The organism is Paenibacillus nitricinens, from assembly GCF_052056485.1.
GTDB classification, from domain to species: domain Bacteria; phylum Bacillota; class Bacilli; order Paenibacillales; family Paenibacillaceae; genus Paenibacillus_AQ; species Paenibacillus_AQ nitricinens.
Window position 1 is genome coordinate 749,728 of the sequence record NZ_CP183948.1, and the last position, 922,746, is coordinate 1,672,473.

At 44.3% G+C, this 922,746-nt stretch carries 792 protein-coding genes, 21 tRNA genes, 3 rRNA genes, 8 pseudogenes, 5 riboswitches and 1 other annotated feature (2 of these 830 cut by a window edge); of the genes and pseudogenes, 596 read left to right on the plus strand and 228 right to left on the minus strand.

The window, feature by feature from the left end:
• From ACN6KS_RS03375 to purF, 13 genes are all read left to right on the plus strand, one after another.
• A protein-coding gene (locus tag ACN6KS_RS03375) for a DUF4179 domain-containing protein (RefSeq protein WP_440961343.1) crosses the window boundary here: on the plus strand, nucleotides 1–570 show its 3' end. It extends 621 nt beyond the left edge of the window; 570 of the gene's 1,191 nt are visible here — the last part of the coding sequence; its start codon lies beyond the left edge, outside the window; it ends in the stop codon at nucleotides 568–570.
• Nucleotides 571–766: 196 nt separating this feature from the next.
• Nucleotides 767–2,902, plus strand: coding sequence for a DNA topoisomerase III (locus ACN6KS_RS03380; RefSeq protein ID WP_440961344.1), 2,136 nt, complete (start codon nucleotides 767–769; stop codon nucleotides 2,900–2,902).
• Nucleotides 2,903–3,039: 137 nt separating this feature from the next.
• Nucleotides 3,040–4,242 (plus strand): MFS transporter, encoded by a 1,203-nt coding sequence (locus ACN6KS_RS03385; RefSeq protein WP_440961345.1) that lies wholly within the window; start codon nucleotides 3,040–3,042, stop codon nucleotides 4,240–4,242.
• 110 nt (nucleotides 4,243–4,352) lie between these two features.
• Entirely contained in the window at nucleotides 4,353–4,616 is a 264-nt protein-coding gene (locus ACN6KS_RS03390) for a DUF1294 domain-containing protein (RefSeq protein ID WP_094874602.1), read from the plus strand.
• Between the two features lie 40 nt (nucleotides 4,617–4,656).
• Entirely contained in the window at nucleotides 4,657–5,091 is a 435-nt protein-coding gene (locus tag ACN6KS_RS03395; RefSeq protein WP_094874601.1) for a universal stress protein, read from the plus strand.
• A 276-nt stretch (nucleotides 5,092–5,367) separates the two neighbouring features.
• Nucleotides 5,368–5,469: riboswitch (purine riboswitch) on the plus strand.
• Nucleotides 5,470–5,685: 216 nt separating this feature from the next.
• Nucleotides 5,686–6,171, plus strand: a complete 486-nt coding sequence (gene purE, locus ACN6KS_RS03400) for a 5-(carboxyamino)imidazole ribonucleotide mutase (protein WP_440961346.1) — start codon at nucleotides 5,686–5,688, stop codon at nucleotides 6,169–6,171.
• A 53-nt stretch (nucleotides 6,172–6,224) separates the two neighbouring features.
• Complete coding sequence (gene purK / locus ACN6KS_RS03405) at nucleotides 6,225–7,403, plus strand: 5-(carboxyamino)imidazole ribonucleotide synthase (RefSeq protein ID WP_440962364.1); 1,179 nt, start codon at nucleotides 6,225–6,227, stop codon at nucleotides 7,401–7,403.
• A 5-nt stretch (nucleotides 7,404–7,408) separates the two neighbouring features.
• The gene (gene purB, locus ACN6KS_RS03410; protein WP_094874600.1) at nucleotides 7,409–8,704 is read left to right on the plus strand and encodes an adenylosuccinate lyase; all 1,296 of its coding nucleotides are present in this window, start codon (nucleotides 7,409–7,411) and stop codon (nucleotides 8,702–8,704) included.
• A 319-nt stretch (nucleotides 8,705–9,023) separates the two neighbouring features.
• Nucleotides 9,024–9,914 carry a phosphoribosylaminoimidazolesuccinocarboxamide synthase gene (locus tag ACN6KS_RS03415; RefSeq protein ID WP_076286947.1) on the plus strand — a complete coding sequence of 297 codons (891 nt, stop codon included), beginning with the start codon at nucleotides 9,024–9,026 and terminating at the stop codon, nucleotides 9,912–9,914.
• 127 nt (nucleotides 9,915–10,041) lie between these two features.
• Complete coding sequence (gene purS / locus ACN6KS_RS03420) at nucleotides 10,042–10,287, plus strand: phosphoribosylformylglycinamidine synthase subunit PurS (protein ID WP_036680912.1); 246 nt, start codon at nucleotides 10,042–10,044, stop codon at nucleotides 10,285–10,287.
• Nucleotides 10,288–10,292: 5 nt separating this feature from the next.
• Nucleotides 10,293–10,982, plus strand: a complete 690-nt coding sequence (gene purQ, locus ACN6KS_RS03425; RefSeq protein ID WP_076121674.1) for a phosphoribosylformylglycinamidine synthase subunit PurQ — start codon at nucleotides 10,293–10,295, stop codon at nucleotides 10,980–10,982.
• Complete coding sequence (purL, locus tag ACN6KS_RS03430) at nucleotides 10,960–13,206, plus strand: phosphoribosylformylglycinamidine synthase subunit PurL (RefSeq protein ID WP_094874354.1); 2,247 nt, start codon at nucleotides 10,960–10,962, stop codon at nucleotides 13,204–13,206. The genes purQ and purL overlap by 23 nt, the downstream gene beginning before the upstream one ends.
• Entirely contained in the window at nucleotides 13,191–14,687 is a 1,497-nt protein-coding gene (gene purF, locus ACN6KS_RS03435) for an amidophosphoribosyltransferase (protein WP_440961347.1), read from the plus strand. The genes purL and purF overlap by 16 nt, the downstream gene beginning before the upstream one ends.
• A 166-nt stretch (nucleotides 14,688–14,853) precedes the next feature.
• Here purF and ACN6KS_RS03440 read toward each other — a convergent pair whose 3' ends face one another.
• Nucleotides 14,854–15,060 carry a hypothetical protein gene (locus ACN6KS_RS03440; RefSeq protein ID WP_440961348.1) on the minus strand — a complete coding sequence of 69 codons (207 nt, stop codon included), beginning with the start codon at nucleotides 15,058–15,060 and terminating at the stop codon, nucleotides 14,854–14,856.
• A 400-nt stretch (nucleotides 15,061–15,460) separates the two neighbouring features.
• Between ACN6KS_RS03440 and purM the strand changes: the two genes are divergently transcribed.
• The 6 genes from purM (at nucleotide 15,461) to ilvA (ending at nucleotide 23,166) form a co-directional block, all read left to right on the plus strand.
• Nucleotides 15,461–16,501: a phosphoribosylformylglycinamidine cyclo-ligase gene (purM, locus tag ACN6KS_RS03445; RefSeq protein WP_094878712.1), complete on the plus strand. Its 1,041-nt coding sequence runs from the start codon at nucleotides 15,461–15,463 to the stop codon at nucleotides 16,499–16,501.
• Nucleotides 16,501–17,118, plus strand: coding sequence for a phosphoribosylglycinamide formyltransferase (gene purN, locus ACN6KS_RS03450; RefSeq protein WP_094874358.1), 618 nt, complete (start codon nucleotides 16,501–16,503; stop codon nucleotides 17,116–17,118). Before purM ends, purN begins: the two co-directional genes overlap by 1 nt.
• A gap of 170 nt (nucleotides 17,119–17,288) precedes the next feature.
• Entirely contained in the window at nucleotides 17,289–18,836 is a 1,548-nt protein-coding gene (gene purH, locus ACN6KS_RS03455) for a bifunctional phosphoribosylaminoimidazolecarboxamide formyltransferase/IMP cyclohydrolase (RefSeq protein WP_094874359.1), read from the plus strand.
• Between the two features lie 23 nt (nucleotides 18,837–18,859).
• On the plus strand, nucleotides 18,860–20,125 hold the full coding sequence (gene purD, locus ACN6KS_RS03460) for a phosphoribosylamine--glycine ligase (RefSeq protein ID WP_440961349.1): 1,266 nt from the start codon (nucleotides 18,860–18,862) through the stop codon (nucleotides 20,123–20,125).
• A gap of 288 nt (nucleotides 20,126–20,413) precedes the next feature.
• On the plus strand, nucleotides 20,414–21,709 hold the full coding sequence (locus ACN6KS_RS03465; protein ID WP_094874361.1) for an SEC-C metal-binding domain-containing protein: 1,296 nt from the start codon (nucleotides 20,414–20,416) through the stop codon (nucleotides 21,707–21,709).
• 194 nt (nucleotides 21,710–21,903) lie between these two features.
• A complete protein-coding gene (ilvA, locus tag ACN6KS_RS03470; protein WP_094874362.1) occupies nucleotides 21,904–23,166 on the plus strand; it encodes a threonine ammonia-lyase IlvA in 1,263 nt (420 codons plus the stop codon).
• 86 nt (nucleotides 23,167–23,252) lie between these two features.
• Here the strand turns inward: ilvA and ACN6KS_RS03475 are convergent, their stop codons facing one another.
• Together ACN6KS_RS03475 and ACN6KS_RS03480 are read right to left on the minus strand one after the other, a co-directional pair.
• A complete protein-coding gene (locus tag ACN6KS_RS03475; RefSeq protein WP_094878709.1) occupies nucleotides 23,253–24,194 on the minus strand; it encodes a hypothetical protein in 942 nt (313 codons plus the stop codon).
• A 47-nt stretch (nucleotides 24,195–24,241) separates the two neighbouring features.
• Nucleotides 24,242–24,904, minus strand: coding sequence for a DUF1129 family protein (locus ACN6KS_RS03480; protein WP_440961350.1), 663 nt, complete (start codon nucleotides 24,902–24,904; stop codon nucleotides 24,242–24,244).
• A 183-nt stretch (nucleotides 24,905–25,087) separates the two neighbouring features.
• Between ACN6KS_RS03480 and ACN6KS_RS03485 the strand changes: the two genes are divergently transcribed.
• The 8 genes from ACN6KS_RS03485 (at nucleotide 25,088) to corA (ending at nucleotide 32,485) form a co-directional block, all read left to right on the plus strand.
• Complete coding sequence (locus tag ACN6KS_RS03485) at nucleotides 25,088–25,291, plus strand: hypothetical protein (protein WP_094874365.1); 204 nt, start codon at nucleotides 25,088–25,090, stop codon at nucleotides 25,289–25,291.
• Nucleotides 25,292–25,529: 238 nt separating this feature from the next.
• Nucleotides 25,530–26,360, plus strand: coding sequence for an alpha/beta hydrolase family protein (locus tag ACN6KS_RS03490; protein WP_042124053.1), 831 nt, complete (start codon nucleotides 25,530–25,532; stop codon nucleotides 26,358–26,360).
• Between the two features lie 85 nt (nucleotides 26,361–26,445).
• On the plus strand, nucleotides 26,446–27,222 hold the full coding sequence (locus ACN6KS_RS03495; protein WP_440961351.1) for a DODA-type extradiol aromatic ring-opening family dioxygenase: 777 nt from the start codon (nucleotides 26,446–26,448) through the stop codon (nucleotides 27,220–27,222).
• A 145-nt stretch (nucleotides 27,223–27,367) separates the two neighbouring features.
• A complete protein-coding gene (locus ACN6KS_RS03500) occupies nucleotides 27,368–28,465 on the plus strand; it encodes a DUF3048 domain-containing protein (RefSeq protein WP_440961352.1) in 1,098 nt (365 codons plus the stop codon).
• Between the two features lie 202 nt (nucleotides 28,466–28,667).
• Nucleotides 28,668–29,285, plus strand: coding sequence for a DUF47 domain-containing protein (locus tag ACN6KS_RS03505; protein ID WP_149647570.1), 618 nt, complete (start codon nucleotides 28,668–28,670; stop codon nucleotides 29,283–29,285).
• A gap of 13 nt (nucleotides 29,286–29,298) precedes the next feature.
• Entirely contained in the window at nucleotides 29,299–30,291 is a 993-nt protein-coding gene (locus tag ACN6KS_RS03510) for an anion permease (protein WP_440961353.1), read from the plus strand.
• Between the two features lie 116 nt (nucleotides 30,292–30,407).
• Nucleotides 30,408–30,557 (plus strand): hypothetical protein, encoded by a 150-nt coding sequence (locus ACN6KS_RS03515; RefSeq protein WP_440961354.1) that lies wholly within the window; start codon nucleotides 30,408–30,410, stop codon nucleotides 30,555–30,557.
• A 968-nt stretch (nucleotides 30,558–31,525) separates the two neighbouring features.
• Complete coding sequence (corA, locus tag ACN6KS_RS03520) at nucleotides 31,526–32,485, plus strand: magnesium/cobalt transporter CorA (RefSeq protein ID WP_094874077.1); 960 nt, start codon at nucleotides 31,526–31,528, stop codon at nucleotides 32,483–32,485.
• A gap of 17 nt (nucleotides 32,486–32,502) precedes the next feature.
• Here corA and ACN6KS_RS03525 read toward each other — a convergent pair whose 3' ends face one another.
• Entirely contained in the window at nucleotides 32,503–33,072 is a 570-nt protein-coding gene (locus ACN6KS_RS03525; RefSeq protein ID WP_440961355.1) for a tyrosine protein kinase, read from the minus strand.
• Between the two features lie 430 nt (nucleotides 33,073–33,502).
• Between ACN6KS_RS03525 and ACN6KS_RS03530 the strand changes: the two genes are divergently transcribed.
• The 5 genes from ACN6KS_RS03530 (at nucleotide 33,503) to ACN6KS_RS03550 (ending at nucleotide 39,243) form a co-directional block, all read left to right on the plus strand.
• On the plus strand, nucleotides 33,503–33,793 hold the full coding sequence (locus ACN6KS_RS03530; protein WP_019913624.1) for a YerC/YecD family TrpR-related protein: 291 nt from the start codon (nucleotides 33,503–33,505) through the stop codon (nucleotides 33,791–33,793).
• 3 nt (nucleotides 33,794–33,796) lie between these two features.
• A complete protein-coding gene (locus ACN6KS_RS03535) occupies nucleotides 33,797–34,567 on the plus strand; it encodes a sirohydrochlorin chelatase (RefSeq protein ID WP_280789117.1) in 771 nt (256 codons plus the stop codon).
• Between the two features lie 227 nt (nucleotides 34,568–34,794).
• Nucleotides 34,795–35,685: a diacylglycerol kinase gene (locus tag ACN6KS_RS03540; protein WP_094874080.1), complete on the plus strand. Its 891-nt coding sequence runs from the start codon at nucleotides 34,795–34,797 to the stop codon at nucleotides 35,683–35,685.
• Nucleotides 35,686–35,827: 142 nt separating this feature from the next.
• Nucleotides 35,828–37,366, plus strand: coding sequence for a 23S rRNA (uracil(1939)-C(5))-methyltransferase RlmD (gene rlmD, locus ACN6KS_RS03545; protein ID WP_440961356.1), 1,539 nt, complete (start codon nucleotides 35,828–35,830; stop codon nucleotides 37,364–37,366).
• Nucleotides 37,367–37,587: 221 nt separating this feature from the next.
• Nucleotides 37,588–39,243, plus strand: a complete 1,656-nt coding sequence (locus ACN6KS_RS03550) for a hypothetical protein (protein ID WP_440961357.1) — start codon at nucleotides 37,588–37,590, stop codon at nucleotides 39,241–39,243.
• A 281-nt stretch (nucleotides 39,244–39,524) separates the two neighbouring features.
• Here the strand turns inward: ACN6KS_RS03550 and ACN6KS_RS03555 are convergent, their stop codons facing one another.
• Nucleotides 39,525–39,605: a hypothetical protein gene (locus ACN6KS_RS03555; protein WP_440962365.1), complete on the minus strand. Its 81-nt coding sequence runs from the start codon at nucleotides 39,603–39,605 to the stop codon at nucleotides 39,525–39,527.
• Nucleotides 39,606–39,801: 196 nt separating this feature from the next.
• On the minus strand, nucleotides 39,802–41,592 hold the full coding sequence (locus ACN6KS_RS03560) for a flavocytochrome c (RefSeq protein ID WP_440961358.1): 1,791 nt from the start codon (nucleotides 41,590–41,592) through the stop codon (nucleotides 39,802–39,804).
• Nucleotides 41,593–41,864: 272 nt separating this feature from the next.
• Between ACN6KS_RS03560 and ACN6KS_RS03565 the strand changes: the two genes are divergently transcribed.
• The 5 genes from ACN6KS_RS03565 to sigJ all read left to right on the plus strand — a co-directional run bounded on the left by ACN6KS_RS03565 (nucleotide 41,865) and on the right by sigJ (nucleotide 50,102).
• Nucleotides 41,865–43,454, plus strand: a complete 1,590-nt coding sequence (locus ACN6KS_RS03565) for a sensor histidine kinase (RefSeq protein ID WP_440961359.1) — start codon at nucleotides 41,865–41,867, stop codon at nucleotides 43,452–43,454.
• The gene (locus ACN6KS_RS03570) at nucleotides 43,423–44,211 is read left to right on the plus strand and encodes a response regulator transcription factor (RefSeq protein ID WP_440961360.1); all 789 of its coding nucleotides are present in this window, start codon (nucleotides 43,423–43,425) and stop codon (nucleotides 44,209–44,211) included. The genes ACN6KS_RS03565 and ACN6KS_RS03570 overlap by 32 nt, the downstream gene beginning before the upstream one ends.
• Nucleotides 44,212–44,614: 403 nt before the next feature.
• Nucleotides 44,615–47,635, plus strand: coding sequence for a DUF4855 domain-containing protein (locus ACN6KS_RS03575; protein WP_440961361.1), 3,021 nt, complete (start codon nucleotides 44,615–44,617; stop codon nucleotides 47,633–47,635).
• Between the two features lie 383 nt (nucleotides 47,636–48,018).
• On the plus strand, nucleotides 48,019–49,203 hold the full coding sequence (locus tag ACN6KS_RS03580) for an NAD(P)/FAD-dependent oxidoreductase (protein WP_440961362.1): 1,185 nt from the start codon (nucleotides 48,019–48,021) through the stop codon (nucleotides 49,201–49,203).
• A gap of 35 nt (nucleotides 49,204–49,238) precedes the next feature.
• A complete protein-coding gene (gene sigJ / locus ACN6KS_RS03585) occupies nucleotides 49,239–50,102 on the plus strand; it encodes an RNA polymerase sigma factor SigJ (RefSeq protein ID WP_440961363.1) in 864 nt (287 codons plus the stop codon).
• A gap of 303 nt (nucleotides 50,103–50,405) precedes the next feature.
• Here the strand turns inward: sigJ and ACN6KS_RS03590 are convergent, their stop codons facing one another.
• Complete coding sequence (locus ACN6KS_RS03590) at nucleotides 50,406–50,606, minus strand: helix-turn-helix domain-containing protein (protein ID WP_440961364.1); 201 nt, start codon at nucleotides 50,604–50,606, stop codon at nucleotides 50,406–50,408.
• Between the two features lie 136 nt (nucleotides 50,607–50,742).
• On the opposite strand from ACN6KS_RS03590, the gene ACN6KS_RS03595 reads away from it, so the two are divergent.
• The 4 genes from ACN6KS_RS03595 to ACN6KS_RS03610 all read left to right on the plus strand — a co-directional run bounded on the left by ACN6KS_RS03595 (nucleotide 50,743) and on the right by ACN6KS_RS03610 (nucleotide 54,487).
• Nucleotides 50,743–51,312 carry an SF0329 family protein gene (locus ACN6KS_RS03595; RefSeq protein WP_440961365.1) on the plus strand — a complete coding sequence of 190 codons (570 nt, stop codon included), beginning with the start codon at nucleotides 50,743–50,745 and terminating at the stop codon, nucleotides 51,310–51,312.
• A gap of 481 nt (nucleotides 51,313–51,793) precedes the next feature.
• Nucleotides 51,794–51,943: a six-cysteine ranthipeptide SCIFF gene (scfA, locus tag ACN6KS_RS03600; RefSeq protein WP_076098734.1), complete on the plus strand. Its 150-nt coding sequence runs from the start codon at nucleotides 51,794–51,796 to the stop codon at nucleotides 51,941–51,943.
• A gap of 122 nt (nucleotides 51,944–52,065) precedes the next feature.
• Nucleotides 52,066–53,460, plus strand: coding sequence for a thioether cross-link-forming SCIFF peptide maturase (scfB, locus tag ACN6KS_RS03605; protein ID WP_440961366.1), 1,395 nt, complete (start codon nucleotides 52,066–52,068; stop codon nucleotides 53,458–53,460).
• A gap of 406 nt (nucleotides 53,461–53,866) precedes the next feature.
• Nucleotides 53,867–54,487 carry a hypothetical protein gene (locus ACN6KS_RS03610; protein WP_440961367.1) on the plus strand — a complete coding sequence of 207 codons (621 nt, stop codon included), beginning with the start codon at nucleotides 53,867–53,869 and terminating at the stop codon, nucleotides 54,485–54,487.
• 371 nt (nucleotides 54,488–54,858) lie between these two features.
• Here the strand turns inward: ACN6KS_RS03610 and ACN6KS_RS03615 are convergent, their stop codons facing one another.
• Together ACN6KS_RS03615 and ACN6KS_RS03620 are read right to left on the minus strand one after the other, a co-directional pair.
• Nucleotides 54,859–56,508, minus strand: a complete 1,650-nt coding sequence (locus ACN6KS_RS03615; RefSeq protein WP_440961368.1) for a DUF2075 domain-containing protein — start codon at nucleotides 56,506–56,508, stop codon at nucleotides 54,859–54,861.
• Nucleotides 56,509–56,682: 174 nt separating this feature from the next.
• Nucleotides 56,683–57,027: a helix-turn-helix domain-containing protein gene (locus ACN6KS_RS03620; protein WP_440961369.1), complete on the minus strand. Its 345-nt coding sequence runs from the start codon at nucleotides 57,025–57,027 to the stop codon at nucleotides 56,683–56,685.
• A gap of 177 nt (nucleotides 57,028–57,204) precedes the next feature.
• Between ACN6KS_RS03620 and ACN6KS_RS03625 the strand changes: the two genes are divergently transcribed.
• The 15 genes from ACN6KS_RS03625 to ACN6KS_RS03695 all read left to right on the plus strand — a co-directional run bounded on the left by ACN6KS_RS03625 (nucleotide 57,205) and on the right by ACN6KS_RS03695 (nucleotide 74,030).
• Nucleotides 57,205–57,843, plus strand: coding sequence for a DNA-binding protein (locus tag ACN6KS_RS03625; RefSeq protein WP_440961370.1), 639 nt, complete (start codon nucleotides 57,205–57,207; stop codon nucleotides 57,841–57,843).
• Between the two features lie 176 nt (nucleotides 57,844–58,019).
• Nucleotides 58,020–58,352: a nucleotide pyrophosphohydrolase gene (locus ACN6KS_RS03630; RefSeq protein WP_076128503.1), complete on the plus strand. Its 333-nt coding sequence runs from the start codon at nucleotides 58,020–58,022 to the stop codon at nucleotides 58,350–58,352.
• Nucleotides 58,353–58,362: 10 nt separating this feature from the next.
• Entirely contained in the window at nucleotides 58,363–58,542 is a 180-nt protein-coding gene (locus ACN6KS_RS03635) for a hypothetical protein (RefSeq protein WP_440961371.1), read from the plus strand.
• Nucleotides 58,543–58,571: 29 nt separating this feature from the next.
• The gene (locus ACN6KS_RS03640) at nucleotides 58,572–59,285 is read left to right on the plus strand and encodes a restriction endonuclease (protein WP_440961372.1); all 714 of its coding nucleotides are present in this window, start codon (nucleotides 58,572–58,574) and stop codon (nucleotides 59,283–59,285) included.
• A 136-nt stretch (nucleotides 59,286–59,421) separates the two neighbouring features.
• Complete coding sequence (locus tag ACN6KS_RS03645; RefSeq protein WP_440961373.1) at nucleotides 59,422–61,659, plus strand: MrcB family domain-containing protein; 2,238 nt, start codon at nucleotides 59,422–59,424, stop codon at nucleotides 61,657–61,659.
• On the plus strand, nucleotides 61,631–64,045 hold the full coding sequence (locus ACN6KS_RS03650) for a DUF2357 domain-containing protein (RefSeq protein ID WP_440961374.1): 2,415 nt from the start codon (nucleotides 61,631–61,633) through the stop codon (nucleotides 64,043–64,045). Before ACN6KS_RS03645 ends, ACN6KS_RS03650 begins: the two co-directional genes overlap by 29 nt.
• A 564-nt stretch (nucleotides 64,046–64,609) precedes the next feature.
• Nucleotides 64,610–65,188 (plus strand): sigma-70 family RNA polymerase sigma factor, encoded by a 579-nt coding sequence (locus ACN6KS_RS03655; RefSeq protein WP_094874090.1) that lies wholly within the window; start codon nucleotides 64,610–64,612, stop codon nucleotides 65,186–65,188.
• A complete protein-coding gene (locus ACN6KS_RS03660) occupies nucleotides 65,181–66,032 on the plus strand; it encodes a hypothetical protein (protein ID WP_440961375.1) in 852 nt (283 codons plus the stop codon). Before ACN6KS_RS03655 ends, ACN6KS_RS03660 begins: the two co-directional genes overlap by 8 nt.
• Before the next feature lie 221 nt (nucleotides 66,033–66,253).
• Nucleotides 66,254–67,366 (plus strand): helix-turn-helix domain-containing protein, encoded by a 1,113-nt coding sequence (locus ACN6KS_RS03665; protein ID WP_440961376.1) that lies wholly within the window; start codon nucleotides 66,254–66,256, stop codon nucleotides 67,364–67,366.
• 112 nt (nucleotides 67,367–67,478) lie between these two features.
• Nucleotides 67,479–68,495, plus strand: coding sequence for an ABC transporter substrate-binding protein (locus ACN6KS_RS03670; protein WP_440961377.1), 1,017 nt, complete (start codon nucleotides 67,479–67,481; stop codon nucleotides 68,493–68,495).
• The gene (locus ACN6KS_RS03675; protein WP_440961378.1) at nucleotides 68,492–69,313 is read left to right on the plus strand and encodes an alpha/beta hydrolase; all 822 of its coding nucleotides are present in this window, start codon (nucleotides 68,492–68,494) and stop codon (nucleotides 69,311–69,313) included. The genes ACN6KS_RS03670 and ACN6KS_RS03675 overlap by 4 nt, the downstream gene beginning before the upstream one ends.
• A gap of 77 nt (nucleotides 69,314–69,390) precedes the next feature.
• Nucleotides 69,391–70,428 (plus strand): FecCD family ABC transporter permease, encoded by a 1,038-nt coding sequence (locus ACN6KS_RS03680; RefSeq protein ID WP_440962366.1) that lies wholly within the window; start codon nucleotides 69,391–69,393, stop codon nucleotides 70,426–70,428.
• Nucleotides 70,428–71,414: a FecCD family ABC transporter permease gene (locus tag ACN6KS_RS03685; protein WP_440961379.1), complete on the plus strand. Its 987-nt coding sequence runs from the start codon at nucleotides 70,428–70,430 to the stop codon at nucleotides 71,412–71,414. The genes ACN6KS_RS03680 and ACN6KS_RS03685 overlap by 1 nt, the downstream gene beginning before the upstream one ends.
• A gap of 17 nt (nucleotides 71,415–71,431) precedes the next feature.
• A complete protein-coding gene (locus ACN6KS_RS03690; protein ID WP_440961380.1) occupies nucleotides 71,432–72,553 on the plus strand; it encodes an NAD(P)/FAD-dependent oxidoreductase in 1,122 nt (373 codons plus the stop codon).
• A gap of 310 nt (nucleotides 72,554–72,863) precedes the next feature.
• Nucleotides 72,864–74,030, plus strand: coding sequence for a DUF4317 domain-containing protein (locus tag ACN6KS_RS03695; RefSeq protein ID WP_094869972.1), 1,167 nt, complete (start codon nucleotides 72,864–72,866; stop codon nucleotides 74,028–74,030).
• Between the two features lie 68 nt (nucleotides 74,031–74,098).
• Here the strand turns inward: ACN6KS_RS03695 and ACN6KS_RS03700 are convergent, their stop codons facing one another.
• Nucleotides 74,099–74,653: an NAD(P)H-dependent oxidoreductase gene (locus ACN6KS_RS03700; protein ID WP_440961381.1), complete on the minus strand. Its 555-nt coding sequence runs from the start codon at nucleotides 74,651–74,653 to the stop codon at nucleotides 74,099–74,101.
• A 191-nt stretch (nucleotides 74,654–74,844) separates the two neighbouring features.
• On the opposite strand from ACN6KS_RS03700, the gene ACN6KS_RS03705 reads away from it, so the two are divergent.
• On the plus strand, nucleotides 74,845–75,204 hold the full coding sequence (locus tag ACN6KS_RS03705; RefSeq protein WP_094869974.1) for a winged helix-turn-helix transcriptional regulator: 360 nt from the start codon (nucleotides 74,845–74,847) through the stop codon (nucleotides 75,202–75,204).
• 314 nt (nucleotides 75,205–75,518) lie between these two features.
• Entirely contained in the window at nucleotides 75,519–77,438 is a 1,920-nt protein-coding gene (locus ACN6KS_RS03710) for a hypothetical protein (protein ID WP_440961382.1), read from the plus strand.
• Nucleotides 77,439–77,690: 252 nt separating this feature from the next.
• Here the strand turns inward: ACN6KS_RS03710 and ACN6KS_RS03715 are convergent, their stop codons facing one another.
• Nucleotides 77,691–78,632 carry a helix-turn-helix domain-containing protein gene (locus tag ACN6KS_RS03715; protein WP_440961383.1) on the minus strand — a complete coding sequence of 314 codons (942 nt, stop codon included), beginning with the start codon at nucleotides 78,630–78,632 and terminating at the stop codon, nucleotides 77,691–77,693.
• Nucleotides 78,633–79,053: 421 nt separating this feature from the next.
• Between ACN6KS_RS03715 and ACN6KS_RS03720 the strand changes: the two genes are divergently transcribed.
• From ACN6KS_RS03720 to yaaA, 13 genes are all read left to right on the plus strand, one after another.
• Nucleotides 79,054–80,073 (plus strand): glycoside hydrolase family 88/105 protein, encoded by a 1,020-nt coding sequence (locus tag ACN6KS_RS03720; protein WP_440961384.1) that lies wholly within the window; start codon nucleotides 79,054–79,056, stop codon nucleotides 80,071–80,073.
• A 12-nt stretch (nucleotides 80,074–80,085) separates the two neighbouring features.
• Nucleotides 80,086–82,248, plus strand: coding sequence for a 1,3-beta-galactosyl-N-acetylhexosamine phosphorylase (gene gnpA / locus ACN6KS_RS03725; protein ID WP_440961385.1), 2,163 nt, complete (start codon nucleotides 80,086–80,088; stop codon nucleotides 82,246–82,248).
• 244 nt (nucleotides 82,249–82,492) lie between these two features.
• Nucleotides 82,493–84,103, plus strand: a complete 1,611-nt coding sequence (locus ACN6KS_RS03730; protein ID WP_341133734.1) for a Na/Pi cotransporter family protein — start codon at nucleotides 82,493–82,495, stop codon at nucleotides 84,101–84,103.
• A gap of 191 nt (nucleotides 84,104–84,294) precedes the next feature.
• On the plus strand, nucleotides 84,295–85,023 hold the full coding sequence (locus tag ACN6KS_RS03735) for a LytR/AlgR family response regulator transcription factor (protein ID WP_341133735.1): 729 nt from the start codon (nucleotides 84,295–84,297) through the stop codon (nucleotides 85,021–85,023).
• Nucleotides 85,020–86,297 carry a GHKL domain-containing protein gene (locus tag ACN6KS_RS03740; protein ID WP_094869980.1) on the plus strand — a complete coding sequence of 426 codons (1,278 nt, stop codon included), beginning with the start codon at nucleotides 85,020–85,022 and terminating at the stop codon, nucleotides 86,295–86,297. The genes ACN6KS_RS03735 and ACN6KS_RS03740 overlap by 4 nt, the downstream gene beginning before the upstream one ends.
• Nucleotides 86,298–86,491: 194 nt before the next feature.
• Nucleotides 86,492–87,877 carry a radical SAM/SPASM domain-containing protein gene (locus ACN6KS_RS03745; RefSeq protein ID WP_341133736.1) on the plus strand — a complete coding sequence of 462 codons (1,386 nt, stop codon included), beginning with the start codon at nucleotides 86,492–86,494 and terminating at the stop codon, nucleotides 87,875–87,877.
• A gap of 5 nt (nucleotides 87,878–87,882) precedes the next feature.
• Nucleotides 87,883–89,127 (plus strand): hypothetical protein, encoded by a 1,245-nt coding sequence (locus tag ACN6KS_RS03750; RefSeq protein WP_440961386.1) that lies wholly within the window; start codon nucleotides 87,883–87,885, stop codon nucleotides 89,125–89,127.
• Entirely contained in the window at nucleotides 89,124–89,789 is a 666-nt protein-coding gene (locus ACN6KS_RS03755; protein WP_440961387.1) for an ABC transporter ATP-binding protein, read from the plus strand. The genes ACN6KS_RS03750 and ACN6KS_RS03755 overlap by 4 nt, the downstream gene beginning before the upstream one ends.
• Nucleotides 89,779–92,097 (plus strand): hypothetical protein, encoded by a 2,319-nt coding sequence (locus tag ACN6KS_RS03760; RefSeq protein WP_440961388.1) that lies wholly within the window; start codon nucleotides 89,779–89,781, stop codon nucleotides 92,095–92,097. Before ACN6KS_RS03755 ends, ACN6KS_RS03760 begins: the two co-directional genes overlap by 11 nt.
• Nucleotides 92,098–93,160: 1,063 nt before the next feature.
• A complete protein-coding gene (locus ACN6KS_RS03765) occupies nucleotides 93,161–94,033 on the plus strand; it encodes an aminoglycoside phosphotransferase family protein (protein ID WP_440961389.1) in 873 nt (290 codons plus the stop codon).
• Nucleotides 94,034–94,224: 191 nt separating this feature from the next.
• Nucleotides 94,225–95,781, plus strand: coding sequence for a glycosyltransferase family 39 protein (locus tag ACN6KS_RS03770; RefSeq protein ID WP_440961390.1), 1,557 nt, complete (start codon nucleotides 94,225–94,227; stop codon nucleotides 95,779–95,781).
• A 32-nt stretch (nucleotides 95,782–95,813) separates the two neighbouring features.
• Nucleotides 95,814–96,080, plus strand: coding sequence for a hypothetical protein (locus ACN6KS_RS03775; protein WP_440961391.1), 267 nt, complete (start codon nucleotides 95,814–95,816; stop codon nucleotides 96,078–96,080).
• 103 nt (nucleotides 96,081–96,183) lie between these two features.
• Nucleotides 96,184–96,936, plus strand: coding sequence for a peroxide stress protein YaaA (yaaA, locus tag ACN6KS_RS03780; RefSeq protein WP_440961392.1), 753 nt, complete (start codon nucleotides 96,184–96,186; stop codon nucleotides 96,934–96,936).
• A 48-nt stretch (nucleotides 96,937–96,984) separates the two neighbouring features.
• Here yaaA and ACN6KS_RS03785 read toward each other — a convergent pair.
• The 3 genes and pseudogenes from ACN6KS_RS03785 to ACN6KS_RS03795 form a co-directional block, all read right to left on the minus strand.
• Nucleotides 96,985–97,243: pseudogene (locus ACN6KS_RS03785) on the minus strand (transposase); the annotation flags it as partial.
• Between the two features lie 455 nt (nucleotides 97,244–97,698).
• Nucleotides 97,699–99,474 carry an ABC transporter ATP-binding protein gene (locus tag ACN6KS_RS03790; protein WP_440961393.1) on the minus strand — a complete coding sequence of 592 codons (1,776 nt, stop codon included), beginning with the start codon at nucleotides 99,472–99,474 and terminating at the stop codon, nucleotides 97,699–97,701.
• Complete coding sequence (locus ACN6KS_RS03795; RefSeq protein ID WP_094869990.1) at nucleotides 99,461–101,236, minus strand: ABC transporter ATP-binding protein; 1,776 nt, start codon at nucleotides 101,234–101,236, stop codon at nucleotides 99,461–99,463. The genes ACN6KS_RS03790 and ACN6KS_RS03795 overlap by 14 nt, the downstream gene beginning before the upstream one ends.
• 274 nt (nucleotides 101,237–101,510) lie before the next feature.
• Between ACN6KS_RS03795 and ACN6KS_RS03800 the strand changes: the two genes are divergently transcribed.
• Both ACN6KS_RS03800 and ACN6KS_RS03805 read left to right on the plus strand, forming a co-directional pair.
• Nucleotides 101,511–102,212 carry an ABC transporter ATP-binding protein gene (locus ACN6KS_RS03800; protein ID WP_042184895.1) on the plus strand — a complete coding sequence of 234 codons (702 nt, stop codon included), beginning with the start codon at nucleotides 101,511–101,513 and terminating at the stop codon, nucleotides 102,210–102,212.
• A gap of 13 nt (nucleotides 102,213–102,225) precedes the next feature.
• Nucleotides 102,226–104,871: an FtsX-like permease family protein gene (locus ACN6KS_RS03805; protein ID WP_440961394.1), complete on the plus strand. Its 2,646-nt coding sequence runs from the start codon at nucleotides 102,226–102,228 to the stop codon at nucleotides 104,869–104,871.
• A gap of 120 nt (nucleotides 104,872–104,991) precedes the next feature.
• On the opposite strand, the gene ACN6KS_RS03810 is transcribed toward ACN6KS_RS03805, so the two are convergent.
• From ACN6KS_RS03810 to ACN6KS_RS03820, 3 genes are all read right to left on the minus strand, one after another.
• On the minus strand, nucleotides 104,992–105,450 hold the full coding sequence (locus tag ACN6KS_RS03810; protein WP_440961395.1) for a GNAT family N-acetyltransferase: 459 nt from the start codon (nucleotides 105,448–105,450) through the stop codon (nucleotides 104,992–104,994).
• A gap of 20 nt (nucleotides 105,451–105,470) precedes the next feature.
• A complete protein-coding gene (locus ACN6KS_RS03815; protein WP_094876796.1) occupies nucleotides 105,471–106,463 on the minus strand; it encodes a DUF4003 family protein in 993 nt (330 codons plus the stop codon).
• Between the two features lie 85 nt (nucleotides 106,464–106,548).
• Entirely contained in the window at nucleotides 106,549–107,115 is a 567-nt protein-coding gene (locus ACN6KS_RS03820; protein WP_440961396.1) for a TetR/AcrR family transcriptional regulator, read from the minus strand.
• Between the two features lie 195 nt (nucleotides 107,116–107,310).
• On the opposite strand from ACN6KS_RS03820, the gene lpdA reads away from it, so the two are divergent.
• Genes lpdA through ACN6KS_RS03835 form a run of 3 tightly spaced genes read left to right on the plus strand, consistent with a single transcriptional unit; the run spans nucleotide 107,311 to nucleotide 110,478 of the window.
• The gene (gene lpdA / locus ACN6KS_RS03825; protein ID WP_280788949.1) at nucleotides 107,311–108,705 is read left to right on the plus strand and encodes a dihydrolipoyl dehydrogenase; all 1,395 of its coding nucleotides are present in this window, start codon (nucleotides 107,311–107,313) and stop codon (nucleotides 108,703–108,705) included.
• Nucleotides 108,702–109,334: an HlyD family efflux transporter periplasmic adaptor subunit gene (locus ACN6KS_RS03830; RefSeq protein WP_440961397.1), complete on the plus strand. Its 633-nt coding sequence runs from the start codon at nucleotides 108,702–108,704 to the stop codon at nucleotides 109,332–109,334. The genes lpdA and ACN6KS_RS03830 overlap by 4 nt, the downstream gene beginning before the upstream one ends.
• Nucleotides 109,318–110,478, plus strand: coding sequence for an ABC transporter permease (locus ACN6KS_RS03835; RefSeq protein ID WP_094876800.1), 1,161 nt, complete (start codon nucleotides 109,318–109,320; stop codon nucleotides 110,476–110,478). Before ACN6KS_RS03830 ends, ACN6KS_RS03835 begins: the two co-directional genes overlap by 17 nt.
• On the opposite strand, the gene ACN6KS_RS03840 is transcribed toward ACN6KS_RS03835, so the two are convergent.
• The gene (locus ACN6KS_RS03840) at nucleotides 110,475–111,098 is read right to left on the minus strand and encodes an NAD(P)H-dependent oxidoreductase (protein WP_440961398.1); all 624 of its coding nucleotides are present in this window, start codon (nucleotides 111,096–111,098) and stop codon (nucleotides 110,475–110,477) included. The two genes, ACN6KS_RS03835 and ACN6KS_RS03840, sit on opposite strands and share 4 nt — an antisense overlap.
• A gap of 168 nt (nucleotides 111,099–111,266) precedes the next feature.
• On the opposite strand from ACN6KS_RS03840, the gene ACN6KS_RS03845 reads away from it, so the two are divergent.
• Nucleotides 111,267–111,941, plus strand: a complete 675-nt coding sequence (locus ACN6KS_RS03845) for a MarR family transcriptional regulator (protein WP_440961399.1) — start codon at nucleotides 111,267–111,269, stop codon at nucleotides 111,939–111,941.
• Between the two features lie 2 nt (nucleotides 111,942–111,943).
• On the opposite strand, the gene ACN6KS_RS03850 is transcribed toward ACN6KS_RS03845, so the two are convergent.
• From ACN6KS_RS03850 to ACN6KS_RS03860, 3 genes are all read right to left on the minus strand, one after another.
• Entirely contained in the window at nucleotides 111,944–113,257 is a 1,314-nt protein-coding gene (locus tag ACN6KS_RS03850) for a purine/pyrimidine permease (protein WP_440961400.1), read from the minus strand.
• 100 nt (nucleotides 113,258–113,357) lie between these two features.
• Complete coding sequence (cynS, locus tag ACN6KS_RS03855) at nucleotides 113,358–113,801, minus strand: cyanase (RefSeq protein WP_440961401.1); 444 nt, start codon at nucleotides 113,799–113,801, stop codon at nucleotides 113,358–113,360.
• Between the two features lie 39 nt (nucleotides 113,802–113,840).
• Nucleotides 113,841–114,425, minus strand: a complete 585-nt coding sequence (locus tag ACN6KS_RS03860) for a beta-class carbonic anhydrase (RefSeq protein ID WP_094876804.1) — start codon at nucleotides 114,423–114,425, stop codon at nucleotides 113,841–113,843.
• A gap of 137 nt (nucleotides 114,426–114,562) precedes the next feature.
• Here ACN6KS_RS03860 and ACN6KS_RS03865 point away from each other — a divergent pair, with 137 nt between their 5' ends.
• Nucleotides 114,563–115,000, plus strand: coding sequence for an Lrp/AsnC family transcriptional regulator (locus ACN6KS_RS03865; protein WP_094870003.1), 438 nt, complete (start codon nucleotides 114,563–114,565; stop codon nucleotides 114,998–115,000).
• 92 nt (nucleotides 115,001–115,092) lie between these two features.
• Here the strand turns inward: ACN6KS_RS03865 and ACN6KS_RS03870 are convergent, their stop codons facing one another.
• On the minus strand, nucleotides 115,093–116,031 hold the full coding sequence (locus ACN6KS_RS03870) for a helix-turn-helix transcriptional regulator (RefSeq protein WP_440961402.1): 939 nt from the start codon (nucleotides 116,029–116,031) through the stop codon (nucleotides 115,093–115,095).
• Between the two features lie 96 nt (nucleotides 116,032–116,127).
• On the opposite strand from ACN6KS_RS03870, the gene ACN6KS_RS03875 reads away from it, so the two are divergent.
• From ACN6KS_RS03875 to ACN6KS_RS03960, 18 genes are all read left to right on the plus strand, one after another.
• Nucleotides 116,128–116,580 carry a VOC family protein gene (locus ACN6KS_RS03875; RefSeq protein WP_341133751.1) on the plus strand — a complete coding sequence of 151 codons (453 nt, stop codon included), beginning with the start codon at nucleotides 116,128–116,130 and terminating at the stop codon, nucleotides 116,578–116,580.
• 196 nt (nucleotides 116,581–116,776) lie between these two features.
• Entirely contained in the window at nucleotides 116,777–117,358 is a 582-nt protein-coding gene (locus tag ACN6KS_RS03880; RefSeq protein WP_094870006.1) for a TetR/AcrR family transcriptional regulator, read from the plus strand.
• 37 nt (nucleotides 117,359–117,395) lie between these two features.
• Nucleotides 117,396–118,706 carry a cytosine permease gene (locus ACN6KS_RS03885; RefSeq protein WP_094876807.1) on the plus strand — a complete coding sequence of 437 codons (1,311 nt, stop codon included), beginning with the start codon at nucleotides 117,396–117,398 and terminating at the stop codon, nucleotides 118,704–118,706.
• A 10-nt stretch (nucleotides 118,707–118,716) separates the two neighbouring features.
• Nucleotides 118,717–119,823, plus strand: coding sequence for a DUF917 domain-containing protein (locus tag ACN6KS_RS03890; RefSeq protein WP_094870043.1), 1,107 nt, complete (start codon nucleotides 118,717–118,719; stop codon nucleotides 119,821–119,823).
• Nucleotides 119,823–121,403 (plus strand): ROK family protein, encoded by a 1,581-nt coding sequence (locus tag ACN6KS_RS03895; protein WP_440961403.1) that lies wholly within the window; start codon nucleotides 119,823–119,825, stop codon nucleotides 121,401–121,403. The genes ACN6KS_RS03890 and ACN6KS_RS03895 overlap by 1 nt, the downstream gene beginning before the upstream one ends.
• 122 nt (nucleotides 121,404–121,525) lie before the next feature.
• Nucleotides 121,526–122,371, plus strand: coding sequence for a TolB family protein (locus ACN6KS_RS03900; protein WP_440961404.1), 846 nt, complete (start codon nucleotides 121,526–121,528; stop codon nucleotides 122,369–122,371).
• A gap of 135 nt (nucleotides 122,372–122,506) precedes the next feature.
• Complete coding sequence (locus ACN6KS_RS03905; protein WP_440961405.1) at nucleotides 122,507–124,204, plus strand: hypothetical protein; 1,698 nt, start codon at nucleotides 122,507–122,509, stop codon at nucleotides 124,202–124,204.
• A 300-nt stretch (nucleotides 124,205–124,504) separates the two neighbouring features.
• Nucleotides 124,505–126,211: an amylo-alpha-1,6-glucosidase gene (locus ACN6KS_RS03910; protein ID WP_440961406.1), complete on the plus strand. Its 1,707-nt coding sequence runs from the start codon at nucleotides 124,505–124,507 to the stop codon at nucleotides 126,209–126,211.
• 137 nt (nucleotides 126,212–126,348) lie between these two features.
• Entirely contained in the window at nucleotides 126,349–128,097 is a 1,749-nt protein-coding gene (locus ACN6KS_RS03915; protein ID WP_341133755.1) for a cache domain-containing sensor histidine kinase, read from the plus strand.
• Nucleotides 128,075–129,295, plus strand: a complete 1,221-nt coding sequence (locus ACN6KS_RS03920) for a response regulator transcription factor (RefSeq protein ID WP_440961407.1) — start codon at nucleotides 128,075–128,077, stop codon at nucleotides 129,293–129,295. The genes ACN6KS_RS03915 and ACN6KS_RS03920 overlap by 23 nt, the downstream gene beginning before the upstream one ends.
• Before the next feature lie 157 nt (nucleotides 129,296–129,452).
• Complete coding sequence (locus ACN6KS_RS03925) at nucleotides 129,453–130,676, plus strand: ABC transporter substrate-binding protein (protein ID WP_440962367.1); 1,224 nt, start codon at nucleotides 129,453–129,455, stop codon at nucleotides 130,674–130,676.
• A gap of 62 nt (nucleotides 130,677–130,738) precedes the next feature.
• Nucleotides 130,739–131,692, plus strand: coding sequence for a carbohydrate ABC transporter permease (locus ACN6KS_RS03930; RefSeq protein WP_341136046.1), 954 nt, complete (start codon nucleotides 130,739–130,741; stop codon nucleotides 131,690–131,692).
• Nucleotides 131,689–132,501, plus strand: coding sequence for a carbohydrate ABC transporter permease (locus ACN6KS_RS03935; protein ID WP_341133758.1), 813 nt, complete (start codon nucleotides 131,689–131,691; stop codon nucleotides 132,499–132,501). Before ACN6KS_RS03930 ends, ACN6KS_RS03935 begins: the two co-directional genes overlap by 4 nt.
• Nucleotides 132,502–132,532: 31 nt before the next feature.
• Nucleotides 132,533–135,628: a beta-galactosidase subunit alpha gene (ebgA, locus tag ACN6KS_RS03940; protein ID WP_440961408.1), complete on the plus strand. Its 3,096-nt coding sequence runs from the start codon at nucleotides 132,533–132,535 to the stop codon at nucleotides 135,626–135,628.
• A gap of 20 nt (nucleotides 135,629–135,648) precedes the next feature.
• Entirely contained in the window at nucleotides 135,649–136,431 is a 783-nt protein-coding gene (locus ACN6KS_RS03945) for an SDR family NAD(P)-dependent oxidoreductase (RefSeq protein WP_341133760.1), read from the plus strand.
• Nucleotides 136,432–136,489: 58 nt separating this feature from the next.
• The gene (gene gcvPA, locus ACN6KS_RS03950) at nucleotides 136,490–137,893 is read left to right on the plus strand and encodes an aminomethyl-transferring glycine dehydrogenase subunit GcvPA (protein ID WP_341133761.1); all 1,404 of its coding nucleotides are present in this window, start codon (nucleotides 136,490–136,492) and stop codon (nucleotides 137,891–137,893) included.
• A 23-nt stretch (nucleotides 137,894–137,916) separates the two neighbouring features.
• Nucleotides 137,917–139,476, plus strand: coding sequence for an aminomethyl-transferring glycine dehydrogenase subunit GcvPB (gene gcvPB / locus ACN6KS_RS03955; protein ID WP_341133762.1), 1,560 nt, complete (start codon nucleotides 137,917–137,919; stop codon nucleotides 139,474–139,476).
• A 102-nt stretch (nucleotides 139,477–139,578) separates the two neighbouring features.
• The gene (locus tag ACN6KS_RS03960; protein WP_440961409.1) at nucleotides 139,579–140,814 is read left to right on the plus strand and encodes an MFS transporter; all 1,236 of its coding nucleotides are present in this window, start codon (nucleotides 139,579–139,581) and stop codon (nucleotides 140,812–140,814) included.
• Nucleotides 140,815–140,895: 81 nt separating this feature from the next.
• Here ACN6KS_RS03960 and ACN6KS_RS03965 read toward each other — a convergent pair whose 3' ends face one another.
• Nucleotides 140,896–141,354 carry a hypothetical protein gene (locus tag ACN6KS_RS03965; protein ID WP_341133764.1) on the minus strand — a complete coding sequence of 153 codons (459 nt, stop codon included), beginning with the start codon at nucleotides 141,352–141,354 and terminating at the stop codon, nucleotides 140,896–140,898.
• Between the two features lie 280 nt (nucleotides 141,355–141,634).
• Here ACN6KS_RS03965 and ACN6KS_RS03970 point away from each other — a divergent pair, with 280 nt between their 5' ends.
• From ACN6KS_RS03970 to ACN6KS_RS04020, 11 genes are all read left to right on the plus strand, one after another.
• Entirely contained in the window at nucleotides 141,635–141,979 is a 345-nt protein-coding gene (locus ACN6KS_RS03970; RefSeq protein WP_440961410.1) for a YojF family protein, read from the plus strand.
• 23 nt (nucleotides 141,980–142,002) lie between these two features.
• The gene (bshB2, locus tag ACN6KS_RS03975) at nucleotides 142,003–142,656 is read left to right on the plus strand and encodes a bacillithiol biosynthesis deacetylase BshB2 (protein ID WP_440961411.1); all 654 of its coding nucleotides are present in this window, start codon (nucleotides 142,003–142,005) and stop codon (nucleotides 142,654–142,656) included.
• A gap of 170 nt (nucleotides 142,657–142,826) precedes the next feature.
• Nucleotides 142,827–143,423: a hypothetical protein gene (locus ACN6KS_RS03980; RefSeq protein WP_094876811.1), complete on the plus strand. Its 597-nt coding sequence runs from the start codon at nucleotides 142,827–142,829 to the stop codon at nucleotides 143,421–143,423.
• A gap of 118 nt (nucleotides 143,424–143,541) precedes the next feature.
• Entirely contained in the window at nucleotides 143,542–144,915 is a 1,374-nt protein-coding gene (locus tag ACN6KS_RS03985) for a hypothetical protein (RefSeq protein WP_280788943.1), read from the plus strand.
• 83 nt (nucleotides 144,916–144,998) lie between these two features.
• On the plus strand, nucleotides 144,999–145,991 hold the full coding sequence (locus ACN6KS_RS03990; protein WP_440961412.1) for a LacI family DNA-binding transcriptional regulator: 993 nt from the start codon (nucleotides 144,999–145,001) through the stop codon (nucleotides 145,989–145,991).
• A 319-nt stretch (nucleotides 145,992–146,310) separates the two neighbouring features.
• Nucleotides 146,311–147,606, plus strand: a complete 1,296-nt coding sequence (locus ACN6KS_RS03995; protein WP_094870014.1) for an ABC transporter substrate-binding protein — start codon at nucleotides 146,311–146,313, stop codon at nucleotides 147,604–147,606.
• 84 nt (nucleotides 147,607–147,690) lie between these two features.
• Entirely contained in the window at nucleotides 147,691–148,575 is an 885-nt protein-coding gene (locus ACN6KS_RS04000) for a carbohydrate ABC transporter permease (protein ID WP_094876815.1), read from the plus strand.
• Entirely contained in the window at nucleotides 148,575–149,411 is an 837-nt protein-coding gene (locus tag ACN6KS_RS04005) for a carbohydrate ABC transporter permease (protein ID WP_094876838.1), read from the plus strand. Before ACN6KS_RS04000 ends, ACN6KS_RS04005 begins: the two co-directional genes overlap by 1 nt.
• Before the next feature lie 45 nt (nucleotides 149,412–149,456).
• Complete coding sequence (locus ACN6KS_RS04010) at nucleotides 149,457–151,139, plus strand: alpha-glucosidase (protein ID WP_440961413.1); 1,683 nt, start codon at nucleotides 149,457–149,459, stop codon at nucleotides 151,137–151,139.
• A 15-nt stretch (nucleotides 151,140–151,154) separates the two neighbouring features.
• Nucleotides 151,155–152,600, plus strand: a complete 1,446-nt coding sequence (gene gtfA, locus ACN6KS_RS04015) for a sucrose phosphorylase (protein WP_094876817.1) — start codon at nucleotides 151,155–151,157, stop codon at nucleotides 152,598–152,600.
• 99 nt (nucleotides 152,601–152,699) lie between these two features.
• A complete protein-coding gene (locus tag ACN6KS_RS04020; protein ID WP_094876818.1) occupies nucleotides 152,700–153,353 on the plus strand; it encodes a M48 family metallopeptidase in 654 nt (217 codons plus the stop codon).
• 94 nt (nucleotides 153,354–153,447) lie between these two features.
• Here ACN6KS_RS04020 and ACN6KS_RS04025 read toward each other — a convergent pair whose 3' ends face one another.
• Nucleotides 153,448–154,458: a LacI family DNA-binding transcriptional regulator gene (locus ACN6KS_RS04025; protein ID WP_094870019.1), complete on the minus strand. Its 1,011-nt coding sequence runs from the start codon at nucleotides 154,456–154,458 to the stop codon at nucleotides 153,448–153,450.
• A 233-nt stretch (nucleotides 154,459–154,691) separates the two neighbouring features.
• Between ACN6KS_RS04025 and ACN6KS_RS04030 the strand changes: the two genes are divergently transcribed.
• From ACN6KS_RS04030 to ACN6KS_RS04055, 6 genes are all read left to right on the plus strand, one after another.
• Nucleotides 154,692–156,785, plus strand: coding sequence for an amylo-alpha-1,6-glucosidase (locus ACN6KS_RS04030; protein ID WP_440961414.1), 2,094 nt, complete (start codon nucleotides 154,692–154,694; stop codon nucleotides 156,783–156,785).
• Nucleotides 156,786–156,843: 58 nt separating this feature from the next.
• Nucleotides 156,844–158,160: an ABC transporter substrate-binding protein gene (locus ACN6KS_RS04035; RefSeq protein ID WP_094870021.1), complete on the plus strand. Its 1,317-nt coding sequence runs from the start codon at nucleotides 156,844–156,846 to the stop codon at nucleotides 158,158–158,160.
• A 72-nt stretch (nucleotides 158,161–158,232) separates the two neighbouring features.
• Nucleotides 158,233–159,132, plus strand: coding sequence for a carbohydrate ABC transporter permease (locus tag ACN6KS_RS04040; RefSeq protein ID WP_094870022.1), 900 nt, complete (start codon nucleotides 158,233–158,235; stop codon nucleotides 159,130–159,132).
• An 18-nt stretch (nucleotides 159,133–159,150) separates the two neighbouring features.
• On the plus strand, nucleotides 159,151–159,975 hold the full coding sequence (locus tag ACN6KS_RS04045) for a carbohydrate ABC transporter permease (RefSeq protein ID WP_042193304.1): 825 nt from the start codon (nucleotides 159,151–159,153) through the stop codon (nucleotides 159,973–159,975).
• A 174-nt stretch (nucleotides 159,976–160,149) separates the two neighbouring features.
• Nucleotides 160,150–160,704, plus strand: a complete 555-nt coding sequence (locus ACN6KS_RS04050) for a hypothetical protein (RefSeq protein ID WP_440961415.1) — start codon at nucleotides 160,150–160,152, stop codon at nucleotides 160,702–160,704.
• A 24-nt stretch (nucleotides 160,705–160,728) separates the two neighbouring features.
• Complete coding sequence (locus ACN6KS_RS04055) at nucleotides 160,729–161,022, plus strand: transposase (protein ID WP_280789061.1); 294 nt, start codon at nucleotides 160,729–160,731, stop codon at nucleotides 161,020–161,022.
• A 62-nt stretch (nucleotides 161,023–161,084) separates the two neighbouring features.
• Here ACN6KS_RS04055 and ACN6KS_RS04060 read toward each other — a convergent pair whose 3' ends face one another.
• Nucleotides 161,085–162,806: a cellulase family glycosylhydrolase gene (locus tag ACN6KS_RS04060; protein WP_094876822.1), complete on the minus strand. Its 1,722-nt coding sequence runs from the start codon at nucleotides 162,804–162,806 to the stop codon at nucleotides 161,085–161,087.
• Between the two features lie 219 nt (nucleotides 162,807–163,025).
• Between ACN6KS_RS04060 and ACN6KS_RS04065 the strand changes: the two genes are divergently transcribed.
• The 6 genes from ACN6KS_RS04065 (at nucleotide 163,026) to ACN6KS_RS04090 (ending at nucleotide 173,398) form a co-directional block, all read left to right on the plus strand.
• Nucleotides 163,026–163,604 carry a hypothetical protein gene (locus ACN6KS_RS04065; protein ID WP_094876823.1) on the plus strand — a complete coding sequence of 193 codons (579 nt, stop codon included), beginning with the start codon at nucleotides 163,026–163,028 and terminating at the stop codon, nucleotides 163,602–163,604.
• Nucleotides 163,605–163,694: 90 nt separating this feature from the next.
• Nucleotides 163,695–163,895: riboswitch (cobalamin riboswitch) on the plus strand.
• 265 nt (nucleotides 163,896–164,160) lie between these two features.
• Nucleotides 164,161–169,143, plus strand: a complete 4,983-nt coding sequence (locus ACN6KS_RS04070) for an S-layer homology domain-containing protein (RefSeq protein ID WP_440961416.1) — start codon at nucleotides 164,161–164,163, stop codon at nucleotides 169,141–169,143.
• A gap of 73 nt (nucleotides 169,144–169,216) precedes the next feature.
• Nucleotides 169,217–170,155 (plus strand): DUF4430 domain-containing protein, encoded by a 939-nt coding sequence (locus ACN6KS_RS04075; RefSeq protein WP_440961417.1) that lies wholly within the window; start codon nucleotides 169,217–169,219, stop codon nucleotides 170,153–170,155.
• On the plus strand, nucleotides 170,155–171,045 hold the full coding sequence (locus ACN6KS_RS04080; RefSeq protein ID WP_440961418.1) for an energy-coupling factor transporter transmembrane component T: 891 nt from the start codon (nucleotides 170,155–170,157) through the stop codon (nucleotides 171,043–171,045). Before ACN6KS_RS04075 ends, ACN6KS_RS04080 begins: the two co-directional genes overlap by 1 nt.
• Entirely contained in the window at nucleotides 171,018–172,688 is a 1,671-nt protein-coding gene (locus ACN6KS_RS04085) for an ABC transporter ATP-binding protein (protein ID WP_440961419.1), read from the plus strand. The genes ACN6KS_RS04080 and ACN6KS_RS04085 overlap by 28 nt, the downstream gene beginning before the upstream one ends.
• Entirely contained in the window at nucleotides 172,670–173,398 is a 729-nt protein-coding gene (locus tag ACN6KS_RS04090) for an ECF transporter S component (protein WP_094870031.1), read from the plus strand. The genes ACN6KS_RS04085 and ACN6KS_RS04090 overlap by 19 nt, the downstream gene beginning before the upstream one ends.
• 323 nt (nucleotides 173,399–173,721) lie before the next feature.
• Here ACN6KS_RS04090 and ACN6KS_RS04095 read toward each other — a convergent pair whose 3' ends face one another.
• From ACN6KS_RS04095 to ACN6KS_RS04115, 5 genes are all read right to left on the minus strand, one after another.
• Nucleotides 173,722–174,975, minus strand: a complete 1,254-nt coding sequence (locus ACN6KS_RS04095; protein WP_440961420.1) for a HAMP domain-containing sensor histidine kinase — start codon at nucleotides 174,973–174,975, stop codon at nucleotides 173,722–173,724.
• 125 nt (nucleotides 174,976–175,100) lie between these two features.
• A complete protein-coding gene (locus ACN6KS_RS04100) occupies nucleotides 175,101–175,778 on the minus strand; it encodes a response regulator transcription factor (RefSeq protein WP_094870033.1) in 678 nt (225 codons plus the stop codon).
• Nucleotides 175,779–175,837: 59 nt separating this feature from the next.
• A complete protein-coding gene (locus ACN6KS_RS04105) occupies nucleotides 175,838–177,811 on the minus strand; it encodes a serine hydrolase domain-containing protein (RefSeq protein WP_440961421.1) in 1,974 nt (657 codons plus the stop codon).
• A gap of 217 nt (nucleotides 177,812–178,028) precedes the next feature.
• The gene (locus ACN6KS_RS04110; protein ID WP_440961422.1) at nucleotides 178,029–179,303 is read right to left on the minus strand and encodes an MFS transporter; all 1,275 of its coding nucleotides are present in this window, start codon (nucleotides 179,301–179,303) and stop codon (nucleotides 178,029–178,031) included.
• A gap of 18 nt (nucleotides 179,304–179,321) precedes the next feature.
• Nucleotides 179,322–180,227, minus strand: a complete 906-nt coding sequence (locus ACN6KS_RS04115; protein ID WP_179283666.1) for an ArsR/SmtB family transcription factor — start codon at nucleotides 180,225–180,227, stop codon at nucleotides 179,322–179,324.
• Nucleotides 180,228–180,447: 220 nt separating this feature from the next.
• Between ACN6KS_RS04115 and ACN6KS_RS04120 the strand changes: the two genes are divergently transcribed.
• From ACN6KS_RS04120 to ACN6KS_RS04140, 5 genes are all read left to right on the plus strand, one after another.
• Nucleotides 180,448–181,791: an MATE family efflux transporter gene (locus ACN6KS_RS04120; RefSeq protein ID WP_440961423.1), complete on the plus strand. Its 1,344-nt coding sequence runs from the start codon at nucleotides 180,448–180,450 to the stop codon at nucleotides 181,789–181,791.
• A gap of 18 nt (nucleotides 181,792–181,809) precedes the next feature.
• On the plus strand, nucleotides 181,810–184,140 hold the full coding sequence (gene gshAB / locus ACN6KS_RS04125; protein WP_094870038.1) for a bifunctional glutamate--cysteine ligase GshA/glutathione synthetase GshB: 2,331 nt from the start codon (nucleotides 181,810–181,812) through the stop codon (nucleotides 184,138–184,140).
• 109 nt (nucleotides 184,141–184,249) lie between these two features.
• Nucleotides 184,250–185,548 carry a glycoside hydrolase family 5 protein gene (locus tag ACN6KS_RS04130; RefSeq protein WP_440961424.1) on the plus strand — a complete coding sequence of 433 codons (1,299 nt, stop codon included), beginning with the start codon at nucleotides 184,250–184,252 and terminating at the stop codon, nucleotides 185,546–185,548.
• 10 nt (nucleotides 185,549–185,558) lie between these two features.
• Nucleotides 185,559–186,206, plus strand: a complete 648-nt coding sequence (locus ACN6KS_RS04135; protein WP_440961425.1) for a response regulator transcription factor — start codon at nucleotides 185,559–185,561, stop codon at nucleotides 186,204–186,206.
• Nucleotides 186,190–187,590, plus strand: a complete 1,401-nt coding sequence (locus tag ACN6KS_RS04140) for an ATP-binding protein (RefSeq protein WP_440961426.1) — start codon at nucleotides 186,190–186,192, stop codon at nucleotides 187,588–187,590. The genes ACN6KS_RS04135 and ACN6KS_RS04140 overlap by 17 nt, the downstream gene beginning before the upstream one ends.
• 398 nt (nucleotides 187,591–187,988) lie before the next feature.
• Here ACN6KS_RS04140 and ACN6KS_RS04145 read toward each other — a convergent pair whose 3' ends face one another.
• From ACN6KS_RS04145 to ACN6KS_RS04155, 3 genes are read right to left on the minus strand one after another with little or no spacing between them, the layout of a single operon-like run.
• A complete protein-coding gene (locus ACN6KS_RS04145; protein WP_094874623.1) occupies nucleotides 187,989–189,128 on the minus strand; it encodes a DHHW family protein in 1,140 nt (379 codons plus the stop codon).
• 13 nt (nucleotides 189,129–189,141) lie between these two features.
• A complete protein-coding gene (locus ACN6KS_RS04150) occupies nucleotides 189,142–190,527 on the minus strand; it encodes an MBOAT family O-acyltransferase (RefSeq protein ID WP_440961427.1) in 1,386 nt (461 codons plus the stop codon).
• Between the two features lie 6 nt (nucleotides 190,528–190,533).
• Nucleotides 190,534–191,022 (minus strand): DUF4358 domain-containing protein, encoded by a 489-nt coding sequence (locus ACN6KS_RS04155; protein WP_094874621.1) that lies wholly within the window; start codon nucleotides 191,020–191,022, stop codon nucleotides 190,534–190,536.
• Nucleotides 191,023–191,249: 227 nt separating this feature from the next.
• On the opposite strand from ACN6KS_RS04155, the gene ACN6KS_RS04160 reads away from it, so the two are divergent.
• Complete coding sequence (locus ACN6KS_RS04160; RefSeq protein WP_042184977.1) at nucleotides 191,250–191,690, plus strand: HEAT repeat domain-containing protein; 441 nt, start codon at nucleotides 191,250–191,252, stop codon at nucleotides 191,688–191,690.
• Between the two features lie 11 nt (nucleotides 191,691–191,701).
• Nucleotides 191,702–192,280, plus strand: coding sequence for a hypothetical protein (locus ACN6KS_RS04165; protein ID WP_094874620.1), 579 nt, complete (start codon nucleotides 191,702–191,704; stop codon nucleotides 192,278–192,280).
• Nucleotides 192,281–192,360: 80 nt separating this feature from the next.
• Here ACN6KS_RS04165 and mbcS read toward each other — a convergent pair whose 3' ends face one another.
• Nucleotides 192,361–193,956: an acyl-CoA synthetase MbcS gene (gene mbcS, locus ACN6KS_RS04170; protein ID WP_094878792.1), complete on the minus strand. Its 1,596-nt coding sequence runs from the start codon at nucleotides 193,954–193,956 to the stop codon at nucleotides 192,361–192,363.
• A gap of 164 nt (nucleotides 193,957–194,120) precedes the next feature.
• On the opposite strand from mbcS, the gene ACN6KS_RS04175 reads away from it, so the two are divergent.
• Both ACN6KS_RS04175 and ACN6KS_RS04180 read left to right on the plus strand, forming a co-directional pair.
• Complete coding sequence (locus ACN6KS_RS04175) at nucleotides 194,121–194,642, plus strand: GNAT family N-acetyltransferase (protein ID WP_440961428.1); 522 nt, start codon at nucleotides 194,121–194,123, stop codon at nucleotides 194,640–194,642.
• Nucleotides 194,643–194,831: 189 nt separating this feature from the next.
• The gene (locus ACN6KS_RS04180; RefSeq protein WP_440961429.1) at nucleotides 194,832–195,530 is read left to right on the plus strand and encodes a hypothetical protein; all 699 of its coding nucleotides are present in this window, start codon (nucleotides 194,832–194,834) and stop codon (nucleotides 195,528–195,530) included.
• 111 nt (nucleotides 195,531–195,641) lie between these two features.
• On the opposite strand, the gene ACN6KS_RS04185 is transcribed toward ACN6KS_RS04180, so the two are convergent.
• The gene (locus ACN6KS_RS04185; RefSeq protein WP_052404154.1) at nucleotides 195,642–195,767 is read right to left on the minus strand and encodes a DUF4023 domain-containing protein; all 126 of its coding nucleotides are present in this window, start codon (nucleotides 195,765–195,767) and stop codon (nucleotides 195,642–195,644) included.
• 168 nt (nucleotides 195,768–195,935) lie between these two features.
• On the opposite strand from ACN6KS_RS04185, the gene ACN6KS_RS04190 reads away from it, so the two are divergent.
• The 20 genes from ACN6KS_RS04190 (at nucleotide 195,936) to ACN6KS_RS04285 (ending at nucleotide 207,633) form a co-directional block, all read left to right on the plus strand.
• On the plus strand, nucleotides 195,936–200,255 hold the full coding sequence (locus tag ACN6KS_RS04190) for an S-layer homology domain-containing protein (RefSeq protein ID WP_440961430.1): 4,320 nt from the start codon (nucleotides 195,936–195,938) through the stop codon (nucleotides 200,253–200,255).
• Between the two features lie 383 nt (nucleotides 200,256–200,638).
• A 16S ribosomal RNA gene (locus ACN6KS_RS04195) occupies nucleotides 200,639–202,196 on the plus strand.
• A 233-nt stretch (nucleotides 202,197–202,429) separates the two neighbouring features.
• Nucleotides 202,430–205,358, plus strand: a 23S ribosomal RNA gene (locus ACN6KS_RS04200).
• A 75-nt stretch (nucleotides 205,359–205,433) separates the two neighbouring features.
• A 5S ribosomal RNA gene (rrf, locus tag ACN6KS_RS04205) occupies nucleotides 205,434–205,550 on the plus strand.
• The 16S, 23S and 5S rRNA genes sit together here with 15 tRNA genes alongside, the layout of an rRNA operon.
• A gap of 57 nt (nucleotides 205,551–205,607) precedes the next feature.
• Nucleotides 205,608–205,684 (plus strand) — tRNA-Ile (locus ACN6KS_RS04210).
• A gap of 3 nt (nucleotides 205,685–205,687) precedes the next feature.
• Nucleotides 205,688–205,763, plus strand: a tRNA-Asn gene (locus tag ACN6KS_RS04215).
• 5 nt (nucleotides 205,764–205,768) lie between these two features.
• Nucleotides 205,769–205,861 (plus strand) — tRNA-Ser (locus ACN6KS_RS04220).
• A 16-nt stretch (nucleotides 205,862–205,877) separates the two neighbouring features.
• A tRNA-Glu gene (locus ACN6KS_RS04225) sits at nucleotides 205,878–205,949 on the plus strand.
• 6 nt (nucleotides 205,950–205,955) lie between these two features.
• Nucleotides 205,956–206,031: transfer RNA gene (locus ACN6KS_RS04230), tRNA-Val, on the plus strand.
• A 17-nt stretch (nucleotides 206,032–206,048) separates the two neighbouring features.
• Nucleotides 206,049–206,125: transfer RNA gene (locus tag ACN6KS_RS04235), tRNA-Met, on the plus strand.
• Nucleotides 206,126–206,197: 72 nt separating this feature from the next.
• Nucleotides 206,198–206,274, plus strand: a tRNA-Met gene (locus ACN6KS_RS04240).
• A gap of 25 nt (nucleotides 206,275–206,299) precedes the next feature.
• Nucleotides 206,300–206,377 (plus strand) — tRNA-Asp (locus ACN6KS_RS04245).
• Nucleotides 206,378–206,393: 16 nt separating this feature from the next.
• Nucleotides 206,394–206,468: transfer RNA gene (locus ACN6KS_RS04250), tRNA-Gln, on the plus strand.
• A gap of 68 nt (nucleotides 206,469–206,536) precedes the next feature.
• A tRNA-Lys gene (locus tag ACN6KS_RS04255) sits at nucleotides 206,537–206,612 on the plus strand.
• A gap of 15 nt (nucleotides 206,613–206,627) precedes the next feature.
• Nucleotides 206,628–206,711: transfer RNA gene (locus ACN6KS_RS04260), tRNA-Leu, on the plus strand.
• A gap of 6 nt (nucleotides 206,712–206,717) precedes the next feature.
• Nucleotides 206,718–206,792: transfer RNA gene (locus ACN6KS_RS04265), tRNA-Gly, on the plus strand.
• Nucleotides 206,793–206,800: 8 nt separating this feature from the next.
• Nucleotides 206,801–206,877 (plus strand) — tRNA-Arg (locus tag ACN6KS_RS04270).
• Between the two features lie 30 nt (nucleotides 206,878–206,907).
• Nucleotides 206,908–206,981, plus strand: a tRNA-Pro gene (locus ACN6KS_RS04275).
• 12 nt (nucleotides 206,982–206,993) lie between these two features.
• Nucleotides 206,994–207,064: transfer RNA gene (locus ACN6KS_RS04280), tRNA-Gly, on the plus strand.
• 104 nt (nucleotides 207,065–207,168) lie between these two features.
• On the plus strand, nucleotides 207,169–207,633 hold the full coding sequence (locus ACN6KS_RS04285; RefSeq protein WP_440961431.1) for a YdeI/OmpD-associated family protein: 465 nt from the start codon (nucleotides 207,169–207,171) through the stop codon (nucleotides 207,631–207,633).
• Between the two features lie 101 nt (nucleotides 207,634–207,734).
• On the opposite strand, the gene ACN6KS_RS04290 is transcribed toward ACN6KS_RS04285, so the two are convergent.
• Nucleotides 207,735–208,190 (minus strand): GreA/GreB family elongation factor, encoded by a 456-nt coding sequence (locus ACN6KS_RS04290; RefSeq protein WP_060625163.1) that lies wholly within the window; start codon nucleotides 208,188–208,190, stop codon nucleotides 207,735–207,737.
• A 394-nt stretch (nucleotides 208,191–208,584) separates the two neighbouring features.
• Here ACN6KS_RS04290 and ACN6KS_RS04295 point away from each other — a divergent pair, with 394 nt between their 5' ends.
• Nucleotides 208,585–208,779 carry a sporulation protein Cse60 gene (locus ACN6KS_RS04295; protein WP_440961432.1) on the plus strand — a complete coding sequence of 65 codons (195 nt, stop codon included), beginning with the start codon at nucleotides 208,585–208,587 and terminating at the stop codon, nucleotides 208,777–208,779.
• A gap of 155 nt (nucleotides 208,780–208,934) precedes the next feature.
• Here the strand turns inward: ACN6KS_RS04295 and katA are convergent, their stop codons facing one another.
• Both katA and glgP read right to left on the minus strand, forming a co-directional pair.
• Nucleotides 208,935–210,392: a catalase KatA gene (gene katA / locus ACN6KS_RS04300; RefSeq protein WP_440961433.1), complete on the minus strand. Its 1,458-nt coding sequence runs from the start codon at nucleotides 210,390–210,392 to the stop codon at nucleotides 208,935–208,937.
• 250 nt (nucleotides 210,393–210,642) lie between these two features.
• A complete protein-coding gene (gene glgP, locus ACN6KS_RS04305) occupies nucleotides 210,643–212,259 on the minus strand; it encodes an alpha-glucan family phosphorylase (RefSeq protein WP_440961434.1) in 1,617 nt (538 codons plus the stop codon).
• A 276-nt stretch (nucleotides 212,260–212,535) separates the two neighbouring features.
• Here glgP and rbsK point away from each other — a divergent pair, with 276 nt between their 5' ends.
• Both rbsK and aroD read left to right on the plus strand, forming a co-directional pair.
• Nucleotides 212,536–213,450 (plus strand): ribokinase, encoded by a 915-nt coding sequence (gene rbsK / locus ACN6KS_RS04310; protein ID WP_341136048.1) that lies wholly within the window; start codon nucleotides 212,536–212,538, stop codon nucleotides 213,448–213,450.
• A 44-nt stretch (nucleotides 213,451–213,494) separates the two neighbouring features.
• Nucleotides 213,495–214,259, plus strand: coding sequence for a type I 3-dehydroquinate dehydratase (aroD, locus tag ACN6KS_RS04315; RefSeq protein WP_094875501.1), 765 nt, complete (start codon nucleotides 213,495–213,497; stop codon nucleotides 214,257–214,259).
• 70 nt (nucleotides 214,260–214,329) lie between these two features.
• Here aroD and ACN6KS_RS04320 read toward each other — a convergent pair whose 3' ends face one another.
• The 4 genes from ACN6KS_RS04320 to bglX form a co-directional block, all read right to left on the minus strand.
• Nucleotides 214,330–215,106: a MerR family transcriptional regulator gene (locus ACN6KS_RS04320; RefSeq protein ID WP_440961435.1), complete on the minus strand. Its 777-nt coding sequence runs from the start codon at nucleotides 215,104–215,106 to the stop codon at nucleotides 214,330–214,332.
• A 127-nt stretch (nucleotides 215,107–215,233) separates the two neighbouring features.
• On the minus strand, nucleotides 215,234–215,986 hold the full coding sequence (locus ACN6KS_RS04325; protein WP_094870739.1) for a 3'-5' exonuclease: 753 nt from the start codon (nucleotides 215,984–215,986) through the stop codon (nucleotides 215,234–215,236).
• Nucleotides 215,987–216,180: 194 nt separating this feature from the next.
• Nucleotides 216,181–217,149, minus strand: a complete 969-nt coding sequence (locus tag ACN6KS_RS04330; RefSeq protein ID WP_440961436.1) for a metallophosphoesterase family protein — start codon at nucleotides 217,147–217,149, stop codon at nucleotides 216,181–216,183.
• Nucleotides 217,150–217,262: 113 nt separating this feature from the next.
• Nucleotides 217,263–219,422: a beta-glucosidase BglX gene (bglX, locus tag ACN6KS_RS04335; RefSeq protein WP_440961437.1), complete on the minus strand. Its 2,160-nt coding sequence runs from the start codon at nucleotides 219,420–219,422 to the stop codon at nucleotides 217,263–217,265.
• A 536-nt stretch (nucleotides 219,423–219,958) separates the two neighbouring features.
• Here bglX and ACN6KS_RS04340 point away from each other — a divergent pair.
• From ACN6KS_RS04340 to ACN6KS_RS04360, 5 genes are all read left to right on the plus strand, one after another.
• Nucleotides 219,959–220,894 (plus strand): ABC transporter permease, encoded by a 936-nt coding sequence (locus ACN6KS_RS04340; RefSeq protein WP_256989849.1) that lies wholly within the window; start codon nucleotides 219,959–219,961, stop codon nucleotides 220,892–220,894.
• 28 nt (nucleotides 220,895–220,922) lie between these two features.
• Nucleotides 220,923–221,819, plus strand: a complete 897-nt coding sequence (locus tag ACN6KS_RS04345; RefSeq protein ID WP_218832580.1) for a carbohydrate ABC transporter permease — start codon at nucleotides 220,923–220,925, stop codon at nucleotides 221,817–221,819.
• 75 nt (nucleotides 221,820–221,894) lie between these two features.
• Nucleotides 221,895–223,469, plus strand: a complete 1,575-nt coding sequence (locus tag ACN6KS_RS04350) for a DUF3502 domain-containing protein (RefSeq protein WP_440961438.1) — start codon at nucleotides 221,895–221,897, stop codon at nucleotides 223,467–223,469.
• 68 nt (nucleotides 223,470–223,537) lie between these two features.
• On the plus strand, nucleotides 223,538–224,566 hold the full coding sequence (locus ACN6KS_RS04355; RefSeq protein ID WP_341133787.1) for a LacI family DNA-binding transcriptional regulator: 1,029 nt from the start codon (nucleotides 223,538–223,540) through the stop codon (nucleotides 224,564–224,566).
• A gap of 38 nt (nucleotides 224,567–224,604) precedes the next feature.
• Nucleotides 224,605–225,492, plus strand: coding sequence for a sugar phosphate isomerase/epimerase family protein (locus ACN6KS_RS04360; protein ID WP_440961439.1), 888 nt, complete (start codon nucleotides 224,605–224,607; stop codon nucleotides 225,490–225,492).
• Between the two features lie 82 nt (nucleotides 225,493–225,574).
• Here ACN6KS_RS04360 and ACN6KS_RS04365 read toward each other — a convergent pair whose 3' ends face one another.
• The 6 genes from ACN6KS_RS04365 to ACN6KS_RS04390 form a co-directional block, all read right to left on the minus strand.
• The gene (locus tag ACN6KS_RS04365; RefSeq protein WP_440961440.1) at nucleotides 225,575–226,354 is read right to left on the minus strand and encodes a spermidine synthase; all 780 of its coding nucleotides are present in this window, start codon (nucleotides 226,352–226,354) and stop codon (nucleotides 225,575–225,577) included.
• Nucleotides 226,326–227,825 (minus strand): response regulator, encoded by a 1,500-nt coding sequence (locus ACN6KS_RS04370; protein WP_341133790.1) that lies wholly within the window; start codon nucleotides 227,823–227,825, stop codon nucleotides 226,326–226,328. Before ACN6KS_RS04370 ends, ACN6KS_RS04365 begins: the two co-directional genes overlap by 29 nt.
• On the minus strand, nucleotides 227,826–229,679 hold the full coding sequence (locus ACN6KS_RS04375; protein WP_440961441.1) for a sensor histidine kinase: 1,854 nt from the start codon (nucleotides 229,677–229,679) through the stop codon (nucleotides 227,826–227,828).
• 30 nt (nucleotides 229,680–229,709) lie between these two features.
• A complete protein-coding gene (locus ACN6KS_RS04380) occupies nucleotides 229,710–230,543 on the minus strand; it encodes a carbohydrate ABC transporter permease (RefSeq protein WP_094870749.1) in 834 nt (277 codons plus the stop codon).
• A gap of 2 nt (nucleotides 230,544–230,545) precedes the next feature.
• On the minus strand, nucleotides 230,546–231,439 hold the full coding sequence (locus ACN6KS_RS04385; protein ID WP_440961442.1) for a carbohydrate ABC transporter permease: 894 nt from the start codon (nucleotides 231,437–231,439) through the stop codon (nucleotides 230,546–230,548).
• A 107-nt stretch (nucleotides 231,440–231,546) separates the two neighbouring features.
• A complete protein-coding gene (locus tag ACN6KS_RS04390) occupies nucleotides 231,547–232,899 on the minus strand; it encodes an ABC transporter substrate-binding protein (protein WP_094870751.1) in 1,353 nt (450 codons plus the stop codon).
• Between the two features lie 248 nt (nucleotides 232,900–233,147).
• Here ACN6KS_RS04390 and ACN6KS_RS04395 point away from each other — a divergent pair, with 248 nt between their 5' ends.
• Together ACN6KS_RS04395 and ACN6KS_RS04400 are read left to right on the plus strand one after the other, a co-directional pair.
• Nucleotides 233,148–235,700 (plus strand): beta-mannosidase, encoded by a 2,553-nt coding sequence (locus ACN6KS_RS04395; protein WP_440961443.1) that lies wholly within the window; start codon nucleotides 233,148–233,150, stop codon nucleotides 235,698–235,700.
• A gap of 25 nt (nucleotides 235,701–235,725) precedes the next feature.
• Complete coding sequence (locus ACN6KS_RS04400; RefSeq protein ID WP_440961444.1) at nucleotides 235,726–237,879, plus strand: alpha-galactosidase; 2,154 nt, start codon at nucleotides 235,726–235,728, stop codon at nucleotides 237,877–237,879.
• A 152-nt stretch (nucleotides 237,880–238,031) separates the two neighbouring features.
• Here ACN6KS_RS04400 and ACN6KS_RS04405 read toward each other — a convergent pair whose 3' ends face one another.
• The gene (locus ACN6KS_RS04405) at nucleotides 238,032–238,865 is read right to left on the minus strand and encodes an AraC family transcriptional regulator (RefSeq protein WP_440961445.1); all 834 of its coding nucleotides are present in this window, start codon (nucleotides 238,863–238,865) and stop codon (nucleotides 238,032–238,034) included.
• Nucleotides 238,866–239,035: 170 nt separating this feature from the next.
• Here ACN6KS_RS04405 and ACN6KS_RS04410 point away from each other — a divergent pair, with 170 nt between their 5' ends.
• The 10 genes and pseudogenes from ACN6KS_RS04410 to ACN6KS_RS04455 all read left to right on the plus strand — a co-directional run bounded on the left by ACN6KS_RS04410 (nucleotide 239,036) and on the right by ACN6KS_RS04455 (nucleotide 250,314).
• Nucleotides 239,036–241,087 (plus strand): beta-galactosidase, encoded by a 2,052-nt coding sequence (locus ACN6KS_RS04410; protein WP_440962368.1) that lies wholly within the window; start codon nucleotides 239,036–239,038, stop codon nucleotides 241,085–241,087.
• 185 nt (nucleotides 241,088–241,272) lie between these two features.
• The gene (locus tag ACN6KS_RS04415; RefSeq protein ID WP_440961446.1) at nucleotides 241,273–241,509 is read left to right on the plus strand and encodes a hypothetical protein; all 237 of its coding nucleotides are present in this window, start codon (nucleotides 241,273–241,275) and stop codon (nucleotides 241,507–241,509) included.
• Nucleotides 241,470–242,246 carry a phosphotransferase enzyme family protein gene (locus ACN6KS_RS04420; protein WP_440961447.1) on the plus strand — a complete coding sequence of 259 codons (777 nt, stop codon included), beginning with the start codon at nucleotides 241,470–241,472 and terminating at the stop codon, nucleotides 242,244–242,246. The genes ACN6KS_RS04415 and ACN6KS_RS04420 overlap by 40 nt, the downstream gene beginning before the upstream one ends.
• Nucleotides 242,247–242,278: 32 nt before the next feature.
• Nucleotides 242,279–242,660, plus strand: a pseudogene (locus ACN6KS_RS04425) (GNAT family N-acetyltransferase).
• 104 nt (nucleotides 242,661–242,764) lie between these two features.
• Complete coding sequence (locus ACN6KS_RS04430; protein ID WP_440961448.1) at nucleotides 242,765–243,751, plus strand: phosphotransferase; 987 nt, start codon at nucleotides 242,765–242,767, stop codon at nucleotides 243,749–243,751.
• Nucleotides 243,752–243,981: 230 nt separating this feature from the next.
• Nucleotides 243,982–244,485: a CYTH domain-containing protein gene (locus ACN6KS_RS04435; RefSeq protein ID WP_341133797.1), complete on the plus strand. Its 504-nt coding sequence runs from the start codon at nucleotides 243,982–243,984 to the stop codon at nucleotides 244,483–244,485.
• Between the two features lie 101 nt (nucleotides 244,486–244,586).
• A complete protein-coding gene (gene thrC / locus ACN6KS_RS04440) occupies nucleotides 244,587–245,975 on the plus strand; it encodes a threonine synthase (protein WP_094870759.1) in 1,389 nt (462 codons plus the stop codon).
• A gap of 261 nt (nucleotides 245,976–246,236) precedes the next feature.
• Nucleotides 246,237–247,223 carry a Gfo/Idh/MocA family protein gene (locus ACN6KS_RS04445; protein WP_094870760.1) on the plus strand — a complete coding sequence of 329 codons (987 nt, stop codon included), beginning with the start codon at nucleotides 246,237–246,239 and terminating at the stop codon, nucleotides 247,221–247,223.
• Between the two features lie 19 nt (nucleotides 247,224–247,242).
• Nucleotides 247,243–248,118 (plus strand): radical SAM/SPASM domain-containing protein, encoded by an 876-nt coding sequence (locus tag ACN6KS_RS04450; protein ID WP_094870761.1) that lies wholly within the window; start codon nucleotides 247,243–247,245, stop codon nucleotides 248,116–248,118.
• Nucleotides 248,119–248,244: 126 nt separating this feature from the next.
• Nucleotides 248,245–250,314, plus strand: a complete 2,070-nt coding sequence (locus ACN6KS_RS04455; RefSeq protein WP_440961449.1) for a class I SAM-dependent methyltransferase — start codon at nucleotides 248,245–248,247, stop codon at nucleotides 250,312–250,314.
• Between the two features lie 101 nt (nucleotides 250,315–250,415).
• Here ACN6KS_RS04455 and ACN6KS_RS04460 read toward each other — a convergent pair whose 3' ends face one another.
• Nucleotides 250,416–251,174: a hypothetical protein gene (locus tag ACN6KS_RS04460; RefSeq protein ID WP_440961450.1), complete on the minus strand. Its 759-nt coding sequence runs from the start codon at nucleotides 251,172–251,174 to the stop codon at nucleotides 250,416–250,418.
• Nucleotides 251,175–251,278: 104 nt separating this feature from the next.
• Complete coding sequence (locus tag ACN6KS_RS04465) at nucleotides 251,279–252,169, minus strand: AraC family transcriptional regulator (protein WP_440961451.1); 891 nt, start codon at nucleotides 252,167–252,169, stop codon at nucleotides 251,279–251,281.
• 127 nt (nucleotides 252,170–252,296) lie between these two features.
• Between ACN6KS_RS04465 and yicI the strand changes: the two genes are divergently transcribed.
• Together yicI and ACN6KS_RS04475 are read left to right on the plus strand one after the other, a co-directional pair.
• A complete protein-coding gene (gene yicI / locus ACN6KS_RS04470; RefSeq protein ID WP_440961452.1) occupies nucleotides 252,297–254,618 on the plus strand; it encodes an alpha-xylosidase in 2,322 nt (773 codons plus the stop codon).
• A gap of 125 nt (nucleotides 254,619–254,743) precedes the next feature.
• A complete protein-coding gene (locus ACN6KS_RS04475) occupies nucleotides 254,744–255,910 on the plus strand; it encodes an SGNH/GDSL hydrolase family protein (protein WP_440961453.1) in 1,167 nt (388 codons plus the stop codon).
• Between the two features lie 97 nt (nucleotides 255,911–256,007).
• Here ACN6KS_RS04475 and ACN6KS_RS04480 read toward each other — a convergent pair whose 3' ends face one another.
• Together ACN6KS_RS04480 and ACN6KS_RS04485 are read right to left on the minus strand one after the other, a co-directional pair.
• Entirely contained in the window at nucleotides 256,008–257,669 is a 1,662-nt protein-coding gene (locus tag ACN6KS_RS04480) for a helix-turn-helix domain-containing protein (RefSeq protein WP_440961454.1), read from the minus strand.
• Nucleotides 257,666–259,486 carry a cache domain-containing sensor histidine kinase gene (locus tag ACN6KS_RS04485; protein ID WP_094870768.1) on the minus strand — a complete coding sequence of 607 codons (1,821 nt, stop codon included), beginning with the start codon at nucleotides 259,484–259,486 and terminating at the stop codon, nucleotides 257,666–257,668. The genes ACN6KS_RS04480 and ACN6KS_RS04485 overlap by 4 nt, the downstream gene beginning before the upstream one ends.
• A gap of 136 nt (nucleotides 259,487–259,622) precedes the next feature.
• On the opposite strand from ACN6KS_RS04485, the gene ACN6KS_RS04490 reads away from it, so the two are divergent.
• The 5 genes from ACN6KS_RS04490 (at nucleotide 259,623) to ACN6KS_RS04510 (ending at nucleotide 265,214) form a co-directional block, all read left to right on the plus strand.
• Entirely contained in the window at nucleotides 259,623–260,504 is an 882-nt protein-coding gene (locus tag ACN6KS_RS04490; RefSeq protein ID WP_094870769.1) for a carbohydrate ABC transporter permease, read from the plus strand.
• Nucleotides 260,504–261,337, plus strand: coding sequence for a carbohydrate ABC transporter permease (locus ACN6KS_RS04495; RefSeq protein ID WP_094870770.1), 834 nt, complete (start codon nucleotides 260,504–260,506; stop codon nucleotides 261,335–261,337). The genes ACN6KS_RS04490 and ACN6KS_RS04495 overlap by 1 nt, the downstream gene beginning before the upstream one ends.
• Before the next feature lie 61 nt (nucleotides 261,338–261,398).
• Nucleotides 261,399–262,700, plus strand: a complete 1,302-nt coding sequence (locus ACN6KS_RS04500; protein ID WP_440961455.1) for an ABC transporter substrate-binding protein — start codon at nucleotides 261,399–261,401, stop codon at nucleotides 262,698–262,700.
• Nucleotides 262,701–262,819: 119 nt separating this feature from the next.
• Complete coding sequence (locus tag ACN6KS_RS04505; RefSeq protein WP_440961456.1) at nucleotides 262,820–264,811, plus strand: beta-galactosidase; 1,992 nt, start codon at nucleotides 262,820–262,822, stop codon at nucleotides 264,809–264,811.
• Between the two features lie 124 nt (nucleotides 264,812–264,935).
• On the plus strand, nucleotides 264,936–265,214 hold the full coding sequence (locus ACN6KS_RS04510; RefSeq protein WP_440961457.1) for a hypothetical protein: 279 nt from the start codon (nucleotides 264,936–264,938) through the stop codon (nucleotides 265,212–265,214).
• Nucleotides 265,215–265,509: 295 nt separating this feature from the next.
• Here the strand turns inward: ACN6KS_RS04510 and ACN6KS_RS04515 are convergent, their stop codons facing one another.
• A complete protein-coding gene (locus tag ACN6KS_RS04515) occupies nucleotides 265,510–266,343 on the minus strand; it encodes an AraC family transcriptional regulator (protein WP_440961458.1) in 834 nt (277 codons plus the stop codon).
• Nucleotides 266,344–266,462: 119 nt separating this feature from the next.
• Between ACN6KS_RS04515 and ACN6KS_RS04520 the strand changes: the two genes are divergently transcribed.
• Nucleotides 266,463–268,493: a beta-galactosidase gene (locus tag ACN6KS_RS04520; protein ID WP_440961459.1), complete on the plus strand. Its 2,031-nt coding sequence runs from the start codon at nucleotides 266,463–266,465 to the stop codon at nucleotides 268,491–268,493.
• 72 nt (nucleotides 268,494–268,565) lie between these two features.
• Here the strand turns inward: ACN6KS_RS04520 and ACN6KS_RS04525 are convergent, their stop codons facing one another.
• On the minus strand, nucleotides 268,566–269,231 hold the full coding sequence (locus tag ACN6KS_RS04525; RefSeq protein WP_440961460.1) for a hypothetical protein: 666 nt from the start codon (nucleotides 269,229–269,231) through the stop codon (nucleotides 268,566–268,568).
• 361 nt (nucleotides 269,232–269,592) lie between these two features.
• Between ACN6KS_RS04525 and ACN6KS_RS04530 the strand changes: the two genes are divergently transcribed.
• The gene (locus ACN6KS_RS04530) at nucleotides 269,593–270,150 is read left to right on the plus strand and encodes a DUF1273 domain-containing protein (protein ID WP_042185074.1); all 558 of its coding nucleotides are present in this window, start codon (nucleotides 269,593–269,595) and stop codon (nucleotides 270,148–270,150) included.
• Between the two features lie 85 nt (nucleotides 270,151–270,235).
• On the opposite strand, the gene ACN6KS_RS04535 is transcribed toward ACN6KS_RS04530, so the two are convergent.
• The 4 genes from ACN6KS_RS04535 to ACN6KS_RS04550 all read right to left on the minus strand — a co-directional run bounded on the left by ACN6KS_RS04535 (nucleotide 270,236) and on the right by ACN6KS_RS04550 (nucleotide 274,544).
• Nucleotides 270,236–271,693, minus strand: a complete 1,458-nt coding sequence (locus tag ACN6KS_RS04535; protein ID WP_440961461.1) for an amidase family protein — start codon at nucleotides 271,691–271,693, stop codon at nucleotides 270,236–270,238.
• A gap of 206 nt (nucleotides 271,694–271,899) precedes the next feature.
• The gene (locus ACN6KS_RS04540) at nucleotides 271,900–272,391 is read right to left on the minus strand and encodes a hypothetical protein (RefSeq protein WP_440961462.1); all 492 of its coding nucleotides are present in this window, start codon (nucleotides 272,389–272,391) and stop codon (nucleotides 271,900–271,902) included.
• Nucleotides 272,392–272,460: 69 nt separating this feature from the next.
• Nucleotides 272,461–273,876: an ATP-binding protein gene (locus ACN6KS_RS04545; protein WP_440961463.1), complete on the minus strand. Its 1,416-nt coding sequence runs from the start codon at nucleotides 273,874–273,876 to the stop codon at nucleotides 272,461–272,463.
• On the minus strand, nucleotides 273,864–274,544 hold the full coding sequence (locus tag ACN6KS_RS04550) for a response regulator transcription factor (protein WP_440961464.1): 681 nt from the start codon (nucleotides 274,542–274,544) through the stop codon (nucleotides 273,864–273,866). Before ACN6KS_RS04550 ends, ACN6KS_RS04545 begins: the two co-directional genes overlap by 13 nt.
• Before the next feature lie 149 nt (nucleotides 274,545–274,693).
• On the opposite strand from ACN6KS_RS04550, the gene ACN6KS_RS04555 reads away from it, so the two are divergent.
• From ACN6KS_RS04555 to ACN6KS_RS04575, 5 genes are all read left to right on the plus strand, one after another.
• Nucleotides 274,694–275,407, plus strand: coding sequence for a YceI family protein (locus ACN6KS_RS04555; RefSeq protein ID WP_440961465.1), 714 nt, complete (start codon nucleotides 274,694–274,696; stop codon nucleotides 275,405–275,407).
• Nucleotides 275,408–275,561: 154 nt separating this feature from the next.
• Entirely contained in the window at nucleotides 275,562–275,957 is a 396-nt protein-coding gene (gene mutT, locus ACN6KS_RS04560) for an 8-oxo-dGTP diphosphatase MutT (RefSeq protein WP_094870789.1), read from the plus strand.
• Nucleotides 275,958–275,994: 37 nt separating this feature from the next.
• Nucleotides 275,995–276,321, plus strand: a complete 327-nt coding sequence (locus tag ACN6KS_RS04565) for a nucleoside triphosphate pyrophosphohydrolase (RefSeq protein WP_440961466.1) — start codon at nucleotides 275,995–275,997, stop codon at nucleotides 276,319–276,321.
• A 37-nt stretch (nucleotides 276,322–276,358) separates the two neighbouring features.
• A complete protein-coding gene (locus ACN6KS_RS04570; RefSeq protein WP_094870792.1) occupies nucleotides 276,359–276,709 on the plus strand; it encodes a DUF1648 domain-containing protein in 351 nt (116 codons plus the stop codon).
• Nucleotides 276,710–276,753: 44 nt separating this feature from the next.
• Entirely contained in the window at nucleotides 276,754–277,752 is a 999-nt protein-coding gene (locus ACN6KS_RS04575; RefSeq protein WP_373455807.1) for a Gfo/Idh/MocA family protein, read from the plus strand.
• Nucleotides 277,753–277,829: 77 nt separating this feature from the next.
• Here the strand turns inward: ACN6KS_RS04575 and wrbA are convergent, their stop codons facing one another.
• A complete protein-coding gene (gene wrbA, locus ACN6KS_RS04580) occupies nucleotides 277,830–278,471 on the minus strand; it encodes an NAD(P)H:quinone oxidoreductase type IV (RefSeq protein WP_094875457.1) in 642 nt (213 codons plus the stop codon).
• Between the two features lie 152 nt (nucleotides 278,472–278,623).
• On the opposite strand from wrbA, the gene ACN6KS_RS04585 reads away from it, so the two are divergent.
• On the plus strand, nucleotides 278,624–279,106 hold the full coding sequence (locus tag ACN6KS_RS04585; protein ID WP_341133808.1) for a GyrI-like domain-containing protein: 483 nt from the start codon (nucleotides 278,624–278,626) through the stop codon (nucleotides 279,104–279,106).
• 300 nt (nucleotides 279,107–279,406) lie between these two features.
• On the plus strand, nucleotides 279,407–279,961 hold the full coding sequence (locus ACN6KS_RS04590) for a pyridoxamine 5'-phosphate oxidase family protein (protein WP_094870798.1): 555 nt from the start codon (nucleotides 279,407–279,409) through the stop codon (nucleotides 279,959–279,961).
• Between the two features lie 96 nt (nucleotides 279,962–280,057).
• Here ACN6KS_RS04590 and ACN6KS_RS04595 read toward each other — a convergent pair whose 3' ends face one another.
• The 3 genes from ACN6KS_RS04595 to ACN6KS_RS04605 form a co-directional block, all read right to left on the minus strand.
• Nucleotides 280,058–281,836, minus strand: coding sequence for a hypothetical protein (locus ACN6KS_RS04595; RefSeq protein ID WP_440961467.1), 1,779 nt, complete (start codon nucleotides 281,834–281,836; stop codon nucleotides 280,058–280,060).
• A gap of 228 nt (nucleotides 281,837–282,064) precedes the next feature.
• Nucleotides 282,065–282,991 (minus strand): hypothetical protein, encoded by a 927-nt coding sequence (locus tag ACN6KS_RS04600; RefSeq protein ID WP_440961468.1) that lies wholly within the window; start codon nucleotides 282,989–282,991, stop codon nucleotides 282,065–282,067.
• Complete coding sequence (locus ACN6KS_RS04605) at nucleotides 282,984–283,154, minus strand: hypothetical protein (RefSeq protein WP_156113055.1); 171 nt, start codon at nucleotides 283,152–283,154, stop codon at nucleotides 282,984–282,986. Before ACN6KS_RS04605 ends, ACN6KS_RS04600 begins: the two co-directional genes overlap by 8 nt.
• 187 nt (nucleotides 283,155–283,341) lie before the next feature.
• Here ACN6KS_RS04605 and ACN6KS_RS04610 point away from each other — a divergent pair, with 187 nt between their 5' ends.
• From ACN6KS_RS04610 to ACN6KS_RS04650, 9 genes are all read left to right on the plus strand, one after another.
• Nucleotides 283,342–285,159, plus strand: a complete 1,818-nt coding sequence (locus ACN6KS_RS04610; protein ID WP_094871502.1) for a vWA domain-containing protein — start codon at nucleotides 283,342–283,344, stop codon at nucleotides 285,157–285,159.
• A 61-nt stretch (nucleotides 285,160–285,220) separates the two neighbouring features.
• Complete coding sequence (locus ACN6KS_RS04615) at nucleotides 285,221–288,610, plus strand: tubulin-like doman-containing protein (protein WP_094871503.1); 3,390 nt, start codon at nucleotides 285,221–285,223, stop codon at nucleotides 288,608–288,610.
• A gap of 4 nt (nucleotides 288,611–288,614) precedes the next feature.
• Complete coding sequence (locus tag ACN6KS_RS04620; RefSeq protein WP_440961469.1) at nucleotides 288,615–291,017, plus strand: transcription initiation factor TFIID; 2,403 nt, start codon at nucleotides 288,615–288,617, stop codon at nucleotides 291,015–291,017.
• A 332-nt stretch (nucleotides 291,018–291,349) separates the two neighbouring features.
• Nucleotides 291,350–292,621, plus strand: coding sequence for a vWA domain-containing protein (locus ACN6KS_RS04625; RefSeq protein ID WP_094871506.1), 1,272 nt, complete (start codon nucleotides 291,350–291,352; stop codon nucleotides 292,619–292,621).
• A gap of 22 nt (nucleotides 292,622–292,643) precedes the next feature.
• Nucleotides 292,644–293,285 carry a beta-mannanase gene (locus ACN6KS_RS04630; RefSeq protein ID WP_094871508.1) on the plus strand — a complete coding sequence of 214 codons (642 nt, stop codon included), beginning with the start codon at nucleotides 292,644–292,646 and terminating at the stop codon, nucleotides 293,283–293,285.
• Nucleotides 293,286–293,369: 84 nt separating this feature from the next.
• Complete coding sequence (locus ACN6KS_RS04635; RefSeq protein ID WP_094875451.1) at nucleotides 293,370–294,632, plus strand: hypothetical protein; 1,263 nt, start codon at nucleotides 293,370–293,372, stop codon at nucleotides 294,630–294,632.
• Nucleotides 294,629–297,589, plus strand: a complete 2,961-nt coding sequence (locus ACN6KS_RS04640) for a GAP1-N2 domain-containing protein (RefSeq protein ID WP_440961470.1) — start codon at nucleotides 294,629–294,631, stop codon at nucleotides 297,587–297,589. Before ACN6KS_RS04635 ends, ACN6KS_RS04640 begins: the two co-directional genes overlap by 4 nt.
• 208 nt (nucleotides 297,590–297,797) lie before the next feature.
• Nucleotides 297,798–300,377, plus strand: coding sequence for a DUF4430 domain-containing protein (locus ACN6KS_RS04645; protein ID WP_440961471.1), 2,580 nt, complete (start codon nucleotides 297,798–297,800; stop codon nucleotides 300,375–300,377).
• A 209-nt stretch (nucleotides 300,378–300,586) separates the two neighbouring features.
• The gene (locus ACN6KS_RS04650) at nucleotides 300,587–302,293 is read left to right on the plus strand and encodes a methyl-accepting chemotaxis protein (RefSeq protein ID WP_179281645.1); all 1,707 of its coding nucleotides are present in this window, start codon (nucleotides 300,587–300,589) and stop codon (nucleotides 302,291–302,293) included.
• Nucleotides 302,294–302,369: 76 nt separating this feature from the next.
• On the opposite strand, the gene qoxD is transcribed toward ACN6KS_RS04650, so the two are convergent.
• The 4 genes from qoxD to qoxA are packed head-to-tail and all read right to left on the minus strand — an operon-like array spanning nucleotide 302,370 to nucleotide 306,235.
• Nucleotides 302,370–302,663 (minus strand): cytochrome aa3 quinol oxidase subunit IV, encoded by a 294-nt coding sequence (gene qoxD, locus ACN6KS_RS04655; protein WP_179281646.1) that lies wholly within the window; start codon nucleotides 302,661–302,663, stop codon nucleotides 302,370–302,372.
• 1 nt (nucleotide 302,664) lies between these two features.
• Nucleotides 302,665–303,261: a cytochrome aa3 quinol oxidase subunit III gene (gene qoxC, locus ACN6KS_RS04660; RefSeq protein WP_094871514.1), complete on the minus strand. Its 597-nt coding sequence runs from the start codon at nucleotides 303,259–303,261 to the stop codon at nucleotides 302,665–302,667.
• Nucleotides 303,258–305,201 (minus strand): cytochrome aa3 quinol oxidase subunit I, encoded by a 1,944-nt coding sequence (gene qoxB / locus ACN6KS_RS04665; RefSeq protein ID WP_042185110.1) that lies wholly within the window; start codon nucleotides 305,199–305,201, stop codon nucleotides 303,258–303,260. Before qoxB ends, qoxC begins: the two co-directional genes overlap by 4 nt.
• Nucleotides 305,202–305,239: 38 nt before the next feature.
• Nucleotides 305,240–306,235, minus strand: coding sequence for a cytochrome aa3 quinol oxidase subunit II (gene qoxA / locus ACN6KS_RS04670; RefSeq protein WP_094871516.1), 996 nt, complete (start codon nucleotides 306,233–306,235; stop codon nucleotides 305,240–305,242).
• A 484-nt stretch (nucleotides 306,236–306,719) separates the two neighbouring features.
• Here qoxA and ACN6KS_RS04675 point away from each other — a divergent pair, with 484 nt between their 5' ends.
• From ACN6KS_RS04675 to ACN6KS_RS04715, 9 genes are all read left to right on the plus strand, one after another.
• The gene (locus ACN6KS_RS04675) at nucleotides 306,720–307,841 is read left to right on the plus strand and encodes a polysaccharide deacetylase (RefSeq protein WP_280787748.1); all 1,122 of its coding nucleotides are present in this window, start codon (nucleotides 306,720–306,722) and stop codon (nucleotides 307,839–307,841) included.
• 211 nt (nucleotides 307,842–308,052) lie between these two features.
• On the plus strand, nucleotides 308,053–308,823 hold the full coding sequence (locus tag ACN6KS_RS04680) for an amino acid ABC transporter substrate-binding protein (protein WP_094871518.1): 771 nt from the start codon (nucleotides 308,053–308,055) through the stop codon (nucleotides 308,821–308,823).
• Nucleotides 308,824–308,852: 29 nt separating this feature from the next.
• Complete coding sequence (locus tag ACN6KS_RS04685; RefSeq protein WP_440961472.1) at nucleotides 308,853–309,512, plus strand: amino acid ABC transporter permease; 660 nt, start codon at nucleotides 308,853–308,855, stop codon at nucleotides 309,510–309,512.
• Nucleotides 309,513–309,527: 15 nt separating this feature from the next.
• A complete protein-coding gene (locus ACN6KS_RS04690) occupies nucleotides 309,528–310,280 on the plus strand; it encodes an amino acid ABC transporter ATP-binding protein (protein WP_373455890.1) in 753 nt (250 codons plus the stop codon).
• 167 nt (nucleotides 310,281–310,447) lie between these two features.
• Nucleotides 310,448–310,837, plus strand: coding sequence for a GntR family transcriptional regulator (locus ACN6KS_RS04695; RefSeq protein WP_094871522.1), 390 nt, complete (start codon nucleotides 310,448–310,450; stop codon nucleotides 310,835–310,837).
• The gene (locus ACN6KS_RS04700) at nucleotides 310,830–311,732 is read left to right on the plus strand and encodes an ABC transporter ATP-binding protein (protein WP_094871524.1); all 903 of its coding nucleotides are present in this window, start codon (nucleotides 310,830–310,832) and stop codon (nucleotides 311,730–311,732) included. The genes ACN6KS_RS04695 and ACN6KS_RS04700 overlap by 8 nt, the downstream gene beginning before the upstream one ends.
• Nucleotides 311,686–313,728: a hypothetical protein gene (locus ACN6KS_RS04705; RefSeq protein ID WP_440961473.1), complete on the plus strand. Its 2,043-nt coding sequence runs from the start codon at nucleotides 311,686–311,688 to the stop codon at nucleotides 313,726–313,728. Before ACN6KS_RS04700 ends, ACN6KS_RS04705 begins: the two co-directional genes overlap by 47 nt.
• 207 nt (nucleotides 313,729–313,935) lie before the next feature.
• Nucleotides 313,936–314,187 (plus strand): hypothetical protein, encoded by a 252-nt coding sequence (locus ACN6KS_RS04710; protein ID WP_440961474.1) that lies wholly within the window; start codon nucleotides 313,936–313,938, stop codon nucleotides 314,185–314,187.
• A gap of 29 nt (nucleotides 314,188–314,216) precedes the next feature.
• Entirely contained in the window at nucleotides 314,217–314,738 is a 522-nt protein-coding gene (locus tag ACN6KS_RS04715) for a mismatch-specific DNA-glycosylase (RefSeq protein ID WP_094871527.1), read from the plus strand.
• Between the two features lie 333 nt (nucleotides 314,739–315,071).
• Here the strand turns inward: ACN6KS_RS04715 and ACN6KS_RS04720 are convergent, their stop codons facing one another.
• Nucleotides 315,072–316,007 carry an MraY family glycosyltransferase gene (locus ACN6KS_RS04720; protein WP_094871567.1) on the minus strand — a complete coding sequence of 312 codons (936 nt, stop codon included), beginning with the start codon at nucleotides 316,005–316,007 and terminating at the stop codon, nucleotides 315,072–315,074.
• Nucleotides 316,008–316,174: 167 nt separating this feature from the next.
• Here ACN6KS_RS04720 and ACN6KS_RS04725 point away from each other — a divergent pair, with 167 nt between their 5' ends.
• Nucleotides 316,175–316,876 carry a YjjG family noncanonical pyrimidine nucleotidase gene (locus tag ACN6KS_RS04725; RefSeq protein WP_094875441.1) on the plus strand — a complete coding sequence of 234 codons (702 nt, stop codon included), beginning with the start codon at nucleotides 316,175–316,177 and terminating at the stop codon, nucleotides 316,874–316,876.
• Between the two features lie 60 nt (nucleotides 316,877–316,936).
• Here ACN6KS_RS04725 and ACN6KS_RS04730 read toward each other — a convergent pair whose 3' ends face one another.
• Nucleotides 316,937–317,914 carry a ring-cleaving dioxygenase gene (locus ACN6KS_RS04730; protein WP_440961475.1) on the minus strand — a complete coding sequence of 326 codons (978 nt, stop codon included), beginning with the start codon at nucleotides 317,912–317,914 and terminating at the stop codon, nucleotides 316,937–316,939.
• A gap of 167 nt (nucleotides 317,915–318,081) precedes the next feature.
• Here ACN6KS_RS04730 and ACN6KS_RS04735 point away from each other — a divergent pair, with 167 nt between their 5' ends.
• The 3 genes from ACN6KS_RS04735 to ACN6KS_RS04745 all read left to right on the plus strand — a co-directional run bounded on the left by ACN6KS_RS04735 (nucleotide 318,082) and on the right by ACN6KS_RS04745 (nucleotide 321,220).
• Nucleotides 318,082–318,879 (plus strand): AAC(3) family N-acetyltransferase, encoded by a 798-nt coding sequence (locus tag ACN6KS_RS04735; RefSeq protein ID WP_094871532.1) that lies wholly within the window; start codon nucleotides 318,082–318,084, stop codon nucleotides 318,877–318,879.
• A 118-nt stretch (nucleotides 318,880–318,997) separates the two neighbouring features.
• The gene (locus ACN6KS_RS04740) at nucleotides 318,998–319,930 is read left to right on the plus strand and encodes a manganese-dependent inorganic pyrophosphatase (protein ID WP_094871533.1); all 933 of its coding nucleotides are present in this window, start codon (nucleotides 318,998–319,000) and stop codon (nucleotides 319,928–319,930) included.
• A 183-nt stretch (nucleotides 319,931–320,113) separates the two neighbouring features.
• Nucleotides 320,114–321,220: a Glu/Leu/Phe/Val family dehydrogenase gene (locus ACN6KS_RS04745; RefSeq protein ID WP_076283886.1), complete on the plus strand. Its 1,107-nt coding sequence runs from the start codon at nucleotides 320,114–320,116 to the stop codon at nucleotides 321,218–321,220.
• 236 nt (nucleotides 321,221–321,456) lie between these two features.
• Here the strand turns inward: ACN6KS_RS04745 and ACN6KS_RS04750 are convergent, their stop codons facing one another.
• Nucleotides 321,457–322,140, minus strand: a complete 684-nt coding sequence (locus ACN6KS_RS04750) for a peptidylprolyl isomerase (protein ID WP_094871568.1) — start codon at nucleotides 322,138–322,140, stop codon at nucleotides 321,457–321,459.
• A gap of 204 nt (nucleotides 322,141–322,344) precedes the next feature.
• Here ACN6KS_RS04750 and ACN6KS_RS04755 point away from each other — a divergent pair, with 204 nt between their 5' ends.
• Entirely contained in the window at nucleotides 322,345–323,550 is a 1,206-nt protein-coding gene (locus ACN6KS_RS04755) for an MFS transporter (RefSeq protein ID WP_076283887.1), read from the plus strand.
• A gap of 93 nt (nucleotides 323,551–323,643) precedes the next feature.
• On the opposite strand, the gene ACN6KS_RS04760 is transcribed toward ACN6KS_RS04755, so the two are convergent.
• Nucleotides 323,644–324,042 carry a hypothetical protein gene (locus ACN6KS_RS04760; RefSeq protein ID WP_440961476.1) on the minus strand — a complete coding sequence of 133 codons (399 nt, stop codon included), beginning with the start codon at nucleotides 324,040–324,042 and terminating at the stop codon, nucleotides 323,644–323,646.
• A 224-nt stretch (nucleotides 324,043–324,266) separates the two neighbouring features.
• Here ACN6KS_RS04760 and ACN6KS_RS04765 point away from each other — a divergent pair, with 224 nt between their 5' ends.
• A complete protein-coding gene (locus tag ACN6KS_RS04765; protein WP_440961477.1) occupies nucleotides 324,267–326,165 on the plus strand; it encodes an ATP-binding protein in 1,899 nt (632 codons plus the stop codon).
• Between the two features lie 114 nt (nucleotides 326,166–326,279).
• Nucleotides 326,280–328,190, plus strand: a complete 1,911-nt coding sequence (locus tag ACN6KS_RS04770) for a sensor histidine kinase (RefSeq protein ID WP_256989886.1) — start codon at nucleotides 326,280–326,282, stop codon at nucleotides 328,188–328,190.
• A 16-nt stretch (nucleotides 328,191–328,206) separates the two neighbouring features.
• Here the strand turns inward: ACN6KS_RS04770 and ACN6KS_RS04775 are convergent, their stop codons facing one another.
• On the minus strand, nucleotides 328,207–328,446 hold the full coding sequence (locus ACN6KS_RS04775) for an NHLP leader peptide family RiPP precursor (protein ID WP_170880314.1): 240 nt from the start codon (nucleotides 328,444–328,446) through the stop codon (nucleotides 328,207–328,209).
• 94 nt (nucleotides 328,447–328,540) lie between these two features.
• Nucleotides 328,541–329,476 (minus strand): hypothetical protein, encoded by a 936-nt coding sequence (locus ACN6KS_RS04780; protein WP_440961478.1) that lies wholly within the window; start codon nucleotides 329,474–329,476, stop codon nucleotides 328,541–328,543.
• Between the two features lie 103 nt (nucleotides 329,477–329,579).
• Here ACN6KS_RS04780 and ACN6KS_RS04785 point away from each other — a divergent pair, with 103 nt between their 5' ends.
• Nucleotides 329,580–329,873, plus strand: a complete 294-nt coding sequence (locus ACN6KS_RS04785; RefSeq protein ID WP_094871539.1) for a hypothetical protein — start codon at nucleotides 329,580–329,582, stop codon at nucleotides 329,871–329,873.
• A 41-nt stretch (nucleotides 329,874–329,914) separates the two neighbouring features.
• Here the strand turns inward: ACN6KS_RS04785 and ACN6KS_RS04790 are convergent, their stop codons facing one another.
• Nucleotides 329,915–331,825, minus strand: coding sequence for a family 20 glycosylhydrolase (locus tag ACN6KS_RS04790; protein WP_280787753.1), 1,911 nt, complete (start codon nucleotides 331,823–331,825; stop codon nucleotides 329,915–329,917).
• Nucleotides 331,826–331,909: 84 nt separating this feature from the next.
• Between ACN6KS_RS04790 and ACN6KS_RS04795 the strand changes: the two genes are divergently transcribed.
• The 21 genes from ACN6KS_RS04795 to ACN6KS_RS04895 all read left to right on the plus strand — a co-directional run bounded on the left by ACN6KS_RS04795 (nucleotide 331,910) and on the right by ACN6KS_RS04895 (nucleotide 358,552).
• Nucleotides 331,910–332,764, plus strand: coding sequence for a helix-turn-helix domain-containing protein (locus ACN6KS_RS04795; RefSeq protein WP_179281648.1), 855 nt, complete (start codon nucleotides 331,910–331,912; stop codon nucleotides 332,762–332,764).
• A 317-nt stretch (nucleotides 332,765–333,081) separates the two neighbouring features.
• Nucleotides 333,082–334,728, plus strand: a complete 1,647-nt coding sequence (locus tag ACN6KS_RS04800; protein WP_094871544.1) for a sensor histidine kinase — start codon at nucleotides 333,082–333,084, stop codon at nucleotides 334,726–334,728.
• Between the two features lie 24 nt (nucleotides 334,729–334,752).
• A complete protein-coding gene (locus ACN6KS_RS04805) occupies nucleotides 334,753–335,388 on the plus strand; it encodes a response regulator (protein ID WP_094871545.1) in 636 nt (211 codons plus the stop codon).
• 268 nt (nucleotides 335,389–335,656) lie between these two features.
• Entirely contained in the window at nucleotides 335,657–336,397 is a 741-nt protein-coding gene (locus ACN6KS_RS04810) for a YveK family protein (RefSeq protein ID WP_094871547.1), read from the plus strand.
• Nucleotides 336,381–337,022 carry a CpsD/CapB family tyrosine-protein kinase gene (locus ACN6KS_RS04815; protein WP_094871549.1) on the plus strand — a complete coding sequence of 214 codons (642 nt, stop codon included), beginning with the start codon at nucleotides 336,381–336,383 and terminating at the stop codon, nucleotides 337,020–337,022. The genes ACN6KS_RS04810 and ACN6KS_RS04815 overlap by 17 nt, the downstream gene beginning before the upstream one ends.
• Before the next feature lie 67 nt (nucleotides 337,023–337,089).
• On the plus strand, nucleotides 337,090–337,980 hold the full coding sequence (galU, locus tag ACN6KS_RS04820) for a UTP--glucose-1-phosphate uridylyltransferase GalU (RefSeq protein ID WP_036676615.1): 891 nt from the start codon (nucleotides 337,090–337,092) through the stop codon (nucleotides 337,978–337,980).
• A gap of 30 nt (nucleotides 337,981–338,010) precedes the next feature.
• Nucleotides 338,011–338,703, plus strand: coding sequence for a sugar transferase (locus ACN6KS_RS04825; protein ID WP_042124430.1), 693 nt, complete (start codon nucleotides 338,011–338,013; stop codon nucleotides 338,701–338,703).
• 25 nt (nucleotides 338,704–338,728) lie between these two features.
• Nucleotides 338,729–339,664, plus strand: a complete 936-nt coding sequence (locus ACN6KS_RS04830) for a glycosyltransferase (RefSeq protein WP_094871551.1) — start codon at nucleotides 338,729–338,731, stop codon at nucleotides 339,662–339,664.
• A 9-nt stretch (nucleotides 339,665–339,673) separates the two neighbouring features.
• Nucleotides 339,674–341,020 carry an O-antigen ligase family protein gene (locus ACN6KS_RS04835; protein ID WP_094871552.1) on the plus strand — a complete coding sequence of 449 codons (1,347 nt, stop codon included), beginning with the start codon at nucleotides 339,674–339,676 and terminating at the stop codon, nucleotides 341,018–341,020.
• The gene (locus tag ACN6KS_RS04840; protein ID WP_440961479.1) at nucleotides 341,017–341,790 is read left to right on the plus strand and encodes a WecB/TagA/CpsF family glycosyltransferase; all 774 of its coding nucleotides are present in this window, start codon (nucleotides 341,017–341,019) and stop codon (nucleotides 341,788–341,790) included. Before ACN6KS_RS04835 ends, ACN6KS_RS04840 begins: the two co-directional genes overlap by 4 nt.
• On the plus strand, nucleotides 341,787–343,265 hold the full coding sequence (locus tag ACN6KS_RS04845; protein WP_094875422.1) for an O-antigen ligase family protein: 1,479 nt from the start codon (nucleotides 341,787–341,789) through the stop codon (nucleotides 343,263–343,265). Before ACN6KS_RS04840 ends, ACN6KS_RS04845 begins: the two co-directional genes overlap by 4 nt.
• Nucleotides 343,231–344,616, plus strand: coding sequence for an oligosaccharide flippase family protein (locus ACN6KS_RS04850; protein WP_440961480.1), 1,386 nt, complete (start codon nucleotides 343,231–343,233; stop codon nucleotides 344,614–344,616). The genes ACN6KS_RS04845 and ACN6KS_RS04850 overlap by 35 nt, the downstream gene beginning before the upstream one ends.
• 26 nt (nucleotides 344,617–344,642) lie before the next feature.
• Nucleotides 344,643–345,500, plus strand: coding sequence for a glycosyltransferase family 2 protein (locus tag ACN6KS_RS04855; RefSeq protein ID WP_440961481.1), 858 nt, complete (start codon nucleotides 344,643–344,645; stop codon nucleotides 345,498–345,500).
• Entirely contained in the window at nucleotides 345,487–346,674 is a 1,188-nt protein-coding gene (locus tag ACN6KS_RS04860; protein WP_094871559.1) for a glycosyltransferase family 4 protein, read from the plus strand. The genes ACN6KS_RS04855 and ACN6KS_RS04860 overlap by 14 nt, the downstream gene beginning before the upstream one ends.
• Nucleotides 346,674–347,813 carry a glycosyltransferase family 4 protein gene (locus tag ACN6KS_RS04865; protein ID WP_280787758.1) on the plus strand — a complete coding sequence of 380 codons (1,140 nt, stop codon included), beginning with the start codon at nucleotides 346,674–346,676 and terminating at the stop codon, nucleotides 347,811–347,813. The genes ACN6KS_RS04860 and ACN6KS_RS04865 overlap by 1 nt, the downstream gene beginning before the upstream one ends.
• Before the next feature lie 61 nt (nucleotides 347,814–347,874).
• On the plus strand, nucleotides 347,875–348,975 hold the full coding sequence (locus ACN6KS_RS04870; RefSeq protein ID WP_036676592.1) for a glycosyltransferase: 1,101 nt from the start codon (nucleotides 347,875–347,877) through the stop codon (nucleotides 348,973–348,975).
• Nucleotides 348,976–348,979: 4 nt separating this feature from the next.
• Nucleotides 348,980–350,320 (plus strand): UDP-glucose dehydrogenase family protein, encoded by a 1,341-nt coding sequence (locus ACN6KS_RS04875; RefSeq protein ID WP_094871563.1) that lies wholly within the window; start codon nucleotides 348,980–348,982, stop codon nucleotides 350,318–350,320.
• Between the two features lie 648 nt (nucleotides 350,321–350,968).
• Nucleotides 350,969–352,342, plus strand: coding sequence for a sugar phosphate nucleotidyltransferase (locus ACN6KS_RS04880; protein ID WP_060625067.1), 1,374 nt, complete (start codon nucleotides 350,969–350,971; stop codon nucleotides 352,340–352,342).
• 136 nt (nucleotides 352,343–352,478) lie between these two features.
• Nucleotides 352,479–352,558, plus strand: a riboswitch (cyclic di-GMP riboswitch).
• Between the two features lie 12 nt (nucleotides 352,559–352,570).
• On the plus strand, nucleotides 352,571–354,121 hold the full coding sequence (locus ACN6KS_RS04885; RefSeq protein ID WP_440961482.1) for a glycosyl hydrolase: 1,551 nt from the start codon (nucleotides 352,571–352,573) through the stop codon (nucleotides 354,119–354,121).
• A 153-nt stretch (nucleotides 354,122–354,274) separates the two neighbouring features.
• Nucleotides 354,275–355,795: a glycosyl hydrolase gene (locus ACN6KS_RS04890; RefSeq protein ID WP_440961483.1), complete on the plus strand. Its 1,521-nt coding sequence runs from the start codon at nucleotides 354,275–354,277 to the stop codon at nucleotides 355,793–355,795.
• A gap of 51 nt (nucleotides 355,796–355,846) precedes the next feature.
• Nucleotides 355,847–358,552 (plus strand): discoidin domain-containing protein, encoded by a 2,706-nt coding sequence (locus ACN6KS_RS04895; RefSeq protein WP_440961484.1) that lies wholly within the window; start codon nucleotides 355,847–355,849, stop codon nucleotides 358,550–358,552.
• 518 nt (nucleotides 358,553–359,070) lie between these two features.
• On the opposite strand, the gene ACN6KS_RS04900 is transcribed toward ACN6KS_RS04895, so the two are convergent.
• Nucleotides 359,071–360,138, minus strand: coding sequence for a GNAT family N-acetyltransferase (locus ACN6KS_RS04900; RefSeq protein WP_440961485.1), 1,068 nt, complete (start codon nucleotides 360,136–360,138; stop codon nucleotides 359,071–359,073).
• A gap of 194 nt (nucleotides 360,139–360,332) precedes the next feature.
• On the opposite strand from ACN6KS_RS04900, the gene ACN6KS_RS04905 reads away from it, so the two are divergent.
• A complete protein-coding gene (locus ACN6KS_RS04905) occupies nucleotides 360,333–361,811 on the plus strand; it encodes a potassium/proton antiporter (protein WP_341133829.1) in 1,479 nt (492 codons plus the stop codon).
• A 184-nt stretch (nucleotides 361,812–361,995) separates the two neighbouring features.
• The gene (locus ACN6KS_RS04910) at nucleotides 361,996–362,451 is read left to right on the plus strand and encodes a Dps family protein (protein ID WP_042185198.1); all 456 of its coding nucleotides are present in this window, start codon (nucleotides 361,996–361,998) and stop codon (nucleotides 362,449–362,451) included.
• A 78-nt stretch (nucleotides 362,452–362,529) separates the two neighbouring features.
• Here ACN6KS_RS04910 and ACN6KS_RS04915 read toward each other — a convergent pair whose 3' ends face one another.
• Nucleotides 362,530–363,234: an AIM24 family protein gene (locus tag ACN6KS_RS04915; RefSeq protein WP_042185200.1), complete on the minus strand. Its 705-nt coding sequence runs from the start codon at nucleotides 363,232–363,234 to the stop codon at nucleotides 362,530–362,532.
• Nucleotides 363,235–363,283: 49 nt separating this feature from the next.
• Complete coding sequence (locus ACN6KS_RS04920) at nucleotides 363,284–363,751, minus strand: hypothetical protein (RefSeq protein WP_440961486.1); 468 nt, start codon at nucleotides 363,749–363,751, stop codon at nucleotides 363,284–363,286.
• Between the two features lie 226 nt (nucleotides 363,752–363,977).
• On the opposite strand from ACN6KS_RS04920, the gene ACN6KS_RS04925 reads away from it, so the two are divergent.
• The 5 genes from ACN6KS_RS04925 to modB all read left to right on the plus strand — a co-directional run bounded on the left by ACN6KS_RS04925 (nucleotide 363,978) and on the right by modB (nucleotide 368,436).
• Nucleotides 363,978–364,664 carry a M50 family metallopeptidase gene (locus ACN6KS_RS04925; RefSeq protein WP_440961487.1) on the plus strand — a complete coding sequence of 229 codons (687 nt, stop codon included), beginning with the start codon at nucleotides 363,978–363,980 and terminating at the stop codon, nucleotides 364,662–364,664.
• Nucleotides 364,665–364,855: 191 nt separating this feature from the next.
• The gene (locus ACN6KS_RS04930) at nucleotides 364,856–365,542 is read left to right on the plus strand and encodes a hypothetical protein (protein WP_094871419.1); all 687 of its coding nucleotides are present in this window, start codon (nucleotides 364,856–364,858) and stop codon (nucleotides 365,540–365,542) included.
• Between the two features lie 199 nt (nucleotides 365,543–365,741).
• Complete coding sequence (locus ACN6KS_RS04935; protein ID WP_094877684.1) at nucleotides 365,742–366,713, plus strand: helix-turn-helix transcriptional regulator; 972 nt, start codon at nucleotides 365,742–365,744, stop codon at nucleotides 366,711–366,713.
• 237 nt (nucleotides 366,714–366,950) lie between these two features.
• A complete protein-coding gene (gene modA, locus ACN6KS_RS04940; protein WP_094877685.1) occupies nucleotides 366,951–367,739 on the plus strand; it encodes a molybdate ABC transporter substrate-binding protein in 789 nt (262 codons plus the stop codon).
• A 34-nt stretch (nucleotides 367,740–367,773) separates the two neighbouring features.
• The gene (gene modB / locus ACN6KS_RS04945; protein ID WP_094871422.1) at nucleotides 367,774–368,436 is read left to right on the plus strand and encodes a molybdate ABC transporter permease subunit; all 663 of its coding nucleotides are present in this window, start codon (nucleotides 367,774–367,776) and stop codon (nucleotides 368,434–368,436) included.
• A gap of 416 nt (nucleotides 368,437–368,852) precedes the next feature.
• Here modB and ACN6KS_RS04950 read toward each other — a convergent pair whose 3' ends face one another.
• The 4 genes from ACN6KS_RS04950 to ACN6KS_RS04965 all read right to left on the minus strand — a co-directional run bounded on the left by ACN6KS_RS04950 (nucleotide 368,853) and on the right by ACN6KS_RS04965 (nucleotide 371,667).
• Entirely contained in the window at nucleotides 368,853–369,824 is a 972-nt protein-coding gene (locus ACN6KS_RS04950) for a substrate-binding domain-containing protein (protein WP_094871423.1), read from the minus strand.
• Between the two features lie 66 nt (nucleotides 369,825–369,890).
• Nucleotides 369,891–370,526, minus strand: coding sequence for a polysaccharide deacetylase family protein (locus ACN6KS_RS04955; RefSeq protein WP_256989877.1), 636 nt, complete (start codon nucleotides 370,524–370,526; stop codon nucleotides 369,891–369,893).
• A 166-nt stretch (nucleotides 370,527–370,692) separates the two neighbouring features.
• On the minus strand, nucleotides 370,693–371,316 hold the full coding sequence (locus tag ACN6KS_RS04960; protein WP_440961488.1) for a class F sortase: 624 nt from the start codon (nucleotides 371,314–371,316) through the stop codon (nucleotides 370,693–370,695).
• A 42-nt stretch (nucleotides 371,317–371,358) separates the two neighbouring features.
• Entirely contained in the window at nucleotides 371,359–371,667 is a 309-nt protein-coding gene (locus ACN6KS_RS04965) for a hypothetical protein (RefSeq protein ID WP_256989878.1), read from the minus strand.
• A gap of 190 nt (nucleotides 371,668–371,857) precedes the next feature.
• On the opposite strand from ACN6KS_RS04965, the gene ACN6KS_RS04970 reads away from it, so the two are divergent.
• Both ACN6KS_RS04970 and ACN6KS_RS04975 read left to right on the plus strand, forming a co-directional pair.
• Nucleotides 371,858–373,267 (plus strand): deoxyguanosinetriphosphate triphosphohydrolase family protein, encoded by a 1,410-nt coding sequence (locus ACN6KS_RS04970; RefSeq protein ID WP_094871426.1) that lies wholly within the window; start codon nucleotides 371,858–371,860, stop codon nucleotides 373,265–373,267.
• A gap of 315 nt (nucleotides 373,268–373,582) precedes the next feature.
• Nucleotides 373,583–378,379: a glycosyl hydrolase gene (locus ACN6KS_RS04975; RefSeq protein ID WP_440961489.1), complete on the plus strand. Its 4,797-nt coding sequence runs from the start codon at nucleotides 373,583–373,585 to the stop codon at nucleotides 378,377–378,379.
• A 131-nt stretch (nucleotides 378,380–378,510) separates the two neighbouring features.
• Here ACN6KS_RS04975 and ACN6KS_RS04980 read toward each other — a convergent pair whose 3' ends face one another.
• Nucleotides 378,511–378,744, minus strand: coding sequence for a GrpB family protein (locus tag ACN6KS_RS04980; RefSeq protein WP_440961490.1), 234 nt, complete (start codon nucleotides 378,742–378,744; stop codon nucleotides 378,511–378,513).
• A gap of 78 nt (nucleotides 378,745–378,822) precedes the next feature.
• Nucleotides 378,823–379,779 (minus strand): D-2-hydroxyacid dehydrogenase, encoded by a 957-nt coding sequence (locus ACN6KS_RS04985; RefSeq protein WP_440961491.1) that lies wholly within the window; start codon nucleotides 379,777–379,779, stop codon nucleotides 378,823–378,825.
• A gap of 88 nt (nucleotides 379,780–379,867) precedes the next feature.
• Here ACN6KS_RS04985 and thpR point away from each other — a divergent pair, with 88 nt between their 5' ends.
• From thpR to ACN6KS_RS05000, 3 genes are all read left to right on the plus strand, one after another.
• Nucleotides 379,868–380,470, plus strand: coding sequence for an RNA 2',3'-cyclic phosphodiesterase (gene thpR / locus ACN6KS_RS04990; protein ID WP_094871429.1), 603 nt, complete (start codon nucleotides 379,868–379,870; stop codon nucleotides 380,468–380,470).
• 77 nt (nucleotides 380,471–380,547) lie between these two features.
• Nucleotides 380,548–381,438 carry a cell wall hydrolase gene (locus ACN6KS_RS04995; protein WP_094871430.1) on the plus strand — a complete coding sequence of 297 codons (891 nt, stop codon included), beginning with the start codon at nucleotides 380,548–380,550 and terminating at the stop codon, nucleotides 381,436–381,438.
• Nucleotides 381,439–381,512: 74 nt separating this feature from the next.
• A complete protein-coding gene (locus ACN6KS_RS05000) occupies nucleotides 381,513–382,196 on the plus strand; it encodes a metal-dependent hydrolase (RefSeq protein ID WP_341133836.1) in 684 nt (227 codons plus the stop codon).
• Between the two features lie 139 nt (nucleotides 382,197–382,335).
• Here ACN6KS_RS05000 and ACN6KS_RS05005 read toward each other — a convergent pair whose 3' ends face one another.
• A complete protein-coding gene (locus ACN6KS_RS05005; protein ID WP_094871432.1) occupies nucleotides 382,336–383,523 on the minus strand; it encodes an MGDG synthase family glycosyltransferase in 1,188 nt (395 codons plus the stop codon).
• A gap of 268 nt (nucleotides 383,524–383,791) precedes the next feature.
• Here ACN6KS_RS05005 and ACN6KS_RS05010 point away from each other — a divergent pair, with 268 nt between their 5' ends.
• The 5 genes from ACN6KS_RS05010 (at nucleotide 383,792) to ACN6KS_RS05030 (ending at nucleotide 393,797) form a co-directional block, all read left to right on the plus strand.
• On the plus strand, nucleotides 383,792–384,367 hold the full coding sequence (locus tag ACN6KS_RS05010; protein WP_094871433.1) for a TetR/AcrR family transcriptional regulator: 576 nt from the start codon (nucleotides 383,792–383,794) through the stop codon (nucleotides 384,365–384,367).
• Between the two features lie 204 nt (nucleotides 384,368–384,571).
• On the plus strand, nucleotides 384,572–386,926 hold the full coding sequence (locus ACN6KS_RS05015) for a YhgE/Pip domain-containing protein (RefSeq protein WP_094871434.1): 2,355 nt from the start codon (nucleotides 384,572–384,574) through the stop codon (nucleotides 386,924–386,926).
• A gap of 365 nt (nucleotides 386,927–387,291) precedes the next feature.
• Nucleotides 387,292–391,887, plus strand: a complete 4,596-nt coding sequence (gene gltB / locus ACN6KS_RS05020) for a glutamate synthase large subunit (protein ID WP_440961492.1) — start codon at nucleotides 387,292–387,294, stop codon at nucleotides 391,885–391,887.
• Nucleotides 391,888–392,104: 217 nt separating this feature from the next.
• Nucleotides 392,105–393,016 (plus strand): ABC transporter ATP-binding protein, encoded by a 912-nt coding sequence (locus ACN6KS_RS05025; RefSeq protein ID WP_094871465.1) that lies wholly within the window; start codon nucleotides 392,105–392,107, stop codon nucleotides 393,014–393,016.
• Nucleotides 393,009–393,797, plus strand: coding sequence for an ABC transporter permease (locus ACN6KS_RS05030; protein WP_094871436.1), 789 nt, complete (start codon nucleotides 393,009–393,011; stop codon nucleotides 393,795–393,797). Before ACN6KS_RS05025 ends, ACN6KS_RS05030 begins: the two co-directional genes overlap by 8 nt.
• Before the next feature lie 9 nt (nucleotides 393,798–393,806).
• On the opposite strand, the gene ACN6KS_RS05035 is transcribed toward ACN6KS_RS05030, so the two are convergent.
• Both ACN6KS_RS05035 and ACN6KS_RS05040 read right to left on the minus strand, forming a co-directional pair.
• A complete protein-coding gene (locus tag ACN6KS_RS05035) occupies nucleotides 393,807–394,256 on the minus strand; it encodes a bactofilin family protein (RefSeq protein WP_094871437.1) in 450 nt (149 codons plus the stop codon).
• A 40-nt stretch (nucleotides 394,257–394,296) separates the two neighbouring features.
• The gene (locus tag ACN6KS_RS05040; RefSeq protein WP_440961493.1) at nucleotides 394,297–395,415 is read right to left on the minus strand and encodes a M23 family metallopeptidase; all 1,119 of its coding nucleotides are present in this window, start codon (nucleotides 395,413–395,415) and stop codon (nucleotides 394,297–394,299) included.
• Between the two features lie 207 nt (nucleotides 395,416–395,622).
• On the opposite strand from ACN6KS_RS05040, the gene cls reads away from it, so the two are divergent.
• Nucleotides 395,623–397,053, plus strand: coding sequence for a cardiolipin synthase (gene cls / locus ACN6KS_RS05045; protein ID WP_094871438.1), 1,431 nt, complete (start codon nucleotides 395,623–395,625; stop codon nucleotides 397,051–397,053).
• A gap of 240 nt (nucleotides 397,054–397,293) precedes the next feature.
• A complete protein-coding gene (locus tag ACN6KS_RS05050; RefSeq protein ID WP_231573468.1) occupies nucleotides 397,294–398,133 on the plus strand; it encodes a YitT family protein in 840 nt (279 codons plus the stop codon).
• A gap of 202 nt (nucleotides 398,134–398,335) precedes the next feature.
• Here the strand turns inward: ACN6KS_RS05050 and ACN6KS_RS05055 are convergent, their stop codons facing one another.
• Nucleotides 398,336–399,220, minus strand: a complete 885-nt coding sequence (locus tag ACN6KS_RS05055; protein ID WP_440961494.1) for a DNA polymerase domain-containing protein — start codon at nucleotides 399,218–399,220, stop codon at nucleotides 398,336–398,338.
• A 143-nt stretch (nucleotides 399,221–399,363) separates the two neighbouring features.
• Between ACN6KS_RS05055 and ACN6KS_RS05060 the strand changes: the two genes are divergently transcribed.
• The 4 genes from ACN6KS_RS05060 (at nucleotide 399,364) to ACN6KS_RS05075 (ending at nucleotide 403,150) form a co-directional block, all read left to right on the plus strand.
• Nucleotides 399,364–399,951 carry an RNA polymerase sigma factor gene (locus ACN6KS_RS05060; protein WP_373455887.1) on the plus strand — a complete coding sequence of 196 codons (588 nt, stop codon included), beginning with the start codon at nucleotides 399,364–399,366 and terminating at the stop codon, nucleotides 399,949–399,951.
• The gene (locus ACN6KS_RS05065) at nucleotides 399,909–401,102 is read left to right on the plus strand and encodes a hypothetical protein (RefSeq protein WP_440961495.1); all 1,194 of its coding nucleotides are present in this window, start codon (nucleotides 399,909–399,911) and stop codon (nucleotides 401,100–401,102) included. The genes ACN6KS_RS05060 and ACN6KS_RS05065 overlap by 43 nt, the downstream gene beginning before the upstream one ends.
• Nucleotides 401,103–401,501: 399 nt before the next feature.
• Entirely contained in the window at nucleotides 401,502–402,317 is an 816-nt protein-coding gene (locus ACN6KS_RS05070) for a hypothetical protein (RefSeq protein ID WP_440961496.1), read from the plus strand.
• Nucleotides 402,318–402,343: 26 nt separating this feature from the next.
• Nucleotides 402,344–403,150, plus strand: coding sequence for a hypothetical protein (locus ACN6KS_RS05075; protein WP_440961497.1), 807 nt, complete (start codon nucleotides 402,344–402,346; stop codon nucleotides 403,148–403,150).
• A 47-nt stretch (nucleotides 403,151–403,197) separates the two neighbouring features.
• On the opposite strand, the gene ACN6KS_RS05080 is transcribed toward ACN6KS_RS05075, so the two are convergent.
• Nucleotides 403,198–404,145, minus strand: coding sequence for an ATP-dependent DNA ligase (locus ACN6KS_RS05080; protein WP_440961498.1), 948 nt, complete (start codon nucleotides 404,143–404,145; stop codon nucleotides 403,198–403,200).
• Between the two features lie 12 nt (nucleotides 404,146–404,157).
• Nucleotides 404,158–405,126 carry a non-homologous end joining protein Ku gene (gene ku / locus ACN6KS_RS05085; RefSeq protein ID WP_280787776.1) on the minus strand — a complete coding sequence of 323 codons (969 nt, stop codon included), beginning with the start codon at nucleotides 405,124–405,126 and terminating at the stop codon, nucleotides 404,158–404,160.
• A 139-nt stretch (nucleotides 405,127–405,265) separates the two neighbouring features.
• Between ku and ACN6KS_RS05090 the strand changes: the two genes are divergently transcribed.
• The 7 genes from ACN6KS_RS05090 (at nucleotide 405,266) to ACN6KS_RS05120 (ending at nucleotide 411,203) form a co-directional block, all read left to right on the plus strand.
• The gene (locus ACN6KS_RS05090) at nucleotides 405,266–405,436 is read left to right on the plus strand and encodes a hypothetical protein (RefSeq protein ID WP_280787777.1); all 171 of its coding nucleotides are present in this window, start codon (nucleotides 405,266–405,268) and stop codon (nucleotides 405,434–405,436) included.
• Between the two features lie 31 nt (nucleotides 405,437–405,467).
• On the plus strand, nucleotides 405,468–405,653 hold the full coding sequence (locus tag ACN6KS_RS05095) for an H-type small acid-soluble spore protein (protein WP_042131867.1): 186 nt from the start codon (nucleotides 405,468–405,470) through the stop codon (nucleotides 405,651–405,653).
• Between the two features lie 212 nt (nucleotides 405,654–405,865).
• Nucleotides 405,866–406,348, plus strand: coding sequence for a tRNA (adenosine(37)-N6)-threonylcarbamoyltransferase complex ATPase subunit type 1 TsaE (gene tsaE, locus ACN6KS_RS05100; RefSeq protein WP_042185258.1), 483 nt, complete (start codon nucleotides 405,866–405,868; stop codon nucleotides 406,346–406,348).
• Between the two features lie 5 nt (nucleotides 406,349–406,353).
• Complete coding sequence (tsaB, locus tag ACN6KS_RS05105; RefSeq protein ID WP_341133844.1) at nucleotides 406,354–407,187, plus strand: tRNA (adenosine(37)-N6)-threonylcarbamoyltransferase complex dimerization subunit type 1 TsaB; 834 nt, start codon at nucleotides 406,354–406,356, stop codon at nucleotides 407,185–407,187.
• Nucleotides 407,184–407,708 (plus strand): ribosomal protein S18-alanine N-acetyltransferase, encoded by a 525-nt coding sequence (rimI, locus tag ACN6KS_RS05110; protein WP_440961499.1) that lies wholly within the window; start codon nucleotides 407,184–407,186, stop codon nucleotides 407,706–407,708. Before tsaB ends, rimI begins: the two co-directional genes overlap by 4 nt.
• Nucleotides 407,705–408,754, plus strand: a complete 1,050-nt coding sequence (gene tsaD, locus ACN6KS_RS05115) for a tRNA (adenosine(37)-N6)-threonylcarbamoyltransferase complex transferase subunit TsaD (RefSeq protein ID WP_094871449.1) — start codon at nucleotides 407,705–407,707, stop codon at nucleotides 408,752–408,754. Before rimI ends, tsaD begins: the two co-directional genes overlap by 4 nt.
• 391 nt (nucleotides 408,755–409,145) lie before the next feature.
• Nucleotides 409,146–409,428, plus strand: a binding site (T-box leader).
• 239 nt (nucleotides 409,429–409,667) lie between these two features.
• Entirely contained in the window at nucleotides 409,668–411,203 is a 1,536-nt protein-coding gene (locus ACN6KS_RS05120) for a 2-isopropylmalate synthase (protein WP_094871451.1), read from the plus strand.
• A 406-nt stretch (nucleotides 411,204–411,609) separates the two neighbouring features.
• On the opposite strand, the gene ACN6KS_RS05125 is transcribed toward ACN6KS_RS05120, so the two are convergent.
• Nucleotides 411,610–413,550: an ABC-F family ATP-binding cassette domain-containing protein gene (locus ACN6KS_RS05125; RefSeq protein WP_440961500.1), complete on the minus strand. Its 1,941-nt coding sequence runs from the start codon at nucleotides 413,548–413,550 to the stop codon at nucleotides 411,610–411,612.
• A gap of 243 nt (nucleotides 413,551–413,793) precedes the next feature.
• Here ACN6KS_RS05125 and ACN6KS_RS05130 point away from each other — a divergent pair, with 243 nt between their 5' ends.
• From ACN6KS_RS05130 to ACN6KS_RS05175, 10 genes are all read left to right on the plus strand, one after another.
• Nucleotides 413,794–414,429, plus strand: a complete 636-nt coding sequence (locus ACN6KS_RS05130) for a 5-formyltetrahydrofolate cyclo-ligase (RefSeq protein WP_440961501.1) — start codon at nucleotides 413,794–413,796, stop codon at nucleotides 414,427–414,429.
• Nucleotides 414,430–414,432: 3 nt separating this feature from the next.
• Nucleotides 414,433–414,906, plus strand: a complete 474-nt coding sequence (gene moaC, locus ACN6KS_RS05135; RefSeq protein WP_094871454.1) for a cyclic pyranopterin monophosphate synthase MoaC — start codon at nucleotides 414,433–414,435, stop codon at nucleotides 414,904–414,906.
• A gap of 79 nt (nucleotides 414,907–414,985) precedes the next feature.
• Nucleotides 414,986–415,471, plus strand: a complete 486-nt coding sequence (locus tag ACN6KS_RS05140; protein WP_020429419.1) for a MogA/MoaB family molybdenum cofactor biosynthesis protein — start codon at nucleotides 414,986–414,988, stop codon at nucleotides 415,469–415,471.
• A gap of 137 nt (nucleotides 415,472–415,608) precedes the next feature.
• On the plus strand, nucleotides 415,609–415,851 hold the full coding sequence (locus tag ACN6KS_RS05145) for a twin-arginine translocase TatA/TatE family subunit (protein WP_094871456.1): 243 nt from the start codon (nucleotides 415,609–415,611) through the stop codon (nucleotides 415,849–415,851).
• Nucleotides 415,852–416,001: 150 nt separating this feature from the next.
• Nucleotides 416,002–416,769: a twin-arginine translocase subunit TatC gene (tatC, locus tag ACN6KS_RS05150; protein WP_094871468.1), complete on the plus strand. Its 768-nt coding sequence runs from the start codon at nucleotides 416,002–416,004 to the stop codon at nucleotides 416,767–416,769.
• A gap of 440 nt (nucleotides 416,770–417,209) precedes the next feature.
• A complete protein-coding gene (groES, locus tag ACN6KS_RS05155; RefSeq protein ID WP_036676506.1) occupies nucleotides 417,210–417,491 on the plus strand; it encodes a co-chaperone GroES in 282 nt (93 codons plus the stop codon).
• A gap of 78 nt (nucleotides 417,492–417,569) precedes the next feature.
• Nucleotides 417,570–419,198: a chaperonin GroEL gene (gene groL, locus ACN6KS_RS05160; protein ID WP_094871457.1), complete on the plus strand. Its 1,629-nt coding sequence runs from the start codon at nucleotides 417,570–417,572 to the stop codon at nucleotides 419,196–419,198.
• Nucleotides 419,199–419,637: 439 nt separating this feature from the next.
• Nucleotides 419,638–420,237 carry a class I SAM-dependent methyltransferase gene (locus ACN6KS_RS05165; RefSeq protein WP_440961502.1) on the plus strand — a complete coding sequence of 200 codons (600 nt, stop codon included), beginning with the start codon at nucleotides 419,638–419,640 and terminating at the stop codon, nucleotides 420,235–420,237.
• Nucleotides 420,238–420,293: 56 nt separating this feature from the next.
• Entirely contained in the window at nucleotides 420,294–420,488 is a 195-nt protein-coding gene (locus ACN6KS_RS05170; RefSeq protein WP_440961503.1) for a hypothetical protein, read from the plus strand.
• A 280-nt stretch (nucleotides 420,489–420,768) separates the two neighbouring features.
• On the plus strand, nucleotides 420,769–422,430 hold the full coding sequence (locus ACN6KS_RS05175; RefSeq protein ID WP_440961504.1) for an alpha/beta hydrolase family protein: 1,662 nt from the start codon (nucleotides 420,769–420,771) through the stop codon (nucleotides 422,428–422,430).
• 182 nt (nucleotides 422,431–422,612) lie between these two features.
• Here the strand turns inward: ACN6KS_RS05175 and ACN6KS_RS05180 are convergent, their stop codons facing one another.
• From ACN6KS_RS05180 to ACN6KS_RS05190, 3 genes are all read right to left on the minus strand, one after another.
• Entirely contained in the window at nucleotides 422,613–422,798 is a 186-nt protein-coding gene (locus ACN6KS_RS05180; protein WP_440961505.1) for a GyrI-like domain-containing protein, read from the minus strand.
• Between the two features lie 555 nt (nucleotides 422,799–423,353).
• Nucleotides 423,354–423,989, minus strand: coding sequence for an SdpI family protein (locus ACN6KS_RS05185; RefSeq protein WP_440961506.1), 636 nt, complete (start codon nucleotides 423,987–423,989; stop codon nucleotides 423,354–423,356).
• Entirely contained in the window at nucleotides 423,970–424,257 is a 288-nt protein-coding gene (locus ACN6KS_RS05190) for an autorepressor SdpR family transcription factor (protein ID WP_440961507.1), read from the minus strand. The genes ACN6KS_RS05185 and ACN6KS_RS05190 overlap by 20 nt, the downstream gene beginning before the upstream one ends.
• A 645-nt stretch (nucleotides 424,258–424,902) precedes the next feature.
• On the opposite strand from ACN6KS_RS05190, the gene ACN6KS_RS05195 reads away from it, so the two are divergent.
• The gene (locus tag ACN6KS_RS05195; protein WP_440961508.1) at nucleotides 424,903–425,373 is read left to right on the plus strand and encodes a hypothetical protein; all 471 of its coding nucleotides are present in this window, start codon (nucleotides 424,903–424,905) and stop codon (nucleotides 425,371–425,373) included.
• Nucleotides 425,374–425,443: 70 nt separating this feature from the next.
• Here the strand turns inward: ACN6KS_RS05195 and ACN6KS_RS05200 are convergent, their stop codons facing one another.
• The 3 genes from ACN6KS_RS05200 to ACN6KS_RS05210 form a co-directional block, all read right to left on the minus strand.
• A complete protein-coding gene (locus tag ACN6KS_RS05200; RefSeq protein WP_341133849.1) occupies nucleotides 425,444–426,427 on the minus strand; it encodes a tRNA dihydrouridine synthase in 984 nt (327 codons plus the stop codon).
• 70 nt (nucleotides 426,428–426,497) lie between these two features.
• Entirely contained in the window at nucleotides 426,498–426,797 is a 300-nt protein-coding gene (locus ACN6KS_RS05205; RefSeq protein ID WP_440962369.1) for a helix-turn-helix transcriptional regulator, read from the minus strand.
• Nucleotides 426,798–426,908: 111 nt separating this feature from the next.
• Nucleotides 426,909–427,886 carry a tRNA dihydrouridine synthase gene (locus tag ACN6KS_RS05210; protein WP_440961509.1) on the minus strand — a complete coding sequence of 326 codons (978 nt, stop codon included), beginning with the start codon at nucleotides 427,884–427,886 and terminating at the stop codon, nucleotides 426,909–426,911.
• 298 nt (nucleotides 427,887–428,184) lie between these two features.
• On the opposite strand from ACN6KS_RS05210, the gene ACN6KS_RS05215 reads away from it, so the two are divergent.
• The 5 genes from ACN6KS_RS05215 (at nucleotide 428,185) to ACN6KS_RS05235 (ending at nucleotide 433,962) form a co-directional block, all read left to right on the plus strand.
• Nucleotides 428,185–430,410: an S-layer homology domain-containing protein gene (locus tag ACN6KS_RS05215; RefSeq protein WP_440961510.1), complete on the plus strand. Its 2,226-nt coding sequence runs from the start codon at nucleotides 428,185–428,187 to the stop codon at nucleotides 430,408–430,410.
• A 140-nt stretch (nucleotides 430,411–430,550) separates the two neighbouring features.
• On the plus strand, nucleotides 430,551–431,759 hold the full coding sequence (locus ACN6KS_RS05220; protein ID WP_440961511.1) for an MFS transporter: 1,209 nt from the start codon (nucleotides 430,551–430,553) through the stop codon (nucleotides 431,757–431,759).
• Nucleotides 431,760–432,066: 307 nt separating this feature from the next.
• On the plus strand, nucleotides 432,067–432,732 hold the full coding sequence (deoC, locus tag ACN6KS_RS05225) for a deoxyribose-phosphate aldolase (RefSeq protein WP_094872388.1): 666 nt from the start codon (nucleotides 432,067–432,069) through the stop codon (nucleotides 432,730–432,732).
• A 55-nt stretch (nucleotides 432,733–432,787) separates the two neighbouring features.
• A complete protein-coding gene (locus ACN6KS_RS05230) occupies nucleotides 432,788–433,564 on the plus strand; it encodes a DeoR/GlpR family DNA-binding transcription regulator (RefSeq protein WP_094872386.1) in 777 nt (258 codons plus the stop codon).
• A gap of 137 nt (nucleotides 433,565–433,701) precedes the next feature.
• Nucleotides 433,702–433,962, plus strand: coding sequence for a hypothetical protein (locus ACN6KS_RS05235; protein WP_440961512.1), 261 nt, complete (start codon nucleotides 433,702–433,704; stop codon nucleotides 433,960–433,962).
• A gap of 29 nt (nucleotides 433,963–433,991) precedes the next feature.
• Here the strand turns inward: ACN6KS_RS05235 and ACN6KS_RS05240 are convergent, their stop codons facing one another.
• Nucleotides 433,992–435,686, minus strand: coding sequence for a PucR family transcriptional regulator (locus tag ACN6KS_RS05240; protein ID WP_440961513.1), 1,695 nt, complete (start codon nucleotides 435,684–435,686; stop codon nucleotides 433,992–433,994).
• 264 nt (nucleotides 435,687–435,950) lie between these two features.
• Between ACN6KS_RS05240 and ACN6KS_RS05245 the strand changes: the two genes are divergently transcribed.
• From ACN6KS_RS05245 to ACN6KS_RS05275, 7 genes are all read left to right on the plus strand, one after another.
• Entirely contained in the window at nucleotides 435,951–436,817 is an 867-nt protein-coding gene (locus tag ACN6KS_RS05245) for a DUF2877 domain-containing protein (RefSeq protein WP_440961514.1), read from the plus strand.
• A 15-nt stretch (nucleotides 436,818–436,832) separates the two neighbouring features.
• On the plus strand, nucleotides 436,833–438,380 hold the full coding sequence (fdrA, locus tag ACN6KS_RS05250; RefSeq protein WP_094872382.1) for an acyl-CoA synthetase FdrA: 1,548 nt from the start codon (nucleotides 436,833–436,835) through the stop codon (nucleotides 438,378–438,380).
• A gap of 2 nt (nucleotides 438,381–438,382) precedes the next feature.
• Nucleotides 438,383–439,810: a DUF1116 domain-containing protein gene (locus ACN6KS_RS05255; RefSeq protein ID WP_094872380.1), complete on the plus strand. Its 1,428-nt coding sequence runs from the start codon at nucleotides 438,383–438,385 to the stop codon at nucleotides 439,808–439,810.
• 85 nt (nucleotides 439,811–439,895) lie between these two features.
• Nucleotides 439,896–441,056 carry an ankyrin repeat domain-containing protein gene (locus ACN6KS_RS05260; protein WP_179281676.1) on the plus strand — a complete coding sequence of 387 codons (1,161 nt, stop codon included), beginning with the start codon at nucleotides 439,896–439,898 and terminating at the stop codon, nucleotides 441,054–441,056.
• A 31-nt stretch (nucleotides 441,057–441,087) separates the two neighbouring features.
• Nucleotides 441,088–442,038 carry a carbamate kinase gene (gene arcC / locus ACN6KS_RS05265; protein ID WP_440961515.1) on the plus strand — a complete coding sequence of 317 codons (951 nt, stop codon included), beginning with the start codon at nucleotides 441,088–441,090 and terminating at the stop codon, nucleotides 442,036–442,038.
• A 23-nt stretch (nucleotides 442,039–442,061) separates the two neighbouring features.
• Complete coding sequence (locus ACN6KS_RS05270) at nucleotides 442,062–443,507, plus strand: cytosine permease (protein WP_440961516.1); 1,446 nt, start codon at nucleotides 442,062–442,064, stop codon at nucleotides 443,505–443,507.
• Nucleotides 443,508–443,531: 24 nt separating this feature from the next.
• Nucleotides 443,532–443,984, plus strand: a complete 453-nt coding sequence (locus ACN6KS_RS05275; RefSeq protein ID WP_042124600.1) for a nucleoside deaminase — start codon at nucleotides 443,532–443,534, stop codon at nucleotides 443,982–443,984.
• 65 nt (nucleotides 443,985–444,049) lie between these two features.
• Here the strand turns inward: ACN6KS_RS05275 and ACN6KS_RS05280 are convergent, their stop codons facing one another.
• On the minus strand, nucleotides 444,050–444,922 hold the full coding sequence (locus tag ACN6KS_RS05280; RefSeq protein WP_440961517.1) for an alpha/beta hydrolase: 873 nt from the start codon (nucleotides 444,920–444,922) through the stop codon (nucleotides 444,050–444,052).
• Between the two features lie 120 nt (nucleotides 444,923–445,042).
• On the opposite strand from ACN6KS_RS05280, the gene ACN6KS_RS05285 reads away from it, so the two are divergent.
• From ACN6KS_RS05285 to ACN6KS_RS05310, 6 genes are all read left to right on the plus strand, one after another.
• Complete coding sequence (locus ACN6KS_RS05285) at nucleotides 445,043–446,284, plus strand: M20 family metallo-hydrolase (protein WP_341133860.1); 1,242 nt, start codon at nucleotides 445,043–445,045, stop codon at nucleotides 446,282–446,284.
• Nucleotides 446,285–446,577: 293 nt separating this feature from the next.
• A complete protein-coding gene (locus ACN6KS_RS05290; RefSeq protein WP_094872371.1) occupies nucleotides 446,578–447,555 on the plus strand; it encodes a ring-cleaving dioxygenase in 978 nt (325 codons plus the stop codon).
• A gap of 17 nt (nucleotides 447,556–447,572) precedes the next feature.
• Nucleotides 447,573–448,181: a flavin reductase family protein gene (locus tag ACN6KS_RS05295; protein WP_440961518.1), complete on the plus strand. Its 609-nt coding sequence runs from the start codon at nucleotides 447,573–447,575 to the stop codon at nucleotides 448,179–448,181.
• A 164-nt stretch (nucleotides 448,182–448,345) separates the two neighbouring features.
• Nucleotides 448,346–448,921, plus strand: coding sequence for a TetR/AcrR family transcriptional regulator (locus tag ACN6KS_RS05300; protein ID WP_143812169.1), 576 nt, complete (start codon nucleotides 448,346–448,348; stop codon nucleotides 448,919–448,921).
• Nucleotides 448,922–449,035: 114 nt separating this feature from the next.
• A complete protein-coding gene (locus ACN6KS_RS05305; protein ID WP_094872368.1) occupies nucleotides 449,036–450,088 on the plus strand; it encodes an LLM class flavin-dependent oxidoreductase in 1,053 nt (350 codons plus the stop codon).
• Nucleotides 450,089–450,127: 39 nt separating this feature from the next.
• Nucleotides 450,128–451,096, plus strand: coding sequence for an alpha/beta hydrolase (locus ACN6KS_RS05310; RefSeq protein ID WP_440961519.1), 969 nt, complete (start codon nucleotides 450,128–450,130; stop codon nucleotides 451,094–451,096).
• A 197-nt stretch (nucleotides 451,097–451,293) separates the two neighbouring features.
• Here ACN6KS_RS05310 and ACN6KS_RS05315 read toward each other — a convergent pair whose 3' ends face one another.
• Nucleotides 451,294–451,833 carry an NADPH-dependent FMN reductase gene (locus ACN6KS_RS05315; protein ID WP_042124617.1) on the minus strand — a complete coding sequence of 180 codons (540 nt, stop codon included), beginning with the start codon at nucleotides 451,831–451,833 and terminating at the stop codon, nucleotides 451,294–451,296.
• A 281-nt stretch (nucleotides 451,834–452,114) separates the two neighbouring features.
• On the opposite strand from ACN6KS_RS05315, the gene ACN6KS_RS05320 reads away from it, so the two are divergent.
• From ACN6KS_RS05320 to ACN6KS_RS05330, 3 genes are all read left to right on the plus strand, one after another.
• Complete coding sequence (locus tag ACN6KS_RS05320; protein ID WP_094872365.1) at nucleotides 452,115–452,567, plus strand: MarR family winged helix-turn-helix transcriptional regulator; 453 nt, start codon at nucleotides 452,115–452,117, stop codon at nucleotides 452,565–452,567.
• A gap of 11 nt (nucleotides 452,568–452,578) precedes the next feature.
• Nucleotides 452,579–453,790, plus strand: a complete 1,212-nt coding sequence (locus ACN6KS_RS05325) for an MFS transporter (protein WP_280787806.1) — start codon at nucleotides 452,579–452,581, stop codon at nucleotides 453,788–453,790.
• Nucleotides 453,791–454,166: 376 nt separating this feature from the next.
• Nucleotides 454,167–455,936 carry a M3 family oligoendopeptidase gene (locus tag ACN6KS_RS05330; RefSeq protein ID WP_440961520.1) on the plus strand — a complete coding sequence of 590 codons (1,770 nt, stop codon included), beginning with the start codon at nucleotides 454,167–454,169 and terminating at the stop codon, nucleotides 455,934–455,936.
• Here ACN6KS_RS05330 and ACN6KS_RS05335 read toward each other — a convergent pair.
• A complete protein-coding gene (locus ACN6KS_RS05335) occupies nucleotides 455,933–457,513 on the minus strand; it encodes a bifunctional metallophosphatase/5'-nucleotidase (protein ID WP_440961521.1) in 1,581 nt (526 codons plus the stop codon). The two genes, ACN6KS_RS05330 and ACN6KS_RS05335, sit on opposite strands and share 4 nt — an antisense overlap.
• Before the next feature lie 172 nt (nucleotides 457,514–457,685).
• Between ACN6KS_RS05335 and ACN6KS_RS05340 the strand changes: the two genes are divergently transcribed.
• From ACN6KS_RS05340 to ACN6KS_RS05370, 7 genes are all read left to right on the plus strand, one after another.
• A complete protein-coding gene (locus ACN6KS_RS05340; protein ID WP_094872358.1) occupies nucleotides 457,686–458,663 on the plus strand; it encodes a phosphate/phosphite/phosphonate ABC transporter substrate-binding protein in 978 nt (325 codons plus the stop codon).
• A 129-nt stretch (nucleotides 458,664–458,792) separates the two neighbouring features.
• Nucleotides 458,793–459,575 carry a phosphonate ABC transporter ATP-binding protein gene (gene phnC, locus ACN6KS_RS05345; protein ID WP_094872356.1) on the plus strand — a complete coding sequence of 261 codons (783 nt, stop codon included), beginning with the start codon at nucleotides 458,793–458,795 and terminating at the stop codon, nucleotides 459,573–459,575.
• 1 nt (nucleotide 459,576) lies between these two features.
• Nucleotides 459,577–460,368, plus strand: coding sequence for a phosphonate ABC transporter, permease protein PhnE (gene phnE, locus ACN6KS_RS05350; protein WP_094872354.1), 792 nt, complete (start codon nucleotides 459,577–459,579; stop codon nucleotides 460,366–460,368).
• On the plus strand, nucleotides 460,365–461,168 hold the full coding sequence (gene phnE, locus ACN6KS_RS05355) for a phosphonate ABC transporter, permease protein PhnE (RefSeq protein WP_094877601.1): 804 nt from the start codon (nucleotides 460,365–460,367) through the stop codon (nucleotides 461,166–461,168). Before phnE (ACN6KS_RS05350) ends, phnE (ACN6KS_RS05355) begins: the two co-directional genes overlap by 4 nt.
• A gap of 170 nt (nucleotides 461,169–461,338) precedes the next feature.
• Complete coding sequence (locus ACN6KS_RS05360; protein WP_094872351.1) at nucleotides 461,339–462,070, plus strand: ZIP family metal transporter; 732 nt, start codon at nucleotides 461,339–461,341, stop codon at nucleotides 462,068–462,070.
• Nucleotides 462,071–462,116: 46 nt separating this feature from the next.
• Nucleotides 462,117–463,574 (plus strand): O-antigen ligase family protein, encoded by a 1,458-nt coding sequence (locus ACN6KS_RS05365; RefSeq protein ID WP_440961522.1) that lies wholly within the window; start codon nucleotides 462,117–462,119, stop codon nucleotides 463,572–463,574.
• A gap of 147 nt (nucleotides 463,575–463,721) precedes the next feature.
• On the plus strand, nucleotides 463,722–466,277 hold the full coding sequence (locus ACN6KS_RS05370) for an S-layer homology domain-containing protein (RefSeq protein WP_440961523.1): 2,556 nt from the start codon (nucleotides 463,722–463,724) through the stop codon (nucleotides 466,275–466,277).
• A 91-nt stretch (nucleotides 466,278–466,368) separates the two neighbouring features.
• Here the strand turns inward: ACN6KS_RS05370 and ACN6KS_RS05375 are convergent, their stop codons facing one another.
• Entirely contained in the window at nucleotides 466,369–467,358 is a 990-nt protein-coding gene (locus tag ACN6KS_RS05375; RefSeq protein ID WP_373455898.1) for an aldo/keto reductase, read from the minus strand.
• 94 nt (nucleotides 467,359–467,452) lie between these two features.
• The gene (locus ACN6KS_RS05380; protein ID WP_094877598.1) at nucleotides 467,453–468,301 is read right to left on the minus strand and encodes an AraC family ligand binding domain-containing protein; all 849 of its coding nucleotides are present in this window, start codon (nucleotides 468,299–468,301) and stop codon (nucleotides 467,453–467,455) included.
• A 203-nt stretch (nucleotides 468,302–468,504) separates the two neighbouring features.
• Between ACN6KS_RS05380 and ACN6KS_RS05385 the strand changes: the two genes are divergently transcribed.
• Nucleotides 468,505–469,173: a general stress protein gene (locus tag ACN6KS_RS05385; RefSeq protein ID WP_094872343.1), complete on the plus strand. Its 669-nt coding sequence runs from the start codon at nucleotides 468,505–468,507 to the stop codon at nucleotides 469,171–469,173.
• Nucleotides 469,174–469,268: 95 nt separating this feature from the next.
• Here ACN6KS_RS05385 and ACN6KS_RS05390 read toward each other — a convergent pair whose 3' ends face one another.
• Complete coding sequence (locus ACN6KS_RS05390) at nucleotides 469,269–470,201, minus strand: DMT family transporter (protein WP_280787808.1); 933 nt, start codon at nucleotides 470,199–470,201, stop codon at nucleotides 469,269–469,271.
• 161 nt (nucleotides 470,202–470,362) lie between these two features.
• Between ACN6KS_RS05390 and ACN6KS_RS05395 the strand changes: the two genes are divergently transcribed.
• Both ACN6KS_RS05395 and ACN6KS_RS05400 read left to right on the plus strand, forming a co-directional pair.
• Nucleotides 470,363–471,772 (plus strand): aminotransferase-like domain-containing protein, encoded by a 1,410-nt coding sequence (locus ACN6KS_RS05395; RefSeq protein WP_256990565.1) that lies wholly within the window; start codon nucleotides 470,363–470,365, stop codon nucleotides 471,770–471,772.
• Between the two features lie 136 nt (nucleotides 471,773–471,908).
• Nucleotides 471,909–472,589, plus strand: coding sequence for a hypothetical protein (locus ACN6KS_RS05400; protein ID WP_440961524.1), 681 nt, complete (start codon nucleotides 471,909–471,911; stop codon nucleotides 472,587–472,589).
• Nucleotides 472,590–472,971: 382 nt separating this feature from the next.
• On the opposite strand, the gene ACN6KS_RS05405 is transcribed toward ACN6KS_RS05400, so the two are convergent.
• From ACN6KS_RS05405 to ACN6KS_RS05450, 10 genes are all read right to left on the minus strand, one after another.
• A complete protein-coding gene (locus tag ACN6KS_RS05405; protein ID WP_440961525.1) occupies nucleotides 472,972–474,381 on the minus strand; it encodes a nucleoside recognition domain-containing protein in 1,410 nt (469 codons plus the stop codon).
• Nucleotides 474,359–475,090 (minus strand): FeoB small GTPase domain-containing protein, encoded by a 732-nt coding sequence (locus ACN6KS_RS05410; protein ID WP_094872336.1) that lies wholly within the window; start codon nucleotides 475,088–475,090, stop codon nucleotides 474,359–474,361. Before ACN6KS_RS05410 ends, ACN6KS_RS05405 begins: the two co-directional genes overlap by 23 nt.
• Nucleotides 475,087–475,341: a FeoA family protein gene (locus ACN6KS_RS05415; protein ID WP_060621666.1), complete on the minus strand. Its 255-nt coding sequence runs from the start codon at nucleotides 475,339–475,341 to the stop codon at nucleotides 475,087–475,089. Before ACN6KS_RS05415 ends, ACN6KS_RS05410 begins: the two co-directional genes overlap by 4 nt.
• A 276-nt stretch (nucleotides 475,342–475,617) precedes the next feature.
• Complete coding sequence (locus tag ACN6KS_RS05420; RefSeq protein WP_440961526.1) at nucleotides 475,618–476,076, minus strand: SRPBCC domain-containing protein; 459 nt, start codon at nucleotides 476,074–476,076, stop codon at nucleotides 475,618–475,620.
• Between the two features lie 103 nt (nucleotides 476,077–476,179).
• Entirely contained in the window at nucleotides 476,180–477,136 is a 957-nt protein-coding gene (locus tag ACN6KS_RS05425; protein WP_440961527.1) for a helix-turn-helix transcriptional regulator, read from the minus strand.
• 86 nt (nucleotides 477,137–477,222) lie between these two features.
• Nucleotides 477,223–479,169, minus strand: a complete 1,947-nt coding sequence (locus ACN6KS_RS05430; protein ID WP_440961528.1) for an FtsX-like permease family protein — start codon at nucleotides 479,167–479,169, stop codon at nucleotides 477,223–477,225.
• Entirely contained in the window at nucleotides 479,144–479,914 is a 771-nt protein-coding gene (locus tag ACN6KS_RS05435) for an ABC transporter ATP-binding protein (protein ID WP_094872330.1), read from the minus strand. The genes ACN6KS_RS05430 and ACN6KS_RS05435 overlap by 26 nt, the downstream gene beginning before the upstream one ends.
• Before the next feature lie 229 nt (nucleotides 479,915–480,143).
• A complete protein-coding gene (locus ACN6KS_RS05440; protein ID WP_440961529.1) occupies nucleotides 480,144–481,142 on the minus strand; it encodes a sensor histidine kinase in 999 nt (332 codons plus the stop codon).
• On the minus strand, nucleotides 481,139–481,837 hold the full coding sequence (locus ACN6KS_RS05445; protein ID WP_094872327.1) for a response regulator transcription factor: 699 nt from the start codon (nucleotides 481,835–481,837) through the stop codon (nucleotides 481,139–481,141). The genes ACN6KS_RS05440 and ACN6KS_RS05445 overlap by 4 nt, the downstream gene beginning before the upstream one ends.
• A gap of 1,343 nt (nucleotides 481,838–483,180) precedes the next feature.
• Entirely contained in the window at nucleotides 483,181–484,338 is a 1,158-nt protein-coding gene (locus tag ACN6KS_RS05450; protein ID WP_440961530.1) for a phosphodiester glycosidase family protein, read from the minus strand.
• Between the two features lie 176 nt (nucleotides 484,339–484,514).
• On the opposite strand from ACN6KS_RS05450, the gene ACN6KS_RS05455 reads away from it, so the two are divergent.
• Nucleotides 484,515–485,093: a histidine phosphatase family protein gene (locus tag ACN6KS_RS05455; RefSeq protein WP_440961531.1), complete on the plus strand. Its 579-nt coding sequence runs from the start codon at nucleotides 484,515–484,517 to the stop codon at nucleotides 485,091–485,093.
• Nucleotides 485,094–485,184: 91 nt separating this feature from the next.
• Nucleotides 485,185–485,988 carry a GGDEF domain-containing protein gene (locus ACN6KS_RS05460; protein WP_179281683.1) on the plus strand — a complete coding sequence of 268 codons (804 nt, stop codon included), beginning with the start codon at nucleotides 485,185–485,187 and terminating at the stop codon, nucleotides 485,986–485,988.
• A 67-nt stretch (nucleotides 485,989–486,055) separates the two neighbouring features.
• Here ACN6KS_RS05460 and ACN6KS_RS05465 read toward each other — a convergent pair whose 3' ends face one another.
• The 7 genes from ACN6KS_RS05465 to ACN6KS_RS05495 all read right to left on the minus strand — a co-directional run bounded on the left by ACN6KS_RS05465 (nucleotide 486,056) and on the right by ACN6KS_RS05495 (nucleotide 493,341).
• Nucleotides 486,056–487,273, minus strand: coding sequence for an SLC45 family MFS transporter (locus ACN6KS_RS05465; protein WP_094872477.1), 1,218 nt, complete (start codon nucleotides 487,271–487,273; stop codon nucleotides 486,056–486,058).
• A 17-nt stretch (nucleotides 487,274–487,290) separates the two neighbouring features.
• The gene (locus ACN6KS_RS05470; protein WP_440961532.1) at nucleotides 487,291–488,019 is read right to left on the minus strand and encodes a glycerophosphodiester phosphodiesterase; all 729 of its coding nucleotides are present in this window, start codon (nucleotides 488,017–488,019) and stop codon (nucleotides 487,291–487,293) included.
• Between the two features lie 165 nt (nucleotides 488,020–488,184).
• Complete coding sequence (locus ACN6KS_RS05475) at nucleotides 488,185–489,042, minus strand: STM4011 family radical SAM protein (protein ID WP_440961533.1); 858 nt, start codon at nucleotides 489,040–489,042, stop codon at nucleotides 488,185–488,187.
• The gene (locus ACN6KS_RS05480; RefSeq protein WP_440961534.1) at nucleotides 489,039–490,388 is read right to left on the minus strand and encodes an STM4012 family radical SAM protein; all 1,350 of its coding nucleotides are present in this window, start codon (nucleotides 490,386–490,388) and stop codon (nucleotides 489,039–489,041) included. Before ACN6KS_RS05480 ends, ACN6KS_RS05475 begins: the two co-directional genes overlap by 4 nt.
• Nucleotides 490,389–490,416: 28 nt before the next feature.
• On the minus strand, nucleotides 490,417–491,199 hold the full coding sequence (locus ACN6KS_RS05485) for an STM4013/SEN3800 family hydrolase (protein ID WP_440961535.1): 783 nt from the start codon (nucleotides 491,197–491,199) through the stop codon (nucleotides 490,417–490,419).
• On the minus strand, nucleotides 491,199–492,533 hold the full coding sequence (locus tag ACN6KS_RS05490) for an STM4014 family protein (RefSeq protein WP_440961536.1): 1,335 nt from the start codon (nucleotides 492,531–492,533) through the stop codon (nucleotides 491,199–491,201). Before ACN6KS_RS05490 ends, ACN6KS_RS05485 begins: the two co-directional genes overlap by 1 nt.
• Nucleotides 492,496–493,341 carry an STM4015 family protein gene (locus tag ACN6KS_RS05495; RefSeq protein ID WP_280788911.1) on the minus strand — a complete coding sequence of 282 codons (846 nt, stop codon included), beginning with the start codon at nucleotides 493,339–493,341 and terminating at the stop codon, nucleotides 492,496–492,498. The genes ACN6KS_RS05490 and ACN6KS_RS05495 overlap by 38 nt, the downstream gene beginning before the upstream one ends.
• Nucleotides 493,342–493,544: 203 nt before the next feature.
• On the opposite strand from ACN6KS_RS05495, the gene ACN6KS_RS05500 reads away from it, so the two are divergent.
• Genes ACN6KS_RS05500 through ACN6KS_RS05515 form a run of 4 tightly spaced genes read left to right on the plus strand, consistent with a single transcriptional unit; the run spans nucleotide 493,545 to nucleotide 496,513 of the window.
• Entirely contained in the window at nucleotides 493,545–495,020 is a 1,476-nt protein-coding gene (locus ACN6KS_RS05500) for an amidase family protein (protein ID WP_440961537.1), read from the plus strand.
• Nucleotides 495,021–495,056: 36 nt separating this feature from the next.
• Entirely contained in the window at nucleotides 495,057–495,590 is a 534-nt protein-coding gene (locus ACN6KS_RS05505; protein WP_440961538.1) for an NAD(+) diphosphatase, read from the plus strand.
• Nucleotide 495,591: 1 nt separating this feature from the next.
• Nucleotides 495,592–495,942: a cupin domain-containing protein gene (locus ACN6KS_RS05510; RefSeq protein WP_440961539.1), complete on the plus strand. Its 351-nt coding sequence runs from the start codon at nucleotides 495,592–495,594 to the stop codon at nucleotides 495,940–495,942.
• A gap of 25 nt (nucleotides 495,943–495,967) precedes the next feature.
• Nucleotides 495,968–496,513: a GNAT family N-acetyltransferase gene (locus ACN6KS_RS05515; protein WP_440961540.1), complete on the plus strand. Its 546-nt coding sequence runs from the start codon at nucleotides 495,968–495,970 to the stop codon at nucleotides 496,511–496,513.
• A gap of 121 nt (nucleotides 496,514–496,634) precedes the next feature.
• On the opposite strand, the gene ACN6KS_RS05520 is transcribed toward ACN6KS_RS05515, so the two are convergent.
• The 5 genes from ACN6KS_RS05520 to ACN6KS_RS05540 all read right to left on the minus strand — a co-directional run bounded on the left by ACN6KS_RS05520 (nucleotide 496,635) and on the right by ACN6KS_RS05540 (nucleotide 502,547).
• Entirely contained in the window at nucleotides 496,635–498,323 is a 1,689-nt protein-coding gene (locus ACN6KS_RS05520; RefSeq protein ID WP_440961541.1) for a glycoside hydrolase family 13 protein, read from the minus strand.
• A 37-nt stretch (nucleotides 498,324–498,360) separates the two neighbouring features.
• Nucleotides 498,361–499,182: a carbohydrate ABC transporter permease gene (locus ACN6KS_RS05525; protein ID WP_179281684.1), complete on the minus strand. Its 822-nt coding sequence runs from the start codon at nucleotides 499,180–499,182 to the stop codon at nucleotides 498,361–498,363.
• A complete protein-coding gene (locus ACN6KS_RS05530) occupies nucleotides 499,179–500,045 on the minus strand; it encodes a carbohydrate ABC transporter permease (protein WP_036680400.1) in 867 nt (288 codons plus the stop codon). Before ACN6KS_RS05530 ends, ACN6KS_RS05525 begins: the two co-directional genes overlap by 4 nt.
• An 82-nt stretch (nucleotides 500,046–500,127) precedes the next feature.
• Entirely contained in the window at nucleotides 500,128–501,387 is a 1,260-nt protein-coding gene (locus tag ACN6KS_RS05535; RefSeq protein ID WP_094872497.1) for an ABC transporter substrate-binding protein, read from the minus strand.
• Nucleotides 501,388–501,542: 155 nt separating this feature from the next.
• Nucleotides 501,543–502,547 (minus strand): LacI family DNA-binding transcriptional regulator, encoded by a 1,005-nt coding sequence (locus tag ACN6KS_RS05540; RefSeq protein WP_076284001.1) that lies wholly within the window; start codon nucleotides 502,545–502,547, stop codon nucleotides 501,543–501,545.
• 394 nt (nucleotides 502,548–502,941) lie between these two features.
• On the opposite strand from ACN6KS_RS05540, the gene ACN6KS_RS05545 reads away from it, so the two are divergent.
• The 12 genes from ACN6KS_RS05545 (at nucleotide 502,942) to ACN6KS_RS05600 (ending at nucleotide 513,686) form a co-directional block, all read left to right on the plus strand.
• Nucleotides 502,942–503,895 (plus strand): AraC family transcriptional regulator, encoded by a 954-nt coding sequence (locus tag ACN6KS_RS05545; RefSeq protein WP_094872500.1) that lies wholly within the window; start codon nucleotides 502,942–502,944, stop codon nucleotides 503,893–503,895.
• Nucleotides 503,896–503,902: 7 nt separating this feature from the next.
• Nucleotides 503,903–504,979: a Gfo/Idh/MocA family protein gene (locus ACN6KS_RS05550; protein WP_094872501.1), complete on the plus strand. Its 1,077-nt coding sequence runs from the start codon at nucleotides 503,903–503,905 to the stop codon at nucleotides 504,977–504,979.
• 50 nt (nucleotides 504,980–505,029) lie between these two features.
• Nucleotides 505,030–505,761, plus strand: a complete 732-nt coding sequence (locus ACN6KS_RS05555) for a ThuA domain-containing protein (protein WP_042124690.1) — start codon at nucleotides 505,030–505,032, stop codon at nucleotides 505,759–505,761.
• On the plus strand, nucleotides 505,762–506,730 hold the full coding sequence (locus ACN6KS_RS05560) for a sugar phosphate isomerase/epimerase family protein (protein WP_094872503.1): 969 nt from the start codon (nucleotides 505,762–505,764) through the stop codon (nucleotides 506,728–506,730). It begins immediately after the preceding gene.
• A gap of 152 nt (nucleotides 506,731–506,882) precedes the next feature.
• Nucleotides 506,883–507,581 (plus strand): copper homeostasis protein CutC, encoded by a 699-nt coding sequence (locus tag ACN6KS_RS05565; RefSeq protein ID WP_094876342.1) that lies wholly within the window; start codon nucleotides 506,883–506,885, stop codon nucleotides 507,579–507,581.
• 303 nt (nucleotides 507,582–507,884) lie between these two features.
• Nucleotides 507,885–508,799, plus strand: coding sequence for a L,D-transpeptidase family protein (locus tag ACN6KS_RS05570; RefSeq protein ID WP_256989944.1), 915 nt, complete (start codon nucleotides 507,885–507,887; stop codon nucleotides 508,797–508,799).
• A 382-nt stretch (nucleotides 508,800–509,181) separates the two neighbouring features.
• Complete coding sequence (gene abc-f, locus ACN6KS_RS05575; protein ID WP_440961542.1) at nucleotides 509,182–511,032, plus strand: ribosomal protection-like ABC-F family protein; 1,851 nt, start codon at nucleotides 509,182–509,184, stop codon at nucleotides 511,030–511,032.
• A 179-nt stretch (nucleotides 511,033–511,211) separates the two neighbouring features.
• Nucleotides 511,212–511,511, plus strand: coding sequence for a hypothetical protein (locus ACN6KS_RS05580; RefSeq protein ID WP_341133887.1), 300 nt, complete (start codon nucleotides 511,212–511,214; stop codon nucleotides 511,509–511,511).
• A gap of 32 nt (nucleotides 511,512–511,543) precedes the next feature.
• Nucleotides 511,544–511,702 carry a hypothetical protein gene (locus ACN6KS_RS05585; RefSeq protein ID WP_179281685.1) on the plus strand — a complete coding sequence of 53 codons (159 nt, stop codon included), beginning with the start codon at nucleotides 511,544–511,546 and terminating at the stop codon, nucleotides 511,700–511,702.
• A 23-nt stretch (nucleotides 511,703–511,725) separates the two neighbouring features.
• A complete protein-coding gene (locus tag ACN6KS_RS05590; RefSeq protein WP_094872509.1) occupies nucleotides 511,726–512,265 on the plus strand; it encodes an RDD family protein in 540 nt (179 codons plus the stop codon).
• Nucleotides 512,266–512,395: 130 nt separating this feature from the next.
• Nucleotides 512,396–512,830, plus strand: a complete 435-nt coding sequence (locus ACN6KS_RS05595) for a MarR family winged helix-turn-helix transcriptional regulator (protein WP_094872511.1) — start codon at nucleotides 512,396–512,398, stop codon at nucleotides 512,828–512,830.
• A gap of 46 nt (nucleotides 512,831–512,876) precedes the next feature.
• A complete protein-coding gene (locus ACN6KS_RS05600; protein WP_042185448.1) occupies nucleotides 512,877–513,686 on the plus strand; it encodes an SDR family NAD(P)-dependent oxidoreductase in 810 nt (269 codons plus the stop codon).
• Between the two features lie 77 nt (nucleotides 513,687–513,763).
• On the opposite strand, the gene ACN6KS_RS05605 is transcribed toward ACN6KS_RS05600, so the two are convergent.
• Genes ACN6KS_RS05605 through ACN6KS_RS05615 form a run of 3 tightly spaced genes read right to left on the minus strand, consistent with a single transcriptional unit; the run spans nucleotide 513,764 to nucleotide 516,892 of the window.
• On the minus strand, nucleotides 513,764–516,052 hold the full coding sequence (locus ACN6KS_RS05605) for a hypothetical protein (RefSeq protein WP_440961543.1): 2,289 nt from the start codon (nucleotides 516,050–516,052) through the stop codon (nucleotides 513,764–513,766).
• Entirely contained in the window at nucleotides 516,042–516,398 is a 357-nt protein-coding gene (locus ACN6KS_RS05610; RefSeq protein WP_280788923.1) for a hypothetical protein, read from the minus strand. Before ACN6KS_RS05610 ends, ACN6KS_RS05605 begins: the two co-directional genes overlap by 11 nt.
• On the minus strand, nucleotides 516,395–516,892 hold the full coding sequence (locus tag ACN6KS_RS05615; protein WP_256989945.1) for a sigma-70 family RNA polymerase sigma factor: 498 nt from the start codon (nucleotides 516,890–516,892) through the stop codon (nucleotides 516,395–516,397). The genes ACN6KS_RS05610 and ACN6KS_RS05615 overlap by 4 nt, the downstream gene beginning before the upstream one ends.
• A gap of 505 nt (nucleotides 516,893–517,397) precedes the next feature.
• Here ACN6KS_RS05615 and ACN6KS_RS05620 point away from each other — a divergent pair.
• The 4 genes from ACN6KS_RS05620 to ACN6KS_RS05635 all read left to right on the plus strand — a co-directional run bounded on the left by ACN6KS_RS05620 (nucleotide 517,398) and on the right by ACN6KS_RS05635 (nucleotide 521,693).
• Nucleotides 517,398–518,078 (plus strand): YjgB family protein, encoded by a 681-nt coding sequence (locus tag ACN6KS_RS05620; protein WP_341133890.1) that lies wholly within the window; start codon nucleotides 517,398–517,400, stop codon nucleotides 518,076–518,078.
• Between the two features lie 145 nt (nucleotides 518,079–518,223).
• A complete protein-coding gene (locus tag ACN6KS_RS05625) occupies nucleotides 518,224–519,375 on the plus strand; it encodes a winged helix-turn-helix domain-containing protein (protein WP_094872517.1) in 1,152 nt (383 codons plus the stop codon).
• 81 nt (nucleotides 519,376–519,456) lie between these two features.
• Nucleotides 519,457–520,755: an MFS transporter gene (locus ACN6KS_RS05630; RefSeq protein WP_094872519.1), complete on the plus strand. Its 1,299-nt coding sequence runs from the start codon at nucleotides 519,457–519,459 to the stop codon at nucleotides 520,753–520,755.
• 371 nt (nucleotides 520,756–521,126) lie between these two features.
• A complete protein-coding gene (locus ACN6KS_RS05635; protein ID WP_440961544.1) occupies nucleotides 521,127–521,693 on the plus strand; it encodes a histidine phosphatase family protein in 567 nt (188 codons plus the stop codon).
• A gap of 76 nt (nucleotides 521,694–521,769) precedes the next feature.
• Here ACN6KS_RS05635 and ACN6KS_RS05640 read toward each other — a convergent pair whose 3' ends face one another.
• From ACN6KS_RS05640 to ACN6KS_RS05655, 4 genes are all read right to left on the minus strand, one after another.
• The gene (locus ACN6KS_RS05640; protein ID WP_440961545.1) at nucleotides 521,770–522,552 is read right to left on the minus strand and encodes a TatD family hydrolase; all 783 of its coding nucleotides are present in this window, start codon (nucleotides 522,550–522,552) and stop codon (nucleotides 521,770–521,772) included.
• The gene (locus ACN6KS_RS05645; RefSeq protein ID WP_094872524.1) at nucleotides 522,549–523,682 is read right to left on the minus strand and encodes a copper amine oxidase N-terminal domain-containing protein; all 1,134 of its coding nucleotides are present in this window, start codon (nucleotides 523,680–523,682) and stop codon (nucleotides 522,549–522,551) included. The genes ACN6KS_RS05640 and ACN6KS_RS05645 overlap by 4 nt, the downstream gene beginning before the upstream one ends.
• Before the next feature lie 103 nt (nucleotides 523,683–523,785).
• The gene (locus ACN6KS_RS05650) at nucleotides 523,786–524,433 is read right to left on the minus strand and encodes a hypothetical protein (RefSeq protein ID WP_094872525.1); all 648 of its coding nucleotides are present in this window, start codon (nucleotides 524,431–524,433) and stop codon (nucleotides 523,786–523,788) included.
• A gap of 137 nt (nucleotides 524,434–524,570) precedes the next feature.
• The gene (locus ACN6KS_RS05655; RefSeq protein WP_094872527.1) at nucleotides 524,571–524,990 is read right to left on the minus strand and encodes a MarR family winged helix-turn-helix transcriptional regulator; all 420 of its coding nucleotides are present in this window, start codon (nucleotides 524,988–524,990) and stop codon (nucleotides 524,571–524,573) included.
• A 260-nt stretch (nucleotides 524,991–525,250) separates the two neighbouring features.
• Between ACN6KS_RS05655 and ACN6KS_RS05660 the strand changes: the two genes are divergently transcribed.
• From ACN6KS_RS05660 to ACN6KS_RS05710, 11 genes are all read left to right on the plus strand, one after another.
• Nucleotides 525,251–525,838, plus strand: a complete 588-nt coding sequence (locus ACN6KS_RS05660) for a sigma-70 family RNA polymerase sigma factor (protein ID WP_440961546.1) — start codon at nucleotides 525,251–525,253, stop codon at nucleotides 525,836–525,838.
• Nucleotides 525,825–526,583 (plus strand): DUF3600 domain-containing protein, encoded by a 759-nt coding sequence (locus tag ACN6KS_RS05665; protein WP_440961547.1) that lies wholly within the window; start codon nucleotides 525,825–525,827, stop codon nucleotides 526,581–526,583. Before ACN6KS_RS05660 ends, ACN6KS_RS05665 begins: the two co-directional genes overlap by 14 nt.
• A 255-nt stretch (nucleotides 526,584–526,838) precedes the next feature.
• Nucleotides 526,839–528,242 carry a helix-turn-helix transcriptional regulator gene (locus ACN6KS_RS05670; protein WP_341133894.1) on the plus strand — a complete coding sequence of 468 codons (1,404 nt, stop codon included), beginning with the start codon at nucleotides 526,839–526,841 and terminating at the stop codon, nucleotides 528,240–528,242.
• A gap of 122 nt (nucleotides 528,243–528,364) precedes the next feature.
• The gene (locus tag ACN6KS_RS05675) at nucleotides 528,365–528,538 is read left to right on the plus strand and encodes an aspartyl-phosphate phosphatase Spo0E family protein (RefSeq protein WP_076284026.1); all 174 of its coding nucleotides are present in this window, start codon (nucleotides 528,365–528,367) and stop codon (nucleotides 528,536–528,538) included.
• 234 nt (nucleotides 528,539–528,772) lie between these two features.
• Nucleotides 528,773–529,858: a LolA family protein gene (locus ACN6KS_RS05680; protein WP_094872533.1), complete on the plus strand. Its 1,086-nt coding sequence runs from the start codon at nucleotides 528,773–528,775 to the stop codon at nucleotides 529,856–529,858.
• A gap of 217 nt (nucleotides 529,859–530,075) precedes the next feature.
• Nucleotides 530,076–531,257 carry an alanine racemase gene (gene alr, locus ACN6KS_RS05685; protein WP_094872535.1) on the plus strand — a complete coding sequence of 394 codons (1,182 nt, stop codon included), beginning with the start codon at nucleotides 530,076–530,078 and terminating at the stop codon, nucleotides 531,255–531,257.
• Nucleotides 531,258–531,471: 214 nt separating this feature from the next.
• A complete protein-coding gene (locus tag ACN6KS_RS05690; RefSeq protein WP_025698676.1) occupies nucleotides 531,472–531,753 on the plus strand; it encodes a CopG family ribbon-helix-helix protein in 282 nt (93 codons plus the stop codon).
• 3 nt (nucleotides 531,754–531,756) lie between these two features.
• Nucleotides 531,757–532,107, plus strand: coding sequence for a type II toxin-antitoxin system PemK/MazF family toxin (locus ACN6KS_RS05695; protein ID WP_042124727.1), 351 nt, complete (start codon nucleotides 531,757–531,759; stop codon nucleotides 532,105–532,107).
• Nucleotides 532,108–532,264: 157 nt separating this feature from the next.
• Nucleotides 532,265–532,873: a TetR/AcrR family transcriptional regulator gene (locus ACN6KS_RS05700; RefSeq protein ID WP_440961548.1), complete on the plus strand. Its 609-nt coding sequence runs from the start codon at nucleotides 532,265–532,267 to the stop codon at nucleotides 532,871–532,873.
• A 173-nt stretch (nucleotides 532,874–533,046) separates the two neighbouring features.
• Nucleotides 533,047–534,246 (plus strand): MFS transporter, encoded by a 1,200-nt coding sequence (locus tag ACN6KS_RS05705; RefSeq protein WP_094872538.1) that lies wholly within the window; start codon nucleotides 533,047–533,049, stop codon nucleotides 534,244–534,246.
• A 118-nt stretch (nucleotides 534,247–534,364) separates the two neighbouring features.
• Nucleotides 534,365–536,581, plus strand: a complete 2,217-nt coding sequence (locus ACN6KS_RS05710) for a Tex family protein (RefSeq protein ID WP_440961549.1) — start codon at nucleotides 534,365–534,367, stop codon at nucleotides 536,579–536,581.
• 563 nt (nucleotides 536,582–537,144) lie between these two features.
• Here ACN6KS_RS05710 and ACN6KS_RS05715 read toward each other — a convergent pair.
• On the minus strand, nucleotides 537,145–538,602 hold the full coding sequence (locus tag ACN6KS_RS05715; RefSeq protein WP_440961550.1) for a methyl-accepting chemotaxis protein: 1,458 nt from the start codon (nucleotides 538,600–538,602) through the stop codon (nucleotides 537,145–537,147).
• Between the two features lie 446 nt (nucleotides 538,603–539,048).
• Entirely contained in the window at nucleotides 539,049–539,810 is a 762-nt protein-coding gene (locus tag ACN6KS_RS05720) for a DeoR/GlpR family DNA-binding transcription regulator (RefSeq protein ID WP_094874051.1), read from the minus strand.
• 209 nt (nucleotides 539,811–540,019) lie between these two features.
• Between ACN6KS_RS05720 and ACN6KS_RS05725 the strand changes: the two genes are divergently transcribed.
• The 6 genes from ACN6KS_RS05725 to pbfA are packed head-to-tail and all read left to right on the plus strand — an operon-like array spanning nucleotide 540,020 to nucleotide 546,713.
• A complete protein-coding gene (locus ACN6KS_RS05725; RefSeq protein WP_094874049.1) occupies nucleotides 540,020–540,772 on the plus strand; it encodes an ABC transporter ATP-binding protein in 753 nt (250 codons plus the stop codon).
• On the plus strand, nucleotides 540,765–542,384 hold the full coding sequence (locus ACN6KS_RS05730; protein WP_440961551.1) for an ABC transporter permease subunit: 1,620 nt from the start codon (nucleotides 540,765–540,767) through the stop codon (nucleotides 542,382–542,384). Before ACN6KS_RS05725 ends, ACN6KS_RS05730 begins: the two co-directional genes overlap by 8 nt.
• Before the next feature lie 47 nt (nucleotides 542,385–542,431).
• Entirely contained in the window at nucleotides 542,432–543,433 is a 1,002-nt protein-coding gene (locus tag ACN6KS_RS05735; protein WP_440961552.1) for an extracellular solute-binding protein, read from the plus strand.
• Between the two features lie 28 nt (nucleotides 543,434–543,461).
• A complete protein-coding gene (gene phnW / locus ACN6KS_RS05740; RefSeq protein WP_440961553.1) occupies nucleotides 543,462–544,556 on the plus strand; it encodes a 2-aminoethylphosphonate--pyruvate transaminase in 1,095 nt (364 codons plus the stop codon).
• Nucleotides 544,553–545,368, plus strand: a complete 816-nt coding sequence (phnX, locus tag ACN6KS_RS05745; RefSeq protein ID WP_094874047.1) for a phosphonoacetaldehyde hydrolase — start codon at nucleotides 544,553–544,555, stop codon at nucleotides 545,366–545,368. The genes phnW and phnX overlap by 4 nt, the downstream gene beginning before the upstream one ends.
• Nucleotides 545,358–546,713, plus strand: a complete 1,356-nt coding sequence (pbfA, locus tag ACN6KS_RS05750) for a (R)-1-hydroxy-2-aminoethylphosphonate ammonia-lyase (protein ID WP_440961554.1) — start codon at nucleotides 545,358–545,360, stop codon at nucleotides 546,711–546,713. The genes phnX and pbfA overlap by 11 nt, the downstream gene beginning before the upstream one ends.
• A 116-nt stretch (nucleotides 546,714–546,829) precedes the next feature.
• Here the strand turns inward: pbfA and ACN6KS_RS05755 are convergent, their stop codons facing one another.
• Nucleotides 546,830–547,888, minus strand: coding sequence for a UvrB/UvrC motif-containing protein (locus tag ACN6KS_RS05755; protein ID WP_256990016.1), 1,059 nt, complete (start codon nucleotides 547,886–547,888; stop codon nucleotides 546,830–546,832).
• A 165-nt stretch (nucleotides 547,889–548,053) separates the two neighbouring features.
• Between ACN6KS_RS05755 and ACN6KS_RS05760 the strand changes: the two genes are divergently transcribed.
• Nucleotides 548,054–548,800, plus strand: coding sequence for a hypothetical protein (locus tag ACN6KS_RS05760; protein ID WP_094874045.1), 747 nt, complete (start codon nucleotides 548,054–548,056; stop codon nucleotides 548,798–548,800).
• Nucleotides 548,801–549,185: 385 nt separating this feature from the next.
• Here the strand turns inward: ACN6KS_RS05760 and ACN6KS_RS05765 are convergent, their stop codons facing one another.
• The gene (locus tag ACN6KS_RS05765) at nucleotides 549,186–550,154 is read right to left on the minus strand and encodes an S-layer homology domain-containing protein (RefSeq protein ID WP_440961555.1); all 969 of its coding nucleotides are present in this window, start codon (nucleotides 550,152–550,154) and stop codon (nucleotides 549,186–549,188) included.
• 86 nt (nucleotides 550,155–550,240) lie between these two features.
• On the minus strand, nucleotides 550,241–551,032 hold the full coding sequence (locus ACN6KS_RS05770) for an SDR family oxidoreductase (protein ID WP_094874043.1): 792 nt from the start codon (nucleotides 551,030–551,032) through the stop codon (nucleotides 550,241–550,243).
• A 177-nt stretch (nucleotides 551,033–551,209) separates the two neighbouring features.
• Between ACN6KS_RS05770 and ACN6KS_RS05775 the strand changes: the two genes are divergently transcribed.
• Both ACN6KS_RS05775 and ACN6KS_RS05780 read left to right on the plus strand, forming a co-directional pair.
• A complete protein-coding gene (locus ACN6KS_RS05775; RefSeq protein WP_440961556.1) occupies nucleotides 551,210–553,189 on the plus strand; it encodes a GTP-binding protein in 1,980 nt (659 codons plus the stop codon).
• A 111-nt stretch (nucleotides 553,190–553,300) separates the two neighbouring features.
• Complete coding sequence (locus tag ACN6KS_RS05780; RefSeq protein WP_094874041.1) at nucleotides 553,301–553,819, plus strand: GNAT family N-acetyltransferase; 519 nt, start codon at nucleotides 553,301–553,303, stop codon at nucleotides 553,817–553,819.
• A gap of 465 nt (nucleotides 553,820–554,284) precedes the next feature.
• Here ACN6KS_RS05780 and ACN6KS_RS05785 read toward each other — a convergent pair whose 3' ends face one another.
• Complete coding sequence (locus ACN6KS_RS05785) at nucleotides 554,285–554,848, minus strand: CGNR zinc finger domain-containing protein (RefSeq protein WP_341133906.1); 564 nt, start codon at nucleotides 554,846–554,848, stop codon at nucleotides 554,285–554,287.
• 168 nt (nucleotides 554,849–555,016) lie between these two features.
• Between ACN6KS_RS05785 and ACN6KS_RS05790 the strand changes: the two genes are divergently transcribed.
• A complete protein-coding gene (locus ACN6KS_RS05790; RefSeq protein ID WP_179281735.1) occupies nucleotides 555,017–555,511 on the plus strand; it encodes a DinB family protein in 495 nt (164 codons plus the stop codon).
• A gap of 79 nt (nucleotides 555,512–555,590) precedes the next feature.
• On the opposite strand, the gene ACN6KS_RS05795 is transcribed toward ACN6KS_RS05790, so the two are convergent.
• Nucleotides 555,591–556,484, minus strand: coding sequence for an AraC family transcriptional regulator (locus tag ACN6KS_RS05795; RefSeq protein ID WP_341133907.1), 894 nt, complete (start codon nucleotides 556,482–556,484; stop codon nucleotides 555,591–555,593).
• Between the two features lie 174 nt (nucleotides 556,485–556,658).
• On the opposite strand from ACN6KS_RS05795, the gene ACN6KS_RS05800 reads away from it, so the two are divergent.
• Both ACN6KS_RS05800 and ACN6KS_RS05805 read left to right on the plus strand, forming a co-directional pair.
• Entirely contained in the window at nucleotides 556,659–560,021 is a 3,363-nt protein-coding gene (locus tag ACN6KS_RS05800; RefSeq protein ID WP_440961557.1) for a DUF5107 domain-containing protein, read from the plus strand.
• A gap of 122 nt (nucleotides 560,022–560,143) precedes the next feature.
• Entirely contained in the window at nucleotides 560,144–560,314 is a 171-nt protein-coding gene (locus ACN6KS_RS05805; protein WP_156113060.1) for a hypothetical protein, read from the plus strand.
• Nucleotides 560,315–560,389: 75 nt separating this feature from the next.
• On the opposite strand, the gene cmpA is transcribed toward ACN6KS_RS05805, so the two are convergent.
• Together cmpA and ACN6KS_RS05815 are read right to left on the minus strand one after the other, a co-directional pair.
• Nucleotides 560,390–560,527, minus strand: a complete 138-nt coding sequence (gene cmpA / locus ACN6KS_RS05810) for a cortex morphogenetic protein CmpA (RefSeq protein ID WP_094874036.1) — start codon at nucleotides 560,525–560,527, stop codon at nucleotides 560,390–560,392.
• 65 nt (nucleotides 560,528–560,592) lie between these two features.
• Nucleotides 560,593–560,955, minus strand: a complete 363-nt coding sequence (locus ACN6KS_RS05815; protein WP_440961558.1) for a hydrolase/acyltransferase — start codon at nucleotides 560,953–560,955, stop codon at nucleotides 560,593–560,595.
• 120 nt (nucleotides 560,956–561,075) lie between these two features.
• Here ACN6KS_RS05815 and ACN6KS_RS05820 point away from each other — a divergent pair, with 120 nt between their 5' ends.
• Entirely contained in the window at nucleotides 561,076–561,546 is a 471-nt protein-coding gene (locus tag ACN6KS_RS05820) for a SprT family protein (protein ID WP_081382729.1), read from the plus strand.
• 13 nt (nucleotides 561,547–561,559) lie between these two features.
• On the opposite strand, the gene ACN6KS_RS05825 is transcribed toward ACN6KS_RS05820, so the two are convergent.
• Nucleotides 561,560–562,198 (minus strand): pentapeptide repeat-containing protein, encoded by a 639-nt coding sequence (locus tag ACN6KS_RS05825; RefSeq protein WP_440961559.1) that lies wholly within the window; start codon nucleotides 562,196–562,198, stop codon nucleotides 561,560–561,562.
• A gap of 204 nt (nucleotides 562,199–562,402) precedes the next feature.
• Between ACN6KS_RS05825 and ACN6KS_RS05830 the strand changes: the two genes are divergently transcribed.
• Entirely contained in the window at nucleotides 562,403–569,224 is a 6,822-nt protein-coding gene (locus ACN6KS_RS05830; RefSeq protein ID WP_440961560.1) for an S-layer homology domain-containing protein, read from the plus strand.
• A 208-nt stretch (nucleotides 569,225–569,432) separates the two neighbouring features.
• On the opposite strand, the gene ACN6KS_RS05835 is transcribed toward ACN6KS_RS05830, so the two are convergent.
• Entirely contained in the window at nucleotides 569,433–569,864 is a 432-nt protein-coding gene (locus tag ACN6KS_RS05835; protein ID WP_440961561.1) for an Lrp/AsnC family transcriptional regulator, read from the minus strand.
• A gap of 126 nt (nucleotides 569,865–569,990) precedes the next feature.
• On the opposite strand from ACN6KS_RS05835, the gene ACN6KS_RS05840 reads away from it, so the two are divergent.
• The 22 genes and pseudogenes from ACN6KS_RS05840 (at nucleotide 569,991) to ACN6KS_RS05945 (ending at nucleotide 584,809) form a co-directional block, all read left to right on the plus strand.
• The gene (locus ACN6KS_RS05840) at nucleotides 569,991–570,743 is read left to right on the plus strand and encodes an MBL fold metallo-hydrolase (protein ID WP_440962370.1); all 753 of its coding nucleotides are present in this window, start codon (nucleotides 569,991–569,993) and stop codon (nucleotides 570,741–570,743) included.
• Nucleotides 570,744–570,894: 151 nt separating this feature from the next.
• Nucleotides 570,895–570,970 (plus strand) — tRNA-Asn (locus tag ACN6KS_RS05845).
• 7 nt (nucleotides 570,971–570,977) lie between these two features.
• Nucleotides 570,978–571,066, plus strand: a tRNA-Ser gene (locus ACN6KS_RS05850).
• 242 nt (nucleotides 571,067–571,308) lie between these two features.
• The gene (locus tag ACN6KS_RS05855) at nucleotides 571,309–571,710 is read left to right on the plus strand and encodes a CDI toxin immunity protein (protein ID WP_440961562.1); all 402 of its coding nucleotides are present in this window, start codon (nucleotides 571,309–571,311) and stop codon (nucleotides 571,708–571,710) included.
• A gap of 185 nt (nucleotides 571,711–571,895) precedes the next feature.
• A complete protein-coding gene (locus ACN6KS_RS05860; protein ID WP_440961563.1) occupies nucleotides 571,896–572,087 on the plus strand; it encodes a hypothetical protein in 192 nt (63 codons plus the stop codon).
• A gap of 39 nt (nucleotides 572,088–572,126) precedes the next feature.
• A pseudogene (locus ACN6KS_RS05865) lies at nucleotides 572,127–572,240 on the plus strand (GNAT family N-acetyltransferase); the annotation flags it as partial.
• Nucleotides 572,241–572,316: 76 nt separating this feature from the next.
• Nucleotides 572,317–572,922, plus strand: a complete 606-nt coding sequence (locus ACN6KS_RS05870) for a class I SAM-dependent methyltransferase (protein ID WP_094874589.1) — start codon at nucleotides 572,317–572,319, stop codon at nucleotides 572,920–572,922.
• Nucleotides 572,923–573,091: 169 nt separating this feature from the next.
• A complete protein-coding gene (locus ACN6KS_RS05875) occupies nucleotides 573,092–573,952 on the plus strand; it encodes a PHP domain-containing protein (RefSeq protein WP_440961564.1) in 861 nt (286 codons plus the stop codon).
• 5 nt (nucleotides 573,953–573,957) lie between these two features.
• Nucleotides 573,958–574,659: a GntR family transcriptional regulator gene (locus ACN6KS_RS05880; protein ID WP_094874587.1), complete on the plus strand. Its 702-nt coding sequence runs from the start codon at nucleotides 573,958–573,960 to the stop codon at nucleotides 574,657–574,659.
• A gap of 19 nt (nucleotides 574,660–574,678) precedes the next feature.
• The gene (gene phnG / locus ACN6KS_RS05885) at nucleotides 574,679–575,110 is read left to right on the plus strand and encodes a phosphonate C-P lyase system protein PhnG (RefSeq protein WP_440961565.1); all 432 of its coding nucleotides are present in this window, start codon (nucleotides 574,679–574,681) and stop codon (nucleotides 575,108–575,110) included.
• A gap of 20 nt (nucleotides 575,111–575,130) precedes the next feature.
• Entirely contained in the window at nucleotides 575,131–575,721 is a 591-nt protein-coding gene (phnH, locus tag ACN6KS_RS05890; protein WP_440961566.1) for a phosphonate C-P lyase system protein PhnH, read from the plus strand.
• Nucleotides 575,722–575,725: 4 nt separating this feature from the next.
• Nucleotides 575,726–576,835, plus strand: a complete 1,110-nt coding sequence (locus ACN6KS_RS05895) for a carbon-phosphorus lyase complex subunit PhnI (protein ID WP_440961567.1) — start codon at nucleotides 575,726–575,728, stop codon at nucleotides 576,833–576,835.
• Nucleotides 576,836–576,838: 3 nt separating this feature from the next.
• Nucleotides 576,839–577,708, plus strand: a complete 870-nt coding sequence (locus ACN6KS_RS05900) for an alpha-D-ribose 1-methylphosphonate 5-phosphate C-P-lyase PhnJ (RefSeq protein WP_440961568.1) — start codon at nucleotides 576,839–576,841, stop codon at nucleotides 577,706–577,708.
• Entirely contained in the window at nucleotides 577,705–578,559 is an 855-nt protein-coding gene (locus ACN6KS_RS05905; protein WP_440961569.1) for an ATP-binding cassette domain-containing protein, read from the plus strand. The genes ACN6KS_RS05900 and ACN6KS_RS05905 overlap by 4 nt, the downstream gene beginning before the upstream one ends.
• A gap of 25 nt (nucleotides 578,560–578,584) precedes the next feature.
• Nucleotides 578,585–579,766, plus strand: a complete 1,182-nt coding sequence (gene phnM, locus ACN6KS_RS05910; RefSeq protein ID WP_341133920.1) for a phosphonate metabolism protein PhnM — start codon at nucleotides 578,585–578,587, stop codon at nucleotides 579,764–579,766.
• Between the two features lie 17 nt (nucleotides 579,767–579,783).
• A complete protein-coding gene (locus ACN6KS_RS05915; RefSeq protein WP_094874580.1) occupies nucleotides 579,784–580,509 on the plus strand; it encodes a phosphonate C-P lyase system protein PhnL in 726 nt (241 codons plus the stop codon).
• 97 nt (nucleotides 580,510–580,606) lie between these two features.
• On the plus strand, nucleotides 580,607–581,668 hold the full coding sequence (locus ACN6KS_RS05920; protein WP_440961570.1) for a PhnD/SsuA/transferrin family substrate-binding protein: 1,062 nt from the start codon (nucleotides 580,607–580,609) through the stop codon (nucleotides 581,666–581,668).
• Between the two features lie 41 nt (nucleotides 581,669–581,709).
• Nucleotides 581,710–582,498 carry a phosphonate ABC transporter ATP-binding protein gene (phnC, locus tag ACN6KS_RS05925; protein ID WP_094874579.1) on the plus strand — a complete coding sequence of 263 codons (789 nt, stop codon included), beginning with the start codon at nucleotides 581,710–581,712 and terminating at the stop codon, nucleotides 582,496–582,498.
• Nucleotides 582,488–583,273 carry an ABC transporter permease subunit gene (locus ACN6KS_RS05930; RefSeq protein WP_094874578.1) on the plus strand — a complete coding sequence of 262 codons (786 nt, stop codon included), beginning with the start codon at nucleotides 582,488–582,490 and terminating at the stop codon, nucleotides 583,271–583,273. The genes phnC (ACN6KS_RS05925) and ACN6KS_RS05930 overlap by 11 nt, the downstream gene beginning before the upstream one ends.
• A 1-nt stretch (nucleotide 583,274) precedes the next feature.
• Complete coding sequence (locus ACN6KS_RS05935) at nucleotides 583,275–584,144, plus strand: PhnE/PtxC family ABC transporter permease (RefSeq protein WP_094874577.1); 870 nt, start codon at nucleotides 583,275–583,277, stop codon at nucleotides 584,142–584,144.
• 504 nt (nucleotides 584,145–584,648) lie between these two features.
• A tRNA-Glu gene (locus ACN6KS_RS05940) sits at nucleotides 584,649–584,720 on the plus strand.
• Between the two features lie 6 nt (nucleotides 584,721–584,726).
• Nucleotides 584,727–584,809: transfer RNA gene (locus ACN6KS_RS05945), tRNA-Leu, on the plus strand.
• Between the two features lie 81 nt (nucleotides 584,810–584,890).
• On the opposite strand, the gene ACN6KS_RS05950 is transcribed toward ACN6KS_RS05945, so the two are convergent.
• Nucleotides 584,891–585,514 carry a hypothetical protein gene (locus ACN6KS_RS05950; protein WP_440961571.1) on the minus strand — a complete coding sequence of 208 codons (624 nt, stop codon included), beginning with the start codon at nucleotides 585,512–585,514 and terminating at the stop codon, nucleotides 584,891–584,893.
• A 231-nt stretch (nucleotides 585,515–585,745) separates the two neighbouring features.
• On the opposite strand from ACN6KS_RS05950, the gene ACN6KS_RS05955 reads away from it, so the two are divergent.
• The gene (locus tag ACN6KS_RS05955) at nucleotides 585,746–586,111 is read left to right on the plus strand and encodes a helix-turn-helix domain-containing protein (RefSeq protein ID WP_094874825.1); all 366 of its coding nucleotides are present in this window, start codon (nucleotides 585,746–585,748) and stop codon (nucleotides 586,109–586,111) included.
• Nucleotides 586,112–586,194: 83 nt separating this feature from the next.
• Nucleotides 586,195–586,277: transfer RNA gene (locus ACN6KS_RS05960), tRNA-Leu, on the plus strand.
• 176 nt (nucleotides 586,278–586,453) lie between these two features.
• On the opposite strand, the gene ACN6KS_RS05965 is transcribed toward ACN6KS_RS05960, so the two are convergent.
• Nucleotides 586,454–586,933: a glutathione peroxidase gene (locus ACN6KS_RS05965; RefSeq protein ID WP_094870679.1), complete on the minus strand. Its 480-nt coding sequence runs from the start codon at nucleotides 586,931–586,933 to the stop codon at nucleotides 586,454–586,456.
• A 339-nt stretch (nucleotides 586,934–587,272) separates the two neighbouring features.
• Between ACN6KS_RS05965 and ACN6KS_RS05970 the strand changes: the two genes are divergently transcribed.
• The 14 genes from ACN6KS_RS05970 to ACN6KS_RS06035 all read left to right on the plus strand — a co-directional run bounded on the left by ACN6KS_RS05970 (nucleotide 587,273) and on the right by ACN6KS_RS06035 (nucleotide 600,224).
• Complete coding sequence (locus tag ACN6KS_RS05970; RefSeq protein ID WP_042124803.1) at nucleotides 587,273–587,551, plus strand: hypothetical protein; 279 nt, start codon at nucleotides 587,273–587,275, stop codon at nucleotides 587,549–587,551.
• Between the two features lie 93 nt (nucleotides 587,552–587,644).
• Complete coding sequence (locus tag ACN6KS_RS05975; protein WP_094870678.1) at nucleotides 587,645–588,064, plus strand: thiol-disulfide oxidoreductase DCC family protein; 420 nt, start codon at nucleotides 587,645–587,647, stop codon at nucleotides 588,062–588,064.
• Nucleotides 588,065–588,138: 74 nt separating this feature from the next.
• Nucleotides 588,139–589,047: a copper amine oxidase N-terminal domain-containing protein gene (locus ACN6KS_RS05980; RefSeq protein WP_440961572.1), complete on the plus strand. Its 909-nt coding sequence runs from the start codon at nucleotides 588,139–588,141 to the stop codon at nucleotides 589,045–589,047.
• A 36-nt stretch (nucleotides 589,048–589,083) separates the two neighbouring features.
• Nucleotides 589,084–589,518 (plus strand): DUF6526 family protein, encoded by a 435-nt coding sequence (locus tag ACN6KS_RS05985; RefSeq protein WP_440961573.1) that lies wholly within the window; start codon nucleotides 589,084–589,086, stop codon nucleotides 589,516–589,518.
• A 187-nt stretch (nucleotides 589,519–589,705) separates the two neighbouring features.
• Nucleotides 589,706–590,869, plus strand: a complete 1,164-nt coding sequence (locus tag ACN6KS_RS05990; protein ID WP_341133926.1) for a hypothetical protein — start codon at nucleotides 589,706–589,708, stop codon at nucleotides 590,867–590,869.
• On the plus strand, nucleotides 590,862–592,103 hold the full coding sequence (locus ACN6KS_RS05995) for a CpaF family protein (RefSeq protein ID WP_440961574.1): 1,242 nt from the start codon (nucleotides 590,862–590,864) through the stop codon (nucleotides 592,101–592,103). The genes ACN6KS_RS05990 and ACN6KS_RS05995 overlap by 8 nt, the downstream gene beginning before the upstream one ends.
• Before the next feature lie 31 nt (nucleotides 592,104–592,134).
• Complete coding sequence (locus tag ACN6KS_RS06000) at nucleotides 592,135–592,929, plus strand: type II secretion system F family protein (RefSeq protein ID WP_440962371.1); 795 nt, start codon at nucleotides 592,135–592,137, stop codon at nucleotides 592,927–592,929.
• A 10-nt stretch (nucleotides 592,930–592,939) separates the two neighbouring features.
• Complete coding sequence (locus ACN6KS_RS06005) at nucleotides 592,940–593,815, plus strand: type II secretion system F family protein (RefSeq protein ID WP_440962372.1); 876 nt, start codon at nucleotides 592,940–592,942, stop codon at nucleotides 593,813–593,815.
• A 12-nt stretch (nucleotides 593,816–593,827) separates the two neighbouring features.
• On the plus strand, nucleotides 593,828–594,016 hold the full coding sequence (locus tag ACN6KS_RS06010; protein ID WP_094870671.1) for a Flp1 family type IVb pilin: 189 nt from the start codon (nucleotides 593,828–593,830) through the stop codon (nucleotides 594,014–594,016).
• Nucleotides 594,013–594,687, plus strand: coding sequence for a TadE family protein (locus tag ACN6KS_RS06015; RefSeq protein WP_440961575.1), 675 nt, complete (start codon nucleotides 594,013–594,015; stop codon nucleotides 594,685–594,687). The genes ACN6KS_RS06010 and ACN6KS_RS06015 overlap by 4 nt, the downstream gene beginning before the upstream one ends.
• 60 nt (nucleotides 594,688–594,747) lie before the next feature.
• Nucleotides 594,748–597,006, plus strand: a complete 2,259-nt coding sequence (locus tag ACN6KS_RS06020; protein WP_440961576.1) for a hypothetical protein — start codon at nucleotides 594,748–594,750, stop codon at nucleotides 597,004–597,006.
• Between the two features lie 18 nt (nucleotides 597,007–597,024).
• Entirely contained in the window at nucleotides 597,025–598,017 is a 993-nt protein-coding gene (locus ACN6KS_RS06025; RefSeq protein ID WP_440961577.1) for a TadE/TadG family type IV pilus assembly protein, read from the plus strand.
• 23 nt (nucleotides 598,018–598,040) lie between these two features.
• Nucleotides 598,041–598,550, plus strand: a complete 510-nt coding sequence (locus tag ACN6KS_RS06030; protein ID WP_341133931.1) for an A24 family peptidase — start codon at nucleotides 598,041–598,043, stop codon at nucleotides 598,548–598,550.
• Nucleotides 598,551–598,568: 18 nt separating this feature from the next.
• A complete protein-coding gene (locus tag ACN6KS_RS06035; RefSeq protein WP_440961578.1) occupies nucleotides 598,569–600,224 on the plus strand; it encodes a DUF6382 domain-containing protein in 1,656 nt (551 codons plus the stop codon).
• Between the two features lie 28 nt (nucleotides 600,225–600,252).
• Here ACN6KS_RS06035 and ACN6KS_RS06040 read toward each other — a convergent pair whose 3' ends face one another.
• Nucleotides 600,253–601,158 (minus strand): TIGR01777 family oxidoreductase, encoded by a 906-nt coding sequence (locus ACN6KS_RS06040; protein WP_440961579.1) that lies wholly within the window; start codon nucleotides 601,156–601,158, stop codon nucleotides 600,253–600,255.
• A 40-nt stretch (nucleotides 601,159–601,198) separates the two neighbouring features.
• Entirely contained in the window at nucleotides 601,199–601,663 is a 465-nt protein-coding gene (locus ACN6KS_RS06045; RefSeq protein WP_440961580.1) for a DUF2621 domain-containing protein, read from the minus strand.
• Between the two features lie 172 nt (nucleotides 601,664–601,835).
• Between ACN6KS_RS06045 and ACN6KS_RS06050 the strand changes: the two genes are divergently transcribed.
• The 15 genes from ACN6KS_RS06050 (at nucleotide 601,836) to ACN6KS_RS06120 (ending at nucleotide 618,444) form a co-directional block, all read left to right on the plus strand.
• Nucleotides 601,836–602,945 carry a deoxyribonuclease IV gene (locus ACN6KS_RS06050; protein ID WP_076284067.1) on the plus strand — a complete coding sequence of 370 codons (1,110 nt, stop codon included), beginning with the start codon at nucleotides 601,836–601,838 and terminating at the stop codon, nucleotides 602,943–602,945.
• Nucleotides 602,946–603,010: 65 nt separating this feature from the next.
• On the plus strand, nucleotides 603,011–603,910 hold the full coding sequence (purU, locus tag ACN6KS_RS06055) for a formyltetrahydrofolate deformylase (RefSeq protein WP_094870663.1): 900 nt from the start codon (nucleotides 603,011–603,013) through the stop codon (nucleotides 603,908–603,910).
• A gap of 178 nt (nucleotides 603,911–604,088) precedes the next feature.
• Nucleotides 604,089–604,829, plus strand: coding sequence for an SAF domain-containing protein (locus tag ACN6KS_RS06060; protein WP_440961581.1), 741 nt, complete (start codon nucleotides 604,089–604,091; stop codon nucleotides 604,827–604,829).
• A 12-nt stretch (nucleotides 604,830–604,841) separates the two neighbouring features.
• Nucleotides 604,842–605,906 carry a hypothetical protein gene (locus tag ACN6KS_RS06065; RefSeq protein ID WP_094870661.1) on the plus strand — a complete coding sequence of 355 codons (1,065 nt, stop codon included), beginning with the start codon at nucleotides 604,842–604,844 and terminating at the stop codon, nucleotides 605,904–605,906.
• Nucleotides 605,903–607,348 carry a hypothetical protein gene (locus tag ACN6KS_RS06070; protein ID WP_440961582.1) on the plus strand — a complete coding sequence of 482 codons (1,446 nt, stop codon included), beginning with the start codon at nucleotides 605,903–605,905 and terminating at the stop codon, nucleotides 607,346–607,348. The genes ACN6KS_RS06065 and ACN6KS_RS06070 overlap by 4 nt, the downstream gene beginning before the upstream one ends.
• Nucleotides 607,349–607,360: 12 nt before the next feature.
• Nucleotides 607,361–608,410 (plus strand): hypothetical protein, encoded by a 1,050-nt coding sequence (locus ACN6KS_RS06075; protein WP_440961583.1) that lies wholly within the window; start codon nucleotides 607,361–607,363, stop codon nucleotides 608,408–608,410.
• Nucleotides 608,411–608,421: 11 nt separating this feature from the next.
• Nucleotides 608,422–609,291, plus strand: a complete 870-nt coding sequence (locus ACN6KS_RS06080) for a hypothetical protein (RefSeq protein ID WP_280788735.1) — start codon at nucleotides 608,422–608,424, stop codon at nucleotides 609,289–609,291.
• A gap of 56 nt (nucleotides 609,292–609,347) precedes the next feature.
• Nucleotides 609,348–609,539 carry a hypothetical protein gene (locus ACN6KS_RS06085; protein WP_094870657.1) on the plus strand — a complete coding sequence of 64 codons (192 nt, stop codon included), beginning with the start codon at nucleotides 609,348–609,350 and terminating at the stop codon, nucleotides 609,537–609,539.
• Nucleotides 609,540–609,546: 7 nt separating this feature from the next.
• Nucleotides 609,547–609,690 carry a hypothetical protein gene (locus ACN6KS_RS06090; protein ID WP_156113062.1) on the plus strand — a complete coding sequence of 48 codons (144 nt, stop codon included), beginning with the start codon at nucleotides 609,547–609,549 and terminating at the stop codon, nucleotides 609,688–609,690.
• Between the two features lie 15 nt (nucleotides 609,691–609,705).
• Complete coding sequence (locus tag ACN6KS_RS06095; protein ID WP_076284074.1) at nucleotides 609,706–610,086, plus strand: hypothetical protein; 381 nt, start codon at nucleotides 609,706–609,708, stop codon at nucleotides 610,084–610,086.
• A 20-nt stretch (nucleotides 610,087–610,106) separates the two neighbouring features.
• Nucleotides 610,107–610,604: a hypothetical protein gene (locus ACN6KS_RS06100; protein ID WP_094876971.1), complete on the plus strand. Its 498-nt coding sequence runs from the start codon at nucleotides 610,107–610,109 to the stop codon at nucleotides 610,602–610,604.
• A gap of 35 nt (nucleotides 610,605–610,639) precedes the next feature.
• On the plus strand, nucleotides 610,640–611,293 hold the full coding sequence (locus ACN6KS_RS06105) for a hypothetical protein (RefSeq protein WP_440961584.1): 654 nt from the start codon (nucleotides 610,640–610,642) through the stop codon (nucleotides 611,291–611,293).
• Nucleotides 611,294–611,305: 12 nt separating this feature from the next.
• Nucleotides 611,306–613,591 carry a hypothetical protein gene (locus tag ACN6KS_RS06110; RefSeq protein WP_440961585.1) on the plus strand — a complete coding sequence of 762 codons (2,286 nt, stop codon included), beginning with the start codon at nucleotides 611,306–611,308 and terminating at the stop codon, nucleotides 613,589–613,591.
• A gap of 22 nt (nucleotides 613,592–613,613) precedes the next feature.
• Nucleotides 613,614–617,564: a hypothetical protein gene (locus ACN6KS_RS06115; RefSeq protein WP_440961586.1), complete on the plus strand. Its 3,951-nt coding sequence runs from the start codon at nucleotides 613,614–613,616 to the stop codon at nucleotides 617,562–617,564.
• Nucleotides 617,565–617,664: 100 nt separating this feature from the next.
• Nucleotides 617,665–618,444: a GNAT family N-acetyltransferase gene (locus ACN6KS_RS06120; protein ID WP_440961587.1), complete on the plus strand. Its 780-nt coding sequence runs from the start codon at nucleotides 617,665–617,667 to the stop codon at nucleotides 618,442–618,444.
• 63 nt (nucleotides 618,445–618,507) lie between these two features.
• On the opposite strand, the gene ACN6KS_RS06125 is transcribed toward ACN6KS_RS06120, so the two are convergent.
• Nucleotides 618,508–619,140: a hypothetical protein gene (locus ACN6KS_RS06125; RefSeq protein ID WP_179281616.1), complete on the minus strand. Its 633-nt coding sequence runs from the start codon at nucleotides 619,138–619,140 to the stop codon at nucleotides 618,508–618,510.
• Between the two features lie 302 nt (nucleotides 619,141–619,442).
• On the opposite strand from ACN6KS_RS06125, the gene tkt reads away from it, so the two are divergent.
• A complete protein-coding gene (tkt, locus tag ACN6KS_RS06130) occupies nucleotides 619,443–621,485 on the plus strand; it encodes a transketolase (protein WP_440961588.1) in 2,043 nt (680 codons plus the stop codon).
• 33 nt (nucleotides 621,486–621,518) lie between these two features.
• Entirely contained in the window at nucleotides 621,519–621,836 is a 318-nt protein-coding gene (locus ACN6KS_RS06135) for a pyrimidine/purine nucleoside phosphorylase (protein ID WP_094870650.1), read from the plus strand.
• Between the two features lie 258 nt (nucleotides 621,837–622,094).
• On the opposite strand, the gene ACN6KS_RS06140 is transcribed toward ACN6KS_RS06135, so the two are convergent.
• On the minus strand, nucleotides 622,095–622,997 hold the full coding sequence (locus tag ACN6KS_RS06140) for an NAD(P)-dependent oxidoreductase (RefSeq protein ID WP_440961589.1): 903 nt from the start codon (nucleotides 622,995–622,997) through the stop codon (nucleotides 622,095–622,097).
• A 234-nt stretch (nucleotides 622,998–623,231) separates the two neighbouring features.
• Here ACN6KS_RS06140 and ACN6KS_RS06145 point away from each other — a divergent pair, with 234 nt between their 5' ends.
• The 3 genes from ACN6KS_RS06145 (at nucleotide 623,232) to ACN6KS_RS06155 (ending at nucleotide 625,938) form a co-directional block, all read left to right on the plus strand.
• The gene (locus ACN6KS_RS06145; protein WP_042124930.1) at nucleotides 623,232–624,587 is read left to right on the plus strand and encodes a glucose-6-phosphate isomerase; all 1,356 of its coding nucleotides are present in this window, start codon (nucleotides 623,232–623,234) and stop codon (nucleotides 624,585–624,587) included.
• Nucleotides 624,588–624,719: 132 nt separating this feature from the next.
• Nucleotides 624,720–625,352 (plus strand): YigZ family protein, encoded by a 633-nt coding sequence (locus ACN6KS_RS06150; RefSeq protein WP_440961590.1) that lies wholly within the window; start codon nucleotides 624,720–624,722, stop codon nucleotides 625,350–625,352.
• A 4-nt stretch (nucleotides 625,353–625,356) separates the two neighbouring features.
• Complete coding sequence (locus tag ACN6KS_RS06155; protein WP_094870647.1) at nucleotides 625,357–625,938, plus strand: TetR/AcrR family transcriptional regulator; 582 nt, start codon at nucleotides 625,357–625,359, stop codon at nucleotides 625,936–625,938.
• 140 nt (nucleotides 625,939–626,078) lie between these two features.
• Here ACN6KS_RS06155 and ACN6KS_RS06160 read toward each other — a convergent pair whose 3' ends face one another.
• Nucleotides 626,079–626,480, minus strand: coding sequence for a secondary thiamine-phosphate synthase enzyme YjbQ (locus tag ACN6KS_RS06160; protein WP_094870646.1), 402 nt, complete (start codon nucleotides 626,478–626,480; stop codon nucleotides 626,079–626,081).
• A gap of 206 nt (nucleotides 626,481–626,686) precedes the next feature.
• Here ACN6KS_RS06160 and cysT point away from each other — a divergent pair, with 206 nt between their 5' ends.
• The 5 genes from cysT to ACN6KS_RS06185 all read left to right on the plus strand — a co-directional run bounded on the left by cysT (nucleotide 626,687) and on the right by ACN6KS_RS06185 (nucleotide 631,753).
• Complete coding sequence (cysT, locus tag ACN6KS_RS06165) at nucleotides 626,687–627,502, plus strand: sulfate ABC transporter permease subunit CysT (RefSeq protein WP_042185592.1); 816 nt, start codon at nucleotides 626,687–626,689, stop codon at nucleotides 627,500–627,502.
• Nucleotides 627,499–628,296 (plus strand): sulfate ABC transporter permease subunit, encoded by a 798-nt coding sequence (locus ACN6KS_RS06170; RefSeq protein ID WP_440961591.1) that lies wholly within the window; start codon nucleotides 627,499–627,501, stop codon nucleotides 628,294–628,296. Before cysT ends, ACN6KS_RS06170 begins: the two co-directional genes overlap by 4 nt.
• Nucleotide 628,297: 1 nt before the next feature.
• The gene (locus tag ACN6KS_RS06175) at nucleotides 628,298–629,362 is read left to right on the plus strand and encodes a sulfate/molybdate ABC transporter ATP-binding protein (RefSeq protein ID WP_440961592.1); all 1,065 of its coding nucleotides are present in this window, start codon (nucleotides 628,298–628,300) and stop codon (nucleotides 629,360–629,362) included.
• A gap of 322 nt (nucleotides 629,363–629,684) precedes the next feature.
• Nucleotides 629,685–630,752, plus strand: coding sequence for a sulfate ABC transporter substrate-binding protein (locus ACN6KS_RS06180; RefSeq protein WP_440961593.1), 1,068 nt, complete (start codon nucleotides 629,685–629,687; stop codon nucleotides 630,750–630,752).
• A gap of 209 nt (nucleotides 630,753–630,961) precedes the next feature.
• Complete coding sequence (locus tag ACN6KS_RS06185; protein WP_440961594.1) at nucleotides 630,962–631,753, plus strand: MBL fold metallo-hydrolase; 792 nt, start codon at nucleotides 630,962–630,964, stop codon at nucleotides 631,751–631,753.
• A gap of 29 nt (nucleotides 631,754–631,782) precedes the next feature.
• Here the strand turns inward: ACN6KS_RS06185 and ACN6KS_RS06190 are convergent, their stop codons facing one another.
• Nucleotides 631,783–632,994, minus strand: a complete 1,212-nt coding sequence (locus ACN6KS_RS06190; RefSeq protein WP_280788744.1) for a sugar efflux transporter — start codon at nucleotides 632,992–632,994, stop codon at nucleotides 631,783–631,785.
• Nucleotides 632,995–633,480: 486 nt separating this feature from the next.
• Here ACN6KS_RS06190 and ACN6KS_RS06195 point away from each other — a divergent pair, with 486 nt between their 5' ends.
• Nucleotides 633,481–635,280 carry an ABC transporter ATP-binding protein gene (locus ACN6KS_RS06195; RefSeq protein ID WP_440961595.1) on the plus strand — a complete coding sequence of 600 codons (1,800 nt, stop codon included), beginning with the start codon at nucleotides 633,481–633,483 and terminating at the stop codon, nucleotides 635,278–635,280.
• Nucleotides 635,281–635,529: 249 nt separating this feature from the next.
• On the opposite strand, the gene ACN6KS_RS06200 is transcribed toward ACN6KS_RS06195, so the two are convergent.
• Both ACN6KS_RS06200 and ACN6KS_RS06205 read right to left on the minus strand, forming a co-directional pair.
• Nucleotides 635,530–636,333 carry a Cof-type HAD-IIB family hydrolase gene (locus ACN6KS_RS06200; RefSeq protein ID WP_060624902.1) on the minus strand — a complete coding sequence of 268 codons (804 nt, stop codon included), beginning with the start codon at nucleotides 636,331–636,333 and terminating at the stop codon, nucleotides 635,530–635,532.
• A gap of 12 nt (nucleotides 636,334–636,345) precedes the next feature.
• A complete protein-coding gene (locus tag ACN6KS_RS06205; protein ID WP_094870641.1) occupies nucleotides 636,346–637,293 on the minus strand; it encodes a DMT family transporter in 948 nt (315 codons plus the stop codon).
• A 229-nt stretch (nucleotides 637,294–637,522) separates the two neighbouring features.
• On the opposite strand from ACN6KS_RS06205, the gene ACN6KS_RS06210 reads away from it, so the two are divergent.
• Entirely contained in the window at nucleotides 637,523–638,236 is a 714-nt protein-coding gene (locus ACN6KS_RS06210) for a metal-dependent hydrolase (protein WP_094870640.1), read from the plus strand.
• A gap of 84 nt (nucleotides 638,237–638,320) precedes the next feature.
• Here the strand turns inward: ACN6KS_RS06210 and ACN6KS_RS06215 are convergent, their stop codons facing one another.
• Nucleotides 638,321–639,322, minus strand: coding sequence for a lipoate--protein ligase (locus ACN6KS_RS06215; RefSeq protein ID WP_094870639.1), 1,002 nt, complete (start codon nucleotides 639,320–639,322; stop codon nucleotides 638,321–638,323).
• Nucleotides 639,323–639,604: 282 nt separating this feature from the next.
• On the opposite strand from ACN6KS_RS06215, the gene ACN6KS_RS06220 reads away from it, so the two are divergent.
• The 6 genes from ACN6KS_RS06220 (at nucleotide 639,605) to ACN6KS_RS06245 (ending at nucleotide 645,387) form a co-directional block, all read left to right on the plus strand.
• Nucleotides 639,605–640,189, plus strand: coding sequence for a TetR/AcrR family transcriptional regulator (locus tag ACN6KS_RS06220; RefSeq protein WP_440961596.1), 585 nt, complete (start codon nucleotides 639,605–639,607; stop codon nucleotides 640,187–640,189).
• Between the two features lie 7 nt (nucleotides 640,190–640,196).
• Complete coding sequence (gene map / locus ACN6KS_RS06225) at nucleotides 640,197–640,943, plus strand: type I methionyl aminopeptidase (protein ID WP_094870637.1); 747 nt, start codon at nucleotides 640,197–640,199, stop codon at nucleotides 640,941–640,943.
• Between the two features lie 336 nt (nucleotides 640,944–641,279).
• Nucleotides 641,280–642,368, plus strand: coding sequence for a pyridoxal phosphate-dependent aminotransferase (locus tag ACN6KS_RS06230; protein WP_440961597.1), 1,089 nt, complete (start codon nucleotides 641,280–641,282; stop codon nucleotides 642,366–642,368).
• A gap of 583 nt (nucleotides 642,369–642,951) precedes the next feature.
• Complete coding sequence (locus tag ACN6KS_RS06235) at nucleotides 642,952–643,689, plus strand: adenosylcobinamide amidohydrolase (protein ID WP_440961598.1); 738 nt, start codon at nucleotides 642,952–642,954, stop codon at nucleotides 643,687–643,689.
• Between the two features lie 49 nt (nucleotides 643,690–643,738).
• Nucleotides 643,739–644,698 (plus strand): adenosylcobinamide-phosphate synthase CbiB, encoded by a 960-nt coding sequence (cbiB, locus tag ACN6KS_RS06240; RefSeq protein WP_440961599.1) that lies wholly within the window; start codon nucleotides 643,739–643,741, stop codon nucleotides 644,696–644,698.
• A gap of 8 nt (nucleotides 644,699–644,706) precedes the next feature.
• Nucleotides 644,707–645,387 carry a histidine phosphatase family protein gene (locus tag ACN6KS_RS06245; RefSeq protein ID WP_094870633.1) on the plus strand — a complete coding sequence of 227 codons (681 nt, stop codon included), beginning with the start codon at nucleotides 644,707–644,709 and terminating at the stop codon, nucleotides 645,385–645,387.
• A 69-nt stretch (nucleotides 645,388–645,456) separates the two neighbouring features.
• On the opposite strand, the gene catA is transcribed toward ACN6KS_RS06245, so the two are convergent.
• Entirely contained in the window at nucleotides 645,457–646,149 is a 693-nt protein-coding gene (catA, locus tag ACN6KS_RS06250) for a type A chloramphenicol O-acetyltransferase (RefSeq protein ID WP_094870632.1), read from the minus strand.
• Nucleotides 646,150–646,511: 362 nt separating this feature from the next.
• Here catA and pdxR point away from each other — a divergent pair, with 362 nt between their 5' ends.
• The 7 genes from pdxR to ACN6KS_RS06285 all read left to right on the plus strand — a co-directional run bounded on the left by pdxR (nucleotide 646,512) and on the right by ACN6KS_RS06285 (nucleotide 652,987).
• The gene (gene pdxR / locus ACN6KS_RS06255) at nucleotides 646,512–647,963 is read left to right on the plus strand and encodes a MocR-like pyridoxine biosynthesis transcription factor PdxR (protein ID WP_094870631.1); all 1,452 of its coding nucleotides are present in this window, start codon (nucleotides 646,512–646,514) and stop codon (nucleotides 647,961–647,963) included.
• A 19-nt stretch (nucleotides 647,964–647,982) separates the two neighbouring features.
• Nucleotides 647,983–648,915 carry a D-alanine--D-alanine ligase gene (locus tag ACN6KS_RS06260; RefSeq protein ID WP_440962373.1) on the plus strand — a complete coding sequence of 311 codons (933 nt, stop codon included), beginning with the start codon at nucleotides 647,983–647,985 and terminating at the stop codon, nucleotides 648,913–648,915.
• Nucleotides 648,908–650,071 (plus strand): aminotransferase class I/II-fold pyridoxal phosphate-dependent enzyme, encoded by a 1,164-nt coding sequence (locus ACN6KS_RS06265; protein WP_440961600.1) that lies wholly within the window; start codon nucleotides 648,908–648,910, stop codon nucleotides 650,069–650,071. The genes ACN6KS_RS06260 and ACN6KS_RS06265 overlap by 8 nt, the downstream gene beginning before the upstream one ends.
• A gap of 92 nt (nucleotides 650,072–650,163) precedes the next feature.
• Nucleotides 650,164–651,225: a nicotinate-nucleotide--dimethylbenzimidazole phosphoribosyltransferase gene (cobT, locus tag ACN6KS_RS06270; protein WP_440961601.1), complete on the plus strand. Its 1,062-nt coding sequence runs from the start codon at nucleotides 650,164–650,166 to the stop codon at nucleotides 651,223–651,225.
• The gene (gene cobU, locus ACN6KS_RS06275; protein WP_094876991.1) at nucleotides 651,222–651,770 is read left to right on the plus strand and encodes a bifunctional adenosylcobinamide kinase/adenosylcobinamide-phosphate guanylyltransferase; all 549 of its coding nucleotides are present in this window, start codon (nucleotides 651,222–651,224) and stop codon (nucleotides 651,768–651,770) included. Before cobT ends, cobU begins: the two co-directional genes overlap by 4 nt.
• Nucleotides 651,767–652,582, plus strand: a complete 816-nt coding sequence (gene cobS, locus ACN6KS_RS06280) for an adenosylcobinamide-GDP ribazoletransferase (RefSeq protein ID WP_440961602.1) — start codon at nucleotides 651,767–651,769, stop codon at nucleotides 652,580–652,582. Before cobU ends, cobS begins: the two co-directional genes overlap by 4 nt.
• Nucleotides 652,583–652,660: 78 nt before the next feature.
• Nucleotides 652,661–652,987, plus strand: a complete 327-nt coding sequence (locus ACN6KS_RS06285) for a YnfA family protein (RefSeq protein WP_042185628.1) — start codon at nucleotides 652,661–652,663, stop codon at nucleotides 652,985–652,987.
• Between the two features lie 56 nt (nucleotides 652,988–653,043).
• Here the strand turns inward: ACN6KS_RS06285 and ACN6KS_RS06290 are convergent, their stop codons facing one another.
• Nucleotides 653,044–654,732 (minus strand): methyl-accepting chemotaxis protein, encoded by a 1,689-nt coding sequence (locus tag ACN6KS_RS06290; RefSeq protein ID WP_440961603.1) that lies wholly within the window; start codon nucleotides 654,730–654,732, stop codon nucleotides 653,044–653,046.
• A gap of 343 nt (nucleotides 654,733–655,075) precedes the next feature.
• A riboswitch (PreQ1 riboswitch) is annotated at nucleotides 655,076–655,121 on the plus strand.
• Between the two features lie 10 nt (nucleotides 655,122–655,131).
• On the opposite strand from ACN6KS_RS06290, the gene ACN6KS_RS06295 reads away from it, so the two are divergent.
• From ACN6KS_RS06295 to ACN6KS_RS06340, 10 genes are all read left to right on the plus strand, one after another.
• Complete coding sequence (locus ACN6KS_RS06295; RefSeq protein ID WP_094870625.1) at nucleotides 655,132–655,845, plus strand: queuosine precursor transporter; 714 nt, start codon at nucleotides 655,132–655,134, stop codon at nucleotides 655,843–655,845.
• A gap of 209 nt (nucleotides 655,846–656,054) precedes the next feature.
• Nucleotides 656,055–657,536, plus strand: coding sequence for an AMP-binding protein (locus ACN6KS_RS06300; RefSeq protein WP_440961604.1), 1,482 nt, complete (start codon nucleotides 656,055–656,057; stop codon nucleotides 657,534–657,536).
• A complete protein-coding gene (locus ACN6KS_RS06305; RefSeq protein WP_440961605.1) occupies nucleotides 657,533–658,684 on the plus strand; it encodes a thiolase family protein in 1,152 nt (383 codons plus the stop codon). The genes ACN6KS_RS06300 and ACN6KS_RS06305 overlap by 4 nt, the downstream gene beginning before the upstream one ends.
• Complete coding sequence (locus ACN6KS_RS06310; RefSeq protein WP_094876750.1) at nucleotides 658,681–659,082, plus strand: FAS1-like dehydratase domain-containing protein; 402 nt, start codon at nucleotides 658,681–658,683, stop codon at nucleotides 659,080–659,082. Before ACN6KS_RS06305 ends, ACN6KS_RS06310 begins: the two co-directional genes overlap by 4 nt.
• Complete coding sequence (locus ACN6KS_RS06315) at nucleotides 659,057–659,398, plus strand: MaoC family dehydratase (RefSeq protein ID WP_094876751.1); 342 nt, start codon at nucleotides 659,057–659,059, stop codon at nucleotides 659,396–659,398. The genes ACN6KS_RS06310 and ACN6KS_RS06315 overlap by 26 nt, the downstream gene beginning before the upstream one ends.
• Before the next feature lie 2 nt (nucleotides 659,399–659,400).
• Nucleotides 659,401–660,222, plus strand: a complete 822-nt coding sequence (locus ACN6KS_RS06320; RefSeq protein WP_440961606.1) for an SDR family oxidoreductase — start codon at nucleotides 659,401–659,403, stop codon at nucleotides 660,220–660,222.
• Nucleotides 660,223–661,023: an energy-coupling factor transporter ATPase gene (locus tag ACN6KS_RS06325; RefSeq protein WP_440961607.1), complete on the plus strand. Its 801-nt coding sequence runs from the start codon at nucleotides 660,223–660,225 to the stop codon at nucleotides 661,021–661,023.
• Complete coding sequence (locus tag ACN6KS_RS06330; protein ID WP_440961608.1) at nucleotides 661,008–661,865, plus strand: ATP-binding cassette domain-containing protein; 858 nt, start codon at nucleotides 661,008–661,010, stop codon at nucleotides 661,863–661,865. The genes ACN6KS_RS06325 and ACN6KS_RS06330 overlap by 16 nt, the downstream gene beginning before the upstream one ends.
• Nucleotides 661,858–662,664 (plus strand): energy-coupling factor transporter transmembrane component T family protein, encoded by an 807-nt coding sequence (locus ACN6KS_RS06335; RefSeq protein WP_094876755.1) that lies wholly within the window; start codon nucleotides 661,858–661,860, stop codon nucleotides 662,662–662,664. Before ACN6KS_RS06330 ends, ACN6KS_RS06335 begins: the two co-directional genes overlap by 8 nt.
• A gap of 6 nt (nucleotides 662,665–662,670) precedes the next feature.
• Nucleotides 662,671–663,636, plus strand: coding sequence for an NAD(P)H-dependent flavin oxidoreductase (locus ACN6KS_RS06340; protein ID WP_094870680.1), 966 nt, complete (start codon nucleotides 662,671–662,673; stop codon nucleotides 663,634–663,636).
• Nucleotides 663,637–663,690: 54 nt separating this feature from the next.
• Here ACN6KS_RS06340 and ACN6KS_RS06345 read toward each other — a convergent pair whose 3' ends face one another.
• Nucleotides 663,691–664,470, minus strand: coding sequence for an alpha/beta fold hydrolase (locus tag ACN6KS_RS06345; RefSeq protein WP_280788763.1), 780 nt, complete (start codon nucleotides 664,468–664,470; stop codon nucleotides 663,691–663,693).
• 568 nt (nucleotides 664,471–665,038) lie between these two features.
• Between ACN6KS_RS06345 and ACN6KS_RS06350 the strand changes: the two genes are divergently transcribed.
• From ACN6KS_RS06350 to ACN6KS_RS06365, 4 genes are all read left to right on the plus strand, one after another.
• Entirely contained in the window at nucleotides 665,039–665,635 is a 597-nt protein-coding gene (locus ACN6KS_RS06350) for a TetR/AcrR family transcriptional regulator (RefSeq protein ID WP_341145463.1), read from the plus strand.
• Entirely contained in the window at nucleotides 665,632–666,216 is a 585-nt protein-coding gene (locus tag ACN6KS_RS06355; protein WP_341145462.1) for a hypothetical protein, read from the plus strand. The genes ACN6KS_RS06350 and ACN6KS_RS06355 overlap by 4 nt, the downstream gene beginning before the upstream one ends.
• Nucleotides 666,217–666,711: 495 nt before the next feature.
• Nucleotides 666,712–667,119: a helix-turn-helix transcriptional regulator gene (locus ACN6KS_RS06360; protein ID WP_440961609.1), complete on the plus strand. Its 408-nt coding sequence runs from the start codon at nucleotides 666,712–666,714 to the stop codon at nucleotides 667,117–667,119.
• On the plus strand, nucleotides 667,116–667,679 hold the full coding sequence (locus ACN6KS_RS06365) for a hypothetical protein (RefSeq protein WP_440961610.1): 564 nt from the start codon (nucleotides 667,116–667,118) through the stop codon (nucleotides 667,677–667,679). The genes ACN6KS_RS06360 and ACN6KS_RS06365 overlap by 4 nt, the downstream gene beginning before the upstream one ends.
• Before the next feature lie 478 nt (nucleotides 667,680–668,157).
• Here ACN6KS_RS06365 and ACN6KS_RS06370 read toward each other — a convergent pair whose 3' ends face one another.
• Nucleotides 668,158–669,042 (minus strand): helix-turn-helix transcriptional regulator, encoded by an 885-nt coding sequence (locus ACN6KS_RS06370; protein ID WP_440961611.1) that lies wholly within the window; start codon nucleotides 669,040–669,042, stop codon nucleotides 668,158–668,160.
• A gap of 207 nt (nucleotides 669,043–669,249) precedes the next feature.
• On the opposite strand from ACN6KS_RS06370, the gene ACN6KS_RS06375 reads away from it, so the two are divergent.
• The 5 genes from ACN6KS_RS06375 to ACN6KS_RS06395 all read left to right on the plus strand — a co-directional run bounded on the left by ACN6KS_RS06375 (nucleotide 669,250) and on the right by ACN6KS_RS06395 (nucleotide 674,003).
• Entirely contained in the window at nucleotides 669,250–670,686 is a 1,437-nt protein-coding gene (locus ACN6KS_RS06375) for an erythromycin esterase family protein (RefSeq protein WP_440961612.1), read from the plus strand.
• Between the two features lie 79 nt (nucleotides 670,687–670,765).
• Entirely contained in the window at nucleotides 670,766–670,993 is a 228-nt protein-coding gene (locus ACN6KS_RS06380) for a VOC family protein (protein ID WP_341145646.1), read from the plus strand.
• A 427-nt stretch (nucleotides 670,994–671,420) separates the two neighbouring features.
• Nucleotides 671,421–671,747, plus strand: a complete 327-nt coding sequence (locus ACN6KS_RS06385) for a hypothetical protein (protein ID WP_440961613.1) — start codon at nucleotides 671,421–671,423, stop codon at nucleotides 671,745–671,747.
• A gap of 145 nt (nucleotides 671,748–671,892) precedes the next feature.
• Entirely contained in the window at nucleotides 671,893–672,786 is an 894-nt protein-coding gene (locus ACN6KS_RS06390) for a PIN domain-containing protein (protein ID WP_440961614.1), read from the plus strand.
• Nucleotides 672,787–673,505: 719 nt separating this feature from the next.
• Entirely contained in the window at nucleotides 673,506–674,003 is a 498-nt protein-coding gene (locus tag ACN6KS_RS06395; protein ID WP_440961615.1) for a GNAT family N-acetyltransferase, read from the plus strand.
• A gap of 443 nt (nucleotides 674,004–674,446) precedes the next feature.
• Here the strand turns inward: ACN6KS_RS06395 and ACN6KS_RS06400 are convergent, their stop codons facing one another.
• Complete coding sequence (locus ACN6KS_RS06400; protein ID WP_440961616.1) at nucleotides 674,447–675,541, minus strand: M24 family metallopeptidase; 1,095 nt, start codon at nucleotides 675,539–675,541, stop codon at nucleotides 674,447–674,449.
• A 293-nt stretch (nucleotides 675,542–675,834) separates the two neighbouring features.
• On the opposite strand from ACN6KS_RS06400, the gene ACN6KS_RS06405 reads away from it, so the two are divergent.
• Nucleotides 675,835–676,719: an SDR family oxidoreductase gene (locus ACN6KS_RS06405; protein ID WP_440961617.1), complete on the plus strand. Its 885-nt coding sequence runs from the start codon at nucleotides 675,835–675,837 to the stop codon at nucleotides 676,717–676,719.
• Nucleotides 676,703–677,206 carry a GNAT family N-acetyltransferase gene (locus ACN6KS_RS06410; protein ID WP_094876761.1) on the plus strand — a complete coding sequence of 168 codons (504 nt, stop codon included), beginning with the start codon at nucleotides 676,703–676,705 and terminating at the stop codon, nucleotides 677,204–677,206. Before ACN6KS_RS06405 ends, ACN6KS_RS06410 begins: the two co-directional genes overlap by 17 nt.
• Nucleotides 677,207–677,224: 18 nt before the next feature.
• Here ACN6KS_RS06410 and ACN6KS_RS06415 read toward each other — a convergent pair whose 3' ends face one another.
• Complete coding sequence (locus ACN6KS_RS06415; RefSeq protein ID WP_280788798.1) at nucleotides 677,225–677,569, minus strand: winged helix-turn-helix transcriptional regulator; 345 nt, start codon at nucleotides 677,567–677,569, stop codon at nucleotides 677,225–677,227.
• Nucleotides 677,570–677,660: 91 nt separating this feature from the next.
• On the opposite strand from ACN6KS_RS06415, the gene ACN6KS_RS06420 reads away from it, so the two are divergent.
• From ACN6KS_RS06420 to ACN6KS_RS06465, 10 genes are all read left to right on the plus strand, one after another.
• Nucleotides 677,661–677,921 (plus strand): YqkE family protein, encoded by a 261-nt coding sequence (locus ACN6KS_RS06420; protein WP_373455824.1) that lies wholly within the window; start codon nucleotides 677,661–677,663, stop codon nucleotides 677,919–677,921.
• A 233-nt stretch (nucleotides 677,922–678,154) separates the two neighbouring features.
• On the plus strand, nucleotides 678,155–679,102 hold the full coding sequence (locus ACN6KS_RS06425) for an ABC transporter permease (protein WP_280788797.1): 948 nt from the start codon (nucleotides 678,155–678,157) through the stop codon (nucleotides 679,100–679,102).
• A gap of 2 nt (nucleotides 679,103–679,104) precedes the next feature.
• The gene (locus tag ACN6KS_RS06430) at nucleotides 679,105–680,049 is read left to right on the plus strand and encodes an iron chelate uptake ABC transporter family permease subunit (RefSeq protein ID WP_094869908.1); all 945 of its coding nucleotides are present in this window, start codon (nucleotides 679,105–679,107) and stop codon (nucleotides 680,047–680,049) included.
• Nucleotides 680,043–680,798 (plus strand): iron ABC transporter ATP-binding protein, encoded by a 756-nt coding sequence (locus ACN6KS_RS06435; protein WP_440961618.1) that lies wholly within the window; start codon nucleotides 680,043–680,045, stop codon nucleotides 680,796–680,798. Before ACN6KS_RS06430 ends, ACN6KS_RS06435 begins: the two co-directional genes overlap by 7 nt.
• 123 nt (nucleotides 680,799–680,921) lie before the next feature.
• Nucleotides 680,922–681,914: a siderophore ABC transporter substrate-binding protein gene (locus ACN6KS_RS06440; protein WP_280788796.1), complete on the plus strand. Its 993-nt coding sequence runs from the start codon at nucleotides 680,922–680,924 to the stop codon at nucleotides 681,912–681,914.
• 160 nt (nucleotides 681,915–682,074) lie between these two features.
• Nucleotides 682,075–682,578 carry a sigma-70 family RNA polymerase sigma factor gene (locus ACN6KS_RS06445; protein ID WP_440961619.1) on the plus strand — a complete coding sequence of 168 codons (504 nt, stop codon included), beginning with the start codon at nucleotides 682,075–682,077 and terminating at the stop codon, nucleotides 682,576–682,578.
• Nucleotides 682,571–683,764, plus strand: coding sequence for an anti-sigma factor (locus tag ACN6KS_RS06450; RefSeq protein WP_094869911.1), 1,194 nt, complete (start codon nucleotides 682,571–682,573; stop codon nucleotides 683,762–683,764). The genes ACN6KS_RS06445 and ACN6KS_RS06450 overlap by 8 nt, the downstream gene beginning before the upstream one ends.
• A 125-nt stretch (nucleotides 683,765–683,889) precedes the next feature.
• Complete coding sequence (locus ACN6KS_RS06455) at nucleotides 683,890–684,396, plus strand: metallophosphoesterase family protein (protein WP_094869912.1); 507 nt, start codon at nucleotides 683,890–683,892, stop codon at nucleotides 684,394–684,396.
• Nucleotides 684,397–684,496: 100 nt separating this feature from the next.
• Nucleotides 684,497–684,961: a GNAT family N-acetyltransferase gene (locus ACN6KS_RS06460; protein WP_440961620.1), complete on the plus strand. Its 465-nt coding sequence runs from the start codon at nucleotides 684,497–684,499 to the stop codon at nucleotides 684,959–684,961.
• A gap of 36 nt (nucleotides 684,962–684,997) precedes the next feature.
• Complete coding sequence (locus ACN6KS_RS06465) at nucleotides 684,998–685,708, plus strand: HAD family hydrolase (protein WP_076298250.1); 711 nt, start codon at nucleotides 684,998–685,000, stop codon at nucleotides 685,706–685,708.
• Between the two features lie 72 nt (nucleotides 685,709–685,780).
• On the opposite strand, the gene ACN6KS_RS06470 is transcribed toward ACN6KS_RS06465, so the two are convergent.
• The 3 genes from ACN6KS_RS06470 to ACN6KS_RS06480 form a co-directional block, all read right to left on the minus strand.
• On the minus strand, nucleotides 685,781–686,632 hold the full coding sequence (locus ACN6KS_RS06470) for an RCC1 domain-containing protein (protein WP_440961621.1): 852 nt from the start codon (nucleotides 686,630–686,632) through the stop codon (nucleotides 685,781–685,783).
• Between the two features lie 153 nt (nucleotides 686,633–686,785).
• Nucleotides 686,786–687,892 carry an FAD:protein FMN transferase gene (locus tag ACN6KS_RS06475; RefSeq protein ID WP_440961622.1) on the minus strand — a complete coding sequence of 369 codons (1,107 nt, stop codon included), beginning with the start codon at nucleotides 687,890–687,892 and terminating at the stop codon, nucleotides 686,786–686,788.
• A gap of 181 nt (nucleotides 687,893–688,073) precedes the next feature.
• The gene (locus ACN6KS_RS06480) at nucleotides 688,074–689,006 is read right to left on the minus strand and encodes a glycosyltransferase family 2 protein (RefSeq protein WP_440961623.1); all 933 of its coding nucleotides are present in this window, start codon (nucleotides 689,004–689,006) and stop codon (nucleotides 688,074–688,076) included.
• A 272-nt stretch (nucleotides 689,007–689,278) separates the two neighbouring features.
• On the opposite strand from ACN6KS_RS06480, the gene ACN6KS_RS06485 reads away from it, so the two are divergent.
• Nucleotides 689,279–690,001 (plus strand): DsbA family oxidoreductase, encoded by a 723-nt coding sequence (locus tag ACN6KS_RS06485; protein WP_094869918.1) that lies wholly within the window; start codon nucleotides 689,279–689,281, stop codon nucleotides 689,999–690,001.
• Nucleotides 690,002–690,142: 141 nt separating this feature from the next.
• On the opposite strand, the gene ACN6KS_RS06490 is transcribed toward ACN6KS_RS06485, so the two are convergent.
• The 10 genes from ACN6KS_RS06490 to ACN6KS_RS06535 form a co-directional block, all read right to left on the minus strand.
• A complete protein-coding gene (locus ACN6KS_RS06490; protein WP_094869919.1) occupies nucleotides 690,143–691,723 on the minus strand; it encodes an oleate hydratase in 1,581 nt (526 codons plus the stop codon).
• A gap of 156 nt (nucleotides 691,724–691,879) precedes the next feature.
• Nucleotides 691,880–692,449: a TetR-like C-terminal domain-containing protein gene (locus ACN6KS_RS06495; RefSeq protein ID WP_042125036.1), complete on the minus strand. Its 570-nt coding sequence runs from the start codon at nucleotides 692,447–692,449 to the stop codon at nucleotides 691,880–691,882.
• A gap of 20 nt (nucleotides 692,450–692,469) precedes the next feature.
• Entirely contained in the window at nucleotides 692,470–692,865 is a 396-nt protein-coding gene (locus tag ACN6KS_RS06500; RefSeq protein WP_440961624.1) for a hypothetical protein, read from the minus strand.
• 47 nt (nucleotides 692,866–692,912) lie between these two features.
• On the minus strand, nucleotides 692,913–693,434 hold the full coding sequence (locus tag ACN6KS_RS06505; RefSeq protein ID WP_341133971.1) for a hypothetical protein: 522 nt from the start codon (nucleotides 693,432–693,434) through the stop codon (nucleotides 692,913–692,915).
• 96 nt (nucleotides 693,435–693,530) lie between these two features.
• On the minus strand, nucleotides 693,531–693,950 hold the full coding sequence (locus ACN6KS_RS06510) for a GNAT family N-acetyltransferase (RefSeq protein ID WP_440961625.1): 420 nt from the start codon (nucleotides 693,948–693,950) through the stop codon (nucleotides 693,531–693,533).
• Nucleotides 693,951–694,053: 103 nt separating this feature from the next.
• Nucleotides 694,054–695,034, minus strand: a complete 981-nt coding sequence (locus tag ACN6KS_RS06515) for an RluA family pseudouridine synthase (RefSeq protein ID WP_094869923.1) — start codon at nucleotides 695,032–695,034, stop codon at nucleotides 694,054–694,056.
• A 93-nt stretch (nucleotides 695,035–695,127) separates the two neighbouring features.
• Complete coding sequence (locus ACN6KS_RS06520; protein ID WP_280788792.1) at nucleotides 695,128–695,316, minus strand: CLC_0170 family protein; 189 nt, start codon at nucleotides 695,314–695,316, stop codon at nucleotides 695,128–695,130.
• Between the two features lie 24 nt (nucleotides 695,317–695,340).
• Nucleotides 695,341–696,564 carry a Ger(x)C family spore germination protein gene (locus ACN6KS_RS06525; RefSeq protein ID WP_440961626.1) on the minus strand — a complete coding sequence of 408 codons (1,224 nt, stop codon included), beginning with the start codon at nucleotides 696,562–696,564 and terminating at the stop codon, nucleotides 695,341–695,343.
• Nucleotides 696,557–697,660 carry a GerAB/ArcD/ProY family transporter gene (locus ACN6KS_RS06530; protein ID WP_440961627.1) on the minus strand — a complete coding sequence of 368 codons (1,104 nt, stop codon included), beginning with the start codon at nucleotides 697,658–697,660 and terminating at the stop codon, nucleotides 696,557–696,559. The genes ACN6KS_RS06525 and ACN6KS_RS06530 overlap by 8 nt, the downstream gene beginning before the upstream one ends.
• The gene (locus tag ACN6KS_RS06535) at nucleotides 697,653–699,266 is read right to left on the minus strand and encodes a spore germination protein (RefSeq protein WP_280788791.1); all 1,614 of its coding nucleotides are present in this window, start codon (nucleotides 699,264–699,266) and stop codon (nucleotides 697,653–697,655) included. The genes ACN6KS_RS06530 and ACN6KS_RS06535 overlap by 8 nt, the downstream gene beginning before the upstream one ends.
• A 170-nt stretch (nucleotides 699,267–699,436) precedes the next feature.
• Between ACN6KS_RS06535 and recQ the strand changes: the two genes are divergently transcribed.
• Together recQ and ACN6KS_RS06545 are read left to right on the plus strand one after the other, a co-directional pair.
• Nucleotides 699,437–701,272, plus strand: a complete 1,836-nt coding sequence (gene recQ / locus ACN6KS_RS06540; RefSeq protein ID WP_094869927.1) for a DNA helicase RecQ — start codon at nucleotides 699,437–699,439, stop codon at nucleotides 701,270–701,272.
• A gap of 15 nt (nucleotides 701,273–701,287) precedes the next feature.
• A complete protein-coding gene (locus tag ACN6KS_RS06545) occupies nucleotides 701,288–703,195 on the plus strand; it encodes a B12-binding domain-containing radical SAM protein (protein WP_094869928.1) in 1,908 nt (635 codons plus the stop codon).
• A 292-nt stretch (nucleotides 703,196–703,487) separates the two neighbouring features.
• Here the strand turns inward: ACN6KS_RS06545 and ACN6KS_RS06550 are convergent, their stop codons facing one another.
• From ACN6KS_RS06550 to ACN6KS_RS06565, 4 genes are read right to left on the minus strand one after another with little or no spacing between them, the layout of a single operon-like run.
• The gene (locus tag ACN6KS_RS06550) at nucleotides 703,488–704,438 is read right to left on the minus strand and encodes an alpha/beta fold hydrolase (protein WP_094869929.1); all 951 of its coding nucleotides are present in this window, start codon (nucleotides 704,436–704,438) and stop codon (nucleotides 703,488–703,490) included.
• A 27-nt stretch (nucleotides 704,439–704,465) separates the two neighbouring features.
• Nucleotides 704,466–705,434 carry a type I phosphomannose isomerase catalytic subunit gene (locus ACN6KS_RS06555; RefSeq protein ID WP_440961628.1) on the minus strand — a complete coding sequence of 323 codons (969 nt, stop codon included), beginning with the start codon at nucleotides 705,432–705,434 and terminating at the stop codon, nucleotides 704,466–704,468.
• Nucleotides 705,435–705,473: 39 nt separating this feature from the next.
• Nucleotides 705,474–706,082, minus strand: a complete 609-nt coding sequence (locus tag ACN6KS_RS06560; protein WP_440961629.1) for a class I SAM-dependent methyltransferase — start codon at nucleotides 706,080–706,082, stop codon at nucleotides 705,474–705,476.
• On the minus strand, nucleotides 706,082–707,038 hold the full coding sequence (locus tag ACN6KS_RS06565) for a TIGR01212 family radical SAM protein (RefSeq protein WP_094869932.1): 957 nt from the start codon (nucleotides 707,036–707,038) through the stop codon (nucleotides 706,082–706,084). Before ACN6KS_RS06565 ends, ACN6KS_RS06560 begins: the two co-directional genes overlap by 1 nt.
• 322 nt (nucleotides 707,039–707,360) lie before the next feature.
• Between ACN6KS_RS06565 and ACN6KS_RS06570 the strand changes: the two genes are divergently transcribed.
• Both ACN6KS_RS06570 and trmB read left to right on the plus strand, forming a co-directional pair.
• Nucleotides 707,361–707,531 (plus strand): hypothetical protein, encoded by a 171-nt coding sequence (locus ACN6KS_RS06570; protein WP_179281578.1) that lies wholly within the window; start codon nucleotides 707,361–707,363, stop codon nucleotides 707,529–707,531.
• A 212-nt stretch (nucleotides 707,532–707,743) separates the two neighbouring features.
• Nucleotides 707,744–708,460 carry a tRNA (guanosine(46)-N7)-methyltransferase TrmB gene (trmB, locus tag ACN6KS_RS06575; protein WP_094869933.1) on the plus strand — a complete coding sequence of 239 codons (717 nt, stop codon included), beginning with the start codon at nucleotides 707,744–707,746 and terminating at the stop codon, nucleotides 708,458–708,460.
• 86 nt (nucleotides 708,461–708,546) lie between these two features.
• Here the strand turns inward: trmB and ACN6KS_RS06580 are convergent, their stop codons facing one another.
• Nucleotides 708,547–709,662 carry an MGDG synthase family glycosyltransferase gene (locus ACN6KS_RS06580; protein ID WP_094869934.1) on the minus strand — a complete coding sequence of 372 codons (1,116 nt, stop codon included), beginning with the start codon at nucleotides 709,660–709,662 and terminating at the stop codon, nucleotides 708,547–708,549.
• Nucleotides 709,663–709,711: 49 nt separating this feature from the next.
• A complete protein-coding gene (locus tag ACN6KS_RS06585; protein ID WP_094869935.1) occupies nucleotides 709,712–710,239 on the minus strand; it encodes a phosphatase PAP2 family protein in 528 nt (175 codons plus the stop codon).
• A gap of 403 nt (nucleotides 710,240–710,642) precedes the next feature.
• Between ACN6KS_RS06585 and ACN6KS_RS06590 the strand changes: the two genes are divergently transcribed.
• The 4 genes from ACN6KS_RS06590 to rplT all read left to right on the plus strand — a co-directional run bounded on the left by ACN6KS_RS06590 (nucleotide 710,643) and on the right by rplT (nucleotide 713,310).
• Nucleotides 710,643–711,881, plus strand: coding sequence for a glycosyltransferase family 2 protein (locus tag ACN6KS_RS06590; RefSeq protein ID WP_440961630.1), 1,239 nt, complete (start codon nucleotides 710,643–710,645; stop codon nucleotides 711,879–711,881).
• A 279-nt stretch (nucleotides 711,882–712,160) separates the two neighbouring features.
• Nucleotides 712,161–712,658, plus strand: coding sequence for a translation initiation factor IF-3 (gene infC, locus ACN6KS_RS06595; RefSeq protein ID WP_042125071.1), 498 nt, complete (start codon nucleotides 712,161–712,163; stop codon nucleotides 712,656–712,658).
• 60 nt (nucleotides 712,659–712,718) lie between these two features.
• Nucleotides 712,719–712,919: a 50S ribosomal protein L35 gene (gene rpmI / locus ACN6KS_RS06600; protein ID WP_036679507.1), complete on the plus strand. Its 201-nt coding sequence runs from the start codon at nucleotides 712,719–712,721 to the stop codon at nucleotides 712,917–712,919.
• A gap of 31 nt (nucleotides 712,920–712,950) precedes the next feature.
• The gene (gene rplT / locus ACN6KS_RS06605) at nucleotides 712,951–713,310 is read left to right on the plus strand and encodes a 50S ribosomal protein L20 (protein ID WP_042125073.1); all 360 of its coding nucleotides are present in this window, start codon (nucleotides 712,951–712,953) and stop codon (nucleotides 713,308–713,310) included.
• Between the two features lie 139 nt (nucleotides 713,311–713,449).
• Here rplT and ACN6KS_RS06610 read toward each other — a convergent pair whose 3' ends face one another.
• Complete coding sequence (locus tag ACN6KS_RS06610; protein ID WP_256989794.1) at nucleotides 713,450–713,992, minus strand: acyl-CoA thioesterase; 543 nt, start codon at nucleotides 713,990–713,992, stop codon at nucleotides 713,450–713,452.
• 307 nt (nucleotides 713,993–714,299) lie between these two features.
• Between ACN6KS_RS06610 and ACN6KS_RS06615 the strand changes: the two genes are divergently transcribed.
• The 5 genes from ACN6KS_RS06615 (at nucleotide 714,300) to ACN6KS_RS06635 (ending at nucleotide 719,646) form a co-directional block, all read left to right on the plus strand.
• A complete protein-coding gene (locus ACN6KS_RS06615; protein WP_094869938.1) occupies nucleotides 714,300–715,355 on the plus strand; it encodes a BMP family lipoprotein in 1,056 nt (351 codons plus the stop codon).
• A gap of 186 nt (nucleotides 715,356–715,541) precedes the next feature.
• A complete protein-coding gene (locus tag ACN6KS_RS06620; protein ID WP_440961631.1) occupies nucleotides 715,542–717,080 on the plus strand; it encodes an ABC transporter ATP-binding protein in 1,539 nt (512 codons plus the stop codon).
• Nucleotides 717,073–718,146 carry an ABC transporter permease gene (locus ACN6KS_RS06625; protein ID WP_042125082.1) on the plus strand — a complete coding sequence of 358 codons (1,074 nt, stop codon included), beginning with the start codon at nucleotides 717,073–717,075 and terminating at the stop codon, nucleotides 718,144–718,146. Before ACN6KS_RS06620 ends, ACN6KS_RS06625 begins: the two co-directional genes overlap by 8 nt.
• Nucleotides 718,147–719,103, plus strand: a complete 957-nt coding sequence (locus ACN6KS_RS06630) for an ABC transporter permease (RefSeq protein ID WP_094869940.1) — start codon at nucleotides 718,147–718,149, stop codon at nucleotides 719,101–719,103.
• 201 nt (nucleotides 719,104–719,304) lie between these two features.
• Nucleotides 719,305–719,646 carry a hypothetical protein gene (locus tag ACN6KS_RS06635; protein WP_094869941.1) on the plus strand — a complete coding sequence of 114 codons (342 nt, stop codon included), beginning with the start codon at nucleotides 719,305–719,307 and terminating at the stop codon, nucleotides 719,644–719,646.
• A 22-nt stretch (nucleotides 719,647–719,668) separates the two neighbouring features.
• Here the strand turns inward: ACN6KS_RS06635 and ACN6KS_RS06640 are convergent, their stop codons facing one another.
• A complete protein-coding gene (locus ACN6KS_RS06640; RefSeq protein ID WP_440961632.1) occupies nucleotides 719,669–720,115 on the minus strand; it encodes a GNAT family N-acetyltransferase in 447 nt (148 codons plus the stop codon).
• A gap of 590 nt (nucleotides 720,116–720,705) precedes the next feature.
• Between ACN6KS_RS06640 and ilvB the strand changes: the two genes are divergently transcribed.
• The 14 genes from ilvB (at nucleotide 720,706) to ACN6KS_RS06710 (ending at nucleotide 742,864) form a co-directional block, all read left to right on the plus strand.
• Nucleotides 720,706–722,448 (plus strand): biosynthetic-type acetolactate synthase large subunit, encoded by a 1,743-nt coding sequence (gene ilvB, locus ACN6KS_RS06645; RefSeq protein WP_042125091.1) that lies wholly within the window; start codon nucleotides 720,706–720,708, stop codon nucleotides 722,446–722,448.
• Nucleotides 722,445–722,933: an acetolactate synthase small subunit gene (ilvN, locus tag ACN6KS_RS06650; RefSeq protein ID WP_170880323.1), complete on the plus strand. Its 489-nt coding sequence runs from the start codon at nucleotides 722,445–722,447 to the stop codon at nucleotides 722,931–722,933. Before ilvB ends, ilvN begins: the two co-directional genes overlap by 4 nt.
• Nucleotides 722,934–723,110: 177 nt before the next feature.
• On the plus strand, nucleotides 723,111–724,103 hold the full coding sequence (gene ilvC / locus ACN6KS_RS06655; protein ID WP_036679485.1) for a ketol-acid reductoisomerase: 993 nt from the start codon (nucleotides 723,111–723,113) through the stop codon (nucleotides 724,101–724,103).
• A 100-nt stretch (nucleotides 724,104–724,203) separates the two neighbouring features.
• On the plus strand, nucleotides 724,204–725,745 hold the full coding sequence (locus ACN6KS_RS06660) for a 2-isopropylmalate synthase (protein WP_341133978.1): 1,542 nt from the start codon (nucleotides 724,204–724,206) through the stop codon (nucleotides 725,743–725,745).
• Between the two features lie 328 nt (nucleotides 725,746–726,073).
• Nucleotides 726,074–729,976, plus strand: a complete 3,903-nt coding sequence (locus ACN6KS_RS06665; RefSeq protein WP_440961633.1) for a collagen binding domain-containing protein — start codon at nucleotides 726,074–726,076, stop codon at nucleotides 729,974–729,976.
• A gap of 285 nt (nucleotides 729,977–730,261) precedes the next feature.
• Complete coding sequence (locus ACN6KS_RS06670) at nucleotides 730,262–731,104, plus strand: MBL fold metallo-hydrolase (RefSeq protein ID WP_440961634.1); 843 nt, start codon at nucleotides 730,262–730,264, stop codon at nucleotides 731,102–731,104.
• Nucleotides 731,105–731,265: 161 nt separating this feature from the next.
• Nucleotides 731,266–733,005 carry a sensor histidine kinase gene (locus tag ACN6KS_RS06675; RefSeq protein WP_094869945.1) on the plus strand — a complete coding sequence of 580 codons (1,740 nt, stop codon included), beginning with the start codon at nucleotides 731,266–731,268 and terminating at the stop codon, nucleotides 733,003–733,005.
• A 2-nt stretch (nucleotides 733,006–733,007) separates the two neighbouring features.
• The gene (locus ACN6KS_RS06680; RefSeq protein ID WP_280788782.1) at nucleotides 733,008–734,348 is read left to right on the plus strand and encodes a response regulator transcription factor; all 1,341 of its coding nucleotides are present in this window, start codon (nucleotides 733,008–733,010) and stop codon (nucleotides 734,346–734,348) included.
• Between the two features lie 126 nt (nucleotides 734,349–734,474).
• On the plus strand, nucleotides 734,475–736,208 hold the full coding sequence (locus tag ACN6KS_RS06685) for an extracellular solute-binding protein (protein WP_440961635.1): 1,734 nt from the start codon (nucleotides 734,475–734,477) through the stop codon (nucleotides 736,206–736,208).
• Between the two features lie 89 nt (nucleotides 736,209–736,297).
• The gene (locus tag ACN6KS_RS06690) at nucleotides 736,298–737,188 is read left to right on the plus strand and encodes an ABC transporter permease (RefSeq protein ID WP_094869948.1); all 891 of its coding nucleotides are present in this window, start codon (nucleotides 736,298–736,300) and stop codon (nucleotides 737,186–737,188) included.
• Between the two features lie 9 nt (nucleotides 737,189–737,197).
• A complete protein-coding gene (locus tag ACN6KS_RS06695; RefSeq protein WP_094869949.1) occupies nucleotides 737,198–738,091 on the plus strand; it encodes a carbohydrate ABC transporter permease in 894 nt (297 codons plus the stop codon).
• Nucleotides 738,092–738,143: 52 nt separating this feature from the next.
• Complete coding sequence (locus tag ACN6KS_RS06700; protein ID WP_440961636.1) at nucleotides 738,144–739,427, plus strand: Gfo/Idh/MocA family protein; 1,284 nt, start codon at nucleotides 738,144–738,146, stop codon at nucleotides 739,425–739,427.
• Nucleotides 739,424–741,085 (plus strand): DUF4091 domain-containing protein, encoded by a 1,662-nt coding sequence (locus tag ACN6KS_RS06705; RefSeq protein WP_094869951.1) that lies wholly within the window; start codon nucleotides 739,424–739,426, stop codon nucleotides 741,083–741,085. The genes ACN6KS_RS06700 and ACN6KS_RS06705 overlap by 4 nt, the downstream gene beginning before the upstream one ends.
• Nucleotides 741,086–741,115: 30 nt before the next feature.
• Entirely contained in the window at nucleotides 741,116–742,864 is a 1,749-nt protein-coding gene (locus ACN6KS_RS06710; RefSeq protein WP_341136053.1) for a glycoside hydrolase family 35 protein, read from the plus strand.
• A 115-nt stretch (nucleotides 742,865–742,979) separates the two neighbouring features.
• On the opposite strand, the gene ACN6KS_RS06715 is transcribed toward ACN6KS_RS06710, so the two are convergent.
• Nucleotides 742,980–744,134, minus strand: a complete 1,155-nt coding sequence (locus tag ACN6KS_RS06715) for a response regulator (protein ID WP_094869953.1) — start codon at nucleotides 744,132–744,134, stop codon at nucleotides 742,980–742,982.
• An 86-nt stretch (nucleotides 744,135–744,220) separates the two neighbouring features.
• Nucleotides 744,221–746,791, minus strand: a complete 2,571-nt coding sequence (locus tag ACN6KS_RS06720) for an ATP-binding protein (RefSeq protein WP_440961637.1) — start codon at nucleotides 746,789–746,791, stop codon at nucleotides 744,221–744,223.
• Nucleotides 746,792–747,437: 646 nt separating this feature from the next.
• On the opposite strand from ACN6KS_RS06720, the gene ACN6KS_RS06725 reads away from it, so the two are divergent.
• The 4 genes from ACN6KS_RS06725 to ACN6KS_RS06740 all read left to right on the plus strand — a co-directional run bounded on the left by ACN6KS_RS06725 (nucleotide 747,438) and on the right by ACN6KS_RS06740 (nucleotide 750,134).
• Nucleotides 747,438–747,998 (plus strand): RNA polymerase sigma factor, encoded by a 561-nt coding sequence (locus ACN6KS_RS06725; RefSeq protein ID WP_042125119.1) that lies wholly within the window; start codon nucleotides 747,438–747,440, stop codon nucleotides 747,996–747,998.
• Nucleotides 747,995–748,447 (plus strand): anti-sigma factor family protein, encoded by a 453-nt coding sequence (locus ACN6KS_RS06730; protein WP_094869955.1) that lies wholly within the window; start codon nucleotides 747,995–747,997, stop codon nucleotides 748,445–748,447. Before ACN6KS_RS06725 ends, ACN6KS_RS06730 begins: the two co-directional genes overlap by 4 nt.
• 80 nt (nucleotides 748,448–748,527) lie before the next feature.
• A complete protein-coding gene (locus ACN6KS_RS06735; protein ID WP_094869956.1) occupies nucleotides 748,528–749,025 on the plus strand; it encodes a hypothetical protein in 498 nt (165 codons plus the stop codon).
• A gap of 17 nt (nucleotides 749,026–749,042) precedes the next feature.
• Nucleotides 749,043–750,134 carry a DUF4097 family beta strand repeat-containing protein gene (locus ACN6KS_RS06740; protein WP_094869957.1) on the plus strand — a complete coding sequence of 364 codons (1,092 nt, stop codon included), beginning with the start codon at nucleotides 749,043–749,045 and terminating at the stop codon, nucleotides 750,132–750,134.
• A gap of 80 nt (nucleotides 750,135–750,214) precedes the next feature.
• On the opposite strand, the gene ACN6KS_RS06745 is transcribed toward ACN6KS_RS06740, so the two are convergent.
• Nucleotides 750,215–751,195: an aldo/keto reductase gene (locus tag ACN6KS_RS06745; protein ID WP_341133986.1), complete on the minus strand. Its 981-nt coding sequence runs from the start codon at nucleotides 751,193–751,195 to the stop codon at nucleotides 750,215–750,217.
• 176 nt (nucleotides 751,196–751,371) lie between these two features.
• On the opposite strand from ACN6KS_RS06745, the gene ACN6KS_RS06750 reads away from it, so the two are divergent.
• The 6 genes from ACN6KS_RS06750 (at nucleotide 751,372) to ACN6KS_RS06775 (ending at nucleotide 758,166) form a co-directional block, all read left to right on the plus strand.
• On the plus strand, nucleotides 751,372–752,439 hold the full coding sequence (locus ACN6KS_RS06750; RefSeq protein WP_440961638.1) for a hypothetical protein: 1,068 nt from the start codon (nucleotides 751,372–751,374) through the stop codon (nucleotides 752,437–752,439).
• 209 nt (nucleotides 752,440–752,648) lie between these two features.
• Nucleotides 752,649–753,731, plus strand: coding sequence for a 3-isopropylmalate dehydrogenase (gene leuB / locus ACN6KS_RS06755; RefSeq protein WP_094869960.1), 1,083 nt, complete (start codon nucleotides 752,649–752,651; stop codon nucleotides 753,729–753,731).
• Between the two features lie 161 nt (nucleotides 753,732–753,892).
• Nucleotides 753,893–754,432 carry a peroxiredoxin gene (locus ACN6KS_RS06760; RefSeq protein WP_440961639.1) on the plus strand — a complete coding sequence of 180 codons (540 nt, stop codon included), beginning with the start codon at nucleotides 753,893–753,895 and terminating at the stop codon, nucleotides 754,430–754,432.
• Between the two features lie 227 nt (nucleotides 754,433–754,659).
• Nucleotides 754,660–755,067 carry a hypothetical protein gene (locus ACN6KS_RS06765; protein ID WP_042125131.1) on the plus strand — a complete coding sequence of 136 codons (408 nt, stop codon included), beginning with the start codon at nucleotides 754,660–754,662 and terminating at the stop codon, nucleotides 755,065–755,067.
• Nucleotides 755,068–755,434: 367 nt separating this feature from the next.
• Entirely contained in the window at nucleotides 755,435–756,538 is a 1,104-nt protein-coding gene (locus ACN6KS_RS06770; protein WP_094869962.1) for an ATP-binding protein, read from the plus strand.
• A gap of 122 nt (nucleotides 756,539–756,660) precedes the next feature.
• The gene (locus ACN6KS_RS06775; protein WP_440961640.1) at nucleotides 756,661–758,166 is read left to right on the plus strand and encodes a leucyl aminopeptidase; all 1,506 of its coding nucleotides are present in this window, start codon (nucleotides 756,661–756,663) and stop codon (nucleotides 758,164–758,166) included.
• A 93-nt stretch (nucleotides 758,167–758,259) separates the two neighbouring features.
• On the opposite strand, the gene ACN6KS_RS06780 is transcribed toward ACN6KS_RS06775, so the two are convergent.
• The 4 genes from ACN6KS_RS06780 to ACN6KS_RS06795 all read right to left on the minus strand — a co-directional run bounded on the left by ACN6KS_RS06780 (nucleotide 758,260) and on the right by ACN6KS_RS06795 (nucleotide 760,913).
• A complete protein-coding gene (locus tag ACN6KS_RS06780; RefSeq protein ID WP_179281580.1) occupies nucleotides 758,260–758,406 on the minus strand; it encodes a hypothetical protein in 147 nt (48 codons plus the stop codon).
• Nucleotides 758,407–758,509: 103 nt separating this feature from the next.
• Complete coding sequence (locus ACN6KS_RS06785; RefSeq protein WP_094869964.1) at nucleotides 758,510–758,689, minus strand: FeoB-associated Cys-rich membrane protein; 180 nt, start codon at nucleotides 758,687–758,689, stop codon at nucleotides 758,510–758,512.
• Between the two features lie 44 nt (nucleotides 758,690–758,733).
• The gene (gene feoB / locus ACN6KS_RS06790) at nucleotides 758,734–760,746 is read right to left on the minus strand and encodes a ferrous iron transport protein B (RefSeq protein WP_094869965.1); all 2,013 of its coding nucleotides are present in this window, start codon (nucleotides 760,744–760,746) and stop codon (nucleotides 758,734–758,736) included.
• Nucleotides 760,743–760,913, minus strand: coding sequence for a FeoA family protein (locus tag ACN6KS_RS06795; RefSeq protein ID WP_231573393.1), 171 nt, complete (start codon nucleotides 760,911–760,913; stop codon nucleotides 760,743–760,745). The genes feoB and ACN6KS_RS06795 overlap by 4 nt, the downstream gene beginning before the upstream one ends.
• Before the next feature lie 335 nt (nucleotides 760,914–761,248).
• On the opposite strand from ACN6KS_RS06795, the gene ACN6KS_RS06800 reads away from it, so the two are divergent.
• The 3 genes from ACN6KS_RS06800 (at nucleotide 761,249) to ACN6KS_RS06810 (ending at nucleotide 764,902) form a co-directional block, all read left to right on the plus strand.
• Nucleotides 761,249–762,208: an aldolase catalytic domain-containing protein gene (locus ACN6KS_RS06800; RefSeq protein ID WP_170880320.1), complete on the plus strand. Its 960-nt coding sequence runs from the start codon at nucleotides 761,249–761,251 to the stop codon at nucleotides 762,206–762,208.
• A 330-nt stretch (nucleotides 762,209–762,538) separates the two neighbouring features.
• Entirely contained in the window at nucleotides 762,539–764,665 is a 2,127-nt protein-coding gene (locus ACN6KS_RS06805) for a putative bifunctional diguanylate cyclase/phosphodiesterase (protein WP_094878071.1), read from the plus strand.
• A 163-nt stretch (nucleotides 764,666–764,828) separates the two neighbouring features.
• Nucleotides 764,829–764,902 (plus strand) — tRNA-Gly (locus ACN6KS_RS06810).
• Between the two features lie 125 nt (nucleotides 764,903–765,027).
• On the opposite strand, the gene ACN6KS_RS06815 is transcribed toward ACN6KS_RS06810, so the two are convergent.
• Nucleotides 765,028–766,383, minus strand: coding sequence for a dipeptidase (locus tag ACN6KS_RS06815; protein WP_094871280.1), 1,356 nt, complete (start codon nucleotides 766,381–766,383; stop codon nucleotides 765,028–765,030).
• 289 nt (nucleotides 766,384–766,672) lie between these two features.
• On the opposite strand from ACN6KS_RS06815, the gene ACN6KS_RS06820 reads away from it, so the two are divergent.
• The 4 genes from ACN6KS_RS06820 to ACN6KS_RS06835 all read left to right on the plus strand — a co-directional run bounded on the left by ACN6KS_RS06820 (nucleotide 766,673) and on the right by ACN6KS_RS06835 (nucleotide 769,069).
• Complete coding sequence (locus ACN6KS_RS06820; RefSeq protein ID WP_256989872.1) at nucleotides 766,673–767,068, plus strand: winged helix-turn-helix transcriptional regulator; 396 nt, start codon at nucleotides 766,673–766,675, stop codon at nucleotides 767,066–767,068.
• A gap of 42 nt (nucleotides 767,069–767,110) precedes the next feature.
• Nucleotides 767,111–768,064 (plus strand): TRM11 family SAM-dependent methyltransferase, encoded by a 954-nt coding sequence (locus tag ACN6KS_RS06825; protein WP_440961641.1) that lies wholly within the window; start codon nucleotides 767,111–767,113, stop codon nucleotides 768,062–768,064.
• A 32-nt stretch (nucleotides 768,065–768,096) separates the two neighbouring features.
• Nucleotides 768,097–768,714 (plus strand): NUDIX hydrolase, encoded by a 618-nt coding sequence (locus tag ACN6KS_RS06830; protein WP_094877435.1) that lies wholly within the window; start codon nucleotides 768,097–768,099, stop codon nucleotides 768,712–768,714.
• A gap of 202 nt (nucleotides 768,715–768,916) precedes the next feature.
• Nucleotides 768,917–769,069 (plus strand): hypothetical protein, encoded by a 153-nt coding sequence (locus ACN6KS_RS06835; protein ID WP_179281637.1) that lies wholly within the window; start codon nucleotides 768,917–768,919, stop codon nucleotides 769,067–769,069.
• Nucleotides 769,070–769,170: 101 nt separating this feature from the next.
• Here the strand turns inward: ACN6KS_RS06835 and ACN6KS_RS06840 are convergent, their stop codons facing one another.
• The 3 genes from ACN6KS_RS06840 to ACN6KS_RS06850 all read right to left on the minus strand — a co-directional run bounded on the left by ACN6KS_RS06840 (nucleotide 769,171) and on the right by ACN6KS_RS06850 (nucleotide 771,927).
• Nucleotides 769,171–769,638 (minus strand): ASCH domain-containing protein, encoded by a 468-nt coding sequence (locus ACN6KS_RS06840; RefSeq protein WP_440961642.1) that lies wholly within the window; start codon nucleotides 769,636–769,638, stop codon nucleotides 769,171–769,173.
• Nucleotides 769,639–769,664: 26 nt separating this feature from the next.
• A complete protein-coding gene (locus tag ACN6KS_RS06845) occupies nucleotides 769,665–771,638 on the minus strand; it encodes an ABC-F family ATP-binding cassette domain-containing protein (RefSeq protein ID WP_440961643.1) in 1,974 nt (657 codons plus the stop codon).
• Nucleotides 771,639–771,759: 121 nt separating this feature from the next.
• Entirely contained in the window at nucleotides 771,760–771,927 is a 168-nt protein-coding gene (locus ACN6KS_RS06850) for a hypothetical protein (protein WP_156114741.1), read from the minus strand.
• Nucleotides 771,928–772,108: 181 nt separating this feature from the next.
• On the opposite strand from ACN6KS_RS06850, the gene ACN6KS_RS06855 reads away from it, so the two are divergent.
• Entirely contained in the window at nucleotides 772,109–772,486 is a 378-nt protein-coding gene (locus tag ACN6KS_RS06855) for a PH domain-containing protein (protein WP_076298221.1), read from the plus strand.
• A gap of 121 nt (nucleotides 772,487–772,607) precedes the next feature.
• On the opposite strand, the pseudogene ACN6KS_RS06860 reads toward ACN6KS_RS06855, so the two are convergent.
• Nucleotides 772,608–772,950, minus strand: a pseudogene (locus ACN6KS_RS06860) (chromate transporter); the annotation flags it as partial.
• 207 nt (nucleotides 772,951–773,157) lie between these two features.
• On the opposite strand from ACN6KS_RS06860, the gene ggt reads away from it, so the two are divergent.
• Together ggt and ACN6KS_RS06870 are read left to right on the plus strand one after the other, a co-directional pair.
• The gene (ggt, locus tag ACN6KS_RS06865; protein ID WP_440961644.1) at nucleotides 773,158–774,735 is read left to right on the plus strand and encodes a gamma-glutamyltransferase; all 1,578 of its coding nucleotides are present in this window, start codon (nucleotides 773,158–773,160) and stop codon (nucleotides 774,733–774,735) included.
• Nucleotides 774,736–774,929: 194 nt separating this feature from the next.
• Complete coding sequence (locus ACN6KS_RS06870; RefSeq protein ID WP_440962374.1) at nucleotides 774,930–776,123, plus strand: amidase; 1,194 nt, start codon at nucleotides 774,930–774,932, stop codon at nucleotides 776,121–776,123.
• A 488-nt stretch (nucleotides 776,124–776,611) separates the two neighbouring features.
• On the opposite strand, the gene ACN6KS_RS06875 is transcribed toward ACN6KS_RS06870, so the two are convergent.
• The gene (locus ACN6KS_RS06875; RefSeq protein WP_094871269.1) at nucleotides 776,612–776,995 is read right to left on the minus strand and encodes a RidA family protein; all 384 of its coding nucleotides are present in this window, start codon (nucleotides 776,993–776,995) and stop codon (nucleotides 776,612–776,614) included.
• 239 nt (nucleotides 776,996–777,234) lie between these two features.
• On the opposite strand from ACN6KS_RS06875, the gene ACN6KS_RS06880 reads away from it, so the two are divergent.
• The 18 genes from ACN6KS_RS06880 to ACN6KS_RS06965 all read left to right on the plus strand — a co-directional run bounded on the left by ACN6KS_RS06880 (nucleotide 777,235) and on the right by ACN6KS_RS06965 (nucleotide 798,069).
• On the plus strand, nucleotides 777,235–778,809 hold the full coding sequence (locus ACN6KS_RS06880; protein WP_440961645.1) for a PucR family transcriptional regulator: 1,575 nt from the start codon (nucleotides 777,235–777,237) through the stop codon (nucleotides 778,807–778,809).
• Between the two features lie 39 nt (nucleotides 778,810–778,848).
• Nucleotides 778,849–779,967, plus strand: coding sequence for an XdhC family protein (locus ACN6KS_RS06885; RefSeq protein WP_440961646.1), 1,119 nt, complete (start codon nucleotides 778,849–778,851; stop codon nucleotides 779,965–779,967).
• On the plus strand, nucleotides 779,909–780,481 hold the full coding sequence (locus ACN6KS_RS06890; RefSeq protein ID WP_179283703.1) for an NTP transferase domain-containing protein: 573 nt from the start codon (nucleotides 779,909–779,911) through the stop codon (nucleotides 780,479–780,481). The genes ACN6KS_RS06885 and ACN6KS_RS06890 overlap by 59 nt, the downstream gene beginning before the upstream one ends.
• Before the next feature lie 237 nt (nucleotides 780,482–780,718).
• Nucleotides 780,719–781,876, plus strand: a complete 1,158-nt coding sequence (locus tag ACN6KS_RS06895) for a BMP family ABC transporter substrate-binding protein (protein ID WP_440961647.1) — start codon at nucleotides 780,719–780,721, stop codon at nucleotides 781,874–781,876.
• A 109-nt stretch (nucleotides 781,877–781,985) separates the two neighbouring features.
• Nucleotides 781,986–783,518: an ABC transporter ATP-binding protein gene (locus ACN6KS_RS06900; RefSeq protein ID WP_440961648.1), complete on the plus strand. Its 1,533-nt coding sequence runs from the start codon at nucleotides 781,986–781,988 to the stop codon at nucleotides 783,516–783,518.
• Nucleotides 783,515–784,657, plus strand: a complete 1,143-nt coding sequence (locus tag ACN6KS_RS06905; protein ID WP_440961649.1) for an ABC transporter permease — start codon at nucleotides 783,515–783,517, stop codon at nucleotides 784,655–784,657. The genes ACN6KS_RS06900 and ACN6KS_RS06905 overlap by 4 nt, the downstream gene beginning before the upstream one ends.
• A 3-nt stretch (nucleotides 784,658–784,660) precedes the next feature.
• Entirely contained in the window at nucleotides 784,661–785,590 is a 930-nt protein-coding gene (locus tag ACN6KS_RS06910; RefSeq protein ID WP_280787521.1) for an ABC transporter permease, read from the plus strand.
• Nucleotides 785,591–785,646: 56 nt separating this feature from the next.
• A complete protein-coding gene (locus ACN6KS_RS06915; protein ID WP_440961650.1) occupies nucleotides 785,647–786,546 on the plus strand; it encodes an FAD binding domain-containing protein in 900 nt (299 codons plus the stop codon).
• A 33-nt stretch (nucleotides 786,547–786,579) separates the two neighbouring features.
• Nucleotides 786,580–788,874 (plus strand): xanthine dehydrogenase subunit D, encoded by a 2,295-nt coding sequence (gene pucD / locus ACN6KS_RS06920; protein WP_440961651.1) that lies wholly within the window; start codon nucleotides 786,580–786,582, stop codon nucleotides 788,872–788,874.
• The gene (locus ACN6KS_RS06925; protein ID WP_094871249.1) at nucleotides 788,861–789,415 is read left to right on the plus strand and encodes a (2Fe-2S)-binding protein; all 555 of its coding nucleotides are present in this window, start codon (nucleotides 788,861–788,863) and stop codon (nucleotides 789,413–789,415) included. The genes pucD and ACN6KS_RS06925 overlap by 14 nt, the downstream gene beginning before the upstream one ends.
• A complete protein-coding gene (gene uraD, locus ACN6KS_RS06930; protein ID WP_440961652.1) occupies nucleotides 789,402–789,923 on the plus strand; it encodes a 2-oxo-4-hydroxy-4-carboxy-5-ureidoimidazoline decarboxylase in 522 nt (173 codons plus the stop codon). The genes ACN6KS_RS06925 and uraD overlap by 14 nt, the downstream gene beginning before the upstream one ends.
• Nucleotides 789,924–789,941: 18 nt before the next feature.
• Nucleotides 789,942–790,892 (plus strand): factor-independent urate hydroxylase, encoded by a 951-nt coding sequence (gene pucL, locus ACN6KS_RS06935; protein ID WP_440961653.1) that lies wholly within the window; start codon nucleotides 789,942–789,944, stop codon nucleotides 790,890–790,892.
• On the plus strand, nucleotides 790,892–791,296 hold the full coding sequence (gene uraH / locus ACN6KS_RS06940; protein WP_094871244.1) for a hydroxyisourate hydrolase: 405 nt from the start codon (nucleotides 790,892–790,894) through the stop codon (nucleotides 791,294–791,296). The genes pucL and uraH overlap by 1 nt, the downstream gene beginning before the upstream one ends.
• Nucleotides 791,297–791,330: 34 nt before the next feature.
• Entirely contained in the window at nucleotides 791,331–792,725 is a 1,395-nt protein-coding gene (locus ACN6KS_RS06945) for an allantoinase (RefSeq protein ID WP_094877418.1), read from the plus strand.
• Nucleotides 792,722–793,963 (plus strand): Zn-dependent hydrolase, encoded by a 1,242-nt coding sequence (locus ACN6KS_RS06950; RefSeq protein WP_440961654.1) that lies wholly within the window; start codon nucleotides 792,722–792,724, stop codon nucleotides 793,961–793,963. The genes ACN6KS_RS06945 and ACN6KS_RS06950 overlap by 4 nt, the downstream gene beginning before the upstream one ends.
• A 44-nt stretch (nucleotides 793,964–794,007) precedes the next feature.
• Entirely contained in the window at nucleotides 794,008–795,240 is a 1,233-nt protein-coding gene (locus ACN6KS_RS06955; protein WP_094871238.1) for a pyridoxal-phosphate-dependent aminotransferase family protein, read from the plus strand.
• Nucleotides 795,241–795,477: 237 nt separating this feature from the next.
• Entirely contained in the window at nucleotides 795,478–797,292 is a 1,815-nt protein-coding gene (locus tag ACN6KS_RS06960; RefSeq protein ID WP_440961655.1) for an adenine deaminase, read from the plus strand.
• A gap of 324 nt (nucleotides 797,293–797,616) precedes the next feature.
• Entirely contained in the window at nucleotides 797,617–798,069 is a 453-nt protein-coding gene (locus ACN6KS_RS06965) for an IDEAL domain-containing protein (RefSeq protein ID WP_094877416.1), read from the plus strand.
• Between the two features lie 91 nt (nucleotides 798,070–798,160).
• Here ACN6KS_RS06965 and hemH read toward each other — a convergent pair whose 3' ends face one another.
• Complete coding sequence (gene hemH, locus ACN6KS_RS06970) at nucleotides 798,161–799,174, minus strand: ferrochelatase (protein WP_440961656.1); 1,014 nt, start codon at nucleotides 799,172–799,174, stop codon at nucleotides 798,161–798,163.
• Nucleotides 799,175–799,667: 493 nt separating this feature from the next.
• On the opposite strand from hemH, the gene ACN6KS_RS06975 reads away from it, so the two are divergent.
• Nucleotides 799,668–801,959, plus strand: a complete 2,292-nt coding sequence (locus ACN6KS_RS06975; protein ID WP_440961657.1) for an FMN-binding protein — start codon at nucleotides 799,668–799,670, stop codon at nucleotides 801,957–801,959.
• A 199-nt stretch (nucleotides 801,960–802,158) separates the two neighbouring features.
• On the plus strand, nucleotides 802,159–803,115 hold the full coding sequence (locus tag ACN6KS_RS06980) for a 3'-5' exoribonuclease YhaM family protein (protein WP_094871230.1): 957 nt from the start codon (nucleotides 802,159–802,161) through the stop codon (nucleotides 803,113–803,115).
• A 218-nt stretch (nucleotides 803,116–803,333) separates the two neighbouring features.
• Here the strand turns inward: ACN6KS_RS06980 and ACN6KS_RS06985 are convergent, their stop codons facing one another.
• Nucleotides 803,334–803,972, minus strand: a complete 639-nt coding sequence (locus ACN6KS_RS06985; protein ID WP_094871228.1) for a 3'-5' exonuclease — start codon at nucleotides 803,970–803,972, stop codon at nucleotides 803,334–803,336.
• A 221-nt stretch (nucleotides 803,973–804,193) separates the two neighbouring features.
• On the opposite strand from ACN6KS_RS06985, the gene ACN6KS_RS06990 reads away from it, so the two are divergent.
• The gene (locus ACN6KS_RS06990; protein ID WP_440961658.1) at nucleotides 804,194–804,811 is read left to right on the plus strand and encodes a DNA-3-methyladenine glycosylase family protein; all 618 of its coding nucleotides are present in this window, start codon (nucleotides 804,194–804,196) and stop codon (nucleotides 804,809–804,811) included.
• A 22-nt stretch (nucleotides 804,812–804,833) separates the two neighbouring features.
• Nucleotides 804,834–805,538 (plus strand): DNA alkylation repair protein, encoded by a 705-nt coding sequence (locus tag ACN6KS_RS06995; protein ID WP_440961659.1) that lies wholly within the window; start codon nucleotides 804,834–804,836, stop codon nucleotides 805,536–805,538.
• 36 nt (nucleotides 805,539–805,574) lie between these two features.
• On the opposite strand, the gene ACN6KS_RS07000 is transcribed toward ACN6KS_RS06995, so the two are convergent.
• Nucleotides 805,575–806,258 carry a PspA/IM30 family protein gene (locus ACN6KS_RS07000; protein ID WP_094877411.1) on the minus strand — a complete coding sequence of 228 codons (684 nt, stop codon included), beginning with the start codon at nucleotides 806,256–806,258 and terminating at the stop codon, nucleotides 805,575–805,577.
• Nucleotides 806,259–806,305: 47 nt separating this feature from the next.
• Nucleotides 806,306–806,524: a PspC domain-containing protein gene (locus ACN6KS_RS07005; protein ID WP_042185808.1), complete on the minus strand. Its 219-nt coding sequence runs from the start codon at nucleotides 806,522–806,524 to the stop codon at nucleotides 806,306–806,308.
• Nucleotides 806,525–806,811: 287 nt separating this feature from the next.
• Here ACN6KS_RS07005 and ACN6KS_RS07010 point away from each other — a divergent pair, with 287 nt between their 5' ends.
• Nucleotides 806,812–807,225 (plus strand): zinc ribbon domain-containing protein, encoded by a 414-nt coding sequence (locus ACN6KS_RS07010; RefSeq protein ID WP_094871221.1) that lies wholly within the window; start codon nucleotides 806,812–806,814, stop codon nucleotides 807,223–807,225.
• A 79-nt stretch (nucleotides 807,226–807,304) separates the two neighbouring features.
• Here the strand turns inward: ACN6KS_RS07010 and ACN6KS_RS07015 are convergent, their stop codons facing one another.
• Nucleotides 807,305–808,408: a GerAB/ArcD/ProY family transporter gene (locus tag ACN6KS_RS07015; RefSeq protein ID WP_440961660.1), complete on the minus strand. Its 1,104-nt coding sequence runs from the start codon at nucleotides 808,406–808,408 to the stop codon at nucleotides 807,305–807,307.
• 144 nt (nucleotides 808,409–808,552) lie between these two features.
• Between ACN6KS_RS07015 and ACN6KS_RS07020 the strand changes: the two genes are divergently transcribed.
• The 4 genes from ACN6KS_RS07020 to ACN6KS_RS07035 all read left to right on the plus strand — a co-directional run bounded on the left by ACN6KS_RS07020 (nucleotide 808,553) and on the right by ACN6KS_RS07035 (nucleotide 813,392).
• A complete protein-coding gene (locus ACN6KS_RS07020; RefSeq protein ID WP_094871215.1) occupies nucleotides 808,553–810,067 on the plus strand; it encodes a spore germination protein in 1,515 nt (504 codons plus the stop codon).
• A complete protein-coding gene (locus tag ACN6KS_RS07025; protein ID WP_440961661.1) occupies nucleotides 810,064–811,287 on the plus strand; it encodes a Ger(x)C family spore germination protein in 1,224 nt (407 codons plus the stop codon). Before ACN6KS_RS07020 ends, ACN6KS_RS07025 begins: the two co-directional genes overlap by 4 nt.
• A gap of 507 nt (nucleotides 811,288–811,794) precedes the next feature.
• Complete coding sequence (locus ACN6KS_RS07030) at nucleotides 811,795–812,568, plus strand: SDR family NAD(P)-dependent oxidoreductase (RefSeq protein WP_094871209.1); 774 nt, start codon at nucleotides 811,795–811,797, stop codon at nucleotides 812,566–812,568.
• Between the two features lie 464 nt (nucleotides 812,569–813,032).
• Nucleotides 813,033–813,392: a hypothetical protein gene (locus tag ACN6KS_RS07035; RefSeq protein WP_094871207.1), complete on the plus strand. Its 360-nt coding sequence runs from the start codon at nucleotides 813,033–813,035 to the stop codon at nucleotides 813,390–813,392.
• Nucleotides 813,393–813,457: 65 nt separating this feature from the next.
• Here the strand turns inward: ACN6KS_RS07035 and nrdF are convergent, their stop codons facing one another.
• The 3 genes from nrdF to nrdI are packed head-to-tail and all read right to left on the minus strand — an operon-like array spanning nucleotide 813,458 to nucleotide 816,887.
• A complete protein-coding gene (gene nrdF, locus ACN6KS_RS07040) occupies nucleotides 813,458–814,417 on the minus strand; it encodes a class 1b ribonucleoside-diphosphate reductase subunit beta (protein WP_440961662.1) in 960 nt (319 codons plus the stop codon).
• A gap of 39 nt (nucleotides 814,418–814,456) precedes the next feature.
• Nucleotides 814,457–816,541, minus strand: coding sequence for a class 1b ribonucleoside-diphosphate reductase subunit alpha (gene nrdE / locus ACN6KS_RS07045; RefSeq protein WP_094877406.1), 2,085 nt, complete (start codon nucleotides 816,539–816,541; stop codon nucleotides 814,457–814,459).
• Entirely contained in the window at nucleotides 816,528–816,887 is a 360-nt protein-coding gene (nrdI, locus tag ACN6KS_RS07050; protein ID WP_094871201.1) for a class Ib ribonucleoside-diphosphate reductase assembly flavoprotein NrdI, read from the minus strand. Before nrdI ends, nrdE begins: the two co-directional genes overlap by 14 nt.
• A gap of 512 nt (nucleotides 816,888–817,399) precedes the next feature.
• Between nrdI and sigK (ACN6KS_RS07055) the strand changes: the two genes are divergently transcribed.
• The 5 genes and pseudogenes from sigK (ACN6KS_RS07055) to ACN6KS_RS07075 all read left to right on the plus strand — a co-directional run.
• Nucleotides 817,400–818,101 (plus strand): RNA polymerase sporulation sigma factor SigK, encoded by a 702-nt coding sequence (gene sigK, locus ACN6KS_RS07055; protein WP_094871184.1) that lies wholly within the window; start codon nucleotides 817,400–817,402, stop codon nucleotides 818,099–818,101.
• A gap of 268 nt (nucleotides 818,102–818,369) precedes the next feature.
• A complete protein-coding gene (locus ACN6KS_RS07060; protein WP_440961663.1) occupies nucleotides 818,370–818,495 on the plus strand; it encodes a hypothetical protein in 126 nt (41 codons plus the stop codon).
• A 17-nt stretch (nucleotides 818,496–818,512) separates the two neighbouring features.
• Nucleotides 818,513–819,007, plus strand: a complete 495-nt coding sequence (locus ACN6KS_RS07065) for an IS110 family transposase (protein ID WP_440962375.1) — start codon at nucleotides 818,513–818,515, stop codon at nucleotides 819,005–819,007.
• A gap of 82 nt (nucleotides 819,008–819,089) precedes the next feature.
• Nucleotides 819,090–819,569: pseudogene (locus ACN6KS_RS07070) on the plus strand (transposase).
• 244 nt (nucleotides 819,570–819,813) lie between these two features.
• Nucleotides 819,814–819,954: pseudogene (locus tag ACN6KS_RS07075) on the plus strand (two-component system response regulator); the annotation flags it as partial.
• Between the two features lie 350 nt (nucleotides 819,955–820,304).
• Here ACN6KS_RS07075 and ACN6KS_RS07080 read toward each other — a convergent pair.
• Nucleotides 820,305–821,153, minus strand: coding sequence for a DUF2268 domain-containing putative Zn-dependent protease (locus tag ACN6KS_RS07080; protein ID WP_440961664.1), 849 nt, complete (start codon nucleotides 821,151–821,153; stop codon nucleotides 820,305–820,307).
• Nucleotides 821,154–821,557: 404 nt separating this feature from the next.
• Here ACN6KS_RS07080 and sigK (ACN6KS_RS07085) point away from each other — a divergent pair.
• Nucleotides 821,558–822,064: pseudogene (gene sigK, locus ACN6KS_RS07085) on the plus strand (RNA polymerase sporulation sigma factor SigK); the annotation flags it as partial.
• 539 nt (nucleotides 822,065–822,603) lie between these two features.
• Here the strand turns inward: sigK (ACN6KS_RS07085) and ACN6KS_RS07090 are convergent.
• Nucleotides 822,604–823,029, minus strand: a complete 426-nt coding sequence (locus ACN6KS_RS07090) for a hypothetical protein (RefSeq protein WP_440961665.1) — start codon at nucleotides 823,027–823,029, stop codon at nucleotides 822,604–822,606.
• A gap of 514 nt (nucleotides 823,030–823,543) precedes the next feature.
• Nucleotides 823,544–823,777 carry a hypothetical protein gene (locus ACN6KS_RS07095; protein WP_440961666.1) on the minus strand — a complete coding sequence of 78 codons (234 nt, stop codon included), beginning with the start codon at nucleotides 823,775–823,777 and terminating at the stop codon, nucleotides 823,544–823,546.
• A gap of 539 nt (nucleotides 823,778–824,316) precedes the next feature.
• Here ACN6KS_RS07095 and ACN6KS_RS07100 point away from each other — a divergent pair.
• From ACN6KS_RS07100 to ACN6KS_RS07120, 5 genes and pseudogenes are all read left to right on the plus strand, one after another.
• Nucleotides 824,317–825,300, plus strand: a complete 984-nt coding sequence (locus ACN6KS_RS07100; protein ID WP_256989923.1) for a Gfo/Idh/MocA family protein — start codon at nucleotides 824,317–824,319, stop codon at nucleotides 825,298–825,300.
• A gap of 9 nt (nucleotides 825,301–825,309) precedes the next feature.
• Nucleotides 825,310–825,429 (plus strand): annotated as a pseudogene (locus ACN6KS_RS07105) (sugar phosphate isomerase/epimerase); the annotation flags it as partial.
• Between the two features lie 200 nt (nucleotides 825,430–825,629).
• On the plus strand, nucleotides 825,630–826,262 hold the full coding sequence (locus tag ACN6KS_RS07110; RefSeq protein ID WP_440961667.1) for a carbohydrate-binding family 9-like protein: 633 nt from the start codon (nucleotides 825,630–825,632) through the stop codon (nucleotides 826,260–826,262).
• 92 nt (nucleotides 826,263–826,354) lie between these two features.
• Entirely contained in the window at nucleotides 826,355–826,579 is a 225-nt protein-coding gene (locus ACN6KS_RS07115) for a hypothetical protein (RefSeq protein WP_179281669.1), read from the plus strand.
• Nucleotides 826,580–826,972: 393 nt separating this feature from the next.
• Complete coding sequence (locus ACN6KS_RS07120) at nucleotides 826,973–827,611, plus strand: YczE/YyaS/YitT family protein (RefSeq protein WP_094872192.1); 639 nt, start codon at nucleotides 826,973–826,975, stop codon at nucleotides 827,609–827,611.
• Nucleotides 827,612–827,684: 73 nt separating this feature from the next.
• Here ACN6KS_RS07120 and ACN6KS_RS07125 read toward each other — a convergent pair whose 3' ends face one another.
• Nucleotides 827,685–828,104, minus strand: coding sequence for a MerR family transcriptional regulator (locus ACN6KS_RS07125; protein ID WP_280787531.1), 420 nt, complete (start codon nucleotides 828,102–828,104; stop codon nucleotides 827,685–827,687).
• Nucleotides 828,105–828,227: 123 nt separating this feature from the next.
• Between ACN6KS_RS07125 and ACN6KS_RS07130 the strand changes: the two genes are divergently transcribed.
• On the plus strand, nucleotides 828,228–829,277 hold the full coding sequence (locus tag ACN6KS_RS07130; protein WP_341134044.1) for an NAD(P)-dependent alcohol dehydrogenase: 1,050 nt from the start codon (nucleotides 828,228–828,230) through the stop codon (nucleotides 829,275–829,277).
• Between the two features lie 453 nt (nucleotides 829,278–829,730).
• Nucleotides 829,731–830,558, plus strand: coding sequence for an AAA family ATPase (locus tag ACN6KS_RS07135; protein ID WP_440961668.1), 828 nt, complete (start codon nucleotides 829,731–829,733; stop codon nucleotides 830,556–830,558).
• 60 nt (nucleotides 830,559–830,618) lie between these two features.
• On the opposite strand, the gene ACN6KS_RS07140 is transcribed toward ACN6KS_RS07135, so the two are convergent.
• The gene (locus ACN6KS_RS07140; protein WP_094872198.1) at nucleotides 830,619–831,656 is read right to left on the minus strand and encodes a LacI family DNA-binding transcriptional regulator; all 1,038 of its coding nucleotides are present in this window, start codon (nucleotides 831,654–831,656) and stop codon (nucleotides 830,619–830,621) included.
• A gap of 492 nt (nucleotides 831,657–832,148) precedes the next feature.
• On the opposite strand from ACN6KS_RS07140, the gene ACN6KS_RS07145 reads away from it, so the two are divergent.
• From ACN6KS_RS07145 to ACN6KS_RS07175, 7 genes are all read left to right on the plus strand, one after another.
• Nucleotides 832,149–833,042 (plus strand): ABC transporter permease, encoded by an 894-nt coding sequence (locus ACN6KS_RS07145; protein WP_094872200.1) that lies wholly within the window; start codon nucleotides 832,149–832,151, stop codon nucleotides 833,040–833,042.
• 17 nt (nucleotides 833,043–833,059) lie between these two features.
• Nucleotides 833,060–833,941, plus strand: a complete 882-nt coding sequence (locus tag ACN6KS_RS07150; RefSeq protein ID WP_094872201.1) for a carbohydrate ABC transporter permease — start codon at nucleotides 833,060–833,062, stop codon at nucleotides 833,939–833,941.
• Nucleotides 833,942–834,002: 61 nt separating this feature from the next.
• Nucleotides 834,003–835,613 (plus strand): ABC transporter substrate-binding protein, encoded by a 1,611-nt coding sequence (locus tag ACN6KS_RS07155; protein WP_440961669.1) that lies wholly within the window; start codon nucleotides 834,003–834,005, stop codon nucleotides 835,611–835,613.
• A 130-nt stretch (nucleotides 835,614–835,743) separates the two neighbouring features.
• Nucleotides 835,744–837,225, plus strand: a complete 1,482-nt coding sequence (locus ACN6KS_RS07160; RefSeq protein ID WP_440961670.1) for a glycoside hydrolase family 32 protein — start codon at nucleotides 835,744–835,746, stop codon at nucleotides 837,223–837,225.
• Between the two features lie 21 nt (nucleotides 837,226–837,246).
• Nucleotides 837,247–838,140, plus strand: coding sequence for an ROK family protein (locus tag ACN6KS_RS07165; RefSeq protein WP_440961671.1), 894 nt, complete (start codon nucleotides 837,247–837,249; stop codon nucleotides 838,138–838,140).
• Between the two features lie 72 nt (nucleotides 838,141–838,212).
• Nucleotides 838,213–841,974, plus strand: coding sequence for a GH32 C-terminal domain-containing protein (locus ACN6KS_RS07170; RefSeq protein ID WP_440961672.1), 3,762 nt, complete (start codon nucleotides 838,213–838,215; stop codon nucleotides 841,972–841,974).
• A 210-nt stretch (nucleotides 841,975–842,184) separates the two neighbouring features.
• Entirely contained in the window at nucleotides 842,185–843,366 is a 1,182-nt protein-coding gene (locus ACN6KS_RS07175; protein ID WP_440961673.1) for a sensor histidine kinase, read from the plus strand.
• Nucleotides 843,367–843,570: 204 nt separating this feature from the next.
• Here the strand turns inward: ACN6KS_RS07175 and ACN6KS_RS07180 are convergent, their stop codons facing one another.
• Nucleotides 843,571–845,502 carry an ATP-dependent DNA helicase gene (locus ACN6KS_RS07180; RefSeq protein WP_440961674.1) on the minus strand — a complete coding sequence of 644 codons (1,932 nt, stop codon included), beginning with the start codon at nucleotides 845,500–845,502 and terminating at the stop codon, nucleotides 843,571–843,573.
• Between the two features lie 319 nt (nucleotides 845,503–845,821).
• A complete protein-coding gene (locus tag ACN6KS_RS07185; RefSeq protein ID WP_094872227.1) occupies nucleotides 845,822–848,476 on the minus strand; it encodes a cation-translocating P-type ATPase in 2,655 nt (884 codons plus the stop codon).
• 518 nt (nucleotides 848,477–848,994) lie between these two features.
• On the opposite strand from ACN6KS_RS07185, the gene ACN6KS_RS07190 reads away from it, so the two are divergent.
• Complete coding sequence (locus ACN6KS_RS07190) at nucleotides 848,995–853,566, plus strand: endo-1,4-beta-xylanase (protein WP_440961675.1); 4,572 nt, start codon at nucleotides 848,995–848,997, stop codon at nucleotides 853,564–853,566.
• A gap of 370 nt (nucleotides 853,567–853,936) precedes the next feature.
• On the opposite strand, the gene ACN6KS_RS07195 is transcribed toward ACN6KS_RS07190, so the two are convergent.
• From ACN6KS_RS07195 to ACN6KS_RS07205, 3 genes are all read right to left on the minus strand, one after another.
• Nucleotides 853,937–856,303, minus strand: a complete 2,367-nt coding sequence (locus ACN6KS_RS07195) for an MMPL family transporter (RefSeq protein WP_440961676.1) — start codon at nucleotides 856,301–856,303, stop codon at nucleotides 853,937–853,939.
• Between the two features lie 29 nt (nucleotides 856,304–856,332).
• Nucleotides 856,333–856,950 (minus strand): TetR/AcrR family transcriptional regulator, encoded by a 618-nt coding sequence (locus ACN6KS_RS07200; protein ID WP_094872232.1) that lies wholly within the window; start codon nucleotides 856,948–856,950, stop codon nucleotides 856,333–856,335.
• A 257-nt stretch (nucleotides 856,951–857,207) separates the two neighbouring features.
• The gene (locus ACN6KS_RS07205; protein ID WP_256989924.1) at nucleotides 857,208–858,650 is read right to left on the minus strand and encodes a DHA2 family efflux MFS transporter permease subunit; all 1,443 of its coding nucleotides are present in this window, start codon (nucleotides 858,648–858,650) and stop codon (nucleotides 857,208–857,210) included.
• 294 nt (nucleotides 858,651–858,944) lie between these two features.
• Between ACN6KS_RS07205 and ACN6KS_RS07210 the strand changes: the two genes are divergently transcribed.
• Entirely contained in the window at nucleotides 858,945–859,526 is a 582-nt protein-coding gene (locus tag ACN6KS_RS07210) for a TetR/AcrR family transcriptional regulator (RefSeq protein WP_094872235.1), read from the plus strand.
• A 68-nt stretch (nucleotides 859,527–859,594) separates the two neighbouring features.
• On the opposite strand, the gene ACN6KS_RS07215 is transcribed toward ACN6KS_RS07210, so the two are convergent.
• The 4 genes from ACN6KS_RS07215 to ACN6KS_RS07230 form a co-directional block, all read right to left on the minus strand.
• Nucleotides 859,595–860,860, minus strand: coding sequence for an ABC transporter substrate-binding protein (locus ACN6KS_RS07215; protein WP_256990641.1), 1,266 nt, complete (start codon nucleotides 860,858–860,860; stop codon nucleotides 859,595–859,597).
• Nucleotides 860,861–860,898: 38 nt separating this feature from the next.
• Nucleotides 860,899–861,738: a carbohydrate ABC transporter permease gene (locus ACN6KS_RS07220; protein ID WP_076284347.1), complete on the minus strand. Its 840-nt coding sequence runs from the start codon at nucleotides 861,736–861,738 to the stop codon at nucleotides 860,899–860,901.
• Nucleotides 861,738–862,619 (minus strand): carbohydrate ABC transporter permease, encoded by an 882-nt coding sequence (locus tag ACN6KS_RS07225; RefSeq protein ID WP_440961677.1) that lies wholly within the window; start codon nucleotides 862,617–862,619, stop codon nucleotides 861,738–861,740. Before ACN6KS_RS07225 ends, ACN6KS_RS07220 begins: the two co-directional genes overlap by 1 nt.
• A 253-nt stretch (nucleotides 862,620–862,872) precedes the next feature.
• Nucleotides 862,873–864,102 carry an IS256 family transposase gene (locus tag ACN6KS_RS07230; protein WP_440961678.1) on the minus strand — a complete coding sequence of 410 codons (1,230 nt, stop codon included), beginning with the start codon at nucleotides 864,100–864,102 and terminating at the stop codon, nucleotides 862,873–862,875.
• Nucleotides 864,103–864,244: 142 nt separating this feature from the next.
• On the opposite strand from ACN6KS_RS07230, the gene ACN6KS_RS07235 reads away from it, so the two are divergent.
• Genes ACN6KS_RS07235 through ACN6KS_RS07245 form a run of 3 tightly spaced genes read left to right on the plus strand, consistent with a single transcriptional unit; the run spans nucleotide 864,245 to nucleotide 865,594 of the window.
• Nucleotides 864,245–864,367 carry a hypothetical protein gene (locus ACN6KS_RS07235; protein WP_341134058.1) on the plus strand — a complete coding sequence of 41 codons (123 nt, stop codon included), beginning with the start codon at nucleotides 864,245–864,247 and terminating at the stop codon, nucleotides 864,365–864,367.
• 58 nt (nucleotides 864,368–864,425) lie between these two features.
• Complete coding sequence (locus ACN6KS_RS07240; protein ID WP_094872241.1) at nucleotides 864,426–864,893, plus strand: VOC family protein; 468 nt, start codon at nucleotides 864,426–864,428, stop codon at nucleotides 864,891–864,893.
• Between the two features lie 2 nt (nucleotides 864,894–864,895).
• On the plus strand, nucleotides 864,896–865,594 hold the full coding sequence (locus tag ACN6KS_RS07245; protein WP_094872242.1) for an SDR family oxidoreductase: 699 nt from the start codon (nucleotides 864,896–864,898) through the stop codon (nucleotides 865,592–865,594).
• Between the two features lie 189 nt (nucleotides 865,595–865,783).
• Here ACN6KS_RS07245 and ACN6KS_RS07250 read toward each other — a convergent pair whose 3' ends face one another.
• From ACN6KS_RS07250 to ACN6KS_RS07265, 4 genes are all read right to left on the minus strand, one after another.
• Nucleotides 865,784–866,791, minus strand: a complete 1,008-nt coding sequence (locus tag ACN6KS_RS07250) for a FecCD family ABC transporter permease (RefSeq protein WP_094872244.1) — start codon at nucleotides 866,789–866,791, stop codon at nucleotides 865,784–865,786.
• A complete protein-coding gene (locus tag ACN6KS_RS07255; RefSeq protein ID WP_440961679.1) occupies nucleotides 866,788–867,795 on the minus strand; it encodes a FecCD family ABC transporter permease in 1,008 nt (335 codons plus the stop codon). Before ACN6KS_RS07255 ends, ACN6KS_RS07250 begins: the two co-directional genes overlap by 4 nt.
• Before the next feature lie 5 nt (nucleotides 867,796–867,800).
• Nucleotides 867,801–868,748 carry an iron-hydroxamate ABC transporter substrate-binding protein gene (locus ACN6KS_RS07260; RefSeq protein WP_042185910.1) on the minus strand — a complete coding sequence of 316 codons (948 nt, stop codon included), beginning with the start codon at nucleotides 868,746–868,748 and terminating at the stop codon, nucleotides 867,801–867,803.
• 176 nt (nucleotides 868,749–868,924) lie between these two features.
• Complete coding sequence (locus ACN6KS_RS07265) at nucleotides 868,925–870,577, minus strand: helix-turn-helix domain-containing protein (RefSeq protein WP_440961680.1); 1,653 nt, start codon at nucleotides 870,575–870,577, stop codon at nucleotides 868,925–868,927.
• Between the two features lie 228 nt (nucleotides 870,578–870,805).
• On the opposite strand from ACN6KS_RS07265, the gene ACN6KS_RS07270 reads away from it, so the two are divergent.
• Nucleotides 870,806–871,639 (plus strand): metallophosphoesterase family protein, encoded by an 834-nt coding sequence (locus ACN6KS_RS07270; RefSeq protein ID WP_280787478.1) that lies wholly within the window; start codon nucleotides 870,806–870,808, stop codon nucleotides 871,637–871,639.
• Nucleotides 871,640–871,827: 188 nt separating this feature from the next.
• Nucleotides 871,828–872,904 carry a serine hydrolase domain-containing protein gene (locus ACN6KS_RS07275; RefSeq protein ID WP_440961681.1) on the plus strand — a complete coding sequence of 359 codons (1,077 nt, stop codon included), beginning with the start codon at nucleotides 871,828–871,830 and terminating at the stop codon, nucleotides 872,902–872,904.
• 118 nt (nucleotides 872,905–873,022) lie between these two features.
• On the opposite strand, the gene ACN6KS_RS07280 is transcribed toward ACN6KS_RS07275, so the two are convergent.
• Nucleotides 873,023–874,300, minus strand: a complete 1,278-nt coding sequence (locus ACN6KS_RS07280; protein WP_440961682.1) for a helix-turn-helix domain-containing protein — start codon at nucleotides 874,298–874,300, stop codon at nucleotides 873,023–873,025.
• Nucleotides 874,301–874,410: 110 nt separating this feature from the next.
• Here ACN6KS_RS07280 and ACN6KS_RS07285 point away from each other — a divergent pair, with 110 nt between their 5' ends.
• From ACN6KS_RS07285 to ACN6KS_RS07300, 4 genes are all read left to right on the plus strand, one after another.
• Nucleotides 874,411–876,675, plus strand: a complete 2,265-nt coding sequence (locus ACN6KS_RS07285) for a beta-glucosidase family protein (protein ID WP_440961683.1) — start codon at nucleotides 874,411–874,413, stop codon at nucleotides 876,673–876,675.
• 534 nt (nucleotides 876,676–877,209) lie between these two features.
• Nucleotides 877,210–879,033 carry a glycosyltransferase gene (locus ACN6KS_RS07290; RefSeq protein ID WP_440961684.1) on the plus strand — a complete coding sequence of 608 codons (1,824 nt, stop codon included), beginning with the start codon at nucleotides 877,210–877,212 and terminating at the stop codon, nucleotides 879,031–879,033.
• Nucleotides 879,034–879,047: 14 nt separating this feature from the next.
• On the plus strand, nucleotides 879,048–881,279 hold the full coding sequence (locus ACN6KS_RS07295) for an exosporium glycoprotein BclB-related protein (RefSeq protein WP_440961685.1): 2,232 nt from the start codon (nucleotides 879,048–879,050) through the stop codon (nucleotides 881,277–881,279).
• Between the two features lie 53 nt (nucleotides 881,280–881,332).
• Nucleotides 881,333–883,162, plus strand: coding sequence for an RCC1 domain-containing protein (locus tag ACN6KS_RS07300; RefSeq protein WP_440961686.1), 1,830 nt, complete (start codon nucleotides 881,333–881,335; stop codon nucleotides 883,160–883,162).
• A gap of 495 nt (nucleotides 883,163–883,657) precedes the next feature.
• Here ACN6KS_RS07300 and ACN6KS_RS07305 read toward each other — a convergent pair whose 3' ends face one another.
• Nucleotides 883,658–886,243 carry an FAD-dependent oxidoreductase gene (locus tag ACN6KS_RS07305; RefSeq protein ID WP_440961687.1) on the minus strand — a complete coding sequence of 862 codons (2,586 nt, stop codon included), beginning with the start codon at nucleotides 886,241–886,243 and terminating at the stop codon, nucleotides 883,658–883,660.
• A gap of 6 nt (nucleotides 886,244–886,249) precedes the next feature.
• Nucleotides 886,250–886,534, minus strand: a complete 285-nt coding sequence (locus ACN6KS_RS07310) for an ArsR/SmtB family transcription factor (RefSeq protein WP_036675735.1) — start codon at nucleotides 886,532–886,534, stop codon at nucleotides 886,250–886,252.
• A gap of 102 nt (nucleotides 886,535–886,636) precedes the next feature.
• Here ACN6KS_RS07310 and ACN6KS_RS07315 point away from each other — a divergent pair, with 102 nt between their 5' ends.
• From ACN6KS_RS07315 to ACN6KS_RS07330, 4 genes are all read left to right on the plus strand, one after another.
• Entirely contained in the window at nucleotides 886,637–886,957 is a 321-nt protein-coding gene (locus ACN6KS_RS07315; protein WP_440961688.1) for a rhodanese-like domain-containing protein, read from the plus strand.
• Between the two features lie 4 nt (nucleotides 886,958–886,961).
• A complete protein-coding gene (locus ACN6KS_RS07320; RefSeq protein WP_440961689.1) occupies nucleotides 886,962–887,381 on the plus strand; it encodes a rhodanese-like domain-containing protein in 420 nt (139 codons plus the stop codon).
• Complete coding sequence (locus ACN6KS_RS07325; RefSeq protein WP_440961690.1) at nucleotides 887,381–887,749, plus strand: rhodanese-like domain-containing protein; 369 nt, start codon at nucleotides 887,381–887,383, stop codon at nucleotides 887,747–887,749. Before ACN6KS_RS07320 ends, ACN6KS_RS07325 begins: the two co-directional genes overlap by 1 nt.
• Nucleotides 887,750–888,142: 393 nt before the next feature.
• The gene (locus ACN6KS_RS07330) at nucleotides 888,143–888,820 is read left to right on the plus strand and encodes a hypothetical protein (protein ID WP_440961691.1); all 678 of its coding nucleotides are present in this window, start codon (nucleotides 888,143–888,145) and stop codon (nucleotides 888,818–888,820) included.
• Nucleotides 888,821–888,825: 5 nt separating this feature from the next.
• Here the strand turns inward: ACN6KS_RS07330 and ACN6KS_RS07335 are convergent, their stop codons facing one another.
• Nucleotides 888,826–889,122, minus strand: a complete 297-nt coding sequence (locus tag ACN6KS_RS07335; RefSeq protein ID WP_440961692.1) for a hypothetical protein — start codon at nucleotides 889,120–889,122, stop codon at nucleotides 888,826–888,828.
• Between the two features lie 296 nt (nucleotides 889,123–889,418).
• Between ACN6KS_RS07335 and ACN6KS_RS07340 the strand changes: the two genes are divergently transcribed.
• A complete protein-coding gene (locus ACN6KS_RS07340) occupies nucleotides 889,419–892,250 on the plus strand; it encodes a glycoside hydrolase family 3 C-terminal domain-containing protein (RefSeq protein ID WP_440961693.1) in 2,832 nt (943 codons plus the stop codon).
• A gap of 38 nt (nucleotides 892,251–892,288) precedes the next feature.
• Nucleotides 892,289–892,705, plus strand: coding sequence for an HIT family protein (locus ACN6KS_RS07345; RefSeq protein ID WP_094874777.1), 417 nt, complete (start codon nucleotides 892,289–892,291; stop codon nucleotides 892,703–892,705).
• A 65-nt stretch (nucleotides 892,706–892,770) separates the two neighbouring features.
• On the opposite strand, the gene ACN6KS_RS07350 is transcribed toward ACN6KS_RS07345, so the two are convergent.
• Complete coding sequence (locus ACN6KS_RS07350) at nucleotides 892,771–893,097, minus strand: hypothetical protein (RefSeq protein WP_440961694.1); 327 nt, start codon at nucleotides 893,095–893,097, stop codon at nucleotides 892,771–892,773.
• A gap of 354 nt (nucleotides 893,098–893,451) precedes the next feature.
• Here ACN6KS_RS07350 and ACN6KS_RS07355 point away from each other — a divergent pair, with 354 nt between their 5' ends.
• The 9 genes from ACN6KS_RS07355 to ACN6KS_RS07395 all read left to right on the plus strand — a co-directional run bounded on the left by ACN6KS_RS07355 (nucleotide 893,452) and on the right by ACN6KS_RS07395 (nucleotide 905,776).
• Nucleotides 893,452–897,768: an S-layer homology domain-containing protein gene (locus ACN6KS_RS07355; RefSeq protein WP_440961695.1), complete on the plus strand. Its 4,317-nt coding sequence runs from the start codon at nucleotides 893,452–893,454 to the stop codon at nucleotides 897,766–897,768.
• 233 nt (nucleotides 897,769–898,001) lie between these two features.
• A riboswitch (guanidine-I (ykkC/yxkD leader) is annotated at nucleotides 898,002–898,110 on the plus strand.
• An 86-nt stretch (nucleotides 898,111–898,196) separates the two neighbouring features.
• A complete protein-coding gene (locus ACN6KS_RS07360; protein WP_094878351.1) occupies nucleotides 898,197–898,544 on the plus strand; it encodes a DMT family transporter in 348 nt (115 codons plus the stop codon).
• The gene (locus ACN6KS_RS07365) at nucleotides 898,545–898,859 is read left to right on the plus strand and encodes a DMT family transporter (RefSeq protein WP_042125359.1); all 315 of its coding nucleotides are present in this window, start codon (nucleotides 898,545–898,547) and stop codon (nucleotides 898,857–898,859) included. It abuts the gene before it with no gap.
• Nucleotides 898,860–898,993: 134 nt separating this feature from the next.
• Nucleotides 898,994–899,893, plus strand: coding sequence for an aldo/keto reductase (locus ACN6KS_RS07370; RefSeq protein WP_440961696.1), 900 nt, complete (start codon nucleotides 898,994–898,996; stop codon nucleotides 899,891–899,893).
• A 101-nt stretch (nucleotides 899,894–899,994) separates the two neighbouring features.
• Nucleotides 899,995–900,252, plus strand: a complete 258-nt coding sequence (locus ACN6KS_RS07375) for a hypothetical protein (RefSeq protein WP_440961697.1) — start codon at nucleotides 899,995–899,997, stop codon at nucleotides 900,250–900,252.
• Between the two features lie 292 nt (nucleotides 900,253–900,544).
• Nucleotides 900,545–902,014, plus strand: coding sequence for a PTS mannitol transporter subunit IICB (locus ACN6KS_RS07380; protein ID WP_440961698.1), 1,470 nt, complete (start codon nucleotides 900,545–900,547; stop codon nucleotides 902,012–902,014).
• A gap of 96 nt (nucleotides 902,015–902,110) precedes the next feature.
• Nucleotides 902,111–904,177, plus strand: coding sequence for a BglG family transcription antiterminator (locus ACN6KS_RS07385; protein ID WP_440961699.1), 2,067 nt, complete (start codon nucleotides 902,111–902,113; stop codon nucleotides 904,175–904,177).
• 16 nt (nucleotides 904,178–904,193) lie between these two features.
• Nucleotides 904,194–904,628, plus strand: a complete 435-nt coding sequence (locus ACN6KS_RS07390; protein ID WP_094874293.1) for a PTS sugar transporter subunit IIA — start codon at nucleotides 904,194–904,196, stop codon at nucleotides 904,626–904,628.
• Nucleotides 904,628–905,776, plus strand: coding sequence for a mannitol-1-phosphate 5-dehydrogenase (locus tag ACN6KS_RS07395; RefSeq protein WP_094874292.1), 1,149 nt, complete (start codon nucleotides 904,628–904,630; stop codon nucleotides 905,774–905,776). Before ACN6KS_RS07390 ends, ACN6KS_RS07395 begins: the two co-directional genes overlap by 1 nt.
• 55 nt (nucleotides 905,777–905,831) lie before the next feature.
• Here the strand turns inward: ACN6KS_RS07395 and ACN6KS_RS07400 are convergent, their stop codons facing one another.
• Nucleotides 905,832–906,905 carry a M42 family metallopeptidase gene (locus ACN6KS_RS07400; protein WP_042185952.1) on the minus strand — a complete coding sequence of 358 codons (1,074 nt, stop codon included), beginning with the start codon at nucleotides 906,903–906,905 and terminating at the stop codon, nucleotides 905,832–905,834.
• Between the two features lie 547 nt (nucleotides 906,906–907,452).
• Here ACN6KS_RS07400 and spoVAC point away from each other — a divergent pair.
• From spoVAC to ACN6KS_RS07475, 15 genes are all read left to right on the plus strand, one after another.
• A complete protein-coding gene (spoVAC, locus tag ACN6KS_RS07405; RefSeq protein ID WP_042185955.1) occupies nucleotides 907,453–907,956 on the plus strand; it encodes a stage V sporulation protein AC in 504 nt (167 codons plus the stop codon).
• Complete coding sequence (gene spoVAD, locus ACN6KS_RS07410) at nucleotides 907,953–908,984, plus strand: stage V sporulation protein AD (protein ID WP_094874290.1); 1,032 nt, start codon at nucleotides 907,953–907,955, stop codon at nucleotides 908,982–908,984. Before spoVAC ends, spoVAD begins: the two co-directional genes overlap by 4 nt.
• Nucleotides 908,985–908,986: 2 nt before the next feature.
• Nucleotides 908,987–909,337 carry a stage V sporulation protein AE gene (gene spoVAE / locus ACN6KS_RS07415; protein ID WP_036675923.1) on the plus strand — a complete coding sequence of 117 codons (351 nt, stop codon included), beginning with the start codon at nucleotides 908,987–908,989 and terminating at the stop codon, nucleotides 909,335–909,337.
• Between the two features lie 191 nt (nucleotides 909,338–909,528).
• Complete coding sequence (locus ACN6KS_RS07420) at nucleotides 909,529–910,485, plus strand: AAA family ATPase (protein WP_076284318.1); 957 nt, start codon at nucleotides 909,529–909,531, stop codon at nucleotides 910,483–910,485.
• Nucleotide 910,486: 1 nt separating this feature from the next.
• Nucleotides 910,487–911,731 (plus strand): DUF58 domain-containing protein, encoded by a 1,245-nt coding sequence (locus ACN6KS_RS07425; RefSeq protein WP_440961700.1) that lies wholly within the window; start codon nucleotides 910,487–910,489, stop codon nucleotides 911,729–911,731.
• Between the two features lies 1 nt (nucleotide 911,732).
• On the plus strand, nucleotides 911,733–913,970 hold the full coding sequence (locus ACN6KS_RS07430) for a DUF4129 domain-containing transglutaminase family protein (protein WP_440961701.1): 2,238 nt from the start codon (nucleotides 911,733–911,735) through the stop codon (nucleotides 913,968–913,970).
• An 88-nt stretch (nucleotides 913,971–914,058) separates the two neighbouring features.
• Nucleotides 914,059–914,580, plus strand: a complete 522-nt coding sequence (locus ACN6KS_RS07435) for a YqeG family HAD IIIA-type phosphatase (protein WP_094874299.1) — start codon at nucleotides 914,059–914,061, stop codon at nucleotides 914,578–914,580.
• Between the two features lie 2 nt (nucleotides 914,581–914,582).
• Nucleotides 914,583–915,710 (plus strand): ribosome biogenesis GTPase YqeH, encoded by a 1,128-nt coding sequence (gene yqeH / locus ACN6KS_RS07440; protein WP_440961702.1) that lies wholly within the window; start codon nucleotides 914,583–914,585, stop codon nucleotides 915,708–915,710.
• 16 nt (nucleotides 915,711–915,726) lie between these two features.
• On the plus strand, nucleotides 915,727–916,602 hold the full coding sequence (gene aroE / locus ACN6KS_RS07445; RefSeq protein WP_440961703.1) for a shikimate dehydrogenase: 876 nt from the start codon (nucleotides 915,727–915,729) through the stop codon (nucleotides 916,600–916,602).
• 57 nt (nucleotides 916,603–916,659) lie between these two features.
• Nucleotides 916,660–916,953 (plus strand): ribosome assembly RNA-binding protein YhbY, encoded by a 294-nt coding sequence (gene yhbY, locus ACN6KS_RS07450; RefSeq protein WP_076284314.1) that lies wholly within the window; start codon nucleotides 916,660–916,662, stop codon nucleotides 916,951–916,953.
• Between the two features lie 34 nt (nucleotides 916,954–916,987).
• Nucleotides 916,988–917,590, plus strand: coding sequence for a nicotinate-nucleotide adenylyltransferase (locus tag ACN6KS_RS07455; protein ID WP_042185968.1), 603 nt, complete (start codon nucleotides 916,988–916,990; stop codon nucleotides 917,588–917,590).
• Nucleotides 917,562–918,140 carry a bis(5'-nucleosyl)-tetraphosphatase (symmetrical) YqeK gene (yqeK, locus tag ACN6KS_RS07460; protein ID WP_283910805.1) on the plus strand — a complete coding sequence of 193 codons (579 nt, stop codon included), beginning with the start codon at nucleotides 917,562–917,564 and terminating at the stop codon, nucleotides 918,138–918,140. The genes ACN6KS_RS07455 and yqeK overlap by 29 nt, the downstream gene beginning before the upstream one ends.
• Nucleotides 918,137–918,484, plus strand: a complete 348-nt coding sequence (gene rsfS, locus ACN6KS_RS07465; RefSeq protein WP_042185972.1) for a ribosome silencing factor — start codon at nucleotides 918,137–918,139, stop codon at nucleotides 918,482–918,484. Before yqeK ends, rsfS begins: the two co-directional genes overlap by 4 nt.
• Nucleotides 918,481–919,401 (plus strand): CvfB family protein, encoded by a 921-nt coding sequence (locus ACN6KS_RS07470; RefSeq protein WP_341049474.1) that lies wholly within the window; start codon nucleotides 918,481–918,483, stop codon nucleotides 919,399–919,401. The genes rsfS and ACN6KS_RS07470 overlap by 4 nt, the downstream gene beginning before the upstream one ends.
• A 154-nt stretch (nucleotides 919,402–919,555) precedes the next feature.
• Nucleotides 919,556–920,326, plus strand: a complete 771-nt coding sequence (locus ACN6KS_RS07475) for a class I SAM-dependent DNA methyltransferase (protein ID WP_440961704.1) — start codon at nucleotides 919,556–919,558, stop codon at nucleotides 920,324–920,326.
• Between the two features lie 132 nt (nucleotides 920,327–920,458).
• Here ACN6KS_RS07475 and ACN6KS_RS07480 read toward each other — a convergent pair whose 3' ends face one another.
• Both ACN6KS_RS07480 and ACN6KS_RS07485 read right to left on the minus strand, forming a co-directional pair.
• Nucleotides 920,459–920,617, minus strand: a complete 159-nt coding sequence (locus tag ACN6KS_RS07480; protein WP_036675694.1) for a hypothetical protein — start codon at nucleotides 920,615–920,617, stop codon at nucleotides 920,459–920,461.
• Between the two features lie 127 nt (nucleotides 920,618–920,744).
• Nucleotides 920,745–921,701, minus strand: coding sequence for an ArsR/SmtB family transcription factor (locus tag ACN6KS_RS07485; RefSeq protein WP_094871572.1), 957 nt, complete (start codon nucleotides 921,699–921,701; stop codon nucleotides 920,745–920,747).
• Between the two features lie 326 nt (nucleotides 921,702–922,027).
• Here ACN6KS_RS07485 and ACN6KS_RS07490 point away from each other — a divergent pair, with 326 nt between their 5' ends.
• Nucleotides 922,028–922,746, plus strand: the 5' portion of a protein-coding gene (locus tag ACN6KS_RS07490) for a glycoside hydrolase family 27 protein (protein WP_440961705.1). The gene runs 547 nt beyond the window's last position; only the first 719 of its 1,266 coding nucleotides appear in the window; the start codon lies at nucleotides 922,028–922,030; the stop codon falls past the right edge of the window.

Sequence of the window (922,746 nt, forward strand, 5' to 3'; positions counted from 1 at the left end):
GGTGATGTTGAGGGGAAAAAGAATGCTATTTTATACGATTATAGAAATCTAAATAATGTAGAGGCTTTGGGGAATGAATTTGAATTAAGCATCAGTGTGCCGGTTACACAAATCGCAGAGCCTTTTGTAATCAAGGTGCCGGTGAAAAAAGTAAAGGGAGGAATTATCAAGCTTGATCTGGATCAAACGAAAGAGACACAAGGATTTAGTTATACGATTACCAGACTGGAATTGACCCCAGGAACAAGCAGATTAATCCTGAATGAAAAAGGTAAAGTGCCAAGTATAAAAGAAAAGGATGGATACGGAACCTCTGAAATGTTCTATGAAATTGTTGATGAACTAGGCAATGCGTTCTCATCGGGTGGGTCATTCAACTTGCCAGCTATAGTCTATCCTATGGTAGACAAAGATTTCAGTCCGTTCCCGCAAACACCAACAACAATTACAGTTAAGCCATTTACTTATTCCATTGACGGGAATCATCAAGCATTAAGGGATGAAGAAGGAAAATATGTTAAACATTATTATCCGGAACTTGAACAAACCATTCAGGTGGAGCAAGAGTAGCTGTAAACCCAATAAACTAAACAAAGTCCGTGTCTGCATAGCAGATGCGGATTTTTCTAATGGAATGAAGGTTTCACTCACTGAGTTTTCGTTGTTTGATTATTTAGTGTGTAACGGAGTGACCCGATAAGCCTGACGATATTTGCTAACATTCATTTAATGCTATAATGAAATTTGATGTGGAAAGGGGAGCATTATGAAGACATTAGTATTGGCGGAGAAGCCGTCTGTTGCACGCGAGATCGCACGAGTCATGGGATGTAATAATAAACAGAAGAGCTATATTGAAGGTCCAAAATATGTGGTTACCTGGGCACTGGGGCATTTAGTCGGCCTGGCAGAGCCTGAGGATTATAATAAAAAGTTTGCAACTTGGGCCTTGGAGGATTTGCCGATTTTACCGGAGAAGGCAAAGCTGAAGGTGCTGCGTGAGACCAACCAGCAATACAAAGCTGTTCAGCATCTAATGAAGCGTCAGGACATTGAGGAGCTTATTGTTGCGACAGATGCTGCCCGTGAAGGGGAACTGCTGGCTCGCTGGATTATGAATATGGCAGGGTGGAAAAAGCCATTCCGGCGGCTATGGATATCCTCACAGACTGATAAGGCAATTAAAGAGGGATTCGCAAAGCTCCGCCCCGGTCGGGAATTTGATCGTCTGTATGAATCTGCACGTTGCCGCGCAGAGGCGGATTGGATGATTGGACTGAATGTCACGAGAGCACTGACATGTAAGTTCGGTTCGCCGCTCTCCGCAGGGCGGGTACAAACGCCGACATTAGGGATGATCATGGATCGTGAACAGGAGATTACGGGTTTCCGTTCCGTTGATTTTGAGACGCTGACTGCTGATTTTGGAGATTTCCAAGCGGCATGGCGGGCCAGTAACGGCGATGGTCGGATATTTGAAAAAGATAAGACGGCAAGTCTAAAGGACAAGCTTACTGGACGCAGCGGCCGTATTATTAAGGTACAGAAGAGTGAAAAGAGCGAGCCTCATCCTCTAGCTTATGATCTGACTGAATTGCAGCGTGATGCGAACCGGAAGTTCGGCTTCTCTGCGAAGCAGACTTCCAGTGTGCTTCAGCGTTTATATGAGCAGCATAAGCTAGTCACTTACCCACGTACGGACAGTCGTTACTTAACCTCAGATATGACAGGCACACTTAAGGAAAGATTGGACAGTGTGGCTGTCGGTCCATATGCGGCGTTGGCGCGTCCACTGCTGCGCAAACCGCTGCCGATTACGAAGCGAATTGTGGATGATAGTAAAGTAAGTGATCACCACGCTATTATTCCTACAGAGCAGACTGTGTTGCTAAATGGACTGAGCACTGAGGAGCGTAAGCTGTATGATCTGATCGTGCGGCGTTTTATCAGCTTGTTCTACCCACCTGCTCGTTATGATGCGGTAGCTGTTACTGTCAACGTGGAGGGCGAGAGCTTCCATGTCAAAGGAACAACAGTAAAAGATGCCGGCTGGCGTGAAGTGTACGGCGGAGATATGAGTAACGATGATGACGAGGAAGCATCGGACGAGCCAGCAGCTGGCAGTGTAAAGCTGCCTGAGCTGCGCGAAGGCGCAACTGTCACGATTGGCCGCTGTATGGTGCGTCCTGGACGGACACAACCACCGAAGCGTTATAATGAAGCTTCGCTTTTGACGCAAATGGAGAAGCATGGACTGGGAACCCCGGCGACGCGTGCGGATATTATCGAGAAGCTGGTGAGCTCTGATACGATTGAGCGTCAGGGGAATCTCCTGCATCCGACAGGAAAAGGTAAGCAGCTTATCGATCTGGTATCCACCCAGCTACGGACACCAGATCTAACTGCGCGCTGGGAAGCTGAACTCGAGAAAATTGCGCGTGGTCAAGGTAAACCGGAGCTCTTTTTACAAGGCATCCGCAGTATGGCACAGGAACTGGTTACAGGTGTCAAAACTAGTGGAGCAGAATACAAACCACATAATGTCTCCAACAGTAATTGTCCGGAATGCGGTACAAGACTACTCGAGAAAAAGAGCAAACGGGGTAAGCTGCTTGTGTGTCCTGCAGATAACTGTGGATATACCCGTGCTGGAGAAAAAAGACTATCGAATCGCCGCTGCCCTCAATGCCATAAGAAAATGGAACTTAAAGAAGGTAAAGCTGGCATGTTCGTACAATGTTTGGGTTGTGGCATCACAGAAACCTTGGATAAGGATCATAAGCATGTGAATAAACGCGAACAGCAAAAGCTGGTGCAGCAATATAGTAAGCAGGAAAGCATCGGCTCCAATCTTGGGGAACTGCTGAAAGCAGCGCTCGAAGGGCAAAAGAAGGATAAGTAGAAAGCTTCGAATATATTGTAATTATGAAGGCTGCTGAGCGTGCTCAGTAGCTTTTTTTCTGTTTACGTAAGTTTTTGTAGTCTACGGATAGGCTTTGAATTAGAATGTTAAGCAAATACATAGAGCAGGTGATGAGGGTGGAAGCTCAGCAGGTGAATCAATTGAAAGCAGCAGATCGTCCACAGGCACAGGGTGGGAGCAGGTTGTTCTTTCTCGTTATTGTATTTATGTTCTGGTTCTCTTCTTATATTTATGTTCCGGTGCTTTCACCTTATGTGGAGCATTTGGGAGCATCGTATTTTATGGTGGGGATGGTGCTAGGTGTATATGGGCTGATGCAGATTCTATTCCGACTGCCGATTGGCATCGGGTCGGATTATTTGAATCGGCGGCGTCCGTTTATCTACCTGGGACTGATTGCGAGCGGAGCCAGCTGCTTTCTTTTTATGTGGGGAGCACAGCCTGGTTGGGCATTGGCAGCACGTGCAGTATCCGGTATAGCAGCTTCCGCATGGGTGGTGTACACTGTGATGTTTGCGGGATATTTCCCGAAAGAAGAAGCTGGTAAAGCGATGGGCATGCTGCAATTCACTACGGTAATCGCCCAATTGTCCAGTATGATGATTAGTGGTTATATGGTGGAGCATTGGGGCTGGAACACCCCGTTTCTGATTGGCGGAATTGTAGCTATTGCGGCGCTGCTGCTTGCTCTACGATTGCCTGAACAAAAACAGGAGAAACGTCAAAATGCGATCCAGATCAAGGACCTGGCAGGTGTGATGAAGGAGCCACTTCTGGTAAGAGTCTCACTGTTGTCAGTATTGGCACACTGTGTGCTATTCATAACGATGTTCGGCTATACGCCAAACCAAGCCCTGAATATCGGAGCAAGCAAAGAAAGCTTGGGCTGGCTGACGCTCGCTTTTATGATTCCACATGCAATCGCGACGCTCTATGGTTCACGGACATTTGGAAGGCTGCTAGGAGACAGGGGAACGCTTCTCTTAGGCTTTGCGGGGAGTGCACTGTTTACACTTCTTATTCCTTCTATGCCGACTTTAGCGACGCTCTGTCTGACTCAGATAGGAAACGGATTTATGCAGGGACTTATTTTTCCATTGCTGCTAGGCAAGTCGGTATCCGAAGTAGATCCATATAAACGCGCAACCGCTATGGGTTTCTATCAGGCTGTCTATGCGGTAGGCATGTCGGCAGGTCCGTTCGTGGCAGGCTGGATGAGTGCTGTGTATGGTTTGACTGGAGGGTTCTGGCTAGGCGGGATTGCTGCGGCGCTTGCTGCGGTATTGTCATGGGTATGGATGAAGGATGCACAGAAGTGAGACAAAAAAGGCGGATAGCGAAGTTATCAGCACGTGTAAGGATGATTGGTTTTTTGAGAAAAAGAGGAATATAATAGAGATAGATAGGAAGCAAGGAGGAGCCCGGGAGAATGGTCAAGGTTATAATGTTGTGGTTTGTGGTAATTAATATAATCGGGTATGTCGTCATGTCCGAAGACAAGAACAAAGCCCGTAAACGGCGAGAACGTGTCCCTGAGAAGACGCTTTTTCTGCTGGCAGCTATGGGCGGGGCATTAGGCGTGCTGATTGCCATGTATCGTAAGCGCCACAAGACGCGACATATGTCCTTTAGGATCGGAATTCCCTTTCTTCTGTTGCTGAATATTTTTTTGTACAGCTATTTTTTAAGGTGATAGTCATTATGATTACAAACTAGAAAAAGAGGTGGCGTACATGTTATTCTCTAAAATTTTACTCGCCTATGATGGATCTAAGGCTTCTAATCAGGCTTTGGAGCGCGCAATTGAACTCGCAAAAGTAACGCCGGGCTCTACGATGCATGTCGTACACGCATTTGAATTCCCAAGATTTTTTATCGGAGAAGCTCTAGCACCACTGCCAGCTTCAGTGAATAAAGAATACTATGATTTAGCAGTGCAGACCACGGAAGAAGTAAAGGGACGTCTTGAGGCTGAAGGCTTGCATGCTGAGGTTGAGCTTTTACAAGGATCTCCTGCTGAAGTGATTTTGAAATATGCTAAGGAACATGCGATAGATGTAATTGTTATCGGCAGCCGCGGACTTGGCGGAATACGTGAATTTGTTCTGGGAAGTGTGAGCCACAATGTAGTGCAAAGTGCTCGCATTCCAGTGCTGGTAGTGAAATAATATAAAGTTAAAAGGGACGCTTATGGCGTTCCTTTTTTCATTGTTAAGAAACTATAAGACGGAATGTAAAGCCATAAAAGGATGATATGTATTCGAATGAGGCCTAATCTACACTTAATATAACATCTGTTGTTAGAGCGAAGAGTGTACGGAAAGAAGTCTTTATCAGCAGAATTAAAGGCTATTGAGAATTTAAATGAGCTAAAAAGCGAACATTTATTATTACGCATTTATCAATGTTCGTGTTTGAGTTGACATCCTGTGTAGGGGATTGTTAAACTGATGTCATGAGCAACTCGTATAAAACCGGGAATATGGCCCGGAAGTTTCTACCCGGGAACCGTAAATTACCGGACTACGAGGAAATAGGATAATAGAATGCAGCAATGCATACGGTCCGGGTAACGGAGTGATGCATGATGTCGTTTTCCGCCGCTTCATGGCAGTCTAGTGATAGGCACGCGGATTATTTTTTCCTAATTTCTTTACTAGTCCGATCCTCCCGCAGCAAAATGCGTCTGGTCATCGGGCTTTTTTTATTCGAATTTACAAGATAAAGATATCCATACTAGTGACTGGAAGGTAGGTCGAATCATGTCTGTACAGGTAGCTGTTATCATGGGCAGTAAATCGGATTGGGACACGATGGAGCACACTTGTGCGGTGCTTGAAGAGCTGGGATTATCTTATGAGAAGAAGGTAGTATCTGCGCACCGGACGCCGGACTTAATGTTCAGCTATGCGGAGGAAGCAGCGGGCCGGGGCATTCGCGTTATTATTGCAGGAGCGGGTGGTGCTGCGCATTTGCCGGGTATGGTGGCTGCAAAGACGATCCTGCCTGTGATTGGAGTGCCAGTGCAGTCGAAGGCGCTTAATGGGTTGGATTCGCTTCTCTCCATCGTACAGATGCCAGGAGGCATTCCAGTGGCAACGGTAGCCATTGGTAAGGCAGGAGCCATTAATGCAGGTCTCCTGGCCGCACAGATCATCGGAGCGTTCGATCCGGAAGTGCAGCAGCGCGCGCAGCTGCGCCGGGATGCGATCACGGGCGAAGTGCTTGAAAGCAGCGACAGCTTATGAGACCAGAGGAGCTGAAGCTGCAGGAGGCTGGCGGCGCTAATTCGCCAGCCGCCATGGATGCGTCCGGCACGGACACCGTCCGGACGCTACTGCCCGGCGCGACCGTCGGCGTGCTCGGCGGCGGGCAGCTAGGGCGCATGATGGCGCTGGCCGGCAGCGCCATGGGGTACCGCTTCGTGGCGCTGGACCCTGCGCCGGATGCGCCTAGCGGCCAAGTTACGCCGCAGATTACGGCGGCGTATAACGACCGGGACGCGGCGCGGGAGCTAGCCCGCCGCGCGGACGTCATCACGTACGAGTTCGAGAACGTCGACGGGGGCGTTGCCGCGCTGTTGACGGAGGAATCGTACGTGCCGCAGGGCAGCGCGCTGCTGTATACGACGCAGCATCGGCTGCGCGAAAAAGCCGCCATCGAGGCGGCAGGCGTACCCGTCGCCCCGTACCGGAAGGTGGACAGCCTTGCGGAGCTGAAAGTGGCGGCGGCTGAACTTGGACTTCCCTGTGTGCTGAAGACCGCCACAGGCGGATATGACGGCAAAGGCCAGGCTGTGATCCGTCAGGAAGAAGAGCTGGAAGAAGCCTTCCGCCAGATAGCACCCGGAGCCGTTGTGCCGGAGCTGGTGCTTGAGAAGTTCATAGCTTTTAAGTGTGAAATATCCGTTGTTGCCGCACGCAGTGCTTCTGGAGAGGTTAAGAGCTTCCCACCGTCGGAAAATATTCATGTGAATAATATTTTGCATCTGTCCATTGTGCCTGCAAGAGTGTCAGAAGAGATTCAGCGGAGAGCATGCGAGTTGACAGAGACATTAATCGCTGGACTAAATGCGGTTGGACTACTGGCAGTAGAAATGTTCGTCACAGAGGATGGACAGTTGTTCGTCAATGAGCTGGCACCAAGGCCGCATAATTCGGGGCATTACACTATGGACGCTTGCACGACTTCTCAGTTTGAGCAGCATGTCCGGGCAATTTGTAATCTGCCGCTGGGCGACACAACGCTTTTGACACCTGTAGTTATGGTAAATGTACTGGGTCAGCATTTGGATGGCGCCATTAAAGCGACCTGTACACAGGACGAAAAAGATAATAAGCTGGGTGTTGTACCTAAGCTTCATATATATGGCAAGACTGAGAGTAAGACCGGCCGCAAGATGGGCCATATCAATCTGCTCTGCAAGGATACCGGAGACGGCTTGTCCTGGGTGGAGCAATCTAAACTTTGGAGGAACTAAAGAATATGATCGAACGTTACAGCAGACCTGAGATGCGAGCTATTTGGACGGAGGAAAATAAATTCAAAGCGTGGCTTGAAGTTGAGATTTGTGCTTGTGAAGCATGGGCTGAGTTGGGCGTAATCCCGCACGAAGACGCAGCTAAACTGCGTAAGGACGCTAAATTCGACATCGCACGCATTGATGAAATAGAACAAGAGACTCGTCATGACGTTATCGCCTTTACACGTGCGGTTTCCGAGAGCCTTGGCGCAGAACGCAAATGGGTTCACTACGGTCTTACTTCTACTGACGTGGTAGATACAGCACTGGGTTACTTGCTGCGTCAAGCGAATGAGATTCTAGAGAAGGATATCATCAACTTTATTGAGATCCTTAAAGACAAAGCGGTTGCTTACAAAGATACACCGATGATGGGCCGTACGCATGGTGTTCATGCTGAACCAACTACTTTCGGTCTGAAAATGGCGCTGTGGTACGAAGAAATGAAACGTAATTTGGAGCGTTTCCGCCATGCAGCGAATGGTGTGCAGTTCGGTAAAATCTCCGGTGCCGTTGGTACTTACGCTAACATCGATCCTTTCGTAGAAGAATTCGTTTGCCGTAAGCTCGGTACAAGCCCAGCTCCAATCTCTACACAAACTCTGCAGCGTGACCGTCATGCTGAATACATGGCTGCTCTTGCTTTGGTAGCGACTTCGCTAGACAAATTCGCTACTGAAATCCGTGCCCTGCAAAAGAGTGAGATTCGCGAAGTCGAAGAAGCTTTTGCAAAAGGTCAAAAAGGTTCATCCGCTATGCCGCATAAACGTAATCCGATCGGCTGCGAGAACATTTCCGGTCTATCCCGCGTTATTCGCGGACATATGGTTACAGCTTACGAGAACGTACCGCTCTGGCATGAACGCGATATCTCGCACTCCTCTGTGGAACGTATTATCCTTCCGGATGCGACAATGCTGCTCAACTACATGCTGAACCGTTTCGGAAACATCGTGAAGAACCTGACTGTATTCCCAGAGAACATGAAGCGTAACATGAACCGTACGTTCGGCGTTCCTTTCTCCGGTCGTATTTTGACTAAATTGATCGACAAAGGTCTCAGCCGTGAGCAAGCGTACGATACCGTTCAACCGCGTGCTATGCAAGCATGGGAAGAGCAACAACAGTTCCGCGATATCGTGGAAGCTACACCTGAGATCACTAATGTTCTTACCCCAGAAGAAATTGAAGATGCATTTAACCCTTCTTGGCACCTTAAGCATGTGGACACCATCTTCCGCAAGCTAGAGCTTATCTAAAAAATAGGTGCGTTAATGGTTGGGACGATAAGGAACGAATTCCTCGGAATGAGACCTTAGAGATCCTAAAAAGATAAGTTAGTGGTGAACTGAGGAACGCTGCAATAAATGCAAAGCTGGATGGGGTAGCACTGTAGAGGAAGTTTGGAACTGTAGAAGCGTCAGCGTTCGCCTTTATCCTCGGATTTCTACCGCGAGAAGCGGTTCAAATCAAGAAATCTGAGGATAACAGCGATCGGAAGTCCAAACATTCCTCGGAAGTGCTTCCTCCTAGACCAGCCCAACTTAGGAAGATCATTAGTTCAAGGGAGGAAAGGTCATGACATCGTCGGCCGTATCCACAGCCGTGGAACTCATCAATGCGCCGCTGCTCTATAAAGGGAAAGTTCGTGAGCTATATGATTTAGGGGAGAATGTACTGATCGTCGTCACGGATCGGATATCTGCTTTTGACTATGTGCTGGACCCGGCGGTACCTGAAAAGGGCAATGTGCTTAACCGTCTGAGTGCGTTCTGGTTTGGAAAGACCAAAGAGCTGATGGAGAATCATGTCGTTCATATCGATGTGGATCTGCTCGGAGACATCGTTAAGGACAAGGAAGCTCTCAGAAACCGTGTTATGGTGGTACGCAAAGCAGAGCGCATCGATATCGAATGTGTTGTTCGTGGGTGTATCACTGGTGGGGGCTGGAGACAGTATCAAGAAACGGGCAAAGTGAATGGTATTGAGCTTCCTAAGAACTTGCGCAAAAATGCGCTGCTGGCACAGCCAATCTTTACCCCTGCGGCTAAAAACGATGTAGGTCATGATGAGGATATTCCTTTTGAAAAGATGCAGGAGCTAATCGGTGCTGATCTGGCACTCGAGCTGCAGGAGAAGAGCTTGCAATTGTTCTCTTTTGCCAGAGAGTATTGTGCGGAGCGGGGAATCATTCTAGCAGATTGCAAATTTGAATTCGGCTTGCTGGATGGCAAGGTGATTCTGATAGATGAGATTTTTACGCCGGATGCTTCACGTTTCTGGGCCAAGGACAAATACGCGCTTGATATCGAAATTGATAGTATGGATAAAGAACCTGTTCGTACGTATCTATCTGCATCCTCCTGGGATAAAAATAGCAAACCGGATCCACTTCCACTAGAAGTAGTTGAAGAAACTACGCGCCGTTATCTTGACATTTATCATCGTCTTACTGGCAAGTCTTTATAGCTCAACATTGTGTGTTTACTCATGGGAATAAATGAAGTGTATGTTTTTAAAGCTAGAGTTACTTTTAGTAGAGTTTCAGCTTTCAGAAAGTATATACACATAAAAATTTAGGAGGAACTACAAGCATATGTTAAAAGCGACGGTATATGTCACCATTAAGAAGAGCGTTCTCGATCCACAAGGTGTAGCAGTGCAAGGAGCACTTCATTCGGTAGGTTTTCAAGAAGTTGAAAGTTTGCGTATTGGGAAATATATGGAGCTGACTTTAGACACGGATAACCGTGCTGAAGCAGAAGTGCGCCTCAAGGAAATGTGCGAAAAGCTACTTGCCAACACGGTGATCGAGGATTACCGCTACGAATTGGAGGACTAAACGACATGAAATTTGCTGTACTTGTCTTCCCAGGCTCTAACTGTGATATTGATTGCTACAAGGCGGTAGAGGACAGTCTCGGCGAACCAGTCGATTATGTGTGGCATACAGCGACAGATTTGTCGGCGTATGATTGCATTTTGGTTCCAGGCGGATTCTCATATGGTGATTACCTGCGCTGCGGCGCGATTTCAAGATTTGCTCCTGTAATGGCTGAGGTTGCTAAAGCAGCAGAGCAAGGGAAATTCGTGCTAGGCATTTGCAACGGGTTCCAAATTCTTACTGAGGCTGGTTTATTGCCAGGCGCGCTGCGTCGTAACATGTCCATGAAGTTCCGTTGTCATGATACAGTGCTTAAGGTTGTTAATAACGAAACCCCATTTACTATTGATTATGCTAAGGATGAAGAAATCGTCATCCCGATCGCTCACGGCGAAGGAAACTACTACTGTGATGAAGAGACTTTAGCTGAGCTAAAAGCTAACAATCAGATTGTGTTCACATATAGCGATAATCCTAATGGCTCTGTAGCTGATATTGCGGGTGTTAGTAATGTGCAGGGGAATGTAGTCGGCATGATGCCTCACCCTGAGCGTGCAGCTAACAGCTTGCTCGGATCTGAAGATGGCAAACGAATGTTCACATCTATACTGAAGACTTGGAGGGATCGTCATGACGCAGCAAGTATCCGTTAAGGAACCGACCGCAGAACAGATCGCAGAGCAGAAAATTTACAGCCAATTCGGTGTGTCGGACAGCGAATATGAGCTCATCAAGTCTTTTATGGGACGTTTGCCGAACTATACTGAAATTGGCGTGTTCAGCGTAATGTGGTCCGAACACTGTGCATACAAGAACTCTAAGCCATTGTTGAAACGTTTCCCAGTTACTGGGCCACGTGTCCTGATGGGACCTGGCGAGGGCGCAGGGATTGTAGATATCGGAGATAACCAAGCGGTTGTATTCAAAATTGAAAGTCATAACCACCCCTCAGCGGTAGAACCTTTTCAAGGTGCGGCAACAGGCGTAGGTGGGATCATTCGTGATATTTTTTCCATGGGCTCAAGACCTATCGCACTGCTCAATTCCTTGCGTTTCGGCAAGCTGGAAAGCGATCGCGTGAAATATTTGTTCGAGCATGTGGTGTCTGGTATTGCTGGCTATGGTAACTGTATCGGGATTCCAACCGTGGGCGGCGAAATCATGTTCGATGATAGCTATGACGGTAACCCGCTTGTTAACGCAATGTGTGTCGGTCTAATTGATCATGATAAAATCCAACGTGGTGTCGCTAAAGGTGTAGGGAACCCCGTCTTCTACGTAGGTCCTCCTACTGGACGTGATGGGATTCATGGGGCTACTTTTGCATCCGTTGAACTAAGTGAAGAGTCAGAAGCTAAACGTACAGCTGTACAAGTAGGCGATCCGTTTATGGAGAAACTCGTAATGGAATCTTGCCTGGAATTGATCGACAGCGGCATCGTTATTGGGATTCAGGATATGGGTGCGGCTGGACTTACCTGCTCTAGTGCCGAGATGGCAAGTAAAGCGGGCAACGGTTTGGAGCTGTATCTTGATCAGGTGCCACAACGTGAAGATGGCATGACCCCTTATGAAATGATGCTTTCGGAATCGCAGGAACGGATGTTGTTCGTAGTAGAGCCGAAGGATGAGGCACAGGCGCAAGAGATTTTTGATCGCTGGGGCGTTATCTGCTGTAAAGTCGGTAAAGTTACGGATGATGGTCGCTTGAAGCTGTACCATCACGGTGAGGTTGTTGGTGACATGCCAGTAACAGCGCTTGTGGATGAGTGTCCAGTGTATAACAAACCATCTGAGGTTCCTGCTTATTATGTAGAAAATGAATCAGTAGATACGCTTCGTTACGCGGAAGTTACGGATCTAGGCGGCGCTCTGCGCACGGTGCTTGGATCACCAACCGTAGCAAGCAAAGCCTGGGTATACAACCAGTATGATTACATGGTACGGACTAGTACGGCTGTTCGACCTGGATCTGATGCGGCTGTAGTTACCATTCATGGCACACGTAAAGGACTTGCGATGACTACGGACTGTAACGGTCGTTACGTCTATCTTGATCCTGAAGTGGGTGGACGGATTGCAGTCAGCGAAGCGGCTCGTAACATCGTTTGTTCGGGTGCTGAACCGCTTGCTATTACCGATAACCTAAACTTCGGAAACCCTGAGAAACCTGATGTGTTCTGGCAAATGGAGCGTGCGGTTGATGGGATGGCTGAAGCTTGTCGTGTGCTGGATACTCCGGTTATCGGCGGGAATGTCAGTCTTTATAACGAAAATACTACGGGCTCCATCTACCCAACGCCGGTTGTCGGCATGGTTGGTTTAGTAACGGATACGGATCATATTACGACTCAAGGCTTCAAACAAGAAGGAGATTCCATCCTTCTGCTAGGCGTAACAAAAGCGGAGCTTGGCGGTAGTGAATTTCAATATGCCGTTCATGGTGTAACGGAAGGCCGTCCTCCAGCTTTGGATTTGGATACGGAGAAAAAACTGCTGAGCGCAGTGCTTAGCTCAATTCGCGGCGGTCTGGTGCGTTCGGCACATGACTTGTCCGAAGGCGGCCTTGCTGTAGCACTTGCAGAGAGCTGTATCAGCGGTGGCGTTGGTGCGAACGTTGAACTATCTGCTAATGGACTTAGATCCGATGTAGCATTGTTCAGCGAAAGCCAATCACGTATCGTGCTGACGGCAGCGCCTGAACGTGCGGAAGAGCTGAAAGCAGCGATTGCTGCCAGCGGCGTACCCGTAGAAATCATCGGAACTGTAGGTGGAGACAGACTGCGCGTAAATCTGGACGGTGCATCCGTATTAGATGAAGATGTAGCGAACCTAAAATTCGTTTGGGAGGATGCTATTCCATGTCTTATGAAATAAAGACCGGGAAAGAGCAGGAGACTCCTATCCTGTGGACTGGTGACTTTTACAATGAAGGAACGGGCTCGGGAGATATTTTTGACACATTAAAAGAAGAATGCGGCGTTTTCGGGGTCTTCGGACACCCGGAAGCGGCGTCCATGTCTTATTATGGCTTGCACGCCTTACAGCACCGTGGGGAAGAAAGTGCGGGCATCTGCGTAGCAGATGGTCGTGATTTCAACTATCACCGCGGGATGGGGTTAGTAAAAGAAGTATTCGACAAGGACAAAATTGCTTCCCTAGTTGGAGACATGTCCATCGGGCATGTGCGTTACTCGACTAGCGGAGACAGCCGCTTAACCAATGCACAGCCGCTCGTATTTAAATATCGTGACGGCGATTTAGCGATTGCTACGAACGGTAACATAGTAAATGAACCGTTGATTCGTAAACAGCTTGAGCAAAGCGGATCGATCTTCCAAACCACAAGTGATACAGAAGTGCTGGCACATCTGATTGCGCGTTCGCCAAAGGATTTTGTTGAAGCGGCTAAGGATGCGTTAAAACAACTGGTTGGCGGGTTTGCTTTTCTGCTTATGACGAATGACAAATTAATTGTCGCTTCGGATTCCCATGGTTTGCGTCCGCTTGTAATGGGACGGATCGGCGACGCCTATATTTTTGCTTCCGAATCTTGCGCCTTAGAAGTTATCGGAGCACAGTTAGTCCGTGATATCGAACCTGGCGAACTGCTCGTGCTTGATAAAAATGGCCTGTCAGAGGACCGTTTTACCGAGCCAAAACGTAAAGCGCTGTGCGCGATGGAGTATATTTACTTCTCTCGCCCAGACAGTGATATGAATGGCGCTAACCTGCACACCGCCCGTAAGCGGATGGGTAGCCGCATGGCATTAGAAGCTTTCGTAGATGCTGACCTCGTAACTGGTGTACCGGATTCAAGTATCTCGGCAGCCATTGGATTTGCGGAGCAGACGGGTATTCCTTATGAGCTTGGTCTCATCAAGAACAAGTATACAGGCCGGACCTTCATCCAGCCGAGCCAAGAGCTGCGTGAGCAAGGTGTGAAAATGAAGCTAAGCGCCGTGCGCAGTGTGGTTGATGGCAAACGTGTCGTCATGATCGATGATTCCATCGTGCGTGGAACAACTTCACGGCGGATCGTCAATCTGCTCCGTGAAGCGGGAGCTGTTGAAGTGCATGTGCGGATTACATCGCCGCCCTTCAAGAATCCTTGCTTCTACGGCATTGATACCCCAGACCGCCGCGATCTCATCGCATCCTACAAGACCATTGCGGAAATGTGCGAAGAGATCAATGCCGATTCCTTGGCATTCTTGTCACCGGAGGGCCTAATCACTTCCATTGGTGGTCACAACAAAGATGATTACAAAGGCGGCTTATGCCTTTCTTGCTTCGATAACGATTACCCGACGCAGGTTGATTTTGGCGGGGCGGAGAAGGACGGTTGCAGTTGCTAGCGTAGGTCCATCCCCCTAAGTCTCCCTTGCTAAGGGGGATTCCGAAGGGCTCTGCCCTCCGGCCACCCGAAAGCTCGGCGGTAGGAGTTTGGTTATAGCTTGCTAAGAGGGTGTGGATGCAGGTGCTCGCTTTGTCCCTGTGTGCTTCGCACGGTCGGGACACGCTTTACGGCGTTCCGCCCCCCGGCTGCTTATCGCCGCCGGGACTGGCTCGCCAAGCTGTCGCTAGTCTCGCTAAGGAAGGCGCTCGGCTGCGCCCTGAGCGCCAAGAGCAGCTCACCAAGCTCGTCCCTGTTTGCTGCGCAAATGCGGAACCCGCTAGTCTCGCTAAGGAAGGCGCTCGGCTGCGCCCGAAGCTCCAAGAGCAGCTCACCAAGCTCGTCCCTGTTTGCTGCGCAAATGCAGGACCCGCTTGTTTCGCTTAAGGAGGTGCATGGCGCAGCTCATGCACCGAGGTCTTGAGGTTCGTGTGCAAGGCGCGCACTGCGGCTTGCAGTAGGGTGAAAGCGGTGGTTGGAGGGAGTTATGGAGAGGAAGTTTGGAACTGTAGAAGCGTTAGCGTTCGCCCGAAAGCTTTCCGAAGGAAAGCTCGCTTCGTAAGCATACGCTTATGTTTGGATTTCTACCGCAGATAGCGGTTTAAATCAGGAAATCCAAACATAACAGCGATCGGAAGTCCAAACATTCCTTGTAATAGCTCCCGTATAACCACCAAACAAATCCCGAATGCCCCGCAAACGCGCTCTAAATTAAAATAAGATGAGGTGTCCCAAGTGTCGGAAGCTTATAAAAACGCCGGAGTGGATATTGCGGCTGGTAACGAAGCGGTAGAACGCATGAAAAAGCACGTGAAACGTACTTACCGTCCAGAAGTAATGACGGATCTTGGTGGGTTCGGAGCGTTGTTTGGCCTCAATAAAGATAAATATGAAGAGCCAGTGCTCGTATCGGGAACTGATGGTGTAGGCACGAAGCTCAAAATCGCGTTCGCGGCGGATCGCCATGACACGATTGGGATCGATGCTGTAGCTATGTGCGTGAACGACATTGTAGTGCAAGGCGCGGAGCCGTTATTTTTCCTCGACTATCTGGCTTGCGACAAAGTCGTGCCGGAGAAAATCGAAGCGATTGTAGCAGGAATCGCAGAGGGCTGTCACCAAGCAGGTTGTGCGCTGATTGGCGGCGAAACGGCTGAAATGCCAGGCATGTATTCAGCGGGCGAATATGATATCGCTGGATTCACAGTTGGCGTAGCTGACAAAGCGAAGCTGGTAACAGGCGCTAACATCGCTGCTGGAGATACAGTGATTGGTTTGGCTTCCAGTGGTGTGCACAGCAACGGCTTCTCGCTGGTGCGTAAGCTTTTGCTTGAGGAAGATGGCTATGGCCTGAATGATGTGCTTCCGGAGCTTGGAGCTCCGCTTGTCGATGTCCTTCTGGCACCAACTAAGATTTATGTGAAGCCTTTGCTGGCGCTCTTGGAGCAGCTTCCGGTGAAAGGGATGGCACATATTACGGGTGGCGGATTCATCGAGAACATCCCGCGCGTATTGCCTGACGGTGTAGATGTGGAGATTAATTACGGATCGTGGCCGATTCTGCCGATCTTCGGATTGATGCAGAACAAAGGAAACGTAAGCAACCGTGATATGTTTACTACTTTTAATATGGGAATTGGACTTGTTCTGGTTGTTAGTGCTGCTGATGGAGAACATGCCCTTGAACTGCTCAAAGCGAGCGGAGAAGAGGCTTATATCATTGGTAAAGTGACAGAAGGGGAACGCAAAGTAACCTTTACTGGAGCTGAAGTGTGATGCAATTAAGTCGAATCGCTGTTTTTGCTTCTGGGCAAGGCAGTAATTTTGCTGCACTGATCGATGCACAGAGAGCAGGCTTGCTTGGTGAGGGCAATATTGAGCTGCTTGTATCTGACAAGCCAGAGGCACCTGTAGCTAAGCGAGCGGAGGATGCGGGCATTCCCGCCCTCTTGCTGCGGCCAAAAGACTTCGCCAGCCGTGAACTCTACGAAGCAGAGATTGTAGCAGAGCTTCAGCGGCGGGAAATCGGGCTGGTTGTGCTGGCAGGATACATGCGTCTTATTACGCCAGTGCTTTTAACGCCGTATGCTGGACGAATTATTAACATTCATCCATCGCTGCTGCCTGCTTTTGCAGGAAAAGATGCAATCGGACAAGCACTGGATTATGGCGTGAAGCTGACGGGTGTTACTGTGCATTTTGTCGATGGAGGTATGGATACCGGGCCTGTTATTGCTCAGCGCAGCGTAGCCCTGCAGGATAACGACACGGCGGATGCATTGGCAGAACGTATTCATAAGGTTGAGTATGAGCTGTATCCCGAAGTGGTTGGCGCTATTGCCAGCGGGAAAGTGGAACTGAGTGGAAGAAAGGCGATTATCCGCGAAAAGTAAGCTGCACCACAGCCATTTGAAGTTTTGGATCGACATTTGGTGACAGACCGAGCTGTTTCAGGGTATTTCTCGGGAAATATTGCATAAGCGGCGTTCTATGTCGCGTTGTGGGTTTTCTTCAAAATATAAGAAAGTATAAGTTTGTACAACCTGAAGGGGGACTATTCAAAGTGAGTATCAAAAGAGCGCTAGTCAGCGTATCGGATAAACAAGGTATCGTGGATTTTTGCCGCGAGTTGTCTGCATTAGGCGTAGAAATTATCTCTACAGGTGGAACAAGCACGCTTTTGGCTAAAGAAGGTGTTCCAGTCATCGGGATTTCCGATGTGACAGGATTCCCGGAAATCATGGACGGACGTGTCAAAACCTTGCACCCTGCTGTACACAGCGGATTGCTTGCGGTTCGTGATAATGAGGAGCACACGCGTCAAATGAAAGAGCTGGGTCTGGATTACATCGATCTGGTTGTTGTGAATCTGTATCCGTTCGCGGAAACGATCGCAAAACCTGACGTATCCTACGAGGAAGCCATCGAGAATATCGATATCGGCGGACCTACAATGCTGCGTTCTGCGGCGAAGAACCATGCTTTTGTGAGTGTAGTGGTGGATGCTAATGACTACGCTACAGTGCTTGAAGAAGTTCGCGCAGGTGGAGATACAACGCTAGAAACACGCAAACGTCTTGCGGCAAAAGTGTTCCGTCATACGGCGGCTTACGATGCCTTAATTTCCGATTATTTGGCTAACGTTACTGGCGAGCCTCTACCAGAGCGCTACACCGTGACTTATGAGAAGATTCAGGATCTGCGTTATGGTGAGAACCCGCATCAAAAAGCGGCTTTCTATCGCAAGCCATTGGCGGCACTGGATACACTCACTGCGGCTGAGCAATTGCACGGCAAAGAGTTGTCTTACAACAATATCAATGATGCAAACGCAGCACTGCAAATTGTGAAAGAATTTGAAGAGCCTGCTGTCGTAGCGGTTAAACATATGAACCCTTGTGGTGTAGGTGCGGGTGAAAGTGTATACGAAGCTTATCAAAAAGCTTACAACGCGGATCCAACTTCTATCTTTGGCGGAATTGTAGCAGCAAACCGCATTATTGATGCAGACACAGCAAATCTGCTGAAAGATATTTTCCTCGAAATCGTGTTGGCACCAGGCTTTACGGAAGAAGCACTGGAAATCCTTACGAAGAAAAAGAATCTCCGTTTGCTTAAAATCGGTAATCTTAGTACGGCTAGTGCGCGTAAGAGCAGCTTCGTAGTTACCTCCATCGATGGAGGTATGGTTGTACAGGAGAGCGATGTGCACTCTGTGAACCCGGATGATCTACAAGTTGTTACGGACCGTAAACCAACCGAAGAAGAATTGAAGCAGTTGTTGTTCGGATGGAAAGTAGTTAAGCATGTGAAGTCTAATGCGATTGTACTGGCTGCTGATGATATGACTGTTGGCGTAGGTGCAGGACAAATGAACCGTGTCGGTGCAGCTAAAATTGCCATCGAACAAGCTGGTGAAAAATCTAAGGGAGCCGTACTCGCTTCCGACGCTTTCTTCCCCATGGGCGATACGCTTGAAATGGCAGCAAAAGCAGGAATCACTGCTGTGATTCAGCCTGGCGGCTCCATTAAAGACGAAGAATCGATTAAGGTCGCTAATGCGTATGGTATTGCTATGGTCTTCACAGGCGTCCGTCATTTCAAACACTAGAACGCTGGGAGGATCATATTCTAATGGATATTTTAGTGGTTGGCGGTGGTGGCCGGGAACATGCGATAATCTGGAGTCTTTCCCAAAGCCCCAAAGCAGGTGAAATCTATTGCGCACCCGGCAACGCCGGGATTGCGCAGTTAGCCGAATGTGTGCCGATCGGAGTCTTTGAGTTCGATCGTCTGACGGCTTTTGCGAAAGAGAAGGAAGTAGGTCTTGTTGTCATCGGGCCAGATGATCCGCTCGCTGCTGGGATTGTGGACGCTTTTGAAGCACAGGATATTCCTGTGTTTGGCCCACGCAAGAATGCGGCGGAGATCGAAGGCAGTAAAACCTTTATGAAGGATCTTCTGCATAAATATAATATTCCGACAGCAGCCTATGAGAAATTCGACGACTATGAAGCTGCGCTAGCTTATTTGCGGGAACAGCCGCTTCCGATCGTAATCAAGGCAGATGGGCTGGCAGCAGGCAAAGGCGTGACAGTAGCTTATTCTCGGGAAGAAGCTGAGCTAGCGCTCGCTGATATTATGGTCACTAAGGTATTCGGTGAAGCAGGCGCTCAGGTTGTTATTGAGGAATTTCTAGCTGGACAGGAAATGTCGATTTTGGCATTTGTCGATGGAGAAACGGTACGTCCTATGGCTGCTGCTCAGGATCATAAGCCGGTATTTGATGGAGATAAAGGTCCTAATACCGGTGGAATGGGTACCTATTCGCCTTTACCACATATTGATGAGGCCATTATCCAAGAAGCGATTGAGACTATCATTAAGCCGACAGCAAAAGCCATGGTGGACGAAGGTCGTCCTTTCAGCGGTGTACTGTTTGCGGGACTGATGATTTCTCCAGAGGGGAAACCGAAGACGATTGAATTTAATGCCCGTTTCGGTGATCCTGAGACACAAGTCGTGTTGCCTAGACTCAAGAGTGACTTGCTAGAAATCTTTCTGGCAGTCACAGAGGGCAGACTTACAGATATCGACATTGAATGGAGCGACGAAGCGGCTGTATGCGTAGTTCTCGCTTCGGGAGGATATCCAGGTCCTTATCCAAAGGGTGTATCCATTGAAGGTCTTGAAGACAGCCAAGGAGGGCTAATCTTCCATGCTGGTACGGCGCGTGGTGAAGACGGAAGCTGGGTGACGAATGGTGGTCGGGTACTAGGCGTGGTAGGCCTAGGTGCTACGATTGCTGAAGCTCGTGCTGTAGCATACGCTAGGGCAGAAGGAATCACTTTTTCCGGGAAACAAAATCGTACTGATATCGCTATGAAGGCATTGGTATAAGGATAAAGAACTGTATCTAGCATTTTTTTGCGCTTTAAGTCCTAAAAAAGGACTGACAAGTGATAGAAGAAGTGCTATAATACTACACGTACGGGGGAAAATGTGCGGATATATACAGATAAGGGCCTTTCCGATCATGGGAAGGCCCTTTTAAATCGGAGTCCTTCAGACTTTGTGCAGTAACCTTATAAAGGATGCCTCGTGCCTGGAAATGATGATACTTATAGTGCATACTAGCGATTACGCTTATGGCGAATGGCTACTCACAGATTTAAGGAGGAATTCGTTTTGAGTAAGATTGGAAGAAATGACTTGTGTCCTTGCGGAAGCGGGAAAAAATATAAGAAATGCTGTCTTGGTAAAGAAACTTCTGCCGTAGAGTCCATCATGCAGCTTGTAAACAAGGAAGAAGCAGCAGCTAGCGAGACTGTGGCTGAGAAACAGGAACCCGTTGCACAACCTGAAGTGAAGCTTACTCTTGCTACGCTTAGAAAAAAAGTGACACGTGATCTGAATTGGGAGCATCCGGCACATGAACAACTGGCGCTGCACCTTATTGAGAGCATGAGAGAAAGCTATGATAGAGAGCTTATTTGGGAAGCTTTAGTTCTGTGGAATGGTTATTCCCGTAAGACTAAGCCTGCTGTGAAGAAAATGGGCTCTTTCTGCGCGGCGATCGAATTTATTTTGTCTGAAGAATATGGCTTCTCCCTAACACAAGCGGATCTTGCTACCAAACATGAGGTTACTACGCCTACCATCTCTAGAAAAGTTAAAGAGATGCTCAATTACATTGAGGAATATGGCATGGGTGGTGCGGAAGAAGAATTACTTTTGCTGAACATCTCAGGCAGTCCGAAGGATCAGGAGCAAGCACTATTACAAAAGGCTATGCAAACCAATTCATCCAACCGCCGGATACAGTTAGCTGAAGCCGCATTAGAGGTTTATCCGGACAGTCCGGATGCTTATCTCATTTTGGCTGAGGAAGCAGAGAATGAAGCAGATGCTCGTGCTTTCCTGAAAGCAGGGATGGAAGCGGGTGCGCGTGAGCTGGGAGAAGCTTTTTTTGCAGAGAATAAAGGACATTTCTGGGGCCTCCACGAGACGCGTCCATACATTCGAATCTGTAAAAGCTACGCTGACTCCTGCTGGTTTAGCGGAAATGCTGAAGAAGCACAAAAAGTACTTGAGCACATTCTTGAGTTGAATCCTGAAGATAACACTGGTGCGCGTTACCTTCTAACGGCTGCGTATCTCTACACCAACAAGCTCAAGAAGACAGAAAATGTTCTGGAGAAGTTTGGTAATGATGCAGCGGCGACAGTAGCTTACGACCGTATGGTCTTAGAATATAAGAAGAATGGGATTACGTCCCAACTGAAAATGTTGTACCGCGTAGCGCGGAATGTGAACAAGCATGTGCCTGATTATTTGTTAGGGCTCAAAAGATTGCCGCATAATCTTCCGGATTTTGTGGGGATGGGCGACGCTAATGAAGCTATCGAATATGTGATTGTACACTCACGTTTGTGGACAAGCCTACCTGATCTATTGAAGTGGATGCTGAAGCAACAGGATTAGTAGAATTCAGATCTTGGACGTACATGAACTTAAGAGACTATAGGAGATTCCTGTAGTCTCTTTTTAATATAAAAAAGTATAAGATTTGAATTAATAATTGTATTGTGTACAGCGGACAATGCTTGAAAAAATGTCTTTGGGAGAGTATGTTTACAAGAAGTAGAATGAATAGATGATAGTGAGGCGAGAGGGTTATGAGAGAAGAGGAAGACCGAATCGTAGGAATGGAAGATATCGTACGGGCTCATCACGTACTGCGGGAGGTCATCATCCGGACTCCACTACAGCGTGACGCCGTACTATCGGCCAAGTATGATTGCGATGTGTATTTGAAGCGTGAGGATTTGCAAATTGTGCGCTCCTTCAAAATTCGCGGAGCTTATAATATGATTCGTAGTTTGTCAGCAGAAGATAGAGCCAAAGGCATTGTCTGTGCGAGTGCAGGAAATCATGCGCAAGGTGTAGCCTATTCCTGTAAGGCGCTTGGAATTAAGGGCAAGATCTATATGCCAACCACGACACCTAACCAGAAGATCAAACAAGTTCGGAAATTCGGCGGTGAGTTCGTTGAAGTCATCCTGAAGGGCGATACCTTCGATGATGCTTATGATGAAGCGCTGCAAGCTTGTATAGACCATAGTATGACGTTGATCCACCCGTTTGATGAGCCGAGAATTATTGCAGGCAATGGAACGATAGCTATGGAAGTAATGGAGAATCTGGACCATCCTGCAGATTTCATGTTCGTAACGATTGGTGGGGGCGGTCTGGCAGCAGGAATAGCCACTTATGTGAAGACGGTGAGTCCATCCACTAAGTTGATTGGTGTGGAACCGCTTGGTGCTGCTTCAATGACTGAAGCGATCAAACTTGGAGAAGTGGTAACGCTAAAAGAAATTAACAAGTTCGTGGACGGAGCGGCTGTAAAGCGCGTTGGCGGACTGACTTATGATATTTGTTCCCGGCATCTGGATGATATCGTGATGGTGCCTGAAGGCAAGGCTTGTACCACCATTCTGGAGCTGTATAACGAGAATGCTATAGTGGTTGAGCCGGCAGGTTCCTTACCTATTGCAGCACTAGATCAATACCGTGATCAAATCCGCGGGAAGACGGTCGTATGTATCATCAGTGGTGGTAACAACGATATTGACCGTATGCAGGAGATCAAAGAGCGGTCACTGATTTACGAAGGTTTAAAGCACTACTTCATGGTGAACTTTCCACAACGGGCAGGTGCCCTGCGTGAGTTCTTGGACGAAATCCTCGGTCCAGAGGATGATATTACCCGTTTCGAGTACATCAAGAAGCATGATAAAGAGAATGGCCCCGCGCTTGTAGGCATAGAGCTATTGTCCATTGAGGCTTATGAACCACTTATCGAACGGATGCAGCAGAAGGGTGTAGATTATGTAGAAATCAATAAGGATTCCAATCTCTTTAACATCCTTATTTAATTTCTTTCATCACTTTAATCATTTCGTTAATGAACATAGAAAGGCCCGTCCCGGAATGAATGGGGACGGGCCTTTTGTATATCATACTAGAGAGGTAATTCAGTCTTACGGTATTGTTCGACTTCATCTGTTAATTTATAATCTTTGTCTTTCATCAATTTCATGAAGCCATCTAGTTTCTGCAGGAATGGGCTGTTGTCTTTATTCTTGGTGAGAATGCTAGAGTAGGCTTTCTGCGCCTCCAAGTCCATTTCAAGATTGTCATAATGGAAAAGGGGCGTGTTATTCTGGCCGTAAAACGTATTGTTAACATAGATAGAATATAAGGATTTCACAGCTGAAATTCGGTTCGATTTCGGATGATTTTGAATAAATTGCTCTTGAGACAGTGCTCGTGCAGCTACATCGGTCCAACCAATGACCAGCCCGTTATCCTTGGAGGAGGGCAGATCAGATTCCGTAGCCATAATGGATAGATACGCGCTGATATCGTCAGTGACATAAAGCTTATATTTGCGGTAAGCCTCATAATCGATCACCGGAAAAAAAGTGCCTTCCGCGGTCTCCAGTTTATATCCATTTTCGCTGGCACTCTTTAGCAGTGTGCGCAGAGTGAGGTCTTCTGTGGCATCAGCAAGGGTCTTCATGCTAGCGCCAGCCTTATAGATGGCGGTGAGCTTCCGCTGGACATTGCTGGTACTGAATTTGCTCTCCCACGCCGGAAGCGCTGCCTTGTGCAAATTCTCAAGCTTCAGTGTCATTATCGTGGCACGATACGAACCTACCGCATACATATTGGCGTTCAAATATTTAATAGCTTCGGGTAACTTATTAGAGGAAGATAACAGCGGCAATGCAGCTTTATAGATAGCCTCCGCATGATTATTGCTTGCTGTCATAGGATTTGCTTTAGCGCCTCCCACAGGAGGGCTGGCAGCGCCTTCAGCTTGAATCGTTCCTATAGGTACAGCGCCTAATCCCAATGTTACTGCTAGAACAGAATAGAAAATATATTGCTTCTTATTCATGAAAGATCCCCCTGTCTATCGGATGAAGTACGGGTGGAGCATGACTACTATTTTTTGAAAAATATAAATTTTAGTCCAATGGCCCCGATCAGGGAAACAATTAAGCTTACCCACGGGGATAAGGTGATGACCGGAAATAACCGGTCGAGGTACAAGCCAATGAATACGGCAACTACGGCGATTCCGATATAGACGCCAAGGCCCTTGATATCAAAGGGTTGGGCTTTAGGTGCATCCCCCTCAGACAAGGAGGTTAACCATTTCATAATAAGTTCGATTAAGATAATGGAACCTGCCCCCACAGCGAAGAGTGTGAAGAGGCTAATCTGTCCGAACATCCCGGGTGAACCGTTAGTCCATTGCAAGAAAAGTCCACCTATAGCTAAGATCCCGAACAAACAGGTTAGAGCCGCGCAGGGAATCATCAAGTAATAGTTCCATTTGCTGCGCGCTGGGCGTGTGGGAACGCTGTCTATGATCTCTTTAAAATAATCATCCGGATTCTCGCCAAACACCTGTTTAGCGTTTTTACCTTTTTTTTGTTCTTTCAGAAGCAGCTTGGCTGCATCCAGTAAAAGTTCTTCAACGCGGAGAGCTTCTACCCTACTGGCCCGCATCGTTAGGATCATATCTTCAAAATAGGATCGATTGAAAGGCGTCATCTGCTCGCGCAGGGCGTTATTTTCCTTAATCATATCTTTCACTTTCATAATAGGGATGTAAACCTCCAGTAGTGTTAATCGGTATAGTCTTTAACCTAGAGTATACGTTTGCCTGATAGGTCTGCGCAAGGACAAGCATTTCTATTTTCCTATGCATAATCCTTTTATAAGAGTGAACACTGATAATGTTGTTGCTTGATCAATATAGCTTTGGGAAAGGTTGGGAGCTTTATGGAACATGAGAACAAGAAGGAACAGGGAACAGTCATGGGCAACGGTTCTGAGCCTACGCCCAATCATTCAATGGGGGATTGGGGCGGATCCGATGGATTCAGCATGTGGAATTCCACGGAAGAACCTGCAGCAGAGGGCCTGAGTAAGGATTGGGAAGGCAGTCAAGAAACCCATGAGATGTTTAACAACAGCTATGATTGATTGACGACCCTGGAAGCTCATCTTGTGATTGAAAAAAAACAGCCAGTCTCCATTATTGTGGAGACTGGCTGTTTGACGTTCCGCTTTATACGCCGAATTTGCTCTTGCAAATTACTAGGATCTGTCCCGTTCCTGTTGACAATATGAACGAATTCTTTATAATAAGAATATAATTCACACTAAGTTAATCGGAATTCTAATAAATTAAAATAATGATTAAATATAGGAGGTTACGGCAATGGAGCGGAATATTGTAATCCGGCATAACGGCGAAGAATTGACAGCGAGCATCCATTATCCGAGTAAAGAGAAGGGAACTTCCACACGTTGCAAGGACAGATTGCCATTAGCTGTAATCTGCCATGGATTTGTGGGTAACCGGATTGGAGTCGATCGGATCTTTGTCAAAGCAGCGCGTGAGCTGGCGCAAGACGGGTATATGGTCATTCGATTTGATTATGCGGGCTGCGGAGAGAGCAGCGGTAATTACGGCGGGGAGGATATGGAGTCGATGATTGCTCAGACTAGAGCGGTGCTCGATTACGGAATTAGCTCTGCCGATGTGGATCCACAGCGTGTGACGCTTATTGGCCACAGTTTGGGTGGGGCGGTTGCGCTTCTGACAAGTATTCGTGATCGCCGTGTGAAGAATCTCGTGCTGTGGGCCTCCGTAGGTTACCCCTTCAATGATATTGTGAAGATTGTAGGGCGGGAGGCGTATGATCGATCGGTGAAGAATGGATCAGCGGATTACGTGGGCTACTCATTCACACCGGTATATTTTAATTCTTTGGCGGCCTTCCAGCCTTTCCAAGAGGCTAGTAAATTCAGCGGTGATGTGCTCGTCATTCATGGTACGTCTGACGATGTCATCCCCGTGGATTATGCATTCCTTTATCAGAAATTATTCTGGACGCGTCCAGAGGGACGATGCGATAAAGAGATCATTTTCCAAGGTGATCATACCTTTTCGTCTGGTCCGGCACAGCAGCAACTGCTTAAGCGGACAAGAGAGTGGATGAACGAGCAGGAGCATGTGCAGACAGAATGGCAAAATTGGATGATATAGGTGATGGACTTTACTCGCAATAACTTGAAATTAGCGGTAAAATAAAGATGCACACCATATACTGGGTTATGGAGGTTGGCATCCTATGAAATTACCGTCATTTTTTATCGCGCACGGTTCTCCGCTCCTCGCACTGGAGGATAACGAGTATACCCGTTTTCTGGAGCGGCTTGGTCAAGAACTAGAAGCACCACGGGGTATAGTAGTATTCTCAGCGCACTGGGATAGCCCAGAACAGCTACTCACCATGGATGAGAAGCACGAGACTCAACATGACTTCTACGGATTCCCTGAAGAAATGTATACGCTGACCTATCCAGCCCCAGGTGATCCTGCTCTAACCAAGCGGATTTCCGAGCTCTTTAAGGGTAACAATCTTTCACATCAGCCCGTTCAGGGGCGAGGACTCGATCACGGAGTCTGGGTAATACTGAAAAAAATGTTTCCGAAAGCCGATATTCCGGTAGTCGCTTTATCCGTCGATTCACTGCGTTCTCCCAAGGAACAGTACAATATCGGCCGGATGTTAGCTCCTCTGCGTGATGAAGGCATACTGCTGATAGGAAGCGGTGGACTTGTTCACAATTTACGGATGCTTAATGAAAGTGATCAGCCTGAAGAGTGGGCGCTTGCATTCGATGCGTGGATTGCCAAGGGATTAGAATCTTGGGATTTACCTTCACTGTTTGCTTATGAGAAAAAAGCTCCGCATGTTCGAGATGCGGTCCCATCTTACGGTAGAGAGCATTTCGCACCTCTCTTTTATGCGATGGGAACAGCGGACGGTAGCAGGAAGGCAGAGCGTATATTTCAAGCGTATCAATATGGGACATTAAGCCTCAATTGCTGGAAGCTAGACTAAATGGATAAGATACACGCAGGGTGCAGCCGGAGATCGGCTGTGCCCTTTTTTAATGCAAGCGGATCAAGACAAATGGGACGGGCTGTGATTAAATGGAAGAAACCAATTAAGATACATAAAACGTTTTAGGAGGAACTACAAGCTTATGAAAGTAAATTGCTCTTCTTCCCGTCTGTTATCTGCCATTGTACTGAGTACCCTATTGCTCTCCGCTTGCGGAACAGAGAGTGCAAATAATGTAATTACACCGACTCAGCAGCCTACCTCTGATCCCGCCCCTATTGAAACGATTCAACCATCGCCAACTCCAGATCCATCTGCTGAACTGATTTCCGGTTTAACAGGTCTTCCGGTTTCTGAAGACAGTCTCCCACGTCCCTTGGCCGTTATGATTAATAATGCTCCAGCTGCCCGGCCACAGTCGGGGGTGAGTGAAGCGGATATTTTATATGAGGTCCTTGCTGAAGGTGGCATTACGCGGCTGATTGGTATTTTTCAAAGTCATACTGGAGTGGTCAAAATCGGACCGATCCGCAGTATCCGCCCTTATCTGCTAGATATAGGTGAGAGCTATGGTGGTGTGACCGTGCATGCAGGGGGGAGCCCCGCGGCGTATGCCATTTTGCAAAAAGAGAAAAAAGCAGACATGGACGAGATTGGTCGTGCCGGAGCCTATTTCTGGCGGGACAAAGCACGTAAAGCCCCTCATAATCTCTACAGCAATGCAGCGAAGCTGCGGGAAGGTGCCGAGAAGCTGGGTTATGAGAAAAGTGTGAAGGTGCCAGGGTATCTTTTTAACAATCCAGACTACATACCGCCAGGCGGAGAACAGGCCGCTGAGTTTAGTGTAAACTTCTTACTTAAAAGCTATAAAATTGACTATAAATACGATACTCAGCTCCAGACCTATCAGCGTTACGTGAATGGCAAACCGCATATGGATCTGAATAACAATAAGCCGGTAGAAGCTGCAAATGTGCTGGTGATGGGATCCGATCATAAGGTACTTGATGATGTTGGGAGACTTCAGGTGGACGTGGAGCTTGGCGGAGAAGCACTGCTTTTTCAGCGGGGGCAGGTCACGAAGGGCAGATGGTCGCGTGAGCCAGGTGATGTGATCCGGTTTGTGAAGGATGGTAAAGAAGAGCTGATGTATCCAGGAATCACCCATATTTTGGTCGTCCCTAATGCACCTTCATTTAGCAGTCATTTGGTATACGGAGGGGCAGATAGTGCAACCTAAGAAAGCCGGAATATCCAGTGTTATACAGATTTGTATTCGTAATTCTGGGTAAGTGTAAATAGAGTGTAAAAAAGTTCATTTCTATAGCTTCTATACCTTCTTTGGATATGTTAAGATAACAAGGGTTGTCATTCATTTTCATGCTTTTTACATATGGGTGGCTCTGTACTCACGGTAATATTATGTAAAGGGGTTTAAAACAATGAAGTTGAGAAAAAAGGACATATTCTTTGAGACGCTAGAAAATATGGCGGATACCATTGTCCAAGCTGCAGATTATTTTGCTCAGAATATCACTGATCTCCAGAATAATGTCGATAATTTCGCTGCAGAGATGAAGAAGTACGAATCCCAATGTGATACTTACACGCACACCGTAATTAAGGAATTGAACAAGACGTTCATTACGCCACTTGAGCGTGACGACATTATGGACTTGATTACAAGCATGGATGATGTCATTGATGGCTTGGAGGCATCTGCCTCACGTTTCTATATGTACAACCTGCTCGACCCGGATGAATACATTGTGCAATTCGCCGAAATTCTTCGCCAATGCGCCTATGAAATTCAAAAAGCAGTTCATTTGCTCTCCCAGAAGAAGCTGCTGGCCATTCGTGAATATACGATCCGTCTGAATGACCTTGAGAATCAAGGGGACGAAGTCCTTCGTATTTGTACCAAAGCTCTATTTGAAACCGTTAAGGACCCGATTGAGCTGATTAAGCGCAAGGAATTATATGAGCGACTCGAGACCACTACAGATAAATGTGAAGATGTAGCCAACATGTTGGAATCGATCATCATGCGCAACTCATAAGGGGTACTAGAATATGGAAACATCGATATGGATTCTTGGATTTGTTATATTTCTCGCGCTTGCGTTTGACTTTATTAATGGTTTCCATGATACGGCCAACGCAATTGCTACCTCTGTCTCTACACGTGCTTTAAAACCTCGTACAGCTATTATTATGGCAGCTACGATGAACTTTGTCGGAGCCTTGATGTTTACTGGTGTAGCCAAGAAAATTGGCGGAAGCATCACAGATCCCACGTTGCTGGAAAATGGTCTAGATATCATAATAGCCACGCTGATTGCTGCGATTATTTGGAATTTGATTACCTGGTGGCTCGGAATTCCGTCCTCCTCCTCTCATGCACTGATCGGCGCTTTAGCTGGTGCAGTATATGTGGGTGCAGGTTCGTCGCATATTAACTGGGGCGGTTTCGTTGAAATTGTCGAGGGGTTAATTTTCTCCCCACTGATTGCATTTGTTATCGGTTATATTATCATGACGATCCTGAAATGGATTTTTGCAAAGCGTAGTCCACATACGGTCAACAAGGGCTTCCGTTCCATGCAGGTTGTGACGGCAGCATTACAGTCGTTTACTCATGGTACGAATGATGCGCAGAAGGCGATGGGGATCATTACCTTTGCCCTAGTTACATCAGGACGCCAAGAGTCTATGGATGTAATCCCTCTATGGGTTAAGATTGCTGCGGCTACGGCTATGGCACTCGGTACCTCCATTGGTGGCTGGAAGATTATCAAGACCATGGGTACGAAGATTTTCAAAATCGAGCCGATCAACGGCTTCGCGGCTGATATTTCCGCGGCTTCCGTTATTTTCTCAGCAACACTGCTGCATTTGCCAGTCAGCTCGACACATGCGATCACTTCAGCGATCCTGGGTGTTGGCTCCGCAAAACGGTTCTCTGCTGTGAAATGGGGAGTAGCTGGACGTATTGTAGTCACTTGGTTTATTACGATTCCAATCAGTGCGGTATTAGCTGGTCTGATTTTCAAAATCATTTTTTAAATCCCTTTAATAAAAAGATGTCAGTTAGCCTTTGGCTGCGGACATCTTTTTTTGTTATATGGGTGAGGGAAGTTCGACCACGCATGATTCGATCCTCCCCCAGTGGGGGGGGACTGATGGGGGGATGGATGAAAGAATGGCTGGACAGACTGACACAGACAGACAGAGACAGAGACAGACAGACTCTCTTGCTCCAGCGCTCGGCTCTTCCTCAACGGGGAAAGAACGGTATAAATCCCGCAGAAATGGCGGAATTGGGCGTCTGAGGAGGAAATAGCGGTAGAAATCCCGTAGAATTAGCTGAATTATGCGGAAGAAGCAGTAAGAGGGGCATAAATGCCTCGGAATTCGTGAAATAGCGTCGAATGAGTAGAAAGCAGGGCATAAATGCTTCGGAATTAGCGAAATAGTGTCGAATGAGTAGAAAGCAGGGCATAAATGCCTCGGAATTCGTGAAATAGTGTCAATTGAGTAGAAAGCAGGGCATAAATGCCTCGGATTAGCAGAGTCTAGCTTATACAGATGAGAGTGTTTAAATAAAGATAGGGTAAGGTGTATTTGAGCGGATGTCTGTCGTAGCTTTTTGTGCATCTGTCGAATTTAAGCGGCGGGTTAGAATTTAAACTAACTAATCATTAAACAATCACTCGATACGATTTGACTAAGTTCGGTGACAACCCAACCCTATTTTTTTTATCCATCCTTTCCTCACCATCTGAGAAGCATCGTTATATACACTATGAGCCGACTGATCAAAGGCGAGAAGAAGAAGATGAATGACACTTATTAATAAATGATTAGATCTTTTACCTATAAACCATAAATAGGATCAAAGTGGAAACTGAGATACAAAAATAAGTGTGCGCGAGGCCATAATCAGATATCCGACAAAGTTAAGCCGGTGTAGTTAAGCCCGAATAATTAGTGTTAAACCTCAGTACTCCTTACAACCAAACGTTTCGTAAAATGGCGGTAATTCACGATAGCTTAGCTATTGTTGCGATTATGGCACTGGCATTGGTAGCTGGTAGAGGAGAGAAATGAGATCGCAGGAACAATTGGAAGGGTATTAGAAAAAAATGAACCTAGGAACAAAAGGAAGGAATGGGACACTAAAGAGTAATGGAACCTCAGAGCTACGATTCTCCGGCTGAGATTTTTTTGTTATTTTTGGAAGACTCCTCTTCTTACGGTACAATAGATGCGTGGAAGAAGATGAAGCGGAGGAACATTTATGATACATACACTTGCGGTGACGCATACTGGTGAGGTACTGACAGACATACCTTTGCAGGATATCCGGCGGGAGGATTATGCATGGATATGGGCAGACTTTGCTACACCTACGGCAGAGGAGACGCTGCTGTTGGATCACTACTTTCATTTTCACCCTTTGGCGATTGAGGATTGTATGCATGTACTACAGCGGCCGAAGCTGGATCATTATGAGGAAGTACAGTTTTTTGTGCTGCATGCGCTGAATGAAGAGACGCTGGATGCTGAAGAAATTGACCTTTTTTTGAGCGCAAATTACCTCGTGTCCTATCATCATCAGGAAAAAACAGAGATGAATGAAGCTTGGGAACAAGTGAAGCGTGAAATACATAGTCGTAAAGGCTGGTCAGGTGGTCCGATGGCGGCTGCATATACAGTAATGGACAAGCTGGTAGATAAGTATTTTCCGTGCCTATACAGTTTAGAAGACGAGCTTGCGGATCTGGAGAGCAATGGCAGCAGTGAGTCGGTGGAGGATTTGATGAGCCAAGTGTTTGGTTTGCGCGGAAGGCTGCTCAAGATGCGGCGGACGATTGTGCCAATGCGCGATTTGATGTACCGGATTTTGAATTCGCAGCATGTCCAGAGCAACGGCGAGGAACGGATTTATTTTGGCGATATCTATGACCATTTGTTAAAACTGTCCGATATGATTGAGGCGGATCGAGAAATGACTGCGGACCTACGTGATAGCTACATATCTCTTAACTCTAACCGGATGAATTCGATCATGAAAACACTAACAGTAATCACTACCGTATTCATGCCGCTGACGCTGATTGCCGGAATTTATGGGATGAATTTCGTGGTGATGCCTGAACTCGAATGGAAGTATGGATATTTTGGCGTTCTGCTATTTATGCTGGTGGTGGGTGTTAGTATGTTCAGATGGTTCCGGCGTAGTGGATGGTTTAAGTGAAAAATAAAACGTCACCGCTATTTGCGGCGACGTTTTCCGGTAGAGGGAGTAGAGCGCCGGCGTGTGGTTGTAGTGGATTTGCGGCGGGTTGAGGTGGAACGTCTTTTTTTGCGTCGGTTAGGGCTGTACAGCGCTGCATCCTCTTCGGCAGCTAGTGCACCTGAGGAGCCTTTGTTTTTGCCGAAGTTACCCATAAAAAGCTTAACCATCGGAGCCATCTGCTGGAAGCCGGACATCACCTTCTGCACCTTACCCATGGAGTTTACGATCCCGTCAATACCGCCCATTCGGTCGATGATACCTTTGATTTGCTCCATATTCCCACCGATTCCGCCACCGCCGCCTAAACCGCCCAAGCCGCTAAGCAATCCGGCAAGCCCGCCGCTTGCCTTAGTCGTAGCTTCAGCAGCAGGAAGCGCTAGCGCAGTTTCGGTGGCTGCTTCTGCTCCTAAAGCGGGAAGGATTCCGCTCTCTCCTGGGGGGGATGAAGGCGAATATGGACTGAGCCCGGGGTAAGCAGATGCATTATAAGTATCGGTCAATGAACGCTGGTTTCGGCGGGAATGATTATAGTAATGATCAGGCATAATATCACATTCCTTTGTTAGTGGTCTGCTATACTGTATGTCATGGGCGAACATACGGTATAGACGAATGCCCGGGTTACCCGTGATAGGAGCGGAAAAGGGCGAATGCCTATAATCGTCCTTAAGAAGTGAAAAAAGCGTGTACAAGCTTGATTTTCGGCGCTTATGTAGTACTATAGTGTAGGTGCTATTTCTTATGCAGGAAGAAACAAACGCGGTTGGGTACATATTGAGTGTGCGCCGTGGGTGGACGTTTGTCCATCGATTTCACTCTTTACAGCGTGAAATCGTTAATGCTTGAAAAATGCGCTCCAGTGCAATATAGTAAAGGCAGGATAGTCGCATGAGGTTTATGTTTCCGGAGCTAGTTTTGTACGGAGCTTAATTAGAGAAACTAATGCTGATAGAACTTTTAGGGGATGAAAAGCTGATGCAACTTAAGAAGTTGAATGATAAAAGTATCGACCAATTATTTGAAGCTATTTTAACGTTAAAAAATATGGAAGAATGTTACGTGTTCTTTGATGATCTGTGCACTGTGAACGAGATTCAATCGTTGTCGCAGCGACTGGAAGTAGCGCGTATGCTTGGCAAAGGCTCCACCTACAACCAGATCGAAGCAGAGACGGGTGCAAGCACAGCTACGATTTCCCGTGTAAAACGTTGCCTGAACTACGGTAATGACGGTTATAAATTAACGCTGGAACGTTTGGGACGTTAATTTATGGTACCGGGCGTACTTATTATCAGTCACGGCTCTCGCGACGAGGCTTGGGTATCGATTGTAGAGGAAGCCGTAAGCGGATTGTCGCTAGGTGAAAAGATTCCTGTTGTGGTCTCTTTTTTAGAGCTGGTAGAGGGCCGTCTGATTCAAGATGGAATAAATGAGCTGGAACACGCAGGGGTCACAGATATTATTGTGATCCCATTGTTCGTTTCCTCAGGAAGTACACATGTCGATGAGATAGAATATGCACTAGGCGCCAAACCTGAGCCTGAACGTGAGACGGATTTAGCGCTGTTCTCAGTGAAGGCTAAAGTTCACTATGGTTATCCTATCGACGATGATCCGGACATCGCTGTAATGATTTGGGACAAGCTACGTGAGCTGTCTACGGAACCGAAGCGAGAGACGATTTTGCTTGTGGGGCATGGCAGTGTATATGATGGTTTCCGGCAGCGCTGGGAGCAGGGCATATCTTCGCTGGCGGGACGTGTCCGTGAGGTGAGTGGCGTAGCGGCGGCCGACTATGCTCTGCTGAGTCCGGATAGTGTAAGAAGCAAGGTAGAGTATTGGCAGGAGCAGGGTCACGAGGTACTGGTGGCGCCGCTTTTTTTGAGTGAAGGCTATTTTACTAAGCATGTGGTTCCGAACAGACTAAAAGGGTTAACCTATAAGTATTCTGGTCAAACACTTCTGCCGCACCCCCTTCTTCCGCATTGGATGGAGAGACAGGTAGAGACACTCCTCGAACAGATTCGAATGAAACGATAAAGCACCTACCCCTGAGCACATTTAATCATAAAAAAGGGCCCAGATCCGTGGATAATACGGGATTTGCTGCATATACATATAAATATATTTTTTTGTTAAATAAAGTGTCATGAATTGCTGTATAATGGAATATTTGCATGAAAGGGCCTTTAACATTGATTGTAGTGGTCCGAATTAGGTATAATCAATTAGGTTATTCTATTATAAAAACAGGTGGCGTTCCGGTAATGAAAACTGCGAGATTGATTTATAATCCCACTTCTGGACGGGAAGAAATGAAGAAGCGGCTCGCCGATATTTTGGACCGGCTGGATATTGGTGGCATTGAAGCCACCTGCCATGCAACAACCGGAGAAGGCGATGCTATGATAGCTGCTGCAGATGCAGTAGAACGCGGTTATGACTTGATCATAGCAGCCGGTGGCGACGGCACTTTAAATGAAGTTATTAATGGTATGGCGGAGAAGCCTAATCTTCCCCCGCTCGGCGTCTTGCCGCTTGGTACTACTAATGATTTCGCACGTGCAATGGGGATCCCGAAGAACTGGGAAGATTCCTGTGATCTGATCATTCGCCAAGAGACACGTCCGATTGATATCGGCAAGGCAAATGACCGTTATTTTATTAATATAGCAGGCGGCGGTAGTCTAACCGAACTGACATATGAAGTTCCTAGTAAGCTGAAGACCATGATAGGGCAGCTTGCGTACTATCTAAAAGGTATTGAAAAAATGGTCAGCCTGTCACCTCAGGAATTAATCATTCGTGCCAATGGCCAAGAAGTTATTCATGATGAGTTCATGCTGTTCCTGATTGCAAATACGAATTCTGTTGGCGGCTTTGAAAAGCTCGCTCCCGGCGCTCGGATCGATGACGGTCTGTTAGATGTTATAGCGGTAAAAAAATGCAATCTGGCAGAGTTTGTCCGTTTGGTCAGATTGGCTCTTCGCGGTGAGCATTTGAATGATAAGAAGGTTGTTTATTTCCGCACGGATGCGATGGATGTAATCTCACCAGGGCATGTCCAATTGAACTTGGACGGTGAACTGGGTGGAGAGCTGCCAGGACGATTCCGGATTTTGCCGCAGCATTTGCGGATTTTTGCTGAGAATAACTGAGATTGATTGAAAGTAAGAGTGTGGGATTATACAGCGATGATCTTTGATCGAAGAGACTGTAAGATTTACAGTGATGGAAATGATTGAAGACATTTAATTGGGTTTATACAGCGATGATAATGAAAGAAGTGAACTATAAATAATGAGTAAACACCGCAGTGGACGCAGCACCAGCCGCCCAGTCGGCAAGGCGCCTGTCGCCGAACTGCCTGTGAATAAAAATGATGAGGTTATGCTCGATATTATCGGCATGACCCATGAAGGTGAAGGGGTAGGCCGCGTTGAAGGCTTTACCCTTTTTGTGCAGGGAGCTCTTCCCGGAGAGAAGGTCCGGGCAAAGGTGCTCAAGACCAAGAAGCAGTATGGCTACGCCAAGCTGCTGAATTTAGTAGAGGCGAGCAGCGCCCGCATCGCGGCGCCTTGTGAGATCTATGATAAGTGTGGCGGCTGCCAGCTGCAGCATATGGACTATGCCGCTCAGCTGATGTGGAAACGGCAGCTGGTGGTGGACAACCTGGAGCGGATTGGAAAGCTCCGGGTGAGTGGTGGTGGCGGAGACAGCGGAAAGAGCAAAGCGAATGAAGCTGTTGAGAGTCAGATGGACCGTGCTAACGATGGTGACATCGCGGATGGCGCTGGAGTGGCTAAGACAGAGGGCATTCTCGTCCGCCCTACACTAGGCATGGACGAGCCTTGGCGTTATCGCAACAAGGCTCAGGTGCCGATCGGCGTAACCGAAGGCGGCCTTGTGGGCGGCTTTTACGCGCGGGGAAGCCACCGGATCATCGATATGGAAACATGCTTAATTCAGCATGAAGATAACGATGACGTTGTGCGCAAGGTGAAAGGCATCGGCAGAGAACTCGGCATCTCTGCTTATAATGAAGAAACCAGCCGCGGCCTGCTGCGCCATGTCGTCGTGAAAAAGGCCTTCCGCACCGGTGAAATGATGCTCGTCCTCGTAACCAACGGTCGCGACATCCCGCACCTGGACGCCTGGCTCGGGAGCATCCGCGAACAGCTGCCAGACGTGGTCAGCATCTGCCAGAACGTCAACACTCAGCGCACGAATGTCATCTTCGGGGACGAAACCCGCGTCCTGTGGGGCAGAGACGTCATCTATGACTACATCGGCGATGTACAGTTCGCAATCTCAGCGCGTTCGTTCTATCAAGTGAACCCGGCACAGACTGAGGTGCTGTACGGAAAAACCGTAGAATACGCCGGACTGACTGGCAATGAAACGGTTATCGATGCCTATTGCGGCATCGGTACGATCTCTCTCTTTTTGGCGCAGCATGCGGCTAAGGTATACGGTGTGGAGATTGTACCGGAAGCGATTGAGGATGCCCGGGCGAATGCGAAGTTGAATGAGATGAAGAATGTAGTGTTCGAGGTTGGAGCCTCTGAAGATGTCATTCCGAATTGGAAAGAACAGGGGATAACGGCAGATGTTATCGTGGTCGATCCACCGCGTAAGGGCTGTGATCCACGGTTGTTGGAGACGATTCTAGCGATGAAGCCGGAGCGTGTGGTGTATGTGTCGTGTAATCCATCCACATTGGCAAGGGACTTGCGGGTGCTCGAAGATGGCGGGTACAGAACAGTGGAGGTAACTCCGGTGGATATGTTCCCGCATACGGTGCATGTGGAATCGGTGGCGTTGCTGGTAATGGAGTAGCTTTAAGCTACAGTTACCTGATAATTTATTAAAGGCTCAAGCTTTAAAATGCTTGAGTCTTTTTGTTTGTTTTGAGATTGTTTATTATTTTCTTGAATATCGTTAACAAACGAATTGACTGTTAATTGTTAGGGAATTATCCGATATAGTTTGTATGAAGGATAAGAAACCTTTATATATCAGTTAAAAAAATAGAAACTTTACGATAGTAGGAGAATCGCATGGAGTATAAAAGAAAGTTATTTGAAGAGTTTTTTGAACTTGAGAATTATGATATTGAAGATGAAATAATAGAAATTATTAATAGGTTTCGACAGTATAGACCAAATGAGGTTTTTTGGTTAATAAATAGTCTGATTATGGACAACACGAGATATGCTTTTGAAAATAGAGACAAACGGGTTTCTCCAAAATTGGTAAATAGATTATTTTATTTGTATAAAAAGAATTCAGTTATTAGTAGCAATATGAAAATTAAGAACAGACCCAACGAGTTAGAGTGGTTGAGGAAAAAGTTCATTAAAATAGTAAACTATTATTGTATGGAACAGTTTAATCAGAAAGAAGAGCAAGAAGATATTCATATGTCTTTACGAAATTTCCACTCCCAAAATTTTATAAATTACCATTTTGATTATCCAAATACCTCTTGGTTCCAATACCTGCGTGTTTTAGAAATCAACAGTAAAGTTATTGATGAAATTTTTATAAAAGATAATCTGACAACTCTAGAAATAGAAAAAGGTCTATTAATTTGCATTCTATATGATTTTATATATCAAGCTTGTCAACAAAATATACTTAATGACTTATTGTACGAAAAAGAGAAATATAAATTCGAAAACTTTTTGACTAGCTTTTCCATAAAACAATTTTCGCGAATTTTAAGAAGATTTGGAATTAGGGATAAAGAGTTTATTAGTAGATTTTTCCCTGTTTTAAGAAATGAAGAAGAGATAAAAGTGAGTTATCCGACTGATAAATATTATAAAGAAGAGTTCTCCATAGGGACTTGTGATAATGAAAGAATATTTTTCCCCCGCTCAAATTTTGTACTTGATGAGTTCTGGAATTATATATTAGAACGTGAAGAAATGATTGGTAGGAAAGATGAATTTGTTGAAGATTATACTATTATGTTGTTGGCAAACTTTTTTGGAGAAGAGAATATATATTATAATTTGTTCGATGAAAATGGCGCGGAACAAGATATTATTGTTCTTAGTGGAGAATATATATTGTGTTTTGAGTGCAAATCTGAAGTATTAAAAGAACCATTTAGAGATTCTAATAAGTCTGAAAAAAGAATGCAACAAAACTTTAACCGAGTTATTCAAAAAGCCTATAAGCAAGGGTGGAGGGTTAAAGATAACATTAGAAATAAAATGTGTAAGTATTACGACAATGATAAGAGAGATTCCCGAAAGATGGTATTGGATTTGAGTGAGTATGACCATACGAAAGTGATTATGGTATGTGTAACTATTAATAATTACTTAAATCTATCTAATCGTGTTAATATGTACCTTAAATTTGAAGATGATGAAAAAACCTATCCTTGGGTTATTGATATATTTAGTTTGGAGCATATCTTTAATAAAATAAGGTCTATTAATAGAGATAAGAGATACTTTATTAAGTATGTTAGGGATAGAATCAAATCTTATCTAGGTGTTCAAGCTATGGGAGCGGAAGAGTTGGAGTGCTTTGGGTATTATTTGCGTTATGGAAAATTTGATGACTCTCTAGATGGTTGGGTAATTACAAATTTAGGGAATGGGTATGCAACATTTGTTCTAGATTATATACCTAGACCGGAGATTGATTTAATGTATTTATATTTTTGGGAACTCACATCTATTACTCAACAAGATTAAGTTGAGCAAATCTCATTTTATATTAAAGCTGTACTTCCTGTCACCTCAACACATGTGGAGTCGGTGGCGTTGTTGGTGAGGGATGTAACAGTGATTCAACCCCCTTTACTTACTTGAGTTTTCCAGTGTGGTACAGAATGAAACCTTGGTGGCACAGATAGAGGAGATCAGACTTGATGTGAAATTGATGGGCAAATCTACCGGATTTGAGCCTGATGAAAAGAAGAAATCATGTAATTTGAAGTGATCCTGTCAAGTAGACATCAAATAAAAAGTAATATTTAAGCAGCCTGAGTTCGGTATCTATAGGGACTTAGGTTGTTTAGTTTTGCTTGGAAACGTGCACAGTTGTAAAAGCGAATGTATAGATAATAAAAGTACGAATAGCTTGTCCTATTTTACTCTTTGCCCCCGTCCCTAAGCATAAAGAATAAGCCTGCTGGATGGTAGTGTTTTTGCCGTCCAGGGGCTAGTTCTCCCGGCTACCATCATCTTAAAACACCTATAAAAAATAGGCCAACCAGAAGTTCCTGGCTGACCTAATAATACGAAATAAGTTTACTCTGCTACAACTTGTTTGCCTGCAATTCGGCCGAATGTGAAGATATCAGCGATGGCATTACCGCCAAGACGGTTTGCACCATGAATGACCCCTGTTACTTCACCTGCAGCGAACAACCCAGGGATGACTTCACCTTTTTCATTCAATACGCGAGTCTTCTCGTCGATCACCAATCCGCCCATTGTATGGTGAACGGATGGTACAGCTTTTTCGATGTAGTAAGGGCCTTTTTCAAGAGATTTCAATCCACCGCGATGTTTGAAATCAAGGTCTTTACCTGTTTTCGCATAATCATTTACTTTATTAATTGTTTCTTTCAAAGTGTTCACGTCAATTTTGAAGAAATCAGCCGCCTCTTCAATCGTATCGGCTTTAAAGAGCAAGCCTTGTTTAACGAGTTGATCGTATTCGTCTTGATGAACTTCGATCGTTTTACCGATATCCTCAATGCCTTGATTCCATAATTGATACGTATATCCGCCCGTCTGGGCAAGAATTGCTTTAGAAATAACGTCACGACGTTCTAATTCCTCAACGAAGCGCTTGCCTTCTTGGTTAATCAGGATCGCACCATCGAAGCGGGAGTCTGCAACCAGGGAAATAACACCTGTCTCAGGATTACAGATTGGATACGTTTGAATATTCTCCATGTTTGTCAGCTTGGCGCCAATCGTTTCTGCCATAACGATACCGTCACCTGTAGATCCTGGTGTATCGGTAGACATATATTTTTCATCCATTTTAGGGTTATACTTTTTACGCATCTCTACATTGGATCCAAAACCACCGGTAGCGATGATGATGCCTTTGTTCGCATGGAAGGTGATCTTGTCGCCAGTACCCGAAGTCGCAGTTACACCGGTTACTTTGCCGCTTTCGTCCTTCAGCAAGGTTTCGGCTTTCATATTCGTTTTGATCGTGATTTGGTCAGCGTCTGTTTTGGCTTTTAACTTGGTAATCAATTCAGAACCTGTATGACCTACAGGGATCAACGCACGTTTTCTGGAATGGCCTCCAAATTGGAACAGATGATCAGGTAAGAACTCTACCTTGATATCATCCCGCAGCCATTCGGCAGATGCTAGTGCATTGTCGGCAAGAATACGAACCATCTTAGGATCCCCGAGGTTGTCTCCGCCTTTCATCGTATCATCATAGAACAAGTCAGCCGTGTCATCAGTGATGCCAAGAGCACGTTCAACCCAGTTGTCCGGCGCATTCATCTCACCACCGGAGATCAATGTGTTGCCGCCAACAGCTGGCATTTTCTCGAGCAGAACTACATTAGCTCCAGCGCTGTTCGCTTCGATAGCCGCACTAAAGCCAGCACCTCCGGCACCGATGACGACAACATCATAGGTTTGCTCGGCTTCTTCTTTATCTTTGCTTCCACTGACTGCAGCGCCAGCGACAAGAGTAAGTCCAGACTTCGTAATTGCATCTTGAATGGCTTCTAGATATCCTTTGCTTGTAGCCGTAGATCCGCTGATGGCATCAACTTTTGCGCTGTTAGTTGCCATGACATCTTCCTTAAGCTGCGTATAAACAGGTTCTGCAAGTACTTCATTTTCCTTATGCTCTGTTACTTTAATGTCAGTGATCTTGTTATCTAATAAGGAAACTTGTACTTTAATATCTCCATGTTTACCTTGCCCAACTCCTTCAAAGACTTGAACTCCGTTTGCATCTGCAGCGGGTGCTGCATCTTTACCGCCGCAGGCAGCAAGTGTGAACATAAGACTGAGGACTAGCAGAATAGATAACAGCTTTTTCGTGTGAGTTCGCATAATATCTCCTTCATTCTGTTGTGAATTGGTTACATACACTAGGGAGAGGAAGATTTGCTAGGCAAATCCTTTATCTCTAGCCTAGACATGAATAGTATTTCATGTGAAAATATGCACAAGACCTATTATAGATTTAGTACAGCATTATGTATTTGCACAGATTAGCGTTTTTTTGTCTTTTTCGGGCATGTAAGAAACGGATATTGTGAAGGGCTATGATTACAATGAAAACAATTCACTTAAAAATTACGTTAATCGCAGGAGGCTGCTTCTTGCTGCTGTTCGTTGCATTGCTTGTAACAATATATTTGGAGATGAACCATACGGTTGTCCCTTTGAATAAGAACTTGACGCAGCAAGTGGTTACTGCACGCAGTGACCAGATCGATTATTGGTTTAATCAGCGCATCGGTGAGATAGACATGCTTGCTTCTCTAGCTTCGGACCATCATTGGACACGGGATGAATTGCTGCAAGAGATCAATAAGTTCGAGGCGAAAAAGCAAGTAGAGTACGAATCCATACGCGTGGTGGATATTCACGGAAATTCCTGGTCAGCAAGGGACAAGCCTTTTTCGATACTAAACCGACCCTACTATCGAAAACTACTGCTAAATTCAGATTCCAATTATGTGGTGAGCAATCCGATCGTATCCAAAGCGAATGCAGCTGAAATCGTCGTTATTCTCTATCGTGTGAATCCATCGGTGAATGATGAGGTAGCTTATATTGCCGCAGCCGTCTCCGTCAAGAAGATGAAGGAGATTGCTCAAGATGTAATGCTATATGACCAGTCAGGCCAGCTTATCATCGATTGCAGAGAGCTGGGTGAAGGAGATGGAGCGGAGGATGCAGCAGATAAGAAGAACATGAGTGTATTTGAGGCTCCAATTCAAAATGTGGAAGGCTGGAAGCTCGTACTCGAAGTGCCGAATTCAAGTCTATCGCTAGCGGTGATCAAAACCCAGCGGACTGCATTGCTGGTAGGCATTCTTATCGGTAGTGCGGTTATCGTCTTTCTGATGCTGCTTGCTTCTTCCATTATTCGTCCCATTCAGTCGCTTCGCCAGGTAATGGAAAATGTGCAGAATGGCAACCAAACCATACGGGCAGATGTTACGCGCTCGGATGAGATCGGCGATCTTGGGCGAAGCTTCAATGACATGCTTGTTCAATTATACGCTGTGGAGCAGGACCGAAAGGAGATGGAACTCAGACTGATTCATGAGCAGATCAAGCCGCATTTTTTATACAACACATTGGATACGATCCAGTGGATGGCAACGGAACATGGAGCAGACAATGTGGTGGAGATGGTGGAAGCGCTTAGCGCGTATTTCCGATTAGGGCTTGGCACAGGCAGTCCCTACATTCTGCTTGATCAGGAGTTGTACCATGTCGAGAGTTATCTTCATATTCAAGGCGTGCGATATGAGGAGATTCTCGACTACGAGCTTCGATATGATGAAAAGCTTGCTCAGTGCCAAGTCGTTCGCTTCATGCTGCAGCCGTTGGTGGAAAATGCGATTTATCACGGGATTAAGCCACTTGGGGATCAAAAGTGCAAAATTTCGATTTCAGCATATAAACAGGTCGATTATTTGGTCATTAAGGTTAAAAATAATGGGGTTATGATTCCTGAAGAGAGGCTTGAACAGATGAATCAAGCCCTTCTTGATGATAAATATGATCGTTCTGCCATAGGCTTTGGACTATACAGTGTAAACCATCGCATTCGACTAGCTTACGGGGTGCCATATGGTCTTGCAGTAAAGAGCGAAGATGGCATTACCGTTATGGTCATTCGAATACCTTTGGAAGGGGAGCGGAATGAAGATGTGGAAGATTGTCATCGTCGATGATGAAACGATCATTCGCAAAGGCTTGCGACAATACATTGAGGAGAGTTCGTATCTTTTTGAAGTTGCAGGAGAAGCGAAAAGTGCAAACGAAGCATTGAAAATGGTGGAGGAAGCCCCACCACATGTATGTCTTGTGGACATCAACATGCCGAATATGAATGGACTCGATCTGATAAATATATTGCGCGAACGCTGCCCGTCGGTTCTAATTGTCATCATCAGCGGCTACGATAACTTTGAATATGCGCGTCAAGCCGTGCAACTGCAAGCATTCGATTATATATTGAAACCTGTGCCGAAGAGTGATCTGAACAAGCTGCTTCATCGGATCGATGAACATCTTCAGGCAAAATATCCTTTGCATTCACATGAAAGCAGGGTGGATAAGGAGCTGGGGCTTTCCGGGTATACAGGGGATGGAACAGTGCTTATCCAAAAAGTGACCGAGTATATTGACAGTCATTATCAGGATCCGGAGCTGTCTATTACTCGAGTAGCATCGCTATTTCATATCAACCCAACCTATCTTAGCAAGCGTATGAAGCAAGAAATCGGTGCTTCATTCCTTGACTATGTCACCGAGCTTCGGATATCGAAGGCGAAGGAGATTCTGGATGACGTAATGCCGAATATCAAAATCGGGGATCTGGCCGTGAAGGTAGGGTATAAGAGCCAGTACTATTTTAGTCGTGTGTTCAAAAATAGAGTCGGCTCAAGCCCCTTAGAGTACAAAAAGCATCCGTTCGGTTATGGATAGAGCATCAATTTAGTAGAACCCCGCAGCAATTAGGTGTCACCATATATAAACACGACGCAACCTCGAGGGGGTTGTGTTTTTTTATTTGTTGGATTGCTTAGTGGACATTGACACAAAATGGGTAGGACCTAAGGAGGTAAGCGCTATCTTTATACCTATAAAAACACGACGTGGAGGCCTTCATGTCAACAAGTGTATACCCAATGTCATTAATTATCTATTTGAAAGAAAGGCCACTTTTCATAATGTTACTATAAGGACATTGACATATGTTATAAGCTTCTATGACGTGTCGGAATCTCGGAAGGGAGGAAAGAGCATCGAGGTAAGCTGAAATGAAAGCGCATACCATTTAGGAGATTGATGTTTCTTGACTCAAGAATCAGAAGGGAGTTCGTACGATATGAAGAGGAGTAGAAAATGGGTAGCTCTCGTCATGGTCGCGATCATGATCGTAACGATGATGCCGATTGCGCAAGCGGAAGAGGCGCTGCCGCCTACACAGACAGAGGAACAGACACCAGCGAACCCGCCGGGCGAAGCCGATCCGGTCGAGGTGACGAATCCATCAGACCTGCCGGGAGCGGGTACGGAGGGTGTTATTGCGTCAGTGTATGGGGCGGTTTATCACAATCTTGCAGCGGGCTTATCTTATGAGTGGTCGCAAGAGCCGGAAGCTTCCTATCCGGATGAAGGCAACACACTTACGGATGGTATATATGGGGCAAGCGATAGATCCGACGGAGCATGGGTTGGACATCATTTGAGTAAGACACGCGAAGTTGTGTTTGATTTGGGGGCGAAGAAATCCATCGCGGGTATTAAAGCCAATTTCCTCGAAGATTGGCCAACGAACAATGTACTCGTTCCACTCACGGTATCGATGTACGTCTCCGATGACAAGGTGAACTGGGGACTGCTCAAAGACAATGCCACGCAGAAGCTGTGGAATGACGGCAAATACACGGAGACCTATGTGTGGGATGGCAGCAAGGACGGCATTAAAGCGATCGGCCCAGATGCGAAGATCGCGTATGCTCGCTATGTGAAAGTGACATTCACAATGCATACGCGTGCAATGACCTTCGTGGATGAGATTGAAATCCTCGGTGAAGACGGCAAAGTTGCCGGAGCCGTAACTGTTCCAACGCAAACGCCGAAATTCTTGGCGGCAGGCGAAGCGACAGCGGGTATCGAGCATCTTGGACTTTTGTATAACGGGCAATATGCGAATGACCTAGGCATCTGGACGAAAGAACGGATCATTCCGAACATTAGTTATGTCGATAAGGACGGCAAAATTAAGGATCGACTCTTCGACGGCGTCCTGTATCTTGGCATTAACTCTCCAAATCCAGGTCGTGATTTCGGCGGGCGGGCTTATCTGGAAGATTGGAAATGGTATCTGGATAAAACCTTTGCGGCAGGCGGCGATATGGATGCGTTAAACGCAGCGGCTAAGCAAGTATCCGATGCGCTGAACGAGTCTGGCGTAAAGGAAAAGGTTGTCCTCATGATTCCGGATCCAGGTGAATCGATCACTAATTTCGGAGCTATTGAACAAGGTGGGGAATCGCTGAACTTCAATGATTCCGTTGGCAGAGAGAAAGCCCTTGCGAACCGTGAAAAAGCAATTCAATGGTGGCTGCAGCAAGTCAAATCGAGATGGGAAGCACAAGGTTACGATAACCTCGAGCTTGTAGGTATGTACTGGTTCGAAGAGCAAATCAGCACAAGCCAATCCGGACCAGATCTGATCCGTTCGGTTAGCAGCACCCTGCATGACATGCAAATTAGCGGCAAGGACCTGAAGTTCTTCTGGATTCCGCACTTCTTCGCTTATAAAGCATTCATGTGGAAGGATGTCGGCTTCGATGCGGTGACGATCCAGCCGAACTACTTCTTCGAGCCGACGGATATCGAGCGCTTGGAGGATTCTGCGAATCTGGCGAAGCAGTATGGCATGTCCAATGAACTCGAGTTCGATGATCGGATGCTGACGGACGGCGTGTTCCGCGAGCGGTATATCGATTACTTGAACAGTGGTGCGAAGACAGGGCTCATGAAGGATGGCTTCAAATCGTATTATCAAGGCAACAATGCAGTCTATAACACCGCGGTAAGTAAAGATCCAGCGACACGCGTTCTTTACGACTGGCTGTATCAATTTGTTAAAGGAACGTATCAGGTCAACGAGGCTCCGCCTTCCGAGGTAGACGTGCAGATGAACGGCAAGCCGTTCCAGAGCGGGATGAAGCTGCCCGATTCAGAATCCGTATCCTTTACATGGAAGCTTAGAACGGATGATGGTCTGACGAAAGTGACGGCGACGTATGACGGCAAGCCTTATACAGCGGGTACCGTTATTCCGCTTGCAGGCAAGCTTGGCAAACATGAGCTTAACATTACCGTTACCGCGGGGCGTATGGTGACAAAGTCATATGTTATCGAAGCAATGACGAATGCATCTGGTATGAAAGCGCTAGTCGACCGCTTCGAAACAGCGAAGCAATTTACGAATTCTGCAACGGTGCGTTCTTTGAACAACTATTTGGAAATGATGAAGCGCTATGAAGAGAAAGATGCAGCGCAAGTCACCAAGTATCTCCAAGGCTTTAATGCAAAGCTGGATGAATTCAAGAAGGCGGGTACGATAAAAGATGAGGCGTACAATACGCTGAAGGAAAGCGTCTATTACCTAATAGGCAATTTGGCGCAGAATAAAACGGTAGAAGCTTCGTCGATCGAAGGCAATAATTCGAATTATGCACCGGCTAAAGCCGTCGATGGATTCCCTGCTTCAAGATGGGCGAGCGAATACGTGGACAATACTTGGTTCCTGGTCGATCTCGATGAAGTGAAGGAAATGGATACGGTTCGAATCGATTGGGAATATGCTCGTGCCGATAAATACAAACTTCTTGTGTCGAACGATAAGCAGAACTGGATCAATGTCATGCCAAATGACGGAATGATTACCGCGCATGAAGGCAAAGAAACGATTCAGTTCAACCCGGTCAAGGCAAGATACATGAAGTTACAAGGCATAAAAAGAGCAACCGATTACGGATATTCCATCTACGAGTTTGGTGTCTATAACCTCTCGGGCGCTGTAGACGTGAAGGGCATTGAGGGCATACAAGTAAAGGTTGACGAGGAAACGAAAAAAGTAACGATTGATGGATTGCTGATGAATGGCGTCCTTACAAATGTGAAGTTGAAGGTGCTTGATTCGAAAGGCAAGGTTCATCTCGAAGATGAGACGAAGAGTACAGTCGCGGGAAGCTTCCAATTCACATTCAAACTTACGGGTAATTTAAAGGGAACCCATGAGGCGTATCTATCGACTGGCTATATGAGCGAGCCTGTAAAAGTGACCTTTGAATACTCCAAAGAAAACCCGGGTAAAGGTCACGATAAGTAATGGAGAAATAATCCATTCAAGCAGCGATACGACCCGCGCTGAAACTTCCTGTACCGGTTATCGAATGATCTGTCCGAGTAAGACTAATAACCGAAGTAAACACGGTTGAGGCGTAACATAACAAGCCGATTAGGTGCCAGGCCACGGGGTCTATACCTAATCGGCTTGTTTCTATGTACAGAGGGGATGACAAGACGGGATCTCTTCTTTCTTAAACGGGAGAATCATCTGCGGGAACGATCTTCAAGGTCAATAAAAAATATACTGTAATTGAAGCAGAAATTCTCAAGTACAAATAATCGGCAGTCGTCAACATATCGCTGTTGTCACAACACGACCCCTTATCTCGTTTTATAAGCAAAACAAAATAAGGAGTGGTTGAAATGAAAGAATTGATATGCATCATCGTTGGCGGAGGATATGCGGGCATTAATGCGGTTAATGTGATTCGAAAAACGTTTAAGGGTGAGGCAAGCCAGCGTCCGCTTCGACTTATTCTAATCGACAAGAATCCCTATCACTTTCGCAAAGTTTTGCTTTTTAAGCCTGCGGCTGGAGACGAAGATATAATTGTCCCACTGACAAGGTTGTTTCCCGTGGGGGTTGAATTCGTTCAGGCTACCGTAACCAAAATCGAATCAGAGAAGAGAAGGCTGCTTTATCAGGATGCCGAAGGAATTGAGAATTCGATGAAATATGACATTCTCGTTTTGACGGTAGGCAGCGTCGTACGGCAACCCGACCCTGATCAGGGGGGGGTGGCATTGGCGAGCTTGGATGCCGCATGGAAGATCAGAGAGGCGTGGCGCACGAATATGCAAAAAGCCGTTAAGGAAACAAATGCGAAAGAGCGGCAGAGATTAATGACCATTGCCGTTGCGGGAGCAGGCATAAGCGGCATCGAGACATCTGCCGAACTGGCTCATTTCGTTCGAGAAGATGCGCAGCAATTGGGACTTGATCCGGATGCTGTGAGGATAAAACTATTTAATACGAACAAGAGGCTATTCACGGATGGCCCAGCCAAGGTAGGGCTTAAACTGGAACGTTCACTTGAAGCTTGCGGAGTAACCGTATTACAAGGGAGCAGAGTATTACAGGAGAAAGAGGGAACGCTTACCTTATCTAGCGGTGGAACGATGTCCGTCGGTCTATGTGTTTGGACACTGGGGCTGTTACCCAATCCAATGCTGCGAAACATCGGGTTACCGGTCACTCCGGAAGGATACGTAATCGTAGATGCAAGTTATCGGGTTCAGGGTGCTCAGGGTGTATACAGTATCGGCGACTGCGCCCAAATCGTAGACCCTGCTAGCGGACGGGCGGACGGGAAGACGTGTAAGGAAGCGACCGCTCAAGCGGCAAGGCTTGGAGAGATTTTGTCGGCGGATCTTGAAGGGCGCCCTGCACCCTCGCATAAGGGGTTTATAGACTTTTTCTGCTTTGGCTTAGGTCCGGGGCATGGATTGGTATGGACACGTATATGGGGGGTAGATATTGTTTTTACGGGAAAGCTGGGTTGGCGACTGAGAAAATTCACATGGGATGCGCCAAGTTTGTTAAAATAATAATGTAATTAGAGGATAAGATTGGAAGTGGTAAGATGCAGGAGTTATATGAGCAGTATAAAGGGCTGCTGTTTACGCTTGCCTACCAACTGACCGGGTCAGCTTCCGATGCGGAGGATGTTGTGCAGGACGTATTCCTGAAGATAAATGACGTAGATCTGGCGCGTTTGGTTAAACCGAAAGCATATCTGTGCAAAATGGTGACTAATCGCTGTCGGGATTTACTCAAATCGGCGTGTAAACGGAGGGAACTGTATTTCGGACAATGGCTTCCCGAGCCCATTCTTACTCCCAATGATGAATCGTTTGAAGCGGTTGTTCGTGACGAGCTGTTGTCTTACGCTATGCTCGTGCTGCTTGAAAGGCTATCCCATACGGAACGGGCGGTGTTCGTGCTTCGTGAAGCGCTCGGCTTTGAATATTCAGATATTGCTGAACTTGTTGACAAAAGTGAAGCAAATTGCCGCAAACTGTTCAGCCGTGCAAGAGGAAAGATGGGGATTACCCTCGATGAACAGGTTCACTCAGAAGCGGCGAGCGAAGAGTGGGTCCGTCGATTCCTGAAGGCTCTCGAACTGGGAAACGTGGACACGGTTGTATCCATACTCGCCGAAGATGTCGTGTTGGTCTCTGATGGAGGGGGCAAAGCGTTCGCCGCTGTCCATCCTATTGAATCGCGCGATCTCGTCGCACGGTTCCTTATCGGTCTAATTCGTAAGGCTCCTCATTACGAAGGAGGCATGCATGTCGAGATGACGGATATAAATGCTCAAACAGGGCTTGTTGTCCGTTCAGGCGAGGGCATCGAAGTTGTTGTGCTGATACACGTTGAGAGAAATGCGATTTGCAACCTATACTTTGTTAGGAATCCGGATAAGCTGAGGCTTTTATTGAAATGAAAAAGAGTATTCGACCGGAAACGATATTTCAAAATTGACCGCCTTATTATATGGCGGTTTTTCTTTTGGTTAGTATAAGGAATTATCGATAAACGAAAGCTTTAGCAAAAAACATGTCGTGAAACATACGCTAGACATGGCGAATATGTCCTATTTTGAAAATATTGTTTTTCGTAATGACCAATCCAAACCCGCGCCGCTATTAGGTTTTCGGCATGTCCATTCAATCTGAATAGATGTACAATCGGACATTAATGCATTGTTGCGATAAAGTGTTGTTCGAAGGAAAAAGCCGCCGAACCGTTAGGCTTGACGACTTTCTACCCTGCTTATTCCCAATTCAGCAATACGAAGGTACAGCGATGAACGACCAATTTTCGTTACCTTGCATATCCTAGCGACCGTTTCACCTTTAACGTACATCTCGACCGCGTGATTCATTCCCTCGTGCTTATCGTGATAACGCTTGACAATACCTATATACTTCCCTTCCCGCGGGGACAAAAACCAAATATTTTAAGTCGTTCCTCTGTTTTTATATCAAGATATTATTCAGGTTTTAGTGGGATTGTATATTATGTATTGTATAATAGAACGACTGCCTGAGCAGGTATTTATAACATAAAACATAGGAGGATCCATGTCCTGGAGCAAATTGAAGCAACAACTGGAGAGTTTTCTCTGTCCTGCGTTATACGGCAGGGTTGAATATCGTGCAAGCAGTTACCGTTATTTACCTGATAAATCAGGGAGTTGTTATATTTCGGTAGATAAAAAGAACGTATTCAATATGAATGATAGAACTAGCTCAATTAAATGGTATCAGACGGAGCAGGAGATTAAGAATGATTCAGAGCTCCAAATTCCTATCAACCATGAAGACATTGAAGCGGTTAGAAAAGATAGTAAGGGGATCATCCCGGAGGATCGGCTAATCGTAATTGCAAGAAGCAGAAAAATATCAGAAGTTGCAAAGGAGCTTTTGTCAGCACAGACGTCATTAAGTAAATCAAATTTTATTGTTACAGCTACTAAGTATTTATCTATTTCCATAGAGGAGAGCTTAGAGAGCGACGATATCTTATTGAATATTTTAGCCTTAGTGGACAGACGAGTTGGAAAAAAGCGAATGTTGAACATGAGCGAGAAGATGAAGTTAAAGCATCCAATTGTGCAGTATTTTTATGAACTACGGCGTAGTACATTATAAAAATAAATAACTTCATTGAATATTCAAAAAACACTCCCTACAAAAATCCCTAATTCTACGCGACTTCTCCCCACCATAACAATAGCCATGATAATGAGAGGGATGTTCGCATATGGTGCATATGGAATCGGAGAGTGTCGCTCTACTGGTAAGGAAGGATACAGTGTTATGAGATCCTTATATTTATTGGACTTTACGGACAAGTATGAGGAAAAATCGTTATTCAAGAGATGGCATTATTGCCGTCTCTTTTTTTTTCTTTGGTCACTTTTTTAGCATTGCTCTGACTCTGGTTCCCTCTACGGCATCCTACGATCAAGCATGAAAGACTGCACGAAAATTAACGTTGATGCTTATGTTTAAGCCCTCTCTGCTCTGCTAGGTGACGGGAATCATAGACGTACTTACGTGAGGTTGCTACGATGTTCCATGGAAATTAAGTGAAAGTGATCACAAGAAATTACAGAAGGAGTTATTTATCGTGAAAAGAATCGTAACACTGAGCACCCGCAAACTGATGGATACCGCAAAGCACGGCGGATGCGGCGCATGCCAGACATCTTGCCAGTCCGCTTGTAAAACTTCCTGCGGCGTTGCAAACCAGAAGTGTGAAAATGCAATGAACAGATAGGATTCGGAATTTTACCGCCCATTGCTCTGCTGATGGGCGGCTATTTTTAAGAAATGGACGCTACCTCTACAGGATGGTAAAGCCGTTTCTACTTATGTGCAAAAGGAGCCTGATTAGCAAGTATGATTCATCAATATAAACTAAACGGATACAATATCGTTCTCGACACTTACAGTGGATCGGTACATGTTGTGGATGACCTAGCATATGAAATTATAGCGCTTTATGAGGAAACTTCTGTCGAAAAAATTGTGACAACGATGTTGGAAAGATATAAACAGGGTTCCAGCATTTCCGAGAGCGATATTCGAGAAACCATCGCGGATATCGAGGAGCTTATAAATGATGGTCAGCTCTTTACAAAAGATGAGTTCGAGAACCTCTCGCTCGATTTAAAAAAACGAAAAACTTATGTCAAAGCGCTCTGCCTCAATGTAGCACATACCTGTAATCTATCCTGCGACTATTGCTTCGCCAGCCAAGGGAAATACAACGGAGATAGAGCAATCATGAGCTATGAGGTTGGACAAAAAGCTATCGATTACCTGCTTGAAAATTCGGGTCATCATCGCAACCTGGACATCGACTTTTTCGGTGGGGAACCGCTTTTGGCCTGGAAAGTAGTTAAACAGATCGTAGCTTATGCAAGAAGCAAAGAACAAGAATTCAAAAAGAAGTTCCGCTTCACCTTCACGACGAATGGGATGCTGCTAAATGATGAAGTCACCGAGTTTTTAAATCAGGAAATGTACAATGTCGTATTAAGCCTGGATGGTAGAAAAGAGGTTCATGACCGGCTTCGTAAGACGGTTAACGGAAAAGGCAGCTACGATCACATTCTTCCGAAGTTCCAAGAGTTCGTTCGTAAGCGCGGAGACCAAGAGTACTATGTACGAGGAACCTACACTCGAAATAATGTCGATTTCACCAATGATATTTTTCATATCGCCGACCTTGGATTTGACAAGCTCTCGATGGAACCGGTCATTTGTGATCCAAGAGAACCCTATGCCCTTACCGAGGAGGACCTCCCGGAGATATACAACCAGTACGAAATTCTCGCCAAGGAAATGATCGGTCGCGGTGAACAAGGCAAGGGGTTTACCTTTTATCACTACATGCTTGACCTCTCAGAAGGGCCTTGCATCCAGAAGAGAATTACTGGCTGTGGTTCAGGAACCGAATATCTTGCGGTCACCCCCTGGGGAGAGCTTTTTCCTTGCCACCAGTTCGTCGGGGATGAAGAATACAGCATGGGAAACGTCTGGGATGGAATCACACGACCTGAGCTGCAATGTCAATTTAAAGAGAGCAACTGCTACTCGAAGCCGGAATGCAAAGACTGCTGGGCGAAACTCTACTGCAGCGGTGGTTGTCCTGCCAACGCGCTGCACGCGACGGGTTCCCTGGTGGGAACCTATGACTTCAGTTGTGACATCTTCCGCAAAAGAGTCGAATGTTCCATGATGGTAAAGGTGGATGAATCGATTAGAGCGATGGAAGAGCAATCTAGCTAGTTAACGTAACGGATGAATAAACGGTAACCGAGAAATAGACACTTTAAAATGAAGTGTTCTTTCTCGGTTTTTTTGTATGAATTCGGAGAAGAAGGACTGTAAGACAAGAGAGACGCGATCAGTTTCTGCAAAAGGCAGATCACTGATCGTCTTTTAAACTGAATCTATTGAATGAGTTTCCTTGCGATAGATTAGTATAACCTTGTTTTAGCAGTTGAGAACATTGCTAGCCGTGTTTTAGTATAGTTATAATGAGCTGTTTGAAAAGGAATGGCCGCGTTGTGATCCGCTCATAAATGAAATCGACAGCTTCGGGAGGAGCGATTTGGGAGAAGTATTGAGTTATACCATTTCCAGAAGTATTTGAGAATGAGATGAAAATGAACGGGTGTTTGGAGGGTGAATCATGAGGGTCAAAATATTTATTGTCATCATGACTATAGTGTCTGTCTGTTTGGTTGAATGTAGTAATGTATCGGTATTAAAAAATCAAGATGATGGAATTACAAAGAATATCCCTACGATTGAACCATCAATGGATGCCGGAAAAGAAGATAATCTTATTCCAAGTAATACATCTGAACCTTTTGTAGGAAGAAAGGATTTGGATAGTGAAACTGAGAAGTTCTTCTATGGAACTTGGAAAGTTGAAAACCTTTTAGGATTTGCGAATTCCTATAATGATGCTTCTGAATATCCAACAGGGCAAAACGTTATTGGTGATGAAATTATAATTAATAAAGATTCCTTTTCATCAAAAGGGTTTGAACACTATCCTGTTTATCAATATGAACTAGAAGCTCCACTCTATAACATTACAGAAATACATTATAATAATGACTCTTTTTATAGAGTATATAAAATGGATATGCCGAGTTTAAGCATAAATGATGAAGTGAAAGTATTAAGTGTCTCCGACTCTTCTACAGGACTTGCTATACCCGTGAGCTTTTTGGGTGTGAATAATGACAGACTTATCTTGATATTAGAGGCAACACAATTTGAACTGAAAAGAGTTACGGAGTAAAGGTTATGCCAATTGCTTAACGGTGTGCGGCCCTCGACAGAACCATTCAGCATTGTTTCACCTGAGGCGTTAAGTCGAATAGAGGATGTTCTGAATGATAAATTTTTAGTAAAAAGATTGACCCATGGTTTTCTGATAATTAAGAAGGACAATGGGTGCAATTTGAATGAGGTGGATTAATGATCGATGAAAGGCTAAGTGTAGAAGAGACACGAAAATACCTATTTGCCGGTTCGAATATAGACATTATTCAATTTGGGCTTTCTGCCGCGACAACAAAGATTCACTTTACTCATTATGATAGGAATAGCGATGAAATAGGCAATAAAAGATGTAGCTAGAGAAGAGAGAGATAAGGTTATTGCAGACTCCTAAGAGCCTGCATCGGGACGGCATGATAATAATCTTGCTCTTAGCTTTGGGTCGGTAGCATAAATATAGAGTCCATGGATGCCACGTTTCATTAAAACATTGAGCGAATTCAATATGATCTCTTCTTTAATCTGTTTTATTTTCTCATTGGAGAAATCAGTTCGTGAGGTAAAGGCACCTACGTCCTTGTACTTAGTGACGTCAATTAGAATTTGATCTGTTTTCTCATCGTATCCAATGGATGGGCCAAGGATTACACCAACGTAATTCAAGTCAAAACCCTGGATCGTATAAATAGAACCTACTTCTTGAATAGTATGAACTTCTTCGGCCCAAGTAGTATTGTTTCTCGTTATATTCCACGGCATTTTCAGCCCATCAGCTTCTACGTAGTATATCTCCCCATCCTTTTTATGTTCATAATCAAAGGTAGATACCATTCTGGATAAACCAAATTCCTGATTCTTGTCTTCAATCGCTTTCTTCAATTGATGTATGTCACTGAAGACTTGTAGATCATATGCATTATTGCTTACTGTAGGAATCTTGACAAGCTTCTTAGAAAGAAAACCGTCGATCCAATTTATGATTTCTGGACCTGCATCCATTCGAAATTGATCGGTTAATAGGAATTTTTTGGTGTGATATTTTTCTGTTATTTCATTTAGCATTTGTTTATTCCAATAACTTTTAATCTTGAGAACCTGCCTCGGATCAAAGATTACAATAGTTACAGCACTTCTTTTAATGATCTCCTCCAATTGATTCGCATACCGGAAGTTGTTATAAGAGTCTTCTTTAGTTAAGAGTAAGTGTGCTTCATCTACTAATACAATATTAGCTGGTTTGGTATTTGGATCAACTGTTTTGTTTATGAAAGACGTTGGTTTCAAAAAGTTTTTCTTTTTTAAATTAGGGAGACTCTTGGCTATACTTTGATAGGTTTTTAACATTTCGCTATGATTAACCAATAAGTAATTATTTGTACCATTCAAATTGGAGCTATCATCGTTAGCATAATCTTGAATAGTGTTAAATAGAGAACTTAATAATACACTTTTGCCTGTGCCTGCGTTGCCTTCAATTAATAGTACGTGAGGAGTAGTTTTTTTAGCGTGCTTTTTGCAAAACTCGATAACTGAATTTTTTACTTCTAGTTGCTGTTCTGAGAGCTCTCTATACGGAGAAAGCTTATACGTATCCTTATTTCTTAAGTTCTCAAGTGTTTGCTCTACAATATTTTCTTGCTTTAACCTTTCCCATATTTGCATGAATATTTCTTGGTTGTAATATTCCTTTTGGTAATAATTGTGCATCTGGGTTTTTACTGTTTGGCTTACATTTTGGAGTTTAAATTGATTTTCAGCAATAAAATAATTAATTAGATTGGTCTCGATGTTATAAGTGGCAGATTGATGGAACCTCTCGTCCCCAATAATTATTGTTTGATTATGCATCTTGCGTCGTGGATTTTTAAGGTGCTCATTTAGTCGTCTCTTCACGTGAACAGTTTGTCCAATATAAGCTTGGGACAACTGTTGATTATAAAGAATATAGATGACTGGATGGTTGATTAAATAATCTGCTTGAATGTGATCAGAATCCCACTTATTAAAGCATATTTTCTCAAAAACAAGTTCACTCGTCATTTTAGTCTCCTGCATGATTGGATTTTCATAGAGATTGAATACAAAGCTTCGCTGTTCCAATATTTGCAATAAACTCCAAAATACTAAAGCCATTTTTAGCCTAATCATTTTTACAGAAAAGAACGTTTATGTATGAAGGGAAAATAACAAAGATAAACTAAAAGAGCTAGTGCACTATTCTAAGACCCCGCTTACCTCTTTTACAATCCTCATCATAGCCTCAATTTGCTTAATACTTAAGTCGCTTACAGCAACCATATACTCATCAACTGCCGCTCGTTGAGCAGCTTCAATCTCATTTTGTTTATCGTAATTCTGAAAAAATTCACTTGGCTGAACCTTTAAGGCTACCACAATTTTCTCAAGTGAATCTATCGAGAAGTTTCGTTCCCCTCGTTCTACTGACCCTATATAAGCATCATCCAGATTTGATAACTCCGCAAGTTTTTGTTGGGTTAAGCCCTTTGATTTCCGAATATCCCTTACTCTATCTCCAACCAAGTTGCGTAACTTTGTCATTATTATTCACCTCTCCTAAAGGGTAGGAGAGTAAAGGTATAAATAGCAGGGATTCATAGACGGTAAAATTTATTGAAAAAACTCCTTATGAGTAGTATATTTTATTTATTCTACTACTTGCATATGAATCGAGAAAGAAGCTTTTTCTGGAAAACTCTTTATAAGGAGGTTATACCTATGCACCTCTCAATTCTTAAGTCCTTCAACCCAGATTTTCTTGTCGAAATGCTGGAAACTGCACACTACTTCGAACAGTGGAACAAGTTGCTATACACTGCAGATATTTTGCATAGCTATGCCCAGCGTATTTATGAAGAGCGGCTATACTGTAAAGCGATGGGGATGACGATCCCCTTAGTTAAGATGCAGCGACCTCTTGTTTATTATTTTGGTTTCAGTCAACAGATGCGGGGAATTGCATATCAGCATCTGGGGGATTATGAGCAGGCCAGGGATAGTATTTATAGATATGTAGAACTTGGGTGGTTAGAGGACTTAGGAACGGAGGGGCAAGAAATTGCACGTAAATTTCGACATTTGGCAAAAGTGAATTTATATGCTGTAGAGATTTTATCTGGAAAAATAGAACTCTTGGATGAGTATGTTCGCTTTCTTCATACCTATTCAAAGGGATTGCTTGATGGGCTGGTTGTAATTATGAAAACTGCAATTTGTTATGGATTGAACGTGGATGAGCAGTTGAACCACTTAACTGATGATATAAGTGAAGTCAAATCAGTACAGGATAATACCACGCAGTTGAAGTACAGAAGGTTTTGTTATCTAGTGAATTTATATAATATGCGGAAGGTCTAATAGTTGTCTACCTTATTTAGTTTGACTATTCCTGGTCTCCATAATATTCTTAATAATGAAGCATATAACAAGGCCAAAGCATGGCCATGAGTGACCATTCAGAGGCGAATCCTAGGTAAAGGGAGAACTGCCTCTTTTTGCGTTTTTTACTTATTTAACATGACAGGAGCACACAGATGAGAGAAGAGCTTTTAAAACAAATCTTGGCCTTTCGAGACAATAGGAACTGGGAACAGTTCCATAATCCGAAGGATTTGGCGATTTCGTTGAGTATTGAAGCGTCTGAATTGCTAGAAATCTTTCAGTGGAAGTCTTCCGAGGAAGCAGTTCAGTCCAAAAAGGAACAGATCGCCGATGAAATTGCAGATGTACTAGTGTACGCAGTGTACTTAGCGCAGTCGTTAGAGCTAGACCTTGAAGACATAATACTCGCTAAGCTGAAGAAGAATGAAGCCAAGTATCCAATTGAAAAGGCGTTTGGGAAGAAAGAAAAATATACTGATTTATAGGGGAGCATGCATGATCATTTGCATCAGCTGTGCACTAGCTTTGCGGGAGAAAGTCGATAGCAACCAGCTAACAGTGGAAATTGAGAATGCATTTATCAAATGGAGATGCGGCTCAGTGGCGGGAAAGAAAATCCTGAAATTGAGAGTAACTGGAAGGCCAACTCAAGCGAGTAATGATCTAGCTATCTAAATTTATCTAATTAATCAGAGGAGTATTTTATGGCATCAATTATTGGAATTATAGCAGTTATCATCCTTTTATCCATCTTGTCTGGACTAATGCAAGGAAGTAAGAGGAAAAAACGTAGTTCAGTCAAACGGAAAACACCTGTGAAGAAAAGTACTGCCACTGCCTTTAACCGTTCCTCGACAACGTGTAGACCTGATGAAGTGCTCTTAAAAGCGCCCCTAGATCAAATTAATGGTGCTGAGTTTGAAAGATTGTTATCTCTGTATTTCAGAGATCAAGGCTACACCGTCAAAGAAGTAGGAGTAGGCGGCAAGGATGGGGGCGTAGACTTGGTTATTATTGATAAACGCGGAGAGAAAACCGCGGTGCAAGCCAAGTGTTATGCTGAACACAATAAAGTGAAGGTTATGCCGGTTCGCGAATTGGTAGGTGCTAAAAGAAACCATGACTGCATCTTATCACTGCTTATCACCACTTCAGATCTTACAGCGGATGCAAAACGAGAGGCGGAGCAATTTAAAGTTGATTATTGGCATGGAGTTCTAATCGAGAACAAGCTCCGAGCCTGGGGAAAATGGCAGCCCACAAAAGGCAAAGTAAAGTCAAAAAAAGCTAGTAGTAGCAAAATCAAAGCCGTAACCTGCGCATGCGGGGCACAAATGGTTCAGCGTAAAAGTAAGGAGGGCACAGCTTTCTGGGGCTGTAGTAATTATCCAAGCTGTCGTAAGACAAAGGCTATGTAAACCCAGTGAATTATATCTCAAACAATTGTATAAGTGTGGGAAAGCTAATTATATATTGTTGTCCGACCAAAGATTCGCAAACTTCATGTAAAAAAATACGACTACTAGAAATAGTTAACTAGTCTTGGAGGTCAACATGCCATTACCGGAATCAGTCACGCAGATTTTCAAGCGTAAGCAAAAATCATACAAAATGGTCCTTATCCTAACCTTAATTGAAGAACTGAGAGCAACCAATCTGGAGCGCGTTTCGTTCGATCACGTTAAGGAGCGGTTTCTTGATTACTTTATAGCTGAACAGGAAAGAGGAAACCGGGTGGATCAGCCACCAGGACGGGAGCTATGGAAGGATGCACCTAAAAGTCAGCTTAAAGATATTATTAACAGTCCAGTTAATGCGCTCTCGCATATTTTGTTTGTGAACTCGGAAGATAACACCATAGGTTTTCATAGCCAAATTCAAAGACAGCTAGGGGAAGAGGAGCTATCGCAATTAGAGAGAATAGCTAATGACGAACTCCAGTCTTATAATGCCGCTTTGCAGCATTTCTCTTTGCAAGGTTATCTGGAGAAGATCATGGCGGAGTACACTTCTGCCAAAAAAGAAACCTTTGCAAGTCATGCACTAGGTACGTTATTTCGTCAGACACTTCCTTCTGAGCTCAAAGCATTACCATTCTTAGATGATCAATATAAAATTCAAGGTTCTGTTGGTCAAGGGAATTGGGCAACAGTTCCTTGGCTTGCAATACTGGATAAGCGGATCACAGAAACGACTCAACGTGGGGAGTATGTTGTGTATCTGTTTGCTGAGGATATGAGTGCTGTCTATCTTACTTTTAACCAAGGAGTGACGGCGCCGATTCAAGAGAAGGGGCGTAGAGAAGGTTATGCTTATCTGCGAACTCGAACACAAGAAATACAAGGGCTCCTTTCACTGAACCATATGAATAAGGATGATAATATTCACCTGGTAGATAGCGGTCTAGGTCAAGATTATCAGGTATCGACTATCGCTTACATCAAGTACGAAAGAGGAGCCGTTCCGAATGATGAACAACTGATTCAAGATCTTGAGATTGTGATGGAAGACTATCGTCTATATGTGGACAATGTGACTTCTACAGGTAATGAAGCTGATAATGAGGAAGTGGAAGTAGTGACACAAGAAGCTGATCTGCTTAAGGACGAACAAGTAACAGGTTTCCTCCGCCAAATCCAATCCCATATCCGCCGTAAAGGCTTCTTCTTCCCTGAGTACCTTATTGAAAACTTTTACCTCTCGCTAAAGACAAAGCCTTTTGTCATTCTGGCAGGGATATCCGGCACGGGGAAGACTCGGTTGGTGAAGCTGTTTGCAGAGGCTCTTGGTGCAACGGGGAATAACGGCCAGTTTATCTTGATCCCAGTGCGCCCGGATTGGAGTGATCCTGCGGATCTGTTGGGGTACAAGGATCTTTCGGGCAGGTTCAAACCGGGTCCGCTCACGGAAGTATTAGTAGAGGCGCGGAAACCGGCGAATCAGTATAAACCTTATTTTATCTGCATGGATGAGATGAATCTGGCGCGGGTAGAGCATTATTTCAGTGACCTGCTAAGTGTGCTGGAAACACAGGACTGGCAGGAGGGAAAGATCCAGACACAGGATCTCATATCTTCTACCATGCTGGATACGTCTGAGGATCAAGTGAAGTATGGCAGTCTTGGTATTCCGGAGAATGTGTTCTTAATCGGGACTGTAAACATGGACGAAACGACACATCCTTTTAGCAAAAAGGTACTGGATCGAGCCAATACACTAGAATTCAATTATATTAATCTGCAGCAGTATCCGGATTTGGGTGTGCAGGTAGAGACCAGTGATAGCTCTGACGTTGCCGAACTGAATCATCTTTTTCTGCGTTCCGATTATTTGCAGCTAGTGGATGCCTATGATACCAACAAAGAGCTTGTTGTACGGACGACAGAGAGATTGGTTAAGATCAATGCATTGCTTGAGGATATCCACGCTCATGTGGGTTTTCGGGTGCGGGATGCGATTTGCTTCTATATGATCTATAACGAACGGTACAAGCTGATGAGTGAGGAAGAAGCTTTTGACTGGCAACTGCTGCAAAAGATACTGCCGCGTATTCAAGGGAGCCATTCTTCGGTTCGCCGGGTATTATTGAACTTGATGAAAGGGGCTCTTGGTACCGGATCTGGTGTTACAGTGGACTTGCCAGCTTTTATGGATGATGCTACTCCGCTGTATATGAGATGGGCTGCCGGTCAAACTCCACCTACGGCTAAACATCCACAAAGTGCGCGTAAATTGGCTTTTATGCTTAGGAGGCTGGAGGAAGATGGATTCACCTCATACTGGCTCTCTTAATCAGACGGTAGAATTGCTCCGTTTAGAAACGGAGCTTTTTACGCTTTTTCTTCAAGGACGGCCATATCATCCTACGGTGGAGACCTTGCAGCTTCATCGTTCTTCTAGTCAGGAATGGGTGAGTGCGCAGCTAGGGCTTGTTTGCTCTGAACAGCTTGGCAATGTACAGATTAAAGTTTTTTCTCCTGAAGCCCACGGGATGGTAGACTGGCAGCCGGGGGAGTCTGTTTTCCCTTGTTTTTATGAGACACAATCGTATGAGCTGGTGATTCAGAGGAAGACCGCTGCTAACCTCTCTTTTCATCATGACAATGTGCTGCTTCGGCAGGCAATTAAGCCCCTAGGTGAGTCTATTCTTGCGGGTGTGCTGAACTTTGGAAATGAGGTCGGTTTGACGGAATGGGAGATCCGCAGTTCGGGACAGGCTTTGCTGCGGGTAGAGATGGAGATCTTTCCCTCTAAAATGGACTACAAGCTGGATTATCAGAATATTTTGAATGAAGTGAATGAGCAGATTTATAATCTGGCTTTTGATTTTTTACGCAAAACCTACCAATTAACAGGCCTACGGGAAACGCAGCATCAGAGCTTGACGGAGTTTTTCACTATACTTCAGCATGTGTTTAGACAGCTTTTGGATGCCGTTGAGCGGATTAATAGGAATCCGAATTACGCTCTGCTCCAGGACCGCCGATTAGTGGATGCCAATCGGGTCAAAAAGGCTGGAAGAGAGAACATCCGCGAGCTCGCGAAGCATCCCGAACGATTAAGAGAAGACATGAACCATGGATTCTTGACCATCGGCAGCCGAAATTACACAGCCACACATTTAATGGAGACACGAAGACGCCTCGCCTATGATACTAATGAGAACCGGTTCATCCGCTGGATGCTGGAACGCATTCATGGAAAGCTGAAAGAGCTCAAGAGTCGCTGGAAGATTAAAAACCGCACCCCAGATCCATTACTTATAAAAAGGTTAGATACCATGCTCACTCAGCTAGAGCGGGTGCTCAAGATGGATTTCTTGCGTGAGGCTGGAGTGCTGAAGCAGATGTCCGTTACGCTGGTGCTGCAGATGGCCCCTGGATACCGCGAAGTCTATCGCTGTTATCTAATGCTGCTTAAAGGCCTGTCGATCCAAGGCGACCTGCTTCGCTTATCCATGAAGGATGTTGCTCAGCTCTATGAGTACTGGTGTTTCTTAAAGCTGAATCAGCTCCTGGGGCAGAAGTATAAACTGATGAAGCAAGATATTATTAAGGTGAATCGGAACGGCATTTTTGTTACACTTGACCGCTCGCAGAGCGCTAAGATGGTGTACGAGAATCCAGTTAACGGAGAGCAGTTCAACCTGTATTATAATGCGATTCCTAGCTCGGATAAGACACCGACGCTCAATCAGCGTCCGGATAATGTACTGACACTTAAGAAGAAGGATGCTGGAAAAATCAAAGAGTATAAGTATGTTTTTGATGCCAAATATCGCTTAAATCCGGCTTATGAAGGCACTTCCTATCATGGGACTTATAGACAGCCTGGGCCTGAAGAGGATGACATTAACACGATGCACCGCTACCGGGACGCCATAGTGTATCGGGAGAAAGGCTCGAGGGAATATGAACGAAGCATGTTCGGTGCCTATGTGTTATTCCCCTATCCGGATGAGGAGCGGTATAAGACCCACCAATTCTACAAAAGCATCGAGCTATTGAATATTGGTGCTTTGCCATTCCTACCGAATTCTACAAGCCTGGTGGAGCAATTCTTAGATGAGATTATTCAGGATAGTCCGGAAAAAGCTTATGAACGCTCGACTCGTCCACGCGGTACGAAAGAATACTATGCCAACCAACTCGCTGGTAAAAATGTGCTTGTTGGTTCTGTCCGGGGACCTGAGCAGGTGGAGGTGGCGAGACAGCATTCTTTTTACCATGTACCTTTAAAGAACCTTTCGGACGTAAAAATCCTCACCCAGATCGAGTATGTAGCGATGTGCCAATCCCGCAAAAAGTTCATTGATCCTGCAAAAACGGGGATTCACTGGGTAGGGAAAGTAGCGGATTGGAAGGTGCTGCGGCGTAATGAGATTAAAGAGATTCCTTATCGCCCGGGTACTGAAGAAGAGCTGTATGTACGTTTTACGGTTGAGGAATGGAAGAGTTTAACCGCTCCCATTACACTAGGAGGACAAGGGATCTACACGGTGCTTTATACGAGCAAGTACATCCTGGACCGGGCCTTGGAGATTGCAGAGCTCCGTCTAGAAACGGAGGAAGAGCTTCGTGAATGGCGTGAGAAGCGCCGAAAGGGCAGAGTAAAGGTGAAGGTGGATCATGAGGAGTATGTGGACTTAGGTAAGGTTGTGGAAGTTCGGAATATTTAAAGTTAGTGAAAATGAAGTAAGGTTATTTCCCTGCCAATCTATCAAGCTTCCCGCTGGGTAATGGCAGGATTTTTTATATTGGGCAGATACAAAACATCTGGCTAATAGACAATGCTTATAATGAACATGTTATGATAACAGTTATATAGAAAGAGACCATCTAGAAGGAGATCATCTAGAAAAGCTTACGGACGCACCGGATGTACAAGTTGTTTTGTATTGATTCTGAAAGTCTTGAAGTACATAAATTATGAAGTCATTGAATTGAAACGTTGAAATACTCCCCTTCTCACACACACATATATTCACCCCGCAACTCAAGTATCGACGGCTCAGTTCATTCCTATATCCCACAAATTCAGCTCGTAGTTGTTTCAAGCAATTTTGAAAGAATGTTGAACGAACGCCTCTGTCTCACTCCGCTTTTCCAATCTCCCCCCACAATCATCAAAACATTTGTTAATGGTTTGGGCTTTTCTACGTATTAACTTATGTAAGTTTCTTCACAACAAATTGCGCAATTTGTTTAGCTATTGATGAAGGGGAGGTGGAAGGAGGGTGGAGATGGAGGTTATCCAGGGTACTGTGGACCGTTATAAGAATTTAGAAAGATCACGCGATGCCATCATGTCAAAAGAGGAATTTACTCGGATGTATGATATGTATTACAAACGTGTTTACAAATATATTAGCTATCGTATTAATAACCACCACGTGTCGGAGGACATTTGCAGTCAGGTGTTTGAGACGGTGATGTGCAAGTATTATAGCTTTTCAGAAGAAAAATCGAATTTCGAGGTTTGGCTGTTTGCCATTGTAAGAAATGCTGTGACGGATTACTTCCGGGGGCAGAAGAAAAGAAGCTACACCTCACTAGATTCTTTGCTGGAGCTCATATTTCCCAAGCCGTCTCCGGAGGAACTGGCGATTCGTGAGGATAATAATCAAGCACTCTTCAAGGCGCTCTCCAAGCTGCGTGAGAAGGAACGTAATATCATTGCCATGAAATATGGGGCTGGACTGAAAAATTCCGAAGTCGCACAGATCATGGGTGTCAGTGAGTCTAATATTGGCGTCGTTTTGCATAGAAGTCTGAAAAAACTGCATATTTCCTTAAAAGCAGGAGGATTCAACCATGAATAAGAAAAATGATCTCAACGAATTCAGCAAGACTATAGAGCTGCTTGAGAATGTCGAACAGGATAACACCGCCGCCAAAGAAAGAATTTATAACCGTTTAGTATACAAGCTGGACCATGGAGCTCTTGAACTCAAATCAGAGAAAAAGGACGGGATAACAATGAAAAAAAGTAGCTGGAGAAATGCAATAGTGATTGGTAGTGCAGTAATTTGTCTAGGTGGAGCATTCTCTGCAACCTCCTATGCACAGGATATGTTCCAATCGATCATGGCAAAGTTTGAAGTAGGAAATCTCGAAATCACGCAATACGATAAGGAAATCCCTTCGGCTGCACAGTCAATGACTCCATCTGAAGAGGGGAAAGGCGGGGAGAATGTTGCCATTGAATTGCCGGTTGCGGCCAAGTTGACCCTGGATGAAGCACGTGCAGAGCTTGGAATGAACTTTCCGGCACCAACCTGGATGGCAGACTATGAGTTTGTGAATGTTGTTCTTCAGGGGACCAGCATGGCTGAAGTGCAGTATAACTCCGGGGATAAAGCTGTTAATTTTCTAATCTCCAAGGGCGGCGACAATGGGATCAGCACTACGGAAGAAGTGAAAACAGAAGTAATCAACGGAACTAAGGTTTATTTTGCTAATGGAATTGTGATTTGGGAACAAGAGGGCTTTACTGTTGAACTGTATGCTCAAGAAGACTTTGACCAAGCCACACTTGGGAAGATCATCGACAGTTTCAGCATCGGTGCTCCTGTGAAGACCTTAGGGACTGAAGAAGTGAAAGAGAACTTGCAGAAGAATGAAGGCGTAGTTGCGGCTCCAGCTCCAGCTGTAGATTCCAAATAAATGGCCTACTTAGGGTAGTAGATGCCCATAGATACACATAAAGAAGGCGCGAGGGGATTTCCCTAAGCGTCTTTTTTTACGAGGCTATACACATCCTAACCATTGCTAGCTTCCCAAAACAAAAGTATAATTGAGAATAATTATCAATTGGTGCGTCAACCAGCGTATGAATAAGCGTATGAATCAAACTGTATTTATATAAGCAGTAAAGAGGTGACAGCATGCAAAGGCAATCTCAAAAAACAGATTTAAGCAAGGTTAAAAAATACATAGAAGAGAATTTCACGAAGCCTTTGTCTTTATCCCATTTAGCTGATCTTACTGGCCTTAGCTCCAGTTATTTTTCCTCGGCCTTTAAACAGGAATACATACAAAGTCCAATGGAGTTTGTTACGCAGCTACGGATTCAAAAGGCTAAACAATTATTGCAGCAAGATGACGTTCGCTTGAAGTTTATAGCAGAGGCTGTTGGATATAGTGATGAGTTTTATTTTAGTCGAGTGTTCAAAAAGGTTGAAGGGATATCCCCAACGATGTATTCTAGTCAGCAAAAATCTAATATCGGCGTTGTAACTGGGAATATGATGGGATATCTACATGCGGCGGGAATCATTCCGTTTGCGGCGCCCCTAAGCGCCAAATGGACACCTTACTACTATAATTTGTGGTCGCAAGACATCGAACATAAGGTAACCTTGACCCAAAATAAAAATTATTGCAGCCCAAATGAGCTATTGCATTTGCCACTCGATCTTCTTATTTCTCCAAAAGATTTATCGTCAGAGCTGGTAAAACAGATAGAGGATCATTTCCCCATCTATTGGCTGGATGATAAACAAGATTGCTTAATAGCATTAACTGAGCTTGCTGCCCGATTAAATAAACAAGAAGAAGCGAAGCAATGGATCACACAATATAGATCAAGATTGGAAGACGTTCGTCACGGCTTAGGCTGGACCTCTACACCACCTAAAGTGCTAGTTATACGTATCTATCAGCAGCAAATCTTTGCTTATTGCAATACAGGTATACAGCATCTTTTATTTCAGGATTTGGGAGCGGTATCAAGTTATGAGCAGCCTGGTGTATATAATGCCGAGATTTCTTTTGAAGAGCTGGGTACTTTGAAGGTAGATAAGCTGTTTACGATTATATGCCCTGATGATGAGTCACGAGCAACATGGCATCATTTGCAGAGAGATTCAGGATTCAAGCAGTTAGAGGCTATAGAGCGGCAACAAATCTATGTTATTCATTCCGATCCTTGGTTTGAATATTCCCCTGTCGCTTTAAAGCGAATGCTAGAGGAAGTCGCAGTGATGATGATACCTTGAAAATGTACATGTGGAATCATAAGATGTTACATGGTCAACCGATCCTATCTCTTATAAACTCAATACTGAGAATGATTATTATTGAGAACATAGGAAAGAGGGAAGGTCAATCATGAAGGGGTTTAAGACAAAAATAATAAGTTATGTTGTAATGGTTGGATTATTATCCATTCTATTAACAGCTTGTGGCAGTAATAATGCGGCTAATTCACAAGCAACAGATACTCCAGCAACAACTAGTGAAGCGAGCGCAACTGCAACGGATGCACCGGCTGTACAAGAAACGGAAGTCGCAGCTAGAGAAGCATTTGTGGTGACTGACCAAGTAGGCAATACAGTAAACATTCCCGGAACGGTACAGAAGGTGTATGCACCTGGATTAGAGGATTACCTAGTTACGCTTGGCGTAACCCCAGTAGCACAATGGTCCACAGGCGAAAGACCGCAGCAATATCTACAGGATACATTAAGTGGTGTAGAAGAAATTAGCTTTGCTAATGGTATTCCCTCTCCAGAATCTGTAGTGGATTTGGAGCCGGAATTAATTATATTCCCAACGGCCTTTTATGCACAAAATGGTGTCTATGAAAACTATTCGCAAATTGCTCCAACTTACGTGTTTAAGAATGCGCTTGGTAACGTAGTGGAAGCCACAGAAACGATTGCCAAATTGCTAGGATTAGAAGATAAGGCTACAGAAGCTATTGCTGCTTATAATACCAAGCTAGAAGAGACTAAAGCACAGTTAGCTAGCGTTTCTGCCGGTAAAAAAGCGATTTATATTAATGCGAATGCCCGGGCAATCTTTTTAGTGGGTAACTTCCATTACGGGGGGTATGTGCTGAGTGAGCTGGGATTTGCTCAAAGTTCTCTTGTAGAAGGTGAAATGTCTGCTGATATTTCGCTGGAAATGCTGTCTGATTTAGATGCTGATTATATCTTTATTAATGATAATGATGGTCTCGGAGATGCCTTCCTGGCAGATATTAAAGCTAGTCCCTTATGGAAGGTGCTGCCTGCAGTTCAAGCGGGTAAAGTGTTCGAGGTGGATGGTGATCACTGGAGATCCAGCGGATTAATTGCTTATCAAAAGACGATGGACGATATCGTGGCGTTCCTGAAGCCATGATCATCAAACCGTACGTAAAGCCCAACTATGAAACGATGCTGATTACGAGTGAAGCTAATCATAAGGACTATGAGATTTTTATTGCACTACCTTTGGATGAACCTGCGCAGGGTGGCTATGGTGTTATTTATGTGCTAGATGGTAATGGACTATTTGAGACCGCTGCTGAAATCACTCGGTTGCTGACGCGTAAGCCTAAAGGCTATCCACCCGCGATTGTTGTAGGCATTGGTTATCCTGGTGGTGAGGCCTTTGATACGGTGCGGCGAACCTATGATTTAACGATGCCAGCCGAGCTTGCGAATTTACCGAAGCGTCCGAACGGGGAGCCTTGGCCAGAGTTTGGCGGGGCAGATGAGCTGCTTGCTTTTTTTGAACAAGAGTTAATGCCAGCCATTGCCCAGCGGTTCGTTATCCATAAGCACAAGCAAGCGTTGTTTGGTCATTCCTTTGGCGGATTATTCGTTCTGCATGCTTTGTTTACACAATCCACCTTGTTTTCACATTATATTGCAAGCAGTGCTTCCATCTGGTGGAATGATTACGGACTGTTACATGAGTATGAGAAATATAAAGCTGAGTTGCACAGCAATACGTTAAATCAACTACCTAAAACGCTAATGATAGTCGGTGGAGATGAGCTTGATTATATGGTCAAGGATAGCTTGGATTTATGTAACAGCATGATGTCGTTACACATTCCAAGCTTCGAAGTAAGCTGGGCATTGCTTGAGCAAGAGGAGCATGTAAGTGTAATCTCTGCTGCGATTAGTCGAGCCGTTAAATTTATGCTTACAACATCCTCTGACTTGCGTTAGACAATCATATTCGTTTGCATCTGAGCTAGCCCCTTGGCTGGCTCTTTTTGTAAAGGGAAGGGAAAGGGTTGGAAACATTGTCTTTGAACTCGAATGTTCAGAAATCATCACTACCAGTAGAAAAAAAGCTTTCCTTTTTTGTGTTGCTGATCTTCATGCTGCTCCTATTAATAGGCGTATTAGTACTTGCTATGGCACTAGGAGCAAAAAAAATACCCTTTGCAGATGTATTCCTATCGATTTTTGCTTTTGATGATACAGCTTCTACGCATCAGGTGATCCAGTCCATTCGTTTACCCCGGGTACTTGCCGCTATGACTACAGGTGCTGGATTTGCCGTAAGTGGAGCAATTATTCAAGGGGTTAGCCGGAACCCTTTAGCGGATTCAGGTATTCTTGGATTAAATGCTGGGGCAGGTGTCACGTTAGTTATTGCAATGGTATTCCTGCCTACCCTTACATTTACAGGCACACTTTGGCTCTGTATCATAGGTGCGGGATTGGGAGCGGGTTTAGTATTTAGTGTGGGCCTATTAAGTAAACGAGGGTTGACGCCTATTCGACTTGTATTAGCGGGTGCTGCCATATCTGCTATGCTCACTGCTTTAAGTGAAGGAATTAGTATCTTTTTCTCAGTGGCACAGCAGGTGGCTTTTTGGTATGGAGGCGGTTTAAGTGGCATTAGTATGGCTCATTTGCAGCAGATGCTGCCTTGGATGCTTCTTGCTCTACTGCTTGCCATCGTGATTTCGAAGTCGATTACAATACTATCTGTAGGGGATGAGACAGCGGAAGGTTTAGGCGTTAATATTAAACTTATCAAGAATCTCGCGCTTTTATCAGCCTTTATGCTAGCTGGGATTTCATGTGCTTTAGCTGGATCTGTAAGCTTTGTTGGGTTAATGGCTCCTCATTTGGTTCGTTACTTCGTTGGTGTCGATTATCGTTATATTATTCCTCTATCCGCCGTTCTAGGGGCAATCCTTGTTGTACTTGCTGATTTAGTGGCACGGATTGTAAATGCCCCTTATGAAATTCCTGTTGGTGCTGTAATTGCCGTTATCGGTGTCCCGTTCTTTCTATTTTTGGCACGTAAAGAAAGGCGGGAGCTATAGTGAAGCTAAGCTGGAAATTTATAATCATAGCCATACTTTTACTTCTAGGTTTTATCTATAGTGTATCTACCGGTCAAAGCAGCTTAAGCTTACAAGAGTTATGGCAAACCCTATTAGGCAAGGGAACAACGAGGCAGGAGCTTGTACTTTTTCAGTTTCGTATTCCTCGAATGATCTTGGGTTTTCTAGTGGGTGGCGCGTTGGCGATAGCAGGAATGCTGCTACAAGCTATAAGTCGAAATGCATTAGCAGACCCAGGTATACTAGGGATAAATGCTGGTGCTGGATTATCCATGATGTTATTTTTACTTTTACAAAATAGCTCTACCGGTCTACATACTTATGTTCAGCCATTGTATGCGCTAATGGGCGGATTTATCGTTGTGGCCCTATTATTTATGCTGTCATATGATCGCAATCAGGGTATTATCCCCATACGATTAATTTATACAGGCATTGCTATTGCGGCTGCGATTAGTGCCTTTATGATTGTGTTAACCTTCGTACTAGATCCTTCACAATATCAAATGATCAAGGTGTGGCTGGCAGGAAACATTGGGAATAGTAATTGGAATCATGTGTATGCTATGCTACCTTGGTTACTTATTATTGTGCCTTTATTAATTCGGAAACATCTTATATTGGATGTGTTAAGGCTTAACGATCCCGTAGTCATCAGCTTAGGGGTGTCTTTAAATAAATATCGTGTTTTGTTTCTAGTGTGTAGTGTCTTATTGGCAGCACCAGCGGTTGCTGTGAGTGGTAGTATTGGATTTGTAGGACTGGTAGTTCCACATTTAGTTAGACGACTCTTTCGTGGCCATAAAATAATGATACCCGCGTGCTTATTAATCGGAGGCGGATTAGTGGTTATTGCAGATGCGCTTGGTAAAATGGTCGTAGCCAATACGGAAATACCAGCAGGAGTGATCGTGGCTTTAATCGGCGCTCCTTACTTCTTATATTTATTAATTAAAAGTGAATAACGGAAGGGACTTCGGACATGAAAAAGGTTATTGTAATTGGTGCAGGGATATTAGGAGCTTCAGCAGCTTATCAGATCAGTAAATTAGGTGCTGAAGTCATCATTATAGATCGTAAAGATGTTGGACAAGCAACAGATGCAGCCGCAGGGATTATTTGTCCATGGCTGTCTCAACGTAGAAACAAAGCATGGTATCGCCTTGCTAAAGCGGGAGCAAGCTTCTATCCAGCTCTTATTCAGGAGCTTCAAGAGGCTGGAGAAGCCGAGACCGGTTATGCAAAAGTGGGAGCGATATGTATTCATGATGATGTATCAAAATTACTTGCGATGAAGGAAAGAGCGGAGCTTCGCAGAGAGGACGCACCTGAAATCGGTGAACTTACGATGCTGACGGATCTGGAAGCACAAGAGAAGTTTCCATTATTATCGGAAGGCTATCATGCGCTTCATGTATCGGGTGCAGCAAGAGTGGATGGACGTGCATTACGTGATGCTTTGCTAAGAGCAGCACAGCGTAACGGTGCACAGATGATTGAGGGAGATGCTATCTTAGAGCATGAGAATCACGAAATTAAAGCGGTTAGCGCAGGAGATCAGACATTCACGGCGGATGAAGTGATTGTGTGCGCAGGGGCCTGGTCCAATGCGGTGCTTCATCCGCTCGGGATCATGCTCCAGGTGCGTTATCAGAAGGCTCAAATTATGCACTTGAAGCTTGCTAAACAAGCGAGTACAGAGCAATGGCCTGTGGTAATGCCACCTACAGATCAATATATCCTTGCATTTGCGGATCAAAATATCGTGGTAGGTGCTACTCACGAGAATGATGTCGTAGGTTATGATACCTCTGTAACCGCAGGTGGAATGCAAGAAATATTAAATAAAGGTCTGCAAACGGCTTCCGGCCTTGCCGATTGCAGCCTAAATGAGATAAGAGTAGGGTTCCGTCCCTTTGCTGCAGATTTTCTTCCGGTGCTAGGAAGGGTTCAAGGCTGGAATAAGCTAATTGTGGCTAATGGACTAGGGGCATCCGGATTAACGATGGGACCTTTTCTTGGTGAGCAGCTAGCCAAGCTAGCCCTGGATCAGCAGGTAGATATTCAGCTTGAAGACTATGCATTAGAGCACGCTATAAATTGATTAGAAGCAACACGGATAAAAAAACCTTCTATATAAGTTGAACTAAAAACATTCTAAAAAGGAAAAGTGATGGAGGGGAAGTTTGGAACTGTAGGAACGTAGTGACCGCCTTTGTCACCGGATTTCAACCATGAAACATGGTATTAATCAAGAAATCTGGTGACAACAGCGGCCGGAAGTCCAAACATTCACCGCAGTCACGCACTTACCTTAATAGAAAAATCTTAAGTTCAACTAATATAGCGAAGGTTTTTTTTATCCTTTATACTGAAAAGACCAATTTATTTTCCTAGGAGTTGTCTAACGAATCATGATGAAGAAAGAAGTCGCGCATATTCGCAAGCAATTTAAGCTCGATCACGATTTAATGAATATTTACGATATTCTCAATGTGTATATTATGAAGGAAAGCAATGAGATCTATCATTGGGAGCGCCTGCCGTTTGGAATGGTGGATAGAGAGAAGCAGGAGCTGTATATGGGCAATTTCAAAAAACTCTTAACCGGCGAACTGGATCAGAAATTGTTCGAGTTAAAGTTTCAGGCGGAAGCGGAGGAGCCAGCACAGGTGATGCTTCACCAAGCTTTGGTGACAGGGGATCCGGATGAATGGCAGGATCTGATGCTGCTGTTGGTGGACAGAATGATGGCGGATACCCATTATGAACGCGACACGGTAATCACTTTCGTTCGCGGACAATATTACCGTCCGACCAAAGATAGAAACGACGAAGCCGAGGAAAGTGAGAAAAATGAACTATTCGCGCATCCATTTATTCTATGCAGCGTGAATTCTACAGAGAAGCAACGGAAAGCTCTCTTATTTGATTATGTGGAGCGGGAATTCAAATACAATGTCATTGTAGATCCGATCGTCAAGTTAAGTACGCCGGAGCAGGGCTTCTTTTACCCAAGCGTGACGGATAATTATTCCGATGTGAACCGCATTCTGTATTGCACAGGAAAATCGAACTTTCCAGATCCGCATTTCATTGGGGATGTCTTGAATGCCGAAAGATCCGTGACGGCACTGGAAGAGAGAGCTATCTTCGAAGACATCGTGAAGGAAGTGGCGGGGGAACAACTTGACGCGACCACCATTGCTCAGTTGTACGAGGAAATCAACCAGGTCATCGAAACCAACGATGATAAGGAGGAACCTCCGAAGCTTGATTATAGAGATGTGGAACGCGTGCTGAAGGTAAGTGGTGTAGAAGATGTGACGATGGAAAAAGTAGAGCGGGCGTTTGAAACGATTGTTGACGATAAGCATTATGAGATGAAGGCGAGCAGTGTGATGCCGAAATTCACTACCAAATCGATTAAGATCGAAACAAAGGTAGCTACGATTTCGGTCAGCCCGCAGGATTTAAAGTATGTGAAGCAGGTGAATTATCATGGGAGACGCTGCATCTTGATTGAGGTCGACGAAGATGCCGTGATCGAAGGGTTCACACTCACTACAGAGACGCTTTAGACTTATTTGTTATGGGCTATCCTGAAAGTCTTTGATTAAGACTAGGGATAGCCCATTTTGTATTTGTATCAGCTATGCATTGAATGGAATTGCCCTTGGTATTTGAAGATATAGTTGATATATTCTTTTGCACTAGTATTAATTTCTTCATCACTGGCTTGAAATGAAGCTCCAAAGACAGCCAGATACGGCAGCGCTTCTGCACCAACATGCTTGGCACTGGCTTTAAAGGGGGCAATCACTTCGTCTACGGTAAAAGAAACAGAGCCTTCTGGCTGATAGTTTTCTTTTTTATCGCCGATGGAGATGGCAAGCCCTAACTTTTTCCCATTAAGCTTGTCGCCTTTTGATCCATAAGCCCATCCGTAGGCAAGTACATCGTCGAACCATTTTTTCAATAGTGGGGGATAACTGTACCAATATAACGGGAATTGAAAGATCACATGGTCACAGGCTTCCATTAGATTCTGCTCTCTAGGAACATCAATAGACCAGTCAGGATACTCTTTATAAAGCTCATGAATGGTAATCTCATTTGGATATTGCAACAGTTCTTCTTTCCAGCGCTGGTTGACCCTCGAATTCTCAAGGTTCGGATGCGCCAGAATCACCAGAGTTTTCATTATGAATCTCCGTTCTTCGGCCTATATTATTTATGAATATCATCATTATCCTGCAGGTTTTAAAAAAAGAAAATACACACCATAAAGTAAGATGGTTACTTCGAAGTACGTACTGGACTCGGAAAAAAATATATGCAACAATGAAATTTTGAGTAAGCGTAATCTGATCAGCATGAACGAGGTGTTATTCTATGAAACAATATAATCTGGGTATAGAGGCAACACTAGAAATCATCGGCGGTAAGTGGAAAGCTTTGATCATTTGCTTATTGATGTCCGGTGCCAAAAGAACAAGTGAATTACAGCGTAATATTCAGGGCATCTCACAAAAGGTTCTGATTCAGCAGCTTCGTGAACTTGAGCGGGATGGACTTGTCACAAGATTCGTTTACCAGCAGATGCCGCCAAAAGTTGAATATAGCCTCACGGAATATGGCGTGACAGCCAACAAGATCGTGGATGTTATGTGTTCTTGGGGGAAGGAAAATATTAAAGTAAGACAAGAACGAGGAGAAGAGATCGTCTTGTTGGAGGAGTTCCAGGAGCTGTAGCCTTAGAAAAGATTTGCACGTCAGTTGGAACAAAGTGATTTACAGAATTGTTATCAAAGGATTAAAAAAAGTAGAATTGTTAAAAAAGCTATAGAATATACTATGAAAGCGTTTTCTTTTGTTTTCCTACTACTCTATTCGAAATGAATTTTCATTTTCTAGCCTCTGATGTTCCTCTGAATTGGATATTTTATTTAGTTATTGTCTTATTTCAATAGGATAATGTTACCTTACCGTCACTCTGTCCTATATTTCTCGGATTATAATGAGTCTGTATTCGACCGCAACCTTTATAAACCATCGGAGGAAACACAATGAAAATTAAGAAAACATTATCCGTTGCATTATGTGTAGCAGCTGTAGCTTCGTTCTCATCTCAAGCCATGGCAAATCCTGTCGCAACACCAGCCAGTTCAGCAGTAACACCATCCACCAATCAAGTAGGACAAAAGTTTACACTTACTGGTGTTCAAACGAAAGCAAATACAGTATTGCTGGGAACAAGAGCTGTTGATCTAGAATTGGATGGAGTTAAAGACACTTTATATCTTATCGGTGATGCCAATAGCTTTGGTGACTTCGACAATGTTAATCTCATCGTTGTAAACGGCAAAACTAACAAAGTGTTAAACGCTGGTATTAAAGACTTTGGTGGTTCCAACGTGAAAATCAGCTATGTGAGTGATTTCAACAATGATCATGCACTTGATGTAATGATAACCGCGTACTCAGGGGGTAACAAAGGATCTACCAATGCCAGAATCGTAAGCTTTAAGAACGAGAAACCTTCCATTATTCTAGGTGGGGACCTGAAGATTAAAGGTGAGCGGGCTTTATTTAGAACATTAGAAGCGGTTGATATGGAGAATGATGGTGTGAGTGAGCTGTTTGGAATCAGAAGTATCCATGGCAAGACTACTTCTGAGGTAACAGGTTATGAAAAAGTATGGTTCGCATTCAAAGATGGCGAATTCAAAGTTAGCAAAACAGAAATCACCAAAGAAGACCCTTTTAAGCAACCTGCACTTGGTGAACTGACTATTGGACAACCTTTCGCATTGCAAGGTGTAAAAACAACAGATAAAACCGTTCTTATCAGAAAACAAGTTAACGATGTTAACAAAGACGGCGCCCAAGATAAAATTTATTTGATTGGTGACAAAGCAGATGAGCTTGGTTATGTAAGTAACGTTAATCTGGTTGTTGTCGATGGTAAAACAAACGTAGTGAAAGATGCAAAGATCAATGGTTTCGATGGTTACAAACCAGAAATTAAATGGATTGGTGATTTCAACGGGGACAAAGCAAATGATGTAATGTTTACAGCATTCTCTGGAGGTAACAACGGTACGACAGATGCCTACATATTATCTTTTGCAGGAGATAAGGTACAACCACTTTTGAGTGTAAAGCCTGTTGTGGATGGCAAACCCGCATTTTTCAATACTTTAGAGCAAGTAGATCTTAATAAAGATGGTGTATATGATCTGGTTGGGACTAGAAAAATTCGCGGTGATGCTGAAGCTATAATTCTAGGTGAGGAAAAAACAACATTCACCTTCAAAGACGGTGCCTTCAAGGTTGTGGGTACAGAAACAACTAAAGGTGATAGCAAGCCAGTCACTACACCAGCCACAAATACAACAAGTGATTTCACCGTTGGTAAACGTTTTGAGCTTAAGGGAATTCCAACAACAGCAAAAACAATCCTGCTTGCGAAGCAAAAAGTGGATGTAACTGGAAATGGTGTTGCGGATAATGTCTTACTGATTGGTAACAAGGATGCCGCTAATGGTGGTCTGATTACAGATATCAACATCGTCGTTATTGAAGGAAAAACTAAAAAAGTGATCAACAGTAATATCAAAGGCTTCACGGGTTACCAACCAAAAATCAACTTCGTTGGAGATTTTAACGGAGATAAATCTAAAGATGTCATGATTACTGTATACTCAGGCGGAAACAACGGCAGCACTAATGCTTACGTAGTATCCTTCAAAGACAGTGGTGTTAAAGTTCTTCTTAACGAGTACGTGAAAGTGAATGGCAAACGCTCGCTCTACAACTCAATGAAAGCCACTGATGTAGATAAAAACGGAGTCTATGAGATTGTTGCAACAAAAACGATTCATGGTGAAGCTACTTCCGTAATTAAAGGCGAAGAAACCGCTGTTCTTGCTTACAAAAATGGAGCATTTCAAGTTAAATCGGCGACTGTAAAGAAATCTAAATAATCTTATAACAGATACCTCATTGAGGGAGTCTCCCGAGAGTCATAAAAAGTGGCTACCGGAGGACTCCCTTTCGATTTTTGAGTCGGATTGACTTGTGATCTTGGTGAGAATACCTAAAACTAAACTCTCCCTTGCTCCTTAAGTCTTGCCGATCCACGTATATCCCAGGGCACGACACCCCTATGAGCAAGGAGCAAATCATTCATGTGTTAAGTAGATTTTGTGAAGTGAAGTAAACAGGGACTCCTTTCCCTATACCCACCCCGTAAACTCCAATATAGACGCTTTTGCAGATTGGGCTTCGGAATGTGCGGCTTTACGCCATTGTTTGGGAGATTCGCCCATAAGCTTGGAGAAACATCGGTTGAAGCTGGAAATGGACTGAAAGCCGACTCGTTCAGAGATGGAGAGGATGGAAGCATCCGTGCTTTTTAACTGCTTGCAGGCCTCTTCAATACGGGTACTGTTTAGGAAATCGAGAGGTGCGGTCCCCATGATCTCATGGAATTTTCTTCGAAAATGAGTAGTGCTTAGATGGCACAGATCAGCTAGGTCATTGATGGTAATCGGCATCATGTAGTTTTTGGTGATGTACTCCAGAACCGGAGAGATGACAAAATCATCTTTCAGGTTATGGTCTGTTTCTTGCTCTACTAAGGGTTCATTCCGGGAATGAATTCTAAGCAGTTCTATATAAAGGGATAATAATAAGCCGTAGGCACTTTCCTGATAGTAAGGATTTTTGTGCTTCAATTCCTCTACAATCGATGTCGCAAGGGTATAAACCTTGGGATGTTCCTCCTTATTCAAAATACAATTCATTCCCTTGATCGCCCATAAATTTGGCTCGAAGTCACTATAAGCGCTTTTGAATGAATGTTGAAAGAGCTCCTCAGGTGAAAAAAAGATATATGACCACAGACTGGCTTCATTTGGTGAACTATAAGTTGTATGAGGGAGATACCTAGGGATGAAGGTTACATCTCCGGCTTTAAAGGGTATGGATTCACCTTTGATCTCCATGATGCCGCTATCCGAATGACAAATGCCAATCTCTAGATGGTTATGGAAATGGAGATGTTCACTTTTGATATCGGAAATCTTCCAACGTTCACCGCTTAGCAGTAGAATCGGGAAGTTTATCGGCAAGCTGTAGTGGCGGTATTCAATGACGGGCTTCTTTTTTCTGGGCATATTCTCAATACTCCCATTCTTATTACGTAGGTTGAGTAGATTATAGGTTAACGTTATATCAAATTCAACTATATAAAGAGATCTTGATATTATACAATTTGAGGAAAAGTGGCGGAGGAGAAGTTTGGAACTGTAGGAGCGTTAGCGTCCGCCTTTGTCTGCAGATTTCCACCGCGAAGAGCGGTATAAAATCAAGAAATCTGCAGACAACAGCGGCCGGAAGTCCAAACATTCTCTGTAGTCACGGCCAATCCCGAAATATAAGAACCACTAGTTAATGGTTGAAATTGCACAGTTTAGTTATGAATATGCTTAGAATCAGACCATTTTACTCCTTACAATAGAGTTAGTAAAGCGTTTACATAGGACGGACAGCTCTCAAGCGCCAATGGGGGCGTGTGCGAAAGAGAGGAGAATCAAGATGCTTCAATTAACTTATGACAGAGAAGAGATTCTAAGCGTTATCGACAAAGTCGTTAGAAAAACAATGACGATGGATTTAACATGGGACTGGCCTTGTGGTGTGGCTTATTATGGGGTATCCAGAGCTTATAAAACGACAGGTAATAAAGAGTATTTGGATATGCTTGTTGAGTGGGCAGATGAATATATCGAGCTGGGCCTGCCGGACTGGACGGTAAACACCTGTGCCATGGGTCATATGCTGATCACATTATATGAAGAAACAGGCAATCAGAAATATTGGGATATTGTGATGAGCAAGGTGGATTATCTGCAGAACCATGCGCTGAGATTTGGAGATCATGTGCTGCAGCATACCGTTTCTATTTCGAATGATTTTCCAGAGCAGGCATGGGCAGATACATTGTTTATGGCGGCATTTTTTCTGCTCCGTGTTGGAAGTAAATTAAACGATCAGAAAATGATCCAGGATGCCCTGAATCAATATTACTGGCATATCAAATACCTGCAAGACCCTAGCAGCGGCCTCTGGTACCATGGCTACAATAATGTGAAGCGGGATCATATGTCCGGACTATATTGGGGCAGAGCAAATGCTTGGGGCGCATATACCATGTCCCAAGTCAAAAAGCTTTTGAAAGAATGGTATTTGTATCCGGCGTGTATGGACGTGGAGTGTTCGCTGCGCGATCAATTGGCGGCACTCAAGCTTGTGCAAACGGAGAACGGCCTGTGGCGGACAGTGCTTGATGACGAAGAATCTTATGAAGAAGTATCTGCCTCTTGCGGAATAGCGGCTGCTATGATCAATAACGGCAATCCGCTGCATACCAAATATGTGCAAAAGGCCTTGAAAGGCGTCTTGAGTAATATCAGCGAGGATGGACGAGTACTGGGAGTATCGGGCGGAACAGCGGTTATGAAGGACCGGGAAGGCTATCGCAATATTCCAAAAGACTGGATTCAAGGCTGGGGTCAAGGCTTAGCACTCTCTTTTCTATCCGATATGCTTAAATAGGAGGGATCCAAGTTGTCCAAGCAAACAACGGGGGCCTTTACACTACCGGGCGAATCCGGTTATGAGGCACTGACCTTAGAGTTAGCTGAACGCTGGGGGGCCGATGTCATCCGTGACAGTGACGGCACGCAGTTGTCCGATGAGATTATCAACGCAGGGTACGGCATTTATTCTACAATCTGTATCATCAGAGATCATAACGAATGGGCATCTCAGAACCCTGATAAGCTACAGCAGAGCTTTTTAATTACTAATCCGAAGGTAGCGGTCGAAGATTATTTATCCATCTATTTGATGGAGGACTTTTTCGCTGAGCAATTCCGAGTAAATGATTCCAAAGAGGCGTTTAAGTACTGGCAGGTTTTTGACCGAACGACTGGTGAAGAGGTTCCAAAAGAACAGTGGAATTATGAACGAGAATCAGGAAATGTAGTCATTACTGGAATTGCGCCTTGGCACAAATATACGGTCAGCTTCATGGTCTACCGGATTTGGGAAGAGATCTCCATGTACAATCACACCACGAATCACTGGGAAAAAGAACATCTGATGCAGATTGATCCCATCTATATTGAAACGCAAAAGTATCTGCTCAACTGGATCGAAGAATGGTGTCAGCATCATAAGGAAACAACGGTTGTTCGATTTACGTCCCTATTTTATAATTTCGCCTGGATTTGGGGCAGCAATGAGCGTAATCGCCATTTGTTCTCGGATTGGGGTTCATATGATTTTACCGTAAGCGGAAGAGCACTTGATCTGTTTGCTCAAAAATATGGGTATTCGCTCACGGCCGAGGATTTTGTGAATGGTGGAAAATATCGGGTCAGTCATATCCCGGCGCAGCAGCGCAAGCTGGATTGGATGGCATTTATCAATGATTTTGTCATCGAATTTAGTAAGAAATTAATTGATATTGTGCATGGGCACGACAAGCTGGCGTATGTCTTCTATGATGACAGTTGGGTTGGCATGGAGCCTTACAATGATCGTTTCGAGGCGTTTGGTTTTGACGGGATGATTAAATGTGTGTTCTCAGGGTTCGAGGCAAGAATGTGTTCAGGTGTAAAAGTAGCTACCCATGAGATTCGGCTGCATCCCTACTTGTTTCCGGTTGGTTTAGGTGGTCTGCCTACCTTTATGGAGGGAGGGAACCCTACACTAGATGCCAAAAAATATTGGATCAATATCCGGCGTGCTCTACTCAGAGAGCCTATAGATCGAATTGGATTGGGTGGATATTTGCATCTTGTAGAGCCTTATCCGGATTTTTGTGATTATATCGAAAAGATTGCGGATGAATTCAGAGAAATTAAAGAGCTGCATCATAAAGGCAAACCGTATCATCTTAAGACAAAGGTTGCCCTTTTGCACGCTTGGGGCAAATTGCGATCGTGGACCTTGTCCGGGCATTTCCATGAAACATATATGCATGATTTGATTCATATTAACGAGGCTTTATCCGGATTGCCGATTGAAGTACAGTTCATTGATTTTGAGGATATCCGTCAGGGGATTTTAAAAGATTATGATGTGGTGATCAATGCCGGATCTGCTGGTTCAGCATGGAGTGGTGGAGAACACTGGAGGGACAACAAGTGCGTCGATCTACTGACAAAGTGGGTTTATGAAGGTGGTACTTTTATAGGCGTGAATCAGCCTTCAGCGCTTGAAGGGTATGACAGCTTTTTCAGAATGGCACATGTTCTCGGTGTAGATGAGGATACAGGCTCCAGAGTAGCGCATGGAAAATGGACATATGAAGTGAAGGATGAGCTTGGTTTAGTACCTGCTGGGGCTAGCATAACACCCAAAAATAACATTTATCTTACCGATGGAGCAGCAACGGTTGTGACTGAAACGGATGGGCTGATCACTCTATCCACGCATGCCTTTGGTAAAGGAAAGGGGATCTATCTTCCTTCTTTCACATTCAGTTTTGAAAATACAAGGTTGCTGCTGAATTTGATTCGTTTTGCGGGTAAGGAGTTCACGGAGACCAAGTACATTACGGACAACTTATATACAGAGTGTGCTTATTATCCGGAAAGCAAAATCGTCGTGGTCATTAACAATAGCGATCAGCTTCAAAGCACTACGATTCATACGGAATATGGACAACAAACCCTGGAATTAGATCCGTATGACACGATGATTAGAACTATTGGGGATTAGTAATACTGAAGAAGCTCAAGCTTGTGGCTAACCTGCCGAAGCTTGAGCTTTTTTGCTGCGATATTTTTGAAAAGGATCTCACTATATATAAATTGGGTTAGGCATCCTGAAATTAGATCATGCTATGTGTTGTAGTCAACATTGAGATTCGTAACCTATGTCTATATTTAGATAATTCATAATCTTTATATGATATGCTAAAATAAAACGGGTTTAAAACAACAACTAGAGGAGGATTTACCTATTGGATTGGCAGGATTTAATATTTAAGTTTGTTGGTGGACTTGGCATTTTTCTATTCGGTATCAAATACATGTCGGACGGGCTTCAAAAATCCGCAGGGGATAAAATGCGCGGTTTGCTCGAGAAGTATACATCCAATCCGATTTTGGGTGTTCTTGTCGGGATTAGCGTAACTGTATTGATACAATCGTCAACAGGGACAACTGTTATGGCAATCGGACTTGTTAGCGCGGGGCTTATGACTTTGCGGCAAGCCATTGGTGTGGTCATGGGCGCCAATATCGGAACAACAATGACTGCATTTATTGTAGGAATTAAGATTGAAGAGTATGCCCTTCCCATTATTGCGGTCGGTGCTTTCTTCTTGTTCTTCATTAACAAAAAGCGTTACCAGTATATTGGACAGATTATATTTGGATTTGGAACTTTGTTTCTCGGCTTAGCTACGATGGGAGGGGGACTTAAACCACTTCGGGAGTTGCCGGCATTTACAGATTTTATGATTGATCTGTCTCACCAACCAGTCTTAGGTTTGTTTGTGGGTACGTTATTTACAATGATTGTACAGAGTTCTAGTGCAACGATTGGTATATTGCAGACAATTGCTGACGAGGGCATGATTAGTCTACGTGGAGCTTTACCGATTTTGTTCGGTGACAATATTGGAACCACCATTACGGCGGTGCTTGCATCGATCGGTGCGTCGGTGGCTGCTAAAAGGACGGCTCTCGTGCACGTTATTTTTAATATTGTTGGGGCGATTATCTTTACGATTCTACTACCAGTCGTTTATAACATTGTCCTCTGGGTTGGAGAAGGTGTGAATATCCGTATGCAGATTGCCTATGCTCATGGGTTTTTCAATGTTACGAATACACTTATCTTCCTGCCCCTAATTCCAGTACTGGCTTGGATCGTAACTAAGGCCATTCCGGGCACAAAGGAGGAGATTCAGTTTAAAGCCATTTATCTCGACGAACGTCTTCTCGCGACGCCTGCTATGGCTCTTGGTCAAGCTCAGCATGAGATTGTCCGAATGGGCCAATATGCATCTGAATCACTTCAGGATGCAACAGGGTTCTTTTTCAATAAGGACACCAAATCCGCAGAGCAGGCTCTTCAGAAGGAAGAGCTAGTGAATGAGCTGAACCGTAAAATTACCGATTATATCGTGAAAATTCACCAGAAGGGTCTTTCTCCGAAAGAATCTGAGAATGCCACAGGCTGGTTCCAAACCGTAAGTGATCTGGAACGAATCGGTGACCACGCTGAGAATATTGTGGAGCTGGGCGAATTTAGAATGACGAACAAGCTGGAGTTGTCAGCCGAAGCGGCTGCTGAGCTCAAGGAAATGATGGAAGTTGCTAATCATGCTGTGAATAAAGCATTGGTTGCACTTGAGCATAAAGACAAGGAAGCAGCCAAAGAAGTACTTCAATTTGAATTAAAGCTGGATGAGCTGGAGGTCGAATATCGTAAAAATCATATTCAGCGGCTGCATAAAAATTTATGCTCCGTCGGAACGGGCTCAATTTACCTCGACCTGCTAACCAATCTGGAGCGAATTGGTGATCATAGTAAGAATATTGCGCAGTTTGTTTTGCACGAGTAATAAACAACACCCTTAGAATAAACATTGGATAATCCCTATCTGATAAATTCTAGGAGGTGTTTTTTTTATTTTGCAAGGACTTCAGACCTACTTTGTTGAATTAATACTAATAAGGTAATATTTACATAACTATAGGCATATATTGAAATTTCAATTTCTTTATTTTATTTCAATAGAGGGAGTTTAGGGGAATGATAAGAATTTGTATTTGTGATGATGAGCCATTACATAGCTCCAAATTAGAGAAGATCATTATGGATAGTCTGGTCTTGTATCAAAACATAGAGTTAGATATTGACATTTATGAATCCGGAAAATCATTATTGAAAGCCTTAAATGCTAGAAACGAAGAGTATCAAATATTATTCTTAGATATTGAAATGGGGATTCTAAATGGAATCGAGGTCGCTAGGGAAATTAGAAAAATAGACAAAAATATGATTATCATTTATGTTACCAGCTATGACAATTACACTATGGAAAGCTTTGAAGTTTCACCTTTTCGATACATACTAAAACCTATACAAGAAGAACAAATAAGTAAAGTATTACTTCACGCCATTGATGAGGTCAGAAGGAATAACCAGTACTTATTCTTCAAAACTCAAAATCTTAACTATCAAATTAAAAGTGACACGATTCTATCCATTTCCTCTGAGAAAGGTAGGATTATACATGTTGTAACCGTTAATGACGAATTTTCATTCTATGGCACAATAAAAGATATTGAAGAAATGCTTGATCCATTATCCTTTATAAAAGTAAATCAAGGCACCATTATAAATTTAAATTACATACATATTGTTTCAGGGACTGATATTATTCTCACCAATAAGGAAAGTTTTGCAATTAGTAGAGGGCAGAGGAAAATAGTTAAAGATGCCTATAACCATTTCATAAAAAGGAGGATTGGCTTTTGAGACATATTGAGGTTATTAGCATTGCAATTCTAGCTATTCTCTATACGCTTGTTCAGGTCACATCAATTTCAATTTATTTTAATGGATTTCTTAACCTCAGAATCTCAAAGTATAAATTCTATTCTTTAACCTTTCTTTCTATGGGAATCATAAAATTATTGTCTAATGACACAAACGCTATGGTCAGGTTGCTTTTATTTGTTGTTCTTTTAAGCATCTGTATATTGTACTCATTCTACGGATCAATGGCTCGAAAGATTTACCACATTATCTTTTTTACGCTGATAACTACGCTTGCAGACTTAGCCCTGTCAATTATTACATATAATTATGATCAAAAATTTGAAGGCCAGTTATTTATTATGCTTGTCGTATATTTTAGTGCAAACTTTTTATCGTTGTTAATTGTGATGTTGTCAGCAAAGCTGTTACTCTATTTTAGATCTGATAATGAGATCGGATTAAGTAATAAGGAATGTTTGTTATTAAGCATTGTTCCCTGTCTATCCTTATTGAGTATATATTGGATTTTCCAATATAAAGATATTAATCAATTCGTTCCCTGTATTTTTTTGTTAATTGTTAATGTATGCATCATGCTGATCTACAACAGTTTAGAAGGGAAAAATTTTCTAATACATAAGTACTCCATAATGGAGACACAAAATAAATATTACGAAGAGAGCTTAGAGAATCAAAGGGAAATGTCTAAGCTAAAACATGATCTGAAAAATATTTTATTAAATATAGCCTATGGATTGGAGAGGAAAAAAACAGACGAGGTAAAAGAGGAGCTACAGGAGTTATTGAAAACCAATGTATTCTCATATAGATTATTAACCGGATGTATACCCATCGATGCCATTCTTAATAGTAAGCTAGAACAAACCAAAAAGTATAATATAGAATGCACTTTAGACCTCCAAGTTCCTCATGACTTATTTATAGAGCATACCATTGATCTAGCAGCCATTTTAGGAAATCTTTTAGATAATGCTGTTGAAGCCGTACTTAGATTAACAGAAGAAATAAAAAAGGAAATTGAAATTAAAATAAAGTTTAGTGAAGGTAAATTATTCATAATCATTGTAAATTCATCGAATCATGTGAATGTGGACTTCTCCTATGGGCGATTAATCTCTGAAAAAGGGAAAAATAGGTACGGCATTGGAATCAGCAGTATCAATGAACGAGTCAAAAAGTTAAAAGGATACTCAGACTTTTCGTACGATGAGGGCTATTTTAATTCAATCGTAGTTTTACCAATTCCATAAGAACAAAAGGCAGCGATTTCCCATTCAAAACAATTGAATGGGAAATCGCCTTTTTGTTATGCAGATTACAACGAGTATTGTGCCGATTACAACGAGCAACAAAAAAACAGAAAATATTGGTTTATGATTTCAGCATAAGGAATGAAATGTGACGAATAGTTCCCACTAATAAAAATGAAAAGTGAAATAGGAGGATGGAAAAATTGTATTTCACGGATAGAGTAATGGATTTCCAACTTGATGATGAGAGTATCTTATTAATAAATACAATCTCTAGTGCATTTGACATTATTGATTCAGATACGTATGAACGGATTGAGGAAATGAAGAAGGGATATTCCAATTTTGATGATAAAGATGAGCTGATGCAAACTTTAATTAAGAGGGGCTACGTGTTTGAACAAAAAGAGAAAGAACAAGAATTCATAAGAAAGTATGCTGAGATACATCAAAAGTATATTGAGAAAAATCTGGTTCGCAGCTTTACCATTTGTCCCACGATGGGGTGCAATTTAAGATGTACCTATTGCTTTGAGGGGGACGAGAATCTAAGTAATAAAAAAGTAATGACTGAAGAACAACTAACTATAATTCTTAATTATATTGATACTTGCATTACTGCACAAACAGAGATTGACACGCCAAAAACATCGATTTCCTTGTTTGGAGGAGAGCCCTTGTTACCTCAAAACATGCCAATTGTACAAAAGACACTTGATTTTGCAAAAGCAAGGGACATCGAAGTGAGAATTGTAACGAATGGAACAACAATAAAATACTACAGTAAGCTTTTGAAAATGTATGATAATGTCATCATTCAGATCACCTTGGATGGTTCAAAGTCTATTCATGATGTCAGACGAATTGGAGTGAGTGGAAGAGGAACCTTTGATCTCATCGAATCAAGTATTGATTTACTGATTGAAATGAAAATAAAAACGCATTTACGAACAAATATAAATCAAGATAATATCGATTCTTTAAGCGATTTGGTCCAGTTTATCAAAGAAAAGAAATGGGTGGAATCAGGCTATGTATACCCTTATGTAGCACCAGTATTAGAATATTGTGACGGTTCGAACAACTCTATGAAAGAAAGTGAGTTATACTCCAGAGTTCTAGAAATCGAACCCACATTAGGATCTGAAGATTCAATTATTAAAATGGTTGTTTCTCCATGTGTGAATTACCTACAATCTTTCTTTGATTCAAATAATCAAATGAAACCTTGGAAGCTAAATTATTGTGAGGCTACTTCTGGTGGTAATTTAGTATTCTCTCCCGATGGAAATATTTCTACTTGTTTAATGTTAGCCGGTAAGGGGCATCATCAAATCGGATCCTATGACGGGGAAAGTGTAAAGCTTGATCCAAATCTTGAGGGAATGTGGAAAGATCGAACTATACTACGAATTCCACAATGCAAAGAATGCAAATACGGTCTGATTTGTGGTGGGGGTTGTCCTATAGCAGCCATAGACATAAACCAGGATATTGATTGTCCTGTATGCAGTGATATTGAAGCTACAATGAAAGCTTTTGTGAATACAAGAAAGCGTCAAATTCTACAAAAGGTGTGATGAGCATGGAGGGGCTGCTACAAGTAAAGCAATATGAAACTAGACAAGAGCTTGATGTAGACGGTAATAGCTTTTATATATTATCGTTTGATCAATCCAGCCATATCAAAGTATCACCTAGAGCAAAAGAAATCATTGATAAGTTAGATGGAACGAACAGTAATGAGGAGATTATTAATGATCTCAATGCAAAAGGTATTAGTATTACAGACAAGGAATTCGATTATTTTATTAAAAAATTTCTTGTTCCTAAAAATATGATGACAAATTCCTCTAACAAATCTGGTGAGAAAAAAAAAAGCTACCTTTGGTTACATCTTCCGATCATTGAGTCATCGAAGTTCCGTGGACTATATTCAATACTGAAATATCTACTCTATAGTCGTTGGGTTGTTATCCCATTGCTGATCATTGTAAGTATTTGTGGAGTATTTTCGGTGATGCATCTTTCAAAATATCCAACGGATATTTTTAATAACCTGAACACTATTCTTGTTATTTTTTTAGTGTATCTCTCCATGTTTATTCATGAGCTGGGGCATGCAACAGCAGCTTATAAGTACGATGTTAACGTTGGGAAAATAGGTATCGGAATTTATTTAACCTATTTTGTGTTCTTTATTGATATGACAAATACTTGGCGTTTAGATAAAAACAAAAGAATTATCAATGATGTCAGTGGGATGTACTTTCAAGTACTCACTACAATTCCAATATTCGTGTGTTATATGATATCGCATAATATTTCTTTACTTATCGGCATTGTTCTTATTCTAATGACGTCGGCGATGAACCTTATACCATTCTTAAGAATGGATGGATACTGGCTGTTGTCGGATTATCTAAATGTTCAAAATATTCAGGTCAAAGCGTTTAAGTCAATCAAAAAGATGACTGTAGAATTAATAAATGCAAAGAGAGCAAGAAAAATGGATGAACACTATTCAATCAGTAAGTCTGTATATGTGTATGGTATTTACAGTAGTGTATATGTACTTACTACATGTTTGATTATTCTGTCACTTCTGTACTCTGTTATGGCCTTAATTCAAAATCATGATTTGTTAATCAACAAATTTATATCCTTACAGCAAAATATAATACATGGAAATATATCTAATGTTTTAGTTGATCTAAATAACCTATTTATTCTATTTATACCGGTGATTTTTGTTGTTAGCCTGTTGGCATCCTTCTTAAAAAGACTTTACCTCACTTTGAAAATTAAAGGAGGCTTGAAGGCACAATGATTGAGTGTGTAAATGTTAAAAAAGATTTTAGCACTGATAAAAATGTGCAGCATGTTCTAAAGGGAATTGATTTAACCATTGAGCAAGGTGACTTCATCACCATAATGGGGAAATCGGGAAGTGGAAAAACGAGTTTTTTAAATTGTATTTCATTGTTAACAGATGTAACAGAGGGTCAGATCTTAGTGGATGGAAGATCCATTGATACCAAGAATAGAAAAGAGATCGAACAGATCAGGCAAGATTATATTGGACTTGTATTTCAAAACTCAAATCTAATCCCTTGTTTGTCACCCTTAGAAAATTTGATTATTGCTATTCATGAAAATTTATCGTATGCAAAGAAAAAGAGTCGTGCAATGGAAATGCTAGAAAGAGTGGGATTAACAAGCAAACATAATCATAAGACACCGACACTTTCTGGTGGGGAAATGCAAAGAGTCGCCATTGCGAGGGCCTTAATTAATAATCCCAAGATGATTCTATGTGATGAACCAACAGGAGCTTTAGACGCTGCCACCGGCAAGAGCATAATGGACTTCCTTCTAGAAGTAAGTTCTTCTTATAACAGCGCATTAGTGATAGTTACTCATGATCATTCCATTGGTAGTCTGGGTAAACGACAATATTTAATGAATGAGGGGTTGTTAAATGAAATATAGAGAATTATTTAAACTCTATAATCTTAAAAACCTAAACCAAAATAAATGGTCAATGTTTTTTATAGCCCTTTCAATCGTAATTACAATGACCGTTTCGCTTATTTTGCCTCAAATAAGAATGAGTAAGCAGGAATACATTAATCAGGCTATGCAAGAATCTAACCCTGCTGATCTTGTAGTCACACAATCTTTTCCTTCTAAGAGCTTTGATAAAGCTATAAGCGCATATGAGCAGGAAGGAATTCAAACCTCCTATGTTCATTCAGCCCCTGTCTATCTTAAAAACGAAAATAACCAAATGATGCTCTATCTTCTATCCGGTTACGAAAATTTATCCGAGGATGAGGTTGTAATCTCTGAAGGATTGGCAAACAAGCAGCATTTAAATGTAGGGGATACAATCCATCTAATAGGAATTAAGGAACAAGACAAAGCCTTAAGGATCACGAGAATAGAATATCTGCCTATTGATGTTGTGGATGATGCCCAGGTTTCTGGTTATATCAAGACTAACAATTTAGAATCCTCCTATCATTCTGACGCTGGATTAGTATTTATTTCCGGTAAATCCGGAGAGTTATTGAAACAAGAACTGCAATCCCTGGAGTCTGGTTATAAATACAAAACAATTGAAGATAGAAGAAATGAATTATTCTCAGACTTAGATAAACAGATTATGGCTTTGAATTTGATTAGTACAGTAGGGTACTTATTAGCAATCGCAGTGTTGATTAGTGGGATTACGATGTTGATTGTGAGAAGCCAAAAAGATATTGCTGCGTTAATGCTAATTCCTATCAAGATGAAGGACATTATTAAGGCAATGAAATTAGAGATCAGTATTTTGATCTTTACCCCATTAATCTTGTCCGTTATTTTCAGCATTCCACTCGCAAAAATGATTTTAGCTGCGGAAAATATTAGTGTTAATTACACAGCCGCTTATATGATAAATATTCTTAAATTTGTAGTCTTTAATATTTTTGTATTCCTTTTGTACAGAAACATTGCTCTAAAGTATATGGTCAATCTAGATCCTGTTCTTATTGTCAAAGGAGATCATGGTCTCCCTAAAAGGAATAGGCTAAGAAATTTTGGGATTATTCTATCTCTCCCAGTTGTCTTTTCCGTATATGCAGTTTTATTGGGTAGTGGTACATCCATGGCGAGTAACTTTATTTTATTAATTACGTTATGCGCTATTTTTATAGGGATATTACTGCTCATTGAGCTGATTACAAGACTTCCAGTATGGAAATATCATCGTAGTTCCTTATATACATTTAAAGAAATCAAAAAAAATAAGCTCGTTTTTGTAATAGGGATTTTAAATTTAACCATGATGCTTTGGTTTATTCTAATAGGCTTTGGGTTAGCAAATACCTTGAAGGAATCTGTTGATATGGGGTATCAACAATCCTTACCCTATAACTATTTAATGAAGACAAGTGATGAAGAGGCTCTAAATCAGGTGTTGGTTAACTCCGGTGATATAAAGACATTCACGATAATGCACTATATGGATGCAAAGATAGAAAATAATGAGGTCTCCAACAAACAAGTTCGTATCAATGAAATTGACCAAAAGAACTATACCTCAAAATTTAAAATTACCGAGGGGCAAGATGTCTTTGAAGGAAATCCAAGAGAAATACTCATCTCAAAAGCATATGCAGACGCCTATAAAATCAATATTGGAAATACCCTAGAAATTACGAACGAAGAGAAAACTGTGAATTATAGAGTAAAGGGAACCTACGATTCTGCTGGTATCAATAATAATTGGATGTTGAAAGCTTCCGAAAATCAATATAGCGATACAATTTATTTGGTAAGAGCAATAGATGATGGATTCCTTAATGAAGTGAAGGATAGCTATATTGCTAACATGAATGTAGTTGGAGATTATCTGTTATCTAAAATGGATTCATTCTTAACTAGTTTTAAATATATCTGTTTTCTTTTCATCGTGGCAGCAGTCATATTCAACGTAAATTTACTTAGCTTAATGAATGATCTCAATAGAAAAGAGTATGCAATCATCCGGTCTTTAGGCATAGGTAAGAAAATTCTTGTGAAGCAATATGTGATCAAAGCCATAATTAGCATAATATGTTCGCTTACGATGTCGTTGGTTCTATTTTCTGTAGTTATATCCGTTGCTGTTTCAGCTATTTCTAAAGGAAATGCAATTATTGATGGAAGTATGTATGTATTTATCATTGTTATATCTGTTTTGTTTGTACTTGTAGGAAATATATCTCTTTTCAGAGGAAAATATAATGATTTAGAAGTGATTAGAGAATGAAACTAATTATTCATATGACAAATGCGACAACTATTGTTACTTTTCTACAGTAACTAAATAAATATGAATGTTATATGTGAATTCATTTATGCCATCAATTGTTTCCGCTAATTCAAAATGAAAGGAGTGGAAGGTAAATGCATTCTTTAAACGCCACAGAATCCCTTTGGACTGATGAATCCGTAGAAAATTTGGAAACGAGAGAAGAGTATGGTTGTTTCTGCTTCTCCATTTGTTTCTCACTATGCTTCTGTTTCTGTTTCTAATTTAAACTAAATATTTCTAACTGGTTAGGTTTTCTTGGTAACAATAGTTGTGATATTCGTTCAAAGTAGTTAACCAGTTAGAAATATGAAGAAAGCAGTATGTTAGTACTTTTAAGCAGGAGCAAGGGGAGTAAACTTGAACCTGCTTAATTATTTTTTGGGGTGAAAAGTAAGGAGGGAGAAAGTTATGATTCCATTAGTTGTATTAGTTGTTGTATTTGCTTTATTGACTATAACGCTATCATGTTTATGGCTCTACAACGATTGTTTGTATCGAGGGATAAATCCTTGGATTTGGGTATTATTAATGATTGTGACCACTCCCATATTGGGATTCATTTTATATTCGCTTATCGGAAAAAGAGGAATATCAATTACGGGTAAGTCTATAAAGAATAAGTATATAGGATCTGCGGTTTTTATTACCATACTGTTGCTAATCTTTTCAAGTATCGGATTGGCATTTTATTCAGTGACATAAGTAGTACAGTTAGATTTAGCTGAGAGTGCTCTGTAGAGTTTCTACAGAGCTTTTTATTATTGTATAGTTCATTTCATTATTTTACCGGCTATGTTACTATATCTACGATCATAAAAGGAACAATTTAGAAGAGTAGGTGGGTTTCATGGGAATTGGTGCTGTCACTTTGATTGTAAAAAACATGGAAAAGATGGCCACATTCTATCGGGACATCATGAAAATTCCTATGGGCTGCGTGAAGCTGTTGTGGCTGACCCCGAAGGGAACTTGATTGAGATCGTAGCTATATACAATTACTCGAAAGGAAGAACTACTCTTGAGAACCCCTATAACTAACGTAAACTGGATAGAACACAAAGAAATCATGGATGACTTACTTATTCAAGAAGCCAACTTAACCATACATCTGATGGATGAGGGCTTTGAAGCAGAGGTTCTAAAGATCAGGTCTGATGAGGAGAGCTATGTCTTAAAAACGTGGAGTAAGAGCTCCAAACCAGATGTTCAGTTTCAATACCGTTTATTGGAGGTACTGTCCGAGCGAGGAATAGCCGTCTCCAAACCAGTGGGCTGGGGGATCAACCCGAACGGGGATAAGGTGTTGTTAACAAGCTTTGATGGAACGCCAATTCATAAAGTGAATAATAAGACAATGAAGGAGCTCGCGAGTATTTTAGCCAGAATTCATCAAATAGATATCGCTGAGCTTGAACATATACAACTACCTAAGTACGATTTCATCGATTACTTTTTTCCTGAAGCGAATGAGCACGCAGACCTTAATCTTGCACTTATTTCACTAGTGGAGCAAACTCCTATGAAACAAAATCGTATCATTCATGGAGATTTTCATTTAGGAAATATAGTAGAAGAACAACAGCGGTTTACCGTCATCGATTGGACGAACGGCCAGTTAGGAGATCCTAGATATGATTTTGCATGGTCACTTATTCTGCTGAAAATCCATATCTCCGAGCGTTACGCTGATATGTTCCGTTCTGCTTATCTATTGGAGAATTTTATGGAGCAGGATGAGCTTGAGGTCTTCGAAGCCTGGGCTTGTCTTAGATGGATCTTGCTGAATAGACGAGGCAGTACACCTAAAGGACCTAAGGTAACGAAGAGAGTAAGGAGCATACTAGGAAGTAATGGCTTTCTGAAAGATTTGGATTTCCAAGGGTTTAAATGAACTTCATCTTAAAAAGAATTACATTATAGACCGCAACCCTTTGCATGGAGGGCGGTCTATTTACGTTTGTTTGCTGCGAGCTCCCGGCACACTCAATTTTCATTGAATATTCAGTTTGGGTATTTATAATTCTTTTTATAAATCGGGAGATGTACTTGTATAGGACTTCGACTGTGAAAAGGAGGTTTTCCATGGTAAGGGCGATTCAAAAAGCATTGTATCTCATACTGGCATTCTTCATTGGACTGTTTATAGCTTCCTCCTTTTTTATCCGGGCGAAATATAATTATTTCGTATATGGGGACACACCTGTCTTGGAGAAGCAGCAACTCGGCCTTTTTATTCTAGGGATTGTAGTGGTTTTGGCGTTAAGCGTTATTTTGTATAAAATATGCCTGAAGCTTAATCAGTACAGTTGGAAAATCGTCGTTCCAGCTACATTGCTGTGTTCTTTTGCCATTCAAATCGCGATCATTTTTCTGTTTCCTCGCTTGCCGACGGATGATTCGCAGACGGTGCTTTCATTGGCACTTGATATGCTGTACAGGAATGATTATTCATCTTTTGACACGACGGGTTATTTGCATATGTTCCCGTTTAATTTCTCGATTGTTGTGTACTTAAAAACGCTGCTACAGTTATTTCCGGATAATTACTTGGTGATTAAAGTATTCAATATTCTTTTTACACTCTTAACCTCATTAATGATTTACATGCTGTATAAAGAGCTCAATGACAAGTCTAAGGATCATGATTATGGCATTCTTGTGTTTGCCGCTACCTATATCCCCTCTTTGTTTATGAGTAATTTAATATATAACGATGTGATCGCTACCGCCTTTCTGACAAGCGCCTTATATTTTGCTGTGAAATTTATAAAAAGAAAGTTCATAAAGGATATTGTCATCGCAGCCATCTTCCTGGCAGTCGGCAATTATTTCCGAAGCATCGGTGTTATATTTCTGATTGCTGTGGTAGTCAGTCTATTGTTCAGCATGCGTGCAATCGGGGTGAAAAAAGCGCTAAGCGCTTTGTTTATTACGGCTTTATTGTTTAATGTTCCAGGTTGGACGCAAAATGCTGTGCTGCAGGGGATGAATGTTGTAGATGAACCGATTAACGAAAATTCCGCACCAGTCTACATGTGGCTGAATATGGGGATCAATTTGGAGACGTTTGGGTTCTGGGACAATCGGGAGAGCTACGCAATCTATCAGCAAGATGCAAATTATAATAAGGCAGAAAGTACGGAGTTATTTAAAGAGGAAATCAGTACTAAACTCTCCGAGGCCAGCCTAAGCGACTTAGTGAAAATGTATTATAAAAAGCTCGTTTGGACCTGGACAGAAGGAACATACCAGATGGAACGATATGGGCTTGGGAATGACGGATCATCCAGCAACGGTGGAAGAATGGGTTTTGTCATGGACCGCTATAGCTACACTAATGCTGCTACGGATTTGTTTAAGGCGGACTCCAATTATAGAAGCGGAATGTTGTGGTTGCTGTATGTTCTGAATTTTCTGATGTATGTGAGTATATTCGTTCGCTTAATCGGTGGAATAAGAGTTAAAAGATTTGAAGAGACCTCTTTGATTCTTGTGGTGCTGGGCTTTATCGGATTCTATTTATTGTGGGAGATTAAGTCGCGATATATTTACCCCGTGTATCCGCTGCTGATCGTGTTGTCCTACATGGGCTTTAAAGATGTATACGATTATATGGTAAAAAGATATGTTCTCCGTTAACTATTTTCGCTCGGAAAGAAGGGGGTTCAAAGATGCGGACCAAGCGAGTTCTTGCTTTGCTTATAGCAGTGCTTAGTTGTTCCATAGTGCTCGTCTCCTGTGATGCCGTCACCGCGCAGAAGATATCAAGTACCGACTCCGGGTCAAAGGCGAACGGGGGACAGGGTTTTAATGGTGGTCGGGGTAAAAATGGAGGTAGCTTTCCGGGCATGAATGGCGGAACGAGAGGAAACGGTAGCCAGGGTAAGGATGACGGTAGCGGTGATGGAGGGGTTAGCGGACGAAGCGGGCGACAGTGAATAAATTTCATGAACTTGCCTCAAGCCTACGAAGATTAAGTATGATAGGATAAGATTATATATAAATTCCCCGCAGGGGTAAGAAAAGAGAAATGGGAGCATCATGAGAATCATTATATCGCCTGCCAAGAAGATGAAGATGGACACGGATTTCATGGATTGCCGGCAGATACCGCAATTCATAAGCGAGTCACAGACGCTTCTGGCCTTATTACAAAAGTTAAATTATGAAGAAGCAAAATCCCTATGGAAATGCAATGATGCCATCGCCACACTGAATGTGGAGCGGATTCGTGATATGGATGTAACACGGAATCTTACACCGGCTATCTTTTCCTATGAGGGTATCCAGTATCAATACATGGCACCTGGGGTACTTCAAATGGAGGAGCTGGAATATCTCCAGCAGCATTTACGGATATTGTCCGGGTTCTATGGCATCGTCCGGCCGTTTGACGGCGTTGTTCCGTACAGGCTGGAAATGCAGGCCAAGCTTAACGGACCTGGTTTTAGCTCTATCTACGAGTTCTGGAACAGAAAGCTGGCGGATCAGCTATTCTCGGAGAGTGACATCATTCTGAATCTGGCCTCCAAGGAATATAGCAAGTGCATCTCCCCGTATGTTGGTGGAAACGTTCGAATGATTAGCTGTGTATTCGGGCAGGAAATCGGCGGTAAGATCGTGGAGAGAGCGACCCTGGTCAAGATGGCCAGAGGTGAAATGGTACGCTTCATGGCTGAGCGGCAAATCACCAATGTAGAAGGGATTAAAGACTTCGACGGGTTTGATTTCAGCTTTGCTGAGGAGCTGTCGGATGAGAATACGTATGTGTTTATTCAAAAAAAGAATGAATAGAGTAAGTAGTATTACGGGTAATTCTGAAGGTGGTTGAACAACCAGTCTCAGGATTGCCTTTATTTTTTTGACGTTAACAGTGAATATGGCCATTGCCCCTTGCATCTGCATGCCAACGAGACCCGAGGTAGAGGCTACCTCATACCCGTGTCTGTGTTTTAATTCACTATTCTTTGCTTCAATTTTATAGCGTTTTGTTGTTTTCTCTTTGAAATACTCACTTTCTTGGAATTTTTTTTTGCTCGCTATGTTTCATTGATTCAATACATATCGAATAGGTTTTGGATTTCACATATTTGTCGTAGCATATTATCTTTAGGTATGACAATATCGTAAATGGCCATAAATGGACTGAGGCTAAGGGATTGTTGGTTTGAAATCATCCGGGTCACCACCCAGAATTAATACAATTATTATACAGCAAAACAGAACACCCTTCCTCGAAAAGATCGAGGAAGGGTGTTCTGTAATAGAGTTTACATAGCCCTTTAAAAGACGCCTGTATAATTTGAATTTAAAAAACATTAGAGGAGGCGTAGCGAAGGAGAAATTTGGAACTGTTGGAGCGATAGCGACCGCCTTTGTCTCCGGATTTCATCCGCGAACAGCGGTACAATTCAAGAAATTCTTACGACAACAGCGGCCGGAAGTCCAAATGTTCTCCGTAGTTACAACTGACTCCTTAGATGTAGGTCTCAAATTAGTGGGGACTTTTTCAGTGGCCTCTACAAATAGCCCTGAGCTTTTTTGGTGTTTATTCAATTAAGCTTCCATCTTCTGCGCCGTATAAAGGCGGTGATAAAGTCCCTTTTGTGCGATTAGCTCATCATGTGAGCCGCTTTCTGCGATGCCTTTGTTAGACACATACATAATGCGGTCGCAGTTTTTTACGGTGGACAGACGATGCGCGATAATGAACGAGGTACGTCCTTTAAGGAGCTCATTCAGACCTTTTTGCAGCAAACGCTCAGTCTTCGCATCGATGGAAGAAGTGGCTTCATCCAGTATGAGAATTCTAGGGTCAGCCAAAAGCGTTCTTGCGAACGAAATGAGCTGCCGCTGCCCCTGAGATAGCTTGGAGCCACGCTCGTTAACCTCTGTCAGATAGCCTTGATCGAATTCACGGATGAATTCGTCGGCGCAAACGGCTTTCGCTGCGGCGATGACTTCTTCCTCGGTGGCATCGAGATTACCGTAACGAATATTGTCCAGGATCGTACCGGAGAAGATGAAGCTGTCCTGTAGCATAATCCCCATTTGGCTGCGCAGGGACTTCAGCGTAACCTGCGAGATATCCTGATCGTCGATAAGAATCTTACCGCTTGAAATATTATAGAAGCGCGAGATCAGATTGACGACCGTAGTTTTGCCTGCACCTGTTGGTCCCACTAGAGCGATGCTTTCTCCTGCTTTGATGTTAAAGGAGATATTCTCCAGAATATTGAGTCCCGGGTCATAGGCAAAGGTCACATCGTCGAAAGTGACATGGCCCTCTACAGGTCGCAGTGTCTTCGCATCTGGAATATCACTGACGGTAACGGGTTCATCCAGCGTCTCGAAGATACGCTCAAGATAGGCAACGGCGTTGATAAAGTTATTGTACAGGTTCGAAAGATTCAGAATCGGCTGCCAGAAGCGGGCAGCGTAGCTGCTCATCGCCAGAATGACACCGAGGGTCATATCTTGAGGGCTTAGTGTTAGTAAGCCTACAAGGAAAATCAATGATGTCACGATCGTAGACAAGTTGTCCACGGAGAACGGAATAAGTAAGTTGTAACGTTGGGCCTTCATCCATTCTGTACGGAAATTACCCGCGAGACGTGTGAAGATTCCTTCGTTACGTTGTTCCCGTGAGAACATTTGCGTCACACCAATACCGCTGATACTTTCTTGCAAATAGGCGTTCAGGTTGGAGCTTTTATTGGATACTGCTTGCCAAGCCCGGCGTTGCCGAGTTTTGATCAGCATCATGATGCCAAAAAAGACTGGCAGTCCTGCGAGGATGACAAATGATAGACGTACGTCAACAGCGAACATGAAGGCTGCGATAAAGAGCAAATTCACAATTTCTAGAATAAAGTTGATAATACCGTTGGATAACACATCCGAAACGGCGTTAACGTAGTTTACGACCCGGATAAGAATCTTGCCCTGCGGACGGTCGTCATAATACTTGAATGGCAACTCTTGCAGGTGCTTAAATAAATCTGTACGGATGTCAAAAATAATATCCTGTCCAACACTCGTCATGATACGTGAACGAATCGTAGCCAGATAAACACTGACTACAATGGTCAGCAGCATCAGTCCAGCCCAGCCCAGTAGCGCAAGCTTCGCTTTTGCCGGAATGGTCACGTCGATCACATGCTGCATGATCAGCGGAGCTGATAGTGAAATGGCCGCTGAAAGTGCACTGAGTATAAATGCAACAATCATTGGCGTTTTCTTTCGTTTGATGTATATCATCGCACGCCGGAAGTGTTTTATATTAAACGGCGATTCCAGATTCTCATCGACGTCGAATTTATTCCTGGCCACTTGCGGTCACCTGCCTTCCAATACCCTCGTTCTGCAGTTTAAACACATCGTAGTAGTAGCCCCGTTTCGCTAGCAGTTCGGCGTGGGTGCCTTCCTCAACCAGCTTCCCGTCATCCAGAATGAGAATACGGTCAGCCTGCGCGGTCGTAGATACACGCTGCGCGATAATAATCTTCGTGCAAGGATAATCCAGCTCACGTAGACTTTTCTGAATATGCTCCTCCGTCTCAAGATCGACAGCAGAGGTCGTATCATCCAGAATGAGGATCGGACGGCGAACTGCCAAAGCACGTGCTAAAGCGATACGCTGTTTTTGACCTCCGGATAAGCCGACGCCTCTTTCGCCGACAACGGTATCATAACCTTCAGGCATTTTGGTAATGAAGTCGTGTGCGGCTGCGAGCTCAGCAAAGCTTATCGCATCTTTTTCCGGAAGATCAGGATCACCGTAGGCGATGTTTCCATCGATAGTATCAGAGAATAAGAGCACATCTTGGGTCGCCATACCGATATTATCGCGCAGCTCATCGAGCTCCAGCTTTCGGACATCAACACCGTCGACGAGTACACGTCCTTCGGCTACGTCATAGAAGCGAGGTATCAGGTTGATGATTGTTGTTTTGCCTGATCCGGTCGAGCCCATGATTGCTATGGTTTCACCAGGTTCAACGGTAAAGCTAACATCGTCAAGTACGATAGCGCTGTCATATTTGAAGCGAACATGATCGAACTCAATACGGCCTTCGTAACGGCGTTTGTTAGTAGACGTATGCTCGTTTACGATATTAGGCTTTGCGTAATAGATATCAATGATTTTGGACAAGCTCGCAAAAAAGCGCTGAATGTCGTTGATAATAATACCAATATTGCGCATAGGGTTCGATATCGCCCAGATCAGCGAAGAGAAAGCTGTAAATTCACCGAAGGTGATCCGGCCGTTCATCAGGAACAAACCGCCTGCCAGCATTAGAATGACGTTGAAGCCCTGAGCGAAGGATTCCAGAAAAGGAAAGTAATCCAGCCATACAAGGGCAGCCTTTTTGTTCGCTGTAGAATAATTGACATTCTTCTCCGTAAATTTTTGAACCTCGAACTCTTCGCGGGCAAAAGCCTTAACCACACGGTTGCCTGAAATATTCTCCTGAGTAGTCGTGTTAAGCTGGGACAACCGCTCACGCAGGTCAATATACATAGGACGGACGCGTTTAGCGAATATGTAAGCCACGATAAAAATAGGTGGCGACAGGATTAGCATCCACAGCGTGAGCTGAGCATCTATGGTGAAAAAATAGATAACAGCAGCAATGAAGATCGTTAGCGATTCAATGATCGTTTTAAAAATCCATGCCATCGAGTGCCGAACCATGTCCAGATCCCCGGTCATCTTGGTCATGAGATCGCCGGTTCGGTTACGGTCGTAATATTCTCTGTCCTGTCCCTGAATCTTGTTGTACAAAAAAATCCGGATGTTGTACATCATGTTTTGAGAGGACTGTTCGTACTGCATCGTTGTAAAATAAGCAAGTCCTGTGCGCAGTAGAGAAAATCCAATCATAGCCAAGCAGAGCATAATCAATAATTGCCGTTCTTGTGTAAGATTCTGCAGCGCATTGTCACCTGCTATAAACGTATCGACAATGCGCTGACTGATGTAAGGGTTTACAATCGTAAGACTTGAGCCCACTACCGAGAGGCAGAGTGCCAGAATGTACCGTGTCCGGTTGCCCTCTAAGTTCTGCCATAGCCATTTCAGTTCGAACATCTGATCACCTGTTTCTGATTGTTCTTGTTCTTTCACTCTTGCCTGAAAAGAGTGAATAAAACAAAGTGATTATAACATTATCAAATGACTAAGTATCGTTTACGGTAAAATTTCCTTGTTACATTATTGTTACAAAAAAATGAACTTATTAATGATGTGAATTTAACCTTGCGTAATGAGGGTTTGCCATTCGGGCTTGGGCGTTCTAATTATGATAAACTGAAACAATATAAAGTGATTAGGCTTGGTTTGGATAGAGACAGGAGGATGGAAAATGAGCTTTGTTGCTGTCAAAAATGAGTACAAGCGTTACAAAATGGGTGAAAGTGTGATCGTTGCCAACGACGGAATTGATTTTGAGATAAATAAAGGTGAGTTTGCAGTGATTGTCGGCCCCAGCGGTGCGGGCAAATCGACGGTGCTTAATATTCTTGGCGGGATGGATTCTGCTGACGAAGGCCAGGTCATTGTGGACGGTACGGACATTGCCAAGTTCAGTGCCAAGGAGTTGACGGGCTACCGCCGCAATGACGTGGGTTTTGTGTTCCAGTTCTATAACTTAGTGCCGAATCTCACCACACTGGAGAATGTTGAGCTTGCTTCTCAGATTTCCCCGCGAGCACTAGATGCGCGTAAGGTGCTTGAGGATGTGGGACTAGGTGCACGGCTGGATAATTTTCCGGCTCAGCTGTCTGGTGGTGAGCAGCAACGTGTCGCTATCGCCAGAGCGCTAGCTAAACAGCCGAAGCTGCTCCTCTGCGATGAACCAACAGGTGCGCTAGACTATAATACTGGTAAGCAAGTGCTTAAGCTGCTTCAGGATACCTGCCGTAACACAGGCACTACGGTCATCGTAATCACGCATAATTTGGCGATTGCACCAATGGCAGACAGGGTTATTGAGATTAATAATGCTAAGGTACGGAAGATGGTAACCAATCCTTCGCCAGTATCTGTTGAAGATATCGAATGGTAAGGAGAAGGCATCTATGAAAAAGCGTGCGTTGTGGAAAGATATTTTTCGTGAAATTAGGCACACTAAGGCCCGATTTATTTCGATTTTTGCCATCATTATGCTGGGCGTTAGTTTCTTTTCCGGCATCAAGTCAGCCGGTCCGGATATGCTTGATACAGCCGGAACCTTTTATCAAGAGACGAGACTAATGGATCTGAAGGTGCAGACCAACTATGGTCTGACCGAAGATAACATCGGCCTGCTGAGCAATATACCGGGCATCGATGAAGTCCAGCCGGGTTACAGTACGGATGTGTTCAGCGGTGATAATGCTTTGATCCTCAAAGTCCATTCTTATCATTCAGATAAACCTCTTAACCAGTACAGTATGATTGAAGGACGTCTTCCAGAGGTTTCCGGAGAAATCGTATTGGATGACAAGCTGGCTGGAAAATATGCGCTGGGTGACAAAATAACCTTTAGCGGTGACGGATCGGATGCGGAGCTGTCGAACAACTTTGCGTCACTGAACTATACGGTTGTAGGTTTTGTGCGAAGCCCACAATTTATAGAAAAGAGTACCCGGGGCACCAGTGGGATCGGCAAGGGTATGGCCGATGCATTCGCAGCAATTCCGGAGTCAGATTTCAAGCTCCCGGTGTATACGGAAGCCTATCTGTCCTTCAAGGATACAGCCAGTGTGAAGGCTTATTCGCCAGAGTACGAGGCATTGATCGAACAGCATACTAAGGCGGTAGAGCAGGCGCTGTCCGGCGTGCCGGAGGCTCGGCTTGCGGAGATGCGCGCGGAAGGTGAGAAGGAGCTGTCCAGTGGACGAGGTAAGGTGACCGCCGCCGAGCAACAGCTTGCTGAATTAAAGCGCCAGCCAGAGGTGGTGCAGCAGGAACAAGCTGCAAACATGAAAGCTATTACTGACGGACTGGTCTCGGCCAAGGCGGAACTAGCTGCAGGGGAGCAAAAGCTTGCAGAACTGGGCCTTCCGAAGGTCTACGTCACTGACCGAAGTGCCAATCCGGGATATGCCGAATATAAAGACAACGCTGATCGATTGTCGGCAATTGCGAGTGCGTTCCCGGTATTCTTTTTCCTGATCGCTGCGCTGGTCAGCTTGACGACTATGACTCGGATGGTCGAGGAGCATCGTTTGCAGATCGGGACACTTAAAGCGCTTGGGTATGGGAACCGTGACATTATGGCCAAATTCTTGGTTTATGGTACGCTTGCCAGCTTGACGGCTTCGGTTGCGGGACTTGCGCTCGGATTTACGATGTTTCCAACCATTATCTATAATGCGTACAGTTCACTTTATAATCTGCCGGATCTTATCAAAAGCTTCTATCCGTCGTATTCCATCATTTCCATTATAGTGGCGCTAATCTGCACTACATTGACGGCTTGGATTGCCGCGCGGGTAGAACTACGAAGCAACGCTTCCGTATTGATGCGTCCGAAGGCGCCAAAGAGCGGGCAGCGGATTTTACTGGAGAGAGTTACTTTTGTATGGAAACGGTTGAGCTTTGTTCAAAAGGTGACCGCACGGAATTTATTCCGCTACAAGCAGCGGATGTTCATGACAGTGTTCGGCGTGGCCGGCTGTACGGCGCTGATTCTGACCGGTTTTGGTCTTAAAGACTCGATCGGCAGCATTGCCCCCCAGCAGTTCGGTACGATTATGAAATATGATGCACTTGTAGCGCTGCATGAAGATGCGTCTGCTGATGTGCGGGATGCCTACGAGCAATTGATCACTGGCGAGTCCGCTATAACTGGATCACTAAGTGTGGCACAGGAAACGATGAAAGCGCACAGCAGTGGTGTAAATGATCAGGATGTGCATATGTTCATCCCTGCATCTGTTGCTGCGATATCCGATTATGTGGAGCTGCGGGATCGAGTGAGTGGAGAAAAACGCACGCTTTTGGACGAGGGCGCTATAATCTCGGAGAAGCTGGCTAAATTATACGGGCTTGAACCCGGCGACCCATTGAATGTGGTGGACAAGGATAACGAGACATTCAAGATTAAGGTCATAGGGATTACAGAGAACTATGTAATGCACTATGTTTATATGACACCTGCGTATTATTCTTCCGTATTTGGACATGAACCGGTGTTCAACACAGAGCTGCTGAACTATACCACGCACGACAAAGCATGGGAGGACAAGTTCGGCGAGAAGCTAACGGACAATGAGGGAGTGGCAGCGGTCAGCTTTTCCAGCAATGTAGGTACTGCCTTTGATGACACCATGAAGAGTATGGACGTAGTAACCTTGGTGCTCATTGTATCGGCTGCTGCTCTGGCTTTCGTCGTCCTCTACAATTTGACCAATATTAATGTCTCTGAGCGGATCAGGGAACTATCAACGATCAAGGTATTGGGATTTTATGATAAAGAAGTAACGTTGTATATTTACCGTGAGAATATGCTGCTAAGCCTACTCGGCATTGTAGCCGGATCAGGTCTTGGCATTATATTGCACAGCTTCGTCTTGAATACAGCTGAGCTGGATGCAACGATGTTCGCGCCGATTATTAAGTGGCCAAGCTATGTGTATGCCGCACTCTTAACACTGCTGTTCTCAGGCATAGTCATGGCTTTCATGCACATTAAGCTCAAACGGATTCATATGATTGAGGCGTTAAAGTCGGTAGAATAAGCGGAGCTTCCACACCAAAAACAAAAGTTGATCCTACTTAAACACAAAGGACCGCTTCGAACAGCCATTGTTATGGCTACTCGAAGCGGTCTCTTTTGCTTTGAGAGGCGATGGAATCTTTTAACGTGAGCCGATTGATAACTTCATATGCAGGATAGGAAAAGGATTACCCTGTTCATCTAGTGCAGAACGCTCAAAAACTTGAAAGCCCATACGCTCATAGAAACCTAAGGCCTGCGGATTTTGTTCATTTACATCAACGTAGCGTACGTTCAGTGTCTGTATAGCATAAGCAACGAGTGATTTTCCAATGCCTTTTCCCATTGCAGCAGGTTCTACGAATAGCATTTCAATCTTGTTATCCTGAATCCCTATGAATCCAAGCGATTGGTCATGGTCATCTATAAAAGCAAGCAGATGACTTATATGCTCCATCCCTTGTATAACCAGTGGCCGCAACGCATCAATGTCCTGTTCAGACAGGAATAGATGTGTATGCCGCACAGAGGATTCCCAAATATTCAGTAGACGGTATAAACATTCTTCATTTCTAGTGTTGATTGGTTGTATTGAGTCCATGTCTTCCCTCGCATTTTCACTTAATTCGAAGAAGATGAAGCTGCAGCCGCAGCCGAAGCGGCCGCAGCCCCTGCAAGAGCAGCCTGCTGTGCGATCACAATATTAGTGATGCTGGTGGAAAGCATCGAGGTTACAATGCCGCTTTGCACATCCTCTACATATTTGAAGGCTACTAGCGCAGCTGACAGCAGTAGCAATTCCTGCTTTACAATGGACCAGCTGCCAAAGCCTTTTTTGGTACGCAGTAATTCGAAGGTCTCTGAGACTTCCGTAACCATGTCCTTATTGTTGGAGGAGAGCAAAGTTAGCACGCCCAGCGAAGAAAGGGTATATTCCTTATCTAACCGGATGCCATGTGCACGGAACGCATCTCGTAATGCCAGTACACGATCCGCTGCTTCTGAAGCTTCTTTTCCAAGAACCAGTACCTGTGTCAGAGCTTGCACACTGTTCCCCGACATAAATTCAGGCTTTAGTGTAGTGTAAAGCTGCTCCATCCGGTCGATGCCGCTGTCCACGTCGATATCGGAAAGGCCGAGCATGGCAGAGAAAATATAATCATCATGTCCGGTAAGGAAACGGTGCTTCGCTTTCATGCTATCGTAAAACATCTTTGCGCGTTCTACCGTACGCTGATACTGATCTGTTGTCGTATTAGCGGCGATTTGATAAGCGGCAACGACGAGATAATCAGAGGCTCTAAATTTGACGTCCTTCAATAAGTCATATACGGTCAGTGTGTTTGCAAGCTGTTGTTCCTTGTCAGCAGAAAGAGAGAGCATAGTAGCAATACTGATTGCCGAGTTCCCCCTAAACGAAGAAAACATTCCGGTATTTTCTTTAATAAGCTCGTGGCTCGCACGAATCGCATCCTCATCTGCACTTTTATTCTCTGCTGTGTACAGTAACCCCGCCAAACGGCTAACCATTGCATTATGCCAAGGAAAAGCCTTTTTGATCCTCAGCGCGTTCTCTGCGAACAATTCAACCCTTGCTGCAAACTGCTCGTTCATTGGATACACCCCTCAGTTATCTATAATTCATAATATTACGAAAAATTTCTGAGTTGGATTCATTTGTTTGGGGTGTTTATTGTTTTTAGATCATAACCAGCTCTTTAGCATACCGTTTGCCTGACGAAAGGAGGCTGTCGCTCAGTTCAGGGTCATTTACTGTCCGTGCAAGAACTAGAGAGCCAACCATGGTGCTGAACAGTGTGCTACCTTTGGACGCGTCAATGCCCGCCAGCGTGGAGATGAATGTAACCATCCGCTCTAATTCCTGCGTGAATATCCGCCGAACTTCTTCGGAAGAACGGGCTATTTCGGCAGAAAGGGCAGGAATAATGCAGCCCATCTCCGTTTTGTCGCGATGATACGGACTTAAATAATAATCAATGACCGCATCGATTTTGGGTTTCTGCTCTTCCTGCTCCGCAACCTTCTGCAAAAGTGTGATGGTATCACTGATGGCATACCGGCAGGCTTCGGCGACCAGTTGTTCTTTATTGTCAAAGTGGGAATAAAACCCGCCATGAGTTAACCCGGCACCCTTCATAATGAAGGGAACACTTACATCATGAATACCATGCGAGCGAAAAGCCTGAGCAGCACTTTCAATAATCGTATTCCGCACTTTTATTTTATGGCCTTTGGGATAGGGCATTATAATCACTCCACAGCTTCATAAGTATACTTTTTAAAATATTATAATCATCATAATAAAGCCTGTCAATTTAGCGATTGTGAGCACTATTGCTGATGAATAGCTAAACAGGGTTGTTGACGGTTTTAAAATATGATGATAATAATATATTACGGTCATCATATTTTAAAATAACTTTAACAGGAGGTAGCGACGATGAGTAAGCTTGAATCCGTAGAAACGTTGGTCATTGGATCAGGTCCGGGAGGGTATGTAGCGGCGCTGCAATCTGCCCAGCTTGGGATGAAGACGGCAATTGTTGAACGCAATCAGCTTGGCGGGGTTTGTACAAATGTTGGGTGTATTCCATCCAAAGCATTAATTGCAGAGTCTCATCGTTACGAGTTGTTTAGACTGTTCAGCTCTTCAGAGGCGGCAGTGTCATTTAAGAATGCTCAGGATTTCAAACAGGGAATTGTGAATAAACAGGCAGGTGGAGTTAGCTATTTATTAAAGACGGCAGGTGTGAATATTTTGGAAGGAGAGGCAAGATTGGTTGATGAGCATACGGCGATTATCAGTCAGTCTGGGCAGGAGCAAAGTATTTCTTTTAAAAACGCCATCTTGGCCACAGGATCACGTCCGATTGAGCTGCAAGCCTTTCCGGTTGGCGGACGTGTTTTATCTTCTACAGAAGCTCTGTCACTCTCCGAAGTTCCAACTAGCTTAGTTGTTATTGGAGGGGGATATATAGGGATTGAACTGGGGCAAATGTATGCCAAATTTGGAACAAAGGTAACGATTCTGGAGGGAGGAGATCAAGTGCTGCCTGGATTTGAGGCGGAGCTTGTGAACCCTGTTGGAAGGCAGTTGAAGGCTGATGGGATTAAGATGATTACCGGAGCGACAGCTGTGAACGTAGTGCAGAGTGCAGACACCATCACACTGCATTATTTGAAAAATCAGGAACAGCTGCATGTGACAGCGGAATATATGTTAGTCACTGTCGGGAGAAAACCAAATACAGACGGCAATTTAGGGCTGGATCGTATAGGCTTGCCCGTGACGACTAGAGGATTGATTGAGACAGACGAACAGTGCAGAACGGCTATTCCGAATATTTTTGCAATTGGGGATATTACGTCAGGTCCAGCCCTTGCTCACAAGGCGTCCTATGAAGCTAAAATTGCGGCAGAAGCCATTGCAGGCCTTTCCTCCGAGGTTGATTATAGAGCCATTCCGCTTGTTGTTTTTTCTGAACCAGAGTTAGCGAGCGTGGGCTTAAGTGAAACAGAAGCAAGAGCAAAGGGCATCCCGATTGTAATTGGTAAATCCACCTTTGGGATTAACGGGAGAGCATTGGCCCTGAAGGAAACTGAGGGCTTCGTCAAAATTGTAGCAAATCCGATCTCAGGAATCGTGATGGGGGCCCAAATCGTTGGCGTGGAGGCATCCACACTCGTGTCGGAGCTTGCCCTTGCCATTGAGATGGGAGCCACTGTGGAGGATTTGGCGATGACCATTCACCCTCATCCTACATTGGGAGAAGTGATTATGGAGGCTGCCGAAAATGCGGTTAGAAAAATGATAAGGGGAGAGCGTGGGAAATGAAGATAAAAGCAGGCTTGTATATTGGAATTGCGGTTGTGTTGATCGTTGGAGGGTCGCTGCTTGCAGTAAAAGGTAAGGATGCTGTTAGTCAGGCTGAGAGCAGGAAGCAAGGGATTCTTGATGCAGAGCAAAAGACTATATTTTATCAGAACAGTCCAGGGTCAATTGTTGAGGTCCGTGTGGCTGTAGGTGATTCTATAAAACAGGGAGAGGTATTGTTCAAGGTTAAATCCGCTGAAGAAGGAGAAACAGATGTACTCGCGCCTGAGGACGGATCGGTCAACAGGATGGTTGTAAAGCCGGGAGATCAAGTACAGCAAGGCATGCCACTGGCGGTGCTGCAAAAAAACAGCTTTTATACAGACCTTTACGTACAGGAAAGTGAAATCCAAAAGCTAAAGGTGAATCAAAATATTGGGGTTCATTTTCCGTATTTGGAGCATGAAGCGGAGGTGACGGGTGTAATTACTTCCATCGCAGCCGCCCCTCAATTTGCGAGCTTACGTATGTCACGTGAAAAGGGGCAAGCGGATTTAAGTATGTTTCTTGTCCGTGTAGTTATGGATGCGAATGCTGAGTTGCTTCCGGGGATGACAGCGGAGGTGAAGCTCGATGAAGTCACTGATTGATGAGTGGAAGTACGTGGCGGGCAGTAAGTATTTACGCCTGATTTTTATTGGTCCGCTTATTGCGGCTCTGTTTTTTGGCTTGATGTTCTCGAAGAATCAAATCAGCGAATCGCATGTTGTAGTTATTGATGAGGATCACAGTTCGTATTCAAGGCAGCTGATCTCTAAAATCAATGCCTCTCCTTATATGAAAGTAACCAATGTGTACGCCAGCCGCTTAAATCCGGAAACTATACTGGCAAATGAGCAAGCTGTCGCAGTTATCACGCTTCCTAAAGAGCTGGGACAACATCAACAGCAGGGGATTTCAACGAATATCGGCATCTTGATGGATAACACGATGCCCTCAGGGCTAACCGGCATCCGAACGGCCATTCAGGAAGTCATTCAGACGGAGAATATGACGCTTTCGATGACCCGTCTGATTCAGAAGGGGATGGATGCCGAAGCCTCTAAAGGGCTTGTTTCACCGTTATCTCTCCAACAGCGGATGTTGTTCAATCCGACCACAAGTTATGTGAGCTTTATGGTCATTGGATTTGTGAATATTGTGGTGCTGATGATTACAACAAGCGCAGCGGGCGCCATTGTCCCGCGTTTGCGGCAGGAAGGAAAACTTTTTACAAACGGGAAGTCGCCTTGGCAAATTTGGATTCGTAGTGTCCCTTATGCTGTCTTGACCACGCTTTCGTTGCTCCTATGTTATGGCTTATTAAAGCAGGTGGGGGGAATGCGTTTTGAAGCGGCGCCTTATCTTTTTATTATTCCGCTGCTTGTGTATGCCTTTGCTTTGTCCCTTATGGGCCTGTTGATTGGCTATACCGCCAAAGACGCTTCCAAAGTTAATTTACGAACCAATTTCGTATTGTATCCGTCATTTCTTGCTACTGGAATCCAACTGAGTCCACTAGCGTTTCCTGCGTTTTTTCAAATTTCCGCTTGGGTATTACCGATGAACTGGCTGAACCGGCTCATACGCGGGATGGCTTTTCGGGATGGGGCGTTATCTGCCTACAGTCTGGAGCTGGGAGCGCTGCTGATCCTTATTGGCGTTGCTTCCTTATTAATTGGATTATTGGTGCTCCAGGAAGTGAAGAAGCAGGAGGTTTCGTTCTCGGAATCCGTCAGCGCTTCAGTAATCTAGTCTAGTCGTGCAAACCGTTGTTCTGTCTTATCAAGATATTTCACCCGTTCTTCCAAGCTGCGATCTGACATGCCGGCATAATTATACCAACGGAGGTTCTTTCGTATGCCCATTTTGCGGAAGGTTCCTCTGAACAGGATTTTGGTGATAGGGTTGCCAAATATCCAGCGGTAAACAAAGTCGGGCGTGTTCATTACCGTCAGCAGGGATACGCCTTTCATATTCGGGAGTAAGCATTTAAAGGGCCGTCCAGGTTTGATTTCCTCATAGACAATGCCTTTTGCGAAGACCTTATCCAGAAAGCCTTTGGTAAGAGCAGGCATGGCCTCCCACCATATAGGGAATAGGAAGACGATATGATCTGCTGCGATAAGCCGTTGCTGATAATTGGTTACTAGAGGGTCGACGGTTTTCTTTTGTCGCCAAGCAGCAAGTTCTTCGTAAGACATGATTGGATTAAATCCATCGGCATGCAAATCGATAAGATCGATCGTATGGCCTTTAGTGGTAAGACCTCGCATCACGGAGGCTAGCAGAGCTGCGGAATAGCTTCGCTGATGTGGGACATTCTCGGACGCCGATGCTCCGTATGGATGATCAAAAATAATTAAGACATTCATATAAATACCTTCTTTACGTTTTATTGTTTCCCGGAAATAAAATAATAACTATGGAAACAATAGTACATTTTAAGTTTCCTTGTTGTCAATATTATTTCTAGGAAACTTTATTTTTGAGCTGTGTCTTGTTAAGATGATCATAAGATGAATTTACGAGGAGACTTAACAGTGACGCATTCTTTCGAGAACTTACCGAATAAGGATTTATTGATAAAAAAACTGATAGAGATGATTCCTCAATTACAAAAACGATTTCAATCGGAGGATGATGAAGAAAAGGAATGGCTGCTCCAGAACTGTAGTAATCCACTTATCATTGATTTTCTCCAAGACTCCACAGTCATGATGCTGCATGTAATAGATGCAATTGGACAGCTTGAGCCGGTGAATGGCACTACTATTTCGAAGCATTTCGGGATTCCGAAAGGTAGCGTGTCCAAAATCACTAGAAAATTAGTTCAGCAGCAAATGATTCGCACGGAGTTTCTCCCCGATAATAAAAAAGAAGTGCTGTTTCTTACAACACCTCTCGGAAAAGAAATATTCGATTTGCATCAAGAACTACATAAGGAGATGAATAAAGGGATAACTCGGTTTCTGCAGAGGTATAACACAGATGAATTATTATTTCTGATGCAAGCGTTCGAGGATACTTTAGAAGCATCATGGGTTCATTCGGAATCGGTTGCTGAAGAAGAACTATTAAATGCTGGAGAATCACTTGAGGTAATAGATAGCGATGAAATGAGTCAAATCGTAGAAATGCTTAACCAACTGGACACGCGCAACCTTAAAAAAGCTAAAGCCATTCTGCAGGATGTATTTTTTACCTCTTTTGGGTAGCTTTATAATTTTTGACAGTGGCTTATTTTCTTTTCACTTTTCCAAATTTGCTCTAAAAGCATGGCCAGTATAGTGCCGACAAGCAGACCATTACTGCAAATATATCGAAGTGTGGAAGGGAGACTCTGAAATACCGCTGGAGGCAAAAACATGAGTCCAATGCTCACCAACAAAGTTATTCCTAGTATCGTTAATCGGCGATGATCAAGCTGTTCCTGTAGCAAGGATTGGAATGCAATCCCTACGATTTGTACAAAAGTAGCTAGAAGTGCTGCATTGGCTACAGGCGCTGGAAGTAACGCTAGCACATTGACAACGGACGGCATTAGCGCGATAACGGTTAGTAACATACAGGCCATAAGAAATGGCCGAATTCGCTTTTGCCCTGTTAATTTCATAAAGCCCGCCGAGGCTGGTAAAGGAACAACTCCTATCGTTGAGAATAGGGCGGCTAGTATATGAGAGATCCCTCCCGTCCAAATCCCTCGGCTTAATGCTGTTTTTTCATCTTTCGGTAAAACCGGAACTACTTGTTTTACAGCGGAAATAGAAGAAATTGTATTGGATACTAACAAAAACGTAAACAACAGTGAGGTAATCACGATCCCTAGATCAAATTGAGGTACTCCCCAAGCAAAAATATGAGGGAACTTCAAGACGGGGGTTAAAGCTGTAAATGTTGGCCCCACTTTCCCGAATGCTGCAAATAATGCCGAACCCAAGCCGATTCCAATCAGTACGGCGTAACTACTAATCCATCCTCTTCCTTTAATAGAGAGAAAAATAACAAGTCCAAAAATAAAAAAGGATATGAGTGCTGCTATACCATCTGGTTCGGCGCTTGTTTCCTGTACTCCAAGCATGCCCTTGACTAATACACCGCTTAATTGCAAGGCGAGAATGAATAAAAATGAACCCGAAACTAAGGGTGTAAATAAAAATTGAAGCTTATAAACTAACCCTGTAGTTCCTAATATGAAGAGAACAAGCCCGGCTACGATTAATCCTCCTTCTAGAATTTGTAATGCATTCATTTGATTTTGCCCTTGAATTAAAGCTAAGTTGCCTAATATGATAAAGATACTTACCCATGATCCCGCAGGACCGTCTGCAATAGGATATTTATGTCCTAACCATCCCTGAATAAATGAACTGATTCCTACAACGAAAAATGTCCGCTGCATTAAGGTTGAAATTTGTTCAAACGACAATTGAAAAATACCTCCAATGACAATGGGCAGCGCCACTGCATTGGCTAGCAAAAAAATAAACCATTGTATAGTGCTGAGACTATCGGTAACACATTTGTTCTTCATATCTACTCACCTTCACTATTGTTAACTATACAATCTATACGGAAAATGCAAGCCACCTTTCAATGTGAAATCGTTAAAAGGTGGCTTGCTCCTTAATCTATTACCATTTGCGATATGGCAAAAACTTTCCGTTCATCGTCAGAATGATACGGTCACCGTTCGGATCTTCTTGCTTCTGTACGTCGAATTGGAAATCGATCGCGCTCATGATACCTTCGCCAAGTTTCTCCAAAACAAGTTCTCTAATCGTTGGACCGTATACAAGCAGCATTTCGTATAGGCGATACAGTCCTGGATCTGTAGGCGGCATAGCAATGACATCGCCACGGGGTGGGATTTGTGTGAGTGCTTGAACGACTTGTTCATCGAGTTCAAGCAATTCCCCCATTTTATCTGCTTCATTACGCGTCATTGTCGCTTGGCCCAACAGTGCAGTTACAACCCAGCTCTCTGAATGCTCGCTTTCCTTTGCAATTTCGCCCCAAGTTAATCCTTTTGCAAATTTAGCGTCCAATATTTGTTGTGTCGCTTCTTTTCTATTCATATTTTATTGCTCCCTTTAGTTTAGTATAATGAGTATCGCTTAGTGCTTGTCGTAGCCTGTTACTTGTTCATATCCATTTACAATCAGATCGAGTTTACCAGTGTCGGGTGCAATCACCAGACCATGAACAGCTACCTCTTTCGGAATGAGCGGATGATTACGCACCAGATCTATGTTTCCTTTAATCGAATCTACGACATTCGTAAAGCCGAACAACCATTTATGAAGATCGATACCTGCATATTCAAGTGAAGAAAGAATTTCTGGTGTCGCGACTCCACGATCCATTATTTTTTGAAGTGTTCCTTCAGGGTTACTTTGACTCATGCCACAATTGTGGTGACCGATAATATAAATTTCTTCCGCATTCAGTTCATAGACAGCCGTTACGATACTGCGCATGATGCTTCCAAATGCATGGGTAATCGTTCCACCTGCTGTTTTGATGACTTTGGCATCCCCATTGTGTATATTTAGGGCTTTAGGTAACAGTTCAATCAGTCGTGCATCCATGCATGTTACGACAACCATGCGTTTTTTAGGGAATTTTGTTCCCTCATAAGGTAGATACTCCTTGTCTTCTACGAACTGATCGTTATACTCTAAAATTTCTTGTAATAGCATTCTTGGACCTCCTTTAAAGTGTTTAGTTATCACTGTTTCAATGGCTACTAACTAGTGAATCAGGATATAACTAAGTATAGATAGTCATGCTTAAATGCTGAATAAGTTGGCGAAACGCTATATGTCCATTTGCTTTCATGACGAAAGGATTGATTTTTATTTTTGATCATATCGATTTTGCGATACTAGCATTACTAAAAGAGAACTCCAGAATTCAGTGGAAGGACATCGGCCAAAAGATACATATGACCGGCCAAGCGGTCGGAAATCGCATTAGACGTTTAGAAGATTTAGGGGTTATCGAGCAATATACGATCGTTACTAATAAAGCAAAGCTAGGACTGTCTATCACAGCCTTTATTACATTTTTTGTGGAATCAGCCAATCATCCTTTATTCCAGAAGTTCGTGATGGCAGAGGATGCTATTACCGAAGTGCATCGAATTAGCGGAGAAGGATGTTATGTGTTAACCGGACATTTTGCTTCTAATGAGGAGCTTGAGGCATTTCTGGCACAACTTTTGAAACATGGCAATTATCGAGTGAATCTATCCATCGGAAAAATAAAATCATAATCCATGCCAAAATAAACCGCTAGAATTACAATGCGGTCTATTTTGGAGAAGTAGTAAAGAGGGGCATAGACCCTTCTTTTTTTTCGTTCCATTTATAGTTTCTGATAGTGATTTAAGAGATTCTTAACTTTATCCTGAATCATTTGTTTTAAGGCTTCAGGCTTCACCGCTCTAACATATTGACCATAACGCATGAAATAATTAGCTAGAAATTCTTCTTCGCCTGGATGATAGAATCCCTTAATGATAGTTCTCGGGCCAGCTTCTATTTCCATAGAAGGATAACGTTCTTTATAAAAAATATCCTTGGCTTGTTCCTCGATCTCAACTTCAAAGTGAATATTGCTCGCAGATTGATAAAATTCTAAGGAACGGCTAAGAAGTTCTTCTAAAGAATAGCGGGCTGCTCTCTTATCTTCTTCCAAGAAGGATATTCTATCCCCTCTGTAAACCCTATATTTATTCGTAGTAAGCTCTATTCCAGTAGCATACCATTGCCCAAACTTTGCGGAAATTCTGAAGAATTGCACAGAGTAGCTTTTTAGCTGGTTGTTTTTTGTATATTCAATGTTACAGGCACTCTCATTTAGAATACTTGCTAGGATTTTATCTAAGAAACGACTAACATGCTTATGCTGAACCATTTCGAATTGTAGAACCTTTTTCATTTTATGAATCTGGTCGATTTGTGTATTCGATAGACAGTGTTCGAACTTTTCGTTTAGCTTGTTCACACTTAAATGAAACGGAGTGGATTGATAAGATTCTAAGGTGAGCATGGCAAAGTACAGTGCATACACTTCATCCATGGTGAAAATAATAGGGGATAACAATCTATTTTTTAAAATACCATATCGTCCATATCTCCCATGCTCCGAAAAGATAGGCATACCTAATTGTTCTAATGAAGCAATATCACGTAGCGCTGTGCTTTTTGAAATATTATATTTCGCCATGAGGTCACTTAGATTAAAAAACTCTCGCCCGTTTAAGTATCGCATCATGTCATTTAATCGTTCTGATTTCATCATCTATGGAACTCCTTTTTAAGGTGTCATGTTTTGATACCTTTATATATGATAATAAGTTCAGGGCCACATATCAAACCTACGAAGGAGAGTTATACGATGAGCGCAACACTAGAAGTAGCTATTTTCTTATCGATGAACGGAAGCACAAAGGAAGCTATAGAATTTTACGAACAACATTTTAAGGCAGAGGAATTGCTACGTGTTACTTATCAACAGCTTGCAGAACGTGACGGTTCCATACAGCTTACGGATGAGAATAAGGATTACATTACTCACTCTGTCTTGTTAATCGGAAAAACAAAAGTAATGATAGCAGAAGATACAATGAATAAGAATGAGAAATATACAGTGGGGAATAACACATCATTGTGTATACAAAGTGCTGATTTAGAGGAAATTGAAGGTTTTTATAAAAGCTTAGTGACAGATGAGCGCGTAAAGATTATTGCTCCTTTATCTAGTAATGTGTTCAGCAAAGCCTATGGCATTATTGAAGACCCATTTGGTATTCAAATTCAATTGATGTTTGATGAGAGATTACATTCATAAAAATATGTATTTTGCGTCTAATGCACACCGAGTGAACCGTTCAGCTGACCATCAATCAGGAAGTTATCCTGATTGTGGTCATCTTTTTTTTGAGTGTATTGTTGCTATTTTTCTGAAAATCGTTGAATTATTATGCATAAAGATGTATAGTGATTTTTAATTAACGTTAATTAAGTAAATAAGGGTGTGAAATATCTTGACCAAAAACAAGCTGAAAGAAGTGGCGATGAGATTATTCGGTGAGAAGGGGTACGAAGGTACAGCTCTTTCTGAAATTGCGAAGGAAGTTGGCGTGAAGACTCCGGCGATCTATGCTTTTTTTGAGAATAAAGAGGATTTGTTTATGACGGTCTTCCGTGAGGCGATGTTGTCCTATAACACTTATATTCAGGAGTTGTCGGAAGATCAGAAGGTGCTGAGTGCGAAGGAAAGTCTTCGTGGCATTCTATCCAGACAGTATCAATTCTATCAGCAGAGTCCTGAAGCAAGCAAAATCGTACTGAGGTATGTAGTCTTTCCACCTGGATTTTTGAAGGAAACGATTGAGGAAGCATTCCTGGCGTCGGACGCCATACTGACGAAGATCATTGAACAATTCATCTCGCAAGGGATGGAAGAGGGTGTAATTCGCGATAAATCCGTGCAGCTTCTCGTAGACGCTTTTCTCAACTTGATGGATGGATTAAGCATGCAATATTTCTATTACACTTCTAAAGGAATATATGAGCGTAAACTGAACCATGCGTTTGAAATGTACTGGAATGGGGCGTCCTCATAGAACTACGGAAGATGATAACAACAAGGGGATGGGGAGAATGGCAGAAGTAAGTCAAGTAAAGCAGAAGGATTCAAGCTCGGGGGATTTTGAGAGAGAGCCCGTTCCTATACATATGCGTAAAAGATGGCTGTCCATGTCGCTTGTCTGGATCGCCATCGGGATTGATTTATCAGCAATGTTCTTGGGGGCGCAGCTTGGCAATGGCATGAATCTCACAGATTCGCTGACAGCTACGATCATCGGATCGATGATTCTAGGGGTAATTGGAGCTATGTGTGCATATGTAGGTGCGAAAACGGGTTTATCTACGTCGATGATCTCACGTTTTCTATTCGGAAATGTAGGTGCACGTGTCGTTGCGATTATCCTCGGTATTTTCTCACTCGGTTGGTTTGGGGTGCAGGTCGGATTCTTCGCTTCGAATATGCAGACTGCGTTTAGTCAATTATGGGATATTCATTTGTCCTTAGGCGTGCTTTCATTTATAGGCGGGCTGCTGATGATGTCGACGGCTATTTGGGGGTATCGATCCATTGAGCGGCTAAGCACCTGGTCCGTGCCATTGCTTATTTTATTCATCGGAGTGGCTATTTATTCAGCGTTCCACACCAAAGGAGCTTCAGCAGCCTGGGAACCGATTAGCGGTGCAACGATCCCAATGGGAACAGCGATTTCGCTTGTTATCGGTATCTTTATTGTGGGTACGGTGCTGTCACCTGATATAGCTCGTTGGGCACGTACTCCTATGCATGCCATTACGGCTGCGTTTATCGGCTTCTTTGTAGGAAACAGCTTTATGGCGATTGTGGCTATCTTTCTATCTAGAATCATGGATACAGATGATCTAACGAATATTTTCATTGCGCTGGGGCTTGGTCTTCCTGCGATTATCGTCTTAACACTTGCGCAATGGACGACGAATACGAGTAACTTATACTCAGCATCGCTAGGTTTCTCTGTCGTGTTCCAGAAAGTACCGAAGAAGCTGATTACGATTATTGCTGGTATTATTGCTACGTTTCTTGCCGTATTAGGGATCTATGATAAGTTCTTATCTTTCCTAAACATTATTACGATGTTTGTCTCACCGATCGGGGGGATTTATACATCTGAATTTTTGCTTGTGGATCGAAAGAAATTCACTTTTGAAGGTTTGGACCGCAATAAAAACTGGGTGATTCGCTCCTTAGCCGTATGGGTTGCAGCTACGTTATTTGCTTTTATGACCACCGCAGCTCCAGATGGATTTGGATGGTTCCAGGTGACGAGTGTTCCGGCATTAGATGCCTTTATGTTCGCCTTTATTGTGCAATGGATGGTCGGCAAAATCATGACAAAGAAGGGATAACATCATGAGAATGAACAAACTAACAGAATTAAATGAGCAAGCAATACAATATATCGCTGTAGGTGCAGCCGTTCTTGGAACAGGTGGGGGCGGTGACCCGCATATTGGTAAATTAATGGCGAAGGAAGCCATTCGTAAACATGGTCCTGTTCGTGTGATCAGTCCAGAGGATCTGGAGGACGACGCTTTGGTTGTTCCAATATCCATGATTGGTGCACCCACGGTTATGAATGAGAAGATACCTTCGATTCAGCAAATGATCAAACCTTTGGATATGATTGAAAAAGAACTTGGACGCAAAGTGAATGCCATTATGCCCATTGAGGTTGGCGGCGGCAACTCTCTGATTCCTGTAATCACGGCGGCGGAACGCAACATTCCTATCGTGGATGCGGATGCCATGGGACGTGCTTTTCCTGAATCGCAAATGGTGACGTTCTACTTGGACGGTATAGACTGCAGTCCGATTACGATGGCGGATGAACGCGGCAATGGTGTGCTAATGCATGCGATCGACGGCGTCTGGGAAGAGCGGATGGCGCGCGCCGTGACGATTCAAATGGGTGGATCAGCCTCGATCTGTGATTATCCATTGTCTGGAGCACAGGTGAAACAAAGTGCAATTCCATATACCCTAACGCTTGCTTATGAAATTGGAAAAACATTATTCGAAGCTAAGGAAATGAAAAAGAATCCAATCGAAGAGCTATTGAAGCAGTTGAATGGGTATGAATTGTTCCAGGGCAAAGCTGTAGATATTCGTCGCCGGACAGAAGGCGGATTCACACGTGGTGAAGCGATCTTCGAAGGTACGGATGCTAAAAAAGGAAGTACGATGAGTTTGTTCTTCCAGAATGAGTTCCTTCTGGCTACAGAGGATGGAAGCTCAGTAGCGGTTACCCCTGATTTGATTTCGGTGCTTGATCAGGATACAGGCATGCCGATTACAACTGAAAATTTGAAATACGGTGCCAGGGTGACTGTGGTCGGTTTCCCTTGTGATCCGAAATGGCGTTCGCAAAAGGGTCTTGAGACGGTAGGGCCACAGTATTTTGGTTATGATGCATCTTATGTTCCAATTGAAAAATTGGCAGCAGAGAAAGGGGGAGCAGAGTAATGTCTCAGACGAATATTAATAACAAGGATGAAATTTACCGCATTGGGATTGATGTCGGCGGGACCAATACAGATGCTGCCTTGCTCGATTCCAAATTAAAGACTATTCACACGATAAAGGTACATACCACACGTGATGTGAATGAGGGCATCAGTGAATCGATTGGGCGTTTACTTGAAGAGAGTAACGTCAATCCGGCGCAGATTCGTTATGCGATGCTCGGAACTACGCACTGTACGAATGCTATTGTAGAACGCAAGCACTTAGGGAAAGTAGGCTTGATTCGTATCGGTGCACCGGCAACAACTGCTGTTCCTCCACTTGCGGATTGGGACGATACGCTGAAAGCAATGGTCTGCCCACATGCTTATGTTGTTTACGGTGGTTATGAATATGATGGTCGTACGATTGTTGAGATGGATGAAGCTGAGGTTATTGACTGCTTTTTGAAGATGAAGGGTGAGGTCGAAGCGGTTGCAATCTGTGGTGTGTTCTCTCCAGTGAATACTTCACAGGAAAAACGTGTTCAAGAGCTTGCGAAGCAAGTACTCGGTGAAGATATGCCTGTGACACTGTCTCATGAAATTGGAAGCATTGGATTGCTTGAGCGTGAGAATGCCTCCTTGTTAAATGGTGCTTTACTTAACGTCATTGCGGGAGTAGTCAAAGGCTTCGAAGAGGCGCTTCACACTTATGGAATTGACGCGAGCCTATACATCTGTCAGAACGATGGAACACTGATGTATAGTGAATACGCGCTTCGTTACCCGATTCTGACGATTGCTTGCGGTCCGACGAATTCCATTCGGGGCGCGGCACACTTGTCAGGTCTGAATGATGCGCTTGTGGTGGATATCGGGGGTACAACAACGGATATCGGCGTTCTCATGCAAGGCTTCCCGCGTCAATCCTCCGCTGCGGTTGAGATTGGCGGGATTCGCACGAACTTCCGCATGCCGGATATCTTATCGATCGGGATCGGCGGCGGGACAATCGTTCGCTTCGATGGAGCGAAGGATCAGGTAACAGTGGGTCCCGATAGCGTGGGGTACGAGCTATTGAAGCGTGGCCTGATCTTTGGTGGTGATACGCTCACAGCAACCGATGTGGCGGTTAAGCTTGGAAGATACGAATGGAAAGATGCACTGACTGAGAAGCTTAGTGAATCAATCTGCCGCAGAGCCGATGAGATCATTACCCAAGATATTGAGGATGCGATTGATCGGATGAAGACTAGCTCGGACCCTGTTGACGTTATTTTGGTCGGCGGCGGAAGCATTCTTGTAGCCGATCAGCTTGAGGGTGTAGCGCGGATAGTAAGACCGGATCACTATGATGCAGCGAATGCGATTGGCGCAGCACTAGGTGAAGTTAGCGGAGAGACCGAGCGAATCTATTCGCTGGATGAAATGTCTTACGATGAAGCTAAGGAAGATGCTCGCAACCATGCGATTGAACAAGCCGTTCTTGCTGGTGCAGCTCGTGAGACTGTACAGATCGTGCTGTCTGAGGATATTCCGATTGCATACTTGCCAGGCAATGCATTGCTTGTAAAAGTGAAAGCGGCTGGACGTTTATAAGCGGAAGTTGGATCTGCCTTGAGGAGTGAACACTCTTCGAGGCAGATTTTTTTTAAGAAAGGGTATTTAGAATAGCTGTCGAAGTGGGTTATATACATATTTTAATGATAGGAGAGAGGATAATGAAAGTGATTAGCACATTAGAAATCGTGGAAGTACAGACAGGGGAACGAACCACACTTAGCTCATTCGATTACTTAATCGAAGCACCCAATTGGACGAACGATGGCAAGCGTCTTATTTATAATAGTCAGGGTTGTCTTTATTCGTTTGACATCGCGACCGGTGAGAGCGTTCACATGGATTCGAGTTTTGCTACGGAATGTAATAACGATCATGTGGTATCGTTTGACAACACTAAGATCGCCATTAGTCATCATACGAAAGAGGATGGTAAATCGCGTATATATATCCTTCCTATAGAAGGTGGCGAGCCGATTCTAATTACACCAAAGGCTCCAAGCTATTTACATGGCTGGTCTCCAAATGGTGCTGATTTGGCTTATTGTGCTGAGCGCAATGGTCAGTATGATATTTATACCATTCCAGTAGACGGTGGAGAAGAGGTGCAATTGACGGATGATCCAGGTCTGGATGATGGACCTGAATATTCACCAGATGGACAGCATATTTGGTTCAATTCGGTGCGTACAGGGCTGATGCAGGTGTGGCGTATGAATGCCGATGGCAGTGAGCAGATGCAGATGACTTTTGACGAGAGTAATAACTGGTTCCCGCATGTATCGCCAGATGGACAGACGATTGCATACCTTAGTTACCGCAAAGGAGATGTAGATCCTGGTGATCACCCTGCGAATAAGGATGTTGAGATTCGATTAATGGCAAGCACGGGAGGAGAGTATCGCACACTGGTACAACTGTATGGAGGACAGGGTACGATTAACGTGAATTCGTGGTCACCGGATAGTAAGCGATTAGCATTTGTAAGTTATGTGGTTGAGGAATAGCCAAGATAAGAATAGAAGTGTTTGAAATCGAGGAGTGGGGCGCTGACCCCATTCTTTTTTTATTAAGGTCATATTGCAAAAATACCGATAAAAATTATAGAATTTTTATTTATACATAAATGGGGGAATAGTTGGATGAAGAGGATTTTTAGTGTTTTGCTAATTGCATCACTGGTTATACCAGTGCTTGGCACTACAACCTTTGCGAGCAGCACGGTGAAGGCTAAGGTAAGCGAGAGCAGGACATATTTTGACGGAGAACAAAGGGATCTGAACGGGTTCAATATCTCGAACAACAATTATTTCCGGCTGCGCGATGTAGCGGAGTATTTCTCTGGAACAGCCAGTCAATTTGATATCACTTGGAATAAAGCAAACAATGCGATAGAGATTATAACGGGGCAAGCCTATACTCCCGAAAAGAAAACTAGCAGCAGCTATTATAGTCGCAATAGAAATTATTCAGCTACGCTGTCGACCTCTAAGGTGCTAGTGAATGGGCAGCTACAGTCGATTACGGCGTACAATATTGACGAGAATAACTATGTTCAGTTACGAGATTTGGCGGGGAAGATTCCATTCGAGATCGAATATGACGTTCAGTCTGATCGAATATCCTTGTTCTCAAAAGTTCCAGATCATGCTTACCGAGTGAAGACGACGGTGGAAGCCGAAAGTAACGCTGTATCTTCTTATTTTCCCAGATGGAAAAGTACAGCCACTTCCTATCTCGTGAATAATAATGATGGGACTGTATGTATCCTTGAGGCGAATAAGGAAGTTAGGATTGAATCATATAATGAGAAGTTTGAACTAACTGGAAATAAGAGTATCCCTTTTGAGCTTCCGATATTTGGTGGTTTCTATAGTGGGGAGAAGTATAACTATATTGCTTTTGGACAAGAGAATCGCGAAGAGAATGATAGCAAAGAAGTGATTCGTATTGTCCGTTATGATAAAAGCTTTAATAGAGTAGATAGTGTCTCCATTAAGGGTGGCGAGAGTTATACGGTTAGCCCTTTTGATTCTGGCTCTGGAAGTATGGCCGAGGCTGGTGATACGCTTGTATTCCACACTTCACGTACAAGATACACGACAGAAGATAAACTAAATCATCAATCCCAGCTGACCATTATCGTGAATACCCAAACTATGACCGTGACGAATGATCTCGGAAGATTCCAGAAGAATCATGTCAGCCACTCTTTTGATCAATATGTATTGTTTGATGGTGCTACTCATGTTCTAGTGGATCATGGGGATGCCTATCCCCGTTCGATTGTCCTGAATAAAGGGGACGGAACCCGCTATAACGAAGTGAACCTGTTTAATATCCCCGGCAAAATCGGAGCGAACACCACCGGTGTTTCTATAGGCGGGTTTGAGATGTCTTCGGCGAACTATATTGTCGCTATGAATACGATTGACCATTCGCTTGTCAAAGAATATACGTCTTATGAGATGGTGGGACTGGAGAAGGACCAGAGAGATATCGTTCTTAGTGTATTGCCAAAAGCCAATCTATCTAGCACGTCAGTGAACCACATCACCTTGGCTAAGTATGTAGGTACAAACCAGATCGCTTCCATCCCTAAATTGGTGAAAATAACCGACGACAAGCTGATGGTGCTGTGGCAGGAATTTGATATGGAAAATCATCCGGGGGACCTGAAATATGTTCTAATAAATGGAGAGGGTGCAACCACTGGCGGTATCCAAACGATTAAGAACTTTGTACTATCAGAAAGCAGCCCTATTGTTAGCGGTGGCAAAATTGTCTGGTATACCAACAACAAAGGATCCCGACTGTTTTATTCGATCCCATTAAATTAGCATACACGAGCGATTGAATTGAATTATCAGTAAAAGGTTATCCCGTTAATGCCAACATGAGGTATTCCGGATAACCTTTTTTTCTACCAAACTCATATGCTGTTTCCCTTTCGCTATGCTCGTTTACAAAGACGCGCTAACATTTGTACCCTGATCATCTAACAAAAAGACACCCGTGTACGCCTCAGACTTCTCACTCCAACAATATGACTCCCCATCGCTAACACCTGTCTGTTTCGTAATTCTAACGTCTTGGATAAACTGAAAGCGCATACTTCCTATAGAAAGGAGTCCAACGCTATGAACTTTAATCTTAACACGGTACCCTTCAGCCGAAGAGGCACCTTTCTGGCAATTTCTGAACTACCTGAATCGGATGTCAGGGCGGAGGGACTTTACCTACGGACTGTACGTGGTGGGGATGATAAATTTGGTGAAGCTTTTCAAATTGAACTGCTGGATGAGAGTAATCAGTATATTCCGTACGAGGCTAAGGCAGAGCCTGCACTGCTTCATTTGAATACGGATATCGATAATATCTATGCGGAGATCTGTATTACAGATGGCCACACGGTCCGGTTCAAGAGCAGAGGATGTGGCATTCGCCTCACCTTCCGTACCTCAGCCTACGATTATGCTTATGAACACAGCGCAGGCAGTTTTGAAGTAAACAGCTTCACCCATGAATGCCGGTTCATGCTCACCCGGTTAACCGGGGCGCTTCGGATGGAGGTGCCTTGGGATAAAATCAAGAGCTCCCGCATTGTGGCGGAATTCATCCCTGAAGCAAGTACGAAAATTGCCGAGTTTGCGGTGGAAGAATTCCGCACGGTATGGGAACGGCGTGATGCCTGGACACCATGGGAGGAAGCAGTACTAGAGGTGCAACAGGAATATGACCAGTGGCTGGATGCTAGCTTGACCGTTCCCGAACAATGGCAGGACGGCCGTGAACTGGCAGCTTATATTACCTGGTCCTGTCTCGTTCCCGCGGAAGGATGTTTGACCCGGCCAGCCATGTATATGTCGAAGAATTGGATGACGAATATTTGGAGCTGGGATCACTGCTTCAATGCGATGGCTCTAGTTAGGCATCATCCAGAGCTGGCGTGGGACCAGTTCATGATCTTCTTCGACCGTCAGGAAGAGAGCGGCCTGATTCCAGATTTTATCAATGACAAGTATGAGCTTTGGAACTGCAACAAGCCGCCTATTCATGGCTGGACGCTGGCCTGGATGATGCAGCGGACGGATTATATTAAGGAATCCCATCTTCGTGAAGTGTATGGCCCCTTGAGCAAGTGGACGAACTGGTGGTTCCGTTACCGGGATAACGACATGGACGGTATACCACAGTACAATCATGGAAACGATTCGGGTTGGGACAACAGTACTGCCTTTAATAACGGGATTCCGGTGGAGAGTCCGGATCTGGCAGCATTCTTAATCTTGCAGATTGAACTGCTTGCCGAAATTGCCGGGCTTCTGGGGCTTACCGACGAAAGCACCGCATGGAGACGATTGGGCGAGGAGACCCTGGAGAAAATGCTGCGTCATTTCTGGAAGGATGGAAGGTTCACCGCTTGCCGTTCTGGAACTCACGAAGCATCCGACGGCGACAGCCTGCTGCTCTTCGTGCCCGTTCTGCTCGGCAAGCGGCTGCCGGAGCCCATCCTGCGCGCACTGCTGGATGGCTTAAGGGATGAGAGCCGCTTCCTGACGCCGAACGGCTGGGCTACTGAGAGCGTGAAGAGCCCTTACTACACCCCGGATGGCTATTGGCGAGGCCCAATCTGGGCGCCTTCCACCATGCTGCTCGTAGAGGGGGTGGCCGCAGCGGGGGATATCGAACTGGCAAATGAGGTAGCCCGCCGATTCTGCAATATGCTGAACAAGAGCGGCATGGCCGAGAATTTCGATGCCTTGACGGGTCAAGGCCTTCGTGACAGGGCATTCACTTGGACCTCAAGTGTCTTCTTAATACTGGGGCATGAGTATACAACCTAAAAATATACGGGCACTTCCTTCTGGTCAAGACCGGCGTGAGGGGAAGTGCTTTCCCATTTTTCGAGATATTCCCGAGTGTGCCAGTCCATGCTACACTTCAACTATAAAAATGAAATATAAGGCGGGGATGAGGAGTCATGTGGAGTCATTTCTTTCAGAAGTTATATCATCGCTTCTCTATTCGCTCTTATTTCAGCATCAGGACCAAGCTGCTCTTTTGCTTTCTTATTGTCACTATTATTCCACTGTTGTCGCTGGGAGCCCTGAACTATTATCAATCAGCCAAAGTTATCAACTCCCAATTCGGGAAATACGGGGAGAACACCGTGGCACAGCTTGATCAGCAGATCAGTTCTGCTTTGAACCGGATGAATCAGACGACAGGAGCGATCTATTCGTATCTCCTTGATCCTGCGCGGGCGGGGTTAGGTGATCATGTACCGACTACGTATCAGGAGATTATGGATAAAGATGACTTCGAGGCACTTCTTAAATCACTTAAGGCGGATCTGACAAGAGGGATTTATTTAATTACCCGCTCTGGTTATTACTATGGAGAGAATAATCTGGATGTCAGTAAGCTTAACGATATTCCCGCCTGGCGGGCCATTACTTATTCATCTAAAGGTCCCTATTGGCTGGGATTCTATCCTATGAATCATGACATGGGAGATTCGAATACCGGGGAACCTATACTGGGGCTCGCCGTACGGATTAATAATCCGGCGGGATCCCAGCATGGAAGCACGATCTTAATTGAAGAGGATGCGCAGGTTCTTCTGGATATGTTCCATATGTTTGAGGAGGATACCAAAGCACATTTGACGATAACTGATACAGAGGGACAGCCCATTTATCAGTCAGAATCACCGTTCACCCCGAACGACAAAGATGTGGTGTGGAATAGGACACTGGCAGCCAATGGATGGAAGATTGAAGCGAGGCTGCCATCCAAAGCCTTCTATTTTTCCTCAAGCCTGATCCGTTATAATACAGTACTTGTAGCCATTGTTTCTTGTCTCCTTGCCTTTGGGCTAGCTTATATATTCTCATCAAAATTCACAGCTCGCATTCGCAGGCTGAAAGACTCGATGCAGAAGGTCAGCTTTGGCAAGCTGCATACGAGGACCCTGGTGGAAGGCAAAGATGAACTCGGGAGCTTGGATACCAGCTTCAATCGTATGGTGGGGGGAATTCAATCTCTTGTCCAGGAAGTGGAGCAGAGTGAGCGGCTAAAGAAGGAGGCCGAGCTGAAGGCATTCCACTACCAAATTAATCCTCATTTGCTTTTCAATACACTGAATTCTATCCAGTGGAAGGCAAGGCTTCAAGGGGCGGAGGATATCCGCCAAATGCTCTATCATCTGACGATGGTGCTTGAAGGAAATCTGGATATTTCCCAGGAGTTGATCCTTCTGGGCCGTGAACTCCGTATGATTGAGCATTTTCTGAAAATCCAGGAGATTCGTTATGGAGCCACGTTCCGCTATGAACAGACTTGCGACGATGACCTTAAGTCGTATCTGATTCCCCGTATGACCCTTCAGCCGCTCTTTGAGAATATCTTTTTTCATGGTTTTGAAGACGGGAAGGGGAATATTTCGTTAAGTGTACGGGAGGAAGGCGAGCATCTGTTGTTAACCTTGTCTGATGACGGTGCAGGGATTACGGAAGAGAACCTGAGGGCACTTAGGCTTGCAAAGCCGGAAAGTAAACCGCAGGGACGCGGGGGACTCGGCGTTCAGAACGCCAACCAGAAGTTCAAGCTTCATTTCGGACCACAGTATGGCTTAACGGTTCAATCCACGAAAGGTGAAGGCACTACTATCGTAATTCGGTGGCCTAAGAAGGAGGAGAGTCCGCATGGAGACAACCAAGACCATTAAAGTGTTAATTGCAGATGATGAGAGTATCGTGCGCAAAGGGCTTCGCTCCACAATACCTTGGCATAAATATGGGATGGAAGTGGTGGCAGATGCGCCGAACGGCCTTAAGGCCTGGGAGGCCTACCAGATTCATCTGCCCCAAATCGTGATTACCGATATCGTCATGCCAGAGATGAATGGGATTGAACTGTTACGCAGAGTTAAAGAAGTGGATAAGGACACCCGGATTATTCTGCTGAGCTGTCACCGTGACTTCGAATTCGCCCAGCAGGGAATTAAGCTTGGTGCTTCAGGATATCTGCTTAAGACAGCCTTTGAAGATGAAGAATTGGAAGGAATGCTGGAGAAGTTCCAGAGAGAACTGACATCCCCTGCTCCCGCAGTGGATCCTGAAACAAGCGAAATCTATGGAGAACGGCTGGGCTCTCTCTTGTTTGCCTGGCAGAGTGGGTATAACAGCAAATTTATTGACGAAATGGATAAGCTCATTGGGGAAAAGCTGCCGCTGAATAGGGAACCCTTGTATATTTATTTGGTCAAAACCTGTGGATGCGATCATACCTATCTGGATCTCGTTAAGGTTCATGAGGATGGGAATAGCCGGGTACCCCACAGTGCTTCTGTTATCATCCCTTATGGTGAGAACCTGTGCTACTGGATTGTACCTGGTAACGAGTTGGAGACTGCGGGCAGTCTGCTCGTTCAGTTGAAAAGCCAATCCGATAAGCTGAATTGGGCCAAGAGAGGACCGTTGCACGACGCTGAAGACCTAAGCAAAGCCTTCATGGCGCTTCACAAGGAAGCGGAAGTGGAGAAGCTGCATGGAATTTCGTCCCAGGACTGGCCTGAACCGATCTGGAAGGCCGTGAAGCTACTGTACGAGAACCCTGGAGCGGACTGGTCGGTTAGTGATTTGGCGGGCCAGGTGGGGCTTAGCCGAAGCCATTTCTCGATCCTATTTAAGAAGACACTCGGCGACAGCTTTGTGGCTTTCCAATATAAACGGAAGCTTAAGCTGGCCAAGGAGTTGCTGCGGGATACGCAGTTGACAATGCAGGACATTGCGGAGCGAACAGGGCTGGGAGACAGCAAATACTTCAGCAAATGGTTCAAGCGTTGTACGGGGCAGACGCCTAGTCATTACCGGATACAACAAAAAGACGACGTGATTCGAACAGATGAACACCCCAGCCTGTAAATCGAACAAAAGTACACAAACATTCGAATAGATATCCGTTTTGAACCGCTTTCATAAAAGTTAAGATGAAAGCGGTTCAATTATTATAACCTCATTCAAAGGGGAGGCTGCTACAGTGAAAAAGAAAATTTCTCTTATAGTACTTGCCACAACATTAATGGCAACTATGATCACGGCTTGCGGGGGGAAGAATGAGAGCTCAACATCCACAGGTACCGCAGGCTCAGGGGAGACGAAGACGCTTCGCTTTGCGACATGGGATACCGGAGATGCGCTCAAGATTGAGCAAGACATCGCCAAGAAATTCGAAGCAGCCCATCCGGGCACAAAGGTTCAGGTAGAGGCGTATGCAGACGGTTTTGATCAGAAGCTTGCCGCTGGATTCGGGGCGACTAATCCGCCGGATGTGATGTATATGTGGGATTTTCCAACCTATCATCAATCTCTGGAACCACTGGACAGTTATTCGAGCAAAGATGAAGAATTAAACATTGAAGATTTCTATCCGGGATTATTCAATTATGGAAAAATTGACGGCAAGCTTTATGGTATTCCGGCAGGGTTCACCACTCGTGTGGTCTATTACAACAAGAAGTTGTTCGATGAGGCAAAGCTACCTTATCCAAAGGATGGATGGACATGGAAAGAGTTCCAGGACATCGCGGCCAAGCTTAGTGATAAGTCGAAGAAGCAATACGGATTCGGGGTTCGTGCAGAGAACGATACGTATGACCTGCAGAGCTTCGTATGGAGCAACGGAAGCTCTTTCATCTCAGATGATGGGAAAACGATTGAAGGATTTATGAACAGCAAAGAGACAGCGGAGTCCATCCAGATGCTCGGCGATATGGTTAAGAACGGTTCGGCTGTGCTGACCGGAGGTAAAGGCCAGCAGAGTGGAGACGATATTTTTAAAGCCGGTAAGATCGCGATGTGGGAGAGCGGTATCTGGCCGCTGGAATCGTTTAAGACGGCAGGCATAGATGTAGGTACGGTCGAAATCCCAGCCTTTCCTGGCAAACCAGTCAAAGGAGTGCTTGCAGAATCCGCCTTGTCGATCGCCAAGGATTCGAAGCAGAAAGATCTGGCTTGGGAATTCGTGAAATTCTATGTGTCCAATGAATCGATCAAGATGCGTGTGGCTGATCTGCCTGTAAGGGTCAGTGTCGTTAATGAGCTGAAGAAAGATCAGGACCCGCTCTATAAACCTTATTACACGATGCTGGAGCGTTCCAGCAACACACCGGCGTTCCTGCTCAATCCGAAATGGAATGAAGTAAACCGCCAGCTCTCGGCGGCGGTAGAAGCGGTTATGCATGGCAGCAATGCCCAGGAAGTGCTCAATCAGGCTGTTAAAGACAGTGAACGTTATTTGAAATAACACATTTACAGAAAGAAGGTTAAGAGATGGCTCAGACCTTTCTGCATCAAGCAGGGGAGCCTATGGCCGAGCTCAAGCCGACACGAAAACGTAAATGGGGTAGGGCAATTCCCTACCTCTTCATTTTTCCATGGATCTTCGGATTCCTCGTGTTTACCTTGGGGCCATTGTTGTTTTCCCTTATCATCTCTTTTTTTGATTGGCCGATTGTTGGCGAAGTACATTTTATCGGGTTTGGCAATTATGCGGATATGTTTACCGATGACCCGCTGTTCTGGACCTCACTCGGGGTTACCCTCAAATTTGCGGCATTGTTTGTTCCATTGAACATCATTGTGGCGCTTGGGCTTGCGATTCTCTTGAATCAGAAGACTCGGGGCAGTGCCATCTTCCGGACCGCCTTTTATATTCCCTCGGTTATATCCGGTGTCGCTCTGGCTATGATCTGGTCTTGGGTGTACAGCGGCGATTATGGGATTCTGAATTACTTCCTGTCCCTTATCGGCATTCAGGGTCCGGATTGGCTCAACGATAAGCAGTGGTCATTAGTAGCGATGGTGGTCGCAAGTCTCTGGGGACAAGGCTCGATGATGCTGATCTTTCTGGCTGGCCTCAAAGGGATTCCAAAAGACCTTTATGAATCCGCTTCCATTGATGGAGCAGGCAAGATCAGACAATTCTGCAGTGTGACCATTCCAATGATCACACCGACGATCTTATTCAACCTGATTACTTCCATCATTGCAGCCTTCCAGCAGCTGACCCTGGCGTTATTGCTGACCGGAGGCGGTCCAATGAGAGCAACTTATTTCTACGCCATGTACATGTATGAGAATGCGTTCAAGTATTTCAAAATGGGATATTCGGCAGCTAACGCTTGGTTTATGTTCCTGATTGTGCTCAGCTTGACCTTCATTGTGTTCAAGTCCTCGGAAGCCTGGGTGTTCTACGAAGGTGAAATGAAGAAGAATCCTCAGAAGAAGCAGAAGGCTCAAGGAAGGAGACGTTCATTGTGAAGAAAATACTCGTATACGTGCTGCTGCTTTTTTTCTCACTGTTGTTTGTGGCCCCGTTGTTCTGGGCGGTTACGACTGCGCTGAAGTCACAGTCCGAGCTGTATCTTTTTCCACCTAAATGGATTCCATCCGTGTGGAAGTTCAGCAATTTTGCAGAGGCGTGGAACATTCAGCCCTTCAATATATTTCTGAAAAACACACTGCTGATCACCATCCTGTCGACACTAGGCCAACTGATTTCATGCACGCTCGTTGCTTATGGATTCGCGAGATTCCAGTTCAAGGGCAGAGACTTTCTGTTCCTGGTTGTGCTGGCAACGATGATGATTCCGTGGGAGGTTACCATGATCCCACAGTATATGTTGTTCAACGGTCTAGGATGGATTAATACGCTAAAACCCCTAATTGTACCATCCTTCTTTGGGTCTGCTTATTTCATTTTCCTGCTGCGGCAGTTCATTCTTACGCTTCCTCGTGAGCTGGACGAAGCAGCTACAATCGACGGAGCCAACAAGCTGACCGTATTGACGCGGATTATTGTTCCGCTGATGAAACCTTCGCTGATCTTAATCGCTGTGTTTCAGATTATGGGATGTTGGAATGATTATCTCGGTCCGCTTATTTTCCTTAATGACCAGACGAAATACACATTGACCCTAGGACTCTCACAGTTCAAAGGGATGTACGGTGTGGATATGCAGTCCATTATGGCGATTACTTGTCTGATCTCGATCCCGCCGCTGACGATCTTCTTCTTCGCGCAGCGCTACATTGTTGGAGGCATTGCGACTACAGGCATTAAAGGTTAGTTGGCTAGAGAAAAGAGAGGAGAAATGAACCATGACACAGCAAATGATCGCGAGGGATTGGGATGATCTTGGCATCCTTCAGCGGGGTCGGGCCCAAAGCCGGACCTACTTCATCCCCTATTCTGACTCGTCAGAGGCACTAACTTACAACAGGGGAAGCTCACCCTGGTTCAAATCCCTGAATGGCATATGGAAGTTCAACTATGCAAAAGGTCCAAAGTGGGCACCAGACGACTTCTATGAGGAAGAGTATGATACTTCCGGCTGGGATGAGATTCAGGTACCAGGGCACTGGCAGCTACAAGGTTATGGAACTCCGCATTATACGGATTTATATTATCCGTTCCCGGCAGATCCCCCACATGTACCTGATGAGAATCCGACAGGCAGTTATGTAAGAGAGTTCATGTTGCCCGAATTCTGGAATGGGCGGAATGTCGCCATTAAGTTCGACGGGGTGGATAGTGCGTTTCATATTTGGGTGAACGGTAAATCGGTCGGCTATAGTCAGGGCAGTCGCCTCACCTCAGAATTCGATCTCACTCCTTATGTGAAAGCCGGACGCAATACCTTAGCCGTTAGAGTGTACCAATGGTCGGACGGCAGTTATCTGGAAGATCAGGATATGTGGTGGATGAGCGGGATTTTTAGAGATGTGTACCTGCTCGCCGAGCCGTCTTCGCTCCGCATTGCTGATTATCGGATTGTAACGGAACTGGATGAATCTTACCGTGATGGGATCTTGTCCGTTCAAGTGAACATACAAGGGGAAGCCACGGCACAGGGCCGTCTGCACCTTGAGCTGCTTAAACGGACTGGTGAATCTGTTACCCTGGCTGAGACTGAGGCTACTGTAGGAAGAAATGTGCAGCTTGTTATGCCGGTAGGCCAACCGGAGCTATGGAGTGCGGAATCGCCACATTTATATCATCTACTGATTACTTTGCGGAATGAAAGTGAGGAAACGGTAGAGGTGGTGGCCCAGCGGGTTGGATTCCGCACAGTTGAGGTGTGTGGTGGACAGTTCTTGGTGAACGGAAAGGCGATTCAACTCAAAGGGGTCAATCGTCATGATCATCATCCTGATACCGGCCGCACAGTTACCGTATCCACCATGATGCAGGATATCAAGATGATGAAGCAATACAATATCAACGCCGTAAGAACCGCCCACTATCCGAATGATCCCCGGTTCTATGATCTGTGTGATGAGTACGGTTTATATGTTATGGAAGAGACCGATCTGGAGACACATGGATTCGAACTACTTGGCAACATTTCCAGACTCAGCGATGATCCCTCTTGGCAGGGAGCCTATGTGGAGCGCATGCAGCGGATGGTCGAGCGCGATAAGAATCATCCTTCCGTGATCTTTTGGTCGCTGGGGAATGAGTCCGGCTTCGGCTGCAATTTCCGGGCGATGGCACAGTGGTGCAGAGAAGCTGATCCGACACGGCTTATTCATTACGAAGAAGACCGCGAAGCTGAAGTCTGTGATGTGGTAAGCACGATGTACTCCTCTGTTGAGAAAATGGAAGGCTTCGGTCAGTTGACTGACCATCCTAAACCGCACATTCTGTGTGAATTCGCGCATGCCATGGGCAACGGACCGGGTGGATTAAGACCTTATTTTGATATTTTTGAGAAGTACGACAGACTTCAGGGCGGTTTTGTGTGGGAATGGATTGATCATGGGTTGAGTTGGAAGACAGCAGACGGGAAGGCTGATTACGCTTATGGCGGGGACTTCGGTGATGTGCCAAATAACAGCAACTTCGTCATAGACGGTCTGGTCCGGCCGGACCGGACGCCATCACCGGGCCTACTTGAATACAAGAAAATTATCGAGCCGGTGCGGGTCGAGCATATAAGCAGGAATATAGTAAATGTGATTAATTGCTATGATTTCCTAACACTAGATCACCTTCATGCTGACTGGAGCATCACCACGGATGGGCAAACCGTTCAGAGCGGGGCACTTGCACTGCCAGAGATTGAAGCGGGCGGACAGGCAGAAATGGAGATTCCATACGACCATAGTCTTGATGTTCTTCATCGCAGTGCGGATGCGGAACGGTGGCTGAACATCCGTTTCTCCATCGCGGCGGACTGCCCTTGGGCAGAGCAGGGGCATGAAGTAGCTTGGGCCCAGTTTCTAATGAAGGATGAGGTGGAGCATAAAGTTGAGAGTGAGCTGATCAGGCAGCATCTTCATTGCACGGAAGCTGCTGGGCAGATCATTCTCGCAAATGATGACTTCCGTATGGTTTTGGACACGCGGAGCGGGCGAATCCATTCGCTTCATCTGAATGGCAAGGCACTGATGAAGGCCGGACCGCGGCTGAATTTCTGGCGTGCGCCGATCGACAATGATATGTATGTGCTGCCGGACTGGCGCAAAGCACACCTCGATCGGCTAACGGAACGTGTTGATGAGGTGAGTTGGACCCGGCTTGATGAAGGAACCCTTCGCATCGCTGTAAGCTCAAGGATTGCTCCACCCGTTTTTGATTGGGGGTTCCGCTGTGTAACCACCTATACCGTAACCGGCACAGGGCAGATCACTATGGATGTACAGGGCACACCTGAAGGCAAACCGCCAGAGATGCTTCCAAAGATTGGGCTCCAGATGGAGATTCCAGGTGATCTGGATCGGGTGAAATGGTATGGCCGGGGACCTGGTGAGAATTATTCGGACAGCAAAGAGGCATGTCGTGTTGGTGTGTATACAGCTTCGGTCGATGGACTATTCACTCCATATATATATCCACAGGAGAATGGTAACCGGACGGATGTCAGATGGATATCCATCACAGATGCATCAGGGCTTGGGCTGCTTGCCGCGGGGAATCCAACGCTTGAATTCAGCGCGCGCCGCTATACAGACAAGGATCTTGAAGAGGCAAAACATGCAAGTGCGCTTGTTCCGCGCGACTTCGTCACGCTAAATCTGGATTACCGGCAGAATGGGCTGGGCAGCAACAGTTGTGGGCCTGCTCAGATGCCGGATCATAAGGTAACATCGGGAGCTTTTACATTCCGTATAGAACTCACTCCATTTTTATTAGAAGATACATCGCCGGAGTGGCTTGCTAGACAAATACTGCTTGGGTCACCACAACTATAGCAATGAGAGGAGGAGGCAGCATGCTCCATACACAGGATGTACTCAATTTAAGCGGAAAGATTGCTGTTGTTACCGGAGGAGCATCAGGTATTGGCCTTGCGACGGCTGGGTTACTTGCAGATTTTGGAGCACATGTGGTTGTGCTGGACATCAATGTAAGGCAAGGGGAGCAGGCTGTTCAGGAGATGAAAGGGCGGGGAGGGATCGCCAGCTTCCACCGCTGCGATGTCTCCTCTTCGGAGGATTGCAAGCGTGTAGCTACAGAGATTGATAACGCACACGGAAAAGTTGATATTCTATTCAACAATGCGGGGATTATCCGTCGCAAGACGGTTGTCGAGCTTGAGGAAGCTGACTGGGATTTGGTGATGGATGTATCGCTTAAGGGAGTCTATCTACTCTCCAAATATATGATACCCGTGATGGAGCGCGGAGGTGGAGGCAGCATCATTAATACCGGCTCCGGCTGGGGCCTTAAAGGCGGGGACCGTGCCGCTTCCTACTGCGCGGCCAAGGCGGGTGTGGTCAACCTCACCCGGGCGATGGCCATTGACCACGGCCCTGCGAACATTCGCGTGAACTGCGTGTCCCCGGGTGACACGGATACGCCGCTTCTGCGTGATGAAGCCAAGCAGCTTCATCAGGACGAAGCTGCCTTCCTGGTGGCCTCGGCGGGGGGCCGACCATTGGAGCGGTTGGGCACACCACGTGATATCGCGAATGCGGTATTGTTCTTAGCCAGCGATCTGTCTTCTTGGGTCACTGGAAGTGTACTTGTTGTGGATGGCGGAGGTATTGCCTAACAACTAAAGAAACGAATCATTTCATTTAAACAACCTTTTAAGGACGGAGGCGTTAAGCATGTCTGAACACAGAACGTATGCCCATCCCTATATTCCGAACACAGTACCGGAAGTCCAGGAGGCGATGCTGAAGGAAATCGGCTTGAGCTCCATCGACCAGCTTCATGATGCGATTCCGGACAGTCTAAAACTCAAGCGGGAGATGAATCTTCCTCCGGCTATGCATGAATATGAGCTTCGCCGGCATATTGAGGCTCTGCTTGCGAAGAACAAGCATGGCGCTGATTATATCAACTTCCTCGGAGCTGGATGCTGGCAGCATTTCGTTCCGGCAGTATGCGACGAAATTAACCAACGATCGGAGTTCGTGACGGCTTATGCCGGAGAGCCTTACGAAGACCACGGTCGATTTCAGGCTTTGTTCGAGTATCAGAGTCTGATGGCTGAGCTCGTCGATATGGATGTAGTTAACGTTCCTACCTTCGACTGGGCACAAGCGGCCTCCACGGCTATCCGCATGGCAGGCCGAATTACAGGTCGCAGCATTGCGCTGCTCTCCAGATCTGTCGATCCGGATAAAGCCAAGATCATTAGCAATTACTGTACACCTGTAATGGAAATTCGGTACGTGGAGATTGATCCAGTGACAGGAAAGATAGATCTGGATGATCTGCAGAGCAAGCTTGAGGAAGGAACGGCGGCATTCTACTTCGAGAATCCGGGGTACCTCGGCGTTATTGAGGATCAAGGCGCTGAAATATCTGCGCTTGTGCACGAGGTGAACGCAATCTCTATTGTGGGCGTTGATCCGATCTCTCTTGGTGTAATGGAACCTCCAAGTCGTTACGGCGCTGATATTGTTTGTGGGGATCTGCAACCGTTGGGCATGCACATGAACTATGGCGGAGGTCAAGCCGGATTCATTGCTACTCGGGATGAAGAGAAATATGTGATGGAATATCCGTCCCGCCTGTTCGGTATTGTTCCCACAGAAGTGGAAGGGGAATACGGCTTTGGCGATGTGGCCTATGAGCGTACATCCTTTGCCCTCCGGGAGAAGGGGAAGGAGTCAGTGGGAACACAGACAGCACTATGGGGGATTACCGCCGGAGTTTATCTCTCCTTGCTTGGACCAGTGGGTATGCAGGAAATAGGGGAGACCATTATGCAGAAATCCCAATATGCGGCGGATAAGCTGTGTGCCATTCCTGGTGTCTCTTTACGGTTTAAAGATACAGCTTTTTTCAAAGAATTTGTCTTAGATTTTAACGAGACCGGCATATCTGTTGCTGAGATTAACAAGCGCCTTTTGGAAGAAGGGATTTTTGGAGGAAAAGATCTGTCATCCGCTTATCCTCAGTGGGGACAATGTGCCCTTTACTGTGTAACTGAAATTCATATGCAGGCAGATCTGAACCGGCTTGCGTTAGCTATAGGGCGCATTGTCTACAAGAATCAGTAGCATAGAAGAGGAGGAGGAAAGTCATGAAACGGATTCGTAGAGACCACAAGGTGCGCCGCTTTCACCAGGCCAAATGGGATGAACCGGTGATCTTTGAGCTTCATCGGTCAGGGGAGCGCGGAGTGATCCCACCATACACCGAGGCTGGAATTGCCGAAGTTGTCGGCCAAGGCTCCGCCCGAATTCCATCAGTCATGCGGCGAAAAGAAGCACCAGCACTGCCTGAGATTGGTCAGGCCAAAGTTCTTAGGCATTATTTAAGACTCTCCCAAGAGACTTTGGGTTCCGATTTTAACGTAGAGATCGGACAGGGGACTTGTACGATGAAATATATCCCCCGGATCAATGAAATGCTTATACGTACCCCTAATCTGATGGAGCTGCATCCTCTGCAGGATGCCGGATCGGTTCAGGGTATCCTGGAAATCTACTATAAGCTGGACCTAGCGATGCGTGAAATATCAGGGATGAACGCCTTCTCGTTTCAGCCAAGCAGTGGCACTCAAGCCCTCTTGGCTATGGCTTCTATTGTCCGTGCATATCACGATTCACGTGGCGAGGGAGATCAGCGGGATGAGATCATTACGACCATCTTCTCACATCCATCTCAAGCGGCAACCGCAGCGGTTAAGGGATATAAGGTTATTACACTGCATCCGGATGAAGACGGATTTCCTGATCTTGAGAAGCTGAAGAATGCTGTCTCCGAACGCACAGCAGGTTTCGTCGTGGCCAATCCGGAAGACACCGGCATTTACAACCATCGTATCCGTGAGTTCACGGACGTGGTTCATGAAGCAGGCGGAATCTGCTTCTACGATCAGGCAAACGCAAATGGACTGCTCGGCATCACCCGGGCCAAGGAAGCCGGGTTTGACATGTGTTTCTTCAACCTGCATAAGACCTTTGCCGCGCCTCATATGTGTGGGGGACCAGCTACAGGCGCTCTTGGGGTAATCGATGCTCTTAAGCGTTTCCTGCCGGGGCCGCTTGTTGACTGGGACGGCAGCCATTATGTCCTTGCAGAGCAAAGCGATGACAGTATCGGTAAAGTCCGCAGCTTCCACGGCGTGGCCCAGACTGTGCTACGCTCCTACGCCTGGATTATGAGCCTGGGCCCAGACGGCCTTAAGAATGTGGCTCAAATCGCTGTCCTGAATAATAATTACTTGTATCACAAAATTCTGCAAATCCGCGGAGCCAGCGCGCCTTACATGAAAGGTCAGCGTCTTGAACAGGTAAGGTACAGTTGGAAACAGCTTACGGATGAGACTGGGGTAACGACAGAAGATATCACCCGTCGGATGTGTGATTTCGGCCTGCACTATTGGACGTCCCATCATCCGTACATCGTTCCGCAGCCATTTACGCTGGAGCCGACCGAATCTTATTCGAAGGAAGATCTTGATGAATATATCGAGACGCTGGCCCATATTTCGAATGAAGCTTACACGCAGCCGCATATCGTTAAGTTAGCTCCGCACAGCAGCACCGTTCACCGGAATGTGGAATCTTCTCTAGATGATCCTGCAGAATGGTGTATCACGTGGCGGGCTTATCTTAAGAAGACAGAGCCTGTATAGGGTTTGGCCCCACACATTTATTAATAATACATTGGAAAGCAGAAGGGCTCCGTTCGGAGCCCTTCCTGTTTGACTGTATCACCATGGAAAGGGGTTATGGTTATGTCTGGGTATATGAGGGACTTGCTGCGTCTGTCCGTCGGCGTCCGCCGGTTTCTTATGACCGAAGCTATGTATGGCATCGGCATCGGTATGTATTCGCTAGTTCTTAATTTACATTTATTGTCCAAAGGAATGAAGGAGGATGAAATCGGACTGCTCATGTCCATAGGCATACTGATCATGGGGGCATTGGCTATTCCTGTATCCATATCAGCAAACCGTATAGGACGTAAAAAGCTGCTGGTATCTGGCATCCTGTTTATAGCAGCAGGGAGTGCACTCTATGCGATAGGTAATCGTTCCAGTATATTCTATTTGGCTCAAGCTTTGGTCTCGATCGGGCTTACTCTTGTAGAGACGACTGAGGTACAGTTGCTATTCCACTATTGTGCCTCGCGCAAGGAAGAAGCAAGTGCCTTCTCCCTGATGTTTGCCGTGTTTACGGCATTTACAGGGGCAGGAACCCTGGCTGCCGGATATCTGCCGAATTTGGCTGATAGCGGGGAAGGATATGTGCTTACGCTGCTGCTTGCTGCACTGGTTTTCGTTGTTCACAGTATGATTAGAGGACTCTGGCTTCCCTCTGAGGGGAGGGAAAACGAAACGGTTAGAACGTCTGAAGTTCTGGAAGTGAACCGTGAAGTTTCTAGCTTGAGGAAGAAGCTGCCTTCCGGCACACTCTGGCTGTTCTCGGTATTCATGGCCCTGCTCGGAGGAGCGATAGCCATCACGGGGTCATTTCTTAATGTAATTGTGAAGTATAGACTGAACTGGATGGATGATAAAGTGTCAATTCTGCTGGCGGTAAGCGGAGCTGTTTTGTTTGCAGCTTCTTTAATGACGCCTTATGTATTAGAGCGTTTTGGCCACAATGTGGCCATCGTATCTGTCTTTTTGGTTAACATACTCGTGTTCGCCTCTTTATCCTGGGCTATGCCGGTCTGGATGTTCACAATTGTGTTTCTGGTTCGCGGGGGAGGGCTTACGATGCTGTCTAATCTGCTGGACAGTCAGTTGATGTCTGCCTTTAAGGAGCGGGAGAGGAATCTCTACGCAGGGATGAGATCCGTGTTTCGGAGCCTCGGATCATCCGGCGCCGCTCTGCTTACCGGATGGATTTTGATTGGACAGGATTATGAAATCCCCTTTTTTCTGACATCTGTAGTATTGCTACTCTGTCTAGTTTATTACATCTGGTTCATACGCCCAATTCTGGATAAAAGGCTGAAAGAATAATTTAATCTGAACAGCAGCATGCATAAATATATAAGGGGCTGTCTAAAACCCATATAAAATGGATATAGGACGCCCCTTTGCTTAAATCCATCCAAAGAAGAATTTATATCTTATGGGCTTGTTGTTTCTTTGTGCCCACTCCTTAATTTCGTTCATGCCATTAACCGTATTCTCTTTTTTAAAAGTAAAGTACAGCTGTATTGGAACTAACTTTTTATCAACAGTCTTAAATCCAATTCGTTCACCATCGATAAATACTGAGCTTATTTCATCCGCATCGTATCTTTTCTTATTTAAAGAAACAATATAATTGTCGCCAATTGTAATACTCTTAGAACTAATCCATCGATAAAGTACAAATATGATAATAATGAAGATAAAGATGAACCATATTCTTGGAAAGAAGAATAGAAATTCAGATGTGCGGCTAGTACTATTATACATAGTAATTATCAAGGAAACTTCAAAAAAACACATTGCAATTAATGTTTTCATTACGTTTGGATATTTGATTGAAAAAGATGTTTGATGAAATCCCAAGTCGCTCCATCCTTTCTCCTGTAATTCAAATTCTATACAGTTATTATCCTCATTAATTTTACCATATATTGAGATCTCGATGCTTGATCAAGTTCCTATACTGCTCTATTAGTGAAGACGTAGGGCCCCTTATCAGGAGTAACCATTGAATTACAAAGCTTTGGAAGTTATACTTTGATGAGAAATACGGACCCGCTTATCATTTAACAGATCCGTCCTTTATAAGGTATGGATCTTATTTTTCGTATGAATATATTCATTCAGATATGGAGGCGCGACATTGCAGCTAATCAATCAATCCGAAATACAAGATAGGATCGACCTGCTTAAAGATCAGGATCTGTATATCCATCTTGAGATGACAACGGGAGCATACGCTGCCCATTTCGATAGTTCTAAACATCCGGCGGCTACTTTCATTACTAATGCTGTGATCCGATATTCCCATGGTTCGATTTCCGGCAATGGACCTTATCGGGTCGGCTTAAAAATGTCACAGGGCTGGGTGTACTCGGAAGGATTAACTCACTATGAAGAGAGTGAGACAGAAAGATTGATTCTGGCCGGGCATGACAGTCAAGGCAAACTGGTCGTATCTTTACAATTAAGCCGGGAGCCGTTCTAATGGTAGAGGAGATGAGGAGTTCAGTGGAAAGACATATTCTAGTTATATTACCGCATCCGGATGACGAAGCCTTCGGTATCTCTGGAACGCTTGCTAAGCATGTGCAAAACGGCACCCAAGTCACCTACGCTTGTCTGACACTTGGAGAGATGGGCCGGAATATGGGCGTTCCGCCATTTGCAAACCGGGTAACCCTCCCACAGATACGTAAGAAGGAGCTGGAACAATCCTGCCGAGCGATTGGAATACAGGATTTGAGAATGCTTGGTTTCCACGATAAGACGATTGAATTTGAGGATCAAGCGCTGCTAGATAGCCACATTGATGCGCTTCTGAAGGAGCTTAATCCCTCACTGATCCTTACATTCTATCCGGGGTACAGCGTTCATCCTGATCATGATGCGACCGGAGCTGCGGTGGCTCGAACCGTTGGAAGACTGCCTAAGGCAGAAAGACCACCTGTGCACTGCATAGCTTTTGCCAATAATATTGAAGAGATTGGAAAGCCTCAGGTCACCATTGATGTGAAAGATTTCCTGAAGCAAAAGATGGCGTCCATTCAGGCGCATAAATCCCAATTCCAAGCCGCTGAACTGTTAGGCAGCAAAACGCTAGAGGATAAAGAAATCCAAGATCGTTTTGGAACAGAGCATTTCTGGATCTATCCATTTGAATGATATTAAGTCCGGGCATAAACGCTCGGGCTTTTTCTTTGGGACCCACTGCTGTGGGCATGCTTTATTTTTCTAATATAAGGCATGAATAGCTGTGTCTTTTTCGAATATATGGTAAGGTTTAGGAGGTCGATTAACCAAACCGGTTTCGTTAGGCCAGGAGGTGTATTCGTTTGAAAAAATCATATTTCAATCTCCTTTGTGGAATAGTCATTCTTTTGCTGGTATTCACTGCATGCAGTAAGGAAAGACCCAAGTATGCAGAGCTTTTCACACATGTGGAAGAGCATCGGGCTGTGTTCATGCAGCCGCGTGAAGAAGGGCTTGCTGCTTTGCAAATTGCGGATACTGTGGGTGAATACGATACAACCTTGGGTACAATTATGCAGGATGATATCTTATCCGTGAATCAAAAGGAATTTATACAGCAGATTGTGGTAGATGTTAAGACCAATAAAATCATTGGTTATCGGGTAGGAACCGTTTTTCCCAGATCGGAAAGCGGCTATCAAAATGCGAGAGAACTGGTGCGCGCTTTTCTGGAGCATTACAAACCTGTGGAAGATGAAGAGGCTGAAAAAGTCGAGAAATCAGTCCAAACGATTGACAGGATGGCTCTTCCGCTAAAGCCATTAACAGGCTCTATCGAAGAATCATGGTCATACGGCAAGGGCGAGGATAAATTGTATATAACCTATAGGATGTCGAACAGTTTTCAAGGTGATGATGAATTGCCTTTGAACTTTTATTTCAGCTATGAGAGGGAGTAAGGAACGAAGAGATAAGATGTGATTTACAAAAAAATACACAAGGACTATTATATTTCTATAGGTAATTATATCCTTTTTTCCCTAAACAATTGTTCGGACTAAATAACTGGAGGATCAAATGAAAAAGCACGACAAAATCATTTCCTTCATCTTCATACTTGTTATGATGGTGACGGCTATTTACTGGGCCATTTCGACTCAGAGCTGGACCATGCTGGGCACCCTCGCTTCTGTGGTCTGTTTCGGGCTTTTTGCGCTATTGGGGCTCCGCACTATACCTGTATTGACGGATTTTCTTTTGACGAATCCAGCACCTGAAGTGACTTGGAAGAGTAAGGAGCAAGATAGAAGACAGGCGTGGCTTTATATTATTGGATGGATATTGGCGAGTCGTATCCTGCTTATGCTCATCGGTTATGCATTTTTGATTATACAGAATGGTTATTCAGGCGGCCTGTTTAGCAAAATCGCCGAGACTTGGCATATTTCTGGGATCGATGCTTCAAGTTATCTGGGGATTGCCGAGAACTGGTACGTGACAGAGGGAGATCCAAAGTTCCATATTGTGTTTTTTCCTTTTCTCCCAAATTTAATTAAAGTAGTTCAGGTATTCGTAGGCAATTATCTTGTCGCTGGATTCATCGTTTCCAATATCTCATCGATTGTCGCTGCATTGGTTGCTTATGAACTGGCAGCATTAGACATGCATCGAAAGAATGCCATGCGAGTTGTGAAGTATATTTTTATATTCCCTGCCGCGTTCTTTTTCTTCATTCCGATGACCGAATCTTTATTTCTAGCCCTATCGTTGATGTGTTTATATTTTGTGAGAAAAAAGGAATGGCTGATCGGGTGCTTATGCGGTGCACTTGCAGCATACACACGTTCTCCCGGAGTGCTTCTGATTGTACCGGTTGCGATTGAATTTGGACGGGATCTGATGGGCAACTATAAGCGATTAAGTAACAAAGCCTTTATACATAGAATCATCAGCGCCGTCAGTTTTCTCGCTATCATATCAATGGGCTTGCTGGCCTATCTGTTTATTAATTATCATGTGACGGGAAATGCGTTTCAGTTCAGTATTTATCAGAGAGAGCATTGGTCTCAGCGGTTTTATCTCTTTTTTGATACGGTAAGATATCAGATAGAATATGCTGTGGGCACCTTTAAGAGTGGAGATAGTCGTTCTTTTCTCGGCTTATGGCTGCCCAATTTAATCGCTATATTCTCAGCACTTATTATCATGTTCTTGGGTGCAAAAAAGATACGACCTTCATACACCGCTTATTTCATCGTGTATTTTGCGTTCGTAGTGGGAGCTACCTGGCTGCTGTCAGCCCCGCGGTATTTGCTTGTTGCATTTCCACTAGCTTTTGCTGCTGTTGCGCTCACTGAAGAGAAATCAAAGGATGCTATCCTTACTGTAGTTTCTGTTGTGGGGAGTCTTTTGTATTTAGCGATGTTTGTGGCAGGATATCCAGTGTATTGAGGACCCTTTCATTTTTTTATATTATAAGATAAAATGATTGAAACTGGTTTCAAAAACTGTCCCTATCTGGAGTGAGTGTAGAAATGGCAAATATTTTAGATGTGGCGCGTCTAGCAGGAGTGTCTAAGACAACCGTATCCCGAGTAATAAATAACTATCCTCATATTTCAGCAGATAAAAGAGAATTGGTATTAAAAGCAATGGAAGAGCTTGAATATACACCAAATCTCTCGGCAAGAAGATTAAGAGGACAAGTGACAACAACGATAGCTGTCGTAGTTCCTAGAATTGTGAATCCTTTTTTCTCCTACTTAGTTGATTCCATAGAGAAGGTTGGTTACAGAAACGGCTACCAAACCTTGATATGCCAGACTAATGAGGATAAGGAGAGAGAGTTAACCTATCTAAATTTGTTGAAGACCAAACAAGCGGACGGTATCATCATGGCATCTATTGAGAATGATTGGGAAGTCATTGAACCGTACACTGAATTTGGGCCTATTGTGTTATGTAATGAATATGTGAGTCATGCAAAAATTCCGATGATTCGGCTGGATCAATTTAAAGGTACATACTTAGGAATCAAGCACCTAATTGAAAGAGGTCACCGTAAAATTGCTTACTGTACGGGAGGTCTGTTTACCGAGGTCGGGAAAGATAAAGACCGTAACCTAGGTTATCAAAAAGCATTGGAAGAAGCCGGGATTCAAGTGAATCCTAACTGGATTTTGGTCAACCAGCATACCATTGAAGATGGGAAAAGAGTAATGAAGCTCTTGCTTGAAATGAAGGATCGTCCAACCGCCGTGTTTACAGGCAGTGATGAAATTGCTGGTGGCTTGATGATGGCTGCAAAAAAGGAAGGGTTAAGTATCCCACGAGATCTGGCGATCATTGGTTTCGATGACCAGCCCCTCGCTGAAATGCTGGATCCCGCATTAACGACTATACGGCAGCCTATAGAGCAGATGGGGCGTAAGGCAGGGGAAGTTCTTATGAAGATGCTGGATGATTCCAATGTAGAGCCAGTTACTTATGAGCTTCCGGTTGAACTGGTAGTCCGAGAATCTACTTAACACTGATAAGCGAATTTGCAATGCAGACTCGCTTTTTTAGTTTTCTTTATTGGTATCGATACCACTTGTATATGATCAATAATTAACTGCAATAACCTTGTTTATCAGTGGTTGTTCTGAATAATTTATAAACTTAGCTTTAAATTATATTGAAACCGATACCAAGTGATGTTACAATACAGGCAAGAAAGCTTTCTAGGATATAAAGCAGCTAAATGAATGAAGGGATTTTTGAATTAATGAAAACGGTATCAATCTGATGTTCAGACTTTTATAGGGGTCTAGCATATAAAAAAAGCACAAAATGGAGGGGTTTTGTTTGAAAAAGATATCTGTTTTATTATTTGTTCTTTTGCTTGCTGTTTCATTGACAGCTTGTGGTGGATCCGACGGAGCGGGATCAAGTCCGGCAGCGAACTCGAAGGATGAACAAGTCAGCATAATTATTACGAACGGAAAAGGTGAAATCGCTTCCCAATGGGAACAAGCAGCTAAAGATTTCATGGCAGCGAATCCGAATATCAAGGTTGAGGCTGTCTCTGGAGCTGTTGGTGATACCGTTAACTTGCTGGATAAACTTACGGCATCCGGTAAAACGGTAACTATGGCGATGATGTCCCCCGATTCCATTGTGAACAAATATAAGGATTTCGGTATAGATCTTTCAGGTGAGAAATGGAATGAAGAAACGGTTTATGGCGTTAAAGACGCAGAGGGGAAAATTGCCGGCTTTCCATTCTCAATAGAAGGCTTCGGTCTCGTATATAACAAGAGTGTACTTGATAAGGCCGTTGGCGGCACTTTCGATCCGCATTCTATTAATACCCGTGACAAACTAAAAGAATTATTAGATCAAATTAAAGCTTCCGGTGTGAAATATCCGGTTGCCTATCAAACCGAAAACTGGTCTGTAGCGAACCATTACAGTACACAGTTTGTGAATCAGGCAGAAGATCCAAACACAATTGTAGATCAACTAAAAGCGGGAACATTCGATTTAGCAAGTAATGATATTTGGAATGGTTACTACGATACGATGGATCTACTGGTATCGAAAGAATATAACAAATATGGTGAACGTCCACTGGGCAAGTACTATGACGATGCGCATGTAAGTGTGGGTAAAGGGGAGTCAGCTATTCTGTTTAACGGAAACTGGGCCTATGATTCATTGCAAGCCGTTAGTGGAGAATCCTTCGGATTTATACCTGTTCCGGTAGATAACAATCCAGACAATCCACTTAACAATAAGATTGCGGCAGGTCCAACTAATATCCTGGTCATTAATAAAGCGGCAACGCCGGCTGAGCAAGAAGCAGCTAAGAAGTTCCTGAATTGGCTCGTATACGATGAAAAAGGTCAAGATTTTCTGGTGAATCAGTCACAAGTGGTCTCCGCTTTTAAGAACAACACTTTGAAAGTGAACAATCCACTCGGATCAGCGATTGCGGATGCTGTGGTAGCCGGCAATACGATGCCGTTCAGTTCAAACTATGTGAAGGTGGAAGATTGGGGTAACATTCTTGCACCGGATATTCAGAAATATATCGCTCAAAAAGAATCCCGTGCCGATCTTGCCAAAGCTATTGAAACCTATTACAAAAGCCAAAAGTAATTAATCATTTGCTGAATTGGGGAAGCGGGTTGGGTTCACTCTCGCCTGTTTCCTCCTTAAAGCAATTAGGGGTGTGCTAAACGTATGATATCAGAAAAACGTCTGATCAAACGAATGGGCAACCAGTTATTTTTCACCGGTCCCACGATCATTTTCTTTACGATTGCAGTACTGATTCCTTTTGCATATGGATTATATCTGACCTTTACCAATATGACCTCTCCATTAAATCCGATAGAGTTCTCAGGTTTAGCTAACTATAAGACAGCATTTACGGATTCCAAGTTTTGGGATTCTCTTTTATTGACCGTTAAGTTTGTTGTGACAACCGTTATTATCATTAATATTCTCGGTTTTATATTGGCTTATTTAGTGACTTCCGGAGTGAAGATGCAAAATTTCTTTCGAACCTCTCTGTTCACACCGAATTTGATTGGCGGCTTGATTTTGGGTTACATCTGGCAGTTTATATTCGTACAAACTATGCCTTCTATTGGTGAGAAGTTCGGGATAGAGTGGCTGCGTTTAGGGTGGCTAGGGGATGAACATTTGGCTTTCTGGGCCATTGTTATCGTGTCGATCTGGCAATCTGCGGGCTATATGATGATCATCTTTGTGGCTGGTTTAGTTAATGTGCCAAAGGATGTAGTGGAAGCAGCCACGATTGATGGCGCCAATGGATGGCAACGGTTGAGAAAAGTTACTTTACCGCTGATGGTCCCTTCCTTTGTAGTTACCATCTTTTTAACGCTGAAGAATGCCTTTATGGTTTACGACGTTAACTATTCTCTAACAGCAGGCGGACCCTATGATAGTACAACCATGGTATCGATGCATGTGGTGAAAAAGGCTTTTATCGAAAATAATTATGGTGTGGGTCAAGCGGAAGCCTTTGTGCTGTTTGCTATCGTTGCAATTGTTACGGGTCTGCAGGTTTATTTCAGTAAGAAATTGGAGGTTGCTGCATGATGAATGCTAGACGAAAAACTTCCGTGATTCTGACGTATTTATTTTTGGTTATGTTTTTCATCATTTTTGTTTTTCCGTTCTTTCTTATGATCGTCAATTCCTTCAAGAGCAATGGTCAAATTCTCGAAAGCCCCTTTTCACTGCCGACCAGCTTAAACTTTGGGCATTTTGCTGAAGTCATTGATAAAATGAATTTTTTTGTCTCGTTTAGAAATACAGTCGTAGTCACCTTTTTCAGTGTCCTATTCATTGGTGTTTTTGCAGCAATGACCGCCTATTACATGGTGAGACATTCGACTAAATTCAATAATGGTTTCTTCGCACTAATGGTGGCTTCCATGATTATTCCGTTTCAGTCCATTATGATTCCTCTGATTTATATCTACGGGGCAAAACTTCACTGGATCGATGCAGCGCCTATTCCATTATTGATTATTCTTTACATCGGCTTCGGAAGTGCGTTATCGGTATTTATGTACCATGGTTTTGTGAAGTCGATTCCTTATGAATTGGAAGAAGCGTCTCTGCTGGATGGATGTAATCGTAGACAAACATTCTTTAAGATTGTACTGCCTATGTTGGCTCCAACATCAGTGACCATTGCGATTCTGAATGTGTTATGGATTTGGAATGATTATCTGCTACCTTCACTGGTACTGACTAAGGATAACCATTTTACAATGCCTATTAAGATGAAGGTGTTTAACGGAACGTACATGAATAACTGGGAGCTGTTGATCCCAGCACTTCTGTTAACGATCTTGCCGATTCTTATTGCTTATTTGTTTGGTCAACGTTACATCATAAGAGGCGTTAGCCAAGGAGCAATTAAATAAGATAAAGAATGCCCTAGACTCGGGTGCTGGAGGAAGTGTGGAGTTATGGAGATTAGAGACAGCAACTGGTGGAAAGAAAGTGTGGTTTATCAAATTTATCCCCGGAGTTTTCAGGATTCAAATGGAGATGGAGTAGGGGATTTGCGTGGAATCATTAACCGGCTCGGGTATTTAAGGGATTTGGGCATCAATGTTATTTGGTTGTGTCCGGTCTACGATTCACCTAATGATGACAATGGGTATGATATTCGGGATTTCTATAAAATTCAGGATGAGTTTGGAAGTATGGAAGATATGCTCGAATTGATCACACAAGCGGAAGCGTACGGAATTCGTATGATCATGGATCTGGTAGCGAATCACACCTCTGATGAACATGCTTGGTTTATGGAGTCCAGAAGCTCTAAGGACAATCCAAAGCGTAACTGGTATATATGGAAGCCGGGGAACGATGGCCAGGAGCCTACCAACTGGGAATCGAATTTTGGGGGTTCAGCTTGGGAATATGACGAGACCTCACAGGAATATTATTTACATTGTTTCTCTAAGAAACAACCGGATCTCAATTGGGAGAATCCTGAAGTTCGTCAAAGCATCTTTTCTATGATGGATTGGTGGATTGACCGGGGAATAGCCGGATTTCGTATTGATGCGATCACATTTATTAAAAAGAATCAGCAATTTCCGCACCTTAAGTCTGAAGACGACCGCCGCTATGTTCCTCTGGCAGAAGCTTGTTTGAATCAATCCGGAATTTTGGATTTTCTTCACGAGATGAAACAGGAGGTTCTTGAACCTCGCAATGTGATGACGGTTGCTGAAGCTCCTGGAGTTCCGATAGAGCAAATTCATGAATATGTAGATGAGCAGAACGGCGTCTTTAATATGATATTTCAATTTGATCATGTAGATCTGGATGCCAAGCCAATGGCTAAAGGAATCTATCATCCTTGGAAGCTGACTGAATTTAAGCACGCGTTATCTAAATGGCAGCTTGAGACAGCCAATAAGGGCTGGATGGCACTTTTTATGGAGAATCATGATCATGTGCGTTCGGTTTCAAAATTCGGTAACGACGGGATATACCATAAAGACTCAGCTAAAATGCTGGCTGCCTATTATTTCTTAATGCGAGGAACACCTTTTATTTATCAAGGACAAGAGATTGGAATGACCAATTATTTCATGGCTTCAATTGAAGAGTATAGAGATATTGAGAGCTTAAATTATCACCGTAATGAAACTGCACGGGGTAAGTCTGAGGCAGATATCCTGAACTATTTAGCGATCAGAAGCAGGGATCAGGGCCGCACACCGATGCAATGGAGTTCAGAACCTATGGCCGGATTTACGAATGGGGAGCCATGGATTAATGTGAATCCGAATTACTCATCGATTAATGTGGAGGACGAGCTACAAGACGATAATTCTATCCTTCATTTTTATCGGGAATTAATCAAGCTGAGACGGGACAATAAAGCGTTAATTTATGGTAATTATCATGAGATTTATGTGGACTCGAATGAGCTAGGCGGATATGTTCGAACTTACGGGAATGAGTGTTGGACGGTAATCTGTAATTTTACGGATCAAACCATTCCGTTAACTGATCCTCTTGCAGGCCATATTGTACTGTCTAACCTTAATAATCATGATAAGGGTCTGTTGAGGCCTTATGAGGCATTGATCTGCAAAGGGGAAAAGAGTGCAGATGCAGCCGAAATCTAAATAGGGGGATTTATGATGCAAATTAAGAATGAAGCTATGTTGATTACCTATGCAGATAGCCTCGGGCGTAATTTAAAAGAATTAAACGAAATATTAGATAAGCATCTGCGAGGCGTCGTTGGAGGTGTTCATTTACTACCGTTTTATCCTTCTTCGGGTGACAGAGGATTTGCACCAATGGATTATACCAAGGTTGATCCGGCATTTGGCAATTGGGCGGACGTCGAAGCCATGAGTAAGGATTTCTATATGATGTTTGATTTTATGATTAATCATATCTCAAGACAATCTCCTTATTTTCAGGACTTTCTTGAGAAAAAGGATGAATCAGAATATGCGGATCTGTTTATCCGGTACAAGGATTTTTGGCCGAACGGGGAGCCCACTCAGGAAGATGTGGATTTAATCTATAAGCGTAAACCACGCGCTCCATACGTAGAGGTTACCTTTAAGGATGGTAGCTTGGAAAAAGTATGGTGTACCTTTGATGAAGAGCAGATTGATCTGGATGTGACTACAGAAACGACGCGGAAATTCATAACGGACAATCTAACGTTTTTGGCTGAAAAAGGAGCTTCGATTATTCGACTAGATGCTTTCGCATATGCCAACAAAAAAATCGGTACGAATTGTTTCTTTGTTGAGCCGGATATTTGGGAGATGCTGAATCACTCTGAGCAGACCGTTGCCCCTTACGGCGTGACCGTTTTGCCGGAAATTCATGAGCATTATAGCATCCAGTTAAAAATTGCAGAACAGGATTACTATGTATATGATTTTGCGTTACCAATGTTGGTGCTGCATGCTTTATTTAGTGGGAAAGTAAACCGGTTGGTGCATTGGCTGGAGATTTGCCCGAGAAAACAGTTTACAACACTAGACACGCATGATGGTATTGGTGTGGTGGATGTAAAGGATCTTTTGAGTGATGAAGAAGCAGAAATGACAAGAGAAAGCCTTTATAGCCAAGGCGCTAATGTCAAAAAAATATACAGCACCGAAGCGTATAACAACCTTGATATTTACCAAATCAACTGTACTTATTATTCAGCACTTGGTAATGATGATCAGGCTTACTTGCTGGCGAGAGCCATCCAATGCTTTGCACCGGGTATACCGCAGATCTATTATGTGGGGTTACTGGCTGGAGTGAATGATATAGAGCTTCTGGAGAAGACCAAAGAAGGACGGAATATTAATCGGCATTATTATACTCAAGAAGAGATAGATGTTGAGGTTGAGCGCCCAGTCGTGCAGAAGCTCTTTAATATCTTGAAATTCAGAAATAGTAATCCAGCCTTTGATGGAGATATACAGATTGAACAGTTGGATGAGAATAATGTGGTGATAACTTGGAAAAATCTGTTGAACGAAGCGAAATTGGAAGCGAATCTGTTAACCAAGGCATTTACGATTTCACAAAAAGAAAAGTTAGCGGATTGGGAAAGGGTTGTATTATAAGGTAGTATCCAGTGTATTGATGAATCATGTTAAAATAGGGGGAACGCTTAAACGCGTTCTCCTTTTTTTGCGAATAACCTTATAGAAACGATGGTGGGTATGAAGATTGAGTACGACAATCAGGTGATCGAGTTTAATGTTCAGTATGGAAACGGCAAGAAAATCTCCATTCATATAGATTCTTCAGGGCGTATAACGCTCAAAGCTCCCAAGAAAACAAGTGAAGAGACGATTAAAAGCGTGGTTGAGCGTAATGGGAAATTGATAGTGGAGAAGCTGCGGAGCATTGAAGCGAACCGAGAAACACCAAAGCTCAAAGAGTATGAAGACGAGGGTAAATTCCTGTATTTAGGCAAATATTATTCGCTGCATGAGTTAATAGAGACAGGGGATTTAAATGAGGAAGAGCTTAAGCTTAAGCTGAAGAAATTCTATTTCGCTAGCTGTAAGAAGATTGTAGGCGAACGGATCCCTAAATATCAGACACAGCTTAGAGTAAAGCCTAAGACGATTGACATTGTTGAGTCTAGAACCAAGTGGGGAAGCTGCAGCTCGGATAAAAAGCTAACCTTTAACTATCGCTTAGCGATGGCTCCAGTGGAGGTTATCGATTATGTAATCATCCATGAGCTGTGTCATTTACTTCATATGAATCATGACCGCTCTTTTTGGCGAAAGGTTGGAAGCCTCATGCCGGATTATAAGGAGAAGGAAGAGTATTTAGCTAGATATGGGCGTGCTATGACGCTGTAATAAATTAGCATTGATTCATGATTTCATACAACCAAAAGGATGTCCCTAATGAAGGGAAATCCTTTTTCAGTTGTTTAATGGTTTCCAAAGGGAGTTAAAGGGTTCGAACGCTATCTCTTTTTATTAGCTCGCTAGGAAGCATGACATGATGAATAGCTTGTTGTTTCTCTAGTAGATCTATGAGGATCTGAGCAGCGTTGGTTCCTAACTCGTATTTATGTTGGTTCACTGTAGTCAAAGCGGGTGTGCAATACGCTGTCAGATCAATATTATCGTAACCTATAATTGAAATATCCTCGGGCACCGATTTTTCGGCTTCCTTCACACCCTGCATAGCTCCGAGCGCCATCAAATCACTTGCACAAAAAATAGCAGTGACCTCAGGATGGCTGGACATTATTTGCTGAGCAGCTTCTTTTCCTCCTTGTTCGGAAAATAATCCATTAAAAACGAGGGATTCGTCAAAAGGAATACTGTAATTCTCAAGGGCGAGACGGTAACCTTCTAATCGAAGAAGTGCTACATCTGCTTGGGTATGTCCGTTAATCATAGCAATATGGCGATGCCCTGACTCTAGCAGATGAGTTACTGCTTGAAGCGCCCCTTTTGTATTATCAGAGGTGACATAACCGACATTTGGCCCTTCAAGTGTAATATCAATGAGCACGCAAGGAATATCAGAGGATACGATTTCCTTGAGATAGGGATCATCCAGTCGAATCCCCATAATAATGACACCATCTACACCTCTTTCTTGGCATAATGTCTTATAGGATTTCACTCTTTGCTTTTGCGGGGTTGTGCTGAAAAGTACAAGGTCATAATCCAGCTCTCCTGAACGATCATTGATCCCGCATAATACTTCAAAGGCTATATTGTCTTTGGAGCTATCTCTTGTAACATTGGAGAGTAGGAGACCCAGCGTTTTTGTTTTTTTGGATATAAGCGATCTGGCAGCCATGTTAGGGCTATAGCCTAATTGGTCTGCAATAGTTCGGATCTTGAGCCTAGTACCTTCGTTAACATCGTCATAACCATTTAAGGCCCGGGAGACGGTAGTTACGGATACGCTGGCGGCTTTGGCAATATCTTTTATAGTAACCATTACGATACCTCCTTCATATTTAGGGACAATAAGGCAATATGTAGTATTTAAATATTAAAAAAATAAAATATAAAAAGCATCTTGTAAATGCTTTCATCATGATTTATAATTCGATTATACCTTATCCGAAACGTTTTGGTAAGTCTGTGGAGCATTAGATTATCTGAAACATATATTTTTTTGTGCTTTTTCCGAAACGTTTCGGATACACAGCGAAGAAATGAGGGGAAGTTTTGAATTATCGAGTTATTAAAGAAAATGATCTGTTTCTAATGACGGACAAAAGTGGGGACATACCGGACAATGATCAATCGGGTCTAGGTCTCTATACTAGAGATACCCGTTTCTTAAGCCGAATGGAAATCCGAATTAATAATCAGCGACCGATATTGTTATCCTCGGCTGCCGATGAGAATTATATCTCTACCATTCGTCTTACCAATCCTCATATGGAGGAAGACGGTAAATTGATTTTATGGCGTGAGTCTGTAGAGATTGAACGTACCCGCTTTATTTATGAGGGTGCATTATATGAGGCCTTCAAGTTAACAAGTTATTATCCAAAAGCCATCCAATTCGATTTCTCTGTGCTGTTAGATGCGGATTTTACAGATATGTTCGTGATTCGTGGGTTTCAGCATGGCAAGCTAGGAAGTAAGACGGGTGAACGAAGTGCTCCAGGTGAAAGAGTGATCAGTTATCTCGGGGCAGATGAGTTACTAAGAGAAACCAAGGTGAAATGGGATACTCAGGAAAGTCGAATAAGCGAGACAGGTGAGGTACATTTCGATGTCGAGCTGAAGCATCAGGAGAGTGTTGAAATCGCTTTCTTTATTGCTCCGATGATAAATGGCAACGAGCCGCTGCAGCATGAACCTAAGGAAGCAATGAATAAGCTCAGAGCATCTTACGCTAGTTGGAATGCTTCATCGACCTCCATCAGCAGTGATATGCCGTTATTTAACAAGCTGTACCATCGAGGGGTGCAAGATTTACGGGTGCTGCTCACGGACCTTGGTTATGGGCAGTTTCCGGTTGCAGGCTTACCTTGGTACTCCGTTCCCTTTGGACGCGACAGCCTGATTGCAGCGCTGCAAATGTTATCTTCGAATCCTCAAATTGCTAAGGGAACCTTACTTACAATGGCTGCCTACCAAGGCCAGAAGGAAGATGAGTGGCGCGATGAGCAGCCAGGCAAAGTGATGCACGAAATCCGGTATGGAGAGTTAGCGGCTACTAATCAAGTTCCGTTCACACCTTATTACGGCACAATCGATGCAACACCGCTGTTTCTGCTGCTTACCGCTGAGTATTACCACTGGACAGGAGATCTTGATTTTGTTAGCTCGTTAATGCCACATCTCAACGCTGCATTGAATTGGATTAAAGAATATGGCGATTATGATAAAGATTCCTTTGTGGAGTATTATCAGAAGTCATCCAAGGGAATTGCCAATCAAGGGTGGAAGGATTCTGCGGATTCCGTCATTCATAGTAATGGTGATTATGCAGAGGCCCCAATCGCGCTAGTAGAGGTTCAAGGTTATGTGTATCAGGCGCTGACTCGACTTGCTCCTATCTTCAAGAGCCTAGGTCACGAAGAACAGGCAGAGGTTATGGAAAAAGATGCAGCTCAGCTGCGAACCCGTTTCGAGGAAGACTTCTGGATGAATGATGAGCAATTTTATGCAATCGCCCTGGATAAGGATAAGAAACGGGTAGACTCCGTTACTTCGAATGCAGGACATATTCTAATGTCAGGAATCGCCTCGCCAGAGCGGGCAAAAGCAGTTGCGGCAAGACTGGTAGCCCCTGATCTCTTCGGAGGATACGGTATTCGGACCATGAGTACTGCGGCTACAGGTTACAATCCGATGAGCTACCATGACGGAAGTGTATGGCCACATGATAACTCACTCTGTTTGCTTGGCCTTAGTCAGTCCGGGTTCACAGAGGAAGCAATCACCGTTATGCAAGGATTACTGAACGCAGCTGACCAATTTGAATATTACAGATTGCCTGAATTGTATTGTGGTTACAGTGACCAGCTCGGTGCTCCGGTTCCTTATCCGGTAGCCTGTTCTCCGCAAGCATGGGCGGCTGGAACACCATTGACCTTCGTGCAAGCACTGCTTGGTCTTCAACCGAATGCCCTAACCCGGCAAATTACGATCAAGCCTGCACTTCTAAACGGTATGAATGACTTAAAGGTGGAGCAATTACAGATTGGCAATGGCACGCTCAGCCTGCGAGTTAGTCGTGTGGATAACGAGCCGAAGCTGGAGATTTTGTCTAACCAGACTGGCTATGAACTGGTGATTCTATAGGCAATACGTAATTTTTTTATATAAAAAGCCTGACAATACTAAGGAGGTTGTATTGAAAATGAGAAAATCGGGGTTAATAATTCTATCTTTGATGCTGGTTTCTGGACTAATGTTGACCGCATGTGGTGGCAACAAAACAAACAGTAACGCAGGAACGGCTGCAACAAACAATAGCACAGATAAAGAAACAGCAGCACCGACAACGGATGAGCCGGTTACGATTACACTTGCAGGCTGGGGAGCGAGTCCAGAAGAGCAGGACCTGTTAAATCAGACGCTGAAGGAGTTCGAAGCTAAATATCCGAATGTGAAAGTAAATTACGAAGTTATTGCCGATCAATACATGGATGTTATCAAGACTAGACTCATAGGTGGAGAAGGCCCGGATGTCTTCTACCTGGACGCATTTGAGGCGCCTGGTCTCATTGAAGCTAATGTGCTGGAGCCATTGGACAGCTATGTGACACCTGAGTTTGATGTTGCAGATTTTGAACAGCCAATGGTCGATGCTTTTAAGAAAGATGATGTATCTTACGGATTCCCTAAGGATTTCTCTACGCTCGCTATGTTCTACAATAAAAAGGATTTTGCCGAAGCGGGAATTACGACGCCTCCAACAACTTGGGATGAACTGAAAGCAGACGCGATCAAGCTGACCAAAAAAGAAGGAGATAAAATCACTCGTTATGGCTTCGGCGTTGCGCCTGAGCTTGCACGTCAGATGTTCATGATCCAAGCGTTCGGTGGAAAAGTTTCTGACGAAGAAGGCAAAGCAACCTTCGCATCTGCAGAAGCACTCCCAGGCTTGCAGCTTGTTGTAGATATGCACAACGTTGATAAATCCTCCGGTGAGCCTAAGGAAGTAGGCGCTGGCTGGGGTGGAGAAATGTTCGGGCAAGGCAAGGCTTCTATCGTATTCGAAGGCAACTGGGCGATTCCATTCCTGGAATCCAACTATAAGGATCTGGATTATGCTACCGCTGAGCTTCCAACGGTGAATGGTACGAAAGGCACAATGGCCTTTACGGTAGCTTATGTAATGAACAAGCAATCGAAGAAGAAAGAAGCGGCTTGGCAGTTAATCTCTTTCTTGACAGGAAAGGATGGAATGAAGACCTGGACCAGCAAAGGGTTCGCACTTCCTACACGGAAATCTGTCGCACAGGAGCTGGGCTACGACAAGGACGAACTGCGTGGAGCAATTGTAGCGGGTGCCTCTTATGCAACACCATGGCAAGCCGCATCTACGCTGCCTACCATCACTAATAACTTCAATAACCAATTTGTAGATACATTTATGGGCAACTCCAAGCTTGAGGATGCCATGAAGAAAGCTGAAGATGTAGCGAATAAGGAAATTGAAGCAGCAAAATAAACGGATTGAAGGGGGAGGGTCTTCGGACCACCCCTTCCTTCTTTCATTCTGAACCGAAAGGAAAAGTGAAGCATGACTCAAGTCTCAACATTTAGAAAGAAGCTAAGAAATAATGTGACGGCCTATCTGTTCCTGCTTCCTACTATTCTTGTACTGGGCACTTTTTTGTTCCTGCCAGTTTTTTATTCGCTCTATTTATCAGGACATAAGGTAAATTTACTTGGTGATGTCAGTTACAAGTGGGTTGGATTCAATAACTTTACACGTATGGCTGGTGACGAGAGAGCTTGGATTGCGCTGAAAAACACGGCATCCTTTGCGCTGTTCGTTGTACCTTTGCAGACTGCATTTGCTATTTTATTAGCCGTTATTTTGAATGCTAAGCTTAGATTTAAAAATTTCTTCCGAATCGTCTTTTTTATGCCGACGGTTACTTCCTCGGCGGTATTGTCACTTATTTTTATGTGGATTTACAATTCAAACGGTCTGCTGAACCGTGTGCTTGAGTTCGTAGGTTTGCATGGCTACAACTGGCTTGGAGATCCGGCGGTCGCTCTTAAGGCGATCATGCTTATGAATATATGGTCTACTGCTCCTTTTTTTATGGTAGTCTTCTTAGCTGCACTGCAGGATATCCCTGATGCATTGTACGAGTCGGCCATGCTGGATGGGGCAGGTGGATTTAGACGTTTTATTTCTATTACGCTTCCGATGATTAAGCCGGCGACCTTCTTCACGGTAGTCATGGGAATCATCGGTACCTTTCAGCTATTCGATCAATCGTATATTTTTTCGGCTGGCTCCGGCGGTCCGAATAACTCCACCTTAACGGTGGCTCTGCTTATCTATCAGTATGCGTTTAAAAATCTCGACTTCGGTTACGCTTCTGCGCTCGCTGTCATGCTGGCTGCGGTCATTATGATCGTAACGCTGATCCAGCGGAAGCTATTCTCCGAAGAGAAGCTGAACTAGGAGGACGATCAGGTGGTAATTAACTATTCCAAAGGGGTTAAGGTGGTTCTGTATTTCCTGTTATTCGCATATGGGTGCGTGACGGTCATACCTTTCCTATGGGCACTATCCTCATCGTTTAAACCGTTAAGCGAGATTGTGTCAGGGAGTATCAACTTTATTCCAAAACAGTTCACTTTCCAGAACTATTACGACATCTTCGTGAAGGAGCCGCTGTTTCTCAGATGGATGTTCAACAGTGCACTCATCGCTGTAGTTTCAACGCTATGCAATACCTTGTTCAACTCTATGGCGGGTTATGCGCTTGCACGTATTGATTTTACAGGCAGCAAGGTTGTGTTTTTTCTAATCCTGGCCGTACAGATGATTCCCGGCCAATTGACTATCGTGCCTGCATATCTGATCATGAAACAGCTTGATTTGTTGAACACTTATGCTGCGCTGACGCTGCCGATGATGGTAAATGCGACGTTCATCTTTATGATGCGTCAATTCTTCCTGAGCTTTCCGAAAGAGCTGGAGGAGGCTGCCGAGATGGATGGTCTAAATAAGTTTGGCACATTTTTCCGCATTGCTCTGCCACTAGCTATCCCCGCATTGGCGGCTCAGACGATCTTTGTATTCATGGGTGCATGGAATGAATTTCTGAAGCCACTGATGTTCATGTCAGACAAGTCGATGTTCACACTTACACTAGGTCTCAATACTTTTAAGGGCCAGTATATTAGCCACTGGAATTATATTATGGCCGCATCAATGGTGTTTACCCTACCAGCGCTACTTATTTATGCATTCTTTAACCGCTTCTTTATAAAGGGAATTACGTTTACCGGCAGCAAATAATTTAATTTACAAGAACCGCCACTGATCTTAAATCAGGGCGGTTTTTTGATATGTTCATGAATTTTTACCATTCTATCGATCTTGTATGGGGAAGTTGGGGTATAAAAGGAAGGGAAGAGGTAAAACTATGTTCACTAAATAGAACTGGAAGAAATTTAAATGCGGAGGTAAATGATGACACAGAATAAAGGAAATTCACAACGCCAGAATCGAACTTCAATTCTTTGTTTGATCTGTGCCTGCACTGTCCTATTAAGTGGCTGCTCTAATGCTGCCAATGAAACCACACAAGTAACTCCAACGCCTACAACAGATGCCACTGCACCTGCGCCTACGAACCATGCAACAGAACAACCCAGTGCCTCATCCGGTACAAATACAGAGGGACTTCCGGCGGATGTTAGCGTTCAGCGAGTCATGAAGGAAGTCACTTTAAAGGATGGCTATCATAAAAAGATTGAGCTGCTGACAGACGGCGGCAAGCGGGTTACCATTACGGATCCGAGCCAAAAGATTGTTTTGCAGCAGATTGAATATGAAGGGAAGATTACTACGTCTAATGGTAGACAGGTTACCGTTAAAGTAGAAGGTGGGGGAGAGCAGACCCTAGCCATCCCCGATCATGTAGTGATCGAAGATGAGGACAAGCTTGGATTGATGCCAGGTGTTGATATCGAGTGGACAGTGAATGCAGAGGGGCAAATTGAAAGTGTTGAACTGGAGGATTAAAGAGATACTGAGGTGGCTGGCTAAATGAAATTTCTAATCGTATTTGGCAGTATAGTGGTCCCCATCGCGATGCTAATGATACAACATAAATGGATAAAGTGGCGTATTGTTTTTAATGTTGCTTCTGTGTTATCTACGCTTATTTTAGGCAATATTTCTGCCCTAGCCATATATGAAATATTAAGAGATAACACGGTATTCATGACCTCGATCCATGCGATTTTTTTGAATCCAATGTTCCTTATAACGGGAGCTTATCTTGGAGTGTATCTGGTCTATCGCTTAATGTTGATGACGTATGAAGAAGTTTATGTATGATTTAATTAAAAATAGGAGTGTCCTCGTGAAGGGACACTCCTATTTATGTTATGCAGCGAAAGCTAAGAAGACTTTCCTACAACGTTTGTTCCACTCTTCGTGATCTTGTACGTAAGGATATCACCATTCCAGAAGTGGAATTTCAGGATAACTTCTCCGTCTTTAACATCTTTAAAGAAGGCTGGTAGCAGCTTGATTTCTTTCGTGTTATAAGAGGGTGAGAAGGTATTGCCGAACTCCTTGAATGGAGTCCAGTCTTGCGGGCCTGCATTGCCACCAGCGGTATAGACAGCTTCCATCGTGGCAAGCTGGTTGCCATTAAAGGTAGTTGGAATCGCAAACGATTCAGTCGTACCTTTGGCATCACTTAATTTGGCAGTGTCATTCACGATGATCTTTAGTCTCCACGCAACACCCTTGTTGAATTTCAGCGTTAACACGGCATTTTCACCGTATTTTTGGGAAGCTGTGAGTTTTTTGAGTTGGCTGGCTTTGAGTGTGAGTTCCTCGCCATTCAAGGTGTAATCTTTTCCCTTTATTAGATACTTCCCATTTGCACTAATCGTGGTTAGCTTATTGCCGTTTAGGTTCAGCTTCACCTTGGTGTCTTTGATCGTTGCACCTTTTTTTAGATAGACCAGATCGCTCTCGGTGCTCGAGGAACGTTCTTTCAGACCAGACATTAATACGTTGTGGAGTTCGGAATCGGACCACTTATACGTTTTCCGGTTGAAATGTTGCCCATTATCCCAGAGCATGGAGGTCATTTTCTTTTCTTTTAAATAATAGGTAAGGTACTCGAAGAATTTCAGCTTCTCGCCTTGTTCAATCACACCTGTATCCTTATCGAAGCCTAGCAGTCCAAACTCACCAACGATAACTGGGATTCCTTTGGCTACGAATGTGTTGTAAACGTTATCAAAAGTTTGGATGATATCGTTTTTTGTATCTTTTTCAAACGTGGTGTAACCAGCGATATTCACACTGAACGGCCAGAAGCCGTAGTAGTGAACGGTCGCGATTATGTTCGGATCGTTAAGAGCTGTAATCGTCTTGTAAAGCTGATCCATTCTAGGTTGGGTAGGAGAAGTCTCTAATGAAGGCAGCACTAGCGGACGGACATCATTCTTTCCACCTGAGTTTCGAACGATCTGATGGAAAGAATTGTTGAGCTCTGTAAGCATCTGTTCCATCTTCACTTCATCGGTACTTCCGCCATCCGTGAAACGAGGTTCATTAATGCTTTCGAACATCAGTTTATCGGATTTATCCTTGAAGCGGTCCGCAATTTGAGTCCATGCTGCGTTATAACGTGCGAGCGTTTCATCATGCTTCTCTTCCATATGACTTACCCATAACCAGGAGTCGTGATGGACGTTAATCATTACATAAAGCTTGGCGTCCAGCGCCCAGCCGACAACTTCTTCGACACGGTTGAGATAAGCTTGATCAATGGTATAGTTCGGTGCTTCACCTATGTGTGAATCCCAAGTGATGGGAATCCGGATACTTTTGTAGCCTTGTGCGGCGATTTTCTTAATCAGTTCTTGGGTCACACGCGGATTGCCCCAGGAGGTTTCATCCTCACCTGTAGCATCTAGCGTATTGCCAAGGTTCCATCCGGGCTGCATATCGTCTACATAGGATTGGATCTTACTCTTTGGTGCTGGCTTAGCTTGTTGCTCGTCCTTAGTGGCAGCGGCGGCAATGGATGAGAACAAAGAAAGCAGAAGAGCGGTGACAAGGGTCAATGATAAGAAGTGTTTCTGGATTCGAGTAGTCATTGAATTCTCCTTTGTAAGATCATTTTTGAGGATGCTTAAACCGGACCTTCATTACTACTTTGGTGCTTAGATGATCATATACACCTCCATTAATTTGTTGTAAACGCTTACCAAATACCCTAACATAGAATAATTTCAACGAGTACCTTACTAATTTGTGGTAAATTCATATATGAATTAGTGATTTGCAGTGATTCCAAAGTTATGGAGGGCAATCCAGTGAGCAGATTTCATTACATAGGCTCGGCTACAGAGCTTCCGTTAGGAGAAAGAGGCAGTGTACTGTCAGCAAAGACATACAATGAAGTGAAAAATTCCCCAGAGTATAAGAATCAAAGAGAGGCTTTACGCCTGCAAGGCATAATTCCTTTAGATGACATCGCAGATCTGTCTCATTTAAGAGATGAGGACTGTCTTGTATACGACTCGGAAGAAGATGCAGCGGGTATTTTTATAGAGGAACTTGGGTATTGGAACGATGAGATTCGCAAGCATTTTCGGAGTCCATATGTATACCGGATTTCACCGAATTGGGGCGGCTTCTCTGTATCCCCTAAGCTAAAAGATACGCTACCAGGATCGTATGATGCCTCACTCAAGTGTTGTCGGGAGTTATTTAGGCTTATGACAGATTATGGGGTATCTGGTGCCGAGTTTGAGCTTTATACTTGTTGGGCTGAGGAAGAAGGGCTCCTACGAAATAAAAAGTATGATCGAATCTTTGATTTGGCCTCTTTGTCACTGGAGGAGGGCTTTGAGCTGAGAGAAAAAGAGTATATTGTGGTTAAAATGATTTGATATTCAATAGGATTATCGCTAACTACTCGTTATATAAAAAACAAATATTGCATGACAAAAGCATCTATATTAGATATGATGGAGCATGAAAAATTAATATTAGCAATAGGTGCCAATTATGAATGTTTCGGAAATGCAATCATAGATTGGTTAAATGGAAAGCGGGTGTGAGTCCCGCGCGGTCCCGCCGCTGTGAAAGAGGAGTCCTTGCAAGGTACCACTGGGAAACTGGGAAGGTAGCAAGGGTGATGATACTTGAGCCAGAATATCTGCCTGTTTCTGATACACCATTAAACTCTACGAGCGATAGAGGGGTGTTTGATATAGTATATGCCTGCTATTATTGCGGTTCACTATCTTAAACCTCTTGACGTTATGTTGAGTGGTTTTTTTGTAGTGCTAAAAATATAAGAAAGTATAAGTTTAGCACCTATACTCTATGTCTTATATTTCTCGCTAAACGCATAACGTCCTTATAAGGACGCCGAGGGCGTTATGCTTGGAAAGTTTATTCTGTTTTTTTATCATAGGAAGAGAAGGGAAGGGTTATGGAAACATGAAGAAAAATAAGTTTTTAGCTTGGTTACTCATTGTAGCTGTATTTATCACGACGTTCTCTACAAGCGTAATCCCGGCTCATGCGAATGAAGTAATTGCCGATAGTGCAGTTGTAACAACAGAGGTTAATCAAGCTCTAGTAGAGCAGATTAATGCGTTAGTACAAGAGCCAGATACAGAGAAGCCTACGATATTAATAGAAGGTATACAAGATAAACAAGAAGTATCCAGTAAAGATTTAAGCTTCAAAGTAGTGGTTACAGACAATGTCTATAAAGACATTATCCCAGTAGTAAAGCTGAACCAAGTCGTTCTGTCAGCTACTAATGGTGAGTACAGAGCCTCTCTTAACCCAGGTAGTAACGTAATCGCAGTAACGGCTGTAGATGGCGCTGGGAACAAAGCAGATAATGTAACCTATCAGGTTACTTATAAAATTACTGCCAAAGAACAGTTAGATAAAAGCTTGGCTTACATCGTTAACACTGTAAAGAATCCGTCATTTGGAACAGGTAGCGGAGAATGGTCGATTCTTTCTCTAGCACGTGCGAACTATAAAGTACCAAGTGGTTATTATGATCTCTATTACAACAATGTAGCTACGAAAATAACATCGATTATCAAAGAGGATGGAAAACTCGACGCCAATAAAAGCACAGAGAATTCCAGAGCAATTCTAGGACTGACCTCTATCGGAAAAGATATCACGAATGTTGCAGGTCATGATCTAAGAAATGCACTCGCTGATTATCAATATATTCAGAAGCAAGGGAACAACGGTCCCATATTTGCTCTGATTGCACTAGATAGTCATGACTACGAAATTCCAGTATTATTCCCTGATCCTGATGAGAAGGGAGTTATATATCAAAGCACAAGAGAAAACCTGGTTCAGTACATCTTAGATAGAGAAGTTAAAAAAGGTGCAGCAGATGCCGGGGGCTGGGCTTTAGGTGTAACCAAAGCAGACGTCGATATGACCGGGATGGCGATGCAAGCACTTGCGCCTTATTACGCAACGAATTCTAATGTAAAAGCTGCCGTGGATCGGGCGATTGCATGGTTATCGAGTGTACAAAATGCTCAAGGTGGATTTACAAGCTGGGGAAGCACAAGCAGTGAGAGCATCGCACAGATTGTTGTTGCCTTAACTGGCGTAGGCGTAGATCCGCACAGTGACCCTAAGTTTATTAAAGAAGGAAATTCACTTATAGATGCTTTACTTAGCTTCTCTGGGCCGGATGGTGGATTCAAGCATATTCTCACCGGAAAAGTAGACGCTATGGCTACGGATCAAGGCACATATGCACTCGTATCCTATGATCGTCTGATCAATAATAGCAACCGTCTCTATGACATGAATGATGTTCAATTAGAGCAGCCGGAAGTACCGACTCCAGATGTAGCCAAGCAGCATTTGGATAAGAGCCTTGCCTATCTTGTTAAAACCGTAACGAATCCGACTTATTTCGGAGAGTGGTCCATTCTTTCTTTAGCACGTGCAAACTACGATGTGCCTAATGATTATTATGATCTCTATTACAACAATATAGCTACGAAAGTAGCAGCCTTAATAAAGGATGGGAAAATCGATACTACTGTAAGTACAGAGTATTCCAGATTGATTTTAGGACTTACCTCTATTGGAAAAGATATCACGAATGTCGCGGGGTATGATCTGAGAAAAACGCTTGCTGATTATCAATACATTCAGAAGCAAGGAAATAATGGTCCTATATTTGCTCTAATTGCGCTAGATAGTCATAACTATGATATTCCAGTAGCGCCAGCAGGTAAAGTTCAAACCACAAGAGAAAACCTGATTCAGTATATTTTAGATAATGAGATTAAAAAAGGTACAGTAGAAGCCGGTGGTTGGGCATTAGGTACGGCGAAAGCCGATGTCGATATGACGGCTATGGCAATACAAGCACTTGCACCTTATTACGCAAAGGATTCTAATGTAAAAGCTGCCGTAGATCGGGCCATTGCATGGTTATCGAGTAATCAAAATAATGATGGTAGTTATACAAGCTGGGGAAGCACAAGCAGTGAAAGCATCTCGCAAGTTATTGTTGCTTTAACTAGCGTAGGTGTTAACCCAGACAATGATGTTAGGTTTATCAAGAATGGCAAGTCCCTTATTGATGCATTACTTGTCTTTGCTGCACCTGATGGTGGATTTAAGCACACCTTAACAGGATCAGTAAATGGAATGGCTACGGACCAAGGCACGTATGCACTTGTGTCCTATGATCGTCTGATCAATCATAGTAACCGTCTCTTTGATATGAATGATGTGAAATTGGAACAACCAGAAGGACCGGGACCTGGGCAACCAGAGGGTCCAAAAGAACTTCCGTTACCGTCTGGTGATCACCCAAAAGTTGATATCCCAATTGACTCTCAAGATTATATTGTTCCAATCAGCACAGGAGATAGCAACAAGGAAATAACGGTAGTTATTCCTAAAAATCAACAATCGAAGGTTAGTGTTAGTTTACCAGATAACAGCGATCTTCCTCAGATTGAAGCTACCAAAGGTGACGTATCTGTAGTCATTCCTAAGGGTGCAAAAGTTACCCGTGGAGATGCCTCAGCAATTGAACTTTTGTCACCTTTAACAGGCACAGAAGCTGCACTAAAAGATAGTCTGAATCAGATTATTTCCCAGGATAAGAAGCTGGAGAGCATTATTCAAGCCTTTTCCATGGGTGGCAGTGCAAGAGTAGAATTTAGTCAATTTATAACATTAACCTTTAAGGACCTTAAAGGAAAAGATGCAGCTTATATTCAAAATGGTACACCTCATGTGATTCAAAAATTTGCAAGTGACGCCTTAGGTTTGGCAAGCGGCAAGTCAGAGTATGCCTACGATAATGGAAATGATTTAATCGTAAAAACCAATCACTTCACTGATTACATTGCTTACACATCCAGTGTAGTTCAGACACCTGGTGGTGACGGTGGTAGTGACAACGGCGAAGGAAATGGCGGTGGCACTGGTGGTGGAGGAACCACTCCATCGAAGCCATATGTAACCCTATCCGTGGATAAGCTTACGATTAAGAAGGGATATGTTGTTCCTTCTGTACAGGTAGAGCTACAATCTGGTGACACAGTGTGGTCTATATTCGAAAGAGTACTAGATAGCCGCGGGATCGACTATAGCTATTCTTGGAACAGTACATTTGGAAGTGTGTATGTTGAATCCATAGCTGGTGATGGAGAATTTGACCATGGTAGCGGTAGTGGATGGATGTATAATGTAAATGGAAAATATCCTAATTATGGTGCATCTTCATATAACCTAAGTGCTGGGGATAGAATTCAGTGGCGTTATACTACGAATTTGGGTGCCGATCTAAATGCACCGATACCAACAGCGAGTCCGACTCCAAAACCAACGCCAAAACCCAGCGGTACTCCTGCTCCGGGTGATGTAACTATTCCGGAAGGTAACGGTAATCCGACAGCAAGTCCATCTCCAACAGCGGCTCCTAATGATATCAAGCAAGTGTATAAAGACGCCGATAAGATCTCATCCTGGGCGTTCTCAGCGATTGAAACAGCTACAGTAAAAGGGTACATCCAAGGTAACAATGGTCAGGTGAATCCGAAGGATTACATTACAAAAGCAGAGTTTACTAAGATCCTAGTTTCTGCATTGGAACTTGATATTAAGAGTGATAAGGGAATTGCCTATAAGGATGTAGCTCTGGCAGATTGGTTCTATCCATATGTGAATGCTGCTCATAAAGCAGGATTAATTACAGGCTTTAATAATGAATTTAAGCCAAATGACAAGATTACTCGCGAGCAGATGGCAGCAATCATTGTCAGAGCATTATCAATCCCAGCTACGAAGCCAGGAACAGCGATTAAAGACATCAAAACTGCATCCGCGTGGGCTAAAGCAGATGTGGAAACTATTGTTGCCACTGGACTAATGTTAGGTGATGATAATCAATTTAAACCTAAAGAGCTTGTAACTAGAGAAATGGCAGCTGTTGTAGCTACTAGAACCCATGATTATAAGAGTGGCGACAAAGCAGTTAGTCCATATATTCAGAACACAGCAGCCTTTTTGCAAAAAACAGTAACAAACCCTGTCATCTCCTCGGTTGGCGGCGATTGGACAGTGTTCGGGCTGGCACGTTCTGGTGTGAAGGTTCCAGATAGTTATTACGCTAAGTACTATGCGAATGTAGAAGCAACCCTTAAAGAAAAGGCTGGGAAGCTGCATAGCGTAAAATATACGGAATATGATAGAGTTATTTTGGCATTAACTTCAATCGGCAAAAATATTGATAAAGTGGCGGGTTATAACCTACTGGAGCCGCTCGCTGATTTTGATACTGTAATCAAGCAAGGTATTAATGGACCTGTGTTTGCCTTGATCGCACTGGATAGTAATCATTACGACATTCCAGTGGTTAAGGATGTAAAGACACAGACGACTAGAGAGAAGCTTATTGATTATATTTTAGGCAGAGAGATCAACGGTGGGGGATGGGCACTTGGCAGTAATGCTACTGCGGCCGATCCGGATATCACTGGGATGGTTATTCAAGGCTTAACCCCTTATTACAAAACGAATGCCAAAGTAACGGCTGCTGTAGATCGTGGAATAACTTGGTTATCCAAAACACAAACAGCAGACGGCGGCTTTGCAAGCTGGGAGTCTACGAACTCCGAGAGCATTGCTCAGGTGATTGTAGCTTTAACTGGACTTGGTATAGATCCGCATAAGGATTCCAGATTCATTAAAAATGGACATTCAGCGGTAGATGCGTTGCTTGGCTTTGCTGCAGCTGAAGGTGGTTTTTATCACGTGAAGCAGGGTGGAGTAGGCAACGGAGGCGCGAAACCAGGAGAAGTAGATCTTATGGCTACGGATCAAGCGATGTATGCACTGGTTGCTTATGATCGGTTCGTTAAGGGTCAGACGAGTCTTTATGACATGACAGACGTTAAATAGAACTTTATTTAAAGAGATAAGCAAGGGTAGCGTGTATACCCTTGCTTATTATTTAAGGTGGGGAACTTAAGAAATGAACAAGAAAAAATGGCTAACAGCGATACTAATTATTGGTGTGTTGGCGATTGCCTTCTTTTGGGGCGGGAATTATCAGAAGAGCCCGAACAAGGTTGCAAGTAACATTGCAGAGTCTCAGGTTGTAGAATCAGACAACACGGCTTCGAATCAGAATGTTGATGTAGAGCCCACAGCCTCAAGTGATGCCGAGACAACGGAGATAGCACCTACAGCTACGCCTGGCGAAACAGCTAAGCCCGTTGAAACGGTAAAACCAACTGAAGAGGTAACGCCGACCGAAACTGCGGTAACAGATGTTGAAAAGCCGACCGCAACACCTAAATCGGATATACAGGCACAACCTACCGCAACACCGAAAGCGACGGCAAAACCAGTAACCAAACCAGATTCAAAAGTAGCGACAACAGAAACCAAGCAGGAACCGAAAAAGGATAAATTTCTTACGGATCCAGTACCGAGTGGGAAACCTAAGCCAGTGGAATGGCAAGATGCAACAGTAGATAAGAAGAAGCAATTAACGGCTACCTTGTCCGTCTCGGCGGCTACCATTTTAGATAATATGAACATTTTCAACGAGGATAAGCTTGAAGTATTACCGGCAGATGGTATCATTTATAAAGCGCAGAAGGTAACCTTTTATGAAGGGGAGTCTGTGTTTGATGTTTTGCTAAGAGAGATGAAGAAGAATAAAATCCATATGGAATTCAGCATGACGCCGATCTATAACAGTAATTATATTGAAGGTATAAATAATCTGTATGAATTTGATGCTGGAGAGCTTAGTGGATGGATGTACAAAGTAAATGGCTGGTTCCCTAACTACGGCAGCAGTCGTTATGTTCTTAAGGATGGCGATGTCGTTGAATGGGTATACACTTGTGATTTAGGTCGAGATGTAGGTGGTTATGTAGCCACAGGAGGAGCTCAGAAATAATGAAGGATAGCTTTTCTACCTTTCATCCGTTTGTGAATTTTCTATATTTTGTCGTTGTATTGCTGTTTAGCATGGTGTTCATGCATCCCATATTTCAGGTGATCGCCCTCATTAGTGCAGTAATCTACTCCTTTATGTTAAAAGGAAAGAAAGCCGTTCGATTTAATCTGCTGTACATGGTTCCTTTTCTACTATTTATGGCGATTATGAACCCTGTTTTTAATCATCAAGGGGTAACGATCTTGTTCTATTTGAACAATGGAAATCCCATTACGAAGGAATCCATTCTTTATGGCGTAGCAGCGGCGTGCATGTTTGTGACGGTAATTATCTGGTTCTCCTGTTATAACGTCGTGATGACCTCGGATAAGTTTATTTATATATTCGGAAAAATACTGCCGGCACTGTCGTTGATTTTTTCGATGGTGCTTCGTTTTGTTCCTAGATATTTAGCGCAAATCAAGGTGATTTCGAATGCCCAAAAATGCATAGGCCGGGATGTTACACAGGGAAATCTCCTCGCTCGAGCGCGCAATGGGATTACGATCCTATCGATAATGACCACCTGGGCTCTGGAAAATGCGATTGAGACGGCGGATTCCATGAAGTCAAGAGGATATGGATTGCCTGGACGTACAAGCTTTTCAATCTTCCGTCTAGATGCCCGGGACAAAGTAGCTCTCTTGATCATGACAGGCTTAATTGCGATGGTAGCCATCGGTGCAGCGATGGGTGAGAACACGATGAGATATTATCCGTCGATTAAAGCGAGCGCAATTACACCTTTTAGTATCCTTGTATATATCGCTTATTTTGCGCTATGTATGATCCCTGTGCTCATCAATATGGTGGAGGCAATGAAATGGAAATCTATCGAATCGAAGAACTAAGCTTTGCTTTTCCTGAACAAGAGCAGATGGCTCTTTCGAATATCAATCTTTCGATTGCAAGCGGAGACTTTATTACTGTGTGTGGAAAGTCAGGCTGCGGCAAAAGTACCTTACTAAGACAACTGAAAACAATCCTAACCCCACATGGCAAACGCCAAGGGGCGATTTATTATAAGGGTCAACCTGTAGAGGAGATCGATCAACGGACACAGGCAGCAGAAATCGGTTATGTACTCCAAAGTCCCGACAATCAAATTGTGACGGACAAGGTGTGGCATGAGCTGGCTTTTGGTCTTGAAAGCTTAGGTTATGACAATTCTACGATTCGTTTGCGCGTGGCTGAGATGGCGAGCTTTTTCGGAATTCAGACCTGGTTCCATAAAAGTGTGACTGAGCTATCGGGTGGCCAGAAGCAGTTACTCAATTTAGCTGCGATTATGGCTATGCATCCCTCGGTTCTAATCCTTGATGAGCCTACCTCTCAGCTAGATCCTATCGCGGCTTCCGATTTTTTGGAGACGGTCAAAAAGATAAATCGCGAGCTTGGCACAACCGTTATCATGACCGAGCATCGTCTAGAGGATGTTCTTCCGCTCACAGATCGGCTGATTGTGCTGAATGAGGGCGTTGTGATTGCAGATGATACCCCGCAAAAGGTAGGCGAAGCTTTAAGCAAGCTGAACCATCCAATGTTTCTGTCCATGCCCTCACCCATGCAAATTTACGCAGGCGTAGAGAATGACTTAGCATGGCCTGTTACAGTGAAGGAAGGACGCCAATGGCTGGATGCTTTTCTAGAGGATAAGACACCTGCAACGATGGTAGTAGCTCAGTCAAGCTCGAAAGTGGACGGCCCTGTAGTCATAAAGTTCAAGGATGTATGGTTTAAATATGATAAAAATGGACCGGATATCATCAAAGATTTGTCGTTTGAAGTAAAGCAAGGGCAGTTCTATTGCATTGTTGGTGGGAATGGAACGGGGAAGACATCGACGCTGTCACTTATGAGCGGCATCCTTCAGCCCTATCGAGGGAAGGTTCTAATCGGCGGGAAAAACCCAGCGAAAATAAATGCCAAAGAATTGTTTACTAACAATCTGGGCATCCTTCCGCAAAATCCGCAAACGTTATTTGTGAAAAAAACAGTCGAACTAGATTTATACGAAATGTTATCTCAGCTTCCTTTAACGAAGGAAGAAAAGGTGGCTAAAGTTGAGGCCGTGGTTAAGTTCGCAGAACTGGAACATCTTCTCTCGATGCATCCGTATGATCTTAGCGGGGGAGAACAGCAACGTGCGGCGCTGGCTAAAGTGCTTTTGTTAGAACCGAAGATTCTGCTGCTGGATGAACCGACTAAGGGACTGGATGGACCTTTTAAAGAGAAATTAGCTTTATTTCTACAGAAGCTTAATGCCGAAGGTATTACCATCGTAATGGTTTCGCATGACGTTGAATTTTGTGCCAAGTACGCCGAGGTCTGCGCGATGTTTTTTGATGGAAGCATCATCACTACGAATGAAGCCCAGAAGTTTTTTGCGGGAAACAGCTTCTATACGACTGCCGCCAATCGGATGGCGCGTCATGTATGGAGCGAGGGAGTTACGATAGAGGGTGTGATTGATTTATGTCAACGAAGCAGGTAACGGGTCGTCGTTTGAGTCGTCGAACTTTATTAGCAGCACTGCTAATTTTTATAGTTATTCCAGCTACAATTTTGTTAGGTATTTTTGTCCTAGACGATCGCAAATATTACTTTATCAGTCTATTGATCGTCCTCTATACGATGATTCCGTTTGCGCTAGTGTTCGAGAATCGGAAGCCTCAGGCGAGGGAACTCATCGTCATAGCGGTGTTAGCAGCCATTGCTGTTGCTGGTCGCGCAGCCTTTTTCATGTTGCCGCAGTTTAAGCCGGTTGTTGCCATTGTCATCATCGCAGGGGTGAGTTTGGGAGCTGAGGCAGGATTTCTGGTCGGTGCTGTTGCGGGCTTTGTCTCCAATTTCTTTTTTGGGCAGGGACCATGGACGCCTTGGCAAATGTTTTGTTTTGGCATCATTGGCTTCCTGGCGGGCATTTTCTTCAAGAAAGGTCTGCTTAAAAAGACCAAACTGTCTCTCTGTATATTCGGAGGGCTAGCGACGTTCTTGGTATATGGCGGCATTATCAATATAGGCTCGCTGATGATGTTCACGTCTGAGTTCTCATGGTCGGCTTTGATGACAACTTATATTTCCGCCTTTTGGTTTGATATGGTGCATGCTATCTCGACGGTGGTGTTCCTCTTTTTCATTGCTAACCCTATGATTGAAAAGTTGGATCGGATAAAAACGAAGTATGGGTTGATTGAGCCTTAGGTTTTGGAATTGGGCATTTGGCGTTTTAAGTGCTGCGCATTGCGCTGGCGGCCGCTCCGCTTTTCCACAATCAGTCCGTTCTCTCCGCTGCCATCAGCGCGAACCCCAAAACACAAACCCAAAACCGAAGGAAGGCTCAAAGAACCCCCCTTCGGTTTTTAGCCGAAGGGGGGCGGCAGTACCTAGTGGCTGGAGCTTTGGCCACTATTAGATATTACAATCAGTTGCAGATCTAGTAGCGATGCTCCGGTCTACCGGTATCGCCTGTTTTTTGATTCTATGATATTTAAAAGATGTTAGCTTAGTGAGCCTCGTTAGGGTTGCTATTCTTGGCTCTTTCGGCTGGGAGCAGACGGAGAGACGGGTAAACTAACGATAATCGTCGTTCCTTCTCCAACCGCACCATCTATCTCTATCCTTCCCTGATGCAGAGAGACGATTTTTTTAACGATCGCAAGTCCGAGGCCATTGCCATTGTTGTTTCCGTTCCGCGATTTGTCTATTTTATAAAATCTTTGGAATACAGCCTTGAACTCTTCCGGGGACATCCCGATTCCATTATCGCTGATGGTGACGGATACTTCTGCTGCACGACTATCTATACTGATGCGAATATTCCCGCCTTCCGGTGTGAATTTGATGCTGTTGCTGAGCAAATTCATCCATACTTGCTTCAGTTGATCTTCATCACCCTTAATCTTGATCGCTTCCGGCAGTTCAAGGTCGATAACAATGCCTTTGGCTGACCATTGGGGCTCACAGGTCACAACGATGGTTCTAATCTGCTCGTCAAGATTGAAGGGACTTGCGTTGAAGGGATGATGTTCAGAATCCAGGGAAGCGAGCTTCAGTAAATTATCACTTAGCCTCGATAGGCGCTCACTCTCCGCAATGATGATATCAAGATACTCGCTGCGTTCCTCCTCCACGATTAAATCATGGTTCAGTAGCGCCTTGGCAAAGCCGGAAATGGACGTAAGCGGTGTCTGGATTTCATGAGAAACGTTGGATACGAAATCCTGCCTCATCTGTTCCAACTGCTTCAGCTCCCTTGCCATCTCCACATAGCTCTGTGTCAATTCCCCGATTTCATCTATTCGGTTCACTTTAAGCTCCACCTCGAAATCACCCTTGCCCAGCCTTTTGGTCGCATTCGTCAGTGCTTTGATCGGCTCCACCAAATATCTGGCGGCAATAAGAATACATACACTACCCAGTAAAAGCACGAGCAAAAGCACAAATAGCATCATTCGATTGACGATATTTTCGTTCTCAGCAGAATACTGCAAGAACATCGCACGCCACTCCCCGTCTAACATAAAGGGCATCCCGATAAAAATATCCTTATCGTCCGCGGAGGATCGGTAGAGCTTTCCTTGTAGGACTTGTTTGACAGCATCGGGGGGGACCATGACAGCTGGACTACCCTTGAGCCCATAAAAGGTATGTTCCCCGGCATGATTGTACAGGTGGATAGGGTATGCAGATACCTTAACCATACTATTCAGGAACTCGTCCGTATCTTTAGGTTTGGCGTCATCATAGCGGTGAATGATCTCTTTTCCTACTACGATCATTTCATTCTGTCCCTCATAAGTTATTTGTTTCTGAAAGACATACAAACCAATGAAAAAGGAACAGATAAGACTAAAGATAATGATGCCTAGAAACGTGAGAATGACTCGTACATACAACGTCTTGATCATGGCGTAAGGATCAGCCGGTATCCCAGACCGCGGGCCGTTTCGATTTGAAATTGCTCGCCCTTGCCGCTGAATTTCTCCCTCAACCGACTTATGTGCACATCTACAGTCCGGCCGTCTCCTTCATAATTTAATCCCCAGACCTGAAGGATCAACTGTTCTCTTGTGAAGATTTGCCCAGGATGGCTGGCCAGCAGAAACAGCAGCTCAAATTCCTTCAAAGGAATTGTGACTGGTTCTTCACCACGCGTGACCTGAAAAGTTCGGCGGTTGAGAACCACATTGCCCAACTGCACAGACTGGGAAGTAACGACCAGCGAGCGTTTAAGCAAAGCTTTTACTCGCATTACCAGTTCAAGTGGATCAAATGGTTTTGTTAGATAGTCATCCGTACCAAGCTGAAAACCTTTCACTTTGTGTACGGATTCCGCTTTAGCTGTCACCATGAGGAGGGGGATGTTGGCATCCCAGCGCCTGATTTCTCTGCACAGATCCCAACCATTAAGTCCTGGCATCATAATATCTAGAATGACGAGATCGACACGCGAATTCTGTATAATGGACAGAGCTTTGGTACCATCCCTGGCTTCTTTGAGTTCAAAACCTTCTTTTCGCAAAAATAAAGACATTAGCTTTCGGATGTTATCATCATCATCAGCGATAAGTATAGTAGCCACGATTTTCCTCCTCTATTAAGCTTTCATTATATCTGAATTGTTCTTAGCAAGTAATGGTGTTATCCGAACTGCCAACCCAACAGATTCCAATAGTAGTAGAACAGAGTCATTGCCACAGCAGAAAGCGTCACTAACGTATAATGCACCCGTTTGAAAGCTGTCCAGTACTTATTCTTCCAAACCAGTATAGCCGAGATTAACAGAGCTAAAGTCAGACCCACCAAAATGATTGGCATAACTAAACTGAGAGAAAGCGAAAGACTGATACCGCTGTACTTCTGCATCGTGTCCATGGACATAACCACCATGAATATCGTGACGAAAGATAGCAGCGCCCAACCAGCAGTTCCCGTAGACAGTCGGATGGCCCATTTTTCCGGTGGCGTCATCGCCTTGATCTTGCGTCTGGAAAAGATTAGTCCGAGCAATACAGTGATAAAAATAAACCCAGAGAACCCTAGTACGATAAGCCAAAATTTATTCTGATCCAAGAGAGGCGTACGCTCCAGCGGCATATCTGGTACCATCCCTAAGATCATATGTGTAACCTTACCGGACTCATTCGTGCGGAAGGCAATTTGTTCGGCACCTCCCTCGAGTTGGAACATATTCGGACCGACTTCTCTGTACAATTGTTGTTCACTACCACTTCCCAAGGATAGCTTATTATCCTCAACCGAGACATTCAGCTGAGCGAAAAAATTGAAAAACTTATCAATATCACTGATGTTTCTGCGGGTAAATTGGTAGGATCCTGCGAATTTCTGAATAGATTCATCAGAAGCGATGAATTCAGGCTGACTCCCATCAGGAGCAGGGTAGTAGCGGTTGAAAAAGGCTTGGATGAGGTCTGATGCGGAATCACCGCCCTCACCGCCGCTGTAGGATACAAAGATGCCTACATGCTTGGCAGGCACAAGATACAATCCCGTATTAAACATGGGGTCAGAACCACCATGAGTGATCAGCGTGAGCCCATTGATTTGTTTCTCTGCGAACCCAAGATCCACTCCCGGCAGACGTTTATCAAATTGAAACGCCGTTGAATGCATTAGTTCTGCCGTCTCGGGTCTCAGAATCTGCTGGTCACCATAGTTGCCGTTCTGCAGATGGGCGATCATGAAATGTGCCATATCTACTGCTGATACTGTACCCGAGCCGGCAGGACGAAACCCTCCCTCGAAGGTAGGTGTGCCTGGAATAAAACTACCGTTCTCGCTGTTGTACCCGACAACTTTGTTGGGCATGAATGACTCCGGCAAAGGTTCTACTACAGTCGAATATTTCATGTCGAGCGGATCAAAAATATATTTCTTTATATAATCATTGTAAGGAACACCGCTAACTTCCTCTACAATTAGACCTGCGAGTGTAGCACCGTAGTTCGAATAAGAACTTATCTGTCCGGGTGGTCTTACTCGTGATAACATATGCTTATTGAGTGTTTCCGAGATTGACCCCGGCAATTTGGCAGGGTCTGTAGTGATTTGATAACCAACTCCACCTTCTTCGAACCCTGCTGTATGTGTCATCAAATGGCGCATAGTAATCGGCTCAGGATAAGTAGCAGGGATCTTTACTGATTTCAGGTAGGTATTAATATCCGTGTCCAGATTAATTTTACCTTGCTCGACCAGTTGCATTACCGCTGTCCAGGTGAATAGCTTTGTCGTCGAAGCGATTCGAAACATGCTGGTTGTCGGATCAACCGGTGCCGCTTCTTCCAGATTGGAACTGCCATAACCTTTGGCCAAAATAATTTTGTTATCCTTTACGATCGAGATGACCGCTCCCGGAATTTGCAGCCGATTCATATCTTTTTCCATAATGCCATCAACGAAGGTAGTCAGACTAGCGGTATCATCAAGATTGGCGGGTGCTTCAGTCTGAGCTATAGGTAGCACGGTTTGATCCGTCTTGGTCTCGGCCGATGCCTGTTTTCCGGGCAACACCAGACTTGCTCCTAATCCGGCACTAATCACAGCCAATAGGGTTAGACCAGCGATCAGTCTTTTTTTTATAGATGTTAACATTATTATCCTCCGCATCATCAATTATTGGGCTTGGATGATCATCCACCTAACGCTTATAGAGATTATCAGAGTAGTGTGAATGGAACGTTAACAAGACTATAAAAAACAGACTGCCATCCGCCGCCTTTAACGACAGAGGGTAGTCTATTGTGAAAAAATTAAAATAAACAGCGGTAGTTTTCTATTAGAATCAGGGAACTCTTCTACATATCCTCACTTATCGTTCAGCTACAACTCCTTGTGACGGAACTTCCACAACGGGTCGCCTATGGGTGGACTCAAGGGTGGAAAGGTCCCCATCCAGTGCTTTGAGTCCGGGGAGTAGCAAGGCTGCGCTAGCACAGAGCATTGGAAGCAGTCCGGCGATTATAAAAAGCACAGGTACCCCATAATGCTCGGCAATCGCACCACCGGCAAAAGCACCAAAAGGCTGCAAGCCGCCACCGATCAGAAAGCGAATAGAATTGACCCTTCCTTGCAGATTGCTCGGAACTAGACGTCCATGGAGTGACGAGCTTAAGGAACCGAAGAAGGGAGCTAACGCTCCAGTAGCAAATACGGCGGCGAGAGCAAAAGAAAAATTAGGGAATAACCCCCATAAGGTAGTCACTAAACCTATGGTCCCCAGACTGCCAAGCATGACAAATCGCCTTTTTTTTATCTCCCCGATCATGGAAATCACACTTAGCCCGACTAAGGTTCCCAGCGCCAAAACCGTACTTAGCGTGCCCATCGTTGCCGCATCGCGGTGGAGCACTTCGCGTACAAAAGGCACCATCATCGTCCAGACGGCAATTGAGCTTAAATTACTGATGGAGGCCATGATCATAATCGTAAGCATTGCAGGAAATTGTTTATAGAAGGTAAAGCCCTCGGCTATCTCGCGAACGTAAATAGTGATGGAGAAACGACCTGGGGCTGGAGAAGGTTTTGGTAGCTTTTGTAAACATAGCAGGGTAGTTATGGCGGCTACGTAACATAACATGTTGATGCTAAGGGCTGGCAGCGCTCCACTGGCAGCGGTCAACGCTCCAGCTAAGGCAGGTCCCAGTAACACTGCTGCGCTTTTACTGCCATCAATGATAGCAAAAGCCCGCACCAGCTTCCGGCTGTCAGCAACGCCGGGAATAACAGCCATCGCTGTTGGCATGAACAGTGCGGCGCAGGCACCGCTTAGTCCGGCAGCGACAAACAGATGCCACAGCTGCAGCTGACCCCCTAGACCCATGCCAAGTGGCAGGGCTATAGCCAGCAAGCGAATGGCTGCCAAGCAGGCCATAAAACGGACCCGGTGCAGCCGATCAGACAACGGTGAACCGAGCAAGCGCAACAGTAGCTCAGGTATGCCAGAGCTGAGCGCGAGTGCTCCCATCGCTAGCTTAGAACCCGTTAGCTCATAGACGAGCCATTCCATAGCCAGCAAGCCAAAGGCATCCCCAAAAGCGCTTAAAGTAATGGTCGAGAGAAGACCATAATAGCTGCGTTTTATCATAGCTTGGTAGCTCCTTTTTTAACTCTCCAGATACGTCCCAATCTGCTGGGGCAGTCCATTTAAGGCTTCTAATCGTAGGCTGTACGAAGCGCTTCTAGCATGGGTATGGACAATGACCAGCCCAGCTGCGCGCAGCGCGATAAGATGGTAGTGGATTGTGCTTTTGGAAAGTCCTACTTCACGTACGATTTCTGTGAAATTGAGCTGTTTCCCTGTGAGTAAACGAAGGATATACAGCCGGGTCTCATCCGACAATGCTCGAGTAAGGCGGAGTAGTGCAGGAGCAGGCCGTCCGGCTTCCGGAGGGAGAACATCACAAGAGTAGCTAGTGAACACGAATTCATCATACATAGAGGTGGTAACCAGTGGACGCGCATGATATTGCGGGATGATAATGACCTGCTTCAGATGTTCGTTTGGATAAAGGCGCATGCCAGCGGTAGCTGCTTCAAACACTTCCATGTCATTATTGCCGCTTAGCATCGCGCGTCTTGATTCGGCTTCCTGCTCAAGCCCTTTGATGATATTAGGGTCGATTCCACTGAAGTATCCCGCGTTCCATTCGCGCAGGATATCAGAAGCAGTATCCCTAAGCTCCGCAAGATTGGAGGGAACTGATTGGCCGAAACGTCCGGAAATTTCATATAGCTCTCCAGATGTTAAAGCATCGAACCAGACCAAAAAGCCCTCTACCGAACGCTCGCCCGGACAAGACCAAATATAGGGGGCCAAACTGAAATCATCAAGTTTTTTAACGACCTCTTGCATTTTACGAAGGAGCATGGGTGCGAATCTTGCCTGAACATCACGTACCCAGAGCTTACCGGAATCCATGGCAGTATGGTTCTGCTTGCTTAGAAAGGCAGTCATACTACTAACACATTCATACATGGGTGCAAAATCAACTTCTACTTTATAATCCATGAGCTGCTCCATTCTTTCAGTGAAATACTGAACTCCCTTATTGTTCTATAAATATAGAACCACTTGTCGGTTTTATTGTAAACGAACTCCTTGTTCTTTTCAATAGCCATTTCACCGAAAAATCCGAACTCAAAATAATGTTTAAATATAATCGATTGATTATATAAGTGTACGGTTATATAATGAATTTGATATTTAAATGAAGAAGGTGTAATTAGACTTGAAGGACACAAACGATTTGACTCAGGGTCCTATAATGCCTACCTTAATGAAATTAACGCTTCCGATTATTGCGACGAATTTCATCTCTACTACTTATGGTCTAGTCGATATGATTTGGGTTGGAAGATTAGGAAGTGGTCCGGTTGCCGCGATTGGTACAGCGAGTTTTTTCATTAATCTAGCGATTGCTTTATCGACTATGGTTACGATCGGCACAGGGATTAAGGTGGCGCATTGTATGGGATCTGGTCAGTTAGAGAAGGCTAAATCTTATATAAAAAACGGATTTATGATGTCTATTTTATTAGGACTTCTCTATATGAGTTTAGTGCTATTAACCAAGAATCAGTTGATTGGTTTTTTTGATCTTGGAAGTGATGAAGTAGAGCGGATGGCTAGACAATTTCTAATGATTTCGATATTTGGATCGGTATTTTCCATTGTGAATACGTTATTCGCAACTCTCCTAAACGCTATGGGAAATAGTAAACAACCGTTTCAGATCTTCTCCATTGGTCTTATGGTTAATATTGTCCTTGATCCATTTTTGATTTTTGGCTGGGGCAGTTTTGAGGGCTGGGGAGTAGCGGGGGCGGCTATTGCAACATTAATGGCGAACATTTTGGTTACGGCTCTTTTTATCATGAAGACAAGAAAGTTAGAACTCATTTCAAGCACATCCGCGTGGGACAGTCGTCAAATGAAAGAAGTCATCCGCATGGGGCTACCAATAACGATCCAACGGGTCACCTTTACGATCATATCGATCATCATTGCCAAGATCATTGTACGATTTGGAGCGGATGCTATTGCGGTTCAAAAAGTAGGAATCCAAATTGAATCCATTTCCTATATGACCATTGGCGGACTACAGGGAGCTATTGCTGCCTTTTTTGGTCAAAATTATGGAGCACGTCGCTTCGATCGTATGGGGCAGGGGTACCGTCAGGCCTTAATTTTAACCTCCATTTTTGGCGTGATCGTGTCGCTTCTATTTATTGCGTTCCCGCAGCAGCTATTTTCATTGTTTTTATCAGACCAGACAAGTTTGGAATTGGGCGCAGATTATATGCGGATCATCGGTTACTCACAGGTATTCATGTGTCTGGAATTGATGACAGTAGGTGCTTTTAACGGCATGGGTCAAACCCACATTCCACCGATCTTTAGTATTTCATTTACTGCACTCCGAATTCCACTAGCCTTACTCTTATCCGAACCTTTTGGCTTGAATGGGGTGTGGATGTCGATTGCGATAAGCAGTGTTTTCAAGGGAGTTATTCTAGTGTTCTGGTTTAGAAGATCTTTGTTCAGAATGAACAGACAGCAGGTAAACTACTAAGCAGAGGATGAGCGTGAAATGGCTTTATTAAATCGTAAACTCATACAGCTTCTAAGAGATAACCAATTAAATAAGGAGATTTTTCATGGCGAATTTGGACTAGAAAAAGAAAACGTCAGAGTGGATCCAGAAGGAAACCTTGCACTAACTCCACATCCAAAAGCCTTTGGCAACAAGCTGGAGAACCCCTATATTCAAACGGATTTTTCAGAGAGTCAGGTTGAAATGGTGACACCCTCTTTTGATTCTATTGAAGAGACTTATAACTTTCTGGAGGCGCTACAGGATATTGTGTCGCTAGAGCTTAATGAAGAGTATCTGTGGCCGAGTAGTAATCCTCCCATGCTACCGAAGGATAAGGACATTCCCATTGCCAGAATGGGTAATCCGGTAGAGGACGAGTATAGACATCAGTTAGCCGATAAGTATGGCCGCAAAAGACAATTGCTGAGCGGGATTCATTATAATTTCTCTTTTGATGAACAATTTCTAAAAAAGCTTCATGATATCGTAGATTCACAAGAGAGCTATAAAGATTTCAAAGATGCTACCTATTTAAAAATAGCCCGCAACCTATTGCGATACCGCTGGCTTCTACTCTATTTAACAGGCGCTAGTCCTGTTTTTGATAAGACGTATATGGAGCAATGTGTGGCACGTGGTGAATCAGATGATGACAAAAGCTTCTATTATCTGAATATGAATTCACTGCGAAATAGCGAATGCGGGTATAGGAATGAAAAACCTCTCTATGTTTCTTTTGATTCCCTTACGGACTACGTACATGATTTACAAGCGTTGATCGAGTCAGAAGAATTATTAAGTGTAAAAGAGTTCTATAGCCCGGTTAGAGTGAAGACGGCAAGAGGTAAACATCCATTAGAGGAGCTACTGCAAGATGGTGTTGCCTATTTGGAGCTTCGTTTTATTGATCTGAATCCCCTCTACAAAATAGGGATTAGCAAAGAAACGATGATTTTTATACATCTGTTTATCGTGTATATGCTACTGAAAGAGGACGAACCGTTCGGCGTAGAGGATCAGAAGCTGGCGAATCTTAATCATGATCAATTGATCATGGAGGGGATTCAAGGCTGTTTGCATGATAACGGAGATTCTTGCGAGGCAATGGAGCAGAAGGCTTTAATTTGTATGCAAGAGATGCAGGATATGATTGAGCAATTGAACCCGGAGGATAAACAGTTCTCGAACGTTCTGAACGGAGCTAAGGATAAGATTCTAAATCCAGATCAGAGCTTTGCAGGGATTGTGAAGTCGGAAGTTCAACAATCCTCTTTTATTAAATATCATCTGAATAAAGCCAAACAATATGCTAAGGAAAGTCTTACGAATGGGTACCGCTTTGTAGGATATGAGGATTTGGAGCTATCTACACAGCTTCTACTGAAGGCGGCGGTTAAACGTGGGATTAAGTTTCGATTGCTCGATCGGGAAGAGAACTTCGTTGTACTTACGAAAGGCGATCATAAAGAATACGTTAAGCAGGCTACGAAGACATCCCTGGATTCTTACAGCACGGTACTAATTATGGAGAATAAAATTGTTACGAAGGAAGTTCTCAAACAGCAAGGCATTCGTGTTCCCTCAGGTGAGGCTTTTGGAGATTTGAAAGCGGCAATGAATGCCTATGACACTTATCGTAATAAGCCAATTGTGATCAAACCCAAATCAACGAATTTTGGACTCGGCATTACTATTTTTACAGATGAGTTCTCCAAAGAAGACTATCAAAAAGCCTTCACTATCGCCTTCGAGCATGATCGGACAGTACTGCTTGAGGAATTTATGACGGGGAAAGAATATCGTTTTCTAGTCATGGGTGATGAAGTAGTCGGAGTATTGCACCGGGTGCCGGCGAATGTGGTCGGTGATGATGTACATACGATTGAAGAGCTGGTCCACGAAAAGAATAAGGATCCGCTAAGAGGTCGTGGCTACAAAACTCCGCTTGAGAAAATTCAGATCGGCGAAGCAGAGGCGATGTTCTTGAAGAATCACGCGCTGGCTTGGAGCGATGTTCCTTCATTGAATGAGACCATTTTTTTACGGGAGAATTCGAATATTAGTACTGGTGGAGATAGCCTAGACTTTACAGATGAGATTCCACACAGCTATAAAGAACTAGCCATTCAATCAGCTAAAGCTGCGGGGGCTACGATTTGTGGAGTGGATATGATGATCGATGATATGCAGGAAGAAGCGACCGATACCAATTACAGCATTATTGAGATCAATTTCAATCCAGCAATTCATATTCACTGTTATCCTTATAAAGGGAAGAACCGAAAGGCAGATGAGCGGATATTGGATTTATTGTTTGGCGAATGAACAGAAGCTCAGCCAGTACTATTGGTTGAGCTTTTGCTTTTAAACGATTTCCACCCCTTGTGACACTCTTGTAACAGAGATTGACTACGATAGGTTATGAGGTGAGAGAATGAAGAAAGCTAAAGGTTTTATCGTGTTGATCTTATTGTTGGTTGTAGGATGTAGTTCTGTAACACCGCAAGCTAATCAAGAACTGAAGAAAGAAGAGAAGAAGGAAGAGAAGAAGGAAGAGAAGACCGAAAGGAATGAGAAGATGGCCTTCTGGGAGGACCAGAGAAAAGGCACCAATTTCATGAATTCAAAGTCATTACCGGAAAACTATGAAGCTGCCAAAGAGCAGAACATTGAGTTCATTCGACTTGCACCAGATAAATGGGCAAAAGACAGGGATTTCCTGTTCAATGACAAACTGGATGCGAACCCGGATAAAGATTTTCTAATAGGGAATGCAGATAAGTATGAAGGGATGGTTGAGGCGGATTTTGCCGAGTTAAAAGCGGACTTAGATGCAGCGGAGGCTCGGGGCTCCAAAGTAGTGCTGACTGTCTTAAGTCTCCCCGGAGATCGCTGGAGGCAGTTCAACAATTATGAGAATGATGATCGGATATGGAAGGATTTCAGTTATCATGAACAAGCGGCAGTGTTTTGGAGGGATCTGGCAAGTCGATTGAAGGATCATCCTGCGGTAATCGGTTATAACTTGATTAATGAGCCACATCCGGAGACGGCGACTGGATTTCATGACTTCTGGACTCAGGATTACAACGAATGGTATAGCTCAGTCGAGAATACGCCTGCGGATTTAAATCTTTTATATGAGACAATTGTGACCGCTATTCGTACTGTGGATACCAAGACACCTATTATCGTCAATTCTGGTCTGTATGCTACACCGTGGGCCTTTAAATATTTGAAACCTATCGAAGACGAGAATGTGTTGTATGCTTTTCATATGTACGAGCCTTACGAGCTAACCAGTCAGAATAAGAAAAAAGGGTTAACCTATGAATATCCTGGAACGATAAAAGTCGGAGACAATAAAACGGAAAAAGCATTTAATAAAGAGACCTTAAAGGAATTTCTGGAACCTGTTGCGCAGTGGGCAAAGGAACATAATATTCCCGCAAATCGGATTGTTGCCGAAGAGTTTGGAACGAATCGGTTAGTAAAAGGTGCAGATCAATACATGGCTGATTTAATCTCGATTTTTGATGACTTTGGCTGGCACTGGGCGTTTTATGCCTTCCGAGAGGATACATGGGACGGAATGGATTATGAACTGGGCAATCAGCCCCCAACTTGGGAATATTGGCAAGCGATAGAGAAAGGCGAACAGCCCCCTCGAACAGCAGTAGATCATAACCCGATTTGGGAAGTATTGAAGAAAGGACTTGAAGGAAAGGAGTAAATGATGCTAATTGAACATTCTAATTGCCGATGATGAGAAACATATGACCCATATCTTGAAGACTTATTTTGAAAAAGAGGGCTATAACGTTTGGGTAGCTGCAGATGGGGAGGAGGCGCTGGAGCTCTTTTTTTCGAATAAGATCGATCTTGTGGTATTGGATTGGATGATGCCGAAGCGAAGCGGGATTGAGGTGTGCAATGAAATCAAGCAGGTTAGTTTAGCTAAGGTGGTCATGTTGACCGCTCGATCTTCCCATGACGATGAATTTAGCGCATTAGATATCGGTGCAGATGAATATATAAGAAAACCATTCGATCCACGGATCTTAATGCTGAGAATCAAAAAAATGCTGGGTACCGAAAAAGTAGCTGCTATACGGGACTTAGAAATTGATTTTGAGCGAAAAAAAGTGTTCAAGAATGGGGAGGAGCTGTCCCTATATAAAAAAGAGTTTGAACTGCTAACCTTCCTATATGAGAATAAAGGCCGGATTTTGTCCAGAGATTCTTTGTTATCTTCCGTTTGGGGGATGGATTATCTTGGTGAAGAGAGAACCGTGGATACACATATCAAAAGATTGCGCGATAAGATTGGGGCTGACCACGTAATCACACACAGGGGAATGGGGTACAGCTTCCATGATAAAAATCAATAAAATAAGCACGAAGTTATTGATTATGGTAAGTATCATTCTGCTGATTGTGTTTGGAACATCTTATTTATTGCACAATTTTTTCTCGTCCGATTATTATCTTTATAAAATGAAAACCAAGATTAACGCTATTTATGAAGAAGTAAAGGATCTCAGTCTGGATCAGCTCAAGGACAATGAAACAGCGATCGAGAACAATAACAATGTAACGATTGTGAGGGTTGAGAACAGAGGAAGCGTGACAGCAATTAACGAGAACATTCAATTTGCGTTGTTTAAAGATAAGGTGGCACTCAATAAGTTTTGGATTACAGAAAAAGTTTTGCAGAAGGTAAACGAAGGAAATACGGTGAATCTTTTATTTAATCAGGGGAAATTGAAATCCAGCCTGTTAACGAAAATATACGAGCAGGATGGCAGTTTGATTCTCATCGGCACTGTGGTTGTGCACAATACCGATGCTTTAAATATCGTAAATCAATTCAGCTTCTATTCCATTCTTTTGGGGATTATTATCAGCTTGCTGTTAGTGGCATTTTTTTCAAAAAAGATTATTACCCCATTAGAGAAGCTACAGGATGTCGCGAAGGATATCTCCAATCTTGAATTTAAACAGGTGACGATTAAAACGGGGGATGAAATCGAAGAATTATCCAAAAGCATTAACCAGATGAGCCAGCGCCTGAAAAGTGCCCATGCAGAGCTGGAGCAGAAAAATCAAAGCTTAAACACACTGATCTCAAGCATTTCACATGAAGTGAAGACACCGTTATCCTTAATCCAAGCGTATACCATTGGCATTCAAGACGATTTGGATGATGGTACGTATACGGATATCATTTTGGAGCAGGTGAAATATACGTCGGATATGGTGGATTACTTAATTAAACTGTCCAAAATCCAAAAGACCGAAGTCCATAAAGAAAGATTCGATCTTAAAGAGCTTCTGCTCAAAGTGATCTCACAATATAATATTACGCTCAAAAATAAAAATCTGATTTTACAGAGCGACTTCCATGCGGTTAATCGATCCATCGTTGAAGAGGATATCAGCCAAATAGAAATTATATTCAACAACTTAATTAGTAATGCCATTAAATATGGGGAAGAGAATGTTTTTGGAATATCGCTAGCGAATGATAGCCACGATACCCTGAAATTCACCATTACAAATAAAACCACGCGCCTAAAAGAGAAGCATCTAGTGTATATCTGGGACCCGTTCTATGTCATCGAGGAGTCTCGGAATAAAGAAATCTCCGGTACTGGACTTGGCCTGTCTATCGTCGCGGAGATTCTAGCTAAAAATGATCTGAAATACGAAGCCACATTAGAGGACTCGTATATTAGTTTTAGTGTTTGGTTTGATGTTGAAATTACAGAATGATGAGTACTTTGGTATCTTCGTATGAACATAATATATACCTCGATTAAATGATTAGATTAGGGAAAACCTCCCTTTGTTCGTATGATGTGAAGCTTAATGCAACGCTAGTGGAATTGAATTACAGTTCTTAGGCAGAGACATGATTCTACATATAATCGTGAATGTTTTTAGACTTCCCCCAATAAATATGGTGAAAAGTAACGGAGGGAATTTTGGAACTGTAGGAGCGGAGCGTTCGCCTGAAAGCTTTCCGAAGGAAAGCTCGCATCGGAAGCATATGCTGTCTCCGGATGTTATCCGCTGATAGCGGTAAAATCAAAAACATCTGGAGACAACAGCGACCGAAAGTCCAAACATTCCCGCAGTTACGCCCCATCACCATATTCATCACCCTACCATCAATTCAGCTTCAAGATCGAAGCATTATCAACAAAAGTAGCTGTATTAAAAAGCATCAATACATCCTTGATCTCATTCTGAGCCATATACTCACTGATACTTCCGTTATAATAACGAATGTCGATCACGTGGATTTCCGGTACATGCTGAGTCAGGAAAGGGATCACACTATGTGCATAAGAGTCTTTGATGACAAGCAGCTTCTCCTGTTTGACCACTTTAGGATCAAGCTGGCTTGTGATTTTCATGAGAGCATGAACGCCGCCAAGGAAATAAGAATACTTATCTTTTTTCGCCAGATAGCTTGGATCGTACATACTTGATAAAGTCTCATTAGTATCCACAATGTGCATCTTGGTGGATACATCATGAACAGGCTTATACATTTGAATGGAATCTGGCGCCACTCCGTTAAATTGACTCCGCGTATGGTAGCTTCCAAGGAACGAATCGCTTACCGTCTCAATCTCGAATTCGCTCTGGGACAGAGGTTGCCATCCCATACTTTTAGCATAAGCTACGTAAGCCAAATAAGCACCGTAGGTTGTCCAGTGATGATCGGTCCGATAATAAATGGGCTCTGCGGCATGTGGAGCAAGAACATCAAATCCATTAATAAAAGTTAAACTATCCCCTACATCCTTAGCAATCGTTTGATTCACCTCGGCTTGCGAATATACGGGTGCTAGCCAGGGCAGACGTTCGTTGTACAAGCCTACCGATGTCGGCGCAAGCAGAAAGGTCATTTTGGCTGCTGCATTTTTATCGGCAAAACGTTTCACAGCCGCTGCATATTGCTGAACCTTATTGTGATCAGGTGCCTCGAATTTTTCGAATAAGTAGCCATCTTTCCCCTTATAAATTCCGTTATTCTCTTGCTGCAACCTCATTTGCTCCACTGCCGATTTCACCCATACCCATTTGGCTCGAAAAGGGAAGTGATCGGTTACGAAGCTTTCCGCCTCTTCCGCGTAGGTGTGGGATAATAAATTGTCCCATGTCAGTTGGGGAGCGCTTTGCAAATATCGGTTTTCTAGCTCAGAGAAACGTTGAACTGGCAATAAGAAAAAGGTTATACCCACCAGAAACAGCGTCGCGACAAATCCCGCCACTAGTATTCGATCCGTCCTCTGCTTCATAAACAATCACCCCCTAGAATCGGAAATATAAGAATGGGTTAAAGGTAGCATCCACTAAATAAGCGACAGATAGGAAGAACAGCATGCCATACCAAACTAGAGAAGGAATCGATCTATCATCCATACGCTTGGAGAGTTTCAAAGGAACGGATGCTAAAGTTAGTACCACAAGTAGAATCGCGTTTGTGTATGTAAAGTATAAAGTAGTGGTATTCCACAATGGCTGACCGTTAAAGCCAAGCATCGCTTGCAAGTAACTAAGCACCAATGGAAGTTCTTCAAAGGCGAACAAGACCCATCCGATGAGAATAAGCACAATAGCATAGAGATGCCTAACCCATTGCGGTAGGCGGCTCAGTAGCTTTAAACCCCACCATTTTTCGAAGATAAGAATAATCCCAAAGTATAATCCCCAGAGTAGAAAATTCCAGCTTGCTCCGTGCCAGATTCCCGTCAACAGCCAGACAATGAGGATATTGCGCACCTGAATGCCTAAACCCCGGCGGTTGCCTCCAAGCGGGATATATACGTAGTCACGAAACCAACTGCTAAGGGAAATATGCCATCTCCGCCAGAAGTCGGTAATGCTCTGTGAAATATAAGGTTTGTTGAAGTTCTCGTTAAAGCGGAAGCCGAACATAAGTCCGAGGCCAATCGCCATATCCGAATATCCACTGAAATCAAAATAGATCTGAAAAGCAAATGCAATAATGCCAATCCAAGCGGTTAAAGCAGGCATGGAATCTAGATTGGAGCTGGAAACGGTGTGCCAAAGCAAACCGATGTTATTGGCAAGCAGCACTTTTTTGGCTAGTCCGATAATGAATCTTCGCACACCCGCTGCGAACATGGAGATATCCACCGAACGCGCTCGTAATTGTTCTGCAATGGTGTTGTATTGAACGATAGGCCCGGCTACTAATTGTGGGAACAAGGCTACAAACGTACCGAAATCAATCCAATTCCGCTGTGCTTTAGCAGTTCCTCTGTAAACGTCAATGATGTAGGACATGGATTGAAAAGTATAGAACGAAATCCCAATAGGTAGTGGTAAATCAGTTAATGGGATATGAGTACCGAGGAGTTCGTTTACATTTTGGATGAGAAAATCTGCATATTTGAAATACGACAATAAGCCCAGGTTAATAACCATAGAGCTAACCACAATCCACTTGCGCTGTACCATAGTCAGCTTTGGTCTACTAAGAAGTAGACCAAAGCCGTAATCCGTAATGGTGGACAGCAACATAATTACAATGTAGACCGGTTCGCCCCAAGCATAAAACACCAGACTGCTTAAGAACAATATGAGGTTTTTGATTCGCCTAGGCGAAACATAGTAGAGTGCAAGGACAGCCGGCAGAAACAGGAATAGAAAGAGTAGGCTGCTGAATACCATCGCTAGTTATTTTTTAGTAAACAAGGTATCAAATTCAGTCACCAGCTGATCAGCACTCTCCGAAATCACGAATAAGATGTAATTTCCTTTTGTGACCAGCTTATAATTTTGGGCGTTCTCATACTGATCCGGAAGGTATTGTTCGAATTGCTTTTGAATATCGGTCGCACGCTCTTTGACGGCGGTTTCGACCGTAGAGATATCTTTTGCATCTTTAACTTTTAAAATGGCAATTTCGTTACTTTTCACATTCATCATTGGCATTCTAATGCTATAATCTTCAAGTAATGATGGAGCTAGATGGTACAGCTGAGCCACCATATCTTCTTCAACTTCCATTAATGAAGGCTGTTCCACTTTTGCGAGCATCTCGTCGATCATTTCTTTCGGCGTCAGATTGGTTTCAACAACGGCTTCATTGTTACCACTGGAACAGGCGCTAAGCACTACACTTAATACAATAGTTAACGCTAGAATGAAGGTATGTTTTTTCAATTAGGTCACTCTCCTTGGTGTGTTTGATCTATATTTCTCTAGTTAACTAACGTAAAGAGCCTATAGAATGTTGCGGGACACTATCTTTCGAATACTTTACCCCAATTTAGTGGAAATATGTTCGAAGAAAAAGGTCATGCAAAGATCTTCCTCTCTTAGCTTGCGCAATGGTTGGTTATACTGTTAATGTTAGATAGATAGTTTTGAATAGAAGGGGATTGAACGGAATGATCGAAGAACTGAACAATAATGGACTACCGGAGAATTACGAGGAATTAAAGAAAGCTGCCAACCGCTCTGCGGATTGGAGAGCCCGTCTAGAAGCTGTTGAAGAACTGGGACAGACTAACCACAAACAAATTATCGATATCCTGACGCGTTTAATGGAGAGCGATCCTGTATATACAGTTCAAGAAGCAGCTTACCTTAAACTAAAGGCATTCGGCGAAGATGTTAAAGCACCGTCCAAGAATAAACCGGAGCTAGTAAAAGGCGTATCCAAAATACTCCTGAGAATCAAGAAGAGCTTGCCAAGAGATCATTCGTACGAAGATTTCAAAGAGAAGCTGAAGAAGATGAGAATCGACGTGTACGATATTTACGAAGGCGAAAAGGGCGCTGACTTTGACGCTTGGCTGATGAAGATGTGGAATTCCTCGAACAAGTAAAGGATGACAACATGCAAATTAACAAATTAATTGAACAATTTCAAGAATACCTTAAGCTTTCCGCTGAATTACGTCCTGACTATATTGCAAGCTTAGGCCAAGGTGATAATGAAGCGAAGATTACGTCGGTTTTCCCGGAAACCCCTGCACTGCTGAAGGCCATTTATAACACGGTTTCAGGCACAAGCAGTGAGGAAGAAGAACCAAGTCTAATCGAATTTATTCCAGGGTATCGTCTAATTCATATTAATGAATATGAAGCAGAGATGAAGATTTTAGCTGGAATATTGGAGGAAAAAGGCCATCAAGTGGATGGAGTTATCTTGCCGATCTTAACGAACTACGGCAGCGACTTCATTTGTTACTATAAATCTGCAGATGGTGTGGAGCGCGTATGTGACCTGCTGCATGATTTTGGGGATCTCATTGTGATGTATGAATCACCTGAAAAGTTCCTGGAGACTTTATGTGAGTTCTACAAGCAGGAGGTTTATTTCCTGGATGAAGAGGGTTACCTCGATTGCGATTTAGTAAAAGAGGGCGAAGTAGGTGCAGCTCTGAACCCGGATGCGAAATATTGGTCTGAGTAACAAGCTGGTACCCTATAAAGAAGAGCAGCAGTCCTATTACGGACCAGCTGCTCTTTGTTTATTCAATATCTACTGTTATGTTACTCCTGCGCGGCACGTTTCTCCTGCTCACGAAGCTCTACTCTCCGTATTTTTCCGGAGGTCGTCTTCGGAAGATCTGGAATGAACTCGATTTTGCGTGGATATTTATAAGGTGCGGTCCACTCTTTAACATGGGATTGCAGCTCCTTCACAAGCTCTGGAGAAGCGGCGGTCTCATCTTTTAGTACAATAAAAGCTTTAACGATATGCCCGCGGATTTCATCCGGACTTGCAACGACTGCGCATTCCTTAACCGAAGCATGTTTCATAAGGGCTTCTTCTACTTCGAAAGGACCTATGGTGTAACCCGAGCTAATGATAATGTCATCTCCACGGCCCTCGAACCAGAAATAACCCTCTTCATCTTTCCGTGCCCGGTCACCAGTTATGAAGAACTCGCCGTGAGTAGAGCTTTCTTTTCTGCCGGGGTCTTTGTAATAGGTATGGAATAACGCTGGCATGCTTAAGTGCACTGCGATGTCTCCAACAACTCCAGCAGGTAACGGAATGCCGTCCTCATCTACCACTTCAACTAGACCCGGAGCAATAGATTTACCCATAGAACCTATTCGAATTGGAGTATCTTTGAGAGTACCGATTATAAGCGTACTTTCTGTTTGACCGTAACCATCACGAATCGTGATATTGAATTCACGCTGGAAGGTGTTGATGACCTCTTGATTCAAAGGCTCTCCAGCGGAAACCGCGCAGCGAAGGCGGGACAAGTCATACTGATTGAGATTTTCTAATTTGGCCATCAAGCGATATTCGGTTGGCGTACAGCATAATACCTCGATGTTATGATCTTGTAGCAGCTGCAAATATTTTTTGGGATGAAAAGATCCGCTATATACAAAACCGGTCGCCCCGTTGCCAAGGACGGTTAGGAAGGGGCTCCAGATCCACTTCTGCCAGCCCGGTGCTGCTGTTGCCCAAACGGTGTCAGTTTCTTTGATATCGAGCCATTGAGGCGATGTGATACGTAAGTGAGCATAACCCCAGCCATGACTGTGAACGACTGCTTTAGGGTTGCCAGTGGTTCCAGAGGTATAGGCCAAGATCGCCATATCGTCCCGGTGGCTTTCGACTGCTGTGAATTTATCGGACTGATCAATCATTAGGCCTTCAAGATCTAGCCATCCATGACCGAGCTCTTCAGGGTCGCCGGATACGGAAAGACGGTAATCCAGAGCAGGCAGATCGTCCGAGATTTTATTAACTTCATCAGTGACCTCGGACCAGGCAATAACAGCTCTGGCTTCGGAATGCCGCAGACGATAGGATAAATCCTTTGCGCGAAGCATTTCTGATGAAGGGATAATGGCAAGTCCTAGCTTCAGACATGCTAAATAGATGACATAAGCGATGATTCGACGGGGAACCATTACAAGAACACGATCCCCTTGCTGAAGGCCGAGTGCTGCGAGCCCTCCGGCAAGCTGGTTAGCTTGCTTGCGAAGATCTCCGTAAGTGATCTCCTCGTAGTCTCCTTGTTCATTCAACCACTTAAGCGCAATCTTTTCCGGAGTATGGCGTTCCATTTCCGAAGTGAGATTGTAGTACTCAGGTGCGATCCACTGCTGATTATCCAATATGAACCTCTCCTATATAAAACAAGATGTGTATAACGGTTATGCTTAGTATAGCACGTTATCCTAGTACCAGGTACTAGTACCTTGATGCTTAAATTTGATATCATAGGGTTTAGAAGGTTAAGATAACTTGTGTAAATATAAATCCAGAAAGTGAGAACTATGTTATGAATCACACAACTTTTGATGAAATATTCGCTATTATGGAAGCCTCTTTTCCTACCTCCGAGATCAGAACCTATGAGGGACAACAGGAGTTATTGGATGTTCCACATTACCGATTGATTACCGAAGTGAATGCTGAGGGGAAAATCATTGCTTTTATAGCTTGCTGGGAGTTTCCAGGATTTCGATTTGTAGAACATATTGCAGTGGACCCAAGTATAAGAGGTGGGGGCATTGGTAAAAAGCTGATGGAAGAATATATCCGTCAGTCGGGCAAGCCTGTGCTTCTTGAAGTAGAGCCGCCACTGGGTGAAATGGAACAACGGAGAATTGGCTTTTATGAGCGACTGGGCTTCCATTTGAATCCTTATGCGTATGTGCAGCCCCCTCTGCGTGAAGGAAATGCGGATTTACCGCTTCAAATCATGACTTACCCTAACCCTGTCGATGAGGAAGAATTCGATCTTTATCGAGAAATTTTATATACAGAAGTGTATAAGGTTACAACACCGTATCAAGGCTAATCTCTAACAGCAATCCATACGATCCTTTTTAGGATAAGTGGGTTGCTGTTTTTATTTTATATAAATGATTGATTTCATGATTTTTTTCTTTACAAAATGGGTACAAGTTAGAAACAACTTAGAGACATAATCTTATTTCGTTTGAGCTAAAGTAAGAACAAAGATTGAACTTCTAAGGAGGATTTACTTATGAAAAATAAAAAAATACTTATAGCAACAATGGTATTTGGGATGGCAGTCACAGGATCAGCTGGTGTGTACGCGGGCACTAAACTTCAGAAAATCACGGCATACCTCAATCACAGCATTGGATTTAAGGTGAATGGCACAGCTTATACACCAGTAGATAATAAAGGAAACTCATTAGCGCCAATTACTTATAACAATACAACCTATCTTCCTGTACGTGCGATTGCTGATGTGATGAAGGTGCCAGTGACCTTTGATGCGGTGAACAATCAGGTTATTCTTGGCACAGGAGGTTCGGTGACAGACACTATTTCTCCTGTACAATACAGCAGCACTCAAAAAGAAGAGATTGTGAAAGCCTTCGCCAATTTCCAAGGTTTCGAAACAGCCTATGCACCTACTCAAATGGTGAGCGGAGACGCATTTCAAAAAGTAGTGGGTTCAGATGATGGTGTGAACTTTCTGTTTAAGCAGATGAAGGTGAACATTTCTCCTCGTGATTACGCTTACGAATATAAAGGTGAAACCGTAAAGCTCTCTAACGGAACCGAAGCTAAATGGTACAGCCCATCCAGTGACTCGTTGTTCTTGACCTATAAACTGGATGATCGTTTTGTTACGATTAGTTCCCCGAATAAAACACTGAGTAAGACACAATTAGAAAAAGTAGCAGTGAATGTAGTGAAATGGACGAAATAAGCCCTCATTAGCACCTATCTTTGTGCCTTAAAAAGTAAAGCAGCAAGTCTCCCATTTTGGAGAGGCTTGCTGCTTTTTTTGTCGTGTTGGGAGCCAATGATTTAAACACTTTTACTTACTGTGCTGTTTATTTGGCAGCTTTTGACTTGGTGTACTTTTACCGTGATTTTCTTTATTCTTTTCAGCTTTCTTTTGGGTGTCATGTACTTTTTCTACAAAAGCATGAGTATCGTCCATGTTTATCCTCCTTGATTGGCAACCTTGCCGTTACTGTAACCACTTTTGTATAAATACATGCATTGATGTACTTTACAAACTTCTATGTTTATAAAGACATTGCGAAAATATTTAATAGTTACTATAAATGGATGCAAGCATTTCATAGAACAGTAAGGGAGACTGATTATGAACAGGTTATTTAAACAAGCTGTATCCATGACCTTAGCTTTCGTTATGGTACTGGGAATTACATTCACAGGAATACCAGCTTATGCTGAAGACAGCAATGGGGATGCTGGACTACTGCAATTACAATCGCTAGAGCCTGTTACATTATTGGCAGGGAATTCTACGTGGAAGTATCTAGATCACGGAACAGATCAAGGAACGGTATGGCGGTCCGTGTACGACGATTCAACATGGGCGTCTGGCCAAGCACCGCTTGGGTATAAAGATAATGGAACCGGAGTCAGCAGCAAGCAATTTGGTGCTCTGAACACAAATATAAGCTACGGTTCTAATAAGAGTTTGAAATATCGTACTTCTTACTTCCGTACAAACGTAACGGTGAATAAGGAAGAGATTGCGAAATCCGATAAAATCTTGGGTAATTTCGCATTTGATGACGGAGCAGTACTATATTTGAACGGTAAAGAAATCTACCGTGAGGCTATGCCAGCGGGCGAAATTAATTTTCAAACAAAAAGTTCAACTAACTTAAGTGATCCAAACGAATATACTAAGGTAGACCTTACCGAAGTAGTAAAGGCTAACTTGAAGGACGGAAGTAATGAGCTTTCAGCTGAGGTGCATCAGTCGAGTGATGGTAGCTCTGACCTCTATTGGGATATGAACCTGATTGCTTATCCGGTAGTAGAACCTGGTGTTGGTAAGCCTGAGTCCATCGCACTGACTTTTAACGGAAACCCTCAGACTAGTATGGGATTCAACTGGTATGCACCTGAGAGTGTGACGGGTACCAAACTTGAAGTAGTAGAAGCTTCTAAATTAGTGGACGGTCAGTTCCCGGTAGGTGCTCAAACTTACGAAGGAACATCGGTTACAACAAGCGTGTATATGACAAAAGCGGATAAGTCAGCTAAAAAATCAGTTGTACTGACTAGCCATAAGGTCATTGCTGATCATTTGCAGCCGGGAACGGAGTATGCTTACCGTGCTGGGGATGGACAAGCTGACAATTGGAGTGACATCGGAACGTTTACAACAGAAAGCTCCAGTAATCAGGCATTTAAGTTCTTATATACAACGGACTCTCAAGGAACAACTGAAGGTGATTTTGATATTTGGAATCATACCCTTCAAGAGGGATTGGCTAAATTCCCGACAAGTGAATTCATTCTGAATTCCGGTGATTTGGTAGACAACGGTGATATTGAGGAGCAATGGGGATGGTTCTTCAATAAACCAAAGGATATTCTAGCAAATATTCCATTGGTTCCACTGGTAGGTAATCATGAAAGTAAGAGTTATAGCAATTACACAACTCATTTTAATTTACCTAATGTCTCGAATACGGGCGCAAAACCAGACGGCTCTGTATATTCTTTTGACTACGGTTCAGCACACTTTATGGTTATTAATACAGAATACTATGGTGCTAGTTCGAATCTTGAGAATAACGAAATTTACAATAAACAAGTAGAGTGGCTGCGCAGTGAAGCTGCGAAAAGCGATCAGAAGTGGAAAGTTGTGCTCTTGCATAAATCGCCTTATTCTGTTGCCAGTCACACAAATGATACAGATGTACTCTATTACAGAGCTAATTTGACAAAGGTATTTGATGAGCTTGGTATTGACATGGTTATCGGAGGACATGACCACACCTATACTAGAAGCTATCAAATGTACAACAATCAGCCGTTGACGGATATTAAGCCGGATACAAACGGAGTGGTAAATGATCCTAAAGGTACGCTATACCTGATTACAAATGCAGCGGGCAATAAAAAATATAATGTCGGCGCAGGTCCGTTTCCTTTTGCCGCTAAATACGAGCAGCCTGGTAAGGAAATGTTCACAGGAATGACTGTAACGAATAATGAATTTTCATACGAAGCCTACACCACGACAACTGGTGGAACTACCGACTTGTATGATAAATACAGCATTCATAAATCTGACGTAGCTGTTAAACCTGTGCAAAATGCAAAAGCTACTGTAGCAGATGGCGGTAAAATCACGTTAACTTGGGATGCGCCTGCATCTGGCGCACCAGTGTCAGGATATCGCATTTATGAGCAAAATGATCTGGTATCTGCAAACTGGACGGTCAGTGTTCCTAATACGGAAGGTCAAACTTCTTACAGTTACACTGTAGAAAATACTAATCCGAACCAAACCTATCAATTTGTTATCAAAGCTGTAAGTGACAGAACCAATTCAGAAGCTAAAATTGCTTCTACCGATTCTATCAAAAAAGTTACCGTTACCTTTAACGGCGACCCAGTGAGTGCAAAAGGATTCACATGGTACACAGCGTTGAAATCTGCAGGAAGCGACCTGCAGGTAGTAGAGAACACGGGTGTTACTCCAGACTTTATAAAAGCAGCTGAGTTTACAGGCCGTTCTGCTGTTTCCAGAAATTCAAAGGATGAATTAGTTCATAAAGCTGAAGCTTCTGGCCTTAAGGCTGATACGAAATACTACTTCCGTGTAGGTGATAAAGCACTAGGGTTGTGGAGTGCAGTGGGAACTTTCGAAACGGCTGCTAAGACAGGTGCATTTACTTTCATCGACCTGGCGGACACACAAGCTAAGACGGAAGATGAGGCTATTCTTTCTGGAGAAACGATGGCAAAAGCACTTACGACATTCCCGGATGCTGAGTTTGTGGCGATTAACGGAGATATCGTAGATACTGGAACCAATGAATCACAATGGAATTGGTTGCTTGGCCATTCACAGGAAACCTTGCTCAATACGACTATTGTTCCAGTTGCGGGAAACCATGAGGATAAAGCGAATGCCTTCTATGAGCACTACAATATTAAGGAAGCCGCAGGCTCACCAACAGAAACGGGAGCATACTATTCCTATGATTACAGCAATGCGCACTTTGTAGTCTTGAACACGAATGAAAATTCGGATGAATATGCTAACTTCAGCAAAGCACAGTTGGATTGGATGAAGGCCGATGTAAAAGCAGCGAAGGCTGCTGGGGCGAAGTGGATTATCGTCGCTATGCATAAAGGACCATACACAACCTCTAACCACGCTACTGACAAAGATATTATGGGTGCTAATGGAGAAAGAGCGAAGGTCGCTCCAATGATGGCTGAACTGGGCATTGACTTGGTTCTTCAAGGCCACGACCATATTTATGCACGGACGAAGCCAATCAAGGCTGACGGAACTGCAGCAGACACAGTGAAGATCAAGGAAAGCTTTAATGGTCAAACTGTGGAGTACACAGTAAACCCAGATGGAACGATCTATCTGATTCCAGCTACAGCAGGAGCAAAGGTTTACTACAAGAACATGAAACCTGAGTTGGGAGATGCGTATTATAATCTCTTTGAAGTAGCCAATGAGAATACAGCTGCTAAATACGGAGCGGACCCAAGTGATGCTACGCGTCCAATGCGCGGTCAAGTTCAGACCTTTGTGGGTATCACTGTAGATGCAGGGAAGCTGACAGCTGTATCTTATGAGATTGATCAGAATGTTAATGAGGCTAAACCATATGTTCTTGAAGAGTTCGGTATTGTTAAGGGCGATGAGAATGGTGGAGTTACACCGACACCAACGCCAACAACAGAGCCGACAACAGCACCAACAACAGCACCAACAACAGCACCAACAACAGCGCCATCAACAACGACACCAACAACAAAACCGACAGCAACACCAACACTAACAGTAGCGCCAACAGCTACACCAGCACCGACAACGGCACCTTCACCAACTGCAACGCCACCTTCACCAACTGCAACGCCAGTTAACAAGCCAACTTTAACGGATACTAGCAATCACTGGGCTGCAGCAGTTATTGAGAAAGCAGTAGCAACTGGCTTCGTTAGCGGGTATCCGGATGATACTTTCCGTCCGAATCAGAAAGTAAATCGGGTTGAATTTATCACAATGCTGGCACGTGCATTACAATTGCCGGACAGTGGTGACACATCAAGCTTTAAAGATGCTGCGAAGATTCCAGCATGGGCTAAGTCTTTTGTAGCACAGGCTGTATCTCTGCAAATTATCAGTGGCTATGATGATGGGACATTCCGTCCTACACAGGAGCTAACACGTACAGAGTTAGCAGTTATGGTTGTTCGTGCTCTTGGTATTACAGTAGATCCGAAAGCGACATTAACCTTCAATGATGCTAAGGATGTACCAGCATGGGCTGTGCCGTATATTGCAGCAGCAGCGAAATCAGGCCTTGTGAATGGTGTAGGGCAGAATAAATTTGCACCTAACCAGAAGGCAACAAGAGCAGAGGCTGTTACCATAATCCTTGCATTATTAGAAAAAGGGCAGAAATAATCTAGTAACAGGGTGAAAAGAACTTAAGCTCAGTAAGTATTGAACAAAGGGGTCTCAGCATATCGGCTGGGGCTCTTTTGTGTTTCAATAACTTTTTACAAATAACACTTGCAATGAATCTCTATACATGATATATTCTAAGTCCGGCCAAGAAATACACATGCCGAGCTCGAAAAAGAAGTTAAAAAAAGAGCTTGACATTAAATAGCCGAACATGATATAGTATAAGAGTTGCTGCTGAGACATTAAATGGCGACAACGAGAACTTGATCTTTGAAAACTGAACAACGAGTGAGTAGGAAATCACGAAAGTGAAATCCAAAAAAAGAGAATTAATTTTCTCGTCAGATGTTTCAAAATGAGCATATCGCTCTTTTCAATACTAATTGGAGAGTTTGATCCTGGCTCAGGACGAACGCTGGCGGCGTGCCTAATACATGCAAGTCGAGCGGAGTTATTTTGAAAGCTTGCTTTCAAAATAACTTAGCGGCGGACGGGTGAGTAACACGTAGGCAACCTGCCCCTTAGACTGGGATAACTACCGGAAACGGTAGCTAATACCGGATAATTTCTTTCTTCTCCTGAAGAAAGAATGAAAGACGGAGCAATCTGTCACTGAGGGATGGGCCTGCGGCGCATTAGCTAGTTGGTGGGGTAACGGCCCACCAAGGCGACGATGCGTAGCCGACCTGAGAGGGTGAACGGCCACACTGGGACTGAGACACGGCCCAGACTCCTACGGGAGGCAGCAGTAGGGAATCTTCCGCAATGGACGAAAGTCTGACGGAGCAACGCCGCGTGAGTGATGAAGGTTTTCGGATCGTAAAGCTCTGTTGCCAGGGAAGAACGTCCGGTAGAGTAACTGCTATCGGAGTGACGGTACCTGAGAAGAAAGCCCCGGCTAACTACGTGCCAGCAGCCGCGGTAATACGTAGGGGGCAAGCGTTGTCCGGAATTATTGGGCGTAAAGCGCGCGCAGGCGGTCATTTAAGTCTGGTGTTTAAACCTTGGGCTCAACCTGAGGTCGCACTGGAAACTGGGTGACTTGAGTACAGAAGAGGAAAGTGGAATTCCACGTGTAGCGGTGAAATGCGTAGATATGTGGAGGAACACCAGTGGCGAAGGCGACTTTCTGGGCTGTAACTGACGCTGAGGCGCGAAAGCGTGGGGAGCAAACAGGATTAGATACCCTGGTAGTCCACGCCGTAAACGATGAGTGCTAGGTGTTAGGGGTTTCGATACCCTTGGTGCCGAAGTTAACACAGTAAGCACTCCGCCTGGGGAGTACGGTCGCAAGACTGAAACTCAAAGGAATTGACGGGGACCCGCACAAGCAGTGGAGTATGTGGTTTAATTCGAAGCAACGCGAAGAACCTTACCAGGTCTTGACATCCCTCTGAATCCACTAGAGATAGTGGCGGCCTTCGGGACAGAGGAGACAGGTGGTGCATGGTTGTCGTCAGCTCGTGTCGTGAGATGTTGGGTTAAGTCCCGCAACGAGCGCAACCCTTAACTTTAGTTGCCAGCAAGTAATGTTGGGCACTCTAGAGTGACTGCCGGTGACAAACCGGAGGAAGGTGGGGATGACGTCAAATCATCATGCCCCTTATGACCTGGGCTACACACGTACTACAATGGCCGGTACAACGGGAAGCGAAGCCGCGAGGTGAAGCCAATCCCATCAAAGCCGGTCTCAGTTCGGATTGCAGGCTGCAACTCGCCTGCATGAAGTCGGAATTGCTAGTAATCGCGGATCAGCATGCCGCGGTGAATACGTTCCCGGGTCTTGTACACACCGCCCGTCACACCACGAGAGTTTACAACACCCGAAGTCGGTGGGGTAACCCGCAAGGGAGCCAGCCGCCGAAGGTGGGGTAGATGATTGGGGTGAAGTCGTAACAAGGTAGCCGTATCGGAAGGTGCGGCTGGATCACCTCCTTTCTATGGAGAATCGTTTCCTGCAATGGAGACATTCAAATCGGAAGTTAAACTTCCACAATCTCAGGTTTAGGCCTGTTACTCACTCGTTGCTCAGTTTTGAGAGTTTAAGCTCTCAAGTAAGACTTGATCCTTGAAAACTGGATACCGAAACGAATTTGCGTTTTAGAACATCTTTTAGCAACTTGTGCAAACAAGTAAATGTTATTAGTGAGATTTTTCTTAGGAAAAATCAAGGTTAAGCTAATAAGAGCACACGGAGGATGCCTAGGCGCCAGGAGCCGACGAAGGACGTGGCGAACAACGAAACTGCCTCGGGGAGCTGTAAGCAAGCTTTGATCCGGGGGTGTCCGAATGGGGAAACCCAGCTGTGGTAATTCGCAGTTACTCATCTCTGAACACATAGGAGATGTAGAGGCAGACCAGGGGAACTGAAACATCTAAGTACCCTGAGGAAGAGAAAACAATAGTGATTCCGTCAGTAGCGGCGAGCGAACGCGGAACAGCCTAAACCTAAGAGCTTGCTCTTAGGGGTTGTGGGACGTCTCACATGGAGTTACAAAGGAATATGGTAGGTGAAGAGGTCTGGAAAGGCCCGCGATAGAGGTAAAAGCCCTGTAGCCTAAACTGTGTTCTCTCCGAGACGGATCCCGAGTAGTGCGGGGCACGTGAAACCCCGTATGAATCCAGCAGGACCATCTGCTAAGGCTAAATACTACCTGGCGACCGATAGTGAAACAGTACCGTGAGGGAAAGGTGAAAAGCACCCCGGAAGGGGAGTGAAATAGAACCTGAAACCGTGTGCTTACAAAAAGTCAGAGCCCTATTAATGGGTGATGGCGTGCCTTTTGTAGAATGAACCGGCGAGTTACGTTTAACATGCAAGGTTAAGTCGAGAAGACGGAGCCGCAGCGAAAGCGAGTCTGAATAGGGCGAATGAGTATGTGGACGTAGACCCGAAACCGTGTGATCTACCCCTGTCCAGGGTGAAGGTGCGGTAACACGCACTGGAGGCCCGAACCCACGCATGTTGAAAAATGCGGGGATGAGGTGGGGGTAGCGGAGAAATTCCAATCGAACTCGGAGATAGCTGGTTCTCCCCGAAATAGCTTTAGGGCTAGCCTCGGTATAAGAGTAGTGGAGGTAGAGCACTGATTGGGTGCGGGGTCCGCAAGGATTACCAAGCTCAGTCAAACTCCGAATGCCATATACTTATTGCCGGGAGTCAGACAGTGAGTGCTAAGATCCATTGTCAAAAGGGAAACAGCCCAGACCATCAGCTAAGGTCCCCAAGTGTGTGTTAAGTGGGAAAGGATGTGGAGTTGCACAGACAACCAGGATGTTGGCTTAGAAGCAGCCACCATTGAAAGAGTGCGTAATAGCTCACTGGTCGAGTGACTCTGCGCCGAAAATGTAACGGGGCTAAACACACCACCGAAGCTATGGCTAGATACGTATGTATCTGGGGTAGGGGAGCGTTGTATGTGGGTTGAAGGTGTACCGTAAGGAGCGCTGGACAGCATACAAGTGAGAATGCCGGTATGAGTAACGAAAAGATCAGTGAGAATCTGATCCGCCGAAAGCCCAAGGTTTCCTGAGGAAGGCTCGTCCGCTCAGGGTAAGTCGGGACCTAAGGCGAGGCCGAAAGGCGTAGTCGAAGGACAACAGTTTGAAATTACTGTACCACCGTAATCCGCTATGAGCGATGGGGTGACGCAGGAGGGTAGTGACGCGGACTGATGGATATGTCCGTCTAAGCAGTGAGGCTGATGTGTAGGCAAATCCGCACATCATTAAGGCTGGGCTGTGATGGGGAGCGAAAATTACAGTAGCGAAGGTCATGATCTCACACTGCCAAGAAAAGCCTCTAGCCAGGAGAAGGTGCCCGTACCGCAAACCGACACAGGTAGGCGAGAAGAGAATTCTAAGGCGCGCGGAAGAACTCTCGTTAAGGAACTCGGCAAAATGACCCCGTAACTTCGGGAGAAGGGGTGCCCCGGTAGTGTGAATAGCACGAGGGGGCCGCAGTGAAAAGGCCCAAGCGACTGTTTAGCAAAAACACAGGTCTGTGCGAAGCCGCAAGGCGAAGTATACGGGCTGACGCCTGCCCGGTGCTGGAAGGTTAAGGGGAGTGGTTAGGGGTAACCCGAAGCTATGAACCGAAGCCCCAGTAAACGGCGGCCGTAACTATAACGGTCCTAAGGTAGCGAAATTCCTTGTCAGGTAAATTCTGACCCGCACGAATGGCGTAACGACTTGGGCGCTGTCTCAACGAGAGATCCGGTGAAATTTTAATACCTGTGAAGATGCAGGTTACCCGCGACAAGACGGAAAGACCCCATGGAGCTTTACTGCAGCTTGATATTGAATTTGGGTACGATCTGTACAGGATAGGTGGGAGCCGTAGAAATCGGAGCGCAAGCTTCGGTGGAGGCGCCGTTGGGATACCACCCTGATCGTATCTAGGTTCTAACCTAGTACCGTAATCCGGTACGGGGACCGTGTCAGGCGGGCAGTTTGACTGGGGCGGTCGCCTCCTAAAGAGTAACGGAGGCGTTCCAAGGTTCCCTCAGAATGGTTGGAAATCATTCGAAGAGTGCAAAGGCATAAGGGAGCTTGACTGCAAGACCTACAAGTCGAGCAGGGACGAAAGTCGGACTTAGTGATCCGGTGGTACCGCATGGAAGGGCCATCGCTCAACGGATAAAAGCTACCCTGGGGATAACAGGCTTATCTCCCCCAAGAGTCCACATCGACGGGGAGGTTTGGCACCTCGATGTCGGCTCATCGCATCCTGGGGCTGAAGTAGGTCCCAAGGGTTGGGCTGTTCGCCCATTAAAGCGGTACGCGAGCTGGGTTCAGAACGTCGTGAGACAGTTCGGTCCCTATCTGTCGTGGGCGCAGGAAATTTGAGAGGAGCTGTCCTTAGTACGAGAGGACCGGGATGGACGTACCGCTGGTGCATCAGTTGTTCCGCCAGGAGCATGGCTGAGTAGCTACGTACGGACGGGATAAGCGCTGAAAGCATCTAAGCGTGAAGCCCCCCTCAAGATGAGATTTCCCAATTAGTAAGACCCCTTGAAGACGACGAGGTAGATAGGTTGGAGGTGGAAGTGCAGTAATGCATGGAGCTGACCAATACTAATCGGTCGAGGGCTTATCCTATATTTAAGACGCAAATTCGATTCGGATTCAGTTTTCAGGCGACTCAAGCCTGAGCATTTACGATGTAAATGCCCGTTTGGTGGCGATAGCGGAGGGGTTCCACACGTACCCATCCCGAACACGACCGTTAAGCCCTCCAGCGCCGATGGTACTTGGACCGAAGGGTCCTGGGAGAGTAGGACGCCGCCAAGCGGACAACCACATTACCCGTGGTATTTTTTTTGCCCTTAATATTTAAATGTCTTAAAAGGGCCTTTAGCTCAGCTGGTTAGAGCGCACCCCTGATAAGGGTGAGGTCGGTGGTTCGAGTCCACTAAGGCCCACCATATTCCCTGATAGCTCAGTTGGTAGAGCACTCGACTGTTAATCGAGTTGTCACAGGTTCGAGTCCTGTTCGGGGAGCCATTTATGGAGAGGTGTCCGAGTTTGGCCGAAGGAGCACGATTGGAAATCGTGTAGGCGCCACAAGCGTCTCGAGGGTTCGAATCCCTCTCTCTCCGCCACAAATTTTATTAGCATGGCCCGTTGGTCAAGGGGTTAAGACACCTCCCTTTCACGGAGGTAACATGGGTTCGAATCCCATACGGGTCATAACATGGAGGCTTAGCTCAGCTGGGAGAGCATCTGCCTTACAAGCAGAGGGTCGGGGGTTCGATCCCCTCAGCCTCCACCATATTCATTTAAGAACGACGCGGGGTGGAGCAGCCCGGTAGCTCGTCGGGCTCATAACCCGAAGGCCGCAGGTTCAAATCCTGCCCCCGCAACCAAATTTTCCTTAAGCATGATGTTTTGGGACTAGCTGGCGAAGTGTAAATGAATAGTATATAATTATTAAATGACGCGGGGTGGAGCAGCCCGGTAGCTCGTCGGGCTCATAACCCGAAGGCCGCAGGTTCAAATCCTGCCCCCGCAACCAATTTTCACTTATGCATTATGTCTTTGGAACCGTGGTGTAGTTGGCCTAACATGCCTGCCTGTCACGCAGGAGATCGCGAGTTCGAATCTCGTCGGTTCCGCCATTTAGTTAATTATTGTTGGGGATTAGCCAAGCGGTAAGGCAACGGACTTTGACTCCGTCATGCATAGGTTCAAATCCTATATCCCCAGCCACTTCACCCCAAAAAGTGAAGTTACTCTCTGAAGGTGAATCCGAATACTTTTCGGGGACCCCATCTTGCGAGCCATTAGCTCAGTTGGTAGAGCACCTGACTTTTAATCAGGGTGTCGAAGGTTCGAGTCCTTCATGGCTCACCATTATTTTTAAAGTGTGCGCGTGTGGCGGAATGGCAGACGCACCAGACTTAGGATCTGGCGTTTCACGACGTGGGGGTTCAAGTCCCTTCACGCGCACCATATTTTGCGGAAGTGGCTCAGCGGTAGAGCATCGCCTTGCCAAGGCGAGGGTCGCGGGTTCGATTCCCGTCTTCCGCTCCATAATTTTTGCGCCCTTAGCTCAGCTGGATAGAGCGTTTGACTACGAATCAAAAGGCCGGGAGTTCGAATCTCTCAGGGCGCGCCATTTTTATTACGAAGTAATTACATGTTTTGACGGGATGTAGCTCAGCTTGGTAGAGCACCTGGTTTGGGACCAGGGGGTCGCATGTTCAAATCGTGTCATCCCGATTTTATACCTTTGCGGGTGTAGTTCAATGGTAGAACTTCAGCCTTCCAAGCTGATAGCGTGGGTTCGATTCCCATCACCCGCTTATAATTAAGAAACACCTATCTATTATAGATAGGTGTTTTTTTGTATAGTTACATTCGAATGGATACAATAGAACATAGGATTTTAGTTGAGGGGGATGTAGCTATGTTTGAATTCGAAGCTAAATTAGTGCGGCCTGATGCAAGCGGGAGCTGGACTTATCTTAACGTCCCTTTTGATGCCGAACAAATATTTGAAACAAAGTCCAGAATACAGGTAAAAGGAAGTGTAAATGGAATCCCCTATAGAGGAACGCTTATGCCCCATGGAAACGGAAAGCATTTTATGGTGGTAAAGAAAGAACTAAGGGATCTAGCCAAAGCTCAACCTGGTGATATTGTGCGTATGACGATGGAGCAAGATCATCAATTACGGGAGGTAGAAGCCCCAGAGGATTTCCTTGATGCGCTGAGTAGCCATGAGCAGGCAGAAGCTTATTTTAACGGTCTAGCTTATTCTTATCAGAAGGAATATGTGTCTTGGATCGAAGCAGCGAAAAAACCTGAAACCAGAGCATCTCGTATCGATAAATCAGTCAGTAAACTGGGTGAAGGCTTAAGGCTTAAATAAGAGTATGAAGAAGTGCTTAGCAGGCTGAATAGATGAACAGCGTCCTCTTCCATAAGATTGGAAAGGGACGCTGTTAATGTTGGTGATATGTGCGAGTTGGCTTAAATAAGAACGGCTACCTCACCACAATTCACAAACTTAATACTTTCGATTTTTACTGATAACTCACCTGAAGGTATAGCTAGCTGACATGTACTGCCGATCTGAGCTAACAGCAACTGCATGCCAATAGGCGAGAACATTGAAATCTTGTTATCATTGGGTTCTGCCTGGTTTGGAAATACGATGGTGTAGGTATCTGTAGTATTGTCGTCTAAGTAGCGTAGCTGAAGCTGACTTCCAATCAATACGAGTGAATTCAATTCTTCACCATTAAAACGGGAAAGTAATTGTTCCAACTCGGAGCAATAACGGGACAACAGCGTTTCAGCATTACTTCTTTGTTTGCTTCGTTCCGGGAAATACTGATTTAGAAATGCGATTTTTTCCTCATCAAAATAAATAAGCTGCTGGACCAATTGTGTCCTTGAGCCTTCATAAATTAGACTATGGTTCATAGTAGATTTCACCCCCTCTAAGTAGCACATTCTTTGCAAATTTGTTATGACGCGTTGCCATTGTACAATCCCTCCTATACAAATAGAGGTCCCCCAGAGGGAACCTTCTGATCAGTATAACAGCTTCTATATGTAAATCCAATCCATTTTGCAAAGGCAATTAATTCTTACTAAATATTGTATTTAAAACGTTTGACTATTGTATAGTTGGGTGCTATGATAGGCTGATGTTATGGGCATTTCGTAGAAAACTGCGGAATGCCTATACTATATTTCGAAGATAAATTTACATTAAATGTTACCAGGGGAGTGATACGCCATGTACATTTCGTTGAGTTTACCTATAGAATCTAGACATAAAAAGTAACTATAATTTATTAAAGGAGAGATCAGGATGATTCAAGTAAAAGAGTTTGTAGATGCTGATAATTCGTATGCTGAGAATAAAGCTAATGAGTTCTTGGCAGGGCTGCGTGAGGAACAGGTTGTGAATATCCGTTACGGTTCGGTAGTTAAATCTTCACGTGATGGGGCAGAGCATCAAAGAAGCAGTATACTGGTCGTGTATAAGACAAATGAAGGGCAATAACTGGAATACTTTTTTTTCGTGCTTATCTGTTGTCTCCACGCTATGCATCGTGATTGTTCTAATATATTATATGTTTTAGCTTTTCTTATTAAAAAGAGGACCTTTCCCATCTACGGGTAAAGGTCCTCTTTGATTGTATAAGTGCATTTACAGTCTTATATACCGTCTGGAACGGATAATCCTAAACCGGAAGCGATACGCTGTCCCAATTCCGGATCAGCTTTATAGAAATGAACAATTTGGCGAAGTTTAATATCGTTACTTTCAACGGGGGTCATAGCACCTACGATATTTTGAACAAGACGGATACGCTCTTCTTCACTCAATAAGCGATACAAGTCACCAGGTTGTGTATAGTGATCGTCACTATTATAGGAGACACTGTCGGCATTTCCAGATACTTCGAAGGGTGAGGTTTTGTATTGTGGTGCTTCTTTAGGTCCACCTAAGCTGTTAGGCTCGTAATAAGCGCCGGATCCGCCATTGTTGCCGAGTGCCATGCCACCGTCACGTTGATAGTTCTTCACTTCTACTTTTGGACGGTTGATAGGCAGGCTGTTATGGTTAGGACCTACACGGTGACGATGAGCATCGCCGTAAGCAAACAGTCGACCCTGTAGTAATTTATCAGGAGAAGCTTCAATACCAGGGATGAAAGAGCCAGGAGAGAACGTAACTTGCTCTACTTCCGCGAAGTAGTTCTCTGGATTGCGATCCAGTACCATGCGGCCAACCTCAATTAATGGATAATCTTTTTGCGACCATACTTTTGTTACATCGAATGGATCAAAGCGGTACGTCTTCGCATCTTCGATCGGCATTATTTGCACGTAGAGTTTCCACGCAGGGAAATCTCCTTTATCAATAGCATTGAACAAGTCTTCTGTATGATAATCTGGGTTCTCCCCAGCTATTTGTGCGGCAAGATCTGGAGCAAGGTTCTTAATGCCTTGTTCTGTTTTGAAATGATATTTCACCCAGACTGCATTTCCTTCGGCATTTACCCACTTGAAGGTGTGGCTTCCGAACCCATGCATATGTCTCAGCGTAGCTGGAATCCCGCGATCTGACATCAAAATAGTCACCTGATGTAGAGATTCCGGAGATAAAGACCAGAAGTCCCAAACCGCATTAGGGTTCTTTAAGTGAGTCTGTGGATCACGTTTCTGTGTATGAATAAAATCAGGGAACTTGATTGCATCACGAACGAAGAATACAGGTGTATTGTTACCTACGAGATCATAGTTTCCTTCTTCCGTATAAAATTTCACAGCAAAACCACGAGGGTCCCGTACAGTATCAGCAGAACCTAGCTCCCCAGCAACCGTAGAGAAACGGATGAACATGGGTGTGCGTTTGCCTACCTCAGATAAAAAATTAGCTTTTGTATATTGAGTTAAATCCTGAGTGACCTCAAAATACCCATGAGCGCCAGCACCCTTAGCATGAACGACACGTTCAGGAACACGTTCTCTGTTAAAGTGGGCTAATTTTTCAAGCAGATGGACATCTTGCAGCAAAGTAGGACCACGATCACCGGCTGTCATTGAATTCTGATTGTCGCCTACTGGAGCACCCCAGCTGGTCGTAAGATTATTATTATTGGAGCTCATTAATAGAATCACCTCGTAAGATTTGATTTTAGATTTAGTATAAGTTCTATATTAATGTTTTTTGGGGAAAATGCAACACTTTTTGATTAATTGACACATTACAGTATGTGGTAATCGTCGTCCCATTCAGATATATATGATAGATAGAGTGATTAATTACTAAGCAGAGTTAAAAAAGAAACAGCGCACCTCTACCATCACTGGAGGGTACGCTGTTCTATTTTGATATAGGAATATCCGTTTTCTGTACTTAGTTTTTAATGTACATTCTGTTATAGTATTCATCCAGCATTCTTTTGGTGGCAAATTCGGTGCGAGTGGTTTCGATACTCTTCTTCATCATTTGTACCCACTGTTCACGATTCTCATAATAGGTTGGGAGTACTCGATTCAATAGGGTGTCGTATAGCGCATCACTATCATGCTTATCCAGAACCTCGAAGTCAGTTGTCTCGAAGCCATCTCCAATCTGCCAGCCATTCTTGCCATCTATACAGGCTTCCGGCCACCAGCCATCTAGAATAGAGCAGTTCAATACGCCGTTCATGGCTGCCTTCATCCCGGAGGTACCACTTGCTTCCAGTGGTCTACGCGGATTGTTGAGCCAAATATCAGAACCGCGTGTCAGCTGTGCGCCGATAGTCATATCGTAATTTTCCAAGAAGACAACACTCTTCGGATATTTTTTCATCATCGCCACTAAATTGCTGACGATTTTTTTGCCGTTATCATCCAGTGGGTGGGCTTTGCCGGAGAATACAATTTGTATTTTTCCAGACTCTAGATAAGGCTCAATAATGTCCGGCTGCGAGAAGATCAGGTCACTGCGTTTATACGGAGCAGCTCTGCGTGAGAAGCCAATAAGTAGATTATCAGCATTGAGGCTAATGCCAGAGCGTTCTTTAATAAAATCAATCAGTTCACCTTTAATTTCCTGATGCACTGCCCATAAATCGCCATTTTCTTCGTAGGCTTGGGTCATTCTTTCATCTACCCAGGTAGGCGTATGAATCGCATTAGTAATGCCGATGATATCCGATCTTCCGGCAACCTCTTTCCACATCTTATTGGCTGTATCCGCATGAAGCTGAGCCACGGCATTGGATATTCGGGAGAGGCGCAGACCGGCAACCGTCATGTTGAACGGCTCACCACCGATTCGCTCCATCTGATCACGGGTTAAACCATTAAATGCACTCATGTACTCTAAGCGGTCGAGCGGATGGGTTTCGTTGCCTTCTTTGATTGGGGTATGTGTAGTGAACACAACCTCTTCCCGAGTAGTTTTCCAAGCTTCCTCAAAGGTGTTGCCTCCGGACATTTTCTCTCGGATTAGCTCGATAGCTGCAAGGGCTGCATGGCCTTCATTGAAATGATAGACATCAATTGGAATGCCTAGCGCACGCATAGCTTTTACTCCACCGATTCCAAGTACGATCTCTTGTGCGATCCGTTCCTCGCCGAACCAGCCGTACAGTTGTCCAGTAATCCAGGCATCATTATTCTCGGGGATATCCGTATCCAGTAAATACAACGTGCTGTTGCCAAAATAATCAGTCTTCCATACTTTGCACACCACATCGGTCTTTCTGACTTTAACGGTTACTTTCACCCCTGTATCTTCAAGAAAATCATAAACATAATTGTGATAGGAGTCGTACGGATTACCATTCGCATCAATTTTTTGATCCGTATACCCTTGTTTCCACTTCAGCCCGATAGGGATAATAGGAGCATTGATGTCCTTAGCTCCCTTAATGTAGTCACCGGCGAGAATTCCAAGCCCTCCGGCATACATTTTAAAATCGGAATGTAACCCGTACTCCATACTGAAATAAGCTACTGTTGGTAATTTTTGTTCGTTCACTTGATAAGCCTCCTAATCGCGGATTAGATTGAATTGCAGTAAAGCTGCTGGCATTATCTACGATGCAAACGTTTGCTCAAAAAACAGTCAACAATCGTTGTGGAAGCGATTGCACCATCATTCTAGCACACTTTATCTATAAAAGCATAACGTCTATTTGGTGAAAATAGCCAATTAGGGGTAAAATCAACGGAAGTGATTGATAAAGTGAAGGGAAGACCCTAAGATAAAGAGATTGAAGAAATAATTACTGGTGGTGTTAAGTTGGGTATAGTTGTGATTGGAAGCATAAATATGGATATGGTAGTACGTACGAGCCGGGCACCGAATGCAGGAGAAACGCTTATGGGACAAGTATTTGCTCTATCTCCCGGTGGAAAGGGAGCGAATCAAGCCGTTGCCGCAGCACGTCTGGGTGCTGAGGTTAGTATGATCGGCAGCGTCGGAAAAGATACCTTTGGAAGCGAAATGCTGGAGATTATTAAGCAAGAAGGTATTCATATAGAACATATCTCAATGAGTGAAACTGAGGCAACAGGTGTAGCTTCAATCGTTATTGAAGAAGATGGAGAGAATCGGATTATCGTTGTACCCGGAGCGAATATTGATCTATTTGCAGAGGATATACAGGCGTTAGAGGCTGTAATTAGCCAGGCTGAGATGATTGTGATGCAGCTTGAAATGGAACTGGCGATGAGTGAGCATGCTATTGCCATTGCACATCGTCATGGAATTCCGGTCATTCTGAATCCGGCACCAGCTAGAGTACTTAAAGACGAGATGCTGGGTCAAGTATCGTATCTGACACCTAATGAGACGGAAGCGGGAATTTTGACTGGAATGACTGTAGATAGTTTAGAGACTGCTGAGCAGGCAGCCCGTATTTTGCTGCAAAAAGGTGTTAAAAATGTGATCGTAACCTTGGGATCTAAAGGCGCACTGATCGTTAATGCTGAAGGCGCTAAGTCAGTTCCTGGATTCCCGGTTAAGGCGATAGACACGGTTGCTGCCGGAGACTCATTCAATGGGGCATTAGCCCAGCAATTGGTCTTAGGCAAAACGTTGGAGGAGGCAGTGAGCTTCGCTAATGCTGTTGGAGCACTGGCTGTAGGGAAAGAAGGCGCGATCCCATCGCTTCCGCAATTATCAGAGGTCGAACAGTTTCTAAAACATGTATCGGCAGTAAAATAAACAATACAGAATCTATAACAGACGACTGGATAGGGGCTGAAATAATGAGCAGGACAGTAATCGTAAAAAATGTGATCATTGGCGAAGGAATCCCTAAAATATGTGTTCCGTTGATTGGAGCTACCTTGTCTGAACTGAAACAGGAAGCCGAATCATTAAAAGAGCTTAGTCCCGATTTAGTAGAGTGGCGGACGGATTTTTTTGATGAAGTTGAAGACGTAGAGGCGGTCAATTCAGCACTAAAAGAAATCCATTCTGTAATTCCGGAGTTACCGCTGATTTTTACTTTTCGGAGTGCCAAAGAAGGTGGCGAAAAGCAGGTTAGCAAGGAGTACTACATTGCATTGAATACTGCTGCAGCCGAAAGCGGGCTGGTAGACATAATAGATATTGAATTATTTAATGAGGAACAGGATGTAAAGCTGCTAGTCGAGACTGCTCATACCCATAATGTGTCTGTCATTATATCCAATCATGATTTTCATGGAACCCCTTCTCAAGAGGAAATCATCTCACGACTATGTAAAGCACAGGAGCTTGGGGGGGACCTGCCCAAAATTGCCGTGATGCCTAAGGATGCGGGGGATGTACTGACTTTACTAGAAGCTACCCATATGATGAAAGAACAATATGCAGATCGCCCAATTATAACGATGTCTATGGCTGGAGCTGGGGTAATTAGCCGTCTAGCCGGTGAAATATTCGGTTCAGCGCTTACCTTTGGAGCGGCACATAAACCATCTGCACCTGGGCAGGTAGCTGTAGTTGAGCTGCGAAAAGTACTGTCACTGCTGCATAGCAGTCTATAGGAGCTATCAACGAGGTTTCGGATAATAGAAAAAGAGCGGCGACCGGATTTCCGGTGCCGCTCTTTTTCTATTATTTTGTACCCGTGTATACTTGAACGGCATCTCTTAAGAACGCTGCAAGTCCAGGGCGATGCTTGTCGTAGTACTTGGTAAAACGCTCATCATCAACATACATTTGTGCAACACCGGCATGTGCCTCTTTGGAATAGGAATCCCAGTAGAAGGAGAGCCACTGGCGGTGCAGATCAGCACTTTTTTGCGCCAATACACTGGCAGGATCTCCATGCTCCATCGCTTGAACAAGGGACTCAAACATTTCCTCCTCAAGCTGCTGTATAACCGCATATTGTCCTTCTGTCATACCTTTAAGCTTCTTGTTGGATTGATCTACAGTGCTGTCCCCGTATTTCTCTCTAATTTCTTGACCGTATTTCTTCTCGTTGTCTTCTACCAGCTTTTGTTTAAAGCCTTCAAATTTCTCTGCGTCACTCATAGTCATTCTCCCTTCTTGGTGAGCTAGCGTCTGTTCGACGTTAGCAATGAGTAGATCTAATTGATGTCTCTTTTCAAGCAGCTTGTCATGATGCTCCCGTAGTGCCTTGGCTCCGTCGAAAGACGGTTCGGTCATAATAGCTTTGATACGTTCCAGACTCAAGCCAAGCTCTCGATAAAATAAAATTTGCTGCAGTAGATCTACTTCGGTGCGGCCATAGATACGATACCCCGAGGAGTTGATTCTCGCCGGCTTAAGAATGCCAAACTCGTCGTAGTATCGCAGGGTTCGCGTACTGATTCCAGCTAGCTCAGCGAGCTTCTGTACTGTGTATTCCGTAGTATCACCTCCCACAAATTCAATGTACACCTTTACGTAGCGTGAAGGTCAAATGTTTTTTTAGGGTATCCCAAACAGCGGCAGTTACCCGCTGAAGATCATTGGGAAGACTGCCGCTGCTATGATTTGCTGATGTTTGAAGTTATTTTTGACCCATCTGCGCCGCAAAATAATTCTGTAATTCCTCTAATTTCCGAGGATCAGCTAGGGTTGTTTTGTCTGAGAAGTAGTGTTCGAGAACAAGGTCCCAGGTAGGTACTATTTTTTGTGAGTTCATCGCTTTAATGGCAACTTTGACCGTCTTACGTTCTTTGGCATTAGAAAAGGTATCTACGTAATGCTGTGAGCGCTCAAAATCCAGATCCTTAAACACAGCGCGGAAAATCTCTGAAGTCATCTTTGCATCATCCAGCGCCCGGTGAGCAGATCCGGAAGGTTCAAGTTCAAATAAAGCCATTGCGCTTTCCACGCTGACATCATTACTTAGTCCGCGAGCCCGAAGCACACCCTTCAGTAAATCGAAATACGTTGCGGACATCCAGTAGGAGTCGTCCATCTTGTGCATACGTACATCCTGAATGATTCGTTTCATGTCTTCGCCACCCCAAGTAAGCAGCAGCACTCCATCTGTACTTAGATCAAGCCACTCTCTAAAAGCAGTGATGACTTTCGGGAATCGGGGTGCGATGTCGATTTCCTCTTGGGGAATACCGGTTTTTTTCTTAATAAAAGAATTAAGGGTGGAGAAATATATGGGTTTGATCAAGGAAGAAAATTCATCCTTATACTGCAATGAAGAGTCTAACCGGACGGCTCCAATCTCAATGACCTCCATAGGGTGCTCGCTGGCAAACTTACGGCCGTTGAATTCGATGTCCAGAATAATATAATCCACAGGTACTTGCCTCCGTTCCATGACTGACGCTGTAGTGCTTAATACGTCGACTACTCTATTTTAACAAAAAAAGCGATGTAATGGGGAGTATGGGAACAAGCTAATATTGGAACATAAAAAAAGAACCTGCACAATGCGGGTTCTTTTTATCACTATAATGAGCAAATAAGAGTGCAGAAAATGAAGGAAGGCGATTAATACTCTGGAGTGGCATCAGGTTCAGGTTGATGAACGGGTTGTTCCAGTAGAACGGATCCGTCTTCAAGTCGAATCCAGGTATTAAAGTCTTGGGTGCCTTGGGTCAGTTTGATGACGCGTGCGCCCCGCATAAAGCCTTCTTTTCCATAAGTATTGTAGCCGGTAGCACGGCCATAGGAAAGACGTATGCCATACAGGCTGCCCGTAAAATCGTTAACATGGTCATGCCCGCAAAAAGTGCCCAGCACATCACCCATTTCAAGTAAAGCGGTGAACAATCCCGAGTTAACATGTGGTGAGCATACACGCTCGTTCTTATGTCCATGACAAACTTGTGTGAACCATACTTCCCGGTATTCAGGAATTGGGATATGAAAGAAAGCTAATGCAGGTAGTCTGTCTTCCGCAGTCTTTGGATTTAGCCGATCTGATTCAGCTGTCAGCCAATTGATCTGACTCCGGCTAACCCAATTGTAGCCAGGGATATGCTCGATCTCAGAGTAGCTGCCCGAGTCAATAAAATAAAGGACTGCAGCCGCTTGGCCATCCTGATCTTTAATTTCAAGTGAGTAATTCCCTGAACCCTCGAGATCCTCTGGGCCGGCTTTGGCCAGGCAGTGGGGATGCTCCAAGGCAATCTGCATCAGTTCATTGCGGGAAATCAGGGTTTCTGTATCATGGTTGCCAAATACGAAGGCCCAAGGAGTTCCCGTTTTCTCCACAGCAGCAACAGCATCCCGAAAAGCTTGGGCGGGGTCTTCACAGGCCTTTTCACCAGGTGATACAGGGCCGGTGTAAATTAGATCGCCCGTGAAAACTACAAGATCAGGTTGTTCCGCTTCCAGAACGCGTTCCATCAGTTCCCGGGTACGCTGATCTTCGGCTCTTCCATCCATCCAGTGAAGATCAGTGAACTGTACAATTTTCAAAGTTCCATCTTGCTGAAATGATAAGCTGTGTCTCATTGGGGTATCTCCCTTACTGTCTGATATTGAATTCTAAGCTCCGGAAGCGTGAGCCGCTTATGCGACATCAAGCCGGGTGAGGGCTGACACTATCAGCTATGTAGCCATAGACGTTAGCCGATCCAGATCCGCTGGGTGAAATGATCTCCGGAGTTCCTACCAATCATAATATCAAATTCTCCGGGTTCGAAGACCATTTGATCGTCTTTTCCATAGAACATCAGCATTTCTCTAGTAATCTCGAAAGAAACCACTTGTTTCTCATGCGCTGCGAGTGTAATTTGTCGGAAGGCTTTCAGCTCCTTGACCGGGCGTACAACACTTGCGCTAACGTCATGGATATAGAGTTGAACGGTTTCCTTGCCGGTGATGTCTGAAGTATTCTCCACTTCAATGGAGGCAACAATCCGATCGGTAGCATCAACATTGAAGTTGCTGTAATCAAAACTGGAGTAGCTCAGACCATAGCCAAAGCAGAACAGCGGATCATTAGGGCAATCCAAATATCGGGTTACATAACGTACATTGGGATATAGAGGATCATAGGGGCGTCCCGTCTGATAGGCATTGTAATAAACAGGGATTTGCCCAACCGAGTAAGGAAAGCTCATAGATAAACGAGCGGACGGATTATAATCTCCGAACAGCACATCAGCTAGTGAGTTTCCGGATTCTGTACCCAGAAACCAGGCTTGCAGCAAAGCGTCGCTAGCCTCAAGAACAGGCTTTAGTTCCAGCGGTCGGCCGCTAAATACAATGGTAACAATCTTTTTGCCGGTATCTTTCAGACGCCAAATCAGCTTCTCCTGATTGGTCGACAAGCGCAGATTGGTTTTGCTTCCGCCTTCCCCGGTATCCTGCTGATTCTCACCGACAGCAGTGAGAATGACGTCGCAATCTTTCAGGCGCTGGAAGGCTTCTTCGATTTCATCCTCCACATCAAAAACACCCTCCAGCATGCTTCCCAGCTCACCAGTCATGGCCGTAATAATATCCGCGGCAGATGTTTTTTGAGAAATGCCATTGTAGAGTGATACGGCTGGGTCTTTTTCCGTTCCAGACCAGCCGCCCAGCACTTGAATAGAGGTGGCGAAGGGACCAGCCAATCCAATCTTCATACCGTGTTTAAGGGGCAGAGCGTTATTGTCATTTTTCAACAGCACCACTGAGCTGGCACCCAGCTCTCTCGCAGCTTGTAAATTCTCTACGCTCGGCGTAGGTGCCTCATCTACTATTGGATCTGCATCCTTGAATGGATTGTCAAACAAGCCGAGAGCGTCCTTGAGTTCTAGCACCCGGATAACGGCTTCATCAATCAAGGAGATATCAAGCTTGCCTTCTTCGACTAGAGCAGCGCCGTGGTTTAGATAATGGGTGGACATCATTTCAATATCTAGTCCGGCAGCCAGACTTTTCTCCGCTGCTTCACGGCCATCCTCAGCTGCACCATGAGGGATTAGCTCATTGACGGAATTGAAGTCGGCAATGGTAACGCCGTTGAAGCCCCATTCCTCACGCAAAATTCCCCGGAGAAGTTTGGAATTACCGCTTGCTGGTATGCGGTCAATCGTATTGAATGCGGCCATCACCATGGCTACACCAGCATCTACAGCAGCTTTATAGGCTGGTAGATAGAACTCACGTAATACGCCGAGGGACATATCGACCGTATTATATTCTCGACCGCCTTCGGGAGCGCCGTAACCGGCGAAGTGTTTCACACAGGCAGCGATACGACCTTTTTCTTTTAGGTCTTTGCCCTGATAGCCCCGTACCATGCTCTCAGTTACACGGGCATTCAGATAAGGATCCTCACCGGATGTCTCCATCACCCGTCCCCAGCGCGGATCGCGTACGAGATCTGTCATAGGTGAGAAAGTGAGATGGATGCCGGCAGCTGCGCTCTCTTTGGCTGCAACTTCAGCAAATCGCTCGCAAGCTTCCATATCAAAGCTACAACCTATCGCAAGCGGGATCGGAAGAATTGTTCTGTAGCCATGAATGACATCCGCCATGAAGAGCAAGGGGATTTTCTGACGGCTGGCTTGCAAATGCCGGGTCTGTAGATCAATCACATTCCTGGCTCCAATGCCGTTCAGAACGCTTCCGATGTTCTCCATTAGCTGCGGATTAATGTTCAGCTCCTTGAATGGACCGGTTAAATCTACGGTATCATCCAAACCCCAATAGTGAGGGCCTAGCTGGGTCAATTGGGCCAACTTTTCTTCTAGCGTCATATCGTTCACAAGATCTTGGATAAACAGTTTAGTCATGGTTAACACCTTCCTCGTGAGCGCATTGAAAGTTATTGTGACAAATAGATGTGCTATACCAATAAGAAAGCGCTTGCTATTTGAGTTCGCCGCTATGCACACGCAGATAAATATAATTGGATGAGACATGAGATAGATAAGAACGGGGAGTTCATTGTCAGACATCATATAATAGAGACTGACATGTCTGTGAAAGAACAGATAGAAACGTTTCCATTAACGATACATATCGATCTTAGTCCGAAGGCCATAAAAAGTCAATTATCTTCGTGAAATCGGCCGAATCATTATATTTAGGTTATAAAATGTGATTTTTATTACTAGAAAATCAAAAATAAAATCAATTGACAGCGCATACAACTAGGGAGTATGATTTTCGTACAGGGAGTTTCAAAGAAATTATGGAAACGTTTCTATATCATCCGATACGCTTATTATAAAGGATGAGCAAGCAGTTTCATGCTGGTTGCGGGACAAGAAAGGAAGCTAAGTTATGCATGTGATGAAATGCATCTTTCAAATTGGAGGTGGGCTCATTGGCAAGAATTAAGCTTGCGGGTGGAAATATTGTCCGGGAAGTCATTAAGAACAAAGTGCTTTTTCTAATGTTGCTGCCTGTAATCGTATACTTCATTATTTTTCACTATGCCGTAATGCCTGGCGCTTATGTCGCATTTGTAGATTACAAGCTCAACAAGGGTATTTTCGGAAGTGATTTTATCGGTCTGAAAAACTTCGAATTTCTGGTTCAAAATGGAGATTTGTGGAATATTACCAAGAATACGCTTCTTTACAACATCGTCTTCCTAGCACTGGGTAACATTATTCAAATTGTGTTTGCGATTATGCTATCGGAGATCTCGGGCAAGTGGTTCAAGAAAGTGTCTCAATCCGTTATTCTCCTACCTTACTTTATCTCTATGGTTATCGTCGGTGTGTTTGCCTACAATATATTCAATTTTAATTCCGGGTTCATCAATACGATGCTAACTGGAATGGGGCTAGACCGTTACGAGTTCTATTCTGATCCGGGCATATGGAAATATATCATAGTAGCCTTCAAGATCTGGGCCGCTACCGGATATGGAATGATTGTCTACCTGGCAACGATCACAGGGATTAATCATGATCTGTACGAGGCTGCTTATATGGACGGAGCTACTACCTGGCAGCGGATCCGTTATATGACCTTACCGATTCTGAAGCCAACCTTTATTCTGCTTTTACTGTTTGGTATGGGTGGAATTCTCAAGGGCTCTTTTGACCTTTTCTATAATCTGATCGGTACGAACTCGGTGCTGTATCCGCAGACGGATATTATCGATACCTATGTCTTCCGTTCACTGGTGGGACAATTCAACTTCTCTATGGGCGCCGCGGTGGGCTTCTACCAATCCATGTTTGGCCTGATTCTGGTGCTAGTAGTTAACTTTATTGTACGTAAGGTCGAGCCGGACAGCGCATTGTTCTAAAACCAGACACGAAACAGGGGTGATGAATATGGAAACTCAAAAAATCAAACAGGATTCCGGAAGTATTATCATAAAAGTGATTAGCTATATCTGCATTAGTATCTTTGCACTGTTCTGTGTATTTCCCTTTGCACTAATGATCTCCTCATCGTTTATGAACGAGCAGGAAATTGTCCGCGAAGGCTACAAGCTGCTGCCTAAGGAATTTTCCTTTAAGGCTTACGAATTGTTGTTTAACAACTCTACGCAACTAGTAAATGCTTATAAGATAACTATTTTTATAACCGTAGTGGGTACGGTCCTTGGACTGTTCATGATGTCGATGGCTGGCTTCGTGCTTAACCGCAAGGATTTCAAGTATCGCAACTTCTTTTCCTTTCTAATTTACTTTACGACACTCTTCAGCGGTGGCTTGATTCCAACGTATATCCTGATGGTCAAGCACCTGCATATGAAAGACAACTTATTTGCCATGATTCTACCGGCTGTAGTTGGCGCATGGTCGATCTTCCTGATGCGTAATTTCATGAAGGCCATTCCGGATTCCTTATATGAATCTGCTACCATTGACGGTGCTGGCGACTTCCGTATCTATTGGCGGATATTTATTCCGCTGGCGGTTCCTTCCTTAGCTACCATCGGGCTTTTCTCGGCGATAGGCTTTTGGAATGAGTGGTACAACGGGATGTTATATATGGACTCCCCGACGAAATATCCACTCCAATACTTCTTGCAGCGAATGGTCAATCAGACGAATCTCGGTACACTAATCAATTCGGGGGCAGTTATCAATACAGCTGATCTTCCAACGCAATCCATCAAGATGGCTACAGCTGTGCTGGCCACCGGGCCAATTATTCTCCTCTATCCATTTGTACAGCGTTATTTCGTAACAGGCCTCACCGTTGGGGCTGTAAAGGGTTAATGGACGTCTCCTTTTCGAAGGCGCGTTTATTATAAATGCAATTCATAAATAGAAAAGAAAAGGGAGGCTTACCTAATGAAAGGTAAAAAAATTGCGTCTTCTTTAATTGCTGTACTTATGCTTACTGGGGCATTGACAGCCTGTTCATCGAAGAACAACGAGGCGAGTAATGATCCGGCAGCTACGAAGGCACCAGATGCTTCAACGAATGCAGGAGGAGTAGACACTTCCAAAGAAGCTAAGTTGGTGTATTATCTGTGGGGTAGTGAAGGTGTTCAAAATAAGGCGATTCTAGCTGAGATTAACAAAAAGCTCAAGGCTGATCTCAACGCTACAATTGAAGTGAAGTATATTGACTGGCCAGATATCAATACGAAATACCCGTTGCTATTTGCTTCAGGCGAGCAGTTTGATATGTCTCATGCATCTCCAGGAGCACCTGTATCCTATTTCACATTGGCTAGTGAAGGTGCTCTAGTGGACCTTACCGATATGCTCGATAAAGTTGCTCCTAAGCTGAAGGCAGAAATCCCTGCTAGTGTATGGGAAAATACTAAGTACAAAGGTAAAATCTATGGCGTACCGAGTCTTTATAGTGAATATACACCAAATGGTTATGCCTATCGTGTAGACCTGTTGAAGAAATACGGAATGGAAAAAATTACAACTATCGATGACATGGTTAAATACATGGATAATGTTGTTGCCAATGAGTCCTTCCCACCAATTAACGGTAAGTCAGAAGATGCGGCCAATATGTTCAGAATGCTCGTAGATACTACAGGAATGTGGCTTAACGCACCTGGTATATCTTTGAATGAACTAAATCTTGTGACTAAAAGTCCAGAGGACTACAAGACCGTCTTCCATCCAGCATACACTCAGGAATTCGAAGATTGGGCTGTGAAAATGCGTGAATGGGCAGATAAAGGATACTGGGGCAAGGATGTGCTGTCTGCAACTCTTGGCAGCAAAGATAACTTCAGAGCAGCAAACTCCGCTGGTTATTTGACTCATGCTCAGGACTGGATTGGCCAATACGGTGCAGATTTGAAGGCACAACCAGAGGCAGAAACTGCATTCTTTACTTTTGCGGAAGCCAACAAGAAGATCAAACGTAAGATGGGTGTTGATAACTCGACTGTAATTAGCACGAGCTCCGAGAATCCAGAGCGTTCTCTGATGGTGATCGAGAAGTTCATGACTGACGAAAGCTACTACAACCTCATCCAAAACGGTATTGAAGGCAAACAATATGTTATGGAAAATGGTGTTAAAAAGCAGCCTCCAGGCTTCAACGAAAAAACGGACGGCGGAGGTTTCGCGGCTTGGTCACTTCGTAATGACAAATTCGTAGTTCCTACGGATACAGAAAACCCAATTCGTAACTCTTTATTTGCAGAGTGGGATAAAGTCGCTATCGATGATCCATACAATGGCTTTAGCTTTGATCCATCGAATGTAACTACAGAAATTGCTTCCATCTCCAACGTGAATTCCCAGCTTGGTATTCAATTGATGCTTGGTAAAACAAGCAAAGATCCTAAAGCTGCTGTAGCGGATTACCGTGAGCAACTGAAAAAAGCAGGAATTGACAAGGTTATTGCCGAAGTAGAAAAGCAATTGGCTGCGTTTGTTCCAGTGAACTAAAGAACGTTAAAAGGTGTGAGGGAGCTATAGTAGCATATAGCTCCCTTACTTATAAGTGGGGGAGTATAGTGGACGTAAATATCAAGGATATCGCGCGGATTTCCGGTGTGGGCATCTCGACGGTCTCCAGGGTCATCAACAATAAGGGGCTGGTGAGTAAGGCTACTCGGGAAAAGGTTCTGAATGTTGTTAAGGAATATAATTACATTCCCAATTCCAATGCAAGAAATTTAAAAACTACAGAGTCAAAGAACATTGCACTTATGGTTAAGGGGATTACCAATCCGTTTTTCTCCAATATGATTAAAGAAATCGAGCGGCAGGCTAATCTGCGTGGTTATCCCTTTCTCATTCATCAGGTAGAGGATGGTACGGATGAAATCAATGCTGCCATTCAGCTCACCAAAGAAAAAAATCTATGCGGGATCATCTTCATGGGCGGAACCTACAATCATTCCGAAGAGAAGTTCAAGCAGCTGACGGTTCCGTTTGTACTGACGACGATCACCTCTACACAAGAGGTGGACCCTGATATCTTTTCTAGTGTCACCATTAATGAATTGAAGGAAGCTTATAAGGCCACCAATTATTTGATATCACTTGGGCATGAGAATATCGGTTTTCTAGCCAAGTCCCCTTTATTGGATGAAACAACAGGAAACCGGAGATATTTGGGCTACAAACAAGCACTGGAAGAACATAATCTGCCTTATGATCCACAGTTGGTGGAGGATTGTGAATATAGTCCTAGCTCGGGATTTGATGCAGCGCGGAGATTGCTTAAACGGAATAAGGGAGTAACCGCAATATTTGCAGCCTCCGACACGATTGCTATCGGTGCAGCCAAGGCGGTGCTTACCGCGGGGTTGTCTATTCCAGATGATATTTCAATCATTGGCTTTGACGGGATCGAAATGGCTGAATATTTTCATCCTTCCCTTGATACGATCAGCCAACCGGGTACAGAAATGGCTTTGTCCAGTGTGGGTGTTCTGTTTGATCTAATTTCCGGAAGGTCAGGTCATCAGCATATTGTCTACGATGCGGTATTGCTCAAGCGAGGCTCTTGCAAGATGCTCAAAACAATTAAGATTTAATACTGACTATAAACGCTATCATTGGAGTGGTAACCCAAATGCAAGACACATTGAGAATAGGTACTCTGGTTCGTGGCGGGGAGGCCGTCACCGTGATTCCGCAAATCGTTCAGCATGGTTTTGAATCCTTTAACCTGAACTTTTGGCAGACCACAGGTGAAACTAATCTTATAGAAACAGCTGCACGAGTAAAGGAGCTGGCTGCTGAGCATGATTTTGTCATCTCTTCCGTTGGGATTTACGGAAATCCACTTTCAGGAGATGGAGACAATGCTGACACACTCGCCAGTTGGGAGCGATTGATTGATCATGCCCATTTATTTGGCACAGATATTATCGGAGGATTCACCGGACGTCTTCCAGGTTCTTCGATTGACGATTCGATTCCGAGATTTGCAGAGGTGTTTAGTGAATTGTCCAAAAGGGCAGCCGATCGTGGCTTAAGAATTGCTTTTGAAAATTGCGCTATGGGTGGAAATTGGCAGGCGGGAGAGTGGAATATCGCTCACAATCCTTCAGCCTGGGAGAAAATGTTCAATGCTGTGCCAGCAGACAATCTGGGTCTGGAATGGGAACCGTGCCACCAGCTGATAGGTCTCATTGATCCGATTCCGCAGCTACGCAAATGGGTGAATAAGGTGTTCCATGTACATGGCAAGGATGCCACTATTGCCTGGGATATCGTCAAGGAATACGGAATTCATGGACCTAAGCCTTATGTCTGGGACCGGACGCCTGGCTTCGGGGATACGAACTGGGTGGATATCATCTCGATTCTGCGCCAAGCTGGTTATAAGGGAACAATTGATATTGAAGGCTGGCATGATCCTGTCTACCAGGGTGAACTAGAAATGACTGGACAGGTACATGCGCTAAATTATTTGAAGTATTGCCGAGGTGGCAGTTTTGTCCCAAATCCGGTGTAAAGGATATCAGATAGTAACAACTCAAAAATGACCTCAAAACCCACAGTAAAGTGGAGGATGAGGTCATTTTTATATGCTTAGCTTAATCCCGTATAAGATATCCTTGCCCAAGCTGGATTTCATTAAAGCCTGCCATGTGGCGAGCTTGAAAGCGGATCGGCTTAAATCCACCTATAATAATGATATTTTTGATATCCGCAGTCCCATCTGAAGGCAGTGAAAAGGATTTAATATAGGTAAATTGTTCGGCGAGCGTGGTGTAAATAGCATTAATGAGCGGATCATTTTCACCTTTTCCCATCAGATTCATCAGGAGATACCCTTCGGTATTCAGTTTTGAATGCGCGATGCTGAAAAATTCACTGGAGATTAAGTGCCTCGGCGTGCCCGCAGCGGTGAAAGCATCCAAGACGATGTAATCATATTTCTGTGTTTCTTCACCTTCAAGGATCTGACGTCCGTCACCGATCACTACGTTATCTTGGATGTATCCAAAATAGCGGCGGCTTAATTCGACTACTTCGCTGTCTAGCTCAGCTACTTTAAATCTCTTGTCTAGAAAATACCCGGCAATCGTTCCAATCCCATGACCAATAAGAAAGGCGTCCTCGAAAGAGGAAGCATTGCATTTCATCAAGTGAATGATGGCTCGCGGATATTCAAACACAACTCGTTCTGGGTGATTGAGATCCATCGCACCTTGAATGGCCTGATTGGAAAACTGCATGACGCGGAACGCACCTTGTTCACCGTATAGTTCTGTGGTGTCATAGACGGTGATTTCATGATTATCGCTGCTCGTGTGAATCTGTGATTGCAAGTGATCAAGCTCCTTATACGATAGAAATTCGTTTATATTCATTGGGTGTAACGCCGACTACACGTTTAAAAAGCTTATTGAAATAGGCAGGATCGCCATATCCAACTTCTGCTCCAATCTCGTGAATCTTTAGGTCAGGAGCATTCTTGAGCAGATGCTTGGCTTTACGTAGCCGGATTTCCGTGATGTAGTCCGTTAATGTAAGTCCAGTTTCTTGTTTGAACAGCTTGCTTAGATAGCTTGGTGTCAAAAAAACCATATTCGCTAAGGTGTTCAGATCCGCATGTTGATTATAGTTGGCTGATATCCAGCGCTTTATGGTTTCTACAGCTGTACCGGACATCTCTAGGCGATGGGCTCTGATTTCAAATAAAATGCTTGAAAAATGGTCGGTGAATACACGCTCAACTTCACTGAATCTCATACTGGAAGTAATGCTTTCATCCAGTCCAAGATAGGGTGCACCTTTGTAGAGGGTCTCAAATTCTTGCAATTCTTTCTGCGCAGATTCAATAACCCATCGACAGACACGGAGAATTTGATCGGGCACAGCTTGTTGTGATTTCAACATTGAGAATAAGTTACGCACGCGCTCTAAAGCACCCTCCATATTCAGGATCTGCAGATCATGGATTAATGGTTCCTTGATCGCATTAAAAGGCTCGAGAATATTTATCTCAGGCTGCTGAATGTTCTGAATATTAGCATAGTGCAATCGGTCAGTGTTATAGATGCCGACACTGCAGGCTAACCTAGCCTCTTGATACGCTTGTCTGAGCTTGGCGGTATCATTATAGGAACTGCTAGTACCTACATGCAGTATCATACCATTGGCAGAGATACGAATCCTGTCTCCGATTTCATTCCTATCGCTGTCCGAGAGTTGTTTTGTAGAATACAGGATACAGACATGCAGTCCATTTTGGATCTCTAAGCTGTCGATACTAAATGCCTTCTCTTGCCGCAGACTGTCTACACAGAAACAGACGGGTTCTCTTGATCTTCCTTTGAACACAAAGACTGAGAAATAAGGCTGGGGCAAAGTAAGGCTCGACAAAAGCAAGGGGGATGGGGGCTCGTCGACTTGAAGAAGGGTCAGTAGGAGACCGGTACGGTGACGTACCTCCTTGTCACGAGAGAACTGCTGCTCTTTCTCCAATTGATAAAGCAGGTCGAATAATTGCTCCTTATCGATAGGCTTTAATAAGTAGTCTACTGCAGAGCTACGTATGGCTTCTCTGGCATAATTAAATTCAACAAATCCACTCATTAGAATGGAGCGGATTTGCGGGTGACTGGCTTTTAATTGTTTAATTAATTCCAAGCCGTTAATTTGCGGCATACGAATGTCAGTAATCACAACATCAAGCTGAAGCGAAGGTAACTCGTCAAGTAGATGTTTCCCATCGGAGTAGGTGCCGATGACCAGAAATTCAGTATTTTCTTTGCTGATCATTCGGGCCAGACCTTCGCGGATCAGGATTTCATCGTCAACAATTGCAATACGCAGCAATCAGAGCATCTCCTCTCCATAATTCATATCATCTTCACTATGAGTAGTGAAGGGAATGTCCTCAATGCGCAGTGTAACACGAGTACCTACTCCGAGCTTACTCTCTACAAGGAGCCCGAATGAGCTGCCGTAATGCAGACGGATTCTCTCATTCACATTTCGTAGGCCAATTCCAAACATTTCGCTTACATTCCCACTTTGCAGACTATGATTTAAGGAACGAAGGGTGGCAGCATCCATACCGATGCCATCATCTTCTACACAGAATACGACATTTCCTTGCTCACTCCATGCGGTGATGGTTAAGGTACCGAGACCTACTTTTTGATCTAAGCCATGAAAAACTGCGTTCTCCACAATGGGTTGGAAGACAAGTTTGATTACAGGAAGATGTAGAAATTTCTCTGGCACATCAATGTGTAGATTGAACTTATCTGGAAACCGGATTTGTAGCAGATGATAATAATTTCGAACATGATCCAGCTCTTGTCTGATCGTAACGGCTTCTTCGCTTCGGACAATACTGTAACGCATCTGAAGTCCAAGTAAATAGGTGAGCTTCGCTACACGGGGGTCATCATTGCTCTCTGCCAGCATACGGATAGACTCCAGCGTATTATAAATAAAATGGGGATTGATCTGATTCTGAAGTGCCCTCATATCAGCCTTCTGCTTACGCTTCTCGGTGAGGGATACTTCCTGTAGCAGATCCTTGACCCTTATGATCATTCGATTAAAATGACTGCCAAGCATTCCAATCTCATCATTATATTTGGAGTGCTGCCAGACATCCAGATTACCGTGCTGTACCCGTTTCATTAGACGGACCAAAGATTTAAGGGGTTTAGTCAGCGCATGTGAGATGAACGTGGCAACGCAAAGTGCAAAAGCAATAATGATCAGTGTAGTTAATATAAGAGCATTGCGATTCTTCTGTACAGGTGACAGGATACGGGCCAAAGGAATCGTAACCATAGTCGTCCAACCTGTCTGTTTCGAGACGCTATACACTGCAAGATAAGATTGACCATTCATTTCTATTTGAAAATGATCCTGTTGCTGATTCACATGCTGCAGCAAAAGCTGCGTGTTCAGTCTTTGTTCCCCGCCGGTTTGCATCGAGTCTGAGGCGTCTTCACTGTCATAGATCAGTTCTCCGTTATTATCTACAATTAATGTGTTGCCTTGTGTAACTGCGTTTACGGGATCAATAATCCCGTTAAACAAGTTGATGTCTACATCAAATACGAGAATTCCTATATGATCTAGCGTGCTTACAGAATTAATGGTGCGAAGTACACTGAAAACCTCTCTATGGGCATTGGAGTTTATACGAATCGTATGTCTGCCTTGAATGACAGGAGCGGCTCCAGCTTCATCACTTAAGGTTCTCCATTCGGCTAGTCGTTCTTCAGGGTACAGCTCGTGGATTCCGGGGACTCTATCATAAAAAACAGAACCGTACTGATCCACCATGTACACGGCGATGATCTCTTCCTTCGTATGCTTCAAGTAGCTCAGGAACATCGCCATGCCAGTACTTTTATCCCAGTCGGTATTTTGCTGAGTGAGGTAGAATTGTACATCGGTGTTATACAGCGGTAGCGCTGTGTATCTTTTTAGATCGGCGACATAACGGTCAATGGTATCAGAGGCATTCGATGTCATTTGGTTCGCGCTTTCCGTTGCATTCACAAGAACAGAATTGAACATGGAGCGGGAGGACAAATAACTAACATAAGTGATTGGAAGCGAGATCAGAAAGACAAATACGACGATCAGTTTTCGCTCCATCGGAAGATTGGCAAGGAACAACCACATTTTTCGTAAGGCTAGCCGGATGAATGATACCATTTGCGTTGTCCTTTCTTAAAGTCAACTTCCTTATTTAACTGCGCCACTGGTTACGCCTTCAAAGATGTAACGTTGTAGGAAGAAATATAGAATTATTGTTGGGAGCAGGATGAGCAGAATGGCCGCACAGATCAAATTCCATTCTCCCGAATTGACCCCTTGAAAACGCATCAGGATCGTCGTAACTACACCCAGGCTTTGTTTTGGCATATATAGATAAGGGATGTACATGTCATTATAGATACTAATCGTCTTCAAAATAATCAAAGTAGCCGTAGCCGGCGTCAATAATGGAAAAATAATCGAGCGATAGATTTTAAAAAGAGATGCACCTTCTACCATCGCGTTCTCATCGAGATCCACGGGAATGTTACGGATGAATTGCAAATAAAGAATAATTTGAATCACATCTGCCCCGATGTATAGCACGATAGGGGCGCCGAGTGTATTATAAAGCCCCATGCTTTTGATGATACCAAAAGTCGCTACTTGTGTCGTGATGCTAGGAATGATAGTAGCTATTAGATAGGCACCGAAGACAACAGGTTTTAATTTAAAAGAGAAGCGTCCCAGTACAAATGCTACCATAGTTCCAAATAGAATGTTCAGAATTAAAGTAACAGCAATAATAATTAACACGTTACCAAAGCCGTTAAGTAAACCTCCACGCTGGAAGACTGCAATGAAATTATCAAAGTTTAAAAAGCTTGTTGGCAACGCCATGGAGCTGCTGCTGTTAAATTCATCAGTTGATTTGAAGGCGTTTACGATAACTACATAAGGAGGAAAGAGCACGACAAATATGCCGATGATTAGCGAGAAGTATTTAATAACATCTGTAAAGCGGAATTTGGAGTTTGTCATGTCTATTTGTCTCCTCCCCGGCTAAGAACTAGTTGCTGTACTAATAGTATGATGACGACAAAGAAGAGCAAGATGATACTCATGGCAGAAGCGAGACCATAGTTGTTGTAAGCAAATGCAGTGTCTACTACTTTTTGTACGTAAGTTTCGCTGGCGCCCGCAGGACCACCCTTGGTCAATACGAACGGGAGATCAAATACTTCCAGTGCTCCTGTGACGGTAAGGAATAAGTTAAGCTGAATGACTGGCTTCATATTCGGTAAAGTAATTCTCCAAAGGGTTTGGAAGGACCCGGCACCATCAATCTTTGAAGCCTCATAGATATCGTTTGGTATAGCCTGCAAGGAGGCGATGTAGATGACCATGTTATAACCCATGAAACGCCAAAACCCTGTGGATGCCAGAGAGTAGTTGACCAGTCCTTCTGTTCCAAGCCAGCTGGTTTGCCCTAATCCGGTTAGACCGATGCTGTTCAAGAACATGTTCAGAGAGCCGTTAGTAGTGTCAAAGACATAACCAAACATAAAAGCAACGGCAACTCCGTTCATAATGTAAGGAAGGAAAAGTAAGATTCGGAATGCATTTTTCCCTTTGAGCTTACTATTCAGAACAACTGCAAAATAAATGGCGACTATGTTCTGAACAATTCCCATAGCGAAGTATGCAAAGTTATGTGTAAATACTTTGAAAATATCAGGATTAGAGAAGACCTCACGGTAATTAGCAAGTCCGACCCATGGTTTCTCAGGGCTATAGCCATCCCAGTTGGTGAAGCTGTAATAGATCAGCTTAAGCGCTGGATAATACGTAAACGTCGCAAGGAGCAACAATGGGATCGTAAGGAATGATACGATGATTATCGTTTTTTGTTTGTTATAGGAAAGTGTTCCGAACATCGCTAGCCCTTCTTTCATAAAAGCTTGGTATGGAAAGGCAAAATGGACTATCCGTAAGGGCGATAATCCATTTTGCGCCGTGGTGTACTTCTGGTCAAAAGCTTGTATTAATAGCCGAGATCTTTCTTAGCTTTAGCCCAGGCTTTATTCCATTTGTCTAATACAGTTTGTGGATCTTTGGCAAGCACAAATTCCTGGACAACAGCAGGGAGATCCAGTTGTGCTTTGTTGCCGATTTCTGTAACCTTCGCATCGTCAACAGTTCCCTCTACTAGCTCTACTCCGGTAGCTTGGAATTCTTTTAGCTGAGCCAGATTAGATTCTTTTCCTTTTAGTGGGGAGATAAAGCCCGCAAAGTCCTCATAGCCGGAATCCTCAATCATCCATTTTACAAAAGCTTTAGCAGCTTCTAAATTTTTACTGTTTTTAGCAACAGCATAGAAGAAGTCTGGGCTAAGAGTAGCGGAAGGTTTACCTGAATTGTCATAAGGGAATGGGAAGAAGCCAACATCGTCTGAAGGAGCTCCTACTCCAATAACTTGGTTAATGACCCAGTTGCCGAGATAGTACATGGCGAACTTACCAGAAGCGATGTCTTTTTTCGATTGCTCCCAGTTGGTGGAGTTGATGTCTTTTTCCAGATAGCCTTTTTCGTTCAGTTCTCTCAGCAGACTAAACGCTTTCCCGTAACCATTGTCTAAAGTGAATGGTGTCTCAGAGTTCAGCTTCTCATTAGGGAAGTCAGGGTTGCCTGCAATTAGGCGTGGAGTGTCATAAGCCCAAGTACCGAGTGGCCATTTATCTTTGAAGTTAGAGGACAGTGGAATGACACCTTTTGCTTTCAGCTTTTCGCAGGCAGCCAGGAATTCATCCCAAGTTTTAGGTGTTTCTGTGATGCCAGCATCTGTAAATGCTTTTTTGTTATAAACAATTCCGGATGTCGAGTTCCCTGTGGTAATTCCGTACAGCTTGCCATCAAAGGATTTGAAGTCTTTAAAGGTGATTTGATCGTTCAGACCGAGGTCATCCAGTGAAGCGAAGTATTTCGGCAGGTCGGAGTTAGGAATGGTAGGAATGAACATAACATCTGGAAGCTCGCCGCTGGCCATTCTGACTTTAGCCTGTTGATTATAGTCGGTCTGGGAAGCTTCGAATTCGACTTTAATATTCGGGTATTTTTCATTAAAGCGCTTTAAATATTCATCGTATTCTTTGCCAATCATGTCTGTTCTGTTAGTCAGGAAGGTGATTTTGCCGCTAATATCAGCTCCTGCTGCAGGCTCGGCTGTTGCGTTGTTTGTTGAATCTCCGCTTGTATTCTCTGTATTCGTTGCTGCAGGCTTATCGGTTGCAGAAGCCCCGTTATTGGTGCTGTTTCCATTGTTCGAGCCACAGCCAGTCAGCGTTGATGATAAAACCATAATCATAACAAAAGATAACGAAAATAACTTATTTCTCATAACATAATCCCCTTTTCATTATTTTGTTAGCGTTTACATGAACATTATAGCTTTAAATAAAGCGTTTAGAAATGTATTGTATTATTATTTATTGTCTTTATTTGTTTTGTTTGAACGATTATAATTAATATATTCCTAACTAATGGATAACAAAATACTAAGAATGACAATTGGATTCAATGAAATACTAGAAAAGGTATGCTATTTTGAAAGATGCATATGCTCTACAACACTTTTAGGAGGATACCATGAAACATCTTGAGATGAAGCTTGCGAAGTGGGAATTTAGAAGCTGTGGTGACGAGGAGTGGCTTCCGGCTACTGTGCCAGGCACGGTCCATACGGATTTATTGAAGAACGGAAAGATTGAGGATCCCTTCTATGGAACAAATGAACATAACCTACAGTGGATTGATAAGAAGGATTGGGAATATCAAACCACTTTGCAGCTGGGTGAAGAGTGGTTGGAGCTTACTTGCACAGAACTGATTTTTGAAGGTCTTGATACCTATGCTGACGTGTATGTGAATAATGTACATGTGCTCGCTGCAGATAATATGTTTTTGGCGTGGAGAGTGGATGTTAAAGATCCGTTGAAGATTGGTGAAAACCATATACGAGTGAGATTCCGCTCTGTAGTTAAAGAGGATCTGCCTAAGCTAGCGAAACTGGGATATGCGTTACCTGCACCGAATGATCAATCCGAGCTTGGGGGACTAGAGGAACAGCGGATTAGCGTTTTTGCCCGCAAAGCGCCTTATCATTACGGTTGGGATTGGGGTCCGCGTTTTTTGACCAGTGGAATTTGGCGTGAGGCCTCTCTTGAGGGGCGTAACACAGTTCAAATCACAGATCTCCATATCCGCCAAAATGTGATCACAAAGGAAGAGGCTCATTTAACCGCAATGATTGAAGTAGATGCTCCTGCGGCATGGCAGGGAATGCTGCGAATGAGTGCTGATGGATTAGAGTCAATGAAAGCGGTTTCCTTAAAAAGTGGAAAGCAGCTAATAGAGATGGATATCGTGGTAGATCAGCCGCAGCTCTGGTGGTGTAGAGGACTAGGCGAGCCTAATTTATATACATTCCAAGCGGAGTTGCTGCAAGATACGGAAGTTGAAGTTAGCAAAAGCGTAAGAACCGGGCTTCGTAGCATTCAATTGATTCGGGAGCATGATGCGAAAGGGACTTCATTTTCTTTTGTACTGAATGGGGTGTCGGTCTTCGCTAAAGGTGCCAATCATATTCCGAATGACAGCTTCATCACAGAAGTAACCGAAGAGCGGTATCGGCATGAAATTGCCACGGCTGCAGAATCAAACATGAATATGCTGCGAGTGTGGGGTGGCGGTTTTTATGAAGAGGAGATATTTTACAGGCTCTGTGATGAATACGGGCTGTTGGTCTGGCAGGACTTCATGTTCGCTTGCAGCATGTATCCGGGGGATGAAGCGTTCCTTGCGAATGTGAAGAAAGAAGCGGAGTATAACATTAAAAGATTGCGCAATCATCCCTGCATCGCCTTATGGTGTGGTAATAACGAGATTGATTCGGCCTGGTCACAGTTCGAGGAAAATATGGGCTGGGGCTGGAAAGAAAAACTCAGTGCTGAGCAAAGAGCTACCATGTGGGCTGATTATGAGGAAATATTCCACCGGATTCTACCGGAGGCTGTAGCCGCGTTCCATCCAGGTGTGGACTATTGGCCGTCTTCGCCAATGCGGAATTTGACTGGAGATATGAATCAACATACGACACGGATTGTGGGCGATGGGGATGTGCATTACTGGGGCGTGTGGCACGGGATTGAGCCTTTTGAGAATTATAATACCAAGGTTGGCCGCTTTATGAGTGAATACGGATTCCAATCGTTCCCGGAACTGAAGACCGTAATGAGCTATGCTGAAGAGCAGGATTTGGAGCTTACTTCAGAGGTGATGCTGGCTCATCAGAAGAATGGACGCGGGAATCTGCTGATCAAGGAATACATGGATATGTATCTGCCGCAGCCGAAGGATTTTAAATCATTTCTGTATATGAGTCAAATCCTGCAGGCTGAAGCGATTCGAATCGCGATTGAAAGTCACAGAAGGAATAAACCTTATTGTATGGGGACTTTATACTGGCAGATGAATGATTGCTGGCCGGTCGCTTCTTGGGCGGGGATGGATTACAACGGACGCTGGAAAGCATTGCAATATACCGTGCGCTCAAGCTTTCAAGATGTTCTGTTGTCAATTGACGGTACTGACCTCAAGCGGATAGACGTTCATGTCGTATCTGATTTAAGAACAGCGGTTATCGCTGATTTGGTGCTTAAATTGTATCAGTTTAACGGTTCCCTAGTACAAGAGTGGACACATTCAGTTGAGTTGGGAGCTGATTCTGCGGCTATCGTATTCTCGTCTCCAGTAGCGGAACTAATAGAAAGTCATGGATCTAACGATGTGTTGCTTGAGATCAGCTTGCGGGCTGATGGCGAGATGATAGATCGAAAGGTGCACTATTTTGTCCCGGAAAAAGAAATTCGGTTGCAGCGGTCAGTAATTAACATAATGGAAACTCCAGATAGCGGAGGTCTAAGCTTCACTGTGACAAGTGATGTATTAGCTAGAGGCGTATATCTGACCTCAGAAGATGAAGGAATATTCTCTGACAATTACTTTGATCTTCTCCCAGGGCAGCCCAAGACGATAACGTTCTCGAAACGCGGGAACGATGGAAGGGACTGGATTCCAGGCGCTCCTAAGGGACTGAAGGTTCAATCGATGGTTGATTTTGTGAGCGAAGATTCACTGTAAATCTTAAGGAGAGAAGGACTGTTGCATGGGGATTTCAATTCAGGAAGATAAGGGATTATTCCATTTACAGAATGCAGGGATGAGTTATATCCTTCAGCTGGTTAATGATTATCCGGCACATGTGTATTGGGGCAAAAAGCTGCGTAGCGACAGCAATTTGGACGACCTATTGAATCTGGGAGGAAATACGGGACTTGACCGACTGCCGCAGGAATATCCACAATACGGCACGGGAGATTTCAGAACACCTGCTTATCAGGTTCGGCTTGAAGACGGCACTCGTATCACGGAATTGAAATACAGTGGGTATCGCGTAATGGAGGGGAAACCAGCACTTACCGGGCTGCCTTCAGTATATGTAGAGTCTGGCCAAGAAGCACAGACGCTAGAGCTTACGCTTAGGGATGATTATGCCAAGCTAACTGTTATTTTACGATATTCCATATATGAGTATTCCAACGTAATTACCCGCTCGGTCGAGTTTGCAAATGATGGAGAAACACAACTGCAATTACAGCGTGCATGGAGTGCGAGTGTGGATTTCTCGACTGGCGAAATGGATATGATCTATTTGGCAGGGGCTTGGTCAAGAGAAGGTAATCTGACTCGCAGACGTCTGGTGCAAGGTGGTACAACCATTGGTAGCCGCAGAGGGATGAGCAGCCACCAGTTAAATCCATTTGCTGCGCTGGTGAAACCTGAAACGGATGAGAATCATGGAGAGGCCTACGGCTTCAGTCTTGTATACAGTGGAGGCTTTGAAGCTGAGGCAGAGGTCGATTCCTTTGGGATGACACGGTTTACGATGGGGCTGAATGCTTTTGATTTCTCTTGGCTGCTGGAGCCTGGGGAACACTTCCAGACCCCAGAGGTAGTTATGGTGTATTCATCTGAGGGGATCGGGGAAATGTCGAGAACCTATCACCGCTTGTACCGGACTCGTTTGTGTAGAGGAATATATAGAGATAAGGAACGACCGATCTTGGTCAATAACTGGGAAGCCACCTATTTCAACTTCAATGCGGACAAACTGGAGTCCATTGCGGCCGAAGGCGCGAAGCTTGGGATCGAATTATTCGTGCTGGATGATGGCTGGTTTGGCAAAAGAGACGCTGACAACTCCTCTCTCGGAGACTGGGTGGAGGATCTGCGCAAGCTTCCAGGCGGGTTGTCTGATGTCGCCCAACGCGTGAACCATCTTGGCTTGCAGTTCGGACTCTGGTTCGAACCGGAAATGATCTCGCCAGACAGTGAGCTCTACCGGAAGCATCCCGACTGGTGTCTGCATGTGCCGGGACGGCGCCGTAGCGAGGCCCGCTGGCAGCTGGTGCTAGATTATACGCGAGAAGATGTACGGCAGTACATCTATGAATCGTTAAGCCGAATTTTCACTACCGTGCCGATTAGCTATGTGAAATGGGATATGAACCGTTGTTTAACGGAGATCGGCTCTGCAGAATTACCCCCTGAACGCCAAGAGGAAACTGCACATCGTTATGTGCTAGGTTTGTATGAACTATTGGAGCGAATAACTTCAGAGTTTCCACATATTTTGTTCGAGAGCTGCTGTAGTGGTGGTGGCCGTTTCGACCCAGGCATGCTACATTACATGCCGCAGACATGGACCAGTGACGATACTGATGCTGTAGAACGGCTTAAGATTCAGTACGGAACAAGTCTGGTGTATCCGGTTAGTTCCATAGGCGCGCATGTGTCCGCTGTGCCGAATCATCAGGTAGGACGGATCACCCCGCTGTCCTTTCGTGGAGATGTAGCTATGTCCGGTAATTTTGGTTACGAGCTGGATCTTACGAAGTTTACAGACGAAGAGAAGGAGCTTGTGAAGGAACAGGTTGCGAACTATAAACAGATCCGCAGTCTTGTTCAGCAGGGCAATCTGTATCGTCTGCAAAGCCCGTTCGAGGGTAACGAGACGGCATGGATGTTCGTCTCAGACGATCAGCATGAAGCACTCATTTATTACTTCCGGGTAATGGCTGTGCCGCACCCGCCACGCCGCAGCTTGAAGCTGAATGGCTTGAATCCGGAGCTGAATTATACTCTGGAGGCAAGCGGTGAGGTCTACGGCGGCGACCGTCTAATGCAGGTCGGACTGGCACTGCCGGATATTCAGCAGGATTATGTTAGCGGATGCTTTAAATTGAAGGTGCAGGAATAGATAATTTATTTCAGAAGGAAACAAGCCATGAGCCCGGCTCTTGGCTTGTTTTTTGTGCTGGTATAAATGATATTTTTCCTCTGTTTGGGCCGAACGAACTTCAGGGTTTTCTCTGATTGTCGTTCGTTTTTTTTACGTTCAACTTTAAGGAATTATGATCCAAAAGCCTGACGGTACTTTACGGGAGACATCCCCTCGAACGTTCTGAACACTTTAATGAAATAGCTGGACTGGGCAAAACCGGACTGAGTCGCAACCTGCGCAATGGAGAGACCAGTAGAAACCAGTAGAAGCTTGGCTCTGGCCAGTCGGCAATCCGTTAAATAACGGTTTGGTGTTTTGCCCATAACCATTCGGAACAGCCGTAGAAAATAATAGCTGCTGTACCCGGTTAGTCTTGCCATCGACTCCAGTGACCAAGGACGGGCACATTCGACATGAATAATATCTGCGGCACTGCGGATAGACTGCCTGACCTCGTGTGGTACTGAGCCGTGAAGCGGTTCGGAGTTTTGCAGCAATTTCACTAGAAGCTCGTACAGAAGCGCGGATAGTCTTGGCTCATTACGTGTTACATAGGAAGCGCTCAGCAAATACATTTCCTCAAACAGCTCGTCCAGCTTAGCGTCCAAATCAAAAGTGAACAGGTATGCACTTGACTGGTCCACTTCTTCTAATAAGGGGAGTACAATCTCAGTGCTAAAATGAACCCAACGTACATCCCAAGGCTCCCCTGGATCTGAGCCGTACTGCTGATAGGCGCCTTTAGGGTAAAGAAACCCTCGTCCTCTGCTCATTGGAATACGTTCGCCCTCATGGAATACATAACCTTCCCCACCAAAGATTAAATGCAGGTTATAGCTTCCCAGGAATCCTTCACTTCTTCTCTCGGTATGTTGTGGAAAGTGACTGTAATGTCCTAAAAATTCAGGATAGCAGACATATTTTGAAAAAGCTGGTGTCGGCAAATACCATTGTTTCTTCATGTTATATGGCACTCATTTCTGTCGCGCATCAGAGCGCTAGTTGGATTAAGGTAATTAACGCAAGATTGTTATACAATCGCAATATTTTGTTATATAAGCCTTCTTATCACTGATACTACAATAGAATTATAAAATACTGAAAGCATATTTTTAATACTTTGGAGGTAATGATGAAGAAACCTGTCGCAACAGAAAAATTCGAGCTTGGTGTCTGTTATTATCCGGAACACTGGCCGGAAAGCATGTGGGAGGACGATTATCGACGGATGCGAGAACTGGGCTTCACGATCATTCGGATGGGGGAGTTTGCTTGGTCAATTTTTGAACCTGCCCAGGGTGAATTTCAATTCGGGCTCTTTGATCGGGCGATTGATTTAGCTCATAAATATGGTCTTCAGGTTGTGCTCGGTACGCCGACGGCAACGCCTCCAGCTTGGCTGACCCATAAGTATCCAGAAGTATTAAACGTGACGTATGAAGGGGTTACCCTACAGCATGGCATGCGCCGTCATTATAATTACAGCAGTCCCAAATACCGTGAGCTGTGTGCTCGGATTACGGAACAGATGGCTGAACATTATGGCAATCATCCAGGTGTGGTCGGTTGGCAAATTGATAATGAGCTCAACTGCGAGATCAGTGAATTTTATTCAGAGAGTGACCATAAGGCTTTCCGGGAATGGTTGCAGCAGAAATATGTCACGCTTGAGCAGCTAAACGAGGCTTGGGGGGCCGTTTTTTGGAATCAGAGTTATAGTGATTGGTCTCAGGTGTATCTTCCGCGTCCAACCCCATCACCTAAGCAGCCCAATCCTCATCAGGCTTTGGATGAAAAGCGGTTTATATCGGACAATACGATTTCTTTTGCCAAAAACCAAGCGGACATCATCCGTAAACTTGCCCCTAAGCAGTGGGTAACAACGAACGGTCTGTTCGGGCATCTCGACAGCCATGAATTGACGGATGAACTACTGGATTTCTTCAGCTATGATTCCTATCCGCAGTTCTCAACTATTTTTTATGATCCGAATGAGCGGAATCCGCTGAATGACAGAGGCTGGGGACTTTCATTATCTGTTGTCCGTTCTATTTCCCCTAATTTCTGTATTATGGAGCAGCAGTCGGGACCGGGTGGCTGGGTGAACCGGATGGATATGCCATCTCCGAAGCCGGGACAGATGCGGTTATGGACCTATCAATCGATCGCTCATGGCGCAGATATGGTGCTGTATTTCCGCTGGCGGACAGCCACGATGGGCAATGAAATTTATTGGCACGGCATTAACGACTACCATAACCAGCCGAACCGAAGAGTACGGGAAGCGGGACAGATCGGTCAAGAGCTGGCAGCGGCAGGCCAAGCACTTATCGGCACCCGTAATCAGGCTAACGTTGCTATTGTTCGTGATTATGCTAATGAGTGGGATGGAGAGTACGATGTGTGGCATGGTCCATTTATGTGGAAGAGCAATAGGGAGTGGTACAAGGCACTCCAACGGAAGCATATCCCGAATGACGTACTCTATTTACGCCAAAAGACGAAGCTGGAAGAACTCGCACGATACGACGTGCTTATCTATCCTCACCCGGCGATCATGACAGATGAGACAGCGTCGCTTCTGGATGAATATGTTCAGCAAGGTGGAAAACTGATCTTCGGATGTAGAACCGGTTATAAGGATGAACGTGGTCAATGTTACATGCGACCATTCCCAGGTGCTGCTAGGGATCTATGCGGGATCACAGTCGAAGAATTCACCATGGTTAAAGGTAGTCGTCAGCCAACGACGATTAGCTGGTCGGGTGCGGCAGAAGGGGTTACCGGGGCAGATGATTTTAATGATATTCTCCGGATTGAGGATGATTCGGTCGAAGTTATGGCGGTCTATGCCTCGGACTATTATGCGGGAAAGCCGGCGGTTACAAGAAATCGTCGCGGCAAAGGCGAGGTTTGGTATTACGGAGCAGTCTTTAATGAACAAGCAGCGTCCATAATCATAGAACAAATCGGTCTGCAGTCGCCAGTAGAATGGCTGGTGCTCCCTGAAGATGTAGAGCTGCAAGTTCGTAATGGGACTTCTTCCAGTTACACTTTTTTACTTAATTATAGTGAAGTGCCTGCCTCCATACATTTGCATGAGACCAAAACAGATTTACTGAGCGGAACAACATTATCGGGTGAGGTTACTTTGGAAGGCTTTGGGGTATGGGTATTATATTAATGATATGAATAAAAAAGGTAATGAACTAAACGGAGTTACGTATTAGAGATCTAATATGTAACTCTATTTTGTTATAGGAGCTAATCAATAGGATACTTTTTAAATATAGTTATTAATTCCAACAAAATACAACGGGCAACAGGTACAATATAAAGAATATCCTAGATTTGAAGGAGGGAAGTCTTATGATCATTGAAGCTGAGAAAGTATTGTTACAGTATTCGTTCATCAATCCCATCATTGAATTCATTAGACATAATGAGAATATTACATTTAAAGTGACCGACAAAACGGATAACAAGAATTATTTGTACGTATACATAAACCAATATCTGAAGGGTTCTCAGGCTTACAACATACACGAGATGGATTACAGGCAGAAATGTTTTTTCTGCGAGAAATCGATCAGAAGAACATACTAAAAGTTCAAAGACCTGTTGTAAATCAAAAAGGGGAACTGGTTACTGAATATAGTTCGGAGCAATTTGGTACTAGTTTGGCCACTCTTTTAGAATGGATCGAAGGCTCGACGCTAACCCAAGATGAAGATAACATTGAACAGATTGTTCATAGATTAGGTAGAAATCTTGCCATTTTACATGAATTCTCACGAACGCTAATGCCCTTGGAGTTACATAGACCTGTATACAATGTCACAAAGATTGATGAAACTTTAATAGAACTTGGAAAGGGAACAGACAATGGAGCCCTTAATCAGGAGGATTATGAAGTTATTAGTAGCGTTCTACTCGTAGTAAAAGAACAATTAGCAGAGCTAGACGCTAGGGACAACTCATGGGGGTTCATTCATGCTGATTTTCAACTGGGGAATATCGTTGTGTCGGAACAAAATCCTATCTTAATAGATTATTGTTTATTTGGTTATGGTTACTACCTGTTTGATTTGGGCTCTGCATCTTCCATGTTGAAAAGTGAGCTCCGCAAAACGCTTTTGGAGGGTTATGCTTCTAAATCAAGCTTTTCGCTTGATGAGATTCGGTACATTGAAGGACAAATATTTATGGATATTTTTATTAGTTACGTATTTTTTATTCATGACTCTGAGAGGAACGGTTGGATGAAAGAGCACGCCTCCAAAATATGCAGTACCCTATGCCGCGATTTTCTTGAGGGAAAAGAGGTATATTATTCGTTTTAACGATGGTGTGATATTCTAATGGGGAATGAAAAATGAAGGTATCGGATTCGCCAAGTTTGTTTAAAATTTGGTCTGATCCAGAGGTTACCAAGTTCATGAATATTGATAGTTTTACAGATGAAAATCAGGCAAAAGATATGATAAAACTTCTTGATGAATTTTCTCTAGATAACAAAGCTATTCGTTTCTCCATAATTGAAATGAAATCCAATGAAATTATAGGTTCATGTGGTTTTAATTCTTTAGACTTTGAAAATGAGAAAGCGGAGATTGGATATGACATTGCTAGAGCATTTTGGGGAAGAGGCTATGCAAAAGCTGAACTTTATGTTTGAGGGAACCTTAAGAAGGTATGAAAGAGTAAACGGAAAGTTTATAGATCTCAATATGTATTCAAAATTAATATCAGATTGATTATTTAAGGCAGTTTAACTCAAAAACTTAGATTTATGCCAGAGGTTATATAGGTCTCCATAAGGAATAAAAACTTATACACTATAAATATAGGAGTTGAGCAGATGGAGACCATATTAACAGAGGAAATGATCTTGGATGACCTACTAAATACATTTCATCGTTTATTCGGTTTGAATGTAATTGAAACTACTTCGATAAAACGAGGCTGGTTAAACTTAAAGTGGAAAGTTACGACGGATGCAGGGGTATTGTTACTTAAACAATACAATAAAGAAAGATATAAATTATATAAGTCAGAGGAGATATTGTTAGCTCTCTCTCAACAGATTAGATTGTATGACCAAGGTCTAGCGTGCCCCAAAGTGCTATCACAGAATGAAAGTGTTTTGCTTGAATCTGATAATGGAGAACGCTTCCTGGTGATGGAGTATTGCCAGGGAAAACTAATTTCACCAGGTACAATCAATATCCATCAAATATATGATTTAGGTCGAGCGACAGGAAAAATGCATCGATTGTTAAATGACGGGACACTTGGCATTAAAAATAGTCCGCAATTTATTCCTCCAAGTCGTGAGGAGCGCTTAGCACATTGGAACTCCGTTTGGAAAAAGACTAAGGGACTTGGTAAACCTCAGCTGCTTGCTGATATAGAAACTCAATTTAAAGCTACTGAAGAAATGAATATAGAATTACTCGAATTACTTCAATCAGGCTGGGCACATCGTGACCTTTGGGTAGATAATCTTTTATTTAATGATAACGGATTATCTGCAATTCTAGATTTTGATCGACTAAAATATGACTATCCGCAGCTTGATGTAGCTCGTGCTGTGATGTCATGTGCCTTAGATGATAATTTAGATGTCTCCCTGGCTTCGGTGTTTATGGAAGGGTACAGTGAGGAACGCGACGTGGTAGAGGGCTATTTAACACATTCATTACAGTTGTTGTGGTATATGGAAAGCACATGGTGGATTAACGCTAACATGGATCAACATAGTGTACCGCCAGCTCGCTTTGCGAAGGAAATGATTTGGCTTGCAGAAAATCAAAAAAATATGTCCGCTTTGTTAGGAAATCTTTAGACAACGTAAAATTAACCACTATTCGTTAAGCTAACGGGTAACTATAGCTCAACTAAACAGCGACAGTCTAGGGCTTTGTCTCCACGTCCATGACTGCTGCTGTTTCTATTATTGAGGTAATTCGATAAGAGCAAGACCTATTTCCCCATAATCTACATTGACTTGGGTTTGTCTCACCCCTATGATGATTATTAATATAAAATAAATGGCACATTGAGGAGCGAAACATCATGGCTTTGGAGATCGAACGCAAGTTTCTGCTGCCGGAATTTCCGGAGCAGCTTATTCAAGCAGGCGAATTGAAGATTGTGACCCGGCATAATATCGATCAGACGTATCTGGCGATAGACGGCGGGCAAGAGCTGCGTGTGCGTAAAATTACGGATCTGGACTCAGGTGAGGTAACATACACACATACGTTTAAGGACGGCAAAGGGATCAAACGTGAAGAGATCGAATATTTTATCTCGGAGGGTTTATATAATCAGATGATTGAGGCAGTAAATGCGGTAGCCTTGGTCAAAGAGCGGATTACGGCGGTGTGGAATGACACAACGGTTGAGATCGACGTCTATTCTCAGCTTAAATTGTCCGTTCTGGAGGTTGAATTTGAATCTTTGGAGGAAGCGGAAAGCTTCAAGGCACCGGAATGGTTCGGCAAGGATGTCAGCACAGAACGGCAGTACAGCAACAAAACCGTCTGGAAAGAGCTACAAAATAAGACAAAGAATTAACGGACTTTAGCGCGTAAACGTGGTAGTATATAGGGAAAACAAGCAGCTATAAAGTGAAACTTATATTTATATATAGTATATAGGGGTTCAGGAGGATGAGCATGAAGTATATAAGCACAAGAGGCAATGTGGAACCTAAAGGCTTTATCGATACGGTGTTGATGGGACTTGCTGATGACGGCGGTTTGATGGTTCCTTCCGAGATTCCTGTAGTTTCAGCAGCTACTTTAGAAGAGTGGAGAAGTCTTAGCTACCAGGAATTGTTCCTGAAGATTTTCGCCTATTACACTAATGATGAGATTCCTTTAGAAGATTTGCAGGAAATGGTCAATACTAGTTATGGTAATTTCCGCACGCCAGAAGTAACGCCTATTCAACAATTGAACGATTCTTTATATGTCTTGGAATTGTTCCATGGCCCTACTTTTGCCTTCAAAGATGTAGCACTGCAGTTTATGGGTGAGCTGTACTCGTATATTTCTAAAAAGCAGAACAAGATCATCCACATCCTCGGAGCAACCTCGGGGGATACTGGGGCGGCAGCCATTCAGGGCGTTCGCGGAAAAGAAGGAATCAAGATCTGTATTCTTCATCCCCATGGTAAGGTTAGTAAAGTGCAGGAGCTGCAGATGACTACGGTTGATGACAGTAATGTACTGAACCTGTCTGTTCATGGTAACTTTGATGATTGCCAAAAGGTGATTAAGGATCTGTTCGCGGATCTCGACTTTAAGAGTCGCTATCATCTGCGTGCGATCAACTCCATTAATTTTGTGCGTATTCTGGCGCAGACCGTCTATTATTTCTATGCGTATTTGCATGTTGATGGCAGCAACGAGAAGAAGATTAACATCAGCGTGCCTTCCGGCAACTTCGGTAATATTTTCTCAGGATATTTGGCTAAGCAAATGGGCTTACCGATTAACAAACTCATTATTGCTACGAATGAAAATAACATCTTGGAGCGTTTTGTGAACACTGGGGAATACAAACCAGGCGGCTTCACAAGTACGTACAGCCCTTCGATGGATATCCAAGTGGCGAGCAATTTTGAGCGGTATCTGTATTATTTGGTTGGCGAAGATTCCGAGAAGCTGTCTGCGTATATGTCCAAGCTGCAAACCGAGGGCAAGATTACGGTTGAAGGCGAGGCGCTTCAGCAGGTGCAGCAGGATTTTGCAGCGCTTGGCGTGAAGAATGATCAATGCTTGAATACAATTGCTAAGTATCAAAAAGAATATAGTTACCTGCTTGATCCGCATACTGCATGTGGAATCGCAGCTTACGAAGCTTTTAATGGTTCGGATGAGATTGGGATTACCTTTGCGACCGCACATCCAGCTAAGTTTGATGAGGCGATTACTCTGATCGACATTAAACAGGAATTCCCGGCACAAATTAAAGCGTTGTTCGAGATGCCACAACACCAAACCGTAGTGGATCATGACAAGGATGAAATTGTGCGTCAATTGCAGGCTTTTTATAAATAAGTTGTAAATCCGTATGGCTCAGCAGGCTCCTGTTCTTAAGTTAAGAATGGGAGCCTTTTTACTGCATCCTTCGACAAATAATGTCGCTGTTTACTATGAATAGTTTGATATCGACAAAAGATGATGCAGTGGCGCTTTTTTTCACAAGGCGGATCTATCGGAATTTGTCGGAAATTTGTCCTGAAAAGTAGACATGACTACCCAGAGAGTGAGAAAATAGCATATAGAGTTTTAGTAAGAACTAAAAAGGACGGGATTATCATGACAATTCGTTTCGGGGTCATTGGAACAAACTTTATTACAGACCGCTTCGTGCAAGCCGGCTTGGAGAATGAGGAGTTTATCCTGACAGCCGTGTACTCCCGCACAATGGAGAAAGGTCAGGCCTTTGCTGCAAAATATGCTGGAGCTACAATTTATACGAATTTGGAAGATATGGTTTCCAGTAAAGATGTCGATGCTATTTACATTGCAAGCCCGAACTCCATGCATGCTGAGCAGGCGATTATGTGCTTAAACCATGGCAAACATGTGCTCTGTGAGAAACCGGCTGCCTCAAACAGTGCGGAGCTTAGAGCCATGATTGAAGCCGCTCAGAACAATGATGTGCTGTTGGTAGAAGCAATGAAATCGACATTTATGCCGAATTTCGGAGTGATCAGAGACAATTTGTATAAGATTGGCCAAGTACGTCGTTATTTTGCGAGCTATTGTCAATACTCATCGAGATATGATGCTTATCGGCAGGGAACGGTGTTAAATGCTTTTAATCCGGCATTCTCTAATGGCTCGTTGATGGATCTTGGCGTTTACTGCTTATATCCTATGGTAGTGTTGTTTGGGAAACCGAAGTCTGTAAAGGCCGTGGGTCTTATGCTGTCTTCCGGAGTAGATGGTGAAGGAAGTCTTGTCATGCAATATGATGATATGGATGCAGTTGTGATGCATTCCAAGATCGCTGATTCCTATTTGCCAGCCGAGATTCAAGGGGAAAGTGGTACAATGGTGATCGATAAGATCAACCAACCCTATCAAGTGAAGATTCATTATCGTGACGGGACCGTCGAGGAGCTTACACAGCCTCAGGTGTTCGAGTCTATGTATTATGAGGTTGAGGAATTTATCAACTTAATTAAGAATGGTGAACGGGAAAGCAGGGTTAATACACATGCGAATTCCTTGGCAGTAGCAGAAGTTATGGAGGAAGCCAGAGCACAGATCGGCCTCCGCTATGCCGCAGATCTATAAATAGAATGGGGAGCAGCACTTGAAGACTTTTAAAAAGGTATACATTGAGATAACAAGCGTCTGCAACCTAGCCTGCAGCTTTTGTCCACCAACCGCCCGAACGAAGAACTTTATGAAGCTCGATACTTTTAATACGATATTAGATGAAATTAAACCGCATAGTAATCATATTTACCTTCACGTAAAAGGTGAGCCATTGCTGCATCCAAAGATTGGTGAACTGCTGGATGCCGCACATGCCAAAGGGTTTAAGGTCAATATTACTACCAACGGTACGTTAATTCATAAGGCAGGCCCTAAGATTCTCGGCAAACCTGCACTACGACAGATGAACTTCTCTCTGCATAGCTTTGATGGGCATGAGGGATCTGAGAACCGCGAAGGGTATTTGGCGGAGATTATTTCTTTTGTACGGGAAGCCTCTGCGCAAGGCGTGATTATTTCCTTCCGGTTGTGGAATTTGACGGAGGATAACCTGACTAATCTAGAGAAGAATCGTAATCGTGAGACTCTTGCTATGCTAGAGGAAGCCTTTAATCTTGATTTTAAAATTGAAGAAAAGGTTGTACCTGGCAGCGGCGTCAAGATTGCTCCTCGGGTGTATCTCAATCAGGACCATGAGTTCCGTTGGCCTGCACTGAACGAACCGGAGGACGACGGAAAAGGATTCTGTCATGCACTGCGCAGCCAAGCGGCAATCCTCGTGGATGGTACCGTTGTGCCGTGCTGTCTAGATGGTGAAGGGGTAATCAACCTCGGCAACATTCATGAGACTCCATTCTCAGAAATCGTAGAGGGCGAGCGAGCGAATAATCTATTCTATGGATTCTCTCGTAGAGAGGCAGTGGAAGAGCTGTGCCGCAAATGCGGATACCGGCAACGGTTCGGAACTTAAAGATTTGAATGTAAACAGAACTGGGACATGGCTATTTCATGAGTCCTGGTTCTGTTTTTTAATGAATGGGAGTGTATATATAATAATAAGTCTATATAGTCTCCACTTGGAGCGAAGGAGGAGTATATGCTGAAATCGCTGGAAGCCATCACCTTATACCGTGAAGGAATACAAGATCATTTGGAGGATAACCTCTGGCTGAAGCTTATCGTTCAAGCGGAGGAGCAAATTGTCAATTTGGAGCGTGTGGAATCTCTGGAGGAGCTGGATCGCAGGAATCCTGTACTGGATTATGTGGAACGCAGTCTGCTGATTCTGGACCAACTTCCCCGCTCTATTTGGATCAAAGAGCTTGTGGAAGAAACGTTAATTTGGTCAGAAACGGCTAAGGGTGGCACATTGAAGGAAAGGTTACTTTGGCAGGAGGAAGGCATTAATTGTTTTGTACATAATATGGGTTCCGCACAGTTATACGGGAAACATTTGAGCGGTACGGTCTCTGAAACAAGTGCACTGGTTCATCGGTTTATTGAAACCCATGGACTGATAGGTCAGCAAATCCGTGGGGAGGTGCCTCCAGAAGTAAATAAGCCGCTCCGTGATCTTGTGGAAGAACAGTTACTGACTGCCGAGGAACTTGAACGCTTGCTAACCGTACTCAATCATTGCATCATCGGCGCTGTATCCCCCGAGCTCTGGCTGAATGTAGAGCATGAAGTGAAGCAGCTTATCGCTCTGATTTCATCCGGTGAACTTGCTAGTCCAATGCCGATGAAAGAAAGACTGCGCAGAATGCGGTTAGGTCCGATCTCTAGAGGAGAGGATTTCACTACGGAATGGGCAAAGCTGACACAGGAAGGCTTCCATGCGGAACGGTTAGAGTCTTTAAGTAAAACTATCTTCTGGTATGTGGAATCTGCAATGCAGACCTTCTCGTTGGAGCAATTTCTGAAGGTGATGTTGCTTGCAGCCCAAAGGGCTCAGCATGAACCCCTACGCCATATCAGTTTCGAGCAGGTTATGAACAGCATTTACTATGACTACAAGGGTGTTAAGAAGATCAATGTTTATAAGAAGCGGATTATAGAAAAATATTTAGCGGAGCTTACATGGGAAGATATTGAAAAAGGGACCTTACGTGATGAGAACCCTCATCTAAAGCTTCGTCCTTATGCTAAGGAGTATCTGCCAGACACGGTATTTTTTCAGTTCCAATTTTCGGCAGCGGCAGAGAAGCTGATCGAATTCTGTATGGAAGCTGAAAAATCACCTTTATATGAACGTGCAGTACTGCTGTTATTCGATCTGTTCGAGCTGCGGAGGGATGCCTTCGACCGTTTTCATAATGAAGATACCTACTTAAGCCAAATGAATCATTCAGGAGATTATAAGGCTGTGATTCTGGAGTATGTCACTGGACAAAAAGTGCTGGATATCGGTCCGGGCGGCGGTGTGCTGCTGGATTTACTGGAAGAGCGTATGCCAGAGGTTACTCCTATCGGTATTGATATATCGAGCAATGTTGTGGAAGCTCTGCGGCAGCGCAAGCAACGGGAAGGGCGGCATTGGGAGGTCCAGCAGGGAGATGCGTTGAAGCTTAAAGATTTCGTGGAGGCTGGAACGGTGGACACGGTGATTTTTTCTTCGATTTTGCATGAACTATATTCTTATGTGCCGCTTAACGGTAAAAAGTTCAATCATGATACCGTTTCGGCCGCTCTGCGAAGTGCTTTTGATGTATTGTCAGTGGGCGGGGTTATCATTATCCGCGATGGGATAATGACCGAACCCACAGCATTGCTGCGGAGAGTTCGCTTTCTGGAGGAGGACGGTATGGCGTGGCTGGAGCGTTATGCGAAGGATTTTGCCGGACGTCAGATTCAGTATCAAAGATTAGGAGAACAAGAAGTACTCATGCCTGTTAATGATGCTATGGAATTTTTATATACGTATACTTGGGGCGAGGAGGCTTATATTCATGAGGTACAAGAACAGTTTGGTTATTTTACTCCTGCGAAATTTGCCTCATTTATTGATCAGACTTTAGGAAAACAGGTAAAGATTGAAGTCTTCCGGCATTACTTGCAAGAAGGTTATACCGAAGCGCTGCTCGACAGAGTAAGGTTCATGGATGAGAGCGGACAGGAAGTGGCGCTACCGGACAGCACCTGCTTTATTGTGATTCGGAAGGAATAGTTGAACAATATAAAGTCATCTGCATATAAAAAAGCAATCGGCAAACCCTTTGATGTGGTAGAGGTCCGATTGCTTTTTCTATATATAGAATTTTGTTTTTGTTAGATTAGTATTTCTAGCTGCGATTTATCAGAATCTTCGGCAAAACGCTGAATTTCTTGGTAGGTGGCTAATTTCTCAGACCGTTCCTGATCTTTAATTTTATCTCCGGTTTCTTGTATAGTATCGCCTAACGTTTCATTCATTTCCGATATTCTATCTTCGATTTTGGATAACTGCTCACGTTTGGCTGTTGCGGAATGAGTAGAACGGGCTTCATCCAATTCGATTTCCTTGGTCAGAACTCTTGCCTCGCCATGCATCTTAGTGTGGGTAAAAGAAACAACCTCCATTTGAGAAACATTTTGGCTTATAGCAACAATCGTATTCAATCTTTCGTTTTGTACCTCTTGCTCGGTTTTAGGTTCATCCGATGGATCTGCTTTCTGAGCATTTTCTAAGCTCTTTTGTTGCTCTTCGAAGGCGTGTTTTGCAATTTGTTGGTCAATCGTTTGGAGCTGTTTATCGAATTCCTTAAGTTGATCTTGAATAGAATCAAGGTTATGTGAGTTTTTGGTGGTTCTTTCAATTAGGCTGTTCTTGCTATCGATGATACTCTGTTTTTGTTTAAGTAGAGAATCAACCATTCCGCTCATTTTAGATTGATTTTGAAAAGCTGCTTTTGCAGATTTGCTTATCGATAAGTGGTCTCCGCTACCGCTCGTCTTACTGTTTGAATTTATGGTTTTATCGTTAGTTTGATGACTACCAGCTACATTTAGTCTCGTTCCCATAGCAGTGGTCATATTCGTTATATGCATGGCTCATTCTCCTCCTACGACGATAAGATCTATTTATAATATATCGGTAGATGAACAAGAAGAATTAATAAAGAGAGCCGTTAGCTAAGTCGAACAGCAAGATGTCAACGGGACTTCTTCCTAAACTCCGAAGGCGAGCATTTCATCGCTCTGCGAAATACTTTAATAAAATAGCTTACATTATCAAATCCGACTTCGAATGCGATGTCGGATATTTTTCTGTCGCTTTGTTGCAGTAGATCGGCGGCTTGGCGAATCCGGTAAGAGTTAATGTAATCCACTGGAGTCTTTCGGGTCATTTCTTTGAAAAAACGGCAGAACTGTCCTTCGCTCATGGGAATCAGCTCAGAGAGATCACGAGTTCGAATCGGCTCCTGATAGTTATCCTGAATATAGAGAATAATCTTCTTAAGTCGATTGATTTTAGTAGTATCAGCGTCATCCAGCTGGCTGCGGTTTACAAAACGATCCTCTGGGGCAATCAGCGAGAGCATGATGAGCAACGTGCCTTTAATAAAAGCTTCAAACCCGGGAGATTGCGCAGCGTAGGCGTCCATCATGCGTTCTAAGTGCCCGAGAAGTTCATGTTGCCATTTCACAGCTGGTGTTAGGTGGCGGGGAAAGCTTTGTCTTTTCTCCTGAAGGGGTAAGATGGTGTTCTGCTGGATCGTATCATATTGGGCACTAGCCAGAAGATCAGGAAGAAACACGAGCGCACAAAATTTGCAGGGTGTGTCTTCGTTAAGTACATAGGCAGCGTGAATATCACCGGACTCGATAAATACAGCCTCACCGGCTTTAAGTGGGAAATATTCGGTATCCACCTGAAACAGAATCTCACCTTCGAGCAGCATAAAAAACTCCGCTTCTTCATGCCAATGGGTATCGAGGACATGTGTTCCAGCCGGTAATTCTATCCAATAAGCTGCAAGCGGAAACATGCTATCGCCATGCACTCTGTCTTCTTTTAGCAAACTCTGGGTTGTACGGTCCATAAATGCCACCTCTTTCGGAAAAAACATCAAAATAGTGTTATAAATGAGCTATATAGTATTAGTTTTGTTTATTTTTTATCGGTATAATGCAACTATAAACACCAAATTGAAAGGTGGCAAGTACACAATGAAATTCACTGATGGTCTCTGGCTGGTGCGTGATGGTATCACGATTAACGGTGCAGTTCAAAATTATGTTGTAGAAAAGACTCCAGAAGGATTAACAGCAATTACTCAAACCACTCCAATCACAGGGCGTTCAGCGACGCTGAACTCAACCCTGCTTACTGTAAAATTTCATTCCCCGCTTCCAGGTGTGGTAGGGGTTAAGATTATTCATCATGATGGCGTACAAGAACGCGGTCCAGTCTTCGAACTCACAAAAGGTACTGGAGATCATGTTAAGATTGAAGAAACCGATTCCGAGACTGTACTGATCAGCGGCGGACTTCGTGTAGTGATTCGCAAAGGCCAACAATGGGCTGTGGATTTCTATCGTGGAGACGAGAGAATTACAGGCAGCGGTTTCAAGTCCATGGCTTATATCACAGATCAAGACGGCAACACGTATATGCGTGAAGAGCTGGATCTCGGTGTAGGTGAATTCGTATATGGTTTGGGCGAGCGTTTTACCGCTTTTGTAAAGAATGGACAGACCGTAGATCTTTGGAACAAAGACGGTGGTACTAGCTCCGAGCAAGCTTATAAGAACGTTCCTTTCTATGTAAGCAGCAAAGGCTATGGCGTATTTGTTAACCATCCTGAGTTGGTTTCTTATGAGATCGCTTCGGAAAAAGTGAAAAAAGCGCAATTCAGTATAGCTGGAGAAAGCCTGGAATACTTCGTGATTGATGGTCCTACCATTAAGGAAGTGATCAGTAATTATACCTCACTTACTGGCAAACCTGCACTTCCGCCAGCTTGGACATTCGGCCTGTGGCTGACGACTTCTTTCACTACCGACTACGATGAAGCAACCGTAAACTCTTTCGTAGATGGTATGGCAGAGCGCGATTTGCCACTGAGTGTATTCCACTTCGATTGTTTCTGGATGCGTGAATATCAATGGACCGATTTCCAGTGGGATGAGCGCGTATTCCCTGATCCAGTAGGCATGCTGAAACGCCTGAAAGAAAAAGGGCTGAAGATCTGCGTATGGATCAACTCTTATATCGGGCAACGTTCCCGCTTGTTTGAAGAAGGCAAGAAAAATGGTTATCTGCTCAAAAAACCTAACGGTGACGTTTATCAATGTGATCTTTGGCAAGCGGGAATGGCGCTGGTGGACTTTACCAACCCTGCGGCTTGTGAATGGTATGCCGGCTACCTGCGTGATTTGGTAGATATGGGTGTAGATAGCTTCAAGACAGACTTCGGCGAGCGTATTCCTACAGATGTAGTTTACTTCGATGGATCTGATCCGATGAAAATGCACAACTATTACACGCAACTGTACAACAAGGTTGTATTTGAAGTGCTTGAAGAGAAGCTTGGTAAGAATGAAGCAGCATTGTTCGCACGTTCTGCAACTGCCGGTGGCCAACAGTTCCCGGTTCACTGGGGCGGTGACTGCTATGCAGATTATGAATCCATGGCGGAGAGCCTTCGTGGTGGATTGTCTCTGGGCTTGTCAGGTTTCGGTTTCTGGAGTCATGATATCGGCGGATTCGAAAACACGGCTCCGGCACATGTATTCAAACGCTGGTTGGCGTTTGGACTATTGTCCAGTCACAGCCGTCTGCATGGTAGCACTTCGTACCGTGTGCCTTGGGCTTATGATGATGAAGCTTGTGATGTTACGCGTTTCTTCACCAAACTTAAATGTAGCTTGATGCCATATCTGTATGATGTAGCAGGACAGGCTCATGAACATGGCTGGGCTTCTATGCGGGCTATGGTTATGGAATTCCCGGAAGATCCTACCTGCGAGGTGTTGGATCGTCAATACATGCTAGGTGAATCCTTGCTTGTAGCCCCTATCTTCCAAGAAAACGGTGAAGCGAAGTACTACTTGCCGGCTGGTCGCTGGACTCACCTGCTTACTGGTGAAACCGTACAGGGCGGATCATGGCGCAAAGAGAAATATGATTTCTTTAGCCTGCCCCTATTCGTTCGCCAGAATTCCTTGCTGGCAATTGGCAGTGTGGATAACAAACCGGATTACGACTATGCGAATGGCGTGAAATTTGGCTTGTATTCACTTGAAGATGGCACCACGACTTCTGCAACCGTTCGTGATCTTAAAGGTGCTCCTGAATTGACTGTGAAGGCTGACCGTAAAGGCGGTACGGTAACAGTTACTGCGGAAGGCAGCGGTAAAGAATTCTCGCTTTCCCTTAAAGATCTGGGAGCTATCGCTTCTGTAGAAGGTGCAGAGCAAGTAGATGAAAATACAGTAAAAGTAAACGCAGGTGCAAAAACCGTATCGTTTACGATCACATTGAAATAAGATTGTTTCTTAAAGCATATTGATATAGCCATAACCTCTCTTGTAAACAGGGTGGACGATCTGTTCCCTTAGTTTATTGGAGAGGTTTTAGTGTTACAATCTTACTGAATAACGGGGGAAACGTTATGGATACTAATTTAACCAAGGGAAGTGGAGTATTGAACCAGACGGATTATACCTCAGCAACGGTTCTTTCAACTGCAGCGAATTTTATAATGAATAGGCAAGAACCGTTTACGCATACGTTCCGGACTTATATTCGTTTAAGGGAAAATGGTACGTTAAAGTTAAAGTTCTGGCATAGCAATGCGGTGGATTCTACATGGGATCAAGGGCAAGAAGCTGTAGGCAGTGAACCTGGAGGCGACTGGGTTATCGAGACAGCTTATATCGCTGACGGAGGAACAGAACCAGACGGAACGATAACTGAAAATACACAGCATGCGCTTACCTTTGAGGGCAAAGCCTCAAAAACCGTTGCGGCTGGTGAATGTTTCTGGAGTGATGAGACAAGCATTGTTCTACCGGAGGGTCATTACTTGGCGTTTACGTGGACGATTAAGACGCTCACTGCAGGCAAATCGATTCCTTTCAATGTAGAAGGGATGCTGGCTACAGCTTATGACGGGCCTGGAAATCTTGCTGCACAGCAATCAGCGGATGGTTTTACTGTGTCTGATAATCTTTTGGTACTGCCAAGCTTTATTGGGTATAAGAAATCTGTTACCAAGAGACTAGTATTTCTGGGGGATTCGATTACTCAAGGTGTGCGGACCTTAAAGGATGCGTACGAATATTGGGTTGCGAGAATTGCGGATGGCCTTAGCACGGATATTGGTGTATGGAATCTCGGCTCTGGCTGGGCTAGAGCTTATGATGTGGCCGCGGATGGCCCATGGCTAAACAAAGCTAAGCAGAGTGATGAAGTGATGATCGTACTCGGAGTAAATGACATTGATATTGGCTGCCGTTCGGCGGACGAGCTTCTTGGTGATTTGCAGACCCTTATTTCTAAGATCAAGGGGGCAAATGCTGAAGCTAGTATTATTCTAGGTACGGTACCGCCATTCAATTTCCAGGGCGAGAGAGAAGAGACTTGGCGCAAGGTGAATCGTGAGATTTTGTCCAATCCGCCTATAGGTGTGAGCCGGGTGTTTGATATAGCAAGCCTATTATCATTACCTGCACCAGATGATCATCTTATCAGACCGGAGTATATGAGTGGAACAGACGACCCGCATCCGAATGGCGAAGCCGGCAAGACGGTTGCGGACGCCTTTTTAAAAATATAAGAATTTAAGTTTCACGCTATACATTATCCTTATATTTCTGCGAGAAACGGTTGTCTTCCATAAAGGAGACAATCGTTTTCTCGTAGCGAGGTATGAATTAAATTTTAGTCTGGTTTCGGTAGTCCTTAGGTGATGCCCCAATCTGTTTCTTGAAGACCTTGCTAAAGTATTTCACATCATGAAACCCGACCATTTCAGAAATTTGCGACAGCCTAAGCCGAGGGTTCTGCATAAGCAGCTTAGCTTTATCTATCCGGATGTTAACGATATAATCAGAGAAATTAATGCCGTATTCCTGTTTAAATCGGCGTGATATATATTCGCGGCTAACATAGAACTTACTGGCAACCTCCTGTAGGGAAAGATCGGAGGCGTAATTGAGTTCAATATATTTCACGATGTCATGCATAGGATTACGTTCTTTAGCTTGTTTAGCCGAGAATACTTCTGACAGTCGCTCCATCAGGTCAAATGACCAGTCACGCCAGGCAAATAAGGAGAACGAGTATCCGTTCGTATAAGGGGCCGGATGAAGCTGGTCGGCCTGTTCTAGCTCGGCTAGTGCGCTATCGGCATCAGGGCCTAACATTTCACGTACTAACTGGGAACGGAATAAAAGAGCATCATTCTTCCATGAGTTTAGGATCTCTGGTGTAACAATACCACCTCGGCTAAGCTCGTCTACCCAGTGCTGCGCTGCTGAGGATATAACTTCAGGGCTTCCACTGATGACTGCCATTTTCCAATCCTCCTTCACACGAGCAAAGATCGTCGGAGATGCATTTCCTTGAATTTTTGGCTTTGAGATTTCATTTCGCTCTTTAAACTCTTCAGAAGAAGTGGAGAAATGGCAGTAATCCTCATGAACTAATAAATTTCGACGCTGCAGGGCCTCGGCCACTTCTGCACGCTGAGAAGGTAATTGCTTAGGCAGGCTACCGATACAGCTAATTCCGAAATGCATTCGGACCTGTAGGGTAGCGTAGATACCATGATTAATTTTACCTATAAGCTCGACAACTGACGTTTGAATATCCCATAGAATAATGCCAATCTCCGAAGGACCTCCCCAGTAACGAAAGGCCACACCCTTATGCTGACCTTGTAGAAATTCATTGCATATATTGACGATTGCGTAATTCATGAGCCCAGTGTCTCCTCCAAAACGTTTGAGCAGGAGATTATTTCCTGTGTCTGTCTGCACCAGGATTAAGCGCGAAGTGAGGACATTGTCCGGGATAATGCCATCGTTACATAATCTTCGGAAGGATAATTCCGAGTTGATCGGATCATCGATTAACGCGGATAGAAGCTTTTCTCCGTAGATGGGCTTGAACTCATTGAGCTGAATACTCTGCTTCTGTCGCTCGCTCCGATCAGCTTCCTCTGAACGCCAGGCAGTCACTGCCTTAGCGACTGCAACATTGATGGCCTCTGCTTCAATGGGTTTAAGGATGTAATCAATCCCTCCATGGCGTACGGTCTGGCGGACGAACTCGAAGTCATTATGTCCGCTGACCACAATAAACTTGGTGTTGCCGGCAAATTCGTTAACCCATGTCATTAACTCTATGCCATTGCCGGATTCCATCATCATGTCCATAATGACTAAGGCGGGTTTTGCTTGCCGAATAATCTCTATGGCCTCATTTCCGTTTCCGGCTTCCAAAATCCCATCGATTTGATGCGCGTCCCAGTCAACAAGAAGTCTAACTGCTTTTCTAACTCTCGCTTCGTCATCAACAATTAACGCCTTCATATCGTCTCACGCTCCGCTATAATGTCTATTTCCAGTCTTACAACCACTCCACCCGCTCTGAGGTTGTCCACAGTCAAGAGGGCACTGTCTCCGCATACTAGCTTGAGCCGTGCCAGAACGTTCGGCAGACCAATACCAGATCCAGCAGCTTCCTTGTCTTGCTCAGAATTTCTTAATAAATCAATATCTGTTCTAGTGGAATGTTGAAGTTTCTGCCGTAGAAGATCCAGTTTCGCAGAAGGAATGGCATTTCCGTTGTTTTGGATACGAATTTCCATCCGCTTGTCACCTGCTCTTGCTGCGGTGATCTCAATGAATCCATCCGTACGGGAATGATTAAACCCATGTTTGAAATAATTTTCTACAATAGGCTGCAGAATCATTTTAGGCATAAATGTCTCTAAAAGAGATTCCTCCATATCGTAACGGAAACTGAATTTATTTTCAAAACGTTCCTTTTGCAATTCAATATAAGCTTTGACATGATCCAGCTCGTCTTTAACGGTGACAATCTTCTCCTCATTGTACATGCTGTAACGCATCATTTTCGCAAGCGCCGAAAGAAGAGAATAGATTTGGGGTACCTTAAGCTCCAAGGCAAGCGTACCGATGATTTGCAAGGTGTTGTTGAGAAAATGCGGATTGATCTGCGCTTGCAAAGCCCGCAGCTCATTCGTTTTATTCGTTAATTCCAGCTTATACTCTCTCAGGATCAGATTGTTGATCGTATCCATCATACTGCGGAACCGCTCTGTAACGACACCGATCTCGTCTTTGCCCATGGGGCGGATATCGATATCAAGCTTCCCGGTCTGGACCTGATTCATATAGCGGGTCAACTGCTTAATCGGGGCTGTGATTCGAAAAGAGATTAGGATTGTTAGTGTAGTAATGGTAATCAACAGCAGGACCATCAGTGCTATATTAATCTTTGCCGCTTCATTGGCTTCTCGGAAAAGATAGGAAACAGGAATCTGCTTTACCAGTGTCCATTTCAATCCTGGACCTTCGATATTCTGGTAAATAAACATGGCTTTATCCTCTTCAAAGTAGCCCTGTGGGCTAGGATTTCCCGCGATGTGTGCATTGTACCAATTACCTTTCAGTTTCTTACCGTATTCTTCGCTATTGTCCCCATAGACAATGTTTCCGCTGCCATCCAGCAGCCAGATGTTCTCTTGCTTCTGGTCATATAACTGACTGATGATGTCGGTTAGCGCTGTTAGCTTGACATCAATCGACAGGTAGCCAAGTGCCTTTGTGGTAGGGACCTTTTCAATTCTTCTATGCAAGGTAAACACTGGTTCCGGTACGAACTGCGGGATCGGTGCCGTTAGGCCGTAGCTATGACTTATATGCGTGCTCTGTATGGATACCGTAGACTCGGTAGTGATTTTGGAGTCAGGATAAGGTGGGATACCCTGCCAACGTTTCGGTGTACTCTGGGTAAGCAGAGTAGCTGTGTTTTCTTTGACACCGTATAAATAGACCTGAGAGATGTCAGGCATAGAGGATGAAATATAATTCAGAGAAGAGTAGATTCTTGCATTGGCTAGCATATCCTCGTATCCGGCTTCCAGTGACCTGTAGAATTCTGAATCTGAATAAACGATAAGGGAGAGTCGATTCAGCTCCTGAATCAGACTTTGGATATTTTTAGTGCCTTGAAAGAGAAGATTCGTATTCTCATCTACTGCTCTTGTTCTTAAGGATTGAGTACTAAAGTGGTAACTTATAAACATTGTGGCCATAATGCAGATTAAAGTTGGGAGTAGGATGAAAACGATCATTTTTGTGCGAATCGTGTTCCATTTCATCGAAATTTGTCACATCCGATCAATATTTTACACCTGAAAGATCACTTCCGTAGGTGTGAGGTAGCCTCAAAAAAACAGATAATATGTGTATAAAGCATAAACAAGTAAGTGAGCAAAAGAAAGGGGGGGACAATAAATGCGCGGCACTAAGTTGTCCCAGTTAGGTCAACAAGCATTTTTCGTTGGTCCTGCAGTCTTGTTTTTTACCTTAATAACGATTATCCCATTCATCATGGGGATGTATTACTCTTTCACAGACTGGAACGGTGTATCTGGTCATGTAAGTTGGGTCGGATTTCAAAACTTCTCCACTATATTTACGAATGACCCCGACTTCTGGTCTTCCTTTTGGTTTACAGTAAGATTTACTGTGTTAGGTGTTGTTTTGACTAACGTGGTAGGATTCTTCCTAGCTTATCTGTTAACGAAACCTTTAAAGACACGGAACATGCTTCGGACTATTTTCTTTATGCCGAACGTTATTGGGGGATTGTTGCTTGGGTTCATCTGGCAATTTATCTTCATCAAAGGGTTCGCAACGATGGGAGAACTCACCGGCTGGTCGTTCTTTAATCTTCCTTGGCTGGGTGATGCAACAACCGGCTTCTGGGCGATTGTGATGGTTTTTGTTTGGCAGTCATCTGGTTATCTGATGGTTATCTACATCGCTTCTCTAAGTAACGTATCGAAAGAAGTATTGGAAGCGGCTGATATTGATGGTGCCTCCCGTTGGCAGGTCCTGCGCAGCATTGTAGTTCCATTGATCATGCCTGCTGTAACTATCGGTTTGTTCCTAGCGATTTCTTGGTCCTTCAAAATGTTCGACCTTAACCTTTCCTTGACGAAAGGTGGACCGTTCAAATCTACAGAGTCGGTTGCCATGAATATTTACAATGAAGCCTTCCTGAACAATCGTTACGGTCTGGGTACTGCTAAAGCGCTGCTGTTCTTTGTTATCGTAGCGATTATCACTCTGATTCAGGTCCGTATTACGAAGAGCAAGGAGGTAGAAGCTTAATGAACGCTAAGTCAAAAGGCAGATGGAATATCGGCGTAGAGGTGTTGATGATTCTTCTTGCCCTTCTCTTCCTCTCTCCATTTTATTTCTTACTTGCGAACTCAGTGAAATCCTTCGGTGAAATTCTGAGTGATGCCGCAAGCTGGCCACAGACATTTATGTGGTCGAACTATACAAATGCTTGGAAATTGGCACGGTTTGGTGAAGCTTTCCGAAATTCGGTTATCATAACGGTTATCAGTGTTATTCTGATCTCTCTGTTTAGTGCGATGGCTTCTTATCGTATGGTTCGGGCGAATACGAAATTCAATCAATTTTTGCTGCTGTTGTTCGTAGCTGCAATGGTTGTTCCGTTTCAAACGATCATGATTCCAATCTTGAAAGTCGTAAATGTAATTGGAGTAAACAACTCCTTCCTAGGATTGATCATTACGAATCTAGGGATCAGTGTTCCAATGGCAATCTTCCTGTTCCACGGTTTTATCAAGTCCGTTCCGCTTGAAATCGAAGAGGCGGCAACAGTTGACGGATGTAATCCAATTACCGTATTCTTCCGCATAGTACTTCCCTTGCTGAAGCCAATGGTAATGACAACGATCGTGCTGAATGCACTTGGAATATGGAATGATTATCTGCTGCCTTCCTTGATTCTTCAGGCACCAGAACTTCGTACCATTCCGCTGGCGACCTTCTCCTTCTTTGGTCAATACACCAAGCAATGGGATATGGCGCTTCCGGCTCTCGTAATCGGGATTGCTCCAATTATCATCTTCTATCTGTTTATGCAGCGTTACATTGTTGAGGGAATAGCGGCTGGCTCGGTGAAAGGTTAACACCGAGCCCTCCGTTCCAAATATTGTAGACTTGATCCACTATCTTAAGGGGGAAAACATAATGAATAAGAAACGCTCGGCAGTTGCACTTTCGGCAGTAATGGCTATGAGTTTAGCATTAACAGCATGTGGTGGAGGCAATAACGCTTCTAGTAACTCACAAAATGGAAGCGCTGGCACGGATAAAGGCGAAGTAAAAACGGTTAAAATCTTTCAGTTCAAAACTGAAATCGTTGAAGGTCTGAATGAGCTCAAGGTTGAATTTGAAAAAGAATACCCTAACATCAAGCTGGATATCCAAACCGTTGGTGGTGGTGCGGATTACGCAGCAGCACTGAAGACGAAGTTTGCTTCCGGCGACGCACCTGACATTTTCTCCAATGGTGGATATGCTGAAATGGAGCTTTGGGGAGATAAGATGGAGGATCTGTCCGACCAACCTTGGGTGAAAGATCTGATTCCTATGGCTGCAGAGCCAATGACTAAAGACGGTAAAGTATACGGTATGCCAATGAACCTTGAAGGTATTGGATTTGTATATAACAAAGACCTGTTTGAAAAAGCAGGCATCACTGAAACTCCAAAAACATTGTCACAACTAGAAGAAGCGGCTAAGAAACTACAAGCCATTGACGTAACTCCTTTTGGTAATGCATATCAAGAATGGTGGCTCCTTGGTAACCAAGGCATTAGCGTAGCATTTGCACAACAAGACGATGTAAATGGCTTCATTAAGAGCTTGAATGAGGGTACGGGTACAATCATAGGTAACAAAGTGTTTGAAGATTGGAGCAACTTGCTCAACCTGACTTTGAAATACGGACAAAAAAATCCTTTGACCACAGATGCTAACACTCACTTGGCTATGTTTGCTAAAGGTGAAATCGCAATGATGCAAGAAGGGAACTGGGCACAAACACTTGTAGATAACATCACACCTGATATGAACATCGGGATGTTCCCAATGCCAATCAATGAAGATGCTGAGAAAAACGATAAAATGACTGTAGGTATTCCTGCTAACCTTGTTGTAAACAAAGATTCCGGATCTAAAGAAGAAGCTAAAACCTTCTTGAACTGGTTGGTAACTTCTGATATGGGTAAAGAGTATATCGTTAAAAAATGGAAATTCATTCCTGCTTTATCCACAATCGAAGCTACTCCTGAAGATATCGGTAAGCTTGGATCTGACGTATGGAATTATGTAAAAGAAGACAAGGTGTATGGTTTGCAATCTTCTAAATTCCCTGATGGTGTAACCCAAGAATTTGCTAGTGTTATTCAACAGATGATTGCTGGCAAAGTGGATGTGAACGGCTGGATGACTGGCATGCAAGCAGCTTGGGACAAGCTTAAGAAATAAGGAAAGCTCGTTCATAAAAAAGATTAAAATGGACAAGTAGCTCACAAAGGCGTTCTCCGTATACCTCATCAATATGAGACGGGGAGCGCCTTTTATCTTAGCTAGGGGAGAGGGCGCCGATGAAACGATTTGATCCTATTCAGATGGGTGTGGACTATTACCCGGAACATTGGGAAGAATCCATGTGGGAACCGGATATCAGTTTAATGAAGGAAACAGGTGTTAAGGTAGTTCGAGTCGCCGAGTTTGCATGGAGCCGGTTAGAGCCTACGGAGGGGAATTACCAGTTTGAGTGGCTGGATCGCGCGCTGGATCTTTTTCACAAATATGAACTGCAAGTTGTGATCGGTACGCCGACTGCTACACCTCCTAGATGGTTAACTACGAAATTTCCGGACGTGCTGCCAGTGTTTGCGAACGGAGATATATTCCACCCAGGGGTACGCGGACATCGCTGTTATAACAGTGCATCTTTACGTGAATACGGAAGCCGTATTACCCAGCGTCTTGCTGAGCACTATAGTGAACACCCGGCCGTTATAGGCTGGCAGACTGACAATGAATTCGGTATGTTAGATTGTCATTGTGACGCTTGCAATATAGCGTTTCTCACTTGGGTAAAAGCCAAATATGGCAGCCTTGATCGGGTGAATGTAGAGTGGGGAACGGTTGTGTGGAGTGGAGTATACAGCGATTGGAATGAGCTTACGGTTCCACTGGGCGGATCGCCACATCAGAATCCATCGTTTCTGCTAGATTATCAGCGGTTTCAGTGGGATTCGGTGGTAGCATTCCAGAAGACGCAGATTGATATTTTGCGGTCTGTTTGTCCGCAGCATTTTATCACTCATAACTTTCACAGCTATCCGCAGCGTCTAGATATGTACGCAGTCGGTGCTGATCTGGATATCGCTGCATTTGACTATTATCCGAATACTTCACCAACCAAGCAAGCGACAACACCATATAGCGGAGCACTTTCGTTAGACGTAACCCGAGGGATTAAACGTCAAAACTTCTGGATCATGGAGCAGCTAAGCGGCTCACCAGGTTGTTGGATGCCGATGTGGAGAACGCCGTATCCTGGGATGCTTCGTGCTTATGCGTGGCAGACGATAGCCAGAGGCGCAGATACTGTCGTTCATTTCCGTTGGCGTAGTGCAGCCGCAGGTGCAGAGCAATTCTGGCATGGACTGATTGATCACAGTAATGTCCCAGGACGCAGATTTGCAGAGTTCACTCAGCTATGCCATGAAGTGAATACACTTGGGGAAAGGCTGACTGGAACGACATTAAAGCATGAAGTGGCGATTCTACATTCTCATGAAGAGAAAGCCGCACTGGATATTCAGCCTCAAGCTGAGGGATTTGATTATTATGAGAATATTAAACAGATCCATCGTGCAGTGACAAAGCTTGGCTTGGGCTGCGATGTGATTGACCTCAGACAACCACTGGATGGATATAAAGTAGTGATCGCACCAAATTTATACTTGCTGGATGAGGAGATCGTACGTAGTTTGGAGGATTTTGCACTAGCTGGCGGCACCTTGCTCATTACCAACCGAAGTGGCGTGAAAACTACAAATAACATCGCAGTCATGCAGCCACTGCCGGGACTACTGAGCTATTGCACAGGGGTTGAAGTACTGGAGTATGATCCGATTGGTGCTGAAACCCATAAGGTTGTTGATGCTGAGGGGAACCAATATGAATGCACGCAGTGGTGCGACATCCTGAGACCAGTTGTGGCGTGGCCGATTGCTTGGTATAGCGATGATTTCTATAGTGGAACACCGGCTGTAACCGTTAATGCTTTTGGGAAGGGTCAGGTTTATTATTTTGGAACGCATATGGAAGAGCGCTTCTGGTCAGTGTTGTTGGAGCGCCTTTCTAAACAGCAGGGGCTGTTTAGATTTGAGGGACTGCCGGATGGAGTACAGGCCTCTGTGCGTTCGGGAGATCAAGGCAGCTTCTTATTCTTGCTTAACTTGAGCCGGGAGTCTGTGACAGTCACCTTGCCACAAGAGTATAGCAGTCTGCTCGATCACTCGATTTGTTCAGGAGAGCTGCAGCTTGAGCCATATGGTGTAGAAATTCTGGAGATGTGAAAGGATTCTTAGTAACCGTTGATGGGGAGGGCGTTCTTATCTCCTTCGACCTATGATTGAATCCTTTGGGATTGTGAATGGGATTGCACTCTGTGCAATAGAATTCCTTTTTGGGTGGGGGAATTTGAGATCTGTTGCACATTGTGCAATCAGATTGGTGGAAAGCCTCCATTTTAATGGATTTCACAAGATTCTAATGCACGAAGTACAACAGAACGCTCGAAATGAGATGGAAAAGTGCATTCTAATGTATGAAGTGCAATTGAATGTGCTCCTTGGGTCGGAGGAGCTGTCGAGGCAAGTTAGTTGGTGTGGTGCAGCATGTTACGCTGGAGTGGTAGGCGAGTGGAATGGTGCAGAATGTTACGCTGAGCAAATGGCGAGTTGGTGCGGTGCGGAATAGCTGTACTTTCTACACTTATTTAAAGTTCTCGGGCTATGAAATGGATTTAGTTGTATTTAGTGCAGCTATAATGCGAAGTATCGCGGTTCTCAGCCAAATGCTGAGAATATAACTGCACAGAATACACTTATATGGATATTTTCTGCTGAACAGGCTGATTTAAGTGTACTAAATGCAGTTACTCTGACGCACATGCCCATACTAATGAGAACCACACAGCGATGAGCTCTGTCATACGCAATCTTATGTAGCATTTCACTACGCAGGAGGCGATTAAGCTATACACCATAGAGTATTAGTGAAGTCGTCTAAACTGCTCCGGTGTAGTCCCTGACTGTTTGCGAAAGGTGGCAACATAATGGCTAACATCACGGAAGCCTACTCTCTGCGAGATGATTTTTACAGTAAGATCCGGCTGGCTTACGAGCATTTCTTTGCTTTTACGGATACGTAGCCGTACGAAATAGGCATAAGGAGATAGCCCGAAGGTCTGTATGAATAGATTGTTGAGATATCGTCCTGAGACGCCGAGCTGATCGGCTAGATCGTTAAGTCCGAGATCAGGATCACCATAATGACTGTCCATCCATTTCAGTAGCGGCTGCAGCTTATCTACATTGCGGGATATTGTTGTGTTGTTATGTAGTTGCCCATATTTGCTTAAAGTAAGCAGAAAGCGATAAGCATTTGTGGAGGCAGTCAGACCAAACATATCCTGTGAGGCATCATACTGATCAAGGATTTCTCTTAGCAGCTTGGAGAGAGGCGCCTCTTTTTCCCAGCGGTAAAAAGAATTCATATTCATCCCCAGCGTCTCCAAAATAGAACCTGCAGAGCTGCCTCCGAACGTTAGATAAGAGGTGCTCCAGTTAGCAGCAGAAGCTTCATAGCGATGTGGAGTATAGGGGAGAAGTAATACACCACTGCCTGCGGGGAGGGAGAAGCTTTCATTCTCAAAATGAATCACCCCTTCACCAGACGCCGTTTGGAGCCAATGATAGGTTTCGTAGCCATCTAAGCGAGATACTTTTTCCTGTTGATGATTGTGACCGATGCTGTCTAATGTGATAGGTAGATGCTGTCCACCCTCATGGGGGAACACAATTCTACGATGCACGATTCCCTTCAATGAATCCATCTCCTCTTAGTTCCATATTCTTATATGACGGGAAGATTATTTTATATTTATAGCGTCAGGTTAACCGATTACAATATATATATAATTATACAATAAAGGATGTGCGAAGTGTGATTAACGATAAATTACCTAAGATTTGGTACGGTGGAGATTACAATCCAGAGCAATGGGATGCGCCTGTATGGGCAGAGGATGAGCGTATGTTTAAGCTGGCAGGAATTGATGTTGCCACAATTAATGTATTTTCCTGGGCGCTGATTCAACCTTCCGAAGACACTTATGATTTCTCATCACTAGATGAATTAATGGATAGACTATATAAAAATGGTACTTACGTATGTCTGGCAACAGGTACAGGAGCGCACCCAGCTTGGATGGCTCATCGTTATCCTGAAGTTACTCGTGTTGATGTGAAGGGTAGAAAACGCAAGTTCGGTGGACGTCATAACTCGAATCCAAACAGTCCGGTTTACCGCAAGTTTGCAGCGAAGCTGGCAGGAAAGCTGGCTGAACGTTATAAGGATCATCCGGCGCTGGTAGCTTGGCACGTTTCGAATGAGTTCAGTAACTACGATTATTCTGATTTATCTGAAGCGGCGTTCCGTGTCTGGTTAAAGGATCGTTACGGCTCTCTGGATGCATTAAACAAAGCGTGGAATACACGTTTTTGGGGACATACGTTTTATGATTGGGAAGAAATTGTACTGCCTAGTGAGCTAAGTGAAGAATGGGATGGTAACCGTACCAACTTCCAAGGCATTTCCTTAGACTTCCGTAGATTTATGTCGCATAGCTTGCTGGAATGCTACAAAATTGAGAGTGATGCGATTAAGGAGCACAGTCCTAACGTACCTGTTACCACTAACTTGATGGGCTTTTATGATGAACTGGACTATTTTGAGTGGGCTAAACATATGGACGTCATTTCTTGGGACAACTATCCTTCACTCGATACACCAGTCAGCTTTACAGCCATGGCGCATGATCTCATGCGTGGATTGAAGAATGGACAACCTTTCATGCTGATGGAGCAAACGCCAAGCCAGCAGAACTGGCAACCCTATAACTCTCTGAAACGTCCAGGGGTTATGCGCTTATGGAGTTATCAGGCTGTTGCGCGTGGTGCAGACACTGTTCTGTTCTTCCAACTGCGTCGTTCAATTGGTGCATGTGAGAAGTATCATGGAGCTGTTATTGAGCATGTGGGACATGAGCATACGCGTGTATTCCGTGAATGCGCTGAGCTAGGTAAAGAGCTGGGACAGCTTGGAGATCAACTATTGGATGCGCGTAGTGCAGCTAAAGTAGGGATTATTTATGACTGGGAAAACCGCTGGGCTATCAACCTTTCAAGTGGACCATCCGTAGCTTTGGATTATGTGAATGAGATTCATAAATATTATGATGCACTCTACCAACAAAATATCGAAGCCGATATGATCGGTGTAGAAGAGAATCTGTTCAAATATGAGATTGTTATCGCACCTGTGATGTATATGGTTAAGCCGGGTTTTGCTGAGAAGGTTGAAGCTTTTGTAAAAGCAGGCGGTACATTCATTACGACTTATTTCAGCGGGATTGTTAATGAGAACGACCTCGTAACCGTAGGTGGCTACCCTGGGGAACTGCGCAACGTACTCGGGATCTGGGCAGAGGAAATTGATGCACTGCTGCCAGGGATGAGCAATGAGATTGTGATGGACAAAGCGTGGCGCAATTTGAGTGGTTCTTACAAATGTGATCTGCTCTGCGATCTGATTCATGCCGAAGGCGCTGAGGTTTTGGCAGAGTACGGATCTGATTTCTATAAAGGGATGCCAGCCTTGACTGTGAATAACTTTGGTGAGGGTAAAGCGTATTACGTGGCTACCAGCCCAGAAGCGGGATTCTTGAAAGGATTCTTAGCCAATCTGTGTGCCGACAAGAACATTCAGCCGCTAGTAACTGCACCGGAAGGTATCGAATCTGTGCAACGTGTGAAGGAAGGCGTATCCTACCTATTCTTGCTGAACCACACCACTGGTGATTTGAGTGCGGATATTGGTGCTACTGAGCGTACGGATCTTCTGACTGGCAATAAGGTTAGCGGTTCTGCTGTTGTGCCAGCCCGTGGAGTATTGATTTTGTCGGATAAGAACTAATTCGTAGTATAAAAAAAGATCTCCGGGGACCAGCTTGTCCCCGGAGATCTTTTTTTGTTATGCAGCATTTCATTAGCTGCTGCTGCTCGTGCTGTCATCTGGAGTAGCTCCACCCGGATTGCCACTACTTAATGTAATGCTCTCCGCCACGGTGGAATCTGATTTAAGTGTGTATTGGATAATATCATCCGCCTTTAGTTCTGCTAAGGTGATTGCATTTTCTTGACGCGTGCCATTGTCGAAGGTAACCGCTACGATTTTAGTATCCGCATCAATCGTAATGTCTGTGGTTTCATCGGAGAAGCTTTGCTGCATTCTACCTCCCTGTGGCCCGCCGCCTTGTCCGCCACCTTCCGGCATTTCCCCTTGTGGCTTCCCACCCTCGGGCGCAGCGCCGTTTCCTGTATTTTGATCGCCATCAGGTTTTTCCGGTGGGGTACCGCCTTGACTGTTCTGCCCGTCCCCTTCTCCAGCACCTTGTCGGGGCATAGACATGTCCGATTTATAGAGGGTAAGGGTAGTATCGCTTACACTCTTAATCTTACCGAAATTCATGGACATATTGGGTCTGCCATTTTGTTGATTGCCGTTTGCTTGTGGTTGTTTGGCTGCTGAACCCCTGTCTGCTTGGTTATTTGCAGCAGCTGTTCCTTCGGCCTCCGAATTCGCGCTGCAGCCAGCCAATAATAGAGAAGCGAGTAGGCCTCCAGATATTAGAATAGGGACGAACTTTCTCATTTTTTATTCCTCCTTAGTAGGTTAAAGATAGATTAGGAGAAATATAACAAACAGTTCTGAAAGTTTGCTTAATTTCCGCTGAGAGTTTGCCTAAAGAAATGAAATATGCAAATGTTATATAATGAACAAATATGTGGAGCTTTATAGCCCACTAGGTTGCACTTTGTACAATAGATTCTCCTGAAATGAGGGGGGATAAGAATTCTATTGCACTTTGTACACTTAAAGAAGAGAAAAGCACCTATTTTAACGGATTTCTCCGAAATCTATTGCACGAAGTACAATGGAATGATTTTATAGGAGCCAAAGGTAGCATTCTGTTGCACAATCTGCAATGAGACGACCAGGAAAGAGGCAGCACATGAAGACTTTACTAGTAACGGGGTATCGTGCGCACGAGCTCGGTATTTTTGACAATAAGCATCTAGGGATTCCTTATATCAAAAAGGCACTAGCTAACCGATTAAAACCTTTGATTGAAGAAGGCGTGGAATGGGTGATTACGCCCGGCCAGTATGGTGTGGATCTGTGGGCATGCGAAGTGGTAAGCGAACTTAAGCTGCAATATCCGGACTTAAAGCTTGGGATCATTACAGCGCATACCGGACAGGAAGAGAAGTGGAAAGAAGAGAAGCAGAACGAGTATCGGCGTATTATTGCGGGTGCGGATTTCTTCGGGGCGGTCAGTAATGCCCCTTATGACGGTAGTTGGCAGTTTCGGGCCAGAGATGATCTGCTGTTCCGCAAAAGTGACGGAATACTGCTCTTTTATGATGAGGATGCGGCGGAGGGGAGTCCGAAGTTTTTTAAAGAGCGGGCGTTGAAGCTGCATGCTGAAGGGGAATATGAGTTGTTTCTAATTCACTCCGATGAAATTCAGAATATTGCCGATGAAGAGAATCAACGTGACTACGAGTAAGTATATGTAGATTTTGGAAAAGTAAAGGCCCGTAAACAGTGAATGAGAACATCACCGTTTATGGGCCTTTTAATATAAGAAGAGATTAGATAAAACTCTTTAGCGAGGGTGCTTTTCGCACCTTGTAATTTTGTTCATAAGCATAGGCGAGCTTGATGAGTGTGGGCTCTTGATAAGCTTTCGCAGAGAAAGTCACACCGAAAGGGGCGCCGGCTGATGTATAACCGGAAGGCACAACGATAGACGGATATCCCGCTCTGGAGGTAATTCTGGCGCCGAAATCGGCGGGGAACAGCAGGGCATCCAGATTGTATTCCTTCATAGTAGCGTCGATTCCATCTTCCTTGCACAGCTTCAGGTCAGTCACGCGGTTTCGTAAATACTTGGATTCGGTTTGTGTGCCGGAAGAGGTATATTCCGCATCTATTAATGTAGCTTGACCATATCTCAAAGTCTCCACAGGATGCGCATGGTTAAAATCAATAATATCCTTTAAGGTTCGCATTGGTGCGCCAGGTCCCAAATGAGATAAATAAGCATTCAGTGCTGTTTTGAATTCGTTTAAGACTACCGAAGAATAACTAATTTCCCGAGCGGTCTTTATATCCGCAGGATCAATGATGGTCGCTCCGAGCTCTCTCATCCTGTCTACGGAAGCGTTGAATAGTGCAAGTTGTTCTTCTGTTAGCTCCTCGAAATAATAATCACGCGGGATACCTATTCGGGCACCTTGCAAGCCTTTCTCGTCGAGGAATACAGTGTAATCCTCATGGATTTTACCTATATTCGTTCCCATGGCGGCATCATGATTATCGTTGCCCAGCATGGCATTTAACAGCAGAACAGCATCACGAACCGTTCTGGCCATAGGGCCCGCAGTGTCCTGCGTGTTGGAGAGCGGAAGAATTCCCGAACGACTGAGCAGTCCAACGGTTGGCTTAATGCCAATAATAGAGCCCAAATTGCCGGGGTTAAGGATCGATCCGGAGGTTTCTGTACCGACAGAGACTGTACAGAAGTTACAGGCTACAGCAACCGCTGATCCACTACTGGAGCCGCCAGTTGGTGTAGATATATTGTAGGGGTTAAGGACTTGCCCGCCACGGGAGCTGTAACCGGAGGGCATGCCGGTGGTCATAAAATTGGCGAATTCGGTCATATTGGCTTTACCCATAATAATCGCTCCGGCTTCACGCAGTTTGGTAACGATGAACGCATCTTTCCCGGCAAAAGAATTCGCCAAAGCCAGCGAACCCGCACTAGTATGCATTTTGTCCCCAGTATTGATGTTATCCTTCAATAACACAGGGATGCCATGCAGAGGACCTCGGGAGCCTTTGATCGCACGTTCCACATCCAGAGATTCTGCGATAAACAATGCATCCGGATTGATCTCTAGCACAGAGTTAATCGTTAAGCCATTTTTGTCATGATCAGCTATGCGTTCATAATACATGAGAACTAGTTGTTTTGACGTGATTTCTCCGGATTCTAATGCAGCTTGGATCTCGGGTACAGTGGCTTCTACGAGTTCGAAACTCATGTGCGTTCACGCTTCTTTCCCTATAGGATATAGCTTCTCCTTCATCTAACCATAATTTGGGTTTGATGGGTAGTGTTATATTGAGGCGTGAGATAAATAGATTTTTATTCAAAGAGCTTTCATGCTCCCAATTGAAAAGAGGTGCCCGAATCGCCAGATAAAATGGCCTTTGGACACCTCTTTTTATTTTTTGATAAGAGTCATTATTACCCCTGTGCTTTAAATCCCTCTTCCGCTAAATATTCTTTAGCTTCCTCAAGGGTCTCAAAGGCCATTTCTAGATTAAGGTCGGCATAGACGTACCATAAATCATCCTCAAGTTTTAGAGTCAGCGTATGGCCCTCATCATTAGTCCAGAATGAGTCGGTTGCTGCCGCAGCCTTTTTCTTTCTTTTGCTGGCTACAGGGGCATCCGGAATGTAAATAGACAGTGAGGTGATGGTGGCATCCAGCAGACTCCGCAGCTCGGATTCCGAGTAGTCGCGAATGTTCACAAGGCCCTTATCATCTGCCTCATAGCCCCGCAATAAGCCTGCGAACACATAACCATTCCCATTAGGATGCAGATGGTAAGCAACGGTTTTCTTATCATGCTGGCTTTCCTCGTAGTGATAGTTCACGCGCCCAAGGGATACGTTTTTACGTTCCAATTGGGGGTAAGAGTCGAGAATCGCTAATTTTTGTTCAAAAGTAAGCATATACAGCCTCCGGTTTTCGGTGTGATTGTGCACATGATTATACCATGACGATGGCCCGCAGACTATTTTTTAGTGATCAAGCGGCAGAGTCAGCACGAAGGTACAGCCTTCCTCGGAGTGCTCCTCAAGCACAAGGCTCCCGTTCATGGCTTCTGCCAGCAGACGGCTGAAGGTTAAGCCGAGTCCCAGACCACGTAGTGTGCTTTGTTTGTCGCTACCTCGGAAAAAAGCCTCGAAGACATACTCACTATGATTTGATGAGATGCCCAGCCCGTTATCCTGAATACGAATCTCCGCCATGTCATGACCTTGCTGTTCAAGCACCTCTACTGTAAGCTGTACCATTCGGTCTGGGGCCTTGGCTTGTACACTGTTATTAAGTAAATTGACGATGATTTGTTGGATACGTAGCGGGTCCCCACGCAAAAATAAGGGAGTTCTTGGCATATGGAGCACAGGCTCCGCAACTTCATACGCTTGTGTCAGCTTCCATTGATACACGATTTCGGATAACAGTGGTACGGCATCCAGTCGATCGTGACGGACTGAAACGATTCCTGCAGTCAGTGCGTTGTAATCCAGAAGATCGGCAACCATCCGTTGCAATCGTCCAGCTTCCTGCAAAGCAATATCTAGAAATTCCACAGCTTCATCGTCTTCGACAACCCCTTCACGAACGGCATGGATTAGGCCTTTAATAGAGGTTACTGGTGTCTTTAGTTCATGGGATACACCGGCTAACATAACCGCACGGGACTGCTCAAATTGTTGTAACTTGCCTGCCATCTCTTCAAAAGACAACATCAGTTCATGGATTTCCCGTTCTTTGGCCTCCTTATCCAGAACGATATCATAACGGCCATGGCTGATTTGAGCGGCTGCTTTGGCTACCTTCTGGATCGGTTTTGCCAGTTTACGAGACAAGAGGTAAATGGTTAGCCAACTTAATATAATTAGAAATAGCAACAGAATGGAGAAAAAAATGATCTCCTCCTGCGGAATATGCCTCAGCGATTTCTTGGATTGAAGCACAATCACCTGTCCCAGCGTTTCCCCATCCGATTTTATGGGCGCTACTGCAGCTTTGAACTCCGGACTGCGAGAGTCGTCAAGGCTATCATTAAGTTTATGCCTCATCTCATCTTCAGTTAGAGGCGGCATTGAGAACAGCATCTGATCTTGCTGATCTGTAATGATTACACACATTTCTACGGTTAACTTGAAGAATCGTTTTCGGTCTTCAATGAGCCTTCCAAGATTTTGGCTGATCTCTATTGAACCCTCACGATTTACGCTCCGGTCGGCAATCTCCTGTGCTAATAATCCAGTAGTCTGCATCCGGTTACTCATAGCTTCTTGTTGGATCCACCAGAACGTCGTTAGTGCAGTTAGCAGGAGACCAACACTAATGATGAGCAGGTAACGAATCGTCCAATAGGAGAGAATCGAAGTTCGTTTGGGGCTGCTTTTCTTTAGGTTGTCCATAATTGATATCCTGTCCCTCTCAGGGTACGGATTTCCCCCTCATCTACTGGCCAATGCGACAGCGCTTGGCGAAGTCTTTTGATAGACAAGTCCACGGCTCGGTCACTTCCCTCGTAATCCATCTCCCAGACATGTTCTATTAATTGCTCGCGGGTACAGATTTGATTAGGTCTTTCAGCCAGAAATAACATGACTGACATATCACGTGGGCTAAGACTCAGCTCAACTCCATTTAAAAATACAGCTCGTGCAGTAAAGTCGATAAACAAACTGCCATAATGCCGTTTGCGGCTGCCATCGGACCACTGCGAAGGACGGCGTAACACAGCATTCACGCGTGCCACCACTTCCTCAGGAATAAAGGGCTTAGACATATAATCATCCGCACCACCGTCGAGTCCGGCTAGTCGGTCATGGATCCCGTCCCTTGCGGTGAGCATGATTACGGGACAGCTGCTTTTTTCACGAATCAGCTTTAGCAGTTCAAAGCCGTCCATGTTTGGCAGCATGATGTCGAGTAATACTAATGAGGGAGGAGTTATAGCAAAAGACTCCAGTGCAGCGTGTCCTTCGGCTACACGGGTGACATGGAAGCCTGCTTTTTTCAGATAGGCACTGAGGACCCTGGAGATAGCTTCCTCATCTTCAACAATTAGAATGGATCTCATCCTGTGGTGGTCCTCCAATCTATAAAATTACGACAAGTTTAACACATCATTGCTCGCTCTGCTCTGACTTCTTCCCGACATATTGCTTTGTTAGAATGAGGGACGAGCTTGAAAATATACAGAATATTTTGAATATTGGAGGGAACAGGATGAAGAGAAAAAGAATAGCCTTGATCGCGGCCGGAGTCATCATCGTAGGAGTAGTCACAGGCTATACATTGCTGGATAAATCGCTGGGCAATAATGTACAGATCGAGTCCGTGATTCCAGGGCAAGCCACAACAGCCGGTAATGGAGAAAGCACGGCTAACACTGGAGCACCAGTAGGTATGGCAGTCACAGCCGATCAATTAAACGGTGATTGGACGGTTACGGATGCTTCTAAGGTATATTGGTCAGTAACCACCTCTAAAGAAACAGTAAACTTCGTGGATAACAAAGTTCAAGGTACCTGGAAAGTTAATATAGAAGATACTACTTCGATGGTTGGAGAAGGGATAGTAGATATGAGCGCTCTGGACTCTGGCAATGGTCAAAGAGATGAGCATGTAAAAGGGGAAGACTTTCTAGCCGTTACGGAATTTCCACAATCTAAGTTTGTCGTGAAATCATTCTCGGAGCTGCCAACGGAATGGACCGAAGGAGCAACTGTACCGGTTGAAATGCAAGGAACGCTTACAGTGAAGGGTGTGGATAAGGACGTTACTTTCCAGTCTCAAGCAGCGTACAGTGGTGGACAGCTGATGCTGTCGGGTACAGCGACAGTGGCCTTTTCTGATTTTGGCTTAAGCAATCCACACACCGTTGTACTGGATACGGAGAACAATCTTGAGGTTCGATTAGAGCTTGTGTTGAAGAAATAGCATCAGTCTTGTTGCAGTGAATTTATAGAGCAACTGTACGGAAGAGACTTTCCCGGGCCTAATAGCTTTTGGGAGAGTCTCTTTGGTTTGGAATGAAATGTATGTTTTAATAGAAGTATCTGTCTAATAAATAGCAATAAAGGAGGTGTTCCTTGTGATCCAGGTGGCGGCAGCGATTATACATAATGAAGAAGGACAGATTCTTATTGCTCGGCGCAGGCAAGGTAAATCTCAGGCAGGTCTTTGGGAATTTCCTGGCGGTAAAATAGAGCAGGATGAAAGCATCGCAGATTGTCTGCAAAGAGAGCTTCAGGAGGAGATGGGGATAATAATCCTTCCCTATGAAAGCTTTGGCGTGAACGAGCACAACTATGGAAGTGTCGAGATCAGACTGTTTGCTTGGAAAGCCCGATATCTGGGAGGTGTAATTGAACTTGTCGATCACGATGAATATAGGTGGGTGTTTCCAACTGCACTCGGTCCGTTCACGTTTGCTCCTGCAGATATTCCTTTTGTAGAACGGCTAATGGTGGGGTCAGATCAAGTGTGAAGTCAGTCTGAACATCAAGTAGAAAGGAAGAACATAAGTGCCCGTATATGAAAAGCTAGTGCGTGACGGAATCCCCAACCTGATAGCTTCTCAAGGTAAAGACTTTAAAACAAGGATATTAGATTCCAAAGAATACATAACTGAACTACGTAAGAAATTGAAAGAAGAGTCGGAGGAGTGTTTTCGGGCAGTGAGTAATGAAGAAGCGCTAGAGGAGCTTGCCGACATGCTGGAAGTAATTCAAGCGCTGGCGGAGACCCATGGAAGTAATAGCGCAGAGCTGGAGGAGCTTCGTGCTGAGAAAGCTGAACGTCGTGGCGGATTTAAGGAGCAGATATTTTTGATTGATGTGGAAAGAGAATAACTAGAGATTATTGTTCCGTATAAGGAGGTTATTAAAGTTGTCCAAAACCAAACTGATGATGATCTTAAGCGGTGTGGTAGCCTTGATTCCTATTGCTATTTATTTATTCCTATATTCCAAAATGCCTGATAGGGTTCCGATCCATTACGATGGGAATATGGCTGATAGATTTGTAAGCAAGTCTAGTCTGGAGGTTATTTTGCAAAGCGGGCTTGGATGTTTGGGGTTTATAATCATGAAACTCCTGCAGTTCCTTTTGCAAAAAGCGTTTATTCAGAGCTCTAACGAGCATTCAGCGGCTCTGAGCAGGAGCTGGAATATTGCTATTTTGGTAGTGACGGTGGTGTTCGCCGGCATCAGTTCCTATACATTTATTAGAATGGTCTGATAGAATTAAAGAGACTTAGCAGAAGGATTAGGAGGAACATGCAAATGAAAATGGATAACGCTTACAAGATAAGATGGGGAATTCTCAGTACAGGCTGGATTGCCCATCAGTTTGTTACTGATTTATCTCATGCCAGCAATGGCGTGGCATATGCCGTGGGTTCGCGTTCACAGGAAAGTGCAGATAAATTCGCGAGGGATCATGGAGTACCACATGCTTATGCTACCTATGAGGAATTGGTAAATGACCCGAATGTAGACGCTGTATATATTGGAACGCCACATCCTTTTCACAAAGAAAATGCATTATTGGCGCTACGTGCAGGTAAAGCTGTTCTATGTGAGAAGCCTTTTACCGTGAATAGCGGAGAATTGGAAGAAGTGGTGGCCTATGCTAGAGATCATAAGCTGTTCCTGATGGAGGCCATGTGGAGTCGTTACATCCCGGCGATGGTGAAGGTTAGAGAATGGATCGCCGAGGGCAGAATCGGTGATGTTCGTTTGGTGAAGGCAGACTTAGGATTTCGCACCGACTGGAATCCGGAAAGCAGATTGCTGAATCCGAAGCTGGGGGGAGGCGCGCTGCTGGATGTTGGGATTTATCCGGTTTCTTTTGCCTCGATGGTGTTTGGACCTCATCCTGAATCTATGTCCAGTACGGTGCATATTGGCGAGACTGGAGTGGACGAGCATTTCTCCATGCTGCTGAATTATGGCAATGGAAAAACCGCTTCGTTGAACGGTGGTATTCGTCTTAATACGCTGGAGGAAGCACATGTGTTTGGAACAGAGGGACGTATAATTGTTGAAGGGACGTTAGTGAACCCGAAATCGGCTTCGCTCTATATAGGGGATGAGAAGGTAGAGAGCTTTGTGGATGATCGAGCTTCTATTGGATATTGTTTTGAAGCAGAGGAAGTAGGACGTTGTTTACAAGCAGGGCTAACTGAAAGTCCAGTCATGTCATTGGATGAATCGTTAGCGATTCTGAAACTGCTGGATCAAATACGTGCGCAGTGGGGTCTTAAGTATCCTGGAGAGTAAATAAAATAAACAACACCCCTCGGAGCTACTAAGGTAGCTCCGAGGGGTGTTTGCTATATCGAACGATAGGTGGAAGTCTAGTTCTGACTATTGTCGTTTTTATTTTTGCCTGCTTGGACCCAGCCGGCCACTTCAACCGTGCGCTTGGCTTGATGAAAAACAGCATCACGGATCCGATCCTGCTCTTCGATCATTTTACCGTCCCCATCTACACTGACGCTTGTTCCGTACGGGTTGCCTCCTGCACCGAATGTGACGGGATCTGTGTAACCAGGTGCAGCGACAATCGCTCCCCAGTGATACATCGATGTGTAGAGTGCCAAGATCGTAGCTTCCTGTCCGCCGTGCGGATTCTGTGCTGAGCTCATGGCGCTGACGACTTTGTTTACCGTGAGTCCTTTGCCCCAAATCCCTCCGGTTGTATCAATGAACTGCTTCATTTGAGAAGCAATGTTACCATAACGGGTTGGAGAACTGAAAATAATCGCATCGGCCTCCACAATATCATCAGGTGTTGCAACGGGGATATCTTTTGTCTTCTCAGCCAAGGCCTTCATGGCCGGATTGGCCGCAATTTTATCCTCGGGAACCAGCTCCTGCACCTTCAGCAGTTTTACCTCAGCTCCCGCTTTCTCGGCGCTTTCCGCGGCCCATTGTGCTAGCTGGTAGTTAGTTCCTGTGGCACTGTAATAGATGACAGCTAATTTAATTTTTGACATGCTAGGTCATTCCCTTCGAGTGTAGTTCCATACTATTAATTACCCCATTGATGCTTTTATAACCCAAATCGATAATTCTGCTCTAACTGGACAGACAGATGTCCACTTCCCTTGTGTATACTGAACTCAATTACAGGAAATGAGGGAGAATAATGAATACTTATTTTGTACAAAAACCGAAAATGACATTGGCTGGGGTTAGCATACGTACGACAAATGAAGTGGAAATGGGTCCCGACGGGGGCTTATCGAGGCTCTGGGAAACGTATTTTCAGAGTAATATTGCGGGGCAGATGGATACGGTTAAGCCTGAGTACATCTATGCCTTGTATACAGATTATGAGAGTGATGCGTCGGGTGCATATACCGTTGTGATCGGGCATGAAGTCGCTGGGGAGAGACATTTAGCGGATAGCGGGATCGTGAGTTCGGCTGTTCCGGAGAGCAAGTATATGGTTTTTACGACGAAAAAAGGTCCGGTATTTGAAGTAGTCTCGCAAGCATGGGGGGAGATTTGGGCGTATTTTAAGGCGTCTACAGAGGTAAGAACCTATACGGGTGATTTTGAAATTTACGATTCGCGGAATTTTGATCCTGCCAACACGCAGGTTGAGATTTATATTGCGATTGAGTAGATCGGGTGAAAGATATTTTAGCTAAAAGAAATGTTTCGTGGGGATTTGGGGGCTGCCGGGAGGCAGTTCCTTTTTTCGGTGATGAGTTTAATACCTTGGGTGAGGGTGAAGGGTTACTCAACGGTAGAAACGAATATATATCAATAGAAGGAATGCGTAACGAATGAGAAAAAGAACGGTAAAAATCCCGTACATTGGCTGGTTTCGAACGAAGTAGCTGGTTGAGTTAATAGGTTCGATGGAGCGTGACAGTCCCATCAAACGAATCACACATAAACCAAAAGAAACGGAGAACATCAAATGGGAAAACAATTCACGGCTATATTACCTGCACATCAGGAGTTTATTCAGCAGCAGCATCTTTTTTTCGTAGGGTCAGCGCCACTTTCTGAAGAGGGGCATGTTAACCTTTCACCTAAGGGTCATGATTGCTTGCGGATTTTGTCTCCTAATCAGGTGGCTTATCTCGATATGACCGGTAGTGGCAATGAGACAAGCGCTCATCTGCTGGAAAACGGAAGAGTGACGGTTATGTTTTGTGCCTTTGAAGGACCGCCGAACATTCTGAGACTGTATGGAACAGGGGCAGTAATCCTGCCTGGTTCATCAGAATGGGAAACGCTGTACCCTATGTTTACATCTCTGCCTGGAGCTAGACAGATCATTTTAATTGATGTTCATAAAGTACAGACTTCCTGCGGATTTTCGGTCCCATTTATGAGTTATGATGGTGAGCGGGACACGTTACAACGTTGGTCTATCCAAAAGGGCGAAGCAGGTCTGAAAGAATATAGACAAGAGAAGAATACTACAAGTATAGACGGGCTACCGACACCCCTTGGACAAAAAAACTGAGCGGATATGGTGATCCTAGATTCATGTATATATAAAATTTCTCATTCGTCACGACGAGCGTTCCCACAATTCAACTAAGCAGTTAACCCATATATTCTACTGTGCAAAACTCATACTACCCACGGATTCCACCACAAACACAGGCACATACTGCTCTCCCATGTCCGTTCCAACAAGCTGATAACCGTTCTGATATTGACCACTAACTAACGCGTTACCTGTAACGGAACCCAAGTCTCCTTGAAGAAAAATATAAATTCCATTGGAGTATGCAAGCATATTGCCGAAGTTATCAGCGACGATTTCACAGTGAAAAGAGACCTTTTCAAAAGGATGAAGCGCTACATCGGAAGCTGAAATTACCGCATACTCCTGAACAATCTCAGCAAATTGATAGCTGGCATCTACTTTGCGATAACGCGCTGTCTGTCCAATGACACCGTCTCCGAGATCCGCGTTAGATACGAGTATGGAATCATCGGACTGCAGTTCGTAGCTATCTCCAGACATAGAAAACAACTGTGAAATACCATCTTTTTTCATTTCATATGCTGTAAAAAGGGTACGTCCACCTTCGATCTCAGATTCAGCCAGAATCACGGGTGCACTAGAACCTGAAGAGGCAGCAAGCTGGTCATTAAAAGTTAGACTGCGCAGACTCTCGAATTTTGGTAAACTATTTCCAGTTAAAGTAATGACACTTTCGTCGCTATTCATTGCTGCATAATAGAGGACACCATTGCTATCCGTTCCAGCCACAATGACCTTCTTATCGTGTAGTCCCTTGCTGGAGATGACGTTCCCATATCTGCCTTGTTCCTCACCGCCCGGGAGTAGGCGCACAGGTTCAGCAATATTCCAAGCCAATCTTGTAGCGGCAAGGATTGAAGAAGTATCCTCTAGCGGAGCAAGATCACTGTATAGCTGAATAGCTTCAGCATATTGGCCTTTGCTGGCCATGCGCTTGGCATTTTTAAGTAGTTTAGCTTTACTGGTATCTACTAAGGTTAGTACTTTGGATGAGGTGATCCCTGCTGATCCTGCAAAATGACGATAGGCAACAGCATGCCCAGCAAAAGCGGTGATTTTATCGCTCTCTAGGTCTTTGTTCAGGATGATTTTTCCGCTACTTTCTGCCTGCCCAAGTACCCATGGCGCTTCGTAACTATGCTGGCTGTAAGCATTCATCATGGAGAGGGTGCTCTCCAGCATGCCTGTAAAGTTTCCTGTGCCTGCTAAGGCTTTTAGTTTAGCTGTATCATGACTTTTGAACTTGGAGGTTAGCAACTCCTCCTTGGATGCAGCGCTTCCGTAATAAGCATCGGGAATCTGCAACAGATTCCATTTAGGAGTATCTTCTCCACTCTTGTTTCCATCTTGGCTCTGAGCAAGTTCAGTAAGAAACTGCTCCTTAAATTCTCGGAAGTAGGTTGTGAACTGGTCAGAAATGCCTGAATCGGTCGATAACTGGCGATAATAGGATTCATAAGGACCACCGGGCTTCATATATGTAGCTTTTAAGCTGAGGAGGGTATCATAACTTTTCATAAATCCGGTGAAATCTTTCGTCGCAGCTTGTGCTTTAGCGGATGATACCAAGGCATTCAAACCTTGGCGGATGGCCGTGATTGGTGACAGCTCATCAAGTCGCTTCGCAACCTTTTCTTCCATATAAAATATGGAATGGTTTGCCGCCGCTAGGCGATACTGATTCTCTGCACTTATCAGATCGCCAGCAGCATAGAGACGGTCGGCTTCCTTGGTTATTTGTATTTTGTCGGCGATGAGAAAAACCTTCTGTCCAAGCATCACAAACATGCTTATACACAAAATGATCATAAAGTTTCGCAGGGTTATTAATGGTTTGAACGTCATATAGAGTAGCCTCTTTTTTCAAAATATAAGAAAGCATAGTTTCACATCATTCTTTATCCTTATATTTCACCGAGAAACAATTGCCATCAATAAGATGCCAATCCCGTTTCTTCTTGAAATATAAGAAAGCATAGTTTCACATTATTCTTTATCCTTATATTTCTACGAGAAACAATTGCCATCTATAACGGATGCCAATGTCATTTCTACTTGAAATATAAGAAAGCCCTATTGAACTTCCGGGTCCCAGCGGTATTTGGCTTCACGAATGTCCGCTACTCTTTGGTCCAAGCCATTCCACGGTTCATGGGGATTCGCAGCAATGAGTTTGGATAACCGCATAAAGCGGTCTTTAGGCAGATCTTGCACGTATCGGCCGATCATACTGGAGTAGAGCAGGGCATAACGCTTCATTCTTACTGCAGCTCCGGTAACTCCCGTAAGGATGGTCATACCATTATTCATATGACGAATTTCTACTTCATAGTTCTTTACGTATCGTAGTGTACGATCTTTGATCAGATCAGGACGGACTTTAGCGATCTCGCCGATATATTCGGCTAGTAGCGGTTCGAAATCCTTAAGAAGAAGCTGCTCCAGTTCTAAATCCATATCCTTGCGAAGCAAAAAACCATGCAGCAAGGCGATACGTTGTCGTGCGATCCGGTCACCACGAAGCAGGATGGAGAGTTCGCGCAGCTTCTCGTAGGCAAGAACATCGTCCTCACGGAGTATGGAGACAGCCTCCTGGCGGTTGATCTCCAGTCCCTCTTTGATGATGCCAATTCCTCGGCCGAGCAGCTCGTTAAGAGAACGAAGATTCTCGTTCTGCCGTGCTTTTCGCTGCGTATAGTACAATAGTCCAGCGAGGAGAATTCCTCCGGCACCACATAACATCATCTGCTCTATGCTATTTCCAAAATAGACGGAGGCTAGTGTAAGCAGTAAGATGAATAGGAGGCGCGTATGCATTTTTCTTCCTGCAATGGATACAGCTTGCTTCTCTACCGTAATAAGTGAGTCTTTACCGCATTTGGAGCATCGATCTTCACCGAGAGCGGTGTATTGTCCGCAGTGGCGACAAATACGAAGCTTGTCATAAGCGTAACGAGGAGCCTTGAAAGGGCGAAAGGTAACAGGTCTTTTCTTATTCACGGCCTTTATCGCCTCCGTTCAATGCGGCCAGTAGGCGGTCGTTAATATCATCTCGAGTTAGTGGTTTACGTTGGCGTGCAGCATAGATGGAAATTTGAATTACGACAATTAGGAACGTAATCCCAAGAATGACGTATGAAATCATGGAACAGTCCTTTCTCATAGACGCCTCGCAGTATGGATGGCTCATAGAATGATCACTCTATGCATCATTGCTACTTTGGTCCGGCGGTCCTAAAGTTGAAGTTTACAAGGTTTAATTATATCATAATGGCATACTATTTACAGATTTTAGCGATAGTGCTGAAGCTGTCATATGTGCCTAATATAACACAAGAGGAGCCCTATTTATGCTTCGTAAATATCAAAGTAACAGAACAACTAAGACACTTATTCAACGTATCTTCCCGGCATTACTGCTGGCGCTATGTCTTGCTGCCTCACCATTTGCAGCTGTTCAGGCCTATGCGGCAACATCGGCGCAATCTCACATTGATGCAGTGCTTCTTATCGATGTAAGTAACTCCATGAAGACTAGTGACAAGAACAAAGTCGCGAGCGAAGCGATGAAAATGTTCATAGATATGCTATCTACTCAAGGTGATAAAGTAGGTATTGTTGCCTATACCGACAAAGTGCAGCGGGAGAAGGCCCTGCTGGAAATTAATTCAGAGGCAGATAAACAGGATTTGAAGGATTTTATTGATGGACTGGACCGTGGAGCTTATACCGACATTGCTGTCGGTGTAGAAGAAGCTGTGAAGGTGCTCCAGAATGGTAGCGATCCGAATCATGAGCCAATCATTGTAATGCTAGCTGATGGCAATAATGATTTCAACAAAACAACAGGCCGGACGCAAAGCGAATCGGATAAAGAACTGAACGCCGCTGTGGAGGTCGCCAAGAAGAATGGCTATCCCATTTATACGATTGGGCTTAATGCCGACGGCAAGCTGAATAAACAGAAACTCGCTGATCTGTCCACTGAGACAGGTGGTAAAGCATTTTCGACGGACTCCGCAGATGATCTTCCGCAAATACTTAGTGAAATTTTTGCTAGCCATCTGAAGCTAAAGGTAGTACCAGTGCAGTCGATCACTGCAAATGGGGATTATCAGGATGTGACCGTCAACGTGCCTAACGGCAGTGTTTTGGAAGCCAATATCTCAATTATGTCGTCACAGCCTGTGACCGCGAAGCTAACTGATCCTGCAGGAAATGCTGTCGCCATCCCGTCCAAGGATGTTGTGCTGTCGAAGTCTTCTACTTATAGCTTGATCAAGCTGTTGTCACCGCAAGAAGGAGATTGGAAGCTTCAGGTCAAAGGTGTGCCAAAGGATAAAATTGATATTAATCTAGTTTTTAACTACGATTTGGAGCTTAAGATCGATGCTTTGCCATCAGCAACCTATAAAAAAGGTGATAAAATTGATATTACCTCTCACCTGTTCAGCAATGGTACTCAGGTAACGCTCAGTAATTTGTATCAAGATATGAAGGCGGTACTGCTTGCTACAGATATCGATACAGGTGATGTACAGGAAATCGAACTGGATAACTCCGGGGATGTTTTTAAGGGTACATTTGAGGTAAAAGAGAGCCATGACTATGAGCTGAAGGTTCGTGCAGAGGAAAGTAGTTTCTATCGTGAAAGTGCTCCTGTGAAGATCAGCGCGAAGTCAGGTGGCGCAGCTACTACTAGTCCATCAACAGGGACTGGCAAAGAAGAACCTCTGAAAGAAGCATCGTCTAATACCTTGTATTACATTATTGGTGGTATTCTTCTGGTGTTGGCAGCCGCTGCGGCATGGTATGTGCTGAATAAGAAATCGGCACGTGGTTTTGTTGGACAGCTGGTAATTGAGGTTAAAGACGGCAACACGGGTGAGAAGACCTACCCACAATATAAGAAACTTGCTGGCTTCAGAGGCAAGTTCACCCTTCATCAGCTGCTGCAATTAGCGCCTGAGCTGAAGGAAAGCGAGAGCATTATTTTCACACCAGCTAAGAATGACCGATTGCTGTTACGCAGTGGAGAAGGTGTTACTGTAGAGAGATCCGGACGTGCTGCGGATGCCTCGCGTGGTCTTGAGCTGAAGAGTGGTGACCGCGTTTCAGTGTCCCTGCACACGGTAGATAAGACGATTTATCTCGAATATTTAGTATAGAAGTGGTTTTGCAAGAAATCTGAAGTACAGCTTCCGCAAAACTTTTAGGAGGATAAAGCATATGAAACCAGTAGTAAGAGAGCATATACAGCAATTGGATGTATCACTAGGCGGCGGGATTGTCAGTGATAAGATCAGGGTGGATACGATTGATAATCCGATCCTGATTATTGGACTAGGCGGCACGGGCATTGATGCCCTGCTGCGACTTAAATATCAGATTAACCGCCGCTTTAAGCTGCCGGAAGATCCGATATCCAAGAAGAAGCGGGACAAGCCGGATAATGTGGAGTTTTTAGCCTTTGAGACGAATGAACAGGATCGCGGGAAGAAATACAAAGGGATTGGACTTGATCCACAGAATGAATTTGTATTGCTGGCGAATGCTGAAATCGGCGGATTGCTGCAGAACCGCAGTATCCTTGATTCGTACATCACGGATTGGCTGTCACCGGAGCTGAGCATCACAGATGGTATGAACGGTGCCGCTGGTGTGCGGCAGGCTGGACGCCTGCTCTTGTTCACCAAGATTAATCAGGTGGTAGGGGCGATTGATAAGAAGATCAAGACCTTATCTGTTGGCACGAACAAAAAGCTGATGGTCTTCCTTTTGACAGGTTTGTCAGGGGGGACAGGTAGTGGAGCGTTCCTTGATATTGCCTATATCGTACGCGGTATTATTGAACGTGATTATGGATCAGCCGGTATTGACCGTGTGAACACACTGGGTTATCTTTTTACACCGGACGTGAACCTGTCTAATAAAAGTCTAAGTGAGCATACGCGTGAATATATTCGCAAGAACGGTTATGCGGCGCTAAAAGAGCTGGATTACTGGATGAATGTGGACAGTCGCGGGGAGCGATTCCAGCAGCAATACGGTAATATTTTGACGGTGAATTCACCGCTGCCTCCGTTTAATCTATGCCATTTAATCTCTGCAACGAATACCGAAGGTAAGCTGCTTGAGAATGCGTATGATTACTGTATGAACGTAACGGCTGAGAACATCACGAACTTTATGGCAAGTGAAGAAAAGCAATCGGGTGAAGAATTCGCCATCCATGATTATATCAGTAATATCCGCACTAATATTGCGCAGATGAACAAGACTTATCCAGCTAACTATGAATACAACATTATCGGTGCCTCGTCTGCCGTGCTTCCGATTGAGGAAATGACGACTTATCTGGCCTTCCGCTTGTTTGATAAAATGGAAAAAATGTTCCAGCAGGCGCCTGGTCAAGAGGATGTTGAGAAATTCGCACGCAAGCTGGGGATAGATCTCGACAGCATGATTAAAACCTTTGAATCCCGTGTACCTGAGCCATTACCAGGTTTCGAAAATAGCGAACGCCTGAATCATGCCAATGTAGTTAAGAATCAAGTGGTAAGCATGGATACAGAGCTGGAGCAGAACTTCCTGGCTCGTGCCCGAGAAGAATATATCAAATCGAAAAAGCAGCTGCCTGGCGAAATTGTCGGACGTTTCAGTGAAGAGCTGGAGCGCATCTTCCTGCACCCAGAGCAAGGTCCGTTCTACGTTTCCCGCCTGCTGTACACCGAGAAGGGCTTCTGTATTTTGAAGCTGATTCAGTCTTATATTGAGGCTTTACGTGAAAGCTTGCTGCGTCTGCCACGGGATATTGAGACGGCACAGGACAGTGCGGATGAGAAGCTGAGCGATGCTCGCAGTGCTTTTGTATCCAAAGAGAAGAAGAAAAATGCCTATATTGAGGCTAAAATCAATGAATATTGGCTCCATGCCGATGTAGAACGCACGGAACAAATGATTCAATTTTACGAGGACTTATATGAACTCTTAAATGAAGAGAATAGCCGGATTTACGGTGTGTTTACGGAAATTCTTAGTGCGCTTAGCTCGATTTTTGCCAAGAATGGGGACATCCTTATCAATGGTGAAGAGCAAGCAGATTATAAAGGCAACAAAACTTATTATTGGAACATTGTTAACGTGCCGGATATTTCGGCGACGATCTCCAAAATCATGGATCAGAAGGACGGCGACGACCTGATTCGCGACTTCACCCGTGAAATGCTGAAACATTCCGGACGCTGGGTTAAGGAACAGGAGATTGATATCGTTCGCTCGATTTCGGATTTCCTTAGCGATAAGTTCGGGGATCTGATCACCCGTTCGATGGAAGATTTCCTTGTGATGAAATTCGGCCATGAAGAGCCGCTGGATAAGTTCGTAGAGCGGATTATTGCCGGTAAATTGGACGAAGAGGCTGTGCCTACCTTCCACCTTAGCAACAGCTCGGGCAGCTTGCATTTCCCATCATGGGGTTTCGTTTCCGTACCTGTTAAAGCGCCTGGCATCCTGAAAGGGATTCGTAATTATCAGAATAATGCGCTTGGCAAATCACAATTTACAATCAAAGAAAGCCAAGTGAAAAACCGTATTTTCTGGCTTAACACACGTAACGGTGTGCCACTCTTCGTCTACACGCCGCTGCGGGTGTTTGAAGAGAACTATGAGCGGACCATTCTCGATAAGGAAGGGATCGGCCGCCATCTGGTGATGACGGATAAGAACAACTGGACGTATCTCCCTTCTCCGATTCCGGAAAAATCATGGGGTGACACTTACGTCAATTCTCGTGTACGTGATTATAACGCACGTGTGCGTGCAGACTTTGCAAAGGCGTTGGCAAGCGGAGTGATCATCGAAAAAGGTGTAGACGAGAACACAAGCAACAGATACTCTGTTGTGTTTACGAAACCATTTGATATGGATGCTCTATTGAGTGGATTTGATATGCAGTTAAATTCTTCGCGTCCGAATCTCGGAGAAGTGAAGAAGGCGGCTGATGAACTAAAGAATCTGCGCGAGAAGGGCTTGGAGCGCGAAGGCATTAAAGATATTTTTGGCAGCATCAATAAAGAAATGGCACAGGAGAATCTAATTCGTTCACCACAGCTGATTTCTCGTGTTCGTATTGAGCTAGCTAAATATGCTGAGCTGACTGCAAAAGCAACGGAGCTTGAAGGGCTGCTCCATCAATATCTGGACGAAGACAAGTGGATGGACCAATTCATCGAAGCGTTGTACACGGACAGCATTATCAAGAAAGGCGCACTCTACGTTTATGACCGTGATGAAGAAGAGGAAGCTTGGGAGCCGTTTGCCAACTTGATGAAAGAACGTAGCTACGTGGAATATGCCGTGTACCGTCATTTCCGGGAGCTGGATGAGAAGAGCCGCAGCGTTCTGCTGCGTAAGGCAGCTCGCCGTGCGAGTGAAATGACTGCCGCTGAAGACGTAACCCCATTGCTCTATAAGCTGGAAGGTCTTTATGTATCCTTCCTTGAAGCACGCGACAGCTTGGAGTATGAACGGGTAGAGTATGAGAGCGGCGATGAGATGTATAGTTTCTACAAGAGTATGACTAGCAAACTCGGCAGCATCCGCAGAAAGTTGAAATAGGCCAATGATCAAAACACTGGCAATATCCTATGGTGAACAATATGCGGTACAGGAAGAGGCACAGCGCAGTAAAGGGGATGGACGCAGCAGCATCCATTACCCAGCCCTGTTTCTGTTCGTAGGCGACAAGGTTGCTCCGGCCATCGGTCCGGTGCTGGATAGCTGCGAACGGAAATGGGATAACGCCGGCGGTGTTATGGCATTACATGCTGTGTCAGGCACGATGAGTGAGGACACAGACAGAAGTAAGAGGGGCACTGATGCAGGAGGAAAAGACCGGGTACTGGCCATGGCCTTGCCGGATATGGCAGGGTCAGATCCGCGCACGGTGCGTCATGAGCTTTACCGCAAGTTTCATGAGGATACACGTTATCTTGCTGAAATGAATAAAGTTATCCGGCGGCTGAGCAACAGTATAGCGGATTATGGACGTCTATATTCATCTTTTGACGTGATTCATCTCTCTATCATTACGCGGGTCGATGACCCGCTTAATGTGTTGTTGCCAGAAATTACACTGCTGGCTCGTGCAATACTCAGTCAGTCTTTTAAGTCGGTACAGACGGATCTCTACGCTCTAATTAATGAGCGGGAGCAAGGGGATAATTTTGGATATTCCAGCTCGGTAGGGCTGGCTTTTCTGCGTGAATTGGACAGAATGCAAGCTACGGACTATACCTTTAATGCGCCGCTGCTTGTAACCGAAGACGGACTGTCAATTCCAGTTGGCCATGGTCCTTCTGCATTATTTGACCTTGTGTACCTGCTCTCTGATAAGAATGAGCGCGGAATGATGTCTGCTCACGGCATGGATGATAACTACGAGATTATTTCCCATATCAGTTTACTCAAGAATCGTGTTCGCCCGACTTCTGATCAGGCAACCGGACACGGCGGGTATAACAATATGACCTTCAAAAGCGGGATTAGAGGCAGCACAGGAAGACAAGGCTACGCCTCTGCAGGCTTTTCTGGCGTAAGAAGGCCTAATGTCCAAATTGCCTTGGCCGTGCTGTATCACGCCTTCCGGCGTCTTGCAGCGGATATGCGTGAGGGTAGTCCATGGACTATGCGCGAGCGTCAATCTCTATTAGGGCTGGATCCTGATCGTTTACGGGAGCATAGGGCGCAGCTAGTCCCGGAGAAAGACGGCCTTAGTGAAATGACAGGGCTAATGAGCCATGGACGTCCGTCCTACAATGAGCTGAAGCAGCTGTCACTTCGTGAAGCTGAACAGCAGCTGTTCGGTGATGGGGGCGAAGCTTATTTCCGTAATAATTTTGTGGCAGAGTCTAACCGGAGAGTAGAAGGTATTCATCCACTTCGTGGATGGCGCACCCTATTGGCGGCACAGGAAACAGCTACACCAGCAGTAACATTCTATCAGCTTGCGGAGTGGACAGCTGATCGCGATGAGGGTGGCAGTGTGCTGCATGCTTTGCGTCAGCATATGACTGGATTGCGTTCAGCACTTGTCTCCGCGCAGGATGAGCTTGAGGATCTTTATGCGGAAAGTGTGGAGCGCCAACCGTTCCAGCGTGTGCCGCTTTTTGACAAACGAACGGTACGCAACTTCATTCATTACTTATTCTCTGCGGTATATGGCAAAAAATATGAGCTATTATGTATGGAAAGTGAGCTTGCGCTATGCAGTCGTTTGGAATCTGCGCTTGAGCAGCTTCACGTGGAATGTGTGGCTCGTGTGAAAGCTATGGAGACGCTCCAAGAAGACCTGCGTATTACTGTGATGGACAGCATTGGGCGAACGAATGAAACCACTGGCCAGAACGTGATGGAATACTACCGAGTTGTCACAGAAGAAGTAATGAAAGAGATCGAGACCCGGCGTGGGCCAGGGATATTCTTTAGTGACAAGTACATGGGTAGCATTTCTAAGCTGTTAGAGCAAGGCAAAGTAGCGGTAGCGGAGCGTTTGATTGCCATTTGTCAGCGGGAAATATTAACGGCAGATCCGTTTGCTCTATCTTTCGAAGAAGAGCTTTTGCGACGTGCAAATGTTGCGGCTGCTTATGAGAACCGTCAGGTTCTATCCAAGGAAGAGCTGTTCAAGCGTCTGTACCATAACCTGGAAGATAGCGCGACGATCAATGTTCGTCTGTTCGAATACACGCAAGAGCATCGTCATGAGGAAAAATATTTCTTCGGAGACAGCGCATCTGAATTCCTGCGCTATGCATTTGGTGTGGATGAGACGACTCGCATTTATCGCTTAGGCTTCGTGCATGAACAGCGCAGGAGCGGAGTGGAAAAATTAAATCTGATGGGTGGTTTCCATTTAGAGGACTTGCTCTATTACCGTAATGGGAAGGTTTATTATGAAACCTATGCTCAGAATGGCTATCAGCTTCATGGGGTGAGTGAAGAGCAGCTTCCCGAGATGCGCTGATGGCGTAATAGGTGGGTACCCTCACTTTGAGCCTCTTTATTGCACTTTGTGCAATAGAATCAACGGAAATAACCTTTAACTAGGGTTCTGTTGTATTTGATACATTAGATTTAAGCGGATTTCTGGAAGAGGGACATTTCTCCTTATTTCCAATGCACATTATGCAATAGAATAGAAATAGATGTTTCTTTTATTCCATTCTATTGCACAAAGTGCAATCTGGGGGATAATTACACATCCGGGCAGCCCGTTAATTTGGGCTACATAACCCCCGAACAATGTTAAGACCATAAGAGTACAATTCAGGTTTCTCCCGGAAAGGAAGTATAAAGATGCAGAGAAAAATCAATCTGCTCCTGCTCTTCTTCAGTCTGATCGGCGGCGGGGTCGCCTTTCTTTTTGGCGAGTGGCTGCTAAGCTGGTACAACGATCTGCCTTCCATCTTACTCGTAGGCATTTATTTTGCCATAGTAGCACTCGGTATCGGCATCGGCTGCCTGCTAGCAGAAATGATCTCGCCACGGCTGAACGGAGCCTCATGGAAGCAGCGCTACCTAGGACTTTCCTGGAAGCTCCTGCCACTGATGATTGTCCTTGCACTTGGAGTTGGAGCATTAACAGAATTCGTTTATGAGCTGAATTTTGGCGGTGCTAAACCGGTTAAGAATGTTGTAATGGCTATTGATGACTCTGGCAGTATGGCGCAGAGTGATCCTGATAACAGCCGTTATTCAGCCGCTAAGGCGTTAATTGCGAGAATGGACAATGATAATCAGGTAGCGGTGGTGACCTTTAACCACGAAGCAGTAGTCGTCCAGCCGTTAACACCACTCTCGAATTCGCAGAATCGTGAGAAGGTGCTAACGTCCATTGATAATCTGAAGCCAACTGAGGGCGGCACGAACATTAGTGGTGCGATCTCGGAAGCACTTAAGGAGATAGACAGTGACGGCAGAAAAAATCAAGGCGCTATGGTCATTTTGCTGTCGGACGGAGTCAGTAATTTCGACACCTCACGAGAATTACAGACCTATATAGATCGTGGCATTGCCGTAAATACCATTGGCCTGGGGATGCAGGATCCTGCCGGTACCCAGTTGCTGCAGGATATTGCGAAACTAACGGGCGGTCACTATTATGATGTGACAGATACGGCTCTTTTGGGTGATGTATTCCAGCAAATCTATGATCGGTTGGGAGATCGAACATTGCTTACGGTGCGCAGTGATGCTACAGCAGATAGTCCATACTATGCTGCAGTTCGTATTTTGTCGCTGATGCTAATCGGTGCTGCACTTGGACTCGGTCTTGGTATTATGTTTGATAACCGTCATCTAGCAAAAAGCTTCGGGATTGGCGGCGTAATTTCAGGGTTGTTCGCAGGGCTTATTCTGGAATTTGGACTTAGCGGACATCATTTCACGGACGGACTTATTCGCCTTCTAGCTGTTCTTATATTGGCTGCAATCATCTCGTTATTTACAGGCGTCATTCCGGTAGGAGAAGGACGTATTTACCGTAATAGAAGAAACAATGCAGCGCCTACTCCACCGTCAGAAAGCTTTCCTGATCGACGGAGAAATCGGAACAGCAAAGGATTCTAGTAGTTGAAGGGGGCTTACAGTAATGAGGTACGCCGAGGATAATACTTCCGCTCTGGTAATAACGGATGTGACCTCTCAAGTGGATGACCGGTTCTGTACGCTGAGATGGCGCTGGCCGGACGGTGTGCAGGCGGTGTACATCCATAAGACCTCCGCAGAAGAGGCTTCTATTGGCACCGGGGATATTCCTCCGGCCGGAATGAAGCTCTATACTCGTGAGGAATACAAATCAAATAATGGATATCGTGATCGATTGGATGAGATCGGCCTAATCTCCTATACCATATACGCTCGCCTTGCTGATAACGGAGAGACGCTGCTGGTGAGGCAAAGTGATGGTGCGAACCGTATGGTGGTCAGTGCAGGCAAAGCCAGAATCTATTATTCCATTCAACAAAAAAGAGGATTATTCGGCAAACAAAAGACCGTACATATGGCGATTACGGCAGAAGTTCCAGTGGCTCGAGATGTCCTCTGTTATGTTAAGAAACGGGGAGGACATCCGGCAGGGAAAGAGGATGGTATTCTCTTTCCCTTTGTACAGGATTTCGCCCCTGGACGCAATGTACTCCCGCCGATTGAGATCGGTAAGGATGATTTTGTACGCATCTTTTTCACCGACGGTCCTAAGTATGGGCTTTATTACGATTTGGTGCCGGAGTAAAACCAGTCTATGCGTACAAGCGAGAGTTGGACATTGCCTGTCCATAGCAAGATACGCAGATACAACTTTTGGGAGGATGAGTAGATGTCTTTTTTTAGCCGTTTTATGAAAAAGAATCAGCCGGAGCCAAGGCCGCTTTTTTATGATATTGTGTGTCCGTATTGCTTCACTAAGTTCTCTCCGGAGGATGTAGTCTTCCGGGCTATGCATAGCCGAGAGGACGATGAGAATTACGCGCTGGGCGAAGATGATGCCTTGAATAAATACCGTGAGCGCTTTGGGCTTGATACGGTGGATGACATAGAAGCAATCATTAATCCGGCGGATATTCCGGAAGAATACCATCATTATACCGATCATGTGTTAACAGGGCTTACGGATCGTTATGGCGTGCTCACACGCAGACGGCTATGTCCAACCTGTCATAACGAGCTGCCTGTGACTGCAGGTAAGGTTCCGAGTAACATTATCTCGATTATCGGAGCTTCCCAAGTCGGGAAGTCGGTATACATGACCGCGCTGATTCATACCTTGCAGCATACGACAGCTGGTCATTTCGATGCCGCTTGTATGCCGCTCAACGCGGAGATTAGCCGTAAGTTCCGTACGCTCTATGAAGAACCGCTGTTTGAACGCGGGGATCTGCTAGCTTCCACACAGAAGGAGAAAATGCAGGAGCCGTTTATCTTTCAATTTGTTTTTAAGGATGAAGAAAAGCCGCCGCTGACACTTGTGTTCTTTGATGTAGCGGGTGAGGGCATGGTGGATCAGGATTATCTCGGACTACACGGTCAGCATATTAAGAACTCTGCCGGTATTCTGTTTATGGTCGATCCGCTGCAAATCCGTTCAATCCGTGAGAAGATTCATATTAACATCGGTGATCGCCCGGGCGAATGGGTCTCGCAATATGACGAGCCGCGTGATGTTGTGCTGACGATGTTCGGTGATTTTATCGCTTATCAGGAAAAGAGCAAAACTGACATTCCAACAGCAGTCGTTCTTGCGAAAAGTGATATGCTGCATTCGCTAAAGGATGAGGATGGCGATTACATCAAGTCCAACAGTAATGTGTTCAATAACTATGTCCATCGCAAAACATTGAATATGGATGAATTCCATAACATCGACGGAGAAATTCGCAGATTTATTGGTAAGGTGGACAGACCTTTTAAAGATACGATGGATGTGTACTTCTCGAATACGGGCTATTTTGCGGTTTCTGCGTTGGGCAGTAATCCTGTGAATCAGAAGATTGAGGGTGTAGTAAGCCCGATTCGCGTAGACGAGCCGTTTATTTGGCTGCTGCATAAGCTGAAGTATATTGAGGGGAGCGACGGCCCGTGAATGTTTTCTCAGGGTCTAAGATCGCCCAACAAATGTATACCCGCGAACGACGCGGATTGTTTCGTTCCACTGAAGGTTTTGATACAGTAGCGAAATCGGACAGCCTGGACAATAATTTTATCAAAAAAACATTACATCCCTTCTGCCTCTACGATGCACCAGCAGAGCTTACCGCGCGTGGAGAAAAGGATGAATCTGCATATCCTAGTGCGCTGCATCTGTTCCATGCGGAAAATGGTGACACGGTTATTGGAAAAAGTCATTATCAAGCGACGGATTTTACGGGCCAGCGGAGCGCCTTTTTTGCACATAACTTTGTAGTTCCGGCCTCACGTTCAGAGGAGATTGTTCAGAGCTACGGGGACTTTCTGCATGCGGATTTCGCAAAAAGCTATGAAGGAGAGCTGGGCGGCACCTTGCCGGAGCTGTCAGCTATTCCAGTTATACGTACAGATCGTCGCCCTGATCCTATAGCGGGATTACGCTTGTTAGGGATTGATGAAGGGATATTTAAGGCATTGCTGCAAGCGGTGATGCTCTCTGTGGCAGGTAAGAAAAAAATCTATATCGCTCTAAATGTACCTATCACGGAGCTGTCTGCACGTGCGGTGGAGCTTACAGAAATTTTATATAGCGTGCTGCCATATGAATTCCGCCGCAGATTAGGCGTCATTACTTATGCTAATGAACCGCAAAGCCGTAAATATATTCATCTTAGTTTTGTGGAAAAAGGTTCGCTCCGTCCCGGTGATCGCAGCATCGAGAAGGACTTCACCTTCGATTTGGTTACAGGCCGGATGGGAAATGTAGATTTTGGCGAGTCCCGTCAGCCGTATGCTGATCTGGTTTGGAAGCTGTTACTTCTGAATCCGGGGGATCTCGACGATTTCGTAAGTTTTGCCGATCAGATCCTGCGTGGAGAAAGTCCTGAGCATAAACTATCGCTCGCTCTCTATAATGAGTTAGCCGTATTTTATGAGATTGAGCAGGGGAATGAGCACTTATATACAGAGAATAAGAGCGCGGTGCTGAGTGGTTTGCTCTCTTATCTTAAAGCTGAGGGTGCGATTCATTCCAGAATCCGACTGAATGATATTTTCTTGGAGCGGTTCGACAGAGAATTTGATTTAGTCCGGCAAAGGAATGTCCCGGATCCTGCAATTATGGAGTGCTTTAAGGATTATTTTATTCTCAAGGATCATAATTACAAAGCCAGAATCGTTGATTATTTCATTAATGGAATGCTTCATAGCGTGGAAGCGGGACGCAAAGATGTTCTTAATGAAGCTTACGGTATCATTGAGAGTAATGATGAGCTGAGTGTTGCTTTTTTCCAACGGGTAATGTCAGAATCGTATTTCCGTAAGCAGCTATTAGATCCTTATATGGAATCAAGACTAGTTGCTGCATCTAAATCTGTGGACATTCTGAATTTTGTACTCCATTGGGGCCGTTTTCTACCAGCTGCGTTAGAGCAGCCTTTTGCTCAGGATGCAGTAAGGGATTACTTGCTAGAAAAGCTACAACTGGAGACTGATCCGGTTGCTGCGGTGGCGGAAATTCATGGCACTGTAGATAAAGCAGAGAAAGATCGACGTAGAGGGACAGGCGTATCTCCTAAAGTACTTTCGCTTATGCTGGAGCTTGCCGCGTCTGCTGATAGATTCTTGTTGAACCGCCTATCCCTTACTGAAATGACGCAGGAAGAGTTACTTGAGGTTGTTTTCTTACGTTATGGAAATGTTGTGGAGTGGCAGCCGCCATTAGATAGAATTAGCAAGCAGAAAGAAAATGCACTCCGCGCTGCGTATCGCTGGTTTGGTGAAGAGAAGCCGAATGAAGAGATTTTTGCAGGCTTATCTCCAAAGGAATTGGACGATGTACAGCTGCTCGGTCGCCGTTTACTGAAGGAAGCTAGAGTGCTAGAGCCTTTTGAACGTCTGCCTCTAGCTTTCTACTACACTAGTCAGCGCGAGGGTGGTCCGCTGGATTATGACGCACTCCTGGAATTAGTAAAGCATAAAGCCGGTACCGATAAGGATGTTATCTATCGATTCTTTGCATGGTCTCAAGGAAATTCTTTATTTACGATATCGAATAAAAAGCTTTATCCGGGTTATCGCCGGGCGATTCTGAAGTATTTCCAGAGCAGTGACCGCGAAGCCTTCAAGAATCGTGAGTTCCGTAAAAGCTATGTCGCTACAGCACGGCCTGCTCTTCAAAATGTGTACAATGAAGCTCGCGCTCAGCTTGCTTCCCCGCTGGCGCGCTGGATCAGCCGCAGTCGATTTCGACTCCTGATTTCCGGTTCCATCACGGGCATTCTGGTGATTGTCGCAATTATTGTATTCAGTATGCTGCGTCCGGAAGATCCAAAGACGGCTCTACCGGGGACAAGCCCTGAGCCGACAGCCGTTCAGAGTGCAGGCAATGAACTGCCTCCGGCTTCAGTATACTTGAAGGAGCAGAGTGTCGAAGGAGATAAGGGAAGCAGCATATTGGTGTTCACGTTTGCTAAAGCAGATGATTGTGTGCAATTTAATCCGACGGAGATTAGTCTGATGACTTCATCCAATGTGGTGGATAAGACCTTTAAGGTCGCTGCTAGCAATGGAACGTGTCCAGTTCCGTCAGCGGATGCCACAGGCACTGCTGTTGAACCGGCTGAAGATGCGGACGCTACTAACGCAGGAGCCGATGCCTCGCCGTCTCCTACCCCGGGAGCCGATGCGGATAATAACACAGTTGGGTCATCCGCGACAGCTGTCACAGAAGGGGTACAGCCATCCTATCAGGTGGAGGTTACCTTAGAACCGGGAGCGACCATCGTAGAGAAAAGTATGATCAAGGCGGGAAGATTTACATTGATTGTAGATCCCGCTCCAAAGGATGCACTGGGTGTTAACCCAAGTGCTGAACCTTCGCCAACGGCAAGTCCGGAAGGAACAGCTGAATAAAGGAATTTCTGATCAGCAGAACGATGCCGAAAGGTTTGGTTCTGCTGTTCTTTTTTTGTTACTCAAACAAAGCTTTTCTATAGACATGCTATGTATTAATAGATATGATTATGAAAATAAGGTTATACCGCCCTTTATAGGGGCGGTCTTTATGTTGTGCGCTCTTATTTTATGTAGTATCCATTCCTTTATAGAAAGAGGTTGAACAATGAAGAAAGTAGTCACCTCCAAGTTTTTTGTACTTGGACTGGCCATATTCATGGTCATTTCAATTTTAGGAACACCCCTTGCTCCGGCAGGAACCATCTTTGCAGAGGCAGGTGTTAGCACCGGACTAGATGAATCTAACGATGCAGCTGCTCAGGCGGAGCGAATTAATGTTGCGGATGCGACCTATACAGCTGCAGAGTTTATTTTAAAGGGTGGCGTGCAGTCGGATTGGCAAGCGATTGGACTGGCTCAAGCGGGATACAAACTGCCAGCAGGTTACCGTCTAGCTCTTGAGAAAAAGGTGAAGGATGCAGAGGGCAATTTCGCGAACGTAACGGATTATGCGAGAATTGTGCTCGCAGTAAGAGCAATTGGTGCTGATCCTACCAACTTTGCTGGAAGCGGAACAACACCTGGCTATAACTTAATAGAGAAGATCTATAATCATGACAAAATCAGTGGACAGACACTTAATAATCCAGTATATGCTTTGCTCGCACTGGACTCTGGTAAATATAATATTCCATATAACGCGAAATGGACTGCGGATAAGCTCATTGCTGAAATTCTCTCCAAGCAAAATCAAGATGGTGGCTTTGCCTTAACGACAGGCGCGAGTGAGCCAGATATGACAGCGATAGCTTTAACCGCTCTAGCGGCGCATAAGCGTAATCCAGAAGCTTACATAGCAGGGCTACAAGCCGTATCTTGGCTATCTAATGCTCAGGATAGTCATGGAGGTTACGGAGATAGTGCTGAGAGCGCTGCACAAGCTATTCTAGGTCTCACATCCTTCGGTGTAGATCCAAGTGGATTAGAATATACCAAGAATAAAGTGAATCTGATGGGTAACCTGCTGAGCTACCGTCTAGCTGACGGAAGCTTCGCGCATAGCCGTGACGGAAGCAGTAATATTCTAGCTACAGAGCAGGGCCTTCAGGCGCTTGTAGCTTACAATCTACTCTATAAAGGCAGTAACAGTAAATTATACGATTTTTCTAAGTCATCCGTTCAGAATGCCTTAATCTATGCACCTGTTACTGTAGAGGGTCCTAAGAGTACTTTAGTACAGGGATATGGATATGCCAGTAACGTGCTTGGTGCACTAGAGAAGTTGGCTCTTCAGACGAACTTGCCGATCACGAATCCTTCCGGTGCATATGTCACTGGAATTGGAAACATTTCCGCTGGAAGCTACGGCGGCTATGACGGATGGATGTATGCCGTATCCCGTAACTCTCAATGGATCAACCCTGATGTTGGAATGAGTGATTTTGCGCTTAAAGATTCAGATCAGGTGCTGGTTTATTATGCTGGAGATGATACTAAACTTGTAGATTCGGTAACGGTGTCTAAACCAAGCCCTAAAGAGGGCGATTCTTTTACTGTAGTAGTGACTAGTAAGACATGGAAATGGGACGCTGTAACGAATACGTCCTCCCCGGTAACTGCCAAAGCTTCTGCCGTTCAGGTCCAAATTGGAAATCGCATCGTAACAACGAATGCTAAAGGCGAGGCGTTATTCTCAGGGAATGTTCCGGCAGGTGATTACAAGCTGACAGTAACAGGCTATCGTGAAGGAAAAGCACCATCGATAGCTAAATATACGCAAGATCTAAAGGTAATTCCTAAGAATGTAACGGCTTCACTTTCCGTGGAGGGTCCGCAAGGATTGATCGGTGAGGGGACTTTAAAGGCTTCCAAAGCGCTTGAAGCTTTGCAGCAATTGGGGTTATCCAATGATTTTAAAGTAGATATCACGAAATCGTCGTATGGTAATTTTGTATCGGGCATTCATGGAGTTACTCAAGGCCTTTATGATGGCTGGTGGAGCTTCGTAGTATGGCGTAGCGGCGAATGGATCTATCCAAGTGTGGGTATGGATGCTTTTGAATTACAGGAATCGGACCGTGTTCTTGTATATTATGCCGGAGAAACCACACAGGTTGTTGATACTGCGGTTGTATCCTCTGTACAGCCGAAGCCGGGTGAAGCTTTCACAGTAACAGTTTCTCAGAAACAATGGGTGTGGAATAAGGATACCTTTACTTCTGATCCAGTGACTTCTCCAGCCGCTGGTGTGCAGGTCTTGATCGGTGATCAGAAGGCGATCACAAATGCTAAGGGGGTAGCTGCATTTGACCAAGGTCTACCAGCGAATACCTATACGATCATTGTTACCGGATATGTTAAGGATAGTGTGCCTAGTGTGGCGCGTTATACTCAGTCCCTAAACATTCCTTCAGATGATATTGCTCCTGATAAAGCTACGGCTACCATTTCAGTCGTTGGGGATAACAAGAAGGGTACGATTCTGAACAGTACAACAGTATCGCTAAAAGAAGGTGAAACAGCTTATAGCTTATTGATTAGTCAATTGGGCGATAAGGTAGTATCATCCGGAAACGCTGGAAGTAAATACGTGAAATCTATAAATGGTTTGTCCGAATTTGATGGCGGACCTAGCAGTGGATGGAAGTATAAGACGAATAGAGATGCTGATCCAAGTATCAGTGCGGACAGCTACATTTTAGAGAACGGTGATATATTATATTGGTACTATTCATTGGGTGAATAAGTACGATTGATTATTCGTTAGACGGACACTACGATTCGGAGTATTAGCGGATCGAGTGTCCGTTTTTCTTTTCGTTCGTTGCATTATTTGACAAGAGAAACTTTTTTTCGACATTTTATTCATGATTTTATTTAAAAATCATCACACTATTCGCCTTTCTTACCGATAAAAATAGATAGTTAGTAAGATCATGAGAAGGCGGAATGCAGATGAAGAATATGAAAGTGAAATTTAAAATTGGGATTCTATTGGTATTTTCTGTAGTTATGTTGAACATTGTGGGGGTAACTGGCTTTATCACTTTGGACAAAATGGCCAAAAAAACAACAGAGACGTATAATGAAAACTTGTTGCCTGTTTCTTACGTGGGACAAATGCGTACAAACAATCGGGCAATTGAAGCTTTTCTCTTGGAGCGCTTGATTAGCGTTGATGTAAACAAGAACAAACAACTGAAAGAGAGCATTACGGAGAAAGTGCAGGAAAATAATAATCTTTTGAACAAGTTGAAGACCGTCCAGTACAAAGATAGTACGGTAGTGAGTAAAATAAAGGAATATGAGTCCTCCTTAACAGACTATCGTGCACAAAGAGACAGTATTATTCAGATTGCGGATAGCAAAGGTAGTCAAGAGGCCTTTCAAGTATTCACAGGTGAGTTTAGTAATTCTCGTGAGAAAATGATCAATATGCTTAAAGGAATAAGCGATTCGCTGCTAAAGGGAGCTGGAGATCATAATTCAGAGTCTACGGCTACCGCTAAGAGCATGAAGACTAAAAGTATAGTGTTGATAACGTTCTCTTGGATCATTTGTATCGTGCTTAGCGTTGCAATCATTCGACTGATTACGAAACCTCTTAAGGAACTGCAAAGTTTAATGAAGCGGGCGGAAAATGGAGATTTAACCGTCACGGCAACGTATACCGCTAAGGATGAAATCGGCCAAATTAATAGCTCATTTAACAATATGCTGGAGAGCTTACGGAAGATGATGCAAGGCATTGCGGAGAGTGCAGAATTGTTATCAGCCTCATCGCAAGAGATGAGCGCTAGTGCGGAGCAGACCTCGCTGGCTTCGCAAATGATCGCCGAATCTTCAGGAGAGATTGCAGCGGGGTTTGATGAACAGACGGAAAGCATTGATCGTACCTCTCAGTCTATACAAGCTATGACCAATAATATTTCGGCCGTAGAAAGTAGCAGTTTTGAAATGTCCGACCTTATGGGAGTCGCTTCTGGTTCAACAGATCGTGGGGTAATCGCTGTAGATAACATCATTGAACAGATGAAGGAAATCGACTCCGGCGTAACTCAGAGCCAAGAGATTATTAGTAACCTCGGGCATCTGTCTCAGGATATAAATACAATTATTACTACGATTAACGGAATTGCAACACAGACGAACCTGCTGGCGCTTAATGCTTCTATCGAAGCAGCGAGAGCTGGAGAACATGGACGCGGCTTTGCTGTAGTTGCTGGAGAAATTCGGGGTCTTGCAGAAGCGACGAGAAACAGTTCACTGAAAGTAACAGATATTATTACGCATATTCAAAAGCAAACTGAAAGAGCAGTAGAATCAATGGCTTTCGGCTCTGAGCTAGTCTCTATCGGCGTTGCTCAAAGTCAGCTCGTATCTCAAGCGTTTCATGAGATTCAAAGTTCTATTAAAGAAGCTACGCTGCAGACGGAAGAGATTAGAGAGGCGGTTGCGCATGTCTCCTTAGAGTCACAAGGTGTGGCGGCAGCAATGGTGCAGGTCAATGCTATATCCAATAAAGGGGCAGTGGGTGTTCAGGACACCAGCGCAGCTAGTCAGCAGCAACTGTCTGCTATGGAGGAAATGTCCGCATCAGCTCAGTATTTAGCGGTGCTGGCGGAAGATCTGCAGAAGACTTTAGCGCAATTTAGATTATAACGCGAAATGAAAAAAAAAGGACGTCCCAGAGCCATTTAGGCTTTGGAGACGTCCTTTTGTGTGTTATTGAATGGAGTTAAGCATACCAGCCCCATACGAAGATGAAGAGCGTACCAAAGATCGTAACTAAGCCAACGAATAAGGCATAGGCGATATTGATGTAGAGTTCTTTCTTGGTATCAGCTGATTCCCCAATATGCATGAACAGGAAGAGCTGCAGGGAAGCCTGAATGAGCGCTGTAATAAGCAGGATAGCCATGTTCGCACTATTAGATAGATCAAGGTAGATTACAGCAAGTGCAGCCACAGAAAGGACAAGAGAGGCTAAGAAACCCATCACATGGCGAATTGGAAACAGTTGCTTCATCATGCTACATCAGTCCTTTCAGATAGACGAAGCTGAAAATAAAGATCCAGACAACGTCCAAGAAATGCCAGTACAGCGAGAAGATAAAGGATTTATTGGCCGTAGCCGGAGTAATACCTTGACGCTTCAACTGGATTAAGATAGCCGCACCCCACAGGAACCCGAACGATACGTGAGCTCCGTGTGTTCCCAGCAGTACAAAGAGACTGGATAGGAATCCGCTGGTTTGAAGTGTAGCCCCTTCGTGAACATAAGTGACAAACTCCGTGATTTCAATACCAAGGAAGCCGAGACCCATTAACAGGGTTAGTCCGAAAAAGACCATCATAGCTTTTTGGTAACCATGCCGCATAGCATGAACTGCAAGACCGATCGTAAATGAGCTTGTCAACAGCAGTAATGTTTCGATCATCACTGGACCAATTTCAAAAAGGTCCGGCCCGCTAGGGCCGCTGGCAAAACGGTCTACCATTACAAAGTAAACAGTGAACAACGTAGCGAACAGTGCAATCTCTGCTCCTAGAAAGACCCAGAAGCCAAAGATTTTATTACTATTCTCTTCTGTTGAGTATTCAAGCGGCTTAGACGCATCTATTTTCATATTGTCTCACCCCGCAATTTCTTTTCAGTAGCAATAACTTCTTCTGCAGGGATGTAGAATCCGTGATCCCGATCGAAGGACATAGCAGCTAGAACGATGAGGATACCTACTCCAGAGAGGATGGCCGGAATCCAGAGACTGAATACCAGAGAGAATCCTGCAATGAAGAAGATAACACCCAGAATAAATGGTTTGCCTGAATTACTAGGCATATGAATCTTAGTAATCTTGTCTTCGTATAAAGGTACGTTGTCTTGTTTAGAGAACCAGTAGGCATCGCGTGTTTTTACGGTTGGAACCACTGCGAAGTTGTAAGCCGGAATCGGACTTTTCGTTGCCCACTCCAGAGTACGTGCATCCCATGGATCTCCATTTGTATCTCTTGGTTCATAACGTGTACTCCAGTAGATGTTATACACCAGAATTACAAATCCGACTGTAAGACCTATCGCCCCTATGAACGAGACCATACTGAGCGGACCAAATCCGGTATCCGCAGAATAAGTGTATTGTCGACGTGTCATTCCCTTAAGTCCGAGAAGGAATAGTGGGAAGAACGATACGTTAAAGGAAATAATAATCCACCAGAAGGCATGTTTACCAAGGCGTTCGTTCAAACGGAAGCCGAATACTTTAGGGAACCAGTAGTGGAAACCTGCGATAACAGCGAATACAGCACCTGGAATGAGAACGTAGTGGAAATGCGCCACCAGGAACATTGTATTATGGTACTGATAATCGGCGCTGGCCATGGCCAGCATGACACCTGTTACCCCACCAATCGTAAAGATCGGGATAAAGGCGAGCGAATATAGCATCGGCGTCGTAAATGATATTCGCCCTTTTCGTAAGGTGAATAGCCAGTTGAATATTTTCACACCTGTTGGAACGGCAATGGCCATAGTAGTAATCGAGAAGAAACTGTTAACCATAGCGCCTTGACCCATTGTATAGAAATGGTGAGCCCATACTAAGAAGGACAAGAGGGAGATGATCAACATACTAAAGACCATGGATGTATATCCATACAGGTTCTTTTTGGAGAAGGTGGCGATAATTTCACTATAAATACCGAAGGCAGGTAGTACAACGATATATACTTCTGGATGTCCCCATACCCAGAAAAGGTTGGCCCATAACATATCCATACCGCCGTTGGCCATCGTGAAGAATTGAGAGCCGAATAACCGGTCGAACATCATCAAAGCGAGCGCAACCGTAAGCACTGGGAAAGCGAATACGATAATTACGTTCGTGATTAGCACGGACCATGTAAACATTGGCATTTTCATCAATTTCATACCTGGAGCACGCATCTTCAGAATCGTTACAATAAAGTTAACGCCTGTGAGGAGTGTGCCGATACCAGATATTTGAAGCGCGAGCGAATAGTAGTTGTTACCCACCGTTGGGCTGAACTCTATACTTGCTAGTGGGAAGTATGCAGACCAGCCAGCATCTGGTGATCCCCCGATAACAAACGAAATGTTAAGCAGCATTGCTCCGAAGAAGAAGAGCCAGAAGCTGACGGCATTAAGACGCGGGAAGGCAACGTCTCTGGCACCGATTTGTAGCGGTACGATAACGTTCATCAAACCGATAATAAACGGCATGGCCATAAAGAGGATCATGATCAAGCCGTGTGTTGTAAATACCTCGTTGTAATGCTGTGCGTCAAGAAATTTCATGTCTGGGGCTGCCGTTTGCAGCTTCATCATAATAGCGTCAACGCCGCCGCGGAAAAGCATTAGTAGCGCAGCAAGGATATACATAACCCCGATACGTTTGTGGTCAACGGTAGTTAACCATTCGCGCCATAAATATCCCCATTTTTTAAAATAGGTTAGTCCGACGATAATCCCGATTGTAGCTAAAACAATACTTGCCATAGCCCCGTAAATCAGGGGTTCGCCGTGGACCTTAAATTTATCCCAATCCATTAGGAATCGCTCCTTTCAAGTTGCTCAATTAACATGGACTAATGTCCTTCATGTGTAGTGCTCTGTTCATCCAGTTCTGGATTAGGTTCGCTGTTAAATTCTGTCTCGCTAGATGGTGCAGGAGACGGATGAATTTCTTTATTATCCTGATGTTCCATAGTTCCATTATCCATATCCATTTCTTTACCATTATTGCTCATATGGTCGCCATGATCTCCCGGAGGAGGGCTAAAGGATAAGTGAGTGTTGGTGTATGTTTTGCGTCCGACATATTCCATTTTCAAAAGATTTTTGAATTCATCTTCGGTTAATGGACCTGCTGTTTCTTTAACGTCTTTTACCCATTCTTGATAGTCCTTATCAGTCATCGCAAGGGCTTCAAACTCCATGTGGGCAAAACCCTTACCATTAAAGTTCGCATTTCTTCCGGTATAAGAACCTACAGTATCCGCTGAAAGATGCAAAGTGGTAAGCATGTCACTCATCGCATATTTCTGTCCTCCCAATTGAGGGATCCAGAGACTTGAGATCGTACCGAAAGAGTACAATCTGAACTCGACAGCGCGGTGAACTGGAATGTTCACGTAGTTCACGGTTTCAATACCTTCCTCAGGATAGCTGAAATGCCATTTCCAGTTGGAGGAGGAAGCGTAGATTACAAGCGGTTTCTGATCTTTATAATCCGCTGCAACGTTTTCTACATCTACTGTCGTTTTGACAGTGACCACGGAGAGGAATGCCACGATAATAATCGGGATTGTAATCCAGATAGCCTCCAACCATTTGTTTCCTTCCTCGTGAGGAGGAATATAATCTTCGTTACTTTTCTTAGCGCGGTACTTCAAAAGTACAAAGACATATAAGATGTAGACAACTGCTAGAACACCGAGCATCACAACAATGGAGAGGATGATCGTGTCAGACAGAGTTCTCGCAGCCGGCCCCTTCGGATTCAGAACAGCGATTGAACTGCATCCTGGCAAGAGTAAAATTAGGCTGAGAAATAAAGCGTATAACGGTCCCTTTTTGTTCATGCTTAAGCTCCTTCCTTCAATACTTCTATTAATTAACCCTCATCATTACCTTCATATATAGTAAGAACTAATGAGAAAGAAAGCAAAAGACTTATTTTTCCATCTTAGCCATAATAGACCTTAATAATGGCGATCAAGTTAAATATGTGTGATCAATTTGTTACAAGTTCCTAATGATATGATAAAGATCACTGTAGCTACGCTGTTTAATGGTTATTTATTTCTGTTCAAACTTTGTTCAATAATTTACTAAAGTTGCTAATTTGGACACATCTATTTTGTGCAAAAGGATTGGAATTTAACCATTTTTTGTTGGTGTGACAGGATTTGGTCGAAATCAGAATTTGATGAATTTTGTCGAAATATCTGCGAACGTCGAAAAGGGTAACAAATTATTCTGTATTAAGTTACAATCTCTCAAATTTCTATCTATTAATCTATGATAATGTTATAGGTAAATATACGAGATGGGAGATTTTTTAAGATGTTTAAAAAGAAAGTGTGGCTTTTATTTATAGTACTATTCGTATGTACGGGTTTGGTACGAGAGATAGATACAGTGAATGCAGCGGGTGCGACAGGATCCCTGAAATTAGGGGTGAACGATAAATTAACTAAAATTGATGCAGTGTCGATAAAGGATACATATTATGTTTCACTGCGTGATTTGTCCCTAGAACTGAATCTGAATCTTACCCTTCAGGGTGTTGGAATTCATGTTCAAGGGAACAACGGTTCCATCGAACTGCTGAATGATCATGCAACAGCGCTTCTCCCTAATGGAAAGACTATTCCGCTGATAACATTTGTTGAAAATGGTAGAACGATGGTTCCTGTGAAGATGACCTCTCATCTTGGATTTTCAATTTCGTTTAAGCCAGCTCAATCTCTATTAAGAGTGTATAATTCCGGGGCTAAATTAGACGACGCTGCATTCGTGAACCAATATAAAAAGGATTTGCAACAAAATGTACCTACAGGGACGACAGGCACAAAGGGGAAAGTCGTATATCTTAGCTTTGATGACGGTCCATCTGCTACTACCTCTCAACTACTTGATATTTTGGCGAAGTATGATGCGAAAGCAACTTTCTTTATGTTAGGAAATAACATGAACGCACATGCGTCTCAAGTGAAACGCTTAGTGAAAGAGGGACATGCACCTGCTTTACACGGCATGACACATGTGAAAGATAAATTTTATGCTTCTCCAGCCTCTGCGTTAAAAGAGATGAATGACGATAATGCAATTCTGAAGAAGATTACGGGTCAAAGTACAACACTGATTCGTACACCTTATGGCAGTAAACCTTATTTAACAAAAGCTTATAGAGATAAGATATTAACGCAAGGGTACCATCTGTGGGATTGGAACGTTGACTCTGAGGATTGGCGATATAAGAACGATAGTAATTCTATCTATAATACAGTTATGAGAGAGGTTCATAATCTGAAGAAGAGCAGCCCGGTGATTCTAATGCATGATCAAAAGGCTACACTTAAAGTTCTTCCACGCATCCTAGAGGCACTGAAGAAAGAAGGCTATGCGTTCCGTATTATTACTTCGGATATGGAGCCTAACAATTTTTGGAACGATAAGCGCTAACTCTGATAGTAAAATTAAATCATTTTCATTGTTATGGCGACAGATTTGATCTGTCGTCTTTTTTTTGTTGTCTGAAATCTTTGTAGATTTGACACATGTAGGCTTACCTAATCTATCGACGTAGTTAATTTGTCATGTTATCATGATACTCTGATAACGTATTAGCGAACTAAAGCACACGGCGCTGTGTCAACGATGGGGGATAAAAGAGATGAAGAAGAATGCATTTTTAGTTTTATTTATGATCATGGTTATTGCAGCTTTATCAGGCTGTTCGTCTTCTGGGAGCAAGGACGGAAAGCTGGTAATCGGGATTGATGATAAGTTCGCTCCAATGGGCTTTAGAGATGAGAACAATGAAATTGTTGGGTTTGATATCGACTATGCCGGAGCTGCAGCTGAGAAAATGGGCAAAGAAATCACTTTTCAGCCTATTGACTGGTCAGCTAAGGAGTCAGAACTGAATAGTGGGCGCATTGATATGATTTGGAATGGTTATACCATCACAGATGAACGTAAGGAAAAGGTGTTATTCACAAAGCCTTATCTTGAGAATAGTCAGGTAGTAGTCGTATTAGCGGATTCCACTATATCAAAGCTTGAGGATTTGGCTGGTAAAGAGGTAGGACTTCAAAGTCTATCTTCTGCTGCCGATGCTTTAAATGCTAATCCGATTAAAGACCAAATTGCTAATCTGTCGGAATTTCCGGATAATGTGCTAGCGCTCACAGATTTGAAGACTAAGCGCCTAGACGGTGTAGTCATTGATGAAGTGGTAGCCAGATATTATATGTCAAAAGAGCCTGATACCTTTAAGCTACTAGATGAATCGCTTGCTCCTGAGCAGTACGGTATTGGAATTAAGAAAGGCAATGAGGCACTACTGGAAGAACTTCAAAAGGCTTTGGATGAAATGAACAATGACGGAACGGCTGAGAAGATCTCCACGAAGTGGTTTGGTGAGAATAAGGTATTGAAATAGCAGGTCAATATACAGAGTTTATTGGAGAAATGAAAATGGATTATATAATACAAATTTCCGGGCCGATGTTAGAAGGCACGCGTACAACTATTTTATTGTTTTTTATTGTTATTTTGGTGTCGATTCCGCTCGGGTTCCTAGTCACTTTGATGGCGAAGAGTGCGATCAAGCCCGTGGCTTGGATTGCACATACCTATATCTATGTCATGCGGGGAACACCACTTTTACTGCAATTGTTATTTTTTTGCTTTGGTTTACCACAGATTCCGGTGATTGGGCAATATCTGGTCATGGACCGCTTCGTTGCGGCGAGTCTTGGTTTTATTCTTAACTATGGGGCCTATTTCGCGGAGATCTTCCGTGGGGGTATGCTCTCCATTGATAAAGGGCAGCATGAAGCAGCTAAAGTACTCGGACTGAGTAAATGGCAAACGCTGCGCAAGGTAATTCTAGCTCAAATGTTTAGGGTAGCTTTGCCAGCCGTGGCAAATGAATCGATTTCCTTGGTCAAAGATACGGCTCTGCTGTATGCCGTTGCTGTGCCTGAGCTACTGAACTATGCAAAAACAGCAGTGAATCGAGACTTTACTGTAACCCCCTTTGTAGTGGCGGGAGTGATTTACTTACTGATGACGCTGGTGCTCACTTTATTCTTCAAAGGACTGGAGAAACGTTTTAAATTCGAGTAGAGGGACTGTCTGAATATGAGTAACATGATAGAAGTAAGTGATTTACAGAAATCCTTCGGCAAATTGGATGTGTTGAAGAAGGTTAGTTTCAATATCCAGGCGGGTGAGGCCGTCGCTGTTATAGGGCCTTCAGGTTCGGGTAAGAGTACGATGCTGCGTAGTCTAGTACATCTAGAGGAAATTACGGGTGGAAGCATCTTCATCCAAGGCAAGCCGCTCGTGGCGAATGGAAAATACGCTAGTGGAGCAAGTATTCGTGAGATCACGGCGGCCATGGGAATGGTGTTTCAACACTTTAACCTATTTCCACATTTAACGGTGCGAGGCAATCTAGAGCTAGCTCCAAGGATGTTGAAGCGAGAAAGCGTGAAGGAGATTACGGCTAGAAGCGAGAACTTACTTTATAAGGTAGGACTTGCTGAAAAAGCGGATGTGTATCCTGCAAAGCTGTCAGGTGGACAGAAGCAACGGGTTGCTATAGCGAGAGCATTAATGCTCAATCCTGATATTCTATTGTTCGATGAACCCACTTCCGCGCTTGATCCTGAACTCACGGGCGAGGTACTACGCGTCATACGTCAACTTGCTGAGGAGAATATGACGATGATTGTTGTCACTCATGAGATGAATTTTGCCCGTGATGTGGCCGATCGTGTGATTTTCATGGACAACGGTGAGATCACGGAGTCTGGAACACCTGAGCAGATTTTTGATCATCCACAGCAGGAACGCACTCGAATTTTTTTGAATCAAGAGTCGAGAGTGTGAATAGCTCAAGCTAATAAAGTGTCTATTTATGAGAAAAACCCACACAGTTATAAACCACTGTGTGGGTTTTTTTGCGTTGACATAAAGATTAAACTGTATTAATAATAGTAGTACAGTTAATACACGTCATGATGGATTTAATGCAAGACAGTGAAAGGAGGATGGTTATGTTCGAATTGGACGTTCGCAGTCGCAAGCCGATTTATGAGCAGCTGACCGATAAGGTCAAGGAGATGATTTTACATGGTATTTTGCAGACTGATGAACAACTGCCTTCGGTAAGGACATTATCCCAGCAGCTAACCGTGAATCCCAATACGATTCAGAAGGCTTACCGTGAATTGGAACGTGAGGGGTATATTTATTCACTGCAGGGGAAAGGGAGTTTTGTAGCCCCAATGAAAAAAGAACAGAATGAGATTAAAAAAGCTGAAGTACGTGATGAGTTGCTTAGACTGATGGTGGAAGCGGTATATCTTGGGTTCACCGCCGCTGAGATTAGTTCATTGTACCGACAAGTGGAAAAGCAGAGAGAAGGGGGGAAGAGTAATGATTGAGATTCGAGGAGTCAGCAAGTTATTTCAAGGGGAGAAGGCCGTTGATGATATCTCTTTAACGGTACATAAAGGGACAATTTATGGGCTGCTCGGGTCTAATGGAGCGGGTAAAACTACGCTGCTGAAGACCTTGGCAGGCATTTACTTTCCGGATAAGGGGACCGTGAAGGTGGATGGTGAAGCGGTATTCGAACACCCGACAACTAAGCAACGGGTTATTTTTATGCCGGATTCTCCTTACTTTTTCCCGCAATCCAACATGCTGCAAATGGCAGCCTTCTATCGCTCGATCTATCCGAGCTGGAATCAGAAGCGTTTTGAAGATTTGGGGACCGTCTTTCAGCTCGATAAGAAGCGTAAGCTTAGTCGTTTCTCCAAAGGGATGCAGCGGCAAGCGTCATTCTGGTTATGTTTAAGCTGTATGCCAGATGTGCTTATTATGGATGAGCCGATTGACGGGTTAGATCCGGTAATGCGACGCCAGATCAAAAACCTGCTATTTCAGGAGGTTGCTGAACGCGAGCTGACGGTAATCATTTCTTCACATAATCTTCGTGAGATCGAGGACCTATGCGATCATGTAGGGATTATGCATGGTGGTAAGATGTTGATTGAGAAGGATCTGGATGATCTTAAGGCGGACACTCATAAGATTCAAGTGGCCTTCCGAGATGAGCGGCATGAAATTCCGATATCAGCGAAGCTGCAAATTTTACATCAAGAACGCCGGGGGAGCGTGAACCTGTACATAGTAAAAGGGGATCGTGAGCGAATCAAAGCGGCCTTTCAGGTATATGAGCCATACGTATTCGATTTGCTTCCGTTGACGTTAGAAGAGATCTTTATTTATGAAATGGGGGATGTCGGATATGACGCGCAGCCGGTACTACTTTAATAGCAGTATTATTCGCCAGAACTTCCGCCAGCATGGCTGGATAGGGATTATCTATGCACTTGGCTTATTGTTCGCACTTCCACTGCAGCTGTTCATGAGCAATAATCCGAATGAGAAACCGCAGGAAATTGAACATCTATTTCGCATCGCTGGTAGTGTGCAAGCCTTGTTTATTATTACGATCCCTATTGCAGCTGGACTCTTTTTGTTCCGGTACCTTCAAGCAAAATCACCCTCAGATCTCTTTCATAGCTTGCCTTTACGCAGAGGGCATTTATTTACAGCTCATTTGACAAGTGGACTTATATTACTGCTGTTGCCTGTTTGGTTAACTGCTGGGGTGGTTGCAGTTGTTAAGCCATGGAGTGGCAATTTTTATATTTTTCAAGGCGCAGATATTTGGCAATGGTGTATCACCGTTAGTATTTTGACTTTGTTCCTCTTCTGCTTTAGTGTTTTTGTGGGAATATGCACGGGCCAATCTATTCTTCAGGGAATTATCGTTTATATTTTGCTTATTCTTCCTGCTGTACTGATTTCATTAGGCAATAGCCATTTAGCCATGTATCTTTATGGATATGCAAATGCAAATGTAAGATTCCTAGATTCTAAATCACAGATGTGGTCTCCGTTTGTTCATATTATGTATTATTTTACCGGCAAACCATACACCAATACCGAATTATGGATCTATGGAGTATTGTCACTTTTATTTATTGGATTATCCTACCTGCTATACCGTAAACGTAATACTGAAAAAGCCGGCCAGGCTATTGCTTTTGGATATTTCAATCCACTTTTTAAAGCAGGAGTTATGTTATGTGCCATGCTTATCTCCGGAACTTATTTTGCACAAATGAAGCAACAGCAAATAGGCTGGGTGATTGGCGGATATGCCATTGGAGCCATTATTGGTTATATTGCCGCAGAAATGATTATTCGAAAAACATGGCAGATTATGACGCGTAAAGTGTTAGCCGAGTTTTCGGTTTATGCAGTAATGCTGGGGTTACTTCTGTATATTCCGGTATCAAGTGTTACGGGGTATGAAGCCAGAGTGCCTTCCGGTGAAAGGATTAGCGGTGTATATATGGGATCTAACTACCGGTGGTATACCCCAATAGATGATTATTCAACTACACCTTATATGGGACAGGATCCATTTTCGCATGATAAAGATTATATAGAAGCTGTCCGTAAGTTTCATCAAGCGGTAGTTGCAGTACGTCCAGAACATACCTCACAACAATACGTTTATGAATACTTTACTCTGGCTTATCAATTGGAGAATGGTCACAAGTTAGTGAGGGAATACTGGATCCCTAATAAGGGGTTTGAATCAGAGATCAAGGCGGTTAAGGATACTGAAGCTTTCAAGTATGAAAACTATAATTTAACTCTGTTAGACAAAGACCTGGATTATATGTGGATTACCAACAGGAATAAAAAAGTAGCCATCTCTGATCCCGGGGAAATTTCAGAGTTAAAGGAGATTATCAAGCATGAAATTTTGAATATGTCCTATGAGGTACAGGTAGATAAGGACGGAAGACCTGATGTGGCTAATATCCAAACACAGGTAAAGGTAAAAGAGGTAAGTGATCGGCCATCTGTAAATTACGGTTATTATTATCCGTGGAAGTCTTCTTTCCATGAGTTAGATAAATGGATGGTCGAAAAGGGTTATACGGATAAAGTACGAACAACCGCTGAAGATATACAATCGGCAGAAATAATAAAAGATGACTATATGGATAAGCAAACACCTAAGAATCCTACTAGTCCTGAACAAAGGCTAATACTTGCACGTGAAAAGAATCGTACAATTGTTACGAAGGATAAGGCACTATTAACGGATATTGTGGATAATCAATTCAATTATGGAGTTGAAAATGGCAACTACATTGTGAAGTTGATGTACAAAGAGGGTTATAGCGATTTCGTAATGTTAAAAGCATCGGATATGACGCCTGAATTGAAGGTTTTGCTGAAATAAGCTCAGAATAAGGTAGAAGATTGCAGATAAAGACTACCGGTTTACATAAACTGGATAGTTGGAGTATGCTTTTGGAGATATGTTATTTAGGTGAAGCCTGGCCATGGACGATGGAGTCCATGGCCTTTTTTGCAATACTTAGAAGGTTAAAGAGAGGGATTCATAAATCAGAAATATATCAATCGATCATTCAGCAGCTTCGGACCATTGAATCTGAAGAACAAGTCCGTATTTTGTATGCGTGTGAAACGGGGCAATGGAACTGGTAAGCTGGATGACTCCGAAGGGTCACATTTCGCCAGTATGGCCGGAAGCCGACGTGGGAAATTGACGCTGCTAACTGTTGATACGATTAGAGCTGGTCAAATGGGTGTAACCTTTTATTATGCGGGTAAGAGTTATGGCTGGCAGAACCTATTCCATCTTCCTGTCTTAATGTGTACACTCATAGTTGAATAAGAACGTCTTTTGGTAGGAGGCAGAATCACATGGACGAAATTCCAGATCATTTAGATCACGGATTACAAATTGTTTTTATTGGATTTAACCCGAGTATCCGTTCTGGCGAGGTTGGGCATCATTACGCGAATCCGCGAAATAATTTCTGGAGAATCTTACACAATTCAGGACTTACTCCTCGGTTGTACGACGCGTCTGAGGACGGAGAGCTGCTAAAGCTGGGTTATGGTTTTACGAATATTGTTGCCAGACCAACACGCGGGATCGACGATATCACTCGTGAGGAATATAATGAGGGCCGCGAGTTGCTTCGCTCCAAGCTGGCGCTTTATCGCCCACAAGTCGCTTGCTTCGTTGGAAAAGGTGTATATACAGAGTTTAGTCGGAGAAAAAAAGCAGAATGGGGATTTCAAGGAAACGTGTCTCCAACGGTAGATGGTGTGCGTGAATTTGTCGCCCCCTCTTCCAGTGGATTGGTTCGAATGCCAATGGAGGAGATCGTAGGGATCTACCGTAGGTTAGCTGAGTTTACACAAGAGAGCGATGGCTGACTCGGGAGACTGAGTTGGAGGGAACAGAGGGTGGAATGCTGAGTAGTGGCGCATGTGTAGGGGTAGTTGTGGAGAAGCTGAGAAATGCCGCTAGTAACACGAAGGGGCAACTTCATGGATGAGCTATCGGACTCGACAATGATTGCCATATAGCGTAGTAGAATTAGAAGCCCTTATGTACCTTATAACACAGCTTGCTACAGCTCTGACTCACTCTTGGCTATCTCCCATCAAGTCCCTGTAATCCGCCACCCCCGAAAAGCTTAGAACATAAAACGAGCAAGATTCCAGTTGGAATCTTGCTCGTTTTATGTCTTCAAAGGGTTGTATAGGCTAAGTCTCGATCAACAACAGGATGATAGAGGATAAGGATAGACAAACGCTGATCAAGCATAACACGGCAACGACTTGCTTTTGGCTCAGACCTGCACGGAGCAGGCGGTAATGAGCCTGGGTTGCGTCGGCCTGATAAATGGACTTGCCTTGGATAAAGCGTTTGACGACGACAAAAATATTGTCGAAGATCGGAACGCCCAGCGCCAGAATCGGGATGAACAGCGACAGGGCCGTGGCTTGCTTAAACGCACCGTCGAGTGCGATTACCGCAAGGATGAAACCAAGAAAGGTAGCCCCGGCGTCGCCCATAAAGATTTTGGCAGGCGGTTTATTATAACGTAGATAAGCAATGGTGACGCCGACGAGCGCAATCGCCATAATCGCTGAAGAGGACTGCCCCTTAGTTAATGCGACAATAAATAGTGTTATGGCCGAAATAGCAGTTAAGGCGCCAGCCAAACCATCCATACCATCCGAGAAATTAATGACAGTGGTTACGCCGAAGATCCAGATAATCGTCAATAGAAACTGTAATACAACGGGTAGAACGATATAATCCCCTGAGAAGGGGTTATAGAATCCAGTAAATGCGTTGCCGGAAAAATAAACAAGAACAGCCGCACTTACCTGCACAATCATTTTGGGCAGTGCCGGGAAATCCTTACCCTTTGTTTTGTACCAGTCATCTATGGTACCAATAGTTAATAGCAGCACACCCCCTGCAAACAGTGCGACTGTCTCCATGGAAAATTCCCGGGCAAAGACCAGGTAAGTGATGAAGAACCCGATGAATATGGCATAACTGGCCGTAAGCGGTATAGGTTCTCTATGGATTTTACGCTCAACGTCTTGACGAGGCTTGTCCACAAAATCAAGTCGGAAAGCTAGTCTGCCGAGCGGCGGAATTAGAAAGTATACGATAGAAAAAGACATTAGAAACGATAAAACGTATAATATGACGCTCACCACCGTTTTCTTTTTAAAATAACACAGTTCGCTTAAAACTACCTTAAAAAAGTAAATTTTTGTCGTCTGACTGATAAGTTGACTTGATTGTATCACTGTAGTACCTTTTTGAGAAAAGAGTTTTGGGGGATATGATGAAATACGACGTTATTTTATTCGATGCTGACGATACACTGTTTGATTACGGAATGGCAGAAAGTCACGCGTTATCTAACGCATTTCTACATGTTGGGATGCCCACAGGTGCTGAGGATTATGCTGCCAGTTATCAGGAGATTAATCATGCGCTGTGGCGGGATTTGGAGCAGGGGAAGATTAGTTCTGCGGCATTACGCGTGGAACGGTTTAATCGGTTATTTACTGCGAATGCGCTGGAGCTAGATCCTGAGGCGTTTAGTGAAGCATATCTGCGTTTCTTAGGCGAGGGAACCTTTCTGATCCAGGGAGCGATCGAGCTGTGCGAGGAGCTTGCCGGCTGCCGATTAGCAATCATTACGAACGGAATTAAAGAAGTGCAAACTTCCAGAATCCAAGGATCACCGCTTAGTGAAACCTTTGAGCAGATCATTATTTCAGAGGAGGCTGGTTGTCAGAAGCCGGAGACAGGGATTTTTGATTATGCTTTTGCCAAATTGGGGATTTCGGATAGGGAAAAAGTACTGATTGTAGGGGACTCCTTAACCTCTGATATTCAAGGCGGAATCAATTATGGGATCGATACTTGCTGGTTTAACCCGCTCGGTAAAGAGAATTCGTCGGGTGTTCAACCGAAATACGAAATTCGAGTTCTGTCGGAGCTCTTAGACATTGTAGGCAAGACAGCTGATCTTCAATAATAAAAAATAAGGTGTGAGCGCATAGCGACTCACACCTTTTATTAAGTGAGCTGAAGGATCTTATTGCTGAGTATCCAGCGGCTTCAGATAAGCTTCGATTTGCTGGCGTTTCGATTCCAGAAATGGTGGCAGAGCAAGAGATTCACCCAAACTTTCCATCGGCTCATCTGTTGCAAAGCCTGGTCCGTCTGTAGCTAGCTCAAAAAGAATGCCGTTAGGCTCGCGGAAATAAAGGGAGCGGAAGTAAAAACGATCCACGAATCCGGAGTTGGGAAACTGAGCAGTGCGTATATGCTGGACCCATTGCTTCAATTCCTCCTCGTTGTCCACGCGGAATGCGACATGGTGTACCCCGCCTCGACCTAAATGTTCCTGCTCTAGATCATTACGTTCCTCTAGGTGAACCTCTGCACCTGACCCGCCTTCTCCAGTCTCGAATACAATCACATCAGGCTGTCCTGCTACTGTGGAAGGATAAGTGCCTTTGCGGCGGAAGCCAAGCAATTGCTCCAGTACAGCCGCAGTATGCTCTGCACTTTCTACTGTAAGATGTGCGGGACCTAGGCCAATAATCCCATACTCAGCGGGTACCGGGCTTTTTGCCCAAGGGATGCCAGCGGCAACACCCTTATCATTCTCGTCGGATACTAGTATGAAACGTTGCCCTTCATGATCACGGAAGGCTAAAGTCTGGCGGCCGCCGATTGTTTGAATCGTCCCATGCTCAACGTCAAGCTCGGTGAAGCGCTGCTCCCAGTAGAGAAGTGCGGCATCGTTTGGCACCCGAAGGGAGAGCGCGGAAATGCTGTTGTTGCCTGCACGGTTGCGGCCCGCCATCGGGAGCTCGAAGAAAGTTAATTCGGTTCCGGGTTTACCCTTCTCATCACCATAGAATAAATGATACACTGAAATATCATCCTGGTTTACTGTCTTTTTAATGAGACGCAGTCCAAGTACTTCGGTATAGAACCTAAAGTTTTCCTGTGCGTTACCTGTAATTGCGGATACGTGGTGTAGTCCTTTTAATATTAATGTCATGTGTAATTACCTCCGTGTAAATGCTAAATGTGAGTAAGTTATATTGTGATCTTTAAAATATTAAGTGAGTATTATTAAGTAGCTATAATTTTAATAGTAAAAAGCGGTTTTTGCAAGTAGATGTTTATGCATCATAAAATCCAGTTCATACATAAGGAGAGTGTACATTGCACACAACAACTAGCTTGATGAAACAATTGCAGGAGCTAAAGCTTGATTCACATGGGACTATTCTGGTCCATTCCTCATTAAAAAGCATTGGGGAAGTAGATGGAGGCGCGAACACAGTATTGGATGTACTCAGTGAATATATGAAGGACGGACTGCTCGTATTGCCAACCCATACATGGGCTTATATTAATGCAGACAATCCAAGGTTCTCTGTTCAAGATTCCCCTTCTTGTGTAGGGATATTACCGGAGTTGTTCCGTAAACGTCCAAATGTTACTCGCTCTTGGCATCCGACACATTCTGTAGCGGCTTTAGGTGCAGATGCTGAGGAGTTCACCACGGGAGATGAACGCTGGGATACGCCGTGCGCCCGTGGTTCAGCATGGGGCAAGCTACTTGATCGAAAGGCGGAAATTGTCCTGCTGGGAGTCGATCTTCGGCGGAATACGTTCATCCATGGCATTGAAGAGTGGGTCGATATTCCAGGCAGAATGACGGATACCTATGAGGAGCTATATACGGTGACGCCAGGTGGCGATGAAATCATGGTGCCTTCTCGCAGACACTGTGGCCTCTCTTGGTCTGAGCATTTTTGGAAAGTGGAACGCGAGCTTGAAGAAGGCGGTGCTATGCGTAAGGGGCATTTTGGCGATGCGCTGGTTAGGATATGCGGGACGGTAGAAACAACGAATATTCTAAGCCAGATGCTGACAGAAAATCCTAATCTTTTCTCAGATAATGAGCCACTGCATGGGGAGGACAAGCCGGTACCACTTCCAAAGACTAGGGCGTGAGCAACCCTAGAAGAGGCTAATTGAATGCCGATAAAGCATTTTTCAAACCACACAATCTGGAAGCCGCTATCAATGTATGGTATATTAATCTCACTAAAACATAGTAAGGAGATTGGAAATGGAAAAAACTTTGGTTTTTGGACACAAAAATCCGGATACGGATACGATTTGTTCTGCAATTGCTTATGCTGCACTCAAAAAGGAATTGGGCTGGGATGCTGAGGCAATTCGTCTGGGTGAGGTTAGTGGTGAAACGCAATTTGCGCTTGACCATTTCGGAGTCGCTGCTCCTCGACTGGTAGAGAACGTAGCTGGTGAAGCAAATCAGGTTATTCTTGTTGACCATAACGAACGCCAACAAAGTGCAAATGACATTGATCAAGTGCGCGTGGTTGAAGTTATCGACCATCACCGGATCGCAAACTTTGAAACTGCACATCCGTTATACTATCGTGCTGAGCCAGTAGGCTGTACTGCTACTATTCTTAACAAGTTGTATAAAGAAAACGGAATTGTAATCCCTAAAGAAATCGCCGGATTGATGCTGTCTGCGATCATTTCTGATTCCTTGCTGTTTAAATCACCAACTTGCACTGCGGAAGATGTAGCTGCAGCACGTGAGCTTGCTGAAATCGCTGGTGTAGATGCAGAAAGCTACGGTCTCGATATGCTGAAAGCTGGAGCTGACCTTAGCGACAAGAGTATCGCTCAACTGATTTCCTTGGATGCAAAGGAATTCAAAATGGGTGAATACAAAGTTGAAATCGCTCAAGTGAACGCGGTGGATGTTAATGATGTTCTCTCCAAACAAGCTGAACTGGAAACTGCACTTACTTCCATTATTGCTGAAAAAGAATTGGATCTGTTCCTGTTTGTAGTTACAGATATCCTCAATAACGATTCTGTGGGTCTGGCTCTGGGTCGTGTTGCAGGTGCAGTAGAAACGGCGTACAATGTTAAGCTTGATGACAATAAAGCACTTCTCAGAGGTGTAGTATCCCGTAAATCGCAAATCGTTCCTGTTCTTACAGAAACAATTGCTAAGCTGTAACGCATTTTGACAATTGCACTCGATTCGGTGCAGTAGCATTCATATAAGAGCCACGTCATCCATTGAAAGTTTTAAGGGTGACGTGGTTCTTTTTGTTTTACGACGCATTCTGCTACAATACTTTGAGAGGTAAGAGTAACAACCAACATGTGGAATATAACAAAGAGACAGGGGATATTAAGAATGGAATTGTTTGCAGCACTCGAGCGGGACGATTACGAGGAACTGTTATTTTGTCAGGATAAAGCATCAGGATTAAAGGCAATCATTGCCATTCATGACACGACATTAGGGCCCGCACTGGGTGGGACACGGATGTGGACCTATGCTACAGAAGAGGAAGCGATTGTTGACGCGCTTCGTTTAGCGAAAGGGATGACGTACAAAAATGCAGTATCCGGTCTAAATTTAGGCGGCGGGAAAACAGTGATTATAGGTGATCCCAAGAAGGATAAGAACGAAGCGATGTTCCGTGCTTTCGGAAGATACATACAGGGCTTGAATGGACGGTACATTACAGCCGAGGATGTTGGCACTACAGAAGAAGATATGAACATTATTTATCAGGAGACAGATTATGTTACAGGTACATCTCCTACTTATGGTTCATCGGGCAATCCGTCACCAGCGACGGCTTACGGCGTATACCAAGGGATGAAGGCAGCGGCCAAAGCAGCGTTTGGCAGTGATTCGCTCGAAGGGAAGACTGTAGCCGTTCAAGGTGTTGGGAATGTGGCTTTTTCGCTGTGTAAGCATCTTCATGAAGAAGGCGCTCAGCTTATCGTAACCGATATTCATAAAGAAGCTGTTGGGCGCGCAGTAGAAGCTTACGGCGCCAAAGCAGTCGATCCTGCAGATATTATCAGTACAGATTGTGATATCTATGCTCCATGCGCACTCGGAGCAACGATCAATGATGAGTCCCTCCGGGTAATTAAGGCGAAGGTGATCGCAGGCGCAGCCAACAATCAGTTAAAAGAGGCCTATCATGGCGATACGCTGCACGAAATGGGCATTGTGTATGCTCCTGATTATGTGATTAATGCCGGTGGCGTTATTAATATTGCCGATGAACTGAATGGTTATAATAAGGAACGTGCGTTTAAGCAGGTTTCAAAAATTTACGATAACATCACCCGCGTGCTGGAAATCTCACGTCTAAATGGAATTCCTACTTCTGTTGCGGCAAATCAGCTTGCAGAGGAACGGATTTCCTTATTAAGAAATACTCGTAGTACTTTCCTGCGAAATGGTCAACATGCGCTTAGCAGAAGATCACTCCGGGGATAAGGTGCATAGGTACTTAAATTAGTCTTTCACATGCAAAAGCGCATCAGCGTCGCTAAAGGACGGTAAGCTTATATTTTTAAAAAAACTCGGCAATCTCTCCGAATCATTTTCCGGATGGGAGCTTGCCGAGTTTCTTAATATATAAGAATTTATAAGTTTCACGCTATATATTATCCTTATATTTCTCTCAATAAACGCTTACCGTCCATTAAGGACGCCGAAGGCGTTTTTGCTTGTTATTGTACTTTTTGTGGTTCCGGGTAAGTGACGCCTAGTGTGTCGACGGTTACTTTCTTCATCACTGGCGGTTCTTCTGGACGATCTGAACTGTCTGTTTTCAAGCCCACAATGGATTTAACCACGTCCATGCCTTCGGTAACTTTGCCAAAAGCGGCATAGCTTCCATCTAGACTAGGATAAGCTGCATCCATAATAAAGAACTGGGAGCCGGCAGAATCTGGAGCCTGCGATCTTGCCATGGACAGAACACCTTCCGTATGCAACAGGTTATTAGTAAACCCGTTTCCAGAGAATTCTCCGGCGATACTATACCCTGGACCACCCATACCGGTTCCATCAGGATCACCGCCCTGGATCATGAAATTAGGGATCACTCTATGGAATATGGTGCCGTCATAAAATCCTTTTTGAATCAGTGAGATGAAGTTGTTAACCGTGTTAGGGGCAACTTCAGGATAAAGCTCGGCTTTGATGATGCCTCCATTATCCATCTCAATGGTCACAACGGGGTGGCTTGCTGTAGCTGAAGGGAGCCCTTCATTAGCTCCAGGATTTGTCTCGCTGCTAGCGTTATTACCTGCTGCTCCACTGCTGCTTCCATTATTACTGCTGGCATTATTATTGGTAGGCTTATTACCGCAACCTGCTGCAATAACCATCACCAGGCATAACATGACCATTAGGATAGCAGATCTTGCTCGTGTAGACTTCACTAATCAATCTCTCCTTTTTCTTGAATAATCTCGTAGGTACTTCTCATAATAACCTCTTTGTCCCTTTACATGCAAAGGTCAGTTGTGACATGTGGGATTGGCACATTCACAAAAGAGGTTTACAATAATAGGAATGTTTCCGCGAGAACATCAAGAAAGGATGTGTAGATCATGCGCTTTTCATGGAAACGGAACTTAATCGTGCTTTGGGTGGGTGTCTTTTTTTGTAGTACAGCGTATTCGATCTCTATTCCGTTCCTCTCTATTTTTTTGAGTGACGAACTTGGGGTTACGAATCATTTGGAAATTTGGTCTGGGGTTAGTTTTGGCATAACCTTTCTGGCCAGCGCTTTAATTTCTCCCTACTGGGGTTCCTTAGCCGACAAATATGGTCGGAAGCCGATGCTTATTCGCTCGGGCTTCAGTTTGGCAGCCTTATATCTGATTAATTACTTCGTGCATGATCCTTACGTCTTTCTGATCGTGCGCGTACTGCAAGGATTGCTTGCTGGATTTGTTCCCGCTGCGATAGCCATGGTGGCTACGAACACACCTGAGGATAAGACCGGTTATGCGCTGAGTATTATGTCTACAGCCGGAGCAACGGGCAGTATCATTGGTCCATTGATCGGCGGTGTAGTGAGTTTTTACACAAGCAATCGGGTTGCTTTTTTATTCTCAGCAGGTATTGTACTCGTTTCGGCACTTATCGCTACTTTTTTTGCTAAAGAAGAGAATTTTGACCGATCTGCTCCGAGGTCTCATGTAAGTGATGATATTAAGGAAGCGCGTAGCAATCGCGCATTTATGACTTTGCTATCGCTGGCGGGAATAAGCACCTTTTCTGTTATGATTCTGGAGCCGCTTATTCCGATACATCTGCTAGACATGGGAATCGCCAAAAGCAGCGCCTCGCTAAGCTCAGGAATTGTATTCTCCGCTGTGGGTATTGCTACTGTGCTAATGGCTCCGCAGTGGGGTAGAATTGGAAGCCGGAAGGGTTTCGGGATGATCTTGTTCATTGGATTAATCGGTGGAGGTATCGGTAATATTCTGCAGTTCTTTGTTACAGGGTATGTGGAATTCGCCGTTCTTCGTTTTGCCTACGGCTTGTTCTATGCAGGTGTGCTTCCATCTGTAAACGCAATGATTGTACAAGTGATTGAACCCGGGTTTCGTGGACGTGCCTTTGGTCTCAACCAAGCGGCATCTCAACTCGCGACAATGGCCGGGCCTATTATAGGTGGCTTACTTGGGGCATTTATCCAGATCCGCTGGGTGTTTGTGATCAATGGGGTGATGCTGCTTGTAGCAGCGGTATTGGTTAAGACCCGTAAGCTGGATTCCCAAATTGCAGCAGCGCGTTCAGCAGAATAACCGGCAGCAACAAGAATAACCCTTTCTGAGACCAGTGCTCATATTGAAAGACAAATAAAGCCGCCGGATCCTATTCCGGCGGCTTTATATAGTCTAATCTCCCTGTGATCCGTTTAAGATGTCCGTTCCAGGCATTCCATCTACTGGTGGTGAAGCAGGGTCGATGATGGATCCTGGATACACCTCATCTGCATCAGGAATATCTTCCAGTGGCGGATCCTCCTCTTCCATCTCTAGCAGCTCCTCGTCATCATCAGTATCGCTGCTTGTTAGTCCTGCCGTTTCAGCAGCCAAGAATGCATCGGATTCCAGTAAGTCATTTCTTTCGAGTGCTTCCTCAGGTTGGTTTAAACCAATATCCGCCGCCAAATATTTATCGCCAACCAATACGGGGTCGGCATCTTCATTGACAACATCCTCTACATCAATATCAGCTTGTATATAACGCTCGTATGCAAAGTCGGCCTCAGTTTTATTAGGTGTATCTTCCATAGCCGTTCACTCCCTCGGTAGGTTAAGATTTGGACTTCTCATATGTATCTTTACCCGATTGCCTATGTTCGAATCGGTTTATAAATAATCAGGGAAATAACGCTGATAAATAACGTCTTTTTTCGAGGGAATTAACAAGAATAGGCAGGAATAGTGCGAAGGTTGTCGAAATTAAGAATCATATATGATCATTTAAACAACTAATGAATTACTGAGGTGCTACGATGAAGTTGCCAAAACCAAAGATAGCGGCTTCTTTGCTATTATTTCTATTGCTAACAGCAATAGTGTCTTACGGTGCGGCGATAGTGAGTGCTGGATCATCAGACTCTGCGCTGCCAAGCTGGGAGATTAGATTTGGAAATACAGAAGCAGAGACTGTCGAAGAAGCTGTAGCAGCTGCAGATGATGAATGGATTCGCGTAACGCCTCATGATAACAAACCAGAGACGCCAAAAGGTACATCCTCAGCGTGGCTCCGGTTTTCTTTGCCGCAAATGAGCGAGAAATCCGCGTTATTCATTAATAAGGTATATGGAAATAGCGTCAAAGCTTATGTGAATAACGCGTTAGTATATGATTCTGAGAATAAATACAATTTCAACGGCAACAAAATTCTAATTCCTTTATCCATAGAAGATGGAGGGAAGGAACTATACATATGGACACACGGAGGAAGCAAGGATTTAGGAATAGAAGGCGAAATAAGAGTAGATCGCTACAGTGAGCTGTTGTCCATTTATGTAAAGCAGGGCTTAATGGATATTATCATTGGGACGACATTTATCTTTATAGCTATTGTCCTGTTTATTTGTTCATTATTCTTGAGAAAAGGATTTTTTACGGACGGATTTTTGTTGGTATTAATTCTCTTATCTATTGGAGTTATAGTGGTTACGTATTCTTCGTTTTTGCCGATCATCCTCGGGGATTATGGGAAAATCGTGCTTGTTTTCTTTGATTTAGCGTTGTACACTTTGTTGCCATCCGTAACCTTTTATTTCGAGAAAATATTCGGTTCAGGGAAAAAACAAATCGTTACCCGATTCCGTAAATTTCAATTGGTATATTCTATATTCTGTTTTTCACTAATGGTTATTAATATCCTTCTGTCGTATCAGCTGGAAGACTTTTATAGATTCATGACTGCTGATATTCTAGGCATCATTATGATTGTGCAATTTATATTATTGGTAAGCTTAGCGTTAATTCATACTTATCGCGGCAATGGAGATGCTATTGTTTTTACTACAGGGTTTACCATCTTTGCATTTATATCTCTTGTCGAATTGATCGTATACTACATATCCAGAGAATCCTATCAATTATATTGGTGGAAGTGGGGGATGATGGTTTTCGTAGTATCCTTAATCGTCATTCTGGGGAGAAGGTTTACGAGAAACCACGAGCAACTTGTTGAATATTCTCGTAAGCTTGAAACGTTTAATAATGATTTGCAGCGTTCCGAGAAAATGGAGATTATAAGTGAATTGGCGGCTTCTGTAGCGCATGAGGTACGGAATCCTTTACAGGTAACCCGTGGTTTCCTTCAGATCCTAGGAGAACGTTCAGATTATAAGGAGAGGGAATATATGCAGATGGCTATCGCAGAACTGGATAGAGCTACGGTGATTATCTCAGACTTCCTTACCTTTGCTAAGCCAGGGCTAGAGACCATTGAGAGGCTTGATGTATCCGAGGAGTTACGGCATGTGTCGGGTATTCTCGCTCCGCTTGCAAATTTGCAAGGGGGAGTCATTGAACTCAACCTGCAGTCAGAACTCTGCGTGATTGGATCATCTGCCAAATTTAAACAAGCGTTTATTAATATTATAAAAAATAGCATCGAAGCCTTACAGGATAATGGACTTATTAGAATTACGGCCTGGAAATCCGAAGGCCATATAATGATTAGTGTACGTGATAATGGAGAAGGGATGAGTGGTAGTGAACTGGCCCGACTGGGTGAGCCTTATTACTCTAATAAAACAAAAGGAACAGGGCTTGGACTTATGGTAACCTTCCGAATAATTGAGGCGATGGAAGGGTCAACTGAGTTTCAGAGTGAGAAGGGGGAAGGGACGGAGATTATTATTAAATTGCCAAAGGCTAGAAAAAATTAGGAGAATTTAATGATTATTCCGTTTTTTAGAAGGAAAGGGTAGCATAGTGAGCGAAGTAGTAACACACAGAATATTGTTTCTGAAACTTCCTTCTGAGGTGCCTATATGCGCTTGATGGTTAGAATACTCCACATTACAATCACCCTTTCACTCCTCCTGATAGGTTGTGGCTCTATTATTGTATCGGCGGCGAACCCAAATCCACCCCAAGAAATTACAAAATGGCAAATGAAATGGGGGGATGAAACAGGAAATGCAGGAAAAGAGATTCCGTGGAGTGAAGGCCAGCAAGGCTGGATGAACATAGATTCTAAGAAGGGACTCCCAGAGTTACCTTCAGGAGTATCCTCTTCTTGGACCCGCATTTCCTTACCCGTTTTAAGTTATGTGTCTCCATCGGTGTATATCGATACTTTATATGCTCTTCATGTGAGAGTGTATGTGGAGGATCGTTTGATCTTCGAGGAAAATCGTAAATATATCAAGGATAACTATTCTTTGCTGTTGCCTTTAAGTAAAGAAGATAACGGGAAAACACTATATATCTGGACAGAAACCATGCAAGACAGAATTGGAATTAAAGAAAGTGTAATGATCGGTGAACATAGTCAATTAATTAATGAATATATTGAGAATGGACTAAGTGATGTGATTTTGGGCTGCGCTTTTTTTCTGGTGGCTATCGTTCTATTTATAAGTGCTCTATACATAAACAAAGATTATTTCTCCAGTGTTGCTTCACTAGCAGTGGTTATAGCGGCTACTGGAATCCTTTCTATAACCTACTCCCCCTTCATCTATACCTTTTACAATAAATTGGGGCCAATTAGTAACGTATGCTTAGACTTAGCCCTTTTTTCACTTCTCCCAGCGCTTACCTTTTTATTTGAGAAATTATTCGGTAGTGGTAAATTCAGTATCATTCGAAAATTTCGTCAATTTCAAGTGCTTTACTCTTCTTTTGGTTTGTTATGTCTTTTAATCAATCTCCTATCCAATAATCACTATATTAAGTTCTATTATTTTATTTCTACCACCATTATAGGGTTTATCCTTATCCTCCAATTCATCCTGCTGATCGCATGTGTGGTTATATTCTCTCTTAAAGGAAATAAAGATGCTATTGTGTTTGCCATTGGATTTGGAACCGCTGCGTTTACTGTAGTTGCAGAGCTATTATGGTATTACATCCAAAAAGGGAATTATGATTTGTTCTTGTGGAAGTGGGGGCTGGTTGCTTTCATTATTTCCTTGATCGTAATTCTGGAACGAAGATTAGCCTTTAACCATCAACAGGTTGTTAATTACTCTAGAGAACTAGAGCGTTTCAACAATGAATTGGAGCGTTCGGAAAAAATGGAGATCATTAGCGAGCTTGCTGCATCTGTAGCTCATGAAGTAAGAAACCCACTACAAGTCACTCGGGGCTTTCTGCAGCTGCTTAGCGAGAAATCTGTTAACGAAGAGCAAATTTATATGTCAATGGCCCTAAGTGAACTAGATCGTGCATCCAATATTATTACTGATTTCTTAACCTTTGCTAAACCAGAATTTGAGACGATCTCTAGTCTGAATTTATATGATGAATTCAAGCATATTGAGAGTATTATGCAGCCCCTGTGTCACATCAATGGAGGGAAAATGATTCTGGATGTATCCGGTCAATTATGGGTAAAAGGAAATTCCTCGAAATTTAAGCAGGCGTTCATTAACATTATCAAGAACAGCATTGAATCATTCAGTGAGGAAGGGTTCATTTATATGTCGGTGTATGGTGAAGATGATAAAGTGATTATTCACATCAAAGATAACGGGGAAGGAATGGACCCTGATGTTCTGCACCGACTAGGAGAACCATATTTCACCAAAAAAAATAAAGGAACAGGTTTAGGATTGATGGTCACCTTCCGCATCATTGAAGCTATGCAAGGTGAAGTGAGATTCACAAGCAAAAAAGGAGTAGGAACCGAATCCATTACCATACTGCCACTGGCAGAAGCTCCGGATGATTCCTACTCCCTATGAGGTTAATCCTGCTGTCTTACCAAGAACCGCGTGGTGCTGCGGTTGCTTTCAATACATCTGATGATGGACTTGGTGGGATTACAAGATAGAATTCATTTGAACCTTCTTCAACGGCTTTCAAGGTAACGCTGTCGGGAATGATTACGCCTAGCGCTTCTTGGAGAGCTGCTTTTGGATCTGCGAGTAGTCTTTGCTTAAAACTTGGATCTTCCCATGCCTTTTGAATGACTTGATTTCTAAGAACTGCTTCTGACATAATAATCACCCTTCCCAAAATGTATATATTTACCTTTAATAATATAACATAGCAATTGTGCTAATACTATTCTTTTAATTACAAAATAATAGAATTATTGTATATTTTTTGACAAATAATAAAACAAGCCTCCACCTTGTAAAAGCTGCTTTTCTGCTTCGATGGAATCGGAGATCTGTTGTAAGTTCGTCACCAACATGGAGTGGAATGCTAGGAGATGAGGTACATCCAAGCTGGAAGCCATTACTTTGCGATGCGTATCCTGCGCTAGCTCAGCATAGGTACGTAGTCCGTTTGCTGTAAACAGGAAGAATTCGACCTCTTTTGATGTGAGTGTGGTTGCTTTATCAGCGGATAGATAGCTTCGTGTGAGTGAGAGGAGACAATTATAGCTGCCTTCTGATAAATCTTCGTTCCAGTCTTCATAGTCGTCAAGCATTTGTAGTGTAAGTAGAACAGAGTCGATCATTTCCTCAGACTGTGGTACAAGAGAATCCTTACCAGATAACAGAAGGGCAGCGGTGCTGGATAGTTTGAGTGGACTGGCTTTATAAGGGATCTTGATCCGATCGTTAAGAAAATAATCACTGGCGGTTTCATTACTAACACTGTCTGCCCATTGAGCGATATAACGATTGAACGAGGTCCAGAAAGAGGAGTCATTCGGAAATAAAAGTCTGTAGATATTCAAAAATTCAACATAGAGTAGGTTCGCTAAAGGCAGTCTATCGTATGTAGAGGATTCTTTGCTGTCCATCAGGTCATCCTGTATGAAAAAATATAGCATGAAGAAGACATTGCCCATCGACATTTGACGGGTAATTTCTGCTGAGAGTCCACAGCTTTTCTGAAGCCAAAAGGGCAATAGATAACATATGTAATTTTTGTGGCTTTCCGCATTGAATACGTTAAAATGTTCAAGATAGGATATGCCTTGTGAATCTAGAGGCTCAGGAAATTCGGAGATGATCTTTCTACTTTCTTGAAAGACTAAGCGGAGTTCTTCTTCATAATCATTTAGCCAATCCATTGCATCCCTCCTACAATAAAATTGCAAATAACTGGTTCTTTCGACCTGATTATATCCTTCTCTTTATTCCATTACAACTAAAATTTAGGAGGTTTAAGGACGAATGGAGTGTTATACTTTTGGACAAATGCTTATGACTATTCGAATGGGGCAAAAGGCTGAAACGCCAGACGGCCGCATTGTAATGCGTACCTCTTCGGGACTTATTTGGACCAATGGGATATTGAATGGAAAAACAGTGGAAATCAAAAATTATTTGTTCTCTGATCTTTGGCAAATCTATGAGGATGAGGAAAGCATGAAAGAGGGAATTGGCAGAGAAAAGCATGAAGAACGGGAGCGGGAAATGCTTGAAAATCAATATGAAGAGCTGCGCTTAGCGAGTCGGAAACGTTAAATTCAGCGTTCGACTCGCCAATTGCAGCTTTGATGAGGAAATTACTCCGATTTCAATGCTTCATATTGTCCTCTTAGACGTATAAGTCTCCAAATACTTTGATCTAGGCCGCCGGGTCGGTTGCGCTCGGTCCACAATAGACGATACTGATGAAGAAGAACATTCAAATCATTGATTTGTTCTGTAATCAGATTAGGGTCAATCGTATCTGGCGCGGATGCCAGCTGCAGTTTAATTCTTCCAAGCTGCACAGCGTGCTTCACAAAATGGATTCCATTACTCAGTTCCTTAAGAACAAGATCAGCATCATCACATTGAAGATCAAGCCCCGAGAGACGTGTCTCGATAGAGAGCATGTATTCTTCGAGATTGTTGAAATGATCTTCGGTAAGTTTCTCTACAATTAACAAATTGTCGAGATTAGTACGAAGGAGCAGGGACATTTCCGTATCATTTGAACGAATAATCTCGGATTCAAGCTGATAGTAATTGCCCAGATCAAGGAGTAGTTGACCAATACCCTCGGAACGATCCGCGAAGATGAATGTATTCAAATATTTTGCAGTGTCTACATCTAAATTGTTATCTACATTCCAGGAAAGCGCAGCACCATAAACATATCCAGTGTAGCTGATTGGGAGATGCTGCCAGTGCCCATGATCACCCCAATCGGTAATGAGATAGCCGATAGAACCATTATTTTTGCCATGAATAGCTGCACTACGCAGATTGGCAAACATATTGTCGCTACGCCCTGTAATGGAGTTCCATGAGCTGGTACCTGGGCAGACATAGAAAGGAATACCTGCTTCACGGAATTTGAGGGTATCCGATTCAAAAGGATGTTCCGCACTGTAACCCCATTCCATAGCAATAATATCTTTAGGCAGGTGAGGGATTAGTTCGGGATGTTGGATAATAATATCGCCCCAGAATTGCATCGTCTTGCCGCGTTTCGTAACAAGCTCATAAATCTTCTGCAGAAAAGATAAATAGATCTGACCCTTGCCTTGTGATTCAGCCAGCGCTTTGCTTTTGCCAAGACCAAGCTCATACGTCTCATCACAGCCTACATTAAATTGATTAGAGGAGAAGTATGGAAGCAGATCGTCGAACATTTTTTCTAGCAGAGGGAGCACAGCAGGATCTTCGGTATCAAACGTACCGGGATGCATAAATAGTCCTTCTGGATATACATCCCCCATGTACAATTCCTTGGGAAGCATAAATCCCTCTGGAATTTCGGCTAAAGCATTGAATTCAGGACGGGAAAGCCAGCCTTCCATATGTCCAAAGCTGTTCTGGTTTGGAACAAGCTCAATATAACGCGCTTTACAGTAGGCATCTAGAAGCAAGATTTCCTCTCCTGTGATTGGAGTCTCAAGCTCCCACACTTGAGGGAAAGATTCATACGCGAACGGCGTACCTTCTATATATAGCTGAAGCTGGTTCATCTTCAGATCGGCCATAAGGTCAATGATTCGGTACAAGGTTTCTTGCTTCGGAATTTTATTGCGGCTGATATCAACGGTTATCCCTCTGGCTCCAAAATCAGGTTCATCGCGAATTTGCAGATGAGGAATAGATCTGCCGCTTTGTTCAATGATTTGTTTCAGTGTGGCTACTGCGTAGAAGGCACCGACAGGTGAGCTATAGGAGACAACGATACCGCTCTGATCAATAACTATTTCGTATGCCTGCTCAGATAATGATGGCACATAGCTAAAGATACAAGCGGATACAACCGTTGGACGTGTGCCAATAGATAAGGTCAAATGAAGATTTAAGGCTTGTTTAATCACAGCTTGCAGCTTTTGTGCAGCAGGCATTGAACTTTGCTCTCCCGTACTAGGAAGCACAATGCTTCCGCTGATTGGGAAACGGTATGAGCCTTGCGACAATGTGATTTCACGCGGATTAGGCAGAAGCAGTAGTGTAGAATGATTAAGCATAGCGTGGACACCTCTTATTCATGTAGAATATGATCAAGTTCACAATAACCTTATCACTACTAAACAGAGGGAGGAATGTCTATAATGTCCAAGCACATGGATTATATGATCAGTCCCTATCCAATACGAATTATTGATCCGAAGGTTGAGTCCTCTAAGCTGAAGCTTAAAAATATTAGAGTCGGACAAGCCGGTCATTTGCCTGGAAGAACGTTATTCCGTTCAGGCGTAGTTTTTGAACACTGGGCTATTGTTTACATAGTATCAGGTGGTGGCACCTATAGGGAGACTTCGGGGAAAGAACAGCAGGTGCGTGAAGGCAGCTTATTCTTTTTTCGTCCAGGATACAGTTATAATTTCGGTCCACCGCATGGAGGGAGCTGGGATGAGTATTATATTAATTTTAATGGGACACGTGTATCGGAATGGCTGGAGTCGGGGCTAATCGCTGGCGGGAATGTGTTCCAAGCGAATTCGATCATGGGACTTTCGGCCTTATTTGAAGAAGTGCTAGAGCGGATGGAGAGTGGAGAACCTGCAGATGCGGATCGGGCCGCACTACTCGTTGAAAGGATGCTATTGGAGTGTTCTTTTATAATAGAAGAAAAAAGTTGGAATGCCCAGGCAGATTATATGCGTCAGATTCGGGAGGACCTGAATTTATGCATTTATGGTGAAATGGACCTAGATCAAATTGCGGCAAAACATCATATCTCCATGTCTACCCTTCGTCGTCTTGTTCGGCGTAGTAGCGGGTATCCGCTTCATGAATATATTCACCGTCTTAAAATGGCTGAGGCCAAAAAGCTGCTTCTCAATACCTCATTACAAGTGAAAGAAATATCGGGCATGCTTCATTATAATGATCCTTTCTATTTTTCACGTTTATTTAAAAAATATATGGGAATTGCGCCGCAGCTTTGTCGAAGTAACATATAAATCGACATTATACTACTAGAGTCCCAATGAGAATTGTTATAATTGTTTAATTATTGTCGTTTTATAAAATTTATTTTAAATTATGGATTAATATTACATAAATACGTTAGTTCTTAATAACTATAGTGGATAAAATGACAAATTTTAGGTATAAAATCTCCTGAAAAAATAATAAATTTTTTGTAACTATTTTTCAAATGGAAGCGCAAACATGGGAAATGTCAACTTGTTATTGTGATTTTTCTCATGTATGATGCTTTTATCGAGCACAGCATAATCTCGCATTTTCCAAAAAAACTGGAGAATAGGGTGGTGGGATGAAAATCAAGCCAACTGCAGAAGACAAACTGATTGAGTATTACAGGTACTTCTCTTTGTCCCTCACATCGCTCATGTATCTTCTAGATAAAACGGGACCTTCCGTAATTTATAAATTCCTTGTTATTGCCATACTCTTTCTGTTTGCACAAACGTTCTCATTTGGTTATCGGAGGTTACGAAGCAGGCCAAAGACTCTCGTCCTGGCTGTTAGTATAGAGATGGTGGGAATTATTGCATTGACCTTGTTTACCGGTGGGTACGAGAGTTCTTTTAGGCTCTATGTGCTAAACCCTGTATTGATTGCTGCAGGTTCATTGTCCATTTATTTTGGATGGTCGCTGCTGTTAAGTTACATCAGTATTTTTGCGGTGCTCTGTTATTTTTTTATCAATTCTGCGAACAAAACTTTTCTGGAAATTGTATTTGTAAATGGGAATCTGTTTCTAACACTGGTACTTACGGTTATAATAATGCAGATCGTTAATCGGATGAAGCGGCAACGTGAAGAATCGAATGCCCGCACGAAAGAGACGATGGAGCATATCAAATCGCTGTACCATATCGTGGAAACCTCAAGCCAACATGATTTCATGAATATCGGTCAAGTGATCACCGATTATGTTGTTAAGCTAACGAAGCTAGATAAGGCTTTGTTTTGGTTCGCTAAGAAAAGCGGAGAACCAGCTCCGCAGAGCAGGCAGACCGGCTGGCAGCAGGAGGAGGAACAGTTCCTATTCTCAGAACTGGGAAAACATGAGCATGAATGGAGATTGCAGCGAGAGCCTATTTTTAGAAATCTTCCGGGATTAGGAGATTTCCTGCTGATGCCTGTACGGATGAGCACCCGTTTTGTAGGGATGATTGGACTCAAGCTGGAGTCTACAGAGGGGCTGGAAGGCCGCAGATGGTATATTCAACAATTGATATTCTTATCTGAGCTAAGTGCGAATATTCTTGAAAGGCATGAGCTTGGTGTGATTGAGAACCGGCTGATCATCACGAACGAACAGAACCGGATTGCGGATGAAATGCACGACAGTGTATCCCAGAGCCTTTTTGGTATTGTGTATGCGACGCATTCGCTGAAGGAATCGTGGAAGAGAATGTCAGATCATGAGCTAGAAGAACAAATTGAGCTTATTCATGACTCTGCTACAAAGGTTGCTAAAGAACTGCGGATCACGATCTACAGTCTTAGCTCCAAAAAGAGTGGCGGGCCTACATGGTTGGGCATGGTAAGATCACATTTGAAGAGCTTATCCAGATTAAATGATGTTGATATTGAATTAAAAATAACGGGAGATGATTTCAGTCTCCCTTATCCTTATCACAAGGCGCTTTTTCGAATTATCTCTGAAGCTACTGGAAATGCCATCAGGCATGGCGCTGCCAGTCGAGTGGATGTAGAACTGTCTCTGAAACCGACTTGGATCCGATTATTGATTTATGACAATGGTGTTGGTTTTGATACTGATTTGTTATGGATTGAATCCGAAGATAGTGCAAGTGGGCTTGGCATGAAGAATATGCAATATTTGACGCAGTCGCTAGGTGGCGACTTCCAGCTGTCCAGTAATGAAAATATGGGAACGAGAATCTTGATTTCCATTCCTGTGGGTGTAGCTGAATTAAAGAATGCATAAACTTTAGGGCGGGAGGTCGTTTCTATGAAAATCGTCATTGTAGATGATCATCCTCTAGTTAGAAGAGGGCTGGCATCCGTTATTTCGATGCAACCAAATGTGAAGTTTGCTGGAGAGGCGACGAACGGCCAAGAAGCGCTTCTTGTGATTGAGGAGACGCAGCCTGACCTTGTACTCATTGATCTTAAATTAGCGGATGAATCAGGACTTGATGTCATCAAGACGGCACGTGCTCGAGGTATCGTTAGTAAGTTTATTCTGCTGACATCCTCTGCAAGCAGAGAGGATTTTCTGAAAGCTGAGGAAGTGCTGGTAGACGGATATGTACTAAAAGAGGCATTGCCAGAAGAGTTACTATTTGCTATCCAGTTGGTCTATAAAGGAAGAAAGTATTATGATCCTGGTCTGATGGAAGATAAGATGCGAATGAGTGGAAGCAGTCCAACAGATGAATTGACCCCTAAAGAGAAGGAAGTCTTAATCGAGCTGGGACAGGGCGCTTGTAACAGAGAAATTGCCTCACGTCTTTTTATTAGTGAATTTACAGTGAAAAAGCATGTCAGTCAGATTTTAGCGAAATTACAGGTGGCAGATCGTACACAGGCAGCGCTTTACGCAAATGCTGTTGGATTGACCAAATATGAAATGTCATATGAGTGAAAGCTGAAATGCTTTATAAGCAGCATCGTACATAAACACGGACAGGATGTCCGTGTTTTTTTGTGCGTCAAAACTTAAATTAGCCCTAAATATGGCACTAAAGTATACCTCACCCCCCTCTTAAGGAGTACAACATCTTACTCCAAAGTGAAGAGGAAAGTAATGGTATGAGCCATGTGGCGAATGGTGTGGATTGATAGAATTAAAGCAACAACTGAAACTTTCATGAATGCTTTCAGAATGTAATTTTAGCGGAAGGAGGGTTACTGTGGAAAAGACGATTCTGGATTACATTAACCTGATTAAAAAAAGGTTTTGGCTCATCATGGTGTTCGTTTTGATCTCCTGTGCTACGACTTACTACGTTAGTAAAAACTTCGTTGAACCCGTCTATTCCGCTTCCGGACAGCTGCTTGTCAACAACATTGCCAAGGCTCCCGAGAGCAACAATCTTAATGATTTGAGCTTTAGCCTGAATTTAATTGAGAGTTACAAGGAAATTATGAAATCACCGACCATCATGAAAAGCGTAATAGAAAATCACCCGGAGTTTGGTCTGACGGCTGATGAACTAAGTCAGAAGCTTGAGATTAAAACTTCAGAGAAGAGCCAGGTAATCAACCTAAATGTTCAGGATGAAGACTACAACAAAGCTGCCGGGATCGTAAATGCGGTTTCGCAGACATTCATTCGTGAATTGCCATCGCTGATGAGGGTTGACAATGTTACCTTGCTGACACCGGCCGATCCAACTGATGTTCCAGGGCCCTCGAACGGCGGGTTTGCGATGAATCTCATCATCAGCTTTGTTGTATCGCTTATGGCTGCCCTAGGAATTATTTTGCTTATGGAAACACTTAACGGCACATTAAGGTCTGAAAAGGAAGCGGAATATGACCTTGGTCTTCCGGTAATTGCTTCAATCGCAACCATTCGTAAACGCGATTTGGGTAAGGCGGCAGGCGGGAACACAAGGGTGAAGGAGGGTGCTTATGTTACGGCTAAATAAGAGTCTGATTACTGATGCTAATCCATCCTCGCATATCTCGGAATCGTTTCGTTCGCTACGCACATATATACGCCAGCTTGGAATAACGCAGGGTAGCGGAGGAAAAGTGCTGCTCTTTACGTCAGCAGAAGCTGGAGCAGGCAAGACGACAATCTTGTCGAATCTCGCGGTTTCTTTCGTCCAGGATGGCAAGAAGGTAGCAGTGGTGGACTGCAATCTGCGACATCCCGGTCTTCATACAGTGTTTGAAATAGAGGGCAGTGACGGGCTTGCGGCTTATTTAAGTGGGCCAGAGGAAGCGGATAACATCGCTGTCCTCGGAAATCTGGCCAATCTCTCGGTTATCCCGGCGGGTAAAACGCATGTTAGTCCGCCGGATTTGCTAGGTAACCTTAAAATGACCGCTTTGCTTGAGGAACTAAAAGAAAACTACGATCTGATCCTGCTGGATTCTCCTTCGGCAGTCGATTTTAGTGATGCTCGTATATTGGCACCTCAAACGGACGGCGTGATCCTGGTGGCCAGATACGGAAAGTCCAAACGGGAATCGATTCGTAAAGCGAAGACACTGCTTGAACAGACCGGCTCTAATCTAATCGGAATTGCCATGAACCAGGCGAAGTAAACGTTTATGTTTTCGATGTGAAATCATTGTAGCTAATGCTTACAAAACTTTTAGGAGGTAAAGTGCGATGAAAAAAGTGAAAAAAGTAATCATACCCGCGGCAGGACTAGGTACTCGCTTTCTTCCTGCAACGAAAGCCATGCCTAAAGAAATGCTTCCGATTATCAATAAACCAACCATTCAATACATTGTTGAGGAAGCTATTGCTTCCGGTATTGAAGATATCATCATTGTTACTGGTAAAGGTAAAAGAGCCATTGAGGATCATTTTGACAATGCGTTTGAGCTGGAGTCTAGACTTCTGGAAGATGGAAAGCTGGATCTGCTAAAAGAGGTTCAGCGTTCAGCCAAGGTAGAAATCCACTATATTCGCCAGAAAGAACCAAAGGGTCTGGGGCATGCCGTATGGTGTGCAAGACGGTTTATCGGTGATGAGCCATTCGGTGTCATGTTAGGCGATGATATCGTCACAGGAGCCGTACCTTGCCTTAAGCAGCTGATTGATCAATATGAAGAAACACAAAACTCGGTGATTGGAGTTCAAGAGATTCCTGATGAATTCACGAATCGTTACGGTATTATTGAACCGGATTTGCAGGACGGTAAATTGTATCGGGTTAACAATTTTGTAGAGAAGCCGCCACTAGGTACGGCACCATCCAATCTGGCAATCATGGGACGTTATGTGTTTACTCCGAAGATCTTTAAGTATCTCGATCTGATGGAAGAAGGTGCTGGCGGAGAGATCCAATTGACAGATGCCATTCAGAAGCTGAATCAGAGCGAACGGGTATATGCCTATAATTTTGACGGAACAAGATATGATGTCGGTGAGCGGCTTGGATATATTTTAACAACACTTGAATTTGCACTGCAGAGCGAAGATTTACGCTATCCGGTGATGGATGCAATGTCGGAATGGCTGAATAAAATGGGACAAACCAGCTTGAGTAGTTAAGTTGAGTTCGCAAAATTTTAGATGAGGAGGATGAGCATGCAAAAACTGCCGGAAGACTACGAGGCGGTCCTGCCGAAACTTTACATGCTGCATACCGATGAGAGAAGGAAAGAAGCGGAGTCCTATTTGATAATGAAACGGATGATCGATATCTTTTTTTCCGCTCTTGGTCTTCTCGTGTTAATGCCATTATTTGTTGTCGTGGCGATTCTGATCAAGCTGGAGGATCCGAAAGGAAAGGTGTTCTTTCGACAAAACCGGGTTGGGAAGAATGAAAAGCAGTTCCCGATGTATAAGTTCAGATCCATGGTTAGTAACGCTGAAGAGTTAAAAGAAAACCTGATGGCTTATAACGAAGTGAGCGGTGCCATGTTCAAGATTAAGAACGATCCGCGGATCACACAGATAGGGAGATTCCTGCGCAAGACGAGCATCGATGAGCTGCCTCAGCTGTGGAATGTGCTAATAGGTCAAATGAGTCTGGTCGGTCCTCGTCCTCCGCTGCCAGAAGAGGTGGCTCAGTATACGGAATATGACAAACAGCGTTTGACGGTTACACCAGGTTGTACCGGATATTGGCAAGTGAATGCCCGAAACAGTGTCGGTTTCGACGAAATGGTACAGCTGGATTTAACCTACATCCATATTCGGAGCACCATGCTGGATCTAAAAATCATTGCTAAAACCGGACTGATGTTACTCGGTTCAAAAGATGCTTATTAATAATGTGGAAATTAGGTGAATGCCGATGCGTGAATACGGAGACGTTCCTAAGCTTTCCATTATCATCTGTACCTACAACAGAGCACCTTTATTGATCAAGACGCTTCAGTCACTTTTAAAGCTGGATCACTTAGAACAGGCGGAGATCATTGTTGTGGATAACTGTTCCAAGGATGATACAGAAGCGTGCGTCAAAAAGTTTATAGGAAAGCATGGAGCTGATGTGGATATCCGCTACATGATGGAGCCTATGCAGGGGCTTTCAGCGGCTAGAAATACAGGGATTCTGGCCTCCAAATCACCGCTGATTGCCTTTCTCGATGATGATGCGATACCTTGCCAGCGATGGATTACAACGATTGTCAGTACTTTCGAGAGTAAACCGGAGGTCATGGCTATGGGAGGCAAAATCGCCCCTATATTCGAAAGTAAACGTCCGGACTGGTTGATTAAACCCTTTGAGCTTCCGTACACCATTGTTGATTTAGGTAACCGGATTAAGGAATATCCCAAGCAGCTTCATCCTTGTGGGGCCAATATGGCGATGCGGAAGCTCGTATTCGACATCAGTCTTTTTCCCCTAGATCTGGGAAGAAAGGGTGATTCTCTACTCTCAGGTGAAGAGACCTGGTTATTCGGACAGATTCAAAAAGAGGGACATTCCATCCTCTATCATCCGGAAATGGCGGTTGACCATTTCGTTCCGGCAGCTCGGTTGACGGAAGACTGGATTATGAGGCGCTATTATAGCCAAGGTATCTCTAACGCTATGAAAAGCGAAGGGTTAAAAGGCAAGCTAATTCTAGTGGGAAAGACAGCTGCTAAGCTCGTGTATATCCTGGCTGATTCTATTCTCTCAAGAAGCAAAGGAAGAAGGCTTTTGAACAAATGCAGGCTGGAGAGTATTCGTGGAACGCTTCATATGATTCTTAATCGGGAGAGGCATTCCGCAGCGGGGTGAGGGATTAACATGACTAATTTTGAGTGGGGCTCCAAATTAAATGTTTTGCCATACGGGATGCTCTATCTCATGTCGGCCCTGTTCTTTGGAACGGCGGTCATCTACCAGCCGATGATTGCGATAGCTGCCGTGCTTCTGATTATATTGCTGGGAATCTCGATTTCACGGCCTGAACTGATCAGTTATTTCGTTCTCATCACGACGGCAATATCGATTAACTTTTTATATGATGGCAGCATGTTCGGAATGGAGATATTGTCACTTTATAAATTGGTAATCGTGATGCTGCTTGTTCCTTGTATTCTGGTCAATGGTTTGCGGTTTCGTCTGAGTCACCCCCTGTGGGCAATGGTAGCACTGCTGGTGATTACCTTTGGATCTTCGATCTGGCTGCCGGAAATGACCTCATCCATTGCAGTTAAAGCTTTTATCGGTCTATCAATTCCATTCGTATTTTTACTTATCAACTGGAAAAAGGATGTAGCCGAGCTGCAAATCAAGATTATCTGTATGCTTCCCTTTGTTAGTGTAGTGGTTGGTTTGTTGCTGCAGCTTGCGCATGTTCATAATTTTCTCAACATCGAGTATACAGGCGCTGTACGGATTCAGGGAGCTAATATTCCTTCGCATCTAGCGATGCTGGCCTTTATGGGAGTCGCGATTCCATTTATAGAGGTGAAGCGGAATCCGCAGCATGCACGCTTTTTCTATATCATGTTAGTTCTAAATTTCTTTATCTTGATTGGAACAGGAACAAGAGGACCTATATTGGCACTTGGACTTACCGTACTCTATTACTTCTATGATATTCTTCGCCAATATTTGAAGGGCAGAACCTATCTGCTAATTCCGTTAATGGGTGCATTTTTCCTGATTATGGTCGCCGTCTTCTGGCAGCTCGATAATTTTGAGAAACGTTCCTTTGAGAGACAGACAGATACGGCTGTTGATTTATCAGGAAGGTCAGAGGCATGGGAGTATTTCTTAAACAAGGCTGCGGACTCTCCTTGGTCTGGTAGAGGGCTTGGAGCAGTGACGGTAGCAAATGATGGATCATTGTATAAGGGTTTTGTAGTTCCGCATAACGAGTATATCCGCTTTTACTTCGATGGGGGATATATTGGCGCTATTCTGTTGATGTTCTCTTTATTGGCTGTATTTATTCTGGTGTACAGAGCATTGGCTCCGCCGATCAAACCTTATTATCTGTTATTTATTGCAGCGTTTTTAATCTACTCATTCTCCGATAACACGCTGTCGACGGTCCAATTTATTATTCCGTTCTGTTGGTACCTGAACTGCCTGTATCGATCTTCACAGCCAACCGATTCCCCACAAAAAGAAGTGATACGATGAATCAAGTGAATATGTTCGATGTCAATTTTGATAACTATGATTTTATGGATTTGCTTGATTACATTGATAAAACCATTCAGGAGAGGAATCAGTCATATATCCTCACTTGCAATGTAGATCATGTGATCAAGCTTCGTAAGGATAAAGAATTTCAAACGGTATATTCGAAGGCAGGCGCAGTTGTTGCTGATGGAATGCCACTGATCTGGGCATCCAAAATGCTAGGCAAGCCGCTTAAGCAGAAGGTATCCGGTGCGGATCTATTTAATCGATTGGGCAACGCCTTTGAGCAAAGGAAGTACCGGCTGTTCTTCTTAGGCTCAGCTGAAGGCGTGGCGGAACGGGCAGCGATGAATTTGAAAACAGCGCATCCCGGAATAAATGTAGTTGGCTGTTATTCTCCATCCTATGGATTCGAGCACAATGAGGAAGAGAATGAACGCATTATAGAAATGCTGACAGAGTGCCAGCCAGATATCGTGTTTGTTGGTGTAGGAGCTCCTAAGCAAGAAAAGTGGATTTACCGCCACTATACCTCTTATCAAGCTCCGATATCGATCGGAGTGGGAGCGACCTTTGATTTTCTGTCAGGCTCAGTGAAACGAGCGCCTAGCTTCATGCAAAAAACAGGGTTCGAATGGTTCTGGCGGCTTAGCCAGGAGCCGGGCCGGCTCTGGAAAAGGTATCTTGTGGACGATGCACAATTTCTATTTTTATTACTTAAGGAACTGCGTAAGCGGGATAAGGTGAAGGAAGGAGGCTTGGAATGAGTGTATTTACGCCCCCATCACTTAGGTTTATCAAGACAGCTGGAGTACTAGGGGGAGCTGCGGCTATAGGTGTCTCTCTTCCGCTGATCATCGGCTTCTCCAGTGCGATGCTGAGTTCATCGAACAGTCTGCAGGGAGCCATTCTCTCAGCTATCCTATTTCCAGCTTTCTTGCTAGCCATACTTAGACCGAAAATGCTGGTTGCTTATACCTTGTTAATCTGGGCTGTCGCTCCAGAGCTGCGCCGCATTGCTGACTGGTCAGAAGGAGTCTATCACTCTGTATCACTGCTAAGTTTAGCCCCCTTGTTAACCGGCGTAACCTTAATTATTCCGCTGCTGAGGGAGATTCACAATATTCAAAAAGCCTCTACGCGGATCATGCTGCTGTTCGCAGTTGCGCTAGGTTATGGAGCTTTAATTGGCTTGGCCAAGAATGGCATGGGCTCAGTTTATGACTTAGCGAATTATATTGTGCCCCTGCTGCTATTGCCGTACTTTGCCGTTACAAAGTTCAAGCCGAAGGATATCGACCGGCTGCTTACCGCTTTTGCCAATATTGCGGTCCTGGTTGCCATTTATGGGATTGTTCAGTATTTGACAGTGCCACCTTGGGATGTGTTCTGGATGAAACATGCGGATATGATGTCCATCGGAAATCCATATCCATTGGAAATCCGAGTGTTCTCTACGCTGAATTCGCCCGGACCAGCTGCAACATTCTTAGCGTTTGCTTTAGTTCCGATGATACTGGAGAAAAAATGGCGGGGAACATTGCGCTGGATCGGCGTTCTGCTAGTTGTAATCTGCCTGCTGACTACTTTAGTACGAGCGGCATGGCTGATTCTACTGGTGATGCTGCTCATGTACATTGGAACCTCTCCCTCTAAGGGAAAGTGGAAAACCTTGATCCAATTAGTTTTTGTGGCTGCGGCGTTGTTCTGGGTTGTGCCGAAATTGCCTGGCGCCGAAGGACTGGTTGCTCGGGTAGAGACGCTTTCTTCTGTTCAGGAAGATCACTCTTATAATGAACGGCTAAGCTTATGGCAAAACATGCTGCCGATGGTCGCCGCCAATCCAGTAGGTCAGGGAATTGGCAGTGTCGGCCAAGGGACTAAGCTTGGCAACGGCGGCGAGCTTGGAGAATACGGAATTATGGATAACGGAGTTATCGCTTTACTGCTTACCTTTGGTGTTCTGGGTGCTGTTTTCTTCTTCGGAGCTTTAGGCGCAGTTGTCAAACAGATATTTGCTAGAGTAATCAGCAAGGACAAATTGCAGCCATACGCCCGACTTGCGTTAGCTACTTGGACTGGTGCGATTGTCAGTCTGGTTTCAGATAATGGGTTTCCCGGACTCAAGGGATACTTAATCTGGATGCTGATCGGTCTTGGCCTCAGCGCAAGGGAGATTACTCAAAGTAGAAGGAAGGGAACACCGTATGCAGCAGTTGAATGCAAAATCTCTCCCCACTAGAACAATCTGGTCATCCTTTAGACTGTTCGCCAAAAGTAAGGACAACAGCTCGGCAGCCGTAAAAACTATGTTTGTCAGTGTAATGATCTTACTGATTAACATGTTAACGGGTGTACTGACTGCCCGTTATCTTGGACCGACAGGACGTGGGGAACAGACGGCAATGATTAACTGGTCACAGTTTCTGGCGTTCAGCATGAGCTTTGGTATTCCGTCAGCTCTGATCTATAACGCTAAGAAAAATCCGGAGGATGCCGGAGTGCTTTATCGAATGGCCTTGCTGCTCGGTATTATTTTCGGGGTCATAGCGATGATTATAGGTATCGTGGTCTTGCCCTATTGGCTGAAATCCTTCAGTCCGGAGGTTGTGAGCTTTGCCCAGTGGTCAATGATTCTGTGTCCAATTATAGTAATCTCTCAAATTAACAATGCAGCCTTTCAATTCAGAGGAGAATACAAGAGGTTTAATTGGATTCGTTATCTAGTCCCGTTGCTTACACTGACGATAATCGGAATATTGATCGCACTGGATCAGATGAATCCTTTTACAACTGCAGTAGCCTATCTCCTTCCAGGAGCCCCGGTGTTTATTGGAATGATGATTTCCTTGCTGCGCACCTATAAGGTGAAGATGAAAGGAGCCTTTCAGAATTTAAAAAGATTGTTCACTTATGGGCTAGGTTCTTACGGCAATGATTTGCTTGGTAATTTCTCTTACTATATCGATCAGATTGTGATTGCCGGCTTGTTAAGACCTGCTGATTTGGGGCTGTATGTAGTGGCAGTGAGTCTGTCACGGATGGTTAATTTTTTCTCAAGCTCGATTACCATCGTACTCTTTCCCAAGGCTTCTGAGTTGTCAAAAGAACAGGCGGTAGAGCTAACATTCAAAGCCTTTCGAATTAGCACGACCTTCACCATGCTTGGCGGAGTAGTCCTGATGCTCTTAGCCCCTTTAGTGATTCCGCTGATGTACGGCAAAGATTTCAACGCGGCATTAACTGTGTTTCGCTTATTGCTTCTTGAAGTGACCATTAGCGGAGGGACGATCATTCTGGCGCAGGCCTTTATGGCGCTAGGCAAGCCAAAAGTTGTTTCGATGCTTCAAGGTTTCGGCTTACTCTTGGTTATCCCGATGTTGTTCCTGCTCATCCCTAAATTTGGCTTGCTCGGAGCAGGGATAGCGATGTTGTCATCAGCAATCCTGCGATTCTTCTTCATTGTTCTCAATATAAAGTACACCTTAAAAGTTAAACTTCCCCGGCTGCTCATTACCCGGGAGGACATTCAGTGGATGAAGACGACGATGAATTCTTACATTCGCAAGAAACCTATGGATATGAATGGATAATGCGAAAGATAAAGGAGGAAACCTTCATGGATTCAGTAAAAAGCGTGGTAGGCGGCCAAGGCAATTATCCAATATCGGCTGTCATCATCGCTCAGGATGACGAAGTTCGAATATCTAAGGCCATACAATCCTGCAGGTTATTCGCCGACGAGGTGGTTGTGATTGACGGAGGCAGCAAAGACGGGACAGCTCAGCTTTCTGAAAGCTTGAATTGTCGTGTGTACGTCAACCCTTGGCCCGGATATGCGAAACAGAGGGAGTTCGGAGTAGAACGCGCGGTTCATGATTGGGTCTTCCTTATTGATACTGACGAAGTGGTCAGCGACGAATTGGCCGCAAGTATTCTTGAACTGAAACCGGGGCTTATGGATCAATCGGTTGCCTATTCTATCTACCGGATCGGTGATTTTATGGGCCGATGGCTGGATCGTGGCGAATATCTAGTGCGACTTTACAACCGCAAAGCGTATGGAATTCGAAATAGCTTGGTGCACGAGATGCCCGAGGTCTCTGAAGAGCGAACCATACGTTTGACAGGAACCCTCTGGCATTATGGTTACCGCAGTATTAACGATCATGTGGCACGTTTCAATAAGTACACTGACTTGGAAGCTGAAAGTGCGTATGCCAAGGGCAAACGATTTCGGGTCAGTCATCTGCTGTTAAGGCCGCCAGCCCGTTTCCTGCAAAAGTATTTCTTACACGGGTTGTTCAAGAAGGGAATGTCAGGTTTCGGTGTCTCCGTATTCTGGGTCATGTATGAATTCATGGTCGGCTTCAAGCATTACGAATTAATTAGATCGGGAAAGCTGACTCTGCACAATGCGAAGACGAGTCAGACCGAGAAAGAGAATAAAGGAGAGAGAAGCTATGCCGTACAGTGACGGATTGAACATTATGACGACAGGCCTTAGCTGGCCGTCGCTACAGCCGGGTGGGCTTAACACGTATTTCAAATCCGTTTGCGAGCAGCTCTCCTCACGTAATCGGGTGCATGCGCTGATTTGTAGTCAAGAAACGCCTGCTACCCCTGAGGAATTGATTATTCACAATGCAGGAGATCCAAAAGATGGGATCTGGAAACGTAAGGATGCCTTCCAGCGTAAGGCGGCCGATCTGATGGGGGAGGGCAGTGGCCGTATAGATATTTTATACACTCACTTTGCTCCTTATGGTATTGGTCCAGCCCTGGAAGCAAAGAAACGCGGGATTCCTGTAGTGATGACTTTTCATGGCCCATGGAATGAAGAAATGAAAATCGAAGGCCAAGGCATTAAGCACCGGGTCAAAACAACCATCGCCAAATCCATTGAACATAGAGCCTATAAACTAGCGGATAAATTCATCGTGCTTAGTGAGACGTTCCGCGATATTCTCCATAAGCTTCACGGAGTGCCACTACACAAAATTATAGTGATTCCAGGAGCAGCTAATGTGGAACGTTTTATTCCCGCTACGAATCGATTGGCGATTCGTCGAACCTTGAATTTACCTGAGGGAGCAACAACCGTATTGACTGTCCGGCGGTTGGTCAATCGGATGGGACTACTCCAGCTGCTCGAAGCCTGGAAGCAAGTTGCGGAGCGTTTCCCGAATGCGATTCTGCTGATTGGTGGTAAAGGGCCGCTACGAGGGGAATTGGAAGAAAAGATCGCCGACTATGGCTTAAGCAACAAGGTAAGACTGCTAGGCTACATTCCCGATCATGAACTAGCCTCTTATTACCAGGCAGCGGACCTGTTCGTGGTTCCCTCACAGGCATTGGAGGGCTTTGGTTTAATTACTGTTGAAGCCTTATCTTCAGGATTGCCAGTGATGGCTACGCCGATTGGCGGCAATAGGGAAATTTTGCAAGGCTTCCGGCCGGAATTGCTATTTAAGAGCTCAAGTAGTGATCACATGGCCGAAGGCATGATCCATATGCTTAGCAATCGAAAGCTGCTTCCGAGCCGGGATGAATGTAGAGAGCATGTACTGAAGAGATATACCTGGGAGCAAGTTACGGATCAAATAGAATCTGTGTTCCTGCAAGCTTTAGGAGAGGAGGTGACCACGTAATGCTTAGAGTGGCCTATATAGATCACACTGCTAAATGGAGTGGTGGTGAAGTTGCCCTGTTTAACATCCTTACTCATATTGGAGAACAGATTGATCCACTTGTAATCCTGGCTGAGGATGGTGCACTGGCTGAACGGCTGCGTGAAAAGGGGATGGATGTCCGTATTATTCCGCTGGATGAGAGCATCAGAAGTCGTGGTAGAAATGCCGTCAACTTGGGAGCACCTGCTGCAGCCTTTAAGCTATTGGCTTATGGTCGAAAGCTTGCGCCGCTCTTAAAAGCGGAGAAGGTAGATTGCGTGCACACCAATTCTCTGAAATCTGCATTATACGGGGCCATCGCTGCAAAAATAGCGGGCGTTCCATTGATATGGCACATCCGGGATCATATTGGTGCCCCTTATTTAAAGCCGATCGTTGCCAAAGGAATTCGTTTGCTGTCGCGTCTGCTCCCCAATGGAGTCATTGCGAATTCACATTCTACGCTGAATGCTTTGGAGCTGCCACGTTCGAAAAAAACGCTGGTCGTATACTCCGCTTTCGCTAAAGCGATTGGTAATGGGATCGGCATGCGGGACCAGAAAGCTTTTAACGTATTGCTAGTTGGCCGATTAGCGCATTGGAAAGGTCAGCATATTGTGCTGGAAGCCGCAAAAAGCTTTAAGAACGAACCTCGTGTAAAGTTCTGGCTAGCCGGAGACGCGCTGTTTGGAGAAGAGGCTTATAAGCAGGAATTGCTTCAAAAGATAAAAAACGACGAGCTTACGAATGTAAGCATGCTAGGGCATGTAGATGATATTCAAGGCCTTATGAATACTGCTGATTTACTGATTCACACTTCGGTAACTCCTGAGCCTTTTGGCCAAGTTATCGTTGAAGGAATGGCAGCGGGATTACCGGTGATCGCCTCCAATGAAGGCGGGCCGGTAGAAATTGTAGTTCAAGGTGAGACGGGACTACTGATAGAGCCTGGAGACGCGGTGATACTGGCAGACTCCATTAAATGGATGCTAGATCACCCAGAGGAAAGACGGCGGATGGCGGACAATGGGATGAAACGAGTGAAAGAGCATTTTGTTATCGAGAATACGGTCAAGGACATCGTTGACTACTATAAAGGTTTGTTGGCGGGCACCTGACAGATGAGATGACGCGGTAATTCTGAAGATGATGCTCCATAAAACTTTGAGGATGATTCACATGAAAATTGCGATAGCGCACGATTACTTAATCCAAATGGGCGGCGCGGAAAGAGTGGTGGAAGTCTTTCATCACATGTATCCCGAGGCTCCAATCTACACAACAGTTTTTAACGGAAGCCGCCTTACTGACAATCTCAAAGATGCGGATATCCGTGCCTCCTGGCTGCAAAAGATTCCGGGGGTAAAGACCAATTTTAAAGGGGTGCTGCCACTTTATCCAATGGCCATCCGTGATTTGGACTTTCGCGGTTTCGATATCGTCCTGAGTTCCAGCAGTGCTTTTATGAAAAGTATTCAAGTTCCTAAACACACGTTTCATCTTTGTTACTGCCATACGCCTATGCGCTTCGCATGGGATTATGACACCTACATGGAACGTCAGTCGAATTCCGGGCTATTCAAAAAAATGCTTAAGGTATACATGCAGCAGCTCAAAACGTGGGACCAGCGGACTTCCAAAAATGTGAATCAGTTCGTAGCCAATTCTTCAGTTGTGAAGACGAGGATTCAGAATTATTATCACCGGGATGCCGATGTCATATTTCCACCGATTAATACTGCCCGGTTTACAAGCTCTTCTACCATTGGTGACTATTATTTAATAGTATCTCGGCTTGTTTCCTACAAGCGGATTGATCTGGCAGTGGAGGCTTTTAACCGTAACGGTCTTAAGCTTTATATCGTAGGGGATGGACCGGATCGCAAGCGTCTCGAAGGCATGGCTAAGGATAATGTATCGTTTCTGGGCCGGCTAGAAGATGAGCAAGTGACTGGAATGATGGCACAGTGTCGGGCATTTATTTTTCCAGGAGAAGAGGACTTTGGAATTACACCGCTGGAAGCGAACGCGGCCGGAAGACCAGTAATCGCTTATCAAGCAGGCGGGGCACTAGATACTATTATTCCTTATGTAAATGGTGTGTTCTTTCAGCATCAAGAAGTGGAGGATCTGCTTAAGGCTATTTATGAGGTAGAGTCCTACGCTTGGGATATTGATCAAATTATGGAGCATGCACGTAAATTCGATGAGCAGGCGTTCATGGTTAAGTTCAAGCAGTATGTTGAGCAGGCCTACGTCAATTTTCTAAAAGGAGGATGATTGTATGAAGCTGACAGTAATCGGGACTGGGTATGTGGGTCTTGTATCTGGCGTATGCTTTGCACTGAGCGGACATCATGTTATCTGTGTGGATAAGGACGAGGAAAAGATTAAGAAGCTGAAACAGATGGAATCGCCCATTTATGAGCCGGGAATTGAGGAAATGATTGAACTGAATCTTCGAGAGGAACGGTTATCTTTTTCTGCGGATCTTCAGGACTCGGTGCGGCGTTCAGATATCATCATTCTTGCTGTAGGTACGCCATCGCTGCCTAATGGTGAAGCAGACTTAACCTACATTGAGGGTGCAGCTGCTGAAATCGCTAAAGCGATGGAGGGGTACAAAATTATAATGACTAAATCTACAGTACCCGTAGGGACAAATGAAAAAATCTCCCAAATGCTCTCTAAGTATACCCATCATTCTTTTGATATCGTGTCAGCACCTGAGTTTTTACGTGAAGGGTCAGCGATTCGCGATACCCTCCATCCCGATAGAATTGTTATTGGCCTTGATAATCCAGAGCTGGAACAAACCATGCGCGAGCTTCATAAGGGTTTCACAGAAAATGTATTTGTAACAGATATACGCAGTGCTGAAATGATCAAATATGCTTCGAATGCATTTTTGGCCACAAAGATCTCCTTTATTAATGAGATCGCCAATATTTGTGAAAAAGTGGGAGCTGATGTAACCGAGGTAGCTGAAGGAATGGGTATGGACCAAAGAATCGGGTCATCCTTCCTGCAGGCTGGTATCGGTTATGGAGGCTCCTGTTTCCCGAAAGACACTAATGCGCTCATTCAAATCGCGGGCAACGTCGATTACGAATTCAAATTATTGAAATCTGTAGTCGAAGTGAACAAGGGACAACGGTTTATGATCATCTCCAAGCTGCATGAATCACTTGGCAGCCTGCACGGTTCGACGATTGGGATATGGGGGCTTGCCTTTAAGCCTAATACTGATGATGTCCGCGAAGCTCCAGCCAGAGAGATTGTTGAGGCACTGGTGGCTGAAGGGGCAACAGTCAAACTATATGATCCAATCGCAGCTCCTAATTTCAGGCAGCAATATGATCATCCACAGCTTCGCTGGTGCCATCTGCCAGAGGAAGCGGCCGAGGGCAGCGATGCCGTATGTCTTTTGACCGATTGGAGCCTGCTCAAGGACATTGATCTGCATCAGCTGGCGAAAAGCATGCGTAATGGGGTGCTGATCGATGGGCGGAATGTGTATTCCAAGGAGCAAATCGAGGGTACCGGCCTCGTTTATCATTCTGTCGGCCGCCCGCAGATGGGTGGATTGAGCGGTTATTCTGCTAGTGTGGCTGGAGCGGTTTAATCTAAGTTATATAGATTGAACTTGTGATTTTTCTATTTAGGGATGAGGCGTGACTCCATAGAATGTTTGGACTTCCGGCCGCTGTTGTCTGCAGATTTCCTGATTTTAACCGCTAATAGCGGTAGAAATCCGCAGACAAAGGCGGACGCTATCGCTCCTCCAGTTCCAAAATTCTCCTCCGCCACTTCGTTCCCTTATCTTAAGTTTCTAAGCAATTTATAAAGTTAGGTACTCTGATTGTTTATCGCAGTAGCAGATAACCTTGTTGTTGTAGTAGTACTTGCGTTGGCTGCTGCCTCCATAGGAGCAGAAGCAAATCTTTAGAAAAACGTGCTGCCTTCCGGCTGGTACAGCCCGGTGCAGTACGGTTCAAGCATTTAGAGGAAGTTGGTTAGGTAAAGAACGGAAAGGGAATTTGGAACTGTAGAAACGGAGTGTTCGCCTTTATCCTCGGATTTCTACCGCTGGCGGCGGTTCAAATCAGGAAATCTGAGGATAACAGCGATCGGAAGTCCAAAATCCCTTGGAGTGGTTCATACCTAATAAATTTTTTTAATGCATCCGCTCGAAATAAGGCTAAGCGGAAGCTGACGTTTTGATAACAATTCAATTATGCTCGATTTCCATAATTCAAGGAGGGTTCATTCTATGAAAATGGTACTTCTATCAGGCGGCTCAGGTAAACGGTTATGGCCGTTGTCCAACGACTCACGTTCAAAGCAATTTCTAAAGGTACTTGAAAGCCCTCAAGGTGAACCGGAATCCATGGTACAACGTGTCTGGAGACAGCTGGAGGAAGCAGGGATGGCAGAATCATCTTATCTGGCCACCGGCCGCGGTCAAGTAGAAATGATACAAAGCCAACTGGGAAGTCATGTGCCGATTATCGTTGAACCGGAGCGTAGGGATACTTTTCCGGCCATCGCCTTAACAGCTACCTATCTTTATTCGGTTGCAGGTGTTTCTCCAGCGGAGACGATAGCCATTTTGCCTGTTGATCCTTATGTAGAAGCATCCTTTTTCGATACCATAGCTATGCTTGAGGGGACCATGCTGGAAAGCGGAGCAAATCTGGCACTAATGGGTGTTGTTCCTGAACATGCCTCAGAGAAATACGGATATATCATTCCTACCACTGAAGAGGCGGGGGGGAATGGTTTTATGAAGGTGAGTCACTTTCAAGAGAAACCAGACCGCATACAAGCAGAACAGCTCATCGAACAAAATGCATTGTGGAATTGCGGAGTGTTTGCCTTCCGTTTAGGCTACTTGTTAGATATTTTGCAGCGTAAAGGGTTGCCTTTAGGATATGAAGAATTGCAGAAGCAGTATAAGCTATTGTCTTCCATCAGCTTTGATTATGAGGTGGTGGAGAAAGAAGAACATATTGTGGTGCAGCCTTATGATGGATTCTGGAAGGATCTTGGAACTTGGAATACGCTGACAGAGGAAATGAGCAGCAAGCATGTAGGAAAAGGTTTTGTGACGGCGGATTCTGAGGGGACTTGCTTGATTAATGAGCTGGATATTCCGATTACGGTAATTGGTGCGAAGGATCTGATCATCGCGGCTAGCCCGGATGGTATTCTGGTTACCCATAAAGCTGAGAGCCCACGGATTAAAGAAGTGCTGAAGACCTTTGAACAGAGACCGATGTATGAGGAACGCCGCTGGGGTCATTACAAAGTTATTGATTATGTGAAATACGACGAGGGTAATGAAGTGCTGACCAAACGGATTTTTATATCCGAGGGGAATAATATCAGCTATCAATTACATCGCAAGCGTAGTGAAATTTGGACAATCGTCAGCGGCGAAGCAAGTATTGTGCTGAATGAGAAGAAACATAATGTGAAGGCTGGGGACGTGGTACGTATCCCGGAAGGAACGAAGCACGCGATCCTTGCTTTGACGGATGTTGAGTTTATAGAGGTACAGACGGGTTCTGAGTTAGTAGAAGAAGATAATATTCGTATTACTTTAGACTGGAATGATATAGAACTACAACAATTCATTTCATAGGTCTAACCTATCTATTTAACCAATCTGAAATTTCTTTAAACAGGTAAATTGACTCAATTATCAAAAAAAGTCATAAAAACACTAAATATATCATTAATTGTCGTCGATACTTACGGTAAGAGAGATTATTTCTCTTAAATTGAAAAGGCAAACCTATCGAAAGGTAGGGACGCAAAGCTATAGGGCCTTCGAAAGAGTGGCAGCCTGGCTACCGAAAGGGAGATTATTTTGAAAGCTTACCGTACGTATCGATTATTTGGCGCATTTCTGTCACTCGTCCTGTTTCTGACTGCACTTCCGCTTACTGTTGGAATTTCGCCGTCTGTTGTCATAGCTGCTTCAAATTCTGGTACCCCAGTTACCCCAGGAGCCTCACCCGAAGCCGTAAAGCTGCTTAACTATCTTTACTCGATTTCAGGAAAAGGTATTATTGCTGGTCAACATGACTATTTAGAAAGTCCAGATGAAATTAACAATATGCTGAAGGGAACAAGCGGACAGTACGCAGCTCTTCACGGTTATGAACTGGGCGCGATCAGTGGCCAGTCCGAAGGAACGATGGCCTGGCAGCGTCAAAATGTGGTGAACAGCGCCATCAACTGGAATAAAGCGGGCGGGATCGTAGCTATGACTTTTCATGCTAACCTGCCAGGCACCGCTTATGACTGGGGTAATGTGAAAAAAACGCTTAGCCAAAGTGAGTTCGATAGTTACGTTACACCGGGTACCAAGCAATATAACAGTCTGATCGCTGAACTTGATAAGGTAGCAGTCTCCCTAAAGAGCTTACGTGATGCCAACGTTCCGGTACTTTGGAGACCCTATCATGAAATGAACGGAAACTGGTTCTGGTGGGGGAAGAAAAACAACTTTTCAAAACTTTGGAATGTTATGTATGACCGTTTTGTTAACGTTCATAAATTAAATAATTTGTTATGGGTATGGAGTCCGAATGCTCCGAATGTTTGGTCAGATCCTTATGCGTCAACTTATCCAGGAGCAGATAAAGTAGATATTCTGGCAGCAGATATATACGAAAATGATTACCAGCAAAAATACTATGATAGCTTGTTGAGTCTAGCCGCTGGCAAACCGATTGCGATCGGGGAGAATGGTGAAGTGCCTAATCTGGAGAAGCTACAGCAATCGCAAAGTAAATGGACGTATATGATGAGCTGGGGAAAAATGCTTTACGATAATAACAGTGCAGACACAATCAAAACTTTTATGAATAGCAACTATACCCTGACTAGAGATAAATTAAATACTAGTCTGGTACCGAAGCCTAGCGCTGCACCAGCGCCGGCACCTTCCGAAGAAGAGGGAGAGGCAGCAATTCCTCTTGAGAAGGGGCTTGCAGGAGAATATTATAACAACATCCAGCTGTCGGGAGCAGCAGCTCTTACTAGAACAGATGCGATGATCGATTTCAATTGGCGGCTAGGATCGCCGGATGCCGCCCTCGGGATTGATCGTTTCTCCATACGTTGGAGCGGTAAAATTAAGCCATTATATGAAGAGCAATATACATTTTACACTACCTCAGATGATGGCATCCGTGTCTGGGTGAATGGGGAATCTGTGATTGATAGCTGGACTAAGCAAAGTGGTACTGAGCGTAAGGGCACCATAACGCTGACGGCTGGCCAGCTATACGATATCAAGGTGGAGTATTACGAGAATGAAGGCGATGCGAGAGTCCGCTTGATGTGGGAAAGTGCTAGTCAAGCTAAAGAGACAGTTCCAGCAAGTGCACTTTTTCTTCCGGATGTCTCCTGATTGATGAAAATTAAAGGTCGATCCTTAGTAGCTCTGCGTTATTGCAGAGCTACTAAGCTATAGTCCTCATTAGGTCAGAAGACGATTGTCCGATAACAGGTATGTTCATTTATTACCTGTGGAGGCAGTACAGCTACCGAAAGGAGGATTTATTTGCGTAAATATTATAAGCAAAACAGATTGTTGTTTACTATATTACCGGTGTTTATTATTTTTTCCTTGCTGCCTTGGGGAGAGGTTAGGAGTCTTCCGAAGGCTATGAGTGTTTCTTCCTCACTACCTCCGGCTATACCAAGCAATCCATCAGCTTCTGAAGAAGCCAAGCAACTGCTGAGTAATTTGGTGAATCTACGTGGCAAAGGAATCCTGTCCGGCCAGCATGATTATCTAGAAAGCCCAGATGAACTGGTTCAAAAGCTGAAAAATACTTCGGGACAGAATGCCGTTTTACATGGTTATGAATTAGGGGCGATTAATAATCAATCCAAGGGGACGATCGCAGAACAGCGGCAAGCTGTTATTGACAGTGCAATTGAGTGGCATCAAGAGGGTGGCATTGTAGCCATGACATTCCATCAGAGTTTGCCGGGGACATCTCCAGAATGGTCCAATGTAAACAGAAGTCTCAGTCAAGAAAAGTTTAATGCTTATGTTACGCCTGGGACGGCTCAGTATAAGCGTCTTATTTCTGATCTAGACGAGATCGCTGGATATTTAGAACAGCTGCGTGATGCCGGAGTTCCAGTCTTATGGCGACCTTACCATGAAATGAACGGCGGTTGGTTTTGGTGGGGGAAAAAGGACAATTTTTCAGCGCTTTGGAATATTGTCTATGATCGTTTTGTAAACACACACAAGCTAAATAATCTACTGTGGGTGTGGAATCCAAATGCACCGAATGAATGGGCAGATCCATATGCTGCATATTATCCCGATGCGGATAAACTCGATGTTCTGGCTGCGGATATCTACAATAACGATTATAAGCAGTCCTACTATGAGGATCTGCTTGCACTTGCTGAAGGTAAACCTATCGGAATCGGGGAGAGCGGACAGCTGCCGAACCCGGAAATATTAACCGAGAAACAAAATAAATGGGTCTATATGATGACTTGGGGAAAATTACTGACAGAAAATAATACGCTACAGTCAATTAAAAGCTTTATGAATGAATCGTTTATAGTATCGAGAGAGGATTACGTTCTCACATCAGGAGGCCCTTCGACAGCACCGGTAACCCCGGTAACGCCAACGGGTTTAACTGGAGAATACTATAACAATACTGATTTAGAGGGAGAAGCGGTACTTATCCGCGATGACCGTAAGATTGATTTTAATTGGCATGGCGGGTCACCTGCCCCGGAGATAAATGAAGATCGTTTTTCTGTACGCTGGAAAGGGAAGCTCAAGCCTAAATTCAGTGAAAAATATACGATTTCGGCATCCTCTGATGATGGAGTCCGTGTCTGGATTGACGGAAAGCTGATCATCGACAATTGGAACAATCAAAGTGCAACCCTTCATAAAGGAAGTATCCCGCTCACAGCTGGAACGCTTTATGATATCCAAATTGAATATTATGAGAATGAAGGAGATGCCAATCTTCGTTTACTGTGGGAGAGTTCAAGCCAGAAGCAGCAGGTAATTCCACAAGGAGCATTGTTCCTTCCTTAATCTAATGAAATGATAGGGTTAGACATTCCGGAAGAAAGAGAGGACCTATGGATGGGAATAACGAGGAGAATATCTAATGGAAAAAATAGAATATCTACAAACAAACCATTACTGTTATTACTGAAATTCGCCGCATTAACCGTCTTGTTTCTGTTGTCTGTCTCAGTTTTCGGAACGAATAAGACGAATGATTATAAGGTAGGTGCCAATATACCGAGACTATCTACAGGAACTGATGCTGCAGCAGAAATACCGGATGGTACTGTGATCTGGAATCTGGGACAACATGATGGCTCAGCAGCTGAATTCGCTGCGAGTGGCACTTCCGGCAGTAAGAAGGTATTTAATGTTCCTTCTTCAGCACTCAAACTATCGGCTCTTCAGAGCTTGCCTGCAGGCTTGAATGGAAAGACCCAGCCGGAATTAACGATCACTTATCAGCTAAATAAGATCCCGGAGAATGGGGTCTTATTTAGCGTAGGTATTCTGAATGCTTATAAATCCGTGCCGCAAATGAGTGTGTTTTCCAATCATCAATTGTCGGGGATCATTCAAATTGCTGGCGTATCGGGCACAGAAAGTGAATATAGCTTTCAAAAGTCCTATGAATTATACATTCCCAAGGAGCAATTGAAGCTGGGAACGAACGAATTGAAGCTGCAAACGGTTCGCTGTTTATATTGCAGTGACAAAGAAGACGAATATTCCTGGTGGACTTGGGATAATCTCCGTTTAGAATCTCTTAACGCTCCAATTTCCGAGCCTATTCATGGCAGCTATACACTGACCGGCACAGTAGTGAATAATAAGCAATTTTATTTTGATGAAGGTGCGGTTACGCATTTGCCTTATGTTATCAAATGGTTAGGGATGGCTTATAGCGGTAATGTGATGCGTACTAGCTGTGCCAGTGATGTCGGGAGATCCTGCTCAGATATGATGGAATATTACAAGGTATTGCAGGATTACAACATGCAGGCGGTTGCGCTGTATTTGCATACTGGTGATATTAAGCTTAAGGCAGATGGCTCGTTGCCTGCTGATGCGGAGAAAAAGCTGACAGATTATTTTGAGCAATATAGCCCCTATTTTCAATATTATGAGGTAGATAATGAGCCAGGATTATTCAATCGTTCTAAGGCAGTTAACTTGGCGATTGCGGACTGGCTAAATAAAAAGGGCAAGCAAATCGCGCCCCATTTACAAACAGTTGCTCCAGGCTGGGCGTATTGGCCGAGCTACAGTGAGGATTCCTGTGGTAATCAGAAGGGAACTGGGAAGGAATGTGGAGATCCGGATGGCTGGGAACGAGATCCAGAGCAGCGTATGGAGCTGGAGAAGGTCACGGATTTGACCAATGGACATTCCTACGGCGACTCTTATATTTTTAGCAATGGGGGAAGCTTTACTGAGAATTTGAAGACCTTCGATGGTGCAGACAATGGGCTCGGCAAAAAAATGCTGACCACTGAATTTGGTACCTCGGACAGTCATGTGGATGCCTATCAATACGGGGCAACGGAGCGGACAGCGGCTGTATTCGACCGGATCATGCGTGCGCATATTGGTTATGCGGATATGTTTGTGCAGCATGCTGCTTTTTTTAAAGATTTCAGTTTATTCAAATACGGGTTTAATTTAGAAGAGCATGATCCGGCAACCACAGAGATTTACTATACAAAAGAGAACGAGGATTCACGTGTCAGCATTATGAGAAGGCTCAGTCTTGCTTATGCTACGCATGGAGTTCCATTAACTTACCAAGTTGCAAACAAGGATGTGTTAGCCGACAAGCTGGTTTATGTTCGCGCCGTGGATACTTCTACATTAAAACCTCTTGCGGGTAGCGGAGCGACCTCAAATAAGATATTGGTTAATTTCGTTAACTTTGAGTCTACCCCACAGACCGTGAGTGTAAATGTGACTATGCCGAAAAACGGTGTGTATGAAGGGGAGCGTTTTGGAAACGGGGATACGTATGAAAAAGCAAGAAGTTATATAGCAGGGAAAAAGGCTACTCCCACGTTAACCTTTACGGAGACACTTGGTCCAGGAGAGGCTGTGCAGTATATTTTGCAGCTCTCCTCTGAAGTAAAGCCGTCGGCACCTAAAGGATTCAAAGCCGCAGCAACAAAAGGTTTATCTGTAAAATTACATTGGTTGGAGGCACCAGGAGCAAGCTACGAGTTACTTAGAGCTGATGGTAGCGGTGGGGAAATGAAAGTGATCGCTACTGATGTGAAGCTAACAGAGTACACGGATCATAATTTACATGAAGGAACTTTATATACCTACGCGGTAAGGGTATCCGGCTCCAATTTACTGTCCGATAAAGTTCAGATCACAGCCACCGGACTGGTTCCTCTGGATCGTACTAAATGGAAGGTATCCTCAAATGTGAATACGGTGGCATCGGCTCCAAGTCTTGCCATCGATGGGGATCGGCGTACGCGCTGGGACACTGGAAAACATCAGGTTTCTGGAGAGTATTTTCAGATTGATCTGGGTGTAGCACATGAAATTGAAAGAATAGATTTGGACAGCACGCTATCTCCTTTTGATTATCCAAGAGAATATGTAGTTTATATTTCTGACGATGCTCAAAACTGGAACAAACTCACCTCTGGAAAAGGCACAAAAGAGCTTACGAAGATATCCTTTTCTAAGGTAAAGATACGGTATATCAAAATTGTACAGACCGGAGCCGGCGGAAATTATTGGTCTATTCAAGAGTTACAGGTGTACTCCAGAGAATAAGCAATCCTTTGAATTTATATAATCGTATATAGCGCACACTAAATAACTGTGAGATAGATCTACAATGGAATAGGGAATTCTTCCCTATAAATTTTGTGTTTTAGGGTTGAACAGGTGGAATATAGGGAATTTCTCCCTGTATTCCAGCGGATATCGCTGTCTTTTAGAAAATCCTCCGTATTATAGGGAGAAATTCCGCATAACTGGGCAATTGTGAGGAAATCATCCTAAATAGAGGGAGTTTTTCCCCATAAAACTCCCTCCCCAACGCCCCATCACAATTTCTTAGACTGAGTGCAGAAGGTGGGGGAGTTTGGGATATGAAATTTTACAAAAGGTACAACAATGATTGCCTCGTACACTCCAATGTTAAGTTAACAGAGGCTTATTCACCTGCGAGGGTGATTTTGCTTGTAGATCAGAATGTATATGTTCCACGGCATTAATTATCCTTCTCTTTCTTGCAGAAACGGAAACCGTCCCTAAAAGGACGGTTTCCGTTTTATTGTTTAAATCCGTCAAATGAAACGTAGACCAGACATATACGGCAAGGGAATTGCCTCTGATTCCCCCGAGGAATCAGAGCTGTGAAGCGGGCTCGCTGGATCAAAGAGCAGCGAGATCAGCTCCTTGTCGTCCTGCACGGACGACAAGTCGTGGCCCTTGCGGCAGCCTTCGGTCTGCCGCAAAAGCGCTTCCCGGTCTGCGATGCAGACCGTTCCGCTGTTCGCGCCGGCGCTTAAAGAGGCGCCGGCGTCCCGCAAGAGCGCGAGCAAGCCGCGCTCCTGCCACGGCACAGGCACTTGCAGCGCACCAACGCCGCCGCACAAGCCCGCCTTGGCCAGCAATGCCGCTACCGCGTTCGGCTGGCCGGCCCATTCCACCGCCGTCGCCGTGTTCGGCGCTGGCACCTCTGCCACCGCGGGCACAGCCACCGCGGCGAACCCCTCGATGCTGCCGTCCCGAACGGCTACGAGTGTGCGCTGGGCTAAGCCCATCACACCCGCGTAAGCCCCGGTCCCCAGCAGCAGCGCCAGCTCACCCGGACTGTACACATGTCCGGCTTCGCGTTCATTGAGCAGCCGGTAGACGGCGAAGAAGTCGCCCGGCTGCATTGGCCGCAGCGTCCATTCTTCGCCTGCTGCGGCTGCAAGTGCCTGAGCCGAGCTTGCGTTCAGCTCGGCAAATTGCGTACCTCCGAACGGTACGCACCCTGCTCGGGTGTATAACGAACGATCACCCGAGACAAAAATCAGCGATGCCTCGGCCTCGGCAGCGTGACTCTGGCATAGCTGCAGAAGTTGGCCCGCCAGCCCTTGGCCACGAAAAGCGGGATCGGTGCAGACAGCACCTATGGAGAATACATTCAGGAAAGTATCTCCAGTTTTGATCGTAGAGGGTACGAGTCCCATAAAAGCAGCAACCGTTCCGTCATCGGCAATCGCCGCGTAGGAATGACTGAGTCCAGGGCGGAAAATAAGTGGAAACAGCTCTTTCATTGAAGTGGCACCCGGTTCACGAAAGACAGAATCTGCGAGCCGAGCCGCTTGGTCTAGCTCCGCAGGTTTAATTAATCTCAATTGCATAACATTCAACCTCCTATATGTACAGACGATGGGAAGAAAGCATTTACATAAAGTATAAGGCCCGGGGAATGAAATCTCCAATCTTGTTTATATTATTCAATGTCTCAAAAGGATATCGAAAAGGGTAATAAAGTACATAAATAAGGAAGCTTCTTATATTTTAAAGCTAGAAGAGAAAGGGAAGTGAATAATCGGTGTCCCAACTTGCAGATAATATTATATTATTACTGGCAGCACTCCTGCTTGTAGGCGTATTTTCCACCAAGTTCTCCACTAAATTTGGAATGCCAGCTTTAGTGCTGTTTCTTGCTGCGGGGATGGTGCTAAGCCAATTTGTTTTTTTTAACAATGCTTCCTTAACGCAAATGGCCGGGATCTTCGCGCTGGTTGTCATATTATTCGAAGGTGGCATGCAGACGAATATTAAGGATATTAAACCTGTTATTCGGCCAGCATTATCCTTATCAACGGTAGGCGTAATCATGACGACGGTCATTGTAGGGGTATTTGCTAAGCTAATCCTTGATGTGTCATGGCCGGAAAGCTTTCTGTTTGGAGCGATCGTTGGATCCACAGATGCGGCTGCAGTCTTCTCGGTACTCGGCGGTAAGAACATTGATAAACGTCTAACCTCGACGTTAGAAGCAGAATCAGGAAGCAACGATCCAATGGCGGTGTTCTTGACAGTCTCGCTAATCGAATGGATACAACATCCGGATATGGCGATATGGGGGCTTCTGTTGTCTTTTATATGGGAGATGGGCATTGGCTTAGTACTGGGTTTTGTGCTGGGGAAGATCGCAGTTTTCTGTATCAATCGAATTAACCTGGATTCCACAGGTCTTTATCCAGTAATGGCGATTGGCTTTGCTGTTCTGACCTATGGTTTATCTGCATGGGTACATAGCAGCGGGCTGCTGGCTGTTTATGTTATGGGCCTTACGCTTGGAAATTCCGAGCTCATGTATCACCGTACCATTATGAATTTTAGTCATGGCTTTGCTTGGATGATGCAAATATTTATGTTCATACTGCTGGGTTTGTTAGTATTTCCACAGGAGCTGGCGGAAGTGGCATGGCAAGGTATCTTGTTGTCCGTTATTCTGATGGTTGTAGCTAGACCAATCGGTGTATTTATAAGCCTGCACTTTTCCAAATTTACGTTCCGCGAGAAGACTTTGATTTCTTGGGCAGGACTTCGTGGAGCCGTTCCGATTGTGTTAGCGACTTATCCGCTGCTGGCTGACCTGCCTCATGGACGACTATTCTTTAATGTTGTTTTCTTTGTCGTACTGACCTCGGCGGTGATTCAGGGAACTAGTATATCCCCGTTAGCATCCCGATTGAAGCTTGTGGGGCAAGAAGATTCAGATCAGCCTTCCCTGATGGAGCTGGTGGCTCTTGGCAAGACAGACTCGGAGTTTAACCATATTGGAATTAATCCTTATATGCCGATTGCTGGACAGAAGATTTCAGAAATAGGTCTGCCGGATGATATCTTATTTACGGCCATTATCCGCAATAAAAAGATTGTCACTCCGCATGGCAGTACTGTTATTGAGCCTGGGGATACTGTGTACGTCCTAAGTCCAAAGAGTAAGCGAGATGAGATGAGGGCTTTCTTCCGCAGCAGGAAAGGAAAGACCGCGGAGGAGGATGTTTCTCTAATCTAGAGAAGAGACTCTTTACCAAAGTGTGATACACATAATAGGCTTCACACCATAAGCTGTGCTAGAATCGGCACAACATATAATCTCCAGAATAGTTGCAAAATACGAAAGAGTGTGTTAAATTGTATATAGATTTAGAACGAGTCTAAATACAATTATAATAAATGAACCATAGGAGGTTTTATTAATGACAACACAATTAAAGAACCATACTGAACTGCAAGCTGCTTTGAACCGCCAAACTGCAAACTGGTTCCTGCTCGGAGTAAAGCTTCATCACTATCACTGGTATGTTAGCGGATCTCAATTCTTCACATTGCATGAGAAGTTTGAAGAGCTATACAATGAAGCTGCGGGTTATGCAGATGATTTAGCTGAGCGTTTGCTTTCTATTGGTGGACAACCAGCCTCCACAATGAAGCAATATCTTGAATTGTCCGACTTACAAGAAGCTCGTGGCGGTGAAGATGCTAAAGGTATGGTACTTGAGCTCGTGAGAGATTTTAAGACTGTTGCTAAAGAACTGCAAGATGCAATTGCTACTGCTGAAGAATTGAGCGATCAACCAACTGCGGATCTGCTGATTGGCATCAGAAGCAGCATTGAGAAACATGCTTGGATGCTGAATGCCTTTATCGGCTAAGACAACATCCTTATAGGATAGAATACACAAAGAGCGCCTGCGTATGGTTAACGCATGGCGCTCTTTTTTTGAAGCATTCTATTTAATAAATACTCCACCAAATGGCACGGCTTCGCGCAGAAATCGTTTAATAATTCCATCATCGTTATTATCTCTTTCAAATCGGCGATTCTGGCGTCCGGCCTGAAACAACACAGGGCCGTGGCCCGTCATCTTCCAGTGATAGCTCATATGCTGGCTAGCTAAATGGTTGCCGTAAACGGTAAGCTCCAGCTTCGCATTCTCAGGATAGGCAATAATGCTGCCTGCATCCACATAGAGCGGGTTGTAAGGATGAAGCTCAGCTTCACATACCGTACCTTCGGTCAATATGCCAATGATGCCGTTACCCGTAAATTTCACTTTCACAATATCACGTGTAACGAGCACATTCTTCATACTTAGCACTCGTGTATCCATCGTAACTCCCTTGCTGTAGAAGAAGAGATGTTTAAAGTCGTACAATAAATCGCTCTTTCCATCAAGCTGCAGAATCTTTACCCGATAACCTGGTGGAAGGGCTGCAACAAAATGGCAAGGACCAGACATATCCGAACGAATCAATTTTCGCTTGCGATAGATGCCCTTTACATCCATAAATCTGTCCGCCCGTCCAGTGGCAGGTCCTTGATAAGCGATAATTTGCTGTGGGTGCAGCACATGAACCTCTTCCTTCTCCCCAAGGGTGAAGGCTACGGCTTGTCCGCTCCCGCTGTCGCTTTCATCTTGGACATCGATGTTCATATTTCATCTCCCTCATGCTGTAGACGTGATCTTTACTGAATGTTCAAGCTTAGCGCAGGCGGTCTCCTTTTCTAGAACGGTGAAGCATGCTGAAACGAACAATACGGATGAGTATAAAATACCCCAGAATTAGACCAATCCCCGTAAAAATAGTCACTTTGATTTTATGATAATATTCTTCGCGTGCCGTCCGGTCATTTTGCAACTCATCCACCATTTGCGTTAGTTGGCGATTCTGCTCCTGCAGGGCTTCGTTCTGTGTCCGGTAGGCATCCATTTCCTGCATGGTATTCGTAAGCTTATCTTTCGCCTGTTGTAGCTCTTCAGCTGTCTGCTGAAATCCTTCTTTCAATTCATTGACTTCATTCGGAAGCTCAGAGAAGCTTTTGAATCCATTATAGATATCACTGAATATATTGGCTTTTGCTACTGGGGCCGGAAGAGATATGGAAAGGGTCAGCAGAAGCAGGAGCGAACATAACAGCTGTAGATATTTACGGTATTTACGTTGTTTCATCTATATAATCACCACCCAATTTAGGCTTGTATTTCTTTTATTTTAACACAGCTTGACAGCTTCTGACAGCGTACGCTAAACGTGAATAGGGCTTCTTGGATCAGTAATATTTGCCTGCTTGAAGTGAGGTTACACATCCTTGTGAAGAACAACAAGGCTGTGCTCTACATGATTGAGAAGAGGGACTATTTATCGTATACTTTGGACGGAAAGGGGCTGCTACGGAATGAATAAATGGCTTAAGACAATGTTATTTTTGGTCGGATCTGCTTTTTTGACGAGGTTGATTCCATTCTCATCTTTGTTTCGGAATTTGGACACGATGATTCATGAATTTGGTCATGCGCTGGTGACTCTACTGCTGTCTGGCAGTGTGCTACGGATTGAGCTATATGCAAATCATAGTGGGGTCACCTATTCAGCCATTCAAGATGGAGGCAGAGCGATACTAGTGTCGTTATCCGGGTATGTGCTGGCTTCTTTATTTGCATTGCTGCTCTTCTATCTCTACAGTAAAGGACGGCATGATTGGGGACTTATTTTAGCTACTACAGTAGCATTGATTATGCTGGTAATGTACGTGCGGGGAAGCTTCGGAATGATGTGGTTAGGCGGGTTTATTACGCTGAATATTTTAATGCTGGTGGTGTGGAAAAAGGCCGGCAAATATTATTATTTGTTATTAGCTTTTTTGACCTTGGAAGAGTCTGTAATGGGAAGTTTATTTCTCGTATATGCGGCCGTTGTATCCCCATCTCGTGCGGGAGATGCCAGTAACCTGGCAAGGATGACATCGGTGCCGGCCATATTTTGGGCCATCCTATTTTTTATATTTTCTCTGCTTTGCGCCAAATGGGCGCTGGGACTATTTTTTAAGCGGGAGCGAGTGCAGCCTAAACTTCAGAGTCGTTAAAGTTAAAAATATAAAATTTTCGTCATAAACAGACAAAAGGGGCTGTTTTTGCGAGAGTCAGTCTACTTAGTATGTAGAATGGCTCTTTTTTTGTCGATAATATAGAACCGAACATACATTCCATGACATGGAGTTGTCCGCCATTATTGGTACATTAATAGAAGACCCAAAATAAGAAAGAGGTGGAAAATATGATGGAAAGTATTACTCCTATATTTACGTGGGGTCAAGATCGTATTTTTGCAGGTGGAAATCGTGATGTAGTTTTACTTGTCGAATGGAAAGGAAATTTGCCTTCAGAAAATAGCCGACCAAGCAGCCACAAAGTGGTTGCACGTGATATTGAACTACGAGTTTGGCTTGAGCCACATGTAACTTTTAAGCGCTGTTATGGATGTGAAATGGAGGTAGGGGAAGGAAATTCTCTCTTGCTTAAACTAGGAAAAATAAAAACAGGACAACGCAAATTCATAGGATTGGAGTTCACTACTTCTAGTTCTGTAGCAGGTAAGTATGAAGCATTATCCCTACAGTGGAAGTATAAAAAACCAACCGTAGAGCGCGTTCGTGAACTTCCCGTGAAGGTACTTGAACTGGAGTACGCGCATCATACGCGCATTCTGAGCGATACTTGCTGCTTTTATGTTGAGAAGCATCTGGAATTGTTGAAGACGGCTGAAACGGTTGAAGAAGCAGAGGCACTACGAAGTAAAGGCCAGCATAGTGAAGCTCACGAAATGCTCAATCGGCATGCGGATAAGATGTTGCTACTCGCAGTACGCTCTGGAGATCCTTTGCTGCTTAAAGAGGCTGAAATGTTATATAAACAGATCGGGTTCGAGCATCAGCAACGAAGTAAAGCCGTTGGTGGAATTTAATATAGGACTCACTGCACGAGGATGCATATAAGCGAAAAAAGACCTATACATAAATTGGATTTTTCAGCGGATTCGGCGGAAAATTATAAGAAGAATTGTAATATAAAATGTGGTAACATAGTAAAAAAGTTCTATCACAATTTTACTTTTTTTCATAAAATAATGGGTCTATTTAACCATAAATCAAGGGGAACTGAATATGACAGACCGATTAATCCGACTGATGCGCATTATTACACTTGTTCAAGCCAAGCCAGGGATATTAGCCCGTGAATTGGCGGAACGCTGCGGCAACAGCGAGAGAACGATTTACCGGGATATGGACGCGCTTAGTGCCATGCATATTCCCATAACCCACCTGGGGCATGGAAAAGGTTATGCTTTTATTGGAAATTTTGCACTCTATCCCTTGGATTGGTCGGAAGAAGAAGCAAACGCATTTTCGCAATTACGCTATATTATGGAAGATATAAAACCAGCATTACCCATAGATTTTGAAAGCGCGTATGAAAAAATAGTCGCAGCTGAATATAAACGTAAGGCAGAGAGAGAAGAATCAATAGAACGTGCAAGAAGAGAAGTAGGGGTGGGGTGGGCAGAAAGAACAAGAAACAGTTCACATATGGAACAACACTCATTTCTTACTCCGATCCTGGAGGCTTTATTAAAACAAAAGAGTATTCAAGCGAATTATAGTGAGAATGCATTAGAAGAGAAAGGGATCACCATTGATCCTTATTGTCTGGTCCCGCTGGAAAGTCGTTTTCATCTCATTGGATTTTGTCATCGTCAGGGTGTTATTCGTACATATCATATCAACGATTTTTCTAATGTGAAGCCATTAAATCGTTTTTTTTCGAAGGAAGCGTTTGATGTGCAAGCCTTTATGAAGCAGAAATGGTCACTAGATAGGGATAGTTTACAGGTAGAATTTAAAGTGAAATTCTCGGAACGGGTAATGGAAGGAATTAAGAAGGACGAATTACCTTTTAAGCCAAGTAAAGTGGATCGTCAATCTAGATGTTTTCACTTTAAAGTTGCAGTGGAACAAGATATAGGATTTGTCCGCTGGATTAAGAGATTCGAAGAGGAAGCGGAAATCATTGAACCGTACTATTATCGTGAAGTAATCAGGCAGCAGTTGGAAAAATGGAGCTCGCACTATAAGTAGTGACACGCTCATTTGACCTTCGTTCAATTCGAAAGATGGGGTGCTTGTGCAACCATTTAAATGGTTGCCGGAGGCATCCTTTTTTTGCGAGTCAGTCGAAGATGTACTCATTTCTAACTATCTAATTATAACAATATATAACTAAACATATCTAAACACAACTCAATCTATAGAAAATCGAAAAAACGTATGCTAGAATAGCATCTACATATATATGTGAAAATGGGAGGAATGGAAATGTTTAAGAAATGGTCAATCAGAATCTTTGGTATATTAGCAATTTTTTTGGTTGTGAATTTATCTGCGGGCGCAGTGGTGGAGGTAGAGGCAGCCGCCAAGAAGACAGAAATTATAGTATCCGCTGCAGCCAGCTTGCAAGATAGCTTAGATAAAATGGCGCTTCTCTATGAGAAGAAACATCCCGATATTGATTTAGTCTTTAATTATGCTGCATCTGGCACATTACAGAAGCAGATTGAGCAAGGTGCTCCGGCTGATCTGTTCTTCTCTGCAGGGGATAAACAGATGAATGCGTTAGTGGATGCTGGACTGATCTCTGACCATAAGGTTCTGCTTAAGAATCAGTTGGTTCTTGTCGTACCTTCGAATTCAAAAGCTTCATTAAATACGATCACTCAACTTACGGATAAATCCTTTAAGAAGGTAGCGGTAGGGCAGCCTGAATCTGTGCCCGCTGGCCAATATGCTCAGCAATCGTTAACTGCGAAGAAGGTATGGGATACGCTGCAAAACAAACTTGTATTTGCGAAGGATGTACGTCAGGTTCTGTCCTACGTCGAAACGGGGAATGTCGATGCAGGCTTTGTATATAAGACAGATGCGTTGACTTCAAAAAAGACGAAGATCGCCCTTACTGTTGGCCCGCATGTCCACAAAGCCATTAATTATCCGGCGGGTATCGTGAAGGATTCGAAGAATCAGAAGGAAGCCAAGGAACTGTACAGTTATCTTCAGAGTAAGGAAGCTAGTGATATTTTTGCAAGCTATGGCTTCTTGCTTCCTTAATAAGAGATCATAAGTAGAAGCGGGGTGGTTAAGGATGGAAATAAACTGGACTGATTTCTTCGCCCCGGTATGGCTTTCCGTAAAAATATCAGTACTTACCAGCATCATTGTGTTTATTCTGGCAACGGCTGCAGCCAAGGCTATGGCGGGTCGTAAATTCCCTGGTTATAGCTTGGTCGAGACTGTAATGCTGCTTCCACTTGTGTTGCCGCCGACAGTTGTCGGATTTGTGCTGTTGGTCGTCTTAGGTCGCCGCAGCTGGATTGGCAGATGGTATGAACAGATGACGGAGCATACGATCCTTTTCACATGGGGGGCTGCGGTTATCGCCGCGGTTGTCGTCGCTTTTCCTCTCGTTTATCGCACAGTGAAGGCGGGCTTTGAAGGCGTGGAACCGGATCTTGAGGATGCGGCGCGTGCGCAGGGAGCAAGCGAGCTGCAAGTACTTCGTTATGTCACATTGCCCCTTGCAGGCCGTTCACTCGCTGCAGGGTACGTTCTCGGCTTTGCTCGTGGTTTAGGAGAGTTCGGCGCTACGATCATGGTTGCCGGGAATATTCCTGGCCGCACGCAGACAGTGCCTACAGCGATCTATGTTGCGGTAGATGGTGGCAACATGACTCTTGCTTGGATGTGGGTGTGCTCTATTATTGTTATGTCTGCTGTAATGTTGATGTTTGTGAACCGGCGTACTTAAAAACACCAGCCAGTGATTCTCCGAGGAATGGAGAAACGTTGGCTGGTGTTTTTTGTAAATCGCTATTTTTAGTATGAATCTTCAGCAGAAGCTCGTCAGTGCAGATCTATAGCACAAATCTTGAAGAACCTTTGAGATAATTGCATTCTGTACACTTATTTCGGATGGAAAAGGGATTATTTAGATTTTAACTGTATTCTATACAACTAAAAACTAGAAAAATCCCGTATAGGGGAGAAATCAAGTGAATTAGGTGTACTAAATACAGTTATATCTATTTTGCGAGTTATTAGCAGGATTGTAGTTGTACGAAATACAACTAAATGTTCCTCCGCCGCATGCTCCGCACTGCTCGACGCACTGCACCAACGCAGATTTCGATTGCTCGCTATACAGTTAAGTAAGTCAGCGACTCATCAGGTCTCATAAATAATCATCCCGGTTTGCGTGAGATCATATCCGTGAATGGACCCAAGCTCACTTTGAAAGGCTGGCGAGCGTAAAATATCAATCACGGTGGCAATCCATTGCTCATGCTCCGGTTTCTTAAGCATCACTAGATCGTAAGACTCCTGAATCAAGGGAATGAAATCAATGCCATCGACAATCTTAGCAGCTTTTTCGGTACCGATGGCCACATCAGCTTCGCCTCTTGCGACTTTACCCGCGACCGCTAAATGGCTATTCTCCTCCTGCTCATATCCAGATAGGCTTGCAGCAGGAATGCCGTGCAATCGGAGTTGTTCATCCAATAACACACGTGCACCAGCGCCTCGTTCTCTATTAATCAGTTTAAGTCCATCCTGTTGTAAATGAGACCATTCATGGAGACCTCTAGGATTCCCCTTTTGAACATACAATCCTGCACTTCGGGTCAACAGACGGACTACAACATAAGAGAACCCCACAAGTATTTTACGGATATAGGGAAGGTTATATTCTCCAGTATCCCCGTCGAGCAGATGCGTACTGACGATGTCCGATTCGCCCTGATACATGGCAATCAGACTATCTAGACTGCCAGCGTAAGAACGAAGAGGGCGCTCAGTGGGCAAACAACGCTCCAAATAGGTCGCTAGAATATCGAGTGACATATCCTGACCTGTAATCACAAGGCTGTGTCCTGTAGCTTTACTATTAAATTGGCCAGAATGTGTGGCAGCTTGTGTTAAATTTGCTCCAGCAAAAGTGAGCGGCGATGTCGATAGGGTCATTCCATTTCGAGCATTCTGTTTGTAGGCTTCTAAATCGGATTGATCCACACGCATCTGTTTTCCTACACGGTAGGAGGGAAGCTCCCCTTTTTTAATCAGATCATATACTTTTAATTTCGAGATCTTCAGTAAACGGGCAATTTCCTCAGTCGTATAGGATGTGTTATCAGACATGACAAAAGCCTCCAGAACTTCATAATAGGACAAGACTACCTTATTTTGAAGTCCTGTGCAATTAGGCTACTGTGGTTTACCAGCTTGCTGTGTATTGGATAATTTGATTAATTCTGAAACGGTGACAAATCGAAAACCTTGCTTTTCTAATTCCGGCAAAATAATTTTGAGCGCTTCTCTGGTTTGAGATTGTCCATGCACATGATCATGAAACAGGACGATATCACCATTATGTGCATTTCGAATAACCTTGTTCGCGATACTCTGCACGCCAGGGCGATTCCAGTCACGAGTATCTTGATGCCAGGACCATAAAATTGGCTTTAGGCCCATATTATTTGAAGTATCAACTAGTGTCTCGTCATACATGCCACCCGGGGGTCTGAACAAAGCGCTATGCTTTCCAGAAACCTTGATGATTTCTTCTTCGGTTAAATTAAGCTCCCGCTCAAACTGGGCTTTATTAATAGGTTTTCTAAAATAAACGTGATTGTAGGTATGGTTAGCTAATTCATGTCCTTCGGAAATGACTCGTTTCGCCACATCTGGATACGCTGCAATTCTTTTTCCTATGGCAAAGAAGGTGCATTTCGCATGATATTGACTCAATACCTTTAATATTTGATCGGTTTCAGAAGGGTCGGGACCGTCATCAAACGTTAATGCAATCACTTTTTGGTTAGTATGTACTTCCCAAATCATGTCTCCTCTTTTTTCGTAGTAGTCGCGGTTCTTGCTCGGGCTACCTAGCGCGGAGTTCGTGAAGCATAACAAGAGAGAGAGGGTAGTCATCATAATTTTGCTGCTAGTTTTCATGAATTCACCTGTTTTTTTTATTTTAGAATGCTCCTTTGGAGGGTCAAAATATTCATAGTTTCAGTTTTGTAAAGACAATCAGTCTTTTTTCATGTTCTTTCTTCTTTCTGCTATATCTCCCTGTACAAGTAATAAGATTCATTCTGGCTTCAGTAGACTTACCGAAGATTCGTTCCAAGGGTGCTTCAGCAGTGGTGAAGATTTCTACAGACTCTACACTATAAGTTAGTTTTCGCCCGTCCGCATTGGATACCGTAATTTCATCACCGTGCTTAAGCTTTTTGAGGTTGAAAAAAATAGCTGGACCTATATAACTATCCACATGCCCGTCTAAAATCACATTTCCCTTAGCGCCTGGCAATATTCCTGGATACAGAATTCCTGCAATATTGCTGTCCTTAGGGACGTCCATTTGTCCATCTGGACGCAACGTAACGGTCTCTATTTTGGCGCTTACTTTAATAGCTGGAATGCTAAGCTGAGTAGGCAGGATAGGTTTGGGTAATGATGGTTTAATATCGATCTTTTGAATAGCTTTAGTAGGCGTTATCGTTTCTTGCTGCTGTATTTGTAGTGACTTCGTTTCTGGTCTGCTTTCCTGCGAATGTGAGTCAGTACAACTGACAGTAGTTAGAGTGATGAAGGTTAAGATTAATGAAGAGATCCATTTTTTCATGTTTAAGAAAAGAAAGAGGGGATTTCCCCTCTTTCATCCTCCCTATTCAGTTTGTTCGCTAGCACCGCCATGGCCTGTTTTTGGCATTTTTGTTGCTTTCATCTGAATGCTCTTAGTGTTAATGCTTTTAGCCTTCATGCTCTTTGCATGAATTCCTTTAGTGGAGTGGCTCTTCATATGCATTTTCTTTTCATGCATTTTATGTTCTTTTTCTTTTTTCATTTTCTCAGCATGCATCATTTTTTTCTCATGTTTCGTTTCGACTGGTGCAGCAGAAGCGGAAGCCGCAGAAGCAACGGATAGCATTAAGCAAGTGGATAAAAGAGCTACGGACAATTTCTTCATAATCATTTAGTGGATTCCTCCTAGATGTTTTTTCCCTACGAAGATTAATATCTCCATTTCAGCGGCTTTTAGATTGGTGGATTGCTTCCATTGCAGTTTGGGATTGGTATAGCATTTTGTATTTTGATGTGAAAATTGTTATGAAAATGTCTTATAATGAAATTCAATATATAGACAATTGGTTAGGGGTGGGAATATGACACTTATTGAAAAAAGAGAACACCGGCAATATCCGGAAATTACCCGCCTAGAAACGTCGAGAGCTGCTTATGAGCGTGATTATTCTCGCTTGATCCATTCGCCTACTTTTCGTAGGCTGCAAGGCAAATCTCAAGTGTTCGGGGCTGGCACGGGTGATTATTACCGGACGCGTCTAACTCATTCACTTGAAGTCGCTCAGATTGCTCGTGAGGCAGCGAAAAGTCTGCTTAGATCTTATCCAGAGGTAGAGACAAGTAAAGCGGAGAACCCAGGACTTGTAATTGATCCGGAGGTCGTAGAATGCGCGGCTATTGCTCATGATTTTGGTCATCCTCCATTTGGGCATAAAGGGGAAGAGGTACTGGATAACATTCTGGACCAGCTTATTGAAAAGAAGACGAATGAGGCTGCCCTGCAATCTGGAGCAACAGGTCCAGATAGGCTGCTCATTCATGAGCAGATGAAGCAGCGCTATGAGCACTTTGAAGGAAATGCTCATAATTATCGGCTGATTATGTTTCTGGAGAAGCGGGAGAATATTGATGGCTTAAATCTGTCGGATGCTGTGCTTCTCGGAATTAATAAATATCCGTTTCCTGGTACCTCACTGAAGAAGGGGATGTACCTTCACGAATGGGCATATATTTCGGAGATTCGCAAAGAGTGGGGAATTCCAGCAGGTAAGAAAACGTTGGAAGCTCAGCTAATGGACCTTTGCGACGATATCGCTTATTCTGCACATGATTTGGAGGATGGAATTAAGGCTGGAAAGATTGAAGTGCATGAACACTTCATGCATGATTCCTATATTCAGCGGCTGATCGTAGAGAAAATTACAACGTTAGAGGATTTCTTCTGGAAGGGTTGGGAGGAGGACGGGATTCGTGCTAAGGTAGAAGAGGTGCTTAGTTCATTTCTTCGAGTATGGATGGAAAAGATGCCAACCTGTGAGAACGACTATTCCAGAACTCGGCGTGAAGTTAAGGCTTATTGGGTCAGCACCTTTGTCGCAAGTCTTGGGGTGATTCCTGATGGAGACTGGAAGAAGGTCACCTTTATAAAGGAAGGAAAAGAAGATGAGGATATGCTGCGGACCGTAAGTGTGCTAAAAAGCTTCGCTTGGGTCACGATGATTCGTGATTTACGAGTACAGCGGCTTCAGAAACGTAGTGAATGGATTCTGCGCCGTCTATGGGGAGCTTTTCTTGATCCGCAGACATCCAAAGCCATTATTCCATCGGACTGGCTGCAACGCTTCGAGAAGGATCAGAAACAAGCAAATCCTATTTGGACGTGGGAACATATGGTGATTGATTATATCGCAGGGATGACGGATGCCTTTGCGGAGAAAATATACAATGAGCTATACGGGTTGAAAGTCGGATCGATTTATGACTTGGATTAGATAAAAGAGAAGATTAAATTAAGGCCAGCCTCCATTTCATTGGAACTGGCCTTTTTTTTGTTTTTATAGAACAGGGAATATTTTGTTAGTATTTTGTTATTGTTTATTCGAATATATTTATGTTTATAAACCTTGAAATTCAGTGATTTTTCTAAAAATATTGCTATTTATTAAAATAAGTTATTGTTACTATGATATATTGATGCTAATATAATAACTAAATTGTTATTGGGAATAAATGGGTGGTTGATAAAGCAGTCGAATTTTCTACTTGAGTAATAATGAAAACCTTTACAAAACGGGAGGGTAAAACAAATGAAGAGGTTCAAAAAAAGCTTTGCTCTATTTCTTACAGCAGTAATGCTCGTTACAATGGCTGTGCCTGCGCTAGCTAACGGAAAAACAAATGAAAACCTCAAGGCCCACTGGGCTGGAGAAAGTTTAGAGAAGTGGCAGGGTAATGGTGTTATTCAAGGTTATCCGGACGGCTCTTTTAAGCCGGATCATAAAGTAACGCGTGCTGAGCTTGTAAGTATTATTAATAAGCTATTTGGATTTAGCACTCTTTCGGAAATGTCATTCTCGGACGTACCCGCTAAAGCCTGGTATGCAAGCGCTTTATCTATAGCGAAGCAAGCTGGCTATTACAAAGGTTTTCCTGATAATAAAGCGAAAGCGGATACTGAAGTAACTCGTCAGGATGCTGCAACATTAATTGCTTCTGTTTTTTCACTAGAGCCTGACACTAAAGCGAGTACCTTTACAGACCAAGCATCCATCAGCGCTTACGCTAAAGGGGCTACCCTAGCATTGAGTGGAATTCTATCCGGTTATCCAGATGGTACATTTCGTCCGAGCGACCCAATTACAAGGGCAGAGGTAGTCACTATCGTTGACAGATTGGTTAGCGGCTACTACAACACAGCCGGTACATTCACTGGGGGAGATATCCAAGGGAATGTTGTCATTAACCAGAGTGGGGTTGAACTAAAGAATATAGCTGCATCAGGCAACCTTTATCTTACCTCCGGTATTGGTAATGGTGAGGGTTTCTTGGAGAATGTAACTGTACAAGGAAATGTACTTATATCTGGTGGTGGTGAGCATTCGATTCATTTAAAAAATTCTGAATTGGCTGCTGTAAAAGTGAATCGTCCTGAAGGAAAAGTTCGGGTCGTTGTAGAGGGCCATACGATCATCACTCAACTGTCTATTGATAGTGCTTCTATTATAGAAGTAGGCTCAGGTTCTACAATCGATCAGCTTGTGATTGGTAACGGTGCAACGGGAACGTTGATTACAACAAAAGGTACCATTAGCAAACTTGTAGTAAGTGCTTCCTCTGTAGTCTTAAATGGAGTGACTTTAGTAGCAGGAACATACACTGTGAGGGATGGAGTTCTTGTAGAACAGGGAACAAGCACACCGGCGCCTGGGGGCTCAGGTGGTACTAGTGTAGAGCCTGCAGCAACGCCAGTACCGACGGCTACTCCGGAACCTACAGCAACAGCTGCTCCAACGGCAACACCGGAAGCTGGTGTTCATATCGTTGACGTAGATGCATCGGCTGCTACCAAATCGTTATTTGCTTATCTGGATAGCATGAGCGGTAAACAAGTGATGTTCGGTCATCAGCATGATACTACCGTCTCTTTTGCCGGAAAGGATAAGAACGGAAATGTTATTTCTGACGTATACAGCTCCACTGGTGATTATCCCGGGGTTTTTGGTTGGGACACTCTTAGTTTAGATGGATATGAGAATCCTCCTGGCGTTAGCGGAGATTATGAAGCGAGTAGGTTGGGGTTATCAGCTGCCATGAAGCAGGCTCATGATTTGGGTGGTATTGTAACGCTAAGTACACATCCGTACAATTTTGTTACGGGGGGAAGCTTTAATGATACAGGCAATTCCAAAGGAGCAACGTACTCCGTAGTATCACGTATTTTGCCGGGCGGAGATAGGAATGGAGAGTTTAATAAATATCTGGATCGCATCTCTGATTTTGCGAACAATCTTAAGGATGACGATGGAAACCTGATTCCAGTGCTGTTCCGTCCTTTCCACGAACAAAATGGAGGTTGGTTCTGGTGGGGTGCGGCTACAACGACAAAGAGTGAATACGCGGAACTGTACAGATATACAGTTGAATATCTACGTGATGTTAAAGGCGTTCATAACTTCCTTTATGTATTCTCACCAAACGGATCTTTTAATGGAAATGAAAGTGAATATTTAACGACTTATCCGGGTGATTCATTTGTTGATATTCTTGGAATGGATCAGTATGACAACAAGGAGAATGCCGGTTCGGAGGCTTTCCTGAGTGGTCTTGTTAAAGACCTTAAAATGATTTCTCAGCTTGCTCAAGACAAAGGTAAGATTGTTACCCTATCTGAGTATGGTTATAGTGCTGCTGGTATGAAAACAACAGGCAATAATGAGCTGGAATGGTTTACTAAAGTATTGAATGCGATCAAGGCGGACCCTGATGCGGCAAAAATATCATATATGCTGACTTGGGCGAATTTTGGTGAAGGTAACAATCTGTATGTTCCTTATAAGAATGTTCCTAACAAAGCAGATCATGAGTTGCTTCCTGATTTTGTGAATTTCTATAAAGATGATTTCACGGCTTTTGCGAGCGATGTGAAAGAAGATAATAAGTACAATCTCGAGGTTGAAGTGGCAGGAAAGAAACCTTTCCTCCACATCGTAACTCCGAATAATATCAGTACAATAACAGATGCTGTAACCGTCATTCGGGCCAAAGTATTAAATGCAGTGCCTAGCAAAGTGACTTATACTGTGGGTGATTCTGGTGTGGAGGTGGAAATGACGCTAGGTGCGGACGGTTACTATAGCGCTTCCTGGCAGCCAGAAGCTGGTCTGAATGGCAGTTCAGCAGAGATTACAGTAAAAGCATATGGAACTGGAGAATCTACACTTACGCAAACTAATTCAGTGTTCTTAAAAATCAGCGAAGCGCCGATAAAGGTACTTACTTTTGATACAGATAAGGATCTGGAGCAAATTCAAAATAATGGTACTTGGTCAGGGCTCGCCAATAACGCAGAGACGATCAAGACGGTCTTGCAGCATGCGTCACTAGATGCTGACGGTAAGCTTGTTATTAACATTACTGAAGGGCTGTCTGCTGAGGATACTTGGCAGGAACTGAAGCTGCAATTGAATGATCTTGCACTGGATGGGGTGGATCTGTCTCAAGTTACACGTGTGAAGTTCTCCGTGTTAATTCCGGAGGCTGCTCAGAATGAGGCTAACAATGCTGCGGTACGCAGTGTGATTCAGCTGCCGCCAGATTGGGATACAAAGTATGGCATGGACTCATCCTATAAATCTTTGTCCGATCTTGAGAAAGTTAACATGGGTGGATCACAATATTATAAATTTGATGTTTCGGTTGATCTGGATAATGCTGCTAAATCAGCCGAAGCCGCTGGTCTAGCGATATCCCTGGTTGGCAGTGGTTTGGAAGTGGAAGGTGAATTGCCGATCTATGTAGATAATATCGGTCTTTATAATACGTATACTGCACCTGTTGCTGACAAAGCACTGGTAGATAATTATGAATCTTATGGCTCAAGTGATGAAGCGCTGGTAGCCAAATATCCTAAGGCTGGCGGAGATGATGTGAACGTATCTTTAAGCTCCGAGCATAAGGCATCCGGGGATTACGGAATGAAACTGCACTATACGATTAATAATGCAGGTTATACCGGAGTAGGTAAAAGTCTGGGTTCGCTGGACTGGTCCGACTATAATGCACTCAGTATGTGGGTAGCTTCCGATGGAGACAACGCTTATGCTGAGAAAGGTGAGCCGCTTAAGCTAGTGGTGCAGCTTGTCATTGATGGTGGATATTTCGAAGCTTATCCGGTCATTAATCCAGACAAGAACGGTAAAATAATATTAAGTTTGAAGAATTTGACGGAGATGAGCTGGGGAAAAGCCGGAGAGCTTACACAGGAAAGATTGAAGCAGGTTCAGAGCTTCAATTTGTATGTGAATGCGATGGACGGACATAGCCACGAAGGTTCGCTCTACTTTGACGATATTCAAGCGGTCTATGACGGGACACTTCCGGATATGTCGGAAGAAGAAAATGGAGGTTCGCAGGGACATGCGCCTGGCGTGTTATACGCCTTCACTACCTCATCTGATATTACAGGGTGGGCTACAACAAGCGGTTCGTCCGCTAACGCTCAACCTCCAGCATTTGATGCCAATGAAGAAGCGGCAAGTGTACAATTTGATTTGATTAATACCGGCAATGATGCAAATGGCAGCTCCAAAGAATCCTTTGAACTCGCTATTAATCCTGAGAAGCTGAATATTACAGGGCTCGATACGATCAGCGCTAAGGTTAGGCTCTCGAGTGGTGCGGCTAAAGCGCGTCTATTCATCAAGACAGGTGCGGACTGGAAATGGAGCGACAGCGGCGATCCTGTGCCTATAGATTCTAAGGGCTATACGACCTTATCTATTTCACTGCCGACTGCAGCAGCAGGCTTGGGCGTAGATTTGGCTGCTGTAAAGACGATTGGGATTAAAATTGAGGATGTTTCCAATGATGGAGGAACTGCGAAGCTTTACTTGAAGGAAGTATCTCTGGAGAAAGCTGTCCCGGATGTTCACTTTGGCTTCGAGACGGGTAACGACGGTTGGTCTATTAATTCTGGTACAGCCACAGTATCTTCTGATGTATATGCTGAAGGTAATCAATCTTTGAAGCTTGATTTCGCATGGAATGGAGAAGATAAAGATCCTTTTATAGCAGCAACAAAAGTAGCTGCACTTGATCTGAGCTTATTCTCCAAGCTTACTGCTAAAGTTAGAATACTCTCTGACCATCCTGATGTCCAAGCCAAGCTGTTTCTTCAATTAGGGGGTTATGCAGTATGGGTCGATTCGGGTGCGAAGATAGCTGCTCAGGATGGATTCACGGAGTTCACGATTGATCTCAGCAACAATTCCAATCTATCGCCTGATAATTTGAAAAAAGTGGATGCCATTGGCATTCAGTTTGTTACACCTTCTACGGCTGGAACCGCTACAGCTTATATTGACGAAATCATAGCTTCTAATTAAGAGCGCTGCGATCCAGGTGTGAAATAAGGGTCCCTGCATGTCCATTAGGATTGTCTAATGGACATGCGGGGGCTATTTTGTATGATCAGTTTATAGCTAATGATTTGAATACCATTCAAGCGCTGCTCTTTCTAGTTCAGTGACAAATGCTTCTTTCCCATCCATATAGGCTTCAATGTCCTTCGGATATTTCGTTCAACAGGCATCATATCAATGATTGGTTTAGCTTTTAGCCCAGGAACAGAAGTGCTGCCAATATGGTGAATATCAATAAGTGCATCAGCGAAGATCTCTTTAATCTTACGAGAATCTTCTTGGAAAATAAGATTCCATTCCTCATTGTATTGTGCGACAGTAACATCCATTTCGCTAACCTCTCTTTATGTTTGACTCCTGGATTTTTTTATTATAGAACAAGTGTTCTTAATAATCAAATGCTAAATTTAATATTGGCGGGCATAATCAACGAGATTTAGGGATGGAGTGCCAGTAGATAAATAGGAATTTATATTTTCGGTAAAAATATTTACGATTCGATTAGCGTATTGATCGGTTATGCCAGCAGAATGAGGAGTGATGACTACCTGCTCCATAGTCCAAAGCGGATGATCCTGCGGGAGGGGTTCGGTTTCGAAAACATCCAATCCCGCACCACGAAGCTGACCGCGATTCAGTGCATGGATTAGAGCCTCAGTATCAGTAGTCGCTCCGCGTCCAACGTTAATGTAATAGGAACCTTGTTTAAAGGCAGAAAAGACTGGAGTGTTAAATAATTGCTTAGTTTCATCGGTGATAGGGAGTATATTGATGATGAAGTCGCCTTGGCTCACAGCTTCTGGCAGATGGTCAGTGGTATATACTTGATCAAAATCAGCGAGTGGTTTGCCTGAGCGACTTACTCCGATCGTCTTCATCCGGAATGCTTTAGCTATTCTGGCAGTTTCGCTGCCGATGGCTCCAGTTCCAACAATAACGGCTGTTTTTCCGAACAATTCACTCTCACTTCCGTCAGAATTCCAGTAACGGTTCATCTGATTACGAACGGCTGTGTGCAAATTACGTGTGAAGAGAAGCATGAAACCAAAAATCACCGCAGAAATAGGCTCGGCATGCACTCCGCTCCCACTAGTCAATAGGATTCCACGTTCCTTAAAACGCTCTAACGGGAGTTTCTCAATTCCAGCTGACCAGGATTGGACCCAGCGAAGGGGCGAATCTGGACGAAGAAGCGTATCGGCGATGCCTTTAGCCCAGCCGATTACGATTTCAGCATCAGCTAGCAGCTGTAAATCCGGATTTTTGCCGTCACCTTGTGTGAATGTATAACCGGGGGCTGCTGCTTTAATCCTTTCTTGTTGTTCGGCTGTAAGTGGTTGTAAACATACTATGGACTTAGTCATGATGTATTCCTCCTGCTATAAGGTTTGATGAAAATGGATAATGTTATAGGATAAGGATACCAAATCTATAGGAGAAGGTGAAATTGATATGGATGCTAACGTGTCGGATAAAGATTCAGAACGATTATTTATTGCTGTGAAATTACCTTCAGAACTTCAACAAGTTGTGGCGGAAGAGTGCTCTAACCTATCACATAAGTTTCATTTTGCAAAATGGACTCATCCAGAGGATTATCATATTACCCTGCAATTTTTAGGAGATACCCCAAAGACGAAAATCCCGGATTTAATCAGGTCATTGAAGCAGATGTCAGAGCAATGCCGCCCCTTCAAACTATCCTTAGATAAATGGAATACATTTGGTCTGCCGAAGGCTCCAAAAGTTTTATGGGTAGGGGTTTCCGGCGAATTAGAAGAGCTGAATTTACTGGCTGCGAGAGTACACGCTGCGACACTTCCTTTAGGTTTTTCGGCCGAATCCAGGGAGTACAAACCACATCTCACAGTGGCTCGAAAGTACCTTGGAAAAATTTCATTTGATGATAAATTGCTGGAAAACTTACTGAAATTGGATGATGAAAAAAGATCGAAAATCTTTCATAGAGACTGGACGATTGATAGTTTTGTGTTGTATGCTACCAGAATGTATGCCATTCCTATGTATGAAATGATTGAAAATATTACATTTTAAATTCGCTATTTAAGTTTTCAAAGCTTCCGTTTTCGGTTACATACAATAGGAATGTGCCGTGAAATAGGAGGAATATCATGTTAATCTTTAAACAAAACCGCTGTATCGCGTTGCTTGTTGGCGTTATACTAGTGTGTTTCTCTGCCATAAGCTTAATGCAGCCTAATCAGGTTGCCGAGGGGAAAATAGATAGTGTGCAGATGGATAAGCTGCAATCCACCAGCCGAGCATCGGTAATTAATTATTTGCAAGAAGAATCAAAATCTAGTAAGACGAGGGGCACTACAAAAGTTTCACAAACGAATAAGCTTTACAACACAGTTAATCTGTTCAGTTCCACTTGGAAACCAGAGCAGAGTGTAGAATGGCTTAGTAAGAATAAAATAAAGCCACAAAATACATCGCAGGCTTCCATAGTTCGGGTAAAGGCTGATGTAGCACAATCTAATTCAGCTGCGCAGAAAGCGACAGCGAAAAAGAGCGCTCAGACTGTAGTTAAGACAGTCTCGGCATCTCAGAAAAATCCCCTCACAACATTATACTTCTCTCGGACCGAGCTATTAAGCCAGGAGCAGCAAAGTAAAGCAACCCGGCGCTACGCAGTATCCGAAGAAGAACTGCTTCTGCTACAAAAGATTGTAATGGCAGAGGCGGAAGGTGAACCGTACCAGGGCAAGGTGGCAGTTGCCAACGTTGTTCTGAATAGGCTGCGGTCAGCCAATTTCCCCGACACGATATATAAGGTCATTTATCAAAAGCATCAATTCAGTCCTGTAGCTAACGGGCGTCTTAAACGTGTCAAACCTAATGATGATAGTATTAAAGCGGTGAACGCAGCGCTCTCTGGCGTGAAGGAAGTTCCTGATAATACTTATTTTTTTCTATCACTTAAGCTTGCGCAGGATCTTACCGTACATCATTCGCAGGAGTATGTGAAGACCATTGGTAATCATACGTTTTATAAATAATTGACCTATTCTGTGAACCTCAGCTATTTATAGGGTAAACTAGACTATATAACCCTGGAGGTGGAAGAATTGTCATGAAGATCACTTATTACGGACACTCAGCGCTGCTGGTAGAAACAGAGCAAGCGAAAGTTATTATTGACCCTTTTTTGTCAGGAAATCCGAACTCCGGTATTTCACCTGATGACATTACTGTAGATGCTGTCCTGCTGACTCACGGTCACTCGGATCATTTAGGTGATGCTGTGCAAATTGCCAAACAGAATGATTGTCCGATCTTTGCTGTTTTTGAGCTTGCAGAATACTGCCGAATGAAGGGTGCCAAGGTAAAACATATGAATATAGGCGGCAGTCATATTTATGATGCCATTACCGTTAAATATACTCAGGCGTTTCATTCCTCATCGATTCAGGAAGGCGACGTTTGGATTTATGCTGGACAGCCCGCAGGTATTTTATTGACGATTGAGGGGAAGACGTTATTCCATGCAGGTGATACCGCACTATTCAGCGATCTGCGTCTGATTGGTGAAAGAACTGCGATTGATTTGGCGGCTCTGCCAATTGGCGATATGCTGACCATGGGACCGGATGATGCGCTCCTTGCTGCGCGCTGGCTTCAAGTGGACAAGGTCATCCCACTTCATTACAATACATTTCCGGATATTGCCCAAGATGCTATGGATTTCTGTGCTCGTCTGCGACAAGAGGGGATAGAGGGGTTCCCGCTTAAAGCTGGTGAAAGTATAGAGATTTAATAAATCCCGATCACATGTTTACACAAAAAAGTAGATAGCCGGGGATTTTCCCGGCTATCTACTTTTCTTTACATATAATTGGGGCCTCACAAAGAACCTGATTACGTATCGAAGAAAAGCTCCGCTTCGTGGGGATGTTTTATGGTGTAATGCACACAGCCTCTTCGCCTCGGGCTTGAGATCTTGCTCCTCTAATATCAGCTGTTTTGTCTGCGGGGTTGCCTAACATCTGCAGAACGGTAGTCGCGCAACTTTGTGGTTGATGTTTATCAGGGGCAAGACGGCGTTTACGCTGCTCTTCGAGAACAGAATACTCACGGAGCATCATAGAGAACCATTTGTTTACTACCTCACAGTCAAGTACCTCTGCTAGTCCTAGCTCTACGAAATATTGGCAGTTTTTCTCTTCCTGACCTGGAATAGCTTTATAGAAGAGCATTGGAATTCCCTTAGCCTGACCTTCGGTACAGGTCATACCGCCAGGCTTTGTGATTAGAAGGTCGGAAGCATCCATCAGTTTATTGATTTCACTGGTGTATCCAAGAATCCTGACGTTAGGATGATTAAGTCTTGGATTGGACTTCATTTTGGCTATAAGCTTCTCGTTACTGCCCATACAGAAGATGAGCTGGATGTTATCCATTCTGGCTGTGAGTGAATTCATAATCTCTTTGCCGAACATCAGTCCCCAGCCTCCACCCATTATAAGAACAGTAGGGATATCGGCTAGACCTAGTTCCTTACGGAGCAGCGTCTTGTTGGATCGTTCCCAGAACTTCGGATGCACAGGAATGCCGGTGACCGTTACAAGCTCAGGAGCAATCCCTCGGCCTGTTAGAATTGATTTGACGCGTGGGGTAGAGACGAGATATCGATTGACCTCGGAATTTACCCAGCTACCATGTGCATCATAATCTGTAATTAACGTATACAGCGGAACCTCCAATCCACGACGTTTTAGTCTGGAAATGACAGCAGCCGGAATGGGATGTGTGCAAATAATCAAATCAGGTTTTAGCTGTTCGATCACTTGAGAGGCATGTGTATAAAAAATCCGGTGAAGTGCCATCTTAGTCAACGGGTTCAATGATTTATGATATTGTGTCTTATACATCATGCCGACCAGCTTAGGCTGGCTGCTAACTGTTTTTCGGTAAGCGGAAAGAATCCATGGGGCGACCATCGGGTTAAGAAATTTACCTAGCTCGATGACTCGGCACTGGACATCCGGATTCAGCAGCTTTATTCCTTCGGCCAGAGCATAGGCTGCTCCTGTGTGGCCCGTACCGAAGCCTTCCGAAAACAGCAGTACTCTTTTCTTTCGCATAAGTTCACCTGCTACTTTCCTTTTCAATAGAAATGCGGAATTTCTTCTTAATATAGATGAGGGAAAACTGTTCTCTAATCACATTATACAAATAAGACGTAAATAGAAAGTTAAAACCCTGCAATAAATAAAAAAATAAAAGATTTTCTAAAGTATTGCAAACTGCAAGGCTTCATGTTAAAGTAATGAATGACCAATTGACCGGATTAGTAAAGTGGTCAGATAGTCAGCGGTAATGATATTTTCTGGAGAAAGGAAGTGAGCACAGGTGGCAGTGGTGGATCGAAGACAGCAGGTGCTTCAGGCCGCAGCAAAATCTTTTTCATTATTCGGCTATAAGGCGACTACCATGGATCAGGTTGCTAAGATCGCAAATGTTGGGAAAGGAACCATCTACACCTTTTTTACAAACAAAGAGCAATTGTTTGATGAGATCCTGCGCGATATGATGGTAGAAATGAAGATGATTGCTGATCGCGAGATCAGGCGAGACAGACCTTTCTTTGATAACCTGCATCGTGTGCTGGATGCCCTGCTGGAATTTCGAAGTGAGCAGGAGCTATTCATCAAGCTTTCCCAGGAGAGTCGCGAATTCGGAACGCCGCAGGCAGGAGAAGGGCTCGAGAAGATCGAGAACTTAGTTTTAGAATATTTAGAACGGGAGGTGCAACAAGCGCTCCAAAAGGGAGAAATCAAACCTTGCGATCCTAAAATCGTATCTGTAGTCATGTTCAGGCTATATATTGTATTGACTGCTGAACTGAATAAAACACATACTCCCTTGGACAAGGAACAGATCAAGATGTACTTTCATTTGTTTCTCGCCGAAGGATTGGCACAGTAAGCGTTGATTCAGGGTAGGGATGGCGTGATCAGATTCGCTTTCCCTTAACAATTTCCAAGCTGTTATAGGCATTGAAGAAGAGCCGAGAGGCGTTTTTTTATCCCCTGAATTGACCGAATGGGGAAAGTGGTCACCTAGTGTTACGTAATATTTCGCAAACAAAGCATTTTAAAGAGAGCATAAGCTCATAAGGAGAGAACCAGAATGAAATCATTATCCGTATTTACCAAGGATCTTGGCGCAGCACTGAGAAATCCAAAGGTGCTGATTCCGATGATTGCCATCCTATTTATTCCGGTGATGTATAGCGGATTCTTCCTAAAGGCATTCTGGGATCCGTATGGCAAGATGAATGAGTTGCCGGTTGCTGTGGTCAACCAAGACGTCGGTGCTAATTATGAAGGAAAACAACTTCAGGCCGGAGATGATCTGGTTGAAGAGCTTAAGGTAACCGATGGCTTTCAATGGAACTTTGTTTCACTAGAAGAAGCGCAAGCAGGAATGAAGGACAATACCTATTATATGTCGATTATTGTTCCAGAAGACTTCTCTGCTAAAGCAACAACGCTTTTGGATGATGAACCACAACCGGCAAAAATTATTTATGAGCCAAATGAAGGCTACAACTTCCTGGCCGGTCAAATCGGCGGAACGGCTGTAGCAGAAATTAAATCTAAAGTATCCGCTAAGGTAACTGAGGCTTATGTGGATTCTGTATTCAATCAGATTACTGATGTATCTAAAGGACTTGGCGAAGCGGGAGATGGAGCTAGCAAGATCGCTGATGGTGCAGGTAAGCTGGATGACGGCGCACTGAAGCTGAAAGAGAATCTTCTTGTACTGACTGAAGGTACGGGCAAGCTTCAAAATGGTTTAGAACCACTGACTAAAGGTGTGACTGATTTAAATTCAGGTGCTACCGCAATTCAAACGGGTTCTAGCACTTTGGCAGGCGGTTTGCAACAATTGTCGGCTGCTCATACACAGCTTCAAGATGGCGTTGCACAAAGCGCTGCCGGCAGTAAACAGCTTAGTGATGGCTTGAAGCAAGCTGTAACAGGTGCCACACAGCTTCAAGCAGGTACGAAGTCTGCTGTGGATGGTACTGCTAAACTACAAGCAGGAACACAATCTTTAGTCGACGGCAGCGCGAAGCTGGAAGCAGGTTTGACCTCTTCTGTTGATGGCAGCGCGAAGCTGGAAGCAGGCTTGCAGGCTTCCGCAGAAGGTAGCACAAAGGTTACTGAGGGTGCTAAAGCGGTCGCTCAAGGTTTGCAGCAATTGGCACAGGCTAGTCCTGAGCTGGCACAAAATCCAGCCGTACAGAAGCTCCTGGCAGCTAGTGCAGCTGTTGCACAAGGCAGTGAACAACTGCAACAAAGCCAACAACAGTTAGCACAAGGAGCAAGCGCACTTCACAGTGGGCAAGAGCAGCTTGCACAAGGTGCAACTCAGCTGCATGCTGGTTCACAGCAGGTTTCTGCTGGAGTAACCCAGTTGCATGATGGAGCACAGCAATTAAATGCTGGTAGCACTCAGCTCTTGGCAGGACAACAAAAATTGGCACAAGGTTCGTCAGCCCTTGTAACGGGTGGCGATAAGCTACAAGCAGGTATGAAACAGTTCGGCGCGAAGCTTAGTGAAGCAGCAGCTGGAGGTAACAAACTTGCTGAGGGTGGTAAAGCACTCGGAGATGGTACATCGAAATTACTCAGTGGTGTTGGTGAACTAGGTAGCGGCATTGGTGCTGTAGCTGACGGTTCCAAACAATTGGCTAATGGTGCAGGCGAGCTGAAGAATGGGATGGATGATCTGAAATCTGGATCCACAGAACTTGCAACTAAGCTTGGTGAAGCTGCTGAACAAACAGGCAGCGTGAATAAGTCAGATAAAATGATGGAAATGTTCGCACAACCGGTTGTGGTTGAGGATCAGGTTGTAAATCATGTACCGAACTACGGCACAGGGTTTGCTCCTTACTTCTTATCTCTTGGGTTGTTCGTAGGTGCTCTGATTTCTACGATTGTTATTCCAATGCGTGAATCAGCTGTAATTGGCGCAAGCCGTTTGAATCGTTTTATCAGCCGTACGCTTACGTTCTCAATCATGAGCTTTATCCAGTCTATGCTGGCTGCTGTGGTTGTATTGTACGGACTTGGACTAGAAGTACAAAGTGTACCGCTATTCTTCCTGTTTACATTCTTGACTAGTCTAGTTTACACATGGGTAGTACAATCCATTGTTACTTGGCTGGATCAACCGGGACGTTTTGTTGTTATCGTTATTCTTATTTTCCAATTAACAACTAGTGCTGGAACATTCCCACTTGAATTGATCCCGAACTGGATGAAATTCTTTAACCCACTGCTTCCTATGACTTACACAGTTAGTGGTTTTAAATCAGTAATTTCTACAGGGGACTTCAGTGCAATGTGGAGTGATGTAGGTGTGCTTGCAATCTTCGGTCTTGGATTCCTTGCTCTTACTTTCGCTTACTTCATGACCCGCAGTCGGGACAATGAAGCTGGAATGAAAAGTGAACAGGCTCTGACTGTATAATTTGAAAAAAAAGTAATTAAAAAGCGTCTCCTCCGGGAGACGCTTTTTTTGAGTTCAAATCATAGAACCCTTTTTCTTGCAAACATTCAAGGGCAATGAAAATTCTTGAAACGCTTTCATTGCATAAGTTCTTATGCGTCAATTATGCATAATTATACACATATGAGTTTTTTTAAACTTTTGTCCACTAAAGCTGTGTCGCAAAAAGAAATGTTAATCAGCATCATAAAAAAGTTTAAATTGCGCTGTTGTCACCTCGGTGATAAAATAATAGCACTAATCTGGCTTTGAATAATTATTAAAATTTTAATCTGAAAAATTTTCCAAAGATTACGCCATACTTTATAATAGAAAGGTTGCGTTCGATGAGACACACTGAACTGCCCGGAAAACAGGGCCTGTATGATCCCCAGTTTGAAAAAGATGCTTGCGGCATGGGATTTGTAGCCCATATTAAAGGCAAACCGTCCCATGATATTGTTAGTAACGCTTTAACAATGCTCTTTAATATGGAGCATCGTGGCGGACAAGGTAGCGAACCCAACTCTGGTGACGGAGCAGGTATCATGCTTCAAATTCCGCACCGTTTCTTTGCTAGTGAAGCCCAGAAGCTTGGCTTTGCTTTGCCGGAACAAGGCCATTATGGTGTAGGCATGATTTTTCTATCTCAAAACGAGAAAGTTCGGGCTCAGCATGAGGCTCTTTTAAGCAAAATTATTGCTGAAGAAGGTCAGGAAGTACTCGGCTATCGTGATGTACCTACTTATGATGAAATGCTAGGCAAAACAGCGAAGGCTGCAAAGCCTTTTGTGCGCCAAGTGTTTATCGGTCGCTCGGCCTCGGTTACGAGCGAATTGTCTTTTGAGCGTAAGCTTTATGTCATTCGCAAACGTGCAGAACTTGCGATTCGCTACGGTGGTGTAGAAGAGGCTGAAGCCTTCTATATCCCAAGCTTGTCATGTCGTAAGATCGTGTACAAAGGCATGCTGACTACAGAACAAGTCGGACAATTCTACCTGGATTTGCAGAACGAAGAGCTGGAATCAGCAATCGCGTTAGTTCACTCCCGTTTCAGTACGAATACCTTCCCAAGCTGGGAACGTGCGCATCCCTACCGCTTTATGATCCACAATGGTGAGATTAATACCTTGCGCGGAAATGTGAACTGGATGCATGCTCGCCAGTCGCTGTTCAAGAGTGAAGTGTTCGGCGAAGATCTGAGCAAGATCAAACCTGTTATAAACCCGGATGGATCGGACACTGCAATGTTTGATAATACCTTTGAGTTTCTTTATTTGAGCGGACGCTCCTTGACGCAGGTAGCCATGATGATGGTCCCTGAACCATGGAGCAATCATGACAGTATGAACGCCGACAAGAAAGCTTTTTACGAATATCACAGCACTTTGATGGAGCCATGGGACGGACCTGCTGCAATGGGCTTTACAGATGGTGTGCAAATCGGCGCTATTTTGGACCGTAACGGCTTGCGGCCTGCTCGTTATTATGTAACAAAGGACGACATGATTATTCTATCCTCCGAAGCGGGTGTACTGGACATTCCAGCAGAGGACATCTTATATAAAGACCGCCTGAAGCCTGGACGCATGCTGCTCGTGGACACGAAGGAAGGCCGCATTATCTCCGATGAGGAAGTTAAATCGGCTATCGCCACCGAGAAGCCTTACCGCCAGTGGCTGGATGAGCATTTGATTAGTCTCGAAGAGCTTCCAGATGCGCCTGAGCTACCCAATCCTAAGCATGACAATGTGCAGCAGCTGCAGCAAGCATTCGGCTATACTTTTGAGGACTTGCGCAAGGTGCTTGAGCCAATGGCATCTACTGGCGCTGAAGCTGTAGGTTCCATGGGGTATGATGCGCCGCTCGCTGTGCTTTCTGACCGTCCGCAGCGTCTATATAACTATTTCAAACAAATGTTTGCTCAAGTTACGAATCCGCCAATCGATGCGATTCGCGAAGAGCTGGTTACCTCTACTACGACTACGATTGGACCAGAGCGTAACTTGCTTAAACCAGAACCAGAAAGCTGTCGCCAAATCTCGCTGCACACACCGATTCTTTCGAATGAAGACTTTGCTAAAATTCGTCATGTTCGTCGAGCAGGCTTCAAGTCGATGTCTATTCCGATTCTTTTCCCGGCTGAGCTCGGAGCAGAAGGAATGCGTATCGCGCTTGAGCGTATGAACGAGGCTGCGGATCGCGTTATGGCTAAAGGTCATAACATTCTGATTCTGACGGACCGCGGTGTGGACCGTGAGAATGCTGCGATTCCTGCTCTACTTGCGGTATCGAGCTTGCATCACCATCTGATCCGGCAGGGAACACGGACAAAAGTTAGTATTTTACTTGAATCCGGTGAACCTCGTGAAGTCCATCATTATGCACTTCTGCTTGGTTATGGTGTGAGTGCAGTCAATCCGTATCTGGCCTTTGAAAGTTTGGATGATATGATCGGCCAAGGCTTACTGCGGGGAATCTCGCATGAGAAGGCTGTGAAGAACTATATTAAAGCTGCGACTAAGAGCGTAGTTAAGATTCTTTCCAAAATGGGGATTTCTACTATTCAATCCTACCGGGGCGCGCAGATCTTTGAAGCTGTGGGTCTGAACTCGGAGTTCGTGGATCGTTACTTTACTTGGACACCTTCCCGCATTGGCGGTATTGGTCTGGAGGAAGTAGCAACCGAGGCACTTATCCATCATAACCGTGCTTTCACTGAAAAAGACGGAAATGATAAAGTGCTTGATTCCGGTGGTGATTATCAATGGCGAAACGATGGGGAAGATCATTTGTTCAACCCGCAGACCATTCATCTGCTTCAGCACTCTGTGCGTAGTGGAGATTATAAAATGTACAAGAAATATGCTGCACTGGTTCAAGGTGAAAGTGAGAAGCATCAGACAATTCGTTCTTTATTGCAGTTCAAGTCAGCATATGAACCGATTCCTTTAGAAGAAGTAGAACCCGTAGCGTCCATTATGAAACGGTTCAAGACGGGTGCGATGTCCTTTGGTTCCATTAGTAAGGAAGCGCATGAGACCCTCGCTATTGCAATGAACCGGATCGGTGGTAAGAGTAATACTGGTGAGGGTGGAGAAGATCCGGCCCGCTATATCCCGGACAGCAACGGCGATTCCCGTCGCAGTGCGATTAAACAAGTAGCTTCCGGACGTTTTGGAGTTACATCTAACTACCTTGTTAACGCTGATGAGATCCAGATTAAGATGGCTCAGGGTGCTAAACCAGGGGAAGGCGGACAGCTTCCAGGACGTAAAGTTTATCCATGGGTGGCTGAAGTACGCGGTTCAACAGCGGGTGTGGGCTTGATTTCACCTCCGCCGCATCATGATATTTATTCGATTGAGGATTTGGCAGAGCTGATCTATGATCTGAAGAATGCCAATCCACGTGCAAACATTAATGTTAAGCTCGTCTCTGAAGTCGGAGTAGGTACGATTGCTGCTGGCGTAGCCAAAGGGCGTGCTGATATTATCCTGGTAAGTGGCTATGACGGGGGGACAGGTGCATCTCCAATGAACTCCATTCGTCATGCTGGTCTTCCATGGGAACTTGGCTTGGCTGAAACGCATCAGACGTTGATGCTGAACAATCTGCGTGACCGCGTTGTACTGGAAACAGACGGAAAAATGCTTAGCGGACGCGATCTAGCCGTAGCTGTATTACTGGGTGCTGAAGAGTATGGCTTCGCTACTGCTCCGTTAGTAGCTGTGGGTTGTATCATGATGCGTGTCTGCCAAATGGATACATGTCCGGTTGGCGTGGCAACACAAAATCCAGATCTTCGTAAGAACTTTACGGGTGATCCACAGCATGTAGTTAACTTTATGACCTTTGTGGCACAGGATTTACGCGAAATTATGGCGAGTCTTGGCTTCCGTACGATTGAAGAGATGGTTGGCCGTACAGATTGCTTAGACGCTGCTCAAGCTTCGCAGCATTGGAAGAAGAAGGGCGTAGATTTGAGTAGTCTGCTGCATGTACCGGAAATGCCAGAGGGAAGCACACGCTTCTGTAGTAAACGTCAGAATCATGGTCTGGAAGAGACGCTTGATGTCTCTAAACTGCTGGATCTGGCTGCACCTGCACTGGAATCTGGAACGGCTGTAGAAGCATCGTTACCGATTACGAACGTTAATCGTGCCGTTGGAACCATCCTTGGCAGCGAGCTGACACGTAAATACGGGGCAGCCGGCTTGCCTGATGATACGATTCGTCTTCATTTCACCGGTTCTGCTGGTCAAAGCTTGGGTGCATTCGTACCTAAGGGGATCACACTTACGGTGGAAGGCGATTCCAATGACTACGTTGGTAAGGGACTGTCGGGTGGTAAGATTATTATCAAACCCTCTCCAAAAGCTACCTTTGCAGCTGAGGACAATATCATTATCGGAAATACTGCATTCTACGGAGCAACAGCTGGAGAAGCTTATATCAACGGTATCGCCGGTGAACGCTTTGCCGTTCGAAATTCTGGAGCGAAGGTTGTTGTAGAAGGTGTGGGTGACCACGGTTGTGAATACATGACCGGAGGCCGTGTGGTGGTTCTTGGTGAAACAGGCCGTAACTTTGCGGCAGGGATGTCAGGTGGTATCGCTTATGTTTACGATCCAGAGAGATCCTTCATCGGCCGCTGCAATCTCGAAATGGTCTTGCTCGAGAGAGTGGAAGAGCCAGAAGAGATCGAAGAGCTGCGCGAGCTGATTAGCCGTCATGTAGAGCTTACAGGCAGTGAGGCGGGAGCGCGGGTATTGGATCACTGGGCAGATAGCTTGCCGAAGTTTGTTCGGGTCATTCCGAAGGATTACAAACGGATGATGGAGCAGATTCGCAAAGTGGAGCAAACCGGATTGACCGGCGAGGCTGCTTTGATGGCTGCATTTGAAGCGAATATGCGCGAGCTTGCACGTGTAGGTGGCTAAATACCTGCATTCTGAAAAAACGGGTAATATTGAATGAAGTAATATAAGGGACTTGGACTCTTTCGTTTGCGGGAGGCCAGGTCCTTTTTTGTTCCAATTGAATCGAATTCTCGGTCTAAACAACGTTAGACTGTTTCTTTTTTGTAATTTTCTGAAAAAAACGGTATGGTAAACTTGTTTGTAAATGAAAGGAAGTGATACTGTGTCAAATACAGAAATGATGTCTGAACCTGTTGCCCGTCTGCAGGGAGTTACCAAGAAAATAGGCTCTAAGACGCTGGTGAGCAATTTAACGCTTGATATCCCACCGGGTCAAATATTCGGGTTTTTGGGACCAAACGGAGCAGGGAAGACGACAACAATACGAATGATGGTGGGATTAATTTCCATTAGCAGTGGGGATGTCCTGATTAGTGGTCATAGTATTAAAAATAATTATAAAGAGGCTATTGCAAGTGTTGGGGCTATTGTAGAAAATCCTGAAATGTACAAGTTTCTGTCCGGGTATCAGAATCTTAGACAATTTGCACGGATGGTACCGGGAGTCAGTAAGCAACGGATTGATGAGGTTGTGGAGCTGGTCGGGCTTGGTCAAAGAATTCATGACAAAGTGAAGACTTATTCCCTAGGTATGCGTCAGAGACTTGGAGTAGCTCAGGCACTACTAAACCGACCAAAGCTACTGGTTCTAGATGAACCAACCAATGGGCTTGATCCACAAGGCATACGTGAGCTTCGTGACTATCTGCGCCTACTCTGTCGTGAAGAAGGAACAACCGTATTTGTCTCCAGCCATTTACTTTCCGAAATGGAGCTCATGTGTGACAGTGTAGCCATTATTCAGAATGGGCAACTGCTTGAGGTAAAACAGCTAAAAGAGGTGGGCAATGTTACAATGCCTGTCGGAGAAACCTTGTTTGAGGTTGACGATGCTGAAGCTGCACTTGCTCTCATTGGACAAGGAACATTAAAGAGCGGTGGGCTTGTAGTTGAGGCGGCACGTGAAGATATTGCGGAGTTTAATGCCAGACTAGTGGCTGGTGGGATTAAAGTGTACAGTATCAAATCACTTGCCCGTACACTTGAGGATCAATTCTTAGAGGTTACAGGAGGTGAAGGAATTGAGTAATTTTACAGCGTTGATACATAATGAGAACATCAAGATATACAGTCGTGCTCGCACATGGATTATGCTGATTATTCTAGCAGTGTTTAGTGCGTTTCTTCCGGCTCTTATGTATTTCACAACGGATAACCCTGCATCACGCTTAGGCGTTTGGGACAGCTTCCAAATGATAGTGAGTGTTGTATTCTTCCTGAATACGATCTTCGTTGTTGTTATAGCCGCTGACTCCGTAGCGGGCGAATTTACCTGGGGAACCATCAAAATGCTGCTGATTCGCCCGTGGAGCCGTTCCCAGATCTTGCTCTCGAAATACATTAGCATTGTGTTGTTTAGCTTGCTTTGTACTGCAGTGTTGATTGTTTTTGGTTTAGCTGCATCGTTTATTTTCGCCTCACCAACTGGAGACACACTGTCTTCGATTGCAGCTTGGAGTCCTGCTGAGTATTCCTTTATAGATCTCCTATGCCGCTATGTCACTCTTTTCTTGACGGTTACACTTGCTTTTATGATCTCTTCCGTATTTCGGGCAAGTGGATTGGCGATTGGTTTATCTATGTTCATCATGTTTGCCCAAGGTATTTTCGCTGCTTTGCTTAATCCGGATGTGTTCGAATGGGCCAGATATTTAATTTTCACTCATATGGATCTAAGGGTCTACATGGGATCTGATGTTGGTCCAGGTGGTGCCACACTAGGCTTCTCCATTGCTGTGCTAGCAGTGTATTACGTTATATTCTTAGCAGTTTCCTGGTTTGTCTTCCGTAAACGGGACGTTGCTGGATAAAAAATAGGATTAACCGGCTTCAAGCGTTTCTTCTGCTTTGGAGGAACGTTTTGCTGACTTGTCCTTTTTCGTATTACTTTTGAGCTCACCTGCTTGTTCAGAGGTGGGCTGTTCCTGCATGGCGATGGACCCGTTAAGCAGGCTGCCCTCCATAATACTGAGTGCTCCTGCAGAAATATTACCGTGTAGCTCACCAGTACCAGTCATAATGAGCCTACGATCTGCGGTAACATCTCCATATACTTTACCAGCGATAACGATCTCTTCTGCTCTAATACTGGAGCGCACCGTGCCTTCCTCCCCTACAGTGACTACACCACTGCATATAATTTCTCCGCTAAAGGTACCTTCAATCCTCAGGTTCGTATCACAATGTACTTTACCCTCGAGCGTACCCCCATGACCAATCAGAGAGTCCGTAGACTTGAAAGGGGCACGCTGCTGCCGCTTGTTCCACATGTATAAATTCCTCCTAGTTCATTTATTTTCACATTAACATTTAGGGTTTAACATAATCCAATGGATCCACAGTTTTATTCTGCTTCACTACCTGAAAATGAAGATGAGGTCCTGTGCTTCGACCAGTGTTTCCAAGTAAGCCAATCTTCTGCCCCTTGTTAACCTTGTCTCCCGCAGATACATTCATTGCCTGCAGATGCATATACCAGGTTTCAAGCCCGTTCGAATGCTTTATCACGATATACTTGCCTCTCGCACCCATCTGCTCGGAGGTAACGACCTCTCCGTCTAAGGCGGCATATACAGGATCGCCTAAGTTCCCGGCAATATCGACACCTGAATGGAACGCGGATAAGCCTTTGAAAGGATCTGTTCGGTAGCCGAAGCTTGAGGAGATGACCCTAGAATCGGTAGGCCAGAGTACCGCTGCATTTAGTCTGGCTTTTTCAGCCTGAGCTTTTTTTGCCTGTTGATTTGCTTGAATGTTATTTTCATGCTCGGCCAGAGTGATAGTCTGAGTAATACTTTCTACCATTTCATCGAGCATACCGTGGATCTCTTCGAAATCGTCTTTTGTTTCCTCCACCAGATTTAGTGATTCGTTCTGATAAGACGCGATATATTCTCCGCCTACCTGTGATGTGATTGTAGCTTTAAAAGATGTCTCATTTGGGATTGGCATAGCGTTACGGCTCGATAAGCCTAAGGTTGAATTTGAAGCAGTAGATCCCGTTTTTGATTCTTTTGTTTCAGTGGCGGAGCCTTTGCTTTTGTTAATCAAAGACTGCAGCTCCTGTTCCAGCGCATTTACACTCTTCAGCTTGTCTTTAATATGATCTGCCTCTTCTGATAGCTCGCTGACTTGAGTACGAAGCTGCATTAGATCCTTATCCTTGTCAGCGACCTTCATTTCCATGCGGAGATTGGTTAGTGATAGTGCGGCTGCCTCAGCTTCCAGTTGTGAGATCGACTGCGAGGCATGGAAATGCATAGAGGTGACCAGACTGGAGAGGGACAGGGCTGCTGCTGCCGGCAGGGCGAACGCAAGTGGCTTGGAGATGTGGAGTTGTTTGACTGGGCGTCCGGCGTCCCTTACGACGAGCAGCGTAATCCGGTTATGATCTGGCTGACTCTTCATGGCTTCTCCTTTCTGCGGCATATGGCAGCCGCCTTACGATACACGAAGCTAACGACCTTACTTGCATTAGGCTCATCCCGAATTGTCTTACTACTCTATGTATTCCATATCTTTCGGGAACATGACAACGGTTTGTTTGAATAAAGAAAGAGAGTTACGGCAAAACCTGTACTAGAGTCGCCGCAGCGAGTCTATTGCAACTGTTTTATTAATGGAGGGGGTAGGGAATTGAAGACCTTTGCGATAATTCTAAGTCTTTTTATTGTACAACTCGCAGTTATTGTATTTTTGGAGTTCCGTCGCCCGCAAAGGGCTATGGCGTGGTTGTTCATTTCATTCTGTTGTCCGCCGCTGGGTCTGGCATTCTATTATTTTCTGGGCCGTGATTATAGACAGAATCGGAAATTAAACAAAAGATGTACTTCACTATTTCGTGAAATTCGTTCACATGTCTCTGGCAATATTAAGGTAGTAAAGGATGTTACTGAGAGTGGAAACGCTCAGTTTGAGAATAATAAAGGTCTATTGGATTTACTCTCGAAAATCGCAGAAGGACCGATTACTGGTCACAACAAGAGCAGGGTATTATCCACTGCTAGAGAAGCGTATGATGCTATGCTGGAAGCTATGGAAGAGGCGAAAGAACATATACACATGGAATTCTATATTTATCGTGATGATGAGATTGGTGAGCAATTTCAAGATGTTATGATTCGGAAGGCGCGACAGGGCGTTAAGGTACGCTTGCTTTGTGATGGTTTGGGCAGCCATCAATTAAGCCGGAGATTCATTCGTACATTGAGTAATGCGGGAGTAGAGTTCCACTTTTTTTTACCTCCGATTAGTTCACTGTTGGATCGTCGTTTTAATTTCCGAAATCATCGGAAGATCCTGGTGGTGGATGGGCTCGTTGGCTTCACGGGTGGAATGAATATAGGGGATGATTATTTGGGGAAGGATCCCAAAATGGGATATTGGCGTGATACCCATCTGCGTCTGGAAGGAGACTCGGTATATTACATTCAGTATGTGTTCTTAAAGGATTGGACACTGGCCTCTGGCGAAAGTATGAGTCATCCGCGTCTATTCCCAAAACATACTTGTGAGGCGCAAGAAGCCGTGCAGATTGTTGGGAGTGGCCCGGATGCTGCAATAGACGCTTCTCAGGAGATGTATTTTGCCGCCTTATGCGCAGCTAAACAGCGGATTTGGATTACTTCACCGTATTTTATTCCTGATCCTGCCATATGCCGGGCATTGAAAAGTGCAGTACTTCGTGGAGTGGACGTAAGAATTATCATTCCGGCGAAGCCTGATAATATGCTTGTTTATCATGCTTCTTTGTCTTATTTAGAAAATTTACAAGACGCAGGAGTGAAATTCTACAGCTATACCAAAGGATTTATGCATGCCAAAATCATGATTATCGATGATCTGCTCGCTACAGTGGGAAGTGCAAATCTGGATATGCGCAGCTTTTATTCTAATTTTGAAATGACAGCTGTGCTGCTACATCCTGATGCTATCTCTCCGATAGTCAAAGGGTTTGAGAAGGATCAGAAGCACAGTGAATTTATTGATCCTGTAAAGTTTAAGGAGAGAGGGCGAATTGTCAAACTCGGTGAAGGGCTGTGTCAGTTGTTATCTCCGCTATTATGAGCGGAAAGAGGACTAAATCTGAATTTTTCGAAGGATATAACGTGTTCCATTCATTATTAGGGCTTATTTTGTGATATAATAATTGTATAAGAAGAAATGTATGAAAGTATAGATTATAATTATACTTCCGAATGTTTCAACACTATACTGTTAAATTGTAGGGGGAGTTCTATGAATGTGAGTCCACAAATGATTGCCAAAGAGGAAAAGAACAAGCTGCAGAAGACCGGAACACATAAAATGGCTAAGTTCGCGCAGCGTATGATCATGTTATCCATTGGGGCAGCAATGATGGCTGTTGCACTTGAGATATTCCTCGTACCGAATCAAATGATTGATGGTGGGATTACCGGTATCTCTATTATTTTATCACATCTATTCGACATTCCTCTGGGGATTTTATTGACGCTGTTAAACCTTCCGTTCTTGTTAATTGGTTATAAGCAAATCGGTAAGACCTTTGCCTTATCTACCTTATATGCAATTGTGCTTATGTCTATTGGTACTTCAATGTTGCATCATGTGAATGCCTTTACGGTTGAGCCAATGCTTGCAGCCGTTTTTGGGGGGATCATTCTTGGTGTAGGTGTTGGGTTAGTAGTACGTTTTGGCGGATCTCTAGATGGTACAGAAATTGTTGCGATTCTAGTGGCCAAGAAGCTTCCCTTCTCTGTAGGTGAAGTTGTTATGTTCTTCAACCTGTTCATCTTGTCCGGAGCTGGATTTGTGTTCGGTTGGAATAATGCAATGTTCTCACTAATTGCTTATTACATTGCTTTCAAGGTAATTGACATTACACTTGAGGGTCTGGATCAATCGAAATCGGTATGGATTATCAGTGATAAATTCCGTGATATCGGTGAAGCCTTGACGGAACGTCTTGGACGTGGTGTTACTTATTTAGATGGAGAAGGCGGATTTTCCGGGGAGAATAAGAAAGTAATCTTCGTGGTTATCACCCGTTTGGAAGAAGCCAAGCTTAAATCCATTGTTGAGGATTGGGATACTGGTGCATTCATCGCAATAGGTAACATTCATGATGTTAAAGGTGGCCGTTTCAAGAAGAAAGCCATTCATTAGCTTGGCACTTTAGTATTATTAACTGAAAGAAGGTATTTTTACGAATAATGGAGCAATAAATACGGTGAACAAGACTCGATATGCCGTATTCTTATACAATATACCTTCTGTCCTTGAGTGGGACGCCTGATAAGCCCGGAGCATGAAATGATGCTGCGGGCTTATTGTTGTTTTTTGGCTCATTATTCGTGTCATTCCATCCCTACGGAAGCTTAGCAATGAGCTGTTTGACGGGTTGCGGAGGCACCTTTTCCAAAAGATCTCCCATCCGTTGCAGGCGTTCCTCAATATTGAGCAGATGAAAATCAGTAGGAGATACGTTTTGCTGAACCTCTTTCCATAGCAAGGGTGTGGATACTGTAGCAAGCGGTCTGGCACGTGGTGTGTAAGGTGCAGCTAATGTTTTGCCACTGTAATGCTGGAGGTAGTCAAAATAGATTTTATCTCCGCGATTCTTCTTCAGACGCTCCAAGGTGAATAAATCGGAGTGCTTTTCAGTGACATAACGACCGACGAAATGTCCGATTTTTCGCAATTCATCAAAAGTAACGCCAGTTTCGATAGGAACAATGATCTGCACCCCGGTAGCGCCAGAGGTTTTGGGTACAGAAGATAAACCAAGGGAGGTTAAGACCGTCCCAACGATTGAAGTGGCTTCCATGATACGAGGCTCAACCTCACGTGACGGGTCTAGATCAATCATCCATTCACAAGGTAGAGCGCTGCCGACATAATGCAAAGAAGGATGGAATTCCAAAGCAGCCAGATTACCCAGCCAAATCAGCTCAGGTAAACCTTGTAGCTTAATATAATTTATATTCTCATGTAAAGCGGTCTGGACAAAGGCAGGAAGAGGATCAGGTGCATTTTTCTGATAAAAGGACATTCCAGAGACACCGTGCGGATAACGAATGACGGTCAGCAGCCGATCTCGGCAATAGCGCAGCAGATAGGGAGAAAGTGCAGCAAGCTTTTGCAGATAAATCCGCTTCGTAATGCCACATTCTGGCCAGAGCAGCTTCTCTGGGTTCGTGATAATGATTTCTTCTCCGTCTACGGTAATTGTACCTTTGATCGCCGCGGGCATCTGAAACCTCCTTTGCATTATAGGAATGAGGGTATTATGTGCCAGTCTGTTTCTTTTCATGAAAAAAATATTTCCAAAGTGTCCCTTTTGGATGATCATAGGAGTTATAAGGATATACGATTACGTGAAAGGGGAGTTTGCTGATATTGGACGGAATCGAGTACACCGTCGTTCGGGTACAGGCAGGCGAGGTAGAGTCCTATGCCCTTATCGTCGAGGCTTATCAAAAGCCGATTTACCGCTATTGCTGCCGGCTGCTTGGAAGCCGCACGGAAGCAGAGGATGCGGTACAAGATATTCTGGTAAAGGCCTATCAGCATATAGGCACGTACCGCCCTATCGCGAGCTTTTCATCATGGTTATATAAAATTGCCTATCATCATTGCCTTAGTCTAATCCGCAAACGCCAAAGACATTTAAAGATTATGGCGCTTTTTCAACCCGAGCCTCCTGCAGAAAGTCCGGAACAGTTGATGGACCGTTACATCTTTAACGAACAGCTCACGATTGCCCTCTCAAAGCTGAAAATGGATGAGCGAAATCTGTTAGTACTTCGAATCTTTGAGGAACAGAGCTTTCCGGAGATTGCGGAGATCCTCGATAAAAATACGGATGCCGTGAAGAAGAGATACAGGCGTACGATTACGAAGCTTGGCAAAATGATGAATGCTCAGAAAGGGGGGACGGAATGGTGGGGCAACGGCAACGAAGCTTTGTTGAAGAGAAAATGATAAAAAAAATGGACGCATGGGGTGACTGTGACGATCTAGATGTAAAAGCAGCTGTTATGAAGCGGGTAAGGGCGATTCATGATCAACAGAAAATAATAGATGGAGAAATGGCCCACTTCCGTGACGAGCTGGATTCATTCTCAAAGCCGGGAAATCCCGTTATGCAAAAGCAAGAGAAGATACTCCCGCATCCATCTAGGTTTAGAAAAAGACTTCTCTCAGGGGTATCCGCAGCTGCATTGCTGGGAATGATCGGATTTGGTGCTCTTCAGCTGTCTGGACTTGGGGATTTAGCGGAACATGGGAGCCAGTCTACAATTGATATCACACAGCCTTCGGATGGCGCTATTACATTAGTAAGCAGTGGAGGTAAAGCTATTGTTCAGACGGTTCACAATAATACCCCTGTTCCCACAACCTCTACTGCGATAGAGAAGTATCTAAGCTTATTAGAGACTTATAAAGAGCAGGTGCTTGCTTACTTGAACGTTGGAGAAATGGCTGCTTATTATGTGAATGATCCTGAATTTACTAAGTTGGTCAAAGGTTTAGGTTATGGGAATCAATTGCAGTACGCCTTCAAATCTCCTGTGTATACGAAGTATCAAGATTTCGCAAATGAATTAAAAGGGACTGGCGATTTCTGGCCAGAGCTGCCTTCCAAGCTCACTAATGGTTATGAATTTGAGCAAGCAACTTTTAAAGCCGCTTCTCCTTACGGGTCGATAAACACGGAGCATAAAGAAATGTTTGAACAATTTCAAAAGAAAGCTAAGGCCGATGATACAGGCCAAAAGCTGTTTATGGAGAAGATAACTGTGAATGCCATAGAGAGTGCTGAGGTTACCTATCACAAGGGGGATCAAAGAATTACATTATCCTTAAGCCAGAGTGAACTACTTGGAAACGGTGCACAACAAGTGTCCATCCTGGAAGGTCAGACTGCTGAAAAATGGTCTCTGACAAACACAGGTAAAGAGGCGGCTTTTATCGCTGCGAGTACACAGCAGGGGGCCCAGGCTTGGTATTCCTTGAATCGTTTGTATTGGTATGATGAGGCCAGCCAGACGATTCGTAGTCTAAATGATGGATTGAATAACAGTTTAACCCGTGAACAATGGCAAGTGATTGCCAATAGTTTTATTCGCTAGCTACTGTTGTTCTATCCGTACAATATGAGAAGCTGTCTCAAAAGTAGTGAAATCTACTTGGGAGGCAGCTTTTTTTATAGAATAGGAAAAGTAATGGATTTTACTGTGCCATGTGACGATATGCCACGTGTAGTGTTCTATGCTACTGGTTGGGGCGGTGGGCGATGTGCTATGTGTGATTTACTTGCGGCTTGCAGTAGATGATTTGTGGAATTAGTGGTATATGTGACGGTGGACTATGGACGATACGTTCTGTGTTTGTGCAATGTATAGGTTGCTTGGGACGGCCTCTTTTTTTGTGAGAAAAAGTCCCTTTCTCCCATGCTGAAGTGTTATAGAAGTGTAGTTGAAAAACAGGGCGAAATTACATCTACCCTTTTAGAAGGAGGTGATTAGAACTTGAAGCTTAATAATCAATTCAAAAAAATACTGATGGCGATTTCTGCAGTAACCTTGCTGGGAATAGGAGTGATCTTGGGTGGGGAGGTATCTGGCTTGTTCCTTTCGACCGCGTCGGCATCCGGGCAGCAGGCTTCAGCACCAATCGATCAGAAGATTCAGAAGCAACTGGATGCACTCGAAGCAGGGTTGAAGGAAGGAACGTTAATGGCTTATTACGTACGTGATAAAGTTTCCAATCCTCAGGATACGATCAGCTTCTCTGGCAAAGGATTTGTTTTTAAAGACTATAAATCTTTTGCAGCTAAATTTAAAGCGCTAAAGGGGCCGTCTACTCCGCAGCCTGGCAATCTTCCTAAAGGCTTCGCGCTGGCTACAGCTATCATTTACCCACCGGTCGTAGCTAATGATTCAGATCTGTATTTACAGTTAGAGCAAGAACTAAAGGCAGCAGCAGCGGCAGGTGAGCCCCATAAACAGTTGTTCAGTAAAGTTGTTAGCTGGAGCCAGACTAAATTGTCCATGCAGCTGTATGCCAAAGGAAAAGCCAATTTTAGCATTGTAACCGGGGCGCCGCCCGCCAAACTCCCCGAAGGAGCGGTACCTTTTGTACGAGCTACAGAAACTAAGAAAGAGCTGACGGTCAACGGAAGGAAAGTAGTGCTTACAACCGATTCCGCTAAAGATGCAAGCTTCAATACTAAACTGGTGTGGTTGGATAACTCAGGAACAGTGCAATATACCCTTTCAGACAATCGGGCCAGTAAACTGACGACAAATGAAATGCTGGCTGTAGCTAAAAGCATGATCAAATAACCAGATGGTTAAAGGAGGATATCATATTGATTATTAAAAAAAGTGCAGCTATTACGGCTTTAAGCTTAATAGTGTTGATGAGTGCGGTGAGTGGAACAGCAGGCGCAGTGCCTTCAGGAAGCAAGAATAAAAGCAAAGCCAACGCACCCGTTGAACAGAATACGCCGGTATCGCCAACGATTGAAGCGTTGATTGCTAAAGAAAATGCGGTTCCCTTAAAGGCGGGCGAAATTAAGATCCTTTATGTCAATGACAAGAAATCTAATCCAGATGAAACCTTGAGTATAAGCTATATGCCTTACAGATTCAGTTCCACAAATGAAGCAGCGCAGAAGTTATCTTCATTAAGCGGAAAGTCACTCCTGATACCTGCTTCACTCCCGGAGGATTATAAGCTGCAGGATGTTGTTTTAAATCCAGTGCTTCCGATGTTCTTCAGCACAGAGTATAAAGCCCTCAGAGATCAGATAAAAGCCAAAGCACAAGCTGCTGGTAAAAAAGTGATTTCCCAAAGCTTGAAGTGGAGCGACACAGAAACTTCTATCACCTATTTGCGAAATGGGGAGAGAGCGATTTTAAAATCTGCTCCTGCATATACGCTTCCGGAAGGGGTTACTTTGGCGCAGCTGCCTGGTGACCAAGATGAGAACTTGACCATCAATGGAGTTGAGTCAGTATACACTGTGTTTGGACCTCATCATGGAGATCTTAAAGTTCAGCTGGTATGGTCTAGTGCGGATGGAGGTACTGATTATAAGCTTACGAGTACAAAAAATACTGCGCAGACAAAAGCGGAGCTGGAGGCCATTGTAACAAGTCTTATAGCACAATAAACAACGTCCTCCCGTACAGTCGGGAGGACGTTTCTTTGGGGAAGAACTCATCCTTTTTGCTCCATAGTGCATGACTCCGGAGGAAGATCAACCTTAGCTTGAGTAACGGGCTGACGCAAAGTGCCTGAGGTATTCCATTCCAGAAAATGAACCTTGAAGACAAGCTTTGGTTTGATCCAAAATGCATTCTTACCTCGTTGCGGAACCTCTGCAAAGGGCATTTGATCTATTTTTAATTGATGTGCCTCCGCAGTTAATTCGCGTTTATCCTGTACAGTCAATTTGCCGGGTCCGGCATGCCCGATATAGTGTAGGTTACCATCATTGTCATACAGCCCGAGAAGCAATGCATTAACGATGCCGTCTCGGAACGTTACACCTCCGGCTACAGCCACAATGTCAGAAATGATTTTACGTTTCTGCCAGCGTTTATCTTTTCCGCCCGGAGCATAAGTGCTGTTGATATCCTTGCAGACGATTCCCTCTAGGCTTTGGTTCTGAGCGGCGGCAAATAGTTCTCCAGGATTGCTATAATTCGGTACGACTTGTACATGAGGATGGGGCAGCAAAATATCGCTTAGCAGCTGCTGCCGCGAGCATAAAGGTTGATCCATCGTCGATTGGCCATTGTACAACAGAATATCAAAAATCATATAAATGACAGGAACCTGATACCTAACGACAGAAATGGTGGAGCCATTCTTTAAGCTGTCCCTCCGCATGACCTCGTGGAATGAAGGTTTTCCATCCTTGAGTGCAATAATCTCACCATCAAGAATAACGGAGTCCGCTTTGCAGTAAGCAGATACATCCGTAAGCTCAGGGTATTGCGTTGTACGGTAATTGCCGCGTCTGTTAATAAGCTGAGTAGTGCTTCCGTCGTAATAGGACAACATGCGAACGCCATCCCATTTAATCTGTGCAATCCACTGGTTGCCTGCTGGAAGCTGCCCAGCCAGTATGGGTTCAAAAGGAATAATAGGCTGAAGCTTCATCAGCAGAGCCTCCTAAGATACGGTTGTTTTACTTTTGGGGCTACGACGCTTCGGTTTGGGTGCGATGACTGGAATCGGCCCAGAAGCTTCATTCTGCAGTTCGGCAGGTTCAGCTGCTGCTTTGGTCTTGGAAGTTTTTCTTTTGGCAGCCGGAGTGGCTTTTGTTTTTGTCTTCTTGGTACCTGCTATTGAAGGACCTGGATCTGTAGGAACATGCTGTACCGCCTGAATACTGGCCTGCAATGCTGCCATAAGATCAATTACATTACTTTCCTGTTTAGCGGGAGCAATATGAAATTCTTCGCCTGCAATTTTATGTGAAATTAGATCAAGCATACGCTGGCGATAATCATCGGTATATTTGGCCGGATCAAAAGGCGTGGACAGCTGTGAAATCAGCAGCTTCGCCATATCCAGCTCTTTATCATTCACCGTCCCTGCTTCGGGCAGGCCGGGCACTTGTGAGACTGGTCGCACTTCATCAGGATAAAAAATAGTCTCGATGGCGAGGCAATCCTCCAGCACACGAATAGCAGCGAGACTGCTTTTGGAACGAATCGAAATTTTGGCGATGCCAATTTTACCAGTTTGACGCATGGCCTCCATAAGAAGCCGGTATGCATTTGTCCCTGCCTGATCCGGGGATAAATAATAGGTTTTTTGAAAATAAATCGGATCGATCTCCGTCAGATCGACAAAGTCGAGTATGGTAATGCTTTTGCTGCTTTCGTCGGTCAATTGATCCAGTTCCTCTTTGTCGAATAGAACAAATTTCCCTTTTTCATATTCATACCCCTTGCCGATTTCTTCCCAAGCCACCTCTTTGTCACATACTGGACATTTACGTACATACGACAGAGGGCTGCCGCATTCCTTATGAATATAACGCAGGGAAATGTCCTTATCTTCCGTAGCGGAGAACATTTTAACCGGAACATGCACTAGCCCGAAGCTGATGGCTCCTTTCCAAACGGTATGCATGAGAAACCCCTCCTGATCTAAGTTGGTCTGCTTTGGGTTAGTATGAGGCAGGAAAGGCTTTTCTAGCCGGGTGCATTTTTTGAGAAGCATGGGAAAATATAAAACCAGGCCTATAAAGCTGAGGAGGAGAATACAAGGAATGGAACCCAGGGATAACGAGTGGACCGATGCATTAAGTGAGCAGGATATTCCAGCGGCAGTTGTGGATTGGGATAGTATTATTGCTCCCCCGGAGGCTAGTCAGGTATCTGATTCGGAGAAGCTGGATGCAGAACGAACCCTCGAAGATACATCACCCTTAGAATCGTAAACTATAGGAAAAATAAAGGAGGAGAACAGTGGTGGACGTCAAACGGGCACAGGATATTTATGCTTCTAAAGAGACGGTAAGTGTACATTTGGATGGAGAACCTGTATGGATTGAGCATGTGGATGCACAGAACGGAATGGCTACGGTTCAAGTGGGCTCTCGACCAACGAATACGCATACGGTAGGTGTTGAACGGTTAGAGGAGCAAGAACATTAACAGGGTTTGTTCGAAGAGCTGAGATAATCTAAATCACACTTTTATAAAAGAGACTCTTTATGCTTATTCTTTGCGTAGAGGTCTCTTTTTCTATTGTTGGCATACTGGCATGGAAGATTGAATGGGGACAGTTGTTGCGGTGGATGGAGCATACCGATATAATTAATAGTAATGGTTTTTGGCAGGTACATTTTAAAAGGTGGTAGTTGTAGTTGGACAATACAGACGAAACGGTGTTCACTTACCGTTCTTACAGCCTCCAGGATACGGAGTTGCTTGCAGCTGCTCTAGCTACTGCTTCAACGCCAGGGATGATTATCGGTTTGGATGGCGATCTGGGCGCAGGAAAAACAGCATTCTCACAAGGATATGCTCGGCATCTCGGCGTAAAGGGGATTGTAAACAGTCCTACTTTTACAATTATTAAAGAGTATGAGGGCCGTCTGCCCCTATATCATATGGATGTATATCGGATTTCGCTTCAGGAAGCGGATGAGCTTGGACTTGATGAGTATTTCTACGGGCAAGGGGTCTGCTTGGTGGAATGGAGCAGTATTATTACGGATTTAATGCCGCCGCGGCATATGCATATATACATGGAAACAGTGGGGCCAGATGAAAGAATGATTACGGTGACCGGAATCGGGGAGCCGTATGGTGAGCTTTGCCGGCAGCTGATCCAGAAGTGGGGTTAAGGAATATGACGAATCAGAATACAGAGCCGCGCAAGCGGCTTTTAGCGCTGGATACATCAACTGCAGTATTAGGCGTGGCAGTTACAGAGAATGGGGAACTACTGCATGAAATAAATGCTTCCGGAGAACGGAATCATTCGGTGCATTTACTGCCGATCATTGAGCAGGCGCTGCAAGCAACAGGAACTACTGCTGCAATGCTGGGCGGGATTTCTGTTGGTGTGGGTCCTGGATCGTATACAGGTACGCGTATCGCAGTTACCGCTGCCAAAACGCTGGCATGGGCATGGGATGTCCCCGTTGTCGGTATTTCGAGTCTACATGCAGTAGCATGGGGCGGATATCAAACAGCCCTCAAGAATAACGTGATGACCAAAGCGCCGGAACAAACTACCGAGAATAACAGCTACGGGCCTGATTGGATCATTCCACTAATGGATGCGCGCCGAGGACAGGTGTATACAGGATTATTCGCAGCTGAGGGAAATGCTCCTAGCCGTCTTGAGCCTGATGCCATCCGTCTGATGGCAGATTGGGTGGAGTACTTAGCTGAACGTTTAGGACAGGCGTCAGTCGAGGGAAACAAGCCTGCTGTTCTTTGGTTTGTTGGGGAGACTGAAGTTCATGGCAGTGCGGAATCGCTTCGTCCTTTGAAGGATCTTGGCATTTCTATTGCGCTTCCTTATGAAATGGAAGGCCGCTGGACAGGATTTCTTGGAGAAGCGCGGCTTCAGGTAGGGAAAGATGATATCCATAGCTTGATCCCTAACTATACTCAGATCTCAGAAGCGGAGGCCAATCTGCGGTTAAGCAGAGAAGGGGGCTTAAAGAAACTATGACGGAAGCGGAATCAATGATAGCTCAAGAGGCTGAACTTGTTTTTCGTTTGATGAAGCTTACGGATATTCCTGACATTCTTATCATTGAACGGGAAGCCTTCACGATGCCTTGGACAGAGGAAGCTTTTCGCAACGAGCTAACGCATAATCATTTTGCAAAATATATGGTTATGGAGCTGGCAGGTCATATAATCGGTTATGCTGGTATGTGGGCCATCGTGGATGAGGCGCATGTGACGAATATAGCCTTGCTTGAAGCCTATCGTGGACGTAAATGGGGCGAGCGCCTGCTGGAAGAGCTGATGGAGACGGCGTCTTATGTAGGTATGAAGTCTATTACACTTGAGGTACGGGTATCGAACGAGGTAGCACAGAATTTATATCGTAAAAAAGGCTTTCGTTCTGCTGGCACACGCAAAGGATATTATTCCGATAATCGCGAGGATGCGCTCATTATGTGGGCGGATCTTCCAGAGTACGAGGAGCATGGCAATATGGAAGGAAGCGTGGACTTGAAATGAAGACAGAAACGGGCGCAGCTCAGCCTGTACTAATACTTGCTATTGAGACGAGTTGTGATGAAACGTCGGTCGCTGTAGTCAAAGATGGCTCTGAAGTGTTATCCAACATCATCTCGAGTCAGATTGAGACGCATCGCGCCTTCGGCGGCGTTGTACCAGAAGTAGCTTCCCGTAAGCATGTGGAAGTAATTACACTGGTGATAGAAGAAGCACTCGCTACAGCAGGGGTTACACCAGCTCAGTTATCGGCGGTGGCGGTTACACAAGGCCCAGGTTTGGTGGGGGCTTTACTTGTCGGGGTAGTGGCTGCCAAGAGCCTTGCCCTCGCATGGGGGAAGCCGCTAATTGGCACACATCATATTGCAGGACATATTTATGCTAACCGTTTAGTGGCAGAGTTGCAGTATCCATGCATGACACTAGTGGTGTCCGGCGGGCATACTGAACTGGTTCATATGGAGCGGGAGGGTGAGTTTCGAATTATTGGTCGGACCCGTGATGATGCAGTAGGCGAAGCTTATGATAAAGTGGCACGGGCACTAGGATTCCCTTATCCCGGGGGACCCCACGTGGATCGTCTAGCACGCGAGGCGACTGAGGTTGTGCCGTTGCCACGCGTATGGCTGGAGCCGGGTTCTTATGATTTCAGCTTCAGTGGCCTAAAGTCGGCTGTGCTGAATGTTGTGAATCAAAGTAAGATGAAAGGTCTTACACCAGATGTGGCAGGCATTGCCCGCGGGTTCCAAGAATCTGTGGTCGAGGTGCTGGTGGAAAAAGCCGTACGCGCTGTTAAGGCTACTAACTCCAAGCAGTTATTGTTGTGTGGAGGGGTTGCTGCTAATGCTGGATTGCGCGCAGCATTGATCTCACGCTGTGAAGCGGAGGGCATTGAGCTTATTATTCCACCTCCGGTATACTGCACGGATAATGCAGCTATGATTGGAGCTGCTGCTTATGTGAAGTGGCAGCATGATGGCGGTACTCCGCTGGATATGGTTGCAGACCCTGGATTCTCACTGGAACAATGGTCTGTATCCGCCTATTGACATCATTTGGAGCTAACGAGTATAATCAGTTCAATTATATAAGGAAACGCGATGAGCGGAAGTAGTAAGGATACTCTGGGATAATAAGAGAGCTGCGGGTAGGTGCGACGCAGTCGAAGGGGACCTGAACTCGTCTGGGAGCGGAACGGTGGAAGCATTACCGGCAATTGTCGCCGGAACGTTCGTACACCGTCTACGGGTAACCTCCGTGATAGGGTGGTCGAGTACTAACATACTGGGCCGTTGAGTGGATGTTCAATTGGAATCGGTAGTAATTTAACCGGTACAGAGCATCAACAAGAGTGGTACCGCGAAGGTTAACAGCCTGTCGTCTCTTGAATGAGATGGCAGGCTTTTTTGTATGGATTTTGAGTAGTGAGTAATGTATATAATACACGCTAAGAACGGGAGTAGTAGGGAATGACGGTGAACAGAGAGCTGCGGGGTGGTGCGACGCAGTCACCGGATGTCTTGAATCTCGCCCGGGAGCGGAGCGGCGGAAAGAATAGTACGCTGCCTACGGTTGTCCCCGTTATCGGACCTTCCCAGTCCTTCCTGACACGATCAGGATGGACCGGGAAGAAGAGCTGGACGCAGCTTAACGGCTTGATTCTATGAATAGCCTATGCGTCAAAAAGAGTGGTACCGCGGAGGGGTGACCCGCCGTCTCTTTAGTAGAGACGGCGGGTTTTTGCGTTCTTATTGAAGTGATTCGGGTTACGGACTCATCGCTACATAAGACGTCAAGAGTGAACGCTCTGCACTTCGCCAATTGTGCAGAGGATTCATTCGTATCAGCTGCCGGCAGCAGTGGGTGGGGAATTTAGCAGGATCACAAGTCGACGTGTGACTCTGCGCTGAAGCATAAGCTAAAGGTAAGATATCCAATAAGAGGAAAACAGGAGGAATTCAGATGATTATTCCAGTAAAGAAACGTATACAAATTTTCGATACGACTCTGCGAGATGGTGAACAGGCTCCGGGTGCAAGTCTAACCCCAGAGCAAAAAATACTGCTGGCCTATAAGCTTGCGGATCTGGGTGTTGATGTGATGGAGCCTGGATTTCCGATATCGAGCCCTGGTGATTTTGCAGCAGTACAGACGATTTCCCGTAAGGTGCGAAATGTGGAAATTTGCGGTTTTGCACGGGCGGTTAAAGGGGATATTGACGCGGCAGTCCGGGCAACCCAAGATGCTGAACGCCGGCGGATTCACCTGTTCATCTCCTCTTCTGATATTCATTTGCAGCATCAATTGCGTATGAGCAGAGCCGAAGTCGTAGCCAAAGCCCGCGAGATGACGGCTTATGCGCGTCAATTCTCTGATGTCGTTGAATTCACGGCGATGGATGCTGCGCGAACAGGAATCGATGATCTGATTGAAATGATTGAAGCTGTTATTGAGGAAGGTGCTTCTATTATCAATCTGCCCGATACGGTCGGATACGCATTGCCACATGAATATGGGGAAATGTTCCGACGTGTGCGGCTGGGAGCAAGAGGTGGAGAAACGGTAAGCTACAGTGCCCACTGTCATAATGATTTGGGGCTGGCTGTAGCCAACAGTCTGGCAGCCATTGATGGAGGTGCGACGCAGATCGAAGTCACTGTCAACGGAGTCGGCGAGCGTACCGGGAACTGCGCGCTGGAAGAGCTTGTGATGGCGCTCGAAACCCGCGGGGATGCAATTGGAGCAGAAACAGGAATTGTGCTTGATAAGCTGTATGATACTTCGCGGCTGATCAGCGGAGCGATGCATTTTCCAATCGCCTATAACAAACCAGTCGTCGGAAGAAATGCCTTCCAGCATGAGTCAGGGATTCATCAGGATGGTTTGCTGAAGGATCGTAGCACCTATGAGATTATGGACCCGGAGCGGCTGGGTATCCCGCGTAGCATGATCATTCTGGGCAAGCATTCTGGCAGACATGCGCTGAAGGACCGTGCGGCGAAGTATGGTATTACGCTGGAGCCTGCGGAGCTGGATGCACTTTATGAATCGTTTAAAGAGACCGCTGACCGACAAAAGGTTGTCAGTGATGATCAATTGCTGCAAATGGTGAGTAGTACTACCGGACAGCAAGCTCAGGTCTATGAACTGGGTGAGGTTCAAGTATTGGCAGGTAGTGCCCAGCGCCGGGTTGCCGCGGTTACGGTTCGCCATTTGAAGTCTGGACAGGAATCCTCCCATACTAGTTTTGGGGATGGTCCGCTTGAGGCTATCATTGCTGCTATTGGGCAAGGAATTTCAGAGGACATAGAATTCTCTGGACTTGAGCTGCATTCCCTCGGAAGTGGGGAGAATGCCCAAGCGGAGGCGGCTGTGATGGTAGAGTGGGAAGGTCTTAAATTTAGAGGCACAGCTACTCATCAGGATATTATCATGGCAGCAGGGATTGCTTATATTGCAGCCTGCAACGCTGCGCTGCTCTCTACACAGATCGTTTAATATGTGTCGTACCCGCTGTCTGATTAAGAGATAGCGGGTTCTTTTTTAGCTTTTGATGACAGGTTTTAGGTGGGGTTATGTCTTTTGTCAAGTTGTGGACAACGTTATCCACATATTCTCTACGAATTGTGTAAAAAGTGCGTAAAATCAGCAATGTCAGCTCTTTTTAAAATGCCCGTATAACCATTTTTGTTAGCAATGAAACATTGTGGGAATTGTGGATAATGTGGATAATTCGGTGGATAATAATTCCTGTAATTCGAAAATACCGATTTAACGCATAAAAAAAGCCCCTAAGGGGCTTTTTTAGCAGGGAGTTATACACGAAACCTGTGTATAGAGCTGTGGATAACTGTTTATGAACAAAATAAGAAATATGAAAAAAATTTATGAAGTGGCTTTTACATTATTCGTCAGCAAGAATTTCCCATTCGTTAAATAAATCTGTAAGCTGAGTTTTTTTGTTCTTCAGATCCTCTTCATGACCTTGAAGTGCTAAATAATCCTGGTAAACTTCAGGTTTAGTCATTTCATTCTCTATAAAAGCGATCGTCTCTTCTAGCTCAGCAATGCCTTCCTCTAGCTCAGCAATGCGCCGCTTCCGGTTACGCTCTTCACGCTTGGCTTGCTTGTCCGCTTCGAAGGAGGAAACAGCATTTTTTTCAGGAACTGGAGCATCCTTGTTGACATTTTTGGCGGCTAATTCAGCGGCATCTTTCGCAATCTCTTCTAATTCTCGTTTTTTCTCAATATAGTCATCGTAGTTGCCAAGGTATTGATCGATCCCCTCGGGATGAAGCTCAAGCACCCGTTCAGCCATTTTATTGAGGAAATAACGGTCATGAGAAATGAAGAGCAATGTGCCCTCGAAATCAATTAAAGCTGATTCTAGAACCTCACGACTGACCAAATCCAAATGGTTGGTTGGCTCATCTAGGATGAGCATATTAGCGCCGCGCAACATGAGCTTTGATAATGCAACGCGTGCTTTTTCGCCGCCGCTCAGCGCAGATATCTTCTTAAGAACATCTTCACCGCTGAAGAGGAAGTTGCCAAGGATCGTACGGATTCTGGCTTCCTCAATCATTGGATATTCACTCCATAGCTCTTCCATTACTGTGTTCTTTGGATTGAGGCGGGTCTGTTCCTGATCATAATAAGCGACCTTTACTTTAGTCCCCCAATTCACAGTTCCAGTTGAAGGCTCACGGGTTCCGGTCATACACTGCAGCAGTGTAGATTTGCCAATACCATTGGGACCGATGAGTGCAGCAGTTTCTCCCCGGCGCAGTTCGAAAGAAGCGTCTTTGAACAAAGGTGGACCATCCTTAAAGGTAACCGCAACATTACGGACTTGCAGCACTTCTTTACCAGACATGAAGTCCGGCTCGAAGGAGAAGCTGGCTTTCTTCAGATCGCCCATCGGCCGATCCATACGGTCCATCTTCTCAAGCGCTTTGCGTCTGCTCTGCGCACGTTTCGTGGTAGATGCTCGCACAATATTTTTCTGAACGAAATCTTCCATTCTTGAGATTTCATCTTGCTGTTTCTCATACTGCTTCATCCGTGCTTCATATTCGGCAGCCTTCAAATCTACATATCGGCTGTAATTGCCTGTATAACGCCGAGATTGATGACGCTCGATCTCTACAATAGTAGTTACAAGCCGATCAAGGAAATAACGGTCATGAGAGACAACCAGAATTCCGCCAGCATAACTGCGAAGATAATCCTCAAGCCATGTTAATGTTTCGATATCCAGATGGTTCGTCGGCTCATCCAGCATTAGAAGATCGGGAGCCTGAAGCAAAATACGGGCTAATGCGAGTCTAGTCTTCTGGCCACCACTAAGTGTGGAGATAGGTGTATCCGGTGGGAACTCACCGAAGCCCATGCCGTGCAGGATACTACGGATTCGTGTATTCATTTCATAACCGCCGTGATCCTTGAACCAATCTGATCGGCGGGCATATCTTTCGAGCAGTTCTTCGTACCGTTTTGGGTCCTCTGCCAGCTTAGGATCAGCAATGCTTACTTCCATCTCTCTTAGCTCAGCCTCGGCTTCGATCAGCGGTGCAAAAACGGCCATCATTTCTTCAAGAATGGTTTTGTCAGATTGAAGTCCGCTATTTTGGGCTAAATACCCGATAGTAGTTTCTTTTGATTTATGAATTTGACCGCTGTCATAGGACATTTCACCAGCCAGAATTTGCAGAAAAGTTGATTTGCCGGCACCATTAACGCCCACGAGTCCGACACGTTCCTTTTCATTTACCTGAAGGCTTATGCCATCTAGTACGTTCTGTATACCATATGATTTTGTAATTCCTGTCGCTTGAAGAAGCATAACGATGAAACCTCCACCCTTGCATATTTCGCTTTGGCATTTACACCTTAGCCTTATGAATAACTTATTCTATAGTTTACATGAAAAGCGTTTCCCAAGCGAGAGCTCGATATATCGGAAGCAGAGAATAACGACCCGGCCCAGAAACACAGTCTATCCACCTTGGCGAACCGGGGAGAAGAGTGGTAAACTGGATTTACAAACAAGGATAAGCTTGGGATAAATATAGGGGGTTGCCGGGCGATGACAAGCAAGGAGTCGGTGATCTCCAAAGCAAAGCAACAACTAAGAACTGAGAAGACCATCGCCCGAAACGAGCTCTCCTCGGACCAGAGAAGGGAATTGTCTTTTCTGGTCTGCAAGCATGCATCAGAGTGGCTGAAGACGAAAGACATAGCCTCATTGATGGCCTATGTATCTTTTCGTTCTGAACTCGATACCAACGTGCTTCTTACACAGGCGTGGAAGGACCAGCGTAGGGTATTGCTGCCGCGTGTCATTCTGGCAAGTGGTGCAATGAGTGTCCATATGGTGAACGCGTGGAGTGAGCTTGAGCCGGGGGCGTATGGTATCCATGAACCTATTGTATCCGGCAAAGATTCACAAGAGATTGAAGTTGTTACACTACCGGATGTTGTGTTTGTTCCGGGGCTGGCTTTTGATCTTCAGGGAGGCAGGCTTGGTTACGGCCGAGGATACTATGATCGATTTCGTGCGTCATGGGAGACGGAAGAGTATGCCGCTGCGAAGCCCCCTGTCTGGATCGGGCTGGCCTTTGGTATGCAACTTGTTCCGAAAGTGCCCATGGATGAGCATGATGCCTTTATGGACATGCTGATTACTGAAAATGGCATTGTGCACTGCCGAAAAGGAGAGTGAGCCGTGGAATTGACCCATTTTAACGAGCAGGGAAGAGCTCGTATGGTGGATGTGAGCGAAAAGGAGATTACGAAGCGGACAGCTGTCGCGCGGAGTAAGATCAAGATGGCGACTGAGACGCTTAGTGCCATCAAGGAAGGCAAGATCAGTAAAGGAGACGTACTTGCCGTTGCGCAGATCGCTGGAATTATGGCGGCCAAGAAGACGTCTGACTGGATTCCGATGTGCCATCCGCTCCCGCTTACCGGTATTGACATCCGCTTCTCCGATAACAGCGAAGATGAACTTTATATAGAAGCAACAGTCCATACTACCGGAAAGACCGGAGTTGAAATGGAAGCATTGACAGCTGTTTCTGCTTCAGCACTAACGGTGTACGACATGTGCAAGGCTCTTCAGAAGGACATGATTATCGGGCCAACGCTCTTATTGTCTAAAAGTGGGGGTAAGAATGGAGATTACGCGCTTGAATCATGATCAGACCTGACGTTCGGTACACTGAAGCAATTGGGCTGCACTGTACAGCCGATTATACATAGAGAGGGAGGACAAACCTATGGCGTGGAAAACAGCAATCCTAACGGCCAGCGATAAAGGGGCCAGGGGCGAACGGGAAGACACGAGCGCCCAGGTTATTCGGGAGCTGGTGGAAGAGGAACTTGGAGGCGAGATCGTTGAATATCGGATCGTGCCTGATGAACAAGATGAGATTATCGCAGCTTTGATAGAACTCACAGATTATTTTCAAGCAGATCTGGTATTGACTACCGGAGGTACGGATTTAGCGATACGCGATGTGACTCCAGAGGCAACCCGGCGTGTAATCGAACGGGAAGTGCCTGGACTTTCAGAAGCGATGCGAAGTACGGTGATGCAAAAAAACCGTGCGGTGATGCTTTTCCGCGGGATATGCGGCATTCGTGGACGCACGTTGATTGTCAACTTACCGGGCACACCGAAGGGTGTTCATGAGAATTTAGCAGCCATTATGGATCAACTGCCTGAAGCGTTACTCATGGTAACTGGCCAATACCGTCAATAACATTGTCATATTCTTGTCACGTCACAAGGATAAACTATTTATAGAAGATAGTGGATGTAACTGTGACATAAGTTATGGTATTATTAGATTATCGTAAACGATACCATGATCGGATAGACGGACAAGGAGGAATAATAATGTTTAGTGGAATTGGTACTCCGGGTATTATCTTGTTGGTTATACTGGCACTGCTCCTCTTTGGCCCGAATAAACTGCCAGAGTTAGGCCGCGCAGTTGGACGAACCTTTCGTGAATTTAAGGAAGGCGCACGTGAAATCATTGGTGATAGTGATCCGGTGAAGAAGAGCGAAGCTCCTGTGCCGACGGCCCCGCAGACGGTCGCTGCAGATATTCCTCAGGACAAACGCCTGCCGGAATAATAAAAGGTTTAACAATGGGGCAATCTCTCAAGTCTATTAGACTTAGGAGATGCCCCTTTTTCAATTTGCTTGTTGCTTTCTGCAGAAACGGGCACAGCTATACATAAAGTCGGTGTGGCGTTTCTATTCTTGTCATGGGATGGTGTCAGGATGTCTCTCGAATCGGAAGAAATGTCGGTGGTGGATCATCTCACCGAGCTGCGTAAACGGATTATTTATGTGCTGATTGTATTTGTTTTGGGATTGGTAGGGGGGCTGTTCTGTGCCAAGCCAATCTACGATTATTTAATTAGTACAGATCTAGCGCAAGGTTTTGTTCTGCATGCTTTCTCATTCTGGGATGGTATCGGAATGTATATGAAGATCGCAATGGCGGTTTCATTAGTCATTTCAATTCCTTTTATTGCTTACCAGCTGTGGGCGTTTATTAGTCCGGGCTTACGGCCGGAAGAGCGTAGTGCAACACTACGTTATGTACCCTATGTTTTTGTTCTTTTTCTAATCGGTCTTTCGTTTGCTTATTATGTTGTATTTCCAATGGCGCTTTCGTTCACGATCTCTATCACCCGGAGTATGGGGCTGGAAGAGACCTACGGAATTGCGCAATATTTCAACTTTATGTTCAGTCTGGTGCTACCTTTAGCGCTGTTGTTTGAGCTTCCGCTGCTGGTGATGTTTCTGACCAAACTGAGGGTTCTTAACCCGATACGCTTGCGTAAAATGCGTCGATACGCTTATTTCACGCTTGTCTTTATTGCTGTAGTCATCACTCCTCCGGATTTTATCTCAGATTTTCTGGTGACGATTCCACTGCTTGTGTTGTATGAGTTCAGCGTATTCCTGTCCGCCTTCGTCTATCGCAAACAGCTCGCTGCGGATGCGGCAAGGGAAGCTCAGTACACCAAGAGTGAGGAATGATAATGAGAGAGCTGTCACTAAGTAGATTTTTCTACGAAAGAGACAGCTCTTTTGTTTTAAACCCCCGTCTTTTTGAAATGTTCGGGCGTAGGTGGTACAGTTGAGACTACTGGGAATCATACGCATATTTTCACACCCTGTGGATAGAATGTATAGAGTGTGTGCCTAGGACAACCAGTGAAACGTTATTTTTTACGAAAACAAATGCGAATTTGTGTAAAAGGACTTGAAATCCGGGCTCAAGTTGAGTATCATAAAAATTGTTGTTAGCACTACAAGCTGTCGAGTGCTAATGCTTATGGAAAATATGAGATGGACCAGATATTCGTAGCGTCCAATTGATATTTTTCATAAACACCAGAGATTTTGAAGTAAGACAGGTAAGTTCTAAACTATGTTTTGAAGCAAAATAACATAATTTTAAAGGAGGCTATTTTTTCATGATCAAACCTTTAGGTGAACGCGTATTGGTGCTACCGAGCGAGCAGGAGGAAACCACTTCATTCGGGATTGTGCTTCCGGACTCCTCGAAAGAAAAGCCACAAGAAGGAACTATTATTGCAGTAGGTAGCGGAGCTTTAAAAGATGGAGTACGTGTAGCGCTGGAAGTTAAAGAAGGCGACCGTGTTCTTTTCTCTAAATATGCAGGAACAGAAATCAAATACGAAGGTAAAGAATATTTGATTATGAAAGAAAGCGACATTCACGCGATTCTTGACTAAGCGAGAGTCGATCATAAGCTAAATCTAAACTACTTAAAGTAACGTGATATACAAAAAATTCTAGGAGGTAATTACACAATGGCTAAAGAAATTAAATTTAGTGAAGAAGCACGCCGCTCTATGTTGCGCGGTGTAGATGCTTTGGCAAATGCGGTAAAAGTTACACTTGGACCAAAAGGTCGCAACGTGGTACTTGAAAAGAAATTCGGTAGCCCGCTTATCACTAACGATGGTGTAACTATCGCTAAAGAAATCGAACTTGAAGATGCATTTGAGAACATGGGTGCTCAACTGGTTAAAGAAGTTGCTACTAAGACTAACGATGTAGCCGGTGACGGTACTACAACTGCAACGGTTCTGGCTCAAGCTATGATCCGTGAAGGTCTGAAAAACGTAACGGCAGGCGCTAACCCAATGGTTATCCGCAAAGGGATCGACAAAGCAGTTAAAGCTGCTGTTATCGAATTGCAAAGAATTTCTAAACCAATCGAAGATTCCCAAGCTATCGCTCAAGTAGCTGCTATCTCTGCTGCTGACGAAGAAGTGGGTCAATTGATTGCTGAAGCTATGGAAAAAGTAGGTAAAGACGGTGTTATTACTGTTGAAGAATCCCGTGGATTCCTTACTGAGCTTGAAGTCGTAGAAGGTATGCAGTTCGACCGTGGTTACATTTCCCCGTACATGATTACTGATACGGATAAAATGGAAGCTGTTCTGGAGAACCCATACATCTTGATCACTGATAAAAAAATCAGCAGCACTCAAGAAATTCTTCCTTTGCTAGAAAAAATCGTTCAACAAGCTAGACCGCTTGTTATTATCGCTGAAGATATCGAAGGCGAAGCACAAGCTATGCTGATCGTGAACAAACTGCGTGGAACATTCAACGCTGTTGCTGTTAAAGCTCCTGGCTTTGGCGACCGCCGTGAAGCTATGCTGCAAGATATCGCTGCCCTGACTGGTGGCCAAGTGATTACTGAGAAGCTCGGTCTTGATCTGAAGACTACTTCCATCGAGCAATTGGGTAACGCACGTCAAGTACGCGTAACCAAAGAAAATACTACAATCGTAGACGGAAGCGGCGACAAAGCAGACATCAATGCTCGCGTAAGCCAAATTCGTGCTCAACTGGAAGAAACAACTTCCGAGTTCGACAAAGAAAAATTGCAAGAGCGTTTGGCTAAATTAGCTGGCGGCGTAGCCGTTGTCAAAGTAGGCGCTGCAACTGAAACAGAATTGAAAGAGCGTAAGCTTCGCATCGAAGACGCCCTGAACGCAACTCGCGCTGCGGTTGAAGAAGGTATCGTGTCCGGTGGTGGTACTGCTCTTGTGAACGTATATGCTGCTGTTGCTGCTGTTGTGGCAACTGGCGACGAAAGAACAGGCGTTAACATTGTATTGCGTGCTCTGGAAGAGCCAGTTCGCACAATCGCTGCTAATGCTGGTCAAGAAGGTTCCGTTATCGTGGACCGCTTGAAAAAAGAAGCTGTAGGGATCGGCTACAACGCTGCTACTGATGAGTGGGTAAACATGTTCGAAGCTGGAATCGTTGACCCTGCGAAAGTAACTCGTTATGCTCTTCAAAACGCTGCATCCGTAGCGGCTATGTTCTTGACTACTGAAGCAGTAATTGCTGACAAGCCAGAACCAGAAAAACCAGGTATGCCTGATATGGGCGGCATGGGTGGAATGGGCGGCATGATGTAATAAGGGTTTCCTGAATAGGGAACGCTAGTTACTGTTGATTTGCTCCACTGATGATAGGAAGCTTCTAACAAGTTCGCTGAACTTGTTAGAAGCTTCTTTTTCATTGGTTTTGTGGTCTGTATATAAATTTATCTAGTGATCTCATGTTGAATCTGATCAGAGTGCTGTTTATAATGAAATGGTACGATAACTAATGAAATAGGTGATGAAGTTCGGCGTATCGGTTGTTAACCTTTCACAGACATCGATATAGCTGGAGAAGAGAGATGAAATCAATCAGAATAGGCAAACAAGAAGGCGATTAGCCTTGTATTTGTTATGCTTGCATGATTTGATTTTACTCTACTCTTCCTCATTCTTTATCCTTAGATGACGAAGCCGCAGAGTTAAATCTGCGGCTTTTTGTTTTGCAAAATGATCTTATAGGAGTGATTGTATTATGCTAACCAAACTGTGCAACTACTTAACGCCGCCAACAATCTACACCGTGAATGAACAGAGCTTCTGGCAGGATGAGTATATCTCTAGTCACTTGCTGCAAGCACATCTAAATCCTGAATTTGAAGGGGCTAGCCGTAGCCATACTTTTATTGATAACTCAGTGAATTGGATCGCGGGTATGTTCCCTTCAACTCAATATCGTCGTTTACTTGATATAGGCTGTGGACCTGGACTGTATGCGGAAAGGCTCGTGGCAAAAGGATATAAGGTAACGGGTGTTGATTTCTCTAAGAGATCAATTGATTATGCAAGGAATAGTGCGGATAAACTAGGTTGTTCTATCGAGTATCGGTATGAAAATTACCTGACAGACGAATGGAAAGACCCCTATGATATAGCAGTATTGATTTACTGTGAATATGCAGCACTATCGACAAACAACAGGAAGCTGTTGCTAGATAAGATCTATGCGGGATTATGTGAGGGTGGTGTGCTATTGCTGGATGTATTTACTCGGCAAAATTTGATGCATTTCAGGAGTCTCGGACTTGGTCTATTCATGAGAAGGGTGGATTCTGGAATGAGGGCAAGCATATAAGCTTGCATTTGAATCTCAAATACCCCGAGTATACTACCTTGGAGCAGACAGCAGTCATGACGGAGGAAGATACGAAGGTGTACTATATTTGGAATCGCTATTTTACTCGTGAGGAATTAATAGCAGAGGCTAGTGAGGCTGGATTTACCGTGATTGGTATGTACCAAGATGTTGAGGGTAAGCCTTATTCGGAAGATGGAATGACGATGTGTATGACCTTGCAAAAGAATTCAAAAATCATGAGCAAGTAAATTGAAAATGATAATAGTTGAGTCGCTTGCTCAAATACTATTTGAAGCAGTGCAGGGGCGATCTAAGCAGATACAATGGTTCAAATCTGTGCTGCATTTCCGTATGGGAGGCAGCCTTAGCTGATATCTATTTAGAAAATATTGAAAATAGGTATTGATAATTCTCCTAGTTAGATATATAATCTGTTTAGAATATTTTCGAAATAGGTTGCGAGAAGTGTTCAGCTGTAAATGAAGTGAAGGCTCCTCATCAGAAAAATACAAATAAGGAGAGGATAGCATGAAGAATTTATACAAAAACAAAGGCATCAAAATGCTGCTTGTCGGATCGATGTTGACCCTGTCACTTACAATGCCGCTGCAGGCTCAGGCGGAAGGTAAGGATGATACGATTTCTGTTCCATTACGTACGATCTCAGAATCGATTGGAGCCAAAGTAACTTGGGATGCCGGCAAGCAACAAGTTACAGTTCAGCGTGGCGGGCAAAGTTGGATGATGACCATAGGAGAGAATACGGCCATGATTAATGGCAAGCAAGTTATGATGAGTGGTGTTGCTTCAATGGTAGATGATAAAACCTTTGTACCACTTAATGCGCTCGAAGATGCTTTAAAGGTTCAGTTAGATTGGAATTCAACTGAAGGCTTAACAATTGACTCCAACGATGTTGCTGCACTAGGCAGCTATTATATGAAGCTCTTATTCGAAGGGAAATATTCAGAAGCCAGAGCGATGATGAGCGAACATCTACAAAGCTTAATTCCGGAAGCTATGATGCCTCGTATGTTCAACTTTTCTGCTACACCGTATGGTACATTTAAAGAACTGACAGCTATATCACATGAAAAGACAAAAATACGCAACAATACTTATTTGACTTATTTAACATCTCAATCGGTACCATTCCAATTTGCTGTTCGCTTTGATGACAATAACAAGGTGGATGATCTCTATTCTTCTATCGCAGATCCAAGTACCTACATCAAGCCTAGCTACGATCATCCTGAAAAGTACATAGAGCAAGAAGTTGTAGTTGGGGAAGGAGTAACTGCAGTACCAGGAACATTAACCTTGCCAGTAGGCGATGGCCCTTTCCCTTCTGTCATTTTGGTTCACGGCTCAGGTCCCAGTGACCGTGATGAAGCGATTGGAGGATATAAACCATTCCGTGATTTAGCTGTAGGTCTTGCTGCTAAAGGAATAGCTGTTCTTCGTTACGAGAAGCAGACCTATGAAAACTCAATCCAGAGTGCGCTGAATCCAAAGTTTACTGTGAAAGAAGAGTCGATTGATGATGCGCTTAAGGCAGTTAAGCTACTGCAAGCAGATCATCGCATGGATAAGAATCGCATATTCATCATTGGACATAGCCAGGGCGGTATGTTGATTCCGAAGATTATTGAGCAGGATTCGAATCAAACAATTGCGGGAGCGGTCGTCATGGCAGGACCAAATAAGCCGCTTGAGGATGTCTTGCTCGATCAAAAGACGGCATCACTTGAGCGACTAAAAGAGGCTGGTCAGCCTGAAGAGGTAATAGCTGCAGCTAAACAACAAGTAGCTGCATGGGAGCAGGTGGTACAACTTCTTCACGACCCTAAATATTCAACTGATCATATGCCTCAAGGTGTAGCAATCCCGAATGCCTATTGGTGGTTTGATTTCCAAGGCTATCATGCGGGAGAAGTTGCTAAGACTCAGACGGTGCCTCTTCTCGTCCTTCAGGGAGATAATGATAAACAAGTTAGCGTTAATCACCTTGATAGATGGAAACAGGATCTAAGTACACGTAAAGATGTAACGTATGCGTTATACCCACGATTGAACCACTTCTTTGTTCCAGTAGATCAGCCGTCGACTGGTGAAGAATACGGAATACCTGGTAACATTCCATCTCTTGTCATAGATGACATTTCGAATTGGCTGCTGAAACAGAAATAGACATCCTCGGTCAAAATGACAAAGGAAGAGTATTACAAGGCCCCTTACCTATTTGGTAAGGGGCCTTTACTTCTTCATTACATCCCTATATTTTGCTGATTTGGAGGTAATTTAAGTAGCAATCATTCAAATCATCGAAGATGAGATTCCAATCAATATATTATAGTTGGGATGTATATACACTATATTAGCGTTCGGTTTGGTATATTTTCTACCGTCTTCATAAATTGTTTCCACAACTGCGGCAGCGTATTGTTGCGTAAAGTAGTCTGACCGCGCAAACCAGCTACCTTAATATCCTGCAGTTCCACAATAGTTGGATGTACGGTAACCATCATCTCGTCCAAAGTGAAGAAGACTTGTTTCAAGATGCGTGTACTTACCAGAGACAGAGGTCTTTACTAATGTGAAATCTACTGCGGTATGACTGAATTCATAATTGCGAGCAAGAAGCGGTGTGCCACTATGAGTTATAGACGAATGTATCGTAATTCGGCTAGAGTTGGGACGCAAATAAGTCAAGCCATAATAGACTAATTGTGTAAGCGGTACTTGAAGAGCATCTGCAAAGCCTTGAAGCTGTACCTATCTCATAACTGCTGCCGTTAAGCTCCATTGTACGTGTTGTAATTTTCAAAGGGGATTAATCTGTTTACATGATAATTCCTGCGATGTTGTGCCTCTTACAAGGATTTGAAGAGACAGAAATTCCTGCTTGACGATTAGTTGTTTGCTATGTTTATGGTGAAAATGGAGCAGAAGAACATTTTGCGATGGATGTATATAAGGATTCCTTGAAGGCGTGGAAGGAAGCGGGCTTTAGTGTGTATAAGTCAAATTGCAGTACCGTGACTTTCAAAAGCAGTCTTTCTTGTACAAAATAAAGCAGCAGACAAGCAATGGCTTGTCTGCTGCTTAGAGTATTATCGAACCATAGTACGTTTGTGTAAGCTGTAAGAATAGAGGAATGGAATGGCAATCAACAGAGCTATAACGCTAATACTCAGCCATGGAACAGCAATAAAGGAGTTTGCAATGAAGATAAAGCCCCCCGCGATCCATAACCAGCCGGCAAGCGTATGTGTCTTATTCCAGTTATCGGTGTCATGCAGTGTCCATGGCAGCTTAATCCCTAGGGTATAGTTCTGACGACACTTCGGAAGATAGTTGCCGATTATAATGAACAATAATCCTAGTATTAATGAGCTGTAGAAACTCAGATTCATCGCCATCCCCATGGCGTAACTGATTGTAAATATGTGTACTAGGTTAGTAAGAATAGGAATGAACCACCCGAACAGTGATCGTAGTGTTTCTGAAGAATTCTTCTTCGGATCGGTTTCATTTCTAAACCATGAATATAAGTAAATGACAATCATAAGAGCAGGTATACCAAATGCCGCGAGAAACTTTGATGCATAGTTGTCAGGAGTGCCTGCGTTATCAAAGTGTATGGCGACTTGTTCAGGAAGTTTATTGTAGTAGACCGCTGATATGATAAATGGGACGAAACATAACAACAACTTAAGAATAAACGACTTATTCACCTTTTCCTTCATGCGACTCATCTCCTTTAAATTGTGTGAACCATAGCATAATTTCCTCGAATACCGAGATGTTGAGCTCATAATAGATATAATTTTTATACTTGGTTTCGAATATTAGACCGGCTTTTTTCAATTGCGATAAATGATAGGATACAGTGGCTCCTGTCATATCAAAGTTAGAGGCAATCTCGCCTGCAGACAGCCTGCCATTCTTCAATAATACGAGAATATTACGGCGTACAGGATCAGAAAGAGCCTTAAAAGTTTCCGGAAATCCCACGTTAGCTATCCTCCCTTTATAATCTAATTAGAAAATCTTCTAATTAGATTATACGACATGTGGAAGCAAGATTCAATATCTATTTAGAAAATGTTCGAAATAACATTCTTGCTGAATTTCATAGGTTTACCTCATGAGCTATATTAAGACTACTTATGTAAGAATAAGAGGTGATGAAGGTGATATGAAAGCATGTGCCTAACAGCATCAATGAAAAGGGCTGGAGCACATATTACTTTGCAACACTAATATCAACATGATGATGCAACGGGTAGCATGGCTGTTTAGATCACGTTGTCGATTCTAGATGAACTTCATATTTAGTGGAAGACAACTGGTGAAGATGCTGACACTGGCAAACCGATTGCAGCTAGTAGGGGATAAGCTAGATGAGAATATAACCCTGAAACAGCTATAATTGTTAAAGGGATTAGGATAGGTATAGAAATAGCGGGGAAATTTTTTGGAAGCAGATGTTTAGAACTCTAATTCGATAAATACCGTAAGAATGATGAAAACTGTTCCTGCATCATTTGGATCTATGCTGGACTACCCCTGCAGTTCCGTTACGATCCAATAACTGAGCAGCTGTGGAAGAAAGACTCCAGAACACCTGAATTTGTATACTGTGCAAGTGGCAGTACTTTGGATAAAGGCTTGTTCGAGAAAACAATGAACCAAGAGCTCTGGATAGAGAAAGCGTATACGTTCGATAAAGAAACGGTTCAAATTAGTAATGAATATGCAGTGCCAATTATTGAAGCGATCTTCTTCGATGATGAAATCGAGTTGAATGCTGTTAATATGCAAAACAATGGCGCTATTAAAGGACTTCCAGATGATATGGTTGTTGAAACACAAGCGATCGTTAACAAAAAGGGTATCGAATTTAAGCCAATGACGGTTGAGCTGCCAACTGCCATTATCGGAACGATCCATATTCAAGGTACAATCCATAAGCTGTTACTTGAGGCGTTCGTTGAAGAATCGAGAACAAAATTGCTGCAAGCGATCCTGCTTGATCCGCAAGCACCAACCTACTATCAAGCTTGTGCGATGATCGATGAAATGTGTGAGCTGCAAAAAGAAATACTGCCAAAGCTGGAGTGGAAGTAAGACATCTTTAATAAAAACGGCCTCAGTCTGATGAAATTCAGAACTGAGGCCATTTATTTTGCATTACATATTATTCCGAATCTGCATCCAAAAAAGGTTGCACCAATCGCCGTACCTCATCGGTTGCATTCGTCTCCATCAATTGGTTTCTTAGTTCGTCGGCTCCGTCAAATCCACGAATATAGATTTTGAAGAAGCTCCGAAGTGGATTAAATAGACGTGGTTCAACTTCTTTTGAATATTTATCGTGAAGATCTAGATGAAAAAGTAGAAGGTTAAGAAGCTCCTCCACGCTATGCTCTTTAGGTTCTAGTTCGAAAGCATATGGATTTTTGAAAATACCGCGGCCAATCATGACTCCATCAACCCCGTATTGCTCTACTAATTTCAAGCCTGTTGCACGGTCAGGAATATCCCCATTAATGGTTAGCAACGTATTTGGGGCGATCTCATCGCGTAATTTTTTGATTTCGGGGATGAGCTCCCAGTGTGCATCTACTTTGCTCATCTCTTTTTTTGTACGGAGGTGTATGGACAGATTCGCAATATCTTGTCTCAATACATTTCCTAACCAATCGCGCCACTCATCAATTTCGCTATATCCTAATCTTGTTTTAACACTAACCGGCAATCCACCAGCTTTAGTCGCTTTAATAATTTCTGCTGCCACTTCAGGATGTCGAATTAATCCAGCACCTTTTCCATTGGTTGCGACGTTTTTTACGGGGCATCCCATGTTTATATCGATACCACGAAAACCAAGTTTTTTCATATCCATGCTCATTCGTTCAAAATACTCCGGGTTATTGCCCCAAATATGAGCGACCATCGGTTGTTCATCTTCCGTGAACCTTAATCGAGTAAGCACACTTTCCTTTACCTTTAATTTAGGGTGACAGTAGTATTCTGTATTTGCAAATTCCGTGAAAAAAACGTCTGGTTTTGCAGCTTCACTAACCACATGACGAAATACAACATCTGTGACATCTTCCATAGGTGCCAATATAAAAAACGGCTTCGGTAAATCAAGCCAAAAATTTTGTTCGTTACTCATAAATTCTCCTTCTTTTGCAACATTTTGCCCATCATACATAGTATCATTTCTTTTCGTTTAATGCACAGAATTATAGGAGGACCTTTATCTTTTTTCTATAATCGCTCGGGGTTATACCGGTACTATTCTTAAATAAGCGATAAAAATATGAACTACTAGTAAATCCAGTTTTTTCGGCGATATCAACAATGGTGTATTCAGAGGTCTTCAGCAGCTCTTTAGCTTTATCCAACCGCAGTTCGTTAATTTTATCTGATAGTGCGTTTGTTGTTAACTGCTTATATAGCCGGCTCAAATAAATTGGAGACATCGAGAGCTCGTCTGCAATTGAATTTATGCATAGATTGGAATTACTACGTTCTGACCGTATAGGGTAAAATTGAAAGGCCTCTCGTAGGAATACGAGAGGCCTTTCATTCTGTTAAGCATTAGATAGTTTTATACTGTCTAATTGACGGGGCAATTCACAGTTTAATATGCCTCATTCTAATTCTTGTTCTAAAACAGTTTTTACTAAACGACGTACTTCATCTGTTGATCTTGTATCCATTAATTGGTTTCTTAATTCGCTTGCGCCTCTAAATCCACGAACATAGATTTTGAAAAAGCGAAGAAGTGGTTTAAATGAACGTGGCTCGAGTTCATTTGAATATTTATCGTGAAGATCCAACTGTAATAGAAGTAAATTGAGAAAATCCTTTGGACTATGTTCTTTAGGTTCTTTTTCAAAAGCAAATGGATTGGTGAAGATGCCGCGGCCAATCATGACACCATCAACGCCGTATTGTTCAACTAGCTTTAATCCTGTTGCGCGGTCCGGGATATCTCCATTTATAGTTAATAACGTATTTGGAGCAATTTCATCGCGTAATTTTTTTATTCCAGGGATTAGCTCCCAGTGTGCATCTACTTTACTCATTTCTTCTTTTGTGCGAAGGTGAATGGAAAGATTCGCAATATCTTGCTTCAATATATGTGTTAACCAATCCCGCCACTCATCAATCTCAGAGTAACCCAATCTTGTTTTTACACTAACCGGCAATCCACCGGCTTTTGCTGCTTGAATAATTTCTGCTGCAACCTCAGGATGTAGTATTAATCCAGCACCTTTTCCATTGGATGCGACGTTTTGTGCGGGGCAACCCATGTTTAAATCGATACCGCGAAAACCAAGTTTTTTCATATCAATACTCATCTGTTCAAAAAATACAGGTTTATCACCCCAAATATGAGCGACAATCGGTTGCTCATCTTCTGTGAACGTTAATCGACCACGAACACTGTCTTTTCCTACAGGGTGACAATAGCTTTCTGTATTAGTGAATTCTGTGAAAAACACGTCGGGTTTGGCAGCTTCACTAATGACGTGACGAAATACAACATCTGTGACATCTTCCATTGGTGCTAATATAAAAAACGGCTTCGGTAAATCAAGCCAGAAGTTTTGTTCGTTACTCATATTATCTCCTCTTGTTGTAATATATAAAAACGATATAAGGATAGCAAAGTCCTATACCCATCATACATAGTATCATTTTTTTTCGTTTGATGCACAGAATCAATGATGTGAGCGACAGCCAAATTTATGGTTGTAGTGTTCATCAGTAATAAGGCCATGGCTTGTTTGTTTATAATCTGTTTATTGATACTTGTTATAATCCTGTAGATGAAAAGTTTGTAATTTAAAGTCGAATTGTGTTAACGAATCGATTATAGACAAACTACATAATGCATCCAATGAACAGGGGGACAAGTAAGTGAACAAAAAGCAATGGATAAGCTCTATATTGGCTGCTGCTGTATTATCAAGCCCTATTATTATGCCGACCAAAGGATCGGCTGCCGCTTCCTTTATTGATATTGATAGCTCATATGCAAAGAAAGCGATTGTTGAGCTATTCGATCAGGGGATAGTGACCGGTGTTGAAGAGAGTAAGTTCTATCCTACGTCAAATATTACACGGCAGGATTTTGCAATTATTTTAGCAAAAACATTGAAGCTGGATATTTCGAACCCACCTGCGCTGCCTACCTTTCTGGACGTTACCGCAAGCAACTACGCATACAGCTATGTAGAGGCAGCTGTCAAAGCCGGATTGATCAAGGGTACCGGCAGTAATCTTTTCGGTACGGGGCAAAATTTATCACGTCAGGATATGGTCGTCATGTTCGTGAGAGCATTGGGAGTCAATCCTACCGGTAAAGCTGGAACTTTGCAATTTGCTGATAGTAGCCAAATTGCTGATTATTCCAAAGATTCTATAGCTGCCGCTGTGGAATATGGATTGATTACCGGATATAATAATTTTTTTAATCCTGAGGCCAAAGTAGATCGTCAGGCTGTAGCTCTAGTAGCTTCCAAGTTTCTAAAGTTTAAGGAGAGCGGGAATACTGAGCAGCCAAGCGCCACCCCAACTCCTCAGCCGGGTAAAGAAGCGGTAACTGTACCTACTCCTGTTGTTGGAGGGTCTTCCTCTTCACAAAGTGGGCATAGCAGCAATTCAGATATCAATGCACCTTTGGTTGATAGCACCAAGTTCGAGGCGGTGGATAACTACAACGGGACACAAGATCAGCTTCGCGGGTTAGCGGGAGCTATTGGAGAGCAAGGAGCAGCAGTTCAAGCCTATCTGTGGACGGATACGAATGAGAACGGTGAAGTAGATGCCGATGAATTAGGAACAGCTATCGCATTAGGCACCAGTGAAGCAGACGGATCTGTGAATGCAGCTAATGTCGGTGATTTGCGCGCAGGAACGTATCGTTTCGTGATTACTGCTAAGGATTCATCCAATAATGAATCGGTGAAGGATGCTGCGCATGCCGTTACGTTGACCTTGAGCAAGAACGAAGTTCCGGATACGACTGCACCGGTAGTGGACACAGCTAAGTTCGAGGCGGTGGATAACTACAACGGGACGCAAGATCAGCTTCGCGGGCTAGCGGGAGCTATTGGAGAGCAAGGAGCAGCAGTTCAAGCCTACCTGTGGACGGATACGAATGAGAACGGTGAAGTAGATGCCGATGAATTAGGAACAGCTATCGCATTAGGCACCAGTGAAGCAGACGGATCTGTGAATGCAGCTAATGTCGGTGATTTGCGCGCAGGAACGTATCGTTTCGTGATTACCGCTAAGGATTCATCCAATAATGAATCGGCGAAGGATGCTGAACATGCCGTTACGTTGACCTTGAGCAAGAACGAAGTTCCGGATACGACTGCACCAGTAGTGGACACAGCTAAGTTCGAGGCGGTGGATAACTACAACGGGACACAAGATCAGCTTCGCGGGTTAGCGGGAGCTATTGGAGAGCAAGGAGCAGCAGTTCAAGCCTATCTGTGGACGGATACGAATGAGAACGGTGAAGTAGATGCCGATGAATTAGGAACAGCTATCGCATTAGGCACCAGTGAAGCAGACGGATCTGTGAATGCAGCTAATGTCGGTGATTTGCGCGCAGGAACGTATCGTTTCGTGATTACCGCTAAGGATTCATCCAATAATGAATCGGCGAAGAATGCTGAACAAGCCGTTATGATTGAGCTTGTTAAGGGTGTTCTGACCACACCTACGGTTACTAGCTCCATATATGGCTTTGACGGAGGCATTTTAAAAACAAAACAGCTGGTAACTGGTTCTACACAACGGACCATTCGGTTTGACTTTTTCTCCGGAGAAACCTTTACGAATGCTGAAGTTCAGGTAACGATTGAAGGCATGACCTTTAACACAAATGACTATTATAGCATTAGTGGGTGGACACATCTGACAAGTGACCAAATTAGCAATAATGGGCATACGCTGACTTTCACAGGAAGCAACAGAGGTGTTTCGGATATTGCGTTTGAACTTCACGATAAATTGATGCCGGCACCGGGGACCTATCTCATTAAGTTCAAAGCAGATGCAGATGGACCTGGAACAGCTAGATCTTTCTCCGAGGAACAATTTATTACCTTAATTATTTTGCCTCCGGCTTAAAAAAGAAGCTTCTCATGAGTTCTTTGAACTTATGTGAAGCTTCTTTTTTATGAAAAATAGGATTGCTCAATATAGTCTAAATGAGTATTATGAGTAGGTATGCTCTTATAAAAATAGAGATAAATAGGATGGAGAGCACCATGACAACATCACGACAGAACGCATTGATTTTTTCATTTACTTTTATGGCGTTTATTCTGGGTACGACGGAGTATATTATCGTTGGTTTACTCTCGGAAATATCCTCGAGCCTCGGAGTGACGCTAGCGACAGCCGGGGGCTTGGTATCTGGTTTCGCGATCGCTTATGCCATTGGCACACCCATTATGATGTCTTTGTTCAGCCGCATCCCGAAACGGATTACGATTCTTGTATCGCTTGTATTGATTCTGCTGCTGAATTTGTGGAGTGCTATAACTGGAACCTATAGTATGCTGCTAGTGACTAGAATAGTTACTGCCGTACTATGTGGTTTTGTTCTTTCTGTAGCCATTACGGTAGCAAATGAAGCGGTTGACCCGGAGAAAAGAGGCAAAGCGATCGCTACAATTTTAAGCGGCTTCGCTGTTGCGAATGTATTTGGTGTACCGATCGGCACTTTTGTAGGGCAGTATTTTAACTGGCCTGCAGCATTTGTTCTGAATGGGGGATTAGCTGGAATTGCCATAGCGCTAAATTATGCCTATATTCCACGCAAACTACCGAAGCCTGTGCCTAGCTCACTCAAGGATCAGATCGAGCTGCTCACAAATGGACGTATTATTCTTGCATTTCTCATTCCAGTTACGGCAGTGGGAGCAGTGTTTGTGATGTATACGTACATCACACCATTGCTAGAGCAAGTGATGAATATTCCTAAGAGCTCGGTTAGTGGTGTACTGTTTGTATACGGGATTGCTACGATTGTCAGCAACTGGATTGGAGGCAAGGTTGCAACCGGAAATGCGGTAAGTAAGCTTAGATTCGTTTTTCTTATACAAGCAGTGATCTACATCATCTTTAGTATGACCGCATCGATCTCGATTCTAGGAATGATCGTACTCATGATGTTAGCCGTCATGTCGAGTATTGTGAGCGCACCAGCCCAGCTCTATTTGATAGATTTGGCGAAGCAGTTCTCACCACGATCGAAAGACCTTGCTGCATCGTTGAATCCAGTAGCGTCTAACTTGGGAATCGCAGGTGGCTCCGCAATTGGTGGAGTCGTTGCCCAGCATGGAGGATTAATCTCCCTTCCAATAGCTGCTTCTATCCTGGCGATATCAGCCTGTGTAATTGCATTGATATGCTATAAGTTGGATCAGCAGAGTCATGAAGCAGTTATTGCTCAGCATCATAACTTAACCTGAGGAGAAGTCATAGAGGTCGTCGGAAATAATCCGGCGGCCTTTTCGTATATCAAAGATAATCTAGTAAAACAACATTTCACTATCATTGACTATATTTTTAACTATGTTATAATTCAAACATATGTTGCTAATATAACAAAATGTATCAATACATATTAGGAGCATTAATTCGTTGCACAAACAAAGTAATAGCTTATTCATCAACATTAATGACTATGGAGGAACTAGCTCTTTGTAGTGTCAGCGAATGTTATAATAGTAACATTTTAATGTTTCATAACTAATTTTTAAAGGAGAAGTGAATAGAATGGATGTTAAAGATATATTAGCAAAAGTAGATCATACACTGCTGGATGTTACGGCTACATGGGAAGATATAAAGAATTTATGTGATGATGCTATGAAATACCAAACGGCCAGTGTTTGTATCCCAAGTGCTTATGTTAGAGAAGCAGCAAATTATGTTGAAGGCAAAATAGCCATCTGTACAGTCATTGGATTTCCGAACGGTTATAATACCCAAGCTGTTAAAGTATTTGAAGCAACAGACGCCATTTCAAATGGAGCATCAGAGATTGATATGGTGATCAATGTGGGCTTCTTAAAAAGCGGGCGTTATGAGGAAGTTTACGAGGAAATACATGCCATTAAAAATGCATGTGGAAGTAGAGTATTAAAGGTTATTGTTGAAACCTGTTTGCTAACCCAAGAGGAAAAAGTGAAAGTATGTGAGCTTGTTACAAAAGCTGGTGCTGATTATATCAAAACATCCACTGGATTTTCAAAAGCTGGAGCAACTAAAGAGGATGTCAGCCTGTTTGCACAGAACATTGGTCCAAATGTGAAGATTAAAGCAGCTGGAGGCATTCGCTCTTTGGATGATGCTAAAGCATTTATCGAGTTGGGTGCAGACCGTTTAGGAACTAGTGCCATAGTTAAAATTGTAAAAGGGCAGGAAGTATTGGGGTATTAGATATGGTATAATTCTGATAATTATACTTTATTATTAGTAGTTAGGATGAACCGGTATGGATAAGCAAGAGAGAGTAAATACAATTGTATCAATCCTAAAAAATAAAAGTGGCGCATCCATCAAAGAACTTTCCCATCAACTTGATGTCACAGAAATGACTGTTCGCCGGGATATTAAATATCTAAAAGAAAATAAAATCGTTCAAGTTGTTTCAGGTGCGGTTATTTATAATGGTTCTGACCTCAATGAGAATAAACAAGATGAATATGATTTGACCACTCAAAAAAATAATCGGGCATCAGAAAAATATAATATAGGTAAGTTAGCAGCTTCACTAATCGAGCCTAACGATATTATTTTTATTGATATTGGTACAACAACCGCTCAAATCATCGAACATATTCCGTCAAATCATTCTGTGGAAATTGTTTGCTGCACTATGAACGCATTAATTGAGATTCATAAAAAAGGGTTTAAGGATTTTATTCTTATTGGTGGTCATTACCGTCCAGAACTTCAAATGTTTGAGAGCAGAGAAGGGTTGGATTTAATAAGTAGAACACGAACAACAAAAGCATTTATTTCTGCAGCTGGAGTTAATGCTAAATTAGGCATTACTTGTACGAACAGTTGTGAAGTGGACACAAAAAATGCGGCAATTCATTGTGCTCTTGAGAAAATTTTAGTGATTGATTCCTCTAAGTTTGATATGGTTAAGTCCACTTACTTTGCTTCGTTAAATGATTTTGATGCGATTGTAACTGATAGAGGTTTATCAGAAGAGTGGATTGAGAAAATCAAACAATTAAATATTTCTCTTTATCTAGCTTAGAAATTCAGCGCGTGCCGATACTCAATTGGTGCGCGCTGTTTGCTTTTATACTTTTAAACTACTTTCTTATATGTTATAACTAATGCTACATTCTGAAGATCATTTGGCATTTGATTCGTTGAGGGGAGATTTAGTTTTTGCATTCACCACAGACACAAGACAACAAGAATTCGTTATATATCATTTTACTCATTTCGGGGATTGTTCTGGTAGCCTTTAATTTACGCCCTGCGATTACATCGGTAGGTCCATTAGTGGGCATTATTCAAGAAGATGTGGGGCTTGCACACTGGAGTGCAGGTTTATTAATGAGTATACCTTTGATATCCTTCGCTGTTATGTCGTCTCTCGTTCCTAGAATCGCTGCTCGCTCCCCATATAGCAGACAGGTGAAATAATGAACCCTGCTGCTGTATGGGGAGTTTTTTTAAATCGTTTTATTTAAAATACTAAATATCTTTAGCGCTATTTGAATTCGTAGTAATTCTTCCGAATGCTTTAAGTCCAGATTTAGGATTTCTTTTATTTTTTCGATTCGATAGATAAGTGTGTTTCTGTGCAAAAACATAGCCTTCGAAGTTTCGGTGACATTCAGATTGTTAATAAAGTAATTTTCTAAAGTTAGCATGTAGCTTGTACCGTGTAATTGATCATGATCAAAGACTTTACCTAGACACTTCCGGAAAAATTCTTCTAAGGCAACGATTTTGATATTTGCTTCCAACAGATGGTAAACTGAATAATCTTCGAAATGTGAGACCTTGTTTTGAAGGTTTTTTTGTTGCATTAATTTAATCATTTCGTTCGCCTCAGAAAAGCTATTATGCAGCGAGCTGATTGTACTGTATTGCTGACCAATCCCTATTAAGAGTGTTTCTTTCGTTCTTTGGATAAGTACCTCAAGCAGTTCATTTGCATATAACTTGGCATCACTAATCGAAACAGGAGGTCTTTCTTCATTTTGCCCTACTAGAATGATGACTCTGTTGTTTCTATAAAAACACTTAATTTCTCCAATCGCTTTATGCGACAAGTCATAAATGATGTCCACACACTTTTTTGCAATGGACTCCATTTTGTACTTTCCGATAATCATATCTTCAAACTTGTCTGCTTCATTCATTTCAATATTTATCACCATACTGTAATACATATAGCTCGGATTTAATCCATGTAAATAACATAAGGTTTGCAGCGCTTCATGGGATGATATTTTCCCCGAAAGTAAATCATCAATGGAGTCCTGCTTAATTCTTATTTCAAGTTCGCTAATTTCCTTTGCTTTGATCAGCTCAAGTGCCATGATGGTGGAGGCTTGCTGCAAAATAATGTAATCAAATTCTGATAGCTCTTGCACTGTCTGCCAAATCACAATATAGCCGTAAATATAGTTAGAAGCAGCGACAGGAATCACCCGACATTTTATTTCCGCACCTTCTGAATGATAGGTCCTCTTAATAGATTTTTTCATTTCATTTAGATTGGTAGGGATAGTATCGATGAACGCTTTATTAAAAACAGGCTGTCGATTTGAAAAATCAAGATAATACTCGAGAGGACTGTTATTCTTCGCATGTTCTGTGTGATGCAGTAATCGCCAATCCTTGTCTACGACAATAATAGGATTACTAATCGTTTCGGATAACATGGAGGTTATTTTGGCAATACCGCCGCCTTCGAGGGTGATTTTGAAGAACAAGTTATGTATATCTAAAGTCTTTCTATTGAGCAAATCATATCTTCCGGAAACCTTCTCATTAATGATTGAGATCATGTTAGAGAGTGTGTATTCAAAGGGAAGTTCAAGAAGGGGTAACCCATACTTATTGGCTTCATCAATCATGTTCTGAGGAAGCTTGTCAAAGTACCGTTTCATTTTCACAACCAATCCTGAACAGTTCAGCTCCGCAAGTTCCTTAATCATTCGATTTTGTAATTCGGCATTATTTTTAAAGATGTAGCCTGTTGATAAGAGTAGTTCGTTAGGTGAAAGCCAGTCAAAGGCATCAGGATTCTCAATAATGTTAACGATGGATATGGATTTATCAATTCCTTGTTCTCCAGCAACAATTTTTATTCCCTCTATAGCCTTGATCTTTATTAAGTCTTTAACGGTTAGCAATGTTTGGCACACTCCTCAGACACACTTTTAACACATTCCCTTGTATAACATGCACAAATAGGATGCACTCTTTTTAGTTCGCTTAAACGATGACGATCCCTACCAGTATATTATATATTAAGTGCGTAAGGTAGTTACGCTAATAGTTGCCTTTGTACGATGTAACCAAATCATATGATTCAATGCATTCATCCATCTGTTGAAGTGAAAAGGAGGTCAATCACCTTTTTGAAAATATAAGGAATGAAAATAGAGGTGACTCTAGTGAGATTTGCGAAATCCGGTGATGGAGATTTTATTCAACGAATCATTCATCATAAGTTTCATGGCTTTGTTCATAGCACATTTAATCGCACAATCAATATTCAATGTTTGGATCGTGGAGATTTGTATACTATTGCGTGTAAGGGAATCGATAATGCTCCTAATACACTTATTATTGACTTAGAACATTTTGAAGAAGCAGATATCAGGGTGAATGACATTGTAAGTTCGGATCATTCCGTTTTATCAATTGCTAATAAGATGTCTATCACAATGAATGGTGTTAAAAAATGGAATTGTAAACTGCCTAAATATCCTTCAGAAGCTGATGTCTTAATAATGAATGTATCCGTCATGAAGCAATATATTAAACTTCACGGAAATAACAGCAGAATTGAAAGGGCTTTCAAGAGCGGCGATCCTTTTGACGATGAAATGTCTAGAATGCTTCATGAACGGACGCAGTTACTTGTATCGGAATTGCAAAACAAGCGAATCTCTACTGCAATTACACATGCAACTTCGCTCATAGGCCTTGGACCAGGCTTAACGCCAGCCGGCGATGATTTCTTGGTGGGATTGTTTACCGTCATGGGCATCGAGAATCATCAATACTTTTCACACCAATCGTTTTGTGAAGAAGTCGTCTTACATGCGAAGGCTTTAACCAATGATATCAGCTATATGGCATTAGCTAAAGCAGCAGTTGGTCAGGTAAGAGAGTCTATAAGTGACTTAATGGAAGCTTTATTTAGAGGTAGCGAAGAGGAATTACTATTGGCTTTAGATAGGGTACTGGCTATAGGGTCCACTTCGGGTACAGATATCGCCCTAGGAATTGTTGCAGGGCTGGAAATGAACATGTAAATGGGAGGTACAAGTATGACTGTTCAAGTTTTAGTAAAACCAAACACGTATATCGATTCCGTTTCTTTGATGTCACTCTCAACCAAAGCGAATCAGATCGAAATCGTAGAACAAGCCATTATTGCAATGGGGACTGAAATGAATAAAGAGGTCATTAGAAATGTGGGCTTGATGACACCTGAAGTAGAAAGTGCCAAAACAAGTGACTTAGTGATTATTGTGAAGGCTGCCTCTGAAGAGCTATGTGAGGGTGCTTTCGATAGCATCAATGAATTGTTAACGAAAAAGAAAGATTCCTCTAAGGGAAAAAGTGAGGTTAAATACTCAACCATTACCTCAGCTGTAAACGGTACTCCTGAAGCTAACTTAGCGATTATTGCCGTAAATGGGAGCTACGCTCCTAGAGAAGCAAGAAAAGCTCTTGAAAATAATCTTCATGTCATGCTGTTTAGCGACAATGTAAGTATTGAAGATGAAATTGAATTAAAGACTTTAGCCCAAGAAAAAGGCTTGTTAATGATGGGGCCAGACTGTGGGACTGCGATTATTGGCAATGTCGCATTATGCTTTGCAAATGCCGTGAGAAAAGGAAATATCGGGATCGTTGGCGCATCAGGAACAGGTAGCCAAGAGGTAACGGTTCGTATTCATGAATTTGGCGGTGGAATCACACAGTTGATCGGTACAGGCGGCAGAGATCTAAGTGAAGAGGTTGGCGGTATTATGATGCTGGCCGGAATTAAAGCGTTAGAAGAGGACGATGCAACAAAGGTTATTGTTCTCGTATCTAAACCACCAGCACCAAGTGTAGAAGAGAAAGTACTAGCACAAATTAAACAATGTAAAAAACCAGTCGTGGTTTGGTTTGTGGGTGGGAATGAAGAAAAGGTCGCCCAAGCTGGCGGTCATTTTGCAAAAATGTCAAAAGAAGCGGCGCTTAAAGCGGTACTTTTAGCTGGGGCAGACGAATCGATGCTTAACAAACGTACGTTAAATCTCCCGCTTATTGAAGAAGTGCGTGCGAAGTTAAATCCTCAGCAAAAATATATCCGTGGACTATTCAGTGGCGGTACGCTCTGTGATGAAGCGATGCACATTGCTATGGAGAAATTCGATAATGTCTACAGTAACATTCAGAGAGATTCTGAATATCGCTTAAAAGATGTTAGAGTAAGCCAAGCTCATACCTTTATTGACTTCGGAGACGACCAATTTACACAAGGTAAGCCACATCCAATGATAGATCCATCCACTCGGATTGAAAGATTTATTCAAGAAGCAAAAGATCCTTCTGTCGGTGTTATTGTGATGGACTTTGTTCTAGGCTTCGGAGCGCACGAAGATCCTGTAGGCGCAATGCTTCCAGCGATTATCGAAGCGAAGCAAGCCGCTGAAGATGAAGGAAGACATCTAGAGATTATTGGATACATTCTTGGAACCGAGCTGGATAGTCAAAATATTGAAGGTCAAATTAATAAATTGTTAGCTTCTGGTGCTACACATGCTAGCAGCAGTCAGAACGCAGGTCTACTAGCAAGAGAATTCGTTGTGAAAGGAGAATAGTCATGAGTAAAATCAATGCACTTTTTACGAATAAACTAAATGTCATAAATGTAGGCATTGCGAACTTTAGAGATGATTTGTTAAAACAAAACGCGAATGTAACTCACTTGGAGTGGACGCCGCCAGGCAGAGGTAATACAGAATTAATTGCTGCGCTGGATAAGCTTGAAGACCCAAGGGTTACAGCTAAGATTGAAGCTGCTAACAAAGAGGCTGTTGAGCGAATTATTAACTCGCAACCGGTACTGATTGGCTTTGACCAAGCGATCAATGTGGTTCCGGGTATGACGAAAAATACGATTTTACATGCTGGCCCGCCAATCACTTGGGAACGAATGAATGGTCCGATGAAAGGTGCGGTAACAGGGGCTATTGTATTTGAAGGACTTGCCCACAATCTTGAAGAAGCAGCTGTACTAGCCGAGTCTGGAGAGATTATTTTCTCGCCATGTCATGAACATAACTGTGTTGGTTCCATGGCTGGCGTAACATCGGCTTCCATGTTTATGCATATTGTTGAGAATAAAACTTATGGAAATATTGCCTATACAAATTTAAGTGAACAAATGTCCAAAATCCTTCGTATGGGTGCTAATGACGAGAGTGTTATCCAGCGTTTGATTTGGATGCGAGATGTATTGGGTCCAATTTTAAGAGATGCGATGAAGCTAAATCCCAATGGGATTGACTTGCGCCTAATGCTGTCACAAGCCCTTCATATGGGGGACGAGTGTCATAACCGAAATGTAGCTGGAACAACCCTGCTCATTCAAGCGCTAACGCCTTATATTATCCAAACCGATTTCACTGTTGAACAGAAAAAAGAAGTGTTTGAATTCGTTAGCAGCAGCGACTATTTCTCGGGCCCGACGTGGATGGCGCTTTGTAAATGTGCCCTTGATGCTGCGCATGGCATTGAGAATAGTACCATTGTTACCACCATGGCTCGTAACGGAGTGGAATTCGGTATCCGCGTGAGTGGAATCGCTGGGAACGTATGGTTTACAGGTCCAGCACAACAAGTAATAGGTCCTATGTTCGCTGGTTATAAACCTGAGGATTCTGGTCTTGATATTGGTGACAGTGCGATTACGGAGACCTATGGAATTGGCGGATTTGCTATGGCAACTGCACCGGCTATTGTTTCGCTTGTGGGGGGTACCGTTGATGATGCCATCAGCTACACCACAAAAATGGCAGAAATCACAACCACTGAAAATCCTAATGTAACGATTCCAATGCTTGACTTTATAGGGATTCCAACAGGTATTGATATTCAAAAAGTCATCCAAACAGGAATTATGCCGATTATCAATACAGCCATTGCACATAAAGATGCGGGGATTGGAATGATTGGTGCGGGTATTGTTAATCCTCCAATCGAAGCATTTGAACAAGCCTTACTCGCATTAAGTGAAAATATTAAATAAGAAAAGGGCTAATTTGCTTAGCCCACCATTCTTATTTGGAGCTAGACGAACATCTTCGTGCTAGGCTGTGAAGGAGTGAACAATTTTGGATCATCTATCCTTGAATACAAAACTTATTGAAGCGAGTGAACAGGGAGAACTGGCTTTTGTTGAGAAACTATTAGACGAGGGTGCCAGTGTTGATTATAAAGATGCTGCAGGGCGAACAGCGTTAATGGCGGCAACTCAAAACAATCAAATCACGATTGCTAAGAGATTAATTGAAGCAGGAAGTGACGTAAACACTAGAGATATTACACAATTATCGCCGTTTATATGCTCAGCAGCAAATGGATTTTATGAAATTCTGCGTCTCATGATTGCTGGAGGAGCTGATTTGAAGAGCGTAAATCGTTTTGGAGGAACAGCACTGCTACCCTCAAGTGAAAAGGGCTACTTAAAAACCGTGGAAGTATGTATTGATGCCGGGGTTCCTGTGAATCATGTCAACGCCCTAGGTTGGTCAGCACTGCTTGAAGCAGTTATATTGGGCAACGGGGGGCGGCTATATTCTGACATTATTGAAGCACTTGTCCATGCGGGGGCAGATGTGCATTTGCCTGATCGGGATGGGCTCTCATCCCTACAACGTGCCGAAGAGAATGGTCAGCATACAGTGGTGAAGATTCTAGAACAAAGCTTCCAAGAAAATAACGAATATGTGAAGCAGGCAAAGGCTCTTGCTAACAAAGAGCAATATGAAGAAGCTATATCTGTCATGGGCAGGGCGCTGGAAGCGGATGCTGACAACCTGGACTTCATCTATTATAAAGGTTATTTCTTGCAACAAGTAAAGAGATACGAAGAGGCACTTCAGTGCTATGAAAGCGCTTTATCTATGAATCCGATGAATTTAGAATTTTATTTCTATACAGCGAATGCTTTGAGATTGTGGAAAAAACCGGAGGAAGCTCTTCAGGAATATGATAAAGCCTGTGAGCTGGCACCTAATGAAACGTTCTATCGCTACCACAAAACCAATTATTTAAGAGAACTTGGGCGACACCAAGAAGCAGTTATCGAGATGGATAAGCTTCTCGCGCTTCAGCCCCATAGATATGACTTCTCTTTCCATAAAGCGAACAGTCTAAGATCGCTTGGTAAGCATAAAGAGGCCATTGAGGCTATTGAGAACGCCATTAAGAATGATCCAACGAATCCGTTATACCACTCACACAAAAAGCAATCTCTTGAGTTACTCGGTTAGCGTATAAGAATTGCAACATAGGAGGCATCAGATGAAAGAGACTGTAATCGTTGCTATTGGCGGGAACTCATTGGTCAAGGAAAATGGCCTGGATTCGATTCATGACCAATCTGAAGCAGTAAAAGAAGTGGTCGTTAATATTGTTGATATGGTGCAAGAGGGCTACAATGTCGTCGTTACTCATGGTAACGGACCACAGGTAGGGTTTGGACTAAGAAGATCTGAGATTGCACATGAAATTGCCGGCATGTCTCCTATTCCACTAGTGAATTGTGGGGCTGATACACAAGGTGGAATCGGTTATTTAATTCAGCAAGCTTTAATTAATGAATTTGCAGTTAGAGGGATCCATAAGAATGTGGCTACGGTGATTACACAAGTCGAAGTAAGCTCAGAAGATCCTAATTTCAAGAATCCGACGAAACCAGTAGGATCCTTCTTTTCCAAAGAGCAAGCGGAAGAAATGAAAAGAGAACATCCTGAATGGAGCTTTGTAGAAGACTCTGGCCGAGGATATCGTAGAGTAGTTCCGTCCCCAAGACCTATAGATATTGTGGAGAAAGACGCGATTAAGTCATTAATCGACGGGGGCTTTGTCGTTGTTGCTGCAGGTGGTGGAGGTATCGCAGTCGTGAAGGCTGAGGATAACACGTACCAAGGTGTTGATGCAGTCATCGATAAGGATTTTGCAACGAGTCTTTTAGCAGAACAAATCCATGCGGAGACCTTAATTATTACAACGGGAGTGTCCAGAGTATGCATCAACTATGGTAAGCCGAATCAAAAAGAGCTTTCCAAAATGACGGTTGATGAGACTAAACAATATGTGCTAGAAAATCACTTCCCAGCAGGAAGTATGCTGCCTAAAATCGAGGCGAGTTTAAGCTTCTTAGAGAACAGCGGAACGCGAGTTATTATTACGAATCCGGAAAGCTTAAAGGATGCGATGAATGAACAAGCAGGCACTCATATCGTGAAGTAATTTAAGCGAGGGGAAGTGTAGATATGGATCAAGCAAAATTGGAACTAAATTATGACAGGTACAAATCATACGGTTATGGTGAGGAATTACTGCCCAAAAAGCCTGAGCAAAGAGACTGGGGAATGTCCAACTATATCACACTCTGGATGGGCGCTGTCCATAATATTATGTCTTATATGACAGTGGCAGGTTTCTTCGTCCTAGGACTGAATACAACACAGGTGCTTTTTGCCGTTATGCTTTCAGCCATTATTGTCTCTGCATTTTATGCTTTAAATGGGTATTCTGCCTCCAAGTATGGGCTGCCATTTGCGATGCTGCTTCGTGATTCCTTTGGAGTAAAAGGAGCCATAATCCCTGCATTAATACGGGGGCTTATTGCCGGGTTAGTCTTCTTTGGAACCACAACCGTTGTAGGTGCAGAATCATTAAATGTTATATTTGCTAGATTTATTCCGGATTATATGAGTTTAGGCGGCGGGTTTACACTATTCGGGTTAGCATTTCCGACCATGATCTCCTACGCAATTCTTTGGACAGCAACTGTGCTGTTGTTCTTAGGGGGAATGAAAACACTGGGTAAGTTCGGTAACTGGTCATCCCCGGTAGTGTATGTGTTTATTATTGGTGCTGCGCTGTGGGCGATCAAGATTGCTGGAGGGTTTGGCCCGATTTTAGAGTATGTACCGGCGAACCCAACTTCAAGTCCACTAGTCTTTATTGCTTGCGTGAGTGCATTGGTATCTAACTGGGCGGGTCCTGTTGTAAATATGTCTGACTTCACCCATCGTGCGAAATCACCAAGAGCGGCTATGATTGGATTGCCTGTAGGGTTTATCTTGTCTTATATTCTTTTTGCCATCACTTGTGTGGCTTTAATCGCGGGTACTGAAATTGCGTTTGGTGAACCGATCTTCAATATCGTTCATGCCATTGATAAAATTGAAAACACTTTCGCGGTTGTTGTATTGATTCTTGCGCTAAACGTAGGAGCAATCGCCTTCGTAGTGTTTGCCAACTTATTGCCAGCTGGCTTGCAAATGTCATCTCTTTTCCCGAAAAAATTCACTGTAAAGACTGCGGGTGTCTTAACAGCCGTCGTTGGAACTTTGATTTTGCCATGGAAGCTTGTAGAAAGCACTACGACGTTGTTTTATTTCTATAGCTTTATCGGGTCCATCTTTGGTCCAATTGCGGGTATCATGCTTTCAAGCTTCTTTATTCATCGGAAAAGAGTATTAAATCTTGACCATATCTATGTCCCAGCAGGCAGCAACGGTGAATATAAGAATGGTTACAATCCTGTTGCGATGGCTGTTCTAGCAGTCAGCTTCATCCTTCCTATGTCAGGTGCATTTCTTAAGGGTATCCCCTTCCTAGTTAGGATGAATGATTTTGCTTTCTTTAGTGGCTTAATAGTTTCGTTTATTCTATATACCATCTTTAGCAAAAAACTAAAATCATCCTAATTAAACTAGAGGAGGAATTTTGAAATGGATTACATGAAATTGGCCGTAGACGCAACGATCGAGGGTATGAACAAGAAATTCGGGGGCCCGTTTGGGGCAACGATTGTTCGAGGCGATGAAGTAATTGCAGCGGTTAGCAATACGATGATGAGAGATACGGATCCTTCTGCACATGCGGAAATGGTAGCCATCCGAGAAGCATGCAAAAAGCTAGACACCATGGACTTATCGGACTGCGTAATATACGCAACCTGTGAACCCTGTCCAATGTGTATGGGCGCTATCATTTGGTCAGGTGTTAAAGAAGTTCATTATTGCAGCACAAGAGACGATGCGAAAGAGCATGGCTTCTCTGACATCCACCTTCGCGAATATTTTGTGGGGCATGATGAGAGTGTTGTCAATATGATCAAAGTGGAAGCAAGAGAAGATTGCGATCATTTATGGACGCATTTCCACGAATTAAACAAGAAATAATCCAGGCGGTATCCTATATTTTCCGGCACTATTTTAGTGCCGGATTTTCCTGTTCTTTTACAGACTTACTCAGTAAGATGATGCTGGAGGAAATCAATCACCTGATGAAGAGCTTTTTGCACAACAGGGTTATTGAAATCTTTTTCAAATACATGCTCTCCGTTTGGAATAGTAATAAGCTTTGCCGGTACTCCTTCTTTCACTAGCGCAGCCCTCATGAATGCAGATTGTTCATACGGCACATCTACATCGTTCGTTCCATGCAGTAACAATGTTGGGGGGAATTCCTTAGTTACATGATAAATCGGACAGAATTTTAGGAGCTCTTCCTTATGTAGTGAAGGAGTTAAGCCGGTCACTTCTTGGATCCAGTTACCGGACTGTCTAGCATATAAATAAAGAAGGAAGCGCTCATCAACGCTTGCGTTCGTAATGATTTGATCGGACACCGAACGTTTGGCAATTTCCTTAGAGACGATATCTTTTTCAGCGTAGAATTTACTTGGTTCGAGTGCCCACTGTACACTAATATCGCCGTAGCCATAGAAGGAGACAATGGCACGTGGCTTATGGGGGAACATTCCTGTGCACAGCGCAAGAAAACCACCTGCCGAGCTTCCTACCACAGCGATTCTTGAGGGGTCAATGGAGAATTGTTGAGGCCCTTTATTCGCTAACCAAAGAAGGCTATCTTTGACATCTTCTAGAATGTCATTAAGTGTTGACCTAGGGGCTAGTCTATAGTCAATCGAAAATAGTGCAAAACCATTAGTCGTGTAAAGTTGTATCATTTCCTCGGATAAATCTTCTCGATCCCCCCAAAGTAGGCCGCCTCCGTGAATGTACACAATAGCAGGGGCTTGGGGACGGTTTGTTTCATAAAAATCAGCTTTAATGGTAAATTGATCATTTTCTTTAAAAATAATGGTCTTCTTCATAGCTATCCATTACACCTCATCAAGTAAGTGATTTTTAAAGATTAGCGCTACCTCTATTGTATATCTTCACGAATTTGGATGAAACCATAATCATAAATACTCAGGATTGGAGATACTGGCATGGATAGAAAGAGAAGATATCAGGCTTTATTTGATAATATTAATCAATATAACTCGGGTGAGAAGGGCATCACTAGAATTGCCTATACCAATGAAGAGCAGACATGTACAAGTGCTTTTATGCGGATGTGTAAGGCTGAAGATTTAGATATCCGGATGGATCATTGCGGAAATGTGATTGCTAGAAGAAACGGGAAGATAGAAGGGCTCCCACCCGTTGTAATGGGCTCTCACTTGGATACGGTATATCAAGGTGGGAAGTACGATGGTGTAGTGGGTGTAACGGCTGCTTTGGAAGTGATCAAACGTCTAAACGAAAAAGGGATTGAAACGGATCATCCGATCGAAATTATTTCATTTGCCTGTGAAGAATCCTCGCGCTTTGGTATTTCAACAGTTGGCAGCAAAATAATGTCAGGGTTATTTCAGAAGGAGAAATATAGATCTTTGAAGGACAAAGACGGTATTACAATGGAAAAGGCATTTTCGCTATGTGCACTGGATTATAACAGTATTGATCAGGCGAGTAGAGAAAATGAAGAATTAAAAGCGTTTTTTGAATTACATATTGAGCAAGGTCCTGTCTTAATAAACAATAATAAAAAAATTGGAATTGTGACTGGAATTGCTGCACCCGTGAGGCTTCATATTCAAATATCAGGGAAGGCATCCCACTCTGGAACGACACCTATGAATATGAGAAAAGATGCTTTTCTGGGTGCCTCAGAAATAGCACTTGAGCTTGAGAAAGCAGCCAAACTCGAACAAGAATTTGGAACGGTTGCGACGCTAGGGGTGATAGATATCTTGAATGGCGCTATGAACGTGGTTCCGGGAGAAGTGGAAATTAAAATTGATATCAGATCTACTTCAGTGGCATCCAGGAAACGTGTGTTAGACCATTTGTATCAAACAATATCCTTAGTACAAGAAAATAGACAACTTGTAATTGAGAGTACGGAAATTATTTCGGAGGAACCTGTCCTATTATCTGATGAGATCAGTCAGGTTCTAGAATCCATTTGTGAAGAGAAGCGGATATTGAGTCAACGGATGATTAGTGGGGCAGGGCATGATGCCATGAACATGAACAAACTTTGCCCAGTAGGGCTTATCTTTGTTCCTTCTGTAGATGGACTTAGTCATCATCCTAATGAATTTACAGATATGGATGATATCATTATGGGGATTGATATCTTAGAAGAAGCTGTTCTTCGTTATGCGTTTGTAAGACAGACTTAGGTTTATCTTTCACAACCTTGTTCATTATGTTTCTTCACGTACTGAACAAGGCTGTTTTGCATATCGTTTATCGTGGTTTGTTGACAACAACAAAGGAGTGTGTTAAATTTATCTTAAGTTAAAGATAATTAATGTAAAGATAATTATTAGGAATAGTATTCTATGAAGCATAGGATGAAACGGTAGAAAGGGATTTTTTTGAATGATATCTTAACATTAAGATAATTCAATTAATCTTTCTTGATCAGGGAATTATATTACGAAATCAAACTAAACTTTAGGAGTGTATAATCATGAGAAATTTAAAAGGGATCCACCACGTAACAGCCATCACAAGCAGCGCAGAGAAAAACTACGAGTTCTTCACATACGTATTGGGAATGCGTCTAGTGAAGAAAACGGTCAATCAAGACGATATTCAAACGTATCACTTGTTTTTTGCAGATGATAAGGGCAGTGCCGGAACGGATATGACGTTCTTTGACTTCCCTAACATTCCTAAAGGCGTACACGGAACCAATGAAATCGCCAAGACATCCTTCCGGGTGCCAACAGATGCTGCATTAGACTACTGGGTAAAACGTTTTGATCGCCTGGATGTGAAGCATACCGGAATTATAGAGCAGTTTGGTAAAAAGACATTATCCTTCGTGGATTTTGATGACCAACAATATCAACTGATCTCTGATGAATTTAATGAAGGGGTCGCATCAGGAACACCATGGCAAAAAGGACCGATTCCTTTAGCGTTTGCGATTACTGGCTTGGGACCGATCTTTGTACGTATAGCTGATTTCAGTTATTTTAAAGAAATGTTGGAAAGAGTTATGCAGTTTAAAGAAATCGGTCAAGAAGATGCTTATCATTTGTTTGAGGTCGGCGAAGGCGGAAATGGTGCACAAATTATTGTAGAGCATAACGAGGACTTACCGAATTCGCGTCAAGGCTTTGGTACGGTTCACCACGCTGCTTTCAGAGTAGAGGATCGGGCCATGCTGGATGAGTGGACTAAGCATTTTGAAGACTTTGGATTCCGTACCTCAGGTTATGTGGATCGTCATTTCTTCGAGTCGCTGTATACACGTGTTGCTCCGCAAATCCTGTTCGAGCTTGCGACAGATGGACCTGGATTTATGGGAGATGAGGAATACGAAACGGTTGGAGAAAAGCTCTCATTACCACCATTCCTGGAGCCAAAGCGTGAGCAGATTGAGAAGTTAGTGCGGCCTATTGATACCGTCAGAAGCACGATCGATTTTGTGAAAGAGTGAAGAAGGAGCTGGGGAGATTGATTTCGATAGATCCGAAGCACAATAGTGAGCGGGAAAATTATAAGTTATTAATTGGGACTGTTATTCCTAGGCCTATTGCTTTTGTTACCACACAATCAGAAGAGGGCATATTGAATGGTGCGCCGTTTAGCTATTTTAATATCGTCTCTTCTAATCCTCCGATGGTTTCCCTGTCTATTCAAAGACCAGCGGGGCGATTAAAGGATACCGCCCGTAATATTTATAACAATCATCAGTTTGTTGTGCATATTGTGGATGATGAGAATGTTCGGAAGATCAATCAAACCGCTGCCTCATTGCCAAGTGCAGAAAGTGAAATTGAACTAGCGAATCTTACACCGGTCCAAAGTGAAAATGTAGCTGTGCCTGGTGTATTGGAAGCAAAGGTGCGAATGGAGTGTAAGCTTATACAAGCGATACCTCTAGGTGGAGAAGAAGAACCTGGTAGTGATTTGTTCATCGGCGAAATTGTTCAGTTTCACATTGATGAATCGATCTATCAGGAGGGGAGGATTGACCCTAGGGCCTTAAATGCAGTAAGTCGTTTAGCGGGAGCTAATTACGCTACGATTGGTGAGATTTTTGAAATTGAAAGACCGAAATAATAAACTAAGACCTGTTCGTAAGCGATGAAGCCTACCGAGCAGGTCTTTTTGTGGGCTAATTATAGTCATCAGCTATGCCAAGCAAACCGTAAGGTTTTCTCTCGAGGTTTATCTGGACTGATCGTTCCAGATATGTTATATTGCCATTACAGGAGGTGTTACTCATGGCAAGGACAAGAGAGTTTAACGAGGATCAAGCACTACATCAAGCGATGCTGTTGTTTTGGAAAAAGGGTTATGAGGCAACAAGCATACCGGACTTGCTGCAGGTTATGGGCATTAGCCGATCTAGTCTTTACGATACTTTTTCTGACAAGCAAACGTTGTACATTGCCGCACTGGAACATTACAAAAAGGTTAGCTTCAATAGACAGGTCATTCTTGAACGGGCGTCAAGCGTTAGAGCAGGGATTCAACAATTTTTTGAGCAACATATTACTTCAGCGTACGATACGAGCCTACCCGGCGGGTGTTTTGTAACGAATGCAGCTACAACATTAGAGTCGCGGGATGAAAAAATAAATGAATTGATAAAGACTAGTTTTTTGAATTTAGAACAGGCTTTTTGCGAGCTTTTGGAAAAAGGCCGACAATCAGGTGAAATTGATAAAACCACTGATGTCAAAGCGTGGTCTTATTTATTGCTGAATCTACATCAAAGCATAAATATCATGGCAAAAGCAGATCAAGATCAGCAACGTGCCAAAGAGATGATAAGCTTTGTAATTGCAGGAATATAATTTTTTTTTGGTTATTCTGGAACGATCGTTCCGTTATTGTAAATCATCCTTAATGTGAAGAAGAGACTTATGAAAAGTAGTGCAGGAGAAAAATTAAAAGAGGTGTGATAAATCATGGAAATAGGTGTTACTTCGTTCGTAGAAACAAAGCCTGATATTGAGACTGGAATTGTGATGAGTCACGCACAGCGATTACGAGAAGTAGTTGAAGAAATCGTCCTTGCGGATCAGGTGGGACTTGATGTTTTTGGTATTGGTGAGCATCATCGTGAAGATTATGCAGCTTCTTCACCAGCAATTGTGTTGTCCGCTGCTGCGTCCTTAACTAAACGGATTCGCCTGACTAGTGCTGTGACGGTCCTTTCATCTGCTGATCCTGTACGTGTGTTTCAGGATTTCGCTATGCTTGATGGCATCTCCAATGGACGAGCCGAGATTATAGCGGGCCGGGGTTCATTCGTTGAATCCTTTCCGTTGTTTGGTTATGGCTTACATGACTATGATGAGCTATTCAATGAAAATATCGAACTGCTTATGAAAATACGGGAATCCGAGAAAGTAACATGGAAGGGAGGCCATCGGCCAGCAATTCATAATTTGGGCGTATACCCGCGGCCCGTCCAGAACTCTTTACCTATATGGATTGGCAGCGGAGGTACGCAAAGCTCCGCCGTTCGTGCAGGACTTTTGGGTCTGCCATTGATGTTGGCGATCATTGGCGGGAATCCAATGAATTTTGCTCCGCTTGTAGAGCTGTATAAGAAGGCGGCGGCCCGCGCTGGACATGATGTATCACAGCTTCAGGTGGGATCTCATTCGATTGGATTCGTCGCAGAAGATACGGAACGGGCAGCAGATATCTTTTTTCCATCTACCCAGTACGGCATGAACAACCTCGGCAAAGAGCGAGGATGGTCGTATTATGACCGCTCCAGCTATGATGCCGCCCGAAGCTTTGAGGGTGCATTGTACGTTGGAGATCCGGAAACAGTTGCTCAGAAGATCATTCATCTACGGAAGCATGTAGGAATAACACGCTTTATGATGTATGTTCCACTAAGCACGATGCCGCATGAACTTGTGTTGCGGGCAATAGAATTGCTCGGAACGGAGGTTGCTCCACGAGTACGAGAGGAAATTGCTAAGTGGGAAGCTGAGAAGGAATAAGGATTATACAAGCAATCATTATTGTATTGGAGGATTTTCATGAGTATCGATAAACGTATACTACCAGAATTAAGAGAGGCATATTCACAATTTCCAGGGTTTCAATTGGAAGAGAATTTAGAGTGGAGCAGAAGTTTAGTGTCGGCTCCGCCAGTGAAGAGGTCAGAGCATGTAAACACAACCAGTCGAAAAATTCCGGGTGTTGCAGGGGAGATACTGGTAAAAATTTATGAACCTGCTGGGCGAAATGCTGACAAGCTTCCAGCTATGCTGTGGATTCACGGGGGCGGATACGTGTTAGGACATCCTGATATGGACGACGAGTTGTGTGAACGCTTTGTTCAGACGGCTAGATGTGTTGTCGTGTCGGTTGATTATAGGCTGGCACCCGAGCACCCCTATCCAGCTGCAATCGAAGATTGTTATGCTGGCTTAGTATGGATGACGGAGGAAGCGGAATCACTTGGCATTGATGAGAATCGGGTTGCGATTGCTGGTGCAAGCGGTGGCGGCGGGCTGACAGCAGCACTTGCGCTGATGGTACGAGATAAAGGTGGACCATCCATTATCTTTCAGATGCCGTTGTACCCGATGCTCGACAACCGTAACATTACGCCATCAAGCCATGAGATTACGGAAGAAGGTGCAATCTGGAACCGGACGGACAACTTAACGGCTTGGAACATGTACCTGGGCGAGGAGAACGATGCCAGCAGGATATCTTCCTATGCGGTACCAACGAGAGCGGAGAATTTAGCTGGACTGCCACCAACCTATACCTGTGTAGGTCAGCTTGATCTATTCCGAGATGAGACGATCGAATATGTAACACGACTTGCGCAAGCAGGTGTAGATATCGAATTTCACCTGTATCCCGGATGTTTTCATCTTTTCGAAATATTCGTTCCAGAAGCGGAAGTGAGTCAGCGCGCCGTTCAGTGCTATATAGATGCGATGGCCCGGGCACTTCATCCCAAACACCCGCCCTTCCCAAGCGAGAGCTGTTAATAATGCAAGCACAAACCATATGATCATTGCTCCTTGTTGTAGATTGATATCCTCGCTGATTATGCGAGAAAAGACTCTATACAAGGTGGTTATTTCATCACACACAAAAAATACACCCCCTAGAATCGACCGGATAAACCATAGGTTTACAATGTCTATTCTAAGAGGTGTATTTCATCATATTAAAGCGGGTGATCTTAACGAAGCGTCTTGAGCGCACCGCTCCAAGCCAATACTTGATCAAGCATGCCATTTACATTGGTCAGGTGAAGATCCGCTGGTTTGAACACAGAACCGTTCTCGAAATCAGTGAACAGAGACAGAGCCGGATGTACACGAACGTCTGCTACTGACAGTTCTCCCAAAATGCCACGTAAATGCTCAGCTGCACGAGCGCCGCCTACGGAACCATAACTTACGATACCTGCTGCTTTGTTGTTCCAAGCTTCACGCGCGTAATCGAGTGCATTTTTCAGTGATGCAGAAATACTGTGGTTATATTCTTGAACGATAAATACGAAACCGTCTAACGTAGCAAGCTTTGTATTCCAAGCAGTTGCTTGCTCAGTAGCATCTACTTCTCCCATTAGTGGAAGTTTGAAGTCCGCGATATCAACGATCTCATAATTAGCATCTCCACGTGCATCTGCTACCTTTTTAACCCATTCTCCTACTTGTGGGCTTAAACGACCTTGACGAGTACTTCCTAGAATAATTCCGATGTTTAATTTAGACATTGTTTGTTCCTCCTCGATTTTTGTTCTACCAAATAGTTTGGCTAGAAATCCCATGAATTACACAACCTTCAAAAAAATAATCTTAAGAGTGCTTAGCTCTAGTTGTCTTTAAGTTAAGTATCTTTAACATGAGATAATAATACCGTGTTCAGTTTACTTTGTCAAGCAACTTAATAATAGTTAGTTTATAATTTTGTCTCACCTTTACAAATTTAGTTGTCTGGAATATAATTGTTTAAGCAACTATTTAAAACGAAAATGAAATGAGAAGAGGGCTGATCATGACGATAAAGCATAACTCATCTGAACTTACCTTAGGATTTATGATGGGAACGACCTATCGTAAATTAAGTGCGTTATTCCAAAATGGGTTAAAAGAATATGATATAACACCTGAGCAATGGTCAGTTCTGTTTCAAGTCGACAGGACGGAAGGGCTGATTCAGAAGGACATCGCGAAGCGTTCGGGTAAGGATAAACCAACTACGACGCGAATTCTGGATCACTTGGAGGGAAAAGGACTGATCTATAAAAAAACCGGGGAGAATGATCGACGTTCTTTTAAAGTCTATATTACGGAAAAAGGAAGAGCTCTAATTAAGGAAACCTTCCCTATTGAGGATCAGGTCACAGATGAAATTAAGAACTGTATTTCTAGTGATGAATATGAGCAACTCATGGGGTTGCTGCTAAGAATAAACAATCACATTGATCAAATAAATGATGGAGAGTAGGAAGGTAAGTTATGCCAGAACAACAAGAATTACGTACGAAACTTTGGACTAAATCTTTTATTGCTTTAACGTTTAGTGCTTTATTTTTATTTATGAATTTACAGATGCTGCTATCTTCATTTCCGTCTTATGTGAAAAGTGAATTTCAAGCCAGTGATATTATGGTCAGCTTGGTCACAAGTGTATTTGCACTAACTGCGATTGCTTCACGTTTTATGACTGCTTTTCTGATGCGAAAGGTTAGCCGCAATGTATTATTGTATATTGGCTTAGCCATCGCGGCCGCCATAACCGGTCTTTATGTGGCAGCAGATTCAATCGGGTCACTACTGCTGATGCGTGTAGGCTATGGGATTGGATTCGGGATTGCCAGCACGATTATTCCCACAATTGTTTCACAGATTATTCCTAGCAAAAGAATGGGCGAAGGGATCGGCTATTTTGGCTTATCAAGCAGTCTTGCAATGTCCATTGGTCCAATGATTGGTTTGAACGTAATGAAGCATTCGGGGTTTGGAACACTGGCGATGATAGGAACATTCACCCTGCTTCTTGCCTTTCCAGTCCTATTGTTCTCACGTTCGCTTCCAGCTCACCGCAAAAAACAATCGATTGAGCAAACCATTGAATCACCTAAACCTCTCAAGGTTCCTTTTAATAAAAAGTTAGTATTGCCCGCAATTCTGAATGTCCTGCTCGCGATCACTTATGGGGGATTACTTAGTTTTATCGCTTTGTTCGGCGAATCGGTACATTTAGAGCAAGTGGGTTTGTTCTTCTTATTTAACGCAATTACGATCATCATCATTAGACCGATTTCCGGCAGATTATTTGATAAAAGAGGACCCGCTGCTGTTTTGATTCCCGCAGCGTTTTGTGTCGTCGCGAGCTTAGCAGTGCTCTCGTATACAACATCCATGCCAATGCTCATTGTATCGGCATTGCTCTATGGACTCGGCTTTGGAGCTATTCAGCCAACTATACAGGCATGGATGCTTCGAACTTCTACACCTGCACAGTATGGCATGGCAAACAGTATGTTTTATAACTCAACGGATCTAGGGGTAGCGAGTGGAGCCATCATTCTTGGGGCGATTTCGGCAGCATCCAATTATGGGATGATGTATCGTTATTCTGCTGGATTCATGGTGTTGTTTCTAATGATTTATATTGGGATTCAGATTACAAAGTCTAGAAGTAACCCTTCAGCTTTAAGTCAATAAGGGGAATTTCAGATTAAGCTAATCTTTAGGTACTATTCATATCGTTTTAAGCTAAGGGGGTTATAGTAATCACATAACCCCCTTAAATATAGACCTTGACCCTGCCGGACGATGGCAGGGTCCTTTTTTTGTTGATGCAGAGGACAGAGATCGGTAGATTAAGCCAATCTTTATGTCTCTTTCATGTTCTTTTAAGCTAAGAGGGTTATAGTAATCACATAACCCCCTTATAATATAGACCTTGACCCCACCGGACGATGGCGGGGTCCTTTTTTTATGTTTTTGTTCCCGTTCGAAAGTAATATCCAGACTTTATCCGCATAGGACGGTATAATGAAGAAATCTGGAGATGGCAAAGGTTAGGAGAGAATCAACAATGAATATGACATGGAATTTGGATAGCTTATATCCTTCGTTTGAATCAGAGAAGTTAAAAGCGGATCGTCAGCTACTAGGTCAACTTATTATAGATTTAAAAGCCTGGGCTGAGGGCAATCTAAAGCGTGAGGGTGTTTCCGTCGCAGCGATCGAGGACTTTCTAAGACTCTACAACGATTATAAAAGTGTATATGTATGCTTGTTAGCTTATGCGGAGTTAACGCTTAGTGCAGATAGCAACTGTGAACAGGCTATGAATCTTGCCGATGATATCGAACAGGTCAGCTCAGAGATTGCTGGTGTAGCTGCGGGTTTTAAACGTTGGATTAGTACATGTGATCACCTGGATGAGCTTATTGTTAGCTCACCTTATCTTTTGCAGCATCAATTCTACTTGAATGAGCTTCTTTTACAATCCCGCTATGTGTTAAATGAGGACGTGGAGGTTGCCATTGCCCGAATGCAAAGTACAGGGTCCAAAGCTTGGGGAAGGTTATACATGGAGACCGCCTCAAGTACACTAGCAGATGTGGTGGTGCAAGGGGAGTCGAAACAAGCAACGCTTGCGGAACTAAGGAGTATGGCCTATGAGAATAACGCTGCATTAAGAAAAGCGGCTTATGAAGCCGAGGCTGAAGCTTGCAGTCGTATTGCTGGGGTTTGTGCAGCTTGCATGAATGGAATAAGTGGTGAGGCGCTAACGATTTATGGCATGCATGGATATCAATCTTCTCTGGAAAAGGTGTTAGTGGCATCGCGAATGGACAGTGAAACTTTGTCGGCAATGCTCGCCGCTCTTCAGAAGAGTTTGCCAGCTTTTCATACCTATTATCAAAAGAAAGCCGAACTGCTGGGACATTCCACAAAGCTGCCTTTTTACGATATATTTGCACCTATAGGTGAAGAAAGTATGAAAATTTCTTACGAAGATGCTCAAAAAACAATCGTCTCAAGCTTCGCAACTTTTAGCGAGGAATTGGCCAACTTAGCTCAAAAGGCTTTTGATCAGCGATGGATTGATGCAGAACCAAAGGCCGGTAAGGGCGGCTTTGGGCTGTGCATTGATATTTTTCCGATAGGCGAGAGCAGGATCATGACTCAGTTCACTGGCAATGCTATAGATATTAGTATTCTTGCCCATGAGCTTGGTCATGCCTATCATAGCTCCTGTCTAGCGCATGAAACGATGTTGAACACGGATTATCCGATTCCGATAGCTGAAACGGCTTCGATCTTTTGCGAGACGATTGTGAATCAAGCTTTAATCGCAAGCTCCGCCAAGAAGGAAGCTCATCTTATTTTGGAGAGAAGCATTTCCGATGCCGGATATTATCTTGTGGATTTCTATGCCCGTTATTTATTTGAGCTTAAATTATATGAGAAAAGAGCATTAGGTCCGCTGCCTGTGCAAGAATTAAATGAATTGATGATTGCTTGTATGAAGGAAGCTTATGGAGAGAGCATTGCAACTGACACGATCCATCCGTACATGTGGATGAACAAGGCCGGATATTTTATGGCTGGTTATGAATTTATGAATTTTCCGTATTCTTTCGGACTGTTATTCGCTAAAGGACTCTACGCAGAGTATTTAAAAAAGGGCGAGGAGTTTGTCGCCCGGTATCGTCAGTTCCTTAGTGCTACCAGCAAGCATAATATTGCAGATATAGCGAAGTTTATGGATATTGATGTGCACTCGATTGATTTTTGGAGAGGTGCTTTAAAGCTGATTGAAACTGATATTGAGGCATTCATCAGCACAACCTAAACCACTCTCCAGTTGTGATCGCAGGTAGCTTCAATTTGGCCGCGATTTTCAATGTAATTCGTGACAATTTCAGACATGTCGATCAGTATTTCTTTGACAATCGGTTTACCTTTATACATCTCATAATCTCCGCCACCGCTGGCTCTATAGTTATTCATAACCACATCATATTCTTTAGCGTCCTCTACAGGCTGTCCACGATACAGCAGATGGAGGACTCTTTGGCCTACAGGGTTATCAATATGAAGCTCGTAGTGGATGCCTTCCCACATATCATAATTGTAATGCTGCGATTTAGGTTCTACATAAGCAGGGTTAACAATTACATTCCCCTCTGTATCCTTTTGAAAATAGTTGGCGGTTTGTTCCAGTGCCTCTTTAATATCATGCCCGGTCAGCCTAAGAACCGTTAGCGTGTTAGGATAAATGAAGTTTGAAAGAATATCTCTCCGTGTAATGGTATTACTGAAACCTTTGCAATCGTTACTGAGTAAAGCGGCTGTCGAAATCTCTACGCCTGAAGCCTCCATTTGAACCTTATTCATAAATTCTATAAAGGGATGGTCAGCCATTCGGCATTCATCTGCACTAGAAATAGATAGGTCACCGATCACTGTACCTATTCTCTCATCCAACCAGGTTTCTGTTTCTGATTCGAGCGTGCTGCTCAGACCTACAATTGTATCATCTACAGCTGTTTTGTCGTCCAGAGTAAGAAGCTCGGCATGTTTACTCTTAATCTTCCAATGCCCGTTTTCTTTTTGAAAGACTACTGAAATTTTACCAAGGGAATGTCCATTACAACCAGGCTGTATGATCGTTACACCATTTAATTCACTAGCAATAGAGCGATGCTGATGTCCGGTAATTAATACGTCTAATCCTTCTACCTCTGCACACATAGCGTAAGCTTGATTCTCTCCAGTTAATCTCTCAACAGGTTCTCCGTTAAGTAGATCGCGCTCGAACCCGCCATGATAAGCTACAACGAGCAAATCGGGTTGCTCTTCTTCTCGTATAGTGGCACACCAAAGCTTTACAGTCTCTAAAGCATCTTTAAATTGAAGCCCTTCAATATGGACAGGATTCTCCCAGTGTGGAATGTAATGTGTGGTAACTCCAAGAATGGCCACTTTGATTTTATCGTCTACCCATTTGATGATATAAGGTTTACCGAATGCCGGTTTACTTGTCGTTTGATCTATTATTCCAGCCGATAACCAAGGGAATTTGGAATCTTGAATGGCTTTATGGAGTAGTGGCTTCCCAAAATTAAATTCATGGTTGCCGATAATTGCGGCATCATATTTTAATTCGTTCAGTGCAGCGATCCCTGGATTTAATTCATTACTGTACTGTGTTGCTGCATAATAAGCTAGCGGTGTACCTTGAATAAGATCACCGTTATCCAGAAGAATCAGCTCCGGACAATGGGCTCTTTCTTGTTTAATCAGGCTGGCAATGGTTGCTAAGCCTTTTTGTTGTTTCTCACCCGTACGATAATCAATGGGACTTAAATGCCCATGGAGATCACTTGTTATGAGGATTTCACAGGTTAAGTTATTGTCTTTATTCATGGGTAGCCTCCTACGGATAATAAGTTCAGACCCCATTCTATCAGATAATTTGGAAACTTTAAGAGATTGGAATAAATTTTACATTTATTTGATAGTTAGATGCTCTAGATTTAATACAAAAACTTTATAGTCTAGAAGTACTAAAAAAAAGAAAACAGTGGAGGTCTTTCGTTTGAGAAAAATAAGTAAATTCGTATTGCCGCTAATGATGTCTATTACATTGCTTAGTGGTTGTGGTGCTAATAACACTGCTAATACTGCAAACCAAGGATCAACAGATGCAACAAATGCACCGAAGGAAACGGCAGCTCCTGTAGCAGAGGGTTATGTTCCAGAGAAGCTTACCGTACAATTTGTTCCTTCTCAAAATGCAGATACGCTCGAAGCTAAGGCAAAACCTCTTGAAAAATTACTGGGTGATAAACTCGGTATTCCTGTAAAAGTAAGTGTCTCTACTGATTACAACACGGTTATCGAAGCTATGGCTTCCAAAAAAGTGGATGTTGGTTTCCTTCCTCCAACAGCTTATGTATTAGCTAAAGAAAAAGGAGCTGCTGAAGTTATTCTTCAAGCTCAACGTTTTGGTGTAAATGATGAAACTGGCGCTCCAACAGATGAATTAGCTGATTTCTATAAATCTATGATCATCGTTAAGAAAGATTCTGCCATCCAATCCGTTGCCGATTTGAAAGGCAAAAAAATCGCCTATCAAAACGTTACATCCTCTGCAGGTTTTGTATGGCCGGCAGCAACACTGATGGATGCAGGACTTGATCCGCTGAAGGATGTACAAGCCATTACGGTTAAGGGACATGACCAAGGCGTACTTGCTGTACTGAACGGTGACGTAGACGCAGCAGCTATTTTCCAAGATGCCCGGAATATTGTTATTAAAGATTATCCGAAAGTATTTGAAGATACCCGTGTTCTTGCCTTTACGGATAAAATCCCTAATGATACGATTTCGGTCCGTTCAGATATGAATAAGGAATGGATGGAGAAAATTCAACAGGCGTTCATGGATATCGCAGCTGACACAGAAGGACATGCAATTGTTAAAGAAATTTATTCTCATGAAGGTTATGTGAAGTCACAAGATAGCAACTTTGACATTGTTCGTGAATACAACAATAAAGTAAAAACCGAGTAGTTCAAGCCGTTCAAGGATACAACGATGTTGGTGTATAACAGGCATTAAGGATAGCCAGCTCCGGATTCCCCCCCGGATCTGGCTATCTCTTTTATACGAATATACGAAAACACACAAAGGAATGATTTCATGATAAAGCTTCAGAATGTATCCAAGACGTATCAAAACGGAACTAAAGGCTTAAACAACATTAATCTGACGATTCCAGCTGGGGAATTTGTAGCTATTGTTGGTCTTTCCGGAGCGGGGAAGTCAACCTTACTGCGTTCCATTAACCGGCTTCATGATATTTCGGAAGGCGATATTCTTATAAACGGGCATTCCATCACGAATGCGAAGGGAAGCCAGCTACGAATGATTCGCCGGAATATCGGAATGATCTTCCAAAGCTTCAACTTAGTGAAACGTACGACTGTGCTTCGTAATGTATTGGCAGGACGGGTGGGCTATCATTCCACCCTACGGACGATACTCGGTAAATTCCCGCAAAAGGATATCGATTTAGCCTTCGAGTCACTCGATCGGGTCAATATCGTTGAGAAGGCGTACATCCGTGCAGATCAGCTATCTGGTGGTCAGCAGCAGCGCGTGGCTATTGCTCGTGTTCTTGCACAGGAGGCGCAAATTATCCTCGCAGATGAACCTGTCGCTTCACTGGATCCACTCACGACCAAGCAGGTTATGGATGATTTGAAAAAGATTAATGTAGAGCTTGGAATTACGACCATTGTGAATTTGCATTTTATCGATCTCGCTAGAGAATACGCTACCCGGATTATAGGACTCCGCGCAGGAGAGGTTGTCTTCGATGGTCCTGTATCGGAGGCAACCGATGAGAAGTTTGCTGAGATTTACGGCAGACCGATTCATCAGGATGAGTTGTTAGGTGAGCCTGTAATCGGAGGCATGTGAGATGAGTGTGAATGCAGAGAAGCTACATCCCAAACCGCCAAGGAAGATAAAGCATTATTTTACAGCCTTTATATTAGTAGTATTACTATGGAGAAGTGCGGTCTTGACCGATTCATCCTTAGGAGAGCTAATCTCTGGTCTGCCGAATATGCTTGATCTGCTTAAGGAAATGTTCCCTCCAAACTGGGGGTATTTTGACAATATTATAGATGCGATGCTGGAGACGATCCGGATGGCACTAGTCGGTACAACGTTTGGTGCCATTCTCGCGGTTCCCGTTGCACTGCTGTGTGCAAGCAATATTACGCACAGCCGATGGCTTCATTATCCGGTGCGTATGCTGCTGAATTTGATCCGCACCATTCCCGATCTACTGCTGGCTTCTATTTTTGTTGCCATCTTCGGACTCGGTGCACTTCCAGGGATCTTTGCTTTGACAGTATTTTCGCTGGGGCTGATCGCTAAGCTTACCTATGAAGCGTTGGAGACGATTGAACAGGGGCCTTTGGAAGCCATGACTTCAGTCGGAGCGAATAAGACTCAACGAATTATCTTCGGAGTCATTCCGCAAGTACAGGCTCATTTCATGTCTTATGTGCTGTATGCTTTTGAAATCAATGTCCGTGCTGCAGCGGTTCTAGGTCTGGTAGGAGCGGGCGGAATCGGCCATTACTATGAAGTGACATTAGGTTTCTTAGAATACGATAAGACTTGCACCATTATCTTGTTCACATTAGCAGTAGTATTGATTATTGATTATGTAAGCACTAAGCTGCGGGAGAAATTAATATGAGTAAATCATGGAATACCCTTGTCCCCAAACCTCGTAAAAACCGCTTCCGCTGGCTGATTTATGTGGCATTAGCGGCAGTATATATTTGGGCTTTTTCGGGAGTACCCTTTAATGGATTTAAAGAAACCGCCGGGATCATTACTAAGGCAATCTTTGCTGGGATATTCTCACCTGATTGGGCCTTCGTTTATTTACCGGATGGGGAGGATCTGCTTCGGGGCTTGCTTGAGACGTTAGCAATTTCAATCTTAGGGACTTTTATCTCGACCTTTTTATGTATTCCTTTTGCATTTTGGGCAGCCGTCAATATGAGTAAGGGAAAGGCTATTTCAAGTTCCGGTAAGCTGGTATTAAGTTTTATACGGACATTCCCTGAGATCATTATGGCCTTGCTGTTCATCAAGGCTGTTGGGCCGGGTTCATTTGCGGGTGTACTGGCTCTGGGTCTGCATTCCGTGGGCATGCTCGGCAAATTGTTCGCGGATGAGATTGAGAATATTGATAACGGTCCACTTGAGGCTTTAATCTCATCTGGTGCCAGCCGTATGCAGGTGTTATGGTTTGCTGTTGTGCCACAGGTATTGCCAGGCTTTCTATCCTATACTTTATACAGGTTCGAAATTAATGTTCGTTCGGCTACGATTCTGGGTATGATTGGGGCAGGTGGGATTGGCACACCGTTAATCTTCGCACTCAGTTCACGGAATTGGGATCGTGTCGGGATCATACTATTAGGCATCATTGTGATGATTACGATTATTGATTTGATTTCCGGCATGATTCGGAAGAAGCTAGTGTAACGGAATCGCATTATTACAGGTTAGACAAGACCTCCTTAGGGTATGCATCATACCTATGGGAGGTCTTTTAATGATTAGCGTATCCTTCGGAAAAGCTATATAGAAGTAATAATACTTTTTGTGTTAACATATGTTGGTCTATCCGAACTTGTACCAAAGGAGTTGAAAGCTTGGAATCTGCGCTTATTGGGAGCTTTGTATCGGCAATGGCTACCGTTCTTGGAGCATTTCCGATCTTGTTCGTGAAGAGGTTATCTGAGAAATGGAAGGACGTTCTCGTTGCTTTTACTGCAGGTATAATGGTATCGGCTTCTACATTTGGACTCATGCCACAAGCGATTAAAGAATCAGGCATTATTGCTTTAACCTTGGGTCTGATTACAGGAGTGTTACTGCTTGATGTAATTGAAAAGAATATCCCACATATCGATGTGGAGAATAAACCCGGATATACCAATATGGATTCGAAAGCACTGCTCGTTTTGATCGCACTGTTTATTCATAACATCCCAGAAGGTCTCAGTACGGGATTCAGTTATGCCAGCGAACAGGCGAGTCTAGGCCCTACCGTGGCCATAGCGATTGGTGCGCAAAATATGCCAGAAGGGTTGATTCTTGCAGTCTTTCTGATGAATTCTAGAACAAGCAAGCTAAAAGCCTTGGGAATCGTTACACTTACCGGACTAATGGAGATGGTGTCTGCGGTTATCGGGTATTTCACTGCAAGCTACCTACAGAATGTAGTGGGTTACGGTCTCGCTTTTGCCGCAGGAGCGATGCTCTTTATCGTCTACAAGGAGCTGATTCCGGAGAGTCACGGTCATGGTTACGAACGGCCTTCGACGTATTCATTTATTTTTGGATTATTAATCATGGTATATATCACACAGATCTTTGGGTGAGTAGGATAGAAGGGATTCCAGTGAATCCTGTCGAACAAGAGTAGTTATGATGACAACAAATAAACTTGAAAAGCTACCTTTTTACACCTTACTTATTTTTATCGTTGCTGGATCGATAGGAGCGGGGTATTTTTATATCCGTTCCTTTTTGGCGTTGTCTGCTGTGCTCTATGGAGTGACAGCCCTGTATATTTTCAATGCTAAAAAGCTTACGTTTCTACCGATTCATGGCTTCTTACTAGCATTCATTCTGTTGTATTGGCTCGCTTTAGGAAGTGCTGTTGATCAAGAGCAGGCAGTACTGGAAGCGATCAAGGTCTCCTTACTCTTGCCCGTGTCTTTATTATTCTCAAGTCTCTCTGGGAAAAGGCGTGATCAGATCTGGGTGACTTGGGTCTGGAGTAGCGCAGGACTAACTCTTTGGGGGCTGGTCTTTGGTTTATTTCGGGAGGGACGGCTGGAATCGACGCTGGGTTATGCGAATGTTTTTGCTGTGATTGTTGCGGCGGGAATGGCAGCGGGCTGGCGTGCTTTTATGCGCTCCAATCAAAAAAGGTATGTTGTGCTGTGTTTAATACAGCTATGTGGATTATTATTGTCGGGCTCTAGAGCGGTACTGATCCTGGTTGTGATGGGGGCTATCGCCTTTGTATGCATAAATAGGAAGAACAAACCTATAGCGCTGTTCGGTGGTGGAGCACTAATCGTTCTTATCCTGGTGATTGTTGCGGGAATGATCATGAACAGCAGTGGAAGCGTCCGAGAAATGACTTGGAATGCTTCGGAGTTTGAGTTACGCCGTATTTATTGGTCAGATGCTTTTCAGTTATGGAAAGAGCATTGGCTGGCAGGTATTGGCGGTGGCGGTTTTGCGATTCTATATCCGTCTGTGTATGTGAAATATGTACATCAACAATTTTTGCAGGTTGCATTGGATGCCGGAGTGATCGGGGTATTGGTGTTTATCGCTATGATTGGTTCTGCACTAAATGCAGCAACGCGTCAAGGACGAAAAGGCGTTTTGGTAATCCTAGCATTGTTACTATTCTGTGCCCATCTGGCGTTCGACATTGATCTGGCGTATCCTCTCGTATTCGGGTTGTTTATTATGTTGCTGACCAGTATGGAGATGGAGGGATATAAGCAGAAGGAGTTTCAACTAAAACGATTGTTATTTGTATCTTGTGCGATATTCGGAACTATCATTACTTGCTGTTTGGTTTGGATGATTGTTGGATATACGCAACTTGCCAAGGGAGAATCGGCAATTTCCGAGGACAATTGGAGTAAGGCAGAAAAAAACTTGCAATCCGCAGAAGAATTTCTTCCGTGGTCTCATGAGGTGCATTATCAATTCGCAGATTTTTATTCGCATCTAGCGCTATTGGAAGGGAGCAAGGCGCACCTAGAAAGGGCTATAGAAGAACTCACAATCGCCTCCTCTATGACTCCGGACAATAGAAGGTATATAGAGATGTTAAAGAAAGTGGAGAATAGCCGATAATAGCATGGTTTATATGAAAAAATACATTGTTATTTGTTAGATTCTACCTTAATATAGGGAAGTATTTCCAACACATACATATTTAAAATAGGAGGAGTTTATCTGCGGAACACTATTCGCAAAATTAGCGCTTCACTAGCAGTTCTAATGCTGCTAACCTTAACAGCCCCGGTATTGACCTATGCTGCTAGTATGCTGAAAGTGTACTATAACGCAACAACAGGTGAAATTTCCGGGGTTATTTACTCTGATCAGAAGGACATCGATTTAGTCCTGGATCAAGGAGGAGTGAAATATCAAGTACCTTCGTCGGTACTCGGAGAGGTATATCATTCCGCAAGTAACAATCTATATTGGGCTGATGTTAAAGGGACTGTTGCTCCTGGTCTAATGCCAGGGAATGCGATCGTAACAGCTGGTGATGTAAGAGATTTTGCCGCAAGTGTGACGGGTGATGTGTATTCTTTTGCTGATGCACCTCTTGCCCCGATTAATCACTCTTGGGGATCATGGATAAATATTGATAAAGGTTCTGCGGCTGTACATATTTCTTGGGAAAAACCGAACAGTATAGGAATCTTATTTTACAATGTTTATAGCAAAGATAAGCTAATTGCAACGACTAAAGAGACATATATTGTGATTCCCGATCTACCTTATCATTCCATGCAAGAATTCAAGCTTACTTCAGTAGATATGTTGGGCCGAGAGTCTGCTTATTCTACACCCAGTACTTTTCGTGCTCCAGGAGTCATAAATGAAGCGGAAATTCTTTTTAGTGGAAAAGCGGCTGGATATGCGCTTCAGCCTAGTGATGAGATCGTTACATTGAAGTTATCGGGTGATTCGCAAAACGGAACAACGAAAGGTTGGAATAGCTTACAACTTTCTTTCGGGGGTGTTTATTCAGAAGGTAAGTTTTCGCAATTAACGGTCGATAAAAATGAAGTTAATGCTTCTGATTTTGAATTGGTCGCAGATGATGGAGCTATCATTTCGGTGAATTATCTTCATAATTTTGATGGTTATTTCTTCTTTATTTTCGATGAAGAACTTAAAATGGATAAACAGTATACGTTGAGACTCAGTTCGTCAGCTTCCGGTAAAGAGATTAAGCTGCCTGATGCGAATTCTCGCAAATTCAGTGCCTATTTGTACGTGGATGTATATAACAAGAATGTTAATGAATATTCTTATGACTACAGATACTCAGCAAACAATATCGTTATAGGTGACCCATATGCACCTGCCAAGCCTACAGAGCTAAAAGCATCTGGCGATGGTGGTTTATATGTAACGTGGGATAGTAATAAGGAAGCGGATTTGGACGGATATTTGGTATGGCTTGATGGTAAGCTGCTTACAGAGAAGCCCATTCATCAAACTAGCTATAAAATTGAGGGATTAACGAATGGCACAACATATCATGTCAACGTTGCTGCTGTAGATAAAGTCGGAAATCGCTCTTTACAAGCCTACATCTTCCCAGTTCCGTTGGCTTCTGGTAACCCTAGTGGACCTAGTAATCCAGGTAGTCCTGGTGGAGGAGGCGGTGGAACTCCAACCGTAACCGATACCACCACTACAGCTCCTGTCCTAAGTGTGGTCGATAAAGCTGGAGTCACAAAGTCTCTCAACACTGTATTAAAAAGCGAGAACAACAAGGTGACGGTTTCCGTTGCAACTGACGTTAAGCAATTATTGTTACCTGTTGCAACAGAAGTAATTAATAAAGACAATGCGTTAGTTGTTACTAAAGATGATGTATCACTCCAAATTCCGGGTTCGGTATTGGAACAGCTGAAGGGTTCCGTTTCAGCAGACCAATTGAAGAATGCGAGAATCTCAGTAGGATTCACTCCGATAAGTGCTGAAGAGATCGCCAAGATTACAGGGAAATCAGCGAATACTGTAATTACAGTAGCTGGTGTAGCCTATGACTTTACGTTGTCACTCCTTACTTCAGACGGTAAAGAAACAAAGCTTACTCAGTTTAATACTCCAATTACCCTGAAGTTGAAAGTGAACGAAAGTAGTAACTCGAAATTGACGGGTGTCTATTACTTAAGTGAACAAGGGGAACTACAATATATTGGTGGTCAGCTGGATAATGGCTATTTAACAGTAGTTATTAGTCACTTCAGCAAATATGCCGTACTGCAATATGATAAATCGTTTAGTGATGTTCCTTCTACACATTGGGCATCTCAAGCGATCAAATCTATGGTAGCACAGCAGGTGGTAACTGGAACAAGCGATATTACCTTCTCACCGAATCAGCAGGTTACACGCGCTGAATTTGCAGCTTTTATTGCTCGTAAATTGAACTTGAAAGCTACTGGAGCAAGTCGGTTTGCTGATGTAGCTTCTTCCAAGTGGTATGCGGATGAAGTAGCAGCAGTAACTGAAGCGGGAATTGTTAGCGGCCAGTCAGAGGCGAAGTTTGCGCCTGAGCGTACGATTTCCCGTCAGGAAATGGTTGTGATGTTGATGAAGGCTTATGTCTACAAGAACAACACGACTTTGAATGCAGGAGAGTCTGATCGTCCGTTTGTTGATGGTACGGATATCGCAGGGTGGGCTAAGCCTTATGCTACTGCCGCACAGAAGCTTGGCTTCTTGCAAGGAAGCAGCGGTAATAGGCTCGAGCCTCATAAGAATGCTACCCGTGCTGAGGCGGTACAATTGATTTCTAAACTCTAATCTAAAAAGTTTGAAAAAAGACGGCCCATGAAGTGCCAGAGCAGTTTAAGCTACCTGACCTCATGGGCCGTCTTTATGGTTTGATCTATAATTAGCCTCGCAAAATCGTCTCGATTTGCTCCAGCTCTTCTGTACTTAGCTCCGGTGCATTCAAGGAAGCGACAGCATCTTCAATCTGGCTCACTTTACTTGCGCCGATCAAAGCTGAAGTGACTTTACCTCCGCGGAGTACCCAAGATAAAGCTAGCTGAGACATTTTTTGTCCACGTGCTGCAGCAATCTCGTTCAGTTTACGAACTTTTCCGATTGCCTCTTCAGTAATGGCATTCTCGGACAGGAATACACTTGGTCCAGCAGCACGAGAATCAGGTGCGATTCCATTTAGATAGCGGTCGGTCAGAATGCCTCCTTGTAGTGGGGAGAACACAATCGAACCGATACCTTCCTCAGCCAATACATCCTGCAAGCCATCTTCAATCCAGCGGGACATCATGGAGTAGTTAGGTTGATGAATCAGGCATGGCGTTCCAAGTCGACGCAGAATTTGTGCCGCTTCGCGTGTCTGTTCAGGGTTGTAATTCGAAATCCCAACATACAGCGCTTTACCTTGACGTACAATAAGATCCAGCGCAGCCATAGTCTCTTCCAGTGGTGTATTCGGATCTGGACGGTGGTGATAGAAAATATCTACATAATCAAGGCCCATACGTTTCAAGCTTTGGTCCAGACTGGAGACGAGATATTTCTTGGAGCCCCATTCGCCATAAGGACCGGCCCACATATAATATCCGGCCTTAGTAGAGATGACCATTTCATCACGATAAGGAGCAAGATCCTTCTTAAGGATTTGACCAAAGCTTTCTTCTGCGGAGCCAGCTGGGGGACCGTAGTTATTAGCGAGATCAAAATGCGTGATTCCAAGATCGAAAGCTCTTCTTGCCATGGCGCGACCATTCTCGAATAAGTCGTTTCCGCCAAAGTTATGCCATAGTCCAAGTGAGATCGCCGGAAGGAGTAGACCGCTTTTTCCAGTGCGGTTATATTTCATATTGTCATATCTGGTAGCGCTTGCGTTATACATTATTAGTTCCTCCTAAAAAGACTTATTTCTGATTACGTTACGTCCTTATTGTAGCGAAAGATCCCGGACAAACGTATGTCAGCAAGGAAGAAGTTTATAGCACAATGTCATTTTTGAGATGACGGACACGGTATTCTTTTGGAGAACAACCTTTCACCTTCTTGAACATCCGCGAAAAGAGTAAGGGGTCCTGATAGCCGACGGAACGCGAGATCTCACCAATAGTACAGAAGGTTTCTGTCAGAAGCTCGCATGCTTTAGCGACACGGTAATTCAATAAATACTGCTGTGGTGGCATACCAATGGTCCGTTTGAACAAGGAAGATAAATATTTGCGATCCAGCTTGAGAGAAGAAGACAGCATTTCCACCGAAATGTTCTCACAATAATGTGTATGCAAAAAGTGCAGACTTTGCTCGACGTAAATACTCTTTTGACGCGGTAAAGGAAGTACATCCGGAATAGCTGGCACCGCTTGTAGCAAGAGGGAGAAAAAATCATACATAATCGCTTTTAGCGGCAGGTCAAGACAATCTGAAGTGTCGGCTGCTTCTGTCAGGCGTTCGTAGAGATTAGGCATAAGCTGTTCATCCATCGGGAAGATTGGCTGCTCAGGCGACAAGGAGGTTTTGGATAAAATATAAGATACCTGTTCTCCGGTAAAGGCTACCCAGGAATAGATCCAGGGATTAGTCAGGTCCGCTGCATAAGAAGTAACGATATGAGGGTAAGTAAGAAAAGCTTGTCCCGCTTGCAGGATATGGGTCTGTTCACCCACAGATACCTTTCCAGTTCCCTCATGAATGAAATGTATTTTGTAAACGTCACGAACCCCGGGTCCGAAAAAATGCCCAGGCAGACACTGCTCCCGCCCCCAGTAATGGAGATGCAGATCGGGATTACCTCTGAAGGGTCGCTCAGAATTATAATTAAATATCGCCATGAATGCTTCAGTCTCTTTCTTTTATAGAGTTAACTTAAGGGTGATTGTGCCTACTTTCTTTTATTATACAGCATATTTTAGTGGGAACATTACTTGGAATGGTTTGCGAATTCTGTGATAGAAGTTTATCCCAGCTCAGTTTGGTTAAGTAAGCTATGAAGCTGAACGTATGAGCTAACTTTGATCACTAGGAGGTAATGGAGATGAATAAGAGAATAGTGGGTGTCTTTGCTGCCGAATACGAAGCTTCGAGGGTTATTGAAGAGTTGAAACGTCAAGGCTGCAGAACAGAGGACATATCGATTATCGCGAGAAATTCAGAGAGTGCGGATACGATTAGAGATGAATCAGGGACCCAAGCGCCGGAAGGAATAGCTACTGGTGCAGCTACGGGTGGTCTGCTGGGTGGATTAACTGGGCTCTTGATGGGGATAGGCGCTTTGGCTATTCCAGGCATCGGGCCGATCATTGCAGCCGGACCGCTTGCGGCAACACTTGCTGGAGCGGCAATAGGTGCAGGCAGCGGTGGATTAGTAGGCGGCCTTATTGGACTTGGCATTCCTGAAGAGGAAGCCAAGCGTTACGATAACTACGTGGATGAAGGCCATATTCTTGTAATGGTGGATGTAGAGGGCGAGCAGAAAGAGGAAGAAGTGAAGCGGATCTTCGTACAGCATAATAGTCTGAATGGGGATCGTTTTGAGGATATTGCGAATATGAATACAGCTGAGAATCGAAATTATGATGGTAGTGTAAAGGAAAGCGATGCGCTCCGGGCAGCTGATCAACAAGAGGCGAGAAATCTAGCTCAAGCTACCGGAACTATGGATGCCATGGATACCTTAGCAAGTGAGCGCATTAGAAATAAATAAGAAATGAATAACTTTTAGTAAAAAACAGACTATTTCACTAGCCACGGGTGAGCTGCTGAGATAGCCTGTTTTTTGTGATTTTATAAAGAGTCAGGTCATATATTTGTTTTTTTTAACCCAGAGGTGCTGATCCTTCGCTTTAGCATTAATTGCTTCAAGGCGTCAGCGTTTACGAGGATAGTTCCGGCAATGATGGTGAATACACCGAGGATCGTAACCCAATTCACAGCTTCATTATAAAAGAAAAAGCCAACCCCTACGGCAATCGGTGGAGATATATATAGCCAGGTAGAAGGAAACACAGGATTTGTCTTAGCGACAAGCCAGTAGAACAATGAATGACCGACCATCGAGCCGATTACGATCAGATAGAGCAGTGAACCTGCTGTCTCGAAAGAAAGCAGAAACTCAGGATGTACATTTTCGGTGGCTAAGGAAAGAATGAATAATAACACTCCGCCATACATCATTTGGGCTGCATTTAGTGCGATGGGAGAGACCTCAGGCATACTGTTGATTACTTTTTTAGAATAAATTGCACCTACCGCGTAACAGCACTCCCCAATAAGGACAGCTGCGCAGCCGATGAGCCATAAAGGTGAAATATCAACGACAAGATTAGGAAGAACGAGCAGCAGTACGCCAGTCAACCCGATGATACAACCATATAGGGAGATGGCAGGTGCTTTTTGCCGAAGAATAGAAGTTTGGAGCAACAGAATCATGATCGGACCAGTGGCAGAGAGTACAGCTGCTAACCCAGAAGATACATATTGTTCGGCCCAGTAGAGACCTGCAAAGGTGCCAAAGGTTAACGCAGATCCGGTGAAGAGCATTTCTTTACGCAGGAGCAGGGAGAAGCTAGCCTTTCGTTTCCAGACCATCCATAGAAATAGAACAGCACCTGCCACAAAAAAGCGTAAGCCTGCTGAAAAGAAGGGCGGCGCACCAGCATCCACACCGATTTTGATAGCTAGAAAGGTCGTGCCGAAGATCAGACATACAAGTGCATAAGCGAATAAGATCATTTTGAAAGTCCCCTTTAGTGTGTGTATATAGCGTTCCTTGAACCAGTCCGTTAATCATATAGGGGAGAACATAGAACAGATGATGTTGAATAGAACAGATGACTATAGAAATCGTGTACAATACTGTAAATAGGAGTTGTTCGGAGAGGAGTTGCAGTGAAGTGAAAAAGTCAGCGAGCGTGGAGCATAATCATCCCTTATTTCGGCAGGTATATGAATTTTTAGTGAATCGCATGGAGCGAGGGGAGTGGGGGGCACATGATAAGCTTCCTTCTATACGGCTGCTGGCGGAGGAATTAAAGGTACATCGACTGACAGTATTCAAAGCGTATAGAATGCTGACAGAGGATGGGAAAGTTTATGTAAAAGATAAATCGGGTTATTACGTATCGCCTGTTAGCTTGGTTCCTATTGTAGAAAAAGGCGCAGCAGTCACTGCCTATGCGCTCACTAATCCTCTTTCGGATATACAGAGAATGCCTGCTAAGTATCAGTTCTCACAGGCGCTGATTGATCCAGGTCTTTTGCCAAATCTTTTTCTATCCGACTATGTCAAAAAAGTGTTCGATTTATATCCCAAGGTCATGGGGACGTACTCTTCGGTTCAGGGAGATGAGGAGTTACGGGAGACGCTAAGTCGTCATTTTCGTAAGAAGCATCGGTTACAGTTATCCTCGGAAGAGCTGCTTATTACTTCAGGTGCGCAGCAGGCGATCAATCTGATATCACGAATTGTGCTCGGGCCTATGGACACGGTGCTGGTGGAGCGACCGACCTACAGTGTGGCCATGGATATTTTTCGCCGGGAGGGGGCAAGGCTGATTCCGGTGGAGATCACTCCGATGGGCTATGACTTGGAGGAAGTTGAAGCTCTGATGAAAAAGCATAGACCGCGTATGTTCTATATCAATCCGACTCATCATAATCCAACTGGATATACGGTGCCAGCGCAGCAACGTAAACTGTTGGTCGAGCTTGCCGAGCGTTATCGCTGTCTGTTAGTCGAAGATGATCCGTTCCGCGATATGTATTTTGAAGAGGAGCCCCCGCCGCCCTTTTTTGCTTACGATACCGAAGGTTGGGTGATCTATATTAGCAGCTTCAGTAAATATGTAGCCCCAGGCTTACGGATCTGTGCGGTGGCTTGTCGTTATCCGTTTATGGAGCGCTTGATCACGGCCAAATCACTCGCGGACAATGGTACTCCGCTGCTTAACCAGAAGATATTCCTACATTACTACACGTCATCACGTTTGCAACAGCATCTCGGTAAGCTGCGCATTGCACTTCAGGTGCATAAGGAGATTGTAGAGGAGGAGCTGGCTGGGACCGGGTGGGAGTGGACGCCTCCGCAAGGGGGGCTAAATCTGTGGGTGAAGCTGCCGGATCATCTCTCGGTGGAGCGATTGTTTGCCGCAAGTATGGCGCAGTCGATTGCTTTTGTGCCAGGAGAGCTGTTCGATCCGCTGGGGGAAATGAAGTCGAGCATTCGAATAAGCTACTCTTTTGCAAGCGAAGGGGTGCTACGTGAGGGGATTCAGCGGTTGATTGCAATTGCGCGGGGGGGATGAGTAAATTCAGAAGAGATGAGAGACTAGTGAAGTCTAATTCGGACGGAATGGATTAGACTTGTATAACTTGTTTGGGAATTGTTGTAACACTTTCCACGTTTGCTCCGTCTGTAAGATAAAGAAGGAGGTCATTAAGGTGCGAAAGGGTAATCTGCGAAATCCAGTGCTGATCATTCTAAGTATAACGTTAATATTTATGGCCTTGCTGACGGTGCGCCCCTCTGTTACTTATGCGTGTTCCTGTGTTGTACCTGCGGAACCACTTGAGGCGCTTGAATCAAGTTCAGCCGTCTTTACTGGGAAAGTAGTGGGCATAAAGGAGCCGAAGGGGACTATAATCTCATCTGCGGATCCAGTAAAAGTAACCTTTGAAGTCGATTCCAGCTGGAAAGGGGTCGAGGGGAATAAAGTAACATTGACCACTGCTTTATCGTCTGCCAGCTGTGGGTTTGAATTCGTGGAAGGGGAAAGTTATATCGTCTATGCGTATGCTAATGACGAAGATGACTCTGGTAAATTAGAGGCCAGTTTATGCAGTCGAACGAAGCTGCTTGCTTCGGCATCGGAGGACCTGAAGGTGCTTGGATCTAGTATATCGGCAGGAACACCTACAGCTTCTCCGAAGGCAACATCGAATCCTTCGCCGAAATCTGCAGATGAGAATAATGAGTCGACGGATGTGGCGGGGAAACCAACTGCGGAGAGCGATTCCGTTCCACTTGTTAATGTAGGAATCAGTGGAGTCATTATCGTTTTGATAGCGATAGCTGGCGCTGTGTTCTACCTTCGTAGAGATGGTGGATCGCGTAAGAGATAAAATGATGGTCTGATGAAGCGGTCGCCCGGGAAATATTCGGGCGGCCGCTTATTTATTTGAGCTGATCTTAATGAGATCAATAATTAGGGAATTCCTCCCTGTGATTTATCTTGTTTTAATCGATATCATCAATATTCAGGGAATTCCTCCCTGTTATTCAGCAGAAATTGCCCATTTGGCAATAATCCGCTCATTTATAGGGAGAATTTCCGCAAAAAGTTCAATTTTCACTTATAAAGTCCGAATTAGAGGGAGGATTTCCCTATAAATATTTCAAGGAGGCTAGAATCTGTGAAGCCAGCTGAAGTTAGGTAATGAAGGTGATGTAAGGTGCTGCAGGTAATCAAGGTGAAGAGGGGGAATTTCATACCGCAAGCTTACGTTACACCCACCCGAACAACCGAACGAGTTGTGCGACTGCAAAGGTTACTCCTATGGCGATACCGAGCGGAATGACTGCTGAGAGAACAGCCCACTTCATGCTTTTCGTCTCCTTATAGATGTTCACGAGCGTAGTGCCGCAAGGATAGTGGAGCAGGGAGAACAGCATCATGTTAAGCGCAGTCAGCCAAGTCCAGCCATGTGATAAAAAGACATCTTTGATGCTGCCCAAGCTGTCGATATCGACCATAGCGCCTGAGGACATATAGCCCATAAGCAGAATAGGCAGTACGATTTCATTCGCGGGAAGTCCGAGAATAAAGGCCATAATGATAAAGCCATCCATGCCGAGCATGTGTGCAAAAGGATCAAAGAAGGCTGCCATATGATTCAGGACAGAATCTCCACCGATAAACAGGTTGCCAAGAATCCAAGTGATAATACCGGCAGGGGCAGCAACAACGATAGCCCGAGTAAGTACGTTAAGCGACTTATCTTTTGAAGAAATAAGTATGGTCTTCCAAATTTGCGGCCGGCGATAGGGCGGGAGCTCCAGTGTGTAGTGTGTTGGAACACCGCGTAGCGCAGTTTTCGACATGACCCAGGAAACCGTCAGGGTAACGATGATACCGATTAGCACCATCCCCATAAGTACGGAGGCGGTGGTGAGGGTACGGAGTGCGCCTGTCGTAGCCGCTCCTGCCATGAATAAGGAAGACAATAGAATCAATGTCGGCCAACGGCCGTTACATGGAACGAAATTGTTAGTTAAAATCGCGAGCATCCGTTCACGCGGCGATTCGATGATTCGTGTGGAGAGGATCGCGGCGGCATTACAGCCGAAACCCATAGACATGGTCAAAGCTTGCTTGCCGTGACCACCTGATTTTTTGAACAACCGGTCCATGTTAAAAGCAACCCTCGGCAGATACCCGAAATTCTCAAGCAGTGCAAACACTGGAAAAAATATCATCATTGGTGGCAGCATGACACTGATAACCCATGAGGTTCCTCGATATAATCCAAGCACAAGTACACCGTGTAGCCAAGCGGGGGCATGAATCGCCGCAAATCCGGCCGTCAGATAACCTTCAATGAAGCCGAAGAAAGAAGCAAGCCAGCTTGAAGGATAGTTGGCGCCGGCAATCGTAATCCAGAACACGATACCGAGGATGGCGAGCATAATGGGGAATCCCCATATTTTTGAAGTTACGATATTATCCAGCTTATAAGTGCTGTTCAGCTTCTTCTTATCCCTATAGGTGACTGCATCCCCGCAGATGCCTGCGGATACGCCATAGATACCACTGACAATCTCATCCCGTATCGCTCCGCCGTCAGCGAGCTTTTTTGCTGTGGACAGCAAGGAATCTAGAGGATCTAATCCCTTAGTGATAGGCGGTGACTCCATGACCGATGACCTCCTTTGCTTCAGGCAATTCTTTATTTTTCATATTCTCCTTAAGCGAAGTTAGCAAGCTGTCGTCACCATCCAATAAGCGCAGTGCAATCCAGCGTGCTGGATATTTGCTGCCAATGGTTTGCTCTACCAGAGGTGTAAGCTCTGCGATCCCTCGTTCAATCTCTTCGTTATAAGTAATAACCAGCGGCTGTGCGGTGAAAGTGCCGGTAGCCACTCGCTCCACCTGATCCAATAACGCTTCAATACCGATTTTATTGCGAGCCGATATCGCTACAACTGGCACGCCGAGACGTTTGGAAATACGTTTCAGATTAATGTCGATACCGAGTTTACGGGCTTCATCGATGAGGTTGATGCAGACTACAGCCCGCCCGGTAATCTCCAGCACTTGCAAGGCAAGGTTGAGATTTCGTTCTAGCGAGGTAGCATCAAGCACGACTAGTGTCACATCTGGCTGTTCAAAAATAATATAATCTCTAGCCGCTTCTTCATCTGCAGAATTCGAGTATAGGGAATAGGTACCAGGAAGATCTACTGCAAGATACGTATGGTCTTTATGCTTAAACTCGCCTTCAGCAGTAATGACGGTTTTACCTGCCCAGTTTCCTGTATGCTGGCGCATGCCGGTCAGCAGGTTGAAAAGCGTGCTTTTTCCAGTGTTAGGATTGCCTGCAAAAGCGACAGTGAAATGACTCATGCTTCTACACCTCCGATGACTTCTCCAAATATTAAAGAGCTTTCTTCTCTACGTAATGCAATGGTCGTATTGCTTACCCGAAAAGCTATAGGATCTCCTAAAGGACTACGGCGCAACACCTCAACGGCATTACCGACTACAAACCCGAGATCCAGTAATCTTCTTCTAAGCACACCCTGAACTTCAATGCCGCTGATGCGCAACATACTGCCTTTAGCCGCTTCTGATAATGGAATACTAGTTCCCGACATAAGAACCCCCTTCTTTCAGTTATTGTATATTTGTATTTTTATGGTTATTATTTTGTGCAATGGAATTTTTCTTGTGGACTGACACAATATTAGTATATGTGAACAACTTTGTCCCTGCAACAAGAATGTTTCCCTAAGGCAAAATTAATTTAGACGCAGAAAAGCCCCTAACGGAAAGAAGGCTTGCGCTCTCCAGCCGAGGGGCTAAGATTGAGTCTACTCATAGGCTTGTCTTTAATTGGAATAGTCTAATCCAAGGTTTTATTAGTCGTGAAGTTACGTCCAGCTGCCAAAATCAAGCGTGCGTCCGGTCTCCACCAAGGTTTTAATATTACTTAGAACCTGCCACCAAGCGCTGATGCTGCCAGCATACGAAGGATCATCAGGATGCCATTCATCGTGGATAAGCGTGAGCTTAGTAGTTCCACCCACCGGTTCAAGCAGCCAAGATATACGCGATTCATATCTTTCTAGTCCCTTATGATAGGAAGGGCCGACCTTATGCGTGAAACGCAGTGCTTTTTGCGGAGTAAACTCCAGCAGCGTTCCATACACATGTAATGTTTCATCTCCATCTTCTCCAGGACCTACATATTCCAATAATTCGCCTTCCTTAAAAGTTGAATGGATTACGCTCCCGTAATAAATCTGTTTGGTACCTTCCGGAGAGATCAGAGTGTCCCATACCTGCTCAGGTGTTCCGTCAATATAAAATTCATAGTGTAGTTCCTTCATTCGTTATTCCTCCTTGATTTATAGGTTCATTTATTCCCTCAGACTCATTTACACTATACAAAAGGATCACTGACAACTACGGTCAGTGATCCTAAAGAATAATTTATGTCTTATAATGAGCTGCTAAATTGGAGGCTATGGAGGCTAGTCTTTCTCTTAGTGAGGAAGGCTCCATGATTCGTAATGTGGTTCCATAAGGCAACAAGAAGTAGGGTGCATAAGTCAGTAAAGAAGTTTCGTCCACTTGAAAGCGGGCTTGTCCTTCCATGCGCTGTACCAGCGTATGTCCGAACAACCAATGACTGCATAGATCATTCAAGACTCCCTCGTCGGATGCGATGACTACTGTGACTAGTTTCTCTTCAGTATTGCGTGCAGGCAGTAAGCTCTTTAACAAAAAATCACGTGCAGAGAAGTCAGCAGGACGAGCGAACATAGCTTCTGTACGTTGTAGTTCAATGATTCTATCCACCCTGAAACTACGAATTTCATGTCGCTCGTGGCAGTAAGCTACGGTGTACCATTGGCCCTTCCAGAGTACAAGTCCGTAAGGATCAATGGCACGGGATGATTTGGTTTCTCCATTCCCCTTACGATATTCCATTTGCAGGGTGTATCCATTCGCTGCCCCCAATTCCAATTCTTGAATCAGATGGCTAAGCGACGGGGAAGGAGAATGGATCGTCTCAATGCCATTCTCATGGCGCTCCATTTGTTCTAATTGCTGGGCATTGCTATATCTTTTTAGCTTGGATAAGGCTCGGTCCAGAGCTTCAACATAAGGATATCCGGTCCCCCTGGCAAAAGAAGAAGCTTGTAGAAGGGCACGCTGCTCTTCGGAGTCAAAGAATAAGGGAGCCTCAATAAAATGTTCCGGTAAGCTGTAACCGCCACCAGGCCCGCTATCCGCAATAACGGGTACACCACTGATGCATAACGCATCGATGTATCTGTACACAGACCGAACACTGATCTCTAACGCTTCCGCTAGTTCTCCGGCGGTTCTTCCCCGCTGCTTGAGCATCCAAAGAATGGATAACATATGATCAGCCTTGGACATAAATGCGGAACCTCCTTGCTAGGTTTATTGAATAATATAGCAAGTGTAACGTGTAAGCACGGTTCCGCCAACACAAAGAGAAGTATCTATACCATTATTTTTTTAAGACTATGAATGTACCGGGATCGTGCAATAAAGAAATAGAGAGTTTGCACAGCAAGGAATGTACCGGATGTCATTAGCACGGGAAGCGTGACATCGGTGATATTCATTTGCTTCAGGATGGGCCGAATCACGACAAGGGTCTGAATGGTGGCAATCACAATCGGAATATAAAAGAGCACAGAGATCTGTTTGGTAGCAGAAGCTGACATTTCTTTAGTGCTTAAACCGATTTTGGATAAAGCGGTGTACATTTGCTTATCAGTGTTTAGCTCGGTATGAAGCTTAAAAAAAAGAAAGCTGGCCGATGAGAGCGAGAAGATCAGTGCGATAAAGATGCCAATAAAACTAAATATGGCTGTTCCCTGTTTGGTTGATAGATAGCTGTCCGCTCGCGCTGTTAGTAAGCCATTGTATTGATGATTATTAGCACTGTTGGATACTTTACTCCACTGGATAAGTTCTCTGGTGATCACAGCTTCAGGGGAGTTATCCTCAGGCGTAGGGCCATCCCATGCAGGGATTTTATATAGATATCGTACATAGGGCCTTGTGTATTCCGCTGCTGAAGAAAACTTATCATAAAAACCGTCATCTACGATTAAGAGTGAGCTTGCCATGGGGTCCATTGGATGTATCTTTGGCGTTCGAAATTCTTTTAGCAGCAGCTCTTCATCTTTCTGATTTTTCAAAAGAATCGTTCGATTCACAGCGTAATTCTGTGTCTCTATATGAGGGCTTAGCAGTAATACAGCTTCTTTCTCAGATAGGGGTCCCACCTCGGGCACATTCATTTGCGGAGCCAATTGATTGAACTCTGATCGGGAGATGATATCAAGGTTAAGGAGGGTTTCTTTATCGATTCCTTGAATGGAAGCGGAGATTAGATCAACCTTATTCTCTGTATACTCGACTTTGGCGTTCTGTAATTTATTATGAATCGGTTCTAAATCTGGCGCTTTTCCCTTCGGATTATAGTTCGAATAGTTTATAGCGAATGGAGTTTTTTTATAGTGCTCTATATTCGCTTGATTAATGGACAAAAGAAATCCAGCAGCCATGCAAGCAATCGAAGTGACTACTGTAACAAGGAACAGCATTCTTGCATTGTCTTTGATCTTGTAGCTCATCTCAGAAATCCACAGCAGATTGGTCCCACGCCAAAGTCGTTTACGACGCAGCTTAAGTAGGCGTATCCCTAGTACGGATAACTGAGAGTAGAAAAAGTAGGTTCCGGCAATACCTGTGACAGCAGCAACCAATAGTGAGCTCGGAGATAATTGCTTACGAATCGCGAGAGCTCCAGCAGTCAACAGCAGAAATCCGAACAGCGAGAACAACCAGGAGACACGGGGTTCTTTTTTAGGTTTAACATTTCCCTTAAGTAATTCAAGGACTTGATGCTTGCGAATAAACAATAATGTGAAGATCGAAATGACCAGAAATAATGAAATGAATGAGATAGAGGTCATCACTAACGCCTTCATTGGCCAATAAAATGGTAGAGGGTCCATGCCCATAATGGTCGTACTCAGCAGCAAGAAGAGCTTGGATAAAAGCATTCCGAAAGACATACCTGTGACGATAGAGAGCAGTCCGATGAGCATATTTTCGATAAGAATCAGTTTGTTGATCTGGCCTGGACGTGCACCTAAGATCATCAGTAGGCCGAACTCCAAATTACGCATTTTCAGGAAAGCACTAATCGAGTATAGGACAAAAAAGAAAGCAAAGATAAACACAATATAAGAAGCGATTTGCATGCCGGCGGCTGAATTCAGGCCTAGCTTGATGTTCGTAACCCCAGGATGGTAAATAAACACGGAATATGAAAAAAAGATCATGACCATAAAAGCACTGCTTAAGAAAAAAGCAAAATAAGCCCGCGAATTACGCCGCACATTGTTAAACGCGAATTGAGGAAAGTTCATGACTATTCCCTCCCCAAAATGAAAGTGTGTCGATGATTTTTTGGAAGAAGGTTTGACGGTTATCTCCACGATGAATTTCTGCCGCTAGTTTTCCGTCTTTTATAAAGACGATTCGGTTGCAGTAGCTCGCTGCCAGTGGATCATGCGTTACAAGCATTATCGTCGTGCCCTCTTTATGATTAATATTCTCCAGCGATTCCATCACCGTACGTGAAGAATTAGAGTCAAGCGCACCTGTAGGCTCGTCTGCCAATATAATTGAAGGAGAGGTGATGATTGCCCGGGCAATTGCGGTCCGCTGACGTTGGCCACCCGAAATTTCATAGGTGCGTTTGCTCAGAATATCGGTAATGTTTAAGCGTTCTGCGACTCTTTGCAGCAAAATCTCCATCTGCGAGAGTTTACGATTGTCCAGCGTTAGGGGCAGTACAATATTCTCAGCAACGGTTAATGTCTCAAGCAGGTTAAAATCCTGAAACACAAAGCCTAGTTGTTTGCGGCGAAAGTGTGCGAGCTCTTTTTTATTCAAAAGATAAGGGTTGCTGCCATTGATATTCACCTCACCAGAGGAGGGCTGGTCGATCGTGGAAACCATGTTAAGCAGTGTTGTTTTACCGCTACCGGAGGGGCCCATGATGCCTACAAATTCACCTTTTTCAATATTGAGATGGATATCGGTGAGAGCTTGGGTCGCTATTTTCCCGGGGTATACCTTATGAAGTCCTTTGACCTCTAAAACATTCATATCATCCATTCCTTCCGTTGCAAAAGTGAGTTTCTCATCCCTCACGAAGCGGGGACGGGTTATGTATATAATGTATAAAATTGAGCGATAAGCTGCTATGGATTTACCTTAACGTTATCTTACAACGTGCTTAAGGTTATGTTCGTACTGGACTGGGATGAACAGATATGCAAAGAAGAAGAACCTCAAAGCCATGATTGCTGACTACGAAGTCCTCTCGTTCTTATCTCTATAGATGATTGCTATTGCTGAATATGAGTCGCACACGGGTTCCTTCTCCGAGTTGCGATTGAATCTCCACCTTATGTTCAAGCCTGCTGCATATCTCCCTTACGAGGTACAGACCCATACCTGTCGATTCATGATAATGGCGTCCACGATCCCCCGTAAAGTAGGGATTAAACACACGCTTTAGATCTTCAGGAGAAATGCCGATGCCTTGATCGGTAATATCCAGAACCGTGTCGGTGCCCACACGCTGGGCTGAGAGGGTAACAGTTTTAGCAGTATTGGAGGCGGGGGTATAATTCACGGCATTGGTTAAGATTTGGGTCAGCATAAACATCAACCATTTGGCATCGCTATATACTGCTAGATTGGCATCCACCTGTACATCTACTTGTATACCTCTGCGTATGAATAGTCTGCGATTCTCGGCTACCGCCTCACTAACTATTTTGCGCAGACGTAACGGTTCAACCTGAAAGTCATTTTCAAATCGGTCAAGCCTTGCCGTGTAAATAACCATCTCCAGCCCCCCGCGCAGACGTTCTAATTCCTCCTGAATACTTGCGGCGGTTTCCTCTTCAAGATCCTTTAGCGTGAGCTGAATGACAGAGAGTGGAGTCTTCATCTGATGAACCCAGCGATTCATGAATACGATATGCTGATTCATCTGGCGGATATGCCCATTTACCTGCTCCTGATACTGACGGTCAATAAGCTGCAATAGCTCATGAATTGCTTCTGACAGAGGCGTATCCCCTAAGGATACGGGATGATTTTGGAGTGAGTCCATTGGATCGCTTAGTGCTGCATACAATTTCCGGTGCTGAACATATCGGTAGCCTAAAAATAGTAAAAGAACTACGGTGCTAAGAGCGATTCCATAGAGCATGATAGAGATCGGTCGGTTCTCACCAGACAGCCAATACAGCAAGGGAATAAGCAACATTTGAAGCAGATAGAACAGGATTAGCGGAATCTGGTCTTTCCAAAATAGCCTCATGGCATATCCTTAGTGACATTAAGCCGATACCCAGCGCCTCTTACAGTTTCCACAATATCGCCAAGACCAAGATCCTTGAGTTTTTTGCGGACACGGGTTATGTACACATTTAATGTATTGTCATCTATAAAATGCTGATCCTTCCACATGAGATCAAGTAGACGCTCCCGATTAACGACGCGTCCTTCTTTTAGCAATAAGGCCTCCAGCAGAACGGATTCTTTTTGAGTCAGCTCGCTAGTATGTCCGTCGTATTGGATGACATAACGTTCAGGATAGAGAATTAAGCCTCCAGACTGGAGCTTATGCTCTTCCTGGGTCTGTGAGTAAGATCCGTATACTCTGCGGATGTGGCTGCGGATTTTGGCAAGCACAACCTCATAGTGAAAAGGTTTGGTGATATAATCATCCCCGCCATTCTCTAGCGCCATCACCTGATCCATTCCACTGTCCCGTGCAGAGATGAATAGAATAGGGCAGAGAGAGAGCGAACGAATCTGGCGGCACCAGTAAAATCCATCGTATTTTGGCAGATTGACGTCCAGCAGAACAACGTCCGGATGAGTGTCATTAAAAATCTCCAGTACCCTGTTGAAATCCTCTATTATCACCGTACGAAATTCATATTTAGATAGATACGTGCTTAAAAGGCTCGCGAGTTTAGCATCGTCCTCTATGATTAGAATCGTTTCCATATATTCACTCCTTTGTTCAGTTATACAGTACCATGGACAAGGAAAAATATGCAAAAGTGAGTCAAGCCTAGCCTTCCGGCAGCCCCAGCCCCAACCCCAACCCCAACCCCAACCCCAACCCCAACCCCAACCCCAACCCCAACCCCAACCCCAACCCCAACCCCAACCCCAACCCCAACCCCAACCCCAACCCCAACCCCAACCCCAACCCCAACCCCAACCCCAACCCCAACCCCAACCCCAACCCCAACCTAACCTCAGTAGCAGCACCAATCCCAGCACTACCCCAGCACCAGCTATTGCGTAACCAGACTTAACTGCACATTGTACAACTATGTGAGCTTATATGGCGACTTTAAGAGGTTTAGTTGCACTCTGTACAACTAAATTGAGCAAATACAGTGTGTCTAAAGGAAAAACGGTAATTTAACTGCACGTAATACAACTAACTTATCTTTTGGAGTAGCAGTATGAGGAATAGTTGTACGAAATGCAATTAGCGGATGGGGATGGGGAAGTAATTTCGAAGGAGGATGTTAGTTTAAGAACATTCATTCATTGGGTCTATTTACCGTCTGCAGATGATCGCGCCCCCTTGAGTTTTGTCTCCGAACCCCAGCACCAGCTATTGCGTAACCAGACTTAACTGCACTTTGTACAACTATTTGAGCTTATATGGCGACTTTAAGAGGTTTAGTTGCACTCTGTACAACTAAATTGAGCAAATACAGTGTGTCTAAAGGAAAAACAGTAATTTAGCTGCACGTAATACAACTAACTTATCTTTTGGAGTAGCAGTATGAGGAATAGTTGTACGAAATGCAATTAGCGGATGGGGATGGGGAAGTAATTTAGAAGGAGGGTGTTAGTTTAAGAACATTCATTCATTGGGTCTATTTACCGTCTGCAGATGATCGCACCCCCTTGAGTTTTGTCTCCGAACCCCAGCACCAGCTATTGCGTAACCAGACTTAACTGCACATTGTACAACTATGTGAGCTTATATGGCGACTTTAAGAGGTTTAGTTGCACTCTGTACAACTAAATTGAGCAAATACAGTGTGTTTAAAGGAAAAACGGTAATTTAACTGCACGTAATACAACTAACTTATCTTTTGGAGTAGCAGTATGAGGAATAGTTGTAAAAAATACAGTTAGCAGATGCGTGCGTGCAGGCAATGGATATCCTTCGAGTAACCATTGAGGATGTTAGTCACGTCGTGCTTAAATGCGTGCTAGCAATGACACGAAAAAAGAATGCTTCTATTGCATGATCTGCAATAGAAGCATCTTCGAAGCCGAAGCCCAGCGTCTCACATTGACACTGGGCTGGCTAGATAAAGCTATTGATATTTAACTACAATCGCGTTGCTAATCTGACGCCCAGGGGTCGTGAGATATTTGCCATTGTAGTATAGTCCGCTGGATGCGCCGCCATCCAGATTCATGGCTTGATACGCACCAGCCTGCTTCATCATTTCTGCCAGCTGTGGGATAGTAGCTCCGCCAGTGGTCAGCAGAATCAGCTTGTGGTCGCGAGTGAGGCCAAGTGCGCTGCGGGCGCCGCCGCCGGTTAAGATCTTGGCATCCTTGAAGCCTTCTGCCACGACATTAAGGGATACCTTGCCATTCACAAGCAGACGTGGCCCAGCTTGGAGTGCTCCTTCCATAGATCCGGAAGCGAAACGGTCTGTAAACTCTAGCCCGGGAATAAGCGAGGCTAGATGGTTGCTGTCATAGGTGAAAATTGTGCGGCGATCGCCGGAGCTATTTTTGAGCATTTTTCCACCACTGACCATATAACCGTAAGGCGCTTTGTATGCCCCTTTGGTGTAAGCATCAAAGAACGTACCGTTAATAGCTACTACGGCATTATTGCGTTTGGCTAGACTGCTTAGTTCCTCCACTTTTCCTACCGTATTTCCTGCTAGTACAACGTCGAGCTTCACTTTAGGATGCAGTAAGGAAACGGTAACCGTTTGGGCTTTGAAGGATTTGCTACCCACCTTGAAAGTTTTACTAGCACTGACAACAGGGGAGGAATCTGCTTTAAGAAGTGAGCCAGACTGTACAGGGACAGTCGATGAAACATCGTTATTCGTAAGGGTTACAGATGAGGCTTCCTGATTCCATTCCAATTGAATGCCCAGCGTTTTGCTGACCAAGGACAAAGGGATATATACCGTACCATTCTCACTAAAAGCGGAGTCGGTTAGTGTTACTGATTTGTCGTTGACGAGCGCAACCGCTTGTCCTACAGTGAGTATAATCTTAGTGTCTGCGTTCGTAATGGTTATACGTTTGTCACTAGTATTCATTTCAGCATGTATGCCGGTGAAATTATTTAAGAGACGCAGTGGGATGTACGAGTGGTTATTTTTGGTTACATACACGGTGTTTTTTGGAACCGCAGCAGCTCCAACAGTGGAGGAACTAAATGTGTAAACCGGAAATAAACATAGAAGGAATGCAAGAAAGAACGGAAACAATAACTTTTTCATATTAACCAAAATCTCCTTATCCTGTAGCTGATGTAAAAAGCGATAAAGGTTTATTATACCTCAAGTTCTAAAACATGGATAACCCTTATTTTTCAAATACTCAAGGGAAGATTCTGATAGAATGTAGATACGATTAAAGAATAGTACTAGAAATCAACAACTAAAGGGAGATCTTTATGACTACAGTAGGTTTAATTCGCCATGGAAGTACAGCGTGGAATAAGGAAGGTAGAGTACAAGGACATACAGATAACTCATTGGATGCAGAAGGCTTTCAGCAGGCAGCGCTTATTGCCGAACGACTTAGCGGTGAACAGTGGGACTACATATATTCAAGTGACTTGCTCAGAGCACAGCAAACGGCAGAGGTTATCGCAAAGCGACTAGGTATTGAGTTAGCAGGTATAGTACCGGGCATTCGAGAGATGTATGCAGGGCTAATTGAAGGTACTACGCAACAAGAACGGATAGAACGATGGGGACCCGATTGGAAGACGCTAGAGTTGGGATTAGAAACTCCGGAGGCCAGCGAGATCAGAGGCAGCCAGGCCATCGAAGATCTTGCGGAGAAACATCCGGGTTGTAATATCTTGATCGTTAGCCACGGAGTAATTTTGCGTAGCATTCTTAGAAGACTGATTCCAGAACTAGACGGTACAGTATTACTGAAAAATACGTCCATCACCCGGATCACCAAATCGGGTACTTCTTGGCATTGCGATCTGTACAATTGTGCAGAGCATTTAGAAATCTAACGAAGTGTTCAGATAATGTTCAGAGCATTTTAATATAGTGATTGTTCAGCAATCTAATCATTTTTGTAGTAAAAGGATGTGCGAATTTAAGGTGGCAGAGGTTCAGATTTACTTACAAACGTTATTATCCCTTCTCATCGCAGCCGCGGCCGGTTATTTAGTACTAAGGCTTTACCGGGATATTTCTTCTAAAACGCCTCAAAAAAGAGCGATTCATACCGGTCTTTTCGTTATAATAATCATCATTGGACTATGGAGCATGCATCAGTTAGGCGTAAAAACCTTATTGGGAAATGAAGTGGCCGATGATGGAATTATCATATCACTGGTGGTCTATAGTCTTACGATAGCCCTATTTATGTTTTTGATTACACGAATGAACCTAGTGTGGGCTGAAAGAGAGCAATTGAAAGAACTGGCGTATAAGGATGCTTTAACAGGGTTATTGAATAAGAATGGAATGGATCATTTTTGGGATCGGTGCAAGGTAAATGAGCAGCTTGCCGTTTTGTTTCTGGATCTGAATCGCTTTAAATCGATCAATGATAGCTTGGGGCATCATGTGGGGGATTTACTGCTGGAAGAAGTGGGTAAAAATTTAATTCAATTCTCCAGCAAAAGAAAACGTCATATCTTCCGCGTGGGCGGTGATGAATTTGTGATTGTCGCTAAAGGCAGCAACCAGAAGGAAGCAGAGCAGCTTGCTGTGCGAATTCTGGAGAAGACGACTAAGAGTTACCAGCTAGGTGAGCATAACCTGTTCGTATCTATGAGTATAGGGATCAGCATAAGTCATGGTAAGGTGGATCATTTCAGGCTGCTTAATGAAGCAGACACAGCGATGTACGCCGCCAAACAGCTCGGTACAGGGCGTTACTCCGTCTATAAGAATTAGAAGAAGTGGATGTAAAATAAAAGCGGCAGCCATAGACCTTGTACATCGTCCATGGCTGCCGCTATTGTTATTGGAAAGGCGAATGAATGCTGTTCGTCACATCCTTACGGCCTTTCATGAGGAACAAGCAGACAAGAGCAACGGCCATACTAATCGCCGCTACGTAGAACAGGATAGAGTAATCAAAAATATCAATCATGAGCCCCAGTAGTGGAGGCGAACTGATGGCGGCAAGGGAAGAGACCAGATAATACATCCCTGTTCGTGTGCCGATACTCTCTTCGGTTCCTGTTGCCACAACATAAGGATAGGAATTGATATTAATACAAGCCCAGAAGACTCCACCTAGCAACAGTAACCCTCGAAGGAGCATCAAGTCCTTTGCAAAACCGACGAGAGCAAAAATGGTCATTAATCCGCATACGCCGATGATGATCATTTTTTTCTTCCCGAATCTTCCGCCCAGCCAACCGCTCGGAATGGCGAACAGCACAAAAGCCAAAGAGAAGAAAGTGAGCGAGAAAGAGGCCGCCTGTTCGCTTAGGCCGAGATGATGTTTGCCATATAAGGTAAACAGCGTCTCAACGCCTTGATACGCTACGAACCAGAAGAAAATCGCCGCTAGCAAAAATACTGTGGTACGGTCAAGCTGACTTCGAAAGGAAATACGAGAGGGCTTGGTGGCAGCATTGTCTTCTGAGGGAAGCTTCATTTGCACGTTTACGCCGTCCCGATTTTCTTTAATGAAGCGTGACACGATAAACATACATAATAAGGTAATCAGTCCAGCGACGATAAACGGAAGTGCTGGATTGGATTTATACAGGATCGAACCTACGCCGAAAGCGAGAATAGAACCGAACCCACCCATGAAATTAATCAGCCCGTTGGCCTTTGTGCGCTGCTCTTCTGGCGTAATGTCCGGCATGAGGGCGACGGTTGGTGAACGGTATAAGCTCATGGCCAGATTCATTAGCATCATAAACAACAGAAGTGTAAATAGTCCGGTATGAAACGGAATCAGCATGGTTAGCACGGCAGCGAAAGGCATACCGATCATAAGATAAGGCATTCTGCGTCCAAAACGCGAGGTCGTGCGGTCACTACGGTTGCCAATCCAAGGCTGCAGGAATAAGGCAAAGTAATTATCAATCGTCATCAAGAAGCTGATAAGCGCCACACTATGTACGTATTTTTCTAGAAAAAAGGGTACAAATGCATTATACAGACTCCACGTAATGCTGATGCTGAAAAAGCCGAATCCGAGCAACCAGACTTTTTTCACATGTTCACACTCCCTTATTATTTAGCTAGAAGCCCAGCCAGCACATCTGGATGATCTGTAATAATACCTGACACTCCAGCTTCGATTAAAGCCTTCATCCGCTCTGGATCATTAACAGTCCAAGGATGATAAGCAATGCCATGCTTAGCTGCTTCTTCGACGAATTCAGGAAGTACTGCTTGATGATACGCATGCAGCGCATTTGCGCCAAGCGTAGCTGCATAATCCCAAGGACGATACAGACCTTCCCCGTATAGAATTCCTGTCCTGATCTCAGGTGCAATTGTTTTACTGTGAGCTAGTGAATAATGGTTGAAGCTTGAAAAAATCACGCGATCACTCATCTTGAACTCCCGTACAGCCGCGATAACCTTTTCCTCCATACCCGGGTAAAAGAAAGTACCATTCTTAAACTCGATGTTCAGTACTGTATCTCGTCCTTGCAGCAGATCTAATAAATCTTCTAGCAAGGGGAGCTTCTCGCCTTTGAACTCGGGACTGAACCAAGAGCCTGCGTCCGCTTCCAAAATTTCTGCAAGGGTCTTATCTTTTACATAGCCTGTTCCGTTTGTCGTACGGTTCAGGGTTTCATCATGAATAAGAACGAGCCCGCCATCCTTGGTCATTTGTACATCGGTTTCAATTCCGGTTGCACCTAACTCAAGACCTTTGCGGAACGCTGCCATAGTATTTTCCGGACACACTGCCGATGCGCCGCGATGCGCAAAATTAATAATGTTCTTCATCAGCTATTCATCCCTCCAACATAGTGTTTGCTGTCGCCCTGTAGACGAGGGCTACTTTTCATATTCCACATAGAGTAAAGAAACCCTGTTTAGAAATGCTGGCAGGGCTCTATTTCTTGAAATTTAACATGCAGTTTACCTTACAGCAATTCTCGCTTCAATGATTCATAGCCCATAAGGAATTCGTTCCAGCAGACCTGATCCATAGATGTCTTGCAGCTTCAGCTCTGGCATATGGATATAACCGATATAACAGTCGCACACCTTCATTCGGCAGCTTCTTATAGCGGACAGACCTTCCAAGCCATCGCGATAGAGGTTGCCAATGACACCTCTGTCCTTATAACAGCGTTTCACCAGTCCAGCACCTTGTACATAAAAGACTTCTTTTCCTGCATTGCAGGTCTGCCCCAGACTCTCGTAATCCATAGCATTCACGGCAAAATGTGGATCAATCTGGCTCAGAATGGAAAGATCCTCGGCTGTATAGTAATCTGGTTTATCTTTATAAGCATTGACCCATAGATATACGCTCTCTGGTAATGCTGCGCGAAGCGAGGTTATAGCTGGAAAGGCACTGCGAATCCCAACGCTTCCTACACTGAAAGGTACATTATTCTCGTACAAAGCCATACATTGCGTTAGAAATTTATCCTCGCTCACCTGTCCGGGGTGGTAAGTAGCCCAAAAGGCAGCTTTGTTTCGATTCAGCTGATGAATGAAATCAAGATTTGCTGATAGGTTAGTCTGAATCGCTACCTTTTCCACATGTTCCATATTGGAGAGTGAAATCATCGCTTCTTTATACCAGCGGTGAATCAGCCCTTCGCCATAAGGATTGAAAAAGATAGACAGCCTGTGGCCAGCTGCACCCTGCAGAGAGGCCCACTCGACAAAGGTTTCCAGCCCTTGCCGATCCTTGGCGAGAGTGGCTGCATTGTCCTTATTTTTGCCGAAAGGACAGTAGGGGCAGTCATAATTGCAAGAGGTGAGAGATCCGCGGTAATAGAGAACGGAATTCATGGTAATACGAACCTTTCCATTTGCTCCCGAATCTCTCCTGAAATAAACCAATCCCCAATCGAATCAGAGTAGCCCATGCCTTCGGTAGTGAGGCGCAGTACGCCATCTATTTCCATTCCCAAGCCAGTTTGAAGCAGGTTCGACAGCTCAGGATAATCATCCCAGAGCGAATTTTTGAAGCGCAGGCTGTAGTCTTCTATCCTCAGACCTTCACTATGTAAAATTGCCTTCAGAATAAAGCGGCGCTTCTGTTCCTCTAGACTTAGCACAATGCCGTAATCAGCCGTATCGTAACGATCCGCTGCGACGTAATCAGCAATAATGCTTTCGGTTGCTTTACGGCTCACCCCGTAACGAGAAGCGTAATGCACATGGCGCGTGTAGGATCTAGCCCCGCAGCCCAATCCAACCATCCCTTCTTCTTGGCAACTATAATCGATAATAGGTTTGTCTGTTCCCGCGCTTTCTTTGGCGAATCGACGCATGGAATATTGGCGATAACCTCTAGCTTTAAGCAACTGTCCAGCAGCTTTGTAGCAATCTAGGCGAATATCCTCCTGACGCTGGATATCGTCAGGCTTCACAATCGTATGCTCACGGGTGTAGAGCGGATAAATAAAGATTTCCTCTGGCTCATAGCTAAGCGCCTGATTTAGTGAATACAGCCAAGAGTCGACGGTCTGCCCCGGAAGACCATAGATCAGATCCAAATTTAGAATAGGAAAATCATATTTCCCCAGCAGCTCCAGTGCCCGGTACACCACATCCGGGTTTTGGGGGCGATAGATGGCTGCTGATTCAGCAGCGACGAAGCTCTGGATGCCCATACTAACCCGATCTACTGTATATTCTTTCAGAATATTTAGCTTTTCTTCGCTAAGAGTCTCGGGGGAAGTTTCCACCGAGATGGAGGCTGTACGCGTATCCAGTCCCATCGTATCAACGGCAATGTGGAACAAACGGCGAAGCTGATCTGCCGCCAGCAATGTAGGCGTTCCACCACCAATCGCGAAGCGGGCATACGGCTTATGATCGGTAAATGCTGCCCACTGCTTGGCTTGACGTTCTAGCGCGTCCACGTAAGTAGCGTGAACATTCGCTCGTTTATCAGGCAGGGTGAATAGGTTGCAGAATCCACAGCGAGCGCCGCAAAAAGGAATATGCATATATAAAAAAAAGGATTCTGCAGGCTCATCTCGCCATAAGGCTTCTAGTGGAAGCGGAGGCTGTAGATCCCTGTAAGCTGTTTTGTGTGGATAGGAATACAGATAAGATCGGTAAGGGTAAGCCGTAATTTGGTCTTTCCATTTGTGAAGTTCTTCTAAAGAGAAGGACGATAACGTCATACAGTGCTCCATCCTTTCCTTTTCCTTGTTATAGAATAAATTCGCGGTAGGGGACATTCCATACGGTTTCGTGAACTAGGCGATGCCCCTGATAGCCATCCTCGCCAAAGGCGGTCCCATGATCGGAAAACGCCAAACAGAAGGTAGGATTACCGCGTTCCCGGAAAGCGTCGAATAATCGGCCCAGTTCACCATCCACATATCGTAGTGCGGCGCGCTGGCTGTCTACGGAGTCTTTTTTAGCACCAGGTATAAAATAGTGGTTTGGCCCGTGGATGGCAGAGACATTAAGGAACATGAACAATCTTTGTTGGCCCGGAGTATCCTTCAACAGCTTCAAGGCATGATTCACCTGATGCTCTGTGGAACGCGGATTGGTGACCCCGAACGTCATCCGCCAGTAGCTTTGCTGGAAATAACTTGGTAACACACGAGCGAGTGGATTTTTTTTGGTGAAAAAAATAACGCCCCCTATACATACTGTGCGGTAGCCCTCAGCAGCAAGCCCAGACACAATATCCGGTGTATCGAATAGCCAGGTATGGGGATGTGTCTTCATCCCGGTATTTCTGGAATGGAACATGCGGATATGCTCGCTCTTATCCGTTGTGGCCGGCGTAGGCAAGAAGCCGCCGAAGAAGGCGTGATGAGCCGCATAAGTAAAGCTGCCTGGGGTATGTCTTCTCTCCCATGATCCGGTCCCGCACAAGTTGGGACAGTTCGCTTCTTCCATTACAGCAGCATCATAACGAAGCGTATCGAGTGTGATCATAAGAATATCATGCGTGCCGACGATGGTGTTCATATCCATTAAGATAAACCTTCCTTTATAAGCGGTGTGGAGGGAGGCGTGATATAGTCTCTAGCCGACAATACCTTCATTTCCCATTCGTAGGTGCTGCATCCGCGGTATTTCACATCGTAGAGCAAATCGCCAAATGGATTGACATCAGCGACAAAACACTGCTGAGAACCCCCGGATACCAGTACATCTATTCCGGCTACCCCGGAACGGGGAAAAGCAGCCAGTGCTTGCAGGGCGGTATTCCGCACCTGCTCCTGTACGGATTCAGACAGACCCGCTTCCGAAAGAGACATCCGCTGGTTGCGTAAATGCAGATTCGTAATCGGAGTAGGACTGACCCGAGCAACCGCGTGGCAGGCCTCGCGGAGAACGACTAGCTGGCGAATATCAAATGCTTTTCCCTTAAGCCCCGCTTTAGGGATCCATTGCTCAGCATAACCCCCGTGCTGGTAGATCCAATTCATAATTCCCGAGATCGTGACAGTATCTGTGTACCGTCGCAGTTTACCGGAATTATAGTAAATGGGTGGTCGAGTGATGTAATTCTCGACCCCCACAGTTGTTAAGGCGATTTCGGCACCGGTCACGGGATGGATTTGATAGGCGACCACCCCAGAAGCCGCAGAGCCGAAGGCCAGCTTAATGAATACCCGGTGCATTCGCCGGGATAACATCATCTCCCGGAGAGAGGTATAATCCGTAGGCTGTTGATCCTCGCCTACTGGGCGAGGGACTGGAATTCCTGCCTCACTTAGAATCTGTTGTGTCTGGCGTTTATCGGTCATGGCGGCAATGTCAGCAGGATCATTTAACCATAGCGAACCTGGATATGCGATTGTCGCCTCACGTTGTAGTCTAGCCAGCATTCGGCAGTAGCCGCGGAACCATTGGGATGGATGATGCATAACCCCCTGCATTTCCTTCAATTGACGAGCGACCTTCACACGGAGTGGTCGCGGGTCAGGTCTATCGGCGTAGGGATGAAGCGAATCGTCCATATCATCCGAATCTGGTGCACCTAGAGCGATTAAGGCTCGTTCTACCTCAAAGCTGCTTCCAGGTGATTCCAGTCTCAGCAGCGGGGGAGCTGTACTAAGATCTATTCCGTTATAAATGGAGGGCTGACTGGATATCTGCTTCTTCTGCTCTTCCATAAGATCACCTAATGATCTACCTTGCAGAAACTCAGTGTACGATAAAATAAGGGCAGGGGGCATTCCGAGATCGGAACGCGCTTGCTGGATACCGCTAGTCCGTTTATCACCGGGAATACCGATAATGATCATCGGCCTCATGAGAGGCTCACTCTGTGATGGAAGGATAACGCCAGTCTTCCTCATCGTCGCTTTCCTGCTTGTCGCTGACATCAACAGGCAATCCACTCTGTTTCCAGCGGTTAATCATCTCGTCAGACATATAATGATGGCTTAGGTTTAATGCTTTTAATTTTTTGATTCTGTCGCTGGCTAGAAGCAATTCAGCCCCTTCGTCGCTTAGGGTACCGAGCGAAAGATCGAGCGTATCCAGTTGATCCAGAATAGGAGCATTTGCTAATGCACCTGCGATCTCATCTTGGATTTGGCTATTTTTTAATCCTAGATAAGTAAGCTTAGGGAACTTCCCTACTTCTATAAGAGGGAGAAGATCTGCGAGGTTGCCGTCAAATCCGTAATTGTCTACACCCAGATATAGCTCCAGCTTGCGTAAATTCGGTAATTGGCTAGTTGCAATATGTTCAAGAACGGCTTTACTTAAGCCCCCACTGATAATAATCAGTTCTTCTAGCTTGTCGTGTTTGAGTTCTGCCAGGCTCAGCTCGTTCCCACCTTGAATCGTGAGTGATTGTAGCTCTGGAAAAGCGGGTAACAGTGGCGAAAGATCGCTTTGGGTAATCCAAGAAATCTCACATTCCTCATACCCCATCTCGCCTATGAAAAGCTTACGCAAAGCAGGGAAACTAGCACTATGCGTAACGAGTGCCTCTACAACCTCTTCTGAACTATTCTCGTAGGCTTGCCCCCAATCACCGATGATTAGACTTGTCAACGAAGAACTTTCAGGGCTGCTGCTAAGCTTCTCAATTTCTGTGCCAATTCTTTGGCCTTCTTCGAATTCGTCGTATCCGATACTGAGCTTTACTTCCGTCATGGGCATTCCCTCCCGGAAAAATTTAACTTCGAAAATACCCTATCATCTGTAGCCAAGGGAGTCAAATCACAGGTTTAAATAATTATAGTCAAATTGGTCATGTCATTGACCTAAGAATGTATGGTAGGTTTATGCTAGGGAGAGTTACATTATTTTGAAATATAAGGACGCCGAAGGCGATTATACTTGAAGGAGCTGCTCTAATGAAGATCAAACTTCAGGAATGGATAATAGAAGCGGATATTGCAAAGCTGCAAGCGGCTATGGAAGCAGGAGTAGTCAGCTCAGAGGATTTGGTAGCAGTATATTTGGAACGGATTCATAAGTACGATATAGACATAAACGCAATCTTAGAAATCAATCCTGAGGCTATAGAGATTGCCAGAGCACTGGATGTTGAACGTAAGGAACAAGGAAGCCGGGGAAGTCTACACGGTATTCCTATATTGTTGAAGGATAATATAGATACAGCGGATAAGATGCATACGAGTGCTGGCTCCATAGCTTTAGCAGGATCATTTGCGGCACAAGATTCCTTCGTAGCTGCGAAGCTTCGGTCGGCAGGGGCTGTTTTACTTGGAAAGGCGAATATGTCGGAGTGGTCTAATTTTATGTCCAGTTCAATGCCAGCTGGATATAGCTCACGTGGAGGGCTTGTGCTGAATCCATATGGACCTGGGAACGTATTTGTCAGCGGATCTAGTTCTGGACCTGCGGCAGCGATTGCGGCGAATTTGGCAGCAGCATCGATCGGAACAGAAACCGCGGGATCGATTGTTGGGCCAGCCAGCCAACATGCGCTCGTCGGGATCAAACCAACGGCCGGATTAGTCAGTCGTGCTGGAGTGATTCCGATTTCGATTAGCCAAGACACCCCTGGGCCTATAACAAGAACGGTGACGGATGCAGCGATTATTTTGGGGGCATTAACGGGCGTAGATGACAAGGATGAAGCAACATTTTTAAGTGAGAAGCATGCTTTTACGGACTATACTCCATATTTAGATAAAAGCGTTATACGGAAAGCAAGAATAGGCATCCCACGGCATTATTACAAGCATTTAGATGCAGAGCGACTTTCGTTGATGGAAGCAGCGATCCAGACTTTGAAGAACGAAGGCGCTACAATTATAGATCCAGTTACGCTTTACGTTGAACAACAAAACTGGAATAATGATGTGATCTGTTATGAATTTAAAAAGGGGCTTAATGCCTACTTATCCCAAGTAGATGATTCTGTTCCGATTCACTCTTTGCAAGAATTGATAGCATACAATGAAAGCCATGCTGAAATCGCCTTACAATATGGGCAAGACACATTAACTAGGTCAGAAGAAATAACATTGACTGAAGAGGAATACCAGCAAAAGAAACAAGAATATAGGAAATTAGCGCTTGAGCAAGGAATAGACTACGTGTTGGAACAATATAGTTTGGATGCGTTATTGCTGCCGGGTGATGTAGATGGGATGTATATTGCCGCACGTTTGGGCTATCCGTTAGTTGCCGTTCCAGCTGGATTTGTTGCTCATGGCATTATTGATGCCGACGGTGATCCTACTAGAGGCCCTTTTGGTGTAGTTTTTTCTGGAAAAGCCTATAGTGAGCCTACGCTCCTATCCATAGCCTACGGATTTGAACAAGCTACACAGCATCGTATTCCACCTCAACTGGAATAGGTATTGACTACTTTATTATAGAAGGAAGAGATCAGCTTGAAATATTGCCTAGAGTGCGGAACTGCGTTAGAAATGAAAGAAAACGATGGGGAAGGGCAGGTACCTTATTGTAAAACATGCGAAATGTTCCGATTCCCTATTTTTAGCACAGCGATCAGTACAGCAGTATTAAACCGAGAGATGAATAAGATTCTATTAATCCAGCAGTATAACCGACCAGATTATATATTGCTTGCAGGATACGTGAATAAAGGTGAAGATGCAGAGACGACACTTATTCGTGAGGTAAAAGAAGAGGTAGGTCTTGACATTGTAGCCTATGAATATATGCGCAGTTTGTATTTCGCGCCTTCTAATACGCTGATGCTGAATTTTATAGGTGTTGCAGATTCGGAGGATTTAAGTCAGATGAGTGCTGAGGTGGATCATGCAGAGTGGTTTGCTTTGGAAGAGGCCGCGGAAGCCATTAAAAAAAGCAGTCTAGCCGAAACCTTCTTATTGGCGATTATTGAGAAATTGAATGCAGGGCAGGTACAGGTGAATCCAGTAGCGGTAGGAGGATCCGTCTAAAATGCGAGTATTTAGTTTTTCAGAAGAAGTCGGTAAGTCTATTGATGCATTCGGCAGCCAGCAGCTATATATGTCGAGAATACTGACAGAGGTGGTTTCTCCACATGTTGGTTGTATGCACTTGGGTGTGAATGGACTTGTGGGCTGGCATCAGGCTCCGACTCCACAGCTGTTTCTGGTCGTTAGCGGAGAAGGCTGGGTCAGAGCTGGGGAAGAAGCAGAAATTCCAGTCAGTGCGGGCTCTGCCGTGTATTGGGACAAGGGCGAGTGGCATGAGACACGCACGGAGACAGGACTAACAGCGATAGTGATAGAAGCTGAGAAGATAAGTTTGGCGATGCCGTTGGTGTGAGAGATACTAGAGCGGAGGGAAAACAATGTTCAATCAAGAGAAAAGAACAATGACGACCGAAAGATTTATTTTGAGACCTTTTGAATTATCTGATGCAAAACGTGTCTCTGACCTCTGCAATAATTATAATATCTACAAAAGCACGTTGACTCTTCCTTATCCATATTCCTTGGATTGTGCGATATCCTGGATTGAAACGCATGAAGATCATTTTAACGATGATAAATCCTATGAGTTTGCCATTACGGATAAAAATACAAACGAGCTTTATGGAGCTATAGGACTGACAAATAAGCAAGCGCACAGAAATGGTGAAGTTGGATATTGGATCGGTGAGGAATATTGGGGGAAAGGGTACGCGACTGAAGCAACAAAAGCGGTCATTGCGTTTGCTTTTTCAGAAAAGCATTATCATAAAGTCTTTGCAATACACTTTGCTTCAAATCCCGCCTCTGGGCGAGTGATGCAGAAATGTGGAATGGTGAAGGAAGGCATACTCATGCAGCATATCTATAAAGAAAATAAATATGATGACCTTATTCATTATGGGATTATTAACACAGAAGGTTAAGCTACCTACATAAGGTGGAATTTTAAAGTTCTTACAAGCAAATAAATAAGTAAAAAGGAGCCGAGAGGCTCCTTTTTGTAGTTTTACCATTGATCTTTGCTGACAGATCGGATGGATTTTATTATTTAAGCTTATATACACGAGCTTCATAAGGACGAAGCTGAATCGTGTTTATTTCTTCTTCTGCACTTACTTCGTAGTTGGCAATGAGCAATTCCTTCGCTTGGAATTTCACAGTAGAAGGAAGCTCGAATACTGTAGAATTTCCAAAGAAATTCAGTACAACCAGCAACTGCTCTTCTCCAAGAGTACGTAGATAAGCATAGACCTGCTCATTCTCTTCAGCCAAGATGGTATAACTTCCGTATACGATAATCTCATGCTGCTTACGAAGCTCAATTAGCTTCTTATAGTAGTAAAAAATAGAATCAGGATCAGCCAGCGCACTCTCCACATTAATGTCCTTGTAGTTAGGGTTCACAGTCAGCCACGGAGTGCCGGTGGTGAATCCTGCTTGTGGCTCGGAGTTCCATTGCATCGGTGTACGGCCATTGTCCCGGCCTTTGATGTAAATGGAATTCATGATTTTTTCTTCCGAGTGTCCAGCAGCTAAGTATTCCTTATACATATTTAGAATTTCAATATCTTTGTAGTCGTCGATGGAAGCGAACTGTACATTCGTCATCCCGATTTCTTCACCTTGATAGATATAAGGTGTACCTTGGAGCGTGTGAAGCAGTGTTGCTAACATTTTGCCAGACTCTTTCGGGAACAGCTTATCGTCCCCAAAGCGGGATAACATACGCGGCTGATCGTGGTTGTTCATATATAAGCTGTTCCAACCCTTACCATCCAGTGCGACTTGCCACTTGGAAATAATGGACTTGATGTCCGCCAGCTTCCAAGGCTGTACATTCCATTTGCCTCCAGGCCCGGAATCGACGTCCATAAGTTCAAAATGGAATACCATGTTCAGCTCGTTACGATCCTCGGAAACATACAGTGAAGCTTCTTCTGGAGTGACATTAACAGCTTCGCCTACGGTCATGATATCGTACTTGGATAGCACCTCACGATTCATTTCCTGCATATATTCATGTACGCGTGGACCGTTAACGAAATAGTCTCCTCCGAAATGGTACGTAGGCTGGTCCGCGTTATTTTCCCCAGCAACGCTAGGCAATTCCGGTACTTTGGAAATCAGGTTGATCACGTCCATGCGGAATCCGTCAATTCCTTTATCCAGCCACCAGGTCATCATATCGTAGATTTCCTGGCGGAGTTTTGGGTTCTCCCAATTAAGGTCCGGTTGTTTTCTAGAGAAGAGATGGAGATAATATTCTTCCGACTTCTCATCGTATTCCCAAGCCGACCCACTGAAGAAGGAGCCCCAGTCGTTCGGCGGCTGTCCATCTTTACCAGGACGCCAGATATAATAATCACGATAAGGATTATCCTGTGATTTACGGGATTCCACGAACCAGGCATGTTCATCTGAGGAATGGTTAACCACGAGATCCATAATCAGCTTCATGCCACGGCTGTGAAGTCCAGCTAGCAGTTCTTCCCAATCGGAGAGTGTTCCGAAGTCATCCATAATACTTTGATAATTACTGATATCATAACCGTTATCGTCATTAGGCGACTGGTATACTGGGCACAGCCATACCACGTCAACACCAAGATGATTTAAATAATCGAGTTTCGAAATAATTCCTTGCAGATCACCAATGCCATCCCCGTTGCTGTCTTTAAAGCTGCGGGGGTAGATTTGATACACTACGCTTTCTTTCCACCATTTCTTTTCCAAGGTTATAATCTCCTATCTCTGTATAGATCTAGCTGTTTTATTTAATGGACCCTGATGTTAGTCCGCTGATAATCCATTTTTGTGCGAACAAGTAGACGATGAGCATCGGGGTTAATGCGAGCAGATATGAAGCAAATGCTAAGTTGAAATCTGTACTGAACTGCCCCTGGAACACATATTGTACCAGCGGTAGCGTGTAAGAATCCTGATCGCCGAGCAGAACCAGCGGTAGCATAAAGTCATTCCAAGTCGATAGACAAGACAGGATACCGATCGTTGCACTGACAGGAGCAAGGAGTGGGAAAATAATCTTCCAGAATGTTCCGAATGTCGATGCACCGTCTACTGTAGCCGCTTCTTCCAGTTCGTACGGAATGGAACGGATATAACCGGTGTATACAAATACGTTAAAGGCCAGACCATAAACAACGTAAAGAATAATAATTCCCACAATGTTGTTCATGTGCAGGTCCGTAGTCACTTTGACTACAGGCAGCATGATAATTTGGAAAGGAATAAACATTGCGCTAATAAAATAGAAGTAAAGCACTTTGAAAAATCTTCGCTTCATATTACGTGCAATAGCATAGGCTACCATGGAGTTGGTAAGTAATATGAACACGACTGTTGTAATGGTAATTATGGTACTATTTCCTAAGGCATTGAAGAAATTCGTTGCCTTAATGGCATTGGAGAAGTTCTCAAAATGCAGGCCAGTTGGCAGAGAGAAGATAGATTGAGCCATTTCCTCGGGATTCTTGAGTGCGATGGCAATGGTCATGTACAGCGGAAACAGGATCAGTATTGAGCCTAGGGCGATAAGAATCGTTACAGGCCAGTTGGTTGATTTTTTGATCATAAGTCCATCTCCCGTTTCTGCAGAAATTTAAGCTGAAGGGCGGAGATAACGACAATCACGATAAAATAAATCACGGCGTTCGCCGATTGATAGGCAAATTCTCCGCCTTGGAAGCCGCCGGTGTAGATTAAGTGGGCAATGGATTGCGTTGAACGACCCGGACCCCCGCCTGTCAAGGCAACGATTTGGTCGAATACCATTAGACCGCCCTTCATCGCGAGCACCATATTGATGGTGAAGAAGGAAGCAAGCATTGGAAACGTAATGCTCCAGAATTCTCTCCAGCGGCTAGCGCCGTCCAGATTGGAAGCTTCGTAAAGATCATGAGGAATGGTTTGAAGACCCGCCAGATAGAGAATCGTGTTATAAGCAATCCCCTGCCAAACGGCTACAATGACGATACCGATCCAAGCCCAGTCGGAGTTACCGAGAATGTTCTGTGATAGGAATTCGCTGCCGAGTTTCGCACCCCAAATAGGGAATACATTAGCGAACAAGTAGTTAAAAATAAAACCAACAATCAATACGCTGAGGATATTCGGCAAGAAATATACGCCACGGAAAAAGTTTTTAGCTTTAATTTTGGCGTTAAGTCCAAGCGCAATCAACAAGCTGATGATATTGATAAGAATAGTGGTTAGAATGGCATATTTAAAAGTGAACACATATGAATTCAACACATTTTCATCTTGAAAAATGTTAATGAAGTTCTTAAATCCTACGTAATCAAAGCTGTCACTAAAGCCGTCCCAGTTCGTGAACGAATAATATATACCCTGGATTGCAGGAAAGGTATGGAAGGCAAAGAAAAGAAGTAATGCCGGTATAGTCATCAGATAAAAGGCGACTCGGCGTTTGGCCATCATGTAATCCTCCTCATTGTAAAAGCGAAAGAGAAGAGGGGAAGCCCCGTTCTCTTTCGCGGTTCATGTTTGTCTGATCAGTTTATTTCCGGTTAGCTACTTTATCCCATTCCTTATCAAGCTGTTCTAGGTAAGCTTTAATGTCTTTCTTTTGCAAGAAGGATTGGTTGATGGTATCCACTTTCATCGCACTTGGGATGTAGTGGTCAGCAAAGTCAGCCAAGTTGCCAGCGGTAAACGCTTCTTTGAAGCCATCCATCGTTGGATCATCTTGTGTTACACCTTGTACAGCTGGGAATGCTTTTTGCTCATTGATGTATAGGCTAACATTCTCAGGTTGAAGCAGGAAGTCTACGAATTTCTTTGCTTCTTCTTTATGTTTAGTGTTCTTGGAAATCGTCAGCAACGTATCTACGCCAGAAATGACTTTGTTATCGGCAGCATCATTTGTTGCTGGGAATGGGAATACGCCAAGTTCAATGGATGGATTGGCTTTCACGATTTCTGGGATCGCCCATACGCCTTGCAGGTACATTGCTGATTCACCTTTAGCGAATGCTGTGTTTCCGTCATTGTAACCTTTACCAAAGATATCTTTTTGTCCGTATTCCGTCAGCTTAAGCAGCTTTTCAGCAACCTCGTTAAAGCTGTCTGCGAAGGTTACAGTGCCTGCCGCACGCTCCTTGAAGAAATCATTCCCTTTAATGATCGTGGAGAGGGAGTTGAACGGCGTAAGTGTTGTCCATGAATCCTTCAGTGTCAGGTAAAAAGCATTTTTACCGCTGTCCTTGAACTTTTGAGCGACAGCCATGAACTCATCCCAAGTAGTTGGAACAGTAACACCGGCTTCAGCAAACATCGCTTTATTGTAAATGACACCACTTGCGTTTGAAGAGAATGGAAGACCATTCAGTTCGTCCGAACCCGTTAAGTCTTTCAGCATTTGAAGATATGCTGGCTGGATATTCTCAGCGAGTGGATCGCCTGTGAAATCTTCAAAAAGACCGCTGCCAGATAACGTCTTGTAGGTGTCAGTTGCTCCAATCCCTACCACGTCAGGAATATCTTTCTTCGCTGCACGAGTTTTCAATACCGTTTCAGCATCTGGCGGGTTAACCTGTGTGACAACAATATTTGGATTGGCTTCATTGAATTTCGCAACCAGCTTGTCGAAGGTGGCTTTGGCTTCGGTTTTATTTTGGAAAAACTCGACTTTTACCTTGTCACCGGAGGAGGCATTTCCACCACTATTTGCGCTGTTGTCAGCCGCATTGCTACCACAGGCACTAAGTACGGACATTGCCAGTACGCTAACCACTACGGGTTTGATTGTTTTTTTCATGATTAAATCCTCCTAATAATTTGTTGGTATTATGAACATGTAAGAGATTAAACATGTACGTAAATGAAAACTAATTGATATTCTGCTACTTATCGGCGGCAGATATGCATTACCAATAGAGAGAGTAAACGTTTACGTAAAAGGGGTAAAAAGACTCAGGTAAGTGATCTTACCGTTTGTCTTTCCACGATTAAGTGATCGACAATTTTGCTATCCACAGTCTCGCCTGTTTCAATCATCTGAATAAGCTTCTCCACGGCGATCTTACCAATATCGTACAGTGGTTGACGCACTGTAGTTAACGGAGGAATAATCATTTTCGCCATTCCAAGATCGTCATAACCCATAATGGATATATCGTCGGGAACACTTAAACCATATTTGATGACCGTGGAAAGAGCACCAATCGCCATTTCATCACTAGCGGCAAAGACGGCAGTGACATCAGGGGCTTGCTCCAAGAGAGCTTCCATTGCAATGCTCCCGCTTTCATACAGGAAGTCTCCAAAGGTGAGATAGCGGCTGTCGAAAGGAATTCCACTTGCTTCAAGCGCTTTACGATATCCCTCAGCTCTGGGTGCACCAGCGATAGCATCGCTTGGATTTCCGCTGATCATGGCAATTTTGCTGTGACCTTTGGAAATTAAGTAGAGGGTAGCATCATAAGCAGCCTGGTAATCGTCTACTTTCACGTAAGGTACACTGGCAAATTCCGTTTGGGAGGAAACCAACACAACTGGGATTTTCATGGTTTCTAGCACATCGTAATACTCTTTCTTCAAGACCTCACTAGAGTAAATAATGCCATCAACCTGCTTCTCCCTTAAGAGTTGTAAGTACTTTAATGTTCGTTTACCATCCTGGTCGGTATTACAGACCATTACACTGTAATTGCGGTCATTGGCCAATTCCTCAATGCCTTTAAGCAGATCAGAGGAGAACGCTCCAGAAACACTTGGGAACATTACACCAATGGTCTGGGTACGCTTATTGATTAGGCCACGAGCAATCGCGTTAGGTTGATAGCCGAGTTCTTTGATAGCTTCATTTACCTTTTGTTTCGTCTTGTCGGAGTACCCACTTAAATTGTTTAGCACGCGAGAGACTGTTGCAATGGAAACGTTCGCTTTTTGTGCAACATCTTTAATGGTTGGGTTCATTCATACGTGCTCCTTAGATTACGGTTAGCCTTAGATTAAACGTTTACGCTTTGAAAATCAAATTCCTTGAAAAGATTTACGTAAACGCTTACCCTGAATATAAATCCTGGCAGGTATGCTTGTCAACTCCACTTAAAAAATATGTGAGGGATAAGAACCATGAAAGGTAATTATTTTTTAATAGTATGAAACCGATTAAATTACCAGAAAATCTCTGTTAAAGTGGTGTGTAAGAGGGAGAAATGTAGCTGGAGTAGGATATTAAGAATATAGAGACCCAGAATTGACAAAAGAATAGTAGAGGTCTAACATTTAGACAGTAAACGCTTACGTGAAATCGGATTGACATGTTCATCGTTTGGTTTAGTGTTTAACCGGATAAGGAGCTGCGCTTATGAATATTTATCTCGAAATTCCAGATGTGGATAAGCATTTTCCTTTTAGAAGTTTACTATGTGGAGGAGATACACTGTGCTATCCGCATTGGCATAAAGAAATTGAAATTATATATGTAACTAAAGGAAGTCTAAATCTGGGAATAAATGATACCCCTATTCACATGGAGCAAGGTGAGGTTCAATTTATCAACGGTGGGGATGTCCATTATTTTCTGGCCTCACCTGAAAGCGAACGGGTAGTCATTCAATTCGATCTTAACCTGTTTCAGGAAGTCGCAGCCTTGAGTGGAAATGATTATTCGCTTCGTGAGGTTTTTACGCTTATGGAGCATTCAAGTTCAAAATGGCCCGAGGCAACCGCCGTGAAGATCAAAGGGCTGATTGAGAGTATTTATGAGGAAGACGTGCAGCGAAGAGATGGGTACGCTTACTTAATCAAAGCAAGATTGTTTGAACTATTGACCGTTATTTTACGGGAAGTGCCGAAGAGTACACTCAATAAACAGCCTAAGTTCTCGGAAGATACGCTGAACCAGTCTAGAGAAACACTGGAAAGATTAGAGCGGATTTTTATCTATGTAGAGCAGCATTACCAGGAAGCCATTACGCTGAATGAGGTAGCTAGCTATATGGGCTTTAGTCCGTATTATTTTACCAAGCTGTTCAAGAAGAATACTGGTATGACCTTTATAGCTTTCTTAAACGAATATCGCCTTAACAAAGCCAAATGGATCTTAATCAATGAAGATTTGCCGATGTCTGCGGTGGCGGAAGCTGCCGGGTTTGGCAGCGTGAAGACATTCCATCATTTTTTCAAGGATGCTACGGGGATATCACCCCTAAAATACCATAAGACAATATTCGGGAATAATACAGCAAGAATGCAGGAAGAAAGACGCCCCCGGGCTTTGTATGATAGAGATATCAAAACAGGAACAAGTGGAGGTTAAGACAAAGATGACATTAACAGTAGGAATTATCGGCTGCGGAGGCATTGCTAACGGCAAACATATGCCAGCATTAAAAAAAGTTGAAGGTGCGCGAATGGTTGCTTTTTGCGATATCGTTCCTGAGCGTGCAGAAAAGGCAAAGGCGGAGTTTGGGGATGAGAACTCTGTAGTTTACACGGATTATACAGAACTTCTTAAAGATGCAAGTATAGATGTAATTCATGTATGTACACCGAATATTTCCCATGCGGAGATTTCCATTGCGGCAATGGAGGCAGGTAAGCATGTAATGTGCGAGAAGCCAATGGCTAAAACCACTGAAGAAGCACAAGCAATGATCGACGCTTCAAAGCGAACTGGGAAGAAGCTAACCATCGGTTACCAGAACCGTTTCAGACCAGATTCCGCTTATCTGCATACGGTATGCGAGAATAATGGTCTTGGAGAGATTTATTACGCTAAAGCTAAAGCGATCCGTCGTCGTGCCGTTCCAACATGGGGCGTGTTCCTGGATGAGGAAGCACAAGGTGGAGGACCATTAATTGATATCGGTACTCATGCTCTCGATTTGACCCTGTGGATGATGGATAACTACAAACCTAAATATGTTGTGGGTAACGCTTATCATAAGCTGTCCGGTCGTAAAAATGCTGCGAACGCTTGGGGCCCGTGGGATCCTGAGAAATTTACAGTTGAGGATTCCGCCATTGGATTCATTACTATGGAGAATGGAGCTAGCATCGTTCTCGAAGCAAGCTGGGCGCTCAATACACTTGATGTTGGTGAAGCTAAGACTGTGCTTTGCGGTACTGAAGGTGGAGCGGATATGGAAGACGGTCTGCGCATCAACGGAGAAGAATACGGCAAGACATATGAGAAGCATATTAGCTTGGAAGCCGGTGGCGTTGACTTTTATGATGGTGCGGGAGATGATCCTGCATTGACGGAGGCTACTCAGTGGATCGAAAGCATCGTCAATGACACCGAGCCTGTAGTGAAGCCAGAGCAGGCGCTCGTTGTTACCCGTATCTTGGAGGCTATTTATAAATCCTCTGAGACTGGCATGCCTGTATTTTTTGAATAAACGATCAGGTTTAACGACATAGATAACTATGAACTAGGAGTGTGTCCAAAGTGACCAGAGTAACGGTATGGAATGAATTCCGCCATGAACGGCAGGAAGAGAGAATTCTCAAAGTCTACCCGCAAGGGATTCACGGACAGTTGGCAAGCTTCCTTCAGGAGGCTGGACTGGACGCTCAGACAGCTACGCTGGATGAACCGGAGCATGGACTGACACAAGAAGTGCTGGATAACACGGATGTACTGATTTGGTGGGGACATGTCGCCCATCAAGAAGTTAGTGATGAGATTGTAAATCGTGTTCACCAAAGAGTGCTTCAAGGCATGGGGCTAGTGGTGCTTCATTCGGGTCATATGTCCAAAATATTCATGAAGTTAATGGGCACCAGCTGCGATCTAAAGTGGCGTGAAGCAGGGGAGAAAGAGCGTCTTTGGGTCATGGACCCAAGTCACCCGATTGCTGAGGGCATTGGCGAATATATCGATTTGGAGCAAGAGGAAATGTACGGTGCACATTTTGATGTACCAGCACCAGAAAGTCTTATTTTTGTCGGCTGGTTTGAAGGCGGCAATGTGTTCCCTAGCGGATCGACCTATCGTCGCGGGAACGGGAAGATCTTTTATTTCCAGCCCGGCCATGAATCTTATCCAACCTATTACAATAAAGAAATCCAAAGAGTGATCATCAATGGCGTGAACTGGTGTGCACCAACGAAACGTGATTATCCTGTGTACGGACATTCCGAAGCTTTGGAACCTATTAAAGAAAAGGTGGTCTTGTAAATGAAGTTAGGTGTATTTGATCCTGTATTTGGAAGTTTAACTCTTGATGAGATGCTTGATAAAATCGCTGCTGCTGGTTTGAATGCGGTAGAGATCGGTTCAGGAGGCAATCCGGGAAATGCCCACTGTCCAACAGATGAGCTGCTTGCCAGCGAATCAGCACGTAAGGAATATCTGGAGAAGTTCACGAAACGTGGCATTATGATCAGTGCATTCAGTTGCCATAATAACCCGATTTCGCCGGATAAAGAAGAAGCTCGTGATGGCGACGAAATTCTGCGTAAGTCGATCAAGCTAGCTTCGCTAATGGGCGTTAAGGTAGTGAATACTTTCTCGGGAACCGCGGGAGACAGCGACGATGCAAAAGCACCGAACTGGCCAGTTACACCTTGGCCTACCGTGTACAGCGACATCAAAACCTGGCAGTGGGAGCATAAACTGATCCCTTACTGGAAGGAAATCGGTAAGCTGGCCGAAGAGCATGGCGTTAAGATCGGTATCGAGCTTCATGGTGGTTTCCTCTGCCATACTCCTTATACAATTCTGAAGCTTAGAGAAGCAACCTGCGATGCGATCGGCGCGAACCTAGACCCGAGCCATCTGTGGTGGCAGGGCATCGATCCTGTGGGCGCAATCAAGATTCTTGGTAAAGCCGGCGCAATCCATCATTTCCATGCCAAGGATACGTACCTGGATCAGGACAACATCAATATGTATGGTCTGACAGATATGCAGCCTTATGGCGATGTGCAGACCCGCGCATGGACCTTCCGTTCCGTTGGCTGTGGACACAGCATATCTGAATGGTCGGATATCATGAGTGCGCTACGTACTTACGGTTATGATTATGTGGTCAGCATCGAGCATGAAGACCCTCTTATGACGGTAGACGAAGGCTTCCAACGTGCAGTAACCAATTTGCAATCCATTCTTATTCGTGACCAGCCTCAGGGTATGTGGTGGGCGTAAGGATATTTTAAGAACGAAAGATCTTGATTCTCTAGTGTTTGTAGAGGATCAAGATCTTTTTTGCGTGTTTATGTGGATGTGGGTTAGGATAATGTGCGGATGAAGAAAATAGCAGAAAGCAAGGTTCTAAGATGAATAAAGGAGAGACAACAATGTTACTAGAAGTTATTGCTACAACATTAAGTGATGCAGTGCTGGCCGAACGTTATGGTGCTGACCGAATTGAACTGATCACAGCGATTAGTGAAGGGGGATTAACACCCAGTCTGGGACTAATAGAAAAAGTGCGCGAAGCCGTCTCGATCCCGGTCAGAGTAATGGTTAGGCCTCACGCCAGATCCTTTTATTACGATAAGGATGATATAGAAACTATGGAGAGGGATATTCAGCATATCGCATCTATCGGCGGATTCTCTGTTGTTATGGGCATGTTACGATCTGACGGAACGATTGACGAAGAGGCACTTCAACGACTGCTTCAGGCTGCACAGGGTCTGGAGGTGACATTCCATCGAGCGTTTGACGTGGTGAGGGATCAATTTGAGGCGTTAGAAATATTGATACGTTATCCTCAAATTACTGACATTCTAACATCAGGAGCCGAGAGTACAGCCCCTAAGGGCGCGGAGCGTATTGCTGCGCTTGAACAGCTTACTGCGGAGCGATCTATCAACATACTGGCAGGTAGTGGATTAACGGTGGAAGGGATAAGCGATTTTGTACAACAAACAGGTGTGAGGCGGGTACATTTCGGTTCAGCAGTTAGAGTAGAGGGTGATGCGCTGAAACCTATAGATCCTCTTCGCTTGCAGGCTGTTCGAAACCTTCTGGATCAAAGAAAAGAGCACTAGCCTTAACGATAATAATGGATTACAGACTGGGGGAGCTGAAAGGATTTTGAGATTAAAGATCCGGATGGGTATGTGATTGCATTTGGTTCAGGTAAGAAACTGTAGCCGCTGAAACATAAAATATTGTTTAAAAATACAGAGCTGATCTTTGGTTATCCAAAGGTCGGCTTTTTGTCGTGTGCACTTGGTTACAGTATTGCAATCTCTGCGTCAAATGCGGGGGACGAGTTGAAAAGAATAGGTACAGGCTGGTATGCAACTAAATTGAAATGATTTCGTCTTTATATATGGAGGTGGAGAAAATTGGGATTTTTTGTTTCGAGTAGCTGGTTTCAATCTTCATTACAGCGGAACATAAAGCTGATGCTTGTGTTTGGGCTTCTGTTCGCTGCATGTTTTACAGGTGTGGGAAAGGCGGAAGCTGCTGCTGGATCCGATCTAATTATCGTGAATAAAAAAACAAACAAACTCGCGTATTTCAGTGATGGCAAGCTGGTGAAGACTTTTCCGGTCGCAACAGGGAAATCGAAGGAACTGACACCGGAAGGTAGCTTCAAAATGGTAGTTAAAGTAAAGAACAGACCCTACTACAAAGAGAAAATACCTGGGGGTGATCCGGCCAATCCGCTTGGCGACCGCTGGTTAGGGCTAGAGGTAAATGGAACTTATGGAACTACGTACGCGATTCACGGCAATAGTAATGAGTCATCCATAGGAAAGTATGTTAGTGCTGGATGTATTCGAATGCATAATGATGATATCCACTGGTTATATCCAAAAATAGCTAAGAACACAAGAGTCATCATTACAACTAGTACACTGGCTATGGAGAGCATTGCGACAAAGAACGGGTACTCTGTGGGAAGTAAGACGTTTGCTGGAGCTTTTGAGCTGGATGGCGTCACGACAAAGCTGAATGATCCCTTTATATTGGATAACTCCCGTGTATTTATTCCGCTGAGAGAATCTGTAGCGTTGTTAGGTGGAACTCTGCAGAGCGAAGCTGGTACTGGTGCATTGCTAATTACGATAGGTGGTCGTACGGTGACACATAAGCCTTTATCCGAGCAGGCTATCGTGAATGGGAAATCCATTAAGATAATCGCATCTCGTAATGAAAATAACCGATTGTTGATTCCACTAAGCATCTTGCCCCAATTATTTAGCATTCAGGTGCAATGGAATCCACAGTCTCAGTCGGTAAAGATTAATTTATAACTGTTCTTGGAATTGTATTTCTGATCTTAGTTAGTCTATACTGTACTCATTCAAACCAATTCGGACAATGACGGAGGACCACCGACTGATGAATAACTAACACGTTTCCTAATGAATTAGACCATCCAACTTGTAAAGTGCATATGCACAAGTCACGGAGCACCCGCGCAGGGTGATAACGGTCAGGGATACGTGTGTCGGTCGGGGGCCTTACGTTGCTTTTATATGAATAGATCGATCTATTGTTTGGTTTACTCTGCATGCAGCAGGTGATCACAGCCGTAGTCTATTCATGTTATGGCATATTCCCCCATCATACGCTATTCGACCGCAGACCGCTGGCTGCGGTTTTTTATTTGCAATATAATCGGAGGAATGGAATATGACCCTAATAAAAGCAAAGAATTTACGTAAAGAATGGAGCGGGACCCTGTTATTTGAGAAGGTGTCCTTTGAGATATCGGAAGGAGAGCGTGTGCTCTTGTTCGGCCGTAATGGAATCGGCAAAACCACACTGCTTAAGGGACTGATCGGTCGCCTCACCTTTGAGGAAGGGAGTATTTATCACGGCTTACCTCCTGAAGAATGGGGCGTGCTGGATCAGCAGTTAGAAGTATCAGAAGAAGTAAGCGCCTTGGATTACGTTCTCGCCGGATCGGCAGAGCTACCCCAATTAAAGCGCCGGCTTCAACTCCTTGGTCAGAGGTTGCAGGAAGTGAACGACGAGAGTAAAGCTGGACTTACTGAATACGCCGAAGTGTACGAACGATACCTGCAGCTTAATGGATATGACTGGGAGGCTAAAGCGGAAAAGTGCTTGAAACAGCTTAAGCTAGAACGCTCAGTTTGGGATTTGCCATACCCATCGCTAAGCGGAGGGCAAAAGACACGTGTCCAATTAGCAGCATTACTAGCCCAGCAGCCAAAGCTGTTAATTCTAGATGAGCCGACAAATCACTTAGATGGAGAGACGATGGAGTGGTTGGAACATTGGGTACACACCTACCCTGGAACCGTACTTTATGTTTCGCATGATCGTACGTTCATCGATCGAACGGCGACAGCTTTACTGGAACTTAGTCCAGAGGGATGTCGCCGGTATTGGGGTGGATATACGCAGTATCGGGAGCAGAAAACGATAGAGGCACGAACGCTAGAGGGACAATATAAGAAGCAGGAACAGGAAAAGGAGAAAATACTGGAGAGCATCAGAAGGTATTCGGAGTGGTTCCAGCAGGCACACCGTGCTGCCGGACAGCATGATTTCCTGCGTGCGAAATCTAAGAAGAACGTGTCTCGTCTTCATGCGAAGGAAGCTGCACTCGAACGCTTAAATAAGAACCGTGTGGAATTGCCGCGCGAGACAAGCAAGCTGAAGATGAAGCTGGAGACGGAAGCATTAATGGCGGACACTTTGCTGTCACTCCGCGAGATTGATTTTGCTTATAAGGATAGTGCGCCTGTATTGAAAGATTTCAGTTTGTCCTTGAATCGAGGAGATCGTCTTGCTATTCTGGGGCCCAATGGGGTTGGGAAGTCTTCTTTGCTGAAGTTGATTGCGGGTATTCATAAACCCACTCAAGGTGAAGTACGGCTGCATCCACGGACGAAGATTGGTTATTTTGCCCAAGAGCTCGATAATCTAGCGGTGTCATCCACGATTCTGGATAGCTTGCTTGAACTGCCGGGTATGACCCAAACGGAGGCACGAACGATTCTAGGCTGCTTTTTATTTTCGCGGGAGGATGTCTTTAAACGAATTGGTGATTTAAGTCTGGGGGAGAAATGTCGTGTAGCTTTCCTTAAACTGTACTTTGGAAAAGCTAACCTATTAGTACTGGACGAACCCACCAATTATCTGGACATTGACACTAGGGAGCGTGTAGAAGAAGCGTTAAGGGTATATCCGGGAGGGCTTGTGATGGTCTCGCATGACCGATATCTGCACACTAATGTAGCTAATCGTCTGGTAATCTTAGAGCCGGCTCAGACACCGAAGTTTTTCCAGGGTTCCTATAATGAATACATTTCCAAAGATAGAAGTCGTGTGCTTACCCAAAAAGAACAGGCGCGGGAGGACGAGCTTGTCCTTCTGACGCTCCGTCTGAATCAATTGATCCAAAGTGGAAGTAGGGATACAGAGGCTGAGAATGAGGCGCTAATGGCGGACATAGTTAATCTGCGGTTACAGATTCAGGAACTAAGGGATAAGGAAGAAACTACACTCTTCTAAAAAGAGAGTCAACATCACCCAGCTCAGGATACAATTTATCTAGGGCTGGGTTGTTTTTTAGCGTGAAAAATATATACGGAATCGAATATTCAGATAGGAGTTATTAGATGTAAGGTGTATAATTTGGAGGAATATGGATGTAATTTGGGATAGGCAGATCTTGAAAGGACGGTTATAAAATGATGAAATTCGCTTCCTTTATTGTGGAATTATTTCGATTATGTATATTGCTTGTGTTGACCTTGTTTATTTTAGGCGGGGCAGAGCGATTCGTATATCAATCTATATTTGGTCAGCCCGTATATAACTGGAGTATGGCGCTTGGAAATGTATTGATATTTTTTATGCTGTATCGGAATCATTTTCAGTTTAAAGGTTGGTACAAATCAGAAAAAAATGTCAAGCTAACCCTCCTCACTACAAGAATTATAACTGTTATATCGCTAGGGCTTATCCTCCTGCCGATCGGGCTCAGCTGAGCCTATGTAGATTAGAATCATTGGAGCCTGTGATGATTTTTAAATGGAACCGTGGATATAATTGGGAAGACATTCATAGAATTATTAAATTAACAGATAAACTTTCTGATATACGGGTGATTCTAAAACATAATAAGGAACTGGAATCCATTATTGAAGAGCGGATCAAAAGGCTGAATGAATACAGTTAAGCATAGAGAGCGGGGGCCCTGATATGAATAACTATAAAGTGGAGCGTTTGGAACAGGAGGATTTCATAGGATTTTGGAAAAGAGTACTGGCTACCATTCTTGATCTCCTTGTCATTCTGATCCCTGCGGTTATTGTTTACATGCTATTCAACTCATTAGCTGTTTCCTTGCACTCGGAGATTCCTATTATCCTTGAGTATATTATCTTCATCGTGTTTGATATTTTTATGATCGTTAGATTTGGCGGATCACCCGGGAAGCTGATTTTAAAGATAAAGATTGTTAATGATCAAGGGAGTTATCCAACGCTGAAGGAAGCTCTAGTTCGAAATATTTTCCGAATCATTAGTACAATTTTTTCAATGATTGTTGGTGTCAGTCTCTACGACCTCACTGCGATTTCCACCAACCTTGCCTTATGGGCACCATTGGCTAATGATCTCAGTAAAATACTTGGCTTTATCATGCTTGTGGATTATCTATTTGTCGCATTTACTCCCCGTAAACGTGCGCTTCACGATATGATGGCCGGTACTTATGTTATTGATAAATCTGCAATTTAAAGGATGCTTGCTGAGCATTCTTTTTTTTGATTTTTAATAGTTTATCGTTAAATAGTTTACTATTAAATATTTTAGTGTTAAAATAAATACAGAAGCACCCAATGATCATGAGCGTTATAGGAGGATGTACTTGGAAAACCCAGATTTTTTTAGACTCATACATGCAGTTGAATTATTCACGGATGAAATTATTGTTCGATGGATGAATGCTTTTGACCATAATATTGGGATATCACCCGTTCTCGTCTTGGGAGAATTGAATAAAAAGGGTCCGCAGAAGCAAACTACTTTGGCTAAAAAATTAGGTTATACGCCGGGGGCGATGACGAACATTGCCAATCGCTTAATTAAGCAGGAAATGGCTGAGCGTAAATATAATGAAGATGATCGCCGAAATGTACTGCTCTCGATCACGGACAAAGGTAAGGATGTACTGAAGGAAGCACAGCTAAAAGGACAGGAGCTCCGAGCTGAAATATTTCTGAAGCTCGATGAAGAAGAACTGCAGCAATTCTTGAAAATTTATGAAAAGTTGTTAACGAGCTTTGATAGCTCTGAAACATAAATGAAGTCATCTAAGAATCTTAATCACATTATAAAGGGGTATGGATATGGGAAGAGTTCAAGGTAAGGTTGCATTAGTCACTGGAGGCGCTTCAGGTATTGGCTTATCAGCCGCTACTCTAATGGCTAGAGAAGGAGCCAAAGTTGTCATCGCCGATTTTAATGTAGAGGCTGCCAAGGAAGCAGCGGCTAAGATTAAAAGTGAGGGTGGAGAGGCGGAAGGTCTTTTCCTGGATGCATCCCAAGCAGATTCGATCAAGGAAGCTGTTGATTTCACAGTCGCTCAGTATGGCACCATTACAGTTTTGTTCAACAACGTAGGTCTAACTAATCTGCAAAAAGACCTTGATGTGGTCAACATAGATTTGGAAGAATGGGATCGACTGATGAACGTGAATACCAAAAGTGTTCTATTAGGCAGCCGATTTGCTATTCCACATATGATTAAAGCGGGCGGAGGTTCTATTATTAACACCGCTTCGATGTCAGCATTTGCAGGAGATTCATTGCGCACGGCTTATGGTTCCTCGAAGGCAGCTGTTGTGAACCTTACACGTTATATCGCTACACAATATGGTAAGGATAAGATTCGTTGTAACGGAGTGGCTCCAGGCCTAATTCTAACACCTGCGGCTGCAAGAAATATGCCGCCAGCTGTGCTGGATATTTTCCAGAAGTTCAATGCCCTCCCTTACCATGGGGAAGCGGATGATATCGGAAACACAGTATTGTTCCTGGCATCGGATGAATCTAAATTCATCACTGGACAAACAATAGAAGTAGAGGGTGGTCACTATATGTCCAACCCTAGTATTACGGACTTCCAGAATTACATGATGGAAGCTAAAGGTAAATAAATTCAAGCGTAATTAAAAAATCCGGTTCTAAGCTCGTATTCAATGAGCGGGACCGGATTTTTGTATACATAAATGAGTTAGCTTACCTTCAGAACGGCTTGCATAAAATTCTTCAGAGCGGAGGGCTTTGTCTCTTCGATCCATTTCTTCAAAACATCTACCTGACCATTCACGTACCATCCTAGTTTTTCCTGTAATTCTTGATCAAAGTGACTAGGCAGTTTTGTTCGTTCGGCTATGAGCTGTTTAATCATTTGTGGCCAACGATACCCATTAAGACCAAAGCTGTGCTCGGGGTAACGTTCAGCAAGTGTTAAGACAGAAGCGAGTGACTCACCTGCATATAATTCTGCCGCCAAATAGCTGCCAATAAAACGATGGCTGTCATCATGCTCTAAGGCGATAGAAAATTGCTTCCGAGCTTCTGTAAGCTTGCCTTGATGCATGAGAGCTGTAGCATTAATCGAGCGGTCATAGTCATCCCCCATAGTTTGACTCAGCTCAATGTAGCGGGAATAATACTCGCTATATGATTTCCAGTCCTTATGGTCAAAATAGTACTGCGTCAACGTGAAGGCATAATTAGAATAAGGATGCAACTGTATGAGCTTTTGGAGTAGCGGAATCGCCTGATCTTCTAATGAGTCATCCTTCGTCAGGGAGGATTTAGCGAGCATCAGCTTCACAAGCATGTGTAGAGCATGAGCATCCTCTGGATCATCTGCAACATTCTGTTGGTACATTTCTATGGCTTGATCAGGTTTCTTATTTAGCAATAGTCTATCGGCTGTGGTTAGTTCTCGTTCCTTGAGATAGAAGAAGGGCAGATTACCAATGGTGTCTTCGTTCAATCTGTAGCCACTACTGCGGGTAAGCAGATGTCCATCCGCATCAAATGCCTCGATATTCCAAGAAAAGCGTGCTTCAGGATTCATGAACACAAGAAAAGATAGAGGATCAATCGATTCAAAGCCCTCTCCGCCACTGCCGTAGGAGAAACCACTGTTGTAATAGAGTTCATCTACTGGAATAGAGACTTGATTGTCCGTGATATGGTCCCGAATCTGCGAACTGAAGGAGCTCCCCAACATCGAGACCCCACCGCTTAAACGATAATAAGCTGCACCCTTAACAGCTTTCCAGCGGAAATCTACGGTCTTTCCAGTTAGTGTCTCCTGATTAATAGGAGACTGAAGCTCAATGAGAGGTTGCAGAACAACACTCTCCTTCAACAGGTCACCCGGTTTAACTTCAATCCAATCGTCATACTGTATAGGCCAAGCCCAGCCATCGATCTGATCATAGCTAAGTCCAAGCTGTAACTGATAAAAGCCCGGAATCACACCGTGAAATTCGAAACGTCCTTCAGCATCTGTGACGATTCGGTAGGGTTCAGCAGAAGTAATGCTATGGTTAACTTCGCTTTCAGCGCGAAGGAAAATACCTGCCCGCGGAACTGGGGTGCCATCGCTTCGTGTAAGGGTACCGGATACGACAGCAGTTGAGGTACTTCCCATATCTATAGCAGACTGAATTGCGGTTCGAAGCGATTCAAGCTGTCTTTCAGTATCTGAAGTCCCAGCTTCTGATACTGCATTGTCGGTGGAGCCTTCGTTCGAACTGCTGGTGGTAGAGTTCATTTGTTTATGAATATCCTGCCAGAATTTTTTGTAGCTCTCCAAGCCATCGTTTACTACGGCAAGTGCTTCCTGCGCTTCACCTTTTGTAAAGAGTAAACGCCCGGTGAGCCATGCTTTTTGTGCATCTAGATCTTCCTGATACTCAGATGGAAAGGTGGTTTGTTCAAGAATTGTTTCAGCGGTTGTTATATCCCCGCTACTCAGAGCTCGTTCAGCTCGAAGGAGCTCCAGTTGTTTAGCTACAGAGGAGCTGCTGTTTAACTGTTTCGCTGCGGTGATTAGCGCTTGATCTCCATCTTCCTTACGGCCAAGAGCATCATATTCATAAGCTAACTGCTTAGCCGCAAATATACGTGTATTATCCGAAGGCCCCTCAAGGATATATTCCTCAAGCAAAGGTACTATGTCCTCCGGTAACAGACCGGAACGCTGGGTTTCATCATTACTCCACTGGCTCATCGAAGGGCTGATATTAACGTCATATCTGTAGGGATCATAGCTGTGATCCTTATCAATGATGTTTGTACGGATTAGCTCCATACGTTTACTCTCGGTTGTGGAAGCCAGCTTTTGCAGAAGATCAGTCCTAGCTATGTTAGATTGAATAGCTGGGCTTTCCTCCATTTGTGCCTTTGAGGAGGGCAGAAAGTTAAATAGAAGAATGAGCAGGAAGGCTGGGAGTAGCACGAATGACACTAGATGTTTGACTCTGATCTTAATTCGCATGTCTCTTCACCGCCTGATCATAGATATCTTTCCAGTACGTATTGCCCCCAGCCTCAATAAGTTCACGGTTTGGATGCTGCTGGACGTTTTGTTGGGGTTGATGTTTAACCTCTGGTTGATGCAGTGTCAATGATACGACTAGAATAATGGCACCAATCGCGCCTAAAGGTTTCACGGGGATCTCGATTTCTTTATTCCAGAAAGCCATGAGTCGGGCTCCAAAGGTTGGAGGGTGGGTCATCTTGAGGACGCGCTCATGTCCTTCGAAGTGTATGGGTTGTAGTTCTTCATCTAGCTGTTGCTTGATCACTTCGCGTTTCGTATTCTCTGTGCTCCCCGTATTCATAAGAAATGTCCCTCCTTCTCCAATATCTTTTTTAAGAGTGTCCGTCCTCTAACTAACCGGGATTTAATCGTATTCTCCGGCGTATTCAATTGCTCAGAAATTTCACGGATGCTCATCTCATGAAAGTAATATAACGTCAGACATTCGCGGTATACATAATCGAGAGTTCTGATGGACTCAGCGAGTCTAACATTATGCCATTCCACCATAAAAAGCTCTTCTGCCCCGGCAGTGAAGCCCGCATCATCACTGGCTTGGAGCTCTGCATCGCCTGAGGGGAAAATATTACGCCAGCTCCAAGTCCGTTGCTTCATGCGGCAGCGGTTGATTACGATGCGAATGAGCCAAGCCTTTAACCGTTCCGGTTCCTGCAATTGATTCATTTTGGCAAAGGCTTGAATAAAAGTATCTTGCACCGCCTCTTCGGCACTGTGTCGATCTTTGAGCAATAAGCAAGCGGTTCGGAGCAGCATATCGCCGTAATCGTCCATCAACAGGCTGAGAGCTGACTCATCCTTTGCTTTGATTCTGTCTATAATATTCAGATGAAGCTCCCCTCCCTTTACTAAATAAGATGCGGCTCAGAGGATTAAGGTTGCGTTTGTGTGGAATATTTTTACTGAGGGGACTCCAATTGCACTATGTGCAATAGAATTTGTCCTGAAGCGGGAGAAGATGAATTCTGTTGCACTTTGTACATTCAAAATAGCTAAGAAACGCCTAATTAGGGGGTTTTTTCGGATTCTATTGCACAAAGTGCAATGCATTGCTTTTTTCGAAGCAAACTGCCCCAATCTATTGCATGTTCTGCAATGAAATACTCCGATGGTGAGAATTAATCAGGTAATTAATTGATGTTCGGCAGATTTGGGTAAATGATAGTTAGGCTATGCCTAATCTTCCTTGTCTAAGGAAACTTTTTCGTTTCAGTATCGTCTATATGTTCAGTTCCATTTTTTTGCAAGATGGCTTTGAGCAACCTACTAAGGAGATGACATCATGTCAGCACAGATTAAGTTTCTAGCAGCCGCTATCCTGCTCATTGGAATGATCGGGCTTGCTGGCTGCAGTTCGAACAATGAGGCGGCTAATTCTGAATCGCCTACAAATACCCCAACAGAAACAGCTATAACAGCAACTTCGGGACCGGAAGTTAGCCCGTCATCCACTCCTGCAGAAACCGCAGCAACGGAGACTACTTCCCCTACGGAGACTAATAAAGATACAGCCAAGGCGAATCCGCAGAATAGTGACAAACAACTTCAAGATTTACTTGAGCTTGCTAAAAAAGGGAAGGTGCCCGGTGTTGAATATGCTGCTCATACCGGACTAATTGATGAGGTAGAAGCCGATTGGGGTAAACCTGATCAACAAGAGCCAGCGGGAAAAGGGATTTATGCTACCTACACTGATGAACATGTCGTATTCGGATTCAATAAAGGGAGCCTAATCTTCGATGTTCGTTCCAGCGATACTGCGCTGCAAAAGCTAACACTGAAACAGATCGAGTCCACACTGGGCAAGCCGGACGATACCAAAGTAAATGGTGAGGATAAGATCTACACTTACCAAGCCAATGATCAATTCCAGTTGAAATTCATTATTCCAAACTCGACGGGTAAGGTGGGCCATATCTCCGTTTTTAGTGAACAGGATTCCATTAATAATATGGCTGGATAAGACGAGCAATGGGTGCAAGGAGCAATCAATGCAGAGAAATCTGCGGGTTGCTCTTTTTGATGTTTATTTTTGATCTGGAGTACGCCTTGGACGGACTGATATAATGTAACCTATGAGCGGATTCGGGGGAAAGAGAGGTTCTATCATGCAGTTGGAATTAATCGAAAGTGAATACAAAGTGACCGGAGATGGGATAACGATCGAATTATTCCCAAAAGAGTTTACGCTTTTTCAGTTCTTGTACAAAAATAGAGGGCGTACGTTCAGCCGAGAACAGTTGCTGGATAAGGTCTGGCCCTTGGAATATCCGGTAGAGCGAACGGTAGATGATCATATTTATCGCATTCGTAAAAAGCTTGGCAAGCTACAGGGTCTTGATATTAAGACTGTTAGGGGATTTGGTTATAGTCTGATTATACAAGAGCCTTCAGCGGCCATGACCAATCCGACTACATATGATTTAGAGATGCAGAAGACGATGCGGGAGGTATTCAAGAAATATCACCTATATGGTCAAGGGCGCTCAATGTTAATCCTCGCACGCCAACAGGATGTTTTGGGTTATGCGATGGACCCGTTTTATTCGGTATATATTCATTTTGTGCAGGGAGATGTGGAATGGCTGCTGAACACAACGGAGGTTGAGATCGAGGAACGGTTTTATTCTTTGTTGATCTGTTATGTTCTTTTAGGTGATCCTAAGAAAAAATTAGCGTTCTGCGAGTTAGTCCTTGAGAAAAAGCTTCTTTTGCCGCCTCAGCATCGCGAATTGGAAATCCTTAATATTCTGGATTTGTACACGCTGGCAGGGCAAACGGAAAAAGCACTGGAACGGCTAAAGCTAACGTATGAAGTGATTAAAGAGCCGGGGTATGAGAGTTTCATTCCTATAACGGCGACCTCAGAAATGCTTCTACACTTGTGGATGGGAACAGAAGATCACGTAATAGAACGGATGGCGAAAGACATTGAAACGCTTTTGCAGGAGATGCCTTACTTACGCGAGATTGGGAGTTATAAAGTTGCGAGGGGCTTGTGGTTTCTACGGCGTAGGTCTTGGCGTGAAGCAGAGCGACTATTGGATGATGCGCTTCAAGTGCTGGAGATGTCGGGGTTTGTACCGATGCGTATATATGCGTTATATCGAATTGTTCACTATTGTAACGAGTTTCCACCCCAACCAGCTTTGCAGCACAAATATGCAGATTTATTTGAACGAGAGAAGGAAGAGCGGGGATTCCATCGTTTGGAGCAATCCTTGGAACACGTGCTTATGAATATCGTGACAGCTCTCTGATAATTCTCTGACAATTCTCCGTTACATTAAGATCATGCTTCATATGTTCTAGTTCTTAATCGTAACTTGGAGGAATGTCCGATGAATGCTTCATCACAAGCAGGAACGAGTCTGCTAAAAAACAAAGTGTATATGCGTGTGTACAGCGCATATGCGACAGCCACTTTTGGGGATTGGTTCGATGCACTGGCGATTCAAGTGCTCGTAGGGTACCGTTGGCACGCCAGTCCGTTAATGCTGGCTTTGATTCCAGTCTCCATAGCTTTACCTGGGATTCTGCTTGGCTCCGTGGCGGGGGTAGCGGCTGACCGAGTGAATAAGCTAAAGCTAATGCGAATGTGTGATCTGCTCACGGCATTATTAACAGTACTAGTACTTTTTGCTCCCAATATGGTGTGGCTACTCCCGTTACTGATGCTGCGTGCTGCCATCTCGACGTTAAATGTGCCTGCCCAGCAGTCGATGACCCGCACTATGGTTAGAGAAGACCAACTGCTTCAAGCCACCTCACTAAATGGGCTTGTGAATCAAGGCTCCAAAATCGCGGGACCTTTACTTGGTGGTTTTGCGTTATCCGTGCTGACACCGCAGTGGTGTATATTGATCAATGCTTGTCTCAGAGGCTGTTCCTATTTGCTCCTACTTACAGTTAAGAAGAATGAAGTAGAACAAGTTGGCACAGAAGGCAAGGGGGATCAAGAGGAGCATGTTTCCCTCCGCACGATGTGGAAGGAAGGCTGGAGTTTTATGCTGCGCAGCAGGTTGTTGCTAAATACCATGCTGTTTGGCATAGTCTGTTCAATGGCGATTCAGATGATTGATTTTCAATTCACCAGTCTCTTTAGGGTACTTGCACCCTCTAATGAATCTTTACTGGGCTGGCTCGTGGCGGCATCCGGAGGCGGTGCTGTATTCATCATTATGGTCATGAACAAAATGAATCGCGGAACAGGTTATGGCTGGAAGCTTGGAACAAGTTATGTGTTGATGGGTTTATCGGTCGGGGGACTTGGACTGCTCCAGCCAGGAACTTCCAGTATTTCTGTATTGCTATTAGGATTCTTACTAGGTATTGGGAATGGGATTTTTATTATCACGTTCAATTATTGCCTGCAAAAAGAAACTCCCCCGCACATGACAGGGCGTGTATTCGGTATTCAGAGTACTATTCTTAGCGGAGTTATGATTGGTGCTCCACTCCTCGGTGGAATGCTGGTTCAGGCCGCTGGGCCTAGCCGTATCTTTTTTAACTTTGGGATCGTAATCGCTTTGATAGGTGTGCTTGGGATATTATTTGGCCGCGTGCTGTGGCCTGTGCAGAAGGAGAAAAGTGATAGCTCAACGGAGCAACCGGGGAAGGTTAAAGTGATGGAAACTTAAGGCATGCTGATAGTGAAGGTCAGGCAAACTAGCCAGACTAGAGAGCTTGAGTAGACTGACTACCTAGCAGGCTTACCTAGCATTTAGTTGCAGAATCTGCAATTAAATGCTGTTCCATCGTTCAAAGCGAACTTTAGTTGTATTTAGTGCAGCTATAATTTGATTTTTTCTCTTTTGGGGTAGAAATGATGGTTTTTAGTTGCAGAAACTACACTTATTTGCTCAGCAGACCCCTTTTTACGCTTAACAGTTGTATAGAGTGCAATTAAGAGACTTTCTAGCTCGCTAGGATCGATTCTTGCCCATAAGGGCTTTTTATGAAGGAGTTCGGATAGAACACGAGAAATTGTAGAGGTAGAGGAGGGGGAAGAATGGCAACTTTTATTTATATGGTAAGGCATGGAGAGTCACCCAAGCTGCCCGGAGGAACTGAGAGATCACGTGGATTAACAGCGAAGGGAGAGGCGGATGCCCGTAAGATAACGGAGAAATTACGTTTCGAAGGAATTGAAGTCATTTATTCAAGTCCATATCTTCGGGCTATACATACGATTACTGGATTGGCGCAGGAGTTAGGGGCAGAGATTCAAAGTGTTGAAGATCTTCGGGAAATTCATTTTTCGGATGGAAATAGGATCATGCCTGACCAGCAGCTATATCCATTACTGGCAACAATGTTTGCTGATACGGATTTTGTTCCGGTTGGTGGAGAGTCCATTCATGCGTGTCAGAAGCGATCAGTTAGCGTGCTGCAGGATATACTGAAACAACACAGTGGGCAAAAGGTTGCGATTGGAACTCACGGTGCAGTCATGACACTTATGATGAATTATTTTGACGCTAAATATGATCTGGATTTTCTACTTCAAACCACAAAGCCGGATATTTATAAAATGGAATTCACAGGCGCAGCGTTAGTGGGTGTGGAAAGGTTGTGAACTCCCAAATTGGGATAAAGCTGTGATTATTCAAAAGGATGGCCTGGCATTCGCTAGGAACCATCCTTTTGTTTATTTACAAGCTATAAAATCGCTTAGTATTCGCAGTCAGTATCTCTTCTGCATGGCTGGAAGTGTGGCCATGTAGAGCTCCCCAAGCGGCAGCAACCTCTCGAATCATAGATGGATGCGTGACTCTGCCCGCAAAAGATCCTTCAAATGGCCAAGGACCATCGGTCTCCGCCATGACAAGCTCTGGGGGATAGCGGCGGGCGAGCTCTAGGATCTCCGTCTCATAAAGGATATCAGGGGTGAAAGAGATGTAGTATCCATTCTTAATCATACGGGCAATGGCTTTTTCGGGTCCCTTAAACCAGTGGAAGTGGGCACGCTTTATACCATGTTTCTCTAATAGATCACAGGCAATCAGCGCATCCTCATAAACAGCGTGCAGGACCACTGGTTTATCTATACGGGCGGCAAGCTCAAGCAACTGATCAAGAAGCTGAATGTAAGGCTCCATATCAAAAGCTTCGCCGCGCTCCTGTGCTTCAGCACGCGAATAATAAGGCAGTCCAATTTCACCTACAGCGATGAAATCCTCCCGGGCTTGACGCTCAATCCATTCCAGCAAAGAGGATAATTCAGCTTTCTGCGGTATGGGTTGCTCTGGATGAAAACCATAAGCTGGGTGTACCACCCCAGGATAGGTAACGGCAAGCTTTTGAGTGCGAACGCAAGAGTCTAAATTCATGGAGACAGCAATCAGGGCTTCGATCCCCAAGTTAGGAAGCTCACTCAACATTTGTTGTGAAACCTCAAGTTCATATTGCTCTAAATGTATATGGGCATCCATCATAGCTGCTTACCCACCACATAAGAGGCATACTCTTCATGAGGCGCAAAGCGTATGGATTCAGGTTCCATTCCATCATTTCCTGATTTGTAGGAAAAGGTTAGTGTGCCAATACTCTCCAAAAATCCGATATAAACATTGGTTTCAGCTTTCAGCTTGCCTTCTTCCACCATGTAGTAAGTCACAGCACCAATCCCGGCTTTTTCGCCAAGATTGCCATCTTCGCCACGATCCGGATAACGCATAGTAACTATAGATGGAGTTGAACCTTTTACCTGAATTTGAATTAAGGCATCGCCTTTTTCATTGGAGATTTTTGAGGTAACAAACGCTGAGGCAGCTTTATCCGCGGAAGGTACATTCATTTCTTTCCACTGGTTAGGCTTAATGACGTGAAGCTCCTGCATAGACATGCCCGTACCTGTTCCTAGCCACAGTATGACTACCACTTCTTCCTGCCCGTCCTGATCTATATCGGCATAATGAATCTCAGGAGTGTAATCTAACAATCTTGGTGCTTCCCAATTAAACGTATGCTTGTTACCGTTCACCTCTACAACAAATCCTTCGTAGGTACCGCCATTTTTGAGGGCAGTATACAGCTTAACTTGGTCATTTTCTGTAGCAATCGCGAGAGGTTCGCTGGGTGTTCTTACGGTAGTACTAACATCCCCTGATGTAATGGAAACTTCATTTTGCGAGGCATTCAACTGCGCAGTGGCACCAGAGAGAGAGTTTAGAGAGTCTGCCGGAATATAAAAAATACCATTTCGTAGAATTGCAGGTCCCCCCAGCTCATTTTGATAACCGTCACCTTGCATATACTCATTGCCTGGCTTCAAAACATATTTACTGCTTCCATCAGAGATAGTTAAGGTTTTCGTAGCATTATCCCATTGTTGTTCAGATGAGTAGTACTCCATGAGTACTTTTGCAGGTACATAGACCTTATCACCTGAGAAAAAAGGTGGGAGAGAAGGAAGAACGGTTTCTCCATCAACGATTAGCTTCAGTGGTGCTTCGGTAGTTTGTGTTTGGTTAATTGCCATTGTTGTATCCATATCTATAGATGCCGATGCTCCGCATCCGGCTAAAAAGAGCGTGATAGCTCCGATTACGATGATTTTATTCATAATTACCTCCGAGGATTAAGTCCAGTCCTCTTAAGTATAGATTAAATCAGCGCGTAGTAGGTCACTTTCTGTAAACAAAGCGGAGACAAGGTTGTTACGTTTGCTATTTATTTAAAAATACGGTCCGAGCAACTTGTGATTTAGAGTCTACCGTTAGACTTTTGCTATAGCGGATCTCCCCAATAGAACAACCCGGTCCGATGACAATATCTTCACCGCAGACGAGTTCTGCTGTCGTTCGATATAACATGATGCTAGTTCCTTCAATCGTTTCGCAGGTAAGCTTCCGGAAGTAGGGGATTAGCGCATTCATTAGCTTCAAAGATGGCTTAACAGTAATGGTACCGCTAGATTTTATGACATCGATTGTGCTTCTGTTTCCTAAACGTAGCTCAATGGAGGATTCAGCAGTTAACCTATGGATCTTCACAGCACCTTCGGCATAAAAGGTTTCGACTGCAGCATTTTGTGCTGCAGAAAAGTATCCAGACGATTGTAGTCTGTCAGCTTGGATGTGTTGAACACGGAGACCTCCCAGATTGATAACCTGTTCGGCTCTACAATGACCTCCAATCGAACAATCACCAGATACTTTTAACTTTGCGGTAGTAACATTGTTCTGTGCACTTAAATGGCCGACAACATCGATGGTATCCGCACGAACATCTTCTTTGAGGGTCAGTGAACCTCTTACTTTCAGCGGTGGACCGATCATTTCCTGGCATTCAAAAGGATCATTAGCATTGGACATTTATAGGGGCCACCTTTCGAAATGTATTTTAATGATTAAAATATATAATTATTATAATATATAGTCAATATAGTATTTTGAACATAAAAAAACTGCCGTCAGTTTCCTGACAGGCAGCATATATAACCCAAAAGCTTTTAGTTCATCATTTTATCCATTAGCACATTTATTTGTTCTAAGGTTCCTGAAATTTTATCCAAATCAGAGGTAGGAAAGGCTTCAAAGATCTGGAGAATCCGCTGATGCCCTTGTTCTGTAAGAACAATGTTGACGACTCTGCGATCCTCCTTCGTCCGCACACGTTCGATAAGACCGGCATCTTCCAACTTATCGCACATCGAGGAAGCGGCTCCGGGTGTAATAACGAATCGTTCGGAGATGTCAGTAATGTTCAAGCTGCCTATAAGCCTGAGCTGGAACAACAGTAGGATCTGATTGTGAGTCAGGGTCTCCTGCTTGGTGATCATATCAATGAAGAACTGGGATTTCTGCTGCACATTTGCCATGGATTCCATAACCTTATGGATAGCATAGTGTTTATCTTGCTCTGTGCTCATAGCCACACTCCAATTTACTTTAGTTCCTAAAATATATAGAAGCTATAATAAGCTTGTCAAGGGAGTTGATGATGTATTGGTTAATGTTAAAGTGTTGGACTGGGAAGATCATCAAACAAGCTTCGGCAGAGTAAAAACACCAGACAGCGATACTTCAACAACTGGAGAGTCACTGTCTGGTTGTCTCCTTAAAATAATTCGAACGATATCTCTTTGATTTACCAATATATAGTGTAAGACCGAAGGAGGGATTGAGAGGGATGAAACATCCAAATGAATATTCTCAGCTCATTGCGCTTACGCTAGCCGGCAGTCGTGAAGCGTATGGTGAGCTATATGAAGCAACGATCCGGGATGTGTATCAGACCGTTCATTTCCTCGTTCGCGAAGCCTCCGATGTGGATGATATCGTTCAGGATATTTACATTCAGGTGCACCGTTCTCTTGAACAATTTGACGTGAACCGTCCCTTTAAGCCTTGGCTGATGGGAGTGGTCATGCGGCAAATTCATGCCTATCGAAGAAAGAGATGGACGCATCTCCGAATGGTTAAAAAAGTAGAACAAACAGATCTAATGCTGGAGCATGATTTCACGAGTGATGTTGTGGACAGGTTATCTAACCGCCGCCTGCTAGCAAGTGTAGAGCGTCTTCCTTTTAAGCTGAAGCAAGTGATTATTCTGCATTATTTAAATGAATATTCACAGGAAGAAAGTGCTGCGATACTGGGTATTCCGCTCGGAACCGTGAAATCCCGTATTCACGCTGCACTACAGAAGCTTCGTCAGAAGCCAGACAATCATACTCTTTTTAAGGGAAAGGTGGAGGACCTGCATGAATTTCAATGAAGAGTTACGGACAGTTCTGCAGGAAGAGGCGAGAAATATAAGTGCCCCACCGGAACTGAAGGAGCAAATACTAAACAGGGCCGTAGCCAAACAAGGGGGAAGACGTATGAAGAAATGGTTTGTAGCAAGTATTATGGCGGCTGCACTATTAATTCCTACTGGAGCTTATGCCGGATATCATTATTTGGCAGACAACATGTATGGGTCCTCTGCAACTGCTGCTACGATAGGAGTAACCCAGCAACAATATGACAGGCTTGAGGCCAAACTGGAAAACGCGAAGCAAAGCTTTGACGAAGAGGAATTCACAAAGCTGATGTCCTTACTAGAGGAATTGGGATCTTATAATCTGCAAATGACCGATGCTGAAGGCGTCTTTCACCTAGAACGCATAGGTGCGAAGGACCAGCAGGCATATAAAGAGCTACAGGCAAAGCTTGAACCTTATTTCGAACAAATAAATGAAGCGAAAACATCAAACAAATCAGTGCAATCCGTAGATCGTGATGCTTTCTGGAATGGCTTGCTTGAAAAAGCTGAACAGAGGCTTACTAAAAAAGAGTTTGAGGAAATCGAACGATTAATCATAGACTTACAAAGCTATGATGCGAAGGTATTTGATGCAGATGGCAGTGTTCATATGGATCGGCTTTCGAAAGAAGAGATACAAAACCAAGAGAAGTTAATCGAAACGCTAGACCCTTATATTAAAAAGCTGGATATGATGATTAAACCTAGCTCTTAGTTGAATTTAAATGCATGTATTGAATAACTATCGATAGCAATATCATAAGGAAAACCATCAGAAAAGGTCTATTACACCTTGTATTCTGGTGGTTTTATCTTTTGCTAGTCTAAAGTCTATACATTGATCACCGAATAATTGCATAATGAAAATGAATAGAAAAAAAGTATTTGACCACTGGAATAATTAGACATATATTTATTAAAATGCTATTTGTTTATCTATGAATTATGTTGGCGGAAGGTGGCTTTGATCATGAAGCAGATGACCATTCGTGCAGAACTGGCGGACTATCTCAAGAAGCAGAGGATAACGATCAATCAGTTCGCAGAGGTGTCTAAGGTAAATTCAGGCACGATCAGTAATATCATCAATGGAAATCGCCCAATAGCCATGCAACAATTAGATCGGCTTACAGAAGGTATGGGATTAGAAGAAGGCTGCTACTATGATTTGTATGTGGATGAGTGTTTTGTTCACTCCAATCCGAATTGGAGACGTCTTAGGCCATTTCTTTATCGCTGTGCAGAGCTGGATAAGCTGGAATGTATTGCACGGGTAGTTGGGATCATGATGGATAGCTTATCTTATACGCCTTCGTTATTTGATACTGCAGAAGATTTTTTTACGCAAGGGAAGCACAAAGCAGCAGCGATGTTATATCAGAGTGTGGCTGAGAGTGAGAAGTATCAGCATTCTGAGCGGCTGGCCCTTTGCCAATACAGGCTTTTCACAATCGCTTTGGGTGAAGATCAGGATGCTAATTTGCGAGCAGCTGTGCAATTTGAAGGATTTGTAAACCGGCTTGATGAGGTGGACCAGCTTGATGCGCTGAAAGATTTGGCGAATACATATAGTGCTTTACGACATTGGGACAAGGTAATGGCAATGGCTAAGGAGATGGGGAATAAAGCAACAATTCAATATCATGCTAAATACGACCGTGCCAGAAAAAGCAGGCTTCAAAAGGAACCTGAAATACCACTATTCTCATATATTCAATACTCTTACGTGTTACGTTCAGTAGTTTATAGAGAGCTAGGAAATTATGATAGGGCTTTACATTATGTTAACATGTATATGGATATGAACTGGATTCGGGAAGATACAGAAGAAGCTTTGCAGCTTATGAATCAATGTATGGAGTGGGCACGGGCTAATATTAACTTGTTGCGAATTTTAAAAGGGGATATAACGGTGTTGCCGGAATATGTGGCATACCTTGAACAAAGGGAGGAAGAGATCCTCTCAGGTCTGTTCAAAATCCTTCAAGCAGCTAGTTATTACCAATTTAACGTAGATGATATCCTTCTGCAGTTTGAGGGGAAAATATCAGATTGCAGAGATCATCATGATCAGCTAGAGATTCGATCCTATAATCAACAAATCTTCGAAGATAGATATACCAACTTGATGGCTGAGATAGCGTTTTATTATATAAGAAGAGATAAATATGAGATTAGTATAAAGTATATAATGGAAAGTTTAGAATATTCAGTAAAAATTAACAGCGAATCATGTATTATAAAGTGTGTTGGAATGTTCGAAGAGCTTCGACATACAGTATCTTTAGAAACGCAAAAAGAATATCGAATCCTAATTAGTAAGATGCGGCGAATCAACGAAAAGAAAAATGGCTTTGTTGTTAGCAGTGCATAGTAACGTAATTATTACCGTCCTTCTGCTATTTCTTAGAATCATTTCTTTATAGTACTGCACTTATTTGTAAAATATAGAATTTGACATATACCTCTAGTATATTAATTTGAGGAGGTAGTGTAATGAATAATCCGGAAATTATCCAAAAGAGAATAGAGGGTGCTAGAGCCAAACTTTATTTAATGGAAAGGGAATACGGTGGATTGTTACATCCAAATGTGATCAGACAGTCGATGAGGTTGGATGAATTAATCAATCAGTACAATAAAGCAATACATAGCGATAATGAGAGTTGAAACAAGAAACTGATCGTATAATTTTCTCTCTATTCAAAAGATAAGACCTACATAATGTTATTACATTTCTGTATAAAACATCAAGCCGGCGCTATGCGTGGGCTTTTTTTGTTTGTATGTTCCTAAAAAATAAATCTAAGTCCCAGCTTGTCATGCCCGTCTGCATATTGCGGCCAAGTCCCTCATAGACATGTACTAATCAATGCATTCAAAACAGGTTAAGGGGATGATGTCATGCGCCGGACAATATGGGTACTCGCGATCATTATGAGCGTGGCCCTGGTGATGACGGGGTGCGGGAAGAAGGATGCCGCTTCCGTGGTCAAGGATTTGAACAATGTGGCCGACAAGTTGGAGAGTAAGCAGGGAACGTACCAAGCTTCAGGCATTATGACCCTATTCACCGGCGAGCAGCCGCAGGAGTATAAGGTAGAGGTATGGTACAAGAACCCTTCTTATTACCGTATCAGCTTGGCGAATGTACAGAAGGATATTACGCAGATCGTGCTTCGTAATGATGAGGGAGTGTTCGTACTTACACCAAGTATGAATAAGAGCTTCCGCTTCCAGAGTGATTGGCCGGACAATCAAGGTCAGGTTTATCTGTATCAGACACTAGTTCGGGGCATTGTCTCAGATAACAATCGTCAATTTGTGGAAGATGGAGATAACTATGTGTTTGAGGTAGCTGCGAATTATCAAAGCAATGCGCTTGTTCGGCAGAAGATTTGGCTGGATAAAAAGACTTATGAGCCTAAACAGGTTCAAGTCTCTGATTCTGAAGCCAAGGTAGTTGTAGACGTGAAGTTTGACACCTTTAAATTCGATACAGATTTCACTAAGGATTCCTTTGATATGCAAAAGAATATGACTACAGGTGCTGCTTCAGAAAGTACAGTAGCTCAGGTTGACGAAAATGGAAATCCGGTTGTAGTTCCTGAGGGTCAGGAGCAAGAGGGGCAACCTGTCGCTGCTGAGCTGGGTGACTTTGGTATTATCGAACCGGGGTACGTTCCGGCAGGTGTCGAGTTGAAGGACTCCCATAAAATGGAGGGGAACAAGGATCATGCTGTTCTCATCCGGTATGACGGGGTTTATCAATACACCATTATGGAAGCCCGTCCATTGGATCGTGCAGTAGCATTGGCTCCTGGAACGCTGATAGATCTTGGTTTTACCGCAGGACTTCTGAGTGGTGATGAGCAGCAGACTTTGACTTGGATGTCTGAGGGTATAGAGTATCGAATTACAAGTGCTAATCTTCCTGTTAACGAAATGATGCAAATTGCCGCTTCTATGGAGGCACAATCGGGTAAATAATATAAAGTAGGCGGATACTGCGTTTTGTGGGATTCTTTCCTCTACAACGTAGTATCCGCCTTTCTATATTTGCCAGCGCTCCAGCCGCTTTGAACTGAAGCGAAAAGATAACTGGAGCTCACATTGACAGCCACCTTCCGTAGCATTACCATGAGTACTAAGACAATGATCATTACAGCTATGACGTTTTACTACAACGTAAGAAGGTGACTTTGAAGTGCAAGCAAGCTATCGACCGACAGTAGCCGAAATTAATCTGGATGAATTGCGTGCCAATTACGAAGCCTTTCGCCGCTACTTGCCGGCAGAGACAAAGTTTATGGGATGCGTCAAAGGAAATGCGTACGGCCATGGAGCAGTGGAAGTGACACGGGAACTGGAAAGACTCGGAGCAGATTATGTTAGTGTGGCTTTTTTGGATGAAGCATTGGAGCTGCGTCAGGCGGGAATACTGATTCCTATACTGGTGCTTGGCTACACTTCTCCTGAAGGAATAGCCGTTGCCTGGGAGAACCATGTAACTGTAACACTGTTCACACCGGAAGTATTAGAGGCTATTAGACAGCTTCCTATAGATCCGGAACATCGGCTGAAGGTGCATATCAAGATTGATAGCGGGATGGGGCGACTGGGTCTTTTACCAGCTGACGCACCTGCATTTATCTCTGAAGTGCAGTCTGTTGCGCAGGCGGAGCTGGAGGGTATGTTTACCCATTTTGCCAAGGCAGACGAACTAGACAAAAGCTATACACTGGAACAGCATCGACGGTTCATGAGCGTGGCGGAAACGCTGCGGGAGCAGAACATTCAGATCCCGATCATACATACGGGCAATAGCGCTACGGCCATTGATTCACCTTATTTATCCAGCAACATGGTGCGGGTAGGCATCAGCTTGTACGGATTCTATCCCTCAACTGAGGTAAACCGTCAGCTGGTAGAACTACATCCGGTAATGACGCTGAAGACGCAGGTTGTATATGTGAAGAGCCTGCCTCCTCATTGGGGCGTCAGCTACGGCACTCGGTACTTCACAGACAGCGAGGAGATTATCGCAACGTTACCTGTGGGGTACGCAGATGGATATTCCCGCATGCTAACTGGCAAAGCGGAGGTGTTAATACGTGGACGCCGCGTTCCTGTCGTCGGAACAATCTGCATGGATCAGTGTATGGTATCACTCAAATCTTTCGCTGAAGAAGCGGAACAAATTAAAGCAGGCGAAGAAGTTGTACTCATCGGCCGTCAAGCTGACGTGATGGTCACGGCAGACGAGTTGGCTCTCCATCTTGGAACGATTCACTACGAGGTAATTTGCATGCTGGCTCATCGGGTGCCGCGCGTTTATATCCGTGAAGGCACACTTCCTAAATTAGTAAATGCTCTGTTACAATCTTAAAGTTCTTGACAGTGATGTTATTCAAGGGAGAAAATAGAAGGAATTGTATCGTTTTAGGAGATATGACTAAAAGCCTATACGAACCGCCATTTCTAGTTTATAATGGGATGCAGCATACTTGATATACTGGCGGCATATATTCCTTGTATAAAATTCCTTGTATATTGCAACACTGGAACACAAGGGCAGAAGGTTTGTGGGGGTGGAAGAGAAGGTGGCCAATTTGCAGAACACCAAAAGAATCATGATCAGCTTGCCCGATCATCTCTTGCAGGAAGTGGACGGAATTGTTCAATTGGAGAATTCCAACCGGAGTGAATTGATTAGGCAGGCCATGAAGCTGTATTTGAGCGAACGGAGGAAACGTTCTATCCGGGAGTCCATGCAGCGCGGCTACATGGAAATGGCTAAGATCAACTTGACCATGGCATGCGAGGCGTTCCTCGCGGAGGAAGATGCAGACAGCACTCTTGGCCGCTTAGTAAGCGGGGTGTAGACATTGATCGTTAAACGTGGCGATGTTTTTTTTGCTGATCTTTCGCCGGTTGTAGGTTCTGAGCAAGGCGGAGTAAGGCCAGTACTGGTAATCCAGAATGATATTGGCAATCGCTTTAGCCCGACGGTAATTGTGGCCGCAATCACGGCCCAAATCCAGAAGGCTAAATTACCTACGCATGTGGAAATTGACGCAGCAGCTCATGGCTTTGACAGAGATTCTGTTATACTGCTAGAGCAGGTTAGGACGATTGACAAACAACGCTTAACTGACAAGATCACCCACCTTGATGATGAAACTATGAAGAAGGTGGATGATTCGCTGCAAATCAGCCTTGGACTGATTGATTTTTAATCATCCTAGGGTTATAGATAATCCATGAGATAGGCGCTCGGGTACGAATCCGGGCGTCTTTTGATGTGCATTTTTACGAACTCATGGTAAAAAAGGATTAGGGGTTCACTTTTACAAAATGTTCTGATAACATTAGACCGTACGGTCGGTTTAGGGGGTGCTTAGAATCAGAGGACGTTCAGACGGAGAAGAAACAAAGAAACGAATTGTACTTAAAGCCACACAGCTGTTTGTTCAGAAGGGGTATGCAGCTGTAACGATGAATGAGGTTTGCGTAGCTTCGAATGTTAGTAAAGGCAGCTTATATCATCATTTTCCGAGCAAGGATGAACTTTTTCTATTTGTAGTAGAAGAGGATACGGCGCAGTGGTTACAGGCGTGGGAAGATAAGAAGAAGGAAATCTTTGGTGTTCAGGAGCGTTTATATGCTTTAGCCGAGCACTACGCAAATGATTTTCAGAATCCGTTGATTCGGGCGCTTGAGGAATTCTCAAGAAGTAGAGCTCATCCGGAGGATATCACTAAGCGGCTTGTTCTTTTATATGAGGCTGCCTCGCATGCGTGTCGCGACCTACTGAAGGAAGGCATGGACACTGGGTATTTTATAAAAGGTGACATAGAGGATTATGTGATTATTGTAAATGGCATGCTTGAAGGGATCGGAAGAGTTTCCGAATACTCCACTCATGAAAAGACTCCGGATGATATCAAAAAATATTACCGGGAATCAGTACGATTGTTATTACAAGGGATATATACGGGGTAACATATATGGGGGCATGAAAGAAGCTTTACATTCAGGAATCATGAAGGCTGAAGCTTCTTGAAGGCACCGGAAATGGAAGGACTATTTTTTTGGCTATAATTTAGACCGGATGGTCGGTCTCTACAGGGAAACTATTTGAAGACTTGGCTTTAGAAGCTACGGAGGTTAACACAATGTCATTACTACTTAGAAACAGGGGCGCTATGCTGCTTGTTATGCTTAATATTTTTCTTGCTTTTACAGGGATCGGACTTGTAGTCCCTATCATGCCTACTTACATGAATGAACTCGGGATCACCGGAAGTACCGTTGGGCTGTTAGTGGCTTCATTCTCCCTTGCCCAATTATTAGTATCGCCATTCGCGGGCAGGTTATCCGATAGAATTGGCAGAAAAAAAGTGATCGTTGCAGGTCTGATCGTGTTTGCTTTTTCAGAGCTGCTCTTTGGTCTGGCGAATGTGTCCTGGCTCTTGTTCGTTTCAAGATTGCTCGGTGGTGTAGGCGCTGCGTTAATTATGCCAGCGGTTATGGCTTATGTAGCGGACACGACCTCTTTTGAAGAGAGAGCGAAAGGTATGGGGCTTATTAATGCAGCCATTACTACCGGATTTATTATCGGTCCAGGGATTGGAGGTTATCTTGCTGAGCTTGGCATGCGGGTACCCTTTTTCTGTGCGGCTGGTGCGGCTGGGATCGCAGCTCTAATCACAGTTTTAATCTTGCCTGAGTCTCTGTCTGTAGAGAAACGGATGGAAGCGAAGCAATCGAAAAATAATCAGGAGAGCTTCTTCACGCAATTGATGCGTTCCTATCGTGAACCTTACTTTTTCGGGTTAATTATTGTATTTGTTATGGCTTTTGGGTTGGCTAATTATGAAACAGTGTTCGGATTGTTCGTGGATCATAAATTTGGCTTTACCCCTAAAGATATTGCTTTTGTGATTACCTTTGGCTCGATCGCCGGTGCTGTGGTGCAGGTATCCGCATTTGGCTGGATTCTGAATAAATTCGGAGAGAATAAGGTTATCTCCACTTGCCTTATAACTGCTGCAATGTTTATTCTGTTGACCCTGTTTGTAAGTGGCTTCTGGGCGATCTGTGCGATTACCTTTGTCGTATTCTTGGCTATGGATATTCTTCGACCAGCGGTAGGCACCCAGCTATCCAAAATGGCGGGGGAAACGCAGCAAGGCTTCGTAGCAGGGATGAACTCTGCTTATACGAGTCTTGGAAATATCGCAGGGCCAATCGTTGCAGGATATCTTTTTGATCTAAGTATTAACTTTCCATATGTGGCAGCGGCGGTTGTTCTAGCGTTATGTTTTGTGCTGTCACTTAGTTCTGGAAAAAGGGGAATGGGACAACGCGCGTAAACTACCCAATCTGCCTCCTCTCTAGGCTGGACTTTGGAACAGAGCCGATCTGTGATACTATTTTAGTTATGAGAACAAGAATTGTATAAGCAGATTGTGTACGGGAAGAGGGATACTAATGACGGTAGATAACAGCAATACGGGAGTCATTACGGATGAGGCGGCCGCACAGCGGGAGCAGGAATTGATTACTGTAGCGATTGCCAAGGAATTGAACATTAGCCTGAAGCAGGTGCGTACAACGGTTGGACTGCTGGATGAGGGGAATACGATCCCGTTCATCGCCAGATACCGCAAGGAAATGACGGGTGAGCTGGACGAGAATGCGCTGCGTGATATTGAAGAACGCCTGGCTTATCTTCGCAATTTGGGCGAACGTAAGAAAGACGTTATCCGCAATATTGAAGAGCAGGGCAAGCTGACCAAGGAACTTCATGATCAAATCACCAATGCGGTCAAGCTGCAGGAAGTGGAGGATTTGTATCGTCCCTTCAAGCAAAAGCGTAAGACTCGTGCTAGTGTTGCGAAGGAAAGAGGCTTAGAGCCGCTTGCGAACTGGATCATGGAGCAGCAGAGACAAGGGGACCCACAAACCGAGGCTACCCAATATATAGATGTTGAAAAAGGAGTGGAGTCCGCAGATCAAGCGCTGCAAGGCGCATTGGATATCATCGCCGAGAACATTGCCGATGATCCTGCGATCCGCTCTTGGGTTCGCCAGTATACGGCAAGTCAAGGTATCCTTGTGTCTGAAGCTAAGGATTCCGAGCAGGAATCTGTATATGAGAACTACTATAGCTACCGTGAACCTGTACACAAAATGCCACCTCACCGTATACTCGCGATTAACCGCGGTGAACGGGAGAATATACTCAAGGTAGGCATTGAAGTGGTCACTGACAAAATACATGCTTACATTGCGCGGAGAATCATTAAAGGCCCATCCCCAGTGAAGGAACTGCTAGAAGCAGTGTCAGAGGATGCCTACAAACGTCTGATTTCTCCCTCTGTGGAGCGTGAGGTTCGTGGGGAGATGACCGAGCGGGGCGAGAATCAAGCGATCTCGATCTTCTCTGGTAATCTACGCAGCTTGCTGCTTCAACCGCCTGTTAAGGGACGCTGTGTGCTGGGTGTTGACCCTGCCTACCGTACCGGCTGTAAGCTGGCCGTCGTAGACGATACTGGTAAGCTGCTTGAAGTAGCCGTGACCTATCCTACGCCGCCGAACAACAAGAAAATTGAAGCTGCTGCTAAGTTTAAAGAACTAATCGCTAAATATGGCATTCAGCTCATCGTGATCGGGAATGGGACAGGCTCTCGTGAGACCGAACAATTTACGGCAGAAGTGATCGCCGAAATTGGCGATCCAGAGCTGGCTTACCTGATCGTTAATGAGGCTGGTGCGAGTGTCTATTCTGCTTCTAAGCTGGCGCAGGAGGAGTTCCCGGATCTGGATGTGGCAGAGCGCAGTGCAGCTTCTATCGCCCGCCGTGTGCAGGACCCGCTGGCGGAGCTGGTGAAGATCGATCCGAAAGCTATCGGTGTGGGTCAGTATCAGCATGACGTCTCCCAGAAGCATTTGGAAGAGAGTCTTAAGGCTGTCGTAGAATCGGCGGTTAACCATGTGGGCGTGGATGTAAATACGGCATCTCCTGCCTTGCTCTCTTATGTGGCTGGCGTTAACGGTACGATTGCTAAAAATATCGTTAAATATCGTGAAGAGAACGGTAAGTTCACGACTCGGAAGCAGCTGCAAAAGGTCCCTCGTCTGGGTGCGAAGTCCTATGAGCAATGTATCGGCTTCCTGCGGATTCCAGGTGGAGACAATACCTTGGATCGCACACCCATTCACCCCGAGTCATACCCGGTGGTGGATCGCTTGTTCCGCGAGCTAAGCCTTGATGTAAATAAGCTGGGCAGCAAAGAAGTGGCTTCACAGCTGGAGGCACAAAATGCCGAGGAGCTGGCTGTGAAGCTGGATGTCGGCGTGCCTACGCTTCGCGACATCCTGGAGAGCTTGCAGCGTCCGGGCCGTGATCCGCGCGAGGAGCTGCCGTTGCCGATCTTCCGCACCGACGTGCTGAAGATCGAGGATCTGGTTCCCGGCATGGAAATGCAGGGAACCGTCCGCAACGTGATCGATTTCGGCGCATTCGTCGATATCGGGATCAAGAACGATGGGCTGGTGCATATATCCCAGCTCAGCGGCAGCTTTGTGAAGCACCCGATGGACGTTGTCTCCGTAGGAGACAATGTCACCGTCTGGGTGATGGGTGTTGACCTGAAGAAGGGCCGGGTCAGCCTGACCATGCGTCCGCCGCGTGTTGAGGCATGAAGTGTGAAATAACTATGGAGTAAGAACTGCTCCATTGTTCATGGAAATAAGCAGTATACAATCTCCAACAGTAAAACAGTGGCATTCATGGACGGAAAGTAGGTCCTGAACTGCCACTGTTTTTTAAATTATGCAATGTGAAAAATATGGATAACACCAGCGGATTCTGAATGTACCTCATTGCGTTTTGGTATTATGCTGCTTCAAGCCCTGGTCACAGAAGAGTCGCTAGATGTGGTTAGGGTGATTTAGTTATTTATAGGAGCTGCGTTCTACGCGTTCGGCCGTACGTAAACCTCTTCAGGGTCAATCCACTAGAACTATGGGGAATTTCTCCCTATAATTCTTTCATTGAAGGTTACTATGATAGAGTTTAGGGAATTTCTCCTTATATCTCGACTAAAATAGTTGTATTTAAGGAAATTCTCCGTTTTATAGGGAGGATTTCCGTATAACCTAGTCATAATGATAGATTAGACCTAATTTATAGGGAGATTTTCCTTATATCACTTATCACCTAAGCAAAGTTCTTGGCTACACAGGAGTAAATTCTTTTTCCTAGCTTAAGAGGATTTGGTTAGTTTGTCTAACTTAATAGCTAACTCATTTAGATTGCTGATGCTAATCACCGTTTCAGAAACATGTTGTTGCTGGACCTCAGCGCTAGCGAGGACTTGTTCAATAGCTGCGGTATTCTCTTCGGTAATTGCAGCCACTGAATTAACTTCGCCCAGTACAACGTTGGATGCGTGCCTGATATGAACGCTCCTGTCCTTCAGGTCTTCTGCTTGTTCAAGCACCTGGTGTGTATTATTTCGAATGCCCTCGAATAATCGAGCGATATCACCAGTGGAATTTCTACCTGATTCTACAACTAGCAACCCGTTAGAAACCATATCACCAACCCGCGTAATATTATTTTGAATGCTTCTGAGAATCTGGGCAATGTCCGCGGATGCATTGTGGGAGCTCTGTGCCAATTTTCGGATTTCATTGGATACGACTGCGAAACCTTTGCCGTGTTCCCCCGCATGAGCGGCTTCAATGGAAGCATTTAGAGACAAAAGATTCGTCTGCTCAGCAATGCCTACGATGCTGGAAACAATCGATTCAATCTTCTGATTTTCTTCATTCATTTGTGTCATCAAGCCAGCAGTACTCGTCACGATTTCTGTAACTTCAGACATAGTTCCAGTTAAGCGAATGATTTCATCTTGCCCCTCTTGTGTAATTTGAACCGTTTCACGGCTTCTATTACTCATGGAGACGGAGGCAGCATTTGCCTGCATAGCTGATTCGTTTAACTGCTGCATAGCATTTGAGATATCGCTAACACTCTGTGCTTGTGATTCAACTCCACTAGCTATCTCTTGGAAGGCGGTTACGACTTCTTTGGAAATTCGATCTGTTGTCAGTACGTTGTTATGCATTAGGTTACTAGATTGACTCAGAACTCCTACGGATTCAGTAACGCCTGTAAGAATGGTCTCCATTTCCGCTCTGGCATGTTCAGCTTCGATGCTGCTCTTAGACATATTTTTGAACATTTTCGCACCAATCTGACTCTGATAGATCAGAACCAGTATCATCATGATGAGAAAAACGTTAACACTTAAGGCATCAACGGATTCAAAAGCCGGTTTGGTCATCAGAAAATAGTTGAGTAAGATGCAAGCTATCACTCCATTAAGGAGTAAGGGGCGATAGTTGTGATAAAGGGATACGATGCCTAGACCCCAATATAGAATTAACGTACTAATGATGTTTGCCCCTGCATCGATGTAGAAGTATGTAATGATATTAAAGCCAATAGCTGTTATGTACATAATATAGGGTGTAGCCACACGTTTCCAGATTAGTATCGTACACAATAATCCAAGGGGTAACGCTGCTGATATAATCGCCATGATTGTTTGTGGAAATCTGTAAAGCGAAATTGAACCGAACAACAAACAGCCCCAAAACAAGTAAAGAATTAATTTGTTTCTCTTGTGTAACTCGGACATCTGATTCAAGGGCATATTCACACTCCATAATGTAATAGTACTTCTGATTTTTTAGTTTAAGAGATTCACGAAATGATGTCTATGATGTTAAGTTCAAAGATGTTCAGAATATAATGTCTGGAAGAGTAATTAGGGAAAACCTCCCTGAAAATAGCCGATAATTGCATAAAATCAATGGAATAAGGGAATTCGTCCCTAAAAATTGGGGTGATTTCTAAATTTGCTAACGAATCTGCTGAATTATAGGGAGGTTCTCCCTAATTAGTAGTCTTCAGCGCAAAAATCACTGAATTATAGGGACATTTTCCCTAATGGTCTATGAGGGTATCGCTTTTCTGATTGAGAGTGTGTATCGCGGCATGGAGAAAATGATGCTTGAGCAAACATGCAAAATAACGCTTCTCGAATATCGGGAGAAGCGTTATTTACGTACGTTTGTGATCGTCAGAATGATAAAGCTATTATTCCGCAATAATCAAGCTCGTGCGTTTAGGTTTAAACTTCTGCAGGAAGCTTCGATCTATATTACGGTCGGTAATAATGTACCCAATTTTATCGAGTGAGGCGATACCGATGGTCACATCTTTCCCGAATTTAGTATGGTCAGCGGCAACATAAACTTCTTTGGAGAGATCGATAATTTTTTTGCGCGTTTGGGCTTCCTCCAGATTATAGTCGGAGATGCCTTTTTCAAGGGTAATGCCGCTTGCGCAAATAAAAGCCTTAAGGATATTTAATTCACTGAAATTAAACAGATAATCATATGCAATAACAGACTGCTCATTTAGTCGGACCTTTCCGCCAATGATAATAAGCTCAACCCCACTGTTCATCAGCTCGTTTACCACAGGAATGGAGTTCGTAATGACCGTGAGATTCTTTTTATTCTTGATATATTTGGCGATCTGATAGGTGGTAGAGCCGCTGTCCAGATAGATGCAATCCCCATCGTTGATATATTCGCTGCACTTTTGGGCGATCATTTTCTTTTCCTCTAAGTGACCGACCATCCGCGCATCCATTGGAGATTCAGCAAACTCCGATTCCACCAGTTTAATTCCACCATAAATCTTCTTGATCTTCCCTTGCTTGTCCAGCAGGTTGATATCTCTGCGAAGAGTATCGATAGAAATATTAAGCTCTTCTGCTAGCTCCGGCAGCTTCTGAACCTTTTTGAACATTAAGATTTCTATGATTTTCTTTTGTCTTTCCAGTGGAAACATGTAATCACCCATTCAAAGTTTATATCGCTTTCGATAGTTGAAGTATAAAGGGATTAGTATAGGGTGGCAACAACTCCTTTGTAAGTTAGTCATAATATGATTATAATGTAGTCACAACTTATTTAAAGTTTACATACATTTTACGTAATTGTTTATCCTCAAAAACAAAACCTTTTTATACTGAGGTTGTACTTGAGGAGGTGGAACCTTTGCTTAAATTACAAAACATAAGCAAGCATTACGATAACAAGGTTGTTCTAGAGGATATTAGTCTAGACATCCAAGCAGGGGAAATTGTCTCCTTACTCGGCCCCAGCGGGAGTGGCAAAACCACCTTGCTAAACATCATCTTGGGATTGGCTAAGATGGAGCAGGGGCAAATCATTTTTAATGATCAAGATTTAAGCAATGTACCCATGAAGAAACGCGGATTTAATATAGTGTTCCAGGATTATGCGCTCTTCCCTAACTTAAATGCTTACGAGAATATCGTTTATGGTCTAAAAAATAAAAAAGGATTAACGTCGGAGCATGAGCTTCAGGAGTATATCGAGTTTCTGGAATTAAAGCCGCATTTAACGAAGAAGATCGGCGCTCTATCGGGTGGGCAGAAGCAAAGGGTGGCTTTGGCAAGAACGCTCGTAATGAAGCCCAAATTATTACTGCTCGATGAACCTCTAAGCGCACTGGATGGAATCATCAAGGAATCTATTAAAGCCCGGATTAAATCCATCGCCAGAGAATATAAGCTTACGACGATTATCGTCACCCATGACCCTGAAGAGGCGTTAACTCTGTCGGATAAAATTCTCATCATTAATCAAGGTCATATTGCCCAATTCGGAACGCCTCAAGAGATCATTCAACAGCCTAGCAATGATTTTGTAAAAGAATTTATTCTGGGGCAACTGCAAGTGAAACGGGAAAATATTTATAACCTGTTCGGTGAGCATTATGCCTAAAGCCAAACCGGAAATGCGGATCATTTTTATCCCCATTGTATTGTTATTTGTTGTTTTTCTGATTTTGCCGCTGACTGTGTTATTCATCCGCTCGTTTGAGACGGGTCAAGGCTATTCGGTATCCAATTATCTCACCATTCTGGCAGATCAAGAGATTCGAGAGTCCATCGGAAATAGTATGAAAGTCTCTGGTGTTACGGCAATGATCACGACGGTTCTAGCCTTTATCCTAGCCTATTCTATCCACTGTACAAGAATCTATCGCCCGTTAAAAAGCATTATTAGAACTGGAATTCTAATCCCGATGCTGCTGCCTACAATTACTTATGGATTTGCGATCATGTACTCTTTTGGCAACCAGGGGCTGATTACTAGAATCTTCGGACGGAATTTATTCGAGATTTATGGATTTAATGGTCTATTGATAGGCTACGTAATTTATACCTTACCTTCTGCTTTCCTGCTGATTCATAATTCGTTCAAGTACATTGATAAAAAGTTCATCGTCGTATCCAAGCTTATGGGGGATGGGACGCTGCGAAGCTTCATGAACACCATCGTTCGGCCTTTGTGGGGCACGTTGGGAGGGGCGTTTGTACTTTCTTTTATCCTAAGTTTCACGGATTTTGGGATCCCTGCATCGGTGGGGGGGACGTATAACGTGGTTGCTACTCAGCTGTATCAGGTCATGCTTGGGGCTATACCGGATTTCAACAATGGGGCAGTTATTGCTGTACTGATGTTAATACCGGCGGCGTTCGGGGTTGTGTTGTTAACGTATCTTGAAAAATTCAATTTCCATTATGACAAGGTGACTGAAATCGAGATGATCCCGAATAAAGGCAGAGATTCGGTTCTTGGACTAATCTCATCCGTGATTCTAATCGGGCTGCTGGCGGTATTCGCTGTCATGTTCGTTGCCCCGCTGATGAATGGCTATCCTTATGATCTAACATTTACGTTCAAACATTTTGTGGATGTTTTTCAATCAAGCGATTTGATCAATGTATATAAAAATTCCTTGCTGGTAGCAGCATTGACGACAATTGTAGGTACGATCGTGGCTTATGCGGCGGCTATGATCAATGTGCGTACGCCCGTAAAAGGGAAAGCGACATTCGACATCCTATCGATGGTGACGAACACGGTGCCAGGTATGGTCCTTGGTCTATCGTATTTACTTCTGTTTAATAACAGCAGTCTCAAGGGGACTTTTACGATTCTTGTGCTCTGCACGCTTGTCCATTATTTTACAACGCCATATTTAATGGCTAAGAATTCTTTGGCAAAAATGAACCCATCATGGGAGACCACTGCTGAATTACTAGGTGATAGTTGGCTGAAAACGATCCGCCGGGTTATTCTACCGAACTCTGCATCCACGGTGATAGAGATGGTCAGCTACTATTTTATCAATGCGATGGTGACGATTAGCGGAATTATCTTTCTAGTGACTGCCCAAACCTCGGTAGTTGCGAGCAAAATAAAAGAGCTGCAGCATTTCGCCAAATTTAATGAGGTGTTTGTCCTATCCATCCTGATCTTTTGCACCAACCTGATCATTAAGCTCCTAGGTGACTATCTCCAGAAACGGCAATCAAACTCTCGTTGATTAACGATTTTTATATAAAAAAAACCAGTTAAAGTGAGGGAGAATTTATGTCTAAGAGAATTAAGGGAATCAAGGGAATCATGTTGTCTATTGTGGCTTTGAGTTTGGTGTTTACATTAGCAGGCTGCGGAAATAAAGCATCGGGTGATGCGAGTAAAGTAGTGATTTTGACCAATGCGGATGAAGAAGCTGTAGCCTCTATGGAGTCTGCGCTAAAAGGTGCGGGGTACGAGGGGCAATATCTCTTTCAATCCTTGGGTACTTCTGAGCTGGGTGGAAAGCTGATGGCAGAGGGAGACAAAATTGAGGCTAACCTGATCACGATGAGCTCTTATTTTGTAGAAAGTGCGCAAGAGAAACACAAGATGTTTAAAGATCTATCGTTTACGACGAATGCGCTAGACTCCTATCCAGCTTACTATACGCCAATCTTGGCGAATACCGGTGCTATTTTTGTAAACACAGCGGTGCTTAAAGATAAGGGCCTGGCGATGCCAACGTCCATTAAGGATTTAACAAAACCAGAATTTAAAGGCTTGGTATCTGTTCCGAACATTATGGACTCTTCGACAGGATGGTTGTTGGTTCAGGCGATTATTTCGCAATACGGGGAAAAAGAAGGTAAAACGGTTCTGCATGATTTAGTTGCTAATGTAGGCCCACATCTGGAAAGCTCCGGTTCCGGTCCGATTAAAAAGGTAAAAGCAGGAGAAGTAGCTGCAGGATTTGGACTTCGTCATCAGGCAGTACTAGCTAAAGAAGAAGGCGCACCCATTGACTATGTAGATCCGACAGAAGGCAACTTCTCACTTACAGAATCCGTAGCCGTGGTGAAAAAAGACGATGCAACGACAGAGCTGGCTATGAGAATGGCAGAAACGATTATTAAAGATGCTAGAAAAGACTTAATTACAAATTACCCAGTAGCTCTTTATAAAGATGAAACGGTTAGTGATATCCATAAACCTGCACACAGTATGAAATTTGTTAAGCCGTTGACTGTGGAACTGCTGGAGCAACATCAGCAATTCTTTAAAGAAGCGAAATAATTAAGATTAGAACAAGGAGTGAAGGGCCATGAACAACTATAAATTGCTGACACCCGGTCCATTGACAACTACTAACACGGTCAAAGAGCAAATGCTCTTTGACCGTTGTACTTGGGACCAGGACTATAAGAACATTACGCAACAGATCAGATCGAGCCTACTGGATTTGGCAGGTGCAACGAACCAAGAATACACAGCTGTTCTTATGCAAGGCAGCGGAACATTTGCAGTGGAATCCGTGCTGACTACGGCGGTATCAGCCGATGATAAGCTTCTGATTATTACAAATGGTGCCTACGGGGAACGTATCGTGCAAATGGCTGAATATATTGGACTTCATTATCGTGCGCATAGTGCCCTATATAATGAATTCCCCCTAGAAGCAGAGATTAGAGGGATTCTTGAAGAGGATCCAGCCGTTACCCATATCGTGATGGTGCATTGCGAGACAACGACAGGGATTCTAAACCCGCTTGAGATGATTTCACAACTGGCAAAAGCGTACGATAAAACTTTAATTATCGACGCGATGAGCAGCTTCGGTGGAATAGAGATTGATGTACCTGGGCTTGGAATTGACTATTTAATCAGCAGCGCCAATAAATGTATTCAGGGTGTTCCGGGATTTGGGTTTGTCATTGCCAAGCTGGATAAGCTGCTCACCTGTAAAGGGAATGCACGTAGTCTATCACTAGATCTATACGATCAATGGAAGGCGATGGATGCGGATGGGAAATGGCGCTATACATCTCCGACCCATGTAGTGGCTGCATTTTCGAAAGCGATTGAAGAACTCATCGAAGAAGGCGGTATTCCTGCAAGGGCAGCAAGATACCAGAATAATAACCGCGTACTGAGAGAAAGACTTGCGAGAATAGGAATAGAGGCGTATATCACAGACGATAAGCAGTCTCCTATTATAACCACCTTTCTTTTTCCGGATGAGACATTCAGCTTTGAAGATTTCTATGAATATGTGAAAGAAAAAGGCTACGTCCTCTACCCAGGCAAATTAACGGAGCACGACACCTTCCGGATTGGGAATATTGGTGAGATTTACGAAGAAGATATTCAGAACTTATGTAATATTATCGAAGCATACATGGGAGGAATGACACAATGAATCAAGTCGAAGGCGTAATTCTGGACTGGGCAGGAACAGCGGTAGATTTTGGCTGCTTTGCACCGGTGAATGTGTTCCTTGATATTTTTCGGGAAGCTGGGATTGAAGTTACGATGCAGGAAGCTAGAGCCCCTATGGGGATGCTGAAAATAGATCATATACGTGCGATGTTATCCATGCCAAGAGTAGGTGCCATGTGGGAAGAAAAGTATGGCAGAGCTTTTACTGAACAGGATGTAGAGAACCTGTATGCTGAATTCGAACCGGCCCTGATGGCATCCTTATCCGAATATACTGATCCGATTCCGGAGGTCATTGAAACTATTCAAGTCTTGAGAAATCAAGGGCTGAAGATTGGCTCGACCACTGGATATACAGAGTCCATGATGGATGTTGTGATTCCGAATGCCGCTCGAAAGGGCTATCAGCCTGATTATGTAATCACTCCGGATGGAACACATTCACTGGGAAGACCTTACCCGTATATGATTTATCATAATATGGAAGCTTTAAAGTTATCGGCAGCATGGAAGGTTGTTAAGGTAGGCGATACGATTTCAGATATTCAAGAAGGTGTTAATGCAGGCGTCTGGTCCGTAGGTGTAATCATTGGAAGCTCTGAAATGGGGTTAAGCGAGGATGAATTTAATGCACTTTCAGATGTGGAGAAGGAGACGGTGATCTCTGCGACACAGACCTCTTTTATACAAAACGGGGCAGACTTTACGATTCAATCGATGAGTGAGCTGCCTCAGCTGATTGGGCGAATCAATGTCCTGATTTCTCAAGGAATCAGACCTTATGCGAGATAATCATGAGCTACAAAGAGAAGGTGACATTAACTTTAGCCCCTTGCGGAAAGAGTGGATGAACCAGTTAAGCGCTGTGAGTGTAGACAGGATCGAAGCGGACGAGCGTGCATATATGCGTCAATCCATGTCAACGCCGTGCTTGAACAGTATCGTAGATGCTGAGGGATGTTATATCACAGATGTGAATGGACGCAAATATCTTGATTTTCATGGAAATAGCATTCATCAGATTGGCTATAAGAATCCTTACGTAACTGAAGCTGTGAAAAAACAGCTCGGCGATCTACCGTTCATTCCAAGAAGATTTACGGCAGATATTGCGGTGAAAGCTGCGGAAGCTTTAATCAACAAAACGACCTCAAAGGACTATAAAGTATTATTTACGCCTTCCGGAAGTGCTGCTGTAGGTCTGGCCCTTAAGATTGCTCGCAAATGGACAGGGAAGCATAAGGTCATCTCCATGTGGGAGTCCTTTCATGGCGCGGGGCTGGACACGATCGCTGCCGGAGGAGAATACGTATTTAAAAAGGACATGGGCCCGCAAATGCCGGGAATGCTGAAAGCCATTCCTTTTAATGCATACCGCAACCTGCTGGGAAGTCATTCTCATGAAATAGTTTCTACCTTCTGCCTCGACTATCTGGAGTATATGATTCAGCATGAAGGAGAGATTGGAGCGATCTTACTTGAGCCTATTCGGGCGACGGATACGCATATCCCGCCTATATCTTATTTCACAAGATTAAGAAAAATATGTGATGAATATGGAATCCTATTGATTTTTGATGAAATTCCAACAGCGCTAATGCGAAGCGGAAGGTTCTACGTCCATCAGAATTTCGAGATCGAACCGGATATTCTCGTGCTCGGAAAAGGGTTAGGCGGAGGGGTGATCCCACAAGCTGCGGTGCTTACCAGAACGCAATATGATTGTGCGGCGGATATTTCTTTGGGTCACTATACCCATGAGAAACCGGCGTTAGGAAGTGCGGCGATCTGTGCCACCATCGATTATATCGATGACTTAAATCTGCAGGAACAATGTATCAGCAGGTCTGAATTTGTAAGAGGCAAGCTTGTGGCTCTGTCAGCTAAACATCTTTGCATAGGAGATGTCCGTATTGCCGGACTACTGATTTCTATTGAACTTGTGAGGTCCAGAGACACTAAAGAGAAGAATGAGGAATTAGCTGAGCGGGTCCTGTATTATTGCTTGGAGAATGGGCTTTCTTTTAAATTAGCTGGAGGGAACTGCATCACTTGGCATCCTCCGCTTATTGTGTCTGAAGAGCAATTAACTTTTGCAATTAATCTTCTGGATGAAGGATTAAGTAAATATAGCTGAGAGATAGGCAAGCTTCAAAACAGGTTTCTTCCGCTCCGTACATGGGGGGAGAAACCTGTTTTGTCGTTTAAGGCGTTAACGCCCGCCTTTGTCGTAGTCAAGACCCATATCTAGAATTAAAAATTATACAAATGGGCTGGAGCAGCATTTAAAAAGATACGCAACAGCTCGTCCACCGCAATGTCTAGACGGGGAGGACTTTCGGCTGCAAGCCAATTCTCTTGCACGATGATATAGCTGCAGGAGCTGCTTTTTAAATAGCTGTATATAATTTGTGCTTCGTCAATTTCATGGCGAGTAATTGCTGCCGGGGCCTGGTTAAGTTCACCGCGGAAAGTATCTACAATCGCTGATGTTATAACGGCTTGCAGGTGAGTAATATCGGGTTGATCGTATTCAAGCTTAGTATGCGCCAGGATGCGATTGCCTTTGAGCAATATGAGTTTAAGCGTTTGTTCATCCATGGCTTCAAGGATTGCGATATTCTGATTCTCTGCAGCGAATTCAATAACCTTCTCTTTATGATTCAGGAAGCTGATGGCTCCGATGTAATCCCTATATTTGGCGGCGGTTTCGAAGTCAAATTGCTCTGCAGCTTCAGTCATCTGCTGCTCCATCTCCACAAGGAGGCTGGAATCTGTTCCGTTTAGTAGGGCAATGACTTTATCAATGATTGTATTATATTGAACGGCAGCATCGCCGCCTGCACACATCCCTATACATAAGCCAAGCGAATGATTTAGGCATAAAGAATTTTTGAAGCTTGGATTGCTGCAAAGGATTTTTGAGCTTTCCTTGATGCCTTGCACGGCTCTTTCCACGGTACTTCTACTTGTGTAGGGACCCCAAATATGGTTACCTTTATGGACAGCAGGATCATAAGTTATATCTAACGAAGGCATTTTATCATCCGTTCCTATTACAATATACGTATAGGCCTGTGGATTTTTCATTTTTCTATTGTACATGGGCTTTATTTCTTTAATTAATTTGCACTCCAGCATAAAAGCCTCAAATTCGGTATCTGTAAGGATAATATCCAAATCTTTAATATGGCGAACGAGCTGTTTTACCTTTGGGGAATGAGACTTCGAGTTTTGAAAATAGGATTTTACTCTTCGTTTCAGCTGTTTCGCCTTACCCACATATATAATATGGCCGAGGCCATCCTTCATGAGATACACGCCGGGAGTCAGGGGAAGGCTCTTTAGTTTCTCTGATAAATCGATAGTAACGCCTCCGTCAATCAAGATCTTATTAATAGTTTTAGTATAAGCTTGCAACCTTCATTTGTTCAAATCAGTCTGAAGAATAGAGAATCAATGATAAGGAGGGATCTAATGTACTTCGCAAGAAATATAGGTGGGCTCGCGCTGATAGCAGCTATGCTATGGCTTGCAGCATGCAGTGGAACGCCGGAAGCGGGAACGGAACCGAAGGTGACCCCCGAGCAGACGCAAATGCAGATGCCAGAGCAAACGCCAGAGCAGACGCAAGCTGCACAACCAGCGGCTACTACGGAGCCACTACAGGAGACGGAGCCATCAAGCACGGATCAGCCACTGGATCAGGAGGGACTTCCGCCAACTGTAGAGGAAGCTGCGACGACAGTCATAAGGTCAATTAAAAATAAGGATATGAAGCAGTTGGCGGCCTGGGTTCATGGGGAGAAAGGATTACGCTTTTCTCCATACGCACATGTGGATACGAAGAAGGATCTTGTATTCACCAGGGATGAAGTAGAAGGATTAATGAATGATTCCACCAAAAGGGTGTGGCGGACATTTGCTGGCACGGGTGATTTAATTGAGATGACATTTGCAGATTACTACAAGCGATTTGTCTACGATGCGGACTTTATGCAGATGGCTGAGACTGCTGTGAATAAGGGACTTGGGCAAGGGACGACAATCAATAACCTAAACGAAGTGTATCCCAAGGATCAATACGATTTCGTCGAGTATCATATTGCTGGCATCGATCCTTCAGTGGAGGGGATGGACTGGCGCAGCTTGCGCCTAGTTTTTGAGAAGATTGGAGAGGATCATGCTCTAGTAGGCATTATTCATGATCAATGGACACCCTGAGAAGTAGAGGTTTTTTATGCCAATAGCGACTATGAGTCCTTTAGAAGTCCAAATATGTGATAAATAAAACAGAGCTTGGGTTAAGTGTATGGAGGGAAATAAATAACAAACAAGGGGTGTCTCAGCAGCCATTTTATGGCTTTTGAAGCACCCCCTTGTTTGTTTATAAAATGAACTTAGAAACCTGAGGAAAGGGAATGGAGTAGGGAAGGGAATTTTGGAACTGTAGGAGTGATAGCGTCCGCCTTTGTCTCCGGATTTCAACCACTATAAGCGGTACAAATCAAGAAAATCTGGAGACAACAGCGGCTGGAAGTCCAAATATTCACTGTAGCTGCGACTGACCCTTAATTCTAAAATCTCAAGTTCAATCTATATATACCTTTTATTGCGTAGCGCTAGAAGAAGATGTAGTTCCGGATACCGATTTAGCGATCGCTTTATATCCCTCTGGCAGATAAGTGACAACAGATGCTTTTGAGATCACCTGTGCGTACATTTTTCCTGGTTCAGGAGCAGTCACATTAAAATAAATGACAGCGGTCTTGTCTTTGCCAAATTCGATTCGCTCAATCACTAGTCCATATCCTGGATGCGGTAAGTTGTTAACGGTCAGCGTAGCCTTATTTACTCCTTCACCCGCTTTGGTTAATGTAACCTCAGTCTCATAGGTTGGAGTAGTAGGTCTGCCATTAGACACAATTACGCGTTTGGCAAAAGCAGCTGCATCGTAGGTTAGAGCGGCTGCTTCCGAGCGGGTAATGGCATCATTTGGCCGGAAATTACCGTTCTTATCGAGTGTGGCGATATGCGTATTCAGCAGGATCTGGAGACTATTTATAACCTCTGTAGAAAGTTTATCGCCATCCTTAATGTCTACATACATCAGTGTAACCGGGAAGTTACCTTTACTTTGCAGTGCTTGCGTCAATAAGTGAGCGAACTGAGCACGGGTGATGGTTCCGTTAGGATCTACTGTTCGATCAAGTGAAAGACCATTTTGCTTAGCAGTCAGGAAGGCTGAAGCATACCAGGATTTGTCGTTCACCTTATCAAAATAATCACTGGCTTTGGATGAGCTGTTACCCGCCTCTGGCTTCGGAGACAGATTCAGACCACCAACGATGAACTGAATGCCTTGGGCAAAGCTTACTTTAGATTTAGGCGCGAACTTATCTCTGTCTACTCCATTTATAATTCCCTCTTTATGCAGGGAGTTAATTTTTGCTTCCGCAGGATCACCTTTCAAATCCGAAAAAGCAAAAGCGGATGCTCCAAATGACAGGCTTGCTGCTAGAATACCGCAGGCTATCGTCATTGTTTTGACATTACTTATGAATAATGATTTCTTCATTATGCGTCACCTCCATACTCTTAGATGGTAGATTAGACCAAAATGTTGCAGGTCATTTAAAATATTATGAAGATTCAAGTAAAACGTTATCCGCGAAGGAGTGACTCGGCACCATCTACATAGATCTCAGTTCCTGTGATATGGAAAGACTCATCCGAGGCGAGAAATAATACTAGATTGGCTACTTGTTCAGGTTTACCGGGCGCATTTTCCAGAGGATGATTGCCTTTCGGAAATTCTACAGGAATCTTCACTTCTTGAAGATCATCGCTCTTATCCGTATTATCTCCAATTTGAGTGTCGATCGATCCAGGACAAACCGCATTTACGCGGATACCGTATTGCGCCAGCTCTAACGCAGCCATTTTCATAAAAGCGACTTGTCCAGCCTTGGAAGAGGAGTACGCAGCAGCACCAATGTTCGAGAACACTCGATTTCCGTTAATAGAGCTAGTGATAATGATGCTGCCGCCATTTTCTTTCATATGGGGGATAGCATATTTTACTGTGGCAAAGGTACTGCGTAGGTTGGTATCTAACGTCTGGTCCCAATCTTCGATTTCTAGTGTTTCGATTGGAGCCCATGTACCATTAATGCCGGCATTCGCAAAAATAATATCAATCTTTTGAGCCTCATCCGCAACCTTACGAATACTTTCTTCGACAAGACCTGGATTGGAAACATCGCATTCGATAACTGTAGCTGTACCCCCAATGGATTCAATTTCACGTTTAGTTTCGTAGGATTCCTCCGGGGTCCGATCAAGCATATACACCGTTGCTCCGTGCTGGGCGAACCGTATGGCGGTAGCTTTTCCGATACCAGAACCTGCGCCTGTGACTACTGCAACTTTATTTTGCAAACGTTGATCTAACATGATGAATTTCCTCCTTGGCGTTAGACTTCTTAACTTAGTAATTACATACCCGGCACAGCTGGATTTAACCAATTTAGTAGGAGGGTGGAACAACAAGGAGGGATGTATTACTATGAGACATAAGGATGTGTACAATATAAATTTAGATCAATCTAGCTCATGATAGGGGTACTATAGATGATTCAGCAGCAGGGAGCAGAACGGATTAATGTGGGGATATTTGCCCATGTGGATGCCGGCAAGACAACAACAACAGAGCATATTTTGTATGAAAGCGGTCGCATTCGGGCGCTTGGCAGCGTAGACACTGGGACAGCATTGACGGATTCTATGGATGTGGAGCGGCAACGAGGAATATCCGTTCGGGCGGCATTAGCTTCTTTTGAATGGAAAGGCGTGCAGATCAACCTCGTTGATACACCGGGACACGTCGATTTTTTGTCAGAGGTTGAACGGTCTTTGCGAGTGATGGATTGTGCGGTGTTAATTTTGTCGGCGGTAGAGGGTGTGCAGGCTCAAAGTGAGATGATCTGGAACGCGCTGAGGAAGCTGGGAATACCGACGCTTATTTTTATGAACAAAATGGATCGTGTAGGTGCAGACCCTGAGGCTGTGCTGGCACAAGCGAGAAATTATTTATCTAGTGATATCATTCCTGTTCAGCAACCGATAGGCAAAGAGCAGGAGTACATAGAAGCTATTGATTTATGGGGAAGGGATGCTGATCCTGCTATACAGACAGAATTATTAGAGGCATTGGCTGAGCGGGATGAAGACCTGCTGGAGACGTATATGTCAGGCAGTCCGATTGATCTTGCAGCCTGGAAAAAATATATGAAGACAGCTTCCGCTTCAGGACGCTTCTTCCCAATGGTTTATGGTGTTGCCGCCAAGGGGCTTGGCATTACTGCATTGCTGGACGCGATGGTTGAGTATTTTCCGCGGGCTGGTGGGAATGTTGAGGGTGCGGTGTCAGGTATCGTTTACAACATTCAACGTGATAAAAGCATGGGGCGAATGGCGTTTGTCCGCCTTTATGAAGGGATGATCCGTAACCGCGATACGGTGATGAACTACACACAGGATATTCAGGGGAAAGTGACCCAGATCCGCAAGGTCGAGGGCGGCCGTACTGAGGATGTCGGAGCGCTTGAAGCGGGCGATATCGCTGTACTCTATGGTCTATCGGGGGTGCGGATCGGAGATGTGCTTGGTCATCCGGAGGCGATACCGGCGGAAGCGAAGCTCGCTGTACCGCTGCTAACGGTGCGCGTATTCTGGGGAACCGATATGGATGACCATAAGGTTATCGGAGCATTGCAGGAGCTGGCGGATGAAGATCCGCTCTTGGATACGCAGTGGCTGCAGGATGAGCGGGAGCTGCATATCAAAGTAATGGGGCCTATCCAGCTGGAGATTCTGAACAGTGTTCTGGAGGAGCGATATGGCCTCAAGGTCACCTTTGGCCAGCCCTCTGTCATTTATAAAGAAACGCCAGCCTCTGTTGGGGAAGGTTTTATAGCATATACGATGCCTAAGCCATGCTGGGCGATTCTGAGGTTTCAGATTGAGCCTGGATCTCCTGGCAGCGGTTTAGTTTATGATTCGATAGTGCGGAGCTCCGATCTACTGCCGCAATATCAGAGCGAGACCGCACGCCGTGTACCAGAAGCCTTGCAGCAGGGCTTGTACGGCTGGGAGGTTACCGATCTTAAAGTGACCTTGATTGAGGGACAGCATCATGTATGGCATACCCATCCGCTGGATTTTGCCGTAGCGACGCCAATGGGGATTATGGATGGACTCGCACGGGTAGGCACTAAGCTGCTGGAGCCGATTCTTCAGGTTCGTATCGTTGTCCCTGAGGAGAATGGCGGCCGAGTGATGAACGACTTGGTTCAGATGCGCGGCACCTTCGAGCCACCTGTGCTGCAAGGCGAGCGGATGATCATCGAAGGGCGTTTGCCGCTGGCAACGTCGCTTGATTATCCCGTTACTTTAAGCTCCTACACAAAGGGGCGCAGCACATTCACTTCTTTTTTTGCCGGCTATGAAGAATGTCCACCTGACGTATCTGCTGAGCGCACCCGCCGGGGTGTGAATCCGCTGGATCAGGCGAAATATATATTAAGCGTGCGTAAGGCATTGCAGGGGTAAGTTAAGAAAGAATTAACCAGAGAATCCATAAGCAGTTATTACTCATAAGGAAGTAATGTCAATGCTGGACTAGCTGAAGCTTTTATCCGAAATCTAAAGGGGGATTATGAATTGAAGTTCAGAGAAGCAACATCTAGGGATATAGACGGGATCGCTTTCGTTCACGCTTCGAGTTGGAAAACTACGTATAAAGGGCTAATATCGGACGAGTTTCTGGATAGTATTACCGTGGAAGCTAGAAAGAAGCGTTGGATTCTGAATTTTGAAAATCCCCATAAAGACGAGGTCATGTATGTAGCTGAAAATGAGGCGGGGACGATTATTGGATTTGGAAATGGAGGAGCCCGAAGAGAGGCAGATATGTATGATGCAGAGCTATACGCACTTTATTTGCTTAAGGAATACCAAGGACAAGGTCTAGGGAAGCTGCTCATAAGAAGTGTAGCACAGCATTTGATGGAAAAAAGTTATAGCTCGTTCATGACTTGGGTGCTAGTGGGCAATCCGGCGATTCATTTTTACCACAAAGTGGGTGGCGAATCTGTTGCGATGAAGGAAGTGAAAATTGGAAATGAGATGGTTGAAGAGATCATGATCGGGTGGAGAGATATTAGGGTTATAGGTAGATAAGCCAACCTAATAGGCGGGATTTTTAGCTCGGATGGAGCTTCCATTCCTCCGCATCATCTGGAATATAGGCATAGAAAGCCGATGGAGCTCCCCATATTAACTGGAATATAGGCGTAGAAAGCCGATGTAGCAAGGTGTAGGAGCTTGTAGATGTATTTTGTGCAACTATTCTCCCCGCGAATAACTCTCCAAAGGAAATAGCTGTATTTCATACACCTATTTTCGTGATTTATCACGTTATGGGTGAATTCTCTAGGTTTTAAGTGTATAGAATACAGCTAAAGTCACAATAAGTCCATTTGCATACGGAATAAGTGTATGAAATACAGCTATTCCACAGATAAATAATCGAAGAAGCGTTGCCTGGTTGTTTTAGTAACAGGGATCGTTCAATTGCTAGAAAATGCTGCTAGAGGACAACAGCTCAGCTAGGTCATATATCGGACCCCTCATCAAAGCGACTTTTTATTCCCCCTCAGACTCAGCCTTCTTTCGCGCCCGGAACCGTCTTACCTTCATGAGATTGCCGCAGGCCTTGTCATCGCAGTAACGCTTAGAACGGTTACGTGTATCATCGTAATACACCCAAAGGCAATCAGGATTATCGCAGATGCGGAATCGAGAGGGCTCTTTTTCAAGCAATGCCTCCGCAAAAGACGCCGCTATCTCCGCCATTACCTGCTCCCAGCCGCTATATAGTGGTAATAATGAAATCTCCGCTTGATCGTCGCTATTCCATACAATTCGTCGCGTAACAGGACCCTTGTCCATATAGACATTGAGCTGCTTCAGCATTTCTCCATCCATCGATTTTCCTTGTACAATAGCCTGTACCCATCCCCATAGTAGGGAACGAAGCGCTTTGAGCTTCTTCAGTTCTATAGTATTTGGCATTTCTGTTTCTAGTAGAGTATACTTCTTCAACTGTTCTGCTAGCCACTCCGGATCTTCGAGCTTATCCCGGTCCTTATTCTTATTCCCTGTTCGCCAATCCCGCCAGTAACTGTTAATGAAATCCTCCCACAACACGTTCGGTTCATCCTTTCCGCACAACCCTCGATAACATTAATTGTAACAGTTAAAAATAAGATTAGCTAGTTACTTGAAAGGATGGTGGAATTATGCTACATTTCTTTTGTAACAACTATATTATGGTTTAAGTAGTTACATAATTCAGTTAGGATTAGGAGGTTGAACATGCAAAATAAAATCAGTGAGGTTTTGCTGCAAAATTGGGATTATTGCATGGATGTCGAGGATTGGGCCCCGCCGTTAAGTGATGCACTGGAAGGTGTGGACAGTAAACAGGCACTTTGGAAGCCAGAGGGGAATGCAATCAATTCTATCTGGGAGACGGTCAACCATCTAACATATTATAAGGTGCGTTTGCTGCGAAAGTTAAAAGGGTTACCCAAACATCCTGATGCTGAAAGCAACGATGATACCTTCACTGTAACAACGGAAGGGGAAGAAGCATGGGCGAAGGCCGTTGCAGACCTGAAGGAGGTGCACGCTTCACTTAGAGAAATCATTGAAGCGTTGGAAGAAGGCGCATATGATTGGGGTGGTTCGGGTCATGCCCCAGGGGAAGAGGTAATGAGTCTTATCCTGCATGATTCATACCACACCGGACAAATTATTATGCTTCGTAAACTGCAAGGCTCCTGGGTTTCCAACCGTAGTTTTAATTAGAACCTCTACAACAAAAATATAAGCCACACTCCTCTATACTGGTTTACCTGGTGCAGCGGTCGTGTGGCTTTTCTTTATTTTAACCTTTTGGGGTGCTTCGATATTGAGTCGGCGAGCATCCCATTATTTTTTTGAACAATCTAGAAAAGTAGTAGGGGTCCTGCATCCCGATAGCACTAGAGATTTCTTTAATATGTAGATCGGTTAATGCCAGCATTTGACTGGCACGCTGCATTTTGAGGCGCAGATAGAATTCAATCGGGGGAACCCCGGTTTCTTGATTAAATAAATAAATTAGATGCTGCTTCGATAACCCCATATGCTTCGCTACATCCGGGAGTGAAATGGAGCTGTTGATTCGATCCGTCATGTAGCGAATGGCTTGCTCAAGATAACGTTCGTTCTTTTTATCTTGCTCAGAGTTCATGGTACTCAATCCCACATGGCTGATCAGATGGCGAATGCACTGAGACACATAAATATGATTACTCATAGCATACGGCTTATCCGATAGCAGGGCATAACATTGCTCGAAATCGTCGATCCATTGGGTATGAAGGTTCAGGGTAAAGGTTAGCGGTTCTTTATCCAAGGCATAGGTTTCAATCAACGCAGCAGCATGTGTTCCTTTTAGATGCATCCAGTAGATCGTCCAGGGGTTCTCATTTGAAGCGCCATATCGATGGGGCGTTCCGGCAGGAATGACAGCTAATTGTCTTGCTTTTAGTTGAATCAGCTTATTGAGAGGGCTCTCCATCCACCCTTCACCCTCTACGCAATACATAAGAATATGCGATTCACATCCTTGTGGACGCTCTCGATAATGAAACTTCGCTCTTGGGAAGCAGCCAATGTCACTTACATAGAAGGAATTTGTTAACGGATTCTCATGTAATTCATTCATCATGAAATCGGGCAGCACAAAAAGCTTCTGCTCATCGAAGCCATCCGGCTTTAATGAGATATCTGTCATGATAACCCTCCTTTTTAAGAACATAATTTATTTATTTAAAATAACAACCTATTCATAAGGAGAATATTATTTTTAGGATAAGAATATTGTCCATCAGTTACAGATTATCGTCAATTGTTTAAAAGCGTATTCAACGATAAATTAGAGCTATATCACGAAGGAGGAGAGAACGAAATGAGTATGAAAGAGCCTTCTAGAATCTTAACGAACAGCGTCCACATCTGGGGGGAAATGGTTGAAATTCCTACCTATGAAACAGGAGAACCCGATAAAAATCCAATGTTCCTAGAGAAGCGAGTCTATCAAGGCAGCTCGGGGCGAGTATATCCACATCCTGTGGTTGATAAAATTATGGATGAGAAAGAAATGAAATCGTATCAGATGGTCATGCTCGAAAATGAATATGTACGCATCGAGATCATGCCTGAAATTGGTGGCCGTATCTATCGTGCTCTGGACAAGACGAACAATTATGATTTTGTTTATTACAATCGCGTGATTAAACCTGCACTTGTGGGTCTGGCCGGGCCATGGATTTCGGGCGGGATTGAATTTAACTGGCCGCAGCATCATCGTCCGAACACGTTTGGCCCTGTGGAGCATGTGATGACGGAGAATGAAGATGGCAGTGCAACCGTATGGGTGAGTGAAATTGACCGGATGTATGGAACGAAGGTCACAACGGGCCTCACGCTGCATCCAGGAAAAGCCTATCTCGAAGTTACTGCACAGCTATATAACCGCACTTCGGAGCCACAAACCTTCTTATGGTGGGCAAACCCTGCGGTTGCGGTCAATGACCATACGCAATCGGTGTTTCCACCGGATGTCACAGCCGTATTCGATCATGGTAAGCGTGATGTGTCCAGATTCCCTATTGCAACAGGAACGTATTACAAGATGGACTATTCCGAAGGTGTAGATATTTCGCGCTATGCAAATATCCCGGTTCCTACGTCATACATGGCGTTCAAATCCGATTATAATTTCGTGGGCGGCTATGATCATGGGGTTGAAGCGGGTCTGCTTCACGTAGCGAATCACCATGTATCTCCGGGTAAAAAGCAGTGGACTTGGGGGAACGGCGAATTTGGTCAAGCATGGGATCGTAATTTAACCGATGAGGATGGACCCTATATTGAATTAATGACAGGGGTATTTACAGATAATCAGCCCGATTTCACTTGGCTCCAGCCGTATGAAGAGAAGTCATTTACACAATATTTCATGCCTTATAAGAACATCGGTATAGTGAAAAATGCCTCAATGGATGCAGCTGTCAATCTTGAGGTGGATGAGGCTTCCCGGACTGCAACGGTGATGGCCTACGGAACTTCGGTATTCGAAGGAGCGGTTATTGAGCTAAAAGGTCAGCATAGAACATATGTGAAGGAGACGGTTACGCTCTCTCCAGAACTGACCTACAAATCAGTTATTACGTTAGATGATGAAGATCAACCCCATCAGTTAATCGTAACGGTATATGATGCGAATGGAAACAGCCTTATCTCATATCGCCCAGCGATGCCTAGCATTGAGAAGGTCCCCGATGCAGCAAAGCCACTTCCGTTGCCGGAAGAATTAAAAAGCACAGAGCAATTGTATTTGGCTGGTGTTCACCTAGAGCAATACCGCCATGCCACGTTCGAGCCAGAGCAATACTATGAAGAAGGCTTAAAAAGAGATGCATCCGATATTCGTCTGAATGTGGCCTATGGAACGCTGCAGCTTCGTCGGGGATTGTTCAAGCAAGCGGAGAATCATTTCCGTACAGCTATTCAATCGCTGACTTGGCGGAATCCAAACCCATACGATAGTGAAGCCTATTATCAGCTAGGTGTAGCACTTCGACTGCAGGATCGCAATGAAGAAGCATTTGCTGCCTTCTATAAGGCAGTATGGTCTGCAGCATTCCAAGACAGTGGATACAATGCATTGAGTCAAATTGCTTGTAAACGTGGGGCGTATGAAGAAGCGCTGGAGCTTGGAACTAGAGCTTTGGGACGTAACACAAGAAACTATAAAGCAAGACATGTAAAAACAGCACTTTTACGCAAGCTTGGACGTTATTCTGAGGCGATTACATTCGCAGAGGAGACATTGAAACTAGATATCGCGGACTTCGGGGCAGCGTACGAGAGAGTGCTTACGCTTACATTGCTCGGGCGACAAAAAGAAGCAGCTGAGGCTCAGATGAAGCTTGCACAGTTCATGCGAAACGATGCGCATAACTATTTAAATCTGGCTTCCGATTATGCAGGCAGCGGATTGTTCGCGGAAGCTGCACAGGTGTTAGAGCAGATTTCTATGACATCGAATGAACCCATGTATCCGATGGTGCATTACACATTAGCTTATGTTTACGAGAAGTTGAGCCGTAAGGAAGAGGCGACAGCGCAGCGTCAGCTTGCCCAATCCGCATCTTCTGATTATTGCTTCCCGAATAGCTTGTTTGAGCTACAGGTATTAGAAAGTGCGATTGCCTGCAATCCGCTAGGTAGTAAGGCTTATTATTATCTAGGAAATCTATGCTATGACAAAAAACGTGCCGACGATGCCATTCGCCATTGGGAGCAATCCGTCGCACTTGATGATCGTTTTCCGACGGTTCATCGTAACCTTGCGCTTGCTTATTACAATAAGCGTAATGATGCTGAGGCTTCCTTGCAGTCACTTAAACAAGCTTTCCAGTGCAATACGAATGATGCGAGAGTATTCTACGAGCTGGATCAACTGTATAAGAAGATGGGCGTTTCTGCTCAGGAGCGTATGGCGAGACTGGAACAGCATATGGCACTTGTGGAGAAGCGTGATGATCTATACCTAGAATATGTGACGCTACTGAATTTGCTTAGCAAGCATGAAGAAGCCTTGTCCGTTCTATTACGACGTCAATTCCATCCATGGGAAGGTGGCGAAGGGAAAGCTACGGGACAATATGTTTTGGCGCTTGTTGAACGGAGTAAGCAGGCGAATCAGGAAGGCCAATATGAAGAGGCTATCTCATTATTAACATGTGCACTTCATTATCCAGAGAATTTAGGTGAAGGTAAGCTCGATGGGGCGCAAGAGAATAATGTGTATTATGAGCTTGGTGTGGCTTATAACGGATTAGGCAAGATGCAAGAAGCTGCTCGACACTGGGCGATTGCGTCTCAAGGCTTGGAAGAACCAGCCAGCGCGATGTACTACAACGATCAGCCGCCAGAAATGATCTTCTATCAGGGCTTAGCATGGGTACAGCTGAATCATCCGAAGGAAGCGAACCGGCGTTTTAATAAGCTGATCGATTTCGCAGAAAGACATCTCTTTGATGAGGTGAAGATTGATTATTTTGCCGTATCCTTACCTGATTTCCTCGTATTCGAGGATGATCTGAATAGACGTAATCAAATACATTGCTTGTTTATGATGGGTTTAGGCTTATTAGGCTTAGGGAAAATGGCAGAAGCGAAAGAACGATTTGAGGAAGCGTTGCACTTGGAGCCGAACCATCAGGGAGCTCGTATTCACAAGGCGATGTGCTTGAAAGCGTAAAAGAAATAGAGCAGTTTCATGATGCCGGATAATAACTGGTTCGATTTGGAATTTTGTTTCAACTCTGAAAGCCCCGGGTTAATGGAGACTATCTACCAGCCTATATTCGAAAGGAGAGATTGATGATGGAACCGGGCTATAAAGATAGAAGCGTTGAAGTGGAGCATACAGAGGTGCAAAGGAAATCGGATTCCAGTGTTGTCGCATCTACCTTTATTAAATATGCTGCTTATATTATTATTTTTTTCGGAGCACTTTTCTTCTTGGTCAGATATGTATTCCCTATGTTCTAATTGGGAACACCACGAATCCTATACAAAAATCCATCCCCTGTAAGAAGCGGGATGGATTTTTGAATGTAACGAATCCTATAAATTTCTCTGGATGGAATCCGGTGATTCCGCAGAATTACGATAAAAGAACCAGCACTCGTTCAGCAGCTTGATCTGACGGCGGTCTTTTTTGTAATAGGCTTTCATCAGTTGATGGCAGAGCCACTGTGGCAAGGGTATCACTCCTCTAACTGCTTACGTAAGTTAGCATATGGAGAAATGAGCCTAAAGGTGACGATTTACAGAATGCTTTCTGCTTCCTCTTCATACCACTGCTCTAATTGAGCTTGCAGCGCCCGAATCTCGGTCAGCAGGGAAATGAGCGGATAGTTCTTCTGCTCCTGAACAGAGGCAAAGGCCTGTTCCAATCTATTGATATAATCCAGGCCAGACTCCAGGGAGTAGTCCTCACGCAGCAGATCCAGGGAATCGCATTCAGCAATGGCTAAGGGCAGATCCGGTACATTATCGGCTGTCAGCTTGTCGATTTCTTTGTTTAGACGTAAATTGAGCGCACTTAGCTGGTACGCATATTCCTCGGGCATTTCCACGAATTGCAATCGTTGATGTTGTTGCAAAATTACATACCGCATTTTCGGCATTGGTCATTCTCCCTCCGTACTTGTCTTCCTTCTTGACAGTTTAGCCTATGCACAAGTTACAATTCAAGTAGAGATCTTAATTCCCGTGGAAAGGACTTGTGATAGAACGCTATGGAAACGATGAGCAACGAAGAGCTGCAGCTGTGGATTGAGCAGGTATCACGGGACAGCTTTGGCGTACCCTTTAGGCACAAGGCAAGCTTTAACAGCCGATTATCTTCAACAGGTGGTCGATATTTTACCAAGAGCCATAATATAGAGATTAATCCCCATCAGCTTGCTATGTTCGGTAGAGAAGAGACGGAGAAAATTATAAAACACGAGCTTTGCCATTATCATCTGCATTTGGCGAAGCGAGGGTATATGCATCGTGACACGGATTTCAAAAGACTGCTGGCACAAGTCGGCGGGAGTCGCTATTGTCAGACATTGCCGGGTGCCAAAGCACGGAAGTCACTGCCTTATCGGTACAAGCTGATCTGTACAGCGTGTGCCATGGAGTATCCGCGTAAGCGAAAAGTAGACCCAAAGCGCTACCGATGCGGCAAATGTTCGGGTAAGCTGAAGCTGCTGGCACTGGAAGTCCAGTAAGCAGGCAAGGGTGTTATTTTATAACCAAACCCATCAATCCTACAAAGGAAACAGCTTGCTGAGGCGAAATGATGCATCCCTCTAAATCTTGTATATCCACGATCAAGCCACTGAACTCGCAGTCACTAAGATCGATCCCGTTAAGCTTTGATCCTGACATTGTGGCTTGATCAATATTACATTCGCTGAAGCTGACCTTCTGAAGATTCGATTGGTAGTAATCCGAGCTCATCAATGAACTATTCTCAAAAGTAACCTGCTTCAGATTCGCCAATCGAAAGGTCGCGAAATCCCCGATACAATCTACCACGCGAACATTCTGGAATCTGCCTCTTGTAAAGTCCGTACCGATGAGCTTACAGTTTCTAAACTCGGTTCGATGAATAATCGCATTCGTAAAATCCACATTGGATAGATCGCATCGCTCAAAAATCACATCCATCAGCTCAATCCCCGTTAAGGACGACTCGATAATCGTTACATTTTTAAAAATCACTTGATCAAAGCTGACCTTATTAGCCTCTTGATTAACAATAACAGTATCGCTTATGCTGCAACGACTGAATTCATCTTTAGTTTGTAGTGAGTATATTTGCTCAGGGAGTAGAGCTTCTGGATCGGTTATTTTAGGTGAATCCATTTTGAATTTCATATGTACCTCCATTTGATGAATGCTTTCTTCTAATTAAATTAACTATCATAGGGTTTAGCAGATTTGTCAATTTTCATATGCGCTAAGGTCTTGCGGTAGATACGTACAAATACACCTTTTTCTGGATAAAATCGCACATCGTTTTGTAAGCGTTGTCAAACTAAGATGGAAGGGAAGTCCATATTAGGAAGAGGGGGCACATTTATGAAACGATTCAGGTCCGCGATGGCGGGTCTGCTCGCGATGCTGCTGATTTTCTCAAGCTTGCCTGTGAGGGGAATCGGTAGCGGTTCCGTAGGAGCAGAAGGGGCCAACGGAACAGGCGCAGGGCTAATTCCATCAGGGACAGTACTCATCAAGAATAAGTGGAAAAATAATTTCTTATATGAAACGTCTGACGGTATCGTGCGTTATGGCATGACCAATCCAGCGGACACATCATCGCATTGGACAGTGGAGACGGTGAATGGTCTGTCACGCATTAAGAATGTGAAGACCGGTCACTACATTACACTGGCTGGTAATAACGGCAAAGAGGATACGCTTAAGGCGGCAGATCTCCAAGGAGCGGGAAGTGTTAAGGATGAGTGGTTGATCGATACTTCCAATAGAAACGGATACATGATCATCCGAAGCGCGAGCGTGCCTGAGAGTAAGCTGGTGATCCACGAGGAGAATCAGCTTGGTTATGCGCAAGTAAGCTCGGATATCAATATTACGTTTGAGAGTCCACAGTGGGCTTTTATCGACCCTAATGCAGGAACAGTGCCTGTACGGTTGGAAAGCCGGATGCGTCCCGGTCAGGTGATGTATGAGGAAAAAGGAAATGTACTTTACGGCAAACAGCCTTTAAAGAATGAGGCAGCCCAGTGGTTTCTTGAGCCGGGAACGGACGATGGAACACTGATGATTCGAAACCGTGAGACGGGCCATTATATTAAGCAAAATGAAGTGACTTGGGCAGGTGTTTTTTCGCAAGAAATCGATGCGGAGAACGTAAAGCTAAGTGAATGGGTGAAAGAAGATGCACCAGGCGCGGATGGAGCGGGTTTCATTACCTTAAGTAATAAAGGATTAACCGACGGAGCTACACCTTTATGGCTGAATCCTCAGTTTGATGAAGACAATAACGTGCGCTCTAACAGTTGGCCGGGTGAAGCAACCAGTCATAATGCTCAGTGGAAAATCGTACCTATTTCCGAGTTGCAGCCTATACGCTTGGCCACTTATACAGATGCACAAGTAGCTACAGATTTCTTGTATGAATCCGCAAATGGCGCGCTTAAGCACGGATTAATTGCTCCAGATCCTGCTGATTCATCCGATTATCTATGGTATATAGAGGATTATGACGGCAATAAACGTATCCGTAATGCAGCTACTAATCATTATCTTTCATATAGTGATGGCACAGCCAAGGCTGAGCAGATCAGTGGAAGCCAACCATCGGATCAATGGAATTTTAAAGATTCTGATGATTATGATGATTATCTGACACTAGAAAATGTAGAGAGCAACGGCATCTATTTATCTACCTTGGGTGGAGACAGTGCTGGAGCAATCGGGGATGCGTCTTCATTGAGCGCCCAGTGGCAGCTTCTAGACCCTAATACACCAACGGATGGCACCATTCCATATTATCGTATTCAGAATGGCTGGAAGTCTTTTTATTGGTATGAGTCTGCTGACGGCCTCTTGAAATATGGAAATATGCAGAAGGATGGCTCAGATCAATGGCTGATTGAGAAATATAATGGCCGTAAGTTATTCAAGAACAAGAAAACAGGCCACTACATTAACACGATGAATATGCCAGATGGCCATATCCAGGTCACTGAGCTTCCAGACAGGAATAATGTGGAACGAGAATATATCTGGACAGGCAAAAATATTGGCGACAACACATACGTAATCAGCAGTGTTCTCGATAAGGAACCTAATAAATTCCCTGAAAAGTTTATCTCACTCCAGAATCTTACGAAATACGCTGAGTATGGTGTGATCAATCCAGGCTGGGGCAGCCCACAATGGCGATTTGTTACCGTTACTGAGAAAAAGCCGGACTTGTTCCGCTTCAAGCTAGACGCTGTAAATGGTGAGGATCAATATCTTAAGGATGGTCCTTTGTTGACTTCTCCAGCTTTACTACAGGAATTGCAAGAATCTAAGACGGTTACTGAAGCTGTTTATGATTCACAGGGCGCTGAAGTAGTGGTGCCGCAGGATAAGCCGGAATCTACAACCTCTGACACCAATCTTGCCCCGCTAGCTGCTGCCAACGAGGATGTGACTGTAGGCCAGGCTACTTATGGTCCACTTGATTTGAACGACGATTCTTTTGTCTGGCAGCTGCAAGAAATAGCTGGCAGCAATGGATCTGTGAAGATTAAAAATAAAGCTACAGGACGTTATCTCTCCCTGGAGCATATAGGTGGGGCTGTAGATGAAATTGAGCCTAACGTAAGCGTTCAGACATTACAAACTGTATACGATGTATGGGCCAGCATTAAGTGGAAGGTGGATACGCAGGCATCCGGTGTGACTACCATTATGAGCTCGTGGGCGGGTCATTATATCTACGGTGCTCCGGATGACAATGGCAATCCTATTCTACGAATCAGTAAAGCAGCAGATGCAGTGGATCGGAAAAGTGCACACTTTACCGCTGAAGCCGTTGAAGCGATTGCGCCACCGCTCCCTGCTTACCCTGTAAGATTTAAGAATGCAAGCAGTGGGGAGTATTTATACGAGAATGAGCGCGGCGTTGTTCTGTACGGACAGCCGTCAGCAGACAATGGATTCTCACATTGGAATATATCTTTGGAGGATGGTAAACAGACGATTATCAATCGAGCAACAGGACATTATTTAACATTGAATGGAGATTATTCATACTTGGAGAGCAGTATCGCGGAACCGGCTATAGACGGAGCATCTGCTTGGGAAGTAAGCTTGGCTTCCGATTATACGCACTACACTATTCGTAGTCTCTATGGAGAATACGACGATGAATTAATAAACATTGCGAATAAGACGGGATATGCAGAACGTGCGCTCCTACTAGAGAGTGACGGCTTAGCGCAATGGACACTTGAAGCGGCTCAGCAGGAGTTTACTACTCCGTCTGGAGAACTGCGCAATAACGATACAACAACTCCAGTTCAGAATGATACCAACATGATAACGATCGTGCCAAAAGGGCTGACTGGCAAAGTATTGGCTGAACAAGAAGGGGCACTCGTATATGCAGAAGCCTCCAACACGGCGGCTCACTCCCAATGGATCGTCCAAGATGTAAATGGACGTAAACGCATAATGAATGTTCAGACCAAACAATATCTTTCTTTAAATGAAGCAGACCAAGCCGTCTTGTTAGCTTCTGGGGAAACGGAACGTTCCCAGTGGACCCTGGAAGAGAAGTTAGGCTACAATCTCCTGAGAAGTGCGGATAAAACGGGCTTCCTTACTCATGACGCATCGGCTGTTCAACTGGGTTCTGCTGTGGGTACTGACAGCGTTCTTTGGAGCTTCTTGCCTATCCCTACAGATGCAATTTATGCAGGAGGAGAAGCATTCCAAGGCGATCATGTTATACGGTTTGCAGTCAATGCTCAGCAGGCTGGACAATATGATGCCGTTGTTCGTTACAAGAATAATTCCAGTAATGTAACGGATCTGCTGCTTGAGGTGAACGGCCTGAAGGAAGCGGCTAAAGTGAATGTGGTCAATACTTCCTCTTGGAAGACTGAACAGGTGAAACTGAAGCTGCGTGCAGGAATCAACACCGTTTCTCTAATTAATGACAATATCGATTGGAGCAAAGTAACCATTGATAGTCTGACAGTCAAAAATAGTGTGAACAAAGTTTATCGCGGAGCAACAGTTCCTTATATCAGCTATGAAGCTGAGGATGCAGTCACTAACGGAACTCTGATCGGTCCTTCGCGGAAATATCGCACGATGGCTTCCGAGGCTTCTGGACGACAAGCCGTCGCCTTGAAGAATACTGGGGACTATATAGAGTTCAAGCTTGCAGAAGCAGCAAATTCTATTGTTCTTCGCTATTCCATTCCGGATAGTCCGGATGGTGCTGGTGGGGAGGAAACGTTGACCCTATTTGTAGATGGAGTTAAGAAACAGCTGAATCTAACTTCAAAATACGCTTGGGAATATGGCAGCTACCCATGGTCAAATGATCCACGCCAAGGTAGTGGACACCGCTTCTTTGACGAAATCCATGCTCTGATTGGCGATGCTCCTGCTGGAGCGACTATTCGTTTAGAAAAGGGAACAGGAGACCATGCAGCTTCTTATGTCATCGATCTGGTGGATATGGAGCAGGTAGCTCCTGAGTTAACTCGTCCTGACGGCTTTATTTCGGTAACGGATTTTGGCGCGGTAGCGAATGATGAGGGTGATGATACCGCAGCCTTCAAGGCAGCCCTTGCCGAAGCGAATGCGACAGGAAAAGGGGTGTGGTTCCCAGCGGGTACCTTTAATGTTGGAGAGGGTCTGCTCGATCTGGATAAGGCTGAAATCCGAGGAGCCGGCATGTGGTATACCGTGCTGAATGGAGCCAAATTCTACGGTCACGGCGGCAAGATTGGCGTATACGATCTACTGATTGAAGGCGGCATTAATGTACGGGATGATGAGGCGTTCACGAACGCTTTCCATGGTGCTTTTGGTCAAGGCTCGGTCATTCAGAATGTATGGATTGAACATACCAAAGCAGGCTTGTGGTTAACACAACCGATTGGTGAGAAGGCTCGCACGAATGGTCTGTATATGGCAGGTCTTCGAATCCGCAATCTGATGGCGGACGGAATTAACTTTGCCGTAGGCACTGGCAACAGCATGATGGAACAAAGTGACATCCGCTATCCAGGGGATGATGGAATTGCGATGTGGTCGTTCACAGATGCCAAATTGAATGATATGAATGGTACGGAACGTACACTGAGTTATAACAATACGGCACGCTTTAATAACGTCTCATTACCGTGGTTGGCCGATAACATTGTGGTCTTCGGTGGTAAAGATAACAGAATTCAAGATAACGTGGTAAAAGACACTGTGACTAACGGAGCCGGGATCGCTGTATCTACCCGTTTCTCCGCAGAGCCGTTCCAAGGAACGACTATCGTTGAGCGGAATACATTGCTTCGCACAGGTAGTTATGATTCCGGTTATGGGGTGAATCTCGGTGCGTTATGGCTGTACGCTGGTGAGAGTGAACTGAAAGGAAAAGTGTTCATCCGTAACAATACGGCGCTCGACAGCACCTATTCTGGCCTGATTGCCCACGGTAATCTTGAGGGAGAAGCGCTCACGACGATTGATGGAGTTGTGCTGACGAATAATGTCTTAGACGGGGCAGGCACAAGTGGTATAGAAGTTACGAAAAATCTGAAAGGTAACCTGCTCGTCGACAACTTGATTATTCGTGGCGAACGGATGAATCTCCTGACTAATGCATCTCCTGAATTAAGCATTATAGAACAAAACCAAGGAATAGCCACAGCTGTTAAACCTTTCTCCATCAAGCTAGCAGATGGACAGAGCGGACCTGTAGTATTAGAGCAGGGTAAGTCTGCTACCCTTCAGGTACTGGACAAAGAAGGAACGGATATTACTACACAAGCTACCTTTAAGATTATGAACAGTGATATTGCTACATTTACAAACGGCAGTCTTAGTGGAACTAAAGTGGGAAGTACAGATTTCACGGTAACTTTTGGCAACGAGATGAGAATGTATACACTTGAGGTGGTAGGACCAAATGGTGGAACAGATCCGGTGGAACCAACAAGTACTCCTAGTCCGACAGACTCTACGGGGTCAGTAAATCCTGTTGCACCTGTTGCTACTCCAACGCCTACACCAGCTGCTAATCATGATGTGCAGCTAAAAGCTAAGGCGACTGCTGGGCAGACGGTTATCGAGATTTCAGCTAACGGCGACGGTATAGCCCGCTTTAGTGCAGAAGCTTTACGCAATGCGGCAGCACTCAGCCCGAATGCGGTGCTTGTCATTGGAAGTGGCGATATGAGCTATCGCTTCCCATTGGGACTTGTAGAGAGTGTACTGAAAGCTGCGCAGATGCCAGCGGGCACACTGGAGTTCCAACTAAGTCCGCTAAGTGGAAAAGGACTGGAACAACTGCTTGCCAAGGCTAAGCAACAAGGCTTTATGGTGCAAGGAACTCCGGCAAGTGTCACCTTAAAGGTCACAGATGGTAAAACCATTGTACTTGCAAATGGGTTCGGTACCACATATGTGGAACGTACATTTATCATTAAGGAGTCCATAGACGCTAAGAATGGAGTAGTCCTTATTTACGATGAACTGACGGGTTCCTTCCGTTATGTACCTGCATTGTTCGAGCTCGTAGGTGGGATTACCAAGGTTACTGTTAAGAGCAATAGTGCGAGTGGTATATTCTTCGCTGCGCTGCACCCTGTGACCTTTGGAGATCTTTCTTCACACTGGGCGAAGAATGAGATCGAGATGCTTGCCAGTCGATTGATCTTGACCGGACAATCCACAGATATGTTTGCACCTCAGAAATCTGTCAGTCGTGCCGAGTTCGCAGCCATGCTGATTCGTTCACTAGGGCTAGTCGCTGCGAACACAACGAAGACTTTCAGCGATGTGTCCGATTTATCATGGTATGCAGCAGATGCCAGAGGCGCTGCAGCCTTAGGACTGGTTCAAGGCTATGAGGATGGAACCTTCCGTCCGAATGCTCCTATTACACGGGAGCAAATGGCTGTTATGGCAGCTAGAGCACTGAAGCTGTTGAACCTTGGAGGTGAAGAATCTGGAGCAAATTCGGCTACAAATGTTTTCACAGATGCTTCATCGATTTCTTCTTGGGCTAAAGAGGCGGTGGATGTCTTAACCGCAAAAGGAATCATGAAAGGCCAGTCCGCAGACAGCTTTGCACCTGACAGTGATACTAGCCGTGCAGAGGCCGCTGTGATCTTAGCGAGATTACTTAAAACTGCTGGATTATTAAATTAGTTTTCGTTATAAAAGCTACAATATTCTACTAAAAGAGCAGCGATTCTCGAGTAATTGGAGAATCGCTGCTCTACGTTTTTTTTGGACGAACATATTTGGTGATTTTCATGCCAATCGCGACTAGAGGGTCCGTTAGTATACCAAATATTCGATTATGTTGCTTATAAGGTTAACTGGGTCCGAAAGCGACCTCATATACGATGTAGTTTTACTTCAGCTTTCCCATCGATAGATTAACTCTGTAATTTCCGAACTTCAGCAACTCGTCGAGAAAGAGATTCAAATCCTCTTGGCTTCCAGTACGGACACGTAACCAATAGCAGCCTTCTCCACTGACCCGATGCATTTCTTTTACACTGGCATGTTGTTGTGCGAATGTCTGAAAGGCTGGATGGACCATATTTGAACTCAAAAAAACAGTAATAAAGGCATGGATCGCTTCCCCAACCTTATCTGGATTCCAGCGGACGGTGTAGCCTTCAATCACTCCAGTATCCTGCATTTTGCGAATACGCGCGCCCACGGCTTGGCCAGTCATATGTACTTGCTGCCCAATGTCTCTGTGACTGATCGTGGAATCTTCAATTAGAAGCTGCAGGATGCGAAAATCCACATCATCTATAGAATAAGAACTCATCATTATCAAAAATCCTTTCTGCGTGAAAGTAGAACAGGCCAATCTCTTTCCAATCTCAATGTATTCTAATTTAAGGTCCAACTATAATTAATTGTAGCAGAAGAGATCTGAAAGAAAGAAGGGCTTATGATGAAAATACAGCATATTCGCAACGCAACTTTATGGCTGGAGTATGGGGGAAGTACATTTTTGATTGATCCTATGCTGAGTGAGGAGGGTGTTAATCCTCCCATTTTTAATACGGAAAATGATCGTCGCAATCCACTCGTTCCTTTGCCGGGAGCAGTAGAACAATGGTTGAGTCCTAATGCAATTCTTGTCACGCATCTTCATCCAGATCATTGGGATGCCGCTGCCATTTCTTTGTTGTCGCATGATCTGCCACTATTATGTCAGGAAGGAGATGGGGATAAATTATCGAAGCAGGGGTTTGAGCATACCACGGAAATTAGCGATTCTCTGACATTCAATGGAATAACTATAACACGTACTGATGGACGGCATGGCACTGGAGTGACTGGTAAACTTATGGGTAAGGTATCCGGGTTTGTGTTTCAGGCCGAAGGCGAACCTGTTCTATATGTGGCAGGTGATACGATTTGGTGTGATAAGGTAAAGATGGCATTGGATGCTTTTAATCCTGAGGTGATAATTGTTAATGCTGGTGGCGCGCAGTTTTTAAGCGGATGCCATATTACAATGAATGAGCAGGATGTCGTAGACTTATGTGAATATGCTCCTTCTACTAAAGTGTTTGCAATACACATGAACGCCATCAATCATTGCCTTGTTACCCGGGATAAGCTAAAAGCTCACTTGGAGAAGGAGGAACTACAGGATCGAGTACAGCTTCCGGAAGATGGAGAATGGTGTTACGTATAAACAAAGGGGGAGTAATCCCCTCTTAAATCTACCTACAGGCAGAAATAATGTATGAATTTGAAAACGATCACAAAAATTATTTTACTTGCTTGACTAGACCTTGAAATCATGATAAATTAATTCATGTTCACTTCTAATTTACTTCTAATGTTCCCTGATAGCTCAGTTGGTAGAGCACTCGACTGTTAATCGAGTTGTCACAGGTTCGAGTCCTGTTCGGGGAGCCATTTTTATGGAGAGATACCCAAGTGGCTATAAGGGGACCCTCTGCTAAGGGGTTAGACTGCGTAAGCGGTGCGTGGGTTCGAATCCCACTCTCTCCGTTCTGAATTACATAAGAAGAGCTTCCATTTTGGGGGCTCTTTTTTGTTGTGTGAAATTATTTTGCAATGGCTAAATACGAATTATCTGGAATGGAGGAAGTACCTGGGGCAGATCACTTTAAGTAGTGATTTGTCTTTTTTAATCTGAATTATCAATGATCATATTCTATATTTTGGAAGGTGAATAGAGTGAGAAAGGCGAATGTTTACTGAAGTACACGCAAATAGAAGACATTCGAGAAATGGCATTTGAGTATCAAATGCATCATTGGCATCCAGAGACTATTATATTTAGTTCAGAGAAATCCAAGGAAATATATAAAGGCTTTAATACAGAGTATAAAATCACATTTTATGGTCGAATTGAATGGTCAAATTATGATTTTATAGAACTAACGGCAGAAATAATAGAAAACATCAAAACATATATTGATTGCTCAAACGAAATGTATGTATTGTGGAGTCATAGCGAAGATCCAGTCATACAAAACACATTAGAATCAGCATTAAAGAATTTAAATGATGTAACTGCTGTCTCACCAGATGTATGGCTTTATCGACCCAATGAATTTGTAATTGAGATCTTTCATGATGGAGTTATAAGAGGACATAAAAAATATTCGCCTCAACCTCCCAGAGCATAACATTCACGCTTCGGGCTATTCAGTTCTAGGTCGGTCAGAAGGAAAGTCGAAGAAGGTACGACAGGCAGACAGCCTTTCGAGTTTGGGTATACGGACCCTCGTTGGGTGCCTTCAGCTTCTTAAATTCATACCTGCGGAAACCACCTGTTGTAGTAAGGGGAAAAACATTTGAAGGAGGGTAATTAATGGAAAATATATTATTGATAATATTTGGAATTATTTTGTTAGTATTTATTTTTTCTGTTTTTATATTAATAATTCGAAGTGCAATGGATGGATCAAATACGGCAAAGAAGATGGATGTTTTAATTGATGAAATTAGAATGCTTAGAATAGAAATTAAGAGCAACAAACATATAATTGATAAGAAGGTTTAAGGTGTTTCATTGAAGCGAAAATGTTCCGATAAGATTGCTTTTATCAAATTAGATACATTCAGTTTTCAAGCGCCCGAATTATACAAGAAATATGGATATAAAGTAATTGCAACGATCGAAGATGCTCCACTTGGGAGTAAGCACTTTTACTAAAAGAAGGATCTTAACCCTGAATAAGATCAGTTAATGAAAGTATTATCAGCATCAATAATCAAAGGAGCAGAAAGACATGGAGCTTTTTAAGCAAATACCCTTGTACAGATTTTTGGCATTATGTAATGAAAGTGGCATGAAAAAGACTATATTAGATTGTGGGGCAGGAGGGGATACTCCTCCACTAAGTTTGTTTGCAAATTATGGATACGCTACTTATGGAATAGAGATGAATGTCGGACAACTCAAAAGAGCGAATCAGTTCGCAGCAGAAAGAGGCCAGACTTTAAACATACAACAAGGCAACATGAGAGAGTTGGCAATAAGCGATGAGTCTATAAGTTTTGTGTATTCTTATAACTCTATTTTTCATATGAGAAAAACAGATGTAAAAGAAGCGATAAATGAAATGAAACGGGTGCTAAAATCAGGGGGATTATTATTTGTTAATTTTCTTACCCTTAAAGATTTTCGAGTGGGTGATGGCGTTGATTTAGGAGAACATCAGTATGAACAAATGGAAGATGATGAATTAGTAATACACTCTTATTATGATTATCATGAGGCAGATTCTATGTTTGATGATATGCAATTAATATATAAGGAAGATCGAGTGCTGGAAAGAAAGTTCGAAGGTGAATGGATACGCCAAGGATTTATTGATTACATATATAAAAAATAGCTGGTTGGTAATAAATGAAGAGTAGAGCAAGTCCAGAGTATCATCCTGGGCTTGCTCTTTTTTATGTCTAAATGATTACAATTCTTAACGTCCCGCTTACACTGCCATGACCCTTGCTACTTGGCATCAAGTTAGAATGGGCTCAAGAAGTAAATTGAAGGAGGAAGCTATGAAAGTTGAGCTGCACTGTCACACGAGAATGTCGGATGGTTCACTTCATTTTGCAGAGCTGCTGGAGCTTGCTGTTCAAGAGGGAATTGGACATCTGGCTGTTACCAACCATGATACAACACAGGGACTAGCTGAGATGGACGAGATGTGCAGAGCACATGGCATCGAATTTATCCCAGGTATTGAAATATCAGGCTATGATGCTGAACGTCAACGTCGAGTTCATATTCTTGGCTATTTTATTGAACAGGATCACGAAGCTATTGATGTTCTATGTAGACCTTTACTTTTACGGCGTCATGAAGGCTGTCGTTTGGCAACTGAACGGTTAATCGAAGCAGGATATAACATCTGCTGGGAGGATGTGCTGAACTATGCCGCGGGTGGAACGGGAGTGTATAAGCAGCATATTATGCATGCGCTGATTGATCAAGGATATACGGATCGAATTTATGGCGACTTATATAAAAAGCTTTTCTCACGAGGGCAGCGAGGGGAGCAGCCTGGCATTGCCTATATTCCAACAGAATATGTCGATGCGAGAGATGCAGTTCGAACCATTATTCAGGCAGGTGGTGTTCCTGTACTAGCGCATCCGGGTCAATACCAGAGCTTTGAAGCTGTAGATGAGCTTGTGCAGGCTGGTTTACAAGGGATTGAGGTATGGCATCCACTGCATGGAGAGGAAGATGAGCTTCAGGCACAGGCACTGGCATTGAAATATAACCTGATCATGACCGGAGGGACAGATTTTCATGGCTTCTATGGTGAAAATCCTATCACACTTGGCAGTAAAAGTCCTGACGCTGCAGTTGTGATTGCACTGAAGGAACGCAAGTCATTACTGCTGTGGGGGTGATCAGAATGTCTGAAGAAATGGATATTGTTGATTATTTGGTAGCTTCTATTCAATCAGGCGAGTATGTGTCTGGCGATAAATTGCCATCTGAGCATGAACTTGCAGAACAGTTCAAGGTTCCACGTATGACTGCTCGGAAAGCGTACGAACGATTGCAGGAGCTGGGGCTTATTTATTCCATGCAGGGGAAGGGAAGTTTTGTTCGGGATAGAAAACTGCGCATTCCCCTCGCTCTCTCAGGTGGCAAAAGCTTCAGTAAGAAGATGATCGAGCTCGGATTCAATTATGAATCCATGAACATATTCTGTGAACCTGTGGAGTCGAATCATAAGATCGAAGCAACACTTGGCATTGGTGATGGAGATCGTGTATTCAAAATAGGGCGATTGCGCAAGATCGATGGTTGCCCCGTCGCGCTTCATATCTCTTATGTGGCGGAATCGCTATTTCCGAACATTGAACATGTAGGTCGGGAGATATCTTCCATGTTCGAATTTTATGAACGACATGGATATACAGATTTCCAATTATCAGAATCCATATTAAGTATCACATATCCGATCAAGTATGAACGTGAGCTTCTAGCCTGCTCTAGCTTGATTCCCTTGCTAGTCCTGAATTCAGAGTGCAGGGATAAGGAAACGGGCCGGATGATTGAATGCAGCAGAATTATGTATCGCGGAGATATGTTCACGTATGAGCTGTAGCAAAGAAGGAGGTACGTAAATGAACCGTAGACAACGAACTGAAACATTAATTAATAGCTCATCTAATCTAGCAGCTGTTCTGGCTGATGAGATCAAAGGCCGTTACGAAATTGACCTAATTGAGGAACCTAATCATGGTCTAGTAATGGTAAAGGTCAGAGAAACAGCTAAGAAAAGCCTGTTTTATTTGGGTGAGGTGCTAGTTACGGAGTGTAAGGTCCAGATTGCCGGGAAAATGGGTGTAGGACTTATTAAGGGTGACGAGCCTGAAAAATCGTATGACCTTGCTGTAATTGAAGCGGCTTATGCGGCTGAATTAGTGGAGACAGCGGCATGGTCTGCCAAGCTATATATGGAACATGCCCTTCTTGAACAAGCCTATCTAGCAGAACACGCTAAAGTAATGCGAACGAAAGTAGATTTTGAGACGATGGACACCGACTCAGAATGAGATCCGAAGGGAGAACATATATGATGCTCGATATGGTTCATGATATTCAATCAGTATACCGCAAATTAGTTCACAGCATGTCAAGACCAGGTACGATCACAGATCTCTCGCAAGAGGCTGAGAAGCTGGATAATCAAGGCGTGTTTCCCAGTACTCAATTGATCGCTCGCACCCTGCTAGATACAGAAGTTACCTTCAGCATTGTTTCTTCGCGAGCAGCAGAGATAACTAGCTTATTTAGCCAAATGACCTATGCAAAGGAAGCGGCCATTGAAGCGGCAGATTATATTTTTGTGCTGGAGGATGCTGTTTCTGGTGCCTGGCTTGAAACGATACAAGCGGCGAAAGTCGGTGAGTTGATTGATCCTCATGCGGCAGCCACGATCATTTTTGAAGTAGAGGATTTATTCGGTGGTACAACATTGCGTCTATCAGGTCCTGGAATCCTGACTACAGCTTCCATAGCTATGAATATGAGAGAAGATTGGGTTGAACTTCGTGCTGATCGTAACAGTGAGTTTCCGTTAGGTGTAGATCTTCTGTTTACAGATGTAGACCATAGAGTTCTTGCCTTACCAAGAACGACACAGGTCGTGAAAGAGGAGGTATAGCCATATGGGTTACGTAGCAGTGAAAGGTGGTACGGAGGCCATTGAACAATCGTTACTACGACTGCAGTATGAGCGATTACGTAGTGGCAAGGTACTAAAGGTTGAAGCCATAAAAGCAGGCATGCGTGGTCTTGTTGACCAAGTGATGTCGGAGAGTAGCTTATATAGCGAGGAGCTTGCAGCGCTTGCCATTAAGCAAGCGGAAGGTAGCCCGGAGGAAGCTGTTTTCCTACTGCGAGCCTATCGCTCGACCTTGCCTCGTAAGCATTATTCAAAAGACGTAAGTTCAGATGAGATGCGTGTCGAAAGACGAATTTCGGCTTCGTTTAAGGATATCCCTGGCGGGCAGATTTTAGGCGCATCTACAGATTACTCTCATCGCTTATTGGATTTTGACCTGATGGATGAGACGGAGATAACGGTTGAACATTGGCTCCAGGAATTCAACCAAGATCGGGTGATTGGCGACGAGCAGGAAATCACTTCACAAGTCGGTTCTGTCCCGAAAGTGCTGGATTACCTGCGCCAAGAAGGTCTGATTGCTGACTGTCCCACCGACTTCAGTGAACCAGACGATGTTACCCGAACGAGCTTAACATTTCCTGCAAGCCGCAGTGAGAAGCTCCAAATCTTGACCCGTGGGCAGACAGGGGCTCTTACGTCACTCGCTTATGCTGTCATTCGAGGCTATGGTATGGTGCATCCCACCGTCGGAGAGCTCCGCGTTGGGTTGCTTCCGGTATACATCGATAGCCCGCTGTATCCTTCAGATAATGAGGGTGATAGTTATTTTATCGGGGATATCAAGGTGACAGAAGTGGAGATGCTTGTTCCTGCCATGGTCGAACGGGAAAACGGGAAGAAGGAATTAAACTTAGAGTTCGGCTATGGATTGTGTTATGGACAGAATGAAACGAAAGCGATCGCGATGAGCATCTTGGACAAAAGTCTTGAGCAAGGTGATAAAACCATACCAACGCAGAACGAGGAATTCGTTCTATTTCATATCGATTCTGTAGAATCAACCGGCTTTATCTCGCATTTGAAAATGCCGCACTATGTTACATTCCAGGCAAAGCTGAACGATGTGCGCAAGACGCGTAGGGAGGGATAGGCCATGCGAATCCAATATAACTTTGCATTTCTTGATGAAGGGTCAAAGCGCGAAATTCGAAGAGCGACATTAAAAGCCATAGCGATTCCTGGATACCAGGTGCCGTTTGCTTCGCGGGAGCTGCCTGTCGGTCGGGGTTGGGGAACGGGAGGATTGCAGCTCACACTGTCGTTAATTGGAAAAAACGATGTTCTGAAGGTTATTGACCAAGGCTCGGATGAATCTGTGAATGCCGTTAGTATCAAGAAGCTGATCGACCGAACGACAGGAGTTCCATCCGTAGAGGATACAGAAGCAGCTACACTCATTCAATCTCGCCATCGTATTCCAGAGATTCCCCTCAAATCAAATCAAATTCTGGTGCTTCAGGTTCCGATGCCGGAGCCGCTGCGGATGTATGAATCCAGTGAGCTAAAGACGAAGCGTCTGCATGGGGAGAATGACTATAGCGGTGCTTGGTTAATGTTGTTCGAGCAAATTATGAAGTACCGGTCCGTTTCTACAGGTGCAGATCATCCCGTTAGCGTGCAAGATCGTTATGTCATGGCACCAAGTCCCATTCCTAAATTCGATAATCCGAAGCTGCATCATTCGGATGCACTGATCCTGCTTGGAGCAGGTCGAGAGAAGAAGATTTATGCAGTCCCACCCTATACAAAAGTGGTTTCAATGGCTTTTGACGATGTCCCGTTTGAGCCTGAGACGTTCAATGGGCATAGCTGCAAAATATGCGGAGCCGAGGATACATTTATGGATGAGCTGTATGACCAGGAAGCGGACGAAACCTACTATCAATGTAATGATACGAGCTACTGCCTAGATCGCTTGAATCAGCAGGCTGAGAACAAAGTGTTAAAAGAGGTGATCTCATGATTGCTCAGTGTCAGCAAGATAAACCTATCATGACCGTGAAGCATCTCAATAAGCAATTTGGCCCAGGCTGTAATCGGTGCAGTCAACCAGAGGATCGTCAATTAGAAAAAAACTTCTGCCGCACTTGTGGCACGGTGTATGGCTGTCAGGATATTTCCTTCGATTTATACCCTGGAGAAGTGTTAGGGATTGTAGGGGAGAGTGGAAGTGGAAAGTCGACATTGATGCGCTGTTTATACTTCGATGAAGAGGTTACATCAGGCGAAGGGCAGATTCATCAATATAAGGAGGGGCTGCGAAATATTTTCATGGAGTCCTCTCAACAGAAGAAATTTATACGTAATCATCTGATGGGAAAAGTCTATCAGAATCCGGTACTAGGACTTCGGATGAAGTTCTCGTCCATCGGCAATATTGCCGAGAAGATGATTGCAGCGGGCAACCGCAACGTTGCGATGATGGAGAATCGTGGTGGCGAGCTGCTGGAACGTGTTCATATTCCCCTTGCAAGGATGAAGGAAGCACCCAAGAATTTCTCCGGAGGGATGCAGCAGCGGGTACAAATCGCCAAGGCGCTATCCAATAATCCTCCCATTCTGCTGTTAGATGAAGTAACAACGGGACTGGATTTATCTGTCCAAGCGAATGTGCTGGACTTGATAAAGCATCTGCAGCGTGAACTGAAGATCAGCATACTTCTCGTATCGCATGATCTTGGTGTTATCCGTATGCTAGCAGATCGAACGATGGTGATGTTAGATGGCAGAATCGTGGAACAAGGCTTAACGGATCAAATACTTGAAGATCCGCAGCACGCCTATACGCAACAGCTTGTCCATTCATTATTATAGAGATTTCTCAGGAGGAGGTCATCTGATGTTATTAATAACAAACGGAACAATTATTACGGATGAAGCCCTACTAGTTGATTATGATTTGCTCATCCATGAAGATCGGATTGCTCAGATTATCCCTCGCGGAGAGGTGACACCAGATGTGGATATGGAAGTTGTCGATGCAAACGGAGGTTATATAACACCTGGCATGATCGACATTCATTCCGATTATATCGAACATATGACAGCACCTAGACCTACTTCACTGATAGATTTCCAGATTGGGCTACGGGAGACAGAAAAAGAACTCATCGGCCATGGGATTACGACAATGTACCATTCCTTGTCGATATTTAAATCTGCCGATTACAAATATCGCCCAATTCGAGAGCCGGAAAATGTACGCAAGCTGATTGATTTAATTGATAGCACACATACCCGTAAGCACTTGGTTCGTCATCGGTTCCATGCTCGTTTTGAGATTGATAATATCGACCAAGTTGATAATTTGAAAAGCTACATTGAAGAAGAAAAAGTGCATCTTGTTTCCTTCATGGATCATACCCCTGGTCAAGGTCAATATCGTGATCTGGAAGTGTACAAGACAACGGTTCTTGGCTACGATACCCTATCAGATGATCGGATTGCGGTACTGATCGAGAATCATCAGACGAAGGAGAAAATGACTGTTGATGTGATTCGGGAAATTGCAGAGCTCGCAAGTGCGAGAAACATAGCAATCGCCTCGCATGATGATGATTCACTGGAAAAGTTAGATCTTGTGAAGAGCTTCGGGACGGCGATCAGTGAGTTTCCCATCACGTTGGAGATTGCTCGCAAGGCTAAAGAAATGGGGTTATTCACGGTAGCAGGTGCGCCGAACGTCATCCTTGGCGGCTCACATACCGGTAATTTATCTGCAACGGAAGCCGTGCAGGATGGTTGCATCGATATTCTATGTAGTGACTATTATCCAGCTTCTATGCTCCATGCTGTGTTCCAGCTCGCAGGCTCTTTTCCACTGGATTTAGTAGAGATGTTTAAGCTAGTAACCTTGCATCCAGCTCAAGCGGTGAATATCGCAGAGGATTACGGCTCCATAACGGTAGGCAAAAAGGCCGATTTACTGATTATCGAACGACTGGAGCCAGATCACTTCCCAGTAGTTACAGGTGTAATTGTAGATGGCAGGCTGATTCAGAAAACGAATTACAGAATTTAATCCAAGGTGGTGATGACGTGGATCATCTGTTATCGATCAAACATCTGTCCAAATCATTTACATTGCATAATCTGAATAAACATATTCCGGCTGCACAGGATGTGAACTTGCATTTACAAGCAGGAGAGTTTGTTGGGATTACTGGCAAGAGCGGAAGCGGCAAGTCGACGATTCTGAAATGTATCTACCGTACATATCTGCCTCATACGGGCAACATATGGTACCATTCGTCGAAATATGGCGTCATTGATCTGACAACGGCTTCTGAGCGAATGATCATTGAATTGCGAAAATTTGAGATAGGTTATGTCTCGCAATTTTTGAATGTGATGCCGCGGACAACAGCAAGAGAGCTTGTTCGTGAAGCGATCATGGAAATGGGACATGAGCAGGAGATCGCTGAAGCAGAAACCGTACGTATGCTGGAGCACTTTGAACTGGATCGCAGCTTATGGGACAGCTATCCAGCTACATTTTCTGGTGGTGAAAAGCTTCGTTTGAATATTGCTAGAGCGATGGTGAAGCGGCCAAGACTTCTCTTATTGGATGAGCCTACAGCAAGCCTTGATCAAGCTTCTAAACTTAAGGTGAAGATATTGATTGAACAGCTAATGAAGGAAGGTACGACCATGCTGGGGATTTTTCATGATCTTGAATTTATGCATGATCTCTGTAATCGAGAGTACCACATCGAGGGTGGGCATATGAGTCTTTCAAGTAATAACGAAAAAATTACAAATTAATTAAATAAAGTAAACATTAAGAATATATCACGAAAATATTCCAGATATACAATGGAGTTAAGAAAGATAAATTAGGATTTGAGAGGGGTAAATTCAAGTGAAAAAGATGTTACTATCAACAATTCTTACACTATCACTCATCACGGTAGCAGGTTGCAGTTCAAATGATAGTGAGGCATCAGGAGCAGCAGATTCAACAACGAAATCAAAGGATACAATCACCATGGTATGGTATCCAAATGAATCAGGGGCGGATCTGCAAGCTACTCGCGATGAATTTTCCAAACTTATTGGCGATGCTACAGGGAAAAAAGTAATTAATCAAACAACAACCGACTATATAATCGCGATCGAAGCTATCGCAAATGGCAATGCGGATATGTCATTTATGGGACCACAAGGATACGTTGAAGCACATGCCAAGAACGATAAAGTACTTCCGCTGGTGGTACCTAGCGGGGAGTCTGGGACGCTCGATGATGCTTTGTATTACAGCTGGCTAAGCGTGGAAAAAGGGGAGGAAGAAGCTTACAAGTCTGGTGACAAATTTGCTATCGATAATATTGTGGGTAAGAAATTCTCATTTGTCTCGAACTCTTCTACTTCAGGATTTAAAGTTCCAGTAGCGGGTATATTGGGTTATTTTGGTACACAGGATAAGTACAAGAGCCTTACGAGCGATGATCTTTTACAAGGCGGCAAGGATGAATTTTTTAGTGAAGTACTTTATGGGGGCTCTCACCAAGGTTCCGCGGTTAACCTGCTGACTGGTAAAGCTGACGTTGCGGCATTTTGTGATACATGTGTAGCCAACTATGTGGATCTGGAGTCCGGAACAGACAGTAAGCCAGGTGCAGTTTATAAAGTGAAGGAAGGCGCTGCAGAGCCATTCAATACCTTGATTGGTAAGGAATTCTCGTTAATTTCTACAACAGCGGTATTGAACTCACCGATTACAATTAATACGGAAACGATAAGCGCAGAAGATCAAAAGAAGCTTGAGACGTTATTTACCTCTGATGCTGTGACTAAGAATACGAAAATTTTCCTTCCAAAAGATTCAAAGGAAACAGGCATTTTCAAGCAAAAATCAGGAAATGAAAAATTCTTAACCGTCGATGATGCATGGTTCAATCCGATCAGAGAATTGACGCAATAATTGGGCAGCAAGAAGACATTGATCTAACGAGGGAGTTAACTATGACAACGTTATTGGAATTCAAGCACGTATCAAAACAATACAGCAAGGATACAAGAGCGTTATCTGATGTCAACTTCGCTGTGAAAGAAGGAGAGTTCCTGTCCATTATTGGACCTTCGGGAGCAGGTAAATCCACTCTCCTTCGTTGTATTAACCGTATGATCGATGCTAGCAGCGGAGAAATCATGTTTGAAACCGATAATATTATGAATTATAAAAAAAGTGAGTTAAAGAAGCTTCGAACTCAAATCGGAATGATCTTTCAACATTATAATCTCGTAAATCGTTTAAGTGTCATTGAGAATGTCTTGCATGGCCGACTGGGTTACAAGTCGACCATGGCAGGCATACTTGGTCTCTATTCGAAGGAAGAGAAGAAGCAGGCCTATCATATCTTGAACCTTCTTGGTCTGCAGGAGCAAGTTCATAAGCGCTGTGATCAATTGAGCGGAGGACAAAAGCAACGTGTCGGCATTGCACGGGCACTAGTGCAAAATCCTAAACTGCTTCTCTGTGATGAGCCGATCGCCTCGCTGGATCCAAATGCTTCCAAGACAATTATGGAGTATTTGCGGAGGATTTGTTCTGATATGGGGATTACTGTAATTATTAATTTGCATCAGGTGGATGTAGCTATGAAGTTTTCTGACCGCATTATTGGCGTGAACGAGGGATCGATTGTTTACGATGGCCCTCCATCTGAAATCACAAATGAACTGCTGAGAACCATTTATGGAGCAGAGCTGGATGAATATATGACGGAAGAAAGGGATACGTATGCAGGATAGGTTCTTTCTTCGTAAACGTTTAAACACGTCACTCTATTGTGCATTGCTTTTTCTTATCACGATGGCTGCAATCATCATTACACAATATGATATGGTTAAGGGCTTTACGTCTATACCAAAGGCGGCGGAGTGGGCCGTTAGCAACTTTTATCCGAATGCAAAAGCAATGACGCGGCTACCTAATATTCTGGATTCCTTAATGGAGACCTTGCTGGTGTCGATCGCTGCAACAACGGTAGCGGCTATATTCGCTTTCTTTTTTGCTATACTTGGCTCCACTACGACTGGTGTAGGCGGTGTATTTAGTTTATTGAGCCGCTGGATCGCCACCTTGTTTCGGAACATTGATGTCGCTGCATGGTCGATGATCCTACTGATTTCTTTTGGGCAGAGCGTGATGACAGGGTATTTTGCCCTTTTCTTTGGCTCCTTTGGATTTCTAACCCGTGCTTTTATGGAATCTATTGATGAGGTTAGTAATAGCTCTGTGGAAGCTTTACGAGCGACAGGTGCCAGCTATTTCTCAATTATCGTACATTCGGTGATTCCATCCAGTATTCCGCAGCTTATTAGTTGGATTCTATTTATGATAGAAACAAATATTAGACAGGCTACACTCATCGGGATATTAACAGGGACAGGTGTTGGCTTTTTATTCAGCTTATATTATAAAAGCTTGAACTACAGCTCTGCTTCTCTAGTAGTGATCGCAATTATAGCCGTAATATTTATTATTGAAGCAGTCTCCAACTATGTCAGGAGGGTGATTTTGTAGTATGGAACTTCAAGAAGCTGTTCGAGCCCCCTATGAACGAGAGCACTACAATGATCGCTCCCCAGATGAGTTGATCCCGAGAAAGCCGTTCAACAAAGGCTCGTTTGCGATTATAATGACATTGCTCGTGCTCGCTTTTCTAACCGTGTATGGATTTTTCTCCTTTGATTATAAAGATTTGGACTTCGGAGCAGCCATTGATTCGACACTTCAGACACTTCGAACCATGTTCTTTTCACCTTCTATTAATCATTTCAATTTTAGTCATGCGTTATACCAGGTGCTAATCACGTTAGGGCTTGCATTTCTAACAACATTATTTGGCGCTGTGATCGCTTTGTTTCTGGGACTATTAGCATCACGTAATTTATCCTCCCCACTGTTGTCGACCATCGTAAGAAGTGTCGTTGCTTTTATCCGCGCAGTTCCTACCGTACTATGGGTACTTATCTTCGCTGTTGCCGCTGGTCTGGGCAGTGTTGCAGCTGTCATCGGTATGACCTTTCATTCCATTAGCTATCTAGTAAAAGCGTACTCAGAATCATTTGAAGAGCTGGATAACGGAGTGATTGAGGCGTTGAAAGCAAGTGGAGCGGGCTGGTGGCAGATTGTCTTTCAAGCCGTGATTCCTTCGTCCATAACATACTTAATTTCTTGGACCTTTATGCGACTGGAGATTAACTTCGCTGTAGCAGTAGCTATGGGAGCCGCGGCAGGAGCAGGTGGTATTGGATATGATATGTTTATGGCGAGTGCATTTTACTATGATGTGAGAGAGATTGGAGCTATAACGTATTTCATTTTAGTCCTAGCCGTTCTGATGGAGCTGCTCGCAACCCGTTTAAAGAAGACATTGAAGGTTAAAGTGTAAAGCTTTCTTTTAATCTAGTTGTAAGAAAAAGCATTTGTTTTGGTTCAAAATAGTATGTTAAGTTATAAATCTGTTTAACAGAACACACAAGTTAGAGCCTATAAGGGCTCTTTTTTTGTTAGTTAGCGGGAGTGAGGAACATGGATATTAGGAAAATAGAACGTTCAATCACCTATGCAAAAGTCACATCAAGGGGATATGTCTTATTATAACGGTCTTGCGGGACTGATCTTTGGTGGGCTTGCTGCGTGAATCATACTATTGAACTTGTTCGTTACGAGGATCATGGTCCTAGAAGGAAGCTTCTTTATGTTCATGAGATACACAGCGACTCCAGGGAACATTATGAGGAGATCAAGGCAAGGATTAGACGTGATTGGGATATAGAGAGGATTGAAGCATCGAAGAATGCTACAGGCTGAAGTGGTATGAAAAAAATGCTTGCCATGTCCTTATATTTCTGGTATCATAATTTTTGTTGTCACGTTAAGACAACCTTGCTAAGGCCCGTTGGTCAAGGGGTTAAGACACCTCCCTTTCACGGAGGTAACATGGGTTCGAATCCCATACGGGTCATATTATGCGGTAGTGGTGGAATGGCAGACACGCTATCTTGAGGGGGTAGTGGGTGTATACCCGTGGAGGTTCGAGTCCTCTCTACCGCATACAAATAAAAAGTAAGAAATCCTTTGCTTCGCAGAGGTTTTCTTACTTTTTTTTATAGGGTTAGACAAGTTGATTAGTTCTTAGTTCTTAAAGGCTCTTGCATATTGGGGATAGAGCTGCCTGACACAGTCTGGGCAGATATCATGGGTGAATTGCAGAGAAAGCTGATGTTTTAAAAAATGTTCAATGTTGATCCATTCATCCTTAGAATTTCGAATGGATTTGCAGGAAGCACAGATGGGAATTAAGTCTTGTGTTGGCTTACAGGTCGAACAGATGCTTGTGATCCCTGACAACTGAGCTCCTTCTTTAAATGCGCCCAAATCATATAGAGAAATTATAAAAGCATTGTCTAAGTGATCATCTGACAGAAGAGGATAGATCTCTAAACGAAAGATACGGCTTCCTTTATTGGTGGTTTGTATGGAGAACTCAGAGGTATAAATCTGATACTCTCTGCGGAGTATAATTTTCACCGAATCATAAAGCTTGGCCCATTGATCGGAATCGAGGATCACATCCTGCATAAGCTCCGAATAATAAGCTCCAATCCATTGTTTCTGAGGGGAGAGGCCGTATTCATGATTAAATGCCTTCCACTTCCTGTTGGTGAACTGGATAACGCCTTGGCTGTTGATGACCACCGCATTGTGCGGCAGATATTCAAGTGAATGGATAATGGAAGATGATAAGCACTTTGACAAAAGTCACCGCTCCCTCCTAGAGATCCTTCAGGATGATAAGCTAATAAAGGGGGTCAGACGGCATTACATCAGACACTTGTCACCTGAGTCGCCTCTTATCGTCACTCTAACCATATGATATAATCGGATAATACATAGTAACACCAATTATATACTTTTTTACGTTATCTTGCAATAGGTAAATCACTTAAATAAGTCTTTTTTTATTTTTTTGTGAAGGGTGGATTATGGATGCAGACCATATATGAACGTATAGAGTATTTGATTAAGCAAAAAGGTCTCACTAAGAAATCATTCTGTGAGCAGTTAAATATAAGCACAGGTAATATGGGAGATTGGAAGCGGGGCAAGTCTACTCCGGGAACACACAAATTGATTGAGATCAGCGCTTTTTTTCATGTAAGTCTAGACTGGCTTATTTTAGGTAGAAATACATCTGAAATATTGAAAGAGAGCAATGAGGACTATGATTTCGGAGAAGTGAAGTTGAATGAAGATCGAACGAATGAATTGCTTCCAGAGGAAAGGAAATTCATTGAAGAATACTTAGCATTCACTGAATATCGTAAGCAGAAATGGGCCGACGAAAATTCTTGAATCAACGCCTTTACATTTTGGGGAAGTACATTTATAATAATGAATGTTGACCTCAAACAAAGTTTTAAGTTTTATCTCACCGCGCGGTAGTGGTGGAATGGCAGACACGCTATCTTGAGGGGGTAGTGGGTGTATACCCGTGGAGGTTCGAGTCCTCTCTACCGCATATAGAATGATGAAAGAATCCTTGCGATGCAAGGATTCTTTTTTTGTGCTTAACGAGCAATCGGAAAGCTGTATTTTCGTATAATGGATAATGACAAAAAGGACACTGACCGCATATCACCTGGTGGTCTGAGGGATGTGGCCAGTACCCTTTTTCAAAATTTCTTATTGAATGGATTATTTCAGAAGCTTGGAGATATAGGATTCGATCTGCTGAGGAGTAGTTTTAGGAGCAAAACGCTTAAGGACACGGCCTTCTTGATCCACCAGGAACTTGGTGAAGTTCCATTTCACGCTTTTTGAGCCTAGAACACCAGGAGCTTCCTTAGATAAGTATTTGAATAATGGATGTGCTTCGTCGCCTTTTACATCAATCTTCTCGAACATGGGGAAAGTTACCCCATAGTTAATCTCGCAGTATTCTGCAATTTCATCACTTTCGCCAGGCTCTTGGCCGGCAAACTGATTGCTTGGGAAACCAAGCACTTCGAATCCGCGATCCTTAAATTTATCATACACTTCCTGAAGCCCTTTATACTGAGGCGTAAACCCGCATTTGCTAGCTGTATTTACAACAAGGAGTACTTTACCTTTGTACTTGGACAATGATTCTTCTGCACCCCGAAGAGTGTTGACCTCAAAATCATAAATACTCATGGATGCCACCTCCTTTGGAATTCCTATTTTTAATTTATCACAATTTAATTGTACACTATTTATGATGGGGAGCCAAATAAGAAAATTCTATGAACCATTAACGCCCATTCGGTTTATCAAATCACAGCAAAATGAATGATCATAAATTAAATGTATCTGTATATATTTTATGGAAATAATGACTGAATAAAGGTGTTGATCAGAAAAGAGCAATAAATAGCTTCCGTGTTAGCCGTCTTTGGTTGACATCACCCTTAAAATTCTTTAATATGTCTAAGTATCTGAGAATATGTTGCGTGTGCAATTTACAACCAAAAATTTAAATAATGGGTGATGAAGATGTCTTACAGACCGAATATTACGAATGTGACCAAAGCCAGCAGCAACGATAAGGAAGGATTGTACGAGTTCATTATCAAGCTTGCTGATGGAACGGAGTGCCGTGCGTTTTATAATCGGTTTCCGGAATGGAAAATGACGAACATCAGCCGCCTGCTTAAAACTCCATGTCCAATTTGCCGCAAAGATTTCATCTGTAAATGCATGGAGGCATTCACTGCTGATTTCGAAGGACAAATGATCGGTGATCAATGGATTGAAAAGGCAATTGCTGAATAATTAAAGAACGGTACATGTTGGCGCGGGATTCTATCCCGCGTTTTTGTTTACCCAAAATATGCGATACACTTATCTTTATAGGGAGGGGGAGCTATGAACGAGGAGCTGAACATTATGCAAAATAAATCCATTGTGTTGATCGATGGGGTGTGTCATCTATGCCAAGGTTTGATTCGTTTCATCATCCCGCGTGATCCCAAGGCTAAATTTCTATTCGCGCCTTTACAAAGTGAAATTGCCGCTAAGCTAATGAGTGAGGCTGGACTTCAACCTGGGCAGTTGAACACAGTTGTATTGCTGGAGAACGGTATGTATTATACAGAGTCGGCTGCTGTACTGCGAATTGCACGTAGATTGAGATGGCCTTGGCCTGCTGCGTATATCTTCATTATAGTACCGCGCCCAATACGGAATACCCTTTACCGCTATGTTGCAAGGAATCGTTACCGTTGGTTCGGGCGTGATGAGCAGTGTCTGCTCCCCACACCGGAGATCAAACAAAGATTTTTGTAATCCGCAATTTGGCTAGATGTTATAATGTAACCATAATTTGGTATGGTTAAGGACATGTAGCGAGGGGTGAAGGGATGGCGCGAAAGGTAGGATTTTATCTTTTAATTCTTATGCTAATTTCTTTAGGTACAATGGGGACGATATCCGCAGATTCTAAGCTCAGGGTTATGGTGAATAATTCGAGCCTGAATTACGGTGTACAAATCATTTCCGGACAGACGATGGTTCCGCTGAAGGCTTTTGAGAGCTTCAAGAATACTTCTATTCAGTGGGAAGCCCGTACAAAGCAAGTAACGATCGTTAGAGACTCTATGAAGCTTAAGCTTGCTGTAGGTTCTCGAACGGCGTGGAAGAACTCGGAATCTGTGCAACTGGCAGCACCTGCTAGAATCATGGATGGAAGAGTTACGGTACCGCTGAGATTTATTGCAGAAGCTCTTGGGGCTAGAGTAACGGTAGATGCTGCTACGAAGACTGTCTGGGTTCAGGAACGTGCTAATGCAAAGCTTTTGCAGAATTATACTAGTAACGACTTAGTAGTTTCCCGCATTGCTGCTTTACAATTGCCGGTTGATGAAAGAGAACCGTCTCAATTAACGGGTGATAATGAAGCGTTGTCTATGTCGTATTATTTTCCTGAAGGCAGATCTGATGGATATTTCATAATCTATGGGCATTTTGTATCGTATTATGAGATTAAAGACAACATTAGAACAGTCGTATGGGAAGCCGATTTGGACAATTCGAAAGAGGCTGATAAAAAAGATTTTACCGCGATATTCGGACACCCCATTGCGAAGGAATATGGCAAAGCCCCTGTTTTAGCGCCATCCTATGCCTATTATTATACGAGTGTATGGGGTAGTCAGATTATTTGCGGAATCGTTAATGTGGATGGAACAACTAAAGTATCAGGGAAGTCGCTGAACTGGGAGAGCAACAAGCCCTTTATCGTGGCTATTCCCGGCGAGACGAAGCTTTAAGCGCTCTACAAGTCATATAAAATATGGAGATGAATTATGAATAAAGGGAAGCCCAAGGGATTTATGCGTTTTGATTGGCCTTTTCATTTTGTGATGATGCCGCTTGCGCTAATTTCGTTTGTGTGGTCGACGATTTATGCTGTTCAAGAGATACGTGATGGTGGTGCTTTAACGGTGCCATTGCTGTTATTCGGAATGTCCTTATGCTTACTTTTTGCGATTACAAGAATTCGTATATATGCGACGAAAAATCAGGACCGCGTGGTGAGAGTGGAAGAGCAGTTTCGCTATTTCCGTCTGACAGGCGAAGCTTTGAGCCCAGAGCTTGAAATAGCCCAAATTATAGCGCTACGTTATGCGGGTGATGATGAGTTTCCAGCACTGTGTCACCGGGCGGTGAAGGAGAAGCTCAACCCTGCCGATATTCGGTCTGCCATTAAGTACTGGCGCGAAGATAAGATGAGAGTATAGTATCCAGCTAGTGTGTGAAAAAACTTATTGCTGCCTTCTTATATATATGCTACTATAGCTGTAAATTAAAGGAATAGTAACGGAAGCACCGTTCAATTACCGTATTCACGGTTATTGTCGGTGCTTTTTTTGCTGTCTTTTTTTGAGAAAATAATGGATTTCTTCTTATCGAAAGGAGCGTGGTTTCATGGCGGCAAGGATTGTGCTCGCAGTGCGTGAAAGTCAATATATCGAACCCTTACTGCACTATCTTCATCACAGCGAGTACGGAGAAATGCTGCGTATTACGGCTTTTAGCCGAATGGATGCTTTTATCGAATTTATGAGGGGAGAGGACATCCCGGATGCTGTTGTGGGGGACTCTTCTTTTATTGAGGCTTGGCTAGTAGAGGGGAAAAGCATGGTTCCGTGGGCAGTTTTGAGTGAGGATGGAGGTTATCTCGGTAAGAGTGCTAAGAGTCTGGGAGGAGGAGTGATGATTGCCAAATATCAGGCGCTTCCTTCCCTTCTAGGAGCATTTCTCCAGTTATGTGAAGTTCAAAGAGGTAGAGGAGCTTCTGTACTAGATGAAACGCTGTTGCTGGGGGTTGTCTCTTCTAGCGGCAACATGGGCAAAACGACGATTGCATTGAATATGGCTAAGCAGCTTGGTGAAATGGGCCTTTCGGTGTTTTATTTGAACCTTGAGAGTGTTGACAGCAGTGGGTTTTTTCTCAGAATTCCTGCAGGTCATACGCCTGGACTAGAGCGACTGCTATATGAAATAAAGGCCCATCGAGATAAGGATGAAGCGGATACGATCGAATTAGGACAATACTTCATTAGATATGATCACCTCCGAACTGCTTCTTTCAGGCCAGTTATTAATGTGAAGGAAATGCTGCAGATGACTTTGCAAGATACGCTGGATTTATTAGAGCGGCTGGTTGCCGAGAGAAACTTTGATGTTGTTATTGTGGACACCGGAAGCATCGAGGAAGAGCGTGCGAAAGCTGTGCTACAGCGGAGTGGGATTTTACTTTGGGTCCTGAAAAATGATGATGTAAGCATGTATAAGGCTATGAGATGGCTGTCGCATTGCACTGCTCCTAACTCTGGAATGTCCCCCCATGTGATGGACAAGAGTAAATTTGTAGTGAATTTTGCAGTAGATCGCTTGGAAGAGTGGGTGCCTCCAGAGGGAATTACCATTGAAGGCATATGCCCTTTTATCCCGTCATGGACACTGCAACACCGTGAGGAGCTTTTTTTGAACTCTCCGCAATTTCAGCGAGAAATTTTGCAGTTATGCAAACGGATTGTAGAGCCAGCGCTCCCACTAGTGTTTACCGGGAAGAACCTGCATGAATGAAGAGATGTTCAGGGCGCTGCGTAGTGAGATTCGTGCAGGACTTGATGTAACATCTGCAGTAGAGAACCGTGAACTTACCGGGTTTATCGAACGCACGATTCTAGAAAGTGAAAGACTCCGTTACTTAACAGCGCAGGAGAAGCATGAGCTAGTGAAGAGATTGTTTGATTCTTTCCGGGGATTGGATGTGCTTCAGCCATTAGTGGACAACCCGGCGATCACGGAGATTATGATCAACAGTCATACTGAGATTTTTGTGGAAGAGGAGGGTCAGATTCGTCGTCTTCCTTTGGAATTTGAGTCCGGCAGCAGGCTGGAAGACATTATCCAAACGGTAGTATCCGGTGTTAACAGGGTAGTAAATGACTCCTCTCCTATCGTTGATGCCCGGTTGAAGGATGGATCTCGCGTGAATATTGTTCTTCCGCCAGTCTCGCTGAAAGGACCCGCGATGACCATACGTAAATTCCCGGAGAAGCCGATGACGATGAATGAATTGGTGAGCCGTGAAGCTTTAAGCCTGGAAGCAGCAGAGCTACTGCAAATCTTAGTAGCTGCTAAATACAACATTTTTATAAGCGGGGGAACCGGCTCGGGGAAGACCACCTTTCTAAATGCATTATCTCAGTTTATCCCATCACAGGAGAGGGTCATCACAATAGAAGATTCTGCTGAGCTACAGATTGTAACGGTGCCAAATCTTGTATCCCTGGAGACTAGGAATGCGAATACAGAAGGTAGAGGGGAGATTTCCATTCGAGATTTGATTCGTTCTTCACTGCGGATGAGACCCAATCGAATTGTTGTGGGTGAGGTGCGTGGAGCGGAATGTCTTGATATGCTACAGGCGATGAACACTGGGCACGATGGCTCGTTATCAACGGGTCACTCCAACAGTGCGCACGATATGGTCAGTCGATTGGAGACGATGGTGTTAAGTGCAGCGGATCTGCCGGTAACGGTTGTTCGTCAGCAGATTTCATCGGCGATTGATATTTTCGTACATTTATCCAGGCTCCGTGATCGTTCTAGGCGAGTGATGGAGATTAGTGAGGTTGCAGGCCTGAAAGATGGAGAAGTGGTCTTAAACCCTCTATATGAATTTCAAGAATCCGGTGAGCGAGAGGGACGGGTACAAGGGGGTCTAGTTTCCTCTGGAAACCTGCTTATGCATACAGCAAAGCTTAGAATGGCTGGTGTAACCTCCTACCCGTTATCTCCGGCTGGATTTTAAATTCTAAAGGGGGGAAGAAGTAGTGCTTAAGATTAAGTATGCTGCTGAAAAATCTAAGGAAGCTGATGCCAGAGACCATTCATTATTGCCGAATTATACGGTATACGAATTGACCTTGGTACAGAAAACTCTGGCTATTGCAGTAGGTGGTATGCTGCTGTTTGGAGTGGGTTATCTTTTTTATCATCATTGGATACTATCGTTACTACTTATGCCTGGTGGGCTGTATGCACCTCGTATGCTGCGTAATTATTTGCTGAAAAGACGCCGGAGTATGCTTAATTTACAGTTTAAACAGACGTTGTTTTCATTGTCTTCCTCACTCTCAGCAGGGCGATCGGTCGAGAATGCTTTCCGGGAAGCGGTCCAGGACTTACGTATGCTGGACCCGGAGGGGGGCGGCGATATGATCTCGGAGCTAAATATTATCTGTACGCGCATGGAATACGGTCAGCCAGTGGAGGAAGCGCTTCGGGATTTCAGTGCAAGAGCAGGAATGGAAGATATTGAGCGGTTCGCTGACGTGTTCACTGTATGTAAACGTACAGGCGGCGATCTGGTAGAAGTAGTGCGCCGTACGTCTACGATTATTGGGGAGAAGCTGGATATTCAGCAAGATATTGCTGTAAGCATTTCACAGAAGAAATTCGAAGCGAAAGCGCTGTTAATATCTCCACTAATCATGGTGATCTTTATGAGTTTGACTGCAGCAGACTATATGGAGCCCATGTACACAGGAGCGGGTATAGCTATATCGACGCTTGCATTAGTAGCTTTGTTTTTATGTTATCTCTGGACTACTAAAATAATGGACATTCCGCTGTGAAGGGGAAGTAATCATGCGATGGCTATGTGCAGTAGTCACTATATTTTTACTTGTTATCTGGGCTCTGTTACGAATTAAATGCGGAAAAAGATATGACGGATTAAGAGAACTTCCTATGGATGGACTACGACTTCGGAAGCTGGGTGAACCGCTGCTGCTGCTCATTGAGAAAAGCGGCATTGTCAGTCGTTTTCCATCATTGATGTTCAGGATTCAACGTTCCCTGCAGCGAAGTTATGGGATGCGTTACAGTGCAGAACGAACCCTGCTGTTCATGGGTGAGATGCTTAGCTACAGTTGGTTGTTGCTTGTGGGTGGAAGTTTGATCACAGGGTTTAGCGGCGATCAGACAGGTCTGATTCTAGGTATTTTCTTGGCGGTAGCTCTACCAGCTGCTATGGTGAGTGATTTGCATAAAAAGGTGAGGGTGAGAGAGCAAAATATTATGCTCGAGCTACCAGAACTTCTGAACAGCATTGTATTGCTGGTAGGAGCAGGTGAGACCATACAACGGGCGATTATCCGCTGTGTGGAGAGCCGCCGAGGTGATGTTAATCACCCATTATACAAGGAGCTTAGGATCATGACCAGTGAATGGGAAGGAGGGTATTCATTTCAGCAGGCATTCGAGAATTTTAGCAAGAGATGTGCAGTGCAGGAAGTATCGTTGTTCACGACGACGGTTCTTTTGAATTACCGCAGAGGTGGAGCGGATTTTGTGTTATCGCTACGCGATCTCTCGCGGATGCTGTGGGATAAACGTAAAGCTATCAGCCGAACGCGAGGGGAGCAAGCTTCCTCTAAACTAGTCTTTCCGATGGTAGTTATTTTTTTAATAGTAATTGTACTGGTGGGAACACCAGCATTCATGATGTTAAAAATGTAGGAGGGTGAACTAATGATGACGACAATGTCGGGTAGTGTGAAGAATTTCTGGAAGGACGAGGAAGGCCTGGGGACACTGGAAATGATTCTGATTATTGCAGTACTGATTGCGGTCGTTCTTTTGTTTAAGGACAAAATTCAGGAGGTAGTAGAGGCTTTGATTAAAACTGCAGGAGAAAAGAGCCAGGAAGTATTTGAGTGAATAAGCTTAAGGACGATCGAGGCAGCTTTACTATTGAAGCTTCAATTCTACTACCTATGGTCATGTGTATTACAATGCTTCTTCTGTTCTTTTGTTTGTATAGCTACCAAAAGTCCATGCTGCTGCAAGTAGCCTCAGGGGCTGCTGAGCGTGCGGCTTACAATTGGGACAACAGCCATAAAGAGGTTTCTGGCTCCTATGCTGCTGGTGAGTATGACTCCCTTTATTGGAGAATTGGAGATGATGCGTTGCTGGCCTCATTATTCGGCGGAGAAGCTGGGAAAGGTGGCGCGACAATACAGCTACCTGGTGAAGTGTCAGATGAGAGTGATCTACCAGATCTTAAACTCAGACATTCGTCCTCTATGATTCCGAATAATATGCCGGGAAATATGAACTACGAATACACGCTTACGGGGCGGAAAGTAAGCGGTGAATTAAATCGTCTGCTGCACTTACCTGTACTTGATGAAGTTTTGTCTGATGAGGCAAAGCCAACTGTAAGAACTCAATCTATCATCGCTGAGCCTGTTGAGTTTATCCGTACGATAGACCTGATGCGTTACTTCGGGGCTAAGTTCAAGGGTGGCTCAGAGGGTACTAGTGGGTCTGGAGTCCACATGGAGAAGAAGGATGCATCCGCGATGATGACCAAGCTTCAGGATAAGTGAATATTTCCTTGCTAATGGATCTTGTATCTATTGAAGGTAGGGATAAGGAGGGAGGTTTTGATGAGGAGTATCTTTAGTAGTTGCCTTGTTAGCGGTAAGAGTCGAAAGAAACAAAGGCAGGGTAAGGGCAAAACGGAAGGTTCAGTATCCATTTTTTTAATTATGGTACTGGCTTTCGTCTTTCTGTTTACCGCTGTGCTGATTGACTATGCGCGGATTGCGGCCTTCAATGTTCAGGAGGAACGTTTAGCGAGGGCTAGCGTTCGCTCTGTAATGTCATCTTACGATGTTGAGCTACGAGAAAAGTATGGTTTATTCGCCTTTGGAGAGAGTGACGGGGATATGCTGCTGTCTCAGGTACTCAATGATAATATGCATAAAAGTGGTAGGAGTGACGTGTTCAATCTGGTACCCTTCGTGTTGGAAACGTCATCTTTGAAATGGAGCAGGCCGCTGGGTAGCTATGATGTTGTGAGTCGACAAATACTGGAGGAAATGAAGTATAAGGCTCCTGTGGATTTTGCTTTGGAATTGGCAGGTAAATTCAAGCCGATGTCAGGTGTAATGGCAGAGGCCTCACGGGTTACTGAATTACTCAGTAAGCTACAGCCGTTATATGACGAGCGGGAAGAGGCTTTGGATCTTATGTTAGAACGGAGAAGCCAGGCTGCGGAGAGTGGGAGAAGGTTGCTTCAATCGATTATGGATCCGCTTGCAGAGTCCATTTCTGCCAGTTCACTCGGAAGTATACAATCGGCGGCGGATATTCCCGCACAGTATAGTGACTATCTTGGGAAATATTACGATGATCTTTATCGTGATAGTAAAAAGCCTGCAAAGTACACTTATCAATTGTCTCTCTATCGGAGTCGAACTACTGAGATGTTATCGCGGTTTCCTGGCTTATTAACAGCTTTTCGAGAAGATCATGAAAGATCAATGGAGGGAGCGAATGAAGCGATAAAGAAGGCAGAGCAATTGAATGACGAGATGAGAAATATATTGGAACAGTCGCGAATGGAGGGGGTGAATCTATCAAATGATCCTGCTAATGACTGGGATATTCCGGGAAGCTCAGGAGAGATAAGCTCAGACCCGCTTAAAAAGCTGCGTGAGCAGGAAGATGCACTGATTCTCTCCTCAACGGATCTAAGTCAGATGGAGAATAGTATATCCACGCAGCAAAGTGCTTACGGTGCCATCGAACCGATTGTGACAGGAATGTCGGGTGTGCTGTATGAAGCTTTGAGTGAATATGGTGACTCCTATCAAATGATCTCTTCTGTTCTAGAAGCTTCACGCGTAGTGAATAACTATCTGCAGAATTACGGTAAGAAGGGAAGTATTATCGTTAGTGATTTGGCTGTAATCGAACAGCACCGTAGCTCAGATAAAGAGCGAAAGCAATTGGAGAGAGAAGCAAAATCTAAGCTGGGTGAAGCGAAAGCATTGCTTGATAAGATTCGAATGATGGGTAACGGAGTGACAGATTCTCTGACAAGCTATCAAACACTTCGTCAATATTACGAGGAGAATATCGCTTTTAATAAGGAATTAGTATCCGATTCACTTGTTAAATCTGAAGTAAGCACTAACCCGTATACTGCTGGGAGTTCGGCAATGGAGGATATGGACGGAATCTATGCAGCGATGGGTGGCATTATGGGAGGAGCTAGAGATAGACTTTTCCAAACAGAGTATTCTGCGTTCTATTTTCAACATTTTGACGTTTCCAAGCTAGCCACTCTAGCAAAAGGTTCTGAGGGTACAACCGAACTTACAGACCAGCTTAATCCTCAAGCGCAAGAGCTGGAATACATTCTTTATGGATTTCATAATCCTGCTGGAAATGTAGCCGCAGCGTATGCTGAAATATTTGCCATGAGGCTGTCTATTCGAACGATGGAAGGTTTTATTGAGAAGGCAAGTTTAGGAAACCCGTTGGCCGTTCTGGCCGCAGCACTGTTGTATGGCATCCAGCAAGCTATTCAGGACATGTTGTTACTCTGTGAGAAAAATTCCATAACACTGTCTAAATACTTACCAGCCCAGCTGACTTATCGCGATCATTTGCGTCTGTTCATGATGCTGCATGGAGGCGGAAATGTTCAGTTATCTCGAATGCTGGCTCTAATCCGATTGAACACAGGAATAAATCCAGATGAAAGAAGTACGTATGTCTCTTCGAATATTAAGCTTGGGATGCGGCTATGGTTTCTGCCGGGTGTTGTGAAGCTGTTGGATTATAGCGCTGGGTATTCTGGAGAAGTGCAAGGCAGTACATATATGAGAACAGTACAGGCTGATTTTTCATACTAGCAGGAGGTTGGTAAGGATATGGGGGACAGGTACCGGATTAGGGGGAAGACGAAGGAAGAAGGCAGTATGGTAGTAGAAGCGGCGATGGTTCTCCCGATCTTCCTACTGTTTGTTTTGTTCCTAATTTCTATCGTACAGATGACCTTGTATTCGACAGCCTTACAAAGCACAGCATCCGATACTGTGAAATCTATTTCAACGCATATGTACCCGGCAGCTTTGGCGGTGCAGCAATGGGGAGCAACAAGCGAAGCTGGTGCTGATCCAGTGAAGGGTGGTACGGATCTACCCGCTGGCAATCAAGCTGAATCGAATTGGACGATCCCTCGCTTGTCACTTACAGATTGGGGCAGTAGTTATGCAATGTCATTACCTAAGCCGCTGAATGAGTGGGTCATGTCAGCTTTAGAGAAGGGCGAGGGACCTCTGCAGAAGCTACAGGCTGAGACCTCTGAAAGTGTACTGGATATAGCGATTAAACCCCTATTAAAGCCGTATCTGTCATCAGACTTGTTGGATTATGATCGAATTCATGTATCTAACATTATCGTGCCTGAGTTAAAGAAGGGTACCCGACCTTACTTTGGAATGGTTGTTAGCTATGAGCTGCCGATGAAGGTGCCCTTTCTAAACCAACGCATTGTACTTGAGGCAAGTGCTGTTGAACGTCTTTGGATCGGGGATACAGGAGAGGGTACAAATAAGGGCAATGACGGCACTGGTCAACCAGAGGATTTTATTAAGATTTTGGAGAAGCCGAATCCAGCTGTAGCCAATAAGCAAGGCAAAGTTCGTGCTAAAATTCCGCCGAATGCTTCCGCTAGCTTATCCGTTTTTTATAAAAGCGGGGGAAGTACTGCTAGATATTTAGGCTGGAAACAAGCGGATGCGGACGGATATATCGAGTGGGAGTGGAAAATAGGTGTGAATACCACACCGGGCTCGTGGCCATTTGTAATTCAGCTCGATGACGGTAGATCTATTGAGGTGATGTTCACAGTAGTGAAATGAATGAAGGGGAAGGAGGGTAATCCATGGCGGAGTGGGCCTTCTGGGGATGTCTGCCGTTTCTGGCAGCTGCATTTATTACGGATATAAAGTCGATGAGAATACCAAACTGGATCACTGTCTCAGGATTGCTTGCGGGTCTGCTGGCTCAAGCGCTGATGAACGGCTGGGATGGACTGCTGAAGGCTGGTGTGGGTGCCGCTGCAGGATTTACAATACTTCTAATCTTGCATTTTATAGGGGCGGTTGGTGCGGGGGATGTTAAGCTTTTTGCCGGGATTGGAGCGTGGACAGGTATGCTATTTACATTGCAGGTCGTGATGTACTCCGTACTGTTTGGTGCTTTGATAGGCTGGCTAATTGTCTTAAAGAGACGGGAGACAGGCAGGCGTACGCGTAAGATCTTTAACATAATTTCCGGATTTATATTATTGAAGAGTTCATTCCTATTACGAAATAAAGATAATGAGCTGTTGAAGTTTCCCTTCATGCTGGCTGTAGTCCCTGGTACCATTTGCGCTTATCTTTATTTTTAAAATAGGAGGTGGTAATGCTTGTTGTACGGATTATCCCGTGACTTTATGCAGCAGGACGGTATATATATGATGCTTGGCGAACCAGAAGGGATGCCGGTGGGGAAGCTTAATATGGTTCAAGCTCGTATGCTGATGAACACTGAAATCCCTCATCATTTAAGGTTGTTACTTAGGGAAATTGATTTAAAGGTTACGATGGAATATGCTGTTCTGCGTAAAAAAATGCTCAGTCATTTACTCAAAAGTGAGAAGCTGAGCATGGCCTCATTTTTTGGATTACTTCTGCAAATTGCGCAAGGGATGGAAGATGGCAGGTTATATATGCTTCGGGCGGATCAGTATGCTTTGCATGAAGATTACATTTTTATTGAAGGATCATTGCAGAGTGGTAAGGTATATCTCACCTATATCCCTGTGCAGGGGAATGAGCCTGCTTCTAGGCTGGGACATTCCCTCAAGTCCCTGATCATGGTGATGATGGCATCTATCACAGAGCTTACTGGCAGTGGTGTTCAAAGAGTACTGCAATACTGTGGGGAAGAAGATTTTACACCAGCCGGCTTAAAGAATCTTCTCTCAGAGCTGTTGACAGAGGGCGACTCTAGTAGAGGACAATTCAGTAGTAACGCAGAAATGGCATACACATCACCTAAGATGACAGAAGTACGTCCGGCAGAGCCTGAAAGACGAATGCAAGAGAGAGTAAGGGAACTGTTTGTGAATGAGGTAGCTGCTCCCCAGAAAAAAATGAATGAGCGGAACGAGGAAAAGGGTCTGCTTACTCAGCAGAACTCAGCTCCGTGGTTAAACAGCTATTCCAGTCCGAATCTTAGGGGGAAAGTAGAGGAGAGGTCTCTTCGGTCTACAGAAGATAACAGGTTGACGAATTCACAACCCTCAAGCTCAAGAACCTATGTTATTCTAGGGTGCTTATTGGGTGATGCATTATTATGGAAATTCCTATATCTAAATAACCAAAAACCTTTATGGCTAGCCGTGTGTGGGATCGCAACGATTGTCTTGGCTACTTTTAGCTGGATGGTATGGAGCGAAAGGATAAGGTTTGGAAGTGACGAAGAAAAGGAACATAAGAGTGAGGATTCTGAAGATACAAACCGGAGTCCGAATCGAAGAGAACTGGAGTGGAATTTTGGTAGGAATCCTGTGACCACTGTGCGTCCAGCAGCGTCAATTCCAAAGGGTGATCAGCATCCATCCGACCCTTTTTCTGACATTCCGTCAGTACGATCTGAATCAAGGAAAGAGGAGGAGAGTTTCGTAATACCACCAGGTCCAATAGCCCCAACAGCTTTATTATCACGGGAGGAAACACCTGAGCAAGGCAAACGAAATGAGAAGCTGGCTCGAAATGTTCCTTATCTTAAAAGAAGCGATGAGGAAGAGGCAGAGTCGGAAACCATTGCGTTAAACCGACCTAGCTTTATCATTGGCCGATCGGTGGAAGTAGCTCAGTATGTAGAAAAATCGGAAGGAGCTTCAAGAGTACATGCGGAGATATCTAGAAGCCCAAGCGGATACGTACTAAAGGATCTCGACTCCAGAAACGGAACGTTTTTTCAAGGGGAAGCCATGATCCCTTACAAAGAGTACCCGCTGTCAGAGGGGACCGTATTTAAGATTGTAAAAGGAAGTTACACATTCCACATGGAATGAAGAGCGCAAGCAAAGAGTGTTGATTCTGCTATATTTGGCTTTTCAAATTTTCTAAAGCGGTTTGAAGTGTAGGGAAGGTAAAGTTAAAGCCCTGCTCTAATGCCGCCGAAGGAAGGACGCGTTGTCCTTTGAGCAAGATCTCAGACAATTCACCTACTGCTGTTTTTAACAGCATGGCAGGCAGTGGCAACCAATGCGGCCGGTTGTATACTTTGCCAATCATTCTACCGAACTCTTCGTTCGTAACCGGCTGTGGAGCAGTCGCATTAACAGGTCCGGAGATGGTGGGATTTTGAATGCAAAAATCGATTAGACGAACGATATCGGTCAGGTGAATCCAGGAGACCCACTGGTTTCCCGCTCCGATGTTACCACCAAATCCTAGTAAATAGGGAAGCTTCATCTTGGGGAATGCTCCGTTTCGGTTACCAAGAACAACCCCAGTTCGCAACTTGATCATACGGATATTCTTGTATGCTTCATCAGAAGCTTCTTCCCATGTCTTAACCACGTCAGAAGGGAAGTCCATGACATGGGCTGGTGATGATTCATTAAAGGTATCTTGCAAAGAGGTTCCGTAAATAGCCACAGCTGATGCCTGAATGACTACAGGAGGTTTGTGTTTCAAACGGGCGAGTAGCTTAGCTGCAGCGGAAACGGCCCAAAGACGGGATTGCATAATTGCTGTTTTGCCGCTCTGACTCCAACGTTGGCTGAGAGAAGCTCCAGCAAGATTGATCAAAGCATCCGCATTTTCGACGGGTGTTGAATCAGCGTGTAGGCTGTCCCATGTGTGGTAACTCAGCTTAGGATGAATTGGCGCAGCTTTAGGTAGATTGCGACCGACGATTGCAATTTCATTTCCTGCCTGTAGCCAGTATTTTGTTAGTTCACTGCCAATGAAACCGGTGCCGCCACATATTACATATTTCATAAGGTTGGCCTCCGTTCTGAATGCAACATCAGATTATCAATCACTTGAACAAATGCTGATAAGCAGTGTAGTCGATTTTATTCTTTTCAAGAAAATTGACGAGGAAACGATTGTCACGCCGTGGTGTGGCGACTATGTAACCTTTAATGCAGTGATCACGAGTAACCTCTTTCGCATTACATTCCACAGCGATCTTACCGATCTCGGCAGCAATGGAATGTTTGGCGATATCGCGAAAAGGGCTAGGCACAGGCTGAACAAGCTGGTCTAAGAAAGCTTTTGATTCATCACTCCAGAGTGAACGACTGCGTTCTACCCAGTAATTTTGCCAGTCCAGCTTTGATTTTCCATCGGCTTTCGGCAATACCTTTAGGAATTTCCGGAACATAAAAAAACCGCCGATACACATGGAGCCCAGCAGCATAAATGTCCAGAAAGCGATAGAGTTCATGAACCAATTGCTCGGTGTTGCGGATAATAAACCAAGTCCTGATTGGATAGACATGCATACACCACCTTTTGGCAATGAGTATTCTCACATAATTTAATCTCATATTAAAGTATAGCTTATTTCCAAAGTTTTGCGAAGCAGAACCCAGCATATTGACCTTGTCTAGATTTATTTTTCTGATCACGGTAGAATAGGGGGTAATTCGTGAAGGAAAGAGGGAAGAAGTATGCTGAAAATAGGTTCACACGTGTCTTGCTCGGACAAGGGTCTTTTGACCGCAGCAAATGAAGCAAATGAGTATGGTTCCAGCTCATTTATGATATATACAGGAGCGCCACAGAACACGCGCCGCAAGCCGATTGATGCCATGTATCCGGTTGAAGGAAAGCAAGCAATGAAAGAAAACGGTGTGGAGGAAATTGTCGTCCACGCACCTTATATTATTAATCTCGCTTCCTATAAAGAGAACACGTATCAGTTGGCTGTTGATTTCTTACAAGAGGAAATCCGCCGTACGCATGCGCTTGAGGTCAAGCATATCGTATTACATCCAGGTGCATTCACTGATAAGGATGCAGAATACGGTATTCAGCGGATTGCAGATGGACTTAACGAGGTTCTTGGAGGAACCAATGAAACGGAAGTTCATATCGCCCTAGAAACTATGGCTGGTAAGGGAACAGAAATCGGGCGCAGCTTCGAGGAGATAGCTTCTATTATTGATAAGGTTGAACATAACGAGCGTTTATCCGTATGTCTTGATACTTGTCACATTCATGATGCCGGCTATGATATCGTTAATGATTTGGATGGCGTTCTTAACAAGTTTGATGAGATTATCGGCTTGAATCGTCTTGGGGTTATCCATATCAATGACAGCAAAAATCCATGTGGAGCAGGTAAAGACCGTCACACTCCAATTGGTTCGGGTTGGATCGGTTTTGATACGATTAACAAAATCGTCCATCATGAGAAATTGACAGGTCTGCCATTCATTCTTGAGACGCCATGGGTTGGTAAAGATGCGAAGAAACAGCGTCCGATGTATGAGGTTGAGATTGCTTTGCTCCGTGGTAACGTAGCGGAACGATTTGGACCGGAGTTTATAGAGGATGTTGAAAAACTGCGTGAGTTTTTTGCGAATAAGGAGATCGACTCCCGTCAATTTGTGCTTAATGTCTGGGAGATGCTGAAGAACGATGCCAAGGCTAAAAAAGCTGATCCACGTGAACCACTGGAACGTCTATATGATGAAGTCATCGCTGCCGAGCTATTCCCGCAGTTGAGCGAAGAAGCCATTAATCATCGCTTGATTGCATGGTTAGCAGGCAAGTAAGTGCTCGTTCATGCATAAGTTAGACTTCAGATTGCACATGTAGATGAGAGGATGGGATGAGGATCATGGAATTACACGTAAAAAGAAACAATTCGTCAGGTGTTGAGTCTTATTCCAACCGCGCGCGTATGCTCATTTCTTGTCCTGACGGACCAGGAATCGTGGCGGCTGTATCACACTTTCTGTATCAGCATGGCGCGAATATTGTGCAATCGGATCAGTACACAATGGATCCAGATGGCGGAATGTTCTTCATGAGAGTTGAGTTTGACCTTCCCGAATTAGGAGATCGTCTGGAAGAGATACGTTCTTTGTTCGGCGGGGTGGCTGAACGTTTCAAGATGAACTGGAAAATTTTCAATGTTCGTCATAAGAAAAGATTAGCCATTTTTGTCTCTAAAGAAGACCATTGTCTTGTGGAGCTGCTCTGGCAGTGGCAAGCTGGTGATCTAGAAGCCGACATCGCTCTCGTCGTGAGCAACCATTTGGATATGAAATCGTATGTCGAGTCCTTCGGCATTCCTTTTCACCATATTCCAGTTACAGCTGATACTAAGGCTGAGGCGGAAGTACGTCAGCTTGAGGTCATCGGAGACGACATTGATGTTATAATTCTGGCTCGGTATATGCAGATTATCTCGCCGTCGTTTATTGAACACTATCGCCACCAAATTATTAATATTCATCACTCCTTCCTGCCAGCCTTTATTGGCGGCAATCCTTACGCTCAAGCGTACCAACGCGGGGTGAAGATTATCGGAGCAACTGCTCACTATGTTACAGAAGAGCTTGATGGTGGCCCAATTATTGAACAGGATGTACAGCGGGTTAGTCACGGTGATGATGTCATCGAGCTGAAGCGGATTGGACGCACCATTGAGCGGGTTGTTCTGGCTCGTGCGGTGAAGTGGCATATCGAAGACCGGATCCTCGTCCATCAAAATAAGACCGTAGTGTTTAAATAAAAGGTTATTTTCTGGTGAGAGCCTATGGTATGAACCTGAGCGCTTTTATCGGAACCCTATAATCTAATAGCTCTTTAAATCTCTACAGGTAAAAAAGCATTTTACCAGCAGCTTGGCTATTTACGCCAAGTTGCTTTTTGTCGTTTTTCAAAACTGTGCTTTTGAGGAGGCGGAAGGCTTGGCTTTACAGCGTAGGCAACTGTTGAAACGCAATTATTTCTTCGCAAGTCTCATTTTGATTACTGGAGTCGGCGGATTATTAGGCTATGATCTCTACTTCAAGCCCTACGTACTATCCCGAACTGTGGTCAAAATCAAGGTGGAAAGCGGGGAGCTTCTTCCAAAAAACTATGAGCTGAAAGCAAGTGATTTATATCTGGATTCTGTTCAGACCAAGGATATACCTTCGGGTGTAATTACAGAAATCGCACAAGTGGAGCACAAAATTACGAATGTAAATCTGACCAATGGAAGTATTTTGACGGCATCCTTAGTGGATGTTAGTGATTTAGAACCCCTAAAGGATGAAGGGATTTTTCCTATACCGAAGGAGGCTATCTATGCCATCAATGGTTCAATGCGCAGCCGGGATAAGGTAGATATTTATCTTGTTGATGGAGACCGAGAAAGGCGGAGTGAATCGCTTAGCCCAGACAAGAAGGAAGAGGAAGAACTGATCGTGCAGAGCCCAATTAGTGAACCTGCAAAGGAGGTGTTTATATCGGGAGTCACCGTGAATTATGTGCGAACAGAAGACAATAATGATGTGCTGGATTCAGAAAAGGGAAACAACAATAATCGTTTTACTTCGACTGGCAAGGTGGCGACACCAGAATTGAAGCTGAAGAAAAGTGATGGCGAGCGGCTTGGACAATTTTTGGAGCAGGGAAAGAAGCTGTGGATCGTACGGGTCGAGTAGGAGGGAAGAGTCTTGAAAATATTTAGTCTAGGCATAGATCAGTTAACCATTAATGATATCAAAAATGCAGGGTTTATTGTAATTACACAAAGTGTACTTCCTGATCCATCTCATACAGAGGGCCATATGCTAATGGTTACCAGTGACCAGATTCAAGCTCAGTCACTTAGCGAACTGCGCCGGAATTATCCGGGCTCAACGATCTTATATGTATATTTGCAAAAGGGAATCAGTGGTTACCAAGCTGTACATATGCTGTGTGAAAGCTTAGGGATCTATTTTATACCCCCTCGTTCTACCTCGTCAGCGGTGATAGAGAAGATTCGCTTTATTCTAGACGAGGATGGCGAGGAACGAGGTAATTTGGTTGGTTTTTTTGGATCTGGTCCGGGGATCGGCTGCACTAGTGTAGCTAAACTGTTTGCAAGGCGAATTGCCGCGGCGGGCCTTCGTGTTATTGTCCTTGGACTTGATTTATATGATCCCGGATATGACCGCAAAGCTACCATTAGTCTGGATAGGCTTCGATCAAGGCTCACTGGGAAGATGATTTATGATGAGGATTTTGAGCAATTGATTAAGCAAGACGGTTACTCGTATCTCCCAGGCAATTACGATTACTTGAGTGCACAAGATTATCAGGAGGATGAGATTGAATATTTTTTGGCTAGGGCTGGGGCAAATGCAGATGTGGTTATTGCTGACTTCGGCTCTATTCCGGAAAGTGCTGCATGGTATGTCGGAATGCACAAATCGGCACTGCGTATGATCGTCACTCATCCAAAGCATGAATACAGACTCGAACCTCTGCTAGAGCTTGCTGGGCATATGGATCTACGTCCACATGATTTTCAACTAATTATTAACCGCAGTAATGTGGAAGAAATATCTTCTCCTAAAAATCTAGCGCTTCGCTTTGGGACTGAAATTTTGCTGGAGCTGCCGTATTACCAGCCCTTGCAGGAGAGCTTACCCCTAGGCAAAAAAGAGCTGCAGCATGTGGATGATAAGGTACATTCTCTGCTCGTGTCCATGAGCCTGGCGCCAGAAGTTAAAAAGAAAGGTATATTCCTATGAATGGAAATCAACCGAACCGTCCATTGTTCTCTCTAAAAGAAAGTATCCTACGTATGAGCAAACCGGGCAAGGAAGACTTTTATGTATTTTTGCAAAAAATGAAAAACGATATGAACGAAGGGCTGGAACGTGAGGATGATGCTTATTTCGAGTTAAATGCGAAGGCGCTAATTGGGGATCCGCAGGCGGTTAGCTTTTTTATGAATGAGATAGAGAAATACTTGCGGAAGACACCCTTTACGGGCAAGCTTCCAGAAGCATACAGAACAGCTGCAGAAGCGCTCTATCATGAGTGGAAGGGCTTTGGTCCGGCGTATCGTTGGTTTACGGATCGTGCATACAGTGAATCAACCGGGCTTCAGATGATCGGAAAGCAGATCTTTTATAACCATAAAGGTGAGTTTGTAGCTTATCCATATGAGATGCCTTCACTAGATCGGGTCGAACAGTTAAAGCGCTCCTTATTAAAAAGTGATCCCAACAAAAAGCTGAACAAGGACAACCCTTCAGTGGAGTTTAAAATGGATGACCCGCTCTGGCCTGGCCGATTTATTAGGCTTGCCATTTGGGTATCCCCGAGAGTATGGGATGGCTTCACCACAATATCGTTACGGCGGCAGGTTGTAGAGTTTCTGAGTCTAGACGATCAGGCGGGTACGGAATGTATTCCTGCGGAAGCGGTTGAAATGATTCGGGTGTTATCATCTACCTTTCGCAATAGCATTATTGCGGGCGCTGTAGGCTCGGGAAAAACAACCTTTGCAAACACGATCGTCGGTGAGCAACTGCTCGGATCTTCATCCTGTATGGGTGTAGTGATGATAGAAAAACATCCGGAGTCGATTTTACCTTACCAGATTAAAGGGCACCGAATTATTCCAATCCAGGCTGCAAATGAGGAATTGATGGAGGTAGGGGTAGAGTCACTGCGGCATGACCCAAACATTTTGTATATGACGGAAATGCGTTATAACGAATGGGAATTTTATCTGTGGAGTGGGGAAAAAGGGTATGACGGCATCACCGGAACCTTCCACACCGTTGATTCGGAGGATATTCCTTATCAAGGCGCTTTTGCCGTGTCGACAAGGATTGGCGGGAGCCTTAAGGGGCATTTGATCTCTGCACTGAAATCATGCGAGCTGGTCTTTATTCTGGAAAGTGTTCCGAACGGAAAGAAGCGGTTAACGCGAATATCGGAAGTCTTTTATGACGAGGAAAAGAACTCTGTATTTGCGAATGATCTGATGCGCTGGGAACCCCAGAAGATGCGTTGGTCCTATAATGACAAGCTGACAAAGAACCTGATTCTGAAGATGACTAGGAAAAATGAGCAGGCAACACAGTTGCTTCAGAAAGAGCTGGGACAGCTTGCAGCAGCAAAACCAATGGATCAGCCTATCAAAGAAAGCTTGAAATCTAAGATCATCCTTAACGAGTGAGGAGGTGAAACCGTGGATTTATTATTGTATATTTTTCGTTTTGTCCTTCATTTGTTAATTGTATGGGGAATTTGGCTGCTCATTAAACCGCTAATCGAACGGCATTTACGACAGGTAGGTCAGAAGTTCGATTATCGGATCAAACATAAAATGAGTATTTTTGGAAAAAGAGTTAGCTCGGTGAAAAAAAGGTTGTGGCTCTACCGTCATCTAGATAATCTTTTATATTTTGTACACCGAAAATATGAGCCGGGAATTAGCGTTATGCGATTTGTCATGCGTACAGCAATAGTGTTTATCGCGGTTTTTCTATCAGGACTACTGACGCTAAACGAGCTTCCTGGGCAATTGAGTTTTAACAATCCTTTTCTGGAGGGGATAACTTTTAACGAAGGGCGTTCGATTCAGGGGGCTTGGAGATTTCCACTTTTTATGGCTGTGATTTCTGCGACGATTCCTTATTTTCGTATGAGATACATCTACGCGCAGAGGAAGGTGCATGGAAGCTATGATTTACTCGATGTAGTCAAAATCTCCACCAAATTCACTCACTTGTCGGTAGATTCCATTCTCGATCGGACAACGGATTTTCTTACGGATAAGAATGTGCTGAAGGGTCCTTTGAAGCTGCTAGGGGCTGCATTTTCCAATTACAGTAGTGAGAAGGAGCTTGCCCAGGAAGCCGGGAGATTTTCGAATGCGATTGGCACTACCTTCGCCCTAGAATTTATATCGGATCTGCTCTATGCCGAGAAGGAGGGGACCCGTTATTTAAAAAGCTCATTGATGCTGTTAAATCGTTCCATGGAACAACAGAGGGAAACGATTTTGACTGTGAAAGCGGGGAGTAGAGATGCGATTAGCCTTGGCTTATACGGAAATCTTTTGGTGCTGATATCAACGGTTGGAACCTTTATGTACATGCTGAAGCCTGATATCTATTTCCAATTGCAGTTTGAGACTACAGTAGGACTTTCTTTTTTGATGGTGATCATCTCCGGTCTTTTTATTTCTTTTGTGATTAGCACTATTCTTGCCAGACCTAAACTGGACTACCACTAAGGTGATGAGCTATGGACAGATTGTTACTATTAATTACTGTAATCGGGATTGTATATGTCGCTTTACTTGTCTTTATAAGCAGCAGCAGTAAACAGGAAAGATATCTTGTCCGATTAGGACTGCGGTGGAATAAGTTTGGGGAACGGATGCAGGGAGATAGACTCCAGCAATTATTGAATGATTCAGGTTTATCGATTGCGGCCCGTAAAATTACGCTTTTCCGTTACTCGGCAGCGCTGATTTATTTAATAACTCAAGTCATCAGTGATTTTATTCGTTCAAATTCTTTTTCTATCTATGACCCTCTAATTGCTCTACTTATTCTCATAATTAGCAGTCCGATGCGCTATCTTCCGTTTGGCTGGGTGCTTGCATGGCTTCATCAAAAAACGGTTATTAAAAAAGACGGTGAGCTGATCTCTTTCATCCGTCTATATGAGAATAATCGGCTGCGCAAGCGCGGATATGCGCAATTTGGCACTTTTTGCGGGAGTACGGCTGGACATTTTCAATATATACGTCAGGATTTGTATGAGTTGTCAGAACGAGCGGTAGATGAGGGTGTGGAGGGGGCGATTGAATGGTTCTGTGCCAAGTTTCCGGATAATCACAGTTTTATTAATGACATCCGGTCCATTTTGCTGGCTACTGAGGGTATGGAGGACGACACAGAAGCGGCGAATTATTTGCGTGAGCAAGGTAAGATTATATCCAAAATCTCCAGTGATCAGTATTTGAAAAAGTGGTCTTTTATCGGTGATTTATCTACGATCATTAATGTGATCCCATCGATTGCTACTTTTTTGATGATTGTCGCGATGGCGATGCAGTACATTTTGCTGATCAAAGGGAATTTTAATGGTGTCGGCATGTTCCAGTGAAAAATTGTATATTCAATATTATTTTAAAAATATAAAATAAAAGGGAGATTTTAACAATGAAAAAGGATGCTATTTCTACAGGTTTGTTTATTGCTATTGGATTTTTATGTGTGGCCATCGTAATTGCTGTTTTGATTCCTGTAGTTCGGGAGGTCATTGATGCTACGGATGATAATAAACCGACGATTCCAGGTGTGACTTTTATTCAACCACTGGATTCCAGCCAAACTTCAACTGCTCGGGTTTAATTCGATTATGAAAAAAGACTCTATCTCCATAGCAATGTTTCTGGCTATTGGCTTTGTGATCGCAGGGATGTTTATCACAGTAGCTACGCATATCATTGGCAGCAGTCAAGACGATATCATCACACATACTAAGCAAGTAGAGCAATATTAGAAGGAGGCGTTTCTATTGAAGGAGACCGTCCTCCGGGCATTATTCATGTGGCTTGTCCTGTTTATTATCCTGCAGCCCATATTTACCTATATTGATTATTTGCTAGATTTACAGGTCAAAGCTAATACGTCCTACATCACACAAAAAGCTGCAACGGAGGGGATGGTCACAGCGTCTATGCGGAACGAAGTGATTTCAAATCTGAAGGCGATAGGGTTCTCAGAGGGTTCTATAGAAATTACGAGCAGTACGGATACCATTCAAGAACGCAAGCAACGAATTGATGTGTATGTAACAGCACCGCGGATAAATTTGTTTCCGTATAACTTTTCCACAGTTTCGCAGCCGACCCGATATTATGGCCATGGGTCAATTATGAGTGAATATCTCGATTGATTAAGGGATGAGCCTAATTTATGGATTACATTATTAAGCTGGCATTTGTCCTGCTGATCTTTATCTACTCCTGGTTCTTTCAGATCCAGAATCAGGAGTGGGACATGCTGCGCAGCATGCTAAAAGATGCAAACAATATCGCTGTTCACGATGCTGCGCAGGAATTAGATGAAACTGAACTCACACGAGGTCGTCTAATTATCGATCCCGCGCTTGCTTACGATACTTTTCAACATGCCTTGCAGGCGAATCTTGGGCTTGATAACGGCCTTTCTCCTCAAGTAGGCAGTCGTTTTAAGAATCAAGTAAAGATCGTGAAGTTTGATATTATTGATGATTCCGATGGAGTGACTTTTCCGCTTTTATACGAGGATAGTGAATATGGCATTACCAAATACATAGAGGGTCCCTCGGTTATTGCCGTTATCGAGACGGAACATCCGTTGCTGATCTCCAGAGCCAAAACACAAGAGCCTATCAGAGTACCTGCAGTTCAGGAGTATAAGTTCAATAAGTAGGAAAAATCCAATTGAGACTAGGGAGAGATTCGGGGATGAAGAAGAGAGTTGTAAAGGCGACTTTGGTAGCGGCAATGTTATTTAGCGTGGTTTTGGGGCAGGGAGTGGTTGCAAAAGCGGAAACTGTTACAGAAGTGGGTACGGCTAAGCCAACCACATCCGCGGTACCCGCAGCAACGTTGAAACCTGCAGTTACGCCAGCGCCAATCATGAGGGATAATCTGTTTAAATTTGGATTGAAGAAAGACTTGGAGTTGCCTGTGACAGTTACGGCGGGTGGGTTGAGTTATACGTTGGAGAAGATAATGATCTTTGATGCAAAGTCCAAAGATGCTCAAGCACTGATTAAGAAGTTCAAATATTCCGGAGAAGGAAAGTACTTTATTTGGACTAAAATTACAGTGGAAAATAATAGTGGTAATACAATTAAAAAAGATTATACGGATTTAAGTGAGAAATGGCGCTTAGGATTTGGTAACAAATTAGATGCGTATCCAACTATGCCAAGAAGCAAGGATACTTTTGTGAACGACAAAGAGGCACTATGGGGATGGAAATTAGCGCCGGGACAGAAAATGACTACCTACCAAGCCTATTACTATGATGGAGATTTTAAGTCTTTTGTTATTTGGTTAGACAACAAAAAAGATTCGGCTACAAAATACATCGTAAACACTCCAGAAGTTTAAGAGGTGATGAAGTTGCAGATGAAGAAAAATAAAAAAATCAGGATATTCTCAATTATTCTTATAATTGGTCTATTATTTTCGCCAAACTTGATGAATTCAGCTCAAGCAGCAGAGGTGAAATCTGGATCAGTAAGTATACCTATTACAACTGGATTAACGGGATCAGGGAATGCAGCAAAAACTTTTTACTTAGACCCGCCTAGTGGAGTAAACGTCGCTGCAATTAAAGCAGGAACTTTTAAATATTCAGGCAATAACAGCTTAGTTGGAGCAATTAGCGTAGAGAATGGAAAAATAAAAGTTACACTCAAAGGTAATGAAAAAGTTGAAACGTTTAATGTTACAGGAATGGATGGTAACGATCCTGAAAAAGTTTTTAAAAGTACGCCGGGTAACTCTATTTGGCGATATGCAGATGGGCGAAGATGGCAGATTAATGATTATAATCAAGATCGTGGAGTGAACACAAGCAAAAACGTAAACGCTACAGATTTTAATACTCCATCAGACGAACCACCAAAAACAACTGTTACCACAAAATCTGATCCAGTTAGTCCGAGTCAAGCAACATGGTTTAGAGACAATGTTAATACTATCCCATACAGTAATATTATTCAGTCTAGCATTAAGCTGGTACCCATGGCGCTTCAAGGGGACAAAGGGCAAGTTGGACAAAAAAACGGGGAATTCATTATTACTTATCAAGTACCATCAGGGCAATATACACCCGAACAACCGTCGGATACCTTTGATAAAGGTCAATGGGTAACCGGTCGGCTATATTATATTACATTACCGTATTATTTCACTGCCGAAGCAAAAATGACCTCATATAGCTATGCGGGAACTGTCAATTTTGATTATGCACTACCTGATCAAGTTACTTTGAATGCTTCAGCTACATTAATTGAACCCAACCCGAATCCTGCGAAAATGACGGGTGACAAAGTTGCGGTAAAAATTAATGTTAAAGGTGAATTAATAGCCTATACAGACGCTTCTAATATTTCTGAATGGGTATTTTATGCAAGAGAGAAAGAAATAGCTGTTGCGGACATGAAGAAAGAATATTCAAAAATTCTTACTGCGGGTAAAGACTTTGATTTTGCAATCCCAGCATCCAAATTGGTGGGAAAAGATAGTTATAAACAAGACTATGTTTTAAAGGTTGTTGTACGGTTCAAAAATCCAGTATTAACAAAATCAGGACCTATTTCATCTTTAGAGGCAGGACCTGAAATTTCAGCTGGAGTGTATAAGAAAAATCCTCCTGATGATCTTTTCCCTCCTCCCCCAAACCCGCCAGCTAAACCAGAAGGTAAACCGCCCATCGCACGGATCAGCGCCCCTAAATATGTCAAAGCTGGAGACGACATGATGGTGTACGGAGGAGCTTCTTCTGATCCGGATGGTTATATCACAGATTATTCCTGGGGTACTCAAGGAGCGCAGGGTGGGATCGGTAATACAGCACGAGGATACATATGGTATACAAGAGATGATGTAGGGCAGACTTTCCCAATTGGGCTCACAGTAGTTGACAACGATGGTCAAATTGGGAGTACTAGTACTGAGGTAACAGTGATTGAACCTAAGCCTGCTGCTATATTAAACATTTCTGGCACACTAAAACAAAATCGGAAAACAACGCTCATGAATATTAGTCAAAGTCCTACTCGTTTTCCATTGGTCCCATCAAAAACTCAGATCTCTATCAGTGCTGTTTCTGGTGGTACGAATGCAGATATTAAATACAGTGGTACGTTATCTGATTTTCAGAGTAAGGATATTCTATTTAAGAGTCCAGGTAAATATAAAGCTACAATCTATGTGGAAAATACCTTGGGATATTCTGATCGTAGTGAACTGATTATTGATATCGTTCCAGATGAATTGCCATTTGCTTACTTTGGGATGCCGGGAAAAGTATACCGCGATCCGAGTAATGGAAATAAGGCAGTGGTTTCAATAGATGATATGTCTTTTACTAAGGATAAAGATCCACTCATTCGTCGGATTTGGGAATATCGTTACGATTCTAATAACAACGGATCTTTTGCAGATGAGAGTTGGGTTCGGTTTAACGAAGAGAATCGCACTCGTCTGAATTTAGAGCTATATGAAGTCGGAAAATATGAAATACGTCTTACAGTTCTCGAAGAATTTGGACAGCCCACGATTGAAGAATTTGTAACTGAAGATGATAGAAAACGGATAAATTCTGATAGCACACAAAATCTCATTGAACGGATTGTAGAGGTGGAGAATCGGGCACCAGAGGTAGATTGGGATCTATAAGTGAAGAACGGAGGATAGTCTTGTGAAACAAAAATTCAGGATAAGCTTCATTTTATATTTCTTATTAATTTTTACAATATTGCCAATCTTACCTCAACCATTATCAGAGAGGGTAGGAATAAGTACGACAGCTCAGGCTGCTGATGATGATAACATTATTAACTACAGGGATATTACTTTTAATAGTGGGTTTGCAACACATGCACAACCCAATACAATTAATATCCGTTTCCCAGCAATTAAAGTGACAAACATTTCTTATAACAAGATAACTAAACAATTATATTATGATATAGCACCTGGCGTAGCTCCTATGAATATTGATATCAACTGGAACAACAATACTCCGCCAGGGCAGTCTCATTTATGGAATCAGAAACTAACAATAGATATGTGTGGTTCTGCGTACACTGAGGCGGGGTATGAACGCGAAAAAAACCGATTATACGGGTTGGATCAAACATGGACATGTTCGGCCGGAAATTATTTTTGGGGTCAAACTCAGAACTGGAGCACTGACTATGGAACGCTCTATAATATTGGCCTTGCACATACCGGAAGAGAGATTAATCTAGATTTTGACCTTTCTACTATAAGAAGCGCCATGAAGACTACTTATCCTAATATCTTCACACAAGGGCACAATATGTTTAACCCAGCTGATGATGATAATTCAAACCCTCCCGAACTTTTTCGAATAAGATTCCTTGCATTCTCAGGATGGTATAGAACGGATTTGGGTCCGTCAGAGGGGCCCTACCAAGCCAATTATGAACCTGGAGGTTATACGCCCTACATGACTGAGGTTGCTAAATTGATTCCTAACCATCCTCCTTCTATTTCGGTAGGGACACCGAATGGTATAACGCTAGTAAATGCGCCTGGACTGAGTGGTATCAATATTGAAGGATATGTAAGTGATCCGGATAACGAAGATGTGACGGTTACTGCAGAGATTCCTAACGTATTTTATAAGAAGACTGCAGTATATAAGGCGCAATCGTCAAAACCATTTTACATCCCAATAGATGCGATTGATGATGCTTTATCACCTGGGTCTTACAATATGATAATTACAGCATCTGATCCTTCAGGAATGAAACAATCAAAGAATTTAACTATAAATGTCAAACAGCAGATGAGGAATAAGTCATTTATCCTTATCAATACCCCTGTTGAAACGAGAACCAAATATTTTGATTCTGAAGGAGATTCGAAATCCACAGAACGTTTCAGATATGATCATAATCCTTATTTCTATGATAACTCTATGGGGATTATTGGAGATTCAGGATTATGGAGAACATCTACTTATTCTTCATTCCCCTATAGTGGGGTATATATTGCGACCTTTCAGGGTCGAGATAATCCCAAAAATGATGACCGATTTGATGTTTACCGGAAATGGAGCCGGGATAATTTATCCTCTATGACTTTTCATGTGCATCGAAAGCCGATAGCTTTATTCAGTGCGAAGTTGATGGGAGGATATATTCAAATCTCTGATAGCTCTTACGATCTAGATCACATTACTGCTGCCAATAAAGGGCTTGTGGATAGACAATGGCAGTATAAGAAAACAGAAGCTTCGATATGGAATGATGGCCAGCCGCCTAATCCGTTGCCAAGTAATGATCAATACGATATTCGGCTAAGAGTAAGGGACATGGATGGTGAAAATGGGTTAGGCATATGGAGTGATTGGTGCCAGAGGACAGTAGGAGCAGCTGCAAATCTACCTCCTGTAGCGCTATTCACAGTTGAGCCTAATATTGTTTCCTACCGTAAGGCCACGACGATTATAGATAAATCATTTGATCCGGATAATGATCCGTTGGATATTTATTATTGGACAGTAATTAAAGATGGATGGAATAAAGTATGGGAGCATTGGGGTGGAGCGACAACACCGCCGAATATCGCCGCGTTTGGACCAGGAAATTATCAAATAAATCTACAAGTACATGATAATCGTGGTTTGTGGTCGGAATGGTATAGTCAAAGCGTACAAGTCATGAATCACCCACCAGCAGCCGCTTTTAATATGCCAATTGAAGTATATCGAGATACGCTCATTACGATGCAAAATACGACACCAGATCCAGATGAAGATGGAGATTCGCTGTCTTACGCATGGTACGCTAGACTTAATAACAGCCCTTATTATTATGCGGGTAGCAATCGTAATCAATCCATGACAATCAGGGATTTAATTGCAAGGAGTGGGGTTTCACCACAACAAGCGATATCAGATGGATGGGAAATGCGACTTAATGTTACAGATATACCAGTAAGCTCGAATGTTTCAGCATTGACTTCTTATGCTACACGTATGTTTACTGTTAAAAACCATATTCCAACAGCAGGAATTAATGGACCAAGCAGTGTTTATCAGTTTGATACTATAACATACTATGGGGTGGATTCTGATGATGATCCATCTGATATCAGTAGTTTGCAGTATTACTGGAAAGTTACAGATAGTGATGGTGCAACTGAAATGTACCGAACTCCTAATATCAAGATTGATTTTCCTGAGTCTGGGATCTACATATTAGAACATTGGGTTGTGGACCAGATTGGTGATAAGTCCAACATAGCTACTCTGAAGGTAAATGTAGCTAAGAATCTGCCTCCAACCTTAACTCTCACAACTCCTGCAGGAACCGCAACTAATCCATCAGTAATAGATGCGGAGTTACAAGGAGATCCACTCATTAAGTGGACATATACAGATCCTGAAAACGATCCACAGGAAAAGTATAGACTAGAGTTTTATTCGAAGGATGATCTCTTGGTTAAGAGTGTTGAAAATCCGAATAGCAGCGGACTACTCAGACAATATCAAATAACAAACAACACATTTGAACGCTTCGAATATTTTACCGTCTATGGACGAGCCTTTTCAAAATTATCTTGGTCAGAAATATCAAATGAAAAAACATTCATCATCGATAACGCACCTAAGCCGGGATTCACTCTGATCACAGATACTGGTAAAGATGCGACTAAGGTACCGATTTACCGGACGGATGTTCTGAACATTAAGAGTGCCGCCTCTGATTTGGACGAACCAAAAGGAGATACAATAAGCCACAAGTATTTCTTAAAACCATCAAGTGGAACAGAAGCCCTAGCGAGCACTCAAAAGGACTTCACGAAGCAGTTTAGTGGTCATGGTGTCTTTACCTTTAGACAAATCGTTACAGATTCATTGGGTCTGCAACGTGAGCTTTCGCAGAACATTACAGTAGTCAACCGGATACCGATGACTACAATAACGTACCCAACCAGTGTTGATCCATCTAACCCGACAATCGCAAGCACACTTACCCCGATCATTAAATGGGATTATCAAGATGAAGACGGAGATCTTCAGCAACGTTATAAGGTGCGAATTATTAACTTGGCCACAGGTGTAATCAAGGTACAATCTGGTGAGCAAGTATCAAGCGCTAAGCAATGGCAGATTCCAGTTGGTTCACTGATCGAAAACGAGAAGTATGCAGTCGAGGTTGAAGTTTTTGACGGGTTCAGCTGGGGCAATGTTTCTGCACGTAAATATTTCATGGTTAATCTATTAAGTATAAAAGGTGGAGTGAAGCACACTGAAGAGTGGAACAACAACCGTAAAGGTTATAATCTGAAAAAGAGCGGCAATGAGGAGAGTCCAAGAGGATACAATGTATTTTGGGCAGGTGAACGTTTTGTTCTGCAAGGTACAGCAACAGGTCTCCCAGATACTGTACAAGTGACTATGAACGGAGGGTTTACTACGCAGCTCAGCCCAACTAACGACGATAAAACCTTCTGGACAGGTGAAATGTACGATAGCTCTTTTGAAAAGCTACCCGATGGTCCTGTTACTTTTACCTTTACGGCTCAGAATGCGTACAACACCAAAACGGATACAGTTACCGTTGTTATATCATCAGATTGGGCGGAGTATTTCCAAAGTCATCGAATAAAGTAGAGTAGGGCCTATATCACCTATCCCATTTCTTTTTTGCGTGACTTCACAGGATCATGTTAATGTTGAAGCATTGTATCAAACATTGATAGGGGTAGGAGATATGATTCGAGAGTTAACACCAGCGGAAATGAAATCAATCTTGAGTTTGATAAATAGGGAACAACATTTTTTATACTATTCATACCTTACAGCTCGTAAGCATAATTCGGTACATTATGGACATTTTACTGAACAGGGGGAGCTGCTCGGCGTATTGGCCTTTTTAAGGGGGCTCCCATTCTATGCTTTTTCCGTATTCCCTGTGGAGAAGTCTTTTTGTCTCCGGTCCGTGCTTTCATTTATGAAAGAACAACTGAATTTACCTGACAATGCTGTCGGTAGCGCAATCGTTAATGAAGAAGTTATGGTTGTACTTGATTCACAGCTTGAGCTTGTTAAGTCTCCCAAAAAGCTGCTTCTAATGAAGCATATCCATCAAGAAGCGTTACCGCCGGTGGATAAAAGCGTTTTACCTTTGGGTCCTTCTTATTTTGAGCTTATTGAGTCGAAAATGGCCGATTTAGAAACAATGGCTTTTTCAAAAGAAGAATTGCAGTATCCGTTCTATGGTGTGATGGAACAACATGAGCTGATTGCGGTAGGTGGATACCATATTTATAGCGAGGATTACGTTGAATTGGGGAACATCGGCACGGATGTAAGATGGAGAAGGCAAGGCTACGGAAAAAAGATCTGCGCAGAGCTCACCCGAGCGGGGAGAAGGGTTACCTCCAACGTTTATTTGAATGTCCTTGAAGAGAATACAGGTGCAATTTCTCTATATCAATCGATCGGTTATGAACTCATGTGCAGTCAGTACATGGTTGAATTCGTTATTTGATGGTTAAAAAGGACTAAGCGGAATTACAATCCGCTTAGTCCTTTTTAACAAGCATTGAGCCTTTTATACGACCCCTTCAGTCCGGTCTTCATTTATTCGCATCATTCGTGCGGCAACCGAAGTATTATGTAATGGTAAAGAAGATGCACGGGCAGAGGCTCTCTGAGCTCTACGTAAATAATACGATAGCTTGCCAGTAAAAATCTTATGTGCACAGAGTGAAAGAGCGAAATCTTCCGGTGTAACGAAGCAGGAAGGCTTATTCACAGGCTGAACTGCAGTTTCTTCAAATAAAGAGGCAACGAAATGGGAACAAAAATAAGCATTTTCTCTATCGATTTTAATATTTAGAAGCACACCTATTAATCCTAAAAGATGGTATTTATAACGCTCCTGATTTTGCATCATCCCTTGGACGTGATTGTACATCGTATCGTATTCCTCAGCGCTAACACGCAACTGATAGATGGAACAATTAGCACTGTTATAAAAAGGGTCGATAAAGTTCTCCTGGATTAGTCCTGCCACAAATGGATTGTGCATTTTTTTTCTTCCGAAGCTGTATACCTCCCGCAGTTCACAGTCAAAGGCGATCGAAGCATGATTCAGATCGGCTTTTGTAAACCACTTTATAAAACCACTAAAGGCCGTACCTGTACCGGTAAGCACAATAAAGATGTCCTTATTCGAACTCATGTTCAAAATTCCTTTCCACTAGGAAATGTTGGGTAATGCATGAAAACTATGCTTAACTAACTCCATCTTACTGTATATTTGAGCATTGTAAAACAATCTTTAGTCGTAATTAAAAACTAGACCATAGACTAGTGCAATTCTGGCTTGTCTCATAGTTCATGTGTGTATATAAATACGTCGATATTGCAAAAGATAAGCTGTTCAAATAAAGAGTTTTTAAAAACAATTGGAATTGCTTCCACACTAATGATACAATAAGAGTCAAAATGACATTCTTGAGATTTCAGAGGAGGAACTATTAAATGAGTGAACAAGAACAAGCGATTCAAAAGGAAGAAAACTCAACTGTAGATAACCTGTCCATTACAACGATTCGTACTTTGGCGATTGACGCCATTGAAAAAGCAAACTCCGGCCATCCAGGTATGCCAATGGGTTCTGCACCAATGGGCTACCAATTGTTTGCAAAAACAATGAAACACAACCCTGATCATCCGACATGGGTAAACCGTGACCGTTTTGTATTGTCCGCAGGACATGGTTCTATGCTTCTATACAGCTTGTTGCACCTTAGTGGTTATGATCTTCCTATGGAAGAATTGAAAAATTTCCGTCAATGGGGCAGCTTGACTCCAGGTCACCCGGAAGTGGGGCATACCGCTGGTGTTGATGCTACAACAGGTCCACTTGGACAAGGTATTGGTATGGCTGTTGGTATGGCTATGGCTGAAGCGCAACTCAGTGCTACTTACAACAAAGATGAACATAAAGTGATTGACCACTATACTTACGCCATTTGTGGTGATGGTGACCTGATGGAAGGGATCTCTTCCGAGTCCGCTTCACTCGCTGGTCATTTGAAACTGGGCAAATTGGTTGTATTGTATGATTCAAATGATATTTCCCTTGATGGTAAATTGAACCTTTCGTTCTCCGAGAACGTGGCTCAACGTTTTGATGCTTATGGCTGGCAAGTACTTCGCGTTGAAGACGGAAATGATCTTCCTGCTATCGCCAAAGCGATTGCTGAAGCTCAAGCTGAGACTAGCAAACCGACATTGATCGAAGTGAAAACTGTTATTGGTTATGGTAGCCCTAACAAACAAGGTAAAGGCGGCCATGGCGGTACTCACGGTTCCCCACTTGGAGCAGAAGAAGCTAAGCTTACCAAAGATTTCTACAAATGGGTATACGAAGAAGATTTCTATGTACCTGACGAAGTTCGTGCTCATTTTGCAGAAGTGAAGAAAAACGGAATCGCAGCTAACAAAGCTTGGGATGACAAATTTTCGGCTTACAAAAAAGCATATCCAGAGCTTGCTGTACAATTTGAAACAGTAATCAACGGCGATCTTCCAGAAGGCTGGGATGCTAACCTTCCAACTTACACTACTGAAGATAAAGCAGTATCTACTCGTGTAGCTTCCGGTAGTGCACTTAATGGTCTGACTGCTGGTGTTCCACAGCTTGTGGGCGGTTCTGCTGACTTGGAAAGCTCCACTATGACGCATTTGAATGGTTTGACATCGTTCACACCAGAATCTTATGATGGCCGCAACATCTACTTCGGCGTACGTGAGTTTGGTATGGCTGCTGCCATGAACGGTATTGCACTGCACACGGGTCTTAAAGTATTCGGAGGAACATTCTTCGTGTTCACAGACTACCTGCGTCCAGCCATTCGTTTGGCTTCGATCATGAAATTGCCAGTAACCTATGTACTGACACATGACAGTATTGCAGTTGGTGAAGATGGTCCTACGCATGAACCAATCGAACAATTGGCTTCCCTGCGTATCATCCCAGGTCTGACTGTTATTCGTCCGGCTGATGCTAACGAAACTTCAGCAGCATGGGCTTATGCTATGGAAAACAAAGACAATCCGGTCGCTTTGGTTCTGACTCGTCAAAACTTGCCAATTCTTGCTGGAACAGTTGATGGCGTTCGTGAAAACATCAAACGTGGTGGTTATGTTGTCTCTGATTCCAAGAATGGCACTCCACAAGCACAACTGATCGCTACTGGTTCTGAAGTACAGCTGGCTGTTAAAGCACAAGCTGCTTTGGCTGAAGAAGGTATCGATGTTCGTGTAATCAGCTTGCCAAGCTGGGATCTGTTCGAAAAACAAGATAAAGAATACCGTGATTCCGTTATTCTTCCAGGAGTTAAGGCTCGTCTTGCAATCGAAATGGCACAAACCTTTGGCTGGGAACGTTACACTGGTGACCAAGGCGATATCCTCGGCATCACTACTTTCGGAGCTTCCGCACCTGGAGACAGAGTAATGAAAGAATACGGCTTTACTGTTGAGAATGTAGTTAGCCGTGTGAAAGCACTTCTGTAATTAACTGAATAATCATTAGGGGGAGAACAAGTAATGAGTCAGTTTAACAACGCAACGATTGAAAAAGCAGCCAATGTATATTATGGCGGACAAGTAACCAGCCGTACGGTAATCTTGCAGGATGGAACTAAGGTGACGCTTGGTATCATGTTGCCTGGTGTATATGAATTTGGTACGGATGGTCCTGAAATTATGGAGATTCTGTCCGGCGATCTTAAAGTGCTGCTTCCCGGCACTGAGGGTTGGCAGGAGATTAAGGGAGCGGCAACGTTCAATGTCCCTGGCAACTCAAAATTTGCGTTGGAAGTATTTGAAGTAACTGATTATTGCTGTTCTTACCCGGTTCTATAAGTGTTTTGAAAATCATAAAGACAGCAACGCAGCGATTCTCCTGTTAATGGAGAACCGCTGCTTTTTGATTTTTAGTGGCGATGCAGAGTCAGCTGTGACCGATAGCAATGGCTGTGGCTTGTTGCTGCAAAAGTTACTCTAGCATATTTCCATTAACAAACAAAATTCCCATATAGAAAGACCGCCTCACACATTTGAATAGTCATGTGTGAAGCGGTCGTAAATGTTTCTAACTAGAGTAGGTTTTAGTTTTTGAATTTATTTATCGGATACAGTAGAACCCATTTTTTGTCCGATCCACTCTTCATAGCATTTCACTACAGCGGAGAGGTCTTCGTCGCCATAGCCTTGGGTAAACCCGGCTTGGAACATACTTTTGGCTAGTCCCAGCATTGGAGAAGGGACGCCTGTGAAATCGCTGTGGGCGGAGGCTAACTTCAAATCCTTTAACATTAATGCAAGGGAGAACTGATTGCTGAAATCATTTTCTATGATTTTACGGCCTTTAAGCTCTGCTTGTTTGCTACCCGCAGAACCAAGCTGCACTAGTTCAAGGAACTTGTCAGCTGGAACACCTGATTTTACAGCGATAGCGAACCCTTCAGCCAGGGCAACATTATGAATTCCGACCATAGCATTATGAGCCAGCTTGGCTACAGCACCACTGCCGTTCTCACCCATATGTATCAGCTTTTTACCCAAAGTATCGAAGATATCGCGATGCTGTTCTATGACTTCAGCACTGCCGCCAACCATGAACACCAAGGTTCCTTCAATAGCTGCCGGCTTGCTTCCAGTCACTGGAGCGTCAAGGAAATGTCCGCCCCGGGCTTCTACAGCAGTGGCAATTTCGTGAACTAGTCCTGGAGAAATTGTGCTAGAATCAATAATTAAGCCGCCTGGCTTAAGCGCATCTAGAATACCATCCTGACCATAAAACACTTCACGAACCGAATCATCATTACTGATCATGGTAATAATAACATCCTTACCTTCAGTGGCAGCACGTGGCGTAAGAGCGGTCAGAGCACCTTCTGCTTCAAGAGGTTTACATTTAGCTGCCGTACGGTTGTACACTGTCACCTGAAAGCCGCCACGAAGCAAGTTGGAAGCCATTGGCGCTCCCATTGTTCCAAGTCCGATAAAACCGATTTGTTTCATTTATATAGCCACCTTCCGTTTTCTTCATTCTATCACGGCACTTAGGCCAGCACCACAGCTCAGCCTTGCCTAATGATGCGGGAAACGCTTCCATGAAACTTTCGAAAACTTGGTTCTAAAGCCCGGGATGTGCCCTAAGACCTTGCCAGTCAAGGCAAATTAAAGTATCCTAATTATAAAGTTGTAACAAGCGGTTTCAAATTTAAAGAGATAAACAGGAGGTTTCCATTACCGATGTCTAAGAAGATTAATTTTGACTACACCAAAGCCCTTTCTTTCTTTAACCAACAAGAAATTGACAACCTTGCCGCTCCAGTTAAGTTAGCGCACGAACAGTTGCATAATAAGACTGGTGTAGGTTCCGACTATCTTGGATGGATTGATCTTCCATCAGCTTATGATAAGGAAGAATTCGCACGCATTCAGCAAGCCGCAAAGAAGATCCAGAGCGATTCCGAAGTACTGATTGTAATTGGTATTGGTGGTTCTTATCTGGGAGCACGTGCAGCGATTGAAGCGCTCTCGCATTCTTTTTACAATAACCTTTCTAAAGATAAGCGCAAAACTCCAGAAGTTTATTTCGCTGGTAATAACATCAGTTCTACATACATCACGCATTTGCTTGATTTAGTAGAAGGCAAAGACTTCTCCGTGAACGTAATCTCCAAATCAGGAACTACGACTGAGCCAGCCATTGCTTTCCGCATTTTCCGCGCAGCTCTGGAGAAGAAATATGGTAAAGAAGAAGCTCGCAAACGTATTTACGCTACTACAGACAAAGAAAAAGGTGCCCTTAAGAAATTGGCTACTGAAGAAGGTTATGAATCCTTCATCATTCCAGACGATGTAGGCGGACGTTACTCCGTATTGACACCTGTAGGCTTGCTTCCAATCGCTGTAGCAGGTATTAACATTGAAGAGATGATGCAAGGTGCTGCTGCTGCTGCGGATGAGTTCAATAATCCAGATGTAGCTACTAACCAAGCTTATCAATATGCTGCAGTTCGTAATGCGCTGTATCGCAAAGGTAAGACAACTGAAATCCTCGTTAACTATGAGCCTTCCTTACACTTTGTATCGGAGTGGTGGAAACAATTGTTTGGCGAGAGTGAAGGTAAGGATTTTAAAGGAATTTATCCTTCTTCCGTTGATTTCTCTACGGATCTACACTCCATGGGTCAATTTATCCAAGAAGGTAACCGTAATATTTTTGAAACGGTAATCCAAGTAGATCAAGTGGCTCATCATGTGACCATTGAGAACGATCCGGATGATCTGGATGGTTTGAACTTCTTAACAGGAAAGACTATGGATTTCGTAAATAAGAAGGCTTTCCAAGGTACGATGCTTGCGCATACAGATGGTCAAGTACCTAACCTTATCGTTACTATTCCTGATCAAACACCATACACATTTGGTTATTTGGTTTACTTCTTTGAAAAAGCTTGCGGCATCAGCGGTTACCTGCTCGGTGTTAACCCATTCGACCAACCAGGCGTTGAAGCATACAAGAAGAATATGTTTGCGCTACTTGGCAAACCGGGTTACGAAAAAGAAAAGGCAGAGCTGGAAGCAAGACTTACTGAATAGTATTGCAGCAGTATTTTAGAGACCATTCATACTAGTGTAAGTCACCAGGAGCAGTCCATAGGTAATCCAATACCGGGGGCTGCTCCTGACATTATATGAAGACATCATATGTATATAAGGACTGGAATAATTATGTTAGAACAATATCGAACGGTGCGCTCTTCCGGTTCCAAGGAAGTCGTAATCCGCAAATCTCGCTTCATTGGTCATGTTATGCCGGTTGAGAATGAAGAAGAAGCATTGTTGTTTATCGAAGACATCAAGAAGAAACATCGGGACGCAACGCATAACTGTTCTGCTTATGTGATTGGGGAGAGAGACGAAATCCAGAGGCAATCGGACGACGGGGAGCCGAGTGGAACAGCCGGCAAACCGATTTTGGAAGTAATTCGCAACCAGGGAGTTAAAAATGTCGCAATTGTTGTTACCCGTTATTTCGGAGGCATTATGCTGGGTGCCGGAGGGCTGATTAGAGCTTATACGGATGGGGCAGTGCTTGCGCTTGAAGCAGGAGAAGTAATCACCCGTGTGCTAAGACGAGAGGTATTCGTAGAAATTGATTACACTTGGCTAGGCAAGGTTGAGAACGAACTTCGGGGAAGGGGTATTCAGACCGGCGAGACTTTATTCACCGATAAAGTAACGTTGTTATGTTTACCGCGAAATGATGAGGGAGACGCATTTATGGCATGGATAACAGATCTAACCCAAGGGCAAGCCTTCGTAACAGAAGGGCGGCGGATTTACTACAGCGAAGGGGATTAGGTATATGGCAAGGAGAGCAGTGGAGCAGGAGTTGTCGAGGGAAAGAATACTAGAGGCCGCTAGGCATCTGTTTATTACCAAAGGGTATCGAGCGATTTCAATGCGAAGCATCGGTCAGCATTTGGGATACAGCCACGGCTCTCTCTATTATCATTTCAAAGAGAAGGCAGAGTTGTTCTACGCCATTGTTGTCGAAGATTTTAATCATGTGGCTGCTTTGCTGAGCCAAGTAATGAATAAGCCACCTGAAGAAGGCATGACTCGAGTAGAGCAGCTGATTATGGAGTTTATAAGGTTTGGATTAGATCATCCTTATCAGTATGAAATTATGTTCATGATTCGTGATGAAGAGCTGCTGGCTTATTGTAGAGCAGAGCAGGGACGATGTTTTGATTTATTCTCAAGTATTGTACGCCGTCATATGAAGGAAGAGGGATATGTATCCGAGGATTGGCAGAACGTTCCGCTAACCTTGTTCTTATCCGCTCACGGATTTATATCTTATTATATCCAAGATAAAGTATTGTTTGAGGATGTAAAAGAGGCAGCATCAGCTCATATCAAGGTTTTATGTCGCAGCCTTTAACATGCTGTTTTTTTTATAAGTTTACACTTTAAAGCTGTGCATTGGTATAACACTACTTCTCTGCTTGGTCAAAGTAATATTTGATTCTAGTTATATTTTAATGGCCGCTCCGTAGCAATAACGGAAGCGGCCATTCATTGTTATCCTTCAATAATCTTTAAGAAACATTGTCTACGTCTTGGTCCATCAAACTCACAAAAATAAATACCCTGCCAACGACCAAGTAATAGTTCGCCATCATGGATGATTATGCTCTGGGAAGGTCCGGATGTAATAGACTTAAGGTGGGAGGCAGTATTGCCTTCAGCATGTCGATAGTTCGGATGCTCCCAAGGGTAGACTTCATCCAAACGCATCAGAACATCATGCCTCACATCAGGATCTGCATTCTCATTGATTGCAATTCCTGCGGTGGTATGTGGACAATAAACTACGATCACCCCGCTACGCACCCCGTTTTTTTTCACAAAAGAAATGACTTCACGCGTAATATCCCGTAATTCATCCCGTTTCGTTGTAGTAATCTCCAGTGTATGCAGCATAATCATTCCCCTTCCTGTGATGTGCCACTTTTTCCTAATCTGTGTTATATATATTTTACCCCAAATTCACTTGAAAGTAATTGACGACAACGAGAAGGATTTGGTAAAGTAGTAATATTATAAAACCAAGTATATAAATAGGAATAATTAATGGAGACGTTGGTTAGTATACCGACCGGTTATCCGGAGGTGGGAGGGCAAAATCATTGAATTCGCTGCTTAGACACAAAGGTTGGACTTGGGGTTTTCGAACTACAATTTTGCTCTATTTTGTTGTATTGATCGTGCTGCCTATACTTGGGGTCTATTACAACTCTTTTTCACTGGGTTTCGGTAATTTTGTGGAAAGCATAAGCGACCCGATTGCCTGGAAGTCGGTGCTGTTAACCTTAAAGCTGGCGATCATCGCTACTTTAATTAATGTCTTTTTAGGAACAATGATTGCCTGGGTTCTTATTCGTTATCAATTCATTGGTAAAGCATTGCTTAATAGTCTTGTGGATTTACCATTTGCACTGCCGACGGCAGTTGGTGGTTTGATGATTTTACTCTTGCTTGGACCTGGTAGTCTTATCGGCAAGGCTGCAGAAGCGCTTGGTTTTGAAATAGTTTTTCATCAACCGGCTATCGTAATTGCTATGGTCTTCGTAACCTTTCCTTTCGTGATTCGAGCGGTTCAGCCCTTGCTGGAGGAACTTGATCCTTCCGAGGAGGAAGCGGCATATACAATGGGTGCCAAGGGAACTAGAGTCTTCTGGCATGTTATTCTCCCCTCTATGGCTCCTGGGATGATCAGCGGTGGAATGCTCGCCTTCTCGCGGGCACTTGCTGAATTCGGCGCTGTAGTCCTCGTAGCAGGCAATATTCCAGGTCGTACACTCGTATCTTCTGTTTTTATTTTTGGTGAAGTTGAAAGTGATAATCCAGTTTCCGCAGCAGCGGTTTCTGTCATTCTCTTGACCTTATCTTTTCTCATTCTTTGGCTCATTAATATGCTGCAGATGCGGGGGAGACGCTCATGAGAAAATTGTGGATCGGTCTCACTTACATGGTGTTTTTTCTGCTAATCGCTGCGCCACTAGGGAAAATGGCTATAGGTGCTTTTAGTGAAGGATTTGGTGGTTTCTGGAATGCCCTGACTAGGCCTGAAGCGCTGCATGCGCTTATGATGACTGGGCTTGTTGTGATCGTAGTTACGTTATTAAATACGTTGTTCGGAATTATGATGGCGCTGTATCTTGTCCGGGCGAACTGGATAAATAGACGTCTAAAGGGCTTGCTTAACAGTGTTGTTGATTTGCCTTATGCTGTGTCCCCTGTTATTGGCGGGCTGATGATTGTCCTGTTGCTGGGTCCGGATAGCACCTTGGGTGCGATTTTTGAAGGGATTGGGCTGAAGATCGTCTATGCCATTCCTGGAATGATCATCGCCACCTTGTTCGTAACCTTTCCTTTAATGGTGCGTGAGGTAATGCCGGTGCTTCAGGAGATTGGTTCACAGCAGGAAGAAGCTGCTTCTACACTGGGCGCTCGTAGCTGGACAATATTTTGGAAGGTGACTTGGCCTTCGATTCGTTGGGCGGTTGTGTACGGAGTCATCCTTACGGTGGCTCGTTCACTAGGTGAGTTCGGGGCGGTGCTCGTGGTCTCGGGTAACATTATGAACAAAACCCAGACGGCGACGACGCTAGTCTATCAGGATGTTGAGAATTTTAATGTAACGGCTGCTGGAGGAATAGCGCTAGTTCTGGCTGCATTTTCCGCAGGTCTACTGTTATTGATGGAATGGACCAAGAGAAGAAAGGAAGTGCAGTAATATGCATGTTGAAGTGCGGGGATTAAATAAGCATTTTGGAGATTTTCATGCGGTCAAGGACGTCGATTTCACCATTACAAAAGGTCATCTGATCGGACTGCTTGGCCCGAGTGGTGGCGGTAAAACCTCGATTCTTCGTATGCTCGCAGGGCTGGAGACACCGGATAATGGCGAGATTATTTTTCATGGTCAGACGGTTAATAATCTTCCTCCTCAAGAGCGCGGGATCGGCTTTGTCTTTCAGAACTACGCATTATTTAAGCATATGACTGTTTTTGATAATATTGCTTTTGGATTAAAAGTTAAAAAGGCCAGCAAAACTGCCATTCGTGACCGTGTTATGGAACTGGTGGAGCTTACGGGGTTAAAGGGCTTCGAGAAGCGTTATCCGCATCAGCTATCTGGTGGGCAACGTCAACGTGTGGCCTTTGCCCGTGCACTTGCGCCTGAACCACAGCTACTGCTCTTAGATGAGCCGTTTGCAGCTATTGATGCGAAGATCCGGCAGGAGCTGCGCGCTTGGCTGCGTGAGCTGATTGAGCGTGTTGGCATCACTTCCATCTTCGTAACGCATGACCAAGACGAAGCGATTGAAGTTGCGGACGAGATTATGATCATCAACCAAGGGCAGTTGGAGCAAAAGGGTACACCTTGGGATATTTATAAGGAGCCTAAAACACCGTTCGTGGCAACTTTTATCGGGGAGTCGACACTGATTGAAGATGCTTCTGAGGTGAAAGGCTTTAAAGGCGCTGGAGACGGCAAGCCTACCAAAGCACTTATTCGTCCTGAGTATATTGAAGTTGGTAACCTGCATGAGTTCAAGATGGCTTCAGCTACGGAAAAAGGCGTCGTAAAGCATCTGCATTTCCGTGGAAGCGAATGGCTCGTTGAGGTTGAAGTTAATGGTCATAAGCTGGTTACTTACCGTTCTTTGGAGAAAGAAACCTTGCAGCCGGGACAGGGTATCTCAGTCCTTGTGCACCGCGCTTACCTGTTTAATGATGAGCGAAGCTGGATCCAGGAGAACAACCTGAAAGAAGATCCGATGCCGATATTTATTTAAAATGTAAATAAATATAATGATTTTCAATTTTTTTGAAAAGTAGCGAATGTGATGAGGAAGGATTAGAGGAACTGATGTGAAGGTATGAAGTAATGGAGTGGAAGTTTGGAACTGTAGGAGCGGAGCGACCGCCTTTGTTTCCGGATTTAATCCGCTGAGGATATAAAATCAATAAATCTGGGAACAACAGCGGCCGGAAGTCCAAACATTCCACGTAATTACGGCAAAATACCGAGCGGTAGTTACTTGATTTTCAGATTCAGCCATAGAGCTACTTTCAAGGAAATATTTAAAATCATTATCTCGAAGGATGTGGGCCGCAATGAATTTCAAAAGGAGCAGACAACTGCACGGATGTTTTGCTGCCCTAATGCTGGCCATACTCACGCTGGCAGCAGTCGGTTGCGGGAATGAGAAGGCGATTACGACGATGGCAGATCCTTCGAAGCAAGGGGATGTTACGCTAGTCGTTGGCGCATACAGTGTGGCTAAGGATGCGATGGAAGATATTTTGCCGTTATTTGCAGCGCAGTGGAAGGCGGATACTGGACAGGAGATTCATTTTCAACAGTCCTATGAAGCTTCAGGAACACAGGCACGTGCAATCGTAGGCGGGTTCGAAGCGGATGTTACACTGCTAGCCATGGAAGGTGATGTCGAGAAGCTGGTTAAGGCTGGACTCGTAGCGCCAACGTGGAAAGAGCAGGGGGAACAAGGCATGGTGACACGTTCGGTAGTCGCACTTGGTACCCGTGAGGGAAACCCCAAAGGAATTCACGATTTTGCGGACTTAGCCAAGCCAGGGATTAAAGTGTTATACCCAAATCCCAAAACATCCGGTGGTGCGCAGTGGGATATTAACGCGATCTATGGGGCTGGTCTGAAGCTGTCAGAGGAGCAAGAGGGCACTAAGGATCCAGCAGCAGCGAAAGCTTTTTTAGAAAGTGTACATGCCAATGTGGAGTCACTGGATAAGAGCGGACGTGCATCTATGGCTGCCTTCGAGTATGGAGTGGGTGATGTCATTGTCACCTATGAGAATGAACTGCTGGCCCGGATTGCTCAGGGTGTTAAATATGAAGTGATTATTCCTAAAAATACAATGCTGATTGAGAACCCAGCGGCTGTCGTAGAGAAGTATGCGGATAAGCATGGGACACGCGCGGCAGCAGAAGCATTAGTTGAATTCTTGGTGACCCCACAGGCACAAGAGATCTTTGCAAAATATGGCTTTCGTCCCGTAGATAAACAGGTCTATGCGGAGAACAAAAGCCGCTACCCGGATCCAGCGGGTCTCTTCGATATCAATTATTTAGGGGGCTGGGATGAGGTGCGAAGCACGCTTTATTCCAAGCGGGGGATTTGGTATCAGGTACTTGCCGGAATATAGGTAGACGTGTAAAAATAGAGTCATCCTAGCAGGGCTCCTGCTTAAGGGATGACTTTTTTGACGAGAGTATATATTTGGGACCCCCGCAAAGTACCTGAGTACGCATCGAAGCAAAGCTCCACTTTGTGGGGATATTTTGGTGAGCATCTTTAAGATAGACATATGATAATTTAAGACTTCCTTGATGGGAACTGAAGGAGAGATAGATTATGGATACGTTAGTATTTTTGGGTACTGGGGATGCCATGGGTGTTCCACGGATATATTGCAGCTGCGAGACCTGCACAGAAGCAAGGGAGCATGGGAGCAATACAAGGCTGCGTTCCTCTGTACTTATAGATAATGGCAGTGACTTTCTAGTGATTGATTGCGGGCCAGACTGGCGACGTCAGATGGAGGCGCAGGGAGTACGGTATATGCGAAGACTGCTGGTGACACATGCTCACTTTGATCATATTGGCGGGCTGCCGGAATGGGCAGATGCTTGCCGATGGACTGGCATTAAGGGTGAACTGTATACTGCAGCAGAAGTTATTCCTATTATCGAACGGCAATACCCTTGGCTGCGAAATCACATCGAGATGATTCCCTGTGATGAAGGAATAGAACTGGACGGCTGGAAGATAGATACCTGGAAAGTAAACCATGGTAAGAATGGTTATTCGTATGCCTTTCGGCTAGAGAAGGATGATTATACATGGGTGTATTGTCCTGATTCCATTTCTTTAGGGGCTGAGGAGACACGCCTGATGCATGGTGCCGATTTGCTGGTTCTAGGTACAAGCTTCTATTACGAAGCGGCGGAGCTATCCACTCGCTCTGTGTACGACATGACCGAGGCAGCAGAGCTGCTGCAAATCGTGAAGCCTAAAAAGGCAGTTTACACCCATATGTCGCATGATGTAGATATGAGAGAAGCATATATTTTACCGGAGAACGTTACTCTAGCCCAGACAGGTATGAGAATTCCAATAAACAAAAGCCCATTCTCTTCACTTTAGAAGAGAATGGGCAAGTAGAAATAAACGGATTAAACAGTTAATTGTTCTGGTTCATTTAAAGGGTGACGTCCGCTTACTGCAAGCATGATTAAGGAAATACTGATGAGTATAAAACAGAGTACAAATGAATACCGGTAACCAACAATACTGGCTAATCCCCCGCCAACAAGACTACCAATCAGTCTGCCAATTGTGGATGAATTAGAGTAAAGCGTGGATGCATACCCAGGCATGGTTGGCAGCAGATCCTGGATGTAGCTAATGCCAATCGCTGAAATAACAGCTACGAAAACGGCGAGTAGAACTTGGGCTGCAAGCATCTGCCACATCGATCCTGAGAAAATGACAACGAGATAATATGCTCCTCCTAAAATGGCCCCGCACATCATCAAGGCTCGGTTGCTGTACTTCGCACTGAGTAGACCGAGCATAATCATAAATGGAATTTCCAGCGCAGCACATATACTGCTGACTAGACCGACATCACTTGTTGATCCCCCCAGATTGTTTGTGATAAAGAGGGCCGTATTGATGCTGCTCGTCCAGTGAGCTACATACATGAGTATCAGAATCAGAAAAGGCAACAGAATATTGCGGTTCTGACTGAGCCGGAAAGAATTCACTTTTACTTCAGCCTTGTTGCTGCTCAGCTCTGTATTTGATTTGAGAAATAAGAAAACGAGTAAGGCAACAAGTAGGAATACTCCGATCGTACCCGTGAAAATCCCCTTAAACCCAACAGCAGCGATTAGCAGGGTGCCGATTAAAGGACCTGTAATAAAGCCGAGAGAGAAAGCAGAACGCAAGGTAGAATTAGCAAACGCAGTATCCGTAAAATTGCTCTTATTCACTGCTTCTCTAGCAATGGCGAACAATTGAGGCATCCCTGGTGCACCGAGGGCGGTGAACACAATCATGTAGATGAACAAGATCGTGAAATCCTGAATGAGCAAGTACCCGCTATAAGCCAGCGCATTACAGAGCGTGGCAACAAGGTAAATGTGCTTTCGATTCAAACCAAGGTCCGAGCGTCTCCCGATTAGCGTACTGATCCATATTCCGGCAATTAACGTGGTGGCTAGAAAAATACCAAACAATCCGACAGATACGCCAAGCTGTTCCGTGAAATAAATGGATAAGAAGGGTGCGCTGAGTGAAATCCCCATTCCCTGCAGTAACATACATAAAAAGAGTAAGGCGTAAGAGGGAATTGAAAATAGTGCAGTAAGTCTTTTGATCATGTTGTGAAGTTACTCCTCTATTTTTGTTAAGATAATCAAACTGGTTCTAGTATACATGAAAAAGACAGCAACAATATATATGCGATTTGACTAGAAACCTCTACGATATGGCTTCAGCTGTGATTTTTCTATGATATAACGGGGACATCATTCGGGCAAATCCAGCCTGTGGATGTCCCTTTTGTGATTTCTATTTCATTCTGTATTCAGAAACAGGTATATGCTTTATAATCAGAAAAGATAACCGACTTATATTTACAAATATAGAATAATTAACAACGATAGGAAGGGAAATACCTGATGAATAATCCTGTTGATCCGATTCTGATTGAATTTTCAGAGAGCTTTGAAACCGAGCGTCTGCTTATTCGCGCCCCTTTGTGGGGGGATGGAGCCAGTATGAATGTGATATAGCTGAAAAGGCCAGACTGGATTTTTTAAAGTGTAATTAGTTATATATGCGGATTTTGGGAGAGGGTTGGTAGTTTGAAGCAGAAAGGTGTTTTCTCAAGATTAAGTACATACATGTTAAGGCACAAGCTCTTATATACGGTTTTATTATTTACGACTTTATTTGGTATTGTTCTGGATTTAACGATTGCTTGGCTGCTATCAGTAATTACGGATGCGGCGGTTAGACTTGATGTGAAAGCTTTTAAGGGTCTGGTTATATTCGGATTAATCTACTTATTAGTGAGTGCAATCAACGGTTACATCGATCGATATCTCAAAAATAAAATTTCAGCCAAGATCAGAAATGAACTGCGGCTAGATATGATGCGACATGCTTTAGCTCTTCCTCAGTCTTATTTTGACCGTAATCACTCCGGAGATTTGTTGTCCCGCTTTACTAATGATAATCAATCTGTGGGTAATGCTACCGGCGAGGTAATGATTGATTTAATCCGTAACCCTTTGCTTGCTCTCGCGGCTTTTGGTTATTTGCTCTATATTAACTGGCTACTGGCATTAATCTGTTTTGCAATGGGGCCTTTGATGTTCCTTACGGGAAAAATTTTTGGTTCAGCGATGCGTGAGAACAGTGTGAAGATTCAGACTAATATGAGCAAGATTACTTCCTTTTTGCATGACATTCTAGGCAGTAGTATGGTGTTTAAATCCTTTAACATTGAACGCAGACTAATGAAGCAATATCAGGAACATAGTGAGAATATCACTTCCGAAGAATTAAAACGGGGAAGAATTGAAGGAGCTACTGGCTCATTCTCCTCTTTTCTGGGAAACTTTACGTTTCTTCTGGCGCTGGTCGTGGCTGGTTATTTTGTGGCAAAAGGATCCCTTGAGGTCGGTGCGATGATTGCTTTCATCCAGCTCATGAATTATTTAGTGATGCCGTTCTCGGCATTGCCAGGACTGATCAATTCGATGCAGCAATCACTTGGGGCGGCGGGACGGATCTTTGAAGTGTTGGATAGCCCTGTAGAAGTGGAGGCTTTACCCGAAGCAGCTACGAAGCAGCCTGAATTTGAGCGTATGGTCATGTCCTCGGTATCCTTCTCTTATCCGGGAGCGGAGAGACGTAGTTTGTACAAAATCAGCTTAGAGCTTCAAAAAGGGGCTCAAATGGCAATTGTGGGACCGAGCGGTGGAGGGAAATCTACGCTTTTTAAGGTACTCCTTGGGTTGTATGAACCTGATGAGGGTGATGTATTTATAAATAATGAGAAGACAAGCGAGATGAGTTTAGCTAAACTTAGGAGCCACTTCTCTTATGTGCCGCAAGAGTCAGGGCTTTATACAGGAAGTATCCGTGATAATATCCGAAATGGAAATCCAGATGCAGATGAGCATGAAATTCTGGAAGCTTTGCGGCAAGCGAACGCTTATGATTTTGTAATGGAGTTACCGGAGGGTCTCGATACAGATATTGGTGAGGAAGGCTCGCGCCTGTCCGGTGGACAACGCCAGCGACTATCGATTGCGAGAGCGATTCTTAGGAACTCTCCAATTTTGTTGCTGGATGAAGCTACTGCTGCGCTTGATAATGAATCGGAGAAGCTGGTGCAGCAAGCGATTCGTAAATTAATGGGAGACAAAACCACACTCGTTATCGCTCACCGTCTATCAACGATTCAGAACGCTGATGTCATTCTAGTGATGGAGAACAGTGAAATTGTAGAGAGTGGTACCCACCAGGAGCTACTTGCGGCAGAAGGAAGATATCATGATTTGTACTATTCTCAGCTGGAAGAGGAAGAGGCTGGGGAGGGTGAGCAAGAGTCATTGGAGCTTGCATCTACAGGAGTACCGAGCTTGCTGAAATAACAAAAGGGTGTTGCAACGTCATATATCATGACGTTACAGCACCCTTTTTCTTAAGAAAGTGAATGTATATAGATTGAACATTAACTCTATATAAGTTGAACTTTAAAATATTCTAAAAAGGGAAAAGTGAAGGAGGGGAAATCTGGTGACAACAGTGGCCGGAAGTCCAAACATTCCCCGCAGTCTCGCACTTACCTGAATAGAAAAATCTTAAGTTTAACGTATATAAAACTATTAAGTTCAGCCGATTTAATTCACTTTATTGAGAATGAATTTATCAATCGCGTATTTTACGCCATCTTCATTGTTGCTTAGGGTTATGAAATCAGCAATTTCTTTCAGCGCAGGAATAGCGTTCGCCATAGCAACGCCAAGACCAGCAGCCTCAAGCATCTCATGGTCGTTCCAAGAGTCACCCATAGCCATAGTCTCGGAGAGATCACAACCAAAATGATTGGCTAGGAATTCAAGCGCAATTCCCTTGGTTCCTTCATGATGCATGATTTCTAGGAATTGTGGTTTGGATTTGGTAATATGCACGGAATCGCCGAGCAATTCACGTAGAATTGGAGCCAGCTCATCCAAAAATGCAGGATCGTCGATAATCAGCATTTTTGGTGTTTTTTGTGGGACAAGTTTTTCCCAATCTGGTTCAATATAATATGGCGTTTTGTTCAGGTCTGTATAATCTTTGATCTTCTGGTTGTCTTCACGGGCATACAGCTTGTCGTCAATGTAAGTTTGCAAATGCAGATTATGCTCCACGCAGTAAGTGAACAGCTTGTGTACCGCATCTTGTGGCACGTAACGCTCATATAGTACCTTTTCATCGAGCAAGTTCTTAACGAGTGCGCCTTGGTAAGTGATGATTGGCACGTTAAGTCCAGTTTGACGTGCAATGGCTTGCGCAGAAGCATAAGCTCGGCCTGTAGCAAGGGTTACAACAACGCCAGCGGCTACAGCCTCTTCAAGCGCAGTCTGTGTAGCGGGTGTTACTTCCTTGTCATCGTTAATTAGAGTGTCATCAATATCAATTGCGATCAATTTGTACATTTGTCTCTCTCCTTATCTCTTTCTAAATAAATGTAATTTGGAAAAATAATTCTTCTTATGTTGATTCTGACCCGGTTCCGGACTCAGCTCTGCCATAAGCATAGCTCCCAGAATACAACCACAACCGAGCAGAGCGGACAACCCAAGCGTTTCGCCGCCAAAGGCTAAGCCTGTCAGAACAGCGAATACAGGTTCTGTGGCATAAATAATGGCTACCCGGGAAGGCGTAGTGTACTTCTGGCAGGCGGTTTGAATCCAGAAGGCAAAAGCGCTGGTAGGACCAATAGAGATTAAAAGTGCCCAGAGAACGTCCGGGTCCTTGATAAGCTCTGCGCTGTGGGCAAGCGGTGAAGCTCCTTCAAAGATAAGCGAAGCGACTATGCTGAACAGTCCAACGAAGGCGAGCTGCAAGGTTGCCAGCGGCAACGCCGGATAATGAGGTGCATAAACGCCAGTGTATGCGACTTGTAGCGCAAAGGCTATGGCGCAGAGCAGGATCAAAGCATCGCCTTTATTCAGGGACAAAGCAGAGCCGGTGAAGGTCAGCAGATAAAGACCTACTGCGGCAAGCGCCGCGCTGAACCAAGTGTAACGTGAAATGGCATGCTTTAGTAGCGCCAGAGAGAGAAACGGAACCAATACGACCGACAGACCGGTAATAAACCCGGTATTGGAGGTGGTTGTATATAGAAGTCCCATGGTCTGGAAGCCATAGCCCATAAACAAAAAAAGGCCTAGCAGCAGAGAATCGCGTACCATGCGGAAACTTAGCTGTTTCCACTCCTTGCGGTAAAAAATAAAAGTGATTAGAGCCAGCAACAGGGCAGCACCTGTAAAGCGGATGCTGTTAAACGCGAGTGGAGGGAGCACTTTGACAGCATTTTGAACAATCAGAAAGGTGCATCCCCACATCATCGCCACAAGTAGCAGGCTGAAATCGGCCATACGGGAACGCTTCACTTCTTAGGTCATCCTCTCTTCGGCAAATGCCGTCCTTGTAAGAACGACAAGGTCAAGTTGTCCAAATTGTATCGTATAATCATGGGGAGGACAAGATAGGAATCGCTCAAAGGCTTATATTTAAAGGGATTTAAGGGATAAGGCTAGACAAAAAAACAGGGTCTTGATATACTTCGATAACCGCACATTTGTTCTTGTTTTTCGCATCTTAGAAAGGAGCGGTTTCACCATGATGGGCAGATCCCATTTAATAATCAGCACTGGGGTTACCCTATCTGTAATGAGTTTGATGGCACATGAGATTACAATTCCAGTGATTGCGGTCGCAGCATTGAGCTCTTTGTTGCCTGATATTGACGAACCGAATTCGCTGCTCGTGCGCAAAGCGATTCCAGAGTTTCTATTAAGAGTGCTGCAAATTGCTTTGATAGGCGCGGCGATCTACCTCTATTTTGCCGGAATCGTGGAACGTCCTTGGAATATTGTGCTGGCACTGCTAGTCGGAAGTGTATCTTTCCTTCCCAGTCGAAAGCTGCGCCATTTGGTCATGATCTTGATTGCCATAGCACTCTTTGCGTTCGGGGAAGCCTATGATCCATGGAACTACATTGCAGCGTGCGTGCTTGTAGTCTCATCGCTTGTTCCTCATCGTGGACTGACACATACCTTGTATGGAGTTGCGGGCTGGAGCGCCTTATTGTATTTTGCCTCAGCGGGTATAAATGATGGTGGCAGTCTGTGGATAGCTGGCGGTATGTCGTACGCACTTCATCTACTGGCAGACTCCCTTACTCAAAGAGGAATTACACCATTGCCGCCAGTACCCTTTAAGCTGCGTCTAAAGCTAATGAGTACAGGCACGAAAAAAGGTGGAGCCGTAGAGAACATCTGCATCATGCTGACTCTAGCGTTCGTTGTCTATGTATTTATACTTTCTCCTTGAACTAAAATGAATATGAAAGAGGGGCTTGTCTATTCTTTACGCAAATTGCGCATAGGATAAGCAGGCCCCTTTATTTTTGTATAGCTATTCTTCTAGGAAAACCAGTCCGATAAAGTCCTCCGGCTCAATACGTCCGAAATAATGCTTCAAATCCAGATCAGCTAATGCTTTTCTAACCTCTGCTTCATTATAACGTTTGCCGCGAAGTGCATTTTCAACATCTACTACGTCACCAACCCCAAAGAAGTCACCATAGATTTTGATGTCCTTAATGAGGGAATCCTCAATATCCATACGAATATCAATAATTCCGGCAGGGAATTTGCGTGTGTGTTTGACATTGCTTTTTGGCGATAGACCGTAGTTCCAATCCCAGTTCTGGTAGTGCTCTTTGGAGATTTCGTGGATTTTGTCCCAGTCTGCTTCCTGAAGCTTATACTGAGGGACCTCGGATGGCTCCATGCCAAAGATCGAACGCAGGAGACCGGAGCGGAACTCTTCAATGGTCATGTCTGTACCTAGCAGCTCTTTGATGTTGGCTACGCGACTACGTACGGATTTGGTGCTCTTCGATTTGAACTTCTCTGGATTTACTTTTAGCGAGGCTTGTACATTGTCCAAATTGAGATCAAACATCAGTGTGCCATGGCTGAACATGCGTCCACGTGTGGAGAATTGAGCGTTGCCGGAAATTTTTTGTTCACCGACTTGAAGATCATTTCGTCCGCTAAGCTCAGCGTTAACACCCATGCTTTGTAAGTAGTCGATCACCGGCTGGGTGAATTTCAGGAAATTATGGAAGGATTGGCCGTCGTCCTTAGTAATGAAGCTGAAGTTAAGATTTCCGAGATCGTGATAGACTGCTCCACCGCCAGACAAACGCCGCACAACCTTAATATCATTCTCTTTAACATATTCCTGATTGATTTCTTCAATCGTATTTTGATGTTTACCGATGATGATAGATGGGCTGTTAATATAAAAAAGCAGGTAACTCTCGTCCATCGGCAAGTGTTTCAGCGCATATTCCTCAATCGCCAAATTGATGGAAGCGTCAGTAATCCCTGTGTTATCAATAAAAATCATAGTGAATTCCTCCGTTGCAGCAAAATTGATTACAGTTCTCATTTTAAACCAAAAGCAGTTTTTTAACAAAAGAGATCACTTCGTGTTTCGGTGAGTATAAAGGATTAGACTGGATTCGTTGAATTAATGTGATTTTTAAATTGAAGAATTTCCAGCGCACAGTCTTATTGTTCAGTACTTCATTTTATCGAACATTAACAAATCTTTTGCATTTCTCCAGCCCATGCGGTAATATTTTTATATTGACAAATTTGCAGGTCTAAATAAGGAGGTAAACACGCTATGTGCCCCCGTACCAAAGAACAAAATGAGCTCATACGCATACAGCGTAGAGAACAGATCCTGGACGTCGCCGCACGCTCCTACTTTCGCACGGGCGGCAGCTTTGATATTCGCGACGTCGCCCGCGAAGCCGGACTTGGGTACGGCACAGTATACCATTATTACCCCAACAAGCATTTATTAATAGAAGATGTGTTAGAAAGCGGCTTTGAGCGATGTGAGCAAGTTATCGCAAAATGGGCGAACATCAGCGGCAGCCCACCGGATGATTGGCCGCTGTTGATGTATTGTAAAGCGCTGCTCCAGCTGTGGCAGTCGGACGCCCGCGCATATCTCGTCTACAAAATGGCGGCGGAACATTATGCAGGCTTGCCTGAAAGGGATCGACACCACGCCAAAAGAAAATTTATGGAACGCCTGTACGTTCCACTCCAATCGATCGCCCAGTGCGAAGACGACAGCGTCGACCATATGCTTGCCGTGCTGGTCGGTTGCTGTGGGCTGCACTACTATGCGGGCAATTCCGATCTGAACGTTGATCGAGTCGCCCGGCTCGCTATTCAAGCTATTACGAAGGGGTCCTGATACGAACATGGTCATTTTAAAAAGCAAGCATGAAATTGAGGCTATCCGCAAGGCATGCCAAGTGGTGGCTGAATGTCATCGTACCATCGCCCCGCTTATCAAACCGGGTATTACCACAAACGATATTGAGCGCATATTCGAGGACATTATGTTGAAGCACGGCGCAAAGCCATACCAGAAAGGCTATAGGGGCTATCAATATGCAACCTGTGCCTCCGCCAACGATGTAATCGCGCATGGCTTCCCTAGCAATAAGCCACTTGAGGAAGGCGATATCGTGACGATCGACACGGTCGCTGAGCTCGATGGCTGGCTCGGCGATTCGGCCTGGAGTTATGCGGTCGGGCAGATCTCGCCGACGGCCGAGAAGCTGATGCGTGTCACGAAGGAATGTCTTGACCTGGGCATCGGGCAGGCTCAGCCCGGCAATCGACTCGGCGATGTGACGAGCGCGATTCAGCGGCATGCGGAATCACACGGTTTCGGCGTCGTGCGCGACCTTCTCGCTCATGGCATCGGCCGCGACCTGCACGAGGAGCCGACTTATATGCATGTCGGCAAGCCTGGAAAAGGCCCCCGTATCAAGGAAGGTATGGTGTTCACGATTGAGCCCATGATCACCGAAGGTACCTACTTCATGACCATCGATCCGGACGGCTGGACCGCACGGACGATGGACAACAAGCTCGCCGCCCAATACGAGCATACGATCGCCATCACGGCTGAAGGTCCACAAATTTTGACCGCGCAATAGAAAAATTAGAGGTCGACCAACGAAATGGTCGACTTCTTTTTTTCGTATTCGGCATAGCAGCTTTCTTTATTCGTACAGGCGATCATGTAAACGATATCCCGTTTCCATCTTCAAGCTGAAGCGGGTTCTGGGACAGCGTGTCCATAGATCTGATGAGACTGCCAGTCTAGAACTTTATTATCTTTTGACATCTCGTAGATTTTAATGTCGATTTGAGGCAAGCGGTTATTCAGGTGATTCCTTTAGTGAGCATTGACGTATTCCCGGCAAAGACGCAATAATGGTGGCAATGAGATACATATCGAACAAGTGAAAATGGATAGAGGGAGTGTACATATGCTTGAAAAATACGGCCACGGCGGTGATTTGCTAACGGCTGCAGAACTTTATGAGGAGGCTGGAGGCACATTTCTTGATTTCAGTGCAAACATCAATCCTCTCGGCCCTCCGCCAGCCGTCTTAGAGCTACTCAGAACAGCGTTGTCTACGGTGGTTGCCTACCCTGACCCTGGACATCGACGCTTCAAAAGTCTGCTAGCAGAGGACCTTGGTATACATAGTAGTTGGTTGACAGTAGGCAACGGAGCCGCAGAATCTATGGCATTGTTGCTGCTTGCGATTGCTCCGCAAAAGGTAGGTATCGTAGAACCTTGTTTCTCTGAGTACCGGCAGCTATCTGTGCAATTCGGCGCAGAAGTATTATCTGTTCAAGGGACAAGGGAACAGCACTTCCGAGCTGGAGTGAACGAGATTGCCGGGCTGCTGGAGAAGGTTGAGCTGCTGTTCCTTGGACAGCCGAACAACCCTAATGGCGTTCAGTATACTGTGGATGAGCTGCGCTGGTTAGCGCAGAAGGCTGAAAGCTACGGGACGTATTTGGCTGTAGATGAAGCCTTTATTGATTTTATTCCAGAAGCAGAACGAAATACGCTTTTGCCGGATCTGGATCAGTTTCCGCATACGATTTTGGTGCGGTCGATGACGAAATTTTATGCAATTCCCGGATTGCGTCTCGGGTTTGCCATTTCGCATCCGGAGCTGGCAAAGGCGATGACCGGAAAGCAGGTTACCTGGAGCGTGAATGGTTTGGCGCTGCTGGCGGGCGAAGCCTGCCTGGAGTGTGGACACGAATATGGACGTCGCACACGCGAACTGATCGCCACGGAACGGGACCTGCTGCGGCAAGGCCTTATGCAGCTAGGCTGCGATGTGCCGCCAGGCGAAGCCAACTTTCTGCTCTGTGGCCTGCCTTCGCCGTGGAGTGCGGCAGAGATGCAGACCCGTCTTGGGCGTGTCGGTATACTGGTGCGCAGCTGTGCTATGTACCCCGGTCTAGGAGACGAGCATATCCGAGTAGCCGTTAAGGGACATGAGGATAATGTCCGGCTGCTCAAACAGATGAAGGAAATGCTGGCGGATAAGTGACCTATGTAGCTTAGAGGGCTGCGTTAAGTGACTGTTGTAGCGTAAGTGACTCGGGTGGCATAGAGAAGGCTGAAATTCTATTGCCTAAGTGACTCAAGCGCGCAGAAGTTGGGATTTGATACCAGATGTCAGGGTTCAGCTCGCATCATTAGGTTGTGACAAAGTTTGGTGAGGTAGCTTCTGATGGACATCCTCCAAAGTGCATTCGTTGTATATCGTACAACAGAATTCGTTTTGCTGGCGCAGGAATTCGATTCTATAGCACTTTGTACAATAGAAATTTGGAGAATGATGTGAATTAGATTTTTTCGTGACATTCTATTGCAAGAAATACAGCAGAATGGCTTTTGCTAGTGTTTCTAGCTGAATCTGTTGTATAAAGTGCAATAGATGGGTGAGGGACGGATTTTTAGGTGGATATTAGAGGTATGTGTTGTAGTGGATTTTAGAGCAGATAGTCATTTGCTGAGATAGAGGATTAGGCGGCTTTTGGGTGAGGTTTCTGGGAAAGAGAAGAAGCGACAGCCAAGCTTGTTGGATGAATGGATGAAAGTAATGAGCTGTGAAAGGAGCAGATCGAGATATGGTGCAAATAAAGATTCCATTTGACCTCGCAGGAGGTGTTAAAGAGTACCATTCGGCCATATGGCCGGGGCTTGTTTTGCAGTGGAAGGTAAACCATCTGCTGCTTGAGCTGCCTGCTGAAGCAGATGGATTATCGAGTGCGTTCTATGGTGGAGGAATGAATCGGTTAGAGCGGGCCGTTAATTTATATGTTGACCGTAATTATGAATGTAGTGATCCTGTTCAAGATATGGAGAATAAGCTCCGCGAGTGGGATTATTCATTATCTGGCAGTGCCGGTCTGATGACGGCTGTACCGTTAGAGCATGCAGCGGTAGCTGAGGAAGACACAGGCTCAGCGGGTATTTTTGTCTGCGTTACTGCTGCCGCAGGAAATGCTGCGCGCGCGGGTGTGGAACGCAATGTGCTGGCTGTTTATCGACCAGGTACGATTAACATCATGTTAGGTATTGATGGCCGCCTGACACCGGCGGCCATGGTCAATGCTGTGCAGACAGCTGTCGAAGCGAAAGCTGCTGCTCTGGCCGATCTCGGGATTACTGATCCCGAGAATGGGCTGATCGCAACCGGAACAACAACGGATGCCATCGTGCTCGCTGTGAGCCAAAGCGGGCGATACAGCGCAGAGCATGTCTATGCCGGAACCGCTACCGACCTTGGGGGCGCAATCGGACGCCTTGTATATAGCGCAGTGAAGGGCAGCTTGCTGTCGGTGCAGGCAAGGAAGGACAGCTAATGAGAAGAGATAGCTGGAGGTGTAGAAGAGTGTTCAAAGGTGACCGTCTATGACAATCGCGTTGGTACTGCTTGCGGCTTATGTGATTGACCGGATTGTATGTGATCCGCGCAGCCTGCCCCATCCCGTAATTGGTATGGGCAAAGCAATCACGGCTCTGGAGCGGGTGATCCGCCTTATATGGTCAAGCCCGCAAGGCCTGCGCAGAGCCGGGGTGTTATTGCCGCTATGTGTAGCCGGCGGTGCTTGGGGACTTACAGCCATTCTGCTATGGCTGCTGTCATATATTTCACCTTGGCTCGTCTGGATAGCCGAGGCTTGGTTGATTTCGACGACGATTGCCTCCAAGGGACTGAAGGATGCAGGCATGGCGGTGTACGTGGAACTCCGTAAAGGAGATATTCCTGCTGCTCGCAAGGCACTGGGAATGATCGTGGGGCGTGATACGACTTCGTTAGATTCCCCGGAAATTGTGCGCGGCACGGTAGAGACCGTAGCAGAGAACATCGTCGATGCGATTATTTCCCCATTGTTCTACGCGCTCATCGGCGGTGCGCCGCTAGCTATGGCCTATCGGGCGGTAAATACGCTTGATTCCATGGTTGGCTATAAGAACGATAAATACCGTGATCTCGGCTGGGCATCCGCTCGGCTCGATGATGTCGCCAACTTCATTCCGGCACGGATTACGGCATTGCTCTTGGCACTGTGTGCATGGCTGCTTCGTCTGGATTGGCGCAATTGTCTGCAAATGGTCAAGCGGGATGCGCACCTTCATCCAAGCCCTAACAGCGGTTATCCGGAATCCGCTGTTGCGGGCGCACTTGGTATCCGTCTCGGAGGAGAGAATGTATATCACGGTGTCGCTTCATTCCGAGCTTATATGGGTGATCCGGTACGACCGATGGAGCCGGACGATATTATTCAGACCTCGCGGATGATGATGCTCTGCTCTTCAATATTCGTTACTATCTGCGCAGCCCTAGCTTGGATATGGATTGGAGGCTGATGCTAGACATGGCGTTTCCTTGTATAGAGCTAGAATTAGTACTTATTCGCCACGGGCATACTCAGTGGAATGCTGAGCATCGTTACTTAGGACATACGGATCTCCCATTGCTTACTGATGCAGTAGAGCAGCTATCTCAGCTTAAGCAGCAGCTTGATGGGCTGACTGAACGGGGGTCTGAGGTATCAAATGGTTTCTGGCGAGTGTTTTGCAGCGATTTGCTTAGATGTCGAGAGACCTTAGCTTACATTTCCCCTTCGCTAGAGAAGGTAACTGTCTACGATCAGCGTCTGCGTGAAATGAATTTTGGGTCCTTTGAAGGCTGTACTTATGAGGAGTTGAAGGATAACTCACTCTATAGAAGCTGGATTGATAATCCTTCAACGGTTACACCACCAGATGGAGAGACATGGGCGCAGTTTGACGAACGGTTGCGTAGCTTCCTGTCAGATCTGGGACGAGCGGCTAAGGATACATTTGTGCAGGCTGCAATTACGGAGAGCAAGGATGAGATAATAACAAACAGGGTATTGGTAGTGACGCATGGTGGTGTAATCCGGAATATCCTTGCACAGGTAGTTCCAGAGGTCACATTCTACAGCGCAGTTGCACCTACTCCGGGAACAGCAATGGTACTCAAATTATTTTGGCAGAACGGGCAATGGTCGGCAGATATTTCGGGAAATTGATGAGTAAATCAAATGAAAAAAGGGTTCTATATATTAGGCATGCCTAATATATAGAACCCTTTTGTTTATCTATTGTTCTCCGTCAGCGGAGTATTGTGGCTTATTACTTGGGGGCAACCATTCCTTACACGTGTCTGCTCGTGATTGCAGTTCATTATACAGCAAACTGGCGTGGTAGCCGTCGCAAACGGCATGATGGAATTGTCCTGATATTGGCAATAGTATTTTTTCGTCATGTTGAGTATATTTCCCCATAGTAAATATGGGTAGTAAATAGTTTCCCTCGTTATACACGTTCAGGTTAAAGGATGTGAAGCTGACCCACGGAATGCTAGAAATAGGGAAGGTGTTAGGTGGTTCGTTTGCTTTAGCGAATAATTGTTTAACATTTCCGTACATTTTCATATCATCCAGATAACGGCTGTAGAAAACATTAAATTCTTCACCGTATAAAGTCCAAATGCTTGAAAAAGTTTTATCATCATCATGGAAAATTGTAAAACTAGGCGACAAGCTATCCCAATAACCTAATCTGCCTTCGGAATCAAAACATGTGCGATATTCACTGTGGCGGTTTACAACCGTAGTTATCATGTGGATTATTGCTGGGTACAGTTTAATTTCCATATTTTTAAGCTCTGACAGTAGAAGGGTAATGTCAATATTTACGGTCATGCTATAGGTGCATTTGACATTGTTTAAATAGTGTTCGAAATAGGGTTTTCTATTCCAGTTATCAATGACAATCGGGTTAAAAATCATTTATAATGACCTCCTAAAAATTATTTCATTTTTAATTTTAGGAGGTTTGCTGGACTGATTTCACCATATCCTCATCCCAATCTTTCGAGAAATTATTTTGTAACGATGAGTTACCCTTACATTATATACATCTTAAACGATATTTTCGATGTTTAAATGTAAAAGGGAGAGGCTTTATTGTGCTGAGTGAAAAGCATGTTATCGTCGATTTCAGCTCTTGGCTGCGTCAAAGACGGATCGATTATAAGCAATTAATTGAAGAACATCGCGCATAGAACCACAGCCGGAGAAAAATCCCTTGGCTGTGGTTCTTTTTTTAAGCGCCTGATTATGCCATGATAGCTATGGAGGCGACCAAAGAGATGTTTAAGGATTTTAAGCTCATAGCCGGACGGCCGGTGTATATACAAATTAAAGACTATATGAAGCACTTAATCATAAAAGGCGGTCTGCAAGGGAATCAAAAGCTGCCCTCTACAAGAGAGCTCAGTACACTGCTCAAGGTTAGCCGTAACTCAGTAATTTCTGCTTATGCAGAGCTTGAGGATGATGGATTTGCGTATGCCGTGCAGGGTCAGGGAAGTTATGTGGCACCTACACCTCCTGGCAGTGAAACAATCTCTTCCTGGACGATGGACTGGAAGTCGCGTATCAATGATCATGCGCGGCTGGCGGAGGATCTGGATATCATGAAGCGCGGCATACGAGCGGAAAAGGGGACGATCTCCTTTACGAGCATCGCGCCTGATGAGAGTCTTTTTGATCTAGATAATGTGAAACGCTCCTTTATGGATCGTATGTCGGTGGAAGGCAACGTCTTACTAAATTATGGATATGCCAAAGGGTATAAGCCTTTAATAGACTATTTGAAGCAGTACATGGAGCACAAAGGCGTTGAAATGAAGGGCAAGGACATATTGATTACCAACGGCTTTACAGAGGGATTCGATATTGTATTGTCTGCACTTAGCAAAAAGAATGGTTCGGTCATCTGTGAGAATCCGACGCATCATACGGCGATCAAAAATCTCAAGCTGAACGGCTTTGAGATCACCGGGATTCCTATGGAGCGTGATGGGATTGATCTGGTTGAGCTGGAGAAGGCATTGCTGGAGCAAGCTTTTGACTGTGCTTACTTTGTCCCTTCTTATCATAATCCGACCGGTATTGTAATGTCTCCTGAGAAAAGACAGCGGCTAATGAAGCTGATGAATCGGTACCAAATCCCCGTGATCGAGGATGGTTTTAACGAGGAATTACGCTATTCGGGCTCACATGTGGCTCCACTTATCGCAGCAGCAGGTAGCGGCAACAGCGTAATCTATCTAGGTAGCTTCTCAAAAGTACTTTTTCCGGGACTACGCGTAGGTTGGGTGCTGGCAGATCAGGAGCTGATCTATTCCCTTGAAAGCGTCAAGCGCGCACGTACCATTCATACCTCTACACTGGATCAATCCATTTTGTATCAATACTTATTGGGTGGACATTTAGAGAAGTATTTGAAAAAAGCCAGAGCGGAATATAAACGGAAATATGAATTAACCCTGCAATGCTGTAAGGAGTTTATTCCTTATACGGCGTTATCAGGGGATGGCGGACTGCATCTTTTTGTAACTTTCGCGGAGGGGTTTAATACAAGGGCGCTGCTGGCGGCCTGTCATGAGCAAGGGGTTATTTTTACAGCAGGAGATATATTCTTCACAGACGGTAAAGGTCAAAATACGATACGGATCGGTTTCTCTAGAGTGACAGATGCGGATATCCGCAAGGGGATCGAGATTATTGGCACAACAGCACGACAACTAATGGGATAAAGAGGTGCTTGAGATGAAGATGAAGGTAGGCGTGATTATGGGCGGGGTGTCCTCAGAATATGAGGTATCCATGAATAGCGGTAGAGAGATTTTGAAGAATCTAGATCCCAATAAATATGAAGTTACTCCAATAGAGATCACCAAGCGTGAAGAGCTTATTGAGCAGGCGAAAGGAATCGATATCGCGCTGCTTGCGCTCCACGGAGCTTACGGAGAGGACGGTACGGTTCAGGGGACGCTGGAGACGATGGGGATTCCTTATACGGGTAGTGGCGTTATGTCTAGCAGCATTTGTATGGATAAAGATCTTTCCAAAAAGCTTATGCGCTGCTCAGGCGTCCATACAGCGGATTGGCTGTGCTGGGATAGTATGAAGGATTATTCTGAAGAAGCCGTAGAGCGGATTGGATATCCTGTTATGGTGAAGCCATGTTCAGGTGGTTCGAGTATCGGTATGGAAAAGGTGAGCTGTAGCGAGGAGCTGTTGAGCGCAGTACAGAAGGCTTTTGCCTGTGATCAGTCAATTCTGATCGAGAGCTATATTCAAGGTCAGGAAATCACTTGCTCTATTCTAAATGGGGAGATGCTGCCCGTTTTGGGAATCACCTCGTCACATGCGGAGTGGTTCGATTACAGCGCGAAATACGATGATGGCGGGGCAGACGAACGGGTCATTGACCTACCAGCTGAGGTGTATGAGCGAGTACGTAATGCAGCCTTAACTTGCTACAAAGCACTAAAATGCAGTGTGTATGCAAGGGTGGATATGCTAATCAAGGATGGTATTCCGTATGTGCTGGAGGTGAATACATTACCGGGCATGACGAAGGCGAGTCTTTTACCAAAAAGCGCGCAAGCGGCAGGCTACACCTTTAGCGGACTGCTGGACGAGATTATTTCCCTTTCCCTAACAGAAAAGAGTCCGAAAGAAGAGGTGCTCAGTCATGCATAATGAATGGATTACTCCGCGTGTACGGGAGATTGCCCCCTCGGGGATTCGGGCTTTTTTTGACCTAAGTACAGGGAATCAGGATATTATATCGCTTGGTGTAGGCGAGCCTGATTTCGTTACACCGGAGCATGTAAGAGCTGCCTGTATTCGTGCTTTGAATAATGGGGAGACGATGTATACACCAAATTCCGGCTTGTTGGAGCTTAGAGAAGAGATCGCCTCTTATCTGCATACAAGCTTCAATCTCCGCTATGAGCCAACTAACGAGATTATGGTTACAGTGGGAAGCAGTGAAGCCGTGGATTTGGCTCTGCGGGCCTTTATTACACCCGGGGATGAGATTATCGTCCCTTCTCCGAGCTATATTGCGTATTCGCCGATTACTCATTTGAACGGTGGGGTTACAGTAGAGGTTGAATCTTCAGCCGAGCAGGGGTTTAAGCTTACTCCTGAAGCGTTGCGGCAGGTAATTACCCCGCGTTCCAAGATTCTTATGGTTAATTTTCCGACTAATCCTACAGGGGCAGTAATGACTTACGAGGATTGGCTGCCCATTGCACAGATTGTAAAAGAGAATAACTTACTTGTCATATCAGATGAAATCTATGCCGAGCTAACCTATGATCGTCAGCATGTCAGCATAGCCGCACTTCCCGGGATGTTGGAACGAACAATTGTTATTAGCGGCTTCTCCAAAGCTTTTGCGATGACTGGCTGGAGAGTAGGTTATGCTTGTGGTGATCAGGAATTAATTGCTGCGATGCTCAAAATCCATCAGTACACTGCGATGTGTGCTCCAATACTAGGTCAAATCGCTGCCATTGAATCACTACGGAACGGTATGGAACATAAGGAACATATGAAACGATGCTTCGATGAGCGAAGAAAGCTGCTGGTTAATGGATTTCGATCTATTGGTTTACCTTGCCACGAGCCGGAGGGTGCATTTTATGTCTTTCCTTCCGTCGCTAATACCGGAATGAAGTCAGAGAATTTCGCTTTGCAGCTGCTCAAGGAGGTTGGTGTTGCTGCGGTCCCGGGCCATGTGTTTGGAGCAGGTGGAGAGGGGCATATTCGCTGCTCTTATGCAGCATCCCTACAAAAATTGACGGAAGCGTTGGAGAGAATCGAAGGATTTATGAAAGTGAAGTTGTAATTCTAGTGGTCCCCATCTATCATAGATGGGGGCTTTTCTGTGTAGATAAGATAGAATAGGTTATACGGATATCTTTAATTGGAGGTTAAAATATGATTTCAACTATTCAAGAAGTAATTAAACGAATCACACCAGCGGATGAACAGTCTTTCCTCAAGGCGGAGCACCGTTTGAACATTCTAACCAAACCACCGGGCAGCCTGGGACAATTGGAGACGCTGGCCGTTAAGCTCGCTGGAATTTCGGGTACGGAGCAGCCTAGTTTCACCAGACGAACGGTAGTTGTGATGGCTGCCGATCACGGTGTATGCTGCGAGGGAGTTAGTGCATTTCCACAGGAAGTCACCATGCAGATGGCCTATAATTTTCTCAGCGGAGGAGCGGCGGTGAATGTACTGGCACGTCAAGCTGGGGCTGAGGTGAAGTTCGTAGATATCGGTGTTAACGGTGATCTTAGTCATGAGGATCTGATTGATCGTAAAGTGCGCCGTGGAACGGATAATATAGCCGTGGGACCTGCGATGAGTCGTGAAGAAGCGATGAGTGCTATGCTTGTAGGAATAAGTATCGCACAAGAAGCGATTGAGAACGGGACGGAGATTTTTATTACAGGTGAAATGGGCATAGGAAATACAACGGCTAGCGCTGCCATTCTGTGTGCTCTAAAAGGAATAGCACCTGAAGAAGCCGTCGGAAGAGGAACGGGAATTGATGATGAACGTTTACTACATAAGATTGCTGTTGTGGAACGCGCTTTAAAGGTGAATCAGCCGAATCCGGCAGATCCGCTGGATGTATTGTCCAAAGTAGGGGGATTGGAAATTGCCGGTTTGACTGGTCTGATTCTTGGCGCAGCCGCTGCTAGGGTACCTGTCATTCTGGATGGTTTTATTTCGGGCGCGGCGGCTCTTGTGGCGAAGGCGCTTGCGCCAGAATCCATTGCTTATATGATAGGCTCCCATCTATCAGGAGAACAAGGACATAAGCTGATGCTTGAGCAGCTTGGTCTTGAACCGTTGTTTAACCTGGGTCTTCGTTTGGGTGAAGGAACTGGAGGCGTATTGTCCCTTCATTTAATAGAGGCGATATGCCGCATTTTGAGTGAAATGGCCACCTTTGAAAGTGCAGGCATCTCTGGAGCTGGAAAACAATGAGTATTCTTGTAACGGGAGGCGCGCGTAGCGGGAAAAGTGGTTTTGCAGAAAAATTGATGTCGTCACTGGCAGATCAGGCCTTCTATGTTGCAACCGGACAAGCGTTTGATGATGAAATGAATGAACGGATTGCACTGCATCAGCAACAGCGCTCGCAAAGCGGATATGCTTGGGAGACGTTAGAGGAGCCTTATGATTTGCCAGATCTTCTTAAGCGTTTATCTGGTGAAAAGGCGGTTCTCGTAGATTGTCTAACGTTGTGGTTATCGAATGTACTGCTAGCCATGGAAGGATTTACGGATAGGCAAGAGTTGATAGAGAGCGAGATTACAAGACTTGAAGACAGTGTACGCACATTTCAAGGAAACCTCATTTTGGTCACTAATGAGGTTGGAGACGGTATTGTTCCGGAGTATGAGCTTGGCCGATTGTACCGTGATCTGGCAGGACGTATGAATGCGCTGCTTGCTCGGCAATGCGAGCAGGTTTTTTTAGTGACTGCTGGCATTCCAATTGAACTTAAGAGCAGGGAGTATCGTTTATGAGGGAGCGCAGGGATGCTGCCGCGGCTGCCTTTCAGTTTTTGTCCCGGTTTCCTATAAAGAGTGATCCCGGATTTTCTCCTGAGCTGCTGCGCCGAAGTGTGTTGTTCTATCCCGTGGTGGGTGCAGCTATCGGACTGTGTGTAGCTGCTGGGGCAGCTTTGACGGGATTGATTTTACCAGCTTGGCCAGCCGCTGTCATTACCCTCATTCTATGGGTAGGACTCACCGGAGGTCTGCACCTCGATGGCTGGATGGACAGTGCGGATGGTCTGCTAAGCTACCGACCGAGGGAACGGATCTTGGAGATTATGAAGGATAGCCGTGTGGGTGCGATGGGTGTGCTCGCCTGCGTGCTGCTCTTGCTGTTAAAGGCTTCATTAGTGGCAGCATTAATCGAAGGCTACGCCTATTACGAGCTGCCACTGCTCTTGCTGCCAGCGATCTGGAGCCGCTGGTATATGGTGCGGGCAATGGTGCATTATCCCATTGCCCGCGGGAACGAGGGGCTGGCCGCGGGCTTCGCCGGCCTCGCTCCCTCGCATGAGCGGCGCGCGCTGGCGATAGCCGCGCTACTCTCGCTAGCCGCAGCCGCTGCGCCTCTGGCGCTTGGCGCTGGCTTAGCCGCGTGGCCGCTGCATCTGGCGGCAGCGTTCCTGCTGCCGGCAGCGGCCTTGGCCAGCGGCACCGTGGCTGCGCGGCGGATTAGCAGCCGGCTCGGCGGGCTCACCGGCGATGTGTACGGCGCGCTGAATGAGCTGCTAGAGGCGGTGCTGCTACTAGTGTTAGTGTTGCTTCAGCACAATTTCATGTGACTGGCTCCTATGATGACGTTGTATCATATTTCGCCAATCATTTTGATTTTTTAGAGTTCAATAGGAAAGAGGGATGACATGGTTGCTGCCATTCTACTATTTGTAATTGCCGGCCTTGCTGAGATCGGAGGCGGGTACTTAGTATGGTTATGGCTAAGAGAATCAAGACCTCTATGGTACGGTTTGGTAGGTTCTTTGATTCTGATAAGCTATGGTATTATTCCTACGTTGCAGAAGTTTCCATCCTTCGGTAGAGTGTATGCAGCTTACGGCGGGGTATTTATCGTGCTCGCTGTGTTGTGGGGCTGGCTAGTAGACAAGAAAACACCCGATGTATATGACTGGGTTGGTGCTGTTATTTGTGTGATCGGCGTTTCGGTCATTCTTTGGGCGCCGAGACACTAACAAAACCCCCCGTTCAACACTTTCGTGTGAACGGGGGGGTTATATAAGCCTAAGCTTTAGATCTTAAATTGTTGCACAGCTTCCTGAAGCTTCTTAGCCTGCTCATATAGATGCTGCACGGTTACTGCATGTCCTTCAAGCTCTATACGTTGACGCTCCGAGTTCTCGGATAGTGTGTCCGCATTTTCTTGGGATCTTGAAGTAATTTGTGCGGTTTCCTCAACGGAAGCACTAACTTCTTCTGTACTTGCTGAGATTTGCTGCGTCGCCGCAGATACAGATTGAATATTCTGATTGATGCTTTGGATCAGAATCAGAAGGTGATTGAAGGCGTCGCCAGCTTCTGCCACCTTGCCTACCCCGGAGGCTACTTCAGAATTCACATGGTTCATCTCAGTAACGGAGCGATTCATATCTTCCTGAAGTCCGAGTAGGAAATCACGAATCTGCTCATTCGCATTACGGGACTGTTCGGAAAGCTTGCGTACTTCTCCGGCAACAACGGCAAAGCCGCGTCCATGTTCTCCTGCACGTGCTGCTTCGATCGAAGCATTGAGCGACAGCATTTGGATTTGCTTCGTAATTTCAGTAATACTATGAACGACTTCTCCGATCATTACTGAACGTTCGTTCATAACTTGTAATTGCTCCAGCGACTGCAGGGAGGCGCGTTCAACATGGCGCATTTGCAGAACAGCGCTTTGGGCAATCTCATTACCGCCAATCGCTTCAGCGGAAGCTTCACTAATTTGCTCAGTGACTTCGGTGGCTGCTGAAGCAATATGCTGAATGCCGAAATTGATTTCTTCCATAGCTTTTGAATTATCTAGAGCGCTGCTCGCGATGGTTGTACTACCTCTTCCAATTTCTACAACAGAAGTACTAGAGTGGTCTGCCATTTTATTTAAGACCTCAACACGTTCTCTTAAAGAATTGGAATCGGTGACCACGGTGTTTGAGGTGACGAGTACATGTCCGATCATTTCTTTTAGGCGTAGGGTCATCGCTTGGAAGCTTCTGGATAGCTGAGCTACCTCATCACTGCCTTGAACCGTTAATTCCTCTGTGAAATCTCCCTCTGCGAGACGGGCACTGTAAGCTGCAAGCTTTGAGATAGGACGGGTTATCCGCATGCTCATAAACCAGGCGCCAGTTGACCCTATGATCAGCGTTAGCAGAGTGATCCCCGCGCTGGTCCACAGGATACTGTCTGTTTTTTCTTGAATAAAGCTTACATCACTGCTGATTCCGATAACCATCGTACTTCCGGGAATTCCGATATAAGCTGACTTATGTACACCATGCGAGTCCTTGTATGTATCGCTTAGTCCACTCTTTCCTTTAAGGGCTTGCTGCATTGCAGAGGATACCTTAACAATTTCCTCGGGCTTTAATTTTGCATCATGATCTACGGACAGAACCTCAGCTTCCTTGCCTTTTAGATTGAGTAGAAAAATAGTCTCAACCCCATGCTGCTTTCTCTTATCCTGAAAATAGAATTCAAGATTGGTGGCTGCTTGTTCGTTCTTCTTTAGTGCTTGCTGAGCATGCATTGTATTTATGTTCTTATATACGTCCTGAGCAGCTGCAGTTAGAATTTGATTGATTTGTGGCATGACATAGCTGTTGAAAATACTGGTGGATATAAAGTAGAAGCTGGTACTTAACAAAAGAGACGTGAGTAATAGAACTACAAATAATAAACGCGTAAATCTGCGACTGATCGACTGCTTGAAACGAAACATATTGTTCTCCCCCTTTTTATGGGCAGTGAAGCCCCATTTCTTTATATCCCTACCGACTGCTAGTGACTGGCAACCTGCAATATATTCCATAGTTATGTAATATATCAACTAAATGGATCGGGAATGAAGTGTTTGATACTATTCTATAGAATTAACCTCTGGATGAATAGTGAAAGTTTTAGTTTATAGAGCATATTTTTCTGAAAAAGATGAATTATTACTGACACTTTTATTTTTAGTTAATAAAAATGGGTATAAATACCCATTTCATAAATTGTTTATTTTTATGGATTGTTTGACGACAGTGTGATAGAGTATTAATGTTTTGTTCCAAAACTTAATGTAAGCCGCGGTTCGTAACCATCCCGCGTAAACAAAACTAGGAGGAGTTTAAGTAATATGTTTAATTTGTTGTGGGGAGTTTTATTTGTTATTGTCAATTTTGCTTTTTTTCTGCTCTGTTACCGCCTGTTCGGCAAAAGTGGAATGTATGCCTGGGTAGGTATCGCTACTGTAATTGCTAATATTCAGGTAGCTAAGACGATTGCTATGCCATTTGATATCGTGATGACACTCGGAAATACGATGTATGTCACTTTGTATATGACCAGCGATTTGCTTAATGAGAAGTATGGACGAGCAGAAGCACGTAAAGCGGTTTGGTTTGGTTTCTTCACCTTGCTTATGACGACAGTCATTATGCAGATGGTACTAGTATTTAAGCCACAAGAGACCGATATTGCTCAGTCTTCTTTGGAGACGATTTTTGGGCTGATGCCTCGACTAGCGTTGGGTAGTTTAACTGCTTATTTCATTAGTCAGTTCCTAGATGTTCGGTTGTATTCCTGGATTCGCAAATATTACAGCACCTCAAGTCAGCTGTGGATCCGTTCGAACGGTAGTACGATGGTTAGCTCTTTTGTGGATACACTAATCTTCTGCACCATTGCATTTGCTGGGTTGTATAACTGGAGTGTGTGGTTTGAAATTTTGCTTACAACGTATCTGGCGAAATTCTTACTAACCGCAGTCGGCACACCTATCTTATATATCGCCCGAACTTTTACTTTTGCTGAAGATGGGGCATTATCATCCGCTCAAAAGAAAAATTAAACACAATACAGCCAGCGCGTACCGATCATAATCGATGCGCGCTGTTTGATTTTTCCAGTCGTAAGAGGCTTAATCGTTCCATATAAATATGTACATAAAATTAATATAAAGCTAAAATAAGCTATCGTAGCCATTCCAATTGTATCCCATGCAATTCAGAGGTGTGCATAATCGGTAGACACAGAAATTACGAACAGGTGTGATGAAGGATGAATCTAGTAGTTCCTATACTGCGTCATGCAGCACAGCAGCCCGACAGTATTGCCTTAACCCATAACCAAGCGAGTCATACTTATGCAACATTAGTACAAGCGATGCGGAGAATTGCGAATGGTCTACAGCAAAAGGGTCTGAGACATGACAAAATCGCTATTTTATCTACGAATCGCATTGAATTTGTTGAGGTTTTCTTGGGGGCTATTTATGCAGGCTGTGTTCCCATCCCTTTAGATCCCAAGTGGAGTGCAAACGAACAGCAGGTTATTATAGAGCAGTGCCAGCCGACAATGATTTTTGCCGAGCCGGAAGCTGCAAAGAATTTGGTCTTCAGGGAGCAAGCGATCCCAACAATGATTTTTACAAAAGATCGGACAGGCTCCTATGATCAGTGGCTGGATGCGCTGAAGCCAGAAGCTGAATTGGATGAGACGAATGAATTATTATTTATCGGCTTCACTTCAGGCACAACTGGACTGCCCAAAGGATATATGCGTACCCATTTATCGTGGTTAAAGAGCTTTGAGGTATCGAGTGCTGCCTTTAAATTGGACGCTATGAAGGATGTTTTAGCACCGGGTCCGTTTGTGCATTCGCTGTCCTTGTTCGCTGTAATGCAGAGTCTGTATGGCGGAGCAAACTTTCATATTACGCAAAAATTTAGCGCCACACAGGTGTTAGAGCTGTGCAAGCAGATTCCGGGTGTGGTGTTGTTTGTTGTACCGACAATGCTTGAATCCATGATGCGGCAGGCTGTTCCTGGGCAGACGCAGATTGATGCGATTATTAGCTCAGGTGCAAAGTGGTCGGAGTTGTCCAAAAAAAGGGGCATAGAAGTGTTCGCTGGAGCGCGTCTCTATGAATCCTATGGTTCCTCAGAAGCGAGTTATATTAGTTATTTGGATGTTCTGGAAGAGCATAATCCGAGCTCTGTAGGCAAGCCCTATCCCGGAGTACAAATTTCCATTCGTGATGAAGAGTTCCATGAAGTCCCTGCGGGGGAGATTGGGCAGTTATATGTGCGAAGTGATATGATATTTCTAGGCTATCATCAATTGCCGAACGAGACTGCAGCAGCTTTTCGAGACGGATGGCTTATTTTGGAAGATAATGTTTATCAGGATGAAGCGGGGTACTTATATCTGGCAGGTCGTTTGAAAAATAGAATTATCACCGGTGGGCTGAACGTTTATCCAGAGGAAATAGAGCGAGTGTTAGAGCATCTTCCTGAAATAGAAGAAGTAATGGTGCTCGGCGTCCCTGACGATTATTGGGGAGAACAGTTGGCCGTGCTCGTGAAATGGAATGGTGAAAAGCACTTATCTATAGACGAAATAAAGAATTATTGTCGCCAGTATTTAGCAAGTTACAAATCGCCGAAGCAGCTGCTGACAGTTGAAGAGTTTATTTATACAAGCAGTGGCAAAATTGCCCGGCAAGCGATGAAAGACTATGTGAAAAGAGCGATGGTATGATAGAAGCAGTAATTGTTATGGCAAAACGTACACCGATTGGCAGGATGGGCGGCTTATTAAGTACATTTGAGCCGGAAGCATTACTGGCGCCGCTTATTCAGCATATTGTGGCAGAGACGAGCCTAGCTAAAGAGATGATCGATGATGTCATTATTGGAAATGTGGTCGGTCCGGGTGGAAATATTGCCCGGGTCGCTGCGCTTGAAGCTGGGCTTCCTGTTTCGGTTCCGGGCGTTACTGTGGATCGGCAGTGCGGTTCTGGGCTAGAGGCTATTAATATAGCAGCAAGGCTTATTCAAAGCGGTGCAGGTGAGATTTATTTAGCTGGCGGCGTTGAGAGCACGAGTCGTGCCCCTTGGAAAATGAATAAGCCCCAAACCTTGATGGGGGTTCCACAGCTATATACCCGTGCTCATTTTACACCAAGCGCTTACGGTGATCCGGATATGGGGATTGCTGCGGAAAATGTAGCGCGGAAGTACGGGATTTCACGAGAAGAGCAGGATCAATATGCCTTAAAAAGCCACCAAAAGGCTGTTCATGCTCAGCAAAGCGGCCGGTTTCAGCAGGAGATTGTACCTCTTCTGGTTGAGGGGGAGTGGGTGAACACCGACGAATGTCCAAGGGCCAATACGAGCTTGGATAAGCTGCGAATGCTCCCTTCAATGTTTGAAGAAAAAGGCACTGTCACCGCTGGAAATGCCTGTCCAATTAATGATGGTGCGGCGCTTGTATTAATGATGTCCCGTGAGAAATGTAGGGAACTCAAGCTTAAACCGATTCTGCGTATCGTGGATGCGCAAGCGGCAGGTGTAGATCCGAATTATTTAGGTATGGGGCCCGTTCCAGCTGTACAAAAGGTATTACATCGTCAACAGCTGACCATAGCCGATTTAGATATCGTAGAGTTTAATGAAGCCTTTGCTTCGCAAGTTCTTGCCTCACTGAATGAGCTTCAGATCCCACAGGAAAAGGTCAATCGTGGAGGAGGCGCATTAGCTATCGGTCATCCATATGGGGCGTCCGGAGCTATTTTAATGACTCGCTTATGTGCTGAAATGCAGCGTACGGCTTATAAAAGGGGACTTGCCACTTTGGGCATTGGCGGAGGTATCGGTTTGGCTACTCTTGTGGAGGCGGTAGAATGAACAGCATTCATCATCAGATTTATGTGACTGCGGAGTGGATATCGGATTATGCACATAGTATTGAGGCACCCGTGCAGACGTATAAGGGCAATCTGATTGCTCCTTCTACGATGCCTATTATTTTTTGGCAGGCCTTCGATATTCCTTGGCTTAGCAAGGGAGAGCCTTTGCTTCATGGCACTCAGAAATTCTCATATCAAGCACCGATTACGGCAGGGATGACGTTAGATTGTGAATTAGCATTAACGAGCAAGGCGCAAAAAGATGGCCGGCAGGGCCAACTGACCTTTTACACACATACGCTGGTTTGTAAATGTGAAGACGAGCTTATAGTCACCGCAGAAACAGTGTTAATTCGGGTAGGTGATGATCATGATGAGAAAATGTATAACGGCTGAGGCCATCCGGCTATATGCAGCAGCTTCCCAAGATCTGGCCGCGATTCATCTAGATGAGGATGCAGCAGCTAAGGCTGGATTTAAGCGGCCCATTGCGCAGGGGATGTATCTAATGGGATTAGCCCAATCCTTATATATCGAGGAGCATCAGGCACAGTGGATCACTCAGTATGAGATGAAATTTCATCAGCCTGTTGAGGTCGACAATGTTGTGATGTTTGATTATGCAGATGATGATGCTCTTGTGAAAGTGACCCTTACAACAGAAGCTGGCGATGTTATTGCTACGGGAGCTTTTTCAGTGAAAGAGGTGTAGTGATGAACAAAGTAGCCTTAATTACTGGAGCAACCAGAGGGATCGGGCGTAGTATTGCCGTGCAGCTCGGCAAGTCCGGTTATATAGTGGTTGTAAATGGTACAAAACAAGTCTTGATCGATGAAGTTGTCCACGAGATTCGACAGGCAGGTGGTGAAGCATTAGGCTACTCTGCTAATGTAGCAGATCCAGTCGCGGTCTCGGTAATGGTAGATGAGGTTATTGCTCAATACGGTCGTATTGAGGTGTTGATAGCGAACGCTGGAAATTTACAAGATCAGAAATGTCTACGGATGACGGATGAAGAATGGAAGGCTGTGCTGGATGTGCATTTAAATGGTGCCTATTACAGCATTCAACGTGCACTGCCACATATGCGCCAGACAGGTGGTGATATCCTGTTGATGACCTCAACGGCTGGATTAACAGGCTCTGTCGGTCAGGTGAATTATAGTGCAGCCAAGGCTGGAATACTCGGAATGATGTGGACACTCGCAGCGGAGCTGAAACGCGATGGAATTAGGGTCAATGCGATTTCACCAGCCGCGTTAACGGATATGACCAGACCTGTCATTGATCACTTGAAAGTGAAACATGCCAGCCGTAATGAACCGTTCCCGGAGTTCTGGCGAATAGGTGCTCCAGAGGATATTGCTTCTTTCGTAAATGCATTATTGAGTGAGAACGATGCGGATTTAACCGGTGAAATCTTTGCTGTGAATGGATCAAAAGTGACGAAATGGGAGAAGCCTGCTCCTGCATTTTCTGAGAACAGCATCGGGGCATTTTTCGCTACGTGGCACCGTCAAAAGGGGAGTGAATAAATGCTTACCTTCGATCAAGTTCATTTTTATTATAAAAGGGATCAGCCTGTCCTAGAAGATATCAGCTTTACGATAAATGCAGGTGAGTTTGTGGCGATTGTTGGCGCGAATGGCTCTGGCAAATCCACCATTGCAAAGCTCATGGATGGTTTGCTGCTGCCTCGAAAAGGGTCGATACAGTTTAAGGGCCTAGATACCGCAAAGCCAGCTGAGCTTGCAGATATTCATCAACAAATTGGCTTTGTTTTTCAGAATCCAGAGGATCAATTTATCACCACAACCGTTATGGATGAGGTGATTTTTGGTTTGGAGAACCTTCGTGTGCCAAGGGAGGAAATGCGCAGCCGATTGGAGCATGCCTTGCAGGCTGTTCATATGGAGGATTATCTGGACGCGATGCCACATCAGCTCTCTGGAGGTCAGAAGCAACGTGTCGCTATTGCGGCTATATTGGCGATGCGCCCGCAAGTCATTATTTTCGACGAAGCCACCTCTATGCTTGATCCTCAGGGAAGGCAGCAGGTGCTTGCTATTATGCAAGAGCTGCATCGTCAAGGTCTGACCATTATTCAGATCACTCACCATATGGAGGAAGTGCTTTCAGCAGAACGATTATTACTCCTGCATCAAGGGCGACTTGAGTATGATGGTGCTCCACTGGCCTTTTTTAAAATGATGCCTGTTGCGGACTATCAATTACAACTACCCTTTGCCGTGCGCGTACATGCATTGCTACATTCAGCAGCGCCGCCAACAGCAGATTGGAAGGGGAACATTCGATCACAATGGTCTACCAATTAGATAATTTAAGTGTAAACTATGCTGATCATATAGCTTTACACAATATTAACTGCACTATTACTGCGGGCAAATGGATTTCGATTATCGGTCCCACGGGCGCAGGAAAGTCTACCTTTGTCAAAGTGCTGAAGGGCTTGATTCCCAGCGTAAAAGGAGATTACTCCATTGATCAGCAGCCTGCTCCCAGAGATGCCAAAGGACAATTAAAGGTGGTCCCGGAGCTGGGCTTCGTGTTTCAATATCCGGAGCATCAGCTATTCGAAACCACAGTGCAAAAGGAGCTTGCTTTTGCTCTGAATCTGCAGGGTGCTTCACGCCAGCAAATCACGGAGGCGATTGAAAGGATTTTACCGCAAGTGGGTCTGTCAGAGGGCATTCTCCCGTTAAATCCATTCCAACTAAGCGGTGGAGAAAAGCGCCGTGTGGCCATTGCCTCCGTGCTGATGACGAATCCTAAGCTGCTAATTTTGGATGAACCGACAGCTGGGCTAGATCCTGCTAGTCAAGTATCCTTGCTGAAGCTACTGAAGACTTGGCAGCAACAAAATCAGCGCACCATTCTCTTCGTTTCGCATCAGATGGAGGATGTTGCTGAGTACTCGGATGAGGTTTTGGTTTTCCATAAAGGTCAGCTGGAAGGACATTTTGACCCCAGAACACTATTTATAGAAAAGGAAGAATTATTGGTGGAGCTGGGCTTGTCCATACCTGAACCCGTACAGCTTTTGAAGCTAGTAGAGGAATTATCCGGTCAAAAAATTGAGATTGCTAGCTGTAAAGAGCAGGATATCTTCGATGCTGTTCTGCCCATTTGGCATTCGAGGGGGCGTCAACATGACTGATTCCGTAATTGTGGGTCAATATGTGGAGACGCATTCGATTTTCCATCGTTTAGATCCCCGTACAAAACTTGTTAGTATCATGATTCTCATGCTTAGCTTTCTGATGCTTGGAACAGGGCTTAGCTATGCAGTTGCAACCTTTTTTGTAATCGGAATTTTACTGCTGTCAAAGGTTCCTATTCAATTCTTTTGGCGAGGACTACGGCCGCTATTATTTATTTTGCTGTTTACCTTCATGTACAATGCCGTGTTCACCAAAGGAACGATTATCCTCTGGTCTTGGTCATTTATTGAGGTAACTGAAGAGGGACTGCGAACAGGATTACGTTTTGTTTGGCGTATTGTATTGCTCATCTTATTAGCCTCAGTATTAACGTTAACAACTAAACCGCTAGACTTAGCATATGGTCTTGAAAAGCTGCTTGCACCTCTATCCAAAATGGGGGTACCTGTAGAACAATTCTCCTTAATGATAGTGATTGCGATCCGGTTTATTCCTACCATCAAGGAGGAGCTGGATCGTATTCTTCTCGCACAAAAGGCTAGGGGGTATGATCTTACAGCATTATCACTGCCTAAACGGATATTTGCTTATGTCCCGATTATTATTCCTTTGCTCTTCACGACGATTCAACGTGCTGAACAGCTAAGCTATGCGATTGATGCGCGTGCTTATGGAAATGGTAAAGGAAGAACTTCTTATAGGGTATTACAATTTCAGCAAATGGATTATCTGGCAGGGGGAATTGCTCTTTTATTTGCTGTGATTCTGCTGTGGTTAAAGATAGGAAAGGTGTAGATGAATATGAAATGGAATACCCGTATTACGGAGTTATTGCAGATAGAGTATCCTATTATTCAAGGCGGGCTTGCTTATTTAGGTTATGCAGACCTTGCAGCTGCCGTTTCGAATGCCGGTGGATTGGGTCAGGTTACAGCGATGAGTCTTCCGAGCGCAGAGGCTTTACGTTCAGAAATAGAACGGGTTCGTACTTTGACCGACAATCCATTTGGCGTTAATTTTGCCATCGGTGTGCATGGTATCGGTTATGAAGATCGGGTGCAGGTCGCCATCGACGAGAAGGTTCCCGTGGTGAGTCTCACTGGTGGGAATCCGGCCCCTATACTGGAAATGCTACAGCACACTGATATTAAAACGCTCGTGCTCGTCTCTTCACGCAGACAAGCCCAAAAAGCTGAACAATTAGGTGCTTCTGCGGTTATTGTTGTTGGGCAGGAGGGAGGAGGCCACTTGGGGCGTGATGATGTAGGGACTATGGTACTCGTTCCTCAAGTAGTGGATGCGGTTGATATTCCTGTGATTGCTTCAGGCGGGATCGGGGATGGCCGCGGATGGATGGCGGCCCATGCACTGGGGGCTGAGGGAATTGAAATGGGCACACGATTCGTTGCTACGGTTGAATGTGTTCATGCAGCTGCTTCTTATAAAAAAGCCCTAGTAGAAAGCTCAGAGTCAGATACAGTCGTAATCAAACGCTCTATTGGAGCACCCGCGCGAGTGCTGCGTAGTGAGTACATAGATAAGATTCTCGACATTGAGCGTGTGACTCCGACCTATGAAGCCTTAAAAGAATATATTAGCGGTGCAGCCAACAAGCGCTGGATTTATGATGATGTCAAAGAAGAGGGCATTGGCTGGGCAGGCCAAGTGACAGGGATGATCCATGATATCCCTACAGTCTCGGAACTGATGGGCAGGATGGTCAAAGAGGCAGAGTCGATTCGCGGGATGTGGGGAACACAGGCATGAGGATGCTTATCGGACTAAATTTATGGGGAGCGATGGTGCGGCTAATCCGAGGCGTTATGCAAAAGAAGATAATAATTGGTTGAATCTATCACTCTCCTCCAAAAAAGGGCAATGGCCGCTGTATTGGAATGGAACTAATTGCGAATTTTTAATCAGCTTATTTGTTTCCTGAGCTTGGGTAAACGGAACGACTTTATCATGAATTCCATGAATAATTAATGTGGGCACATCGATCTGTCCAAGATCGTTGTAAACATTTTCGTCTCTTAGCGTGACCATAATGGCGGAAGTCGACCAATTCGCAGCTTGTAAACCCATTAGAAAGAACCATTCGGATTTCGCTTCAGAAATGTACTGAAAGAAAAAAATTCCCGTTTGGTCTTGCAGCATTTTCGGACGGTCATTGTTTGTCTCTTCGATGATTTTATTCGTAAATTCTTTTGGAACACTTGATGGAGACGCAGCGTCGATCAGGACGAGTTTTGATACCCCGTACCCTTTATAACGAGCCATATAACGAATTGAGATCGCTCCTCCGGTAGAGTGTCCTGCAAGTGTTATGTTTTTTAGCTGTAACGCTTCGATGACTATACGAAGATCATCTGCTAATCTATCGAAACCGTAACCATCGAATGGTTTATCCGAATTGCCGTATCCTCTCCAGTCTATTCCGATACAACGATATCCGAGCTTCGGAAGGAAATTGAACTGATATTCGAACTGGTTATGGTTTAGCGGCCAGCCATGAATAAAAAGTATCGTTTTATTTCCCTTCGGATTGATGTCCTCTATAAATACTTTTACGCCCGGTTCCACAGTAACGAAGTATCCCAAGTGTTTCACCTCATTTTTTTTAATGTATTTCCCCGTTAAGATATTCGCCCTAGGCAAGGTTAATGCCTAATTTCGGCGTCAAATTGGGTTAAGATAGTACGTAGAGATTTCTGAGGAAAAGCTTGAGTGAAACAATTTCTTCAGATCATTGAGCTCAAGGGATACGTTAGTGGAAAAACGGTTGCTTAGGCAGCCGTTTTTTTATTTGTTCAACTAACGGGCAGGTTAGTTGAAAATGAATCACGCTGAACCGTATCATAAGTAGGGGCAAGTTTTTTGTAGAAAAACTCGCAGGAGCCTGTATTTACATCATGCCAACTATTGACTGAGATTGGATTTGGATCACGTTCAATGTAAAAGGTTGTAAACAGGCATTTGCGAGTTTGTTTGTTCTACGAAACAATAAGATACTAGAACCTCTGTATACTTACCGTAAGAAGCTGCTCTTTCGCTGTATTAGCCGGAATAAGAAAACAAAAATCATATTGACATTTTGCAAAAATGATAATAACGTACGTTATATAACATTTGTTATTTAATATACTTATTGTGTGGGGAGTTGGAAAAAATGCCTCCAAAAGCAGAGGTCACTAAAGAACAGGTTTCCAATGCGGCGTTTGAGTTGACCAGACAAGAGGGATTCGAGATACTGACAGCCAGAAATATCGCTCTAAAACTGAAATGCTCAACTCAACCGGTATACCGATTGTACAGGAGCATGGAAGAGGTCAAAGAGAATGTTTTCAGACGTGCTGTCGATTACGCTTTAGTAGAGATCAAAAGCTACAACAATGAAAAAAATGAGCCTGCTATGAACTTGGCGGTTGGTTGTTTGCTTTTTGCTCAATCCGAGAAGCAGCTTTTTCGTTTATTGTTTTTGTCCGATTGCAGCATTGACTACAACAGGAGTAATAATGACATCATTACGGAGGAGATCTATAGTGCGTTCTTACAGCTCGACCCACAGTTATGTACCATGAACACAACCAAGGCTCGGGAACTGTTTAAGAAGCTTTCGGCGTATTGGCTAGGAATAGCGGTCATGATCCATATGAATTCGCACGAACTGACCATTGACGAGGCGATAGTCATGCTGGAGGAAATGTATCATGTACTGAAGCGTAGTGCAATGCTGGGAGTAGTCATTAAGGAGGAACAATCATGATTACATATCTGACGCATTATTACAGACTAGGTGACCCGCCGTTCCGTAGCCTATCCGCATTATGCGATGCAGAAGCGATTGCCGTTATGGAGTCTCTGTATGAGGATAACCCATTAGCTGATAGATTCAAGGAGCCGGCTCAATATATGAATAACAGAAGACAGGTTGAACATTGGGTGAAGAATGAATTTATAGCAAAGGGAGGAGAACCCAAGGAAAACTATCCACTCTATGCAGTACTCGGCTACTCTCATTGGATGGAAGAACACTTGTCCTCCCTTGAATTAAGCAGCCTGCGTGTTCCGCTTACCATTTTTTCGCACGGAGATATTAGCTTCACTTATCCGGATAGTATGGTTACCTACTGGCTTGGAATGGACAAGGAATCTGCTCATTATCAATCCCAGTATCACGGTAAAATCTTTACCCTCTCTGACTTGGATAGGTTGGAGCATATTTACGGTGCGCCGGAAGATAAGGGGAGAACTGCGCTTTGGGAAGGCATGGGCCCCTATATTGAATATATTGAAGCTCAAATCTGGAACCAACAGCCACTGTCTGATTACTTGAAGACAATCTAACCTGAGTTGGGGAACTTGAAGTAGTTAGTTAGTTTGGTTTCTATAGAAAATGGATACTTCTTCTCCTGTTCGAGCTGTTAGAAGGGAATCGTCACTCGTACTTTTTATCCAAACGTACCTCTCATGTCGAATATGAACTTACAGAGAGCGATCAGGGAGCAGAAAAGGTATTGTGATTTTAGGATGGCCCTAAAACTTGCCGCTTCAACCATCGCGGAGAACCGTACCATAAGTAACGGCAAGTTTTCAATGAAAAGCTCGCAGAGATTTCAAAAGCTTATTATTGGCATGGGTGCGAAATTTTATAGGACATACTCAGCGATTAAGTCGCCGCAACGGTGTCTCCGCACTTTTTCGGATGATAAAATATGCGCAGCCTAGTTGCAAATTGATATGATACAGACTAAATAGTGGTTTCCGCAAGTAGAATCAAGCAATGCAATTTCCATTACTCTACAATGACTATAGAGTGGTTGAAACGAGGTGAACAGACGAATGTACGAGTGGCACAAGCAAATCCAAATAATCGTTGATGAAATTGACGAGTGTATTAAAAATCGTAACGGTGAAGCAATAACGCTACGATCTCTTTCTCACAAGTTAGGTTATTCCGAATTTCATACTACGAGAAAATTCAAGGAAATATCGGGTATGCAATTTAGGGATTATCTGCGGCATAGAAAATTAGCCTTTGCACTAAAAGAGGTTCGGGATAGTGAAAAAAGCATTTTGGATATTGCTTTTGATTATGGTTTTTCATCACATGAAGCTTTTACCAGAGCTTTCAAGGGAACATATGGTGTAACTCCAAGCGAATACCGAAAAAAGCCTAAGCCTGTCGTTCTTCGTACAAAAATAAACCCTTTCGACCGCTACTTTAGGGATTGGGAGAGATTGGTATGATGAAATCTACAGACAATGTTCAAATCTATTTTGTAACCATCCCCGCTCACAAATTTCTGCACATTAAAAACTATGAGAGTAATGGGTATTGGGATTTTTGGCAAAAGCAAAGTCTTATTCCGGGACAGGACTGCGAAACCATTTGCGGCTTACTCGATAGTATCAAGGGCAAACTGGATGACGATGGCGGGAGCGAACCTAACGGCGGCAGCGGTCAGATTATGGCGTACATTAATGACCCTTACGGCAGACTCTGCGATTGGGGGATTCCGCGTACAGAGTGTCATGGTGTACGACTTCCTTTTGATTATAAAGGCGAAGTGCCACCACAAATGCTTATGATTGATGTTCCCGAAGCCGAATATATTGTTTTTGAACATGGGCCATTCGATTATGAGCAGGAAAATCGTAGTGTGGAGGAAAAGATTGAAGAGGCAATGGCAACTTTTGATTTTGCAGGTACTGGTTACTGCTTTGATACTTCCCCCGGTCGAATAATTTACTTTTATTTTAATCCGGAGCGGTTTTGGAAGTATATCAGACCAGTGCGGAAGTCATAATCAATAAAAAGCACCTGCCCAATGCGGTAGGTGCTTTACTACATAGGATAACGTCCTGACACCGCTCCTTCACAGATAAAAATGTGTGCTCGGTTGATATAAGGGTGGCTCTAAAATTCACCGCTTAAACCAAAGCGGTGAATCGTAAGTAGGGGTAAGTTTTTTACTGACTGCATTACGCTAACCGGAAACTATAGTTTAATAGCATAAATTGTTGAGCAGGCCGAAGCCTGCTTATTTTATTGAACGGTTAAGCTGCTTGCTTAAGGGGCATACCTTTGTGTGGGATGTAAGCTTTTTTGTCTTGTGCAAGCTAACTACTCTTTTACTGTCGGTTATTAATTAAAAATATCTTTTACCAAACTCACGAATATATTTCCTATCAAAAACTTTGAAGCCATTACGATCGTAACGATTACAAGACCGATGACATTGCCAAGGTTTTGTTTTTTATCATCATTCATTCTGCAACACCTCTCTATTCCTCAAACGATAAATTCATAGGCTCGTCTAGAAGTTCACACATAAAATCGATATTCGTCGTAGGCACCTTGGTATCCACTTCCTCGAATTGAAGCCCATCTATCCAGACCTGTCCACTCCCGGACAACAGCACACCAAAAGCAATTGCGGCACTATTATCCGGCACATCCAGCACGATGCTGTAATGGTTCCACTCCGTATCTCCAATAATGGGGCGGTCACTCATGTTATCGAATTGCAGTACATCATGAAGAGCATCATCGACTCGCATCCAGAACCCACAAAACCCTCTCACTGCTTTTGTTTTGATAAACCCTGAGAGCTTTAGTCTTTTGCCCATATATTTGTCCGCTTTGAATTGCTGCATCATCGTTGCAAATTCGCCTTCCGTCGGTACCACTGTAACCGACTTTAAATATCCGGACGCTCTCCCTTGATGGAAGGTTCTCCGGTCAATCCCCATCTGATAGTTGAAGGGGTGACTCCCGCTTAATTGCCATCCTTTTAATAATTGTTCATTTTTCATTTTCATTTCCTCCCTTTGCATCGTTAATTTGCCCATGATTTTGCGATACTGCCCTGGCGGTAATTGATAGTATTTCTTAAAAGAACGGGTGAACGATTCTTGGCTCTCAAAGTGATAATAAATGGCAATATCTATAATTCTTTCATCTGTGAACAGTAACATGTTGGACGAATTTGCAATTCTCCGAAATCGGATATATTCAGATACGCTCACGCCAACCTCTTGCTGAAAAATCCGATGGTAATGATACTTTGAAAACCCTGCAAACTTAGCCATACTCTCTAGTGACAATTCTTCGGGCAAATGCGTCTCTATATAGGCAATCGACTCTTGGATGATCGGACTGTAGCTCATGTTATAACCTCCTTAAGAATAAAATATCAGAAGCAACCGCTGCATATTTGATATATATTGCTTTGTTTCTCGGGTATATAAAGGATAACTCCATCCATATTATTGTGTTCACATAAAGATAGCAATAATGATCAAAAAGGTGTGGTGCAATGAATTTTATACTTGAAGTAGAACGTAAAATTATTTTTCGGTAAGGAGTTAGATGCAATGAAATGGAAGGCGAATACCCTTAGTCTGCGTAGCTTGTTGTGCATGCCGCTCACTTTGATCATGCTTAGTACCTCGATAACATCAGCGGTTATCCCGGTCAAGACTGCATATGGGGAAGCAGCGGTGAATGAACAGCAAGTCAGAACAGCAAGATCGTATCAGGCTACTTTATCCGATTGGAAGCGTTGGGCCGCGGATCATGCTTATGCCTTACAGACGATCCAACCGGAATCATGGTCTTCGAACGGAGGATCCATTGGGCAGGACAAATTTAGCGACCTTGATATACTGATCCCGTTGCTCGCTGATAAGCGAATCGTATATTTGGGAGAAAATTCACATGGTGTGGCCGAATTTAATCTAGTCAAAACGCGCCTCATTCAATACATGCACCAAACGCTAGGGTTTAACATTGTTGCATTTGAGAGTGGTTTGGGCGATGCAGCCCTTGGTCAAGGACGGATAAAAAAGACGGCGACTCCCGATACGATGAGGCGTTCCATATTTGGCGTATGGTGGACGGAAGAGACGAAGCCGCTATTCGAATACATGAAGGAGACACATAAGAGCGAATCGCCTTTGCGACTGACGGGCTTCGATATTCAGGTGCAATCCCCGCTTTTTCAGAATGCGAACTGGATTCCAAGTATTAAGCTGAAGGACAGAGCGCTGCAAGCGGAACAAGAGGTTCATAAGTGGAGAATGAGCAAGGATCAAAGCGGATTCCGTAAGGCCAAGCCTGAGCTGATTAAGGTGTATGAAGAGCTATTGCAGGCCGTGACTAAGAATGAAAATGCGTTGAAGATGGACTATCCCGATGAGCCGCATATCGTCAAGTTAATGAAGCGAGCGCTAGAGGATCGAATCCGGGTCATTCAGGAATTTAATGAGCTGTGCATCCAATCCAATCTATTAACAGAACAAGGGGATTATAGCGGCGCTCAGTCCATGATGGAATGGCGCGATCGGGCGATGGCCAGCAACCTTGCATGGTTGGTGACAGAAGTTTATCCGGAAGAGAATATCATCGTATGGGGCCATAATGGCCATATCAGCAAAGCACAGTCTCTGATTTCCACCATGCCGAAGAGTATGGGAGAGCTTATGCCAAAGGAACTGCAACAGGAAAGCTACGTCATGGGTCTATTTATGGGCGAAGGACAAGCAGCCGAGAATACGAGGGAACCGATTCAGTTGAATCCGATTATTCCGGGGTCTATGGAAGATATTTTGGCGGCTGTAGGACAGCCATATACATTCATGGATTTACGCTATCGGGAAAATGAACGGGGAAATTCTTGGATGTTCGAACGGATGATAGCCTCTTATCAGGTGCAAATGCCGATGCCGATAGAGCTAAGACGGCATTTCGACGGCGTCCTTCTCATCAAACAAGCGAAGATGCCGACATATTTGCCGGACACACATAAGTGAGAAGGAAACCGTTTTTAAAAAAGTTATTCTTCTTAGATTTCAGGCTCAGCTTCGTATCCCTTCGGGACAAGCCATTTTTTTGATTAAGACTCCTGAGCAGACAAATCTAAACTACATTGAAATAGGTGGAACGGAACAATGTGCACTTACCTTGGAAGTCAATGATTTTCACGGACTCTACAGCCAAATGAAGAACAACGGAGCTAAGGTATCGGAGATTGAAGATAATGGGGGCTGTGGTCTTAATTTTTATGCCCAGGACCCAGATGGAAATAAACTCGATATTCGGGGTGGCTGGCCCAAGTAATTTCTCATTCAGCTAACGGAACCGAGGGAGTCCAATCGAGTAGGAGGGGGCGGCGAGCCCCCGGCCTCTCACACCACCGTACGTACCGTTCGGTATACGGCGGTTCATAAAATATTACGTAAGGAGTTGTATCTGTCCAATACGTCTTTAATTCATTTGATTCCCAATATTGGTTATTCAATGCACGTTGCAGAATTGGACTCCCTGCAATTCGCCAATACCCTTTCCGAGTATTTCCCCACTCATAAGGTGGCAGGTCACTGGAACAAATAACAAATAATATAAAAGGTTCAGCATTTTGTTACGCTAACGGAGAACATTAGTTCAATGAAACAGCGACAGTCAAGGGCTTTATTTTCTCGTCCTTTGCTGTCGCTTTTTCAATTTCTAGGGTAAGTCTAAAACTTGTTTTATGGAGTCTGACGTTATGGCAATTCAAAATACAGCGGGGAATAAGAACATCCAGTCTAATACTTTATTTTTTGCTGACAGGAGAAACGCGCAGCGGCAAATCCTGGACCCTTTTAAGCGCCCTGATAAGCTTTGCAGCGAGCGGCAAGTGTCATCGGCCGCGTCTTCCGGGTCTCTTCAGGTCTTGCCCTCCCACGCTACCGGGTACCCACGGTTGCGCAGCAAAAAAAGCCCAATGGAACGGCAGGTGTTTTTCCTGCTGGTCGCTTGGGCTTTTAGTGGGTGGTGGCGTTTCGTGGCCAAACTTCTATTGTACTGGCCATCAAGATACAAGGCTGTTTAATACGAGCAGCGCCGGCATCGTGCCTACTCCTGCAGATTCTCATAGAGGATCGATTGTGAAAAAACCGTTATACCATTCAATCTATGTGATATTATGGAAATCAGCATAGCATGAGAATCGTGTGAAAGAGGAGTCGAGGAAAGTGGTGTATTGGGGCAGTGATAACATACCTATGCCTAGAGTTGTTATTGATACATGTATATGGATAGATTTAGCTAAAGGCAAATATGAAGAGCGCATGCTTACTATTCTAGAAAAACTTGTGACGGAACGTCACATTAAACTAGTTTTACCCGCTCAAATATTACACGAATGGAATAGAATCAAAGATGAACGCATTCTAGTTGCAACAGCTAACCATTTAAATGTAGCTAAAAATGCAATAAATGAGGCTTTGAAAATCGCAAAATCTTCAAATCATAACGAAATAAGTGCTCAACTAGAATTGAGCATAACTCTGCTTAAAGATTTAGAGCCTGCAGTACATCAAAAATATACAGGTTTATCTCAACGCATTGATAACTTATTTAACGATGGAAGAACCCTACATATAAACTTAAGTGAAGAAAAGAAGTTATCGTTAATTGACGATTTGCTTATAAATAAAGAGCCTTTTTTTAAAAAAGACAAAAAGAAAAGCATGGGGGATGCGATTATCTTTTTCAGTATTCTTGAATACATGAAAGGTTCATATAATGATGAATTATATTTTATAAGTAGCAATACTGAAGATTTTGGAAAAGAAAAGTTAGATACCAATCTCCAGGAATTAGTGGACGGAAAATTCAAATATTATAGATCTTTGCCTGCAGCAATTGAAAGTCTGGAGGAGTGGAGCGAGGAAGTAAAGGATTATCTGAAGTATGAAGAGGAAGAAGAAATGCTGCGTCGAGAAAGTGATTGGCGTAATGCTATAGTAACTATTAGCGAATGTGACCAATGCGGCGCAGAAAAAGTCAAAGGAAGAATTGGATATGTTTCTGGGGATATTGATGTGTTGGCATTCTGCTTAAATTGTCACCCCCACCCTATTAATTAAATGGTAACCATATTCAGCTGCAGAAACTTTCTACTCCGCATTTTTCTGATAGTAATCGCCTTCTGGTACTTTGTTTCCGCGGTCTAATCCTTCCGGATGCGGGTAGAAATTTTGAACTAATAATTAAAAAGACATAGGGGCCGGCTACCCTTAGCCAGTCCCTATGTTCTTTAGCCAGTGCTTAATCACATATTACCTTTGGTATGCACTTATAATTGCTTGGTTATCAGAAAGCCTGATTTTTTGAATCTCCCCGGTAGTACTATTCAATTCGATATTGTAAACAAAAACATGCTCTTCTGGCGGATCTGGAATTGTTTGTAGTACATCATCGAGCGCAGAATCATAAATGTAATTGATATTTGAGCCTGTAACTGCCAACTCCGTAGTCTGTTTAAAGTGACCCTTTGCTTCTTCGGCCTATATACCGGTACTTAAACCACGATAAGCTTGGTAAACACCTTTGGACTCTAAAGATAAAATGATCGAAGCTGCAGATCCATCTCTATATAAGATTGCTACTCCAGAGAAATACGTTCAAAACACGGTGAAGGCATTATTGTCAAAATAAAATAAAGTTTTATACTGGAAAATAAAGTAACGGAAAACAAAGTAGTAGACTGACGGTGTTTGATTAAGCTAACGGGCAGGCTACTTAAAGGATAAAAAACTAAATTTATTGCATTTTTATTCAATAACAAGTCAAGGGGGATGGAACGTTGGAAAGCGAAAAAACACTTTGGACTAACAATGATGGATTTACTATCAGTAGCAATAAGAGTTTTTTGGATATAGAAGTTATATATAGTTTTCTTAGTAAGGATTCTTATTGGGTTAAGGGTATTGCTAAAGAATTAGTAGTAGTATCAATTGAAAATTCTACTCTTTGCTATGGAGTCTATGAAGGAAATCCTTATGATGGTCCTGCAAAACAGGTTGGGTTTGCACGGGTTGTATCTGACCTTGTAAGATTCTCTTGGCTAGGCGATGTTTTTATACTTCCTGAATATAGAGGTCGAGGACTTAGCAAACGGTTAATGAGTATCATTACAGAGCAACCTAAATTAAAGGGAACGAGTTTTCAACTTGGTACAAAAGATGCACATTCTCTTTATGCCCAATATGGATTTAAGCCAATAGGACAAATTGAAAACAGAATGAATAGACTTCTTGATTGGAAGGTTGTATATGAAGCTTATAAAATAAATAACGAATAAGCTACTTTTTGTTCAACTAACGAGACACGATAGCTCAATAACGACATAAAGGCAGCCGGTCAATGATCGGCTGCCTTTATTCAACTTTCGGGCAGTTTAAATTAGCAACCTATACTCAGGAATATATGCGCTAATATTGATATAGTAATAACCAAAAAACGGAGGTAAAGTCACGAGTGAGATTGCTAAAACATAAAAGGTATTACTGTATCTGATTGGTATCTCCCTTATAAACCAAGAGTTTGTAAGGTTGAAAGGGATTATGGATTTGAAAGGGTTTGAACAAGTCGAGTATGGTGCGGGAAAAAGAGAAAGCCCATCACAGGAAGTTGAAAGTGATTCTTTCCAACTTATTAGGGATGGGCTATCTTTGATTTTAATATTTTTTGATTATTCTTGATATCAATATTGGGCACACATGAACTACGTCTATATTTTCTTTTCTACAAATGAAGAATAGTCAGTTCCTTAGGGAAGCTTGTTAAGGTCTCTGCACCTTCAGCTGTAATAATTAGATCATCTTCGATACGCACACCTGCTAGTCCAGGCACATAAATCCCTGGCTCAACGGTGAACACATTGCCGATCTCGATAATGTCATCGTTCTGTCCATGGAGTGATGGGTATTCATGTACATCCATACCCAGTCCGTGTCCGACGCGGTGCAAGAAATATTCTCCGAATCCGGCTTCTTCAATCACGTCACGTGCAGCTTTGTCGACAGAACCGAAAGGAGCTCCAGGATTGGAAGCGGCGATCCCAGCTTCGTTAGCAGCGAGCACGGTGTTGTAGATCGTGACAAGCTTGTCATCCACGGATTCAATAGCAAAGGTACGTGTAATATCGGAAGCATAACCATCAGCATATACCCCGATATCAAACATCAGGAAGTCACCTGGCTGAATGACCCGGTTACCTGGGACACCGTGAGGCAGGGCAGTTTTCGGACCAGAAAGCACCATAGTGTCGAAGGAAGGGCCGGAAGCGCCAACCTTTTTCATTAGATATTCTAACTCAGCTACTAAATCGTTTTCAGTAACGCCTGTTTTTACATGGGTAAGTACGCGGCGCAAGGCTTCCTCAACTAGCTCAGCGGCATGCTTCATGCGCTTAACTTCATCCGGGGTCTTTTTGGAACGCATGCTGCGTAGCAAAGGACCAATATCACTGAATCTTTCCGCTGGAACGGCAGCGGTTAGATGTTCAAAACGGGCTACTGAGAAATGTTCCTTCTCTATGCCAAGAGTACCTATCTTGCTGCTGCCGAAACAATCTTTAAGCAGGTTATAAGGATTATCAGTGTCACTGTGGGTTAGGAGTTTGGTGACTGAAGAAGCGGCTTGAGCTGCTTCCGCATCCAGTGCGGGTAGAATCAGCATAGGCTCCTCTCCACGTATCAACAGCAGACCCAGGAAGCGTTCATGCGGATCGCTGGCGAATCCGGTTAAGTAATAGACATGTTTGGGATCTGTTACGAGGAGGGCATCAAGTCCTTCACTCGCCATTTGCTGCTCTAGGCTTGTCAGAGCATTATTCATAGTTGGTATTCCCCTTTCAACTTCACGATTAGAACCGCAATATTCTTATTATAGATCAAAAATAGACTAGACGCACATGACGAACTACACCTATCGTTGGCTAATCATGACAGCCCTATTCGAGAACTTAACCTTATGCAATAACGCATATTTGTTCGTCTATACCATTAATCGTGAGATGTAGCTTTTCTTGAGCCTACTAGTTGGTGTAACATAATCTTTAAATATACTTCTCGTAAGGTTAGGTGGAAGCTTATTGGGGTACGGTTGTTGAGAGAGGAGTGATTCTTGGGATGAAAGGTACAATTGCACTTGTAACTGGAGCAAATTCCGGCATGGGGCTAGCGACGACAGTTGAACTGGCTCGCAAGGGAGCCAAGGTAATAATGGTTTGCCGCAATCGCCAGCGGGGAGAAGAAGCGCTTACTGCCGCCAAGCAAAAGAGCCACTCCGAGGATATCGAGCTGATGTTGTGTGATCTGGCCTCGCTGGAGAGCATTCGCAGTTTTGCGGAGGAATTTACCCGGAAATATCCGATTCTAGATATACTCATCAATAACGCTGGGGTAGTCACGATTAAGCGTCAGCTTACGAAGAACGGCTTTGAGATGGATCTTGGTGTGAACCATTTGGGTCATTTTTTGCTAACGAATCTGTTACTGGAGACTTTATTAGCAGCAGAGCAAGGCCGTATCGTTGTGGTTGCTTCCGGTGCTTACAAAATAGGTGCACTTCACTATGAAGATCCAACCCTCACACGCCGTTTCAATCCCGCAAAAGCTTATGCTCGATCCAAGTTAGCCAATATACTGTTCACGAAAGAGTTGGCAGCACGCCTGCAAGGGACAAGAGTAACAGTGAATTGCGTGCATCCAGGAGCAGTGGGCACAAATATAGGTGTTAACCGGGAGACAGGCTTCGGCAAGTCGATCCTTAAACTGCTGTCATACTTCTTTTTAACTCCTGAACAAGGAGCCGATACTGCGATCTATTTGGCTACAGAACCGGATTTGCAAGAGGTAACCGGTCAATATTATTATCGACGAAAGAATCAGGAGCTGACTCCCAGAGCACAGAATAAACAAGAGGCGCAGCGGCTGTGGCGATGGAGCCAGGAGCAGGTAGGCCTGAGTGAATTAACACATTTGGAGGAATCAAGGGATGAATTGGGAGAATAGCAGGATTGAAGACGCAAAACCTACAGACTTAGCAGCTATTGTGGAGATTTATAACTCAACGATTGCTGGACGGATGGTAACTGCGGATCTGGAACCTATTACTGCTGCAGACAGAGAAAAATGGTTCAATGAACATAACAGCCATCATCGTCCTTTATGGGTACTTAGGCAGGGAGATGAGATTGCGGCATGGTTCAGCTTTCAATCCTTCTATGGTCGTCCAGCGTATAATGCAACAGCAGAAATTAGTGTATACGTGAGTGAAAAGTTCCGTGGTGGTGGAGCCGGTAGAATTCTTTTGAAAGAGGCCATTGAGAAAGCACCTAGTCTCGGCATTAAGAATCTAGTTGGTTTTGTGTTCGGACATAATGATCCGAGCCTTGGTTTGCTAGAAAAATTCGGTTTTAAGCAGTGGGGATTACTACCCGGTGTAGCAGAGTTGGATGGTATAGAACGTGATTTAGTGATTGTTGGACTTAAAATCTAATAACCGCAATTGAAACGCTTACATTTTAAGTGTTGAGCTTGCGCTATTGGTGTCACAATCAATCCATATTTTTGACCAACGCTGCAAATCTCGGATAACGGTCTCCAGGGCAAGTCCTTTATCCGTTAAGGAATATTGGATCCGCACAGGTGTCTCAGGGAATACTTCTCGAAGGACAATCCCTTCCAGTTCCAGCTCTTTAAGGCGTTCGGAGAGCAGTCTTCCGCTGATGGGTAAGGCTGCTTCAATCACATTGAAACGTTGCGGTCCTTGCAGGAGCTGGTAGATAATTAAACCTGTCCAACGCCTGCCGATAATATCCATACTTTTTTGTAGCTGGGGACATAAATCAGTGGACTTCATATGGCTCACCTCTTAGTGAACATTATAAACGAAAAGACCATTAATTTAAACAAATTCCAATTTAATTCATTACTAGAAAGGGTGATTGACAGTGGCTAAAAAAAAGAAAATGCCTACCACTCCGCGTCCTGCTGCGACCGATGGTCCAGCTACGCTAAAAGACCTGCTGAGCAGTGATGTTCTTGGAAAGCTGAAGGCGCAATCTGATGCGCTGAAAGCGGAAGAGAATGACCGCAAGGAAGCTGCTCGTAAAGTGGTGGAAGATCAGCGGAAAGCTGAGCAAAAGCGGCTTGAAAATGATTTTGCACATCTGTTGGAGAACAGTAATCAGGATTGGCATAAATATAAATAACTGATATAGCTGGCGAAAAAAAGATCATGAGATAAAGAGATGCCTATTAGGGTGTCTCTTTTTTAATGTTATTTATTAAATTCAATTGTTTTAAATTTTACTATACGAAAGGGTTGACCCTCAAAGTGGGCTTAGGTATAATCGAACATAGTGCAAATGAAAATCATTATCAATGCCGATACTATCATCTATTTCTCAAACGATTTAACTATTAAACAGATAAGGAACAACTCATGAAACTAAAATATTTGTCCCTACTTCTAATAGTCTTCTCATTTATATCTTTGTTTATAGGCGTAAAAGACATTTCACCTTTGGATCTTTTTTCGCTTACGGAATCTCAGATGCAGACTCTGCTAGTCAGCCGGATTCCACGCTTAGCTGCACTGATTATAGCTGGTGTAAGCATGAGTATTGCCGGATTAATTATGCAGCAATTATCACGAAATAAATTCGTTTCTCCCACTACGGCGGGCACGATGGATTCCGCGAAATTCGGTATTCTCGTGTCCCTGATGCTGTTCACAGGGGCGACACCAATGCAGAAGCTGCTCGTTGCTTTTGTTTTTGCCCTACTGGGAACATTTATATTTATGAGAATCTTAGATCGGATCAAGTTCAAGGATAGTATTTTTATCCCGCTGGTCGGACTCATGTTCGGGAACATTGTAGGCTCGATTACTACATTTTTTGCTTACAAAAATGATTTGGTTCAGAATATCTCATCTTGGATGCTTGGCGATTTCTCAACGATTATTAAGGGACAGTACGAATTAATCTATCTCAGTATTCCACTTGTCATTCTCGCGTATGTTTTCGCCAATAAGTTCACCGTAGCTGGTATGGGGGAGGATTTCTCTGTCAATCTCGGTATGAACTACAAAGCGGTTGTAAACGTAGGATTGGTGATTGTAGCGTTAATCTCTTCTGTTGTTATTTTAACCGTAGGTACGATTCCATTCCTGGGTCTTGTTGTACCTAACATAGTAACGCTATACATAGGCGATAACTTGAAAAAAAATCTGGCACATACAGCCATTCTCGGTGCGGTGTTCCTCCTGTTCTGTGATATTCTGGGCAGGCTCATTATATATCCATACGAAATATCCATCAGTCTCACGGTAGGCGTCATCGGAAGTGGTCTGTTTATCTACTTGCTGATGAGAAGAAAGGCGAATTAGTGATGAAGACGAAACTAACTATATTATCCTTAAGCGCTGTTGCTCTCATCGTCTTGTTTATGACCTATCATGTTATGGGAAATTGGGATTATGTTCTGCCCAGTCGGGGAAGAAAGCTGGCGGCCATTTTAATTACCGGAGCGGTGATAGCTGTCTCTACCATAGTTTTTCAGAGCATTACGAACAACCGGATTTTGACACCTAGTATTTTGGGGCTAGATTCTTTGTACATGTTGATCCAGACGTTCGGTGTATACGCCTTAGGCTCATCAAATATGACGTTTATGAATAAAAATGTAAATTTCTTGTTCTCAGCTTGCATCATGGTTCTGTTCTCAGGTGTGCTGTATAAGCTAATGTTCCGCAGAGAAGGTCAAAACATATACTTCCTGCTGCTCGTAGGACTTATCATGGGAACGATGTTCCAGAGTGCATCTTCTTTTATGGAAGTGCTCATTGATCCGAATGAATTCCTGATTCTACAAGGGAAAATGTTCGCCAGCTTCAACAACGTCAGCAGTGATCTACTGATATTGTCTACAGTTGTACTAGCGTTAACTACGCTGTATTTCATGAGATTTGTGAAGTATTTAGATGTTATTTCTTTAGGAAAAGATGAAGCCATTAACTTAGGGATCAATTATGACTATGTAGTCAAAAGGCTGTTAGTTATTGTATCCATCTACGTTTCGATATCAACGGCTTTAGTAGGGCCGATCACTTTCTTGGGTTTACTAGTGGCCAATGTGGGGCATCAGTTGTTCCGTACGTATAAGCATTCCTATCTGATTCCCGGCACGATTTTGCTAAGTATTATTGCGCTTGTCGGGGGACAGTTTCTAGTTGAACGTGTGTTTGGATTCACTACTACGGTTAGTGTAATCATTAATTTTGCAGGTGGCGTCTACTTTGTCTATCTGCTGTTAAAGGAGAATAAGTCGTGGTAGAAGTTAAGCATGTAACCAAGTGTTATGGCGGAGTTACCGTTGTTGACGATGTGTCTTTATCCATTAAAAAGGGTGCAATCACCTCGTTTATCGGCCCTAACGGCGCTGGTAAAAGCACGTTGCTCTCCATGATCAGTAGACTTATCTCTAAAGACGCGGGTGAAGTACTGATCGAAGGGAAGGAAATTGGCAGCTGTAAGAGTAATGAGCTTGCTCGTAAAATATCGGTGCTAAAGCAGTCCAATCATATCAGCGTTCGTCTTACTGTGAAGGAACTTGTTTCTTTCGGAAGGTTCCCATATTCACAGGGAAAGCTCACACCTGAGGATCGGGCATTCGTTGACGAAGCGATTGCTTATATGGACCTTCAAGAGATGCAGGATAAATATATTGATCAGCTTAGCGGTGGACAACGTCAGAGAGCGTATATTGCGATGGTTATGGCTCAGGATACGGAGTATATTTTGCTCGATGAACCACTCAACAATCTGGATATGAAACATTCTGTACAAATTATGAAGGTGTTACGCCGATTGGTAGAAGAGAAGGGCAAGACGATTGTGCTCGTCATTCATGATATTAATTTCGCTTCTTGTTACTCTGACTACATTGTAGCGCTCAAGAATGGGCGGGTAGCTTCATCGGGTACGGTGGATGAAATTATTGATACAGCAGTGCTTAGGGATGTATATGACATGGATATCCCTATAGAAACAATAGGTGGTCGTAAAATTGGTGTCTATTTTTAAACAAGACGCCGCTTCCATTCGGAAATTATTATGACGTAACGCATGAAGTGAAAGGCGCCAGCTTCCTTGACGTATACGCGAATAATTCAAATAGCTTGACTATAAATTATAGGGGTGAATGTTTTGAAGAAGAACGTATCTTTACTAATCATGACAGTGTTTCTTGCCGTAATCTTGGCGGCCTGTGGCTCCAATAATGCAGCAACTTCAGATAATAATACAGCAGCGGCAGGCAATACAGAGGCTACTACTGCACCGAATACAGAATCCAAAGAGCTTACTATTAAGCATGAACTTGGAGAAATTACGATTAAGAGTAACCCGCAGAAAGTGGTTGTATTTGACTTCGGTACACTCGATACTTTGGATAAACTGGGCGTAGAGGTGACTGGAGTGCCTCAAAGTAATGTACCCTCTTATCTCTCTAAATATAGTGATGCCAAATATGAGAATGTCGGTGGTTTGAAAGAGCCTGACTTCGAAAAAATAAATAGTCTTTCTCCTGATCTGATCATCATTTCCGGCAGACAGCAAGATTCTTATGATGAATTCAGCAAAATTGCACCTACATTGTACGTTGCTGTAGATAATGCGAATTACATGGAATCTTTCACGAAAAATGTGAAGACGCTGGGCCAAATTTTTGGCAAGGAAGCTGAAGTAGAGACTGAACTTACTGCTATTAATGACTCCGTTAAAGCTCTGAATGAGAAAGCTAAAGCAGATGGTAAAAAATCTCTTATTATTCTCGCCAATGAAGGAAAAATCAGTGCGTATGGTTCTGGTTCCCGTTTCGGTATTATCCATGATGTATTCGGATTTGCACAAGCGGATGATAAAATCGAAGTATCCACTCATGGTCAAAGCGTATCTTACGAATATGTAGCCGACAAGAATCCCGATTATCTGTTCGTAGTAGATAGAGATGCGGCTGTGAAGAGTGACGGCAGCAAATCCGGTTCAGCGAAGGATGCAGTTGAGAACGATCTCGTGAAGAACACAAATGCTTTTAAAAACGGTAAAATCATTTATCTTGATCCTAACTACTGGTACTTGTCCGGTGGCGGTTTAATCTCTGTTAGCGAAATGCTCAAAGAAGTTGAAGTTGTTCTGTAAGCAGAATAACTTGGGAAGGCCTGTTGGCAGGAGTAATACTCCTTGTCAGCAGGCTTTTTTTTGCTTTTTTCCATAGAATTACTGGTATATTCATACTAGTTGCTAAATTTAGCTGTAACTTTTTATGCGAGTATACGTGGTTAGGTTAAGGGGGGAGTGCATGAAGCGAAATTCACTGGATGAAATATATCAGATGTATGTGATGGATATTTACCGCTATTTGCGCTCCCTTTGTGGTGATCATCACGCGGCCGAAGATTTAATGCAGGAGACCTTTTACCGTGCTTATTTATATTTGGAGGATTGTAAAGACGAGAAGATTAAGCCATGGTTGTTCCGTGTCGCGTACAACGCCTTTATAGATTACAAGCGGAAGGAAGGGCGCAGCACCGTTCAGAGCGAGGAGTTTTTTAAACAGCTTGCCTATCCAGATACCACGGAAAGCACGCTGCTTCGGCAGGAACGTTGGGAAGAGATGAGAATTGCGATAGGTGAGCTACCGGACAATCAGAGGCATGCACTGCTACTACATGATTTTCATGGTCTTAGTTATCTGGAGGCATCGGACATTATGAATGTGGGTCTGTCCCAATATAAGATCTTAATCTTTCGAGCTAGACAGAAGCTGCGTGAAGCAGAGCGGAGGCGGAATGAACATGAGTGAGGCATTCAAGGAGAAGTTAAGAAGGTATGGCGAAGGTACTCTTACAGACGAGGATAGGGATGAAGTGGAGCGCGAACTGGAGAAGATGGAAGCTTATCAGGTTTATCTGGATGAACTCATGGGTGAAGAAAAGCCATCTTCAGGCGAGAAGAAGAATATAGAATTCGGAAAAGGTAAGAGAAACAAACCCGGCAAAGAAAAAAAGATCATCCGCCGCGGTAAATGGAGAGCCCGTATATCGAATACTTTAACGGTAATTTCTGCGTTCTTAATATTCTTGATTATTTGCAGTATTATCAGTGCGATATTTTATGGTACTGGGGAGAGAGTAGAGAAATACCGTGATGTTGTTTCTTCCGCTATTGCTGTCTCACAGCCGAATACGATTGTACATTTGAGCAGTGGTACCGGTCCATTTTTCAGTATGAATCTGACAAGTAAGATAGAGAAACAAGTGGGAGATGAACAAATCACTGTCGGAGATTATTCAATGAAGCTTCTATTTGGCTGGGCTAGGCTCTACAACTATTCCTGGACGAATGAGAGTAGAAGTATTGGTTATTACTTTGTATATCCACAGGGGAAGAATAATGCGGCAAATAGTATGGATGATGGCAGTGAGTGGGAGAGATTAGAGAAGCTCCCTGAGGGGACGGTAGCGGAAGCATACTTGTCTTTTGACCAATTATTTACGACAGATGAGCTGTTGAAGAAGTTAGAGCCAAAGAATCTTCAGCCTTTGTGGTTTGCGGCAGATACAGGTCCACGAACACGACAGCCAGTAGTTAATGATCCATTAGGTTTTCCATATATGCCAATTTGGCATGCGGATGATATGAAAGTGACACAGGAATCGAGGGAGAAGCGAGGATGGTTCGGAGGGGTAACCAGCCGTTCGAGTATTTCTCCATCTGTTGAGTCATATGGGGAGGGTGAACTGCGTAATGCGAATTTCCTTAAGACGCTGCACTTGGTGCAGGAGTATAAATCCATCTCCAAAAGGGTGATTCCATTCATTGATCTGGATGATTCCATTAGATATATAGAGAAGAATGGAGTTAAGCTCTATGGAGCGGTTGTAACCGGTCCGGTGAAAGAACTGCTTAAACTGAAAGAAGAGAGATGGGTTAGCAACATGCATGTCGGGGAAGTAAGGTTATGGAATTGGCAGGATAGAGAGAACTAGCGGCGGAGTAAAGAAGTCACAGAACTTGCTTCTCGCTGAAGCAAATCGTACAATTATTTGAATATTAGATTTATGGATATATGTCATAACCAAGGTTGAGTATGATAGATTAGGAGCTGAGATCTATGAAAGTAGGAGTCGTATCTGATACACATATGTCAAGAATGGCTAAGTCTCTGCCTAAGGCACTGATTGCAGAGTTTCAACATGTGGATTTAATCTTGCATCTTGGTGATTGGGTGAGTATGGGAATCTATGATTTGCTGTCAGAACTAGCACCGGTAGAGGGGATTGCCGGAAATAATGATGGGGATGAGATCATTGCGCGTTTCGGAGAGCGCAAGATCATTACCCTTGAAGGAATCCGGATTGGCATGGTACATGGACATACGCCTCATTCCCGTAAAGGAACGGATGGAAACGCACTGCTTGCTTTTGCGAATGATGAGGTGGACTGTATTCTCTTTGGTCATTCACATCAGCCCTTGCTAAGAGAGGAGAATGGCATCCTGCTATTTAATCCAGGTTCTCCTACAGATAAGCGGCGTGAGAAATTGTATTCTTTCGGAATTTTAGATATCGAAGCGGGTAAAGTTAGTGCCCGGCATGTGTTCTACGATTCAAAGGAATAAGGCTCGATTGTCCAAATCATTCGGCGTTCTCTCCATGGTGAACGGCTCGGTAACCCTTTACAATGAGGTTAAGACGGGCGAAGCCAGAAAGTGAGCGCTGATGATGAACAATTATCGTATAGAACGAGTGGTTCGGGATGATTTAGAACGGCTCATCCCATTATTTGATGAGTATCGAGTATTTTATGAAGCAGCCTCAGATCAGGAAGGTGCACGCACCTTCTTAGCCGACAGACTAAAGCTGAATGAATCTGTGATCCTTATGGTGGTTGAGGGGGAAGGCGATGAGAAACGCGCGTGGGGCTTCACACAGCTCTATCCTTCTTTTTCATCGGTTACGATGGAGCGCCTCTGGATACTAAATGATTTGTTCGTTACTGCTGAAATCCGTGGGCAAGGGCTAGGAGCTATGCTACTGGAAAGTGCTAGAGATTATGCGGTCTCTACGAATACGAAGGGCTTATCCCTGACAACGATGACGGAGAATGTGGGGGCGCAGCGGTTATATGAAGCGCATGGCTACATTCGGGATGATGAATTTTTTACCTATAACCTTTTTTTCTAAAGCAGCTAGAGAGAAAGACGAGTAAGGGGCGTTAAAGTGGAAACAAGTCATAAGTTAGCAATCTTTTTTGACCTCGATGATACGTTGTATGATCATCTGGTACCATTTAAAGAAGCGGTAAGGGAAGTGCTCAGCCCAGATGAGAGTAGTCTGGACTTTGCGGAATTATTCTATAAAGTGAGACATCATAGCGATGTGTTGTGGCCGATGTATTTGCGCGGTGAGATTCCGCTTGAAGAGACGAGGGTGCGCCGGTTGGAGCTTGCTTTTGCCGAGTATGGTTTGCAGATTGATCGTGATCAAGCCACAGCGGTTCAAGCGGCATATATTGGACGTCAATATACGATTCAGATGATTGATGGCGTGCGTGAGCATCTTGAACGATTTATTGCGGACGGTCATAAGGTAGGCATTATTACGAATGGACCAAAGGATCATCAGATGAGTAAGATTCGTGGGCTAGGCTTAGATCAGATTATTCCCGAGGACATGATCTTTATTTCTGATGCTGTAGGTCTTGCTAAACCGGACCCGGAAATATTCATACACGTAAACCAAAAAACTGGTACTTTGGCGGACAATTCGCTTTATATAGGGGATACTTGGGCTAACGATGTAGTTGGAGCACTTGCGGCTGGATGGAAGGTTTGTTGGTACAATCCGAGAGGAAGACAACCAGCTACGGATCATAAGCCTAGTTATATTTTTACTAATTATAAGGAATTTGGGGAGCTTCCTTTGGTGTGAGAGAACAAGTACTCCAAAGATATTAGAAAGCCATGCGAGAGAAATCTGCGCATGGCTTTCATTATTTTATAACTAATTTCCGGAGAGTTGGATGCCGCGCCACCTGCTTACGTCGCATTGACCCTGTTCGTGATTACCCACAGCAACCACGGTACCGTCCGATTTAAGACCGATGGTATGAGTACAACCTGCCGCTACGGCCACCATATCGCGCCAGTCACTTATATTGCATTCGCCGTACTTATTCCAACCCACAGCAACCACGGTACCATCTGATTTAAGACCGATGGTATGATGACTGCCTGCCGCTATAGCCACAATACCATGCCAGCCGTTTACATTGCATTGGCCTTCATGATTTCGACCCGCAGCAATCACCGTACCGTCCGATTTAAGACCGACTGTATGAAGGTAACCCGCCGCTATAGCCATTATGTCATGCCAATCATTTACATTGCGTTGGCCATACCGATTATTACCCACAATTGTCACCGTGCTGTCCGATTTAAGACCGACTGTATGCCAATCACCAGCCGCAACTGCTACTATATCACGCCAGTCACTTACATTGCATTGGCCTTCATTATTTCGACCTACAGCAACCACGGTACCATCCGATTTAAGCCCGACGGTACGACGCCAACCCGCGGCAACCCTCACAATATTAGTCCAGTCGCTTACATCGCATTGGTCATACTTATTCCAACCCACAGCTGCCACCGTACCATCTGATTTAAGCCCGACGGTATGAGCATTACCTGTATGAGCATTACCCGCAGCAACCGCTATCATATCGCACCAGCTGCTTACATCGCATTGGCCATATTTATTATCACCCACAGCCGTCACCGTGCCGTCCGAATTAAGCAGGGCGGTATGACGATAACCCGCTGCTATGGAGGGTAGGGTTTTCACAAGGTTCATAAATTTCGCTCCTTAGTTGATGGTAGATGTGTACCATTGTAGGACAAATCCCCATTAAAACACAGTTCTTTCTTCTTCAAATCTTACGTGTGTCTATTAAAAAAGCTTGCTCCCTAGAAGCCAACTCGGCTCTAAGGGACAAGCTTTTTTCGTTTACTCTGCGAAGCTGTATGTTGGATCTGTAAGGTTCATTCTTTCTTTTATGCCTTTAGTAGCATAGATCTTGTTGTCGTCGGTAATAAAGAAAGCTTCAACACCTTCAGGTAAAGCTTCAAGATATTTCATACCCTCTTCAATTCCCATCAAGAATACCCCAGTAGATAAGGCATCTGCATCTGTTGCATTCGGGCTCATAATGGTAAGGCTTTTGAGACCGTTCTGTGAAGGATATCCTGTGCGTGGATCAAGGATATGATGGTAACGAACATTGTCCTGCATAAAATACCGTTCGTAAACACCAGAAGCATCGATGACCTCATCTGAGATTTTAATGGTTCCTAGCTGAGTACCACGGCTTTGATCTGGATCCTGCAATCCGATATTCCATTCCGTTCCGTTTGGCTTTTTACCGAGGGCAATAATACTGCTGCCTCCGAGGTTAATCATAGCGCTATTAAGACCTTGCTCTTTCAAATAATCAGCGATACGGTCTGCAGCATAACCTTTACCAATGCCGCCTAGATCTAACACCATATTTTCCTTCATTAGCTTTACAGTTTTCGCAGCTTCATCAATTTCAACGTCCTTGTAATTGGTTAGACTCTTGGCTTTATCAATATCTGCTTGGGGAGGAACTTTATCTCCGCCACTACCGATATTCCAAAGATCGATTAGCGGACCGATTGTAGGATCAAACAGCCCGTCCATTTCCTTTGCGTATTGTATGGATTGTTTAATTACATCCATGGTTTCGTCAGAAACAACAACCGCTTCTTTTCCTGCTGCCTGATTGATTGCGTATGTCTCTCCACCTTCTTTGGTGCGGCTAAGCTCCATATCCATTCGCTCCAGCATGTGCTGGATATCGTCCATATTTTTCTGTTCTACAGTAGCACCAAACACTTTGATATTCACAACAGTGTCATAAATATAAAAGGTCTGAGAAAGAGATTTTTCCTCACCTTTTCCGGATGTTGTTGCGCTACCCGTAGTTCCCGCTGTCTTATCGTCCTTATCTTTAGTAATTAGCCAAGCGCCGACAGCTATGACGACGATGACGATTACAACGAGGATCAGCGTCGTTTTTTTGTTCTTGAACATATTCCACCATCCATAAAGTTAGTTTCTAAAACAAATCAGATTATTTATATCATACCCCAGATAACAAGTTGATGGAAATCAAATTCATGACATATTAAGGGATAAGTCGGTCAGCATAACAAAAAAAGCCCCGTATCCTGATTCGGAGCAGCGCTGTAGATTTAGAATAAAACGATGCTATTTAATCAAGCATATATTCACTGTATTTGTTCTTGCGAGGGTTTAATACGAAGAGGATACCTTTGGCATATCCGCTAACGGCTTTGAAATTCCGTTTTAGGGTTGCTTTAACCGTCAGACAAGACAATGTCCAGATCAAGGCAGCATAATTCATTAATGGAGCTTTTCGCAAGTTGAGTAGATAGTAGTGATTAATGGCTGTAGCTTGTGCTACAACGCCCGCTTTATCGCGAGAGCCTGGCGACTCATGATGGATGATTTTCATGGCGGGATTAATCACAAGCTTGCCATAGCGGCTGGCTAAATGGGATAGATAAATATCCTCGGCTATGGAATAGCTTGTCATCCATGGATAGGGCTTAATATCACGCAGTGCCGAGCGCCGGAAGGACATATTGCAGCCGTGAAAAAAATCAGTTTCAAATACCTGCTTCTTCTCTCCCCAAAGGAATTGCGAGCCTGCAAACATACTTGCCGACAATCTGCCTGGTGACCCGGACATTTGTCCGGTTAGCATACCGAATAGCCTGCTTGGCATGCTGCTATGTATACCTTTGGCTACACCACCTACACCAACAATAGAGTCGTCGGCTGTATAAGTATCTAACAATCGTCGAATATATAAGGGGTCATTTAATTCTGCATCGTCATCTAAATGGAGCACGATTTCTGCATGGATCAGCCCTAGCGCTTCGTAACGGGAAAGCCAGAGACCAGGCTTAGTTTTGCGATGATAATGGAGTTCAGCCTGTGGTAATCCTTGTAGTATTTCAGAATAATAAGCTAATCTGTCTTTAGGGATCTCACCGTCGTCCATAATCCATAGCTCGATAGAGATATCTTTAAGATTTGTCTGCTTGCCAATGGACTCTATGCACACCGTAAGGTCATTGATTCGGTTGCGAGTAGGAATCACTATAGATAGATCATGCATATCTTAATCTCCCTTCAGGACTTCTTTTGTCCGCTCATCTGAATGCAGTTATCCGGCGAAATGTGGTTACCTTGATTCTATCGTTCCTGAAGAAGAGCGTATATACCACTTTCGTATACTTTTAGTGCAGCTCAGGTCTAAATGAAATTATTTTAATAAAAGTTAAGTTTGTGTTTTTCGGTTTTTAACTATATAATAGTAAGCGACGAATATTTAGTTATCAATCTTATTAAGCAGTTACAAATGAACAATAATAATAGGAGGTTTTTTTCATGAGAATAGATATTTGGTCCGATTATGCGTGTCCATTTTGTTATATTGGTAAAAGACGTTTGGAGAATGCGCTGAGTCAGTTCCCGAACAGAGATCAAGTAGAGGTGGTATTCCGTAGTTTTCAACTGGATCCGCATGCAAAATTGAATGAGACTCAGAGTATTCATGAGATGCTGGCTTCCAAATACGGAATGACGATTGAAAAAGCAAAAGCAATGAACGCACAGCTGACTGAGCAAGCCCAAGATGTGGGATTGGATTTCCAATTCGATACGATGAAGCATACGAATACTTTTGATAGTCACCGCCTAAGTCACTTTGCAAGCTCCAAGGGAAAAGGGGCAGAAATGTCCGAACGTCTGCTACGTGCTTACTTTACGGATTCATTGAATCTTGGAGACCGCAGTGTACTTGCTACACTTGCTGCTGAGGTAGGGCTGGATGAGGCAGAAGTAACAGCAATGCTGGAGACGGATGCTTATACAGCTGAAGTGAATGGTGATATCGAAGAAGGAAGCCGTCTGAATATTACCGGTGTACCATTCTTCGTGTTCAACAATAAATATGCGTTATCCGGTGCACAGCCAGGACCTGTATTTACAGAGGTATTGGATACCGTGTGGGCAGAAGAGCAAGCAGGGCCAACACTGCAAGTGGTGGGCAAAGGACAATCTGATGCATCCACAGATGATGGCTGCGCAGATGGATCTTGCAGCATATAAAGTTCAAATAGTGTGGAGAAGAAGAGATGGAGAAGTATCCATTTCTTCTTTTTTTAGTTCCGAAACGCTGCTCTGTTTTACACACTACAAAGACAAGCGCCCCCGGATAGATTCGGGAGCGCTTGTCTCTTTATGAGGTGTTTATCTAAAAGAAGTGATAAAGCTTGTGAACAAGGTGCGGACATCGTACTGATGCTGATTAATTGGCTCGATAGGCCGATTAATACCAAGCAGTGTGTACACTGCAGTTCTTGCTGCTCGGATAGAGTATTCTTCGGTGAATACAACATCATCTGGAATTTCGCAATATTGTCCAACGAAGGCAAGGTTAGTGGAGCCTTCAGGAACTACTTTAGGTCGGTCACTGTTTAATCTAGGCATGAATTGTGAAGTGATATAAGGCATCATACATGGAATACAATTGGCGGTTGCCATAATCTCGTCCTTATGTTCTTCGAAATGAAGATGACCGATTAATTCTTCCATAATTTCTTCACCGGTACATTCGCTCATTTTCTTCTTCACGAAGTCGCCTACGTTGTCAGGGTACAAACCGTAACCCCAGAATACTTTTACATGGTCTGGTTGATTGCGGAAATGCGGTTGGAAAGCTAAGACAACGGACATTAACCAGCTCGAATCTTTAAAGGTAACCAATGCGCCAGTACCTGCACGATTACGAGTGAATTTCTCCATGAGATCGAAGAATTTGGAATCTTGGAAGGTCACAGTAAAGGACTCCCATTTCGAACCATCGACATGATCATCGAAGGATGATGGATTGCCAAGTCCAGGTTTTTTGGCGGCGATGTTCTCCCATAATTTCCACGAGCTTCCCTTGCCGTTGAGACGTGGGGCAGAGGTCATGGAACCTAGGCTGGAGCCTTCGGTCATAGAGCCGTTCGTGACGATTACGATATCGTCTTCATTTATGTTAATAACGTCGGCTACACCTTGGCGTAGGACGTTCATTTGGGTGACGGTAATACCATCTCCATCTTTGAACTGCAGGTCGGTTACTGTACATTTCAGTGTAAAGTCTACGTCGAAGCCTTCAAGATATTTGTGCATAGGTAAGATGATAGAATCATACTGGTTATATGGAGTGCGGGTTACGCCTTCCAGCGTTTGAATTCTTGGGAACTCATGAACGAAGCGAATCATATATCGTTTAAGCTCTACAGCGCTATGCCAAGGTTGGAAGGCGAAAGTAGTAGCCCACATATACCAGAAGTTCGTAGTGAAAAAGTGTGGACCAAACCAGTCGTTAATCCGGGCTTTTCCCATTTTTTCTTCTGGTGTAATAATCAATTTACCCATCGCAAGCCGGTCAGCCATATCAAAGCCCATGGATAATACATCTTCCACCTCACCGTTGCGGTTTACGAGTCTAGCGTTAGCATGTGTTGGATTGGCGGTATCGAATTCTATAATCTCTTCTCTAACGGATTTCTCTGGATGGTCGAGGGAGGGAATCGACATGAGTAAATCCCATGTATTCTCATAGGTCTCATCGTTGAGCATCCGGCCACCGCGAATGACATAACCGTGCTCAGCGTCACCTGCGCCGTCGTTGCTGCCACCGAGAATCTTCATCTCTTCAATAATGTGAATGTTCTGTCCCGGAAAGTCACAGTCTCTGACCAGGTAAGCCGCGCCCGCTAAGGATGCAATTCCGCCACCGACAAAATAAACCTGTTTATTACCGTACTCTTTTTTCACAATGGTCGCCTCCAAGTTGTTGTTGAAATAATCACACTCTTAATGTAAATCAACTCCAATTTCGAAGGTATAATCAATCCTTATAGAGTGTATGGTTTTTAGTCATTATGGTCCATATGTCTAGTTTTTAGACAAAAAAACCGTTGAACCCAAAGGTTACAACGGCTTATTCTCATATTTGTGCAAAGCTTTTAGAAAATTCCCCTCAATAAGTACACTCAGCTTCTCGATAATGTGATCAGGATGCTCTTTCATACCATCTCTCATCCACTGAATGACGAGGCCTGTGAACGCCAATGTATAAAAGTTAGCAATAAAATGCTTATCTTCGTGGCTAACTTCCATCCCGGCGGACAGTTCGTTTATGACACCCATAATGAGATCGTTCGTCACTTCGTATAGATACGCATCCAGATGATTTCTACCCAGTGAGTTCAAGGTGTTGCAGCAAAAGGTTTTATTTCGTTCGATATAGCAGAAAATTCTATAAAAACCGTCCGTCCACGTACTGTAGCTACGATACTGGGCGATGCTCTCTACAGCCTCGGTCTTATAGATCCAACCCAGTAAATCAAATATATCCTGAAAATGATAATAGAAGGTTTGTCTATTTAGTCCACAATGGTCCACGAGCTGTTTGACTGTAATTTTATTGAGCGATGTATGTTCCATTAGTTCTTTTAAGGAATGAGACAATGCATTTTTGGTGAGAAAAGAATTGGACAACGTTCTATCATCTCCTCCATTCAAGCTTTTGGCCACTGCTTAACCAGTAGACGAATGCCTTCTGCCAACAAACCAAGTGCAAATCCGCCACATGTAAAAAAGAAAAAAGCTAGGAATCCCGCGAGATCCTCCCAACCGGACATCTCTCTATAGGTGTAGCTTAGCATAAATACCGAACCGATAAGTATTCCTGTTGTAGTGATGAACCAGAGTAATCGAGCGCCGAGCCACCCTAAAGCATTGACGATACCAGATACGACAACAGAAAAAAGTGCGAAGCGAAGTAAGAGTGTGACATCCCAAGCGTGAGCCATCATTACAAATCTGTGCACTATGAAGAGCATCCATAGAACAACACCATAAACAGCCATCCAGATCAACCAGCGATTACTTTTGGCAGCAGGCAGGAATTTCATTTCTTGCTCACCTCTTTATCCAAAGTAAAAACGGTGTGCAGCAGGAATTATACGGAGAAAGATTCCAGCTCTTCTACACTTTGCAGAAGATGATTCAGCAGGTTCGGAATGTCGTCCATTTGCTCCTCAGTGATTTGTCTTTTGAATCGCAGCTCAATGCAGTTATTGTAGGTTTCGCCTTCTTGACCATAAATGAAGCTTAATGACTGTACAGGCTGGAATTCAGGCCCCCAGATGGCTTTGAGAATACTCTCGATTGCCTGACATTCAGTGGGGATATCTTCAATTTCCATATAAAAACGTAACGAAAGATTGCAGCCGGGATCCATGTTAGGCACTTCCAATATTTCATCGCTAAGATCTTTCACAGAGGAAGTTAGGAAGACTTCGGCGGTTACGCTCCTGCCAGCAGTTAATTGGAAGGAGAGGCTGAACTCTCTGGACATCAAAGCCATATTGAGAAGGTCGGAACGATCCGTAACTACCAAAATTCCGTCCAGATTATCATAGTCATAGATGTGGTTCTCAAAAGCAATTTTAATATTATCGAAGACAGTAGGATGGAACAATAATGGCACCTTCTTTGTTTATTAGTATTGTAACATGATCTAAATAGAAGTGAAAAAGATGCCCAAGGACCATATGGACCGGGCATCTTTTGTGTGTTACTCCATAACCTTGAACATACCCGTCATGCCGGGGGCGTGATTCTGAAAGCCGTATCGCTCATAAAAGGTATCATTGCCGTGTGATGCAAATAGTCCTACGAAAGCCCCTGTAAAACAATGAGATCGAATATAGCGTAGTAGCTGCTCAATAATGACATTACCAATGCCTTGGCCCTGAAATTGGGGAAGCACGGCTACGTCCTGAATATAGAAATACATATGACCATCGCCGACGATCCGCCCCATACCGATAACCTTGTCTTCCTGTACAACGACCATCCCATACACCGAATGAGCCAGAGAGGCTGCGGTCATTGCTGTATTCACGTTCCCCCAACCGACAGCTTCCCATAAGGAGGCATGTTCCTCAGTCGTGGGCATATGCTCAATACATTCATAATGATGTGCTGTTGTCATGGCTAATCACCCATTCTTTGTTAAGTTATTGTAGCGATTGTAGTGTAGTAAGCTCCACCGTAATCAGCCCCCTTAGGATGAATGGGTATTCTCTGTGAACTTGTTAGTTCGCAGGTTCAGGTGCGGTATATTTCAGGAATGTCTTCGGAATAGGGCTTTCGAAGGTCATTAACACTCCTGTAGTAGGATGAATAAAAGAAAGTACACGAGCATGCAGACCGAGACGGCCCACCGTTTTGGTCTCTGCACCATACTTCTTGTCTCCTGCGATTGGATGCCCGATATCTGCCATATGAACACGAATCTGATTTTTGCGTCCAGTTTCAAGCTTTACCTCAAGCAACGAGAAGTGGCGGTTCGCCTGAATGAGCTTATAATGTGTGATTGCATGTAGACCATCGCCTTCATGTGGACTGGAGTACATTTTCAGGGTAGAGGTTTCTTTTAGCCAAGAGCTCACTGTACCTTCAGGTCTTTTGACGGCGCCTTCGACTAGTGCGACGTAAGAACGTTCTTTAACCGTATCCTTCCACGTAGTTTGCAGGGCTTGCTGGATCCGTTCGCTTTTGGCAAACATCATCACTCCAGAAGTATCGCGATCCAAGCGGTGTACAACAAAGATACGGTTCTTAGGATTGCTGGTGCGAACATGCTCCATAAGCTGGCGGTAAGCTGTCAATTCATTTTCTTCCGCAGTGGCAATGGATAGCAGTCCAGCATCCTTCTGAATAATGATTAGATCATCGTCCTCATGCACAATGGTAAGTCCGATCATTTCTGCTGTTTGTACAGGCTTCTCTTGATCTATCGTCACAGTTTGACCCGAGTGTAATTGGAAATTATGTTGTGTGACGACCTTGCCGTTCACAGATACTTGTCCGCGCGAAAGGATGGATTTAATCGCATTTCGTCCACGACCTGTGATGTGGGTGAGTAAGAAAGGCAACAGCTCAGAAGGTTCATTTACAGTAAAAGACTTAGGTGCTGCAGGTGCTTTAGCTTTATGATTAAGCTTGCCATTTGGCTTGCTATGGGAACGAGTACCTCTTTTGGCTGTTTCTTTAGAATTTTTTCTTGAGTTCATGACTGCATTCTCCGTCCTTTAATATTGTACTCCTCAATATACCATGGGCGGTTAAGAAATACTATGTGAAGGGCAGCAAGAAACGCATTCGATTTATAGATAGAATAGCTGAGCTAGTCCAATAAGCAGGAATAAGCTGAGATATATCCAACCTATCACTTTAGCGAATTTCTTTTCCCGGTGCATAGCATTGACCGCATATATTTTAGTATCCACAGTAAGCAACAGAACACCGGAGATCAGCAGCGCAACAATTACAAAGGTTAGCTGGTGATAGAACATAGTAAAGCCTCCTATAAATATCATTTAATTTTCTTTCAGGCCTACTCTCTCGATGTGTGTCATCAATTTGATTTCTATACTGAGATTCGAATACTGCTGCTCCCAGTCATGTTTGTCATGAACATGGGCTTTCCAGTAAGAGGGAGCATATGCGCGAATGTATTCACCCATGCCAAAAACATCAGAGTGCGCTTGCTGCGTTTCTTGGATGAGCTGGTTGAAGATACCTAATACTCTCTTTTGAAAGATATCTTCAATCTTTTCTAGAGAACGGCTGGAATTGACTTGGATATCATTGCGTAAATGCTCATCTAGAGCTGCCTCTAAAGAGATGTTATAAATGATATGAGGTTTGCCCTCTTTGAATTGAACTTTCACTCTCGTGAAACGGTCGTTGATCTTGAGCATCACCGGACCGAACTCATCAGCATTGAAAAGATCAGAGTATCCTCCAGGATTAATACCCTTCATGGACATATATGCGCCAATCTCAATGGGAATTGTGGAACCCACCATTACTCCACCGCTAAAGTAAGCTAGTCCTTTAATCATGATATTGTCCTCTTGATGTAACGAGACATAGGGAAGATAACCACTTTCCCCCCATTTGGATTCAGCTGACCAGAATACACCTATATAATTTGCAGGGAACTTTCCTGATGTTACTGCTTTTTCCATGGTGGAGAGGATGTATAGGGTTGGTACTCGCTGCAGTGGAGGATTAATATTCATAAATTTAGCAGCCTCCCCTTCGGATACTAACAGCCAGGTCCGGCGACGAACTTCTGGATTACGCCGCAAATAATCATTTAAGTCATCCATGCTTTTTCTTGCAACATCCTCACTTATAATAATCACTCGTAAATGAATCAGATACCGTGGATCGGAAATTTGCTGCTGTAGATTGTTCATGGCGTCATCTAATGTGTATCCATATACTTCTACGACCCATACCGGATTTTGATTTCCACCTCCGCCTTCACCCCCACTGCCTGGCCCGAGTGGAACTCTTCCTGGTACCGCAATTTGGGCGGTCACACGGATTTGGGGAAGGTTAATATTTGCGCTTTTTAGATGAGTGGTTTGATCATCATTATTTTTGCTGTCTGATGGGACGGAATCGATGGATAACCCTAGCACCAATGCACGATCTTCAATTTCAAGCTGGTCCCAGCAACCTGCGAGCAAGCCAGACAGGAGTGAGAGAATAAATATAAGGACTACTCGCTTGTAAATTTTTTTATTCATGTGAAATGGCTCCTTTATGCCGGATTAGAGAGACTAACCATAATAAAAGAGGATAGACGGTCAAAAAAACCAAACCGATTATGCCTGTAGTGCTGGCAAATGTATTGACCTGAAAAATATTTCTCGGCAAAAGTGAAAAAATGAAGATAAGTGGAAATGCGAAGCTGGAGATCAGACGGTGATCCTTGTGTCGCAACACTTGTTGCAGAGAGTATGAGGCTAAGTAGTAGTTCGTAAAGATAGTAGTGAATATAGAAATCACCCAAATAATAATAAAAAGAGCATCAAACCGTTCTAATAATCCTGCACCAATGGATATGGAGCGAGCTGCTTCCAGAGTTGGATAGGAAAGTATTTTGGTTTCTTGAGCTCCAAACATGCCTAAAGTGACCCAAACGATCATTACATAAATGAACCCGATGATACCAAGCGCAAAAGTGCCTGCTTTAAGGGCTTGTTGAGGTTTTTTCATTAGAGGAACCAATAGTGTGATGACAAATGTGCCCTGATAAAGGGCAGCCGACGTAATGGTTCCTTTGGAAAAACTTGAAAAGGTAGTGTGATTTCCGGTGAGGGGAAGTAAGTTTAGAACATCAACATTTTTCATAGCTACCAATACAATTGCGACAACAGATAATAGAATAAAAGGTAAATAAAAAACATGTACATAAGTGAATTTCACAATATTTCTACGAATTGATAAGGCAACCAGTAGGAGCATTAAGAGAATTACTGCTTCTAAAGGTGTCTTTTTAAAAACAACCGCAATACATACTTCTCCGAATTGGCGCATGGTAATCCCAGCAGAGAAAGCAAAAAACAAAGAAATAAGAATGGAGAAAATATCCGCGAGCCCAGTTCCGAGAAGGCGGCGGCTGAATACGAACAACGTTTCGTTCGGGAATTTCCGGCAGACAGCCGCTGTAAACCAGCAACCCAAAAAAGCAATAGGTACGCCAGAAGCAGTTACGAGCGGTGCGCCACTGTCTCCGGCTTCAGCCATATAACGAGGAATACTTAAGATTCCTATTCCTATAATCGTACTGACGATTACAGCCATGACTTGGATTGTTGATATGGGGCGGTTACTATTCATCAGCTTCACTTTTCTCCTTAAAAATCAGATCGGTATGCATTTTGGGGATATCCTTGGCAAGAAGATCAGGATCAGGTGTATTGAGAAAGCTTGGACGACTTCGCATCCACCATAAAGGTGCCCGAACGATACTATCCTTAAGATCCTTCCATATTGTAGGAACAAAGGGTGTCATGTAAGGAACACCAAAAGATTCCAGGAATAATAAGTGGTTAACAATAACAATCGTGCCAAGCATTACTCCGTACAAGCCGAAGCAGCCTGCCAATATGATCAATGGAAATCTAAGCATTCTTGAAGAGATAGCGGCATTGTAAGCGGGTGTGGCAAATGACCCTATGGTCGTTATAGCGACAACAACTACGGTAGTTGGACTCGCCAGACCTGCTGCTACGGCAGCCTGGCCAATGACAAGCACACCTACAATAGACAGAGCCCCGCCAATCATTTGCGGTAAGCGAATGGTTGCTTCACGCAGCACCTCCATGAAGACTTCCATAATCAGAACTTCCAATACGGCCGGAAAGGGTACACCAGCTCTTGCACCTGTTATAGCTACGGCGAACTCTGTCGGCAGCAGCTCAGGATTGAAAGAGATGATGGACACATATAAAGCTGGAAAGAAGAGGGAGAATAATAAGGCAATCAGGCGGATCATTCGTAGGAGGCTTCCTACGATAAAACGTTCCGTGTAATCATCCGTCGTCTGAAAGAATTGATTGAAAAGTGCCGGGACGATGAGGCAGAAAGGTGAGCCGTCTACAAGGATGATGACTCGTCCTTCTAATAAAGAGGCTATAGATTTATCCGGGCGTTCGGTTGGCTGAACCTGCGGAAAAGGAGACAGGGGATGATCTTCTATGAATTGCTCGATATAACCCGAATCAAGGATGCCATCTACATTTATAGCTGACAATCTCTTCATCACCTTTTGAACTAGTCCTGGATTAGCTATTCCTTCGATATAACAGACAGCTACTTTTGAGCGCGTCCGCACGCCAAGAGGAGCAGTTACAACACGAAAATCCGGCGTTTGCAGTCGGTAGCGAAGCAAGGAGAGATTAGATTGTAAATTCTCTATAAACCCATCACGCGAACCGCGTATGACTTGCTCAGTTTGAGGTTGCTCAATGCTACGATGCTCAATTTTACGCAGATTGAAATACAGGGCCTGATCCATGCCATCTACAATTAGAACTACATTTCCCTCCAACAGGATGGAGGCTAGAGCGTTTAGATCCTTAGTTCGGTTCCCTTGTGTTACTTGTACTGTCATACTCCAGATGTAATCAGGTAGATCCTTTAGATCTTCTGGAATTTCTGAGGGGGCGGAGGAAACATTCATTAATGGTTTTAAAACATAGTTCTGAATTTGATTCTGATCCACCACAGAAGAAAAAAAGATAATAGACGCATCATGTCTACCGTACACTTTGAAGTTACGGACTATAAGGTCGCTGTCTTCTCCAAAAACTTGTCGAATGAAGCTTACATTGTTCTTCAAGCTGGAATCCAGTGGCTTTACCGGACGATTGTCCTGGGCAGAGGACTCTTTGTGTGCAGGCTTATGTTTAAAGGAGGTATATTTTTGTTTCCAATTTTGCACGGTCGCTCCACCTTTCTATGAAATCACTCTTCTTAAAGCTTGGCTTAAAAGAAGGCCTTTTATGTAAATATTTCAAAGGAAGAACATGGTGACCATAGTTAAGGAGTGTTGCTCAATACACTTTTGACCGCTAAACTAAAGATAGAAACGCTTAAGGGGTTATGAGAGATATGATGATGCAAACACCTACTATGGAACAGGCGCAGGCTGAGCTGCAAAAATATTACGGTTATCCGGATTTTCGGGATGGTCAGAAGAAGATTGTTCAGAACTTGCTGGAGGGGCGCGACACGCTGGGGATTCTTCCTACGGGAGGTGGGAAATCGATTTGCTATCAAGTTCCCGCACTGCTGCTTCCTGGGCTGACACTGGTGATCTCACCATTGATTTCACTGATGAAGGATCAGGTCGATGCATTAACCACGGCGGGTATTCCGGCAGCCTTTATTAATAGCACGTTAAGCGGGAAAGAAGTAAATGAGCGGATTCGTGCTGCCCGTCGCGGCGATTTGAAGCTGCTTTATGTTGCGCCCGAAAGGCTAGAGCTGGACTGGTTCCGACTGGAAATGGCTGAGCTGGCAATTTCCTGTGTAGCTGTGGATGAGGCACACTGTGTATCTCAGTGGGGGCATGATTTCCGCACAAGCTATTTGTCGGTGTCGCCATTTGTGAATGAGCTGCCAGAACGGCCAATCTTGGCTGCATTTACAGCGACGGCAACACCAGAGGTTATGGAGGACATGGTTCGGCTGCTGCGTCTGCGCGAGCCGGGTATTTTCATGACTGGACTCGGAAGAGATAATCTAGCGATGTCTGTGTTACGTGGGGAGAATAAGCGGGAATTCGTTATGGATTACACAGCGACGCATTCTCATCAGCCGGGTATTGTATATGCGGCTACACGCAAAGAAGTGGATGATCTATATCAAAGGCTGCAGGCTTCAGGAATAGCGGCAGGCCGCTATCATGCAGGTATGAATGATCAGGAGCGGGCAGATAGCCAGGAAGGCTTCCTATATGACGATATCCGGGTCATGGTGGCCACAAATGCTTTTGGGATGGGGATTGATAAATCCAATGTCCGGTATGTCATTCATTATAATATGCCGAAGAATATGGAAGCTTATGTTCAGGAAGCGGGTCGTGCGGGTCGTGACGGTGAGCCTAGTGAGTGTATCCTGCTCTTTAGTGCGCAGGATATTATGACACAGAAGTTCCTGATCGAGCAGAATCCGCAGGATACGGACCGTAAAGCTAACGAATATCGCAAGCTTCAGCAAATGATTGATTATTGTTATACTACCCGCTGCTTGCGCAGTGCCCAACTAGATTACTTCGGTGAGGCGCATGAAGACAAGTTATGCGGCATTTGCAGCTCATGTACAGATGAACGAGAGCTTATAGATATGACCGTAGATGCGCAAAAGATATTCTCTTGCATCCACCGTATGCGGGAACGTTATGGAGTAGCATTAGTGGCTTCTGTGCTGAAAGGCTCTCGCAATCAGAAAGTGATGCAATATGGTTTTGATAAGCTGCCGACCCATGGGGCATTGTCGAGCCGGACAGAGAAGGAAATCTCGGAGAGCATTAATGTGCTGATCTCAGAGGGATATCTGGTCTTGTCGGAAGGACAGTATCCAGTAGTACGGCTACAGCCTTTAGCTGCTGAGGTACTGCGTGGACAACGTGAGGTCACGCAGCGGGTGGCGCGTCCATCACGAGTAGGCGCGGCATCCGGCACGCGAGTTCGTAGTCGTGGGCATGACCTGTCACCTTCGGCGGTCAATGAGACCGTCTTTGAGCAGCTTCGTCTGATCCGGAGAGAGTTGGCGGGACGTGAGCATGTGCCCTCATATATCATTTTTAATGATGCTACGCTGCGTGAGATGAGTGTGGTTTGCCCGCAGACCGAAGCGGAAATGCTGAGAGTGAAGGGCGTAGGGGAAGTGAAATACCGGAAGTACGGTAAAGCATTCCTAGAGTTTTTTCAAAATGAAATGTAGAGAAGGTCGTGTAGCATGAAAATCATCCTAACCACATTAAACGCCAAATATATCCATACCTCACTGGCAATTCGTTTGCTTAAAGCCTACAGTGAGCATGAATTTAATGATATTCATTTAGTGGAGTACACCATCAAAGATCCCGTGATGAATATCGTGTCCGACTTGTTTCAGAAACGGCCAGATGTGATTGGCTTCTCTTGTTATATCTGGAATATCGAGGAGACGCTCAAGCTGATCGGAATTCTTAAGCAAGTGATGCCCGAGGTTACGATTGTTCTCGGAGGTCCGGAAGTTTCTTATGAGCCGCTGCATTGGATGAAGAGAGAAGCTGGCATTGATTTTATCGTCAACGGAGATGGAGAAGAGACCTTCCATCATCTGCTGCAGGAGTTGAGAGATGACCGGAAATTTCATTTTGTGTACGGAGCTGCTTATCGTAAGGGAGAGGAGATCATTGTAAATCCACCTCGTCCCAAAAGCGATCTAAATACGCTGCCTACACCGCATCGTTTTCCAGAGGATATTCCAGATTTGAGCAAACGTATTGTTTATTTTGAGACAAGTCGTGGGTGCCCGTTTAACTGTCAATTTTGTTTATCCAGTATTGAGGTTGGCGTACGTTACTATGATATTGAACGAGTGAAGTCTGATTTACTCTATTTAATTGAAAATGGTGCCAAAATCATTAAATTTTTGGACCGCACCTTCAATATCAACCGCAACTATGCGATGGAAATGTTTCAATTCCTGATCGATAATCATCAAGGCTGTGTGTTCCAGTTTGAAATCACAGCAGATATTATGCGGCCAGAAGTTCTGGATTTCCTGTCGAATAATGCGCCACCGGGCATCTTTAGATTCGAGATTGGTGTACAGTCTACGAACGATGAGACGAACGAGCTCGTTAAACGTCGCCAGAATTTCAAGAAGCTGTCTCGTACGGTAATGAAGATCAAGGAAAGTCGCAATATCGATCAGCATCTAGATTTGATCGCGGGGCTTCCTATGGAGGATTACACCACCTTCCGCAAAACGTTTAATGATGTATTCGTTATGGAGCCAGAAGAGCTGCAGCTTGGTTTCCTTAAAATGCTTCGCGGGACGGGTCTGCGTGCACAGGCGGCAAAATATGAGTATACGTATATGGAACATGCCCCTTACGAAATCCTTAGCAGTCATATGATGACCTTCTCGGATATTATCCGCTTGAAGCGGCTTGAGGACGTGCTGGAGAAATACTGGAACAGCCACCGGTTGGACCATACGGCTAAATACTTGATCCGTCATGTGTTTGATTCCCCATTCGATTTCTTTCAGGAGTTCGGTGACTATTGGGAGGAGAGAGGCTGGCAAAAGATTGGGCATCAGCTGGAAGATCTCTTTATCCGTTTGCAGTCCTTCTTAATAGATCGTGGGACTCCATCTATGGATATTATTACGGGGCTAATGAAGCTTGATTATTTCCTAGGACACAAGTATAAGCCTCGCAAAATCTGGTGGGATTTCGTGTTGGATAAGTCGGATTGGTCGAGTTACTTGAGGGATATCGCTGCTAATCCGGGTCAAATCTCTGCACAGTTGGCAGAAGCCGGACTCAGTGAAAGAGAGCTGCAAAAATATACGGTGCTTGAAGTGCTACCGTTCTCGCTTGAAGCGGTACTGGAATCCATCAGCGGTCTACGGGCGGATGGGGGTTCAGAGGAAGAGGAAGAGGACAATGCTGTCGATGGGGCTGTACCTTCTCCTGAGTCATTAATACTGGGAGTTACAGAGCGTAGTTTAGAAGAGTCTGTCCAAACCACAAGCTCTGCTGTAGCCGTAGCTGAACCAACTTCCGTTCCCGAAGGTCGCACGCTGCTAATTGTAATGTATCAGCAGAACGAGAGCCAACGCGCTCAGTATTATACGTTACCTTTGTAATAGTTCCATATAGATCGCTCCCCTGGGGCGGTCTATTTTTGTTTTATATGCAAGGTTTACCTGCTAAATTTAGTGTTATTGGGCCCGTATGACCTTACATGTGTGATTTCTCCACAATTGTGAGTCCGAAAATGATGGTGGGGGAGTAATGGTTGCCTAAAAGCATCCATGTATCCGAAAAGAGGGGAGGGGCTAGGATTAACGAGTGTGGTAAATTGCTCACAACCCAAAACGAAGAGCAGCGATCCCCAATAACGGGAGGATGGCTGCTCCGAAAAACCTCGTTTTTCTCTTAACTTGTAGTCGTAACCTCAGAAGGGAGATGCTGTTCTAGCCAGTTAAGCACATCGGCCGTAACTTGATCCCGGTTCACCTCATTAAGCATTTCATGCCTGCCACCTGGATAGAGCCGATACTCTACGTCCGATATCCCTCGCTTCTTGTACAGCTCCGCAAGACGAGGAATGCCTTGTCCGCTCATCCCTACAGGATCCTTATCCCCACCAAAGATATAAATGGGCTTACTTGTACATAATGTCCTAAGTGATTCCTCGGTATGGATCTCCCTTAGGAGGTGGAAAAAACCACGGAAAAAGCGTGTTGTACAAATAGCGCCACAGAATGGATCGGAAATGTACTTATCTACTTCCGCATCATCGCTGCTCAGCCAGTCATATGCTGTTCTTACGGGAGAAAAAGCACGGTTATAACTGCCGAATACTAAGCTGTTTAGTAGTACACTGCGGTGATGTTCACCCTTTAACTTGAGCTGTGCACTAGCCAGAGATTCTCCAAGGCGCAGCATACCGCGAGGACCATTTGTACCGCTTAGGATAAATCCTGCATAGATTTCGTTACCCTCTTCACACATCAGCTTTTGAGCCAGAAAGGAACCCATACTATGAGCGAATAGAAAGATAGGCTTACCTTCATGTTTGGAGAGTGCTTTGGCTGCTACCTGGAGCAGATTGCGCCGCATCCAATAGAATCCGTCCTCCCCAACATCGCCAAGCAGATCGACTTGACCAGCGGTTTTACCATGTCCCCGGTGGTCATTGACATATACTGCATAACCAACTCCTGTTAAGGCTTCCGCAAAACGAGCATAACGGACAGCTGTTTCACACATACCGTGAGAAATTTGCACGATTCCTCTAACTGGCACATCGGATTCAGGTAACCATTCATAGACATGGATATTTACACCTATGGGATCCGTTAGGGTAAAACTATTTTCCTTCATGGTCCATTCCTCCTAAAGGTTCTCGACTTATGGTAAATAAGAGCGAAGCACAGTAGAATGACCTTCGATAGCGTAACGGCCGAGACTGGAAGGAATCAGATAGCATTCTCCTGCAGCATAAGGCTGGGAGCCGCCATCCCAAGTAAGATGTCCGCTGCCTTCACAGATGACTAGAATAGTGAAGCTGTCTTCTGTAGTGGTGAGGCCCCATGAACCATTTACGATTCCTTTTTCTACGATGAAATATGGCGAAGCGGCAAGTTGCAGCCACTCTCCAGGTACTGCGTTATCTGTCTTCATCGAAGTAGCCCCGGCGCCTTCATAAGCTGTAACATTAAGTGAATCCTCAATATGAAGCTCACGTGGCTTTCCGTCCAGGCCTGGACGGTCATAGTCATAAATACGGTATGTAGTGTCGGAATTTTGCTGGATCTCTGCTACAACGACACCAGCGCATAACGCATGAACGGTTCCGGCTGGAATATAGAAGGAGTCTCCTGCAGAGACAGATACTTCTTGAAGGCTATCCATAACGGTGCCTTTTTCCAGTGCTTCGCGCAATGTTTCACGATCCACGCCTTCTTTAAGACCATAGATGATTTTGGCACCTGGCTTAGCGTCTAACACGTACCACATCTCTGTTTTGCCCAGTTCACCTTGTGGCACTCCCTCATAATCATCTGTAGGGTGGACTTGAACGGAAAGATTGTCGTTGCAGTCCAGCAATTTGATTAGTAGAGGAAATCTTCCACCCGTTTCAGAAATCCCTTTGCTTCCGAACCATTCATGGCCGAACTGCTCACGAATTTGATCTAAGCCTTGGCCGGCTAACTCTCCGTTTACCACTGAAGACGTTCCATTCGCGTGATCGGCGATCATCCAGCCTTCGCCAATATGTCCTTCTGGCAGATCTAGGCCGAATTTCTCCAGCGCGCGGCCTCCCCAGACACGTTCTTTAAACTCCGGTTGAAATTTCAAAGGATATGGTTGAGTCATTACTACATCTTCCTTCCCAAATATAAAATTGTTTGATGCTTACAGTTTAAGAGGGGATTCCTTTTTTTTTTCAAGCGCAATCATATAAGGTGAATCCGTGCGCTGAAGCTGACGATAAACAATGCTTTGTGCTACCTTTTGGGAAACAGCTGCTGCCCAAGATTCAACGGCATCGGCTTCTTTATCTCCGCCAGCATGGCCGGGATAAAGAACCGCCGTGATGATCCCGCCTGGACGCAGTAACTGGAGAGAAGCTTCCAAGGCTGCAATGGAGCTGCCTGGCTGAGTAATGATGTTCTTGTCGGCATCTCCTGAAGGCAAGTATCCTAGGTTGAACATTACAGCACCAACGGTGCCATGCCAGTTCGCTGGAACAGCTTCAGCCATTTCTGCGTGACTACGTTCCAGCAAAGTGACGGTGGCGAGCGAGGGAGCTTCCTCTCTTGCAAGCCGCAGGCGCTCTTCAGCCAGCTTCAGCGCTGCAGCTTGAATGTCAAAGCCGTAGACTTCACCGCGAGCTCCGACCATTTTGGCTAGAAAAAGCGTATCAGCACCAGTACCTACAGTGGCATCAATAGCACGCTCACCTATAGTTAGCCGCTCAGAGATTAATTTATGAGCAAAGCTTAGAACGGACATGAAGCCCATTAGCTTTTCCTCCAATACTTACCCTGCCAAGTATCACGAGCAACAAGCTCAGCGTCAATGGCATTTAGCACTTCCCACTTTTTGAGACTCCACAACGGACCGACTAAGAGATCCCGAGGAGCGTCACCAGTCAAGCGATGTACAATCATCTCAGGGGGCAGAATTTCGAGTGAATCAACAATCAGCTTCACATATTCGTCCTGTTCCATGAACCGTAGCAGTCCGGCTTCGTACTGCTTCACCATGGGTGTTTTACGCATGAGATGTAGCAGGTGAATCTTAATTCCTTGGACATCCATACGAGCGACAGCAGATACCGTTTCCAGCATCATTTCATGCGTCTCCTGTGGGAGGCCGTGAATGATATGGGTACAGATACGAATGCCGTGACGCCGCAGCTTATCAACAGCCTCTAAATAACACTGGGTATCATGGGCCCGATTAATAAGCTCAGAAGTGGAGTCGTGTATAGTCTGAAGCCCCATTTCTACCCACAGATAGGTGCGCTCGTTTAGCTCTGCTAAATATTCGACAACATCATCTGGCAAACAGTCAGGCCGTGTAGCAATAGAAAGTCCAACGACACCGGGCTGCTGCAAAATCTCTTCGAAATATTCTCTAAGCTCTTCGACCGGAGCGTACGTATTCGTATAGGCCTGAAAATATCCGATGTATTTAGCGTTTGGCCATTTAAGATGCTGCTTATCACGGATGTTATTAAATTGGGTGACGAGATCATCTCGGCGACTTCCTGCAAAATCACCAGAACCTCTGGCACTGCAAAATGTACAACCACCTTTAGCGATGGAGCCGTCACGGTTGGGACAGGTAAAGCCAGCATCAAGCATAACTTTGAATACCTTGGTGTTCAAATGTTCACGCATTTCGTAATTCCAGGTATGAAAACGTTTATCTCCCCAAAGCTGCGGAGGAGTAGTGTATTGAAGGTTAGACACGAGGAGCTCCTTTCTGAAAATATAAACATGGATAAGCATCCTTATCCTTATATTTTTCTGAGACGGATGGCATCCTTTATAAAAGAACACGCAGCCGTTTCTTATAACCCAATACATTGTATCAAAAAACAGAGCTCGGCGTAACATTCACTCACGGTACTGGCATGAAAATAGGCCGAAAGTAAGGCGCTTTCAACTTGAAAATGCTTACATAGTATGTTATATTCAGAGTGTGAAAAGCTGCTGTGGCATAAAGAAATTCAGCCAGGAGTTCATAATTTCGTGTCGTCCGATCCATAATAATAACCGTGAGGTGATAGCAATGAATTCTCAAACGGTATATGCTGAGGGTAAAGATTCGATTGAAGTCCACTTAACGCCAGATGAAGCCCTTGCACTAACAGGCGTGGAATTTAACGGCAACCCTAAGATCAAGACAGATGCACAGCGTAAAATTCGCAGCGCATTCGAAAAAAAGACATTTGCCAAATAGCTCAAACACAAAGTAGATCCTAATCTACCGGATAAGAATGAGCCTTAATACCAAATATACACAACGAAGGAATTCCCCTGGATAGCTCATTTAAGAGCTGAACCAGAGAATTCCTTTTTCTTTTTTACCCCAATCCCTTTACTTTTCGGGACAATTTCGGCACAATATTGCAAGTGACAGTTATCGTATAAGAGATAATCGGAGGAATACCTATGCGTTTACGCGGAAGAAAAGGAATACGTGAAAGTTTGGAAGAACAGACCGATCTAGTCATTCTAGACCCTCGGAGTTATAAAGGTGAGTGGTCCAAGCTGTTTGGAAATGATCATCCGATCCATGTGGAGTTCGGAATGGGCAAGGGACAGTTTATCAGTCAAATGAGCTTTAAATATCCCGATATTAATTTTATCGGCGTTGATATGTATGATGAGCTGATCCGCCGTGCTGGAGATAAGGCTAGAGCGGTATGGGAGCCGGCAGGTCATGAGACGCCGCCTAACCTGAAATTGGCACTCGCCAATATTGATTATGCAGAGGAAGTATTTACTCCAGGAGAACTGGAACGAATTTATCTTAACTTTAGTGATCCGTGGCCGAAGAGTAAGCATGCTCGTCGTCGTTTGACACACCCGCGTTTTCTTGACAAATATCGGGGGCTGCTAAGCGACTTAGGTGAAATTCATTTGAAAACAGATTCCCGAAGCCTATTTGAATTCTCATTAAATGCATTTGCGGACTTTGGTTTACAGATGAAAAATATCTCGTTAGACCTACATGCGGACGGGATCATAAATGAGGATCATATTATGACAGAATACGAGACGAAATTTGTCGGACGCGGCGTGAATATCCATCGTTGTGAGGCCATTGTAGGTGCGGAAGCGCTCAAGCAGTATCAAGCTACCCGTTTGGACAAATACCGGTTGTAGTTACAAAGCACTGCTCCTAAAGACATGCTTCAATAATAAATTAGCAGCCTCCAAGTGGTTTGGAGGCTGCTAATTTATTTTGTTAACTATTCCAATAATTCGATAATGCTCTGAGCACATTGCAATGGGTGGTAACGGGCGATTTCCTCGAGATGAAGTTTTCGCTTATTCTGCACATCCTCGTAGTTGTTTAAGAGACGCTCCATCCACATTATGACTACGTCTAAAGACTCAATCGGCTCTCCGAAACCTGCTGCGGTAAAATAACGGCAATTTTCCTCCTCCTGCCCGGGCAGAGGGTTATAGAAAAGCATCGGTATTCCTTTAGCGAGCCCTTCACTGCAGGTCATTCCACCCGGTTTTGTGACGAGCAGATCGGACACCTCCATCAGCTTGTCAATCTCACGCGTAAAACCGATCAAGGAAATATTAGGATGATTATAACGTGAGTCTTCTTTCATTTCCTGAAGCAGCTCTTCATTCTTGCCGAGACAGAAAACAATCTGAATCTTCTCACGCCATTCCGCCAGACAGGCATTTACAACCTGATCGTTCATGATCCCCCAGCCGCCGCCCATGACTAGTACTGTTGGCATATCCTTGAGATTGAATTGCTGTCGAATCTCCTGCTTTCCAGGGTGCTGCCAAAAGTTAGGATGTACGGGTATCCCTGTAACCTGAATTTTCGCAGCAGGAATGTTTCGCATACGCAATTTGGATTTAACCTCTGGTGTTGATACCAGATAACGGTCTACCTCTGGACTGATCCAGCTGGCATGTGCGTCATAATCCGTTATAACAGTTACGAGTGGCACCTTTAGGGTGGGATCCACTCGCTTAAGACGAGATACTACAGCACCCGGAATGAAGTGTGTGCAGACAATAACGTCAGGTTTCAACTGCATAACAACATTTTTGGTATGCGTATAAAATATACGATGCAGGGCAAGCGTGGTAAGACGATTAAATGATTTTTGGTGACGATAGACATACCCCATCAGCTTTGGCTGAGTAGTTACCGTCTTACGGTAAGCGGACAGAATAATGGGGGCCATTTTGGGATTTAGGAAGTTCCCAAGTTCTAGCACCTTCGTTTGTAAATTAGGTGACAGTTGGCGCAAACTGCTCGACAGCGCATAAGCTGCTTGAGTATGTCCTGCTCCAAAGCCTTCTGAAAGTATTAAAATTCTTTTTTTTTGCAATTTTGATTCACCTATTCTCAAAGGTTTTCCCGGTTTAACCATATATACTTCAGATCCATAAGGCTATGGTGCCCGCTGCAACACTGGTTCCGATCACTAAGCCTGCAAAGACATCGGATGGATAATGTAATCCCAGATAAATGCGTGAAAACCCGACAATACAGGCCAGTGGCAGCAGAATAACGGTCAAGGCAGGAAATGCTACCATATATGGGACCGTTGAAGCAAAGATAGCTGTAGTATGACCAGAAGGAAAAGAATGATCCTTTAATGGATTACGAAATGTGTTCGTATCCGGTAACGCCAGATAAGGCCGCATGCGTGGATACAGTTTCTTGGCGACAGCAACTGGCAAATGGCTAACAGCTAGAGCCGTCATTGCTTGCAGGCTAGCGGTTCTCCATGGCTGAGGAGCAAGTACCCATATCAATATGTTGATAACAATTGTGCTTGTAGCTCCACCCAAATGAGTGAGATAGAAGAGCCAAAAGTTCAGAAAACGATTATGCATTCGTCCGTTGATCCACTTAAAAAGGTGCCGCTCCCAGAGATGTAGCTTCATGAATAAATGTCTCATATCTTGTCCCTCCGCCAGTCGGCTACCGATAACAGGTGCTTATGAGCAGTCCGTTCTTTTGCATTAGATCTGTCTTAATCATACTTTTTAAAGGTAGTCCATTTCAAGGAAAAGCTCAGTTTTGCTAGAAATTTGCTAGTTTTGACTTAGAGCCGCTAACGCCTTACAATGATTCAAGCGGACTAAACATGTTTAAAAGGGTAAGAGATAAATAAGGATCCGAAATAATGGAATCCATACAATTCTTTTAAACAACACATATAAAAATTGTGAAGTCTGCCTAGAATAAGAATACTCTTGGTCTATTGTTAAGGGATGCAACAAAAGGGTCAGAAGGAACGTCAAGCAAACTAGAGAGAAAAAAAAGAACACCGAGAGTGAAAAAAGGGGGCATCAAAAGGTCATGACAGACGCACTGTTTGTTACGCTCCAAGTGATTTTGGCAGCAATCGCAGTATATCAGTTTACCTTTTCGTTATTTGGTCTGCACAAGAAAAAGACAAAGACAAAGTATAAGCCAGAAAAAACATTTGCAGTACTTGTTGCTGCACATAACGAGGAAGAAGTCGTCGGCGCGTTAATGGAGAACCTGAAGCAGCTTAACTATCCTTCAGAACTGTTTGACGTATTTGTAATTTGTGACAATTGTACAGATGGTACAGCTCGTATTGTTCGAGAGCACGGAATGAATGCTTGTGTCCGTACGAACCCGAATCTACGTGGTAAAGGTTATGCCATTGAATGGATGCTCAAGGAGCTTTGGAGCATGCCGCGTCAATATGACGCAGTTGTAATGTTTGATGCCGATAACCTGGCACATACTGAATTCCTAATGGAGATGAATAATGATCTTTGTTCAGGAGCGCGTGTTATTCAAGGTTATATTGATACCAAGAATCCAGAAGATTCCTGGATTACTGCAGCGTATGGTGTCTCGTATTGGTATATTAACCGTTTGTGGCAACTTTCACGCCATAATTTGAATATGGCGAACTTCCTTGGCGGAACAGGAATGTGTTTCGAGACCCATCTCCTTAAAGAGATGGGCTGGGGAGCTACAAGCTTGGTTGAGGATCTGGAGTTTACGATGCGCAGTGCATCACATGGTGTATATCCTAAGTTCAACTATGACGCAAAGGTATTTGATGAGAAGCCTCTAACTTTCAAGGCCTCTTCAAGACAGCGTCTGCGCTGGATGCAAGGACACTTCACTGTAGCTCGTCGTTATTTTTTTCCATTACTTTGGCAAAGTATTAAAGAACGTAGCTTAACGAAGTTTGACCTTGCTCTTTACGGAGCAAATGTGTACATTGTTTTGCTCACTTTCTTGATGACGGCGGTAATGTGGGTAGATATGGCTCTCTTTAACGGCCCGAATATCGCTAATATTTACGGAAGCTTGCCAGTTTGGCTCGGTTTCCTTGCGATCGGTTTGAATCTGGTGACCTTTGGGATCGCGATGGCTTTGGAGAAGGTTAAATTTAAGAAGGTGTACGCTTACCTGGTGTTCTTCCCAATTTACCTGATCTCTTGGTATCCTATTACGTTCTATGCGTTCTTCACGCAGAACAACAAGCAGTGGAGCCATACCAAGCATACGCGTGTCGTAAGACTTGAAGAAGTGCAAAGCAAGCAGGTTTAAGACATTTCAGAATGTTGAATAAAAGAATTGACACTCCGTTTGGAGTGGTGTATAGTATTCAAGTACGCAAATCATAGGGATTGCAAGAAGAAGCACCTGCTTCTCACCTGACTGGCATATTCGCCGGCTGGTTTTGATCTCAATGCTTTATGAATGTTAATGTTCATGAACGTTGATCAAACACGGGGTGTCGGGTGTTACCGGCACCCCTTTTTTATGGAGTATGGCAGTAAAGTTGTTAAAAAGATCCGGAGGTGGAGAGTTATCAGTAAGGAACATATGATCAATGATGAAATTCGGGCCAAAGAGGTACGGTTGGTTGGTGCGGAAGGCGAACAAATCGGAATTAAACCGATCCGCGAAGCGTTGCAAATGGCGATCGATCTTAATCTAGATTTAGTCAATGTAGCACCGCAGGCTAAGCCGCCGGTATGCCGCATCATGGATTACGGCAAGTTCCGTTATGAAACGCAGAAGAAAGAGAAGGAAGCGCGTAAGAACCAGAAGATCGTTGATATCAAGGAAGTCTGGTTCCGTGCTAACATTGAGGAACATGATTATCAAACCAAGTTCCGCAATGTGATCAAGTTCTTGGGTGAAGGCGATAAAGTGAAGTGCTCCGTACGTTTCCGCGGACGTGAGATTACTCATGCGAATATCGGCCAGAAAATCCTCGAGCGTGTTAAAAACGAAGTGGCTGATATTTCTGTTGTTGAGCGCCAGCCTAAGCTGGAAGGCCGCAGCATGATTATGATTTTGGCTCCTAAAGCCCAATAAATATGGAGTCACTTGCTTATCTGCAATTTGGCGCCGCATAATATTCAAGGAGGAAACACCATGCCTAAGATGAAAACACATAGCAGCCTGAAAGGCCGCTTTAAAATTACCGGAACTGGTAAAGTAACACGTTACAAAGCTCACAAAAACCACTTGCTGTCCCACAAATCTAAACGCGCTAAGCGCGTTCTGAACGGTAATCCAGTAATGGCCCCTGGGGATGTAAGACGTTTGAAACAAGGATTGGCTAACTTGAAATAGTTTATCACACATTTTTGGGAGGTTTATTAATATGGCAAGAGTTAAGGGCGGATTTGTAGTTCGTCGTAGACATAAAAAAGTGTTGAAATTGGCAAAAGGTTATTTCGGTTCTAAACACCGCATTTTTAAAACAGCTAAAGAACAAGTAATGAAATCGATGGTTTACGCTTACCGCGACCGTCGTCAAACTAAACGTAACTTCCGCAGACTGTGGATCGTTCGTATTAATGCAGCAGCTCGTTTGAACGGTCTTTCTTACAGCAAACTTGTATACGGCCTGAAATTGGCTGGTGTAGAAGTTAACCGTAAGATGCTGGCTGATCTGGCTGTAAATGATCTTAACGCATTCAACTCCTTGGCTGGTATTGCTAAAGAGAAAATCAACGCGTAAGTGTTGTGACATAATAGAAAAGCACCGCCTGCGGGTTGCCCATGCAGCGGTGCTTTTTTGTGTGGTATGAAGTGTGCAACATGGCGAGAGAATTCTCTGCCGCAATAAAAATGAGAATAAAACTCTGCTTTAGGCAGAGTTATTCCCAGTATTTTATTGTATTGAGCTCAGCAGCAAGTTTTTTACTGATGGTTCTTCTCACTTTGCGCAACTCAGAACGTTCATTTGCTGATTCGTTGATCAGTTTTTCTTCGTCGGTCTCTGGGATAATGGCAGGAACCGGAGTTGGAGTGCCATCCTCCTCGACTGCGACAAAGGTGAGAAATGAAGTGGCGGCGACGGCGCGCTCACCAGTGTATAAATTTTCTGAAATGATCTTTACAAATACCTCTATGCTTGTACGCCCAGTCCAAGAAACAAAGGATTCGAAGCATACGGAGTCTGTAGGTCGAATGGGTCTTAAGAAGTCAACAGAGTCTGTAGAGGCTGTGACGACATTGGCACGGCAATGTCGCATAGCGGAGATGGAGGCTACTTCGTCAATGCCGCTCATGAGCTTGCCGCCAAATAATGTCTTGTGATTATTAACATCATTAGGGAAAACACGTCCGGTTTTGAAAACGCGGGATTCACGGCAATATTTAAAAGCCGGCATCGTTTGTGGATTTTTTTCATCGGTCATATCTGATAACTTCCTTTCAATGCAAATACTAAGCAATCATAATAATAGAAAACACATAAGTGTGCAATAATATTTGTATTGTGTTGGAATACTATACAAAGATAAATAAGGTTTTCTAACATCATTCAAACGTGATGATAACACGTCGTGTCATGGAAAGCGGTTACTTACGAAAAAGTACAAATAATTATTGACCTGAGGTCATTTATGGACTGGATTTTAGATTTTATTGCAGTTATAATTTGATCTATGGAATGTCCAAGTAGAACACAGATGACATCCAATATTTTAAGGGGGATCACATTCAATGAAAAAAGTCTTCAAACTATCTCTTGTAATGATGCTGGCATTAACAGTTGTTTTGGCTGGTTGTGGAAACAACAACGCTAAGAATGCTGCAAATGGCGAGACGAATGCAGGAACAAATGGTGGAACAAATGCCGCAAAATCTGATTTCAAATTTGGTATGGTTACTGACATCGGTGGCGTAAACGATAAATCGTTTAACCAATCCGCATGGGAAGCACTACAAGCTCTTGAAAAAGAAACAGGTTCTTCCGTTAAATATTTGCAAAGTAAATCCAATGCTGACTATGAGCCAAACCTTAACCAATTCGTTAAGGATGGCTATAACTTGACTTGGGGTATTGGTTTTGATCTTGGCGACGCAATTAAGAAAGTTGCTGGTGAGAACGCCAACGCTAACTTGGCAATTATCGATAGCGTAGTAGAGGCTCCTAACGTAGCATCCGTTACTTTCTCTGAGAATGAAGGTTCCTTCTTGGTTGGTGTGGTTGCTGGTTTGACTACAAAAACTAACAAAGTAGCTTTTATTGGCGGTATGGAAAGCCCGGTAATCAAACGTTTTGAAGTAGGATTCAAAGCTGGTGTTGCGGCAGTTAAACCTGATGCAAAAGTTACTATTACTTATGCAGGTGCATACGACAAACCGGATACTGGTAAATCCCTTGCAGCTACATTGTATAACGATGGTAATGACATCATCTTCCCTGCTGCTGGTGCAACAGGAAATGGCGTCTTCAACGAAGCTAAATCCCGTAACAAAGCTGGCGGTGCTAAAGTATGGGTTATCGGTGTAGACAAAGACCAATCCATTGAATTTGGTACAGACGTAACTTTAACTTCTATGATCAAACGCGTTGACGAAGCTGTTAAGAAGGTTTCCAAAGAAGTAATCGATGGTACTTTCAAAGGTGGTACTACAACTGTTCTTGGTTTGAAAGACAATGGTGTAGGTATCTCTGATACATCTAAAGTTAACGTTTCTGAAGAGATTTTGGCTAAAGTTGAAGATTTCAAAAAACAAATCATTGATGGAACAATTACAGTTCCTACCGAGTAAGATCTCCCTTTTATTTATCGGATCACAATAAGAAATAAGCAATAAGGAATAAGGCCGGTTATGTGCTGGCCTTATTCCTTGTTAAAGCACTGGTTATGATAAGTTAGACACAGTTATACCGTCTTGAAAAGGGCGGTACATCCGTGTCTACATGGTAGTTATATATTCTGTGATGAGGGTGATTCCATGAGTGCTGCGGCTCCTGTCGTAGAGTTGAAGCAAATCACAAAACGATTTCCCGGTATTGTTGCTAACGATTCCATTAGTTTGACGTTAAAGAAGGGTGAGATTCTTGCACTGCTTGGTGAGAATGGTGCAGGTAAATCAACCCTAATGAATATCGTTTTTGGATTGTATCAACCGGATGAAGGAAGTATTGAAATCGACGGGAAATCGGTTGTAATTGATAATCCCAATAAAGCGATCGAGCTTGGTATTGGTATGGTGCATCAGCATTTCAAGCTCGTGGAGCCTTTTACGGTTACCGAGAATATTGTTCTTGGGATGGAGCCGAAGAAAGGTCTTAAAATTGACTATAAATCCGCTGCGGAACAGGTTCGGAAGCTATCGGAGCAATATGGCCTGCAAGTGAATCCAAATGCCGTTATTCATGACATTTCTGTTGGTATGCAACAAAGGGTAGAAATTATGAAGACCCTGTACCGCGGAGCGGATATTCTCATATTTGATGAGCCGACTGCAGTACTTACGCCTCAAGAAATTACGGAATTGATGGCGATTATGAAGCGGCTTGTTGCAGAGGGAAAATCGATTATCCTGATTACGCATAAGCTTAAAGAAATTATGCAAATATCTGATCGGGTCACCATTATTAGACGAGGAAAAGTAATCGATACCGTAAATACCGCAGATACTAATCCGAATGAACTGGCTGAGAAGATGGTTGGACGCGGCGTAACCTTCAAGGTAGCTAAGAAGGCCCCTGAGGTTGGTGAAACTGTACTCGAGCTGAAGGATGTGAACAGTAAGAGTAAAGATGGTGTCTCGGTGCTCGACGGTCTTAGCTTTGATGTGAAAGCCGGAGAAATTCTCGGAATAGCCGGTGTAGATGGCAATGGACAGAGTGAACTGATTCAGGCCATTACGGGTCTGCGTAAAATTGATTCTGGTTCTATTCAGGTGTCCGGGAACGAGATTGCTAATTTATCCCCGCGCAAGATTACGGAGATGAATGTGTCTCATATTCCAGAAGACCGTCATAAGCATGGTTTGGTGCTTGACTTCTCAGTAAGTGAGAATATGGTTCTGGAAACTTACTATAAGAGTCCATATAACAAAAACGGCTTTATGCAAAATGATGTCATTGATAAGTATGCGGAAGGTCTTGTGGAGCAGTTTGATGTGCGTACACCTTCAATTCAGACCAAAGCACGTTCTTTATCCGGCGGAAATCAACAGAAAGCGATTATTGCTCGGGAAATAGATAAAGATCCGACATTACTTATTGCAGCACAACCAACACGCGGTCTAGATGTTGGGGCTATCGAGTTTGTTCAAAAGCAGCTCATTGCACAGCGTGACCAAGGAAAAGCTGTATTGCTCATTTCGTTTGAATTGGACGAGATTATGAATGTATCAGACAGAATTGCTGTTATCTATGAAGGCAAAATTGTCGGTGAAGTGTTCCCGCAGGATACGAATGACCAGGAACTGGGTCTTATGATGGCAGGCAGCTTGAAGCGGGGAGGTAAGGCAGTTGAATAAGTTCAAAAAAATCTTCACAACTGACAGCTATATCGTTCCTCTTGTCGCCATCGTACTTGGTTTTCTTGTGGGAGCAATAGTTATGCTTATGGGTGGTTATGATCCGATAACTGCTTACTCCGCACTGTTCTCACGTGTATTTGGTAACTTGTACAACTTTGGTGAAGCCGTGCGCGAAATGACGCCATTAATGCTCACTGGTTTAGCCGTAGCCTTTGCATTTCGTTCAGGGATGTTTAATATCGGAGCAGATGGACAAGTGATGATTGGTATGACGGCTGCGACCGTGGTGGGTATTAAATTTGCAGCCTTGCCAGGATTCATCTTAGTTCCGCTTGCTGTTATTATAGCTGGGTTATGTGGAGGTCTGTGGGCTGGTATCGCCGGCTATTTGAAGGCTAAACGTGGGATTAATGAAGTTATTACCACAATCATGTTAAACTGGGTTGCTCTATACTTGTCGAATTATATTGTAAGAGCATTTCTATTACTTCCGGGACAGAATCGTTCCGAGGATATTCCTGCTTCTCTTTCCATGACATTCTTGAATTCGTTATTTGACAATGCACGTCTGCACTGGGGAACAGCTATCGCCCTTGCTGCAGCAGTATTCTTCTATGTCTACTTATGGAAGACTAAGCAAGGATATGAAATGCGTGCTGTTGGTTACAATCCTCATGCTGCCGAGTACGCAGGTATGAATGTTGGCCGTAACGTTGTAAAAGCAATGTTCATAAGCGGAGTGTTTGCAGGGTTGGCTGGAGCAGGAGAGGTACTGGGTGTATTCCATTATCAATCTGTGTTCGCGGCATCACCAGGATATGGATTTGATGGTATCGCAGTAGCTCTTCTTGGTTTAACACATCCACTTGGTGTTGTTCTAGCTGCGATTCTCTATGGTACGTTGACTTATGGTTCTGCGGGAATGAGTTTTGCTGCAGATGTTCCTCCGGAGCTTATTCGTATCGTTATAGGTTCAATCATATTCTTTATTGCGGCACAAGGGATTGTACGCTGGGTGCTTAAGCCCTTTTACTTCAAGCGCAAGAAAGAGAAGGTGTTATAGATGGATCTGCAGACGTTAGGTCAACTGCTTAATACAACGCTTGTTTTTTCCACAGCGCTTATTTTTGCCTCACTTGGCGGCATCTTCTCTGAACGCTCCGGTGTCGTAAATATTGGACTTGAAGGTTTGATGATGTTTGGTGCCTTTGCAGCAGCAGTAGGTGGTTATTATGCTCAAGATGCTGGGATGGGTGACTGGGCTCCTTGGATTGGCGTACTATGTGCTATGGCCGTCGGAGTACTTGGTTCACTGATTCATGCGGTTGCATCTATTACCTTTAAATCAGATCAGACGATCAGTGGTACGGTTATTAACTTTTTAGCCGCAGGTAGTACGCTTTATATGGTAAAGCTGCTATTTGATGGATCTGCTGAAACTCCGCTAATCGATGGATTTAACAAAGTTGCAATTCCTGGACTCTCCAAGATTCCAGTAATCGGTGAAGGGATATTCAATTCCTATCCGACCACTTATCTAGCCATCGTGCTGGTTATCGTTATTTATTTCGTTTTGTTTAAAACGCCATTTGGACTGCGTTTACGTGCAGTAGGTGAGCATCCTAGTGCTGCAGACACCTTAGGTGTCAAGGTGAACCGGATGAGATATATCGGTGTAATGCTTAGTGGATTGATGGCTGGTATCGGTGGCGCTACAATCACTCTAACTACAACCGGAACTTTTGGCCATAATACGATTTCTGGTCAAGGTTTTATCGCGATTGCAGCGATGATCTTTGGTAAATGGAATCCGCTCGGTGCCTTTGGTGCTGCGGTATTCTTCGGATTCTCTCAAGCGATTCGTAACTATGTTCAATTGTTTGAGTGGTCAAAAGATATCCCACAAGAGTTCATCTTTATGATCCCTTATGTATTGACAGTCATTGTGCTTGTAGCTGCTGTAGGTCGTTCCGCTGCTCCTAAGGCATTAGGTCAGCCTTACGATCCTGGTAAACGCTAGATCTTTTCGATTTTTTACTTATATCATTACGAAGCCGCATTTCCGGACTTTTTCCGGAAATGCGGCTTTTTTGGTTAGGGTCGATATGGATAAACATAAAGAGGAGAGGGCAAGTGTACAGGCGAAGGTTCTTTTGTGCGAATAAACTGTTTTGAAGATGGTGGAAATCAGAGGTTTGCAAAACTTTTTGGAGGGGATATTATGACTAAACCAGTTACGAAAAAGCAGGTTATGAGGCTCATTGGCAAACAGATCATCGCTGTGAAAAAAGATGGCACACAGGTTACAGGAAAACTGCTTCGTGTATCAGGAAATCGTCTTATTTTGCAACGTGTAAGTGGTAAAAAAGTACAAACCAAAGCAATCATTCCATTAGTGTTGTTTGATTTGCTCGCCGTTGGTACTGCCCCTTATGCTTATGGTGGAGGTTATGGCGGTGGCTATGGCGGAGCTACACCTTATGGTGGCGGTTACGGATATGGAACTCCTTATGGAGGTTATGGGTACGGAGGCACACCATACCCACCTTTTGGATTTTTTTAAGTTCCGATAAGTGCTGCTTTGGCTAGGAGAATCGTTTCTCAAGCTCGTAACAAAAACTTAGCGATTGATAACGGGCTACGCTGTAGCCCAATTTTCGATAAAAGGCTAGTGCTGCTGCATTCCCTAGGTCGACGGATACCTTAGAACGATGACAACCGCGAGAAAGTGCAAATCTTTCTGCTCGATCCATGAGCATATTTCCCAAGTGTTTTCGCCGAGCATCTGGTGCAATGGCTAGCATATCGATGTAGAGTAAATCACCATGCAACAAAAAATGGACAAACCCGTTTGGATCGCTTTCATAGTCGGGACAGGTGACAAGGGTGATTCCGTGTCCCAGACGACGGGGTAAATCCTTTTTGATTTTAGTGATTTCAGTTTGCGGCAGATGAGATAATGGAACGAGCTGTCGCTCGATTAAATCAAAAATAACAAAGTCATCCTGCTTCGGTCGACGATAACGAATCATAGAGCGTCCCCTTTCCACGCATTGTCGTACATCATATGTTGGGAGAAGGGCAGGCGTTCCGAGAGGGTAGAAGCAGGAGTTGTGACAATTTTAAAAATATGGGTATTGACTATCCGTGTTAGGAATCATATAATGTGTCTAAACATTTTAACGAACATACATGTATCGGCAATGATGAGGACGAAGTTTTAAGGGCTCTTTTGCTCAGAGAGTGTGAGGATTTGCTGCAACCTCCACCGGAATCCCTTATATACGAGCTCACCTCGGAGCTGTTTCCCTGAAAGGTTCACTGGCTAGAGTGGTGGAATTATTAGGGGGAATCGTTTAGTCCGCGTTACGGACTTCAGGTTACAGAGATTAGGGCCCTTGCCTACATCGATGGATTTTTGTATACCTGATAAGGCGTTGCATCGCGAGATGTAATGCAAACATGGGTGGTACCACGGAAGATCAACCTTTCGTCCCTCACGCGCTAATACTGTGCGTGGGAGGCGGAAGGTTTTTTTGTTTTATAAATAACTATTTGCTGATGTATAGAGGACGGTCCGTCATTTGCATAATGAATGTTAAATATCGGAGGAGGAATACTGATGAGCGCGCAAATACCGGAATTACGGTCTACAGAGCAGCTAAAAGAAAAATGGATGGAGCCGGAAGTTATTACCGGTTCGGAAATACTACTCCGCAGCCTTGTATTGGAGGGTGTAGACACAGTATTCGGATATCCAGGTGGAGCTGTTTTGTACATCTATGATGCATTGTACGGTTTTACGGATTTCAATCACGTGTTAACACGTCATGAGCAAGGTGCGATTCATGCAGCTGACGGTTACGCTAGAGCAAGTGGCAAACCAGGGGTATGTATCGCAACCTCGGGTCCTGGCGCAACAAACCTTGTAACAGGTATTGCTACAGCATATATGGACTCTACTCCATTGGTCGTAATCACAGGTAATGTTTTCTCAAGCCTGATCGGTACAGATGCTTTCCAGGAAGCAGACATTACCGGAATCACGATGCCCATCACTAAGCACAGCTACTTTGTAAGAGATGTTGAGGATCTCCCTCGCGTCATACATGAAGCTTTCCATGTGGCGAATACCGGTCGTAAAGGTCCAGTATTGATTGATATACCGAAAGATGTGTCGGCTGCAAAGACATTGTTCACACCAGTGAAGACCGTAAATCTTCGTGGCTACAACCCTTGTACAGTTCCAAACAAACTGCAGCTTGATAAACTGGTTCGTGCGATTGAGGTTGCTGAACGTCCGATTATCATTGCAGGTGGTGGAGTTATCTACTCCGGAGCACATGAGGCTATGTTCGAATTCGTGAAACGGACAGAGATTCCAATAACTACAACCTTGCTGGGACTCGGAGCCTTCCCAAGTGCTGAAGAGCTTTGGATGGGAATGCCAGGGATGCATGGCACATATACCGCAAATAATGCAATTCAGCAATGCGATTTGCTCATTAATATTGGTGCTCGCTTTGATGACCGTGTTACGGGTAGGCTGGACGGCTTCGCGCCAAAAGCCAAGATCGTGCATATCGATATCGACCCTGCAGAAATCGGAAAGAATGTATCACCTGATATTCCGATTGTAGGAGATGTGAAAACTGTACTGGAAATGCTGATTCCTGAGGTTGGGCGTGCATCTAAGGCTGATGCTTGGAGAACGCATATCGCGCAGTCAAAGCTTGATCAGCCACTTCGGTATAAAGATTCGGAGACCGAGCTTAAACCACAATGGGTTATTGAAATGATTAATGACACCACTAATGGGGAAGCGATTGTTACTACGGACGTTGGCCAGCATCAAATGTGGGCAGCACAATATTACAAGTTCAATCATCCGCGCTCATGGATTACTTCAGGTGGTCTTGGAACGATGGGCTTCGGATTCCCATCAGCTATCGGTGCGCAAATGGCACATCCTGAACGGTTGGTAGTATCGATTAACGGAGATGGCGGTATGCAAATGTGTTCCCAAGAGCTGGCGATTTGTGCGATTAACAATATACCTGTCAAAATCGTTGTTATTAATAACCAAGTGCTTGGAATGGTTCGCCAATGGCAGAATCTTATCTATGACAAACGTTATAGCTATACAGACCTTGCAGGTAGTCCGGATTTCGTTAAGCTTGCTGAGGCCTATGGTGTGAAAGGTCTACGTGCGACGAATAAGGAAGAAGCACGTGATGCATGGCAGAAAGCTCTGGAAACACCGGGTCCAGTATTGGTAGAATTCGTTGTTCCAAAAGACGAGAATGTCTACCCGATGGTAACTCAAGGTTCAACCATCGATCATATGCTGATGGGGGATGAATAACAGTGACAAGACATACGATTTCTGTACTCGTAAATGACCAGCCAGGTGTGCTTCAGCGGGTGTCAGGCTTGTTCGGTCGCCGCGGATTTAATATTGAGAGTATTACAGTAGGTCAGTCCGAAGAGGTTGGATTATCCCGGATGGTTATCGTTACTCTTGGCGACCAGCATACCCTTGAACAAATTGAGAAGCAGCTCTATAAGCTAATTGATGTTATCAAAGTCGTTGATCTTGGAGCTAAGCCAATGGTTGCACGCGAGCTCGCTCTCATTAAAGTGAATGCTGATCCAAGTGAGCGTCCGGAAATTTTGGGTGTAGTTGAGACTTTCCGTGCTTCAGTGGTTGATATCGGCAGCACCACTATACTGGTGCAAGTAGTTGGGGAGACACAGAAAATTGATGCAATGATCGAGCTTTTGAAACCTTATGGAATTAGAGAGCTTTCTCGCACAGGTGTTACGGCTATGGTACGTGGTAACTCTTAAGTATTATATTTTACGACTTTAATGGATTACTGCTTGATTGCATTAATCTGATATGATATGAATGAACTTCCCGCTAAAGAGCGGGAGCTTGAAGAGGAGCTTGATAAGGTATGAATCCAGTTCTCTTGAAGCACCCGCTCTTTATGATGGGTCTCAAATTAAAGGAGGATATTGACAATGGCAGTTACAACGTACTATGAACAGGATGCAGAACTTAGTGTATTAAAAGGAAAGACAATTGCGGTAATCGGGTACGGTAGCCAAGGACATGCCCAAGCACAGAATCTTCGTGACAGTGGTCTTCAAGTTGTCATCGGTCTTCGTGAAGGTAAATCTTTCGAAACTGCAAAAAATGACGGTTTTGAAGTATTGCCAGTAGCTGAAGCAGTATCCCGTGCAGATGTTGTGCAAATCTTAATGCCAGACGAAACTCAAGCATCCGTATATAAAAATGAAGTGGAACCAAACCTTAAAAAAGGCGCAGCTTTGATGTTCTCCCACGGCTTTAACGTACACTTTGGACAAATCGTTGCTCCTAAAGATGCGGACGTGCTGCTCGTAGCACCAAAATCTCCAGGTCACATGGTTCGTCGTACTTATGTTGAAGGCTTTGGCGTTCCTGGCTTGATTGCTATCGAACAAGATGCAACTGGAAAAGCTAAAGAAATCGGTCTTGCTTATGCAAAAGGTATCGGCTGTACACGTGCAGGGGTTATCGAAACTTCTTTCCGTGAAGAAACCGAAACTGACTTGTTCGGTGAGCAAGCTGTACTTTGCGGTGGCGTATCTGCACTGATCAAAGCTGGATTCGAAACATTGACTGAAGCAGGTTATGCTCCTGAAATGGCTTACTTCGAATGTCTGCATGAACTGAAGCTGATCGTTGACATGGTATATGAAGGCGGATTGTCCAGCATGCGTGATTCCATCAGTAACACTGCTGAATACGGTGACTATGTAACTGGTCCTCGCATTGTAACTGAAGATACTAAAAAAGCAATGAAAGCTGTACTGACGGATATCCAAGAAGGTAAATTCGCTCGCGACTTCATCCTTGAGAACCAATCCGGACGTGCTTTCCTTACAGCTACTCGTCGCAACGAAGCTGCTCACCCAGTTGAAGTTGTAGGTAGCCAATTGCGTGAAATGATGCACTGGATTAAGAAGTAATCATATATACTTATGATTAAATAGTGTGACCTTCAAATGCGGCCGTGACTATGCGAGCCGCATTTGAGGGTTTTAGCACAATCTTTGGGAGGTGCTTTGCATGCGGAAAATTTATGTGTTCGATACGACGCTGCGAGACGGAGAGCAGTCGCCGGGTGTGAACCTTAACACGCGTGAAAAAGTAGAGATCGCCTACCAGCTGGAAAAGCTGGGGATTGACCGCATGGAAGCGGGCTTTCCTGCTGCTTCACCAGGTGACCTGGCTTCGGTAAATGCAGTTGCAAGAGCAGTAAAGAACGTCACCGTAATCGGTCTTTCTCGTTCTAGAGAGACAGATATTGATGCAGTAAAAGAAGCATTGCAGGGGGCACAGGACCCTTGCATTCATATTTTTCTAGCCACATCTCCTATTCACCGCCAGCATAAGCTACGGATGGATAAAGCTCAGGTGCTGGAAACTGCACAATCTGCTATCCGATATGCCAAGAAATATTTCCCTAAACTTGAGTTTTCGTTAGAAGACGCAGGTCGTACAGAGTATGATTTCATGGCTGAAATGGTCGGAATGGCTATCCGAGAAGGCGCTAATGTTGTTAATATCCCGGATACTGTAGGTTATCTGAATCCTTCTGAATATGGAGCTATTTTTAAATACTTAAAAGAAAATGTGCCTGATATTGAACGTGTACAGCTTAGTGCTCATTGTCATAACGACCTTGGCATGGCTACGGCCAATACGCTAGCCGCGATTCAGAATGGTGCAGATCAGATTGAAGGAACGATTAACGGTATTGGTGAACGTGCTGGAAACACAGCGATTGAAGAAGTTGCATTGGCGCTGGAGACACGTGCTGAATTTTTTGGCGCAAAAACTTCTTTAACGTTATCCGAGATTTCTCGTACAAGTCGCTTGGTCAGCAAGTTGACAGGTATGGTAGTCCCAGGGAATAAGGCGATTGTAGGAGCTAATGCATTTGCTCATGAATCGGGTATTCACCAGGACGGAATGCTGAAAGAGAAAACCACTTATGAGATCATGACACCGGAGACCATAGGACTTAAAGAGAGCAAGCTGGTACTTGGTAAGCACTCTGGACGCCATGCTTTCCGCGATAAGTTAAGTGATCTAGGATATGATTTATCCGAAGCTGAGCTTAATACAGCCTTTTCAAGGTTTAAGGACTTGGCCGATAAGAAAAAAGAAGTGTCTGATGAAGATATTTTGGCATTGATTGAAGAGAAACTAATCGATACGCCAGAAATATTCAGACTTCAGACGATTTTCGTTACTTACGGCAATAAAGCTGTTCCAGCCGCCAAGGTGATTATCGATGGTCCGGAAGCGGAACCTATTGTAGCAGAGGCAGAAGGTAATGGTTCGGTAGATGCCATCTACAATGCTATTGATAAAGCCACGGGTGAGGAAGTTACCCTTGGAGATTATTCCATTAAATCCGTCTCCCGTGGTAAAGATGCACAGGGTGAGGTTCATGTAGTACTGTCGCAGGGTGAAGTCGCTGCACAGGGCCGTGGCCTTAGCACCGATATTCTAGAGGCGAGTGCCCGCGCTTATATCGATGCACTTAACAAGCTTCTGGAGAAGCGTAAAACTTACACCAAACGTGATCACGCTAGTCTATAAAATGTACAATGTATTTTTTATTTTTTCTAAGTAGTATTACTCTACTATTAACATCTAGATGAGTAAGCATTAGATACGACAGGGATATGTGAGTTTACATCGCATATCCCTGTTTTTTTATTTGGAAGAAAAAGTATGGGAAAGACTTCTACTGGACTCTGTTCAGATTATGTATAGATACACTATTTACAATAGATGAATGTAAGTATGGCGATTAGTAGAAGGAGAAAAGATCAAGGAGGTCATTATAGAGGATAAGAGTACTGGATCCAAAGGATAGAGCTTGTGAAAAGTATAATAAAAGGGTGAAAAAGGAGGAAATCACGAAATGTTATCAAAAAAGAAAATAAGCGCATGGCTCATAGTATTATTACTTGTGACGCAATGGGCGTATAGCTTTGGCTTCGGGTTTAATACGCAGGCATATGCGAGTGGGAATGGTACTGTGATTGGAGATAATCTCATTACTAGTGTTACGCTTGCAGTATACACCGATGATAAATACACAAATACGGTTACGGAAAGCGTATATCAGCTTGATTCCTATTCGGAATTAAACTATACATGGGCAATTTCAGATGGGCATGGGTATAAGGAGGGTTCTACCTTTACGTTTGACCTTCCAACACAGTTTGAACTTTATAATGATTTGAATGGTAATCTTATTTTTGACGATGAGCCTGTAGGGACTTATACAGTCGACAAAAATACCAATAAAGTTGTATTCACATTTAACAAATATATTGAATCCCACGATCAAGTGGGGGGCACCTTTACAGTTAGGTCGCTACTGAGCTCCAAAAAGATTACAGGCTCTGCGAAGCAGACAATAATATTCCCAATTCAGGGAGGAACTCAAACCATTGAGCTTAATTTTAAGCCAAAGGTTAGCTCAACGATAGAAAAAAACGGTTCACCGAAGCCGCAGTATTATAACCCAACAAGCATCGCTTGGACGGTTGATGTGAACAAGGTTCTGGATAGTGTTTACAATGCAGAGGTTACAGACAAGCTTCCTTTGGGATTGTCTTTAAATACCGTATCTATTGTGGTCTATGAGCTTGATGTGAAAATAGATGGACAAGTGAGTCAAGGAAATGTAGTAGATAGCAGTAAGTATGATGTGACAGATTCAACTGGGGCAGAATTAAAGTTGAAATTTAAAGACAACCCAATCACAAAGGCATACCGCATTGGCTTCTCAACGGATATTACCGGTACGGGTGTGGATAGCACTGCATTTACGAACGAAGCTGTCTTAAAGGGTGATGGAGGAATATCCAAGAAGGCTAGTACTACAGTTACAGTTGGGCGCGGCAAGCCGCTGTCGAAAGAGTCCACTGGATACGATGCGGCAACTCAGACGCTTTCCTGGGCTGTTAATTTCAATTACAATGAGAAAACAATTTTAGCGGCGAATGCTATTTTAAAGGATACGTTTAACAACTCCCAAGATCTAATCCCTACCTCTGTTAAAGTCTATCCAGTAACGATTGACAGCAAGGGTAAAGGGATCAAGAGCGCGGAAATTGCTTCAAGCGAATATACGGTAACGCCAACAACTGCAACGGGGTTAAATGGCTTTGATCTGAAATTCAACAATGATATAAGTTCTGCCTATCGAATTGAATATCAGACAAAAGCAAATGGTCGTATATATGATGATGCCCAAATTACGAACAAGATTACTTATGATGGAAAATCGGAAACTGTAAAACGTGATATTAAACAGCAAATTCTTCATAAGAATTATGGCAATGTTAATTATGCGACAAAGACCATTGATTGGACTATTCAAATTAATGATGACAGCAAGACTATGGAAAATTTAGTGGTGACCGATACTTTTGGCAATGCGGGATTAACGCTTATCCCGGGCACATTAAAGGTTAAACCGACCAAAGGTGGAACTGCTACCGTTCATACTGTTGTTTACAATGATCATAATCCGGCTGCAGTGAACGATGGGTTTGTGATTACTTTTGATGGTTCAATTAATGAGCCTTACACTATTACCTATACAACAAGCTTTAACTATGATTGGCTGGCTTCGGGCAAAACACAATTTTCAAATAAAGGCGCACTCGATTGGAAAGAAACGGTGAACGGGGTACAGGAGTCAAAGCATAAAGAAGCGACCGTAACCTTTAATCCAAGAGATGAAGTTAAAAACAATGGGAAAAAGAGTGGGTCCTACAATGCTGTAACCAAAGAGATCACTTGGAATATTGGTGCCAACTATAATCAGAAAACGTTAAGCCAAGCTCAACTGGTAGATACTATTTCGGCTGGCCAAGTCGTCAACGAGGATTCTGTAAAAGTTTATAAATGGGAATATGGGAAGGATGGTGATCCCTCTCCTCAAGCTAATGTGAATTCCGCTGATTATAATGTGAAGTTGAATGGTAATGAGCTGAAGGTGACATTTAATAAAACCATTAATTATGCGTTCTACGTCACTTTCAAAACTACATTCGCTGATCAAGCGATTGATTCAAATGAAATTAAAAATACAGCTATATTATATGACAGCACGAAAGTAGAATCCGCAAAACTGGAAGCCACTGTTAGCATTCCACAAGGTGGGGAATATGTTAATAAAGGCGGCGATCAGGACGGTAATAAAATACATTGGACCGTTAACATCAACCGTAACCAATCTTTTGTAAAAGAAGCGGTAATTACAGATATTCCGAGCGATAATCAGATCCTACTGTCTAATACTTTTCATGTCTATAAAACGACTGTTAAAGCTGATGGGACTATAACTGCAACCAATCAAGAGTTGATCAAAGATAAGGATTATAAGCTGGAGATTACTGCGGATATCAATGGAAAGGAAAGCTTTGAGCTTAGCTTCCTAAAGGATATTTCGGAGGCTTATATTCTGAAATATGACTCCCTGATTACAGCACAGAACAATGATAAAGTAACCAATAAGGTTAGTTTTGATGGTAAGAACATTAAGGTAATAACAAATGAAAGTACCAAGGAAATTACAGTTAAGCTTTCCAGCGGTTCTGGCACAGGAAGTGGTGTAAGAGGACCGCTGACGATTACGAAAGTAGACTTTAATAATTCTGCAAAGCTACTAAGTGGTGCTACGTTTGATCTATATCGCGTTGTTGACAACGATAAGGTCTGGATAAAGGACGGTACTACGGATATAAATGGGATAATCGAATTTACCAAGCTAACCGGTGGGAAATATGTAGTGATTGAGAAAACAGCACCTGTGGGTTATGTTCTTGATCAAACACCACATGAAGTGACTATTGCCTTGACGACCGGGATAAGTCTTGAGGTAAAGAATAAAGTTCCAACACCAACAGCAACACCCGCTCCGACAGTAACACCGGTGCCGACGGTTGCACCGACACCAACACTAACGCCGACACCAACACCGACGCCGACACCAACACCGACGCCGACGACAACACCGACGTCGACACCGACGACAACACCGACGTCGACACCGACGACAACACCGACGTCGACACCAACAGCGACGTCGACACCGACGCCGACACCAACAGCGACGCCGACACCAACAGCGACGTCGACACCAACGCCGACGTCGACGACAACACCGACGTCGACATCGACACCAACGCCGACGGAAACGCCTGTGTCGACAGTAACACCGACGTTGACACCAGACAATCCAACGTTTCCTGTATCGACTTCGACGCCAGTGCCTGGAGTCATCGTTACGGCTACTCCATCCGCAACACCTGTGGTGGTAACGCCAACTGTAACACCAACTGTAACACCAACAGCAACTCCATCTATCACGTCGGTGCCAACTAATACACCTGTTGTTCCACAGCCAACACCACCTGTACAGAAGGAGACTACTACTGAAGAAGTTCCTCTTGAAGGTGAAATTCCACTAGGTGGATTACCAAGTATCGGTGATAAGCCTGATCATGGTAAGGTGACCATTACTAAAGATGGCAAGTGGGTATATACACCAGACCCAGGCTTCATTGGGAAAGACAAGTTCACGATCATTGTGACAGATGAGAATGGAAATGAAGAAGAAATCGAGATTGAGATTGATGTTGAGGAAGTACCGAAAGGTACAGTGAAAGAACCAGGGGATAACAGCAATAAACCAACTCAGCTTCCGAAGACGGGAGAAGACAGCGCGCTACCTATTTACTTAGTAGGTGGAAGTCTAGTCCTTGTGGGATTTGTGTTAGCTCGAAGATTTAAACGAAGTAATTAATATATCGTAATGACAAGGGGGCTGGCCCAAAAGTAGATTTTCTACGAGCGGCGACAGGCGGAACTCAACTCCCATAGGATAAAAGTTAACGAAGTAAGGCTCCTCCTGTTATTGGGGGAGCCTTGCTTTTTATTTTGGTCTATGGCTGCGCGCTTCATAACCTTCTTCGAAGTGAACCTTGACGAAAAGGCGGTTTTCGCTCATTATTCGTAATGTAGCGCCAGCGACACTATTAAGTTCAAAAATAGGTAAGCGCTATCATAAAATGCGCTGGGAGATGATACCATGGAATTTATGTATTTAGGAACTGGAGCAAGCGAGGGTTATCCAGCTTTATTTTGTCAATGTGAACGTTGTTCTATGGCGATGGAGCTTGGTGGGAAAAATATTCGTGCTCGCACAGGAGCGCTTATTAACTCTGATTTGCTGCTGGATTTCTCACCTGACATGTATATGAATAAGCTTCGTTACAAATTGGATTTGGGGCAAGTTAATCATTTGATTGTTACGCATTCGCATACTGATCATTTTGCAGCAGCAGAGCTCATGATGAGGCATGAGCATTGGTATTGTCAGCTGCAGGAGAGTGGAAAAAAACTACATATTTACGGAAATGAAACGGTAGAAGAAACGATGAAGTCAGCTCTTCGCTATGATTATGGAACCGATACGATTGAAGATCCTTTTTACGAGTTTCATATCATACAGCCTTTCATGCCCTTCACTCTAGGAGAAGTGACAGTAACCGCATTGCCAGCCCATCACAAGCCGGATGAACATTGCTTTATCTATCTACTAGAGCAGAATAACACAAGATTCTTATACGGCAATGATAGCGGTGTATTCAGTGATGTAACCTTCAATTATCTCCGTGATAAGCACCTGGACGTTGTTAGTCTGGATTGTAATTATGGGCTAGAGGATAGATATGATTATCATATGGGGATCTCCGGTTGTCGGATTGTAAGAGAAAGATTGTTTGACCAAAATAGTTGTGATACTAGTACCTCATTTATTCTCACTCATTTCTCTCACTACAGCGCAGAGTTGCATGATACTTTAGTTAAGAATACAGCAGAGGAGAATTTCATCGTTTCCTATGATGGGATGAAAGTCTTCTTAGCATGACATGATGATGGTCTATCTCTAATTAAAAAAATAGTCATTACCCGTAAAATCCTCCCTTGAGGAAAGGACTACTTTACGGGTCTTTTTTATAGCTTTAAGCGAAATTATAGAAGCCATCTAACTTATTACAGGCTCAGAATGAGTAGATACGGAGGTAGAGAATGAAGCTGCTGGCTACGGGAAAAGTAAAATGGTTCGTCTATCAGAAAGTCGTCATCGTATTTATTGTCTTTCTGATTCCACTCATATCGATGAATATTTGGGTGAATTATAAGGGAATGTCATTCACCAAAAATGCAATTTTGGACTCATCCCTGGCTGGGGCATCATTCTATTCCAAGCAACTGGATAAAGAGATATATTTCATCCGCAATCAACAATTACAATTTCAAGAAGATAAAAACATACAGAAGCTTAGTTTCCGAGGTGAAAGTTTAGAAAAGTATGAAGAGGTAGAATTAATCGGTAATGCTGAAGATCTATTGAATCGGATCATTGCCTCAAGCGAATATGTGGTTAACGCCGGGGTATATGTTAAGTCTCTGGGCAAAACGATCTCTGGTAAGACGGGGGTCACGGCCATTCCTAATATGGAGTACGAGAAAATTTCCTCGTTACTTAACGTTAAGCAGAAGCCCTCATTCTATCGGAGCGGTGATGCGATTTTCCTTATAGAAACAGGAGATAATGCGGAGCTTTGGTCGTATATTGAAATCTCAAAAGGTAAGCTATTGGAGGCACTAAATCAAATCGCAACCTTATATCAAGAATCGGAGGTATTTCTGGGAAGTAATGAGCTGGGCAATATTCTATCTACTACAGACGATCAGTTAGTGTCTACTGAGGTGCTTAGGCTCATCACCAAACAGGATCAGTTTAATTCCGATATCCCAGAAATAAACAAGGTGAACGGTAAAAGTTACTTTATTGCCCATAACTTTATCAGTTCTTTGAATCTATCCTTGATTATGTATGTGAATCAGAATGAAATCACAAGGCCCTTAAGTCAATTTAATACACTACTATATGCCTCTTTTGTCATCGCTATTGTGGTAATGGTACTTTATTCTTATTCGGTAAATCTAATGATTCATCGGCCCTTATCCAAATTGGTTAAGACATTCCGTATGGTAGAAACGGATAATCTTGATTTAGTCATCGAGTCAAAGACCAAAGATGAGTTTTACTATATATTTAACAGTTTTAATCGTATGGCTTCTAGACTTAAGCGTTCTATTGAAGAGAATTATGAACAGAAGATTGCCCTACAGCATTCGCAGTTGAAGCAATTGCAGTCACAAATTAACCCGCATTTTCTCTATAACAGCTTCTTTAATATTTACATGATGTGTAAAGTAGGAGATTCCGATAGTGCGGCTGAGCTCTCACAAAAGCTAGGGAGCTACTACCAATACATCACGAGAAGTGGATCGGACGAGGTGGCTTTCTTTAAGGAGTATCAGCATGCGCTTGATTATTGTGAAATTCAGTGTATTCGCTTCTCGAATCGTATTTCTTTCGAATATGAAGAAATACCCGTTTTGGCGAACGCGATTTTAGTACCGAGGCTGATTATTCAGCCAATTGTTGAGAATGTGTTCGAGCATGCTTTCGAAGACGACTCCCGAAACGGGGTTGTCTATATTGGTGCCGAATGCGAAGAGGGAATAATAATTATCACGATTGAAGATAGCGGCACTCTTTTAAAAGATGAGGAAATAGAGCACTTGCAGAAGAAGCTTGCGATGGGTTTAAAACAAGTTGAGAAGACGGGATTAATCAACGTTAATAATAGACTCCAATTGAAGTACGGACCAGATAGTGGCTTGTTTGTCTCTCGCAGCAAATACGGAGGATTGAGGGTAGAACTGATAGTTAAATATGAGAGTAAGGAAGTGTGATTATGTATAGATTACTAATCGTAGATGATGAGCCTGTAATTGTGAATGGATTAGTCCAACTGTTTCAGGATAACTCAGAATTTGAACTGGATATACGAAAAGCTTACTCCTCAAGCGAAGCTCTTGAAATTGCTAAGAAAACGAAACTGGATATTTTAGTTAGCGATATTCGTATGCCTCAAAAGAATGGTCTCCAGCTCGTGGACGAAATCGTCTATTATTGGCCATTATGCCGGGTGATTTTCCTTACAGGATACAGTGAATTTGATTATGTATACGAAGCGATTCGTAAGAATGTGGACAATTACATTCTGAAAACGGAAGGAATTGAACCTATTTTCCAAGCTGTGAAGGCAGCAGTCGACAAGCTAGACGAGGAGAACCGTCGCAGACTTCAATTGGAGAAGGCGCAAATGCACTATCAAATCGCTAGTTCCTTCCTAAAGAGAGAGCTGATGGAGCGGGTGCTAAGCGGGGAGTCTATTACTTCTATACTCAATAATGTACGTTACAAGGATGTAGAGTTCGGCATTGCATTAGATCGTCCTTCGTTCTTTCTTGTTGGTATCTTAGATCAATTAGATGATCCAAAATTTAAAATGCCTCCGTCTGTTCAGCGTATTTTTCATGATCATCTGCCTGCATCTATTGCATGTGAAGAAGTGATTTATGATGATCGTGTATTCCTATGGCTGCTTCAACCAGATGAAGGGTTGCTGAATCGCTTTCGTAGTGACTATCCTGATCAAGGGGTAAATTGGTCTGGAATCGTTGCTTATATGAGAGGGATATTAGAGCCTGTACAGAATGAGTGTGATGAGCTGCTAAGTGTCTGCGTTTCATTCGGGATATCGGGGGATTTACTTAACCATTGGGAATCGATCCATCTTCAAGTTGAAGCAGTGCGTTCTATGATTCTTAAGAGAGCTTTATTAGGTCAGCACATGCTTATCTTAGACCTTGAGAAACTAAGTCAACTAGAGGATACGATGCACAAAGCTGGAGGAATCGAGCAGGAAGATTTCAAGACGCTAATCATTGAACAAATTCATCAATTTGTGCAGGAGAACCTATCTGGAGATATATCGCTTACCTCAATTGCTGCAGAGGTGCATCTTAATCCGTCCTATTTATCTCGTTATTATAAACAGACGACAGGTCAAAATTTATTAGAGTATATCCAGTCGACGAAGCTGCATGTTGCTCTGCAGCTGATGAAGAATACAACTCTGAAACTAAATGAAATCGCTATCCGGGTCGGTTTTGAATCACCATCCTACTTTACAACATTCTTTAAACGGAAGATGGGCTTATCTCCACAGGAATACCGAAATTCAAAATGAGTAAATAAAGTGAAAGTGATGTAAAAAAAACGAAATTGAAAGCGGTTTCCTCTGTGACTAAAATATTAACTAGGAACATTGATTAACTACAAGAATTGCAGCAAACAAAGGGGGGGAAGCATTCAGATGAAGAAAATGAGATCATGGAAAATGGTTTTATCAGTAACGATGATTCTTTCATTATTGTCAGCATGCGGAAGTCAAGGAAATGGAAATGCGAATGCACCATCTACGCCTAAGGAAAACACTACGAATAGTGCCACAAACAGCGCGACAGCACCTGATCCACTAGGGAAATACCCGGAAACGGTTACTGTTACAGAAATACTCGGATATAATCCACCAGAAGATCCCAGAACTCCAAGCGGAATAACACCGGAACAAAATGCCTACCTGAAAGATCTCAAAGAGATGATGAATATTGAAGTGAAATACAAATGGACCGTTCCCTCTGCCCAGTTCGAGCAAAAGTTCTCGCTTGCCATGGCATCAGGGGATCTACCCGATGTGATAGAAGTTGATCAGAAGAACTATGAGAAGCTTAAAAAGCAAGATATGCTTGCTGATCTGACAGATGCTTATGCACAATATGCTTCACCAGCTCTAAAGGCTTATATGGACTCAGATGGTGGATTTGCGATGAAAACGTTCAGTGCGGAGGGGAAGCAATTAGGTATCCCTGCATTTGAAGATCCCTTCTTATCCACACAGCTGTTATGGATTCGTCAAGATTGGCTTAATAATCTAGGTTTACAGGCACCGAAGACGATCGATGAGCTTGAGAAAGTTGCACAAGCATTTACACATAATGATCCAGATCAGAATGGTAAAAATGACACCTATGGTTTAGCCATACAAAAGAATCTCTTCTTCTGGGGATTTGATGTCAGAGGTTTCTTTAATGGATTTGGTGCTTATCCTTCCGTTGGAGATAAACAATCGGCTTGGATTAAAGACGACGATGACAAATTGTTACCGGGATTGATTCAACCTGAAGTGAAGACTGCACTTGGTAAGCTACAAGCCTGGTATAAAGATGGAATTATTGATAAAGAGTTTGCACTAAAGGATGAGAATAAGGCTGTAGAAGATCTGACTGCAGGTAAAGTGGGTATTTCCTACGGAGAGTGGTGGTATCCGAACTGGCCGCTTAACTCCAGCGTAGACAAAGATCCCAAGGCGGATTGGATTGCAATTCAACTTCCAGGGATTGATGGTCCAGCTAAATCACTCGTTCCAAAAATCCGCAGCAATAAAATTTTCGTTGTGAACAAAAAGATGAAGAACCCAGAAGCAGCGATTAAGATGCTCAATTTCTACATCGAAGTTGGTAATAAGAAATACAAGGATAAGAACAAAGCGGCAGATGGCTATGTATACAACTGGTTTAACCCACGGATTGCCAACCCTGTTGATATTGATACGATTTACAACGAAGTGAACAAAGCGCTTGATGCTAATCAGACTGAAATTACAATAGACGATGCAAATTATAAGACCGTTGCGGATACATTCAAAGCGACTAAGGACTTCCTGGCAGGCGACACATCTAACGCTACCAAAGGTGTAAACTGGGGGCAATATTATAGCCGGGCTGCAAAAGACGGTGGCTGGGGCTTAACACGACAAATTAAAGAAAATCAACAATTTGTATACAACGAGTTTTACGGTCTTCCTACACCAACAGTAGTGGAAAAGGGCGGTCAGCTGGATAAATTGATGCAAGAGTCCTTTACCAAGATTATCATGGGCGGTTCTCTTGATGATTTCGATAAATTCGTGGATAGCTGGAAGGCACTTGGCGGTAATGAAATTATTGATGAGGTCAATGAATGGTATAGCACGGAAGCTACGAAATAAATCATAGGGACAAGAAAGCGGGTGAGGTGAGTCGGGTGAGCCGACTCACCTCCCGTTTTAAAATGAGTAAGTTGGTGAGGAGGGCATCTATGAAATCACTGAAGAATGAATTTCCGCTTCATATCATGTTAATACCGGGTGTAATTGTTACACTGATTTATGCTTACGGACCGATGGCCGGTCTGGTTATGGCGTTTCAAGAGTTTGAGCCGTTATCCGGTTTTTTTAAATCCGATTTTGTGGGATTAGATAACTTCCGTTATGTATTTAATTTACCGGATTTCAAGCAAGTGCTGTGGAATACGCTAGTCATTGCCATCATCAAAATGGTGTTGTCTCTGCTTGTCCCGCTTATTCTAGCTTTATTATTAAATGAGATCACTAAGAAATGGTTCGCAGGTTTTATTCAATCCGCCATTTTCCTCCCGTTCTTCCTTTCATGGACCGTCCTTGGGGGTGTCATTATTGAATTATTCTCTCTGAATGGACCTATTAATGGCTTAATTTCTTCTATGGGCTTAGAACCTATCATGTTCATGCTTGATAATGGTTGGTTCAGGGGGATTATCATTGGCTCGGATGTCTGGAAAGGCATGGGCTACAATATGATCATCATGCTTGCTGCCATCACAGGAATTAACGCGACGCTGTATGAAGCGGCGGAGGTAGATGGTGCAGGAAAATGGAAGCAAATGCTTAACATTACGCTTCCAGGTATAGCACCGATTATTATTTTACTTAGTGTATTAGGTCTCGGTGGTATTCTTAACGCAGGTTTTGAGCAGATATTGATTATGTATAACCCAACTGTATATGCAGGCGCAGATATAATAGATACATTTGTCTATCGATTGGGAATGTTCAGCCAACAATTTGGACCTGCGGCAGCAGTGGGTCTCTTTAAATCGATAATATCTTTATTTATGGTATCAACAACTTACTATGCAGCTTACAAATTTAATAATTACCGCATATTCTAGGAGGTGGAGATGGTGTTACATAAACAATCATTCAGCAGAAAATTATTTATCGTGTTCAATACGCTGTTGTTAACTTTCATTACCATACTCGGCATTATCCCATTTGTACACTTACTCTCCATCTCACTTAGCTCGAATACAGCTGCGATGGCTGGAGAAGTGAAGCTTTGGCCCGTCGGATTTTCCTGGGATGCTTATGTATATTTAGGAGAAAAGGTAGAGTTCTTTCGTTCCTTGGGAGTCTCCGTAAAACGAGTAGTGCTCGGTTCAGTAGTTAACTTGTTTCTAGTATTTATTACTGCTTATCCGCTTTCCAAATCGAATGATCAGTTTAAATTTAGAACCGTATATGTATGGATATTCGCGATTACGATGTTTTTTGGAGGCGGCTTAATTCCGACGTATATCATAGTGAAAAATACAGGCTTAATCGATTCCATTTGGGCGCTTATCTTACCAGGTGCATTGAATGTATGGAATATGGTTCTGATGCTTAACTTCTTCAGATCTATTCCAAGAGAATTGGATGAAGCGGCTACGATTGATGGTGCCGGACATTGGAGAGTACTTTGGCAAATTTATTTACCGATATCCCTTCCATCCATCGCAACGATTGGGTTATTCACCATAGTTGGGCATTGGAACGCTTGGTTTGACGGTATCCTTTACCTGAATTCACCTGAACATTATCCACTACAGACCTATCTTTCTACCTTGATTATGTCTATCAATGCCCAGATGTCATCGATGTCCATTGAGCAGCTCAAGGTGATGGAGAATCTGAGTGAGAAGACAATCCGAACGGCGCAAATATTCATGGGTGCATTGCCAATTATGGTAGTCTATCCATTCTTACAAAGGTATTTCGTAAAAGGAATGACGGTTGGTAGTGTTAAAGAATAAAGAAATAGAGTAAAGACATAGCATAAAGTCTCATATGAAGGAGCAGATTGCGATGAAGAAAGTCACTGTTGCTTTAATTGGAGCGGGCCTGCGAGGAATTAATTATTCAGAATATGCGATTCAGCACCCCGATGAGCTTCAAGTTGTAGCTGTTGCAGAGCCGAATGCGAAGCGGAGAAATAAATTTAAGGCAAGATATAAGCTGGCTGATGACATGTGCTTTACCCATTGGGATGATTTTTTCGCGTCCCCGAAAGTAGCAGATGCGGTATTTATCTGTACCCAAGACAATCAGCATTATGTGCCGACAATGAAAGCACTGGAGGCAGGGTATCATGTGCTACTAGAAAAGCCGATGTCCCCTGATGCCAAGGAATGTGTACTTATGGGGGAAATGGCCTCTAAAGTGAACCGTGTCTTCTCGATATGCCATGTATTGAGATATACCAATTTCTTCTCAACGATCAAGGAACTGCTGGAGAGTGGTGCGATCGGACAATTGATGTCCATTCAACATAATGAGAACGTGGGTTACTGGCACCAAGCTCATAGCTTCGTAAGAGGGAATTGGAGCAAGAAGGATGAGTCCAGTCCGATGATTCTCGCTAAGTCCTGTCATGATCTGGACATTCTTTCCTGGTTAACAGATTCAGAATGTGTTCGAGTGTCTTCCTTTGGCTCACTGTCTCATTTCAAATCTAGTGAAGCGCCGGAAGGAGCCCCGCTACGTTGCACAGATGGATGCCCAGCATCAGATAAATGTCTCTATTATGCTCCTAATCAATATTTGACGGAGGATACAGATTGGCCTACATCGGCAATTAGCGATGATCCAAGCTATGAAGCCCGCCTGAATGCTCTTCAGGAAGGACCTTATGGACGATGTGTCTATCATTGTGATAATGATGTCGTCGACCATCAAGTTGTAAATCTAGAATTTGCTAATTCCGTAACTATAGCATTTACAATGAGTGCGTTTACCAAAGATGTTAGTCGTACCCTCAAGCTGATGGGTACCACGGGAGAAATTCGCGGTGCGATGGAGAAGAATGAAATTGAAGTGATCCATTTTGGCAGCGGTAAGGTAGAGAGAATTTCGTTCGAGAATGCAGGTGGTCATGTGGGTCATGGCGGCGGCGATATGGGGTTAATCAAAGATTTTGTTAAGCTGGTTCGAGCGGAAGGGAAGATTCAAGGTCTTACATCAGCGAATCATTCCATTCAAAGTCACCTTATGGCTTTTGCAGCAGAGCAATCCCGCATCGAGGGTAACAGTATTGTTCTGAAAGAATTTGCACAAAGTGTCTGTAAAGATGAAGAGGTGAAGCAACGATGAATGCTCCGCAGCCATTTCAGACGATGTTATTAAGTTCGTTGGTTAAGGTATTTGCTGATGAAGTGCCAAATCATGAATCCTATCGCAGTGCAACCGCACTTGTTGGAGAAACATTTTCGTTCCAAGTTGCTTATACCTCAGATACACTTCTAAAGAATATTGAAGTAGAGATAAAATCATCGCTTCCAGATCTAATATGTATAAGATCCGTTGGACTTGTTCCCTCAGAAATGCCTTGTTTCAAAAATCATGATGAAGATGTGCTAAGAACTACGCCGGGATTATATCCAGATCCATTGTATACGCTGGATCAACAATCTATTTCATCGATCCCGGGACAATGGCGATCTTTATGGGTGACGATAACCTTGGATGAATCAATGAGTACGGGGCTTCGTTCTATTCAGGTCCTCTTCCAATCATCTGAAGGGCAGATGTTAGGTGAATCGGATGTATTCGAGTTAACCGTCATCCCTGCAACACTACCGCCGCAAAAGTTAATTCATACGGAATGGTTCCATGTGGATTGTCTTGCTACAAAGTATGGTGTCAAAGTATTTAGTGAAGCGCATTGGGACCTTATAGAACTCTATGCAGATACGATGGTTAAGCATGGCATGAACATGATCTTAACTCCGTTGTTTACACCGCCTTTGGATACAGCCATTGGTGGAGTACGTCCAACGGTTCAATTGATATCCGTGACTAAAGCGGGAGATCGTTATGAATTCGGATTTGATCTGCTTACTCGTTGGGTATCGATGTGCCGCCGGCTTGGCTTCAAATACTTTGAGTTCTCTCATTTATTCACTCAATGGGGTGCAAAGTGTGCACCAAAAATAATGGTAACCATTCAAGGTGAAGATCAGCAACTATTCGGCTGGGATACGGACGCCTCCTCGCCGGAATACCATAGTTTCTTGGATCAATTTTTACCTTGCTTAGATCAATATTTGAAAGAGCAGGGAATAGACCAGCAAAGCTGGTTCCATATTTCAGATGAACCAGGAGAGGAACATTTGGAATCGTACCGAGCTGCTAGTGAGATCATTTATAAACATTTATCAAGTTATCCGATCATGGACGCATTGTCTGAATTGGAGTTGTATGAACAGGGCCTGGTGAAAAGGCCGATTCCTGCGAATACGCATATTGAACCGTTCTTAGAACATCAGGTTCCAGACCTTTGGACGTACTATTGCTGCGCTCAAGGTGAACAAGTATCCAACCGGTTTTTCAACATGCCGTCTGCTAGAAATCGTATAATCGGGTTTCAATTGTATAAATTCGGATTACAGGGCTTCTTGCATTGGGGTTATAACTTCTGGTACTCGCAATATTCATTGAATCAGCAGCTGGACCCTTATCGTACGACTGACGCTGAGCATGCATTTCCCTCAGGAGATGCCTACTTGGTCTATCCGGGAGAAGAAGGCCCGATTGAATCCATTCGATTGGAAGTTCTATATGAAGGGTTGCAGGATTTGCGCGCACTAGAATTACTTGAGCAGAAAATTGGCAAGAAAGCAACGATAGCCATTATGGAAGAGGGTCTGAGCACATCGTTGACCTTCTCTGTATACCCGAGGGATCATGGAACATGGCTCTTAGAGGCAAGAGAGCGGATCAATCAAGCGATAGCAAGTTATTCTACTTAAGTGATCATACCATTACGAGGTGTTGAGAATATGGCAACTTTTCATTATTCAGGATCTTCCTTTTATTATAACGATCAGGCGATACGGCTTATCTCAGGAGCCATCCATTATTTTAGGACTCTGCCGGAACATTGGGAAGACCGTCTTATCAAATTAAAAGCTTGCGGCTTCAATACGGTTGAAACCTATGTGGCATGGAATTTACACGAGCCGAAGAAAGGCCAACTTCATTTTGAAGGTATGGCAGATGTAGTCCGGTTTATTGAACTGGCAGGAGATTTGGGTCTGCATGTCATCGTTCGTCCCGCACCTTATATTTGTGCAGAATGGGAATTTGGTGGACTGCCATCTTGGTTGCTAGCTGATTCGGATATGCGTCTTCGATGCTACCATAAACCATTTCTAGATCATGTAGATGCGTATTATGATGTATTGCTCCCCAAATTACAACCACTGTTATGTACAAATGGTGGCCCGATCATTGCTATGCAGATTGAGAATGAGTACGGTAGTTACGGCAATGATAAGCGCTATTTGACTCATTTAAAAGACAGCATGATTTCCCGTGGGATAGATGTACTACTATTCACTTCCGATGGACCTGAAGACGCGATGTTACAGGGAGGTATGGTCCCAGGTGTGCTGGAGACGGTGAACTTTGGATCACGTCCAGTAGAAGCATTCAACAAGCTCCGTGAATACCAACCAGAGGCTCCAATCATGTGTATGGAATATTGGAACGGCTGGTTTGATCATTGGCGTGAGGAGCATCATACGCGTCCGGCTGAGGATGTAGCGAAGGTATTGGATGAGATACTTAGTTTAGGCGCATCCGTTAATTTCTATATGTTCCATGGCGGAACTAATTTTGGCTTCTACAACGGAGCGAATGGGCATACGTTTGACAGCTATGAACCAACAATTACTAGTTATGACTATGATTCATTACTGAGTGAATCCGGTGAGCCAACAGCTAAATATTATGCAGTTCGTGAAGTGATCTCCAAATATGCAGATCTCGGACCCGTTGAGTTGCCAGCTCCTGTTGCTAAGAGAGCATATGGAAGAGTAGAGATGAAGGAGCAAGCTTCACTTACCGCAAACTTGAATCGCATTTCTGTACCCATTCATTCTGCATACCCTGAACCGATGGAGAAATTGGGTCAGGATTATGGCTTTATTCATTATAGTACGTTCCTTACAGGACCTCGTCCCAAAGAGGAGTTCTTCATCCAGGATTTACACGATCGTGCATTAGTCTTTCTGAATGGAGAGCTCACTGCAACCTTAGATCGTGTAGAGCCAGAGGTGAAATTAGAGTTCGAGGTTCCGGCCGAAGGGCTGCATGTTAGTATACTTGTAGAGAATTTAGGACGCATCAACTATGGTCCTTATATGAGAGATTGTAAGGGGATTACCGAAGGGGTACGGTATGGACGGCAGTTTCTGTCAGAATGGACGACGTATACGTTGCCATTAACAGATTTATCTGGTCTGCAGTTTGAAGGTCTATTCAAGCAAGTGGAACCTAGCTTCTTCCGCAGCACCTTAGTTGTGGATGAACCTTGTGATACGTTCTTGAGCATGGAAGGATGGACTAAAGGCGTCGTGTTCATTAATGGGTTCAACCTTGGACGCTATTGGAATATCGGACCACAGAAAACAATGTATGTGCCAGGACCTTTATTGAAGCAAGGCGACAATGAAATTGTCATCTTTGAATTGCACAGCACTTCAGATACCGCTGTTACCTTCGTAGATCTACCGGAATTAGGATAATAGGGCATAGCTTGTAGCTTGTAAGAATATCACTAGCAGTTTCAAAACGCAGCAATTAATATATCGTAACAATAAAGACACCCGAATAGATCCGGGTGTCTTTGATAAATAGAAACTATTTCTTGCTGCGTATTCTAAGGTTATGTAGTTCCCATTGTTCATACCAATCTTGAACAACGGCAGGAAGGCCAATACTAAGATCGCCTTTCAATAAGTCCGTCAGATTCTTGTATTGTTCTTCCACAGCGGATCGTTCCCCAATACTGTCGTAGACCTTCATTAACCCTAAATGTCCTTGTTCAAAGTAGGGCTGAAGCTGTACTACCTTTTGATACACGGTGACAGCTTCGGGAACTCTGTTGTTGTCGATATAGAACTGGGCCATTCCCATAGCATGGTGTAGCCAAATGGTGCGCAGACGTTGTCGTTCGCCCTCTGCCCACAAATAGTCGTAATCTCCAAAATAATCCCCTGAATAAAGTTCAAATACGTTTTGATGTTCTGCATAATTGTCCTCTCCGATGGATTCGAGTGCAAGAATATTGTGCTCCCACTGGGCTGCATCGATTAGAAGCGGCCCGGTCTCAAGCGTATACCCTTCACCGCCACTAACGTTGCTGATATGCAGATCTACCTCACTTTGCTTTAAACATTGCCGTACTTGATAAATGGTTGTGTAGAGATGGGTAGAAGCCTTTTTAAGGTTGAAATCTGGCCATAGTAGGTCAATCAGGGTATCTTTACTGACGAATCGGTTGCGGTTATGAAGCAAGAAAGCAAACAATTCTTGTGCCTTAGAAGTCCTCCAACGGAGATTGTTTAAAGGTTGTCCTCCTCGTTCAAAACGCAGCGATTGAAAACAACGAATCGTTAGTTCTTGTACTACCTCAGTGCTTTTTGGTGCAAACCTCAATCTGTCCTCCAAGCGTTGTACTGTTTTGAATAAACGGTCATGTCGCACGGGCTTCAAAATATAATCAATCGCATTTAACTCAAAGGCTTCCACTGCATATTGGTTATATGCGGTCACGAAAACGATATTAGCGTTTGGACAGACCTCTTGCAGAATTGCGGCAGCCTGAAGTCCGCTCACTTCAGGCATTTCAATATCAATAAAAATAACGTCAGGCTCCAAGGCTGGAGCTTCTTGTATAGCTTGAACCGGGTCTGTATAGGACGCGATGATATGAACAGCTTCCATTTCTTTTAACATGAATTCTAACTTTACGAGAGCAAGGCGTTCATCGTCCACCAATACTGCTTGAATCATTGTTATTCCACCACTCAATATAGTATTTTTTAGCAAAAAACAATATATGATTACTTTTATTTTGGTTCATTATAGTTTGTCTGTGACTAGGTATTTTTGCGATTCATATTTCTTTTTTCAGAAGGGATTATGAAGCTTACTGAAGTGCCTAGCCCTTCCTTGCTTTTAATTAGCAAACCCTTAGCATAGACACGTAACAAGCGTTTATGTGTATTAAGGAATCCAATCCCTCGGGTTACATTAGACTGGCTGCCCAGCAGTTGCTGAAGTTGTTTGGAAGTCATGCCTTTACCATTATCAGCGATTGTAATCTCGATGTCATCAGCTAGTTCTTTGATCGATATTGAAAGCGTACCTCCTTTGGAGCGGCTTAATATACCGTGCCTAACGGCATTTTCAACGAGTGGCTGAATGGTCAAGGGAGGTAACTGAAAATGTAGATTTTCTGCTACATCCCAGTTGATGGTCATCCTGTCCTCAAAACGCTCTTTCTCTATGTACAGATAGGCGCGGACAAGCTCAAGCTCATGTTCAATCGGTATCATCGGCTCAGCGTTCAAGAAGTTAAAGCTTAAACGTAAATAAGAGCTAAAGGCATCAGTGAGGTGACTCATACGCTGTGTATCAAAAGATGCCAGAGCTGATATAGAATTTAATGTGTTGAATAAGAAATGGGGTTGTATTTGCGCTTGAAGATACGCTGCTTCCAGGCGAAGCCGTTCATTTACGGACTGTTTTAAATCTGTTAAGGAACGGACCCGTCCTCTTAGCTCCATAGCGTTCATAGGCTTCATTACATAGTCGTTCGCGCCCGAAACAAATCCGGTGTAGATATCTTCCGGCTGGCTACGTGCGGTCAGAAGTAGAATAGGAAGCTCAGCTATGGTAAAACGTTCACGAATTCTCTGTGTTAATTCATAGCCGGACATCTGGGGCATCATTACATCTGTAATGATTAAATCCCATTGATCAATATCCAGTTTTGTTAAAGCATCGATTCCACTGGTTACCGTAACCATTTCATAGTCTTTGATGGATAGTACGCTAGTAAGGATTTTCAAATTAACCGGGTCATCGTCGACAGCCAAAATCTTAGGTCTTCTTCCATCCGTTGAAGTAGCAGATGTATTGTTAATTTCGGATAGCGTAATATGAGATAGTTTGTCCGTGTATTCAGTCACTGTTGAGGATTCTAAATTGAATTTTTGAATGCTTGAATCGGATAGAGGCATAGTAAAAGTAAAAGTAGAGCCTTTCCCAAGTGAAGATTTTACACTAATCTCTCCACCGTGAAGTTCAACTAGCTGTTTACAAATACATAACCCAAATCCAATTCCACCACTTATTGCTGTCACGCTTGAGTCACCCTGTTCATAGGGTTGAAAGGCTCTGAGCTGTGTTTCCTCGTTCATTCCAATGCCAGTATCCGTAATATGGATGCGCACCACACCTTTATGAATATCCGCATGGACCCTAACTGAGCCTACACTCGTATATTTCACAGCATTTTGAAGCAGATTGAACAAAATCTGAATGAGTCTTTTCTCATCTGCCACAATAGATGGAAATGAGTCAGGAATCTCTGAGATTAGTGCAATATGCTTACCTTCCGTTAGGAACTTGAGCATATCGAGTACGCCAACAACTACGGATTGAATTGGAACATTTCTTAACTGTAATTGAATGTTGCTCTCACGAAGCTGTGATTGATCTAGAAGATCGTTTATCAGTAAAGACATACGTCTTCCGACGGTAATTAGCAGTTCTAGATTATTTGCGTTCTGATGCATTAATGAGTCTCTCTCACTGTCTAAGACGGTTTCAGCAATATTAATGATGCTATGCAGCGGATTTTTCAGCTCGTGAGAGGTATTAGCTAGGAAATCATCCTTTTGCGTAATGGTTCTTTGCAGGCTTTGTGCCAGATTTTCAGTCTGCTTAGTATTCCAGAAATAACGCTTAAACCCAAAAGTCGCAAAGCATAAAAAGGCAATAATTAGGTCGAAAGGATAATAAGTAACGTTAACCAGATCGGAATTTTTGAACAACCCCCAATGGGTGCTGTTAACGATAGCTAAGATTGATAGCAATAGAAAAATAGAGCCATCGTGGTTTTTAAGTGCAGATTTCAGAAAGAGAACTACAACTTCTGAAGATAGAACGATTATATTGATGATAAAAATAGGTGTAAATACTTCGTAATAACGGACAACGGGACAGAGCATTATGAAAAGGATATGTATCAGGGATATGCTGGTCAGGATCCGAACGCTTTTAATTTTTAAATTTTTGAACATTAGTTGCTTGCTTGTCAGTAAGATGAATATAAAAGCCATAATATTAGATATGATTAATAGCTTTAAGCTCCATTGGTAGTTTAAGGGAAGCATATACAGCAAAAGCTTGTCATCATCAATAAGTACAGTAGTTATAGCGGAAATTACCAAAAGAAAAAAATAGATCAACATCTTTTGCCGCGGACCAATGGTATATAATATTGCTGCATAGACTGCATGAAGTAGAAGTACTACACATAATAACAGTTGAAGGCCTATGGAAACGATCCGCTGATGTGTTAAAGTTTTTTCGTTACCGAATAAAATGGGTTTAAAAATACCGCCTGTATGAGATAAAGAGTAGTTGGCTACATGAATCACAATTTCAATCTCAGTCTTATCCGTTGTAAAAGATACGGAGTAAGGCAATACACGAGCAATATAGTCTTCTTTATTGGCAGAGGGAGAACCTGAATTTCCTAGTAGTTCACCATTGATATATATTTCCGAAGAAGTCTGAACCCCGGATATAAGTATGCCATAAGACTGCTTTTCATTTTTATCTACAAGAATCCGTAACCGATAGGAGCCGTAGCCAAAAGCAGACTTTTAGCCATTATGAATGGCATCGTTCCACTGATCCGGGACTTGTATATATTTTTTAGGGGGAGCTTTGTTTAGAGATTCTTTATTAAAAGTGGGAAGCAGCGTATTAGGATAGAATTCCCACTGGCCTTTTAAGGTAAGGAGCTTGTCTTGATTCAATTCTATATTCCGTAAATCGAGAACTCCTTTGACTAATTGTGGTTGTATAACATGAGGCGAAGCCCAAACCCATAGGAAGCGAAATCCAGTAAGTATAGTAAGAAATAGCATGATAATTAGGAAGAGTTTTCTTTTAGTCATAGTAATTAAACATTATTCGACAAAAAACAATATATTCCTTTCACAAAAATATTTCAAAAATTAAAAAAGTTGTGATTAAGTTGCAGGGGAATAGAATTGGCTGGCGTCTAACGTTATGTAGGTGAAGGAGGGGAGAAAGCTGGAAGAGGCGGAATGGATTTCTGCTGTGCTGAACGGTGAGCATCAGGCCTTTGGGCATTTGGTGACACGTTATCAAGGCATGGTATACAGAGTGTGCGTCAAGATTACTGGAGAAGCCGAATCGGCCAAAGATATGGCCCAAGAGGTTTTTATAAAAGCATACAAAGCGCTCCCCTCTTTCAGAGGACAGTCTACCTTCTCGACATGGCTTTATCGGATAGCCTATCGAACCTGTCTGGACTGGAAACGGGCCAATGATAGGGAGTGGAGGCATCGGAGTGCAGCTGATTACACTGAGAATGATTGGGTAACGTCTCAAACACCAGAGCAAGAGGTGCTAGAGCAGGAACAATCAGCTGAGCTGGGTGAGAATGTGAACAGCCTTGCGGAACCGTACCGGTCGGTCGTACAGCTGTACTATTTTCAGCGAAATTCTTATCAAGAGATAGCGGAGCAAAAAGGTGTTTCCGTTAAAACTATCGAATCGCAGCTTTATCGTGCCAGACAGATGATGCGTAGACAAAGGGAGGAATTGCGATGAATTGTGCAATAGTGAAGGAATGGATGCCACATTACATTGACGGTCTTCTGTCTCCAGATATGGAGCTGAGTATTCGGTTGCACATACAATCCTGTCCTGATTGCGCACAGTGGCTGGAGGAAGCGAAAGAAATGTCAGCTCTTTGGTCAGAAATGGAAGCAGACAGCGAATATCAACATGAACAGATGGACTTTCCAGATCTAGCAGCAGGTGTTATGGCCCATATTGAGCAGCTTGAAACAGGACGCAGGGAACGAGCGATTAAAGCGACAAGCGTAAGACGTCGTTTTGCTCCTAGAACATCTTTGACACATTATGCGGTGGCTGCCTGCTTGAGTTTGTTATTGTTGCAGTTTGGCGTTTTTGAGAATTTGGCTTATGGGATCACTGAAATTAATGGTCATGTGTCGAATTCTGTGACCCAATGGTTTGGTGGCTTTAGAAAATAGTCATAAAGAGATTTATAAATAATAGATGGATTCAGGTAAACTGAAAAGTTTATGCTATCCAAATTTTAGGAGGATGTATTATGATTAAGAAGAGACGTTGGCTCACTTTTATGCTAGCTATGATTCCTGGTGTAGGTCATTTGTACTTAGGCTTCAAAAAGCAGGGGCTGCAGTTTATGATCGGGGCTTCCTTATGTATTATGTTTATTCCGTCTGAGCCCATGATCTTCCCTTTTGCGCTGGCTGCACTGTGGTTTTACCAATTGTTTGATGCCCTGCAGAAAGCGGCTTGGATGAAAATAACTGCAGCCGAACATGAGCGTATGATGTTCCATCCTGACAGCTTCGGAGAGCCTTGGACGATGGGGATATCCTCTATGCCAGGTTACCCACATGAAGATGTGAATCCGGCTTGGGTTGGTGTTGGATGTGTTGTTGCTGGGTTCCTTATGCTGGTGATCTCAGCATTTCCGACGCTTTGGAGAATGTTAATTGAGATTAACATTGGTACGATCTTGCTATCACTGGGTCTGATTGCGTACGGTCTGAAGATGCTAAGAAACAATACGAGAGCGTAAGAAACGGGGATTTCACTATGGGGAGATGGAAAATCGGGAGTTTCACTGCAGCTATAGGCTGTATCGCACTTGGTGTCATTATTGTGATGGCTCAGTATAATATGATCAGCTATGAAGTACTTGGTTATTTATGGCCAGCATTGTTGATTCTGTTCGGACTCGAGATGTTGCTAAGATTGTTTATCAAATCCGATGCCAAAAGTCGTGTGAGCGGTTGGGCGATCCTATTGATCATCCTGTTGGTTGGAGCAAGCAGTGCACAGAGCGTAATGGCCGGAGGCTCACTTAGCAGTTTAATCGGGAATACACATTTAACCCCACTAAGCGGCAATGTCGAAGTGAAAGACAATATTACGACGCTAAAAATCGTACTTCCAAGTGGAAAAGTAAAGGTCGAGGGAATAGATGGAAGCTCATTGGATTATGAGGGAAGCTTACTCTTACCTGGAAAATCGCAAAGTGAAGCCGAAAGTTCGTTGGAAAAGAAATGGAAAGTAAAAACTGAGGGAGATACGCTGATTATGGAGCTCGATACAGATCATAATTGGTTCTCTAATATTCAGTTTGGATTTAATACTAAAAGTCCTTATTTAAATGTAAGTGTACCTAGCAGTCTTGCCGTTGAGGTAGATACTAGTGACGGGTCAATAGAAGCGTGGGATTTGAAGTCTGGCTTAGTGGTTGACACTAGTAATGGGGTTATAAATATTCATGATGTTGCTGGTGGAGTTGAGGCACATACCAGCAATGGCTCACTGACTGTTCAGAACATCCAAGGTGGGGCGCAGCTCAAAAGTTCTAATGGTGCGATTATTTTGGATAATATAGATGGAGCGTTGACTGCAAAGAGCAGCAACGGAAAGATCACTATTCATTCAGCAGTGACTGGAAAATGGAAATGTTCGTCTAGTAACGGAAAGATTACGGTGGGATTGCCAACTGTGTCCGATGCGAAGATTACAGCGGATACTAGCAACGGCTCACTGAAGGGGAATATTCCTTGGGATCTAGACGGGGACAGCTTTGGCACTGCCATTCTCGGTAAAGGAACTTATACCGTGGACTTAAGTACAAGTAATGGAAGTGTGACCGTGGACACAGCTGAATAAGTACGAACAATAAAGGGAGTTAAGGCTTCAGCGATTGGTTCTGCTGAAGCCTTAACTCCCTTTTTCAAATTATAAGAAACCTACCAAGCGTAAGCTTTAGGAGCTTCTCCGCCCGGTCCTGGGAAGATCTCATCTAGCCGTTTAAGGACAGATTCATCTAGCACAATCTCAAGACTGCGTAGTGCACTCTCGAATTGCTCTAGTGTGCGTGGTCCAATAATTGGTGCGGTTACAGCAGGATTGGCTAATAACCATGCTAGCGCTACATTATCTTGTGGTTCTCCAAGCTCCATACATAAGCTTGCAAAAGCCTCAAGCTGATCTTTGTATTGCTCTACGCGCTCGGCATTTCCTCCACTGCGGCTGCCTTCTATTTTCTTAAGTGCATTGCGTCCAAGAAGACCTCCATCCAATGGGCTCCAAGGAATAACGCCTAATCCATGATGGAGAGAGGAAGGTAATACTTCAAGTTCAGGAAGGCGACAGGTCAGGCTGTATTTATGCTGCTCAGAAATCAAACCTAAAAAGCCACGTGCCTTGGCCTCTTGTTGGGCTACAGCGATATCCCATCCTGCAAAGTTACTGGAGCCGACATAACCAATCTTTCCTTGGTTTACAGCAAGCTCAAAAGCCCCCCATAGCTCGTCCCAAGACACACTACGGTCAATGTGATGCATCTGGTACAATTCAATATGATCGGTCTGGAGACGCTGCAGAGACCCCTCTAGATGGCGGCGTATAATATAAGATGATAGTCCGCCCTCATCATTAGGCCCGTCGAGCTTATCGCTCATTGCACCGTATACCTTGGTAGCTAACACGACCTTTTCACGTCGCCCACCGCCTTGTTTAAACCAACGACCAATAATCGTTTCTGTTAAACCGGAATTCTCGCCCCAACCATAAATGTTAGCGGTATCAAAAAAATTAACACCTGCGTCGAGTGCAGCGTCCATAATACGAAAGGCTTCTTGTTCATCTGTTTGTGGGCCGAAGTTCATTGTTCCGAGACATAGCCGACTGACCTTCATACCGGATTTGCCAAGCTTAGCATATTGCACTTCGCATTCACTCCTTAGGTAGATGATTTCAACTTTATTGTAAACAACTTATTAATCAAGGGCAAATTTGCCCAGTACTTCGCTGGTGCTCGTTAGCGTAGCTTTTATGTTTCAGAAACTTTTTTTAGTTTATAATGTATTTACAATGGAAAAAATTTCATAATGGAGGAAGCGCTATGAAAAAGAGCTTCAGTATTATTTTCGCAGGAATTATCGGAATGCTTGTATTCACAAATCAATCCTATGCTAATCCATCGACGTTGCCTCCAAGCTTGGACAGTACAGATGTGCTTTCTGTTAGTGGCGATCTCGTCGCAATCATAGATCATAGCACTAACAAAGCAGACGTGGTCAATGTAACAACAAATAAGGTAGTCAATCTTTCAAATGATGCTCATACGATTCTCGATCTTAACATGATGAAGAATCCGCAAAAAATAGTGCTGCTAAAGAAATCAAATGGCAACGAAATTACGAAAACGGTCTTTACCTATGCCGGAGAGCAGATTAGTAAAACAGAAATACCGCTTAAAGATGCGGCAGACAAAATCAAATGGGTTGCTCCTACGGGGAAAGTAAACGAACGAATCATGGTTCAATTTGGAGATTCCTTTAATCTTTATCAGTATCCTTGGACTACGCCAAGTGTAAGCTTTAACGCTAAGATTAACGACAACGGATATGAAAGTGTAAACGTTCAGGGTTGGGATTTTGTTGGATATCCTTATTTAGCTATAAAGTATCAAGCACAAGGTATAATGAGCGATGATTTCTTTGTAAGAACAATTAATTTATTTCACCATAATGAAAAAATGTTTAAAGACTTTAATGCTGATATTAAGCTTAAATTTATTGGTCCAAATCTTGCAGTATACACATCATACATTTACCAGCCAGTTCCAGCTAACGCGAAGCGTCCTGTTTCAGATGATCCTCAGAACGTGTTCCGTTTGATGAATGTTGCAACCGGAAGTGCACCAACCTCTATTAAGCAAGCTTTTAAAGAAGAGGGTGATCTTTCGGGGTGGAAGACGGACTTTATTAACAATCAAGTGTTTGTTGGGGATGTATTAGAACAAACCTGGTCGTTATTTTCGCAAGAAGGAACTCAGATCTTAAAAGAGCAAAAATGGCCTGAAAGTGGTAATAGCAAATTTTTGAGCTACGATTCAAGCACCAAAACTGCCTATTTCCTGAAATATTCAGGTGGAAACATTGACGTAATTTCAAATCCAATTCATTAATAGAACGTGAAAATGCAGAGCCGCTACAGGGATGATCCTGGGCGGTACTTTTCATTACTCAAGAAAATCTTCCTTCACAATAATTGTTTTATAGGCTATGCCTATCAACTCAATAGAATCTATATCTTTGTCCTTTACGACTGGGTATGATACAACAATATAAAGAAGAACTATGTCTGTTAGAGCAGACCACTTGAGGAGTGACTGAGATGAGTGAGGTTAAAAAAATCGCCGTAATCGCAGGGGACGGTATTGGACCTGAAGTAGTAGCTGAAGCAGAAAAAGTATTAAAAAGAGCGGGAGAAGTATTTGGGTATACCTTTGAAACGGAGCACGCTCTATTTGGAGGCATTGCAATAGACGAAAGAGGCACACCGCTGCCGGAAGATACACTAGAAATCTGTCGCAGTGCTGACGCTGTATTACTGGGCGCTGTAGGCGGACCGAAATGGGATAACAATTCAAAGGAGCTTCGTCCTGAAACCGGATTGCTTGGCATTCGTAAAGCGCTTGGGTTGTTCTCAAACTTACGTCCTGCAGTTGTATTCGATTGCCTTAAGGATGCTTCGACATTGAAGCCAGAAGTGCTGGAAGGAACAGATCTTATGGTCGTTCGTGAGCTGACTGGTGGTATTTACTTCGGAGATAAACTGCGTCGTCAAGGTGAACATGGTGAAGAAGCGGTGGATACCTGTGTGTATAACGTAATGGAAGTGGAACGAATCGTGCGTCAGGCTTTTGAAATTGCTGGTAAGCGCCGCAATAAGCTGGCAAGTGTTGATAAAGCGAATGTACTTGAAACATCACGTTTATGGCGTGAGGTCGTAAATAAGATTGCTCCAGAATACCCTGAGGTAGAGGTAGAGCATGTACTCGTTGATAACTGCGCGATGCAGCTGCTGCGCCGTCCATCCAGCTTTGATGTTATCGTAACCGAGAACATGTTTGGTGACATTCTGAGCGATGAGGCTGCGATGTTGACAGGCTCTATTGGTATGTTAGCTTCCGCTTCGATGGCTGACGGTAACTATGGTCTCTACGAGCCCGTTCACGGCTCCGCACCTGATATTGCTGGACAAGGGCTTGCGAATCCGATTGCTACGATTTTGTCCTTAGCCCTGATGTTCCGTTTAACCTTTGGTTACGAAGATGCGGCTGCTGCGATAGAGGCTGCTGTGGCTGAAGTATTGGATGCAGGTCACCGTACAAGTGATATTGCCGTAGATAAGAGCAAAGCGCTTAGTACATCTGAAATGGGCGACCTGATTGTTGCAGCTATCCGCAAAGCATAAAAAAATATAATTCCTAATTACGATTATAGAAGGATTTGTCTAAGATTGACTTTGATTTTGTACGATGATACCATTTGATATGTAGACAAGATGTAAATTATTCCAGCATATCACGACATGAAATGGTTGGTTTCTTACATAATCAAAGGAGGATTTTGGCAATGGCTGAACGTTTAGTAGGTAGACCAGCTCCAGATTTTACTATGCAAACCGTATCGGGCGATGGTAAGGATTTTGGTAAAGTTAGTCTGTCCGACTATCGTGGCAAATGGCTGGTATTCTTCTTTTATCCTCTGGACTTTACTTTTGTATGTCCGACTGAAATCACAGCTCTTAGTGAAGTAGCTGCGCAGTTCGAAGCGCTTGATACAGAAATTCTCGGCACGAGTGTAGATTCGGTCCACAGCCACAAAGCATGGATCAATACACCTAAGGATTCCAATGGTCTTGGCCGTTTGAATTTCCCGCTTGCTGGTGATATTACTAAACAAGTAGCTAAGGACTACGGCATTCTAATTGAAGAAGAAGGTATTGCATTGCGTGGATTGTTCATCATTGATCCTGAAGGTGAATTGAAATATCAAGTTGTTAATCACAATGATGTAGGTCGCAGCGTAGAAGAAACACTTCGTGTCCTTCAAGCCCTGCAATCTGGTGGCTTATGCCCAATGAACTGGAAACCAGGTGACAGAAACCTTTAAATGCTGTTCTGCTATTATCTGATCTTTGATATTCTGATTTCAACCTCCTTGCAGAAGTTTTTCTGTAAGGAGGTTTTTTGCTCCAAAAAGTCCTAAATAAAAAATGGATTTGAAAATAGGCGTGAAAAGTTATATTATGTCCTCGAGTGGAGGAATCTCCATTGGGGTAATGTAATACAATAATAAAAACTCAGATGAGTTAGTCATTCTAAGGAGGGTGAACAAATATGAGCTTTTGCTGTGGAGCGAGTATGGTAGGAACAAAGGGAACCCTTAAACATTATCGCACGCAAGTCCATAATGTTCCCCTGCTTTTTTGTCCGGTATGTCATCGTGTAGAGGTTCACTATAAGGTCGAAAACGAGTATGAGATTTTGGCGGAATACGCACATGGAGACGGTGTTACTGATGTGGATTTTCAGGACTATGTCATGGAAGACGAAACTGCAATATTCGAAAATGTCATTAACATCGAGAGTGAAGAGCCTCTAGCTATTGTGCGGAGTCAGATCGATATGGCGCTTGACCTGCTTGCTGTAGCCAAACAGATTGAGGATACGAAGTGGGAACGGGAATTGAAGAAAAGATTAGCTGTGATGAGTCAAAGACGCCTTCGTCTGCAACAGAAAGCGTAAGATTATTTACAATTTGGGGTTGACCCATTTCTTTAACAAGGCCTTCGCAACTGCGAGGGCTTTTATCTTTATCTAAATTTTTTCTAACGGGTTTAAATCAATTGAACGAATTAATAGTAATAAATATAATTTGATGTGATATTTTATATGTCTTTGGAATCATTTTATGAATTTTTTTATCATTCGACAGTTTCTCTGATTGCGTTGTCTACTTCACTTGGATATGATTGGAATATAATTGAACCGGTTGGAAAAAGTGCAACGATTACCGAATGTTCTGGCGGCTTCGTCATATACTCAAATACATAGTAATTTGATGTCGCTTTAGCGTCTTCGTCAAATGCAGTAAAAGGGGGAACTTCGTATCGTGATTAGCCAATATCAAGAAAGTCTTCTATTACCGGGAAGAACCTATCAATCAGGGCCTGTGGATACTACATACGAGGATGTACTAGAGAATATTGACAGCGGAATCATGCTTTTTGATGAAGAGGGAGTTATAAGTTTTGTAAATAAGCAAATGTACGGGATGCTCGAATTAACCCGTCACTCCCTTGTTGGCTGTACAATATCACACCTATTATCTAACGTTAGACTAAGTCGCTTTAAGAAAAAGCAAGTACTGCAAAGCTATAGAGAGATGGTATACAAAGGAAAATCAAATTATGAATTTTTAGACGAGTATGGCCGTTATTGGAAGGTTACATTATGCTGTGGAGAACAAATGAAGGGTTGTTATTTGTTTACAGTTAAAGAGATCTCCGATTATAAGTTGATTGAACAAACAGCTTACCAAAACGATAGTTTGGCTGTGTTAGGTAAATTATCTGCATCTATTGCCCACGAAATTCGGAATCCATTAACCGCGATCCGTGGATTTATTCAATTGCTTCACCCGCATCTGCAGCAGCTTGGGAAACAGGAATATGGCAAGATTATATTGGCGGAGATCGATCGGGCGAACGATATCATCCATGAATTTCTAACATCATCCAAGCCCTCAGTTCCTCAAGTGGGAATGATTCCTGTGTCAGCCTTGCTCAAGGAAGTAGTGCTGCTTACAGAGAGCGAAGCCTTGATGAAAGGATGCCAGATTAATCTGCATTCTTTTCAGGGGGATATGATGATTTCTGGTGATGTAAAACAAATGAAGCAGGTAGTCCTCAACATGATTAGAAATGCCATGGAGGCCGTTACAGATAGGGCAGATGGTCTAATGGGTCAAATAGAGGTTGGAGCCCGTAGAGAGGGTTCTGAGGTCCGTATTTTCATTTCTGATAACGGTAAGGGAATGGATATCCGTACACTGGACAGGTTGTTCAGTCCATTTTTTACGACGAAGGAGAATGGGACTGGGCTCGGGCTTTCCGTGAGTGATCGAATCATCAAAAATCATGGTGGATGTATTTCTGTCAGCAGTAGAGTTAACGAAGGTACTCATTTTGTAATCTCATTGCCATTAATCCATTAGTACACTTGGTTAGAAGACAGAGTGTTAAGAGGCTGATCCCTGCGGATAATACAGATGCAGAGATCGGCCTTACTTATGTTACAATGGGGATTCGCTTTGGGAGACAAATGGAGGTATTCACGATGAATATAGAGTTTAACAGTGCCAGAACCATTAATGAAATTAAGGGTGATGCCCTTGTCCTTATCATTTCTGAGACGGAGACAGAGCATGGTGGTGTCTCTGAGCAATGGAATGACAGAATTCGCCTATTGGCGAAGGCAGGACTATTTAGTGGGAAGCTGAATCAGACTTATGTACTACCTTTAGAACATCCATCCGGTTGTCCCGTTGCAATTTTGGTGGGTAAGGGGGACCAACTTCTTACGTCTGAAGATCTACGTCAAATGGGAGTTCAGGTCGCACGTGCAGCCCTTCGTTTGAAGGCGATACAGCTAGTATTTCAGGTGGCTGAAGATATTCAGGAGCTAACAGTAGAAAGGGATATCGGATCTATTGCCTACGCGTTGTCTGAGGGGTTATCACTCGGTTCTTATCGACGTCCCACTTATAAGCAGGAGCAATCTCAATATACAGGTCCAAACTCAGTAATTTTCACAATGGAGAAAAAGCCAGCGGTTGCTATCGAGCAAGATTGGAGTCTGGGCATTCAGAAAGGGCTCGCGCTTGGTGAGGCTACGAATTTGGCGCGTAACTTGACGAATATGCCAGGCAATATGCTGACTCCATCTGACCTTGCTATGGCCGCTATAGAAGTTGCTGAACGTTATGGATTTCCTTCCGAAGTACTGGATGAACGCGAAATTGAGCAAAAAGGAATGGGCGGTTTGCACGCAGTGGGAAAAGGAAGTGTTAACCCTCCGCGAATGATCGTCATCCGTTACCAGGGAACGGGGCACTGGGATAATGTAGTAGGGCTGGTCGGTAAAGGGATTACTTTTGATACGGGGGGAATTTCCTTAAAAAGAGCCCCAGGCATGGAAGAATTAATCAGTGATATGGGAGGCGCAGCGGCTGTGCTTGGAGTAATGGAGGCATTAGGCCGATTACGTCCACGAATTAATGTCGTAATGATCATTCCATCTGCTGAGAATATGCCTTCAGCTAATGCCTTTAAACCCGGGGATATCATTACATCAATGAGCGGAAGAACCATAGAAGTATTGAATACCGATGCAGAAGGCAGACTTGTACTTGGCGATGCGCTGACCTATGCTCGGGAATGGGGAGCGAAACGTGTTATTGATGTTGCTACGCTGACAGGTGCAGTGCTGTCAACATTGGGAGATATAGCTACAGGTGCTGTTACTAACAACGAGGAATTTATGGAGCAGTTTCTGACAGCAGCTAATGTTTCGGGTGAAAAAATATGGCAGCTTCCGGCTTACCCGGAATTCCGCGACATGCTAAAGAGTGAAGTGGCCGATATCCGTAACACCGCAGGAAGATTCGGTGGAGCCACTACGGCTGGGTTATTCGTAGGGGAGTTTGCGGAAGGTCTACCGTGGATACATCTAGATATTGCTGGAACCGCATTTCTTTCTAAAGAACGTGGAGTTAATCCTAGAGGCGGTACAGGAGTCATGGTTCGCACATTGATTCAGTGGTTGCTCAGCGAAAGCGAATGATCAGCTCTTCATAAACAATAAGAGGTGCCTCCTAAACCAGACTCTGGTTTAGGAGGCACCTCTCCCTTTGCTGGAATTCAAGAAATAAGAAGCTTAAACAGTGCGACTGGATTTTTTGGCCTTCGATTGAGAAGTGAAGGATTGAATACCGTTCATAATTTTATCGCGAGTTCCCTTATTCTTGAGTAGATATGCAGCTCCTAATGCGACCGTTGTAAATAACGTTTTTTTAGTGTTCATAGGAATTACCTCCTTGGGATTGTCTGTAGTTACTTATAACAAACATACCCGTTAGTAAAGGAGACTAAACGAAAGAACTTTATTTATTGCACATAATACAAGCCTACTTCTTCTTGTTAACAGGTGTTGAAGAGCAGGAGAGGGGAGAATCTAAAGACGCTGCAGAACAGGTCTTGCCCTTATCACAGCCAGCGCAAGCGCCTTGCTTGCCCTTTTGCACATGTCGATAGATGATCCAGCCTGAATAACCGAAGATCAGAGTGACGATCAGAACATTTATCATTACGGTGCCCCACTTTCATTAAGAAAATTAACAAATTACAAGTCCTACGACCAGCCTAATAATCGCCCACCTTGAAAAATAACAAAAGATACGATATACGCCAGAGCAAGAGAATAGCCCATGGAGAAGAAAGTCCATTTCCAAGAGGCGGTTTCCTTTTTGATAACCCCTACCGTGGCCAGACAAGGAATATATAACAGAATAAAGGCCATAAAGCTGATTGCACTCAGCGGGGTAAAGACTTGTGAGATTTGATTCTCTAATCCAGCGGTATCCGGTGCGTGATAGATGATATTCATCGTGGACACAACAACCTCTTTCGCTAAAAATCCTGGAACCAAGGTAGAGCCAGCCTGCCACGTTCCGAAACCAAGCGGTTCCAGTAGTGGTGCAATCATGCCTCCGAATTTCGCTAGGAAGCTATGATCCATTTCTACATCAAATCCGCCAGGACCAGCATAAGACATAAACCAAATAATCGCTGATCCAGCAAGAATAATCGTTCCTGCCTTACGAAGGAAACCTTTGCCCTTCTCCCAAGTGCTGCGCGATAAGGTTTTGATCTGCGGCATACGGTAAGGAGGGAGTTCGATAATGAAGACAGAGGATTCATTCTTGAATAAGTATTTAGAGAATACCTTACAAAGAATTAGGGCAAAAACAATACCCATAACATACATAGAGAGTACGGCAAACGCTTGTTGCTCAGGGAAGAATACAACTGCGAATAATGCATAAACAGGTAATCTTGCAGAACAAGACATCAGCGGCATTAACAGTGTTGTCAGCATGCGGTCTTTGGGCTGTTCGATGCTTCGCGCCGCCATAATGGCCGGTACATTGCAACCAAAACCAATAATAAATGGAATGAATGCTTTTCCGTTCAGTCCCATTCGTTCCATGGTGCTGTCCATCAACAAGCAGACCCTTGCCATGTATCCGGAATCCTCTAGGAAGGAAATGATCAGAAAGAGAATGAAGATTTGCGGAACAAAGACCAGTACGCCTCCTACACCGCCGATGATGCCATCCACAATCAACGCATGCGTGAAGCCTGAAGCTCCAATGGTCTGAAGCAGAGAGTTCGTTCCATCACTAATAGGGCCGGATATCAGGCCATCTAAGATATCCGATAGGGGGCCGCCAACCCAGTCAAATGTAGTCTTAAAGAGAGCATACATAAAGAAAATGAATAAGGGCAGTCCCAAAAATCGATGAGTCAATACCGAATCTAGTCTTTCAGTTAAGTTATGGGGCTTCTGAGCTGTCGTATCAAGGACTTCGACACAAATACTGCGAATATACTCCATACGGTTCGAACGAATCCATTGCGGGAGTGTCAGGGCGAGTTTTTTGAGTTGTAGCTCACTCTGACAAGACTCACAGATATTTAGCAGTCCCGTAACGTCTATACGCGACTTCAAAAACTGAAGTATAACCGGATTCTGCTCCATGAGCTGTAGAGCGACCCAACGATGATTGGGCAGATCTTTTATAGAACGTAATTTCTTTTCTATAGAAGATATCGCTCGCTCGACTACCTCACCATAATTCAGCTTGAACTTTACAGCAGGAATAGCTGATGATTCCTCAAGGATGCTGAGCATCTGTACGCTGCCTTTACCGGTTCTTGCTATGAGTGGGAGGACGGTGACACCCAATCTTGATTGTAAAATGGTTTGATTAATATGAATACCACGCGCATTAGCGACATCAATCATATTAAGACCGAGTACAGTGGGCTTGCCATACTCAAGTAGTTGAAGTGTGAGCAGCAGATTACGTTCCAACTGGGATGCATCCACGATATTGATTAATGCTTCAGGGGATTCTTCTATCAGATATTGGGCTGCGACCCCTTCATCACGGGAGAGTGGGTGAAGAGAATAGATGCCGGGCAAATCAATGAGCTTGCCTGCCCCGTTCTTCAGATTTCCGATCTTTTTCTCAACCGTAACGCCTGACCAGTTACCTACATATTCATATGAAGTCGTTAATGTATTGAAGAGAGAGGTCTTACCTGTATTGGGATTGCCCACAAGAGCTATAGAACTCAAGATACGTTCACCTCAATCAGAGAAGCTTCTTTGCGGCGTATGGCGAACAGCTGGCCGTTACATTCTAGCGTAATCGGTCCCCAAAAAGGCCCCTTTCCTTTAAGACGGATGTTCACACCTTCTGACACTCCGAGATCAGCAAGACGCCGGCGTAGAACAGGGTTCATCCCTTCTATTTTATGAATATTTCCAGCAGCACCAGGTTGTAATTGCAGTAAGGAACAGCAGGTAGAAGTAGCTATTGTAATCCCTCCAAAAGAGATTGAGAATCAATCTCAACTGTTTTCTTGTAATGTAGCATTTTTAAGTGTTTGTATACTGTGACATTTGTCCCTGACTTACTGTGGTAATTACTTTAAAGTGCTAAAGGCGAAATACCTTTACAATTTATTCTTCATTAAAGTATGATTGAACGATATAAATTGCATAGTAAAGCTATGCTAGAGGTTATAATGATTGCAATAGCACATACGATGATTGCAGGAATTGAAGGGAGATAATTATGAAGACTAATCAATGTAAAATTGTTGACTGCACCATTCGCGATGGGGGGCTCGTTAACAACTGGGATTTCAGCGTGGAATTTGTGCAAAATTTGTATGCCGGCTTGAATGAGGCTGGTGTTGACTATATGGAAATCGGTTATAAAAACTCCCCTAAACTGCTCAAAGGAGCAGAAGGTGCTGGACCATGGCGTTTTCTGAACGATGACTTCTTACGTAAAGTTATCCCGCAAAAGGGACATACGAAGCTTTCCGCTTTGGTTGATATCGGTCGTGTGGATGAAAATGATATTTTACCTCGCAGCGAAAGTATGCTGGATCTGATTCGGGTAGCTTGCTATAGCAAAGATGTGGAGAAAGCCTTACAGCTGGTACAAACCTTCCATGATCTAGGCTATGAGACAACAATCAATATTATGGCTTTGTCGAATGTAATGGAGAATGAATTATTAGAAGCTTTCGAAATGATTCGTGAGAGTGTAGTTGATGTGGTATACATTGTGGATTCATACGGTAGTCTAGATCACAACGACATCAATTACTTAGTGGAGAAGTTCAAAACTCATTTGCCAAACAAACGCCTGGGCGTACATACGCATAATAATCTTCAACTGGCGTTCTCCAATACGTTGATTGCTGCTGAGAAAGGTGTAGAGCTGTTGGACGCTTCCTGTTATGGAATGGGACGTGCTGCGGGGAACTGTCCTACAGAGCTGCTAGTGACTCATTTGAAGAATACACGCTACACATTGCGTCCTGTCATTGATATCATTGAACGCCTGATGATTCCTTTACGTGAAAAAGAAGAGTGGGGCTATATCATTCCTTACATGATCACTGGTACGCTTGATGAGCATCCACGTTCAGCAATGGCGCTTCGCGCATCGGCGGATAAGGATAAAGCGGTTGATTTCTATGATAAGCTTACAACACCAGAGGTTAACTTCGGAGATAAATAAACCTGTTGTTCAGAAGCACTGAACCCGTTCGTAGGGGGAAGTGCTTTTTTTTGAATAAAAATAAAATTTCTATAAGTTTCTATGATAAATGATTCTAATATTTTTTCGCTAAAATGCTTAAAGTTCTAATAAGAAGCCTGAAGGTATTTTTGCTTGCCTGCTAGAAGAAAATGGTTTATATTTATGCAAGATTTATGAATAATCGCTATAAAAATACTACCGCACAAAAGAAATGTAACTTTAAAGACCGATCTAGCCGATATTTATACATAGGACAAGACTATACATAGTTGCTTAATAATCGACATCATTTTCAGACGCGAGGGACCTATGAGACAAGAAGAGAAAAAGACCATTCAAGCGGCTATTATAGGAGCCTTACTGTTCCTATTCATTCAAATTTTCCATACATCGCTAAACCGATTGGACAATTGGGATATTATTTCTGCACTCTATCTCATTGTCGGATGCTGTACTGTTGCTTTTGGATTTGCGATATTTGCACAGGGTTGGTTGTTCTTCTCTAGCAGATTATCTAAAGGAAGATTATATGTCGCTGCTCTTTTTGGTGGAATATGTATTATTGATTTCTTGCATACACTCGGCTTTGTAGCATTTCCATTGATTTCATCGTTTATAACCCCTGAGGAATCAAGGTGGCTGCTTACCTTTTCAAGACTATCCAGCGGACTGGGCATTTTGTTCATTTTTAGTAGAGAAGACAAACCTGTGACCGTTGCCGAAAAAAGAAATGTATTCAGAATCGCCTTCATGTTGATTGTGCTCTTCATCGCATTATTTGTATTTATCCATTCGGCAGTGCCTGAGTTATTTACTAAGCCTTGGATGAGTACAATTAAACAATTCGTTGATCTGGCAGTACTTTTTGTTTATTTAGCAGGTGTTGCTGTCATCGTATTTCCTGGGAATAATGAAAAGTCAGCTTCGCTGCTTGTTATTATTCGGGCACTTATCTTTTTCTCGCTAGGACAGGCTTTCTTTATGACTCCCTTAAGTGGGGGGAATATTGATGATCTCTTTGGGATGTTATGTAGCGGAATTGCTTATTACCAGTTACTTACCGGCGTGTATCGCCTGACGATTGAAGAGCCATTTTACGAGAAACAGTTGGCCGAAGAACGGATCAATTATTTGGCCTATCATGATGATTTAACAGGACTTCCAAATAGACGTCGGCTGACACAGCGTGTAGAAGAAATGATTGATGCTGGAGAGACAGACACGAGTGATCAATTCTCAGCTTTGGCTATTATGAATATTAATCATTTTAAGAATATAAATGACTCTCTGGGTCATTATGCCGGAGACCTTTTATTGAAATTAGTGTCTGAGCGTCTTAGTATTGAGGCTAGATCCAGTGAAGAGCTGTATAGTATGGGAGCGGACGAGTTTGCTTTTTTAATGACAGAAAGAGCAAGTCTTGGAGAATGCTTGGCACGAGCTACAGAGTTGCTCAGATTATTTGAAGCACCCGTTAATATAGAATCTGGTGAGTACCATATCTCACTCAGCTTGGGGATGAGTATTTATCCTGGTGACGGGGAAACTGCGGAACATCTCATTCAAAATGCGGATACTGCTGTTCATAATGCGAAGGAGCAAGGCGTGGAGATTCGCCGTTATATCCCAGCCATGCAGATGAAAGCAAAGGAACGACTGAAGCTGGAAAATGACCTGCGAAGAGCGCTTGAACGTGATGAGTTCTATCTCGTATATCAACCCAAGGTGCAGCTGGAGACGGAAGAGATTGTAGGAATGGAAGCTTTATTGCGCTGGAATCATCCTAAGCGTGGTATTGTCTCACCTAATGAATTTATTCCATTAGCTGAGGATAGTGGGCTAATTGTTCCAATTGGGGAATGGGTACTGAAGACGGCATGCCTGCAAAATAAACAGTGGCAGTTAGCAGGCTACCAGCCGATATGCGTATCTATCAACTTATCTATGCGTCAATTCCTTCAGCCGAATCTGGCTGGTAAAATTCATTCCATTCTGACCGATATTGGTTTGGATCCATGTTATGTTGATCTTGAAATTACAGAGAGTATGACGTTGGATAAAGAAACGGCCTTTGATCAGCTGAAGCGCTTGAAAGAGCTAGGTGTGTTCATTAGCATTGATGATTTTGGTACAGGTTACAGCTCACTGCACTATTTGAAGAATATGCCGATCGACAGGCTAAAGATTGACAGATCGTTTGTCTCCGAGGTTATGGAGGATAGTAATAATGCGGCAATAGTCTCCACGATTACTTCTATGGCGCATCATTTAAAGCTTAAAGTTACCGCAGAAGGGGTGGAGAACAAGGAGCAGCTGCAGTTTTTGCGTGAGCAGCATTGCCATGAAGCTCAAGGGTTTTTGTTCAGTAAACCTATTCAAGCAGCTGAATTTGAAACAGCGTTTTTGAAAAAGGCTCCCCTCGGCGCTTCCTTGTAAAATATAAGAGAGTATAAGTTTCACACCATACTCTATGTCTTATATTTCTTGCTTAAACGCTTACCGTCCTTATTAGGACTCCGGAGGCGTTTATGCTTGAACAGAAAATTGTTGATTTTTATTTATAGGGGTGATACAATATCTCTTGTACTCACTTTCTAATGCGGGTGTAGTTCAATGGTAGAACTTCAGCCTTCCAAGCTGATAGCGTGGGTTCGATTCCCATCACCCGCTCCATAATTTAAACTTCCAATTCCTTGCGATGCAAGGATTTTTTTATTGCTTTGTTTAATGATATTGTTCATCAAAAAGCCAGGCTCCTCCACGAAGGGGGAGCCTGGCTTTTTAACTACCCTTTGATCTTAAACAGTCTTCAAGAACTCAACAATGGTGAGCAGTCCCTTATCAAAGTTCTCAAGGTTGAAATGCTCATCCGGTGCATGCAGGTTCTCATCATCAAGGCCAAAGCCCATCAGGACCACTGGTGCTTCAAGTACACGGGAGAAGCTTTCCATGATCGGAATGGAGCCACCGTCTTTGGTGAAGAGGGCACGGGTTCCGTATACTTTGCCGTAAGCGTCTGCTGCAGTTTGCAGAATAGGGTTCGATGGATCGATGTTAAAGGCACGCGCCTTCTCCATTTGCTGCACATGGACTTTCGCTCCGGTTTGAATATTAGCCTTCAGATGCGCTTCAACGGCATCAAGAACATGCTGTGGATCCTGATCGCCAACGAGACGGCAAGTAATCTTGGCATGTGCTTCTTTTGGAATAACGGTCTTGCTTCCTTCACCTTGGAAGCCCCCATAGACACCGTTAAGCTCAAGTGTAGGGCGAGCACCAATACGTTCTACAAAAGAATAACCTTCTTCACCGTATAATGCGTCAAGTCCAAGTCCTTCGCGAATCTTATCTTCATTCACGCCTTGCTTCACGAATTCCTCTCGTAGCATTGGAGAAAGTTCAGGTACACCATCATAGAAGCCTTCTACAGAAACACGACCTTTGTCGTCATGAAGGGAGCTGAGCAGGGACACGAGAGCGTGCAGTGCATTCGGAACACCACCACCATAAGAACCGGAGTGCAGGTCTGTTAGAGCTGTAGTTACGCTCACTTCAAGTGATCCTAGGCCACGTAGTCCTGTGCAAATTGCAGGGCGACCGCGTTCCAGCAGGGAAGTGTCCGAGACTAGCACCGCATCCGCAGCCAGCTTCTCTTTGTTAGCTTCCAGGAATGGAGGGAGATTTGCGCTGCCGATTTCTTCTTCACCTTCGATGCAGAGCTTGATGTTAACAGGAAGAGTACCTTCTTGTTTCAGGATTGCTTCAATCGCTTTGAGGTGAATGAATACTTGCCCTTTGTCATCCGTTGCGCCACGTGCATACAGCTTGCCGTCACGGATCTCTGGTTCAAACGGAGGTGTAGTCCACAGGTTCAGCGGATCTACTGGCTGCACATCGTAGTGGCCGTATACAAGAATGGTAGGCTTACCCGGAGCATGAAGATAGTCAGCATATATGACGGGATGTCCCGCTGTCGGATGAAGCTCAATGTTCTCAAGTCCGGCTTTCTTTAGTGTGTCTGTCAGCCAATGGGCTGCAGCTAGTACATCGTCCTTATGCTCAGACAAGGCAGAAATACTTGGAATCTTGAGCCATTGTTTTAGTTCTTCGAGATGTTCATCCCGGTGTGTTGAAAAATACGTTTCATATGACATAGTGTGTATGTACCTCCTTAAGTTTTGCTGCGCAAAACCGGCTATGAGCTTAATTGCCATACGTGACCGTCTTGTTTAGCATTCTATAGGAATCATTATACTGGAGAACTCACTATGGATCAAAAGCGATCGGAAAGATGTCTTATCTGATGATCGTGACAGGCGCTTCCTTTCGTAAAGATTAGTTCTTTTCCGGTTGTTGATTACTAACAGTAACCATGATAAGCTGGATAAGCTCAAGAGATACAAAAGTGCGATTACATGCTTAAGTTACATGGAGGTAACCACTTTGGAACATTCAAGAGACGAACCCATTCGGCTAATGCCAACGTTAGAGGACTACTCCGTCACTCGTCAAATTCTGGATAGGATTGGGGACAAATGGAGTGTACTCATTGTTGTGAACTTAGGTGCAAAAGCACTGCGGTTTAAAGAGCTGCAGCGGCGTTCTGGTGGAATATCACAACGGATGCTGACCCAGACTCTGCGTCATTTAGAACGAGACGGTATAGTTTGGCGTAAAGTCACACCTACGGTGCCTTTGACTGTTGAATACGGTCTGACGAGTTTAGGGGAGTCCCTGCTGGATCCTTTAACTTCCCTAGTGGAATGGGTCAATAGGAACAACGCTGAAATCGCCAAAGCACGAGTAGGTTATGATATTCAGCACGAAATGCAGGAGTAGTAAGCTAGTCGTACAATTACCTGGAATAGAGGATGGATTATTTTGCAAAAGAAAAGTGGAAACAACACATTTATATATACTTACACCTGTTCAGAGGACGAGTTATCGCTATGTCAGATGGAGCTTCGTTGTCTTTTTGGAGAGGAAGTACCTTCTTCCATCTTTAAGAGTGAGGTAGAGGTGGATGTCAGCCGCAGTCCCTTCATTAAAGAACGATTGGATGTTATGTACGAGGGAGACAGCTTGCCTGAGATTTATGATCAAACCGAGCAAGTGGAGCTTGGCGGCAAGACATTTAAGGTTATTTTTGTGAAGACTAATGATCTGTCCCCTGCGGACAAAATAGAATATGATGAGCGTAGAGTGATCGAGCGAGAAATTGGGCTGCGTATTGAAGGGGAAGCGGATGTAAACCACCCTCAGTTGGTATATGGTATTGTTACGCTGGGTGGGCGCTGGTACTTTGGCTCTTATCATAAAAACAAGGCTACGTGGTTCCGTCAAATGAAGAAGCCGCGTAGCTATTCTATCGCGCTTAGCACACGTGTTGCCCGAGCAGCGGTCAACATCGCCGTTCCGAATCCGGAAGGTGTACGAGCCATCGATCCTTGCTGCGGCATCGGAACAGTAATGGTAGAGGCTTTGTCGATGGGAATCAACATGGTCGGACGTGACATTAATCCTCAGATCGCGATCGGTGCCCGAACAAATATTGCTCATTTTGGATTCTCAAGTGAGGTAACATTAGGGGATATCGCTGACATCACAGAACATTACGACGTTGCTATTGTAGATATGCCTTATAATCTATATTCTAGTATTACACCTGAGGAACAGTTTGCGATTCTAGTGAATGCACGCCGGATTGCAGATCGGGTGGTTATCGTTGCGATCGAACCGATGGATGAGATGATTAATGAAGCTGGATTTACGATTATAGACCGTTGTGAAGCAAAAAAAGGTTTGTTCTCCCGTCATTTAATGCTTTGCCAGTAATCCTAATGAAGATCTTTTAAAGGGGTGCAGCAATGGAGCAGAAATGGTTAACCTGGGCTAAAGAAATACAGGCCATCGCACAGACTGGACTAACTTACGCTAAAGATGTCTACGATATAGAACGTTATCAAGCTTTGCGGGAGCTAAGTGTAGACATCCTCGCTAATTATACATTCGAAAGCAAGGAGAGAATAAGACTCTCCTTTGCTAGTGAGAGTGGCTACGCTACGCCGAAAGTAGATATCCGTGGTGTTGTTTTTCAGGGGGACAGAATCCTGCTGGTCCGCGAGAAATTAGATGGAAAGTGGGCGCTTCCCGGCGGCTGGGGAGATATTGGTCTGTCACCGAGTGAGGTCGTTGTTAAAGAAATTCAAGAAGAATCAGGATTTGAGGCAGAGGCAATTCGCTTGCTGGCTGTTCTGGATAAGAAATTTCATAACCATCCTCCGGAGCCGTATCATGTGTACAAGTTTTTTATCTTGTGCAGCATTGTGGGCGGTGAGGCGATGCAAGGGGTGGAGACGAGTGAAGTTTCCTTTTTTGCTGAAGATGAACTGCCTGAGCTCTCCGTGGAGCGGAATACCAAAGAGCAGATTCAGACGATGTTTGAATATTTACGAAATCCAGAAAAAGTAGTAATATTGGACTAAGAATTTGCATATGATGAATGACTTCCGTAAACCGAAGTTTTTAAAATATTAAAATTTTGGTTAATGATTATTATGTAAGCACTTTCAGTGTTAAGCCGCTGAGCCTTTATATCTAAAATAAAGTCAATATTCTAAGTTTTTGGGTCGAGCGGTCTACATTTTTTCCTCTACTGTGACGATAAGAATTTTAGGAGGGGATCGCATGGAACAAGAAGAGCTGAGCATTCCATTAAAACAGGAAAATGTTGTGCGTCCTGCAGAGGGCAATATTGCCACTGGGCTGATTTGGGGTATTTTAATCAGCATTCCGTTATGGATCTCTGTGATTGGCTGGATTCTGGGGTTTTGGCGCTGAGCCGTATTTTAATTATTATCTAACTCTAATAGTTGTATAGTATACATCAAAGGCGGTCTCTTCCTAACGGAAGAGGCCGCCTTTTTAGTTTCTTGAGTTTCTTATGATTTCGTAAATACCAGTCTAAAGTTCTCACAAACCACCTTCATTTTTGGATCAAAAGGCTTCTTCAAGAACGCTAAAGATTCTCTGGAGAAGAACTTCTCATGCTCATGGCGCCACGACTCCAGCGTTCTGTCATCCTCGCCTTCGCTATAGGCAAAGTCAGCGCCTACCTCATCAAAAGGAGTAATTTGCACATCTGTCGTAACGATCACAGCTTGTGGATTACCGTGGCCATCGAGCAGAATACTGTGTCGGCCAATTTCAGGTAGTGTCTCGTCGGAAATTGCATAAATTTCATAGTTCGAAGCGGTGCCAGTCTTGATCCCTTGGATCACCAGATCCAATAGTTCATCGGCCATTTGAGGACTGTCACCAAAGGCCCAAGCCTCGTAGTTAGCCGCTGCTTGTGGATAAAGCTGGGTATATTCTTCCCAAAAAAGCTTAATCTTCGTTTCGTTGCTCATATCCGTATCTCCTCGTTTAATGATCGTTAATGTCCCGCAGTTTCCATCCAACCCGCATAAAGCTCATCTAGTTGCTCTTGCATTATATCGCGTTCTTTTAGTAGCTCCGCAAGCTCTGCCGCATTGCTACTAATCTGTGGATCTAGCATTTTTACATCAATTTCCTCAAGCTGTTCCTCGACCTCTGCAATAGCCTTCTCCCAGTCGAAGTGGACGCTCTTCTTGCGGGAACTGGACGAGTTAGCTGTAGTAACATTCACTGAACCGCTAGATTGAGGCTTACCGGAGCGTGATGAAGTTATTCCTTCTGAAGAGGAAGGTTTAGGTTGATCGGGAACAGAGGCTGATGCTGCTGATGCTGATGCCTTCTCAGCTTGTTTCTCCTTGTAATACTCATAGTTGCCGTTGAAAACTCCAAATCGTCCACTTTCAATGGACCAGAGCTTATGGAACAGACGATTAATGAAGTAGCGGTCATGGGATACGGCCAGTACTGTACCTGGGAATTCCTCTAAAGCTTCCTCCAGCGCCTCGCGGGAGTCAATATCTAGATGATTCGTTGGTTCATCCAGAATCAGCAGGTTCGGTTTACGATGCATCAGCACAGCGAAACGCAGGCGGGTCCATTCCCCTCCGGATAAATTCGTGATGTCTTTGAATACATCGGCACCATAGAATAGGAAACGCGCGAGCTGTCCGCGAGCTTCGCCCTCTTCTAGTCCGGCTTCTTCACGGAAGTAACGGAGTACAGATTGTTTGTTGTTTTCAGGGACGGCCTCTTGCGCGAGATAACCGACAACGGCTCTTGAACCCAGTGTACAATTTCCAGTATCTGGCGTTTCCTGACCTAAAATAATTCTTAATAGTGTACTTTTTCCTGCCCCGTTACCACCAATAAGCGCCGTAGTTTCTCCATAGCGAAGGACTTCATTTGCGTCTGTAAAAAGGCTCCGCTCTCCATATGCTTTACCGACATCCTCCAGAATGACAACTTGATTGCCGGAACGATCATTTTGCTGTAGCTGCAAATCCATCGACTTGCGCTCCAGAATAGGACGTTTAAGCTTCACCATGCGATCCAGAGCTTTTTGCATGGAGGCTGCTCTCCGGTAAAAAGCAGGATTAGGAGGCGTCCCGCGATTGCCAAATTCGATGAGACGTTTGATGCTTTCCTGCATTTGTTTTATTTTTTTCTGCTGCTCTTGGTAATCAGCGAATTGTTGAAGCAGACGTGTTTCCTTCTCTACCTGATAGCCGCTGTAGTTGGTATGGAAGGTAAAAGCCTCGCCATCCTCAATCTCGATCACTTTCTTGACTACAGCATCGAGGAAATAACGATCATGGGAAATGGCTAGCACTGTACCGTCATAGCTCTGTAAGTACTGCTCTAACCACTCGATGGCGTTCATGTCCAGATGATTGGTTGGCTCATCGAGTAGGAGTACATCGGGTCTACGCAGCAGCAGCTCTGCCAGTCCGACTTTAGTTTTCTCGCCGCCAGAAAGAGTGGAGAAGAGTCGGCTATATTGCCCAGCGTCGATTCCTAAACCAGTGGCCACTCGCTGAATTGTGGATTCAATTTCGTAGCCTCCTGCGGTCTCAAATTTATCCTGAAGGCTACCGTATTCTTTCAGCAGCCGATTCCATAGTGTTTCATCTGTCCCGGTATTGAAGGTGGACATTTCAAGCTCCAGCTCTCGCAGGCGTTGTTGCCATTGCAAAGGTTCAGCAAAGCTACGCTGTAGAACTTCATATACGGTTTCTTTCTCGGCAACCTCTTGAATTTGAGCCAGCATTCCTACTACACTACCTTTGCGAATGGAGATTTGCCCTTGATCGGGGCGCTCTTCGCCATTCAGTAAGTGGAAAAGCGTAGTTTTACCGCAGCCATTGCGGCCGATTAGACCGATTTTTTCTCCTTGGCGGATATCGAAGGTGATGCTATTTAGTATGAGCTGTGCACCGTGGTATTTTTGAACATTTTGGCATTGAATAATCATATATATTCTCCTTTAAGAATGCCCTTTGCACCGCCAGAACCCTAAATCGAAATTGGAATTCTGTAAAAAACCATAAAAAAAGACCGTAGGGAAATTTCCCCACGGCCTTATCATTCTCCGGTTAACTGATCCGTCCGGGTGATGGCAGGAAAGGCATTTCACAATTGTGTAGTGTTATTAAATTCATGGAAATGGACAGACTTCTCCCGTTATCGCCATTTACATGAGCAATGCCAGCTATCGCTTTAGGTAGCCGACTCATAACACTATTGGTCCAATTGTGATCCATTCCTTCCACACCCCTTTCTTAACAAATTTAATGACAGTCTAAACAATAATCGGAAATTTAGCAAGTAAAAAGATGGCAGATAGAAGTTTTACACTGCATAGAATATGAATTGTGGAATAATATGGTTCTATGTGTGGGGAGACGTGCCACTAAAAAATAACAGATGAAAAGGGGAGGTTATATGGCGATTTTTGACGGATTGATGGGCAATGCATCACAAGTAAATCTAGCGGAGGTACAGCGGGAATATGCACAAATTCTTGCCCCTCAAGAGAAAATTGAACGAGCCTACAAGCTGATTAGAGATATGTTTATTTTTACAGACAAACGACTGATTCTAGTGGATAAACAGGGACTGACGGGCAAAAAGACGGATTATCATTCCATCCCGTACAAAAGCATCTCGCATTATTCCGTAGAGACGGCAGGGCACTTTGATCTGGATGCGGAGCTATGTATCTATATTTCCAGCAGCACTGTGCCACTCAAGAAGACCTTTAATAAATCTGTGAATATTTATGAGGTGCAGGCGGTATTGTCACAATATATTTTAAAATAGTTCAGTTAGACAGTGTAGCGGAGTACAAGATCCCCATACGTAAAAGCGGCTAAGATGACTAAGGCAGGATGTACCTTAAGCCGCTTGATAGCCCAGAATGCGATTACTGCAATGAGCGCTTTCCAGCTACTACCCTTGAGCTGCTTAAATAATTCACAGCTGATAACAGTATGATTATGACCAGGCAGCTAGGTAAAATATGTGCCGGGACTGACAGTATAGCCCCCCCTAACTCCTCGAAGTTTATACCCGAGATAAGCCGCCATCTTGGTGGCAATAGGCCCTGGTAGTGCCTTTGCAATCGCCAATGTCTCCCCGAATTCGTCATCACTTAGCCAAGTGTAGCGAGCTGCCGCATTATGCCGGATGAATGGAATTACCGAAGGTCCTCCGCCATAGCCGACAATCCCAGTTCTGAACATGGCGATAGCTATTTGTACATAATCTTTATGGATGGATATCATGTGAGATCTCCCCTTGTTTTTAGAGCCCATTCTATACAATTCATATGTGTGAAGCTACGTGGTTGACTAGCAATTAGCTAATCTTTGTGCATGGATCACAAAAAAAGGATGTTAATTTTGCGGGTTAGTGTAATCGATTGACAGGGGATTTTTATGTGATGTTAAATGACGTTAAATGAGTGGAAAGTTTATAGGGAGATGGGGAATATGGCGGAGAAACCTGTAATAGGCACCAAAACAATGGTCGTCAGCCCTCATTATTTAGCTTCGGCTGCGGGTGCGCGCATTTTGGAAAGAGGAGGAAATGCCTTTGATGCGGCAGTGGCGGTCAGTGCTACGCTCGCTGTGGTCTACCCGCATATGACGGGGCTTGGTGGGGATTCGTTTTGGTTGACCTATTGCGCGCAAGAGGCGCGTGTTCGGGTGTATAACGGAAGCGGACGATCGGGTTATGGAGTCCGCAGAAGTTGCTTTGCCGGGGAGGGAGCTATCCCGAGGCGGGGGATCCGCAGTGCCATCACCGTGCCGGGGATGGTGGATAGCTGGGATGCCATGCTCAGCAAGTATGGCCGTTTAACGCTGGCAGAGGTGCTGGAGCCAGCCATCGGCTATGCTCAGAGTGGGTTTCCGCTGTCGCCGGACCAGCGGAATAATACGCTGCTTGCTGGAGCAGCGTTGTCAGCGGAGGCATCCGCGATATATATGCCGGGCAGAGTGGTTGTGACTGCTGGATCGAGATTTCAGCAGTCACAACTGGCGGCAACCCTGAAGACGTTGGCTGCGGGTGGACGGGACGCTTTTTATAAGGGGAAGATTGCAGAAGATATTTGTGATTATATGCTGGCAGCCGGGGGTTATCTCACTCGGGATGACTTTGCGGATCATCAGGGGGATTGGGTTGAGCCGATTCATACGGAATATCACGGGCATAGGGTGTATCAAGTGCCGCCAAATTCTCAAGGGTTTACGGGGCTGATGAGTCTTAATATATTGGAGCATTTTAATTTCGGAGAAATCGAGCATGGCTCATATGATTATTATCACCTGCTTGTTGAGGCGCTGAAGCTGAGTTTTCGTGATCGGGATAGAGTGCTTACAGATCCGGATTTTAGTGCTATTCCTTTGGCGCAGCTGCTGGATAAGAACTATGCAGGACAACTAGCCTCTACGATCTCGATACAAAAAGCAGCGCAGCTGACAAGTCAGCCTATCGGTAGTGATACCGCATATGCTGCGGTTGTGGATGAAGAGGGGAATGCGGTCTCTTTTATTCAGAGTCTGTATTTTGAGTTTGGCTCTGGTGTGGTGGCTGGGAATACAGGGATTCTGCTTCAGAATCGGGGTTCGTTTTTCTCGCTTGATCCGAACCATATCAATACGCTTGAACCTCATAAGCGCAGCTTCCACACACTGATGCCAGCCATGGCCTGCCGAGAGGGTAAACCTGTGATCCTATATGGTACGCAAGGTGGTGAAGGTCAGCCGCAAACTCAAACGTTGCTACTTACAAGGATGCTGCATTATGGGATGAATCCGCAAACGGCTGTAAGTGAACCGCGTTTTGTATGGGGGAGAACGTGGGGTGAGCCTACGCAGGAAATGAAGGTGGAGGGCCGGGTAGCAGATGAGGTGCTGTCTGATTTAGAGGCGGCTGGTCATATTGTCCGGAAAGTGGACGCATACGACGGGATCGTGGGTCATGCCCACGCGATCTCCATAGATGACAATGGATATCGTAGTGGGGGGACGGACCCGCGCTGCGATGGCGCGGCGATAGGTTGGTAGGGTGAGATGCTCTCTCCAAATCCCCCGAATTGCTCCTTCCGTTATTTGGTAGGAAAGATATCGTGAGACGATTCTCGGAAAGGCAAATGGGAAAATCCTAGTTTAACGGAGCGATAGGTTCTTAATAGAAATGACGGATGACCGGTTGATTAAGATCTTAGAAGGAACGGTGAGGTGAGGGTGGAGCTATGATTCTGGATAATCGGTATGGTGCGTTCATAGATTCTGAGCTAACAGTCGGACGGTTAGGGAAAGGGATATTGGACGGAATGACCTTTGCTGTAAAAGATGTGTATGCGATAGCAGGGCACAGCCCTTCTGCAGGTAATCCAGATTGGTTACGGAGCCACAATCCCTCTACAGAACATGCGGCAGTAGTTCGCCGGCTTCTCCAGTCGGGAGCGACGCTTCGAGGGGCGACTCATACGGATGAGCTGATGTACAGTCTGGGTGGTGAGAACCATCATTATGGAACGCCGATAAATCCCCGTGCCGCAGGTTGTATCCCGGGCGGTTCTTCTAGTGGATCGGCAGTAGCCGTAGCTTCTGGTAGTGTTGATTTTGCTCTCGGAACAGATACGGGTGGTTCTATTCGAGTCCCTTCTGCGTATTGCGGAGTATATGGCTTTCGACCGACACATGGTGTGGTGGATCTGAAAGGCGTGATCCCGTTATCACCGCAATTTGATACAGTAGGCTGGATGGCTGACCGTATGGATGTGCTCCAGAAGGTTGGGGAGGTTTTACTTGGAATTGGGCGCATGGATGAAAAAGGGGATGATTCACAAAAGAAAATGGGAACTTTATTTGTCGCTACGGACTGTTGGGAATTGGTCGTTCCAAAGGATGTGAGTATTCTAGCGGATGGATTGAACTGCTTGCGGACTGGTGCTGATCATTTCCTCAAAACTGAAATAGCTCCAGAAGGATTGAAGGTCTGGATGGATGTTTTTCGAGAGTTACAGGGTAATGAAATCTGGACAACCCATTGCGCCTGGATTGAAAAGGTAAAACCATTCTTTGGGCCAGATATTGCAGCACGGTTCTCTTGGGCTGCCAGTTTAGCTGACAAGGACCACAGTATCGCTCTGAATAAACGAGCGGAGATTTCAGCTCAATTGCGCGGATTGCTAGGAGAAGATAATTGTCTTGTGATTCCAACAGTACCTGGTCCTGCTCCACTGCGTGGAGGGGGGTTGCGTCAATTGGAAGAGAACCGTAGTGGAGCGATGATGTTGAGTTGCATAGCCGGACTGGCAGGTCTTCCTCAGGTAACATTACCTATGCTCTCTACAAATGGACTGCCGCTGGGATTGTCGGTTATCGCCGGACATGGGCAGGATCTTCGGTTACTCTCATGGGTGAAGGAGGTATGGCGGCGACCTTGAGATGACGGGACCTGATGGGTTTTGAGATGATAGGTGAAATTGGTTTTTAAAAAATGATCTCAATGTGATGAAGTAGGTTCAATAATGATGTGTTAGAGTAAAAGATAAATTCAGCGCTCAAAAGTTGGCTTAAGACCAGCGTTTCAGTAAACACCTCCATGTGAAGAAAAAGAACGGTATAAATCCCGTAGAATGTGTGGAATCGGCTCATATAGCTCAAAATAACGGTATAAGTCCCGTAGAATGCGCGAAATTGGCTCATATAGCTCAAAATAACGGTATAAATCCCGTAGAATTCGAAAAATTGGCTCATATTGCAGGGAAGAAGGGCAAAAATGCCCCGGAATCCAGTAATTCCGGCCATATTGCAGGAAAAAGGGGCAAAAATGCCCCACGCCACAAAGGTCAGCTATGACACGCTCGCGGTTCACTCTGAACACGCAAACAAAGCACCTTCCGTGAAGAAGGTGCCATGCCCCGTCCGAGCTCTATTCTACGAATGCTTCGACTTCTATTTCTACTAACAATAGTGGATCAATAAGCGCCTTTACCTCTACCATGGTTGCTACAGGCTGAATATCTTTGAAGAATTCGCCGTGTGCTTTGCCGACTTCTTCCCAGCGTGAGATGTCTGTCACGAACATTCTTGTTCTAATTACATGCGACAAATCAGCATCTAGCTGGTTTAGCGCTTTTTCGATGGTATGTAGAATGAATTTCGTCTGCGCGTATGGATCTCCTACACCCACTACTTCCCCGTCTTGCATGGCTGTTGTTCCTGCGACTTCGATACGATTGCCGATTCGGATGGCGCGAGAATATCCAACCACCGACTCCCAGGGTGAACCCGTAAACACTTGCTTTTTACTCAAAAGATCCCCTCCAAATCCATCCTAATGTTGTCCGATCTAATTATACCTCTAACACAAGTGGTGTGAACTAAAGTTTAATGATTCATCAGATACATATATTCAATGTAATATTAACTAACATAATTATCATTAAATTTTAATTTCACTCTATCCAAGGAGGTTCATTTTAATTATAATGTTACATAAAATAACATTATAAATCAGAAATGGTTCTATTGATCCTAAAAAGGAGGGATGGCATGCATCTTACGGTTGAAGAAGCGTTGTCCATTTATCCTTTGTCCGAGGCGAAGCTTATCGCGGGGTCCAAGGGGAAACATCGAATTGTGAAATCGATTAATGTGATGGACGCACCTGATATTTCGGATTGGATCAAAGAAGGCGAGATGCTGCTAACGACAGCCTATTTAATCAAGGATAATCTGGAGGATGCCTCTGCTTTGCTGCAAACACTGAATCGAAGGGGCTCGTCGGCCTTGGGTATTAAGCTGGGACGATTTTGGGATGAAGTACCGGAGAAGCTAATCGCAGAAGCGGAGAACCTTAGCTTCCCCTTAATCCAATTGCCGTTCCAGTTCACTTTTTCGGATCAAATGAATGGCCTGTTTCGCGCCGAGCTTAGCCGGAGTACTCATGTTTTGCAGGGCATAATGGAGAAGCAGAAAAAGCTGATGCAATTTGCCCTGCGATCTGTCCGCAGCCGTCCACTGTTTGACTCGGTGTCTGAAGTGATTGGCCATTCACTTGTAGTGGTTAGCGCACACGGGGATGTAATTTATAACAATTCTGAATATCAGACGTCACAGCTGCTGGAGGGTTGGCCCTGGCAGAAGCGTAATCAACGTTTTCGTGTAGAAGCTCGTACGGGTTATCGAACACCACTAATGCAAGGAGAAAAGTGTTCGGGCTATTTATTGTATTGTTCCATTGACCCTTTATTGCTCCCGGTGGAAGAGAGCTTGTTCGTTCAGGGCGCTGAACTTATTTCTTATCATATTCATTCAGGATACGAGGATTATTTTGAACAGGCAGAACATAGGGAATTCAGTGGATTGCTGAGACGTTGTCTAAATGGTAACTTATCTTACGCCGATTTAGCACAGGCTACGCTCGAATTGGAAATTGAACTGCTTCAGTCGCCATTTCAACTGGTATTAACTGATATTGTTGCGACTGTTGAAGACCGCCAAAGTGAGCTGCTTAGATTAAAAGAAGAATACACTGAACACCCCGTATTGCGGGAATCAACGGCCATTCATGTGATTGTAGACCAAGGATTATTGTCCATCTATCCGGCAACACTTCAGAGTCCTGAGCAATTTCGGGATGTAATTCAGGCTTGTTTTGACAACCTGAAGTTTGACAAGGGGGATTATCCACGAGCTGCGATAAGTAGTTATAAAGTGAAGCCGGATGGGCTGAAGGAGGCTTTTGCGGAGGTGAAGGAATGTATGGGGATGCTTCAGTTTGAGGGAGTGCATGGGAATGTTGTACATTATCGGCAGCTTGAGCTTTCCTTGCTTCTTGGGCAAATCCCGACAGAGGTCATGGAGAAATATTGCAACGGAACGCTTAGAGGACTGCTTAGCCGTGAGCCGGAGTATGTACGAGAAATGCTGCGGACGCTGGAGGTTTATCTAGAGAACGATGGGCATGTCAATGAGACAGCCAAAAAGCTGTTTATTCATCGGAACACGGCTACCTACCGAATCGAGAAGCTTAGTGAGCTCCTGGACGTCGATTTTAAAAAAATAAATGATCTAATGAGGCTGAAGCTAGTGTTCATGTTTCGGAGAATGCTTGGGCGGGACTAAGGACTGGGTTGAAATGCAAACACGGAGGAGGGGAACCTCGTGAATACACATGAGATCGCAATGCATATTCAAACCCATAAGGCACCTGCGGTGCTGGCGACGTTGATAGAAGTAGAGGGGCATTCGTATCGTAAACCCGGGGCAGTGATGCTGTTTTTTGAAGGGGGCACGATTGGAAGTCTGAGTCCAGGTTGTCTGGAAAGCGATCTGCAGCTACGTACCTCTGGAATATGGGAACGAGGGCTGCCCGAAATTGTGGAATACAATATGTTGTCTCCGGATGATTTGTCCTGGGGTGAAACTGTCGGGTGTGGGGGCAAAATTAAAGTGGTGCTTGAACCCGTGCAGGGTGAGCTCTACAAGCTTTTAGTGCAGGCGAGTGACAGATTGGCGGCGGGAGAGTGCTTAGTTCTGTTCCGCGAAGCAGTGGAGAAAGGTTTTGCCTATAAGCTGGAGCCGGATACTTCGCTATCGCAGAACAAGAACCGTCCAAAATTATCCCCCTCGGCAAAAGAAAACCTAGCGACAGGTCACTTTATGGCCGCTCCAGCAGAATTGACAGCATTCGATACGTCTTTCGTGCCCAAACCGCGGCTTGTGATTTTTGGCGGGGGGCGTGATGTGGTTCCGATTGCGGAGCTTGCCGACAACGTTGGCTTTCGGGTTGCGGTTGCGGATTGGCGCGAAGGAAGCTTGCACAATAAGTTTCCTCGAGCTGAACAGGTAATTTGTTCCCCTATGGAGGTTGTTCAGCGATTGGGCGTAGCTCAGGAGGATTATGTATTGATTTGCAGTCATCAGCTTGGGAGAGATAGACAGTTCCTGGAGAGTGTGATTCCGCTTGCTCCTTTATATATAGGGATTATCGGGTCGAAGGTGCGGATATCTCTTTTACTGGAAGAGCTTGAGGCTCCTGCATCTTTGCATGCGCCTGTAGGGTTGCCCATTGGTGGAGAAGGTCCGGAGGAAATTGCGGTCAGTATTATAGCTGAAATTATTCAAATTAGAAGGGCGGGCTCACGAGAACTGCCCAAAGGAGTGGAGAGTATTGAAGGTAGCAGGAATATATTTGGCAGCGGGGCAGAGCAGGCGGATGGGCGTGTCCAAGGTTTCACTGAAATTGTCGCAGGAGGTCTCACTCGGGAGCGTCGCGCTTAGTGAATTGGATCGTTGCAATCTAGAACCGCTAATCGTGGTAGTGCGTGCGGATGACAACTTGGAATGGCTGCCACCCGCGATTGAACCGCAAGGATCCAGACGTACCGAAACTTGCTTAACCGCACATCTAGGATTGTCTTTTTCACTGCGCTGCGGTCTTAATGCGGTATTGCCTTTGCAGCCCGATGCAGTAGTTGTGGCGCTTGCGGATCAGCCATTTATTACTACGGCATTAGTGAATCGTTTAATACAAACGTTTGAACAATCACCGGACATGGATTATGTGGCTAGTGTCAGCAATGGGTCAGCTATGCCACCGGCTTTATTTTCGAAGACGTTGTTTCCAGTACTACAGGGATTGGATGGGGATCGCGGAGCGGCAGCGATTTTGCGTTCGCCTGATTATAAGGGAATCGTTCTGGAGTCTGAATCCACCCACTATTTCATGGATGCAGATACAGAAGAGGATTTTGGTGAGATTCAGGAGCAATGGATACTGAGGAACGAAAAATAGAAATGTAATCGAAAAGTGATCTGAGTAAGTGTTCTTTTTTCGCCTTTAGTCATATAATATGACACGGATCTCACCTTTGAAAAACCAGTTAGTGCATACCACACAAAAAAAGCTCTAATTCTTATCATCTAACACAAACGTATGTTATATAAATTTACGCAAAGACCACCTCTAAGTATAGTAGAAGTACATTAATGGTTGCAGCCATGATGAGAGATGATTTGGAGGAGGAGAATTATGATAAAAAGGGGTCAGTTCATAACATCTTGTCTTGCATTAATAGTTCTGATGACGGTGGCTTTGGTGGGGTGTGGCAGCAATAAAACTTCTACAAATGCAACGGAGGCACCAGCGACAACTACAGCGGCAACAGATGCAACTGCAACAACAGAACCGGCTGCAAAGAAACCGACGGTTGCTTTTGTGTATATCGGTCCTCCAGGGGATGGCGGCTATACGTATCAACATGATCAAGGGCGGCTGTATCTGGAGAAGGAGCTTGGAATTAAAGCTGACTTTGTAGAAAATGTTCCTGAAAGTGCCGATGCGGAACGAATCATTACAGAGCTTGCGCAATCACACGACATCGTGTTTACAACGAGCTTCGGATATATGGATTTTACTTTGAATGTAGCAGGCAAATTTCCCAATGTGAAGTTCATGCATGCTTCTGGTTATAAAACCGCAGAGAACATGGGGACCTACTTCGGGAAGAATTATCAAGCCAGTTATTTGAGCGGTATTGCGGCGGGAAAAATGACCAAAAACAATCAGCTGGGTTATGTCGGTGCTTTTCCGATCAGTGAAGTAATTTATAACTTGAATGCTTATACCCTTGGCGCACAAAGTGTCAATCCGGATGTGAAAGTGAATGTGGTTTGGACGAATACATGGTATGACCCGACGACTGAACGCCAAGCGGCAATCAGTTTGCTGGATAAAGGGGCGGATGTGCTTTTGGCTTATCAGGATTCCCCTGCTACACTGCAGGCTGCTGCTGAACGGGGCGCTTTTGCCGGAGGAAATGACTCGGATATGAGCAAATACGCCCCGGATAATTATTTAACGAATCCAGTATGGAACTGGGGTCCTTATTACGTAAAAGCTGTGCAGGCAGTTATAGATGGAACATGGAAGAGCGAGCAATATTCCGGTGATATGGCTGACGGTATGGTGGAGTTGGCTCCTTTCGGGAACAAGATTCCAGAGGATGTGAAAAAGCTTGTCGAAGACGCCAAAGCCAAAATTATCAGCGGTGAGCTTGAGGTTTTCACAGGTCCGATCTCAGATAATCAAGGGAATGTGAAGGTTCAGGAGGGTCAGAAGCTGACCTTGGAGGAAGTGCTGGGCATGAACTGGCTCGTAAAAGGTGTGGAAGGAACCATCCCACAATAATAATAAAAAATACTGAATAAAATGTGCACAATCTATGGGTGGGGCGGGTTCCGTTAAGCGGAAACTTGCCCACCCGTACTACAACTTGAAGGAAGGAGGGGCACAGGCCATGCGGGGAACTTCAGTTGAAATGCGGGGGATTGTGAAAAAATTTGGCTCGGTAACCGCCAGTGATCAAGTCGACTTTTCGGCAAATGCGGGTGAGATTCATGCGCTGCTTGGTGAGAATGGGGCAGGTAAAAGTACGGTGATGAGCATGCTGTCAGGGGTGTATAGAGCAGACGAAGGAGAAATCTTCATTCATGGGAAAGGTGCTCAGATCCGTTCTCCTAAAGATGCTGCGCAGCTAGGTGTAGGTATGGTGTTTCAGAACTTTAGGCTGGTGCAAAGCCTCACAGCAGCAGAAAATATCGTGCTTGGCGAAAAGTCGTCTTTCTGGCGCGGCCGTAAGTGGATGAAGAACAAACACAAGGAGATTGAGGCATTAGCGAAAAGGTTTGGACTGAATTTCCCGGTGGATCGCCCGATCTGGCAGTTGTCCGTGGGTGAGCAGCAGCGTGTTGAAATCGTTAAGACGCTGTATCGCGGGGCTGACATTATTATTCTGGATGAACCAACCTCTGTACTGACCCCGGGAGAGGTGGAACAGCTATTTGAAACACTGCGGGTCATGAAGCAGGCAGGAAAGACGGTCATTATGACGACTCATAAAATGAAAGAGGTTATGGCGTCCTCCGATCGGATTTCCGTCATGCGCAAAGGAAAAATGATCACCACGCTGACTACGGCAGATACAGATGAGTTAGAGCTGGCTCGTCTGATGGTGGGCAAGGAAATAACCATCACCCGTCAAGAGCGGGAAGCCTTTGAAGGGGATTCTTTATTAGAAGTGAAAGATGTGGACGTATTTGCCGATCACGGGCGAAAAGCATTGGATCACTTCTCACTGAACGTATGTAAAGGGGAGATTGTAGGCGTAGCTGGGGTAGCTGGCAACGGGCAAAAGGAACTAGCTGAAGTGTTAACAGGTCTTAGAGGCTGGAAAAGTGGTGAAATCACGTTTGATGGACAGATGGTGAAATCGGCTTCGGTTAGAGGGGCAATTGATTCAGGAATCTCCCACGTGCCGGAGAATCGGATGAAGAGCGGTTTAGCTGGACGCCTCGGATCGGTGGATAATCTTTTGTTTAAGTCTTACCGCTCAGAGGAGCACTCCAAATTCGGTTTCCTGAAGTCTGCGAAGAACCGTTCGTGGTCAGAGGAACTGGTCCAGCGCTTTAACGTCAAAACACCTGAGCTGGATACACCAGTTCAGCAATTGTCAGGTGGTAATCAGCAGAAGCTGCTGTTTGCACGTGAGATCAGCCATCGGCCGAAGCTGATGGTCGCTGTTCATCCAACGCAAGGGCTGGATGTAGGTGCTGCGGCTGGTGTTCACGACCTTCTTATGGAGCTGCGTGGTTCAGGTAGTGGCGTGCTGTTAATTTCGGAGGATTTAGATGAATTGCTTCAGTTGTCTGACCGGATTCTAGTAATCTACAACGGCTCCATTATTGGTGAAAGTACACATGGGGAAGCGAATCGGGAGCGCATTGGTTTATTGATGGCTGGTATTCATAACAGAGAGGAGAGCGCCGTATGAGCCTGGAGAATGGAAGAAATACTGCAGCAGCTGTACTAGAGCCCCTCCCCTCACACTCTGGAAAACGATTCTCTTTACGTTTGGAATACGATGCCAGCCGCATCCGTTCTCCTTGGTGGACTCCTATTGTATCTATTATTCTAGCGTTATTACTGTGTGCCTTATTTATCGCAGCAAATGGGATGAATCCGGTACTGGTCTACGAGAAAATGTTCCGTGGTGCATTTGGCACTACGTATGGCCTTACAGAAACGATGGTTAAGGCGATTCCCTTACTCCTGTGTGGGCTTGGGATTGCGGTAGCTTACCGCATTTCCGTATGGAATATTGGAGCGGAAGGTCAGCTGACCGTTGGTGCTATGGCGGCTACCGCGGTCACGATTTATTTTCCTGATTTATCTTCATTCTGGTCTTTATCTTTAATGCTGCTATTTGGCATTGCGGCGGGAGCGCTTTGGGGATTGCTGACCGCTATCCCCCGGACGCATTTTGGAGTAAATGAACTTATCACTTCATTAATGCTGAATTATGTTGCCCTATTGGCGCTCGATTACGTGGTATTCGGACCCTGGAAAGATCCTAAAGGGTTTAATTTCCCCGGATCGCCAATGTTTACTGCGGCTCAGTCGCTGCCTGTTCTCGGAAGTACAAGACTTCATATCGGACTGTTATTTGGACTTATCGCCGTTGTGATTTATTACTTCATGATTCGTTTCACCAAGTGGGGCTACGAGCTCCGTCTGATTGGGGCCAATCCTGTTGCAGCCAGATACGCGGGGATTCCTATCAAGCGCCATATTATTATCGTCATGCTGATTAGTGGGGGGCTCGCGGGTATCGCTGGAATGGCTGAGGTCTCAGGTGTTACACATAAGCTGATGCAGGGCATCTCCCCGGGATATGGGTATACCGCTATTATTGTAGCTTGGCTGGCTAAATTGAATCCACTCGGTCTAATCGTTACTTCTATTCTATTCGGTGGCTTAATTGTTGGCGGATATAGTGTTCAAACCATCGGGCTGCCCTCATCGATATCTGAGATGCTGCAAGGCTCTATCCTGTTTTTCTTGATTGCTGGCGATATGATCTATCGCTTCCGCATTCGCCGTAGCCGGGTTCAGCTGAAAGGGGGGAGATAGGCAATGGATTTTACAACACAGCTACTTATTGCCGCTATTTCCGCAGGGACTCCGCTGCTGCTGGCTACGCTGGGAGGCATTCTAAATGAACGAGCCGGCATTATCCAGCTTGGAGCTGAAGGATTAATGCTGATGGGAGCAGTCACCACTTGTATCGTGTATATTCGCTCCGGAAACCTGCTGCTGGCTCTGCTGGCTACCGTAGCTGTAACGGCTGTGCTTGGATTGCTGCATTCTTTTCTCTGTGTGACTCTGCGGGCGAATCAAACCATGTCCGGTCTTGCGATGACCCTGTTCGGCAGTGGGTTGAGCGCTTATCTAGGCAAACCGATCAGCGGCATTCCTTTGCCGGGAACCTCCCCTAAGCTGCATCTGGCTTGGCTGGAAAATGTACCGTTCCTTGGAAAAATATTCGGCAATATGGATTACCTAACCTGGTTCAGCCTGCTGCTAGTGCTTGTTTTGCATCTACTAATTCACCGCACTTCATGGGGCCTGCATTTGCGGGCAGTCGGAGACAGTCCGGCTACCGCAGATGTGATGGGGATCCGTGTGCAGCTTATCCGCTACAGTTATGTGATCATCGGCGCTGCCCTCATCGGTATGGCCGGAGCGGATATGGTATTAGCTTACGCGCCAACCTGGAATGAAGGACTGACGGCCGGCCGAGGCTGGATTGCGATAGGGCTAGTGATTTTTGCCAGATGGAATCCGCTGCGTGCCTTGTTCTGCGCCTACTTTTTTGGGGCATTGGATTCGCTTGGCTTCCGTATTCAATTGCTGGGCAGTGCAGTCCCGCCCTATTTTCTCAAAATGATTCCGTACCTTGTGACCATTCTAGTCCTGATGTACCTGGGGTACCGCAACCGCAACAAACCATCCGGCACACCGGAGGCGCTCGGAGTGCCTTATATTCGGGAACAAAGGTTTTAAGGCAAGCTGCATGAGGAGGCATCAGCAATCTGGTACTCAAAAAGGAGGCGGAGTGTATGGGGGTCTTACGGGAAGAGGAAGGAAGGTTACCTGATGTAATTCAACCCCGCAGCCTGCACGAAGCTTGGGAGAGAAAGATAGCACTTGGAGAAAATGCCCAATATGTCGCGGGAGGGACACTGCTGAGAACAGGGTGGGAAAGCGGAACGGCGCTTATGCCGAAGCAGTTGATTGATCTCAGGCAAATCCCAGATCTCGCGGATATCACTTTGACGGAGATCCACTTATCTCTTGGCGCTCTTGTCCCACTTTCACAGTGCCGAAGCAATGAGCTTGTGCAGGCAGTGGCTCCAGCGCTGCAAGAGGCCGCACGTTGCATAGCGGCTCCATCAGTGCGTTATCTAGCCACGCTTGGTGGCAATATCGCTTCTGGCTTCGGTGATATTCTACCCGCGTTACTGGTATATGACGCTGAGTTGATCTCCTTTGACGGTAAATTTATGACGACACTACCGTTGACAGAGTGGCTAAACAATCACTGGAGTGGGATGAAACCTGCGGCAGATCTAGTGGCTGAGCTTCGCATATCACCTGCTCGCCGAGAGAATCCATTAACAGATAGACTTGAAATTTTTCGCAAGGTTGGCCGCAGGGAAGCTTTCACTCCTTCACTTGTAACGGTAGCAATCTCAGCTTCGATCGATGAGGAACATCGTTTCCGCGAGGTTCGTATCGCAGCAGGTGGGGGCTCTGGGCGGCCGCAGCGGTTAACCAGAGCTGAAGTTATGCTTGAAGGCGTGGGGTATACAGAGGAGCTGTTGGCTTCTCTATATGAAGTGGTTGAGAACAGCTTTGAGACGTATAGTGATCCCTTTGCAACAGAACTTTACAAGAAAAAGAGTGCTGGAAATTTGGTTGTATCTGAGCTGTGGAAGGCTATGAATATACGGAGTTAAGAGGTGAATAACCCACGAAAGGAGAGAGGGAAAATGCTGCTGAATAAGGAATCCAGCGGGAGCCGCTGGCGTACACGGCCCGACGGAGAGGGCAAGGTATCCGGCAAGCTGCAGTATTTGACCGACATGAGGGCGGAAGGTATGTTGATTGGCCGCGTGCTCCGCAGTGAGCAGGCACATGCTCGTATTTTGTCCATACGCATTGAGAAGGCCATTGAAGTCCCTGGTGTACACGCTGTAATTACTCATGAGGATGTGCCCGGACTTAACGGCTTTGGCATAGCTTTGCCGCATCAACCAGTATTTTGCAGCGATCGTGTACGTTACACTGGCGATGCGATTGCGGCAGTCGCGGCTGAGACGGACGAAATTGCGGAATACGCCTTATCTCTTATCGAAGTGGATTATGTGCTTCTACCACTGTTGGAAGATCCGGAAGAAGCCATGAAGAAAGCTGCTGTTCTTCTGCATCCCGAGGGAAACGTGCTTCATCATACGGAATACTGCAAGGGCGAACCGGGAGCGGTATTTAAGGATTGCTGCCACGTAGTGGAGGAGACCTACTACACACCTCGCCAAATGCACACCTATATGGAGACTGAGGGCGGATTGTTTATCCCCGAAGATAACGGACGGCTTACCGTGTATTCAGCTACACAACATGGGTTAATGGATCGCATGCAGCTATCCAGAATTCTGGCTATTCCTCAAGAAGATATTCGAGTCATCTCGAGTCCGATCGGCGGGTCCTTTGGAGGAAAAGACGAGCTGAATGTACAACCGTATGGTGCGCTGCTCGCCTTGCGGACACTCCGTCCGGTAAGACTGCATAATTCGAGAGCTGAATCGGTCCGTGCAGGACTTAAACGTCACCCTATGAAAATCACCATGAAAACTGGCTGCGATCACGAAGGAATCATCAAGGCGCATCAGGTCAGAATTATTTCGGATACGGGGGCTTACGCAACGCTCGGTGCGGAGGTGCTCAACTTCGCGACAGAACATGTAATGGGCCCTTACATCATCGATCATATAGAGGTGGAAGGTTTCGCTGTATATACCAATAACGGTGTGTCCGGTGAATTTCGAGGATTTGGCGGTAATCAGGCGATTTTCGCGTTGGAAGGACAAATCGATCGTTTGGCTGAGCGATTGCAAATCGATCCGTGGGAAATGCGCCGCCGCAATTTGCGTAAATATGGAGATCTGGGGCCCCTGGGTCAGGAAGTTGCTCAGACCGATGGAGCCTTTCAGGTGTGGAAAGCATTGGCGGACTCGCCTTTAATGACTAAGGTATCTTCTACAGACAGCAGCTTAGGCTTTGTGGAACCATGGATCGTCACCGGAACGGGTGCTGCAATCGCTATGCATGGTGCAGGACTTGGTTATGGTATTCCGGATCCCGCGGGTGGCCGGCTGTCTCTGACGCTAGAGGGCAAGATTGAGGCGGTGTTTGGTTACGAGGAGTTTGGCCAGGGTTTAATCGCAACCATGGAACAAATGCTGATAGAACAGTTTGGCTTCGCAGCAGAGGATCTAAGTATCGTCATTGGCGATACGGACGTCGTGCCCGATAGCGGATCAAGTACGGCTTCGCGATCAACTAGCATGATGTGGATGGCCCTAAAACGGCTACGTCCAGACTTCACGGCTCGAGTGTTGCAGACAGCTGCTACGATAAAGCCGGAGCTGGATGACTATGAAATGAAGCTCGGTCCTGGCGGCATTTGGCTAAAAGACGGCGGTCTGCTTCTGACTTACAAGGACCTGGCACAGCGAATTTCAGAACCCATTGTCTGTAATACAAAGTTTACTTATCCAACCACAACTTTTAAAAGAGTGGGAGCACATTTCCTATACACCTATTCGGCTATCGCAGTGCGCGTGGAAGTTAATCTGCTTACAGGACGTGTCCGTGTGTTGGACCAATATCATGCGGTAGCTGCGGGGCCGGTGGCTAATCCGCAAGGGTATCTCGGGCAGATCGAAGGTGGCAGTAGTATGGCGGTGGGCTTCACCTTGTCAGAGGATGCTGTAATGTTAGGCGGTAGCTATGTCACCAAAAATCTAGACACTTATTTGGTGCCGACCATTGCCGACATGAACGGCAGCATTCAGGTGCAGCCGATAGAGGATTTGCCAGATCATGATACGTATGGTCCTCGCGGCATTGGAGAGGTGGGTTCCGTCAATTTAGCTCCGGCAGTCGCATCAGCCATATTTCAGGCAGTAGGGAAACGGGTAACTAAGCTGCCCATTGATCCCGAATGGCTGCAATCTACGCCGTTTATTCCACAAAAGGCGGTGAATATCCATGCCGAGCTATAATCCCATTTCAAATCTAAATGAAGAGGACCCTAACCCCGCATCGTCTGAGGAAGCTTTTACAGAAGAGAGGTTCACCTTCAAGTGCAGCCTCAATGGCAAAGCAATATCCACCGTGATTCCTCCTTCCCGTAGGCTCTTAAATGTTATACGTGAAGATTTGGAGCTGACCGGAACGAAGCGCTCTTGCGAGATTGGCCGTTGCGGAGCCTGTATGGTGCTGGTCGATGGACATCCGGTGAATTCATGTCTGATGATGGCCTATCAATGCTCAGGTGCCGAAATTACAACAATTGAGGGTCTTAGTGAGGCGGGGCTGCATCCCGTTCAGCGTGCTTTTTTAGAAGAAGGCGGGTTCCAATGCGGTTATTGTACGCCAGGGATGGTCATCTCGGTGGTTGCCCTGCTGGATGAGAATCCGCATCCTACTCAGGCTGAAGTAGAGGAAGCTTTATCGGGTAACATTTGTCGCTGTACAGGATACGGAGGCATTTTGCGAGCTGTCAATAAAGCTATAGGAGGTGGAGTGGATGGTCGTTTCTGAATACAGGTACACGCTGGAAGAGATAAATGCCATGAGGATAACGGATTTTGTGAAGCATCTGGGTGGCATTTTTGAACATTCACCGTGGGTAGCAGAGGAGGTTTATAAGCAGATCCCGTTCCATTCTATAGAGCATTTGCATAGTACCATGATGCAAACCGTTCTGAGTGCTGATCGTAGCCGAATGGAGGGACTATTAAAAGCTCACCCAGATTTGGCGACTAGGCTTCAGGTTACACCTTTGTCAGCATCAGAGCAGCAGGGAGCCGGACTAGATCGGCTAACAAGGGAAGAGTTTGATCTTTTGAATGATCTGAATAGAGAATATACAGAAAAATTTCAGTTCCCTTTTATTCTAGCTGTGCGTGGTAAGAACAAAGATGACATCATTAATGCCATGGAAGCACGGGTAGAACGTTCACCACAGGAGGAATGGGTGCAGGCTTTTTCTGAGATCGGCCTTATTACGAAATTCCGCCTAAGTGATTTAATCATTCATTCATCATAATCGGGGAGGGCGTCAGCCATGCTGGAACCAATGAACGGACGTACTATGTTTTATGGAAAAAGCGATGTTCTAACCTATCGTACCTATGCCAAACCGCTGGCCGTTACCCCTGTTCCCGAATCTTCCTTTACGGGCTGCGACAACATTATATTCGCGCATAATATTACATTTGCCGTTACGGGTGAAGCCTTTCTTCCTTCATTTTCAGAGGGGGATAATTCAATGGTCGTAGCTACTGATTCTATGAAAAATTTCATTCTCCGCAATACCGCTGACTACACGGGCAGCACAACGGAAGGATTACTGCAGCTTCTGAGCAGCCGTTTTATCGATAGATACAGTCATGTCACCGCGGTTTCGGTTTCCGCAGACCGGTTACCTTTTGAACAGGTAATGGTGCCCGGGGGTGAGGGGCTTAGGCAGAGTCATTTAGTGCTGAGGCACTCCAATAATGAATCCTATTCGGCTTCGCTGACAGTAAAGCGTGGGGAAAGTGGGACTGAGGTTGTTGCTCATGAATGCCAGTTGAAGGATCTACAGCTGATAAAAGTGAGCGGAAGCTCGTTTTATGGATTTGTCCGAGATGAATATACGACATTGCCAGAAAGCTTTGACCGTCCGCTTTATATTTTTCTGAATATTAACTGGACCTACATTAATGTGGAGCACGCTTTGGATGGAGATCAGGGTCAATATGTGGCTGCGGAGCAGATTCGTGATATCGCCCATAGTGCTTTTCATGAGCTCAACAGTCCATCAATCCAATCGTTGATTTATCAAATTGGACTGCGCGTGTTGTCCCGTTTTCCACAGCTGGCTACCGTTTCATTTGAGTCCAATAACCGGACTTGGGAAACCATTGTTGAGCCTGAAGAAACTAAAGGTGGGGTCTTCACCGAACCTCGTCCACCCTATGGTTTTCAGGGCTTTTCTGTCAGCCGTGCAGATCTGGCCGGAGAGACAGCGTAATGAGCGGGCGGCTTACCACCCATGTGCTGGATCTGTCGCGGGGCATTCCTGCTGCAGGACTGACGCTTCAGCTCTGGAAGCTTACGGATGGGATGAGCAAGCTTCTGTGTGAAAAAGTCACGAACAGTGACGGGAGGCTGGATGCTCCGCTGCTGGAGGGAACCGAGATGGAGGCTGGTTGTTACGAGCTGCTGTTTATGGTCGGCGATTACTATCGTAGAGCCAATGCCAAAGTGTCAGCAGCTGGCATAGAAGTAACAGAAAGCTCAGTAGACACTCAACGTGAGATGTCTTTTTTTCTAGAACAGATACCTATTCGATTTCATATAGAGAGCTCCATGCAGCACTACCATGTACCTTTGTTAGTAGCTCCTGGTGGATACAGTACGTATCGGGGAAGTTAGGAGAAATTTAACGACCAGTGGAGGTTGGCAGCTCATGAAGGAATCCTACGAACTTGTGATTAAGAACGGGAATGTAGTGCTGCCCGATCAGGTGCTTAAGCTGGATATTGCTGTATCAGAGGGACGGATCGTCGCATTGGGTGAGGAGCTTTCGACTGGACCGCTGACCCATGTCATCGACGCAGATAGGCTCTATGTCCTCCCCGGTATGATTGATATGCATGTGCACTTTAATGAGCCTGCGCTGGGACATTGGGAAGGCTTTCGCAGCGGTTCTGCCGCTTTGGCAGCTGGCGGCTGCACAACCTATGCAGATATGCCGCTTAACGGCAATCCACCTACGGTGAACGAGATGGCACTCCATCAAAAAGTGAAGGCGGCGGCGGGTAATTCCGCGGTTGATTATGTGCTGTGGGGTGGTCTCGTTCCAGGAAATCTGGATGATTTGGAAGCATTGGCAGCTGCCGGGGTCACTGGCTTCAAAGCTTTTCTCTCTAATCCCGGAGGGGAGGGTGAAGGCAGATTCCGTGAAGTGGATGAGGATACACTCTATCAAGGAATGCAGCGAATTGCTGCTTTGGGCGGGATTCTTGCCCTTCATGCCGAAAGCGAGGCGATCACGGCAGTGCTGACCGCTGATGCCGTGCGAAATGGGAGAAGCAGTGCGCGTGATTTTGCGGCTTGCCGCCCTGCTGAAGCGGAGCTGGAGTCAGTGTCCAGGGCACTGCTGTACAGTGAACGTACTGGATGTCGGGTGCATTTTGTCCATATCAGCACTGCAGCCGCCATAGAGAAAATCTATGAAGCCAAGGTTCGAGGACTGGACGTTTCGGCTGAAACCTGTCCACATTATTTGGTGCTCACAGAAAGGGATATGGAGGAGCTAGGACCTGTGGCGAAATGTGCCCCTCCATTGCGAAGTGTACTGGAGCAGGAGAAGTTATGGGAAATGCTCGCCCAGGGCAAAATCGACTTAATCGCTTCAGATCATTCACCCTGTCCGACGGACTTGAAGATGAACCCTGAGTTGTCTTTTTTTGAGGCTTGGGGTGGAATCTCAGGTGCCCAAAGCAGCTTAGAGCTTATGTTCCATGAAGGTGTAAATGTCCGGGGATTGCCAATTACATTAATCTCTCGCCTGCTCGCCGGGCATCCCGCAAAACGCTTTGGGATGGAGCATCTTAAAGGCACTATCGCGCTAGGACTGGATGCCGACTTCGTACTGCTGAATCCAAACACAACCTATACGCTGGCTGCTGAAGATTTGTTATACCGTCACAAGCATAGTCCTTACATCGGAAGAACTCTATCCTGCAAGGTAGCTGCTACGATAAGCCGTGGCCGGGTGGTCTATACCTCTGAAGAAGGCGTACTTGCTGAGGAAGGTGGACAGTGGCTGCAGATTAGGAAGGAGCAGTACAGCCTATGAATGATTCCAGAGTGCAAGCATCGCCCGAGAAGCTGCTCAAGCTCCTGGAGGAGCTGGCGGCATATACCGCACCTGGGCCGGGAGTTACTAGATTGCTATACACGGAGGAATGGGGGCGGGCGCAGATCTTTTTGCAGCAAAAAATGGCTGAGTGTGGTTTAAAGGTTACCACCGATAAGGTGGGCAATGTTTATGGGCGCCTGTGTGGACGCAGTCCGGAGCAAAAGGTCATATTAACCGGATCACATATCGATACCGTGGTCAATGGCGGCAAATATGATGGAGCTTATGGGATCGCCGCAGCCATGCTTGCGCTTCAAGATTTGCAGATGAATTATGGTCAGCCGAAGCGTACGCTTGAGGTCGTATCTTTTTGTGAAGAAGAGGGTAGCCGATTTCCCCTTGCTTATTGGGGATCAGGTCATGTCACGGAAAGATATGACGGAAGCGAGGCAGAGACCTGTATGGATGCAGATGGAGTAACGTTACAGGCAGCAATGGCGGAATCCAGCCTTTTGCAAGGTGTAACAGATGAGACTGGAGCCAGAAATGATATTGGCGCTTTTGTAGAGCTGCACATTGAGCAGGGAATTATTCTGGAGAAAACAGATACGCAGATAGGGGTAGTTCAGGGGATTGTTGGACAGAGACGCTATATGATCAAGGTCAGTGGTGTGGCTAATCATGCGGGAACAACGCCGATGTTGATGCGGCACGATGCACTGACTAGTGCGGTAGAAATGCTGTATGTACTAGAAGGTGCTGCTATAGCGGCAGGTGATCCGCTCGTAGCAACCTCAGGCAAGCTTGAGGTGTATCCGAATACGCCAAATGTGATTCCGGGTGAGGTTCTTTTTAACTTAGATATCCGTCACAGTGAAGAGGATGAACTAGAGTGTTTCTGTGAGTGGCTTTTTTCGCAATATCATGAAATCGTCGCAAAACGTGGAGTAACCTTGGAGGTTACGCCTGTGCTTCATACACTCCCTACACCTATGGATACTAAGCTCTCTACAGCGCTGGAGAATATCTGCCTGGAACAGGGCAAAACCTACCGCAGGATGGTCAGTGGAGCAGGACATGATGCCCAGCTCTTTGCGCCGCGTTGCCCCACTGCGATGATTTTTGTACCAAGCCGTGCTGGGATCAGCCATTCACCGGAAGAGTATACCTCTCCTGAACAGCTCGCTGCTGGGCTTGAGGTGCTGACTGCCATGTTATACGAGTTAGCTTATTAAAAAGAGTTCGCCGAAGGCGTTGATGCTTGAAGGGAGAGATCATCATGAAGCGTTACGAAGATTTGTCGCCGTCCCTGCGCTGCATTATGACTCCGGGTCCGGTGGAGGTGGATCCACGTGTGCTGCGGGCGATGTCTTTTCCCGTGCTGGGGCAGTTTGATCCCGAGTTCACCCATATGATGAATGAAACGATGGAGATGCTGCGGGAGCTGTTCGCTACCCGAAATACATGGGCTTACCCGATAGATGGGACCTCTCGCGCTGGCATTGAAGCGGTGATGGTCAGTTTGATTCTGCCGGGGGAACGTGTGCTGATTCCGATCTTTGGACGTTTTGGACATTTGTTGCATGAGATTGCTGAACGTTGTGCAGCTGAGGTATTCGTTTTGGAAAAACCATGGGGAAGTGTGTTTGAACCAGATGAAGTGATAGCGGCTATGGAGACCTTTAAGCCGAATGTGGTGGCGATGGTGCATGGTGAGACCTCTACAGGACGGGTGCAGCCACTCGCGGAGATTGGCAGAGCCTGCCGCCGAATGGATGCTCTATTCATAGTGGATGCAGTTGCAACTCTTGGGGGCATTCCTGTTGAAACGGATGCTTGGATGCTTGATGCGGTCGTGGGCGGCACACAGAAGTGCCTGTCCGTCCCCTCTGGAATGGCACCGATAACGTATAATGACCGCGCTGAAGCTAAGCTCATCACCCGGAAGCGAGTAGAACGTGGGATTAGAACCAGTGATGTCCAGGCTGGTGAACGGTCTTTTGTCCGCAGCAACTATTTCGATCTAGGCATGCTTCAGGATTATTGGAGCCCGCAACGTCTTAATCATCATACAGAGATGACCTCTATGCTCTATGCACTACGGGAAGGCTTGCGACTTGCGCTAGAAGAAGGATTGGATGCCAGATTCGCCAGACATCAGCTCCATGAAAAAGCACTTATAGCTGGTTTAGCAGCGATAGGGCTTGAACTTTACGGGGAGCCTTCTTGCAAACTTACCGTTGTGACCTGTGTGCTGATTCCTGAGGGCATAGAGGGGGAATCTGTACGCACGCTGCTGCTGGAGCGGTTCGGCATTGAAATTGCCAGCTCCTTTGGACCTCTGAAAGGAAAAATCTGGCGCATTGGCACGATGGGCTTTAGCTGCCGTACAAATAATGTGCTGCGTTTGCTGGGAGCTTTGGAAGCAGCGTTGCTGCGACATGGATTTGGAGTGGCTTGCGGTCTTGGTGTTCAGGCGGCACTTGACGTATATGAGGAAAACGTAAGATAATCGTTGGAATAGATGCTGGCGGGTGAGTTCATACCAGGGGCATGTCCGGATTGTTGGACAATCTTTGGATTAAGAAAACGGCTATCATCTACAGGGATGACGGAGCCGTTTTTTCGTACAATATCAGATTTGCCAACTATGATAACAACACAGCCGATGCTTAAGCAATCCTCTATTATTATGAATCTATTCATTACATCAAGAACGCACATGGATACTAACGGGGGAGAGATGAAAATGACAGCTTTTACAAGAAAGCCTTTAGCAGATTGTGTACCTGAGCTTGTGGCTACGGCCAGAGGAGATAAACCGGCAACACTAGTAATTACAGGTGGGAAGCTGGTCAATGTATGCTCTGGTGAAATTTTAGAAGGAATGTCTGTTGGTGTGCAAGGTGGACGTATCGCTTATGTTGGTAAAGATGTGACACATATGATTGGTGAAGGAACTCAGGTCATTGAGGCGAACGGTAAGTATATAGCTCCGGGACTACTCGATGGCCATTGTCATATTGAGAGCACCCAGCTTACCGTTACAGAATTCTCACGCGCGGTTCTGCCGCTGGGCACAACAGGCGGTTTCTTTGATGCTCATGAGATTGCTAATGTATTCGGGCTGAAAGGGATTCAATTAATGCTCGATGAGATGCGGGGAACACCGTTAGCGGCTTACATGCAGGTAGCTTCTTGTGTGCCTGCGGCAGGTGCGGAATTCGAGACAACGGGAGCTTCTATTGGACCAGAAGAAGTGGCAGAAGCCTTTACTTGGGGACCTGACGTGATTGCGCTGGGTGAAGTGATGAATTTTCCTGGCGTTGTTTATGGCGATGAGAAAATGCTTGGAGAAATTCAAGCTACGCTGCGGGCAGGCAGATTTGTAGACGGTCATTTCACATGGCCTTCCAGCGACTGGAGACTGCCCGTGTATGCGGCGGCAGGTGTGACTGGCGATCATGAATGTGTGACGGCAGACGATGTGATTGAGCGCGTTCGACTGGGGATGTATTCCAAAATGCGCCGTGGCTCCGCTTGGCATGATGTGGCTAAAACAATTACAGCCCATACAGAACACGGCATTGATACACGCCGAATGATGCTGGTAACGGATGATCGTAGTTCGGAATCCTTACGAGATGAGGGGCATATGAATTTCGTTCTGCGTGATGCTATTGCTCAAGGTGTTAAGCCCATAACAGCTATCCAAATGGCTACCATTAATACTGCTGAACGCTTTGGTTTAGCGCGGGATATCGGTTCTATTACTCCGGGTTCTTTTGCAGATATCATTCTTCTGGACGGGAATTTGGCAGATGTTAATGTAGTGCTGACGATTGCCGCAGGTGCAGTAGTTGCTGAGAACGGAGTAATGACGGCAGAGCTTGCTGAATTCACCTATCCGGAGGAAGTGTTGGCTTCGGTTCATTTGCCACAGCGTCCTACTTCAGAAGATTTCATCATTGCTGCTCCAATTCAAACAGGTGAACTTACTACAAGAGTTATTAAGGTAAGAGAAAATCATGTGGAGACTATTGAGCGCATGGTTTCGATACCTGTAGTGGAGGGGCAACTGGATGTAAATGCTATAGAAGGTTTGTGCAAAATCGCCGTGCTCGAAAGACATAAAGGTACAGGCAATAAATCAGTGGCCGTTGTCGAAGGTATTGGATTTAAAGAGCCGGCTGCCATTGCGATGACGGTTGCTCATGATAGTCATAATGTACTCGTCATCGGCAATGATGATGAGTTAATGGCTAAAGCTGCAAATGCGGTGGCGGATGCCCAGGGTGGTGTTTGCATGATCACGTCCAGTGGAGAGACGTTATTCCCGCTGGCTATTGCAGGCCTAATGTCCACGGAACCCTTCGAAATTGCTGCTGCAAAATCAGCTGCGATCAGCAAAGCGCTATATGATGCTGGCTGTACTTTGAACTACGCGTTTATGACCTTATCGCTGCTTGCTTTGGCAGTTATCCCGACATTGCGAATTACAGATAAAGGACTGGTTCGGATTTCACCGGAAGACGGAATACAGCTAGTGCCGCTGTTTGTTTAAGCAGAGTTAACTAAATAACAAGTAGGCAAAAGACTGTTTAGAGGTCGTTTATGACCAATCTGAACAGTTTTTTTTGTTATGAAAATAATGAGATTTAAGTTTTTTAAGTATACATATTAAACAGATGGACAAAGATTGAAACATTTTTTTGTGGAATTAATGAAAAAATATTAACAAAGCGTAGTCAGTTGACGATAATAATGTTAAATTAGATAAAAATTAAAGTGAATGGATAGAGTTAATTTTACATGATTGGCATATAACGAAATTAAAGATATCATTAGATTTCAGATAGCCCAACTAAGAGGGACGAGGTGCATAGAGATGATCAGACTAGAAACGCAAGACATTCTAAATATTAGCATGAAGCAAATGGCTAGTATTTTTAAAATGAAGCCGCTTGAGCTGAGATTTGTCACCGATTTTCAAGGTGAGAAATATCTCTTAACCAATGATAAGCTACACCTCAGCAACCAGCAGTATTGGGCAAAGGTTATGGAATGTGTCTTTGAGGATCATGTTAGACCTGTGCTAATGTGTGAGGTGTTATATTTCCTGCGTAATGAATTTCTGGAAAGTGATATTAAGATTTGCTTCTCTTATAATTATGCAGAGGATGGGAACGGAGAAGCTACGGCAATGGCTGAAGTCTCGTTTAATGACTCTGCTGATTTAGAGCCGAGTGAGATCGCCGAGCTGATCGACTTTGCATTGACCTTACAGGATAAGCAATGGTTCCATGAACTGACTACTAAATATAAGCAGCTTACAGCTTAAGGATCTTTTTAATTCTTAGATCTTATGAACTGGCATAGCAAACCGTTTTGTCTGCAGCAAAGAATATTTGCGGACAAGACGGTTTTTTATGTTACCAGCCTATGGCGTTTTGTGCAACATGCTGAGCCAGAAATTGAAGCCAGTCCTCATGATTATTCAAGCAGGGGATCGCTGTGAAGTCTTCAGCATGTCCTCCTCCAGCCTCGAATTGTTCGCGCCCTTCTATTGCTAGCTCGTGCAGCGTTTCCAGACAATCCGTTACAAGTCCCGGTGAGAATATTAAAGGCTTATGAATTCCGCGTTCCGCTAGCTTTCCCAAAACATCAGCTGTAGAGGGACCTACCCATTCTTCGCGTCCGAAGCGTGATTGAAAAGTAAGCTGCCAGCGTTCGGGCTCCCAATTCATAGCTGAAGCGAGAAGACGCGCGGTTTCCATACATTGCTCTGGATAGGGATCACCTGTATCTGCATAACGCTTGGGAATGCCGTGGAAGGTTAGGACGAAATAATCAGGATCAGAGTTGAGAAGTTTCATTTGCTGAAGTAAATGCGACTTCATAGCTAAAATATAACCGGGTTCATTGTAATAAGTATCTATAAATCTGAGCGCTGGAATCAGTCGCTTCGTAACCGGTCCAGTGGAGCTTTGGCGTCCTAATGCAGCAAAACTTGCTTGATCGAAGACAGATGCCGTCGTAGTGGACGAGTATTGCGGGAATAGCGGCACAATGATGATTCGTGTGACTCCGGCAGCTTCCAATTTGTTCATTGCTTGCTCCATACTGGGTTCGCTATACGCTAAGCCCAGCTCTACTTGATAATCCGGACCTAGAAATGCTTGCAAACCAGACTGCTGAGTTAATGAATGGGAGAGTAAAGGTGATCCTTCTGTTGTCCAGATTTGTCTGTACAGCTCAGCCGAGCGGCGTGGACGAAAGCGCAGAATAACGCCTCGCAGCAAAGGCTGCCAGAGCAGTGGTGAATAATCTATAATTCGGCGGTCGGATAAAAAACGTTTCAGATAAGGACGTACCGCCTTTGCAGTAGGTGCAGTAGGTGTGCCAATTTGGGCGAGAATAACTCCAATAGGTGGCTGTTTGTGCAATGGATTTGACTCCTTCCCATGTTAGAGATCGTTTTAAAATAGCATATCTATTCTTGAAAACACAATAATCGAGATCACGTTATTTACATAAGGAAGAGGAAGAGGGGATATTTTCTGGAAAAGATTATTAAAAATCACAATCTTGAGCAAATAGTGATATTTCTTATAGGGTGTGTGATTTTAGATACAGAGGAATGGCGGAAAACTTTGGTAGTATCAAACCAGAAATTGATGAAAAAACGCATTCATTCTTTTTCTATCATCTTATGTGAATTATTTCACCTTTTATGCGGTTTATTGTTAAAAGGAAGGAATGAATAGATTTAAGGCATTCTTTTTTGGAAAGTGATGGGTCGCGCATTGGCATGAGAGGGGGGATGGGTTCTTATGAAGAGAGAAGTCACGCTTCATAAGAAGAGAAGGGGCACTGTGAAAGGTAAGTTTGGTTAAGAAAAGCTATATATCACTGGGGATTTGGTAAAGGAGAATTTTATTGAAAAAACTAATTTCTTTAACGGTTAGCGCGGCAATATTGTTAGCGCCATTTGCTTACACACTTAATGTGCCTGCTTTGAACTTGAAGGTGGATGCAGTATCCGCAGCTTCTGAAGAAGCGGATGCACCAGCAGTCAAACCAACAGCAAAACCAGCAGCAACAGCAAAGCCAGTAGCAACACCAAAAGCAACAGCAAAACCAGTAGCAACACCAAAGCCAACAGCAAAACCAGTAGAAACACCGAAAGCAACGGTAAAACCAGTAGCAACCCCAAAGGCAACAGCGGCACCAGCAGCAACGACAAAACCAGCTACAACGCCAAAAGCAACCGCTGCTCCAGCGGCTACAGTAGTTCCAGCAGCGACTGTTAAGCCTGTGCCTACAGCAATTCCGGTTACAGTTAAGGAAAATGTATATCAAGATGGAGTTTACGTAGCGTATGGCGATGCTTACTCCAAAGGTACCGAAGGCGCTAAGATCGAAATTAAAGATGGAAAAATTACTAGCATCGATCTCCTGAGAACCAGCCCTAAGCTGATCGACAGAGATGCTCGTAACAATTATAGCGCTTTATGGCAAGCTTATGGATTGATGGAGAATAAATTGATTGGCAAGACAAGAGATGGAGCAGCTGCAGTAGACGCTGTTTCGGGAGCAACACGCTCTAGTAATGGATGGAAATTGTCTGTAGACAGAGCGTTTGAAAGAGCTCTAACAGTGAAAGATACAGATGCAATTTACTTTGATGGTGTTCATATGGGCATAGATCCTACAGGTAAATATGCAGTATTTGCAACCTACGAATCCAATAAGCTCACAGCTGTTAAGGTGTACCCGCTGAACAGTTCCGGTGATTTCGTGGATGAGAAGGCCTACACAGCTGAGCAATTCGCAGCAGTTGCAGCTATAACACCAGCATTGCTGGCTAAAGGAACAGCTGCAGAGCCTGTTGCAGGACTCGAAGCCGACTTTAAGGCTGCGATTAATGCCTTCTGGGATGCTGAGCAGAATGCAAAGATTGACAATGCTTCTGCTTATGTAGACGGATTCTATTCCTCTTATGGAACTGCAAGAAGTGTGGGTGTTGAAAGAGCTGACATCGTGATCCGCAACGGTAAGCTAGTGGATGTGAAGCTGTTCAGACTTGGGAACAACCTAATTGACAGAGGTGCAACAGCTTATGCGGAAGTTGTAAAAGCTAATGCTCCGATGACAGCTAAGTTGCTTGCTAATGGATCTTACTTCACTAACTATGATGAGAAGGTTGATGGAATTTCTGGCGCTACAGAAAGCAGTCACGGTTGGAACCAAGCCGTAGAAAGAGCTTTTGAAAAAGCACTAAAAGTTCCTGGTGAAGTTAGATATTTTGACGGAAAATTCGCAGGTGTAGATAACCAATCTAAAGTATTACTGCTTGTTGATATGGCTTCAGATGCAGTTACAAACATTAAAGTAAGCTTGTTCAGTGCTGACGGCAAGCTGATCGCTGATGACAAGCTAAGTGCAGAACAAAAATCACTGGTGGGTACACTTACTTCAGGATTACTTGAAAAAGGTGTGCAAATGTCCGATATCACAGGTCAAGAGGAGCTATCCGCAGCTGCCAAAGCTGCACTGACGGATGCTTTGACTAACGCATCCAAAGTTCAAGGGACCTATAAAGACGGAACGTTTACTGCATTTGGTGATGCTTATGATAAAGGAACAAATAGAGCAGACGTTACACTACGTAACGGTAAGATCGTAAATATTGCTTTGTATCGTGTAGGAATGAATCTTGTGGATAGAGGCAAAGCTGCTTACCCAGAGGTGGTAAAAGCAATTCCACAATTGACTTCTAGCTTCCTTGCAGCAGGTACTAGAGAAGCTGTGCAAGCTGTAGACGCTGTTTCCGGTGCAACTAGTAGTAGTGTAGCTCTCAAGGCTGCGGTGGATAGAGCATACGGGAAAGCTGAAATTGTAGAAGCTAATAAAGCGGCTTACTTCGATGGAATCTTCATTGGTGTAAGTGCTGATAAGCTTGTGAATGTTATGACATATGTAGAACATGGTGTTCCTGTTAAAATGCTCGTTTACTATTTAGATAAAAACGGAAATACAAGACCGGTTAACCAGTTGACTGACGCTGAGCTGGCTGTGAAGAGCGAGATTGAGTCGACTTCCACAGGTTATAGCTTACACAAGTATGGATATCGCGCAGCAGCCTTCGGAAATAATGATGCTGAGAAAGAAGTATCTGCTAAAGTGGTAGAAGCTATTAAATCAGCCCTTGAATCCGCTGGTAAATAAGCAGTTATCAATCAATACTTAATCTATACAGGGGGTTATTCTAGAGCCATATTATGGCCCGTGGAGTAACCTCCTTTATCTACCTGTACATAAAAGTGAAAATAGATCGTATAGTGATTTAAAGGGATTTTGGACGTGAGTGTCTAAAGTTTAATATAGAGAGCAGGTACAAAGCCTGTTATTAATAGGAGGCTTCAACATGACACAAATTAAACAGCTCGCTCCACAGGATGAATTTGTTGGCTTTTATCTCTTAAGAGAGCTAGCGATCAAACAAACGAACGGTACTCCTCCAAAGGATTATTTCGACCTGGTCTTGGGAGATTCCAGTGGACAATTGTCCGCGAAATATTGGGACGTCAGCACAACCGATAAAGAAACTTTTTTTCCTATGGCACTGGTGAAGGTTCGCGGGATTGCGCACACTTATCGTGAGAAATTGCAAATCAAAGTAACCAAAATCAGATTGGTGAACGATGAGGATGGCGTAGCGTTAACGGATTTCATTCGCTCCGCTCCTATTCGTCCAGTAGACCTTATTCATACGATTAAAGGGGTTATGGCAAGCATTACAGATCCGGAGATTGCTTCGATTGTCTCCTTTTGTGTAAGCAAAGTGGAAGAGAAATTGATGCATTATCCGGCTGCCAAAACGCATCACCATGCTTATTTTGCCGGACTTGCTTATCATATGGTCCGTATGCTGGAGATTGGGGATTTTCTGTGCAAGCAGCGTCCATTCCTGAATCCAGATTTAATGAAAGCTGGAATTATTCTGCATGATATCGCGAAGCCGGAGGAGATGGTCTCTCAGCTCGGGATTGTCTCAGAATATAGTGTTCAGGGTAAGCTGATTGGTCATATTTCGATGGCATCTAACTGGATTACGGAAGCGGCCATCCGTTTAGACATTGATTTGAATTCAGAGAAGGTTCTAGCGTTACAGCATCTCGTATTGTCACACCATAACCTGGGTGAATGGGGCAGTCCTGTTCAGCCGCAAACGGCTGAGGCCGTAGCGCTGCATCATATTGACGCGATGGATGCGAAGCTGCAGATGGTCGAGGATGCGCTGGATACCACACCAGAAACCGAAGAATGGACGCCATTCATCAGAGGATTGGAGAATAAAGCAGTATATCGGATGAAGATTTAGTATGTTGTGTTGATCTTGGTTGGTGATCTGGAAGAACCGATGGGATGTTCACTGATCGCTGATAGAATATACGGAATTCTTCCCTATAATGACCAGAAAGGTTAGATTTCTTCATAGTGAATGAATCGGCATGTATGCTATATCATTTCGAATGCAAAACACCCAACCAGCTGTTATAAGCCGATTGGGTGTTTTTTGCTAAACAACTTAATATTTTCTTATAAATAGAAGTTTTTCGTTCTTTGATTGTTCACAGGTTTCTTAGCAGGCTTACTCTTACGAGCAGAAAAAGGAGTGTATCCACCAGCAAACATTGTTCCGCTAGTATATCCTTGGCTGCTAGAGAGCAAAAGCGGGTCAAGGTGTGATTCTCGCTCCATAAGCATTAATAGAACTAAAGCCGCTGCGCGTGCGTCATCGAGAGCGTCATGGTGCTTCAGCTCAATGCCGAAATGCTCGGATACTACATTAAGTTTATGAGAGGGAAGCTCGGGCAGCATTTTTTTCCCTAATAAATAAGTACATAAGTATTGAAAGCTCGGATAGCTTATGGACATCCCATCGAGGCAATACCGCAGTACACTCATATCAAAAGCGGCATTGTGTGCTACAACGATTCGTCCATGCAGCAAAGGTTCAACGGCGGGCCATAATTCGTGAAAAGTAGGTTGACCGATTACCATGGAGGGGGTGATGCCATGTATCGAAATGTTCATGCCGTCAAACCGCTGTTGCGGATCGATCAGCCAAGAATGTTCTGCAGTGATAACGCCATCTTTAACTTCCACAAGTCCTAAAGCACAGGCGCTGGATCGACTGGAATTCGCCGTTTCAAAGTCAATTGCTATAAAGTCCATTCGTAAAGCTCCTCATCTATCATATATACATTCATATTAAAGTAGTAAAATGATAAATACAATCTAGTACAAGTTACAAATAGTAGTTGAGTAAAAATAAGGTGTACAAGAAGTGTTGTAGCTTTTTCAAGTTTCGTTATCTTGCTATCCTATTCAAGAATCCGTACACTGCAAAATAGATATTGTATATTATTGTTAAGCTAAAAACGGGAGGACATACTTTGGGAGTTGTAATCACTAAATTTTTTGAATATGGACAAGCAGAAATCGATTACCTCGGAAGTGTGGACCCAGTGCTAGGTGCGGCGATGGCGCGAATGGGGAAAGTGGAACGTGTGATTATTCCAGATCTTTTCACTGCGCTTATTTATGCCATAGTAGGTCAGCTAATCTCAGTCAAAGCAGTTCGGACCATCTGGACAAGAATGCAGGCTCAATTCGGAGAAATCACTCCGCTGCAGCTAGCTTTACACACGGCGGATGAGATTCAGGGTTGCGGTATGACGATGAAAAAGGCGGTTTGTATTCATGACATTTCCAAGCTGATTGCTGATGGGGCGTTTAAGCTGGAGGAACTACATGGGTTATCCGATCAAGAGGTTATTCAAAGACTCATGAAGTTAAAAGGCATCGGTAAGTGGACAGCAGAGATGATGCTAATCAATTGTATGGAGCGGCCAGATGTAGTTAGTTGGGGAGATATCGCCATTCGTCGTGGCATGATGAAGTTGTATGGGCTTGATACGCTTACCAAAGAGCACTTCGAACAATACCGTCTCAGGTACTCACCCTTCGGTTCGGTAGCATCCATATATTTATGGGAGATTTCATTTCAATAATTAATACGTAGGGAGCATTATAGTGGAGAAATCAATAAAGGAACAGCTAGTGGAGTTGGCAGATGCGGACTACCAGAAGTTTTCTGCGGCTTTACTTCCGACGATTGATAATGTGATAGGAGTCAGGCTACCGGAGCTGCGTAAACTCGCCAAAACCATTGCAAAGGGTGACTGGAGAGCCTATTTGGAGCACGCCGAGTCAGATTATTTTGAAGAAGTAATGCTGCAGGGTATGGTGCTTGGTTACGTGAAAGCAGAGTTTGAAGACATCCTGCGATATATCGCAGATTTTATCCCCAAAATCGATAACTGGTCGGTATGTGATAGCTTTTGTACAGGACTGAAGTTTACCTTGAAGAATAAAGAACAGATGTGGGATTTTATAGTTCCGTATCTATCATCTGACGAAGAATACGAGATTCGATTTGCGGTAGTAATGATGCTTAATTTCTTTATTGAAGAAGCGTACATCAACCGGATTTTACAACTACTCGATAAGGTCAGACATGAGGGGTATTATGTAAAAATGGCAGTTTCTTGGGCGTTATCGATGTGTTATGTGAAGCTGCCTGCGGCTACGATAGGTTATTTGAGAACTAATACTTTAGATGATTTCACCTATAACAAGGCTTTGCAGAAAATCACAGAGTCTTACCGTGTAGATCCGGAATCGAAAAAAATGATTCGTGGGATGAAGAGGAATAGAAAAAACAAGCCCCTTATATAGCTCAGTAGCTGAGAAATAAGGGGCCTGTTATTATATTTATTTTTTGTCGGTATTGATTTTCCGGTTGCGGATACGTTCAATTTCATCATCAACAGCACTACGAAGGTTAGGATCAATGGACGAAGCTGCGCCTGCTCCTGAGTTGGATTTATACTTGGCGTTTTCCGCCAGAGCTTCCCACTCGAAAATCTTCTCTTCCATTCGTTCGAAGCCACGTGAAGCGGTACCCACATTAGGTCCTTTTACACTGTTGCTATGAGGAGCGGAGCTTAGTGTTTCTGTAGCTTGCTGAGCACGAGCGATAAGTTCAGTTCTTTTCGCTTTAAGCTGTTCGCGCTCTTCTTTAGCTCTAGCGATATTGATCTCCAGCTCTGCCAGGGATTGCTGCGTTTGCACCTGACTATTGATACTCTCATCCAGCTGTTCTGTATACCGCAGCTTGGCCATGAGTGCAAGGCGCGCTCTTTCTTCATTTCCTTGCTCAACCGCCTGAACGGCTTCAGCTTCGCTTTGCTCTATCAACTGAGTATATTCTTGCTTACGGCGTTCCAATACACTCGCTGTAACTTTTAAATCACGCTCATTGCGTTCTGCCGCAGCTATTTCGTTCTCAAGATCGCGCAGATACTGACCTGTCAGTAGCACTGGATTTTCTAATTTGTTCAGACCTTCGTGTAGGGCAGCTTTAGTAAGGGTGGAAATTCTTTTGAATAAACTCATGTTATATCTCTCCTTAGTATGTTTGATTGGTATTAAAGGACGATCTGTTAATAGAAATCATGTCCATCCGAAAAGCTGCCAAAAGGTTCTTTAGGGACGATGATGCTGGCGATAAAGTAAAAGATAAGAACGGTACCGAAGCTGAAAAGTGCTGCCGCAACCGTTACGAGACGGAGAATTGTGGCATCGATGCCTGACCAACTGGCAAGACCTCCGCATACACCACTAATTTTCTGGTCACTTCTGGAACGATATAATTTTTTCATTTATTATTGTCATCCTCTCTTATGGGGGTGAGTATTATTAAATCTTGCAACCCGCTTGCTTATGTACTTATTGTATAGCCTTTTCGAATGCGGCAAAACGGCCTGAAGGCGGTTTTAAATACCAGACCTGAGTCGAGGTTCGTTCCCGCAGGAAGGCGGGGGAAATAAGTTCATGATTGTGGATGAACTACAAATCGCGGTTGAAGTTAGGTACAATAAAGAGAGGAATACTTGTGGCGGTGTCGAAATATGCTTATATATGACTACTACGGAATTGGGGGCTGAACATGAGCTTTTTTAACAAGGTAAAGGCAGGCGTAAGCGAGGCTGGGAATAAGGCAAAGACAGTGGTGGAGATCAATCGTTTGAAATTACAGAACAACAGCAAGCAGAATGACATTGACCAGCAGTATCAAGTAATGGGTAAACTGTTGTTTGAAGCTGTAACACAAGGAGCAGGACCACTGCCGAGTGAGCAGATCGAGAAGAATATTTCCCGTATTCTTGAACTGAAGTCGGAGATTGAGGTCAATCTGCAGCAAATCGCTGGGTTGTCTGATGTGAAGCACTGTAAAGCATGCGGTGGAAATGTGGCCATCGAGGCTCGCTTTTGTCCGAGTTGTGGATCAACCTTTGAAGTGTCAAATGAACCTATTCGTGACGTAACACCATCGTCGATACCTTTGGATAAGAAGGAATAAATCTACAACAGGCAAGTAATTCATTAAAAAAAGGACAGCTCAATAGCTGTCCTTTTTTTAATTTCGGAAGTGAGGTCGTTTAGCCTTTGGTTGCAAGACGTTTTTTAAAATAATACACAATTAGCAACATAAGCGGCAGAACAAATGCAAGAGTGAAATCCCAATCAACCCAGTAGGCAGGGATTTCCTTTACATAGAAAATGATGTCTTTGGCGATCAGTTGTGACATACCAAATAACAAAAATCCAGTGGGTATGATCAGTGGGCGATGGCTTTTAAGTTTAAATAATTGGGCTGTACCTAATGTTAAAGCATAGTAATAAATGGCTGTTTTGAAGTATGTACTGATAATCCATGCTGTAGCCATAAGCGCTTCAATACGTTGCAGAGAATTAGCAATATTAATTTTTTGAGCAAGAATATATGCGGCATAAAATTGATGTTCAGAAGCGTAAACACCAAGAACGGTAATGGAAAAAAATAAGATGAGGTTAAGTCCCAGAGCTCCGATGATCAAGGCTATGAAAATATCCCGGCTAGTTTTGCTATTCTTCTGAGCATAAGGATATACCATAAGAAACACGCACAATTCACCAAAAGGATAAAAAACACCATACATCAAAGTATGGAGCATGTCCGGTACTGGTGTGTTCATGATGGGGTATAAACGTTCCATTTTGACATCGGGTGTTAGCAGAAGCAGCAGACCGATCAAAAAAACTGCAAACAAAGGGAAAAAAAGCTGAGCTGCCCGTCCCAATGTCTCCAGACCCAATCGTACGCCATATACCAGCAGGAAAATGGCCATAAAACGGATAACCCCACCGGGTGTTTTCTCGTAAATCTGTGTACACATGAAATCTTCAATTTCTCTTATGTAAGTGGAAGCTGCAATCAGGAAGAACACTAGATAGAACAAGGCTACAGCTGTTCCGGCCCATTTTCCTAGAATTTGTAGGCTAAGCTCGATAATATTCTTGTCGGGTTCAATGTCTGCTAAGCAGAGCAACAGTTTTATGGTCGCCAGGCCCAAGGGAATACTAATCAAAGCAGCAATCCATGCATCTTGTTGCGCTCCTGATATCATTAACGCTGGATACACAAGCGCCATATCCCCAATAAATGTGAATAGCCCGAGTATAATCATTTGATTGGTACTAATTCGATCTTTCTCCAAATGCATATACCCCCTCAAATTTATTGGACTAGTTTTAGTATGGTTGTAGTTACCAGAATTATGCCATTCCGAATTTTAATCAGAAAGGAATAATTATCAAAATTAACATCAAACTATACTCATTAATCTAAGTGAAGTGGAGGCTACATCATGAAGAGCTCGGAGACTGTTAGACTATCAAACCGATTGAAAACCAATATTGATCAGTTGTACGGGTTGCTGGGCGGAAGTTCTGATGTAGTGATAAAAGAGTTGCAGATAGAAGAAAATACTCATATTTCTTTGATTTACATAGATGGTCTTGTAGATACTCAGGTGCTGCACAATTCAATTTTGTATTCTTTGCAGGAACATATTCCTTATGAACAGCTGGGGAAGCTTGAACCCGAGCAGAAGATTGAGATCATTAAGAAACAAATATTAATAGCCGGTGATCTAACCGTCATCGTTGATTTCAACCAATTTGTACACGAATTATTGTCCGGTAGTGTAATGCTGCTGCTCGATGGGACATCCACCGCTCTTCGGATCGGTTTACCTGGCTGGGAAGATCGCAATGTAGGAGAACCCAGTTCGCAATCGGTTGTACGAGGTCCAATGGAAGGATTCACGGAGAATTTGCGGACGAATACAGCACTGGTTCGGCGGAAAATAAAAGATAGCCATTTATGGCTGGAAACCGTTCAGATCGGAAGGGTGACTCAAACTAGCGTATCCATTATGTATCTAAGTAACATAGCGAATAAGGATTTGGTGCAAGAAGTAAAACACCGTCTGAATAAAATTGATACGGACAGTATTCTCGAGAGTGGATATATTGAAGAGTTTATTCAAGAGACGGCAGTTACACCTTTTCCTACTGTATACAACAGTGATCGTCCGGATACGATTGCAGCAGGTATTTTGGAAGGAAAAGTAGCCATTCTTGTTGATGGTACCCCTTTTGTACTATTGGTACCCACATTTTTTGTAGCATTTTTTCAGTCTGCTGAGGATTATTACCAAAGAGCAGATATTGGAACATTGCTGAGATTAGTTCGTTTTATTTCGTTTTTTATTACTTTGCTTGCACCTTCATTGTATGTTGCGATTACTACGTATCATCAGGAGATGATACCGACCAATCTTGTAATTAGTTTAGCTGCCCAGCGGGAGAGTGTTCCTTTTCCTGCTTTTGTCGAGGCGCTGATCATGGAAATGACTTATGAGATTTTGCGGGAGGCGGGGGTGCGGATACCTAAAAATATTGGACAGGCAATTTCCATTGTCGGAACGTTGGTGATTGGGCAAGCAGCGGTTGCGGCGGGTTTTATTTCCTCTGCAATGGTCATCATTGTATCGCTTACAGCCATTTCTAGTTTTGTTATTCCGGAGACAGGAATGTCTATAGCTGCACGGATGATCCGTTTTGTGCTTATAGCTTTGGCAGGATTTATCGGATTATATGGCATTCTATTCGGGATTTTTATCATCGTACTGCATTTGTCGAGCTTGCGTTCTTTCGGAATGCCTTACATGAGTCCGCTCGGACCTTATAACTCAAAAGACTTAAAAGACTCAATTTTTCGCTTTCCGTGGCCTTTTTTAAAGACAAGACCTGCTGAGAACAAGACTCAGAACCTATTTCGTCAAAGCACATCCAGTGATGAGGAATCAACACAATGAATAAAAAATTAGTTAGAGGCGCTCTTCGATTGATGATAGCTCTCCAATTTACTTTAGTGCTAAGTGGCTGTTGGGAAAGAAAGGAGCTAAATGAGGTAGCCTTTGTCCTGGGGATAGGGATCGACAAGGCTGAAACTGGTTATATAGTTTCGATGCAGGTCGTTATTCCATCTGCAATTTCCTCACAATCGAATGGAGGAGGGGGAGGTACTGGAGTCCCGGTGGTTGTTTATAAATTTACGGTACCTACATTTTATGATGCACAACGTATGTTGAATCTGGATAGTTCTAGAACGAGTTATCTTGGTCATATCCGGGTGTTAGTGATTGGGGAGGAACTTGCCCGCTCCGGAGTGGGCGAGATACTGGACGTATTTAAAAGAAGTCGGGAACCTAGAATGGATTTCTACGTTATGGTTGCCAGAAATACAACCGCTAGCGATGTCTTGAATGTCCTTACACCTATGGATAAATTACCAGCGAACAAATTATTTAGTTCCCTAGATAATTCTTATAAAGATTCAGCAAAAACAGTCGCTGTCACGCTGGATGATTTTATTGAAACTTTAATGTCCCAAGGTGAAAACCCTGTACTTACCGGAGTGGAAGTTATGGGAGATCCCAAAGAGGGTGGAGATAAAAGCAATGTAGAGCGAACAATGCCTAAGGCGAGATTGGAATACCATACTGTTGCTGTGTTCAGAAAAGACAAACTGATCGGTTGGCTAAACGAGGGTGAAACGATCGGTTACAATTATATCAATGATAAGGTAACCTCACATTCTGGTCCGGTAGCAGGGGAAGACGGAAAACCTATTGTTATCGAAGCGATCCAGGCTTCAACCAAACGCAAAGTAAAAATTATTGATGGGGAGCCGCATATTTACCTTAATGTGAAGACGCTTTGCAATATTGAAGAAGTGCAAAGTGTGGAGAATTTGGAACTGGTAAGCACTATAAGACGGTTGGAGAAGGAAACAGAGGAACGGATTATTGAGCGGATGCAAAACACTGTGGAGCAAGTAAATAATCGCTTCAATGTTGATATTATGGGATTTGGACAATCGATCTACCATGCCAGCCCTAAAGCTTGGGCAAAGCTACAGCAAACAAAAGGCGATGACTATCTTAAATCATTACCCGTCCATTATAGTGCCTCAGTAGTTATTAACCGCGTGGGTCTAACAGATAATTCTTTTCTTGAAAAAATCAAGGAGTGAAGCCAAATGATAATACTGTTTTTTTTGGTGATTGCTGTTGGTTGTATGGCACTTGATTTGCCTAAATTAATACGAAAGCGCCGAGTACGTGATCTTAGCGTATATTTTATATTTTGGATTTTGGGGCTTGGCGCGACCTTATGCGCGTTGTTAAAGTTGAACATCCCCAGTCCGCTGTTTCTAATTATCTTTATCTATAAGCCAATAAATAATTTGTTTGGAATATGGTTTCATTAACAACGACGGATTTGCAAACTACCAAACCCCTTAGAATATACATTGGATAAAACTTCTGGTTTTTCTGATGAAATTCTAAGGGGTGTATTTTTTATGTCGATCAAAATATTGATTGCTATATACAATTAAATACAATAAAGTTGTCATATAGAGGATAATTTTGTCGATTTTTCTGCAAAAATGTTCCAATTCGCATTGCATCAGGTGACTTTAGGGTCTATGAGGTTCGAATCCTCCTCCTGAAAAAGACAGAAGAAAGTGGTGCACATAATGAGTAGCAACAGATTTGAGAACAAAGTAGTTATTATTACAGGTGCAGGTACAGGAATCGGAAAAGCTACAGCCTTAAGAGTAGCAAGTGAGGGTGGTACTGTAGTAGTTGCCAATCGATCAGATGCTGGAGCTAACACAGTTGAAGAAATCAAAGCTTTAGGCGGGCAGGCGTTGTTTGTTCGGGCAGACGTTTCTCTTGAAGCAGACTGCAAAAATATTGTAGATCAAACATTGGCAGCCTACGGAAAAATTGATTGCCTTTACAACAACTCAGCAATTACAGGAGATAATGCGGATGTTACAGAATATGATCCGATATTGTTTCAAAAGGTGATTCAGACAAATCTTAATGGCCAATTCTACATGTTGCATTATGCATTACCACATATGAAATCCGGAGCTTCCGTTCTAAATTGTTCCTCTTTGCATGGTATTTTCATTGGGATGGCCAATGATGCAGCCTATTCAGCAAGTAAACATGCCATTGTAGGCATGACTAAATCCGTTGCCAAAGAAGTGGGTCACCGGAACATCAGAGTAAATGCTATTTGCCCTGGTCCTATCCCAACACCAACCATGAACAGATATGAAAAGCTGTTGTCTGATGATGTAGAGATGCTTCAATCTCTTATCGCTTCTGGAACGGCTCTGGGCAGATACGGTACGCCTGAGGAAGTAGCTGCATTTGCATGCTTCCTACTAAGTGATGAGGCTTCCTTTATTACAGGTACAGCACATGTGATTGACGGGGGCTATTCCGCAACAAAGTAATTAAGGATTAATTTACTTATATAACAACTAATATATAATATTAAAGGCTTTGCGGCGTATTCTGGTTCCAAAAACCTGTAGGGTGACTGGATTAAAATTGGAAGTCGCACGCAGAGTCTTTTTTAGTTGTCTAAAAACAGATTCTTCGTATGTTGGCAAATTGCATGGTTGTAAGGGACAGCTGATACACAAAAATGAATGAATTAAGGAAAATATGCCATGGATATGTTGGAATTTGTAGAAAATTGTATTTTAATATAAATAAAAAAAGAAATTTGTCGATAATAATATAGGTAATATGTATTAGTTAATATTCTAGAAAGGGTGTTGTTATAAAAACGATACAGGAAGTAGATGTCTTCGCCCTGAAAAAGCCTGGGGCAGGTATTTTTTGTCTGTGAAGTTACATACATTTTCATCTCTATCATTAAAAAAATAACTTTAAAACTTGGAGGAAAAAAATTATGCCATACACAATTAAGTACAACCAAAATGAGAACCATATCGATGTAGTATCTATTGATTTTTCAGCTGAAGATGTTCCAGGATACCTTAAAGACTTTGAAAATATCATGAAGCTTGTTAAACCTAAATTTACAGGAACAACTGATGTAACAGAATCTAAAAGTGTACTTACTCCTGAGGTTGCAGCTATGCTAGCCCCTACAGGTGCGATGGCGAGTGAAGCTGGTCAAGCAGGATGGGCTTATGTAACTAAAAATCCAATTTGGAGAATGCAATTGAAACGTATTTTTGGTAGAGATTTTGCAGATGCTTACGATACCTACGAAGAAGCCAGAACATACCTAAAAAGTTTGCAATAATCTAATATTACAGTTAGCAAAAAAGTGCGGAGAATGTTCTCCGCACTTTTTTGCTTTATCTATATTTAAAATTGAAAGTCTTCATCTTTTAGCGGCTCCACGTTAAGCGCCCGCACGTATCCGTTCCCTTTTTTCGAGAAGAAATCATGCTGCTTGGTGTGGGTACTGATACCATTCTGAACAATCGGGTTGATCTCTTCCTCGTCGAATAGCGGATCATGGCCCAGATTCATTATGGCTTTATTGGCATTGTATCTAAGGAAAGTCTTAACCTCGTCCACCAGTCCGATGGGAGCATAGATCTGCTCTGTATAACGTTCTTCATTCTCATGGAGCAGTCTAAGGAGGTCTACCAGCTTCTGGTGTAGCTCGCGTTGCTCGTCCTCTGGAAGCCCGTCAAAGATCTCCTGCGCCAGTACACCGACATATACCCCATGAATGCTCTCATCCCGTAGAATAAGGTCGATAATCTCACCGCTGCAAGTCATTTTGCCTTGACCGGCCAGATATAGGGGGTAGAAGAAGCCACTGTAGAACAAGTAGCTCTCGAGCAGTACTGAGGCTGCCATGGCAAGGTACAGATCTTTGGGTGAATCTATTTTTTTGTAATATTGTGATATGGTCTCTGCCTTGAACTGCAGATAAGGATTCTCTTCAACCCAGCGGAATACACTGTCAATCTCCTCCGTGGAGGACAAAGTGGTGAAGATGCTGCTGTACGATTTGGCGTGAATCTGTTCCATCATGCCCATAAAGCCAAGCACAGCCTTGCGCTGAAGGCCTTCGACATGCTCCATAATCTGCGGCATACCTACTCCGCCTTGAATCGTATCCAGCAGCGTGAGTCCGCCGAGTACCTTCATATAGGAATCCTTTTCTGTCTCGCTGAGTGTGAGCCAGGACATTTTATCATCGGATAATGGGATTTCATCGTCCGTCCAGAATTGCATAATGTTCTGATTCCAGAACATCAATGAGAAATCGTCGTCAGGACGGTTCCAGTTAACGGCTTGGATAGCGGTCATAATATGGCAATCTCCTTTTCTGCGGCTATAGCCTTCCAGTTAGATAGAGCAGGTGAGGCATTCCTCAACGGACAGCTTTTTGGTCCGGGTGTAATACAGCGACTTCAAACCTTTATGCGCCGCGTACAGATAGGAGCGGGCCAGTTCTCTGGTGGAGACATCGCTGTTCACATGCAGAACGGTCGAGATGCCCTGGTCGATATGGGGCTGGATTTCCGCGATCAGATCGATTACCTTGAACTGATCCATTTGGTAAGCCGATTTATAGAAAAATACATTATCCGGCCGCAGGTACGGCATTGGATAGTAAGTCGTTGAATTGGCATAAGTCCGTGTCTCAATCTGCTCTACAATAGGCATAACACTTGAAGTGGCATTTTGAATATAGGAAATGCTGGCAGTTGGCGCAATCGCCAAACGGTAAGCATGATATAGACCCTTCGCTTTTACTGCATCGCGTAGTTGTTCCCAGTCCGCAGGGGATGGGATGAAAATATCACCGAACAGCTCTTGTACTCTTGGCGTTACAGGGCGGTAATCTGTAGTCAGGTAACGCTCAAAATAAGCTCCTGTCGCATAATCAGAAGCCTCGAATCCCTGGAAAGACCGGCCAGTTGCAGCAGCGATCTCCATGCTTTTCTCCAGTGAATGGTAGTTCATGGTCATGAAAAAGGTCCGGGCAAAATCGCGAGCCTGTTCGCTTTCATAGGCGATCTTGTTCTTGGCCAGATAGCCGTGTAAATTCATAACACCGAGACCAACCGAGTGCATCTCTTTGTTTGCTTTGGCTACGCCTGGGGCATTGGAGATGCTGGTCATATCGCTGACAGCGGTCAGGGCGATCATGCCCTCATGTACCGATTCACGGATTTTGCCATGCTCCATCACGTTGACAATGTTCAAGGAAGCCAGATTGCAGCTAACATCACGGCGGATAGTATTCTCCTGCCCGTAGTCTGCAATCTCAGAGGTCTCCTGCAGCTGGAAGATTTCCGTGCAGAGGTTGGACATTTTGATCTGTCCTACGTTTTTCAGGGCATGAGCTTCATTGGCGTTGCTCTTGTTCATAATATATGGATAGCCAGATTCCAGTTGGATCATGGCGATTTTGGTCAGCATATCCCGTGCGCTCATGGCCTTTTTCTTTTTGACACGTGGATCGGCTAGCAGCTTATCGTACATTTCATCCAAATCCATGTCATCAAGATGCGTGCCGTAAGCTTTGTACACACTGTAAGGGGCAAATACATGGAGCGGTTCATTGTCCTTCGCCAGCTTATAGAAGCGATTCGGAATGATTAGGCCGATGGACAGGGTTTTGAGTCTTGTTTTTTCATCGGCATTGATCTTCTTACTGTCGAGAAATTCAAGAACATCCCAGCCAAAAATGTTGTAGTAAGCGGCTCCAGAGCCTTTACGTTGACCCATCTGGTCAGCATAGGAGAAGCCGTCCTCCATCAGCTTGAGCACAGGTATAATGCCTTTGGCTGCATCTTCAACCCCTTTAATGGTCTCCCCGCGGGAGCGAAGCTTGGACAGGTTGACAGCCACGCCACCGCCGATCTTCGACAGCTGCATGCAAGTATTTAGTACATAGTTGATCGAATTAAGCGAGTCATCCATTTCAATAAGGAAGCAGGACACTAGCTCACCGCGACGGCTCTTGCCGGCATTCAAGAAGGTCGGAGTCGCCGGCTGTAGGCGTTGCTCCATCATTGAACGGGCAAGCATGCTGGCAGTGTCGGCGTTCCCGCGTCCTAGGTGAAGGGCAACTGCCGCCACACGGTCCGGGTAATGCTCCAGATATTGCTTACGGTCATTGGTTTTTACAGCGTAATCCGTATAGAACTTCGAAGCTGCCATATAAGATGGAAAACTGAAGTTGTAGGCATGGGTAATTTGATAAACTTCCTCAATTTCAGCCACGCTGTACTGCTCGTAAAAATTTTCATAGAAATCCTGTTCAATCATATAATCAACCTTGGCCTTTGTATTCGCAAAAACCAGGCTACGCCGTTCTACATCCCGCATAAATTCGGCTACTGCCTCAAGGTCTTTATCCAATTGAAAGAAGCCACTTTCGTCTCTCTTCATCAACATGTTGTTTAATTCAATATGCCGCAACTCGGCTCACCTCCTGTTTAATTCGTTCTACATCACCAAATGTGCCTGATAGTTCAAATTTCCCAATAACTGGAACGTTGTACCGATCTGCAATCAAGTCTGCACTATTCGCGAACAGCTCGCCCCAGTTCTTGTTGCCGCTGGCGGCGATGCCCTTCAAATTGGAATAATTGTTCTTTAAGAAAGTAGACACCTTCTCTGGAATTTGTCCAAAGCCGGTGGTATATGTAATAAGCACATAAGGCTCATCAATGGTCATATGCTCTTCAATCTGCACAGCTGGCAGCTTAAGCTTACCAATGAAGCGTTTGACGTTTCCTGTTTTCGAATCGTATGCGACTAGCATGGAGTCTCTCCCCCTGTATATATTAAACCTACATTAAATACTGTAAAGATTGAATAGATAAGCTGTAAATACTGGAAAATCATATCCATACTATATTTAGTGTGCGTTGTTTATTTTAATCACTATATGTTGAAAAGTCAACATGGAAAGAGCCCTTATTTGTTGGGAATTAGTCTAGTAAACGTTCTATTAAAGTATTGAAATCGCGGAGATTCGCAGGTTATTGCAGTTTATTAAGAGATAGCGCCAATAAGACAAAAGGAATCTCCAGACGAAGTTCTCTTTCTTAATAACGGCTTTCGTAAAGCACGGTTCTACGGAGAAACTGGATTTAATTCAACAGAAGGTGGATGAGATTATTAATGAAGCTAAAGCTGAGAGAGTGAACATGGGCTGTACAATTTCCCACGTACATGCACTTCTAGGCATCTACCCACATACAATAAGATGACCATGAACCCGTAAGGCTAACAGATCGGTTTCATTGTACAAGTGCGGGAGGTGTCGCCAAGTTGCCTGGATTCTTAAGTACGATCGCGTTGCTAATCAAAGAACTGACGTTGCTGGTATCTTACGTAAGGAACAACGCATTTCCACAGCCGCTCTCGGAGCAGGAGGAAAGCAAATACTTAGGCATGATGGCTGAAGGGGATGCTAAAGCCCGGAATTTGCTTATCGAGCACAATTTGAGACTTGTCGCCCATATAGTAAAAAAATTCGATAACACCGGAGAGGACATGGAGGATCTAATCTCCATCGGCACCATTGGCCTGATTAAAGCCATCGAAAGCTACCGCCCGAACAAAGGCACCAAACTGGCCACTTTTGCGGCTCGTTGTATCGAAAACGAAATTCTGATGCACCTAAGATCCTTGAAGAAGACCCGTAAAGATGTATCCTTGCACGATCCGATTGGGACAGACAAGGAAGGTAATGAAATTACCCTGATTGATATTCTAGGTTCGGAAGCCGATGATGTCATTAAAGAAGTGGATCTTAAGATCGAGAAGAGCAAGATATATCGCAACCTTGATATACTGGATGATAGGGAAAAAGAAGTTGTCGTTGGGCGGTTTGGATTGGATACGGGTGGGGAAGAGCGGACGCAGCGGGAGATTGCCAAGGAGCTGGGGATCTCGCGGAGTTATGTTTCGCGGATAGAGAAGAGAGCGCTCATGAAGTTGTATCATGAGTTTTATAAGGTGAAGCGGTGAGAATATCGAGTCTGTCTGTAGACAGACTCTTCGTATTATTAGGTCAACCAGAGATTACTGGTTGGCCTTTTTTAATAACCGCTTTACGATGGAGGTAGCAGGGAGAACGTGACAGCCTCTGGGGATATATCCCGCACTAAAAACAGTTCTTCCACTGCCCCCTTCTACCATGTTTGAGCTGGTTGAGGCATTGACCTCGTATCACACGCGAAGCTGTGGAGTAGGATCCATTGTGGGAATACCGGCGAATTCGAATGAGGAGGAGAAAATGAAACCTGTTATTGGCATGGATGTAGCCAAAGGAAATCTGTTGCCCAAGCATTTATTAAGCGGAATCATCCTTATGGACGCGACCAAGAAATTCTGCATACCCCTAAAGGGTTCGAAAAGCTAAAACAACTCTTAGAGGAAATAGAGCAGAAGACGACTCATAAGCCAGCCGTTATTTTAGAACCCACCGGGCATTATCATCGTGCACTGGTGCTCTATTTGCAACAGGCTGGGTATGAAGTCATTCTCGTCAATCCACTGCAAGCACAAAGAGCAAGAAGAACCAGTTTGCGTAAAGTCAAAACGGACGTATCAGATGCCTGGCATTTAGGGGATCTGTACTATCAGGAAGAGAACTGGTCTGTCCATCCTGGACGAAAAGAAGCCTTGGTGGACTTACAGTTCTTAACCCGAGAGCATGAATTTATCACAAGCTTGTACGTTCAAGCTAAACTGAATATGCGTACATTTGTAGATCAGATCTTTCCAAGTTACGAGGGTGTGTTTAAAGACTTATATTCTAAAACGTCCTTGAATTTACTAGAAGCTTATCTCACTTCGGGAGGGGGGAAAGCTCAGACTCCAGAAGCTTGGATGGGCATGGTGAAAGCAGCTACCACAGGCTTCACGTTCTGAAGCTTGGAAGAGCCGCAAGGTAGAAGCGCTACAGAGCGCAATCGTGGATAATCCCGTGCAGGGTGTTCCTTATGGTCTGGAGATGGCACTACGAAATCTGCTGACTCTTATTCGTGAATTTCAAAAGCAACTTGCAGCACTCGAAAAAGTGATCCTGGAGCTGTCAGAGACACTGGCCGAAGTTCAGCTTCTGGAGTCCATCCTTGGGGTCGGAACAAAGTTGGCCACGGCTATTGTTTCTGAAATTGGGGATGCTTCACAGTTTCAGCATCCCAAACAACTGGTGGCATACGCCTGAATCGATCCAAGTGTCTTCAGTTCAGGGAAGTTTATGGCTACTCAGAACAAGATCACGAAACGAGGCTCCAAACGACTACGACGAGCGATGCATTTAGCTGTAAAATGCGGATTACGAGGAGAATTAAACCCTCGTCACAGGGAGTATTACGATAGGAAAAAGAGTGAAGGGAAGCCCCATAAAGTAGCCGTGATCGCTTGCGCCAACAAGTTACTCCATCACGTGTACGCTATGCTTAAGAAAGGGCAACTCTACACTCTTTAGTTTAAGTATTATCCATAAACCTCCATAAAGTGGAGGTTTATTTGTTATATCTTCAACAGTATAACAAATTTCAGAGATATCCAAAACCTTATGCTTGACATACCATTAGCTGTTTTTTTGTTGTCGGAATTTAGACGTATAGTTCAAAAGAATTATGTAAGAAGTAGGGTTTAGAGAGACAGCAAAAGCGCAGGCATATGAAAAAGAACAAAAAGCGCTATACGTAGAAGGACGTAAAAAAGAAACCGCTAAAGTAGTAATGTGTTCGGCGATGGGACAACAAAAAATGGTTATCGACGCAATTACGTCAGGCGCTAGAGATTTCATTGTAAAGCTGTTCCAAGCTGATAGAGTCGTTGAAGCAATTTTTAAGGTATTACAATGACGAAACCCCAGATTGCTGACCGTTGATAGTGACGATATGGCTTCGGGGGCTATTTTTGTGTATACAACGGTTTAATTTATCGAACTATCGTGTCCCGTTAGTGTAACTTCACCTAGCTGAGTTACCTTTTCGATTACGACTATCCTATGTCTTTTTGTCAACAATGACCACAATGGCTTGATGTCGAGAGTGTGGCAACATGTTCCGCTTGGCGATAAACACAAGTGTCTTTCCTCCAGTCCCTTCCAAAAAAACATACATTTCATGGCCATTGACGTGGACAAGTTTTCCTGGCGCAGAATGTATAAAATTATTAAACTTTTGGGAACAAAGGTGAATAAGTATAACGCTTATTTTGTATAATTTTGATAAATAACCTGTGATGACATTGCAGTTAATTCACAGATTGTGTACCCCTTGGTGATTAAATCGTGAATTATATACATACCAATGAAATATCCGCTTAAAGGATATTCGGTAGCATCATCACCACTCCACATAAAAAACTGACTCATTTTCTCTGCGGTCAAGGGTGTCCCAAATTCATTTACAACCGCCTTTTCTAAAGAATTCTTATTATTCATGAGTTCCATTGTTTTATTTATTGGCAATCCCATTACTTCCGCCACTATCTCAATAGTTAAGTCAAAATCACAACTGCCGTATCTGAAAGCGACAGGACAATAAGTGCCCAAACCTTCCGTTATTACCCGTTCGGTGAAGTCAAACATATCTATGTTTTGTAAAATAGCACCGCGCACCATATGATTTAGTTCATGCGGAATCAATGACTCGACGTTTGATTCACTTATATTTCGGTCAATTCCAATGTAAGCATAGGGGCTTCCGTGATTAACCGGAAGCGCAACGCCTCCGTGCATACCTAGGTCAAGCCCAATGTATAAATCAAAATCGCCATTATAATTCAACAATTTAATGGTTTTATTCACTGTATTGACAATCTTATCAACAATACCGTTATTTATATTTTCTTTCGCTTTCGCAAGACAAGAATTAAAGTCACACTGTTCTATCATTGATTGCAAATTGCTAATATCAGTCATATAAAAATACTTAAAAATACCGTCATATAAATCTGGATATTTTTCAGTATAACACTTATAAGCGTTAAATTTACCCTGAATTTTTGTCGTGTTACACATCTCATTGTAGTTGTCAATCATTTTTATTATTCTCATCTAAACAACTCCCGAAATATAATTTTTAAATTTCCGAATAGACAGCATCGTAGTCATTTCATTCCTCCAAAGATTGGATATTTCACATTAAATATTCGTGGGAAAGTAATCCATTCCTTTTTTTGGAATTGTATTAAACTGCCCGTTACTTCAATAGGAAATTAGGAGCGGCATATGTAGCCCCACCCGAGATTAACAAGAATAGCCAGGTAGTATATCTGGATTAAGTGGGATTTCATTGTGGAAACCACTTTAGCGGGTGGTAACGTTATAAGGCAGATGAGGGATGCAAAGGAATAAGGCTTTGAAATTATTGTGTTTTATGTGGGGCTAGCAGATGTTCGGCTAAATATTGAATGTATTGCTCTACGTGTGAAAAACGGTGGCTATCATATTGAAACCACCTCAAAAAATTCGATAATATCGGAGAAGACATGGAGGATCTGATCTCCATCGGCATAATCGGCCTGATTAAAGCTATTGAGAGCTATCGTCCAAACAAAGGAACAAAGCTAGCCACATTTGCTGCCCGTTGTATTGAAAACGAAATCCTAATGCACCTAAGATCCTTGAAGAAGACTCGTAAAGATGTATCACTGCACGATCCAATTGGGACAGACAAGGAAGGTAATGAAAATACACTTATCGATATCCTTGGCTCAGAAGCGGATGATGTCATTAAAGAGGTCGATCTGAAGATCGAGAAGAGCAAGATATATCGCAATCTTGATATTCTGGATGATCGGGAAAAAGAAGGTGTCGTTGGGCGGTTTGGCTTAGATACGGGTGGGGAAGAACGGACGCAGCGGGAGATTTCCAAGGAGTTGGGAATCTCACGGAGCTATGTTTCACGAATAGAGAAGAGAGCGCTCATGAAACTGTATCATGAGTTTTATAAGGCGAAGCGATGAGGTTCAGACAATAATTCAGAGAATAAGTAGAGATACAGAATAGAGCGTTTAAAAGCAACTTACCTTCAGGGGAGTTGCTTTTTTGATGCGTCTCATAGTTGCAACCATCTAGGTGATTCAAATCCACCCGGTAACTTTACTCTTTAAAGTACCGTAGCTGAAGTAGACATCCGTCAATCGAAGATTGACGGATGGGCAGGGTGCTTTCGTGAGAGAGAAACTCGAAGGGCCAGCAGGCAAAGTCCAGCCCGGAAGGTAGTGAACCAGAGGTGGCGGAGATTTAGGGCGACCACCCGAAAATTTAATTGTATAATTTAGGAAAGTTATTTTATTTTATTTGAAGATTTCTACAAGTTTCTTCCGATCTACAATCTGTTATGTTATTGTTTTCATCAGTTTTGATAATTACTACGAGTCCATCTATTTTGTCACTAAAATATATCGACATTTTGCTTTTGGGCATTTTACCAATGAATGATCGTATCTCCTCAGAAGTTAGCTTACTGTCTGGGGTTTTAACAACTAGGATGGAAAGATAGTTATAATATTTTGAATTTTGGAGACTCTCTTTTTTGTAGATGGAAAATGGAAGATGGAAGATGTTGCTCTTTAATACTTGTCTCTATCGCTTGGATTTCATCTTTGAAATTTGAATGGAACAATATTTGAATATCTTCTGTTGCTGTATAGTAAATGTTTGTAATAGCTGGGGTGAATAAGAGCATAGCAATAGCAAAACTTGTATTTATAATTATTATTATTTTACTTTCAGTTTTAATCCAAAGCGCTATAAATAGCAGGCAGGCAACCCCAAATAAAAAAGTATAAAGAGTCATCATGTATGAATTCATTTCAATGAAAAAATATCCTCCATAAGATAGAACCTGAAAAAGAAGGATTCCAGCTGTATAAACAATTATGAAAGTTATAAATCCTATCAAGATTTTTATTTTATTTTTATTCATTTTTCCTCCTATTGTTAAAACAACTTAAGGGAGCAGATGAACACAGGCTCGAGATTCCTTCCGTACATATGTCTCCTGATTTACACAGTCATTCCTTCTACTTCTTTCATCGGAGTTAGCCACATTTCTTTGCACTGTATAATTTCCTAAACAATGGAAAAAGGATCAAACAGAAAGAACTGGTTGACCTTAAAATACGAACTGGTAGGATAGTATAAATTGATTGCCGAATTATGAGTAAAAAGAATGTTACGAAATATGGGTGAGTGGTGAGAATTGAAGGATCCTTTCTTAACTCTTGAATAAAGCAAGGTGGGAATGGTATTGAAAATTTATGAAGTGATTGATTTAATGGGGATATGATACAAGCTGGGATTCTTTTGCATCAAAGGTAAAGGAGTTCGTAGGGGAGTCACAGCCGTCATAAGTCTGAGGTTAGCTCTTTAATTGCTTCGTTCCCATTTGTTAAGGTCTACACTCCAAAAGATATGTCACAAGGCAATAATCCTGAAAGTTATTTTGTTTTCGTTGATGGCTCTTGCATAATTGAGATAGAAATCAATGCAGGATCAATGGAAGAAAATAGAGTTGTTGAAGAAATGTCAATTCGATTCGCCGTCACTAATCCAATAGACACATTCCAAAAAGCGAAGTCAAAATGGATCCCGATCAGTTTGGTGTTCGGATCAGCCTCCGTTGCATTCGTGGTAGACGCCGGAAGGCAGAACGATAAGCTCCCGGGTAACACCGTGTAGGTTCGCTCCTCCATCGCAACGTACAATAGGCCGTGGCACACATAGAGCAGCTCAAAATCTTTTAGCCTCCTTATCGGGAACAAGCGAGGCGCGACCGTCTGGAACTGCGTTTAATGGATGGAGGGAGTCCACTCCTGGAAGAGGAATCGCTTGCGGACCGGGTGTTGGAAGGGTGGGAAATAGCAGGATAGATCCCTTACATAGAATTAGATGGAATACCGGAATCGTGCAAAAAGTAACTTTCTTAGCTAAATAAAACTATCCATCATTCTTATATAATAAAGGTAACAAGGTATCATAACAAGGCGAAAGCTATTCTGTAGTAATCCGGTATTATACAAATGTAAGAGAAGGATATGCATGAAGAATGGTAAGTCATTAATGCCCACCCAAGAAGATTAGATGCTGTAGGGAGACTTCGGCTTCTCCCGACAAGGAGCTTGGATCAACACAAAATAACCTCCGCGAGTGAGAAGGATAGGATGGATGCATCATGAAAAGGTACGGGGCGGTCGTGATAGGCTGTGGTTATATGGGCTCTCTCCACTTGGACGCGATATCACAACAGGAGCGGGTCCGGTTGATCGGCGTGGCGGATTGGAACCGGGACAGGGCCTCCTTAGTGGCAAGCCAATACGGAGCCAAGTGTTGGAGCACGGATTACCGGACATTGATCGAGCGTGACGATGTGGATCTGGTCATTATCGCCACGTACCCGTCCTCCCATCTGGAGATCGCAAAAGATTGTCTCGCTGCAGGGAAGCATATCCTATGCGAGAAGCCTATGGCGGGCAATGCACGGGAAACGCAGGAATTCATGAAGCTGGCCGGTGGAGCCAAAACCAAGGTGCTGATCGGTCACATCCTTCGCCATAACACCACGTACCAGGCGGTAATGAAGATGATCCGGGAGGGCGCCATCGGCTTCCCCTTGGTCATCCGGTTATCCCAATTGAAGCCCTCCAAAAATTGGGCTTCCCACTTGTCCCTGCTTCGAGACGTCTCGCCGATCGTAGATTGCGGCGTCCATTATATCGATGTGATGCGTTGGGCTACAGGGGCGGACGTGATAAGCGTCAACGGGATCGGGCAGCGTCTTTATGAAGAAGTCCCGCCGTACACTTACAATTATGGGCTCATGACCCTCCGTTTGTCGGACGGCTCCATCGGCTACTTTGAGACGGGGTGGGGCAAGGGGCTTCCGACTGATAACCGGAAGGAATTCATCGGACCCGCAGGCCGGATCCGCATCATCTACAAGAACGATCGACCGCGAGAGGATCAGCATCTGGGAAATCTGGTCGAGGTCGAAGACCATCGGAAAGGAACGGTCCGGCAGATCAATATGGACTTCTCCGTGAAGCCTACGGGTGCCCAACTGGACTATTTCCTGTCCATGCTGGAGAACAACTTGCCCGCTATACCGGCAATGGAGGATGCCTACCGGGCGATGGAGGTCGCACTCCTGGCCGATCGGGCGATCCATGAAGGAATTACGTTACCTTGTGCGAAATAAGGGTGGACTGACATGGTTATGGTAACAGGGGATGACCCGGTGCAAGGTGTACACCTGCTGAAGGGCTATATCGTCCCCACCCATGTGAAGGACGGCATCAGATATCAGCCGATCGATCCAATGGATGTGTGTTTACGGTGTCGTTGGGCGAGGGAAAAGTAGGGGATGCGCCCGAATGGGATACAGAGGAGAGGGAGGTCTCCTTCATCCGCCAATACAGGTAATGGTAGACGGCCGTGCGAAATCTCGGATCTAAATAATCAAGTTAATTTATGGGGTTATTTTGGTTTGTTAACCCCAGTGGGATTCCGAACAGAAGGGAATGAAGCATGGAAAGAAAATTGGAAACCTTAGTAATTTCCCGTCTGACAAATCAGACGGATGTTTCAGATACAGAAGAAGTCCAGATCATCAAGCAATATCAATGGCTTAAAGGGTATTACCCGGTCGTTACAGCAAGATTAAATTACAGTCAGGAGGATCTGAAGCTTCAGTTTAAGGTTTACGAAAAGAATCCAATACGAACATATAGAAACATGAATGATCCCGTGTATAAGGATAGCTGCATCGAGTTCTTTTTTCAGCCTACTCCGGATTCGGACCAACGCTATATGAATTTCGAATTTAATGCGAATGGCACAATTCTCTTGCAGATAGGAGCGGATCGGTATGATCGCTTCCCAATCACTATTAATCCGGCACTTTTCCACGTCCTAACCACCACCGATCAAATCAATGATAAAGGAGAAGTGTATTGGGAATTAAGCTTTTCGATCTCATGGACTTGGGTACAATCTTATTTTCCAGACTTTCGGGCAGTGCCGGGAAAAAGGATAAGAGGAAACTTTTACAAGTGCGGAGACGATACGACCTATCCGCATTTTGGAACATGGAGCAGAGTTCATTCGGACAAACCAGAATTTCATAGAAGCTGTGATTTTGGGATTCTGTACTTAGAGTAACTGCGAAATGCAGCGTCAATGAATAACTTCTGAAGCCGTGTGACAACAGTGTCATCCAACAATCCACGTTTGTGCGCGGGGATCGAGTACTCGTGAAAAAGGACAAGACGGCCAATAAAGATCAATATTACTTATATAATGGTCATGGTGATATGGTAATGAATGTAGACACTAGCGCAAAAACTGTAAATGAATATAGTTATGATGAATGGGGGAACATCACTGGCCAGATAGAAGGAATCTCCAACTCTTTTAAATACGCAGGTGAAGTGTATGATGCAGAAACGGGATTATATTATCTGCGGGCTAGTTATTAGGATCCAAGTATGGGTCGGTTGTTCCAAAAGAAACAGTAGGACAGTCACTGGAAGGGTTGGACTTGATAATGTTGTAAGATAGTTACGAAGTTATGTTTCAAGAATAGAAAAAAGGGCATTTATGAAGCTGTATCTTGAGTTTTATTAGGCGAAGCGTTGCTTAAATTTTATTAGGTAGGTCCGTTAACATTAAAGTATTAAAAGGCGACTTGTCTGCGGACGGGTTGCTTTTATTTTTTTCAATTCCTTTCAAAATAGTGTTCAGTTTTGACCGATCTGCTCATGCAAAACATTGAATAGCATCCATAAAGATAACCGTCAAATCATAGGAAATATGATATAATGACGTCGTTGTTGTATGGTGCATTTTAATATGAAAATAGGATGGACAATATGAGAGGATATTTTCATAACGTCGATAAAAAACGATTGATTATTATGGTTATCGGCAATGTATTTCTGGGCATGGGAATCAGTATTTTTAAGCTGTCCGGCATGGGGAATGATCCCTTCAGCGGTATGGTTATGGCACTTGCAGAAAACACAGGTATGACATTTGCGAATTTTCTGATCTTATTGAATCTGGTATTGTTTGTAATCGAATTCATAACAGGACGAAAGTTTATTGGCGCCGGGACTTTCGTGAACGCAATTCTTCTAGGTTACATAGCTACTTTCTTTCATAGTACTTGGCTATCTCTGTTCGGCGAACCTCAATTGATATGGCAGCAGGTGGTCATCGTAGCGATTGGTGTAGTGGTATGCAGTTTTGGGGTATCGCTGTATCAGTCATCGGAGGTAGGCGTAGCTCCCTACGACAGCCTGTCCCTCATTATGAGGGATAACTTCCCGAAAGTATCTTATTTTTGGCACCGGATGTTTACGGATTCTCTTTGTGCTTTGGTTTGCTTCCTGGCAGGAGGCATTATAGGCTTAGGAACTCTGGTATCCGCATTGGGTCTGGGACCTATTGTTCATTTTTTTAATGTGAATTTTACGGAGAAACTTCTGGCAAAAAGGCGTACCAATTAAAAAGTTTATGAATTACAGTAAAGGCGGGGCAGATCAATCTGCCCCGCCTTTACTGTAATTTGAAGGTCCATTTCTAATGAGCAGCGGATGAACTTTTTATTTTATTATTTTTATGAACATCTTCTGTACCGCTATCCAAGGCGGACTTGTAGTAGAAGCATTTATGTTCTATGACTTCCATCGTTTTTTTTAATTCTTCCATCTGTGCTTCTACGGAAGCTTTCCGCTCCAAGAACATGTCATATCTTTGCTGTAAGGTGGAATCTCCCTCTGAGCACCACTCAATGAAATGTTTTATTTCTTTAATTGGCATCCCGGATGACTTCAGGCATTCAATTACTTTTAAAGCGTCCATATCGGATTGTTTAAATATACGTTTACCGCCGGAGGTTCTTTCTATAGAAGGGAAAAGTCCTTCCTTGTCATAGTATCGCAGGGTATGTGGTGTCATGTTAAAGGATTCCGCAACTTCACTTATGGAGTATGTTTTCATCATCTATCTCCAATCTCAAATATATTATTTTATGCTTGACTTAGAGTTAACTTTAAGTAATAACATATGTTTTGTAAAGCTGAGGTTATAGATTTTAATATTATCTAGAAGAGAGGTTTCACTATGATAAAAGTTAATGCACGCGCTACATTCAGTCAGGAAGGTCCATTCAAGCTAACCACAATCGAACGCCGAGATCTGCAGCCGCACGATGTTCTTATTGAGATTAAATACGCTGGCATCTGCCACTCGGATATTCATACTGCCCGCGGGGAGTGGGGGCCGGTCAACTATCCACTCGTTCCGGGACATGAGATCGCCGGAATTGTCAGCCAGATCGGTTCTGGAGTCACAAAGTACTCAGTAGGCGACCGGGTAGGAGTAGGTTGTATGGTTGACTCCTGTGGAGAGTGCAGTAATTGCCATAAAGGTGAGGAGCAGTATTGCCTGAGTGGAAATACGGGCACCTATGGAGCTATCGACCGGTACGGGCAGTATACGCAAGGCGGATATTCCACCCATATTGTCGTAACCGAGGATTTTGTGGTTCGGATCCCTGACAGTATTCCGCTTGACGCCGCTGCGCCGCTTCTGTGTGCAGGAATCACCACCTATTCACCACTACGTCATTGGGGAGCTGCTCCTGGCAAAAAAGTAGCTGTGGTGGGTCTTGGCGGACTTGGACACATGGCTGTGAAGATCGCTCATGCCATGGGGGCAGAGGTTACTGTTTTATCACAGTCATTGAAGAAGAAGGAAGATGGATTGAAATTAGGGGCGGATCATTATTATGCCACAAGTAATCCGGAGACATTTAAGCAGCTTGCCGGTTCATTCGATCTTATCGTGAATACAGTAAGCGCGCAGATTAATATCGATGCCTATCTTTCGCTTCTGGCGCTGGACGGCACATTAGTCAATGTCGGTGCACCCGCTGATCCATTAGCAGTTAACGTGTTTTCGTTGATCGGCCACCGCCGTTCGTTTGCCGGATCGATGATTGGCGGAATCCGTGAAACGCAGGAAATGCTTGATTTCTGCGCTGAACATAATATTGCATCTGAAATCGAGGTCATTTCTGCTGACCGGATTGATGAAGCCTGGGAGCGTGTACTTGCTTCAGATGTCCGTTACCGGTTTGTCATCGACATCAGCACGATGGGGAACGAATAAGGATTTCCTCTTTGTTTAAATCGGTTCGCGTCTAGAACCTCTGAGAATTCGATAATACCTGAGAAGATATGGAGGATCTGATCTCCATTGGCACAATCGGGAAGGACAAAAATGTAGAGATTCTCAACAAAGTATTTAAAAAGCAACTTGCCAACAGGGGAGTTGCTTTTTTGTTAAGATTTTTATAGCTGAAGAGATAGAGCCGATACGGATTAGAAAATCGTAAGATATGAAAGACAGGAGCCGCAGCCACTCTTGCTGCAGGATTTCAGCAATGGACGATCTAATAGATATATCGCAAAAGAGCCTTGGCACTATAAAGGCTCTTTTTGTGCTAAAGGTTGACATTATAAATAAAAAGAAAGTATGATGTTTTAAATCGTAATAATTACGAATAATTGTTAGCCATAATCGAGTTGAGTAAATAATTTGTTAAAGGAGCTTCAATAATTAATGAATAAAAGCAGCACCAATCAACGTCTACCCAGAGCAAAAGGAATCGATATGGGCACCTATTATACACCCAAAGAATGTGCCAAAAAGGTTAGACATCTCGTTCTGCCCGATATGAATCGAAAGATTGTCGAAGAATTCATTACAATTTTAGGAATGAGGAGAATATTTGAAGAGCATCGAGTTCCAATTCCAAATAAAGTGGTTATGTATGGTCCACCGGGCACAGGGAAAACACTTACGGCATTTTATATGGCTCAAATGCTGGAGCTTCCACTTATCCTAGTTCGACTAGATGCAATTATTCACAGCCATTTGGGTGAGACTGGAAGTAATATCCGAAAAATATTTGAGTATGCCAAAGCATCTCCTTGTGTTCTTTTCCTGGATGAGTTTGATGCCATTGCAAGAACACGGGAGAGTAATGACGAGGTTAAAGAAATGGCTCGTGCGGTGAATACACTGCTGCAATGTCTCGATGATTTTGGTGATAATAGCATTTTTGTAGCAGCGACTAACCTGGAAAATGAACTGGATAGAGCTATTTGGAGAAGGTTTGATACAAAAATGATTTATTCTAACCCTGATGAATCAAGTAGGCGTCAATATGTTGAACTGTTAATCAATGATTTTGAAAGAGAAGCTGGGTTGATGGAGGAGGCCTGCGAGCGTCTTTCCGGTTGCAGTTTTGCTGATATTGAACAAATTGTTCTAAAAGCGAAACGTAAGGCGATCATAGAACATTGTCCGCTAAAACGAAAGCATATTGTTCTTTCTTATGAAGAATATTATCCTTCCATAAAAGAACCCAAGCAATTGAATTCTTAATCGCTTGGGTTCTTTGCTTCATTTTCATGGGTGTTATTTCAGCTCTGAATTATGAATTCATCAACTGATATTAGGTGTAGAGTCTCTTATGATGAGTTTGGTATAAATATGAGAAACCTGATAGGGTTGCTTCGGATCATTAATTCGGGAAAGTAGCATTTCGGCTGCTTTGACGCCCATCTCATTACTATAAATATGAACCGTAGTAAGATGGGGTTCTACAATGCTTGATTCAGGACCGTTATCAAAGCCACAAATGACGATGTCGTTAGGAATGGAAAGCACATTTTTGAGTGACTTCATAAAGGTAACCGCAATATAATCGTTAGCACACACGAAAGCAGAAGGGAGCTCATTGATTTGACTTAGTCTAGTATCTGCCCACTCTGGACTTGAGAAAAATAGTCGATCGTCATCGAGAATGCATTGTGTGAGATCAAGCTGAATCCCGGATTCTATCAGTGCGCGATTAAAGCCCACCCATCTTTCATTAAAACTCCTACAGTGATTATAGTCCCCGATGAACCCCAGTGATTTGTAACCGCCCTCAATTAACTTTTTGGTAAGTTGGTATGTGCTGTGTTCGTTCTCCATGAGAAGCACATCTGCTTGGAATTCAGGGTAACAGACATCTGCAGAGCAGTCGATGAAAATAGTTGGAATACCTAGACTTGTAATCAGCTTACTATATTCCGAATTAAACAACTCAATACAAATAATTCCGTCTACATTGGAGACATCAAAATTATTTGGAAGAGACAGGGACTCTTGATCAATATCTCTTATAATGTGCATGGATAAATTATATCCTTCTGCACTGATTCTTTTTTCCATGCCGCTGATCAGTTTCGATCCAAAGTGGGAAGTGTTAGGTAAGTTTTCTGTTAATAAAGCGATGTTTCCAGAGTTTCTTGATAGAGTACTTTCGGAGTCCATAAATGCAAATTGTTTATATTTTAACTCTATCGCTTTCTTTATGACCTTGTTTCTGGTTTCATCAGGTATACCGTTCGTTCCATTTAACGCTTTGGAAGCTGTATTTCTGGAGATTCCTAAAGCGTCTGCGATGTCTTGTATGGTTACTTTTTCCCGAGCCATCTATGTAATTCACCTCTATATTCATGTTCTTAATATTCGCCGCAAATACTGTACTATTTGTCGTTATTTCAACTCTCTTTAATGTATATTAGTTTGCCTGAAATAGCAACATGATTTTTACAAATGCACAATTTACTTTACATTATATTTGGTCATAAGTGTGCATTTAATTAGTATGGTTTTTATTTTATTTCGATTTTTGTGAGAATAAAGGTTGAAATCTTATTTAAATTGGCTGTATTTGTAATTATGTAAAAATATATACGCCATTTATGTACAAAATAATTTGTCATATGCACATAAATATTTTTACAAAATGTATTGACGAACGATTAAGTGTTTGGTAAATTGTAAAAGCAGCAGGACATAAGAGAGATTGAAAGCCCTTACTGCATCAAGATGTAAACATTGATAAGAACGGAGGTAAAGGCATTGCATAACCCAATAGAAGCCGAACACGGAATAACGGTGACGAGACATAAGAGTTCCTTCATGGATTATCTAAAGAAGCACTACTTTCTTTATATTTTGCTCGCACCAGCTGTGATTCTGACCCTTATTTTTAAGTACGGTCCTATGTATGGTGCGATTATCGCCTTTAAAGATTTCAGCCCAATCAAAGGAATCATGGGAAGTGAATGGGTAGGTTTGTACAACTTCGAGAAATTCCTTTCTTCCCCCAATTTCGAAGTAATCTTTATGAATACGCTTAAATTAAGTTTCTTCGGATTAATTCTGAGTTTTCCAATTCCGATCCTGCTTGCCTTGATGTTGAATCAAATTCGCCGTGCAGGCGTCAAAAAGAACATTCAATTGTTCTTGTATGCACCGAACTTTATTTCTGTTGTTGTCGTGGTCGGGATGTTGTTTATCTTCTTGTCCCCAACGGGACCGATTAACCAGTTTTTCACCTGGCTTACAGGTGAACCAATTATGTTCATGTCTCGTCCTGAGTATTTCCGTTCGATCTACATTTTATCCGATATTTGGACCGGAGCCGGTTGGGCATCCATTATTTATGTAGCAGCGCTTGCTAATGTCGATCCTGAGTTACATAATGCAGCCAATCTTGACGGCGCTAATCTTCTACAAAGAATACGCCATATCGATCTGCCAACCATTCGTCCAATTATGGCTATTGTATTTATCCTTGCTGCTGGTGGGATTATGTCAATTGGCTTCGAAAAAGCCTACCTCATGCAAACGGCGATGAACTTGCCAACCTCAGAAATCATTCCGACTTACGTTTATAAAATTGGTTTGCAGTCGGGCGATTATGCCTATTCAGCCGCAGTAGGATTGTTTAACTCTATCATCAACATCGTCTTGCTCCTCACAGTTAACTTCACCGTGAAGAAACTGAATGAGGGTGAAGGTCTTTACTAAGAAAGGAGCAACAAGCTATGCCTATTAAACATTCCGGATTAGATCGCTTTATCGTCGTGCTGAACGCGATCTTCCTGACACTGGCCGTACTTATCATCGTACTTCCTTTGATTTATGTAGTGATTGCTTCTTTTATGGATCCATCTGTGCTGCTCAGTAAAGGATTATCATTCAATCTTTCGGACTGGTCATTAGAAGGGTATAAAAAAATTCTTTCTAATCCGGCCATGATCCGAGGTTTTGGAAACTCTGTTTTATACTCTGTTTCATTTGCTATGATTACCGTTCTCGTCTCAATCTGTGCGGGTTACGCACTGTCCGATGAAAGGCTCAAAGGAAAAGGGTTCTTCATGACCTTGTTTATTATCACCATGTTCTTTGGGGGCGGGCTTATACCTACATATCTGCTCGTTAAGAACCTTGGTCTGCTTGATACAGTATGGGCGGTGATCATTCCAGGGGCAGTCAATGTTTGGAACATCATTCTCTCTAGAACTTTCTTCAAAGGCGTTCCGAATGAAATGAAGGAAGCCGCTAATGTAGACGGGGCTTCGGAGATGCGGATTTTCTTCAGTGTCGTATTACCGCTCTCCAAACCGATTGTTTTTGTACTCGCTCTTTATGCATTTGTTGGCCAGTGGAATTCCTACTTTGACGCTATGATCTATTTAGATAATCCGAATCTTCATCCACTGCAACTCGTGCTACGTTCCATCTTGATCCAGAATCAGGTAGATCCGGGCATGATCAGCGACCAACTCGCCATGGCGGAAATGAAGCGATTGTCTGAAATCATCAAGTATGCTGCCATTGTTGTTTCCAGTTTGCCACTCATTGTTATGTATCCGTTCTTCCAGAAGTACTTTGAAAAAGGTGTTATGGTCGGTTCCCTTAAGTAGGAAACAGGCTGCACATAGATAAAGATTAATTCATTCCTATCTAATTTGGAGGTCATACCCTATGAAAAGAATTAAGAAATCAAGAGTTTCGACGAAAGCAGCTTCTGTAACTGTACTTGCTTCGCTTATGTTCCTTAGTGCATGCGGTGGAGGAGGAGGGGGAAGTGCAGCTAGTAAAGAACAGGACGCCAGCGGTAAAGTAACTTTGAACTTTATTACGCAAAGCTCTCCACTTGCACCAACTGATCCCAATGAAAAACTGATTAATAAACGTCTTGAAGAAAAGACGAATGTTCATATTAATTGGAAGAATTTCACGAAAGACGTATTTGTTGAAAAAAGAAACTTGGCTGTGGCCAGTGGTGATCTACCTGATGCTATTTTTAATGCAGATTACAGTGACTATGAGCTGCTTAAATTGGCTAAGGATGGTGCCATCGTCCCGCTGAACGATCTCATCGAGAATAATATGCCAAACTTCAAAAAGGTGCTGGAAGAAGCACCGGAATATAAGAGTATGATTACAGCACCAGACGGTAATATTTATGCCTTTCCATGGATTGAAGAGCTGGGTAGCGGTAAAGAAAGAATCCAGGCAGTAGATAGTATGCCTTGGATCAATGTGGAATGGCTTAAGAAGCTTGGCCTTGATATGCCTACAACAACAGAAGAATTAAAGGAAGTATTAATTGCATTCAAGACAAAAGATCCAAACGGCAACGGTAAGGCTGACGAAATTCCGTTGTCCTTTATTAACAAGCCGGGAGCAGAAGATCTGGCATTCCTATTTGCTTCGTTTGGATTGGGGGAGAACCCTGACCATGCGGTTGTGAGCAATGATGGGAAAGTGATATTTACGGCGGCACAAGAAGACTACAAGGAAGCAGTTTCTTTTATTAACGAGCTGTATAAAGAAGGACTCATTGATATTGAAGCCTATACACAGGACTGGAGTACTTATCTTGCTAAAGGGAAGGATCAGAAATACGGACTGTACTTCTCATGGGATAAGGCCAACATCACCGGAGATAATGGCACCTACGAAGTTATGCCTCCACTTGCTGGACCTGATGGCGAAGTTAACGTAACAAGAACGAACGCGCTTGGTTTGGGAAGAGGGAAGATGGTTGTTACAAGCGCCAATAAGAACTTGGAAACGACAGCGAAATGGGTGGATCAACTCTTCGATCCGATTCAATCTGTACAGAACAACTGGGGAACGTATGGAGACGATAAACAGCAAAACATCTTTGAATTTGATAAAGAAAAAGATATGCTGAAACATTTGCCACTGGAGGGTGCAGCTCCTGTAGAGCTACGTGAGAAAACAAGTGTCGGTGGACCATTAGCTATTCTTGATTCCTATTATGGGAAATACACAACCATGCCGGATGATGCCAAAGGCAGAATGGATATTATCAAGAACATTATGGCGCCAAAAATGAAAGCAGAAAACGTAATGCCGAGTGTATTCCATTCCATTCAAGAGCTTGATCGTCTTACGACAATTGAAACGGATCTTTTTGCTTACGTGCTTAGAATGCGTACTGAATGGTACCAAAACGGTAAAGTTGAAGCGCAGTGGGATGAATACCTGAAAGAATTGGACCGTCTGGGCTTGCAAGAATGGCTTGAAATTAAACAAGGCGGCTATGACAGAGCAAGCAAATAATAAACTATAAATAATGTGCGGTGAAGGCCGTGTTCCATGCAGTTACACTGCTATACACGACCTTCATCTATATAAAAAGAGAGGGTCTTAGAACTAAGATCTGATTACAGGAGTAAAGGAGAAAACAATAATGTCTACGATTGCGAAACAAAATTACCGAGGTGTGTATCATTTTTCCCCTAAGGAAAAGTGGATGAACGATCCAAACGGAATGGTTTATTTTGAGGGTGAATATCATTTGTTCTTTCAGCATCATCCGGGTGGAATGACCATGGGGGCTATGCACTGGGGCCATGCGGTTAGTAAGGATCTGGTTACCTGGGAGGAGCTGCCTATCGCTCTCGCTCCTGATGAATTGGGGATGATTTTTTCCGGCAGTGCTGTAGTTGACTGGAATAATACGACTGGATTTTTTGAAGGTAAACCAGGTTTGGTAGCGATTTTTACGCATCATTTGGATATGCCAGAAGGCAAGCCAGCCATTCAGCGTCAAAGCTTGGCCTACAGTAAAGATAACGGAAGAACCTGGACGAAATATGAAGGAAATCCGGTACTTGAACATGATACATTTATTGATTTCCGTGACCCAAAAGTATTTTGGCATAAAGATACTAATAAATGGGTGATGATTGTAGCTTGTGGTCAAACGGTATGTCTATATCATTCTCCTGATCTAATGAACTGGACATATGCCAGCGAATTTGGTGAAGGAATCGGTTCTCATGATGGGGTATGGGAATGCCCAGACTTGTTCCCGCTTGCTATTGCTGGCGATCATTCGAACACGAAATGGGTGATGCTTGTGAGCATCGGTGCGGATCCCGCTTTTGTGGAAGGGTCAAGAACGCAGTATTTCACAGGGGATTTTGATGGAGAAGTGTTCACGCCAGATGAAGATTCGCTAAAAGTTCGCTGGATTGATTATGGAAGAGATAATTATGCAGGTGTAAGCTGGTCTGATATACCGGCTGAGGATGGAAGACGACTATTTATCGGCTGGATGAGCAACTGGATGTATGCTAACAAGACGCCGGCAGAACAATCCCGCGGCGCGATGACGATGGCAAGAGAACTTCAACTCGAATCAAGACAAGGGGAGATCTTTCTTGTGCAGAAGCCGGTACGGGAGCTAGAATCTGCTCGTGTACAAGTCCTTTCTATGAAAGAGGCAACGGTACAAGAAATCAATACTCTTCTTAAGGAGATTCACTTGGAATCTTATGAGATTATAGCTGAGTTCACTCAGGGTAAATCTGTAGGCTTCAAAGTAAGAGTAGGTGCGGATAGTCAAACGGTGATCGGTATTAACGGTGAGACCGAGGAGCTTTATGTAGATCGGATGGCTTCAGGTCAGCATGATTTCCACGAACATTTCGTAGGACATCATTCAGCCAAACTCGAAGCGATTGATGAGTCAAATGATCTCCGTATTTTTGTGGATCGCTCTTCAGTTGAGGCGTTCAGTAATAGAGGTCAGGCAGTGATTACGGATCTTATATTCCCTGGACTAGAATCTAAAGGTATAGCTGTGTTTGCAGAAAATGAGAATGACTTGCTGATTTCCCTGGATATCTATGAGCTTACTCCCTCTGCTGGGCAAGACAAGAATTAGTCACCGAGAGGAGTCATGAATATGCGTATAGGAGCGATTGAAGCTGGCGGGACGAAGTTTATATGTGGCATTGGGAATGAAAATGGGAAAATTGAAGATCAGCTTAGTTTCCCAACAGAACATCCTGAGGTGACGTTGCCCAAAGTTATTCAATATTTTCAAGGCAAGCAAGTAGAAGCTATCGGAATTGGATCATTTGGTCCGATCGATATACATCCAGATAGCCCGACATATGGTTATGTTACAACAACACCGAAGCCAGGGTGGGGAAATTACGATATGCTGGGTACTTTGCAGCAAAGCTTCTCGGTTCCCTTTGGATGGGACACGGATGTGAATGCAGCGGCATTCGGTGAAGCTAAATGGGGCGCTGCCCAAGGGCTGTCCAGTTGTTTGTACTATACAGTTGGCACGGGTGTTGGTGTCGGTGTGTATTCCGAAGGCAAGCTTATTCATGGTCTTGTGCATCCCGAGGGGGGGCATGTTCTTACGAGCCGTCATCCTGACGATGTATTCCCGGGGGGATGTCCCTATCATGGGGATTGCCTAGAAGGGATGGCGGCAGGTCCTGCTATCGAAGCAAGATGGGGGAAGAAGGGGCATGAACTTCCTATGGATCACCTTGCATGGGAAATGGAAGCATTTTATATTGCACAGTCGATTACGGGTGCTATATTGCTTAACTCTCCTCAGAAAATCATTCTGGGTGGCGGTGTTATGCAGCAGTCACAATTGTTTCCACTTATCCGGCAGGCTGTGCTTCAGAACCTGAACGGCTATGTTAGCTCAAGTACGATTTTGGAACACATAGATGATTATATCGTTCCACCAGGTCTAGGCCAACAGGCGGGATTATGCGGCGCTCTGGCTCTTGGACTCACAGCACTGGAAAGTCAGATTTCTGCTCCATTGTAAAAGAATATATAGAGGAGGTCAGTGCAGTGATGAATTGGCCTCCTTCTTTTTTTTAAAAAGAGGGTGAAGAAGATGAGGAATAAAGGAAAAATTGTATTATGCTTTCTCATGGCCACAGGACTTGTTATGACTTCAGCGGGCCTTTATGTTGCAAATCCCGGTACGGGTTGGGCTGCTCCTATTTTTGAAAGCGTAACCAAAACAAACACGAACTTAACAGGTTGGCAAATAAAAGGAAAAGGGCAGCTGGTGGATACGCCTGAAGGGATTTCACTGACTTCGGAACCAAAAGAAAATGTAATGGCCATCTCCGAAACGGTGTCAGAGGATTTTATTTATGAAGCAGATGTCATGATCAAGGATATGAATGCTGATGCGACCTTGCTTTTCCGTTCTAATGAAGAGGGTTGGAATTCCTATATGCTCCAAATCGTACCGAATGCAGGTATAATCCGCTTACGAGACGCAAGTGGTACTGAAGGGAAATTAAAAGAGGAGCGAAAGATTACTGTGAAGGAAGGAGAGATCTATCATCTTAAGGTCACAGCTGAGGGTTCATCGCTGAAAGTATATTGGGACAATAAATATAAACCTGTGATTGAGGTTCAGGATCAAACGTATCGTACGGGTAAGCTAGGACTCAATGTATGGGATGGTTCTGCTTTGTTCCAAAATATTATCGTAAGTGATCTGAAAGGAAATCTGGGTACTGTGGTTACAAATAAAGGAGAATGGCAGCCTAATATCGGCGGCAAAAAAGGAAGGGGAATAAACCAGAATAAGTCACAGCAAATTTATAATAGGCAAGCTTCTGATTTTGTATATGAAGGAAATATAACCCTTCAATCTGATTCTGTTGCAGCACTCGCATTTCGTTCAACGGCTGATGGAACAAAGGGATATGAAGCTACCCTTACAAAGGAAGGAAATCAGGTCCGTTTAAGCTTGGAGAAAGCTAACGGAACAACCATTGGAAGTTCACAGCGTACCTATCCAAGTCAGACCGGAGCAAAACATCACGTAGAGATAAGGGCAAATGGAAACAGAATTCAGGTCTTCTTAGACGGGTACACCCCGGCTGCAATTGATCTAACAGATAAAACCTACACCGATGGATATGCAGGAATCGTTGTTAAACAGGGAACAGCTTACTTCCAGGATACCTATGTGACGGATGCCAGCAGTTATTATAATGAAAAATATCGTCCTCAGTATCACTATACGCCAATTCGTGGTTCTGCCAGTGATCCGAATGGACTGGTCTACTTCGAAGGAGAATATCATCTATTTCATCAGGACGGAGGCACATGGGCACATTCTGTCAGTAAAGATATGCTGAACTGGAAGCGGCTTCCGATTGCGCTGCCGTGGAATGATCATGGACATGTCTGGTCTGGATCGGCTGTAGCAGATTTGACGAATGCATCAGGCTTGTTCGGAGACTCAGGAGGTAAGGGGCTAATTGCATATTACACTTCCTATAATCCTGATAGTCCGAATGGGAATCAGCGTATCGGTCTTGCTTACAGCAAGGATCAAGGTCGTACTTGGGAATATTCCAAAACGCGACCCATTGTTATCGAGAATCCAAGCGATAATGGAGGGGAGCCCGGAGGTTGGGATTTCCGTGATCCGAAAGTGATTCGTGATAACGACAATAACAGGTGGGTAATGGTTGTATCCGGTGGAGATCATATTCGTTTCTTTACTTCAACGAATCTACTGGATTGGACCCTGACAGATAGTTGGGGATACGGGGATTATGTTCGCGGTGGTGTTTGGGAATGTCCGGATTTGCTTCAACTTTCGGTAGACGGAACATCACAGAAGAAATGGGTTCTGATGATTAGTACAGGAGCGAACTCAAAAACAGGCGGATCAGATGCTGAATATTTTGTGGGTCATTTAACGGCGGAAGGTAAATTCGTAAATGATAATTCAGCAGGGAAAGTATTGCGAACAGATTTTGGAAAAGAATTCTACGCATCAATGTCTTTTTCGAACATGCCAGATCATCGCAGTGTAATGATGGCATGGATGACAAATTGGGACTATCCGTTTGCTTTTCCAACGACCAACTGGAAAGGCGTTCTGTCTATCCCGAGAGAAGTTACATTGGTAACGACTAAAGATGGGAATCAGCTCGCCCAAAGTCCGATCAAGGAGCTCCAATCGCTGCGTAGTCAGCTGTATTCTACAGCTAATAAAGTCGTGACTCCTTCTTCTCAGAACCTACTGAAAGGCATTACCTCTGGTGCATACGAGATTGAAGCAGAAGTGGAAGTTCCTGCAGGTAGTCAGGTGAGTGAGTTTGGCTTTAACGTTCGTGAAAGTGGAAGTAAGCAAACGGTTGTTGGATATAAACCTAGTGAGAGTCAGATTTTTGTGGATCGGTCTGCATCTGGTTTGACGGATTTTTCGAGTTTATTTAGTACAAGACATGAAGCGCCAATGCCAACGGAGAATAAGCGTGTTAAGCTGCGTATCCTTGTAGATGAGTCTTCTGTTGAGGTTTTTGGCAACAACGGTAAAGTTGTTTTGTCTGATGTCATTTTTCCAGATCCAGCCAGCAGGGCTTTAAGCTTTTACACCAAAGGGGGCAACGTAAAAGTCGTATCTCTGAAGGTGAACCGGTTAGGCTCTGTATGGAATCAGGACTCTAATTCCGCTACCAAGATAATGATGGATACAAATGATCGTGAACTGAGCAAGGGGCAAAGCGACACACTCCTGGCAATGGTAGAGAATGGTACAGGTAATGGTGCACAGCCGGTGAAATGGAATTCCAGTAACAAAGATGTAGTTGAACTAAACGCGGCAGATAACTTACAGGTAACCATTGTAGGTAAAAAAGAAGGCGAGTCTATCATTACTGTCTCTACTCCAAATGGGAAGACATCAACAAGCGTATTAGTTAAGGTAACTGATGGTGAATTTCATACGAACTTAGGTGGATGGACTAAAGATCTTTCCGCAGCCTCTTGGGTCATTAGTGAAAATGGAATTCGTGGAAGTTACTTGAGTGACGCAAATTATGTCGCAGAGAAGCGGGCAGGAGACTTTACTTATGAAGCAGAGATGATGTTAGGTAAATCCGGTGGAGCGGGCTCTATGTTGTTCCGTGCCAGCGAAGATGGACGCAGCGGATACTACTTAAATCTGGATCCGAATATGAAGTCCGTACGTCTCTTTTATAAAATCGAAGGCCGTTTTGAAGAGCGTCAAATGCTGGCGAAAATACCTACGTTCATTCAGCCGGGTCAAACCTATAAAGTGAAAATCGAAGCCAAGGGCCCGCATATTGTGGTTTATGTGGACGGGCAGAAAGTGATCGACCTGCAGGATGGCACTTTTGCAGAAGGTCACTTTGGACTGCATATATTTGGTGGATATGTTTCATATCAAAACGTTAACGTGAGCGGAGAAACACCTGCCAATTTGACCACATCCAGTCTAGTAAATGCAAAGCTACAGAAATCTCTCTACACAGCAAATCTTGCAAATGGTGAAGCGGTTACCTTGAAGGAAACGAATAATTCTACGGATCAGAAGTGGGTATTCGTGCCGACGGGAGATGATGCAGGTTCCTATTCCATTCGTACAACAGCTGGTCAGGCGCTGGATCTCGACACAGGACAAAATAAGATTCAGTTATACCCTTATCTTGGATATAACAATCAGCGTTGGATTTTTCACGAGAATGATGATGGTACCATTAGTATTACTTCTGCTTATCATAAGAAAGCGCTGGAAGTATCAGCAGATGGAACGACACTGTCTCTAAGCGAACTTGATCCTACTCTAGATCGACAAAAATGGGTAATTACGAATTAATATGAGGAAGATAGAATTAATGGAAGAGCAACACCCCAAACCATTCCGTTACAGGTGGAATAGCTCGGGGTGTTGCTCTTTTTATAGCGCTTATAATTATTAATTAAGTAAAACTATTGGTTTTGTAAAATATAGTGACTTACTGTTTTTTTTGAAGCAGGAAAATATACATAAATATTGAATACAAAACAACAAAGAGGGAGGATGAAAATGTCTTACAGAGAAAATGCATTGCGTTCGTCATTAACCCTAGCTGTTCCAATCATTTTAGACAGGCATTATCATTCTATAACTATGAAAAATATCGAATCCGTCTGGTTTGTAGAGACGCATAAGGAATTGTTAGATTCATCACTCAGTACGATATTAATGAGTATGATCGAAGCATTGTTCTTGGATTCTTTTGATTTCGATCAGTACCTAACACTAGTAGAAAAAGAAGGGTTTGAGCAAGGGGTTTTTACTACGGAAATATTCGGTGATCATTTTGATATCTTACTTGAAATGAGCAAGGATTTAAACTTAACCGCTCAGAATATTATGTTTAAGATTATTGAAGAAATTGTAGATGGTTCCACGAATCGATTGCTTTTTTTTAATCGTTTAATGGAATGCAACTGGACCCGATTTACGGGCTTTGCACAGGGGTATTTGTCTAATAAAAATCAACAGATTGACCATTTGCATGAACAAAAAATTGCAGTTATGGGACAAATGGCTGCTGGTATGGCACATGAAATACGGAATCCGCTTGCTTCGATTAAAGGATTTGCCCAGCTTGTAAACAACAGGCTATATGAACCGGAGATCAAGGCGGATGAATTGCGTGCGTATCTGGATATAACCATCAATGAGATTGATGCTCTGAATGGATTAGTAACAGACTTCTTAGTATTAGCTCGAAAAGGTGATAGTACGAAGAATAACGGCGTAATATTTAACGTTATTGAGGTTATACATAGAGTTAATAACATTGTAAATCAACTCATACTTAGTGATGATATTATTCTTTCCGTGGAGTATTCTCTAGAGAAAGTAATGACGTATGGAAACCCCTCTCAACTAGAACAGGTAATCCTTAACATTTTAAAAAATAGTATCGATTCATTCACAGCATTTAGAGGCCGAATAGACATTACAGTTAGCACCGCTAATGACACTAACGAAATTATACTTATTTTTAAAGACAATGGAGAAGGAATTCCACTGGATAAACTAAATCGAATATTTGACCCTTTCTTTACAACCAAGCAAAAAGGGACAGGAATTGGATTATCAATTTGTAAACAATTAATAGAAATGTATGGGGGACAAATTAAGGTAGACTCAGAAGTTCAGGTAGGTACTAGCGTGATGGTCATTTTACCTTGGGCAAATGATTATCACATTTGAGGCTACGAACAATTTGAATGATTGAATGAAGGATGATAAATAGATCATCAGCTTCGGAGAGCTGATAGAGCAAAAATAGACAAGCCTGCCACAGAAGCGCTTCAGGCTTGTCTATTATTTTTCATGCTGAAAAGGATCCCCCAAGCGATACACAGTATCGCTGTTCAAAAAATATGCGTTCCTTAGAGGAAGGTGCAGCCTGTTCTACTTAACGCTAAGTTGTATCTCTTTTTCTTTTACAAACTTCTCCAGCACTCTAAAATCCTCGGTAACCTTTTTAAAGGGTAAAGATTCCAGTGCCTTATCCCTGTAATCCTTTTTCGCAGCAGCAGACAGACGGGAATCAAGTATGCTGAGTACACCAAGGTCAGTCTCACTACGGATCAGTCGCCCGGTTCCTTGTCTTAACCGAAGCAGCATGTCCGGTACAAAAACGTCATTTAAGGGATTCTTTGCCAAAGATGCTTTATATTCATAGACAGGATCGGAAGGAACAGGGAAGGGCAGACGAAAAATAATTAACTGAGACAAATCAGAACCTTCGATATTCACGCCTTCCCAGAATACACCGGTACTAAGTAGGACGCCTTTACTGCCACGGAATTCAGCGATCACCCCGTCCTGAGACGATCCTTCTCTTTGAACATGCACCGCCCATGCAAGCTTCTCGGATTTTAACTTCTTATGAATGTACTTCATATCTTCCTTCGCTGAAAAAAGAACCAATGTCCGTCCGTCCGTTAAATTACAGAGCCTCAGCATTTCCTTGTATGCCGCTTCAAGATAACCTACCTTGTTCTGATGGTTGTAGTAAGGGATATCTTTAGCGATATACAGCATGGTGTGGTTGTCATAATCAAACGGAGAAGCCTGGCGCTCCATATAATCTCCCTTGTAACCGAGCGACTGCGTCAGATATGCATATTGTTCCTCTAGTGTTTCTCCGGTCTGGCACATGGTGGCTGACGTTAAAATAACAGATGTCTTCCCGTTAAATAAGGTATACCTAAGAAACTGGCTTATGCCTTTAGGGCAGATACTAATAGTGGCCTCACGCTGGGTATTGCTTCCCCAGATCAGGTAGCTATCCTGTACTCCGGCGAGTACATCAAAGAGATCTATAAGTCCGTTCATAGCTTCAAAAAGATTATCGATCTCTCGCTCATGCTTGGAAGTTAAGACAGATAAGCTGAGACTAAACTCTTTCAAAACCTGAGCCCCCCGCTTTAACGGAATCCCTATGATCTCGGACACTTTTATCCGGTCATTATCTTGCTTGGCTGTTTGCAGCAAATCCGCCTCTACCTGTTTGAAAATATGACCCACGCATCTTTTTAAAAATTTAAATTGCGGTAAAAGGCCGTTATCTGCGGATTGTTTGAAGAGAATCTGTAAGGTGTCATCCAGAATACGGCAGGTTCCCCGGTATGTAAACTCGAGCGTTCTAGCATCTCTAACCTTTGCTTCCAGATTATGAGCTTCATCAATTACGATCAGAGCTGGCCGTTCAGTGATTAATCCCTTCGTTCCTTCTTTTTTCTTGATCAAATCACGGATGAGCAGGTCCTGGTTGACAATAATAAAATCCATGTCGCTGGCGTCGGCGTTAATCTTTGCTCTCATTTCGTAAAATGAACAGGTGCTTTTATAATGGCATCGTTCAAATTTACAATCATTCACACAAACATTAGACCATACTGCATCACTAACCCCACCCTTAATATCTGCTCGCTCATCAATGTCATAATTTACAATACGCTGGGCGAGCGCAGACAGAGGAGATCTTGAATCATCAGGTTGTAAAAGGTCTGTTGCCCTGTATCGGCAAGCATATTGCCCCATGCCTTTTCCGACTACGGAGCGAACCGATGTAAATCCGAGCCGGCTTCCAATGAATCTCAGATCTTTATGAATCTGTTCTGAAAGCTGTATGGAGGATGTTGCAATAATGATCGGTTGCCTTGAGACTTGGTTAATGAGCAGGCTGGGAATGAGGTATGCAAAGGACTTACCGATGCCGACTCCAGCTTCAATCATTGCGTTTCTACCATCAATATAAGCATCAGCGATATCCAGAGACATATCTTGCTGGCCGATCCGCTCTTTAAGTCCAATCCTGGGAAATCTATCATACATCCGAAAGATGGCATTGACTAAAGAGGGTTCGATGTCCTTTTTTAGCTCCCGCTTCTGTAATTTATATAGATCACTTAACCAGCTAATAACAACCGCCCCATTTCACTATCAATTTTCTTCCAGTCCCAGTTTTTTGGGTGAGGTTGTAATTATCGTAGATGAAGCGCTAACAGTCAAGTGTCAGAATATAAAATAATGATTTTAAACCCTGTTCATCTAATCATAATACAGATGCTTTAATCTAGATCTGTAAATGACAGAAGAACAGCGATTCTCCATCCTTGGAGAATCGCTGTTTTGTCTTTTTGTTCAATTGTGATCAAGAAGCTGATTTAGGAGTAAACGCTCTGCGAACAATCTTCGTCAATTCCATTAGAATGACGGCACCGAGTGCCAGACCGCTTGCAATCAGCCAATCGGACATTCCGAATGAAGCCGGAATCGAGAAGATTTCTCTAACCCCTGGAAGAACTGCAATTCCGTAAAAGGCAAAGCAGACCAGAACGGCTCCGATGACGTATTTGTTGCTGAAGAACCCAGCTTCAATAGCTGTTTGACTGTTCGAGCGAGCGGCAAAGGTCTGAAGCGTACGAGACAGGATCAGGGTTGTAAATGCCATGGCCACGCCCATATCAGGGGAATGCTGGAGTCCGATATACAGGGATATAATTACGGCGATACCTATAAGTAGACCACGAGTAATAATAGCCTGCATCATTCCTCCGGCAAATATACCTTCCTTCAGTTCTCTTGGATTTCTGTTCATCACGTTAGGTTCAGGTTTCTCCATACCAAGAGCAATGGCGGGCAGTGAATCATTCGCCAGATTGATAAATAGAAGCTGAATCGCTGTGAAGGGATTAATCCAGTCGAAGATCAGGGCAAACAGAATGGCGATAATCGCACCCAGGTTGCCTGAAAATAAATAGGCGATCGCTTTTTTGATATTGTCGAATACCGTTCTGCCCACAGATACAGCATTCACAATGGATACAAAATTATCATCGGTCAAAATCATGGCAGCCGCGTCTTTAGCAACGTCAGTTCCACTACCCATGGCAACACCGATGTCTGCTTGCTTCAATGCAGGTGCGTCATTTACGCCATCACCGGTCATGGCTGTGATTTTGCCTTTTCGCTGCCACGCCCGGACAATTCTGATCTTATTCTCCGGGGAGACTCGGGCGTACACACCAATCTGCTCAAGCTTATTATCCAGTTCTTCGTCGGACATGGCATCAAGCTCTTGGCCGGTTACGGCAATTTCTTTCTCCGTCATAAGGCCGATATCGCGTCCGATCGCTTGGGCGGTTGTCTTATGATCACCAGTAATCATGATGGTCCGAATTCCAGCCTTCTTGGATTCTGCGATCGCGCCATAGACAGCTTCCCGGGGGGGATCAATCATAGCTGTCAAGCCTACGAGCACCAGGTTTTGTTCATCCTCAAGGCCCACTTCTGTGACCGTATTGGGTACGGTTTTGTAAGCATAGGCAAGGACACGTAGTGCTCTGCTGGAGAATTCCTCATTGGCTTCAATGAAACGATTAAGAACCTCCGGTGTCATCGGCACTTCTTGTCCACTTAGTAGTACATGCGTACAAAGACTAAAGAGTACATCTGGTCCGCCTTTGGTGATCACTGCTTTTTGTCCGTTAAACGTGTGTAAGGTCGTCATCAGCTTACGGTCCGAGTCAAAAGGAAGTTCGGCTTCACGAGGGAAATTGTCGCGTATTTCCTTGTAATCTTTATTTATGCTGTTACTGAAGGCAATAAGTGCCACCTCAGTTGGATCGCCTAGTTCTTTACCATCCTCATTAATGTTAGAGTCGTTACAAAGCACGGCAATGTGTAGGAGGCGCCGGGCTTCCTCAGACCATTCTTCGGGCTCTTGATTGAATTGATCACGATCACCTTCCGGTAAAAAGTAATCTACAACCGTCATTTTATTTTGGGTTAGCGTACCGGTTTTGTCCGTACAGATGACACTGGTTGATCCAAGTGCTTCGACGGCTGGTAGCTTACGAATAATCGCATGCTGCTTAGCCATTTTATTCGTACCTACGGATAAGACAATCGTTACGATCGAGGATAGGGCTTCAGGAATAGCGGCGACTGCCACAGCGACTGCAAACATTAGGGCATTCAGGATGGCTTCCGTGGTATCTACTGTATCATTCGACAGCCAAACACGTCCGGCTTGGATGGCAAAGATCAAAACGGACAGCACGATAATCGCTACACCCAGCTGCTTGCTAAAGGTTTCGAGCTTACGCTGTAGTGGCGTCTGCTTGGCTTCGGCGCTCTCAATGAGTTCAGCGATTTTGCCGATTTCGGTTGTCAGTGCAGTTCCTGTTACTACAAGAGTTCCACGGCCATATACAACCAAAGAACCGCTAAACGCCATATTACGACGGTCTCCGAGTGGAGATTCCTTCGCGATGGGATCCGTATGCTTCTCTACAGCTTCGGATTCTCCGGTCAGCATGCCTTCATTGATCTTCAAGCTTCCCGATTCTATGATGCGGCCGTCGGCAGGTACAAAATCTCCAGCCTCCAGTAATACGATATCACCACGAACAAGCTCTCTGGCAGGGACGGTTTTTAAGGCTCCATCCCGCAACACTTTAGCTTCGGGTGCTGACATCTGCTGCAAGGCATCGAGTGAACTCTCTGCTTTACGAGTTTGGATGACACTTATAACTGCATTGAGAATCAACACGAGGAAAATGATAAGCGACTCCATAACTTGACCCATAATAATCTGGACAATAGCCGCAATAAGCAGTACGACCACCATAGGGTCCTTGAAATTTTCAAGGAAAAGCTTCCAGAGGGGATCTTTTTTCTTTCCTTTTAATTCATTGTAACCATCACGTTCCAGTCGTTTGTCGACTTCTGCCGACGTAAGCCCGTTAGTTGTACTCTGCACTTCCTGTAAACTGTCTGTTACATTCTTGCGGTAATACTCCACTAATGATAGCTCCTCTCCGCTGTGCTGTGTCTTTTTTTAGGTCTCATAAGCTTCGATTTACTGCATAAGTGCACATAACTGCTTGTTTTATACAAGTATGGTATATCAGTTCGTCGAATCAGTAGACTTCAGGACCTATCTTCAAACTTACGATTCAACTTGACGCAAGTTTCAAAATATGGAGCTTAGTATGCGCATATCTAAAAAAAGATCATTCGTAATCGTCCATATTGTGAAATCTTTTTAATGAATAATATTGGATTACCTATGAAGAAGTCTTATTACATGGGAAGACATAGGGAATTCCTAGATCTTGCGTGTGTTTTCCTATGATTATGGGGGGTAACACCTTTAGTATTAGTATAGTTGTCAATTGCGTCGGAGATGTAAAATGGTGTAAGCACACATGTAAGCGGTTACAAATGGAGGTGGATCTCTAATATCAATTTTTAAGGGCAGCTTCTAGAGGGTTTAGGTAATAACCACTTTGAAAAATAACTTGAGGAGGAATGCGACAAATGAATAGAATGTTTAGACAAGTCATCTCGATTTTACTCGCAGCTGTTTTGCTTATTCCATCAGGTTGGTTAGCTCCGATTACGAAAGCTACGGCGCAGGATACGACAACGTCATCAGATACGGTAACGGTATATCACGAAACCTTTGTGAACGGCAAAGGTGTTGCAGGTCAATCAGGTGGTGCTAGTCTCACCCCTGTCACCGGTAAGGTTTTTGACGGAAATGCTGACGGTGCTGCTTTATATGTTGGCAATAGAAAAAATAACTACGACGCAGCTGATTTCAAGTTTAGCGACATGGGCTTAGAGAACGGTAAAACCTACTTGGTGTCCGCATCTGTTTATGTTGACGCTGATGTGGTTGTACCTACTGGTGCACAAGCTTATCTTCAAACTATAAATAGTTATGGTCTTTTGGCAAGCGTGAATTATGAAGCTGGAAAAGCGATCACTCTGACGAAAGAACTCACTGTGGACACGAGTAAAGATACGACGCTGCGAATTCAATCCAATGAGATTGGTGAGGCCGTGCCGTTTTACATTGGGGATATCCTCATCACGGCAAAAAAAGCAGTCACAGAAACGGATAAAGAAATTTATCACGAAACTTTTGCAAGTGGTAAGGGTTTAGCCACACAATCAGGCAGTGCTGCTCTAACACCTGTAACAGGTAAGGTTTTTGCTGGTAATGCTGATGGTGCCGCATTATATGTTAGCAATAGAACAAATGACTGGGATGCGGCTGATTTTACATTTAGCGACATAGGCCTGGAAAATGGTAAAACCTACACGGTGACCGCAACAGTATACGTTGATCCTGATGTGACTGTTCCTAGCGGTGCACAAGCTTATATACAAGCAATAGGCAGTTATGCCCTTTTGGCAAATGTGGATTATGTAACAGGCAAAGCGATCACCTTGACTGGCAAATTCACTGTGGATACGAACAAAGATACGAAAATTCGTGTTCAATCCAACGATGTCGGGAAAACAGTTCCGTTCTATATCGGCGATGTGTTGGTTACAGAAAAGGTGACAGCAGAGCCGACACCATCACCAACGCCAGAAATACCTAGAGATCCAGCTTTACCTTTTACTACAATTACTTTTGAGGATCAAACGACAGGTGGCTTTGAAGGCAGAGCAGGTACTGAAACACTTACAGTTACCAAAGAAGCGAATCATACGAATGATGGTTCATACGCTTTGAAGGTAGAAGGAAGAACAGGTACTTGGCATGGACCATCATTACGTGTGGAGAAATATGTGGACAAAGGCTACGAGTATAAAGTTTCGTTCTGGGTTAAGTTGATCGATCCCGCAAGCTCGCAGCTCCAGTTGTCTACTCAGATTGGCAATGGAAGCAGTGCCAATTATGTTTCGCTCGCACCTAAAACCATCAGTGCAAGTGATGGCTGGGTTCAGTTCGAGGGAACATACCGCTATAACAATGTAAGCAGTGAGTATTTGACCCTTTATGTGGAAAGCTCCAGCAACAGCACCGCATCCTTCTACATTGACGATATCAGCTTTGAAAAAACAGGATCGGGTCCGGTTGGCATTCAAAAAGATCTAATTCCGATTAAAGATGCTTATGCAAATGATTTTTTGATTGGAAACGCAATATCGGCGGAGGATTTGGCAGGTGTCAGACTTGAACTTCTAAAAATGCATCATAATGTCGCTACGGCAGGAAATGCCATGAAGCCGGATGCGTTGCAGCCTACGAAGGGGAACTTCACGTTCACCGGTGCAGATGCGCTTGTAGATAAAGTGCTGGCGGAGGGAATGCAGATGCATGGACATGTCCTGGTGTGGCATCAGCAATCACCTGCATGGATGAATACAACAACAGATGCAGAAAACAACACGATCCCTTTGGGGCGCGATGAAGCGCTCGGAAATTTGAGAACCCATATCAAAAATGTTATGGAGCATTTTGGCGATAAGGTGATCTCCTGGGATGTTGTTAATGAGGCGATGAGCGATAATCCATCTAACCCAACGGATTGGAAAACTGCACTGCGATCCGCCCCATGGAAAAGTGCTATTGGAGCAGATTACGTAGAGCAGGCATTCCTGGCAGCAAGAGAAATATTAGACGCGAATCCTGATTGGGATATTAAACTCTATTACAATGATTATAACGAAGATAATCAGAATAAAGCACAAGCCATCTACAGTATGGTCAAAGAAATCAATGATAGGTATGCGCTGACTCACCCTGGTAAACTGCTAATCGACGGTGTCGGCATGCAGGCGCACTATAGTATCAATACGAACCCTGAGAATGTGAAGCTTTCCTTGGAAAAGTTCATTTCCTTGGGAGTCGAAGTAAGCATCACCGAGCTGGACATTCAGGCGGGAAGCAACTATCAGCTTTCGGAGAAGCTTGCTAATGCACAGGGTTATCTGTATGCGCAGTTGCTAGAAGTCTTCAGAGCTCACAGGGACCATATCACACGTGTTACCTTCTGGGGAATGGATGATAACACAAGTTGGAGAGCTTCCTCCAATCCGCTCCTGTTTGATAAGAATCTGCAAGCTAAACCAGCTTACTATGGCGTTATCGATCCTGATACCTTCATTGAAGAGCATGAGCCTGAATCGGTGGAAGCTAATCATTCTACTGTCAAATTCGCAACACCTGTCATAGACGGAACAGTTGACGAGATCTGGAGCCAAACCGCTGAAATCCCGATCAACCGTTATCAAACAGCTTGGCAGGGAGCGAGTGGAGTGGCCAAAGCGCTCTGGGATGATGAAAATCTATATGTCCTGATTCAAGTTAGCGATACGCAGCTTGATAAGAGCAGTGTGAATGCATATGAACAGGATTCGGTTGAAATCTTCTTGGACAAAAACAACGGGAAAACAACCTTCTACCAAGAAGATGATGGACAGTACAGAATTAACTTTGATAATGAGACTTCATTTAATCCTTTAAGTATCGCAGCTGGCTTCGAATCGGCAACTCACATTTCCGGAACAAACTATACGGTTGAAGTGAAGATTCCACTTCAAGGCATAACTCCGGATGATGATACAAAGCTTGGTTTCGATGTACAAATCAATGATGCAAAAGACGGCTCACGTCAAAGTGTTGCGGCTTGGAATGATACGACAGGTACTGGATATATGGACACATCTGTGTATGGTGTGCTTACCCTCAAGGGTAAATCTGCGGGTTCGGAACCAACACCAACACCAACACCAACACCGACACCAACACCAACACCGACGAGCCCAACAGATCCAACAGATCCAACAGATCCAACAGACCCGACGGAACCATCAGCAACCCCGACATCTGTACCAACAGCCACACCAGCGCCAACTAATTCATCAACTGACAGCAGCAATACCAGTAGTGTAGTAGGTACTCCACAGCCTGCAGCCATTGCATACAAAGATGGTGTTGTTACGATTACACCGGAGGTCAAATCTGAAAACGGGCGTGCCATAGGAACAATCTCCAGCGACAATTTGAAAAAAGCGCTTGAACAAGCTACAGCCGCGGAAAATGGCAAGAAACAAATCGTAATCGAAGTACCAAAGCAAACGGATGCGCAAGTGTATGATATACAATTGCCTACCCAAAGCTTGATGGGGAAAGAAAACTATGAGCTATTGCTTAAGACGGAAAATGCTACAATCCGAATTCCAAGCAATATGCTGTCCAACGTAACTGATAGTGCTGAGCAAGTAACTATACGTATAAGTACGGTTTCAACGGACAGCTTGAATGCATACAATCGCAATTTGATCGGCAACCGTCCGGTTATTGATCTAAGTGTTGTATCAGGCGATAAAGTCATTCCATGGAATAACCCTAACGCTCCTGTCACGGTATCCATTCCGTATATACCGACAGCGGAGGAACTAAGTAATCGGGATTTAATCGTTGTTTGGTACATCGATGATAAAGGCAACGTAGCTCCGGTTCCGAATGGTCGATATGATGCTGCCACCCAAACGGTTGTATTTCAAACGACCCACTTCAGCATTTATGCAGTAACCTTTGTAAATAAAAACTTCGGAGACCTGCAGAGCGTAACTTGGGCAAAACAAGCCATAGATGTTATGGCAGCTCGCAATGTCATCCAAGGAACGAGCATGAATAATTTCTCACCTGCAGATTCTATAAAGCGGGCAGATTTCATTGCTCTTCTTGTCAGAGTGCTTGAACTGAAGGGAACGGGCAATAGTTCAGCGATGTTCAGCGATGTCCAAAAGACGGACTATTATTATGATGAACTAGTTATCGCGAAGGAACTGGGAATTGCCACAGGCTTTGAAGATGATACGTTCCGACCATACAGTGAAATCTCTCGTCAAGATATGATGGTGCTGACCGCACGGGCACTGGCGGTATCCGGCAAGCAAGTCAAGGCGAGCGGCGCTTTAATTGCTTATCTCGATGAAGCAAGTATCTCCAGCTACGCGAAAGACAGTGCATCCTTGTTGATCAAATTCGGGATTGTGAACGGTAAGAATGGTAGAATTTCGCCTAACGACACGCTTACCCGTGCTGAAGCAGCAGTGATCTTGTACCGCATCTGGAAGCTGTAAGCTCAGCTTAGAAAGAAGACGCCTTTATAATTTGGTAGGAAGAAATATCAAAAAAACGTAAACGACACAAAACAGCGATTCTCCCATCTTTGGAGAATCGCTGTTCTTGTATATGTATAGGACAAGGCATATGGCTATGCCAGAAAGGAGGCAACGAGAATCTGTGGAAAGTACAACAATATGTGCTAAATTTATACTAACAGAAACCAACTCACCCGATAGGTTAATTTGTTCGTCGATCAATATAGAGAAGATTTCTCTGACACAGGCAGAACCGTAATGCCGTAAAAAGTAAAGCAGACCCTGCAGGTAGTTCGCAGGGTCATGCTCTTCAAAATTTTGGGGAGACTGTCTAAAGGCTGTCCACTTCTTATTTCTTACCTTCTCCCTTGGCATTGAGCATGGCAATTAGCTTATCACCCTCGACATCGAGGTTCGGAAGCAAACGGTCTAGCCATTTCGGAAGCCACCAGGCTTTGTCGCCGAAGACGGCCATTACCGCCGGAACGAGCGTCATTCGGATGATGAAAGCATCGATCAGGATGCCGAAAGCCAGCGCAAATCCGATCTGCTTGATCATCGCATCAGGTGCGAAGATGAAGCCAGCGAAGACGGAAACCATGATTACGCCTGCGGCAAGTACGACGCGGCTGGCGAGATCGTAACCGTGAACGACACTGTCGTTGCCATGACGTCCATGGACGTAAGCCTCACGCATGGAGCTGACGAGGAATACCTGATAATCCATCGCCAGTCCGTACAGAATGCCGGTGACCAGAATTGGCATAAAGCTGAGCAGTGGGCCTCCTGTGTCAAAACCAAACAGAGAGTGCAGCCATCCCCACTGGTAGACGGCCGTGGTTAGGCCAAAAGTAGCGAGGACGCTGAGAATAAAGCCTATCGTCGCCTTGATCGGAACGATGACTGACCGGAAAACGAGTAATAGAATAATTAGTGATAGGATTACGATGATGCCAATATACAAGGGAAACGCGTCGGATAGCTTGGAAGACATATCGATATTAATCGCAGTGAAACCGGTCACGCCAAGCGTTACATCATTTGCTGATGCGAGGCTGGAAGTGGGATTGCGCAGATCCTGCACCAAATCTCTCGTTTTTGTATCTGTAGGGCCTGTTTTAGGAATCAGACTGATAATAGCAATATCTCCGGTCGCATTGACGCCCATTGGGGACACTAGCGTGACGTTATCATGCATTTGCAGCTCTTGAACCAGCTTGCCAAGTGTCTGCATTGAAATCTTGTCGGAAGGGTTGTTTGGCTGGGCCACAAGGAGTAGCGGACCGTTGAACCCTTCGCCGAAGCCCTTGGAGATGATGTCATAGCTCTGGCGTGCTGGAGTGTCCAGATTTGCTGAAGCGCCAGACGGAATACCTAACTCCATTTTGGTGACTGGAATCGCCGCTGTGCCAAGAACCAAGACCACTAGAACAATGATAGCCCAGCGGTATTTTACCGTAGCGTTCGCCCAGCGGTGTGAGAACCCGTGGCGGGCTTTGCCCGCGGAAGCTACGTTCTTTGAACGTGCCTTGACGGTGCAGATCCGTTCGCCTACCAGACCCAGCAGTGCAGGCAGCAGGGTAAGCGCCAACAGAACAGTGATCAGAACGCTGACAGCAGCAACGAGAGCCATGGTTGACAAGAAGCCGATGCCGATGACCAACATGCCGCAAAGGGCGATGATGACGGTCAGTCCGGCGAAGAATACTGCACTGCCTGCGGTGCCGACCGCTCGGCTTGCTGCTTCCTTGGCACTTAAATTCTCATCGAGAATTAACCGCCGCTGCCGGTTCACGATAAATAAAGAGTAGTCGATACCGACAGCCAGACCGATCATGACTGCGAGAATGGGTGTAATGTCATTCATGTGCACAATATTCGAAAGAGCAAAAGCACCGCCGACGCTAATCGCGACGCCAAGGAGCGCAGTAATCAGCGGCAGTCCGGCTGCAACAATCGAACCGAGTGTAATAAACAGCACAACTGCTGCGACGGCTACGCCGATCGCTTCCGTAGATCCGATGGACGGTGTGCTTTTGAGCGAATCACTCGGAATGGCTGTGATCCCGGAGCCTGCCTGCTCCACCTCGGTTACAGCCTTAATAACGTTATCTGGTACAGAAGAGGGGAGAGATGTCTGCTGAACCGTGAACTGGAATTGGAACAGGGCGATGCTGCCGTCGGCGGACAGCATGACGCCGGGAACCGGAGCACCATCAAGGATTAGTGGCCCGTAAGGAGCGGCCTGAGCTGCAGCAGTAGCTTGACCCGCAGCGTCTGTCTGACCCGCCGCCGAAGGGTCAGAAGTGGCAGTCTGGCCACCAGCAGCTGCAGATGGGTCTGCTCCTGCAGCTTGACCCGCAGCCGCCGCGGCTTGCGCGGCCAGTTCAGCAGGATTGATGATATAATCCATGCTGTAGACATCATTTATAGCCTTCAGAATCACTGCTGATCTCTCCGGCGTATCTAGCCGTTCTCCATCAGGCGCGGTGAAGGCAACGCTCGCCTGACCGCCAGCAGCCGCTGGAAGCTCCTTGACCAGCATATCCAGTACTTTTTGCGATTCAGTGCCTTCAATTTTCATTTCCGAGCTGGACTGGATACCATTGACACCAAGCAATGCGCCTATAACACCAAGAATCAGAATCCAGACCGTAAGAAAATACCAGGGCTTGGTATATGCAGATTTACCCAATCGGTACAGAAATGTAGACATATTATGGTTTTCTCCTTTGTATCTCTAAATTAGAAACCTTTTCGTAAATAAGTGAACATTGAATTTAGATATTGGTCGAACGATATGGCATCGGAGTGTTCATCCTGCGCTTCACCTGGTAGCATGACATTCAGACGTCCATCCAGAATCGGCACGAACGCTCCGTAAACGGCACCAGCGAGAAGATGTGTATATCCGTCGGCATAGCGCCCATGAGTGAACTGTTCGAGCACTTCCTGCGCGGCAATCTGCAGGCGGCGGAATACGCTGAGGATATAAGGCTCCAGTGACTGATATTGATTAGCCAGCGATACGAATTGCCGCAATTGATACAGAAACTCGGAAGTGAACTGCAGCTTGAACAATTTATACAGAGCATCCAGCGGTGTTGCATCTGGTGGCAGGTCCTCGAATAGCTTGCTCTGACCCTCTCTTGAAGAGTTGCTGATAAAATATGCGGCTACCGCCTCCTCTTTGCATGAGAAGTAGTTGGCAAAGGTCCGCCGGGAGTAGCCGGCTTTCTGGACAACGTCGTCGACGATGAAGCCGTCCATCCCTAGTTCAAGCGCAAGCTCGAAGGCAGATTTGGCTAAGGCATAGGCAGTAGCTTCTTTTTTTTTGTCGCGCAGCGTCTGTTTGGGGTTCAAATTCTATGCGATCTCCTTTCTTAAGTACAGAGGATATTCTGTGCTCTATTTTCTATTTTTATATTATTGCCCAAAGGGTAAAATTGCGCAATGGGCAATTTTTAAGAAACGAGTGGAGGTTATATTCAGGATACAGGATAGTGAACCGTCCGAGGTTGTAAGCAGGGTAGTTGTCAGACTAAAAAGAGATCAGCAATGATTAACATTGCTGATCTCTTTTGCAATTTACTTTAAATAGTGCTATTTGCTTTTATATATTAAGCTTCTTTGGCGATGATCTTTTTGAGCTTCACTTCGGGTTCTTGCTCAAGATCAGGCGCTTGCCCAACACGTTTAATGAAGAAAGAGAGCAGCAGGCCGAGAATGCCGATACCAACAATGACTAGATAGGAATCATTGATACCTTGGATGGAAGCCTCCATAATCATATGTTCCTGTGTTCCGTTTTGTGTGCTACCGGAGGCTAGCATATCCTTCATATGCGTTGTGGTACGACTCGTCATTACGGTGACGAGTAGGGAAGTCCCCACGGCGCCAGCCACTTGTCGAATGGTATTCGAGATCGCTGTACCGTGCGCACTAAGCTTGGAAGGCAATTGATTTAGACCTAAAGTTTGGATAGGCATCAGGAGCAGAGCCATCCCGATCCGGCGTCCTGTTGACATATAGACCAGATACATATAACTGGTTGAGTCCGTTAAGTTCACAAAGCTTAGCGTAGTTGCAATTGTAATGAGTAGACCGATGATGGCAAGCCATTTTGCCCCGAACCGGTCGAACAGCTTCCCGGTTATCGGCATTAGTAAACCCATAATGAGTGCACCAGGAAGCAGCAGCAAGCCGGATTCCATCGCTGTAAAGCCACGGGCATTCTGCAGATACAGAGGCAACAGCATCATATCTGCATACATCACGATGGTAACTGCGATACTGATGACAGTCGTTAAGGAAAACATACTGTATTTGAAGGCTCGAAGATCAAGCAGCGGGTTCTGGGAAGCTAGCTGTTTCCAAGTAAACAAGCCAAGGGAAAGGACACCCAGGCCCAGAGACAACAGCACTTCCGCGCTTGACCAGCCTGCGCTTGCAGCGCGGCTGAAGCCATACAGCAAGGTTCCAAAACCAATCGTAGAAAGAATTACGCTAACAATATCCAACTTGGGAAAGATGCGCTCCGATACATTTTTTAAATAAATAAATCCGCAGATAATTACAATAACGGTCAAAGGAATCATGCCATAGAACATAGTTTCCCAAGAATAATGCTCCAAAATATATCCGGCTAGAGTAGGTCCAATGGCAGGCGCAAAAATAATGGCTAACCCTACCATCCCCATGGCCGCCCCTCTCTTTTCCGGAGGGAACAGGGTCAAGATGACATTCGTGAGCAGTGGCATGATAATCCCGGCACCAGCTGCCTGAATCATACGACCGGTCAGCAGAATAGGGAAGTTAGTTGCGAGAGCCGAAACGATCGTTCCAGCCAAAAATATAAACATGGATGCTTGAAAAAGCTCTCGCGTCGTAAACCGTTGCATCAAATATGCTGTAATTGGGATCAGAACCCCATTAATCAGCATATAGCCTGTTGTGAGCCACTGAGCGGTAGCAGCCGTGATATTAAAATCATGCATTAACTCCGGAACGGCAACGCTCATTACCGTTTGATTCAGTGTTGCAAGAAAGGCGCCCAAAATCATAATGAATAAGATGGGTCCCTTTTTTACGGAACTGCTTGTTACTTCTGTCTTTGTACTCACTCCACTCCATCCTTTCAAATCGTCGATCATGGACTAAATTTACAGTGTGTTGTATAGTTTACAATGCATGAATTAGATTATAAATGAAATTTTCATGTAATCAAGCAACGATTTGCGAAAAAATGTAAAATAGTTTACATTTATTTTAAATTTGTAGTGTTTTCTCATGAAAAAACAACAATTTATTAAAAAATGTAGTTTACGATATGAATGTAAAAGATTGGAGAGAGTAGGATGAATAACACATCGCAACGTACAGATCCACGGGTACTTCGTACACGTCAATTGCTTAGAGATGCTGTGATTGAATTGCTTGAGGAAATGGATATTGAGAAAATATCAGTAAACCGTATTGCAGAGCGGGCTAAAATCAATCGGGTTACTTTTTATCTGCATTACCGGGACCTGCCGGATATGTTAGAAAAGATGGCGGATGAAATGGTGGAGGACATTCTACAAGTAGTGAACAACGAAGATAATGATCACGAATCGGTTGAAGAAGAGAATTTAAGAATACTTGAGAGTCTGCTAAAGCATATTGCGGAAAATGCAAAATTCTACAAAGTTATACTCACATCGAAACGGAGCCCGATTTTTACTGATCGACTGTTTGACTTGATGGCGGAAATCATTTCTGCACACCAGGAGAAAAAGGAGGGTGCGGCTGATCATTCCAAGATGCCCATACAGAAGGACATTGCCGTTTGGTACGGTTCTGCAGCCTTAATTGGCACGGTTATTTCTTGGCTTCGAGATGACATGCCCTATACGCCAGTGTATCTTGCCAGACAAATAAGTATGCTGCGTGCTAACTAGTCAAATGAATGCGATCAAAGGAAAAGCCGCGCATCATTGCGCGGCTTTTGATGTGCAGAGCGGGTTACTCACTGCACACTGAGATTATCCCAGTTGACTTGAAATTCCTTCAGCATGCCTTCTTTCGTCAGCTTTCCACCGAGATAGCCTTGAATGCTGCTGGATAATTCCTGTGGCATCCCGTTCGGCAGACGGGTCCAGTTCCAGGTAAGTGCTTGATCCTTATCGGTATAGGCTAACACTTCGGCGCCCAGCGCTCCAAGATCTTCTTCGGTGCCCTTAATGCTGTCGAGCGCAGGGATGAACTGGAATTCCTTAGTGATATACTTTTTCCCAGTCTCGGAGGTGACCAGCCAATCCAGGAAGACCTTGGCTTCCTGCTTAACGGGGGAGTTTTTATTGATCACCCAATTACTTGGCACGCCTACATACAGCTTGTCGTTGTCTTCGGGGGTGTCATCAATGGGCATCGGCAGGATACCCAAATTTAGATTAGGATCGATACCATCGATCTGTCCTTGCGTCCAGTTGCCCTGCTGCATCATTGCGGCTTCTCCGCTCGCTAGCATAGTGACTTGGGTATTATAGTCTGTCGAGAGAGGGTTCTTATTGCCGTACTCTACAGTAAGGTCGAGTAGATCGATCCACTTGGAGAAAATAGGGTCTCCGGCGAAGGTTTTGGAGCCGTCTGTAAGTCCGGCGATGAATGCCTCCGGATCAGGCTGCTGGGCGAAAGGTACGTTCACATTATGATTGCCAAGCACGAACCATTCCTGGTAGCCATTCGCAAAAGGTGTGATGCCAGCCGCCTTCAACTTCTCTGAGGCTTCGCGCAGAGCGGTTAGCGTCAATGGCTTCTCGGTGATGCCGGCCTTTTTAAATAGGTCCTTATTATAGATGAAGCCGTATCCTTCCAGATTCATCGGCATGCCATAGAGCTTGCCATCGATGGTCATTTGTTCTGCTGCAAGTGGCTTTACATCCTTGACCCAAGCTTCGCCGCTCAGGTCCTCCAGATATTCCAGCCACATATCACGTTCATTGTTGCCGCCGATGGTGAAGATATCCGGTTCATCTCCAGATGAGAACTTGGCGCGTAGGGAGGCGCCGTAATCGGTCCCGCCACCGACGCTTTGGACCTCCAGCTTAATATTGGGGTGTTCCTTCTCAAATTCAGTCTTAAGCGAAGCGAGCGCTTCAGATATTTCAACCTTGAACTGGTAGATATGCACGGTTTTAACTCCATTCGCATTGTCGCTGTTATCTCCGCAGCCGGCTGTCAGGGCAGCCAGCAGCAGGGAGCATGCGAGGAGAATTCCACGTTTGGTTCTCATATTCATTCATCCTCTCTGGCTGAAAATAACATGTATCGTTAGCCCTTTACGGAGCCTTGGGCAATGCCTTCAATAATATATTTTTGCATCGCTAGGAAAAAAATGACCACAGGCGTAATCCCGAGCACAAGTCCCGGAAGCGCCAAATCCCACTGTTTCGTATATTGTCCGAAGAAGCTATAAGTGGCGATGGGAATGGTGCGAAGCACCGGGTCCTGCAGAATAAGCGAAGGCATTAAGTAATCGTTCCAGATCCACAGGGTATTTAGAATAATGACAGTGACAATAATCGGCTGCATGAGCGGAAGCACAATCCGGAAAAAGGTACCATAAGGACTGTTGCCATCTACTCTCGAAGCCTCCTCAATATCAAGAGGTACCGATTTGACGAAGCCATGGAACAGAAATACAGTCATAGGGGCGCCAAATCCAAGGTACGCTAAAATCAAACCTGCGGTTGAATCCATGACGCCCAGACCGCTAACGACTTGCACCAGCGGGATCATGATCGCCTGAAATGGAATAACCATAGCGGCCACTAAGGCAATATAAAGTATGCGGTTATATAAGCTGTTATTGCGGACCATTTTGTAAGCGCACATAGAGCAGAGGAACGCTAGCAGAATATTACTAATCACCGTGATAATAAAAGAGTTTAGGAAGGCACGAGGAAAATTAATGGCTTTCCAAGCTTCGGCGTAGTTGCTCCACTGGAATACGGAGGGCAGCGCAGCGGAATCCGAAAGAATCTCACTATAGCTTTTAACCGAGTTAGCTAGCAGAAAGTAAAACGGTACTAGGAATAGAAGGCCCAGCAGGATCACAATCACTTCGACGAGAAGCAGGGGCACATTGAATTTCTTGGCGGTAGTCTCCATTACAGCTCCACCTCTCTTTTCTTAGTTGCTCTAACCTGTAGCAGGGAGATCAAGGCCACAATGACGAAGAAAATCATCGCTTTCGCTGAGCCCATCCCGAATCGGCTAATAGTGTAGGCCTCATTGTAAATATTCAACGCTACAGATTCGGTAGCTTTGAAGGGACCACCCTTGGTCAGCGACAGGTTAAGGTCGAACAGCTTAAACGACCAGGAGATAGAAAGGAACAGACAAACGGTTACAGCCGGCATAACCAGCGGGATGATGACATGGCGTAGAGCCTGAAAGCGTCCGGCGCCATCCACTTTTGAGGCTTCAAGCAGGCTTTTGGGAACGTTGTTGATTGCAGAAATGTAGATGACCATTAGGTACCCTGCATTTTGCCAGACAAATACGATCACTATCGCCCAGAAGGCTGTCCCTCCGGTGCCCAGCCACGGAAGATTAAAGAAGGACCAGCCCGTAGCCTGTCCAATCGAGGAGAATCCTCTTACAAAAATAAACTGCCAAATGAACCCGAGCAAAAGTCCACCAATGACATGAGGGACAAAAAATACCGTTCTCAGGACATTACGCGTGAACAGCTTACGGGTCAGTACATAAGCGAGTGCGAAGCCGAGCAGATTGGTCAGCACCAGGCCAAATAAAGTGAACTTCGCTGTGAACCAGAATGAATGAAGAAAGGAAGGGTCCTTCGTGAATATATGTAGATAGTTCCGGAGTCCGGCCCACTCCACATGACGCGAGATTCCGTTCCAGTTGGTAAATGAATAATAGAGTCCTAAAAAGAAAGGAATCAGCACAATCATAAAGAAAAACAAGGAAGTCGGCCCGACAAAAATAAACTGCTGTATCAGGCGTGATCTTTTTCTATGGTCCATCGTTCCTCACCCCTTTTTGTTAATGTAAACTTTTCATTCTATAACCGGATTGGTGATTAAGCGAAACAAAAAGTAATATCACGCACAAAGTAATCTTAACCAGTTACGGTATCGTAGAGGCAAAAATGCCCTTGATAGCCCTGAAAGTGGTCGATTTGGAGAAAAGAGAGGCAAAAATGCCTTTGATAGCGCCGAAAGTGGTAGCGTCAAGAAGTTTGTGTAAGAGAACAGAAAGTAGCTTCTCGGGTATCTGTTAGTGGGTGTGGATGTTCTTTGGGGCGGGGAAATTAGGCAGTTCTTCCTGCCCTTCCTGCACCGGGTACCGCGCTTCAAACATGTTGTTCAGTTTCTTCTTAACCTCCAGATCACCGAAGCCGCGAATCACTCGTTCGCTAAAACGTTCATTGTAGTCCATCACGTCGAGGTAGACAATTTTCTCTGCCGCATCCATATTCGTGAGACTGTTCATCGGCTTTAGGCGCTTTCGGATTTCCTTGTTCATTCGTTCAATCGGATTGGAGGTGTAGATTGCTTCTTTCACGAGTGCCGGATACTTGTAAAACGTTAGCAAGGTAGAGAGTTGCTCCTCCCAAGACCGCATCTCTTTGGGGTACAGCTTGCCCCATTTTGCCTTTACCGTATCAAACGCAGCTAGCGCCAGATCGTGGTCCTGCGCCGTGTAGATGGTCTTTAGATCCTCAATCACTTCCGTTTTGTGCTGGATCCGGATTTTAGGGAAGGTAGAGCGAACCTTGTGGACAATACAGTGCTGCACATCGGCTTTTGGGTAGGTTTCTTTAAATGCAGCATCGAGTCCTGGTAGCCCGTCAAATATACCGAGCAGTACTTCCTGTGCGCCTCGGTTGTAGAGGTCTTTCAACACTTCTCGCCAGCCGTTTGCGCTCTCTTGGCCACCTACATAGAAGCCAAGAATTTGCCGGTGCCCATCTTCGTCGATCCCCATCGCGAAATAAACGACTTCTCCCTTGACGGTCCCGCGTTTAAGCTTGACGTACAAGCCGTCCAGATAGATCACGGAATAGCGCTTGTTTAACGAACGTTTTTGCCACTGGTGGATGTCGTCAAGTACCGTAGCTGTTATATTACTGACCGTTGTGGGGGAATAGTGGCTGCCAAACATACTTTCAATAAAACGGGCTACATCCCGGGTGCCCATGCCCGACTTATACATCTGAATTACCGCCTCTTCCAGCCAGCCGTCCCGTCTCTGGTACGGCTCAAACAACTGAGTCTGGAACAGACCTTGGCGGTCTCGGGGAACCTCTAAATCCTCCACATTGCCGTATTTCGTATGCAGGTTTCGTGTGTAATATCCGTTGCGGCTGTTGCGTGCACCTGCTTCATCGCTCGACATGAACGCTTGGATTTCTGCGCGCATAATGGATTCCATGTTATCTTTTACAAACTGAGTGACAAGATTTTCAAATAGATTATTAAGTTGGTTTTCGGGTAAAATAGTCATCGAGTAGGGTTCCTTTCTTGGTGGACTTCGCAATCCCGAGAATACCCTACTTTTTTGTTGCCTGGCTAGGCTCCAAATCCTGGTACACAACTTATTTTACGCCATCCCGAAAGTGGTCGATTTGGAGAAAAGAGAGGCAAAAATGCCTTTGATAGCGCTGAAAGTGGTCGATTTGGAGAAAAGAGAGGCAAAAATGCCTTTGATAGCGCCGAAAGTGGCTGGGCTTTATTTTCACTGGCTCGGAGCGATTTCTTTTCGGGCTTGACAGCCCTTTCAAAGAATCGGTATGGTGGACTTGTCAGACTAATAGGAGGTTGATACGCATGTCAGGATGGCTAGGCAATCATTTTGTTACGCAGATTGGAATATTAGTGAATGATGTTGAAAAGGTAAGTACGGCATATGCCGAGTTTTTTGGACTCAAAAAGCCGGAAATTATCGTTACAGATACAGAAGATGTTGCACAGACACGGCATAATGGCGTGGCGACGCAGGCGCGGGCTAAGCTGGCTTTTTTTGATATGGGCTCTTTGCAGCTGGAATTGATTGAACCGGATCATGAGCCGAGTACGTGGCGCGATTACTTGAATGAGCATGGTGAGGGACCTCATCATATTGCTTTTGTGGTTGAAGGAATGAAAGAAAAGATAATGCTGCTAGAAGGCAAAGGCTTCCCACTTCAGCAAAAGGGTGAGTATACCGGTGGGCGTTATGCTTATATGGACACTTTCAAGGAGTTAAAGGTGATTGTGGAGCTGCTAGAGAACGATAAGGATAACGGGGAGGAGTAATTATGAATATTATTATTACCGGTGCAGGACGTGGACTAGGTTATGAGCTGGCGGCTGAAGCGCTGAAGCGTGGTCATGGAGTTATTGCCGGGGTTCGCCGTCCCGCTCAGGAACAAACAGCGTTATCCCAGCTTGCTGAAACCTATGGAGATAAGCTTACCATCGCTGCGCTGGACGTGACGGACGAGACGGGAATCGCGGCACTTGCTGCGAGTCTACAAGAACAAGGACGCTCGCTCGGTGCCATTATTAATAATGCGGCGGTGCTCAGCGCCCGGGATACATCGATTGAAGTATTGGATTTCCAAGATATGCTCACAACGATGGATATTAATCTGTATGGACCAATGCGAGTGGTTAAGCATTTCTTGCCGTTACTCACGGAACCCGAATGCTCGATCATCAATATATCGTCGGAAGCAGGAAGTATAACGAATGCTTACCCGAACGACTATCCTTATGGCATTTCCAAAACGGCGCTCAATATGTTCTCACAGCAGCTGCATGTGTATGTAAAAGAACGCGGGATTCAAGTACTCAGCGTGCATCCCGGCTGGATGCAAACGGATATGGGCGGGGCAGAGGCACCAACAAATCCTAATCATAGTGCCGAGGGAATCCTAGACCTGATCGAGAAGCGAACTACACGGGAAGGTCATTTCATGTTTGTAGATTATACGGGTAAGGATATGAAGATTTAGCTGATTAGATACCGCTCTTCTCGGTTGAAATCTGATGACAAAGGCGGTCACTACGTTGCTACAGTTCCAAACTTCCCCTCCGATCCTTCTCGCTATTCGTTATAATCTTTTATTCAGCCTATATAAATAAGAGTGGCAGTAGAAAGAACCTCGGTAAATGTGCCGAGGTTTTTTTGTCTAAACAAATGCTTATTTCTTAAGCAATAAATAAGCGAAATAAGGTACGCCGATTAGCGACACCATGATTCCTGCCGGAATACCGTCAGGATCGACGAGATTGCGGCCAACGGTGTCCGCGATCAGAAGTAGCCAGCCGCCCAACAACACAGCGACGGGAATAAACATCTGATTACGCGGGCCGACTAGCGATTTCGCAATATGTGGAGCCATCAGTCCGATGAAGGCGATCCCACCTGTGACAGAAACTGCGGAGGCTGAAGCTGCAACTGCCGTGAGAATCAGAACGATACGTTCACGTTCGAGATTCAGCCCGACACCAATGGCAGATACTTCACTTAGGCTGAGCAGGTTGAGTCGCTGCGATTTGTACAGGGTAAAGGGAACTAGTAAGATCAACCAAGGCAGTAAAGCCCAGATGAATGGCCAATCTGTACCCCATATATTCCCCGCGATCCATTTAGCAATAAAATCTACCTTGGCACGATCCGCGGAGGAAATGATCACGATCATAACGCCAGACAGCGCTAGGGAGAACCCTACCCCAACAAGCACTAACCGAACAGGGTCAAGCCCCTTGGTCCGACTATATGAAAAAAGATAGATTAACGCTGCCGTAAGTAATGCCCCTATGAAAGCAACCAGCGGCAGCGCATAAATGAATGATCCGGCGCTAACCGGGAAAAAGAGAAAGAAAGCAGCGACTGCCACACCTGCACCGGAGTTGATACCAATAATACCGGGGTCGGCTAGATCGTTTCGTGTAACGCTTTGCAGAATGGAACCGGATAACGCCAAGGCCATGCCTGCCAGCAATGTAATCAGAATCCGCGGCAATCTTACAGAGAATAATACAAAGTCCTCTTTAAAGGTTCCATGCCCGAATAGAACCGGAAGCAGTCTGTCAAAAGATAGAGAAGAATATCCGATTCCCATGCTGACGATTGCTGTCAGCAGAATCAATCCGCTGCATACACATAGGATAATACGTTGCTTTCGTACGGGAGCAGAGGAGATCATGAGAGTGTTTTACCTCCTTTCCGAACAACAAACAAGAAGAAAGGTAGCCCAAGCATAGCTACTACGGCGACCACTGGCGTCTCATAAGGTGCATGGATTGTCCGTCCAATTGTATCCGCGAGAAGCATGAACGATGCACCTGTAAAGATCGAGATCGGCAATATATACCGGTAATCGGTACCGACAATCTTACGGACAATATGCGGAATCATCAGCCCCACAAAAGCCATATCTCCAATTAGAGCAACCGATGCTCCAGTCAGCAGAATAATAAGAGTGAATAGAATCCCTTTAACCAAAGCTAGGTTTTGGCCTAAACCGATGGCTACCTCGTCACTTAAGCTAAGAATGGTTAACTGGTTTGAAAATATTAATGCGACCACGATGCCGATGAGGATCACAGGTGCGATAGCCTGAAGCTGGCCCCAGGTTGTGCCAATCAATCCACCCGCTGTCCACATGGATACATCCTTGGATATTTTGAAGGCAATGCTTACGCCACTTGCGATAGCATACAGAAAGGCAGATACCGCTGCACCGGCGAGTACGATTCGAATCGGAGAGAAGCCACCTTGGCGAACAGAACCGAGAACAAGCACTAGTACGGCTCCTAGGGCAGCGCCAAAGAAACAAGCGATCATGGTACCAAAATAATTCAGTCCCGGCAGAAATACAAACGTAAGAGCCAGCGCCATATTCGCGCCCGAGGTCAGACCGAGCAGGCCTGGGTCGGCTAATGGATTGCGTGTAACCCCCTGCATGATAGCACCAGATACGGCAAAGGCCGCACCGATCAGCATGGCGGCGAGTTCGCGAGGCAGCCGGATCTCACGCAGAATAAGGACATTGTCTGCTTTTGAATTTGAGGTGATGGCGAGCCACAGATCATTGAAAGTGGTTTCTTTAGCCCCGAATAACATAGCAATCACGAGGCATATCACCATTACCAGCACGCTACCAAGCAGCTTATATAAATATGGAATGGAAGTTTGCTTCGTAGTCATTATCTTTATTTTCCAAGAAATTGTTGTTCAAAGAATTCCAACTGGTACTCTAAGCTAAGTGGATCGTTAAAGTAGAATGCTTTTGCATCAGCTTCAAACACGCGATTGTTTTTGACAGCAGGGATGCTCTTATAGATTTCTGTATTCTGGAAGGAATTGTCCTCATCCGCATTTTTACTGAAAATAACGTAATCGCCCAGATAATCCTTCAGCACTTCTGTCGAGACAGCAAAGAATCCATCTGTTTTGGTGCTTTCCTTTACTGTTTCTGGCATGCCAAGCTTGAAGTCCCCATAGAGGAGTTCAGTTCCGCGACCAAAGTTATACCCGTATACATACAATTGCTTATTAAAGGTCTCAATAACAGAGACAGTGGCATTATCACCGATCTTCGCTCTGATTTCTTCACCCGCTTTTTTGGTACGGGCACTAAAATCATCAACCCAAGCTTGAGCTTCTTTTTCTTTATTGACCAACTTACCGACTTCCAGCTGTTGGGTTAAGTAATCCACTTTATTATAAGTATAAGTAACGGTCGGTGCGATTTGCTTAAATTTATCGATATTCTTAATATCGGAGAGCCCGATGATCAGATCCGGCTGCAGTTCAATGATTTTCTCCAGGCTTTCATCGCTAACCGCTTCTACGTCTTTTAGCTGTTCTTCAAAGCGTGGATTGGTTTTGGACATTTCGTCTACACCTACAACAGGTACACCAAGTGCCATGACATTCCCTGTTAAAAAACGGGTGAGTACAACGACACGCTGAGGATGTGTTGGAACCTCAACAGGTCCGTCTTCGGATTGATAAGTAAAAGTCGCACTTTCTGACTCCGCAGCAGGAGTAGAAGATGGACTGTTTGTAGGACTAGCATCATTCTTCGCCTGATTTCCCCCACAAGCACTGAGTGCAATCCCCATAATAAGTACAAACGGAATAAATATCTTTCTCATTAAATCATTCTCCCCTTTTTTTGTATGACAGTGTTACTTTGAACAATTCAAACCGTGTAAATCAATCTTCAGCCTATGCTTTAGAGTGATTATGAGAATCATTCGCATTTGTAATCATTATAGGGATCCCTTATGTGCCTAACCATGCCTTTTTGTTGGAAAAAAGACTTGGACTATTATTTGCCTTTGAATAAAGCTACAGCACGTCCTAGTTGTAAGCGAATCGAAGCGGGGTTATAAGGAACCCAATCATCCAGATCAAGTAAATGGACTTTCTTCTGCTGCACTGCGGAAAGCTGGCTCCAATAAGGGGATTGAAAGATCGCTTCAGTGTGCGCGGTAGAGCCTTTGGCATCGGGAAATACAATGACTAAAATTCGGTCTCCTGCATAATCTGCAAGATCAGAAACCTCGATTGAAATCGAATGGAACTGATCTCCCAGTCTTTTTATCTCATTGTCAATCAAGGTCGGAGCTCTAAGCCCAAGGGATTGGTACATCACATAACCAACATTCCGTGCTCCGTAAACGAGTAATTCCTCAGGCTTAATCACCAGAATGGTGACAATATCTTTAGCGACAGTGCTGTGCTGCACTACTTCGCGGGCTTCTAGCTCTTCTTGTTCAAAATTGTTCAGCCACTGCTCCGCCCGTTCACTCCGCTGAATGGCTCGGCCAATTAGGCGGAGCTGATCTTTCCAGCCGATTTCGTTCCAAGAGACTTCCATAATAGGGGCTACTGCCCGTAGCTGCCCAGCATTCAATCCGTATTCTTCCAAATGCTCTTTGGCCGCAATAATCAGTTCAACGTTGGCATCAAGTAAAAGCGATCGGATCTGTTCAGCCGAGCTATTTGTGTTGATAAACTTCATCGACTGAGGTGGCTCCTGATCCGAAAGATTCAAATATTCACTACTTTCAGAGATGGTAACCGCAGGTTCTAAGCCAAGTAACAGTAAATGGCTTGCATAAGGGGTGAGCATTACGGCAACTCGCTGGAAAGAGCTTCGACTGTATCCTGAAGGAGATGCGCCTGTCTGCAGTTTAAAACGACGACTGAGATAAAATTCGTCCTTGTAGCCTACCTTTAGCGCAATTTCTCTAAGCGTGCCTGATCCGTTAAGCAAAAGCTCCTTGGCACTATGGACCCGTAGCCGCGACAAGTATTCGCTCTGGCTAAAGCCTGTCACCTGCTTGAACAGCGTTGAATAATGCGAGCTGCTTACACCCGCAATGGCGGCTAAGTGCTCACGTGTTATTTTTTCGCTAAAGTGATTCTCCAGGTAAGAAATGCTCCGTTCCATCGATGGCTGCTCGTTGACTGTATATCTGGCTTCCTGCTGTTCAAGCAATTGTAGAATAATCTGATGAAAGAGCATTTGATTCTGTACATGACGTGTTTCTCGATCTGGCAGTCGGTGAAGATACAACTCCTTGACACAAGATACAATGGTAGGCTCATAAGGAAATAACGACATATTTGAACTCGAAGCCATTTCGCTTTTTCGTACCATCGTACTGCCAGGTATAGCTTGAGTCTGCTCTTGAATCCAGATGGTGAGCTTATAGGCATGAAGCGGCTGCTGGAGATTTGTAATTAAAGAGGCATGAGTATTAGCGGGGAGAAGGATTACGCTTCCTTCCGTAAGCTCATAAGTTAGATTATTGACTTCAAGGCTTCCTTTACCAGCGGCAACGGCCAGTAATACGGTTAGATTCTCATGAATCTGAACTCTTGGTAGATTTGAGGTCCCATACATCGATTGAATGCTGCCAGCGCTATATAAAGGAAAATGAGATTCGGCCCATTCCGGGATAACGTTATTCAAAATAAGGCCTCCGTTACATGAATATATTTTGAAACTATAATGCTATAGATTGAACTGTATTATTGACGTCTGTGGAACTAATTATAACATCTTACCTTTTTAGATAAGCCTGTTAATTAACTGCTCTATATATTCTTTTTAAAGGATACGTCTGTCCAAGAGAAAGCACATTGGATCGAATATACATACTACCAGGAATTCTTCATCCATTTTAAAGAGGTGATTAAGATGAAAAAGCAGATAGCCTCCACTAAGAAGCGAAGGCTTCTTGCCAGTCCTAAGCCCAAACGTAATCTGAATCTTAAAGCAAAAGCCCAGACTATTAATTTCGCGGTTATTGGGGATAGCCATGTGGGATATGGGAATAGCGCAAGCATTTTTAGAAATCTTCTGCCAAAGGCTGTGGGGAGCGGGAATAAGAGGTTTGTTATTTTTGGAGGAGATAACACGCAAGCGGGAGCGAATCATGGAAATAATGCAAATGCCTACTACAAGGACTTCAAGGATACAGTTACTAGCACGCTCGGAAGCATCCCCTATAAAGCATCGATTGGAAATTGGGAGGCAAGTACCCAGTCCTTATTCACACAATATTTAGGGGCTGTTGAAGGACAAATGAATTTCCCTGGGACACAGGGCAAAGTGAAGTACGTATGGCTCAATTGTGCGCTTGGAAAATTTTCGCCGGCCAGTATAAATCTATTAAAGAATTTAGATGACCAGCATTACTACATTATTGATTTTCATTGGCCTTTAAAAGTGAGCGGGATCACGGTCGATCCTAGCCATGTATTAAGCGCGGCGGAGACTGCTAAGTTTTTTACGTCTATTCCTGTAAAGGTGAGAGATAAAGTACTGGCTATTTTTACACATCATGGGCATTTGTTTTACCGAAAGCTTACTAATATATATCCAGGGTATACAAATACAAAATTCTTTGTGTGCGGATGTTCGGGTGATTATAAATGTAAGCCGAGTGGTGATCGCGGTTATTACAACGCCACACTAACCATCAATGGGACGGCATTAAATGTCGATGCTTTTAAGGTAGCGGTCTCTTAGTGAAGAAGTGGATGCGGTTAAAATAAAACGCTAATTTTCGGGATAAACCCGAGATTAGCGTTTTATTTTATTAAGAATAGCCCATTAACCATGGAGTCACAGGTAAATAGTGAGTAAGCAGGATTATTTAACATATTTGTATAATAGTTTGTATATGTATTGAATAAATTTATTTAGGGGGGCTATCCATGAAAGAACTATTATTTCATTCTTTAGAACAAGCGGGTGTGTCGGCTTGCGGTGTAGAGCGCATACGTATAGCAGCTGCACAAATGGTTGAAGACAATATCACACCGGCACAAGTTATTGTTGCTGCAAGAAAGGGTACGCTACTGGTCCATCAAGCGAACGGGAAATTCGGTCCAGAGCCAGGAGCGGCAGAATTAACTGTAGATGCTATATATCCAATATGCTCCATAACAAAACTGTTTACGGCAACCGCTATTATGATGTTAATGGAACAAGGGAAGATTGGTCTAAACAGACCTGTTTCCGATTACATCCCCGAATTTACAGGTGAAGGTAAAACTAAGGTATGCGTACATCACTTATTGACACATACCTCTGGCCTGGAGGGTGAGGTGATTTGGCAGAACGGACAGTTGAAAAAGGAACAAGGAGAATACCCTCCACACGAACCTAATCAAGATCCAGATCAGCATAAGTACTTATATGGCGGTTATGATGCACCGCTTAGTAACGAACCTGGTACGGTGATGTCTTATTGCGGATATGGTTATGAGCTGTTGGGTGAAATCATCCGGCGCGTTAGCGGACAGGCTTATGATGTATTCGTAAAGGAAACCATTTTTAAACCGCTTGGTATGGAAAATACATATTATCGTGTACCCATGGACGTGCTGGACAAAGTAGTAAGACGTGCACCAGAAGCGGCGTGCGCGGAATGGGTAGACAGCGAGTATAATTTGAATTCCGTATCTGCGGGGGGCGGCGCGTACTCCACGGCTATGGATTTGGCTGTCTTTGGCCAGATGTTTCTTAACGGTGGGATATATAACGGAGTACGATTTCTTAGTCCGGTTACCGTAAAAGAAATGACCCGCAACCAAATTCCAGGCGTATCCTCACAATATAGAGACGAGGTTTTTCCAGAAGCGTATTGGGGTACGGATGGGCGATTAACGGCTCGAAGCGTGATGGTGGAGATTTGTTCTCTCCAGAAGCCTATTCACACTGGGGCGCGGCAGGTCCTTTCCTCTGCGTTGATCCGATTTATCAGACAGTTACGGTGCATTTATCCGTAGAGCTAGATCACCAGAAGCCATTTAAAAATATGTATGTGGATTACTTCAACAATACTGTTCTGGCAGCCATCACTGATCTTTAATCCACTTTTTAGATTTTTTGTCGTGTCATATATTCTTAAAGCGTGCTTTCCCAGTTTCTTCTGAATTGTTTAGGTGTGGTGCCAGTATATTTCTTAAACACTTTGGTAAAATAGCTCTGGTCATTGAAATGCAGCCTCGTAGCAATATCAGATAAGCTAATGCCCGGTAATTCGATTAATCGTTTAGCTTCTTCAATTCGTTCGATTTGAATAAAATCACTGATCGTGAATCCTGTTTCCTTCTTAAATAATAGGGAGAGATAGCTTCTGTTCAATCCAGCGACTTCAGCCAGCTTATCTAAGGAGAGTTCCTCATATAAATGATTAAAAATATAGTTCTGACAGAGGTCCACGGTGCGCGAAAATTTCGCCATCCGGCTCTCTCTGACATGGTCAGCGAAATCGCAAAGCGCATTAAGAATAGCATGATCTACAGCGGGAATGTCTTTTAGTTCTTCGATATGCTGGATATGAAAGTCGCTTAGGGTATAAGAAATCTCCCAATACAGCCCTCCATCAATAGCAGCACGTGTAGCGAGCGTAATACAGGAGATTGCCAGATTCTTTTTGTTGCGTAACTGACTTTTTTTAGAGAGTACACCGTAATTTTCTTCGGGGAATGAAGCTTGGCTTCGTAGCAGCTCGGCTTTATTCCCATTTTTGATATGGTGAAATAGAGCCTTTTCCAGCATAGGCTCGTGATGGAACCATGTATTCTCGCGTCGATAGGAAACATCTAAGTCCAAACTGCCTGCGGGAGGCTGTTTATGCTCAAGAGTTCGGGTGTCGAGTAGCAGTTCGCTAAGAGATAACGTCTTTCCAGTGACGAGCGAGTACATCAGCATAGCGGTATGGTAGAGTCTCATTTTATTTAACACGGTCAAGCTGCGGTAGTATTTCATCCATTGCTCTTGAAGCTTTAATGGAACTTCATGGTCACGCATCAGACTTGTCATATTGTCCTCTGAAAGGTGAGTATAGAGTGTAGGACCGATCACAATGCTTCCCCCGTTACTGCTGCCTGAGGGCAGATCGAGAAGGATATAATTCTCTAGGAAATTAGTGGTGCGAATGATTGGTATTGAGACATTTGAGCTATCGTGATAAGAATTGTTTTCTCTATTATTCGAATTTGCAATTTCTGAAAGGAGTTCATTGATGTTATGAGCCCACGGAGCGCTCTCTGAAGAGGAAGGCAGCGCTAGCTCGATTCTTCGATCGGAGTCAAGCAGAAACACAGGAATTTGAAGCGATTCATACAGCGCTTTACAGACATATTGAGCTCCTTCATGATCGTCCAAATAATTCAACATTTTAAAGCCCCCTTACCCAACAAGAATACCGAAAATACAATAATAATACCATAAATCCGGCATGAAGTAGATTAAAATGAGGATAGTATACATTCAGAGGAGGTATTTTTATGAAAACCAACATTCATGAACTCATCGCACAAATGACCCTTGAGGAGAAAGCAGGACTCTGCTCAGGGCTTGATTTCTGGCATACTAAGGGCATTGAACGACTCGGAATCCCCTCTTTAATGGTAACGGACGGACCTCATGGTTTACGTAAGCAAAAAGAGAGTGCCGATCACCTCGGGCTCCATAACAGTGTACCCGCAACGTGTTTTCCTTCAGCAGCAGGGATGGCTTCTTCCTGGGATCGGGATTTAATCGGACGTGTGGGTGCAGCACTAGGGAAAGAGTGCCAGGCAGAGAATGTCGCTGTTCTGCTCGGGCCGGGAACAAATATTAAGCGCTCCCCACTAAATGGTCGTAACTTTGAATATTTTTCAGAAGACCCTTATCTTTCGTCGGAGATGGGTGGAAAACATATCAATGGTGTGCAAAGTGAAGGAGTAGGAACCTCACTCAAGCATTTTGCCGCAAATAATCAGGAGCACCGGAGAATGTCCGTTGATGCCGTTATTGATGAGCGGACGCTGCGGGAGATTTATCTGGCTAGCTTTGAAGGTGCAGTTAAGAAGAGTCAGCCATGGAGTGTGATGTGCTCTTACAATCGCTTAAACGGTGAATATGCTTCAGAAAGTGAGTTTCTCCTGACAAAGATTCTTAGAGAGGAATGGGGCTACGCAGGATTCGTCGTTTCCGATTGGGGGGCGGTCAATGAGCGAGTAAAGGCACTGCAATCAGGTCTGGAACTGGAAATGCCATCCACCGGAGGACTTGGCGATGCCAAGATTGTCGCAGCGGTGCAAAGTGGGGAGTTGGCGGAAGAAACGTTAAATCTTGCAGTGGAACGGTTGCTTACCTTTGTTTTTAAAGCGGTCGAGAACCGTAAAGAGAATGCCTCATTTAATGTTGAGGATCATCATCGTTTGGCACGTGAAGTGGCGCGGGAGAGCATGGTGCTCCTTAGAAATGAGGATCATATTTTACCGCTATCTAAAGTAGGAAGCATTGCGATTATAGGTGAGTTTGCTAGGAATCCGCGTTATCAGGGCGGGGGTAGCTCACATGTGAATCCGACGAAGTTGGATGATGCTTTTGAAGAGATGAAGGCTCTTGCAGGATCTGCCGAGCTATTGTATGCACAAGGATATGAACTGAATCATGACGGGATTAATCAAGCTTTGCTACAAGAGGCACGGGATATAGCGGCCAAAGGGGATATAGCCGTATTGTTCCTTGGACTTCCGGATAACTATGAATCAGAAGGTTATGATCGCAGTCATTTGTCGCTTCCGGAGAGCCATAAAGCGCTGATCAATGCAGTGGCTGAGGTGCAAAGCAATATCGTCGTTGTACTCAGCAATGGTTCACCCATAGAAATGCCTTGGATTCATAAAACGAAGGGGGTTCTTGAAGGTTATCTAGGTGGGCAGGCTTTTGGCGGTGCAGTGGCAGATTTACTGTTTGGAGAGGTTAGTCCAAGTGGCAAGCTGGCAGAGACCTTCCCGATGAAGCTGAGTGATAATCCATCCTTTCTTAATTTCCCAGGTGAAGGGGATACAGTGGAGTATAAAGAAGGTTTGTTTGTAGGCTATCGTTACTATGATAAAAAAGAGCTTGAACCGCTGTTTCCTTTCGGCTTTGGCCTAAGCTACACAGAATTTCAATACAGTAATTTAACAATTTCCAAGAGCAGTATAAAAGATAACGAGTCCGTAAAAGTTACGGCTACCGTCAAAAATACAGGTACTCGTGCTGGAAAAGAAATCGTTCAGCTCTATGTTAGTGATGTGGAGAGCAGCGTAATCCGCCCACTTAAGGAGCTAAAGGGCTTTCAGAAGCTAGCGCTTCAGCCTGGGGAAGAGCAAGAGGTTGCTTTTGAACTGGATAAACGTTCCTTTGCTTATTACAACGTCAACATTGGGGATTGGCATGTGGAAAGTGGCATTTTTGACATTGCTATCGGTTCCTCTTCAAGGGATATTCGTCTGACTGCTTCTATTGAAGTGGAATCGACAGTTCCGCTTGCGTTACGATATCATCGCAACAGTACCGTCGGTGATTTGCTAGACAATCCACGGACGGCAGATAAAGTGAAGAAATTCAGCAGTGTTTTTGGGTTAGGCGATGCGATGGGCGATAATCCAGAAATGTTCATGGCGATGATGAAATATATGCCGCTGCGGGCACTGATTGGATTCGGCCAAGGGAAATACACGGAAGAAGATTTAGCCAAGGATCTGCAAGAATTTAATGCTTTGGCTGTGGAGTAGGAGATCAATTCAAAGAAGTTCGGAGAATCTTGCAGGCCATAGTTATCTAATGGTTAGTTTAGATCAAATATGAAGTGGAATTTGAGGGAGTGATCCTCAACGTTCTCCAAATAACGTTATTTTATGACAAAGGCTACCCTTAGAGGTAGCTTTTTTGTTTTCAGAGGATTGGATTAATGATCCTAAATTCTCCTGTTCATCGCACATTTAATTATAAAAAATCCATTAAATAACATATTGTCATATGACAAAAGTGATGACAACGAACACTATTTAAATGCTCTCTTTTTATATATATTGTTGGAATGACATGTTCAAGATGCAGGTAGTGGTATGAAAAAAGATGAGATAATCGATAATTTTCTTGATGTACGGGTGAGTTTTAAATAGCAACTTTAGTTGTCTTGATTGAACCACGGGTAGAATGGTAGGTTTAGGTGAATTGTCGAATGCTGGAGGAAATATGGGGCTTTAGGGAATTAATCGTATTTGGAAGCGATCTACAACTAAATCATAATGGATGGTACAAAGCGAATGAATATTAGCATTATATTGTTGGCTCAGCACTTTAACGTAACCGTACAATGTCTGGATCGAATTAAGCAATATACGTCTATGTCCTATGAACTTATTGTTGTCTCGGATAATGAATCTGCCGAAGTATCGAATTTCCTTGCTTATGAATACGGTGTTCATGTCATTCATAGCAGGAGTAAAGGGGTTGCAGCTTCATTTAATCTGGGCGCGCGGTCCGCATCGGGTGATCGTCTTGTATTTATCCGCGATCAGATCATGGTAAATGAGGGGTGGCTTGAGCAGTTGTCGGGCTGTCTGGACCATCATCCGAATGCTGCGATCGTGGGTCCGAGGATGAATGACGTTAGCGGTGGCCAAAGGATTCCGATTGTTTATCAGAACATGGAGCAACTCTATCAGTCGGCGTCAATGCTTGCCATTGGGAAATCGATGTCTTGGACCCGGGTTCCTAGGCTTGTCAGTTTGCTAATGATGATACCGCGTCGCTATTTTGAGCAGATGGGGTCCTTCGATGAGAGGTTTGAGGTTGAATCCTATGAGGACGATGATCTGTGTTATCGCGCATTATCTATGAATCTGGATATTTACATAGCGGAAGGATGCGTAGTCTTCCGGAAGGAACCTCCTTCAGTCAATCCCAATGATCCCGATTGGTACAATAACAGATTAATCTTGAATCGTGCTATGGCCATAAGTAAATGGGGATTCGATTTAACTTCGTCATTGCATTGCAGTACGCGAAAGGTCACGGTCAGCTTATGCATGATCGTGAAGAATGAAGAGCAAACCTTAGGACGTTGTTTATCCAGCGTGCGGGAGCTAGTCGATGAGATCATTATTGTGGATACGGGTTCGAGTGATGGAACCAAAGAGCTCGCGGCTTCTTATGGAGCTCGGGTTTATGATTTCGAATGGGTGAACGATTTCTCCAAAGCAAGAAATTATGCCTTCAGTCTCGCCACTCAAGAGTATCTGCTGTGGTTGGATGCGGATGATTATCTGCAGTCAGAGGATGCAGAGGCTCTAGAGTCCATTGTATCCGAATTGCCATGGGACATCGATGCCGTATCGATGCATTATTATCTCGATCGAGATAAGGACGGAAGCGTAACTTCGAGTTTAAGGCGGAATCGTCTGGTTAGACGAAGTTGTGGTTTTCGTTGGATTGGAATCGTTCATGAGTACCTGGAGGTCGAAGGCAAAGTACTCTATGCCGAGTTAGGCATAACGCATGATAGAAAGCATACGCAGTCTTCGCGTAATCTGCTTATCTATGAGGGGATGATAGAAGCGCAGGCGAGCTTCACTCCGCGGGATTTATTTTATTATGCTAACGAGTTGTATGATCACGGCGAATGGCAGCGAGCGATAGAGCAATATGATACCTTCATTGCAATGCCGGATGGCTGGATGGAGGACAAGCTGCTAGCGAGTCGGCGTGCCGCCGATGCATTGGCGCAATTAAGCCGCTTTCAAGAAGCTAAGCTTAAAGCACTTCAAGCCTTTGCATTGTCACCTCCCCGAGCAGAAGCTTGTTGCCAATTAGGGTCTTATGAGCTAGTTGAACAACGGTTCGAGAATGCTGTTTTTTGGTACAAGCTAGCCACAGAAGTTCCTAAGCCGACTGAGCCTAACGCTAGAATAGACAATTCGGCATGGACGTGGCTGCCACATCTGCAATTATGTGTTTGTTATGATCGCTTAGGTCAACACGAAGAAGCTAACTATCACAATGAATTAGCTAGGGGTTATGTACCGAAGCATCCGAGCGTCATGGCAAATCGCGATTATTTAAAGCAATACGTAACTTTATATACTTGAGGGGGATATTGTTAATGGCAAGACTAAAGAGAGCGAAGGCAAGTGGCAAGAAGAATGGGAATCAATTAGCCTACAAGAGCTCAATGGCATTTATTTTAATGAGTCAGTTAATTGCACCATTGAGCCCTGCCTTTAGTGGTATTCTACCCCGGGCAAGCGCAGCGGCTTACAGCGATGTCAATACTTCTTCATGGGCGTACCAGTATATTACCAAAGCGTCCGCATTAGGGGTAATTGAAGGAGATGGTTCAGGCAACTTCAACCCGAACCGTCCAGTCACGAATCAGGAAGCGGTAGTTATGGTGCTTAGGTTCATGGGATATGAGCAACCAAAAGAAAATGGAACGAGCCTGCCCTTCACTGTGGATTCATGGGCTACTGTATGGATACAGCAAGCCATTGATATCGGCCTAGTAATCCCAAGTGAGGAAGAGAGACCAAACACCGTCATCTGGGGAAAAGAGCAAGCAAGTCGCGAGTGGATAACACGTCTAATTATTCGTGCGGCAGGCAAGGAATCTGAGGCGATAGAGTTTAAGGATAGCAACATCGGTTTTTCGGATGCGTCAGACGCATCGGACTGGGCAGCAGGCTACATTAATGCTGCAGTAAACCGTAATGTCATTTCGGGTTTCCCTAATAATACTTTTAAACCTAAGCAGACGGCTACTCGTGCCGAGTTTGCTGCTATCTTATCTAAAACGGAAATATTTGCGAGCACGGTATCCGATCGAATTATCCATGGCTCTGTCGTCTCGATGTCGAAGAATTCTATCGAATTGTTAAGCAGCAGCGGCCAGACGTCGAAGTTCGAAATCAATACCCATTCAGTTCTGTTCGGAGACAATGGCAAGGGTGTGTTGCCTACAGGGGCATTGGTGACGCTCATCCATAATGGAGGAGTGGCTTCCTTCGTTGAAGTATTAGGAATGGTGGCAGTAGGCCAGACAGGTTCAAAAGGTGATAAGGGAGACACGGGCGCAACTGGCGCAGCAGGTCAAAACGGGTCCTCTGGCTCCAGTGGACCGCAAGGCGCTACGGGAGCAACCGGAGCAGTTGGAGCAACTGGCGCAACTGGAGCTGTAGGAGCAACCGGAGCGACTGGAGCAACCGGACCACAGGGAGTCCAAGGCATTCAAGGAGTAACTGGAGCAACCGGGGCGGCTGGAGCTAGCGGTGTAACTGGAGCAGTTGGAGCAACTGGCGCAACCGGACCACAGGGAGTCCAAGGCATTCAAGGAGTAACCGGAGCAACCGGGGCGGCTGGAGCTAGCGGTGTAACTGGAGCAGTTGGAGCAACTGGCGCAACCGGACCACAGGGAGTCCAAGGCATTCAAGGAGTAACCGGAGCAACCGGGGCGGCTGGAGCTAACGGTGTAGCTGGAGCAGTCGGAGCGACTGGAGCAACCGGACCACAGGGAGTCCAAGGCGTTCAAGGAGTAACCGGAGCAACCGGGGCGGCTGGAGCTAACGGTGTAACTGGAGCAGTTGGAGCGACTGGAGCAACCGGGGCGACTGGAGCAATCGGAGCAACCGGAGCACAGGGAGTGCAAGGCATTCAAGGAGTAACCGGAGCAACCGGGGCGGCTGGAGCTAACGGTGTAACTGGAGCAGTTGGAGCGACTGGAGCAACCGGAGCGATCGGACCACAGGGAGTGCAAGGCATTCAAGGAGTAACCGGAGCAACCGGGGCAGCTGGCGCATCAGGCGCATCAACAATAATTCCATTCTCTTCCGGAGCACCAATTACCATAAAGACAGCCTTGGGGGGATCAACCAACACAGTGGCGATGCTTGGATTTGGTAGTTCGTATTCAGGAGCTAATATAGTAGGTGGAAAAATAGATTTAACTAAAAGTAATGGTTCTGATCCTACAAAAGATCCATACAACCAAGCGTTTATCATTCCACGTAATGGTACGATTACTTCAATGTATGCTTTCTTCAGCTCAACTGTAGCAATGGCTTTAATCGGCACGACCTTAAACGTTTCAGCACAATTATTTAAAGCGGATAGTAACAGCAACATTTTTACTCCTATTAGTGGTGCAGTAGTATCCTTGGCGCCCAGTTTGACAGGAATAATATCTGTCGGATCTACTAGTAACGGATCAAGCACAGGATTAAATACTTCTGTTCAGGCTGGCGACCGCTTAATGTTAGTAGTGATCCCTACGATAACTTCGGGTCTAGACATGACAACTACACTAACAGGTTATGCGAGCGCCGGAATTGAGATTAAGTAATTCAAGATTTGGGGTTGGAACCATCCATTTTGTGTGATAGGAAGTGATTAAATATGGCAAGGAAGCTAGTTTCGATAAAAAGATTGAGCTTACTGTTGGTGTTAGTTCTTATATTTCCATTCGTCATTCAATTTCCGTCTGTGGGGTATGCAAAGGGACGCTCTTTTGAACAGGTAAAGCTGCTGGCTGCACCGGCGAATCTGGCAGTTAGCGGTACAACCTCCACAAGCATCGGCCTGACTTGGGATGCCGTAGCGGGAAGCTCTGACTCCGCTGTGAGTTATAAGGTAAGTCTAGTGGAGCAGATTAATTCTAGCGTGACCGATGTGGTCTACACCTTCGATTCAGGCGGATTAACGGAGTATACGGTGAAGGGATTAGCTTCCGACCGGAGCTATACATTTACGGTCCAAGCGATAAATTTATCCGGACCTATGTCCAAAACAAGCCTCCCTTTAATCGCAAGTACGCTTCCAGCGGAACCACAACCTCCGACAACGGAGGAAGAGGAACTCCCTTTAGCCGATCAAGAACCGCCGAGTACACCCGAGTTAAGTCTTATCGGTCGCACATCGGATAGTATTAGCTTGGCATGGAGTTCATCCGAGGATAATGTCGGAGTTGCGGAGTATGTTCTATATCAGGACTCCGATCAGTTGGCAGAAGTAACAGTAAGCACAACAGTCTACACGGCCGTCAACTTAAAGGCTGGAAAGGAGTACATCTTTTTTGTACAAGCTATAGACGAAGCGGGGAACAAATCGGCTTTTAGCAACGAGTTGAAGGTTAGTACACTTGATGATGTAAGTATGGTTGGTCCGGTTATGAGCATGGGCAACGGGAATTCCTTCCATACATTGACTGTACAGTCGGAGGGTACCGTATGGGCTTGGGGCAATAATAGGAAAGGCCAGCTCGGTGATAGTACGACCATTGCTCGTAATAAGCCTGTGCGGATTGTTGGTTTGCCGGAGATAAGCACCGCATCCGTTGGACAAGACCATTCTATCGCACTCGCGACGGACGGAACGGTTTGGACGTGGGGAGGCAATAGTGTGGGCCAGCTGGGTAATGGTACGTTGGAGTCCCAGCTCGTGCCGCAGCAAGTGCCTGGATTGGCGCATGTCTTAGCGGTTCAAGCGGGTGAGCAGCATTCGTTGGCGTTATTGTCCGATGGAACGGTGTGGGCGTGGGGACTTAACGCATATGGGCAGCTTGGAGATGGGACCACCGAGGATAGCGCATTCCCAGTGCAGGTTGCAGGCTTGGAGTCTATCGTATCGATCTCGGCCGGAGCCTTTCATAATCTAGCGGTTAGCCGCGATGGTCAGGTTTACGCCTGGGGGTTCAATGCGTATGGTCAACTCGGTGATAACACAAAGACCGACCGCGCGACTCCCGTGCAGGTTGCTGAATTAAGCGGCGTTGCGTCCGTATCTGCCGGCTTCTATCACAGTATGGCAGTGAAAAAGGACGGAACTGTATGGAGCTGGGGAACGAACGTCAAGGGGATCTTGGGTGATGGGACATCCGAAGATCATTATACTCCCGCTCAAGCGGTGGATCTGGGTTCAGTGATCAGCGTATCCGCTGGCGCCTTGCATAGTATGGCGCTGAAGAGCGACGGAACCGTATGGATATGGGGAGCGAACAACGAGGGCCAGCTCGGTGGCGGAACCGAGTCGGAGCGTTCCATCGCGTCTAAGCTCGATATTGGCAGTCGCATCGTCACTATTAGTGCAGGGTATATGAGCGGCGGTGCGGTTAGCGAGGAGGGAACCTTGCTGACTTGGGGTTACAATGGATTGGCCCAGCTTGGTAATGGCACTTATACTAATGTCATAGATCCGGTTACAATTCCACTTGTAGAAGAAACTAATTAAATTTGAAAAGTAGGGAATTCCAAGCCAAAGTGCAGTGGATTCCCTATTTTTTATATGAGGACCAAAAGAGAAAATTCTATTAATATTCATAACTTTATCACTACAGCTATCCTCATGACTGCATGACTATTAAAATGATGTATCCGAACATGTCACCTTCCGCATTTTAACTGATGGGGGAGAACAGTTCTTGCTCCGTCTTTACCCGGATAATGAACCTCGTAAGTGCCTTGTCTTACCCGAAGCTGTAACCGATTTGGAAGGGGCTTATATTACGGAAACGTCGGCGAGTGATGGACAATGGTACAGAAGGATGGAATGATCCACGCCGACTAACACAATAGAAATGTCGTTTTTCTGGATCGTGAACCGTATCCTATCAATTTTGTCAGGTGATCATATAATGAGACTAGAATGCTTCTTAACCTTCTTATTTGATAAGTAAAAAAGACTCTTCTATATAAATAGAGGAGTCTTTTTGCGGTGTTAAGGTATTTAGATAAATAGATTATGACTAGATTGATCGGCTTGACCGAGGTAATACCCAACGCCGCCAATTCCCACGCCGTCGATAAGTTCTTCACGGGTGATGCCCATAAGATCCATAGACATTTGGCAGGCAACGATCTCGACGCCTTGGTCGACAGCCATTTGAATCAATTCTTCCAAAGATGAGACATTATTGTTCTTCATTACAGAGCGGATCATTTTGGAGCCCATACCCATCATGTTCATATTCGAAAGTGTTAGCTTCCGACTGCCACGTGGCATCATCGCTCCGAACATTTTGCCGATGAAATTTTTGTTCACAGGTACTTTCTCATCCTTGCGGATAATGTTTAAGCCCCAGAAGGTAAAGAACATCGTTACTTTTTTGCCGCTGGAGGCTGCTCCATTAGCAATGATGAAGGAAGCGATCGCTTTATCCAAATCCCCGCTGAACACAACCATCGTACTTGCGTTACTAGTTTGGACGGGTTGTGATCCTGCTACTGCGGATTCTTCGCTCAATCCTTTGCACAGATAAGCTTCGATCATGCCCGTAGGCAGCTTCGTTAATTGCAAAAGCGTGTGCTTAGACATACGAGCCCATGCCTTGATATCTTCATAGAATCCTGGATCGGAAGCCGTTACCTTTAAGACTTGGCCGTCCAAGAGCGGGTCCATGCTCATTTTGACTTGGATCAACGGCCCAGGGCAGCATAGGCCGCAAGCATCAAGTACGGAATCAGGTGTTAGATTCCATTCTTGGTTGGCAGTGGCGGATACAGATACGCTGGAGTTGGATGCGAAAGCTGTAGCGTTGGTATTGGCTGCAGCAGTGCTAGTCCCAGTACCATTGCTAGTGTCAGTTCCCGTCGGTGCTCCCGTTGCTGCGATTTCTTTACGGGCTGCTGAAATACCTGCGTTTGGCGTCAAACTATCTTTTTTTTTAGGCGAATAATTACTCAGTTGATATGTCTTATAGCCTCCGGCCAGATTCTTCACACGGAAACCCTTTTGCTGCAAAATCCGGGAAGCGGTATAGCCTCTAAGTCCAACTTGGCAATACACCCAAATTTCTTTACTAGGGTCAAGCTCGGCTAGACGACCACGCAGATCATCTACAGGGATGTTACTAGAGCCTTCAATATGGCCGTTGGCATGCTCGATTTCCGAACGTACGTCAACTAAAATGGTATTGTTGTTGTCACGACCTTCTAAATCCTTAGGAACGAATACTGTGGTCATACCTTTCAAAATATTTTCAGCGGCAAAGCCAGCCATATTCACTGGATCTTTAGCGGAAGAGTAAGGAGGGGCATAAGAAAGCTCCAATTCCGTTAAATCAGTAACCGTACCTCTAAAACGAATCACTGTAGCGATATCGTCGATACGTTTATCTACTCCACTATAACCAACAGCTTGTGCACCGAGCACCGTACCTTTTGGATCAAAAATCAGCTTCATTGATATTGGAGTTGCCCCCGGATAATAAGTTGCATGAGAGCTTGGATGTACGTAAATCACGTGATAAGGTAAGCCTAAACGCTGAAGTGTTTTTTCATTATTACCGGTAGAAGCACCTGTCACACCAAATACTTTAATGATAGAAGTTCCTTGGGAGCCTTTGTAAGTCGTACCTAGACCGCTAACGTTGTCCGCTGCAATCCGTCCTTGCTTATTGGCAGGGCCTGCTAGTGGAATGGCGGTTTTAGTTCCGTTTACGAAATCAACCACCTCGACCGCGTCACCAACTGCGTATACCTGATCCAAATTTGTTTCCATGCGCTCGTTGACCAAGATATGCCCGCGTGGACCGAACTCTAAACCACTATCCTTCAGGAAAGAGGTATCCGGCGAAACGCCGATAGCCAGCAGAACCATATCACTTTGCAGCACAGTGCCACTCGCTAATTGAACTTCTATTTGTTCGCCAACTTCTGCAAACCCTTGGACCATATCCGAAAAAATAAGATTAACGCCATGCTCGTCGAGCTCTTTTGCCAAAATAGAAGACATTTCGGTATCGAAAGGAGCTAAGATTTGCGGGCCTGCCTCAATTAAGGAAACTTCCAGTCCAGCTTCTCTCAAGTTCTCAGCCATTTCAACACCGATAAACCCACCACCGATCACAACGGCGGAACGAGTACCTTCGGCAGCGACTTTGGTTTTGATTTTGTCAGTGTCGGGAATGTTACGAAGCATGTGAATTTTGGAGTTCTCGATACCAGGTAAATTCGGACGAATCGGTTTAGCGCCTGGCGATAAAATAAGCGCATCATAACTCTCTTCATAGGAACCGCGTTCCTTGCTTTCCACTCGTACTTTCTTGTTTACAGGGTCGATAGACACCACTTCGCTTTCAATCCGAACATCGATGTTAAAACGTTTATGCATCGCCTCAGGTGTCTGAACCAGCAGCTTGGAGCGATCCTGAATGGAACCTCCGATATAATAAGGTAGTCCGCAATTAGCAAAAGAAATGTATGGATCACGCTCAAACATAACGATATGAGCCTCTTCATCTAATCTCCGAAGCCTGGCGGCCGCTGATGCGCCTCCTGCAACTCCACCGACAATCAGTACTTTTTTACTCATGATGATTTATTCCTCCCCAAGAAATAGCTGAATTAAATGTTTGATCTTCTCGTCTTTCACAGAATAGTTAATTTCAAGTCCATTACGTTCGGTCTCCACAATGCCAAGCGATCTAAGCTTCTGCAAATGTTGGGATACCGTAGATTGTGGAAGGTCGAGACAGTCCTGCATAAAACTAACGTTGCAGCTGCCTTTTTCAAGCAATCCTTTAATGATGCACAAGCGAACGGGATGAGCGATAGCCTTTAAGGTTTCGGCGGTTTGGTTATAGGCTTTGAAATTTTTGTCCATGGTTATGAACTCCTCGCTTTACAATATCCTTATATCGTAATATTATGATATAGTGATATGAAAATCAAGTTATTTTTTAAAAAAGAGAAGGAGAGATGCTCGATGTCTTTTAAAATTTCAAAGGAAATTACCCCGCAGCAAGTCGCGGAACTTCTGAAGAATGGAGAGACTCCTACGCTGCTGGATGTACGTGAACCCGCTGAATATGTGGAAGGACATGTGATTGGTGCTAAGCATATTCCGATTGGACAGCTGTTAATGCGTATAGATGAACTAGATCCTAATGAAGAGATGATTGTGATGTGTCTAAGTGGTGGTCGAAGTGGACTGGCGTGTGAGTTGCTGAGCGAAAAGGGATATAATGTTGTGAATATGATGGGTGGATTAAGTGGTTGGACGGATGATTTTTTGGTACGGGGGTAATCGCATGAATATGGTGTTTAGGATCCTACTAAGTATATTAATTGCTTTTAGTATTGTAAGGTTCTTACGTTCCGTTTGGCCAGTGCGCTCACTCTCCTATGTAGAAGCCCGCGACGTTCGCGAATTAGCAGATCAAACATTGGATATGAAAATGCTCGATGTGAGGGATGCTGTAGATTATGAGAAGGAAAATATCCGTGGCTCGATAAATATATCGATCGGGCGGTTAGCCTATGTCTGGCAGCACTGTCTATCTCCGGACGATTCGATTCTAATTCTTGCTGATAGTTACTATAAAAGAAACAAAGCTGCGAGAATTCTTTATAAGCAGGGCTTTCGAAAGTTATATACGGTAAATGGTGATTTTTTAGGAAGTAAAAGAACACTCTCCGACATTTCGGTGAAAGGTTGTTGTGAAGGATAATGGATTTAAGCTCATTAATGTCCCGTCTCGGATTTGGCAAAAACGAAAGTGTAAATGTTAGGGTAAGAACCTTGAAGGTGGTAGAGTTTCGTAGCGAATTGGAGCAATCCAAAAATAAGCTGCTGATCGATGTCCGTGAACCGGATGAATACAAGAGTGGATTTATTGCGGGGGCGAAAAACATCCCGCTGTCTCAGTTGGAAAAGCGGCTCGGTGAGATCCCGAAGGATCGGGATGTGTTACTCTACTGCCGCAGCGGTATGCGAAGCAAAAGCGCAGCGTCGATTCTGAGTAAGCAGGGGTATACTCGGCTTGCACATTTGCAGGGTGGGGTAAGCAGCTGGGATGGGAAGTTGAGTCGACGGTAGGCTTTAGGGGATTTCGTACTGAGCATAGTTCACCTGAGGTAGCTTTAACGTACTTAAACCAATTAGCTTTTTTAATGGAACTGAATGCTATGGTGAGGCAAATGTAGATGGATTACTCTAACTGTGCTAACTAGGTTAGTTAGCACTAATTTAACTTACTGTAACTGAACTGCTGTAGTGAGCTAACTTAGCTGACCTTACTTTATCGCTACGTACTTTAAACTAATTAGCTTTTTTGCTGGATAAGTTTTATTTAGCTGGATCTAGTGTTGGCTGTTGAGTGTTATTGACAGTATTAGAAAGTGAATACTATACTTTTGAGTAATAGGATGAAGCACGTCCCGTACCCATATTGGGTGCGGGATTTTTTTATGCCAAGGAGGAGTGTAAAGTATGGGATTTGCGGAAGAGCATCGTAAGTGGGTGGAGGATCATATTAGTCGAAGAACAGGAGAACGTCGGGGGAGATTGGAGCGGGGACATGGCCATGGTGAGCGGATGTTTTTGGAGAAAGTATGGTGGCCTATGATGGGGCATTTCAATGACCTTCATCCTGAATATGAAGTGGTGGATTGGCGTAGCAAGTCCTACTTTGTTGATTTTGTGTGGAAGCCTGGACAGGTTAAGTTTGCATTTGAAGTAAAGGGCTACGGCCCACATGTGCAAAATACAGACCGAACGCGCTACAGGCAGGAGCTGAATCGAGAGACTTATCTGCAAATCGCGGGTTATCGGGTGGTCGCTATTCCTTATGATGATCTGGATGCGAGTCCTGAACTTACGATTACTTTGTTAAGACCATTGCTGATGCCGTACCTCGCTGTGAAGATGGAGGAGAAAAGGGAGTTTAGCCGACTGGAACGTGATATTTTACGGATTGCTGTGCGTTCGAATGGGTGCATCCGGCCGGTTGATTTGGTGAGGGAGCTTGGGATTCACCCACGGACGGCTAAAAAAGGGTTGAGTGCTCTCTGCGATAAAGGAAAGTTTTTCCCCATAGTTTCTCAAGAGAGTGGCATAGTTTGCAGATATGAATATATCCATTCTTTCAAGGATTTTCAGCTATGGTGAGGTAACTAAATGCCTTGGATATCGACTAAAAGGCTGGAATCAGGCAAAAGGAAGGCACAAATTCCTTGGATATCGCCTAAAAGGCAGGAATCCGGCGAAAGGAAGGCATAAATGCCTTGGATATCGCCTAAAAGGCTGGAATCAGGCAAAAGGAAGGCACAAATGCCTTGGATATCGCCTAAAAGGCTGGAATCAGGCAAAAGGAAGGCACAAATGCCTTGGATATCGCCTAAAAGGCTGGAATCAGGCAAAAAGAAGGCACAAATGCCTTGGATATCGCCTAAAAGGCTGGAATCCGGCAAAAGGAAGGCACAAATGCCTTGGATATCGCCTAAAAGGCAGGAATCCGGCGAAAGGAAGGCACAATTGCCCTAAATCAGCCCCCGGCCCTAACTCGTACTTTCACTTATGGATACGGGCGAGCGAAGCCCCCCATAAATCTCTAATTTTGACCTGATTTTCGCTTAGATTGTTAAGGTGTTACTTATCGAGCTAATCTTCTATGATTAGGTTGATAGACCAGATTTGTGTTAAACACAGATAACTACCTCGAGAACATATGAAACCGCTATCAACTTGAATCGAAGGAGCGATTTTGATGGAAACAGTGACATCTAAATATCCATTTCAACAGATTGATTTACCCTTAAATGACCGAGTGCAGGATTTGATCTCCAGATTAACGCTAGATGAAAAAGTAAGTCTGATCCCTCAGTACCAAGCGGCCATAGAGCGTTTAGGCGTTGGAGCGTATAAACACGGTACAGAAGCGGCACACGGAATCTCCTGGCTTGGAAAAGCGACCTCTTTTCCTCAGCCGAGCGGACTGGCTTGTACCTGGAACCCAGAGCTAATGAAGGAAATCGGCTCGGCCATTGGAGATGAAGCAAGAGCATTTTACAAAAAGAATCCAACGGTGAATGGCCTGACGTTATGGGCACCAACGGTGGATATGGAGCGTGACCCGCGGTGGGGTAGAACGGAAGAAGCTTACGGTGAAGATCCAGAATTAACTGGACAACTCAGTACATCTCTTGTTCAAGGAATCCAAGGCGATCACCCGGTGTATTTGAAAGCGGTCGCAACGCTTAAGCACTTCCTAGGGAACAACAACGAGATCGAACGAGGAAACTGTTCCGCCAGCATCGACCCGAGAAATATGCGCGAGTATTATCTGGAAGCATTTAAGCCTGCTTTTCAAGAAGGAGGCGCACAGTCCATGATGACCGCTTATAACTCGGTGAATGGCGTGCCTGTTATTCTTCACCCAGCAGTGATGGATGTTGTCAAAGGCGAATGGGACATGGACGGTTTTATCGTAAGTGATGCCGGCGATCTTTTTGGGATTGTGAAGGATCATAAGTATTATGAATCATTTGCACAGTCGATGGCTGAGTCTATCAAAAACGGAATTGACAGCGTAACAGAAGAAACCGAAGAGACGATCAAGGTTCTTCATGAAGCACTAGACCAAGGCCTACTAGTAGAGGAAGATATGGATCGTGCACTAACTAACACATTTAGAGTTCGTTTCCGTCTGGGAGAGTTTGACCCGGCTGAAGGGAACCCATACGCAGCAATCGACGATTCCGTTATTCTTAACAAAAAACATGCCGCACTGTCCATGGAAGCTGCCAAACAATCCATTGTGCTGCTGAAGAATGAGCAAGCTACTTTGCCATTGAATAAGACCGAATTAAACAAAGTGGCGATTATTGGTCCGCTTGGTGATGAAGCATTCAGAGACTGGTATTCCGGCACATTACCTTATGGAGTGACTCCGCTGCAGGGTGTTAGCAAAAAGCTGCCTGGTAAACACGTTACTTTTGAGAGTGGCGCAGATCAGATCATTCTTACCTCAGCCGCAAGCGGTCAAGCCATTGGAATTACGGGCGAGGACGGAAGGCTGGCTGTTCAGCATGATACGACAGAGCACGGAGAATTGTTTCAACATACGGCATGGGGCTGGACCAGTAATACGCTGAAGGCGACGAGTCGTGGACAATATGTAACTTTAAGCGAATCGGAGACTCTTACAGCATCTGCGGACGAAATTTACGGGTGGTTTGTAAAAGAATCCATTAACATCGTACCTGAAACCAAGGATACGGTATCTTTGCGGACTTGGAATGACAAACTGATCTCCGTAAATCCGGAGGATGGCAAGCTGCAGGTTGCTGATCAGGATGCAAGTGCGGACGCTCGTCTTTTTAAAAAGAACATCGTTACAAACGGACTGGACGCTGCGGTAGAAGCTGCCAAAGCAGCTGAAGTGGCAGTGGTTTTTGTCGGTAATCATCCACTTCTTAACGGAAAAGAAGAAATCGACAGACCCGATATTGTGCTTCCAGAGGAGCAGGAGCGCCTGGTCAAAGCAGTCTATGAAGCGAATCCGAATACAGTGGTAGTTATTGTCGGCAGTTATCCGATTTCATCCACTTGGATTGACGAGAATATCCCGGCAGTTTTGTATACATCCCACAGTGGACAAGAGCTGGGCAATGCGGTTGCAGAAGTGTTGTTCGGAGATTACAGTCCTTCCGGCAAACTGAATATGACTTGGTTCCGTTCTGTGGAGCAGCTGCCTGAGCTGATGGATTATGATATTATCAAAGGTAAACGAACCTATATGTACTTTGACGGTAAGCCATTGTATCCTTTTGGTCACGGCCTAAGTTATGCTGAAGTGAATTACAAGAATCTAAATTTGAACACAAAAGAACTGCAGCAAGAAGATAGGCTTAACATTTCCGTCCAAGTGGATAATACTGGAGCAGTTGATGGGGATGAGGTTGTTCAGTTATTTGTGCAAGCTTTGAATTCCCGGGTTAAACGTCCGATTAAACAGTTGAAAGGCTTTGAAAAAGTGAGTATCGCCGCAGGTCAATCGCGTACAATAGAGTTTGTTCTACCAGTCTCCGAGCTGGCATTCTGGGATGTCACACGTGAGCAATATTGCGTCGAAAATGGAGAATACACGATTCTGATTGGTCGTTCTTCTGCTGATATTAAATTATCTTCAGTAGTAACGGTGAAAGGGGACATCATTCCTTCCCGGAATTTATATAACAACACCAAAGCAGAGAACTATGATGACTACGAAGGTGTATATCTGGACGAATGCAAAGCAGGCGGGGCTTCGGTATATCCGGTAAAAGAGGGCGCTTGGATCGCTTTTAATGACGTATTGTTCGATCATGGAGCAGTAGCAATTGAAGCTCTGGTCTCCTCCGCAAAAGGTGGCAGCATTGAGATCAGAACCGGAAGCGCAGCTGGGAAACTGGCTGGAACCGTGACCGTCCCTTCTGGTGGAGTTCTGCAACAGTGGAGCACATTGAAAGGCGAAGTATCCGTGGAGACAGGTACTAGCGATGTTTATGTAGTTTTTAACGGCGAGGTGCTTCTCAGCCGGTTTGAATTTAAACAATAATAGAGATGACCTTTGATTATGGGATGGAGTGTGCACATATGGAGTGCTTGGGATGTCGGATTGCTAACGGAATTGAGTCTAACGTAAAGGTAGTATATGAGAATGAATTTATTACTTGTGTGCTAGATATAGCTCCGTTTAATGAAGGGCATACTCTGATCCTTCCTAAAAAGCATTACTGGGATCTCGAAGAAATCGACTCAGAGACTTCCTATGCGATAATGGACGGGGCGAAGAGGCTGTCAGTTGTTCTGAAGACTTTGTTCGAACCAGATGGCATAAGCATTTGCCAAAATGGCGGAAAGTTTAACGATTTGACCCACTATCATATGCACATCATCCCTAGATACGAAGGCGATGGATTTGTTTGGAGTGAACCACTACACCCGCACGGTGCTGAGAAGTTTTTGAGTCAGACGCAAAGAAAGATTCTTGACGTATTAAAAGAGGACTAAACATAAAAAGGGCATTCCTGAAGTAATATCAGGAATGCCCTTTCCTTTTGTTATAGAGTAACACTCTAATCACATCCGCCACCGCCACCAGCATCTCCGCCACCGAAATCTCCCCCGCTGCTGTGCCCGCTATCCCCGCCCCAGCTATGACCGCTGTCATGCCCAGAATGGTGATGGGAGCCACCCCCGTGATGGTGTTGATGATGATTAGAATGATTCGAATTATTTGGATCCAGCAGATCTGGATGGCTAGCTGCCATAAAAGACATGCTGGCGGCATCATCACGTCTATTTCCCTCAAATCTGTTGCTGTTCGAGCTTGAACCATTACGAACTACGGATTGTATGATTATAAATACAATAACTCCAATAAACAGTATCCCAAAGACCATTAGATCGCCCTCCTAGTTATTCATTATAAGCTGTATTCTCTTAAATTGTACCATAATATTGAAAAAATGGATTTAAAAAAGTGTGGAAGGCTAGTTGATTTGATTCGCTGATGCTACCAAAAAGAGGAAAATAGTCTCGGCATGGATTTGTTCTCAATGGTTAATCAATCTCAGTGCCTTGGCTATCAGTGTTGTGGGAAGATGTTCTACAAGGGCTCTGCTTCTTTATAGTTTAATTTTTGGATTACGAACTCTGTCAAGAGGTCAGGGTCCTAAATTGAAGTAGAAAATATTGGTATTCTATAGTATTATCAAATTTGCTAGAATTACAAAAAAATACAAGGGGCGCCGCACATGAAACAGGGGAAGAATTATTTCATTTTACTTTTATTATTTATTTTACTGATTAACTCACTGGGAGTTGGGGTTCCCACCGCCAGTGCAGATTCCTCACCGGCGTCGCTAGAACTCGAGCTTCCTGCTAATTTGACGGACTGGGTATTAGATGAAAATGCAGGTTATATCTATGCCATCTCTAGTGCGGAAAATAATCTCTATTTTATTCGGCTTAGTGATCTTAAGATTGAGAAAACGCTGAATGTAGGTTCGAACCCTTATTATATTGCAAAGGATGGGCAATCTTTGCAGATTGCGCTTTCCGGAGCGACGATGATAAAAACGGTTAACCTCTCCACTCAACAAATTTCGGACACAATCATAACAAAAACAGTACCTAATGCGGTTGCTGCTACTTCCACTCATCTTTTCTACGGGACTGGTGATGGGAAAATCTACAAATATGATAAGGTAACTCGAACGAGCAGCTTATTATTCACTGATTTTATGACGAATAATATTACTCTAGCAGTTGATGAGTCTTCCAATACACTTTATGTTGGTGAATTATCCTCATATGCTGGGATCAAGGCTATAAACGCTGAAACCGGAGCATTACTCAGTCAGGACATTGATGACAATATGGAAATTGGTGGCTCTTCTATTTCTCTCAAGCATATATTTATTGATGATCAATTCGTATATTTTGGTGGGCATCAGTTCAATAAAAGGAATTTGATAGAGACCACTGGTACTTATTCAAGAACGAATGACGATTATACTTATCTCGAAGCTGTAATTTTGGATGTATCTGACGCCTATGTTCTTACTACACAAGGAGTGTACGATAAATATACATATACTCCGTTAGTTCTATTTCCTTCTAACAAAAGGTTTGCTTTGCTCGACTCGAACGGCTATGCGTTTCTTGGAGGCATAGAGAATTGGTATGATGATGCAAAAAAGATTAGTCGAATCGATCTTACGATACCACAAAGAATAACTGCAAACCTTACCACGGATTCTTATTCTATTAAAAGCGATCAAATGATTACGGATTGGGCTACTACGGACAAGTCTCCGTATATTTATGCCATTGTTGCAAGCACCAATGAACTTGTTGTTATCAATAAGGAAGATTTGAGTGTAGTAAAGAAGATGTTTATTGGTTCAAACCCAACTGACATAAAAATTTTCAATAACAAAGTTTATGTCATCTTTAAGGGTGAAAATCATATCAATATTATGGATTTGGAAGGTGGTATTCCATCAGAAGCAGCCACTGCCAAAATCACCACTAAGCACTTCCCGTTTGAAGTCTATCCTGATAACAATAATCGGATTTTGTATAATAGCGGGGTATTTGATGGTGGCATCAGCGTGACATCGTCTGTCTATAGCAATGTTACAGATGCGGTGTACAATGAAAAAAGTGCAGGGATTTATAATTCAGACAGTTACACACTAGACCTAGATCAAAAGATCCTCTATGGCGTAGATAGTTTCTCCCTCTATAAATATAACAGTCAAAATTTCAAGTTAAATGAAAGACAAGAGATACAAAGTGGTTATTATAATTCCAATATCCTCCTGGATGAAAACAATTTATATTATGGGAGTCGTAGGATCGATGCAACCCAAACATCCATATTATATGGAACCTATCCAGAAAAAATTATTTATGCTCGTGGCAGTCTTGTGTTTAGTAACAGAGCCGTCTACGACAGAGACAGCTTTACTAAAATTCATGATTTATTGATGTACATGCAACACGCATATGTTGATACAGATCAAACTATTTTTATATCTAGTAATAACCGATTATATAAATTTCATAGCTTTGGAGAGATGCAGACAGTCATGAATGAGGCTCGCCTTCCTTCTAATGCTGTTTTTGTGGATGAAAATTTAACCTCCGGTATAATTGACGGATATCTGTCCTTTGAACCTCCGGCTGATCAGGATGGGATTACGGGTTATGCCGCATATTATCTTGATCAGAATGGAAATAAACTTAAGCAAGTAGGAATATATAAGAACTCAGAATTATCAACGGATTCATTCTTAGTTTATGAAATATCATATTCGAGCCTGCCGACTGGAGCAGTAAGTATTGGGCTTTATCCGGTTGTCGGTATTAACAATTATGGCAGTGAGGGGACACTTGATATTCATATTTCGGCCCCTATCTATGATGCACCAAGTTATCTGCCTGTGGACTTATCAATTACAGATACGAATTCGGACATCAATATATTTACAGGTACAGTGACATGGAAACCTGGAACAGCTGAACTACCAGGTGCCCGTTATTCCTTATATTTTATTAACGAAGAAGGTGCGCTTGGAGATGCCATCGCTATTGTTAATGGTGGGCAAAAGAGTTACTCTCTTACTATTTCCGAAAGAAATGTGCCGGAGGAAGCTTTAGCACTCGGTGTTTTCACGGAAAATGATGATTTCATTCCTCCTTTCTATAGCAGGGCAATACTTGAAGATAAAGTGACAGCGGATATCCTGGTATCGTCCATTACTGTACATAAATACCAGGTGCAAGCGGATAACATCGTTGTGAATAACCTGGTTGCTGGAGATATCGTTCGAGTTTACAATGAACGACTTACCCGCTTACTAGGTTACGGGATCGTTGATCCGGACAAGACTACTATTACGATTACTATTATTAACATTGGATATCCGGGGGAGAAACTCCTTATAACTAGGCAATCATCTAAGAAAATTGAAAGTATGGGGACTTTAGTCGTTGTACCTCCTATTACAAATGATAGCGGCGGCGGAACTGGTGGCGGCGGAACTGGTGGCGGTGGAACTGGTGGCGGCGGCGGAACTGGTGACGGAGGAACTGGTGGCGGAGGAACTGGTGGCGGTGGAACTGGTGGTGGCGGCGGCACTGGTGACGGAGGAACTGGTGGCGGAGGAACTGGTGGCGGAGGAACTGGTGGCGGCGGAACTGGCGGCGGCGGAACTGGTGGCGGAGGAACTGGTGGCGGAGGAACTGGTGGCGGCGGAACTGGTGGCGGCGGAACTGGCGGCGGTGGAACTGGCGGCGGTGGAACTGATAGCGGTGGCAGCACGGGTGCGGTCCCTACTGACAGTGCCAAGGTAGTAACAACAATCAAAGAAAACATAGATGGAACCCGCTCGTCTTTGACTGAAGTAGCAGCTGAATTTATTTCAAAGGCAATGAACGATCCTGAATTTAAGAAAAATCCGTTAATCATTATTAAGGCTGATGAAAAAACGGCAACTCAGAGCAGCCAATTCCAGATAGATTTAAGTTTGTTAACAAATATTAATAATAACTCGAAGGAAGCTGTACTTATTCTGGAATCATCATCGGGCAAGCTTCAGCTTCCTGTAAATTCATTGTTCTCGGCAATTTCCGGGTACAGTGGTTCGGAGCAGAGGGTCGTCATTACGATTGCTCAAGCTGCAAGCGACTACAAAGCCAAATTGACTACTCAACTAAGCAACTCTACTAGTATTACGTTGGGATATCCAATGGAGTATCAGGTTAAGCTGATTGGAAGCGGTCAGGATCGCATTCTTTCCAGTTTCTCTGATTATGTCAGTCATATGATGAAATTCAACGTAAACCAAGATGCAAAGGCCGTCTATACAGGTCTAACTTATGATCTGGTCACTGAGACCTACGTTCCTGTTCCGACCACCTGGGAATGGAAGGATGGAGTTTTGCAGGTGACTATGAAGCGTAAGGGGAATTCTGTATATACTGTTGTTCAAAACCATGCTCAATTTAATGATTTGAATAACAGCAATCCATTTAAAGACAGTATCTTAGCTTTAGCTAACCGAAGTATCATTAAAGGTTATTCTGATGGAAGTTTCAAAGCAGAATCGGTTGTCACGCGTGCTGAATTTGCCGCCATGCTTAATCGTGCCTTAGGTATTATGCCGAAGCTTCAGGCTTCTAAAAGCTTTAAGGATGTTAAGAATGGAGTTTGGTATTCGTCGCAGGTAAATGCAGCCGTCGACGCTGGCCTCATAAACGGCTTTGCGGATGGGAATTTCCGCCCGAGTCAAGAAATTACGCATCAAGAGATGATTGTTATGCTGGTCAACGCGCTGAAGTATGGCAAAACGGACACTACAGTAAATAAAACCTCTTCACCTGTGTTGCCTGATAAATTGCCGGATTGGGTAAAGCCTTATTATGTTATTGCCCAAGATAATGAAATATTGCCGACGAACAGTCCATTTCAATTTCAGGCGGGTAAGAAAACTGAGCGTCAAGAAAGTGCGTTGCTATTGTACCAATTGATGAAGGTACTGAAGCTTACAAATGCCGAATAAAGAAGTCGGTGAATTGTGGGTTTTCTGGTTCACATCTCGTTCTATAGGCATTGAATTAAAGTGAAAGACACCCTCAAGGTGTCTTTTTTGTTGTCTATATGGCACTTTCAGAAGAAGCATGTAAATTTAATTGCTTGGAATGTAATGTACTCACCAATAATTCTGGTCAGAATTTTATATAGAAAGGGTTGATTTTATCACCCCGATTTGCTACCATACGATGTAACTTAATAGTTATTGTTTTCTAGGGTTCCGCAGCTGGTGCACAGCTGGTCTGGTCCGAGGGAAAACGCACGAACAGCATCGTTCGTGTTTACACGGAGGGATAAAAGCCCGGGAGGTATCGTTATAAATGACGATGACCTTCCGGGCTTATTTGTTTGTTTCGTGGGCAATTATAAAGTTAGTGAATTGAAGGAGGGCTTGGAATGAAGAACAACAATTCAGAGTGGTTAAAGGTAGTTGGTGCAGCTGTTTTCGAGGTCATGTGGGTCATTGGCTTAAAACATGCCTCCACGATGTGGGAGTGGCTGATAACTGTGGTAGCTATAATAATAAGCTTCTATGTGATGATTTCAGCGAGTACCAAATTGCCGGTCGGTACAGTATACTCCGTGTTTGTTGGTCTAGGAACTGCAGGTACAGTAGTTGCGGACATGGTTTTATTCGGAGAACCGTTCAAGTTGATGAAGCTGGTTCTGGTGGTTATTTTGCTGGCAGGCGTTATAGGATTGAAAATGGTGACCAAAGAAGCCGAAGTAAAGGGGGAGTCTTAAATGGCATGGGTATTTCTGGTCGTTGCTGGTTTATTTGAAATGTTTGGAGTAGCTATGATTAATAGGTTGAATAAACACCGGAATTTCTTGTCGTTCGCACTGCTCTTTCTTGGTTTCGGAGCAAGTTTTCTGTTTCTGTCTTTAGCTATGAAGAGTCTGCCGATGGGAACAGCATATGCGGTATGGACGGGGATCGGCGCATCCGGCGGAGCGATTCTGGGGATGATATTGTATGGAGAGGCCAAAGACTGGCGCCGGATCGTCTGTATTATTATGATTCTGGGGGCCGCTGTGGGACTAAAGCTGATAGCTTAGTTTAGTATTCATTCTTTACTTTTTCTCTTCAAAAGAGCGATTAGTTATAAATTGGACACGATTCAGATGTTTAGAAAGGTTCTTATAGGTCGTATAAAGTAAGTATACAATACTTCAATAAGGGGATTTTTAATATGACTAAGGATTCAATCGAACATTTGGCTGAAATCACAAAAATGAACCAATCTAACCGCATACTGCTTCCAGATGGAACGTCACTTCCCAGAATTGGGCAGGGAACTTGGAATATGGGTGACGACCATTCCCGTAGGGAGGAAGAGATTGCTGCCCTGCGATTAGGCGTGGAACTAGGCATGGATTTAATAGATACGGCTGAGATGTATGGGGACGGACGCTCGGAGCTTTTAGTGGGTGAGGCTATCCAAGGCATTCGGGATCAAGTTTTCTTGGTGTCAAAAGTCTATCCGCATAATGCCGGTAGTGAGCGCCTTATCCGCAGCTGTGAAGAAAGCTTGAAACGCTTGAATACGGATCATCTTGATCTTTATTTGCTGCATTGGCGGGGGGATATCCCACTAGAAGAGACTGTTGTAGGAATGGAGAAACTGGTCTCTCAAGGAAAAATAGCAAGATGGGGTGTATCCAATTTCGATATCGACGATATGAAAGAGCTGCTTGGTATTGAAGGGGGAACTCATTGTGCAACCAATCAGATTCTATATCATCTAGGGTCCAGAGGAATTGAAACTGAACTGCTGCCATGGCAGAGAAGTCACAAGATCCCGGTAATGGCTTACTCACCGCTTGCTCAAGCAGGTTCACTCCGAAAAGGAGTGGTCGAGAGTGAAGTCGTTCAGGAAATCGCCCGTGTTCATAACGTAACACCACTTCAGATTATGTTAGCTTGGACGATTCGCGAAGAGGATATCATTACGATTCCAAAAGCATCTTCTCGTGAACATGTCATTGAGAATGCCTCTGCAGGTTTAATTACGCTAAGTGAAGAAGAAAGATGGAAGCTTGATGAAGCCTTCCCAATACCATCTTGGAAAGTTCCGCTGGATATAATTTAAGATCAGATTAGCCAAAAAAGCTCACCGAAAAGGTGGGCTTTTTTAGTTGTGATAAATCCAATGTAGGCTGTGATCATACGGATATTGGAGGGTCTAAGAGAATGGTGCTTGTTATAATGATGAGCCTGTGGATGGCAGAGGAGCTGATCAGGAACGGAAGTCTTGCGAACATTCGCAGGCTTCCGTTTTTTCTTGGGTCTGAACCCTTGTACATGGCTGGTAAGGTAAATAAGCTGCTTTTTGGAAAAGGGTGCGGATGGGCAATCGGAGTGGATGGCATCCGGAGCAGGTTTGGTTTAGAGGTACGAGGGAGTTGGGAAGATGAGGGATTAGCGTGCAACGCAAGGTTTATTTCATAGATATAAGTCTCACTGGTCAGAATAACGAAACAGGTTCTTCTGGAGGTGTTGAACCGCCAAAGTAAATAAATCCAAACCATCCTTATTTTCCGGGTCGGATCAAAAGCTAGTTGGCTTCTGTATGGGCTGTGGCAGGAACTCTTAAATGTTGTCAACAATGATCATGCCGAAACCGTGTTTTCAATTTGATGACAAAGAAAGCGTTTTAATTTAGGATGTGACCATAAGGGATAACCTTTAATGCATTTAAGTAAAGAAGGGTCCCATTCAATAATTAAAGGGGGCATTTTAAATGGCCACAACAGCAACACAGAAAAGTTCATCCGGTGGTGTACGGGTGAAAGTTCAACAATTCGGCCGTATGCTAAGCGGAATGGTGATGCCGAACATCGGCGCATTTATCGCTTGGGGGTTAATTACGGCATTATTTATTCCTACAGGCTGGTTTCCTGTTGAAAGCTTGGCGAAATTAGTAGGTCCAATGATTACTTACCTGCTGCCACTCCTGATCGGTTATACCGGTGGGCAGATGATACATGGTAAACGCGGAGGTGTAATCGGGGCTATAGTGACGATGGGCGTTATTGTCGGCTCGGACATTCCAATGTTCCTCGGCGCAATGATCGTGGGCCCCTTATCCGGTTGGGTACTGAAGCAATTCGACCGTGCAGTTGATGGCAAAATCAAAGCCGGCTTCGAAATGCTGGTTAACAATTTCTCACTTGGTATTATAGGGGGTCTTCTGACTCTCGGGGCATACAAAGGAGTCGGACCCCTTGTACAAGGTCTAACTAACTTGCTGTCCGACGGTGTGCAGGTATTAGTTAATCATGGCCTGCTACCACTCGTTAACATCATTATTGAGCCAGCTAAGATCTTGTTCCTGAACAATGCGATTAACCACGGAATACTGAGTCCAATTGCGGCAGAGGAATCTGCGAGAATAGGTAAATCTATCCTGTTCATGCTGGAATCTAACCCTGGTCCAGGTCTGGGTATCCTGCTTGCTTACTGGCTCTTTGGACGCGGATCGGCAAAATCGTCTGCTCCTGGCGCCGTAATCATTCACTTCCTGGGTGGGATTCACGAGATTTACTTCCCGTACATCTTAATGAATCCTCGTTTGATCCTGGCTGTTATCGGTGGTGGTGTTACAGGTACATTTACGTTCCAATTGCTTGGTGCAGGGCTTACAGCCTCACCTTCTCCTGGTAGTATCTTCGCCTACATCGCAATGACGCCAAAAGGTGGATTCTTCCCGATGTTCGCAGGTGTAATCGTTGCAACTGTTGTATCTTTCCTGATTGCTTCGCTGCTACTGAAAACTAGCCGTAAGAATAACGAAGATGAGGATGATCTGGAAGAAGCAGCAGCTAAAGTGAGAGAAATGAAATCTGCAGGTACTGTCGCTCAATCAGCAACTACTGTGAATCATGCAATAACTCCTGGAATTGCTGCGAACGTAGCTGGGAATGTCCGCAACAAAGCTGACGTCAATAAAATCGTCTTCGCTTGTGATGCTGGAATGGGTTCTAGTGCCATGGGCGCGTCTGTTCTAAGGAAGAAACTGCAGAGCGCAGGGGTGAACATTACCGTCGTTAACTCCGCAGTCAGCGAGATTCCGTCTGACGCAGACATTGTAGTGACCCAGAAGACTCTGACCGATCGGGCGATTGCCAGCAACCCTAACGCAGAGCACATCTCTATTGATAACTTCCTGAAGAGCCCGAAATATGATGAGCTTGTGGAACGTTTGAAGTAAAGAGAGTGGGTGAACGATAATTTATATTTGTTATCAAAAAGGAGACGCTGGCCCCCAAGCCAGCGTTTGTCTCCATATAAGGCGAGGGTTCCCCACATGAGGAAAATAACCGCCAGGCAGCGTCAAATGATCTCGCTGCTTTTAGAGGCAAACGAAGAGATCACGGCCGCAGAGATTGCGGGAAGTACTGGAGTCAGCGTCAGAACCGTGCACCGGGAAATGGAAGACATCGAAAAGGTCTTGCAGGATTTTGGACTGGATCTCATCAGAAAGTCGGGAAAAGGTATTCAATTGAGTGGCTCGGAGAGCGGGCTGACAGAACTTCGCCTATTTCTGCTGGAAGAGAAGCCGGTAGAATATTCGGGCGAGGACCGTAAGGTGTATGAGCTATGTTCCCTGCTTGAAGCGGAGGAGCCGGTGAAGCTGTTCGCCCTGGCTCATTCCTTAAAAGTTACCGTGGCAACCGTCAGCTATGACCTTGACGAACTGGAGCCGTGGGTCCGTAAATTCGGCCTGCAGCTGGTGCGCAGAAGAGGGTACGGTGTTGAAATAACCGGAGGCGAGATGGATAAGCGCCGGGCCATTGGCCGATTGGCCGCCGAGCATCTGGATCAGTCTGATCTGGTGGGGCACAATCTGCAGGGTGAGGGGAATCCGGTCTTCAAGATGTTGTTGTCAACGGTGGGAAAAAGCAATCTGATGGATGTTGAGAATACCCTGTGGGACATGGAATGGAATTGGACGGCTGAACTGCCGGAGATTGTCTACATGGAGTTGCTGCTCGGATTATCTGTTGCTGTACGCAGGCTGGAACTCGGAAGGGGCATCAGCAATGCCGAAGAAGCTGTTTATTCACGGCTGTCGGATCACTGCAATATTGCAGATGCAGAGGATTTTGTAAGGCGACTGGGAGAGACGCTGGAGTTTCAATTTCATAGGACAGAAATTCTATATATCGCAGGCTTGTTTGACTTGGCGCAGGACTCCTTTTCCTCCGCGGGCTACGCTTACGGCGACATTGAACTGATGGAGATCGTTTACCGGCTGACGGAAAGTGTCATCAAGCGGACCGGAATTCCATTTCAGACCGACCGTTCTTTACGGGAAGGGCTGCTAGAGCATATTGATCCGGCGCTAAAACGGATTCGTGAAGGCACAAGGATTCGTAATCCCCTGCTCGTTCCTATTCGCAGGGATTATGAATATCTGTTTACTATAGTTCGGGCTGCAGTGGAGGATATACAGCTGGAGCTGGAGATTCCGGATGAAGAGATCGGGTTTCTGGTCATGCATTTTGGCGCATCTGTGGAAAGGCTAAATCAGCTCAGGCGCAATGTGCGGGCGATTCTGGTGTGCGCCAGTGGACTTAGCTCCTCCCGGCTGCTGGCTACAAGGCTTACGAAAGAGATGCCGCAGATCGAGATTCTCAGGAATATTTCCTGGTATGAGGCAGCCCGTCTGCCGCAGGAAGATTATGATCTGATCATCTCAACCATTGATCTTCCGTTGGATAAAGACCGCTATATCAAAATCAGCCCCCTGCTGACCGGGGAAGAAATAGAGAAATTACTGAATTACATCCAGAATACTACGTTGAAGGAACGAAATACACCTACCGCTGGTGAGCCGGACCCTACGGTTCGTGAGGAAGCGTCTTTGGACCGCCTGAAGAGCTATAAAGGAATTCTGGATGAGATAGTCAGATTGTTGGAACGTTTTCAGTTCCATCCGCTGGATAATAGCGGAATGAGCCTTTCCCGGACACTCGCCGCGATGCTGGATCTGCTGAACGGCAGCGGAGTCGTCGGGGATGCCGAGATTCTTCTGGAGCGTCTGCTGGAGCGAGAAAGAATGGCCAGCCAGGTAATCCCGGATACCGGACTGGCGCTTTTTCATACAAGGAGCAGCCATGTTCTGATGTCTTCCATAACGTTATACCGGCTCCGGGAGTCTGTTTTACTGGGAGGAGATACCGAAGTCAGGGTTATTCTGTTGATGCTCGCCCCGCGCAAACTTTCTAAGGAAAGCCTGGAAGTGCTTAGTGAGATCAGCGCCCTGCTGCTAAATTCAGAGCTTGTAAGACTGCTTGAAGAACGGTCGGAGCTGGAAATTCGAGGCTATTTGTCGTCGGAGTTGCTACGTTTTTTTGAAAATAAAATGTGAAAGCGAGAGAAACCATATGAGTATACTGTCAGAGAATAAAGTAATTATGAATGGTGCCGCAAAAGATAAATATGAAGCGATCACTATGGCTGGCCAGCTGCTGGTAGATGCAGGACATGTAACGGAGGAATATATTCCCAAAATGCTAGAGCGGGAAGAGGTAGTCTCCACATACATGGGTGAAGGCTTGGCCATTCCGCACGGGACCAAGGATGCCCGGCCTTTTATCCAATCTACAGGATTGTCCATCGTCCGGTTTCCGGATGGTGTGGATTTTGGAGGGGAGGAGCCTGCGTTTGTGGTAATCGGAATTGCGGCTGCAGGAGACGGACACATGGAAATATTGACAAATGTGGCGATGATCTTTAGCGAAGATGATGCGATCGAACGGGTGATGAGTGCGGGGACACCTGCGGATGTCATTGCCATCTTCGAAGGAGGAGTTGAGTAATGAAAGCAGTCCATTTTGGTGCGGGAAATATCGGCCGCGGATTTATTGGTCTGCTGCTGTCAAAGGCAGGGTATGAAGTATGCTTCGTGGATGTGAATGAAGCGTTCGTCTCCCAGCTTAAGGAGCGTGGTGAATACCCGGTAACGCTGGCCAGCGAAGGCCAGGAGACGGTTACCGTTACAAATGTGACAGCACTTAGCAGTATAACTCATGCCGACGAAGTAGCTGCTGCCATTGCTGAAGCAGATCTCGTTACGACAGCTGTTGGCGTGTCAATTCTGAAGCATATCGCCGGAGTACTTGCCGAGGGCATCGGCAGACGTGTGGCGGTTTCCTCGACACCTCTGCATGTGATTGCCTGTGAGAACGCCATTGGCGGCAGCGCTCAGCTCAAAGATCTTGTGTACGCACAATTGGATGAAGCAGCCCGCGGAAAAGCTGATGCTTCTGTAGCATTTCCTAATGCAGCAGTGGACCGGATTGTGCCACTGCAGCAGCATGAGGATATTCTCAAAGTTGTGGTAGAGCCATTCTATGAATGGGTTGTGGATGCATCGCAAATGCTTCCGGGCTATACCCCTGTTGAAGGGATTCACTACGTAGATAATCTGGAACCTTATATCGAGCGCAAGCTGTTTACAGTAAATACCGGACACTGCTCTGCAGCTTATCTTGGCTACCTTCGTGGCTATGAGACCATTCAGCAAGCCATGGGCGATGAGGAATTGACAGCGCGCGTCCGGGAAGTTCTAGAAGAAACCGGAGCAGTGCTGGTGAATAAACACGGCTTTGATCAAGCGGAGCACAGCAAATATATCGATAAAATCCTCGAACGCTTCCGCAATCCGGCGTTGACGGATGAAGTCTCCCGGGTTGGCCGCTCGCCAATCCGCAAGCTGTCGCCGAACGACAGGCTCGTATCCCCGGCACTTCAGGCTTATGACCGGGAACTGAGCTATTCGGCTCTAACCCGTTCCATGGCGACAGCGCTGCTGTTTGACGTGAAGGATGATCCAGAGGCCGTAGAGCTACAGGCATCCATTGCTGACATCGGAGTTCCGGCAACCGTTACGAAGTATACAGGCATTGCCTCAGGTCATCCGGTGCATCAGTCGGTTATGGCAGAATATGAGCAATTGAAATTATGAAATGCAAAAGAACCACAGGGGCAGAAATAGCCACTGTGGTTCTTTTGCTATACCTTTAGCTGTTCTCAATAATTGTCTGTAGTGTAGTCCGGTCAAGGCCTTCTACCAGTTTGATCAGAAGCTCTTTAGCAGCATCGTAGTCATCACTGTGAATCACTGATGAAGCGGTGTGTATGTAGCGGGAGCATATTCCGATTACTGCGGAAGGAACGCCAATTCCACTAACATGAACCTGACCTGCATCTGTTCCGCCTTGGGATACAAAATACTGATATTTGATCCGGTGGGTATCCGCTGTATCTTGTACATATTCAATCAGACCGCGATGTGTAACCATCGTAGGATCAAAAATACGCAAGAGAGCTCCTTTGCCCAGATGGCCAAATGCCTGACTATCACCCGTCATATCGGCAGCAGCGCTCGCGTCCAGACCGAAGAAGATGTCTGGTGACAGGAGATTAGCCGCAGTACGCGCGCCCCGAAGACCTACTTCCTCTTGTACAGTGGCACCAGCGAAAACGGTATTTGGCAGCTTTTTACCGTGCAATGCTTTAACTAGTTCAATGGCGAGACCTACGCCGTAACGGTTATCCCAAGCTTTCGCCAAGATTTTTTTCGGATTAGCAAGGGGAGTGAATGGACAAATCGGCAGAACCTGTTGGCCTGGTCTAACGCCAAAGCTTTCTGCTTCTTCGCGGCTGTCTGCACCGATATCAATATACATTTTGCTGATTTCACCAGTCTTACCACGTTCTTCATTGCTTAGCAAATGGATAGGCGTACTGCCAACAACTCCGGTCAGCGTTCCTTTAGGTGTAATGATATGTAGGCGCTGGGATGCAACAGCAGAGGCAAGCCAGCCGCCAAGTGGTTGAAAACGGATCATTCCGGTGTTAGTAATTCCGGTTACCATGAAACCTACTTCGTCAAAATGCCCGGCGACCATAATCTTTGGCCCGTTCTCTTCGCCCCGCAATACGCCGAACAAACTACCGAGACGATCCTGTACGAACTCTTCAGTATAAGGAGTCATAGCATCCTTGACGTAAGCGCGGAGTTCGCGTTCAAATCCTGGGGCTGAGGGAAATTCGGTAAGTGTTTTGAACATGTCCAATGTTTCTTGATTCATATGAATTCACTCCTTTATTAAAATATAAGAACACATTTATACATCATTCTTATATTTCTACGAGAAACGGATGTTATCCATAATGGATCACATCGTTATTTCTTCCTGCAACCTAGTATGAACATTCTGGGCTCACTTGTCCATGACAAGAGACAATGAACACCGGGCACGAGCTCCACGAATACTATGCATTAGAGGCTTTGGTGGCAGGAGCCTTAGAGAGGATGCGAAGATGAATGAGGGTAGCGGGTAGCGTACCCCCAAGAAGGGTGCAGGGAGGATTATCAAGTAGGAGCCTACAAGGAAACGGAACGCGCAGACGATACTGGCGCCACAATCCAAGGGAAAGAGAAGCAGTACTTATTTTTGTACTCTTTTTATTGCTGATTGTTGTGTTACTGTATTTTTCCTGAACTGGAGGGACATAACGAAGCGGAGGATGGCAAACAATAAGGAAAACTTCTAAGCGAAGAACAACTTAAGGGGCTTAAAGTGAGTACTATGATGCTTGTCAGCCCCCTTCGCCTAACTTTCAGGAGGTGCCTCAATGCCGGCGAAAACTAAGAAATCGGGTGTCAAGCTGAAGCTTGACACCCTGACTCCACAAGATTATGAGAAATTGTCCAAGCCTTTTGTTCCTGCTAGGCCCGTATTCAAAAACTGCATACGAGCGTTTATTGCTGGCGGCATAATCTGTGTTATTGGACAAGGGATTCAGGAGGCTTTTATGGCAATCTTTGATATGACCTCCAAAGAAGCCGCCAGTCCGACAGTCGCGGTGATGATCCTACTCTCTGTAATTCTGACCAGCTTTGGCGTGTACGACAAAATGGCGCAATGGGCTGGTGCAGGAACTGCAGTTCCTGTGACCGGGTTTGCAAACAGTATGTGCTCTGCAGCTCTGGAGCACCGCGCTGAGGGGCTTGTACTTGGTGTAGGCGGCAATATGTTTAAGCTTGCGGGTTCGGTCATCGTATTTGGTGCCGTCGCTGCTTTCATAATTGGTATCGTCTATATCTTTTTGGGCACAGGAGGTGCACACCATACATGAAACAGCTTGGTAGTCAGACATGGGAGTTCACGAACCGTCCCGTTATTTTAGGCTCTTCCGCAGTAGTTGGACCGGAAGAGGGAGAAGGTCCTTTAGCTTCAGACTTTGATTTTATATTTGATACTCTGGAAATGGATGAGAAGACATGGGAGAAGGCCGAGCGCGCTCTGTTCGAGAAGGCTTCCCATCTGGCTCTGATTAATGCGAATATCGATAAACAAAAGCTGGAGTTTTTTGTCGGCGGAGATTTGATGAACCAGATTATCAGCAGCTCTTTTGCGGCCAGAAAATTGGGTGTGCCTTACCTCGGAGTCTTTGGTGCTTGCTCAACCTCTATGGAGAGCCTTGCGATTGCCTCAATGATCGTTGATTCTGGTGGCGGTAAGTATGCGCTAGCGGGAACATCCAGCCATAACTGTACAGTAGAGAAGCAGTTTCGTTATCCAACGGAATATGGTTCACAGAAACCCCCAACGGCGCAATATACAGTAACAGGCTCAGGCTGTGCTGTAGTGGGACAGAATGACGGCTCTGGCAGCCATCCAGTCGTGGTCTCAGCCACATTAGGACGTATTATGGATCTTGGTTTGACAGATCCTTTTAATATGGGGACGGCTATGGCACCTGCGGCCGCGGATACAATCACTGCCCATTTTCGGGATACAGGTCTATCGCCCGGGCACTATGATTTAATTGTTACTGGCGACCTGGCATCCGTGGGGTTACCTATAGCCAAAACCCTGTTGGCCAAAGAGGGAATTCCTATGGAGCAAACTACTTTTAATGATTGTGGTCTGCTTATCTACGACTTGGAGAAACAGAAATATGTGATCGCTGGTGGAAGTGGCTGCGGGTGCTCAGCGGTTGTAACCTATGGTCATATCCTTAAGCGGTTAAAAAAAGGTGAACTTAAACGGGTGCTCATAGTGGCAACGGGCGCACTTTTATCACCTTTGTCTTATCAGCAGGGAGAGAGTATTCCATGTGTTGCTCATGCCGTATCCATAGAGAGCGGAGGTCAAGCATAATGATGATTTACTTATGGGCTTTTCTGATTGGAGGAGCCATTTGCGTTATAGGGCAGCTGATGTTCGATGTATTGAAGCTGACACCTGCACATACGATGAGTACCCTAGTTGTAGCCGGAGCGATTGCTGATGCTTTTGGTATCTACGATCCACTTGTGAAATTTGCGGGTGCTGGAGCAACCATTCCGATCACAAGCTTTGGGAACTCCTTGGTTCATGGGGCATTAACGGAGCTGGAGCGGGATGGCTGGATCGGTGTAGTTACGGGTATTTTTGATATTACAAGTGCGGGCATCTCCTCAGCTATTGTATTCTCCTTTTTGGCAGCTTTAGTTGTACGGCCGAAGGGGTAAAGTTGATGCTGCATGAAAAGGTTGTCGTCAGAAAAAGACGGCAGCCTTTTTTTGTTATTTTAAAATTGTAGGATGTTTCATCTTATGGTTTTTTTTGTATCCTCACTTCGTGATCTTCAACAATGTACTTTGGGTCCCCTAATCATGTAAAATATAAATAATACTGCTTATTCTGGCTAGGAGGATCATATATGCCCGTACGACAAGAATCGATGCACACTATGAATGCTGTACGCACTAATTTGGAATCCTGCATACTTGGAAAATCATTTGAAATACAATTACTGTTAACCGCTCTGCTTGCTGGTGGTCATGTATTGATCGAGGATGTACCGGGAACAGGAAAAACCCAGCTGATACGAGCACTTTCAAGATCAATGTCGGGTGAATATCGCCGGATTCAGTGTAATCCAGATATACTCCCGAGTGATATTACAGGTGTATCTGTCTATCACCCTAGGGATGAGATGTTTCATTTCCGGCCTGGTCCGGTGATGACGAATATTTTGCTAGCCGATGAAATTAACCGTGCTACTACGAAGACACAATCCGCACTTCTGGAAGTGATGGAGGAACGAAACGTTACCGTAGATGGTGAGACGTATCCACTTCCTCATCCTTTCATGTTATGCGCTACCCAGAATCCGATAGACTTTGAGGGAACCTATACTCTGCCAGAAGCCCAATTAGATCGATTCATGCTGAGAATTAGCCTTGGATATCCTGATGCAGCGACGGAGAAGAATTTATTGCTGAGCCATCAGGAAGGCCAACCGGTGGACAGGCTTTCGCCAGTAACAAGCATGGAACAAATTGCAGGAATTCAGGAAGAGATCCGCGACATCTTCATGAGCGATCCCGTGCTGAATTACTTGTTAGATATTGTGCGGCAGACAAGAGAACATCCACTGGTAATGCTGGGTGCAAGTCCACGTGCCTCACTATCCTTTATGATGGCTTGTAAAGCTTATGCCTTTTTGCAAGGCCGAGATTACGTTCTGCCTGATGATGTGAAGATCCTTACTCCATTTGCCTTGGGACATCGTATATTGCTGCGTCCAGAGTCGCGACTAGATAATATTAGCGTAGAATCTTTGCTTCAAAAGCTTCTGCAGAGCATCCATGTGCCTGTTACGATGAGGCAATGATATGAGACGTTATTTGTCGTCGGTTGCAGCCATCATTCAGCCATCTAAGCTTGCAAGCATCCTTGTAATTTGGAGTATTACACTCTTATATGTACTTTTTCAGGGCGGGAAAACTGCATTTATGTTGTTTATCATGGTCTCTGTACTTATTGCATATTTGATTGCTGGAGGTTTAGGAGGCGTTCGGCGAGCTAAGGGCACTCGCAGTCTTTATTCTGAACAAGACAAGGGGGATTTGCTCTCTGCCGGAGGGCATCTTCGTGTAAAACTAAAAATTACAATTCCCGGGATTTTGCCCTTGCCTTACGTTGTTGTAAGGGAGGTTCTTAAGCGGCATAATGGAGAATCGTGGGTATTTGAGGAAAGTGTAGTCCCAAGCCTCAGAGGCATTGGGGAACTAAAGTTTCAGACACCAGCCTTAGAGCGTGGAACTTACACATTCTCTAATACAGATATTATCAGCCAAGATATATTTGGGCTTGTCGAGCATAAGGGAACATTTTTATCGGAAGGACAATTTCAGGTTTTGCCTCGTGCGATCTACGTTCCGCGCTGGCAGTTATATGAGAGAAAATCTCGGCTATCCGGGCCGCAGGCTTCCGTTGTTCAATCTCGGCGTGAAACCACACAGATTAATGGCGTCCGTGACTATGTATATGGTGATCGCTTGACGCGAATTCACTGGAACGCAACTGCTAAGACAGGCTCTTGGAAATCCAAAGAGTTTGAGCATGAGTCGATTCCCAAAACCATTCTAGTCCTTGACGGAAGCACATCAGCTTATATGAATACGAATCAATTCGAATTAGCAGTTTCGGTGACGGCATCACTCCTCAGCTTCGGCATTCGGGAGAGAATTGGAATTGGTCTATGTTGTTTGGATAAGTCGACGAAGGTGTTCGCACCTGTTGAAGGTGCTGCTGAGCGTCAGAAGATGATTCAATATTTAATCGATCTAAACGCTGAGGGGCGCGGTCCGCTTATCTCCCGATTGGAAAAAGGATATCGTATGTTTCCTAAAGGCTCTTACTTTGTGTTAATTAGTCCACAGCGTGGACAGCCTGTACTTGATGCCCTACGTTGGGCTGACAGCAGAGGAATGACTGCTTCTCACATTCATGTGCGAAATTCCGCAGAGATAAGTAGAGGTAACGATTGGATAGACGTCCTTAGATCTCGTGGAATAACCGGCTATGGTATTAGCTCGCTTCAAGAGCTTCCCTCAGTGTTAGGAGGGGAAGGTTGATATGAGAACCTGGTGGAATCAGATAAAATTCTCCTGGCACCGTTCCGTCGGCCTGTTATGGCTATTGATTATTGCACAGCAGTGGATTTCTTATACGGAACCCATCTGGCTTAATCAAACCACTGCTTCTGTATGGGCTGCCCTGTTAACGATTACCATCATTGAGATTTTTATTCCTGTTAAAGTTCAATTCAGACTGACTATAGAAGCAGCAGCTATTATCTATATCGTTTATCGCAACATTACTAATTATGGAATTTATGTTCCGGATCCATGGGCTACAACCCTTCTTGATAAGCTTCAGGATATTAGTGTGTATATGGTGCCGTATATCTGGTTTGCTCTTGGTGCCTCTGCCTTGTTGTTGCTATCGTCTTGGTGGGTATCCTCGAAGAAGCGTATCTTATGGTTTATAGGAATGAACATTGTAGCGCTGGCTGCGCTTGATTCCTTTACATCTATTGTTTTGTGGCAGGAAGTGGCTTGGACGGTATTTGCGGGTATGGGCTGGCTTGTCAGCCAGCACCTAAGAAGTTTTCAGTTACATTATCCGCGTGGATGGGTACATTTGCTGGAATATCCCTCAAAAATAGTCATGAATATCGCAATCGTCTTCTCTCTGGTTATTTTAATCGGTGTAAATATGCCGGATGTAAGGCCTACTTTGAAGGATCCTTATACGGCGTGGCAAGAGTGGAATGGAATTGGAAAATCTTCTGGTAAGAGCACAACTGGAACAACAAACTCCAATACGGGTTCAGGTTCCTCTGTTAACAATACTTCGTCAGGCTATAGTCTGAATGATGACAACCTGGGCGGGGGCTTTAACTTCGATTATACCCCGGTGATGACTGTGGTTTCAGATTTACGTATTTATATGCGAGGAGAAACACGCAGAGTCTATTCTGGAAGTGGATGGTCGGATAAGGATCGATTGAAGCGAGGACCTTTAGAAGAGGTGGAGACGGGGAAATCCTTGGAGCAAAATGCGGCTTCTAAGGTCACTACCCGCACATTGAAACAGACGGTTAAAGTGCTTAACAATAATGAATTTCCGGTGTTATTCGGTGCTTATTCTGTAACTTCGGTGGATTCATTGAATGGTGAGGCAGCTGGGAAGGGTCTTTTCTGGAGAGATCGTGATAGTGAGCTTCTATGGGATATAGACGGGAAGAAACTCGACTATCCTTCGACCTTTGAGCTGACTTCTGAAGTTCCGGTCATTCCTGTTCAGGAATTGACAGCAAAGACCTATAAGGAACTATACAAAGGGAATGATCTGGAGGAAAGCTTTCTTCAGCTGCCTGATGACTTCCCTCAACGGGTTAAAGATCTGGCCGAGGAAATTACAGCACAAGGAACAACACCGTATGAAAAAACAGCACTTTTGCAACAATACTTACAACAAACCTTTCCATATACCAACAAGCCGGATATAACACGTGTTTCAAGTGAGGATTTTGTAGATGGTTTTTTGTTCGAGCTGAAGGAAGGTTACTGTGATTATTATTCTACGGCATTAGTCACTATGGCACGTTCCCTAAACATCCCTGCAAGATGGGTTAAGGGTTATGCACCTGGAGAACAGGCGGAATTGCCTATGAATTTGGCGCAGCAGGTAGGTACCGCAAATAATAATTACACGATTACCAATGCAGATGCCCATTCCTGGGCAGAGGTCTATTTTGGTGAGTATGGTTGGATTCCTGTTGAAGCTACACCAGGGTTTAATACTCCTCTCCTGACTAAGAATGAGCAAATACCTGAGACAGATCAGGAAGATCAAGATGAAATGGCAGAACCAACACCTGCACCTGTGACTAATGCACAAGCAGATCAAGGCTTCCATGTGGGTTTATGGGTAGTTTTGGCAGCAGTGGTTGTATTATTATCCTGGACTATTTTTAAAGTTTGGCATATTCGCTTTAAGTTGCGCTTCTTCGTTCAACAGATGCGAATGGGCCGACCTTTAACGCCTGATCAGAAAGTTGTGGCTGAAACTGAGCGTTGGGTAAGGTATTTGCATCGTAAGGGAATGATGAAGGAAGAGCATGAAACATTGCGTGAAGCCGTAGTCCGCTGGAGTCAGGAACGACCTGCTGTGGCCAATCATCTTTCTTCACTGCTAACGATGTTTGAACAAGCAAAGTATAGCCCTGATGTTATTGAAGACAAAGACTGGCAGAGCGTGTATACTGAAGCTTTGCGGCTGCGGAGAACGATAAGATCCAAGAAATAGCGTTTAGGCAGTAAATCATTGCTATAGATTTATTTGCGTAGCGCATGGATTATGTTATAGTTTTTTGTATGAAATCGAGGTGAACGTATTGTTTGAAATGTTAGTTCCCAAACTCCGGGTGAATACGGTATTCGATATTTCTCTAGAAGAGCTGTATCGACAGGGATACCGTGGAATCATTACGGATCTGGATAACACACTGGTCGGTGCCAAAGCGCCTGTGGCTACTCCGGAGCTGTTGTTGTGGTTTGAGAAGGTGAAGGAAGTGGGCTTTAAGCTCATCATCGTATCCAATAACAACATGGACCGGGTGTCACGCTTTGCTACACCGCTTAATATTGAATTTGTGCATCAGGCTCGGAAACCGAGTAATGCTCCTTTTCTCAAAGCGATGAAGCAGATGGAGTTACCACCGGAGCAAACGATTGTGGTGGGCGACCAAATGCTTACAGATGTATACGGCGGCAATCGGCTTGGCCTGTATACCGTATTGGTGCTGCCAATCTCCGTGAAGGATGAAGGGTTCGGCACAAGATTTAATCGTCGGGTAGAGCGAGTGGCTCTGACACGGCTTCGTAAAAAAGGATTGTGGCACGAGGAGGAAAAATAGTAATGAACGAACAAAGTGAAACACAGCGTCCTGAGAAGTGTAGCGGTTGTGGTATCAAGCTTCAGATGGAGCATAAGGATCAACCAGGATACCTTCCGGAAGTCGCACTAGACCGGGACCCTGTGATTTGCCAACGCTGTTTCCGGATTAAGAATTATAACGAGGCTTCATCTGTTTCTGTGAACCAGGATGAATTTCTTCGCTTGCTGAGTGGAGTAGGGGAGAAGAATGCACTTGTTATTCATATTGTTGACATTTTCGATTTTGAAGGCAGTTTGATTTCCGGTCTTCAGCGGTTTGTCGGTAATAACCCAGTTATTCTTGCAGTGAATAAATGTGATCTGCTACCTAAGGTTACGAACTGGAATAAACTGCGTAACTGGATGCAACAACGCTGTAAAGAAGAAGGATTGCGGACAGCTGAAATCGTACTTTGTAGTGCGAAACGAAATCAAGGCTTTGACCATTTACTGGAAGCCGTAACAGAACTGCGTGGTGGGCGTGATGTTTATGTAGTGGGTGCTACGAATGTAGGGAAATCCACGCTTATCAACCGTTTGATTTCGGACTATAGTGATTTGGAGCAGGAGTTAACCACCTCGCGTTACCCTGGTACAACACTCGATACGGTCAAAATCCCACTAGATGATGGCCACTATATTATAGATACGCCAGGGATCGTGTATCCATGGCGTTATAGTGAACTTGTTGAACGTCAGGATCTGGATGCAGTTATGCCGGCCAATCCGTTGAAGCCTGCTGTCTATCAGTTGAATGAAGGACAGACGCTATTCTTCGGTGGACTGGGACGTTTTGATTTCGTGCAAGGTCCGCATCAATCGTTCACTTGCTTTATTAGTGGTACTTTAAAAATCCATCGCACCAAACTGGAACGTGCAGATTCCCTTTATGCGGACCATCGTGGTGAAATGTTGTCTCCTCCAGGAAGTGACCGGATGGACAAGCTGCCACCATGGCAACGGCATGAGTTCCGAATTAATAAAGGCAGTCGGAGCGATCTATATATTTCAGGTCTGGGCTGGATTAAGGTCAACGGGACAGAAGGCGCAGTCGTGGCTATCCATGTTCCGCGTGGTGTGAAGGTGCTTACCCGCCCTTCGATGATCTAACGGGGAGGCTAGTACAGTGTCTTTGATAACTGCAACCGAGGGCTACAATACCGGGAATATTTTACTGGGCGTAATGGGAGATCCTATTATACAATCCAAATCTCCTATTATGCATGAAGCAGCACTGCAAGCACTGGGAATTCCGGGTGCTTACGTGCCGCTTCATATCCTTCCAGAGAATCTGGAGGATGCGGTGCAAGCGATTCGCACGCTTGGATTCCGTGGGGTAAATGTGACGATTCCGCATAAGGTTGCGGTGATGGCTTATGTGGATCTATTAGATGAAAGTGCGGTAGCCGTTGGTGCAGTCAATACGATTGTTAATAATAACGGGATACTCACCGGATATAATACAGATGGAATCGGTTATGTACGTTCGCTTAAAGCGGAAGCCATTTCTGATTTGTCAGGTACGAAGATTATGGTGATTGGAGCTGGTGGAGCAGCTAGAGGAATTGTTGCCGCACTGCTTCAGGAGAAGCCTTCTTCTATCCTTATCGCTAATCGCAGTGTTGATAAGGCACAGGACTTGGCTGCAGAGTGCCAGAGCAAAGGGAATGTGGTCGGGATTAGCATGAACGAAGTAGCGGAAATGCTGGATGGCGTTGATGTACTGATCAATACAACCTCCGTGGGAATGTATCCTCATATGGATGAGACACCTATAGATCCTGAACTGCTTCGTGCAGGGATGGTCGTAAGTGATCTGATTTATAATCCACTGCGCACGCGTCTATTGTTAGAAGGACTTGAACGAGGCTGTAAGATTCATGGAGGCCTCGGGATGTTTGTCTATCAGGGGGCTTATGCATTGGAGTATTGGACAGGGCAGCCTGCTCCTACGGAAATCATGCGACAGACCATACTCCATTGTCTGGGTGGAAAAGAGTAAGAAATGGATTCATCAATTTAGGGTAATAATATATGTTAATTAAGGAGTTATTCATTTATGTTAACTGGTAAACAAACACGGTATCTTCGTTCATTGGCGCATCACCTCGATCCTATTTTTCAAGTGGGCAAAGGTGGAGTAAACGATCACCTCGTACGCCACATTGAAGAAGCTATTGAGAAGCGTGAACTTATGAAGATTAGTATACTGAGCAACAATATTGAGAATCCCAAGGAAATCGGTGCGCAACTTGCCGAACAATCGGGTTCTGAGCTTGTACAAGTGATTGGAAAGACCATTGTCTTGTACAAAGAATCACGTGATAACAAAACCATTGAGCTGCCCCGCTAATACCTGAAAGCATACTACCAAGGAGGTCGTCCTCTTGAAAGTTGGAATTATGGGAGGTACCTTTGATCCTCTTCATATTGGTCATATGATGGCAGCGGAAGCAGCTAGAGAAACTTATGGACTTCAAGAAGTATGGTTTATGCCTTCACATATTCCGCCTCATAAACATGAGGCAGGGGTATCTGGAGCAGATCGGCTGGCAATGGTGCAGGAAGCGATACACAATCATGAAGCTTTTCGCACATTAGATTGGGAAGTTGTCAGAGGTGGCGTTTCCTATACGTATGAGACCATAAGACGGCTGCAAGAGGCGTATCCGCATTTCGATCTTTATTTCATCATCGGAGCGGATATGGTCCAGTATTTACCGAAATGGAACGAGATTGAAGAGCTTGTGCAGCGGCTTACATTTATCGGCGTAGGTCGTCCGGGAACACCTCTTGATCTAGACGCATTGCCAACTTATATAGCAGAAAAGGTACTGCTAGCAGATATGCCTCTGGTTGATATATCGTCAACGATGTTAAGAGAACGGGCTGCAACTGGAAAATCCATTCGTTATATGGTACCTGAGGCAGTGTTCGATTATGTTCAAAGGAGTGGATTGTATGGCATACAGCCGCGAAGCTCTGATTGAGGCGGTCTCGACACAAATGCCTGCTAAGCGCTGGAAGCATACACTGGGCGTCATGGAGTCATCCATTCAACTAGCGGAGCAATATGGCGCTGATCCTGAACGTGCGGAGACAGCTGCAATTCTGCATGATGTGGCCAAGTATTGGCCTGTGGAGAGAATGAAGGAGATTATCGAGCAGAATCATCTGAACTTGAATCTTCTGAAGCATGACAAGCAGCTGTGGCATTCGGAAGTAGGTGCCTTTGTAGCAGAGCAAGAATATGGGATCACAGATCCGGATATTCTTAATGCGATCCGTTTTCACACCTCAGGTCGTGAAGACATGAGTTTACTTGAGAAAATTGTCTGTCTCGCCGACTATATCGAGCCTGGCCGAGATTTTCCAGGGGTTGATAAGATACGTAAGCTGGCTAAAGTAAGTTTGGAAGAAGGACTAGTCGCTGGATTTGATTCTACGATTAGTTTGCTACTGGAAAAACGCCGAGTGATCTTTCCGTTAACGGTACTGGCGCGTAATGATTTAGTTAGAATATTGGAGGATAAAATATGAGTGTACAACCAAGCAAGCTGTTAGAACTGGCCCTTAAGGCTGTGGAAGATAAAAAAGCAATGAACGTAGTGGCATTAGATCTGCGTACTGTTTCACCGATTAGTGATTACTTTGTTGTATGTCACGGTAATTCGGATACCCAAGTTCAGTCCATTGCCACCGAAGTCCGCAAAGTGGTCCATGAAGCAGGCGGAGTAATTAAGGGGATCGAAGGAATGGATTCAGCACGCTGGGTGCTGATGGATCTTGGAGATGTTATTGTTCATATTTTCCACCGCGATGAACGTGAATACTACAATATTGAGCGTCTATGGTCGGATGCGAAGGTAGTGGAGACTGTATGAGCCTGATTGCAGGAACTACAGTTACACTTAATGTAGTAAGAGAGGTATCCCCATACGGATTTTTCCTGAATGCAGGAGATCAGGATGTTATGCTGCATTATACGGAGCTTACCGAGAAGGTTAAGACAGGCGATAAAGTTGAAGTCTTTATCTTCTTCGATACCGAGGATCGTCTAGCAGCAACGATGAAGAAACCGTTTCTGACATTGGGCGAAATGGCCTTATTGGAAGTGGCTGATATCCATCCGCGTCTAGGTTGCTTTTTGGAAATGGGTCTCGGACGGCAGCTGCTGCTGCCCATTCGTGAGCTTCCAGAGCTTCCAGAGCTGCGCCCTCAGATCGGCGACTATGTGTATGCGATTATGGAGCATGATAAACAGGGGCGTCTTCGTGCTAAATTAGCTGGAGAACAGGAACTAGCTCCGCTAGCTCTTCCTGCGCCTGAATCCTGGATGGGACAGACTGTGACAGCCCGGGTGTACAAACCGCTGCAGATGGGGACTTTTGTTCTTGTAGATGCTGGGGTTTTAGGCTTTGGTATTATCGGTATGGTCCACTCTTCTGAACGGAGTCGTCTACTACGTCTTGGGGAGCAGTTTGAAGCACGTGTCTCCCATATCCGTGAGGATGGACGTGTTAACCTTTCTATGGGTCTCCGTAAAGAAGTAGGCATGGATGTAGACTCTGCCACGATTTTGGAATTCTTGCATGCCCGTCCGGGTGGAGCGATGCCATATTCGGATGCTACACCACCGGATATTATCAAGCAGCGTTTCGGAATTAGCAAATCAGCCTTTAAGCGTGCGCTTGGAAAGCTGATGAAGGAAGGCCATGTTACCCAAAAAGAGAATTGGACGTATCTTGCTCCTAAGGAAGAGGAAGGTTCAACCGAGGGGAATGAAGAAACAACCGAATAATTAAAAATATAAGAAAGTATAAGTTTCACACTATACTTTTCCTTATATTTTTCGTATAAACGCTCACCGTCCTTGTGGGGACGCCTAGAGCGTTTATACTTGATGGGTCAATAATAGAATCATATTAAATGTTGTAATAGAAAGCGGTGTACTAGTGTCTTCCTATGGGAAATTTGCTTATGTATACGATGAGCTCATGGCAGATATGCCGTATCCTGATTGGATCTCCTTTGCTGAAACCGCATGGAGCAAATACGGTAAGCCTGTAACCGTGGCTGAGCTTGGCTGCGGCACCGGGAGTATCACTATTCCTTTGGCGGGTTCAGGGTATCATATGACCGGAATCGATCTATCTTCAGATATGCTCTCAGTGGCACAGCGCAAAATGGAAGAGCATCCCCAGGGACGGCGTTTCTTGCGCGAAGGTAGTGTTCGTTGGATTAGACAAAACATGAAGGAATGGGAGCTTCCAGAGCTTGTGGATTCTGTGATTTCTTTCTGTGATTGTCTGAATTATGTGCTGGAAGAAGACGATATCAGAGCTGTCTTTGCTAGTACCTTTGCAGGACTAAAGCAAGGCGGCACCTTTCTGTTCGATGTACATCATCCAAACACACTGATCCGTTATGAAGAAGAGCAGCCCTTTATTCTGGACGAACCATCGGTGTCTTATATTTGGACTTGTGAGATGGATGTTCCTCGCCGCGAAATAGAACATCATCTGTCCATTTTCGCTCGCGAAGAGGGACGGATTGATGTATATCGCCGTTTCGAAGAGACGCATATTCAGCGTGCCTACGATCCCCAGTGGATGAAGGATGAACTGCTTAAGGCTGGATTTAGTGATGTGAAGACTTACGCCGATTTCGAGTGGATAGAGGCGGATGATGATGCGGAACGTTTATTTTATATTGCTATAAAATAAATATTTCCATAATAATAAGAGGGGTGTCTCCTTAGCTATGAAAATAGCTGATGGGACACCCTTTTTTTGACTTCGTACTTATGTAAAACAAAAAACCGGGCAGTGTTTATGCCACCCGGCATCTTCCAATCCTTACCGATGCTCAAACAGATCAATGGCACCCAATACGACATGAGCCAGACCAAATCCAAGTACGCCTGTTGCTGCCATCTTATACTTGCTTCCAAGAAAAGCGGCGCTTGAAGCGGTTACGACGGTTCCAAGAACAGCGGGAATTAGACCTTCACGCATTCGAAACACTCCTTCTCGGTGGTTTGGGAGACAAGGTTATTATGAGTCAAACCCAAAAAAATATACGAAGGTAAAAAAGACCGGAGAACAGAAATTTCTGCTTCTGCGGTCTTTTTGTTTAAATGGTTTACTCTGATAAGGTAACAGCAGTACGAGAAGCGCCAATTTCAACTTCATGAACATCATATAGTACACGCGCCAGCAAGTCCTGGCTATAGTTGCCGAAATGTTTGCCGTAAATGGTGAGTCCGCGTTTGTTTACAGGCTTGTCCGTTACAGCTATCCGGAAAGTAAGCTCGCTCTTGTAATCAAGCTGGATATCATCCAGGGTCACGTCAGAAATCCGGCAGCCGTCAATAAAGCTGCCTTCATTATTAATACGGATCAGTTTGAGCATACCATATTGGTTTAAATGTGGAGGCCACCAGTCTGGATTAAACGTTCCACGGGTGTCTCCGAAATCTCCAGGACTAGTCCAGTAGCCGATTTCAATTCCATTTAAGTAAAAATAAAGATCGGAAGGGTAGTTATCGTTAGATCCTGGGGCCTCCGAGCCAATCTCCATCGAGAATTGGATTTCACGGAACGTTTGATTAGCTTTAAGATAGTTCGGAACTCTATATTCGAGAAAGCCTTCGCCCATCCATATGATCTCGGCTTCAATCCGTTGGGGGTCTGCAAAATAACGCGGCTCATCAAAATCCCCGATTATGCTGTCTTTGGTAGCAAGTCCGCAGGTCGGAACAGCCTGATAGTTGCTATAATGTCCTACTTGGATTTCTACTTCGTAGAGATTATCAACATCCTTGCTGCGAAGATCAACAATAAGCTTATCCTTATTTAAATAGCAGACCTTCTGAATACCGTGTTTACCCACGGATGTGTTTATCTCGATGAGACCGCTTTCTTCTAGCTTTTTAATATGCATCGTGATTGCGCCATTGCTGAGATTCAGCTTCTTGGCAATTTCATTCAGATTCAGTGCTTGATTGGTAGCTAAAAGTTCGAGTATGAGGATTCTGATTTCAGAACTAAGCGCCTTGAATATTTCAAGACCACTCATTAAATCTTTAATATAGATCATTTTATCAATACCTTCTTCCAAATGGTCATAAATGAATACTGTTTTATGAAATTATAAACTAATATAGCATATAAATAAAGCATCCTTCCTTATTTTGTAGAATGATAAAAATAAGGGCGTTTTTTTCATGTTTTTGCATCTAATCTAATTTAATTTAAAAATTAATGAAACTAATTTACAAAAAGAGATGATTTTACACCGTAATCCTGTTACTTTAACTATTTATTTTATAAAAGTATTAAAAGGTTTAAATAAATATATTTACAAGTCTTTTTGTCTATGCTATTTTTAAACTGAAAGTCTTAGAAAAGGACGTGAAAATCATTATGTTAGCTGCAACGCCCCCGATGGGCTGGAATAGCTGGGACTGTTACGGAGCTAGTGTTAATGAAGAAGAGGTAAGAGGCAACGCTGAATATATGGCTGCTTATTTGAAGGAATTCGGCTGGGAATATGTTGTTGTGGATATTCAGTGGTATGAGCCTGGAGCGAACTCTTCGCAATATCGTAACTTTGTACCGCTGGTCATGGACGAGTATTCCAGACTTCAACCGGCAGAAAATCGTTTTCCTTCCGCTAAGGGAGACAGAGGTTTTGCTCCACTTGCTGAATATGTGCATGGATTAGGGTTGAAATTTGGCATACATATTATGCGTGGAATTCCTCGTCAGGCCGTTCATGCTGGCAGTGCCATTCTAGGATCTAAGCAAACTGCACGTGATATCGCTCATCCCAATTCTATTTGTCCATGGAATACAGATATGTATGGAGTAGATGCTTCTAAAGAAGGCAGTCAGGCTTATTATGATTCGCTCTTTCAGCTGTATGCCAGTTGGGGCATTGATTATGTGAAAGTAGATGATATTGCCGCTTCACGTATTTATGGATACCACAAAGACGAAGTTGCCATGATCCGTAAGGCTATCGACCGCTGTGGTCGCGAAATGGTGCTTAGTCTTTCCCCTGGACCTGCTCCAGTGGAAGATGCGAAACACTTAGCTGATCACGCAAACCTGTGGAGAATGACTGACGATTATTGGGATCA

What these genes read in the sequence shown, in the direction of transcription:
- ACN6KS_RS05590 (WP_094872509.1), top strand. Translation starts at nt 511,726, where the DNA reads ATGAATAACTATAAAGTGGAGCGTTTGGAACAGGAGGATTTCATAGGA.
- ACN6KS_RS06145 (WP_042124930.1), top strand. Translation starts at nt 623,232, where the DNA reads ATGTCTAAGAAGATTAATTTTGACTACACCAAAGCCCTTTCTTTCTTT.
- ACN6KS_RS06830 (WP_094877435.1), top strand. Translation starts at nt 768,097, where the DNA reads ATGGAGCAGAAATGGTTAACCTGGGCTAAAGAAATACAGGCCATCGCA.
- ACN6KS_RS03525 (WP_440961355.1), bottom strand. Translation starts at nt 33,072, where the DNA reads ATGCCTGATCATTACTATAATCATTCCCGCCGAAACCAGCGTTCATTG.
- groES (WP_036676506.1), top strand. Translation starts at nt 417,210, where the DNA reads ATGATCAAACCTTTAGGTGAACGCGTATTGGTGCTACCGAGCGAGCAG.
- ACN6KS_RS06090 (WP_156113062.1), top strand. Translation starts at nt 609,547, where the DNA reads ATGAAAAAAGACTCTATCTCCATAGCAATGTTTCTGGCTATTGGCTTT.
- ACN6KS_RS03595 (WP_440961365.1), top strand. Translation starts at nt 50,743, where the DNA reads ATGTCCTGGAGCAAATTGAAGCAACAACTGGAGAGTTTTCTCTGTCCT.
- ACN6KS_RS06590 (WP_440961630.1), top strand. Translation starts at nt 710,643, where the DNA reads ATGACAGACGCACTGTTTGTTACGCTCCAAGTGATTTTGGCAGCAATC.
- ACN6KS_RS03735 (WP_341133735.1), top strand. Translation starts at nt 84,295, where the DNA reads ATGATAAGAATTTGTATTTGTGATGATGAGCCATTACATAGCTCCAAA.
- ACN6KS_RS03985 (WP_280788943.1), top strand. Translation starts at nt 143,542, where the DNA reads ATGAAAAAGCACGACAAAATCATTTCCTTCATCTTCATACTTGTTATG.
- ACN6KS_RS03990 (WP_440961412.1), top strand. Translation starts at nt 144,999, where the DNA reads ATGGCAAATATTTTAGATGTGGCGCGTCTAGCAGGAGTGTCTAAGACA.
- ACN6KS_RS03900 (WP_440961404.1), top strand. Translation starts at nt 121,526, where the DNA reads ATGAAAGTGATTAGCACATTAGAAATCGTGGAAGTACAGACAGGGGAA.
- ACN6KS_RS05665 (WP_440961547.1), top strand. Translation starts at nt 525,825, where the DNA reads ATGAATTTCAATGAAGAGTTACGGACAGTTCTGCAGGAAGAGGCGAGA.
- ACN6KS_RS06555 (WP_440961628.1), bottom strand. Translation starts at nt 705,434, where the DNA reads ATGACTCAACCATATCCTTTGAAATTTCAACCGGAGTTTAAAGAACGT.
- ACN6KS_RS03795 (WP_094869990.1), bottom strand. Translation starts at nt 101,236, where the DNA reads ATGTTCGAACTGAAATGGCTATGGCAGAACTTAGAGGGCAACCGGACA.
- ACN6KS_RS05600 (WP_042185448.1), top strand. Translation starts at nt 512,877, where the DNA reads ATGGGAAGAGTTCAAGGTAAGGTTGCATTAGTCACTGGAGGCGCTTCA.
- ACN6KS_RS05145 (WP_094871456.1), top strand. Translation starts at nt 415,609, where the DNA reads ATGTTTAGTGGAATTGGTACTCCGGGTATTATCTTGTTGGTTATACTG.
- ACN6KS_RS05760 (WP_094874045.1), top strand. Translation starts at nt 548,054, where the DNA reads ATGTACTTCGCAAGAAATATAGGTGGGCTCGCGCTGATAGCAGCTATG.
- ACN6KS_RS05500 (WP_440961537.1), top strand. Translation starts at nt 493,545, where the DNA reads ATGAAGATCAAACTTCAGGAATGGATAATAGAAGCGGATATTGCAAAG.
- ACN6KS_RS06955 (WP_094871238.1), top strand. Translation starts at nt 794,008, where the DNA reads ATGAAGCGTTACGAAGATTTGTCGCCGTCCCTGCGCTGCATTATGACT.
- ACN6KS_RS05140 (WP_020429419.1), top strand. Translation starts at nt 414,986, where the DNA reads ATGGCGTGGAAAACAGCAATCCTAACGGCCAGCGATAAAGGGGCCAGG.
- ACN6KS_RS04865 (WP_280787758.1), top strand. Translation starts at nt 346,674, where the DNA reads ATGCTTAGAGTGGCCTATATAGATCACACTGCTAAATGGAGTGGTGGT.
- ACN6KS_RS04050 (WP_440961415.1), top strand. Translation starts at nt 160,150, where the DNA reads ATGACACAGAATAAAGGAAATTCACAACGCCAGAATCGAACTTCAATT.
- ACN6KS_RS07015 (WP_440961660.1), bottom strand. Translation starts at nt 808,408, where the DNA reads ATGCATTTGGAGAAAGATCGAATTAGTACCAATCAAATGATTATACTC.
- ACN6KS_RS05580 (WP_341133887.1), top strand. Translation starts at nt 511,212, where the DNA reads ATGATGAAATTCGCTTCCTTTATTGTGGAATTATTTCGATTATGTATA.
- ACN6KS_RS07225 (WP_440961677.1), bottom strand. Translation starts at nt 862,619, where the DNA reads ATGGACCATAGAAAAAGATCACGCCTGATACAGCAGTTTATTTTTGTC.
- uraH (WP_094871244.1), top strand. Translation starts at nt 790,892, where the DNA reads ATGAGCGGGCGGCTTACCACCCATGTGCTGGATCTGTCGCGGGGCATT.
- ACN6KS_RS06105 (WP_440961584.1), top strand. Translation starts at nt 610,640, where the DNA reads ATGAAGAAGAGAGTTGTAAAGGCGACTTTGGTAGCGGCAATGTTATTT.
- ACN6KS_RS03500 (WP_440961352.1), top strand. Translation starts at nt 27,368, where the DNA reads ATGAAAGTAAATTGCTCTTCTTCCCGTCTGTTATCTGCCATTGTACTG.
- ACN6KS_RS04130 (WP_440961424.1), top strand. Translation starts at nt 184,250, where the DNA reads ATGAAGAAAGCTAAAGGTTTTATCGTGTTGATCTTATTGTTGGTTGTA.
- ACN6KS_RS05435 (WP_094872330.1), bottom strand. Translation starts at nt 479,914, where the DNA reads ATGAATGTTTTAGAGGTCAAAGGACTTCATAAGGTATACCCCGGGAAA.
- ACN6KS_RS06235 (WP_440961598.1), top strand. Translation starts at nt 642,952, where the DNA reads ATGGTGCAAATAAAGATTCCATTTGACCTCGCAGGAGGTGTTAAAGAG.
- ACN6KS_RS04835 (WP_094871552.1), top strand. Translation starts at nt 339,674, where the DNA reads ATGACTAATTTTGAGTGGGGCTCCAAATTAAATGTTTTGCCATACGGG.
- ACN6KS_RS06665 (WP_440961633.1), top strand. Translation starts at nt 726,074, where the DNA reads ATGTTATCAAAAAAGAAAATAAGCGCATGGCTCATAGTATTATTACTT.
- ACN6KS_RS04070 (WP_440961416.1), top strand. Translation starts at nt 164,161, where the DNA reads ATGAAGAAAAATAAGTTTTTAGCTTGGTTACTCATTGTAGCTGTATTT.
- ACN6KS_RS07240 (WP_094872241.1), top strand. Translation starts at nt 864,426, where the DNA reads ATGTCAGGATGGCTAGGCAATCATTTTGTTACGCAGATTGGAATATTA.
- ACN6KS_RS03640 (WP_440961372.1), top strand. Translation starts at nt 58,572, where the DNA reads ATGGCATCAATTATTGGAATTATAGCAGTTATCATCCTTTTATCCATC.
- ACN6KS_RS05165 (WP_440961502.1), top strand. Translation starts at nt 419,638, where the DNA reads ATGCTAACCAAACTGTGCAACTACTTAACGCCGCCAACAATCTACACC.
- ACN6KS_RS05550 (WP_094872501.1), top strand. Translation starts at nt 503,903, where the DNA reads ATGACATTAACAGTAGGAATTATCGGCTGCGGAGGCATTGCTAACGGC.
- ACN6KS_RS05660 (WP_440961546.1), top strand. Translation starts at nt 525,251, where the DNA reads ATGAAACATCCAAATGAATATTCTCAGCTCATTGCGCTTACGCTAGCC.
- ACN6KS_RS06855 (WP_076298221.1), top strand. Translation starts at nt 772,109, where the DNA reads ATGGCGATTTTTGACGGATTGATGGGCAATGCATCACAAGTAAATCTA.
- ACN6KS_RS05730 (WP_440961551.1), top strand. Translation starts at nt 540,765, where the DNA reads ATGCCTAAAGCCAAACCGGAAATGCGGATCATTTTTATCCCCATTGTA.
- ACN6KS_RS04725 (WP_094875441.1), top strand. Translation starts at nt 316,175, where the DNA reads ATGAAATACGACGTTATTTTATTCGATGCTGACGATACACTGTTTGAT.
- ACN6KS_RS04770 (WP_256989886.1), top strand. Translation starts at nt 326,280, where the DNA reads ATGGTTAGAATACTCCACATTACAATCACCCTTTCACTCCTCCTGATA.
- ACN6KS_RS05955 (WP_094874825.1), top strand. Translation starts at nt 585,746, where the DNA reads ATGCAGACCATATATGAACGTATAGAGTATTTGATTAAGCAAAAAGGT.
- ACN6KS_RS05370 (WP_440961523.1), top strand. Translation starts at nt 463,722, where the DNA reads ATGCTGCTAACCTTAACAGCCCCGGTATTGACCTATGCTGCTAGTATG.
- ACN6KS_RS04690 (WP_373455890.1), top strand. Translation starts at nt 309,528, where the DNA reads ATGAGTAACATGATAGAAGTAAGTGATTTACAGAAATCCTTCGGCAAA.
- ACN6KS_RS05965 (WP_094870679.1), bottom strand. Translation starts at nt 586,933, where the DNA reads ATGAGTATTTATGATTTTGAGGTCAACACTCTTCGGGGTGCAGAAGAA.
- ACN6KS_RS06410 (WP_094876761.1), top strand. Translation starts at nt 676,703, where the DNA reads ATGAATTGGGAGAATAGCAGGATTGAAGACGCAAAACCTACAGACTTA.
- ACN6KS_RS05630 (WP_094872519.1), top strand. Translation starts at nt 519,457, where the DNA reads ATGAATGCTTCATCACAAGCAGGAACGAGTCTGCTAAAAAACAAAGTG.
- ACN6KS_RS05015 (WP_094871434.1), top strand. Translation starts at nt 384,572, where the DNA reads ATGAAATCATTATCCGTATTTACCAAGGATCTTGGCGCAGCACTGAGA.
- qoxB (WP_042185110.1), bottom strand. Translation starts at nt 305,201, where the DNA reads ATGGATTGGGATAAATTTAAGGTCCACGGCGAACCCCTGATTTACGGG.
- ACN6KS_RS04180 (WP_440961429.1), top strand. Translation starts at nt 194,832, where the DNA reads ATGAAAAATAAAAAAATACTTATAGCAACAATGGTATTTGGGATGGCA.
- gshAB (WP_094870038.1), top strand. Translation starts at nt 181,810, where the DNA reads ATGGCTTTATTAAATCGTAAACTCATACAGCTTCTAAGAGATAACCAA.
- ACN6KS_RS05975 (WP_094870678.1), top strand. Translation starts at nt 587,645, where the DNA reads ATGAACGAGGAGCTGAACATTATGCAAAATAAATCCATTGTGTTGATC.
- ACN6KS_RS04185 (WP_052404154.1), bottom strand. Translation starts at nt 195,767, where the DNA reads ATGGACGATACTCATGCTTTTGTAGAAAAAGTACATGACACCCAAAAG.
- ACN6KS_RS03480 (WP_440961350.1), bottom strand. Translation starts at nt 24,904, where the DNA reads ATGAAAGTGAAAGATATGATTAAGGAAAATAACGCCCTGCGCGAGCAG.
- ACN6KS_RS07315 (WP_440961688.1), top strand. Translation starts at nt 886,637, where the DNA reads ATGTCTTTTAAAATTTCAAAGGAAATTACCCCGCAGCAAGTCGCGGAA.
- recQ (WP_094869927.1), top strand. Translation starts at nt 699,437, where the DNA reads ATGATGATGCAAACACCTACTATGGAACAGGCGCAGGCTGAGCTGCAA.
- gtfA (WP_094876817.1), top strand. Translation starts at nt 151,155, where the DNA reads ATGCAAATTAAGAATGAAGCTATGTTGATTACCTATGCAGATAGCCTC.
- ACN6KS_RS06430 (WP_094869908.1), top strand. Translation starts at nt 679,105, where the DNA reads ATGAAGACGAAACTAACTATATTATCCTTAAGCGCTGTTGCTCTCATC.
- ACN6KS_RS03960 (WP_440961409.1), top strand. Translation starts at nt 139,579, where the DNA reads ATGTCTGGGTATATGAGGGACTTGCTGCGTCTGTCCGTCGGCGTCCGC.
- ACN6KS_RS07005 (WP_042185808.1), bottom strand. Translation starts at nt 806,524, where the DNA reads ATGAAAAAATTATATCGTTCCAGAAGTGACCAGAAAATTAGTGGTGTA.
- ACN6KS_RS04420 (WP_440961447.1), top strand. Translation starts at nt 241,470, where the DNA reads ATGTTTTTTCTGCGAGAAATCGATCAGAAGAACATACTAAAAGTTCAA.
- ACN6KS_RS06315 (WP_094876751.1), top strand. Translation starts at nt 659,057, where the DNA reads ATGATGAGAAAATGTATAACGGCTGAGGCCATCCGGCTATATGCAGCA.
- ACN6KS_RS04920 (WP_440961486.1), bottom strand. Translation starts at nt 363,751, where the DNA reads ATGAAACAACGTAAATACCGTAAATATCTACAGCTGTTATGTTCGCTC.
- ACN6KS_RS06775 (WP_440961640.1), top strand. Translation starts at nt 756,661, where the DNA reads ATGAATATAGAGTTTAACAGTGCCAGAACCATTAATGAAATTAAGGGT.
- ACN6KS_RS07270 (WP_280787478.1), top strand. Translation starts at nt 870,806, where the DNA reads ATGAAAAAGCAGATAGCCTCCACTAAGAAGCGAAGGCTTCTTGCCAGT.
- ACN6KS_RS05000 (WP_341133836.1), top strand. Translation starts at nt 381,513, where the DNA reads ATGAAGATCACTTATTACGGACACTCAGCGCTGCTGGTAGAAACAGAG.
- ACN6KS_RS05255 (WP_094872380.1), top strand. Translation starts at nt 438,383, where the DNA reads ATGAGTAAAATCAATGCACTTTTTACGAATAAACTAAATGTCATAAAT.
- qoxC (WP_094871514.1), bottom strand. Translation starts at nt 303,261, where the DNA reads ATGAAAATAGATGCGTCTAAGCCGCTTGAATACTCAACAGAAGAGAAT.
- ACN6KS_RS05705 (WP_094872538.1), top strand. Translation starts at nt 533,047, where the DNA reads ATGTCATTACTACTTAGAAACAGGGGCGCTATGCTGCTTGTTATGCTT.
- ACN6KS_RS04850 (WP_440961480.1), top strand. Translation starts at nt 343,231, where the DNA reads ATGCAGCAGTTGAATGCAAAATCTCTCCCCACTAGAACAATCTGGTCA.
- ACN6KS_RS05530 (WP_036680400.1), bottom strand. Translation starts at nt 500,045, where the DNA reads ATGGCCAAACGCCGAGTCGCCTTTTATCTGATGACTATACCGGCATTA.
- ACN6KS_RS04445 (WP_094870760.1), top strand. Translation starts at nt 246,237, where the DNA reads ATGACAATTCGTTTCGGGGTCATTGGAACAAACTTTATTACAGACCGC.
- ACN6KS_RS04935 (WP_094877684.1), top strand. Translation starts at nt 365,742, where the DNA reads ATGACAGACCGATTAATCCGACTGATGCGCATTATTACACTTGTTCAA.
- ACN6KS_RS04895 (WP_440961484.1), top strand. Translation starts at nt 355,847, where the DNA reads ATGGGAATAACGAGGAGAATATCTAATGGAAAAAATAGAATATCTACA.
- ACN6KS_RS03830 (WP_440961397.1), top strand. Translation starts at nt 108,702, where the DNA reads ATGAAGATAAAAGCAGGCTTGTATATTGGAATTGCGGTTGTGTTGATC.
- yicI (WP_440961452.1), top strand. Translation starts at nt 252,297, where the DNA reads ATGAAATTCACTGATGGTCTCTGGCTGGTGCGTGATGGTATCACGATT.
- deoC (WP_094872388.1), top strand. Translation starts at nt 432,067, where the DNA reads ATGGATGTTAAAGATATATTAGCAAAAGTAGATCATACACTGCTGGAT.
- ACN6KS_RS04105 (WP_440961421.1), bottom strand. Translation starts at nt 177,811, where the DNA reads ATGTTAACATCTATAAAAAAAAGACTGATCGCTGGTCTAACCCTATTG.
- ACN6KS_RS06925 (WP_094871249.1), top strand. Translation starts at nt 788,861, where the DNA reads ATGCCGAGCTATAATCCCATTTCAAATCTAAATGAAGAGGACCCTAAC.
- ACN6KS_RS04795 (WP_179281648.1), top strand. Translation starts at nt 331,910, where the DNA reads ATGTCCAAGCACATGGATTATATGATCAGTCCCTATCCAATACGAATT.
- ACN6KS_RS04960 (WP_440961488.1), bottom strand. Translation starts at nt 371,316, where the DNA reads ATGAAAAAATGGATCTCTTCATTAATCTTAACCTTCATCACTCTAACT.
- ACN6KS_RS07135 (WP_440961668.1), top strand. Translation starts at nt 829,731, where the DNA reads ATGAATAAAAGCAGCACCAATCAACGTCTACCCAGAGCAAAAGGAATC.
- ACN6KS_RS03535 (WP_280789117.1), top strand. Translation starts at nt 33,797, where the DNA reads ATGGTACCGGGCGTACTTATTATCAGTCACGGCTCTCGCGACGAGGCT.
- ACN6KS_RS06710 (WP_341136053.1), top strand. Translation starts at nt 741,116, where the DNA reads ATGGCAACTTTTCATTATTCAGGATCTTCCTTTTATTATAACGATCAG.
- ACN6KS_RS04090 (WP_094870031.1), top strand. Translation starts at nt 172,670, where the DNA reads ATGTCAACGAAGCAGGTAACGGGTCGTCGTTTGAGTCGTCGAACTTTA.
- ACN6KS_RS05210 (WP_440961509.1), bottom strand. Translation starts at nt 427,886, where the DNA reads ATGAGTAACGAACAAAACTTCTGGCTTGATTTACCGAAGCCGTTTTTT.
- ACN6KS_RS05130 (WP_440961501.1), top strand. Translation starts at nt 413,794, where the DNA reads ATGACAAGCAAGGAGTCGGTGATCTCCAAAGCAAAGCAACAACTAAGA.
- ACN6KS_RS04055 (WP_280789061.1), top strand. Translation starts at nt 160,729, where the DNA reads ATGAAATTTCTAATCGTATTTGGCAGTATAGTGGTCCCCATCGCGATG.
- ACN6KS_RS05670 (WP_341133894.1), top strand. Translation starts at nt 526,839, where the DNA reads ATGAAGCAGATGACCATTCGTGCAGAACTGGCGGACTATCTCAAGAAG.
- ACN6KS_RS04415 (WP_440961446.1), top strand. Translation starts at nt 241,273, where the DNA reads ATGATCATTGAAGCTGAGAAAGTATTGTTACAGTATTCGTTCATCAAT.
- ACN6KS_RS04010 (WP_440961413.1), top strand. Translation starts at nt 149,457, where the DNA reads ATGGAGATTAGAGACAGCAACTGGTGGAAAGAAAGTGTGGTTTATCAA.
- ACN6KS_RS04575 (WP_373455807.1), top strand. Translation starts at nt 276,754, where the DNA reads ATGAAAATGGATAACGCTTACAAGATAAGATGGGGAATTCTCAGTACA.
- cynS (WP_440961401.1), bottom strand. Translation starts at nt 113,801, where the DNA reads ATGAATAGAAAAGAAGCGACACAACAAATATTGGACGCTAAATTTGCA.
- ACN6KS_RS06375 (WP_440961612.1), top strand. Translation starts at nt 669,250, where the DNA reads ATGAAATGGAAGGCGAATACCCTTAGTCTGCGTAGCTTGTTGTGCATG.
- ACN6KS_RS05125 (WP_440961500.1), bottom strand. Translation starts at nt 413,550, where the DNA reads ATGCTTCTTCAAGCGACAGGAATTACAAAATCATATGGTATACAGAAC.
- ACN6KS_RS04435 (WP_341133797.1), top strand. Translation starts at nt 243,982, where the DNA reads ATGGCTTTGGAGATCGAACGCAAGTTTCTGCTGCCGGAATTTCCGGAG.
- ACN6KS_RS04635 (WP_094875451.1), top strand. Translation starts at nt 293,370, where the DNA reads ATGTCTTTTTTTAGCCGTTTTATGAAAAAGAATCAGCCGGAGCCAAGG.
- ACN6KS_RS06265 (WP_440961600.1), top strand. Translation starts at nt 648,908, where the DNA reads ATGCATAATGAATGGATTACTCCGCGTGTACGGGAGATTGCCCCCTCG.
- ACN6KS_RS04645 (WP_440961471.1), top strand. Translation starts at nt 297,798, where the DNA reads ATGAAGAAAGTAGTCACCTCCAAGTTTTTTGTACTTGGACTGGCCATA.
- ACN6KS_RS06530 (WP_440961627.1), bottom strand. Translation starts at nt 697,660, where the DNA reads ATGAATAGTAACCGCCCCATATCAACAATCCAAGTCATGGCTGTAATC.
- ACN6KS_RS07300 (WP_440961686.1), top strand. Translation starts at nt 881,333, where the DNA reads ATGGCAAGGAAGCTAGTTTCGATAAAAAGATTGAGCTTACTGTTGGTG.
- ACN6KS_RS06510 (WP_440961625.1), bottom strand. Translation starts at nt 693,950, where the DNA reads ATGACAACAGCACATCATTATGAATGTATTGAGCATATGCCCACGACT.
- ACN6KS_RS04480 (WP_440961454.1), bottom strand. Translation starts at nt 257,669, where the DNA reads ATGAAGGCGTTAATTGTTGATGACGAAGCGAGAGTTAGAAAAGCAGTT.
- spoVAD (WP_094874290.1), top strand. Translation starts at nt 907,953, where the DNA reads ATGAAACAGCTTGGTAGTCAGACATGGGAGTTCACGAACCGTCCCGTT.
- phnC (WP_094872356.1), top strand. Translation starts at nt 458,793, where the DNA reads ATGATAAAGCTTCAGAATGTATCCAAGACGTATCAAAACGGAACTAAA.
- ACN6KS_RS03495 (WP_440961351.1), top strand. Translation starts at nt 26,446, where the DNA reads ATGAAATTACCGTCATTTTTTATCGCGCACGGTTCTCCGCTCCTCGCA.
- ACN6KS_RS03760 (WP_440961388.1), top strand. Translation starts at nt 89,779, where the DNA reads ATGAAATATAGAGAATTATTTAAACTCTATAATCTTAAAAACCTAAAC.
- ACN6KS_RS07210 (WP_094872235.1), top strand. Translation starts at nt 858,945, where the DNA reads ATGAATAACACATCGCAACGTACAGATCCACGGGTACTTCGTACACGT.
- ACN6KS_RS06020 (WP_440961576.1), top strand. Translation starts at nt 594,748, where the DNA reads ATGAGGAGTATCTTTAGTAGTTGCCTTGTTAGCGGTAAGAGTCGAAAG.
- ACN6KS_RS03560 (WP_440961358.1), bottom strand. Translation starts at nt 41,592, where the DNA reads ATGCGAACTCACACGAAAAAGCTGTTATCTATTCTGCTAGTCCTCAGT.
- ACN6KS_RS05175 (WP_440961504.1), top strand. Translation starts at nt 420,769, where the DNA reads ATGAAGAATTTATACAAAAACAAAGGCATCAAAATGCTGCTTGTCGGA.
- purQ (WP_076121674.1), top strand. Translation starts at nt 10,293, where the DNA reads ATGAAATTTGCTGTACTTGTCTTCCCAGGCTCTAACTGTGATATTGAT.
- ACN6KS_RS05280 (WP_440961517.1), bottom strand. Translation starts at nt 444,922, where the DNA reads ATGAAGAAGACCATTATTTTTAAAGAAAATGATCAATTTACCATTAAA.
- ACN6KS_RS06570 (WP_179281578.1), top strand. Translation starts at nt 707,361, where the DNA reads ATGAATTCTCAAACGGTATATGCTGAGGGTAAAGATTCGATTGAAGTC.
- ACN6KS_RS04360 (WP_440961439.1), top strand. Translation starts at nt 224,605, where the DNA reads ATGCAAGACACATTGAGAATAGGTACTCTGGTTCGTGGCGGGGAGGCC.
- ACN6KS_RS04350 (WP_440961438.1), top strand. Translation starts at nt 221,895, where the DNA reads ATGAAAGGTAAAAAAATTGCGTCTTCTTTAATTGCTGTACTTATGCTT.
- ACN6KS_RS04585 (WP_341133808.1), top strand. Translation starts at nt 278,624, where the DNA reads ATGAATACTTATTTTGTACAAAAACCGAAAATGACATTGGCTGGGGTT.
- ACN6KS_RS06695 (WP_094869949.1), top strand. Translation starts at nt 737,198, where the DNA reads ATGGTGTTACATAAACAATCATTCAGCAGAAAATTATTTATCGTGTTC.
- ACN6KS_RS03885 (WP_094876807.1), top strand. Translation starts at nt 117,396, where the DNA reads ATGGCAGAAGTAAGTCAAGTAAAGCAGAAGGATTCAAGCTCGGGGGAT.
- ACN6KS_RS06840 (WP_440961642.1), bottom strand. Translation starts at nt 769,638, where the DNA reads ATGAGCAACGAAACGAAGATTAAGCTTTTTTGGGAAGAATATACCCAG.
- ACN6KS_RS06070 (WP_440961582.1), top strand. Translation starts at nt 605,903, where the DNA reads ATGAATGGAAATCAACCGAACCGTCCATTGTTCTCTCTAAAAGAAAGT.
- nrdF (WP_440961662.1), bottom strand. Translation starts at nt 814,417, where the DNA reads ATGACCGCTATCCAAGCCGTTAACTGGAACCGTCCTGACGACGATTTC.
- ACN6KS_RS05625 (WP_094872517.1), top strand. Translation starts at nt 518,224, where the DNA reads ATGCAGTTGGAATTAATCGAAAGTGAATACAAAGTGACCGGAGATGGG.
- ACN6KS_RS04620 (WP_440961469.1), top strand. Translation starts at nt 288,615, where the DNA reads ATGATCAAAACACTGGCAATATCCTATGGTGAACAATATGCGGTACAG.
- ACN6KS_RS04075 (WP_440961417.1), top strand. Translation starts at nt 169,217, where the DNA reads ATGAACAAGAAAAAATGGCTAACAGCGATACTAATTATTGGTGTGTTG.
- ACN6KS_RS04375 (WP_440961441.1), bottom strand. Translation starts at nt 229,679, where the DNA reads ATGGTATCATTCATCCGGCTAGCCTTACGAAAAATGTGGTTGTTCCTT.
- cobT (WP_440961601.1), top strand. Translation starts at nt 650,164, where the DNA reads ATGATTTCAACTATTCAAGAAGTAATTAAACGAATCACACCAGCGGAT.
- ACN6KS_RS05335 (WP_440961521.1), bottom strand. Translation starts at nt 457,513, where the DNA reads ATGAATAAAGACAATAACTTAACCTGTGAAATCCTCATAACAAGTGAT.
- ACN6KS_RS06455 (WP_094869912.1), top strand. Translation starts at nt 683,890, where the DNA reads ATGAAAGTAGGAGTCGTATCTGATACACATATGTCAAGAATGGCTAAG.
- ACN6KS_RS03570 (WP_440961360.1), top strand. Translation starts at nt 43,423, where the DNA reads ATGAAGATGTGGAAGATTGTCATCGTCGATGATGAAACGATCATTCGC.
- gcvPA (WP_341133761.1), top strand. Translation starts at nt 136,490, where the DNA reads ATGTCTGAACACAGAACGTATGCCCATCCCTATATTCCGAACACAGTA.
- ACN6KS_RS06025 (WP_440961577.1), top strand. Translation starts at nt 597,025, where the DNA reads ATGGGGGACAGGTACCGGATTAGGGGGAAGACGAAGGAAGAAGGCAGT.
- pdxR (WP_094870631.1), top strand. Translation starts at nt 646,512, where the DNA reads ATGTTTAAGGATTTTAAGCTCATAGCCGGACGGCCGGTGTATATACAA.
- ACN6KS_RS04400 (WP_440961444.1), top strand. Translation starts at nt 235,726, where the DNA reads ATGGGGATTTCAATTCAGGAAGATAAGGGATTATTCCATTTACAGAAT.
- ACN6KS_RS07250 (WP_094872244.1), bottom strand. Translation starts at nt 866,791, where the DNA reads ATGATCTCCTCTGCTCCCGTACGAAAGCAACGTATTATCCTATGTGTA.
- ACN6KS_RS06585 (WP_094869935.1), bottom strand. Translation starts at nt 710,239, where the DNA reads ATGAGACATTTATTCATGAAGCTACATCTCTGGGAGCGGCACCTTTTT.
- ACN6KS_RS03390 (WP_094874602.1), top strand. Translation starts at nt 4,353, where the DNA reads ATGGTCAAGGTTATAATGTTGTGGTTTGTGGTAATTAATATAATCGGG.
- ACN6KS_RS06370 (WP_440961611.1), bottom strand. Translation starts at nt 669,042, where the DNA reads ATGAGCTACAGTCCGATCATCCAAGAGTCGATTGCCTATATAGAGACG.
- ACN6KS_RS04610 (WP_094871502.1), top strand. Translation starts at nt 283,342, where the DNA reads ATGCTTCGTAAATATCAAAGTAACAGAACAACTAAGACACTTATTCAA.
- ACN6KS_RS04410 (WP_440962368.1), top strand. Translation starts at nt 239,036, where the DNA reads ATGAAGAAACCTGTCGCAACAGAAAAATTCGAGCTTGGTGTCTGTTAT.
- trmB (WP_094869933.1), top strand. Translation starts at nt 707,744, where the DNA reads ATGCGTTTACGCGGAAGAAAAGGAATACGTGAAAGTTTGGAAGAACAG.
- ACN6KS_RS05050 (WP_231573468.1), top strand. Translation starts at nt 397,294, where the DNA reads ATGGCTAAGTTCGCGCAGCGTATGATCATGTTATCCATTGGGGCAGCA.
- ACN6KS_RS05710 (WP_440961549.1), top strand. Translation starts at nt 534,365, where the DNA reads ATGACGGTAGATAACAGCAATACGGGAGTCATTACGGATGAGGCGGCC.
- ACN6KS_RS06945 (WP_094877418.1), top strand. Translation starts at nt 791,331, where the DNA reads ATGAAGGAATCCTACGAACTTGTGATTAAGAACGGGAATGTAGTGCTG.
- ACN6KS_RS04175 (WP_440961428.1), top strand. Translation starts at nt 194,121, where the DNA reads ATGAATCACACAACTTTTGATGAAATATTCGCTATTATGGAAGCCTCT.
- ACN6KS_RS04970 (WP_094871426.1), top strand. Translation starts at nt 371,858, where the DNA reads ATGACACTTATTGAAAAAAGAGAACACCGGCAATATCCGGAAATTACC.
- ACN6KS_RS03835 (WP_094876800.1), top strand. Translation starts at nt 109,318, where the DNA reads ATGAAGTCACTGATTGATGAGTGGAAGTACGTGGCGGGCAGTAAGTAT.
- ACN6KS_RS04000 (WP_094876815.1), top strand. Translation starts at nt 147,691, where the DNA reads ATGATATCAGAAAAACGTCTGATCAAACGAATGGGCAACCAGTTATTT.
- ACN6KS_RS04830 (WP_094871551.1), top strand. Translation starts at nt 338,729, where the DNA reads ATGCGTGAATACGGAGACGTTCCTAAGCTTTCCATTATCATCTGTACC.
- ACN6KS_RS04765 (WP_440961477.1), top strand. Translation starts at nt 324,267, where the DNA reads ATGAAGTTGCCAAAACCAAAGATAGCGGCTTCTTTGCTATTATTTCTA.
- ACN6KS_RS06295 (WP_094870625.1), top strand. Translation starts at nt 655,132, where the DNA reads ATGTTTAATTTGTTGTGGGGAGTTTTATTTGTTATTGTCAATTTTGCT.
- ACN6KS_RS03550 (WP_440961357.1), top strand. Translation starts at nt 37,588, where the DNA reads ATGGAGTATAAAAGAAAGTTATTTGAAGAGTTTTTTGAACTTGAGAAT.
- ACN6KS_RS04615 (WP_094871503.1), top strand. Translation starts at nt 285,221, where the DNA reads ATGAAACCAGTAGTAAGAGAGCATATACAGCAATTGGATGTATCACTA.
- ACN6KS_RS04290 (WP_060625163.1), bottom strand. Translation starts at nt 208,190, where the DNA reads ATGAACCATAGTCTAATTTATGAAGGCTCAAGGACACAATTGGTCCAG.
- ACN6KS_RS04040 (WP_094870022.1), top strand. Translation starts at nt 158,233, where the DNA reads ATGACTCAAGTCTCAACATTTAGAAAGAAGCTAAGAAATAATGTGACG.
- ACN6KS_RS05185 (WP_440961506.1), bottom strand. Translation starts at nt 423,989, where the DNA reads ATGAAGGAAAAGGTGAATAAGTCGTTTATTCTTAAGTTGTTGTTATGT.
- ACN6KS_RS04385 (WP_440961442.1), bottom strand. Translation starts at nt 231,439, where the DNA reads ATGTTCGGAACACTTTCCTATAACAAACAAAAAACGATAATCATCGTA.
- ACN6KS_RS06190 (WP_280788744.1), bottom strand. Translation starts at nt 632,994, where the DNA reads ATGATCAAAAGACTTACTGCACTATTTTCAATTCCCTCTTACGCCTTA.
- ACN6KS_RS07025 (WP_440961661.1), top strand. Translation starts at nt 810,064, where the DNA reads ATGAATAAAAAATTAGTTAGAGGCGCTCTTCGATTGATGATAGCTCTC.
- ACN6KS_RS06785 (WP_094869964.1), bottom strand. Translation starts at nt 758,689, where the DNA reads ATGATAAATGTTCTGATCGTCACTCTGATCTTCGGTTATTCAGGCTGG.
- uraD (WP_440961652.1), top strand. Translation starts at nt 789,402, where the DNA reads ATGGTCGTTTCTGAATACAGGTACACGCTGGAAGAGATAAATGCCATG.
- phnX (WP_094874047.1), top strand. Translation starts at nt 544,553, where the DNA reads ATGAATCAAGTCGAAGGCGTAATTCTGGACTGGGCAGGAACAGCGGTA.
- purS (WP_036680912.1), top strand. Translation starts at nt 10,042, where the DNA reads ATGTTAAAAGCGACGGTATATGTCACCATTAAGAAGAGCGTTCTCGAT.
- pbfA (WP_440961554.1), top strand. Translation starts at nt 545,358, where the DNA reads ATGCGAGATAATCATGAGCTACAAAGAGAAGGTGACATTAACTTTAGC.
- ACN6KS_RS06385 (WP_440961613.1), top strand. Translation starts at nt 671,421, where the DNA reads ATGGCAATTCAAAATACAGCGGGGAATAAGAACATCCAGTCTAATACT.
- ACN6KS_RS05735 (WP_440961552.1), top strand. Translation starts at nt 542,432, where the DNA reads ATGTCTAAGAGAATTAAGGGAATCAAGGGAATCATGTTGTCTATTGTG.
- ACN6KS_RS06765 (WP_042125131.1), top strand. Translation starts at nt 754,660, where the DNA reads ATGAGCTTTTGCTGTGGAGCGAGTATGGTAGGAACAAAGGGAACCCTT.
- ACN6KS_RS04900 (WP_440961485.1), bottom strand. Translation starts at nt 360,138, where the DNA reads ATGCAATTGAGATTAATTAAACCTGCGGAGCTAGACCAAGCGGCTCGG.
- ACN6KS_RS03915 (WP_341133755.1), top strand. Translation starts at nt 126,349, where the DNA reads ATGTGGAGTCATTTCTTTCAGAAGTTATATCATCGCTTCTCTATTCGC.
- ACN6KS_RS07380 (WP_440961698.1), top strand. Translation starts at nt 900,545, where the DNA reads ATGGCCACAACAGCAACACAGAAAAGTTCATCCGGTGGTGTACGGGTG.
- ACN6KS_RS03490 (WP_042124053.1), top strand. Translation starts at nt 25,530, where the DNA reads ATGGAGCGGAATATTGTAATCCGGCATAACGGCGAAGAATTGACAGCG.
- pucD (WP_440961651.1), top strand. Translation starts at nt 786,580, where the DNA reads ATGCTGCTGAATAAGGAATCCAGCGGGAGCCGCTGGCGTACACGGCCC.
- ACN6KS_RS06135 (WP_094870650.1), top strand. Translation starts at nt 621,519, where the DNA reads ATGAGTCAGTTTAACAACGCAACGATTGAAAAAGCAGCCAATGTATAT.
- ACN6KS_RS04740 (WP_094871533.1), top strand. Translation starts at nt 318,998, where the DNA reads ATGGAAAAAACTTTGGTTTTTGGACACAAAAATCCGGATACGGATACG.
- ACN6KS_RS07255 (WP_440961679.1), bottom strand. Translation starts at nt 867,795, where the DNA reads ATGACTACGAAGCAAACTTCCATTCCATATTTATATAAGCTGCTTGGT.
- ACN6KS_RS06470 (WP_440961621.1), bottom strand. Translation starts at nt 686,632, where the DNA reads ATGAACCTTGTGAAAACCCTACCCTCCATAGCAGCGGGTTATCGTCAT.
- purK (WP_440962364.1), top strand. Translation starts at nt 6,225, where the DNA reads ATGGATGCGTCCGGCACGGACACCGTCCGGACGCTACTGCCCGGCGCG.
- ACN6KS_RS04145 (WP_094874623.1), bottom strand. Translation starts at nt 189,128, where the DNA reads ATGAAGCAGAGGACGGATCGAATACTAGTGGCGGGATTTGTCGCGACG.
- ACN6KS_RS05325 (WP_280787806.1), top strand. Translation starts at nt 452,579, where the DNA reads ATGCCAGAACAACAAGAATTACGTACGAAACTTTGGACTAAATCTTTT.
- katA (WP_440961433.1), bottom strand. Translation starts at nt 210,392, where the DNA reads ATGAGCTCCAATAATAATAATCTTACGACCAGCTGGGGTGCTCCAGTA.
- ACN6KS_RS07345 (WP_094874777.1), top strand. Translation starts at nt 892,289, where the DNA reads ATGGAGTGCTTGGGATGTCGGATTGCTAACGGAATTGAGTCTAACGTA.
- ACN6KS_RS07020 (WP_094871215.1), top strand. Translation starts at nt 808,553, where the DNA reads ATGAAGAGCTCGGAGACTGTTAGACTATCAAACCGATTGAAAACCAAT.
- ACN6KS_RS05495 (WP_280788911.1), bottom strand. Translation starts at nt 493,341, where the DNA reads ATGACGGAAGTAAAGCTCAGTATCGGATACGACGAATTCGAAGAAGGC.
- ACN6KS_RS06915 (WP_440961650.1), top strand. Translation starts at nt 785,647, where the DNA reads ATGGGGGTCTTACGGGAAGAGGAAGGAAGGTTACCTGATGTAATTCAA.
- ACN6KS_RS07145 (WP_094872200.1), top strand. Translation starts at nt 832,149, where the DNA reads ATGGATTATCTAAAGAAGCACTACTTTCTTTATATTTTGCTCGCACCA.
- ACN6KS_RS04490 (WP_094870769.1), top strand. Translation starts at nt 259,623, where the DNA reads ATGCGCGGCACTAAGTTGTCCCAGTTAGGTCAACAAGCATTTTTCGTT.
- ku (WP_280787776.1), bottom strand. Translation starts at nt 405,126, where the DNA reads ATGCATACCGTTTGGAAAGGAGCCATCAGCTTCGGGCTAGTGCATGTT.
- ACN6KS_RS04650 (WP_179281645.1), top strand. Translation starts at nt 300,587, where the DNA reads ATGAAGAATATGAAAGTGAAATTTAAAATTGGGATTCTATTGGTATTT.
- ACN6KS_RS04430 (WP_440961448.1), top strand. Translation starts at nt 242,765, where the DNA reads ATGGAGACCATATTAACAGAGGAAATGATCTTGGATGACCTACTAAAT.
- ACN6KS_RS03610 (WP_440961367.1), top strand. Translation starts at nt 53,867, where the DNA reads ATGAGGGTCAAAATATTTATTGTCATCATGACTATAGTGTCTGTCTGT.
- ACN6KS_RS07260 (WP_042185910.1), bottom strand. Translation starts at nt 868,748, where the DNA reads ATGAGAAAGATATTTATTCCGTTTGTACTTATTATGGGGATTGCACTC.
- yqeH (WP_440961702.1), top strand. Translation starts at nt 914,583, where the DNA reads ATGAACGAACAAAGTGAAACACAGCGTCCTGAGAAGTGTAGCGGTTGT.
- ACN6KS_RS05680 (WP_094872533.1), top strand. Translation starts at nt 528,773, where the DNA reads ATGCGCCGGACAATATGGGTACTCGCGATCATTATGAGCGTGGCCCTG.
- ACN6KS_RS05480 (WP_440961534.1), bottom strand. Translation starts at nt 490,388, where the DNA reads ATGACGTTATCGTCCTTCTCTTTAGAAGAACTTCACAAATGGAAAGAC.
- ACN6KS_RS06660 (WP_341133978.1), top strand. Translation starts at nt 724,204, where the DNA reads ATGCGGAAAATTTATGTGTTCGATACGACGCTGCGAGACGGAGAGCAG.
- ACN6KS_RS03745 (WP_341133736.1), top strand. Translation starts at nt 86,492, where the DNA reads ATGGAAAAATTGTATTTCACGGATAGAGTAATGGATTTCCAACTTGAT.
- ACN6KS_RS07125 (WP_280787531.1), bottom strand. Translation starts at nt 828,104, where the DNA reads ATGAAAACATACTCCATAAGTGAAGTTGCGGAATCCTTTAACATGACA.
- ACN6KS_RS04775 (WP_170880314.1), bottom strand. Translation starts at nt 328,446, where the DNA reads ATGTCAGAAGCAGTTCTTAGAAATCAAGTCATTCAAAAGGCATGGGAA.
- ACN6KS_RS04950 (WP_094871423.1), bottom strand. Translation starts at nt 369,824, where the DNA reads ATGTCTGATAACACATCCTATACGACTGAGGAAATTGCCCGTTTACTG.
- ACN6KS_RS07215 (WP_256990641.1), bottom strand. Translation starts at nt 860,860, where the DNA reads ATGAGAACCAAACGTGGAATTCTCCTCGCATGCTCCCTGCTGCTGGCT.
- ACN6KS_RS05230 (WP_094872386.1), top strand. Translation starts at nt 432,788, where the DNA reads ATGGATAAGCAAGAGAGAGTAAATACAATTGTATCAATCCTAAAAAAT.
- ACN6KS_RS05415 (WP_060621666.1), bottom strand. Translation starts at nt 475,341, where the DNA reads ATGTCGGGAACTAGTATTCCATTATCAGAAGCGGCTAAAGGCAGTATG.
- ACN6KS_RS06760 (WP_440961639.1), top strand. Translation starts at nt 753,893, where the DNA reads ATGGCTGAACGTTTAGTAGGTAGACCAGCTCCAGATTTTACTATGCAA.
- ACN6KS_RS03650 (WP_440961374.1), top strand. Translation starts at nt 61,631, where the DNA reads ATGGATTCACCTCATACTGGCTCTCTTAATCAGACGGTAGAATTGCTC.
- ACN6KS_RS05005 (WP_094871432.1), bottom strand. Translation starts at nt 383,523, where the DNA reads ATGCGAAAGAAAAGAGTACTGCTGTTTTCGGAAGGCTTCGGTACGGGC.
- ACN6KS_RS07175 (WP_440961673.1), top strand. Translation starts at nt 842,185, where the DNA reads ATGTCTTACAGAGAAAATGCATTGCGTTCGTCATTAACCCTAGCTGTT.
- ACN6KS_RS07205 (WP_256989924.1), bottom strand. Translation starts at nt 858,650, where the DNA reads ATGATTTTGGGCGCCTTTCTTGCAACACTGAATCAAACGGTAATGAGC.
- ACN6KS_RS03625 (WP_440961370.1), top strand. Translation starts at nt 57,205, where the DNA reads ATGCACCTCTCAATTCTTAAGTCCTTCAACCCAGATTTTCTTGTCGAA.
- ACN6KS_RS07395 (WP_094874292.1), top strand. Translation starts at nt 904,628, where the DNA reads ATGAAAGCAGTCCATTTTGGTGCGGGAAATATCGGCCGCGGATTTATT.
- ACN6KS_RS07275 (WP_440961681.1), top strand. Translation starts at nt 871,828, where the DNA reads ATGAAAGAACTATTATTTCATTCTTTAGAACAAGCGGGTGTGTCGGCT.
- ACN6KS_RS04880 (WP_060625067.1), top strand. Translation starts at nt 350,969, where the DNA reads ATGAAAATGGTACTTCTATCAGGCGGCTCAGGTAAACGGTTATGGCCG.
- ACN6KS_RS03810 (WP_440961395.1), bottom strand. Translation starts at nt 105,450, where the DNA reads ATGGACTCAATACAACCAATCAACACTAGAAATGAAGAATGTTTATAC.
- ACN6KS_RS04150 (WP_440961427.1), bottom strand. Translation starts at nt 190,527, where the DNA reads ATGGTATTCAGCAGCCTACTCTTTCTATTCCTGTTTCTGCCGGCTGTC.
- ACN6KS_RS05445 (WP_094872327.1), bottom strand. Translation starts at nt 481,837, where the DNA reads ATGGAAACGATTCTAATCATAGAGGACGATGCTAAACTCGCGAGCCTT.
- ACN6KS_RS03690 (WP_440961380.1), top strand. Translation starts at nt 71,432, where the DNA reads ATGAAAAAGGTTATTGTAATTGGTGCAGGGATATTAGGAGCTTCAGCA.
- ACN6KS_RS03515 (WP_440961354.1), top strand. Translation starts at nt 30,408, where the DNA reads ATGGGGGGATGGATGAAAGAATGGCTGGACAGACTGACACAGACAGAC.
- tsaD (WP_094871449.1), top strand. Translation starts at nt 407,705, where the DNA reads ATGAAGACAGAAACGGGCGCAGCTCAGCCTGTACTAATACTTGCTATT.
- ACN6KS_RS06080 (WP_280788735.1), top strand. Translation starts at nt 608,422, where the DNA reads ATGGACAGATTGTTACTATTAATTACTGTAATCGGGATTGTATATGTC.
- ACN6KS_RS07170 (WP_440961672.1), top strand. Translation starts at nt 838,213, where the DNA reads ATGAGGAATAAAGGAAAAATTGTATTATGCTTTCTCATGGCCACAGGA.
- ACN6KS_RS05490 (WP_440961536.1), bottom strand. Translation starts at nt 492,533, where the DNA reads ATGAGGAAGACTGGCGTTATCCTTCCATCACAGAGTGAGCCTCTCATG.
- ACN6KS_RS07425 (WP_440961700.1), top strand. Translation starts at nt 910,487, where the DNA reads ATGAGACGTTATTTGTCGTCGGTTGCAGCCATCATTCAGCCATCTAAG.
- bglX (WP_440961437.1), bottom strand. Translation starts at nt 219,422, where the DNA reads ATGACTAAACTGTTTATCCAAGATCTTGTGAACGATATGACGCTAGAA.
- ACN6KS_RS03665 (WP_440961376.1), top strand. Translation starts at nt 66,254, where the DNA reads ATGCAAAGGCAATCTCAAAAAACAGATTTAAGCAAGGTTAAAAAATAC.
- lpdA (WP_280788949.1), top strand. Translation starts at nt 107,311, where the DNA reads ATGAGTAAGCTTGAATCCGTAGAAACGTTGGTCATTGGATCAGGTCCG.
- ACN6KS_RS06335 (WP_094876755.1), top strand. Translation starts at nt 661,858, where the DNA reads ATGACTGATTCCGTAATTGTGGGTCAATATGTGGAGACGCATTCGATT.
- ACN6KS_RS07360 (WP_094878351.1), top strand. Translation starts at nt 898,197, where the DNA reads ATGAAGAACAACAATTCAGAGTGGTTAAAGGTAGTTGGTGCAGCTGTT.
- ACN6KS_RS05270 (WP_440961516.1), top strand. Translation starts at nt 442,062, where the DNA reads ATGGATCAAGCAAAATTGGAACTAAATTATGACAGGTACAAATCATAC.
- ACN6KS_RS05330 (WP_440961520.1), top strand. Translation starts at nt 454,167, where the DNA reads ATGAATATGACATGGAATTTGGATAGCTTATATCCTTCGTTTGAATCA.
- ACN6KS_RS07305 (WP_440961687.1), bottom strand. Translation starts at nt 886,243, where the DNA reads ATGAGTAAAAAAGTACTGATTGTCGGTGGAGTTGCAGGAGGCGCATCA.
- ACN6KS_RS06960 (WP_440961655.1), top strand. Translation starts at nt 795,478, where the DNA reads ATGACAGCTTTTACAAGAAAGCCTTTAGCAGATTGTGTACCTGAGCTT.
- ACN6KS_RS04395 (WP_440961443.1), top strand. Translation starts at nt 233,148, where the DNA reads ATGAAACATCTTGAGATGAAGCTTGCGAAGTGGGAATTTAGAAGCTGT.
- ACN6KS_RS05755 (WP_256990016.1), bottom strand. Translation starts at nt 547,888, where the DNA reads ATGAAGGATGGCCTCGGCCATATTATATATGTGGGTAAGGCGAAACAG.
- ACN6KS_RS07330 (WP_440961691.1), top strand. Translation starts at nt 888,143, where the DNA reads ATGGGATTTGCGGAAGAGCATCGTAAGTGGGTGGAGGATCATATTAGT.
- ACN6KS_RS03750 (WP_440961386.1), top strand. Translation starts at nt 87,883, where the DNA reads ATGGAGGGGCTGCTACAAGTAAAGCAATATGAAACTAGACAAGAGCTT.
- ACN6KS_RS03875 (WP_341133751.1), top strand. Translation starts at nt 116,128, where the DNA reads ATGAGCGCAACACTAGAAGTAGCTATTTTCTTATCGATGAACGGAAGC.
- ilvC (WP_036679485.1), top strand. Translation starts at nt 723,111, where the DNA reads ATGGCAGTTACAACGTACTATGAACAGGATGCAGAACTTAGTGTATTA.
- ACN6KS_RS04500 (WP_440961455.1), top strand. Translation starts at nt 261,399, where the DNA reads ATGAATAAGAAACGCTCGGCAGTTGCACTTTCGGCAGTAATGGCTATG.
- ACN6KS_RS06680 (WP_280788782.1), top strand. Translation starts at nt 733,008, where the DNA reads ATGTATAGATTACTAATCGTAGATGATGAGCCTGTAATTGTGAATGGA.
- spoVAE (WP_036675923.1), top strand. Translation starts at nt 908,987, where the DNA reads ATGATTTACTTATGGGCTTTTCTGATTGGAGGAGCCATTTGCGTTATA.
- ACN6KS_RS04485 (WP_094870768.1), bottom strand. Translation starts at nt 259,486, where the DNA reads ATGAAATGGAACACGATTCGCACAAAAATGATCGTTTTCATCCTACTC.
- ACN6KS_RS06835 (WP_179281637.1), top strand. Translation starts at nt 768,917, where the DNA reads ATGGAACAAGAAGAGCTGAGCATTCCATTAAAACAGGAAAATGTTGTG.
- ACN6KS_RS05275 (WP_042124600.1), top strand. Translation starts at nt 443,532, where the DNA reads ATGGATTACATGAAATTGGCCGTAGACGCAACGATCGAGGGTATGAAC.
- ACN6KS_RS04630 (WP_094871508.1), top strand. Translation starts at nt 292,644, where the DNA reads ATGAGGTACGCCGAGGATAATACTTCCGCTCTGGTAATAACGGATGTG.
- ACN6KS_RS04140 (WP_440961426.1), top strand. Translation starts at nt 186,190, where the DNA reads ATGATAAAAATCAATAAAATAAGCACGAAGTTATTGATTATGGTAAGT.
- sigJ (WP_440961363.1), top strand. Translation starts at nt 49,239, where the DNA reads ATGCAGGAGTTATATGAGCAGTATAAAGGGCTGCTGTTTACGCTTGCC.
- ACN6KS_RS07350 (WP_440961694.1), bottom strand. Translation starts at nt 893,097, where the DNA reads ATGGTCTTTGGGATACTGTTTATTGGAGTTATTGTATTTATAATCATA.
- ACN6KS_RS05640 (WP_440961545.1), bottom strand. Translation starts at nt 522,552, where the DNA reads ATGATGGATGCCCATATACATTTAGAGCAATATGAACTTGAGGTTTCA.
- ACN6KS_RS05390 (WP_280787808.1), bottom strand. Translation starts at nt 470,201, where the DNA reads ATGATCTTATTCGCTTATGCACTTGTATGTCTGATCTTCGGCACGACC.
- ACN6KS_RS06805 (WP_094878071.1), top strand. Translation starts at nt 762,539, where the DNA reads ATGAGACAAGAAGAGAAAAAGACCATTCAAGCGGCTATTATAGGAGCC.
- ACN6KS_RS06160 (WP_094870646.1), bottom strand. Translation starts at nt 626,480, where the DNA reads ATGCTGCATACACTGGAGATTACTACAACGAAACGGGATGAATTACGG.
- ACN6KS_RS04590 (WP_094870798.1), top strand. Translation starts at nt 279,407, where the DNA reads ATGGGAAAACAATTCACGGCTATATTACCTGCACATCAGGAGTTTATT.
- ACN6KS_RS07280 (WP_440961682.1), bottom strand. Translation starts at nt 874,300, where the DNA reads ATGTTGAATTATTTGGACGATCATGAAGGAGCTCAATATGTCTGTAAA.
- ACN6KS_RS07420 (WP_076284318.1), top strand. Translation starts at nt 909,529, where the DNA reads ATGCCCGTACGACAAGAATCGATGCACACTATGAATGCTGTACGCACT.
- purU (WP_094870663.1), top strand. Translation starts at nt 603,011, where the DNA reads ATGGAATTACACGTAAAAAGAAACAATTCGTCAGGTGTTGAGTCTTAT.
- tsaB (WP_341133844.1), top strand. Translation starts at nt 406,354, where the DNA reads ATGACGAATCAGAATACAGAGCCGCGCAAGCGGCTTTTAGCGCTGGAT.
- ACN6KS_RS06640 (WP_440961632.1), bottom strand. Translation starts at nt 720,115, where the DNA reads ATGATTCGTTATCGTCGACCGAAGCAGGATGACTTTGTTATTTTTGAT.
- ACN6KS_RS04925 (WP_440961487.1), top strand. Translation starts at nt 363,978, where the DNA reads ATGAATAAATGGCTTAAGACAATGTTATTTTTGGTCGGATCTGCTTTT.
- ACN6KS_RS07140 (WP_094872198.1), bottom strand. Translation starts at nt 831,656, where the DNA reads ATGGCTCGGGAAAAAGTAACCATACAAGACATCGCAGACGCTTTAGGA.
- ACN6KS_RS07165 (WP_440961671.1), top strand. Translation starts at nt 837,247, where the DNA reads ATGCGTATAGGAGCGATTGAAGCTGGCGGGACGAAGTTTATATGTGGC.
- ACN6KS_RS07370 (WP_440961696.1), top strand. Translation starts at nt 898,994, where the DNA reads ATGACTAAGGATTCAATCGAACATTTGGCTGAAATCACAAAAATGAAC.
- ACN6KS_RS05285 (WP_341133860.1), top strand. Translation starts at nt 445,043, where the DNA reads ATGGATAGAAAGAGAAGATATCAGGCTTTATTTGATAATATTAATCAA.
- ACN6KS_RS07190 (WP_440961675.1), top strand. Translation starts at nt 848,995, where the DNA reads ATGAATAGAATGTTTAGACAAGTCATCTCGATTTTACTCGCAGCTGTT.
- ggt (WP_440961644.1), top strand. Translation starts at nt 773,158, where the DNA reads ATGGCGGAGAAACCTGTAATAGGCACCAAAACAATGGTCGTCAGCCCT.
- ACN6KS_RS06965 (WP_094877416.1), top strand. Translation starts at nt 797,617, where the DNA reads ATGATCAGACTAGAAACGCAAGACATTCTAAATATTAGCATGAAGCAA.
- ACN6KS_RS04380 (WP_094870749.1), bottom strand. Translation starts at nt 230,543, where the DNA reads ATGACAAACTCCAAATTCCGCTTTACAGATGTTATTAAATACTTCTCG.
- ACN6KS_RS05605 (WP_440961543.1), bottom strand. Translation starts at nt 516,052, where the DNA reads ATGCGAATTAAGATCAGAGTCAAACATCTAGTGTCATTCGTGCTACTC.
- ACN6KS_RS07035 (WP_094871207.1), top strand. Translation starts at nt 813,033, where the DNA reads ATGCCATACACAATTAAGTACAACCAAAATGAGAACCATATCGATGTA.
- purD (WP_440961349.1), top strand. Translation starts at nt 18,860, where the DNA reads ATGGATATTTTAGTGGTTGGCGGTGGTGGCCGGGAACATGCGATAATC.
- ACN6KS_RS03670 (WP_440961377.1), top strand. Translation starts at nt 67,479, where the DNA reads ATGAAGGGGTTTAAGACAAAAATAATAAGTTATGTTGTAATGGTTGGA.
- ACN6KS_RS05420 (WP_440961526.1), bottom strand. Translation starts at nt 476,076, where the DNA reads ATGAAGGAACTACACTATGAATTTTATATTGACGGAACACCTGAGCAG.
- ACN6KS_RS07470 (WP_341049474.1), top strand. Translation starts at nt 918,481, where the DNA reads ATGAGCCTGATTGCAGGAACTACAGTTACACTTAATGTAGTAAGAGAG.
- ACN6KS_RS05655 (WP_094872527.1), bottom strand. Translation starts at nt 524,990, where the DNA reads ATGAGCACAGAGCAAGATAAACACTATGCTATCCATAAGGTTATGGAA.
- ACN6KS_RS05525 (WP_179281684.1), bottom strand. Translation starts at nt 499,182, where the DNA reads ATGATCAAAAAATCAACCAACTGGCCTGTAACGATTCTTATCGCCCTA.
- ACN6KS_RS04605 (WP_156113055.1), bottom strand. Translation starts at nt 283,154, where the DNA reads ATGAGAAAGGACTGTTCCATGATTTCATACGTCATTCTTGGGATTACG.
- ACN6KS_RS06320 (WP_440961606.1), top strand. Translation starts at nt 659,401, where the DNA reads ATGAACAAAGTAGCCTTAATTACTGGAGCAACCAGAGGGATCGGGCGT.
- ACN6KS_RS03580 (WP_440961362.1), top strand. Translation starts at nt 48,019, where the DNA reads ATGAAAGAATTGATATGCATCATCGTTGGCGGAGGATATGCGGGCATT.
- scfB (WP_440961366.1), top strand. Translation starts at nt 52,066, where the DNA reads ATGATTCATCAATATAAACTAAACGGATACAATATCGTTCTCGACACT.
- ACN6KS_RS05305 (WP_094872368.1), top strand. Translation starts at nt 449,036, where the DNA reads ATGGAAATAGGTGTTACTTCGTTCGTAGAAACAAAGCCTGATATTGAG.
- ACN6KS_RS06215 (WP_094870639.1), bottom strand. Translation starts at nt 639,322, where the DNA reads ATGATTTTTATTGATAACACAGGGATTACTGACGCTTCCATCAATTTG.
- ACN6KS_RS04095 (WP_440961420.1), bottom strand. Translation starts at nt 174,975, where the DNA reads ATGATCGTAGTAGGAAAAGAGATCATTCACCGCTATGATGACGCCAAA.
- ACN6KS_RS05855 (WP_440961562.1), top strand. Translation starts at nt 571,309, where the DNA reads ATGGCATTTGAGTATCAAATGCATCATTGGCATCCAGAGACTATTATA.
- ACN6KS_RS05610 (WP_280788923.1), bottom strand. Translation starts at nt 516,398, where the DNA reads ATGAATACGGGGAGCACAGAGAATACGAAACGCGAAGTGATCAAGCAA.
- ACN6KS_RS04115 (WP_179283666.1), bottom strand. Translation starts at nt 180,227, where the DNA reads ATGGATTATAAAGTAGAAGTTGATTTTGCACCCATGTATGAATGTGTT.
- ACN6KS_RS06125 (WP_179281616.1), bottom strand. Translation starts at nt 619,140, where the DNA reads ATGAGTTCGAATAAGGACATCTTTATTGTGCTTACCGGTACAGGTACG.
- ACN6KS_RS06230 (WP_440961597.1), top strand. Translation starts at nt 641,280, where the DNA reads ATGCTTGAAAAATACGGCCACGGCGGTGATTTGCTAACGGCTGCAGAA.
- ACN6KS_RS06180 (WP_440961593.1), top strand. Translation starts at nt 629,685, where the DNA reads ATGAATTTCAAAAGGAGCAGACAACTGCACGGATGTTTTGCTGCCCTA.
- ACN6KS_RS03660 (WP_440961375.1), top strand. Translation starts at nt 65,181, where the DNA reads ATGAATAAGAAAAATGATCTCAACGAATTCAGCAAGACTATAGAGCTG.
- ACN6KS_RS04530 (WP_042185074.1), top strand. Translation starts at nt 269,593, where the DNA reads ATGAAGACTTTACTAGTAACGGGGTATCGTGCGCACGAGCTCGGTATT.
- ACN6KS_RS03415 (WP_076286947.1), top strand. Translation starts at nt 9,024, where the DNA reads ATGACATCGTCGGCCGTATCCACAGCCGTGGAACTCATCAATGCGCCG.
- ACN6KS_RS04930 (WP_094871419.1), top strand. Translation starts at nt 364,856, where the DNA reads ATGATGGAAAGTATTACTCCTATATTTACGTGGGGTCAAGATCGTATT.
- ACN6KS_RS06780 (WP_179281580.1), bottom strand. Translation starts at nt 758,406, where the DNA reads ATGAACACTAAAAAAACGTTATTTACAACGGTCGCATTAGGAGCTGCA.
- ACN6KS_RS05120 (WP_094871451.1), top strand. Translation starts at nt 409,668, where the DNA reads ATGATTATTCCAGTAAAGAAACGTATACAAATTTTCGATACGACTCTG.
- ACN6KS_RS04505 (WP_440961456.1), top strand. Translation starts at nt 262,820, where the DNA reads ATGAAACGATTTGATCCTATTCAGATGGGTGTGGACTATTACCCGGAA.
- ACN6KS_RS05035 (WP_094871437.1), bottom strand. Translation starts at nt 394,256, where the DNA reads ATGTGGAACAAGCGGCAGCAGCGTGCCCCTTTCAAGTCTACGGACTCT.
- ACN6KS_RS05065 (WP_440961495.1), top strand. Translation starts at nt 399,909, where the DNA reads ATGGTGGGGCAACGGCAACGAAGCTTTGTTGAAGAGAAAATGATAAAA.
- ACN6KS_RS07290 (WP_440961684.1), top strand. Translation starts at nt 877,210, where the DNA reads ATGAATATTAGCATTATATTGTTGGCTCAGCACTTTAACGTAACCGTA.
- ACN6KS_RS05200 (WP_341133849.1), bottom strand. Translation starts at nt 426,427, where the DNA reads ATGAGTAACGAACAAAATTTTTGGCTTGATTTACCGAAGCCGTTTTTT.
- cobS (WP_440961602.1), top strand. Translation starts at nt 651,767, where the DNA reads ATGAGGGAGCGCAGGGATGCTGCCGCGGCTGCCTTTCAGTTTTTGTCC.
- ACN6KS_RS05930 (WP_094874578.1), top strand. Translation starts at nt 582,488, where the DNA reads ATGCAGGATAGGTTCTTTCTTCGTAAACGTTTAAACACGTCACTCTAT.
- ACN6KS_RS05765 (WP_440961555.1), bottom strand. Translation starts at nt 550,154, where the DNA reads ATGAAGAAATCATTATTCATAAGTAATGTCAAAACAATGACGATAGCC.
- ACN6KS_RS03710 (WP_440961382.1), top strand. Translation starts at nt 75,519, where the DNA reads ATGAAAATTAAGAAAACATTATCCGTTGCATTATGTGTAGCAGCTGTA.
- ACN6KS_RS05860 (WP_440961563.1), top strand. Translation starts at nt 571,896, where the DNA reads ATGGAAAATATATTATTGATAATATTTGGAATTATTTTGTTAGTATTT.
- ACN6KS_RS04390 (WP_094870751.1), bottom strand. Translation starts at nt 232,899, where the DNA reads ATGAGAAATAAGTTATTTTCGTTATCTTTTGTTATGATTATGGTTTTA.
- ACN6KS_RS05410 (WP_094872336.1), bottom strand. Translation starts at nt 475,090, where the DNA reads ATGAGTCATTTCACTGTCGCTTTTGCAGGCAATCCTAACACTGGAAAA.
- ACN6KS_RS07110 (WP_440961667.1), top strand. Translation starts at nt 825,630, where the DNA reads ATGGAAAGAAAATTGGAAACCTTAGTAATTTCCCGTCTGACAAATCAG.
- ACN6KS_RS04840 (WP_440961479.1), top strand. Translation starts at nt 341,017, where the DNA reads ATGAATCAAGTGAATATGTTCGATGTCAATTTTGATAACTATGATTTT.
- ACN6KS_RS06460 (WP_440961620.1), top strand. Translation starts at nt 684,497, where the DNA reads ATGATGAACAATTATCGTATAGAACGAGTGGTTCGGGATGATTTAGAA.
- infC (WP_042125071.1), top strand. Translation starts at nt 712,161, where the DNA reads ATGATCAATGATGAAATTCGGGCCAAAGAGGTACGGTTGGTTGGTGCG.
- ACN6KS_RS06120 (WP_440961587.1), top strand. Translation starts at nt 617,665, where the DNA reads ATGATTCGAGAGTTAACACCAGCGGAAATGAAATCAATCTTGAGTTTG.
- ACN6KS_RS04915 (WP_042185200.1), bottom strand. Translation starts at nt 363,234, where the DNA reads ATGAACATCGATGTCCAAGATGAAAGCGACAGCGGGAGCGGACAAGCC.
- ACN6KS_RS05440 (WP_440961529.1), bottom strand. Translation starts at nt 481,142, where the DNA reads ATGAGGCTATTTTGGAAAGACCAGATTCCGCTAATCCTGTTCTATCTG.
- ACN6KS_RS04625 (WP_094871506.1), top strand. Translation starts at nt 291,350, where the DNA reads ATGCAGAGAAAAATCAATCTGCTCCTGCTCTTCTTCAGTCTGATCGGC.
- ACN6KS_RS05775 (WP_440961556.1), top strand. Translation starts at nt 551,210, where the DNA reads ATGATTCAGCAGCAGGGAGCAGAACGGATTAATGTGGGGATATTTGCC.
- fdrA (WP_094872382.1), top strand. Translation starts at nt 436,833, where the DNA reads ATGACTGTTCAAGTTTTAGTAAAACCAAACACGTATATCGATTCCGTT.
- ACN6KS_RS06175 (WP_440961592.1), top strand. Translation starts at nt 628,298, where the DNA reads ATGCATGTTGAAGTGCGGGGATTAAATAAGCATTTTGGAGATTTTCAT.
- ACN6KS_RS04595 (WP_440961467.1), bottom strand. Translation starts at nt 281,836, where the DNA reads ATGACGTTCAAACCATTAATAACCCTGCGAAACTTTATGATCATTTTG.
- ACN6KS_RS04800 (WP_094871544.1), top strand. Translation starts at nt 333,082, where the DNA reads ATGAAAATCAAGCCAACTGCAGAAGACAAACTGATTGAGTATTACAGG.
- ACN6KS_RS04060 (WP_094876822.1), bottom strand. Translation starts at nt 162,806, where the DNA reads ATGACTACTCGAATCCAGAAACACTTCTTATCATTGACCCTTGTCACC.
- ACN6KS_RS03890 (WP_094870043.1), top strand. Translation starts at nt 118,717, where the DNA reads ATGAACAAACTAACAGAATTAAATGAGCAAGCAATACAATATATCGCT.
- ACN6KS_RS04460 (WP_440961450.1), bottom strand. Translation starts at nt 251,174, where the DNA reads ATGCATATAACGAATATGACCACTGCTATGGGAACGAGACTAAATGTA.
- ACN6KS_RS06220 (WP_440961596.1), top strand. Translation starts at nt 639,605, where the DNA reads ATGTGCCCCCGTACCAAAGAACAAAATGAGCTCATACGCATACAGCGT.
- ACN6KS_RS05375 (WP_373455898.1), bottom strand. Translation starts at nt 467,358, where the DNA reads ATGTATAACGCAAGCGCTACCAGATATGACAATATGAAATATAACCGC.
- ACN6KS_RS05545 (WP_094872500.1), top strand. Translation starts at nt 502,942, where the DNA reads ATGAATATTTATCTCGAAATTCCAGATGTGGATAAGCATTTTCCTTTT.
- ACN6KS_RS06100 (WP_094876971.1), top strand. Translation starts at nt 610,107, where the DNA reads ATGGATTACATTATTAAGCTGGCATTTGTCCTGCTGATCTTTATCTAC.
- ACN6KS_RS04805 (WP_094871545.1), top strand. Translation starts at nt 334,753, where the DNA reads ATGAAAATCGTCATTGTAGATGATCATCCTCTAGTTAGAAGAGGGCTG.
- ACN6KS_RS06705 (WP_094869951.1), top strand. Translation starts at nt 739,424, where the DNA reads ATGAATGCTCCGCAGCCATTTCAGACGATGTTATTAAGTTCGTTGGTT.
- ACN6KS_RS04845 (WP_094875422.1), top strand. Translation starts at nt 341,787, where the DNA reads ATGAGTGTATTTACGCCCCCATCACTTAGGTTTATCAAGACAGCTGGA.
- ACN6KS_RS07310 (WP_036675735.1), bottom strand. Translation starts at nt 886,534, where the DNA reads ATGGACAAAAATTTCAAAGCCTATAACCAAACCGCCGAAACCTTAAAG.
- ACN6KS_RS03925 (WP_440962367.1), top strand. Translation starts at nt 129,453, where the DNA reads ATGGCAACTATGATCACGGCTTGCGGGGGGAAGAATGAGAGCTCAACA.
- ACN6KS_RS05170 (WP_440961503.1), top strand. Translation starts at nt 420,294, where the DNA reads ATGACGGAGGAAGATACGAAGGTGTACTATATTTGGAATCGCTATTTT.
- ACN6KS_RS07180 (WP_440961674.1), bottom strand. Translation starts at nt 845,502, where the DNA reads ATGTATGATAGATTTCCCAGGATTGGACTTAAAGAGCGGATCGGCCAG.
- purN (WP_094874358.1), top strand. Translation starts at nt 16,501, where the DNA reads ATGCAATTAAGTCGAATCGCTGTTTTTGCTTCTGGGCAAGGCAGTAAT.
- ACN6KS_RS03655 (WP_094874090.1), top strand. Translation starts at nt 64,610, where the DNA reads ATGGAGGTTATCCAGGGTACTGTGGACCGTTATAAGAATTTAGAAAGA.
- ACN6KS_RS03870 (WP_440961402.1), bottom strand. Translation starts at nt 116,031, where the DNA reads ATGATGAAATCAGAACGATTAAATGACATGATGCGATACTTAAACGGG.
- ACN6KS_RS06620 (WP_440961631.1), top strand. Translation starts at nt 715,542, where the DNA reads ATGAGTGCTGCGGCTCCTGTCGTAGAGTTGAAGCAAATCACAAAACGA.
- ACN6KS_RS05450 (WP_440961530.1), bottom strand. Translation starts at nt 484,338, where the DNA reads ATGAAAAAGTTATTGTTTCCGTTCTTTCTTGCATTCCTTCTATGTTTA.
- groL (WP_094871457.1), top strand. Translation starts at nt 417,570, where the DNA reads ATGGCTAAAGAAATTAAATTTAGTGAAGAAGCACGCCGCTCTATGTTG.
- ACN6KS_RS03865 (WP_094870003.1), top strand. Translation starts at nt 114,563, where the DNA reads ATGACGAAAGGATTGATTTTTATTTTTGATCATATCGATTTTGCGATA.
- ACN6KS_RS05830 (WP_440961560.1), top strand. Translation starts at nt 562,403, where the DNA reads ATGAAACGATTCAGGTCCGCGATGGCGGGTCTGCTCGCGATGCTGCTG.
- ACN6KS_RS04365 (WP_440961440.1), bottom strand. Translation starts at nt 226,354, where the DNA reads ATGAATATAAACGAATTTCTATCGTATAAGGAGCTTGATCACTTGCAA.
- ACN6KS_RS07480 (WP_036675694.1), bottom strand. Translation starts at nt 920,617, where the DNA reads ATGCGTGAAGGTCTAATTCCCGCTGTTCTTGGAACCGTCGTAACCGCT.
- ACN6KS_RS05565 (WP_094876342.1), top strand. Translation starts at nt 506,883, where the DNA reads ATGTTACTAGAAGTTATTGCTACAACATTAAGTGATGCAGTGCTGGCC.
- ACN6KS_RS05365 (WP_440961522.1), top strand. Translation starts at nt 462,117, where the DNA reads ATGATGACAACAAATAAACTTGAAAAGCTACCTTTTTACACCTTACTT.
- ACN6KS_RS03895 (WP_440961403.1), top strand. Translation starts at nt 119,823, where the DNA reads ATGTCTCAGACGAATATTAATAACAAGGATGAAATTTACCGCATTGGG.
- ACN6KS_RS04685 (WP_440961472.1), top strand. Translation starts at nt 308,853, where the DNA reads ATGAAAATGGATTATATAATACAAATTTCCGGGCCGATGTTAGAAGGC.
- ACN6KS_RS04495 (WP_094870770.1), top strand. Translation starts at nt 260,504, where the DNA reads ATGAACGCTAAGTCAAAAGGCAGATGGAATATCGGCGTAGAGGTGTTG.
- ACN6KS_RS05870 (WP_094874589.1), top strand. Translation starts at nt 572,317, where the DNA reads ATGGAGCTTTTTAAGCAAATACCCTTGTACAGATTTTTGGCATTATGT.
- ACN6KS_RS07090 (WP_440961665.1), bottom strand. Translation starts at nt 823,029, where the DNA reads ATGAATAAAAATAAAATAAAAATCTTGATAGGATTTATAACTTTCATA.
- ACN6KS_RS06715 (WP_094869953.1), bottom strand. Translation starts at nt 744,134, where the DNA reads ATGATTCAAGCAGTATTGGTGGACGATGAACGCCTTGCTCTCGTAAAG.
- ACN6KS_RS06350 (WP_341145463.1), top strand. Translation starts at nt 665,039, where the DNA reads ATGCCTCCAAAAGCAGAGGTCACTAAAGAACAGGTTTCCAATGCGGCG.
- ACN6KS_RS05405 (WP_440961525.1), bottom strand. Translation starts at nt 474,381, where the DNA reads ATGGAGTCACCGCCTATCACTAAGGGATTAGATCCTCTAGATTCCTTG.
- ACN6KS_RS07080 (WP_440961664.1), bottom strand. Translation starts at nt 821,153, where the DNA reads ATGAGAATAATAAAAATGATTGACAACTACAATGAGATGTGTAACACG.
- ACN6KS_RS04975 (WP_440961489.1), top strand. Translation starts at nt 373,583, where the DNA reads ATGAAGAGGTTCAAAAAAAGCTTTGCTCTATTTCTTACAGCAGTAATG.
- ACN6KS_RS05825 (WP_440961559.1), bottom strand. Translation starts at nt 562,198, where the DNA reads ATGAAATTCAAAATGGATTCACCTAAAATAACCGATCCAGAAGCTCTA.
- ACN6KS_RS03530 (WP_019913624.1), top strand. Translation starts at nt 33,503, where the DNA reads ATGCAACTTAAGAAGTTGAATGATAAAAGTATCGACCAATTATTTGAA.
- ACN6KS_RS06675 (WP_094869945.1), top strand. Translation starts at nt 731,266, where the DNA reads ATGAAGCTGCTGGCTACGGGAAAAGTAAAATGGTTCGTCTATCAGAAA.
- ACN6KS_RS06700 (WP_440961636.1), top strand. Translation starts at nt 738,144, where the DNA reads ATGAAGAAAGTCACTGTTGCTTTAATTGGAGCGGGCCTGCGAGGAATT.
- abc-f (WP_440961542.1), top strand. Translation starts at nt 509,182, where the DNA reads ATGACCCTAATAAAAGCAAAGAATTTACGTAAAGAATGGAGCGGGACC.
- cobU (WP_094876991.1), top strand. Translation starts at nt 651,222, where the DNA reads ATGAGTATTCTTGTAACGGGAGGCGCGCGTAGCGGGAAAAGTGGTTTT.
- ACN6KS_RS06245 (WP_094870633.1), top strand. Translation starts at nt 644,707, where the DNA reads ATGGCGTTTCCTTGTATAGAGCTAGAATTAGTACTTATTCGCCACGGG.
- ACN6KS_RS06545 (WP_094869928.1), top strand. Translation starts at nt 701,288, where the DNA reads ATGAAAATCATCCTAACCACATTAAACGCCAAATATATCCATACCTCA.
- ACN6KS_RS04525 (WP_440961460.1), bottom strand. Translation starts at nt 269,231, where the DNA reads ATGAGAAAGTTCGTCCCTATTCTAATATCTGGAGGCCTACTCGCTTCT.
- ACN6KS_RS06740 (WP_094869957.1), top strand. Translation starts at nt 749,043, where the DNA reads ATGGGGAGATGGAAAATCGGGAGTTTCACTGCAGCTATAGGCTGTATC.
- ACN6KS_RS04980 (WP_440961490.1), bottom strand. Translation starts at nt 378,744, where the DNA reads ATGGATGTTACTGTCGCACAATACAATGAGGAATGGAATCTTATTTTC.
- ACN6KS_RS04700 (WP_094871524.1), top strand. Translation starts at nt 310,830, where the DNA reads ATGATTGAGATTCGAGGAGTCAGCAAGTTATTTCAAGGGGAGAAGGCC.
- ACN6KS_RS06690 (WP_094869948.1), top strand. Translation starts at nt 736,298, where the DNA reads ATGAAATCACTGAAGAATGAATTTCCGCTTCATATCATGTTAATACCG.
- ACN6KS_RS03635 (WP_440961371.1), top strand. Translation starts at nt 58,363, where the DNA reads ATGATCATTTGCATCAGCTGTGCACTAGCTTTGCGGGAGAAAGTCGAT.
- ACN6KS_RS06735 (WP_094869956.1), top strand. Translation starts at nt 748,528, where the DNA reads ATGATTAAGAAGAGACGTTGGCTCACTTTTATGCTAGCTATGATTCCT.
- ACN6KS_RS04825 (WP_042124430.1), top strand. Translation starts at nt 338,011, where the DNA reads ATGAGCATGCAAAAACTGCCGGAAGACTACGAGGCGGTCCTGCCGAAA.
- ACN6KS_RS05905 (WP_440961569.1), top strand. Translation starts at nt 577,705, where the DNA reads ATGATTGCTCAGTGTCAGCAAGATAAACCTATCATGACCGTGAAGCAT.
- ACN6KS_RS03695 (WP_094869972.1), top strand. Translation starts at nt 72,864, where the DNA reads ATGATGAAGAAAGAAGTCGCGCATATTCGCAAGCAATTTAAGCTCGAT.
- ACN6KS_RS04705 (WP_440961473.1), top strand. Translation starts at nt 311,686, where the DNA reads ATGAAATGGGGGATGTCGGATATGACGCGCAGCCGGTACTACTTTAAT.
- ACN6KS_RS04165 (WP_094874620.1), top strand. Translation starts at nt 191,702, where the DNA reads ATGCAAATTAACAAATTAATTGAACAATTTCAAGAATACCTTAAGCTT.
- ACN6KS_RS05815 (WP_440961558.1), bottom strand. Translation starts at nt 560,955, where the DNA reads ATGCCGAAAATGCGGTATGTAATTTTGCAACAACATCAACGATTGCAA.
- pucL (WP_440961653.1), top strand. Translation starts at nt 789,942, where the DNA reads ATGCTGGAACCAATGAACGGACGTACTATGTTTTATGGAAAAAGCGAT.
- ACN6KS_RS04780 (WP_440961478.1), bottom strand. Translation starts at nt 329,476, where the DNA reads ATGGATTGGCTAAATGATTATGAAGAAGAACTCCGCTTAGTCTTTCAA.
- ACN6KS_RS06515 (WP_094869923.1), bottom strand. Translation starts at nt 695,034, where the DNA reads ATGAACTCAAGAAAAAATTCTAAAGAAACAGCCAAAAGAGGTACTCGT.
- ACN6KS_RS03540 (WP_094874080.1), top strand. Translation starts at nt 34,795, where the DNA reads ATGAAAACTGCGAGATTGATTTATAATCCCACTTCTGGACGGGAAGAA.
- ACN6KS_RS05430 (WP_440961528.1), bottom strand. Translation starts at nt 479,169, where the DNA reads ATGAACTTTCCTCAATTCGCGTTTAACAATGTGCGGCGTAATTCGCGG.
- ACN6KS_RS07155 (WP_440961669.1), top strand. Translation starts at nt 834,003, where the DNA reads ATGAAAAGAATTAAGAAATCAAGAGTTTCGACGAAAGCAGCTTCTGTA.
- ACN6KS_RS03620 (WP_440961369.1), bottom strand. Translation starts at nt 57,027, where the DNA reads ATGACAAAGTTACGCAACTTGGTTGGAGATAGAGTAAGGGATATTCGG.
- ACN6KS_RS06425 (WP_280788797.1), top strand. Translation starts at nt 678,155, where the DNA reads ATGAAACTAAAATATTTGTCCCTACTTCTAATAGTCTTCTCATTTATA.
- ACN6KS_RS03485 (WP_094874365.1), top strand. Translation starts at nt 25,088, where the DNA reads ATGGAACATGAGAACAAGAAGGAACAGGGAACAGTCATGGGCAACGGT.
- thpR (WP_094871429.1), top strand. Translation starts at nt 379,868, where the DNA reads ATGGATGCTAACGTGTCGGATAAAGATTCAGAACGATTATTTATTGCT.
- ACN6KS_RS05315 (WP_042124617.1), bottom strand. Translation starts at nt 451,833, where the DNA reads ATGTCTAAATTAAACATCGGAATTATTCTAGGAAGTACTCGTCAAGGT.
- ACN6KS_RS06630 (WP_094869940.1), top strand. Translation starts at nt 718,147, where the DNA reads ATGGATCTGCAGACGTTAGGTCAACTGCTTAATACAACGCTTGTTTTT.
- ACN6KS_RS06200 (WP_060624902.1), bottom strand. Translation starts at nt 636,333, where the DNA reads ATGTACAAATTGATCGCAATTGATATTGATGACACTCTAATTAACGAT.
- ACN6KS_RS04035 (WP_094870021.1), top strand. Translation starts at nt 156,844, where the DNA reads ATGAGAAAATCGGGGTTAATAATTCTATCTTTGATGCTGGTTTCTGGA.
- ACN6KS_RS07130 (WP_341134044.1), top strand. Translation starts at nt 828,228, where the DNA reads ATGATAAAAGTTAATGCACGCGCTACATTCAGTCAGGAAGGTCCATTC.
- ACN6KS_RS07220 (WP_076284347.1), bottom strand. Translation starts at nt 861,738, where the DNA reads ATGGAGACTACCGCCAAGAAATTCAATGTGCCCCTGCTTCTCGTCGAA.
- yaaA (WP_440961392.1), top strand. Translation starts at nt 96,184, where the DNA reads ATGAGAATCATTATATCGCCTGCCAAGAAGATGAAGATGGACACGGAT.
- ACN6KS_RS04540 (WP_440961462.1), bottom strand. Translation starts at nt 272,391, where the DNA reads ATGCTTACTTTTGAACAAAAATTAGCGATTCTCGACTCTTACCCCCAA.
- ACN6KS_RS05535 (WP_094872497.1), bottom strand. Translation starts at nt 501,387, where the DNA reads ATGAAAAAAACAATCAAACCCGTAGTGGTTAGCGTACTGGCAATGTCC.
- rpmI (WP_036679507.1), top strand. Translation starts at nt 712,719, where the DNA reads ATGCCTAAGATGAAAACACATAGCAGCCTGAAAGGCCGCTTTAAAATT.
- ACN6KS_RS05475 (WP_440961533.1), bottom strand. Translation starts at nt 489,042, where the DNA reads ATGAATTCCGTTCTCTATTACCGCGGATCTCTCACCTCTTGCAATTAT.
- ACN6KS_RS06290 (WP_440961603.1), bottom strand. Translation starts at nt 654,732, where the DNA reads ATGTTTCGTTTCAAGCAGTCGATCAGTCGCAGATTTACGCGTTTATTA.
- rsfS (WP_042185972.1), top strand. Translation starts at nt 918,137, where the DNA reads ATGAGTGTACAACCAAGCAAGCTGTTAGAACTGGCCCTTAAGGCTGTG.
- gltB (WP_440961492.1), top strand. Translation starts at nt 387,292, where the DNA reads ATGAGACACACTGAACTGCCCGGAAAACAGGGCCTGTATGATCCCCAG.
- purE (WP_440961346.1), top strand. Translation starts at nt 5,686, where the DNA reads ATGTCTGTACAGGTAGCTGTTATCATGGGCAGTAAATCGGATTGGGAC.
- ACN6KS_RS06845 (WP_440961643.1), bottom strand. Translation starts at nt 771,638, where the DNA reads ATGATTATTCAATGCCAAAATGTTCAAAAATACCACGGTGCACAGCTC.
- modA (WP_094877685.1), top strand. Translation starts at nt 366,951, where the DNA reads ATGTTTAAGAAATGGTCAATCAGAATCTTTGGTATATTAGCAATTTTT.
- phnW (WP_440961553.1), top strand. Translation starts at nt 543,462, where the DNA reads ATGAACAACTATAAATTGCTGACACCCGGTCCATTGACAACTACTAAC.
- ACN6KS_RS05900 (WP_440961568.1), top strand. Translation starts at nt 576,839, where the DNA reads ATGCGAATCCAATATAACTTTGCATTTCTTGATGAAGGGTCAAAGCGC.
- ACN6KS_RS06475 (WP_440961622.1), bottom strand. Translation starts at nt 687,892, where the DNA reads ATGTTCAAGAACAAAAAAACGACGCTGATCCTCGTTGTAATCGTCATC.
- ACN6KS_RS04745 (WP_076283886.1), top strand. Translation starts at nt 320,114, where the DNA reads ATGGAATTGTTTGCAGCACTCGAGCGGGACGATTACGAGGAACTGTTA.
- tkt (WP_440961588.1), top strand. Translation starts at nt 619,443, where the DNA reads ATGAGTGAACAAGAACAAGCGATTCAAAAGGAAGAAAACTCAACTGTA.
- ACN6KS_RS06040 (WP_440961579.1), bottom strand. Translation starts at nt 601,158, where the DNA reads ATGAAATATGTAATATGTGGCGGCACCGGTTTCATTGGCAGTGAACTA.
- gcvPB (WP_341133762.1), top strand. Translation starts at nt 137,917, where the DNA reads ATGAAACGGATTCGTAGAGACCACAAGGTGCGCCGCTTTCACCAGGCC.
- ACN6KS_RS05650 (WP_094872525.1), bottom strand. Translation starts at nt 524,433, where the DNA reads ATGTCCAATGCTAATGATCCTTTTGAATGCCAGGAAATGATCGGTCCA.
- ACN6KS_RS03700 (WP_440961381.1), bottom strand. Translation starts at nt 74,653, where the DNA reads ATGAAAACTCTGGTGATTCTGGCGCATCCGAACCTTGAGAATTCGAGG.
- ACN6KS_RS06905 (WP_440961649.1), top strand. Translation starts at nt 783,515, where the DNA reads ATGAGCCTGGAGAATGGAAGAAATACTGCAGCAGCTGTACTAGAGCCC.
- ACN6KS_RS05635 (WP_440961544.1), top strand. Translation starts at nt 521,127, where the DNA reads ATGGCAACTTTTATTTATATGGTAAGGCATGGAGAGTCACCCAAGCTG.
- ACN6KS_RS06210 (WP_094870640.1), top strand. Translation starts at nt 637,523, where the DNA reads ATGATGGGCAGATCCCATTTAATAATCAGCACTGGGGTTACCCTATCT.
- ACN6KS_RS03395 (WP_094874601.1), top strand. Translation starts at nt 4,657, where the DNA reads ATGTTATTCTCTAAAATTTTACTCGCCTATGATGGATCTAAGGCTTCT.
- ACN6KS_RS06615 (WP_094869938.1), top strand. Translation starts at nt 714,300, where the DNA reads ATGAAAAAAGTCTTCAAACTATCTCTTGTAATGATGCTGGCATTAACA.
- galU (WP_036676615.1), top strand. Translation starts at nt 337,090, where the DNA reads ATGAAAAAAGTGAAAAAAGTAATCATACCCGCGGCAGGACTAGGTACT.
- ACN6KS_RS05040 (WP_440961493.1), bottom strand. Translation starts at nt 395,415, where the DNA reads ATGCCGCAGAAAGGAGAAGCCATGAAGAGTCAGCCAGATCATAACCGG.
- catA (WP_094870632.1), bottom strand. Translation starts at nt 646,149, where the DNA reads ATGATTTTTAACCCGATTGTCATTGATAACTGGAATAGAAAACCCTAT.
- ACN6KS_RS06050 (WP_076284067.1), top strand. Translation starts at nt 601,836, where the DNA reads ATGCTGAAAATAGGTTCACACGTGTCTTGCTCGGACAAGGGTCTTTTG.
- ACN6KS_RS07365 (WP_042125359.1), top strand. Translation starts at nt 898,545, where the DNA reads ATGGCATGGGTATTTCTGGTCGTTGCTGGTTTATTTGAAATGTTTGGA.
- ACN6KS_RS06300 (WP_440961604.1), top strand. Translation starts at nt 656,055, where the DNA reads ATGAATCTAGTAGTTCCTATACTGCGTCATGCAGCACAGCAGCCCGAC.
- ACN6KS_RS04085 (WP_440961419.1), top strand. Translation starts at nt 171,018, where the DNA reads ATGGAAATCTATCGAATCGAAGAACTAAGCTTTGCTTTTCCTGAACAA.
- ACN6KS_RS04545 (WP_440961463.1), bottom strand. Translation starts at nt 273,876, where the DNA reads ATGGACAACCTAAAGAAAAGCAGCCCCAAACGAACTTCGATTCTCTCC.
- ACN6KS_RS07150 (WP_094872201.1), top strand. Translation starts at nt 833,060, where the DNA reads ATGCCTATTAAACATTCCGGATTAGATCGCTTTATCGTCGTGCTGAAC.
- ACN6KS_RS07400 (WP_042185952.1), bottom strand. Translation starts at nt 906,905, where the DNA reads ATGAATCAAGAAACATTGGACATGTTCAAAACACTTACCGAATTTCCC.
- ACN6KS_RS06285 (WP_042185628.1), top strand. Translation starts at nt 652,661, where the DNA reads ATGGTTGCTGCCATTCTACTATTTGTAATTGCCGGCCTTGCTGAGATC.
- ACN6KS_RS06880 (WP_440961645.1), top strand. Translation starts at nt 777,235, where the DNA reads ATGCATCTTACGGTTGAAGAAGCGTTGTCCATTTATCCTTTGTCCGAG.
- ACN6KS_RS06260 (WP_440962373.1), top strand. Translation starts at nt 647,983, where the DNA reads ATGAAGGTAGGCGTGATTATGGGCGGGGTGTCCTCAGAATATGAGGTA.
- ACN6KS_RS04985 (WP_440961491.1), bottom strand. Translation starts at nt 379,779, where the DNA reads ATGACTAAGTCCATAGTATGTTTACAACCACTTACAGCCGAACAACAA.
- ACN6KS_RS07160 (WP_440961670.1), top strand. Translation starts at nt 835,744, where the DNA reads ATGTCTACGATTGCGAAACAAAATTACCGAGGTGTGTATCATTTTTCC.
- ACN6KS_RS05620 (WP_341133890.1), top strand. Translation starts at nt 517,398, where the DNA reads ATGTCAGCACAGATTAAGTTTCTAGCAGCCGCTATCCTGCTCATTGGA.
- yqeK (WP_283910805.1), top strand. Translation starts at nt 917,562, where the DNA reads ATGGCATACAGCCGCGAAGCTCTGATTGAGGCGGTCTCGACACAAATG.
- phnH (WP_440961566.1), top strand. Translation starts at nt 575,131, where the DNA reads ATGATGCTCGATATGGTTCATGATATTCAATCAGTATACCGCAAATTA.
- ACN6KS_RS06480 (WP_440961623.1), bottom strand. Translation starts at nt 689,006, where the DNA reads ATGCATGATCTATCTATAGTGATTCCTACTCGCAACCGAATCAATGAC.
- ACN6KS_RS06085 (WP_094870657.1), top strand. Translation starts at nt 609,348, where the DNA reads ATGAAAAAGGATGCTATTTCTACAGGTTTGTTTATTGCTATTGGATTT.
- ACN6KS_RS07340 (WP_440961693.1), top strand. Translation starts at nt 889,419, where the DNA reads ATGGAAACAGTGACATCTAAATATCCATTTCAACAGATTGATTTACCC.
- ACN6KS_RS06950 (WP_440961654.1), top strand. Translation starts at nt 792,722, where the DNA reads ATGAATGATTCCAGAGTGCAAGCATCGCCCGAGAAGCTGCTCAAGCTC.
- ACN6KS_RS06610 (WP_256989794.1), bottom strand. Translation starts at nt 713,992, where the DNA reads ATGACCGATGAAAAAAATCCACAAACGATGCCGGCTTTTAAATATTGC.
- ACN6KS_RS07100 (WP_256989923.1), top strand. Translation starts at nt 824,317, where the DNA reads ATGGGCTCTCTCCACTTGGACGCGATATCACAACAGGAGCGGGTCCGG.
- ACN6KS_RS06400 (WP_440961616.1), bottom strand. Translation starts at nt 675,541, where the DNA reads ATGAATAATGCTCTGACAAGCCTAGAGCAGCAAATGGCGAGTGAAGGA.
- ACN6KS_RS05470 (WP_440961532.1), bottom strand. Translation starts at nt 488,019, where the DNA reads ATGAAGAACATTATTAATTTTGCGCATCGCGGCGCATCGGCAGTGTGT.
- ACN6KS_RS05970 (WP_042124803.1), top strand. Translation starts at nt 587,273, where the DNA reads ATGTCTTACAGACCGAATATTACGAATGTGACCAAAGCCAGCAGCAAC.
- ACN6KS_RS06850 (WP_156114741.1), bottom strand. Translation starts at nt 771,927, where the DNA reads ATGGATCACAATTGGACCAATAGTGTTATGAGTCGGCTACCTAAAGCG.
- ACN6KS_RS06365 (WP_440961610.1), top strand. Translation starts at nt 667,116, where the DNA reads ATGATGAAATCTACAGACAATGTTCAAATCTATTTTGTAACCATCCCC.
- ACN6KS_RS05880 (WP_094874587.1), top strand. Translation starts at nt 573,958, where the DNA reads ATGTCTGAAGAAATGGATATTGTTGATTATTTGGTAGCTTCTATTCAA.
- ACN6KS_RS05540 (WP_076284001.1), bottom strand. Translation starts at nt 502,547, where the DNA reads ATGAACCCAACCATTAAAGATGTTGCACAAAAAGCGAACGTTTCCATT.
- ACN6KS_RS04785 (WP_094871539.1), top strand. Translation starts at nt 329,580, where the DNA reads ATGGAGTGTTATACTTTTGGACAAATGCTTATGACTATTCGAATGGGG.
- ACN6KS_RS03910 (WP_440961406.1), top strand. Translation starts at nt 124,505, where the DNA reads ATGAACTTTAATCTTAACACGGTACCCTTCAGCCGAAGAGGCACCTTT.
- ACN6KS_RS04345 (WP_218832580.1), top strand. Translation starts at nt 220,923, where the DNA reads ATGGAAACTCAAAAAATCAAACAGGATTCCGGAAGTATTATCATAAAA.
- ACN6KS_RS06405 (WP_440961617.1), top strand. Translation starts at nt 675,835, where the DNA reads ATGAAAGGTACAATTGCACTTGTAACTGGAGCAAATTCCGGCATGGGG.
- ACN6KS_RS07320 (WP_440961689.1), top strand. Translation starts at nt 886,962, where the DNA reads ATGAATATGGTGTTTAGGATCCTACTAAGTATATTAATTGCTTTTAGT.
- ACN6KS_RS03755 (WP_440961387.1), top strand. Translation starts at nt 89,124, where the DNA reads ATGATTGAGTGTGTAAATGTTAAAAAAGATTTTAGCACTGATAAAAAT.
- ACN6KS_RS05025 (WP_094871465.1), top strand. Translation starts at nt 392,105, where the DNA reads ATGATGTCTGAACCTGTTGCCCGTCTGCAGGGAGTTACCAAGAAAATA.
- ACN6KS_RS03930 (WP_341136046.1), top strand. Translation starts at nt 130,739, where the DNA reads ATGGCCGAGCTCAAGCCGACACGAAAACGTAAATGGGGTAGGGCAATT.
- ACN6KS_RS06150 (WP_440961590.1), top strand. Translation starts at nt 624,720, where the DNA reads ATGTTAGAACAATATCGAACGGTGCGCTCTTCCGGTTCCAAGGAAGTC.
- ACN6KS_RS04855 (WP_440961481.1), top strand. Translation starts at nt 344,643, where the DNA reads ATGGATTCAGTAAAAAGCGTGGTAGGCGGCCAAGGCAATTATCCAATA.
- ACN6KS_RS05385 (WP_094872343.1), top strand. Translation starts at nt 468,505, where the DNA reads ATGAATAAGAGAATAGTGGGTGTCTTTGCTGCCGAATACGAAGCTTCG.
- ACN6KS_RS05290 (WP_094872371.1), top strand. Translation starts at nt 446,578, where the DNA reads ATGAGAAATTTAAAAGGGATCCACCACGTAACAGCCATCACAAGCAGC.
- ACN6KS_RS06155 (WP_094870647.1), top strand. Translation starts at nt 625,357, where the DNA reads ATGGCAAGGAGAGCAGTGGAGCAGGAGTTGTCGAGGGAAAGAATACTA.
- ACN6KS_RS07230 (WP_440961678.1), bottom strand. Translation starts at nt 864,102, where the DNA reads ATGACTATTTTACCCGAAAACCAACTTAATAATCTATTTGAAAATCTT.
- ACN6KS_RS05515 (WP_440961540.1), top strand. Translation starts at nt 495,968, where the DNA reads ATGTTCAATCAAGAGAAAAGAACAATGACGACCGAAAGATTTATTTTG.
- phnE (WP_094877601.1), top strand. Translation starts at nt 460,365, where the DNA reads ATGAGTAAATCATGGAATACCCTTGTCCCCAAACCTCGTAAAAACCGC.
- ACN6KS_RS04535 (WP_440961461.1), bottom strand. Translation starts at nt 271,693, where the DNA reads ATGAGTTTCGAACTCGTAGAAGCCACTGTACCCGAGATCCAAGCTGCA.
- ACN6KS_RS05310 (WP_440961519.1), top strand. Translation starts at nt 450,128, where the DNA reads ATGAGTATCGATAAACGTATACTACCAGAATTAAGAGAGGCATATTCA.
- ACN6KS_RS07430 (WP_440961701.1), top strand. Translation starts at nt 911,733, where the DNA reads ATGAGAACCTGGTGGAATCAGATAAAATTCTCCTGGCACCGTTCCGTC.
- ACN6KS_RS07285 (WP_440961683.1), top strand. Translation starts at nt 874,411, where the DNA reads ATGAAAACCAACATTCATGAACTCATCGCACAAATGACCCTTGAGGAG.
- ACN6KS_RS04190 (WP_440961430.1), top strand. Translation starts at nt 195,936, where the DNA reads ATGAACAGGTTATTTAAACAAGCTGTATCCATGACCTTAGCTTTCGTT.
- ACN6KS_RS07030 (WP_094871209.1), top strand. Translation starts at nt 811,795, where the DNA reads ATGAGTAGCAACAGATTTGAGAACAAAGTAGTTATTATTACAGGTGCA.
- ACN6KS_RS05805 (WP_156113060.1), top strand. Translation starts at nt 560,144, where the DNA reads ATGATGGAACCGGGCTATAAAGATAGAAGCGTTGAAGTGGAGCATACA.
- phnC (WP_094874579.1), top strand. Translation starts at nt 581,710, where the DNA reads ATGACAACGTTATTGGAATTCAAGCACGTATCAAAACAATACAGCAAG.
- ACN6KS_RS03505 (WP_149647570.1), top strand. Translation starts at nt 28,668, where the DNA reads ATGAAGTTGAGAAAAAAGGACATATTCTTTGAGACGCTAGAAAATATG.
- ACN6KS_RS05645 (WP_094872524.1), bottom strand. Translation starts at nt 523,682, where the DNA reads ATGAATAAAATCATCGTAATCGGAGCTATCACGCTCTTTTTAGCCGGA.
- ACN6KS_RS06330 (WP_440961608.1), top strand. Translation starts at nt 661,008, where the DNA reads ATGGTCTACCAATTAGATAATTTAAGTGTAAACTATGCTGATCATATA.
- ACN6KS_RS06450 (WP_094869911.1), top strand. Translation starts at nt 682,571, where the DNA reads ATGAGTGAGGCATTCAAGGAGAAGTTAAGAAGGTATGGCGAAGGTACT.
- ACN6KS_RS05300 (WP_143812169.1), top strand. Translation starts at nt 448,346, where the DNA reads ATGGCAAGGACAAGAGAGTTTAACGAGGATCAAGCACTACATCAAGCG.
- rlmD (WP_440961356.1), top strand. Translation starts at nt 35,828, where the DNA reads ATGAGTAAACACCGCAGTGGACGCAGCACCAGCCGCCCAGTCGGCAAG.
- ACN6KS_RS06415 (WP_280788798.1), bottom strand. Translation starts at nt 677,569, where the DNA reads ATGAAGTCCACTGATTTATGTCCCCAGCTACAAAAAAGTATGGATATT.
- rplT (WP_042125073.1), top strand. Translation starts at nt 712,951, where the DNA reads ATGGCAAGAGTTAAGGGCGGATTTGTAGTTCGTCGTAGACATAAAAAA.
- ACN6KS_RS06030 (WP_341133931.1), top strand. Translation starts at nt 598,041, where the DNA reads ATGGCGGAGTGGGCCTTCTGGGGATGTCTGCCGTTTCTGGCAGCTGCA.
- ACN6KS_RS06310 (WP_094876750.1), top strand. Translation starts at nt 658,681, where the DNA reads ATGAACAGCATTCATCATCAGATTTATGTGACTGCGGAGTGGATATCG.
- ACN6KS_RS06910 (WP_280787521.1), top strand. Translation starts at nt 784,661, where the DNA reads ATGGATTTTACAACACAGCTACTTATTGCCGCTATTTCCGCAGGGACT.
- ACN6KS_RS05425 (WP_440961527.1), bottom strand. Translation starts at nt 477,136, where the DNA reads ATGTCCAAGGCTGATCATATGTTATCCATTCTTTGGATGCTCAAGCAG.
- ACN6KS_RS06895 (WP_440961647.1), top strand. Translation starts at nt 780,719, where the DNA reads ATGATAAAAAGGGGTCAGTTCATAACATCTTGTCTTGCATTAATAGTT.
- ACN6KS_RS05790 (WP_179281735.1), top strand. Translation starts at nt 555,017, where the DNA reads ATGCAAAATAAAATCAGTGAGGTTTTGCTGCAAAATTGGGATTATTGC.
- ACN6KS_RS03850 (WP_440961400.1), bottom strand. Translation starts at nt 113,257, where the DNA reads ATGAAGAACAAATGTGTTACCGATAGTCTCAGCACTATACAATGGTTT.
- ACN6KS_RS03820 (WP_440961396.1), bottom strand. Translation starts at nt 107,115, where the DNA reads ATGCCCTATCCCAAAGGCCATAAAATAAAAGTGCGGAATACGATTATT.
- ACN6KS_RS04330 (WP_440961436.1), bottom strand. Translation starts at nt 217,149, where the DNA reads ATGAGACACAGCTTATCATTTCAGCAAGATGGAACTTTGAAAATTGTA.
- ACN6KS_RS05800 (WP_440961557.1), top strand. Translation starts at nt 556,659, where the DNA reads ATGAGTATGAAAGAGCCTTCTAGAATCTTAACGAACAGCGTCCACATC.
- ACN6KS_RS07195 (WP_440961676.1), bottom strand. Translation starts at nt 856,303, where the DNA reads ATGTCTACATTTCTGTACCGATTGGGTAAATCTGCATATACCAAGCCC.
- ACN6KS_RS07385 (WP_440961699.1), top strand. Translation starts at nt 902,111, where the DNA reads ATGAGGAAAATAACCGCCAGGCAGCGTCAAATGATCTCGCTGCTTTTA.
- qoxD (WP_179281646.1), bottom strand. Translation starts at nt 302,663, where the DNA reads ATGATGAAGCAACTGTTTCCAATTCGCCATGTGATGGGTTTCTTAGCC.
- wrbA (WP_094875457.1), bottom strand. Translation starts at nt 278,471, where the DNA reads ATGTCAAAAATTAAATTAGCTGTCATCTATTACAGTGCCACAGGAACT.
- ACN6KS_RS04695 (WP_094871522.1), top strand. Translation starts at nt 310,448, where the DNA reads ATGTTCGAATTGGACGTTCGCAGTCGCAAGCCGATTTATGAGCAGCTG.
- aroD (WP_094875501.1), top strand. Translation starts at nt 213,495, where the DNA reads ATGAGCAGGACAGTAATCGTAAAAAATGTGATCATTGGCGAAGGAATC.
- ACN6KS_RS03920 (WP_440961407.1), top strand. Translation starts at nt 128,075, where the DNA reads ATGGAGACAACCAAGACCATTAAAGTGTTAATTGCAGATGATGAGAGT.
- ACN6KS_RS04455 (WP_440961449.1), top strand. Translation starts at nt 248,245, where the DNA reads ATGCTGAAATCGCTGGAAGCCATCACCTTATACCGTGAAGGAATACAA.
- ACN6KS_RS03800 (WP_042184895.1), top strand. Translation starts at nt 101,511, where the DNA reads ATGAGCTTTGTTGCTGTCAAAAATGAGTACAAGCGTTACAAAATGGGT.
- ACN6KS_RS06550 (WP_094869929.1), bottom strand. Translation starts at nt 704,438, where the DNA reads ATGAAGGAAAATAGTTTTACCCTAACGGATCCCATAGGTGTAAATATC.
- ACN6KS_RS03945 (WP_341133760.1), top strand. Translation starts at nt 135,649, where the DNA reads ATGCTCCATACACAGGATGTACTCAATTTAAGCGGAAAGATTGCTGTT.
- ACN6KS_RS07245 (WP_094872242.1), top strand. Translation starts at nt 864,896, where the DNA reads ATGAATATTATTATTACCGGTGCAGGACGTGGACTAGGTTATGAGCTG.
- ACN6KS_RS04295 (WP_440961432.1), top strand. Translation starts at nt 208,585, where the DNA reads ATGATTCAAGTAAAAGAGTTTGTAGATGCTGATAATTCGTATGCTGAG.
- ACN6KS_RS03715 (WP_440961383.1), bottom strand. Translation starts at nt 78,632, where the DNA reads ATGCCCAGAAAAAAGAAGCCCGTCATTGAATACCGCCACTACAGCTTG.
- ACN6KS_RS05820 (WP_081382729.1), top strand. Translation starts at nt 561,076, where the DNA reads ATGAGCAACGAAGAGCTGCAGCTGTGGATTGAGCAGGTATCACGGGAC.
- yhbY (WP_076284314.1), top strand. Translation starts at nt 916,660, where the DNA reads ATGTTAACTGGTAAACAAACACGGTATCTTCGTTCATTGGCGCATCAC.
- ACN6KS_RS05935 (WP_094874577.1), top strand. Translation starts at nt 583,275, where the DNA reads ATGGAACTTCAAGAAGCTGTTCGAGCCCCCTATGAACGAGAGCACTAC.
- ACN6KS_RS03770 (WP_440961390.1), top strand. Translation starts at nt 94,225, where the DNA reads ATGGTAAGGGCGATTCAAAAAGCATTGTATCTCATACTGGCATTCTTC.
- ACN6KS_RS04965 (WP_256989878.1), bottom strand. Translation starts at nt 371,667, where the DNA reads ATGATTATGAAGAAATTGTCCGTAGCTCTTTTATCCACTTGCTTAATG.
- ACN6KS_RS06685 (WP_440961635.1), top strand. Translation starts at nt 734,475, where the DNA reads ATGAAGAAAATGAGATCATGGAAAATGGTTTTATCAGTAACGATGATT.
- ACN6KS_RS05875 (WP_440961564.1), top strand. Translation starts at nt 573,092, where the DNA reads ATGAAAGTTGAGCTGCACTGTCACACGAGAATGTCGGATGGTTCACTT.
- ACN6KS_RS07060 (WP_440961663.1), top strand. Translation starts at nt 818,370, where the DNA reads ATGAAACCTGTTATTGGCATGGATGTAGCCAAAGGAAATCTGTTGCCC.
- ACN6KS_RS05980 (WP_440961572.1), top strand. Translation starts at nt 588,139, where the DNA reads ATGGCGCGAAAGGTAGGATTTTATCTTTTAATTCTTATGCTAATTTCT.
- ACN6KS_RS07235 (WP_341134058.1), top strand. Translation starts at nt 864,245, where the DNA reads ATGCCTTTGATAGCGCTGAAAGTGGTCGATTTGGAGAAAAGAGAGGCA.
- ACN6KS_RS04815 (WP_094871549.1), top strand. Translation starts at nt 336,381, where the DNA reads ATGTTACGGCTAAATAAGAGTCTGATTACTGATGCTAATCCATCCTCG.
- ACN6KS_RS06500 (WP_440961624.1), bottom strand. Translation starts at nt 692,865, where the DNA reads ATGAAATTCCTGCCTGCTGCCAAAAGTAATCGCTGGTTGATCTGGATG.
- ACN6KS_RS06520 (WP_280788792.1), bottom strand. Translation starts at nt 695,316, where the DNA reads ATGTTCTATCACCAGCTAACCTTTGTAATTGTTGCGCTGCTGATCTCC.
- ACN6KS_RS06900 (WP_440961648.1), top strand. Translation starts at nt 781,986, where the DNA reads ATGCGGGGAACTTCAGTTGAAATGCGGGGGATTGTGAAAAAATTTGGC.
- ACN6KS_RS07390 (WP_094874293.1), top strand. Translation starts at nt 904,194, where the DNA reads ATGAGTATACTGTCAGAGAATAAAGTAATTATGAATGGTGCCGCAAAA.
- ACN6KS_RS03675 (WP_440961378.1), top strand. Translation starts at nt 68,492, where the DNA reads ATGATCATCAAACCGTACGTAAAGCCCAACTATGAAACGATGCTGATT.
- ACN6KS_RS07295 (WP_440961685.1), top strand. Translation starts at nt 879,048, where the DNA reads ATGGCAAGACTAAAGAGAGCGAAGGCAAGTGGCAAGAAGAATGGGAAT.
- ACN6KS_RS05455 (WP_440961531.1), top strand. Translation starts at nt 484,515, where the DNA reads ATGACTACAGTAGGTTTAATTCGCCATGGAAGTACAGCGTGGAATAAG.
- corA (WP_094874077.1), top strand. Translation starts at nt 31,526, where the DNA reads ATGATACATACACTTGCGGTGACGCATACTGGTGAGGTACTGACAGAC.
- ACN6KS_RS06360 (WP_440961609.1), top strand. Translation starts at nt 666,712, where the DNA reads ATGTACGAGTGGCACAAGCAAATCCAAATAATCGTTGATGAAATTGAC.
- ACN6KS_RS03905 (WP_440961405.1), top strand. Translation starts at nt 122,507, where the DNA reads ATGAAGAGGATTTTTAGTGTTTTGCTAATTGCATCACTGGTTATACCA.
- ACN6KS_RS04555 (WP_440961465.1), top strand. Translation starts at nt 274,694, where the DNA reads ATGAAGAGAAAAAGAATAGCCTTGATCGCGGCCGGAGTCATCATCGTA.
- ACN6KS_RS05720 (WP_094874051.1), bottom strand. Translation starts at nt 539,810, where the DNA reads ATGTTTCCACTGGAAAGACAAAAGAAAATCATAGAAATCTTAATGTTC.
- ACN6KS_RS04405 (WP_440961445.1), bottom strand. Translation starts at nt 238,865, where the DNA reads ATGAAGAAACAATGGTATTTGCCGACACCAGCTTTTTCAAAATATGTC.
- ACN6KS_RS04680 (WP_094871518.1), top strand. Translation starts at nt 308,053, where the DNA reads ATGAAGAAGAATGCATTTTTAGTTTTATTTATGATCATGGTTATTGCA.
- ACN6KS_RS05090 (WP_280787777.1), top strand. Translation starts at nt 405,266, where the DNA reads ATGGAACCCAGGGATAACGAGTGGACCGATGCATTAAGTGAGCAGGAT.
- ACN6KS_RS05990 (WP_341133926.1), top strand. Translation starts at nt 589,706, where the DNA reads ATGGCGGCAAGGATTGTGCTCGCAGTGCGTGAAAGTCAATATATCGAA.
- ACN6KS_RS04755 (WP_076283887.1), top strand. Translation starts at nt 322,345, where the DNA reads ATGCGCTTTTCATGGAAACGGAACTTAATCGTGCTTTGGGTGGGTGTC.
- ACN6KS_RS04870 (WP_036676592.1), top strand. Translation starts at nt 347,875, where the DNA reads ATGAAAATTGCGATAGCGCACGATTACTTAATCCAAATGGGCGGCGCG.
- ACN6KS_RS05715 (WP_440961550.1), bottom strand. Translation starts at nt 538,602, where the DNA reads ATGCCCTTGAATCAGATGTCCGAGTTACACAAGAGAAACAAATTAATT.
- ACN6KS_RS07120 (WP_094872192.1), top strand. Translation starts at nt 826,973, where the DNA reads ATGAGAGGATATTTTCATAACGTCGATAAAAAACGATTGATTATTATG.
- ACN6KS_RS06635 (WP_094869941.1), top strand. Translation starts at nt 719,305, where the DNA reads ATGACTAAACCAGTTACGAAAAAGCAGGTTATGAGGCTCATTGGCAAA.
- ACN6KS_RS03775 (WP_440961391.1), top strand. Translation starts at nt 95,814, where the DNA reads ATGCGGACCAAGCGAGTTCTTGCTTTGCTTATAGCAGTGCTTAGTTGT.
- ACN6KS_RS06485 (WP_094869918.1), top strand. Translation starts at nt 689,279, where the DNA reads ATGAGAATAGATATTTGGTCCGATTATGCGTGTCCATTTTGTTATATT.
- ACN6KS_RS03815 (WP_094876796.1), bottom strand. Translation starts at nt 106,463, where the DNA reads ATGAACGAGCAGTTTGCAGCAAGGGTTGAATTGTTCGCAGAGAACGCG.
- map (WP_094870637.1), top strand. Translation starts at nt 640,197, where the DNA reads ATGGTCATTTTAAAAAGCAAGCATGAAATTGAGGCTATCCGCAAGGCA.
- ACN6KS_RS03840 (WP_440961398.1), bottom strand. Translation starts at nt 111,098, where the DNA reads ATGAATGTCTTAATTATTTTTGATCATCCATACGGAGCATCGGCGTCC.
- ACN6KS_RS06185 (WP_440961594.1), top strand. Translation starts at nt 630,962, where the DNA reads ATGGATACGTTAGTATTTTTGGGTACTGGGGATGCCATGGGTGTTCCA.
- tatC (WP_094871468.1), top strand. Translation starts at nt 416,002, where the DNA reads ATGTCTCTCGAATCGGAAGAAATGTCGGTGGTGGATCATCTCACCGAG.
- phnM (WP_341133920.1), top strand. Translation starts at nt 578,585, where the DNA reads ATGTTATTAATAACAAACGGAACAATTATTACGGATGAAGCCCTACTA.
- spoVAC (WP_042185955.1), top strand. Translation starts at nt 907,453, where the DNA reads ATGCCGGCGAAAACTAAGAAATCGGGTGTCAAGCTGAAGCTTGACACC.
- ACN6KS_RS04715 (WP_094871527.1), top strand. Translation starts at nt 314,217, where the DNA reads ATGGACGAAATTCCAGATCATTTAGATCACGGATTACAAATTGTTTTT.
- ACN6KS_RS05055 (WP_440961494.1), bottom strand. Translation starts at nt 399,220, where the DNA reads ATGCCCGCGGCGATCAAAGGTACAATTACCGTAGACGGAGAAGAAATC.
- cbiB (WP_440961599.1), top strand. Translation starts at nt 643,739, where the DNA reads ATGACAATCGCGTTGGTACTGCTTGCGGCTTATGTGATTGACCGGATT.
- ACN6KS_RS06525 (WP_440961626.1), bottom strand. Translation starts at nt 696,564, where the DNA reads ATGAATAAAAAAATTTACAAGCGAGTAGTCCTTATATTTATTCTCTCA.
- ACN6KS_RS04550 (WP_440961464.1), bottom strand. Translation starts at nt 274,544, where the DNA reads ATGAGATCCATTCTAATTGTTGAAGATGAGGAAGCTATCTCCAGGGTC.
- ACN6KS_RS05795 (WP_341133907.1), bottom strand. Translation starts at nt 556,484, where the DNA reads ATGACAGATATCTCATTAAAGCCGGATGGCTTCGATGAGCAGAAGCTT.
- ACN6KS_RS04465 (WP_440961451.1), bottom strand. Translation starts at nt 252,169, where the DNA reads ATGGACCGTACAACCCAGAGTTTGCTAAAAGAAGACAGAGTGCATGGC.
- arcC (WP_440961515.1), top strand. Translation starts at nt 441,088, where the DNA reads ATGAAAGAGACTGTAATCGTTGCTATTGGCGGGAACTCATTGGTCAAG.
- leuB (WP_094869960.1), top strand. Translation starts at nt 752,649, where the DNA reads ATGAGTGAGGTTAAAAAAATCGCCGTAATCGCAGGGGACGGTATTGGA.
- ACN6KS_RS04110 (WP_440961422.1), bottom strand. Translation starts at nt 179,303, where the DNA reads ATGATAAAACGCAGCTATTATGGTCTTCTCTCGACCATTACTTTAAGC.
- phnG (WP_440961565.1), top strand. Translation starts at nt 574,679, where the DNA reads ATGAACCGTAGACAACGAACTGAAACATTAATTAATAGCTCATCTAAT.
- ACN6KS_RS04475 (WP_440961453.1), top strand. Translation starts at nt 254,744, where the DNA reads ATGGATACTAATTTAACCAAGGGAAGTGGAGTATTGAACCAGACGGAT.
- ACN6KS_RS03645 (WP_440961373.1), top strand. Translation starts at nt 59,422, where the DNA reads ATGCCATTACCGGAATCAGTCACGCAGATTTTCAAGCGTAAGCAAAAA.
- ACN6KS_RS04860 (WP_094871559.1), top strand. Translation starts at nt 345,487, where the DNA reads ATGCCGTACAGTGACGGATTGAACATTATGACGACAGGCCTTAGCTGG.
- qoxA (WP_094871516.1), bottom strand. Translation starts at nt 306,235, where the DNA reads ATGAACAAAAAGGGACCGTTATACGCTTTATTTCTCAGCCTAATTTTA.
- ACN6KS_RS03720 (WP_440961384.1), top strand. Translation starts at nt 79,054, where the DNA reads ATGCTTCAATTAACTTATGACAGAGAAGAGATTCTAAGCGTTATCGAC.
- phnE (WP_094872354.1), top strand. Translation starts at nt 459,577, where the DNA reads ATGAGTGTGAATGCAGAGAAGCTACATCCCAAACCGCCAAGGAAGATA.
- ACN6KS_RS06800 (WP_170880320.1), top strand. Translation starts at nt 761,249, where the DNA reads ATGAAGACTAATCAATGTAAAATTGTTGACTGCACCATTCGCGATGGG.
- ACN6KS_RS05835 (WP_440961561.1), bottom strand. Translation starts at nt 569,864, where the DNA reads ATGATGAGTTCTTATTCTATAGATGATGTGGATTTTCGCATCCTGCAG.
- ACN6KS_RS03575 (WP_440961361.1), top strand. Translation starts at nt 44,615, where the DNA reads ATGAAGAGGAGTAGAAAATGGGTAGCTCTCGTCATGGTCGCGATCATG.
- ACN6KS_RS06170 (WP_440961591.1), top strand. Translation starts at nt 627,499, where the DNA reads ATGAGAAAATTGTGGATCGGTCTCACTTACATGGTGTTTTTTCTGCTA.
- ACN6KS_RS04750 (WP_094871568.1), bottom strand. Translation starts at nt 322,140, where the DNA reads ATGGTCATGTTATGCCTGGTGATGGTTATTGCAGCAGGTTGCGGTAAT.
- ACN6KS_RS06305 (WP_440961605.1), top strand. Translation starts at nt 657,533, where the DNA reads ATGATAGAAGCAGTAATTGTTATGGCAAAACGTACACCGATTGGCAGG.
- ACN6KS_RS03615 (WP_440961368.1), bottom strand. Translation starts at nt 56,508, where the DNA reads ATGACGAGTGAACTTGTTTTTGAGAAAATATGCTTTAATAAGTGGGAT.
- ACN6KS_RS06985 (WP_094871228.1), bottom strand. Translation starts at nt 803,972, where the DNA reads ATGGACTTTATAGCAATTGACTTTGAAACGGCGAATTCCAGTCGATCC.
- ACN6KS_RS05320 (WP_094872365.1), top strand. Translation starts at nt 452,115, where the DNA reads ATGACGATAAAGCATAACTCATCTGAACTTACCTTAGGATTTATGATG.
- purL (WP_094874354.1), top strand. Translation starts at nt 10,960, where the DNA reads ATGACGCAGCAAGTATCCGTTAAGGAACCGACCGCAGAACAGATCGCA.
- ACN6KS_RS04790 (WP_280787753.1), bottom strand. Translation starts at nt 331,825, where the DNA reads ATGCTTAATCATTCTACACTACTGCTTCTGCCTAATCCGCGTGAAATC.
- ACN6KS_RS05485 (WP_440961535.1), bottom strand. Translation starts at nt 491,199, where the DNA reads ATGGATATGAACACCATCGTCGGCACGCATGATATTCTTATGATCACA.
- ACN6KS_RS07485 (WP_094871572.1), bottom strand. Translation starts at nt 921,701, where the DNA reads ATGATCTATATTAAAGATTTAATGAGTGGTCTTGAAATATTCAAGGCG.
- ACN6KS_RS05510 (WP_440961539.1), top strand. Translation starts at nt 495,592, where the DNA reads ATGCGAGTATTTAGTTTTTCAGAAGAAGTCGGTAAGTCTATTGATGCA.
- ACN6KS_RS06325 (WP_440961607.1), top strand. Translation starts at nt 660,223, where the DNA reads ATGCTTACCTTCGATCAAGTTCATTTTTATTATAAAAGGGATCAGCCT.
- ACN6KS_RS05995 (WP_440961574.1), top strand. Translation starts at nt 590,862, where the DNA reads ATGAATGAAGAGATGTTCAGGGCGCTGCGTAGTGAGATTCGTGCAGGA.
- ACN6KS_RS03705 (WP_094869974.1), top strand. Translation starts at nt 74,845, where the DNA reads ATGAAACAATATAATCTGGGTATAGAGGCAACACTAGAAATCATCGGC.
- ilvB (WP_042125091.1), top strand. Translation starts at nt 720,706, where the DNA reads ATGAGCGCGCAAATACCGGAATTACGGTCTACAGAGCAGCTAAAAGAA.
- ACN6KS_RS03510 (WP_440961353.1), top strand. Translation starts at nt 29,299, where the DNA reads ATGGAAACATCGATATGGATTCTTGGATTTGTTATATTTCTCGCGCTT.
- ACN6KS_RS04875 (WP_094871563.1), top strand. Translation starts at nt 348,980, where the DNA reads ATGAAGCTGACAGTAATCGGGACTGGGTATGTGGGTCTTGTATCTGGC.
- ACN6KS_RS05585 (WP_179281685.1), top strand. Translation starts at nt 511,544, where the DNA reads ATGATTTTTAAATGGAACCGTGGATATAATTGGGAAGACATTCATAGA.
- ACN6KS_RS06140 (WP_440961589.1), bottom strand. Translation starts at nt 622,997, where the DNA reads ATGAAACAAATCGGTTTTATCGGACTTGGAACAATGGGAGCGCCAATG.
- ACN6KS_RS03860 (WP_094876804.1), bottom strand. Translation starts at nt 114,425, where the DNA reads ATGCTATTACAAGAAATTTTAGAGTATAACGATCAGTTCGTAGAAGAC.
- ACN6KS_RS07375 (WP_440961697.1), top strand. Translation starts at nt 899,995, where the DNA reads ATGGTGCTTGTTATAATGATGAGCCTGTGGATGGCAGAGGAGCTGATC.
- ACN6KS_RS06045 (WP_440961580.1), bottom strand. Translation starts at nt 601,663, where the DNA reads ATGTCTATCCAATCAGGACTTGGTTTATTATCCGCAACACCGAGCAAT.
- ACN6KS_RS07355 (WP_440961695.1), top strand. Translation starts at nt 893,452, where the DNA reads ATGAAACAGGGGAAGAATTATTTCATTTTACTTTTATTATTTATTTTA.
- ACN6KS_RS06980 (WP_094871230.1), top strand. Translation starts at nt 802,159, where the DNA reads ATGACACAAATTAAACAGCTCGCTCCACAGGATGAATTTGTTGGCTTT.
- ACN6KS_RS06560 (WP_440961629.1), bottom strand. Translation starts at nt 706,082, where the DNA reads ATGGGCTTCATGTCCGTTCTAAGCTTTGCTCATAAATTAATCTCTGAG.
- ACN6KS_RS04760 (WP_440961476.1), bottom strand. Translation starts at nt 324,042, where the DNA reads ATGGAAGATACACCTAATAAAACTGAGGCCGACTTTGCATACGAGCGT.
- ACN6KS_RS07010 (WP_094871221.1), top strand. Translation starts at nt 806,812, where the DNA reads ATGAGCTTTTTTAACAAGGTAAAGGCAGGCGTAAGCGAGGCTGGGAAT.
- ACN6KS_RS04005 (WP_094876838.1), top strand. Translation starts at nt 148,575, where the DNA reads ATGAATGCTAGACGAAAAACTTCCGTGATTCTGACGTATTTATTTTTG.
- ebgA (WP_440961408.1), top strand. Translation starts at nt 132,533, where the DNA reads ATGACACAGCAAATGATCGCGAGGGATTGGGATGATCTTGGCATCCTT.
- ACN6KS_RS06445 (WP_440961619.1), top strand. Translation starts at nt 682,075, where the DNA reads ATGAAGCGAAATTCACTGGATGAAATATATCAGATGTATGTGATGGAT.
- ACN6KS_RS04675 (WP_280787748.1), top strand. Translation starts at nt 306,720, where the DNA reads ATGTTTAAAAAGAAAGTGTGGCTTTTATTTATAGTACTATTCGTATGT.
- ACN6KS_RS05770 (WP_094874043.1), bottom strand. Translation starts at nt 551,032, where the DNA reads ATGTTAGATCAACGTTTGCAAAATAAAGTTGCAGTAGTCACAGGCGCA.
- ACN6KS_RS06750 (WP_440961638.1), top strand. Translation starts at nt 751,372, where the DNA reads ATGAAAAAGAGCTTCAGTATTATTTTCGCAGGAATTATCGGAATGCTT.
- ACN6KS_RS04955 (WP_256989877.1), bottom strand. Translation starts at nt 370,526, where the DNA reads ATGATTTGGGAAGTACATACTAACCAAAAAGTGATTGCATTAACGTTT.
- ACN6KS_RS05675 (WP_076284026.1), top strand. Translation starts at nt 528,365, where the DNA reads ATGAATAATCCGGAAATTATCCAAAAGAGAATAGAGGGTGCTAGAGCC.
- ACN6KS_RS04995 (WP_094871430.1), top strand. Translation starts at nt 380,548, where the DNA reads ATGTTAATCTTTAAACAAAACCGCTGTATCGCGTTGCTTGTTGGCGTT.
- modB (WP_094871422.1), top strand. Translation starts at nt 367,774, where the DNA reads ATGGAAATAAACTGGACTGATTTCTTCGCCCCGGTATGGCTTTCCGTA.
- ACN6KS_RS03630 (WP_076128503.1), top strand. Translation starts at nt 58,020, where the DNA reads ATGAGAGAAGAGCTTTTAAAACAAATCTTGGCCTTTCGAGACAATAGG.
- ACN6KS_RS05220 (WP_440961511.1), top strand. Translation starts at nt 430,551, where the DNA reads ATGACAACATCACGACAGAACGCATTGATTTTTTCATTTACTTTTATG.
- ACN6KS_RS05895 (WP_440961567.1), top strand. Translation starts at nt 575,726, where the DNA reads ATGGGTTACGTAGCAGTGAAAGGTGGTACGGAGGCCATTGAACAATCG.
- ACN6KS_RS04025 (WP_094870019.1), bottom strand. Translation starts at nt 154,458, where the DNA reads ATGGTTACTATAAAAGATATTGCCAAAGCCGCCAGCGTATCCGTAACT.
- ACN6KS_RS05840 (WP_440962370.1), top strand. Translation starts at nt 569,991, where the DNA reads ATGAAAATACAGCATATTCGCAACGCAACTTTATGGCTGGAGTATGGG.
- ACN6KS_RS06355 (WP_341145462.1), top strand. Translation starts at nt 665,632, where the DNA reads ATGATTACATATCTGACGCATTATTACAGACTAGGTGACCCGCCGTTC.
- ACN6KS_RS04080 (WP_440961418.1), top strand. Translation starts at nt 170,155, where the DNA reads ATGAAGGATAGCTTTTCTACCTTTCATCCGTTTGTGAATTTTCTATAT.
- purB (WP_094874600.1), top strand. Translation starts at nt 7,409, where the DNA reads ATGATCGAACGTTACAGCAGACCTGAGATGCGAGCTATTTGGACGGAG.
- nrdI (WP_094871201.1), bottom strand. Translation starts at nt 816,887, where the DNA reads ATGCTAGTCGCATACGATTCGAAAACAGGAAACGTCAAACGCTTCATT.
- rimI (WP_440961499.1), top strand. Translation starts at nt 407,184, where the DNA reads ATGACGGAAGCGGAATCAATGATAGCTCAAGAGGCTGAACTTGTTTTT.
- ACN6KS_RS04020 (WP_094876818.1), top strand. Translation starts at nt 152,700, where the DNA reads ATGAAGATTGAGTACGACAATCAGGTGATCGAGTTTAATGTTCAGTAT.
- ACN6KS_RS04720 (WP_094871567.1), bottom strand. Translation starts at nt 316,007, where the DNA reads ATGTCTTTTTCTATCGTATACTTTCTAATTCCGCCGCTCGGCAGACTA.
- ACN6KS_RS05560 (WP_094872503.1), top strand. Translation starts at nt 505,762, where the DNA reads ATGAAGTTAGGTGTATTTGATCCTGTATTTGGAAGTTTAACTCTTGAT.
- ACN6KS_RS06795 (WP_231573393.1), bottom strand. Translation starts at nt 760,913, where the DNA reads ATGAACCCTGTTCTACGCCGGCGTCTTGCTGATCTCGGAGTGTCAGAA.
- ACN6KS_RS06670 (WP_440961634.1), top strand. Translation starts at nt 730,262, where the DNA reads ATGGAATTTATGTATTTAGGAACTGGAGCAAGCGAGGGTTATCCAGCT.
- ACN6KS_RS05985 (WP_440961573.1), top strand. Translation starts at nt 589,084, where the DNA reads ATGAATAAAGGGAAGCCCAAGGGATTTATGCGTTTTGATTGGCCTTTT.
- ilvA (WP_094874362.1), top strand. Translation starts at nt 21,904, where the DNA reads ATGAGAGAAGAGGAAGACCGAATCGTAGGAATGGAAGATATCGTACGG.
- ACN6KS_RS03805 (WP_440961394.1), top strand. Translation starts at nt 102,226, where the DNA reads ATGAAAAAGCGTGCGTTGTGGAAAGATATTTTTCGTGAAATTAGGCAC.
- ACN6KS_RS06815 (WP_094871280.1), bottom strand. Translation starts at nt 766,383, where the DNA reads ATGTCATATGAAACGTATTTTTCAACACACCGGGATGAACATCTCGAA.
- purF (WP_440961347.1), top strand. Translation starts at nt 13,191, where the DNA reads ATGTCTTATGAAATAAAGACCGGGAAAGAGCAGGAGACTCCTATCCTG.
- ACN6KS_RS07325 (WP_440961690.1), top strand. Translation starts at nt 887,381, where the DNA reads ATGGATTTAAGCTCATTAATGTCCCGTCTCGGATTTGGCAAAAACGAA.
- ACN6KS_RS06010 (WP_094870671.1), top strand. Translation starts at nt 593,828, where the DNA reads ATGATGACGACAATGTCGGGTAGTGTGAAGAATTTCTGGAAGGACGAG.
- ACN6KS_RS04160 (WP_042184977.1), top strand. Translation starts at nt 191,250, where the DNA reads ATGATCGAAGAACTGAACAATAATGGACTACCGGAGAATTACGAGGAA.
- ACN6KS_RS03380 (WP_440961344.1), top strand. Translation starts at nt 767, where the DNA reads ATGAAGACATTAGTATTGGCGGAGAAGCCGTCTGTTGCACGCGAGATC.
- ACN6KS_RS03475 (WP_094878709.1), bottom strand. Translation starts at nt 24,194, where the DNA reads ATGAATAAGAAGCAATATATTTTCTATTCTGTTCTAGCAGTAACATTG.
- ACN6KS_RS05380 (WP_094877598.1), bottom strand. Translation starts at nt 468,301, where the DNA reads ATGGCGATATTTAATTATAATTCTGAGCGACCCTTCAGAGGTAATCCC.
- ACN6KS_RS06340 (WP_094870680.1), top strand. Translation starts at nt 662,671, where the DNA reads ATGAAATGGAATACCCGTATTACGGAGTTATTGCAGATAGAGTATCCT.
- ACN6KS_RS04910 (WP_042185198.1), top strand. Translation starts at nt 361,996, where the DNA reads ATGACAACACAATTAAAGAACCATACTGAACTGCAAGCTGCTTTGAAC.
- ACN6KS_RS04730 (WP_440961475.1), bottom strand. Translation starts at nt 317,914, where the DNA reads ATGACATTAATATTAAAAGGACTACACCACGTATCCGCAATTACAGGT.
- ACN6KS_RS04285 (WP_440961431.1), top strand. Translation starts at nt 207,169, where the DNA reads ATGTTTGAATTCGAAGCTAAATTAGTGCGGCCTGATGCAAGCGGGAGC.
- thrC (WP_094870759.1), top strand. Translation starts at nt 244,587, where the DNA reads ATGAAGTATATAAGCACAAGAGGCAATGTGGAACCTAAAGGCTTTATC.
- ACN6KS_RS07000 (WP_094877411.1), bottom strand. Translation starts at nt 806,258, where the DNA reads ATGAGTTTATTCAAAAGAATTTCCACCCTTACTAAAGCTGCCCTACAC.
- ACN6KS_RS06730 (WP_094869955.1), top strand. Translation starts at nt 747,995, where the DNA reads ATGAATTGTGCAATAGTGAAGGAATGGATGCCACATTACATTGACGGT.
- ACN6KS_RS05080 (WP_440961498.1), bottom strand. Translation starts at nt 404,145, where the DNA reads ATGAAGCTTCAGCCTATTATTCCTTTTGAACCCATACTGGCTGGGCAG.